A 922746-nucleotide genomic window follows, 5' to 3' on the forward strand; every position below is an offset into this window, starting at 1 on the left:
TCGAGCATTCCCGTTCCCCGACCGCCCACACGGTGCCATGGGTGTCGGCCATGACTTGCACTTCGACGTGGTGCCCGGTGGGCAGGTAGCGCTCGCAGAATACGGTTGGGTCGCCGAACGCGGATTGGGCTTCACGTCGCGCGGCTTCGACTTCGGCCGGCAGGGCCGATAATTCGTGAACCACTCGCATGCCGCGACCGCCACCGCCCGCCGACGCCTTCACCAGCACCGGCAGCTGCGCGGTGGTGACGGCGTCGGGGTCGAGTTCCTCGAGCACCGGCACTCCGGCGGCGGCCATCAGCTTCTTGGACTCGATTTTGGAGCCCATCGCGCGCACCGCGTCCACCGGTGGCCCGACCCAGGTTAGGCCGGCCTCCTGCACGGCGGCCGCGAATTCGGCGTTCTCCGAGAGGAATCCGTAGCCGGGATGCACCGCGTCGGCTCCGGCTGCCTGCGCGGCCGCGATGATCGCCTCGGCGTTCAGATAGTCGGTGGTCTGCGGCAGCCGGACCCGGGCGTCGGCCTCGGCGACATGCGGTGCCGCGGCATCCGGGTCTGTGTAGACGGCGACGGTGCCGAGACCCAGCCGGCGGCAGGTGGCGAACACCCGCCGGGCGATCTCGCCGCGGTTAGCAACCAATACTCGAGTGATTCCCATCAGCATCACATCCGGAAGACGCCGAAGTTCGACGTCCCCTTGATCGGGCCATTGGCGATGGCGGACAAACACATTCCCAGCACGGTGCGGGTGTCGCGCGGGTCGATCACCCCGTCGTCGTAAAGCATCCCGGACAGCACCAACGGTAGCGACTCGGCTTCGATCTGGCCCTCGACGGCGGCCCGCATCGCCGCGTCGGCGGCTTCGTCGACTTGCTGCCCGCGGGCTTCGGCTGCCGCCCGGGCCACGATGGACAGCACGCCCGACAGCTGGGCGCCGCCCATCACCGCGGACTTGGCGCTGGGCCAGGCGAATAGGAAGCGCGGGTCGTAGGCGCGCCCGCACATGCCGTAGTGCCCGGCGCCGTAGGACGCGCCGATCAGCAGCGAGATGTGCGGGACGGTCGAGTTGGACACGGCGTTGATCATCATCGAGCCATGCTTGATCATCCCGCCTTCCTCGTAGTCCTTGCCCACCATGTAGCCGGTGGTGTTGTGCAAGAACAACAGCGGCGTGTCGGCCCGGTTGGCCAGCTGGATGAACTGGGTGGCCTTCTGTGATTCCTCGCTGAACAGCACGCCGCGGGCGTTGGCCAGGATGCCCAGCGGATAGCCGTGCAACCGAGCCCAGCCGGTCACCAGAGACGACCCGTACAGCGGCTTGAATTCGTCGAACTCGGAGCCATCGACGATGCGGGCGATCACCTCGCGCGGGTCGAATGGGATGCGCAGATCCGGGGGCACGATGCCGATTAGCTCCTCGGCGTCGAACAGCGGCTCGGTCACCGGAGCGGGTGCGGGTCCCTGTTTGATCCAGTTCAGTCGCGCCACGATGCGGCGTCCGATGCGGATCGCGTCGAGCTCGTCGAGCGCAAAATAGTCGGCCAAACCCGATATGCGGGCGTGCATTTCGGCGCCGCCCAGCGACTCGTCGTCGGACTCTTCGCCGGTGGCCATCCTCACTAGCGGCGGGCCGGCCAAAAACACCTTGGAGCGTTCCTTGATCATCACCACGTGATCGGACATGCCGGGGACGTAGGCACCGCCCGCGGTGGAGTTGCCGAAAACCAGCGCAATGGTCGGGATCCCGGCCGCCGACAGCCGGGTCAGGTCGCGGAACATCTGTCCGCCGGGGATGAAAATCTCTTTCTGGGTGGGCAGATCGGCCCCGCCGGATTCCACCAGCGAAATGACGGGAAGCCGGTTTTCGAAGGCGATCTGGTTGGCCCGCAGTATCTTTCGCAGCGTCCACGGATTGCTGGTGCCGCCCTTGACCGTCGGGTCGTTGGCGACGATCATGCATTCCACGCCGCAGACCGCGCCGATGCCGGTGACCAGGCTGGCGCCGATCTGGAAGTTGCTGCCGTAGGCGGCCAGCGGGCTCAGCTCCAGGAACGGGGAGTCCGGGTCGACGAGCAGCTCGATGCGTTCCCGTGGTGTCAGCTTGCCGCGGGCGTGGTGCCGGTCGACGTATTTGGGGCCACCGCCGGCGAGCGCCTTGGCCAGTTCGGCGTTGATCTCGTCGAGCTTGCCGCTCATCGTCGCGGCCGCCTCGTCGTAGGCGGAAGCGTTCGGGTCCAGTGTGGATTGCAGCACGGTCACGATTGATACCCCAGGGTTTTGGCGGCCAAAGCGGTCAGTATTTCGGTGGTGCCGCCTCCGATACCGAGGATTCGCATGTCCCGGTATTGGCGTTCGACTTCGGATTCGGCCATGTAACCCATGCCGCCGAACAGCTGTACGGCCTGGTTGGCAACCCACTCCCCGGCCTGCACGGCGGTGTTCTTGGCGAAACACACCTGCGCGATCAGGTCGGTCTCGCCGGCGAGCTGGCGTTCCACCACATGGTGCGCATAGACCCGGGCGACGTCGATGCGGCGGGCCATCTCGGCCAGCGTGTTCTGCACCGACTGGCGTGAAATCAGCGGCCGACCGAACGTCTCGCGGTCCCGGCACCACTGCGCGGTGAGGTCCAGGCACCGCTGGGCGCTCGAATACGCCTGGGCGGCAAGGCCGATGCGCTCGGAAACAAATGCCCGGGCGATCTGGGTGAAGCCGCTGTTCTCGGCGCCCACGAGGTTAGTCGCCGGCACGGCCACGTCGGTGTAGCACAGCTCGGCGGTATCCGAGGAACGCCAGCCCATCTTGTCCAGCTTGCGGGTCACCTCAAAGCCGGGGGTGTCCTTTTCCACCACCAGCAGCGAAACCCCGGCGGCACCGGGTCCACCGGTTCGCACCGCGGTGACCACGTAGTCGGCCCGCACGCCGGAGGTGATGTAGGTCTTGGCGCCGTTGATCACGTAATGGTCGCCGTCCCGTACCGCGCTGGTCCGTAGATGCCCGACGTCGGAGCCGCCGCCGGGTTCGGTGATGGCCAGCGCGCCGATCTTCTCCCCGGCCAAGGTGGGCCGCACGTACGTGGCGATCAGCCGTTCGTCGCCGGATGCGACCATGTGCGGTACGGCGATACCGCAGGTGAACAGGGACGCATACACCCCGCCCGGGGCGCCGGCCTGGTGCATCTCCTCGCAGATGATGACGGGGTCGGCGCCGTCACCGCCGCCACCACCGACCGCCTCGGGAAAGCCGGCGCCCAGCAGCCCGGCGGCCCCGGCGAGCCGGTGCAGGCCGCGGGGCAACTCGCCGATCCTTTCCCACTCGTCGACGTGCGGCAGGATCTCGCGCTCGGCAAAGGCGCGCACCGTTTTTCGCAGCTGTTGGCGCTCCGGTGTGGTCCAGATGTTCACAACAGGGTCTCCGGGACGTCGACGTGGCGGCTGCGCAGCCACTCACCCAGTCCCTTGGCCTGCGGGTCGAAGCGGGCCTGGTAGGCGACGCCCTGGCCGAGGATTGCCTCGATGACGAAGTTCAGTGCCCGCAGATTCGGCAGCACGTGACGGGTGACGACCAGGCCTGCCGTTTCTGGCAGCAGCTCCTTGAGTAGCTCGACGGTCAGAGTGTGCGCCAGCCAGCGCCACTGCTCGTCGGTGCGTACCCACACGCCGACGTTGGCCGATCCGCCCTTGTCGCCGCTGCGGGCGCCAGCGATCAGGCCCAGCGGTACGCGCCGGGTCGGGCCAGCCGGCAGCGGGTCGGGCAGCGCCGGGGGATCTGCCGGCGCCAGCTCCAACGTCTCAGTGGCGCAGGGAATCTCGGTGCGGGTGCCGTCGGCGTGCACGGCGATGTGCGCCACCTTGCCGGCGTCGACGTAGCCGGGGGTGAACACGCCATACACCTGGCCGTCACCGGGCGGGGTGGTGGCGGTGAACCCCGGGTAGCTGGCCAGCGCCAATTCGACCGCGGCCGAGGAGAATTGCCGACCCACATTGGCGGGGTCGGGATCGCGGGCGACGCAGGTGAGCAGCGCGCTGGCGGTTTCTTCGGTGTCGGCGTCGGGGTGGTCGGTGCGGGCCAGCGTCCATTGCAGCTCAGCGGGTTTGACGGTCAGCGCGGCCTCGAGCTGGCGTCGCACCAAGTCGGCCTTGGCATCGATGTCCAGGCCGGTCAGCACGAATGTCATGGCGTTGCGGAAGCCGCCGATGCTGTTCAGCGACACCTTGTAGGTCGGCGGCGGCGGTTCGCCGATCACGCCGCTAATGCGCACTCGATCCGGCCCGTCGGGCGACAGTTCGACGCTGTCCATCCGGGCCGTCACATCCGGGTTGGCATACCGAGCGCCCGTGATCTCGTAGAGCAGCTGCGCGGTGATGGTGTCGACGCTGACCAGGCCGCCGGTGCCGTGGTGCTTGGTGATCACCGACGAGCCGTCGGCAGCGATCTCGGCCAGCGGGAAGCCGGCGTGAGTGAGGTCGCCTATCTCGGTGAAGAACGCGTAGTTGCCGCCGGTGGCCTGGACTCCGCATTCGATCACGTGCCCGGCCACCACGGCGCCGGCCAGTCGGTGGTAGTCGGTGCGGCCCCAGCCGAAGTGCGCGGCCGCCGCCCCGACGACCACCGAGGCGTCGGTGACCCGGCCGGTGACCACGACGTCGGCGCCGCGCTCGAAGCAGTCGACGATGCCCCATGCGCCCAGGTAGGCGTTGGCCGTCAGTGGCGTCCCCAGCCCCAGTTCGGCCGCCCGTGGTTGCAGGTCGTCGCCTTCCACGTGGGCGACCTGCGCCGGAATGCCCAGGCGCGCGGCCAGCGCCCGCACCGCGTTGGCCAGCCCGGCGGGGTTCAGGCCACCGGCGTTGGTGACGATGCGCACCCCGCGGTCATGGGCCAGGCCCAGGCAGTCCTCGAGCTGGGCCAGGAAGGTCTTCGCGTAGCCGCGATCGGGGTTTTTCATGCGGTCGCGACCGAGAATCAACATGGTCAGCTCGGCCAGGTAGTCGCCGGTGAGATAGTCCAGCTCGCCGCCGGTCAGCATCTCGCGCATGGCGGAGAGGCGGTCGCCGTAGAAGCCCGAGCAGTTTCCGATACGCACGGCACCACAGTCAGGGGCCATGCGATTCCTCCCTTGGGATCGGCGACGCTACCAACCAACCGGTAGGTTAGCACTGCCCTGTTTCGCGACGGAGATCGCTTCCTGAGTCGAAGCGGCCCGGTCTGCGCCGTCCATTGGAGTAGAGTCCGTTTCGCTACGGGACGCCGGGTGCTTTGCCGGCCCCGGGAGGTCAGCGCCATGTCCTTCGTGGTCACAGCACCGCCGGTGCTCGCGTCGGCGGCGTCGGATCTGGGCGGTATCGCGTCCATGATCAGCGAGGCCAACGCGATGGCAGCGGTCCGAACGACGGCGTTGGCGCCCGCCGCCGCCGACGAGGTTTCGGCGGCGATCGCGGCGCTGTTTTCCAGCTACGCGCGGGACTATCAAACGCTGAGCGTCCAGGTGACGGCCTTCCACGTGCAGTTCGTGCAGACATTGACCAATGCGGGGCAGCTGTATGCGGTCGTCGACGTCGGCAATGGCGTGCTGTTGAAGACCGAGCAGCAGGTGCTGGGTGTGATCAATGCGCCCACCCAGACGTTGTTGGGTCGTCCGCTGATCGGCGATGGCACCCACGGGGCGCCGGGGACCGGGCAGAACGGTGGGGCGGGCGGAATCTTGTGGGGCAACGGCGGTAACGGCGGGTCCGGGGCTCCCGGACAGCCGGGCGGCCGGGGCGGTGATGCCGGCCTGTTCGGCCACGGCGGTCATGGCGGTGTCGGGGGGCCGGGCATCGCCGGTGCCGCTGGCACCGCGGGCCTGCCCGGGGGCAACGGCGCCAACGGCGGAAGCGGCGGCATCGGCGGCGCCGGCGGCGCCGGCGGCAACGGCGGGCTGCTATTCGGCAACGGTGGTGCCGGCGGCCAGGGTGGCTCCGGCGGACTTGGGGGCTCCGGCGGGGCGGGCGGCGCGGGCAGGGCTGCTGGTCCCGCCGGCGGCACCGGCGGCATCGGGGGCATCGGCGGCATCGGCGGCGCGGGCGGGGTCGGCGGCCACGGCTCGGCGTTGTTCGGCCACGCGGGAATCAACGGCGATGGCGGTACCGGCGGCATGGGTGGCCAGGGCGGTGCTGGCGGCAACGGCTGGGCCGCTGAGGGCATCACGGTCGGCATTGGTGAGCAAGGCGGCCAGGGCGGCGACGGGGGAGCCGGCGGCGCCGGCGGGATCGGTGGTTCGGCGGGTGGGATCGGCGGCAGCCAGGGTGCGGGTGGGCACGGCGGCGACGGCGGCCAGGGCGGCGCCGGCGGTAGTGGCGGCGTTGGCGGCGGCGGCGCAGGCGCCGGGGGCGACGGCGGCGCGGGCGGCATCGGCGGCACTGGCGGTAACGGCAGCATCGGCGGGGCCGCCGGCAATGGCGGCAACGGCGGCCGCGGCGGCGCCGGTGGCATGGCCACCGCGGGAAGTGATGGCGGCAATGGCGGCGGCGGCGGCAACGGCGGCGTCGGCGGTACCGGCGGCATCGGCGGCGACGGCGGCGTGACCACCGTCAGCGGCAGCGGTGGCAGGGGCGGTGACGGCGGTGACGGCGGCCAGGGCACCGATGGCGGCGCGGGCATCAGCGGCCCCGGCGGCCTCGGTGGCCGCGGCGGCGACGGCGGCAACGGTGGTGCCGGTGGCAGCCCCGGCCTGGGCTCCAGCAAGGAAGCCGCCGCCGCTGCCGGCGTCGTCTTCGGCAGTGGCGGTCACGGGGGTGCTGGCGGCAATGGCGGTGATGGCGGCGCCGGCGACCACGGCCCGGCCGGCGACAACCCCGGCTTTGCCGGCGGTAACGGCGGTGCCGGCGGCCACGGCGGTCAAGGTGGTGCGGCTAGCCCACCCAACCTCAACGAGGACTGGCACGGGTTGTTCGGTTCCAACGGCGACGGTGGTGCTGGTGGCGATGGCGGCGCCGGCGGCGGCGGCGGCAACGGCGGCGCCGGTGTTGGCAGCGCCGGAGGGGCCGGCGGCACCGGCGGTGACGGCGGGGCGGCCGGGGCGGGCGGCGCGCCGGGCAACGGCTACTTCCAACAGCCCGCGCCCCAAGGGCTGCCCATCGGAACCGGCGGGACCGGCGGCGAAGGCGGTGCCGGCGGCGCCGGTGGAGACGGCGGGCAGGGCGACATCGGCTTCGATGGCGGCCGGGGTGGCGACGGCGGCCCGGGCGGTGGCGGCGGCGCCGGCGGTGACGGCAGCGGCACCTTCAATGCCCAAGCCAACAACGGCGGCGACGGTGGTGCCGGCGGTGTTGGGGGAGCCGGCGGCACCGGCGGCACGGGTGGGGTCGGGGCCGACGGGGGTCGCGGGGGGGACTCGGGCCGCGGCGGCGACGGCGGCAACGCCGGCCACGGCGGCGCCGCCGAATTCTCCGGTCGCGGCGTCTACGGCGGTGAAGGTGGCAGCGGCGGCGCCGGCGGCAACGCCGGTGGCGCCGGCACCGGTGGCACCGCGGGCTCCGGCGGTGCCGGAGGTTTCGGCGGCAACGGTGCCGATGGCGGCAATGGCGGCAACGGTGGCAATGGCGGCTTCGGCGGAATTAACGGCACGTTCGGCACCAACGGTGCCGGCGGCACCGGCGGGCTCGGCACCCTGCTCGGCGGCCACAACGGCAACATCGGCCTCAACGGGGCCACCGGCGGCATCGGCAGCACCACGTTGACCAACGCGACCGTACCGCTGCAGCTGGTGAATACCACCGAGCCGGTGGTATTCATCTCCTTAAACGGCGGCCAAATGGTGCCCGTGCTGCTCGACACCGGATCCACCGGTCTGGTCATGGACAGCCAATTCCTGACGCAGAACTTCGGCCCCGTCATCGGGACGGGCACCGCCGGTTACGCCGGCGGGCTGACCTACAACTACAACACCTACTCAACGACGGTGGATTTCGGCAATGGCCTTCTCACCCTGCCGACCAGCGTTAACGTCGTCACCTCGTCATCACCGGGAACCCTGGGCAACTTCTTGTCGAGATCCGGTGCGGTGGGCGTCTTGGGAATCGGGCCCAACAACGGGTTCCCGGGCACCAGCTCCATCGTCACCGCGATGCCCGGCCTGCTCAACAACGGTGTGCTCATCGACGAATCGGCGGGCATCCTGCAGTTCGGTCCCAACACATTAACCGGCGGTATCACGATTTCTGGAGCACCGATTTCCACCGTGGCTGTCCAGATCGACAACGGGCCGCTGCAACAAGCTCCGGTGATGTTCGACTCCGGCGGCATCAACGGAACCATCCCGTCAGCCCTCGCCAGCCTGCCGTCCGGGGGATTCGTGCCGGCGGGAACGACCATTTCGGTCTACACCAGCGACGGCCAGACGCTGTTGTACTCCTACACCACCACCGCGACAAACACCCCATTTGTCACCTCCGGCGGCGTGATGAACACCGGGCACGTCCCCTTCGCGCAGCAACCGATATACGTCTCCTACAGCCCCACCGCCATCGGGACGACCACCTTTAACTGACGGCCCCTCCCTGGCTCGTGATAGGGAAGGGGCGTCTGCAGCGGGCGTTCTCGATTGTCGCCGCGCTCATCTGCGCGCGGAAGCTCATACCAAAGAGGAAGGCCCACCATGGCTGTGCCCACGCGCAGAAAGTCGCGCGCGAACACCCGAAGCCGGCGCTCGCAGTGGAGGGCCCGGCCGGACGGGTGCGGGCCGAACACACCGGGCGGGCTGGTGTCAGCTGGTTACCGACACCGTGTCGCCGGCGAAGTTGGTGACATAGACCTCGCCGGTGACGGGGTTGACCGCCACCCCGAGCGGACTGGCGCCGACGGTGATGGGGGAGCCGGTGACGGTGTTGGTGGTCGGGTCGATCACCGACACCGTGCCGCTGTTGAAGTTGGTGACGTAGACGTTGCCGCCCGGGTTGACCGCCACCCCCAACGGAGTGATGCCGACGGTGATGGAGCCGGTGACGGTGTTGGTGGCCGGGTCGATCACCGACACCGTGTTGCTGCCCTGGTTGGTGACGTAGACGTTGCCGCCCGGGTTGACCGCCACCCCGTGCGGATCGTTGAAGCTGGCGTGGGTGACGGCGCCGGCGGCCCCACCGGCACCGCCGACCCCACCCGTACCGCCGATACCGCCGACCGGGCCGCCGCCGGCGCCGCCGGCGGTGCCGGCGCGGGCGAGGCTGACCGCGCCGCCAGCTCCGCCGGCTCCGCCGTTGCCGATCAACCCGGCCGCCCCGCCGGCCCCGCCGGCCTGCCCGGGTGCCCCCGACCCGCCGTTGCCGCCGTTGCCCCACAGCCACCCGCCGTTACCGCCGGCTTGCCCGGTCCCGTCGATCCCGTTCGCGCCGTCGCCGATCAATGGGCGCCCGGTCAGCGACTGAACGGGTGCGTTGATCGCATCGAGCACGTTCTGCAGCGGTGTTGCGCTGGCCGCTTCGGCGACCGCGTAGGTGCTGCTAGCTTGGCTTAAGGCCAGCACGAACCGTTGCTGATAGGCCGCGACCTGCGCGCTGATCGCTTGATAGTGCTGGCCGTGGCTGGCGAACAGCGCGGCGATCGCCGTTGACACCTCGTCGTGGGCGGCGGCCAACACCTGGGTGGTCGCCGCCGCCGCGGCGGTGTTGGCGGTGTTGATCGCCGAGCCGATCCGCGCCGCATCGGCCGCGGCTGTGGACACTAACTGTGGGGCCACGTTGACAAACGACATCGAAATCCTCCTGACCGCCACGATGTTGAGATGCGGGCGGCCCACCGCCTGTTACCCCTGCGGTGGGTAACCGTTTATCCGGACGATCCCTGCCGTTCCACGCCTGGGCGCAGGCACAAACCGCACCAACATTGGTGGAACGTGGTGCACACTGCACCTGGGGTTCTGCCCTCATCGTGTGGCAGCAGGCGAAACCCGCGCGGACGAGAACTCCTGCGTTAAGCAGCACAAATCGCTGCTCACGCTCACCGGTCAGCGCACTGAACCGGCCCCATGTCGACGACCGGTGAGGCGACCGCTCAACTCGTCGGCGTCAACTCGGCCATTGCCACCCTGGTCGCCGATTCCTGTCCCACAGCCCCACCACCATCGGGGCGACAACCGTGAACTGACGGTCACGCCCGGGCCCAACCCCGGCCCGGAATTGGGCCGGGCCGTCTTCAACCGGTATCCTCCACGTCATTGTCGACGCGATTGTCGCCGCGCCCACCTGCGTGCGGAAGCCCATACCAAAAGAGGAAGGCCCACCATGGCTGTGCCCAAGCGCAGAAAGTCGCGCTCGAATACCCGAAGCCGGCGCTCGCAGTGGAAGGCCGCCAAGACCGAGCTGGTCGGTGTGACCGTCGCCGGTCACGCCCACAAGGTGCCTCGGCGCCTGCTCAAGGCCGCCCGGCTCGGCCTCATCGATTTCGATAAGCGCTGACGCGCCGGCGGCCGACGATCATATGGCCGCCGAACACACCGAGCGCGCCGGCTCTCCGGTGATCACCGACACCGTGTCGTCGAGAGAGTTGGTGACGTAGACCACGCCGGTGACGGGGTTGACCGCGACCCCTGTCGGGTCGAGTCCGACGGGGATGGGGGAGCCGGTGACGGTGTTGGTGGCCGGGTCGATCACCGACACCGTGTTGCTGAACTGGTTGGTGAGGTAGATGTTGCCGCCTGGGTTGACCGCCACCCCATACGGACCGGTGCCGACGGGGATGGAGCCGGTGACGGTGTTGATGGCCGGGTTGATCACCGACACCGTGTCGCCGCCCCGGTTGGCGACGTAGACGTTGCCGCCCGGGTTGACCGCCACCCCGAGCGGACTGGCGCCGACGGCGAGGGGGGAGCCGGTGACGGTGTTGGTGGCCGGGTCGATCACCGACACCGTGTTGCTGCCCTGGTTGGTGACGTAGACGTTGCCGCCCGGGTTGACCGCCACCCCGTGCGGATCGTTGAAGCTGGCGTGGGTGACGGCGCCGGCGGCCCCACCGGCACCGCCGACCCCACCCGTACCGCCGATACCGCCGGCCGGGCCGCCGCCGGCGCCGCCGGCGGTGCCGGCGCGGGCGAGGCTGACCGCGCCGCCGGTGCCGCCGGTCCCGCCGTCCCCGCCGTGTCCACCCACACCGATTAACCCGCCGTGACCACCAACCCCGCCGGTGCCACCGTCACCGCCGGCCACACCGAAGGTTGTGCTGGCTCCGCCGGCCCCGCCGACACCACCGGCCCCGCCGTTGCCGAACAGCCATCCACCGGCGCCGCCGGCTCCGCCGTTCGCGCCGGCCTCAAAGGGTAGGCCCTGGCCGCCAGCTCCGCCGGCCCCACCGTTGCCGATCAACCCGGCCGCACCGCCGGCGCCGCCGGCCTGCCCGGGTGCCCCCGACCCGCCGTTGCCGCCGTTGCCCCACAGCCACCCGCCGTTACCGCCGGCTTGCCCGGTCCCGTCGATCCCGTTCGCGCCGTCGCCGATCAATGGGCGCCCGGTCAGCGACTGAACGGGTGCGTTGATCGCATCGAGCACGTTCTGCAGCGGTGTTGCGCTGGCCGCTTTTGGCGACCGCGTAGGTGCTGCTAGCTTGGCTTAAGGCCAGCACGAACCGTTGCTGGTAGGCCGCGACCTGCGCGCTGATCGCTTGATAGTGCTGGCCGTGGCTGGCGAACAGCGCCGCGATCGCCGTTGACACCTCGTCGTGGGCGGCGGCCAACACCTGGGTGGTCGCCGCCGCCGCGGTGTTGGCGGTGTTGATCGCCGAGCCGATCCGCGCCGCATCGGCCGCCGCTGTGGACACTAACTGTGGGGCCACGTTGACAAACGACATCGAAATCCTCCTGACCGCCACGATGTTGAGATGCGGGCGGCCCACCGCCTGTTACCCCTGCGGTGGGTAACCGTTTATTCGGACGATCCCTGCCGTTCCACGCCTGGGCGCAGGCGCAAACCGCACCAACATTTGGTGGAACGTGGTGCACACTGCACCTGGGGTTCTGCCCTCATCGTGTGGCAGCAGGCGAAACCCGCGCGGACGAGAACTCTTCCGCCAAGCAGCACAAATCGCCCTACTCTTGACCACCAAACAAAACCCGTCCATGGGGCCAATGTGGCTGATGTGGCTAAACCTCGTTGAACAAACCCGCATACCACGGCGCGCCTCTCAGGCCAGTCTCAGGCGCTGCGACGACACTGGTGTCCGTGCGAATTCTTGTCGTTGACGACGATCGTGCGGTGCGCGAGTCGCTGCGCCGGTCGCTTTCCTTCAATGGCTATTCGGTCGAACTGGCCCACGACGGGGTTGAGGCGCTCGACATGATTGCCAGCGATCGCCCCGACGCGTTGGTCCTGGATGTCATGATGCCGCGGCTGGACGGCCTCGAGGTGTGCCGTCAGCTCCGCAGCACCGGCGACGACCTGCCGATTCTGGTGCTGACCGCGCGCGACTCGGTGTCCGAGCGGGTGGCCGGGCTGGACGCCGGTGCCGACGACTACCTACCAAAGCCGTTCGCCCTCGAAGAGCTGCTGGCACGGATGCGGGCGCTGCTGCGCCGCACCAAGCCCGAGGATGCCGCCGAGTCGATGGCCATGAGGTTCTCCGACCTGACGCTGGACCCGGTAACCCGCGAAGTCAACCGTGGACAGCGCCGGATCAGCCTGACCCGCACCGAATTTGCATTGCTGGAGATGCTGATCGCCAATCCGCGGCGAGTGCTGACGCGCAGCCGTATCCTGGAAGAGGTATGGGGATTCGACTTTCCCACCTCGGGCAACGCGCTGGAAGTCTACGTCGGGTATCTACGCCGCAAGACCGAGGCCGACGGCGAGCCGCGGCTGATCCACACTGTGCGCGGAGTGGGTTACGTGCTACGTGAAACACCACCCTGATGTGGTGGTTCCGCCGCCGAGACCGGGCGCCGCTGCGCGCCACCAGCTCATTATCCCTGCGGTGGCGGGTCATGCTGCTGGCGATGTCCATGGTCGCGATGGTGGTTGTGCTGATGTCGTTCGCCGTCTATGCGGTGATCTCGGCCGCGCTCTACAGCGACATCGACAACCAACTGCAGAGCCGGGCGCAACTGCTCATCGCCAGTGGCTCGCTGGCAGCTGATCCGGGTAAGGCAATCGAGGGTACCGCCTATTCGGATGTCAACGCGATGCTGGTCAACCCCGGCCAGTCCATCTACACCGCTCAACAGCCGGGCCAGACGCTGCCGGTCGGTGCTGCCGAGAAGGCGGTGATCCGTGGCGAGTTGTTCATGTCGCGGCGCACCACCGCCGACCAACGGGTGCTTGCCATCCGTCTGACCAACGGTAGTTCGCTGCTGATCTCCAAAAGTCTCAAGCCCACCGAAGCAGTCATGAACAAGCTGCGTTGGGTGCTATTGATCGTGGGTGGGATCGGGGTGGCGGTCGCCGCGGTGGCCGGGGGGATGGTCACCCGGGCCGGGCTGAGGCCGGTGGGCCGCCTCACCGAAGCGGCCGAGCGGGTGGCGCGAACCGACGACCTGCGGCCCATCCCCGTCTTCGGCAGCGACGAATTGGCCAGGCTGACAGAGGCATTCAATTTAATGCTGCGGGCGCTGGCCGAGTCACGGGAACGGCAGGCAAGGCTGGTTACCGACGCCGGACATGAATTGCGTACCCCGCTAACGTCGCTGCGCACCAATGTCGAACTCTTGATGGCCTCGATGGCCCCGGGGGCTCCGCGGCTACCCAAGCAGGAGATGGTCGACCTGCGTGCCGATGTGCTGGCTCAAATCGAGGAATTGTCCACACTGGTAGGCGATTTGGTGGACCTGTCCCGAGGCGACGCCGGAGAAGTGGTGCACGAGCCGGTCGACATGGCTGACGTCGTCGACCGCAGCCTGGAGCGGGTCAGGCGGCGGCGCAACGATATCCATTTCGACGTCGAGGTGATTGGGTGGCAGGTTTATGGCGATACCGCTGGATTGTCGCGGATGGCGCTTAACCTGATGGACAACGCCGCGAAGTGGAGCCCGCCGGGCGGCCACGTGGGTGTCAGGCTGAGCCAGCTCGACGCGTCGCACGCTGAGCTGGTGGTTTCCGACCGCGGCCCGGGCATTCCCGTGCAGGAGCGCCGTCTGGTGTTTGAACGGTTTTACCGGTCGGCATCGGCACGGGCGTTGCCGGGTTCGGGCCTCGGGTTGGCGATCGTCAAACAGGTGGTGCTCAACCACGGCGGATTGCTGCGCATCGAAGACACCGACCCAGGCGGCCAGCCCCCTGGAACGTCGATTTACGTGCTGCTCCCCGGCCGTCGGATGCCGATTCCGCAGCTTCCCGGTGCGACGGCTGGCGCTCGGAGCACGGACATCGAGAACTCTCGGGGTTCGGCGAACGTTATCTCAGTGGAATCTCAGTCCACGCGCGCAACCTAGTTGTGCAGTTACTGTTGAAAGCCACACCCATGCCAGTCCACGCATGGCCAAGTTAGCCCGAGTAGTGGGCCTAGTACAGGAAGAGCAACCTAGCGACATGACGAATCACCCACGGTATTCGCCACCGCCGCAGCAGCCGGGAACCCCAGGTTATGCTCAGGGGCAGCAGCAAACGTACAGCCAGCAGTTCGACTGGCGTTACCCACCGTCCCCGCCCCCGCAGCCAACCCAGTACCGTCAACCCTACGAGGCGTTGGGTGGTACCCGGCCGGGTCTGATACCCGGCGTGATTCCGACCATGACGCCCCCTCCTGGGATGGTTCGCCAACGCCCTCGTGCAGGCATGTTGGCCATCGGCGCGGTGACGATAGCGGTGGTGTCCGCCGGCATCGGCGGCGCGGCCGCATCCCTGGTCGGGTTCAACCGGGCACCCGCCGGCCCCAGCGGCGGCCCAGTGGCTGCCAGCGCGGCGCCAAGCATCCCCGCAGCAAACATGCCGCCGGGGTCGGTCGAACAGGTGGCGGCCAAGGTGGTGCCCAGTGTCGTCATGTTGGAAACCGATTTGGGCCGCCAGTCGGAGGAGGGCTCCGGCATCATTCTGTCTGCCGAGGGGCTGATCTTGACCAACAACCACGTGATCGCGGCGGCCGCCAAACCTCCCCTGGGCAGTCCGCCGCCGAAAACGACGGTAACCTTCTCTGACGGGCGGACCGCACCCTTCACGGTGGTGGGGGCTGACCCCACCAGTGATATCGCCGTCGTCCGTGTTCAGGGCGTCTCCGGGCTCACCCCGATCTCCCTGGGTTCCTCCTCGGACCTGAGGGTCGGTCAGCCGGTGCTGGCGATCGGGTCGCCGCTCGGTTTGGAGGGCACCGTGACCACGGGGATCGTCAGCGCTCTCAACCGTCCAGTGTCGACGACCGGCGAGGCCGGCAACCAGAACACCGTGCTGGACGCCATTCAGACCGACGCCGCGATCAACCCCGGTAACTCCGGGGGCGCGCTGGTGAACATGAACGCTCAACTCGTCGGAGTCAACTCGGCCATTGCCACGTTGGGCGCGGACTCAGCCGATGCGCAGAGCGGTTCGATCGGTCTCGGTTTTGCGATTCCAGTCGACCAGGCCAAGCGCATCGCCGACGAGTTGATCAGCACCGGCAAGGCGTCACATGCCTCCCTGGGTGTGCAGGTGACCAATGACAAAGACACCCCGGGCGCCAAGATCGTCGAAGTAGTGGCCGGTGGTGCCGCCGCGAACGCTGGAGTGCCGAAGGGCGTCGTTGTCACCAAGGTCGACGACCGCCCGATCAACAGCGCGGACGCGTTGGTTGCCGCCGTGCGGTCCAAAGCGCCGGGCGCCACGGTGGCGCTAACCTTTCAGGATCCCTCGGGCGGTAGCCGCACAGTGCAAGTCACCCTCGGCAAGGCGGAGCAGTGATGAAGGTCGCCGCGCAGTGTTCAAAGCTCGGATATACGGTGGCACCCATGGAACAGCGTGCGGAGTTGGTGGTTGGCCGGGCACTTGTCGTCGTCGTTGACGATCGCACGGCGCACGGCGATGAAGACCACAGCGGGCCGCTTGTCACCGAGCTGCTCACCGAGGCCGGGTTTGTTGTCGACGGCGTGGTGGCGGTGTCGGCCGACGAGGTCGAGATCCGAAACGCGCTGAACACAGCGGTGATCGGCGGGGTGGACCTGGTGGTGTCGGTCGGCGGGACCGGGGTGACGCCTCGCGATGTCACCCCGGAAGCCACCCGCGACATTCTGGACCGCGAGATCCTCGGTATCGCCGAGGCCATCCGCGCGTCCGGGCTGTCCGCGGGAATCGTCGACGCCGGGTTGTCGCGCGGCCTGGCGGGTGTCTCCGGCAGCACGCTGGTGGTCAACCTCGCGGGTTCGCGTTATGCGGTGCGCGATGGAATGGCGACGCTGAATCCGCTAGCGGCACAGATCATCGGGCAGTTGTCGAGCTTGGAGATCTGAATCCGGATCGAGTGTCGGGCTATTGCGATTCTGTGCTCGCGCGAGGCCCGTCGGTTGGCGATGGTGTCCCACGGCCGCCGTGCCTCCCCGGCGAGTCCCCGCTCGTTTGCGCGAGCAGATCGCGGATTTCGGTGAGCAGGACGACTTGGGTGTCGCCCGGCTGCTCGACCTCCCCCTTCTTGCGTAGTGTGTTGTAGGGCAGCACGACTAGGAAGTACACCGCGAACGCGATCAGGAAAAAGTTGATCGCTGCCGACAACAAGACGTTCAAGTCAATGGTCTGACCACCGCCGATACCGATCCGCAAGATGCCGACGTCGGACTGTGCGTTGACGCCGATCCGGTTGATCAGCGGCGTAATGATGCTGTCGGTGAACTTGGTGACCAACGCCGTGAACGCTGTGCCGATTACCACCGCGACAGCCAGGTCGACGATATTACCCCGCGCGAGAAACTCCTTGAATCCTTTGAGCATGCGATGTCCTTTCTGCAGTCGGCGGCCGGCAGTCCGCGAGTGGAACACCTAGAAAAACTAGACCAGGTGGTGTCAATGGCCACGACGCTGGGATCGCCGTTGCCATGGGGAGCTGACGCTGCCGGGATCCGGTGCTGTTGTTTGTTGACGGGATGCCCTTGACTTCGCTGACCGTGGTGTGCGCGTAACCGGCCGGTCGGGAACGCGGCGACGGATGGCGCGGTGGCCAGGACAGTGATCGAGATGACATCACGCCAACAACGCCTTCAGCTGTGAGCGATCCGGGCTAGACTACCGCCGAAATATCCAACAAAGGACCTACATGAACCGGCAACCCATCGTTCAGCTGAGTAACTTGAGCTGGACATTCCGAGAAGGCGAAACCCGACGACAAGTCCTAGACCACATCACCTTCGATTTCGAGCCCGGTGAGTTTGTCGCGCTGCTGGGGCAAAGTGGAAGTGGTAAAAGCACTTTGCTGAACCTCATCAGTGGCATAGAAAAGCCCACCACAGGTGACGTCACAATTAATGGGTTCGCTATCACTCAGAAAAGCGAGCGAGACCGGACGTTGTTCCGGCGTGATCAGATTGGCATCGTCTTTCAATTTTTCAACCTGATTCCCACTCTTACCGTGTTGGAAAATATTACGCTGCCTCAGGAACTGGCCGGAGTCTCTCAGAGGAAAGCGGCCGTGGTCGCTCGTGACCTTCTCGAAAAAGTGGGCATGGCCGACCGTGAACGCACCTTTCCCGATAAACTCTCCGGCGGAGAACAACAACGGGTCGCTATTTCCAGAGCGTTGGCGCATAATCCCATGCTGGTGTTAGCCGATGAGCCGACCGGCAACCTGGACTCCGATACCGGGGATAAAGTCTTGGATGTTCTGCTTGATCTCACCCGCCAAGCAGGTAAAACCTTAATCATGGCTACGCATAGCCCGTCGATGACGCAGCATGCCGACCGGGTAGTCAACTTACAGGGCGGCAGGTTGATACCTGCCGTGAACCGAGAAAATCAAACCGACCAGCCGGCCAGCACGATCCTATTGCCCACGTCATATGAATGACCAAGCTCCCGTTGCTTATGCACCACTATGGCGCACGGCGTGGCGTCGGCTGCGTCAGCGGCCGTTTCAATATATTCTGCTGGTCCTGGGAATTGCGCTAGGCGTTGCCATGATCGTGGCTATCGATGTATCCAGTAATTCGGCGCAACGTGCCTTCGATCTCTCTGCCGCGGCCATCACCGGAAAATCTACTCACCGGCTGGTCAGTGGCCCCGCCGGGGTGGACCAACAGCTTTATGTCGATCTGCGCCGACACGGGTACGATTTTTCCGCTCCGGTAATCGAAGGCTATGTGTTGGCCCGCGGACTGGGAAACCGAGCTATGCAGTTCATGGGCACCGACCCATTTGCGGAGTCAGCTTTTCGCTCGCCTTTATGGTCCAACCAAAATATCGCCGAGTTGGGTGGCTTTTTGACTCAGCCCAACGGTGTCGTGTTAAGCCGACAAGTGGCACAGAAGTATGGCTTGGCTGTGGGCGATCGCATTGCTCTGCAAGTGAAAGGTGCGCCTACCACGGTAACCCTGGTGGGATTGCTGACACCTGCAGATGAAATTAGCAATCAAAAATTGTCCGACCTTATCATTGCTGATATTTCCACGGCCCAAGAGTTGTTCCATATGCCCGGAAGACTGAGCCACATCGATTTGATCATCAAAGATGAGGCCACTGCAACACGCATCCAACAAAGACTGCCGGCCGGTGTGCGTATGGAAACGTCGGATACCCAACGGGACACCGTCAAACAGATGACGGACGCTTTTACGGTCAATTTAACCGCTCTCAGTTTGATTGCCTTGCTGGTGGGTATCTTTTTAATCTACAATACCGTGACATTTAATGTCGTCCAACGGCGACCGTTTTTCGCCATATTGCGCTGTTTGGGTGTAACCCGAGAGCAGTTATTTTGGCTGATAATGACGGAATCCCTCGTTGCCGGGCTGATTGGTACGGGCTTGGGCCTCTTGATTGGAATTTGGCTCGGCGAAGGCTTGATCGGCCTGGTGACTCAAACCATCAATGATTTCTATTTTGTCATCAATGTTCGCAATGTGTCCGTCTCCGCCGAAAGCTTGTTGAAGGGGCTGATCATCGGCATCTTTGCCGCCATGTTAGCCACACTGCCACCGGCTATAGAAGCGATGCGCACCGTCCCTGCCAGCACATTGCGGCGCTCCTCCCTGGAAAGCAAGATAACCAAGCTCATGCCGTGGTTGTGGGTGGCGTGGTTTGGTTTGGGTAGCTTTGGTGTATTGATGCTGTGGTTGCCGGGCAACAACCTGGTTGTGGCCTTTGTCGGTCTCTTTAGTGTGCTGATTGCCCTGGCGCTTATTGCCCCGCCGCTGACCCGGTTTGTAATGTTGCGCTTAGCTCCTGGCTTAGGACGGCTGCTCGGTCCAATAGGTCGAATGGCGCCACGCAATATTGTGCGCTCGTTGAGTCGCACCTCTATCGCCATCGCCGCCCTGATGATGGCCGTGTCCTTGATGGTAGGCGTCTCCATATCGGTGGGGTCGTTTCGACAGACGCTGGCCAATTGGCTAGAGGTGACTTTGAAGTCGGATGTCTATGTGTCTCCGCCGAGCTTAACATCCGGTCGCCCCAGCGGTAATCTGCCTGTGGATGCCGTCCAGAATATAAGCAAATGGCCAGGAGTGCGTGACGCAGTTATGGCTCGGTATAGCTCCGTTTTTGCCCCGGACTGGGGGCGTGAGGTGGAACTAATGGCGGTGTCGGGTGATATTTCCGACGGCAAGCGACCGTATAGGTGGATCGACGGCAATAAAGACACGCTCTGGCCACGTTTCTTGGCGGGGAAAGGGGTGATGCTATCGGAGCCAATGGTATCGCGACAACACTTGCAGATGCCGCCAAGGCCGATCACGCTAATGACGGATTCGGGGCCACAAACGTTCCCCGTTCTGGCGGTTTTCTCTGACTACACCTCAGATCAAGGTGTGATTTTGATGGATCGCGCCAGTTATCGGGCCCATTGGCAGGATGATGACGTCACGACCATGTTTCTTTTTTTGGCATCGGGTGCGAATAGCGGTGCCTTGATAGATCAACTACAAGCCGCGTTCGCGGGTCGGGAAGACATTGTTATTCAATCGACTCATAGTGTCCGCGAAGCATCAATGGTCATATTTGATCGTAGTTTTACCATTACCATCGCGTTGCAACTGGTGGCCACGGTGGTGGCTTTTATTGGCGTACTGAGCGCGCTGATGAGTTTGGAATTGGACCGGGCTCATGAGTTGGGTGTTTTTCGCGCCATTGGCATGACTACCCGCCAATTATGGAAGCTGATGTTCATTGAGACCGGCCTAATGGGCGGGATGGCCGGCTTGATGGCCTTGCCAACTGGTTGTATTCTAGCGTGGATTCTTGTCCGCATTATCAATGTCCGCTCATTCGGCTGGACCTTGCAGATGCACTTTGAGTCGGCGCATTTTCTTCGAGCCCTGTTGGTAGCGGTGGTGGCCGCCCTGGCGGCGGGTATGTACCCCGCTTGGCGTTTGGGACGGATGACGATTCGCACGGCGATTCGTGAGGAATGACGGTACATGAGAAAAGCAGGATTGACCGGTGTTGTACTGGTTCTGACGCTGACGCTGGTGGCTTTCTGGTGGTGGCAACGTCCGCGAACGAATGCTGTGGCTGCTGACTCTTTAGTTGGCGCTTTGGTCGATGAGAATAACGCCGGATATTCCTTGGCCACAGTGCCGGGAGCCATTCGGTTTCCCCGGGATTTGGGTCCTCATTACGATTACCAGACGGAATGGTGGTATTACACCGGTAATCTGGAAACTGCTGACGGTCGGCTTTTCGGCTACCAGCTTACTTTTTTCCGCAGGGCTCTCGCACCACCCGGCGAGGGGGTCGCCATAGCGGATGCTTCTTCATGGCGCACGACCCAGGTCTATATGGCCCACTTCGCGATAAGTGATATTTCGAACAGGGGCTTTTATCCGGCTGAGAAATTCAGTCGGCAGGCGTTGGGTTTGGCTGGTGCTAGCTCGGAGCCGTATGCGGTGTGGCTAGACGATTGGTATGCGCGTGAATCCAACAACAATTCGGTGCAATTGTTTGCTCGAACTCAGAACACGGTGTTGGATTTGACATTGACGCAAACGCTGCCGCCTATCTTGCAAGGAAATGCTGGGTTAAGTGTGAAAGGCGCGCAACCGGGAAACGCGTCCAACTACTACTCGTTAGTTCGTCAAGAATCGCGGGGCACTGTGAGTGTTAATGGCGACACATTCATGGTTAGTGGTTTGAGCTGGAAAGATCATGAGTACATGACCAGTGCGCTGGCCCCTGAAGATGTGGGTTGGGATTGGTTCGGGCTCCAATTCTACAATGGCACCGCTTTGATGCTTTTTCAGATTCGACAGGCGGATGGGAGTGTGACCCGATTTTCCAGCGGTACCTTTGTTGCCGGGGATGGTGGCGTGATCCCTCTCGAGTCGTCCGATTTCCGCATCAAGACGACTGATCGTTGGACCAGTGACCAGAGTGGCGCCACCTACCCGATTGCATGGGAAATCGAAATTGAACGGATAGGTTTGACGCTGCGCGGGGCCGCATTAATGGCTAATCAAGAACTGCGGTTATCGAGGACTTACTGGGAAGGGGCGGTTGCCCTTGAGGGTCGTTATCAAGGAATGCCGATCAGTGGTCGGGGATACGTTGAAATGACCGGCTATGTACAACGGCTGTCTTGAAGTCGGGTAATTGCCGGTGATTCTTGGTTTAGAGGCTCTCGAATTGTCGTCGGGCAGTTGTGATATCGCTGCAAACCCTAGAGTACTTATTCGTCGTTGTGTCAACAGGTAGGTGCTGGGGTGTGTCGCTAGTCGCACGCAGATACCGCGTGGTCGATCAATGTCGCAAGGGCTCGGCGAGGTTGGCGGTCAGGCAAATAGGGGAGCTCCTCTCGCGCCTGTGCGGCATAGGCGGCTACCACATTCTTGGCCTTTCCTATGCCCGGTGAGCAACGCAGCAGTGTGAGGGCTTCGGCGACGTGGTCGTCGTGGATCGGTCCGGCCAGCAACTCACGCAGCCGGCTTGTGTCGGGTGTCTGCTCACGCAGCGCGTAGAGCATCGGCAGCGTGTGGACAGCTTGGCCAAGGTCGGCGCCCGATAGCGTAGCGGAGTCACCGGAGATGGCGATGATGTCGCGCGAGATCTCAAACGCAGCACCAATCATGCGCCCCAAGCGCGCTACGCGGCGGATCTGCTCTTCGGCGGCGCCGGAGAGTGCCGCTCCGAGCTGTCCGGATGCTGCGATGAGAGAGCCGGTCTTCTCGTGCACGACTCGGAGGTAATGCTCGATCGTGTCGATATGCGAGGCGGGGCCCCGGGTCGCGCGCATCTGCCCGGTGATCAGCTCGGCGAACGCCTCGGCGATGACCGCGAAGGCCTCGGGGTCCAGCCGCGAGGCTAGCTGTGAGGCCGTCGCGAATCGGTAGTCACCGGCGAGGATTGCGAAGTTGTTGGTCCAGCGTGTGTTGTCGCTAGGTGTCTTGCGGCTCATGTCGGACTCATCCACGACTCTGTCGTGACAAAGCGTCCCCAGGTGCATCAACTCGATGGCTGCCCCCGCGACCGTGACCTCCCATCCGTCGGGGTCGGAGCCCAGTTGCGCCGCAAGCACCGTGAAAAGCGGTCTAAACGGGGTGCCGCCGGCGTCGACAAGGTGCGCCACCGTGTCGCGCATAACCTCGTCGGCCTGGGAGAGTTCGCTATTGATCAGCTCTGTAATCCGGGCAATCCCGTCGTGGACGTTGGCGGTGAATTGCGGGTCACCCAGGCTGACTGCCGGGATCATGCTCGTGGCCGTAGGCATGCGCACAACATTGACACGTGTACAAGATAAGGTATGGCGTGTTCAGTGCAGGGTCAGCGTCACCGTCTGACCCAGCGCCGCACCGGCTACCGTATTGGCCAGCCGGGCTGGCAGCGCCACCAAAACGACCCGGTCACTATCAGCCGCCTGGGCCTTCTGCTGGGCCGAGACCAGGACCACGATGGCGTCGGTGGCCAAGAGCCGTAGAGCTGCCGGCGAATCGGTTACCGGCGCGGCCAGCACGTCGACCACATCCCCGACCCGAACAAGGTCGACCAAAGCGCTGTCAGCCAGATGCAGCGGCACGATGCGGGCGTCCGGGCCGGCAGTCGACTCGGCCAACCGGCTGCCCAGTAAACGCACGTCGGTGAGCACCTCGCCACGGCGTGTCGGGCTGGCCAGCGTCGAACCCACCACTGCGTCCAGGTCAGCTTGCGACCCGTCGGGAAGCGTGGTGGCCGAACGTTTTTCCAGCCTGACATCACCGGGAGTCAATGCGGTACCGGGGCGCAGATCGTGCGCGGCCACCACCACCTCGGCGCGATCATCCTCTGGATTGGACCGCAGCGCCGCAACGCCGGCCAGCATGACCAGCCCGGCCGCGGCGAAGCGCCGGGCCCGCACGGTCCGGGTCCAGTCCGGGCGCAAAAACGCCGATATTCGGCTGACCAGGCTCGGATTCAGGGAGGATTCCGCCACACCGCAAACGGTAGGCGCAGCGCCGTGCTAGGCAGCGCCGGTCAGAAATCCCCTTGTGGATAACCTCTCAACTCAGACGGCCGCGGCGGCGGTTGTGGAGCTGGTTGACTTCTCGGTTGACCCCGAAGCCTTGCTTTCACTCGAGCCAGAACTCCCCGAACTCCCCGAACTCTTCGTCGACTCGCTGGTCGAGGATCCGTTGGTCTGGCTCTTGGACTTCTTGCCCGACTCGCGGCTGTCGGTGCGGTAGAAGCCGGTGCCTTTGAACACCACGCCGACCGCATTGAACAGCTTGCGCAGCCGGCCAGAACACCGCTCGCACGTGGTCAGCGCATCGTCGGTGAAGGCCTGCACAACATCGAAGCGGTTGGCGCACTGGGTGCACTCGTAGCTGTAGGTTGGCACAAGAACCTCCGGAAATGTCACTCGGCGTTAGCACTCTACCGTCTCAAGTGCTAGAACCGCTAGGTGAGTTCCGTCATTCCCCGCACGGCAGCGCGATCAGCCCGCGCTCCGGTGTGAGCGCATGAGTCATGGGTACGTCGTGCGGCTCCGACGGCAACACGTCGACCAGTTCGACAGTGCGCACCACCGCGACTAGACGAGCGTGCGGGTCGCGGCACCGCAGCGAGCGATCGTAGAAGCCGCGACCTCGGCCCAGTCGCACGCCCTGGCGGTCGACAGCCAGCGCCGGCACCAGCACCAAGCTGGCCTGCGCCAGCGCGGCTTCCGGCAGCCAAGGTTCGGGTGGTTCGAGCAGTCCCCAGCGTGCGCGCGCGAGTCCGCCGGCACGGTACTCGCCCCACCGCAACGGCAACGGGAGGTCACCGCCGGCGGTGCGCGCCACCGGCAACAGCACTCGCCCCGCGCGGCGCAGCAACACATCCAACATCTCGATTGACCCCGGCTCGCCGCCTACCGGCACATACGCGCAGACGGTGCTGTCGCTGGTGACCATGCGCTCCAGGTGTCCACGCAACATCCGGGCCTCGGCGGCGCGCACGTCGTCGGCAACGCGGCGTCGGGCCGCCAGGAGCTGGTCGCGCAACGCCGACTTGCTCGCGATCGCCATGTCCTCAACGATGACACAGCCCCGGCCGTCCCGCGCGAGCGCCGGGACAGCGCCAACGAAGAGGCGGGCAATCAGCACGCTGCGGGTTATCGTGTGAACGATGTCACGCCCAGAAGTACTAACGCCGTTCACGGCAATCGTCCCGGCAGCCGGCCTGGGTACGCGCTTTCTGCCGGCCACCAAGACGGTGCCCAAGGAGCTGCTGCCCGTCGTCGACACTCCCGGTATCGAGCTGGTGGCCGCCGAGGCGGCCGCGGCCGGTGCCGAACGGCTGGTGATCGTCACCTCCGAGGGTAAGGACGGGGTGGTCGCGCATTTCGTGGAAGACCTGGTGCTGGAGGGCACGCTCGAGGCCCGAGGCAAGATCGCCATGCTGGCCAAGGTGCGTCGCGCCCCGGCACTGATCAAGGTCGAATCCGTGGTGCAGGCCGAGCCGCTGGGACTGGGACACGCCATCGGCTGTGTGGAGCCGACGCTGTCGCCCGACGAAGACGCTGTCGCGGTGCTGCTGCCTGACGACCTGGTGCTGCCGACCGGCGTCCTGGAGACGATGTCGAAGGTGCGAGCCAGCAGGGGCGGCACCGTGCTGTGTGCTATCGAGGTGGCGCGCGAGGAGATCAGTGCCTACGGGGTTTTCGATGTCGAGCCGGTCCCCGATGGTGACTACACCGACGATCCCAACGTGCTGAAGGTCAGGGGCATGGTCGAAAAGCCCAAGGCCGAAACGGCGCCGTCGAGGTATGCGGCGGCCGGCCGCTACGTTCTAGACCGTGCCATCTTCGATGCGTTACGCCGCATCGACCGGGGTGCAGGCGGTGAAGTGCAGCTCACCGATGCGATCGCGCTGCTGATTGCCGAGGGCCATCCCGTCCATGTCGTCGTCCACCAAGGGTCCCGACACGACCTGGGAAATCCGGGCGGGTACCTCAAGGCTGCGGTTGACTTTGCATTGGATCGTGACGACTACGGCCCGGACTTGCGGCGATGGTTGGTGGCGCGACTGGGTCTGACAGAGCAGTAGCCTGGCGACGATACGGCACGGACGGTTCCGGGGTGGGGGATGCCCGGCCCCATGGCTCGACGGAAAGGCGGGCGCTGTGCGTTCTGTGGAGGAGCAGCAGGCTCGGATATCGGCCGCTGCGGTAGCCCCGAGGCCGATACGCGTTGCGATCGCCGAGGCGCAGGGATTGATGTGCGCCGAAGAAGTGGTCACCGAACGTCCAATGCCCGGTTTTGATCAGGCCGCCATCGACGGCTACGCGGTGCGCAGTGTCGATGTGGCCGGTGTCGGTGATACCGGTGGTGTCCAAGTCTTTGCCGACCACGGCGATCTTGACGGTCGCGACGTGCTGACCCTACCGGTGATGGGAACCATCGAAGCCGGAGCGCGCACCCTGAGCAGGTTGCAGCCTCGCCAAGCGGTCCGGGTGCAGACCGGCGCGCCGCTTCCCACCCTGGCCGATGCGGTCCTGCCGTTGCGGTGGACCGATGGCGGAATGTCTCGGGTGCGGGTGCTGCGCGGGGCGCCGTCGGGCGCCTACGTGCGGCGTGCGGGCGACGACGTGCAGCCCGGTGATGTGGCGGTGCGCGCGGGGACGATCATCGGCGCAGCCCAGGTGGGGTTGCTGGCGGCGGTCGGCCGTGAACGGGTGCTGGTGCACCCTCGTCCGCGGCTGTCGGTGATGGCCGTCGGGGGCGAGTTGGTCGACATCTCGCGGACCCCGGGCAACGGGCAGGTTTATGACGTCAACTCCTATGCCTTGGCTGCGGCGGGCCGGGATGCCGGTGCGGAGGTGAACCGGGTTGGCATCGTCAGCAACGACCCTACGGAACTTGGCGAAATCGTCGAGGGCCAGCTCAATCGGGCTGAGGTCGTGGTGATCGCCGGCGGGGTGGGCGGTGCGGCGGCAGAAGCGGTCAGGTCGGTGCTTTCCGAGCTCGGTGAGATGGAGGTCGTGCGGGTCGCCATGCATCCGGGATCCGTGCAGGGCTTCGGACAGCTCGGCCGTGATGGTGTACCGACCTTTCTGCTGCCGGCCAACCCGGTCAGCGCCCTGGTGGTCTTCGAGGTGATGGTTCGGCCGCTGATCCGGCTGTCGCTGGGTAAACGGCATCCGATGCGACGGATCGTGTCGGCGCGCACGCTGTCGCCGATCACGTCGGTGGCCGGGCGCAAGGGCTACCTGCGTGGCCAGTTGATGCGTGATCAGGACAGCGGCGAGTACCTGGTGCAGGCGCTGGGCGGCGCTCCGGGGGGGTCATCGCACCTGCTCGCGACGCTTGCCGAAGCGAACTGTCTGGTTGTGGTTCCCACCGGGGCCGAGCAGATTCGCACGGGTGAGATCGTGGATGTCGCCTTCCTGGCTCAGCACGGCTGAGCCGAACCACGGCGACTCTGGTGAACTTATGGCGCTCGAATCCCCGGCATCCGGGATGGCCGATGGCCGTCGGGCCGCTGCGGGTCTCGGCAGGCGTGATTCGGCTGCGGCCGGTGCGGATGCGTGACGGCGTGCATTGGAGCCGGATCCGGTTGGCCGACCGTGCACATCTTGAGCCGTGGGAGCCCAGCGCGGACGGCGAGTGGACCGTCCGGCACACGGTTGCTGCCTGGCCGGCGGTGTGTTCGGGTCTGCGTTCGGAGGCTCGCAACGGCCGCATGCTGCCGTACGTGATCGAGCTGGATGGGCAGTTCTGCGGCCAGTTGACCATCGGCAATGTCACCCACGGGGCCTTGCGGTCGGCCTGGATCGGCTATTGGGTACCAAGCGCGGCCACTGGCGGAGGGGTGGCCACCGGAGCGTTGGCGTTGGGTCTCGACCACTGCTTCGGTCCGGTCATGCTGCATCGAGTCGAGGCCACCGTGCGCCCGGAGAATGCGGCCAGTCGCGCCGTGCTGGCAAAGGTTGGCTTCCGCGAGGAGGGGCTGTTGCGCCGTTACCTTGAGGTTGACCGGGCATGGCGAGACCATCTGTTGATGGCGATCACCGTCGAAGAGGTTTACGGGTCGGTGGCCTCGACGCTGGTCCGTGCCGGGCATGCCAGCTGGCCCTAACGCGGAATCGCAACCAAACTGTGACTGGCGCGACACGTGTGGCGTGTGGTGCTTGTGAGAGATGAATTACAGGTGTGTAATTGCCCTGGGCGCTTTGACCCGGCCGCGCTGGCCAACGATGGGGCCTCGCGGGGATCGGAACCGAAGAGAGCAGGTCATCATGCCAAGCATCCCGCAGTCGTTGTTGTGGATATCGCTCGTGGTGCTCTGGCTGTTCGTGCTGGTTCCCATGCTGATCAGCAAACGTGATGCCGTTCGGCGCACCAGTGATGTGGCTTTGGCGACTCGGGTACTCAACGGTGGCGCTGGTGCGCGCCTGCTCAAGCGAGGTGGTCCCGCCGCGGGACATCGCTGGGGGTACCTCCCGCCCGAAGGGCAGGGGGACGACCCGGACTGGAAGCCGGAGGAAGACTGGCGCGACGACCCGGTCGAGGACGGGTTCGCCGACGTCGAGCATGACATCGACGAGGACCAGGAGGCCGACGATGCGCGCCGTCGGGGTGCGGCTGTCATGAAGGTTGCCGCTCCGCAGACCGCAGGTGCCGACGAGCCGGACTACTTAGACGTCGATGTGGTCGAAGAAGACTCGGAGGCGCTTCCGGTGGGGGCTGGCGCTGCGGTCGGCGAGGCCGCCGACGAGGCCGATGCCGAAGCTGCTGACGGAGTTGCGGGCCACGCCGACCCGGAGGCCGACCCGGTCGAATACGAATACGAATACGTCGAGGACACCTGCGGTTTGGAGCTCGAGGAGGACGACCAGGAAGCGCCACCGACCGTCGCATCCGGCACGTCACGGCGGCGCCGATTCGACACCAAGACCGCCGCCGCGGTCAGCGCCCGCAAGTACACCTTCCGCAAACGTGCGTTGATCGTGATGGCGGTGATCCTGGTTGGCTCTGCCGCCGCGGCCTTCGAGCTGACCCCGGTCGCGTGGTGGATCTGTGGTAGCGCCACCGGTGTGACGGTGCTCTACCTGGCATATTTGCGTCGGCAAACCCGCATCGAGGAGAAGGTGCGTCGGCGGCGGATGCAGCGGATCGCGCGGGCGCGGCTCGGTGTACAGAACACCCGTGACCGCGAGTACGACGTGGTGCCGTCGCGGCTGCGCCGTCCGGGCGCGGTGGTCCTGGAGATCGACGACGAGGACCCGATCTTCACGCACCTGGAGAGCGCGGCCCCGATACGGAACTACGGCTGGCCCAGGGACCTGCCCCGGGCGGTGGGTCAGTAGGGCGCGCAGTTCGGCCATCGGCGCCGCTGCTGGTAGCCTGCTACCGATCAGGGGCTATGGCGCAGTTGGTAGCGCGACTCGTTCGCATCGAGTAGGTCAGGGGTTCGAATCCCCTTAGCTCCACCATCTAATGAGTAGCCATCGGCAGCCTCGTTGGCTGTGCCGCCGCGGACGTGGTTGAGACGGCGAGCACAGCCCTCGGGGCAATCCTGGCAGGTCGCAATGCGGTGGTGCCGCCACGGTGTCCACGTCGAGGCGCCGGCCTTGTGGTACCGGTAAAGTGCTGTGGCGACCGCGATCTGGCGCGAAGCCTGATGAAGATCGAATATTCGGCTGAATATTCGCTAAGACATGTGTGGCGGCGTCCGATCCTGTCACAACCTGCCCCTAGGGTCGGTGCATGAGCACGAAATACTACCTGCAGAAGGTCCCTGTCGAAGCCGTCCAGCCGGGCTTTTCGCTGGCCATTCCACACGATGGCGACTATCGCCTTTTCCAGGTCGACTGCACGCAAATGTGCCAGCGAAGTGGCCAGCCGGTGATGATCAGACTCATGTCGGAGTCCGTCGATGGTGGCCAGCCGTGGGTCTTGGAATATGAAGCGGGCACGGCGGTAATCCGGCTTCTCGGTGTTTGCCAGGCCGCTTCGTAGGGTGGCGTGTGCTCGCTAACCGGGCTTGGCGGCGGCTACAAACGGCAACGCGCGTTGTGTCTACTGCTCGACGTCCACTAGCCCGGCCGACCGAGACAGGTTGACGAAGGCATTCCGGTCAAACATCGTGAGTCCGATGTTGCCGGCGGCGGCGTTCGGCGCGTAGCGCATCGGCGGGCATTGGCCGGCATAGCTAGTGTGGATCGTGATCCGCCCGGCTGGCCGCAGCACTCGCACCTTCTCGCGGGCGATCCGGAACGGTTCCGGCATCAGCTACGGCGCGCCGAAACAACAAACAGCATCGAATGTTTCGTCGCCGAATGGCACCATGCGGGCGTGGCCGCGGATATGACACGTCCGTGGCCCACGGTTGTCCAGGGCGGTGCTGGTCAGCGTCGGCGCAGAGATGTCGAACCCGACCGCAAGACCCCCGTCCGGTGGATGTCCGGACAGCGGCTCAGTGAAATTACCTGGCCCACAACCGATATCGAGCACTCTGTGGGCGCGGCCGAGGTGCAGAGACACCGCGGCGCGGTGCCGCTCGGTTCGGGTGGTGATGCGGCTGGCAAGGTGGAAGGAGGCCGGACGCCACAACCGTTCGTACAACCGTAAGCTGGGCTTGGCGCCGGGCCGGATTGGACGGGATAGCCGAATTGACCGGCGCACGAGTCGAAGATCTTGCGGGGATGGACGTCTTTCAGGGATGTCCGGCCGAGGGTCTGGTGTCATTGGCGGCGAGCGTTCAGCCGTTGCGGGCCGCTGCCGGCCAGGTGCTGCTGCGGCAGGGCGAGCCGGCGGTTTCGTTTCTGCTTATCTCGTCGGGTAGCGCAGAAGTCAGCCATGTTGGCGACGATGGTGTTGCGATCATCGCTCGGGCGCTGCCGGGCATGATCGTCGGCGAAATCGCGCTGCTGCGCGATAGCCCGCGCAGCGCGACGGTCACCACCATCGAGCCGCTGACCGGCTGGACGGGTGGCCGCGGCGCTTTCGCCACAATGGTGCACATCCCCGGGGTCGGTGAGCGATTGCTGCGCACCGCCAGGCAGCGTCTCGCCGCCTTCGTCTCCCCGATTCCGGTACGGCTTGCCGACGGGACTCAAGTGATGCTACGCCCCGTGCTGCCCGGTGACCGCGAGCGGACCGTGCACGGACACATCCAGTTCTCCGGCGAGACGCTGTATCGACGGTTCATGTCGGCTCGTGTTCCCAGTCCGGCGTTGATGCACTACCTGTCGGAAGTCGACTACGTCGACCACTTCGTCTGGGTGGTGACCGACGGAAGCGACCCCGTAGCCGACGCGCGTTTTGTGCGGGATGAAACCGATCCGACGGTCGCCGAGATCGCGTTCACGGTTGCCGACGCGTATCAGGGCAGGGGGATTGGAAGCTTTCTCATCGGTGCGTTGTCCGTGGCCGCCCGGGTCGACGGCGTCGAAAGGTTTGCCGCGCGCATGCTTTCCGACAATGTGCCGATGCGAACGATCATGGACCGCTACGGGGCGGTGTGGCAGCGCGAGGACGTCGGAGTCATCACCACCATGATCGATGTGCCGGGTCCGGGTGAGCTGAGCTTGGGGCGCGAGATGGTCGACCAGATCAACCGGGTAGCCCGGCAAGTGATCGAGGCCGTCGGCTGATCACCGACCCCGGGTCGGTGCGTCCGCCGCTGGCACCGCAGTTCGCCGCTGATCTGCTCGTCAAAACGGTGTCGACGTTGCGCAGCTCAGGGGCTGCGTTGGGTAGATTGACCACGATGCGCAAGGCGGTACTGGCAGTCGGATCGGTGTGCTGGCTTGTCGGCTGCTCATCAGGGGCCAGCTCCACCACCGCCTCGACCGGCGACATCGCCAAGGTGGCCGAAGTGAAGTCGGGCTTTGGACCTGAATACACCGTCACCGATGTCACTCCCAGGGCCATCGATCCCGGGTTCTTTTCCGCCCGCAAACTGCCCGACGGGCTGAGTTTCGATCCGGCGAACTGTGCGCAAGTGGCGGCCGGGCCCCAGCTGCCGACCGGGTTGCAGGGCAACATGGCCGCCGTCTCCGCCGAGGGCAACGGCAACCGGTTCGTCGTGATCGCGGTGGAGACGTCCCAGCCGCTGCCGGCCCCCAGCCCCGGGAAAGACTGCAGCAAGGTGACTTTTTCCGGGACGCAGCTGCGGGGCGGCATCGAGGTGGTCGATGTGCCGCACATCGACGGGACACAGACGCTGGGCGTGCATCGCGTGTTGCAGGCGGTCGTCGGCGGGTCAGCGCGCACCGGCGAGCTCTATGACTATTCCGCTCGGTTCGGGGACTACCAGGTGATTGTCATCGCCAATCCACTGGTAATCCCTGGACGGCCGGTTGCGCGGGTCGATACGCAACGCGCCCGCGATCTGCTCGTACAGGCGGTGGCCGCGGTCCGGGGTTGACCGAGTTAGCGGACGTCGCGCGGCCGGAACTGGATGCTCACGCGCGGACCCGTCGGCGCCGATGTCTTGGGCACCGCATGCTCGAAGGTGCGTTGACACGATCCGCCCATCACCAATAGATCGCCATGCGCCAACGGCAGTCGCAACGATGGACCGCGGCCACGCGGCCGCAGCGCGAAGACGCGGGTGGCGCCGAGGCTGACGATCGCCACCATAGTGTCCTCAGTGCTGCCGCGACCAATGGTGTCGCCATGCCAGGCGACGCTGTCAGAGCCGTCGCGGTAGTAGCACAGCCCGGCGGTGGTGAAGGGCTCACCCAGTTCGCCGCCGTAGATGTCGTTGAGCCGCCGGCGCATCCGCGCCAGCTGCGGATGCGGCGGATCTTCGATGGTCAGGTCGTGAAAACTCACCAGCCGCGGCACATCGACCACCCGGTCGTACATCTGACGGCGCTCGGCTCGCCACGGCACCGTCGACAACAACGCGTCCAGCAGTTCTTCGCCGCCGGTCAGCCAGCCCGAACGGATGTCGATAAAGGCTCCGTCGCCGAGCTGTCTTCGCTCGTTGTGCTCGAAGAGCGCGCCTTGAACCGCGATCGCCACGCCGCCAAGCTTATCGCACATTCGTTCGATGGCGCCGCCCCGGCTACGGTTTGACCTGTGGGTGTCGAATTGGGGTCAAATTCCGAGGTCGGCGCGCTAAGAGTGGTCATCCTGCACCGCCCGGGGGCCGAACTGCGCCGGCTCACACCGCGCAACACCGACCAGCTGCTGTTCGACGGCCTGCCCTGGGTATCCCGCGCGCAGGACGAGCACGACGAATTCGCCGAGCTGCTGGCTTCCCGCGGTGCGGAAGTGCTGTTGCTGTCGGACCTGTTGACTGAGGCACTACATCACAGCGGGGCCGCCCGCATGCAGGGGATCGCCGCTGCCGTCGACGCACCGCGGCTGGGACTGCCGCTGGCGCAAGAGCTTTCGGCCTACCTGCGTAGTCTCGACCCAGGCAGGTTGGCGCATGTGCTGACGGCCGGCATGACCTTCAACGAGCTCCCGTCGGACACGCGGACCGACGTGTCGTTGGTGTTGCGTATGCACCATGGCGGAGACTTCGTCATTGAGCCGTTGCCGAACCTGGTGTTCACCCGCGACTCGTCGATATGGATCGGGCCGCGGGTGGTGATCCCGTCGCTGGCATTACGGGCACGGGTGCGCGAAGCGTCGCTGACCGACCTCATCTATGCTCATCACCCGCGGTTCACCGGTGTGCGGCGTGCCTATGAATCGCGCACCGCTCCGGTCGAGGGTGGCGACGTGTTGTTGCTCGCCCCGGGTGTGGTCGCTGTCGGAGTGGGCGAGCGGACTACACCAGCAGGCGCGGAAGCATTGGCGCGCAGCCTTTTTGACGATGATCTTGCGCATACCGTGCTCGCCGTGCCGATCGCTCAGCAGCGCGCGCAAATGCATCTGGACACGGTGTGCACGATGGTCGACACCGATACGATGGTGATGTACGCCAACGTTGTCGACACGCTCGAGGCGTTCACGATCCAGCGCACACCTGATGGCGTGACCATCGGCGATGCGGCCCCGTTTGCGGAGGCGGCTGCCAAGGCGATGGGAATCGACAAGCTGCGGGTAATTCATACCGGAATGGACCCCGTCGTCGCTGAACGCGAACAGTGGGACGACGGCAACAACACGTTGGCGTTGGCGCCCGGTGTCGTTGTCGCCTACGAGCGCAACGTACAGACCAACGCCCGCCTGCAGGACGCGGGCATCGAAGTGCTTACCATCGCCGGCTCCGAATTGGGTACCGGCCGTGGCGGGCCCCGCTGCATGTCCTGTCCGGCCGCCCGCGATCCGCTTTAGGAGTGGCGATTTCGGCGCCTGGCGGCGCCGCAGATCACCGCCAGCTGGGCAGCCAGATCTCCAGGTTCCAGGTCTGTTGTGAGATTGGCAGACCGGTGAGCACCGGATACAGCCACGCAAAGTTCGTCACGACGAGGGCCACGTAGCAGCAGACGACGATCAGCCCCAGTGTGCGTCGTTCGGAGCCCTGACCGGGGTGATAGAGGATATCGCCGAGAACCAGCGAAATGCCCATCACCAGAAATGGCGCCATGGTCGCTGCGTAGAAGAAGTACATCTGCCGGTCGATGTCGGCGAACCACGGCAGCCAACCGGCGCAATAGCCGACCAGGACCACCGCATAACGCCAGTCCCGGCGCACAAACATACGCCACCCCGCGTATGCCAGGACTGGCACCGCCAGCCACCACATCGCGGGCGTGCCGACCAGCATCTCGGCCTTGACGCACGACTGTGCGCCGCAGCCTGCAACGTCTTGCTGGTCGATGGCGTACAGCACCGGCCGCAACGACATGGGCCAGGTCCACGGTTTGGATTCCCAAGGGTGGTAGTTGCCTGCGGAATTCGTCAGGCCCGCGTGGAAGTGGAACGCTTTGGCGGTGTAGTGCCAGAGCGAGCGCACGGCGTCGGGCAGCGGAACAACCGAGTTGCGACCGACCGCTTGACCGACCGCATGCCGATCGATCGCGGTCTCGGACGCGAACCACGGAGCGTAGGTGGCCAGATAGACCGCGAACGGGATCAACCCCAGCGCATACCCGCTGGGAAGCACGTCACGCCGCACTGTCCCCAGCCACGGTCTTTGCACTTGGTACTGACGTCGCGCCGCCACGTCGAACGCCAGCGCCATCGCGCCGAAGAACAGCACGAAGTACACGCCGGACCACTTGGTGGCGCAAGCCAATCCCAGCAGCACCCCGGCGCCGAACCGCCACCAGCGCACACCCACCCGCGGTCCCCACACGGTGGCGGCGCTGCGGCCGGCCAGCAGAGCGATGTGCATCCGTTCGCGAACCTGATCGCGGTCGACGATGAGCGCGCCGAACGCCGCGACGACGAAGAACGTCAAGAAGCCGTCCAGCAGCGCGGTCCGCGCGGTGACGAAGCTGACCCCGTCGCAGATCAGCAGCACTCCGGCGATGGCGCCGACCAATGTCGACCGGCTGATCCGCCGCACGATCCGCACCACCAGCGCCACCAGGACCACACCCAGCAGGGCGCCGGTGAACCGCCAGCCGAATCCGTTGTAACCGAAGATGGCCTCCCCGATCGCGATCAGCTGCTTACCGACCGGCGGGTGAACCACCAGGCCGTACCCGGGGTTGTCTTCCACCCCATGGTTGTTCAGCACCTGCCAGGCCTGGGGTGCGTAATGCTTCTCGTCGAAGATGGGGGTGCCGGCATCGGTCAGCGAGCCCAGGTTCAGGAACCGGGTCACCGTGGCCAGCAGCGTGATCAGGCCGGTCACGATCCAGCCGCGTAACCGGTCCAGGGGCCCGAAATCCGCGACCGGCACCAGCGGGCCGGGGCTGACGACGGGTACCACAGGCTCCTCGGGGCGGTCCTTGGCCAGGACACAGGATTCTGGGGGCCGGGCGGTCATCGGTGTCGATCGTAGGCTGTCCGTCATGTCCTCTGGTCGCCTGTTGCTCGGCGCCACCCCGCTGGGCCAGCCGTCGGATGCGTCACCACGCCTGGCGGCCGCGTTGGCCACCGCCGATGTGGTGGCGGCCGAGGACACCCGGCGGGTGCGGAAATTGGCCAAGGCTCTTGACATCCGGATTGGTGGACGGGTGGTCAGCCTGTTCGACCGGGTGGAGGCGTTGCGCGTGACGGCCCTTCTCGACGCGATCAATAACGGTGCGACGGTGCTGGTGGTCAGTGACGCCGGGACCCCGGTGATCAGCGATCCCGGCTATCGGCTGGTCGCGGCGTGCATCGACGCGGGGGTTTCGGTGACGTGTTTACCCGGGCCGTCCGCGGTGACCACCGCGCTGGTGATGTCCGGTCTGCCGGCGGAGAAGTTCTGCTTCGAGGGTTTCGCCCCGCGCAAGGGTGCGGCGCGCCGGGCCTGGCTGGCCGAACTGGCCGAGGAGCGGCGCACCTGTGTTTTCTTCGAATCCCCGCGCCGGTTGGCTGCGTGCCTTAACGATGCCGTCGAGCAGCTCGGTGGTGCCCGTCCGGCGGCGATCTGCCGGGAGCTGACCAAGGTGCATGAGGAAGTGGTGCGCGGATCGCTTGACGAGTTGGCGATCTGGGCGGCCGGTGGTGTGCTCGGCGAGATCACCGTGGTGGTGGCGGGCGCCGCCCCCCACGCCGAACTGTCGTCGCTGATAGCCCAAGTGGAGGAGTTCGTCGCGGCGGGTATTCGTGTCAAGGACGCCTGCAGCGAGGTAGCGGCGGCACATCCGGGGGTGCGCACCCGCCAGCTTTACGACGCGGTGCTGCAATCACGGCGGGAAACCGGCGGGCCAGCGCAGCCGTAGTCGGTCAGGTTAGGGGATACACACCCCGATGGGACCGAATCCGGGTGTGCACAGACGCGACGGGAGCGCCGGCAGCGGAGGCGGTCCCGGCAGTGGGGGAGGTGCCGGCAATGCGGGCACGGCCGGTAACGGCGGCAGACCCGCTGGCAGTGCCGGTAGGCCGGCCGCCAGCGCCGGCAGCGCCGCAGCCAGCGCCGCAGGATCCACGCCTGGCAGCGCCGGGAGGCCCGGCGGTAGACCACCTGCCGCCAGCGCCGGCAGCGCCGCAGCCAGCGTCGCCGGATCCACCCCCGCCAGACCAGCCGGCAGACCAGCGGCCGCCAGCATCGGCAGACCACCTGCCACCAGCGCCGTCAGCTCCGCCGGCGACATCCCCGCCAGACCCGGCAAACTCGTCGGCAGACCGGCCGCGGCCGCCATCGCCATCAGGTCGGTCGGCGACACACCTGGCAGACTCGGAAAACCCACGCCGGGCAGGCCGGCGGCCGCCGCCATCGCGAGCAGACTCGCCGGCGTCACGCCCGGCAGGGCGGGCAGCCCCACAGCCGGCAGAGCGGCCGCCGCCGATTGCGCCCCGGGCAGCAGCAGGGAGGCCACCGTGCTGGCTGTTCCGCGGGCCGTCGGCAGGATGCCGGAAGACTCCAGCGCGTTAACCGCAAGCACGAGATAGGTGACGGCCACCGCGCTCGCGGTCACCACCCCCGCCGCCGTGCCTCCCACACCCAGGACACCGTTCACGACCGCGGCAGCGGTGTTCACCCCGGTGATTGGGTCGGGTACGCCGGGGATGCCGATGCCCGGGATGCCGATGCCCGGGATGCCGATGCCCGGGATGCCGATGCCCGGGATGCCGACGCCAGGTACGCTCGGCGCGGCCAGGTTCGGCAGGGCCGGTGGGGGAGGCAGGGCCGGGCCGGCCGCACCGGGAATGTTGGGTAGGCCGGGAACGGCTGGCGGGCCCACCCTGGGCACGGCGGCAGCCGCCGGTACACCCGGCCGCGGAACCAATCCCGGCGCGATCGTGTCGGCGACCGGCTCGAACGGCGCCGGCACCGCGTGCTCCGCTGCGGCCGGCCCCGATGGTGTCGCGGTGTCGGGCATCAGGACCGCAGCCAGCCGATCGCACTGCTGGCCGGCGCTGCAGGTGCCGCCCGCGACCCGCTCCGGGGTGGACAACGTCAACGGTGCCACCGCCAGCGTTCCCCCTATCGCGGCAGCAGCCGCGGTGCCAACGATCGCGAGTCTCATTACAAACCCCTCTCGAACTCGACACGAGATAGACACGCGTCGATGGCCCGAGCTTAGGCGCACCCGGCACACCATGTGGGCGTTATGCCAATTTCCGCCGCCCGCTGGGCTACCGCACTTTGCTGGCTAACCGAGCCGGGGTGGTGCGCGTGGCGGCCGGCAGCCCGACGATGGGAGCGGCTTTGTGCAGGCACTCCGCCCATTCGGCGTCCGGATCGGAGTCGGCGGTGATCCCGCCGCCAACGCCCAGCACGGCGTTGCCTGCGGTATCGAATTCGACGGTGCGGATTGCGACGTTGAGCTCGCATCCGGCGACCGGTGACGCCAAACCGACTGTGCCGCAATATATCCCGCGGCGATATCGCTCCCATTGTGAAATCAATTGGCGAGCCCGCAGTTTAGGTGTGCCGGTGACCGAGGCCGGCGGGAAGGCGGCGTCGAGCAGCGCTGACATCGGTTCCTCGAGCGGAACCCGCGCCGACACCGTGGACACCAGGTGCCACACTCCCGGCGCTGGTCGCACCACCAACAGCTCGGGCACCGTCACGGTACCGGTAACCGCTACCCGGCCGAGGTCGTTGCGGACCAGATCCACGATCATGATGTTCTCGGCCACCTCTTTGGCCGATGCCCGCAGCGCCGACGGCGGGGCGTCCAGCGGCAGCGTGCCCTTGATCGGGCTCGATGTCACCACGGACCCGCGGCGGCGCAGGAATAGCTCCGGGGATAGCGATGCGACGGCTCCCCACGGTCCGGCGACAAAGGCGGACCGGGACGGAGCGGTACGACCGAACCCGTCGATGAAGAAGTCCAGCGGGGATCCGGTGACCGTCCCGGCGAATTGGGTGCACACGCACGCTTGATAGACCTCGCCCGCGCCGATAGCTTCCAGACACGCCAGTACCCCGTCGCGGTGCGCTGCCCGGTCGGCCGGTTCCCAGTCGATCCGGCATGCCGGTGCCGGTCTGGCGACCGATGCCCGAGTGGTCGCCAACGCGCTGGCCAGCCAGTCCGCTATCGGCGCACCGGACAGGCTCTCATACCACCACTGGCCGTCGCGGTCGCGGCGCAGCACGCAATCGGTCCAGCCGCCGGCGGCCTCGGGGATCCGGTGGGGTCGCCCGTCGGCGCCGGCGTCCGGGTAGGACAGGTAGCCGACCCAGCCGCCGCCCACCGCCCCGGTGGCATCGGGCCCGCCGGTGCCCGGCGGGCCCGAGAACACGTCGTCGCCGCTGACCGGTTGTATAGACACACTCGGTGCGATCACCGCCAGCGCACCGAACCATTCGCCGGTCAGCGCCGCCGGTGGTGGCAAGTCGAGTCGACTGGTGGCGCGGCCGACCGCCCGCAGCACCGCAGGCGCTCCGCCAAGATCGCCGAGTCGGTCGATTCGCACCGTTCTAGCTTGACAGAACTGTGGATTTTCGCAGCGCAAGTGGCTGCGTGGCGATTTCGTCCGCGTGCTAAGCTCCCACGCTAAGTTCGATCCGTGACCGGCTCCGGTCTCCGTCCCGGGGGTGTTGCTGTGCGAGCAGCCAATGCCAATGCCGTTTCTCGCTGACCGCGAGACGTTGACGCTCGGTGTGATCTTGAAGTAGCGATGGTTTTAAGAAGTAGGAAAAGCACGCTCGGCGTTGTCGTGTGCTTAGCGCTGGTGCTCGGTGGGCCGCTCAACGGTTGCAGCAGCAGCGCGAGCCACCGCGGTCCACTGAACGCAATGGGAAGTCCGGCCATACCGTCGACGGCGCAGGAGATACCCAACCCGTTGCGCGGTCAGTACGAAGACCTCATGGAACCGCTGTTTCCGCAGGGGAACCCCGCGCAGCAACGCTATCCGCCTTGGCCCGCGTCCTACGACGCGAGTTTGCGAGTCTCCTGGCGGCAGCTGCAGCCTACGGATCCGCGCACTCTGCCCCCGGATGCTCCGGACGACCGCAAGTACGACTTCAGCGTGATCGACAACGCGTTGACCAGGCTCGCCGACCGCGGCATGCGGCTGACGCTGCGGGTGTACGCCTACAGCTCGTGCTGCAAGGCTTCCTATCCGGACGGCACTAACATCGCGATTCCCGACTGGGAGCGCGCTATCGCCAGCACCAACACCAGTTATCCAGGGCCGGCGACCGATCCCTCGACCGGGGTGGTGCAGGTGGTGCCGAATTTCAACGATTCGACCTATCTTAACGATTTTGCGCAGTTGCTCGCCGCGCTTGGTCGCCGCTACGACGGTGACGAGCGCCTCAGCGTGTTCGAGTTCTCCGGGTACGGGGACTTCAGCGAAAATCACGTCGCATACCTGCGCGACACGCTCGGTGCGCCGGGTCCGGGCCCGGATGAAAGCGTGGCGACCCTGGGCTATTACAGCCAGTTCCGTGATCAGAACATCACCACCGCGTCCATCAAACAGCTAATCGCGGCGAACGTCAGCGCCTTCCCGCATACCCAACTGGTGACCAGTCCCGCTAATCCGGAAATCGTGCGAGAACTGTTCGCCGACGAGGTCACCAACAAGCTTGCCGCGCCGGTGGGTGTCCGCTCGGATTGCCTGGGCGTCGACGCGCCGTTGCCGGCCTGGGCCGAGTCCAGCACTTCGCACTATGTGCAGACCAAAGACCCGGTGGTCGCCGCGCTGCGGCAGCGGCTGGCAACGGCGCCGGTGATCACCGAGTGGTGCGAGTTGCCGACCGGCAGTTCGCCGCGGGCTTACTACGAGAAGGGCCTGCGCGACGTCATCAGGTATCACGTGTCGATGACGTCGAGCGTTAACTTCCCCGACCAGACGGCGACCTCGCCGATGGACCCCGCGTTGTACCTGGTGTGGGCGCAAGCTAACGCCGCCGCAGGCTATCGGTACTCGGTCGAAGCGCAGCCGGGGTCGCAAGCGCTAGCGGGCAAGGTCGCGACGATCTCGGTCACCTGGACCAACTACGGCGCTGCTGCCGCCACCGAAAAGTGGGTGCCCGGCTACCGGCTGGTGGATTCCACCGGACAGGTGGTTCGGACGCTGCCGGCAGCGGTGGACCTGAAGACGCTGGTCTCCGACCAGCGCGGCGATCGCAGCAGCGACCAGCCGACACCGGCGTCGGTCGCCGAGACGGTTCGCGTTGATCTGTCCGGCTTGCCCGCGGGCCACTACACGCTGCGGGCCGCGATCGACTGGCAACAGCACAAACCGAACGGCTCCCATGTGGTGAACTATCCGCCCATGCTGTTGGCCCGCGACGGCCGCGACGATTCCGGGTTTTATCCCGTCGCCACGCTCGACATCCCACGCGACGCGCAGACCGCGGTCAACGCTTCGTAGGTGGCTTTCCCGTCGCTGCGGTCCGCTCACTTGCCTTCGGGTGGTTGCGGCGGCTGGTAGCGGGGAAATACCCCGGTGGGCGGCGGCAGCGCTGTGCCGGGGGTCAGCCGAACACCTACGGCGGCGAACGACCGCTGGTTTGGGGCCTGGCCGAGCAGGTCCAAAATTTTGCCGGCCGACTCCGGCATCACCGGCTGGATCAGCAGTGCCGCGATGCGGACTACCTCGCAGGTGACGTAGAGCGTGGTGCGGAACCGGGCCTGATCGGCTTCGGACTCGCTCTTGCGCAGTACCCACGGCTGCTGCACCGAAAAGTACTTGTTCGCGTCGCCGAGCATCAGCCAGATCGCCTCCAGCGCCAGGTGCATCGCCTGTGCGTCGAAGTGACCGCGCACTCGCTCCAACAAGCCATCGGCGGTCGCAAGCAGCGCGGCGTCGGCGTCGGCGAACTCACCCGGGTTGGGCACCCTGCCGTCAAGGTTTTTGGCCACCATCGACAACGAGCGTTGGGCCAAGTTGCCGAGCTCGTTGGCCAGATCGGTGTTGATCCGAGTGACGATGGCCTCGTCGCTGTAACTGCCGTCCTGGCCGAACGGGACCTCCCGCAACAGGAAGTAGCGGACCTGGTCCACCCCGAGCGCTTCCGCCAGGGCAACCGGGTCGACGATGTTGCCCACCGATTTACTCATCTTCTCGCCGCGGTTGTGCAAGAACCCGTGCGCGAAGATCCTTCGCGGCAACTCGATTCCGGCTGACATCAAAAACGCCGGCCAATAGACGGCATGAAACCTGATGATGTCCTTGCCGATCATGTGCAAATCGGCGGGCCAGTAGCGGCGGAACAACTCCGAGTCGGTATCCGGGAAGCCCGCCCCGGTCAGGTAATTGGTCAGCGCGTCGACCCAGACGTACATGACGTGGTCGGGGTGCTCGGGCACCTGCACACCCCAGTCAAACGAGGTGCGCGAGATCGACAGGTCGTCCAGGCCGCCGGAGACGAAGCTGATCACTTCGTTGCGCCGCGTCTCCGGCGCGATGAAGTCGGGGTTGGCGTGATAGTGGGCCAGCAGCTTGTCGGTATAGGCCGACAGCCGGAAGAAGTAGGTCTGCTCCTCGGTCCAGGTCACCGGCGTGCCGGTCTCTACCGTCAGGCGCGTGCCGTCGACAAGTTGGGTCTCCGATTCGACGAAGAACCGCTCGTCGCGCACCGAGTACCACCCGGAATAGTTGTCCAGATAGATGTCGCCGGCCGCCGACATCCGTCGCCAGAGTTCCTTGGACGCCTCGTGGTGGTCGGCATCGGTAGTGCGGATGAATCGGTCGAAGGAGATGTTCAGCGCCTCCTGCATGCGCTGAAACACGTCGGAATTGCGCCGGGCAAGCGCCGCGGTGGGCACGCCCGCTGCCGCGGCGGCTTGTGCGACCTTCAGGCCATGCTCGTCGGTCCCGGTCAGGAAGCGCACGTCATAGCCGTCCAGCCGTTTGAACCGGGCGATCGCGTCGGTGGCGATGTATTCGTAGGCGTGACCTACGTGGGGTGCAGCGTTTGGATATGCGATCGCGGTGGTGACGTAATAGGGCTTCATTTCGACACCACCCTATTGTGTGCGGATGAGCTCCGATCGCCCAGCCAGACGAGATCCACCGCCCGCTCCGGAACCCCTGGCGCCGTTGGTCGACGCCCACACCCATCTCGACGCGTGCGGTGCACGAGACGCCGATACGGTGCGGTCGCTCGTCGAGCGAGCCGCCGCGGCCGGCGTGACCGCGGTGGTCACCGTCGCCGACGACCTGGAGTCCGCGCGCTGGGTCACCCGCGCGGCCGAATGGGATCGGCGAGTCTATGCCGCGGTGGCGTTGCACCCGACCCGCGCCGATGCGCTCACCGACGCTGCCCGTGCCGAGCTCGAGCGATTGGTTGCCCACCCCAGGGTGGTGGCCGTCGGTGAGACCGGAATCGACATGTACTGGCCGGGTCGCCTGGACGGGTGTGCGGAGCCGCACGTCCAGCGGGAGGCCTTTGCCTGGCATATCGATCTGGCCAAGCGGACCGGTAAACCGCTGATGATCCACAATCGTCAGGCCGACCGCGACGTGCTGGACGTGCTGCGGGCCGAGGGCGCGCCGGACACCGTGATCTTGCACTGCTTCTCGTCGGACGCGGCGATGGCCCGCACGTGTGTGGACGCCGGGTGGCTGCTCAGCCTGTCCGGGACGGTGAGCTTCCGCAACGCCCGTGAACTACGGGAAGCCGTCCCGCTGATGCCGGTGGAGCAGCTTTTGGTGGAAACCGATGCACCGTATTTGACCCCGCATCCCCACCGGGGCTTGGCGAACGAACCGTACTGCCTGCCCTATACCGTGCGGGCGCTGGCTGAACTGGTCAATCGGCGCCCCGAAGAGGTGGCGCTCATCACCACAAGCAACGCTCGCCGAGCTTATGGGCTAGGGTGGATGCGCCAATGAGCGCGCCGAGCGGCCTATAACACCCGCGCGCCGGAGTTGCTCAACATTGGCCGGTTCGTTACCGTCTTGTGATCGAACGGGTGGGGCCTCTAGGTTTCGGAGGGCCCATTTTGCTTTTTGTTCGCTGTGTAGGTGGTTGAGTGTTGCCGAGGTCGGGGATATAGCGCGTTGACTCTACTTACCAAACTTCATCAGACCCAATCACCGATGTTGCGCCTGGTAGTCGGTGCGCTGCTGCTGGTGTTGGCGTTCGCCGGTGGCTATGCGGTCGCCGCATGCAAAACGGTGACGTTGACCGTCGACGGAACCGCGATGCGGGTGACCACGATGAAATCGCGGGTGATCGACATCGTCGAAGAGAACGGGTTCTCAGTCGACGACCGCGACGACCTGTATCCCGCGGCCGGCGTGCAGGTCCATGACGCCGACACCATCGTGCTGCGGCGTAGCCGTCCGCTGCAGATCTCGCTGGATGGTCACGACGCTAAGCAGGTGTGGACGACCGCGTCGACGGTGGACGAGGCGCTGGCCCAACTCGCGATGACCGACACGGCGCCGGCCGCGGCTTCTCGCGCCAGCCGCGTCCCGCTGTCCGGGATGGCGCTACCGGTCGTCAGCGCCAAGACGGTGCAGCTCAACGACGGCGGGTTGGTGCGCACGGTGCACTTGCCGGCCCCCAATGTCGCGGGGCTGCTGAGTGCGGCCGGCGTGCCGCTGTTGCAAAGCGACCACGTGGTGCCCGCCGCGACGGCCCCGATCGTCGAAGGCATGCAGATCCAGGTGACCCGCAATCGGATCAAGAAGGTCACCGAGCGGCTGCCGCTGCCGCCGAACGCGCGTCGTGTCGAGGACCCGGAGATGAACATGAGCCGGGAGGTCGTCGAAGACCCGGGGGTTCCGGGGACCCAGGATGTGACGTTCGCGGTAGCTGAGGTCAACGGCGTCGAGACCGGCCGTTTGCCCGTCGCCAACGTCGTGGTGACCCCGGCCCACGAAGCCGTGGTGCGGGTGGGCACCAAGCCCGGTACCGACGTGCCCCCGGTGATCGACGGAAGCATCTGGGACGCGATCGCCGGCTGTGAGGCCGGTGGCAACTGGGCGATCAACACCGGCAACGGGTATTACGGTGGTGTGCAGTTTGACCAGGGCACCTGGGAGGCCAACGGCGGGCTGCGGTATGCACCCCGCGCTGACCTCGCCACCCGCGAAGAGCAGATCGCCGTTGCCGAGGTGACCCGACAGCGCCAAGGTTGGGGCGCCTGGCCGGTATGTGCTGCACGAGCGGGTGCGCGCTGACCATCCGGCTGCTCGGGCGCACTGAGATCAGGCGGCTGGCCAAAGAGCTCGACTTTCGGCCGCGCAAATCTCTCGGACAGAACTTCGTGCACGACGCCAACACGGTGCGACGGGTGGTTGCCGCCTCCGGGGTCAGCCGTTCCGACCTGGTTTTGGAGGTCGGGCCGGGCCTGGGATCGCTGACCCTGGCACTGCTCGACCGCGGCGCGACCGTCACCGCGGTCGAGATCGATCCACTACTGGCTTCTCGGCTGCAACAGACCGTGGCGGAGCACTCGCACAGCGAGGTTCACCGACTAACGGTGGTCAATCGCGACGTCCTGGCCCTGCGCCGGGAGGATCTAGCCGCGGCGCCGACCGCGGTGGTTGCCAATCTGCCGTACAACGTAGCGGTACCGGCGTTGTTGCATCTGCTTGTCGAGTTCCCGTCGATCCGTGTCGTGACGGTGATGGTGCAGGCCGAGGTCGCCGAACGGCTCGCCGCCGAGCCGGGCAGCAAAGAGTACGGCGTGCCCAGCGTTAAGCTGCGCTTCTTCGGGCGGGTTCGCCGCTGCGGCATGGTGTCGCCGACCGTTTTCTGGCCCATTCCGCGTGTCTATTCCGGGCTGGTACGCATCGATCGATATGAGACCTCGCCCTGGCCCACCGACGACGCTTTTCGACGGCGGGTATTCGAACTCGTGGACATCGCATTCGCGCAGCGGCGCAAGACTTCTCGCAACGCGTTTGTGCAGTGGGCGGGCTCGGGAAGCGAGTCGGCGAATCGATTGTTGGCGGCCAGCATCGACCCCGCCCGTCGCGGTGAGACGCTGTCCATCGATGACTTCGTGCGGCTGCTGCGACGGTCCGGCGGCTCCGACGAGGCCACCAGCACCGGCCGGGACGCCAGGGCGCCGGACATTTCGGGGCACGCGTCGGCGAGCTGACGGGGCGCCGCCGCGTGTGGTCGGCGCGTCACAGCGATAGTCTGCTGCGGTGTCCGCATCTGACGGCAACACCGCTGAATTGTGGGTGCCCACCGGGTCGGTCACCGTTCGGGTGCCCGGAAAGGTCAACCTCTATCTGGCGGTCGGCGATCGCCGCGAGGACGGCTATCACGAGCTGACCACGGTATTTCATGCCGTCTCGCTGGTCGACGAGGTAACCGTTCGTAACGCTGATGTGCTCTCGCTCGAGTTGGTCGGCGAGGGGGCCGACCAGCTGCCGACCGACGAACGCAATCTCGCCTGGCAGGCGGCCGAGCTGATGGCCGAACACGTGGGCCGGGCGCCGGACGTCTCGATCATGATCGACAAATCCATTCCGGTCGCCGGCGGCATGGCCGGTGGCAGCGCGGACGCTGCGGCGGTCCTGGTTGCGATGAACTCGTTGTGGGAACTCAATGTGCCCCGCCGCGACCTGCGCATGCTCGCCGCGCGGCTAGGCAGCGATGTGCCGTTTGCCCTGCATGGTGGTACCGCGCTGGGGACGGGTCGCGGCGAGGAGTTGGCCACCGTGTTATCCCGCAACACCTTCCACTGGGTGCTGGCGTTCGCCGACAGCGGGTTGCTCACCTCCGCGGTGTACAACGAGCTCGACCGGCTCAGGGAGGTGGGGGATCCGCCCCGGCTTGGTGAGCCCGGGCCGGTTCTGGCTGCCTTAGCTGCGGGTGATCCGGATCAGCTGGCGCCGTTGCTGGGTAATGAAATGCAAGCGGCCGCGGTGAGCCTGGACCCGGCGCTGGCTCGTGCGTTACGCGCCGGTGTGGAGGCCGGCGCGCTCGCAGGCATCGTGTCCGGTTCGGGTCCCACGTGTGCCTTCCTGTGCACCTCGGCGAGCTCGGCGATCGATGTCGGCGCGCAGCTGTCGGGGGCGGGAGTTTGTCGCACCGTTCGAGTCGCCACCGGGCCGGTACCCGGCGCCCGCGTGGTGTCTGCGCCGACCGAAGTGTGACCGAATTCTTGGGAGCATGCCTCGGGCGGCCAGGGGTATCCGCGCGTGCCGAGGCCGGTGGGTCGATCGGCTGGCGCACCAGCATGCCAGCGGTAGGGCCGCAGGCATCCGCCCTCGCGGAGGTCGGTGGCGCGCATCAAAGCCAGGCGCAAAAGCCATACCATGATGCGACAGAGCCGCTCGGCGAGAACCTCCGCTACCGGCCAGCTCACGGCGATAGCTGCATCAACGGCCATCGAGACAACCCGTCGGCACGGGAATCCTCGCAGTTCACCGCGGGGAGTACGGCAAAGGCTGTGACCAAGCTGTGACATCGCCCTCAAACCTCGGCAGAGTTTGGCAGCTACTTAAGAGTTGCTTAAGATAATCCGCGGTGTTGGGTCGTGGGCTCATCACCGAACCGAGACCCAACCGCTCCCCAACTGTGTGCGCGCGCCTGTCGCGATGTGGCATCCGGTAGGCGGACCATGAAAACCCGGACCTTGGGGACAGCACCGGAACCGAGGAGGTTGCCTTGAGCAGGTTCACCGAGAAGATGTTCCACAATGCCCGCACCGCGACGACGGGCATGGTCACAGGTGAACCGCACATGCCCGTCCGCCACACCTGGGGCGAGGTCCATGAGCGTGCTCGTTGCATCGCGGGCGGCCTGGCCGCCGCGGGTGTCGGTCTTGGTGACGTTGTTGGGGTGCTGGCCGGCTTCCCGGTGGAGATCGCCCCCACGGCGCAGGCCCTGTGGATGCGCGGGGCCAGCCTGACCATGCTGCACCAGCCCACACCGCGCACCGACTTGGCCGTGTGGGCCGAGGACACCATGACCGTCATCGGCATGATCGAGGCCAAGGCCGTGATCGTCTCCGAGCCCTTCCTCGTGGCCATTCCCATCCTTGAGCAGAAAGGCATTCAGGTCCTTACCGTCGCTGACCTTTTGGCGTCGGATCCGATCGACCCCATCGAGGTCGGCGAGGACGACCTGGCGTTGATGCAGCTGACGTCCGGATCTACCGGCTCCCCTAAAGCCGTCCAGATCACCCACCGCAACATCTACTCCAACGCCGAGGCAATGTTCGTCGGCGCCCAGTATGACGTCGACAAGGACGTCATGGTCAGCTGGTTGCCCTGCTTCCATGACATGGGCATGGTGGGCTTCTTGACTATCCCGATGTTCTTCGGTGCGGAGCTGGTCAAGGTCACGCCAATGGACTTCCTGCGCGACACGCTGCTGTGGGCGAAGCTCATCGACAAGTACCAGGGCACCATGACCGCGGCGCCCAACTTCGCCTACGCGCTGCTCGCCAAGCGGTTGCGGCGCCAGGCCAAGCCCGGCGACTTCGATCTGTCGACCCTACGCTTCGCGCTGTCCGGCGCCGAGCCCGTCGAACCCGCCGACGTCGAGGACCTGCTCGACGCGGGCAAGCCGTTCGGCCTGAGGCCCTCAGCGATCCTGCCGGCCTACGGCATGGCCGAGACCACGCTGGCGGTGTCCTTCTCGGAGTGCAACGCCGGCCTCGTCGTGGACGAGGTTGACGCCGACCTGCTGGCGGCTCTGCGCCGGGCCGTTCCCGCCACCAAAGGCAATACCCGCAGGCTGGCCACGCTAGGTCCGCTGCTGCAGGACCTAGAGGCCCGCATCATCGACGAACAGGGCGATGTCATGCCCGCCCGCGGCGTGGGTGTCATCGAGCTGCGCGGCGAGTCGCTAACTCCCGGCTACCTGACTATGGGTGGCTTCATCCCGGCCCAAGACGAGCATGGCTGGTACGACACGGGCGACCTCGGCTACCTCACCGAGGAGGGCCACGTGGTGGTATGTGGCCGCGTCAAGGATGTCATCATCATGGCCGGGCGCAATATTTACCCGACCGACATCGAGCGGGCGGCCGGCCGCGTCGACGGCGTTCGTCCGGGTTGCGCGGTGGCCGTGCGTCTCGATGCCGGACATTCGCGAGAATCCTTTGCCGTCGCGGTCGAGTCGAACGCCTTCGAGGATCCCGCCGAGGTTCGTCGCATCGAGCATCAAGTGGCCCACGAGGTGGTTGCCGAGGTCGACGTGCGGCCTCGCAACGTCGTGGTTCTTGGACCCGGGACCATTCCGAAGACGCCGTCGGGCAAGCTGCGTCGGGCCAACTCCGTCACCCTGGTCACCTAAGGCCGGCGAGCAGACGCAAAATCCCCTCGACACGCCGGTTGCGAGGGGATTTTGCGTCTGCTCACGCGGGTCGTTACCAGGCGTGGACGCGGTTTTGTGCGGGCTCCATGCCCTGTTCGATAAGCAGCTCGGTGGCATCGGCGGCCTGCTCGCAGATCGTGGGGACCTCGGCGCGCTCGGCCGGGGTAAAGTTCTCCAACACAAACGCCGCCGGGTCCTTGCGGCCGGGCGGGCGGCCGATCCCGATACGCACCCGCTGAAAGTCTTTGGTACCCAGCGCGGCCACCACCGAGCGCAACCCGTTGTGGCCGCCTTCGCCGCCGCCGATCTTGAGCCGGATGCGGCCGAACTCGAGGTCAAGGTCGTCGTGGATGACGATGATGTTGGCCGGCGCCACCGAGTAGAACTTCGCCAGCGGCCCTATCTGGCGGCCGGACTCGTTCATGTAGCAGCGCGGCTTGGCCAAAACCAGGGAGCGCCCGGCTGATCTACCAGTGGCGACTTCGGCGCCGGAACGCTTGTGTGCCTTGAACTTCGCGCCTAGTCGCGCGGCGAGCAGATCGGCGACCACGAACCCGAGGTTGTGCCGGGTACGGGCGTAATTGGCTCCAGGGTTGCCGAGGCCGACCACGAGCAACGGCTCGGCCATGTCGCAAGCCGTCTACTCGGACTCGCCAGCGGCCTCGGCTTCGCCGGCTTCTACCGCGGCTTCCTCGGCTTCCTCGGCTCCTGCGACTTCGCCCTCCAGCTCCTCGGCGGTTGGCGCCTTCACCACGTTGACCACCAACAGATCAGGGTCAGAAATCAGGCTGACACCGGCCGGCAGCGCGATCTGCCCGGCGGTGAGCTGGGTGCCTGGTTCGGCACCTTCGATGGACACGGTCAACTGCTCGGGAATCGACAGCGCCTCGGCCTCGATCTCGATGCTGTTGGTCTCTTGGGTGACCAGGGTGTCGGGTCCGGCCTGGCCCTCGACGACCACGCTGACTTCGACGACGACCTTCTCGCCACGGCGCACGACCAGTAGGTCGGCATGCTGGATGGTGCGGCGGATCGGATGGATATGAAGTGCCTTGGTCAGTGCCAGCTGTTCCTTACCGGCGATGTCGAGGGTCAGCACCGCGTTGGTGCCGGAATGCCGCAGTACGGCCGCATAGTCGTGTCCGGGCAGCTCCAGGTGCTGTGGCTCGGCGCCGTGGCCATACAGCACAGCGGGTATCTTGCCGGCGCGCCGGGCCCGCCGGGACGCGCCCTTGCCGGTCTCGGTACGCACCGTGACGCGCAGCTGGTTGCTTGCGGATTTGGCCATATGTCGCTCCTGGGTGGCTCGGTTACCTCGTTTGGGGGCACGGCCAGGGTCGCGACAGCTTGTCGGCCTCCGTCGATAACGGTGTTCTGCCGGCCTGCTGTAGACCGCCGACCACCCTCGCCGTGACGCCCGGCTAGGCTAACCCATGGCTACTGCATTGGGGAAATTCGATCCTTGTGAGCTGCTCGGATAGCTGTGCCCCAACCGTGCGGACAATTACTTTGCCGCGACGACGAATCCGGCGATGATCGCCTCGATGTCGGAAGCGTGCTTGACGGCCTCGTTGGCCAGACTCGTGATGGTGAGCTGCACCAGGTAGCGCTGCTTGGCCGGCGGTGCGCCGGTTGGGAAGACGATCCGGTTCCAGGTGTGCAGTCGCCTGCCGTGCAGGTCATAACTGCCCTGAATCATCGAGGACGGAAACCCGTTGAAGTCTGCCGTCGAGGAGTCCAATTCGGTGAAGTTCGTCGACAGCCGGGCATCGGCAGTGCCATGCTTGAGCGCTTCGGCGATATCGAAGTCCCGGTGCAGCTTGAACACCATGAGCATGGCCGTTGGATAGCTTTCGCCCTTGGCGATCATCTCCGTGTTCGGGGTGATGTTCGGATTTTTCATCGGTGCCCAGCCCGGTGGTGTCGGAATCGACACGGTCAGGTCGGTCAGGCTGCTCGGTGCCACCGGCTCTCCGGTGACGCCGACGCTTTCCAGATACTTCCACAGCGGGACCGGCACTTCCGTCGTGGTCGAGACGGCGCTGGTGGTTGGGCTCGTGGACAAAATCGACTGGAAGTCAGGCGATTTCGGTCCGCAAGCGACCGCTGACATTGCCAGCGTGGCTACCGCGACCGCGACCGCCAAGGGTCTCACAGAATCTTGCGGACAGCGTCGACCGGCCAAGCCCGCCGGATGCCCTCAAGGATGACGGCTGCCATCTATGCGTCCCCGTCGAAAAGTCCTGTTACTGAGCCGTTTTCGAAGACCGCCCGGATTGTGCTGGCCAGCAGCGGCGCGATGGACAAAACGGTGAGCTGGGGGAAGCGCTTGTCTTCGCCGATCGGGAGCGTGTTCGTGACGATCACTTCGCGGGCGCCGCAGGAGGCCAGCCGCTGCGCAGCGGGGTCGGAGAGCACGCCGTGGGTTGCCGCGATGATCACGTCACCGGCGCCGTCGTTGTGCAGCAATGCCACCGCGCCGGCGATGGTGCCGCCGGTGTCGATCATGTCGTCAATCAGGACACAGGTGCGCCCGGCCACGTCGCCGACGACGCGGTTGGACACCACTTGGTTGGGTACCCGCGGATCACGGGTCTTGTGGATGAAGGCGAGGGGAACACCACCTAATGCGTCGGCCCACTTCTCGGCGATGCGTACCCGGCCGGAGTCAGGGGAGACGACCACCATGTTGCCGTCCGGGTAGTTGTCTCTGATGTAACCGGTCAGCAGGTTCTGACCCCGCATATGATCGACCGGCCCGTCGAAGAAACCCTGGATCTGGTCGGTGTGCAGGTCGACCGTCACGATCCGGTCGGCGCCCGCGGTCTTGAGCAGGTCGGCGATCAGTCGCGCGGAGATCGGTTCGCGGCCACGGTGTTTCTTGTCTTGCCGGGCATACGGATAGAACGGCATGACGGCGGTGATCCGTTTGGCGCTGCCCCGTTTGAGCGCGTCGATCATGATCAGCTGTTCCATCAGCCACCTGTTCACCGGTGCCGGGCAGGATTGCAGGACGAAGGCGTCGCAACCGCGTACCGATTCGTGGAAGCGCACGAAGATCTCGCCGTTGGCGAACTCCCGCGCGTCCTGAGAGGTGACGTGGACGTCGAGCTCTTTGGCTACCTGCTCGGCCAGCTCCGGATGGGCGCGGCCGGCAAAGAGCATCAGGTTTTTGCGATTATCGGTCCAGTCGTGGCTCAACGCGCTGCCCTCGCCGTTTGGGATCGAATTGGATTACCCATGGTACGTAGCGCACCGCCCGGATTTGTCGCCGGGTAGCCGGGATGCGACTTCACGGTGTCTGATCAGCGTCGGGTGGTTGTGTGGGCTGTTGGCAGGCCATTTCTGAGGCTCTTTTTGAGGCCTGAGCCGCTGGGCTGCCGGGGCGTTTGCGCTGCACCCAGTTCTCGATGTTGCGTTGCGGACCCGCCGACACTGCCAGCGCCCCCGGCGGGACATCCTCCCGCACCACTGTGCCGGCCCCGGTATACGCGCCGTCGCCGATGGTTACTGGGGCCACGAACATGGTGTCGGACCCGGTCCGTACGTGCGAACCGACGGTGGTGCGCCGTTTGGACGTACCGTCGTAGTTGACGAACACGCTGGAGGCGCCGATGTTGCTGTACTCGCCGATGTCGGCGTCGCCGACGTAGGTCAGGTGCGGCACCTTGGTGCCGGTGCCGATGGTGGAGTTCTTGACCTCGACGAACGCGCCCAGCTTGCCGTCGGCGCCCAACGCGGTTCCGGGCCGCAGGTAGGTGAAGGGCCCGACCGCGGCGCCATCCCCAATCGACGACGACGAACCGTGGGTGCGCACCACCGAGGCACCGTCGCCGACGGCGACGTCGGTCAGGGTGGTGTCGGGACCGACGACACAGCGACCGCCGATCTGGGTGCGGCCCAGCAACTGGGTACCCGGGTGAATGACGGTGTCGCGGCCGATGGTGACGTCGACGTCGATCCAGGTGGTAGCCGGGTCGACGACGGTGACGCCGGCCAGCTGGTGAGCGGCCACCACCCGCCGGTTGAGTTCGGAGGCCAGCTCGGCCAGCTGGACGCGATTGTTGACGCCGGCCACCAACGCGCTGTCGTCGACGTGGCTGGCATGTACGGTCTGGCCGTCGGAGCGCAAGATGGCGATGACGTCGGTGAGGTAGAGCTCCTGTTGGGCGTTGTTGGAGCTCAGCCGGCTCAGTGCGGACCGCAGCGCGGCGATGTCGAAGGCGTAGACGCCGGCGTTGACTTCGCGGATTTCCCGCTGCGATGGTGTCGCGTCGGTTTGCTCCACGATCGCCATGACTTCGTGATCCTGGGTGCGCAGGATGCGGCCGTAGCCGAAGGGATCATCCAGCGTCGTGGTCAGCACCGTCACCGCAGCCGACACCGCGCGGTGGGTGGCGATCAAGTCGGCCAGCGTGTCGGCGTCCAGCATCGGGGTATCTCCCGAGGTGACCACGACGTTGCCGGCGTAGTCATCGGGCAGCGCGGACAGCCCGCAGAGTACCGCATGCCCGGTCCCTAGCGGTCGATCCTGCAGGGCGACGTCGATCGTTCGGCCTAGGGTGTCGGCGAGTTCACCGACTAGCGGCGCGATGCGCTGGTGATCGTGTCCCAGCACCACGATTAGACGCTGCGGCGCCAGCTTGGCGATCGCATGCAGTACATGCGACAGCATGCTGCGACCGGCGAGTGTGTGCAGCACCTTGGGGGTGTCCGAACGCATCCGGGTCCCGGGCCCGGCCGCTAGGACCAGGACCGCGGTGTCACCAGGAAACGTCATCAACCCTCCTTGAAGCTCCGTCGCCAGGACTCGAACCTGAACTATCTGAACCAAAATCAGAGGTGCTGCCGATTACACCACGACGGATTGCACATCGATGTGACTTTAGACGGTGTCAACGCCGTCAGCACAGTCAACGCTGTCGCCGTCTACCCACCGGCCCCACGCAAACCGATACCCTTGTTGATGTGGCCGGACCGGATAAAGGGCCGGATAAGGCGCCGGAAAACCCGACGCGGGTGACGCGCGCCAGGATGACGGGGACCGAGCGCCGTCACCAGCTCATCGGCATCGCGCGATCGCTGTTTGCCGAACGCGGTTACGACGGGACGTCGATCGAAGAGATCGCGCAGCGCGCCAACGTGTCCAAGCCGGTCGTCTACGAGCATTTCGGTGGCAAGGAGGGCCTGTACGCGGTGGTGGTTGACCGGGAGATGTCGGCGCTGCTGGACGGAATCACCTCGTCGCTGACCAACAACCGATCCCGGGTGCGGGTGGAGCGGGTCGCGCTGGCGTTGCTGACCTACGTCGAGGAACGCACCGACGGTTTCCGCATCATGATTCGCGATTCGCCGGCCTCGATCAGCTCGGGCACCTATTCCAGCCTGCTCAACGACGCCGTCAGCCAGGTCAGCTCGATTCTGGCTGGAGACTTCGCCCGGCGCGGCCTGGACCCGGACCTGGCACCGCTGTATGCGCAAGCATTGGTGGGTTCGGTGTCGATGACGGCGCAATGGTGGCTCGATGCGCGCGAACCGAAGAAGGAAGTGGTGGCCGCGCACCTGGTCAACCTGGTCTGGAATGGCCTGACCCACCTGGAGGCCGATCCGCGGCTACAGGACGAGTAGCGGGCGGGGAAGCCGGGCCCAATGTTGACTAACCTCGGCGCCCTAGAATGGCCGCATCATGACCGCACCGGGGCCTGCCTGCTCAGATACCCCGATCGCGGGGCTCGTCGAATTGGCGCTGAGCGCGCCGACATTCCAACAGCTCATGCAGCGCGCCGGGGGTCGACCCGACGAATTGACGCTCATCGCGCCGGCCAGCGCGCGGCTGTTGGTCGCCAGTGCGCTGGCTCGGCAGGGGCCATTGCTGGTGGTCACCGCCACCGGGCGGGAAGCCGACGACCTGGCCGCCGAACTGCGTGGTGTGTTCGGGGATGCGGTGGCGTTGTTGCCGTCCTGGGAGACACTGCCGCACGAACGGCTCTCACCCGGTGTTGACACCGTCGGCACTCGCCTGATGGCGCTGCGCCGGCTGGCCCACCCCGACGATGCCCGGCTGGGCCCACCGCTGGGGGTAGTGGTGACCTCGGTGCGCTCGCTGCTGCAGCCCATGACGCCGCAGCTGGGCATGATGGAGCCCCTCACGCTGACCGTTGGCGACGAATCCCCCTTCGACGGCGTGGTGGCGCGGCTGGTCGAGCTGGCATATACCCGGGTGGATATGGTCGGCCGGCGCGGCGAGTTCGCTGTGCGCGGCGGGATTCTGGACATCTTTGCCCCGACGGCCGAACATCCGGTGCGGGTCGAGTTCTGGGGCGACGAGATCACCGAGATGCGGATGTTCTCGGTAGCCGACCAGCGCTCGATTCCGGAGATCGACATTCACACACTGGTTGCCTTCGCCTGCCGTGAACTGCTGCTGAGCGAGGACGTGCGGGCGCGGGCCGCCCAACTGGCCGCACGGCATCCCGCGGCCGAGAGCACCGTCACCGGCAGTGCTTCCGACATGCTGGCGAAGCTCGCCGAGGGCATCGCGGTCGACGGCATGGAGGCGCTGTTGCCGGTGCTCTGGTCCGACGGGCACGCGTTGCTGACCGATCAGCTGCCCGACGGCACGCCGGTGTTGGTGTGCGACCCGGAAAAGGTGCGCACCCGCGCCGCGGATCTGATCAGGACTGGCCGTGAATTCCTGGAAGCCTCGTGGTCGGTCGCGGCGCTGGGAACTGCAGAAAATCAAGCCCCCGTCGACGTCGAACAACTGGGTGGGTCGGGGTTCGTCGAACTGGACCAGGTGCGGGCCGCGGCGGCCCGAACGGGTCATCCGTGGTGGACGTTGAGCCAATTGTCCGACGAGTCGGCGATCGAGTTGGACGTTCGGGCCGCGCCGTCGGCGCGCGGGCACCAGCGTGACATCGACGAAATCTTCGCGATGCTACGTGCCCACATCGCGACCGGCGGGTACGCCGCGCTGGTCGCGCCGGGCACCGGAACCGCACACCGCGTGGTGGAACGGCTGTCCGAGTCCGACACCCCCGCGGGGATGCTCGATCCCGGCCAGGCGCCCAAGCCGGGAGTCGTCGGGGTGCTCCAGGGCCCGCTGCGTGACGGCGTCATCATTCCCGGCGCCAACCTGGTCGTCATCACCGAGACCGATTTGACCGGCAGCCGGGTCAGCGCCGCCGAGGGCAAGCGGCTGGCGGCCAAGCGGCGCAACATCGTCGACCCGCTGGCGCTGACGGCCGGTGACCTGGTGGTGCACGATCAGCACGGCATCGGCCGGTTCGTGGAGATGGTCGAGCGCACGGTCGGGGGCGCCCGCCGGGAGTATCTGGTGCTGGAGTATGCCTCGGCCAAGAGGGGTGGCGGGGCGAAAAATACTGACAAGCTCTATGTCCCGATGGATTCGCTGGACCAGCTGTCGCGGTATGTCGGCGGGCAGGCGCCGGCGCTGAGCCGGCTGGGCGGCAGCGACTGGGCCAACACCAAGACCAAGGCGCGCCGCGCGGTGCGCGAGATCGCGGGCGAGCTGGTCTCGCTGTACGCCAAACGGCAGGCCAGCCCCGGGCATGCGTTCTCGCCGGACACGCCGTGGCAGGCCGAGCTGGAGGACGCGTTCGGCTTCACCGAGACCGTGGACCAGCTCACCGCCATCGAAGAGGTCAAGGCGGACATGGAAAAGCCGATCCCGATGGACCGGGTGATCTGCGGCGATGTCGGCTACGGCAAGACCGAGATCGCGGTGCGGGCGGCGTTCAAGGCGGTCCAAGACGGTAAACAGGTCGCGGTGCTGGTGCCCACCACGCTGCTGGCCGACCAGCATCTGCAGACGTTCGGCGAGCGAATGTCCGGATTCCCGGTGACCATCAAGGGTCTGTCGCGGTTCACCGACGCCGCCGAGTCCCGCGCCGTGATCGACGGCCTGGCCGACGGGTCGGTGGACATCGTGATCGGCACCCATCGGCTGCTGCAGACCGGGGTGCGCTGGAAGGATCTGGGCCTGGTGGTGGTCGACGAGGAGCAGCGGTTCGGCGTCGAGCACAAGGAGCACATCAAGTCACTGCGCACCCATGTCGACGTGCTGACCATGAGCGCCACCCCGATCCCGCGCACGTTGGAGATGAGCCTGGCCGGGATTCGCGAGATGTCGACCATCCTGACGCCGCCCGAGGAGCGCTACCCGGTGCTGACCTACGTCGGACCGCACGACGACAAGCAGATCGCCGCGGCGCTGCGCCGGGAGCTGCTGCGCGACGGGCAGGCGTTCTACGTGCACAACCGGGTCAGCTCGATCGACGCGGCCGCCGCCCGGGTGCGTGAGCTGGTGCCCGAGGCGCGGGTGGTGGTCGCGCACGGGCAGATGCCCGAGGACCTGTTGGAGACCACCGTGCAACGGTTCTGGAACCGCGAGCATGACATCCTGGTTTGCACCACCATCGTGGAGACCGGCCTGGACATCTCCAACGCCAACACTTTGATCGTCGAGCGCGCCGATACCTTCGGGCTGTCCCAGCTGCACCAGCTGCGTGGCCGGGTGGGCCGCAGCCGGGAGCGCGGCTACGCCTATTTCCTCTATCCACCGCAGGTGCCGCTGACCGAGACCGCTTACGACCGGTTGGCGACGATCGCGCAGAACAATGAGCTGGGCGCGGGCATGGCCGTGGCGTTGAAGGACCTAGAGATCCGCGGTGCCGGCAACGTGCTCGGCATCGAGCAGTCCGGACACGTCGCCGGCGTCGGATTCGACCTGTACGTGCGGTTGGTCGGCGAGGCCCTGGAGACGTACCGGGACGCGTACCGGGCGGCCGCCGACGGCCAAACCGTGAGGACCGCCGAAGAACCCAAGGATGTGCGAATCGACCTGCCCGTTGACGCGCACCTGCCACCGGACTACATCGCCAGTGATCGGCTGCGGCTGGAGGGCTACCGGCGGCTGGCGGCCGCCTCCTCTGATCGCGAAGTGGCGGCCGTTGTGGACGAGCTAACCGATCGGTATGGGGCCCTGCCGGAGCCGGCCCGGCGGCTGGCGGCGGTGGCACGGCTGCGGCTGCTGTGCCGTGGCTCCGGCATCACCGACGTGACGGCGGCGTCGGCAGCGACCGTGCGGCTGTCCCCGTTGACGCTGCCGGACTCCGCCCAGGTGCGGCTGAAGCGAATGTATCCCGGAGCGCACTACCGTGCCACGACGGCCACCGTGCAGGTTCCCATTCCGCGAGCCGGTGGCCTCGGCGCGCCGCGAATCCGCGACGTCGAGCTGGTTCAGATGGTGGCCGATTTGATAAGCGCGCTCGCTGGGAAACCGCGCCAGCATATTGGTATAACGAACCCTAGCCCGCCAGGCGAAGACGGCCGTGGTCGCAACACGACGATTAAGGAGCGACAACCGTGATGATTGTCGTCCTGGTCGACCCCCGGCGTCCGACACTGGTGCCTGTTGAAGCGATCGAGTTCCTGCGCGGCGAGGTGCAATACACCGAGGAAATGCCGGTCGCGGTGCCCTGGTCGCTACCAGCGGCTCGTTCGGCGCACGCCGGAAACGACGCGCCGGTGTTGCTGTCGTCTGACCCCAACCATCCTGCTGTCATTACTCGACTGGCCGCCGGTGCCCGGCTGATCTCGGCACCGGATTCTCAGCGTGGCGAACGACTCGTCGACGCCGTCGCGATGATGGACAAGCTGCGCACCGCCGGACCGTGGGAAAGTGAGCAGACTCACGACTCGCTGCGCAGATACCTGCTGGAGGAGACCTACGAGCTGTTGGACGCGGTCCGCAGCGGCAGTGTTGACCAGCTGCGCGAAGAGCTTGGTGATCTCTTGCTGCAGGTCCTCTTTCACGCCCGGATCGCTGAGGATGCGTCGCAATCGCCGTTCACCATCGACGACGTCGCCGACACACTGATGCGAAAGCTCGGCAATCGGGCGCCAGGAGTACTTGCGGGCGAATCGATTTCGCTCGAAGATCAACTGGCGCAATGGGAGGCAGCCAAGGCCTCGGAAAAGGCGCGAAAGTCGGTAGCCGACGATGTCCATACGGGCCAGCCGGCATTAGCGCTGGCGCAGAAGGTTATTCAGCGTGCCCAAAAGGCTGGGCTGCCCGCTCACCTGATCCCCGATGAGATCACTTCTGTTTCGGTTTCAGCTGACGTAGATGCGGAAAACACGCTGCGCACTGCCGTTTTGGACTTTATTGACAGGCTGCGCTGTGCCGAGCGGGCAATTGCCGTCGCACGCCGGGGCAGCAACGTTGCCGAGCAGCTCGATGTGACGCCGCTGGGTGTGATCACCGAGCAGGAGTGGCTCGCGCATTGGCCAACTGCTGTCAACGATTCCCGCGGCGGGTCCAAGAAACGTAAAGGCATGCGATAAGCGCCCCGAGTGCGACGGGGTAGTCAACAAACCCATGGGACGATGATCGTGACGGAAGCCGGTATAGGTGCCCTACGAGGGAGAGTTGTGTCGCCGAGACGCTGGTTGCGGGCGGTCGCCGTGATAGGGGCGACCGCGATGCTGTTGGCGTCGAGCTGCACTTGGCAGCTGAGCCTTTTCATCCCCGACGGCGTGCCGCCTCCGCCCGGCGATCCGGTGCCGCCGGTGGATACGCACGCCGGCGGCCGGCCCGCGGATCAGTTGCGCGAATGGGCGGAGAAACGTGCTGCGGCATTGGGGATTCCGGTCATCGCGCTGGAGGCCTACGCCTACGCCGCTCGCGTCGCCGAGGTCGAGAATCCCAAGTGTCATCTTGCGTGGACCACGCTGGCGGGCATCGGGCGGGTGGAGAGTCACCACGGAACCTACCGGGGCGCCACGATTGCGCCCAATGGGGATGTAAGCCCCCCGATTCGGGGCGTCCGCCTCGACGGCACCGGCGGCACCCTGCGCATCGTGGACAGGGACGGGGGCGGCCTGGACGGTGACGCCGCGGTGGAGCGTGCGATGGGGCCAATGCAGTTCATTTCGGAAACCTGGCGGTTGTACGGGGTCGCTGCCAGAAACGACGGCATCGCCAACGTCGACAACATCGATGATGCTGCCCTCTCGGCAGCGGGCTATTTATGCTGGCGTGGAAAGGATCTCGCGACACCGCGAGGGTGGATAACCGCGCTGAGGGCCTACAACAACTCCGTTATCTATGCGCGGGCGGTCCGGGACTGGGCGACCGCGTATGCGGCGGGTCATCCGCTGTAGCAGGATGAACCGCTAACCCAGGCTTTACGCTAACAGCGGTCGGGGCCAGCCAACCCAAGACCGTCCGTGCAGCAGCTACGACGCAAGGAGAACCCAGTGCCGATTATCGAGCAGGTTGGGGCCCGAGAGATCCTCGATTCCCGCGGCAACCCGACGGTGGAGGTCGAGGTGGCGCTTATCGACGGGACATTCGCCCGGGCCGCGGTGCCGTCGGGCGCCTCGACCGGGGAGCACGAGGCCGTCGAGTTGCGCGACGGCGGCGATCGCTACGGCGGCAAAGGCGTGCAAAAAGCCGTGCAGGCTGTTCTTGATGAGATCGGCCCGGCCGTCATCGGACTCAACGCCGACGACCAGCGATTGGTCGACCAGGCGCTGGTGGACCTAGACGGCACCCCCGACAAGTCCCGGCTGGGCGGCAACGCGATCTTGGGTGTCTCGCTCGCTGTTGCCAAGGCGGCGGCGGATTCGGCGGAGCTGCCGTTGTTCCGTTATGTCGGGGGGCCAAACGCGCACATTCTGCCGGTACCGATGATGAACATCCTCAACGGCGGCGCACACGCCGATACCGCTGTCGACATTCAAGAGTTCATGGTGGCGCCAATTGGCGCGCCCAGCTTCGTCGAGGCGTTGCGCTGGGGCGCTGAGGTGTACCACGCGCTCAAGTCGGTCCTGAAAAAGGAGGGGCTGTCCACCGGCCTGGGCGACGAAGGCGGCTTCGCCCCGGATGTGGCCGGCACCACCGCGGCGTTGGACCTGATCAGCCGGGCCATCGAGTCGGCGGGCTTGCGACCCGGCGCCGACGTGGCGCTGGCCCTGGACGCGGCGGCCACCGAGTTCTTCACCGACGGCACCGGCTACGTCTTCGAGGGCACCACCCGTACCGCAGACCAGATGACCGAGTTCTACGCGGGCCTGCTCGGCGCCTACCCGCTGGTGTCGATCGAAGACCCACTGTCCGAAGACGATTGGGACGGCTGGGCCGCGCTGACGGCCTCGATCGGTGACCGGGTGCAAATCGTCGGCGACGACATCTTTGTCACCAATCCCGAGCGGCTCGAGGAGGGCATCGAACGGGGCGTGGCAAATGCGTTGCTGGTCAAGGTGAACCAGATCGGGACGTTGACCGAGACACTCGACGCGGTCACGCTGGCTCACCACGGCGGATACCGCACGATGATCAGTCACCGCAGTGGCGAGACGGAGGACACCATGATCGCCGACCTCGCGGTGGCCATCGGCAGCGGGCAGATCAAGACGGGCGCGCCTGCTCGCAGTGAGCGCGTCGCAAAATACAACCAGCTGCTGCGGATCGAAGAGGCGCTTGGCGACGCGGCCCGCTACGCGGGCGACCTGGCATTTCCTCGGTTCGCGTGCGAGACGAAATAGGTACATGCCCGAAGCGAAACGGCCCGAATCGAAGCGCCGGTCCCCGGCATCGCGCCCGGGGAAGGCCGGCGACTCGGTTCGGGGCGGTCGCGCCACCAAGCCTTCCGCAAAACCCTCCACGCCCGCACCGCACGCCAGCCGCAAGACCACTCGCACGCCGCATGAGCACATTGTCGAACCCATCAAACGGGCGATCACCGAATCGGTCGAGAAGCGCTCCGAACAGCGGCTGGGGTTCACCGCGCGGCGCGCGGCGATCCTCGCCGCGGTTGTATGCGTGCTGACGCTGACCATTGCGGGGCCGGTACGCACCTACTTCGCGCAGCGCGCCGAGATGGAACAACTGGCTGCGACCGAGGCCATGTTGCGCCGCCAGATCGCGGACCTGGAGGAACAGCAGGTTAAGCTCGCCGATCCGGCGTATATTGCGGCTCAGGCCCGCGAACGGCTCGGCTTTGTGATGCCTGGAGACATCCCGTTTCAGGTTCAGCTTCCGTCGACGCCGTCGGCGCCGCCGCAACCGGGGTCAGACGCGGCTACTGCGACCAACAACGAACCCTGGTACACCGCGCTGTGGCACACGATCGCCGACGACCCGCACCTGCCGCCTGCCGCGCCACCGGCACCGGAGCCCGGACGTCCGGGCCCGCTGCCGCCGGCCTCGCCAAACCCCGAGCAGCCCGGTGGTTGATCGTGCCGATCTGGAGGTGGTCACGCGGCAACTCGGCCGTGCACCCCGGGGTGTGCTCGCGATCGCCTATCGTTGCCCCAATGGTGAACCCGGCGTCGTGAAAACTGCGCCGAGACTGCCCGACGGCACGCCGTTTCCGACCCTGTACTACCTGACGCATCCGGTGCTCACGGCGGCGGCCAGCAGGTTGGAGACCACGGGACTCATGCGCGAGATGAACCGGCGGCTGGGCCAGGATGCGGAGTTGGCCGCCGCCTATCGACGGGCACACGAGTCGTATCTGTCCGAGCGTGACGCTCTCGAGCCGCTCGGGACAACGGTCTCCGCGGGGGGCATGCCCGACCGGGTCAAGTGCCTGCATGTGCTGATCGCGCATTCGCTGGCCAAGGGCCCGGGGTTGAACCCATTCGGTGACGAGGCGCTGGCGTTACTGGCCGCCGAGCCACGGACGGCCGCGACCCTGGTGGCTGGGCAGTGGCGCTAACCCGGGTCGCCGCGATCGACTGCGGTACCAACTCGATTCGCTTGCTGATCGCCGACGTGGGAGCCGGGTTGGCGCGCGGAGAGCTGCACGATGTGCATCGTGAGACCCGGATAGTGCGCCTGGGCCAGGGAGTCGACGCCACCGGTCGGTTCGCGCCGGAGGCGATTGCGCGGACCCGGACCGCCCTGACCGACTACGCCGAACTGCTGACGTTTCACCATGCCGAGCGGGTGCGGATGGTCGCCACGTCGGCCGCCCGCGATGTGGTCAATCGCGACGTTTTCTTTGCGATGACGGCCGACGTGTTGGGCGCCGCGCTGCCCGGCTCGGCTGCGGAGGTGATTACCGGCGCCGAGGAGGCCGAGCTCTCCTTCCGTGGAGCGGTGGGCGAATTAGGCAGCGCCGGTGCGCCTTTCGTCGTCGTGGACCTCGGTGGCGGCTCCACCGAGATCGTGCTGGGCGAGCACGAAGTGGTTGCCAGCTACTCGGCGGACATCGGATGCGTCCGGCTGACCGAACGCTGTTTGCACTCCGACCCGCCGACGTTGCAGGAGGTGTCCACGGCCCGCCGGCTGGTTCGCGAGCGGCTCGAGCCCGCACTGCGCACCGTGCCGCTGGAGCTGGCCCGGACCTGGGTCGGGCTGGCTGGAACGATGACCACACTGTCCGCGCTGGCGCAGTCCATGACGGCGTATGACGCTGCGGCCATTCATCTTTCGCGGGTGCCCGGTGCTGATCTGCTCGAGGTTTGCCAGCGGCTGATCGGCATGACTCGCAAGCAGCGGGCCGCGCTGGCGCCGATGCACCCGGGCCGGGCCGACGTGATCGGCGGTGGCGCGATCGTGGTCGAAGAGTTGGCGCGCGAGCTGCGCGAGCGGGCCGGCATCGACCAGCTGACCGTCAGCGAACACGACATCTTGGACGGCATCGCGTTGTCACTGGCCGGATAAGTCACATCTGCCACACGCGTATCTGCGCGGGGGGACACTCTTCTGCCCGCCTCGTAGCGACAACCTTGGCCGATGTCAGACCCGCATGGGAATGTTCGGCCATGACCAGACAACTGCATGGAATTGAGCTTCGATACGTGCTCACCCTGCACCTGGCCGTCCATGGACCGGCGGCCATTACCGAAATGATCTAAGGCCTGGGCTGGCACGGCTTTGGAGTCCGGGGCAGGGCATCCAAGGTGGTGTCGGAGGCACTGCGCTGGGAAATCGGACGGGGCCGGGTATACCGGCTCGGGCGCGGACGCTACGGGCCGGGGTACATCCCGCGCTCCACCGAATACCGGATTCACCAACGCGTGTTGGCGTTGCGGGCATCCGCCAACGTGTCGCTGCGAGGCGGGCAAAGTGTACATCCGCTCCCAGCGGAAACGCCTGTGGCAGATGTGATTTAGGCTTCGAAGCGGTAGCCCATCCCTGATTCGGTCAGCAGATGTTTGGGGTGCGACGGGTCATCCTCCAATTTGCGCCGCAGCTGCGCCAGATACACCCGCAGGTAATGGGTTTCAGTCGCATATGCCGGTCCCCACACTTCTTTGAGAAGCTCCCCGCGGCCGACCAACTTGCCGCGGTTGCGGGCCAGCATTTCCAGCATGCCCCACTCGGTCGGCGTGAGATGCACTTCGGCACCGTCTTTGATGACCTTCTTGCCGGCCAGATCGACGGTGAATGAATCGGTTTCGATCACCGGCTGCTCCAACTCGGCGGCCGCGGTGTTACGCCGTACCGCTGCGCGCAGCCGAGCCAGAAACTCGTCCATTCCAAACGGTTTCGTCACGTAATCGTCGGCGCCCGCATCGAGGGCCTGGACCTTGTCCGACGAATCGGTACGCGCCGACAACACGATCACCGGTGCCGTCAACCAGCCACGCAGCCCGCCGAGCACGTCGATCCCCGACATGTCCGGCAGGCCGAGGTCGAGGATCACCACATCGGGCGGATGCTCAGCGGCGGCGCGCAGCGCACCCGCACCCGTCGAGGCGGTGATGACCTGGTAGCCACGCACGGTCAGGTTGATACGCAGCGCGCGCAGGATCTGGGGTTCGTCGTCAATCACCAAGACGAGGGTCATGGGCGGTCCTCGGGAGCCGCCAGATCGATCACCACTGTGAGCCCGCCGCCCGGGGTATCGGTAGCCGAAATCGTGCCGCCCATAGCCTCGACGAAGCCGCGTGCCACCGACATCCCCAGACCGACACCGGTGGTGTTGTCGTGATCCCCCGGCCGCTGGAACGGGGCAAAGAGTTGCTCCTCGGTCCCGCGCGGGACCCCTGGGCCCTCGTCGATGACATTAATCAGGACCCGCTCACGCACCCGTCCCGCGTTGACCCGGACCACGCAGTCGGGCGCATATCGCAGCGCGTTGTCGATCAGGTTGGCTAGCACCCGCTCCAGCAACCCGGCGTCGGCCATCGCCACGGCGTCTCCCACGTCGACCTTGACCCGGTCGATGCCGGATCGGTAAAAACCGGTGGCGCCCTTGCCGATGCTGACCAAGGCCCGTTGCACCGCTTCTTCCAGGTATGCCCGGCGCAGCTGGGGGCGAATCACGCCGGCAGCCAACCGCGACGAATCGAGCAGGTTTGCGACCAGGGCGGTAAGTTGGTCGATGGACTCCTCGATCGTGGCCAACAGCTCGGCGGTATCCTCGGGGGGGAAAGCGACGTCTTCGGTGCGCAAGCTGGACACCGCGACCTTGGCCGCCGCCAGCGGGGTGCGCAGGTCGTGGCTGACCGCCGACAGCAGCGACCGGCGCAGCTCATCGGCCCTAGCGATGGCCTCGGCCTGGCCGGCCTCTTCCGCCAGTTCGCGCTGCTTCACCAGACCCGCGGCCTGTGTCGCGACCGCGGTCAGCACTCGGCGGTCGCGGGCGGCCAACTTGCGGCCTGCCATCAGCATCCAAAACTCGTCGTCGCCGACTTCGATTGCGGTGTCGGCGGAGTCGACGTCCCGACACGGGTTTGTCCCGACGCACGCGACGGTTTCGCCTGTCGATGCGCCCTGCCGGACACGCAGCATGGTCACGGCCCGTTGGGAATACGTTTCGCGGACCCGCTGCAGCAGCGTGGCAAGGTCTGCGCCGCGCAACACCGAACCGGCAAACAGGGCCAGCAACTCAGCCTCCTGGGATGCGCGCCGAGCCTCACGGGTTCGGCTAGCCGCGCCGTCCACCAACACCGCCACCGCAACGGCCATCGCCAACAACACGAATTCGGTTACTGCGGCGTCCGGTTCGGCGATGGTCCAGGTGTAGCGGGGCTCGGTCAGAAAGTAGTTCAGCAGCATGCCCGACAGCAAGGCCGACAATGCGGCGGGGGCGACGCCGCCCAGCAACGCCACGATCAGCACGCCGATGAAGAACAACGCGCTCTCGCCGCCGATGCCCATGAATCGGTCGAGCCAGGCCACCGTGATGGCGCAGATCACCGAGGGCACCACCAGCGCGGCCAGCCACGACGCAATATGCCGCTCGCGCGGGGAGACCCGCGACCACCCGGAGGCCCGGCTGGCCGCGGGATGGGTGACCATGTGAACGTCGATGCCGCCGGACTCCTGGACGGTGCGGGCGCCGATCCCCTCGTCAAACAGGCGTGCCCATCGCGATCGCCGCGATGTGCCGACGACGAGCTGCGTGGCGTTCATCTCGCGGGCGAAGTCCAGCAGCGCGGTGGGCACGTCGTCGCCGACCACGGTGTGCATGGTCGCACCGAGGCTTGTCGCCAGCTCGCGGACCCTGCCCAGCTGCGGCGCGGACACCCCCGCCAGGCCGTCGCCACGGATAACGTGAACCACCATCAGCTCGGCGCTGGACTTCGACGCGATCCGCGATGCCCGTCGCACCAACGTCTCCGACTCCGGGCCGCCGGTCACGGCGACGACGACGCGTTCCCGCGCCTCCCACGTGGCGGTGATCTTTTTGTCGGCGCGGTACTTCTCCAGGGCCGCATCAACTTGGTCGGCCAGCCACAGCAACGCGATCTCGCGCAGCGCGGTCAGATTGCCCGTGCGGAAGTAGTTCGACAGCGCGGCATCGACCCGTTCGGCTGCATAGACGTTGCCGTGAGCAAGCCTGCGCCGCAACGCTTCCGGTGTGATGTCGACCAGCTCGACCTGATCGGCCGCGCGGACGATCTCGTCGGGGATCTTCTCCTTCTGCTCGATGCCGGTGATTTGCTCCACGACATCGTTTAGGCCCTCCAAGTGCTGGATGTTGACCGTCGAGATCACCGTGATGCCGGCGTCGAGGATTTCCTGAACGTCCTGCCAGCGCTTGGGGTTCTTGCTGCCAGGTGTGTTGGTGTGGGCGAGTTCGTCCACCAGCACCACCTGAGGATGACGTCGCAGTACTGCCTCCACATCGAGTTCGGGAAACCTGGCACCCCGATATTCGACGTAGCGCGGCGGGATCATCTCGATGCCCTCGAGCAGTTTCGCGGTCTTGTTGCGTCCGTGTGTCTCGACGACCGCGGCGACCACGTCGGTGCCGCGCTCCAGCCTGCGGTGCGCCTCGCCGAGCATGGCGTAGGTTTTGCCCACGCCGGGGGCCGCGCCCAGATAGATCCGCAGCTGCCCGCGCTTGGTGGTCACATGCTCAATCATCCACCGGTAGGGCGTAAAGATCGCGCAAAGATCGGCGAAGAGCAACGTCACGGTCGTGTTCCTGGGGGGCCCGGCAACTACCATCCTGCTGGGCTATCTGATGCGCTGCGATGCCGGTGCACAAGAATCGAGAGGACTCACATGGCCGACTTGGTGTTGGTGCTGACCGTGATGGCCTTTGCCGGGCTTTGCCTGCTCTACGTCCGTGGCTGTGAACGGATCATTCGCCGCGACGAAATCGGGGAAACAACAGTCGAACTCACGCGAGCGCCGGCCGAATGGCGATGACTACGGTCGACAACATCGTCGGGTTGGTGATCGCGGTGGCGCTAATGGCGTTCCTATTCGCGGCGCTGCTGTTTCCGGAGAAGTTCTGATGTCCGGGACGAGTTGGTTGCAGTTCGCGGCGTTGATCGCGGTGCTGTTGCTCACCGCGCCAGCGCTGGGCGGCTACCTGGCCAAGATCTACGGCGACGAGGCCAAAAAGCCCGGCGATCGGGTGTTTGGGCCGATCGAGCGCGTGATCTACCAGGTATGCCGAGTCGATCCCGGCAGCGAGCAACGGTGGAGCACCTATGCCCTGTCCGTGCTTGCGTTCAGTGTTATGTCCTTCCTGCTGCTGTATGGGATCGCGCGGTTTCAGGGCGTGCTGCCGTTCAATCCGACGGACAAGCCGGCGGTGACCGACCATGTCGCCTTCAACGCCGCGGTCAGCTTCATGACCAATACCAACTGGCAGTCCTACAGCGGCGAAGCCACGATGAGCCACTTCACCCAGATGACCGGGCTGGCCGTGCAGAACTTCGTCTCCGCGTCCGCCGGCATGTGCGTGCTGGCGGCCCTGATCAGAGGTCTGGCCCGCAAACGGGCGAGCACGCTCGGCAACTTCTGGGTAGACCTCGCCCGCACCGTGCTGCGCATCATGCTTCCGCTGTCGTTCGTGGTGGCGATCATGTTGGTCAGCCAGGGCGTGATCCAGAACCTGCATGGTTTCATCGTCGCCAACACGCTGGAGGGCGCCCCCCAGCTCATTCCAGGCGGGCCGGTGGCCAGCCAGGTCGCGATCAAGCAGCTCGGCACCAACGGCGGCGGGTTCTTCAACGTGAACTCCGCGCATCCGTTCGAAAACTACACGCCGATAGGCAATTTCGTCGAAAACTGGGCGATCCTGATCATCCCGTTCGCGCTGTGCTTCGCCTTCGGCAAGATGGTGCACGACCGTCGTCAAGGCTGGGCGGTGCTGGCCATCATGGGCATCATTTGGATCGGAATGTCAGTCGCGGCAATGTCATTCGAGGCCAAGGGTAACCCGCGGCTGGATGCGCTGGGGGTGACACAGCAGACGACGGTCGACCAGTCCGGCGGCAACCTGGAGGGCAAGGAGGTGCGCTTTGGCGTCGGTGCGTCTGGGTTATGGGCGGCGTCGACGACCGGCACCTCCAACGGCTCGGTCAACTCGATGCACGACAGCTACACACCACTGGGCGGCATGGTCCCGCTGGCGCACATGATGCTCGGCGAAGTCAGCCCGGGCGGCACCGGCGTCGGATTGAACGGCCTACTGGTCATGGCGATCCTGGCGGTTTTCATCGCCGGCCTCATGGTAGGCCGGACACCGGAGTATCTCGGCAAGAAGATCCAGGCCACCGAGATGAAGCTGGTGACGCTCTACATCCTGGCGATGCCCATCGCCCTGCTTAGTTTCGCCGCCGCGTCGGTGCTGATCTCCTCCGCGCTGGCGTCGCGGAACAACCCTGGGCCGCATGGTCTTTCGGAGATTCTATACGCCTACACGTCGGGCGCGAACAACAACGGGTCGGCCTTCGCCGGTCTGACCGCGTCTACCTGGTGGTATGACACCACGATCGGAGTGGCGATGTTGATCGGTAGGTTCTTCCTGATCATTCCGGTGCTGGCGATCGCCGGCTCCCTGGCACGTAAAGGCACGACGCCGGTTACCGCCGCCACCTTCCCGACGCACAAGCCGCTCTTTGTTGGCCTGGTCATTGGGGTCGTGCTGATCGTCGGCGGCCTGACGTTCTTCCCCGCCCTGGCGCTGGGGCCGATCGTCGAGCAGTTATCGACCCAGTGATGATCGCACGCATGGAGACCTTCGCAACCGCCGCGACAGCGACGTCGGCACCCCGGCTCCGGCTGGTCAAGCGCTCGCTGTTCGATCCGATGATTGTGCGCTCGGCGCTGCGCCAGAGCCTGCGCAAGTTGGCTCCGCGGGTACAGGCCCGTAACCCGGTCATGTTGGTCGTGCTGGTCGGTGCCGTGATCACCACACTGGCGTTCCTGCGCGACCTCGCATCCTCGATAGCCCAAGAGAACGTCTTCAACGGTCTGGTCGCCGCGTTCCTCTGGTTCACCGTCCTGTTTGCCAACTTTGCCGAGGCCATGGCCGAAGGACGCGGCAAGGCTCAGGCGGCGGCGCTGCGCAAAGTCCGGTCCGAAACGATGGCCAACCGGCGCACGGCTGCGGGCAACATCGAATCGGTCCCTTCGTCGCGGCTGGACCTCGACGACGTGGTGGAGGTTTCGGCTGGCGAAACGATCCCGTCGGACGGCGAGATCATCGAAGGCATTGCCTCCGTCGACGAGTCTGCGATCACCGGCGAATCGGCACCGGTGATCCGCGAGTCGGGCGGCGACCGTTCCGCGGTGACGGGTGGCACCGTGGTGCTGTCGGATCGGATCGTCGTGCGGATCACCGCCAAGCAGGGACAAACATTCATCGACCGGATGATCGCGCTGGTGGAGGGCGCCGCACGGCAGCAGACACCGAACGAGATCGCGCTGAACATCCTGCTGGCTGGGCTGACGATCATCTTTTTGCTCGCGGTGGTGACGCTGCAGCCGTTCGCCATCTATTCCGGCGGGGGACAGCGGGTGGTCGTGCTGGTGGCGTTGCTGGTGTGTCTCATTCCGACCACGATCGGTGCGCTGCTGTCCGCGATCGGCATCGCGGGGATGGACCGGCTGGTGCAACACAACGTGCTCGCCACATCTGGGCGGGCGGTGGAGGCGGCCGGCGACGTGAACACTCTGCTGCTGGACAAGACCGGCACCATCACCCTCGGTAACCGGCAGGCCACCGAGTTCGTGCCGATCAACGGTGTGAGTGCCGAGGCGGTCGCCGACGCCGCCCAGCTGTCGAGCTTGGCCGACGAAACTCCGGAGGGCCGCTCGATCGTCGTGCTGGCGAAGGACGAGTTCGGGCTGCGCGCCCGCGACGAGGGCGTGATGTCACACGCCAGGTTCGTGCCGTTCACCGCCGAAACCCGGATGTCCGGGGTCGATCTCGCCGAGGTTAGCGGCATCCGTCGGATCCGCAAGGGTGCCGCGGCTGCGGTGATGAAGTGGGTTCGCGATCACGGTGGCCACCCCACCGAGGAGGTGGGTGCCATTGTCGACGGCATCAGCTCCGGCGGCGGGACACCCTTAGTCGTTGCGGAATGGACCGATAACAGCAGCGCGCGGGCCATCGGCGTCGTCCATCTGAAGGACATCGTCAAGGTGGGCATACGGGAACGCTTCGACGAAATGCGCCGAATGAGCATCCGCACCGTGATGATCACCGGTGACAACCCGGCGACCGCCAAGGCGATTGCACAGGAGGCCGGCGTCGACGATTTCTTGGCCGAGGCCACGCCCGAGGACAAGCTTGCGCTCATCAAGCGCGAACAGCAGGGCGGTCGGCTGGTCGCCATGACGGGTGACGGGACCAATGACGCACCCGCGCTCGCGCAAGCCGATGTCGGGGTGGCGATGAATACCGGCACCCAGGCGGCCCGGGAAGCCGGCAACATGGTCGATCTCGACTCCGACCCCACCAAGCTCATCGAGGTCGTGGAGATCGGCAAGCAGCTGCTGATCACGCGGGGCGCGCTGACGACGTTCTCGATCGCCAACGACGTCGCGAAGTACTTCGCCATCATCCCTGCCATGTTCGTCGGCCTGTATCCGGTGCTCGACAAGCTGAACGTCATGGCGCTGCACTCACCGAGGTCGGCGATTCTGTCGGCGGTCATCTTCAATGCGCTGGTGATCGTCGCTTTGATCCCATTGGCGTTGCGGGGCGTGCGGTTTAGGGCGGAATGCGCGTCGGCGATGCTGCGGCGCAACCTGCTGATCTATGGGCTGGGCGGTCTCGTCGTCCCGTTTATCGGCATCAAACTGGTCGATCTCGTCATCGTCGCCCTCGGGGTGTCCTGATGCGTCGTCAATTACTGCCCGCGCTCACCATGCTGCTGGTATTCACCGTCATCACCGGCACCGTCTACCCGCTTGCCGTGACCGGCGTCGGGCAACTGTTCTTCGGTGACCAGGCGAACGGCGCGCTGCTCGAGCGGGACGGGCAGGTCATCGGCTCCGCCCACATCGGCCAGCAGTTCACCGCCGCGAAGTACTTCCACCCGCGCCCCTCGTCGGCAGGCGACGGTTACGACGCTGCGGCGAGCTCGGGCTCCAACCTGGGACCGACGAACGAGAAGCTGCTGGCGGCCGTCGCTGAACGGGTCACCGCCTACCGCAAGGAAAACAATCTGCCGGCCGATACGCTGGTTCCGGTCGACGCGGTTACCGGCTCGGGTTCCGGGCTGGACCCGGCCATATCGGTGGCCAATGCCAAGCTGCAGGCACCGCGGGTGGCGCAGGCGCGCAATATCTCGATAAGACAGGTCGAGCGTCTGATCGAGGACCACACCGACGCGCGTGGTCTCGGCTTCCTGGGCGAGCGCGCGGTGAACGTGCTCAGGCTGAACCTCGCATTGGATCGCCTCTGACTCTCAGGCGGTAGTGGCGATCTGCTGCTCGATCATCGGGAGCCGCACCCGAAACACCGTCTGGCCGTTGCCCGACTCGGCCGTGACCGAGCCGCGATGCGCCTTGACGATCGAGCTGACGATGGCCAGGCCCAAGCCGTGGCCGGACCCATTGGACCGATACTTGCTGGCCCGCACGAACCGGTCGAAGAGGTGGGGCAGGATCTCCGGGTCGATGTCGGGGCCGTCGTCGGTCACCGACAATTCAACACACGGCGCGTTGGGACCAGTGCGGTGGCAGGTGATCCCGATGGTCACTGTGACGCCGGGCTGGGTATGCACCCAGGCATTGGTGAGTAGATTGCTGACGAGTTGATGCAAGCGGGCATGATCCCCGTTGACCCAGACCGGCTCGTCGGGCAGATTCTTCACCCAACGGTGGGTGGGCGCCGCCACCGCCGCGTCATTCACCGCGTTGATGACCAGGTCGGTCAGGTCGAGGTCCTCGGTTTCTAGATCTTCGCCCTCGCTGAGACGGGAGAGCAGCAGCAGCTCGTCGACCAGCAGCGTCATCCGCCGCGCCTCGGATTCGATGCGGGCCAGCGCGTATTCGGTGGTGGGCGGTAGGTCCGAGCTATCCTGACGTGTCAGTTCGGCATAGCCCTGGATCGCCGCCAGGGGAGTACGCAGCTCGTGGCTGGCGTCGGTGATGAACTGCCGCATCCGCAGATCGGAATCGACGCGATGCGCCAGCGCACCATCGACGTTGTCCAACAAGCGATTCAGCGTGTGCCCGACGATTCCGACCTCGTTATCCGGGTCGGTATCCCCCGGACGGACTCGCACGCTGATCTGGTGGTCGTCATCGGTAAGTGGCATGGTGGCGACCTCGGCGGCGGTCGCGGCGACCCGGCGCAGCGGGCGTAGCGCATATCCCACCACCCACACCGTCAGTGCTGCGGTAACCACCAGTGCGGCCCCAACAAGCGCGACGGTGGTGACTTTCTTGCGGGCGATGATCTGGTTGGCCAGGCTTAGCGATACGCCGACGAACAGTCGATCGGCGCCAGCGGCGCTGCTGTCAACCTGGTAGGCGCCCAGGCTGCCCAGGCTTTCGACACGCGGCGGGCCGCCGTCCCACACTTGCGCTTCGATCGCGCGGATGACGTCGGGCGGAGCGGGTCGTGCTCCGTCTTCGGAGAAAACGGCCGATCCGATCACCACGCCGTCGTGCAGCACGGCAATGAGGTTTCCGGGCGTCTGGCCGGTGAACTCCAGCACCGCTTGTGACATCGGGAGGTTGCCGGTGGGCGTGGATGTTCGCGCACTGTCGCGGTATCTGGTGTAAGAGTGGTTCAACGCGTGCAGGGATTCGACTAGCTCGGCGTCGTTCATCGCGGTGACATAGCCGCTTAGGCTCAGCACGGAGACGACACCGACGGCCACCAGCACAACGGTAACGACCGCCAACACGCCGAGCAGCAATTGCTGGCGTAACGAGCGGGGTCGCCAGCAGAGGGCTTTTCTGGACCGAGTGTTTCGGTCCGGGATCATGCCAGGCTCATTCCGGCGGACGCAGCATGTATCCAATGCCGCGGACCGTATGGATCATTGGCTCCCGGTCGGAGTCGATCTTCTTCCTCAGATAGGAGATATACAGGTCGACAATGCTGGTGCGGCCTGCGAAGTCGTAGTTCCAAACCCGATCCAGGATCTCGGTACGGCTCAGTGCTCGTCGGGGATTGCGCATCAGGAATCGAAGCAGTTCGAACTCGGTCGAGGAGAGCGAGATCGGCGTACCGTCGCGGGTTACCTCCCGGCTGGCCCCGTCGAGCGTAAGGTCTCCGACCCGGAGTGCCTCATCGGCGGGCCTTTCCAGATGGCTGGAGCGGCGCAGCAACCCGCGCAACCGGGCGACCAGCTCCTCGAGGCTGAACGGCTTTGTCATGTAGTCGTCGGCGCCCGAGGTCAGACCGGTGACCCGGTCCATCACGGAATCGCGCGCGGTGAGGAACAGCGTGGGTGTGTAGACGTCGGATTCTCGGACCCGTCGCAGGATTTCCAACCCGTCCACATCGGGAAGCATGATGTCGAGGACCAGCACATCGGGGCCGACCTTGTCGAACTTGGCTATGGCCTCTTGCCCGTCGTGGGCGACTTCGACATCCCAGCCTTCGTAGTGCAGCGCCATCTTGACCAGATTGGTCAGCGCTGGTTCGTCATCGACCAACAACACCCGGATCGGTGATCCATCCGCGCGATGAATCCGTGGCAGCTGCCCCAGGATGGCTTGCCGCGGACGTTGACTGCGCGTGTACCCCGACATCGTCGTCATGCTCCCGTATCCTCTCAAGTCCTGTGCAAGCGCACATGCAGTTGTCACGGGATTCATAAATTTTTCAAATGTCGCTTATGTAGTTACTTCGGCCTGAAAAGGTGACCGGGCGGGATGTCGGGCTACGGCGGTGAGAAAGCGGATCTCGGTTTCCGGGTATACGGAGCCCCCGGTGGACCGGTTATGCGGGGAGGGCGCTGATCGTGACCAGGTTGTGGGCGAACACGCCGTGTCCGACCCAGGTCCGGGTGCCTTCGAGACCGTCGATCCGGCCGCGGTCCCAGCCGTAGCCGCGTTTGAGGTGGCTGATCCGGCCTTCGCATCCGTTCCGCCATTTGATGGTGCGGCGGAACGCTTTTCGGTGTTCTTCGGCGCGTCGATCCTGCGAAGGTTTGCCTTTGCGCGGGATCAGCACATTCTTGACGCCCACCTCGGTGAGCTGCTGGTCGACGGCGGCTTCGCCATAGCCGCGGTCGGCGGTGACGGTGCGCGGCGTGCGTCCGGCGCGCCTTTTCACCCACGCCACCGCTGGCGCCAGCTACGGCGCATCGGGTGGGTTGCCCTGCTGCACAGTGTGATCCAGCACGATCCCGTCATCGTTGTCGACGACCTGGGCCTTGTGCTCAAACTCGACCGGCTTACCGAGCCGACCCTTGGTGATCGGGCGGGCATCACCGTCGTGCAGGCTGACCCGTCGACTCGCCCCGTCCGAAGTGATGCCCGCGACCCGCTGGCGGGTCTGCGCCACAATCTGACGCGTCGCGTTGAGCAGCTCGGTTAGGTCGTTGACCGCGCGCACCAGCCCACCACAGCGGCGACCCGCGACCGCATCACGCTCACCGCGGGCGGCCAGCGCGGCGGCCTTGGCCTTGGCCCGGAGCACCGCCTGCTTGGCGTTGTCCAGCAGGTGCTGGGCCTCCTGAGCAGCGGCTTGGGCCAGCTCGGCCAGCTCGCCGGTGCACCTCAGTACCGCGGCCCGCGCTTCGTCACGCCCCAGCTCCGCACGCGAGCGCAGTTTCGCTGCGACCGCGTGCGCGCGCCGACCGGCCGCGCGGGAGCGGTCGCCAACCCGGGTGCGCACCGCGCCGCCAGCGGCCTGAATCCGTTTGCCGGTTGCGGCGATCCGGCGCATTGCCTTGGCCAACAGACCCAAGTCGGTCGGATAAGACACGTTCGCCGGCGCCACCGTGGTATCGGCCCGGATCCGATTGGTGCCCAGCAGCTTGGCCTCGGCCGCCTTGGCCAACAATGCCTCGTTGAGCCCGTCGATCGCCGCCGATCCGCAACGCGTGGTGAGCTTCATCAATGTGGTCGGATGCGGCACCGACCCGTCCAGCGCAATGCGGCAAAACCGCCGTCAGGTGATCGAATCAGCCACCTCCCGGCACAGCGACTCATAGCCCAGCCGGTAGCGGAACTTCACAAACATCAACTGCAGAAAGACCTCCATCGGCGTCGACGGCCGGCCCCTGCGCGGGTCGAAGAACGGCACGAACGGGGCGAAGAACGCCGGATCGTCCAACAATGCGTCCACCCGGGCCAGTTCCTCGGGCAGTCGGCGCACCTCGTCGGGCAGCAGCGACTCCCACAACCAGCACTGATCGCCTAAAGTACGAAACACGATGGCCTCAATCCCTTCCGCAACAAGGGCATTGAGGCCATCTTCCCAGTTCAGCACCATCCGACCGGGGATCAACGCGCCGACTTTAGCAGGTCGAAGTAGTTAGTCGTTCAGATAACAACGTGGCCACACACCAACCGGTGTGCGGCCACGTTGTAATTGACGGCGCGGGCCTTAAGCCAGCTTTAGGCCCAGCTGGAGCCGACGGCGCTGTCGGTTTGTGCCATGTTGTTGCCGGCAGCCTGCACCTTCTGCCCGTGGGCGTTGGCCTGCTCGTAGATCACCTGGAAGTTACGGCCCAGCTGGGTAATGAACCCCTGGCAGGCCGCCGAACCGGCGCCGCCCCAAAAGTCACTCGCGGTCAACACATCAGAAATGATGGCCTGATGCTCGGCCTCCAGCGACCCGGCCCGAGCGCGGATCATGGCGCCGTGAGCGTCGACGTCCCCGAATTGATAGTTGATGGTCATGTGTCCTCCTGAGTCGTCGGGCCGGGTCAGCTGCTGAGGATCTGCTGGGAGGCCTGCTCTTGCTGTTCGTAGTTGTTGGCGTCGCGAACCAGCCCGTCACGCACCCCGTGCAGCATGTTCACGATGTTGCGAAACGCCTGATTCATCTGGGTCATGGTGTCTAGCGAGGTCGCCTCGGCCATGCCACTCCAGCCCGCGCCCGAGATGTTTTGCGCGGACGCCCACATCCGGCGAGCCTCGTCCTCCACCGTCTGGGCGTGCACCTCAAAACGGCCCGCCATGTCCCGCATCGCGTGCGGATCCGTCATAAAACGCGAGGCCATGCTGCTGTCTCCTTGTCTCGAAGTCGTCACGTTGTTGAAGTTCTAGCGGCTGTGATCGGCGCGGTGGTGGCCGCGTGGCGGACAGGTTATGACTCAACGGTTAATTGCTGGCCTCAAACGAGTGAGATGTCCCCCTTTGTCCGCATCACACGACGACCTGTTTGGGCATGACAGTGGGCTTGAATCCGTACCGCGGCCCGGCATAGGCACCGGTGCTCTTGGCGGCCGAGGCCATTCCCGGCATCATCCCGGTAACTGGGCCGGCTTCTTCGGCGGCGACGGTCCAGCCGCTGCCTTCGAGCGCTGTGGCGCCGGCGGTTGTCGCCGGTGCGGCCGTAGACCAGGCCGCCGGCACTGACAGCCGGCCGACCAGGGTGGCCTCGCCTAAACTTGCGCCGAGCCCCGCTGGCGTCACCGAGTCCGCCAACCCCGCGGCGGCCGCACTGGCGGCACCCTCGGCAGCCTCGATGGCGCCTTCGGCGATCGCTACCGGCGCCCCACTGTTCAGGGCATTTGCTAGGAATATCGCGGTGGGGATGGCGGCGTTGACATACCAAGCGGCGGTGTTGACTGCGCTGTTGATGATGTTTGCCACGAACGGGGTCGCGAGCAGGGCGTCGATGTCGGCAATGATTCCGCTCAGCCCCGTCGAGTCGAGAACCGATGTGACTGGGGAGGCGAGCCCACTCACCGCGTTGGGCAGGCTACTGATCAGGTCCGCTACGCTCACCTGGTTGACGGCGGCGGTGGCGGCAGCCGAGCCGACCGCGGCGGACTGGGCGGCCAGCCCGCCCGGGTTGGTGGTCTGCGACGGCGGGCTTAACGGTTGCAGCATCCCGGCGGCTCCCGAAGCGGCCGCGTAGCCGTACATAGCCAGAGCGTCCTGAGCCCACATCTCGGCATAGAGGGCTTCGGTCGCCATGATTGCCGGTGTGTTGATCCCCAGGACGTTCGTCGCGACCAGGGCCGCCAGCAGCGCCCGGTTGGCCGCGACCACCTCCGGCGGCACTGTCATCGCATAGGCCGCCTCGTAGGCGGCCGCCGACGCCATGGCCTGCGAGCCGGCATGCGCAGCGGCTTCGGCGGTGTAGGTCAACCAAGCCAGATAGGGCTGGGCTGCGGCGACCATCGCCATCGAGGCCGGACCCATCCACGACTCGGTGGTCAGCCGGGTGATCACCGACTCATACGACGCGGCCGTCGTACCCAACTCGGCGGCCAGGCCGTTCCATGCGGCCCCGGCGGCCATCATCGGTCCTGCACCCGCGCCGGCGTACATGCGTGCGGAGTTGATCTCAGGGGGTAAAGCTCCGAAATCCATGGGGTATTCCGTTTCCGTGGAGTTATTTGGCTGAATTTCGTTGTTGGTTGAGCGTGGCCGCCCGTACGTCTGCCGCCTAGACGGTTGCTGGCTTGGGCATGACGATGGGTTTGACGCCGTAGCGCGGTGCACCGAAGCCGGCGCTGTTGCGTGCGGCCGAGGCCACCCCTGGCATCCCGGGGATGAACGTCCCCGCGGCGGCCTGCGGCGCGGCGGCGGTCCAGCCCGCGCCCGGCAGTGTGCTGGTGGTGGATACCAGGGTCGCCTGTCCGGCCCAGGCGGGCGGCACCGACAACATGCCGATCGCGGATGCGCTGCCCAGGCCGGCCGCAATTCCGGCCTCGCCGAGGGCGGCTTCGGCCGCGCCCAATGCACCCAATTCGCCCAAGGCGGCTTCCCCACCGAGAGCCGAGGCGGCCTCGGCCGCCTCCTCTGCAGGCAGGAGGCCGCCGCCGGCAAGGCCGATCAGCGTAGACGTGGCGGAGGCCCAGTTCCCGGCCCCGATGTTGAGGATGTTGCCAATGCCACCCGAGAGTTCGGGCGGGAACAACCCCGTCGTCGCTTGGATGATGGCCGACGCTTCCCCTGTGATCCCCGAGAGTGGCGAGGCGGCAGCCGATGAGTTGAGCGACTCGGTGACGCCGTAGGTACCGGCGCTGATCCCCAGAGTGTTGACAAACATGTCATGCATAGCCTGAGCTTCGGCGCTGACCTGCTGGTAGAAGGTGCCGTACGCAGTGAAGAGCGCCGCCTGCAGCGCCGAAACCTCATCGAGGGCCGCCGGAGCGATGGCTGTGGTGGGCGCCGCGGCGGCAGCGTTTTGGGCTGCCATCGCAGCACCGATGGTCCCGAGTTGCGCGGCCGCAGCCGTCAACTCTTCAGGCACTGTCTTGAGGAATGACATCCATTGCTCCTTGTGTGTGAAACCTGCCGGCCGCTAGCACCCCGGGCCGACCCTGTGTGTTTGCGTACGGCTGCCTGTGGATTGGCGTAACGCTAACCGGCCAAGCCTCCACAGTCGCGATCGAAAGGCATGGGACGCCCGACGTTTACGGTTTTTTAACGTTTACGTCAGCATCCTTAACAAGGTCTTGGCGGCTGACATGGCGGTGTCATCTGGTGCCCGGGCTAGCACACTTCGGCACACTAATGAGACGCGCGGCGCGCGGATTCTAGGCGAATGACGGCTCTTTCGCACCTGGCGTGTCGCGGTAGGGTTGGTGCACTGGATCGGGTCCAAGCGCTACATTCGCCGTCAAGCCTCCACAGCCCGATTGGCAGAGGCAGCGGACAATCCGCGCTCACGGGTGCTGGCGTTTGCTAGTGCCGGTAATCTTCGAAAGAGTCGCTTCTAACTGCCAATATGCCGGGTCGAAGCCACTGTCCAGCACTGTCGGCATCCAGATGGGGGCGTTGGCGCGGCTAGTCGGGATACCTGCGGCACCGGTCCAGCTGGCTGTCCGTGACGGCGTGCGCGGTACGCTGGTCAAGGACGTGCGGTTGCCGCAAGCATTGATGCCCGAGGTTGTGCTCAACTGCGACCGGGACGATCCCGGGCAACGTGGGCACAACGTCGAGGCGATCCAGCAGGCGCTTGCTCGGTTCGCAGCACCTGCCGACCCAGCGCTCCTACCCACGTTCCGCGCTTTCGACCTACCTCGTGTTCGACGCATTGATCGCCACGGTGATCGTCACGACCGCAACTGGGCGGTCCTTGCGCCGCCGCTGGGGACAAAGTATGTGGAGGCGCTGTGCCCATCGTTCGACCACGCGGCCAGCCTCGGGTTCACGCTGACCGACCAGACCCCCGCTCAGCATTTGCACGACGGGTGAGCTTCCCCTCTTGTTGTGGAGACATCGCGATGAGGAGGTTGGGCGATGGAGGCACGGCGGAAGTTCGATGTCCAGTTCAAGGAAGGCGCCGTCCGGATCGTTCGGGAGACCGGCAAACCGATCGCGCAGGTTGCTCGTGAGCTCGGGATCAGTGACGGCACCCTGGGTAGCTGGGTCAGGCAGGATGAGCGCGCCCGAGACGGTGGTGACGGGCGGCTTTGCGAGAGCGAACGCGAGGAACTCAAGCGGTTGCGTGCGGAGAATGCGGAGCTGGCGATGGAGCGCGATGTTCTCAAACGCTCGGTCGCCCTCTGGGTCAAGGAAGCGATGCATCGGTAGGCCTGGCCGCTGTAATCGCCACTCAGAGGGTAGAACACGGTATCCCGCACGCGGTGTCGTGCCGCGCGCTGGGCGTGTCGCAGGCATGGTTTTACAAGTGGTGCCATAGCGATGGTTCACCACGGCGTGCACGGCGAAAAGCGTTGGCGGCCACCATCGGGTATCTGTTCGCTAAGCACAAGCGGACCTACGGATCACCGCGGATTACCGCTGACCTACGGGATATGGGGGCGGGTGTCGGTGAACACCGTCGCGGCGCTGATGCGTGAGCAGGGTCTGGTAGCGCGGCGAACGCCGCCGGCACGGCACCACGAAACCGGACAAATCCGCGCGTAAGGCCCCCGATCTGCTGGGCCGAGACTTTTCCCCGCGCGACCACCCCAACCTCGCCTGGGTGGGCGATCTGACCGAAATCCCCACCGACGAGGGCAAACGGCACCTCGCCTCAGTAATTGACCTGCATTCGCGGCGGGTGCCCGGGTTCGTCATGGGGGTGCACCATGACGCCACGCTGGCGCGGGCGGCGCTGTGCATGGCCATTGCGGTGCGCGGCGGGTTGGTGGCCGGGGTCATTTTCCACACCGACCAGGGCGGTGAATACACCGGCGAACTGTTCGCCATCGCTTGCCGATCCGCTCGCGTCACCCAATCGATGGGGCCTACCGGGTCGGCCCTCGACAACGCGGCCGCGGAATCGTTCAACTCGACCCTGGAATGGGAATTGTTGCGCAACAACCACTTCCACACACGCGAAGAGGCACGTCACGCGGTCGCCGTCTGGATCGACGAGTATAACGTTGAACGTCGGCATTCCACGCACGGCATGCTCAGCCCCGTCGACTACGAACGCGCCTGTGGTCAACAACGGAGTGAGCAACCAGCCGGTGAACAGCACGCCCAGAAAGGGGCGGCATGAACCCAGAAGGAGGCGGCTTCGCCGCCGCTGTCCTGCCCGCCGAGCGCCGTGGCAGGCTACGGGGCCGCCCCTCCGGCCTCAAGGGTCGCTACCGCGATCGCTACGCGACGGGCCTACGGCCCGCCCGTGACCCCGGAGTCTCTACGGCCCCTTCCCGCACAGCGGCACGGCCAGGAGCAGCAGCCCCTGCCCGCCAGACCCGCCACGGCGCCCGGCTCCTATCTAGATCAAATCCCCACAAACAAGTCTCTACAGTTACAGGGGATTGCCTCGGCGGGGGACCGTTCCGCGTTGGGCGAGCCGTGGAAAGGCGGACAGGTTCGAGCATCGTCCGGGTACCCGCTGGCAGACCCTGGTCGAGCTGGCTCACTCCGCAGCTACGCTCTGCGAGTCGACGACACGAGAGCATTGGCGCGAGCGCATCATGGCGGTGGACAAGGGTTCGGTGGCGAGTGTGATCGCCGCCGCACCCGATATGTCTGAGATCGCGAGCCGGTTCACCGTGGAGCTGATCATGGTCAACCGAGGGAGATTGCTTGATGTCCTCCGCTGAACCGCTCTCACCGCCGACGAGCCGTGCTGTGCGACGCTTCGCGGTTGCCTGGCGCAACCGGCATCTTCGTGTCATCACACCGGTCGGAGAGCTGGACTATCGGGCGGGCGGATACCGGTTCCAGTACCTGGAAGGCGTCGGCGGGTCGGTTGCCGTTGACACTATGTTTATCCTCCCGATTTGGGCTGGTTCCAATGGGTCCAACAGTGCTGGCGCCGTTCGTGTTTTGTCCACGACCACAGCCGTATTCGTGCCGAAATTGCTCTCGCCTGATCGATTCGGCCGCGTCCAACCGCCTGCAGGTGCCCCGGAACGGCGACGATCGCCAACAAAGGTGGTCAGGACTGCAGCGCCGCCAGCGCGTTCTCCACTTCGCGGCGGTGCCGTTCGTCGCAGGCGGCCCACCGCTGCTCGTCGGCGTCGAGGTCGGTGAGGAACGCAAATCGCGTCCGAACGCGAGCTTCCCAGGCAGCCATAGCGACAGGACGGGTCAGCACGCCGATCGAGTCGGGCTGGAAGTCGTGCTCGCTGCGGGCGGCGAGGACGTCTTCGACGCGTAGTGGCCGGGTGCCGCGCCGGTCATCGACGACATCACCCCACACCTTGAGCACCCACAGCCGCCGCACGAGCGGTTCGTCAATGGTCCGCGAGGCGAAGTGGTTGAGGTCGTACAGGTCCCGTGCCAGCGCAACGCGGCGGTACCGCGCGAGTTTCTCTGCGCAGGCTTCGGCTTCTGCCACGACCGGCAGTGTCGGCAGCCCAAAACCGTAAGCCTTATGGATCGGCAACTGGATGAATGCGAGCAGCTCAGACGGCAAGGCCAACGGCCGCCGTGCGAACTCGACGCTGGCTGCGATCCGGGGCTCGCCCAATTCCGTGTGCCGCACCCGCAGCTGCCAGTGCCGGCCGTCGCCTCGTGTGCTCTGCACGCCGAATTCGAAGCCGCCGACACGGGCACCGTCGATCAGCTCGCACACCTCCAGCACGACCTCATCGTCGGGCGCGCTGAAGTCCAGATCAGTGGAGAACCGCCCGGCGTTGCCCAGCCGGCACTTCCGTAAGCTGGTACCGCCTTTGAACACCAGGCGGTTATCGCCGAACTGGACGGTCTGCGACAGCAGGTACAGCAGGTGGTCCTGGGCGACGTCGAGCAGAGCGGCGTCGTATGCCTCGGCCCGGCCAAGAGCGTGACGCGCGACGAGCGCGCGGGTCAGTCCGGCCACACTCACGCCTTGCCGATCACGCGCAGCAGCGGTGCGACGAGCTCGTCGACGAGCTGGTACTCCGGCGCCCAGACGCTTTCGCCGCGGTCGCGGCTGTGCGCGGTGGTGAATCGGGCCACCGGCATCGCTTCTGTTTGACGCTTGGCCAGCAGCGCCTGGCCTCGTGCCGGTTCACCGGCTGCGTCCAGCAGGTAGCTTGCACGCTGCCAGGCCGATGTCGGCCGGCCCGACAGCAGACGCTCCAGGCGCTCGTCACTGCAGTCGGCGATGAGTTCGTCGAGGTGGGCGACTAGATCGGCCCACGGCCCGAATGAGGCTGGGCGCGTGGCGATTTGCACGAGTAGTGCTTCCGGGCCGAATGCCGGTAACCCGGTCGCCCAGGCGACGATGTCGAGCCGCCGCCGTACCAGCAACGCGGGACGCGGAGCAAGCAGTGCGGTGTCAGCCGCGTTCCAGGGGATGCGCACGACGGACACATACGGTGCTAGGCCGTCCGGGAGCCGTTTGACCGGCGGTAGCCAGATCGGGATGCGGCCGTCAGGTTGGCGGTCCAGGTAACCGAGGTGCCACGCTGCCGATGCTCCAGCCAGCATGAAGCCTGCGTTCTGGTCGCGGGCCAGCCACGACCGCAGCGTTAGATACGGGTCAGAGACTGCATCCTCGCCGGGGGGAATGAATGCCCACGTTCCTTTCACCGGCAGTTGGACCAGCCACCCGATGCGGCGCAGTTCGCGGATGGCGGAGTCGGGGTCGCGTTCACACCCGGCCTCTGCAAGTCGTAGCGTCAGATCCTGCTTCGTGACGACCGTAGGGCGATCGCGCGCGAGACCGGACACCACCCGTGATGCCCAGGTGGGGATGCGCCGATCGGCACCGGCTGGGCTCCCCACGGAACTTGAGTTCACGCCGGAAACTATACCGTATCCGTACGAAACACGGTCTTAACTTAAGTCGCTCTACTTGACTCGAAAACGGGTTTCAGACGGTAGTAGTACGAAACCCGTGTCAAACTCAAGTGGTGCACGGTTGGCGGCGGTGCGGTGCAACGGCGAGAGCACAAAGACGCGCGTGCTGAAGTGGGGCGAACAGAAGAGCCAAGCGGATGGGGTACCGCGGATCTCTGCGGTACTTTCGACGAGGTGGCGACCAGGCATCAACGAGCGGGGATTGACGACCGCTGGCACAAGCGGGTCAAGGGCCCGGACGGGAAGATGCGAACCGAGCGGTCTGCTGTCTACGGCAGGGTTTCGCGCTGGCGCGTCAGGTGGGTTGACGGCGGCGGAGAGGAGCACAGCAAGAGCTTCCAGCGCAAACCCGACGCGCAGACCTACCTCAACGGACTGACCGCCGATGTGCAGCGCGGCGACTATGTCGATCCACGCAGGAGCGCCGAGTCATTCGGATCAGTGGCCGAACAATGGTTCGCTACCAAGCAGCACCGCAAGCCCAAGACCGTCGCGGGCTATCGCTCCCTGCTGGACACCGTGGTCCTTCCCAAATGGGCGGACGTGCCACTGAAACGTATTGACTATGCGACCTATTCGACCTGGCTGGGGGGATTGTCGGTGGACGGCTCCCAGCGAGGCACGGGCCTGTCGGCAAGTCGGATCACTCAGGCGCACCAGCTGGTCGGAGCTGTCCTCAAGTACGCGCAACGCACCGGCAGAGTCGCCAAGAACGTCGCCCTTGAAATCAAGCGGGGCCAGGATCTGCCCGAACAGGCCAAGCGTGAGCGTCGCTACCTGACCCATGCCGAACTGCTGATGCTCGCCAGGGCCACGGGCCGGTTTGAAACCCTCACCTTGGTGCTCGGCTACTGCGGCTTACGGTTCGGTGAGGCGGTTGCCCTGAGGCGCAAGCACGTGGGAGATCGAGTGCTGACCGTCCGATCGTCCGCGACGGCGGTGACCGGCAAGGGCATCGTTGAATCGACCACCAAGACGAAGCGGGATCGTCACGTACCAGTGCCTGAACCTGTTTGGCGCAGGCTCCATGCCGAGTTGCCCACCGACCCGAACGCCTTGGTGTTCCCCGGCCGTAAGGGCGGATTCCTGCCTCTCGGTGAATACCGCTGGGCATTCGACAACGCCTGCGACCAGGTCGGGATCGAAGGGCTGGTACCGCACGGTCTGCGGCACACCACGGCCTCGCTGGCGATCAGCGCAGGCGCTAACGTCAAGGTCGTGCAACGGCTCCTTGGACACGCAGCAGCGGCGATGACGCTCGACCGGCACGGCCATCTGCTCAACGACGATTTAGCGGTGTGGCCGATGCGCTGTGCAAAGTCATCGAGAACACTGCGGTATCACTGCGGTATGCGGAGACGGAACAGAGTCGGGCTCCCGGCATGAGATAGCGCGTCTGAACTGCAACGCCCCCATAGCCCAATTGGCAGAGGCAGCGGACTTAAAATCCGTCCAGTGTCGGTTCGAGTCCGACTGGGGGCACCGAAACTGTACGAACATATGCGCTGGTGAGCGCATTTTTTGTGTTTGCTAGATGGCCTCGCCAGGTTGCCGTGCCCACAGTTTGCCCACAGTTTCATCTAATCTCTCGGCAACTGCAGTGAGGTCATCGTCGAAAAGATCGGCGTACACGTCTAGCGTCATGGCCGCCGACGCATGCCCCAGCATCCGCTGAATGACCTTCACGTTGGCGCCAGACGAGATGGCCAGGGAGGCTGCAGTGTGCCGCAACGCGTGGGCGGTGATCCGCGGGAATGTCTTGTCGGTCTTCCGGCAGCGCTCGACCGCGCCGGACAACCAGGAGTCATGCGACGACGGGGGACCGAGGTAGGCGCCCGACCGTGCCGGCCATAGCAGCTCGTCGCGCTCCTTGCCCTCGCAAGTTCTGGCGAGCTCGTCGACCACGAACCCGGCCAGCGCGATTGTTCGATGCTTCCCTGACTTCAAGGTGCCGACATGGACCTTGCTGCCCACGCTGACCGCGTTCTCGTGCAGCACAATCTTGCGCTTGAGGAAATCCACGTCCCTGACCCGCAGCGCTGCGGCCTCGCCCCATCGCAGGCCGGCGGTGCCGAGCAGAAGCACGAGCGACCGGTACCGGCCGGCCTCCACGGCCAGCGCGTGGAGCTGCCCGGCGGTCAGGTAAATATTCTTCCGCCTGGCGCGCACGGGCAGCTTCACGCCGCGCGCCGGGTTCGCCGCGAGCCGCCGATCCCTCACCGCGTCGTCCAAGATGCGCGCCAGCACCGAGTACACGGTGATGACCACCGTGGCTTTGCGCCGCGTCGACAGTTCGGTGATCCACGCCTGCACTTCCGAATATGCGATGTCGGCGATTTGGGTTGTCGCCCAACGCCGCTGTACGTGAACCCGCCAGGCTGACTCCACAGAGTGATACGCCGAGGGCTTCATCACGCCTTCCTGACGGGCCAGCCAGCCCGGACCCAACTCACCCACCGTGATCTTGCCCAGCGCCGGCGCGACATACTCGCCCCGCATCTTGGTGACCTCAACCGTGTTGGCGAACACTTCGGCGTCACGCTTGGTCTTGAAACCCCGCTTGTCCGTCTGCCGGCGGTCTGGCGTCCTGTATCTAACCCTGTAACGCGTTGCGCCAGAAGATATTTCGTAGCGTTCAATCGTCGCCATCAGCGCGCTCTCTAATTTTCTCTTCACTGCCATACGTGCGCACACTGCGCGTGAGGTACGGCTCCACACCGGATTCGACCAGGTCGTACCTGTCGTCTTCGGCGCCGCCGAGCAGCCAACCGGGAACCGCCCGGGTTAGAAACTCGAACACGGCTGCTCCGTCTGGATCTCCGATCAATGGCCGCTTGGCGACCAGCCAACGCCACAGCCTCCGAGCTTCCACGCCACTATCCGCGCCAGTAACCGCCACCGAGTCGTCACCCGTTTTGCTCTTGGCCATAAGCAATGTGCTCGGCGAAACATCAAGTGCTAGAGCCAAACCCACAAGATCGTCCACGTCCACACGCCGGTTACCCTCTTCAATTCGCCGAACCGCTAGTGGCGGGATATCTCGTTCGTATTTAGCAAGCCGATTCGACAACTCGGTGTAGTTAAGGCCGGCGGCATCCCGCAGTCGGAACACGTTATCCGCGACTACCCGCCCGGTTCGTCCAAGCTCAAGTTTCTTGCCTGCCATACCCGCAGTTCTACATGCAAAAGATGAAGGTAAGCAAGCAACTCTTGCATGTCGTGACCAAGCGTGATATCTCTTGAAGCCGTACCTCTAAAAAATAGAGGTGAACCAGAGAGAAATGGAGATCGTTTGCAATGACTGAGTTGTCCGCGCAGGTCGCCGCAATTGTGGATGACCTATCGAGCGCGGTGCCCACCCACCTACTGCCACCTGTCGCTACAGCGAAGGAAGTGGCGAGACTCCTGGGCACGACCGAGGCGAGCCTCGCCCAAGATCGCTACTTGAACAAAGGCTTGCCATGGACGCGCGTCGGACGAAGGATTCGCTACCTCCGTGCCGATGTTCTGAAGTTCCTGGCGGACAACCGAATCGGTGGTGACGCCGCGTGACCAACCCTGCCAACAGTGAAGCCCCAGAGGCGGCAACCTCCGGGGCTTCTGAACCAACCCTCACCACAAATCAGATTGGAAACCCCATCATGTCACAACACCCCGTCAACAGCGACCAGCAGGCCGCGGATCACCAGCTTGAGCGTTGCGAGAACTGCGGGCGCTACGGCTGGCACTCGACGGAGAAGTGCCCCGACTCCGAGCGCTCCTATTACGGCCATCACGCCTCCTGGTGCATCGACCGCGACGAGGGCCGGCACGACGTCCGCGAACCGTATTGTCAATACCAGGTCGGCGGTGTCGACGGCCGCACCGAGCCCGACTGGATGCGCGTCCAGTTGTGGGTGTCGACGATCACCCCGTTCTTGCACGGCAGCTACACCGCGGAACAGGCACGCGCCGAGGAACGGCATCGCACCGGCGTGCAGATCGCTCGCCTCGTCTACGACGGCAGCGACTGGATCGAGCAGAAAGTCAACCTTCGGTCTGGTGATGCGCGCTCCCTGGCCGCGTTGTTCGTCGCGGCCGCAGACATCAGCGACGGCATCAGCCGGGTGGTGCGCTCGTGATGGCGGCCAAGGTCCGCGAGACGCCGTGTGCCGCGCGCCGGTGCGCCTACGGCACCCAATGCACGTGCGAGCACTACCGGGATTGGCCGATTGACCCGCCGCGGATTCGGCCGTGGTTGGGTCGGCGGGCCGAGGCTTTCCGGTGGGGGCACCGGACCGGGCGCCGAGACGCGTGTCGCCGGTTGTGGCAGCACCTCGACGCTGCGATCGCCGACGAGGGGTCAGATGACGACTGATCAAGTCGAGCGCGGGAAGGAGGCCGCCGAGCAGTGGGCGGCCTCCGCCGACGCGCGGATGCTCGACGATCTCCTGGAAACCATCAAGCGATACGTGATCTTCCCCGATGAGCACGCCGCGGTGGCGACCGCCTTATGGATCGTCACAACCCACGCGCTTCCCGCGTTCGAATGCGCGCCGCGGCTGGTCATCACCAGCCCCGAGAAACGTTGTGGAAAGACGCGGCTGCTCGACGTCATCACCGGCACGTGCCACCGGCCGCTGGCGACCGCGAACGCGACGGTAGCGGCCATCTTCCGCTCGATCGGTGACGACCATCCGCCCACGCTCATCATTGACGAGGCAGACACGATTTTCGGCTCCAAAAAGGTCGCTGAGAACAATGAAGAGTTGCGCGCGCTGCTCAACGCCGGCCACCAGCGCGGCCGTCCCGCGCTGCGCTGTGTCGGACCCATGCAGATCCCCACTGAGTTCTCGACGTTCTGCATGGTGGCGCTCGCCGGCATCGGCGCCATGCCCGACACCATCACCGACCGCGGCGTGAACATCACCCAGCGTCGAAGGTCGACCGGCGAGAAGGTGCAGCAGTACCGGTCCCGCCGCGACGGCCCGAAGCTCCAAGAGATAAGGGAGCGGCTAGCAAAGTGGGCTGCTGGGCACCTCGAGGAGCTGAAGCAAGCCACCCCGGACATGCCAGTGCAGGATCGCGCGGCCGACACCTGGGAACCGCTCATCGCGGTCGCTGACGTTGCTGGCGGGCACTGGCCGGACACCGCCAGAGCCGCCTGCGTCGCGCTCGTCAACGCCGCCGACTCCGCAGACGAAGACAGCTCACTCGGCACCAAGTTGCTCGCCGATATCCGCAGCATCTTCACTGAGCGGACGGTGCCGTTCCTGGCATCAGCCGATCTGGTGTCGGCGCTGCGCAAACTCGACGAGTCGCCATGGAACGACTTCGAGCTAACAACCCGCAAACTCGCCTACCGGCTCAAAGGCTTCGGCATCAAGCCGGAACGCATCGGACATGCCGCCGTACGCGGATACAAGCTGGAGTCCTTGCACGACGCATTCTCGCGGTACATCCGTCAGGAACCGTCAGCATCCGTCGCACCGCAGGTCAAACCACAAAACGGTGCTGACACTTCGAACGGCGCTGACACTTCGATCCGTCAGCGCGAAAACATCCGTCAGCAGGAAACCGCAGCTCAAACACCATTGCTGACGGTGCTGACGGATGCTGACGGATGTCCGGCAGAAACCAGCCAAAAACCCTCACCCGCCACCATGCCCAAACGCCGACCTCCACTGTGCCCCGGCTGCCGCCGCGCACCCGCCAACAGCAAAACCGGCGTCTGCGACTTCTGCTCAGCAAAGCAAAGGAAGAACCCAACATGGACTACCACCACCGCATCAGCAACACACCACTGACCGCGTTGCCCGACGACCTCATCCGCGTCTCCGGCCCCATCCGCCTCATGATCGGACGCGCACCCGAACGCAAACTCAGCGTCGGCCTACTCATCGACGCACCCCCACCCCTCGGCGCCATCGAGGTCCACCTGACCGGACCACAAGTCCACGACCTGGCCCACCAGCTTCATTCGCTGGTGAACCTCGAACGCGCCGAACTGGAACTACTCATCGACCGCCTACACGACAGCAACCAGTAGATGACCCTCAAGCCATGCCTCGTCTGCGGCCAACCCGCAGCAAACAGCCGGTGTGATGAGCACCGGGTGAAGGACACCCGCGCAGCTCGTCGCCGCCCCGGCCAAGCCGCCCACGACCCACGCTGGCGCGCCATCTCCACCCACGCCCGCCGCGCGCAGCCGTGGTGCGACGACTGCGGATCGAGCAGCGACCTCACCTGCGACCACATTCTTCCCAAGACCATCGCACCCGAACTCGTCCACTGCCGCGAGAACATCGCCATCCGCTGCCGATCATGCAACAGCAGGCGAGGCACCACCGGCTACAACGAGGACGACCTACACCGCGTACTGGCCGCCCTCACCGCCACCTACCGCCGCCACCCCACCCGCACCGGCCGCGAACGCATCGCCGCCGCTGAGCGTGCCCTGTTGACCTGGGGAGACGCCCCCAGCAAAGGGGATTTCAGCCGCGGGGGTAAGGCGCAGGGGGCGTTACACACTGGGGGACTTTCAAGTTGAAAGCTGGCCCGAAGGCGTCAGTTGATCCGAGTCCGTTGCCGTGGCGGCCGCGGTCGGTGGGGTCTGCCCGGTTTGGGCGGTTTTGTGAGCGGTACATCGTCGTGCCCAAGGGCACCGGTGCTCGGTCTCCGTTGCGGTTGCGGAGCTGGCAGCGTGACCTGGTGGGGTCGGTGCTCGACAGTGACCCGCAGCCGCGTACGGCGGGGTGGATGCTGCCCAGGGGTCAGGGTAAGTCGTCGTTGGTGGCCGCGTGGGGCTTGTACGAGTTGTTCTGTGGTGGTGAGGGTGCCGTGGTGTGCGTGGTCGCCGTCGACGAGAGGCAAGCCGGCATCGTTTACGGCATCGCCCGGCGAATGGTCGAGCTGAACGGCCAGTTGGAGTCGCGCTGCCAGGTGTTCAAGGAACGGCTCGTGATTCCGGTTCGTGACGCGCAGTTTCACTGTCTGCCTGCGGAACCGAAGCGACTCGAAGGTCTCGATTACACGTTGGCGATTCTTGACGAGGCCGGCGTGGCCAACCGCGACAGCTATGAGGTGCTGACCTTGGCGCAGGGGAAGCGGGAGCGGTCGACGCTGGTGTGCATCGGCACACCGGGCCCGAACCTCGAGGATCAGGTCCTCCTCGACTTGCGTTCGTATGCGGCTGAGCATCCTGAGGATTCGTCGTTGGTGTGGCGGGAGTTTTCGGCGGCCGGCTTCGAGCACCACCCGGTCGACTGCGAGCACTGCTGGGACTTGGCCAATCCCGCCTTGGACGATTTTCTACATCGTGACGCGCTGCATGCGTTGTTGCCGCCGAAGACGCGGGAGGCGACGTTTCGGCGGGCCCGGTTGTGTCAGTTGGCCGCTGACACCCAGGGGGAATTTTTGCCCAGTGAGGTGTGGAATGACTTGTCGACGGGTGTGGGTGTGCCCGATCGGGCCGAGGTTGTGATCGCGCTTGACGGCTCGTTCTCTGACGACACCACCGCGTTGTTGGTCGGGACTGTCTCACCGGAACCGCATTTCGACACGATCGCCGTGTGGGAGCGCCCGCACCGCAAGGACACCGACTACCGGGTGCCGATCGCCGACGTGGAGGCCACTATCCGGGCATCGTGCCGGCGCTGGCAAGTCGTGGAGATCATCGCCGACCCTTTCAGGTGGACTCGCACCCTGCAAGCGCTGGAAGCCGAGAAGCTGCCGGTGGTGGAGTTTCCGCACTCGCCGGCCCGGTTGACCGCGGCCACCACCGACCTGTATTCCGCTGCGGTGAATGGCCGTATGTCGCATAGCGGTGACGCGAAGTTGGCCGCGCACGTCGGTGCGGCGTGCATTGTCGAGGACGCGCGCGGTATGCGGTTGTCCAAGGGGTCACGGTCACGCACCGCTCCCAAGATCGACCTGGCCGCCTGCCTGGTCATGGCCCACAGCCGCGCCACGTGGCGAGCAACCCATAAGAAGCGAAGTAAGACAAGGAGTTTCAAGTGAGCGAAGACAACGCATTATTGCTGAGCTTGATGCAGCGGCTTGACGAGCCCGCCGCCCGCTACAACGAGCTCGGCCTCTACTACCGGGGGGAGCAGCCGTTGGCGTTCCTGTCGCCAGAGGCCAAGACGGCGTTGGGGGATCGGTTCGGCCGCATGGCATCTAACATTCCGCGCCTGGCTGTGACTGCGCTGGCCGAGCGGTTACGGATCACCGGATTCTCAGGGGATGCCGCCGACCTTTGGGACGACTGGATCCGCAACGACCTCGACCAACTCTCCGGTGTCGCGCACCGCGAAGCCTTGTTGCTCGGTGACTCGTTCGTCATCGTGTGGGCTGACAAGCTCGGCCGGCCTAAAGTCACGGTTGAGTCAGCGAAACAGGTTGTCGCCCAACACGACCCAGGAACCCGGCAGATTACCGCGGCGGCGAAACGGTGGGAGACGAAGACCACAACGCAAGTAATGCTATACGAGCCGGACCTGATCAGCCACTACCGCGCCAACGCCACCGGAGCAACTACGGTGGGGTACAACCTTGTTGGGACGCTGGCGAATCCGCTTGGTGTTGTCCCGGTGGTCAACTTGCGCAATAGCGATCTGATTCTCAGTGAGCGGGGCTGCTCAGAGATCGACGACCTGAAGCCGCTCGTGGACGCGCTCAACAAGCTGCTCGCCGACATGATGACGACGAGCGAATTCACTGGCCGGCCGCGGCGTTGGGCAACAGGAATCGAACTCACCGAGGAACCGGTGCTCGACGACGACGGCAACCCCGTCCTCGACGACGAAGGCCAACCCGTCACGACCGAGGCCAACCCGATCCCCGAAGGCCACCGCAGCATGATCAGCGAGGAACAGGGCGCGAAGTTCGGCCAGCTCGACGCCGCCACACTCACCGGCTATGAGAACGCGGTCAACATCCTGCTGGGCCAGATCATGGCCGTGTCCACGCTGCCCGCGCATTATGTCGGTGTCTTCACGGATAATCCCGCCAGCGCCGATGCCCTACGCGCAGCGGAGGCCAGCCTGACCGCCCGCGCCGAAGCCCGCCAAGCCACCTTCGGCCGCGCCTGGGAGCAGGTGGCCAAGCTGATGTTGGCGGTTCGTGACGGCCGCGACCCCATGGAGCTCAAAGCGCGGGTGCAGTGGGCTGACGCCGCAACTCGGTCCGTTGCGCAACAAGCGGACGCCGTCGTCAAACTGCACCAGGCCGGCCTGCTACCCGCCTCCTATGCGCTCGCGAAGCTCGGCTACTCGGACGATGAAATTGCGAAGATTCGAACAGCTCGGCGCGCCGAGGCACTCGACGCCGCCGGCGCTAACTTCCTACTGGCCGGGCCTGAGCCGAGGCCGGCCGCATGACACTCGTCGGGGACTACCAGGCCAGGTCGGGTGCTCTGGCCGATAGAACCGCGGCCCGCGCGGCCGAGGTGTACGCCGCGCTGCGGGCCGGGCACATCACCACCGAGGAAGCCGAGGAGCTGATCGCGGTGCTGGTGAACGCGGCCAACGCGGCAGCGTTCACCCTGGCCGACACCTACGTTGCGCTACAGATCGAGAAAGCTACCACCTTGCCGGCACCGTCTACGGGCATCGCGCCGGCCGATGACTACGACCGGCTGCTACGAGCCGCCCACACGATCTTGGACGGGCTGATCGGCATGCTCAAACCACCTGCCGCCGGCGGTCAACCCCGCGGGCGTGAACTTGCGCCCGACAGTGATCCCGTAGAGGTCGCCGGCATGCGGTTGGAGCGGTTGGCCCGCTCTGAACCGTTGGAGACCGGCCAGAACGCCGCCATAGCAGCTATGACTGCACAGCCACTAGTGGAGGGTTGGACACGGCAGATGGACGACGACCCTTGCCAACTGTGCCGGTGGTGGTGGCGTAATGGCCGCATCTGGCCTAAAAACCACCCGTTTCAGCATCACAAGGGCTGCAACTGCACACCGAAAATCGTTCTCGCCAAAAGCATTCAATCAACCCAGTACACCCGGCAACTCGAAAGGAACCAAGCATCATGACCGACACCAACACCGAGACAACCACGGTCGACAATGGCGAGGACGACACCGAGGCCACCGCAAGTGACACCGAGCAGGTGACGGACGATCCTGGCGACGAGGAGCCCGACACGTTCCCACGCTCGTACGTTGAGGAGCTGCGCCAGGAGAACGGCCGCTACCGGCAGCGAGCCCAGCAAGCCGACCAGTACGCGCAACGGCTGCACACGGAGTTGGTGCGGGCTACTGGCCGCCTGGCCGACCCGACAGACTTGCCGTTCGATGCGGAGCACCTCGACGACGCCGACAAGATGGCGGCCGCGATCGACGACTTGCTGGCCCGCAAACCGCACCTCGTGAACCGGCGCCCGGTCGGTGATATCGGGCAAGGCGCAACATCATCCGGCGCCGGCACTGTGGACTTGGCGGCAATCTTGCGGCAGCGGGCACAGTAAGGACAAAGGCATAGGTTGAATCTATGGCTTCCGACCTACGGCTTCGATGGGGGAATACGCGCTGGCCGGGAAGTGTGCCGCCCACGCGCGCCGGGGTGGAAAGCAGGGCAACTTCTCCTGAAAACCGGAGAGGCGCCAGCCGGGTATTCTGGTGGGGCCGGTTCCTGGTGAGCTGGCCCCGTTTCGTCCTGGTGGCGTGGGTTCCGGAGATCGTTGTAAAACTACAACGATCCTAAATCCACTGACCTTTTCACGGGTTGCCCCGGAAAAGGCTGTCACTCAAGGACTCTCATGGTTGAAACCACTGCCGCTAACCCGCAGTTGCTTGCCGATCAGGTGTCGGCCCTGTTGGTGCAGCCCCTCGAAGCCGCCTCCGTTGTCCTGTCGTCCGGGCCGAGGATCTTTGATACCTCTGGGGTATTGCGGATCCCCAAGCTGACGAAATCGAGCACCGTCGGATTCATCGGTGAAAACGAGTTGATCCCCTCGGATCACGATACGACCTTTGATGAGGTTGTGTTGATGCCCACGGACCGCAAGAGCATCAAAGTCATCGAACGCTACAGCCGCGAACTCGCCCGCCAAAGCGTGATCGGGATCGACGCCACCCTAAAGAACCGGCTGGTGAAGGTGGTCTCGGACAAGCTCGACCTCGCGCTACTCACCGGCGCTGGCCAGGCCACCAATGAGGTACAGGTCGTCACGGTGACCGGTGACCCGTTCACGGTGTCGTTTCGAGGGGTGAGCACGGCGGACTTGGCCGATACCGCCGACGCGGCCACAGTCGAGGCCGCCATCCAGGGGTTGTCGACGATCGGGGCCGGTAACGCCACCGTCGCCGGTAGCGCGGGCGGCCCCTACACTGTGACGTTCGCCGGCGCCCTGGCCGCCACCGCCGTCGACCAGCTGGAAGCCACCAACGCCACCGTGGCCACCAGCACCGAAGGCGAAGCCGCCAACGGCATCACAGGCCTGATCAACCAGCCCGGCGTACAGACCGGTGACCTCGACGTCACCGACGCAGACTCCCTGCTGGACGCGATCGCGCTGGCATCGGCGGCCGAAGTCATGCCCAACCGCTGGTTCGTCAACGGCACCGACTTCATCGCGCTGCGCAAGCTGAAGACCAACGACACCGACAGCAAGCAATACCTGCTGGAGTCCGACGTCACCTCCGGTCCCACCTACCGGCTATTCGGTGTACCCGTCACGGTCACCAACAAGTTGAAGCAGGGCAAGGCGGTCCTGGCCGACACCAGCCAAATCGCCGTCGCACGCGACATGGCCCCGTCCGTGACCATCCTCTCGGAGCGTTACGCCGACTACGACCAGATCGGTATCCGCGTGGTCACACGCTACGACCTCGGTCTGCTGCACCCTGAAGCCGTGATCGTCCTGAGCGCCTAATGGCCGAAGTCACCGAAGAAGCTGTTGCCGGGCTGCTGAACGCGAAGATCAGCAGCCCCGGCGCAGCTATCCCCATCATCACCGCGATGGCCAAGGCCTACACCCGCGGCCGTGGATTCGACGACGGCCCCAATTCCGATGAACCCAACGCGGAGATCGCCGCCGTCATCACCACCGCGGCAGCCCGACTCGCCGGCAACCCACGCCAGTCCAGCCTCAACCAGGTCATGGCCGACTTCACCTCCGACCAACGCACGTTCTTCAACGGCTGGACCCTGGCCGAACAGTACGTACTCAACCGGTACCGGGTCCGCGCCCAATAAGCCAGGTGGCCCCGGCAGCGTCAAACCCGGTCAGTCGACATAGCGGGCAAGGGCACCCCATGACGCTGGTCCTCCTCCGGTGAGGATGCACCGGCGCCGCCGGGACCACCACCCCCGCCTTTGGTCACTCCGAGGCTTGATCGATTCGGCCTTCGAGCCGCTTGATCGCGTCGAATAGAACAGGGAACACGAACCTGGCATCTCCGCTTGTATTCTTGGCCGCATCCCAAGCCGCAGCCGAGATGGGCAAGTCATCTGGTCTTGGGCTGCCGAAGGGGTGCGGCGGCTCAGGGGCGCTGTAATGAGTGGTCTGCACCATGTTCATGCTCGGCACGGTACGCCCCGCTGCCCACACCGCGCCCACAATTTGCCCACAGTTACAGATAACTCCTGTGAACTACACTGATGTATTTTACCTGGTAAATGAGGTTTCAGCGGGCTTACCAGGGCCTCGAAATCAGTTCGAGTCCGACTGGGGGCACGGGGAAATCGTTGTTGGCAAGTCATGGCGTTGGGCGCTGCTGCTGCTCGCCGCTCAAGCCAGCAACCCAACCTGGCGATACGTTGGTTTGAGCGGGGCGACTCCCGTCGGGCCACCTACGCCCCGCCTGTTGCTATGGCCGGACAAGGAGCATCGCGATGAGCGTGGATTACCCCCAAATGGCTGCTACCCGGGGAAGAATAGAACCGGCCCCGCGGCGAGTTCGCGGCTATCTCGGACATGTGCTCGTCTTCGACACCAGTGCGGCGCGCTATGTCTGGGAGGTTCCCTACTACCCGCAGTACTACATCCCGCTGGCGGATGTCCGCTTGGAGTTCCTGCGCGACGAGAACCACCCGCAGCGGGTGCAGCTGGGTCCGTCGCGGCTGCACTCCTTGGTAAGCGCCGGTCAGACCCACCGATCGGCGGCACGGGTATTCGATGTCGACGGCGACAGCCCGGTGGCGGGCACCGTGCGTTTCAACTGGGATCCGCTGCGGTGGTTCGAGGAGGACGAGCCGATCTACGGCCATCCGCGCAATCCCTATCAGCGGGCCGATGCGCTGCGCTCGCACCGACACGTCCGTGTCGAGCTGGACGGCATTGTGCTCGCTGACACCCGATCGCCCGTTCTGCTATTCGAAACCGGGATACCCACAAGGTATTACATCGATCCGGCCGACATCGCTTTCGAGCATCTGGAGCCCACCTCGACGCAGACGTTGTGCCCGTACAAGGGGACGACGTCGGGCTATTGGTCTGTGCGCGTCGGCGACGCCGTGCACCGCGACCTGGCCTGGACGTATCACTATCCACTGCCCGCCGTTGCCCCGATCGCCGGCCTGGTGGCGTTTTACAACGAGAAGGTCGACCTCACCGTCGACGGCGTCGCCCTGCCGCGGCCGCACACTCAGTTCAGCTAGTGCTTGGTTTGTTCGCCGGTTGGCGGCCGCCAGCATGGTCAACCTCATCTAGGGCGTGGGTGTCGGGGCGCAGCAGGCTGCCGGCGATCTCGCGGACACCGTCTTGGCTGTGCCCAATCTAGATTCCGATCGGCCTGAGTCTACTTCTGCCGGCGCAGCGCATCGGCGCGGGCCACGATTGCATCGACGTGGACGGCCAGCCGGCGCTGGGTCATCGACGGCCAGCGAGCCGCCCTGAGAGCGAGCTCGGCGGCCACGGCCGCCAACACCTCACCGTCGACGGTCAGATCGCTGCGACACACGATCGTTTGAAACATCCGGTAGTCGATGTCGCCGGCGGTGAAGACTTGGCCCACCATGGCTAGGCACTCGCGCATACCGCAGCTGGCTGGCCGTTGGCCCCTGGCTGATCCGCAAGGCCGCACCGACCTCAGCGATCACCGCCGCCCGTGACCACTAACCAGTCTCATCGAAAATATATTCGATACAGCCACTTGCCGTCGACATTGACCATGAGGCGTTCCCGTCGCAGGGCCGACGAAATATGCTGAGACCTGCCTACTCGTGCACAATGTGATATTAGCCTCATTTTGATTTGAATTATGAGAATTTCTTATTTCCCAGTTATGGGGCGCGTGTGCTGGGTGTTAGCGAAGTACGCTAAAACTGCAGCTTTTGCTCATAGCACTGGTTTGCCGCATACCCCGTATCGGGATACGTCATGATCGGTATCCTGAGCGGAACATAAGTCGGTCACGTGACCTAGGTAACAGCGTCTAATTCGTGAAATTCTTGATCAGAATTTGGTCGCTAGACTTATTCCAGCCCAGTATGAATCAGCGCTTTCTGGTGCCGAAATGCGGCGAATCCCGGGCAGTCGGCGTCGCACAGCACGGTTGCTGTGCTGTCGCAAGCCTGGAGGCCCGCAGACACAGCAAGCGAGGAGCGGCGCGTATGAGCCGCGCCGGCGACGATGCGGAACGAAGTGATGAGGAGGAGCGGCGCATGAGCGTTATGAACGGCCGGGAGGTCGCTCGAGAGAGCAGAGATGCCCAGGTCTTCGAGTTCGGCACCGCACCGGGCTCCGCCGTGGTCAAGATTCCGGTGCAGGGCGGTCCGATCGGTGGCATCGCCATCAGCCGCGACGGCAGTCTGCTGTTAGTGACCAACAACGGCACCGACACCGTCTCGGTCGTCGGCACCGACACCTGCCGGGTCACCCAGACCGTCACCAGTGTCAACGAACCGTTCGCGATCGCCATGGGCAATGCGGAAGCCAACCGCGCGTACGTCAGCACGGTGTCGTCGGCGTACGACGCGATCGCGGTCATCGACGTGGCCACGAACACCGTTCTCGGCACCCATCCGCTGGCGCTCAGTGTGAGCGACCTGACACTCAGCCCGGACGACAAGTACCTGTACGTCAGCCGAAATGGCACTCGCGGTGCTGACGTTGCGGTGCTGGACACGACGACGGGCGCACTGATCGACGTCGTAGACGTTTCCCAGGCGCCGGGCACCACCACGCAATGCGTGCGGATGAGCCCGGACGGAAGTGTCCTGTACGTCGGCGCCAATGGGCCATCCGGCGGCCTGCTCGTCGTGATCACGACCCGCGCGCAGTCCGACGGGGGACGCATCGGGAGTCGCTCGCGTTCGCGGCAGAAGAGCTCCAAACCCCGGGGTAACCAGGCGGCGGCGGGCTTGCGCGTGGTGGCGACCATCGACATCGGGTCATCGGTCCGCGACGTCGCGCTCAGCCCCGACGGTGCCATCGCCTACGTCGCCAGCTGCGGCTCCGACTTCGGGGCAGTGGTCGACGTCATCGACACTCGCACCCACCAGATCACCAGCTCGCGCGCGATCAGCGAGATCGGCGGGTTGGTCACCCGGGTGAGCGTTAGCGGCGACGCGGATCGCGCCTACTTGGTCAGCGAGGATCGGGTGACCGTGCTGTGCACCCGTACGCACGATGTCATCGGCACGATCAGGACCGGCCAGCCGTCGTGCGTGGTCGAGAGCCCGGACGGAAAGTACCTGTACATCGCCGACTACTCCGGCACCATCACCAGGACAGCGGTTGCCTCGACCATCGTGTCCGGGACCGAGCAGCTGGCGCTACAGCGCCGCGGGTCTATGCAGTGGTTCTCGCCTGAGCTGCAGCAGTACGCGCCGGCGCTCGCCTAGCTCGAACGCGCTTCTCGGGGGAACCCGTTTCTCATGACTTCTCGCGGCGATAGCATTCGCCCGAGGAGGACATGAGGCGCGCCGAGACCCGTAAGGCGGTACATCGATGTACAGCACGATGCAGGAATTTCCGTTGACGATCACCGCGATCATGCGCCACGGCTGCGGTGTCCACGGGCGACGCACTGTCACGACCGCGACGGGTGATGGCTACCGGCACAGTAGCTATCGCGAGGTGGGGCAACGAGCCGCACAGCTGGCAAATGCGTTGCGCCGCCTCGGTGTTACCGGGGACCAGCGGGTTGCCACGTTCATGTGGAACAACACCGAACACTTGGTGACCTACTTCGCGGTCCCGTCGATGGGCGCGGTGCTGCATACCCTCAACATCCGGCTCTTCCCCGAGCAGATCGCCTACGTCACCAACGAGGCCGAAGACCGCGTCATTCTGGTCGACTTGTCATTGGCCAGACTGCTGGCGCCGGTGCTGCCCAAACTCGACACCGTGCATACCGTGATCGCGGTAGGGGAGGGCGACACGACGCCGCTGCGGGAAGCTGGCAAGACCGTGCTGCGCTTCGCCGAATTAATTGACGCCGAATCCCCCGACTTCGGGTGGCCGCAGATCGATGAGAACTCCGCGGCCGCAATGTGTTACACCAGCGGTACTACCGGCAATCCCAAAGGCGTTGTATACAGCCATCGTTCGAGCTTTCTGCACACGATGGCGGCCTGCACCACAAACGGTATCGGGGTCGGGTCCAGTGACAAGGTGCTGCCGATCGTGCCGATGTTTCATGCCAACGGGTGGGGGCTACCGTATGCGGCCTTGATGGCGGGTGCGGACTTGGTGCTACCCGATCGGCATCTCGACGCCCGCTCGCTGATCCACATGGTGGAGACGCTGAAGCCGACGTTGGCCGGCGCGGTGCCAACCATCTGGAACGACGTCATGCATTACCTAGAGAAGGACCCCGATCACGACATGTCATCGCTGCGTCTGGTCGCCTGCGGCGGCTCGGCGGTTCCGGAATCGCTGATGCGTGTCTTCGAAGACAAGCACGACGTCCAGATTCGGCAGCTGTGGGGCATGACGGAAACATCGCCGCTGGCCACCATGGCCTGGCCGCCACCTGGCACCCCGGACGACCAGCATTGGGCATTCCGCATCACTCAGGGCCAACCGGTGTGCGGGGTGGAGACCCGGATCGTCGACGACGATGGCCAGGTGCTGCCCAACGACGGCAACGCCGTTGGCGAGGTGGAGGTTCGCGGGCCCTGGATTGCCGGCTCGTATTACGGGGGACGTGACGAGTCCAAGTTCGATTCCGGCTGGTTGCGCACCGGTGACGTCGGCCGCATCGACGAGCAAGGCTTCATCACCCTGACCGACCGCGCCAAAGACGTCATCAAGTCCGGCGGTGAATGGATCTCCTCGGTTGAGTTGGAGAACTGCCTTATCGCGCACCCGGACGTGCTCGAGGCCGCGGTCGTCGGCGTTCCCGACGAGCGCTGGCAGGAACGGCCGCTGGCGGTTGTCGTAGTTCGGGAAGGGGCCACCGTTAGTGCTGGTGATCTGCGAGCATTCCTGGCGGACAAGGTCGTTCGCTGGTGGTTGCCGGAGCGGTGGGCGTTTGTCGACGAGATTCCCCGCACCAGCGTGGGCAAGTACGACAAGAAGGCCATCCGTTCTCGCTACGCCGAAGGTGCCTACCAGATCACCGAGGTGCACACTTGACCCGCGCGAGCAGACGCAAAATCGCCCATTTTCGTGTCGAAATGGAGGCTTTTGCGTCTGCTCGCGGGTAGAAAGGTGACCATGAGCCTGCGGGTCATTCAATGGGCGACGGGATCGGTCGGTGTGGCGGCGATCAAAGGCGTGCTGCAGCATCCCGAACTCGAACTCGTAGGCTGCTGGGTGCATTCGGCGGCCAAGAGCGGCAAAGACGTCGGCGAAATCATCGGTTCACCACCATTGGGCGTGATCGCGACTAACAGCATCGACGACGTTTTGGCGCTGGACGCCGACGCGGTGATCTACGCGCCATTGCTGCCCAGCGTCGACGAAGTCGCCGCGCTGTTGTGTTCGGGCAAGAACGTGGTCACTCCGCTTGGGTGGTTCTATCCGAGTGAAAAGGAGGCCGCCCCACTGGAAGTCGCCGCGCAGGCCGGCAATGCGACGCTGCACGGCGCCGGAATTGGGCCCGGGGCTGTCACCGAGCTGTTCCCGTTGCTCCTGTCGGTGATGTCCACCGGTGTGACTTTTGTTCGCTCCGAAGAGTTTTCGGATCTGCGCAGCTATGGAGCGCCGGACGTGCTGCGCTATGTGATGGGTTTCGGCGGCACACCGGACAGCGCGTTGACCGGACCGATGCAGAAAATTCTGGACGGGGGCTTCCTGCAGTCGGTACGGCTGTGTGTCGACCGGTTGGGCTTTGCCGCCGACCCCCAGATCCGCACTTCGCAGGAGGTGGCGGTTGCGACCGCCCCGATCGACTCGCCGATCGGAGTAATTGAGCCCGGACAGGTGGCCGGACGCCGCTTCCATTGGGAGGCGCTGGTCGAGGACACAGTGGTCGTCCAGATCGCCGTGAACTGGTTGATGGGATCGGAAAATCTGGATCCCCCTTGGTCATTCGGGCCGGCCGGAGAACGCTACGAGATCGAAGTGCGCGGCAGCCCGGACACCTGCGTCACCATCAAGGGTTGGCAACCGCAGACCGTGGCGGCCGGCTTGAAGAGCAACCCCGGGATCGTGGCAACCGCGGCGCACTGCGTCAACGCGATCCCGGCAACCTGCGCCGCCCCGGCGGGCATCCAGAGCTTTTTCGACCTGCCGCTCATCACCGGCCGGGCCGCTCCCGGGCTGGCACGCTAGAGTTGCTGGCGGCGTCCCCGGCCGGGATGTCGAGAATCGGACGGGAAATCCAATGGCAAAGTCTGTCGTCGTCGAGCAATCGCGAGCGATTCCGGTGCAATCCGAGGATGCGTTCGGTGGCACGCTGGCGGCAGCGCTGCCGGTGATTTGTTCGCACTGGTACGGCCTGATCCCACCAATCAAGGAGGTCCGGGATCAAACGGGTGCTTGGGATTCTGTCGGACAGACCCGTGTCATCACGATGGTCGGCGGCGGGCGCGTGCGCGAGGAGCTGACCAGTGTCGACCCGCCGCGGTCGTTCGGCTACACGCTCACCGACATCAAGGGCCTGTTGGCGCCGCTGGTCGCGTTGGTGGAGGGCAAGTGGAGCTTCGCTCCCGCGGATACCGGAACCACGGTGACCTGGCAATGGACCATCCATCCTAGATCGGCGCTGGCCGCGCCGGTGTTGCCGGTGTTCGCCAGGATGTGGCAGGGCTACGCGCGCGGGGTGCTCGAGAAGCTTTCCGCTTTGTTGGTGGGCTGAGCGGCGCTGCCGGCTTCGTCTACCGTCGGGATCATGTGCCGACTCTTTGGCTTGCACTCCGGAACCGATGCTGTCACCGCGACGTTTTGGTTGCTGAACGCCTCGGATAGCCTGGCCGAGCAAAGCCGACGAAACCCCGACGGCACCGGCCTTGGTGTCTTCGACGAACACCACCAGCCGCGGCTACACAAGCAACCAATAGCGGCCTGGCAAGACGCCGACTTCGCCACCGAAGCCCACGAGCTGACCGGCACGACGTTCGTCGCCCATGTTCGCTACGCGACAACCGGGTCGCTCGACATCCGCAATACCCACCCATTCCTGCAAGACGGGCGGATCTTCGCACACAATGGGTTGGTCGAAGGACTGGATGTCCTCGACGAACGGCTGCGCGAGGTCGGCGCCGATGACCTGGTGTTGGGCCAGACCGACTCCGAGCGCGTATTCGCTTTGATCACCGCTTCGATCCGCGCCCGGGACGGCAACGAATCAGCCGGTCTGATTGACGCGCTGAGGTGGCTCGCGGCGAATGTGCCGATCTATGCCGTCAACGTGTTGCTCAGCACCGCGACCGATGTATGGGCACTGCGGTATCCGGAGTCCCACGAGCTGTATATCTTGGACCGCCACGGCGACGTTGCGCCCGAGTTCCACTTGCGAAGCAAGCGAATCCGCGCACACTCGACGCACTTGCGCGAACGGTCGTCGGTGGTGTTCGCGACTGAACCGATGGATGACAACCCGCGTTGGCGCCTGCTGGACGCGGGGGAGCTGGTCCACGTGGACGCCGCCCTGCGGGTCAACAGGAGTCTGGTGCTACCTGATCCACCCAGACATCCGATTCGCCGGGAAGATCTCAGCGAGCCGGCACTGCATGCGCAACACACGTCGGCGTGAACTCGTGACAACTAGACGCGCGCTGGTATTGGCCGGCGGAGGACTGGCCGGAATCGCCTGGGAAACAGGTGTTTTGCGCGGCATCGCGGACGAATCGCCGGCGGCGGCCCGGCTGCTACTGGATTCGGATGTGTTGGTCGGGACATCGGCCGGTGCAACGGTCGCCGCGCAGATCAGCAGTGGCTGCCCGCTCGACACGCTGTACGAACGGCAGCTCGCCGAGACGTCGGCGGAGATCGATCCCGGTGTCGACATCGATGCCATCACCGATCTTTTCCTGACTGCCGTGACCGAGCCGCACATTTCGACGCGCCGGCGGCTACAACGGATCGGTGCCGTGGCGTTGGCGGTCGACACCGTTCCGGAGTCCGTCCGCCGTCAGGTGATCGCCCAGCGCTTGCCGTCGCACGACTGGCCGGACCGGGTGTTGCGGGTCACCGCGATCGACATCGCCGCCGGCGAATTGGTTGTTTTCCATCGCGAGTCGAATGTGGCGCTGGTCGACGCGGTGGCGGCCAGTTGCTCGGTGCCGGGGGCGTGGCCTCCGGTGACAATTGCCGGCCGCCGCTACATGGATGGCGGGGTGGCCAGCTCGGTCAACCTTGGTGTCGCCGACGATTGTGATGCCGCCGTGGTTTTGGTGCCCGCCGGCGCCGACGCGCCGTCGCCCTTTGGCGGCGGGGCGGCCGCGGAGATCGCGGCAGCCACCGGCATGGTGTTTGCCGTGTTCGCCGACGACGACTCGTTGGCGGCTTTCGGGCCCAACCCGCTGGATCCGCTCTGCCGTGTGAACTCGGCGATGGCCGGACGTCAGCAGGGCCGCCGCGAAGCGCAAGCCGTTGCCAGGCTGCTCGGCGTTTGATCAGCCCTCGATGGTCGCAGCGGCAGATTCGTCGTCGATCTCGAATGCTTCCAAGGCTTGGGTGGCCAGCGCGCGGCCGACGGCGATCACCTCCACCGCGCGGTGAAATTCCAGGCTTCGGCACGTTGAACGCGGTACCTCGATCAGCAGGTCGGCCGGATAGCCCGCCAGCGTATGGCGCGCCAGTGCGGATTGGGCGATATCGATCGTCCGATTCATCACCTCGAAACTGCCCATTTTGGGTAGCCCGGGTGTGTCAGCGGCTTCCTCGCGGTCAGCTGGTGGGCCGGCTGGACGCTGCTCGATCTCCGGAGCTTGCGACCAGGAATCCGATTCCGCGGCCGCCGCGCCGAAGCGACTCAGCACCGCCCGCGCCGTAGGCCGGTCGAGCAGCGACCGGGCGGCGCTGACGTCAAACAGCGCGGAAGTGCTGCGCACCATGCGGTTCAACCACTCGGCGGTGACGTTGGGCTCCGCATCGCGAGCGGGGCCGGCCTCACTGCCGTTGAGGCTGACCGCGATGGTCAGGTCGGCGTTGACCCCGGCGATCGGCGCCATCGGCAGTGGATCCAGGATTCCGCCATCGGCCAGCAGGCGTCCGTCGACTTCGTGTGGGGCGATCACCCCGGGTATGGCGATGGACGCCCGGATCGCCGCGTCGAGGGGGCCGCGCTGAAACCACACCGACTTGCCGGCCAGTAGGTCGGTGGCCACCGCGGTATAGGGGATCGGCAGCTGCTCGATGGCGACCGGGCCGACGATGTCGCGCACCGCGTCGAGAATCTTTTCTGCCCGCAGGATGCCGGCCGCGCTAATAGACGGATCCAGCAGCCGCAAGATGGTGCGCTGCGTCAGGGACTTGGCCCAGTGGGCGAACTCGTCGAGTCGGCCGGCCGCATGCACCCCACCGACCACCGCGCCCATCGACGAGCCGGCGATCCCAACGATGTCATAGCCGCGCTCCCGCAGCGCCTGGATCACTCCGATGTGGGCGTAACCCCGGGCGCCGCCGCTGCCGAGCGCCAGTGCGACGCGCGGCGAAGACGACCCTCGCACCCGGAGGGCAGCTGGTGCGGGCATGCTTTCATTCTGCTCGGCGAGGTGCCCTTATCGGGATCCGGCCACTAGTTTCTTGCACCCCTGATCTCAATTGCCGAGCGTTATCCGCATTCCGCGTTGGCGGCGGCGCGCGCCGCGACGATCACGGCCGCCTGCCGTGCCGGGGTCAGCGCCGCCCAGCGGATGTGCCAGCTGCCGGCAACTCCGGATGGCGATGCTTGGACCACCGCCAGATACGGCTCGATTAACGACTCGCCGGAGCCGGGCTGGGCATCCATCCACAGCCTTGCGGCGTGACAGGCCTGGTAATACTCCTCCTCGGTCGATTCCGCGGGAGCGTCAACCCTGGTGGTCACGCCGGCCGGGGAGACGCCGACGACGCCCGCCGGCAACGTACCGGCAACGCTTGACGAACGTCCGGCTTTGCTGCTGCCGCCGCGAGAGCAGCCGGCAACGGCCGACAACCACGCCAGCGCCAAAACCATTACGCACAGCAGGGGGGCATAACGGCTCGGGCGCACCGTCCCAATCTATGCAAGACTGACCGCGTGATGGAGCGCTACGGATTTTGTGGGTGTTGTCGGCCCTGACCTGCCGTCCGCCCTGTCCGTTCGACTCTTTGGAGTTCTCCCGTGGTTATGCCTCTTGTCACGCCAACCACCGCGGTTCCATCACCGGGACCCACACGGCTGCGTGTAGCCGATCTCCTGCGCGCCACCGACCAAGCCGCCGACGACGTGCTTGGCGGGCGCTGCGACCACCTGCTACCCGACGGTGGTGTCCCGCAGACGCAGCGCTGGTACACCCGCATCCACGGTGACGAGGAGCTGGATATCTGGCTGATTAGCTGGGTTCCCGGTCAACCGACCGAGCTGCACGACCATGGCGGGTCCCTGGGAGCGTTGACCGTGCTGAGCGGGTCGCTCAACGAATATCGTTGGGACGGCCGTCGGTTGCGACGGCGCCGCCTCGATGCCGGTGATCAGGCCGGGTTCCCGTTGGGTTGGGTGCACGACGTGGTGTGGGCGCCCCGGCCGATTGGGGGGCCTGATGCGGCCGGGATGGCTGTGGCGCCAACCCTGAGCGTGCACGCCTACTCGCCGCCGCTGACGGCGATGTCGTACTACGAGATCACCGAACGCAACACGCTGCGCCGCCAGCGCACCGAATTGACCGACCAGCCCGAAGGGTCGGGATGAGCCGAATCGACCGGGTGCTGGAGGCCGCTCGCCGCCGGTATCGGCGCCTTGCGGCCGACCAGGTGCCCGAGGCGGCGCGGCGCGGCGCGGTGCTCATCGACATCCGGCCCCAAGCCCAGCGGGCCCGGGAGGGCGAGGTGCCAGGGGCGCTAGTGATCGAGCGCAACGTCTTGGAATGGCGCTGCGATCCCACCAGCGACGCCCGGCTGCCCCAGGCCGTCGACGACGACGTCGAGTGGGTGATCCTGTGCTCGGAGGGCTACACCTCGAGCCTGGCGGCAGCGTCGCTGCTGGACTTGGGGTTGCACCGGGCCACCGATGTCGTCGGTGGCTATCGTGCGCTGGCGGCCGGCGGCGTGCTGGCCGAGCTTGGTGGTGCCGTGGGCGGGTAGTTTGGCTCGCCGCTGCTGGCTGGGTCGTTACTGCCCCGGCGTGCCGGCGTTGCCGAAGATGAGTCCTCGAGTTCCGCCGGCGCCGCCGGCGCCGTCGAGTCCGGCGATCAGGCCGGCGCCACCCTTGCCGCCGTTGCCGCCGTTGCCGCCGTCACCGACCAACTGGGCGTCGCCGCCCTTGCCGCCGTTGCCGCCGTTGCCGCCGTTGCCGTCGACACCGCCGGCGGCGGCGCCCAGACCGCCTTGGCCGCCGCCCCCTCCGTTGCCGCCGGTGCCGCCGCCGCCGAGCAGGCCGGCGCCGCCGCCGTTGCCGCCGTGACCGCCCGCGTGACCGCTGCCGCCGTTACCGCCGGCGGCTTGAAGCCCGGTCGGCGGGTTGGTGCCGCCGCTGCCGCCGCTGCCGGCGGTGCTGCCCGTTCCGCCGGCGCCGCCGGCGCCGCCGCCACCGAACAGCCTGGCGGCCGATCCGCCGGTGCCGCCGTTGCCGGCGTTGCCGGTGTCCCCGCCGTTGCCGCCGATACCGGGATTGATGGCCAGACCGTTGGGGGTGTCGCCGCCCTTTCCGCCGGCGCCGCCGGCTCCGGCGCTGCCGCCGCTACCGCCGGCGCCGCCGTTGCCCGACAGCCAGCCGGCCGACCCGCCGGTGCCGCCGGCCCCGGCGTTGCCGCCGACACCGCCACCGCCACCGTTACCACCTAGTGCGGCGTTGAGCCCGGTGCCGCCGTCGCCCCCGGAGTTGCCGGCGCCGCCGGCCCCGCCGTTGCCGCCGGCCCCGCCGTTGCCATACAGCAGCCCACCGCCACCACCGGCGCCGCCGCCGCCGCCGTCGCCGCCGACACCACCCGTACCACCCTTACCGGCGGTGGCCACGACATGTTCGCCGCCGGCGCCGGCGGCCGCGCCGTTGCCGCCGGCGCCGCCGTGCCCGGCGTTACCTCCGTGACCGAACAGCACGGCGCCTCGTCCGCCGTTGCCGCCGGCGCCGGCGGTGCCGCCGGTGCCGCCGTTGCCGCCGTCTCCACCGAATTGGCCGCCGTTGCCGGCACCGCCGGCGGTGCCGCCGCCGCCGCCGTTGCCGGCGTCACCGCCGTTGCCGAACAGCCAGCCGGCCGACCCGCCGTCGCCGCCGCGGCCACCGGCGCCGCCCGCACCACCGGCGCCGCCCGGTTGGCTGGGTGGGCCGGGGGCGCCGGGACTGGCTTGTCCGCCGGCCCCGCCGGCGCCGCCGTCACCGCCGGCGCCGCCGTGGCCGTGGATCCAGCCGCCGGCACCGCCCGCCCCGCCGGCGCCGGCGTCACCGCCCTTGGTGCCGCTGGCCCCGGCGCCGGCACCGTTGCCGCCTTGTCCGCCGTCACCGCCGACGCCGCCGGCACCGCCGTTGCCGAACAATCCGGCCGATCCCCCGGCCCCGCCGGCACCACCCGCGACGCCCGGCGCGCCGATGGCTCCGGCGGGGCCGGCGCCGCCGGCGCCGCCATTGCCGCCGCTGCCGTAGAGCCAGCCGCCGTTGCCGCCCGCGCCGCCGTTGGCGCCGGCTCCGCCGGCCCCTCCGTTGCCGCCGTTGCCGATCAACCCGGCCGACCCGCCGGTACCCCCGGTGAGCCCGGCGGTGGTTTGGGAAAACCCGTTGCCGCCGTTGCCGTACAACAACCCACCGGCGCCACCGTTGGGATTGGCCGCGGTCCCGTCGGCGCCGTTGCCGATCAGCGGACGCCCCAACAGCGCCTGGGTGGGCGCGTTGATCAAACCCAGCACCTGCTGCTCGACATTGGTCGCCTCGGCGCTGGCATACGCGCTCGCCGCCCCGGTCAATGCCTGCACGAACTGCTCGTGAAACAGCGCTGCACGCGCGCCCAGCTGTTGATACTGGCCGGCGTGGGCGGAAAACAGTGCCGCGACCGCCGCGGACACCTCATCGGCACCGGCCGCGGCCAGCACCGACGTCGGGGCCAGGGCGGCCGCGTTGGCCGCGCTGATTGCCGAACCGATACCGGCCACATCGGCCGCCGCGGCCATCAGCTGCGACGGAGACACCAACACAAACGACACGGTTTCCTCTCCCTGATTTGCTGATATGTAGTTGCGATGTTAACTAGCGCACACCGCAACTGGGGCGGTTTTCCGCCATTGTCTGGTCGCACGTATACATTTTTGTGAATTCTTTGAGCGGAATTGCTCGTGCGATCCGGCTACGTTTTCGAGGTGAGATCTGGGTGGGCGGCGATGCCCCGTGCTTCGATGATCAATTTGGGGATCTGAAATGTCAAATGTGTTGACATTCATTGGGTGATCTTTCGCGCCACCCGGCGACGTCAAATACTTGGACATAAGCCACTCGTCGTTGTGTGATACGTCGTCACACCGGATCTGGCCGTGCGGGTTTATTGCCCGGGCGTGCCGGGGTTGCCGGAGATCTGCCCGCGACTACCGCCGGCGCCTCCAGTGCCGTTGATTCCGGGCATCAGGCCGGTGCCGCCTTTGCCACCGTTGCCGCCGTTACCGCCGTTACCGATCAACTGGGCGTCGCCGCCCTTGCCGCCGTCGCCACCGTTGCCGCCGTTGCCTTTGGCGCCGCTGCCGGCGCCCAGACCGCCGTTGCCGCCGTCGCCGCCGGTGCCGCCGCTGCCTCCGCTGCCGAGCAGGCCGGCGGTGCCGCCGCTACCGCCGGCACCGCCCGCGTGGCCGTTGCCACCGTTGCCGCCGGTGCCGCCGCCGAAGCCGCCGCCACCGCCGGTGCCGCCGGTGCTGCCCATCCCACCGGCGCCGCCGGCGCCGCCGTCGCCGAACAGCTTGGCGGCCGATCCGCCGTGGCCGCCGTTGCCGGCGTTGCCGGTGTCTGCGCCCTGGCCGCCGTTACCGGGATCAATACCGCTGTTGCCGTTGCCGCCTTGGCCGCCGGCGCCGGCGGTGCCGCCGCCTCCGCCGGTGCCGCCGTTGCCCGACAGCCAGCCGGCTGACCCGCCGTTGCCGCCGTTGCCGGCGTTGCCGCCGACACCACCGGCGCCACCGTCACCACCTTGCGCGGTGCCAGACCCCGCGCCGCCGTCGCCGCCTCTGGCGCCGGCGCCGCCGCTGCCCCCGGTGCCGCCGGCCCCGCCGTTGCCATACAGCAGGCCGGCGTCGCCGCCGGTGCCGCCGGCACCGCCGCCGCCGCCACCACCACCCGTACCACCCTTACCACCGACGGCTGTGATGCTGCTTCCGCCGTTTCCGCTGACCGCGCCGTTGCCGCCAGCGCCGCCGTGGCCGGCGTTACCGCCGTGGCCGAACAGCACGGAGCCTCGTCCACCGTTGCCGCCGTTGCCGGCGTTGCCGCCGCTACCACCGTTGCCACCGTCACCACCTTGTGCGGTGCTAAGCCCGGGGGCACCGATCCCGCCTTTGCCGGCGGCGCCGCCGTTGCCGCCGTTGCCGCCGGCCCCGCCGTTGCCATACAGCAGCCCGCCGTCGCCGCCGGTGCCGCCGGCACCGGCGCCGCCGCCGCCACCACCCGTACCACCCTTACCGGAAATGCCTAGCTGAGTGTCTGCGCCGTTTCCGCCGGCGGCGCCGTTGCCGCCGGCGCCGCCGTGGCCGGCGTTACCGCCGTGACCGAACAGCGCGGCGCCGCGTCCGCCGTTGCCGCCGCCGCCAGCGGTGCCGCCGGTGCCGCCGTTGCCGCCGTTGCCGCCGAAGATGCCGCCCTCTCCGCCGGCACCGGCGTTGCCGCCGCCGCCGCCGGTGCCGGCGTCGCCGCCGTTGCCGGACAGCCAGCCGGCCGACCCGCCGTCGCCACCGCGGCCGCCGGCGCCGCCCGCTCCGCCGGCGGCGCCGGTGTCGCCGGGCTCGCCCTGGACGCCGTCCCCGCCCTGACCGCCGGTTCCGCCGTCGCCGCCGACGCCGCCGTGGCCGTGGATCCAGCCGCCGGCACCGCCCGCCCCGCCGGCGCCGGCGTCACCGCCCTTGGTGCCGTCGGCCCCGCCGATGCCGGCGCCGCCTTGTCCGCCGGCCCCGCCGGCACCGCCGGCACCGCCGTTGCCGAACAATCCGGCCGATCCCCCGGCCCCGCCGGCACCACCCGCGACGCCCGGCGCGCCGATGGCTCCGGCGGGGCCGGCGCCGCCGGCGCCGCCATTGCCGCCGCTGCCGTAGAGCCAGCCGCCGTTGCCGCCCGCGCCGCCGTTGGCGCCGGCTCCGCCGGCCCCTCCGTTGCCGCCGTTGCCGATCAACCCGGCCGACCCGCCGGTACCCCCGGTGAGCCCGGCGGTGGTTTGGGAAAACCCGTTGCCGCCGTTGCCATACAACAACCCACCGGCGCCACCGTTGGGATTGGCCGCGGTCCCATCGGCGCCGTTGCCGACCAGCGGACGCCCCAACAGCGCCTGGGTGGGCGCGTTGATCAAACCCAGCACCTGCTGTTCGACGTTGGTCGCCTCGGCGCTGGCATACGCGCCCGCACTTGACGTCAGGGCCAGCGTGAACTGGTCATGAAACGCTGCCATCTGCCGGGCGATCGCCTGATAGCCCTCGCCATGTCCGCTAAACAGTGCCGCAATGTGGGCCGACACTTCGTCGGCGGCGGCCGGCAACAACCTCGTCGTCGCGGCCGCGGCCGCCCTCGTTGAGGCATTGATCGACGATCCGATGCTGGCCAAATCCCCAGCCGCCGAGCTGAGCATGTCTGGCACCGCAATCATGTAGGACATTTCGCGCATCTCCCTCATCGCCGGGCGACGGATATCGGGACCGGAGTCAACGTGATGGCGCGAGTCTAAGCACGCCCGGAACGGAAATGCAGAGTGTTCGACAAATCTTTCCCCAAGACATTTTTATTGGTCGCACGATGGGCGTCGTCGTCGAGCGGTATGGCAGCACCGATTTGTCTTCCAGGGGAATGTTCGTACCGTTTCATGACGTCGACTGTGTCCAATAGCTTTACATTTGCCGTTTTGCTGATGATGTCTAACACCTAGACAAACACCGTCTTGTCGTCCATCGATATGGGCTCGGGCTAGCCGCCACGCCGACGGCGCACGCCAAACCGGCCGACCCGCTGCCCGCCCTACGAGCCGAAGGGCTTGGCGTTGGCGTGCAGCAATGGCTGCAGCCGCTCCGTCTTCTGCTGTGTCCAGCCGGGCGGCGAGAGCACCGCGGCCCAGCCGTCGGCCACGGTGGCGACGTAGCGGTGACCATGCCCGTCCGGCACATGCGTAGCCACCGCCATATCGGCCGAAACCTGGACGAACGTCACCACCGGGATCCAGCGTGTCTGGAGAAGGACGTCGTAGCCCCGTTGCTCCCGCAGCCAGTCCGGCTCCCGAAACAGCAGGCGGGGAGTCCACCAGGCGATCGGATCAGAGGCATGCTGCAGATACACCACCCGCGGTCTGCCCCACGGCGCATCAGGGCGTTGCAGGTCGCGTGCGCGGGCCACGAAACGCACGTTGCGGCCGTCGTCGTAGATGGGCAGCCACTGCGGTGATCCGGCATCGCGGTTCGCAGTCAAGGAGTTCCAAACGGTGTTGTTGAACGTCGGTCCGCTGAACAACGCGCCGTCGGTGCGGGCGAGGATGTTGTTGAGGTTCATGAACGGCGCTTCACCGCCGAACGATCCCAGGCTCTCGCCGAACACGACCAGCTTCGGGCGCTGCGACTCGGGCAGTTGACGGATCAGCTTGTCGACCGCCTCGAACAGCGCCTCGCCGGCGTGCCGGGCATTCTCCTTGTCCACCAGGAAAGACAGCCAGCTCGGCAAGAACGAATACTGCATGCTCACGATCGCGGTATCGCCGTTGTACATGTACTCCAGCGCGGAGGCTTCCGCCTCGTTGATCCAACCGGTTCCGGTGCTCGTGGCCACTGCCACAACGGCGCGGCGCAAGCCACCGGTGCGCGCTAGCTCGCGCGCCGCCAGCTCCGCGGTGGCCATGATGCCGTCCGCCGAGTTCAACCCCGCATAGGTTCGGATCGGCTCGACGGCCGGGGTGCCGTTGAACGCGGTGAGGTCGGCGATGGTGGGACCGCTGTGGACGAAAATTCGGCCCTGATGGCCCAGCGACTCCCACGACACCAGCGATCCCGGGCCACCCGATCGCAGCGGGGTTTTCGGCGGTGCCGAATCCGGATTCATCTCATTGTTGACCGCAGCGAACGTGCTGTTCATGGAATTCATCGCGAACTTGAGCACCACACCGTTGAGCAGTGTGATGGTCAGCACCACGAGCAGCACCACCACAATGGCCGCCGAAACTCGGAATGGCGCAATGCGATCGACCTGTCCCACCAGAAAACGGAACAGCCATCGGATGAACTGGCCGATTTCGACCAGCGTGAACAGCACGACCAGCGACAATGCGGCGGCCAGCGGGTAGTCGTACCACCGCAGGTGCTCGACACCCATCAGGTCGCGCACATCGTCTTGCCAGACATGAAACTGCACTGCCATACCCACCATGCCGACCGCGCCGACTGCGATCAGCGGCGGCCACGCCCAGCGTGGTGGCGGCGGGCTGGAATTGTGCGAGCGCATGTAGCGGACCAGCCAGACGGCGAAGACTCCCAAGCCGTATCCGAAGGCGCCGCAGATTCCGCTGACCAGTCCCTGAAACAGCGGACCACGCGGCAGCAGCGACGGCGTCATCGAGAACCACACGAAAACGAGGCCCATCGCGGTGCCGGTGAATGTGTAGTGGCGAATCCACCAAGTGCTGCGGATCGGTTGCGGTTCAGGGGTTTGTGGAGTTGCTGCGGTGTCGACCGCCTGCTCAGCGCCGGTAGCTGGTTCGTCGCTGGCGTTGGTGGTCGTCGCTGCAGCCGGTTCCGTCATCGATGGGTGAACTGGGGAGCGCGTTTCTCGATGAACGCTGCCATACCTTCGGATTGGTCTTCGGTCGCGAAAGCCGAATGGAAAAGCCGGCGTTCGTAGAGCAGCCCCTCGGACAAACTGGATTCGAAAGCCCGGTTGACGGCCTCCTTGGCCATCCGGGCCGCCGAGGCCGACATCTGCGAAATGGTCGTGGCAGTGGCCCTGGCTTCGGTCAGCAAGTCGTCGGCCGGCACCACCCGTGAAACCAGACCGCTGCGCTCGGCCTCGGCGGCGTCCATGGTGCGCCCGGTCAGGATGAGGTCCATCGCCTTAGCCTTGCCGATAGCCCGGGTCAGCCGCTGGGAGCCGCCCATGCCTGGCAGCACGCCCAGCTTTATCTCGGGCTGTCCGAACTTCGCGGTGTCGGCGGCGATCAGCACGTCGCACATCATCGCCAGCTCGCAGCCACCGCCGAGCGCGTATCCCGCCACCGCGGCGATCGTCGGGGTGCGCACGGCGGCCAGCTTGCCCCAGGTGGCGAAGAAGTCGGCGGTGAACGCGTCGGCGAACGTCAGGTCGGCCATTTCTTTGATGTCGGCTCCAGCGGCAAACGCTTTGGCCGAACCGGTGATGATGATCGCCCCAATGTCCGGGTCATCGTCCAGTTCGGTTGCAGCGCTGGTGACCTCGTTCATCACCTGGCTGTTGAGCGCGTTCAGTGCCTGGGGACGGTTCAGCGTGATAATGCCAACTCGCTGATCGCGCTCGACCAGGATGGTTTCGTACGTCATGCGCTACCTCTCTAGAAACTCAAGTCATCGTCGACCGGTTCGAAATAGGCTTCGACGTCGGCCGCCGTGATCGCGTCCAGGGTTGCCGGCGACCAGTTCGGGTTGCGATCCTTGTCGATCAACTGCGCGCGGATGCCCTCCACCAGGTCATGCGAGCGCAGCGACGCCGATGACACCCGATAGTCCTGGATCAACACGTCTTCTAGCGTGTCGAGTTTGGCGGCGCGACGCACTGCCTGCAACGTCACCGACAGCGCGATGGGGGAGCGGCTGGCAATCAGGTCGGAAGCATTTACGGCCGGTTCGCCGCCCTGTTTCCGCAGCGCCGCAACGATGTCGGCGACGCTGTCGCCGGCATAGCATTCGTCGATCCAATCACGTTGGGCGGCAAGCGTGCTCGGTGGAGGTTCGACGGCGTGGGCGGCCAATGCGCTCTCCACGCCGCCGGTGACGATCTTCTGCGTGAACGCATCGAGGTCGCCGTGTGGCACGAAGTGGTCGGCGAATCCCAGCGCGATGGCGTCGGCGCCGGAAAACGGCGCTCCAGTCAGGGCGGCGTGCAGACCCAGCGCGCCGGGTGCACGCGACAGCAAATACACCCCGCCGACGTCGGGGATGAACCCGATGCCCACTTCGGGCATCGCGACCTTGGAGGTATCGGTAACCACCCGGGTGTTCGCGTGTGCGCTGACGCCGACGCCGCCGCCCATTACGATGCCGTCCATCAACGCCACGTAGGGCTTGGCGAACCGGCCGATCAGGGCGTTGAGCAGATACTCGTGGCGCCAGAACCGCCGCGCCTCGACCCCGTCCTTGCGGGCACTGTGGTAGACGGCCACCACGTCCCCGCCGGCGCAAAGTCCGCGTTCGCCGGCTCCGGAGAGCACCACCGCGTGCACCGCGTCCTCATGCTCCCAGCTCATGAGCACTGTGGCCAGCAGGTCGACCATGGTTTGGTTCAGTGAGTTGATCGCCTTGGGGCGGTTGAGCGTCACGAATCCGACACCGCCCTCGACGTTTGTCAGGACCTCATGCGATTCGCCGGTCACGGGCCTCGCCTCCCCTGAAGAGTTTGACCAGCAATCTAGATCGTGGCTCGCCCAGCGGTGCCCGCGGGGGCTAAGGTTTATCGTGTACCCGGATGACAACGCTGGCCGGGAACCCGGGCCTACTACTGATCGTTGAGCGGATGTTCGCACAGCTCGTAGCCATAGCCATCAAGAGAGGATCCGACGGTGCGGGAGACAAGCAACCCGGTATTTCGTTCGTTGCCTAAGCAGCGGGGCGGATACGCGCAATTCGGAACTGGCACCGCCCAGCAGGGATTCCCAGCCGATCCCTACCTGGCGCCCTATCGGGAAGCAAAGGCCACCCGCCCGCTGACCATCGACGATGTCGTGACCAAGACGGGCCTGACGCTGGCTATGTTGGCGGGCACCGCCGTCGTCTCCTACTTCCTGGTTGCGTCGAACGTCGCACTGGCCATGCCGCTGACCTTGGTGGGGGCTTTGGGTGGTTTGGCGCTGGTGCTGGTGGCCACCTTCGGCCGCAAGCAGGACAACCCGGCGATCGTGCTCAGCTACGCGGCGCTCGAGGGCCTGTTCCTGGGTGCCATCTCGTTCGTCTTGGCTAACTTCACGGTGGCGTCCGCGAATGCTGGGGTGCTGATCGGGGAGGCCATCTTAGGGACGATGGGTGTGTTCTTCGGCATGCTCGTCGTCTACAAGACAGGGGCCATCCGGGTCACCCCCAAGTTCACCCGAATGGTGGTCGCTGCGCTGTTCGGCGTGCTGGTCTTGATGCTCGGCAACCTCGTGCTGGCGATGTTCAATGTCGGCGGCGGTGAAGGCTTGGGCTTACGCAGCCCCGGACCGCTGGGGATCATCTTCTCGCTGGTGTGCATCGGCATCGCGGCGTTCAGCTTCCTGATCGACTTCGATGCGGCTGATCAGATGATTCGCGCGGGAGCACCGGAGAAGGCGGCATGGGGCGTCGCGTTAGGCCTGACCGTAACGCTGGTCTGGTTGTACATCGAGATCCTGCGCCTGCTCAGTTATCTACAGAATGAGTAGCGCTCGTTGGCCGTTGATTCTGCGTCCACCAGGCTGACCACTTGCACTTTTGCGTGGTAGACGCAGGATCAACGGCTGTGTCGGTGGGTGCTGACACCATGCCCGCATGCGGGAGATGGGGGCACAGCCGTTCATCGGCAGCGAGGCGTTGGCGGCGGGACTCATCAGCTGGCATGAGCTGGGCAAGTACTACACCGCGATCATGCCCAACGTCTATCTGGACAAGCGGCTGAAGCCCTCCCTGCGGCAACGCGTTATCGCGGCCTGGCTGTGGTCGGGCCGCAAAGGGGTGATCGCCGGCGCTTCGGCATCAGCGCTGCACGGCGCGAAATGGGTCGATGACCACGCATTGGTGGAGTTGATCTGGCGCAACGCCAGGGCGCCGAACGGGGTGCGGACTAAGGATGAGCTACTGCTCGACGGCGAAGTCCAGCGCTTGTGCGGGCTTACTGTGACTACCGTTGAACGTACGGCCTTCGACTTGGGCAGGCGTCCACCCTTAGGTCAGGCGATAACCAGACTGGATGCGCTTGCCAATGCCACCGATTTCAAGATCAACGATGTTAGGGAGCTCGCGAGGAAGCACCCCCATACTCGCGGGCTGCGTCAACTAGACAAGGCGCTGGATCTCGTCGACCCAGGTGCGCAGTCGCCGAAGGAGACGTGGCTGCGGCTCTTGCTGATAAACGCCGGCTTTCCACGGCCGTCCACTCAGATCCCCTTGCTCGGCGTCTACGGGTATCCAAAGTATTTCCTCGACATGGGATGGGAGGACATCATGCTCGCGGTCGAGTACGACGGCGAGCAACACCGTCTCAGCCGAGACCAGTTCGTCAAAGACGTCGAACGCCTGGAATACATCCGGCGCGCCGGCTGGACTCACATCAGGGTGCTGGCAGACCACAAGGGACCCGACGTCGTCCGCCGGGTTCGGCAGGCTTGGGACACGTTGACATCACGACGTTGACTCTGCGCCCACCACGTGTCCTACTCGCACTTTTGCGTGGTGGACGCAGAGTCAACGCACTCGAGCGCCTCGCTCACGCGAGGCGCTCGATCACCATCGCCATGCCCTGGCCGCCACCGACACACATGGTTTCCAGACCGAACGTCTTGTCGTAGGTCTGCAGGTTGTTCAACAGCGTGGTGGTGATGCGCGCGCCCGTCATACCGAACGGGTGACCTAGGGCGATCGCGCCACCTGAGACGTTGAGCTTGTCCTCGTCGATGCCCAGCTCGCGCGCCGAGCCCAGGACCTGCACCGCGAAGGCCTCGTTGATCTCGACCAGGTCGATGTCGGTGATCGCCATCCCGGCTCTTTCCAGCGCCTTCTTGGACGCCTCGATCGGCCCTAAGCCCATGATCTCCGGGGACAGCCCGCTGACCCCGGTGGACACAATGCGCGCCAGCGGTGTCAAGCCTAATTCCTTGGCCTTGGTGTCGCTGGTGATCACCACCGCGGCGGCCCCGTCGTTGAGCGGACAGGCATTCCCCGCGGTCACGGTGCCATTCGGCCGGAAAGCCGGCTTGAGCTCGCTGACCTTTTCGTAGGTGGTACCCGGTCGCGGGCCGTCGTCGGTGCTGACCGTGGTGCCGTCCGGAAGGGTGACCGGCGTGATTTCTCGTTCGAAGAACCCGTTCTTGATCGCCTCTTCGGCCCGGTTCTGGCTGCGCACGCCCCAGCGGTCCTGTTCTTCGCGGCTGATGCCGGTCATGATGGCGACGTTTTCCGCGGTCTGGCCCATCGCGATATAGATGTCCGGCAGCTTCTGATCGGCGCGGGGATCGTGCCATTCGTCGGCGCCGGCGGCTGCCGCGGCCGAACGTTCCTGAGCCCCGTCGAACAGCGGGTTCTTGGTGTCCGGCCAGGAGTCGGAGTTTCCCTTGGCGAACCGGGAGACGGTTTCCACGCCCGCGGAGATGAACGCGTCGCCCTCACCGGCCTTGATCGCGTGGAACGCCATCCGGGTGGTCTGCAGCGACGACGAACAGTACCGGTTGACCGTGGTGCCCGGCAGGAAGTCATAGCCGAGCGCGACGGCGACGACACGGGCGATGTTGAAACCGGACTCACCGCCTGGCAGGCCACAGCCCATCATGAGGTCGTCGATCTGATGGGGGTTCAGTGCCGGAACCTTGTCGAGCGCGGCGCGCACCATCTGGACGGCCAGGTCGTCGGGCCGCATGCCGACCAGCGATCCTTTCATGGCCCGGCCAATCGGCGAGCGGGCAGTCGAGACGATGACAGCTTCTGGCATGACGGCTCCCGGCATGGACAAGACGTGATGAAGTTTAGGTCAAATGTAGTCGCTACCCACCGGTCGGCACGGCCCGGGCCGGCCGGGGCCGCCGCAGCCGCGACATCATGCTGTGTCGCGTGTGGCCCGGCTCGAGGGTGGCGGTTCCAGGCCGGGACGGCGTTTCATGAATTGGGATATCGAGCTTTTCGGTCAGCGCATCGCGCAGCGCAAGGAACAACAGATCGGCCGCCAGGGCGTACGCGGGCGCCGACGGGTGGTAGCGGTCGGCGGAGAACATCAGCTCGGGCATTGCCCGGAATTTGGGAGCCAGTAGATGTCCTAGCGGCACCGGCACCCCACCGGCCGCCTTGACGGCTGCCGTTTGGGCGCGGGCCAGCCGCACACCACGGGTGTGCGCTAGCGCGCGCAGCGGCTGCGGGATGGCGGTAATGACGCCGAGGTCGGGGCAAGTGCCGACCACCACTACCGCTCCGCGGGTGCGCAACCTGCGTACGCAGTCGGCCAGCCGTTGCGCAGAGGGGCCAATGCCGTTGAGTGCCGTTATGTCGTTGGCGCCAATCATGATTACCGCCGCATCCGGCGGCGGACCGACCACGAACATCGCATCGACTTGACCGCAGACGCCTTTCGAGGTGGCGCCGACGATGGCTTTGGTGCTCAGCCGGATCCGCTTGCCGGTCTGCTCGGCGAGTCCGCGGGCGATCAACACGCCCGGTACTTCCTCAGCGCTAGCGCAGCCGTATCCCGTCGCCGTCGAGTCACCAAAGATCATCAGGTGCACGTCGAAGGGCACTTCGCGTCGCCACCGTTGCACGGGCCCACCGCCGCGGGTGTATACGCCGTCGGCGCGGGGCGGTGCGTCGAAGGATTTGGGAATTACCGTGCGCGCGTGGGTCGCCTGACCGACCAGCAGGTTGCGTGCGCCCAGATAGGCCGTGCCCGTCGAGGCGAGTGCACCCGCGGTGGCCAAAGCGATCGTGGAACGCCGTGGCACGCGCATGCTCACGGGATCAGTTTAGGACGGTTGTGCCGATTTCGTGGGTAGCTGACGAACAAACCCGTCACGGTGTGGACCAAATGTGGTATCGAATCAGACTCTTTGGCTGTGGCACCTAAAAAAGACTGTCAAGCTAAGTTCGCGGGGTTGGCTGAGCCAGAGGCTCAGCCGCTTCGTCACATGCTGTATCGGACTACAACGGCGTAGGAAGTGTTGGGCATGACTGCACCCAGTAAGGTATCCGGCTCACCCAGAGTTGTCATTTCGCCGCGCGACGTGTTGAAGGCACGTAGACTCGAGGCACGCAAGTTTGCGATCAGCGACGGCGCCCCGGTGGAGGTCGTCGAGTCTGGTCCAAGTCTTGTTGCGCGATTAGCTGCGCTGGCGTCACGAGTGGCGGTCCGGCCGGTGCTAGCGGTCGGTAGCTATCTTCCGCATGCGCCCTGGCCGTGGGGTGTCATCGACCAGGCTGCCCGGGTTCTGCTCCCAGCGTCAACGACCGTAAGGGCCGCGGTGAGCCTGCCTAATGCGTCCGCCCAACTGGTTCGGGCGTCGGGTGTGTTGCCGGCGGACGGCACTCGACGCGCCGTCCTGTACCTGCACGGCGGCGCGTTTCTGACGTGTGGAGCAAATTCGCATGGACGACTCGTCGAGTTGCTCTCTAAGTTCGCTGACTCGCCTGTTCTGGTGGTCGACTATCGGTTGATTCCCAAGCACTCGATCGGGATGGCGCTCGACGACTGTCACGACGGCTACCGGTGGCTGAGGCTGTTGGGCTATGAGCCGGAGCAGATCGTGCTAGCGGGCGATTCCGCGGGCGGGTATCTTGCGCTCGCTCTCGCGCAGCGGCTACAGGAAGTGGGGGAGGAGCCGGCGGCTCTAGTCGCGATCTCGCCACTGCTGCAGCTAGCAAAGGAACACAAGCAGGCGCATCCCAACATCAAAACCGATGCGATGTTCCCGGCAAGGGCGTTCGATGCGCTTGACGCATTGGTTGCTAGCGCAGCAGCGAGGAACCAGGTAGACGGCGAACCCGAAGAGCTCTATGAGCCCTTGGAGCACATCACACCGGGGCTGCCGCGGACACTGATTCACGTGTCGGGCTCCGAGGTATTGCTGCACGACGCTCAGTTGGCGGCGGCCAAACTGGCGGCGGCCGGGGTGCCGGCCGAGGTCCGGGTATGGCCGGGCCAGGTCCACGACTTTCAGGTTGCGGCGTCGATGCTGCCCGAGGCGATCCGCTCGTTGCGTCAGATCGGGGAGTACATCCGCGAGGCCACCGGGTAGCGGGATGCCGACGGAGCGCGTGTGCCTGGCCGGCAGGCGCCTGAGACGATGAACGCATGCGGATCGCGCAACATATCAGTGAACTCATTGGTGGTACCCCACTGGTTCGGCTGAACTCCGTGGTACCCGACGGCGCCGGAACCGTGGCCGCAAAGGTCGAGTATCTCAACCCGGGCGGCAGCTCCAAGGATCGGATCGCGGTGAAGATGATCGAAGCCGCCGAGGCCAGCGGTCAGCTGAAGCCGGGTGGCACCATCGTCGAACCCACGTCCGGCAATACCGGCGTTGGTCTGGCGTTGGTCGCTCAGCGCCGCGGCTACAAGTGCGTGTTCGTCTGCCCGGACAAGGTCAGTGAGGATAAACGCAATGTGTTGATCGCCTACGGCGCCGAGGTCGTGGTGTGCCCGACGGCGGTCCCGCCGCACGATCCGGCCAGCTACTACAGTGTGTCGGACCGGTTGGTCCGTGATATCGACGGTGCCTGGAAGCCCGACCAGTACGCCAACCCGGAGGGACCGGCAAGCCATTATGTGACCACCGGCCCGGAAATCTGGGCCGATACCGAGGGCAAGGTCACCCATTTCGTGGCTGGCATCGGCACCGGCGGTACCATCACCGGCGCTGGCCGGTACCTCAAAGAGGTGTCCGGGGGCCGAGTACGCATCGTCGGCGCCGACCCGGAGGGATCGGTCTATTCGGGCGGTGCCGGCCGACCGTATTTGGTCGAGGGGGTCGGCGAGGATTTCTGGCCGGCGGCCTATGACCCGAGCGTGCCCGACGAGATCATCGCGGTGTCCGACTCCGACTCGTTCGACATGACCAGGCGGCTGGCCCGCGAAGAGGCGATGTTGGTCGGCGGGTCGTGCGGGATGGCGGTGGTTGCCGCGCTCAAGGTCGCCGAGGAAGCCGGGCCCGACGCGTTGATCGTCGTCCTGTTGCCCGACGGCGGCCGGGGCTACATGTCGAAAATCTTCAACGACGCGTGGATGTCGTCCTATGGGTTCCTGCGCAGCCGCCTTGACGGGTCGACCGAGCAATCCACCGTCGGTGATGTGTTGCGCCGCAAGTCCGGCGCGCTGCCCGCCCTGGTGCACACCCATCCGTCGGAGACCGTGCGCGACGCCATCGGGATTCTTCGCGAGTACGGGGTGTCGCAGATGCCGGTGGTCGGCGCCGAGCCGCCGGTGATGGCCGGCGAGGTCGCCGGTAGCGTCTCGGAACGCGAGCTGCTCTCGGCCGTGTTCGAGGGCCGCGCCAAGTTGGCCGACGCCGTGTCGGCACACATGAGCCCGCCGCTGCGGATGATAGGCGCCGGTGAATTGGTCAGTGCGGCCGGCAAGGCGTTGCGTGATTGGGATGCGTTGATGGTGGTGGAGGAAGGCAAGCCGGTTGGGGTCATTACCCGGTACGACTTGTTGGGCTTCTTGTCGGAGGGGGCGGGACGGCGGTAGTCGCGCAGGCAGGCGCGCCGCAATTTAGTTCGGCTACAAACAATTACGGCAGGCGGCCAGTGCCGCACAGGTCGTGGGCACTGACCCATTGGGCCCCGTGGCTCATCTCACCGCCGGGCGTTCCGGTGAATCCGGTCCTCAGGTACTGTAGTCCCGCCTAGTTCACCCTAGTTCAGCTGAACCTCAGTGGAAGGTGTGCCCATGACCGAACAGCCGCCCCCCGGCGGGTCGTACCCACCGCCCCCGCCACCGCCTGGGCCGTCCGGTGGGCATGAGCCACCTCCCGCTGCACCACCCGGCGGCAGTGGTTACGCTCCGCCCCCTCCGCCCTCGAGCGGCAGTGGCTACCCGCCTCCGCCGCCACCGCCTGGCGGGGGGGCCTACCCGCCGCCTCCGCCGTCGGCCGGCGGTTACGCGCCGCCGCCGCCCGGACCGGCGATTCGTACGATGCCGACCGAGTCCTACACGCCGTGGATTACCCGGGTGCTGGCGGCATTCATCGACTGGGCCCCATACGTAGTGCTGGTTGGCATCGGTTGGGTGATCATGCTGGTCACTCAGACGTCGTCGTGCGTCACCAGCATTAGTGAGTACGACGTCGGCCAGTTCTGCGTTTCCCAGCCGTCGATGATCGGCCAGTTGGTGCAGTGGTTGTTGTCGGTGGGCGGATTGGCTTACCTGGTCTGGAACTACGGCTATCGCCAGGGCACCACCGGGTCGAGCATCGGCAAGTCGGTGCTGAAGTTCAAGGTGGTCAGCGAGACCACCGGGCAACCAATCGGCTTCGGGATGTCGGTGGTACGCCAGCTTGCCCACTTTATCGACGCGATCATCTGCTTCGTCGGGTTCCTGTTTCCGCTGTGGGACGCTAAACGGCAAACGTTGGCGGACAAGATCATGACGACGGTGTGCGTGCCGATCTGATCCGGGACTGCACTGCCCACCCGACCGTCCGATGAGCGAAGACCGCACGGGACACCAGGGAATCAGCGGACCGGCCACCCGCGCCATCCACGCTGGCTACCGCCCGGATCCGGCGACCGGGGCGGTGAACGTGCCGATCTACGCCAGCAGCACCTTCGCCCAAGACGGCGTCGGCGGTCTGCGTGGCGGTTTCGAATACGCACGCACCGGCAACCCCACCCGGGCCGCATTGGAGGCCTCGCTGGCGGCAGTCGAGGAGGGTGCTTTCGCGCGGGCATTCAGTTCCGGGATGGCCGCGACCGACTGCGCCCTGCGGGCGATGTTACGGCCCGGAGACCACGTCGTCATTCCCGATGACGCCTACGGCGGCACATTCCGGTTGATAGACAAGGTGTTCACCCGGTGGGATGTCCAGTACACGCCGGTGCGGCTTGCCGATCTGGATGCGGTGGGTGCCGCGATTACTCCGCGCACCCGGCTGATTTGGGTGGAGACGCCCACCAATCCGCTACTGTCGATCGCCGATATCACGGCCATTGCCGAGCTGGGCACAGACAGATCGGCAAAAGTATTGGTGGACAATACCTTTGCCTCACCCGCGTTGCAGCAGCCGTTGCGGCTGGGCGCCGATGTGGTGTTGCACTCGACTACCAAGTACATCGGCGGCCATTCCGACGTGGTGGGAGGTGCGCTGGTCACCAACGACGAAGAGCTGGACGAGGAGTTCGCTTTCTTGCAGAACGGCGCCGGCGCGGTGCCCGGACCATTCGACGCCTACCTGACCATGCGCGGCCTGAAGACCTTGGTGCTGCGGATGCAGCGGCACAGTGAAAATGCCTGTGCGGTAGCGGAATTCCTCGCTGATCATCCGTCGGTGAGTTCTGTGTTGTATCCGGGTTTGCCCAGTCATCCCGGGCATGAGATTGCCGCGCGACAGATGCGCGGCTTCGGCGGCATGGTTTCGGTGCGGATGCGGGCCGGTCGGCGTGCGGCGCAGGACCTGTGTGCCAAGACCCGCGTCTTCATCCTGGCCGAGTCGCTGGGTGGGGTGGAGTCGCTGATCGAACATCCCAGCGCCATGACCCATGCGTCGACGGCCGGTTCGCAATTGGAGGTGCCCGACGATCTGGTGCGGCTTTCGGTCGGTATCGAAGACATTGCCGACCTGCTCGGCGATCTCGAACAGGCCCTGGGTTAACTACCGCGAGCAGACGCGAAAGCACCCCAAAACCGGCTCTACTGACTGATCTGTGGGTGGTTGTGTCGGCCTGGCAGGGTGGGGCGGTGGCCGGCGAGGGCGAGCATGGCTAGGGCGATGAGGGCTTGTGGTGAGCGGAATCCGAACGCGATCCGGGTCAGTAGGCGGATCTTGGTGTTGGTGGATTCGATCAGGCCTTGGGATAGGCCGTGGTCGAGGGCGGCGTCGATGGCCACCCGGTGGCGTTTGATGCGGGCGGCAAGCTCGACGAATACCGGGATGCGACAACGCTGGGCCCAGGAGATCCACCGGTCCAGGGCCTGTTTACCTTCCTCGCCCTTGACCGAAAACACATGCCGCAGGCCCTCTTTGAGCAGGTAGGCGCGATACAGACGGGGATCGGTCTTGGCGATCCAGGCCAGTTTGGCGCTTTGGCGTTCGGTGAGGTCCTCGGGGTTCTTCCACAGCGCGTAGCGGGCGCCCTTGAGCCGCCGTGCCCGCTCGCGGCCCGGACGTGGTGCGGCGTTCTTACCGGGCCGGCCCCGGCCCCACTTGGGTTCGGTGCGCGCGATCGCCCGTGCGTCGTTCCAGGCTCGGCGCCGCTCGACGTCGAGCGCCTCGGTGGCCCAGGCCACCACATGAAACGGATCGGCGCATTGAATCGCATCCGGGCAGCGCTCGGTGACCACGTCAGCGATCCAGTCCGCGGCATCGGCCGAAACGTGAGTAATCTGGGCGGCCCGCTCAGCGCCCAGGGCATCGAAGAACAAGCCCAGGGTGGCCTTGTCGTGGCCCGGGGCGGCCCACACCAACCGGCCGCTGTCGTGATCGACGACCACCGTCAGGTACCGGTGGTGGCGCTTGTAGGAGATCTCATCGATACCGATGCGGCGCAAGTTCGCGAACCGGTCAATGCGCTTTTCGGTGTCGGCCCAGACCCGGGCCACGATCGCCCCGACGGTGCGCCAGGCGATCCGCATCAACTCGCACACCGCGGTCTTCGAACACGCCACCGCCAGCCAGGCCACCGTGTCATCGAAAGCATACGTGTGCCCGGCATGATGACGCGCCCACGGCACCGCCACCACCGTCGGCCCATGGGTGGGGCAGTTCACCCGCGGCGCCTCGGCCTCCAAGAACACCTCGACGGTGCCCCAATCCAGACTGCGCCATTGGCGCAGGCCCGCACCGCGGTCATACCAGGACGCCTTGCGACCGCAGCGACCACAGCGGCGCAACACTGCACTTCGTGGCCGCACCCGGGCGATCACCCGCGCACCGTCTCCGGCGTCATCCTCCTCGAATTCGATGTCCTCAATCACGGTGCGCTTGTCGACACCCAGCAGCGCACGAAATAGCCTCACATTGCGCACGTCGTTGTCGGCTCCTTGTGTTTCTGATCCTTGACAAGCCAGAAACCTTAAGCCACAACGACGTGCGCCTACTCAGGACACAAACTCACCCACGGAAGTGTCAGAAGAGCCCCAAAACCGCCGGTTTTGGGGGCTTCTGCGTCTGCTCGCGGGTACTTAGGAGTGGTACGGCTCGGCGCTGACTAGGGTCACCGACACGGTGCTGCCGTTGGGCACCGTGTAGCTGCGGGTCTCGCCGACCTTGGCGTCGATCAGGGCCCCACCGAGCGGTGAATTCGGCGAGTAGACCTCGAGCTTGCCGTCGCTGACGCCCTCCTGGCGGGTGGCGATGAGGAACGTTTCGCTGTCCGACTTGTCGCCGTTGTAGTACACCTTGACCACAGAACCGGGTAATGCGACGCCGGATTGCTTGGGTGCCTCGCCAACCTTTGCGTTGCTGAGCAAGTCCTGCAGCTGGCGAATGCGGGCCTCCTGCTGGCCCTGCTCCTCGCGGGCGGCGTGGTATCCGCCGTTCTCGCGCAGGTCGCCTTCTTCGCGGCGGTCGTTGATTTCGGCGGCGATGACCGGGCGATTCGCAATCAGCTGGTCGAGCTCGGCTTTGAGTCGGTCATGTGACTCTTGGGTCAACCAGGTGACTTGAGTATCCGTCATCTCGTCGCGCTCCTCGTGTTGTCGTTCCCGCGTAGTCGGGCAAGTTTCGGATCCCTGCCAGCAGCACTGTCGGGAATATTTGGGGTCTCACCCCGGGTTGCCGCCGCTCCGTTCTGCGTACGGCCGTTAATGCAGCAATACACGGCCCCGGCAGGACCGTGCATCGATCCATGCTACCACCACGGTCAGGGGAGGCGCAGGTAGCTGGGCACTTCGGTGCCACAACCGTATACGTCCGCCATCACCGGCGGCTGGGAGGATTTCACGGTCGTCGTCACCTGCACGGTGGTTGCCTCGGACGGTGGGACTAGCAGCTCACGTCTGCCGGTCTCGCTGCCGTTTGTTGCCCGAACTCGCACGATGCAGGCCACCGGTCGGGACGGGTCCGAACGTGTCACGCTGATGGTGACCGATGCCGTCTCGTCGTCGACCAGTCGATAGCCCACCAGCGAACCGGTGACGGCGCTGGTGCTGATCCGTTGGTAGCCGATGACGGCAATGACGATGCCGGCCGCGGCGACCAGCACCCCCAGGGCGATCGCGACACGGCGCCGCGCTCGGCGGGACAGTCGCGGGCGTCCGTAGCGGGCGTCTGGTCGCGGAATGGGGGTGTGGGTCATGCCTGGGTTCACGCCGGCGGGATGCAACGCTTCGACAAACCGGAATTATAGGGTCACTTATAGGCTTAAGGGGGCAGCCAGGCGGACGGACAAGGGGGCACGTGAGCGAACTGCGGTTGATGGCGGTGCACGCCCACCCCGATGACGAGTCCAGCAAGGGCGCGGCCACCCTGGCGCGCTACGCCGACGAGGGTCATCGCGTGCTGGTGGTGACGTTGACCGGTGGTGAGCGCGGCGAGATCCTCAACCCGGCGATGGACCTGCCGGACGTGCATGGGCGCATCGCCGAGATCCGGCGTGACGAGATGACCAAGGCGGCCGAGATCCTCGGTGTCGAGCACACCTGGCTGGGCTTCGTCGACTCCGGGCTACCTAAGGGTGATTTACCGCCACCGCTGCCTGATGACTGCTTCGCGCGGGTACCGCTGGAGGTGTCCACCGAGGCGCTGGTGCGGGTGGTTCGCGAGTTTCGGCCGCACGTGATGACCACCTACGACGAGAACGGCGGCTACCCACATCCCGACCACATTCGCTGCCATCAGGTTTCGGTGGCTGCCTACGAGGCGGCCGGCGACTTTTGCCGGTTTCCCGACGCGGGTGAGCCGTGGACGGTGTCCAAGCTGTACTACGTCCACGGCTTCCTGCGGGAGCGGATGCAGATGTTGCAGGATGAGTTCGCCCGGCACGGCCAACGCGGCCCATTCGAACAATGGCTGGCGTACTGGGACCCCGACCATGACTTTCTCACCAGCCGAGTGACCACCCGGGTCGAGTGCTCGAAATACTTCAGCCAACGCGACGATGCGTTGCGCGCGCATGCCACCCAGATCGACCCGAACGCCGAATTCTTCGCCGCCCCTCTTGCCTGGCAGGAGCGGCTGTGGCCGACCGAGGAATTCGAGTTGGCTCGCTCGCGTATCCCCGCGCGCCCACCGGAGACCGAATTGTTCGCCGGGATCGAGCCGTGAACCAGATTCTGCTCAGCGTGATTGCTGAGGGCGGGCCCGGTAACACCGGACCCGATTTCGGGAAGGCTAGCCCGGTGGGGTTGCTGGTGATCGTGCTATTGGTGATCGCCACGTTGTTTCTGGTGCGTTCGATGAACCAGCAACTGAAGAAAGTTCCCAAGTCGTTCGACCCGGATCACCCCGAGTTCGACCAGGCAGCCGACGAGGGCACCGACCGCGACGGACCGGCCCGACCACCGGGACCCCCGCATGAGTCCGCCTAATCCGTCCGGGACGAATACCCTCGCGCTGGCCACCAGCCCGTACCTGCGCCAGCACGCTGATAACCCGGTGCACTGGCAGCAGTGGACGCCGCAGGCACTGGCGGAGGCGGCCGCGCGCGCGGTGCCGATCCTGCTGTCCGTCGGCTACGCCGCCTGCCACTGGTGTCACGTCATGGCCCACGAGTCATTCGACGACGACGAGGTGGCCGCGGCCATGAACGCGGGCTTCGTCTGTATCAAGGTCGACCGGGAGGAGCGGCCCGACATCGACGCGGTCTACATGAACGCCACCGTCGCGCTCACCGGGCAGGGCGGCTGGCCGATGACGTGCTTTCTCACCCCCAACGGCCGGCCGTTCTTCTGCGGCACCTACTACCCGAAAGCGGCTTTCCTGCAACTTCTTTCGGCCATATCCGAAACCTGGCGGGAACGCCGCGCTGAGGTGGAGCAGGCATCTGACCATATCGCCGCCGAGTTGCGCTCGATGGCTTCGGGGCTGCCCTGGGGTGGCCCGGAGGTGGCGCCGGAGCTGTGTGACGACGCGGTGGCGGCCGTGCTGCGTGAGCAGGACAGGGCGCATGGCGGATTTGGCGGTGCGCCGAAATTCCCGCCGTCGGCACTGCTGGAAGCGCTAATGCGGCACTACGAGCGCACCCGATCACCGGCGGCGCTGGAGGCGGTCGCACGCACTGGAAACGCCATGGCCCGTGGCGGCATCTATGACCAACTCGGCGGCGGTTTCGCCCGATACAGCGTCGACGGTGCCTGGGTGGTACCGCATTTCGAGAAGATGCTGTACGACAACGCGCTGCTGCTGCGTGCCTACGCGCACTGGGCCCGCCGTACCGGGGATCCGTTGGCCCGCCGGGTCGCCGCCCAGACCGCGCGATTTCTGCTCGACGAGTTGGGCAGCAAAGCACCGGCCGACATGTTCACCTCGTCGCTGGATGCCGACGCCGACGGACGCGAGGGTTCGACCTACGTTTGGACGCCGGCGCAACTGACCGAGGTGCTCGGCGGTGATGACGGCCGTTGGGCGGCAGAGGTTTTCGGGGTGACCGAGGCCGGCAACTTCGAGCACGGGACGTCGGTGCTGCAGTTGCCCGCCGACCCCGACGACGCGGCGCGTCTGGACCGGGTCCGCTCCGCGTTGCTGGTGGCCCGCCTGGCCCGGGCCCAGCCCGCCCGCGACGACAAGGTCGTCACGTCCTGGAACGGGTTGGCGATCACCGCGCTGGCCGAAGCCAGCGTGGCCCTGGACGACCCCGCGTTGGCGCACGCCGCGCGGCGCTGCGCGACCAGGCTGCTGGACCTGCACGTCGTCGACGGCCGCCTGCGCCGGGCCAGCCTGGGCGGGGTGGTCGGCGACAGCGCCGCCATCCTGGAGGACCACGCGATGCTGGCCACCGGGCTGCTGGCGCTCTACCAGCTGACCTCCGAGGGCGCGTGGCTGACGGCGGCTACCGGATTGCTGGACACCGCGGTGGCGCATTTCGGCGACCCGCAGCGCCCCGGTCGCTGGTTCGACACCGCCGACGACGCCGAGCGGCTGATGCTGCGGCCCTCCGATCCGCTGGACGGGGCGACACCGTCGGGCGCTTCGTCGATCGCCGAGGCGCTGCTGACGGCGGGCCATGTGGTCGACGGTGCTCGCGCCGAGCGGTATTGGCAGCTGGCGGCCGACACGCTACGGGCGCATGCGGTGCTGCTGGCTCGGGCGCCGCGGTCGGCCGGGCATTGGCTGGCGGTCGCCGAGGCGGTGGTGCGCGGACCGCTGCAGATCGCCGTCGCGTGCGACCTGCCGCGGTCGTCCCTGCTGGCCGACGCGCGCCGGCTGGCCCCGGGCGGGGCGATCGTCGTGGGCGGCGCGGCGGGTTCGTCGGCGCTGCTGGTCGGCCGGGATCGGGTGGCCGGCGCCGACGCCGCCTACGTATGCCGGGGCCGGGTCTGCGATCTGCCGGTGACCAGCGCGGCCGAACTCGCCACCGCTTTGGGCGTACCCGGCTAGCGGACTCGGGTGGCACCCGTCCACCGTGAAATCCACGACGCGTTGTCGGCGTGTCGCGTCGCAATTTTCACGCTCGCGACCGCCCTGGGCGTGCCGGGTCAGAACACCACGAACCACATCGCGATGTAGTGGCAGATCGCCGCCACCGCGGTGCAGGCGTGGAAGAACTCGTGGTAGCCGAACGTCGTCGGCCACGGGTCGGGCCAGCGTACCGCGTAGAGAATGCCGCCGATGCTGTACAACGCGCCGCCAACAAACAGCAACACCAACGCGGTCACCCCGGCGTTGTGCAGGATCGTCGCGGTGTACCAGACCGCCACCCAACCCAGCAACAGGTACAGCGGAACCCCGACCGAGCGCGGCGCCGCCGGCCAACACATCTTCAGCAAGATTCCGGCGATCGCACCGCCCCAAACAATCGACAACACCACGCGCCCGTCGTGGGCCGGCAAGGCCAGCAGCGCGAACGGCGTGTAGCTGCCGGCGATGAACACGAAGATCATCGAGTGGTCGGCCCGCTTCATCCAGTTGCGGGCCGTCGCGGATTTCCAATTGACCCGGTGATAAGTGGCGCTGACGGTGAACATGGTGATCGTGGCCGCGGTGTAGGCCAGCGTCGTCAGGCCCGCCTTGGCGGAACCCACCGCCCACGACACCGCGACCAGCGACGCACCGGCCAACACCGCGGTGCCGGCGGAATACACGTGGATCCAGCCGCGGAAGCGCGGTTTGGTCAGGACACGGGCGACACCTTCGACGAGGTGGTGGGCAGCGTGGGCCGGCGTCCTTGCTTCCGCGGTGGTGGCGGTGTCGGCCTGGCCGCTCATTTCGCCTGTTGCCTCGTCTTGTGCTTGCCGGTGGGTGTCGTCGAACACAGTAGTCGGGCTAGGTAGCGGACATCTGACTCGACGTCTGGGTCACAGTAGTCTGGGTATCTGTGGAGATCATCCCGCCGCGGCTCAAAGAGCCGTTGTACCGGCTCTACGAGCTGCGCCTGCGGCAGGGCTTGGCCGCCTCGAAATCCGACCTGCCCCGGCACATAGCCGTGCTGTGCGACGGCAACCGGCGATGGGCGCGCAGCGCGGGCTACGACGATGTCAGCTACGGCTACCGGATGGGTGCGGCCAAGATCGCCGAAATGCTGCGGTGGTGCCAAGAAGCCGGCATCGAACTGGCCACCGTCTATCTGCTGTCCACCGAAAACCTGCAGCGCGATCCCGACGAGCTTGCAGCACTCATCGAGATCATCACCGATGTCGTGGAAGAGATCTGCGCACCGACCAACCACTGGAGTGTGCGGACGGTCGGGGATCTGGGGTTGATCGGCGAGGAACCGGCCCGGCGGCTGCGCGGTGCGGTGGAATCCACCCCGGAGGTGGCCTCGTTTCATGTCAACGTTGCTGTTGGCTACGGCGGGCGCCGCGAGATCGTCGACGCTGTGCGCGCGTTGTTGAGCAAGGAACTCGCCAACGGGGCCACCGCGGAGGAACTCGTCGACGCGGTGACCGTCGAGGGTATCTCGGAAAACCTGTACACCTCAGGCCAACCCGACCCCGATTTGGTGATACGCACCTCCGGCGAGCAACGCTTGTCCGGGTTCTTGCTGTGGCAAAGCGCCTACTCGGAGATGTGGTTCACCGAGGCGCACTGGCCGGCGTTTCGCCACGTCGATTTTCTACGCGCGCTGCGTGACTACAGTGCGAGGCATCGCCGCTACGGCAGGTGAATCCGGCGCAGGACGCCTATGTTGCGCTGTTCGGCTGCCTGCGCAGAGTGCACATTGGCCGGCTCGTCATGCTGTGCAATCTGCCCAGGTGAAACCCGGTGTTTGGGATCCTGGATAGCGATACCATCGACTGATCCATGCGGGACATCCGATGCTGGACTGATCGGAGTAAGGCGATGTCGTTTGTAGTCGTGGCGCCGGAGGTGTTGGCGGCGGCCGCTTCGGATCTAGCGGGCATCGGGTCGACACTGGCGCAGGCCAACGCCGCGGCGTTGGCGCCGACCACCGCGGTGTTGGCCGCGGGTGCTGATGAGGTTTCCGCGGCAATCGCGTCGCTGTTTGGGGCGCATGGTCAGGCGTATCAGGCGGTGAGCGCCCAAATGTCGGCGTTTCACGCCCAGTTCATGCAGGCGTTGACGGGTGCCGGCGGGGCTTATGCGGCTGCGGAGGCGGTCAACGTTTCGGCGGCGCAGAGCGTGGAACAAGACCTGTTGGCCGCGATCAACATGCGCTTCGAGCGGATTTTTGGGCGCCCGCTGATCGGTGATGGCGCCAACGGCGGGCCGGGACAAGACGGCGGGCCCGGCGGGTTGCTGTACGGCAACGGTGGCAACGGCGGCACCAGCACGACCGTGGGAATGGCCGGCGGCAACGGCGGTGCCGCCGGGCTGATCGGCAACGGTGGATTCGGGGGCGGCGGCGGGCCCGGCGCGGCCGGCGGCAACGGCGGCGCCGGCGGATGGCTGTACGGCAACGGCGGCGCCGGCGGCACCGGCGGTGTCGGCGTAGCGCCCGGCGTGCCCGGCGGCGCCGGCGGTGCCGGCGGCGCCGGCGGTGTCGGCGGACCCGCCGGGTTGTGGGGCCACGGGGGTGCCGGCGGGGCGGGTGGTGCCGGCGTGGCTGGCGCCGGCGGCTTCGAGGGGACGATCGGTGCCGGCGGTGCCGGCGGTGTCGGCGGTGCCGGCGGTGTCGGCGGTGCCGGCGGTGCCGGCGGGTGGCTGTACGGCGACGCCGGTGCCGGTGGGGATGGTGGTGTCGGCGGTGCCGGCGGCACCGGCGGGTTAGGCAACCGTGGCGGCGCCGGTGGCGCCGGGGGCGCCGGTGGTGTCGGCGGCGCCGGGGGTGCCGCCGGGCTGTGGGGCGGCGGTGGTGCCGGCGGGGTGGGTGGGACCGGCGGCGGCGCCGGCCTCGGTGCTCAGAGCGTCACCTTCAGTAGTAGCTTAAGTGGCCTTTCCGGTGGCGACGGCGGCGCCGGCGGGGCAGGTGGCGCCGGTGGCGCCGGTGGCACCGGTGGGTGGCTGTATGGCGGCGGTGGTGCCGCCGGACCCGGCGGGGACGGTGGTACCGGCGGTCAGGGCGGCGCCGGCGGCGCCGGTGTATTTAGCCTATTCGGATCCGGTGGCGGCCCCGGCGGCAACGGCGGCGTCGGCGGCGTCGGCGGTGTCGGCGGTGCTGGCGGGCGTGCCGGCTTGTTCGGCGTCGGGGGCCTCGGCGGCGCGGGTGGCGACGCCGGTGACTCCGGCGAAGGCGGCTTCGGCGGGCCGGGGCTCGCCGGCGGGCTGTTCGGCAACCCCGGCAACGGCGGCGTCGGCGGGATCGGCGGCGACGCCGCAGCCGGCGGCGCCGGTGGGGCCGGAGGCAACGGTGGGTGGTTGTTCGGCAATGGTGGTGCCGGCGGCTCCGGTGGCGACGGCGGCGCCGCCGGCCGTGGCGGTGCCGGCAACTTGGGCTCGGCCGGGGGTATCAACGCCCCCGCCGGTAACCCCGGCAGCGGCTCGGTCGGCATCGGCGGTGCCGGTGGTGCCGGCGGCACCGCCGGGCTGTTCGGAGACGGTGGGGCTGGTGGGGCCGGTGGTGCCGGCGCCGCCGGCGGCTTCGGCGGCATCAGCGCCGCCACCCCCTCGGCGGGCAGTGAGGGCGCCATGGGTGGGGCCGGTGGTGTTGGCGGCAACGCCAGGCTGTTGGGCACTGGTGGCGCCGGTGGAGTCGGCGGCGGCGGCGGGGTCGGCGGCCTCGGCGGCTTGGGCACCGCCATAAACAATGTCGACGCCGGTTCCGGTGCCGGCGGCGGTGGCGGTGGTGCCGGGGGCACCGGCGGCACCGCAGGGTTGCTGTACGGCGTCGGCGGCGCCGGCGGCGGCGGCGGGGCCGGCGGCGACGGAGGCCGCGGCGGAGTCGCAACCCCCGGCGGTCAGGGCGGTGACGCTGGGGACGGTGGCGCCGGCGGGGCCGGCGGCAATGGCGGCGGCGGCGCCAGCGGCGCCGGCGGGTGGCTGTTGGGGACCGGTGGTGCCGGTGGTGCCGGTGGTAACGGCGGCAATGGCGGAAAAGCCGGTTTTAGCCCTGGGCCGACCAACTTCGGTCTCAACGGCGCCGGTGGTGGTGGTGGTGTCGGCGGCAACGGCGCCACCGGACCCTGGCTGTTCGGCGACGGCGGCGCCGGTGGCGGCGGCGGGGCCGGCGGCATCGGCGGCGACGGCGGCCCCACCCCAGGCAGCACCGGTGCCGGTGCGGCCGGTGGTCACGGCGGCGACGCCCAGCTGATCGGCAACGGCGGCCACGGCGGGGCCGGCGGCACCGGGGTGCCGAACGGGTCAGGTGGTGCCGGCGGCCTCAGCGGGCTGCTGTTCGGCGAGCCGGGGGCGAACGGGTAGGTTCGGCGCCGCTGCCGTGATCGCGGCGAGGCGTCGGTGTCCGCGTCCGTGCGGGCGAATCCAGTCCGGTCTGAGTGCGTCTACTACAGCTTGCGCAGCCGTAGCCGCTTGATGGCATCGGACTGGTTACCGTCTGCCTGCTGTCCACAGAAAACCTGTGTGCGATCCCGACGAGCTTGCCGTGCGTGGGCTACGGCGACCGTCGCGAATTCGTCGACGCGGTGGCCGTAGAAGCCATCTGCGAAAACCTGAATACCTCGGGGCAACCCGATCCCGACCTGGTGATCCGCACCTCGGGGGAACAACGCTTGTCCGGCCACCGAGGGCCCACTGGCGGAGTTTCGCGACGTCGACTTCTGCGCGCGCTGCGTGACTACAGTACGCCACACGCGTCGATCCCCTACGTTCCGCCGCCCTATCGAAGCGACGGGATCCACGCTTCCCGGCTGGCGGTTGAATCGGTTTTCGATGCATTGGCTGGGCGCGTCGAACTCTAAAGACTTTATGGAAATTAGTTGTACAGTGATAAAACCGTTATAGGGTCCGTTGTCAAACAATGATAATCACGTGATAGGAACGTGATTCATCGGTCTGAAGTGCTTATGATGATTTATATATAAAACCGTTATATGTGGGTAAAGGATTGCGGATGTCATACATGATTGCCACACCAGCGGCGTTGACGGCGGCGGCAACGGATATCGACGGGATTGGCTCGGCGGTTAGCGTTGCGAACGCCGCGGCGGTCGCCGCGACAACCGGAGTGCTGGCCGCCGGTGGCGATGAAGTGTTGGCGGCCATCGCTAGGCTGTTCAACGCAAACGCCGAGGAATATCACGCCCTCAGCGCGCAGGTGGCGGCGTTTCAAACCCTGTTTGTGCGCACCTTGACTGGGGGGTGCGGAGTCTTTCGCCGGCGCCGAGGCCGCCAATGCGTCACAGCTGCAGAGCATCGCGCGGCAGGTGCGGGGCGCCGTCAACGCCGTCGCCGGTCAGGTGACGGGCAATGGCGGCTCCGGCAACAGCGGCACTTCGGCTGCGGCGGCCAACCCGAATTCCGACAACACAGCGAGCATCGCCGATAGGGGCACAAGCGCCATCATGACCACGGCAAGCGCGACCGCGTCTTCCACGGGCGTCGATGGCGGAATAGCGGCGACGTATGCGGTCGCCTCGCAATGGGATGGTGGCTACGTGGCCAATTACACGATCACCCAATTCGGGCGCGACTTCGATGACCGATTGGCGGTTGCAATTCACTTTGCCTGAAAATGCCTCTATTTCGAACGCGTGCTGCGCTCAACTTGCCCAGTCGGGCACGCAGTACACTCTTGACGCCCGAGAGCTATAACGGCACCCCCCGTGGACTCGATCACCGTCGGCTACCAAGCAGCGCAAACCGGCGGCTACTCGCCACCGACAAATCTGCTGATCAACGGTCAAGCCGTCACCATCGACCAGACCCCCATCACCTCGTCGCCAACGACTCCGCCACCCACCACACCACCCGAGATCCCGACCGGTGGAACGGTGATCTCCACCTAGTTCGGGACGACTACGGTCACCGGAGGCTACGTGGTGCAGAACAACGCGTGGAACAACCCCCGCCGGGCAGACCGTCAACGTCAGCCAAACCGGGTTCACCATCACCGAGATGAACGGTGCTGCCCCAACCAACGGCGCCCCGCTGAGTTACCCCTCGATCTGCGAGGGCGTGCACTGGGGCCACCTCGTCGGTGGGCACCAACCTGCCTATTGAGGTGGGCCAGATTTTGTCGGCGCCGACCAGCATCGACTACAACTACCCGACGACCGGGGTATGGGACGCCTCCTACGACATCTGCCTGGATTCCACACCCAAGACGACCGGGGTCAACCAGCAGGAGATCATGATCTGGTTCAACCACCAGGGCTCCATTCAGCCGGTCGGCTCCCCGGTGGGCAACACCACCATCGAGGGCAAGAACTTCGTGGTGTGGGATGGCAGCAACGGCATGAACAACGCGATGGCCTATGTCGCGACCGAGCCGATCGAGGTCTGGAGCTTCGACGTGATGAGTTTCGTCGACCACACCGCCACCATGGAGCCGATCACCGACTCGTGGTACCTCACGAGCATCCGGGCCGGCTTGGAGCCCTGGAGCGACGGTGTGGGTCTGGGGGTCGATTCGTTCTCGGCGAAAGTCAACTAAAGACCACGTTGACACCCAACCGGCGGCCCGGCATGGGCCGTCGCGGCGTAGAAGCTTTGACCGCGGCGCGAAACGTTCGCTGCTGCGGCCCATGCAGATCGCACACGCTTGCTTGAACATCGGGTGGAGCCGGTGGTAACGCCAGGCTTTGGGTGTCGGCGCGGCTCGGCGGTCAGCTGCGCGGACGCGGTCGGCCATCGTGACGACGAGATGCTGGCGGCATGTACGGCAACCGCTGGCTCGTCTTAGAGCCATTTGCTGAGGCGCATGCTTTGCGTCATGCAAAGTGCATATGCCGCCAGCGGGATGGTGTGCATTCTGTCCATGGGAAACCGGGTTGATGGTGGGCGCGTCAGCGATACGATCTGTGCACCCTGACGACGTGGCCGATGCATGATTGATCGGAGGTAAACGATGTCGTTTGTGATTGCTGCGCCGGAGGCGTTGGTGGCGGTCGCTTCGGATCTGGCGGGCATTGGGTCGGCGCTGGCGGAGGCCAACGCCGCGGTGTTGGCCCCGACGACGGGGTTGCTGGCCGCGGGTGCAGATGAGGTGTCGTCGGCAATCGCGGCGTTGTTCGGCGCGCACGGGCAGGCGTATCAGACGGTTAGCGCCCAGGCGTCGGCGTTTCATGCCCAGTTTGTGCAGGCGTTGACTGGCGGCGGCGGGGCGTATGCGGCTGCCGAGGCCGCCAACGTCTCGGCGGCGCAGAGCGTCGACCAGCGGCTGCTCGATCTGATCAATGGGCCCACCCAGGCGTTGTTGGGGCGTCCACTGATCGGTGATGGCGCCAACGGCGGGCCGGGGCAAGACGGCGGGCCCGGGGGGTTGCTGTACGGCAACGGCGGCAACGGCGGCACTAGTACCACCGCCGGGGTGGCCGGCGGCAACGGCGGCGCCGCCGGGCTGATCGGCAACGGCGGGGCCGGGGGCGGCGGCGGGGCCGGCGCGGCCGGCGGCAATGGCGGTGCGGGCGGGTGGCTGTATGGCAATGGCGGCGCCGGCGGGGCCGGTGGGACATCGGTGATACCCGGTGTCGCCGGCGGCAATGGCGGGGCTGGCGGGTCCGCGGGACTGTGGGGTACCGGCGGGGCCGGTGGCGACGGCGGCAACGGCCGGTCGGGGCCAGTCAACGTCGCCGGCAGCGCGGGCGGCAACGGTGGCGCTGGTGGCGCCGCCGGGTTATTCGGTGACGCCGGGGCCGGTGGCAACGGCGGCAAGGGCGGTGCTGGCGGCGCCGCCTTTAGCATTAACTTCACCGCAGGCGATGGCGGTGCGGGAGGTGCCGGTGGGTCCGGCGGCCACGCATTGCTGTGGGGCGCCGGCGGAGCCGGGGGTAACGGCGGATCCGGCGGCACGGGGGGTGCCGGCGGCAGCACCGCTGGCGCTGGCGGCAACGGCGGGGCCGGGGGTGGCGGCGGAACCGGTGGGTTGCTCTTCGGCAACGGCGGTGCCGGCGGGCACGGCGCCGCCGCCGGAAACGGCTTAGCCGCGGGTAATGGCGTCAGCAGCAGCGGCGGCGGCGGTGCCGGTGGGACCGGCGGGGCCGGTGGGGACGGTGGCGCCGGCGGGGCCGGAGGCAACGCCAGGCTGTGGGGCGTCGGTGGCGCCGGCGGGGCCGGCGGGGACGGTGGCGCCGGCGGGGCCGGCGGCAAAGGCGGCTCTGGCCTCAGCGGTAACGCCAACGGCGGGGCCGGCGGCGACAGCGGCCGTGGCGGCACGGGCGGCGCCGGCGGCGAGGGCGGCGCCGCCGGGCTGCTGGTGGGCACCGGCGGGCACGGCGGTGACGGCGGGGCCGGCGGCGCCGCCGTCAAGGGCGGTGACGGCGGGGCCGCCGCCGGCACGGGCATCGCCGGCGCTGGCGGCCGTGGCGGCGCGGGCGGCAGCGGTGGCAGCGGTGGTGACGGCGGGGGCGGGGCCGCCGGCCCCGCCGGGTGGCTGTTCGGCGATGGCGGGGCTGGCGGGAACGGCGGGGCCGCGGCCGCCGGCGGCGCCGGCGGCCAAGCCGGCGGTGGCGGCGGGAACGGCGGTAACGGCGGCAACGGCGGCAACGGCGGCAGCGGCGGCAATGGCGCCACCGGCGGGTGGCTGTACGGCAACGGCGGGGCCGGCGGCCAGGGCGCCACCGCCGGAGACGGCGGAGCCGGCGCTAACGGCGTCAGCAGCACCAATGGCGGCGGCACCGGCGGCAACGGGGGGATCGGCGGGACCGGTGGGTCCGGCGGGGCCGGTGGCAACGCCGGGCTGTTGGGCGTGGGCGGCGCCGGCGGGCACGGCGCCTCCGGCGGCGCCGGCGATAGGGGCGGCGCTGGCGGTACCGGGTTCATAAGCAGTGACGGCGGTGCTGGCGGTGATGGCGGTGATGGCGGCAACGGCGGGTCCGGCGGGGCCGGCGGCACCGGTGGGCTGTTGTTCGGTGCCGGCGGCAATGGTGGCCCCGGCGGGTCTGGCGGTGCCGCCGATATTGGCGGCAACGGCGGCGCCGGTAACGGCGGGGGCACCGACGGGAACGGCGGTAATGGCGGGTCCGGCGGCGGCGCCGGCAGCGGCGGTGACGGCGGCGGGGCTGGCGGCAACGGTGCGTGGCTGTTCGGCAATGGCGGCGCCGGCGGGGGCGGCGGAAAGGGCGGCAACGGTGCCGGCGGCGGGCTTGGCGGCGGTTCATTCGGCCTCCCGGGCCTGAACGGCAGCGGCGGCGACGGTGGCGACGGCGGTAACGGTGCCCCCGGCGGGGTGCTGTATGGCAATGGCGGCGCCGGCGGCCAGGGGTCAAGCGGTGGCATCGGCGGCCCCGGCGCCACCGGCGGTGCCGGCGGCAAAGGCGGTGACGGTGGCGATGCGCAGCTGATCGGCGACGGCGGCAATGGGGGCAACGGAGGCGCGGGCGGCACCGGGGGCACCCCGGGGCCCGGCGGACCCGGCGGGTCCGGCGGGCTTGGAGGCCTGCTGTTCGGCCAAACCGGCACGGCTGGCGTGTCGCCGTAGCCGGTAGGCTGGCCGCCTCCGCGGCATTGGCGTCGTCGCAAACTTCGCGCACGCCCTGGTGTCGATCGTTGCCGCTGAATTGGCGCCGATGACCGCAACCGGTATCGCCGCTACGCCGGCCCGAGGCGGGTACACCACGGTTTTCGAGGGATGGCAATATCCGGGAGTGCGCCGGCTGGCGGCCTAACTCGCCTGCACCCGGCGATTGGACCGCCAATTACAGCTTGCGCAGCCGCAGCCGGTTAATGGAATGGTCGGCGTCCTTGCGCAGCACCAGGGTGGCCCGGGGACGGGTCGGCAGAATGTTCTCCACGAGGTTGGGCCGGTTGATGGTCCGCCAGATCTCGCGCGCGGCGACGACGGCCTGCGAGTCAGAAAAAGCCGCGTAGTGGTGGAAGTGTGATTCCGGGTCGGCGAACGCCGTGGTGCGCATGGCCAAAAACCGTGATACGTACCACTGCTCGATGTCCTCGATCCGGGCGTCTACATACAACGAAAAATCGAACAGATCCGACACCATGAGCGTGGGGCCGGTCTGCAAGACGTTGAGCCCCTCCAGGATCAGGATGTCGGGATGGCGGACCACTTGTTCTGCCCCCGGGATGATGTCGTAGTGCAAATGCGAATACACCGGCGCACATGCGTAGTCGGAGCCGGACTTCACCGAGGTGACAAACCGCATCAGTGCCCGGCGGTTATAGCTTTCCGGAAAACCTTTGCGATGCATGAGGTTTCGCCGCTGCAGCTCGGCGTTGGGGTAGAGAAAGCCGTCGGTGGTCACCAGATCTACCCGGGGGTGGTGATCCCAGCGAGCCAGCAGCGCCTGCAGCACGCGGGCGGTGGTGGACTTGCCGACCGCCACACTGCCGGCCACACCGATGATGAACGGCACCGGCCGGTCCGGGTTTTGTTGGGGCTCGCCGAGAAATTCCGCGGTGGCCGCGAACAGCCGTTGGCGGGCGGCGACTTGCAGGTGAATCAGCCGGGCCAGCGGTAGGTAGACCTCTTCGACCTCCAACAGGTCGATCTGCTCACCGAGACCGCGCAGGCCAACCAGTTCTTCTTCGGTGAGGGCTAGCGGAGTCGACATACGGAGCGCGCGCCACTGCCTTCGGTCGAACTCGACATATGGGCTCGGCTCGCTAAGCCGCGACATGGTGTCAGTCTTGCAGGGACGGGTGCGGGGCCTGATGGCTGGGCTGGCGAAGTGCGGTGCTGGCAGACTCCGTGTCGGTGCCGAGGGCCGGGGGTACCCCCTGGGCTTAGCTGGGCACTGGGGCCAGGGCGCGGTGTTTCGATGGAATTCAGCTGTGGCCCTGTGAATTTCGCACGCTGACGCCGGTTGATGCTGTGAGTCGGGCACAAACCGCCCACCGCTACTCGTGACCTACGTGGCAGCTGGGGCACTAGTGGCTGCCGTTTGCGGTGCAGACGTGCAACGGTGGATGGCGTGTGCTGCATTAAGGGTAATCAGCCCGGGAGCGGCTCGCTGGATACACTGGCGCCCGTGACTGCTGCACCTGACGCTCGCACTACCGCTGTAATGTCTGCCCCGCTCGCTGAGGTTGACCCCGATATCGCCGAGTTGCTGGCCAAGGAGCTTGGTCGGCAACGAGACACCCTGGAGATGATCGCCTCGGAGAACTTCGCACCGCGCGCTGTGCTGCAGGCCCAGGGCAGTGTGCTGACCAACAAGTACGCCGAGGGACTGCCCGGGCGGCGCTACTACGGCGGTTGTGAGCACGTCGACGTGGTGGAAAACCTCGCCCGCGACCGAGCCAAGGCGTTGTTCGGTGCCGAATTCGCCAATGTGCAACCGCATTCGGGCGCTCAGGCCAACGCCGCGGTGCTGCATGCGCTGATGTCACCCGGCGAGCGGCTGTTGGGTCTGGACCTGGCCAACGGTGGTCACCTGACCCATGGCATGCGGCTGAACTTCTCCGGCAAGCTCTACGAGAATGGCTTCTACGGCGTCGACCCGGCGACACATCTGATCGACATGGATGCGGTGCGGGCCACCGCACTCGAATTCCGCCCGAAGGTGATCATCGCCGGCTGGTCGGCCTACCCGCGGGTGCTCGACTTCGCGGCGTTCCGGTCGATCGCCGACGAGGTCGGGGCCAAGTTGCTCGTGGACATGGCGCATTTCGCGGGTCTGGTCGCCGCGGGGTTGCACCCGTCGCCGGTGCCGCACGCGGATGTGGTGTCCACCACCGTGCACAAGACGCTCGGCGGCGGCCGCTCCGGCCTGATCGTCGGTAAGCAGCAGTACGCCAAGGCGATCAACTCGGCGGTGTTTCCCGGGCAGCAGGGCGGTCCGCTCATGCACGTCATTGCCGGCAAGGCGGTCGCGTTGAAGATCGCCGCCACACCCGAATTTGCCGACCGGCAGCGGCGCACGCTGTCCGGGGCCCGGATCATTGCCGATCGACTGATGGCTCCCGATGTCGCCAAGGCCGGTGTGTCGGTGGTCAGCGGCGGCACCGACGTCCACCTGGTGCTGGTCGATCTGCGTGATTCCCCACTGGATGGCCAGGCCGCCGAGGACCTGCTGCACGAGGTCGGCATCACGGTCAACCGCAACGCCGTCCCCAATGATCCCCGACCGCCGATGGTGACCTCGGGCCTGCGGATAGGCACGCCCGCGCTGGCGACCCGCGGCTTCGGTGACACCGAGTTCACCGAGGTCGCCGACATTATTGCGACCGCGCTGGCGACCGGCAGTTCCGTTGATGTGTCGGTGCTTAAGGATCGGGCGACCCGGCTGGCCAGGGCGTTTCCGCTCTACGACGGGCTCGAGGAGTGGAGTCTGGTCGGCCGCTGACGCGGGCCTGTCGTTGGCGCGCATCAGCGCGAGAGCGCCGATCACCGCGCGACACGGCGGCGCCCGATTTCACGAAATCTGTGTATGCGAGTTACAGTTACCGCATGGCACAGAAACCTGTCGCTGATGCGCTGACCCTTGAGCTCGAGCCGGTGGTCGAAGCGAACATGACCCGCCACCTCGACACCGAGGACATCTGGTTCGCCCACGACTACGTCCCGTTCGACCAGGGGGAGAACTTTGCATTCCTCGGCGGACGCGATTGGGATCCATCCCAGTCGACGCTGCCCAGAACGATCACCGACGGATGCGAGATCCTGCTGATCCTCAAGGACAACCTGGCCGGTCATCACCGTGAGCTCGTCGAGCACTTCATACTCGAGGATTGGTGGGGCCGCTGGCTCGGCCGGTGGACCGCAGAGGAGCACCTGCACGCCATCGCACTGCGCGAATACCTGGTGGTGACCCGGGAAGTCGACCCGGTCGCCAACGAGGACGTTCGAGTCCAACACGTGATGAAGGGCTACCGAGCCGAGAAGTACACGCAGGTCGAGACCCTGGTGTACATGGCGTTCTACGAGCGCTGCGGCGCGGTGTTCTGTCGTAATCTGGCCGCGCAGATCGAAGAGCCCATCCTGGCCGGACTCATCGACCGCATCGCCCGAGACGAAGTGCGACACGAGGAGTTCTTCGCCAACCTCGTTACGCACTGCCTGGACTACACGCGTGACGAGACGATCGCGGCGATCGCCGCCCGTGCCGCCGACCTCGACGTCCTCGGGGCCGACATCGAGGCCTACCGAGACAAGCTGCAGAACGTGGCCGACGCTGGCATTTTCGGCAAGCCGCAGCTACGGCAGCTGATCTCGGACCGCATCACGGCATGGGGCCTGGCTGGGGAGCCCTCCCTCAAGCAATTCGTCACGGGCTAGACACCCGTCGGCGCGCCTGCCCTGCGGGGGTACGGCCGGCGGAGTAGCGTCGCACTCGATGGCTAGCGACATGCTCTGCTGCCAGGGCGGCACCTTCCGTCACGACGGCTGTCATGACTGCTGTCATGACAAGGGCAGGACCGGCCCCGGTCCTGGTGTCGCTGCCCCCGCCGACATGCTCGGGTGGGTCCGCTCGAGCGCCGTTAGCTCGAGGAGCGCTCCGTGACCGATACCCGCACGTACGTGCTCGACACCTCTGTGCTGCTGTCCGATCCGTGGGCGTGCAGCCGGTTCGCCGAACACGATGTGGTGGTTCCGTTGGTGGTGATCAGCGAGCTAGAAGCCAAGCGCCACCACCACGAGCTGGGATGGTTCGCCCGCCAGGCGTTGCGTCTGTTCGACGATCTGCGCCTAGAACACGGGCGGTTGGATCAGCCGATTCCGGTTGGCACCCAAGGCGGTACGCTGCACGTCGAACTCAATCACACCGACCCGGCGGTGCTGCCCGCAGGCTTTCGCACCGACAGCAACGACTCGAGGATCTTGAGTTGCGCCGCCAACCTCGCCGCCGAGGGCAAGCGGGTCACGTTGGTCAGCAAGGACATTCCGCTGCGCGTTAAGGCCGCCGCGGTGGGGCTGGCCGCCGACGAGTACCACGCGCAGGACGTCGTTGTGTCCGGATGGTCGGGGATGCACGAGCTCGAGACCGCTTCCGCGGATATCGATGCGTTGTTCGCCGATGGCGAGATCGACCTGGTCGAAGCCCGGGACCTACCGTGTCACACCGGGATTCGGTTGCTGGGCGGCGGTTCCCACGCGCTGGGCCGGGTCAATGCGCATAAACGTGTTCAGCTGGTGCGAGGTGACCGTGAGGCGTTCGGTCTGCGTGGCCGCTCCGCCGAGCAGCGGGTGGCGCTGGATTTGCTGCTCGATGAGTCGGTGGGCATCGTGTCGCTGGGCGGCAAAGCCGGCACGGGCAAGTCCGCTTTGGCGTTGTGTGCGGGTCTGGAAGCCGTACTGGAGCGACGCACCCACCGCAAGGTGGTGGTCTTCCGCCCGCTGTACGCGGTCGGCGGCCAGGAGCTGGGCTACCTGCCCGGTAGCGAGAGCGAGAAGATGGGCCCGTGGGCGCAGGCGGTCTTCGACACCCTCGAGGGGCTGGCCAGCCCGGCGGTGCTCGAGGAAGTGCTGTCCCGTGGCATGCTCGAGGTGCTGCCGCTGACCCACATCCGGGGCCGCTCGTTGCATGACTCGTTCGTCATCGTCGACGAGGCACAGTCGCTGGAGCGCAATGTGTTGCTGACCGTGCTGTCCCGGTTGGGGACCGGTTCCCGGGTGGTGTTGACCCACGACATCGCCCAGCGCGACAACCTGCGGGTCGGCCGCCACGACGGGGTCGCCGCGGTGATCGAGAAGCTCAAAGGTCATCCGTTGTTCGCCCACATCACCTTGCTGCGCAGTGAGCGCTCGCCGATCGCCGCGCTGGTCACCGAGATGCTCGAGGAGATCACCGGGCCGCGCTGAGTGCGCCTCCCGCGAGCAGACACAGAATCGCACTGCGCCGGCCCGGCGCGTGCGATTCTGTGTCTGCTCGCCGGTAGACTTCCTGGGTGCCGAAGCGACGCGACAACCAGACCTGGCGCTACTGGCGCACGGTTACCGGTGTCGTGGTCGCCGGTGCGGTGCTGGTGGTGGGCGGGCTTAGCGGCCGGGTCACACGGGCGGAGAACCTGAGCTGTTCGGTCATCAAGTGTGTCGCGTTGACCTTCGACGACGGTCCGGGGCCCTATACCGACCGGCTGTTGCACATCCTGACCGACAACGACGCCAAAGCCACCTTCTTCCTGATCGGCAACAAAGTGGCCGCCAACCCCGCCGGCGCCCGGCGCATCGCGGACGCGGGCATGGAGATCGGTAGCCATACCTGGGAACACCCCAATATGACCACGATTCCGCCCGAGGATATCCCCGGCCAATTCTCCAGGGCCAACGATGTGATCGCCGCGGCGACCGGCCGCACGCCGACGTTGTATCGCCCGGCCGGCGGACTGTCCAACGATGCGGTACGCCAGGCCGCGGCCAAGGTTGGGCAAGCCGAAATCCTTTGGGACGTTATACCTTTCGACTGGATCAACGACTCCAACACGGCAGCAACCCGGCACATGCTGATGACGCAGATCAAGCCGGGTTCGGTGGTGTTGTTCCACGACACCTACTCCAGCACCGTCGACGTGGTGTACCAGTTCATCCCGGTGCTCAAAGCCAACGGCTATCGCCTGGTGACCGTCAGCGAGCTGCTCGGGCCGAGGGCGCCAGGAAGCAGTTACGGCAGCCGGGAAAACGGTCCACCCGTCAACGAACTGCGTGACATTCCGGCCAGCGAGATCCCGCCGTTGCCCAACACCTCATCGCCCAAGCCGATGCCCAACTTCCCGATCACCGATATTGCGGGTCAGAATTCGGGCGGGCCAAATAACGGTGCGTAACCTCAGGACTTGTTGACCTTCAGCGCCTCAATGACCCTCTCGACGGTGGCGCGCGAGGTTGCATCACCGATGGGGGTGGCGCCCAGGAAGACGGTGACCGGCTTGGTGTCGACCGCGATGATCGTGACCGAATCACCTTTGACGTTGCGTGAACTGTCGGCGATTGTGATATCGGCGTCTACCCGGGCGGCCCTGACCCCGTCGACGGTGATCGACGACGTCTTGGTCGGGCCCAGGGTGGGCGACGAGCCTGCGTAGCCGGGGCCGTCGGCCACGCATTGCATCAACTTCGATGCTTGCGCGGCGACGTCCATGGTGGTGACGAAGTTGGTTATCGCAACCTCGGCTTGCATCATCCACTGGTCGGCACCGGCCACCTCGTGGCCGACGCCCACCGCGTCGATGAGGTTCGGGTTCTGGTCGTCGGAGAACGCCGACCACCCGGGTGCCGCGCTGGTCGGGAACGACAGCTTACCCGCACTGATCGAATCGCCGATGGGCTGCACACCGCCGGACACATTTGGGGTACAACCGGTTGCGGTTTGCTGGGAAAACGGTTGCGACGTGGGAGCACTCGTCGCCGGAGAGGTTGCCGTGGTCGACTTGTTGTCGCCGCGGAGGCCGATCACCAGGATCACCACCAGTAGGATGACACCCAGCACCGCGAGGCCGGCGAGGATCAGCCACGGTGTCTTCGATCCTGGCCCGGGCGGAGGTGGTCCTGGCGGATAGGGCCCCGCCGGCCAGCCGGGCGGATACTGCTGGGGTGGGTAGGCCGGCGGATAGGAGCCGCCCTGCGGTTGGCCTCCCCAATACGGGTCCTGCCCATACGTATTCGGGCCGTAGGGGTAGTTGCCGTAGGGGCCAGCGGGAGGAACCGTCATAGCCGATCGCTGTCGAGCTGCTCGGCCTTGGCCATTGCCAGCACGTCCAGACGGCGGTCCAGATCCTCGATCGACAGCCTGTCGCCGATCAGGCCACGGTCGATCACGGTTTGGCGAATCGTTTTGCGTTCCTTGAGTGCTTGCTTGGCGACGGCGGCCGCCTCCTCGTAGCCGATGGCCGAATTCAACGGTGTCACGATCGACGGTGAGGACTCGGCCAGCCGCCGCAGGTGCTCGACGTTGGCGGTCAGCCCTGCTATGCAGCGCTGGGCGAACAGCCGTGACACATTGGTCAGCAGCTTGAAGGACTCGAGGATGTTGCGGGCCATCATCGGGATGTAGACGTTGAGTTCGAATGCGCCGTTGGCCCCACCCCAAGCGATGGCGGCGTCGTTTCCGATCACCTGCGCGGCGACCTGCGTAACCGCCTCCGGCAGAACCGGATTCACCTTTCCCGGCATGATCGAGCTGCCCGGCTGCAGATCTGGCAGTTGGATCTCGGCCAGGCCGGTCAATGGGCCCGATCCCATCCAGCGGATGTCGTTGGCGATCTTGGTCAGCGATACCGCGATCGTGCGCAGCGCCCCGGACGCCTCCACCAGCCCGTCGCGGGCAGCCTGAGCTTCGAAAGAATTAGCCGCCGTACGCAATTCCGACAGACCGGTCTGCGCGACCAGCACCGCGACCACTCTGACGCCGAAGTCGTCGGGAGCGTTGAGGCCGGTACCCACCGCGGTGCCGCCGATCGCCAGCTCGCCCAGCCTGGGCAGACACGCGCGCACCCGCTCGATGCCGGCCTCGATCTGGCGGGCATATCCGCTGAACTCCTGGCCGAGTGTCACCGGAACGGCGTCCATCAGATGCGTTCGGCCCGACTTCACCACCGTGTGCCAATCAAGAGCCTTGGCGGCCAATGCGTCGTGCAGCTGCTGCAGCGCTGGGATGAGATGAGCGACCGCGGCCTCGGTGGCCGCGATGTGGGTGGCCGTCGGGAAGGTGTCGTTGGACGACTGCGACATGTTCACGTCGTCGTTGGGATGCAACGTGACCCCGCCCTTGGCCGCGATGGACGCAATCACCTCGTTGGTGTTCATGTTGGAGCTGGTGCCCGAGCCGGTCTGGAAGACGTCGATGGGAAACTGGTCGTCGTGTTGACCGTCGGCGATCTCGGCGGCCGCGGCGATGATGGCGTCGGCTTTCTCCGGCGCCAGCAACCCGAGGTCGGAGTTCACCTGCGCGCAGGCGCCTTTCAGCAGGCCTAGCGCGCGGATCTGGGTGCGCTCCAACCCGCGGCCGGATATCGGGAAGTTCTCCACCGCGCGCTGGGTTTGCGCGCGCCACAACGCTTTTGCCGGCACCCGGACTTCGCCCATGGTGTCGTGCTCGATGCGGTAATCGGCGCTGTCGGCGTCAACGGCCATTGATCGGGTTCCTTGTGTGTCGTGGGTGTGTTAGGGCAATGGGTACACGGCGCTGCTGTCGCCGGTGAAGTCGATCGCGGAGTATTCGTTGAGCTTTGAAAGCCGGTGGTAGGCCTCGATCATCCGGACGGTGCCGGACTTCGAGCGCATCACGATCGAATGGGTGGTGCAGCCGCCGGGGTAGTAACGCACTCCCTTGAGCAGGTCGCCGTCGGTGACCCCAGTGGCGCAGAAGAAGACGTTTTCCCCGGACACCAGATCTTCGGTGGTCAAGACCTGGTTCAGGTCGTAACCGGCTTCTAGGGCCTTGCGGCGTTCCGCGTCGTCGCGCGGGGCGAGCTGCGCCTGGATCGCCCCGCCCATGCAGCGGATCGCCGCGGCGGCGATGATTCCCTCCGGGGTGCCGCCGATCCCAGCTAGCAGGTCGGTGCCGGAGTGCGGTCGGCACGCCGAGATCGCGCCGGCGACGTCGCCATCGGTGATCAGCCGGATCCGGGCCCCGGTGGCGCGGACGTCGTGGATGAGTTGCGCGTGCCGCGGCCTGTCCAGGATGCACACCGTCATGTCTCGCACCGACAGGTCCTTGACCTTGGCGACCGCTCGGATGTTTTCCGAGATCGGCGCGGTGATATCCAGCACGTGTGCGGCATCGGGGCCGACGGCGATTTTGTTCATGTAGAACACCGCCGACGGGTCGAACATGGTGCCGCGATCGGCTACCGCCAGCACCGAGATGGCGTTGGTCATGCCCTTGCTCATCAGCGTGGTGCCGTCAATGGGGTCGACGGCAAAGTCGCATTCCGGTCCGTCGCCGTTGCCCACTTCTTCGCCGTTGTAGAGCATTGGTGCGTGGTCCTTTTCGCCTTCGCCGATGACCACCACCCCGCGCATGGAAACCGAGTTGACCAGTTCGCGCATCGCGTCGACCGCCGCGCCGTCGCCGCCCTCCTTGTCGCCGCGGCCTACCCAGCGGCCCGCGGCCATGGCTCCGGCCTCGGTCACCCGGACCAGCTCCATGGCCAGGTTGCGGTCCGGGGCTTCCCGGCGCGATGGCCTGGTGTGCGACGGGTCGTGGCTGGCCACCGCGGCCGTCGACGAACCGGATCCCTCAGCTGTCATGGTTGGTGATTGTCCCAGAAGCCGAACCGTGCGCTGGAGCTGGGATACTGGCCATGTGACCGCCGAGCCGCAGCCGACCCCTAGGCCGGCTAAACCGCGGTTGCTGCAGGACGGCCGCGACATGTTCTGGTCGCTCGCGCCGCTGGTCGTGGGGTGCATCCTGTTGGCGGGCCTGGTTGGGATGTGCTCGTTTCAACTGGGCGGGACCAAGCGGGGACCGATCCCGTCCTACGATGCGGCCCAGGCGCTGCGGGCAGACGCCAAGACGCTGGGATTCCCGATACGGTTGCCGCAATTGCCAGGCGGCTGGACGCCCAACTCCGGGGGTCGCGGCGGCATCGAGAACGGGCGAGCGGACCCGGCAACCGGTCAGCTGCGCAACGCGTCCACCTCGGTCGTGGGATTCATCAGCCCGACCGGGCGATATCTGAGCTTGACCCAGAGCAACGCCGACGAGGACAAGCTGGTCGGCTCCATCCACCCGTCGATGTACCCGACGGGGACGGTCGACGTGGGCGGCACCCGTTGGGTCGTTTACGAGGGTTCGGACGAAAACGGTGCCGTCGAGCCGGTATGGACGACACGGCTCACCGGACCGGGCGGGGCCACCCAGCTGGCAATCACCGGTGCCGGCAGCATCGATCAGTTCCGCACGCTGGCGTCGGCGACGCAATCGCAGCCCCCGTTGCCCGCACGATAGCGGGTCTCACTCAGCGGTTGACGGAGGCGGGGCGTTTCTTGACGTGGCCGGGCCTCGACGCGGCAGCCACCTGCGGCGGACGGGTGGTGCTTCGAACTGTTCCAGTTCGACGCCTTTGTACACCGCGAGGTAGACGTCGATGGTGGTGACGATGAGGATCATCAGCACCGGGCCGATGATGATACCCCAGGGGCCGAACATGGTGATACCGGCGAACACCGACAGCAACATCAGCGCCGAGTTCAGCCGCGCGTCGCGCGGCACCAGGATCGGCCGCAGGACGTTGTCGATGTTGGTAACCACCAGCAGATGCCACAGCAGCACGAAGATTCCCCCGGCGATATTGCCGTAGAAGATCATCCCGATGCCGAACGGAATCGTCACGATGCCGCCGCCCAGCGGGATGATCGACAACGCGGTGAGCACGATGGCGAAGATGAAGAAGCCGTGGTGAAATCCGGCGATGTAGATCGATGCGGCGCCGGCGACTCCCTGGCACGCCGCGATGACGAACTGGCCGTTCACCGTGCCGCGGACCATCGAGCCCATCTTCTGCAGGTACAGATCCGTGACGTCTTCGCCGAGCGGGTTGAGCTGGCCGATCAGTGTCCTTAGCTTCTCGCGGTTCACCAGGAGCGCGACGAACACGTACACAAAGATGATGGCCGACGTGATGACACCGGCGAGGCTTCCGGCGGCGTCGCGCAGGAAGTGCAGCAGCCATTCGCCGACGTTCTGTGCTACCGAAATCATCGCTTTGCGCAGTGCGTCCGCGGTAACCGTGATGTGCAGGAACGGCACCCGGTCAAACAAGCCGTTGACGAATTGCAGGATCTTGTCGCCGAGGGTGCTCAGATCGGTCGTCCGCACCCAGTCGGCGACGGAGTCGACCATGCGAGCGATCTGCACGATCGCCAGCCCCACCAAGGCTCCCACCGGCACGACGACGGCGGCCAGCGCCGACAACAACGTGCAGGCGGCCGACAGGCCGGTATTGAAGCGCTTGGTGAACCACTTGAAAAGTGGCGTGAACAAATAGGCGCCGACGGCTGCCACCACGATCAGAACGAAATAGTTACGCAGGAAGTACGCACCGAACAGCAAAGCGATCAACGTGAGGATCGCCAGGGCGCGCTTCTGAGTGAGCGTGAATTCGGTGTTCAAAGCGGGCCGCCCTTCGCTTCTTGGTGCTGACTCTGCGTCCAGCAGGCGGGTTACTCGCACTATTGCGTGGTGGATGCAGAGTCAACGGATGTCGGTGCAGTGCTGTAGACCTATGCCACCACCCAATCGAGGTCGAACGCGTTGCCGATGGCCTCGGCTAGAGCCGGCTCCTGCGACGCGAGCAGGTAGCCGATTTGACGACCAAGGTCACACACCGGGATCGTTTGGATGTTGTCGCAGCTGACGACTGACGGTTGATTCAGCCCGTTCACCGCGTCTACCGGAGAGCTGGACCCCATCGGTTGGACAGGCCGCGGCGGTTCGTAGGTGGAGGGCTGCTGCTGGTTATGCCGCTTGCGGTAGCGACAGGGTCTGATGGTAGACCTCGTCAGGGGTACGGTGGTTCACACCCTGGTGACGTCGTCGGCTGTTGTAGAACTCGAAGTAGTCGCCGAGCCCTTTCTTGGCCTGGGTGCCGTTCTCATATGCCTTGAGGTAGACCTCCTCGTATTTGACGCTGCGCCAAAGCCGTTCGATGAATACGTTGTCCATCCACCGGCCCCGACCATCCATGCTGATGGTGATGCCGTGGCGGTTCAGCACCCCGGTGAATGCCTCGCTGGTGAACTGGGCGCCTTGGTCGGTGTTGAACATTTCCGGAGCGCCGTAGGCTTCGATCGCCGCGGTGAGGGCATCAATGCAGAAACTGGTGTCCATCGTGTTGGACAGCCGCCAGCACAGCACCTTGCGCGAGTACCAGTCCATGACTGCAACGAGGTACATGAAGCCGTGGGCCATCGGCAGATACGTCACGTCCGCGCACCACACCTGATTGGGCCGGTCGATTTTCAGCCCGCGCAGCAGGTACGGGTAGATCCGGTGCCCGAGCGCCGGGATCGTGGTCCGTCGCTTCGGATACAAAGCCGCCAGCCCCATGATGCGCATCAGGCGCACCACCTTCTTGCGATTGACCACCAAGCCGTCCTCGGCAAGGGCGTCGACGATGCGTCGACTGCCTAAAAACGGGTGGGTCAGGTGGATTTCATCGATCCTGCGCATCAGATCGATGTCGCCGGCCGGCGTCGGCTTGGGCTGGTAGTACACCGTTGAACGCGCCACATCCAGCAGCTCACACTGGCTGGTGACGGGCAACCTGTCGTCGCGGTCGATCATGGCACGCCTCACTTGGGGTCCAAGCGCGCGAGCCCGCGATCTAAAAAATCGCGCTCCATCGTCAGCTCACCGATCTTGGCGTGCAGCTCCTTGATCTTGGCCTCGCTATCGGCGACTGGCCCCGAGCCGGACCCGAACATGCCAGCAGCGCCTTCCAGCAGCTGCCGCTTCCACGCCGTGATCTGGTTCGGGTGCACATCGAAGCGCTGCGCCAATTGCGCCAACGTCTGCTCTTCGGTCAATGCCGCCAACGCCACCTTGGCCTTGAACTGCGGCGAATGATTCCTACGCTTGCGCCTTGCCATGAGATCCGCTCCTTCGACTGTTCAGCCATCATCGAAGCAGCCCCCACTTAACCCACTGTCCAAGAACACGGGTCCATCTGTCGGGACTTCGGTGGCTAGCCCACGCACGGTTGTCGTGATCGGGGCGACGGTGACGTTCGTGAGGTGCGGACGTACGACCTCGCGGGTAAGGATCAGGACGGGTCTAGCCTTGTCAAGCTGTGCGATGTGGATAGGTCGCATCAGTCGATGTCGAGGGCGGTACGAGCGCAGTGGCCGGCCAGCGTATCCAGATCACCCGTGGCTGACGTGTTGGTGGCGAGGATCTCCGCGTCGCGTTCGGCGAGACGACGGCGGCGTTCCCGTTCCAGCGCCCGCAGCACGACAGCCGCACGGCTACGGGCATGCTGTCCCCGGACTTCGTCGTCGATGAACGCGACAATCTCATCGGGCAAGCGAACCGCAATCTGTGTACTCACTTCACAGATGGTACCAGTTTGGTATGCACCCGCCCCAAAACCGTTCGCGCCGCCGGCGAGGACGACCCCCCAGGGTAGGTACATTCCAGAAGTATGGTCGTCGACAGCTGCGTGGCCGAATCCCGCTATGGTCCGGTCCGGGGCGCCGATGATGGCCGCGTCAAAGTGTGGAAAGGCATCCGGTATGCCGCGCCACCACTAGGTGACCTGAGGTTCCGGACGCCCGAACCTCCCGAACGGTGGACCGAGGTCGCCGACGCCACAACCTTCGGTCCGGCCTGCCCGCAGCCGGCCATCCCCAACATGGCGCTCGATTTAGGGGCGTCGCAGAGCGAGGACTGTTGGAGCCTGAACATTTGGGCGCCGGCGGACACCGAGCCCGGTGACGGAAAACCCGTGATGGTGTGGCTGCACGGGGGCGCCTACATCCTGGGATCGGGCAGCCAGCCGCTCTATAACGGCCGCAGGTTGGCCGCCAGCGGCGACGTGGTCGTGGTGACGGTCAACTACCGGCTCGGAGCGCTTGGCTTCCTGGACTTGTCGTCGTTCAACACGTCACGGCGACGGTTCGACTCGAATATCGGCCTGCGTGACGTGCTGGCCGTGCTGCGCTGGGTAGCAGACAACATCGCGGTGTTTGGCGGCGATCCCGAGAAGGTCACGCTGTTCGGTGAATCCGCGCGGGAATCGTCACGACCCTGCTCGCCACCCCGGCGGCCGCGGGTCTGTTCGCGGCGGCGATCGCCCAGAGCTCACCGGCGACATCGGTCTACGACCAGGTGAGGGCTCGGCGCGTTGCGGTTTGCGTCCTCGACAAGCTGGGAATCGACCCGTCCGATGTGCACAGGTTCATGAAGTGCCGACCGCGGCAATCCTTTCCGCGTCCAGCGAAGTGTTCAACGAAGTGCCGGTTCGTAACCCCGGCACGCTGGCGTTCGTCCCGATCGTCGACGGCGATCTGCTGCCCGACTACCCGGTCAAGCTGGCGCAGGAGGGCCGCTCACACCCGGTTCCCTTGATCATCGGCACCAACAAGCACGAGTCGGCGCTCTTTCGGTTGATGCGCTCGCCGCTGATGCCGATCACCCCGCGCGATCACGTCGATGTTCACCCAGATTGCCGCCGAACAGCCCGATCTGCAAGTGCCAACCGAGGAGCAGATCGGCTCCGCGTACTCGCGATGGCGGCGCAAAGCACGCTCATTGAGTATGGCTACCGACGTCGGCTTCCGGATGCCGTCGGTGTGGCTCGCTGAAGGGCACAGCGGGGCGGCGCCGGTGTATCTGTATCGGTTTGACTACTCGACTCCGCTGCTGAAGCTGCTGCTGGTCCGGGCCGCCCATGCCACCGAATTGCCTTACGTCTGGGGCAATCTCGGAGGATCCCAGGACCCTGCATTGAAGTTGGGCGGCGCCAAAGCCGCCATAGCGGTGTCCCGGAGGGTACGGACGCGGTGGATCAATTTCGCGACGCGGGGCAAACCCACGGGTCCCGATGGCGAGCCAGACTGGCCATGTTACGAGGAGGCCCATCGTGCCTGCCTGATTATCGGCAGGCGAGACGCCGTCGTGCACGACGTCGACGCACACATCCGAGCTACCTGGGGCAGCAAGTGGTGAGTTTCAGATAATTCTGGCTACGGCTTGACTGTGGCGGCCGTTTTTTCCGCCCGGGCCTCGTTCTTCATCTGCTCAAACAGACTCACGTAGTACGGCAGGCATTCGGTCAGCGCCTGCTGGGTGGTGAACAGCGGCTCATAGCCCAGGTCGCGGCGTGCCTTAGCGATCGAAAAGTAGTTGTCCAGGTACAGCCGTTCGACGGCCAGCGGCTCGAGCAGCGGCGCGGGGAATCCGAATCGGAAGTGCAGCCGCTGCCACCCCGTCATTACCCAGCGGACCGCGGGGCCGGAAATCCGCATCTTCGGCCAGCGCTGCCCGCACGCCTCGAGCACCGGCCGAGCGAACTCGAACATATTGATCGGCTCTGCGTCGTTGATGAAGTAAGCCTGCCCGGGCGCTGTGCCGTCCGGCACCAGATGGGCAGCGGCCAAGATGAAACCGTGAATCAGGTTGTGCACGTAAGAGTTATCCAGCCGGGCCGACTTGCGCCCGACCAGCACCTTGACGTGGCCCTTGAGCACACTTTCGAACAGCTTGCGGAACATCGTCTGATCGCCGTTTCCCCAGATGCCGCTGGGCCGGATCGCGCACGTCAGCATGCCGTCGACACCGTTCTGGGCCAACACGAATCGCTCGGCAACCACCTTGGTCTCGGTGTAGAGGTCGTTGAACCGGTCGGTATAGGGCAGCGTCTCGTCACCGCCGGCGATGTTCTGGCCGCCCATCACCACACTGTTGGATGACGTGTAGACGAACCGCTGCACCCCGGCCCGCTGGCCGGCGTGCAGCAGGTTCTCGGTGCCGCCGACGTTGACCGCAAAGCTACGTTGGCGGTACTCGTCGGTGACCGACGCGCCGCCCATCAGCTCGATGATCGCTGCGGTGTGGAAGATCGTGTCGATGCCGTCCACGGCCGCGGCGCAGACGTCCGCGTCGGTGATGTCCCCTTGCAGCACCTCCAGTTGCGGATGCGCAGGCAACAGCGACGGCGCGCGGTCGAAGGAACGCACCCAGTGCCCGCGGTCCAGCAAGGTGGTCACCAGGTTGGCGCCCACGAAGCCCGCGCCGCCGGTGACCAGAACGCGGCCGAGCTCGGTTGTCAGCGATGCATCACCCATGCGGCGAAGCATAACCTTGCCTTAGCCGTTTTGGGCCTCGTCGCCGGCCAGCACATCGGACACCCGCTGGCGTGCACCAGCTAAGTGCTCCTCGCACCTTTTGGCGAGTTGCTCCCCTCTTTCCCACAGTCGCAGCGACGCATCGAGGTCCAATCCGCCCTGCTCCAGAAGCCGCACGACTTCCATCAGCTCGTCCCGGCAGGCTTCATAGCCAAGCTGACTGACAGGCACAGTTGCGTGGGTTCTGCCCGTGTCATCGCCGTTGGGGTCACAGACCATTGGTTTGTCCTTCACTGACCGCCGCTAGGGCTCCGTCGGCAACCCGCACGCGCAGCTTGGTGCCTTCCGGTGCGTCGTGGACCGACCGCAGCACCTGTGGTTCGGATCCGCCCTCGGGTCCCGTCTGAGCAACGGTCTGCACTATGGCATAGCCGCGGGCGAGCGTGGCGGCCGGGCCCAGCGTGGCCAGGCGTGCGGCCAGATGACCGATGCGTTCGGTCTCGGCGGCGACCATCAGGGTGAGGTTGCGACGAAGCGTCGAGCGGGCTCGGTGGACCTCCTCGGCGCGCACGCTGACCATCGTCATCGGATCGGCCAGCACCGGGCGGCTACGCAACTGCGCGACTGCCCGTTGCTCGCGGGAAACCCAGTTGCGCAACGCCTGGGCGCTGCGCCGGCGCAGATCGTCGATCAGCCGCTGCTCGGCTGCGGTGTCGGGAACCACTTTCTTGGCGGCGTCGGTGGGGGTGGCGGCGCGCAGGTCGACGACCAGATCGCACAGCGGATTGTCGGGTTCGTGACCGACGGCGCTGACCACGGGCGTACGGCAGGCCGCGATCGCGCGGCACAACGTCTCGTCAGAAAACGGCAGCAGGTCCTCGACGGAGCCGCCGCCCCGGGCCAGCACGATCACGTCGACGTCCGGGTCTCGATCGAGCTCGCGCAGCGCCTCGACGATCTGGCCGACGGCGTTGGGGCCCTGCACGGCGACGTTGCGGACGGCGAAACGTGCCGCTGGCCAGCGCGCCGAGGCCACCGTCGTAACGTCACGTTCGGCGGCACTCGCACGGCCGGTGATCAGACCGATCATGTTGGGCAGGTACGGGATCGGCCGCTTGAGGCGGGGGTCGAAGAGCCCCTCGGCGTCCAGCAGCCGGCGCAGCCGGTCGATGCGTGCCAGCAGCTCGCCGATGCCGACAGCGCGAATCTCGCTGAGCCGCAAGGAGAATGTGCCACGTCCGGTGTAGAACGAGGGCTTGCCGCAGACCACTACCTGAACGCCTTCGGCCAGCTTCACCGGCGCGGACAGCACCAGGTCGCGGGAACACGTCACGGTCAGCGACATGTCGGCCGCAGGATCGCGCAATACCATGAACACCGTCTTGGCGTCTGGGCGCATTGTGATCTGGGCCAATTGCCCCTCCACCCAGACCGCGCCCAGCTTGTCGATCCAGCCCGCGACCCGGATTGCCACCGCGCGAACCGGGAACGGATTCTCCGCCGAATTCTGGGTCACTTCGCAGTCGCGCGGGTGATCCTGTTGGCGAGCAGCGTCTGGAACGGGGCACGGGCCTTGGTGGCCTGCTCGTAGGCCAGCAGGGCCTCGAGCTCGGGGACATCGAGCGTGTGCAGCCTGGCCCGCAGCTGGGCCAGCGTCAGCGCCGGATAGTCGAGTTCGGCTGCCACCGCAGGCGTCGGAACTGTCGGCTTGGCCGCCGACTTGGGGTGCTTGGCGGTTTTGGGATTGGTCGAGCGATCCGCACTCATGGATGCTGTCGTCGTTTCCGGCGTATCGGATACCGAGTACAACGCGAACCGCCCGTCGGACCGGCGATCGTCGTTCTTGGCTTCGCTGGCACCCGACAAGCCGAGCAATGGAATCGAAGTCCCTTCGAGCGCGTCGGGCAAGTCCTCGTCGAATGTTGCCCACTCCGGCTTCTCGTCCTTGGGCGGAAACAGCGTCTCCAGGGTGTTGTCGCCCTTGATCACCAGTTCGGCCAGGCCCTGTTGGAATCGCATCACCACGTGCGCCGCCTGGCTGGCCAGGGTCATTGGGTACATCAGGATGGTTCGTGGCAGCTTCATCGTCTCCTCAACGGCGACTGTCGCCGCGCCGACCAATAGCCGAACCCCATACGGTGCAGTAGCCATGGATCCAAGACTGCCTCAAGCAGCGGCTAACTCCAAGCCGGTGGCCGTGAGCTGGCGGGTTCGTGTCGGCCCAAAGTACCCTGAATGCCATGGTTCCGACGGTCGACATGGGGATTCCCGGGGCTTCGGTATCGTCGCGATCGGTGGCCGACCGTCCCAACCGTAAGCGGGTGCTGCTGGCCGAGCCGCGTGGCTACTGCGCTGGCGTGGATCGGGCCGTCGAAACGGTCGAACGCGCGCTTCAAAAACACGGCCCGCCTGTCTACGTGCGTCACGAGATCGTGCATAACCGCCACGTGGTTGACACCCTGGCTAAGGCCGGTGCGGTTTTCGTCGAAGAGACCGAGCAGGTTCCCGAGGGAGCGATTGTGGTGTTCTCCGCGCACGGGGTCGCGCCTACGGTGCACGTCAGCGCCAGCGAGCGCAACCTGCAGGTCATTGACGCCACCTGCCCGCTGGTCACCAAGGTGCACAACGAGGCCAGGCGGTTCGCCCGGGACGACTACGACATCTTGCTGATCGGTCATGAGGGCCACGAGGAAGTCGTCGGTACTGCTGGGGAAGCTCCCGATCATGTGCAGCTGGTCGACGGGGTGGACGCCGTCGACCAGGTGACCGTCCGTGACGAGGACAAAGTGGTTTGGCTGTCGCAGACCACCCTGTCCGTCGATGAGACCATGGAGATTGTCGGGCGGTTGCGTCGGCGTTTCCCCAAGCTGCAGGATCCGCCCAGCGACGACATCTGCTATGCGACCCAGAATCGGCAGGTCGCGGTCAAGGCGATGGCGCCCGAGTGCGAGCTGGTCATCGTGGTCGGCTCGCGCAATTCGTCGAATTCGGTTCGGCTGGTCGAGGTGGCGCTGGGTGCCGGGGCGCGGGCCGCCCACCTGGTGGACTGGGCCGACGATATCGACTCGGCCTGGCTGGACGGCGTTACCACGGTCGGCGTTACGTCGGGGGCATCGGTCCCCGAGGTGCTGGTGCGCGGTGTGCTGGAGCGGCTGGCCGAATGCGGCTACGACATCGTGCAACCGGTGACAACGGCCAACGAGACGTTGGTGTTCGCATTGCCCCGGGAGCTCCGCTCACCTCGCTGAGCACATCCGCTCACGGTTAGACGTCGTATTCCCAGGATTCAGCCGGTGGTCTGCGCGGTGCCCGCGAACGATCCCGCCGATCGAACCGCTGCTCCTCGCGGTAGTTGTCCCGCCGCGCGTCGCGAGTAGCTGACCCACGGTAGCGGACCTGCGAGATCGGATGGTGTGTCGGGTTGGTTGGCTCGCTGGGACGGGCGCGTCGGCGTTGGGGCTCGTAGGTGGGCTGGTAGCGCGCATAGGGCTGGTATCGAGCACCCCGACGTTCGTACCGGTTGACGGGCTCGGCAGGCTCGGAGGGTTCGGACGGCTGGTAGCTGCGGTAAGAATCGAAGCGGCTGCTGCGCGGTGCCGGCCGTTCGTGGGCATTGCGGCGCGGGTGCGGATCATTCTGCGGCCTAGGGCGGCGGCGCGATCGACGCTCGGCTATGGGTTCGCGGTTGTCCTCCGACGGGGGTCGGGCGTGTCGGGAACGAGTACGGGCAGGCCGCTGGGCCGACCGCCGGCCGCCGTCGTCGTCCGAATCGCCGGTCATCAGCGAGCTGAGCTTCCTGGCGATGCTGTCGAACAGAGCCGTCCCGAGATACCACCTGACCAGTCCGATCAGCAGCACGCCGGCAGCCGTGCCCAGCATCAGCGGGAAACGTTCGATGAGCGGGTAGCCGCAGTTGATCAAGAGGTCTTTGAACTTGCCGATCGTGCCCCCGTGGAACAGCCAGTAGGCCCCGGGCACGGCGCAGAAAAGTATCAGTGGCGGCTGGACGAGCGCGGTGAACAGGTCCGACTGCCGGACGGCCAGGACCGCCCCCACGCAGCCGGCGATATAGCAGCCGGTAAAGACGAGGGTTAGCGCCTTGTGGCCCGATCCGGCGTCGATTGCATACCCGATCGCCGTCGCGGTGACGGCGATCAGGATGGCAGCCCACCACGGCACACCTGGGATGTGGGGGTGAATCGAGCGGTGACTTGCCTGTACCGCCGACCTCGCCCGCTGCGCTGACACACGTCGACCGTACCGGCAATGGCGCCGAAGGCGGCACCGCCTCGCCTTAAACTTGGCTCTCTGTGAGCTTGAGCCTGGGGATCGTGGGCCTGCCCAACGTCGGCAAGTCGACACTTTTCAACGCGCTGACCCGAAACAACGTGGTCGCGGCCAACTACCCGTTCGCGACGATCGAACCGAACGAAGGTGTCGTCTCCCTGCCCGATCCCCGCCTGGACAAGCTTGCTGAGCTTTTCGGATCGCAGCGAGTCGTACCCGCGCCGGTCACCTTCGTGGATATCGCCGGCCTGGTCAAGGGGGCGTCCGAGGGAGCCGGGCTGGGTAACAAGTTCCTGGCTCATATCCGCGAATGCGACGCCATTTGTCAGGTGGTGCGGGTGTTCGTCGACGACGACGTGACTCATGTCACCGGACGGGTCGATCCCCAGTCCGACATTGAGGTCGTCGAGACCGAGCTGATCCTGGCAGATCTGCAAACCCTGGAGCGGGCCACGGGCCGGCTGGAAAAGGAAGCGCGCACCAACAAGGCGCGCAAGCCGGTCTACGACGCGGCACTGCGTGCCCAGCAGGTGCTCGACGCCGGCAAGACGCTGTTCGCCGCGGGGGTGGATGCCGCCGCGTTGCGCGAGCTGAACCTGCTGACCACCAAGCCCTTCCTGTATGTGTTCAACGCCGACGAGGCGGTGCTCACCGACCCGGCGCGAGTCGGTGAGCTGCGCGCGTTGGTGGCGCCCGCCGATGCGGTGTTCCTGGACGCCGCCATCGAGTCGGAGTTGACCGAACTGGACGACGAGTCGGCCGCGGAGCTGCTGGAGTCCATCGGGCAGAGCGAGCGCGGGCTGGACGCGCTGGCCCGGGCGGGTTTTCACACCCTGAAGTTGCAGACCTTTTTGACCGCGGGCCCCAAGGAAGCGCGGGCGTGGACCATCCATCAAGGCGACACCGCGCCGAAGGCGGCCGGGGTGATCCACAGCGACTTCGAGAAGGGTTTCATCAAGGCCGAGATCGTGTCCTACGACGACCTGGTGGCCGCGGGTTCGATGGCGGCGGCCAAGGCGGCCGGCAAGGTCCGGATCGAAGGCAAGGACTACGTGATGGCCGACGGTGACGTAGTGGAGTTCCGATTCAACGTGTAGGCGGGAAAGCCGGGACGCAGCCAGAGCCCAGATCCCATGGCATCATTGCTTGCATCGAGTGATGCATGTATTGATGGGAGTTGGTGAATGAGGACGACGGTGACCGTTGACGACGCCTTGTTAGCCAAAGCGGCCGAATTGACTGGGGTGAAAGAGAAGTCGACGCTCCTGCGCGAGGGGTTGCAGACACTGGTCCGGGTGGAGAGCGCCCGGCGGTTGGCGGCTCTCGGCGGCACCGACCCGCAAGCTACCGCGGCGCCGAGACGCCGGACGTCGCCCCGGTGATCCTGGTCGACACTTCGGTATGGATTGAGCACCTGCGCGCCGCCGACGCGCGACTCGTCGAGCTGCTGGGCGATGACGAGGCCGGTTGCCATCCGCTCGTCATCGAGGAGCTGGCGCTTGGCTCGATCAAGCAGCGAGACGTTGTTCTCGATCTGTTGGCCAACCTCTACCAGTTTCCGGTGGTGACCCACGACGAAGTGTTGCGGCTTGTCGGTCGGCGGCGGTTGTGGGGTCGGGGACTCGGTGCCGTCGATGCCAACCTTCTTGGTTCGGTGGCTCTGGTTGGCGGCGCGCGACTATGGACGCGGGACAAGCGGTTGAAGGCGGCGTGCGCGGAAAGCGGTGTTGCGCTGGCTGAGGAAGTGTCCTGAGTTGTATACCGTCAGCGTTGCTGGGAGTAATCGACCCGGTGCCGCGTGGCGCATGTTCGGCCATGTTCATTGCCCGATTTGGCGCGATAGCGTGATTTATGTTGATTTGTTACATTCGCACTGAACCCTTCCGTATCTATTTTTATATTGTTGCGTGACATATCCGCTGTACGCGTGGGACGGGCCATTATTTGGATAATGCGTGATAAGCACCACAAGAATTGATTTCCTATGGATATTGTCGGTAGCGTTCGCGTCCATGATTGCTCTTGCAACGCTGTTGACGCTTATCAATCAACAAACTCCGGACTATGCCAGGGGCGCTCTCAGCCGCGCTGGCCGCGGCGGCGCCGGTCTGGCCGGCCCCTATAAGCGGCTGCCGCGGGTTCAGCACGTCCCTCTTAGCAAAAAGAAATCACCCAGTAATCGTCGGGAAATAGAGTGTACCCAAACCAATCCTTCCGTGGCGGAAATATTCTTGGCGCTTCTCCAACGCCTTCGCCAAATCGTTGTCCACGGAACGATTTCACTTATGCAAGCACGGCGCTGCCATACGGATGTGTAGTCGAATGGCCGACGAACCGCGCTTAGAAGCCGGCGCGCACCCCTTCGAAGAGGGCCGGGACAAGGCCCCCGAACTTCGTGCCACTCAGATGGACCATGTCCGGTTCACCGAAGGTCGGCGTGAACGTAACCGTGACCGGCTCGAGCGGAGCCAGCAGTTCCGCCAACCGGGTCGCTGACAGCGACCAACTCGTGTCCGTACTCCGGTGACACGTCAATCGACTGCGATATCGACGTCTGGCCGAACAAGAAACCGTTGACGGCGTTGCCCGGAGCCTGCAGAACCGCACCGGTGGCCCCCAACAGGTTCCCGCTATGCAGCGCACCGACAAATGCCGTGTTGCTGTCCTGCAACCCCCTGACCGTGCCCAGGGCACCCATACGTCATCGTCGAGCACACAGCGTAGCCGCCGGGCGCTCCGGCTCTGGGTGAAATGACGCTGGGGCCTCAAGGCCAGCACCGGTTACCCACTTCTCGGCCCCGGGAGCGCACCATGCGCACGGCGATGTCGCCCCGTCAGGCATGTGCCCAAACCGTGGACAACGCACGTTGTCACCGTTTATCGTGAGCGCAAAGTGGGAGTATGGAGTGTACGTGCCCGGCCCGGGTACCCTGAGCGGCAATGATCTTCATCGTCGTCAAGTTCGAGACCAAACCCGAGTGGACCGAGCGCTGGCCGGATTTGGTCGCATCGTTCACCGCGGCCACGCGTGCCGAAGAGGGCAACCTATGGTTCGAGTGGTCCCGCAGCCTCGACGACCCGGCCGAGTACGTCCTGGTCGAAGCCTTCCGTGACGGCGAGGCCGGCGGCGTACACGTCAACAGCGATCACTTCAGGCAGGCCATGCGGGAACTGCCGAAGGCACTGGCGTCCACCCCCAAGATCATCAGCCAAACCATCGATGCGACGGGTTGGTCGGCGATGGGGGAGATGACGGTCGGGTAACCGGCGAGGCCCGATCAGCCGCCCACGTCGACCGCGATTTCGTGACCCAGCCGATAACCCGGCGCCAGGGGCAGCGAGTCACCGCTCCAGAACTTGCCGGGGTCGAACCAGTGCGCGTCCTTGTCGGTGACCAGCAATCCCATTTCCTCATAGGTGATGGCCACCGTCTCCGCGCAATATGCCGTCGCCAGGCCCATCGTGCGCTGCTGTTGCTTACGTCGCTGGGTTTGTTCGCGCACCTTGCGGTCCAGCACCGGTATGCCGCGCAGCCAATCGTTGAGGGTCGGAAGCCGGCCGCGCAGCCACCGGCCGGTCAACCGGGCGGTGGTTGGGAAAGGCGTGCCGTTCATCCGCGCGATGACCCGCAGCAGTTTGTCCTCCTGGTCGCGGTTGGCGTGCGGTGTCAGTTGACGCAGCCAGCATCGTTGCCGATAACGGCCGGTCCACTGCCGCACGACTTGGCGGGCGTCGTTGAGCTGCACGCCGCGGTGGTTGGTGCCGGTCCACACGTCGAGCAGCTTGTCGCCCAGTTCGGCATGCCAGATCAGCGGCGGCAGGTCGTCGATGGCCACCGTCATGCCGACGTGGTTCACCGGGGCGTTCGTCAAGGTCTGGATCGCCCGGTCGGGTCGGGAACGGCCGCGAAACAGCCAGAGGTCGCCGGTGCGGGTTTCGTTCAGCGCTCGGTCCAGCGTTAGCGTGCTCGGGTCCACCCCATGAACCATAGGCGGATATAGCCTGTCGGGGTGCGCAACGTGTGGAAGTGGGTCGGGCTGGCCGGTGTCGCCGGCGTCGTCGCGGGTGGAGCCCTGGTGGCGCGCGATCAACGGAAACGACGTGCCTACACGCCCGACGAGGTGCGGGCCCGATTGCACCAGAGGCTGGCCGAATCCGACGTCGACGGTTATCAGTCCAGGTCCGGCCCGGGTGCCGCGTCGACCGAGGACTGGCGATAGCTGCCGAAACGGGTATCGGCACAGTCGCTGACGGCGTCGTGCACCGGTTCGCTTACCAGCGATCTGGCCGCCGACCGCTTGCCGCGCAACCCGAGCGGCCATTGCGACGTTGCGGCCGAACAGATCGTCACCGCGCCGCACCGAGCGCCCCGTGTGGATGCCGATCCGCACCCGAATTCCCTGGTTCCGCTTACGCTTTGCGCTCTTGCGCAGCGCGTCCTGGACGTCGATGCCGCACCGCACCGCCTGTTCGGCGCGGGAGAACGCGATCATGAACCCGTCACCCTGACTCGTGACCATGTGCCCGGACCAGCGCCGCACCAGCTCATGAACCAGCTTGTCATGCGCGCCAATCAACTTGACCCATGTGCGATCCCCGATTCGTTCGTCGAGCGCGGTGGACTCCTCGATGTCGGAGAACAGGATCACCACCCGGCCGTCCGGGGTTACCCGAGCCAGGTCGGGACGCTCTACCTCGGCCCAGTCGGCGGGGTCCTCGATGGAGCTGCGCACGGCCGCTCCGAACCCTTCTTTGCGCACCAGGTTCGCGGTCTGCCAGACCGTCTTTACCGCCTCACGACCACCCGACAGCATTGCGGGCGTCGAGCCGCTCCCGCGGTTGCTCGGTTTCCTGGCGTATCCGCCTCAGCCGGATGCGCATCGGGACGAGTCTGCCGGCCTCGATCGTGGCGATCCCGGCCAGGATGTAGACCGTGATCTGCAGCGCCGGGTTGTCGGGCCAATGGGCTAGGGTTGAGTTCGGCCGCCGCGGGAAAGCAAGTCTGGAGGTGCGGGTTTGGTTGACGGCGGAGGTGGCGCGTCAGATCTGTTGGTGATCTTCGGAATTACCGGTGACCTGGCCCGCAAGATGACCTTCCGCGCGTTGTATCGGCTCGAGCGCCACCAGTTGCTGGACTGCCCCATCCTGGGTGTGGCCAGTGACGACATGTCCGTCGGGCAGTTGGTCAAGTGGGCTCGCGAGTCCATCGGTCGTACCGAAAAGATCGACGATGCGGTGTTCGACCGGTTGGCGGGCCGGTTGTCCTACCTGCACGGTGACGTCACCGACAGCCAGCTCTACGATTCGCTGGCCGAACTGATTGGCTCGGCCTGTCGGCCGCTGTATTACCTGGAAATGCCGCCGGCGCTGTTCGCGCCGATTGTCGAAAATCTCGCGAACGTGCGGCTGTTGGAGCGCGCACGCGTTGCCGTGGAAAAGCCGTTCGGCCACGACCTGGCCTCCGCGCTCGAACTCAACGCCCGGCTGCGAGCGGTGTTGGGCGAAGACCAAATCCTGCGTGTGGACCACTTTCTGGGCAAGCAGCCCGTCGTCGAGCTGGAGTACCTGAGGTTCGCCAATCAGGCGTTAGCCGAGCTCTGGGATCGCAACAGCATCTCCGAGATCCACATCACCATGGCCGAGGACTTCGGGGTGGAGGACCGCGGCAAGTTTTACGACGCCGTCGGTGCCCTGCGTGACGTCGTGCAAAACCATCTGCTGCAGGTGCTGGCGCTGGTGACGATGGAACCGCCGGTCGGTTCCAGCGCCGATGACCTCAACGACAAGAAGGCCGAGGTCTTCCGGGCGATGGCGCCGCTGGATCCCGATCGGTGCGTGCGTGGGCAGTACCTCGGCTACACCGAAGTTGCGGGCGTAGCAAGCGATTCGGCGACCGAAACGTATGTCGCGCTGCGAACCGAGATCGACAACTGGCGCTGGGCCGGGGTGCCGATCTTCGTGCGGGCCGGAAAAGAGCTGCCCGCGAAGGTCACCGAAGTACGGCTATTTCTACGCCGAGTTCCGGCATTGGCCTTTCTGCCCAACCGCCGACCGGCCGAGCCCAACCAGATTGTGCTGCGTATCGACCCCGATCCGGGTATGCGACTGCAGATTTCGGCCCACACCGACGACTCGTGGCGAGATATCCACCTGGACTCCTCGTTCGCGGTGGACCTCGGTGAACCGATACGACCCTATGAGCGGCTGCTGTATGCCGGATTGGTCGGCGATCACCAGTTGTTCGCCCGCGAGGACAGCATCGAGCAGACGTGGCGGATCGTGCAGCCGCTGCTCGACAACCCGGGTGAAATCCATCGGTACGATCGCGGTTCCTGGGGTCCGGAAGCCGCGCAGTCGTTGCTGCGCGGTCACCGCGGTTGGCAGTCGCCGTGGCTGCCCCGCGGCACGGACGCATGAGTTCAAGGAGACGAAAAGGCGATGCAACTAGGAATGATCGGTCTGGGCCGGATGGGTGCGAATATCGTCCGACGCTTGGTCAAAGGTGGACACGACTGCGTGGTCTACGACCACGACCCCGACGCGGTCAAGGCGATGGCCGGGGAGGACCGGACCACCGGGGTGGCCTCGTTGCGTGAGTTGTCTCAGCGGCTCTCCGCCCCGCGAGTTGTCTGGGTGATGGTGCCCGCGGGGAACATCACCACCGCGGTGATCGAAGAGCTGGCCAACACGCTCGAGGCCGGCGACATTGTGATCGACGGTGGCAACACCTATTATCGCGACGATCTGCGGCACGAAAAGCTGTTGTTCAAGAAGGGAATTCACCTACTCGACTGTGGCACCAGCGGCGGTGTGTGGGGTCGGGAACGTGGCTACTGCCTGATGATCGGCGGGGATGGCGACGCGTTCGCGCGCGCGGAGCCGATCTTCGCCACCGTCGCGCCGGGGGTGGCGGCCGCCCCGCGCACCCCGGGCCGAGACGGTGAGGTCGCGCCATCGGAACAAGGCTATTTGCATTGTGGGCCTTGCGGTTCGGGTCACTTCGTGAAGATGGTCCACAACGGCATCGAATACGGGATGATGGCCTCCTTGGCGGAGGGATTGAACATCCTGCGCAATGCCGACGTCGGCACCCGCGTGCAACACGGTGACGCCGAAACCGCGCCGCTGCCGAATCCCGAGTGCTACCAGTACGACTTCGACATCCCGGAGGTCGCCGAGGTATGGCGGCGGGGCAGCGTGATCGGCTCCTGGCTGCTGGATTTGACCGCGATCGCGCTGCGCGAATCACCTGACCTAGCGGAATTCTCCGGACGGGTCTCCGACTCTGGCGAGGGCCGGTGGACCGCCATCGCGGCGATCGACGAGGGCGTGCCCGCGCCGGTGCTGACCACCGCGCTGCAGTCCCGCTTCGCCTCGCGTGACCTCGACGACTTCGCCAACAAGGCGCTGTCGGCGATGCGCAAGCAGTTCGGCGGACACGCCGAGAAACCGGCTAACTAAGTCGCCTGACGAAGTCCACCACGACGTCGGTGAACGCGTCGTTGTCGTCGCCGGCGGCGGTGCGCCCCGCGTTGGACAATTCGACGAACTCCGCGTTGGGCACCTTGGCCAGGAAGTCCCGGGCACCGTCGGAACTGACCACGTCGGACAGCTTTCCGCGAATCAACAGGACCGGGATCGTCAGGCCCATGGCAGCCCGTTCGAAGTTCTCGGTGTGCAGCTGCGGGTCGTGCCCCGGCGCGGTCATCATGGCCGGATCCCAGTGCCAGTGCCAGCGTCCGTCTCGCAGGCGCAGATTCCTCTTCAGGCCCTCGGGACTGCGCGGCTTGTCGCGGTGCGGCAGATACTCGGCGACTGCGTCGGCGGCCTCCTCGAGCGAACCGAAGCCGTCGATGTTGCCCAGCATGAAGTCCCGGATACGGGCGTTGCCCTCCTTCTCGTAACGCGGCACCACGTCGACCAATACCAGTCCGTTCACCGTCTGCGGACCGGCGCGCTCGGCGACCAGGATGCCAGTCAGTCCGCCCATGCTGGCCTCGACCACCACCACACGGCGGCCGATCGCCTCGACGACGTGTAGCACATCGGTGGTCGGGGTCTCCACGGCATAGTCGGCGCCGGGAGCGCGGTCGCTGTCACCGGGTCCGCGGGTGTCCAGCGCAACGACGTGGTGCCCCTCGTCGGCCAGGATCTGGCCGGTGTTTTTCCAGGAAAACCGGTTTTGGCCGCCACCGTGCAACATCAGGATCGTCGGCCGATCGGCCGCTGCGGCGCCCCGATTCCACTCGTCGGCGACCAGGGTAATCCCACGAGCACCGGAAAACGCGACCGCTTGGGGACTGCTGCTCACGGCGCTCACGGGTCCTGACGTTACCTTGCTGGGCACGCGCCAAATCGTCATCGCCGACCTGGAGGATGCGGTGATCAAGGTGCCCTAGCTACTGGCCTCTTGGGTTCCGCCGGTTACGTTGGACCATGCGGGCTGGACGCGGCGAACGGGAGTCAACATGGCGGACGACAATGGCTGAACCACACTGGATTGACGTGAAGGGTCCCAACGGCGACCTGAAAGCCTTGACCTGGGGGCCGGCCGGCGCGCCAGTTGCGTTGTGCTTGCACGGCTTTCCGGATACCGCCTACGGGTGGCGCAAGGTCGCACCCCGGCTGGCCGAGTCCGGCTGGCACGTCGTGGCGCCGTTCATGCGTGGTTATGCGCCGTCTTCGATTCCGGCCGACGGCAGCTATCACGTCGGTGCGTTGATGCACGACGCCCTGCGGGTGCGCTCGGCTGCCGGTGGCACCGAGCGCGATGTGATCATCGGCCACGACTGGGGCGCGATCGCCGCTACCGGCCTGGCCGCCATGCCCGACAGCCCGTTCGCCAAGGCGGTGATCATGTCGGTGCCGCCGTCGGCGGCATTTCGCCCGCTGGGCCGGGTGCCCGAGCGTGGCCGGTTGCTGCGTGAGTTGCCGCATCAGCTGCTGCGCAGCTGGTACATCCTGTACTTCCAGTTGCCCTGGCTGCCGGAGCGATCCGCCTCCTGGGTGGTGCCGCTGCTGTGGCGGCGTTGGTCGCCGGGCTATCACGCCGAGGAAGACCTGCGGCATGTCGACGCCGCGATCGGGACGCCGGAGGGCCGGCGGGCGGCCTTGGGACCGTATCGCGCCACCATGCGCAACACCCGGGCCCCGGCGGACTATGCCGACTTGAATCGGCTGTGGACCGAGGCGCCGAAGCTGCCGGTTCTGTACCTGCATGGCCACGACGATGGCTGTGCCACATCGGCATTCACTCATTGGACGGCAAGGGTGTTGCCCGCCGGCAGTGAGGTGGCCGTAGTGGAACACGCCGGGCACTTCTTGCAGCTCGAGCAGCCGGACAAGATTGCAGAGTTGATCGTGGCGTTCATTGGCTCACCCGGCTGAAGTCGTGGCCGGGCACCGGATGGCGGCCGTCGACGCGCAGTTCTACTGGATGTCGGCCAAAGTCCCCAACGACCAGTTCCTGCTGTATGCGTTCGATGGTGAACCCACCGATCTGGAACGTGCCGTCGCGCAGGTCTACCGTCGAGCCCGTGGGTGTCCGGGCTTAGGGATGCGAGTTCAGGACCGTGGTGCTCTGGCCTACCCGCAGTGGGTGCCCACACCCGTGCAACGTGACCAACTGGTCTGCCACGACCTGGCCGATCGCAGCTGGCAAGGTTGTCTGGCGGCCGTTGTCGGCCTCGCCGGCAAGCAGCTGGATATGCGCCGGATGCCCTGGCGGCTGCACGTGTTCACCCCGGTGCACGACGTTCCGGGCGTCAGCGGCCTCGGCACCGTCGCCGTCATGCAGTTCGCGCATGCGCTGGGCGACGGCGCGCGGGCTTCGGCGATGGCCGCGTGGCTGTTCGGCCGGCCGGCCGCGGTTCCCGAAATAGCCAGGTCGCGTGCGGGTTTCCTGCCGTGGCGGGCCGCCCATGCGGCCCGCGCTCATCTCCGACTGGTTCGTGATACCAATGCCGGGCTGGTAGCGCCAGGTGTCGGATCCCGGCCGCCGCTGTCCACGAATGCCCGCCCCGAAGGTGTCCGCGCGGTGCGCACCCTGCTGCGGCGGCGCTCGCAACTAGCCGGTCCCACGGTGACCGTCACGGTGCTCGCCGCGGTGTCCACCGGGCTGTTGGGTCTGCTTGGCGGGGATGTGGACACGCTAGGCGCCGAAGTACCCATGGCCAAACCGGGTGTGCCACGGTCATATAACCACTTCGGCAACGTTGTCGTTGGGCTGTACCCGCGGCTGGAGCCCGATGAGCGGGTGCGGCGGATCGCAACCGATTTGGCCAACGCCCGCCGTCGCTTTGAACATCCGGCGATGCTCTCCGCTGACCGGGCCTTTGCGGCGGTACCGGCGGCGCTGCTGCGTTGGGGCGTATCGCAGTTCGACGCTGAGGTGCGGCCGGTGCGGGTGGCCGGCAATACCGTGGTGTCCAGTGTTTATCGCGGGGCTGCCGATCTGAGCTTCGGGGACGCTCCGGTGGTGCTGACGGCCGGGTATCCGGCGCTGTCGCCGGCGATGGGTCTAACCCATGGCGTGCACGGCATCGGTGATACCGTCGCGATCAGTGTGCACGCGGCCGAGTCTGCGGTGTCTGACATCGACGCCTACATGCGGCTGCTGGACGCGGCTCTGCAGTGAAAACTACTGGGCATCACCGGATTTAGCCGCTTCGTCTCGTGTCAGCCCGACGGCCTGGATCAGCTCCTCGTGTAGTTCGAACCACACGGTGTGGTAGGAGTCGATGAGTGGGCGCGTCAGCCAGGCGATGTCGCCCGCTTTGACCTTGTCCAGCGCCGCACGCAATTTCACCGGGTACCTGCTCAACCGCGGCAGCTGCATGGCCACCGTACCGATGATCGGGCCCACCCGCCGGTGTACGCCATCGAGGCGGGACAGCACCGCGGCGTCGTATTCGGCGTCGTCGTGTGTGTTAGGCTTTTCGCCCTTGAGCTGCCAGTCGGTGACCAGCCTCTTGAAATCGGCGTTGACGGAACGGAAATCGCGGTAAGCGGCAGCCAGCACGGTCGAATCGGCCCGGTTGCGCTCCTCGGCAAGCAAGTCGTCGAGCCTCATCCGGCCGCTGGGACTGATCCGCAACGGCGTGGCGTCGACCAGGAGGCCGGCCGCGGTCAGCCTGTCGACGGTCGCGGCGACGTCGGCAAGGTCTTCACCCAAGGTCTGCGCCAGGTCGGTGGTGATCACCCGGCCCTTGAGCCGCACGGCCTGCAGTACCGTCAACTCGCTCATGAACTGATCCGTTGCGCGATGTCGGCCAGCTCGCGCAACTCCGGCGTGTCACTTTCCGACCAGGCAGACAATGCCAGAACGCCTTGGCGCACTTCGCCTTCATAGCCGTCGACGGTGATCTCCTTGCCGGCCAGTGCCGCCGCGACCCCGGGACCGCAACCCACCACGGCCACTCGACCAAGCTCGCGGCTAACCACCGCCGCATGACTGGCGGCACCCCCCACCTCGGTGACAATGCCTTGCGCGGCAAGCATGCCCATGACGTCCTCCGGTCTGGTGTGATCTCGCACCAAGATGACCGGCTCGCCCCGGTCCGCAGCGTCCAGCGCCTCGTCCACCTCGGTGTAGGCGGTCCCGGATACCACGCCCGGGCAAGCGGGCAGGCCCTTGGCCAAAAGCGGTGCGGCCAACCGTGTTTCCGGCTGCAGCGACGGCCGTAGCAAAGTCTCGATGTGCGTCGGAGTCACCCGGCGCAGTGTCTCGGTGTCGTCGATGAGTCCCTCGTGATGCAGTTGCAGCGCCAGTCGCACGGCGGCCTGCGCCGAGCGTTCCGCCCCGCGGGTCTGCAGCAGCCACAGCTGGCTGTCCTCCACGGTGAATTCGATCTCCTGGACGTCGCCTGCCATGCGCTCCAAACTGCGGGCGGCCGCCATCAGTTGGTCGTAGACGGCCGGCTGCTGGTCGCGCAGGGCGGTGATCGGTGCGACGGCGACCAATCCGGACACCACGTCGTCGCCTTGGCCGCCGGGTAGCCATTCGCCGAACGGTTCGTTGGCTCCGGTGATCGGGTTGCGTGAGGACAGCACCCCGGCGCCCGAGTTCGCGGTGAGGTTGCCGAATACCATCGCCTGCACCACCACCGCCGTACCGCCTTGGTCGTCGAGGCCGTGATGGTCGCGATAGGCAACGGCGCGAGGTGAGTTCCAGGAGGCGAATACCGCCTTGATGCTCGCGCGCAACTGGGCATACGGGTCGTCGGTAATGGGACCGGCGCTGCCGACGATGCGCCGATACATGCTGGTGAATCGCCGTCTGGTGTCGTGGGCGAAGTCGGCGGCACCCGGCCTGGCAAGTACTCGTTCGACCGCGTCGGTCATGCCCACGTCCAGAATCGTGTCCATCATGCCGGGCATCGACTGGGTGGCGCCCGAGCGCACGCTGACCAGCAGCGGATTCGGGCCACGGCCGAACGTGCACGAGGTTTCTGTTTCCAGCCAGCTCATCCGATCCAGCACGTCATCCCAGATCGCGGCGATCGTGGATTCGGGTGAGGCGAGATAGCGCACGCCCACCTCGGTGGTAATGCAGAATGCAGGCGGCACCGGCAGATGGTGCCGGCGCATCATGTCGATGCCGTGGCCTTTGTTGCCCAGGATCTCGCGTGGGTAGTTCGCGCCGCCGTCCAGCGCCACAACGGCGTTTTCGAGAGTTCCGTCGGGGCAACCATTGGCTCGGGTGATACGAGTCATGGGCACCCCTTGATGCTACTTATGGGCAACGCCAGACCGCCCACTGTGGGCCCACAGGGGGCGCCTTGGTCAGCGGTCGGACTACTCAGCTTGTGTCTGGTGTTGGGCCTTACCCATGCTGCGAGACAACGCCGGCTGCCGGTGATGGTGGCTGGCGGCGTGGACAGCGCACCGGCCCAACGGCTTGGTTCGACCGGCTCCCCCGCCTAACGCTACGGGTCGCCTTCGTCGTCTGCCAGGAGCTTTTCCGGGTGATGGAACGTATTGACTCGAGGTTGGCCGTGGTCGAGATGCGGCGGCGGTAGCCACTCGGTGTCGCCGTGGGCGTTCTTGCGGGTCGTCCAGCCACGTTCGGCTAACGGATGATGGCCACCGCAGCCGAGTGTCAGGTCATTGACGTCGGTGTTGCGGCACTGGGCGTACGGCGTGACATGATGGACTTCACAGTAATAGCCGGGCACGTCGCAACCAGGTGCGCTGCAGCCACTGTCCTTGGCGTACAACACAATTCGCTGCGCCGGGGAGGCCAGGCGCTTGGTGTGGTAGAGCGCCAGGGCCTTGCCTCGATCGAATATCGCGAGGTAGTGGTTTGCGTGGCGGGCCAGCCGGATCACATCCGATATGGGCAAGATCGTACCCCCGCCGGTGAGGCCCGCGCCGGCCGCGGCCTCCAAGTCCTTCAGCGTGGTGGTCACGATGATGCTGGCCGGTAATCCGTTGTGCTGGCCCAGATTGCCACTTGTCAACAAACTACGTAATCCGGCGTTGAGCGCGTCGTGGTTCCGCTGTGGGCAGCTGCGGGTGTCTCGCCGCGCCTGCTCCTTCGAGGGCGCGCCGTCCACACACGGTGCCTTCTGCTCGGGGTTGCACATACCCGGGGCGGCCAGCTTGGCCCACACCGCCTCGATAGTGGCGCGCAGCTCGGGGGTCACATATCCGCTGAGCCGCGACATCCCATCGACATCTTGCTTTCCTAACGTCAAGCCGCGGCGGCGGGCGCGGTCCTCGTCGGTGTAGTCGCCATCGGGGTTGAGGCAGTCCATGATCCGCGCGGCCAATTTGGCCAGCTGGTCGGGACGGTACTGGGTGGCCTGCTTAGCCAAGTCCCGTTCGGCCTTCTCCAGGGTCTTGAGGTCTACCCAGGATGGTAGGCGGTGCACGAAAGCACGGATTACTTCAACATGGCCGTCACCAATTAACTCGTGGCGCTGTGCCTTTGCGGTGGCGGTGAGTAGCGGTGGCAGCGGCTCGCCGGTCAGCGCACGGCGCTGGCCAAGGTCGGCGGCCTCGGCCACTCGCCGCTTGGCCTCGCTGCGGGTGATGCGCAACCGGTCGGCCAGCGTCAATCCCAGCTTGCCGCCCAGCTCCTCCTCGGTGGATTGTTCGCCGATCTGATTGATCAACGTGTGTTCGACGCTGGGCAGCTGGCGTCGCGCGGTCTCGCAGTGCTCCAGCAGCGCCAGGCGCTCCGGGGTGGTCAATGCGTCAAAGGTCAGCCCCAGCACGCGGGACAGCGCGGTAGCCAATGACGCGAAGGCCTCCGTGATCTCCTCCCGAGTGGAACACATGACTGAATGCTATGTGCAGGCACCGACAACAATGCTTGCCCAGAGCCTGCTGAAACCACAGTAATATAAGGGGTTTCGTTGTCTGCTGTGGCGTCGGGCGGTCAAACCGATTGCTCGGTCGACGAATAAGGCAAGCTGCTGCCCGCGTTCTCGTCGACCGCGACGCGACCACCGAGATAGGGGAACGCACGTTGGGCGCACGACGTTCGGTTGCAGATCTTGCAGCCCGCCCCGATCGGGACCGCCGTGCTCGGGTCGTCCAGGACGACACCGGTGGAGTAGACGAGTTTATGGGCGTGCGCGAGGTCGCAGCCCAGCCCGACCGCGAAGTTCTTGTGCGGGCCCAGATAACCGAGCCCGTCGGCAGCGGTGGTCTTGGCCACCCAGAAGTACGACCTGCCGTCGGGCATTTGCGCCACCTGGCGGACGATCCTCTCTGGCTGGGCGAACGCGTCGTGGACCACCCACAGCGGGCAGCTGCCGCCGACCCGGCTGAAGTGAAACGCCGTCGCGGACTGTCGCTTTGAGATGTTTCCGGCCTTGTCGGTGCGGACGAAGATGAACGGTATCCCTCGCTGCCGCGGGCGCTGCAGTGTGGAGAGCCGGTGGCAGACGGTTTCGAAGCCCACTCCGAACCGGCGGCCCAGCAGGTCGATGTCATAGCGTAACTGCTCTGCGGCACGGTGGAATTCGCGGTAGGGGAGCAGGAAGGCGCCGGCGAAGTAGTTGGCCAGTCCGATGCGCGCGACGCCGCGGGCTTCGGTGCTGAGCTGGTCATCGGTGGCCACGATCGACGAGATCAGGTCTGACTGGCCCACCAGCGCCAGTTGGGTGGCGATCTGGAAGGCGCGCTGTCCGGGCATCAGCCAGTGGGCGACCCGAAGGACCTTGGTGTCGGGGTGGTAGCGGCGCTTGGCGGTGTCGGGCAGATCGTCATCGATCACCACCGAGATGCCGAACCGGTCCCGCATCAGCTCGGCCAGCTGGATGTCCAATCCGCCGGTCCGCATCCCGCTTTCGGTAAACATCCGCTCCGCCGCCATGTCCAGGTCGTGGATGTAGTTGTTGCGGTCGTAGAAGAAGTCGCGGACCTCCTCGAACGGCATCGGCCGCGCGGGCGGTAGCTCGGTTTCGGCGGTCGCACGAGATCGGTAGCCCTCTAGTTCCTCGGTGGCGGCGCGCAACCGGCGGTGCACGGCAACCAGGCTGTGGCCGACCTCGGGCATCCGGGCGACGAATTCTTCGATCTGGGCGCCGCTGACCGCGTGCTCGACGCCGATGTCGGTGAAGACGTCGGACAGGTCGGCCACCAACCGTGCGTCGGAATCCGAGGAGAAATACTGCGCCGACAGGTCAAACCGCTCGGTAAGCAGAAGCAGCACGGGCACGGTGATGGGCCGCTGGTCATTCTCCAACTGGTTGACATAGCTTGTGGATAAGTCCAGGGCCTTGGCCAGCGCCACCTGGGTGAGCCCGCGCTCTTGACGTAACCGCCGCAGGCGGGCACCGGAAAACGTCCTCGAATACGTCCTAGCCACCGGTAAGACATTACTCCGCGTCATGTTCGCAAAATTTGCAAAATGTGCCGGGTCAGGACACAAAAGTACGCTTTTTCAGGGTCTTTTGTTGATATCCTGTGCTGCGTATGGTGCGGATTATGTTGATGCATGCGGTCCGGGCGCGGCGCAGCGCCGACGATTTCCCGCGCACCGAGCACATGGCCTACAAGATCGCCCAGGTGGCTGCCGATCCGGTTGACGTCGACCCGGAGGTAGCGGACATGGTGTGCAACCGCATCATCGACAACGCTGCGGTGAGCGCCGCATCAATGGTGCGCAGACCGGTCACCGTGGCCCGCCACCAGGCACTGGCGCATCCGGTGCGACACGGGGCGAAGGTATTTGGCGTCGAGGGCAGCTACTCGGCGGACTGGGCGGCCTGGGCCAACGGCGTCGCCGCGCGTGAACTTGACTTTCACGACACGTTTCTGGCCGCCGACTATTCGCACCCGGCGGACAACATACCCCCACTGGTGGCGGTCGCCCAGCAGCTCGGCGTGTGCGGCGCGGAGCTGATCCGCGGTCTGGTAACCGCCTATGAGATCCACATCGACCTAACCCGCGGAATCTGCTTGCACGAGCACAAGATCGACCATGTCGCCCACCTGGGCCCGGCGGTGGCCGCCGGCATCGGGACCATGCTGCGGCTCGACCAAGAGACCATCTACCACGCGATCGGCCAGGCCCTGCATCTGACCACCAGCACCCGTCAATCCCGCAAGGGCGCCATCTCCAGCTGGAAGGCGTTCGCGCCGGCGCATGCCGGCAAGGTCGGCATCGAGGCGGTCGATCGGGCGATGCGCGGCGAGGGCTCACCGGCTCCGATCTGGGAGGGCGAGGACGGGGTGATCGCCTGGCTGCTGGCCGGACCCGAGCACACCTACCGGGTGCCGTTGCCCGCACCTGGTGAACCCAAGCGCGCCATTCTGGACAGCTACACCAAGCAACACTCCGCGGAGTACCAGAGCCAGGCGCCGATCGACCTGGCCTGCCGGCTACGTGAGCGTATCGGCGATCTCGACCAGATCGCGTCGATCGTGCTGCACACCAGCCACCACACCCATGTAGTGATCGGAACGGGATCCGGCGATCCGCAGAAGTTCGACCCGGACGCGTCACGCGAAACCCTCGACCACTCGCTGCCCTACATCTTCGCCGTGGCACTGCAGGACGGCTGCTGGCACCACGAGCGCTCCTACGCGCCCGAGCGGGCGCGCCGTTCCGACACGGTGGCACTGTGGCACAAGATTTCCACCGTCGAGGATCCCGAGTGGACCCGCCGCTATCACTGCGCCGATCCGGCCAAAAAGGCGTTCGGGGCGCGCGCGGAGGTGACGCTGCACAGCGGTGAAGTGATCGTGGACGAACTGGCGGTGGCCGACGCCCATCCGCTGGGCACCCGGCCGTTCGAGCGCAAGCAGTACGTAGAGAAGTTCACCGAGCTCGCCGATGGTGTAGTGGAACCCGTTGAACAGCAAAGGTTCCTGGCCGTAGTAGAGAGTCTCGCCGATCTCGAGAGCGGTGCCGTGGGTGGGCTGAACGTGTTGGTCGATCCGCGGGTGCTGGACAAAGCGCCGGTGATTCCACCGGGAATCTTTCGATGACCGGGCCGCTCGCGGCGGCCAGGTCCGTCGCTGCCACGAAATCGATGACCGCGCCCACCGTTGATGAGCGGCCCGACATCAAAAAGGGCCTCGCCGGCGTGGTGGTGGACACCACCGCCATCTCCAAGGTGGTGCCGCAGACCAATTCGTTGACCTACCGGGGATATCCGGTCCAGGATCTGGCAGCCCGCTGCAGTTTCGAGCAGGTCGCCTTCCTGCTGTGGCGTGGTGAGTTGCCCACCGATGCCGAGCTGGCGTTGTTCAGCCAGCGCGAACGAGCCAGCCGTCGGGTGGACCGCTCGATGCTGTCATTGCTGGCCAAGCTGCCGGACAACTGCCACCCGATGGACGTGGTGCGCACCGCGATCAGCTATCTCGGTGCCGAGGACCCGGACGAGGACGACGCCGCGGCCAACCGGGCCAAGGCGATGCGCATGATGGCGGTGTTGCCGACGATCGTGGCGATCGACATGCGGCGCCGACGCGGGTTGCCCCCGATCGCACCGCACAGCGGGCTCGGTTATGCGCAGAACTTCCTGCACATGTGCTTCGGGGAGGTACCCGAAACCGCCGTCGTGTCGGCGTTCGAGCAGTCGATGATCCTCTACGCCGAGCACGGATTCAACGCGTCGACGTTCGCCGCCCGGGTGGTGACCTCGACCCAATCCGACATCTACAGCGCGGTGACCGGCGCGATCGGCGCCCTCAAGGGGCGGCTACACGGCGGCGCCAACGAAGCCGTCATGCACGACATGATCGAGATCGGCGATCCGGCCAACGCGCGGGAGTGGTTGCGCGCCAAGCTCGCCCGCAAGGAAAAGATCATGGGCTTCGGGCATCGGGTGTACCGGCACGGCGACTCCCGGGTGCCGACCATGAAACGGGCGCTGGAGCGCGTGGGGACCGTTCGCGACGGCCAGCGATGGCTGGACATCTACCAGGTGTTAGCGGCCGAGATGGCGTCGGCCACCGGGATCTTGCCCAACCTCGATTTTCCGACCGGGCCCGCGTACTACCTGATGGGATTCGACATCGCCAGCTTCACCCCGATCTTCGTGATGAGTAGGATCACCGGCTGGACCGCACACATCATGGAACAGGCCACGGCCAACGCGCTGATCCGGCCGCTGAGCGCATATTGCGGGCACGAGCAGCGGGTGTTACCGGGCACCTTCTAGTCTTATGGGCCATGGGATTTCTCCAGCCCCGACTTCCCGACATCGACCTGGCCGAATGGAGCCAGGGCTCCCGCAGCCAGAAGATCCGGCCGATGGCCCAGCATTGGGCCGAGGTGGGTTTTGGCACTCCGGTGCTGCTGCACCTGTTTTACGTCGCCAAGATCCTGTTGTACGTCCTTGTCGGCTGGCTGATCGTGTTGACCACCAAGGGGATTGATGGATTCACCGATGCGGCAGCGTGGTACGCCGAGCCGATCGTGTTCGAGAAGGTCGTGCTCTACACCATGCTGTTCGAGGTGATAGGGCTGGGCTGCGGCTTTGGGCCGCTGAACAACCGATTCTTCCCGCCGATGGGCTCGATCCTGTACTGGATGAGGTTCGGCACCATCCGGCTGCCGCCGTGGCCGGATCGAGTGCCGTGGACCCGCGGCACCAAGCGCAAGCCGGTGGACGTTGCCCTCTACGCACTGCTGGTGATGATGTTGCTGTCGGCGCTGTTCACCGATGGCGCCGGCCCCATACCGGAGCTGGGCACCACGGTCGGGCTGCTGCCCGCCTGGCAGATCGTGCTGATCCTGCTGCTTCTCGGTGTGCTGGGCCTGCGCGACAAGGTGATCTTCCTGGCCGCCCGCGGCGAGGTCTACGCGACGCTGACGGTGACGTTTTTGTTCGGCCGCTTGAACGGTATAGACATGATCGTGGCCGCCAAACTGGTGTTCCTGGTGATCTGGATCGGTGCGGCGACATCGAAACTCAACCGGCACTTCCCTTTTGTGATCTCCACGATGATGTCCAACAACCCGCTGTTTCGGCCGCGGTTCATCAAGCGGATGTTTTTCAAGAAGTTCCCCGGCGACCTGCGGCCCGGGCTGTTGTCGCGGATTGTCGCCCACGTCAGCACTGTTATCGAGATGTGTGTGCCCGTGGTGTTGTTCGTTGCGCACGGCGGTTGGCCGACGGTGGTGGCCGCGACGATCATGGTCTGCTTTCACCTGGGGATTCTGACGGCCATCCCGATGGGGGTGCCGCTGGAGTGGAACGTGTTCATGATCTTCGGCGTCCTGTCGCTGTTCGTCGGCCACGCCTGCCTCGGGTTAGCGGACGTGAAAAACCCGGTGCCGCTGGCGATCCTGATCGCCGTTGTCGCGGGAATCGTCATTGCGGGCAACGTGTTTCCCCGCAAGATCTCGTTTCTAGCCGCCATGCGCTATTACGCCGGCAACTGGGATACCACGCTGTGGTGCATCAAGCCCTCCGCGGAGGACAAGATCAACCGGGGCATCGTCGCGATCGCCAGCATGCCGGCCGCTCAGCTGGAGCGCTTCTACGGCAAGGACCGAGCCCAGATCCCGATGTATCTGGGATACGCGTTTCGTGCGATGAACTCCCATGGCAGGGCGCTATTTACGCTGGCGCATCGGGCGATGGCCGGCCATGACGAAGACGACTACGTCATCACCGACGGCGAACGGGTCTGCAGCACTGCCGTCGGCTGGAACTTCGGCGACGGCCACCTGCACAACGAGCAACTGATCGCGGCGATGCAACAGCGGTGCGGCTTCCAACCCGGTGAGGTGCGGGTGGTGCTGCTCGACGCGCAGCCCATCCATCGGCAAACCCAGGAGTACCGGTTGGTAGACGCGGCGACCGGGGAGTTCGAGCGCGGCTATGTCCGGGTGGCCGACATGGTGACCCGGCAGCCCTGGGACGACGACGTGCCGGTCCACGTGCTGCCGGGCTAGCTGCTCGTCAGCTAGCCCGCGCGCACCTCCCGGGCGGCGGCGACCATGTTGTGCAGCGACGCGGTCACCTCGTCGACATTGCGGGTCTTCAGTCCGCAGTCGGGGTTGACCCACAACCGCTCGGCCGGCACCGCTCGCAACGCGGCCCGCAACGAGTCGGCCATCTCCTCAGCGGTGGGCACCCGCGGCGAGTGAATGTCATAGACGCCCGGGCCCACACCGTTGGCGAAGCCGATCGCGTTCAGGTCGTCGAGCACCTCCATGTGTGACCGGGCCGCCTCGATGGACGTGACGTCCGCGTCCAGATCGGCGATCGCGCCGATCACCTCGCCGAACTCCGAGTAGCACAGATGCGTGTGGATCTGAGTGGCGTCCGAGACGCCGGAGGTGGCCAACCGGAAAGCCCCTACCGCCCAACGCAAGTACTCGGCCTGGTCGGCGCGACGCAGCGGCAGCAGTTCACGCAGCGCAGGCTCGTCGACCTGGATGACCGCGATGCCGGCGGACTGCAAATCCACGGTCTCGTCGCGAATCGCCAGCGCCACCTGGTTGGCGGTATCGGCCAACGGCTGGTCGTCACGCACGAACGACCACGCCAGAATCGTCACCGGCCCGGTCAACATGCCCTTCACCGGTTTGTCGGTCAGCGACTGCGCGTAGGTGATCCACTCGACCGTCATCGCCCGCGGCCGGGACACGTCGCCGTACAGGATCGGCGGACGCACACAGCGGCTGCCGTAGGACTGCACCCAGCCGTTCTGGGTAGCGAAGAAACCCGCCAATTGCTCGGCGAAGTACTGCACCATGTCGTTGCGCTCCGGTTCGCCGTGCACCAGCACGTCGAGCCCGAGCCGCTCCTGTAGCGCGATCACCTCGGTGATCTCTTGCCGCATCCGGCGCACGTACTCGGCCTCGTCGATCTCACCGGCCCGCAGCGCCGCACGCGCAACGCGGATCGCCGAGGTCTGCGGGTAGGAGCCGATCGTCGTGGTCGGCAGCGGCGGCAGGTGCAGTCGCGCGTCTTGGCTGGCGCGGCGCTGGGCGGCATTGCCGCGGTGGGCTCCGGACGCGACGATCGCCTCGATGCGCGCCCGGATTTGCCCATTGTGTAACCGCGGGTCGCGCTTGCGGGACGCGATGGCGGCGCGGGACGACGCGATCTCGTCGGCGACCGCGTCGTGTCCGTCGCGCAGGGCACGCGCGAGAACGACGACTTCGCGCACCTTTTCGGCACCGAACGCCAGCCAGCTCCGCAACGCGTCATCCAGGTCGGTTTCCGGTTCCAGCGAGTACGGCACGTGCAGTGTCGAGCACGACGTCGAGACGGCCACGGTAGCCGCCGAACCCAGCAGGGTCGCCAACGTGCCCAACGCCGCCTCCAGGTCGGTGCGCCAGACGTTGCGCCCGTCGACGACCCCGGCCACCAGCGTCTTGCCGGCCAGCTCGGGTACCCCGGCCACCGAGGTGTCGGCACCGGCCACCAGGTCGACGCCGATGGCTTCGACCGGGGTGCGAGCCAGCGCCGGTAGGGCCGCGCCCGGGTCCCCGAAGTAGGTGGCGACATAGATCGCAGGCCGGTTGCTCACCGAGCACAGCGCGGTGTACACCGCTTCAGCCAGGGCGGGCGCGTCGGGGGAGAGGTCGGTCACCAGCGCCGGCTCGTCGAACTGCACCCACTGGGCGCCGCCGTCGGCAAGCAGCGACAGCAGCTCCGAATAGACCGGAACCAACTCTTCGAGGCGTTCGATCGGCGCCCCCGCGCCGTCGACGGCCTTGCTCAGCAGCAGGAAGGTGATCGGCCCGATGATCACCGGACGTGCGGGAATGCCTTGCCCTAACGCCTCTTTGAGTTCGGCGAGCACCTTGCCGGGGTGCAGCGTGAACGTGGTCGACGGCCCGATCTCGGGTACCAGGTAGTGGTAGTTGGTGTCGAACCACTTCGTCATCTCCAGCGGCGCGATCTGGTCGGTGCCCCGCGCCGCGGCGAAATAGCGGTCCAGCCCGTCGGAAACCGGGCTCACTCGGGGCGGCAGCGCGCCGAGCAGCACCGCGGTATCGAGCATTTGGTCGTAGTAGGAGAAGGTGTTCACCGGCACCGAGTCCAGACCGGCCGCGGCCAGGGCCGACCAGGTGTCGCGGCGTAACGTGGCGGCGACGGCCTCCAGCTCGGATCGGCTGGTGCGTCCGGCCCAGTAGCCTTCGGTGGCGCGCTTGAGTTCGCGACGCGGGCCGATGCGCGGGGAGCCGGTGATGGTTGCGGTAAAGGGTTGACGACGTACAGGCTGGGTCACGTGCTGTCCTTCGATCGACGGGTGGTTCACCGCCCGCGGACGCGCAGCCGATCCGATTGAGGTGCACACCGATGCACCCGGCAACAGGCACGGCCAAACGCCCATTCCACGAGGCGATGAGCCGCCGGGCGCGGCGCGTCCGGCACGGCTGGCAGGTCTTCGGACTCGCAGGCTCGCACCCGGTGGGTGCTCCTACTGGCCGTCGCTTCCCAGTCGTTGAGACCAGTGCTTGTCTACTTCCAAGACGGCGGTCGTTCCTGCATACCGCTGCGGGACAGTCCCGGATTCTCACCGGGTTCCCTCTCGCGAAGCATCGTTGCCCCGCTCGATGCCGACGCCCTTTCGGACGCCAGCAGACCAGCTGCGTGGTCAAGGCTACTCCGGTGACATCGGCCGGCATGGCCCGGCCGGCGGCAAAATCGCTCGGCGCCGGATGTCCTCATCGGGCCCGCCGCGATCGTCATGTGGGTGAGATTCGGGATAGGCCCGGACCATGATGGGTCAACAGGCCGCAATACGCCGCACTCACCTGCACCAGAGACGTCGACTGGTCGGCCCCCGAGCAGGCCGCTGACATGGCCGCCTACCAGAAGTTCGGGCAGGAGCACGCCGCCGCGATCCGTGGCGGCGCCGTGCTGCACCCGACGGCCACCGCCACGACGGTCCGGGTAACCGGCGCCCGCGGCGGCGACGTCGTCACCGGCGACGGTCCGTACGAGGCGGCCGACCTGGACGAGCAAGGGCCATTCCCGATGGAGACGGTCTACCTGTGGGAGGACGGCCCGAACGGTACGACGAGGATGACGCTGTAAAACCGTGGTGAGCCTTCCCGCTTCGCGGGAATCGCCGCACCCGCCATGACGGTGGCGGTCAGGCGGGCCAACGCGAAGGATCTCGCGCGGCGCAGGCTGCTGGAATCCGGGGGCTAACCGTCGAAGAACCCGGACTGGTCATTACCGGTGTTGAACCCGCCTGAGCTGTTGTCGCCGGAGTTGGCCACCCCGGAGGTGGTGGTGAAGGCGGCGTTGGTGGCCGAGTTTCCGATGCCGGTGTTGTTGAAGCCGGTGTTGAACAGGCCCGTGTTAAAGCCGGTTCCCGAGTTGCTGATGCCCACGTGCTGGCCGCCGCCGGAATTGAGCAGACCCGAGTGACCGATGAAGAAGGCGCCGGTGTTGGTGTTCTGGAAGCCGGAGTTCGCGTCGCCGGAGTTATTGAAGCCCGAGTTGCCGGTGCCGATGTTGCCGAAGCCGGAGTTCATCACCGGTTGGTCCACCGGGCTGCCGAACCCGGTGTTCAGGTCTCCGGAGTGGAAGCCGCCAGTGTTGATATCGCCCGAGTTGGCCCAGCCGGTATTGAAGTCGCCCGAGTTCAAGTCTCCGGTATTCAAGGTGCCCGAGTTGAAGCTGCCCGTGTTGTAGGCACCCGAGTTGCCGACACCCATGTTCTCAAATCCCGAGTTGCCGAACCCGAAGTTGTTGTTGCCTGCGTTCCCGAAACCGAAGTTGCCGCTGCCCGCGTTCCCGAAGCCGGTGTTGGTGAAGCCCGCGTTCCCGAAACCGGTGTTGGTGTCACCGGAGTTGAAGAAGCCGAAGTTGCTGTCGCCGGAGTTGAAGAAGCCGATGTTGTTGTTGCCGGAGTTGAACAAGCCGATGTTGTTGTTCCCGGAGTTGCCGAAGCCGAGGTTGCCGATGCCGGAGTTCAGTGCGCCGATGCCGATCATGTTGTCGCCGGTGAGCCCGATACCGATGTTGTTGTTGCCGAGATTCGCAATGCCCAGGTTGTTGTTGCCGAGATTCGCAATGCCCAGGTTGTTGTTGCCGAGATTCGCAAAGCCCACGTTGGGAGAGCCGTGATTTGCGCTGCCCACGTTGAAGGAACCGGCGTTGGCGGTGCCGAAGTTGAAGCTGCCGACGTTCCCGCTGCCCCGGTTGCCATCGCCGATATTCCCCAGGCCGAAGTTACCGTTGCCGTCGTTGCCGCTACCCAGGTTGAGGTTGCCGAGGTTCCCGCTACCGAAGTTGGTGTTGGCGGTGTTGCCGCTGCCAAAGTTGAAGAAACCGGTATTGCCGCTGCCCAGGTTGGCCTGGCCCGTGTTTCCGCTGCCTAGGTTTGCGTTGCCGGTATTGCCGTTGCCTAGGTTGTAGTCGCCGATGTTGCCGATGCTGAAGATGTTGCCGATGCCGGTGTTGCCGATACCCAATGCCGGGATGGCCAGGGCAGCGGGGCCGGAGGCCAGTGCGGGCGCCGTCGGGTTGGGCAGGGCGCGCACCGCCTGTGCCCACGGGGCCAGCTGGGCGGCCACCGCCGAGGCCCCGCTGTGGTAGCTCACCATGGCCGCGACATCGGCGGCCCACAATTGTTCGTAGGCGGCCTCGGTCGCCGCGATCGCCGGGGCGTTTTGGCCGAACAGGTTTGATAGCACCAGCGACACCAGCTGGTGGCGGTTGGCGGCGACCAGCAGTGGATCCACGGTGGCCGCCCGCGCGGCTTCATACACCGCCGCGGCCGCCTTGGCCTGTGCGGCCGCGCTTAGCGCGCGTGTTGCTGCCGTGCTTAGCCAGCTGGCATAGGGGGCTGCCGCGGCGGCCATCGCCGTCGCCGCCGGACCTTGCCAGGCGGTGTCGGCCAGCGCTGCGGTGGCCGACGAAAACGAGTTCGCCGCTTGGCCTAACTCGGCGGCCAGCCCGTCCCAGGCCGCCGCGGCGGCCAGCGTCGGGCCTGAGCCCGCACCGGCAAACATCAACGCGGAATTGACCTCGGGAGGCAACACCAGAAAACTCATCACGCCATCCCTTCCGCAGCTGGACGTGCCCGACGAGCCATCAACGCTATGTCCGCGTCACCACAACCCCCGGCCGCGACGACTCATAAACCCCTGGTAACCAAACACTAAGACGATCACGCAACGGTATTGGCGTTTTCGCCAAATCTTTTCCGTCAGAACGCAGAACATTGCGCGTGAGCGCGCTCGAGGCCCACGACGGCGCGCAGGACCGTTGCACGTCTAGTTAAAGAAACCCGACTGGTTATCGCTCGAGTTGGAAAACCCCGAGCTGTTGTCGCCCGAGTTGTTCGTGCCGGAGCTGGCGTTGCCCGAGTTGAAGATCCCGGTATTGAAGGTGCCAGCATTGAATATGCCCGTGTTGTTGCTGCCCGAGTTATTGAAACCCACGTTGGTGGCGTCGCCCGAGTTACGCAGACCTGAATGACCGATAGTCGCGAGGCCCGAGTTGGTGTTCTGGAGGCCGGAATTGCCGTCACCCGAGTGAAAGAAACCTGAGTTACCGCTGCCCGAGTGGCCGAAGCCCGAGTTTGCAACCGCTTGAGTGGTCACGCTGCCGACAGCGGTGTTCAGGTTGCCGGAGTTGTAGGCGCCGGTGTTGGTGTCGCCCGAGTTTCCCCATCCGGTGTTGGTGTCGCCCGCGTTAGAAAAGCCGGTGTTGAGGTTGCCCGAATTGGAGCTGCCGGTGTTTGCGGCGCCGGAGTTGCCAACGCCTAGGTTGAAGCTGCCGGCGTTCCCATTGCCCATGTTCGCGCCGCCGGCATTCCCGATGCCGAAGTTGATGCTGCCGCCGTTCCCGTAGCCCGTGTTGGTGGAGCCGCCATTGAAGAAGCCGGTGTTGGTGGAGCCTGCATTGGCGAAGCCGTAGTTGCTGTCGCCGGAGTTGAAGAAGCCGATGTTGTTGTTGCCGGAGTTGAACAAGCCGATGTTGTTGTTCCCGGAGTTGCCGAAGCCGAGGTTGCCGATGCCGGAGTTCAGTGCGCCGATGCCGATCATGTTGTCGCCGGTGAGCCCGATACCGATGTTGTTGTTGCCGAGATTCGCAATGCCCAGGTTGTTGTTGCCGAGATTCGCAATGCCCAGGTTGTTGTTGCCGAGATTCGCAAAGCCCACGTTGAAGGAACCGGCGTTGGCGGTGCCGAAGTTGAAGCTGCCGACGTTCCCGCTGCCCCGGTTGCCATCGCCGATATTCCCCAGGCCGAAGTTACCGTTGCCGTCGTTGCCGCTACCCAGGTTGAGGTTGCCGAGGTTCCCGCTACCGAAGTTGGTGTTACCGAGGTTTCCATCGCCCAGGTTGAAGAAACCGTTGTTTCCGCTGCCTATATTTGCGTTGCCGGTATTCCCGCCGCCGTTGTTGGCGTTGCCGATGTTTCCGCTGCCCAGGTTGTCGGAGCCGGTATTGCCGTTGCCTAGGTTGTAGTCGCCGATGTTGCCGATGCTGAAGATGTTGCCGATGCCGGTGTTGCCGATACCCAATGCCGGGATGGCCAGGGCAGCGGGGCCGGAGGCCAGTGCGGGCGCCGTCGGGTTGGGCAGGGCGCGCACCGCCTGTGCCCACGGGGCCAGCTGGGCGGCCACCGCCGAGGCCCCGCTGTGGTAGCTCACCATGGCCGCGACATCGGCGGCCCACAATTGTTCGTAGGCGGCCTCGGTCGCCGCGATCGCCGGGGCGTTTTGGCCGAACAGGTTTGATAACACCAGCGACACCAGCTGGTGGCGGTTGGCGGCGACCAGCAGTGGATCCACGGTGGCCGCCCGCGCGGCTTCATACACCGCCGCGGCCGCCTTGGCCTGTGCGGCCGCGCTTAGCGCGCGTGTTGCTGCCGTGCTTAGCCAGCTGGCATAGGGGGCTGCCGCGGCGGCCATCGCCGTCGCCGCCGGACCTTGCCAGGCGGTGTCGGCCAGCGCTGCGGTGGCCGATGAAAACGAGTTCGCCGCTTGGCCTAACTCGGCGGCCAGCCCGTCCCAGGCCGCCGCGGCGGCCAGCGTCGGGCCTGAGCCCGCACCGGCAAACATCAACGCGGAATTGACCTCGGGAGGCAACACCAGAAAACTCATCACGCCATCCCTTCCGCAGCTGGACGTGCCCGGGCCATCCCCTCCCGTGACCACAAACCTCCGCTGGCTGAATACGCACAGCCCGATCCTCCCGGCGCGAAGCAGCGCCGCGGTCCCGCCTGCTTGACCCCAGATTCCATGGCGCGCCTCCCACCACCAACACTGGGCCGATCGCTCGACACCTCATGCAGCTTGGCAATCAAAACACTATGAGATTCGCAGGGCGGCCTCAGCGTTTTCGCCAAAGCGCTTACCCCCTGTTCAACCCCAACAGCGCGATCGCGCTTGGCCACCCATTCGGCGGCTCGGCGGCACGGTTGATGACTACAGTGCTACACCACATGCCGGACAAGGGAATTCGCTACGGCTTACAGACGATGTGCGAGGGCCGCGGCCAAGCCAAATGCCGCCATTGTGGAGTTGCTGTGACAGTGACCGATAGCCAGCCGGCGGCGTTGTCGAGTACCGCGACAATGTCATGGTCATTACGATCAATCGGCCGGAAGCCCGCAATGCGGTCAATGGTGCCGTCAGCATCGTGGTTGGAGACGCGCTGGAAGAAGCGCACGACAACCCCGATGTGCGGGCCGTGGTGATCACCGGCGCCGGCGACAAGTCGCTTTGCGCCGACCTCAAGGCGATCGCACGCCGGGAGAACCCGTACCACCCGCATCACGGCGAGTGGGGCATCGCCGGTTACAGGCACCATTTCATCGACAAGCCGACCAGCGCCGCGGTCAGTGGCACGGCCTTGGGCGACGGTGCCGAGCCAGCGCTGGCCAGCGACCTGGTGGTGGCCGACGAGCACACCTAATTCGGGTTTGCCGGAGGTCAAACGCGGGCTGATCGCCGCCGCCGGGGGTGTACCGGTGAGCCGCTGACCGCATCCGACGACTGGGAGTGGGGCCTGATCAACCGGGTCGTCAAGGAGGGTTCGGTCGTCGAGGCCGCCCTCACCTTGGCCGTGCGGGTGACCGTCAACGCGTCGCTGTCGGTGCAGGCCAGCAAGCGGATCGCCTGTGGTGTCGATGACGGGGTCGTCGTCGACGAAGGGACTCCGCACCCAGCGCGAGATGGGTTCCCTGATGAGATCGCAGGACCTCGGGCGTTCGCCGAGAAACAGGAACCGGTGTGGCGGGCCCGCTGCATCGTCTCGGCGCCTTGGATGGGCTTGGCGGGCGTACCGTCAGCCAGCACTGTCGCATTGCCAACGTTTGTGGGACTTATCCCGATGCCGGGGCGCAGTGTCGCGCTGAGGTGGGCACAACGAGCATCCTTCCCGGGAGAACCAATGTGGCGGATGTGACAACGCGCCGACAACACCAGATCCTGGGCTGTCTCAGTACGCCAGGATGTTCACCCCGTACCGGAATGCCGTGGGCAGAAGTGCGCACAGCGGCACGATGGCACGGCGTGCCGCGCGTGGCGTACTGGCCAGCACCAACCCGCGGGTGACTAGCCGGTAATCACGAGTGATCCGGTGCCACGCGGCCTCATACGACGCCGGTGTGTCGTCGACGATGGCGCTCACCGCCGCGGCGGCCTGCTTGACGGCAAGGCTGATGCCTTCGCCGGTTAGGGCATCTTCGTACCCGGCCGCGTCACCGACCAAAAGCACCCGCCCCGCGACGCGCCGGGAGACCACCTGGCGCAAGGGACCGCAGCCACGTGCGTGTCCGCGGCTCGCGTCTTGCAGATGGTGTGCAAGGCTGGGAAACCAGGCAAGTTCGGGTCGTTGGCGGGACAAGATCGCGACGCCGACCAGATCCGGTTCCACCGGAGTCACATAAGCCTCACCCCAACGGGACCAATGCACTTCGACGAAGTCCGACCACACCGGCAGCCGGTAATGCCAGCGCACCCCGTATCGCCGTGGTGTCCCGGCGGTGGCTTTGATCCCGACGGCGCGCCGGACGGCCGAATGCAGTCCATCGGCTGCCACCAACCATTTCGCGCGAACGCCGGCGGCGGTCACACCATGTGCGTCTTGCTGAATAGTGGCTACCCGCGACCGGATCCATTCAGTGTCTTGCTCTTTGGCTCGTGCCGCCAGTGCCGCATGCAGCGTGGTGCGTCGCACGCCCCGCCCCGGCCCGGTGCGAAACCGCGCCTGCACCCGACGATGTTCACCAACGTAGGCAATCCCATGAAAGGGCAGACCGACCGGGTCCACGCCTAGCGAGGTCAATTCGGCCAGGCCACCGGGCATCAGCCCCTCGCCGCACGCCTTGTCGATGGGATTCTCGCGAGGCTCGGCCACGATCACCGAAAGTCCACGCGCGCGTGCGTGCAATGCCGTGGCGAGTCCGCCGGGGCCGCCGCCGACGACCAACAGGTCGGTGTCGTAGCTGGTCATATGTAGCCCAGAACGGAGTTCTCCACCCGCAGACGAACGGTCAGCAAGATCGCATTGGCCAGGGTGAAAACCAGTGCGGTCAACCACGCCGTGTGCACCAGTGGCAACGCGAACCCTTCGGCCACCACCGCAACATAATTCGGATGCCGCATCCACCGGTAGGGGCCCCGCCGCACCAACGTGGCGTGCGGCAACACGATTACCCGGGTGTTCCACCGCTTGCCCAGCGATTTGACGCACCACCAGCGCAGGCCCTGGCTTGCCACCACTACGGCCAGCATCGGCCAGCCGAGCCACGGTATGAAAGGCCGGTGCAAGGCCCACGGTTCGACGACGCAGCCCAGCAGTAGGGCGGTGTGCAGGATAACCATCACCACATAGTGTGGGCGGCCAAACTCTTTGCCGCCCTGCGCGAAAGACCACCGCGCGTTACGCTGGGCCACCACCAGCTCCGCCAGCCGTTCGAAGACGACCGCCAGGATCAGCAGGTAGTACACGGCCCTACCACCTAAGAAGCACCGACTCGGAGGAAAGGCCCGGGCCTATGCACACTATCCTGGCGGGACCGGCGATGCAGCCCAGCCCGAACGGTGGAATAGCTCCCCCTGCGATCGACTCCATATTGTCAGCCACGTTACTGGCGCCGGATGGGTTCAGATTCTGGCGAGTGGGACCGCCATTGCCGGGCCGTTCCACGGCCCGTATCGTCGCCGCGCTGTGCTGGATTGCGCGGCTTCTCCTCGGGCCGTTCCACGGCCCGTATCGTCGCCGCGCTGTGCTGGATTGCGCGGCTTCTCCTCGGGCCGTTCCACGGCCCGTATCGTCGCCGCGCTGTGCTGGATTGCGCGGCTTCTCCTCGGGCCGTTCCACGGCCCGTATCGTCGCCGCGCTGTGCTGGATTGCGCGGCTTCTCCTCGGGCCGTTCCACGGCCCGTATCGTCGCCGCGCTGTGCTGGATTGCGCGGCTTCTCCTCGGGCCGTTCCACGGCCCGTATCGTCGCCGCGCTGTGCTGGATTGCGCGGCTTCTCCTCGGGCCGTTCCACGGCCCGTATCGTCGCCGCGCTAGGTTGGACGCTGTGCGGATCGTGGTGAGCAGTGCCACCAGAAATGCGGGTTCGTACACCTGTGTCAGCACCGGCAGCGCTGGATGCCGCGAGATTACACCGCCCCTCGCTGGGCCCACGCCTGGGCCGGTGAACCCCGGCCCGCCCGCTGGCACCCTGCGAACCAGCCTGCACATCCTGACCACTCCAACCGCGAAAGTCCGGCCTGCATGAGCCAATCCACCACTCCATACCGCAGCAGCGTGCTTGCCGAGTTTCGTCGTGCGATCACCAATGTCGCTGTGCCCCATCATGAACCGCCGGGAATCGTGCGCCGCCGCCGTGTGGTCGTCGGCGTCACGTTGGTTATCGGCGCTGTGATGCTGGGCTTTTCGCTGAGGCGGACGCCCGGCGAGTCGAGCTTTTACTGGCTGACGCTCGCGCTGGCATCCGTGTGGATCGCCGGCGCACTGATGTCTGGACCGCTGCATCTGGGTGGCATCTGTTGGCGCGGTCGCAATCAGCGTCCGGTCATCACCGGGACCACTGTCGGGCTGCTGCTAGCAGGCATCTTCGGGGTGGGTGCAATGATCGTCAGGGAAATTCCTGGCGCAGCTGAACCGATAGCCCGCGTCCTGCAATTCGCCCATCAGGGAACTCTGCTGCCGATCCTGCTGATCACCTTGATTAACGGCATCGCCGAGGAGATGTTCTTTCGCGGTGCGCTCTACACCGCGCTGGGACGACGCTATCCGGTGACCATCTCAACCGTCCTGTACGTCGGCGCCACCATGGCCAGCGCGAATCTGATGCTCGGCTTCGCAGCGATCTTCGTCGGTACGGTGTGTGCGTTGGAGCGCCGGGCCAGCGGTGGAGTGCTGGCACCGATCTTGACCCACTTCGTGTGGGGCCTGATCATGGTGTTCGCGCTGCCCCCGCTGTTCGCGGTCTGACGCGCGTTCAGGAACCGGTGAAGTTGGGGGTGCGGCGTTGCAGGAACGCCGCTGCGCCCTCGGCGAAGTCGTGTGTTCGCAGCAGGACTTCCTGTCCATCCAATTCGCGCGCGAACGTGGGTTCCAATTCGGTGAGGGCGGCTGCATTGATGGCGTTTTTGGCCTGGGCGAACGCCAGCGCCGGGCCGGCCAGCAACCGTGAAATCACCTTGTCCACCTCGGCCTCGAAGTCGCTGTCCGGATATACCGCGCTGATCAGGCCCCAGGCCAGTGCCTCGCGGGCCGGCAGTTGCTCGGCCAGCAGCGCCAGCCGCATCGCCCGGATCCGGCCGGTGGCCGCGGCGACTAACGCCGATGCGCCGCCGTCGGGCATCAACGCTACCTTGGTGTTGGCGAGCATGAAAAATGCACTATCAGAAGCCAATATGAAGTCACACGCCAGCGCTAGCGAGACAGCGACGCCGACCGCTGGTCCTTGAACGACAGCTACAACCGGGTGCGGTAGCGCGGCCACGGCGCGTACTGCGCGGTTGGCCTCTTCGACGATGGCGGTCGGCGGCCCTCCGCCCCACACATCGTCCACGGACATAGACACTCCGGAGCTGAAACCGCGGCCCACCCCGCCTAGGCGCACCACCTTGACCACGGGATCGGCCGCCGCGCGCTCCAGCGTGTCGGCGATCCCCGTCAGGATTGGCACGGTCAGCGAGTTGAGACTGCTAGGGCGGTTGATGCGCACCGACAACACTCTGTCGGTCAGGGTGACGTTGAGGCCTGTGACCGGCGTTAATGCGGCAATCCCGGAATCTGGCATGTGCAGCATCCTAAATGAGGGCCAGCTACACAGAGTGGTTAATGATGCTCCGCAAACATGCCCAACCAGCAGTTGGAGTAATCGGTGAGTACACGGGCATCGACGCGGCCCAGTCGCGGGACCGCTAGCGGGCCGAGAGCGCTCAACGGCCGGTGAACATGGGGGTCCGGCGCTGCTGGAATGCCGTTGCGCCCTCGGCGAAGTCGTCAGTACGCAGGAGGAGGGCCTGGCCATCCAATTCGCGCAGGAGAGTGGGTGCCAACTCGGTGAGCGTGGCCGCATTGATCGCGTTCTTCGTCTTGGCGATAGCCAGCGCTGGGCCGGCCAACAGCCGTGAGATCAACTTGTCCACCTCGGCATCGAAGTCGGCGGCCGGATAGACGGCGCTGACCAGGCCCCAGGACAAGGCCTCGGCGGCCGGCACCCGGTCCGGCAGCAGCGCCATATGCATGGCGCGGATGCGGCCGATCGCGGCCTGAACCAACGCCGACGCGCCGCCGTCGGGCATCAACCCCACGTTGGTGTGAGCGAGCATGAAAAACGCATTGTCGGAGGCCAATACGAGGTCACAAGCGAGCGCCAGGGAGACGCCACAGCCGACGGTTGGTCCCTGCACGACGGCAACGACCGGTTGTGGTAGTGCCACAATGGCACGCACCGTGCGGTTGGCCTCCGCGACGGTGTCGGTAGGTGGGCCACTGGCCCACACATCGTCAACGCTGATTGCCCCTCCGGAGCTGAAGCCGCGACCGGCGCCCCCGAGGCGCACCACCTTCACCCGTGGGTCGGTGGCCGCGCCCTCGATCGCGTCGGCCATCCCTGCCAGCACCGGCTTGGTCAGCGAGTTGAGACTCTCCGGGCGATCGATGGTCACCGACAGCACCCCGTCGGCCAGGGTGACGGCGAGACCCGGGACAATTGTCCGAGTGTCGATCCGGTAGTTCGACATGTGGTTAACACTAATCGACGACGCCGTCACCGAGCTGCGGCGACATGATCTTCGTCGATACGCCGTCGAGGGCGTCAATGGGAGACGAAAGGCCGGTACATTCATGGCGGGTCCGCTGAGCGGGTTGCGAGTTGTCGAGCTGGCGGGCATCGGGCCGGGCCCGCACGCAGCGATGATCCTGGGGGACCTCGGTGCCGACGTGGTGCGCATCGATCGCCCGTCAAGTGTCGACGGTATTTCGAGAGACGCCATGTTGCGTAACCGGCGTATCGTGACCGCCGACCTGAAGTCCGATCAGGGACTCGAGCTTGCGCTCAAACTCATCGCCAAGGCCGACGTGTTGATCGAGGGTTACCGTCCCGGCGTCACCGAACGGCTGGGATTGGGTCCGGAAGAATGTGCGAAGGTCAACGACCGGCTGATCTACGCGCGGATGACCGGCTGGGGCCAAACCGGCCCGCGTAGTCAGCAGGCCGGTCACGACATCAACTACATCTCGCTGAACGGCATTTTGCACGCCATTGGCCGGGGCGACGAGCGACCGGTGCCGCCGCTGAACCTGGTTGGTGACTTCGGCGGCGGCTCGATGTTCCTGCTGGTCGGCATCCTGGCCGCGCTATGGGAGCGGCAGAGCTCCGGCAAGGGCCAGGTCGTCGATGCGGCGATGGTCGACGGGTCCAGCGTGCTGATTCAGATGATGTGGGCGATGCGAGCGACGGGCATGTGGACCGACACAAGAGGGGCCAACATGCTCGACGGCGGGGCACCCTACTACGACACCTACGAATGCGCCGACGGCCGCTACGTCGCTGTCGGCGCCATTGAGCCGCAGTTCTATGCGGCCATGCTGGCCGGATTGGGTCTAGACGCCGCCGAGCTGCCCCCGCAAAACGACCGCGCCCGTTGGCCCGAACTGCGGGCGCTGCTGACCGAAGCGTTCGCGCGCCACGACCGTGACCATTGGGGCGCGGTGTTCGCCAATTCCGATGCCTGTGTGACGCCGGTGCTGGCGTTCGGTGAGGTGCACAACGAGCCGCACATCATCGAGCGAAACACCTTTTATGAAGCCAACGGCGGATGGCAACCCATGCCGGCTCCGCGGTTCTCCCGCACCGCTTCGAGCCAGCCACGCCCGCCGGCCGCCACGATCGACATCGAGGCAGTGCTCACCGACTGGGACGGATAGGAAGGATTCGTATGAAGACCAAAGACGCCGTAGCCGTTGTCACCGGTGGCGCCTCAGGCCTGGGTCTGGCCACCACCAAGCGGCTATTGGACGCTGGGGCACAGGTGGTCGTCGTGGACCTCCGCGGCGACGACGTGGTTGGCGGGCTCGGCGATCGCGCGCGTTTTGCGCAAGCCGACGTCACCGACGAAGCCGCCGTCAGCAACGCGCTAGAGCTGGCGGATTCGCTCGGCCCGGTGCGGGTCGTCGTCAACTGCGCCGGCACCGGCAACGCGATTCGCGTACTGAGTCGCGACGGCGTGTTCCCGCTGGCCGCGTTCCGCAAGATCGTGGACATCAACCTAGTCGGCACCTTCAACGTGCTGCGACTGGGCGCCGAGCGGATCGCCAAGACCGAACCGATTGGGGAAGAGCGCGGCGTCATCATTAACACCGCCTCGGTGGCGGCATTCGACGGTCAGATCGGCCAGGCCGCCTACTCGGCGTCCAAGGGCGGCGTAGTTGGCATGACCCTGCCGATCGCCCGCGATCTGGCCAGCAAGCTGATCCGGGTGGTCACCATTGCGCCGGGTCTGTTCGACACCCCGCTGCTGGCTTCATTGCCGGCGGAGGCCAAGGCCTCACTGGGCCAACAGGTGCCGCATCCCTCGCGGCTGGGCAACCCCGACGAGTACGGGGCGCTAGTTCTGCACATCATCGAAAACCCGATGCTTAACGGCGAGGTCATCCGTCTGGACGGCGCCATCCGCATGGCGCCGCGCTAAGCCGCACCAAAAGAAAGACCCCCGCGTTGCGGGGGACCGGAATCGGGAACAAGAACTTACCGACGAAACCATCGGCTGACGGCTGGTTCGGCCATGAGGAGCCGTGCAAGCATGCCCATGGTGTCGCTCAGCTCGCGGTGGGCAGCGGGTGCAAGTCTTCGAGCTGCTCGGAGGTGTCGCCCTCTACCAGCATGTCGCCGTGGTAGAGAGCCTCGAAGTCAGCCTTGATGACGTCGGCACTCGAGTCGTCGATCCACATGACAGCGAGCCTAAAAGCCGCCATTAAGGAATTAGTGAGTCACGATTCGGAAAACAGTGGCAATTCCTACCGGTCGGTAGGGTGCTGCGCCGGCATGGTGGCCGGCATCGCGGGCATGCGGCAGGTGAACCACTCGAGCGCCCGCATCCGTATCTATGGCAGGCGTTGTTTGACAGTTGTAACTTATCGCAGATAAGTCATCGCGGATTTGGTGCGGGTCCGCGCGACCAGCACCGGCTGCGGAGGAAACGCAACATGCTGCAGAGGATCGCTCGGCTCGCCATCGCTGCGCCGCGCCGAATCATCGGGTTTGCGGTCTTCGTCTTCATCGCCGCAGCGGTCTTCGGTGTTCCGGTGGCTGACAGCCTGTCGCCCGGGGGTTTCCAAGATCCGCGATCGGAGTCGGCACGGGCAATCGAGGTGTTGACCGACAAGTTCGGCCAGAGCGGTCAGAAAATGCTGATCGTGGTTACGGCAGCTGCGGGCGCCGACAGCCCACCTGCCCGCGAGGTCGGGACTGACATCGTCGAGGTGCTGCGGCGGTCGCCGTTGGTTTACAACGTGACCTCGCCGTGGACTGTGCCACCGACTGCCGCCGCCGACCTGCTCAGCACCGACGGAAAATCGGGGTTGATCGTCGTCAACGTCAAAGGCGGCGAAAACGACGCGCAGAACCACGCCCAAACCCTGTCAGACGAAGTCGCCCATGACCGCGACGGCGTCACCGTCCGTGCCGGCGGCTCGGCGATGGAGTACGCCCAGATCAATCGGCAGAACAAAGACGACCTGCTGGTGATGGAGTTGATCGCGATTCCGCTGAGCTTCCTGGTGCTGATCTGGGTGTTCGGTGGGCTGTTGGCCGCCGGGCTGCCGATGGCCCAGGCCGTACTGGCCGTTGTGGGATCGATGGCCGTATTGCGACTCGTTACGTTTGCCACCGAGGTGTCGACCTTCGCGCTCAACCTGAGTACAGCGTTGGGCCTCGCGTTGGCTATCGACTACACGCTGCTCATCGTCAGTCGCTATCGCGACGAGCTCGCCGAGGGCAGTGATCGAGACGAAGCACTGATCCGGACCATGGCGACTTCGGGGCGCACGGTGTTGTTTTCGGCGGTCACCGTGGCGCTGTCGATGTCGGCGACTGCGCTGTTCCCGATGTACTTTCTGAAGTCGTTCGCCTACGCCGGCGTGGCTACCGTGGCATTCGTCGCGACCGCGTCGATCGTGATCACCCCGGCCGCGATTGTGTTGCTAGGTCCTCGGCTAGATGCGTTGGACGTGCGCCGACTGGTGCGTCGGCTGCTGGGCCGGCCCGATCCGGTGCACAAACCGGTCAAGCAACTGTTCTGGTACCGGTCGAGCAAGTTCGTGATACGCCGTTGGCTGCCGGTCGGTACGGCTGTTGTCGCGCTGCTGGTGCTGCTCGGGCTGCCGTTCTTGTCGGTGAAGTGGGGTTTCCCGGACGACCGGGTGTTGCCGCGGTCGGCGTCGGCCCGTCAAGTCGGCGATATCTTGCGCGATGACTTTGGCCACGATCCTGCGACGCAGATACCCATCGTCGTCCCGGACGCTCGTGGTCTCGGCCCGGTCGAACTTGACAGCTACGCAGCCGAGTTGTCCCGGGTGCCCGACGTATCCGCGGTAGCCGCCCCGACGGGCACGTTCGTAGACGGCAGCTGGGTGGGAACGCCGCGCGGGGCCACCGGGTTGGCTGAGGGCAGCGCGTTCCTGACGGTGAGCAGCACGGCGCCGCTGTTTTCGCGAGCCTCCGATATCCAGCTCAAGCGGTTGCACCAGGTGGCAGGGCCGGCCGGTCGATCCGTCGTGATGGCCGGTGTCGCGCAGGTCAACCGCGACAGTGTCGACGCGGTGACCGATCGGCTTCCGATGGTGCTAGGGCTAATTGCCGCGATCACCTACGTACTGTTGTTCCTGCTCACCGGCAGCGTGGTGCTGCCGGCGAAAGCGTTGGTTTGTAATGTGTTATCGCTGACCGCGGCGTTTGGCGCGTTGGTGTGGATCTTCCAGGAAGGCCATTTCGGTGCCCTGGGAACGACTCCGAGCGGGACGTTGGTGGCGAATATGCCGGTCCTACTGTTTTGCATCGCATTCGGTTTGTCCATGGACTACGAGGTGTTTCTGGTCTCCAGGATTCGGGAGTACTGGTTGGAATCCGGAGCCGCGCGACCCGCGCGAAGAAGCGTCGCAGAGGTGCACGCCGCCAACGACGAGAGCGTCGCGCTCGGCGTGGCCCGCACCGGTCGGGTGATCACCGCGGCAGCGTTGGTGATGTCCATGTCGTTCGCCGCGTTGATCGCTGCGCACGTGTCGTTCATGCGGATGTTCGGCCTCGGCCTGACTTTAGCCGTGGCTGCAGACGCCACACTGGTGCGGATGGTCGTGGTCCCAGCATTCATGCATGTGACGGGCCGCTGGAATTGGTGGGCACCGAGACCCCTGGCGTGGCTGCATGAGCGGTTCGGTGTCAGCGAGGCCGCAGAGCCGGTTTCGAGGAGACGTTCCCACGCCGGTGGGTTGGGCAAGATTGCCGGACGAAGCGACGGTCAGACGATCCCTGCCTCGCTGACGCGCAATGGTTGACGTCTCGATGAATGGTCTTCGCCGGCAACGTGCCCGGCGGGGCCCCAACGCCACATTACGGCAGCTGGCGGACTGGGTGCAGGCACGTCGCCCATCGGAGAAACGACGAGGACCATCGGAGGAATCCTGGCCATGACGTCAGGCGCGGCCGCTTCGGCGTCCAGGGTCGACCACCCGCTTTTCGCCCGGATCTGGCCCGTGGTCGCCGCACACGAAGCCGAAGCAATACGAGCCCTCCGCCGGGAGAATCTGGCCGGTTTGTCGGGGCGGGTGTTGGAAGTCGGGGCCGGCGTCGGGACGAACTTTGCCTACTACCCGGTGGCCGTCGAACAGGTCATCGCCATGGAGCCCGAGCCGCGGCTTGCTGCCAAGGCCCGCATCGCGGCCGCTGACGCACCCGTTCCGATAGTCGTGACGGACAAGACGGTCGAGGAGTTCCGCGACACCGAGACGTTTGACGCGGTGGTTTGCTCGCTGGTGCTGTGCTCGGTGAGCGACCCGGGCGCGGTGCTGGCGCACCTGCGTTCGCTACTACGGCGAGGCGGGGAGCTGCGCTATCTCGAGCATGTGGCCAGCGCCGGCGCTCGGGGCCGGGTGCAGCGGTTCGTCGACGCGACATTTTGGCCCAGGCTGGCGGGCAACTGTCACACGCATCGCCATACCGAACGCGCGATCCTCGACGCCGGATTCGTGGTGGACAGCTCCCGGCGGGAGTGGGCATTTCCCGCCTGGGTGCCGCTACCGGTGTCAGAGTTGGCTCTGGGCCGCGCGCACCGGACCTAGCTATAGCTAGTACTGCAGCCGTAGATAGGGATTGCTGATGCTGGCGTGTCTGCGCTGGTCAGGGCCGTAACCGCGGCATTGTTTTCAGTTTGTGACAACTTCTCAATATGCCGCGGTCGCCGCGGCTCATAGCGTAGACCCTGATCGGTGGCAGGCGGAGTTCTCGGCGGTGCTGGATCGGATCGCGCCGCGTTTCGCCCGGCACCAGCCGTTGCGCCATGCCGGTGAACTCATGGCCGGGATGGTTTCGGGCTTGGACCGCAAGAATTGCTGGACCATCGCCGAGCACCGCGGTGATACCACCCCGATGGGTTGCAGCATCTGTTGGCACGGGCCAGCTGGGACGCCGACGATGTCCGTGACGATCTGCGTGACTATCGCCATTGATCGATGGCGAAGGACCAGGCCACCAGTATATCGATGATTTGAATAGTCCAGCGCCGACATTGATGATATCTGTTGACGAATACGCTTGATTTACGATGTTCGGCCGCGGGCAGCGCGCTCCACCAGACCGAGCACAGCGAGGACGCGACGGCCGTCAGCGGCGTGCTGTGCCTCAACAGCGCCGACCAATAGCGAAGAAATCAAGTCCGTGCTCACCCGTGACCAGGGTGTCATGTTCGTCGACGGGTAGAAGCTTGTCGCCGCGGCGATCGGCTGCTCTGGTGCCGGCTGTGCCGACGGGTCGGTTCGCATCTGCTTCAGTGATTCTGTGATGCGACCGGCAACGTCTTCGTTGTTGGGTGTCAATGTGGTTCGTCGTCGTCGGGTTCGCACAGGATTTTCTCGGGGTGGTGGTATCGATTGATGCGTGGTTGGCCATGGTCCAAGTGGGCCGGCGGTAGCCATTCAGTGTCGCCTTTGGCGTTGGTGCGGGTTTTCCAGCCTTTTTCGACAAGGCGATTGTCGGGGCCGCAGGCCAGTGTGAGGTCGTTGATGTCGGTACGGTGGGTGGTTGTCCACGGCGTGACGTGGTGGACCTCACTGTGGTAGGCCGGGGCGTGGCAACCCGGCCTGGAGCAGCCACGATCCTTGGCGTACAACATGATTCGCTGCGCCGGGGAAGCTAACCGCTTGGTGTGATACAACGCCAACGGCTTAGCGCCGTCAAACAATGCCAGATAGTGGTGCGCGTTGCTCGCCATCCGGATAAGGTCCGACATCGGCACCCGCGAACCACCACCGGTTACCCCCTTGCCGGTGGCGGCTTCCAGCTCTTTAAGCGTGGTGCTCACCACGATCGTTACCGGCAGCCCCTTGTGTTGGCCCAGCTCACCGGAGGCCAACAGGCCCCGCAGCGCGGCCAAAAACGCATCATGATTGCGTTGCGCCTGGCTGCGGGTGTCGCGGCGCACCGCGTCCGCATCCGGTGTGTCATCCACGACCGGGGTCTGGTCATCGGGGTTGCACGCCCCCGGTGCGGCCAGTTTGGCCAACACCGCCTCGATGGTAGCCCGCAACTCCGGGGTCAGCAGACCGCTGATACGTGACATCCCGTCAAATTCCTGCTTACCCATCGTGATGCCGCGCTTGCGGGCACGCTCCTGGTCGGAAAAGTTGCCGTCGGGGTGCAGCCAGTCCATCAGCTGCGTGGCCAGGCCATGCAGGTGATCGGGACGCCGACTGGTGGCCAGTTCGGCCAGCTGGGCCTCGGCGGCCTCGCGGATACCCAGATCCACCGCGGCGGACAACTCCTTGAAGAAGGCCTGGATCTCCTTAATGTGTTCTCGGCCGATCTTGCCCTCACGTTGAGCGGCCGCGGTCGCGGTCAACTGCGCTGGCAGCGGTTCACCGGTCAGGGCGTGGCGCTCACCGAGGTCTTCGGCTTCGGCGATGCGGCGGCTGGCCTCACCGGGAGTGATGTGTAGCCGGTTGGCCAACGCCGTGCGCAGCGTCCCGCCGAGCTCTTCCTCGCAGGCTTGCCCAGCGAGTTGGTTGATCAAGGCGTGCTCGGCGGCGCCCTGGCGGCGCCGTTCGACCTCGAGTCGCTGCAAACAGGCCAGCAATTCCGGGGTGGTCAACGCATCGCACTTGAGATCGAGCACCCGCGACAACGAGGCGTGGTAGGCATCCAACGCCGCGGAGATCTCCTCGCGCGTGTCCGACCTCATGCCTCGGATTCTACGAAGCACCACTGACAAGAACCGGGCCGTCATAGGCTCGGAATGATCAGTGAGGCAGAACGTTTCGCTCACAGCGAAAACAGCCGCGCCATAGCGACTGCCGCCACCAAATGCCGCGTGCACGCAGACACGCCAGCGTCAGCAATCCCTATCCACGGCTGCAGTACTAGGGCGTGTCTCCCAAATTTTTAGGTACTGGCCAGCGAGGATTGGCCGGTGACGCGAGTGGGTGTGATTTCGGACGAGTTCTGGGCCGTGGTCGAGCCGTTGATGCCGTCGCATGAGGGCAAGCCCGGCAGACGGTTTAGCGATCACCGGCTTATCCTGGAAGGGATCGCGTGGCGGTTCCGTACGGGAAGTCCGTGGCGGGACCTGCCCGCTGAGTTCGGGCCGTGGCAAACGGTGTGGAAGCGCCATCACCGTTGGTCGCTGGATGGTACCTGCGACGAGGTGTTCGCCCACGTTGCCGCGGTGTTCGGGGTGGACGCTGAGGTGGCCGAGGATATCGAGAAGCTGCTGTCGGTGGATTCCACGAACGTGCGGGCACACCAGCATTCGGCGGGCGCCTGCTCGGACACGCTCGCCACAGGGGCACTGTCGAATTACAAGAAATCCGCCGATGAACCCGACGATCATGCGATCGGCCGCTCGCGCGGCGGGCTGACCACCAAGATCCATGCCCTGACCGATCAGCGCGAAGCCCCGGTGCGGATCCGGTTGACCGCAGGCCAGGCCGGCGACAACCCGCAACTGCTGCCCCTGCTCGACGACTATCGCCATGCCAGCACCGAATACGCCCTGGGCAGCACGGATTTCCGCTTACTCGCCGACAAGGCCTACTCACACCCAAGTACCCGTGCCGCATTACGGTCTAAGAAGATCAAGCACACCATCCCCGAACGCCAAGATCAGATCGACCGGCGCAAGGCCAAGGGGTCTGCCGGCGGGCGGCCACCAGCATTCGACGCCGCGCTCTACGGGCTACGCAACACCGTCGAACGCGGCTTCCATCGACTCAAGCAGTCGCGCGGCATCGCAACCCGCTACGACAAATACGCCCTGACCTACCTCGGCGGCGTCCTGCTGGCCTGCGCCGTCATCCACGCCCGAGTGGGAACTCCGAAATTGGGAGACACGCCCTAGCCGAGACCGGCGAGCGTGCATCCAGGGCGAGATTCCGCCCGGCAAACCGTCGCCCTGAGTTCACGTTCGGCGCCCATAGGCGACTATTTCAGCAGGGCGGGCAGGCGCTTCAACAGCCCCGGCAACGCTTGGCTGGCCGACTCGCGGATGCTGATCGTCGCGCTGCCGGACAACGGCGTGGGCTCGGGATTGACTTCGATCACGGCAGTGCCGCGCGCCAGCGCCAGGTCGGGTAAACCGGCCGCCGGGTAGACGATCGCCGAGGTCCCCACCACGACCATCACGTCGGCGCTCCCTGTCGCCTCGACCGCGCTCCGCCACGGCTCCTCTGGCAGCGGCTCACCGAACCATACGATGTCGGGCCGGATCAGACCGCCGCAGTCGCAGACCGGCGGCTCCACTTCGATCGCAGGCTCGGGCATCTCCGGAAGGGCGTCGGTGTAGGGCACACCACAACGTGCACAACGAAATTCGAAAAGGCTGCCGTGCAGGTGATGCACCGCACCGCTGCCGGCGCGCTCGTGCAGATCGTCGACATTCTGGGTGATGACGCTGACCTCAGCATGGTCCTGCCAGGCGGCGATCGCGCGATGCCCGTCGTTGGGTTCGACGTTGGCCACCAGATAATGGCGCCATAGGTACCATCCCCAGACCCGCTCGGGGTTGCGCAGCCAGCCTTGCGTGCTGGACAGCTCGTAAGGGTCGAATCGGGCCCACAATCCGTTCTTGTCATCGCGGAACGTCGGTACACCGCTTTCCGCGGAGATCCCCGCGCCGCTGAGCACCGCCACTCGCATCCCACAAACATAGCTGTGCTTGGTAGATACTGGGTACGTGGAGCTGCGGGATTGGTTACGGGTCGACGTGAAGGCGGGAAAGCCGTTGTTCGACCAGCTCAGAACCCAGGTGATCGACGGAGTCCGCGCCGGCGCATTGCCGCCCGGCACCCGGCTCCCGACGGTGCGTGACTTGGCCGGGCAGCTGGGCGTGGCGGCCAATACCGTGGCCCGCGCCTACCGCGAGTTGGAATCGGCGGCGATCGTCGAAACGCGGGGACGCTTCGGCACTTTCATTTCCCGCTTCGATCCGACCGACGCCGCGATGGCTGCCGCGGCCAAGGAATATGTCGGCGTGGCGCGAGCGCTGGGGCTGACGAAGTCCGATGCGATGCGCTATCTCACGAACGTGCCGGACGACTGAATTCCAGCAAAGTCAGGCACGGCCGCAGCGGATCGAACACGGGCAGGCGGTAAACGGTCGACAGCGCCATATTGACCCACAGGCCACGGCCCGGCGGCACCCGCAGATCGCGGACCGCGACGACACCAGGCACCTTATTTACCAGGTCCGCGGCCTGCGCGACGGACATGCTGAACGGCATGCGCGGCACCTTGTAGCGCAGCGAGGTTCGTAACCCGAGCCGGCTCCACCCAGCGAACCAGCGCGGCGGCAGGTCGAAGAGCATTTGGCCGCCAGGAAACGTTTGAGCGCATTGGGCGATTAACCCCAGTGCCTGTTCGGGTTGTAGGTACATCAGTAATCCTTCGGCGGTGATGAACACCCCGCCGGCGGGATCGACGGAATCCATCCAGCTGTAGTCCAGCGCAGACTGGGCACACACCGACACGCGCGGCGAGCTCGGCAGCAGCCGTGTCCGTAAATCGACGATCGGTGGCAGGTCAACTGTCAGCCAACGGAACTGGCCGCCCGGGATGGCCACGTCCAAACGCCAAAAGCTGGTTTGCAAGCCCTCCGCCAACGCCACCACGGTGGCCGCTGGGTGCTGATCGAGATAATGCTGTGCCGCCATGTCGAAGGCCCGTGCTCGTAGGGCGAAGCCCTGGCCGGTAGGGCCGAACTTCGCGAAGTCGAAGTCGATCGACTCGACCAGGGCTACCGCCATCGGATCGTCGATAATGGCATCGCGGCGGCGGGCCTCTGCGGCCCGGGCGTTCAGCGTCAGCAAGGCGGTCTCGGAGACTCCGGTGAGTGCGACCCGCTGTTTGGCGGGCTTATGGGCACTCACCGCAACACCTTAGCCAGCGTGCGCAGGTTGCGGGTCGTGGTCGACGACTTGTAGCGCTTCTTGCCCATCGTCTGGCCGATGGTGCTGTCCAGGGTGCTGCCCTTGGGTACCTGCCAGTAGAGGACGCCAAGAGGGTCGGGTCCACGACTGATGTTCTCGTCAGGGCCGGCTGTGTCGGCGAGTGCGGATAGCTCGTCGAGTATCGCGGCGTCGGCAACGAAGGTGACGTACGACTGGTATCCCTCGAGCTCGCATTCAAATGGGTATGCCGCGACGATGGTGCGCACCGTATCGACGTCGTAGATCAACGCCCACGCGTCGTAGCCGAATCGTTCGCGTAGCGTGGCTTCGGTCTTCTCGCGCACTTCCGCGGCACCGCACGTCGACTCCAGCAACACGTTGCCGCTGGCCAGGATGGTGCGCACATTGCAGAATCCCGCATCGGTCAACGCCGTCGCCACCTCGGCCATCTTGAGGTTGACGCCGCCGACGTTGACACCGCGCAGAAACGCCGCGAACTTGGCCATACCCGATTGCACCAGGCCGCCGGAGAATGACGCAACGGCGACGTAGGCTCTTGGCATGGCCCGCCAAGTCTTCGACGACAAGCTGTTGGCCGTAATCAGTGGAAACTCCATTGGGGTGCTGGCCACCATTAAGCACGACGGGCGCCCCCAGTTGTCCAACGTGCAATATCACTTCGACCCGCGCAAACTGCTGATACAGGTATCGATCGCCGAGCCGCGAGCCAAGACTCGCAACCTGCGTCGCGACCCACGGGCTTCGATCCTGGTCGACGCCGACGACGGATGGTCATACGCCGTTGCTGAGGGCACTGCGCAACTGACACCTCCTGCGGCGGCGCCCGATGACGACACCGTGGAGGCGCTGATTGCCTTGTATCGCAACATCGCTGGCGAGCATCCGGACTGGGACGACTACCGGCAGGCGATGGTCACCGATCGGCGTGTGTTGCTGACGCTGCCGATCTCGCACGTATACGGCCTGCCGCCCGGTATGCGCTAACCCCCGGGGCTGCGGACCTACGGACTGGGTCGGATTGCCTCGCTGCTCGCCGTGCCGCATCCTGCGGCCCGCATCGTCGCGAGGCTGGGTCGGATTGCCTCGCTCCTCGCCGTGCCGCATCCTGCGGCCCGCATCGTCGCGAGGCTGGGTCGGATTGCCTCGCTCCTCGCCGTGCCGCATCCTGCGGCCCGCATCGTCGCGAGGCTAGGCTGCGGGTATGGGTGAATCGAAGTCCCCGCAAGAGTCCAGCTCAGAGGGTGAGACCAAGCGCAAGTTCCGGGAAGCCCTCGACCGCAAGATGGCACAGTCGTCGAGCGGATCCGATCATAAGGATGGCGGCGGCAAGCAGTCGCGGGCGCACGGTCCGGTGGCGAGCCGTCGGGAATTCCGCCGCAAGAGCGGCTAGCCACGGGGCGCGTCTGCTCAGCGGCGACCCGAAGGTTGCCGAATCGATGCTCATCAAGAGGTCCGTCCCGACAGCTCTACACTGAGGACGTGCCAAATCTGCAGCTTGTCCAAGAGCCGGCAGCCGACGCGCTGCTGAACGCCAACCCATTCGCGTTGCTGGTGGGCATGTTGCTCGACCAGCAGGTGCCGATGGAGACCGCCTTCGCCGGGCCGAAGAAGATCGCCGATCGGATGGGTAGCTTTGACGCCGGCGACATCGCCGACTACGACCCGGATAAGTTCGCCGCACTGTGCTCGGAAAGGCCTGCTGTACACCGATTTCCGGGCTCGATGGCCAAACGCATCCAGGCGCTCGCGCAGATCATCGTGGACCGCTACGACGGGGATGCGGCCGCATTGTGGACCGCCGGCGAACCTGACGGGAACGAGTTGCTGCGGCGGCTTAAGGGGTTACCCGGCTTCGGTGAGCAGAAGGCGCGGATCTTTCTCGCGTTGCTTGGCAAGCAGTACGGAGTGACGCCGAAGGGTTGGCAGGTGGCAGCCGGGGAGTTCGGTCAGCCCGGCACCTATCTATCCGTCGCCGATATCGTCGACGCCGGGTCGCTTGGGCAGGTGCGATCGCACAAGAGGCAAAGGAAAGCGGCGGCCAAGGCAGAGGGAAAGGCGCCAACGTGAAGACACACCTGACGTGTCCGTGCGGCGAAGCCATCACCGGCAAGGACGAGGACGAGCTGGTCGAGCTGACTCAGGCCCACCTTGCCAGCGTTCATCCCGGCCTGGACTACGACCGCGACGCCATATTGTTCATGGCGTACTGATGGACCATTCCCGCTGGTGCTAGGGCACCACCGTTGAGCCGATCGTCGGCATGAACTGGCACTGCCGGTCCTTGGTGGTCACCTGCCCGAAGATCGTTGACATGATGCTGCCTGAACCGGTGTCGGCGATTACGGTCAACGTGGTCGGTCCGTCCGGATTGATGTCCGAACGCGGCCGCAGGGTGGCGCTGCCGGACTTTCCCGTGGTCAGGTTCACCCACGTGACGTTCAGCGGCAACCTCTGCACGTCGGCGGGCCCCGGCGTGCCGACGGCCGTGAACACGTAGGCGGTCTGGCCGGGTCCGGGACCGGGCAGCGGGATCTTGGCGGGCCCCGCCACCGACAGCGCGGTCGCGATGGAATTGCTGCCGTCCGCCACACAATTGGGGCCGATCGAGGGGTACATGAAGTCCTGTGTGGGCGGAGCGTCGGCGCCGAAGCCCGAGGCAGGCGCCGGAGCGGCCGCTGGCGCCGGTGCCGCCGAGGCCGGCGCCGGAGCGGCGGCGCGCGGCGCAGGTGGCGCCGGTGGCGGCCCCGGTACCGCAACCGGTTGGGCTGCGTCAGGTGCTGGTGCCGGCGCGGAAGCCGGCGGCGCGGCGACCGGCGGCGTAACCGTAGGTGCCACAGCGGGTGCGGGGCCCGCGGCGTGGGATGGATCGATGCCGGTCGGAAGATGTGCCTGCACACCTGGCTCGGCGCCCAGTGGGGGCACATGCGGCACCGGGATGGCCTCGGGCAGGGCGACACCATGAGGCGCCGGCACACCCAGGGCAGCAGAGTCGGGATTGGTCGGCTCAGCCACAAACTGGTTCACCGAGGAAGCGACGTTCTTGGATTCGGTGGGCACTGCCGGATTGCCGGCGAACGCAGACGCTGCGGCCATGAGCAGTTGCGTCGCCTGTGCCGGGTTCATCGCCGCTTGCTGGATTATCGGACTCAGCTGGGCCAACGCCGGCAAGCCCGGTAGCTGTTGAGTGGGGTTGGGCTGCGGCGTCGCCGGGTCGGCTGCCGCGTTCGGACACAGCCCGAACGCGGCAGCCGAGGTGATGACGACGGCGGCCAAACCTTTGCACACACTCCAAGTGCTTGCCACGGTGGTGTTCTCCCGGTGTTCGGTGTTGGTCAGCCTTCTCACAGATGCGTCAGGGCAGCGCGGCGAGCAACGACGGCGGCCCGGGCGGTAACGCGGGCGCGCCGGGAGCCGGCGGCGTCGGCGCGATGGGCGCTGCCGGAATGACCCCCGATGCGAGCGCCGGTAGGTCGGCTGGCAGCGAAAGCTGTTGCGGCACTTGGAGCGGAAGGTAGGGCAGCTGCGGTAGGTCGACCTTCGCCGACGGCACGCCGGGAACGGAGGCCGGCACCGCGGCCGCCGCCGGGGCCGGTGCGGTTATCCCCGGGATCGGGGCGTTCACTCCGGGAATGGTCGGAGCTGCCGCCGGGGCGGTGACGGGGAGCGCCGGTGCCGCCGGGGTTATCCCCGGGATCGGGGCGTTCACTCCGGGAATGGACGGAGTTACCGCGGGGGCCGCGGCTGCCGCCGGTGCGGCCGGCGTCAGTCCCGGAAAGGTGGCGGTTATCCCGGGGGCGGCGGGTGCGGGTTCCGCAACTTTGGGGGCGCTCAGCGGCGGAGTGGCGCCCAGAGCCGTCGCGAGGTTTTGCAGGATTTGCGGTGCGTTGGCGGCCGAGCTGATCAGCTGCTGCGGAATGTTGGGAGCAGGCGCCGGCGCCGGTGCCGGATCTGCGTGGGCGATACCGCCCGTAAGTAGTGCGGCGGACGAACCGACCAAGACGGCGGCGGCGCGGACAAACGTCCAGATGGTTGGCATGTCTCTCCCTGGTTAGCGGTGACGGGTCTCGCCGAACGTATCGCGGTGCAGATGTGACTCAAGTGACACGTGTGGCATTTATGTGATTGTTACGGATACGAGTGGTTGTGGTGACCGGGCACCCGAGTGATGTGCCGCACCCTGATCGACGGCCCGGTGCGCTCGGCGATCGCTAAAGTCAGGCAGATAGACACCACCTCATCCACCCCGGCGGCCGCCAGGCGCGTGACCTCACCACCGGCCCGGGAGACACGCGCCGCCGTGCTGCTACTGGTCCTCAGCGTCGGTGCGCGACTCGCCTGGACCTATCTGGCGCCCAACGGCGCAAACTTCGTCGACCTGCACGTTTACGTGAGCGGTGCGGCGTCCCTCGACCATCCCGGCACCCTGTATGGCTACGTCTACGCTGATCAGACCCCGGACTTCCCGCTGCCGTTCACCTATCCGCCGTTTGCGGCTGTGGTCTTCTACCCGTTGCATTTGGTGCCGTTCGGTCTGATCGCGCTGCTGTGGCAAGTAGTGACGATGGCCGCGCTCTACGGCGCGGTTCGGATCAGCCAGCGCCTGATGGGGGGCACCGCTGAGACCGGTCATTTCGCCGCGATGTTATGGACGGCGATCGCCATCTGGATCGAGCCGTTGCGCAGCACCTTTGACTATGGGCAGATCAACGTGCTGCTGATGCTGGCGGCGCTTTGGGCGGTCTACACCCCGCGGTGGTGGCTATCGGGACTGCTGGTCGGGGTGGCCTCGGGTGTCAAGTTGACGCCGGCGATTACCGCTGTCTACCTCGTCGGCGTTCGGCGGTTGCATGCGGCCGCATTTTCGGTGGTCGTGTTCCTTGCCACCGTCGGCGTGTCGCTACTGGTCGTCGGCGATGAAGCCCGCTACTACTTCACCGACCTGTTGGGCGACGCAGGCCGGGTTGGGCCCATCGCCACCTCCTTCAATCAATCCTGGCGCGGCGCGATTTCCCGGATTCTCGGTCACGACGCCGGTTTTGGTCCGCTGGTTCTGGCTGCGATCGCCAGTACGGCGGTATTGGCCATCCTGGCCTGGCGTGCGCTCGACAGGTCCGATCGGCTGGGCAAACTATTGGTGGTCGAGTTGTTCGGCCTGCTGCTCTCGCCGATCTCCTGGACTCACCACTGGGTGTGGCTAGTGCCGCTGATGATCTGGCTGATTGACGGGCCAGCGCGTGAGCGCCCGGGCGCCCGGATTTTGGGCTGGGGCTGGTTGGTGTTGACCATCGTCGGCGTGCCGTGGTTGCTGAGCTTTGCTCAACCGAGCATCTGGCAAATCGGCCGGCCGTGGTATTTGGCCTGGGCCGGTCTGGTCTACGTGGTGGCGACGCTGGCGACCTTGGGCTGGATCGCCGCCTCCGAGCGTTACTTGCGCATTCGGCCGCGGCGCATGGCCAATTAGGCCCCAAACATTGCGTCGATATCGTGCGCCATCGCGATGTCGTTTTCCGTGATACCACCTACCGCATGCGTAACCAGCGCGAAAGTTACTGTTCGCCAACGGATATCGATGTCCGGATGATGATTTACCTCCTCGGCTCGCTCGGCCACCCGGCGTACGGCGTCGATACCGGCCATAAACGTCGGAAACTTGATTGACCTACGCAGGACACCACCGGCGCGCTGCCAGCCGTTGAGGTCGTGCAGTGCGGCGTCGACCTGCTCATCCGTTAACACAGCCATACCTCGACGGTATACCGTCACAGGTCATGCCGAATCAGATCGTGGTTGCCGGAGCCATCGTCCGCGGTTGCACGGTCTTGGTGGCGCAACGCGTTCGGCCACCGGAGTTGGCGGGTCGCTGGGAACTTCCCGGCGGTAAGGTCGCCGCCGGCGAAACCGAGCGCGCCGCGCTGGCCCGAGAGCTCGCCGAAGAACTGGGACTCGAGGTCGCCGACCTCGCGGTGGGCGACCGTGTGGGCGACGATATTGCGTTGAACGGCACGACGACGCTGCGGGCCTATCGCGTGCATCTGCTTGGCGGCGAACCGCGTGCGCGTGACCACCGGGCGCTGTGCTGGGTGACGGCGGCCGAACTGCACGATGTCGACTGGGTACCAGCCGACCGCGGCTGGATTGCGGACCTGGCGCGAACCCTCAACGGGTCCGCCGCAGATGTCCACCGTCGCTGTTAGGAAACCGACGGTGTGGTTGACGGTGGCCGCCGTCAACTTGGTTAGAACAACGTGACAAAACGTTAACTTGGGTTTGCATGCCCGTAGCGATCACGATGGTTTTCTGGACGCGTGGCGACAACTTCCGGGCAGGACGCTGACGCCCATCCATCGAGATACCCGATGTTGACGAGAGGGGTCCCCGACCCGGCGGACCGGGGCTTGACGGGCGCAATGCGGCGCGGCCGGCCAGCCCGTAACGTCCAGCGAGTGCGGTCGCGCGCCGACGGCCCGGCCCCACACCGCTCATGACGAGGAGGGTCATCCCGTGACCGTTACACCTCACGTCGGTGGACCGCTCGAAGAGCTGCTGGAGCGCAGCGGGCGCTTCTTCACCCCAGGTGAGTTCTCGGCCGACCTGCGCACCGTAACCCGGCGCGGCGGCCGCGAAGGTGACGTGTTCTACCGCGATCGGTGGAGTCACGACAAAGTGGTCCGATCCACGCACGGAGTCAACTGCACCGGATCCTGCTCATGGAAGATCTACGTCAAAGACGGGATCATCACCTGGGAAACCCAGCAGACCGACTACCCGTCGGTGGGCCCGGACCGGCCCGAATACGAGCCACGAGGTTGTCCCCGTGGCGCGTCGTTCTCCTGGTACAGCTATTCGCCGACGCGGGTGCGCTATCCGTATGCCCGGGGCGTGCTGGTTGAGATGTACCGGGAAGCCAAGACCCGCCTGGGCGACCCGGTGCTGGCGTGGGCCGACATTCAGGCGGATCCCGAGCGCAGACGCCGCTATCAACAGGCCCGCGGCAAGGGTGGGCTGGTCCGGGTGAGCTGGGCCGAGGCCAGCGAGATGGTGGCCGCCGCCCACGTGCACACCATCAAGACATACGGCCCGGACCGGGTCGCCGGCTTCTCGCCGATTCCGGCGATGTCAATGGTCAGCCATGCCGCGGGGTCCCGGTTCGTGGAGCTGATCGGCGGCGTGATGACGTCGTTCTACGACTGGTACGCCGACTTGCCGGTGGCCTCGCCGCAGGTGTTCGGCGACCAGACCGACGTGCCCGAATCCGGCGACTGGTGGGATGCGTCGTATTTGGTCATGTGGGGCTCCAACGTCCCGATCACCCGGACGCCCGACGCACATTGGATGGCGGAGGCCCGTTACCGCGGCGCTAAAGTCGTTGTCGTCAGCCCGGACTACGCCGACAACACCAAGTTCGCCGACGAGTGGGTGCGGTGCGCCGCCGGTACCGATACCGCGCTGGCGATGGCGATGGGCCACGTGATCCTGTCGGAATGTTACGTCCGTAACCAGGTTCCGTTCTTTGTCGACTATGTGCGCCGCTACACCGACCTGCCGTTTTTGATCAAGCTGGAAAAGCGGGGCGACCTGCTGGTTCCCGGAAAGTTCTTGACCGCGGCCGACATTGGTGAAGAAAGTGAGAACGCGGCGTTCAAACCCGCCCTGCTGGATGAGCTTACGAATACCGTTGTCGTGCCGCAGGGCTCACTGGGATTCCGTTTCGGTGAGGACGGTGTTGGGAAGTGGAACCTGGACCTGGGTTCGGTGGTGCCGGCGCTAAGTGTGGAGATGGACAAGGCTGTCAACGGCGATCGCAGTGCTGAACTGGTTACGCTGCCCAGCTTTGACACCATCGACGGGCATGGTGAGACGGTGTCGCGTGGGGTGCCGGTGCGCCGGGCGGGCAAGCATCTGGTGTGCACGGTGTTCGATCTGATGTTGGCCCACTACGGGGTGGCGCGTGCGGGGCTGCCCGGCGAATGGCCGACCGGCTACCACGACCGAACCCAGCAGAACACCCCGGCCTGGCAGGAGTCGATCACCGGTGTGCCGGCCGCGCAGGCAATCCGGTTTGCCAAGGAATTCGCCCGCAACGCGACCGAATCCGGAGGACGGTCGATGATCATCATGGGCGGCGGAATCTGTCACTGGTTCCACAGCGATGTCATGTACCGCTCGGTGTTGGCGCTGCTCATGTTGACCGGATCGATGGGACGCAACGGCGGCGGGTGGGCGCACTACGTCGGCCAGGAGAAGGTGCGTCCGTTGACCGGGTGGCAGACGATGGCGATGGCCACCGACTGGTCGCGGCCGCCGCGTCAGGTGCCCGGCGCGTCGTACTGGTATGCGCACACCGACCAATGGCGCTACGACGGCTACGGCGCGGACAAGCTTGCCAGCCCGGTGGGCCGCGGCAGGTTCACCGGCAAGCACACCATGGACCTGCTGACCTCGGCCACGGCGATGGGCTGGAGCCCGTTCTATCCACAATTCGATCGGTCCAGTCTCGACGTCGCCGACGAGGCCCGCGCCGCGGGCCGCGACGTGGGTGATTACGTCGCCGAACAACTTGCCCAGCACAAGCTGAAGCTCTCGATTACCGATCCGGATAACCCGGTCAACTGGCCGCGGGTGCTCACCGTCTGGCGGGCGAACCTGATCGGCTCGTCGGGCAAGGGCGGCGAGTATTTCTTGCGGCATCTGCTGGGCACCGACTCCAACGTACAGTCCGACCGTCCCACCGACGGTGTACATCCCCGGGATGTGGTGTGGGACAGCGACATTCCAGAGGGCAAGCTCGACTTGATGATGTCTATCGACTTTCGGATGACGTCGACGACGCTGGTATCCGATGTCGTGTTGCCCGCCGCGACCTGGTACGAGAAGTCCGACCTGTCCAGCACCGATATGCACCCGTACGTGCATTCGTTCAGTCCGGCAATCGATCCACCGTGGGAAACCCGTTCGGACTTTGACGCATTCGCAACCATCGCGCGCGCTTTCAGCGCACTGGCGAAACGTCATTTGGGCACTCGCACCGATGTGGTGCTGACCGCGCTGCAGCATGACACCCCGGATGCCCTGGCATATCCCGACGGCACCGAACGTGATTGGCTGGCGACCGGGGAAGTCCCGGTGCCGGGCAGGACGATGAGCAAGCTCACTGTGGTGCAGCGAGACTACACCGCGATCTACGACAAGTGGCTGACTCTGGGACCGCTGATCGACCAGTTCGGGATGACCACCAAGGGATACACGGTGCATCCCCTCCGGGAGGTCAGCGAGCTGGCGGCCAAGTTCGGGGTGATGAATTCCGGTGTGGCGGTGGGTCGTCCGGCGATCACCACGGCCCAGCGGATGGCCGACGTGATACTGGCATTGTCCGGGACATGCAACGGGCGACTCGCCGTCGAGGGCTTCCTCGAGCTGGAGAAGCGAACCGGGCAACGGCTGGCTCATCTGGCCGAGGGCAGCGAGGAACGCCGCATCACCTACGCCGATACCCAGGCGCGTCCCGTGCCGGTGATCACCAGCCCGGAATGGTCGGGCAGCGAGAGCGGTGGCCGCCGCTACGCGCCGTTCACGATCAACATCGAGCATCTTAAGCCGTTTCACACGCTCACCGGGCGTATGCACTTCTACCTGGCGCATGACTGGGTCGAAGAACTCGGCGAGCAGTTGCCCGTCTATCGGCCGCCGCTGGACATGGCGCGGCTGTTCAACCAGCCCGAGCTCGGACCGACCGACGATGGACTCGGGCTCACCGTGCGCTATCTGACGCCGCACTCCAAGTGGTCGTTTCACTCGACCTACCAGGACAACCTATACATGTTGTCGTTGTCCCGTGGCGGTCCGACGATGTGGATGAGCCCGGGTGACGCGGCGAAAATCAATGTGCGCGACAATGATTGGGTAGAGGCGGTCAATGCCAACGGCATCTACGTGTGCCGGGCAATCGTCAGCCACCGGATGCCCGAGGGTGTGGTGTTCGTCTACCACGTGCAGGAGCGCACCGTGGACACGCCGCGCACCGAGACCAACGGCAAACGCGGCGGCAACCATAACGCGCTGACCCGCGTACGAATCAAACCCAGCCACCTGGCCGGTGGCTACGGCCAGCACGCGTTCGCGTTCAACTACCTGGGTCCGACCGGTAACCAGCGTGACGAGGTGACCGTGGTGCGCCGCCGCAGCCAGGAAGTGCGGTACTGACCAATGAAGGGCCCGAGCGACGCTTGCGGAGCGAGACGATGAAGGTCATGGCGCAGATGGCGATGGTGATGAACCTCGACAAATGCATTGGTTGCCATACCTGCTCGGTGACCTGCAAGCAGGCCTGGACCAATCGCTCGGGAACCGAGTACGTGTGGTTCAACAATGTCGAAACCCGTCCGGGTGTGGGCTACCCGCGCACCTACGAGGATCAGGAGCGGTGGCGCGGGGGGTGGGTGCGCGACAAGAAGGGCCGGCTGCGGCTGCGCGACGGCGGCCGGATCCATAAGCTGTTGCGCATCTTTGCCAACCCCAAGCTGCCCACTATCGGCGACTACTACGAGCCGTGGACCTATGACTACGAAAACCTGACATCGGCGCCGGCGGGTGACACCTTTCCGACCGCGGCGCCGCGAAGCCTGATCAGCGGCAAGCCGATGAAGGTGTCGTGGGGATCCAACTGGGACGACAACCTGGCCGGGTCGCCAGAGATCGTGCCGAACGACCCGGTGCTAAAGAAGGTCAACCAAGTCAACCAAGAGGTCAAGCTGAAGCTTGAAGAGACCTTCATGTTTTACCTGCCGCGGATCTGCGAGCACTGCCTGAACCCGTCGTGTGTGGCGTCGTGTCCGTCGGGGGCGATGTACAAGCGCACCGAGGACGGCATCGTGCTCGTCGACCAGGACCGCTGCCGCGGCTGGCGGATGTGTGTGTCTGGGTGCCCATACAAGAAGGTGTATTTCAACCACAAGACCGGCAAGGCCGAAAAGTGCACCCTGTGCTATCCGCGCATCGAGGTGGGGTTGCCGACGGTGTGCTCGGAAACGTGTGTGGGGCGGCTGCGCTATCTGGGTCTGGTGCTCTATGACGTCGATCAGGTGCTGCAGGCCGCGTCGGTGGAAAGCGACACCGACCTCTACGAGGCGCAGCGCCGGATCCTGCTGGACCCGCACGATCCGCGGGTGATCGCCGGGGCGCGCGCGGAAGGCATCGCCGACGAGTGGATCGAGGCCGCCCAGCGGTCCCCGGTGTACGCGTTGATCAACACCTACCGGGTGGCGCTGCCGCTACATCCGGAGTACCGGACCATGCCGATGGTCTGGTACATCCCGCCGCTGTCGCCGGTGGTCGACGCGGTCAGCCGCGACGGGCACGACGGGGAGGACCTGGGCAATTTGTTCGGCGCGCTGGACGCACTGCGGATTCCGATTGCCTATCTGGCCGAGCTGTTCACCGCGGGCGACACCGAGGTGGTCGCGGGCGTGTTGCGGCGGCTGGCGGCGATGCGCTGCTACATGCGCGACATCAACCTGGGCCGGGAGACCCAGCCCCACATCCCGGAATCGGTCGGGATGACCGAGGAGCAGATCTACCAGATGTACCGACTGTTGGCTGTGGCGAAATATGAAGAGCGCTATGTCATTCCGACGTCGTACGCGGGGGAGCTGCCGGCCGCGGCGATGACCGACGATATGGGGTGCTCGTTGTCGGTCGACGGCGGACCGGGAATGTACGAGTCCGGTCCGTTCGGGCAGGGCAGCCCTACTCCGGTGCCAATCGCCGTGGAGAGCTTCCACGCTCTGCAGCATGCCGGTAGCGCGGCCACCGGCGGCGCTGGCCGATCCCGGGTCAACCTGCTCAACTGGGACCCCAACGGCGCAGCGGCGGGGCTCTTCCCGGAGCCTCAGCCCAGCAAGGATATGGTCCAGCGATGAAGTTGCTGTCTCGTGTCCGAGAGCGGTCGAGCGCCACCACAATGAGGGACCGACTGGTGTGGCAGTCGGCCTCGCTACTGCTGGCCTATCCGGATGACGGGCTGGCCGAGCGGCTGCACATGGTCGATGCGCTGCGCGCCCACCAAACGGGCCCGGCGGCGGCGCTGCTAGGGCGAACGGTAGCGGAGTTGCGTGCCCTGGCGCCGATGGCCGCGGCGGCGCAGTACGTCGAGACCTTCGATATGCGACGCCGATCCACGATGTATCTGACGTACTGGACCGCCGGGGACACCCGCAACCGCGGCCGGGAGATGCTGGCGTTCGCCACCGCCTATCGAGACGCCGGCGTCAAGCCGCCGCGTACCGAGGCGCCCGACTACCTGCCCGTCGTGCTCGAGTTCGCCGCCACCGTCGACCCCGAGGCCGGACGTCGGCTGCTGACCGAGCACCGTGTGCCGATCGACGTGTTGCGCGGCGCGCTGGCCGACGCCAAGTCACCCTATGAGTACACCGTGGCGGCGATCTGCGAGACACTGCCCGCTGCCACCAACCAGGAAGTGCGTCGGGCACAACGCCTAGCTCAGTCGGGGCCGCCCGCGGAAGCCGTTGGTTTGCAACCGTTTACCTTGACCGTCCCGCCCAAGCGCGCCGAGGGGGCCTGACCTTGGCCGTCTTGGACTTGGTTGAGATCTTCTGGGATGCCGCGCCTTACGTCGTTGTGGCGATCGCGGTGGTCGGCACCTGGTGGCGGTATCGCTACGACAAGTTCGGCTGGACCACACGCTCGTCGCAGCTCTACGAGTCGCGGTTGCTGTCGATCGGCAGCCCGATGTTCCATTTCGGCAGCTTGCTGGTGATCATGGGCCACGTGATGGGCCTGTTCATTCCGGATTCCTGGACCAGAGCGTTCGGCATGAGCGATCACCTGTACCATCTGCAGGCGCTGCTGCTTGGCGCGCCCGCCGGTTTCGCCACTCTGCTCGGTATCGGGTTGCTGATCTATCGGCGGCGCATCCAGACACCGGTGTGGCTGGCTACCACTCGGAATGACAAGCTGATGTACCTGGTGCTGGTGTGCGCGATCGTGGCTGGCCTGGCATGCACGCTGATGGGCGCCACCCATGAGGGCGATATGCACGATTACCGGCGCTCGGTGTCGGTCTGGTTCCGCTCGATCTGGATGCTAGCGCCGCGTGGCGATCTGATGGCCCAGGCGACGCTGTACTACCAGGTGCATGTGCTGATCGCGCTCGCGCTGTTTGCGCTCTGGCCGTTTACCCGATTGGTGCACGCGTTCAGCGCGCCGATCGCCTACCTGTTCCGGCCCTACATCGTGTACCGCAGCCGCGAGGTGGCGGCCAAGCACGAATTGATCGGTTCCGCGCCGCGTCGTCGTGGGTGGTAGTTCTCTGCCACAATCACCGTCGTGCCATTCCGCAACGTTGCCATCGTCGCGCACGTCGACCACGGCAAGACCACCCTGGTTGACGCCATGTTGCGGCAGTCCGGGGCGCTGCGTGAACGCGGTGAGCTGCAGGAACGGGTGATGGACACGGGCGATCTGGAGCGGGAGAAGGGCATCACCATCCTGGCCAAGAACACCGCCGTGCACCGCCATCACCCGGATGGAACCGTCACCGTAATCAATGTCATAGACACCCCGGGGCACGCCGACTTCGGTGGCGAGGTGGAGCGCGGGCTGTCCATGGTGGACGGGGTGCTGCTGCTGGTCGACGCCTCCGAGGGTCCATTGCCGCAGACGCGGTTCGTGCTGCGCAAGGCGCTGGCCGCCCATTTGCCGGTGATTCTGGTGGTCAACAAGACAGACCGGCCCGACGCCCGCATCGCCGAGGTCGTGGACGCCAGCCACGACCTGTTGCTAGATGTCGCGTCCGACCTTGACGACGAAGCGGCCGCAGCGGCCGAACACGCGCTGGGCCTGCCGACGCTGTACGCATCCGGGCGCGCCGGGGTGGCGAGCACCACGGCGCCGCCCGACGGCCAGGTTCCCGACGGCACCAACCTGGATCCGTTGTTCGAGGTGCTCGAAAAGCATGTGCCGCCGCCGAAAGGAGAGCCGGACGCACCGCTGCAGGCGCTGGTCACCAACCTGGACGCGTCGACCTTTCTGGGTCGGTTGGCGCTGATCCGCATCTACAACGGCCGCATCCGCAAAGGCCAGCAGGTTGCGTGGATCCGTCAGGTGGATGGTCAGCAGACCGTCACCACTGCCAAGATCACCGAATTGTTGGCCACCGAAGGCGTGGAACGCAAACCGACCGACGCTGCCGTCGCCGGCGATATCGTCGCCGTCGCCGGCCTGCCCGAGATCATGATCGGCGACACGCTGGCCGCTTCCGCGAATCCCGTTGCGCTGCCCAGGATTACCGTGGATGAGCCGGCGATCTCGGTCACCATCGGCACCAACACCTCGCCGCTGGCGGGCAAGGTGGGTGGTCACAAGCTCACCGCGCGCATGGTCCGAAGCAGGCTGGATGCCGAGCTGGTGGGCAACGTGTCGATTCGTGTCGTCGACATCGGCGCCCCGGACGCCTGGGAGGTACAGGGTCGCGGCGAGCTGGCGCTGGCGGTGCTGGTCGAGCAGATGCGCCGAGAGGGTTTCGAATTGACCGTGGGTAAGCCACAGGTGGTGACCAAGACCATCGATGGCACGCTGCACGAGCCATTCGAGTCGATGACCGTCGACTGCCCCGAGGAGTACATCGGCGCGGTCACGCAATTGATGGCCGCGCGCAAGGGCCGCATGGTGGAGATGGCCAACCACACCACCGGCTGGGTCCGCATGGACTTCGTGGTTCCCAGTCGCGGCCTGATTGGGTGGCGCACCGACTTCCTCACCGAGACCCGTGGCTCCGGTGTCGGGCATGCGGTGTTCGACGGATACCGGCCATGGGCGGGGGAGATCCGGGCCCGCCACACCGGTTCTCTGGTATCGGACCGGGCCGGCGCCATCACACCGTTCGCGTTGCTGCAACTCGCCGATCGGGGGCAGTTCTTCGTCGAGCCCGGCCAACAGACCTACGAGGGCATGGTCGTCGGGATCAACCCCCGTCCGGAGGACCTCGACATCAATGTCACCCGGGAGAAGAAGCTGACCAACATGCGCTCATCGACCGCGGATGTCATCGAGACGCTGGCCAAGCCGCTGCAGCTGGATCTCGAGCGCGCCATGGAGTTATGTGCGCCCGACGAATGCGTCGAGGTGACCCCGGAGATCGTGCGGATCCGCAAAGTCGAGCTGGCCGCCGCCGCCCGGGCTCGCAGCCGGGCGCGCACCAAGGCGCGTGGCTAGCAACTTGGCGCGCTGGCCGCGCGAGCGTAACGCCACTGCGAAATCCAGCCCGGCTTTTCGCAGCCGGGTTACGCTCGCGGGGGTACTGGATAGCCTGATGGGCGTGCCCAGCCCAGTCCGCCGCGTCTGTGTGACGGTCGGCGCGTTGGTCGCGCTGGCGTGTATGGTGTTGGCCGGGTGCACGGTCAGCCCGCCGCCGGCACCCCAGAGCACTGATACGCCGCGCAGCACACCGCCCCCGCCGCGCCGCCCTACCCAGATCATCATGGGCATCGACTGGATCGGCCCCGGGTTCAACCCGCATTTGCTGTCCGACCTGTCGCCGGTGAACGCCGCAATCAGTGCGTTGGTGTTGCCCAGCGCGTTCCGGCCGATTCCGGATCCCAACACGCCGACCGGTTCGCGCTGGGAGATGGACCCGACCCTGTTGGTTTCCGCCGACGTGACCAACAACCACCCGTTCACGGTGACCTACAAGATCCGGCCCGAGGCGCAGTGGACGGACAACGCCCCGATCGCCGCCGACGACTTCTGGTATCTGTGGCAGCAGATGGTCACACAGCCGGGCGTCGTCGACCCCGCCGGATACCACCTGATCACCAGTGTCCAGTCGCTCGAGGGCGGTAAGCAGGCCGTCGTTACGTTCGCACAGCCCTACCCCGCTTGGCGTGAGTTGTTCACCGACATCCTGCCGGCGCACATCGTCAAGGACATACCAGGGGGCTTCGCGTCCGGTTTGGCTCGAGCGCTGCCGGTGACAGGTGGACAGTTTCGGGTGGAAAACATCGACCCACAGCGCGATGAGATCCTGATCGCCCGCAATGACCGTTACTGGGGCCCACCTTCCAAACCCGGCATCATTCTCTTCCGCCGGGCCGGGGCGCCGGCCGCGCTGGCCGATTCGGTACGTAACGGAGACACCCAGGTCGCCCAGGTGCATGGTGGCTCGGCGGCCTTCGCCCAGTTGTCGGCCATCCCCGACGTGCGGACCGCCCGGATCGTGACACCGCGGGTCATGCAGTTCACGCTGCGGGCAAACGTTCCCAAGCTGGCCGACACCCAGGTTCGCAAGGCGATTTTGGGGTTGCTGGACGTGGACCTACTTGCCGCCGTGGGCGCCGGCACCGACAACACCGTCACCTTGGACCAGGCGCAGATTCGTTCGCCGAGTGACCCGGGTTATGTTCCGACCGCGCCTCCCGCAATGAGCAGCGCCGCCGCGCTGGGTCTGCTGGAGGCATCGGGATTCCAGGTCGACACCAACACGTCGGTGTCGCCGGCGCCGTCGGTCCCCGATTCGACGACCACGTCGGTGAGCACCGGGCCGCCGGAAGTCATCCGCGGCCGGATCAGCAAGGACGGCGAACAGTTAACGCTGGTCATCGGGGTGGCCGCGAACGATCCGACCTCGGTGGCGGTCGCCAACACTGCTGCCGACCAGCTGCGCGACGTCGGCATCGCCGCGACTGTGCTGGCGTTAGACCCGGTCACGCTCTATCACGACGCGCTGAACGACAATCGGGTAGACGCCATTGTGGGCTGGCGCCAAGCCGGCGGAAACCTGGCGACGCTGCTGGCCTCTCGTTACGGCTGTCCCGCATTGCAGGCGACGACGGTCCCGGCTGCGAATGCGCCGACGACGGCCCCGTCCGCTCCCATTGGCCCTACGCCGTCCGCCGCGCCCGACACCGCGACACCGCCACCAACGGCGCCGCGCCGCCCATCCGACCCGGGCGCGCTGGTAAAAGCGCCGTCGAATCTCACCGGCATCTGCGACCGCAGCATCCAGTCGAACATCGATGCCGCACTCAATGGCACCAAGAACATCAACGACGTGATCACCGCGGTCGAACCGCGACTGTGGAATATGTCGACCGTGTTGCCGATCCTGCAGGACACCACGATCGTCGCGGCCGGCCCGAGCGTGCAGAACGTCAGCCTGTCTGGTGCGGTGCCAGTGGGCATCGTCGGCGACGCCGGCCAATGGGTGAAGACCGGGCAATAGCCCTGGTCACGCCGGCGGAATCGTCGGCTAGCTCTCGCGGCGTTCGCCGGTGGTGAGGATCATGGCGTCGATAATGCGTGTGAGCTGCTCACGGTCCGGCGGGGATCCGGTAAACAAGACATGCTGATGGATCAAGGCCGGTCCGATTCGTGCGGTCATCGGAGTCAGAGTTGCCGGGTCGATTTCGCCGGAACGCACGCCCGCCTGCAGGATGGACTCGACAATTCGCAGCCGCGGGGCCCACACCGAGTTGATGAAGATGGCGCGCAGCTCGGGCTCGTGTAGGAGCTGGCTGACGATTTCCATGCTGGGGAGGGCCGTCTTGCCGGCCAGGATTTCGCAGTTGGCGGTGAACACCGCCAGCAGATTCTCCCTTGCCGACCGGTCAGCGCGCGGCTCGGGTACCGGCGGCAAAGCGTATTGCACCGCGGCCAGCACCAGCTCACGTTTGCCGGCCCACCGCCGATACAACGCGGCTTTGCCGGTTTGGGCGCGTGCCGCGATGCCTTCCATGGTCAGCCCGCCGTATCCGGCGGATTCGAGTTCGGCCAGCGTCGCATCGTAGAGCGCACGCTCAAGCACCTCGCCGCGCCGCCGGTACGGGTTGGCCTTTGCGGGTGCGCTCACCGTCATGCTGCGATACTAGCCAACTGCGGCTTTTCCGCCGGCGCGGTTCGATCGATGCATCAGGTGAGGCCCTTTTGCTAGCCGGCGGCGGGTGACCGCAGTATCACTCCGGAACGGGTTCTTGCCGCGACGGCGCCCACAGCGCCCCCGGCCAGGCTTGCCAATCCCAGCTGGGCCCACGAGGTTCCCGACGGACCGCCCGGCGCGGAGGTCGGGACGGCTTTGGCCAACGGCGTAATCGATTTGTCCGCAACCCAGCTGGGGGGCACCGACAACCCCCCGATCGTATCCGCATTTCCCAATGTTGCCGACACCGCGGGCCTGACCGCGTTGGGTAGCAACTCCAGCGGGCCCTTGAGCGTGGGTGTCAGGCTCCGCATGGCGAGGTTGCCCATCATCTGGCCCATGTTGCTGCCCTCGACAAAGGCCAACACGTATTCCACGGGTATCGACGAGATTCGCGCGGCTGTGAGCGGGTAGGTGCCCTTCGTCAACAGCGTCCACAGCTTCGAAGGCAGATTCTTGGTCGCCGGCGCGGCGAATGACCCCACCGTCTCGGACACCGAACCGATCAGTTCATAAAGTCTGGCCAGCGCGCCCGGGTTGGCGATCGGCGCCGGGGGCGAGAACGGTGTCAGCCGTGCGGCGGCCGCCGCCATTGTGGCGTAGAGGTTCATCGCCTCGCCATCTTGGGACCAGTACTGGGCATACAGTGCATCGAGGGCAAAGATCGCGGGGGTGTGAATCCCGAAAATGTTGGTCGTGGCGAGGGCGAGGCGCGTCAGTCGGTTGGTCTCGATCACCGGCAGCGGCACGTGTGCTGCGTGCGCCGCTTCATAGGCGCCTGCCACGACGCTGATGTGGTCGGCGACGAGTTCAGCCAGGGAAGCGGTCGTGACAATCCAGGCCCGAAATGGGGCGACCGCAGCTGCCATGATCGTCGACGATGGCCCCCGCCACGATGTGATCAGCCCGTTGATCTCACTCTCGAACCGACTGGCCGCGTAGCTCAGCTCGTTGGACAGATTCTTCCAGGCGTTCGCGGCTACTAGAAACGGACGAGCGCTACCTTGGATGTTGAGGGAGTTGAACTCCGGCGGAAAAATTGTGAAATCCATTGTCGCTCAACCGCTGTCTAGGTGGAGGTGCCCGCGCGGTTGGCTAATTCGGTGAGCCAATACGAAGTCTTGCTGGTCTGAAGTGTTTGGACAAATGACTCGTGGATCACATGGGCCTGGCGCGCGATCGCCTTGTACAGCTCGCCGTGCATGGAAAACAGCATCGACGTCACGATGGACACAAGATCGTGGGCGGGGGATTCCACATTGGTGATCAGCGGCGTGACCCCGTCATCATGGGCGCTCATCGTCACCCCGATCTCGTGGAGGTTGGCGGCCGTTTCCCCAATCGAATCGGGCCGTGTGGTGACAAAAGACACGCGTGCATCTCCTTCCACTGACGTGGTCTGATGGTGGGGGTCAGCGACGACTTGGGGTTCCGCACGGCATTGTAGACGGAATCGTTCACTAAGGTATTTTCACCATAACGGCTTCGGTCACAAAACGGTAGCGATTCTGTTGAGGAATTTTTTCGACGCTCGCCCGGTAGGGTGCCTCCATGTCTGAGACGCCGCGGCTGCTGTTTGTTCATGCACACCCCGACGATGAGAGCCTGAGCAACGGCGCAACCATCGCGCACTACACCTCCCGTGGCGCACAGGTCCATGTCGTCACGTGCACCCTGGGTGAGGAGGGCGAGGTCATTGGCGATCGCTGGGCTCAACTCACCGCCGATCATGCGGACCAACTCGGTGGCTACCGCATCGGCGAGCTCACCGCGGCGTTGCGAGCGCTCGGGGTCAGCGCACCGATCTACCTTGGCGGCGCGGGTCGCTGGCGCGACTCCGGCATGGCCGGCACAGACCAGCGGAGTCAGCGGAGATTCGTCGATGCTGACCCCCGGCAGACCGTCGGGGCATTGGTCGCGATCATTCGCGAGCTGCGGCCGCATGTCGTGGTGACCTATGACCCCAATGGCGGTTACGGTCATCCTGACCACGTGCACACCCACACCGTCACTACCGCCGCGGTGGCCGCAGCGGGTGTTGGGTCCGGTACCGCAGATCACCCCGGCGACCCGTGGACGGTGCCGAAGTTCTACTGGACGGTCTTGGGTCTGAGCGCGCTCATTTCGGGCGCGCGAGCCCTGGTCCCCGACGATCTGCGACCCGAATGGGTGTTGCCGCGGGCCGACGAGATTGCATTCGGGTACTCCGACGACGGTATCGACGCCGTCGTCGAGGCCGATGAGCAGGCGCGAGCCGCCAAGGTTGCGGCACTGGCTGCCCATGCCACCCAAGTTGTCGTCGGCCCGACCGGCCGGGCCGCCGCCTTGTCGAACAACCTGGCACTGCCCATCCTGGCCGATGAGCATTACGTGCTCGCCGGCGGCTCCGCGGGCGCCCGCGATGAACGTGGCTGGGAAACTGATCTGCTCGCCGGTCTGGGCTTCACCGCGTCCGGCACGTAGGCTGCCAACCAGGCAGCCACGGAAGGAACCCCATGGACCCCGACCTGGACCCTAACCTGCAGCATTGGCAGGACCGACTCGACAGCCTGCAGTGGGTCATCGGGTCGATACTCTCTCAGATCGACAGCGTGCCAACCTGACCACCGGCGCGACAGATCGAGCAATCCGTTTGGTTGTCCTGGCCCTGTTGACTGTCGACGGGGTCGTGTCTGCGCTTGCCGGGGCTCTGCTGATGCCCTGGTATATCGGCTCGGCTCCGTTTCCGATCAGTGCCTTGATCAGTGGATTGGTCAATGCTGCGCTGGTGTGGGCCGCAGCGCGATGGACCACATCGTCGCGGGTGGCCGCGCTGCCCCTGTGGGCGTGGCTACTGACGGTAGCGGCGATGAGCTTCGGCGGCCCTGGCGACGATGTCATTCTGGGTGGCCAGGGCCTGCTGGTCTACGGCGCGCTGGTGTTCGTCGTGGCAGGGGCCGTGCCACCGGCGTGGGTGCTGTGGCGGCGCAGGGTCCAAGCTGACGGATCTGGCTAGTCCGAAGTTAGGGCAAAGACGGGAATCCCGGCGGGCTGATTGGCGGCAACGGCGGCAGGAAGCCGCGTATCCAGTTGATCTCGGTGTTGATGAATTGGTTGATCGATGCCGCGGTGGCCGTTTCGATATTGGTTAGTGCCTGGCTGAAAGTGACTGTCCCGTCCACGAAGTCGATCGCATTGAACAGGACTGCCTGCACGATGGGCTCGCCGAGGTAATAGAAGAAGTTGATCTGCGGTGCCAGTATGCCGATGTAGGGCAGCCATCCCACCGCCCATGCGGTGAGGTTGAAGCCGTACTGCACCCACGGTTCGACGGCGTTGTAGAGATTCTTGATTGCGTTGCCGATCGACTCGGCGGCCAGAGCCGGCAGCGCCGCGGCGGCGGCCGCTCCGGCGCGCGGCAGCAGGGCGCCGACGGCGGACAGACCGCTGGCCCCACCGGTGGGTTGGAGCTGCAGCGCACCGCTGGCAGCGGCATTTGCAGCGGCGCTACCGCCAAGTGCACTGGAGCCGCCAGTGCCGAGGAACATGCTTTGGACCCGGCTCAGCGCGTTCGAGCCCCCACCCGTCGAGGCGTCGGCGCTAATCAGTGGATGCCCCAGCAACGCTCTTGCGGGCGCATTCACGGCGTTCACCATGGTCTGCGCGGCGCTGGCCTCGGCGGTTGCATATGCGTCTGCACTTGCTCTCAGCGCCTGCACGAACTGGTCGTGGAAGGCTGTCATCATCTGCCGGCTGAGCTGCTGATACCCCTGAGCATGCGCGGAAAGCAGCGCGGCGACCTGAGTCGAGACCTCGTCCGCGGCTGCGGCCAGGACTCCGGTGGTGGGAACCGCCGCAACCACATTGGCGGCGTTAAGAGTCGAACCGATACCGGCCATGTCCGCAGCGGCCGCCGCCAGTGCCTCTGGCGCCGCGAACACAAACGACATCTCGTACCTTCTTCTGGTTCACCACGCGGCGGCTGTCGCCGGGGGCTTGTTCAGACGCTGGCCTCTCACGGATGGTATCGCGATCGGCTGTGACCTGCGCCTTACTCCACCAAACCGTTGGTGCCGGATGGTCGACGGCGTGCCGAGCTCGGCCTGGCGCTACTGTTGCGCTTATGGCACCAAGGTTGGCCAGCATCTCACCTGGTGGGGCGTGCGGATGATATCAGATTGCAGGGAAGGTATACCAACGTGCCGCAGCCTGTAGGTCGGAAGTCCACCGCTCTGCCGAGTCCCGTTGTACCGCCCCAGGCAAATGCCTCAGCGTTGCGGCGGGTACTGCGACGGGCCCGAGATGGTGTCACGCTGAACGTGGATGAGGCGGCCATAGCGATGACCGCACGCGGTGACGAGCTGGCCGACCTGTGCGCGAGCGCCGCGCGGGTGCGCGATGCGGGTCTCGTGTCGGCCGGCCGGCACGGGCCCAGCGGCAGGTTGGCGATCAGCTATTCGCGCAAGGTGTTTATCCCGGTCACCCGGTTATGCCGGGACAATTGCCACTATTGCACGTTCGTCACCGTGCCGGGCAAGCTACGCGCCCAAGGTTCCAGCACGTATATGGAACCCGACGAGATCCTCGACGTTGCCCGCCGAGGTGCCGAATTCGGTTGCAAGGAAGCGCTATTCACTCTCGGTGACCGTCCGGAGGCGCGTTGGCGCCAGGCACGCGAATGGCTCGGCGAACGGGGCTATGACTCCACGTTGTCCTACGTGCGCGCGATGGCAATCCGTGTGCTGGAGCAAACCGGGCTGTTGCCGCACCTGAACCCGGGTGTGATGAGCTGGTCGGAGATGTCGCGGCTCAAACCGGTGGCGCCGTCGATGGGCATGATGCTGGAGACGACCTCGCGACGGCTGTTCGAAACCAAGGGGCTCGCCCACTACGGCAGCCCTGACAAAGACCCGGCGGTGCGGCTGCGTGTCCTGACCGACGCCGGCCGGTTGTCCATTCCGTTCACCACCGGTCTGTTGGTCGGCATCGGCGAGACGCTATCCGAGCGCGCCGATACGTTACATGCGATTCGCAAGTCGCACAAGGAGTTCGGGCATATCCAAGAAGTGATCGTGCAGAACTTCCGCGCCAAGGAACACACCGCGATGGCCGCCTTCCCCGATGCCGGAATCGAGGATTACCTGGCGACGGTTGCGGTGGCGCGGCTGGTGCTGGGCCCGGGCATGCGCATCCAGGCGCCGCCGAACCTGGTGTCTGGCGACGAATGCCGGGCGCTGGTTGGCGCCGGGGTCGACGACTGGGGCGGTGTCTCACCGTTGACGCCCGACCATGTCAACCCCGAACGGCCCTGGCCCGCTTTGGACGAGCTGGCGGCGGTCACCGCCGAAGCCGGCTACGACATGGTGCAGCGGCTGACCGCGCAACCCAAATACGTACAGGCGGGCGCGGCGTGGATCGACCCGCGGGTGCGGGGACATGTGGTGGCGCTGGCGGATCCGGCGACCGGCCTGGCCCGCGACGTCAACCCGGTGGGCATGCCGTGGCAGGAGCCCGACGACGTGGCGTCCTGGGGCCGGGTCGATCTGGGCGCAGCGATCGACACTCAGGGCCGCAATACCGCAGTGCGCAGCGACCTGGCCAGCGCCTTCGGTGACTGGGAATCGATCCGCGAGCAGGTGCACGAGCTGGCGGTCCGCGCTCCGGAACGCATTGACACCGATGTGCTTGCCGCCCTGCGATCGGCGGAGCGTGCGCCCGCCGGCTGCACCGACGGCGAGTATCTGGCGCTTGCCACCGCCGACGGTCCTGCGCTGGAAGCCGTTGCCGCACTGGCTGATTCGTTGCGCCGCGATGTCGTCGGCGACGAGGTGACCTTTGTGGTCAACCGTAACATCAACTTCACCAATATCTGCTACACCGGTTGCCGGTTCTGCGCGTTCGCCCAGCGAAAGGGTGACGCCGACGCCTACTCGCTGTCGGTCGGAGAGGTCGCCGACCGGGCATGGGAGGCCCACGTCGCCGGGGCCACCGAAGTATGCATGCAGGGCGGTATCGATCCCGAGCTACCGGTCACCGGCTACGCCGATCTGGTTCGTGCCGTCAAGGCGCGGGTGCCCTCCATGCATGTGCACGCGTTTTCCCCGATGGAGATCGCCAACGGCGTCACCAAGAGCGGGCTGAGCATTCGCGAGTGGCTGATCGGCCTGCGCGAGGCCGGGCTGGATACCATCCCGGGTACCGCCGCGGAAATCCTGGACGACGAGGTTCGCTGGGTGCTGACCAAGGGCAAGCTGCCGACGTCATTGTGGATCGAAATCGTGACGACCGCCCACGAGGTGGGTCTGCGGTCATCATCGACGATGATGTACGGGCATGTGGACAGTCCACGGCACTGGGTCGCCCATCTTAACGTGCTGCGCGATATTCAGGACCGTACCGGCGGCTTCACCGAGTTCGTCCCGTTGCCGTTCGTGCACCAGAATTCACCGTTGTACCTGGCCGGTGCGGCGCGCCCCGGGCCCAGCCATCGCGACAACCGCGCGGTACATGCTTTGGCGCGGATCATGTTGCACGGCCGCATCTCGCACATTCAGACCAGCTGGGTGAAACTTGGAGTGCGGCGCACCCAGGTGATGCTCGAAGGTGGCGCCAACGACCTGGGCGGCACGCTGATGGAGGAGACCATCTCGCGGATGGCCGGTTCCGAACACGGATCGGCCAAGACCGTCGCTGAGCTGGTCGCGATCGCCGAAGGCATCGGCCGCCCGGCGCGCCAGCGCACTACCACATACGCCCTGCTTGCGGCCTAGCCCCGGCGACGATGCCGGGTCGCGGGATGCGGCCCGTTGAGGAGCGGGGCAATCTGGCCTAGCCCCGGCGACGATGCCGGGTCGCGGGATGCGGCCCGCATGGGCTTAATAGTTGTTGCAGGAGCCGGCAACCGACTCGACAAGGCCGATGTACTGTGCCGCCCCCGGCACAGCTTGCAATTGCGCGGCCATGGCAGCGCGCTGAGGTGGCGGTGCGGCGAGGAAATTGCGCAAATAGGACTGCGCCACCGGTGAGGCGTTGAACTGTGCGGCAGCCCCCGGATCCGTCGCGTTGAGCGCAGCTACTACCTGCCCGTAATTGCAGGTGGTGTTAATGACCGCGTCCACGGGATCTGCGGAGGCGACCCCGGCCCCGACGGTCAACGACATTGCCACGGCGCCTACACCGGCGCTCAATGCGGTCAACGACAGCCTCATTTATGGACACCTTCCCCAAACTATTGCACCGTCGTTAAGACGGCGACGACATCTGCCCAGCGGTTGCCGTCTGCGGTCGAGGGTACCAGGCGCCGTGGGCTTGCTTCTCTCAAACTGGTTATCGGGCGACACTGCGCGGCCATAACAATCTGCAGGTCAGCAGCGATGAAACAACGTTGTTTACAGCCCGAGAAATGAGTTTATAGCCTGGCCGCAAGTTCGGTGCCTTGCTTGATGGCGCGCTTGGCGTCCAACTCGGCGGCAACCGCCGCGCCACCGATGATGTGCGGGTTAATGCCGTGCCGGCGCAGTTCACTCTCCAGATCTCGCACCGGTTCCTGGCCGGCGCAGACCACTACGTTGTCCACCGCCAGCAGCTGGGGCCGCCTGCGCTTCGGGCCGAAGCTGATGTGTAGGCCGTCGTCGTTGATCTGTTCGTAGTTCACCCCAGACAGCTGATGAACGCCCTTGGCCTTCAACGACGCCCGGTGGACCCATCCGGTGGTCTTGCCGAGCCGCTTGCCCTGCGGGCCTTTGGTGCGCTGCAGTAGGTACACCTCACGGGCGGGCGGCGCCGGCAGCGGAGTCGTCAACGCTCCGCGGGCTTCTCGCGGATCAGCGACCCCCCATTCGGCCTTCCACTCTTTGAGGTTGAGGGTGGGTGAGGAGTCGGTGACCAGCAGTTCGGTGACGTCGAAGCCAATGCCGCCGGCGCCGACGACAGCCACGGTTCGCCCGACCGGTCTGACACCGGTGATCGCTTCGGCGTAGGTTAACACCATGGGGTGGTCGATGCCGGGGATGGCCGGAATGCGCGGTGCCACGCCGGTGGCCAAGACGACCTCGTCGTAGCCGGTCAACTCCTGGGCGGCCACCCGAGTGCCCAGTCGCACCTCGACACCGTGTTTGGCCAGAATCGTCGAGAAATACCGGATGGTTTCGCTGAATTCCTCTTTGCCGGGAATGCGGCGGGCCATGTCAAACTGTCCACCGATAAAGTCGTTGGCCTCGAACAGCGTGACCCGGTGACCCCGTTGCGCGGCGTTGGCCGCCGTGGCCAGCCCGGCTGGTCCAGCCCCGACGACGGCCACCGAGCGGGCGCGCCGGGTCGGGGACAGCACCAACTGCGTCTCGCGCCCGGCGCGTGGATTGAGCAGACACGACACCGTTTTCCTGGCAAATGCGTGGTCCAGGCAGGCTTGATTGCAGGAGATGCAGGTGTTGATTTCGTCGACCCGATTGGACTGCGCCTTGAGCACCCAGTCCGGGTCGCTCAGCATCGGCCGGGCCATTGATATCAGCCGCACCTGGGTTTCGGCCAGAATCCGTTCCGCGGCCTGCGGCATGTTGATCCGGTTGGACGCCACCACCGGGATAGTGACGTGTTCGGCGACGGCGCTGCTGATGTCGACAAACGCGCCGCCCGGCACTGAGGTGACGATAGTGGGCACCCGGGCCTCGTGCCAGCCGAAGCCGGAGTTGATGATGGTTGCGCCTGCCCCTTCCACTTCGGTTGCCAGCGCGACGATTTCATCCCAACTCTGGCCTTCTGCAACGTAGTCGGCCATTGACAGCCGGTAACAGATGATGAAGTCGGATCCGACGGCGGCGCGGCTGCGTCGGATGATCTCGACCGGGAACCGGCGACGGTTGGCCGGTGTGCCGCCCCACGAGTCGGTGCGCTTGTTGGTGCGCGGCGCCAGGAACTGATTGAGCAGATACCCTTCGCTGCCCATGATTTCGACGCCGTCGTAGCCGGCATCGCGGGCCAACTGCGCGCAGCGGGCGAAATCCGCGATGGTCGCTTCGACCCCGCGAGCCGATAGTGCTCGCGGACGAAACGGGGTGATCGGCGCCTTGATCGGCGAGGCGCTGACCGCAAGTGGGTGGTAGGCGTAGCGTCCGGCGTGCAGGATTTGCAGCAGGATCTTTGCACCCGAATCGTGGACCGCCCTGGTGATTCGGCGGTGCCGTCGGGCTTGCGCCGAAGTGACGAGTTCGGAGGCGAACGGCAGCAGCCATCCGGTGCGGTTGGGCGCGTAGCCACCGGTGATGATCAGCCCGACGCCGCCGCGTGCACGTTCGGCGAAGTAGTCGGCGAGCCGATCGATATGGCGGGCCCGGTCTTCCAGTCCGGTGTGCATCGAACCCATAACCACCCGGTTGCGCAGCGTGGTAAACCCAAGGTCCAACGGGGACAGCAGATTTGGGTATGGATTTGTCATCGCTTCTCCTGGAGCGCTTCAGCTACTTCGTCGAGCCAATCGATGGCACTTTCTTCGGCTCGGATTCCGCCGCGCAGCACGAGGTATTGATGCAGTGCGGCGCCATCGAGCGCCGACGGATCTGCGAAGGTGCGCTTCTCGATACCGCGATAGGTGTCCAGTGACTTGACACGCTCGGCGCGCAGCGCGGTGACTTGGGTATACAGCGCGGCAACGTCTCCGTAGCCGGCGCCACGCAGCTTGACGGCGATATCGCGCGTGCTGCTGTCGGTCAGCGCACTGCCGCGGCCGGGCCTGGTCGGGCTGAGCGGCTCGGCGATCCAGCGAGCCAGCTCGGCCCGGCCGCTGTCGGAGATCGCGTATACCTTCTTGTCGGGCCGGCCATGCTGGAGCACGGTCGTCGCGCGCACCCAGTTGTTGTTCTCCATCACCCGTAACGTCCGATAGATCTGCTGATGGGTTGCGGTCCAGAAATAGCCGATGGAGCGATCGAATCGGCGGGCCAACTCGTAGCCCGAGCTGGCCTGTTCACACAGCGACACCAAGATCGCGTGGGGTAGCGCCATCCGGGCAGCATAGACGGCAAGCCGGATTGCTATGCAACTAGGTGCATATTGACCGTGTACGCCGACGCATGTGCCAAGTGGTCGACGTGTATGTGCAACGTCTAGTATCAGTAACCGAACGCATTGCCTCAGCAGGGCCCGGAGGAAGCCTTGGCGAGGTGGACAGCAGCCCACACATAGCGGTATCTGGAAGACATGTTGAGGAGACGTCCGTGACGTACACGATCGCCGAACCCTGTGTCGACATCAAGGACAAGGCATGCATTGAGGAGTGCCCGGTCGATTGCATCTACGAGGGCGCCCGGATGCTGTATATCCACCCCGACGAATGCGTCGACTGTGGGGCTTGCGAGCCGGTCTGCCCCGTTGAAGCTATCTTCTACGAAGACGATGTGCCCGAACAGTGGAGCCATTACACCCAGATCAACGCCGATTTCTTCGCCGAGCTGGGATCGCCGGGCGGTGCGGCCAAGGTTGGCATGACCGAGAACGACCCGCAAGCGGTCAAGGATCTGGCGCCGCAGAGCGAGGACGCCTGAGCCGGCTGGGGGCAGCACCCGCTCGCGGCGGAGTGTCGGCGTCTCTGCCCGTCTTCCCCTGGGACACCTTGGCCGACGCGAAAGCGCTGGCCGGGGCCCATCCGGATGGCATCGTCGACCTCTCCGTCGGCACTCCGGTCGACCCGGTCGCACCGCTGATCCAGGAGGCGCTGGCGGCGGCCAGTGCCGCCCCTGGCTATCCGGCGACCGCCGGCACCGCACGGTTACGTGAGTCTGTGGTGGCAGCGCTGGCTCGCCGCTACGGCATCACCAGGCTGACCGAGGCGGCCGTGTTGCCGGTTATCGGCACCAAGGAACTCATCGCCTGGTTGCCGACGTTGTTGGGCCTGGGCGGTGCGGATCTGGTCGTCGTGCCCGAATTGGCATATCCGACTTATGACGTCGGCGCCCGCCTGGCCGGAACGCGGGTGCTGCGTGCGGATGCGCTGACCCAGCTGGGTCCGCAATCCCCGGCACTGCTCTACCTGAACTCGCCGAGCAACCCGACCGGACGGGTGCTGGGTGTCGACCATTTGCGCAAGGTGGTCGAGTGGGCCCGGGGCAGAGGCGTTCTCGTGGTTTCCGACGAGTGCTACCTGGGATTGGGCTGGGACGCCGAACCGGTTTCGGTGCTACATCCCTCGGTGTGCGACGGCGACCACACCGGGTTGCTGGCTGTGCACTCACTATCGAAGAGCTCATCGCTCGCCGGCTACCGAGCGGGTTTCGTCGTCGGTGACCTCGAGATCGTTGCCGAGCTACTAGCGGTGCGCAAACACGCCGGGATGATGGTGCCGGCGCCGGTACAGGCGGCTATGGTGGCCGCGCTGGACGACGACGCGCACGAAAGGCAACAGCGGGAGCGCTACGCACAACGGCGTGCCGCGCTGTTGCCGGCGCTGGGCTCCGCGGGTTTTGCGGTCGACTATTCGGACGCCGGATTGTATCTATGGGCCACTCGCGGCGAGCCGTGCCGCGACAGTGTCGCGTGGCTGGCGCAGCGGGGCATCCTGGTGGCACCGGGTGATTTCTACGGCCCGGGTGGGGCTCAGCACGTGCGGGTGGCGCTGACGGCCACCGACGAGCGGGTTGCGGCGGCGGTCGGACGGCTCACCTGTTAGCGCGAACAGACGCAACTTGCGGCCGGGTCACCGCCAGGTCGTGCGCAGCTGGGTTGTCACCGAGAGCGGGTTATCGCCGCGGAACAGATCGAGGATGGCTTGCCCTTGTGGGGAGTCTGCTGGCAGTTGTCGGGGTGGGCCGATGTGCTTTCGCCATGCCTGTGCCAGATGTTGCCGCCGATCCTTGTTTCGTGCGAACCAGCGGGGCACGGCGTGCCAGGCAACCGCGCCGGGCAGCGATAGCCCGACGACGGCACGAACCGCGAACAGCCTCCGGGCAACGGGCCGGGCGGGCGGCGTGAGGATCTTGCGTCCGATGAGGTAGCGCGGTTCGGCAAGCGGCGCCAGTAGCTCGTCGAGGGCCGCGGTGAACCGCAGGGACTGCTCGGTGGGCACGCCGTCGAGTTGACACCGGATCCAGCCTTCGGGGTCGGAGGCCAACCGTAGTGCCGCGGATCCTCGCTGTGCGCCGCCCGCGGCGTACAGCGCATCCGCGACGACGGCGGCCAGTTGCTCGAGCGCGTTGGGCGCGTGGTCCAGGCGGCGGCTTTCGGCCGCCACAGCGGTTGCCACCAGGCCAACACCCGCCGCGACGATGGCGCCGGCCGTGCCGGCACCCGCCAGCATGCCGAGATTGGCGGAGGCAACTGCGGTGGCGGTGCTGGCGCCGACCACGGAAACGGCGGCCACGGCACCCCTTGCCAGGCGGACCGGACTGAACTGTCCCGGCACCGGTGGGGTCAATGCCGAGGCGGGGATGCGGGGTGCGGCGACCCCGAGCGGCTGGCGGGATCGCACGCGGATGGTTGCGACGTCGACTCCTTCGTAGGGCTCGCCGATTCGCCACCAGGATCTCGCCTGGGCGCGTTCGGCGACGCGCTGCAGCGCTCGCGCCGTGATGGCGTGGGTATCGGTGACCGGAGGACCGTACGGCGACAGCGACGGATCGCAGTGCGTCACACCCGATTCGATGAGCCCCTGCGGGGTTGCCGCGTAGTACCCGTCATGTTTGCGCACCAGGCGCAGGTAGTCGGCATCACCGCGCGGGTGTTCTGTGGCGATACAGCAGACCGACCAGTTGTCCGCCACCTTGTGACCGTCCGAGGGGTCGTTGCGGATGGCGCGGCCGCGCATCTGAGTGATCGCTGCCTGGGTGGTTGCGCTCGTCAGGTCGATATTGACGTTGACCGCCGCGCAGTCCCACCCTTCACCTAGTAGCGAACGGGTGCCGACCAGGACGCGGGCGCGGCCGGCCAGGAAGTATTCGGTAGCCAGCGCGACCCACGTACGTGGCGTGAGGCCGCCGGTGCCGCGCATGACCCGCAGACTAGGGTGGGCGTCAAGCGGCTCGGCGGTGACGAGCGCGCCGCGCTCGGCGCAGAAGGCGATCAGGTCATCTTCGATCGCGGCCGGGCAGGCGAAGGTTTGACCTGTTACCAGAAGGGCGTGCAGTGGGGTGCGGCGGCGGTGATCCGACGCGGCGAGCATGGCGGCAACCAGCTGGGCCGAACCCGACTGCTCGCTGACGGGCGCGCCCTTCAGCGATGTGGGAAGGGCGCCGGTCATCGATTCGAAATCGCAGAGCACCAGCGCCCGCAACCGCGCCCCCAAGACGGCGTCCTCGGTGTCGAGGATGTGCGCGGTCGCGGCGATCTTGGATTCGGACAGCGCGCACAGTCTGTCTACTGGCGAGGTCGCGACGCGTACGCCGCGACTGGTCAGCCGGTAGCCCAGGCCGGGTAGCACCCGCTTGATCGCGGTCAGCGCGTGCGCGTCGCGCGGATCCGCGCTTTGTTGCAGGTGCCCGACGCTGAAGTCGGTCAATACGTTAACCCAGTCCTGGGCATCGGGCGCAATTCGGTGCTGCTCGCGCAGGCGCACGCCGTCGGGTAGTGGAATCAGGCCGTCGTAGGCGAAGCGCAGGCCGCTGCACGCGAGGTCGGGTTCGGCACGCTCGAACGTCGACCAGGCGATCTGATTGCCCTCGCGCGTCGCTCGATCCACGATCCGGGTGTGCAGCCACGCGGCCAACGACATGCTGCCCACCTTTTGGTCGATGAGGGCCAGCATGAGGTCGGCGAAGCGCGCCCGGTGGGTGCCGATCCAGGCCTGCTCTTCGGGCGTCGGTTGGGTCAGATAGACCAACTCTTGGTAGGGAGCCAGGTCGCCTTCCCTAACCAGAGCGGGTGTCGGGATCACGAAGTCGGCGGTGCCGAACAGCTCATCATGCAGGGTGTGCTGCCACGCGGTGAGCTCTGTGGCCGGGGTCGCCGTTAGACCGATCAGCGCGGTCTGCGCTCCGAGGACCGACGCCAACGCACTGACCAGGGCGCCCCACGTAGCTAGCAGATGGTGGCACTCATCGAGCACCAGCGTCCACGGGCCTAGCGTCGCCGCCCGCTCGATCACCGCCCTCCCGTTGGGGTGCAGGAGATCCAGCAACGCTTGCTGGTGGCGGTTGCGCAGGACTTCCCGCCGGACTGTCGAATCGGTTTCGGCGTCGATGACGGCAAGCGACTGATACGTCAGGACGTTCATCGCCGAGGCAAGGTCACGCTCGGTTCCACACTTCGATGCCGACCGGTCCGACGACGGAAAACTGTTATCCCACGCGGCGGCCCACTGCGCCTGCACCGCCGTGTTGGGAACCAACACCAAACTCCGGCGCCCCAGCCGGCGCGCTGCTTCCAGGCCGATCATCGTCTTGCCCGCACCCGGCGGCAGCACCAGATAGGCACGGTTGTCGCCGGCAGCGACGTCGGCGTCGAACGCGTCCAACGCTTGCTGTTGGTATACCCGCCAGTTGCCGGCAAAGGCCCGCGATTCCAGGTCGCGGTGAGGATCCACAAGGATTCACCCTAGCCAAGCACCCACGTTGGGCGCGAGCAGACGCAAAAGGCCCCGAATCCAACGGATTTCGGGGCTTTTGCGTCTGCTCGCGCCCGTGCGGCTCGTGCGGATCACACGCGCGGTGCATGCTGCTGTGGCTGTCGAGCAGTGTTGCTACCTTAACTTTCCCAGGCCTACGACGTCTGGTAGCGGCATGGCAACGGCCTGTGAGTTGGCTGGATAATGTGTTCTTCGTCGTGCTGTGGCCTGCAGATTAACAAGTCCCACAACAGTTTTCCCGTTGTATCGGACCTTGCAGCATGCGATGCTTTCGTCTTGAGCCACTACCATGAAGTTAGTACGCTAAACAATCCTGAGCCCGAATGTGTTGGTAAATGGGGTTTGGGAGCATTCACCCACGGCTGGTACAGGGGGACTGCGTAGTGCGCACCGCAACCGCCACATCGGTCGCCGTAATCGGCATGGCTTGCCGGCTCCCGGGCGGCATCGATTCCCCACAACGCCTCTGGGAAGCGCTGTTACGCGGCGACGATTTGGTGGGTGAGATTCCCGCTGACCGGTGGGACGCGAACGTGTACTACGACCCCGAACCTGGTGTCCCTGGTCGATCGGTATCGCGTTGGGGCGCCTTTCTGGACGACGTCGGCGGGTTTGACTGCGATTTCTTCGGCCTGACCGAGCGGGAGGCGACCGCGATCGACCCACAGCACCGCTTGCTGCTGGAAGTGTCGTGGGAGGCTATCGAGCACGCGGGTGTGGACCCGGCGACGCTCGCTGAATCACAAACAGGTGTCTTCGTAGGACTGACACACGGCGACTACGAGCTGCTGTCCGCGGATTGCGGCGCCGCGGAAGGACCGTACGGATTCACCGGCACCAGTAACAGTTTCGCGTCCGGGCGAGTGGCCTACACACTCGGACTGCATGGCCCAGCGGTCACGGTGGACACCGCGTGCTCGTCCGGGTTGATGGCTGTGCATCAAGCCTGCCGCAGCCTGGATGACGGTGAAAGCGATCTCGCTCTTGCCGGTGGTGTGGTTGTCACGCTAGAACCGCGGAAGTCCGTCTCGGGTTCCCTGCAAGGCATGTTGTCGCCTACCGGGCGTTGCCATGCCTTCGACGAAGCAGCTGATGGCTTCGTGTCCGGTGAGGGGTGCGTGGTCCTGCTGCTGAAGCGGCTACCGGATGCGGTGCGCGACGGTGATCGTGTGCTGGCGATCGTTCGTGGCACCGCAGCCAACCAGGATGGCCGCACCGTGAATATCGCGGCGCCGTCGGCGCAGGCTCAGATCGCGGTGTATCAGCAAGCGTTGGCTGCAGCGGGCGTCGAAGCGTCGACGGTTGGGATGGTCGAAGCCCACGGCACCGGCACCCCCGTTGGAGATCCGGTCGAATACGCGAGCCTGGCCGCGGTGTACGGAACCGAGGGTCCGTGCGCGCTGACGTCGGTGAAAACAAACTTCGGTCACCTGCAGTCGGCATCGGGGCCCCTGGGGTTGATGAAGACAATCCTGGCGTTGCGGCATGGGGTTGTGCCGCAGAACCTGCACTTCTGCCGGCTGCCTGATCAGCTGGCTGAGATTGACACTGAACTCTTTGTGCCGCAAGCGAATACATCCTGGCCGGACAACACCGGACAGCCACGTCGCGCTGCGGTTTCCTCGTATGGAATGTCGGGTACCAACGTGCATGCCATCTTGGAGCAAGCGCCGGTATCAGAACCAGCGGCTTCGGGACCTGAGCTCACTCCCGAAGCCGGTGGGCTGGCGTTGTTTCCGGTGTCGGCTACCTCGGCTGAGCAACTACACGTCACGGCCGCCCGGCTGGCGGATTGGGTCGACCAGAACGGCAACGCGGGCAGTCGAGTCAGCATGCGGGACCTGGGCTACACGCTGTCCTGCCGCCGTGCACACCGACCCGTCCGGACGGTTGTGACGGCGAGCAGTTTTGACGAGCTGAGCGCGGCGCTGCGGGACGTCGCTGGCGATCAGATTCCCTATCAGCCCGCAGTGGGGCACGACGACCGCGGGCCGGTGTGGGTGTTCTCCGGGCAAGGCTCTCAGTGGCCCGGGATGGGCACTGAACTGCTGGTAGCCGAACCGGTGTTCGCCGCCACCGTCGCGGCGATGGAGCCGGTGATCGCTAGGGAGTCAGGGTTTTCGGTGACCGAAGCGATGTCGGCGCCACAGACGGTCAGCGGTATTGACCGGGTGCAGCCCACCATCTTCGCGGTGCAGGTCGCCCTGGCCGCGGCCCTGAAGTCGTATGGGGTACGTCCTGGTGCCATCATCGGGCACTCGCTCGGCGAGGCTGCGGCGGCCGTGGTCGCCGGAGCACTGTCGCTGCACGACGGATTGCGAGTCATCTGCCGGCGCTCGCGGCTGATGTCGCGCATCGCCGGTAGTGGCGCGATGGCATCGGTGGAACTGCCCGGCCAACAAGTGTTGTCAGAACTTGCGATTCGTGGGATCTCCGACGTCGTGCTGTCGGTGGTTGCCTCTCCGACCTCAACCGTCGTCGGCGGCGCCACGCAGTCGATACGTGACCTGGTGGCGGCCTGGGAGCAGCAGGATGTGCTGGCACGCGAGGTAGCTGTGGACGTCGCTTCACATACACCGCAGGTCGATCCCATCCTGGACGAGTTGCTCGAGGTCCTGGCCGAGCTCGATCCGACGGCGCCGGAAATTCCGTATTACTCCGCAACGCTGTGGGATCCGCGCGAGCGACCGTCGTTCACCGGCGAGTACTGGGTGGAAAACCTGCGGTACACGGTGCGATTCGCGGCGGCGGTACAGGCCGCGCTCAAGGACGGGTACCGAGTGTTCGGCGAGCTGGCTCCGCATCCGCTGCTCACCTACGCGGTCGAGCAGAACGCCGCCAGTCTCGACATGCCGATCGCAACGCTTGCCGCGATGCGGCGCGGGGAACAGCTGCCGTTCGGGTTGCGCGGCTTCGTCGCCGACGTGCACAACGCCGGCGCCAAGGTGGACTTCTCTGTCCAGTACCCCGAAGGGCGCTTGGTGGATGCGCCATTGCCGAGCTGGACGCACCGCACCCTGATGCTCAGCCGTGAGGATTCACACCGCTCGCACACCGGCGCGGTCCAGGCGGTTCATCCGCTGCTTGGGGCCCATGTGCACCTGTTGGAGGAACCGGAGCGTCACGTCTGGCAGGCCGGGGTTGGCACCGGGGCGCATCCGTGGCTCGGTGACCATCGGATACACAACGTGGCTGCGTTTCCCGGTGCGGCCTACTGTGAGATGGCATTGGCCGCGGCGCGCACCACTCTTGGCGAGCTGTCGGAGGTGCGCGACATCAAGTTCGAGCAGACGCTGTTGCTGGACGAGCAGACGGTGGTCTCATCGGCCGCGACGATCGCCGCGCCTGGGATCTTACAGTTCGCAGTCGAGAGTCATCAGGAAGGCGAGCCCGCACGGCGGGCCAGCGCGATGCTGCACGCATTGAAGGAGATGCCGCAGCCGCCCGGGTACGACACGAACGCTCTGACCGCCGCCCATGAGTCCAGCATGAGCGGTGAGGAACTGCGAAAAATGTTTAACAGCTTAGGTATTCAGTATGGTCCGGCTTTTTCAGGCCTAGTTGCGGTGCACACGGCGCGCGGGGACGTCACCACAGTGCTCGCCGAGGTCGCGCTGCCTGGAGCCATCCGATCTCAGCAGTCGGCATATGCCAGCCACCCGGCCCTGCTTGATGCGTGTTTCCAGTCGGTGCTTGTTCATCCCGAGGTCCAGAAGGCGACTGTCGGTGGTCTGATGCTGCCCGTGGGCGTGCGCAGGCTGCGCAACTATCACTCGACGCGCGGCGCGCACTACTGCCTCGCCCGGGTCACGTCATCGTCGCGAGCCGGCGAATGCGAAGCCGATCTCGACGTGTTCGACCAGGCCGGAACGGTACTTTTGACCGTCGAGGGATTACGGCTGGCCGCAGGGATTTCCGAACATGAACGCGCGAACCGGGTGTTCGACGAGCGATTGTTGACCATCGAGTGGGAGCGGGGTGAGCTGCCTGAGGTGCCGCAGATCGATGCGGGATCCTGGCTGCTGCTCAGTGCGTCCGAAGCTGATCCGCTGACCGCGCAACTCGCCGACGCGTTGAATGCCGTTGGTGCCCAGAGCACTAGCGTGGCTTCGGCGTCGGATGTCGCACAATTGCGTTCGCTGCTCGGAGGCAGGCTCACCGGTGTTGTCGTGGTGACTGGCCCGCCAACGGGTGGTTTGACACAGTGCGGCCGCGACTATGTGTCACAGCTGGTGGGTATTGCCCGCGAGCTCGCGGAGCTGCCCGGTGAGCCGCCGCGGCTGTTCGTGGTGACCAGGAGCGCGGCGAGCGTGCTGCCGAGCGATCTGGCCAACTTGGAACAGGCGGGATTGCGTGGACTGATGCGGGTGATCGATTCCGAGCATCCGCACCTGGGTGCCACCGCAATCGACGTCGACAACGGCGAGACCGTCGCTGCCCTGGTGGCCAGCCAACTACAGAGCGGGTCGCAGGAGGACGAAACCGCTTGGCGCAATGGCATTTGGTACACCGCCCGGCTGCGTCCCGGTCCGTTACGCCCGGCCGAACGGCGAACCGCCGTCGTCGAATACAGACGCGACGGTATGCGCCTGCAGATCCGCACTCCCGGCGACCTCGAGTCGTTGGAGTTCGTCACATTCGACCGGGTCGCGCCGGGCCCGGGCGAGATCGAGGTCGCGGTGACCGCATCGAGTGTCAACTTCGCCGACGTTCTGGTCGCTTTCGGGCGGTATCCCACCTTCGAGGGCTACCGACAGCAGTTGGGCATCGACTTCGCCGGTGTGGTGACCGCGGTCGGGCCGGATGTCACCGAGCATCGGATCGGTGATCACGTCGGCGGCATGTCCGCCAATGGCTGCTGGAGCACATTCGTCAGATGCGATGCCCGGCTGGCGGTGACGCTCCCGCCCGAGCTGCCGGTGGCCGCCGCCGCCGCCGCGGTACCGACCGCCTCCGCGACGGCTTGGTACGCCCTGCACGATCTGGCTCGCATCTGCTCGGACGACAAGGTGCTGATTCACTCGGGGACCGGTGGTGTCGGGCAGGCGGCGATCGCGATCGCACGGGCCGCCGGATGCGAGATCTTCGCCACCGCGGGCAGTGCCCAGCGGCGACAACTGCTGCACGACATGGGTGTCGAGCATGTCTACGACTCACGGAGCACCGAGTTCGCCGAGCAGATCCGAGGCGACACCGATGGGTATGGTGTCGACGTCGTACTCAACTCGCTGCCCGGCGCCGCACAACGTGCTGGGATCGAATTGCTGGCCTTTGGCGGGCGATTCGTGGAGATCGGCAAACGTGACATCTACGGCGACACTCGGCTCGGGTTGTTCCCGTTCCGCCGCAACCTGTCGCTGTATGCCGTCGACTTGGCGCTGCTGACACACAGCCACCCGCACACCGTCCGGCGCCTGCTGAAAACCGTCTACCAACACACGGTCGAGGGCACGCTGCCGGTGCCGCAGACCACGCACTATCCCATTCACGACGCTGCCGTTGCCATTCGTTTGGTCGGCGGAGCCGGGCACACCGGAAAAGTGGTGCTCGATGTGCCGCGTACCGGTGAAGGCGTGGCCGTGGTGCCCCCCGAACAGGTCCGCATGTCCCGGCCCGACGGCGCCTATCTCGTCACCGGTGGTTTGGGCGGCCTCGGCCTGTTCCTTGCCGGCGAGCTGGCGGCGGCGGGCTGCGGACGCATCGTGCTCAACTCCCGTTCGACGCCCAGCCCGCACGCCACCAGGGTCATCGAGCGGCTCCGCGCCGCCGGTGCTGATATCCAGGTGGAATGCGGTGACATCGCTGATGCCGCAACGGCCCACCGAGTGGTGGCGGTGGCCACCGCCTCGGGCTTGCCGGTGCGCGGCGTGCTGCACGCGGCGGCGGTGGTCGAGGACGCTACGTTGGCCAATGTCACCGACGAACTTATCGACCGCTGTTGGGCGCCGAAGGTACACGGCGCGTGGAACATTCATCGGGCCACCGCCGCGCAGCCACTGGAGTGGTTCTGCTTGTTCTCCTCGGCCGCGGCCTTGGTGGGCTCGCCGGGTCAAGGCGCATATGCGGCGGCCAACAGCTGGTTGGACGCTTTTGCCCACTGGCGGCGGGCGCAGGGCCTTCCGGCTACCTCAATCGCCTGGGGAGCATGGGCCGAGATTGGCCGCGCTACCGCGCTGGCCGAAGGCACCGGCGCAGCGATCGCGCCCGCCGAGGGTGCTCGAGCCTTCCAGACGCTGCTTCGCTACGGCCGGGCGTACTCCGGCTATGCCCCGATCATGGGTACCCCATGGTTGACGGCCTTTGCGCAACGTAGCCGATTTGCCGAAGCGTTCCACGCCACGGGCCAAAATCAACCGGCCACCGGGAAATTCCTCGCCGAACTGGGCAGCTTGCCCCGCGAAGAGTGGCCCCGCACAGTCAGGCGGTTGGTATCGGACCAGATCAGCCTGCTGCTGCGGCGAACCATTGATCCGGACCGGCCGCTGTCCGACTATGGTTTGGATTCCTTGGGCAACTTGGAGTTGCGGACCCGCATCGAAACCGAAACGGGTATACGCGTCAGTCCCACAAAGATCACCACGGTTCGCGGCTTGGCCGAGCACGTGTGCGACGAGCTGGCAGCCGCCCAATCTGCGCCGGTCTGATGACGGCCCGGGTGAAGTCGTTGCGGAAGTTTGAGATCGAGCCGAGGAGGGCATGTTGCGGGTTGGACCGTTGACAATAGGCACGCTGGACGACTGGGCGCCGAGCACGGGTTCGACTGTGTCATGGCGACCTTCGGCTGTCGCGCACACGAAAGCGTCGCAGGCGCCGATCAGCGATGTTCCGGTCAGTTATATGCAGGCGCAACATATTCGGGGCTATTGCGAGCAAAAGGCAAAGGGACTCGACTACTCGCGGTTGATGGTCGTCAGCTGCCAGCAGCCCGGCCAGTGCGATATCCGGGCGGCCAACTACGTGATCAACGCCCATCTCCGACGGCACGATACCTATCGCAGCTGGTTCCAATACAACGGCAACGGACAAATAATCCGGCGTACGATCCAGGATCCCGCCGACATCGAGTTCGTACCAGTTCATCATGGTGAGCTCACGCTGCCGCAAATTCGCGAGATCGTGCAGAACACGCCGGATCCCCTGCAATGGGGTTGTTTTCGGTTTGGGATCGTGCAAGGCTGCGACCATTTCACATTCTTTGCAAGTGTGGATCATGTGCATGTGGACGCGATGATCGTCGGTGTCACGCTCATGGAGTTCCACCTAATGTACGCAGCGCTGGTGGGCGGCCATGCCCCTCTCGAGCTACCGCCGGCAGGCAGCTACGACGACTTCTGCCGCCGACAACACACGTTCAGCTCCACCCTCACGGTGGAGTCGCCCCAGGTTCGCGCCTGGACGAAGTTCGCCGAAGGTACTAACGGTAGCTTTCCTGATTTTCCACTCCCACTTGGTGACCCATCGAAACCCAGTGACGCGGATATTGTCACCGTGATGATGCTCGATGAAGAGCAGACGGCTCAATTCGAGTCCGTCTGCACGGCTGCCGGCGCTCGGTTCATCGGTGGCGTACTAGCCTGCTGCGGCCTGGCTGAACACGAGTTGACCGGTACGACAACCTATTACGGACTAACGCCGCGCGACACGCGCCGCACTCCAGCGGATGCCATGACCCAAGGTTGGTTCACCGGCCTAATTCCGATCACCGTCCCCATCGCCGGCTCGGCGTTCGGCGATGCCGCCCGAGCCGCGCAGACCTCGTTCGACTCGGGCGTGAAGCTCGCCGAAGTACCCTACGACCGCGTCGTCGAATTGTCGTCCACGCTAACCATGCCACGACCGAACTTTCCCGTCGTCAACTTCCTCGACGCAGGCGCGGCTCCGCTTTCGGTACTGCTCACCGCGGAGTTAACCGGTACGAACATAGGAGTGTACAGCGACGGTCGCTACTCTTATCAACTGTCCATCTACGTCATCCGCGTCGAGCAGGGGACGGCAGTGGCGGTCATGTTCCCCGACAACCCGATCGCCCGGGAATCGGTTGCCCGCTACCTGGCAACGCTGAAGTCTGTGTTCCAACGAGTCGCCGAGAGCGGGCAGCAGCAGAATGTTGCCTGATTCATTCCCGGTGGTGAACCCATCTTCGCGCGGCTAGGTGAACTCGTCGCCCGGCGGCCTTGGGTTGTGGTCGGCTGTTGGGTCGCGCTCGCCCTGGTACTGCCGATGGCGGTGCCTTCACTGGCGGAGATGGCTCAGCGACATCCCGTCGCGGTCCTGCCTGCCGACGCGCCCTCCAGCGTCGCTGTTCGCCAGATGGCCGAGGCGTTCCACGAATCCGGCTCCGAGAATATCTTGGTAGTGCTGCTCACCGACGAGAAAGGCTTGGGAGCGGCGGACGAAAACGTCTACCACACATTGGTGGATCGTCTGCGAAACGACGCTAAAGACGTCGTGATGCTGCAGGACTTCCTGACTACTCCGCCATTGCGTGAGGTGCTCGGTAGTAAAGATGGCAAGGCATGGATTCTGCCGATCGGTCTCGCGGGCGACCTGGGTACACCCAAGTCCTACCACGCTTACACCGACGTCGAACGCATCGTGAAACGAACTGTGGCCGGAACCACGTTGACGGCAAACGTGACAGGACCCGCAGCCACGGTGGCAGACCTGACCGACGCTGGGGCTCGGGATCGGGCTTCAATCGAGCTGGCGATCGCCGTGATGTTGCTAGTCATCTTGATGGTCATCTATCGCAACCCGGTTACCATGCTGTTGCCCCTGGTGACGATTGGCGCATCCTTGATGACCGCGCAGGCGTTGGTTGCCGGCGTGTCGCTCGTCGGCGGTCTAGCCGTATCCAATCAAGCGATCGTGTTGCTCAGCGCAATGATCGCTGGTGCGGGAACGGATTACGCCGTTTTCCTAATCAGCCGCTATCACGAGTATGTGCGGCTCGGTGAGCATCCCGAGCGTGCCGTCCAGCGGGCGATGATGTCCGTCGGGAAGGTGATCGCCGCGTCCGCGGCAACGGTCGGAATCACCTTCCTCGGCATGAGATTCGCCAAACTCGGTGTGTTCTCAACGGTTGGCCCGGCTCTGGCGATCGGGATCGCGGTGTCGTTCTTGGCCGCGGTCACCCTGCTGCCCGCCATCCTGGTGCTGGCCTCACCGCGCGGGTGGGTCGCACCGCGCGGTGAACGCATGGCGACATTCTGGCGGCGGGCCGGAACGCGAATAGTGCGGCGGCCCAAAGCTTATCTAGGCGCCAGCTTGATTGGTCTGGTTGCATTGGCCAGCTGCGCGAGCCTGGCTCACTTCAACTACGACGACCGCAAACAATTGCCGCCTTCGGATCCGAGTTCGGTTGGGTACGCGGCAATGGAGCACCATTTCTCGGTGAATCAGACTATTCCTGAGTACTTGATCATCCACTCTGCACACGACCTGCGAACCCCGCGCGGCCTTGCCGACCTGGAGCAGCTGGCGCAACGTGTGAGCCAGATCCCAGGCATTGCCATGGTTCGCGGTGTGACCCGGCCAAACGGGGAAACCCTTGAACAGGCCCGGGCGACATACCAAGCCGGCCAAGTTGGCAACCGGCTGGGCGGCGCGTCGCGAATGATCGATGAGCGCACCGGCGACCTGAATCGGCTGGCATCGGGTGCCAACCTGTTGGCCGACAATCTCGGTGACGTTCGCGGTCAAGTCAGCCGGGCCGTTGCGGGTGTCCGCAGCCTTGTCGACGCCCTCGCTTACATCCAGAACCAGTTCGGTGGCAACAAAACATTCAACGAAATCGACAACGCTGCAAGGCTTGTCAGCAATATCCACGCGCTCGGTGACGCTCTGCAGGTAAACTTTGACGGTATCGCCAACAGTTTCGATTGGCTTGACTCTGTTGTCGCCGCTTTGGATACCAGCCCGGTCTGTGACAGCAATCCTATGTGTGGCAACGCGCGCGTTCAGTTTCACAAGCTGCAAACCGCACGTGACAATGGCACTCTCGACAAGGTTGTCGGCCTGGCGCGTCAGCTGCAGTCCACGCGGTCACCGCAGACCGTGTCGGCGGTGGTGAACGATCTGGGGCGATCGCTGAATTCGGTAGTCCGCTCGCTGAAATCACTGGGGTTGGACAATCCGGACGCCGCCCGGGCGCGCCTGATCAGCATGCAAAATGGAGCTAACGACCTCGCCAGCGCCGGTCGTCAGGTCGCAGACGGCGTCCAGATGCTGGTCGACCAGACCAAGAACATGGGCATCGGGCTGAACCAGGCGTCAGCCTTTCTGATGGCGATGGGCAACGATGCGTCGCAACCGTCGATGGCGGGTTTCAATGTCCCGCCGCAAGTGCTGAAGTCCGAGGAGTTCAAAAAAGTCGCCCAGGCGTTCATCTCGCCAGACGGGCATACCGTGCGGTACTTCATTCAGACCGACCTCAACCCGTTCAGCACTGCGGCCATGGATCAGGTCAACACGATCATTGACACAGCCAAAGGTGCACAGCCGAATACCTCCCTGGCTGACGCGTCGATATCAATGTCGGGTTACCCGGTCATGCTGAGGGACATCCGCGATTACTACGAGCGCGATATGCGGCTCATCGTCGCTGTGACCGTCGTCGTGGTGATCCTGATCCTCATGGCACTGCTGCGTGCGATAGTGGCGCCGCTGTACCTGGTCGGTTCGGTGGTCATCTCGTACATGTCGGCGATCGGGCTTGGTGTGGTGGTGTTCCAGGTGTTCCTGGGCCAGGAATTGCACTGGAGTGTGCCCGGCCTAGCGTTTGTGGTGCTGGTCGCCGTGGGTGCGGACTACAACATGCTGCTGGCGTCGCGGTTGCGGGACGAGTCGGCATTGGGAGTGCGTTCCAGCGTGATTCGCACGGTGCGTTGCACGGGCGGAGTGATCACGGCAGCGGGTCTGATATTTGCCGCTTCGATGTCCGGCCTGCTGTTCTCCAGCATCGGAACCGTCGTCCAAGGCGGCTTCATCATTGGGGTCGGGATCCTGATAGACACGTTCGTGGTGCGGACCATCACCGTGCCTGCCATGGCCACGCTGCTCGGACGCGCAAGTTGGTGGCCCGGACACCCTTGGCAGCGGTGCGCACCCGAAGAAGGCCAGATGTCAGCCCGGATGTCAGCGCGCACGAAGACGGTATTTCAAGCCGTGGCAGACGGATCAAAGCGGTAGTGTTTAGCCGCCGAAGGCGGGGGAGCCCAGTAAGCCGCGGGCACCTTCCACGATCGAGCCCGGAGCGGTCAGCGGATCCAGGCCTCGCACCGGATCCACGGAGACCGGCCGGGTGAACCAATTGTCGTTGCGTGCATAGGCCGCGTCGATCTGTGGTTGCAGCACACTGTCGATTTGATCGACTTCGGCGTCGGACATGCCGAGGTAACGCAGCGGCAAGGTCAACGGGAGGTGGTTCACGGGGACCAGATACGTCGTCGTGGTAGCGCCTCGTGAGTTGACGGTGGTCCTGATGTTCTGCGGGGGTACGTCACCGGGTCCGGTGAACCCGATTGGGGTGTGCGCGATGGCAGCGCCGATGGCCGCATTGGCGACCGCTAACAGATTGTCCGGCCGGTCCGGGAAGTCGCTGAAGCCGTCGTATGCGGTGACGACATGGTTGGTGTCGTACTGGCTATCCACCTGCTGGGGCATCGTATATTCGATGAAGGGAATCGGAATGTGGCTACCGGGGGGAAAAATTCGGGCCAGGAAGCTCGCTCCGAACGCATGACGTCCGGTGGGGTCGCCGAACGTCGTGAACTGCAGCTTGTCCGGTGCAGGTGCCGTCGGGTCGTTGGCGAGCCGCGCCTGCTCCTGGTCGAGCACGAGGGAACCCTGGGATAGGCCGACGGCCGCGGCTGGATCGGTTCCGTGATGAATTGCGTTATCAAGGCTGTTTGTCCCATCTTTGACCGCCACGCCCACCGTCATGTTGTCTTGGTGGCTCCCTGGCGGCAAAAGCATGGTGGGCCACCAGCTGAAGGCCGCTCCGGCGGGATAGTCGATGAGATCGTGCTTTGCGTTTGGGAAATATTGAGAGCCAGCCTGGTTCGTGTACTCGTACCAGGGAATGCCCGGCATTCGCGCGCCCCCGAGGGCGTAGACGACTTTGGCGGTTGAAGCGTCGCCCACCGGAGAGGGGGACGGAGGTGGCCCAGGAGCCCACGGGTACGCGGGTTCGCTTGCCGCAATAGCGGTTCCGAATCCACCGGCCCAACCCACGAGCCAGACCGCGAATGCTCCCGCAATCACTCGCTTCATCTGCCTCTGCATCGAGAATCGCGTGCGTGAAAGCATAGGAAAGCAGCTATCGTTCGGCGGTTTTCGGGCGGTTATGTCGCCATATCTTAGTCAGCCACGTCCCGGCCGACATTAAAGTTGGCAGCCAACAAGCTGTGAATCGCCCTGGGTCAGCCCCGACTAGCTCAGCCGTCCAACCGGGTGAATTGCTGCAGCCGGTATTGCTCTACACAGGCGGCCCTTCTGATCTTGCCGCTGGTTGTGGTGGGGATCGACCCGGGCGGGACCAAGACGAGGTCCGCCACGTTGAGACCGTGCGAGCGTGATATCGCGGCTGTGACGTTGTTCTTGATGACATCGAGTTCGTCCATCGCTTCGCCGGCGGAATCGCCGAGGAGCTTGAGCTCGATGACAGTGACTAACTTCTCTGTGTGATCGACCGGAACTGAAATCGCAGCGACCCGACCACCAGTGATCTCCTGGACGGTCGACTCGATGTCCTCGGGGTAGTGATTGCGCCCGTATACGATCAGCATGTCCTTCATACGGCCCACGATGAACATCTCGTCCTCGGAGAGGAATCCGAGGTCTCCCGTTCGCAACCAGGATCCATCAGGAGTACCTGCCGAGGGGTGAACCAGCATTGCGCCAAAGGTGTGCCGCGTCTCGTCCGGTTTGTTCCAGTAGCCTTCGGCGACGTTGTCGCCCTTCACCCAGATCTCGCCGATCATTCCCGCGGGGCACTCAATGCAGGTGTCGGGATCCACAATTCGCACTGTTGGTGATGTCGGCATGCCATAGCTCAGCAGCGGTGTGCCGGTCTTGGGTTCACATCGATTCGCACTGCCCGTGGACAGCTTGTCAGGTTCGAAGTAGACGACTTCTGGCTTGTCACCCGAATTGCGGCTGGCCACATAAAGAGTCGCTTCCGCCAGGCCGTACGAAGGCCGTATCATGTCTTCTCGGAAATTGTACGGTGCAAACCGGTTGCAGAATCTACTGAGCGTGTTGGGGTGGACTCGTTCAGCACCACTGGTGATGCCCAGGACGTTGCCGAGGTCGAGGCCTTCTATGTCGGCATCCGTTGTCTTGCGGACGGCCAATTCGAAGGCGAAATTCGGTGCGGCCGACCACGAAGGACTTCCGTTGGCCAGCGAATGTAGCCAACGCGCTGGCCGTTGCAGGAACGCCAGCGGGCTAGTGAGTTCACTGCGGTAGCCGCCCAGGATCGGTGCGATGATGCCAAGGACCAAGCCCATGTCGTGGTAGAACGGCAGCCACGACACGATGGTAGTGTCAAGTGGCGCCACACCGTTGCGGTCGGCGAAGTAGTTCGACATCAGCTGTTGGAAATTCGCCTGAAGGTTCCGATGCGAGATCATGACCCCAGCCGGAGCGCGGGTAGAGCCAGAAGTGTACTGCAAGTACGCGGCGCTTGGCAGATCCTTCACCCGAAAGCTCGGTGAATTCCCGGTCAAGTCCAATGAATCGATTTCGATGATCGGCCCTACATTGTTCGTGTTCGGCCGGTGGATGTGCTCGGCAACCGCTTCTGCGACCGCAGATGTTGTCAGGATGACCGAAGGTGACGCGTCGGCAAGCACCGCGCTGACACGTTCGTCGTGAGAGCCGATCTGCGGGACTGACAACGGAACCGCTATCGCTCCGGCCTGCATCGAACCTAGGAAAGCCGCGATGTAGGCCAGGCCCTGTGGAGCCAGAATCACTGCTCGGTCTCCGGTCGTGCAATGCCGCCTGACTTCGTGAGCAACGATGCGGGTCCGTCGAAACACCTCTGACCACGTGAGCGTCTCGGTGACGCCGGCCCAATCCTGTTCGTAGTCGATGTACGTGAACGCGGCGTCGTCGGGCTGCAGGCCGGCACGCTCGCGCAGCAAGGACAAGACAGAAGAGTCGGACATTGGTGCTACATTACCGTTTCGCGCGATCTCCGATAACCCAAGCGGGCAGGGGGATGGTTGGCGATAGCGATGCTGATCATAACGTTCTGCAATGCTGTGCATGTGCTGAAACAGGTTGACGCAGAGTCGAAGTCGGTGTACGCAGGGGCGCCGTGAGGGGCGTCACGGTCGAGTTGCTAAGCCGAGCGTTCCATGGCCCGCAGCCCCAGCGAAAAGAGCAGCCGCACATCCGGATCGCCCAGCGAGGTCGACAACAGCTGCTCGATCCGCCTTATCCGGTAGCGAACGGTGTTGGGATGCACTTGCAGTGACCGTGCGGCGGCGCCGATGTCGCCGAAGGCATCCAGGTAGGCACGCAGGGTCTGAGCCAGCACCGGATCCTGGGCGCCCAGGTCACGTATCCGAGGATCGACGAGCCGCTCGTCGGTGCCGACCAGGGTGACGATTTCGTCGAGCAGAACGGTGGTGCGTGCCTCGGCCAGCGATGTCACCTGCCCCAAGATCGGGTGGCGCTCGGCACTCTCGAGTACCCGATCCACCTCGACGCGTGCCGGGTTGACTTCGGCAAGTCCCGCGACCGGCCCCGCGATGGCTGCCCGTAGTGCTACTCCCAGCTCGGCGCGCAGTGCGCTGATTGTGCCGCGGACCCACGAGGTGACAGCTCGGCCGGTCGTGGTTTGGGGCAGCAGCACATAGATCCGTGAGCCGTTGGCGGCAACCTGAGCGTCGTGGCGAAAAGCGCTGGCGCTCAATGCCATGACGTCAACAAGCCGAACATGGCGGACTGCGGTATCGCGGTTTTCCGCGGTGTCGAAACCGATCAGCGTTGCGTTGCCGTCGGCGGCGACGCCGAGTTCACGGGCGATGGTCGATACGTCGACGGGTGCTGTGGTTGCGTTCAGCTCGGCCAGGCCCAGTAGTTGCTGTACCCGCAGCGCGTGCGTATTGGGCTGGGTCGCCAGTCGCGACATGATCCGGGCGGCCAGCACCGCCGCACCCCGCAACATCTCCTCGGCATCGTCGGCCAACGGCTGCGAGCCTTGCTGGACCCAGATCGTGCCGGCGAACACCGGTGGCCGCAGCGCACCGACCCCCGGCTGATGAATCCCGATGGCTAGCCGAGGACGCAACCCCAGCTCGGGGCGCTCGGCCACCCGCACCACCTCACGGCCGGCCCGCAGGGCATCGAAGATGCCCCATTGACCTATCCACTTCAGATGCTCGGGCGGGCCGGCGCGGCCCAGGATGGACAGCCGACGCAGCTCGTCGGCCTCGTCGTTGGAGGCCGAGTAGGCGAGCACGTGCGACTGGGCGTCCTCGATGCTGATCATGCCGTGGATGCGGTCGGCCAGGGACTGTGCCAACCCGAACAGGTCGGTTCCGGAATCGTCGGTGGGGTCGGCCCGGTCACCATGATGCTCCAAGACATGATTCACCAAGTGGTACAGCCGTTCCCAGCGGGCCCGCGGCTCCACGGCTACCACCGCCGAGCCGGCGCGGACGGCCCCGGCCACCACCGAGTCCGACGGGTGCTTGACGAAGATCGCCACCGGCGCCCGTTGGCGTGCCTGATCGTCGACCCAGCGTGCCGCCTCGTCGTCGGTGACCCCGATCAGGAAGAACACATCGGCCGAGCCCGCCGCGGCCGCCAGGCCCAGCCGCACGTCGTCGGAATCGATCAGCGCCGTCGACGCCACCGGCAGGTCCAGGCCGCGCGGGGCGTCCACCAGGCTGACCACGGTCGCATCCAGCGCCAGGAGCAACTGGCCGAGCCCCACGCCGGCGATCCGCATGTTGTCCGATCCTACTAGCAAGTCCGCCAGATCTTGTCTGATCGGCCAAACATTTGCGATGCCTGGGCGGGGATGCTGGCAGGCATGGACGCGATCACCCAGGTGCCGGTTCCGGCCAACGAGCCGGTGCACGACTATGCGCCGAAATCCCCGGAACGGACCCGGCTGCGCACCGAACTGGCCTCCCTGGCCGATCACCCCATCGACCTGCCGCACGTCATCGGCGGCCGACACCGGATGGGCGACGGCGAGCGAATCGACGTCGTGCAGCCGCACCGGCACGCCGCCAGGCTGGGCACCCTGACCAACGCCACCCACGCCGACGCCGCGGCCGCCGTCGAAGCCGCCACGTCCGCCAAAAGTGACTGGGCGGCACTGCCGTTCGATGAGCGTGCCACGGTGTTTCTGCGTGCCGCCGATCTGTTGGCCGGGCCGTGGCGGGAAAAGATCGCCGCCGCAACCATGCTCGGCCAATCCAAGTCGGTGTACCAGGCCGAGATCGACGCGGTCTGCGAGCTGATCGACTTCTGGCGGTTCAATGTCGCTTTCGCCCGACAGATTTTGGAGCAGCAGCCGATCAGTGGCCCGGGGGAATGGAACCGGATCGACTACCGCCCGCTGGACGGTTTCGTCTACGCGATCACGCCGTTCAACTTCACCTCGATCGCCGGCAATCTGCCGACCGCCCCGGCTCTGATGGGCAACACCGTGATCTGGAAGCCGTCGATCACCCAGACGCTGGCGGCCTATCTGACCATGCAACTGCTCGAGGCCGCCGGGTTGCCGCCCGGGGTGATCAACCTGGTCACTGGCGACGGATTCGCGGTTTCCGATGTGGCACTGGCCGATCCACGGCTGGCCGGCATCCACTTCACCGGGTCGACGGCTACCTTCGGCCACCTATGGCAGTGGGTGGGTACCAATATCGGCCGCTACCATAGCTATCCGCGACTGGTCGGCGAGACCGGGGGCAAGGACTTCGTGGTGGCGCACGCCTCGGCGCGCCCGGATGTGCTGCGCACGGCCCTGATTCGCGGAGCATTCGATTACCAGGGCCAGAAGTGCTCGGCGGTGTCGCGAGCGTTTATCGCGCATTCGGTGTGGCAGCGGATGGGCGATGAGTTGCTGGCCAAAGCCGCCGAGCTGCGCTACGGTGACATCACCGACCTGTCCAACTACGGCGGTGCGCTGATCGACCAGCGCGCCTTCGTCAAGAACGTCGACGCCATCGAACGGGCCAAAGGCGCGGCCGCGGTCACCGTCGCCGTCGGCGGCGAATACGACGACAGCGAGGGCTATTTCGTGCGCCCCACGGTGTTGCTCTCCGACGACCCGACCGACGAGTCGTTTGTCATCGAGTACTTCGGTCCGCTGCTGTCGGTGCATGTCTACCCCGACGAGCGCTACGAGCAGATCCTCGACGTCATCGACACCGGATCCCGCTACGCGCTGACCGGCGCGGTCATCGCCGACGACCGGCAGGCCGTGCTGACCGCGCTGGATCGGCTGCGGTTCGCGGCGGGGAACTTCTATGTCAACGACAAGCCGACGGGGGCGGTGGTGGGGCGTCAGCCGTTCGGCGGTGCACGCGGATCGGGCACCAACGACAAGGCCGGTTCGCCGTTGAACCTGCTGCGGTGGACGTCGGCGCGCAGTATCAAGGAGACGTTCGTCGCGGCCACCGACCACATCTACCCGCACATGGCGGTCGACTGATGGCCGGCTGGTTCGCGCACACCCTGCGCCCGGCAATGCTTGCCGCCGGCCGCTCGGATCGGCTGGGCCGCATCGTCGAGCACTCGCCGCTCACCCGCGGGGTGGTGCGCCGGTTCGTGCCCGGCGACACGCTCGACGACGTGGTGGATATCGTTACCGCGCTGCGGGATTCGGGCCGCTACCTCAGCATCGACTACCTGGGCGAGAACGTCACCGATGCCGACGACGCTGCCGCCGCCGTGCGGGCGTACCTGGGGCTCTTGGACGTGCTGGGCCGCCGTGGCGATATCGCATGCGACGGGGTGCGACCGCTCGAGGTGTCGCTCAAGCTGTCGGCGCTCGGGCAGGCCCTCGATCGCGACGGCCAGAAGATCGCGCTGGACAACGCCCGCGCCATCTGTGAGCGGGCCGAGCGGGTGGGCGCCTGGGTCACGGTGGACGCCGAAGACCACACCACCACCGATTCCACATTGTCGATATCGGGCGATTTGCGCGTCGACTTTCCTTGGCTGGGCACGGTTGTGCAGGCCTATCTGCGGCGCACGCTGGCCGATTGCGCGGAGTTGGCGGCCGTGGGCGCCCGAGTCCGGTTGTGCAAGGGCGCCTATGACGAACCCGCATCGGTGGCCTACCGAGACGCCGCGCAGGTCACCGACTCCTATCTGCGGTGCCTTCGGGTATTGACGGCGGGGCGAGGCTATCCGATGGTGGCCACCCACGACCCGGTGATCATCGCGGCGGTACCGGGGATCACGCGCGAATCAGGGCGTAGTCAAGATGATTTCGAATACCAGATGCTCTACGGCGTCCGCGACGACGAACAACGACGACTGACCGGCGCCGGTAACCACGTGCGGGTGTATGTGCCCTTCGGCACCCGGTGGTACGGGTATTTCCTGCGGCGGCTGGCCGAACGCCCGGCCAACCTGGCGTTCTTCCTGCGGGCGCTGACCGACCGCCGACGCGCGCGGGGGTGCGCCGAGCGCTGAAATCGCCGGTTGCTGTCACATTCGGCGGGGCTGTCTCGTCCTTGATGTTATGAATTCCAGCATGGGTCGGCGGGAGGACACATGTCGCAACACGACCCGGTAAGTGCGGCCTGGCGGGCGCATCGGGCCTACCTGGTGGACCTCGCGTTTCGTATGGTAGGTGACATCGGCGTGGCCGAAGACATGGTGCAAGAGGCATTTTCCCGCTTGCTGCGGGCTCCGGTCGGCGACATCGACGACGAGCGTGGCTGGCTGATCGTGGTCACCAGCCGGCTGTGCCTGGATCACATCAAGTCGGCGTCGACACGCCGGGAGCGCCCGCAGGACATCGCCGCATGGCACGACGGTGACGCCAGCGTGTCATCGGTTGACCCGGCTGACCGGGTGACTCTCGACGACGAGGTCCGGCTGGCTTTGCTGATCATGCTCGAGCGCCTCGGCCCCGCGGAGCGGGTGGTGTTCGTGCTGCACGAGATCTTTGGGCTGCCCTACCAGCAAATCGCCACGACGATTGGCAGCCAGGCCTCCACATGCCGGCAGCTGGCTCATCGGGCCCGTCGCAAGATCAACGAATCGCGCATTGCGGCCAGCGTGGAGCCAGCCCAGCATCGCGTCGTCACCAGAGCCTTTATCGAAGCCTGCTCCAATGGAGACCTGGACACCCTGCTCGAGGTGCTGGATCCGGGTGTCGCCGGCGAGATCGACGCCCGCAAAGGCGTTGTCGTCGTGGGCGCGGATAGGGTTGGCCCGACCATCCTGCGCCACTGGTGTCACCCCGCCACCGTCCTGGTAGCCCAGCCGGTGTGCGGTCAACCGGCGGTGCTGGCCTTTGTCAACCGAGCGCTTGCCGGCGTGTTGGCCCTGTCGATCGAGGCCGGCAAGATCACGAAAATCCATGTCTTAGTGCAGCCTTCAACATTGGACCCGTTACGGGCCGAACTCGGCGGCGGTTAGTTAGGTATCGGAGGTATGACCATGAAATCACTTGCCGCGCTTGACCGGCCGAGCTGGTTGTCATCGTCGGCGTGGCCCTGGCAGCCCTACCTGCTGAGCCACCATCAGGGCGGCATCGCGGTTACCGATATCGGCGACGGGCCGGCGGTGCTGTTCGTTCACGTCGGCAGCTGGAGCTTTGTCTGGCGTGACGTGTTGTTGCGTCTAGCCAACGATTTTCGGTGTGTTGCCATCGACGCACCGGGTTGTGGGCTCAGCGACCGGCTCTCAACCCCGCCAACACTTGCCCAGGCGGCCGATGCAATCACCTCGGTCATCGATGCGCTGCAGTTACGTGACCTCACCCTGGTAGCCCACGACCTGGGCGGCCCGGCCGGCTTCCTGGCCGCCGCCCGTCGCGGCGACCGCGTCGCGGCACTGGCCGCGGTCAACTGCTTCGCATGGCGGCCCACAGGTCCGCTGTTCCGGGGCATGCTCGCGGCGATGGGCAGCGCCCCCGTGCGTGAACTGGACGCGGCCATCAATGCGCTTGCCCGCGCGACGTCGACGCGGTTCGGGGCCGGTCGGCACTGGAGCCGCGCAGACCGCGCGGCTTTTCGGGCGGGAATCGATGCGCCGGCCCGCAGGGCGTGGCATGCCTACTTCCGCGATGCGCGCCGTGCCGATGCCCTCTATACCGACGTCGACGCCGCGTTGAGGGGGGGTCTGGCCGATCGGCCACTGCTGACCATCTTCGGTCAGTTCAACGATCCGCTGCGGTTTCAGCCGCGCTGGAAAGAGTTGTTTCCGACGGCACGCCAACTGCAGGTCCGCCGGGGCAACCACTTTCCCATGTGTGACGACCCAGACCTGGTGGCCGGGGCACTCACGTCTTTCGTGCAACGGTCAACGTGAGCCGCCGACTGCCGTCACACCTGGTACACCTTGCGGTTTGCCGCCGCGCCGCCACATGCCAAGCTACTCGCCATGGCCGTCGCTATTGCCCGTCCGAAATTGGAAGGAAACATCGCCGTCGGCGAGGACCGCAGGATCGGCTTCGCCGAGTTCGGCGCCCCGCAGGGTCGTGCGGTCTTCTGGCTGCATGGCACCCCAGGGGCCCGGCGGCAGATCCCGACCGAAGCCCGGGTCTACGCCGAGCACCACAATATTCGTCTGATTGGCGTCGATCGGCCCGGCATCGGCGCCTCGACGCCGCATCAGTACGAAACCATCTTGGCGTTCGCCGATGATCTGCGGACCATCGCCGACACGCTCGGCATCGACAAGATGGCCGTGGTGGGCCTGTCGGGCGGGGGCCCATACACCCTGGCGTGCGCCGCCGGGCTGCCCGACCGGGTGGTCGCCGCCGGTGTCCTCGGCGGCGTCGCGCCGACGCGCGGCCCGGACGCGATTAGCGGCGGTTTGATGCGCCTTGGTTCGGCGGTGGCGCCGCTGCTGCAGGTGGGCGGCACCCCGCTGCGGCTGGGTGCGAGCTTGCTGATCCGGGCGGCCCGGCCCGTCGCGTCCCCTGCCCTCGACCTGTATGGCCTGCTCTCACCGCGGGCCGACCGGCATTTGCTGGCTCGGCCCGAGTTCAAGGCGATGTTCCTCGACGATCTGCTCAACGGAAGTCGCAAGCAGCTCGCTGCGCCGTTCGCCGATGTCATCGCCTTTGCTCGCGACTGGGGATTCCGGCTGGACGAGGTGAAAGTCCCCGTCCGCTGGTGGCACGGAGACCACGACCACATCGTCCCGCTCTCCCACGGGGAACACGTCGTATCCCGGCTTCCCGACGCGAAGTTGTTGCACTTGCCCGGGGAAAGTCATCTCGCCGGGCTTGGCCGTGGTGAAGAGATTTTGAGCACCCTGATGCAGATTTGGGACCGCGACCTGCGGAAATGATCGGGCGTGTGACCGAGCTCGCATGGGCGGGCCGCACTGCTTTGCATCGCCATTTGCGCCTATTGACGGCTTTAATATGACATGCTGATGCCTGTGTTAGAGCCCGCTGACCGCCCCTGTGATGCCCCCGGATGGTTTCTCTACCTCACCGACATACCGCGCGCGGGTGTCGAGTACGGGCAATTGCTCGCCGTGCTGCCGCTGCAGCGGATGCTGCCGGCCGGCGACGGACATCCGGTGCTGGTGCTACCTGGCCTGCTGGCCGGCGACGGTTCCACCTGGATCCTGCGACGGATCTTGCGTCGCCTCGGGTACGCGGCCTACGGCTGGGGGCTCGGCCGCAACATCGGGCCGACGGCCAAAGCGGTATCCGGGATGCGGGACCTGCTCGACAAGCTCCACTCCCGGTACCACACCCCGCTGAGCCTGATTGGGTGGAGCCTGGGTGGTATCTTCGCGCGCGGCCTCGCCCGCGACCATCCGTCGGCGGTGCGCCAGGTGATCACACTGGGCAGCCCGTTTGGCATGCGGGACACCTGTGAGACTCGCTCCGCGTGGAGCTTCAACCGGTATGCGCATCTGCACACCGAGCGGCACGAGTTGCCGCTGGAAATGGAAAGTGAACCTTTGCCGGTGCCGACCACCGCGATCTACTCGCGCTGCGACGGCATGGTCGCCTGGCAGACGTGCATGAATTCGCCATCGGAGCGCGCGGAAAACATCGCGGTGCGCAGCAGTCACATCGGCTACGGCCACAATCCGCCGGTGGTGTGGGCCATCGCCGACCGGCTGGCACAGCCCCAGGGTGCATGGGCGCCGTTTCGGCCGCCGAAGGTGTTGAGCCCGCTGTTTCCGCGACCGGATACACCGGCAGAGGCGGTCAGCACCCCCCAGACGCGACCGGCCTGACGGGGCAGGCGATCACGGCGCCGGGGTAGCCTCGCTCACGTGCTGCTGGCCTCCCTGAATCCTGCTGTCGTCTCCGCCGCCGATATCGCGGACGCGGTCCGCATCGACGGCGACGTGCTGAGCCGTAGCGACCTGGTCGGCGCGGCAACGTCGGTGGCCGAGCGGGTCGCCGGTGCGCACCGGGTCGCCGTGCTGGCCACGCCGACCGCGTCGACGGTGCTGGCGATCACCGGCTGCCTGATCGCCGGCGTGCCGGTTGTGCCGGTACCCGCCGATGTGGGCGTCACCGAACGCCGGCACATGCTCACCGACTCCGGCGTCCAGGCATGGCTGGGCCCGTTGCCCGACGACCCAGCGGGGCTGCCACACATCCCGGTGCGCACGCACGCGCGGTCCTGGCACCGTTATCCGGAGCCCTCACCCGGGGCCATCGCCATGGTGGTCTACACGTCCGGCACCACCGGGCCGCCCAAAGGCGTGCAGCTGAGCCGGCGGGCGATCGCCGCCGACCTCGATGCATTGGCAGAGGCCTGGCAGTGGACGGCCGAGGACGTGCTGGTCCACGGTCTGCCGCTGTATCACGTTCACGGCCTGGTGCTGGGCTTGCTCGGGTCGCTGCGGTTCGGAAATCGCTTCGTGCACACCGGTAAACCAACGCCGGCCGGCTACGCCCAGGCCTGTTATGAAGCGCACGGCACGTTGTTTTTTGGGGTGCCGACGGTGTGGTCACGAGTGGCGGCCGACCAAGCTGCCGCCGGGGCGCTCAAACCGGCGCGGCTGCTGGTGTCCGGGAGTGCGGCACTACCCGTGCCGGTGTTCGACAAGCTGGTGCAGCTCACCGGGCACCGGCCCGTCGAACGCTACGGTGCTTCGGAGTCGCTGATCACCCTATCGACGCGGGCTGACGGTGAGCGTCGCCCGGGCTGGGTCGGCCTGCCGCTGGCCGGTGTGCAGACCCGACTGGTGGACGACGATGGCGGTGAGGTCCCGCACGACGGGGAAACCGTTGGAAAGCTTCAGGTTCGCGGTCCGACCCTGTTCGACGGCTACCTGAATCAACCCGATGCCACCGCCGCGGCGTTCGACGCCGACAGCTGGTACCGCACCGGCGACGTCGCGGTGGTCGACGGCAGTGGGATGCACCGCATCGTGGGACGCGAGTCGGTCGACTTGATCAAGTCGGGTGGATACCGGGTCGGCGCCGGTGAAATTGAAACGGTGCTGCTCGGGCATCCGGACGTGGCGGAGGCGGCAGTCGTCGGGGTGCCCGACGATGATCTAGGCCAGAGGATCGTTGCCTACGTAGTCGGCTCAGCGAATGTCGATGCGGACGGGCTTATCAACTTTGTTGCCCAACAACTTTCGGTGCACAAGCGCCCGCGCGAGGTGCGTATCGTAGATGCGCTGCCGCGCAACGCGTTGGGGAAAGTGCTCAAGAAGCAGTTGCTGTCGGAAGGCTGAGCTACGGCGAATTATCGTGTACCGCTGGACAGTTACGCTGGCACACTGTTACTCCGACGGCCCGGTGAGCTTAGCGCATGGGCCTTGTTGCCGCGCCACTGTAGGGCTTCCAGGGCGACGGCCACATGGACGGAGGTGTGGTCGAGCGGTCGCGGTAGCAGCCGCTGAGCGGACTCGAGTCTGCGCAGAAATGTATTGCGGTGAGTGTGGAGACGTTTTGCGGCCCGGGAGGCGTTGCACTGCTCGTTGATGAAGGTCAGCAGGGCCGTTTGTAGATCTGGGCTGGCAGACTCGAGGTCTCCAAGCGTACTCGTGATGAATTCGCTTGCAGCATCTGGATTTTGGCTGATCAATGCGACCATCTTAACGTCGGCAAAGAAGGCGACCCGCTGGGTCGACCGTAGCCGTGACAAGGTGCGCTGGGTGATGAGCGCTTCGAGGTGGCTGCGCCGGAACCCCTCCACCCCGTTGGCGGTGGTCCCGATGGCGATGCGCGCCCCGGGTGCGTTGTCCACCGCCGCCTGCACTGTGTCGATGTCGAGTCCGTCGGCGTCGGTCACCCACGCCCAGCGGCTCGCCGCCCCGGCGACCACCGTCAGCGGTCGTGTCGATCCCACGGCGTGGCAGAACAGATCAGCCGCCCGGTCGAGGTAGCTGTGGTCACCGTCGAGCTCGTCGCTCCAGATGATGGCAGCGGTATGGGCACGATTCAGCGGGTAGCCCAATTTCGCTTCGGCCCGTTCGGGGCTGATAGGGGCGCCATCCAGAATCAGCCCGACGACCTCGAGGCGTTCGGCATGGGTGCTGCGGGTCAGTTCGTCGTGTTCCGACTGCACTTGCGCGGCGATACCGGTCAGCGTGGCCTCGATGAAGTCGTTGACGGAGCGGGCCGACACGTCTAGCAGCTCGCGCAGCTCTTGGGGGTCGGAAGTGAGTTCGAACGCAATCCCCATCCAGAACCGCCACCCGATGTGCTCACCGGTTCGATAGATGTTGAACGCTACTGTGTCCAGCCCCCGGCGCACCAGGTCTCGGGCCATCCGCAGTGGCTCGGTGCCGAGATTGGCGGGCACCCGAGCACCAGGGTCACGCAGGTTGGCCGCAGCCCAGTACACCAGGTTGGCGCGATTGGCCGTCTGGACAACCTTCGCAAGCACCGGATCGTTGGCGATCGCCGGATTGGCCGCAATCGTGGCACGGTCCAGTTCCTCGATCCACTCCGGGCTGGGATTGAGGGCGATGCGTGCTCCCTCGCGGATCAGCTCACGAATTCGCGGCGAAGGTTGTTGCCATGCCACGCGCCGATCTTAGGGCCAGCGGGTGCAGTTTGCACACTATGTTGGCACTATTGTGCCGGATTCACACTGCACGGCCGGTGTGTGCGCGAAATCACGGTGTGGGTCTGCTGGATGAGTCGACCGTGTTGAACAACTTGCGACACACCGCAATTTGCGAAATCCGCCACCGACCGGGCATAGTAACCCAGCTAGTCGTCGTTGTCGCGTCGAACCACATGGTGAACTGTGCGGCGGGTGCATTTTGCACATCAAGTGGGCGCTGATTGGGAAGATTTACCCTTCGGCGGCGGCGGTAGGTGCAGATTGCACTTTGGCTCATGCTGATTGAAATTTTTTGACCTGTTGCGGTCCTTGCGGGCTCGCCATCATTGGCGGCAGTTCGTCACCGACGAATCGGGGCCAAGGACGTAGGCGACCAGTTCGCTTGACTGCTAACCGCTCCTGATCGTACCCGTGCGAGTGCTCGGGCCGTTTGAGGATGGAGTGCACGTGTCTTTCGTGATGGCATACCCAGAGATGTTGGCGGCGGCGGCTGACACCCTGCAGAGCATCGGTGCTACCACTGTGGCTAGCAATGCCGCTGCGGCGGCCCCGACGACTGGGGTGGTGCCCCCCGCTGCCGATGAGGTGTCGGCGCTGACTGCGGCGCACTTCGCCGCACATGCGGCGATGTATCAGTCCGTGAGCGCTCGGGCTGCTGCGATTCATGACCAGTTCGTGGCCACGCTTGCCAGCAGCGCCAGCTCGTATGCGGCCACTGAAGTCGCCAATGCGGCGGCGGCCAGCTAAGCCAGGAACAGTCGGCACGAGAAACCACGAGAAATAGGGACACGTAATGGTGGATTTCGGGGCGTTACCACCGGAGATCAACTCCGCGAGGATGTACGCCGGCCCGGGTTCGGCCTCGCTGGTGGCCGCGGCTCAGATGTGGGACAGCGTGGCGAGTGACCTGTTTTCGGCCGCGTCGGCGTTTCAGTCGGTGGTCTGGGGTCTGACGACGGGATCGTGGATAGGTTCGTCGGCGGGTCTGATGGCGGCGGCGGCCTCGCCGTATGTGGCGTGGATGAGCGTCACCGCGGGGCAGGCCCAGCTGACCGCCGCCCAGGTCCGGGTTGCTGCGGCGGCCTACGAGACGGCGCATGGGCTGACGGTGCCCCCGCCGGTGATCGCCGAGAACCGTACCGAACTGATGATTCTGATCGCGACCAACCTCTTGGGGCAAAACACCCCGGCGATCGCGGTCAACGAGGCCGAATACGGCGAGATGTGGGCCCAAGACGCCGCCGCGATGTTTGGCTACGCCGCGGCGACGGCGACGGCGACGGCGACGTTGCTGCCGTTCGAGGAGGCGCCGGAGATGACCAGCGCGGGTGGGCTCCTCGAGCAGGCCGCCGCGGTCGAGGAGGCCTCCGACACCGCCGCGGCGAACCAGTTGATGAACAATGTGCCCCAGGCGCTGCAACAGCTGGCCCAGCCCACGCAGGGCACCACGCCTTCTTCCAAGCTGGGTGGCCTGTGGAAGACGGTCTCGCCGCATCTGTCGCCGATCAGCAACATGGTGTCGATGGCCAACAACCACATGTCGATGACCAACTCGGGTGTGTCGATGACCAACACCTTGAGCTCGATGTTGAAGGGCTTTGCTCCGGCGGCGGCCGCCCAGGCCGTGCAAACCGCGGCGCAAAACGGGGTCCGGGCGATGAGCTCGCTGGGCAGCTCGCTGGGTTCTTCGGGTCTGGGCGGTGGGGTGGCCGCCAACTTGGGTCGGGCGGCCTCGGTCGGTTCGTTGTCGGTGCCGCAGGCCTGGGCCGCGGCCAACCAGGCAGTCACCCCGGCGGCGCGGGCGCTGCCGCTGACCAGCCTGACCAGCGCCGCGGAAAGAGGGCCCGGGCAGATGCTGGGCGGGCTGCCGGTGGGGCAGATGGGCGCCAGGGCCGGTGGTGGGCTCAGTGGTGTGCTGCGTGTCCCGCCGCGACCCTATGTGATGCCGCATTCTCCGGCGGCCGGCTAAGAGAGGGGGCGCAGACTGTCGTTATTTAACCAGTGATCGGCGGTCTGGGTGTTCCCGCGGCCGGCTATGACAACAGTCAATGTGCATGACAAGTTACAGGTATTAGGTCCAGGTTCAACAAGGAGACAGGCAACATGGCAACACGTTTTATGACGGATCCGCACGCGATGCGGGACATGGCGGGCCGTTTTGAGGTGCACGCCCAGACGGTGGAGGACGAGGCTCGCCGGATGTGGGCGTCCGCGCAAAACATTTCCGGTGCGGGCTGGAGCGGTCAGGCCGAGGCGACCTCGCTAGACACCATGACCCAGATGAATCAGGCGTTTCGCAACATCGTGAACATGCTGCACGGGGTGCGTGACGGGCTGGTTCGCGACGCCAACAACTACGAGCAGCAAGAGCAGGCCTCCCAGCAGATCCTCAGCAGCTAACGTCAGCCGCTGCAGCACAATACTTTTACAAGCGAAGGAGAACAGGTTCGATGACGATTAACTATCAGTTCGGTGATGTCGACGCTCATGGCGCCATGATTCGCGCTCGGGCCGGGTCGCTGGAGGCCGAGCATCAGGCCATCGTTTCTGATGTGTTGGCCGCGGGTGACTTTTGGGGCGGTGCCGGTTCGGTGGCTTGCCAGGAGTTCATTACCCAGTTGGGCCGTAACTTCCAGGTGATCTACGAGCAGGCCAACGCCCACGGGCAGAAGGTGCAGGCTGCCGGCAACAACATGGCGCAAACCGACAGCGCCGTCGGCTCCAGCTGGGCCTGACACCAGGCCAAGGCCAGGGACGTGGTGTACGAGTGAAGGTTCCTCGCGTGATCCTTCGGGTGGCAGTCTAGGTGGTCAGTGCTGGGGTGTTGGTGGTTTGCTGCTTGGCGGGTTCTTCGGTGCTGGTCAGTGCTGCTCGGGCTCGGGTGAGGACCTCGAGGCCCAGGTAGCGCCGTCCTTCGATCCATTCGTCGTGTTGTTCGGCGAGGACGGCTCCGACGAGGCGGATGATCGAGGCGCGGTCGGGGAAGATGCCCACGACGTCGGTTCGGCGTCGTACCTCTCGGTTGAGGCGTTCCTGGGGGTTGTTGGACCAGATTTGGCGCCAGATCTGCTTGGGGAAGGCGGTGAACGCCAGCAGGTCGGTGCGGGCGGTGTCGAGGTGCTCGGCCACCGCGGGGAGTTTGTCGGTCAGAGCGTCGAGTACCCGATCATATTGGGCAACAACTGATTCGGCGTCGGGCTGGTCGTAGATGGAGTGCAGCAGGGTGCGCACCCACGGCCAGGAGGGCTTCGGGGTGGCTGCCATCAGATTGGCTGCGTAGTGGGTTCTGCAGCGCTGCCAGGCCGCTGCGGGCAGGGTGGCGCCGATCGCGGCCACCAGGCCGGCGTGGGCGTCGCTGGTGACCAGCGCGACCCCGGACAGGCCGCGGGCGACCAGGTCGCGGAAGAACGCCAGCCAGCCGGCCCCGTCCTCGGCGGAGGTGACCTGGATGCCCAGGATCTCTCGGTAGCCCTCGGCGTTGACGCCGGTGGCGATCAAGGTGTGCACTCCGACGACGCGGCCTGCCTCGCGCACCTTGAGCACCAGGGCGTCGGCGGCGAGGAAGGTATACGGGCCGGCATCGAGCGGGCGGGTCCGAAACGCCTCTACGGCTTCGTCGAGCTCTTTGGCCATGATCGACACTTGCGACTTGGAAAGCTTTGTCACACCAAGTGTTTCGACCAGGCGCTCCATCCGGCGAGTGGATACTCCCAGCAGGTAGCAGGTCGCCACCACGCTGGTCAGTGCGCGTTCAGCTCGCTTGCGGCGCTGCAGCAGCCAGTCCGGGAAATAGCTGCCCTGGCGCAGCTTGGGGATCGCGACGTCGATGGTTGCGGCACGGGTGTCGAAATCACGGTGGCGGTAGCCGTTGCGCTGATTGGACCGCTCATCGCTGCGTTCGCGGTAGCCCGCCCCGCACAGGGCGTCGGCTTCAGCCCCCATCAAGGCGGCGATGAACGTCGAGAGCAGCCCGCGCAGCAGATCCGGGCTCGCCTGTGCGAGTTGGTCAGCCAGAAGCTGCTCGGTGTCGATAAGATGAGAAGAGGTCATTGCGTCATTTCCTTCGATTGACTTTTGCTGGTCGTTTCGAAGGATCACGCGATGACCGCCCACTACTGGGCTACGACACGCCCACCGGCCTTACCTGCCCGTACACCACACCCCTGGACGTAACTTGACACCAATCCACAGCACCGAGCAGTGCCAGAAGGTGCCCTAAGGTGTGGTGAAACTCGCTGGACGGTCCCCAGGATGTTGGCAGCACATTCACCGGACATGACCGGAGCAAGACCGGACATCTTCCCATACCGTCGTCGCCGTGTACATCCGTAGCCCGTCGTGGCAGGTGCTGGGTTGACCAAAATCAGCCCAACACCTGCCACGCCGATGAAGCGGGTTGCGCTGGCGTGTCTTGTCGGCTCGGCGATCGAATTCTACGACTTCCTTATCTACGGCACTGCTGCGGCGCTGGTGTTTCCCACCGTGTTCTTCCCACACCTGGATCCCACGGTGGCCGCCGTCGCCTCGATGGGAACATTTGCCGTGGCGTTCCTATCCCGGCCGTTCGGCGCGGCCGTCTTTGGATCCTTTGGAGACCGCCTCGGCCGCAAGAAGACCCTGGTCGCCACACTGTTGATCATGGGCCTGGCAACCGTGACCGTCGGGCTGGTTCCAACTACAGCGGCCATCGGCGCCGCGGCCCCACTGATCCTGACCACCATGCGGCTGCTGCAAGGGTTCGCGGTCGGCGGCGAGTGGGCCGGTTCGGCGCTGCTGAGCGCCGAGCACGCGCCCGCCACCAAACGTGGCTGGTACGGGATGTTCACCGTTGTGGGTGGCGGCATCGCGCTGGTACTAACCAGCCTGACATTTCTGGGCGTGAACTACACCATTGGCGAAAGCAGCCCCGCGTTCATGCAGTGGGGGTGGCGCATACCGTTTCTGCTCAGTGCGGCGCTGATCGCCGTCGCCCTGTACGTGCGGTTCAACATCGACGACACCCCGGTGTTCGCCCGGGAAAAGGCAGACGAAAAAACCCGTTCGGGCTCAACCGAAACGCCGATTGCCCAAGTACTGCGGCGGCAGCGGCGAGAGATAGTCCTGGCCGCCGGCAGCGCCGTTTGCTGCTTCGGCTTCGTCTACCTGGCCAGCACTTACTTGGCCAGCTACGCTCAAACCCGACTGGGGTATTCGCGCGGCAGCATCCTGTTCGACAGTGTGCTGGGTGGACTGCTGTGCATCGTGTTCACCGCGCTTTCTTCCGCTCTTTGCGACCAACTCGGGCGCCGCCGCGTCCTATTGGCCGGGTGGGCGGTGGCTCTACCCTGGTCGCTGTTGGTCATGCCGCTGATCGACTCCGGCAGCCCCAGTTTGTTCGCGGTGGCTGTCGTCGGCATGTATGCCATCGGCGGATTCGGTTTCGGACCCACGGCATCGTTCATCCCAGAACTGTTTGCTACTAGCTACCGATACACGGGCAGCGCGCTCGCGGCGAATCTCGCTGGGGTTGCCGGCGGCGCGCTACCGCCGGTGATTGCCGGCGCGCTGGTGGCAACCTATGGCAGCTGGGCGATCGGTGTCATGCTGGCCATCCTCGCGTTGATCAGCCTGGCATGCACCTATCGGTTGCCCGAAACCGCCGGATCGGCCCTCGTCAGCCGCTAGTTGGCGTGTAGGTCCTCGTTGAGGGCAATGCCCTGACCGTCGCGGGCCAGCACTTCGACCGCCCCGCTGACGGAATTGCGGCGAAACAGCAGATTGCTGCTCCCGGAGAGCTCACGCGCCTTGACCGAATTGCCGTCGGGCATGGTGACCCTCGTGCCGGCGGTCACGTACAGCCCGGCCTCCACCACGCAGTCGTCGCCCAGTGAGATGCCCAGACCGGAGTTGGCACCAAGAAGACAGCGCTTGCCGATGGAAATGACTTGTGTTCCACCGCCAGACAGCGTGCCCATGATCGACGCTCCGCCGCCGACATCGGAGCCGTCGCCCACCACCACACCCGCCGAGATGCGGCCCTCCACCATCGAGGCGCCCAGGGTGCCGGCGTTGTAGTTGACGAAGCCCTCATGCATCACGGTGGTGCCCGGCGCCAGGTGAGCGCCCAACCGCACCCGGTCGGCATCGGCGATACGTACGCCGGTGGGCACGACGTAGTCGACCATCCGGGGAAACTTGTCGACGCCATACACGGTCACCGGTCCGCGGCGGCGCAGCCGCGCCCGCACCGCCTCGAAACCGTCGATGGCGCAGGGTCCGTGATTGGTCCACACCACATTGGTCAGCACCCCAAACAAGCCGCCGGCGTTCAGCCCATGGGGCGCCACCAGGCGGTGCGACAAGAGGTGAAGCCGCAGGTAAGCATCGTATGGGTCGGCGGCGACATCGTCGAGCGAGCCGATGACCGTACGGACCGCGATGGTCTCGGTGCGGCGGTCGTCATCGCGGCCGATCAGCGCGGCCAGCTCGGCGGGAACGTCGGACACCGCCAGTCGTGACGTCGCGCCGGTGCCCGATTCGGTCAGTTCCGGCGCGGGAAACCAGGTGTCGAGGACCGATCCGTCAGCGGCGAGGGTAGCCAGGCCGACGCCTGCTGCTCCAGTCACGGTCGACACGCTACTTGTGCCGCCGAACAGACACAAAAGCACCCTATTTCGACCAGAATCGGGGACATTTGTGTCTGCTCGGCCAACTAAGCTAGCGCCGTGCTGGATTTGCGCGGGGACCCGATCGAATTGACCGCGGCGCTGATTGACATCCCCAGCGAGTCGAGGAATGAGGCACGCATCGCCGACGAGGTGGAAGCGGCGTTGCGCGCTCAGGCATCGGGGTTCGAGATCATCCGCAACGGCAACGCGGTGCTGGCGCGTACAAAGCTGAACCGGTCCTCGCGGGTGCTGTTGGCCGGACACCTGGACACCGTGCCAGTGGCCGGCAACCTGCCTAGCCGCCGCGAGAACGACCAGCTGCACGGCTGCGGCGCAGCCGACATGAAATCCGGCGACGCGGTCTTCCTTCATCTGGCCGCTACACTGGCCGAACCGACGCACGATCTAACACTGGTGTTCTACGACTGCGAGGAAATCGATTCGGCGGCAAACGGTTTAGGCCGCATCCAGCGCGAGCTGCCGGACTGGCTATCCGCGGATGTAGCCATCTTGGGTGAGCCCACCGCCGGCTGCATCGAGGCTGGTTGCCAGGGCACGTTGCGTGTCGTCCTCAGCGTGACCGGAACTCGCGCGCATTCAGCGCGTTCGTGGTTGGGTGACAACGCAATCCACAAGTTGGGTGCTGTGCTGGACCGGTTGGCCGTCTACCGGGCACGCAGCGTCGACATCGACGGTTGCACCTATCGGGAGGGCCTCTCGGCGGTGCGCGTAGCAGGCGGCGTCGCCGGCAACGTGATCCCCGACGCGGCCTCGGTCACGATCAACTACCGCTTTGCCCCCGACCGGTCGGTGGCCGCGGCATTGCAACATGTCCATGACGTGTTCGACGGGCTCGACGTGCAGATCGAGCAGACGGACGCCGCGGCCGGTGCGCTGCCTGGCCTGTCCGAGCCCGCGGCCAAGGCGCTGGTCGAGGCCGCCGGCGGGCAGGTCCGGGCCAAGTATGGCTGGACTGATGTGTCGCGCTTTGCCGCTTTGGGCATACCGGCGGTCAATTACGGCCCGGGTGATCCCAACCTGGCGCACTGCCGCGACGAACGGGTGCCCGTCGGCAACATCACCGCGGCCGTGGACTTGCTGCGCCGATACCTGGGTGGCTAGCGCTGCTGTGGCCCCAAGCGTGCTGCCGCCTTGGTCGCGTCGGCTGCCGCGGCTGCCATCCCGATCCCGGCCAGCTCCTCAGCCACCGCGGTCAGCTCGGCAGCATCTCCGTCGGCCAGGCCACGGGCGTGCTTGACGAGGATATTTCCTACGGTGCAGTCGATTTCGGCGGCGAGGCGAGTCACCGGGTCCACCGCACGGATGTCGCCCAACCGAACCGCGTTATGCCAGGCGCATAGGGCCACCGCCGCCTGCCCGGCCCGCTCAGCCGTCCGGGCGGCCTCCTGGGCCGCCGCGATGGCCCCTGTCATGTCCTGGGCCGCCGCCCTGGTCCAGGCCCTGGCCAGCCCGAGCTCGGGTGCGAACAACGCGGACTTCGTTCCGTGCCGAGCTTCAGCGCGCTGCAGTGTTTTTGCAGACTCGGCGATATGGCCTTGCTGCGCGATGGCCGTTGCCAACAACATCAGCGACAGCGGACCCCACGAGTAGCCGGTTCGTTCCAGTGTGGCGGCGGCCGGCTCCAGCATCGATGCCGCGGCGCCGAATTCGCCTTTGGTGATCAGTACGTACGCCAACAACACTTCACCGATGGACCGGCCAGGTTGCTGCAGCTCGGCGAAGTCGGTGAACCGCTTGGCCAGCTCCTGAGCCGGCGCGACGTCGCCTGCCAGCAGCAGCGACGTGATCTGAGCCAGGCCCACGGTGAACCGCAGCAGCCCCGGATGTTCGGCGGCCGACGCCCGTTCGGCCAGCCGGTCAACGTCGCCGAACCGGCCCATTCGTGCCGATGATAACGCGGCAGCGCTGGCGGCCCAGGCCACGGCCATGTCGTCGGCAGCCGGTCCGGACAGCACCTCGGTGGCCAGCGTGATGGCCCGCGGCAAGTTTCCGGAGTTCATCGCAAACGTGGCCGCCAGCGCATCCAGGGTGCTGCGGGCCGTGGGCTCGGTCACTCGGCTGCGGGTCGTCTGCAGAAACGCCGTGGCGCGCTCGGGCTCGTTGAGCATCCAGAACCGATTCGCCGCCCGGGGTATCGCCCAGGCCATCAGCTCGGTCTCGGTCAATTCGGCGGGATTCACCGCCGCCAGCACCGCGTCAGCTTCGCGACCGCGACCCTGCCAACCGAGTGCGTAAGCCAAGGGCAGGCGTGCCGCCAGGGCGTCCGACCTATCCAGCGCTGCCCGCGCCAACCGTTCGGCAAGCCGGACGTCGCCGAGCCGCAGGGCCTGCCCGGCTGCGGTCGCCGCATCCGTGACCGCGGCCGGGGTAGCACTGGCGGGGACGTCGATGGCCAGTGAGGACAGCCGTAACTGATCGCTGACATGGTCGGATGGGTGCTTGGCCAGCTGCGCGACCAGCGACACGCGCAATGCATGCGCGTGCTCGGCCGTCAATACGGCGCGTGCGCGGTCGGCGTACAGCGGATGGCCGACAAAAATCTCGCTGGTATCGCTGTCGGGACCCACCCGCACCGCGCCGGCGGCTTCGGCTTGGCCGAGCGTGTCCAACTGCTCGCCACCGACCAGGGCCACCAGGTCGGTGCGCGCCAACGGTTCGGCGATGGCGAGGTAGTCGACAACGGCGCGGGCCGGTTCCGGCAGGGCGCACAGGTACTCGTCGATCACGCCGGACAGCGGCCGACGATCCTCGTCTCGACAGCGCCACCGGCCGTCCACGTGTTCGAGACCACCGCCGTCGATGAGGTGGCGCAGATACAACGGGTTGCCAAGGCTGCGCCGAAAGAGCTCGTCGGCGTCGGCGACGTCCAGTGTCGCGTCCAGCGCCGACTCCACGAACGCCGCGGTTTGGGCCCTGTCGAGCGGCTCGATGGCGACCCGGGTGAGCAGGTCATCGGACCAGAGCGCAGCTATAGCGTCCGGTGGCTCGGCCTCCGAGGCGACGGTGAGCACCAGCCGCGCCGCCCCGGCCCGCGCCAGCTGGTACACCAAGGTGGCCGACAGCGGATCCAGGTTGTGCGCGTCGTCGACCACCAGCAGCAGATCGCCAGCATCACCGGTCAGGGAACTACGCGCCGCCCGCAGCAGCGCCGCGGGCCGCCCAATGTCGGCTCCGGAGGCGGGCAGGCTGATCAAATGGCGGAAAGCGCCGAACGGGATGGCCCGCCCTGGAGCGGTTCCCACCACCCAGCGAGCCCGGCCGCTCCTGCCGTCCTCGGACATGACCTGCTCGGCAGCCAGTTGCGCCAGCAGCGTCTTGCCGACGCCGTGTGGCCCGACCAGCACCACCCCGCACCGATCCGGACTGTCGACGGCCGCCTCCACGTGTTTCCAGACGCGCATCGCCGGATTTTATGGCGGTTGCGCCCAACGACATTCGAGCGGGGGATAGGCCAAAAATGTACGCGGTTCACATCGGTGGTCTACGTTCTGGTGTATGTCGGCGAAAATCGACATTACCGGTGATTGGACTGTGGCCGTGTATTGCGCGGCCTCGCCAACGCACGCGGAGTTGCTAGAGCTGGCCGCCGAAGTCGGCGCGGCAATCGCCGGACGTGGCTGGACGCTGGTGTGGGGAGGTGGCCATGTTTCGGCGATGGGGGCTGTCGCCTCGGCGGCGCGAGCCTGCGGCGGCTGGACCGTCGGCGTGATTCCCAAGATGCTGGTGTACCGCGAACTGGCTGATCACGACGCCGACGAGCTAATCGTCACCGACACCATGTGGGAGCGCAAGCAGATTATGGAAGATCGCTCAGATGCGTTCATCGTGTTGCCGGGCGGTGTCGGCACCCTAGACGAGCTGTTTGACGCATGGACCGACGGGTATCTCGGTACCCATGACAAACCCATTGTGATGGTAGATCCCTGGGGGCATTTCGATGGACTGCGGGCATGGCTGAACGGATTGCTCGACACCGGTTACGTCTCACCCACGGCGATGGAACGGCTGGTGGTAGTCGATAACGTCAAGGACGCTCTGCGGGCCTGCGCACCTTCCTGAGGTTGGTCGACAACCAATTCGACATTTCGCAAACGAATCGAGGGCTTACGTGTCCGATTACTACGGCGGCGCACACACAACGGTCAGGCTGATCGACCTGGCAACTCGGATGCCGCGAGTGTTGGCGGACACGCCGGTGATTGTGCGTGGGGCAATGACCGGGCTGCTGGCCCGGCCGAATTCCAAGGCGTCGATCGGCACGGTGTTCCAGGACCGGGCCGCTCGCTACGGTGACCGAGTCTTCCTGAAATTCGGCGATCAGCAGCTGACCTACCGCGACGCTAACGCCACCGCCAACCGGTACGCCGCGGTGTTGGCCGCCCGCGGCGTCGGCCCCGGCGACGTCGTTGGCATCATGTTGCGTAACTCACCCAGCACAGTCTTGGCGATGCTGGCCACGGTCAAGTGCGGCGCTATCGCCGGCATGCTCAACTACCACCAGCGCGGCGAGGTGTTGGCGCACAGCCTGGGTCTGCTGGACGCGAAGGTACTGATCGCAGAGTCCGACTTGGTCAGCGCCGTCGCCGAATGCGGCGCCTCGCGCGGCCGGGTAGCGGGCGACGTGCTGACCGTCGAGGACGTGGAGCGATTCGCCACAACGGCGCCCGCCACCAACCCGGCGTCGGCGTCGGCGGTGCAAGCCAAAGACACCGCGTTCTACATCTTCACCTCGGGCACCACCGGATTTCCCAAGGCCAGTGTCATGACGCATCATCGGTGGCTGCGGGCGCTGGCCGTCTTCGGAGGGATGGGGCTGCGGCTGAAGGGTTCCGACACGCTCTACAGCTGCCTGCCGCTGTACCACAACAACGCGTTAACGGTCGCGGTGTCGTCGGTGATCAATTCTGGGGCGACCCTGGCGCTGGGTAAGTCGTTTTCGGCGTCGCGGTTCTGGGATGAGGTGATTGCCAACCGGGCGACGGCGTTCGTCTACATCGGCGAAATCTGCCGTTATCTGCTCAACCAGCCGGCCAAGCCGACCGACCGTGCCCACCAGGTGCGGGTGATCTGCGGTAACGGGCTGCGGCCGGAGATCTGGGATGAGTTCACCACCCGCTTCGGGGTCGCGCGGGTGTGCGAGTTCTACGCCGCCAGCGAAGGCAACTCGGCCTTTATCAACATCTTCAACGTGCCCAGGACCGCCGGGGTATCGCCGATGCCGCTTGCCTTTGTGGAATACGACCTGGACACCGGCGATCCGCTGCGGGATGCGAGCGGGCGAGTGCGCCGGGTACCCGACGGTGAACCCGGCCTGTTGCTTAGCCGGGTCAACCGGCTGCAGCCGTTCGACGGCTACACCGACCCGGTTGCCAGCGAAAAGAAGTTGGTGCGCAACGCTTTTCGAGATGGCGACTGTTGGTTCAACACCGGTGACGTGATGAGCCCGCAGGGCATGGGCCATGCCGCCTTCGTCGATCGGCTGGGCGACACCTTCCGCTGGAAGGGCGAGAATGTCGCCACCACTCAGGTCGAAGCGGCACTGGCCTCCGACCAGACCGTCGAGGAGTGCACGGTCTACGGCGTCCAGATTCCGCGCACCGGCGGGCGCGCCGGAATGGCCGCGATCACACTGCGCGCTGGCGCCGAATTCGACGGCCAGGCGCTGGCCCGAACGGTTTACGGTCACTTGCCCGGCTATGCACTTCCGCTCTTTGTTCGGGTAGTGGGGTCGCTGGCGCACACCACGACGTTCAAGAGTCGCAAGGTGGAGTTGCGCAACCAGGCCTATGGCGCCGACATCGAGGATCCGCTGTACGTACTGGCCGGCCCGGACGAAGGATATGTGCCGTACTACGCCGAATACCCTGAGGAGGTTTCGCTCGGAAGGCGACCGCAGGGCTAGCGGATTCCGGGCGCAGTCTCGATACCCGTACCGGACGCTCGACGGTGACCAGGCACTATGGATGCGTGCGTTCAACACCGCCGGCCTCAGCCGGTCGTTCAACACCGCCGGCGTTAGCCGGCCATTCAACACCGCCGGCGTTAGCCGGCCATTCAACGCTGTGCGGCCGTCCAGTCGCAGGTGATCGTGCGCTGATCATGGCGATCGTCAACCGCACCCCGGATTCGTTTTACGACAAGGGTGCGACTTTCAGCGACGCGGCTGCCAGAGACGCGGTCCACCGGGCCGTCGCCGACGGTGCCGACGTCATCGACGTCGGCGGTGTCAAAGCCGGCCCGGGTGAACGCGTCGACGTCGACACCGAGATCACGCGGCTGGTGCCGTTCATCGAATGGCTCCGCGGTGCTTACCCGGACCAGCTGATCAGTGTCGACACCTGGCGCGCGCAGGTGGCGAAGGCGGCCTGCGCGGCGGGTGCGGACCTGATCAACGACACCTGGGGTGGCGTCGACCCGGCCATGCCCGAGGTGGCCGCCGAGTTCGGCGCGGGCCTGGTGTGTGCGCACACCGGCGGCGCGCTGCCACGCACGCGACCCTTCCGGGTGAGCTACGGTACGACTACCCGCGGTGTGGTGGATGCTGTGATTAGCCAGGTCACAGCCGCCGCCGAGCGGGCCGTCGCGGCCGGGGTGGCCCGCGAGAAGGTGTTGATCGACCCGGCACACGACTTCGGCAAGAACACCTTCCATGGGCTGCTGCTATTGCGACACGTGGCCGATCTTGTTATGACCGGGTGGCCCGTGCTGATGGCTTTGAGCAACAAGGACGTTGTCGGGGAGACTCTGGGCGTGGATTTGACCGAACGGCTTGAGGGAACGCTGGCAGCCACCGCGTTGGCTGCGGCCGCCGGGGCGCGCATGTTTCGGGTGCATGAGGTCGCCGCCACCCGGCGGGTGCTGGAAATGGTGGCATCGATTCAGGGGGTCCGGCCGCCGACGCGCACGGTGAGAGGACTCGCATGACAGCATCGGAGCTGGTCGCCGGCGATCTCGCCGGTGGCAGGGCCCCTGGCGCGCTGCCCTTGGACACTACTTGGCACCGTCCCGGCTGGACGATCGGGGAGTTGGAAGCGGCAAAGGCCGGACGGACGATTTCGGTGGTGCTGCCGGCCCTCAACGAGGAAGCGACCATCGAATCGGTGATCGACAGCATCTCTCCGCTGGTCGATGGCCTGGTCGATGAATTGATCGTGCTGGACTCCGGTTCCACCGACGACACCGAGATCCGGGCCATCGCCTCCGGCGCCCGGGTTGTCAGCCGTGAACAGGCGTTGCCCGAGGTGCCGGTACGGCCCGGCAAAGGTGAGGCATTGTGGCGTTCACTGGCGGCCACCAGCGGCGACATCGTGGTGTTCATCGACTCAGACCTGATCAACCCGCACCCCTTGTTTGTGCCATGGCTGGTCGGTCCGCTGCTCACCGGCGAAGGCATTCAGCTGGTCAAGAGCTTTTACCGACGGCCGCTGCAGGTCAGCGACGTGACGAGTGGGGTGTGCGCCACCGGCGGCGGGAGGGTCACCGAGCTGGTGGCGCGGCCACTGTTAGCCGCGCTGCGGCCCGAGCTGGGTTGTGTACTGCAGCCGCTGAGCGGTGAGTATGCGGCCAGCCGGGAGCTGCTGACATCGCTGCCATTTGCCCCCGGCTACGGCGTGGAGATCGGCCTCTTGATAGACACGTTCGACCGGTTGGGCCTGGACGCAATCGCCCAGGTCAACTTGGGCGTTCGGGCGCACCGTAACCGGCCCCTAGACGAGCTCGGTGCGATGAGCCGCCAGGTCATCGCGACCCTGCTGTCGCGCTGTGGAATTCCCGATTCCGGTGTCGGGCTGACCCAGTTCTTGCCCGGCGGCCCGGACGATAGTGACTACACGCGGCACACCTGGCCGGTATCACTAGTCGACCGGCCGCCGATGAAGGTGATGCGGCCGCGCTGACCGACACCGCGTCGGCGCCTTAGGGCAAGATCGGTGACGTGGCGTTGGTGTTGGTGTACCTGGTGGTGCTGGTCCTGGTGGCGATCGTGCTGTTCGCTGCGGCGAGCTTGCTATTCGGCCGTGGCGAGCAGTTGCCGCCCCTGCCGCGGGCGACGACGGCGACGACGCTGCCGGCGTTCGGGGTCACCCGCGCCGACGTCGACGCGGTCAAGTTCACGCAGGTGCTGCGCGGGTACAAGACCAGCGAGGTGGACTGGGTGCTGGAACGGCTCGGCCGTGAGCTCGAGGCGCTACGCTCTCAGCTCGGGGCGATCCACGCCTCGTCGGAAGACGCCGAGGCCGAGTCTGACGCGTCAAACCCTTCGCGCGGCGAGACCGTCGTGCACTACCGTTCTGACCCCGCGTGAGCGGCGACGGGCTGGTTCGCTGCCCCTGGGCGGAGGTTCGTCCAGGGCCCGATGCCCAGCTGTACCGCGACTATCACGACAACGAATGGGGGCGTCCGCTGTACGGCCGGGTGGCTTTGTTCGAGCGAATGAGCCTGGAGGCCTTCCAGAGTGGCCTGTCATGGTTGATAATCCTGCGCAAGCGGGAGAATTTCCGGCGCGCATTCTCTGGGTTCGACATCGACAAGATCGCTCGCTACACCGATACCGATGTGCGACGGCTACTCGCCGATGACGGAATCGTGCGCAACCGCGCCAAGATTGAGGCGACGATCGCCAACGCGCGCGCAGCTGCCGATCTGGGGTCGTCCGAAGACCTATCCGAGCTGCTGTGGTCGTTCGCGCCACCGCCTCGGCCCCGGCCCGTCGACGGTTCCGAAATTCCCTCGGTCAGCACGGAATCGAAGGCTATGTCGCGTGAGTTGAAGCGGCGCGGGTTCCGTTTCGTCGGGCCCACCACCGCCTATGCGTTGATGCAGGCGACCGGGATGGTCGACGACCATATCCAAGCATGCTGGGTGCCCACTGAGCGACCTTTTGACCAGCCGGGCTGCCCGATGGCGGCCCGGTGAAGTCATTGCGCCGGGGCTTGTGCACCTGATGAACCCGAATAGGGAACAATAGGGGGGTGATTTGGCAGTTCAATGTCGGGTATGGCTGGAAATCCAATGGCGGGGCATGCTCGGCGCCGACCAGGCTCGCGCAGGCGGGCCAGCCCGAATCTGGAGGGAGCACTCAATGGCGGCGATGAAGCCCCGGACCGGCGACGGTCCTTTGGAAGCAACTAAGGAGGGGCGCGGCATTGTGATGCGAGTACCACTTGAGGGTGGCGGTCGCCTGGTCGTCGAGCTGACACCCGACGAAGCCGCCGCACTGGGTGACGAACTCAAAGGCGTTACTAGCTAAGACCAGCCCAACGGCGAATGGTCGGCGTTACGCGCACACCTTCCGGTAGATGTCCAGTGTCTGCTCGGCGATGTATGCCCAGGAGAACTCTTGGATACAGCGCTGGCGTCCGGCATGCCCGTAGCGCTCCGCCGTTGCCGGGTCGGCGACCAAGGCATTGACCGCCTCAGCCAATCTGGCCTGGTAACCGGTCGCGTCGTCGGCGTCGTAGTGCACCAGTGAGCCGGTGATCCCGTCGGCGACCACCTCGGGGATCCCGCCGACGTCGGAGGCCACCACGGCGGTTGCGCACGCCATCGCTTCCAGGTTTACGATACCCAGCGGCTCGTACACCGACGGGCACACGAAAACTGTTGCTGCCGAAAGTATTTCTCGTAGTTGTCCGATGGTAAGCCGGTCTTGGATCCAAAACACGCCAGTGCGATTGCGGGCCAGTTCGGCCACCGCGACGCGCACTTCGTCGGCTACTTCCGGCGTGTCCGCAGCACCCGCGCAGAGCACTAGCTGTACGTCCGATCTGAATCGGTGCGCAGCTGTTACCAGGTGGACGACTCCCTTTTGCCGGGTGATTCGCCCGACGAACACCACCATGGGCCGGTTCGGATCGACCCCGAGCTCGGCCAGCACCGACCCGGTACGCGCGGGCCCGGCCGGATACCACATCTCGGTGTCGATCCCGTTCCGGATGACGTGCACCAGGTTCGGATCCAGGCTGGGATAGACCCGCAACATGTCGTTGCGCATTGCAGAACTGACCGCAATGACCGCGTTGGCGGCCAGCACCGCGGTCTGCTCGACCCATGTCGATACCTGGTAGCCGCCGCCGAGTTGCTCCTTCTTCCATGGCCGCAACGGTTCGAGCGAATGTGCGGTCAAAACATGCGGGATGTCGTAGAGTATCGCGGCCAGATGCCCCGCCAGAGCGGTGTACCAGGTGTGTGAATGCACGACGGTGGCCGCGCTGGCGGCATTGGCCATCACCAGGTCCGCGGACAAGGTGGACAGCGCCGCGTTGGCGCTGCCTAGCCTCGGGTCGGGCCGATAGGCAAATGCGCCCGGGCGGGGTGCGCCCATGCAGTGCACGTCGACCGCGCACAGCCGGCGTAGGTAGGCAACCAGTTCGGTGACATGTACCCCGGCTCCACCGTAAACCTCCGGTGGGTATTCCCGAGTCAACATCGCCACCCGCACACCCCGCACCGTAGTGCGGTGACGGGGCGGCCCGCGTGGCGGGCCGAGGAGGAGGCGGAGGCGGCACGCGTGGCGGGCCGAGGAGGAGGCGGAGGCGGCACAGCACCCGTCGAACGGGGCCAAACACCTTGACGGACAGCCCGTCAGAGCAGTAGCCAGGGGCGGATTCCCCTTGGCAGTGGTTTGCGGGGGCCGATAGGTTTGAGCCATGAGAGAAGTGCCGCACGTGCTGGGCATAGTCTTAGCCGGCGGTGAGGGCAAGCGGCTTTATCCGCTGACCGCGGACCGGGCCAAGCCCGCGGTTCCTTTCGGCGGCGCCTATCGATTGATCGATTTCGTACTCTCAAACCTCGTCAACGCCCGGTATCTGAGGATCTGTGTTCTCACCCAATACAAGTCGCATTCACTGGACCGCCATATCTCGCAGAACTGGCGGTTGTCTGGTCTGGCGGGTGAGTACATCACCCCGGTGCCGGCACAGCAGCGCCTCGGCCCGCGCTGGTATACCGGCTCCGCCGATGCGATCTATCAATCGCTGAACTTGATCTACGACGAAGATCCAGACTACATAGTGGTTTTCGGCGCCGACCACGTCTACCGTATGGATCCCGAACAGATGGTCCGGTTCCACATCGACAGCGGTGCCGGCGCGACGGTGGCCGGCATACGGGTTCCACGTGAAAATGCGACCGCGTTCGGTTGTATCGACGCCGATGACTCCGGCCGTATTCGCAGCTTCGTTGAGAAGCCGCTGGAGCCGCCCGGAACCCCCGACGACCCCGACACCACGTTCGTCTCAATGGGCAACTACATTTTCACGACCAAGGTGCTTATCGACGCGATTCGCGCCGACGCCGACGACGACCACTCGGACCACGACATGGGTGGTGACATCGTTCCGCGGTTGGTGGCCGACGGTATGGCGGCGGTCTATGACTTCTCCGATAACGAAGTGCCTGGTGCCACCGATCGCGACCGAGCATATTGGCGCGACGTCGGGACGCTTGACGCGTTTTACGACGCACATATGGACCTGGTGTCGGTGCACCCGGTGTTCAACCTGTACAACAAGCGGTGGCCGATCCGCGGGGAGTCGGAGAACCTGGCGCCGGCGAAGTTCGTCAATGGCGGCTCCGCACAGGAGTCGGTGGTTGGTGCCGGCAGCATTATCTCGGCGGCCTCGGTGCGTAATTCGGTGCTGTCGTCGAACGTCGTGGTCGACGACGGCGCGATCGTTGAGGGCAGTGTGATCATGCCCGGCACCCGCGTTGGGCGCGGGGCGGTGGTGCGCCACGCGATCCTGGACAAGAACGTCGTCGTCGGGCCCGGTGAGATGGTCGGCGTGGATCTGGAGAAGGACCGGGAACGCTTCGCGATCAGCGCCGGCGGCGTGGTCGCCGTGGGCAAGGGTGTTTGGATCTAGGTCCGGTTAGCGGCGCGAGCAGACACAGAATCGCCCATTTCGGCACGAAATTGGGCGATTCTGCGTCTGCTCGGCGCGGTGGGGCGCGCCGGCTAGGGCCCTGGCGGCCCGGGTTGGCCGAACAGCTGCCCGCCAGCGCCGCCGCGAGCGCCGGCCGCGGCGGCCCCGCGCCACCTCCCACGCCGCCGTTGCCGATCAACCCGGCGGGCCCGCCGTCTTGGCCCGGTCCGCCATTGGCGCCGTCACCGATCGAACAGTGCCTGGGTGGGAGCGTTGATCACATTCAGCACGTCTTGCTGCACGCTCTGCGCCACAGCAGCGTTGACGGCTTCGGCAGCCGCATAGGCCCCGCCAGCGCCGGTCAGGGCTTGTACGAACTGCTGATGAAACGCCGTCGCCTGCAAGCTAAGCGCCTGATAGGCCTGAGCGTGTCTGGCGAACAGTGACGCCACGACCGCCGATACTTCATCGGCACAGGCGGCCAGCATCGCGGTGGTTGGGGCTGCCGCGGCGGCATTGGCCGCGCTCAATGCCGAGCCGATGCCCGCCAAATCCGTTGCCGCCGATGCCAGCACGTCCGGGGCGCCACCAGATACGACATGGCCACACCTTATCGTGGGCTCGTTACGGCATGCGGTGTTTTCGACGGACTCGTCACCGACGCCGCGCGTGTGACGCGCGCCGTCAGCCAGCGCTCGGCAACCCGGGCTACCCAGGGACCTCCGCTATCAGCAGGTGCGCGTCGTAGCGTGGGCCCCAGTGCAGCGTGACACGACCACGCGGCGGGCGTGGGTAGGCGGCCGGGAATTGGCCGGTGAGCGGGTTGCGGGGGGACAACCAGCGTCCGCCAACCACCAGTCGTAACTGTTCGCCGGCGCGGAACAATGTCGCCGACGGGCCAAGCGCGACATCGACGGCGACGACCTCGCCGGCGGTGACCGGCCGGGGCCGAACACACGCCGGGACCGGCTCCCATGGCTGCGAGAGCTCGGGGTCGAGCTCGCGCAGCGAGACCCGCTGCCAGCCGGTGGTCACCCGGTCACGGCCCCAGCCGTAGGACCCCTCAAACGCAACGAACTGGCCATCGCGCCACTTCTCCACTCCGACGAACAGGTTCGCGTCGTCGCAGCCATCCAATTGAACCCACAGGCGGGCGGCCATCGGGCCGGTCAACTCGATGTCTTCGGGGATCGTCCAATTGAATGCTGCTGCCCGAGAGCGAGTTTGGAACCTGATGCTGCCCGCCGTCGGCGGCGGCTCGGTTGCCAGCAGCCCCGGCCCGGCGAGATACATTGGCCGCCAACGCGTGCCGGCAAGCGGCCACTGGGTCTCTTCACGCACCGCGGTGATGGTGTCGCGATCCTCACGCACCTCGAGGCGAACGCTGCGCGAACCGGAGGAGCCGGCCAGCGCGTCTCGCAAGAACTTCAGCTGCTCGGACAGCGCGGTCGCTGAGTAGAAGGTCTCCCATTTGCCCCCGCGATGGGTATACAGCCGGGCGTGACCGCAGCCGCTGCGGGTAAAAGCGCGGATCGACCCGCGGCTGTGCAAGTTGTTGTCCGAGAAGCTACCGCAGACCAGCATCGGAACCTTGATCGCCGACAGGTCGGGTACTCGCGAGCGCCAGAAATCGTCGCGCAGCGGGTGAGCCTCTTGCATCTGCTCCATGTCGTAGGTCTGACGTGTGCGACGTCGCACCCCGCGCGACCACAGCCGGGTGAACCCTGACTCCCGGATGCCGCCGGGAAAGGCCAAGTCGCGGTAGGCGTCGGTGAAACCCTCCCACGGGCAGATCGCCCGCAGCGCCGGCGGTTGCAGCGCGGCCACGGCGTACTGGCTAATGGCCAGATAAGACACCCCCAGCATGACGACGCGCCCATCACTCCATGACTGGTCGGCGAGCCATCCCACCAGGTCGTAGGTGTCCTCGGCTTCCTGGTGTGACAGCAGGTCTCCGGTGCCGTCGGAGCGGCCGCAGCCGCGCGAATCCGCATTGACCACGACGAAGCCCTGCGCGGTCCACCACGCCGGGTCCGGCGCCTCCCAGCCGGTCAGCGCCGAGAAGGTCAGCGGCTTCGGCTGGCGCAGCATCCGGTATTGTGGTGAGAACGTCCACCGGTTGCCCCGCCGCCGCGGCAGGGCGTCCTTGCCGTAGGGATGGATGCTCGCGATCACCGGCCTAGCCCCACCTTCGGCGCTACGAAAGACGTTGATCCGCAGCAGCGTTCCGTCGCGGGTAGGCACCTCGACGTCGCGTTCTATGACGACGTCGGCCGGCGGATCGGTGACGGTGATCGGCGGCTTGGCGACGCCGCGAACCCGCTCCAGCGCATACCGGAGAGCACCGGGACGTCGCCACGGCCGGTCCAAGGCAGGTGACGGGTTTCTGGCCACGCCCGTTACCCTAAAGCTATTCGACCGCTACCACACGTAGGGCAACAGCCGGTAGCGCACCAGTTGCCGGTATTCGCGGTACCCGCTGAGTTCTTGCGTCAGTAGTTTTTCCTCGTCGAGGATGCGGAACACCAACACCAGTGTGCCGGGGACGAGGATGAACATCGCCCAGTAAGAGCCCAGTGCCAGCGGTATGCCTGTCATCATGACCACGTTCCCGGCGTACATCGGGTGTCGGACAATTTTGTAGAGACCGTCGGAGGCCAATATCTGGCCCGCCTCCACCCTGACCGTCGAGGCGGCATACCTGTTCTGGATGACCACCAGCATGGCGATGCCAAGGCCCGTCATCACTAGGACGTCGCCGATCACGCACACCGCGGCTGGCACTGACGACCAACCATAACGATGGTCGAACGCGCTCAGCACCATCATCGCGAAGAACCCCAGAAACGCGCCGATGACGATGAACTTCTGAATTGTTCGGCCCTCCGCGAGCGGACCGCTGCGCATGCGACGTTGCAGGGCCGCGGGATCGTTGCGAGCCAGATAGATTGTGGGGCCAATCGTGGTGCTCACAAATGCGGCGAGGAACACCCACGCCTGCCAATAGTCGAACGTGCCGGCTGGCACGAATAGGAGCGCGCCGAAAACGACGAGTCCTAACACGCCCCATATGAATATCTTCAGCCCAATGTGCATGGCTCCTCCTAGCAGCGGACGTCACGCCGTCGGAAAGCCATGGCGCCCAGGGTGATCAGGGCCGCATCTATGGCCAGCAGCCACAGCAACGGCACCGCGGTGAAATCGCCGCCGCCGACCCGCGGGATGTGGGCGAACGGCTCCAGGTTGAGCAGCATCTGCGGGAACCCCGCCAACGAGCCGAGCAGGTACAGCGCGATGAACCCGACCAGCACGCCCCACGCCACCGGCGTGAACCGCGGCGCCAACCCGAACAATCCCACGGTCACCGCCGATAACAACCACACGGCCGGCAGTTGCACGGCCGCGGTGCCGACCACGGTGGGCAGCTTGCCGCCGACGTCACCGACGGTCATGCCGTAGGCGAGTCCGGCCGCCACGCCGGAGATCAGGGTCGCCACCGCCGATCCGGCCAGTGCCATCGCCAGATGGCTTGCCAGCCAACGGGTCCGGGAAACCGCCCCGGCGAGCAGGGTCTCGGCCCGCAGCCCGGTTTCCTCTTGGTGCAGTCGTAGGGTCAGCGAGACGGCGAATGCGGCGGCGACCATGCCGATCATGGTGAAGGCCAGCGCAAGGAAGGCCTGTTCCAGTGCGCCGGTGCCGCCCATCCGGGTGACGATGTCACGCACCGCGGTGTTATCGCCCAGCTGATCCCCGATGCCGTGCACCACACTGCCCATCACCAGCCCGTACAGGCACAGGCCGACGGTCCACAACAGCAGGGAGCCGCGATTGAGCCGCCATGCCAGCCCGAAGGGCTCGCTCAGCATGGGCCCGGCGGTGCCGGCGCCGGGGCGTTCGGCGATCAGTCCGGCACCGACATCACGGCCGGCGCGTAATCGATAGGCCAGCACGGTAAGCACGGCCGCGGTCGCCAGCGACAGCAGCAGCACCCACCAACGCTCTCCCGCGTAGGGTCTGACCTGCAGCGACCACCCCAGCGGCGAGCACCAGGACAGCGTGCCCGAGCCGGCATCACCGATGGCACGCAGCGCGAACGCGGTGCCCAGGACGGCGAACGCGACCGCGCGGGTGAATCGGGCGCTCGGCGACAGCTGCGCGGCCACCGCGGCCACCGCCGTGAAGACCATCCCGGAGGCCGCCAGCGCCACGCCAAACGCTACCGACCCGGCCGGAGCCACATCGGTGGCAAGCAGACCCAATGCACCGATCGCGCCGGTCGCGATCGACGCACCGAACGACAGCAGCAGCGCGCCGGTGAGGTTGGCGTAGCGCCCGACCACGGTCGAATCGATCAATTCGGCACGGCCGCTTTCCTCGTCCGCGCGGGTGTGCCGAATCACCGTGAGGATGACCGCCACCGCGATGAGGGTGTGAAACATCCCGGCTTTCCAGATTCCGACCGCACCCAGGCTGTCGTTGTAGACCGGCCCGTAGAGCGCGCGCTGTGCCGGGCTGGCCATAATGGCGGCCGCCGCGGCGGCGCGGGCGGACCGGTCGGGGTAAACCGTTTCGACGCTGGCGATGTACACGGTGGCCAGCGGCACCGACAGCAGCAGCACCCACAGCGGCAACGACACCCGGTCGCGGCGCAGGTACAGGCGCAGCAACCCCAGTGTGCCGGTGAAGCCCGAACCGCGGTGTGGTGCACGGTGTCCTGCGGGTCTCGCGCGATCGATGACCGTACTGCTCACGGCGTTGCCACCTGTTGCTCGGCTGCGACCTCGGGGCCCAGGCTGTAGTGGCGCAGGAACAGCTCCTCCAGGGTGGGCGGCTGACTGACCAGGCTGCGCACACCGGCGTGGCCGAGCACTTGGATGAGTTCTCTCAGGCTTTCGCTGTCGACCTGGGCGCGCACTGTGGTGCCCTCGATGCTGATGTCCTCGACTCCCTTGATTCGGCTGAGGTCTCCTGGATCACCGATCATTTCGGCCTTGATCGAGGTGCGGCTGAGGTGCCGCAAGGCGTCTAGTGAACCGCTTTCGACGGTCTTGCCGGCTCGGATGATGGTCACCTTTTCGCACAGCGCTTCGGTCTCGGCCAGAATATGGCTGGACAACAGCACCGTCACACCGCGTTGGCGTGCTTCGCCGATGCACTGCTGAAACACGTTTTCCATCAACGGGTCCAGGCCGCTGCTCGGCTCATCCAAGAGCAGCAGCGTGGCGCGCGACGACAATGCCGAGATCAGGGAGACCTTTTGGCGGTTGCCCTTGGAGTAGGTGCGCGCCTTCTTGGTTGGGTCCAGGCCGAAGCGCTCGATCAGTTCCGCGCGACGAGCGTTGTCGATGCCGCCTCGCATGCGGGCCAGCAGGTCGATGGTCTCACCACCGGTCAGCGACGGCCACAATGTGACATCGCCTGGAACATAGGCGATGTGGCGGTGCAGGTCGACGGCGTCGGTCCAGGGGTCACCGCCCAGCAACCGCACGCTTCCGCCGTCGGCCTTCACCAGGCCTAGCAGGATGCGCAGGGTCGTGGACTTGCCCGCGCCGTTGGGGCCGAGGAAGCCGTGCACTTCGCCCTCGCGCACCGTGAGGTCGAGCCCGTCGAGCGCCCGCACCGACCCGAAGTGCTTGGTCAGTCCGCGAATCTCGATGGGCACCTGGTGGTTGTCAGCCGACATGTGCTTCTCCTTGTTGAGCTTCGGCCAGGAAGGCCTCGTACATGGCGCGGTCGGCCAGCAGGCCTTCGGTGTAGACCTCCAGGGAAGGCAGCACCATGTCGTGCGCGTAGTCGCGTAACGCTGCACGGAGATCGGTTGGGTTTTCGTGCATTTGCAGATAAAGCAGGAAGCCTCCGCCTCCCGTGATCGCCAGAAACCGAGCACGGGCGCGCGGGTCGCGGCTGGGCTTGACCGTACCGGCGCGTACTCCTTCGTCCAGGTACTCCTCGGCGTTGTCGATCATCTTCTGCCACAGCATCTTCGCCAGCTCGCCGCCGGATTGCATGCTGCGCACCAGGTATGCCATCAGCGGTGCGTAGGATTCGATCTCGGCCATCTGCGCGAGCCAGGTGGTCGGGTCGTTGGACTTCAGTGCCGCAGCCTTGCTGCTGCGGATCTCTTCGGCGACGAAGTCGTCGCAGGCCTTGCGCAGACCTTCCTTGGAACCGAAATGGTGGATGACCAATGCCGCGCTCACCCCCGCCGCTTCGGCGATGGCTCGCAGCCCGACACCGAATCCGTGCCGACCGAACTGTTCGATGGCCGCCTCTCTGATCCTGGCGTGCGCGGTCAGATCGGCTGAACGCATGTTCAGGATATTAAACGTACGTTCATCCCCGGTCAAGGGAGGGCGCCGTTGGGAATCCGTGAAGGCCGCGAACTTTGCCGAGCAGACGCAAAATCGCCCTGGAACGCACGGTTCAGGGCGATTTTGCGTCTGCTCGCCGAATTAGTCCCGCACGGCTGCCAGCACGCCGTCGCCCAGCGGCACCAGTGCCGGAGTGAGCCGTTCATCCTCGGCGATAAGCCGGGCCGCCTCGCGAACCGCGATCACCTCGGCGTCGCGCGCCCCGGGATCACCGGCCCGACCGCCCAGCGCCGCCCGGTGCACGACGATGACCCCGCCGGATCGCAGCAGCCGCACCCCCTCGGCGACGTAATCTGGCTGGTCGATCGGGTCGGCGTCGATGAATACCAGGTCGTAGGATGCGTCGGCGAGCCGGGTCAGCACCTCTTGGGCGCGGCCGCTGATCAGCCTGGTACGCGACGGCCCGATGCCCGCCTCGGCAAAGGCCTGCCTGGCAAGGCGTAGATGCTCGGGCTCGATATCGATGGTGGTCAAGACGCCGTCGTCGCGCATGCCCGACAACAGCCACAGGCCGCTGACGCCGGCCCCGGTACCCACTTCGGCCACCGCCTTGCCTCCGCTGAGCTTGGCCAGCAAGCACAGCAACGCACCCACCGCCGGTGTTACCGCCCCGGCCCCGATGTCGGTTGCGCGCTCGCGGGCGCCGGCCAGGATCACGTCTTCAGATATTGACCCCTCGGCGTGCGCCCAGAGTGATTCGCCTCGGCTGGGGGCCGGCTGGCCAGGCATGTCGTCGTGTCCGGGGGTGCCGTCCATGCCCGCAGCGTATGTCCAATTGGCGACGCCGTCGGGCAGGCGCGCCTGGTTCGAACGCCGGCCGAGCACCGAGCTGGACGCTTGCGGCTGTACCCGACACGCCCGGCGTGCCGGACGCGACGAAGGTCACTTTGACTCGATATTCCCTGGACAGCGCAGGTAACGGTATGGTTTCTAAGCCAAAGCTCAGATTGCTCATATATGGCCCATACGCCGGTACGCGACGGTAATTCCCATGGAACTCCTCGGCGGACCCCGGGTTGGGAATACGGAATCGCAACTTTGCGTTGCCGACGGTGACGACTTGCCAACTTATTGCAGTGCAAATTCGGAGGATCTCAATATCACGACCATCACGACCTTGAGTCCGACCAGCATGTCTCATCCCCAACAGGTCCGCGATGACCAGTGGGTGGAGCCGTCTGACCAATTGCAGGGCACCGCCGTATTCGACGCCACCGGGGACAAGGCCACCATGCCGTCCTGGGATGAGCTGGTCCGTCAGCACGCCGATCGGGTGTACCGGCTGGCTTATCGGCTCTCCGGCAACCAGCACGATGCCGAAGACCTGACCCAGGAGACCTTTATCAGGGTGTTCCGGTCGGTCCAGAATTACCAGCCGGGCACCTTCGAAGGCTGGCTACACCGCATCACCACCAACTTGTTCCTGGACATGGTCCGCCGCCGGGCTCGCATCCGGATGGAGGCGTTACCCGAGGACTACGACCGGGTGCCCGCCGATGAGCCCAACCCCGAGCAGATCTACCACGACGCACGGCTGGGACCTGACCTGCAGGCTGCCTTGGCCTCGCTGCCGCCGGAGTTTCGTGCCGCGGTGGTGCTGTGTGACATCGAGGGTCTGTCGTACGAGGAGATCGGCGCCACACTGGGCGTGAAGCTCGGGACGGTACGTAGCCGGATACACCGCGGACGCCAGGCACTGCGGGACTACCTGGCAGCGCACCCCGAACATGGCGAGTGCGCAGTTCACGTCAACCCAGTTCGCTGAACTACTCAACGGCCGCCGAGCGCGTCGGTTCGGCTACCGCATGGTTGCCAATCGGTCCCGAATCCTGGGGTTTTACCGGCTGGCGATGGTTTTCCGGCACCGCGCCGCGCTACATTCGAGATACCGGTGGCTCGCTAGGTGGCGGAAGGAGGTGGTGATGGCCGACCCCGGAAGCGTGGGACATGTGTTCCGGCGCGCGTTTTCCTGGCTCCCGGCGCAGTTCGCCTCCCAGAGTGACGCGCCGGTCGGCGCGCCGCGGCAGTTCCGTTCCACCGAGCACCTGTCAATCGAGGCCATCGCGGCTTTCGTCGACGGCGAGCTGCGGATGAACGCGCACTTGCGGGCCGCGCATCACCTTTCGCTGTGTGCCCAATGCGCGGCCGAAGTGGACGACCAAAGTCGTGCCCGCGCCGCTCTGCGCGATTCCCACCCGATCCGCATCCCCAGCACGTTGCTCGGATTACTGTCCGAGATCCCGCGTTGTCCACCTGAAGGTCCATCTAAAGGTTCGTCTGGAGGTTCATCCCAGGGCCCGCCCGACGGGGCTGCGGCAGGCTTCGGCGACCGCTTCGCTGACGGCGATGGCGGGAATCGGGGCCGGTAATCGCGGGTGCGTCGCTAGCCGGTGAGCCACTTGTGGCAGCGCATGGCGGGGGGTTGCTGCGAGTTCATGGCGAGTGGTCGCGATCCGTGGATACTAGGGTGGACACGGACAACGCGATGCCTGCACGTTTTAGCGCCCAGATTCAGAATGAGGATGAGGTGACCTCCGACCAAGGCAACAACGGCGGCCCGAACGGCGGAGGCCGCCTGGCGCCGCGCCCGGTTTTTCGGCCACCGGTCGACCCGGCGTCGCGTCAAGCGTTCGGGCGTCCGTCCGGGGTCCAAGGGTCCTTTGTGGCCGAGCGTGTGCGCCCGCAGAAGTACCAGGACCAGTCTGACTTCACACCGAACGATCAGCTTGCTGACCCGGTGCTTCAGGAGGCGTTCGGTCGTCCGTTCGCGGGCGCCGAATCGCTGCAGCGCCATCCCATCGATGCCGGAGCGCTGGCAGCTGAGAAAGACGGTGCCGGCCCCGACGAGCCCGACGATCCGTGGCGCGACCCCGCGGCCGCGGCCGCGCTGGGGACGCCAGCGCTAGCCGCGCCGGCACCGCACGGTGCGCTGGCCGGCAGCGGCAAGCTGGGTGTGCGCGACGTGCTGTTTGGCGGCAAGGTGTCCTACTTGGCGCTGGGCATCTTGGTCGCTATCGCACTGGTGATCGGCGGCATCGGCGGTGTCATCGGCCGCAAGACCGCGGAAGTAGTCGATGCGTTCACCACGTCGAAGGTGACCCTGTCGACCACTGGCAATGCCCAGGAACCGGCCGGCCGGTTCACCAAGGTGGCGGCCGCCGTGGCCGATTCGGTGGTGACCATTGAGTCGGTCAGCGACCAGGAGGGCATGCAAGGTTCCGGCGTCATCGTCGATGGCCGCGGCTACATCGTCACCAACAATCACGTGATCTCTGAGGCGGCCAACAATCCCAGCCAGTTCAAGACGACCGTGGTGTTCAACGACGGCAAGGAGGTGCCCGCCAATCTGGTGGGTCGTGACCCCAAGACCGACTTGGCCGTCCTCAAGGTCGACAACGTCGACAATCTGACCGTGGCCCGGCTCGGTGATTCCAGCAAGGTACGGGTCGGTGACGAAGTCCTCGCGGTCGGCGCGCCCCTGGGGCTGCGCAGTACGGTGACCCAGGGCATTGTCAGCGCGCTACACCGCCCCGTTCCGTTGTCGGGCGAGGGCTCTGACACCGACACCGTCATTGACGCAATTCAGACCGACGCCTCGATCAACCACGGTAACTCCGGCGGTCCGCTAATCGACATGGATGCCCAGGTGATTGGCATCAACACCGCCGGTAAGTCACTGTCGGATAGCGCCAGCGGGCTGGGCTTTGCGATCCCGGTCAACGAGATGAAATTGGTGGCAAATTCTCTGATCAAAGACGGAAAGATCGTGCATCCGACGTTGGGCATCAGCACCCGGTCAGTAAGCAACGCGATCGCGTCGGGCGCGCAGGTGGCCAATGTAAAGGCGGGAAGTCCCGCGCAGAAGGGCGGGATCTTGGAGAACGATGTGATCGTCAAGGTCGGTAACCGCGCGGTCGCCGACTCCGACGAGTTCGTCGTCGCCGTGCGCCAGTTGGCTATCGGCCAGGACGCTCCGATAGAGGTGGTCCGCGAGGGTCGGCATGTGACGCTGACGGTGAAACCGGACCCCGATAGCACCTAGAGTGTTCGCCAACATCGGTTGGGGGGAAATGCTCGTCCTCGTCATGGTCGGGCTGGTGGTGCTTGGCCCGGAGCGGCTCCCGGGTGCCATCCGCTGGGCGGCAAGCGCTCTGCGGCAGGCGCGCGACTATCTCAGCGGTGTGACCAGCCAGCTACGTGAGGACATTGGACCCGAATTCGATGATCTGCGGGGACATCTCGGTGAGCTGCAGAAGCTACGGGGAATGACTCCGCGGGCTGCGTTGACCAAGCACCTACTGGATGGCGATGATTCCCTGTTCACCGGAGACTTCGACCGACCGACGCCGAAGAAACCGGATGCGGCGGGCTCGGCGGGGCCGGACGCTACTGAGCAGATCGGTGCGGGGCCCATCCCGTTTGACAGCGATGCCACCTAGATCGGTGACGGCCGGCGGTCGGGCCCGGCGAGCTAACACCCGAGCAACGGCGGCAGGCCGGCCACCGAGTCGATCACGTGGTGCGGCCGGGTCGCGCTGGCGCCGGCCAGCCAGCGATCCAGCGTTTGCTGGCGGAACTTGCCGGTGCGCACCAGCACACCCGTCATGCCCACCGCCTGGGCGGCCAGCACGTCGTTGTGCAGATCGTCGCCGATCATGACCATCTGCTGTGGATCGACACCGACGCGGTCGGCGGCCGCCAGGAATCCCTCGGCCGCAGGCTTGCCGATGGCGGTGGCGGTCTTGCCGCAGGCCTGTTCCATTCCGGTCAGGTACATCCCGGTGTCGATGCGCAGCCCGTCGGTGGTGTTCCAGGTCATATTGCGGTGCATCGCCACCACCGGAACGCCGTCGAGCATCCACCCATAGACCCGGCTGAGCGTGCGGTGATCGAACTGGGGGCCGGCACTGCCGAGCACGACGACGTCGGGGGCTTCGGGGCAATCCTCGGGACCGATCTCGGTCGACAAGACGACGTCGATGCCGGGCAAGTCCTCGGTGATGTCGCCGTTGTTCACCAGGAAGCACCGCGCGCCGGGATAGGCGCCGTGCAGGTACTCGGCCGTCAGCACCCCGGCCGTGATCACGTCGTCGGCGGCGACGGGGATCCCCGCGGCACCCAGCGCCTCGGCGATCTGCCGGCGGGTGCGCGTCGTGGTGTTGGTCAGATACGCGCAGGCGATTCCCCGATGGGTCAGTTGCCGCACGGTCTCGGCGGCCCCGGGAATCGCGCGCCACGACAGCACCAGCACGCCGTCGATGTCGAACAGCACCGCCGCGGCCATCAGATGCGCCACGTCCACACGATATCCGTCAGTTAGACCGTCGACATCGACACCAGCGCGGAAAAACCCCAGTGAGCATCGCGCTGACGTCGATCTCGACGGTGAGGTTCATCCTGGCTCAGGATCCCTCAAGATCCGTGGCGCAACCACACACTGTCGGCCACCCAGGGCGACGCGGCGCCGGCCACCGACCACGCCAGCTCCGCGGGCACATCGAGCACCTGATAACCCTTGCGGCCCGCCGCGGTGGCCGCCACGAGCGTCGCCACCCCCGCCCTCCGCTGGAACAGTGTCTGGCGCACCGTCCAGCCGATGATGCCGGTGCAGGCGATGCAATCGCGGCGACGCTGTAGGCTGCCGGCGCGCGCAACCAACCAGCCGTCGGCGACGCGGTGCCCGAGTGATCGGACCCGATCGACGGCCAGCCCAGCGCAACCCGCGGTCAACACCGCCCACAGTGTCCACGCCCACCCCGGCACGCCGAGAATCGGCGCCGCTGCGATCAGCGCAACTCCGGCCAGCGTCGGGACCAACAGCGCCCGGGTCCACCTGCGCCGGGCGGCGGCCGGGCCGTGCCGGCGCAGCGGCCCCGCTGCCGCGTCGGCGTTGTCGATCAGGTCGGTCAGCACGGCCGTCGCGGTCTCGAACGGACATGGTGGCAGCAGCATCGACGACTGGCCCTCGCCATGCACGCCGGTCATCACTGCGTCCAGCCGAGCACCGCGCAATAACCGCACCAGCAGTGGTTCACGCAAGGTGGCGCCACGCAGCCGGCGCATGTCGTAGGTGTGCTCGCGCACCCGCAGCAGCCCGTGCCGCAGGTGTAGCACCCCTTCTTGACCGCTGCCGCCGCGGCGCAGCAGCAGATTGCCGTAGGTCAACCAGGAGAACAGCACCGCCAACAGTGCCGATACACCCACCACCAGCAGCACAGTGACCGCCACCACCAGTACCACCCCGGCGCGTTGCGCGGCGTCTACCGCGGACCTGGCGAAACCGGATTCCGGGAGTCGCACGGCCAGTCCCGTTTGGTAGCCAAGCCCGATCACCGCCCCGATCATCACCAGGCCCGAAAAGCTCAGCGGCGCATACCGCAACCACGACGACTGCCACCGGGCCAGCACCCGACCGGTCGGCTCGACGGGTGCCAGCGACTCGGCCAGCAGCAGCGCGCGCAGCCTGGGCACCCGTGCCGAGTCGACCGCGTCCAGTTCGAAGGTGGCCTCACCGCGGGCCTCCTGGCCGGTGCCCACCCGCAGCACCGTCAACCCCAACAGCCGGTGCAACAGCCGCGCCTCGGTCTGCACCGAGCGAATCCGGTTGCGCGGCACGGAGACCGCGCGCCGGCTGAGTATGCCGGTACGCAGCGACACGTTTTCGTCGTCGATGCGGTAGGTGGTGAAAAACCAACGCAGCACGCCGAATACGACCGTCACGCCGAGCGCCGCCAGCGGCCAGACCGGGTTGCCGGTTGCCGACCCCAGCACCACGGACCCGATGAGTACCGGGAGCTGGCGCAGCATCTCGTGCACCGGATGCACCAGCAGCATCCGCGGGCTGAGGCGGTGCCAATCGTTTGGCCGGTCGGTCATGTCGCGTCCTCGCCGCGCAGCGCGGCGATGTCGGTCAGCTGCGCCACCACCCGATCGGCGACGTCGGTGTCCAACGCCTCGATGTGCACCGCGCCCGCCGAGGACGCCGTGGTTACGGTGACGTTGGCCAGCCCGAACAGCCGGTCCATCGGGCCGCGGTAGGTGTCGACGGTCTGCACCCGGGAAATCGGTGCGATGCGGCGCTCCTGCACGAGCCAACCGGTGCGGGTGAATACGGCCTGCGGGCTGATCTCCCAACGGTGTACCCGGTAACGCCAGAGCGGGACCACCCCGATGTGCACCACCATCGCCACCGCGGTGAGAGCGGCCGCGGCCAGGTGCGGCCAGGGCGGCTGGGGATGCACCGCCCACCACACCAGCTGCGCGATCACCGGGAGTATCCAGCCCAGCGACGCGGACAGCGCCCACATCACCGGCGCCTGGCTGCTCGGTCGATGGGCCGGCTCGGCGAGCGCGAGGTGATTTCTCTGCGGTCCGGTTGCGCTTGGCACGTTTCGAGCATGGTCCAACGGAAACCGAACACAGTGATCGGGGGTCGTGGTTATCGTTTGAGCTAGCGCTCAACAAGATGCGTGCCAACTCACCCTGCCCCGGGGAGGCGCGATGAGTCGACAGTGGCACTGGCTGGCAGCGACGCTGCTCCTGATCACCACCGCCGCGTGCAGTCGTCCGGGCACCGAGGAACCGGATTGCCCGACGAAAATAACCTTGCCGCCCGGTGCTACGCCCACCACGACCCTCGACCCGAGATGCATAGTGCGCGCGACCACCACCGGCACAGCCGACGGCGATGCGGCGTCGCGCTGGACCGGAACCGTGCGGATCGCCGGGCTCTATGCCTCGATCTGCAACGCGGTATGGGACGGGAACGTCAGCCTTGCGGGAAAGGACGAGCTGACCGGCAAGGCTACGCTTATCCTCGTCGAAACCAGTTGCCCGGGCAAGGTTGTCGCCGGCGAACTCGTGCTGAAGGGGAACGTCGGTTCGGACAGCCTCGCGATCACCTGGGCGCACCCCGAACTCCCGCAGCGGGCGTTCGACCTCGGCGCCGGACAGGGCACGATCCGCCGATCGGGCGACCGTGCCGAGGGAACGTTCAACTCGGATATGGGTGGGGGCACCGAGTTCTTCTTGACGTGGTCGCTGACGATGCGTAACTGACGATCACAACGTGCCCACCAAAAACAGAGTAGACAACAGTCGACAATTCCCTTGTACTCCGGCGCTATGAAGTCGATCTCCGTCGGTGAGCTGCGCCAGAATCCCGCTCCCATGATCGCCGACCTCGAACGGGGTGAGCCATACGCGCTGACCCGCCACAACCACCGGATCGGAACGATCATTCCTGCCGTCTCGTCGGCAACACTCATTCCCCGGAAAGCCTAGTACGCCGAGCAGACGCAACGGCACCCAATTTCGACCAGAATCGGGTTCTTTTGCGTCTGCTCACGCGGTCAACGCTAGCGTCGTGTCGGGTCCAACCCCAGCGACATGCCCGCCAATCCGCGTCGTCGAGTCGACAAGCCGTCGGCGATGCTATGCAGTTCCTTGCCGATCGCCGAGTCCGGCGAGCTCAACACGAGCGGTACGCCCGAATCGCCGGCGGCCACCAGTGCGGGGTCCAGCGGGATCTGACCCAGCAGCGGCACGTCGGCGCCGACCGCACGCGACAACCGCTCGGCGACCAGCCGGCCACCGCCCTCGCCGAACACCTGCATCGTGGTGCCGTCCGGCAGCGTGAGCCCCGACATGTTCTCCACGACGCCGACGATGCGTTGGCGGGTTTGCAGCGCGATGCTGCCGGCCCGTTCGGCCACCTCCGCGGCGGCCAGCTGCGGGGTGGTGACCACCAGGAGTTCGGCGTTGGGGATCAGTTGAGCCACCGAGATGGCGACGTCGCCGGTTCCGGGCGGCAAGTCCAGCAGCAGCACGTCCAGATCCCCCCAGTACACGTCGGCCAGAAACTGCTGCAACGCCCGGTGCAGCATCGGCCCGCGCCACACCACCGGGGTGTTGCCCTGGGTGAACTGGGCTATCGAGATGACCTTCACCTGGTGGGCGATCGGCGGCAGGATCATCGACTCAACCTGGGTAGGCCGGTCGGTGGTGCCCATCATCCGGGGGATAGAGTGGCCGTGGATATCAGCGTCCAGCACCCCGATCGACAGGCCGCGGACGGCCATCGCGGCGGCCAGGTTGACCGTGACGGTGGACTTTCCGACTCCGCCCTTACCGGAAGCCACGGCATACACCCGGGTCAAGGAATCGGGTTGCGCGAACGGGATGACGGGTTCGCGGGTATCGCCACGCAACTGCTTACGCAGCTCGGTGCGCTGCTCGTCGCTCATCACGTCCAAGCTGACCCGCACCGCCGAAGTGCCTGGCACGTCGGCGACCGCCCGGGTGACACGCTCGGTGATTTCGGACTTCTTCGGGCAGCCGGCGATGGTCAGGTAGATCTCGACGTGCACGCTCCCATCCGGGCCGGTGTCGATGCTTTTGACCATCCCCAGTTCGGTGATGGGGCGCCGCAATTCGGGGTCGATTACCTTGCCCAGCGCGGTGCGTATCGCCGCGTTCAGGTCGCCATCACGAGTTCCGGACATCACCGCCGAGTGTAGGCGGCTTGGCATACGGCCGAGTGGTCAGCCGGCAGGAGCCGGCGCCGGCGGCGCCAGGCCTGCGTCGCCAGGCGGGCCGGCCAATGGATCCGGAGGTGGGGGAGCGGCAGGTAGGAATGGAGGTGGGGGAGCGGTAGGCGGGAACGGCGGCGCGCCCACTGGCGGGCCATGTGAGCCAATACAGATCAGCGTGCAGCCGGGCATCGGCGCCGATGGGTCAGGTGCCATCCACGGGAACATCGGCGGTGGATTGAGCGCCGCCTGGCGCGGGGTCAAGTCGATCAGCGGCAGGTGCGCCATGGGGCCATCGGCGGTCAGGCCGTTGACATTGATCGGCAAGCCGGGCCCGAGACCCTCCGGATTCTCGAGGTGCGCGTCGCCGAGTGGTGGTGGCGGACCGGTGATCGGGGGCAAGTCAACCGGGAACACACCGGTGGCGTAGCCGGCGGCCCAGCCCAGTACGTTCTGGGCGTAAGGCATCGAGTTGTTGTAGCGCAGGAGCGCGGCCATGACCTGCGCCGGGTCGCGCAGGTTGAGCCCACCGCTACACAGGTAGCGGGCTGCGGCCAACGTGGAGTCGAACAGGTTCTGCGGGTCAGCCACACCGTCGTCATCGCCGTCGGTGGCGTACCGAGCCCAAGTGCCGGGCAAGAACTGCATTGGCCCCATCGCGCGGGCGTACGTGACGCGATTGCCGACGCTGCTTTGGATGATGATCTCGTTGCCTGGCAGGGTGCCGTCCAGCGTTGGGCCGTAGATCGGCTGGATCGCGGTGCCGCGCGCGTCGGTGGCGCCGCCGTTTGCGTGCATCGACTCGATGCGCCCAATCCCGGCCAGCAAGTTCCAACTGACGCCACAGCCAGGGGCGGCAGCGGCCATCTTCAGCTCGGCGTTGCGGTAGGCGGACAGTGCCATGGCCGGAATGCCAAGCGCACCAGGCGAATTCACGATCATCGGTGGTGGTGGAGCCGATATGGTAGCTACCGCCACGCGGAAGCTGGTCGGCGGGCGCTTCATGGCGATGACGACCGGACCGGACAGGTCTATGCCGGACGCGGCGACCGCGGCCACCGGGGTGATAACGGCGTGCACCGGCGCGGTTCTCCCGGGGAATACCGGAGCCGCGCCGCCGACCGCACTGGCGAATACCAACGGGGCAATCGCTGCCACGCCGAATGCCGGCGCCCGCGTTAGGCGACAAGCTCCCCGCCGCACTGCAGCGACGGCCGGGCGTGCACCCCAGCGTCCCCCAATGTGCACTCGACCGTCCTCAGTGTGTGAGCCGTCGGAAACCTATGTCTTCTTAGCTTCTTTCTTCGTTTCGTGAACTAGATCACCATACATAACTCTTGTCACGGGAGTGGCGCAATGGCGGACTCGGTAATCACCCCGATTTCTTGGCGTGCTGCTCCGCCTCGTCGGCCACCCGCGGCTGCGCCACATCCGGATCCGTCGGCTGCAGCTCCGCCAACAGAGCGCGCAGGCTGTCCAGTTCGTGGCGCAGGTAGTCGCGCGTGGGGACCTCGCCGATGGCCAGCCGCAGCGCTGCCAGCTCGCGGGCGTTGTACTCGGTGTCGGCCTTGGTCTGTGCGGCCCGCCGACGATCCTCTTCGAACACCGCGCGGTCACGCTTTTCCTGACGGTTCTGGGCGAGCAGAATCAGCGGTGCGGCGTACGAGGCCTGCGTGGAGAAGGCCAGATTGAGCAGGATGAAGGGGTACGGATCCCAGCGCAAGCCGACCGCAAACAGGTTCAGCACGATCCATGTCAGTACGAGCAGCGTCTGCACCAGCAGGTAACGGCCGGTTCCGAAAAACCGTGCGATGGATTCGGTTGTCCTGCCGACGGCCTCGGGATCCAGCCGCGGGGCGAGCGTGCGCGATGTGCGTGGGGTGTACAGACGGCGCGGCGCGAAGGGTTTGCTCACCGTGGTCCTCCGGGTCTGTCCGGTGCTCCGGAGGGGTCGAGCTCCGGCATATCTACACGCCAGTCATGCGGCAATAGATGGTCGAGCAGGTCGTCCACGGTCACCGCTCCCAGCAGGTGGTTCTCGTCGTCAACCACCGGTCCGCACACCAGGTTGTAGGCGGCGAAGTAGCGAGTCACCGCGGCCAGCGGGGTCTCCGGAGTGAGCGTGAGCAGGTCAGTGTCCACAACTCCGCCGACCAGCTCGGCCGGCGGGTCACGAAGCAGCCGCTGCAAATGCACACAACCCAGGTAGTGCCCAGTGGGCGTGGCCGTGGGCGGGCGCGCGACGAACACCATTGACGCCAGGGCGGGGGTGAGATCGGGATCGCGGACCCGCGCCAACGCCTCCGCAATCGAGGTGTCCGGGGTCAACACCACCGGATCGGAAGTCATCAATCCGCCCGCCGTGTCGGGGGAGTGCGTCAGCAGCCTTCGCACCTGCCCGGAGTCGCCGGGATCCATTCGTGTCAGCAGCAACTCGGCTTCGGTCGGATTCAGGACCGCGAGCAGATCGGCGGCGTCGTCGGGATCCATCTCCTCCAGCACGTCGGCCGCGCGTTCGGTGCCCAGTTGCGACAACACCTCGGCCTGATCCAGTTCGGGCAGCTCCTGCAGGACGTCGGCCAAGCGCTTGTCGTGGAGCGCCTTGAACACCTCGTGGCGGCGCTTCGGCGGCAGCCCGCGGATGGCGTCGGCCACGTCGACCGCTTTCCATCCCTCGAACTGGTCGAGCAGCTGTGCCACGTCTTGACCCGGCATCGCCAAGGCCGACGGCGTCAACCCCGCCACGTTGTGCCAGTCCACGACGTGCACTGGGCCGCGCCGTCGGAGCCGACGTTGGGTGCGGACGGCGACCCTAGTCACCATCCAGTCGCGACTTCGGGTTTGCTCGACACCCAGGTCGGTGACCACGACGTCGACGCCGGCCAGCTCGGGTAGTGCGGGATCGTTGACCTTCACCAGGGTGTCGAGCACTTGACCCAGCGCCAGAGCCTCGCCTGGCCGCTGCTCGAAGCGGTGCAGTGACACGTTGCCGGTGCTCAGTGTCACCGCGTGCGGCTCGATCGCGGCGACCCGCAGAATCGGTATGAATATCTTGCGGCGGGTCGCCAAATCGACCACCAGCCCGAGCACTCGCGGTTGTTGGCGGACAATGCTGATGCTGATCACGACATCGCGAACGCGCCCGAAGGATTCGCCGAGCGGTCCCAGCACCGACATCCGCGAGAGCCGCGCCAGGTACACCCTGTTGACCGATCCCATGATTGAGAGCCTAGGCAGCTGCCTTCCGGATCAACCGAGGGTGGGCCAATGTCGCCTAATGCTAAGGGATAGCGAAGATCCCCGCGATCATGTAGACCAGCAGGGTCGCGATGCCAATCACAATGCCGGCCACCGCCAGGCCGTAGCCTTCTTCGCGTGTCTGCTTGATCTGGTTGATGGCGATCGCGCCGAACACGATGCCCACGATCGAGCCGATGCAGCAAAGCACACCGACGAGCGCCGAGATCAGTGAGACGAGCGCCATGGTGTTCATGCCGGGCTGCGATGGGCCGTAGCCGTCTAGGTAGCCCGGCTCCGGGTAGTAGCCGCCCGGAGATCCACCGTATGGCGGAGGCATGGGCGGGTATGGTATGTCGCCGTAGCCTGCTGAAGATGTGCCGGGGGGTGGATATCCGGGCGGCGCATAGCCCCCGGGTGGCATCGGCGGTGGATAGCCGGTCGGATACCCGGGCTGGTAAGCAGGCGGGTAACCGGACGGCGGATACGCCGGGGGCGGGTGGTTGGCCATCGGCGAAGATGCCGGCGGCGCCCAAGGAGCGTCAGCAATGGGCTGTTCGGGGGGCCGCTCACCGACCGGAGGCGGTCCACCCGCGGCGTCGTGCGCACTCTCGCCAGAGGAGCCGCTGGGAGCCGTCATGGTGATCAACCTATCCCGGCAACGATGCTCGCCGTTCGGTGGGCCTCGGTCGCTCGCGGGTTGAGTGGATAGTGTGCCGGGAGTAGCTGGACCTGACTGGACATGAAACGATGGCGCTGAAAAAGGGGGGCGGAGGAGAATGAGAACCGATGACTAGCCCATTCCAGCCCAGACAGGTTCCCGGTTCAACACCCGCCGCCGCAGGTGCGGGTCGACGTGGTGTGCCCGCATTGCCCACCCCGCCGAAAGGTTGGCCAGTCGGGTCGTATCCCACCTATGCCGAGGCGCAACGTGCGGTCGACTATCTATCCGAACAGCAGTTCCCGGTCCAGCAGGTGACCATCGTTGGCGTGGACCTCATGCAGGTTGAACGGGTCACAGGCCGGCTGACCTGGCCCAAAGTGCTTGGTGGCGGCGTGCTGAGTGGCGCCTGGCTGGGCCTGTTCATCGGGTTGGTGCTCGGGTTCTTCAGTCCCAATCCATGGTCCGCGCTGGTTACCGGCCTGGTGGCCGGGGTGTTCTTCGGGCTGATCACCTCTGCAGTGCCGTACGCAATGGCTCGCGGCACAAGGGATTTCAGCTCGACCATGCAACTGGTTGCCGGTCGCTACGACGTACTTTGTGATCCGCAAAATGCGGAAAAGGCACGGGATCTGCTGGCGCGTCTGGCGATCTGAAGCCCGGACGAGAGGCAAATGTGGTCATGAGTCGCGGGCGGATACCGAGGCTGGGCGCTGCCGTACTGGTGGCGTTGACGACCGCGGCGGCGGCGTGCGGGGCCGATAGCCAGGGGCTGGTGGTCAGCTTCTACACACCGGCCACCGACGGCGCGACGTTCACCGCAATTGCCCAACGCTGCAACCAACAGTTCGGCGGCCGGTTCACCATTGCGCAGGTCAGCTTGCCCAGGTCCCCCAATGAGCAACGGTTACAGCTGGCCCGACGGTTGACCGGTAACGACCGCACCCTGGACGTCATGGCGCTGGATGTGGTGTGGACGGCGGAGTTCGCCGAAGCGGGGTGGGCGCTGCCGCTGTCGGACGACCCAGCGGGGCTGGCCGAGAACGACGCCGTCGCCGATACCCTGCCAGGCCCGCTTGCGACGGCCGGCTGGAACCACAAGCTGTACGCGGCACCCGTCACCACTAATACTCAATTGCTTTGGTACCGACCAGATTTGGTAAATAGCCCGCCAACGGATTGGAACGCCATGATCGCTGAGGCGGCCCGGCTGCACGCGGCGGGCGAGCCTAGCTGGATCGCGGTACAGGCCAATCAGGGCGAGGGCTTAGTGGTGTGGTTCAACACGCTGCTGGTGAGCGCTGGTGGATCGGTGCTCTCCGAGGACGGCCGGCACGTCACCTTGACCGATACTCCCGCACACCGAGCGGCTACGGTCAGCGCGCTACAGATCCTCAAATCGGTGGCTACCACGCCCGGCGCCGACCCCTCGATCACCCGCACCGAAGAGGGCAGCGCGCGGTTGGCCTTCGAACAGGGCAAGGCCGCGCTCGAGGTCAATTGGCCGTTCGTGTTTGCGTCCATGCTCGAGAACGCGGTGAAGGGTGGTGTGCCCTTCTTACCGCTTAACCGGATTCCGCAGTTGGCCGGCAGCATCAACGACATCGGGACGTTCACGCCCAGCGACGAGCAGTTCCGCATCGCGTATGACGCCAGCCAGCAGGTGTTCGGTTTCGCGCCCTATCCGGCTGTAGCGCCCGGCCAGCCAGCCAAGGTGACGATCGGCGGGTTGAACCTGGCGGTGGCCAAGACGACCCGCCATCGAGCGGAGGCATTCGAAGCGGTGCGTTGTCTGCGTGACCAGCACAATCAGAGGTACGTCTCGCTCGAGGGGGGTCTGCCCGCGGTGCGGGCGTCGCTGTACTCCGATCCGCAATTCCAGGCGAAGTATCCGATGCACGCCATTATTCGGCAGCAACTCACCGATGCCGCGGTGCGGCCGGCGACGCCGGTGTACCAGGCGTTGTCCATCCGGCTCGCGGCGGTGCTGAGCCCGATCACCGAGATCGACCCGGAGTCCACGGCCGACGAACTTGCCGCGCAGGCGCAGAAAGCCATCGACGGCATGGGCCTGCTCCCGTGACCTCCGTTGAACAGCGGACCGCCACCGCGGTCTTTTCCCGTACCGGGAGCCGCATGGCCGAACGGCGACTGGCGTTCATGCTGGTCGCACCCGCCGCGATGTTGATGGTGGCGGTGACGGCCTATCCCATCGGTTACGCGCTGTGGCTTAGCCTGCAGCGCAACAACCTGGCCACCCCGAACGACACCGCGTTCATCGGGCTGGGCAACTATCACACGATCCTGATCGACCGGTATTGGTGGACGGCGCTGGCGGTGACGCTGGCGATCACGGCGGTTTCGGTGACGATCGAATTCGTCTTGGGGTTAGCGCTCGCCCTGGTAATGCACCGCACGCTGATCGGCAAGGGGTTGGTGCGCACCGCGGTGCTCATTCCGTACGGCATCGTCACGGTGGTCGCCTCGTATAGCTGGTACTACGCCTGGACGCCGGGCACCGGGTATCTGGCCAACCTGCTGCCGTATGACAGTGCGCCACTGACGCAACAGATCCCGTCGTTGGGCATCGTGGTGATCGCCGAGGTCTGGAAGACGACGCCGTTTATGTCGCTGCTGCTTTTGGCCGGGTTGGCGCTGGTCCCCGAGGATCTGCTAAGAGCAGCGCAGGTTGACGGCGCCAGCGCCTGGCGGCGGTTGACGAAGGTCATCTTGCCGATGATCAAGCCGGCGATCGTGGTTGCTCTGCTCTTCAGGACCCTGGACGCTTTCCGGATTTTCGACAACATCTATGTGCTGACCGGCGGCAGCAACAACACCGGATCGGTGTCGATCTTGGGCTACGACAACCTGTTCAAGGGGTTCAACGTGGGCCTTGGTTCGGCGATCAGCGTGCTGATCTTTGGCTGCGTGGCCGTCATTGCGTTCATTTTCATCAAGTTGTTCGGCGCCGCGGCGCCCGGGGGTGAGCCAAGTGGGCGTTGAACGGGTGGGCGCGCGGCGCGCCACGTATTGGGCCGTCCTGGACACTTTGGTCGTGGGGTACGCGTTGCTCCCGGTGCTGTGGATTTTCAGCCTGTCACTCAAGCCGACGTCAACGGTCAAGGACGGCAAGCTGATTCCGTCGACGGTGACTTTCGACAACTATCGTGGCATCTTCCGGGGCGACTTGTTCAGCTCAGCGCTGATCAACTCCATCGGAATCGGCCTGATCACCACCGTGATCGCGGTGGTGCTCGGCGCGATGGCGGCCTACGCGGTTGCCCGGCTGGAATTTCCGGGCAAGCGGCTGCTAATCGGGGCTGCCTTGCTGATCACGATGTTCCCGTCGATCTCTTTGGTCACACCATTGTTCAACATCGAACGTGCCATCGGCCTGTTCGACACCTGGCCGGGGTTGATCTTGCCGTACATCACCTTCGCGTTGCCGCTCGCGATCTACACCCTGTCGGCGTTCTTCCGGGAGATCCCTTGGGATCTGGAAAAGGCGGCCAAGATGGACGGTGCAACGCCCGGTCAGGCTTTCCGGAAGGTGATCGTACCGCTGGCGGCGCCGGGCTTGGTGACCGCTGCAATCCTGGTGTTCATTTTCGCCTGGAACGATCTGCTGCTCGCGTTGTCGCTGACCGCTACCAAGGCGGCGATTACCGCGCCGGTGGCCATCGCCAACTTCACCGGCAGTTCGCAATTCGAGGAGCCGACCGGCTCGATCGCGGCCGGCGCGATCGTGATTACGATCCCGATCATCGTCTTTGTTTTAATCTTCCAACGACGGATTGTCGCCGGGTTGACCTCTGGCGCTGTGAAGGGATAGCGCGATGGCCGAGATTGTGTTGGAACACGTCAACAAGAGTTACCCCGACGGTCACACAGCGGTGCGCGACCTCAACCTCACCATCGCCGACGGCGAATTTCTGATCCTGGTAGGGCCTTCCGGTTGTGGCAAGACCACGACGCTGAATATGATTGCCGGGCTTGAAGATATCTCGTCGGGAGAACTGCGCATCGCCGGTGAGCGGGTAAACGAGAAGGCGCCAAAGGACCGTGACATCGCGATGGTGTTCCAGTCGTACGCGCTTTACCCGCATATGACGGTGCGCCAGAACATCGCGTTCCCGCTGACCCTGGCGAAGATGAGAAAGGCCGACATCGCGCAGAAGGTCTCCGAGACTGCAAAAATCCTTGACCTGACCAACCTTCTGGATCGCAAGCCCTCACAATTGTCGGGTGGTCAGCGACAGCGGGTCGCGATGGGCAGGGCAATCGTGCGCCATCCCAAAGCATTCCTGATGGACGAGCCGCTGTCGAACTTGGACGCGAAGTTGCGGGTCCAGATGCGCGGCGAGATTGCCCAGCTGCAGCGGAGGCTGGGTACCACCACCGTCTACGTCACCCACGACCAGACCGAGGCAATGACGCTGGGCGATCGCGTGGTAGTGATGTACGGGGGCATCGCACAGCAGATCGGCACCCCTGAGGAGCTTTACGAACGGCCCGCCAATCTGTTTGTCGCGGGCTTTATCGGCTCGCCGGCCATGAATTTCTTCCCTGCCAGGCTGACCGCGATCGGACTGACCCTGCCGTTCGGTGAGGTGACGCTGGCCCCCGAAGTCCAGGGGGTGATCGCAGCGCACCCGAAACCGGAAAACGTCATCGTAGGCGTGCGGCCGGAGCATATCCAGGACGCAGCATTGATCGACGCGTATCAACGCATCAGGGCGCTGACCTTCCAGGTGAAGGTCAACTTGGTCGAGTCTTTAGGCGCCGACAAATATCTGTATTTCACTACCGAGAGCCCGGCTGTGCACTCGGTTCAGTTGGACGAGTTGGCGGAGGTAGAGGGGGAGTCGGCGTTACACGAAAATCAGTTCGTGGCAAGGGTTCCCGCCGAGTCCAAGGTAGCCATCGGGCAGTCGGTCGAGTTGGCTTTCGATACCGCCAGACTTGCCGTCTTCGACGCCGACTCCGGTGCGAACCTGACCATTCCGCACCGCGCCTAATGGCGGCGAGCGGACACATAAGCCCCCGCCACGCCGAAGGATTTGGAGCTTTTTGCGTCTGTTCGCCGACGCGAAGCTAGAGCCAGTTTCTGTTGCGGAAGACGTGGTAGAGGAACAGACAGATAAGGACCATCCCGCCGATCACTGTCGGGTAACCCCACCTGGAGTCCAGCTCGGGCATGAAGTGAAAGTTCATGCCATAGATGCCCGCGATCATGGTGGGGACCGCGATGATACCTGCCCACGCGGATATCTTGCGCATGTCCATGTTTTGCTGCATGCCGACCCGGGCGAGCGCGGCCTGCACCAGCGAGTTGAGCATGTCGTCGTAGCTGGCGATCTGGTCGGCGGCCTCGGTCTGGTGGTCGGCGACGTCGCGCAGGTAGCGCCGCACTTCTTTCGAAATGAGGTCTTTGCTCTCGGTCTGCATGCGCTGGAATGCGGTCGATAGCGGATTCACGCACCGGCGCAACTCGACCACTTCCCGCTTGAGCAGATAGATCGGTTCGATGTCGAGCTTGCGGCCCGGCGCGAACGCTACTTCCTCGATGCTGTCGATATCGGTCTCCATGAGATTGGTCACCTCGAGGTAGTGGTCGACCACGTAGTCGGCGATCGCGTGCATCACCGCATACGGTCCCAACCGCAAATGTTCGGGGTCGGCATCCATCCGCTTACGCACCTCGGATAACCCGCCGTGTTCGCCGTGGCGGACGGTGACCACGAAATCCTTGCCGACGAAGATCATGATCTCGCCGGTTTCGACGATCTCGCGGGCCAGTACCACCGATTCGTGCGGGACGTAGTTGACGGTCTTGAGGACGAGGAACAGCGTCTCGTCGTAGCGCTCCAACTTGGGTCGCTGGTGCGCGTGCACGGCGTCCTCAACGGCTAACGGGTGCAACCCGAAAACGTCTGCTACGTCCTGCATCTGGTTTTCATCGGGCTCGTGCAGCCCGATCCAGACGAACGCCTCCTGCCCGGTCAGTTCGATCTCGCGCACCTCGCGCAGCGCGGCGGCGTAGGTGTACTTGCCGGGCAGTCGCTGGCCGCAGACGTAGACACCGCAGTCGACCAAGGCTTGGGCCGGTGGCTGGGCAACGGGGTGTGCGTTCGGCGGCTGGGGTCGCGCGACCGGTCGCAGCACTTCGGGCAATGCGTCAAACCCTGGGAACACGTCAACCTCCGATCGCGGTGGATCTGATCGGGCGGTGCTCCAGGTTACGCGTCCCGGTATGGAACTTGGTAAACGTCAGTCGTAGCTGTGGGGGTTGGACCCCAGATGTCCGTCCGGTGCCGGTGCGCTAGTTTCAACCCGAAGCCAAGTCCGTAAGGAGCAGAACCGACGTGAGCGCTAGTCCTCTCAAGGTCGCCGTTACCGGCGCCGCCGGCCAAATCGGCTACAGCCTGTTGTTCCGCCTGGCCAGCGGCTCTTTGCTGGGCCCTGACCGTCCGATCGAGCTGCGGCTGCTCGAGATCGAGCCGGCACTGCAGGCGCTCGAGGGTGTGGTGATGGAACTCGACGACTGCGCTTTCCCGCTGTTGTCCGGGGTGGAGATCGGTTCCGATCCCCAGAAGATCTTCGATGGTGTGAGCCTGGCCCTGCTGGTCGGAGCCCGCCCCCGGGGCGCGGGCATGGAGCGAAGTGACCTGCTGGAGGCCAACGGCGCGATCTTCACCGCTCAGGGCAAAGCCCTCAACGCTGTCGCCGCGGATGACGTTCGCGTCGGGGTGACCGGCAACCCCGCCAACACCAACGCGCTGATCGCGATGACCAATGCGCCCGACATTCCCCGCGAGCGGTTCTCGGCGCTCACCCGGCTGGACCACAATCGGGCGATCTCGCAGCTGGCCGCCAAGACCGGCGCGGCGGTCACCGACATCAAGAAGATGACGATCTGGGGCAATCACTCGGCCACCCAGTACCCCGACCTGTTCCACGCGGAGGTCGCCGGAAAGAACGCGGCCGAAGTGGTCAACGACCAGGCCTGGATCGAGGATGAATTCATCCCGACGGTCGCCAAGCGCGGTGCGGCGATCATCGATGCGCGCGGCGCGTCGTCGGCCGCCTCGGCCGCGTCGGCAACCATCGACGCTGCCCGGGACTGGTTGCTGGGGACGCCGGCGGACGATTGGGTCTCGATGGCCGTCGTCTCCGACGGGTCCTACGGGGTGCCGGAGGGCTTGATCTCCTCGTTTCCGGTCACCACCAAGGGCGGCAACTGGACGATCGTGAGCGGCTTGGAGATCGACGAGTTCTCCCGCGGCCGGATCGACAAGTCGACCGCCGAGTTGGCTGACGAGCGCAGCGCGGTCACCGAGCTCGGCCTGATCTGAGCGCAGGTCAGCCGTGCACTGAGCGGAGCCCGAGTCATCTTGACGTGTGTTTGTCCAGGCATCATGATGACCTGTATGCGCACCACCTTGACGCTCGATGACGACGTCGTCCGGCTGGTCGAAGACGCAGTGCATCGCGAACGCCGCCCGATGAAGCAGGTCATCAACGATGCGCTGCGCAGAGCGCTGGCGCCGCCGGTGAAACGGCAGGAGCAGTATCGGTTGGAGCCGCATGAGTCGGCTGTGCGTTCCGGGTTGGATCTGGCCGGCTTCAACAAGTTGGCCGACGAACTGGAGGATGAGGCGCTGCTGGATGCCACGCGTCGGGCCCGGTGATCATCCCTGACATCAATCTGCTGCTCTACGCGGTCATCACCGGATTCCCGCAGCACCGGCGCGCGCATGCGTGGTGGCAAGACACCGTCAACGGCCACACCCGTATCGGGCTGACGTATCCGGCGTTGTTCGGGTTCCTACGGATCGCCACCAGTGCCCGCGTGCTCGCCGCGCCACTGCCAACCGCGGATGCGATCGCCTATGTGCGCGAGTGGCTTTCGCAGCCGAACGTGGACCTACTCACGGCGGGTCCGCGCCACCTGGACATCGCGTTGGGCCTGCTCGACAAGCTCGGCACAGCCAGCCACCTAACCACCGATGTGCAACTGGCCGCCTACGGCATCGAATACGACGCCGAGATCCATTCCAGTGACACCGACTTTGCCCGATTCGCCGATCTGAAGTGGACCGACCCGTTGCGCGAATAATGACTGCCGCTCTGCCCTCGGGTCAGCCGTTCAGGCCGTGCTGACCGTTGGCGCCGGTAGCGCCTTGAGTACCGGGATCGCCGGGGGCGCCGGGGTTGAACCCGGTCCCGCCGCCGCCGCCCGCGCCGCCGTTGCCGCCCGCGCCGCCGAGGCCCCCGGCCGCGCCGGAGCCGGGGCTGCCCGACTGTCCGAACAGTCCGCCCGCACCGCCGGTCCCGCCGTTTCCGCCGACGCCACCGGCCCCGCCGGCCCCGCCGTCGCCGCCGTTGCCGCCGTCACCGCCGTCGCCGTCCTGGTTGGCCATGCCGTCGGCGCCGATCCCGCCGTTGCCGCCGTTGCCGCCGCTGCCGCCTTGAGCGCCGATGCCCCCGTCGCCCCCGACGCCGCCGTCGCCGCCGGCGCCGCCCGTGCCGAGCAGTAGCCCGCCGCGACCCCCGCTGCCCCCAAAGCCGCCGGCGCCACCAACGTCAGCCGAGGCACCGACGCCGCCGTCGCCGCCGGCACCACCATTGCCCCCGGTGGAGTTGCCCCCAGGAGGATTATCTTGATTGGCATTTCCTCCGGCGCCGCCGGCACCACCGGGAGCGCCGATACCGCCGTTCCCGCCGGCGCCACCGTTGCCCCCTATGCTGTTGCCAGCATTTGCAACATTGGCGCTGCCACCCGCTCCGCCCAGCCCCCCGCCGCCGCCGGCTCCGCCGTTTCCGCCGGCGCCGCCATTGCCGCCGACAGCGTCACCAAAGCCGCTTTGAGCGGCGCCACCGTTACCGCCGGCACCTCCGGAGGCGAAGTTGGCGCCGTCGCCGCCGTCGCCGCCGGCACCCCCGGACACGTCGGTCTGCCCAAGGTTGGTTCCATCCCCGCCTATGCCGCCTGCACCACCGCCCACGCCGGGGTTGACTGCGTTGCTGCCTGAGCCGGCGTCGGTCCCGTTGCCATCGGGTCCGGTAGTGCCGTCGGCGCCATCGGTCGCGTGCGTGACCTGATGGGACACCGGGTTTTGCCCGTTGGCGCCGGCCGCTCCTGCCGCTCCGGCTCCACCCGCCCCCCCGTTGCCCCATAGCCCGGCGTTGCCGCCGTGGCCTCCGTTGCCGCCATTGCCCCCGACCAGGGTGGCCGCCCCACCGTTGCCGCCGAGCCCACCGTTGCCGTATAGCCACCCGCCGTTGCCGCCGGCACCGCCGTTCGCGCCGGGCCCGCCGGCTCCCCCGGCGCCACCGTTGCCGATCAACCCGGCCGCGCCGCCGCGACCGCCGGGCTGGCCTGGGGTGCTACTCGAGCCGCCGTTGCCGCCGTTGCCGTACAACAAGCCACCGTCGCCCCCGTTTTGTCCCGGCCCGCCGTTGGCGCCATCGCCGATCAGCGGGCGCCCCAGCAACAGCTGGGTGGGCCCATTGACCACATCCAGCACCGCTTGCATCGGGGAGGCATTGGCGGCCTCGGCCGCCGCATACGAGCCGGCCGCCGAACTCAGTGCCCGCACAAACTGCTGATGAAATGCCGCCGCCTGTGCGCTCAGCGCTTGATAGGCCTGGGCGTTCCCGGAAAACAGCGACGCGATGGCCGCTGATACCTCGTCGGCACCCGCGGCCAGCAGCCCCGTGGTCGGGGCCTCGGCCGCCCTGTTAGCTGCGGCCAGCGCCGAGCCGATGCCCTCCAAATCAGCGGCCGCGGCCACCAACACGTCCTGCGCTGCAATCAGATACTCCATCGTGGGGCCTCTCGCGTCGACATTGATCGGGTCAGCACGAAGCGTATCCCGTTGCTTGACGGTGCATTGGGTGCTTGCCTGGATCCCCGCGCCAACGGTGCGGATCGGGCCCAGTACCCTCAAGCCCGTGCCAATTGGATCTGCCGCGGTGACTGTCGGCTCAGACACTTCGGTGTGAGAATCATCAGGCTCCTCGCGTTGCTGCTCACCGCCGCGCTTGCCGCTTCCGGCCTGGCTGGCTGCTCGGCCGACGCCGGCGAGCGCCGCCCGGAGTTGGTGGTCGGATCCACGCCGGACTCCGAGGCGATGCTGCTGGCCGCCATCTACGTCGCGGCGCTGCGGTCGTACGGTTTTGCGGCGCACGCCGAAACCGCCGCCGACCCGGTGGCGAAACTGGACTCGGGCGCGTTCACCGTCGTACCCGCTTTCACCGGTCAGATGTTGCAGACCTTGCAACCCGATGCGTCGGTGCGCTCGGATGCCCAGGTATACCGCGCAATCGTCTCGGCCCTTCCCGAGGGCATAGCCGCAGGCGACTACACCACCGCCGCAGAAGACAAACCCGCGTTGGTGGTGACTCAATCCACCGCCAAGGCCTGGGGCGGCGGCGATCTCAGCGAGCTGCCCAGCCACTGCCGCGGGTTGTTGGTCGGGCGCGTTGCCGGCGCCCACACACCCGCGGCCGTGGGACCGTGCCGGCTGCCCGCCCCGCGTGAGTTTCGGAATGACGCAACAATGTTCGCCGCGCTGCGGGCCGGACAGCTGGTCGCGGCCTGGACCACCACCGCCGACCCCGACATCCCCGCGGACCTGATCATGCTGACCGACGGCAAGCCCGCGCTGATCCGGGCCGAGAACATCGTTCCGCTGTATCGTCGCAACGCGCTGACCGAGCGGCAACTGCTGGCCGTCAACGAGGTCGCCGGCGTGCTGGACACCACGGCCCTGATCGAGATGCGCCGCCAGGTGGCCGCGGGGGCCGACCCGGCGGCGGTGGCCGCCGGCTGGCTCGCCGAACACCCGCTGGGACGTTGAGCCGCCACGAGCGTCCGGGTCGACGCGATGACACACCGCGTCGGCCGAACAAGCTTCGGGCGCGCTTTCCTTACCAGCCGTCAGCGCGGGCGGGGTATCAACCGGCCGGTGATGATCGGAAAGATCCGCTGATATCCGGAACCGGTCAGCCGGACCACCAGGTCCAGTACCTTGGCGTCGACACCCACCAACACCCGGGCCTTGTTCTTGGCCACCCCCGTCAGGATGATCTGCGCGGCCCGCTGTGGGCTGAGATGGGCCACCCGCTTATCGAACGTCTCGGCCAGCTCGGCCTGGTCAAGTCCCTCGGCGGCGGTGGCGTTACGGGCGATCGCGGTCTTGACACCGCCGGGGTGCACCGTCGTCACCTTCACCGGGTGACCCGCCAACGCCATTTCCTGGCGCAGCGCCTCGGTAAAGCCGCGGACGGCGAACTTGGCCGAGTTGTAGGCCGCCTGACCCGGCGCCGAAAACAACCCGAACACGCTGGAGATGTTGATGACGTGGCCGTCCCCGGAGGCGATCAAATGCGGCAGGAACGCCTTGGTGCCGTTGACCACACCCCAAAAATCGACGTCCATCACCCGTTCGATGTCCTTGAACTGGCTGACCTCGATATCGCCGGTAAAGGCGATGCCGGCGTTGTTGTAGATCTGGTTCACAGTGCCGAAGTGCTCGTTGACCGCATCGGCGTAGGCTAGGAAGGCTTCGCGTTCGGTTACGTCGAGTCGGTCCGTCTTGACCGGCGTGCTGATCGCCTTTAGCCGGTGCTCGGTGTCTGCCAGGCCGTCGGTGTCGACGTCGCTGATGGCCACCTTGGCGCCCGAGCGGGCCAGCTCGATTGCCAGCGCCTGCCCGATGCCCGATCCCGCGCCGGTGACAACGGCGACCTTTCCGGCGAACCCCTCCATGACGTACCCTCCCTTGTCTCGGCTGCCATCAGGTTAGCCGGTACCCGGGGTACGGCTTAACGTGGCCGGCACGGGTTCATTCGGTAGCTGGCACTGCGACGAGCGATGTGGATGATCTCGACTCGGTGGTGGCCGTCGTCGATGGCGTAGACGACGCGGTAATCACCGCGGCGGGCTGAGTGGAGGCCTTCAAGGTCATTGCGCAGCGGCTTGCCCAACCTATGCGGGTTGTTAAGCAGCGGTCCGAAAACAAACTCGACACATGCGGCGGCGATCTTTTCGGGTAAGCGTTGCAGGTCGCGTGCCGCTGTCGCGGTGATCGCCACGTGGTAGGGATGGTCGTCGCTCACCGCGCGGTGTAACGGTTGCGGATCTCGTCGTTGCTCACGAAGCGCCCTGCGGCAACATCGGCGAGGCCTTCACGAATGGCCTCGCTGGCGCCAGGGGTGCGTAGCACCTCCAGCGTTTCCTCGATGGACGCGAGGTCATCGGCCGAGATCAATACCGCCGCCGGATGACCGTGCCGGGTTATCGTGATGCGCTCGTGTGTCAGCTCAACTTCGGCGACGTACTCAGAGAGGCGATTGCGGACTTCGCCCAGTGGGACAACAGCCATAACCGCGATTGTAGCTAAAAGTATGGCTAAACCCTGTACGCCGAGCATCGGCTTACCGAGCCGAACGCCTCGTCGCTGTTTGATGTCTCCTCGAGCGTTCGGCTGAGCGAACTCAGCCGAACGCCTCGTCGCTGTTTGATGTCTCCTCGAGCGTTCGGCTGAGCGAACTCAGCCGAACGCCTCGTCGAGGATCTCCTGCTGTTCGACGGCGTGCACCTTCGACGAGCCTGACGACGGGGCTGACATCGCCCGGCGCGAGATTCGCTTGATCCCGGCCAACTTGTCAGGCAGCAGCTCGGGTAGTTCGAGCCCGAATCGCGGCCACGCACCCTGGTTGGCCGGTTCCTCTTGGACCCAGAAGAACTCCTTGACGTTCTCGTAGCGGTCCAGCGTTTCACGCAGTCGACGCCTGGGCAGCGGGGCGAGCTGTTCAAGCCGCACGATCGCGAGGTCATTGCGGTTGTCCTTGGCCTTGCGGGCGGCCAGCTCGTAATACAGCTTGCCACTGGTCAGCAGGATCCGGCTGACCTTGTTGCGGTCTCCGATGCCGTCCTCATAGGTGGGTTCCTCCAGCACTGAGCGGAACTTGATCTCGGTGAAGTCCTTGATTTCGCTGACGGCGGCCTTGTGACGCAACATCGACTTGGGCGTGAACACGATCAGCGGGCGTTGGATGCCGTCCAGGGCATGCCGGCGTAGCAGGTGGAAGTAGTTCGACGGAGTCGACGGCATCGCGATGGTCATCGAACCTTCCGCCCACAACTGCAAGAAGCGTTCGATCCGGGCAGAAGTGTGGTCGGGTCCCTGCCCCTCGTGCCCGTGCGGTAACAGCAGCACGACGTTGGACAATTGGCCCCACTTGGCCTCACCGGAGCTGATGAACTCGTCGATGATCGACTGCGCGCCGTTGACGAAGTCGCCGAACTGCGCCTCCCAGAGCACCACGGCGTCCGGATTGCCCACAGTGTAGCCGTACTCGAAGCCGACGGCGGCGTACTCCGACAGTGGCGAGTCGTAGACCAGGAACTTTCCGCCGGTCGGGCTGCCGTCGGAGTTGGTCGCCAGCAGCTGCAGTGGTGTGAACTCCTCGCCAGTGTGGCGGTCGATGAGAACCGAATGCCGCTGGGAGAAGGTGCCGCGGCGGCTGTCCTGCCCCGACAAGCGCACCAGCTTGCCTTCGGCCACCAGCGAGCCCAGCGCCAGCAGCTCGCCAAAGGCCCAGTCGATCTTGCCTTCATAGGCCATCTCCCGGCGCTTCTCCAGCACCGGTTGGACTCGCGGGTGCGCGGTGAAGCCGTTCGGCAAGGCGAGGAACGCATCGCCGATCCGGGCCAGCAGCGACTTGTCCACCGCAGTGGCCAGCCCCGCGGGAATCATCTGGTCGGACTCGACCGACTCGCTCGGCTGCACACCGTGCTTCTCCAGCTCGCGCACTTCGTTGAACACCCGTTCCAGCTGGCCCTGGTAGTCGCGCAGCGCGTCCTCGGCCTCCTTCATCGAGATGTCGCCACGTCCGATCAGGGCTTCGGTGTAGCTTTTGCGGGCCCCGCGCTTGGTGTCGACGACGTCGTACATGTAGGGGTTGGTCATCGACGGGTCGTCACCCTCGTTGTGCCCGCGGCGGCGGTAGCACAGCATGTCGATGACGACGTCCTTCTTGAACCGTTGTCGGAAGTCCACCGCCAACCGCGCCACCCAGACACACGCCTCCGGGTCGTCGCCGTTGACGTGAAAGATCGGTGCCCCGATCATCTTTGCGACGTCGGTGCAGTACTCGCTGGACCTGGAATACTCGGGCGCGGTGGTGAAGCCGATCTGGTTGTTGACGATGATGTGGATGGTGCCGCCGACGCGGTAGCCCGGCAGATTCGCCAGGTTCAGCGTCTCGGCGACCACACCCTGACCGGCGAACGCGGCATCGCCATGCAACATCAGCGGCACCACCGAGAACGCCCGTTGGCCGTCGCTGTCGATGCTTCCGTGGTCGAGCAGATCCTGCTTGGCCCGCACCAATCCCTCCAGCACCGGGTCGACGGCCTCCAGATGCGACGGGTTGGCGGTCAGCGACACCTGAATGTCGTTGTCGCCGAACATCTGCAGGTACAGCCCGGTGGCGCCCAGGTGGTACTTGACGTCACCGGAGCCGTGCGCCTGCGACGGATTCAGGTTGCCCTCGAACTCGGTGAAGATCTGCGAGTACGGCTTGCCGACGATGTTGGCCAGCACGTTGAGCCGGCCCCGGTGCGGCATCCCGATGACCACCTCGTCGAGGCCGTGCTCAGCGCACTGGTCGATCGCCGCGTCCATCATCGGGATCACGCTTTCGGCGCCTTCCAGCGAGAACCGCTTCTGGCCGACGTACTTGGTCTGTAGGAACGTTTCAAAGGCCTCGGCGGCGTTGAGCTTGCTGAGGATGTATTTCTGTTGGGCCACAGTGGGTTTGACGTGCTTGGTCTCGACCCGTTGTTCGAGCCACTCCTTTTGTTCGGGGTCGAGGATATGGGCGTACTCCACGCCGATGTGGCGGCAGTAGGCATCGCGCAGCAAGCCCAGCACGTCGCGCAGTTTCTTGTACTGCGCACCGGCAAAGCCGTCGACCTTGAACACCCGATCGAGATCCCACAGCGTCAGGCCGTGGGTCAGCACTTCGAGGTCGGGGTGACTGCGGAACCGAGCTTTGTCCAACCGCAGCGGGTCGGTATCGGCCATCAGATGGCCGCGGTTGCGGTAGGCCGCGATCAAGTTCATGACGCGAGCGTTCTTGTCGACGATCGAGTCGGGGTTGTCGGTGCTCCAGCGCACCGGCAGATATGGGATGCTCAGTTCGCGGAAGACCTCGTCCCAGAAGCCATCCGAGAGCAGCAACTCGTGGATGGTGCGCAGGAAGTCGCCCGATTCCGCGCCCTGGATGATGCGGTGGTCGTAGGTGGAGGTCAAAGTGATCAATTTGCCGATGCCCAGCTCGGCGATGCGTTCCTCGCTGGCGCCTTGAAACTCGGCGGGGTATTCCATGGCGCCCACGCCGATGATGGCGCCCTGGCCGGGCATCAGCCGCGGCACCGAATGCACGGTGCCGATGGTTCCGGGATTGGTCAGCGAAATCGTCACGCCGGCAAAGTCTTCAGTGGTCAGCTTGCCGTCGCGGGCCCGGCGTACGATGTCTTCGTAGGCCGTGACGAACTGCGCGAATCGCATGGTCTCGCACCGCTTGATGCCGGCCACCACCAGGGAACGCTTCCCGTCCTTGCCTTGCAGGTCGATCGCCAGGCCGAGATTGGTGTGCGCCGGCGTGACCGCGGTGGGCTTGCCGTCGACTTCGGTGTAGTGCCGGTTCATGTTCGGGAATTTCTTCACCGCCTGCACCAGGGCGTAGCCCAGCAAATGCGTGAACGAGATCTTGCCGCCGCGGGTCCGCTTCAACTGGTTGTTGATGACGATCCGGTTGTCGATCAGTAGCTTGGCCGGGACCGCCCGGACGCTGGTCGCCGTCGGCACCTCCAACGACGCGGACATGTTCTTGACGACGGCCGCGGCGGCGCCGCGCAGCACCGCTACCTCGTCACCTTCGGCTGGCGGGGGAACGGCAGTTTTGGCGGCCAGTGCGGCGACCACGCCGTTGCCCGCGGCCGCGGTGTCGGCCGGCTTGGGGGGTGCCTGCGGGGCGGCCGCAGCGGCCCGCTCGGCAACGAGTGGCGAGGTAACCCGGGTTGGTTCGGCAGCTGGTTGGGAGGTGGGTTCGGGGCTGTAGTCAACCAGGAACTCGTGCCAGCTGGGATCGACCGAGGAGGGGTCGTCGCGGAACTTGCGGTACATCTCTTCGACCAGCCATTCGTTTTGCCCGAATGGTGAACTTATGTTGGCCACGGCCGCTGTTCGCCTCGATTCTTCTGCTAGTTGAAGTCCTGCAAGCGCATTGCGCGGCGCCTGCTGGCAGTCGGTGAACGGTCTGCCCCATAAAGGCTAACGCTTTGCCAGCGATTCGCCAGAGAGACCGGGCAACGCGCGCTAGCTGGCATCCCGAACGGTCGGTAGCACGTGCAGGGTGACCGGCCAGCGCGCCGGCGGGGTGCCGAATGCCGATCGCGCATTACGGACGAGCTTCTTGCCGACCAGCCGATTGCCGATGGCGCCGATGATCGCGCCGATACCCATCGGCACCAGCTTGCCAAACATGAGCGCGCCGCGTTTCAGCGCGAATCGTTTGACGACGTATTTGAGCATTCGCGAATTCAACGCCGATATCGCCGGCAGCGGCAGCGAGGCCATGGTCTCCGACACCCAGTCGCCGCTGGTTCGGCCCGGACCGAGCAGATCGGCCACCGCAGTAGTGTTGTCGCCGACCAGCACCGCCAAGACCAGGGCACGGCGCCGTTCTCGGTGGTCGAGGGGAATGGCGTGTACCGAGGCCAGCGCCAGCACGAACAGCGCGGTGGCCTCGAGGAACACGACAACCTCTCCGGCCGCGGCGAACCATGCGGCCAGGGTGCCGATCCCCGGTAAGGTCGCGGCCGCACCTACCGCCGCTCCACTGGCCGTCACCACCGACAAGAAGCGTTTCTCGAGCTTGGCGACGATCTTGGCGGGGCTGGCCCCCGGGTGGGCGCGACGCAGGCGGGCCACATACGCCTGTGCTGCCGGGCCCTGTATCCGCGAACTCCGTTCGATGACCTGCGCCAATGCCCGCGTGGACACTTTGGGCCGCCCGCCGGTCCCGGCCAGCTGCGGGTCCGGCTCAGCTGCATTTGCGGATCGATTGTCGAACCTTTTCCAAGACCTGATTCGTCGAGCGCTCATCTTCTCTCCTGCGAATGGCGTCCCCTCAGGCTAATGCCGGTTCAACGATCCGAGCATGTGTTTCGGTAGCGGCGCGGTTCACCGCTCGAAGCGGAATAATGCGGCGTGGACATTGGTGACGATACGGGTTGCCCTGGTGCATGCCGTGACGCCCGTGACCCAATGCCACCGCTAGCAAGCCAAACGAGGTGCGTGTATGACTACGGCGATACGCCGGGCGGCCGGGAGCAGCTACTTCCGAAACCCCTGGCCTGCGCTGTGGGCGATGATGGTTGGCTTCTTCATGATCATGCTCGACTCCACCGTCGTAGCCATCGCGAATCCGACCATCATGGCCCAGCTACGCATCGGTTACGCCACCGTGGTTTGGGTGACCAGCGCCTATCTGCTGGCCTACGCGGTGCCAATGCTGGTGGCCGGCCGGCTTGGCGACCGGTTCGGCCCGAAGAATCTCTACCTGATTGGCCTGGGGGTATTCACCGTTGCGTCGCTGGGGTGCGGTCTGTCGAGCGGTGCCGGCATGCTGATTGCCGCTCGAGTGGTGCAAGGTGTCGGCGCCGGATTGCTTACCCCGCAGACGCTGTCGACGATAACGTGGATCTTCCCGGCTCATCGCCGCGGTGTCGCGCTGGGCGCATGGGGCACCGTCGCCAGTGTCGCCAGCCTGGTGGGACCGTTGGCCGGCGGCGCGCTGGTCGACAGCATGGGGTGGGAGTGGATTTTCTTCGTCAACGTTCCCGTCGGCGTCATCGGCCTGATCCTGGCGGCCTATCTGATTCCGGCACTACCCCACCACCCGCATCGGTTCGATTGGTTCGGCGTCGGATTGTCTGGTGCGGGAATGTTTCTGATTGTCTTCGGACTACAGCAGGGCCAGTCCGCCAATTGGCAGCCTTGGATTTGGGCGGTGATCGTCGGCGGTATCGGGTTTGTGTCGCTGTTCGTTTACTGGCAGGCGCGGAACGCCCGCGAGCCGCTGATCCCACTGGAGGTCTTCAACGACCGGAACTTCAGCTTGTCCAACCTCGGGATAGCGATCATCGCCTTCGCGGGGACGGGGATGATGCTGCCGGTGACGTTTTATGCGCAGGCGGTGTGTGGGTTGTCGCCGACCCACACGGCCGTGCTGTTCGCGCCGACGGCGATCGTCGGTGGCGTGCTGGCCCCGTTCGTCGGCATGATCATTGACAGGTCCCATCCGTTGTGCGTACTGGGTTTCGGCTTCTCGGTGCTGGCGATCGCAATGACATGGCTCTTATGCGAGATGGCTCCGGGCACGCCCATCTGGCGGCTGGTGTTGCCGTTCATCGCGTTAGGCGTTGCTGGGGCGTTCGTGTGGTCGCCGCTGACCGTCACCGCGACCCGCAATCTACGGCCGCACCTGGCCGGTGCGAGCTCAGGTGTGTTCAACGCCGTCCGGCAGCTGGGGGCTGTGCTGGGGAGCGCGAGCATGGCCGCGTTCATGACGTCGCGCATCGCCGCCGAGATGCCCGGTGGTGTGGACGCCCTTACCGGTCCCGCCGGGCAGGACGCTACCGTGTTGCAGCTGCCCGAGTTCGTGCGCGAACCCTTCGCGGCCGCGATGTCGCAATCGATGCTGTTGCCCGCCTTCGTCGCCCTATTCGGGATCGTTGCCGCGTTGTTCCTGGTTGACTTCACCGGTGCTGCGGTTGCCAAAGAGCCGTTGCCCGAATCCGATGGCGACGCTGACGACGACGACTATGTCGAGTACATCCTTCGTCGGGAACCGGAAGAGGATTGCGACACCCAGCCGCTGCGGGCGTCGCGCCCGGCAGCGGCCGCAGCGTCACGCAGCGGTGCTGGGGGTCCGCTGGCGGTCAGCTGGTCGACGTCAGCCCGAGGAATGCCCCCAGGTCCACCAGGCCGTCGGGCGTGGCAGGCAGATACTGAGTCAACAGCTCCGAGCGCACTATAACCGCGGCATACTGTGCCCGACTGACCGCGACGTTGAGCCGATTCCGGTTGAGCAGGAACGAGATTCCGCGTGGAACATCGTCGGCGGACGAGGCCGTCATCGAGATGAAGACCACCGGTGCCTGCCCGCCCTGGAATTTGTCGACGGTGCCTACCCGTACTCCGTCAGCCCCGCCAAGTCCGGCAGACGCCAACCGCCGACGGACCAGCGCCACCTGGGCGTTGTACGGCGCGAGCACAAGCACATCGGAAGCGGCCAGTGGCCGGGTGCCGTGCTCGTCGGTCCACGGCGAGCCGAGCAGCTGCCGCAGCTCGGCGAGGATCGCCTCGGCCTCTTCGGGGCTTTCGATCGAATTGCCCTTGTGGTGCACGCCACGCGTATGCACCCCCGGGGGATACCCGTCGAGGCGGCGCACGGCGGTGCGCTCGGTGTGGGAGCACAGCCTGCCCTCGTAGGACAACGCCGACACGGCCGCGCACACCGCCGGGTGCATCCGGTACGAGCGGTCTAAGAAGTAGCCGCGTTCGTCGGGCAGCGTGTGTTGCCCATCTACCAGCCACGACAATGCGGAGGTGTCGACGGGTTCGGGATGTGTGCCCTGACTTACCTGAGGCAGTTGCTGTGGATCGCCAAGCAGCAACAGGTTTGTGGCCGCGGGCGCCACGGCGATGGTATTGGCCAGGCAGAACTGGCCAGCCTCGTCGATCACCAGCAGATCCAGGCTGGCTTTCGGCACCCGATTGCCGTTGGCGAAGTCCCACGCCGTGCCGCCGATCACGCATCCGGCGGTGTCGCGGATGAATTCGGTGTACTGGCTCCCGTCGATCGACTGCCAGCGCCCAGCGGTGTGGTCGTGCGGCTTTTTGGCGACCTGCCCCGGGTCCAGGCCAGCGCTGATCACACCTTCCAACAGGTTCTCCACCGTGGCGTGCGACTGGGCGACAACGCCAATACGCCAGGCATGCTCGGTGACCAACTCCGCGATCACCCGGGCCGCGGTGTACGTCTTGCCGGTCCCCGGAGGGCCGTGCACCGCCAGGTATGACGAGTCCAAGTCCAGCGCCGCCGCGGCGATATCGGTGACTGGGTCACTGCTGCGGGGCAATGCGGCGCCGCTGCGCGTGCGAGGAGGGCGACGCAGCAGCACGTCCATTAGCGCGGTGCTGGGCAGTTGCGGCAATCCGGAAGCCACGGCAGCGGCCGTCGATTCGATCGATTCCCGCAGGGCCGTCGTCGGCACCGGCGGCCCGGGAGCGAGCGCGAACGGGAGCTGCTGAAATGTGTTGCCGTCACTGCCGGTTCGTTCGACGATGACCACCTCGGTGGGCACAGTGGGGTCGTCGGTCTCAACCACTGCGGCGGGGCCCGCGGCTCGGCGATCAGGATTGTCGGTCATGCCCGGCGGCGCCGGGGGTTCGTAGAGGGCAAACACATTCCCGTTGAGGTCCCCACGTGCCAGTTCACCGGTAAGCCGGACCCGCCGCTGCGGCTTGCGCGCGCGAGGCGGCATATGCCAGTCGACGGTGACCGAAGCCTCGCTGGCAAGGAAGACGTCCGTGCTGTCCGACCATTCGTCGACGGGGTAGTTGAGCCGGTCGAAGTGCGCCCACCAGAACGGCTTGTCCTCGCGGCGATGATAGCCGCGGGCAGCGGCCAGCAAGGCGACCGCTGTCTGTTCCGGCGTGCGCTCGCCGGCGGCGGCATCGCCGGTGAACTTGGACAGTACCGACGCCAGCGAGTCACCGTCGTCGATAGGGTCGGCGTCCGGAACTGGTTGAGCGCCAATGGGTGTGACGCCGGCTTCCCAGGCGCGCATGAGCAGCCAGTCACGCAGCGCGCGGGTGGACCGGCAGTCGTAGTGGTTGTAGCCTTCGATCTCTTTGAGCACGGTTGCCGCCTCATCGATGCGGCCGGCCGCGCGCAGTTCGCAGTACCGGGCATAGGAGTTGATCGAGTCGGCGGCGGTGGTGACGTCGCCGGAGCGTGGCTGCGTCCCGAGGTACAGCGGCTCCAGCGCCTTCAAGCTGAACGAGTCGGTGCCCACTCGAATGCTCTTGCGTACCAACGGGTATAAGTCCACCAGGACTCCGTTGCGCAGCAAGTCGTCGACGTCGTCCTCGCCGATGCCGTAGCGTCCGACCAGCCGCAGCAGCGCGGTCTTCTCGTAGGGCGCGTAGTGGTAGATGTGCATGTTGGGGTGGCGCCGGCGCCGTCTGGCGACTATCGCCAGGAAATCGGTCAGCGCCTGGCGTTCGGCTGTCCAGTCATGCGCCCACAATGGTCGGAATACTCCCGCCCGTCCGGCTTCCAGCACCCCGAACAGGTATTCTAGGCCCCACTGTTTGCCGTCGGCGGTCCACAGCGGGTCACCCTCGAAGTCGAAGAACAGGTCGCCGGGGTTTGGCTCCGGCAGCAGTGTCAGCGGCCGCGGGTCGACGATCTCGAACTGTGGTGCTCCCGTATCGCGTTGGCGGATTTGCAGTTTGGCCTGTGCGGTCAGCTTGCCCAGCGCGTTCGTGGTCAGGCCGGGAACCGGCGCGGTGTGATCTGCCAGTTCGGCGATCGTGGTGATGCCGGCCTCAAGGAGCTTGTCGCGCTGGCGGACTCGCATCCCTCCGACCAGTAGCAGATCGTCGCTGGCGCGCAGCCGCTCGGTGCACTGCGGACAGCGGAAGCATGCCTGCACGCGTTCGTCGTCCCAGCGCACCGCGGTGCCCGCGGTGTAGTGGCCGTCCAGCAATCGCTGTAAAAGCGCACGCTGGGACCGGTAGACCGGGATGAGCTCGCCGACGCGGTAGCGCACGATCGTGCCGTCGCCGAGTTCGAGCTCGGCGTCGGCAGCCACCGGAACGCCCGAGTGAACCAGCGCATCGGCATAGGCCGCCAGCTGTAGCAGCGCGGTCACGGTTGGCGAGCGGGCGAGCTTGGTGTCGGCGACCCGGTACCGGTGACCGTCGCGGATCAGGAAGTCGGCGAACCCGACGAAGCGGCCGTCGAACATGGCGGCCTGATACACCACCGGGGCGTGGTTGGCGATGGCACGTCGCGTCGCGTCGGCGGCTGCCGCCAGCCCGGCGGGCGTGTAGGCCGGCCGGCCAATGATAGCCACCGCGTCGCCGAACTCGTGGCGCAGTTGGTCGAGTCGGCGTCCTTCATGCGCGCTACCGAGAACGGCGGCTCGCGCCATCAGTTCGTCGTCAACTGCGACGGCCGGTCCCCGGCCTAGTTTCGCGTCGAATTCACGGAGCAGTGCGTACTGGCACCGGGCGGCGGCTGCGAGATCCGAAGCACTGTAGACGATGCTGTTACCGGTGACGAACACAGCAGCAACTCCTCGGTGAGACAACGGACAGGCAAACTGGGCTGCACCCGTCGGCTTAACCGCCGGTGGTGTTGCCGATCAGCTCGACGCCGCCGCCGTTCCAGCGGAACTTGACAACGTTGTTCAACCCGATGCCGCTGGCATACGTCAATGCCACCGTGTCTCCCGTGCACTGCGAGGTGTCGATGCCGGTGAACCCATAGGTGTCGGGCACCCCCTGCGGTATGTACTTGCCGAGGTGGAACATCACCGCGCGGGTGGTCGGATTGCCGGCGTTCGTGTTGGCCTTGATGACCACCGCCGACAGCTGGGCACACTCGTTGTAGTTGCCGGCCAGCGGTTCTGGGTTCCAGGGCTGCTCACTGCGCGGATCGCGAGGAAGTTCGGAGACGACTTTGGCGATTGTGGGCGAGGCGAGGTTCACCGCACACGGGTCGACCGGCACGGCGCTGTGGTTGCTGGGTGGGGCAGCCGTCGCGGACGGCGGGCTCGGTTCGCTGCTCGGCGGGGCCGGGTGAGCAGTTGACAGGGATGGGGTGGCCTCCGGCGTCTTAGCGACCGTGGAGTCCCCCGAACCGCAACCGGTCAACGTCGCGGCGACCAATGCAGCGACCACGCCAACACGCGGCGTGGTGGGGCAGGGTGGTGACCACACACCGGGCACCGTACCGCCATCGGGCCCGCGGGTGCGGTAGGCGTGGCCGGGTCACCACTAAACTTGACGGCCTGATGGCCTTCCCGGAATATTCGCCTGCGGCGTCCGCTGCGACGTTTGCTGACCTGCAGATTCATCCCCGCGTCTTGCGGGCGATCGGCGACGTCGGTTACGAGTCACCGACGGCTATCCAGGCGGCTACGATCCCGGCGTTGATGGCAGGCTCCGACGTGGTGGGGCTGGCGCAGACCGGCACCGGCAAGACGGCGGCATTTGCGATTCCGATGCTGTCCAAGATCGACATCACCAGCAAGGTGCCCCAGGCGCTGGTGCTGGTGCCCACCCGGGAGCTGGCTCTGCAGGTGGCCGAGGCGTTCGGCCGCTACGGTGCCTATCTGTCGCAACTCAACGTGCTGCCGATCTACGGCGGATCGCCGTATGCCGTGCAACTGGCCGGATTGAGCCGCGGCGCGCAGGTGGTGGTTGGCACCCCCGGTCGTGTGATAGACCATCTCGAACGGGCGACCTTGGACCTGTCGCGGGTGGACTTTCTAGTGCTCGATGAGGCCGATGAGATGCTGACCATGGGTTTCGCCGACGACGTTGAGCGCATTCTGTCCGAGACCCCCGAATACAAGCAGGTCGCCCTGTTTTCCGCGACCATGCCGCCGGCGATCCGCAAACTCAGCGCCAAGTACCTGCACGATCCGTTCGAAGTCACTTGTAAGGCGAAAACCGCTGTGGCCGAGAATATTTCGCAGAGCTACATTCAAGTAGCGCGGAAGATGGACGCGCTCACCAGAGTGCTCGAAGTCGAGCCGTTCGAGGCGATGATCGTCTTTGTCCGCACCAGGCAGGCGACCGAGGAGATTGCCGAAAAGCTGCGTGCCCGAGGGTTTTCCGCGGCTGCCATCAACGGTGACGTCCCGCAGGCGCAGCGGGAGCGGACCATCACGGCGCTGCGGGACGGCGACATCGATATCCTGGTCGCCACAGATGTGGCGGCGCGCGGACTCGACGTGGAGCGGATATCACACGTGCTTAACTACGACATCCCGCACGACACCGAGTCCTATGTACACCGGATCGGGCGCACCGGCCGGGCCGGGCGTTCGGGAGCCGCGCTGATATTCGTCTCGCCACGGGAGCTTCACCTGCTCAAGGCGATCGAAAAGGCTACGCGGCAAACGCTTACCGAGGCGCAATTGCCCACCGTCGAGGATGTCAACACCCAGCGGGTGGCCAAGTTCGCCGATTCCATCACCAATGCGCTGGGCGGTCCGGGAATCGAGCTGTTCCGCCGACTGGTCGAGGAGTATGAACGCGAGCACGATGTCCCGATGGCTGACATCGCCGCGGCACTGGCCGTGCAGTGCCGCGGCGGTGAGGCATTCCTGATGGCACCCGACCCGCCGCTTTCGCGGCGCAACCGCGACCAGCGTCGGGACCGTCCGCAAAGGCCCAAGCGTAGAGCGGACTTGACCACCTACCGCGTCGCCGTCGGCAAGCGGCACAAGATCGGTCCAGGCGCCATCGTCGGCGCCATCGCCAATGAGGGTGGGCTGCACCGCAGCGACTTCGGTCAGATCCGTATCGGGCCAGACTTCTCGCTAGTAGAATTGCCGGCGAAGCTGCCCCGCGCGACGTTCAAAAAGCTTGCACAGACCCGTATCTCGGGTGTGCTGATCGACCTTCGGCCATACCGGCCGCCCGACGCGGCGCGCCGGCATAATGGCGGCAAACCACGGCGGAACCACGTCGGATGACCCTGCCCAAGGAAAGAGCCGCCCAGGGCGGACTCGAGCGGATCTCCCACGTGGACCGGGTGGCGTCGTTGACCGGGATCCGCGCGGTTGCCGCATTGCTGGTCGTCGGCACCCATGCGGCCTACACCACCGGCAAGTACACCCACGGCTATTGGGGCCTGATGTCGTCCCGCATGGAGATCGGCGTTCCGATCTTTTTCGTGCTGTCGGGGTTCCTGCTATTCCGGCCATGGGTTAAGTCCGCCGCTACCGGCGGCCCCCCGCCGTCGTTGAGCCGCTATGCGTGGCACCGGGTCCGGCGGATCATGCCCGCCTACACCGTCACCGTTCTGTTGGCCTACCTCGTCTATCACTTCCGCACGGCGGGGCCCAACCCCGGGCACACCTGGGTCGGGCTGTTCCGCAACCTCACCTTGACGCAGATCTATACCGACGGCTATCTGGGTGCGTTCCTGCATCAGGGTCTGACCCAAATGTGGAGCCTCGCGGTGGAGGTCGCCTTCTACCTGGCGCTGCCGGCGTTGGCATACCTACTGTTGGTGCTCGTCTGCCGGCGGCGATGGCAGCCCAGGTTGCTGTTGGCCACCATGGCGGGGCTGACGATGATCAGCCCGGCATGGTTGATCCTGGTGCACAACACGCACTGGATGCCCGACGGCGCTCGGCTGTGGCTACCCACCTATCTGGCTTGGTTCGTCGGCGGCATGATGCTGGCCGTGCTGGCGGCGATGGGCGTGCGCTGTTATGCATTCGCGGCCATACCGTTGGCGGTCATCTGCTACTTCATCGTCTCCACTCCGATCGCGGGCGCGCCCACGACGTCGCCCACAGCGCTGGCCGAGGCGCTGGTCAAGACCGCCTTCTATGCCGTGATCGCCGTGCTGGCGGTGGCACCGCTGGCCTTGGGTGACCAGGGGTGGTATGCCCAGTTGCTGGCCAGCCGGCCGATGGTGTTTCTTGGTGAGATCTCCTACGAGATCTTCCTGATCCATCTGGTGACCATGGAGATCGCCATGGTGGACGTGCTCGGGTATCGGGTTTACACCAGTTCGATGGTGAACCTTTGTCTCGTGACGCTGGTGCTGACGATCCCATTGGCGTGGTTGTTGCACCGTTTCACTCGGGTCCAGGGTGACCGGCCTTCCTAGCGGCGGCAGAAGCAGGTGTCACGATCGGGACGACGAACTCCGCGATCATCGCTCGTTCGTCGGCTTCGTCACGGCCGGGGAACATCAGCAGCGATGTGAGCATCCGGACCACCCAGCGGGCGCGGCGTTCGACGGTGGTCGGATCGTCGGGACCTAGTGAGTTGAGGAATGCCGCGGCCAGGGCCGCGATCACCTCGGACCGTCCGGCCATCTCGCCGCCGATCGGTGGGCGGGTGGTGGTAAACCACGCGGCCAACGCGGGGTTGTCGCGGACCATCCGCAACGTCGTGGTGATGCTCACCAGCAGCCGTTCGGCAGGTTCGACGACATCGGCGATCTTCACCATGATCTCGCGGCCGAGCCGGCGGGTCTCGCGGTGCACGTACGCGGTTCGCAGCGCCTCGCGGCTGTCGAAGTACCGATACAGTGTTGCGCGCGAACAGCCTGCGGCCTTGGCGATCTCGTTCATGCCGATCGACGCCGGGTCACGCTGCGTAAAGAGTCGCTCGGCGGCGTCGAGTATCCGATCTGCGGCTAACTCGGTCCGACGCGCGGACAGCCAGTCGGTACCCGCCATCAGGATGTCACTCGGAACGGCACCGACAGCGGACGCCGGACATAACTGCCGCCGGACCACACGATGCGTGACTCGGCCACCTCGAAGTCCGGGCACCGGGCCAGCAGTTCGGTCAGCGCCACCCGGCATTGCATCCGGGCCGCGGCCGCACCCAGGCAGTGGTGGGCGCCGTGGCTGAAGGTCAAGATGTTGCGCGGGCACCGAGTGACATCGAGTTCGGCTGCGTCCGGGCCGTATTGGCGTTCGTCACGGTTGGCCGAGCCGTACAGCAGCAGCACCCGGCGACCGGCTGGGATGGTGGTGTCACCGATCGTGACGTCGCGCGTGGTTGTGCGCGCCAGCCCCTGCACCGGCGAGGTGAGCCGCAGCAGCTCCTCGACCGCGTCGGGGATGCCCTCTGGGTCATCCAGCAGCAGCCGGCGCTGGTCGGGCCGCCGGTGCAGCAACGGCATCGAACCGCCTAGCATGCCGGTGACGGTGTCGTTGCCGCCGGTGACCATGGTGAACGTGAACGCCAGTATGGACAGTGTGCCGGCGGTGTCGCCGTCGGCGCCGACCCCGGCGGCTACCAGGTGGGAGATGGCGTCGTCGGCGGGCTCGGTGCGGCGTCGCTCGATCAGCCCGGTGAAGTAGGCCATCATCGAGCCGACCGCGTCCAGTGCGCCGGTGGTGGCGCCGTCAACCGCGTTCGCCGCCACGATGGCCTGGGTCCACCCGTCGAATTGCGTCCAATCCTCTTCGGGAACACCGAGATAGTGCGCCACCACCATCGACGGGAGCGGTTTGAATAGTTCGGTGACAATGTCGCCGCCACCGTTGGCGCGCAGCTTTTCGAGCCGCTCAACGACGAACTTGCGCACCGTGGGCTCGACGGTTTCGACCTGTCGTGGCGTGAAGCCGCGCGACACCAGCTTGCGAAACTCGGTGTGGACCGGCGGATCCTGCATCACCATGGGCGGGGTGTCGTGCAGTCCAATCATTTCCAGCTCGCCGTAGTTAACGGTCAAGCCTTGCGCCGACGAGAACGTCTGATGGTCCCGCGCTGCCGACCAGACGTCGGCGTGCCGGGACAGCACGTAGTAGTCGTACTCGGGACGCTGCGGCGGGACGACGTGGTGCACCGGGTCGTGGTCGCGCAACGCGCGGTACATCGGCCACGGATTCGGCCAGGTTTCGGCGGTGGCGAGCTGGAATTCGTGAGACATTACTGATGTCATGTCTTATGTCTAAGACATTCCATCGGTAATATCAATCGGCGATTGTGAATCTGGTGACGCGACACGCCGAGGACGCGTCGTGCGGTTCACACTCGGCGGGACGTCGCGACGGATCAGATCGCCGAGCCGGGATTGAGGATGCCCTGGGGGTCCAGCGCTTGCTTGATGCGCTGGTTGAGGGCCAGGACGTCGGGCCCGAGATAGCCGGCCAACCACGGCCGTTTCAACCGGCCCACGCCGTGTTCGCCGGTGATCGTGCCGCCCAGGCCGACGGCCAGGTCCATGATTTCGCCGTACGCGAGGTGGGCGCGCTCTAGCATCGCGGCATCTGCGGGGTCGTACACCAGCAACGGGTGGGTATTGCCGTCCCCGGCGTGGGCGATCACCGAGATCATCAGATTCCGCTCCTCGGCGATGCGCGCAATCCCGGTGACCAGTTCGCCCAGTGCGGGCAGCGGTACCCCGACGTCCTCGAGCAGCAACGCCCCCTTGCTCTCGACCGCCGGAATGGCGAACCGCCGGGCCGCAATGAACGCCTCGCCCTCATCCGGGTCGTCGGTCGAAAACACGTCTATCGCACCGTTTTCGGCGAACACGGCGGCCATCACGGCGGCGTCTTCGGTGGCCGCGCGGCCACGTTCATCAGAACCAGCCACCAGCATGGCCGCCGCATCGCGGTCCAGGTCCATCCGCAAGGTGTCCTCGACGGCGTTGATCGCCACCGAATCCATGAACTCCAGCATCGCGGGGCGAAGTCGGCCGGTAACCCCGAGCACCGCATCGACCGCCGCCTGCACCGAGCCGAAGCTGGCCACCACGATGCTCGATGCATTCTGTGCGGGCAGCAGTCGCAACGTCACCTCCGTGATGACGCCCAGCGTGCCTTCGCTGCCGACGAACAGTTTGGTCAGGGAAAGCCCGGCGACGTCCTTGAGCCGTGGGCCGCCCAGCCGGACCGCGGTGCCGTTGGCCAGCACAACCTGCATGCCCAGTACGTAGTCGCCTGTGACGCCGTACTTCACGCAGCACAGCCCGCCGGCGTTGGTGGCGATGTTGCCGCCGATGCTGCAGATCTCGAACGACGACGGATCCGGGGGATACCACAGGCCGTGTTCGGCGGCGGCCTCCTTCACCTCGGCGTTGTACAGGCCGGGCTGGCACACTGCGGTGCGGGTGACCGGGTCGACGGTGATGTCGCGCATCTTTTCGGTGGACAGCACGATCCCGCCATCCAGGGCGGTCGCCCCGCCCGAAAGGCCGCTACCGGCTCCTCGGGTCACCACGGGCACCTGGTTCGCACTGGCCCAACGCAGCACCGTCTGCACCTCTTCGGTGCGCCGTGGCCGGATGATTGCCAGCGGTTTGCCGGCCGACGGGTCAAAGGCCCGGTCTTGCCGGTAGCCGTCGGTGACGGCGGGGTCGGTGACCACCATCCCCTCGGGCAGCTCGGCCATCAGGCCAGCCAGCACATCGGTATTCACTGAGCCGATCCTACGGGCCGATCGATGTCCGCTTGGGGCGCCAGATCCAGTTCGCGCAGCGCGGGCAGCCGGATCGCGACCAGCCCGGTGCACACGATGGGCAGTGCCAACGCGAGAAACGTGGCATGCAGTCCAGCGGCGTCGGTCAGTGGACCGGCCAGCAACAGACCCAACGGGCCGGCGGCGTAGGCCAGCGACGTCATCACCCCGACTACCCGGCCGCGCAGATGCTGTGCTGCCCGCGTCTGTATCACGTAGTTATAGATCGGCTGGATGGGTCCGTACACCAGGCCGACCACCGCGCACAACACCATGATGACCGGCAGTGGCGGCAGGAACGCGATGACCATCGATGCCAAACCCAGGGTAAGAACCGCGGTCAACATGGTCACGCGACGGGGAACGCGTATAACCAACACGGCATACCCCAGCGCTCCCACCAGGCCGCCGCCGGCGATCGCCATCAACGCCCAACCCAGCTGCACCGGTTGCTGGTGGTCGGTGAAGTATTTCGGGAACAGCACGCTCTCCATCGGCAGATACAGCGCGGTGACGGTCAGGTCAATCATCCCGAGGGTGCGCAATACCCGCAGGTTCCAGACGAAGCGCAGCCCCTCGGCGATCCCGGATACCAACCCTTGGGGCCGCGAGGTGTGGTGCGGCTTGCCGGCACCCTCGAGTTGCAGGGCGGCAATCGCGAGGATGGACAACCCGAATGCCGTCGCGGTAATCCACATTGTGGTGATGCCGCCAACCGTCGCGATCATCAAGCCACCGATGGCCGGGCCGACAATAAAGGCCAGGTTGAGGATCGCCTCGTAGGCGCCGTTGATGCGGTCCAACGACCAGCCTGCCCGAGCGGCGGCCTCGGGCAGCATCGAGTCACGAGCCGTCATGCCTGCCGGGCCGAAGGCGGCCGCCAGGGCGGCCAATACGGCCAGCACCAGCACGTTGACCGCGTCGCCGCCGTACCCCCACGCCACCAGGGGGACGCCGGCCACCGCCGCACCCGACAGCGCATCGGCCACCATCGACACCCGGCGACGCCCGAAGTAGTCGACCGCGGTGCCGGCGACCAGCGTGGCGAACAACAGCGGCAGCATGGTCGCACTGGCCACGATCGAGGCCTGCCCAGCGCTGCCCTCGCGCTGCAACACCAGCCACGGAAACGCGACTATCGAGACGCCATCACCCGCGGCCGCCATCAGCGTTGCGAACAGGATCAGGAATGCCGGGCCGCGGTTGCTGTTTCTCATGAATATCGCGGCTGAATCTAGCGCCAAACCGGTATGGGGGCCACCGAATTTCTGCGCTGCCGCAGCCCGGATGCAGGATGTTCGTGTGCTCATGCATCCGAAGACCGGCCGGGCGTTCAGGTCCCCGGTAGAGCCCGGTTCCGGCTGGCCAGGTGATCCGGCGACACCGCAGACCCCGGTGGCTGCCGATGCCGCGCAGGTGTCAGCGCTGGCCGGGGGCGCTGGCTCGATCTGCGAACTCAACGCGCTGATCAGCGTGTGCCGGGCGTGTCCCCGGCTGGTCAGTTGGCGTGAGGAGGTCGCCGTCGTCAAGCGCCGTGCCTTCGCCGACCAGCCCTACTGGGGGCGCCCGGTGCCGGGGTGGGGGTCGAAGCGGCCGCGGTTGCTGATCCTCGGGCTGGCGCCCGCCGCGCACGGGGCCAACCGGACCGGACGAATGTTCACCGGCGATCGGTCGGGAGATCAGCTTTATGCAGCACTGCATAGGGCCGGCCTGGTGAACTCACCGGTCAGCGTCGACGCCGCGGACGGGCTGCGGGCCAACCGGATTCGGATCACCGCACCGGTGCGGTGTGCGCCCCCGGGCAACTCGCCGACACCGGCCGAGCGGCTGACATGCTCACCCTGGCTAAATGCGGAATGGCGGCTGGTGTCCGATCACATCCGTGCGATCGTCGCCCTCGGCGGGTTCGCCTGGCAGGTCGCGTTGCGCCTGGCGGGCGCGTCGGGGACACCCAAGCCGCGGTTCGGCCACGGCGTCGTTACCGAGCTGGGAGCCGGTGTGCGGCTACTGGGCTGCTACCACCCGAGCCAGCAGAATATGTTCACCGGTAGGTTGACTCCTACGATGCTCGACGACATTTTCCGTGAGGCCAAGAAGCTGGCCGGGATTGAGTGACGTGAAGACGGTTGTGGTTTCCGGCGCCAGTGTGGCCGGTACGGCGGCGGCGTACTGGCTTGGGCGGCACGGCTATTCGGTAACGATGGTGGAGCGCCATCCCGGGCTGCGACCAGGGGGGCAGGCTATTGATGTCCGAGGTCCGGCGCTGGATGTGTTGGAACGTATGGGGTTACTGGCAGCCGCCCAGGAACACAAGACGAGGATTCGGGGCGCCTCCTTCGTCGATCGTGACGGCAATGAGCTGTTCCGGGACACCGAATCGACGCCCACCGGCGGTCCAGTCAACAGTCCCGATATCGAGCTGCTACGTGACGATCTTGTCGAATTGCTCTACGGGGCAACTCAACCCAGCGTTGAATACCTGTTCGACGACAGCATTTCCACATTGCAGGACGACGGCGACTCGGTGCGGGTGACCTTTGAGCGCGCGGCGGCCCGCGAGTTCGACCTCGTTATCGGTGCCGACGGACTGCATTCCAACGTGCGCAGGTTGGTTTTCGGTCCGGAGGAGCAGTTTGTCAAGCGATTAGGAACTCACGCGGCGATTTTTACCGTGCCCAACTTCCTGGAGTTGGACTACTGGCAGACCTGGCATTACGGTGACTCCACCATGGCTGGCGTTTACAGTGCGCGCAACAACACCGAAGCCCGCGCTGCACTAGCCTTCATGGACACCGAACTGCGGATCGACTACCGCGACACCGAAGCTCAGTTCGCCGAACTGCAACGTCGGATGGCCGAGGACGGCTGGGTGCGCGCGCAACTGCTGCACTACATGCGCAGCGCACCGGATTTCTATTTCGACGAAATGTCGCAGATCCTGATGGATCGCTGGTCGCGGGGCAGGGTAGCGCTCGTTGGCGACGCTGGTTATTGCTGCTCGCCCTTGTCGGGGCAGGGGACCAGCGTCGCCCTGCTGGGTGCCTACATCCTGGCCGGCGAACTCAAGGCGGCCGGTGACGACTACCAACTCGGATTCGCCAATTACCACGCCGAATTTCACGGCTTTGTCGAGCGCAACCAATGGTTGGTCAGCGACAACATCCCCGGTGGTGCGCCGATACCGCAGGAGGAGTTCGAACGAATCGTGCATTCCATCACGATCAAGGACTACTGAGCGCCTTCACCCGGGCGCAGCCAGGATGGCGCTCGTCGGCCGCTTCACCGAACCTGAAGATCTGCAGACGAAGTACGAGTAGGGGCCGGCAAATTTACCGGCTCGACGCGCAGAAGCGCCGAGATTTAGCGGCGGGTCAATACGACGACCGGGATTGGCCGTGACGTCCGGCTCTGGTAGTTGGTGTATCGGTTGGCGTTGTTCTCGTTGACGATCTGCCAGAGCCGCGCGTAGTCCGGGTCGTGGGGCTGCACCGGTTTCGCTGTCACACCGAATCGCTTGGGCCCGACGTTGATTTCGACGTCCGGGTTGGCCTTGAGGTTGTGGTACCAACCCGGCGAGCGGGGATCGCCACCTTTGGACGCCACGATCAGGTACGCGTCGCCGTCGCGAGCATAGGTGAGTGACGTGGTTCGCGGCTGGCCCGTCTTGGCGCCGGTGGTATGCAGCAGCAAACTCGGTGGCGCGCCGGGGATTCGGTGTCCGATCCGACCGTTAGTGCCCCGGTAGATCGCGTCGTGCAGCCTGAGCAGCTGCACGCCTACGTGGCGCTCAAGCCATCGGGAAATGTCCATGGGGTCAGTCTTGCGCAGCGGCATCCTGTTGCGCCAGCGCCTCCCGCAGGATCCGTCCGGTGGCTTCCCGGTCCGGGTCGCGGCGCAGCATCATTGCCTTGGCGACCGACAGCTTGTCGCCGTTGCGCCGCGGTAATACGTGCAAGTGAACGTGGAACACCGTCTGAAAAGCGGCACGGCCGTCGTTGATGGCGATATGTGTCGCGTCAGCCAACTTCGTGGCGCGGGCCGCCCGCGCGATGCGTTGGCCGATGGCGACCATGTCAGCCAACGCCTCCGGCGGGGTGTCGGTGAGGTCAACGGTGTGTCGCTTGGGCAGCACCAGCGTGTGGCCGCGGGTGAACGGGCGGATGTCGAGGATCGCGAGATAGCCGCCGTCCTCGTAGATCCGGATGGCCGGAGCCTCCCCGGCGATGATCGCACAGAACACGCAGGGCATGTCGCTACGGTACTGGACCTCTCGGAGACCGCCCAAGTGAACGGGATACGCTGCCGCCGTGGACCCTACTGACCTGGCCTTCGCCGGTGCCGCGGCACAGGCGCGGATGCTGGCTGACGGTGCACTCACCGCGCCGATGCTGCTCGAGGTCTACCTGCAACGAATTGAGCGTCTGGACAGCCACCTGCGCGCCTACCGGGTGGTGCAGTTCGACCGGGCGCGTGCGGAGGCCGAGGCCGCCCAGCAACGCCTCGACGCCGGTGAGCGGCTGCCGCTCCTGGGCGTGCCGATCGCCATCAAAGATGATGTCGACATCGCCGGGGAGGTGACGACATACGGCAGCGCCGGGCACGGTCCGGCCGCGACGTCCGACGCAGAGGTGGTTCGCCGGCTGCGCGCGGCAGGCGCTGTCATCATCGGCAAAACCAACGTGCCTGAGTTGATGATCATGCCCTTCACCGAGTCGCTGGCCTTCGGGGCCACCCGGAATCCGTGGTGCCTCAATCGAACCCCTGGCGGCAGCAGCGGCGGCAGCGCTGCGGCGGTAGCGGCCGGGCTGGCGCCAGTGGCACTGGGATCCGATGGTGGCGGATCGATTCGTATCCCGTGTACCTGGTGCGGTCTGTTTGGGCTGAAACCACAGCGCGATCGGATTTCCTTGGAGCCGCACGACGGGGCCTGGCAGGGGCTGAGCGTCAATGGCCCGATCGCGCGGTCGGTAATGGACGCGGCGTTGCTACTGGACGCGACCACAACGGTGCCTGGTCCCGAAGGCGAGTTTGTGGCCGCGGCCGCACGCCAACCCGGCCGGCTGCGAATTGCCTTGAGCACCAGGGTGCCAACCCCGCTGCCCGTTAGGTGCGGCAAGCAAGAACTGGCAGCCGTCCACCAGGCAGGTGCGTTGCTACGTGATCTGGGCCACGACGTCGTCGTCCGCGATCCCGACTATCCGGCTTCGACCTATGCCAACTACCTGCCCCGCTTTTTCCGCGGTATCAGCGACGACGCGGACGCGCAGGCGCACCCGGACCGCCTCGAAGCACGTACCCGAGCCATAGCGCGTCTAGGGTCGTTCTTCTCCGACCGGCGGATGGCGGCCCTGCGGGCCGCCGAGGTGGTGCTGAGCAGCCGGATCCAGTCGATCTTCGACGATGTCGACGTAGTTGTGACGCCAGGCGCCGCGACCGGCCCGTCCCGCATCGGCGCCTACCAACGCCGGGGTGCAGTTTCGACGTTGCTGCTGGTGGTGCAGCGGGTTCCGTACTTTCAAGTCTGGAATCTGACCGGCCAGCCCGCGGCCGTGGTGCCGTGGGACTTCGACGGCGACGGCCTGCCCATGTCGGTTCAACTCGTCGGCCGGCCGTATGACGAGGCGACGCTGCTGGCACTGGCCGCACAGATCGAATCTGCCAGACCCTGGGCCCATCGGCGGCCGTCGGTGTCATGACATTGCAGTCGCCCGCTCGTTTTTCACGTTTTTGCCCGGCCGCAGGACATGTGCGGCGGCGTTAACGTTGACTGGTGACAGACCACGTGCGCGAGGCGGACGACGCGAACATCGACGATCTGTTGGGCGACCTGGGCGGTACCGCGCGCGCCGAGCGTGCGAAGCTTGTCGAGTGGTTGCTCGAGCAGGGCGTCACCCCCGACGAGATTCGGGCGACCAACCCGCCGTTGCTGCTGGCCACCCGCCACCTCGTCGGCGACGACGGCACCTACGTATCCGCAAGGGAGATTAGCGAGAACTATGGCGTTGACCTCGAGCTGCTGCAGCGGGTGCAGCGCGCTGTCGGTCTGGCCAGAGTGGATGATCCTGACGCGGTGGTGCACATGCGTGCCGACGGTGAGGCGGCCGCACGCGCACAGCGGTTCGTTGAGCTGGGGCTGAATCCCGACCAAGTCGTGCTGGTCGTGCGTGTGCTCGCCGAGGGCTTGTCACACGCCGCCGAGGCCATGCGCTACACCGCGCTGGAGGCCATTATGCGGCCGGGGGCTACCGAGTTGGACATCGCGAAGGGGTCGCAGGCGCTGGTGAGCCAGATCGTGCCGCTGCTGGGGCCGATGATCCAGGACATGCTGTTCATGCAGCTGCGGCACATGATGGAGACGGAGGCCGTCAACGCCGGAGAGCGTGCGGCCGGCAAGCCGCTACCGGGAGCGCGACAGGTCACCGTTGCCTTCGCCGACCTGGTCGGTTTCACCCAGCTAGGCGAAGTGGTGTCGGCCGAAGAGCTAGGGCACCTCGCCGGGCGGCTGGCCGGCCTCGCGCGTGACCTGACCGCTCCGCCGGTGTGGTTCATTAAGACGATCGGCGACGCGGTCATGTTGGTCTGTCCTGATCCGGCGCCATTGCTGGACACCGTGCTGAAGCTGGTCGAGGTCGTCGACACCGACAACAACTTTCCCCGGCTGCGAGCCGGCGTCGCCTCCGGGATGGCGGTTAGCCGGGCCGGCGACTGGTTCGGCAGCCCGGTCAACGTGGCAAGCCGGGTGACCGGGGTGGCGCGCCCGGGTGCCGTGCTGGTCGCGGATTCGGTGCGGGAGGCCCTTGGTGATGCCCCCGAAGCCGACGGATTTCAGTGGTCCTTCGCCGGCCCCCGTCGCCTCAGGGGAATCCGGGGTGACGTCAGGCTTTTTCGAGTCCGGCGAGGGGCCACTCGCACCGGCTCCGGCGGCGTGGCCCAAGACGACGATTTGGCCGGCTCGTCACCGTAGGCAGGCACACCGGTACACATGGGCAGACCCGGCGTGACTCTCGGGGGGCGTCTGACACCGTCTTCTGCGGGTCTTGCGCGGCCGGCCTTCACCCCGTCTTCCGGCACTTTCGATTGGTCACTAACCGGGCCTGCTTCGATACCAAAAATACAACGTCGAATGGCTGATCACAATGGTTCTCGCCAGGCCGGACGCTGTTTTCGCGCCGGCCAGGAACCGGTGTCACGTTTCGCTGCCGGTGAACGCGATGTCATTACAGATGAAAGTATGTAATCATGTAATTATGAAGCACCATCACATGCACGGGCGGCGCTACGGTCGCCCCGGCGGCTGGCAGCAAGCTCAGCAACCAGATGCCAGTGGGGCGGCGGAATGGTTCGCTGGCCGCCTGCCCGAGGACTGGTTCGACGGCGACCCCACCGTCATCGTCGACCGTGAAGAAATTACGGTGATTGGCAAGCTGCCTGGACTCGAGAGCCCCGAGGAAGAAAGTGCGGCCCGAGCCTCGGGCCGCGTGTCGCGATTCCGCGACGAAACCCGACCGGAGCGAATGACTATCGCCGATGAAGCCCAGAATCGCTACGGACGCAAGGTGTCCTGGGGCGTCGAGGTCGGTGGTGAGCGAATCTTGTTCACGCACATCGCAGTACCGGTGATGACGCGGTTAAAGCAGCCGGAACGGCAGGTGCTGGACACCTTGGTCGACGCTGGCGTGGCTCGTTCCCGCTCGGATGCCCTCGCGTGGTCGGTCAAGCTGGTCGGCGAGCACACCGAGGAGTGGCTGGCCAAGCTGCGCACCGCCATGTCGGCGGTGGACGATCTGCGCGCGCAAGGCCCGGATCTTCCGGCCTAAACGGCCACCGCCGAATGCGTCATTCCTTGTTGACTTTGTCAACGATCTTGGCGGCGATCTGGCCTGCTTGATTGGTGATCTGGTACCCGCATGCGTTGACGTCGACGACCACATTGTTGGCCACGCTCATCGCGCGTTGGCATTCCCAGCCCTCAGCGCCTTCTTGGGTGTCTATCACCGTGATCGTCGGCGGGCTGCCTTTGACGTCGGCAAACGTCCACCGGTAGGTCTTGGCCTTATTAGTGACGGTGACCGTCTTGCCTGCGCAGTTCTTCCATTTGTCGGCCGAAGTCTGCACGAACGCGCGGGCTTTGTCGGCGGTCGGAAAGGCGACGACGGCTTGGTTCACCCAATGTTCGTAGTTGTCGCCCGGCTCGGATGAAATCAAGCCGTTGATGGCGGTGTAGCCGGTGCCGGCATACACCGGATCCTGGCTGGTATACAGCGCGCCCTGGCAGTCCGGCAGGGACACCGTCACCGGCGAAGAGTCCATCGATGTGATCGGTTTGCCCGGCTGCATGGACGACGAGCCCATCACGGCGTTGACTTCTGAGGAGTTCAGCAGTAGGGCGCTAAGGCGCTCCTCCGCAACCGGCTGAGGCGGCTGTACCGGCTTGGGCCGGATGGCGATCCAGATGCCGATGGCGCCCAACACGAGGACGAGCACGACGGCGGCGGCGACGGCCACAAAGGGCCACGGGTTGGTTTTGCGGGGGGTCTGGGCCCAGGGGCTGGGGCCGCCGGACGGCGGTGCGCCCCAGCCGCCGCCCTGGTAGTACTGCGGGGTGGGAGTGGGTCCGCTGGCCGGCATCGGGCCGCTATTGGGCGCCCAGGACGGCTGGCCGGTGGGGCCAGGCCGCTGCCCGGCAGGCCCCGGCTGGGCCGGGGGCGTGTAGGACGGCTTTGGTGCCGGCTGGGCACCCGGCGGGGTGACGGGGGGTGCGGGTGGCTGCCGAGGAGCCATGGCGGTGGCCGGCATGGTCGGTGGCGGGACGGGCTTAGGCGGCGCGGGCAGGGTGGATTCTTGGCTGCGGCGCAGGATGTCGGCGGCGTGGTCTTGGTCGGGGTCGCTGAGCGCTTCGTGGGCGGCCAGGGCCAGGTCGCCGGCGCTGGCGTAGCGGTCTTCGGGCTTTTTGGCCATGCCGCGGGCGACCACCGCGTCAAAGGCTTTGGGGATGCCCGGGCGGATGGCGCTGGGCTGGGGGATGGGTCCCATCAGGTGGGAGCTGACCAGTGTGCCGGCGCTGTCGGCGCGATACGGCGGGGCCCCGGTCAAGCATTCGTGCAGCACGCAGGCCAGCGCGTAGATGTCGGCGCGGTAGGTTACCTCGTCGTTGGAGAACCGTTCGGGGGCCATGTATTTCCAGGTGCCCACCGCGGTGCCTAACTGGGTCAGTTTCTCGTCGGTGGTCGCACTGGCGATCCCGAAGTCGACCAGATAGGCAAAGTCGTCGCGGGTGATCAGAATGTTTTGCGGTTTGACGTCGCGGTGCATTACCCCGTCGGCGTGTGCGGCATCGAGCGCCGAGGCGATCTGGGTGATGATGGCCACCGCGCGCGGTGGGGTCAGCGGGCCGAAGCGTTTGAGCACGCTGTCAAGGTCGGTGCCCTCCACCAGGCGCATCTCCAAAAACATTTGGCCGTCGACTTCGCCGTAGTCGTGGATGGGCACCACGTGAGGTTCCTGCAACCGGCCGGCGATGCGGGCTTCGCGTTTCATCCGCTCGCGAAACACCGGGTCCTTGCTGAATTCCGCAGTCATCAGCTTGACGGCGACGGTCCACTCCTTGACGGTGTGCTCGGCCTCGTAGACCTCGCCCATCCCGCCCCGGCCCAACAGCCGTTTGAGGTGGTAGGGCCCAAACATCGAGCCCACCCGCGAGTCCTGTGCGTCGCTCATCGCTGATCCTCCCAACCAACCCGCTGCCGCCGACACTATCAACAACGTCACCGGGTTCCGTGTGGCTTGTGGCAATCGCGCCCGCCGAAAGCTGACTGCTGGACACCGCGCCGAGGTTTGCTAGCCAGCGCGCAGCCAAGGATTCGTCAAAGATGCGGAAAGTGCGGGGGCGGACGCGTTCTTAGGCGCTGAACCGAGGCTTGCGCGTTGAACAAATGACCGGCTGGTCTACGCCTGGTCGGTTCACTTACGAGCTTTGCGTTGCGGCTCGATGCGTTTGAGCTGCAGCGCGATCAAGATCACCAGCACGAGCGCCTGTACGGCGCAGGCCCCCGCGGCCATCAACCAGCTACCGACGTTGTAGTCCCACAGTGGATCTTGGTCTCCACCGGCGGTCCGGCGCAGGTCGTTGAGGTCGACGGTGGCTGCGGCCATGGCGTAGGCCCACCGCGACGGGGACAGCCACGACAGCTGCTCTAGCGGGGGTCGACCACTCACACCGAACATGCCCCCGCACAGCACCAATTGGGCCATGACCACCAATACCAGCAGCGGCATGCCGCGGTCGGCGTTGCCGATCATCGCCGAGATCAGCAGGCCGATCATCATCGAGACCACGGTTACGGCGACGACGGCCACGGCCACTTCGACACTGGGCCAAGGCAATATCACCGATTGATCGGGTGGGGGCAGCAACGCGACACCGAGGAATCCCAGGATCAGCGCTTGCAGGCTGGTCAGTGCTGTAAGGACCACCAATTTGGATGCCAGGTAGGCGCCGCGTGACAAGCCGATGCCGTGTTCGCGCCGATATATTGCTCGTTCTTTGACGATTTCACGGATCGAGGCAGCACAGCCCATGAGTGCACCGCCGATGATCAGCAACACCAGTAGTTGCGACGGCTGGGTCGACTTCAGCTCGATGGCCTTAGCCAGCGACAACCCGGCCTGGCCCGGGACGGCATGGGCAAACAGACTCAACAGCAGCGGCAGGACTAGCAAGAACACCGCATACTGGCGGTCGGCGGCGATGACGGCCAGATACCGTCGGCACAGGATGGCGAATTGAGCGAACGCACTTTGCTGAGCGACGGGCCTGGCGTGCCGCGCGGCGGCCGGCCGCGCGGGGCGCATGGCGGGGTGGCCGATGAGGGCCTCCCGTAGGGGTGAGGCGTTGAACCGGCCGGTCCAGTCGGTGGAGGTGTCGTGTTCGAGGAGGGTGAACAGGTCGGCGAAGTCGGTGCAGTTGAAGTAGCCCAGGGCCTGTTGCGGCGGACCAAAGTACGCGAGGCGACCTCCGGGGGCCAGGATGAGCAGCCGGTCGCACATGTTGAGGTGGGCGATGTTGTGGGTGACCACCACCACCGAGCGGCCGTCGTCCGCCAGTTTGCGTAGGGTCTGCATGACGGACTTTTCATAGCCCGGGTCCAGGCCGGATGTCGGTTCGTCGAGGAACAACAGCGACGGTTTGGTCAGCAGTTCCAACGCGACGCTAGTCCGTTTCCGCTGACCACCCGACAGGCTGTCGATTCGTTGATCGGCTTGGGTGGAAAGGCCGAGTTCGACCAGCACCTCCTCGATGCGCTGGTTGCGTTCGTCGACGGAGACATCCTGCGGGAATCGAAGCCGCGCCGCGTAGTTCAGCGCTCGCCGCACCGTCAGCGGGGTGTGCAGGATGTCGTCCTGTGGCACGAACCCGATCCGGTGCCGCAGCTCGGCGTAGTTGTCATACAGGTCGCGCTCGTCGTAGCGCACGGTTCCGTTGCCGGCCGGCCGGAACCCGGTCAGCGCGCCCAGCAGTGTCGATTTCCCGGCACCGCTTGGCCCCACTACCGCCAACAAGCTGCGTTGCGGCAGAACGAAACTGACATCGGCCAGCAACACACGACCCTTGTTGGTGACCACCCGCAGATTTGACGCCTGGTAGGAGATATCGCCGGTGTCGACGTATTCCACGAGCCGATCGCCGGATAGGTGCAGCAGCTGATGGCCGATGCCGACGATGTCAGTCGGTCCGATGACCGCACGGCTGATGCGGTGGCCGTTGACGTAGGTTCCGTTGGCACTGGCATTGTCGCTGAGCTCCCATCGGTTACCGGTTCGCCGCAGGATGGCGTGCCGGCGGGAGACCAGCAAGTCGTTGAGGACCACGGTGTTCTCGGGTGCGCGGCCGATCGTGACGACCAACTGGTCAATGGCATGGAATGCAGTCGGTGGCCGGGCGACCGTCGTCTCACCCTGCCGTTGAGCCGGTTTGGGCGTTGCCGGCCGTGGCGGGGCTGGTGAGTGCGGCGCAGGGGTGGGCGTGGGTGACTGGGCAACCGGGTACAGTTGCACCCGCTGCCCGGAAGACGCCGAACCAAGAAAAATCGTGATGGGCTGACGTACCGTCAGGCGTTCCACCCGCTGCCCGTCCACGAATGTGCCATTGGTGCTCAGGTTGACCAGAACCCATCCCTCAGGTGTAGCTTCCAGCACTGCGTGTTGGCGCGACACCCGCGGATTGTCCAGTCGGATATCGGCTTCACTGGCGCGGCCAATGCTCCACTCGCGGCCGGCGACGGCATGCCAGGTGCGCCCCGCGGCCCGCAGTTCCAGCCGCGGTGCATTGGGGGTGATCATGTCGGCCGTGTCTGTCATGCCTAGCCTCTTACCCGTACTTGGCCCACCAGTTGTGCAGATCCTCAATGGTGGCGGGATCCCCGAAGACGTCGCTGAGCGTTAGCTTGGCCTCGTTGCTCCAGATCACGTTCGGGCGATTCTTATAGGTGCCGCACGCGATCATGCCTGCGGTCACGTCTGGGGTCTGGTTGTAATGCCAGCCATCCGGTGATGGTCCTTCACCGGGACAGTTCATCAGCTCCACGGCGGCGATATCGTCGTTGAAGGCCTGTTTCAGCTTGTCGGGATTGGCGAACAATCCATAGATGGCGCGACTTGGCCCACCCTGGTTGGTGTTTTGCCCGCAGTCGACCATCGCCACGGCGTTCACCCATATGCTGTTCGGCTTCGGCGTGGTCGGTTTACAGGTGCCGGTCGGATAGCCCGACGGCAACATGCTGAGCAGCCTGGTCTGCGGGTCGCTGGCCGGTGCTGTGGTCGGCGTTGTGGTCGCGGGTAGCGGGGTCGTTGCCGTGGTGGTGGGGGTGCCTGGGGAGGTCGCGATGTTCCGTTTTGGGTTGTCGTCCGGTCGGTTGGCGATCCAGATGCCGATGGCGCCCAACACGAGGACGAGCACGACGGCGGCGGCGACGGCCACAAAGGGCCACGGGTTGGTTTTGCGTGGGGTCTGGGCCCAGGGGGTGGGGCCGCCGGACGGCGGTGCGCCCCAGCCGCCGCCCTGGTAGTACTGCGGGGTGGGAGTGGGTCCGCTGGCCGGCATCGGGCCGCTATTGGGCGCCCAGGACGGCTGGCCGGTCGGCGCGGCCTGGATGGGCGGCGGTGTGACGGTGGGCATGGTCGGCGGCTGCGCGGTTACCGCCGCGGTGCCGGGCAGGGTGGATTCTTGGCTGCGGCGCAGGATGTCGGCGGCGTGGTCTTGGTCGGGGTCGCTGAGCGCTTCGTGGGCGGCCAGGGCCAGGTCGCCGGCGCTGGCGTAGCGGTCTTCGGGCTTTTTGGCCATGCCGCGGGCGACCACCGCGTCAAAGGCTTTGGGGATGCCCGGGCGGATGGCGCTGGGCTGGGGGATGGGTCCCATCAGGTGGGAGCTGACCAGTGTGCCGGCGCTGTCGGCGCGATACGGCGGGGCCCCGGTCAAGCATTCGTGCAGCACGCAGGCCAGCGCGTAGATGTCGGCGCGGTAGGTTACCTCGTCGTTGGAGAACCGTTCGGGGGCCATGTATTTCCAGGTGCCCACCGCGGTGCCTAACTGGGTCAGTTTCTCGTCGGTGGTCGCACTGGCGATCCCGAAGTCGACCAGATAGGCAAAGTCGTCGCGGGTGATCAGAATGTTTTGCGGTTTGACGTCGCGGTGCATTACCCCGTCGGCGTGTGCGGCATCGAGCGCCGAGGCGATCTGGGTGATGATGGCCACCGCGCGCGGTGGGGTCAGCGGGCCGAAGCGTTTGAGCACGCTGTCAAGGTCGGTGCCCTCCACCAGGCGCATCTCCAAAAACATTTGGCCGTCGACTTCGCCGTAGTCGTGGATGGGCACCACGTGAGGTTCCTGCAACCGGCCGGCGATGCGGGCTTCGCGTTTCATCCGCTCGCGAAACACCGGGTCCTTGCTGAATTCCGCGGTCATCAGCTTGACGGCGACGGTCCACTCCTTGACGGTGTGCTCGGCCTCGTAGACCTCGCCCATCCCGCCCCGGCCCAACAGCCGTTTGAGGTGGTAGGGCCCAAACATCGAGCCCACCCGCGAGTCCTGTGCGTCGCTCATCGCTGATCCTCCCAACCAACCCGCTGCCGCCGACACTATCAACAACGGTCAGGTATCACGTCGGCTGCGATCGCCGGGCCCAGCAACCTTGCCAGGCAACAATGACGCTAGGCCTTCGCCGGCTCGACCGCACGAAAATCCGCCACATCTTAGCGGGATGTCGGCGACTGCGGTGGCTGTGCCATTCGCTGGTACGCGCCGCTGTTCGGCTACCGAAAAGTGTTGTGGTAATTGGTTACCGCAGCCCAGCGCCGGCGGCCAGCGCGCGACGTTGCCACGAAAAGCTTTGTGTAGCAGTCATATCCGTGGACATCGGTGTTAAGGGCTTGTGTCCACGGATCTACGTGCCGCCATGCGTCCCCGCGCTGATCTGGAACGTGAATTCATGGTCACAGATGCGAATGTGGTCGCCGTCGTTCAGCGTGACCGCGGAGCGGATTCGCTCGTGCTGCACATGCACGCCGTTGGACGATCGGAGGTCGTTGATGACGTAGTTGGTGCCCGTGTCGACGATGACGGCGTGGTGGCGGCTGACGTTGGCGCTGTCTAGGACGATGTCGTTGTCATGCAGACGCCCGATCCGGGTCGCCGCGGCTTGCAGTGGGTAGCCGCGACCCGAGGCGATGTCGTGCAGGTAGGCCACCGCCTGCTGGCCCGACGCCATGGTGCGCTGATCGAGCACCGTGACGGTGCCGGCAGCGGTGGTTTTGGCGGACTTCTTGGCATCCAGCGGTTGCTGACGCAGAATCCGCTCGTTGAGAGCGCGCAACGTCGGACCGGGGTCGATGCCGAGGTCGTCGGCCAGTGTTGTCTTCACCCGGCGATAGGCGCCCAGCGCATCGGATTGCCGGTCGGAGAGGTAGTAGGCGGTGATCAGCTGTGTCCACAGCGGCTCCCGGTAGGGGTGTTCGAATGTCAGAGCCTCGAGCTCGGCGATCACTGCGCTGGCCCGCCCACACGCGATTTCGGCCTCCGCCTTGGCGGTATGGGCAAGAACCTTGTCTTCTACCAGCGCCGTGGCAAAGGGTTCGACGAACTGGAAGTCGCGCAGGTCATCGAGCACCGGCCCACGCCATTCTCTCAATGCGGCCGACAGGTGGCGGCTGGCTTGTTCGAACCGGCCGGCGGCGGCCGCGTGCACGCCCGCGGTTTTTTCGGCAACAAACCGCCCCAGATCGCAAGTGTTGTCGGGGATGCTGAGCCGATAACCCGGCGGCGCTGCGGCCAACACCACCCGTGGGTCGATCCCGGCGCCACCGAGGAGCTTACGCAGATTAGACACGTAGGAGTGGATACTCGCGCGTGCGCCCGAGGGTGGCCACTCCTCCCAGAGGGCGGTGATTAGGGCGTCGACTCCTACGGGCCTGTTGCGGTTGATGACCAACATGGCTAGCACAGCCCGTTGCTTGGGGGTGCCCGATGGCACCGGGGTGCCGTCGATAGTCATCTGCAACGGTCCAAGCAGGCCGAAGTCGAGCCGCTTCTCCACTGTCGCGCTACCAGCCATTGCGGGTCCTCCGTGGCTTGCGGTGCCAAGGTGCCAATAGGGTGTCGCTACCGGTCATTGTGATACCACGTTTCGCCGATGCGGTAAGAACCCAGGATCTCGGCACTCCGTGCGATGTACCGGGTCGGTGGCCCTTGACAGCGGCATCGGCTGTTTCCATGCGGGTGAAATGCTGGCCCTGTAAAGATGATCGTGAATGTCCCACGCGAATCCTGTTGGTGCTCATCCAAACATGCGATCGGCGGGCAGCCGACCCGGTGTTCTTGCAACGAGTGGCTGCCCGCTGTGGTGATCGACATTCGAGCGCGGTTCAGGTGGTGACGGCCATGAAGTCGTGGCTGGTGGCCCACGCCTCGACGAAGGTTTCCATCGGGATCTGCTCGTCGCGGCCCGTGGGGGTGCCGCTGTCGTTGAGGTGAACAATGCCGTTTTCGGTATCGACACCGGTCACCACCACGGCGTGGTCAGACCGCGGGTTGCCGGCACTGTCGGTTTCCTCGACGGGCTGGCCCCAGATCATCTCGGCGTTGATGCTGACGATCACGGCGTGCCCGCTGCCCAGATACTGCTCGAGGGCGGCCATGCCGGTGGCGACTCCGGTGGCTGTGGCGTGGTCCTCGTCGGTGATAACGGCGTCGACGCCGTAATGCGCCAGCAGCGTCGGTATGTCGGCCACGTTGGTACCCATTCCCGAGTTCGGGTGCTCGGCGTCGGCCGGCTTTGTGTAGATGGACCCGGGGTGCACGACGCTGGGTGTCGACTGGGCCACTTTGATGATGGCGCGCTCGGAAGGCTCCCTGCCGGTCACTTGACCGATCACGTCCGCGGCCGACATCAGGACGCAGTCGTCGTATGTCTGCTGGCGCCAGTACTTGGCGGCGGCTGCCGGGTCGCCATACATGGTGCCCGCCGCTGCGTCGGCGGGGCTGGCCAATCCCAGTGCAACGGCACCGGCGGCCAGCGCGAAGGTGGCGGTCTTGAAGGCGGTGGCGATTTTGCTGGTCGTCATCGTCGGTCCTTTTCTCGTTCCGCTATGCGGAGTGGATGTTGAGAAAAGGTTCCGATGGTGACCTTTTTGTTATCTCTAGGAATTCTTGGAGTGATCTGCAGTGGTCAGCCGAGGTTCACCGGTCGCGGGCAGGCCGGTCTGCGCGGGCGCAGTCGACAGCGTTGCTACCGGGATGCACGGCGGTACCGACGATCGGTCGGCTGCCTAAGCGGGCGTGCGGGATTAGTTGCAGGCCCAGGTGTCGATGTAGCCGCCGCCGAGCTTGGTCAGGGCGTCCTTCATGGCGGCGGCCAAGGTGGGTCCAACTCCTCCCTGGTATGCCCTATCGTTGGCGGCGACGGCGCCGCAGGCGGTGAAACTGGTGAGCACCTTGCAGTCGGAGTAGCCACACGACTTGACGGCGGTGGCTTCGGCAGCCGCCCGGGTTGGGTAGTCCCACGATCGGCCCCACGAGCCGTTGCCGGAGTAGGCAATTGCGCCATAGACATCGGCGGCATTTGCTGGTGCGGGAGCCAGGGTGACGGTCGTCGCGGCGGCAGTGGCGACGCCGGCGACGGCCACCGCGAACCGTCGCCGAAGAGTAATCATCGTCGTCATTGGTGAGTCCTTTCCGAATGCCGGCGGTGCGGCGGTTTCAACAAGCAATGAGGACGATGGCTAGACCGGTTTGGTGGCGGTGACCTGCTTACCCCAGTCGGACATCGTCAACGTCACCGACGTGTCTTTGGTGGGAGCGATCTGGATCTGGACCAAGTGCGAGGATCCATCCGAAGCGATCCAGACGGTGGTGGGCACCCTTTTGACGTCTTCGGAGGTCAGACGTGAGCCGGCCAGCGTCGCGATGTCGTCAGCAGACGAGTTCCCGGTGATCTTGGTGGTCGCGACACCGTCCGCCTGCTGGCTGCCGGCAACCGACGCGTCCTTGAGGTTAGCCAACAGGTTGGCCAGGCCCTTGTTGGGGTCGAGGAGCACCGACACGTTGTAGATCGAGGCGCCGTTGCCGAAATCGGTGTAGGTGCCGGGCTGGCCTAGGTCGGAGTACAGGTGACCGTCGACATAGACGAACTTCGCGTCTTCGCTCTTGTTGCCGACGAGCAATGTCGCGCTACCGGTGGCAACCGTCTGCGGTGTGTTGGAGATATCGCCTTCGAGCTTGGTCACCCGCAGGTTTGGCACGTCGCCTGTCACCGCAAGTCTGACGTGCATTCCGGTGACCTTGCGCATCGCATCGGTGGCCTGCTTGAGTAGCATGGCCGCATCGCCGTTGGATGCCGTGGCCGCGGTGTCAGACGCTTTGCCGGCGTCCCCTTCGGTTGAGCAGCCGCCGATCGCCAGGACGACGGCGAGTATGGCGGTGGCGGCGGCAACAACGGAACAAGGTGGATGCTTCATCGAAATCTCCTCATGTTGGCCCACAGCTTCGTACTGCATAGCAATCCCGTTGCGGCAGAGTCAACAGCCGACACCGAGTCCGAGTGAGCGCCGCACGGCACCGCGAGTCGAATCGGCCGAATTGAATGGCGTTTCAAACGCTTTCGTTGTCCGGCGGCAAAGCGAATGCGGGGATCCCGGTTGACGGGATCCCCGCATCGGGTGGGCGGCGGCTAGGTGAGCTGGCTGGCGTATTGCGGGCAGTAGGCCTTGGTTGCGTCGACGACGAAGTAGGCTGCCTGCTTAGTGGTCAGGTTGGTTTGGCTGAGGACCTCCTCGGCGATCTCGGTGCCGGTTTCGCCGCTGGCCAGCTTCTTGCAGACCAGCTGGGCTTGCTGGGTGGCCACCTGCGGTGAGGAGAAGGTGACGCCAATGGACTCCATCTGAGCAATGAAGGCTTCGTCTTTGGTGTTGGCGCCGGCGGTGCCGGCGGTGGCGACGGCAAGTCCGATGGCGGCGGCGCCGACTGCAGTGGTGAACGCTGCGATAATGCGAGGCGATAACGGCGATAACATGGTCAAGATCCTTCGCGGTCGGGATTTCCCTGGATGACCTCAGCTTGCGGGGGGCGCCTTGGCGGATTCTCAACAACTTCTTGGTAACCTCGTGGGCCCGCGTCGGGCTAGGCCCGCGTCATCTGGTAATAGACCCCGCGCCGGGCCAACAGCTCGGCGTGGTTGCCGCGTTCGACGATCTGGCCGGTCTGGACCACCAGGATGTGGTCGGCATCGCGAATCGTCGAAAGTCGGTGGGCGATAATGAAACTCGTACGATCCCGGCGAAGCTCGCGCATCGCTCGCTGGATGAGCAGCTCGGTGCGGGTATCGACCGAGCTGGTCGCCTCGTCCAGGATCAACAGCTGCGGGCGGGCAAGAAAGGCGCGGGCGATGGTAATGAGTTGCTTCTCGCCGACGCTGATGCTGCCGCCGTCGCCGCTGACCCGTGTCTGGTAGCCAGCAGGCAGTGTGTTCACAAACCGGTCGACATGGGCCGCCCTGGCGGCTTCTACTATCTCGTCTGTGGTGGCCTCCGGCCGTCCGTAGGCGATGTTCTCCGCGATGGTCCCGTCGTAGAGCCAGGTGTCTTGCAACACCATGCCGATTCGCGATCGCAGCGACTGCCGGCTTACCGAGGCGATATCCACCCCGTCGATCAGGATTCGTCCGGAACCGATCTCGTAGAACCGCATTAGCAGGTTCACCAGCGTGGTCTTGCCGGCTCCCGTCGGTCCGACGATCGCCACCGTGCTACCCGGTTCGGCCACCAGCGACAGGTCGCGGATCACCGGCGTGCCCGGGAGGTAAGCAAAGTTCACGTGCTCAAACTCGACCCGTCCGGTTAGGTTCGGCAGCTCCGGCTCAGGCTCCGGCGACTCCTCGGGCTCGTCGAGCACGTCGAACACCCGCTCCGCGCTGGCCACCCCGGACTGCAGGGCGTTGTACATCCCGGCCAGCTGGCTCAGCGGCATGTTGAACTGGCGGATGTACTGGATGAACGCCTGGATGCTGCCGAGCGTGATCTGCCCGGTGGCTACCTGCAGGCCACCGGCCACCGCGACCGCGACGTAGCCGAGGTTGCCGATGAACGCCGTCGCCGGCTGCACGAGACCAGAGAGGAACTGGGCGCCGAAACCGGCCTGGTAGACGTCGTCATTCAACTCGTGGAACCGTTCTCGTGCGGCCGCTTGGTGGCCGAACGTCTTGACTACCGTGAACCCGCTGTAGGTCTCTTCGAGATGGGCGTTGAGGCGCCCGGTGCTGGTCCAGTGAGCTACGAATAGGGGCTGTGACCGCCGGGTGATCGCGCGTGTCACCAGCAGCGACAGCGGCACCGTCAGCAGTGTGATCAGCGCCAGCAGGCCCGAGATCGACACCATCATGGCCAGCACCGCCACCATGGTCAGAATCGACGTCACCAGCTGGCTGATCGTCATTGACAGCGACGACTGGAGGTTGTCGATGTCATTGGTGACCCGGCTCAGCAGCTCACCGCGCTGTTGTCCGTCGAAGTAGGACAGCGGCAGCCGGTGCACCTTGTCTTCGACATCGGTCCGCAACCTGACCATCGTTTTCTGCACGGTGAGGTTGAGCAGCCGGGCTTGTGCCCAAATCATCAGCGCTGCAGCCAGATACAGCGCCAACGCCAGCGCCAGTGTTCGCTCCACCGCGGCGAAGTCCACACCTTGGCCCGGCACCACGTTCATCCCGGACAGCAGGTCGGCGAAGGTGTTGTCACCACGGGCCCGAGCCGAAGCGACGGCCTGTGCCTTGGTGATTCCCCCCGGTAGCCCTCGCCCGATCACGCCGTTGAACAGCAAATCGGTGGCATGGCCGAGGATCCGTGGAACGATGACGCCGATCGTCGTGCCGGCGATTCCCAGTGTGATCACCGCGATGCTGAGCCGGCGTTGTGGCGCCAGCCGTTTCACCAGTCGGGCTGCCGATCCCCAGAAGTCGCGGGACCGCATGTTCGGGGGCGGGCTTGTGGCACGGGGGCGTGCGCCCGGTGGCGCGGTCACCCTACACCCCCGACCGTGGCGCTCAGCGATTGTGAGGCGGCGAATTCGGCATAGGTGGGGCAATCGGCCAGCAGCGTTTCGTGGGTGCCCGTGCCGACGATCTTACCGTTATCGACAACGATGACCTGGTCGGCCTGAGCGGCATTCGAAATCCGTTGTGTAACAACAATGATGGTTGCATCACCAGATACCTGTCGCAGCGATGCGTGGACTTTGGCGTCGGTGTGCACGTCAAGTGCGGAGAACGCGTCGTCGAACACATAGATGGCCGGACGTCGGATGACCGCTCGGGCTATCGCCAGCCGTTGGCGCTGCCCGCCGGAGAAGTTGACACCACCTTGGGCGACACGCGTCTGCAGCCCGTCTGTTTGTACAAAGCCGTCGGCCGCGGCGACCCGCAGCGCCTCCCACATCTCCTGCTCGGTGACTACCTGGTCTGGGCCCGCGCCGTAGCGCAGGTTGTCCGCGACGGTTCCGGAGAAGAGGTAGCTGCGCTGGGGCACCAGCCCGATCGCTGACCAGAGCCGCTCGGTGTGGTACTCGCGGACGTCGATACCGTCAACCAAGACCGCGCCAGCGGTGACGTCGTAGAGCCGGCAGATCAACGACACCAGTGTCGACTTGCCCGAACCGGTACTGCCGACGATCGCGGTGGTGGTACCGGGCCGCGCAGTCAACGAAATGTCCTGCAGCACCGGGCAGTCGGCGCCAGGATAGGTAAAGGTTGCGCCAGCCAAGCGCACTACGCCCGTGACCCCGTCCGTCGGGAACTTGGGATTGTCGGGGTTACCGAGTGCGGCGGGCGTGGAAAGCACCTCGGTGATGCGTTCGGCGCAGACCGACGCTCGTGGCAGCACGGCCAGCGTCATGGTCGCCATCAACACCGCCATCAGGATCTGGGCGAAGTAGGACAGGAAGGCGATCAGGGAGCCGACCTTCATCTGGCCGCTGTCGATGCGTAGCCCACCGAACCAGATCAGTGCGACGCTGGATGCGTTGATGGTCAGCGTGGTCACCGGCAGCATCAGTGCTTGCCAGTTGCCGGCGCTCAGTGCGGCATTCGACAGCGCCGTATTGGCCTGCGCGAACTTGTCGCGTTCATAGCCTTCGCGGGTGAAGGCGCGGACCACTCGCACCCCGGACAGCTGATCGCGCATCACCCGGTTGATGCCGTCGATCAGGCTCTGCATGCGGCGGAAGAGCGGCAGCATGTGGGAGATGATCCAGTAGTTTGCTACGGCCAGAATCGGAACGCTGACCAGCAGCAGCCATGTCAGCGCGGCCTCCTGGTGGATGGCCATGATGATTCCGCCGACGCACATGATCGGTGCGGTGACCAGCACGGTGGCGGTCATCTGGACCAGGAACAGGATCTGCCGGACGTCGTTGGTGCTGCGGGTCAACAACGTCGGAGCGCCGAATCGGGCGGTCTCGCGTTCCGAGAAGGTGATGATGTGTTCGAACATTGCCGAGCGCAGGTCACGGCCGAAACCCGCCCCGGTCCGGGAGCCCAGATAGACCGCCCCGATCGCGCACAGCACCTGCAATCCGGTCACCCCAAGCATCACCGCACCCAGCCGTACGATGGTGGCGGTGTCGCCCTTGGCGACGCCGTCGTCGACGATTGCGGCGTTGACCGTCGGGAGGTATAGCGAAGCCAGGGTGCTGACCAGCTGCAGCACCATCAGCATCGCGACCAGCCGGCGGTACGGTCGGATGTGCTGGCGCAGCAGGGCCAGGAGCATTGGGTAACTGTCGCACACTGCGCATGCTGCCTACCCGCGCCAGGCATGAGTCTTAGGCCGAAATGCCTGGTTAACTGGCGTGTCGTGGTTGACCCGCGGGCCTGCGGCTACAGTGCATGCTGTGATCGGCAGTGGGAGAGGTAGCGGTGCGGCGTAAGGTGCGGAGGTTGACTCTGGCGGTGTCGGCGTTGGTGGCTTTGTTCCCGGCGGTCGCGGGGTGCTCCGATTCCGGCGACAACAAACCGGGAGCGACGATCCCGTCGACACCGGCAAACGCTGAGGGCCGGCACGGACCCTTCTTCCCGCAATGTGGCGGCGTCAGCGATCAGACGGTGACCGAGCTGACAAGGGTGACCGGGCTGGTCAACACCGCCAAGAATTCGGTGGGCTGCCAATGGCTGGCGGGCGGCGGTATCTTGGGCCCGCACTTCTCCTTCTCCTGGTACCGCGGCAGCCCGATCGGGCGGGAACGCAAGACCGAGGAGTTGTCGCGCGCGAGTGTCGAGGACATCAACATCGACGGCCACAGCGGTTTCATCGCCATCGGTAACGAGCCCAGTTTGGGTGACTCACTGTGTGAAGTCGGAATCCAGTTCTCCGACGACTTCATCGAATGGTCGGTGAGTTTCAGCCAGAAGCCGTTCCCGCCGCCGTGCGACATCGCCAAAGAACTGACCCGCCAATCGATTGCGAATTCGAAATGAGACGTGTCCTGGTCGGTGCGGCCGCCTTGATCACCGCACTGCTTGTCTTGACCGGCTGCACGAAGTCGATTTCGGGTACCGCCGTCAAGGCGGGTGGGGCCGGTGTCCCGCGCAACAATAACTCCCAGGAGCGCTACCCCAACCTGCTCAAGGAATGTGAGGTCCTGACCACCGACATCCTGGCCAAGACCGTCGGTGCCGATCCGCTCGACATCCAGAGCACGTTCGTCGGCGCGATCTGCCGGTGGCAGGCGGCCAACCCGGCCGGTCTGATCGATATCACCCGGTTCTGGTTCGAGCAGGGCAGTCTGAGCAATGAGCGCAAGGTCGCCGAGGGCCTGAAGTACCAGGTCGAGACCCGCGCGATCCAGGGCGTGGACTCGATTGTGATGCGGACGGGCGATCCCAACGGCGCCTGCGGCGTCGCCAGCGACGCGGCGGGAGTGGTCGGCTGGTGGGTCAATCCCCAGGCTCCTGGTATCGACGCCTGCGGGCAGGCGATCAAGCTGATGGAGCTGACGCTGGCAACCAACGCCTAGCGCTGGGCGAGGCGGGAGCTTGGGCGTGAGCGCGCGCAGTTGTACGGCACTAACGGCGTGTCGGGGTACAGACACGCGCGCTCGCGGGTTCGGCTGCCTTCAAAAGGAAGTACGCGGCTGACGGTTTGCGGAGCAAGAGCACCTCTACCGTGGCACGTGAAAGCCGACCAGCGCGGCACACCCCGGTTCGACGTCTGCCCAGTGTCCGGCGACGCGTAGCACGGCGATCCCCGACGTCGGGAACTTCTCCGAGATGCGTTCCGCGACAGCGGCGTCGGTGCCGCTGATGCTGGCCAGGACGATGGCAAGGGCCGACGTCGTTGGCTCGTGCCCGACCACAAGCAGTGTGGTGACGTTGTCGCCAACCCGGTTGATCTCCTCGATCACGGTTCCGGGTGCCGCGCCGTAGAGCCGCTCGGCGTAGCGAGCGGGTGCGTCGATGCCGGTGTGCGCCAAAGTCTGCCGGGCGCGCGTCGCCGTGGAGCACAGCACGGCATCGACGGCCGGCAGGTTGGCGCGCAGCCAGCCACCGGCCAGCCCGGCCTCCCGGATACCCCGCGGCGCTAGCGGCCGGTCATGGTCGGCGATCCCGTCCGGGTACGCAGACTTCGCGTGTCGCATCAGCACCAGGTTGCGGTATTGCTCATTCACCGGGCTGACGTTAGTTCAGTGACGTGCCCGGGATCGCTACGGTTCGTCGTCGTCCTGGTCCCCGCCGCGCTCCGCTGGCATGGGACAGACTTCGTTGCGATCGCCTGGCTCGAGCCGAGGCGTCAGCCATAGGGCGCTGATAGGTAGGGCGAGCATTCTGTGCCCAAAGGATAGGGCTGGCATCGCCCGGGCAAACACGGGCGGCATGCTGCCCCGCCGGTGAGTCCGCGCCCGGGACCTGCCGGGCGAGGTCCCGCGCCTTGTCGGTGTGCAGACCTACACTCGCTTTGCGTTGACAGCCACGCACTCAGGAGGGATGGGATGCGATTCCTGCACACTGCCGACTGGCAGCTCGGCATGACGCGTCACTTTCTCGCCGGTGACGCCCAGCCGCGATATTCTGCTGCCCGCCGTGACGCAGTCGCTGGACTAAAAGCGCTGGCCGCCGACGTGGGCGCCGAATTCGTCGTAGTCGCCGGTGACGTCTTCGAACACAATCAGCTCGCGCCACAGATAGTCGGTCAATCCTTGGAAGCCATGCGCGTGATCGGCCTTCCGGTCTATCTGCTGCCGGGTAACCATGACCCGCTGGACGCTTCGTCGGTGTACACCAGCACGCTGTTTCGAGCCGAACGGCCGGACAACGTTGTGGTGCTCGACCGAGCTGGCGTCCACGAGGTCCGGCCGGGAGTCCAGATCGTCGCGGCGCCGTGGCGGTCCAAGGCGCCCACCACCGACCCGGTTGCCGAGGTGCTGGCCGGCCTGCCCACAGACGCCGCTATTCGGCTGCTCGTCGCCCATGGGGGTGTCGACGCGCTGGACCCCGACCACGACAAACCGTCGCTGATCAGGCTCGCCGCACTCGACGACGCGCTGACTCGACAGGCGATTCATTATGTGGCCCTAGGTGACAAACATTCGCTTACCCAGGTCGGCAGCAGCGGGCGGGTCTGGTACTCCGGTGCACCGGAAGTCACCAACTTCGACGACGTCGAACCGGACCCCGGTCACGTCCTAGTGGTCGACATCGACGAAAGCGACCCGCGACATCCCGTCACCGTCGACGCCCGTCGCATCGGCCGCTGGCGGTTCGTTACGTTGCACCACCAGGTCGACACCAGCCGGGACATCGCCGACCTGGACCTGAACCTGGATCTGATGACGGATAAGGACCGCACCGTGGTGCGGCTGGCCCTGACCGGTTCGCTGACGGTCACTGACCGCGCCGCATTGGATACCTGTCTGGACAAGTACGCGCGGTTGTTCGCCTGGCTGGGTCTGTGGGAACGTCACACCGACCTAGCGGTGATACCCGTCGACGCCGAGTTCACCGACCTCGGCATCGGGGGGTTCGCCGCCGCGGCCGTCGACGAGCTAGTCGCGACCGCGCGCGGGGGTGACGACGAGTCCGCCGTCGATGCCCAGGCGGCGCTGGCACTGTTGCTGCGGCTCGCTGACCGGGGAGCGGCGTGAAGCTGCACCGGCTGGCCCTGACCAATTACCGCGGCATCGCACACCGTGACATCGAATTCCCCGATCATGGAGTGGTGGTGGTGTGCGGCGCCAACGAGATCGGCAAGTCCTCCATGGTCGAGGCGCTGGACCTGCTGCTCGAGTACAAGGACCGCTCGACGAAGAAGGAAGTCAAGCAGGTCAAGCCTACCAACGCTGATGTCGGCTCCGAGGTCATTGCCGAAATCAGCAGCGGCCCTTATCGTTTCGTCTACCGCAAGCGTTTCCACAAGCGGTGCGAGACGGAGTTGACCGTGCTGGCACCGCGCCGCGAGCAGCTGACCGGCGACGAAGCGCACGAGCGGGTCCGGACGATGTTGGCCGAAACGGTCGACACCGAACTGTGGCATGCCCAGCGGGTGCTGCAGGCCGCCTCGACGGCCGCGGTGGATCTGTCTGGCTGCGACGCGCTCTCGCGTGCGCTCGATCTCGCCGCCGGTGATGACGCCGCGCTGTCGGGCACCGAGTCGCTGCTCATCGAGCGGATCGAGGCCGAGTATGCGCGCTACTTCACCCCGACCGGGCGCCCCACCGGAGAGTGGTCCGCGGCGGTCTCTAGGCTGGCGGCCGCCGAGGCCGCGGTGGCCGACTGCGCGGCGGCGGTAGCCGAGGTCGACGACGGGGTTCGTCGCCACACCGAGCTCACCGAGCAGGTGGCTGAGCTGTCGCAGCAACTACTTGCTCACCAGCTGCGGCTCGAAGCTGCGCGAGTCGCCGCCGAGAAGATCGCCGCAATCACCGACGACGCCCGCGAAGCCAAGCTGATCGCTACTGCCGCGGCCGCGACCAGCGGCGCTTCCACCGCCGCACACGCCGGACGGCTGGGCCTGCTCACCGAAATCGACACGCGCACTGCGGCCGTCGTTGCTGCGGAGGCAAAAGCGCGGCAGGCCGCAGACGAGCAGGCGACGGCGCGCGCGGAGGCCGAGGCCTGCGATGCCGCGCTCACGGAGGCAACCCAGGTATTGACGGCCGTCCGCCTTCGCGCCGAGTCGGCCCGGCGCACCCTCGACCAGCTCGCCGACCGCGAGGAGGCCGACCGGTTGGCCGCCCGGCTGGCCAGGATCGACGACATCGAGGGTGATCGCGACCGGGTCTGCGCGGAGCTGTCCGCGGTCACGCTGACCGAGGAGCTACTGAGTCGGATCGAACGTGCTGCGGCAGCCGTCGATCGCGGCGGTGCACAGCTGGCGTCGATCTCCGCGGCGGTGGAGTTCACCGCCGCCGTCGACATCGAGCTCGGCGTCGGCGATCAACGGGTGTCGCTGTCCGCGGGCCAAAGCTGGTCGGTCACTGCCACCGGCCCCACCGAGGTCAAGGTTCCCGGCGTCCTGACCGCACGGATCGTCCCGGGTGCGACCGCACTCGACTTTCAAGCCAAATATGCTGCAGCACAACAGGAATTGGCTGATGCGCTGGCGGCTGGAGAGGTCGCTGACCTAGCCGCCGCACGCTCCGCCGATCTGTGCCGACGCGAACTGCTGAGCCGCCGCGATCAGCTGACCGCCACTCTGGCCGGCCTGTGTGGCAATGAACAGGTCGACCAACTGCGTTCCCGCCTGGAACAGTTGTGTGCCGGTCAACCGGCCGAGCTCGATCTGGTTTCGACGGATACCGCTACGGCCCGCGCTGAATTGGATGCGGTCGAGGCGGCTCGAATCGCCGCGGAGAAGGACTGCGAGACCCGCCGTCAGATCGCTGCTGGCGCCGCTCGCCGGCTCGCGGAGACATCCACGCGGGCAACGGTTCTACAGAACGCAGCGGCCGCCGAAAGCGCCGAGCTCGGTGCGGCCATGACTCGGTTGGCCTGTGAGCGGGCGTCCGTGGGCGACGATGAGCTCGCCGCCAAGGCCGAGGCCGACCTGCGGGTACTGCAGACGGCCGAGCAGCGAGTGATCGACCTGGCCGACGAGCTCGCAGCTACGGCGCCGGACGCGGTAGCCGCCGAGCTGGCCGAGGCCGCCGACGCCGTCGAGTTGCTGCGCGAACGTCACGACGAGGCCATTCGCGCGTTGCACGAGGTCGGCGTCGAACTCTCGGTGTTCGGCACCCAGGGCCGCAAGGGCAAGCTTGATGCCGCCGAAACCGAGCGTGAGCACGCCGCCAGCCACCACGCGCGGGTCGGGCGCCGGGCCCGGGCCGCCAGGCTGCTCCGCTCGGTGATGGCACGCCACCGCGACACCACCCGGCTGCGCTACGTCGAGCCATACCGGGCGGAGCTACATCGGCTCGGCCGCCCAGTGTTCGGGCCCTCTTTCGAGGTCGAGGTCGATACCGATTTGCGCATCCGCAGCCGCACCCTGGACGACAGAACCGTGCCCTACGAGTGCTTGTCGGGCGGGGCCAAAGAACAGCTTGGCATCCTGGCGCGATTGGCCGGCGCGGCGCTGGTCGCCAAGGAGGACGCCGTTCCGGTGCTGATCGACGACGCGCTGGGGTTCACCGATCCGGAGCGACTAGCCAAGATGGGGGAGGTCTTTGACACCATCGGCGTCGACGGACAGGTGATCGTGCTGACGTGCAGTCCCACCCGATACGGCGGTGTCAAAGGTGCGCACCGCATCGATCTGGACGCCATACAGTGAGCCCGAAACGGGGGCATGCGATGGACACTCAGAGCGACTACGTCGTGGTCGGTACCGGCTCAGCCGGGGCGGTTGTGGCCAGCCGGCTTAGCACCGATCCGGCCACGACGGTGGTGGCCCTGGAGGCGGGGCCGCGTGACAAGAACAGATTCATCGGCGTCCCAGCGGCGTTTTCCAAGCTGTTCCGCAGCGAGATCGACTGGGATTACCTAACCGAACCGCAGCCGGAGCTCGACGGCCGCGAAATCTATTGGCCTCGTGGCAAGGTGCTCGGTGGCTCGTCGTCCATGAACGCAATGATGTGGGTGCGTGGATTCGCATCAGACTACGATGAGTGGGCCGCGCGAGCCGGTCCGCGGTGGTCGTACGCCGACGTGCTCGGCTACTTTCGCCGCATCGAGAACGTCACCGCTGCCTGGCACTTTGTCAGCGGTGACGACAGCGGAGTAACCGGTCCGTTGCATATTTCCCGGCAACGCAGCCCAAGATCGGTGACCGCAGCGTGGCTGGCAGCCGCACGTGAGTGCGGATTTGCCGCTGCGCGGCCGAATTCCCCTCGACCGGAAGGCTTTTGCGAGACCGTCGTCACCCAGCGCCGCGGTGCTCGATTCAGTACTGCCGACGCCTATCTGAAGCCCGCGATGCGCCGTAAAAACCTCCGTGTGCTTACCGGCGCCACTGCTACCCGGGTGGTCATCGACGGCGACCGGGCCGTCGGCGTGGAATACCAAAGCGACGGTCAAACCCGCATCGTCTACGCCCGCCGCGAGGTGGTGCTCTGCGCTGGTGCCGTCAACAGCCCTCAGCTGCTGATGCTCTCCGGCATCGGCGACCGCGACCACCTCGCCGAACACGACATCGACACCGTTTACCACGCGCCCGAGGTCGGGTGCAACCTGCTCGATCATCTCGTCACGGTGCTGGGTTTCGACGTCGAAAGGGACAGCTTGTTTGCCGCCGAGAAGCCCGGCCAGTTGATCAGCTACTTACTGCGACGCCGCGGCATGCTCACCTCCAACGTCGGCGAGGCGTACGGATTTGTCCGCAGCCGACCCGAACTGAAGCTGCCCGATTTGGAGTTGATTTTTGCCCCGGCGCCGTTTTACGACGAAGCGCTGGTTCCACCGGCTGGTCACGGTGTGGTATTCGGCCCGATTCTGGTCGCGCCGCAAAGCCGTGGCCAGATCACGCTGCGGTCCGCCGATCCGCATGCCAAGCCTGTCATCGAACCGCGTTACCTGTCCGATCTCGGTGGCGTAGACCGGGCCGCCATGATGGCGGGCCTGCGGATATGCGCGCGGATCGCGCAGGCCCGCCCGCTCAGAGATCTCCTTGGGTCCATCGCGCGACCGCGCAACAGCACCGAGCTGGACGAGGCCACTCTCGAGTTGGCGCTGGCCACTTGTTCGCACACCCTGTACCACCCGATGGGCACCTGCCGCATGGGCAGCGACGAGGCCAGCGTGGTGGATCCGCAGCTGCGGGTCCGCGGTGTCGACGGACTCCGCGTCGCCGACGCGTCGGTGATGCCCAGCACGGTTCGTGGGCATACGCATGCGCCGTCGGTGCTGATCGGGGAGAAGGCCGCCGACTTAATCCGCAGCTGAGCTGGTCGCCGCCGGCTCAGCGTCGCATGAACCCGATGGCGGTGTAGTCCAGGTCTGCCAGACCCGTCGCGCCGAAGTTGGCCAGCGTGCTGCGGACCGCAACGGTGCCGGGCGACTGGGTAAGCGGCAGGCTGAATCCTTCGGCCCAGATCAGCTCGTCGACCTGGTTGGCCAAGGCCCTCGCCTTGCCGGGATCGAGTTCTGCCAGCGTTCGCTCGATCGCGGCGTCGATTTGCGGGCTACCGATCTTGCCGAAGTTGCTTTCCCCGTCCGAAGCGTAGATCTGGGTGAGCGATGACAGCGGAAACGCGTCGCCCACCCAGCCGAACTGTGCGATGTCGAAAGCCCCCACGTTGACGTAGTCGCTGAAGAAACCGCTGCCGGACTTGGCCTGAAGTTCGAGTTTGACGCCGATCTGCGCCAGGGTGTGTTGGGCGATCTGGGCGAACTGCCGGGTGCTTTGTGCGTCGTAGAACAGATCGCGGATGACGAGCTGGCGACCGTCCTTCTCCCGGAACGCGCCGCTTCGCCTCCAGCCCAGGGCGTCCAGCTCCCGTTTCGCTTGTTCCGGGTTGTAGGCGACAACGCCGCTGTTGTCCTGGTAGCCGTCTTGGCCGGCGACGAAGACGTGGTTGTTCAGTGGCACCGGGTCGCTGGTGAGGCCGTATTGGGCGACCCTGGCGATGGTGTATCGGTCGATGCCCTTGGCGATCGCCAGGCGCAGCGCCTTGTCGGCGAGGATCGACCCAGGCGCACCGTTGAGGGTGAAGTGATACCAGCTGGGCCCGGGGGCGCGCCGGATCGAGATGCCCTTGGTGCGCGCCGCGATGGTCAGCTGGTCCAGTGTGCCGACGCCGGTGGCGTCGATTGTGTTGTTCTGCAGCGCCGGCAGCCGGGCGGCATCATCGAGCACCAGGTATGTGATGCTGTCCAGGCGTGGCCGTGCCCCCCACCATCTCGGGTTACGGGTCAACACGATTCGCTGCGCGGTGCGGTCCAGGGCAGACACGACGAACGGACCCGCCGACGGACCGGGCCCATCGAGTTGACCCTTATTGAATGCCTCGGGTGTGGCGGTCATACTGGCCGGCAGCAGCATGCCGTTGCCCGCGAACATACCGCGCCACTCCGCGTACGGCTTGGCGAACGTCACCACGGCCTGCCGGTCGTCGACCCCTCTGGTTACCGACGCCACACGCTCGGCGCCGCTGCTAGAAGCGATCTCGAATGCCTTGTCGGCGCCGCTGATCGCATGAATCTGGCTGGCGATGTCCCGCCAGGTGATCGGGGTCCCGTCGGACCACACCGCCTCGGGATTGATGGTGTAGGTGACCACCTGCGGGGCGGTCCTGGTCAGCTCGATGCTGGTGAAGTAGTTGGTGTCGACCGTCGTCGAGCCGTCCGGTCCGATGATGAACGCGCGCGGCAAGGTGGCTTTCATCATCGCCGCGACCTCGGCGTTGTTGCCGTCGATGTGCAAGATGTTGAAGTTGGGCGGAAAGTCGGTGAGCGACAGGCGAAGATTGCCGCCATCTTGCAACGTGGCGGGATCCTGCTGATTGATGTCGCTGGTGGTGCCAACCGCGGCCCTGCGGTCCGCAGTGGGCGCGAGTTCGAGTTGGGTACCGGAGGCCGAGCATCCGGTGAGCACCATAGCCACGACGAGCGGTGTTAATAACGCGAAAGCCCAATATCGAGTCTGCGTCCAGGGTCTGGATTTCCCCTGAAACGACGCCCTGAGCGCAGACGCGATGCCCGGGGCGCAGCCTCGTCGCTGGCCACGGTCAGCCACGACGGGCCGGATCCGGTTGCGGTACCGCGCCCAGCAGTCGCCTGGTGTACTCGTGTTTCGGATTGCCGAAGACCTCCTCACTGTCGCCCTGCTCAACAACGGTACCGGCAAGCATGACCGCCACCTGGTGGGCGAGGTGTTTGACCACCGAAAGATCGTGGGAAACAAATAAATATGACAACCCGAACTGCTCTTGGAGGTCGAGCAGCAGGTTGATGATCCCGGCCTGAATGGAGACATCGAGTGCCGACACCGGTTCGTCGAGTGCCAGGATCTTGGGTTGGAGCGCCAGTGCCCGCGCGATGCCGATGCGCTGCTTCTGACCGCCGGAGAACTCGGCGGGATAACGACTGGCGTCGCCGTGGCGCAGTCCGACGATATCGAGCAGCTCGGCGACCCGCGCGTGAGTCTCGTTCTTGCCGAACCCATTGGCCTGCAATGGTTCGGCAATCAGATCGAAGACCGGCAGCCGCGGGTCTAAGGACGCCACCGGGTCTTGGAAGACCACCTGGATGTCGCGGCGCAGCGATCGGCGTTCCGCTGTCCCCAGCGTGGCGACGTCAGTGCCGAGGACTTCGATCGATCCCGATTGCGGCGCAGCCAGCTCCAGGATCTCGTGCAGGGTGGTCGACTTGCCCGAACCGGATTCGCCGACGATACCCAACGTGCGGCCCTGCCGGAGTTCGAGACTGATGCCGTCGACCGCGCGGACCTCGCCGATCGCCCGGCGCAGCACCACGCCCTTGGCCAGCCGGTAGGTTTTGACTAGATGACGTACCCGCACGACCACCGAGGTGTCGCCGAGTGCAGCCGGGCGGGCCTCGGTTTTGACCCGGTAGATGTCGGCGGCGCTGCGCCCGGTGACCAGCTCGGTGCGGATGCAGGCCGCCCGGTGATCGGTAGCGACGTCAAGCAATTCGGGTTCCGCGGTAAGGCATTCGTCGATGACTAGCGGGCAGCGCGGCGCGAACGGGCAACCCGGTGCCAAGCCCGCCAGCGACGGGGGCGCACCCGGTATCGGCACCAGCCGGGTGCCCTGCGCGGCATCCAGCCGGGGGACCGAGCCTAAAAGCCCCACGGTGTAGGGCATCCGGCGATCGCGGTACAGATCATTCACCTCGGCCGACTCGACGACCCGTCCGGCGTACATCACCAGCGCCCGGTCGGCGAACTCGGCCACGACGCCGAGGTCGTGGGTGATGATCAGCACCCCGGCGCCGGTGACGTCGCGCGCCGTCTTGAGGACGTCGAGGATCTGCGCCTGCACCGTGACGTCGAGCGCCGTGGTCGGTTCGTCACAGATCAACAGGTCGGGATCGTTGGCGATCGCGATGGCGATCACCACGCGTTGGCGTTCGCCACCTGAAAGCTCATGCGGAAACGCACGGGAACGCCGCTGCGGCTGCGAAATACCGACCAGGTCAAGCAGTTCCACCGCACGCCGACGAGCGGCCTTCTTGCCAACACGGGGCTGGTGCACCTCGATGGCCTCGGCGATTTGGTCGCCGACGGTGTAGACCGGGGTGAGCGCAGACATCGGATCCTGGAACACCGTGCCGATCGCCTTGCCTCGAAACCGGGACATCGCGTTGTCGGCAAGCCCCAACAGTTCGGTACCCTGTAGCCGAACCGAACCACGCACCTGCGCGTACTCGGGCAGCAGGCCCACCACCGCCATCGCCGCTGCGGACTTACCTGAACCCGATTCGCCCACCATCGCGACCACCTCGCCGGGCTCGACGCGGTAGCTGATCCCGCGCACCGCGGTCACCGGATCGCCATCGGTCCTGAAGGTGACGGCCAAATCGGTCACCTCGAGCAGGGGGCTCATCGCACACCACGGCGCAGGGATCTGCTGGCTGGGTCCAGCGCGTCGCGCAGGCCATCGCCGGTCAGGTTGGCGCACACCAGAATCAACACCAGGATACTGGCGGGAAACAAGAACACCCACGGGAACGCGGTCGCGGATGCGGTGCCGTCGGCGATCAGGGTGCCCAGCGACACATCCGGCGGTTGAATACCGAAACCAAGGAAGCTCAACCCGGTTTCGGCCAGGATGGCGGCGGCAACATTGAGGGCGGCGTCGATGATCAAGATGGATGCGACGTTGGGCACCACATGGCCGACGATGATCCGGCGGCTGGAGACACCCATATATCGTGCGGCCCTGATGAATTCGCGTTCTCGCAAGCTCATCGTCATCCCGCGCACCATGCGAGAGCTGATCATCCAGCCGAAGCCGGCCAACAACAAGACAAGAAACATGATGTTTGCCGAGTTCTTGGTTCGCGGGGTAACGATGGCGATCAGGATGAAGCTGGGCACTACTAGCAGCAGATCGACCACCCACATCAGTGTCCGGTCCCGCCAGCCGCCGAAATATCCCGAGATCGCTCCAACCGTGGCAGCGATACCAGTCGAGATCACCGCAACGCAAACACCAATCAGCATCGACTTCTGCATGCCACGCAGCGTCTGCGCCAGCAGATCTTGGCCCAGCGCGTTAGTGCCCAGCCAGTGCTTGGTGCCCGGCGGTTGCAGCAATGCGTTGAAATCAAGGTCGTCGTAGGAGTAGGGCAATAGTGGGGGCAGCGCATAAGCGCTGACGAACAGCAGGAGCAGCGCCGCCAGCGACGCCACCGCGGCCCGATTGCGTAGGAACCTGCGCACCACTAGGGTGCGCCGCGAGGCGAATTCCGTCATGACACCCGTACCCTCGGGTCCAAAGCCGCGTAGATCACGTCCGAGAGCAAACCGGCCAGCAACACGACCGCGCCGGAGAACACGGTAATTGCCGCGACGATGTTGGTGTCCTGAGTCGAGATACCGCGGACCATCCATTCACCCATGCCGTGCCAGCCGAAGATCTTCTCGACGAAAACCGCTCCGGTGACCAACCCGGCCACCCCGTAGGCGAACAGCGTGGCCATCGGTATTAGCGCCGTTCGCAGGCCATGCTTGAGTAGGGCCCGTCGTCGGGTCAGCCCCTTGGCGCGGGCGGTGCGAATGAAATCCTGGCCGAGGACATCCAGCATCGCGTTGCGCTGGTAGCGGCTGAACCCGGCGGCGGCCGCCAGCGCCAACGTCAGCGATGGCAGGATCAAATGCTGCAACCGGTCGCCTAGCCGATCCCACACCCCGCCGGCAACGCCGGGTGACGTCTCCCCGGTGTAGTCGAAAAGCTGGATGCCCACTGCCCAGTTGACCCGCAGGGCGCCCAGGATCAACAGGTTGGCCACCACAAACGTCGGTGTGCTCAACACCAGCAGCGCCAGCGTGGTCATGACGCGGTCGCTGAGCCGGTACTGCCGGATGGCACCCCACGCCCCGATCACCACACCGGCCACCGTGCCGAATACCGATCCAACGACCAGCAGCCGCAGGCTGACTCCGATCCGGCGCCCCAGTTCGGTACCGACAGGCTGGCCGGTGATGGTGGTTCCGAAGTCACCACGGACGGCATGCGATACCCAGTTGGCGTAGCGGGCCAGTATGGGTCTGTCCAAGCCGAGATCGTGTGCCTTGGCATCGATAACCGCTTGCGGTGGGCGCGGACTGCGTTGCATCAGGCTTTCCAGCGGCGAGAACGCCAGCGAGGTCAGGCAGTACGTCAAAAACGACGCCAGCGCCAGCAGCACCAGGTAGTTGAGCAACCGGCGGGCCAGATAGCGCGTCATGCCCAACCACCGCGTCGCATTGGGACAGGGTAGCGAGCCCGGCGATGGCGTGCCGCCAGCGCGCCGGTTGATGGGGTCACCCGTGATCCGGATGGTTCCGCTCGGGCCGATTCTGATGCGTGAAAACTGGGTAACCGGTTGTTAAAATTCACCGCGGCGTCGATCTGAGTAGCAAAGTCCACACCGCGATACCCGAGGAGGCCCGCGTGACGGTTACCGACGACTACCTGGCCAACAACGTGGACTACGCGAGCGGTTTCAAGGGCCCGCTACCGATGCCGCCGAGCAAACACATCGCAATCGTGGCGTGCATGGACGCCCGGCTGGACGTCTACCGCATGCTGGGCATCAAGGAGGGCGAGGCACACGTCATCCGCAACGCCGGATGCGTGGTCACCGACGATGTGATCCGTTCACTGGCCATCAGCCAGCGGCTGCTGGGAACCCGCGAAATCATCCTGCTGCACCACACCGACTGTGGGATGCTGACTTTCACCGACGACGACTTCAAGCGCGCCATCCAGGACGAGACCGGCATCAGACCCACGTGGTCGCCCGAGTCGTACCCCGACGCCGTCGAGGACGTCCGTCAGTCGCTGCGCCGCATCGAGGTCAACCCGTTCGTCACCAAGCACACGTCGCTGCGCGGCTTCGTCTTCGATGTCGCCACCGGCAAACTCAACGAGGTCACGCCCTAGCAGCCCGAGCCGTCAGCCTAGGGCGCACTGGCGCACCGGCAGCCCGCCGAGATGGGGCTGCGTTGACAGCGATAGGGAAGCCTGGTTGCATAGATGGCAATAACCATAAATATGGTCAATCCTACCGGATTTATCAGGTATGAGGACGTGGAACAGGAAGCCATGACCAGCGATGTGACGGTGGGCCCCGCACCCGGCCAGTACCAACTGAGCCATCTGCGCTTGCTGGAGGCCGAAGCCATCCACGTCATCCGGGAGGTGGCCGCCGAGTTCGAGCGGCCAGTGCTGTTGTTCTCGGGGGGCAAGGACTCCATCGTCATGCTGCACCTGGCGCTGAAGGCGTTTCGGCCCGGGCGACTGCCGTTCCCGGTCATGCACGTCGACACCGGTCACAACTTCGACGAAGTTATCGCTACCCGAGACGAGTTGGTCGCCGCGGCCGGGGTGCGGCTGGTGGTGGCGTCGGTGCAGGACGATATCGATGCCGGTCGGGTCGTCGAGACCATCCCGTCGCGAAATCCGATACAGACCGTGACGCTGCTGCGGGCCATCCGGGAGAACCAATTCGACGCGGCATTCGGGGGAGCCCGGCGCGACGAGGAGAAGGCCCGCGCCAAGGAGCGGGTGTTCAGCTTCCGCGACGAGTTCGGCCAGTGGGACCCGAAGGCTCAGCGGCCGGAACTGTGGAACCTCTACAACGGACGGCACCACAAGGGCGAGCACATCCGGGTCTTCCCGCTGTCCAACTGGACCGAATTCGACATCTGGTCCTACATCGGCGCCGAGCAGGTCAGGCTGCCGTCCATCTATTTCGCCCACCGGCGCAAGGTGTTTCAGCGCGACGGCATGTTGCTGGCCGTGCACCGGCACATGCAACCGCGAGCCGACGAGCCGGTGTTCGAGGCCACGGTGCGATTCCGCACCGTCGGGGATGTTACCTGCACCGGGTGCGTCGAGTCGTCGGCATCGACGGTCGCGGAAGTCATCGCCGAAACTGCGGTGGCCCGCTTGACGGAGCGCGGGGCGACCAGGGCTGACGACCGGATCTCGGAGGCTGGAATGGAAGACCGCAAGCGGCAGGGATACTTCTGATGACGACGCTATTGCGGCTGGCGACAGCGGGTTCCGTCGACGATGGCAAGTCCACGCTGATTGGGCGGCTACTCTACGACTCCAAGGCCGTGATGGAAGACCAGTGGGCGTCGGTGGAGCAAACGTCCAAGGACCGGGGCCACGACTACACCGACCTGGCTCTGGTCACCGACGGCCTGCGGGCCGAGCGGGAACAGGGCATCACCATCGACGTTGCCTACCGCTACTTCGCCACTCCCAAGCGGAAATTCATCATTGCCGACACCCCGGGACACATCCAATACACCCGCAACATGGTGACCGGTGCGTCCACCGCCCAACTGGTGATCGTACTGGTGGATGCCCGGCACGGCTTGCTGGAGCAATCCCGCCGGCACGCCTTCCTGGCGTCGCTGCTGGGCATCCGCCACCTGGTGCTCGCGGTCAACAAGATGGACTTGCTTGGCTGGGACCAAGAGAAATTCGACGCGATTCGAGACGAATTCCACGCCTTCGCGGCCCGCCTCGACGTGCAGGACGTCACCTCCATCCCAATCTCCGCGCTGCACGGCGACAACGTGGTGACCAAATCCGACCAGACGCCTTGGTACGAGGGACCGTCGCTGCTGTCGCATCTCGAAGACGTCTACATCGCCGGTGACCGCAACATGGTCGACGTGCGATTCCCGGTCCAGTACGTCATCCGGCCGCACACCCTCGAGCATCAAGACCACCGCAGCTACGCGGGCACCGTGGCCAGTGGGGTAATGCGTTCAGGCGACGAAGTTGTCGTGCTGCCGATCGGTAAGACCACCCGGATCACCGCGATCGACGGCCCGAACGGCCCGGTGGCAGAAGCGTTTCCGCCGATGGCGGTTTCGGTGCGGCTCGCCGACGACATCGATATCTCGCGTGGTGACATGATCGCTCGCACCCACAACCAGCCCAGGATCACACAAGAATTCGATGCGACCGTGTGCTGGATGGCCGACAACGCGGTGCTAGAGCCCGGCCGCGACTACGTTGTCAAGCACACCACCCGAACCGTCCGCGCGAGGATAGCCGGGCTGGATTACCGGCTCGATGTCAACACCCTGCATCGCGACAAGACCGCAACGGCGTTGAAACTCAACGAACTGGGCCGTGTTTCGCTGCGCACCCAGGTGCCGTTGCTGCTTGACGAGTACACCCGCAACGCTAGCACCGGCTCGTTCATCCTCATTGACCCCGACACCAACGGAACGGTGGCGGCGGGCATGGTGTTACGCGACGTCTCGGCCCGCACGCCTAGCCCGAACACGGTGCGGCACAGATCGCTCGTCACTGCGCAAGATCGGCCGCCCAGGGGCAAGACGGTGTGGTTTACCGGACTGTCCGGCTCCGGCAAGTCGTCGGTGGCCATGCTGGTTGAGCGGAAGCTACTCGAAAAGGGCATCTCCGCTTACGTTCTGGACGGCGACAACCTACGGCATGGCCTCAACGCCGACCTGGGCTTTTCCATGGCCGACCGCGCGGAGAACCTGCGCCGGCTGTCGCATGTGGCCACACTGCTCGCCGATTGTGGCCACCTGGTGCTGGTGCCGGCGATCAGCCCCCTTGCTGAGCACCGTGCCCTGGCTCGTAAAGTGCACGCTGATGCGGGAATCGACTTTTTCGAGGTGTTCTGTGACACCCCGCTGCAGGACTGTGAGAGGCGTGATCCCAAGGGGTTGTACGCCAAAGCGCGTGCGGGTGAGATCACGCACTTCACCGGGATCGACAGCCCATATCAGCGGCCCAAGAACCCAGACCTACGGCTTACGCCGGATCGCAGCATAGACGAGCAGGCGCAGGAGGTTATCGACCTGTTGGAGTCATCGTCTTAGGCCGGCCTGGTTGCTCTGCTGTCCCTGGCAAGCGGGTGGCACAATCCTGAAGCATGCGGATGTCAGCTAAGGCGGAGTACGCGGTGCGGGCGATGGTCCAGCTCGCCACGGCCGCCAGTGGCACCGTGGTCAAGACCGACGATCTGGCTGCGGCCCAAGGCATACCACCGCAGTTTCTCGTCGATATCCTGACCAACCTGCGCACCGACCGCCTGGTGCGAAGCCACCGCGGTCGCGAGGGTGGTTATGAATTGGCGCGTCCGGGCACCGAGATCAGCATCGCCGACGTATTGCGCTGCATCGACGGACCGCTGGCTAGCGTCCGCGATATCGGACTTGGCGACCTGCCCTACTCGGGCCCCACTACCGCGCTGACCGACGTTTGGCGCGCGCTGCGCGCCAGTATGCGGTCGGTGCTGGAGGAGACCACGCTGGCTGACGTTGCCGGTGGCGCGCTGCCCGAGCACGTCGCCCAGCTCGCCGACGACTATCGCGCGCAGGAGAGCACGCGGCACGGCGCCTCGCGCCATGGTGACTAGCCGCCAGAGCCATCGGCAGGGCCTGCCTGAGCCAGGTGCAACCGAAGGAGTCAACGAATGGTCAGCACACATACGGTTGTCGCGGGGGAGACGCTGTCGGCGTTGGCGTTGCGCTTCTATGGCGACGCGGAACTGTATCGGCTGATCGCCGCCGCCAGCGGGATCGCCGATCCCGACGTCGTCAATGTGGGGCAGCGGCTGATTATGCCTGACTTCACGCGATACACCGTTGTTGCCGGGGACACGCTGTCGGCGTTGGCGTTGCGCTTCTATGGCGACGCGGAATTGAATTGGCTGATCGCCGCCGCCAGCGGGATCGCCGATCCCGACGTCGTCAATGTGGGGCAGCGGCTGATTATGCCTGACTTCACGCGATACACCGTTGTTGCCGGGGACACGCTGTCGGCATTGGCTGCGCGCTTCTATGGCGACGCCTCCCTATATCCGCTTATCGCCGCCGTCAATGGCATCGCCGATCCTGGCGCCATCGACGTCGGGCAGGTACTGGTCATATTCATCGGGCGTAGCGACGGGTTCGGCCTAAGGATCGTGGACCGCAACGAGAACGATCCCCGCCTGTGGTACTACCGGTTCCAGACCTCCGCGATCGGCTGGAACCCCGGAGTCAACGTCCTGCTTCCCGATGACTACCGCACCAGCGGACGCACCTATCCCGTCCTCTACCTGTTCCACGGCGGCGGCACCGACCAGGATTTCCGCACGTTCGACTTTCTGGGCATCCGCGACCTGACCGCCGGAAAGCCGATCATCATCGTGATGCCCGACGGCGGGCACGCGGGCTGGTATTCCAACCCGGTCAGCTCGTTCGTCGGCCCACGGAACTGGGAGACATTCCACATCGCCCAGCTGCTCCCCTGGATCGAGGCGAACTTCCGAACCTACGCCGAATACGACGGCCGCGCGGTCGCCGGGTTTTCGATGGGTGGCTTCGGCGCGCTGAAGTACGCAGCAAAGTACTACGGCCACTTCGCGTCGGCGAGCAGCCACTCCGGACCGGCAAGTCTGCGCCGCGACTTCGGCCTGGTAGTGCATTGGGCAAACCTGTCCTCGGCGGTGCTGGATCTAGGCGGCGGCACGGTTTACGGCGCGCCGCTCTGGGACCAAGCTAGGGTCAGCGCCGACAACCCGGTCGAGCGTATCGACAGCTACCGCAACAAGCGGATCTTCCTGGTCGCCGGCACCAGTCCGGACCCGGCCAACTGGTTCGACAGCGTGAACGAGACCCAGGTGCTAGCCGGGCAGAGGGAGTTCCGCGAACGCCTCAGCAACGCCGGCATCCCGCATGAATCGCACGAGGTGCCTGGCGGTCACGTCTTCCGGCCCGACATGTTCCGTCTCGACCTCGACGGCATCGTCGCCCGGCTGCGCCCCGCGAGCATCGGCGCGGCCGCAGAACGCGCCGATTAGCCGCACCACGTATACCCCGCGGGCAGGTGGCCGCTGGCCGATAGCCTCATGTGTGTGAGCGTGGGCGAGTCAGTTGCGCAGTCGCTGCAACAGTGGGATCGCAAGCTGTGGGACGTGGCGATGCTCCACGCGTGCAACGCCGTCGACGAGACCGGCAGGAAGCGCTATCCCACGCTGGGCGTCGGCACTCGATTCCGGACGGCGCTACGGGATTCACTCGACATTTACGGAGTGATGGCCACGCCTGGCGTCGACCTGGAAAAGACTCGCTTCCCTGTCGGTGTGAGATCGGATTTGCTGCCGGATAAGCGCCCCGACATCGCCGACGTCCTGTATGGAATTCACCGGTGGTTGCACGGTCATGCTGACGAATCCTCGGTTGAATTCGAAGTAAGCCCGTACGTGAACGCCAGTGCCGCACTCCGCATTGCCAATGACGGCAAAATTCAGCTGCCAAAGTCCGCAATACTGGGTTTGCTGGCCGTTGCCGTGTTTGCGCCGGAGAACAAGGGCGAGGTCATTCCCCCGGACTATCAGCTCAGCTGGTATGACCACGTGTTCTTCATCAGTGTTTGGTGGGGGTGGCAAGACCATTTCCGCGAAATCGTCAACGTCGACCGGGCATCGCTGGTCGCCCTCGACTTCGGCGACCTGTGGAATGGCTGGACGCCAGTTGGGTAATCCTGGTCGCTTGTCGCCCCGCCGGGCTGGGTTAGATTGCCCGGCTCCTCAACCCGCCGTTTCGGCGTGCATCGTCGCCGGGCTAGCCGTCTCGGTCAGCGGACCGGATCGTCGACGCCGCCGCCTGCGCGGCGGCTACCTGGCCGAACGTGGACGGCGGCGGCGCTAGAGTCCCGGGGCGCTCGACGACCTCGGTCGCCCGCGCCGCGGCACCGAGAACCATGGCCCGGTCGGATTCGTCCGCGAACTCGCGCTGTGCTGCCCGCACGACCAGGGCAATTTGGGTTTGCACCGCTACACGGCGCGACGGGTCGACGCAGTTCTGGGCGACCGCGCTGAGCAGCTGCAGCAGCGCAGTGAGCACCAGCGGCTCACGCGAGCCGTAGCGGCGGATCTGGGCACATCCGACGTGCAGGTAGGTGGCGAAGCTGGGGTACGGCAGCCAGAAGAGGAGCTCCCCGGCGCGGTCGCGGCGCACGTCGTCCGGCAGCGCCCGCGATGCCAGCACCGACTCCACGGCCGAAAGATGGTGCACGACTTGGATCGCCGTGTACGGGTCGTTGAGTGCGGGCGATAGTGCCCGCAGCGCGATATCCACCATCTGCCGCAATCCGAAGCGGATGTCCTGCTGCAGGGTGCGCTCGAATCCGATGTGCACATGACGTAAGCAGCGTTGCGGGAAGTCAGACCCTGGCGCGCCCGGCGCGGTGCCCCTGCGCCAGCACCAGCCGAGCAGGCCCCCGGCGGTGACGTAATCGCCGACGAAGGTAACCAGCAGCGCCGTATACCGGCTGGCTGCCGCCAATTCGGCGATGTCGTCGACGTCGACGGTTTGTAGGTAACCCGAGTGCGGGGCCAACAGCGGCACCGCATCAGCCGGGGGGCTGGGCGGTGTCTCTACTTGTCGATCCGCCGTATCCGATTCCGGATACAACTGGTCAACCAGCCCCAGCGTGCGCAGCCGCACCTTGTCCATGATCGTGTCTATCTGGATCGAGTGCATGAGGTGGTGCAGGAAGTAGATCAGCGCGGCGATGCTGACGAATGCCAGCGCGAGTGACCCGGTGACCGCGACTTTGGGAATGAACGCCCCGCCGTCGCGGTGCTCCCCGACGGTGTGTAGCCCACCGGTGCTGTAGGCGAAGGTGCAGGCAAAGATCGCCAGCACCACCTGGTTGGGCACATCGCGCAGGAAGGTTCGTAGCAACCGCACCGAGAACTGGCTGGAGGCGATCTGTAGGGACAGGACCGTCAGCGAGAAGACGATGCCGATGGTGGTGATCATCGTGGCCGACACCACGATCAGCACGCCTCGGGCGTCGCCTGGGGTGCCCTGAAACATCAGCTTGTCGATCAGCGTGCCGGATTTCACGGGAATCATCGACAGGACCGCTCCCGACCCCAGACCGATCGCAACGCCGAATGTCGGCAGCACCCAGACTGCGCCCTGTAAGTAATCCAGTATGGCTTTGCGACGGTTGAGCATGCTGGTTGCGGTCACCGAATAAGCATGCACCCATCCGCGAGCACTAGGCGGAACTACGTAACACTTCGATGTGGCAGTAGAAGCATTTTTCCGCTCTCGCTTCGCCGAGCGTGCACTCATGGCGAGTTTCCGGCCGTTAACCTCAAGTGATCGCTGCAACACCTGACCAGAGGTGTTGGCGCTGCATGGGTTATCAGAAGGGGTTTCGGGGTCGGGGGGATCGGGTGGCCGATGGGGTGCGGGGGAAGTTCTGGAAGGCGCTCGAATCGGGGTTATCGCCGACGGTGTGCTCGGCTTTCCTACCAAGGCGGACTGCAGGCGGATCCGTGGCGTGCCGGTGTTCGACGGCGATACGCGGATGGTCGCCCGGCTGATGGGATCGCTTGCCGTGTTGCGGTCGGTGAGCATTCCAAAGGGCTACCGGGACTTCGGCTTTGGCAGTCTACGTGCGGTGGCGCCGAAAAACTGCCCGGACGTGAGTGGCTGAGGCGGCCCAATTTCGGACTAGGATTTCTGGCCGCTGGAAGTCACTGATGACACCGTACGTCACCCTTGATCGACAAGTGCGGATGTGGGGACCCGTCCGGGGTCCCCACATCGTGGTGGTCGCTGTTTAGCTCGAGGTCACGTACTGCGGGCAGTAGGCCGACGCGGCGTCAACGGCGAACGTCTTGGCGCCCTTGGCGCTCAGACCGGTCGCCTTGGCCACCGCCTTGATGACCGCTTTGGCCGAGTGACCCTCGTCGAGGGCGTCGCAGACGGCGTGCGCGTCCTTGATGGCGCGCGCTGCGCTCGGCGGAGTGATCCCGTCCGCCTGCAGCTGCGCGAGGAACGCTTCGTCGGTCGAGCTTGCGCTGGCGGTCCCGGCGAAGCCGAGTGCGGCCAGGCCCAAAGTGGCGGCAGTCAAGGTGGTGCCAACCATGGAGGCGGCGAAACGGCGAGTGAACATTGATGATCTCCTTGTGCTGATGTCATCGGAGGTTGCGCTGGTTTGCGTGCCCTCAGAATCAGCACCGGGCCTTGACAGATTCTCAATAAATCCTTGGCAATATCGATACCGGTTCGACGGTGTCCCGACAGTGCAAGGAGAACGGTCCGCCATGGCTGTGCCGGAGCGCGTCAGGCGAATGAGACAACACGGAACGTGCGCTCGGCGCACCGGGTCGCCAGCAACGCGGCACGCGGGGCGCCCTGGTTCTTACCCCTACGAATTTGAGAGCGAGACCACGAAGCCAACTACGCGGCCGCCCTCGCGGGTGGCGCCGATCACATTGTTGTAGCCATGCGTGAGGCTAGATCAACCCTTGTGCCCCCGGCAGGATTCGAACCTGCGGCCTTCTGCTCCGGAGGCAGACGCTCTATCCCCTGAGCTACGGGGGCGCACGACGACACGTTGCGCCATGGGGCCCCGCCAGAGTAGCGCATCGCGGCTACCCACTGACCACCGCAACGGATTCGAAGCCCAACCACCTCAGCCCATAGGATGGACGTTCGTGACCCCCGCTGACCTGGCTGAGCTGCTCAAAGCGACCGCTGCCGCGGTGCTGGCCGAGCGCGGCCTCGATGCCTCCGCGTTGCCGCAGATGGTCACGGTGGAACGCCCGCGCATTCCCGAGCACGGCGACTATGCCAGTAACCTGGCGATGCAGCTCGCCAAGAAAGTCGGCACCAACCCGCGTGAGCTGGCCGGATGGCTTGCCGAGGCACTGACAAAGGTCGACGGTATCGCCTCGGCGGAGGTGGCCGGGCCGGGCTTTATCAACATGCGGCTGGAAACCGTCGCCCAGGCTAAAGTCGTTACCAACGTTATCGACGCCGGCCACAGCTACGGTCACTCGCTGCTGCTGGCCGGGCGCAAGGTCAACCTGGAATTCGTCTCCGCCAACCCCACCGGACCGATCCACATCGGCGGTACCCGCTGGGCCGCGGTCGGCGACGCGCTGGGCCGTTTGCTCACCACCCAGGGCGCCGACGTGGTCCGCGAATACTATTTCAACGACCACGGCGCCCAGATCGACCGATTCGCCAACTCCCTGATCGCCGCGGCCAAGGGCGAACCCACGCCCCAAGACGGCTACGCGGGCAGCTACATCACCAACATCGCCGAGCAGGTGCTGCAGAAGGCGCCTGACGCGCTGAGCCTGCCAGACGCAGAGTTGCGCGAGACCTTCCGCGCAATCGGCGTCGACTTGATGTTCGACCACATCAAACAGTCTCTGCACGAGTTCGGTACCGACTTCGACGTCTACACCCACGAAGACTCGATGCACACCGGCGGCCGGGTCGAGAACGCCATCGCCCGACTCCGCGAAACCGGCAACATCTACGAGAAGGACGGCGCAATCTGGTTGCGTACCAGCGCATTTGGTGACGACAAGGACCGCGTCGTGATCAAGAGCGACGGCAAACCGGCATATATCGCCGGTGATCTCGCCTACTACTTGGACAAACGCCAACGCGGTTTTGACTTGTGCATCTACATGCTCGGCGCCGACCATCACGGCTACATCGCCCGGCTAAAGGCCGCGGCCGCCGCCTTCGGTGACGACCCGGCCACCGTCGAGGTGCTCATTGGGCAGATGGTGAACCTGGTCCGCGACGGCCAACCGGTCCGGATGAGCAAACGTGCAGGCACCGTGCTCACCCTCGACGACCTGGTCGAGGCGATCGGCGTGGACGCCGCACGTTACAGCCTGATCCGCTCCTCGGTGGACACCGCGATCGACATCGACCTGGCGCTATGGTCCTCGGCGTCGAACGAAAACCCGGTCTATTATGTGCAATACGCGCATGCCCGGCTCTCAGCGCTGGCTCGCAACGCCGCCGAACTCGCCCTGATCCCGGATACAAACCACCTCGAACTGCTTAACCACGACAAGGAGGGCACGCTGCTGCGCACCCTCGGCGAATTCCCGAGGGTGCTCGAGACCGCGGCCTCCCTGCGGGAACCGCACCGGGTCTGCCGCTACCTGGAAGACCTGGCCGGCGACTATCACCGGTTCTACGACTCGTGCCGAGTGTTGCCGCAAGGCGACGAGCAGCCCACCGACCTGCACACCGCGCGCCTAGCGTTGTGCCAGGCCACCCGTCAGGTCATCGCCAACGGGCTGGCGATCATCGGCGTCACCGCACCGGAGCGAATGTGAACGAGCTGCTGCACTTAGCGCCGAATGTGTGGCCGCGCAATACTACTCGCGATGAAGTCGGTGTGGTCTGCATCGCAGGAATTCCACTGACGCAGCTCGCCCAGGAGTACGGGACCCCGCTGTTCGTCATCGACGAGGACGACTTTCGCTCGCGCTGCCGAGAAACCGCCGCGGCCTTTGGAAGTGGGGCGAACGTGCACTATGCCGCCAAGGCGTTCCTGTGCAGCGAAGTAGCCCGGTGGATCAGCGAAGAAGGGCTCTGTCTGGACGTGTGCACCGGTGGGGAGTTGGCGGTCGCGCTGCACGCTAGCTTTCCGCCCGAGCGAATTACCTTGCACGGCAACAACAAATCGGTCTCAGAGTTGACCGCTGCGGTCAAAGCCGGAGTCGGCCATATTGTCGTCGATTCGATGACCGAGATCGAGCGCCTCGACGCCATCGCGGGCGAGGCCGGAATCGTCCAGGATGTCCTGGTGCGTCTCACCGTCGGTGTCGAGGCGCACACCCACGAGTTCATCTCCACCGCGCACGAGGACCAGAAATTCGGGTTATCGGTGGCCAGCGGCGCGGCCATGGCAGCGGTGCGGCGCGTTTTCGCCACTGATCACCTGCGCCTGGTTGGGCTACACAGCCACATCGGTTCGCAGATCTTCGACGTGGACGGCTTCGAACTCGCCGCGCACCGTGTCATCGGCCTGCTACGCGACGTCGTCGGCGAGTTCGGTCCCGAAAAGACGGCACAGATCGCGACCGTCGATCTCGGTGGCGGCTTGGGCATCTCGTATTTGCCGTCCGACGACCCACCGCCGATAGCCGAGCTCGCGGCCAAGCTGGGTACCATCGTGAGCGACGAGTCAACGGCCGTGGGGCTGCCGACGCCCAAGCTCGTTGTGGAGCCCGGACGCGCCATCGCCGGACCGGGCACCATCACGTTGTATGAGGTCGGCACCGTTAAGGACGTCGATGTCAGCGCCACAGCGCATCGACGTTACGTCAGTGTCGACGGCGGCATGAGCGACAACATCCGCACCGCGCTCTACGGCGCGCAGTATGACGTCCGGCTGGTGTCTCGAGTCAGCGACGCCCCGCCGGTACCGGCCCGTCTGGTCGGAAAGCACTGCGAAAGTGGCGATATCATCGTGCGGGACACCTGGGTGCCCGACGATATTCGGCCCGGCGATCTGGTTGCGGTTGCCGCCACCGGCGCTTACTGCTATTCGCTGTCGAGTCGTTACAACATGGTCGGCCGTCCCGCTGTGGTAGCGGTGCACGCGGGCAACGCTCGCCTGGTCCTGCGTCGGGAGACGGTCGACGATTTGCTGAGTTTGGAAGTGAGGTGACCCGTGCCCGGTGACGAAAAGCCGGTCGGCGTAGCGGTACTCGGTTTGGGCAACGTCGGCAGCGAGGTTGTCCGCATCATCGAGAACAGCGCCGAGGATCTCGCGGCTCGTGTCGGTGCCCCATTGGTCCTGCGGGGCATCGGCGTGCGCCGCGTGACGACCGATCGCGGCGTGCCGATCGAATTGTTGACCGACGACATTGAAGAGCTCGTGGCCCGCGAGGATGTCGATATCGTGGTGGAAGTGATGGGGCCGGTGGAACCGTCGCGCAAGGCGATCCTGGGCGCCCTTGAGCGCGGCAAGTCCGTCGTTACGGCGAACAAGGCTTTACTCGCCACCTCCACCGGCGAATTGGCACAGGCCGCCGAAAGCGCCCATGTTGATCTGTATTTCGAGGCGGCCGTGGCGGGCGCCATTCCGGTCATCCGTCCGCTCACCCAGTCGCTGGCCGGCGACACGGTGCTGCGAGTGGCCGGGATCGTCAACGGCACCACCAACTACATCCTCTCGGCGATGGACAGCACCGGCGCTGACTATGCCAGCGCCCTGGCCGACGCAAGTGCGCTGGGCTATGCGGAGGCTGATCCCACCGCAGACGTCGAAGGCTACGACGCCGCGGCCAAGGCAGCGATCCTGGCATCCATTGCCTTCCACACCCGGGTGACCGCAGACGACGTGTATCGCGAAGGCATCACCAAGGTCACTCCGGCCGACTTCGGATCCGCGCACGCGCTGGGTTGCACCATCAAACTGCTGTCGATCTGTGAGCGCATAACCACCGACGAAGGTTCGCAGCGGGTATCGGCCCGCGTCTATCCGGCCCTGGTACCTCTGTCGCATCCGCTTGCCGCGGTCAACGGCGCGTTCAATGCCGTGGTGGTCGAGGCCGAGGCCGCGGGCCGGCTGATGTTCTACGGCCAGGGCGCGGGCGGCGCGCCGACCGCCTCTGCGGTGACCGGTGACCTAGTGATGGCCGCCCGCAACCGGGTACTCGGCAGCCGCGGCCCCCGTGAGTCTAAATACGCTCAACTTCCGGTGGCACCAATGGGTTTCATTGAAACGCGCTATTACGTCAGCATGAACGTCGCCGACAAGCCGGGCGTCTTGTCCGCGGTGGCGGCGGAATTCGCCAAACGCGAGGTGAGCATCGCCGAGGTGCGCCAGGAGGGCGTTGTGGACGAAGGTGGTCGACGGGTGGGAGCCCGAATCGTGGTGGTCACGCACCTCGCCACTGACGCCGCACTCTCGGAAACCGTTGATGCACTGGACGACTTGGATGTCGTGCAGGGTGTGTCCAGCGTGATACGACTGGAAGGAACCGGCTTATGACCGTCCCGCCGACGGCCACTCACCAGCCGTGGCCGGGAGTGATTGCCGCGTACCGTGACCGGCTGCCGGTGGGTGACGACTGGACTCCGGTGACCCTGCTCGAGGGTGGTACTCCCCTCATCGCGGCAACTAATCTCTCCAAGCAGACGGGCTGCACGATCCACCTCAAAGTGGAGGGCCTCAACCCCACCGGCTCCTTCAAGGATCGTGGCATGACGATGGCGGTCACCGATGCCCTTGCCCATGGTCAGCGGGCGGTCTTGTGCGCATCGACCGGAAATACCTCGGCGTCGGCGGCGGCCTATGCCGCCCGGGCCGGCATCACCTGCGCGGTGCTGATACCGCAGGGCAAGATCGCGATGGGCAAGCTCGCACAGGCGGTCATGCACGGCGCCAAGATCATCCAGATCGACGGTAACTTCGACGACTGCCTGGAACTGGCGCGCAAGATGGCCGCGGACTTCCCGACGATTTCGTTGGTCAACTCGGTAAACCCGGTGCGCATCGAGGGCCAGAAAACGGCAGCGTTCGAGATCGTCGACGTGCTAGGTACCGCGCCGGACGTGCATGCTCTGCCGGTTGGCAACGCCGGCAACATCACCGCGTACTGGAAGGGCTACACCGAGTATCACCAGCTGGGCCTGATCGACAAGTTGCCCCGCATGCTGGGCACTCAGGCCGCGGGCGCGGCGCCCCTGGTGCTCGGCGAACCGGTGAGCCACCCGGAGACCATCGCAACCGCGATCCGCATCGGCTCGCCGGCGTCGTGGACTTCGGCCGTCGAGGCACAGCAGCAGTCCAAGGGCCGCTTCTTGGCCGCCTCCGACGAGGAGATACTGGCCGCATATCACCTGGTGGCTCGTGTCGAAGGCGTATTCGTGGAGCCCGCGTCCGCAGCCAGCATTGCGGGTCTCCTCAAAGCGATCGACGACGGCTGGGTGGCGCGTGGTTCGACGGTGGTGTGCACGGTAACCGGCAACGGTCTTAAGGATCCCGACACCGCGCTCAAAGACATGCCGAGCGTGTCTCCGGTTCCCGTGGACCCGGTAGCCGTCGTCGAGAAGCTAGGGCTGGCCTAGTGGCGATCGCAAGCGCGGCGGAGCCGGGTGCGGCGGGTCGGCACGGTTTGGATTGGGTGGCGATCGCAAGCGCGGCGGAGCCGGGTGCGGCGGGTCGGCACGGTTTGGATTGGGTGGCGATCGCAAGCGCGGCGGAGCCGGGTGCGGCGGGTCGGCACGCATGGTGACTCAAGCATTGTTGCCTTCTGGGCTGGTGGCCAGTGCGGTGGTGGCGGCGTCCAGTGCAAACCTGGGCCCGGGCTTCGACAGTGTCGGTTTGGCGCTGAGTCTCTACGACGAGATCATCGTCGAGACAACAGATTCCGGCTTGACGGTGACTGTAGACGGCGAGGGCGGCGACCAGGTGCCGCTGGGCCCCGAGCACCTCGTGGTCCGCGCCGTGCAGCACGGGTTACAGGCAGCGGGGGTCAGCGCCGCCGGCCTGGCGGTGCGCTGCCGCAACGCCATCCCGCACTCCCGCGGCCTCGGCTCCTCCGCGGCAGCAGTTGTGGGCGGTCTTGCGGCCGTTAACGGTCTTGTCGTACAAACGGATTCGTCACCATCGAGCGATGCTGAGCTGATTCAGTTGGCTTCGGAGTTCGAGGGTCATCCCGACAACGCGGCGGCCGCGGTTTTGGGTGGTGCCGTGGTTTCGTGGACTGACCACAGTGGTGACCGGCCCAACTATTCGGCCGTATCACTGCGGCTTCATCCCGATATCCGCCTGTTCACTGCGATTCCCGAGCAGCGTTCGTCGACCGCGGAAACGCGGGTGCTATTGCCCGCGCAGGTTAGTCACGACGACGCACGGTTCAATGTCAGTCGCGCGGCGCTGCTGGTGGTTGCGCTCACCGAACGGCCCGATCTGCTGATGGCGGCCACCGAAGATCTGCTTCATCAGCCGCAACGTGCCGCGGCAATGACAGCCTCCGCGGAATATCTTCGGCTGTTGCGGCGTCATAACGTGGCAGCAGCACTGTCCGGGGCAGGTCCTTCGTTGATCGCCCTGAGTACAGATTCAGAGTTGCCGACCGACGCCGTGGAGTTCGGAGCCGCAAAGGGATTTGCCGTTACCGAGCTGACTGTTGGCGAGGCGGTTCGCTGGAGCCCGACAGTAAGAGTTCCCGGTTAATCCGCAAGGTTGCGGGGGTTTGCTTGCTTCCGGCCAGGAAGCGGGCTATCCTCGGAGCCGTCCAGCAATCGCAGCATCTGCATACGTACTGCCTTGCCGCTAGGACAGCCACCAATTCTTCTTGTGGACGAGGTTCGCCGTATTCGCCGCTGATGGCGATCACCGTTGCAAAGTCGATGATTGGCGCACTCGGCGATTTGGCTGACTGCAACAAAACCCCGTATGACGTGATCAGCGGGGGAAGGAAAGGAAATCCGTGACCGATACGGACCTCATTACGGCTGGCGAAAGTACCGACGGCAAGCCGTCGGATGCCGCTGCCACAGATCCCCCAGACCTCAACGCCGACGAGCCGGCCGGCTCGCTGGCCACCATGGTGCTGCCCGAACTGCGTGCGCTGGCTAATCGAGCCGGCGTGAAGGGAACATCGGGTATGCGGAAGAACGAACTGATCGCTGCGATTGAGGAGATCAGGCGACAGGCCAACGGCGCCCCAGCCGTTGACCGGTCGGCTCAAGAGCACGACAAGGGCGACCGGCCGCCCAGTTCCGAGGCACCGGCCACCCAGGGGGAACAGACCCCGACCGAACAGATCGATTCCCAAAGCCAACAGGTCCGCCCGGAGCGGCGCAGCGCCACCCGTGAAGCGGGACCCTCCGGCTCCGGTGAGCGTGCGGGCACAGCCGCAGACGACACCGACAACCGCCAAGGCGGTCAACAGGACGCCAAGACCGAGGAGCGTGGCACCGACGCGGGTGGCGACCAAGGGGGTGACCAGCAGGCTTCGGGCGGTCAGCAGGCGCGCGGCGACGAGGACGGAGAAGCGCGTCAGGGCCGGCGCGGACGCCGGTTCCGCGATCGGCGGCGCCGCGGTGAACGATCCGGCGACGGCGCCGAGGCTGAACTGCGTGAGGACGACGTCGTCCAGCCGGTAGCCGGCATACTCGACGTCCTGGACAACTACGCGTTTGTGCGCACCTCCGGCTACCTACCCGGTCCGCACGACGTGTATGTGTCGATGAACATGGTGCGCAAGAACGGCATGCGCCGTGGTGATGCGGTGACCGGTGCGGTGCGGGTGCCCAAGGAAGGGGAGCAACCCAACCAGCGGCAGAAGTTCAACCCGCTGGTCCGCCTGGACAGCATCAACGGCGGATCGGTCGAAGACGCCAAGAAGCGGCCCGAGTTCGGCAAACTGACGCCGTTGTACCCCAACCAGCGGCTTCGTCTGGAAACCAGTACCGAGCGGCTGACCACCCGGGTCATCGACCTCATCATGCCGATCGGCAAGGGTCAACGCGCGTTGATTGTGTCGCCGCCCAAAGCGGGCAAGACAACGATCCTGCAGGACATCGCCAACGCGATCACCAGGAACAACCCGGAATGCCACCTCATGGTCGTGCTCGTCGACGAGCGGCCTGAGGAGGTCACCGATATGCAGCGCTCGGTCAAAGGCGAGGTCATCGCTTCAACTTTCGACCGGCCGCCGTCGGACCACACGTCGGTCGCCGAGCTGGCGATCGAACGCGCCAAGCGGCTGGTGGAGCAAGGCAAGGACGTCGTGGTGCTGCTCGATTCAATCACCCGGCTAGGCCGCGCTTACAACAACGCGTCGCCGGCGTCGGGCCGGATCCTGTCCGGTGGTGTCGATTCCACGGCGTTGTACCCGCCCAAGCGCTTCCTGGGGGCCGCGCGCAACATCGAAGAGGGCGGGTCGCTGACCATCATCGCCACTGCGATGGTCGAGACCGGGTCCACTGGTGACACGGTCATTTTCGAGGAGTTCAAGGGCACCGGCAACGCCGAGCTCAAGCTGGACCGCAAGATCGCCGAGCGGCGGGTTTTCCCTGCGGTCGACGTGAACCCTTCTGGAACCCGCAAGGACGAGCTACTGCTGTCGCCCGACGAGTTCGCTATTGTGCACAAGCTGCGCCGCGTGCTATCGGGCCTGGATTCCCACCAGGCCATCGACCTGCTGATGTCGCAGCTGCGTAAGACGAAGAACAACTACGAATTCCTTGTTCAGGTGTCCAAGACCACGCCAGGGTCCATGGACAGCGACTGATCCGGCGAGACGGCTCGCCGGGAATGTCCGCACGCATCTCGGTGTTTGGGGTGATAGCGGTTGACCTGGCATAATCGATGCTCAACGAGTTGGAACCGGACCAGGTTCTCGGCACGCCACGACGGGCGGCCACCGATCACAGAGGGCAGCATGAAATCTGACATTCATCCGGCATATGAGGAGACCACCGTGGTCTGCGGATGCGGCAATACCTTCCAGACGCGTAGCACCAAGCCGGGAGGTCGTATTGTGGTTGAGGTTTGTTCGCAGTGTCATCCGTTCTACACCGGCAAGCAGAAGATCCTCGACAGCGGCGGCCGGGTGGCTCGCTTCGAGAAGCGGTACGGCAAGCGCAAGGTCGGAGCTGACAAGGCGGTTTCAACCGGCAAATAGCTGGCTTACCGACGCCCGAACTGTGCACCAGCGGTACAGGACGGGCGTCGGTTCGCGTTAGGGTCCGCGCTCGCGGGAAGAAGGTTGACATGACGCAGCCAGTGCAGACGATTGACGTGTTGCTCGCCGAACACGCCGAGCTCGAGCTTGCGCTGGCAGATCCCGCGCTGCACAGCAATCCGGCCGAGGCGCGCAGAGTCGGGCGCCGGTTTGCCCGATTGGCCCCGATCGTCGCAACCCACCGCAAGCTGACGTCCGCGCGCGACGACCTCGAGACCGCGCGCGAGCTGGTGGCTTCCGACGAGTCGTTCGCCGCCGAGGTTGCCGCATTGGAGGCTCGGGTGGGCGAACTGGATGCCCAACTCACTGACATGTTGGCACCGCGTGACCCGCACGATGCCGATGACATTGTGCTGGAAGTCAAATCCGGCGAGGGGGGCGAAGAATCCGCGTTGTTCGCCGCCGATTTGGCCAGGATGTATATCCGCTACGCCGAGCGGCACGGCTGGGCGGTGACGGTGTTGGACGAGACCACCTCGGATCTGGGTGGGTACAAGGACGCGACGTTGGCGATTGCCAGCAAAGCCGACACCCCCGACGGGGTGTGGTCGCGCATGAAGTTCGAGGGCGGGGTGCACCGCGTACAACGGGTCCCAGTGACGGAATCCCAAGGCCGCGTGCATACTTCGGCGGCGGGTGTGCTGGTCTATCCGGAGCCCGAGGAAGTCGGCCAAGTGCAGATCGACGAGTCGGATCTGCGTATCGACGTTTTCCGGTCGTCCGGCAAGGGCGGGCAGGGAGTGAATACCACCGACTCCGCGGTGCGTATCACCCATCTGCCCACTGGAATCGTCGTCACCTGTCAGAACGAACGGTCGCAGCTGCAGAACAAGACGCGTGCGTTGCAGGTGCTGGCCGCTCGGTTGCAGGCAATGGCCGAGGAGCAGGCGCTGGCCGACGCGTCGGCCGACCGGGCTAGCCAAATCCGCACTGTGGACCGTAGTGAACGCATTCGCACCTACAACTTCCCGGAGAACCGGATCACCGACCACCGGATCGGTTACAAGTCACACAATCTCGATCAGGTGCTGGATGGCGATCTTGACGCGTTGTTCGACGCTCTGTCCGCCGCGGACAAGCAATCCCGGTTGCGACAATCATGACCTCCGCGCCGGCGACGATGCGGTGGGGGAACCTCCCGCTTGCGGGGGAGAGCGGCACAATGACCCTGCGTCAGGCGATCGACTTGGCTGCTGCGCTATTGGCCGAAGCGGGGGTCGACTCGGCGCGTTGCGACGCTGAGCAGTTGGCCGCTCACCTAGCGGGCACAGACCGCGGTAGGCTACCCCTGTTCGAGCCGCCCGGCGACGAGTTCTTCGGGCGCTATCGCGACATCGTCACCGCTCGTGCGCGGCGGGTGCCGTTGCAGCATCTCATCGGGACTGTGTCGTTTGGGCCCGTGGTGCTGCATGTCGGCCCGGGTGTGTTTGTACCGCGTCCGGAGACCGAAGCCATTTTGGCCTGGGCCACCGCGCAGTCGCTGCCGGCGCGGCCGCTGATTGTCGACGCATGCACGGGATCTGGCGCGTTGGCGGTCGCATTGGCCCAGCACCGGGCCAACCTTGGACTAAAGGCCCGCATCATCGGCATTGACGACTCCGACTGCGCCCTTGACTATGCCCGCCGCAATGCGGCGGGTACCCCGGTAGAGTTGGTGCGTGCCGACGTCACCACGCCCTGCCTGCTCCCCGAACTCGACGGACAAGTCGACCTGATGGTTTCCAACCCGCCCTACATCCCTGATGCTGCTGTTTTGGAACCTGAAGTAGCGCAACATGACCCGCATCACGCGTTGTTCGGCGGTCCCGACGGGATGACGGTGATATCCGCGGTCGTCGGGCTTGCTGGGCGCTGGCTGCGTCCCGGTGGCCTGTTCGCCGTCGAACACGACGACACCACGTCGTCGTCAACTGTCGATTTGGTCAGCAGCACAAAACTTTTCGTGGACGTACAAGCCCGGAAAGATCTGGCCGGACGGCCGAGGTTTGTGACGGCGATGAGGTGGGGGCACCTCCCGCTTGCAGGGGAGAACGGCGCCATTGACCCGCGCCAGCGACGATGCAGAGCGAAGCGATGAGGAGAAGCGGCGCCATTGACTGAGACGTTCGACTGCGCCGACCCCGAGCAGCGTTCGCGTGGAATCGTCTCTGCGGTAGGGGCAATCAAGGCGGGCCAACTGGTGGTGATGCCTACGGACACGGTGTATGGGATCGGCGCCGACGCCTTCGACAGCTCCGCGGTGGCCGCGTTGCTGTCGGCAAAGGGGCGGGGTCGCGATATGCCGGTAGGTGTGCTGGTCGGCTCTTGGCACACGATCGAGGGGCTGGTCTACTCTATGCCCGACGGTGCCCGCGAACTGATTCGCGCATTCTGGCCCGGCGCGCTCAGCCTGGTGGTCGTGCAAGCGCCGTCGCTGCAATGGGATCTTGGCGATGCCCATGGCACCGTGATGCTGCGAATGCCGCTGCACCCGGTCGCCATCGAGTTGTTGCGTGAGGTGGGTCCGATGGCGGTATCCAGCGCCAACATCTCGGGCCACCCACCCCCGGTCGACGCCGAACAGGCACGCTCTCAACTCGGCGACCACGTCGCGGTCTATCTCGACGCGGGTCCATCCGAACAGCAGGCCGGCTCCACGATCGTCGATCTGACCGGAGCCACCCCACGCGTCCTGCGGCAGGGGCCGGTCAGCACCGAGCGGATCGCCGAGGTACTTGGTGTGGACGCGGCCAGCTTGTTCGGCTAGCCGCCGAACGTGCACGCACTGCGAAGATTCGGCCAATTGTTCGCAGCTGTTGCACGTTCGGCGAGTGTTCAGCTCTCAGGTTGGTGCAGTACGGTCTCGAGGTGTCCAGCGATGTGGCCGGCGTTGCCGGTGGCTTGCTCGCCCTGTCCTATCGCGGCGCCGGTGTCCCGCTGCGTGAGCTTGCGCTGGTCGGGCTGACCGCGGCGATCATCACCTATTTTGCGACCGGTCCGGTGCGGATGCTGGCCAGTCGCCTGGGAGCCGTCGCCTACCCGCGGGAGCGAGATGTGCACGTCACGCCTACCCCTCGGATGGGTGGGTTGGCGATGTTCCTGGGCATTGTCGGCGCCGTCTTTCTTGCCTCCCAGCTTCCGGCACTCACCCGGGGGTTCGTCTATTCCACCGGCATGCCCGCGGTGCTGGTGGCCGGTGCGGTGATCATGGGCATCGGCCTGATCGATGATCGTTGGGGTCTGGATGCACTGACGAAGTTCGCCGGCCAGATCACGGCGGCGAGCGTTCTGGTCACCATGGGTGTCGCCTGGAGTGTCCTGTACATCCCGGTGGGTGGTGTGGGCACCATCGTCTTGGACCAGGCTTCCTCGATCCTGCTTACCCTGGCGCTGACCGTTTCGATCGTCAACGCGATGAACTTTGTCGACGGTCTCGACGGGCTGGCCGCCGGCCTGGGCCTGATAACGGCGCTGGCAATCTGCATGTTCTCGGTGGGTTTGCTTCGTGACCACGGTGGTGACGTTTTGTACTACCCGCCGGCGGTGATTTCGGTGGTCCTGGCCGGGGCCTGCCTGGGCTTTCTGCCACACAACTTCCACCGGGCCAAGATCTTCATGGGCGATTCCGGGTCGATGCTGATCGGCCTGATGCTGGCCGCCGCTTCCACCACCGCGGCCGGGCCGATCTCGCAGAACGCCTACGGCGCTCGTGATGTATTTGCTTTGCTGTCGCCGTTCCTGCTGGTGGTGGCGGTCATGTTTGTGCCAATGCTCGACCTGCTGCTAGCGATCGTCCGTCGCACCCGCGCCGGCCGCAGCGCGTTTAGCCCGGACAAAATGCACCTGCATCACCGGCTGCTGCAGATCGGTCATTCCCATCGGCGCGTGGTCCTGATCATCTACCTGTGGGTGGGCATCGTTGCCTTCGGCGCCGCGAGCTCGATCTTCTTTAACCCGCGCGACACCGCGGCGGTGATGCTGGGCGCGATCGTGGTCGCCGGCGTCGCGACACTGATCCCCCTGTTGCGCCGCGGCGACGACTACTACGACCCGGACCTGGACTAGCCCGGAGCCGAGAACTACGACAAGGAGTAGTAGTGGTGTCTACCTTGTGGTACGGTGCGGCTAGAACCCCGAAGGAGACCTCGCGGGTTGCCGGCCCCCGGCCCATCGGATGCGTATCCGGTCGCGCCGATTCACGACCGACATAGGGAGCTACCCCTTGGGTGATTCCGGTGCGACGACTGCGATACGCTCGGCGGGCCACCGATCAGTCGATCGGGTGGTTTCCGCTCCATCAGCCCGGAATTGAGGTGCCGCAGTGACGACACCAGCGCAGGACGCGCCGTTGGTGTTTCCCTCTGTTGCTTTCCGTCCGGTTCGCCTTTTTTTCATCAACGTTGGACTGGCCGCAGTGGCGATGTTGGTCGCCGGCGTGTTCGGTCACCTGACGGTCGGGATGTTCTTGGGTCTCGGGTTGCTGCTGGGTTTGCTCAATGCCCTGCTGGTGCGGCGTTCGGCCGAGTCGATCACCGCCAAAGAGCACCCGTTAAAACGGTCGATGGCCCTCAACTCGGCATCGCGACTGGCGATTATCACCATCCTCGGGCTGATCATCGCCTACATTTTCCGGCCCGCTGGATTGGGCGTCGTGTTCGGGCTGGCATTCTTCCAGGTGCTGCTGGTGGCAACGACGGCCCTGCCGGTCCTGAAGAAGCTGCGCACTGCGACCGAGGAACCGGTCGCAACTTATTCTTCCAATGGCCAGTCCCGGGGATCGGAAGGAAGGAGCGCCAGCGATGACTGAGACCATCCTGGCCGCCCAAATCGAGGTCGGCGAGCACCACACGGCCACCTGGCTCGGTATGACGGTCAACACCGACACCGTGTTGTCGACGGCGATCGCCGGGTTGATCGTGATCGCGTTGGCGTTCTACCTGCGCGCCAAAGTGACTTCGACGGATGTGCCAGGCGGGGTGCAGTTGTTTTTTGAGGCGATCACCATTCAGATGCGCAATCAGGTCGAAAGCGCCATCGGGATGCGGATCGCACCCTTCGTGCTGCCGCTGGCGGTGACCATCTTCGTGTTCATCCTGATCTCCAACTGGCTGGCAGTCCTCCCGGTGCAGTACACCGATAAACACGGGCACACCACCGAGTTGCTCAAATCGGCAGCAGCGGACATCAATTACGTGCTGGCGCTGGCGCTTTTCGTGTTCGTCTGCTACCACACGGCCGGTATTTGGCGGCGCGGTATTGTCGGACACCCGATCAAGTTGCTGAAAGGGCACGTGACGCTCCTCGCGCCGATCAACCTTGTCGAAGAAGTCGCCAAGCCAATCTCGTTGTCGCTCCGACTTTTCGGCAACATTTTCGCCGGCGGCATTCTGGTCGCACTGATCGCGCTCTTTCCCCCCTACATCATGTGGGCGCCCAATGCGATCTGGAAAGCATTTGACCTGTTCGTCGGCGCAATCCAGGCCTTCATTTTTGCGCTGCTGACAATTTTGTACTTCAGCCAAGCGATGGAGCTCGAAGAGGAACACCACTAGTACCGGATGCTGGTAACGGCTACCAGAGCCATCAAGGAGGATAAGGAAATGGACCCCACTATCGCTGCCGGCGCCCTCATCGGCGGTGGACTGATCATGGCCGGTGGCGCCATCGGCGCCGGTATCGGTGACGGTGTCGCCGGTAACGCGCTTATCTCCGGTGTCGCCCGGCAACCCGAGGCGCAAGGGCGGCTGTTCACACCGTTCTTCATCACCGTCGGTTTGGTTGAGGCGGCATACTTCATCAACCTGGCGTTTATGGCGCTGTTCGTCTTCGCTACACCCGTCAAGTAATTCGACGGCAAATGGTTGCAATAGGTAGCAATGGGTGAAGTGAGCGCGATTGTCCTGGCCGCCAGTCAGGCGGCAGAGGAAGGCGGCGAGTCCAGCAACTTCCTCATTCCCAACGGCACGTTTTTCGTTGTGCTGGCCATCTTCCTGGTGGTGCTCGCTGTCATTGGCACTTTCGTGGTGCCGCCGATCTTGAAGGTCTTGCGGGAACGTGACGCTATGGTCGCCAAAACGCTGGCCGACAACAAGAAGTCGGACGAGCAGTTCGCCGCCGCACAGGCCGATTACGACGAAGCCATGACGGAAGCCCGAGTCCAGGCGTCGTCCTTGCGCGACAATGCCCGGGCAGATGGCCGTAAAGTCATCGAGGACGCACGCGTCCGGGCCGAACAACAGGTGGCATCGACGTTGCAGACCGCCCATGAGCAATTGAAGCGGGAGAGGGACGCCGTGGAACTCGATCTGCGTGCCCACGTGGGCACCATGTCGGCGACTCTGGCCAGTCGAATTCTCGGTGTTGACCTCACCGCTTCAGCCGCGACGAGGTAACCACGAATGTCGACGTTTATCGGACAGCTGTTCGGGTTCGCGGTCATCGTTTATCTGGTGTGGCGATTTATCGTGCCGCTCGTAGGGCGTTTGATGTCCGCACGGCAGGACACGGTGCGCCAACAGCTGGCGGATGCGGCGGCGGCCGCCGACCGGCTGGCGGAGGCGAGTCAAGCTCACACGAAGGCGCTGGAAGACGCCAAGTCGGAAGCGCACCGTGTTGTGGAAGAGGCCAGGACAGATGCCGAACGCATCGCAGAACAACTAGAGGCCCAGGCCGACGTCGAGGCGGAGCGCATCAAAATGCAGGGTGCCCGTCAGGTCGACCTCATCCGGGCACAGCTGACCCGTCAGCTTCGCCTCGAGCTCGGTCACGAATCGGTGCGCCAGGCAAGGGAATTGGTACGCAATCACGTGGCCGATCAGGCACAACAATCGGCCACCGTCGACCGCTTCCTGGATCAGCTCGATGCGATGGCGCCGGCTACGGCCGATGTCGATTACCCACTGCTGGCCAAGATGCGCTCAGCCAGCCGGAGGGCATTAACCAGCCTGGTGGATTGGTTCGGCACCATGGCCCAGGACCTCGACCATCAAGGTCTGACCACCCTCGCCGGCGAGCTGGTGTCGGTAGCAAGACTGCTGGACCGCGAGGCCGTCGTCACCCGCTATCTCACCGTGCCAGCCGAAGATGCGACGCCCAGGATCCGGCTGATCGAACGGCTGGTGTCCGGCAAGGTCGGCGCGCCAACGCTCGAGGTGTTGCGCACAGCCGTATCGAAGCGCTGGTCGGCCAATTCCGATTTGATCGATGCGATCGAACACGTGTCGCGGCAGGCGCTGTTAGAACTCGCCGAACGTGCGGGTCAGGTCGACGAGGTGGAAGACCAGTTATTCCGGTTTTCCCGCATTCTCGACGTGCAGCCCCGGCTTGCCATCCTGTTGGGTGACTGTGCCGTTCCGGCCGAAGGCCGAGTCCGGTTGCTGCGCAAGGTGCTTGAGCGTGCCGACAGTACCGTCAACCCGGTCGTGGTCGCGCTGTTGTCTCACACCGTCGAGCTGCTGCGGGGTCAGGCAGTTGAGGAAGCGGTGCTGTTCCTGGCCGAAGTTGCGGTGGCTCGCCGCGGCGAAATCGTCGCGCAGGTCGGCGCGGCGGCCGAGCTCAGCGATGCTCAGCGCACTCGCCTCACCGAAGTGCTGAGCCGTATCTACGGTCACCCCGTGACCGTGCAGCTGCATATCGACGCCGCGCTGCTGGGCGGATTGTCCATCGCGGTCGGTGACGAAGTGATCGACGGTACGCTCTCGTCTCGTCTAGCTGCGGCCGAGGCACGACTGCCCGACTGAACCCGAACTAGTCAGCACAAACCGAAGTAGGAAGACGAAAAGCTATGGCTGAGTTGACAATCCCCGCTGATGACATCCAGAGCGCAATCGAAGAGTACGTAAGCTCTTTCACCGCCGACACCAGTAGAGAGGAAGTCGGTACCGTCGTCGATGCCGGGGACGGCATCGCACACGTCGAGGGTTTGCCATCGGTGATGACCCAAGAGCTGCTCGAATTCCCGGGCGGAATCCTCGGCGTCGCCCTCAACCTCGACGAGCACAGCGTCGGCGCGGTGATCCTCGGTGACTTCGAGAACATCGAAGAAGGTCAGCAGGTCAAGCGCACCGGCGAAGTCTTATCGGTTCCGGTTGGCGACGGGTTTTTGGGGCGGGTGGTTAACCCGCTCGGCCAGCCGATCGACGGGCGCGGAGACGTCGACTCCGATACTCGGCGCGCGCTGGAGCTCCAGGCGCCCTCGGTGGTGCACCGGCAAGGCGTGAAGGAGCCGTTGCAGACCGGGATCAAGGCGATTGACGCGATGACCCCGATCGGCCGCGGCCAGCGCCAGCTGATCATCGGCGACCGCAAGACCGGTAAAACCGCCGTCTGCGTCGACACCATCCTCAACCAGCGGCAGAACTGGGAGTCCGGTGATCCCAACAAGCAGGTGCGCTGTGTATACGTGGCCATCGGGCAGAAGGGAACTACCATCGCCGCGGTACGCCGCACACTGGAAGAGGGCGGTGCGATGGACTACACCACCATCGTCGCGGCCGCGGCGTCGGAGTCCGCCGGTTTCAAATGGCTTGCGCCGTACACCGGTTCGGCGATTGCCCAGCACTGGATGTACGAGGGCAAGCATGTGCTGATCATCTTCGACGACCTGACTAAGCAGGCCGAGGCATACCGGGCGATCTCGCTGCTGCTGCGCCGTCCGCCCGGCCGTGAGGCCTACCCCGGCGATGTGTTCTATCTGCATTCGCGGCTTTTGGAGCGCTGCGCCAAACTGTCCGACGATCTCGGTGGCGGCTCGCTAACGGGTCTGCCGATCATCGAGACCAAGGCCAACGACATCTCGGCCTACATCCCGACCAACGTCATCTCGATCACCGACGGGCAATGTTTCCTGGAAACCGACCTGTTCAACCAGGGCGTCCGGCCGGCCATCAACGTCGGTGTGTCGGTGTCCCGAGTCGGCGGCGCGGCGCAGATCAAGGCTATGAAAGAGGTCGCCGGAAGCCTCCGCTTGGACCTTTCGCAATACCGCGAGCTAGAAGCTTTCGCCGCTTTCGCTTCTGATTTGGACGCCGCATCGAAGGCGCAGTTGGAGCGCGGCGCCCGGCTGGTCGAGCTGCTCAAGCAGCCGCAATCCCAGCCCATGCCCGTTGAGGAGCAAGTGGTTTCGATCTTCCTGGGCACCGGCGGTCACCTGGACTCGGTGCCCGTCGAGGACGTCCGGCGGTTCGAAACCGAATTACTGGACCACATGCGGGCCTCCGAAGAAGAGATTTTGACTGAGATCCGGGACAGCCAAAAGCTCACCGAGGAGGCCGCCGACAAGCTCACCGAGGTCATCAAGAACTTCAAGAAGGGCTTCGCGGCCACCGGTGGCGGCTCTGTGGTGCCCGACGAACATGTCGAGGCCCTCGACGAGGATAAGCTCGCCAAGGAAGCCGTGAAGGTCAAAAAGCCGGCGCCGAAGAAGAAGAAATAGCTAACCATGGCTGCCACACTTCGCGAACTACGCGGGCGGATCCGCTCGGCAGGGTCGATCAAAAAGATCACCAAGGCCCAGGAGCTGATTGCGACATCGCGCATCGCCAGGGCGCAGGCTCGGCTCGAGTCCGCTCGGCCCTACGCTTTTGAGATCACCCGGATGCTTACCACCCTGGCCGCTGAAGCCGCACTGGACCATCCGTTGCTCGTCGAGCGCCCGGAGCCGAAACGAGCCGGCGTGCTGGTGGTGTCGTCCGATCGTGGTTTGTGCGGCGCATACAACGCCAATATTTTCCGTCGCTCCGAGGAGCTGTTCTCCCTGCTGAGGGAGGCCGGAAAGCAGCCGGTGCTGTATGTGGTGGGCCGTAAGGCGCAGAACTACTACAGTTTTCGGAACTGGAACATCACCGAGTCGTGGATGGGTTTCTCCGAGCAACCCACGTACGAGAACGCCGCCGAGATCGCTTCGACCTTAGTGGATGCGTTCCTGCTCGGCACCGACAACGGCGAGGATCAACGGTCCGACAGCGGCGAGGGCGTCGACGAACTGCACATCGTTTACACCGAGTTCAAGTCGATGCTGTCGCAATCGGCGGAGGCTCACCGGATCGCCCCCATGGTGGTGGAGTACGTCGAGGAAGACATCGGACCGCGCACGCTGTACTCGTTCGAGCCCGACGCGACGATGCTGTTCGAGTCATTGTTGCCGCGCTACCTGACTACCCGGGTGTACGCGGCGCTGCTGGAGTCCGCGGCGTCGGAGCTTGCCTCGCGGCAACGTGCGATGAAGTCGGCCACCGACAACGCCGATGACCTCATCAAGGCCCTGACGCTGATGGCAAACCGCGAGCGGCAGGCCCAGATCACCCAGGAGATTAGTGAAATCGTCGGTGGCGCAAATGCGCTCGCCGAAGCCCGCTAGGCCCAAGCTAGGTTAGCCCCACGAGGAAGCGAAGAAGATATGACTACCACTGCCGAAAAGACCGACCGGCCGGGAAAGCCGGGAAGCTCCGACACCAGCGGCCGCGTGGTACGGGTCACTGGGCCCGTCGTCGACGTCGAGTTTCCTCGCGGTTCCATCCCCGAGCTGTTCAATGCACTGCACGCTGAGATCACCTTCGAGTCGCTGGCGAAAACCCTCACCTTGGAGGTGGCGCAGCACCTCGGCGACAACCTGGTGCGCACCATCTCGCTGCAGCCGACCGACGGCTTGGTGCGCGGCGTCGAGGTGATCGACACCGGGAGGTCGATCTCGGTGCCGGTCGGTGAGGGTGTGAAGGGCCACGTCTTCAATGCGCTGGGAGATTGCCTGGACGAGCCGGGATATGGCGAAAAATTCGAACACTGGTCGATTCACCGCAAGCCGCCGGCGTTCGAGGAGCTGGAGCCTCGGACCGAGATGCTCGAGACCGGTCTGAAGGTGGTCGACCTGCTGACTCCGTATGTTCGTGGCGGCAAGATCGCACTGTTCGGCGGTGCCGGGGTGGGCAAGACGGTGCTGATTCAGGAGATGATCAACCGCATCGCCCGTAACTTCGGTGGTACGTCGGTGTTCGCCGGAGTGGGCGAGCGCACCCGCGAGGGCAACGATCTGTGGGTCGAGCTTGCCGAAGCCAACGTGCTCAAGGACACCGCGCTGGTATTCGGACAGATGGACGAGCCGCCGGGCACCCGTATGCGTGTTGCGCTGTCTGCGCTGACGATGGCGGAGTGGTTCCGTGACGAGCAGGGTCAAGACGTATTGCTGTTCATCGACAACATCTTCCGGTTCACCCAGGCTGGGTCGGAAGTGTCGACGCTTCTCGGCCGGATGCCGTCGGCCGTGGGATACCAGCCCACGCTGGCCGACGAGATGGGCGAGCTGCAGGAGCGCATCACCTCGACGCGGGGACGCTCGATCACGTCGATGCAAGCCGTCTACGTGCCCGCCGACGACTACACCGACCCAGCGCCGGCGACCACGTTCGCCCACCTGGACGCCACGACCGAGCTATCCCGTGCGGTGTTCTCCAAGGGCATCTTCCCCGCCGTGGACCCGCTGGCGTCCAGCTCGACCATCCTGGACCCCAGCGTTGTCGGGGATGAGCACTACCGCGTGGCCCAGGAAGTCATCCGGATCCTGCAGCGTTACAAGGACCTTCAGGACATTATCGCGATCCTCGGTATCGACGAGTTGTCGGAGGAGGACAAGCAGCTGGTGAACCGCGCCCGGCGTATCGAGCGGTTCCTATCGCAGAACATGATGGCAGCCGAACAGTTCACCGGCCAGCCGGGTTCGACCGTCCCGGTGAAGGAGACCATTGAAGCGTTCGACCGCTTGTGCAAGGGCGATTTCGATCACGTACCCGAACAGGCCTTCTTCTTGATCGGTGGCCTTGATGACCTGGCCAAGAAAGCCGAGAGTCTCGGCGCCAAGCTGTGACGGGAGTTGTGGCATGGCCGAATTGAACGTTGAGATCGTCGCCGTCGACCGGAACATCTGGTCGGGTACGGCGAAGTTTCTGTTCACCCGCACCACCGTCGGTGAGATCGGCATCCTGCCCCGCCACATTCCGTTGGTGGCCCAATTGGTCGATGACGCCATGGTGCGGGTCGAGCGGGAGGGAGAAAAGGACCTGCGGATCGCGGTCGACGGCGGGTTCCTGTCGGTGACCGAGGAGGGCGTCAGCATTCTCGCCGAATCTGCCGAGTTCGAGTCGGAGATCGACGAGGCCGCCGCCAAGCAGGATTCCGAATCCGACGATCCCCGCATCGCTGCCAGGGGCCGCGCCAGATTGCGCGCCGTCGGCGCGATCGACTAACCCGCCGATGAGCGCGCCCATGATCGGCATGGTCGTGCTCGTCGTTGTCCTGGGGTTGGCCGTTCTCGCACTGAGTTATCGTCTGTGGAAGCTGCGCCAGGGGGGAACGGCTGGGATCATGCGGGACATCCCTGCGGTTGGAGGTCACGGCTGGCGCCACGGCGTAATCCGCTATCGCGGCGGCGAAGCCGCGTTCTACCGGCTTTCTAGTCTGCGCTTGTGGCCGGATCGCCGGCTCAGTAGACGGGGTGTGGAGATCATTTCCCGGCGCGCGCCCCGTGGCGACGAATTCGACATCATGACCGACGAGATTGTCGTTGTGGAACTGTGCGACAGCACCCAGGACCGAAGGGTAGGTTACGAGATCGCGCTCGACAGGGGCGCGTTGACCGCATTTCTGTCGTGGTTGGAGTCCCGGCCGTCGCCGCGCGCGCGCCGCCGTAGTATGTGACGCACTGGTCAGCAGACGCAAAAGCCCCCAAAAACCGTGGGTATTGGGGGCTTTCGCGTCTGCTCGCACGCGGAAGGTGCCGCTAGCTCGCCGTCCTATCACCACCGGGCCGCCACAGCACGTCACCGTCGGGATTGGCTACCCGCGACAGGATGAACAGCAGATCCGACAGCCGGTTCAGGTATTTCGCCGGCAGTACGCTGACGCCTTCCGGGTGAGCGTCGACCGCGGCCCACGCGGATCGCTCGGCCCGGCGAACGACGGTGCGAGCGACGTGCAACAGCGCCGACAGCGGTGAACCACCAGGTAGTACAAAGGATTTTAGTGCAGGCAGGCCCGCGTTGTATGCGTCGCACCACCCTTCGAGCCGATCGATATAGGACTGTGCGATTCGCAGCGGAGGGTGCTTCGGGTTTTCCACTATCGGAGTCGACAGATCCGCACCGGCATCGAACAAGTCGTTCTGGATCTGCCGCAGCACATCCGTGATTTGAGTGTCCGGGTGGCCCAGCGCCAGGGCGGCCCCGATCGCGGCGTTGGCCTCGTCGCAATCCGCGTATGCCACCAGTCGGGCGTCGGTTTTGGCGACACGGGACATATCGCTCAATCCCGTCGTTCCGTCATCGCCGGTTCGGGTATAGATGCGGGTCAGGTGGACTGCCATGAGCAAACGGTACTCGCTGACTGGCTTGGCTCACTGACAAGGCAAAACCCCTTTACTACACTGACCGGGTGGCCGAGCGTTTCGTCGTGACTGGGGGCAACCGGTTATCAGGCGAAGTGGCCGTCGGCGGCGCCAAGAACAGCGTGCTCAAGCTCATGGCTGCGACGTTGTTGGCCGAGGGCACCAGCACGATCACCAACTGTCCCGACATCCTCGATGTGCCGCTGATGGCGGAGGTACTGCGTGGTCTGGGCGCCACCGTCGAACTCGACGGTGACGTGGCCCGGATCACCGCACCTGACGAGCCGAAGTACGATGCCGACTTCGCTGCGGTGCGGCAATTCCGCGCCTCGGTCTGTGTGCTGGGACCGCTGGTCGGGCGGTGCAAACGGGCCAGGGTCGCGCTGCCGGGCGGTGACGCGATCGGGTCGCGTCCGTTGGATATGCACCAGGCGGGCCTACGGCAATTGGGTGCCCACTGCAACATCGAGCACGGCTGCGTGGTAGCCCGAGCGGAAACGTTGCGCGGTGCGGAGATTCAGTTGGAGTTCCCCTCGGTGGGAGCCACCGAGAACATCTTGATGGCCGCCGTGGTGGCCGAGGGAGTCACCACTATTCACAATGCGGCTCGAGAACCCGACGTCGTCGACTTGTGCACGATGTTGAACCAGATGGGCGCACAGGTCGAAGGTGCGGGTTCGCCGACAATGACCATCACCGGTGTCCCGCGGCTGCATCCAACCGAGCACCGGGTGATCGGAGACCGTATCGTTGCCGCCACATGGGGCATCGCTGCCGCAATGACCCGTGGTGATATATCAGTGGCGGGCGTAGACCCGGCGCATCTGCAGCTGGTGCTGCACAAATTGCACGACGCGGGCGCAACCGTCACCCAGACTGACGCCAGCTTCCGGGTGACCCAGTACGAGCGTCCGAAGGCTGTCAACGTTGCGACCTTGCCGTTCCCCGGGTTTCCCACGGATCTGCAGCCGATGGCTATCGCTTTGGCGTCGATCGCCGACGGCACATCGATGATCACGGAGAACGTGTTCGAGGCGCGGTTCCGCTTCGTTGAAGAGATGATCCGGCTCGGTGCAGACGCTCGGACCGACGGGCACCACGCCGTGGTGCGGGGCCTCCCGCAGCTGTCGAGCGCTCCGGTGTGGTGTTCGGACATCCGTGCCGGGGCCGGCTTGGTGCTGGCGGGGCTCGTTGCCGACGGCGACACCGAGGTCCACGATGTATTCCACATCGATCGCGGATATCCGTTGTTCGTGGAGAACCTGGTGAGTCTCGGTGCCGAGATCGAACGGGTATGCTGTTAGGCGACGGTCACCTATGGATATCTATGGATGACCGAACCTGGTCTTGACTCCATTGCCGGATTTGTATTAGACTGGCAGGGTTGCCCCGAAGCGGGCGGAAACAAGCAAGCGTGTTGTTTGAGAACTCAATAGTGTGTTTGGTGGTTTCACATTTTTGTTGTTATTTTTGGCCATGCTCTTGATGCCCCGTTGTCGGGGGCGTGGCCGTTTGTTTTGTCAGGATATTTCTAAATACCTTTGGCTCCCTTTTCCAAAGGGAGTGTTTGGGTTTTTGGTTGGAGAGTTTGATCCTGGCTCAGGACGAACGCTGGCGGCGTGCTTAACACATGCAAGTCGAACGGAAAGGTCTCTTCGGAGATACTCGAGTGGCGAACGGGTGAGTAACACGTGGGTGATCTGCCCTGCACTTCGGGATAAGCCTGGGAAACTGGGTCTAATACCGGATAGGACCACGGGATGCATGTCTTGTGGTGGAAAGCGCTTTAGCGGTGTGGGATGAGCCCGCGGCCTATCAGCTTGTTGGTGGGGTGACGGCCTACCAAGGCGACGACGGGTAGCCGGCCTGAGAGGGTGTCCGGCCACACTGGGACTGAGATACGGCCCAGACTCCTACGGGAGGCAGCAGTGGGGAATATTGCACAATGGGCGCAAGCCTGATGCAGCGACGCCGCGTGGGGGATGACGGCCTTCGGGTTGTAAACCTCTTTCACCATCGACGAAGGTCCGGGTTCTCTCGGATTGACGGTAGGTGGAGAAGAAGCACCGGCCAACTACGTGCCAGCAGCCGCGGTAATACGTAGGGTGCGAGCGTTGTCCGGAATTACTGGGCGTAAAGAGCTCGTAGGTGGTTTGTCGCGTTGTTCGTGAAATCTCACGGCTTAACTGTGAGCGTGCGGGCGATACGGGCAGACTAGAGTACTGCAGGGGAGACTGGAATTCCTGGTGTAGCGGTGGAATGCGCAGATATCAGGAGGAACACCGGTGGCGAAGGCGGGTCTCTGGGCAGTAACTGACGCTGAGGAGCGAAAGCGTGGGGAGCGAACAGGATTAGATACCCTGGTAGTCCACGCCGTAAACGGTGGGTACTAGGTGTGGGTTTCCTTCCTTGGGATCCGTGCCGTAGCTAACGCATTAAGTACCCCGCCTGGGGAGTACGGCCGCAAGGCTAAAACTCAAAGGAATTGACGGGGGCCCGCACAAGCGGCGGAGCATGTGGATTAATTCGATGCAACGCGAAGAACCTTACCTGGGTTTGACATGCACAGGACGCGTCTAGAGATAGGCGTTCCCTTGTGGCCTGTGTGCAGGTGGTGCATGGCTGTCGTCAGCTCGTGTCGTGAGATGTTGGGTTAAGTCCCGCAACGAGCGCAACCCTTGTCTCATGTTGCCAGCACGTAATGGTGGGGACTCGTGAGAGACTGCCGGGGTCAACTCGGAGGAAGGTGGGGATGACGTCAAGTCATCATGCCCCTTATGTCCAGGGCTTCACACATGCTACAATGGCCGGTACAAAGGGCTGCGATGCCGCGAGGTTAAGCGAATCCTTAAAAGCCGGTCTCAGTTCGGATCGGGGTCTGCAACTCGACCCCGTGAAGTCGGAGTCGCTAGTAATCGCAGATCAGCAACGCTGCGGTGAATACGTTCCCGGGCCTTGTACACACCGCCCGTCACGTCATGAAAGTCGGTAACACCCGAAGCCAGTGGCCTAACCCTCGGGAGGGAGCTGTCGAAGGTGGGATCGGCGATTGGGACGAAGTCGTAACAAGGTAGCCGTACCGGAAGGTGCGGCTGGATCACCTCCTTTCTAAGGAGCACCACGAAAACGCCCCAACTGGTGGGGCGTAGGCCGTGAGGGGTTCTTGTCTGTAGTGGGCGAGAGCCGGGTGCATGACAACAAAGTTGGCCACCAACACACTGTTGGGTCCTGAGGCAACACTCGGACTTGTTCCAGGTGTTGTCCCACCGCCTTGGTGGTGGGGTGTGGTGTTTGAGAACTGGATAGTGGTTGCGAGCATCAATGGATACGCTGCCGGCTAGCGGTGGCGTGTTCTTTGTGCAATATTCTTTGGTTTTTGTTGTGTATGTAAGTGTCTAAGGGCGCATGGTGGATGCCTTGGCATCGAGAGCCGATGAAGGACGTGGGAGGCTGCGATATGCCTCGGGGAGCTGTCAACCGAGCGTGGATCCGAGGATTTCCGAATGGGGAAACCCAGCACGAGTGATGTCGTGCTACCCGCATCTGAATATATAGGGTGCGGGAGGGAACGCGGGGAAGTGAAACATCTCAGTACCCGTAGGAGGAGAAAACAATTGTGATTCCGCAAGTAGTGGCGAGCGAACGCGGAACAGGCTAAACCGCACGCATGGGTAACCGGGTAGGGGTTGTGTGTGCGGGGTTGTGGGAGGATATGTCTCAGCGCTACCCGGCTGAGAGGCAGTCAGAAAGTGTCGTGGTTAGCGGAAGTGGCCTGGGATGGTCTGCCGTAGACGGTGAGAGCCCGGTACGCGAAAACCCGGCACCTGCCTAGTATCAATTCCCGAGTAGCAGCGGGCCCGTGGAATCCGCTGTGAATCCGCCGGGACCACCCGGTAAGCCTAAATACTCCTCGATGACCGATAGCGGATTAGTACCGTGAGGGAATGGTGAAAAGTACCCCGGGAGGGGAGTGAAAGAGTACCTGAAACCGTGTGCCTACAATCCGTCAGAGCCTCCTTTTCCTCTCCGGAGGAGGGTGGTGATGGCGTGCCTTTTGAAGAATGAGCCTGCGAGTCAGGGACATGTCGCAAGGTTAACCCGTGTGGGGTAGCCGCAGCGAAAGCGAGTCTGAATAGGGCGATCCACACGCGCATACGCGCGTGTGGATAGTGGCGTGTTCTGGACCCGAAGCGGAGTGATCTACCCATGGCCAGGGTGAAGCGCGGGTAAGACCGCGTGGAGGCCCGAACCCACTTAGGTTGAAGACTGAGGGGATGAGCTGTGGGTAGGGGTGAAAGGCCAATCAAACTCCGTGATAGCTGGTTCTCCCCGAAATGCATTTAGGTGCAGCGTTGCGTGGTTCACCGCGGAGGTAGAGCTACTGGATGGCCGATGGGCCCTACTAGGTTACTGACGTCAGCCAAACTCCGAATGCCGTGGTGTAAAGCGTGGCAGTGAGACGGCGGGGGATAAGCTCCGTACGTCGAAAGGGAAACAGCCCAGATCGCCGGCTAAGGCCCCCAAGCGTGTGCTAAGTGGGAAAGGATGTGCAGTCGCAAAGACAACCAGGAGGTTGGCTTAGAAGCAGCCACCCTTGAAAGAGTGCGTAATAGCTCACTGGTCAAGTGATTGTGCGCCGATAATGTAGCGGGGCTCAAGCACACCGCCGAAGCCGCGGCACATCCACCTTGTGGTGGGTGTGGGTAGGGGAGCGTCCCTCATTCAGCGAAGCCACCGGGTGACCGGTGGTGGAGGGTGGGGGAGTGAGAATGCAGGCATGAGTAGCGACAAGGCAAGTGAGAACCTTGCCCGCCGAAAGACCAAGGGTTCCTGGGCCAGGCCAGTCCGCCCAGGGTGAGTCGGGACCTAAGGCGAGGCCGACAGGCGTAGTCGATGGACAACGGGTTGATATTCCCGTACCCGTGTGTGGGCGCCCGTGACGAATCAGCGGTACTAACCACCCAAAACCGGATCGATCACTCCCCTTCGGGGGCGTGGAGTTCTGGGGCTGCGTGGGAACTTCGCTGGTAGTAGTCAAGCGAAGGGGTGACGCAGGAAGGTAGCCGTACCAGTCAGTGGTAACACTGGGGCAAGCCGGTAGGGAGAGCGATAGGCAAATCCGTCGCTCACTAATCCTGAGAGGTGACGCATAGCCGGTTGAGGCGAATTCGGTGATCCTCTGCTGCCAAGAAAAGCCTCTAGCGAGCACACACACGGCCCGTACCCCAAACCGACACAGGTGGTCAGGTAGAGCATACCAAGGCGTACGAGATAACTATGGTTAAGGAACTCGGCAAAATGCCCCCGTAACTTCGGGAGAAGGGGGACCGGAATATCGTGAACACCCTTGCGGTGGGAGCGGGATCCGGTCGCAGAAACCAGTGAGGAGCGACTGTTTACTAAAAACACAGGTCCGTGCGAAGTCGCAAGACGATGTATACGGACTGACGCCTGCCCGGTGCTGGAAGGTTAAGAGGACCCGTTAACCCGCAAGGGTGAAGCGGAGAATTTAAGCCCCAGTAAACGGCGGTGGTAACTATAACCATCCTAAGGTAGCGAAATTCCTTGTCGGGTAAGTTCCGACCTGCACGAATGGCGTAACGACTTCTCAACTGTCTCAACCATAGACTCGGCGAAATTGCACTACGAGTAAAGATGCTCGTTACGCGCGGCAGGACGAAAAGACCCCGGGACCTTCACTACAACTTGGTATTGATGTTCGGTACGGTTTGTGTAGGATAGGTGGGAGACTGTGAAACCTCGACGCCAGTTGGGGCGGAGTCGTTGTTGAAATACCACTCTGATCGTATTGGGCATCTAACCTCGAACCCTGAATCGGGTTTAGGGACAGTGCCTGGCGGGTAGTTTAACTGGGGCGGTTGCCTCCTAAAATGTAACGGAGGCGCCCAAAGGTTCCCTCAACCTGGACGGCAATCAGGTGGCGAGTGTAAATGCACAAGGGAGCTTGACTGCGAGACTTACAAGTCAAGCAGGGACGAAAGTCGGGATTAGTGATCCGGCACCCCCGAGTGGAAGGGGTGTCGCTCAACGGATAAAAGGTACCCCGGGGATAACAGGCTGATCTTCCCCAAGAGTCCATATCGACGGGATGGTTTGGCACCTCGATGTCGGCTCGTCGCATCCTGGGGCTGGAGCAGGTCCCAAGGGTTGGGCTGTTCGCCCATTAAAGCGGCACGCGAGCTGGGTTTAGAACGTCGTGAGACAGTTCGGTCTCTATCCGCCGCGCGCGTCAGAAACTTGAGGAAACCTGTCCCTAGTACGAGAGGACCGGGACGGACGAACCTCTGGTGCACCAGTTGTCCCGCCAGGGGCACCGCTGGATAGCCACGTTCGGTCAGGATAACCGCTGAAAGCATCTAAGCGGGAAACCTTCTCCAAGATCAGGTTTCTCACCCACTTGGTGGGATAAGGCCCCCCGCAGAACACGGGTTCAATAGGTCAGACCTGGAAGCTCAGTAATGGGTGTAGGGAACTGGTGCTAACCGGCCGAAAACTTACAACACCCTCCCTTTTGGAAAAGGGAGGCAAAAACAAACTCGCAACCACATCCGTTCACGGCGCTAGCCGTGCGTCCACACCCCCCCACCAGAACAAATTTGCATAGAGTTACGGCGGCCACAGCGGCAGGGAAACGCCCGGTCCCATTCCGAACCCGGAAGCTAAGCCTGCCAGCGCCGATGATACTGCCCCTCCGGGTGGAAAAGTAGGACACCGCCGAACATACACAAAAACACCCCCGGTAACGGGGGTGTTTTTGTGTATGTTTATATCGACTCAGCCGCTCGCGAGCGGGCGAATTATGGCTTCGATTTTCGCAATGACGATACCCTCGCGGGCGGGGGCGCTCAGTCGAAGAGCGTCAAGTCTGCGGGCGCCCGGCTTTTCTCCAACTCGAGCAGAGCTCGTTTCCGGTTGATTCCACCGCCGTACCCGGTGAGCTTTCCGCTGGCGCCGATCACGCGGTGGCACGGGACGATGATGGCGATGGGATTGTGGCCGTTGGCCAATCCCACGGCGCGTGCGGCGCCGGGGGCGCCGATCTGGTCGGCGATTTCCCCGTAGGACCGGGTTTCCCCGTACGGGATTGTCAGCAATGCTTTCCATACTCGTTGCTGAAAGTCGGTTCCCCGGAGGTCAAGTTCCACATCGAATTCGGTGAGCTCGCCGGCGAAATAAGCGTTGAGTTGGTCGACAGCGCCAGAAAATGCGCCGGGGTCGGGTGTCCAGTGTGTGCGGCTTGGCTCATACGTCTGCTCGAGCATCCGCAGGTTCGTCAACACCGAGCCATGCCCGGCCAGGGTTAATGGCCCGATGGGGCTATCGATGGTGCGGTAGTGAATCATGCGATCTTCTCCTGCGGTGGCCATTGGTTTACCGGATGTTCCAGGGTGGTCCACAGGTGCTGGGTGGCATAGGAGCGCCAGGGGCGCCAGCGAGCGCTGTGCACCGTCAGGGCTCGTCGTTGTGCAGGCAGGCCCAGCTTTTTGGCGGCCAGCCGCAGGCCGAGATCACTGGCCGGAAAGGCGTCCGGGTCACCGAGGCCGCGCATGGCGATGACCTCCGCGGTCCAGGGGCCCACTCCGGGCAGCGCTAGCAACTGCCCGCGGGCGCGTTGCCAGTCACATCCGGCGTCCAGGACCAGACTTTTGTCGGCAAGGCTGGCGACGAGCGCGTTTATGGTCCTTTGACGCGCCTTGGGGACGGCCAGATGGCCGGGATCGATCTCAGCGAGCTGCTCGATCGACGGGAAGGTGTGGGTCAAAGCGCCGTGGCGATCGTGGACCGGCCGTCCGTAGGCGGCGACCAGTCGGCCCGCGTGAGTGCTTGCGGCCTTGGTCGATACCTGTTGGGCGAGGACCGCCCGCACGGCGAATTCTGCCTCGTCGACTGTGCGGGGAATGCGTTGCCCGGGTGCCTTGCCCACCACTGCGCGCAGATCCGGATCGGCGCCCAGCGCCTCGACGATCGCTTCGGGATCGGCGTCGAGGTCCAGCAGCCGTCGGCAACGTGCAGTGGCCGTCATCAGGTCGCGGAAATCATCGAGCACAAGCAGGCAGCGCACATGATCGGGTGCCGGCGTCAGGCTGACGATGCCGTTGCCCCATGGGAGCCGTAGCGTGCGTCGGTACGCACCATCGCGGACCTCTTCGCAACCCGGCACCGCGGTGGCGGCCAGATGGCCGAAAACACCCTCGAAGGCGAATGGTGCACGGACGGGTAGCCGCAGCGACACCGTGCCCGCTGATGCGGTGGCAGACTCGAATCGGGCGGCCGCGCGCGCACGCAATGCCGTCGGTGTGCCGTCGCACGCCAGGCGAACGGTGTCGTTGAACTGACGGATGCTGGAAAACCCGGCGGCGAATGCGACATCGCCGAACGGCAGGTTCGTGGTCTCGATCAGCACCCGGGCGGTCTGCATGCGTTGGGCGCGGGCCAACGCGAGCGGACCGGCGCCGACCACGGCCTGCAACAGCCGCTCCAGCTGGCGAATGGTGTAACCGAGCTGGGCCGCGAGGCCGCTGACACCGTCGCGGTCCACCGTTCCGTCGGCAATCAGCCGCATCGCCCGCGCCACGACGTCACTACGCACATTCCATTCCGGAGACCCCGGCGAGGCGTCGGGGCGGCACCGTTTGCAGGCCCGGAATCCCTCCCCCTGAGCGGCCGCCGCAGTCGGCAGGAACCGGACATTGCGCGCGAACGGTGGCCGGACGGGGCAACTCGGCCGGCAGTAGACACCGGTGGTCACAACCGCGACGACGAACCAGCCGTCGAACCGGGCGTCTTTGGACTGGACCGCCCGGTAGCAGCGTTCGAAGTCGTCGTGCACCCTTCAACAATTACACCCGCCCACCGACATGACTGGCGGAAAAACGACATTGTGATGGGGTCGTCGTGGGTTCGGGCGGGTTACCTACGCGGCTTGGTCAGCCCGACCGGCTTGGCCAGCCGGACCGGTTGGTCGTGCCCACGAAGTTTCACATGCCTACCCAAAGACCAACGGGCGCGCTCCTCTTCGCTTGCGGCGTCCACGGCCTGTGCCGAAGCCAGCAACTTGCCGGGACGCGATTTGGCCAGTTCGCACAATCGGGCCGCCTCGTTGACCGGCTCCCCGATCACGGTGTACTCGAACCGTTCTCGGGCGCCCACGTTGCCGGCAATGACCTGCCCCGCCGCCACGCCGATCCCGGCCTGGCACTCGGGCATTTCGTTGACCAGCCGATCGGCTATCGCCCGCGCGGCGGCCAGTGCCTTGTCTTCGGGACAGGGAAGCCGGTTCGGGGCGCCGAAGATGGTTAGCGACGCGTCACCCTCGAACTTGTTGACCAATCCGTGGTGGCGGTCGACCTCGTCGACGACAATCGCGAAGAACTTGTTGAGCAGCTTGACGACGTCGGCCGGTGGCCGGCTGGTTACCAATTGCGTCGAGCCGACGATGTCGATGAACACGACGGCGACGTGGCGTTCTTCGCCGCCCAGTTTCGAACGTTCACGCTCGGCGGCGGCGGCGACTTCGCGTCCGACGTGGCGGCCGAACAGATCGCGCACTCGTTCGCGCTCCCGCAGTCCGGCGACCATCGCGTTGAAACCACGCTGCAGCTCGCCGAGTTCGGTGCCGTCGAAGACCACCAGGTTGGTCCGTAGCTCGCCCCGCTCGACGCGCCGCAGCGCCGCACGCACCACCCGCACCGGGGTCGCCGTCAGCCAGGCCAGGATCCACATCAGGATGAACCCGAACACCAATGTGACCATCGAGATGATCAGCACACCCGTCGCGAACTGCATCCGAGTGAGATTGAGCAGCACCATTTCGAACATCGCCATCAGGGCGATGCCGACGACGGGTACTCCCGAACCGAGCAGCCACACCACCATGGTCCGGCCCAGGATTCCCGGCGCCAACCGGCGTGGCGGCGGCCCGGCCTCGAGCGCCTGGGCGGCGAACGGGCGCAATGCGAACTCGGTATGCAGATAGGTTGCGGTTGCGACCAATACGCCGCAAAAGCTGACCGCGAACAGGAATCGCGGGATGAACGCGTTGTTGATCAGGCCGTAGAGTGTCGTCAAGAGCGCCGTGCCAACACCCCAAAACATGAGGTGGCCCACGGCGACTCGCCAGGGGGCCAGGAAGGTGCGGCGCTCGTCCTCACGAGTCGGTTTCCGTCCTTCGATCGCCCAGCGCAGGGCTTGCACGGTCTGCCTGGTCAGTGCGTAGCTACCCACAGCGAGGGCTAGCAGGACATAGCCCGGCACCACCCCGAACGTGAGCCACCGTGGCGTGTCGCGAACGATGCTCGGTTCGGGGATGGCGATCGTCACCAATAGCAGGGCAACCCCGATGCCGAGCAGGTTCGCGGTCACGACCAGCGCGGTCAGCATGACCTGGATCCGTACCCGTCGGCGCCGTTGGCTTTCCGAAACCCGCCCAAGCAGCCAGGAGCCGTACGCGGGAGTTTCTGGCAGCCGGCCGCTCTGCCGGGTCACCGTCTCTAGCACCCGACCCAAGCGTTGCGCCGTGCTCTTCTTGGCCGACATTGTGGCGTCAGACTAGTTTGTCGAAGAGTCGGGTGCGACCGGTTGGCGCGCTCGTGTTGTTTGCCCGGCTTAGGTGGGCACGGCCAGCCGAGTCGGCTGCTCATGTCCGCGCAGCGTCACCGTCTCGCCCAAAGACCAATGGGCACGCTCGGTTTCGCTCGCGCCGTGCAGTGTGTCCGAGGATGCTAGCAATCGCGCGGGGTGTGATTTGGCCAGTTCGCACAATCGGGCCGCCTGGTTGACCGGCTTGCCGACCACTGTGTATTCGAATCTTTGCTTGGCGCCGACATTGCCGGCGACGATCTGGCCTGCCGCCACCCCGATGCCGGCTTGGACCTCGGGCATCTCGTTGGCCAGCCGATCGGCTATGGCCCGGGCGGCGGCCAGCGCGGCGTCTTCGGGACGGTCGAGGCGGTTCGGGGCTCCGAAGATGGCCAGGGCGGCGTCGCCTGCGAACTTGTTGATCAGTCCGTGGTGACGGTCGACCTCGTTGACGACGATCGCGAAAAACCGGTTGAGGAGCTTGACCACGTGGGCGGCAGGTTGGTTGTCCACCAGCTGGGTGGAGCCGACGATGTCGACGAAGACGACGGCGGCGTGGCGGTCTTCGCCGCCTAGCTGAGGTCGTTCACGCTCGGCGGCGGCGGCGACTTCGCGTCCGACGTGGCGGCCGAAAAGGTCGCGCACGCGTTCGCGCTCGCGCAGGCCGTTGACCATCGCGTTGAAACCACGCTGCAGCTCACCGAGTTCGGTGCCGTCGAACACCACCAGATCCCCTCGCAGATCCCCCTGCTCGACACGCTTGAGCGCAGCGCGCACCACTCGCACCGGCGCCGCCGTCAGCCACGACATGATCCACATCAAAAGGAACCCGCCGATCAGCGTTGCCGACGACACGATCAGCACACCGTATGCGAACTGGATGTCGGTGAAGTTCTGCAGCACCATCTCAAGGATCCCTAGCAAGGCGATACCGAAGAGCGGCACGCCCGAGCTGAGCAGCCACACCACCATGGTCCGGCCGATGATTCCCAGTGCGAACCGTCCCGGCGGTAGCCCGGCCTCGAGTGCCTGGGCGGCCACCGGGCGCAGAGCGAACTCGGTGAGCATGTAGCAGGCGGTGGCGACCAGAACGCCGCAAAACAGTGTCGAGAACATGACCTGCGGGATGAATAGGCGGTTAGCCAACCCGTAGAGGGTGGTAAACAACGCCGCTCCGACTGCCCACAGGATGAGGGTCCCGACCGCCACCCGCAGCGGGGCCAGCAGGGTGTTGCGTTGGTCGGCCCGACTTGGCGTGTGTTCCTCGCTCGCCCACCGTAGCGCGGCCAAGGTCTGCACCTTGACGTAGTAGCTGCCCAACGCCATCCCGATGACCGTATAAGCGGGTCCGGCCACGAACGTGATCCACAAGGGTGCGTCGCTGACGATGCTAGGTGTCGGAAAAGCGACATTTTCTAACAGCACAGCCAGGCCGATCCCTACCAGGTTTGCTGTGATGAGGGCGATGGTCAGGATGATCTGAATCCGCACCCGGCGGCGGAGCGGGCGTTCTGACACCCACCCAAGCAGCCAGGAGCCGTACGCGGGCGGATCTCGCAGCCGGTCGTGCTGACGGGTCATCGTCTCCAGAACCCGGCGCAGGCGTTGCTCCCGCGTCTTGGACATGGTGGGTCAGCCTAATCTGTCGGTCCTGATTTCCTCGGCATGCTCTGCGGTGAGGTGGATGCTTCCCGGTGGCCGCCGATGCGGCGAGGCTAGTTGGGTGGGCTGGTGGTAACCGCGCAGCGTCACGGTTTCGCCCAAAGACCAATGGGCACGTTCGGTTTCGCTGGCAGCGTGCAGTGTGTCCGAGGATGCTAGCAATCGCGCGGGGTGTGATTTGGCCAGTTCGCACAATCGGGCCGCCTGGTTGACCGGCTTGCCGACCACTGTGTATTCGAATCTTTGCTTGGCGCCGACGTTGCCGGCGACGATCTGGCCTGCCGCCACCCCGATGCCGGCTTGGACCTCGGGCATCTCGTTGGCCAGCCGATCGGCTATGGCCCGGGCGGCGGCCAGCGCGGCGTCTTCGGGACGGTCGAGGCGGTTCGGGGCTCCGAAGATGGCCAGGGCGGCGTCGCCTGCGAACTTGTTGATCAGTCCGTGGTGACGGTCGACCTCGTTGACGACGATCGCGAAAAACCGGTTGAGGAGCTTGACCACGTGGGCGGCAGGTTGGTTGTCCACCAGCTGGGTGGAGCCGACGATGTCGACGAAGACGACGGCGGCGTGGCGGTCTTCGCCGCCTAGCTGTGGTCGTTCACGCTCGGCGGCGGCGGCGACTTCGCGTCCGACGTGGCGGCCGAAAAGGTCGCGCACGCGTTCGCGCTCGCGCAGGCCGTTGACCATCGCGTTGAAACCACGCTGCAGCTCACCGAGTTCGGTGCCGTCGAACACCACCAGATCCCCGCGCAGATCCCCCTGCTCGACACGCTTGAGCGCAGCGCGCACCACTCGCACCGGCGCCGCCGTCAGCCAAGCAAGAATCCACATCACGAGAAACCCGAAGATCAACGTGGTTATCGACAGGATCAACACCGCCGACGCGAGCTGCGTTTCGGTCAGATTGTGCACCAATAGGACGTAGAGCGCTGTCGTGGCGATGCCGGTCACGGGCACGCCTGAACCTAGCGACCACACCGTCATCGTTCGGCCCATGATGCCCGGTGCAAACCGTCGTGGCGGTCGTCCCGCTTCGAGTGCTTTAGCGGCTACGGGTCGCAGCGCGAACTCGGTGAACAAGTAGCAATTGGTGGCTACCAAAACGCCGCAGATAGTCACCGAGAACAAAATTATGGTGACGAATACGCGGTTGGCCAGCCCGTAGAGCGTGGCCAACAACGCCCCGCCGATATCCCACAGAATGAGGTGGACGGCTGCCACTCGAAACGGGAGCAGCAAGGTGTTGCGCCCGTCGGCCTGGCTCGGCGCGCGTTCCTCGATCGCCCACCGTATGGACGCTCTGACGATTCGCGTGGTTATCCAGTAGGTGCCGATGGCCAGTGCGAGCGTCGCATAGGCCGGTGCGACCCCGAAGGTGACCCACCATGGGGCGTCGGTGTAGATGCTAGGCACCGGAAAAGCGAAGGTCACCACTAGCAGCGCGACCACGATCCCGGTCAGGTTCGCCGTCATGATATAGACGGTCACGATGCGCTTGATGCGTACCCAGCGACGCGACGGGCTTTCTGACACCCGTCCAAGCAACCAGGAGCCATACGCCGGGGTCTCGGGCAGCTGGCCGCACTGACGGGTCATCGTCTCGAGTGCCTGGCCCAGGCGTTGCGCCATGGTCTTTTTCGCCGGCATGGTGGCGTCAGCCTAATCTGTCGGATGCGCCCCACGGTAAATCGTGTGGGTCTGGTGATCGCCCAGTGCACCGCCGACTATGTCGGCCGACTGAGCAGGCATCTGCAGCTGTTGAACTGGCGACGCCAGCCGGATGGGCTGGTCGTGCCCGCGAAGTGTCACGGTCTCGCCTAAAGACCAACGGGCACATTCGTTTTCACTGGCACCGCGCAACGTTTGCGACGACGCCAACAATCGGCTCGGGTATGATTTTGCCAGTTCGCACAGTCGTGCAGCCTCGTTGACCGGTTCGCCGATCACGGTGTATTCGAACCGTTCGTGGGCGCCGACATTGCCGGCGACAACCTGACCTGCCGCTACCCCGATGCCGGCTTGGCACTCCGGCATTTCGCTGGCTAGCCGGTCGGCGATGGCTCGTGCGGTGGCCAGCGCGGCATCTTCGGGATGGCTCAGGCGGTTGGGGGCCCCGAAGACTGCCAGCGAGGCGTCTCCCTGAAACTTGTTGACAAGTCCACGGTGATGGTTCACTTCATCGACGATTACCGTGAAGAACCGGTTGAGTAGCATCACGACCTCTGCCGCAGGCCGGCTGGTGACCAATTGAGTTGAACCGACGATGTCGACGAAGACGACGGCGACATGGCGCTCTTCGCCGCCCAGTTTTGGTCGCTCGCGTTCGGCTGCTGCGGCGACCTCGCGACCGACGTGGCGGCCGAAGAGATCGCGTACGCGTTCGCGCTCGCGCAGGCCCTCGACCATTCTGTTGAAACCACGCTGTAGCTCACCGAGTTCGGTCCCGTCGAATACGACCAGATCGCCGCTTAGGTCGCCCTGCTCTACGCGGTTGAGCGCCTCGCGGACCACGCGCACAGGCGTGGCCGTCAGCCAAGCGAGAATCCACATCAGGATGAATCCGAAGATCAACAGTGGTGCCCACAGGATCAGCACTGTGATCATGAATTGATCATTGGAGAGTTCCCAAAACGTATCGTCGAAGATGGCGGTGAGGGCGACACCGACATTGGGTACGCCTGAACAGAGCAGCCACACCAGCATGGTTCGGCCCACGATGCCTCGCACCAGCGATCGTGGTGTTGCTCCCACTTCGAGCGCCTGGGCGGCCATCGGGCGAAGCGCAAACTCGGTTAACAGATAGCAGCTGGTGGCTGCGACAACGCCGATGACGCCCATCGAAAACAGGAACCGCGGGATAAACAACCGGTTGGCCAGGCCGTAGATTATCGTCCACAACGCTGCGGCGGCGCCCCACAGGAAAAGAACTGCCAACGCCACTCGCAGTGGGACTAGGAAAGCGCTGCGCGCCTCATCATGGCTGGGGGTGCGTTCCTCGATTGCCCACCGCAACGCTCGAGCCGTTTGCCTGGTGAGCCAGTAGGTGCCCAGTATGAAGGCGAGCACGCAGTATCCCGGAACGATCCCGAACGACACCCAATGCGGGGCGTCCAAAATCACGCTTGGTTTCGGAAAGGCGACCGTCAGTAGCATGGCACCGACAATGAGCCCGATCACGTTCGTGACCAAAATGGCGACGGTCAGCATGCCCTGGATACGTACCCGCCGCATCCGTGGGCTCTCCGACACGCGCCCAAGCAGCCATGAGCCGTATGCGGGCGTCTCTGGCCGTCGTCCAGTGCGCGGGCTGAGAGTCTCGACGGCCCCTGGCAAGTGTCGAGTGGTGGCCTTCTCGGATTGCATGGTGACGTCAGCGTAGTGTGTCGGTCACGCTCTAAGGAACAACGTCGTTGCGCGCTCTAAGGTGAGTCGGGTGCGTCTAGTCATCGCCCAGTGCACTGTCGACTACATCGGCCGGCTCACCGCGCATCTGCCGTCCGCGCGCCGGCTGTTGCTGTTCAAGGCCGACGGATCGGTCAGCGTACATGCTGACGACCGCGCCTACAAGCCGTTGAACTGGATGAGTCCGCCGTGCTGGTTGACCGAAGAGTCCGGCGGCCAGGCGCCAGTGTGGGTGGTCGAGAACAAGGCCGGCGAGCAGCTGCGCATCACTATCGAAGGAATCGAGCACGACAGTAGCCACGAGCTGGGCGTGGACCCCGGGCTGGTCAAGGACGGCGTCGAGGCCCACTTGCAGGCGTTGCTCGCCGAGCACATCCAATTGCTGGGCGAAGGGTACACGCTGGTCCGCCGCGAGTACATGACCGCGATCGGACCCGTCGACCTGCTGTGCCGCGACGAACGAGGTGGCTCGGTCGCGGTGGAAATCAAGCGGCGTGGCGAGATCGACGGCGTGGAGCAGCTGACCCGCTACCTCGAGTTGCTCAACCGCGACAGTGTGCTCGCGCCGGTCAAGGGGGTGTTTGCCGCTCAACAGATCAAGCCGCAGGCTCGGATTCTGGCCACCGACCGCGGGATCCGTTGTTTGACATTGGATTACGACACAATGCGCGGGATGGATAGCGGCGAGTACCGGCTGTTCTGAGTTGCGCGATTAAACTGATGCGATGGCTCGGCGCCGCAAACCGCTGCACCGGCAGCGGCCGGAACCGCCGTCGTGGGCCCTGCGCCGAGTGGAAGCGGGGCCCGATGGCCACGAGTATGAAGTACGACCGGTCGCTGCGGCCCGCGCCGTCAAGACCTATCGCTGTCCGGGGTGTGATCACGAAATCCGTTCCGGTACTGCACATGTGGTAGTGTGGCCGACTGACTTGCCGCAAGCCGGCGTCGATGACCGGCGTCACTGGCACACCCCGTGCTGGGCGAACCGAGCAACCCGCGGTCCGACTCGAAAATGGACCTAGGCTTTTGGCGGCTGGTGCGCCCTGCTGGTGCGCCTTAGGGGGCCGGCTCCACCAATTCGATCAGAACCCCGCCGGCGTCTTTCGGGTGGATGAAGTTGATCCGTGAGTTCGCGGTGCCACGCCTGGCCGTCTCGTAGACCAGCCGGACGCCCTGGGAGCGCAGCCGCCGACACATGGCGTCAAGATCGCTGACCCGGCACGCCAGCTGTTGGATGCCTGGCCCGCGCTTGTCCAGGAACTTCGCTATCACCGAGGATTCGTCGAGCGGGGCCATCAACTGGATTTGCGCCGCGGAGCCCGGCACCGCCAGCAGTGCCTCGCGGATGCCCTGATCGTCGTTGATTTCCTCGTGGACCAGGATCATGCCAAGGTGGTCGTGATACCACTCGATGGCAACGTCCAGGTCGGCGACCGCAATACCGACGTGATCGAGTCCAGTTACCAACGAGGTAGCCAGCATGTGACGGGCGTGGACTTGATCGGTCGTCATCACACAACGGTAACCTGAAGGGAAAGAATCTGCTTCTCCGGGTCGGTCAGATCGGCTTTCGGGTGCGCTGAGGAGGTAGTCATAACGACATCGGTGATTGTTGCTGGCGCGCGTACACCCATCGGCAAGTTGATGGGCTCCCTGAAGGATTTCAGCGCCAGCGAGCTGGGTGCCATCGCCATTAAGGGCGCCCTGGAGAAGGCCAACGTGCCGGCGTCCTTGGTCGAGTACGTGATCATGGGCCAGGTGTTGACCGCGGGTGCCGGGCAAATGCCCGCACGGCAGGCGGCAGTGGCGGCCGGCATCGGTTGGGATGTCCCTGCGCTGACGATCAACAAGATGTGCCTGTCCGGCATCGACGCAATCGCGCTGGCTGATCAACTCATTCGGGCCAGAGAGTTCGACGTGGTGGTGGCCGGCGGTCAGGAGTCGATGACGAAGGCGCCCCACCTGTTGATGAATAGCCGGTCGGGTTACAAGTACGGCGACGTTACGGTTTTGGACCACATGGCCTACGACGGTCTGCACGACGTGTTCACCGATCAGCCGATGGGCGCGCTCACCGAGCAACGCAACGACGTCGACATGTTCACCCGCTCCGAACAGGACGAGTACGCGGCTGCGTCCCACCAAAAGGCGGCCGCGGCATGGAAGGACGGCGTATTCGCCGACGAGGTGATCCCGGTGAACATCCCGCAGCGCACGGGCGATCCACTGCAGTTCACCGAGGACGAGGGGATCCGCGCCAACACCACCGCCGCCGCGCTGGCCGGTCTGAAGCCGGCGTTCCGTGGCGACGGCACCATCACCGCCGGGTCGGCGTCACAGATCTCCGACGGTGCGGCCGCGGTGGTGGTCATGAACCAGGAAAAGGCCCAGGAACTGGGGCTGACCTGGCTAGCCGAGATCGGCGCCCACGGTGTGGTGGCCGGGCCGGATTCCACACTGCAATCGCAGCCGGCCAACGCGATCAACAAGGCGCTGGATCGCGAGGGCATCTCAGTGGACCAGCTCGACGTGGTGGAGATCAACGAGGCGTTCGCTGCGGTGGCATTGGCCTCGATACGCGAACTCGGGCTGAACCCCCAGATCGTCAACGTCAACGGTGGTGCGATTGCCGTCGGGCATCCCCTCGGCATGTCAGGGACGCGAATCACGCTACATGCGGCGCTGCAGTTGGCACGCCGGGGATCGGGCGTCGGGGTTGCCGCATTGTGCGGGGCTGGCGGGCAGGGCGACGCACTGATATTGCGGGCCGGATAGCGGTTGAGGGGTCGGTGGCGGCCAGTGTGATCTTGGTCATACCAACCGATCGCGGTATGTCGGCTCCTGCCGCAGGGTCGGCGCCACCGGGTGGATCGATGACCGCAGCGGCATGACAGACTTGACGGCGTGACGCGTCCGCGACCCCCGCTCGGGCCGGCCATGGCCGGTGCTGTTGACCTCTCCGGCATCAAACAACGTGCCCAGCAAAACGCTGCGGCGAGCACGGATGCCGACCGGGCACTGTCGACGCCGTCCGGTGTGACCGAGATCACCGAGGCGAACTTCGAGGACGAGGTGATCGTCCGGTCCGACGAAGTGCCGGTGGTGGTGTTGCTGTGGTCACCCCGCAGCGAGGTATGCGTCGACTTGCTTGACACGCTGTCCGGCTTGGCCGCTGCCGCTAAGGGCAAGTGGTCGCTGGCGTCGGTTAACGTTGACGTCGCACCCAGGGTGGCACAGATATTCGGCGTCCAAGCGGTTCCGACCGTGGTGGCCTTGGCTGCGGGACAGCCGATCTCGAGCTTCCAGGGCCTCCAGCCCGCGGACCAACTGAGTCGCTGGGTGGATTCCCTGTTGTCTGCGACAGCCGGAAAGCTCAAGGGCGCAGCGAGTTCCGAGGAGTCCACCGAAGTCGATCCAGCGGTGGCACAGGCGCGCCAGCAGCTCGAGGATGGCGACTTTGTTGCCGCGCGCAAGTCATATCAGGCGATTTTGGATGCCAACCCAGGAAGCGTCGAAGCCAAGGCGGCCATCCGCCAGATCGAATTCCTCATCCGCGCAACCGCACAACGGCCCGACGCCGTCTCGGTCGCCGACAGCTTGTCGGATGACATCGACGCCGCGTTTGCGGCAGCCGACGTGCAAGTCCTCAACCAGGATGTGAGTGCGGCCTTCGAGCGCCTGATCGCGTTGGTGCGTCGGACATCTGGAGAAGAGCGCACCCGGGTGCGCACCCGGCTGATCGAGCTGTTCGAGCTGTTCGACCCCGCCGATCCCGAGGTCGTGGCCGGTCGGCGCAACCTCGCCAACGCGCTGTACTGAGGCCGGCTGGCGAGCAGACGCAGAATCGCCTAAACCCGTGCGGGTTTAGGCGATTCTGCGTCTGCTCGCGCTGGGCGGCTACGACAACCCGGGTGATCCGTTCAGGCCGAGCAGCCCGGCGGTGCCGCCGGCGCCACCGGCGCCACCCTTACCCGGCGCACTGCCGACTCCGCCGTTTCCGCCGTTGCCTCCATTGCCGATCAGGGTGGCGTTGCCGCCGGAGCCGCCGACACCGCCGTTTGCCACCACGCTTGCGCCGCCGGCGCCGCCGTCGCCGCCGTTGCCGACCATCCCGGCCTTGCCACCCTTGCCGCCGTTCCCCCCGTCGCCGGCGATGCCGAGTCCGCCGGCGCCGCCGGCGCCGCCATCGCCGTTGAGCAGGCCGGCGTTGCCGCCGGCCCCACCGTCGCCGGCGGTCTCGCCGAACCCGCCGGCTCCGCCGGTCCCGCCCGCACCCGAGAGCCCGGCGGCGTTGCCGCCGGCCCCGCCGGCCCCCCCGACCGACCCGAATTCGATGCCAGTCCCGCCGGCGCCACCAGCGCCGCCGTCACCGATCAACCCGCCGGTGCCGCCGGTGCCGCCGCTACCGGCCGCGCCCCGGACGCTGTCGCCGCCGGTACCGCCGGCGCCGCCGTCGCCGATCAGCTTGGCGGCCCCGCCGCTGCCACCGGACCCGCCGATGCCGCCGGCCATTTGGTCCGCACTGGAGGCGCCGAACCCTCCGGTGCCCCCGGCGCCGCCGGGACCGAACAGTGCGCCGGCACCGCCGATGCCGCCGACGCCTCCTTTGCCGCCGGTGCCGCCGGGGTCGGGCGCGCCGAGACCGGTTCCGCCGGTGCCGCCAATGCCGCCAGCGCCGAAGAGGATGCCGGCGTTGCCGCCCGCCCCGCCGGCCCCGCCCTCACCGCCCACGAGTTGGTTACCGGTGCCAGTTCCGCCGGTGCCGCCGGTCCCGCCGTTGCCGGTGAAGATGCCGCCGTCGCCTCCGGTGCCGCCGTTCCCTCCGGCCGAGCCGGAGACTCCGAACCCGCCGGCGCCGCCGGCACCGCCATTGGAGAACAGCCCGCCGCCCCCGCCGGTGCCGCCGGTGCCACCGGTGCCCCCGTTGACGCTCAACCCGCCGGTGCCGCCGGCACCGCCGGCGGCCAACACCTCGAACAGCCCGCTGCGACCGCCGGCCCCGCCGGCGCCACCGTTGAAGCCTGGCCCGCCGGCCCCGCCGATGCCACCGGCTCCGAACAGCCCGGCCGCCCCGCCGTCGCCGCCGAGCCCGCCTGTGCCGGTGTTCCCGACTCCGCCGGGTCCACCGGCGCCGCCGGAGCCGAACAGCAGCCCGCCGGCCCCGCCGGCCCCGCCAGCCGCGCCGTTGCCCGGGCCGTCACCCCCGGCCCCACCCGCCCCGCCGTTGCCGAATAGCCCCGCGGCTCCACCTGGGCCGCCGGCCTGGCCGGGCGCCCCGGACCCGCCGGCCCCGCCGTTGCCGTACAGCAGCCCGCCGGCCCCGCCGGCTTGCCCGGTCCCCGGTGCGCCGTTGGCGCCGTTGCCGATCAGCGGACGCCCCAGCAACAGCTGGGTGGGCGTGTTCACAATGTTGAGCAGGCCCTCCAACGGCGCCGCGGCGGCGGCCTCAGCGCTCGCGTACGCGCCAGCGCCCGCAGTCAAGGTTTGAACGAACTGGGCATGAAACGCCGACATCTGAGCGCTCACCGCCTGATAGGCCTGGCCATGCGCGGCGAACAGCGACGCGATGGCCGCCGACACCTCATCAGCACCGGCTGCCAGAAGTTCCGTCGTCGGGCCCAATGCCGCGGCGTTGGCGGCCCCCAGCGTCGACCCGATGTTCGCCAAATCCGAAGCGGCCCTCACCAGCGTCTCGGGAGCGGCGATTACAAACGACATGCTTTCCTCCGATCAGCTGTGCGTCGAGTATCCAGCTCGAGTTAGCACAGGGTAGCGCTATCGCTTAGCCTTTCTGATCAATCTCGGAGTGCAGTGTGCAGAGTGCATCGAATCGGCTCATCAGGCATGTGCAATCTGCTCATGGCAGGCGCTAGGCGGGCGTCAGCCACAGCGCCGAAGTGGGCGGCAGCACCAGCACCGCGGACGCCGGGCGGCCATGCCAGGGGTCGTCGGTGGCGTCCACGCCGCCGAGGTTGCCGATCCCCGAGCCGTGGTAGATCGTCGCGTCGGTATTGAGCACCTCGCGCCAGCGGCCCGCGCGCGGCAGCCCGAGTCGATAGTCACGGTGTTCGGCACCTGCGAAATTGAACACGCAGGCCAGCACCGAGCCGTCGCTGCCGTAGCGCATAAAGCTCAACACATTGTTGGCGGAGTCGTTGGCGTCGATCCAAGAATAGCCTTCGGGGGTGGTGTCTAAGCTCCACAGCGCCGGGTGGCATCGGTAGATGTCGTTGATGTCGCGCACCAGCCGCTGAATCCCGTTGGAGAAGCCGTTTTCGTCGAGTTGGAACCAGTCCAGGCCGCGCTGCTCGGACCATTCGGCGCGTTGGCCGAATTCCTGACCCATGAACAGCAATTGCTTGCCGGGGTGTGCCCATTGGTAGGCAAGCAGGCTACGCAGGCCGGCGGCCTTGACGTGATTGTTGCCCGGCATCCGCCCCCACAGCGTGCCTTTGCCGTGCACCACCTCGTCATGACTGAGCGGCAACACGTAATTTTCGCTGAACGCATACAGCATCGAGAACGTCATCTCGTGGTGGTGGTAGCTGCGGTACACGGGATCTCGGCTGACGTAGTCGAGCGTGTCGTGCATCCAGCCCATGTTCCACTTCATCGAAAAGCCCAGGCCGCCAATGTTGGTCGGGCGGGTCACCCCAGGCCACGACGTGGACTCCTCGGCGATGGTGACGATTCCCGGCGCGACCTTGTGCGCCGTGGCGTTCATCTCCTGCAGGAACTGCACTGCTTCCAGGTTCTCCCGGCCGCCGTGGACGTTGGGGGTCCAGCCGCCCTCGGGTCGCGAGTAGTCTAGATAGAGCATTGAGGCCACCGCGTCCACCCGCAGGCCGTCGATGTGGAACTCCTGTAGCCAGTACAACGCATTGGCTACCAGAAAGTTGCGCACTTCCGGGCGGCCGAAGTCGAACACGTATGTGCCCCAATCCAGTTGCTCGCCGCGTTTGGGATCGGAATGTTCGTAGAGCGGAGTGCCGTCGAACCGTCCCAGGGCCCACGCGTCCTTCGGGAAGTGCGCTGGGACCCAATCCACGATGACGCCGATGCCGGCCTGGTGCAGGGCGTCGACCAGCGCCCGGAAGTCGTCGGGTGTGCCGAATCGTGATGTCGGCGCATAGTAGGACGTGACCTGATACCCCCATGATCCGGCGAATGGATGCTCGGCGACGGGCAACAGCTCCACATGGGTAAACCCTTGATCCACAATGTAATCCGTCAACTCACGAGCAAGCTGGCGGTAGCTGAGTCCAGGCCGCCACGAACCGAGATGGACTTCGTAGGTGCTCATCGCCTCGTTCACCGGGTTGCGCAGCGCACGCCCAGCCATCCAGTCGTCGTCACCCCAGGTGTAGTCACTCGACGTCACCCGCGATGCGGTCTGCGGCGGCACCTCGGTGCCGAACGCGAACGGGTCGGCCCGATCGGTAACCACGCCGTCGGCGCCGTGCACGCGGAACTTGTACAGACCGTCGCAAGGGAAGTCGGGCCAGAACAATTCCCATACCCCTGATGGGCCGAGCACCCGCATGGGGGCTTCGTGGCCATTCCAACCGTTGAACTCGCCGATCAAGCTGACGCCCTTGGCGTTGGGCGCCCACACGGCGAACGACACGCCACTCACCACACCGTCGGCCGTGGTAAACGAGCGGGGGTGGGCACCCAGGACTTCCCAAAGCCGTTCGTGGCGGCCCTCGGCGAACAGGTGCAGGTCGACCTCGCCCAGGGTGGGCAGGAATCGGTACGCATCGGCCACGGTGTGTGGCTCGCAACCTTCATAGGTCACCTGCAGGCGGTAGTCGATGAGGTCGACGAACGGCAATGTGACGGCAAACAGGCCAGAATCGAGGTGCTGCAACGAGAACCGGTCCTTACCAACGAGCGCGACGACCTCGACGGCATGCGGACGGAACGCTCGGATGACGGTATGGTCGCCGTATTCGTGGGCGCCCAGGATGCCGTGCGGGTTGTGATGTGTACCCGCCACCAAGCGCGCCATTTCGGCCGGCTCGGGTGCAAGGTGCTCCCCGGTGAGTTTCTCGGATCGACTCATGAGCCCGTCACCTCCTGCGCAGCAGCGTGTTTCGGCTCTCGTAGGGCACGGCTGGCATGTTGATGATGTGGGCGACTGCCCGTGCTGGGTCGATGCGGATGTAATTGGCTTGCCCCCATTGGTATTCTTCGCCGGTTATCTCGTCGCGCACCCAAAACCGGTCGTAGTCCTCCATGCCCAACGCCGCCATGTCCAACCACAGCGTAGCTTCTTCAGGACCAAATGCGTTGAGTGTCACCACCACCAACACGCAGTCGCCGGTGGCCGGGTCGAACTTGCTGTAGGCCAGCAACGCGTCGTTGTCAACGTGGTGAAAATGAATGGTACGCAACTGTTGAAACGCCGGGTGCAGCCGGCGAATTATATTGAGCCGTGTGATGAACGGCTGCAAAGATCTACCCTGGTCCAGCGCGCTGGCAAAGTCGCGGGGACGCAATTCGTACTTCTCCGAGTCCAGGTACTCCTCGCTGCCCTCGCGCACCGCACGGTGCTCGAAAAGCTCATAACCGCAGTACATCCCCCAGGCTGGGCTCATGGTGGCGGCCAGCACCGCGCGGATGGCGAACATGCCTGGACCGTTGTGCTGCAGCACCGCGTGCAGGATGTCCGGGGTGTTGACGAACAGGTTGGGCCGACGGTAGTCGGCGAGTTCGGCTATCTGGTTGCCGAATTCGGTGAGCTCCCACTTGGTCGTGCGCCAGGTGAAATAGCTGTAGGACTGCGTGAAGCCGAGCTTGGCCAGCCCGTACTGGCGGGCGGGCGGGGTGAAAGCCTCGGACAGGAACAGCACGTCGGGGTCGACGGTCTTCACCTGCGCGATCAGCCAGGCCCAGAAGTTGGGTGGTTTGGTGTGGGGATTGTCGACGCGAAAGAACTTGACGCCGTGGTTAACCCAATGTTGCACCACGCGCAGCACTTCGTCGTACAGGCCCTCGGGATCGTTGTCGAAGTTGAGCGGATAGATGTCCTGGTACTTCTTCGGTGGATTCTCCGCGTAGGCGATGGTGCCGTCCGGCAGCTCGGTGAACCACTGCCGGTGTTCGCGGGCCCACGGATGATCCGGTGCGCATTGCAGCGCCAGGTCCAGCGCGACCTCCATGCCCAGATCGCGTGCCGCGGAGACGAAGTCGTCGAAGTCGTCGATGGTGCCCAGGCTGGGATGAACGGTATCGTGACCGCCCTCATCGCTACCGATCGCCCACGGCGATCCCACGTCTGTCGGTGCGGCGGTGGGCGAGTTGTTGCGACCCTTGCGATGCACCTTGCCAATTGGATGGATCGGCGGCAGGTACACCACGTCGAACCCCATGCCGGCGATGCGCGGAAGTTCTGCCGCAGCGGTGGCGAAGGTGCCGTGTACCGGGTTGCCGTCGTCGTCCCACCCGCCGGTTGAGCGCGGAAACATCTCATACCAAGCGCCGAACCGGGCCAACGGCCGATCCACCCAGACGCCGAATTGCTCGCCCCGGGTGACCAGGTCCCGCAGCGGATAGTCGGCCAGCAGCTCTTCGATTTCCGGTGTCAGGGCCAACGCGGTGCGGGTCACCGGGTCACCGGGGGTCCGCAGCGCTGCCGCGGCCGCCAGGAGGGGATCGCGTAACCCGCGCGGCACACCGGTCGCCGCGCGCTCCAACAGCACCGCGCCTACCAACAGGTCGTTGGACAGCTCGGTCTCTCCCTGGCCGGCATCTAGCTTGGCTATCAGCCCATGGCGCCAGGTGTGGATCGGGTCACCCCAACCGTCCACCCGGAAGGTCCACAACCCTACCCGGTCCGGGGTGAACTGACCGTGGAAAACGAAGGGCTCCTGGCCGCTCGTCATCGGGATCAGCAGCGGCTTGACGCGTTGTTGGGGCTCGCTCGGCGTCGGAACCACCCTGGCCCGGGGTCTGTCGGTGAGGTGTGGGTAACGCATCCCGAGGTAGCGCACGACCAGCGTCGCCGCAACGGCCTCGTGGCCTTCGCGCCAGACCGCCGCGCGGACCGGGACCACCTCGCCGACCACCGCCTTGGCGGGATATACGCCGCACGAAACGACGGGCGCGACGTCATCGATTTCGACACGACCGGGCACCCACCACTCCGTTTCCGTTCCGATTGCCCGGCCGCTCACCGGGACATCTTGTATGTGTCGTTCCTTGTGTGTCCTTCTTGCGCCCGATACCCACCCTAGTATCCGATCACACCCGCGAAGGCACAGCGGTCGGCGGGCGCACCGCACGCGGTGGCATCCTCAGTAAGGTAAGGACGCGTGAAAGCCCTTCGCCGGTTTACCGTCCGAGCCCACCTACCCGAACGTCTTGCCGCCCTGGACCAGCTGTCTACCAATCTGCGGTGGTCCTGGGACAAACCGACACAGGATCTGTTCGCGGCGATCGACCCTGCACTGTGGGAGCAATGCGGTCATGATCCGGTGGCGCTGCTGGGCGCGGTGAACCCAGCGCGTCTCGACGAACTTGCGCTGGACGCAGAATTTTTGGGCGCCCTCGATGAGCTGGCGGCCGACTTGAACGACTACCTGAGCCGTCCGCTGTGGTATCAGGAGCAGCAGGACGCCGGGGTAGCCGCACACGCCCTGCCGACCGGGATCGCGTACTTCTCGCTGGAGTTCGGGGTAGCCGAGGTGTTGCCTAATTACTCGGGCGGTCTTGGGATTCTCGCCGGCGACCATCTGAAATCCGCGTCCGATCTGGGCGTGCCGCTGATCGCGGTGGGGTTGTACTACCGCTCCGGCTACTTCCGGCAATCGCTTACCGCGGACGGCTGGCAGCACGAGACCTACCCATCGCTGGACCCGCAAGGGCTGCCGTTGCGTCTGCTCACCGACGCCAACGGGGATCCAGTGCTGGTCGAGGTCGCCCTGGGAGACAACGCCGTGTTGCGCGCCCGGATCTGGGTAGCGCAGGTGGGTAGGGTTCCGTTGCTCTTGTTGGATTCTGATATCCCGGAGAACGAACACGACCTGCGCAACGTCACCGACCGCCTCTACGGTGGCGACCAGGAACATCGCATCAAACAAGAGATCCTGGCCGGCATCGGCGGGGTGCGGGCGATTCGTGCGTACACCGCCGTCGAAAAGCTCACCCCGCCTGAGGTCTTCCACATGAACGAGGGCCACGCCGGATTCCTCGGCATCGAACGCATCCGTGAACTGGTCACCGATGCGGGTTTGGATTTCGACACCGCATTGACGGTGGTGCGGTCCAGCACGGTGTTCACCACTCATACTCCCGTCCCCGCCGGGATCGACCGGTTCCCGCTCGAGATGGTGCAGCGCTACGTCAATGACCAGCGCGGCGATGGCCGGTCTCGGCTGTTGCCTGGGTTGCCGGCCGACCGCATCGTCGCGTTGGGCGCCGAGGACGATCCGGCCAAATTCAACATGGCACACATGGGCCTGCGGCTGGCGCAGCGGGCCAACGGCGTCTCGTTGCTGCATGGCCGGGTCAGTCGTGCCATGTTCAACGAGCTGTGGGCGGGATTCGACCCCGATGAGGTGCCGATCGGCTCCGTCACCAACGGTGTGCACGCGCCCACCTGGGCGGCGCCGCAGTGGTTGCAGCTGGGCCGCGAGCTGGCCGGGTCGGACTCTTTGCGCGAGCCCGTCGTTTGGCAGCGACTGCATCAGGTCGATCCTGCTCATCTGTGGTGGATCCGCTCACAACTGCGGTCGATGCTGGTGGAGGACGTCCGGGCGCGGTTGCGGCAATCATGGCTGGAACGTGGTGCAACGGATGCCGAACTGGGTTGGATCGCGACGGCATTCGATCCGAATGTGCTCACCGTCGGCTTCGCCCGGCGGGTCCCGACCTACAAGCGGCTGACGTTGATGTTGCGCGATCCCGATCGGCTCGAGCAACTGCTGCTCGACGAACAGCGGCCGATCCAGCTGATAGTGGCTGGGAAGTCGCACCCGGCCGACGACGGGGGCAAAGCGCTGATCCAGCAGGTGGTGCGGTTCGCCGACCGGCCGCAGGTCCGCCACCGCATCGCCTTCCTGCCGAACTACGACATGTCGATGGCCCGGCTGTTGTACTGGGGCTGCGACGTCTGGTTGAACAACCCGCTGCGGCCGCTGGAGGCGTGTGGTACCTCGGGCATGAAAAGCGCGCTTAACGGCGGGCTGAATTTGTCGATCCGTGACGGCTGGTGGGACGAGTGGTACGACGGCGAAAACGGTTGGGAGATACCGTCTGCCGACGGTGTGGCGGACGAGAACCGTCGCGACGACCTGGAGGCCGGCGCGCTCTACGACCTGCTGGCACAAGCCGTGGCACCGAAGTTCTACGAGCGCGATGAACGCGGGGTGCCGCAGCGGTGGGTAGAGATGGTCCGGCATACCCTACAAACGCTCGGGCCCAAGGTGCTGGCTTCTCGAATGGTGCGCGACTACGTCGAGCATTACTACGCGCCGGCGGCGCAGTCTTTTCGCCGGACCGCGGGCGCCCAGTTCGACGCGGCCCGCGAGCTGGCCGACTACCGCCGGCGCGCGGAAGAAGCGTGGCCCAAGATCGAGATTGCCGACGTCGACAGCACCGGTCTGCCGGATACTCCACTGCTCGGGTCCCAGCTGACCCTGACGGCAACCGTGCGGCTGGCCGGGCTGAGGCCAAACGACGTGACGGTGCAGGGGGTGCTGGGCAGGGTCGACTCCGGCGATGTGCTAATGGATCCGGTCACCGTCGAGATGGCGCATACCGGCACCGGCGACGGCGGCTACGAGATCTTCTCGACGACGACGCCGCTGCCGCTGGCGGGGCCAGTCGGATACACCGTGCGGGTGCTGCCTCGCCACCCGATGCTGGCCGCCAGCAACGAGCTCGGCCTGGTCACCCTGGCCTGACCCGCCGAGAAGACGCAAAAGCTCCTAAATCTGGCCGATTTAGTGGGCTTTTGCGTCTGCTCGCGCAAGGCGCCGCAGGGCCGCGCGCACTTGCGTGGCGTTGGTGGTCTGCCAAAAGGGCGGCAGCGAGGCTCGCAGGAATTCGCCATAGCGGGCGGTAGCCATCCGTGAATCGAGCACCGCAACCACGCCCCGATCGGTGACGCGCCGTAACAGCCGGCCGGATCCCTGTGCCAGCAGCAGCGCCGCGTGGCTGGCGGCGACCGTCATGAAGCCGTTGCCGCCACGGGCGGCCACCGCACGCTGGCGGGCACTCAGCAGGGGATCGTCCGGCCGGGGGAACGGGATGCGGTCGATCAACACCAACGACAGCGACGGTCCCGGCACGTCGACCCCCTGCCACAGCGACAGCGTGCCGAACAGGGAGGTCGCCGCATCGGCGGTGAACTTCTCCACCAGCGTGGACGTACTGTCGTCGCCCTGACACAACACCGGCGTGGACAGCCGTTCGCGCATGGCCTCGGTGGCTGCCCGGGCGGCCCGCATGGACGAGAACAGCCCCAGGGTGCGCCCACCTGCAGCGGTGATGAGTTCGGCGATCTCGGTCAGTTGTTCGGCCGAGCCGCTGCCGTCTCGGCCCGGCGGCGGGAGATGGGCGGCCACGTAGAGGATTCCCGACTTTGCGTGCTGGAAAGGCGAGCCCACGTCCAGGCCACGCCAGGGCGTGTCTGCAGTCAGGCCCCATGCCGTGGCCATCGCGTCAAACGACCCGCCGATTGTCAGCGTTGCCGAGGTCAATACGGTCGTTGCACGGGCGAACACCTGGGTGGCCAACAGCTCGGCCACCGATAGCGGAGCCACCCGCAGCACCGCGCGAGCCGATTCGTGGTTGTCCTCGTGCTCCAGCCAAACCACGTCGCTGCGGTCAGGGATAGCGGGGGCGAACGACGCCAGGATTCGTGACGCGGTATCGGATATTTCGGTCAGTACCGCGCCCGCTTCGGCGCGCACGGACGCCGTCGTGGTGTCGCTGCCGGTATCGATCGCTGAGCGCGCCGCACTGGCCGCATCGCGCAGCGCGCTCAGATAGGTCGCCATCTCGTCATCGAGGCAATCAATGCGGCCCGGTCTGGCGTCGTGAATCGCCGAACTGAAGGTAGCCGACGCCGCCTGAAGCCGCTGGGTCACTTTCGGGTCGACCAGCCGGGTGATCCGTCGTGCGGCCATACCGAGCGTGGCAGACGTCAGCTCAGCGGCGGCTACCGAGGTCACCCGGTCGGCCAATTCGTGAGCCTCGTCGACAACCAGCAGCCGATGTTCTGGCAGTACCGCCGATTCGGCGACGGCATCGATGGCCAGCAGCGCGTGGTTGGTGACGACGACATCGGCCAGGCCGGCCGCTCCACGAGCCCGTTCGGAGAAGCACTCCGAGCCAAACGGGCAGCGGGCCACGCCGAGGCATTCCCGCGCCGAAACGCTGACCTGCGACCAGGATCGGTCTCCCACACCGGGCTTAAGGTCGTCGCGATCACCAGACACGGTCGTCGAAGCCCAGGCGGTTAGCCGTTGCACATCGCGTCCCAGCGCGGTGACCGCCACCGGGTCGAAGAGCTCCTCCTGCGGCCGCTCGTCGTCATGGTCACTGGCTGTGACTGAGTTGTGGATCTTGTTCAGGCACAGGTAGTTCCGTCGACCTTTGAGCAGGGCGAACTTCGGTCGGCGGGGGAGCGCATTGGTGAGCGAATCTACCAGCTGGGGCAGGTCACGATCGACGAGTTGACGTTGCAAAGCGATCGTCGCCGTCGACACCACGACCGGCGCGTCGTCGCAAAGAGCGCGGATGATCGCGGGAACCAGATACGCCAGCGACTTGCCGGTTCCGGTGCCGGCCTGGACCACCAAGTGCTCACCGGTTTCAAACGCATGCGCTACCGCGGCGGCCATCTCTTGCTGGCCGCGACGCCGGGTGCCGCCAAGTGCCGCCACGGCGATGGCAAGCAGCTCAGGCACAGACATCGATACCGACTCGGACACGGGACGTGGTCACATCCTTGCGCTCAGGCCGGGATCGTGCGTGTCGGAATCGCCGGCTCGCCGGGTGCCAATTTCAGCCCGTCGGCTGGCAGGCTGCGCAACCCGGATGCCACCAGCTGCCGTGCCGCGGCCAGGCTGGTATCGGCTACCGGTTGCCCGGCGCGGACCAGTGGCAGCGTCAAAACCCGGTGCGGCTCGACAATGACCGGCGGACGGCCCGCCGGATGCACGAGCTCCTCGGTGATGGTGCCCGTCGCACGGGAGCGCCGCAGTGCCTCTTTGCGGCCGCCGGGGGATTCTTTGTAGCTGCTGCGCTTTTGCACCGGTACACCGTCTACCTCGACCAGTTTGTAGACCATGTTGGCGGTCGGCGCGCCCGACCCGGTGACCAGCGACGTGCCCACGCCGTAGCTGTCGACGGGTTCACCGCGCAACGCGGCGATGCTGAACTCGTCAAGGTCGCCGGACACCACGATGCGCGTCCGGGTGGCTCCTAGCCGGTCGAGCTGCTCCCGCGCTTGGCGGGCCAGTACCCCAAGCTCACCGGAATCGATGCGGATCGCGCCGAGCTCAGCGCCGGCGGCGGCAACGGCATTGGCCACACCGGTCGTGACGTCATAGGTATCCACCAGCAGCGTGGTACCGGGTCCCAGCGCTTCGACCTGGGCGCGGAATGCGGCTCGCTCGGCTAGTTCGGTGGGGCCGCCATGCTGGGCGTGCAACATGGTGAATGCGTGTGCCGCGGTGCCGTGCGCGGGCACTCCGTAGCGTCGCTGCGCCGCCAAGTTGGATGACGCGGCGAAACCGGCGATATACGCCGCCCGGGCCGCTGCCACCGCGGCGCGTTCGTGGGTGCGCCGCGAGCCCATCTCGATCAGTGGGCGCCCCCCGGCGGCGCTGACCATGCGCGCCGCTGCCGAGGCGATCGCTGTGTCGTGGTTGAAGATTGACAGCACCAGCGTTTCGAGCAGGACGCATTCGGCGAAGCTGCCGCGTACCGAGAGCACCGGTGACCCGGGAAAATACAGCTCCCCCTCGGCATAGCCGTCGATATCGCCGCGGAACCGGAATTCGCGAAGATACCGCACCGTGGCCGGGTCGAGGAATTGGGCCAGCAACTCGCACGCGTCAGCGTCGAACCTGAACTGCGGCAACGCTTCCAGCAACCGGCCGGTTCCGGCGACAACTCCGTAGCGACGGCCGGTGGGGAGTCGGCGAGCGAACACCTCGAATGTGGTGGGGCGATTGGCGCTGCCGTCGCGCAGGGCAGCCGCCAGCATGGTCAACTCGTACTTGTCGGTCAACAGCCCGGCTGGGTCTTGATTGTCGGGCTCTCCCTCTCGCCGCCTGGCGGCTGGGCGTGGCCCCACAGCGGTCCGACGCGGTCCGCAGCGTCGCCCGGTTGGGACCCAGTCGTTCACACCGCCACGGTATCGGCTCGCGGCCACGGTGCGCTGGGTATCCTGGGGCCATGGCTGTTGTGTCAGCGCCCGCCAAGCCAGGTACCACCTGGCAGCGCGAGTCTGCTCCGGTCGACGTGACGGACAGGGCATGGGTCACCATCGTGTGGGACGACCCGGTCAACTTGATGAGCTACGTGACCTACGTGTTTCAGAAGTTGTTCGGCTACAGCGAGCCGCATGCCACCAAGCTGATGTTGCAGGTGCACAACGAAGGTAAGGCGGTGGTGTCCGCGGGCAGCCGAGAGTCCATGGAAGTCGACGTGTCCAAGCTGCATGCCGCCGGTTTGTGGGCGACGATGCAGCAGGACCGGTGAGATTTGAGGATATTCGGGATCCATCGTGCGCAGGTGGAAGCGCGTCGAGACCCGCGATGGTCCCCGCTTTCGATCGTCGTTGGCTCCGCATGAGGCCGCTCTGCTCAAGAACCTGGCAGGCGCGATGATCGGGCTGCTCGACGATCGCGACTCTTCTTCGCCGTCAGACGAACTCGAGGAGATCACCGGCATCAAGACCGGGCATGCGCAGCGTCCGGGTGACCCGACCTTGCGTCGGCTGTTGCCGGATTTCTACCGTCCCGATGACCTGGATGACGATGATCCGACGGCCGTCGACGGCTCCGAGAGCTTCAACGCTGCCCTGCGCAGCCTGCACGAACCTGAGATTATCGACGCCAAACGTGTTGCCGCGCAGCAGTTATTAGACACGGTTCCGGACAATGGCGGCCGGTTGGAGCTGACGGAATCCGACGCCAATGCTTGGATCGCCGCCGTCAACGACCTTCGGCTGGCGCTCGGAGTGATGCTTGAGATCGGCCCGCGTGGGCCGGAGCGCCTGCCGGGGAACCACCCGTTGGCCGCGCACTTCAATGTCTACCAGTGGCTGACAGTCCTGCAGGAATACCTCGTGCTGGTGCTGATGGGGTCTCGATGATCTGCGCGGCGGCCCGATGAACTCCATCACCGACGTCGGGGGCATCCGGGTTGGCCACTACCAGAGACTGGACCCCGACGCGTCCCTCGGCGCCGGGTGGGCTTGTGGCGTCACGGTGGTGTTGCCGCCGCCCGGGACGGTCGGTGCGGTCGATTGCCGCGGTGGCGCCCCTGGAACCCGTGAGACTGATCTGCTGGACCCGGCCAACAGCGTGCGCTTCGTCGACGCCCTGTTGCTCGCCGGCGGCAGCGCCTACGGTCTGGCCGCCGCCGATGGCGTCATGCGCTGGCTAGAGGAACACCGGCGCGGCGTCGCGATGGGCAGCGGCGTGGTGCCCATCGTGCCGGGCGCGGTGATTTTCGACCTTCCGGTCGGCGGCTGGAATTGTCGGCCGACGGCCGATTTCGGCTATTCGGCCTGTGCGGCAGCCGGAGTCGACGTCGCGGTCGGGACGGTGGGCGTGGGGGTTGGGGCGCGCGCCGGAGCGCTCAAGGGCGGTGTCGGGACTGCATCGGCTACCCTGCAGTCCGGTGTGACCGTCGGTGTCCTTGCTGTGGTAAATGCCGCTGGCAACGTCGTCGATCCAGCCACCGGCTTGCCGTGGATGGCCGACCTAGTCGGCGAGTTCGCGTTGAGGGCCCCGCCGGCCGAGCAGATTGCTGCGCTGGCGCAGTTATCGTCCCCGCTGGGAGCCTTCAACACCCCGTTCAATACGACGATCGGTGTGATTGCGTGTGACGCCGCGCTGAGCCCTGCGGCTTGCCGGCGCATCGCGATTGCCGCCCACGACGGGTTGGCCCGCACCATCCGGCCGGCACACACCCCCTTGGATGGCGACACGGTTTTCGCGCTGGCCACCGGCGCGGTAGCGGTGCCGCCGGAGGCCGGCGTGCCGGCCGCATTGTCTCCGGAGACTCAGCTGGTCACCGCGGTCGGTGCGGCGGCGGCTGATTGCCTGGCTCGTGCGGTGCTGGCCGGCGTGCTCAATGCTCAGCCGGTAGCCGGAATACCGACCTACCGTGACATGTTTCCCGGAGCATTCGGGTCCTGAAACTTCGGTGTTGCTTAGGAAAGGAACCGTCTACGTGCTGGTGATTCGCGCAGACCTGGTGAATGCGATGGTGGCCCATGCGCGTCGCGACCACCCCGACGAAGCCTGCGGAGTGCTGGCCGGACCCGAGGGCTCTGACCGTCCCGAGCGGCATATCCCGATGACCAATGCCGAGCGCTCGCCGACCTTCTACCGGTTGGATTCCGGTGAGCAACTGAAGGTGTGGCGGGCTATGGAAGATGCCGACGAGGTCCCGGTCGTCATCTATCACTCGCACACTGCGACCGAAGCGTACCCGAGCCGTACGGACGTGAAGCTTGCCACCGAACCCGACGCGCACTACGTGCTGGTGTCCACCCGCGACCCGCACCGGCACGAGCTACGCAGCTACCGCATCGTCGATGGCGCTGTCACCGAGGAACCTGTCAATGTCGTCGAGCAGTACTGAACCGTTCCGAGAAAGGCCAGCATGAACGTCACCGTATCCATTCCGACCATCCTGCGGCCCCACACCGGCGGCCAGAAGAGTGTCTCGGCCAGCGGCGATACCTTGGGTGCCGTCATCAGCGACCTGGAGGCCAACTATTCGGGCATTTCCGAGCGCCTGATGGACCCGTCTTCCCCAGGTAAGTTGCACCGCTTCGTGAACATCTACGTCAACGACGAGGACGTGCGGTTCTCCGGCGGCTTGGCCACCGCGATCGCTGACGGTGACTCGGTCACCATCCTCCCCGCCGTGGCCGGTGGGTGAGCGGAGCACATGACACGATACGACTCGCTGTTGCAGGCCTTGGGCAACACGCCGCTGGTTGGCCTGCAGCGATTGTCGCCACGCTGGGATGACGGGCGAGACGGACCGCACGTGCGGCTGTGGGCCAAGCTCGAGGACCGCAATCCGACCGGGTCGATCAAGGACCGCCCGGCTGTGCGGATGATCGAGCAGGCCGAGGCCGACGGGTTGTTGCGGCCGGGCGCCACCATCCTGGAGCCCACCAGCGGAAACACCGGCATTTCGCTGGCGATGGCGGCCCGGTTGAAGGGGTACCGATTGATCTGCGTGATGCCGGAGAACACATCGGTTGAACGGCGGCAGCTGCTCGAGCTCTACGGCGCGCAGATTATCTTCTCGGCGGCCGAAGGCGGGTCCAACACTGCGGTGGCCACCGCCAAAGAGCTGGCCGCGACCAACCCGTCATGGGTGATGCTGTACCAGTACGGCAATCCCGCCAACACCGACTCGCACTACTGCGGCACCGGCCCCGAGCTGCTGGCCGACCTGCCCGAAATCACGCACTTCGTCGCCGGCCTAGGCACCACGGGCACGCTGATGGGCACTGGCCGTTTCCTGCGCGAGCACGTTGCCAACGTCAAGATCGTGGCGGCCGAACCCCGCTACGGTGAGGGGGTATACGCCCTGCGCAACATGGACGAAGGCTTTGTGCCCGAGCTGTATGACCCGGAAATACTGACCGCGCGATATTCTGTCGGCGCGGTGGACGCAGTGCGCCGCACCCGCGAGTTGGTGCACACCGAAGGCATCTTTGCGGGCATCTCAACCGGCGCGGTGCTACACGCCGCACTCGGAGTCGGGGCCGGCGCCCTGGCGGCCGGCGAGCGGGCCGACATTGCGTTGGTGGTCGCCGACGCCGGGTGGAAGTATCTGTCCACCGGCGCCTACGCCGGTAGCCTGGATGACGCCGAGACCGCTCTGGAAGGGCAACTATGGGCATGACCCCGCGCCGGAAGCGACGGGGAGGAGCGGTGCAGATAACACGGCCCACAGGCCGTCCGCGAACACCGACAACGCAGACGACGAAGCGCCCGCGCTGGGTGGTCGGCGGGACGACGATCCTCACCTTCGTCGCGCTGCTCTATCTCGTCGAACTGATCGACCAGCTGTCCGGGAGTCGGCTGGACGTCAACGGCATCAGGCCGCTGAAAACAGACGGCCTGTGGGGCGTCATCTTTGCGCCACTTTTGCACGCGAACTGGCACCACCTAATGGCCAATACCATCCCGCTGCTGGTGCTGGGGTTTCTTATGACGCTGGCCGGGCTGTCCCGGTTTGTCTGGGCCACCGCGATCATTTGGATTCTGGGCGGCTTGGGCACTTGGCTGATCGGCAATGTGGGCAGCAGCTGTGGCCCGACCGACCATATCGGCGCCTCTGGCCTGATCTTTGGCTGGCTGGCCTTCCTATTGGTGTTCGGGCTTTTTGTGCGCAAGGGATGGGATATCGTCATTGGGCTGGTGGTCTTGTTTGTCTATGGCGGCATCCTGCTCGGCGCGATGCCGGTGCTGGGCCAGTGTGGTGGCGTGTCATGGCAGGGTCATTTAAGTGGTGCGGTTGCTGGCGTCGTGGCGGCGTATCTGTTGTCCGCTCCGGAGCGTAAGGCCCGTGCACTGAAAAGGGCCGGCGCGCGTTCCGGGCATCCGAAGTTATGAATTCGCCGTTGGCGCCCGTCGGAGTCTTTGATTCCGGCGTCGGGGGACTGACGGTCGCGCGGGCCATCATCGACCAACTGCCCGACGAGGACATCGTCTACGTCGGCGACACCGGCAACGGCCCGTACGGTCCGCTGACCATCCCGGAGATCCGGGCGCACGCGCTGGCCATCGGCGACGATCTGGTCGGCCGAGGCGTCAAGGCGTTGGTGATCGCCTGCAACTCGGCGTCGTCGGCGTGCCTGCGGGATGCTCGCGAGCGCTACCAGGTGCCCGTCGTCGAAGTGATACTGCCGGCGGTGCGGCGTGCGGTGGCCGCCACCCGCAACGGCCGCATCGGGGTAATCGGCACGCGGGCGACCATCACTTCACACGCCTATCAGGACGCGTTCGCTGCGGCCCGCGACACCGAAATCACCGCGGTGGCTTGCCCTCGCTTCGTGGACTTCGTCGAGCGCGGCGTCACCAGCGGTCGTCAGGTGCTCGGTCTGGCGCAGGGCTACCTGGAACCGCTGCAGCGCGCCGAGGTCGACACGCTAGTGCTGGGCTGTACGCACTATCCACTGCTGTCCGGACTGATTCAACTGGCGATGGGCGAGAACGTCACGCTGGTCTCCAGCGCCGAGGAGACCGCTAAGGAAGTGGTCCGGGTGCTCACCGAGATCGACTTATTGCGTCCGCATGACGCGCCGCCGGCAACTCGGATATTTGAAGCTACGGGCGACCCCGAAGCGTTTACCAAATTGGCCTCACGATTCCTGGGTCCGGTGCTCGGTGGTGTGCAACCCGTTCACCCATCGCGCATTCATTAGGCCATGGAAGAGATTCTCGTCACCGAATGCGTCGATGTATTCCGCATCGTTGTATCGGGCATGGCACAGTAGTGTCCGTGCGAATAACCGTGCTCGGATGCTCCGGTAGCGTCGTGGGGCCGGATTCGCCTGCGTCGGGGTATTTGCTCCGAGCGCCGCACACACCGCCGTTGGTTATCGACTTCGGCGGGGGTGTGCTCGGCGCGCTGCAACGGCACGCGGATCCCGCGTCGGTGCATGTGCTGCTGTCGCATCTGCATGCGGACCATTGTCTGGACTTGCCGGGACTTTTTGTGTGGCGGCGTTACCACCCGTCGCGTCCCTCTGGCAAGGCATTGTTGTACGGCCCCAGCGACACCTGGTCGCGATTGGGGGCGGCGTCGTCCCCGTACGGTGGGGAGATTGACGACTGTTCGGATATCTTCGATGTTCACCACTGGGCCGACAGTGAGCCAGTGACGTTGGGCGCCCTTACGATAGTGCCGCGGCTGGTTGCCCACCCGACCGAGTCGTTTGGCCTGCGGATCACCGATCCGAGCGGTGCGTCACTGGCTTATAGCGGCGACACCGGCATTTGTGACCAGTTCGTCGAGCTGGCTCGCGGCGTCGACGTTTTCCTCTGCGAGGCCTCCTGGACACACTCGCCCAAACATCCACCCGATCTACACCTGTCGGGCACCGAAGCCGGTATGGTTGCCGCGCAAGCCGGCGTTCGTGAGCTGCTGCTGACGCATATCCCGCCGTGGACTTCGCGTGAGGACGTCATCAGCGAGGCCAAGGCCGAGTTCGACGGCCCGGTGCACGCGGTGGTATGCGACGAGACGTTCGAAGTCCGGCGAGCCGGCTAGGTCTAGGGTTGGCGTCGTGTCCGAGCGAGAAGACGGCCGGCTCGACCACGAGCTTCGCCCGGTGATCATCACCCGCGGTTTCACCGAAAACCCGGCGGGATCGGTGCTCATCGAATTCGGTCACACCAAGGTCCTGTGCACCGCCAGCGTCACCGAAGGGGTGCCCCGGTGGCGTAAAGCAACCGGTCTGGGGTGGCTCACCGCGGAGTACGCCATGCTGCCGTCGGCCACCCACAGCCGCTCTGATCGCGAGTCGGTGAGAGGCAGGCTTAGCGGGCGTACTCAGGAAATCAGTCGGCTCATCGGCCGGTCGCTGCGCGCATGCATCGACCTGGCGGCGCTGGGGGAGAACACGATCGCTATCGATTGTGATGTGTTGCAGGCCGATGGTGGCACTCGAACCGCGGCCATCACCGGCGCCTACGTGGCATTGGCCGACGCAGTGACCTACTTGTCGGCGGCGGGTAAGTTGTCCGACCCCAGGCCATTGTCGTGTGCCATCGCCGCGGTCAGCGTCGGTGTTGTCGACGGCAGGATCCGGGTGGATCTGCCCTACGAGGAAGATTCGCGCGCCGAGGTCGACATGAACGTCGTCGCTACCGACACCGGAACCCTGGTAGAGATTCAGGGCACCGGCGAAGGCGCGACGTTCGCACGTTCGACACTGGATAAGCTGCTGGACATGGCACTGGGCGCCTGCGACACGTTGTTTGCCGCACAACGCGACGCGTTGGCGCTGCCGTATCCGGGTGTGCTGCCGCAGGGACCGCCACCGCCGAAGGCGTTTGGCACCTGACCGCGCCGCGACGATGCAGAGCGGAGCGATGAGGAGGAGTGGCGCTTGTGACCAAGCTTCTGGTCGCCAGCCGCAACCGCAAAAAGCTGGCCGAACTGCGCCGGGTGTTGGACGGCGCCGGACTATCGGGTTTGACGCTGTTGTCGCTGGGCGATGTGTCGCCGCTGCCTGAAACACCAGAAACCGGTGTGACATTCGAGGACAACGCGCTGGCCAAGGCGCGCGACGCGTTCTCCGCGACCGGACTTGCCAGCGTTGCCGACGACTCCGGTTTGGAGGTGGCCGCACTGGGCGGCATGCCCGGCGTGCTGTCGGCCCGGTGGTCCGGCAGGTATGGCGACGATGCCGCGAACACCGCGCTGTTGCTGGCGCAGTTGTGCGATGTGCCCGATGAGCGGCGCGGAGCAGCGTTCGTGTCGGCCTGCGCGTTGGTCTCGGGGTCCGGCGAAGTTGTCGTGCGCGGTGAATGGCCCGGCACGATCGCCCGTGAGCCGCGCGGTGACGGCGGGTTCGGCTACGACCCGGTCTTCGTCCCGTACGGTGACGACCGCACAGCGGCCCAGCTGAGCCCGGCGGAAAAGGACGCGGTATCCCATCGCGGTCGCGCGTTGGCTTTGCTGCTGCCGGCGCTGCGCTCCCTGGCGACAGGCTAAAGCCCGAAGCGGGCCTTGATCTCTTTGGTCTGGAAGTGCTCGACGACGATGCCGAGCAGCGGAATTGTGCCGGCGAGCAGAACACCGGCTGTTTTGCCGAGCGGCCAGCGGACCTTGACCGCCAGGTTCAACGTCAGAAGCAGATACGTGAAGTACACCCAGCCGTGCACCATACCGATCCACGTCGGCGGATTGTCAACCTTGACGACGTAGCGGACCACGATCTCGTAGCACAGTGCGATGAGCCAGAGGCCCGTCGTCCACGCCATGATCCGGTAGCCGAGCAAAGCGGTGCGAATCCTCTCGACGGCGATGGCAGGCTCGGCGTGCTGCGCCGCGGGCGTTTCGGGTGCGGTCATGCGGTGGTCCTGTTCTGCTTCCTGGCATCGTCCTTGGCTAGCTCGGCTAGGTAGGCGTTGTATTCCCGTAGTACGGGATCGTCGGGTGGCTGCTGCGCCGGCTTCGGCCGCTCGGGCAGCAATCCGGCAGGTATCTCGGCGGCGGCGCTGCCGGTGGGCGGTTGCGGGGGCGTCTCTTCATACCGAACGAAGTTGCGGTACGCGTAGACGCAGAACCAAGCAAACAATGGCCACTGCAACGCGTAACCCAGATTTTGAAAGGTGCCCGAGGTCGATTGAAACCTGGTCCACTGCCACCAACCCAGGGCCAGGCAACCACAGGTCGCGATGATCACCAACGCGATCAGCGCGGGTCTGCGACGGCGGGTAGTGGACACCCCACGACGTTACCGCGCACTGCTCTATTGGGCGCCCGGGCACGATGTGGCGATATCCACTAAGTACAAGGCTAGCCTTGCCTAATACCCCAGGTGTAGCCTCCTTCGCCATGACCTCATCGCCGTCCACCGTCAGCACTACGCTGCTGAGCATCCTGCGCGACGACCTCAACATTGACCTGACTCGAGTCACGCCTGATGCCAGGTTGGTCGACGATGTGGGACTGGATTCGGTGGCCTTCGCGGTCGGTATGGTGGCCATCGAGGAGCGGCTCGGAGTCGCACTGTCCGAAGAGGAGCTCTTGACGTGCGACACGGTCGGAGAACTGGAGGCAGCGATCGCGGCCAAATACCGCGATGAGTGAGCTCGCGGCCGTGCTCACGCGGTCCATGCAGGCCTCTGCCGGCGACTTGATGGTCCTCGACCGCGAGACCTCGCTGTGGTGTCGGCACCCGTGGCCCGAGGTACACGGGCTGGCCGAGAGCGTAGCGGCCTGGCTGCTAGACCATGACCGACCCGCCGCGGTGGGTCTGGTCGGCGAACCGACGGTCGAGTTGGTCGCCGCGATCCAGGGTGCCTGGCTTGCCGGCGCTGCCGTGTCGATCCTGCCCGGGCCGGTACGTGGCGCCAATGACCAGCGATGGGCGGACGCGACGTTGACCCGTTTCCTCGGGATTGGGGTGCGCACCGTATTGAGCCAGGGTTCCTACCTTGCCCGCCTGCGATCGGTCGATACGGCCGGCGTAACGATCGGAGATCTCAGCACGGCGGCGCACACCAATCGTTCGGCCACACCGGTGGCGAGTGAAGGGCCCGCGGTCCTTCAAGGTACCGCGGGATCGACGGGCGCGCCCCGTACCGCCATCCTTTCGCCGGGCGCGGTGCTCAGCAACTTGCGTGGGCTCAATCAGCGCGTGGGCACCGATGCTGCGACCGACGTCGGTTGCTCATGGTTACCGCTGTACCACGACATGGGGCTCGCTTTCGTGCTCTCTGCTGCGCTGGCCGGTGCGCCGCTCTGGTTGGCCCCGACGACGGCGTTCACGGCGTCGCCGTTCCGTTGGTTGAGTTGGCTCTCGGACAGTGGTGCCACCATGACCGCGGCACCGAACTTCGCCTACAACCTCATCGGCAAATACGCCAGGCGGGTATCCGAGGTCGACCTGGGTGCCCTGCGAGTGACGCTCAACGGTGGAGAGCCGGTTGACTGCGATGGGCTGACGCGGTTCGCGGAGGCGATGGCACCGTTCGGATTCGATGCCGGCGCCGTGTTGCCCTCCTACGGGCTCGCCGAGTCGACGTGCGCGGTGACCGTGCCGGTCCCCGGAATTGGGTTGCTTGCCGACCGTGTCATCGACGGCAGCGGTGCGCATAAGCACGCGGTCCTGGGTAACCCCATCCCCGGTATGGAGGTACGGATCTCGTGCGGTGATCAGGCGGCAGGCAATGCGAGCCGTGAAATTGGCGAAATCGAGATTCGCGGTGCGTCGATGATGGCGGGTTACCTGGGTCAGCAGCCGATCGACCCTGACGATTGGTTTGCCACCGGCGACCTCGGCTATCTTGGCGCCGGCGGCCTGGTGGTGTGTGGTCGCGCGAAGGAAGTCATCTCCATCGCGGGACGCAACATCTTTCCGACGGAGGTCGAGCTGGTGGCAGCGCAAGTTCGCGGAGTGCGCGAAGGCGCCGTGGTCGCCTTGGGCACCGGTGATCGCTCGACCCGCCCCGGTCTGGTGGTCGCGGCCGAGTTCCGCGGCCCAGACGAGGCGAACGCCCGCGCCGAACTGATCCAACGCGTTGCGTCCGAGTGCGGTATCGTCCCGTCCGACGTCGTCTTCGTGTCGCCTGGATCACTGCCCCGGACGTCGTCTGGAAAACTGCGCCGCTTGGCAGTCCGGCGCTCCCTGGAGATGGCGGACTGATGACGGCCGGCTCCGACCTCGACGACTTCCGCGGTTTGCTCGCCAAAGCGTTCGACGAGCGGGTGGTGGCATGGACCGCAGAAGCGGAAGCGCAGGAACGTTTTCCGCGCCAGTTGATCGAACACCTGGGTGTCTGCGGCGTATTCGATGCGAAGTGGGCGACCGACGCCCGTCCCGACGTCGGTAAACTCGTCGAACTCGCTTTCGCGTTGGGCCAGCTGGCCTCTGCCGGCATCGGTGTGGGTGTCAGCTTGCATGACTCGGCGATCGCGATTTTGCGCCGGTTTGGTAAGTCGGACTACTTGCGGGATATCTGCGATCAGGCGATCCGTGGCGCCGCGGTGCTGTGCATCGGAGCCTCGGAGGAGTCCGGCGGATCCGACCTGCAGATCGTCGAAACCGAGATACGGTCCCGTGACGGTGGTTTCGAGGTCCGCGGCGTCAAGAAATTCGTGTCGCTGTCTCCGATCGCCGACCACATCATGGTGGTGGCCCGCAGCGTCGACCACGATCCGACCAGTAGGCACGGCAATGTCGCGGTCGTGGCCGTGCCGGCCGCACAAGTCAGCGTGCAGACCCCCTACCGCAAGGTCGGTGCGGGACCGCTGGATACCGCCGCGGTCTGCATCGACACCTGGGTACCGGCCGATGCACTGGTTGCGCGGGCCGGCACGGGGCTGGCAGCCATCAGTTGGGGACTGGCTCATGAGCGGATGTCGATCGCCGGGCAGATCGCAGCGTCGTGTCAACGGGCGATCGGAATCACCCTGGCCCGCATGATGAGTCGACGTCAGTTCGGTCAGACGCTGTTCGAACACCAGGCGCTGCGGCTGCGTATGGCGGACCTGCAGGCGCGTGTCGATCTGCTGCGGTACGCGCTGCACGGCATCGCTGAACAGGGGAGACTGGAACTGCGCACGGCGGCAGCGGTCAAAGTCACCGCCGCCCGGCTCGGTGAGGAAGTCATCTCCGAATGCATGCACATCTTCGGTGGGGCGGGTTATCTTGTCGACGAAACGACGCTTGGCAAATGGTGGCGGGACATGAAGCTCGCCCGGGTCGGCGGCGGCACCGACGAGGTGCTGTGGGAATTGGTGGCTGCCGGCATGACGCCCGATCACGACGGTTACGCAGCCGTGGTCGGAGCTTCCAAAGCGTAGAGCGCCATGCGCCGGTTTGTCGTGTCATGCTCACCGAGGAACTTGCATCCGGCCCACTCACACAACCGACGGGTCGCGGTGTTGCGGTGATCGGGGTCGAACATGATCCGCCGGCAACGCGGCTCGTTGGCAAAGACGCTGGCCACGATCCGCGGTAGCAGCAGCGGGCCGAAGCCCCGATTGACCTTCGACAAGTCCGCGATGGCCGCGTGCAGCCCCAAATCGTAGGGGTCTGCGTCGTAGTAGTGAGAAATCAAATCCTTTGCCGCCCAGTATAATTCGAGATAACCACCATCTGTTCCGTGCCAGCTGCCGATCAATGGCAACGAATAGGTTCCCTCAAGTTGCGCGTTCAGGTGTTGACGCCAACGTGACGCGGGCCAGTCGTACTCCCAGGCCGCCGCCAGATGAGGACGGTTCATCCACTCCGCCAACATCTCCGCGTCGGTCAGCTGTGCGACCCGCAACCCGTATGGCGGCTCCAACGATGGAACGGGCGGGCGGGCGAGGCGTCGTACCTGGTCAGGTAGGTCGAATCGCTCGCGGGCTAGCCGAACCAGCGCGTCGTCGGCCTGGCCAGCGGATGTGGGTTTGGTCATTGCGGGCCGAGCTTACCGGAGGGCTCGCTGCTTAGGTTAGGCATGCCATACATGCGTGAGCCGGGATCACGTCGCCCGCTGCCCGGCTGTCCGGGGGTCGAGGCGGTACGATCGCTACGCCCGCGGGCGTGATGAAATTGGCAAACATGCCGGTTTTAGGTGCCGGTGCTCGAAAGAGTTTGAGGGTTCGAGTCCCTCCGCCCGCACTCCATGGTCCCCGAGTTTGACCTTCGGTAAGGCAACCCTTAGTTTGGACGAGATCGTCCGACTGGGGCCGACTGGGTTGTATGCGCGGGCTGAGTATCAGCGCGGTCGCGGCGCAGCTCGGGGTATCGGCGGAGCGCGACGCCGTTGCACGCCGGTTGGCCGGTAACCCAGCGTTCGTGGTCGCCCGATCTGAGAAGTCGTGGCGGATTAGGCCGCCGCGAGAGAGGACCGCTGATGGCACGCGGGTTGCAAGGTGTGATGTTGCGCAGCTTCGGCGCACGCGACCACACCGCAACGGTGATCGAAACCATTTCGATTGCACCGCATTTCGTGCGGGTCCGGATGGTTTCGCCGACGCTCTTCCAGGATGCGGAGGCTGAGCCCGCCGCATGGCTGCGGTTCTGGTTCCCCGACCCGAACGGGTCCAACACCGAGTTCCAGCGCGCCTATACGATCTCCGAAGCTGACCCCGCCGCGGGCCGCTTCGCGGTCGACGTTGTATTGCATGACCCGGCGGGTCCGGCCTCGTCGTGGGCGCGCACCGTCAAACCTGGCGCAACCATAGCGGTCATGTCGCTGATGGGCTCATCGCGGTTCGACGTGCCCGAGGAGCAGCCCGCCGGGTATCTGCTAATCGGCGACTCGGCGTCGATTCCGGGGATGAACGGGATCATCGAAACGGTCCCGAACGACGTCCCGATCGAGATGTACCTTGAACAACACGACGACAACGACACGTTGATCCCGCTCGCAAAGCATCCCCGGCTGCGGGTGCGCTGGGTTATGCGCCGCGACGAGAAATCGCTGGCCGAGGCGATCGAGAACCGCGACTGGTCGGACTGGTATGCGTGGGCGACGCCAGAGGCTGCCGCGCTGAAATGCGTCCGGGTGCGGCTGCGCGACGAGTTCGGGTTCCCTAAGTCCGAGATCCACGCTCAGGCTTACTGGAACGCCGGGCGTGCCATGGGCACCCACCGAGCAACCGAACCGGCGGCCACCGAACCTGAGGTGGGCGCAGCCCCGCAGCCAGAATCGGCGGTGCCTGCCCCGGCGCGTGGCAGCTGGCGCGCTCAGGCTGCCAGCCGGCTGCTGGCGCCGCTAAAGCTGCCGCTGGTGCTCTCGGGTGTGCTTGCGGCTCTGGTCACGCTGGCGCAGTTGGCGCCGTTCGTGCTGTTGGTCGAGCTGTCAAGGCTGCTGGTCTCCGGCGCCGGCGCGCACCGGTTGTTCACGGTCGGGTTCGCCGCGGTGGGGTTGCTGGGGACCGGGGCCTTGCTGGCAGCCGCCCTCACGCTGTGGCTGCACGTGATCGATGCCCGCTTCGCCAGGGCGTTGCGCTTGCGGCTGCTGAGCAAGCTGTCCCGGTTGCCGCTGGGCTGGTTCACCAGCCGCGGGTCCGGATCGATCAAAAAATTGGTCACCGACGACACGCTGGCGTTGCACTACTTGGTCACCCATGCCGTTCCGGACGCGGTCGCCGCGGTTGTCGCCCCGGTGGGGGTGCTGGTCTATCTGTTCGTCGTGGACTGGCGAGTGGCGCTGGTCTTGTTCGGGCCGGTTCTGGTCTACCTGACCATCACGTCATCGCTCACGATCCAATCCGGGCCCCGCATTGTTCAAGCGCAGCGGTGGGCAGAGAAGATGAACGGCGAAGCGGGTAGTTACCTCGAGGGTCAGCCGGTGATTCGCGTCTTCGGCGCCGCGTCATCGAGCTTCCGCCGCCGGTTGGACGAGTACATCGGATTCCTGGTCGCCTGGCAGCGGCCGCTGGCCGGCAAGAAAACCCTGATGGATCTGGCCACTCGCCCAGCAACGTTCCTGTGGCTCATCGCCGCTACCGGCACCTTGTTGGTAGCCACGCATCGAATGGATCCGGTGAATTTGTTGCCGTTCATGTTCTTGGGTACCACGTTCGGTGCCCGCCTGCTCGGGATCGCCTACGGGCTCGGCGGCCTACGCACGGGACTTCTGGCGGCCCGGCACCTGCAAGTCACACTCGACGAAACCGAACTCGCCGTGCGGGAACATCCGCGCGAACCGCTCGACGGCGAGGCGCCAGCAACTGTGGTGTTCGACCACGTCACCTTCGGGTACCGCCCTGGAGTGCCGGTGATCCAGGATGTATCGCTTACGCTGCGGCCGGGCACGGTCACCGCGCTCGTCGGCCCGTCCGGCTCCGGCAAGTCGACACTGGCCACCCTGCTGGCTCGATTCCACGATGTCGAGCGAGGTGCGATACGCGTTGGTGGACAGGATATTCGATCACTGGCCGCGGACGAGCTGTACACGCGAGTCGGCTTTGTGCTACAGGAAGCCCAGCTTGTGCATGGCACCGCCGCCGAAAACATCGCGCTGGCGGTACCGGATGCCCCCGCCGAACAGGTCCAGGTCGCGGCCCGCGAAGCGCAAATCCACGACCGGGTGCTTCGGCTGCCGGACGGCTACGATACCGTGCTCGGAGCCAACAGTGGTCTTTCGGGCGGGGAGCGACAGCGGCTCACCATTGCCCGTGCCATCCTCGGCAACACTCCGGTCCTCATCCTCGACGAGGCCACCGCGTTTGCCGATCCGGAATCGGAATACCTTGTGCAACAGGCGCTTAACCGGCTGACCCGGGACCGCACCGTGCTGGTAATCGCCCATCGACTGCATACCATCACCCGGGCCGACCAGATCGTCGTGCTCGATCATGGTCGGATCGTCGAACGCGGCACCCACGAGGAGTTGCTTGCCGCGGGCGGACGCTACTGCCGGCTGTGGGACACCGGCCAGGGCAGCCGGGTGGCGGTCGCCGCAGCGCAGGACGGCACCCGATGATCCGCACCTGGATAGCCCTTGTTCCGAACGACCACCGCGCCAGGCTAATCGGCTTTGCGCTGCTCGCGTTTTGTTCCGTTGTCGCGCGAGCGGTGGGCACCGTGTTGCTGGTGCCGCTGATGGCGGCGTTGTTCGGGGAGGCGCCGCAGCGCGCGTGGCTGTGGCTGGGCTGGCTGTCCGCCGCGACCGTGGCCGGGTGGGTGCTAGACGCCGTGACCGCACGCATCGGTATCGAGCTGGGTTTCGCCGTCCTTAACCACACCCAACATGATGTGGCGGACCGGCTTCCGGTTGTCCGGTTGGATTGGTTTACCGCCGAAAACACCGCGACGGCACGGCAGGCGATCGCGGCCACCGGGCCGGAACTTGTTGGCCTGGTGGTTAATCTGGTGACACCGTTGACCAGCGCGATCCTGCTGCCGGCAGTGATCGCGCTGGCCCTGTTGCCGATCTCCTGGCAGCTCGGCGTGGCTGCACTGGCCGGCGTGCCGTTGCTGCTGGGGGCGCTGTGGGCCTCCGCAGCCTTTGCGCGGCGTGCCGATACCGCAGCAGACAAAGCCAATACCGCGCTCACCGAACGGATTATCGAGTTCGCTCGGACTCAACAGGCATTGCGGGCCGCCCGGCGCGTCGAGCCGGCTCGAAGTCTGGTCGGCAACGCTCTGGCCAGCCAGCACACCGCGACGATGCGGTTGCTGGGCATGCAGATACCGGGCCAGCTGTTGTTCAGCATCGCCAGCCAACTGGCTTTGATCGTGCTCGCCGGCACCACCGCGGCGCTGACCATCACGGGAACGCTCACGGTTCCCGAGGCCATCGCCCTGATCGTGGTGATGGTCCGTTACCTCGAGCCGTTCACCGCTGTCAGCGAGTTGGCGCCGGCCCTCGAGAGCACCCGCGCGACCCTGGGGCGCATCGGATCGGTGCTTACCGCACCGGTCATGGTGGCCGGGTCCGGCACGTGGCGTGACGGCGCCGTGGTCCCGCGTATCGAGTTCGACGACGTCGCCTTCGGCTACGACGGCGGCAGCGGGCCGGTCCTCGACGGGGTCAGCTTCTGCTTGCAGCCGGGAACCACGACGGCGATCGTCGGACCGTCTGGCTGCGGAAAGAGCACGATCCTGGCGCTGATCGCGGGCCTGCACCAGCCCACTCGCGGTCGTGTCCTCATCGACGGCACCGATGTCGCGACGCTGGATGCCCGGGCGCAGCAGGCGGTCTGCAGTGTCGTGTTCCAACATCCTTACCTGTTCCACGGGACGATCCGCGACAACGTGTTCGCTGCAGACCCGGGCGCTAGTGACGATCAGTTTGCGCAAGCCGTCCGGCTGGCGCGGGTGGACGAGCTCATCGCCAGGCTGCCAGACGGCGCAAACACAATCGTTGGCGAAGCCGGCTCGGCGCTGTCCGGCGGCGAGCGGCAACGCGTAAGCATCGCACGGGCTCTGCTGAAAGCCGCTCCGGTGCTACTGGTCGACGAGGCGACCAGCGCACTGGACGCCGAGAATGAGGCCGCGGTGGTCGACGCGCTTGCGGCCGATCCGCGATCACGCACCCGGGTGATCGTCGCCCATCGGTTGGCAAGCATCCGTCATGCCGACCGCGTCCTATTTGTTGACGATGGCCGAGTGGTCGAGGACGGTTCGATCTCCGAGTTGCTCACCGCGGGTGGGCGTTTCAGTCAGTTCTGGCGCCAACAGCACGAGGCCGCCGAGTGGCAGATCCTCGCCGAGTAACGCGAGAAACCACCGCGCCACGCAGATAGCCACTTCCTCCGTGAATCTGCATCGCGAGGTCGGCCACCTTGCCTGCTAGTTCGGTGTAGAAGAGCTTCGCCGCCGACGGTGCAAAATATGATATTCGCATGGCGTCATTGCTGAACGCTCGGACTGCCGTAATTACCGGCGGTGCACAAGGGCTGGGGTTAGCTATCGGCCAGCGATTCGTTGCCGAGGGTGCACGGGTTGTGCTTGGTGATGTGAATCTCGAAGCGACCGAGGTCGCAGCCAAGCGGCTGGGCGGCGATGACGTTGCTCTGGCGGTGCGGTGCGATGTGACTCAAGCCGACGACGTCGACATCCTCATCCGGACCGCTGTCGAGCGTTTCGGCGGTCTGGATGTCATGGTCAACAACGCCGGGATCACCCGCGACGCAACGATGCGCACGATGACCGAAGAGCAGTTCGATCAGGTCATCGCGGTGCATCTGAAGGGAACATGGAACGGTACCCGGCTGGCGGCGGCAATCATGCGGGAACGCAAGCGGGGCGCCATTGTGAACATGTCTTCGGTGTCAGGCAAGGTCGGTATGGTCGGCCAAACCAACTACTCAGCGGCCAAGGCCGGCATCGTAGGAATGACCAAGGCGGCCGCCAAAGAACTTGCACACCTCGGCATTCGGGTAAACGCAATAGCTCCGGGGTTGATCCGTTCAGCGATGACAGAAGCTATGCCGCAACGCATTTGGGACCAGAAGCTTGCCGAAGTTCCGATGGGTCGCGCCGGCGAGCCCAGCGAAGTCGCTAGCGTGGCCGTGTTCTTGGCTTCGGATCTATCCTCGTACATGACCGGCACCGTGTTGGACGTGACTGGCGGCCGGTTCATATGACACCGAGATCATTGCCACGGTACGGCAATTCGTCAAGAAGGAAATCTTTCCCAATGCACCGGCCCTCGAACGTGGCAACAGCTACCCGCAAGAAATCGTCGATCGGCTGGGTGTTATTGGCTTGCTCGGTCGCCGGCTGCAAGGGTATCGACACCACCGAGTTCATTCTCGGGCGTGCCGGCGCATTCGAGCTGGCGGTGCGCGCTGCCCAGCACCGTCATAGGTACTTGACGATGGTCAACGTCGGACGAGCGCCACCACGTCGCTGCCGAACGGTATGCATGGCGGCTACCGATACTCCGCGGAATATCAGATTGAACGGCTGATGCCTGATGCGCCCGTTGCTGCTCAGCGGAGCGGGAACCAGCGCGATCCAGAAGCCTCTGAGGACTCGAAGGCTGGCCTCCGGAGTCCATCGATGATGTGCAGTTGCATCGCGATTGCCGCCAGGGGCGTTGTCGCTTGAGCACATCTGGGCATAGGCTGCCGTCTTGGAGGGCAGGCAACCTGCATGATAGGGAGGAGAATATGGCCCGCACGCTTGCGTTGCGCGCATCGGCGGGACTCGTCGCGGGTATGGCAATGGCCGCGATCACGCTCGCACCTGGGGCCCGCGCCGAAACCGGTGAGCAATTCCCCGGGGATGGGGTGTTTCTCGTGGGAACTGACATTGCGCCAGGCACCTACCGCACGGAGGGGCCGTCGAATCCCCTTATTTTGGTGTTCGGCAGGGTGTCCGAGCTCTCAACCTGCTCATGGTCGACACACAGCGCACCCGAGGTGAGCAATGAGAACATTGTCGACACCAACACCTCTATGGGCCCGATGTCAGTGGTGATCCCGCCGACCGTGGCAGCCTTCCAGACGCATAACTGCAAGCTTTGGATGCGGATCTCATAGGGGCCGGCGTACCCGGTACCGGCCGCGGGCCTACCACGTGCCGGAACTGGAAGCGCAGTAAGCCCTCAACGCGCCACCGCTTTGGCCCGCGCGCCCGGCGTAGGCGCATCGGCGGTGGCCGTGGGGCGGCGCACTGCGACCTCACCAGCGGCTTTCGAGCTTTGTTCGATCAACCGGCCAGCATGGTCGAGGATGCATTCGAGACCATATTCGAAATTGGTTTCATCGGGGGCCCCGATCCGATGCCCCCTCCCAGTTGCGTGAGCAAGCAGCGGAGTCGTCGCGGGATCGATGGCCACGGGGTGTTCAATGGCGGATGGTCCGCTGCCCGCCGACTGGCTCTTGCGGGAGAGCCGATCTAGCACCACCGATCCGCGCACGTGGACCGAAACCGCCGAGTAGATGTCGAAAGCGTCTTCGAGCGACAGGCCCGCCGTCACCAGATTGGCGATGGCCTTCTCCATCTCTTGGGCGCCCAACCGCGCCGTTTTCGGGGACAGCGCCGCTCGAATCAGTATCAGATCGCACAGTACGGGGTTGTCCGCGAACGTCTTCCGCATCGAGCGGGCATGATTGCGCAACGTTTCGCGCCAGTCGCCGGCTTCGATGTACGGGGTAGCGAACACGTACTTGCTCAACGCGCGGTCGGTCATCGCGTTGAGCAGATCGTCCTTCTTGCGGAAGTACCAGTAGATGCTGGTGACCCCGACGCCAAGGTGTTTGCCGAGCAATGGCATGCTCAAGTTGTCTATCGATACCTGCTGGGCGAGTTCGAATGCGCCGCTGATGATGTCCTCGGGGTTGATGGATCCGCGCTGCCGTCGTTGACGCTTGCCTGGGGTTGTCTGCATTGCCGTTACGGCACCTCCATCAAGATAACGCCGGGTCAGTTGCAGGTATGCAGGTCGGCGGTAGTCGTCGTGCGGACAGCATGTGCCGCATGGCCTCCCCGGGGACAGGCCGGGAGAACAAGAAGCCTTGCGCACGGTAACAGCGCTGATCCAATAGAATTCTGGCGGCAGCCTCGGTCTCGACGCCTTCGGCTACTACATCGAGTTGGAAGCCTTCGGCGAGTGTCATGATGCCGCGCACAATGACCAGATCGCTAGTGTTGGTTCCGAGTTGCCGCACGAATGTTTTGTCGATCTTGAGCGTGTCGATCGGTAGCGTCTGCAACAGTGATATGGCGCTATAGCCGGTGCCGAAATCGTCGATAGCGATGTGAACGCCGACTTCTTTGAGTCGAGCCAGGGTGGCTCTGGCGGTATGTAGGTCTTGCACCACAACGTTTTCGGTGATTTCCAAACACACGGACGAGGCGTCCAGACCGTGCTGGCCGATCGTGTCTGCGACGAAGTCAACAAACCCGCCCGTCACCAGCTGTCCAGCTGAGACGTTGATACGCAGCAGCGCGTCGTGGCCCAAACCGGCTGACTGCCACTCGGAGAATTCATTGCAGGCCCTCCGCAGCACCCATCTATCCAATTCGCCTGCAAGGTTGATGGATTCGGCCACAGGGATGAAGCAGCCCGGTGCCAGCAGCCCACGGGTGGGGTGCTGCCACCGGACCAATGCCTCGGTCCCGACAATGTCGCCGGTCCGTAGGTCGACCTCGGGTAGGTAGACCAGGCGAAGGGCGTCGGATTCGATACCACGTCGAAGGTGTAGTTCAATATCGTTGCGCAGTTCGCCGCTGACCGACATGTCCGCGGTGAAAATCGCGACGCTATCTCCGCCGGCGTGTTTGGCTGCCAGAGCGGCTTGGTCGGCTCGGCGCAGGAGGTCCGACGGTGTGTGCTGTCCGGGAGTCCCTGAGGCGACACCGATACTGACGGTGCGGGTGAGCACCTCACCGCCGATAGCGACGTGGTCCTTGAGCTGGTCGCGAAGACGTTCGGCGAGCGGTTGAGCGGCATCGGCACTCATTGGAGATGCGGGTATGAGGACGAATTCGTCGCCGCCGAGTCGGGCGATCAGGCTCTCGCCAACGAGTGCGTCACCGATCCGTTGGGCGAACACATGGATGAACTGGTCACCGGCGGCGTGGCCCAGGTAGTCGTTGATGGCCTTGAGGCGGTCCAAGTCGAGAAATAGCGCCGCGACCGGGCCAGGTTGTCCGGGGGCCAGTCTTTGGTCCAGGTGCTGCAGCAACGCGCGACGGTTATGCAGTCCGGTCAGATCGTCATGGTCGGCCAGATAGCGAAGCCGCGCCTCGGCGGCGACGCGAGCCTGCACCTGGGCGAAGAGTGTAGCGATGGTCATGAGGGCGTTAAGCTCGGCCTCGTGCCATTTCCGATCACCGAACTTGATAAACCCCAGCAGTCCAGTGGTGATCTCGCCAGATACCAGCGGCACGGCGGCAGCCGACGTTACCGGAACCCCGCGGGCTTCTTCGATGAGGCGTTGATAGTCCTCGGTGGCCGGCTCGGGCCGGAACACGAGAGGCTCTTTGGCGTGTTCGCATAGCGCAAACACCGGGTCGGCATCAGCGAAGTAGATCAGCCTGAGCGGATCGGGGTCCGGTATGTTGAGGCGAGGTGGCCATTCGGCCACCAGCCTCGTCGCGCGCCTGTCGCGATCGTTATGACGCAAAAAGCTGACATCTACGCCCAGCTGTTCCACTAGATAGGCCAAAACGCGCTGACTGACTTCGGCTGACGTGGCAGCGTCGACTGTCATGAGCTGGTTGGCTACGGTGGTGACGAGCTCCTCAAGCTGCGGCGTCGCGGTGTCGTTGCACATCTCGGATGCTATCTGTGCGGCTCTGGTATGGCGTGCCGTACGCGTCGGCGGCTACACACCGACGGCGGTGGCGCGTGGAACAACCTGAAGATCAACACCTCGTGCCCTTCTTTGCCCGGCTTGACCAGTTCCCGAAAGTCGAGTTGCAGGCGGTGCAGCTGTGCGGCGAAATGGGGTGACGCTTGGTCGAGGTCGTGGCGGCCACGTGCATACAGGAAGATCGGTGACATCGGTTGTACGGCCAGTCCATGTTGTTGGGCCACAATCCACACCGCCTGCATGGCTGATCCGCCACGCGCAAAATCGGTGAGCGTGGCGCCATCAACGTAGACGATTGCGAGCGCTGAACTCGCCGACACGCGCTCATTGGTGTTGTCTTCGAGGGCTGTTCCACAATCCCATTGCGCTAGCCGTGCCACGACGTCGGAGCGTCGCAGGATATCGAGAACCCGCAATTCGCCGGAATCCAGTTCGAGGCTTCGGACATCGATGCCCGCATCGAGCGAAGGGTCGCCCGGCCACCGGAGCTCGGACATCATTTCCTCATGTAGCCTCGGGGTGAGATAGCGGATTCGGTCTGCAGCCGCTAAAATTGTTGCAGCCCGGTCGATCTCGTTTCGTGACAGCAACAGCTGTAACCGCGCACCCTCAGCCGCGGCGGTGTTCGTTAACAACTCAACGGTCGCGGGGTGGACGTGACCGGGCATACCGTGGTGGCGATTGGTCGTTCTGAGCAGCATCGGCCGGTAAAGGGCCGCAAGGCTTGGATCATCACCACGGCCAAAATGCATTGTCGCTTGCAGCGGCGAGTCGGGCTGGGATTCGTCGAACTCTACTGATCCCAGGACCCGGTGTGCAGCGGCAGCGACACGCGCGTTAAACATGGCCGCGCCGACGGCCACTGCGCTACCACGAAACGCGATATCCATTGCGCTGGTGTGCTCAGGTGCTAGTCGGATGGTCAGCGAATGCTGTTTGGCCACAACATGCCATGGCTGAACGTTGCCCCCTGAAGGCGCGCGAATCGCCGCCTGAGCCACGATTTCGCTGGTTGGCTGCGGCTCGGCTGGCGCTGTTGGCGGCACGGACTCGAGCAACCATCCGTTCCCGCGAGACGGCATGGGCGGTTGATCGAGGCGATCTAGCGCTGCGGACACATCCACCCGTACCCGGCCAGACTCAAGTGGTTCTCCCAGACCGATTCTGCGTACCGCTTCAGCTACCGTCGCTGCGCCCACCCAGATATCGCCTGCCAACTGCGGCCATCCCCACAACGTCTGGTCAACTTCGATCATCGACGCCGCACAACGCGCCGAGAGCTCTTGGCAATCAAGGATGTTGAGAACGTGGGGGACTTTGTCTTTTGTGGTCAGTCCACACAGCTTGTCGGCGTCGATGTCGCCCAATAGCCCATGAAAGATCGGTCGCCCAGGTTCGACGTCGTAGCGTTCGACATCGACCAGGCCGCGGTCACTGGTCGCCATCAGTACGGGGACACCACGGGCGCACGCGGCTTGTCGCAGTATCACTTTGATATCCAGCGAGTCGCATTCTTCGATAACGACGTCAAGGCCGTCGAGGAACTCGTCGACGGATTCCGGCGAGAGCCCGGATGTAACGAGGTCCACGGCCAGGTAGGGGTCCAGCTCCGCGATCCTGCGCGCCGCAATCATCGCCTTGTTGAGGCCAATGTCGAAGACGCCGACCGGCACGCGATTCAGGTTCGACAGCTCAATTTTGTCGAAATCGGCCAACCGCAGTGTGCCACAGGCACCTTCGGCGGCAAGGGTGTATGCGATCGCATGGCCGGTGCTGAGTCCGACGACGCCGACCCGTAGCGCGTGCAGTGCGCGTTGTTCCTCAGCGGTGATGAGGTGCCTGTTGCGGTCCAAGCGCACGGCACGGAACCCCCGGGGACCCAGAATGGCAACAACCATGCGCCGCCAGGGATAATAGGCCCATCGCTTCGCTTCTTCTAGCAGATCTGGATCAGGCTGTGGCAGCAGGCGCCGCACGCCCGCTAGCTGTTCTGCGAATCGGTCGACGAACTCGATGCTCGGATCTGAGCGTAGTCGATCGAGCACCAGGCCATCGTCGTGGTCATCGTCACGAAGGACGAGAATGCCGGTGCTGCCGCCCTCGTGTGGGATGGTCACTGTTCGGCTCCAGCGGTCGCTGCGGTGGTTGCGCTCAACGCCTCTACATCGCGCAGAAGCTTGCGCGACTCGACAAGCATTCTTGACAGTTGTTTTGGCTCGGCATGGTTAGCCAAGGTTCTGCGGTCCCACCAGATCATCTTGGTCCGGTAGCGCTCGTCCGGGTATGCTGCCGCCGGGATTCTCGCTGCTATTACTCCCCCCGAAGAACGCCACCGGTCCAGCGCGTGGGCCGCCGCGGTCCCCATCACAAACTGAACCCCCAACAGGGACATGCTTAGCGGTAGGGCGCGCGCCAAGGCGGCAGCAATCGCATCACTGCGCTGCGCGTCACTATTAACCCACCCGGACTTCACTTCCACGACTCCGAATGGCGCCCGGTCATTGATCATCTTGCGCACCGCGGATAATCCGGGATTGCCAGCCCATTCGACTACCGCATGCGAGTCATCGGCTGACCGCAGCGGTCCGATTACCCGAGCGCCCCCCACTACATCTCCTCCAATATCAATGGCGGCAAAGAACAACTGTGTATCGGAACCGTCACTGATGGCGTCGAGATCTAAGGTACACTCGACTCCGTGCTTACTATAGGCGCGAAGCGCACCCTGAAGGTATGTATTCCACAACGTGGGATCGAGCGCGGGTTGCGATACCACAAGCCGGCATTGCGCATCAGAAACCCACACACTGAGATTTTCCGAAAAATGCAACTTCTGCGGTGCGATAGGACGAAGTTGAGCGGTGGTCATGATTCTCCAATCTGTTAGGTATCCGGCAATTAACACGAGATTTGCTGCCCCTGTATCGAGCAGCGCAGACGTTGGGGCTGCGCCCGGAGAATTGCTGCCGTTGCGCAGAACGGCGCCGCACGGCAGGGTTCAACGCCCGGCCGCGCTGGTATTTATCGAGTCGCTGCGAGAGCCGTGAACAAATTGTCACGAAATCGTGCGCACGCGCGTTCACAAATACCACGCGCACGCGCTCGAAAACTACATGACCAGATAGCCAGATTTTTCCGGACCGGCAAAGCGTTGTTCAGTGTTGGTCACGGCTCTTGATCGTATTTACCCCGGGTGGCGTAGACCCTATCGATGGTGGACCCCGTTCATCGGGGTAATCGAATGGATCATGCAAAATATTACTTTGACGAGTATTCATTCCGATTCAACCGGTCCCACCCACCTCTCATGCGTGCGGGGCATACTGTTCTACGGCTTGGTGAAACACGCCGTTGCCATCGATCTACACCCACGCGACCTACTCTCTGAAAAAGTCGACCGGCAGTGCCTTGGCAAAGTGCCAGCCTTGTGCGGCTTTACAGCCGAAGGCGCGCAACCGGGCGGCTTGGCTGGGGGTTTCGACTAGCTTTGCAGTGACGGTGATACCGAGCTTGTCGCCAAGGTCGATCATTGCCCGGGTGATCTGTTCGTTGGCCAGCCGAGCTTGAATGTCGCCATCGAGGCACTCGATGAACTTTCCCCCGAGTTTGACCACGTCGACGGGGAGGCGGGGAAGGTAGGCGAGGCTGGAGAATCCAATGCCGAAGTCGTCGATGGCGATGCCGACGCCGAGAGCGGACAGTTCTTGTAGCCTGGTCACCGCCTTCTCGTCTCTGCTAAGGCGCGCGTCCTCGGCCAGTTCGAGCTGCAGGGCATGGGCGGGCAGGCCGGTTTCGCCGAGCACACCTTCGACCAGCACCAGGAAGCCGGGATCGCAGATGGTGCTGGCGGAGACGTTGACGCTGACAAACGGTTGCGGGTCGGTGCTGTGGTCACGCCAACTGCGGACGTGGCGGCAGGCCTGCTCGAGCACGAAGGCCGTGAGCGGCACCATCAGTCCGTTGTTCTCGGCACGGTCGATGAACCGGCCCGGGAGTAGCGTGCCCAACGTCGGGTGTTCCCAGCGCAGCAGGGCCTCGGCGCCGATGATGCGGTTGTCGGCAAGCCGGATGATTGGCTGGTAGACGAGGAAGAATTCACCGCGATCCAGTGCCACGCGCATCGAAGTGGACAGACAATGGCGAGTGTTGACCTGGTCGCGGTCGGAGTCCGCCCATTGGTCAGGATTGGCTACCATCGCTCGCGCTTGCATCGCGCCCCTAAACATCTCTTCGTAGTCGATCAACTTGGTCGGCCTGAGCGCGCAAGCGAACGCTGTAGCGCGCTGACAACAACGATCCATCCAAGGGCTGCAGCAGGATTCACAGCCCGGTGGGCACCTCGCCGACCGCGGTGGCAACGCGAAGCACACCACCGAAGTCGTCTTGACCCGAACCGTCGCAGTAGATTTTGGAGTCCTGGGAGGCAAAGATCGTCAGCGATAATGCGTAAAAGTCCGTCACGTACTACGTAGAAGGTCCGTGAGTGCAGCCGTTCCGGGCATGCACGAACCGGCGCTTACACGTCGAAGGCGGCTGCGCGGCAATCAGTCTCGGTGGGTAACCCATTGTCGGCGGGCGATCGGTTACCTCTCGAATCGACGGCCGCCCGCATCTGAGTTAGCCAGGCCAGCGGTTTCCTACGGGCGCTGGGTGCAAAGATACGACTTCCGGGTGCAATAGTTACGCGCTATCGCTGATGTTCTTGTCCGCACCGGCCTTCAGAGTTGAGCCAACGCGTAGTCGCCACTCGGCACTACGGTGGGCGCGTCATCGACGCTTCGCTGACGGCCCGAGGTGGCAGATGTTGCGCTCGCTGCAGATCGCCGATCAAATCGCTCGTACGGGTCACATGCCAGTGAGGCGTCTTGATCTGATCTGGATCAGCGCACGAAACGCCGCGAGAAGGGAGCTTGATCTGGGCGTGGCTGCGCTGGTGGAGGCTGTGACGTTGCTCACTGCTGACGTCGAGGGCTCGACACGGCTGTCGCAGACGCGACTCAACGAGCTAGCGGCCGATTACCCAACCTTGGATCAGAACATATCGGAAGCTGTCGCGGCCCATGGCGGGGTGACGCGACCGGTAGACCAGGAGGTGGGTAGCGGTCTCGTCGTCGCGTTCCTGCGTGCTGGCGACGCGATCGCGTGCGCTTTGGAACTGCAGCTCTCAACGTTGGCGCCTATGCGGCCGCGTGTCGGTGTGCACACCGGCGATGTCCGGCTGCGCGGCGACGGCACCATCACCGGCTCCGCGATCAACGAGAGTGCGTGTCTGCGCGACCTCGCACACGAAGGCCAGACTTTGCTTTCAGCCGCCACTGGCGATCTGGTCATCGACCAGCTTCCGGCAAATACCTGGCTGACCGACGTCGGCAAGTACCCCCTGCGGGGTTTGCATCGCCAAGAACGGGTTATCCAGTTGTGTCATCGAGACCTACGCAATGAGTTTCCGCCGCTGCGGATGTCGGTCGGTAACAGATCCAGCCTTCCGGCCCAGTTCACCACTTTTGTAGGCCGTGACGCACAGATCAACGAGGTGCAAGAGGTCCTGACGAACTACCGGCTGGTGACGCTGCGCGGCGAGGGCGGTGTAGGTAAGACGCGTCTGGCGATCCAGATCGCGGCCGCGTCGGAATTTCGCGATGGTTTGTGTTTCGTCGACTTGGCACCGATTGCCGATCCCGGCATGGTGTCCACCACCGCGGCCCATGCTCTAGGTCTGATCGATCGGCCGGGCAGCTCAACATTCGACACTCTTAGTCATGCCATCGGCAACTGCCACATGCTAATGGTGTTGGACAACTGTGAGCACGTGTTGGATGCGTGCGCCGAGCTGGTCGTTGAGCTGCTGGGTGCCTGCCCGGAGTTAAGCATTTTGGCGACCAGCCGCGAGTCGATCGGCGTGACCGGCGAGGTCACATGGGTGGTGCCGTCGTTGTCTCCGGCGAACGAAGCAATCCAGTTGTTCACTGAACGTGCGCGCCTAGTCCAACCCAATTTTGAGATCGTTGCTGACAACTTCGACGCCGTGAGCGAGATCTGCCGGCGGCTAGACGGTATGCCCCTGGCAATCGAGTTGGCCGCGGCACGATTGCGGTCGTTGTCGCCAAACGAGATCGCCAACAGTTTGGATGACCGATTCCGCCTGCTGACCGGTGGTGCTCGCAGTACGGTGCAGCGCCAGCAGACATTACGGGCATCTATGGATTGGTCGTACGCACTGCTGACTGACACCGAACGGATCCTGTTCCGCCGCCTTGCGGTGTTTGTGGGCGGTTTCGACCTCACCGCGGCGAGCGAAGTCGCCGCCGCCGGCGGCGACGACTTCGTCGAGCGGTATTCAGTGCTTGATCAACTGACGCTGCTTGTCGACAAGTCGCTGGTGGTAGCCGAAGAAAGCCGAGGCAGTACGCGCTATCGGCTGTTGGAAACCGTACGCCAGTATGCGCTAGAAAAACTGAACGAATCCGAAGAAATCGACGGGGTGCGCGCTAGGCACCGGACCCACTACGCAACCATGGCGGCAGGGCTGAACGTTCCCGCCTCCACCGACTATGAACAACGCCTCCTGCAGGCTGAAGCCGAAATCGATAATTTGCGTGCCGCATTCACCTGGAGCCGTGGAAACGGCGATATTGCAGCCGCATTGCAGCTCGCATCCGCATTGCAACCGCTGTGGTCGCAGGGGCGCATGCGCGAAGGGCTGGCCTGGCTCGAATCCATCCTCGAGCGGGAAGGCGACAATCATCTTGTGCCGGCGGGGGTTTGGGCGCGGGCGCTTGCGGAGAAGGTAATACTCAAGGCTTGGCTGGCCACGAGCCCGATGGGCGCCCCCGACATCGTCGCGCAGGCTCACCATGCCTTGGCGCTGGCACGCGACGCAGGCGACTGCGCAGTGTTGGCTCGAGCGCTCGTCGCATGTGGCTGCGGCAGTGGTTGCGACACGGAAGCCGCTCAACCCTACTTCGCCGAGGCGATCGAGCTGGCGCGCGCCATTAACGATGAGTGGACATTGAGCCAAATCGATTATTGGCAGGTGGTCGGGATCTTCATATCGGGTCAGCCAATTCCTTTGCGAGCTGCGGCCGAACAAGCTCGAGAGCTCGCCGACAGCATCGGAAACCGGTTCGTCTCACGTCAATGCCGCCTGTTTGCCTGCCTGGCGCAGATATGGGAAGGCGACGCGAACGGAGCATTGGCACTATCTCGCGACGTTACCGCCGAGGCCGAGGTGGCAAACGATGTCGTTACTAAGGTACTCGGTTTGTATGTCGAAGCCATGGCACTGTCTTACATCGGCGACAGCGCCGCCCGGACCATCGCTGGTGCGGCTCTCGAAGCTGCCACCGAGTTAGGCGGGATTTACCAAGATCTGGGTTACGGAGCGATAACTCGCGCGGCGTTGGCCGCGGGCGACGTAGCGGCCATTGAGGCTAGCGAAGCGAGCTGGGATCTTCGCAATCAACACAACGTGGTAACGGCACACCACGAGCTGATGGCGCAGGCAGCCCTGGTTCGCGGCGATGTGACCACGGCAAGACGTTTCGCCGACGAAGCTGTGCTTGCGAGCACCGGATGGCATCTGATGATGGCGCTGATAGCACGGGCGCGAGTGGCGATTGCGCAGGACGAGCTGGGAAAGGCACGCGATGACGCCCACGCCGCGGTGGCGTGCGGCGTCGGTGTGCAGACGTACCTCGCGATGCCGGATGCCCTAGAACTTCTCGCAGGTCTGGCCGGTGAGGCCGGTAACCACGGTCAAGCAGTGCGCCTTTTCGGCGCGGCCGCGGCCCAGCGGCAGCGTACGGGGGAGGTTCGCCACAAGATTTGGGACGCCGGCTATGAGGCCGCCACGGCGGCGCTTCGTGATGCGATGGGCGACGAAGATTTCACTGCCGCCTGGGCTGAGGGTGCCGCGGCCCCCTTGGACGAGGCGATCGCCTACGCACAACGCGGTCGCGGCGAACGCAAACGCCCAAGCAACGGCTGGGACGCGCTGACCCCGGCCGAGCACAAAATCGTAAAGCTCGTCACCGAAGGACTGGTCACCAAGGACATCGCCGCGAGGCTTTTCGTCTCACCGCGTACCGTGCAAACACACCTCACCCACATCTACACCAAGCTCGACGTCACCTCCCGTGTCCAACTTGTACAGGAGGCCGCGCAACACTCGACCTAGGATTGCGCGGCCAGCGCAGGCCCGGAGTTCGAATCGGATGCAATACGCAACCAATCTGGGCTCTTCTGCGCGTTGTCGCTGATGTTCATGGCTCTTCGCGCCCCCATGCTTGAGCGCATGAACGGTTTGCATACAGATGACGCGCCGGTCAATTGGCTCGAGCGGCGAGGTGGCCGGCTTACGTCGAGGCGGAGGGTGACGTTGCTCCATGCTGGAGTGGAACACCCGATGCGGCTGTGGGGCGTCCAATCCGAGGCGATAACTGCCGCGATGGTGCTTAGCCGGAAGGTATCGGCCATCATTGCCGGACACTGCGGTGTGCGCCTAGTTGATCAGGGCGTGGGCGATGGCTTCGTCGCCGCGTTCGCCCATGCCAGCGATGCCGTCGCATGTGCTCTGGAGTTGCACCAGGCTCCGTTGTCCCCGATCGTCCTGCGCATCGGGATTCACACCGGTGAGGCGCAGTTGGTCGACGAGCGCATCTACGCCGGCGCCACAATGAACCTGGCTGCAGAGCTACGGGATTTAGCCCATGGTGGGCAGACCGTGATGTCGGGTGCTACCGAGGATGCGGTACTCGGCCGGCTTCCCATGCGCGCTTGGCTAATTGGCTTGAGGCCCATGGAAGGGTCCCCGGAAGGGCATAACTTCCCCCAGTCACAACGCATAGCACAATTGTGCCATCCGAACCTTCGCAACACCTTTCCGCCGCTGCGCATGCGCATCGCCGATGCGAGCGGAATTCCTTATGTGGGGCGGATTCTGGTTAACGTTCAGGTAGTTCCCCACTGGGAAGGAGGGTGTGCCGCAGCGGGGATGGTCCTTGCTGGGTGAAGCGCCATTGAGGGCCAGACGATAGGTTGGCCAGCGACGTCCTCAACTCAGACTCTCGGCGCGACCTGACCGGCGGTTACGATCATCTGCTCGGACATTCGCAAGAGAGCGTGCTCGCCCACTCCCTGCGGCAAGGTGTAGGCCAGCTCGCGCAACTTAACCGCGCACTCGTAGAGCGTCTGGCGGAAATGCGTTTCGGTCATCGGGGTGCCTTCGCTCGTCGGCGAGATCGGCAGCGGTGTCTTGTGCTCATACAGATCAATCTCATTCATCAGAGCCATCATGCGCCGGCTAGCAGCTGCAAATCATCAGCACATCCACGTATGTCGTCGGCTGCCCAGCGCGCAATGTGTGGCACGGCGAGTTGATGTTCAACCTCGGCGCGTCCTGCATACTGGATTTCTTACTGTAAAGTCACCCAAATGGGTGGTGCCCGCCGGCTCAAGCTCGACGGGAGCATCCCCAACCAGCTCGCCCGGGCGGCCGACGCGGCCGTCGCACTTGAGCGCAATGGTTTCGATGGGGGCTGGACAGCTGAAGCCAGCCATGATCCCTTTCTCCCGCTGCTACTGGCTGCCGAGCACACGTCGCGACTTGAGCTTGGCACCAACATCGCGGTAGCGTTCGCGCGCAATCCGATGATTGTCGCCAACGTGGGCTGGGACCTACAGACGTACTCGAAGGGAAGATTGATCCTCGGTCTGGGAACCCAGATCCGGCCGCACATCGAGAAACGATTCAGCATGCCCTGGGGTCATCCGGCACGTCGGATGCGTGAATTCGTCGCCGCGCTGCGTGCGATCTGGTTGGCTTGGCAGGACGGGACCAAGCTTTGCTTCGAGGGTGAGTTCTACACCCACAAGATCATGACCCCGATGTTCACACCCGAGCCGCAGCCCTATCCCGTTCCGAGAGTCTTCATCGCCGCTGTCGGTGAAGCGATGACCGAAATGTGCGGCGAAGTCGCCGACGGCCACCTCGGTCACCCTATGGTCTCGAAACGGTACCTCACCGAGGTGTCGGTGCCGGCGCTGCTACGTGGCCTGGCGCGATCGGGTCGCGATCGCAGTGCCTTCGAGGTGTCGTGCGAGGTGATGGTGGCCACTGGCGCGGACGACGCCGAACTGGCGGCCGCCTGCACTGCCACGCGCAAGCAAATCGCCTTCTACGGATCCACGCCGGCTTACCGCAAAGTCCTCGAGCAGCATGGCTGGGGCGATCTGCACCCGGAGCTGCACCGCCTCTCCAAGCTGGGTGAGTGGGAGGCCATGGGTGGGCTAATCGACGACGAGATGCTCGGTGCTTTCGCGGTGGTCGGTCCGGTGGACACGATCGCCGGTGCCCTTCGCAATCGTTGTGAGGGCGTCGTCGACCGCGTCTTGCCGATTTTCATGGCCGCATCTCAGGAGTGTATTAACGCCGCACTGCAGGACTTTCGCCGTTGAGCGCGCCATCGGTGGATGAGGCCACCAAGATCGCTGCCCGCATAGAGGGCCCGCATTGCGTGCGGATCGGCGTTACCCGGCGGCGGGCACACGGGGCATTACGTACGCCCGCGGCGGCATCCGCAACGCATTGCTAACCCCGCCGAACCCGCCGCCGCTATTGGTCAGTTGCCCCAGCGGTAGCCCGCCCAGCATGTGTCCGGGGGCGGTTTGGGCGGCGCTGGTCAGGCTGGTCAGCGGCAGCGCCCGCGCCGCCGGGGTGACCGCCTGGTTGGCCGCGGCCCAGGCCTGCGGCACCGACAACGAACCGACCGAGGCCGCCCGACCCAAGTTGGCGGCCACCCCAGCGCCCAGACCCGAAGAACCCAGCGACGAACCCAGCTGGCTGCCCAGCGAGCTCATCGCCTGGACCCCGTTTTGCGCCGCGGTTTCCACGGCCTGAGCCGCCGCCGGAGCAAAGCCCTTCAACATCGAGTGCAAGGTGCTGGCCATCGACACACCCGAGTTGGTCATCGACACGTGGTTGTTGAGCATCGACACGATGTTGCTGAGCGGCGACAGATGCGGCGAGATGGCTTTCCAGAGTTCACTCAGTTGGTCGAACGGCCAGATGCTTTTCGTGGGCTGGGCCAGTTGTTGCAGCGCTTGGGGCACATTGTTCATCAACTGGTTCGCCGCGGCGGTGTCGATGGCCTCCTCGACCGCGACGGCCTGCTCAAGGAGCCCGCCGGGGTTGGTGATCAGTGGGGCGTCCTCGAACGGCAGCAACGCCTCGGTCGCCGTCGCCGCCGTGGCGGCGTAGCCAAACATCGCGGCGGCGTCTTGGGCCCACATCTCGCCGTATTCGGCCTCGTTGACCGCGATCGCCGGGGTGTTTTGCCCCAAGAGGTTGGTCGCTATCAGAATCATCAGTTCGGCACGGTTCTCGGCGATCACCGGCGGGGGCACCGTCAGCCCATGCGCCGTCTCGTAGGCCGCGGCAGCAACCCGGACCTGGGCGGCGGTCAGCTGGGCCTGCCCCGCGGTGACGCTCATCCACGCCACATACGGCGAGGCCGCCGCCGCCATCAGACCCGCCGACGAACCTATCCACGATCCCGTCGTCAGACCCCAGACCACCGACTGAAACGCCGACGCGGCCGAAAACAGGTCACTCGCCACGCTGTCCCACATCTGAGCCGCGGCCACCAGCGAGGCCGAACCCGGGCCGGCATACATCCTCGCGGAGTTGATCTCCGGTGGTAACGCCCCGAAGTCCACCACTTCGATAATCCTTCCGCTCGGCCATAACTAGCACCAATGATGGACAGCAAACAACGTCGGCAACAGGTCAAATTCTCTCAAGTAGTCACAACCCCAGATGCAAAGTGCACCAGCCGCCCTGCCGCGAAGCTAAATCCAGCTGAACAATCTGAACATCAGGTAAATACAGTGGCAACTAATCTTAAATAACCCGGCCGATTAGACAGCGGCCGAGATCTGTTTGAGGTCGGGCCGTGATTGTCCGGAGAACGGCCGGTATCTCGCACGAGCAGCCACCCGCGCCCCCGTCAGACTTGGCGACCGCCTACGGCAACCTAAACCGGGGTGAACTTGGTGATCAGCCAATTGCCGTCGACCTTGGCTAGGGTCACCATCACGCTGCTGGCCGCCATCGACGGATTGGGGCTGTCCTTACTGGTAGTGCTCTGGTCGACAAAAACCAGAACGACGGCCGAATCCGGATGTAGCTCCGACACGGCCGCGCGCACCACCTTGGCGGTGGTTTTCAGTGACTTCTGTTTGGCCGCCGGAGCCACGATCTGCTGCGTGAACTGGTCGTAGTAGGACAGGAAATCGCCGGCGAGGTGCGACCTGGCGGTAGCGAAGTCTTGGTCGAGCGTGTCGGGTGAATACGACAACAGCGCGATTGTCCCGTCAGACGCCGCGGCGACGGCAGCACGGGCGGCGCCGGAGTCCGTCTGCTGATCGGGTCGGTATTGCTCAAGGTATAGCCATCCCGTCGCGCCCCCAGAGATCAACATGAGCAGGATGAGAATCACCGGAACGGGTTTCAAGGTAACCTGCATTCGCCACAGGTCACGGTGCCGCTGACCCTTCTGCGCGGTAGATTCCGTTGCAGAGTCGGTGTCAAATGCCTCGGTCGCCGAATCACCGGCTTCGCCTGCGGCTGAGTCGATCTCAGCGACTTCGGTGGCGTCAGTGGTTTCGGTGTTGACGTCGCGTACGTCATCGGTCACGGTACGAACTCAACTTTCGACATCTTGTACTGTCCCCCCTCTTCGGTCACGGTCACTTTGAGCCGCCACGCACGTGGTTCGTCTTTCGCCCCAGCGGAATTGGTGACCCGTGAAGTCGCCGCGACGAGCACCACGGCGGAATGCTCGTTCATGGATTCGACGGCTGTCGCGTTCACCGTGCCTTCGGTGACCACTTTGGACTGTTCGACAACCTTGGTGAAATCGGCTGCCCGCTGCTGGAAGTCATCCCTGAATTCGCCGGTGGAGCTGTCGATCACACGCGCGACGTCTTCTTTGGCCTTGTTGAAGTCCAGCGAGGTCATGTTGATGACACCTTGCTTGGCTCCGGCGGCGAACGCCGCGGCGCGCTGCTGGCGTTCGGTGGCCTCATGGTGTTGCCACACAATGTATCCGCTGAGCCCGGTGAAGCCGCAGATGATGACGACTGCGGCCGCCATGGCAATCGTGGACAGTCTTGGTAACCGCACCCGCAACCGCCGTCGCCAGGATGCCGACCGTGCGGCCTCCTGGTCTGCGGCCTCATAGTCGTCATAGTCGTCATAGTCTTCGGCGTCTTCCCAGTCTGCATACTCCTCGGGGACGTTCTCGTCCTCGGCTGGGGCCATCGCCAGCGCCTCACGCTTCAACCGGGCGGCACGGGCACGGGCCCGCGCCGCGGCGGCCAGCGCTTCGGCTTCGGCGGCTTCGGCTTCGGCGGCCAACGCCATCGCGTCGGCTTGCGATGTCCCCGCGTCCGACGGTGGTTCGGTTGTCTCAGCCATCGTGGATACAGCCCGTCAGTATCATTCTCGACTGAACTCCGGTATCACTCACAGTATTGCCCATTGCTAACATTCGAGGCCCCAGCGAACTCCTACGAGGACCGATCAGGCAGACGATCACCCACCTGAGTTTTCCCCGGCAGCATGACTGCTGTTGACTCTCTCGAAAACATACTCTTTACTTCGACCCCCCAAGCGTTTCTCCAAAAGATTCCCGGTTGTGCCATGTCGTGTCGTGAACGCGTGCAGGCGATGGTCGACGGAACGCCCGTGCAGGCTCGTTGAGCCGTCTACTCCTGGGCGAAGATGTCCTCGGTGTCGGCGCCGACAACGGGCAGCTGGACCAGCGACAAGACATGGTGCGCCGGGCTGCCGGGTGGGGCCACCAGCACGCACTCGGTCCCCTGTTTGCGTGCCCGGTCACAAGCGGCAGCGAGGGCGCTGACGCCGGCCGAACCAAGGTGGGTGACGGCACTGAGGTCGATCGTCACGGGTGCTATGCCAGAACGGCTTTCGACGGCGATCTGGCGGTCCAATGTGGCTGCGGTGGTCGAATCGACGTCGCCCCGGACAACGATGCGGCCGGATTCAACTAGGGAGACGAATTCGCTGTCGATGGTTTGTTGGAAAGTTGCCCGGCGAACCATCGTGTCGGTGACAAACCGCGCCGGCCGCGACAGGCGATGCGTAAGTGTGGCAGTCGTTCCGCCGGCGCCATGCATGATGCGCGCCTCCGACACTAGGGCCTCGGCCATCGCCAGGCCGCGCCCACGGCCACGGGCGCCGTCGCGGTGGTCCTTCCATTGGCCCCGGTCGATTACCGATGCCCGCACGTTGCCGTCGCCGGCCAGCGCGGCCTCGACAACGATGCCCTTGGAGACGTCCGTGGCGTATCCGTGTTCGACCGCGTTCTCGACGAATTCGGAGATCGCGTGCACGATATCGGCGATGTCGGAGTGGTCGGCGCCGATCTCTGCCAGCCACTCACGAAGCTGGGCTCGAACGGTTCGTGCCGCGTTGATCGTCGCATCCAGCGTTATGTGCAGCGGCGGCGTTGGCGCCCGGCGTTGCATCGCAAGCAGGGTCACATCGTCGTTGTAGCCGGTGGACCGCAGCAGCAATTCAAGTGTGTCCGAACAGAGTCGGTCGATGGGCCGTGCCGGGGCGTCGAGCACAAAGCCGCCACTGCCGCTGGCGATGCTGGCCGCTAGGTCGGCAAATTCGGCGGTGCTGGCCTCTAGCGGCCGGCCGGGCCGCTCGATCAGGCCGTCAGTGTAAAAGAGGATCGCGTCGCCGATGTTGAGCACTTCACTGCGCACTGGAAATCCGGTTCCGCTGCCGAGCGGACCCGCGCCGGTTGGTTCGACATACCGCGCACTCGCGTCCGCGGTCACCAGCAGCGGTGGCGGGTGTCCGGCTGTGCAGTACTGGAATTCGCCCGAGGTGAAGTCGAGCGAGCCGACACACATGGTGGCCGATTTCGATCCAGGTACCTGTTTATGGAAGCGGTCCACTGCCTCAAGCGCCTCGACGACCGTGTACCCCGCCGAGATCTGCATGCGTAACGCCGTACGTAATTGCGACATGACCGCTGCGGCCTCCACGCCGTGGCCCACGACGTCGCCAACGACGAGCACCAACCGATCCCCGAGGGCCAGCGCGTCGAACCAGTCGCCGCCGGCCGCGGTATCCTCGGCGGCGACCAGGTACTCGGCGGCTATGTCGGCGCCGGGAACCACGGGCACCGACGCGGCCAGCAACGCCTGCTGCATAACGGTGGCTGAATCGCGCACATTGCGATAGCGCTCGGACAGTTCCTCCACGCGCGCCTCGGCCGCCTGCCGGGCTCGCACTCGGCTGGTGACGTCGTCCACAATGAGCTGCACGCCCTCGATCGATCCGTCCGCCCGGCGGCGCGGTGTGACGACAAAGTCGAAGTATCGTTCCTCAACTCCAGAACCGTCGTAATCAGTTTGTAGTCGCCACTCCGATCCTGATTGCGGCTCACCGGTTTGATAGACCCGGTCCAACATTTCGTAGATCTGCTGACCCTCCAGTTCGGGATAGACCTCCCGAGCAGGCTGTCCCACGGTGTCAAGCAATGGACTGAAGCCGCGATAGGCCGCGTTCACTGCGACAAAGCGATGGTCAGGCCCCTCGAGGCCAACCAGAATCGCAGGGATGTGCTCGAAAATGCGTCGTACATCCTCGGCCGCACCGACCGTTTTGTCCCAGTCCATTTCGGCCGCCATTTGGCCGTCCCTCCTACGGACCGATGTAGCAAACGGGTCAACGTGCGCAGACCAATTCGCCAGGCAACGCAACCAGGTTATCAACGTGCCCTACCAGCTTGCCGGAAAAGCAAAAGTGCGTTTGGGGCAGGCCGCCACTTATGTCGCTGACAGCGCGGACTCCGTGGTCGGGTGTACGGGCAGCACGTCGCCGTATCCGCAGGCGTGGATGATGCGCGCGACAGCACGGTCGCGGCTTACCAGGCGCACGTCCACGCCCCGGCGTCGACACCGTTCGGCCTCGTGAGCAAGGACGGCGACTGCGCAGCAGCCCATGAAATCGAGGCCGTTGAGGTTGACCACGAGTGGTTCCGGCGCGGTGGTGGCCGCGGCCGCCTTCGTGACCAGATCTTGCCAAGTGTGCTCATTGGCGGCGTCGATCTCGCCACGCGCATGGATAATCACAGCCGAGTCGTGGTGCTGGATGGTCGCCTTGAGCGCGTTGCTCACCGGAGTAGTGAATGACCCTGCCTGAGTCGGGTTCATGGTGCACTCCTCATCGGCGGCACCCGAGCCCCCAATTGGATTGCCGGTCCTGCGCGCCGCGGAAAACCGTCGTCTTTGTATAGCAAGGCCGGCCCGCTCCGTCTATAGCGCCGAAGCCGGCGGCCAATGAGCTTCTCGGCGTCCTCGGAGCCGACCCCACTCTCCGCGCGGGTGGCCCCGCAGATGCGATCCAGCAACCCCGCCGACTCGCTCCGGACAGGTGGTGGTAGCCCTCGTAGGCTCAGCAATCGTGGACTTGCATTCACGACCACCGTGGTCGAACAACGCGGTGCGTCGTCTTGGCGTGGCACTGCGCGACGGAGTTGACCCGCCGGTCGACTGCCCGTCGTACGCCGAGGTGATGCTGTGGCATGCGGACTTGGCCGCCGAAGTCCAGGACCGGATCGAGGGCCGGAGTTGGTCTGCGTCGGAGTTATTGGTTACCTCACGTGCGAAGAGCCAAGACACCCTGCTAGCAAAGCTGCGGCGTCGGCCTTACCTGCAACTGAACACCATCCAAGACATCGCAGGTGTCCGCATCGATGCCGACCTCCTGCTGGGCGAGCAGACGAGACTTGCTCGCGAGATCGCCGACCACTTCGGTGCTGACCAGCCCGCTATTCATGATCTGCGTGACCACCCGCACGCCGGCTACCGGGCCGTTCATGTCTGGCTTCGGTTACCTGCCGGTCGTGTCGAGATACAGATTCGCACCATTTTGCAGAGCCTGTGGGCCAACTTCTACGAGCTTCTCGCTGACGCGTACGGTCGGGGCATCCGCTATGACGAGCGGCCGGAGCAGCTAGCGGCCGGCGTTGTCCCGGCACAGCTTCAAGAGCTGGTAGGGGTTATGCAAGACGCTTCAGCGGATCTGGCGATGCATGAAGCCGAGTGGCAACACTGTGCAGAGATCGAATACCCCGGCCAGCGGGCGATGGCGCTTGGCGAGGCGAGCAAGAACAAGGCGACGGTGCTCGCAACGACCAAGTTTAGGCTGGAAAGGGCCATCAATGAGGCCGAGTCGGCAGGGGGAGGTGGGTGAGGTGGCTGGCTATGTCGTCGAATACAACCGGCGCACCCACGTGCGTCGCATCACCGAGTTCGCTACCCCGCAAGAAGCGATGGAGCACCGGTTGAAGCTGGAAGCCGAGCGCACCGACAGCAATATCGAGATCGTTGCGCTCGTCAGTAAGTCGTTGGAAACCCTGAAGCAAACGCATTCGCGGTACTTCACTGGTGAAGAGCTGAACGTCGGAAACGGCGCGCGGTAGGCCCTTGGGTTTCCGCGAGTGTGCCGGGTCCGGTCGACATGGGGAGGTTCGGTCAACATGTCTACCCGGCACTAGAGCCCGAGCGCCCGATAGGTGCGGCGGACGAATTTTGGTTGCGCGGTCCGCAGTTTCGCCAGGGATGGGTTACCCGCGACGGCCGCGGCAGCGTCCACGGACAGATCGGGACAATGCTGGATCAGATACAGCAGTATCAGGTCGGCGCTCGGGTCGGCCTGCCACCATGTCCCGTACGCGCCGGGCCAGCTGAAGGTCCCGAGCCCGCCCGGCCCGAACAGCGGCCTGGACTTCGCCGGATCGGTCACCACCGACAGGTTCAGCCCGAAGCCGCGGCCCACCCAGAACGGCGCCCCCAGAAAGCTGTGCCGTTTCTGCTCGTCGGTCAGCCGGTCGGTGCGCATCAGGCGCACCGATTCAGGTGACAACACCCGGACCCCGTCGACCGTCCCGTCGCCCAACAGCATCCGCACGAACCGCAGGTAGTCATCGGCGGTCGACCACAACCCGCCGCCGGCGTTACAGAACGACGGCGGCGTGACGTGTGGCGGCCCCATCACGTCGTGCCGCAACCGGTCTTGTTCGTCGAGCCGGTACATGGTCGCGGCCCGTCGCTGCGCGTCGGCCGACACGTAGAAGCCGGTGTCGGTCATTCCTGCCGGACCCAGCACTCGCTCGTCGATGACCTGGTACAGCGGTGCGTCCTCGATGCGGGAGACAATGACACCCAAGACGTCGATGGCGTGGCTGTAGGTCACCCGGTCGCCAGGTTGGTGCACGAGCGGAAGGGTTGCCAGCGCTGCCAGCCAAACGTCGGGACCCTGGCCGAACGGCAGTCGCTGATAGGCCCGCGAAATTGGCCCCGACACCGAGAAACCGTAAGCCAGGCCGCTGGTGTGAGTGAGCAGGTCCTCGATCAAAATGGCTCGTCGCGCGGGATGTGTGCGATCCAGCGGGCCGGCGGCATCGTCCAGCACGGCCACCTTGCAGAGCTCCGGTGCCCAACGCGTGATCGGGTCACGCAGTGCCAGTTTGCCCTCGTCGACCAGGCTCATCGCCGCCGCCACCGTGACCGGCTTGGTCATCGACGCGATGCGAAACAGCGTGTCGCGTTGCATGGGCACGCCCGCGTCGATATCGCGATAGCCGATCTCGTTGACTTGCAACAATTTTTCGCGCTGCCAGACCATGGTTACCGCGCCGGAAAGCAGGCCCGCGTCGCATACCTCGCGGATGGACGCCTGATTGCCGTCGAGATTCACCCGGTTCAGGATACTGTCCGAGCCAGCGCGGCTCGGCGGATTACTGATTGTGCGAACGTTTTCCCGCGCACCGGTCGCGTGTTACTGTCGCGCTCTCCGGCGAATGTGATCTGGGGAACATGCTGTGAGCGCGGCGGCATGCTAGTGACGATGGTGTCGCTGCTGGTGAACCAGGGTGTGGGTAGGCAGTCACCGAGACCCGCAACCATGGACGGGGCTGGATTCGAGGCTCCGTGCATGCCGTACGACTAGGGGTAGCGCCCAGCTGCTCAATACCATCGGTTGGATAACAAAGGCTGAACATGAATGGCTTGATCTCACAAGCGCGCGGCTCCCACCGACCCCGGCGCCCCTCGAGCCTGGGGGCTGTCGCGATCCTGATCGCGGCGACACTTTTCGCGACTGTCGTTGCGGGGTGCGGGAAAAAACCGACCACGGCGAGCTCCCCGAGTCCCGGGTCGCCGTCGCCGGAAGCCCAGCAGATCCTGCAAGACAGTTCCAAGGCGACGAAGGGCCTGCATTCCGTCCACGTGGTGGTGACGGTAAACAATCTCTCGACCCTCCCTTTTGAGAGCGTCGATGCCGACGTGACCAACCAACCGCAGGGCAATGGCCAGGCGGTGGGCAACGCCAAGGTCAGAATGAAGCCCAACACCCCGGTGGTGGCCACCGAGTTCCTGGTCACGAACAAGACCATGTACACGAAGCGGGGCGGCGACTATGTCTCGGTGGGTCCGGCGGAGAAGATCTATGACCCGGGCATCATCCTGGACAAGGACCGGGGGCTGGGCGCGGTCGTCGGGCAAGTGCAAAACCCGACAATCCAGGGACGTGACGCCATCGACGGCCTGGCCACCGTCAAGGTGTCCGGGACCATCGACGCCGCGGTGATCGATCCGATCGTGCCTCAGCTAGGTAAGAGTGGGGGCAGGCTCCCGATAACCTTGTGGATCGTCGACACCAACGCCTCAACGCCGGCACCCGCCGCGAACCTGGTGCGGATGGTCATTGACAAGGACCAAGGCAACGTCGACATCACGCTGTCCAATTGGGGTGCGCCGGTCACCATCCCGAACCCGGCGGGATAACAGGCGCGAACCGGCCCGGTCCAGCCCCATCGCTGGTCGATGGCCTGGCCGGTCCGGTACTCGTCCGCGGGCGGAGGCCGCCTTCGAAGAAATCCTTTGAGAATTCGCCAAGGCCGTCGACCCAGCATGGGGTCAGCTCGCCAGCCGCGCCGGCTGGCAACCGTTCCCGCTCGAGAAAGACCTGGAGGAATACCAGTGACAAACGACCTCCCAGACGTCCGAGAGCGTGACGGCGGTCCACGTCCCGCTCCTCCTGCTGGCGGGCCACGCTTGTCAGACGTGTGGGTTTACAACGGGCGGGCGTACGACCTGAGTGAGTGGATTTCCAAGCATCCCGGCGGCGCCTTCTTCATTGGGCGGACCAAGAACCGCGACATCACCGCAATCGTCAAGTCCTACCATCGTGATCCGGCGATTGTCGAGCGAATCCTGCAGCGGAGGTACGCGTTGGGCCGCGACGCAACCCCTAGGGACATCCACCCCAAGCACAATGCACCGGCATTTCTGTTCAAAGACGACTTCAACAGCTGGCGGGACACCCCGAAGTATCGATTCGACGACCCCAACGATCTGCTGCACCGGGTCAAAGCGCGGCTAGCCGAGCCAGCGCTGGCCGCCCGGATCAAGCGCATGGACACACTCTTCAACGCCATCGTTGCAGTACTGGCCGTGGGTTATTTCGCGGTTCAGGGTGTGCGGTTGGTGGAACCGAGCTGGATGCCGCTGTGGGCCTTCGTGATTGCGATGGTTCTGCTGCGCAGTTCGTTGGCCGGGTTCGGTCATTACGCACTGCACCGCGCGCAACGAGGCCTCAACCGGGTTTTCAACAATGCCTTCGATCTCAACTATGTGGCCTTGTCCTTAGTCACCGCCGACGGACACACCCTGCTGCACCACCCGTATACCCAGAGCGAGGTGGACATCAAGAAGAACGTGTTCACGATGATGATGCGGCTACCGCGGTTGTATCGCGTTCCCGTACATACGATTCACAAATTTGGCCACATGCTCAGCGGCATGGCGATCCGGATCGTCGACGTCTTCAGGATCACGCGCAAGGTAGGTGTCGAGGAATCCTACGGAAGCTGGCGTGCCGCGCTTCCACACTTCCTTGGATCGGCCGGGGTGCGCTTGCTTCTGGTGAGTGAATTGGTGGTCTTCGCGATCGCCGGCGACTTCTGGCCCTGGGCACTGCAATTCGTAGCGACGCTGTGGGTTAGTACCTTCTTGGTGGTGGCGAGCCATGAGTTCGAGGACGACACCCAGGGCGGTGCCGTCAACGGCGAGGACTGGGGCATAGATCAACTCGAGCACGCTAATGACCTAACGGTGATCGGGAACCGCTACGTCGACTGCTTCCTGTCAGCCGGCCTGAGCTCCCACCGAGTCCATCACGTGCTGCCGTTTCAGCGCAGCGGCTTCGCGAACATCGTCACCGAGGACGTTTTGCGTGAGGAAGCAGCGAAGTTCGGTGTCGAGTGGCTTCCCGCAAAGGGTTTCATCACCGATCGGCTGCCGAGGCTGTGTCGGAAGTATCTGTTGACGCCGTCGCGCCAAGCCAAGGAGCGTCATTGGGGTTTCGTCCGCGAGCACTGCTCGCCGGCGGCATTGAAAGCCAGTGCCAGCTACGTGGTTGCGGGTTTCGTCGGAATCGGGTCGGTATGAACGTCTCAGCTGAGGGCGGTGCGCCGCGCCGGGCCGGCCAGAGGCATGAGGTTGGCCTTGCCCAGTTGCCGCCGGCTCCGCCCACCACGGTGGCGGTGATTGAAGGGCTTGCGACGGGCACGCCGCGTCGGGTAGTCAACCAGTCCGACGCCGCCGATCGGGTCGCCGAGCTTTTCCTCGATCCCGGTCAGCGGGAACGGATTCCGCGGGTGTATCAAAAATCGCGGATCACCACGCGCCGGATGGCGGTCGACCCGCTCGACGCCAAATTTGATGTCTTCAGGCGGGAACCTGCGACGATCCGTGATCGGATGCATCTGTTCTACGAACACGCGGTTCCGCTGGCGGTGGACGTGACCAAGCGTGCCCTGGCCGGCCTGCCATACCGTGCCGCCGAGATCGGGCTGCTGGTGTTGGCCACCAGCACCGGATTCATCGCGCCGGGCGTGGACGTTGCGATCGTCAAAGAGCTCGGGCTCTCCCCGTCGATATCACGTGTCGTGGTCAATTTCATGGGATGTGCCGCCGCGATGAATGCCCTGGGCACCGCCACCAACTATGTTCGTGCCCACCCGGCCATGAAGGCGCTGGTGGTGTGTATCGAATTGTGCTCGGTGAACGCTGTTTTTGCCGACGACATCAACGACGTCGTCATTCACAGCTTGTTTGGCGACGGGTGCGCGGCGTTGGTGATCGGCGCCAGCCAGGTTCAGGAGAAGCTCGAGCCAGGCAAGGTGGTAGTCCGCAGTAGTTTCAGTCAGCTGCTCGACAACACCGAAGACGGTATCGTGCTTGGCGTCAATCACAACGGCATCACCTGCGAGCTGTCGGAGAATCTCCCCGGCTACATCTTCAGCGGGGTCGCACCGGTGGTGACAGAGATGTTATGGGACAATGGATTACAGATATCCGATATCGATCTCTGGGCGATCCATCCGGGTGGCCCCAAGATCATCGAGCAGTCGGTGCGCTCGCTGGGGATCTCCGCGGAGCTGGCGGCGCAGAGCTGGGACGTGCTCGCCCGCTTCGGCAACATGCTCAGCGTATCGCTTATCTTTGTGCTAGAGACGATGGTGCAGCAGGCGGAGTCGGCCAAAGCCATCTCGACGGGGGTGGCGTTCGCGTTCGGGCCGGGCGTCACTGTCGAAGGCATGCTGTTCGACATCATCCGACGGTGACCGCCATGAATTCAGAACACCCGATGACCGACCGGGTTGTGTATCGATCGTTGATGGCCGACAACCTGCGATGGGATGCCCTGCAATTGCGCGACGGCGACATCATTATCTCGGCGCCGTCCAAGAGCGGCCTGACCTGGACACAGCGCCTGGTGTCCCTGCTGGTGTTCGACGGGCCCGACTTGCCCGGACCCTTGTCGACGGTGTCCCCGTGGCTCGACCAGACCATTCGGCCCATCGAGGAAGTGGTCGCTACTCTCGATGCCCAGCAGCACCGCCGGTTCATCAAGACCCACACGCCGTTGGACGGCCTGGTGCTCGACGACCGCGTCAGCTACATCTGCGTAGGACGCGACCCGCGCGATGCCGCGGTGTCAATGCTGTACCAATCGGCCAACATGAACGAAGACCGGATGCGGATTCTGCACGAGGCCGTAGTGCCGTTTCACGAGCGCATCGCCCCCCTGTTTGCGGAACTCGGTCATGCGCGCAGCCCGACCGAGGAGTTCCGGGATTGGATGGAGGGGCCGAATCAGCCTCCCCCTGGCATAGGTTTCACACATCTGAAGGGGATCGGCACTCTGGCCAACATCCTGCACCAGCTAGGCACGGTATGGGTCCGCCGTCACCTGCCCAACGTGGCCTTGTTTCATTACGCCGATTACCAGGCGGACCTGGCGGGCGAGCTGCTCCGGCTGGCAAGGGTCCTCGGTATCGCCGCGACCCGCGATCGAGCCCGGGACCTGGCGCAGTACGCCACGCTGGATGCGATGCGCTCCCGCGCGTCAGAAATCGCTCCTAACACCACCGACGGCATCTGGCACAGTGACGAGCGTTTCTTCCGCCGGGGCGGGAGTGGCGACTGGCAGCAGTTCTTCACCGAAGCCGAGCACCTGCGCTACTACCACCGCATCAACCAGCTGGCGCCACCTGATCTGCTGGCCTGGGCACACGAGGGCCGCCGGGGATACGACCCGGCCAACTGAGGTTCAGTGCCGCATTCTCTCCTGTCAGTTGCTGCACTTTAGACGCTCAATGCGCTGCGACAACATTAAATGTCAGCAGTCACACCCAGTGTGGGGGAAATTTGCATATGCGATTTAGTTGTGTGTAGCTTGCTTTGCTATCTGTACGACTGCACCGAGGGGTGAGCGCGTGTCGCACGAAAGTCTGTTCGAAGAAAGCGAAGCGCCCTACGCGGCGCTGTGCGTAGTTGCCAACTTCACGACAGACGGCGAGTGAGCAGGCGCTCATCACCAGGGCTACGAGCCCAGCACAGGGGACGCGGTGAAGCGCATGTCCCACGAATCCGTGTTCCAACAGAGTGAAGCGCTCTACACGGCATATTTTTCGCCCAACGGCGAATGAGCGAGCGCCGATCGGTGCATTAGGCCGGGCGGGCGACCGCCCCCGTCGCCCCTTTAAGTGCGCATGTGCGTAGTCCAGTCGAGGGTCGGGAGCTGGCCCAGTGCCCCAAGATGCGATGCGGCTGGCCACATTCTCATCCGTAACGCTAGTTACCACAAGTCACACCATACCCATTTTGGCAGAAACTATTGCACATACAGATAATTGTCGGTAGCTTCTCTTGCGGTGCAGAGAACGGAGGAGGGAATCGCGTGCCCCACGAAATCTTGTTTGACGCGGACGAAAAGGCATTCTCGGCGTTTTGCATTATCTCGTTTACGACCGACAGCGAGTGAAGCTGCGGTCATCGGGGGCGCCACTCCCAGAGAGGAGAGGAGGTGAATCGCATGTCACAGGAAACCTTGTTCCAAGAAAGCCAAGCGCTCTACGCCGCGTATTTCTTTGCGGCCGACGGTGAATGACCGGTCACCGATTGGCGCGATTCCCCGCATTCAGGGCTGGCGTAGCGCAGGACGATGACGTGGGGTCGACCCTGAGTCAGGGCTCGACGACAGGTGTGTTGTCGGGCCCGAATTGGTCGTACTGGCCAAGCCGTGTATTAGGGTCTGCGGACCCGACGACGATCGCTCACCGGCACGGCACCCACCGCATCACTAGCCCGGACGAGACCTGGCTGGCCCTGCAGCCCTTTCTCGCGCCAGCAGGCATTACCAGGGTCGCCGACGTGACATGGCTGGATTGTCTTGGCATTCCAACGGTTCAGGCGGTGCGCCCGGCATCGCTGACGTTGTCGGTCAGCCAGGGCAAAGCCGCCAGCTATCGGGCTGCCCAGGTCTCGGCGGTGATGGAGTCCTTGGAGGGATGGCACGCCGAGAACGTCACTGCCGACTTGTGGTCTGCGACCGCCCGGGATCTCGAGGCAGACCTGACTTACGACCCCGCCCAACTTCGCCACCGGCCGGGCAGCCTCTACCACGCCGGCGTCAAGCTCGATTGGATGGTCGCGACGACGTTGCTGACCGGTCGCCGGACCTGGGTACCGTGGACGGCGGTGCTGGTGAACGTGGCAACCCGCGATTGCTGGGAACCGCCGATGTTCGAGATGGACACCACCGGACTGGCCTCCGGCAACTGCTACGACGAGGCCACCTTGCACGCCTTGTACGAGGTGATGGAGCGGCATAGCGTGGCTGCCGCGGTCGCCGGAGAGACCATGTTCGAGGTGCGAACTGACGATGTCGCCGGCTCTGACAGCGCCCACCTGGTTGAGATGATCCGTGACGCCGGGGACGATGTGGACCTTGCCCGCATCGATGTCTGGGACGGTTACTACTGTTTTGCCGCCGAGCTCACCTCCGCGACGCTGGAGGTGACCTTCGGCGGGTTCGGGTTGCACCACGACCCTAACGTGGCGTTATCGCGGGCGATCACCGAAGCCGCCCAGTCGCGCATCACGGCAATCAGCGGAGCTCGTGAGGACCTCGCATCGGCGATCTACCACCGGTTCGGCCGGGTGCATACCTACGCGAAGGCGCGAAAGACGTCGTTGCGGCTGAGCCGCGCGCGGCCGACACCGTGGCGGGTGCCCGATGTCGACTCGCTGCCCGAGTTGGTGGCGTCGGCGGCGACGGCGGTGGCCAACCGATCCGGCACCGAGCCGCTGGCGGTCGTGTGCGACTTCGCCGATGCCTGTGTCCCCGTGGTGAAGGTGCTCGCCCCGGGCCTCATGCTGTCGAGCGCATCGCCGATGCGCACACCCCTCCAGGAGGCCGAATGACGGCCTGCGGCAGGATTGTCGTCACCGCCGGGCCCACGATTAGCGCCGCGGACATCCGCTCGGTGGTGCCGGATGCCGAGGTGGCGCCGCCGATTGCGTTTGGCCAGGCGTTCTCCTATGACTTGCGGTCGGGTGACACGCTGCTGATTGTCGATGGATTGTTCTTTCAGCAGCCGTCGGTTCGACATAAGGAGCTTTTGACGTTGATGGCCGACGGTGTCCGAGTGGTCGGATCGTCGAGCATGGGCGCCCTGCGGGCCGCTGAGCTGCATCCATTCGGCATGGAGGGCTATGGCTGGGTCTTCGAAAGCTACCGAGATGGGGTACTCGAGGCCGACGATGAGGTCGGCATGGTGCACGGCGACGCCGACGACGGCTACCCGGTCTTCGTTGACGCGCTGGTGAACATGCGCCACACCCTGGCGCGGGCCGTCGCAACTGGAGTGGTGTGCTCCGAGCTGGCCGAGCGGATCATCGAGACCGCGCGGGCCACACCGTTCACCATGCGCACCTGGGCGCGGCTGCTGAGTGAGGTCGGCGCCCCGGACCAGCGCGGCCTCGCCGCACAGTTGCGGTCACTGCGGGTCGATGTCAAACACGCCGATGCGCTGCTGGCGTTGCGGCAGCTCGGCCAGCGCCCCCGGGTGGAGCCGCTTCGTCCGGGTCCGCCGCCCACCGTGTGGTCGCGGCGGTGGCGGCAGCGATGGGCACCGCCCACCTCCGTCGCCGCATCGGCCGACCACGGCGAGTCTTTTGTCGACGTCACCGACTTGGAGGTCTTGTCGTTTTTGAGCGTGAGCTCGGTTGACTACTGGGCCTACCGGCCAGCACTGCAACAGGTCGCTGCCTGGTACTGGACGTTGAAACACCCCGAACAATCCGGAAGCGTCGGTGAGCGTGCCGCACGAGCCGTCGCCGAGGTGGCATCGGAGGGCTACGGGCGCGCCCTGGAATTCATTGCCTATCGCTACGCACTTGCCACCGGCATCATCGACGAGACCGGCTTTCCCGAGGCGGTCGCAGCGCATTGGCTCACCACCGAAGAGCGCCACGGCCTGGGCAATGACCCCATCTCGATCTCGGCGCGAGTGATCACCCGCACGTTGTTCGTCGTCCGGTTATTGCCGGCGATCGACCATTTCCTTGACCTGCTGCGGAAGGACTCCCGACTGCCCCGATGGCGTGCCATGGCGGCCCACGCACTCTGCAAGCGCGACGATCTGGCCCGGCAAAAGCCGCACCTGAACCTGGGCCGGCCCGATCCGACGCAATTGAAGCGCCTCTTTGGGGCCCGATGGGGGACCCAGGTGAACCGCATCGAGTTGGCCCGGCGTGGACTGATGACCGAGGACGCCTTCTATGCTGCCGCCACCCCGTTCGCCGTCGCGGCCGTCGACGACCAACTGCCGCGCATCGAGGTCGGCACCTTAGGACCCGCGCCGCTGAGCGCGGACGTTCCAGAACGCCATTTCGACTTCGGTTCCGTCTAACTCGCGGCGCACGGTGGCGGGCTCCAGCGACTCGATATCCCAGCCAGCGCCACCGAGGACGTCGCGCAGCGTTTGCTCGGATACCGTCGACCGCGGCCATTCCTCATCGGGCGGCATGGCGTCGGAGAAGCAGCTGAGTAGCAGGGTGGCGCCCGGTCGGGTGGCCCGGTGCACCGAGGCGGCGTAGCTGCGCTTGCCGTCGTCGTCTAGGCAGTGGAACATCCCGCAGTCGATCACGGTATCGAACGCGCCGGTGTAGCCGGTCAGCTTGGTGGCGTCACCCACTGCGAACTTGACATCGACTCCGGCGTCGCTGGCTCGCCGTTTGGCGGTGGTCAGCGCGGTGGGAGAGATGTCCAACCCGGTCACCTGGTAGCCGTTCCTGGCGAGGTAGATCGCGTTGTCACCGAGCCCGCACCCGATGTCGAGCACGTCGCCGTGCACCCAGCCGCCGGTGTGCCAGCCGATGACATTGTCCTTGGGCGCTTTGGTGTCCCACGGCGGTGTCGTGATCGGCGGGAGGCCCTCGCCGGGGCTTTCGCCACGGTAGAGCGCGTCGAAATCTATACCTGGCATGCTGGCCAGCTTAGGCGGCGTGTAGGTGGGTGAGGGCGACACCGATTCTGGCTTCCACCTGGCTAACGTCTATCTCCAACGGCCCGGGCAGTGGTGGCGCGGTGCAGTGATAGTACATCCCGGTGGGCGTGGTGAATTCAGCTGTGTGACGGCCGGTTTCGTCCGTGTCGGTGCTGACGCGCCAGCCGGGAGCTTCCTTGACGTAGTTACAGCGTTCACACGATCCGAGGCCGTTGGTCGCGGTGGTCGGGCCGCCTCGATGATGCGGCTGGGCGTGGTCACGGTGGCGGATCGGGGCATCGCAGTAGGGCATGCGACAGCGCTGATCGCGCAACCCGATGAACGCGGCCAGCCCCTTCGGGAACCGGCGTGCCCGCGATTCCATCGCCACCAAGGCCCCCGAGCGCGGATGACGGTAGAGCCGGCGCAGCGTGGCCCGTGACCGCGTATCGGCAACCGCGTCGCGCACCAGGTTGCGGGCCACGGCCGCCGGGATGGGGCCATACCCGTCGACCACCGCCGGGGCGCGGTCGCCAGCTAACAGTGTCTCGTCGGAGAGCACCAGGTTGACCGCTACCGGTTGGGCCGCCTCGGCGGGTTGTCCGGTGACCCGCTCGACCAACGTGTCGGCCATTACCTGGCCCCGTGTCCGATCGTCGAATGTCGTGTCGGCGGCCCGCTTGAGCGCCGCATAGACCGACACGCCTCGGGCCACCGGAAGCAACGCCGTCACCCAGGTCATGGTGTCGGGGGCCGGGCGGATCGTCACCGTGCGTTCGGTCTCGGCCCTGGCGGCCCGCTCCACCACCGCCTGGGCATCGAGCCGGTAGGCAATCGCCCGGGCCGCGGCGGCGATCCGCGCATCACCCATCCCGTCCAATGCGGACATGTCGGCGCACAGCTCGGCGTCGAGTGCGCGGCGATCCTCGACGTCCAGGCAGGCCGACTCCCGCACGATCAGCGTGGCCCGCCACTCCGATAGCCGCCCGACCTCGAGCGCGGCGAGTGTGTGCGGCATCTCATACACCAACGCCTTCGCGAACCCCAGGTGGCGCCCGCCGCGCGCCGGCGAATCCCGTCGCGCCAGCGCTACTTCACTGGCCACCCCACGCCCGCGCCGCCGTGCCGGCACCCCCGCATCCGCCTCATTGCAGCGACGCAACTTGTCCAGCGCCGCCGCAGCACGTGCCTGACCGGCGGCCGCGGCCGATTTGACCCGCTCCAGCTCGGCGATCCGCGCGGTCAGGCTCGCCTCATCGTCGCGCGAATCCACGCCCGCGAGGCTCACTAAATCGAACGTGTGTTCGAGTATAGCAGGCCTGGGCCAACACGGCCACCGCACCGCGGGCCCGCAGCGTGCGAGTGCTACGCTGCCGAGCGGTCGACATCCTTTAACGATCCGTCCAGAGAGGCGGAGAAGGAGGTCAAGGTTTCCCATGGGTGCTGCGGGTGATGCCGCAATCGGCCGGGAGTCCCGCGAGTTGATGTCCGCGGCCGACGTCGGCCGCACGATTTCGCGCATCGCGCATCAGATTATCGAGAAGACCGCGTTAGATGACCCAGTCGGACCCGACGCGCCGCGGGTGGTGCTGCTGGGAATCCCGACCCGTGGCGTGACGCTGGCGAATCGCCTGGCCGCCAATATCACCGAATACAGCGGCATCCACGTCGGCCATGGCGCGCTGGACATCACCCTGTACCGCGACGATCTGATGATCAAGCCGCCGCGGCCCTTGGCGTCGACGTCGATCCCGGCCGGTGGGATCGATGACGCGCTGGTGATCCTGGTCGATGACGTGCTCTACTCCGGGCGCTCGGTGCGTTCCGCCCTGGACGCGCTGCGCGACGTGGGCCGGCCGCGGGCGGTGCAATTGGCGGTGCTGGTCGACAGGGGTCACCGGGAACTGCCGCTGCGCGCCGACTATGTGGGCAAGAACGTTCCGACCTCGCGCAGCGAGAGCGTGCACGTGCGGCTGCGCGAGCACGACGGCCGTGACGGCGTGGTGATCTCGCGATGACCCCAAGGCACCTGCTGACCGCCGCCGACCTCAGCCGCGACGACGCCACCGCCATCCTCGACGACGCCGACCGGTTTGCGCAGGCGCTGGTCGGTCGCGACATCAAGAAGCTGCCGACGCTGCGGGGCCGGACCGTCGTCACGATGTTCTATGAGAACTCCACCCGCACCCGGGTGTCGTTCGAGGTAGCGGGTAAGTGGATGAGCGCCGACGTGATCAACGTCAGCGCTGCCGGATCTTCGGTAGGCAAGGGTGAGTCGCTGCGGGATACCGCGCTGACCCTGCGCGCGGCCGGGGCTGACGCGCTGATCATCCGCCATCCCGCGTCCGGCGCCGCCCATCTGCTGGCGCAGTGGACCGGCGCCAACAACGATGGGCCGGCGGTGATCAACGCCGGTGACGGCACTCATGAACACCCCACGCAGGCGCTGCTTGATGCGCTGACCATCCGTCAGCGCCTCGGCGGCATCGAAGGCCGGCGCATCGTGATCGTCGGCGACATCCTGCACAGCCGGGTCGCCCGCTCCAACGTCATGCTGCTGGACACCCTGGGCGCCGAGGTGGTGCTGGTGGCGCCACCCACATTGCTACCGGTCGGGGTGACCGGCTGGCCGGCCACCGTCTCCCACGACTTCGATGCCGAGCTGCCCGCCGCCGACGCGGTATTGATGCTGCGGGTACAGGCCGAGCGGATGAACGGCGGTTTTTTCCCGTCCGTACGGGAGTACTCGGTCCGCTACGGGCTAACCGAGCGGCGCCAGGCGATGCTTCCCGGCCACGCCGTGGTGTTGCACCCGGGACCGATGGTGCGTGGCATGGAGATCACATCTTCGGTCGCGGACTCGTCGCAATCGGCTGTGCTGCAACAGGTTTCCAACGGAGTCCAGGTGCGGATGGCGGTGCTGTTCCATGTGCTGGTGGGAGCGCAGGATGCCGGTAAAGAGGGTGCGGCGTGAGCGTGCTGATTCGTGGTGTGCGGCCCTACGGCGAGGGGGAGCGGGTCGACGTACTCGTCGATGACGGCCAGATCGCCCAGATAGGACCGGATCTGGCGATCCCCGATACGGCCGATGTCATTGACGCCACCGGACACGTGCTGCTGCCCGGGTTCGTCGATCTGCACACCCATCTGCGCGAGCCGGGCCGCGAGTATGCCGAGGACATCGAAACCGGTTCGGCCGCGGCCGCTTTGGGCGGCTACACCGCGGTGTTCGCGATGGCCAACACCAACCCCGTGGCCGACAGCCCGGTGGTCACCGACCACGTCTGGCACCGCGGCCAGCAGGTCGGCCTGGTCGACGTGCACCCCGTCGGCGCGGTCACCGTCGGGCTGGCCGGAGCCGAGCTGACCGAGATGGGCATGATGAACGCCGGCGCCGCCCAGGTGCGGATGTTCTCCGACGACGGCCTCTGCGTGCATGACCCGCTGATCATGCGCCGCGCCCTGGAATATGCCACCGGTTTGGGCGTGCTGATCGCCCAGCACGCCGAGGAGCCCCGGCTGACGGTCGGCGCCGTCGCGCACGAGGGACCCATGGCGGCGCGGCTGGGCCTGGCGGGATGGCCGCGGGCCGCCGAGGAATCGATCGTCGCCCGCGACGCCTTGCTGGCCCGTGACGCCGGCGCCCGGGTGCACATCTGTCACGCGTCGGCCGCGGGCACCGTCGAAATCCTGAAATGGGCTAAGGACCAGGGTATTTCGATCACCGCCGAGGTCACCCCCCACCACCTGTTGCTCGACGATGCCAGATTGGCCAGCTATGACGGCGTGAACCGGGTCAACCCGCCGCTGCGCGAAGCTTCCGACGCGGTCGCCCTGCGACAGGCGCTGGCCGACGGGATCATCGACTGTGTGGCCACAGATCACGCCCCGCATGCCGAGCACGAGAAATGCGTCGAATTCGCCGCGGCCCGGCCCGGCATGCTCGGGTTGCAGACGGCATTGTCGGTGGTGGTGCAGACAATGGTGGCGCCCGGCTTGTTGAGCTGGCGCGATGTCGCGCGGGTGATGAGTGAGAACCCGGCGTGCATCGCACGCTTGCCCGATCAGGGCCGGCCACTGGAGGTGGGGGAGCCGGCCAACCTGACGGTGGTGGACCCCGACGCCACCTGGACGGTCACCGGCGCCGACCTGGCCAGCCGGTCGGCCAACACGCCGTTTGAGTCGATGAGCCTGCCCGCCACCGTGACCGCGACCCTGCTGCGCGGGAAGGTGACCGCGCGCGACGGGAAGATCCGGGCATGAACTCCGGCACGCTGGCGGGGTCGCTGATCTTCGCGGCGGTGCTCGTCATGCTGATCGCGGTGCTCGCTCGGCTGATGATGCGCGGCTGGCGGCGCCGTTCGGAGCGGCAGGCGGAGCTGCTCGGCGACTTGCCCGACGTGCCCGAGCACGTGAGCTCGGCCACGGTCACCACCCGCGGCCTGTACGTGGGCGCCACGCTGTCGCCGGCCTGGAACGAGCGGGTCACCGTCGGTGATCTCGGGTATCGCAGCAAGGCGGTGCTCACCCGGTATCCGTCGGGCATCATGGTGGAACGCGCACGGGCTCAGCCGATTTGGATTCCTACGGAGTCGATCGCCGCCATTCGCATGGAACGCGGCGTCGCCGGCAAGGTGGTGGCCGGCATCGGGATACTCGCGATCCGTTGGCGACTGCCGTCCGGCACCGAGATCGATGTCGGGTTTCGGGCAGACAACCGCGACGAATACCAGGAGTGGCTGGAGGAACCCGTTTGAGCAAAGCCGTATTGGTCCTCGAAGACGGCCGGGTGTTCACCGGCAGGCCGTTCGGCGCGACCGGACAAGCGCTCGGGGAGGCCGTGTTTTCCACCGGCATGTCCGGTTATCAGGAGACGCTGACCGATCCCAGCTATCACCGTCAGATCGTGGTGGCCACCGCGCCGCAGATCGGCAACACCGGCTGGAACGGCGAGGACTCCGAAAGCCGAGGGGAGCGGATCTGGGTCGCCGGTTACGCGGTGCGCGACCCGTCGCCGCGCGCGTCCAACTGGCGCGCCACCGGCACGTTGGAAGACGAACTCATCCGCCAGCGCATCGTCGGGATCGCCGGCATCGACACCCGGGCCGTGGTGCGCCATCTGCGCAGCCGCGGGTCGATGAAGGCGGGGGTGTTCTCCGACGGGGCGCTGGCCGAGCCTGCCGACTTGATCGCGCGGGTGCGAGCACAACAGTCGATGCTGGGCGCCGATCTGGCCGGCGAGGTCAGCACCGCGGAGCCGTATGTCGTCGAACCCGACGGGCCACCGGGTGTTTCGAGGTTCACCGTGGCCGCCCTAGATCTTGGTATCAAGACCAACACGCCGCGTAACTTCGCCCGGCGCGGGATTCGCTGCCATGTGCTGCCGGCATCGACCACCTTCGAGCAGATCGCCGAACTCAACCCGCATGGCGTGTTCTTGTCCAACGGCCCCGGCGACCCGGCCACCGCCGATCACGTCGTCGCGCTTACCCGCGAGGTGCTGGGCGCCGGAATCCCGTTGTTCGGCATCTGTTTCGGCAACCAGATCCTGGGCCGCGCGCTGGGCCTGTCGACCTACAAGATGGTGTTTGGGCACCGCGGCATCAACATCCCGGTCGTCGACCACGCCACCGGTCGGGTGGCGGTGACCGCGCAAAACCATGGCTTCGCCCTTCAGGGGGAGGCGGGCCAATCCTTCGCCACCCCGTTCGGTCCCGCGGTGGTCAGCCACACCTGCGCCAACGACGGTGTGGTCGAAGGCGTCAAGCTCGTTGACGGGCGGGCATTCTCGGTGCAGTACCACCCGGAAGCCGCCGCCGGCCCGCACGATGCCGAGTACCTGTTCGACCAGTTCGTGGAGCTGATGGCAGGGGAGGGACGCTAGTGCCGCGGCGCACCGATCTGCACCACGTGCTGGTCATCGGCTCCGGGCCGATCGTCATCGGCCAGGCGTGCGAGTTCGACTACTCCGGGACTCAGGCGTGCCGGGTGCTGCGCGCCGAGGGCTTGCAGGTCAGCCTGGTGAACTCTAATCCGGCCACCATCATGACCGACCCGGAGTTCGCCGACCACACCTACGTAGAGCCCATCACCCCGGCGTTCGTGGAGCGGGTTATCGCCCAACAGGCCGAGCGGGGCAACAAGATCGACGCCCTGCTGGCGACCCTGGGTGGGCAGACCGCGCTGAACACCGCGGTCGCGCTGTACGAGAGCGGGGTGCTGGAAAAGTACGGCGTGGAACTCATCGGTGCCGATTTCGACGCCATCCAGCGCGGCGAGGACCGGCAGCGGTTCAAGGACATCGTTGCCAAGGCCGGTGGCGAATCCGCCCGGAGCCGAGTGTGTTTCACCATGGCCGAAGTGCGTGAGACGGTCGCCGAGCTCGGCCTGCCGGTGGTGGTGCGGCCGAGCTTCACCATGGGCGGGCTGGGTTCGGGGATGGCGTACTCCACCGACGAGGTCGACCGGATGGCCGGCGCCGGGCTGGCGGCCTCGCCCAGCGCCAACGTGCTTATCGAGGAATCGATTTACGGCTGGAAGGAATTCGAACTCGAGCTGATGCGCGACGGCCACGACAACGTGGTGGTGGTGTGCTCGATCGAAAACGTCGACCCGATGGGTGTGCACACCGGCGACTCGGTCACCGTCGCGCCGGCCATGACGTTGACCGACCGGGAATACCAGCGGATGCGCGACCTGGGCATCGCGATCCTGCGCGAGGTGGGTGTGGACACCGGCGGCTGCAACATCCAGTTCGCGGTCAACCCGCGCGACGGTCGGCTGATCGTCATCGAGATGAACCCGCGGGTGTCGCGTTCCAGTGCGTTGGCGTCCAAGGCGACCGGCTTTCCGATCGCCAAGATCGCCGCCAAGCTGGCCATCGGTTACACCCTCGACGAGATCGTCAACGACATCACAGGGGAAACGCCGGCCTGTTTCGAACCCACCCTGGACTACGTGGTGGTCAAGGCGCCGCGGTTCGCGTTCGAGAAGTTCCCCGGTGCCGATCCCACCCTGACCACCACCATGAAATCTGTCGGTGAGGCAATGTCGTTGGGCCGCAACTTCGTCGAGGCGCTCGGCAAGGTGATGCGCTCGCTGGAGACGACCCGCGCCGGGTTCTGGACGGCACCGGATCCCGACGGCGGCATCGAGGAAGCCCTGACCCGGCTGCGGACCCCGGCCGAAGGCCGGCTCTACGACATCGAGCTGGCGTTGCGGCTGGGTGCGACGGTGGAACGGGTGGCCGAGGCCAGCGGTGTCGACCCGTGGTTCATCGCGCAGATCAACGAGCTGGTCAATCTGCGCAACGAACTCGTCGCGGCACCCGTGCTGAACGCCGAGCTGCTGCGGCGCGCCAAGCACAGCGGACTATCGGATCACCAGATCGCGTCGCTGAGACCGGAATTGGCCGGCGAGGCCGGCGTGCGGTCACTGCGCGTGCGCCTGGGCATCCACCCGGTATACAAGACGGTGGACACCTGCGCGGCGGAGTTCGAAGCCCAAACCCCCTACCACTACAGCAGCTATGAGCTCGACCCCGCCGCCGAAACAGAGGTGGCCCCGCAGACCGAAAGGCCCAAGGTGCTGATCCTCGGTTCGGGGCCCAATCGGATCGGCCAGGGTATCGAGTTCGACTACAGCTGCGTACACGCGGCAACCACGTTGAGCCAGGCTGGCTTTGAGACCGTGATGGTCAACTGCAACCCGGAGACGGTGTCCACCGACTACGACACCGCGGACAGGTTGTACTTCGAGCCGTTGACGTTCGAGGACGTCTTGGAGGTCTACCACGCCGAAATGGAATCCGGTAGCGGTGGCCCGGGAGTGGCCGGCGTCATCGTGCAGCTCGGCGGCCAGACCCCGCTCGGGCTGGCGCACCGGCTCGCCGACGCCGGGGTCCCGATCGTGGGCACCGCACCGGAGGCCATCGACCTGGCCGAGGATCGCGGCGCGTTCGGCGACCTGCTGAGCGCCGCCGGACTGCCGGCGCCAAAGTACGGCACCGCAACCACTTTCGCCCAGGCCCGCCGGATCGCCGAGGAGATCGGCTATCCGGTGCTGGTGCGGCCGTCGTATGTGCTCGGTGGTCGCGGCATGGAGATCGTGTATGACGAAGAAACTTTGCAGGGCTACATCACCCGCGCCACTCAGCTATCCCCCGAACACCCGGTGCTCGTCGACCGCTTCCTCGAGGACGCGGTCGAGATCGACGTCGACGCGCTGTGTGATGGCGCCGAGGTCTATATCGGCGGGATCATGGAGCACATCGAGGAGGCCGGCATCCACTCCGGTGACTCGGCCTGTGCGCTGCCACCGGTCACGTTGGGCCGCAGCGACATCGAGAAGGTGCGTAAGGCCACTGAAGCCATTGCGCACGGCATCGGCGTGGTGGGGCTGCTCAACGTGCAGTACGCGCTCAAGGATGACGTGCTCTACGTCCTGGAAGCCAACCCGAGAGCGAGCCGTACCGTTCCGTTTGTATCCAAGGCCACAGCGGTGCCACTCGCCAAGGCATGCGCCCGGATCATGTTGGGTGCCACCATTGCCCAGATGCGCGCCGAAGGCTTGCTGGCGGTCACCGGGGATGGCGCCCACGCGGCGCGAAACGCCCCCATCGCGGTCAAGGAGGCCGTGTTGCCGTTTCACCGGTTCCGGCGCGCCGACGGGGCCGCCATCGACTCGCTACTCGGCCCGGAGATGAAATCGACCGGCGAGGTGATGGGCATCGACCGCGACTTCGGCAGCGCGTTCGCCAAGAGCCAGACCGCCGCCTACGGGTCGCTGCCGGCCCAGGGCACAGTGTTCGTGTCGGTGGCCAACCGGGACAAGCGGTCGCTGGTGTTTCCGGTCAAACGATTGGCCGACCTGGGTTTTCGCGTCCTTGCCACCGAAGGCACCGCAGAGATGTTGCGCCGCAACGGTATTCCCTGCGACGACGTCCGCAAACATTTCGAGCCGGCGCAGCCCGGCCGCCCCACAATGTCGGCGGTGGACGCGATCCGAGCCGGCGAGGTCAACATGGTGATCAACACTCCCTATGGCAACTCCGGTCCGCGCATCGACGGCTATGAGATCCGTTCGGCGGCGGTGGCCGGCAACATCCCGTGCATCACCACGGTGCAGGGCGCATCCGCGGCCGTGCAGGGGATAGAGGCCGGGATCCGCGGCGACATCGGGGTGCGCTCCCTGCAGGAGCTGCACCGGGTGATCGGGGGCGTCGAGCGGTGACCGGGTTCGGTCTCCGGTTGGCCGAGGCAAAGGCACGCCGCGGCCCGTTGTGTCTGGGCATCGATCCGCATCCCGAGCTGCTGCGGGGCTGGGATCTGCCGACCACGGCCGACGGGCTGGCCGCGTTCTGCGACATCTGCGTACGGGCCTTCGCTGATTTCGCGGTGGTCAAACCGCAGGTGGCGTTTTTTGAGTCATACGGGGCTGCCGGATTCGCGGTGCTGGAGCGCACCATCGCGGAACTGCGGGCCGCAGACGTGCTGGTGTTGGCCGACGCCAAGCGCGGCGACATTGGGGCGACCATGTCGGCGTATGCGACGGCCTGGGTGGGCGACTCGCCGCTGGCCGCCGACGCCGTGACGGCCTCGCCCTATTTGGGCTTCGGTTCGCTGCGGCCGCTGCTCGAGGTCGCGGCCGCCCACGGCCGAGGGGTGTTCGTGCTGGCGGCCACCTCCAATCCCGAGGGTGCGGCGGTGCAGAATGCCGCCGCCGACGGCCGTACGGTGGCCCAGTTGGTCGTGGACCAGGTGGGGGCGGCCAACGAGGCGGCAGGACCCGGGCCCGGATCCATCGGCGTGGTCGTCGGCGCAACGGCGCCACAGGCCCCCGATCTCAGCGCCTTCACCGGGCCGGTGCTGGTGCCCGGCGTGGGGGTGCAGGGCGGGCGCCCGGAGGCGCTGGGCGGTCTGGGCGGGGCCGCATCGAGCCAGCTGTTGCCCGCGGTGGCGCGCGAGGTCTTGCGGGCCGGCCCCGGCGTGCCGGAACTGCGGGCGGCGGGCGAACGGATGCGCGATGCCGTCGCCTATCTCGCTGCCGTGTAGCGGGTGCCCTGCCACCGCGCCGCTAAATCCCACCAGCATGGGGTGGTGAGCCCAGCGCTCGTGTGACCAAACTCACCGCCCTGGGCCGTCGTCACGCTGTGTTAACCTCTCGTTCAAATGATATTCATATTCAATAGTGGCGCTAAGTGTCCGGTTGAATCCCCGTTGAACCCCCAACAGATGGAGTCTGTGTCGTGACGTTGCGAGTCGTTCCCGAAAGCCTGGCAGGCGCCAGCGCTGCCATCGAAGCAGTGACCGCTCGCCTGGCCGCCGCGCACGCCGCGGCGGCCCCGTTTATCGCGGCGGTCATCCCGCCTGGGTCCGACTCGGTTTCGGTGTGCAACGCCGTTGAGTTCAGCGTTCACGGTAGTCAGCATGTGGCAATGGCCGCTCAGGGGGTTGAGGAGCTCGGCCGCTCGGGGGTCGGGGTGGCCGAATCGGGTGCCAGTTATGCCGCTGGGGATGCGCTGGCGGCGGCGTCGTATCTCAGCGGTGGGCTATGACCGAGCCGTGGATAGCCTTCCCTCCCGAGGTGCACTCGGCGATGCTGAACTACGGTGCGGGCGTTGGGCCGATGTTGATCTCCGCCACGCAGAATGGGGAGCTCAGCGCCCAATACGCAGAAGCGGCATCAGAGGTCGAGGAATTGTTGGGGGTGGTGGCCTCCGAGGGATGGCAGGGGCAAGCCGCCGAGGCGTTTGTCGCCGCGTACATGCCGTTTCTGGCGTGGCTGATCCAAGCCAGCGCCGACTGCGTGGAAATGGCCGCCCAGCAACACGTCGTCATCGAGGCCTACACTGCCGCGGTAGAGCTGATGCCTACTCAGGTCGAACTGGCCGCCAACCAAATCAAGCTCGCGGTGTTGGTAGCGACCAATTTCTTTGGCATCAACACCATTCCCATTGCGATCAATGAGGCCGAGTACGTGGAGATGTGGGTTCGGGCCGCCACCACGATGGCGACCTATTCAACAGTCTCCAGATCGGCGCTCTCCGCGATGCCGCACACCAGCCCCCCGCCGCTGATCCTGAAATCCGATGAACTGCTCCCCGACACCGGGGAGGACTCCGATGAAGACGGCCACAACCATGGCGGTCACAGTCATGGCGGTCACGCCAGGATGATCGATAACTTCTTTGCCGAAATCCTGCGTGGCGTCAGCGCGGGCCGAATTGTTTGGGACCCCGTCAACGGCACCCTCAACGGACTCGACTACGACGATTACGTCTACCCCGGTCACGCGATCTGGTGGCTGGCTCGAGGCCTCGAGTTTTTTCAGGATGGTGAACAATTTGGCGAACTGTTGTTCACCAATCCGACTGGGGCTTTTCAGTTCCTCCTCTACGTCGTTGTGGTGGATTTGCCGACGCACATAGCCCAGATCGCTACCTGGCTGGGCCAGTACCCGCAGTTGCTGTCGGCTGCCCTCACTGGCGTCATCGCCCACCTGGGAGCAATAACTGGTTTGGCGGGCCTATCCGGCCTGAGCGCCATTCCGTCTGCTGCGATACCCGCCGTTGTACCGGAGCTGACACCCGTCGCGGCCGCGCCGCCTATGTTGGCGGTCGCCGGGGTGGGCCCTGCAGTCGCCGCGCCGGGCATGCTCCCCGCCTCAGCACCCGCACCGGCGGCAGCGGCCGGCGCCACCGCAGCCGGCCCGACGCCGCCGGCGACTGGTTTCGGAGGCTTCCCGCCCTACCTGGTCGGCGGTGGCGGCCCAGGAATAGGGTTCGGCTCGGGACAGTCGGCCCACGCCAAGGCCGCGGCGTCCGATTCCGCTGCAGCCGAGTCGGCGGCCCAGGCCTCGGCGCGTGCGCAGGCGCGTGCTGCACGGCGGGGCCGCTCGGCGGCGAAGGCACGTGGCCATCGTGACGAATTCGTCACGATGGACATGGGTTTCGACGCGGCAGCTCCGGCCCCAGAGCACCAGCCGGGTGCCCGGGCGTCCGACTGTGGTGCGGGACCTATCGGATTTGCTGGCACGGTGCGCAAAGAGGCGGTCGTGAAAGCGGCGGGGTTGACCACGCTGGCCAGTGACGACTTCGGCGGCGGCCCAACGATGCCGATGATGCCCGGCACCTGGACCCATGATCAGGGCGTGTTCGACGAGCATCGCTGATAGCTGACTGGGCAGTGGCTGGCAAACAGCTGAGAGAGCACTCGAGAGCTATCGTCAGGGCAATGTCCGATGATGCTGAGCACCCGCATTCGGGGCACTAGCAGCCACGATGATCCTTGTTGGGTTGCACCGCGGAGATGTCGGCGAAAATTGGCAGGGTTGCGTTGACGCAACCATGGCGCGACACGCGCGATAGGTCGCCCAACCGCGAGTGATCCCCGGCACTGCGAGTTGCGACGCCACCTGCCGCCACCAGTCGTCGGCCGTCGTCGACCGGTTGAGCAGGTCCGGAAAGTCGAAATCCATTGTTAGGCAACACTATTCATGTTCCATGCCAGCCATGCCGGCACGGACACGGGGCTCCGTCGAGAGGCCTTCGAGGTCGCCTGGCGGACCGCTGGCCGGTGGCACGTGCTACTCCCACGCTGCACGTTTGTCCCCAAAACCAGGGGGTCGGGTTAGATTTCGTCAGGAAGCCTGAGTACGGTCGTCTGCGCTGGCCGGCGTACCCGGCCGGGACAAACAACGATCGATTGATATCGATGAGAGACGGAGGAATCGTGGCCCTTCCCCAGTTGACCGACGAGCAGCGCGCGGCCGCGTTGGAGAAGGCTGCTGCCGCACGTCGAGCGCGAGCAGAGCTCAAGGATCGGCTCAAGCGTGGCGGCACCAACCTCACCCAGGTCCTCAAGGACGCGGAGAGCGACGAAGTCTTGGGCAAAATGAAGGTGTCTGCGCTGCTTGAGGCCTTGCCAAAGGTGGGCAAGGTCAAGGCGCAGGAGATCATGACCGAGCTGGAAATTGCGCCCACCCGCCGCCTTCGTGGCCTCGGTGACCGTCAGCGCAAGGCCCTGCTGGAAAAGTTCGGCTCCGCCTAACCCCGCCGGCCGACGATGCGGGCCGGAAGGCCTGTGGTGGGCGTACCCCCGCATACGGGGGAGAGGCGGCCTGACAGGGCCAGCTCACAATTCAGGCCGAACGCCCCGTGGGGGGAACCCGCCCAGGAGCGCCAGTGAGCGTCGGCGAGGGACCGGACACCAAGCCCACCGCGCGTGGCCAACCGGCGGCAGTGGGACGTGTGGTGGTGCTGTCCGGTCCTTCCGCGGTTGGCAAATCCACGGTGGTTCGGTGTCTGCGCGAGCGGATCCCGAATCTGCATTTCAGTGTCTCGGCCACGACGCGGGCGCCACGCCCGGGCGAGGTCGACGGTGTCGACTACCACTTCATCGACCCCACCCGCTTTCAGCAGCTCATCGACCAGGGTGAGTTGCTGGAATGGGCAGAAATCCACGGCGGCCTGCACCGGTCGGGCACTTTGGCCCAGCCGGTGCGGGCGGCCGCGGCGACTGGTGTGCCGGTGCTTATCGAGGTTGACCTGGCCGGGGCCAGGGCGATCAAGAAGACGATGCCCGAGGCTGTCACCGTGTTTCTGGCGCCACCTAGCTGGCAGGATCTTCAGGCCAGACTGATTGGCCGCGGCACCGAAACAGCTGACGTTATCCAACGCCGCCTGGACACCGCGCGGATCGAATTGGCAGCGCAGGGCGACTTTGACAAGGTCGTGGTGAACAGGCGATTAGAGTCTGCGTGTGCGGAATTGGTATCCTTGCTGGTGGGAACGGCACCGGGCTCCCCGTGACCCACGTCGTGACTAGTCAGTATTTAGCTTTCCAAGCCGCTCTACGCCGCCAGGAGAAATTTCACGTGAGTATCTCGCAGTCCGACGCGTCGTTGGCCGCCGTCCCCGCCGTGGATCAGTTCGATCCGTCGTCAGGTGCATCAGGTGGCTACGACACCCCGCTGGGCATCACCAATCCGCCCATCGACGAGTTGCTGGACCGCGTCTCGAGCAAATACGCCCTCGTGATCTATGCGGCAAAACGTGCCCGGCAGATCAACGACTACTACAACCAGCTTGGCGAGGGCATCCTCGAATATGTCGGTCCGCTGGTTGAGCCGGGGTTGCAAGAGAAGCCGTTGTCCATCGCGTTGCGCGAGATCCACGCCGATCTGCTCGAGCACACCGAGGGCGAGTAACAGGGCAGGCCTGAGGTGGTGGACCATAAACGGATCCCCAAGCAGGTAATAGTCGGTGTCTCCGGGGGCATCGCCGCCTACAAGGCGTGCACGGTTGTTCGTCAACTCACCGAGGCCGGTCATCGCGTCCGGGTCATTCCCACCGAATCCGCCCTGCGCTTCGTCGGTGCCGCGACCTTCGAGGCGCTCTCCGGTGAGCCGGTGTGCACCGACGTTTTCGCCGACGTTCCGGCGGTCCCGCATGTTCACCTCGGCCAGCAGGCCGATCTGGTCGTAGTGGCGCCGGCCACCGCCGACCTGCTGGCCCGCGCGGCGGCCGGTCGAGCCGACGATCTGCTGACCGCGACGCTGCTGACGGCGCGGTGTCCGGTGCTGTTCGCGCCGGCGATGCACACCGAGATGTGGTTGCATCCGGCCACCGTCGACAACGTGGCCACGCTGCGCCGCCGCGGCGCGGTGGTGCTCGAGCCCGCGACAGGACGGCTTACCGGCGCCGACAGCGGGGCCGGCCGACTGCCCGAGGCGGAGGAGATCACCACCCTCGCCCAGCTGCTGCTGGAGCGGCACGACGCCCTGCCCTACGATCTCGCGGGGCGAAAGCTGCTGGTTACCGCCGGTGGCACACGCGAGCCGATCGATCCGGTGCGCTTTATCGGCAACCGCAGCTCCGGCAAGCAGGGCTATGCGGTGGCGCGGGTGGCCGCCCAGCGCGGCGCCGACGTTACTTTGATCGCTGGGCATACCGCAGGGCTCGTCGATCCCGCCGGCGTCGAGGTGGTGCACGTCAGCTCGGCCCAGCAACTCGCCGACGCGGTGTCCAAGCACGCTCCGACCGCCGACGTATTGGTGATGGCGGCGGCCGTCGCCGACTTCCGGCCCGCGCAGGTTGCCACCGCCAAAATCAAGAAAGGCGTCGAAGGCCCACCGACCATCGAGCTGCTGCGCAACGACGACGTGCTGGCCGGGGTGGTGCGGGCCCGAGCCCATGGACAACTGCCCAACATGCGGGCCATTGTGGGCTTCGCAGCCGAGACCGGCGACGCCAATGGCGACGTGCTCTTTCATGCCCGAGCTAAACTGCGACGCAAAGGCTGCGATCTGTTAGTCGTCAATGCCGTCGGCGAAGGCAGGGCCTTTGAGGTAGACAGCAACGACGGCTGGCTACTGGCGTCCGATGGTACCGAGTCGGCATTGCAGCACGGCTCCAAGACACTGATGGCGAGCCGTATCGTTGATGCAATCGTCACGTTCCTGGCAGGCTGTAGCAGCTAACGGGTCCGGCGGCCGGTTCTGTACGGGTCCTGGACAGGTGCTGGACGATCCCTTGCTCGATTGGACGAGCTGAGATTGATGCCTGAGGATATAATTCGGCTAACTATTTATCGGAAGGATGACGATAGTGAGCGAAAAGGGTCGGCTGTTTACCAGTGAGTCGGTGACAGAGGGACATCCCGACAAGATCTGTGACGCCATCAGCGACTCGGTTCTGGACGCGCTTCTAGCGGCGGACCCGCGCTCACGTGTCGCGGTCGAGACGCTGGTGACCACCGGGCAGGTGCACGTGGTGGGTGAGGTGACCACCTCGGCTAAGGAGGCGTTTGCCGACATCACCAACACGGTCCGCGCACGGATCCTCGAGATCGGCTACGACTCGTCGGACAAGGGTTTCGACGGGGCGACCTGCGGGGTGAACATCGGCATCGGCGCACAGTCACCCGACATCGCCCAGGGGGTCGACACCGCCCACGAGGCCCGGGTCGAGGGCGCGGCCGATCCGCTGGACTCCCAGGGCGCCGGTGACCAGGGCCTGATGTTTGGCTACGCGATCAATGACACCCCGGAACTGATGCCACTGCCCATCGCGCTGGCCCACCGACTGTCGCGGCGGCTGACCGAGGTCCGCAAGAACGGGGTGCTGCCCTACCTGCGTCCGGATGGCAAGACGCAGGTCACTATCGCCTACGAGGACAACGTTCCGGTGCGGCTGGATACCGTGGTCATCTCCACCCAGCACGCGGCCGATATCGACCTGGAGAAGACGCTTGATCCCGACATCCGGGAAAAGGTGCTCAACACCGTGCTCGACGACCTGGCCCACGAAACCCTGGACGCGTCGACGGTGCGGGTGCTGGTGAACCCGACCGGCAAGTTCGTGCTCGGCGGGCCGATGGGCGATGCCGGGCTCACCGGCCGCAAGATCATCGTCGACACCTACGGCGGCTGGGCCCGCCACGGCGGCGGCGCCTTCTCCGGCAAGGATCCGTCCAAGGTGGACCGGTCGGCGGCGTACGCGATGCGCTGGGTGGCCAAGAATGTCGTCGCCGCCGGGTTGGCTGAACGGGTCGAGGTGCAGGTGGCCTACGCCATCGGTAAAGCGGCACCCGTCGGCCTGTTCGTCGAGACGTTCGGTACCGAGACGGAAGACCCGGTCAAGATCGAGAAGGCCATCGGCGAGGTGTTCGACCTGCGCCCCGGTGCCATCATCCGCGACCTGAACCTGTTGCGCCCGATCTATGCGCCGACCGCCGCCTACGGGCACTTCGGCCGCACCGACGTCGAATTACCGTGGGAGCAGCTCGACAAGGTCGACGACCTCAAGCGCGCCATCTAGCGTCGAGGGCGCGAGCAGACGCAGAATCGCACGCGGAAAGGCTTCCGCGTGCGATTCTGCGTCTGCTCGGCGCTAGCTGCTGATGCGGTAGTCGCCGAGATCGAACCGCCGGCTGCGCCAGTAGGCTTCGACCGTGGTGGTCGGGCGCAACGGGACGTCACCGTTCTTGTCGAAGTAATAGCTGTTGGCCAGCCGACAACTGTCCTGCCAGAAGACCTGGCGGTGCCGGCGGCGCATCACCTCCGCGAAATAGCGAGCGTTGGCTTCTTCGGTCACCTCGATGCGGGTGGCGCCGGTGCGGCGGGCTCGCTTCAGGCACCGGATGATGTGGTGTGCCTGCGTCTCGATGAGCGCGAAGTACGACGACCCGACGTAGCCGTACGGTCCGAACACGGTGAAGAAGTTCGGGTAGCCGGGAACGCTGACGCCCTCATAGGCCTGCAGCCGATGCTCGTCCCAGAACCGGCTCAAGGACGCACCGCCAGTTCCGGTGACGGCATAGGTCGGGATGCTGTCGGTGTCTAGCACCTTGAAGCCGGTCGCCAGCACCAGCACATCGATCTCGTGGCTGGCGCCGTCGGTGGTGGCCACCGCAGTGGGTGTGATCTTGTCGATCGGCTCGGTGACCAGCCGCACGTTGTCCCGGTTGAACGTCGACAGATAGGTGTTGTGGAAGCCGGGCCGCTTGCACCCCACTGCGTATCGCGGGGTGAGTTGCTCGCGCACCACCGGATCGTGGACCTGTTGGCGCAGGTAGCGCCGTCCCGCTGACTCCATGTGCTTGGCCAACGGAAACACCGCGAAGTAGTGCGCCGCGATGGGGAACGTTGCTTCCACGAAGGCCTGGCTGAGCAGCCGGTGGACGGCTTTGCCGCCGGGAATCCGCATCGCCCAACGAACGGCTGTGGGCAGTGGAACGTCGAATTTGGGGAAACACCAAATAGGGGTGCGCTGAAAAACGGTGAGGTGGGAGACAATTGGCGCCATCTCGGGAATGACCTGCACCGCCGAGGCGCCGGTGCCGATGATCCCGACGCGCTTGCCGGTCAGGTCCTGGGTGTGATCCCAGCGTGCGGTGTGCATGGTGACGCCTTCAAACGAGTCCACCCCGTCGATGTCGGGTAGTTTGGGCACCGTCAGAATGCCGCATGCGCTGATCAGGAACCTGGCTGTGATTTCGCCGCCCGGGTCCGTTTGCACCCGCCACAGGCTGTGCTCGTCATCGAACTCGGCGGCAAGCACCTTGGTGTTCAACTGGATCCGCGACCGGATGCCGTATTTGTCGACGCAGTGTTCGGCGTAGGCTTTCAGCTCGTGTCCGGGTGCATAGGTGCGCGACCAGTGCCGGCTCTGCTCGAAAGAGAACTGATAGGAGAAGGACGGAATATCCACGGCGATACCGGGATAGGTGTTCCAGTGCCAGGTCCCGCCGACACCGTCGCCGGCTTCGACCACGAGGTAGTCGCTGAATCCCGCCCGGTCGAGCTTGATTGCGGCGCCGATCCCGGAGAATCCGGCGCCGACGATCAGTGCGTGGTAGTCGGGCATCATCGCCTCCTCCCGATGACGTGTACTCCGTGCTTGGGTCGCAGAGTCAGCGTCGCCTCGAGTTCGACGTGATAGCCAGGGGCGAGGTCAAAGGTGAAGTGTTGACTCATGATTGCCGCCATCAAAACCATCTCCATCAGGGCGAAGCTCTGTCCGATGCAGATGCGTCGGCCGCCACCGAACGGCAGGTATGCGCAGCGAGGACGGTCCGTGGGGCACCGCAAAAACCGGCCAGGATCGAATCTATCCGGGTCGGGCCACCAGCGCGGGTCGTGGTGAATGTGGTGAATCGGGATGACGACGGTGGTGCCGCGGCGAATTCGGTGTCCGTCGATGATGTCATCATCGACGGCCTCGCGCGCGATTATCCACACCGACGAGAAGTAGCGTTGCGATTCCTGCAGGCACGCGGTGGTCCAGGCCAGCTTGCCCAGGTCGTCGGCGGTCGGGCGGCGCGTGCCCAGCACGTCGTCCAGCTCGGTGAGCATGTGGTCGCGGGCCTGCGGGTTCAGCGCCATCAGATACCAGAACCAGGACATGGCGTTGGCGGTGGTTTCGTGGCCGGCGAGCATGAACGTCAGAGCTTCATCGCGTACTCGCTGGCGGGGCCAGATTCCGCCGTCGGCGCTCAGCAACACGTTGAGCAGGTCCGCGGAGTTAGTCGGCTCGGCCAGTCGCCGATCGATCAGCGAGTTGACGGCGCGGTCCAGGGTCAGCGTGATCTCTTGCGTTTCCCGCAACGGCGGCGGCAGATGAACACCCGAGTAGATACACCAGATCAGCGTGTCGTAAACCGTCCGCGGCATCAGCCCCCACAGCCCCAGCCGCTCCAGCTTTTCCGCCCGCCGCAGGCCGCGAGTCGCAAGATCGTGCATGGACTGCACCAACGGCCCGAAGTCCTGGCTGAACAGGGCGTTGGCGACTACCCGCAATGTCGTCTCGACCATGCTTTGGTGCATGTCGAACTGCGCGCCGGGCACCAGCGCGGCGGTGACGTCGGCGATTGGGTCGATCATCAGACCGACGAGTCCGCGCAGGTGGCGCCGGGCGAAGGTCGGGTTTAACGCGCCGCGATGTCTTGCCCATGAGTCGCCCTCGTCGGTGAGCAAGTTGAGACCGGCGGTGGCCCGGATCGGTCCGTATTCGTCGGATTTGACATATTTCAGGCGGGCCTCGTACAGCACATGGTCGACGTAGTCGGGGTGACTGATCGAGACAAAACGTCTGCCAGCACAACGAAATCGGGTGATGTCGCTGCCGCGTAGCCGGCCCAGGAAGCCGTCGCCGGCGTCGAATCCGATGGTGATGGCTTCCCGGGTCATCGTCCAGGTGCTCATCCGCTTGGCCGGTCCCTTCAGGGGCCGCTGGGTGGTGGCGGTGGCCATGACTTCACTGTATGGATGACGCTGACTGGCCCGAAATGAGACTATGGGACAAATTGTTGTGAGTTTAGGACAGCCTCGTGGGACATCTACCGCCTCCGGCCGAGGTGAGGCATCCGGTGTATGCGACCCGGGTGCTGTGTGAGGTGGCCAACGAGCGCGGGGTGCCGACCGCTGATGTGCTGGCGGGCACGGCGATCGAGCCGGCCGACCTCGACGATCCGGACGCGGTGGTCGGTGCGCTTGACGAGATCACCGCGGTGCGCCGGTTGCTGGCCCGATTGCCCGACGACGCCGGTATCGGGATCGACGTAGGCAGCCGGTTCGCGCTCACCCACTTCGGGTTGTTCGGGTTTGCCGTGATGTCATGTGGCACCCTTCGCGAACTGCTTACCATCGCGATGCGCTATTTCGCGTTGACCACCATGCACGTCGATATCACGTTGTTTGAAACCGCCGACGATTGCCTGGTCGAACTGGATGCCAGCCACTTGCCGGCCGATGTCCGTGGATTCTTCATCGAGCGCGATATTGCCGGAATCATCGCGACGACAACGAGTTTCGCGCTTCCGTTAGCCGCGAAGTATGCGGATCAAGTATCGGCCGAACTGGCGGTTGACGCGGAATTGTTGCGCCCGTTGCTCGAGCTTGTGCCGGTGCACGACGTCGCATTCGGGCGCGCGCACAACCGGGTGCACTTCCCGCGTGCCATGTTCGACGAGCCGTTGCCGCAGGCCGACCGCCATACGTTGGAAATCTGTATTGCACAATGCGACGTGCTGATGCAACGCAACGAGCGACGCCGTGGCATCACGGCCTTGGTGCGCAGCAAGCTGTTTCGCGATTCCGGGCTTTTCCCAACGTTTACCGACGTTGCTGGCGAACTTGACATGCATCCGCGGACGCTGCGGCGTCGACTTGCCGAGGAAGGCACTTCGTTTCGGGCCTTGCTGGGCGAGGCGCGCTCCACCGTGGCCGTCGACCTGCTACGCAACGTCGGGCTGACGGTGCAGCAGGTGTCCACCCGGCTGGGCTACACCGAAGTCTCGACGTTCTCGCATGCGTTCAAACGCTGGTATGGCGTTGCGCCCAGCGAATATTCGCGCCGCGGGTAGACCAGCCCTTTTCAGGGTTTCGCGGCCCGCGTCGATTTGGTCGGGTTAGGCGGGGCCGGGCTGGCCGGGCGGACCGGGTTGGCCGGGCTGGCCGAACAGGGTTCCCCCGGTCCCGCCGACGCCGCCGCCCCCGCCGTTGCCGGGGGTGCCATCGTTGCCGGCCCCACCGTTTCCGCCGGCGCCGCCGCCCCCGCCGTTGCCGATCAGGACGGCGGCCCCACCGTTTCCGCCGGTCCCGCCGTTGCCGCCGGTACCGTCCTCGCCGGCGGTGCCGCCCTTTCCGCCGGTCCCGCCGGTCCCGGCGTCGCCGATCAGTCCTGCGGCACCGCCTCGCCCGCCGGTCCCGCCGTCGCCACCCTTGCCGAACACGCCGAAGCCGTCGCCGCCCTTGCCGCCGGCGCCGCCGGTGCCGCCGGTGCCGTAGAGTTGTCCGCCGTTGCCACCGGCCCCGCCGGCACCACCAATTCCGCCATTGCCGTCGGGCCCCAGGGCGCTGTGCCCGCCGGCCCCGCCGGTGCCGCCGTGGCCAATCAGACTGGCGGACCCGCCGGCTCCGCCAGCACCGCCAAGACCGGTCGGACTGGTGACGGTCCCGCCTGCCCCCCCGGTGCCGCCGTTGCCAATGAGTTGCCCACCAGCGCCGCCGGCTCCACCGGCGCCGCCGCCCTGGCCACGGATATCACCGCCGTTGCCGCCGGCACCGCCGTCGCCGATCAGCCAGGCATTGCCACCGGCCCCGCCGGCGCCGCTAATTGCGCCTTGCCCGCCGGTGCCGCCGGCCCCGCCGCTGCCCGACAGGCCGCGGCCGTCGCCGCCGGTGCCGCCGGCCCCGCCGTTGCCTCCTGAGCTGACGCCGGTTCCGCCCTGCCCGCCGTGTCCGCCGGCGCCGCCGTCGCCGTGCAGCCAGCCACCACCGCCACCGGCGCCGCCGATACCCCCCGTGCCGCCGTCGCCGGACTTGCCGCCACCGACCCCCCCTTGCCCGCCGGTGCCGCCGGACCCTCCGCTGCCCCACAATCCGGCGGCGCCGCCGGCACCGCCGGCGCCGCCGGCACCGCCGGCACCGCCGACACCACCGGGGTCGCCGGCCACCCCGACCCCGCCATTGCCGCCGGCCCCGCCGTTGCCCCACAGCCATCCGCCGGCCCCGCCGGCACCACCGGACGCGCCGGTGCCACCCAGGCCGCCGGCCCCGCCGTGGCCGATCAGCCCGGCCGCCCCGCCCGCACCGCCGGCCTGACCGGTGGCGCCGGACCCGCCGTTGCCGCCGTTGCCGTACAGGATCCCGCCGGCCCCGCCGGCCTGCCCGGTCCCCGGCGCCCCGTCGGCGCCGTGGCCGATCAGCGGGCGCCCCAGCAGCGCCATGGTCGGCGCGTTGATCGCACCCAGCAGCTGCTGCTCGACGTTGGCGGCCTCGGCGCTGGCATACGCGCCTGCCGTGCTCGTGAGGGTCTGCACGATCTGCTGGTGAAACGCCGCCGCCTGAGTGCTCAGCGCCTGATAGGTCTGCGCGTGGCCGCTAAACAGCGCCGCCACCGCGGCGGACACCTCATCGGCACCGGCGGCCAGCACACGCGTCGTGGCGGCCGCGGCCGCAGCATTGGCCGTGCTGATCGCCGAGCCGATGCTTGCCAGATCCGTCGCCGCCGCGCCCAGCATTTCCGGCTGTGCAAACAAAAACGACATGACCGTCCCCCTGAATCCTGTGGGTATGAGCAGACTTGTCGTGATCGTGCAGCATAAGCGCAGGTGATATAGGCCATCATTGGTAATGTTATAGAAACGTTATAGGTGATCTTGACTTTGTCAAATTGTTCGACAAGGAGTGCGGTCTTATTGCAACTTTGTTTATTAATGTCGCGCGGCCCGCGGCCTGGGACCTCCGTCGGACAGCGGCGACACGATGCAACTATCGGGGCCGCAGCGAGGTGTCGTCGGTGTCATGCCCGCGGTCGGTGCCCCGGCACCGCAAATGGTGGTTTCAGCTGCTCGAACATGGGGAAATGCCGCACGTTGAGGGTTGCCAATTGCAGGCCCTGGACGTCGGCGGTAGCAGCTATCAGATAGTCGCCAAGTCCAATCCGGTTGTGGCTGCGACGATATCGGCGCATCATGTCGCCGGCGCGGCGTGCGATTACCTCGGTTGCTGGCTGTACCCGAAACGATGCAAGCAGGCGCCACACCTCGCGCCGTTCGGCGGTCCGCATTCCGCCGATGAGTTCGGCGGTGGACACCACGCTGATCGCCAGCGGTCCGTCCTTGCGGGCGCTGACAAGCCAATCGCGAGCAGCAACGACACCCCGCAAATGCGCGATCAGCACATCGGAGTCGACAAGGATCATGAGGTGGCGCGCCACACCTGGGCAAGGTGCTGTTCACGACCACCGGAGCGACGCACCGGCGGATCCAGGTGGCGAAGCGTGCCGAACGAATCGTTTATAGCCTGCAGGTCCGATGCAAGGTCGTCCCCAGCGGTGGTGAGGGCTCGGTTCAGCAGGAGGCGGATCAGCTCGGCGCGCGAAACACCTTCTTGCGCGGCCAACTTGTCGAGGCTTGCCGTCTGCTCCTCGTCGAGGTAGATGTTGGTCCGCTTCATACACCATATCATACATCACAATGTGCGGCCCGGGCGGCACCGCGGCGGGCGGCGATTCAGCCGACCGGGCATGCCGCCGACGTTATGCGTGCAACGCCCTCTTCAGCGCCGCCAAGCCGCGGCCGGTGGCTTCGGCCGCGGCGGGCACCACCAGGGCGAAGTTGACGTAGCCGTGCACCATGGTGGGCTCGTTGCTTAGCTCTACGGAAACCCCTGCGGCCGTGAGCAATTCGGCGTAGCAAGCACCGTCGTCGCGCAGCGGATCATGCTCGGCGGTGCCGATGAAGGCGGGAGGCAGGCCGGACAGGTCAGCGTTTCCCGGGGCCAGTGTCGTGGGCAGCATCGTGTGATCACTGATGTCCAGCCCCGGCACATACCAGGCCAGGAACGCGTCGATGACGTCACGGTCCAGGATTGGCGCATCGGCATTTTCGGTGAAAGACGGCAGCGACAGGTCGGCCATGGTCGTCGGGTACCACAGCAGCTGGAACACCAGCGGCGGTCCGCCGACATCCCGGGCCAACTGCGCCATGACCGCCGAGATGTTGCCGCCCGCAGAGTCACCGGCCACGGCGATCCGGCTCGGGTCACCGCCCAGTTCGGCGGCGTTTTCGCCGACCCAGCGCAATGCCGCCCAGCTGTCGTCGATCCCGGCCGGGTAGGGATGTTCCGGGGCAAGCCGGTAGTCGACGGACACCACGATGGCCTGCGCGCCGACGGCGTGGGCGCGGGCGACGGGGTCGTGGGTGTCCAGACCGCCGAGCGACCAGCCGCCACCGTGGTAGTAGACAACCACGGGCAGGTTGTCGCGAACGACCGGCGGCCAGTAGACGCGGACCGGAATGTCGGTGAGCCCGTCGTAGCCAACGGTCCGTTCCTCGATCCGTAGCTCCGGCAGCAACTCCGGGGGTGTCTTCAGCTGGCGGAGCCGCGCGCGGGCGACTTCGACACCGTCGGCCGCGGTGAAGGTCACCGGAAAGGTATCGAGCAGCATCTTCAGCACGGGATCGATATCAGGCCGGGCGACGGTCGGCTCTGTCATGGGCCTACCGTACGACCGCCAGGCCTATCCGTGTAGCACAACCCGTAGCGCCACCAGCCCACGGTTGGTGGCCTCGGTGGCGGCGGGCACCACACCGGCATAGCCAACGTAGCCGTGCACCAGCGTCTGGGCGTTGTGCACCTCGACGGGAACACCGGCGGCGGCCAGCAGCTCGCCGTACCGAATCCCGTCGTCGCGCAAAGGGTCGTAGCCGGCGACAGCGATGTAGGCCGGCGGCAGGTCGGCCAGGTTCTCCGCTCGGCCGGGCGCCATTGCCGCTGGCGGGTTGTGCAAGTCGATTTCGCCTGCGTACCAACGGGAGAACGCGGCAATTGCCTTGACGTCGAGGATCGGTGCGTCGGCATTCTCGGCCAACGACGGCAGCGATTGGTCCCACAGAGTGGAGGGATACCACAACAGCTGAAACACAATGGGCGGGCCGCCCATATCGCGGGCTCGCTGCGCGATCACCGCGGCGATGGTGCCGCCGGCGGAATCTCCGGCGACGGCGATGCGGCCGAGGTCAGCACCGACCTGGCGGCCATGCTCGGCGACCCACCGCGTTGCGGCCCAAGCATCTTCGATGGCAGCGGGGTAGGGGTGCTCAGGCGCCAGCCGGTAGTCGACGGACACGACAATCGCGTCAGCGCCGACGGCGTGCTGGCGGCAGGTGCCATCGTGCGTGTCGAGGTCGCCCATGACGAATCCGCCGCCATGGAAATACAGCACAACGGGCGCCTCGACTTGATCGGGACACGTTGGCGGCCAATAGATCCGGGTCCCGATCGGCCCCGCCGGTCCATCGATCGCAAGGTCAACGACCCGCAGCTCGGGGTGCACCGGCTGGCGCGGTAGATCGCGCAACCGCTGGCGCACGGCCTCGATCCCATCGTCGATCGATAGCCGAAACGGAACCGCATCCAGTACCTTCAGCAGGATGGGGTCGATCGCGGGTTTCTCGTCGGCGGTGTTGTCCAAACTGGGCATACCGGTACCGTACGCACCTCGCTTGCTGGCCGGCGGCTGGGTGGTCGCCGGCTGGGCGGGCCTCGCCTACGGCGTGTACTTGACCGTGGTCGCATTGCGCTTGCCACCGGGCAGCGAGTTGACCGGGCACGCGATGTTGCAGCCCGCGTTCAAGGCATCGATGGCGGTGCTGCTGGCCGCGGCCGCGGTTGCCCATCCCATCGGCCGCGAGCGGCGGTGGTTGGTACCGGCGCTGCTGTTGTCGGCCACCGGCGACTGGTTGTTGGCGATCCCCTGGTGGACGTGGGCGTTCGTGTTCGGCTTGGGGGCATTCCTGTTGGCGCACTTGTGCTTCATTGGTGCCCTGCTGCCACTGGCGCGGCAGGCGGCTCCATCGCGTGGCCGGGTCGCTGCCGTGGTGGCGATGTGCGTTGCGTCCGCGGGGCTGCTGGTGTGGTTCTGGCCGCACCTGGGGAAGGACAACCTGACCATCCCGGTCACGGTATACATCGTCGCGCTGTCGGCGATGGTGTGCACCGCGTTGCTGGCACGGCTGCCGACGATTTGGACCGCGGTCGGGGCGGTGTGTTTCGCCGCGTCGGACTCGATGATCGGCATTGGCCGGTTCATCCTCGGCAACGAGGCGTTGGCGGTGCCGATCTGGTGGTCCTACGCCGCAGCCGAGATCTTGATTACGGCCGGGTTCTTCTTCGGCCGCGAGGTTCCTGATAACGCCGCAGCACCTACGGATAGCTAGCGGACCGGTTGTCTAGCAGCGGATCTCGCGGTCAAGCCCGCACGCCCGTCGAAGTAGAGCCGATCGCGCGGGTGCTGCCGATGTTGTCGGTGCCGCACCTGGACCGCGACTTCGACTACTTGGTGCCCGCCGAACACTCCGACGATGCCCAGCCGGGGGTGCGGGTACGGGTGCGGTTTCACGGTCGGCTGGTCGACGGGTTTGTCCTAGAGCGCCGCAGCGACAGCGATCACCACGGCAAGCTGGGCTGGCTGGATCGTGTGGTGTCGCCCGAACCGGTGCTCACCACGGAGATCCGCCGGTTGGTCGATGCGGTGGCGGCGCGCTACGCCGGGACCCGCCAGGACGTATTGCGGCTCGCAGTGCCCGCCCGGCACGCACGGGTGGAGCGGGAAATCACCACGGCCCCGGGTCGGCCGGTGGTAGCGCCGGTCGACCCGTCGGGTTGGGCGGCCTACGGTCGCGGTCGGCAATTCCTGGCCGCGCTGGCCGACTCGCGCGCTGCGCGGGCCGTTTGGCAGGCGCTACCGGGCGAGCTGTGGGCGGACCGATTCGCCGAGGCTGCCGCGCAGACCGTACGTGCCGGGCGCACGGTACTGGCGATCGTGCCCGATCAGCGGGATCTGGACACCCTGTGGCAGGCCGCGACGGCCCTCGTCGATGAGCACAGTGTGGTAGCACTGTCGGCCGGCCTGGGCCCGGAGGCACGCTATCGGCGCTGGCTGGCCGCGTTGCGGGGCAGCGCGCGGCTGGTGATTGGCACCCGCAGCGCGGTGTTCGCGCCGTTGAGCGAGCTGGGCCTGGTCATGGTCTGGGCCGACGCCGACGACTCCCTGGCTGAGCCGCGGGCACCCTATCCGCACGCCCGTGAGGTGGCGATGCTGCGGGCGCATCAGGCGCGGTGCGCAGCGCTGATCGGCGGCTACGCCCGCACGGCCGAGGCCCACGCGCTGGTGCGTAGCGGCTGGGCGCACGACGTGGTTGCACCCCGGCCGGAGGTGCGTGCACGCTCTCCTCGCGTGGTTGCCCTCGACGACAGCGGATACGACGACGCGCGAGACCCGGCCGCCCGCACCGCACGGCTACCGTCCATCGCGCTGCGCGCCGCGCGCTCAGCGCTGCAGTCCGGGGCGCCGGTGCTGGTGCAGGTGCCGCGGCGCGGGTACATCCCCTCGCTGGCCTGCGGGCGCTGCCGGGCGATCGCTCGTTGCCGGTCGTGCACGGGTCCGCTATCGCTGCAAGGCGCCGGCTCGCCCGGTGCGGTATGTCGCTGGTGTGGACGGGTGGACCCGACACTGCGATGCGTGCGCTGTGGGTCGGACGTGGTGCGTGCCGTGGTGGTGGGGGCCCGGCGCACTGCCGAAGAGCTCGGCCGGGCATTCCCGGGTACGGCGGTGATTACGTCGGCCGGCGACACCCTGGTGCCCCAGCTCGACGCCGGCCCAGCCCTGGTGGTCGCCACTCCAGGAGCCGAACCCCGGGCGCCCGGCGGGTATGGGGCGGCGCTGCTGCTGGATAGCTGGGCGCTGCTGGGCCGTCAAGACTTGCGCGCGGCCGAGGACGCGCTGTGGCGCTGGATGACGGCGGCCGCCCTGGTTCGGCCGCGCGGGGCGGGCGGTGTGGTGACCGTGGTCGCCGAATCGTCCATTCCGACAGTGCAATCGCTGATCCGGTGGGATCCGGTCGGTCACGCGGAGGCCGAACTGGCAGCCCGAACCGAAGTCGGCCTGCCGCCAAGTGTGCACATCGCTGCTCTTGACGGCCCTGCCGGCACCGTGACGGCATTGCTGGAGGCGGCTCGGCTGCCCGACCCGGATCGCCTCCAAGCCGATCTGCTGGGCCCGGTGGACCTGCCACCCGGCGTCCGTCGCCCGGCGGGCATCCCCGCCGATGCGCCGGTCATCAGGATGTTGCTGCGGGTGTGCCGCGAGCAGGGCCTGGAGTTGGCGGCGAGTCTGCGGCGCGGCATCGGTGTGCTCAGTGCGCGGCAAACCCGGCAAACCCGTAGCCTGGTTCGGGTACAGATTGACCCGCTGCATATCGGGTAAACGGAGTAACCGCTAGCTCAACACTTCCGGGCGGTGAAGATAAGGTATTCCCACTGCATCACGCCGTCGCAGAGGTATTCGCGACAAAGTTCGGTGATTTCGGCGTCGAGTGTGGCGACGCACTCGGGGCTGTCGGCGATGGAGCGGTAGGCGTTGATCGCCGGGCCGTAGAAATTCTTGAAATAGTCGCGACATTCGTCCGGGCAACCGAACCGGTCCACTGTCAGCGATCCTCGCCGGGTACGGATGTCGGACACATGGTCGCGAAACAGGCCACTCACGTAATCCTCGCTTCCCCACCACACCTCGTGCGGCGCTCCCGCCGGCAGCGTCGGCCGGTACGGTCTGATGGTGGACAGCAATTTGCCGTAGAAACCCTCGGGGGTCCAGTTCAGGGTGCTGATCTTGCCGCCGCGCCGGCAGACCCGGGCCAGTTCGTCGGCGGTGCGCTGATGACGCGGGGCGAACATCACCCCGATGGTCGAGAGCACCGCATCGAATTCGCCGGCGCTAAACGGGAGGGCTTCTGCGTTGGCTTCCCGCCAGCCGAGCTCCAGTCCGGCTGCCGCAGCACGCGCCTGGGCGCGGCGCAGCAGCTCGGGCGTCAGGTCGCTGGCAGTGACGTGGGCACCTGCCATGGCTGCCGGGATCGATACGTTGCCCGAGCCCGCGGCCACGTCAAGCACGCGATCGCCGCGGCGAATACCGCTGGTGGAGACTAGGATTGGGCCAAGCGGGGCCAACAGCTCCTCGGCGATGGCGGCGTAGTCGCCCAATGCCCACATTTGCCGATGCGTGGTCGCCGGCGCCTGGCGCTCGCTGGTGGGTGTGTAGACAGTCATCGGAACTCCTGCGAGACGTCGGGTGAGGCTGGTACCGAATTGTGTCAGCAGACAACAGTATACGTTCTAAATAATCAATGTCGACGATGGTCAGATGCTAGACTTTCCTGACTTACCCGCACGGTGTACGACGAAGTTGACGCCGGGGACGGCCCCGGGAAAGGGGTAATGATGCCAACGGAATATCCGGCGACAGCCGAGGAATCCGTGGACGTGATCACCGATGCATTGCTGACGGCGTCCCGGTTGCTGGTAGCCATCTCGGCCCATTCAATCGCTCAGGTCGATGAAAACATCACCATCCCGCAGTTCCGGACCCTGGTGATTTTGTCTAATCACGGTCCGATTAACCTGGCTACGCTGGCGACGTTGCTGGGTGTGCAACCGTCGGCCACCGGCCGCATGGTCGACCGGTTGGTCGGCGCCGAACTGATCGACCGGTTACCGCACCCCACCTCTCGACGGGAGCTGCTGGCGGCGCTGACCAAGCGTGGACGAGATGTCGTCCGTCAGGTCACCGAGCACCGGCGCACCGAGATCGCCCGCATCGTGGAACAGATGGCACCGGCGGAACGCCATGGGCTGGTGCGTGCCCTGACGGCGTTCACCGAGGCGGGCGGTGAGCCCGACGCACGCTACGAAATCGAGTAGCTAGCGGCCGAGCCCGTGTCGGGCCGTCCGTTACGTGCTGGGACGACCCGACACAGGCCGGATTGCCCGCCTCAGCGCTTTTCGGCGGTGAGCAGCAGGTACTCCCATTCCATGACACCGTCCGACAGGTATTGCGCTGCGAGTTCGACAAGCTGGCGGTCGAGCTCGGCGGCCAGCACCGCGTTGTCACCGATGTGCGCGTAGGCCTCGATCGTCGGGCCATAGTTGTTCTTGAAGTAGTCGTGGACGGCCTGGGCGGTGTCGAACCGCTTCACTTCCAACAAGCCACGGGCCGTCTTGAGGCCAGTGACTCCATCGCCCAGCAGACCAGTGACATAGGCCTCACGTCCCCACAACGCCGACGGCGGCAGATCCGCCGACACGCTGGGCCGGTATGGCCTAATGGTTGCCAGCATCCGGCCGAAGAATCCCTCGCACGTCCAGCTGATCACACCGATCGTCCCGCCAGGCCGGCAGACGCGGACCAGCTCGTCGGCCGCGGCCTGATGATCCGGTGCGAACATCACGCCGATCGCTGAGATCACGGTGTCGAACTCGTCGTCGGCAAACGGCAGGGCTTGCGCGTTGGCTTCCTGGTATTGCAGGGTCAGCCCCTGTTGGGCGGCCCTGGCCTGGGACCGCTGCAGCAGCTCGGGCGTCAGGTCGGTGGAAATGACCGTGGCACCCGTCTTGGCTGCGGGCAGCGAAATATTGCCAGAGCCAGCGGCGACGTCGAGCACCCGAACACCCGGCCCGATGCCTGCGGCGGCAACCAGGATCGGGCCGAGTGGCGCCATCACCTCTTCTGCCATCAGGGCGTAGTCACCCAGGGCCCACATCGCCCGGTGTGTGGCCGCAAGCGTTTGGTCCTCGCGAGCAGGTGTGTCGATAGTCATCAGGTCTCCTGAGAAGTAAGTGATGTGGCTGCGAACTTCGACATCGTTGTCGCGGGCACGGCGGGAGCCTGGGCAGTAGCGTGCCTTGCGTACCCACCGGATACAGTATGCATCAGAAATAGTGTATTCCTCTAACTATCGCGCGTGTCGGAATTGTGGCCCACGCCACGTCGGCGGCGCTTCTTAGACTGGGCGCGTGCGCCTTGTCTTTGCCGGCACCCCCGAACCCGCGCTGGCCTCGCTGCGCAGGCTCATCGAATCGCCCAGTCACGACGTGATCGCCGTGTTGACCCGTCCGGATGCCGCCTCCGGCCGGCGGGGCAAGCCGCAGCCGTCACCGGTGGCCCGTGAGGCGGCAGAGCGCGGCATTCCGGTGCTGCGGCCATCGCGACCGAACTCGGCAGAGTTCGTCGCCGAACTGTCGGATCTGGCGCCAGAGTGCTGCGCCGTGGTTGCCTACGGAGCCCTGCTCGGCGGTCCCTTGCTGGCCGTGCCGCCGCATGGCTGGGTCAACCTGCACTTCTCGCTGCTGCCGGCCTGGCGTGGCGCGGCGCCGGTGCAGGCCGCCATCGCCGCGGGAGACACGATCACCGGAGCCACGACGTTCCAGATTGAGCCAAGCCTGGACTCGGGACCGATATACGGTGTCGTCACCGAGGTGATCCAGCCGACCGACACCGCGGGCGATCTACTTAAGCGACTGGCGGTATCGGGGGCAGCGCTGCTATCGACCACGCTGGATGGCATCGCCGATCAGCGGCTGACGCCGCGGCCGCAACCGGCAGACGGGGTCAGCGTGGCGCCGAAAATCACCGTAGCGAATGCCCGGGTGCGATGGGACTTGCCGGCGGCGGTCGTGGAGCGGCGGATCCGCGCCGTCACTCCCAACCCCGGCGCCTGGACGCTCATCGGTGACTTACGGGTCAAACTTGGACCGGTGCACCTCGACGCCGCTCACCGGCCATCGAAGCCCTTGCCGCCCGGTGGAATCCACGTGGAACGCACGAGCGTGTGGATCGGCACCGGCTCGGAACCGGTGCGGCTGGGCCAGATTCAGCCGCCCGGCAAGAAACTCATGAACGCGGCCGACTGGGCGCGGGGCGCACGGCTGGACCTGGCCGCACGGGCAACATGACCCCTAGATCGCGTGGGCCGCGCCGCCGGCCGCTGGACCCGGCGCGTCGTGCGGCCTTCGAGACGCTGCGGGCGGTTAGTGCGCGCGACGCCTACGCGAACCTGGTGTTGCCCGCGCTGCTGGCCCAACGCGGTATCGGCGGTCGCGACGCCGCGTTCGCCACCGAGCTGACATACGGCACCTGCCGAGCCCGCGGCCTGCTCGACGCGGTCATCGGTGCGGCCGCCGAGCGTTCGCCGCAGGCGATCGATCCGGTGCTGCTAGACCTGTTGCGGCTCGGCACCTACCAATTGCTGCGCACGCGGGTCGACGCACACGCCGCAGTGTCGACCACCGTCGAGCAGGCCGGAATCGAATTCGATTCGGCGCGAGCAGGTTTCGTCAACGGTGTACTACGAACGATCGCCGGCCGAGACGAGCGGTCCTGGGTTGGCGAACTCGCTCCTGATGCGCAGAACGATCCGATCGGGCATGCCGCGTTCGTGCATGCGCATCCCCGATGGATCGCCCAGGCCTTTGCTGACGCGTTGGGCGCGGCGGTCGGGGAGCTCGAGGCAGTTTTGGCCAGCGACGACGAACGGCCAGCGGTGCACCTGGCGGCACGCCCCGGGGTGCTGACCGCCGGCGAACTGGCCCGCGCGGTGCGCGGAACCGTCGGTCGGTATTCGCCGTTTGCGGTGTATCTGCCGCGCGGTGACCCGGGGCGACTGGCGCCGGTGCGCGACGGCCAAGCGCTGGTCCAGGACGAGGGCAGCCAGTTAGTCGCCCGAGCATTGACCCTGGCGCCAGTCGACGGCGATACCGGACGGTGGCTGGACCTGTGTGCCGGACCGGGCGGCAAGACCGCGCTGTTGGCCGGGCTGGGTTTGCAGTGCGCAGCCCGGGTGACCGCGGTGGAACCCTCGCCACACCGCGCGGACCTGGTAGCACAGAACACCCGCGGGCTGCCGGTTGAGCTCTTGCGTGTCGACGGGCGGCACACCGACCTCGACCCGGGTTTCGACCGGGTGCTGGTGGATGCGCCCTGCACCGGGCTGGGCGCGTTACGCCGTCGGCCGGAGGCCCGTTGGCGTCGTCAGCCGGCGGACGTAGCGGCACTGGCCAAGCTACAACGCGAGTTGTTGAGCGCCGCCATCGCGCTGACTCGGCCCGGCGGCGTCGTGCTCTATGCCACATGCTCGCCGCACCTGGCCGAGACTGTGGGTGCTGTCGCCGACGCGCTACGCCGACATCCGGTTCACGCGCTCGATACCCGCCCACTGTTCGAGCCGGTGCTCGCGGGGCTAGGGGAGGGGCCCCACGTTCAGCTGTGGCCGCACCGGCACGGTACCGACGCCATGTTCGCCGCGGCGTTGCGCCGCCTGACGTGAGGTTCGCCGCAGCGGCTCAGTAATGTGTCGCTCATGGCCGGTAGCACGGGGGGACCGCTGATAGCGCCGTCGATCCTAGCCGCTGATTTCGCCAGACTCGCGGACGAAGCGGCCGCGGTCAACGGCGCCGACTGGTTGCATGTAGACGTGATGGACGGTCACTTCGTGCCAAACCTGACCATCGGCCTGCCGGTGGTGGAGAGCCTGCTGGCGGTCACCGACATCCCGATGGATTGCCATCTAATGATCGACAACCCGGACCGGTGGGCTCCGCCGTATGCCGAGGCGGGCGCCTACAACGTCACCTTCCACGCGGAGGCCACCGACAACCCGGTCGGCGTGGCCCGCGATATCCGGGCCGCGGGGGCCAAAGCCGGGATCAGCGTGAAGCCGGGGACCCCGCTGGAGCCATACCTGGACATCCTGCCCCATTTCGACACCCTGCTCGTCATGTCGGTAGAGCCTGGCTTCGGTGGCCAGCGGTTCATTCCCGAGGTGCTGAGCAAGGTGCGTGCGGTGCGCAAGATGGTCGACGCGGGCGAGCTGACGATCCTGGTCGAGATCGACGGCGGCATCAACGACGACACGATTGAGCAGGCTGCCGAGGCCGGCGTCGACTGCTTTGTCGCCGGATCGGCGGTGTACGGCGCCGATGACCCGGCCGCGGCGGTTGCGGCACTACGGCGACAGGCCGGTGCCGCCTCACTCCACCTGAGCCTATGAACGTGGAGCAGGTCAAGAGCATCGACGAGGCTATGGGTCTCGCCATCGAGCACTCCTACCAGGTCAAAGGCACGACTTATCCAAACCCCCCAGTGGGGGCCGTCATTGTGGATCCCAACGGTCGGATCGTCGGCGCCGGCGGCACCGAGCCGGCCGGTGGCGATCATGCCGAGGTGGTGGCGCTGCGCCGGGCCGGCGGATTGGCTACCGGCGCCATCGTGGTGGTCACCATGGAACCCTGTAACCACTACGGCAAGACTCCGCCATGCGTGAACGCTCTGATCGAAGCCAGGGTGGGGACGGTGGTCTACGCCGTCGCCGACCCGAACGGGATCGCTGGGGGTGGCGCGGGCCGGCTGTCAGCAGCGGGCCTACAGGTGCGGTCCGGGGTGTTGGCTGAACAGGTGGCGGCCGGACCGCTGCGGGAGTGGCTCCACAAGCAACGCACCGGTCTGCCGCATGTCACCTGGAAGTACGCCACCAGCATCGACGGCCGCAGCGCCGCCGCCGACGGCTCCAGCCAGTGGATCTCCAGCGAGGCCGCACGCCTGGATCTGCATCGCCGCCGCGCCATCGCCGACGCGATCTTGGTCGGCACCGGCACCGTCCTCGCCGACGACCCGGCCCTGACCGCGCGGCTGGCCGACGGCTCGCTGGCGCCGCAGCAGCCGCTGCGCGTGGTGGTGGGCAAGCGCGACATACCGCCGGAAGCACGGGTCCTCAACGACGAGGCACGCACCATGATGATCCGCACCCACGAACCTATGGAGGTGCTCAGGGCGTTGTCGGATCGCACCGACGTGCTGCTGGAAGGAGGTCCCACCCTCGCCGGCGCCTTCCTACGAGCGGGTGCGATCAACCGGATCCTGGCCTACGTCGCACCGATCCTGTTGGGCGGTCCGGTTACCGCGGTCGATGACGTCGGGGTGTCCAACATCACCAACGCGTTGCGTTGGCAGTTCGACAGCGTCGAAAAGGTCGGACCGGATCTGTTGCTGAGCCTGGTGGCTCGTTAGAGCGGCTCCACTTGGGGCGCCAGGGTCGGTTGCTCCTGGACTTCCGGTTCATCGGCATGTTCCTTGCGGCCGCTGATCAACAGACCTAGCACCGCGCCGAACACGCACACGATCGCGGTGATGGTGAATATCTCGCCGTACATCAGCGCGAACGCCTGCTGGTACCGGGCTCCAATTGCGGCCGCGCGCTCGAGCAGGCTGGCGTTGGGCGGGATGGCCGCCGACAACCCCGCCAGGATCTGGTTGAACCGGTACAACCCCCAGGCGCTCAGCGCGGCCACGCCGATCAACATGCCGGTCATCCGGGCGACCACCACCGCCGCCGAAGCGATGCCGTGCTGGGCCGACGGGACAACCCGTAGGGTGGCCGACGATAGCGGCCCGATCACCAGCCCCAACCCTAAACCAGCCACCACCAGGTCGGTGTGCATCGCCGGCACGGTGAACAATCCGAGGATGTTGTGCCGATCGGCCAACAGGTCCACCGGCCAGTGGGAAATAAGCCAGTAACCGTACGCCGCAATAAGCAGTCCGGCAAAGGCCACCGCACGGTCACCGGCCCTGGTGGCGATCCACCCGCCCGTCACTGCCCCGATCGGTAGGGCGATAAGGAACCACAGCAGCATTCCGGCCGCCTGAGCCTGGTCCATCTGCAGCACGCCCTGGCCGAACAGCTCGACATCAACCAGCGTCACCATCAGCGCCGCGCCGGCGGCGACGGAGGCACCCAGCGCGGACAGGAACGGCCGGAAGTGCACACCGGCCGGGTCGATCAGCCGGGTGCGAGCGAAACGTTCCCAACCGAAGAACGCCACCGCGGCAACGAGAGCGCCGACCAGCAACGGAGCCCCGTAGTCCGGCAGTACGTGTTTGCCGTCGGGATTGGGGTTGTACAGCCCGATGACGGCGAGGCCCAACGCGAGTGCCAGCAGCAGACCACCGACCAGGTCGACGCGCTCGGGCTCCGTGCTGCGGTCGTGTGAGGGCAGGCTGAAGTGGATCATTACCATGGCGATCGCGGTCAACGGGACGTTGATCCAGAACACGTCACGCCAGTCGTGCAATAGCCAAACGATGAAGATTCCGTACAACGGGCCCAGAACGCTGCCGAGCTCCTGCGCGGCGCCGATACCGCCGAGCACGCCGGCGCGGTTGCGCTGCGACCACAAATCGGCGCCCAGCGCCAGCGTGATCGGCAATAGCGCGCCGCTGGCAACACCCTGGATCGTGCGGCCCGCGATCAGCATGTGGAAATCGCCAAAATGCCCGGCCAGCGCGGTCACTACCGAGCCGATGATGAACCCGGCCAGGCTGACCTGCAGCATCAGCTTGCGCCCGAATCGGTCGGAAGCCCGGCCCAGCAACGGCATGGCGGCGATGTAGCCCAGGAGGTACATCGTGACGATCCAGGTGATCCGGTGGAGTTGGTTGATCGGTATACCAACGCTGTTCATGATGTCGCGCATGATGGTGACCACGACATAGGTGTCCAGGGCGCCCAGCAGTACTGCCAGGCTGCCCGCGCTAATCGCGACTCGACGTCCTGCTCGCATGCTGATCAGCTCACCGGGGGCTTCGTGACCTGGACCTGCTCGCCCCATTTCGACAAGGTCATCTGGACGGAATTGCCCGAGCCGCGGTCCAACTGGGCCTGTGCCAGTTGATGATCGCCGGTCTCCTGAATCCAGACGGTCGCCGGCACCGGCTGCGTCGCGTTGAACGGCGGCGCTATCTGGTTCACCGCCTGTGCCGATACCTTCCCGCTGATGCGGATGGTGTTCTGGCCGTTGATGGTATCCCGCCCTTCGGCTTTTGCGTCGGCGAAATTCGCCAGCACGTTGGCCAGGCCGGTATCCGGATTCAGCACCTGGGCGGGGTCGTAGATGTCGGCGGCGGGACCGAAATCGCTCCACTGGTTGGGCGTCAGGGTGGCGTACAGGATCCCGTCGAACACCACGAAGTCGGCATCGATATCAGACCCACCCAGCGTGAGCTTGACGTTTCCCGTCGCGGCGGTGGGGTTGGTGGTGAGATCGCCGCTCAGCGTCTTCAGAGACAGTCCCGGGATCTTGCCGTTGACCGTCAGCACCATGTGCGCGCTCTTGAGAGCCTTGGTCTGCGCGGTGGCCTCCTCGACCAGCGGCTTCGCGTCCGGAAGTGGTCCGCCGCTTGGCTTCGAGCCCGACGAGCAGCCGGCAACGACAGTGGCGGCGATGCTAACGGCGGCGAGGACGGCGATGCGACGGCAGTGGCGTCTGGGGGTCCGCATACCCTGCATCGTAGAGGGTGTCTGTGAGTTGGCCGGTCGGCGAGTGGGGTGCGGGTCCGCGGGATTGCTGCCTAACCTGGTGCGATGTTCACCGGAATTGTTGAGGAACGCGGAGAAGTGACCGGGCGTGAGGCCCTGGTCGATGCGGCGCGGCTGACCATCCGCGGTCCGATGGTTACCGCCGACGCCGGCCACGGCGACTCGATCGCTGTCAACGGCGTGTGTCTGACGGTCGTCGATGTATTGCCCGACGGCCAATTCACCGCCGACGTGATGGCCGAGACACTGAACCGGTCCAACCTGGGTGAGCTACGGCCCGGCAGCCGGGTGAACCTGGAACGCGCCGCGGCGCTGGGCAGCCGGCTCGGCGGGCACATCGTGCAGGGACATGTGGACGCCACCGGTGAAATCGTGGCTCGTTGTCCCTCCGAGCACTGGGAAGTGGTGCGCATCGAGATGCCGGCTTCGGTGGCTCGCTATGTCGTCGAAAAGGGCTCGATCACCGTCGACGGGATTTCTCTGACGGTCTCCGGGCTCGGCGCCGAACAGCGGGACTGGTTTGAGGTCTCGCTGATCCCGACGACCCGGGAGCTGACCACGCTGGGGTCCGCTGCGGTGGGAACCCGGGTGAACCTCGAAGTCGACGTAGTCGCAAAGTATGTTGAGCGGTTAATGCGGAGCGCCGGCTGACATCGCTCGCCGAGGGAGGGAGCCCCATGTCTTGCATTCCGGACGAGATCGATACGCCCGACGTGCTGATCGACCGCGACATCCTTGACCGCAACATCGGGCGAATGAGTTCCGCCGTCGCCGCGAAAGGGATCGCCCTGCGTCCCCACGTGAAGACGCACAAGCTGCCTGAGATCGCCCATATGCAACTCCGCGCGGGCGCGCGGCCTGACGGTGGCCACCATCGGGGAAGTCGAGGTATTCGTCGACCACGGCGCCGACGACGTATTCATCACCTACCCGTTGTGGATCGGCACACGCCAAGCCGACCGGCTCCGTCAGCTGGCTGACCGCGCTCGCATCGCTGTCGGTGCGGGCACCGCCGAGGGCGCTTCGAACACCGGCGCACGGCTCGCAGACGCCGCTGGCGCGATCGATGTTCTCATCGAAATCGACAGTGGCCATCACCGCAGCGGCGTCCGTGCCGAACAAGTGTTGGAGGTCGCCCACGCCGTCGGTGAGGCTGGGCTTCACCTGGTGGGGGTGTTCACCTTCCCCGGTCACAGTTATGCGCCAGGTAAACCCGGCGAAGCCGGCGAGCAAGAGCGGCGCGCTCTCAACGACGCGGCGAACGCGCTGGTCGCGGCGGGCTTCCCGATCAGCTGCCGCAGCGGTGGGTCCACTCCCACCGCATTGCTCACCGCCGCGGACGGGGCCTCCGAGACGTCCCGGCGTCTATGTGCTCGGTGACGCCCAGCAACTGGAACTCGGGCGCTGCGCGCCGGCGGACATCGCGCTGACCGTTGCCGCCACCGTAGTGAGCCGCCAGGACTGCAGGTCCGGCTTGCGCCGAATTGTCCTTGACTGCGGTAGCAAGATTCTCGGCAGCGATCGTCCGGCCTGGGCGACTGGGTTCGGCCGTCTGATCGACCACGCCGATGCGCGCATCGCGGCGCTGTCGGAGCATCACGCCACCGTTGTCTGGCCCGACGACGCCCCGCTCCCGCCGGTGGGAACACGTCTGCGGGTGATTCCCAACCACGTGTGCCTGACCACCAACCTCGTAGATGATGTCGCCGTGGTGCGCGACGCAACCCTGATTGATCGCTGGAAAGTCGCCGCCCGCGGTAAGAACCATTGATCCTGTCGCACTTGGTCACGGCAATACCGCCTGGCTCAATGGTTCATACTGAATGGAACACGTGGGCTTCGCGTGCGGCCAGGCCTGACAGCTAGGTAGCAAAGATGACGAGGTTGGACTCCGTCGAGCGGGCGGTTGCCGACATTGCGGCGGGTAAGGCCGTCATCGTCATCGACGACGAAGACCGGGAGAACGAGGGTGACCTGATCTTCGCCGCCGAGAAGGCAACGCCGGAGATGGTGGCCTTCATGGTCCGCTACACCTCCGGATACCTGTGCGTTCCGCTGGACGGTGCCATCTGCGACCGGCTGGGCCTGTTGCCCATGTACGCGGTGAACCAGGACAAGCACGGGACGGCATACACCGTCACAGTCGATGCACGGAATGGCATTGGAACTGGCATTTCGGCGTCCGATCGGGCTACCACCATGCGGTTGCTGGCCGATCCGACCAGTGTGGCCGACGATTTCACCCGCCCCGGTCACGTGGTCCCGTTGCGGGCCAAGGATGGTGGGGTTCTGCGCCGGCCCGGCCACACCGAGGCCGCCGTGGACCTGGCCCGGATGGCCGGGCTGCAACCCGCCGGGGCGATTTGCGAGATCGTCAGCCAAAAGGATGAGGGCTCGATGGCGCAGACCGATGAATTGCGGGTCTTCGCCGATGAGCACGGTCTGGCGCTGATCACCATTGCTGACTTGATCGAATGGCGGCGCAAGCACGAGAAACACATTGAGCGGGTCGCCGAGGCGCGGATCCCGACTCGTCATGGGGAGTTTCGCGCCATCGGCTACACCAGCATCTACGAGGACGTGGAACATGTCGCGCTGGTCCGCGGCGAGATCGCCGGGCCCAACGCCGACGGTGACGACGTGCTGGTCCGGGTGCATTCGGAGTGCTTGACCGGCGATGTGTTTGGGTCACGCCGCTGCGATTGCGGGCCTCAGCTGGACGCCGCGCTGGCGATGGTCGCCCGTGAGGGGCGCGGCGTGGTGCTGTACATGCGTGGCCACGAGGGCCGCGGCATCGGCCTGATGCACAAACTGCAGGCCTACCAACTGCAGGACGCCGGTGCCGACACTGTGGACGCCAATCTCAAGCTTGGACTACCTGCCGACGCAAGGGATTACGGGATCGGCGCACAGATCCTGGTCGATCTTGGGGTACGTTCGATGAGGCTGCTGACCAACAACCCGGCCAAGCGGGTGGGACTGGATGGATACGGATTGCACATCATCGAGCGGGTGCCGCTGCCGGTGCGGGCCAACGCGGAGAACATCCGTTACCTGATGACCAAGCGTGACAAATTGGGGCACGACTTGGCTGGGTTGGACGATTTTCACGAATCCGCGCATCTGCCCGGAGAATTCGGCGGTGCCTTGTGACAGGTGGCGCCGGGGTGCCGGATCTGCCGTCGCTGGATGCGTCTGGTGTGCGGCTGGCGATTGTCGCCAGCAGCTGGCACGGAAAGATCTGCGACGCGCTGTTGGATGGCGCCCGCAACGTGGCCGCCGGGTGTGGCCTCGATGACCCGACGGTGGTTCGGGTGCTCGGCGCGATCGAGATTCCGGTGGTGGCGCAGGAATTGGCCCGCAATCATGATGCCGTCGTCGCACTTGGCGTCGTGATCCGCGGTCAGACACCACATTTCGATTACGTGTGCGATGCGGTAACCCAGGGACTGACCCGGGTGTCGCTGGATTCCTCGACGCCGATCGGCAACGGCGTGCTGACCACCAACACCGAGGAGCAGGCGCTGGATCGGGCCGGGCTACCGACGTCGGCCGAGGACAAGGGCGCCCAGGCGACCGTGGCAGCCCTGGCCACCGCGTTGACCCTGCGCGAGCTGCGCGCTCAGCCGTGACCGCCGCACCGAACGACTGGGATGTCGTGTTGCGTCCTCATTGGACGCCGTTATTTGCCTACGTCGCAGCGTTTCTGATCGCGGTAGCGCACGTCGCGGGCGGCTTGCTGCTCAAGGTCGGGTCCAGTGGCGTGGTCTTCCAGACAGCTGATCAGGTGGCAATGGGTGCCCTGGGGCTGGTCCTCGCCGGGGCGGTGCTACTGTTCGCGCGGCCGCGGCTGCGGGTGGGTTCTGCCGGGCTTTCGGTGCGGAATCTGTTGGGTGACAGGATCGTTGAATGGTCTGAAGTGATCGGTGTGTCGTTTCCCGGCGGTAGCCGGTGGGCTCGGATCGACCTGGCCGACGACGAGTACATCCCGGTGATGGCGATCCAAGCAGTGGATAAGGACCGCGCCGTGGCCGCCATGGACACGGTGCGCTCGTTGCTGGCTCGATACCGGCCTGACCCGTACGCCCGCTGAAGCGACTTCCCGTACGATCGCGAAATGGCATGTCTTGGGCGCCCTGGCTATAGGGGTTGGGCGGCGGCGAGCTTGGTCCTTGTGGTGGTGTTGGCCCTGGCTGCTTGCACCGAGTCGGTAGCGGGCCGCGCGATGCGTGCTACCGACCGGTCGTCCGGGGTGCCCACATCCGCCAAGCCGGCGAGGGCGCGCGACCTGCTGCTGCAGGACGGGGATCGCGCTCCCTTCGGCCAGGTAACCCAGTCTCGCGTCGGCGACAGCTACTTCACCAGCGCCGTTCCACCCGAGTGCTCGGCGGCGCTGCTGTTCAAAGGTTCCCCGCTGCGGCCTGACGGCTCGTCGGACCACGCCGAGGCGGCTTATAACGTCACCGGTCTGCTGCCGTACGCAGAGTCGGTCGATGTCTACACGAACGTCCTGAACGTCCACGATGTGGTCTGGAACGGGTTCCGCGACGTGTCCCACTGCCGTGGCGATGCCGTCGGCGTGAGCCCGGCCGGCAGATCGACGCCCATGCGACTCAGGTACTTCGCCACGCTGTCAGACGGTGTCCTGGTATGGACCATGAGCAATCCGCGCTGGACGTGTGACTACGGATTGGCTGTGGTCCCGCACGCGGTGCTGGTGTTATCGGCGTGTGGCTTCAAGCCCGGATTCCCCATGGCGGAATGGGCGTCGAAACGGCGGGCCCAACTGGACAGCCAGGTTTAACGCCAGCCCCATGCTCTTCGCGGGCGGGTTTGAACCGGCCAAACGGGGTCAAAGTCACGGCGACCTGGGCATACTCAAATGTGTCCCACGGCCCACCATCGGATCCCGACGACGGCCCACTGTGAACTGCGCCGCTCGTGGTGCATTACCCAGACCACGATGAGAGAATGGCGGGGAAATGGGTGAATTACGGTTGGTGGGCGGTGTGCTCCGGGTCCTTGTCGTGGTCGGTGCGGTGTTCGCTGTGGCGGTGCTAAACGCTGGTGTGGCTGGTGCCGACGGCCCGGTCCAGCTGAAGAGCCGATTGGGCGATGTTTGTCTGGACGCCCCGAGCGGTAGCTGGTTCAGCCCGCTGGTGATCAACCCCTGCAATGGCACCGACTTTCAGCGCTGGAATCTCACCGATGACCGCCAGGTCGAGAGCGTGGCCTTCCCCGGGGAATGCGTGAATATCGGAAATGCTTTGTGGGCACGCCTGCAGCCCTGCGTGAACTGGATCAGCCAGCACTGGACTGTCCAGCCCGACGGCCTGGTCAAGAGTGATCTTGATGCCTGCCTCACGGTTCTCGGCGGCCCGGATCCTGGGACCTGGGTGTCCACCCGCTGGTGCGACCCCAATGCACCCGACCAACAGTGGGATAGCGTGCCGTAACCGGCCTGCCCGGCGAACCCCCGCCTTTCTGGGCGCCGTCGAAGCGACCACTAGCCTAGATACGTGCCAGATCCCGCAACGTATCGCCCCGCGCCCGGGTCCATCCCGGTCGAGCCGGGCGTGTACCGATTCCGGGACCAGCATGGGCGAGTCATCTACGTCGGCAAGGCCAAGAGCCTGCGTAGCCGGCTGACGTCCTATTTTGCCGACGTGGCCAGCCTAGCGCCGCGGACCCGGCAGCTGGTGACCACCGCGGCCAAGGTCGAATGGACGGTCGTGGGCACCGAGGTTGAGGCACTGCAGCTGGAATACACCTGGATCAAGGAGTTCGATCCGCGATTCAACGTCCGCTACCGCGACGACAAGTCCTACCCTGTGCTGGCGGTCACCCTGGGCGAGGAATTTCCCCGGTTGATGGTCTATCGCGGTCCGCGGCGCAAGGGTGTGCGCTATTTCGGGCCGTACTCGCACGCGTGGGCAATCCGGGAAACGCTGGATCTGCTCACCCGGGTGTTTCCGGCGCGAACTTGCTCGGCGGGGGTGTTTAAGCGGCACAGGCAGATCGATCGTCCATGCCTGCTCGGCTACATCGACAAATGTTCCGCGCCGTGTATTGGCAGGGTCGATGCGGCCCAGCACCGCCAGATCGTGGCAGACTTCTGCGACTTTCTGTCCGGCAAGACCGACCGGTTCGCCCGCGCCTTGGAACAGCAAATGAACGCCGCGGCCGAGCAACTGGACTTCGAACGAGCGGCGCGGCTTCGCGACGACCTGTCCGCACTGAAGCGTGCCATGGAAAAGCAGGCCGTGGTGCTCGGGGACGGCACCGACGCCGACGTGGTGGCATTCGCCGACGACGAACTCGAGGCGGCGGTGCAAGTGTTCCACGTGCGCGGCGGACGGGTCCGCGGCCAGCGTGGCTGGATTGTCGAAAAGCCAGGAGAGCCAGGAGATTCCGGAATCCAGTTGGTCGAGCAATTCCTGACACAGTTCTACGGCGACCAGGCGGCGTTGGACGACGCCGCCGACGAATCCGCCAACCCGGTTCCCCGCGAGGTGCTGGTGCCCTGTTTGCCGTCCAACGCCGAGGAGCTGGCCAGCTGGCTGTCCGGCCTGCGCGGCTCAAGGGTCGTGCTGCGGGTGCCGCGCCGCGGGGACAAGCGGGCACTGGCCGAAACGGTGCACCGAAACGCAGAAGATGCACTGCAACAACACAAGCTGAAGCGGGCCAGCGATTTCAACGCTAGATCCGCTGCGCTGCAGAGCATTCAGGACTCGTTGGGCCTGGCAGATGCACCCTTGCGGATCGAGTGTGTCGACGTCAGCCATGTGCAGGGCACCGACGTGGTCGGGTCACTGGTGGTGTTCGAAGACGGCCTGCCGCGCAAGTCGGACTACCGCCACTTCGGGATCCGGGAAGCCGCAGGCCAGGGGCGCTCCGACGACGTGGCCTGTATTGCCGAGGTGACCCGGCGCCGCTTCCTGCGGCACCTGCGCGATCAGAGCGATCCGGATCTTCTTTCCCCGGAAAGGAAGTCGCGTAGATTCGCCTATCCGCCCAATCTGTACGTCGTCGACGGCGGCGCGCCGCAAGTCAACGCGGCCAGTGCGGTAATCGACGAACTCGGTGTTACCGACGTCGCGGTGATCGGCCTGGCCAAGCGGCTGGAAGAGGTATGGGTGCCGTCGGAGCCGGACCCGATTATCATGCCGCGCAACAGTGAGGGACTCTATCTGCTGCAGCGAGTGCGAGACGAGGCACACCGGTTCGCTATCACCTACCATCGCAGCAAGCGGTCGACGCGGATGACTGCCTCAGCGCTGGACTCGGTGCCGGGATTGGGGGAGCATCGCCGCAAAGCGCTGGTCACCCATTTCGGATCGATCGCTCGCCTCAAGGAGGCCACCGTCGACGAAATCACCGCTGTTCCCGGTATCGGCGTGGCCACGGCCACGGCCGTCCACGACGCACTGCGACCTGACTCATCGGGGGCCGCGCGATGATGAACCATGCTAGGGGCGTCGAGAATCGTTCGGAAGGCGGCGGTATCGACGTCGTCTTGGTAACCGGGCTGTCCGGGGCCGGGCGCGGCACGGCGGCTAAAGTGCTGGAAGACCTGGGCTGGTATGTGGCCGACAATCTGCCGCCCCAGCTGATTACCCGCATGGTGGACTTCGGGCTGGCCGCCGGATCACGGATCACCCAGCTGGCGGTGGTAATGGATGTGCGATCGCGCGGATTCACCGGCGACCTCGATTCGGTCCGCAACGAGCTGGCCACGCGTGCCATCACCCCGCGTGTGGTGTTCATGGAGGCGTCCGATGACACGTTGGTGCGCCGCTACGAACAGAATCGCCGCAGTCATCCGCTGCAGGGTGAGCAGACTCTGGCCGAGGGCATTGCCGCAGAGCGCAGGATGCTAGCACCGGTTCGCGCCACCGCCGACCTGATCATCGACACGTCGACACTGTCGGTGGGGGGCTTAAGGGATAGCATCGAGCGTGCCTTCGGCGGTGATGGCGGCGCGACCACCAGCGTCACCGTTGAATCCTTCGGGTTCAAGTACGGCCTGCCGATGGACGCCGACATGGTCATGGACGTGCGGTTCCTGCCGAACCCGCACTGGGTGGACGAGTTGCGGCCACTGACCGGCCAACATCCGGCCGTGCGCGACTATGTGCTGCACCGGCCGGGCGCGGCTGAGTTCCTCGAGTCCTACCATCGGTTGCTATCCCTGGTTGTCGACGGCTACCGCCGAGAGGGGAAGCGCTATATGACAATCGCCATCGGCTGTACCGGCGGTAAGCATCGCAGCGTCGCGATCGCTGAAGCACTGATGGGACTTCTGCGCTCCGATCAACAACTGTCGGTGCGGGCGCTGCACCGGGATCTGGGTCGCGAATGACCGATGGCATCGTCGCGCTGGGCGGCGGACACGGCTTGTATGCGACGCTGTCTGCGGCCCGCCGGTTGACACCCTACGTTACCGCCGTGGTGACCGTCGCCGATGACGGTGGCTCGTCGGGCCGGCTGCGCAGCGAGCTCGATGTGGTGCCGCCGGGCGATCTGCGAATGGCCTTGGCGGCGTTGGCATCCGATAGCCCGCACGGACGCCTGTGGGCAACTATTCTGCAGCACAGATTCGGCGGCAGTGGTGCGCTGGCCGGACATCCGATCGGCAATCTGATGCTAGCGGGCCTGTCCGAGGTGCTGGCCGATCCGGTCGCGGCTCTTGACGAACTCGGGCGCATCCTCGGGGTGAAAGGCAGGGTGCTGCCGATGTGCCCGGTCGCGCTTCAGATCGAAGCCGATGTCTCCGGTCTGGAGGCCGACCCGCGCATGTTCCGCCTGATCCGTGGCCAGGTGGCGATCGCGACCACGCCCGGAAAGGTGCGCCGGGTGCGGCTGCTGCCGACTGACCCGCCGGCGACCCGGCAGGCTGTCGACGCCATCATGGCTGCCGATCTGGTGGTCCTGGGGCCCGGGTCGTGGTTCACCAGCGTGATACCCCATGTGCTGGTGCCGGGTCTGGCCGCAGCGCTGCGAGCAACGTCGGCCCGCCGTGCCCTGGTGCTCAACCTGGTGGCTGAACCGGGAGAGACGGCCGGTTTCTCGGTGGAGCGTCATCTGCACGTGCTAGCCCAACACGCGCCCGGGTTCACCGTTCACGACATCATCATCGACGCCGAACGAGTGCCGAGCGAACGGGAGCGGGAGCAACTGCGCCGCACGGCGACTATGCTGCAGGCCGAGGTCCACTTCGCCGATGTCGCCAGACCTGGTACACCTTTACATGACCCGGGCAAGCTGGCGGCGGTCCTCGACGGGGTGTGTGCGCGCGACGTCGGCGCGTCGGAGCCTCCGGTGGCGGCCACACAGGAGATACCGATCGACGGTGGACGACCGAGGGGTGACGACGCGTGGCGATGACGACCGATGTCAAAGACGAGCTGAGCCGACTGGTGGTGAAGTCCGTCAGCGCGCGGCGCGCGGAGGTCACCTCTCTGCTGCGATTCGCCGGCGGGTTGCACATCGTGGGCGGCCGCGTGGTGGTCGAAGCCGAGCTGGACCTGGGCAGTATCGCACGGCGGCTGCGTAAGGAGATCTTCGAGCTCTACGGCTACACGGCGGTGGTGCATGTGTTGTCGGCCAGCGGGATTCGCAAGAGCACCCGCTACGTGCTGCGGGTCGCCAACGACGGCGAGGCGTTGGCACGCCAAACCGGACTGCTTGACATGCGCGGTCGTCCCGTGCGGGGTCTGCCGGCCCAGGTCGTCGGCGGCAGCATCGATGACGCTGAAGCTGCGTGGCGAGGAGCATTTTTGGCGCACGGGTCGCTGACTGAGCCGGGACGCTCCTCGGCGTTGGAGGTCAGTTGCCCGGGCCCGGAGGCCGCGCTGGCGCTGGTGGGTGCGGCACGCCGGCTTGGGGTCGGCGCCAAGGCTCGTGAGGTGCGCGGTGCCGATCGCGTGGTGGTGCGCGACGGTGAGGCGATCGGCGCACTGCTGACCCGGATGGGGGCCCAAGACACCCGGCTGGTCTGGGAGGAGCGGCGGCTGCGTCGTGAGGTGCGTGCGACGGCCAACCGGCTCGCCAATTTCGACGACGCCAATCTGCGCCGCTCGGCGCGGGCCGCGGTTGCCGCGGCCGCCCGGGTGGAGCGTGCCTTGGAGATCCTCGGCGATACGGTGCCCGAGCACTTGGCCTCGGCCGGCAAATTGCGTGTCGAGCACCGGCAGGCGTCGCTGGAGGAGCTGGGCCGGCTTGCCGATCCTCCGATGACGAAAGACGCTGTAGCCGGACGTATTCGGCGATTGTTGTCGATGGCGGATCGTAAGGCGAAGGTGGACGGCATCCCCGATACGGAGTCCGTAGTGACGCCCGATCTGCTGGAAGACGCCTAGCGGGCTGACTTACTTCGGTGCCACGCACACCAATTGGCTGCTTGCCGGGGGTATTGCTGGCCCTTCGATTTCCTCGGGCGGCTGCAGAGAGACTGACGCGGAATCGCAGCGCCCTCCGGCACCGAGGCTCTTGATCTCGGTGACGACGAATCGGCTGAACTCCCGGTTTGCAGAACGTGTTCCAGGCACAAGCGCGGTGGCTACCCGCGGTGAAGGCAGCGATTCGTCGCACGCCGACGGCGCGTACAGCAGCACGGATGGCGGCTTGCCGGGGGTCGTCACCGCCGGATAGCAGTATCCGACCCGCACCAGGTACTTCAGGCAGTAATACGCCCGATGGTTCTGGGTGATCAATTCGTAGTCGATCCGCATGCAACTCGGAGCGTTGGCATGGAATCCGTCATTGCGGATCCGGGCCTCCCGGCTATCGCAAGCAACGACCTGCGGACGAGACGGCGCCAGCTTGGAGTCGTAGGTGAACCGGTTCAGGCACATCCCCAAGTCCATGGAGAACACCAACTTCAGCGTCGCACGATCGTAGCCCCGCGGCTCGTTGTAACCCGAAGCGGAAGCGGTCTGGCACGCACTCAGCAGCAGCGTGAGAATCCCCAGCAACACTGGGAAAACGAGCTTTTCGGCTGGCGGTCGCCGGTACGACGGGAAGCTATACCGCCTCGCCGATGTTTGGGCCGAAGCTTGCACACATTGACGATAACTTGGTCGCGAGACCGCAGAAGCTGGCCTCGACGGCGCGCCGGGGACTACGGTCATACCATGAAGCGGCTTTCGAGCGTTGATGCTGCGTTTTGGTCCGCGGAAACCGCAGGCTGGCATATGCATGTGGGCGCACTGGCGATCTGCGATCCCAGCGACGCGCCCGAATACAGCTTTCAGCGGCTCCGCGAGTTGATCATCGAACGGCTGCCGGAGATCCCGCAGTTGCGGTGGCGGGTCACCGGCGCCCCGCTCGGACTGGACCGGCCGTGGTTCGTCGAGGACGAGGAACTCGACATCGACTTTCACATCCGCCGCATCGGTGTTCCGGCTCCCGGTGGGCGGCGCGAACTCGAGGAGCTCGTCGGACGGCTGATGTCCTACAAACTGGACCGTTCCCGGCCGCTGTGGGAACTGTGGGTCATCGAGGGCGTCGAGGGCGGCCGCATCGCCACGCTGACCAAGATGCATCACGCCATCGTCGACGGTGTCTCCGGTGCCGGGCTGGGCGAAATCCTGTTGGACATCACACCAGAACCACGACCACCGCAACAGGAAACGGTCGGCTTCGTGGGATTCCAGATTCCGGGCCTGGAACGCCGGGCGATAGGTGCGCTGATCAACGTGGGCATCATGACGCCCTTCCGCATCGTCAGGCTGCTGGAGCAAACCGTGCGTCAACAGATCGCGGCATTGGGTGTGGCCGGCAAACCGGCGCGATACTTCGAAGCGCCCAAGACGCGGTTCAATGCGCCGGTGTCGCCGCACCGGCGGGTTACCGGCACACGCGTCGAGCTGGCTAGGGCCAAGGCCGTCAAGGACGCGTTCGGCGTCAAGCTCAACGACGTCGTCTTGGCGCTGGTGGCCGGGGCGGCCCGGCAATACCTACAGAAGCGTGACGAGCTGCCCGCCAAGCCGTTGATCGCGCAGATTCCGGTCTCCACCCGCAGCGAGGAAACGAAGGCCGACGTCGGGAACCAGGTCAGCTCGATGACCGCGTCGCTGGCAACCCATATCGAGGATCCGGCCAAGCGCCTGGCGGCCATCCACGAGAGCACCCTCAGCGCCAAGGAAATGGCTAAGGCGCTCTCCGCGCACCAGATCATGGGGCTGACCGAGACCACGCCACCGGGTCTGCTGCAGCTGGCCGCCCGGGCCTATACGGCCAGCGGGCTGTCACACAACCTGGCCCCAATCAACCTCGTCGTCTCCAATGTCCCCGGTCCACCCTTCCCGCTATATATGGCCGGCGCGCGGCTGGATTCGCTGGTGCCCCTGGGGCCGCCGGTGATGGACGTGGCGCTGAACATCACCTGCTTCTCCTACCAGGATTATCTGGATTTCGGCCTGGTGACCACACCCGAGGTGGCCAACGACATCGACGAGATGGCCGATGCCATCGAACCGGCACTGGCCGAGCTGGAGCGTGCCGCGGAATAGCAATAGCTGGCCTATAGCTGACTACGTGGCCGGCGGGTTGGTCGCGTACACCCAAGACAGGAAGCGGGCCACGGCCTCGGCGGTGTGATGCGCCCGCGGGGAGCCGAAGACGTCGAAGGCGTGTTGGGCGTGGGGCAGGTCCGCGTAGGCGACGGGCGACTTCGACACCGCCCGCAGTTCCTCGACGAACGCATGGGCTTCGGCCACGGGGATCAGGGAGTCGTGGCGGCCGTGCAGAACGAAGAACGGTGGGGCGTCGGCCCGCACATGGTGGATCGGTGAGGCATCGACGAAGATGTCGCGGTGCGTGCTGAATTTCCGTTTCACCACGAACGTTTCGAGCAACCCGACGAATTCCCGACGCCCCGGCGCATCGGTCGTAAACCAGTCGTAACGCCCGTATACCGGAACCGCTGCCGCCACCGAGGTGTCGACCTGTTCGAACCCGGGCTGAAATCGCGGATCGTTGGGGGTCAACGCCGCCAGGGCGCACAGATGGCCGCCGGCCGAACCGCCGCTGATGGCAACGAAATTCGGATCCCCGCCGTAGGCGGCGATGTTTTCCTTGACCCACGCCAGCGCGCGCTTCACGTCGACAATGTGGTCGGGCCAGGTGTGGCGCGGCGACACCCGGTAGTTCAGCGACACGCATACCCAGCCGCGCGCAGCCAGATGGCTCATCAACGGATACGCCTGCGGGCGGCGCCACCCCAGTACCCAGGCGCCGCCGGGCACCTGTACCAGCACCGGTGCCTTGGCGTCGCGTGGCAGGTCGCGGCGGCGCCAGATGTCGGCCAGGTTGGCCCGCCCGTATGGGCCGTAGCACACGACGTTCGTCGTCTCGACGTAGCGCCGGCGTGCCATGGCGGTACGCAGCGGGAGATTGCGACCTCTGCTACGCATCGGTTCCGTGGGCAGGGTAGCGAGTTCCTTAGCGTAGTCGGGCCCGAGCTGTTCGGTCAGGCCCGCTTCGAGCACCGGTCCAGGGGTGGTGGCGCCGCGGTAGCGGATCACCGCAAGGATCACCCAGGCCGCTGCCGTTAAGGCCAGTGCCGCCTTTCCTTTCAGCCCACCGAAGTCGCCTCGGCGGCCGCGGCGCAGTGCGTCCAGCACGGAGGCGCCTAGGTACACTCCTGGCACTTCCGACGTCGGCCAGCCCAACCAAAACGCCAGAACCGTGCTGTAGCCGCTACCGGACAGTGGGCGTAATCCGTTGGCGGCATTGAGCAATTCCACCGCTGCACGTGTTAACGGTCTCGGGCGTGCCATCCGCCGAAGTCGCATTAGCTGCCGACCCGTGATTGCAGCTCGGTGCGCAGGATCTTGCCGGTAGTGCCGCGTGGCAGCTCGTCAAGGACGGCGATGTCGCGCGGTACCTTGTAGTTGGCCAGGTTGTCTCGGACATGCTGCTTGAGGGTTTCCGGGGTGGCCGAAACACCGGGCTTGAGCACCACGAAGGCCGCCAGCCGCTGGCCGTACTGCTGGTCGTCCACGCCGATCACCGCGGCCTCGGCCACGTCGGGGTGGGTGGCCAGCGTCTTCTCCACCTCGATCGGGTAGATGTTCTCACCGCCGGAGACGATCATCTCGTCGTCGCGCCCGACGACGAACAGCCGGCCGTTCTCGTCGAGGTAGCCGACGTCGCCCGATGACATGAACCCGGCATGGAAATCCTTTGCGGCGCCAGATGTATAGCCATCGAATTGGCTGTCGTTGCGGACGTAGATGGTGCCGACCTCGCCGGTGGGCACCTCGGTGAACTGCTGGTCCAGGATCCGGATTTCGGTTCCTTCGGCGGGCCGACCCGCGGTGTCGGGTGCGGTCCGCAGGTCCGCCGGTGTGGCGGTGGCGATCATCCCGGCCTCGGTCGCGTTGTAGTTGTTGTAGATCACGTCGCCGAATTGGTCCATGAATGCGATCACGACATCGGGCCGCATCCGAGAACCCGACGCGGCGGCGAACCGCAACGACCGGCCGTCGTAGCGGTTTCGAATCTCGGCCGGCAGGTCCATGATGCGATCGAACATCACCGGCACCACCACCAGACCCGTCGCGTGGTGGCGGTCGATCAGGTCCAGCGTCGCCTCCGGGTCGAACCTGCGTCGCGTGACGATCGTGCAGGCCAGCGAGGAGGCCAGCACCAGCTGCGAGAAGCCCCAGGCATGAAACATCGGCGCCACGATCACGGTGACCTCCTCGGCCCGCCACGGCGTGCGGTCCAAGATCGCCTTCAGTGTCCCGATGCCACCGCCAGAATGCCTGGCGCCCTTGGGTGTTCCGGTGGTTCCGGAGGTCAGCAGGATCACTTTTCCGTGGCTGCCGGTGTGCTCGGGCCGCCGTCCGGCGTGCGCGGCTACAAGTTTCTCAACGGTCAGGTCGTGGTCTTCGTCGGTCCACGCCACGATACGGGTGGCCTGCGGTTTTTCCGCCAGCGCGCGATCCACCGTCGCGCTGAACTCTTCGTCATAGACGACAGTGTCGACGCCTTCGCGGGTAACCACCTCGGCCAGTGCCGGACCGGCGAAGGAGGTGTTGAGCAACAGGATGTGCGCGCCAATCCGGTTGACCGCCAACAGCGCATCGACGAAGCCGCGATGATTGCGGCACATGATGCCGACGACCCTGGGGGGTCCGGCTGGCAGGGCCTGAAGCGCCGCGGCCAGCGCGTTGCCGCGTTCGTCGAGCTGGCGCCAGGTCAGCGTGCCCAGTTCGTCGATGAGGCCGGGGTGGTCCGGGCAGCGTCGGGCCGCACCGGCGAACCCCGCCGTAAACCCCATGCCTTCGCGGCGCATGGCGGCGACGATCCGCAGGTAGCGGTCTGGTCGCAGCGGAGCGATCAACCCTGCCCGGCGCATGGTGGCGATCAAGCCGAATGCTTGTCTGATACGCATGGCTTAGCCCAGAATCGGGAAGCGGCGCTTGGCGGCGAGGTCGTTGAGGGCTTGCTGCATCACCGACCGTACGTGCTCGTCGACCGCGTCGACATCAGGGTCCTCGCCGAACTGCTTGGTGAGGTTGATCGGGTCTAACACCTGCATGACGATCTTGGCGGGCAGCGGCAGATTGGGCGGGATCGCGGCGGAGAACCCGAACGGAAAGCCGAACGAGATCGGCAGGATGTCGCTGCGGAGCAGTCGCTTGAGCCCTAGCCGCCGGGCGAGCCAGGTGCCGCGGGACAGGTAGAGCTGGCTTTCCTGGCCACCGATGGACACCGCCGGCACGATGGGCACGCCAGCTTCGACGGCAGTGCTGACGTATCCCTTGCGGCCGTTGAAGTCGATCACGTTCTCCGCGAAAGTCGGCCGGTACGCGTCATAGTCGCCGCCGGGAAAAACGACCACCACACCCCCGGACCGCAACGCCTTGGCCGCGTTTTCTCGGGTGGCGCGAATGTAGCCGGTGCGTCGGAACAAGTCCCCGGTCAGGCCCATGAACAAGATGTCGTGGCTGAGCGTGTAGACCGGTCGGTCGTAGCCGAACTTGTCGTAGAAGTCGACGCTGAAGACCGGCACGTCCATCGGGAACATGCCACCGGAGTGGTTGGCCACGACCAGTGCGCCACCCGGCGGGAAGGAGTCCAGGCCATGCACCTGCGACCGGTGGTAGGTCTTCAAGACTGGACGCAGCACACTTATCAGGCGCTGGGTTAGGCCAGGGTCGAATTTGCCGATGTCGCCGATACCTGCATCGTCCCCGTTACCAGGGCTATCGGTTTCGCTCAACTGTTCTCCCTCGAGGCCTCCGAGGCCTCATTGCCGCGTCGGGTCTTTAGATGGTAGCGATGCACGGTGGATAGGCACACGCGGCAGGTCTGCTAGCAAGGACGAGAGGTGGTCCAGAGTGGCTGAAGCTGGTGGCGGGCCCATTTCGGTGATCGCCCGGCATATGCAGTTGATTCGCGATGACTTCATCTCCGAGTTGTTTGACAAGATGAAGGCCGAGATTCGGGGGCTGGATTACGACGCGCGGATGGCGGACCTGTGGCGGGCGAGCATCACCGAGAATTTCGTGACGGCCGTTCACTATTTGGATCGCGATACGCCGCAGTCCTTGGTGGAGGCTCCAGCGGCCGCGCTGGCATACGCCCGCGCCGCGGCGCAGCGTGATATTCCGTTGTCCGGGTTGGTTCGGGCGCACCGGCTCGGGCATGCGCGTTTCTTGGAGGTGGCGATGCAGTACGTGTCGCTGCTGGAGCCCGCTGACCGGGTGTCGACGATCATCGAGCTGGTGAATCGCTCCGCTCGCCTCGTTGACCTGGTGGCCGACCAGTTGATTGTCGCCTATGAGCACGAACACGATCGCTGGCTGAGTCGCCGCAGCGGTCTGCAACAGCAATGGGTCAGCGAGCTGCTCGCCGGTACCCCGGTCGACGTTCCGCGGGCCGAGCGCGCGTTGGGCTATCGGTTGGACGGTGTGCATATCGCCGCGGTGGTATGGGTCGATTCGGCGGTGCCCATCGGTGATGTGGTGGCGCAATTCGACCAGGTGCGCTGCTTGCTGGCCGGGGAGCTGGGCCCCGAACTGGGCCCCGTGGCGAACTCGCTGATGGTGCCGACCGATGAGCGCGAGGCACGGCTGTGGTTTTCGCCCGCGCCCACGCGGGCCTTCGCCCCGTCGCGGATTCGCGCGGCGTTCGAGTCGGCGGGAATCCGGGCGCGTTTGGCGTGCGGTCGGGTAGGGGACGGGCTGCGTGGGTTCCGGGCGTCGTTGAAACAGGCCGAACGAGTGAAGGCGTTGGCCCTGGCCGGTGGCGCCCGGCCCGGCGGCCGGGTCATGTTTTATGACGATGTCGCGCCAGTCGCGTTGCTGGCCGACGATCTAGAGGAACTGCGGCGGTTCGTCACCGATGTGCTGGGTGACCTGAGTGTTGACGACGAGCGCAATAGCTGGCTACGCGAGACGTTACGGGAGTTCTTGCTGCGTAACCGCAGCTACGTCGCCACGGCCGACGCGATGATCCTGCACCGCAACACCATTCAATACCGGGTGATCCAGGCGATGGAACTATGCGGACAGAATCTCGACGATCCCGATGCCGCGTTTCGGGTGCAGATGGCGCTGGAGGTCTGCCGCTGGATGGCACCGGCGGTGCTCCGCGCCAAACAATAGTGTCTCGGTAACCGCCGGTCCGTTCATGCCGTGCGCACAATCGTGGTCGTGAGCTTCGGTGTCGGCGCATATGGTCTCCGACGGATTCGGCGCCTAACGTTTGCCCACGTCAAACAACCCGACCAGAAAGCCAGCCGGGTCCGCCAGAGGGGGGCGGACCCGGCGTATACCCAATTCGCGTCGCTCGGTTCTAGTTGGGCGCTATCATCCGTTGCCACGGGGTTGGTCGAAAGGTCGGTATGTCGTTCGTTTTCGCGGTGCCAGAGATGGTGGCGGCAACCGCTTCCGATTTGGCCAGCCTCGGAGCGGCGCTGAGCGAGGCCACCGCGGCGGCGGCTATCCCCACCACACAAGTACTGGCCGCGGCCGCCGATGAGGTGTCGGCGGCCATCGCGGAGTTGTTCGGTGCGCACGGCCAAGAATTTCAAGCGCTCAGCGCCCAGGCATCGGCGTTTCATGACCGGTTCGTGCGGGCCCTAAGCGCCGCAGCGGGCTGGTATGTCGACGCCGAGGCCGCCAACGCCGCGCTGGTGGACACCGCGGCCACCGGCGCGTCGGAGTTGGGGTCAGGTGGGCGCACGGCGCTGATTCTGGGCTCCACCGGAACCCCGCGACCGCCCTTCGACTACATGCAGCAGGTCTACGACCGCTACATCGCACCCCACTACTTGGGCTATGCGTTTTCCGGCCTGTACACGCCCGCGCAGTTTCAGCCGTGGACCGGCATCCCCAGCCTGACCTACGACCAATCGGTCGCCGAAGGCGCCGGCTATCTTCACACCGCGATCATGCAGCAAGTCGCGGCCGGCAATGACGTTGTGGTGTTGGGTTTCTCGCAGGGCGCGTCGGTCGCCACCCTGGAAATGCGCCATCTGGCAAGCCTGCCGGCCGGCGTCGCGCCGAGTCCGGATCAGCTCTCGTTCGTATTGCTGGGCAACCCCAACAACCCAAACGGGGGCATCCTCGCCCGGTTTCCGGGTCTGTACCTGCAGTCGCTCGGCCTGACGTTCAACGGTGCGACCCCGGACACCGACTACGCGACCACCATTTACACGACCCAATACGACGGCTTTGCCGACTTCCCGAAGTACCCGCTCAACATCCTGGCGGACGTCAACGCGCTGCTGGGTATTTACTATTCGCACAGCTTGTATTACGGGCTCACGCCCGAGCAGGTCGCTTCGGGTATCGTCCTGCCGGTGTCTTCGCCGGACACCAACACCACCTATATTCTGCTTCCCAACGAGGATCTGCCGCTGCTGCAGCCGCTGCGCGGTATTGTGCCCGAGCCGCTGCTGGATCTCATCGAGCCAGACCTGCGCGCGATCATCGAATTGGGTTATGACCGAACCGGATACGCCGATGTTCCGACCCCGGCCGCACTGTTCCCGGTGCGCATCGACCCGATCGCAGTCCCGCCCCAGATAGGCGCTGCGATCGGTGGTCCGCTCACCGCCCTGGATGGCTTGCTCGACACCGTGATCAACGATCAACTCAATCCCGTCGTAACGTCGGGCATCTATCAGGCCGGTGCTGAGCTGTCGGTGGCCGCGGTCGGCTACGGTGCTCCCGCAGGCGTCACCAATGCCATTTTTATTGGGCAGCAAGTGTTGCCGATTTTGGTGGAAGGCCCCGGTGCCTTGGTGACGGCCGACACCCATTACCTGGTCGATGCGATTCAGGATTTGGCCGCCGGTGACCTCAGCGGGTTCAACCAAAACCTGCAACTCATCCCGGCTACCAACATAGCCCTGCTGGTCTTCGCGGCCGGAATTCCCGCTGTGGCGGCCGTCGCCATCCTTACCGGTCAGGATTTTCCGGTATAGGCCCCCGGCCCCCGCTGTACCGAGCTCGGCCAGTGAAGAACAACCCCAGGCGTTGCCAGTCCGAATAGATTGTATTCGTCAGCCGGCGCAGGACAGGAAGCGAGGCCGCCATGGGATTTCTGAAGCCCGATCTTCCCGACGTCGATCACGACACCTGGTTGACCCAGCCACGCCGGACACGATTGCAGGTCGTGACACGGCACTGGGTAGAACACGGTTTCGGAACGCCGTATGCGGTGTACCTGCTCTATCTGACCAAGATTGCGGTGTACGTCGCCGCCGGCGCCGCGATCATCTCGCTGACCCCCGGACTGGGCGGGCTGAGCCGCATAGGCGACTGGTGGACACAGCCGATCGTGTACCAGAAGGTCATCGTCTTCACGTTGCTGTTCGAGGTTTTGGGTTTTGGCTGCGGATCCGGCCCGCTGACCGGGCGGTTTTGGCCACCCATCGGGGGCTTCCTTTATTGGTTGCGGCCCAACACAATTCGGCTGCCTGCTTGGCCCGATAAGGTCCCGTTCACCCAAGGCGACACCCGCACCGTCGTCGACGTCGCCTTGTATGCCATCGTGTTGATCGGCGGGGTGTGGGCGCTGTTGTCACCCGGCTCGCCAGGTCCGGGGGGAACGCCGGTCACCGCCGCCGGCGACGTCGGCCTGATCAACCCGGTGCTGGTAGTGCCGACGATCGTCGCCCTGGGCGTCTTGGGGCTGCGTGACAAGACGATCTTTCTTGCCGCCCGCGGCGAACCCTACTGGCTGAAGCTATTCGTGTTCTTTTTTCCCTTCACCGACCAGATCGCGGCGTTCAAGATCATCATGCTGTGCTTGTGGTGGGGGGCGGCGACTTCCAAACTCAACCACCATTTCCCCTACGTCGTCGCGGTGATGACCAGCAACAACGCCCTGTTGCGCAGCAGAGTGTTCAACCCGATCAAGCACCTGCTTTACCGCGACCACGCCAACGATCTGCGGCCCTCCTGGCTACCGAAACTCATGGCCCACGGGGGTGGCACCACGGCGGAATTCCTGGTGCCCGGGATTCTGGTGCTCGTCGCCGACGGTCACCCATGGCGGTGGTTCCTCATCGGGTTCATGGTGCTCTTTCACCTCAACATCCTGTCCAACCTCCCGATGGGGGTCCCGTTGGAGTGGAACGTGTTCTTCATCTTCTCGCTGTGCTATCTATTCGGCCACTACGGCGCGATCACTGCCACCGACCTTCGGTCGCCGTTGCTGCTGGCGATCGTGATCGCGGTGGTTGCCGTGGTGATCATGGGAAACCTGTTGCCCGAAAAGATTTCGTTTCTGCCCGCCATGCGCTACTACGCCGGCAACTGGGCCACCAGCATCTGGTGCTTCCGAGGTGATGCGGAAGCCACCATGGAAACCAGCGTCGTGAAAAGCTCTGCGCTGGTGGTCAATCAGCTGGCCAAGCTCTACGACGGGGCCACGGCCGAAATCATGACCGACAAGGTCGCCGCATTCCGGGCCATGCACACCCACGGCAGGGCGCTCAACGGCCTGCTGCCCCGCGCTCTCGATGACGAAGCTCACTACCGCATCCGCGAGGGCGAAATCGTGGCCGGGCCACTGGTCGGGTGGAATTTCGGCGAGGGCCATCTGCACAACGAGCAGCTGGTGGCCGCCGTGCAGCGGCGGTGCAACTTCGCCGACGGCGATCTGCGGGTGATCATTCTCGAAGGTCAGCCCATCCACGTTCAGAAGCAGTGGTATCGCATTGTCGACGCCAAGACCGGTTTGTTCGAGGCCGGTTACGTCACGGTCGAGGACATGTTGAGCCGCCAGCCATGGCCCGAGCCCGGTGACGAGTTCCCGGTTCACGTCACGACGCAACGCGGCACGCCGTCAAAGCCATGACGACCGCGGTCGTCGTCGGAGCCGGGCCCAACGGCCTGGCCGCGGCGATCCACCTGGCCCGTCACGGTGTCGACGTGCAGGTGCTGGAGGCGCGCGACACCATCGGCGGGGGAGCACGCTCCGGTGAGCTGAGGGTGCCCGGGGTCATCCACGACCACTGTTCGGCGTTTCATCCGCTGGGCGTCGGGTCGCCATTCTGGGCGGCGATCGACCTGCAACGCTACGGGCTGACGTGGAAGTGGCCGGACGTCGACTGCGCACACCCACTCGATGACGGCACCGCGGGCGTGCTATATCGGTCGATCGAAGCCACCGCCGCCGGCCTGGGTCCCGACGGCAAGCGGTGGCAGCGCGCCGTGGGTGACCTCGCCGCCGGATTCGATGAGCTGGCCGAGGATCTGCTGCGCCCGGTGCTCAACATGCCGCGTCACCCGATCCGCCTGGCCCGCTTTGGTCCGCGCGCGGCGCTGCCGGCCACCGCCATGGCGCGTCGGTTTCACACCGAGCGGGCGCGCGCGTTGTTCGGCGGCGCCGCGGCGCACGTCTACACCAGGTTGGATCGGCCGCTGACCGCGTCGCTGGGGTTGATGATCCTGGCCAGCGGCCATCGCCACGGTTGGCCGGTCGCCCGGGGCGGATCCGGGTCGATCACGAAGGCGCTGGCCGCGGCCCTGGACGCGTACGGCGGCACCGTCGCCACCGGGGTGACCGTCACCAGCCGCCGCGACATCCCCGACGCCGACATCGTGATGCTCGACCTCAGCCCGGCCGCGGTGCTCGGGATCTACGGCGATGTGATGCCCACCCGCATCAACCGGTCCTATCGGCGCTACCGCGCCGGATCGTCGGCCTTCAAGGTCGACTTCGCCATCGAGGGCGACGTTGGGTGGACCAACCCCGATTGCCGGCGCGCGGGCACCGTCCACCTGGGCGGGACCTTCGCGGAAATCGCAGACACCGAACGTCAACGCGCCCAAGGCACGATGGTGCAGCGACCATTCGTGCTCGTCGGGCAGCAGTACCTCGCCGACCCGTCCCGCTCGGTCGGCAACATCAACCCCATCTGGGCCTACGCGCACGTGCCGTTCGGCTACACCGGCGACGCCACCGCCGCCGTCATCGACCAGATCGAGCGGTTCGCCCCCGGATTCCGCGACCGCATCGTGGCAACCGTCAGCACCTCCACCACCGAACTGCAAACGTACAACCGCAACTTCATCGGCGGAGACATTATCGGCGGCGCCAACGACCGGCTGCAGGTCATCTTCCGCCCGCGCGTGGCCGTCGATCCGTATGCGATCGGTGTGCCGGGTGTCTATCTGTGTTCACAGTCCGCGCCACCCGGTGCCGGGATCCACGGATTGTGTGGCTACCACGCCGCCGAATCGGCGCTGAGGTGGCTGCGCAAGCGACGTTGACGCAGGTCATCGCCGAGATCGACGTTAGCGCGACGTCCACTCGTGCTGTAGCCAAAACGTGACGGAGGTTTGATCGAATTGCTAAGGCGCGCCTGCACTTCCACTCTTCAATGCACCTCTACCATCACTGGTGCAACTGTGTCGTTGACAGGGAATTGGAGCCATGCGGGCGGTTTTTGGGTGTGCTATTGCCGTCGTCGGGATCGCTGGGAGCGTGGTTGCGGGGCCGGCCGACATACACCTGGTGGCGGCGAAGCAGTCTTACGGGTTCGCCGTCGCGTCGGTGCTACCAACGCGCGGCCAGGTGGTGGGCGTGGCGCACCCCGTGGTGGTGACGTTCAGTGCGCCGATAACTAACCCAGCCAATCGGCACGCGGCCGAGCGCGCCGTTGAAGTCAAATCGACGCCCGCGATGACCGGCAAGTTCGAATGGCTCGACAACGACGTTGTGCAGTGGGTTCCCGACCGCTTCTGGCCGGCGCACAGCACGGTGGAGCTTTCGGTGGGCAGCCTGTCGAGCGATTTCAAGACGGGTCCCGCCGTCGTCGGGGTTGCCAGCATCTCCCAGCACACGTTCACCGTGAGTATCGACGGAGTCGAGGAGGGACCGCCGCCTCCGCTGCCGGCGCCGCACCACCGAGTGCACTTCGGCGAAGATGGGGTGATGCCGGCATCGATGGGTAGACCGGAATACCCGACGCCGGTCGGCTCCTACACTGTCTTGTCCAAGGAACGCTCGGTGATTATGGATTCGAGCAGCGTCGGCATCCCCGTCGACGATCCCGATGGTTACCGGCTTTCGGTGGATTATGCCGTCCGCATCACCAGCCGCGGCCTCTACGTGCATTCAGCCCCGTGGGCCCTTCCAGCACTGGGACTTGAAAATGTCAGCCACGGCTGCATAAGCCTGAGCCGCGAGGACGCAGAGTGGTATTACAACGCGGTCGACATTGGCGACCCGGTCATTGTGCAGGAATAGCAGCTGATGCGGGCGTCGCCCGCAGAGCGCGTCGACGGCGCGTACGCGGGTGCGGGGCCTCACACCCAGTCCGTCCTGGAAGAGGACCAGCGTCAGCGCGCACCTGCGGGCGCAGAGGCCGAAGGACCGGGCAGAACCGGCTGACCAGGCACCGGTCCGCCAGCTGGCGCCGGATCGGTCAGCGCATCCTTGACCCCGGACATGCCAATGATGGGAGCACTGACCACACCATCCCCGGGAGCACCAGCCAGGACCGGCCCAAGCGCAATCAGCGGAGTTCCGACCGGTATCACCGGAGCCGGAACGGCGGGTACCGGTACCGGTCCGCCCGGTATCGGTACCGGTCCGCCGGGGATTGGTACCGGTGCGCCCGGTATCGGTACCGGTGCGCCAGGGATCGGTACCGGTGCGCCAGGGATTGGTACCGGTGCGCCGATGGGCACCGGTGCAGCTGCCGGCACTGGCCCAGGCGCGACGAACGGAACACCAGCCATGTCAGTAAGTGCGGCACTGCACGCTCCCGCGGCTGCCGGTCCACCGGCAGCCACCGGGTCGCCGGCGGCTACCGGCGCGTCGCCCGCCATGCCCTGGATGCACGCGTAGCCACCCGTCATCAGCGGGTCAGCCGCCGCGTCCGGGCTTAACGCTATAGCAGCTGCAAACAACCCAGCGCCGGCAATTACTTTGATGTTGAACCGATTGACGATCGCCATCAGCGTCAACTCTCCTCTATTCGCGCGCAGATATTTCCGCAATCAATTTGGTTCAGCAGAACCGCATAGCCGTATCGAGTTCCTTTTCGACCACCGGCTCAATTGTCAGCATCCTATGGGGAACATGAGCCCCGCCGCACCGGGCCGTTTCCAAATGGTGACGTCACAACGGTGTCACAAGCCAGCGCAATGTCCGCGGTAGGGACGCGGCGGCTGGGATCGGTGGGGTGAGCGCCCGGCTTCTCAAAGCGAGGGGAGCCCCGGGACTCTTACCGGCCGAAGGCGGCGGGTGTCACTGATCTAGGCTGACGGCCAGTGGTTGTTTAGCCAACAAGGATGACAACAAATAAGCCGAGGAGAGACAAGTGACGGTCCGAGTAGGCATCAACGGGTTTGGTCGAATCGGACGCAACTTCTACCGGGCCTTACTGGCCCAACAGGAGCAGGGCACCGCCGACGTGGAGGTGGTCGCCGCCAACGACATCACCGACAACAGCACGCTGGCGCATCTGCTCAAATTCGACTCGATTCTGGGCCGGCTGCCTTGCGATGTCGGCCTCGAAGGCGACGACACCATCGTCGTCGGCCGCGCGAAAATCAAGGCGCTCGCGGTCCGGGAGGGGCCGGCGGCATTGCCATGGGGAGACCTCGGCGTCGACGTCGTCGTCGAATCCACCGGCCTGTTCACCAATGCGGCCAAAGCCAAAGGCCACCTGGACGCCGGCGCCAAGAAGGTGATCATCTCTGCGCCCGCCACCGACGAGGACATCACCATCGTCCTGGGAGTTAACGACGACAAGTATGACGGCAGCCAGAACATCATCTCCAATGCGTCGTGCACCACGAACTGCCTTGCGCCGCTGGCCAAAGTGCTCGACGATGAGTTCGGCATCGTCAAGGGCCTGATGACCACCATCCACGCCTACACTCAGGATCAGAACCTGCAGGACGGGCCGCACAAGGACCTGCGTCGCGCCCGCGCCGCCGCGCTGAACATCGTGCCGACCTCCACCGGCGCGGCCAAGGCCATCGGCCTGGTGATGCCGCAGCTAAAGGGCAAGCTCGACGGTTATGCGCTGCGGGTGCCGATCCCCACCGGCTCGGTCACCGACCTTACGGTCGACTTATCCACACGGGCCAGTGTCGATGAGATCAACGCGGCGTTCAAAGCCGCGGCCGAAGGCAGGCTCAAGGGCATTCTGAAGTACTACGACGCGCCGATCGTCTCGAGCGACATCGTCACCGACCCGCACAGTTCGATTTTCGACTCTGGGTTGACCAAAGTCATCGACGACCAGGCCAAGGTGGTGTCGTGGTACGACAACGAGTGGGGCTACTCCAACCGCCTGGTTGATCTGGTCACGCTGGTCGGCAAGTCGCTCTAGCCATGAGCGTTGCAAACCTCAAGGATCTACTCGCCGAAGGTGTTTCGGGGCGTGGAGTGCTGGTGCGCTCCGATCTCAACGTTCCGCTCGACGAGGACGGCACCATTACCGATGCGGGCCGCATCATCGCGTCGGCGCCGACGTTGAAGGCGTTGCTCGACGCCGACGCCAAGGTGGTGGTTGCCGCGCACTTGGGACGTCCCAAGGACGGGCCGGACCCGACACTGTCGCTGGCGCCGGTCGCCGTGGCGCTGGGTGAGCAACTCGGCCGGCACGTCCAGCTGGCTGGAGACGTTGTCGGCGCCGATGCGCTGGCCCGCGCCGAGGGGCTCACCGGCGGCGACATCCTGCTGCTGGAGAACATCCGCTTCGACAAACGCGAAACCAGCAAGAACGATGACGACCGGCGGGCACTGGCCAAGCAGCTGGTCGAACTGGTCGGAACGGGAGGCGTTTTCGTCTCCGACGGCTTTGGGGTGGTGCACCGCAAGCAAGCCTCGGTCTATGACATCGCAACCCTGTTGCCGCACTACGCCGGCACGCTGGTCGCCGACGAAATGCGGGTACTGGAGCAGTTGACCAGCTCGACCCAGCGGCCCTATGCGGTAGTGCTCGGCGGATCAAAGGTATCCGACAAGCTGGGTGTCATCGAGTCGCTGGCGACCAAGGCGGACAGCATTGTGATTGGCGGCGGAATGTGCTTCACATTCCTTGCTGCACAGGGATTTTCGGTTGGTACATCGCTGCTGGAAGACGACATGATCGAAGTCTGTCGCGGGCTGCTGGAAACCTATCACGACGTGTTGCGGCTGCCCGTGGATCTAGTGGTCACGGAGAAGTTCGCCGCCGACTCGCCGCCCCAGACGGTCGACGTCGGCGCTGTCCCCAATGGCTTGATGGGCCTGGATATCGGGCCGGGATCGATCAAACGGTTCAGCACGCTGCTGTCCAACGCCGGGACCATCTTCTGGAACGGGCCGATGGGAGTGTTCGAGTTCCCGGCTTATGCGGCCGGCACCAGAGGCATCGCCGAGGCAATCGTCGCCGCGACCGGCAAAGGGGCGTTCAGCGTGGTCGGCGGCGGTGACTCCGCGGCCGCAGTGCGCGCGATGAACATCCCCGAGGGCGCCTTCTCACACATATCCACCGGCGGCGGAGCCTCGCTGGAATACCTTGAGGGCAAGACGCTTCCCGGCATCGAGGTACTGAGCCGTGAGCAGCCAACCGGAGGAGTTTTGTGAGCCGCAAGCCGCTGATAGCCGGCAACTGGAAGATGAACCTCAACCACTACGAGGCGATCGCGCTGGTGCAAAAGATCGCGTTCTCGTTGCCGGACAAGTATTACGACCGGGTTGACGTCGCGGTGATCCCGCCGTTTACCGACCTGCGCAGCGTGCAAACCCTGGTCGACGGCGACAAGCTGCGGTTGACCTATGGTGCACAAGACTTGTCACCACATGACTCCGGCGCCTATACGGGTGACGTCAGCGGCGCCTTTCTGGCCAAGCTGGGGTGCAGTTACGTTGTCGTCGGGCACTCCGAGCGGCGCACCTATCACAACGAGGATGACGCGCTGGTGGCCGCCAAAGCCGCCACCGCACTCAAGCATGGCCTGACCCCAATCGTGTGTATTGGCGAGCACCTCGACGTCCGCGAGGCGGGAAATCATGTGGCCCACAACATCGAACAGTTGCGTGGATCGCTGGCCGGGCTATTGGCCGAGCAGATCGGCAGCGTCGTCATCGCCTACGAACCGGTCTGGGCGATCGGCACCGGGCGGGTGGCCCGCGCCGCCGACGCGCAGGAGGTGTGTGCGGCGATCCGAAAAGAGTTGGCCTCGTTGGCCTCGCCGAGGATTGCCGATACGGTGCGGGTGCTCTACGGCGGCTCGGTGAACGCCAAAAACGTCGGCGACATCGTGGCCCAGGACGACGTCGACGGTGGCCTGGTCGGCGGGGCGTCGCTGGACGGGGAGCAGTTCGCGACGCTGGCCGCGATCGCGGCCGGTGGTCCGTTGCCGTAGCGGATCGCGGGCGTGCTACACCCGTAGACCTTCGAGTAGGGCCATAAATGCGCGTTCGACCTCGACTCTGGTCCGGTCTTTGTCCGTCGCGTCCGCGATCTGCAGCGCGGATTCGGTTAGCGCGGCCAGCAGCAGATGCGAAAGTGGCGGCAACGGTACGCGCCGAATCACCCCGGTCGCCATCCCGCGTTCGAGAGCCGACGACCAGCAGATCCCAACGGTCGGTGACCTTCGCCATGGCGGCTCCGACGTCGGCGACCAGGTCGGCTTCGACAACCTCGAGTACCGTCTGGAACAGATCTTTCTTGCTGTCGAAGTGGTAGTACAGGGCGCCACGGGTGACTCGGGCACGGGTGACGATGTCTTCGATCGAGACGTCACCATAGCCGCGCCGCGCGAATAGGTAACGGCCAGCGTCGACGAGGGCTCGACGCGTCGCGTCCGTGTGGTCCGAGCGCCTGCTGGCCGTCATTTCGACGTCAAGCCCGGCCTCGCATGGTTGTCAACCAGCCACGCCAGGCCGACGGATGCTTGAGTACCTTGATCAACAGTGGGAGCGAGTCGAAATAGCTCACCCGTTCTACGGCCTTGTCGCCACGCAGCAGGAACCGATCGACGACTGGCCACTCGACGACCTCGCGGCCGAGCCGTGCTATCAGCCGGAACTCGATGAACACCACGTCGCCTGCTTGGCTCCACCGGTCAACTTCCCCGTGCAGGTCAGGCAGCAAACCCAGAATCCGGGTGAACTCCCGCTGGGCCGCCGCCAGGCCGTGCCTCGGCGGTGACAGTGGCTGTATCAGGACTACGTCGGGATGAAGGTGATCGGTCAGTCTATCCGGCGACGGCGCCTTCCAGAAGTTGGCGAACCCTTCGACGAATGCGTTGGATGCGCTCATCTGCATGGCCCTTTCGGTGTTTGTTCGATCGACACTCTTACTGCGTAAGCCTGGGGCGAATTCAGCGGACATCGTTGCTTATCGGTAGGAAGCTACAGCCGTCACAGTGGTCTCAGCAGCGGGGGAATACACATTTTGCCCTTCTCTGCGCCACAACTCGGTTGAAGTCATGCCCGGATCGGCATGTTTGGCCACGAACGGAATCGCGACAGCGCCACGGCGTCGAGCCTCGCCATGTGCGTATTCCCTCGCAAGGGAAGCGCCGGTGGCAGGCGTGACAGCCGCGGTCAGTGCACGCCTCAAAGCCGATGAGGCGCGACGGCCTGGGTTCTACGCGGCAGGCTTCGGTCCGCTGCCGCAGGTTCGGGGGAGTACGCTACCCGTCATGGAATTGGCCCTGCAGATCACGCTGATCGTCACGAGCGTGCTGGTGGTGTTGTTAGTACTGCTGCACCGGGCCAAGGGTGGCGGGCTATCGACACTGTTCGGCGGTGGTGTGCAGTCAAGCTTGTCCGGCTCGACGGTGGTGGAGAAGAACCTGGACCGGTTGACGCTGTTCGTTACCGGCATCTGGCTGGTGTCCATCATCGGCGTGGCGTTGCTCATCAAATACCGCTAGCGCTGGTCGGCTACCGCCGACCGGACCGGGGGAAGCGGTAGCTCATTGCCGATTACGACTTGGTGCAGCGCAGGATTCTGCTGACCATGACCGGGCTGGCCAGCGCGCTCAGAAACAGTGGTTAGTCGGCCTGACCGGTCACCCGTGCTTTCCTTGCGCGCCATTGGCGCCGCCGATCCCGTCGGGCACACCGACGCCGCCAGGTCCGCCGGTGCCGCCGTCGCCGCCAAAGCCGGGATTGCCGCCACCTTGGCTGGGCCCGCCGTCACCGCCGTTGCCGCCGGCGCCGCCGTTACCGCCGGCGCCGGTGCCGCCTCCGCCTGCCCCACCCGCGGCGCCGTTGCCGCCGTTGCCGCCGTTGCCGGCTTGGCCTTTGCCGTCGAGGCTTTCGATATAGCCGCCGGTGCCGCCGGTGCCGCCTGCGCCGCCAGCGCCGCCGGCGCCGGCGCTGCTGCCATTGCCGATGGTCAATGCGCTGGCGCCGCCGGTGCCACCGACGCCGCCGTTGCCGCCGGTACCGCCTTTGCCGCCGATCATTGAGCTGCCGCCGCCGGTGCCGCCGGCGCCGCCGTCGCCGCCGGCGCCGCCGGCGCCGGCGCTGCTGCCGCCGATGCCAGCTGTGCCGCCAGTACCACCGGCGCCGCCGGTGCCGCCGTCGCCGCCGATGCCGCCAGCCCCTAGCGCCGTGCCGCCGTCGCCACCTTGGCCAGCGGTGCCGCCGTTGCCGCCGGCGCCGCCATTGCCGAACAGCCGGCCACCAGCCCCACCCGCAGCGCCGTTGCCGCCGTCGCCGCCACGGGCGCCGTTGGCACCGCTGTTAGGACTGTCGCCGGCACCGCCGGCGCCGCCGTCCCCGCCGGTCCCACCGGCGCCGCCGGTGCCGAACATCCCAGCAGCACCACCGGCACCACCGCCACCGCCGTTACCGCCAGGGCTGGCGGGGACGGGGGGGAGGCCGCCGCCGCCGTCGGCGCCGCTGGCGCCAGTACCGCCGTTGCCGCCGGCGCCGCCGTTGCCGCTTAGCCAGCCACCGGCTCCACCGGCGCCGCCGGCTCCACCGGCCGCGCCGGTTCCGGCCGCCGGGCTGTAACCGGCACCGCCGGCCCCGCCGTTACCGAACATTCCGGCATCCCCGCCGTTGCCGCCGTTGGGGTGGGCGGCGTCGCCGGCTCCGCCGTTCCCGCCGTTGCCCCACAGCAACCCGCCGGCCCCACCGTTTTGACCGGGCAGCCCGTCGGCGCCGTTGCCGATCAGCGGACGCCCCAGCAGTGTCTGGGTGGGCGCGTTGATGGCCGCGAGCACCTGTTGTTCGAGGGCCTGCAAGGGGGAGGCGTTGGCGGCCTCGGCGGCGGCATACGAGCCCACGCTCGCGGTTAAGGCCTGCACGAACTGTTGATGAAATCCGGCCATTTGGGCACTGAGCGCCTGATAGTCGCGGGCGTAGCCAGAAAACAACGACGCGATGGCCGCCGACACCTCATCGGCCCCGGCGGCCAGGACACCAGCCGTCGAGGGTGCCGCGGCTCCGTTGGCCGCGCTAAGCGCCGCACCGATGCTCGCCACATCCGCTGCCGCCGCTGACAACATTCCCGGGACTACCATCACGTTCGACATCGCTGCAGTCTAAAACCTGGTGCCATCGTTGCGACGCAAAACAATCGACATGCTTACCATTTCTGAGCTCAACTAGCTGCTAGGTTGCCGCACTAGACTGCGGCAAATGCAGGTCTATACGTCGGCAACGCACTGGGGCGTGTTCACCGCTCGGGTGCACGGCGGCGACATTGCGGCCGTGGCCGCGCTCGCCAGTGACACCAACCCGGCTCCGCAGCTGCAAAACCTGCCCGGCGCGGTACGTCACCGCAGCCGCATCGCCAACCCCGCCGTACGGCGCGGATGGCTGCAGCATGGCCCGGGGCCCAGCTCGGCTCGCGGCGCCGAAGAGTTCGTGGAGGTCAGCTGGGACGAGTTGATCGAGCTGCTGGCTTCCGAGCTGCGCCGTACCGTCGACCGCTACGGCAACGAGGCGATCTATGGCAGCTCCTACGGCTGGGCCAGCGCCGGACGGTTCCACCACGCGCAAAGCCAGGTGCACCGGTTCCTCAACATGCTCGGCGGGTACACCGCATCCCGGCACAGCTACAGCGCCGGCGCGTCCGAAGTGATCTTCCCGCATATCGTCGGCGCGGCCCTGTTCGAAGCCCTGGCCGAGACCACGACCTGGGATGTCATCGTCGACCACACCGCGCTGTTGGTGGCGTTCGGCGGATTGCCGGTGAAGAACACCGCGGTGATGCCCGGCGGTACCACCGCTCATCCGGACCGCGACTACGTCGGCCGGTACCGGGCTCGCGGCGGTCGGCTGGTGTCGGTCAGCCCGCTACGTGACGACATCACCGCGATCGCCGGTCCGCTCGACGATCGATGTCGCTGGCTTGCGCCGGTGCCTGGCACCGATGTGGCGATCATGCTCGGGCTGGCATACGTGCTGGCCACCGAGTCGCTGGCCGATCGCGCGTTCCTTGGCAGCTATTGCACCGGCTACGAACGCTTCGAGCGCTACCTGCTGGGCCTGGATGATGGGATTCCCAAGACACCCGAATGGGCCGCCGCGCTGTCCGGGCTCGCCGCCGGCGATCTGCGAGATCTGGCCCGCCGGATGGCCGAGCACCGGACTCTGATCACCACCAGTCTGTCGTTACAGCGGATAGAGCACGGCGAGCAGACCGTGTGGATGGCCGCGACCCTAGCGGCGATGCTGGGCCAGATCGGGCTTCCCGGAGGGGGTTTCGGTCACGGCTACAGCAGCAACGGCGTCGGCAACCCGCCGTTGGCGTGCGGCCTGCCGGCATTGCCGCAAGGCAACAATCCGGTGTCGACGTTCATTCCGGTGGCGGCGATCAGTGAGCTGCTGCAGCGGCCCGGCCAGCGGCTGGCCTACAACGGCCGATTGCTGGAGCTGCCCGACATCAAGTGCGTCTACTGGGCCGGTGGAAATCCGTTCCACCACCACCAGAACCTGCCGCGGCTGCGTCGTGCACTGTCTCGGGTAGACACGATCGTGGTACACGAACAGTATTGGACCGCGATGGCCAAACACGCCGACATTGTGGTGCCAACCACCACCAGTTTCGAGCGCGACGACTTCGCCGCCAGCAAGACCAATCCCACCTTGATCGCAATGCCTGCGATGGTGCCGCCGTATGCCAACGCCCGCGACGACTACCACACGTTCTCCGCGTTGGCCCACCGGCTGGGGTTCGGCAAGCAATTCACCGAGGGCCGCAGCGCGCGCGAGTGGCTCGAGCACATGTACGACAAGTGGTCGGCCGAGCTGGATTTCCCGGTGCCGTCATTCGCCGAATTCTGGCGGACCGGCCGGCTGGAACTACCGACCAGAACCGGTTTGACGTGGCTTGCCGATTTCCGGGCCGACCCGGCGGCCCATCCGTTGGGGACACCCAGCGGGCGGATCGAGATCTTCTCGGACACGCTCGACGCGTTTGCCTTGCCGGACTGTGCCGGGCACCCCACCTGGTATGAACCGTCCGAATGGCTAGGCGGGCCGCGGTCCGCGCTATATCCGCTGCATCTGATCGCCAACCAGCCGCGGACCCGACTGCACAGCCAGCTCGATCACGGCGGCGCCAGCATGGCATCGAAAATCCGTGGACGAGAACCGATCCGGATTCACCCGGATGACGCCGCGGCCCGTGAGCTTACTGACGGCGACATCGTGCGCGTGTTCAACGACCGCGGCGCCTGCCTGGCGGGTGTGGTGATCGACGACGGGCTACGGCCCCAGGTGGTGCAACTGTCCACCGGTGCGTGGTTCGATCCCGCCGATCCGCGCGACCCGGACTCCATGTGCGTGCACGGCAATCCCAATGCGCTGAGCAACGATTCCGGCTCGTCGTCACTGGCCCACGGCAGCACTGGACAGCATGTCTTGGTCCAGATCGAGAGGTTCACCGGCGAACTGCCGCCGGTGCGCGCCCACGAGCCACCGCGGCTGGCTTAGCGCCGGACGTCGACTTGTTGGGCGCGAAACGCCGCAATGGACCGAACGACTCGACGTTCGTGTGCCCTGCCGGTGTCGGCTGCGAGTCGCAGCACGGGTGAGCACCACGTGCGCCACTAGCCCTGAGCGAAGTGTCGCTGCAGCCGACGGTGCCGGTGACCGAAGAGCGCGCGCAACCCTGCCGCGATGAGCGGCGCGGCAAACCTGAGTCCGGCACGCGTCTGGAACGTGATGCGGTCGCGGACAATCGTTTTCGTGTCACCCTCGGGCGTCACGGTGCGTTCGTGCTGCCATTGCCGCATGCTCAGCATCGTCGAATCCTCGCGAAACCGCCGTCCCGGCTCGAGCTCGGCGATGCTGAGCCGGTCATAGTCGAATGGCAACACACCGAACAGTCGCAGCCAGGCACGTCCGATCGGCGCGCCGATCGGCACCGTGTCGACGGTTATCCCTTTCGCGCCGCGAGGCACCGACATCGTCATCCACGGGCGCAACTCATCGTTGATGCCCTCCGGGGTGACGACCCGTTGCCACACCTGCTCGGCAGGCGCGGCGACGACGCTTTGCCGTTCAATGAGCACCGGTTCAGCGTATCCGACCACGCGGCGCGATGGGGCTACGTCTCCCTCGCCTCGGTGGCTGCCTAAAGTCCGTTCCGTCCCGGGTTGAGTTCTGCGATGCAGAGGTGGCAGATCGTCAATGCGGGCGAGAATTTGTTCCGGCCTCTGTTGATGCGGGTGACATCGGAAGGTGTGGGTAAAGGGATCAGCCCGAGATCATGCAATCACTGTCCTGACAACCAGATTCAGCACGGCCTGGTAATCGACAGGATTCTGGGACTATCAGACTCCAGCATCACGGTTCTCACCCGGGCCCAGGTCGAGGCGATGGTCGCGGCGCTGCCGCGAAGCTACTGATTCCGCGCAGCTGCTCTGTCAGGGCCGCTGACCTTTCTCTCGGTCATCGTGGTCGCAGGCGCCGCACTCGGTGTCTTCGGGTGGGGAAGCGCGACCTCGAAGGCCACTGAAACGCCTTACGGAGACGCGACGAACCAAATGCAGACGAATACGGCGAGGCCGGTGGCTACCGGGAGCCTGCCACAGAGGATCGCCCAACCTGCCCAGATCGTTGCCTGGCCGAGGAACATCGGGTTCCGCGAGAACGCGTAGGGACCTCCAGCTCCTCGATGACCCGCCTCAGTTCGTCGGCTCGTGCACGGTCCGGTTTCGGAGCCGGTCCAACACGCCGCGAACCGCGTGCTCGGTGAGCGACAGCGGTGACATCACCGTTTCGCCGAGGCTCACGATGTAGTCGATCCGATCGACGATGGCTTCCACCGGCTCGACCAACACGATGAGCCGTTTCGCGAGCTCGTCCAGGCTGTGCAGGGTACCTTCGAGATGGTCCAGACCGTCCTCCAAGCGCTCCACGGTGCTGTTCAGCTGTGACAGCGAGCTGTTCAGCTCGGCCATGGTCTTACCCAGACCGTCAAGGACGTCTTCGACCTGCTCCACCGTCTTGTCGGCGTTCAATGCGGCCTGGGTGAGGGTTTTCATTCGCCGTCGCACGGGCGCTGGGCGGCCGCTTCTGTCTGCCATGACGGTCATTATGACCCTGACGCGGTTAACCCGGAAGCTTGGCGGCGGCGTCGCGGTCCAGCAGCCAGAGCGTGTTCTGACGCCCGACGGCCCCGGCCGCCGGTACCGAAACCGGATCGGCGCCGCCGATGGCCGCGGCCACGGCGTCGGCCTTACCCGGCCCGGAAACCAGCAGCCACACCTCGCGGGAACGCTGAATCGCCGGCAGGGTCAAGGTGATTCGGCGTGGCGGCGGTTTCGGCGAGTCGTCGACCGCCACCACCATGCGGGTGCTCTCGAGGACGGCGGGGCTGTGCGGGAACAGCGAGTTGATGTGGCCCTCGGGCCCCATGCCCAGCAGGTGGACGTCGAAATTCGGCGCCGGGTCACCTGGTGCGGCACTGGCGGCCAGCACCTGTTCGTAGGCCAGGGCCGCGGCGTCCAGATCGCCGCCGAAGTCACCATCACTGGCGGCCATCGGGTGCACCTGGTTCGATGGAATGTCGACGTGATTGAGCAACGCCCGCCGGGCCTGCTTGAGATTGCGCTCGTCATCGTCTTCGGGAACGTAGCGTTCGTCGCCCCAGAACAGGTGCACCTTGGACCATTCAATCTGCTGTGCTTGGGCGCTGAGGTAGCGCAGAAGCGCAATCCCGTTGCCGCCCCCGGTCAGCACGATCAGCGCCTGCCCTCTGGCCGCCACCGCGGCCCCGATGGCGCCAACCAAGCGCTTACCCGCGGCCGCGACCAGAATGTCGCTATCGGGGAAGATCTCGATGCTACTGCTCACCGGTACTGCACCTTCTTGATTCCCTCGAGCGCGGCGCAGTAGATTTCGTCGGGGTCCAGCCGGCGCAGGTCTTCGGCTAGGCACTCACCGGTTACCCTGCGCGCCAAAGGAACCAGAGCGTCGGGCTTGCCTGTCCGGGTCAGGGTGGCCGTGATTCCCTCCTGGGGACGGCTTAGCACGATGGTCTCGCTGTTGCGCACCAGCTCGACTTTGAGTTCGCCGACCGCCCGTCGCACCGGACCTTCGATCCGGCTGGCTAGCCAGCCGGCTAGGACGTCGAGCGCCGGTTCGGTCTTCAAGCCGGACACCAGCGCCGACTCGATCGGCTCGTGTGGCGGCTGGTCGACGGCCGACGTGAGCAGCGCACGCCAATAGGTGATGCGGCTCCAGGCCAGATCGGTGTCGCCGGCGCCGTAGCCGGCTAGCCGGCTCTTGATGGCCGACAGCGGGTCGATTGCGTTGGTGGCGTCGGTGATGCGCCGAATTGCTAACTTGCCCAACGCATCCTGTGCTGGCACCGCCGGTGCGATGTCGGGCCACCACGCCACCACCGGGATGTCGGGCAGCAGGAAGGGGATAACGACGCTGTCGGCGTGGCCGGCCAGTGGCCCGGACAGCCGCAGCACCACAAACTCGCCGGCGCCGGCGTCAGCGCCGACCCGCAGTTGTGCGTCCAGCCGCGGTCTGTCGGCGTACGGATCGCCCCGCATCGTTACGATGATGCGGCTGGGATGCTCATGGCTGGCGTCGTTGGCCGCCTCGATGGACTCTTCCAGCATGGCTTCGCTGTCCGGCGCAATGATGAGCGTGAGTACCCGGCCCATCGCGACGGCGCCGATCTTTTCGCGCAGCTCGTCGAGCTTCTTGTTGACCGCGGTGGTGGTGGTGTCGGGCAAGTCGACAATCATCTGCGCCGCTCCTCCTCATCGCTTCGCTCTGCATCGTCGCCGGCGCGGATCACTATGGCCGCCGCCATTCCCGGCCGGTGCGGCGCAGCATCTCCAAGGATGATTCCGGACCCCAGGTACCTGCCTCGTAGGCGTCGGGCGTCCCGTGTGCCGCCCAATGTTCCAACGCTGGATCGAGGATCTCCCACGCCAGTTCGACCTCCGCGTTGACCGGAAACAGCGAGGGCTCGCCGAGCAGGACGTCGAGGATGAGCCGCTCGTAGGCCTCCGGTGAATCTTCGGCGAATGCCGAGCCGTAGGAGAAGTCCATGTTGACGTCGCGGACTTCCATGGCGGTGCCCGGCACCTTGGAGCCGAACCGCAATGTGACACCTTCGTCGGGCTGCACGCGGATGACCATCGCGTTGGTGCCCAGCTCGTCGGTCATGGTGGCGTCGAACGGCAGATGCGGCGCCCGCTTGAAGACCAGAGCGATCTCGGTCACCCGGCGGCCCAATCGTTTTCCCGTTCGCAGATAGAACGGCACGCCGGCCCACCGGCGCGTATCGACTTCCAGGGTGATAGCGGCGAAGGTTTCGGTGGTGGAGTCCTCGGCGAACCCCTCCTCGTCGAGCAGCCCAACCACCTTCTCCCCGCCTTGCCAGCCGGCGGCGTACTGGCCGCGGCTGGTGGTCTGGTCGAGTGGCTCGGCAAGGCGGGTGGCCGAGAGCACCTTGATCTTCTCGGCCTGCAACGCTGCCGGGTGGAAGCTGACCGGCTCCTCCATCGCGGTCAGCGCCAGCAGCTGCATGAGATGGTTCTGGATGACATCGCGGGCCGCGCCGATGCCGTCGTAATAGCCCGCGCGCCCGCCCAGGCCGATGTCTTCGGCCATGGTGATCTGTACGTGGTCGACGTAGTGCGCATTCCAGATCGGGTCGAACAGCTGGTTGGCGAACCGCAGCGCCAGGATGTTCTGCACCGTCTCTTTGCCCAGGTAGTGGTCGATGCGGAAGACCGCTTCCTCCGGGAAGACCGCGTTGACCGCCTTGTTCAGCTCGCGTGCGCTGGCCAGGTCGTGGCCGAACGGCTTCTCTATCACGACTCGGCTCCACCGGTCGCCTTGCGGGCGGGCCAGGCCGGACTTGTGCAGCTGCTCACACACCACCGGGAAGGATTTGGGCGGGATCGCCAGGTAGAAGGCGTGGTTGCCGCCGGTGCCGCGCTCGGCGTCGAGCTTCTCCAGCGTCTCGGCGAGTTGGGCGAACGCGTCGTCGTCGTCGAAAGTGCCTGGCACAAAACGGAATCCCTCGGCCAGCCGGTCCCAGTTCTGTTGCCGAAACGGTGTTCGGCAGTGCTCTTGGACGGCGTTGTACACCACTTGACCGAAATCCTGGGTGCTCCAGTCTCGGCGGGCAAACCCCACCAGCGAGAATGTGGGCGGCAGCAGGCCGCGGTTGGCCAAATCGTAGACGGCCGGCATCACCTTCTTGCGGGCCAGGTCGCCGGTGACGCCGAAAATCACCATGCCGCACGGGCCGGCGATTCTGGGTAATCGCTTGTCCCGCTTGTCTCGTAGCGGGTTGCGCCACGACGCCGCGGCGTGGGCCGGTTTCATTGGGCAGCGGTGTCGAGATGCGCCCGGGTTTCCTGGAGTAGCTCGTTCCAGGAGGCCTCGAACTTCCGCACGCCTTCCTCCTCGAGGACGGCAAACACGTCGGTGAGGTCGATGCCGATCGCCCCCAGCTGGTCGAACACCGCCTGGGCATCGGATGCGGCTGCGGTGACCGTGTCGCCTTGGATCACGCCATGATCAGCGACGGCGTCAATTGTCTTTTCCGGCATAGTGTTCACGGTGTGTGGGGCGACCAACTCGGTGACGTAGAGGGTGTCCGAGTAATCGGGGTTCTTCACGCCGGTGGAAGCCCACAACGGGCGCTGGACCCGGGCGCCGTCGACCTTGAGGGACCGATAACGATCGCTGTCTTCGAAGACCTCCCGGTAGGCGGCATAGGCCAGGCGGGCATTGGCGACACCGGCCTGGCCGCGCAGTTCGAGCGCTTGCCGCGAGCCGATTCTGTCCAGCCGCTTGTCGATTTCGGTGTCCACCCGGGAGACGAAAAACGATGCCACCGAATGGATCTTGGACAGGCTGTGTCCGGCTTGCCGGGCCTTTTCCATCCCGGTCAGGTAGGCGTCCATCACCTCGCGGTACCGCTGCACGGAGAAGATCAGCGTAACGTTGACCGAAATCCCTTCCGCCAGAACGGCACTGATGGCGGGCAGACCGGCCTTAGTGGCCGGGATCTTGATGAAAAGGTTCGGCCGGTCGACGATCTTCCACAGCTCGATTGCCTGTTGGATCGTTTTTTCGGTTTCGTGTGCCAGCCGCGGGTCGACCTCGATCGACACCCGGCCGTCGACCCCGTCGGAGTCCTCCCACTGGGGGACCAGCACGTCGCACGCGCTGCGCACGTCGTCAGTGGTGACGGTGCGGATGGTGGCATCCACGTCGGCGCCGCGCGCGGCCAGCTCGGCGATCTGGGCGTCGTAGGTGTGGCCCTCCGACAGCGCCTTCTGAAAGATCGACGGGTTGGTGGTCACCCCGACGACGCTCTTGGTGTCGATCAGCTCCTGCAGATTGCCCGAGCGCAGCCGGTCCCGCGACAGGTCATCCAGCCACACCGATACCCCCGCGGCGCTCAATGCGGCCAGGTTGGGGTTCTGAGCGGTCATCGGTAATCACCCTTCCTCAGTTATCCAGCGCTCGTTCGGCGGCGGCGGCCACGGCCTCGGCAGTGAAGCCGTACTCGCGGAACAAGGTCTTGTGGTCCGCGGATTCGCCGTAGTGCTCGATCGAGACGATCTCGCCCGTGTCGCCAACCAGCTGGTGCCAGCATTGCGCGACGCCGGCTTCGACGGCCACCCGCGCCGACACCGTCGGGGGCAGCACCGCGTCGCGGTACTCGTAGGGTTGGGCCTCGAACCACTCCAGGCACGGCATCGACACCACCCGAGCGAGGATGTCGTTGTCGGCCAACAACGTCTGCGCCGCGACCGCCAGCTGCACCTCCGAGCCGGTGGCGATGAGAATGACGTCGGGTTCCTCGCCCGGTTGCAGGCCAGGGGCGTCACTCAGCACGTACCCGCCGCGGGCAACCCCCTCGGCGTCGGTGCCGTCCAGCACCGGCACACCTTGGCGGGTCAGGATCAACCCGACGGGCCCGTTGCCGTTGCCGCGGGCCAGGATTGTGCGCCAGGCGTAGGCCGTCTCGTTGGCGTCCGCCGGGCGCACCACCGACAGCCGGGGGATCGCGCGCAGCGCCGAGAGGTGCTCGATCGGCTGGTGGGTGGGCCCGTCTTCGCCGAGCCCGATCGAGTCGTGCGTCCACACGTAGATGGTGTCGATGTCCATCAGCGACGCCAGCCGCACCGCGGGGCGCATGTAGTCGGAGAACTGCAGGAAGGTGCCGCCGTAGGCTCGGGTGGGGCCGTGCAGCACGATGCCGGACAGGATGGCGCCCATCGCGTGCTCGCGAACACCGAAGTGCAGGGTGCGACCATACCAGTGCGCGGTGTATTCCTTGGTGGAAATCGAGGGCGGGCCAAAGGAATCGGCGCCCTTTATCGTTGTGTTGTTGCTGCCCGCCAGGTCGGCCGAACCGCCCCACAACTCGGGCAGTTTCGGCCCGAGCGCGGACAGCACCGCACCCGAGGCCGCGCGGGTGGCCAGCGCCTTGGACCCCGGTTCCCAGTGGGGCAAGTCGGCGTCCCAGCCGTCGGGCAACTTCTGCGCGAGCAGCCGGTCCAGCAGCGCCTTGCGCTCGGGTTCACGCCGCGCCCAGGCATCGAATTCGAGCTGCCATTGGTCGTGGGCCTGTTTGCCGCGGGCCACCAGCCCTCGGGTGTGGGTGAGGACGTCCTCGCGGACCTGGAACGTCTTGTCCGGATCGAAGCCGAGGATCTTCTTGACTGCGGCCACCTCGTCGTCGCCCAGGGCCGCGCCGTGCGCCTTGCCGGTGTCCATCAGGTTCGGCGCCGGATAGCCGATGACGGTGCGCAGCGCGATGAACGAGGGCCGGTCGGTGACCGCCTGCGCGTTGGCGATGGCCTCCTCGATGCCGACGACGTTCTCACCGCCCTCAACCTCCTGCACGTGCCAGCCATAGGCGCGGTAGCGGGCCGCGGTGTCCTCACACAGCGCGATGTTGGTGTCGTCCTCGATCGAGATCTGGTTGCGGTCATAGAACACGATGAGGTTGCCCAGTTGCTGGACCGCGGCCAGCGACGACGCCTCCGAGGTCACCCCTTCTTCAATGTCACCGTCGGAGGCGACGACGTAGATGTAGTGGTCGAAGGGGCTGGCGCCCGGTTCGGCGTCCGGGTCGAACAGGCCGCGCTCGTAGCGCGAGGCCATCGCCATCCCGACCGCCGACGCCAGGCCCTGCCCCAGCGGGCCGGTGGTGATCTCAACGCCGGGGGTGTGGCGGAACTCCGGGTGTCCGGGGGTCTTGGATCCCCAGGTGCGCAACGACTCAATGTCGGACAGTTCCAGGCCGAAGCCGCCGAGGTAGAGCTGGATGTAGAGGGTCAGGCTGCTGTGCCCGGCCGAGAGCACGAACCGGTCGCGGCCCAGCCAGTGTGTGTCGCTGGGATCGTGGCGCATTGTCCGCTGAAACAGCGTGTAAGCCAACGGAGCTAGGCTCATCGCCGTTCCAGGATGACCGTTGCCGACCTTTTGGACGGCATCGGCGGCCAGGACCCGGATGGTGTCGACGGCAGCCGAATCGATCTCGGTCCAGTCGTCGGGATGGCGCGGTTGGGTAAGCGCGGAGATCTCTTCGAGTGTGGTCACAAATTCAGTCCTCGAGTCAGCAAGATGATCAGTCCTCACCCTAGTGCGGGAATCCCGGCGCTTGCAGTGCCGCATATCCGGGTACCCATCCGGGCCCTGTGAAACGTAACCCGCGCGCTACCCACGCTTCGCATTCGGTGCCGATATGCCGAAAAATCACCGTCATCGACCCTGCGGCTCTGCTGCTGGGGCTACGTCGAATACCGTACGTCGCAGAAGTGTGGTGCGGGTCGGGCGGCCGGCTTAATCGCGGTGATAATCGGTTGGTCGGCGATCACCGGCATCATCGGTTGGCCGGCGCTGGTGATGCCGTTCGCCGGGCCTCGCGTCGGCGAGCCGGGCAAGCCGGTGCGCCTGCCGATCCCATGGCGGGACGTTGGTGGGTACCGCCCGACCGGAAGAAGCATCGCGGCATGTCGGCGTGGGGAGCCTCGGAGTCTACGGGAGTTCGCCGCCGCCGAGCCCGCCGAAGCCACCGCCGCCACCGGCGCCGCCGCCGGTACCTGTGGCGATGGATCCCGGGCTACCGAGGCTGCCGGGGCCACCATCAAAGGGGTCGCTGAAGCCGCCCGTTCCGCCCTGGCCCCCGTGGCCACCGGTCGCACCGATGCCGTTTCCAACGGGCGGTGGGAGGGCGGTGCCGCCGGTGCCGCCGGAGCCACCCATCCCGCCCCGGCCACCTGGGCCGCTTACACCAATGCCTCCAGTGCCGCCCTTACCTCCGTCGCCACCCATCCCAGGGCCAGCGCCCAGAGCGCCGTTGCCGCCGGTGCCGCCGGTGCCCCCAGCGCCGCCTGTGCCGCCGGTGCTACCTTCGCCGCCCCCGCCGCCGTTCCCGCCAGTGGCGCCGACCCTGCCGACGAGTTCGCTGCCGCCCGTGCCGCCGTTGCCGCCGGTGCCGCCGGCGGGCCGGGCGCCGTCGGTGCCACCCGGGCCGCCGGAACCGCCAAGTCCTGCATCGCCTCCGCGGCCCCCGTCGCCGCCATTACCAGCCGGCATGAATTCGTTGGTGGCGGCGCCGTTGCCACCGTTGCCGCCCTTGCCGGGTGTACCGCCGTTTCCGCCGGCACCGCCGGCGCCAGTGAGGCCCTGGCCGCCGTTGCCGCCGTCGCCGCCGTTGCCGCCCTCTCCGCCGCTGCCGCCTCTGCCCTCGTTGACGGCGAGGATGCCGTTGGCACCAGTGCCGCCGTCGCCGCCAGTGCCGCCGATGCCACCGTTGCCGCCGTTGGCGCCGGTGCCGCCGTTGCCGCCGTTGCCGCCGTTACCGCCGGGGCCGCCGGGGCCGCCGAAGCCGCCGTTGCCACCGCTGGGAGCGCCGTGGCCGCCGTGACCGCCGTTGCCGCCGTCGTGCAGGATGCTGCCGGCCGGCCCCGCCTTGCCTGCGGTGGAGCCGGTGCCGCCGGGGCCGCCGGCACCGGCGGTGCCGGCGTTGCCGCCGTCGCCGCCTCGCCCGCCGCCGCCGCCGGCGAAGGCCCCTGCTCCCTGGCCGTTGCCGCCGTTGGCCCCGTCACCGGGAGCACCGCCGGCGCCGCCGGCCCCACCGGCACCGCCCGCGCCGTCGCTGACTACGCCTTGACCGCCGTTGCCGCCGGCCCCGCCGGCCCCGCCGGCGCCGCCGTGCCCGCCGGCACCGCCGGGCTGTCCGGGCGCACCCACGGCCACGCCGTTGGCACCGGCGGCGCCGTTGCCGCCGAATCCACCGAGGCCGCCGTTGCCGCCGGCGCCACCGTTACCGCCGTGCAGGCCGGCCCCGCCGGCCCCGCCGGCGCCACCCTTGCCGCCGGGGTTACCGTTTGGCCCGTTTTCACCAGGGTCGGTGGCGTTGGCACTCATGCCACCAAACGCGCCGTCGCCGCCGCGGCCGCCGTTGCCGCCCGTGCCGGCGCTGCCGCCGTTGCCGCCGTTGCCGCCAGTGCCGCCCGTGCCGCCGACCACCGGGGAGTTGCCGCCGTTGCCGCCGTCGCCGCCGTCGCCGCCGCTGGTTGGAGTGGCCCCGTCGGCGCCCTTGGCGCCTGGGGTAGAGCCAGCGCCACCGCTACCGCCCTGCCCGCCGGCGCCGGGATTGCCGCCGTTACCGCCGTTAGCGCCGTTACCATCGCCGAAGGCGAAGTTGCCGTTGGCGCCGTTGCCGCCGTCACCGGCGAGCCCGCCGGCCCCGCCGGCCCCGCCGGCCCCGCCGACACCCTGGATGCCGTTTTGGCCACCGATGCCCGCAGCACCGCCGGCCCCGCCTTGGCCGCCTTGGCCGCCTTGCGCGCCGGGCCCGCCGTGGCCACCGTCGCCGCCCTTGGCGCCCGGCGTGAAGGTGGCGTTGGCGCCGTGGGCGCCGTTGCCGCCGGCCCCACCGTCGGCGCCGTTGCCGCCGGCACCACCGGCCCCGCCGTCGCCCCCGAAGTCTCCGCCCCGGCCGCCGGCCCCGCCGGCCCCGCCAGCCCCGCCGGTCTGGCCGCTCGTGCCGGATTCGCCCGCGGTGGTGGGCGAGGAACCGGCGACACCAGCCATGCCGTCCCCGCCTTTGCCGCCGGCCCCGCCATTACCAACAAGCCCGCCGTTGCCGCCCTTGCCGCCGGCCCCGCCGGCCCCGCCGGCGACGGTGGCGTTCGCGCCGTCACCGCCGGTGCCGCCGTTGCCGCCGCTGGTCGGGGTGGCGCCGCGGGCACCGTCTGCACCCGCGGTGGATCCGGCGCCGCCGATCCCACCAGCACCACCGATGCCGCGGCTACCGCCGTTGCCGCCGTTGCCACCAACTCCATCGCCGCCGTTATCGAACGTGCCCTTGGCACCGTTGCCGCCATCACCGCCCATGCCGCCGGCGCCGCCGTTGCCGCCGGCCCCGCCGGCACCCATGCTGCCGTCCTGGTGGGTGGCTGCAAGCGCCTTACCGCCTTGCACACCGGCTCCACCGCCACCGCCGGCTCCACCGTTGCCGCCCTTGCCGCCGTCGGTGCCATCCGCGCCTGCCCCCAGGCCGTTAAGGCCGTTGGCGCCGGTGGCGCCGTTGCCGCCGTTGCCGCCCTTACCGCCGGCGCCGCCAGCACCGCCGTCGCCTGCTTGGGCTCCGCCGTCGCCGCCCTTACCGCCAGCGCCGCCAGCTCCGCCGCCACCGCCGTTAGGGTCGCCGCCAGAAGGCGGGGCACCGGGGGCGCCGTTGCCGCCGGCACCTCCGACGCCGCCGTTGCCGACCAGCCCGCCGGCCCCGCCGGCCCCGCCGTTACCGCCGGCTTTGCCGCCCGATGAGAAGTGGGCGCCGTTGCCGCCGGCCCCGCCGTTGCCGCCGCTGGTGGGGCTGGCCCCGGCCGCGCCGTGGGCACCGATCGTGGAGCCGGCTCCGCCGGTGCCTCCGGCCCCGCCGGCGCCGGGGTCACCGCCATGGCCGCCGGCCCCGCCGGCACCTGCGTTGAAGGCCTGGTTGCCGGGGCCGCCGGCCCCGCCGTCACCGCCAACACCGCCGGCCCCGCCGGTCCCGCCGGCCCCGCCGGCGCCTTGGCCGCCCAGCAGGCTGATCAGGCCGCCGGCCCCGCCGGGGCCGCCAGCCCCGCCAGCCCCGCCCATCCCGCCGTTACCACCATCACCGCCGTTATCCCCAGCGACAATCAAGGCACGAGAAAATCCGGCCCCGCCGGCCCCGCCGGTCCCGCCAACCCCACCGGCCCCGCCGGCCCCACCGGCGCCGGCCAGCCAGCCGCCCCGCCCTCCGGTGCCGCCATCGCCGGCGTCGCCGCCGACCCCACCGGACGTACCGTGCGGGGACAAGTCCTCACCGGCTGCGCCGGCCACACCCTCCGCGCCGTGTCCGCCGGCACCACCGTGCCCGCCCACGCCCAACAGCCCGGCCGCACCCCCGACACCGCCGTGTCCACCCACACCACCGATCGGGCCGGGCCCGCCGGCACCTCCGTGCCCGCCGGCCCCGTAGAGGGTCCCGCCCAGGCCACCGGCACCACCGGTACCGCCGACCCCGCCGGGCCCGCCGGGCCCGCCGGGCCCGCCGGTTCCGCCGGTCCCGAACAACCCGGCGTTGCCGCCGGCCCCGCCGGTTGCCCCGCCCAGCAGGCCCTGCCCGCCGGCCCCGCCGACCCCACCATTGCCCAGCAGCCAGCCGCCGCTACCCCCGGCCCCACCGGCGGCGCCGGCCCCACCGGCCCCACCGGCCCCGCCGATGCCGAACAACCCGGCGGCCCCGCCGGCCCCGCCGACCTGGCCGGGCGCGCCCGAGCCGCCGGCCCCACCGTTGCCCCACAAGATCCCGCCGGCCCCGCCGGCCTGCCCGGTGCCGGGTGCTCCAGCGGCCCCATCACCGATCAACGGGCGACCCAGCAACGCCTGGGTGGGCGCATTGAGGGCATTGAGCACGTTGTGCTCCAGCGTCGCCAACGGTGCGGCGTTGGTCGCCTCCGCGCTGACATACGACCCGACCGCGGCGCTTAACGTCTGCACAAATCGGTCATGAAACGCCGCCACCTGCGTGCTGATCGCCTGATACTCCCGAGCATAGCTACCAAACAGCAACGCGATCGCCGCCGACACCTCATCGGCGCCCGCGGCCAGCACGCTGGTGGTCGACCCCGCCGCCGCCGCATTGGCCGCGCCGAACCCCGACCCGATGCGCGCCACATCCGAGGCCGCGGCCGCCACCGACTCCGGAGTCACGATCACCAACGACATCACAGACCTCCCGCCACGCCCCTGCCCCTTCGGCAGGTCACACTCCTGCCAGATAAGGGTCGCGCCGCGACCCTGTCCGATTCCAGGTCAAAATCCCCATAACCAGCACGAATCTGCCGTGCACAGTGCACATTCGCCCTACTATCGGCTCGTGGCATTGCGGCTAGCAACGGTTGGTCTTCGGGCCCAATCCTTAGGGCGTCACACTGATCAATCCCAGATAGCGATTTTCATCGGGCTGGTGTGAAAATTGTCCTGACCGCGGTTCGGGCTGGCGAGCGGTGCCGATATGCCGGCGAAGTCGTGTGAATCGACCCTGCGGCTCTGCTGCCACAGTTACCCGGTCTACCATCGTGCGTAGTAGAAGCTGCGCGCGGCTGCGATTCCCGAGGAGTTAGTGCGTGAACGTTCGCGGGCGCGTCGCGCCGCGCCGAGTGACTGGTAGGGCAATGAGCACCCTGCTGGCCTACCTGGCGTTAACCAAGCCGCGAGTCATCGAGCTGCTGTTGGTCACCGCGATACCGGCGATGCTGCTGGCCGACCGCGGCGCCATTCATCCGCTGCTCATGCTCAACACGCTCGTCGGCGGGATGATGGCCGCCGCCGGCGCCAACACGCTCAACTGCGTCGCCGACGCCGATATCGACAAGGTGATGAAGCGAACCGCGCGCCGGCCCTTGGCGCGGGAAGCGGTGCCGACCCGAAACGCGTTGGCACTCGGGTTGACGTTGACGGTGATCTCGTTCTTCTGGCTATGGTGCGCCACGAACCTGCTGGCGGGGGTGCTGGCCCTGGTCACCGTCGCGTTCTATGTGTTCGTCTACACGCTTTGGCTCAAGCGACGCACGTCGCAGAACGTGGTGTGGGGTGGGGCGGCCGGCTGCATGCCGGTGATGATCGGCTGGTCGGCCATCACCGGCACCATCGCCTGGCCAGCGCTGGCGATGTTCGCGATCATCTTCTTCTGGACGCCGCCGCACACCTGGGCATTGGCGATGCGCTACAAGCAGGACTACCAAGTGGCCGGGGTGCCGATGCTGCCGGCGGTGGCGACCGAGCGTCAGGTCACCAAGCAGATCTTGATCTACACCTGGCTGACCGTGGCCGCGACGCTGGTGCTGGCGTTGGCGACCAGTTGGCTTTACGGCGCGGTGGCCCTGGTGGCCGGTGGGTGGTTCCTGACGATGGCCCACCAGTTGTATGCCGGGGTGCGCGCCGGCGAGCCGGTCAGGCCGCTGCGGCTGTTTCTGCAGTCGAACAACTATCTGGCGGTGGTGTTCTGCGCACTGGCCGTCGACTCGGTGATCGCGCTGCCCACGCTGCACTGATTGGGGGCCCAGTTCCGCTGCGGTGCCGGCCCTGCTCGGCCAACGTAGTCAGATGGTTGGATCGCCACCGGCGCCACCGGCGCCGCCCGCGCCACCAGCACCGCCGCTGCCATCTGGGTCCGTCGAGTCGCCGAGGACGCCGGCGCCGCCATTGTCGCCAAATGCCGTGACACCTAGCAGGGTGCCGGCGCCGCCCTTGCCGCCGGCCCCGCCGGCGCCGCCCAATCCACCGAAGCCCCTCCCTTCGGTGGGGTCGCTGCCGCCGTCGCCGCCGTCACCGCCCTTGCCGCCGGCCCCGCCGTCGCCGCCGGCTCCGGCGGTGCCGTCGCCGCCCTGGCCGCCGGCCCCGCCGTTTCCGCCGCCGCCGCCTTGGCCGATGATGTTTTCCCCGCCCTTGCCGCCAGCCCCAGCGTTCCCGCCGGCTCCGCCACTGGCGCCGGTGCCGCCCTTTCCGCCGTTGCCTCCGTTTCCGCCGGCCGCGGCACCTTCGCTTAGTTGGCCGGCGTTCCCACCTGCACCGCCGCTGCCGCCGAGCCCGCCCCGGCCGCCGGCTACGGTGCCGCCGTTGCCGCCGTTGCCGCCGGTGCCGCCCACAGCGTCCGTGTTCTCCACGCTGGCATTTCCGCCGCCGCCGACGCCGTCGTTGCCGCCGTTGCCGCCGGTGGTGGCACCATGCCCGCCGTCCCCGCCGGATCCGCCGTTGCCGCCGGACGAGCCGTCACCGCTACCGTCGGGGCTAGAACCGGCATTGCCACCGAACCCGCCGTTGCCACCAGCGCCGGTGGCGCCGTTGCCGCCGGCACCGCCCGATCCACCGGTTCCGCCAGCGCCGCTGCTGGCGTTGAAGATGCCGGTGCCGCCGTTACGGCCGGCACCGCCGGATCCGCCGTTGCCGCCGTTGACACTGCCGTCACCGCCGTCACCGCCATCGCCACCGCTGCCGCCGAAGCCACCGTGCGATATCAGAGCATCGGCCGCGCCGCCGTTGCCGCCGATCCCGCCGATGCCACCGTCGCCACCGTCACCGGCGAGGCCCTGGCCACCAGCGCCGCCGTTGCCGCCGTTGCCGCCGTTGCCGGCGTCTTGTGAAATTTCGGTGGCACCGGATCCGGCGCCACCGATCCCGCCGAAGCCGCCGTTGCCGCCGTTGGCGCCGGCTCCGCCGTTACCACCGTCACCGCCCCGGCCGCCGGGGCCGCCGCCGCTATCGGCGCCGTTGCCGCCGTTGCCACCCTTGCCGCCGTCGTGCAGGATGCCGCCGGCCTGGCCCGCCTTGCCTGCGGTGGAGCCGGTGCCGCCGGCCCCGCCGGCACCGGAAATGCCGGCGTCACCGCCGTCGCCGCCTCGCCCGCCACCACCGCCGGCGAAGGCCCCGGCTCCCTGGCCGTTGCCGCCCTTGCCGCCGTCACCGCCGGCACCCCCGGCCGCACCCGCCCCTCCGTCACCGCCTTCGCCGGCGCTGACTGCGCCCTGACCCGGGGCGCCGCCGGCACCGCCGGCGCCGCCGGCACCGCCGTGCCCGCCGGCACCGCCGGCGCCGCCGGCACCGCCGTGCCCGCCGGCGCCGCCGGCCTGTCCGGGCGCTCCCAGGGCGACGCCGTTGGCGCCGGCTGCGCCTTTGCCGCCGTTGCCGCCCACCGCGCCGTTGCCGCCGTTCCCGCCGTTGCCGCCGGCACCGCCGTTGCCGCCGCTGGTGGGGGTGGCGCCGATGGCGCCCTGAGCGCCGGTGATGGAGCCGGCTCCGCCGGCGCCGCCGGCCCCGCCGGTGCCGGGGTTGCCGCCGTTGCCGCCGTGACCGCCGGCACCACCGTTGACGGCCTGGTTGCCGTTGGCGCCGGCTCCGCCGTCACCGCCAATGCCGCCGGTGCCTCCGGCCCCGCCGGCCCCGCCGGCGCCTTGGCCGCCCAGCAGGCTGATCAGGCCGCCGGCCCCGCCGACCCCGCCGACCCCACCGGCACCACCCGCACCGCCGCTACCACCGGCACCGCCGGCCTGTCCGGTGGCAATCACCAGAGAATGGCCGCCCCCGCCGGCCCCACCGGCCCCGCCGATACCGCCGTCCCCGCCGGCCCCGCCGGCACCGGCCAGCCAGCCACCCCGGCCCCCGGCCCCGCCATCGCCGGCGGCGCCGCCGGCCCCGCCGTTGCTACCGTCTGGGAAGATACCGCCCTTACCGGCGGCGCCGGCGATACCCTCGGCGCCGGCCCCGCCGGCACCACCGTGCCCGCCCACGCCCAACAGCCCGGCCGCACCCCCGACACCGCCGTGGCCACCCACACCACCGATCGGGCCGGGCCCGCCGACACCCCCGTGCCCGCCGGCCCCGTAGAGGGTCCCGCCCAGGCCACCGGCACCGCCGACACCGCCGGGCCCGCCGGCCCCGCCGGGCCCGCCGGTTCCGCCGACCCCGAACAGTCCGGCGTTGCCGCCGGCCCCGCCGGTTGCCCCGCCCAGCAGGCCCTGCCCGCCGGCCCCGCCGACCCCACCATTGCCCAGCAGCCAGCCGCCGCTACCCCCGACCCCACCGGCGGCGCCGGCCCCACCGGCCCCGCCGGCCCCGCCGGTGCCGAACAACCCGGCGGCCCCGCCGGCCCCGCCGACCTGGCCGGGCGCGCCCGAGCCGCCGGCCCCGCCGTTGCCCCACAAGATCCCGCCGGCCCCGCCGGCCTGCCCGGTGCCGGGTGCTCCAGCCGCCCCATCACCGATCAACGGGCGACCCAGCAACGCCTGGGTGGGCGCATTGAGGGCATTGAGCACGTTGTGCTCCAGCGTCGCCAACGGTGCGGCGTTGGTCGCCTCCGCGCTGACATACGACCCGACCGCGGCGCTTAACGTCTGCACAAATCGGTCATGAAACGCCGCCACCTGCGTGCTGATCGCCTGATACTCCCGAGCATGGCTGCCAAACAGCGTCGCGATCGCCGCCGACACCTCATCGGCGCCCGCGGCCAGCACGCTGGTGGTCGACCCCGCCGCCGTGCTGTTGGCCGCACCGAACCCCGACCCGATGCGCGCCACATCCGAGGCCGCCGCGGCCACCAGCTCCGGGGTTACGATCACCAACGACATCACAGTCCACCCGCCACGCCCTGCCCCTTCGGCAGGTCACACTCCTGCCAGATAAGGGTCGCGCCCCCACCTTGTCCGATTCCAGGTCAAAATCCCCATAACCAGCACGAATCTGCCGTGCACAGTGCACATTTGCCCTACTATCGGCTCGTGGCATTGCGGGAAACCTCACCGCGAATACATGAGCTGATCCGCGAGGCAGCGCGAATCGCCCTCAACCCGACCCAGGAATGGCTCGACGAATTCGACCGTGCCATTCTGGCCGCCAACCCATCCATCGCTGCCGACCCCGCCCTGGCCACCGTTGTCAAGCGTTCCAATCGGGCGCATCTCATCCATTTCGCGGCCGCCAACCTGCGCAATCCCGGCGCCCCGGTGCCCGCGAACCTTGGTCCCGAGCCGCTGCGCATGGCCCGTGATCTCGTGCGCGTCGGTTTAGATGCCTTGGCCCTCGACATCTACCGCATCGGACAAAACGTGGCCTGGCGACGCTGGACGGACATCGCGTTCGGACTGACCTCCAACCCCGACGAGTTGCACGAATTACTGGATGTGCCATTTCGGACAGCCAACGAGTTCGTCGACACCACCCTTGCGGGCATCACCACCGAGATGCAATTGGAACGCGACAAGCTCACCCGCGACGTTCCTGCCGAACGCCGCAAAATCGTCCAGCTGCTCATCGACGGTGCCCCCATCAGCCGTGAGCACGCCGAAGCGCGATTGGGCTACCCTCTCGACCGATCCCACACCGCCGCCGTCATCTGGGGTGACCAGGCCCAGGGCGACCACAGCCACCTGGACCGAGTCGCCGACGCGTTCGGCCATGCCGGCGGATGCCCGCACCCGCTGGTCGTGGTAGCCGGCGCCGCGACTCGCTGGGTGTGGGTAAAAGACGCCCCCGGGTTTGACATCGACCTGATTCACGAGGTGCTCCATGACATACCCGACGCGCGTATCGCCATCGGGGCCACCGCGCCGGGAATCGAGGGGTTCCGGCGCAGCCACCGAGACGCACTCACCACCGCTCGGATGATTATCCGGCTGGAATCACCGCACCGAGTCGCCTTTTTCACCGACGTCGAGATGGTCGCGTTGCTCACCGAAAACGCCGAGGGTGCCGACGACTTCATCCAACGCACCCTCGGAAACCTCGAGTCGGCCAGCCCGGCTCTGAAAACGACGCTGTTGACCTTCATCAACCAGCAGTGCAACGCTTCTCGGGCTGCGAGACTTCTCTTCACCCACCGCAACACCTTGATGAACCGACTCGAGACCGCGCAACGACTTCTGCCCCGCCCTCTCGCCGACACCACCATTCACGTCGCCGTCGCACTCGAAGCCCAGCAGTGGCGGGAGAAGCAAACCAGCGATCCTCCGGCAAAGAAAGAGTCGAATGGCACCAAGATGCGCTAGCAAGACAGCGCAGCACAGACCGCTACGCTACGGCAGCAGCACGACCGAGCCGACCGTCTTGCGAGCCTCCAGGTCCTGATGGGCGCGCAAGGCGTCGGCCAGCGGGTAACGTCCGCCGACCGCCACGGTGATCGCTTCGCTGCCGATCGCGTCGAACAGCTCAGCGGCCCGCCAGCTGAACTCCTCGCCGGTGCGGGTGAAGTGGAACAGCGAGGGACGGGTGAGGTACACCGATCCGGCGGCATTGAGGCGCTGCGGATCGACCGGTGGAACCGGACCGCTGGCGGCGCCGAACAGTGCTAATGTCCCGCGGACAGCCAGGCTGGCTAGGCTGGCGTCGAAGGTGGTGGCGCCGACACCGTCGTAAACGGCTTGCACACCGGTGCCGCCGGTCAGTTCGCGAACCCGCCCGGCGAACTGCCAGGCATCCTCCGGGTAGTCGAGAACCACGTCCGCGCCGGCATCCTTGGACAGCTTGGCCTTCTCCGCCGTCGAAACGGTGGTGATCACCCGCACCCCCAGGTGAGTGGCCCATTGTGTCAGGATCAAGCCGACGCCGCCGGCGCCAGCATGCACCAAGACGGTGTCACCACGCTTCACCGGGTACACCGACTTCAGTAGGTAATGCGCCGTCAGGCCCTTCAGCAGCGCCGAAGCCGCTACCTCAGACGTGACGTCGTCGGGGACCTTGGCGGTCAGAGATGCTGGCGCTGTGCAGAATTCGGCGTAGGCGCCGTTGGCTGAGGCGCTGACCACGCGGTCGCCGACGCTGATGGCGGTGTCGGCTGCGGTAACTCCTGGGCCGACGGCCTCCACCGTGCCGCATACCTCGGAGCCGATGACGAACGGGAGTTCGCGCGGATATTGCCCGGAGCGGAAGTAGGTGTCGATGAAGTTGACACCGATGGCCTCGGCCTTGATCAGGAGCTCGCCGTGGCCGGGTTGAGGTTGCGGCTGGTCGACGTGGCGTAAGACGCCTGGCCCGCCGGTTTCGGTGACTTCGATTGCGTGCATGTGGCTATCATGCCCGGGCATGAAGCTTGCCCGGCCGGACGTCTTCCATCCGCGCGTCGTTTTGGCGGGTTGGCCACAGCAGCCCGCCGGTGACGGCGACGATGCTGGGCTGGTTGCGGCCCTGCGCCACCGCGGCTTGCATGCTGGTTGGCTGTCTTGGGACGATCCCGAAATCGTCCACGCGGATCTGGTGATTTTGCGGGCTACCCGCGATTACCCCGCGCGGCTCGACGAGTTTTTGGCCTGGACTACCCGCGTGGCCAATCTGCTGAACTCGCGGCCGGTGGTGGCCTGGAATGTCGAGCGCCGTTACCTACGTGACCTGATGGATCGGGGGGTGCCGACCGTGCCCGGCGAGGTGTATGTGCCGGGAGAGCCGGTCCGGTTGCCACGCAAAGGCCAGGTCTTCGTCGGTCCGACCATCGGTACCGGGACACGGCGCTGTAGTGCCCGGTTCGCTGCCGAGTTCGTCGCGCAACTGCACGCGGCCGGCCAGGCGGTGCTCGTTCAGCCCGGAGGTTCCGGTGACGAGACCGTGTTGGTCTTCCTTGGCGGTGAGCCGTCGCATGCGTTTACCAAGCAGGCCGACACTTGGCGCCAGACCGAGCCCGACTTCGAAATCTGGGACGTGGGTGCGGCCGCCTTGGCCGGCGCGGCCGCGCAGGTGGGTGTTGACCCAGGTGAGCTGCTCTACGCGCGGGCCCACATCACAGGTGGAAGCCGAGATCCCCGGTTGCTGGAATTGCAATTGGTGGACCCGTCGCTGGGCTGGCAGTGGCTGGACCCAGACATCCGCAATCTTGCCCAGCGTGACTTCGCGCTATGCGTCCAGTCAGCGTTGGAGCGGCTGGGGCTGGGCCCGTTCTCCCATCGACGCCCATAGCGCGGCGGTGGCCGCCGTAACCGCCGCGGCACCGGCCACGTGAATGGCGACCAGGGCGGCGGGTACCCCGGTGAAGTATTGCGTGGTACCGACGGCGGCTTGCGTGGCAACCAGGGCGAGCAGCACGGCGAGTCGCACCAGAATCGCCCGGGTGGCACCCACGGCCAGCAGCCCGAAACCCAACCCGATCAGCAGCGCAAGGTAGGCAACCAACAGTGACGAATGCATATGCACCAAGGTGGTGATTTCGACTTTCAGCCGCGGCACGGTCCGGCTGGGGCTGCGATCTCCCGCGTGCGGGCCTGCCGCCGTGACTAGCGTGCCCGTCACCAGCACCGCGGCCAGGTTCAGCGCGCTGAGCGCCGTGAGCGCACGCAACGGGCTGACCACCAGTTCGTGGACGACTCCGTCATCGGGCTGGCCGATCTTGACGTAGAGCAGCACCGCCAGCCACACCATCGTCATCGACGCCAGCAGGTGGATGGCCACCGTCCACCACAGCAGCCCGGTGCGTACGGTGATGCCACCGATCATCGCCTGCACCACCGTCGACACCGGCATCAGCCACGCGTAGGCCAGGACTTCCGTGCGCCGGCGCGCCCGGGTGACGACCAGCACGGCCAGTGCCGCGGCTATCACCACCGCAAACGTGACCATCCGGTTGCCGAACTCGACCGCCTGATGGACCCGCGGCACCTCGGCGACCAGCACCGGGGTGAAGCTACCCGGAAAACACTGCGGCCAGGTCGGACACCCCAGGCCTGAGGCGGTAACCCGGACGATTGCCCCGGTGACGGCGATGCCGCCCTGGGTGAGGATGACGATTGCGGCGATGACCCGCTGGACACGCAGGCTGGGAGACACCGCCCGATCGTAAGGCACCAAAAACTACACGCTGTAGTACGGGCGGACCGGTGTCGAAACTGCAACCACGCACCGATGCGTCGGCGTGTCTTGTGCGTGGTTGCAGTGTCGCGAAGCCGGGCGGCCGGTTCAGGTGAACCGGAACCAGCGCAGTGCGGCCAGTGCGGCCAGCGCGCCCCACACCGCTAGGACGACGATCCCGAACCAGTCCACCGACACGGTCATGGCCTGCGACAGCGCCTCGGTGAGCGCGCCCGACGGGGTAATCCGAGCCACCCATTTGAACGCCGTCGGGATCACGTTCGACTCCAAGGTCAGCGCACCGAAACCGGCGAATACGAACCACATCAGGTTGGCGACGGCGAGAACGATCTCGGCTCGCAAGGTGCCGCCGAGTAGCAGGCCGAGCGCCGCAAAGCCCGCGGTACCCAGCGCGATGATCCCGGCGCCCAATGTCAGGGCCGCCAGCGCCGGCCGCCAGCCGAGCGCAAAGCCGATGGCGCCCAAGATGATGGCCTGCAAGAACACCACGGCAACCACTGCCAGCGACTTGCCGGCGATGATCCCCCAAACCGGCAGCGGGGTAGCACCGAGTCGTTTGAGGGCGCCGTAGCGGCGATCGAACGCGACCGCGATGGCTTGCCCGGTGAATGCGGTGGAGATCACCGCGAGCGCCATGATGACCGGAACAAAGGTGGCGGCGCGGTTGTGGCCGAACGAGCCCATCGGCAGCAAAGTCAGCCCGACCAGCAGGGTGATCGGGATGAACATGGTCAACAGCAGTTGCTCGCCGTTGCGTAACAGCAGCTTCAATTCCAGGCTGAACTGTGCGGCAAGCATCAGGGGGACGGCGTTGGGGCGGGGGTCCGGGCTGAAGGTGCCCGCGGGAAAAGCGGGGCGATTGGTTTGGGTCACTGCCGCAACTTCCTGCCGGTGAGATCCAGGAACACGTCTTCGAGGCTGCGTTGCTCGACCCGCATGTCGGTGGCTAGCACGTCGATTTGTGCGCACCACGCGGTGACCGTCGCCAGCACCTGCGGGTCAACCGGACCTTCGACCAGGTACTCGCCCGGGGTCAGCTCGGTGGCCTGGTAGCCCTCGGGCAGTGCCGAGGCCAGCAGCGACAGGTCGAGCCGCGGCGGCGCGGTGAACCGCAACTGGTCTTTGGCGCCGCTGCGCATCAGTTCTGCCGGTGTGCCTGCGGCCACCGTCACCCCGTGGTCGATGATCACCAACCGATCGGCGAGTTCCTCGGCCTCCTTGAGATGATGCGTGGTCAGCACCACGGTCACGCCATCGCGGCGCAGCGCGTCGATCAACTCCCACACCAGTACCCGGGCATGGGCATCCATGCCCGCGGTGGGCTCGTCGAGGAACACCAGTTGGGGACGCCCGACCAGCGCGCAGGCCAGCGCGAGTCGTTGCTGCTGCCCGCCGGAGAGCCGTCGATAGGTGGTGCGGGCGGCCTCGGTGAGACCCAAGGTGTCCAGTAGCCAGTGCGGGTCCAGCGGGTTGGCGGCGTAGGACGCGACCAGATCCAGCATTTCGCCGGCGCGTGCCGCCGGGTAGCCGCCGCCACCCTGCAACATCACGCCGATGCGTGCGCGCAGGCGTGCGTTGTCGGTGATCGGGTCCAGTCCAAGTACCTCAATGCTGCCGGCGTCCGGGCGGACGAAGCCCTCGCACATCTCGACGGTCGTGGTCTTGCCCGCGCCGTTGGGGCCCAGCAGCGCCATCACTTCGGCGTCATGCACGTCGAGATCGAGGTTGGAAACGGCGGTTATTGACCCGTATCGCTTACATACCCCGCGAAGCCGCAGTACCACCTCGGGGGTGTCTGGGGCGCGGTTCACGAGCGCCGCTCCTCCTCATCGCTTCGCTCTGCATCGTCGTCGGCGCGGTTCACGAGCGCCGCTCCTCCTCATCGCTTCGCTCTGCATCGTCGTCGGCGCGGTTCACGAGCGCCGCTCCTCCTCATCGCTTCGCTCTGCATCGTCGTCGGCGCGGTTCACGTGGAATCAGCGTAGGCGTCGGGCGCTGCCGTCGGCCGGCGGGTCGCAGGGGTCTTGCTGGCCGACTCCGCGGCGGTGACCACTTGCTCGGCTGCAAGTGGCCGCCATGGTAACCGGGTGTAGGTCAGGGCAATCAGGAGGATCACGATGATGGCGCTGGCCGCGGTCGCATCCACGATCTGAAACAGCGCGAAGCGGTCACCATTGGCGGTCGGACCGAAAATTCCGACGATGAGGGTGGCCAGGATTGCCGCTACCCGAAATCCCGGGCGGGTTGCCCAGGCGGCCAGCGGAATTATCGCCCACAGCAGGTACCAGGGCTGCACGACGGGAAACAGCAGCACGGTGACAGCTAGCGCAACGCCCAGGCCGCCGATCGGGTGCAGCCGGCCGCGGAGCACGGCCAATAACAGCCAGCACACCATCACCGTGATGATCAGCACGCCGATGGCGCGGGTGAGTGACAACACGGCGGTGGTGTGATCACCCAGGCCCAGCAGGATGCCGACGTGCCCGGTGCCCAGGGCCAGCAGTGTCGGCGGCGACATCCAGCTGCGCACCACATTGGCGGTGCCCAGCGTGTTGATCCAGCCGAATCCGAGACCGCTGGCCCAACCCAGGATGGCCATTATCGCCAGCGTTAGACTCGCCATCACAGCGGCGGCGAGCAGCAGTGCTCGCAAGTTGCCACCCCAGCGGTATGCCAGCACTGTCGTGACGAAGCCCATCGCCAGCAGCGAGGGTAGCTTCACTTGCGACGACAGCGTGATCAGGATGGAACCCGCCAGCAGCATGGCCAGGGGCCCCCATTCCGGACGGGGTTTGACTGCCCGGCTCGCGCCCGCACGCGGGGATGCCCCCAGCTCGGGCCGCCGGCTGGCCCGTATTGTGGCGGGGCCCAACCGCCAGGTTTCGGGCGACGGGCGTGGGGTATTCGCCATATCAAGGCCGCGCAGCGCGAATTCGACGCCGGTCAGCATCAGCCCGAGCATCAGCGCTTCGTTGTGGATGCCGGCGACCAAATGCATGATCAGCAGCGGATTGGCCGCGCCTAGCCACAGCGCGCTGACCTCGGCGACGCCACAGCGCTGAGCTAGCCGAGGGGTCGCCCACACGATCAGGGTCACACCGATCAACACCACAAGCCGGTGGCAGAGCACGGCAGCGACGATGTTTTCCCCAGTCAGCGACGAGATTCCGCGGCCGATCCACAAGAACAGCGGACCATATGGCGCCGGTGTCTCCCGCCACAGGCTGGGCACCGACAGGGTGAACACGTGGCCGAGGCCCAAGCCGGACGCCGGACCCACCCGGTAAGGGTCGAGTCCGTCCCTGCCGATCTCACTTTGGGCTAGATATGAGTAGACATCCTTGCTGTACATCGGTGGTGCGATCAATAGCGGCAGCATCCAGAGCAGCAGGGTGCGGTCCAGTTCGCCGCGCGACATCCGCCGCCTGCCCAGCGTGAACCGGCCGAGCATCAGCCAGGCCAGCGCCATCATGACCGCCCCGGTCGTGGTCATGGTCAACGACACCGTTTGGATTCGTGACGGCAGATTGAGCAGCCGGACCCCGAAGGTGGGGTCCTGGACGACGGGTCGGGCCCCGGCGCCCAGGGCGCCGATGGCCATCAGGACGGTGCCGGTGGCCCCAAACAGGCGGGTGCGCGCCAGCGCGGTGAGCTCGGTAGTGGTCAGCGGTGCACCCACCGCCTGCTCGTCGCCATGCAGGCTGGCGATCGACCAGCTCAGCGTATGGTGGCGGGCTGCCATTGGTGCAGCCTAACGGCATGCCCGGGAATTGCTTAGGCGATCTCAATGTGACCAGCACAACCCTGCCGCATAGGGCATCCCTGGTAGACCGATCAACGGAATTTTGTCACACTGATGTTGTGAAAATCCCGGCGGTCTCTACCACTGTCCCCGCGGCAGTCTCGGACGGTCACACTCGTCGGGCCATTGTGCGCTTGCTGCTGGAATCCGGATCGATCACCGCCGGCGAGATCGGTGACCGGCTGGGCCTGTCGGCCGCCGGTGTGCGGCGTCATCTGGACGCGCTGATCGAGGCGGGTGACGCGGAAGCGTCGGCGGCCGCGCCGTGGCAGCAGGTGGGACGTGGGCGGCCCGCCAAGCGCTACCGGCTGACCGCGGCCGGCCGGGCCAAGCTCGACCACTCCTATGACGACCTGGCGTCGGCGGCCATGCGGCAGCTGCGGGAGATCGGCGGCGAGGAGGCGGTGCGGACGTTTGCCCGGCGCCGTATCGACGCCATCCTGGCCGACGTCGCGCCGGCCGACGGTCCCGACGACGCCGCGCTCGAGGCGGCCGCCGAGCGGATCGCAACGGCGCTCAGCAAAGCCGGCTACGTCGCCACCACCACGCGGGTGGGCGGGCCGATTCACGGTGTGCAAATCTGCCAGCACCATTGCCCGGTATCCCATGTTGCCGAGGAATTCCCCGAATTGTGCGAAACCGAGCAGCAGGCCATGGCCGAGGTGCTCGGCACCCACGTCCAGCGGTTGGCGACCATCGTCAACGGAGACTGCGCCTGCACCACCCACGTACCCCTGTCGCCGGCGCCCAGCCCGCGCCCACCCGCCACCAGCACCGAAGGAGCGTCCCGATGACACTCACCCCAGAGGCCAGCAAGAGCGTTGCCCAGCCCCCGACCCAGGCTCCCCTGACCCAGGCTCCCCTGACCCAGGAAGAGGCGATCGCGTCGCTGGGCCGGTACGGCTACGGCTGGGCGGACTCCGACGTCGCGGGTGCCAACGCGCAGCGCGGGCTTTCCGAGGCGGTGGTCCGCGACATCTCCGCGAAGAAGAACGAGCCCGATTGGATGCTGCAGTCGCGGCTGAAGGCGCTGCGCATTTTCGACCGCAAGCCCATTCCGAAGTGGGGCTCCAACCTCGATGGCATCGATTTCGACAACATCAAGTACTTCGTGCGCTCCACCGAGAAGCAGGCCGCGAGCTGGGATGATTTGCCAGAGGACATCCGCAACACCTACGACCGGTTGGGAATCCCGGAGGCCGAGAAGCAGAGATTAGTAGCTGGAGTAGCCGCACAATACGAAAGTGAAGTTGTATATCACCAGATCAGAGAGGATCTGGAGGCTCAAGGAGTCATATTTTTAGACACTGATACTGGTTTGCGAGAACACCCGGATATTTTCAAGGAATATTTCGGTACAGTAATCCCTGCCGGCGATAATAAGTTTTCTGCATTGAATACTGCAGTTTGGAGTGGTGGGTCCTTTATTTACGTCCCGCCCGGTGTTCACGTCGACATTCCGCTGCAGGCCTACTTCCGAATCAACACCGAGAACATGGGCCAGTTCGAGCGGACGCTGATCATCGCCGATGAGGGCTCTTACGTGCACTACGTAGAGGGCTGCCTGCCCGCCGGCGAGCTCATCACGACCGCCGACGGCGATTTGCGGCCCATCGAGTCGATTCGCGTCGGTGACTTCGTCACCGGCCACGACGGGCGGCCACACCGCGTCACCGCTGTACAGGTGCGTGACCTCGATGGCGAGCTGTTCACCTTCACACCGATGTCGCCTGCCAACGCATTCTCTGTCACCGCCGAGCACCCCCTTCTCGCTATTCCCCGCGACGAGGTGCGTGTTATGCGGAAGGAACGCAATGGGTGGAAGGCTGAAGTCAACAGCACCAAGCTGCGTAGCGCCGAGCCGCGATGGATCGCGGCGAAGGATGTGGCCGAGGGTGACTTCCTGATCTACCCCAAGCCGAAGCCGATCCCCCACAGGACGGTTTTGCCGCTCGAGTTTGCGCGCCTGGCGGGCTACTACCTGGCGGAGGGTCACGCGTGTCTCACCAATGGCTGTGAGTCGCTGATCTTCTCGTTCCACAGCGATGAGTTCGAGTACGTCGAGGATGTGCGCCAAGCGTGCAAGTCGCTGTACGAGAAGTCGGGATCGGTATTGATCGAGGAGCACAAGCATTCGGCGCGCGTCACCGTGTACACGAAGGCGGGCTATGCGGCGATGCGCGACAACGTCGGCATTGGATCGTCGAATAAGAAGCTGTCGGATCTGTTGATGCGTCAAGACGAGACGTTCTTGCGTGAGCTGGTCGACGCCTATGTGAATGGAGACGGCAACGTCACGCGCCGTAACGGGGCGGTGTGGAAGCGGGTACATACGACATCGCGCCTCTGGGCGTTCCAGTTGCAGTCCATCCTGGCGCGTCTGGGTCACTACGCCACTGTTGAACTGCGCCGACCGGGCGGCCCTGGTGTGATCATGGGCCGCAACGTCGTTCGCAAGGACATCTACCAGGTGCAGTGGACCGAGGGCGGCCGCGGACCGAAGCAGGCCCGCGACTGCGGCGACTACTTTGCGGTGCCAATCAAGAAGCGAGCGGTCCGCGAAGCACATGAGCCCGTCTACAACCTCGATGTCGAGAATCCGGACAGCTACCTCGCCTACGGGTTCGCCGCGCACAACTGCACCGCACCGATCTACAAATCGGATTCATTGCACTCAGCGGTGGTCGAGATCATCGTGAAACCCCATGCGCGCGTGCGTTACACCACTATCCAGAACTGGTCGAACAACGTCTACAACCTGGTCACCAAGCGGGCCCGCGCCGAAGCCGGGGCCACCATGGAGTGGATCGACGGCAACATCGGGTCCAAGGTGACCATGAAGTACCCGGCGGTCTGGATGACCGGCGAGCACGCCAAGGGCGAAGTGCTCTCGGTGGCGTTCGCCGGCGAAGACCAGCACCAGGACACCGGCGCCAAGATGCTGCACCTGGCGCCGAACACGTCGAGCAACATCGTGTCCAAGTCGGTGGCCCGCGGCGGCGGCCGCACCTCCTACCGTGGCCTGGTGCAGGTCAACAAGGGGGCACATGGGTCGCGGTCCAGCGTGAAATGCGATGCGCTGCTGGTGGATACGGTCAGCCGCAGCGACACCTACCCCTACGTCGACATCCGCGAGGACGACGTCACCATGGGCCACGAGGCCACCGTGTCCAAGGTCAGCGAGAACCAGCTGTTCTACCTGATGAGCCGCGGGCTGACCGAGGACGAGGCGATGGCGATGGTGGTGCGCGGCTTCGTCGAGCCGATCGCCAAGGAGCTGCCCATGGAGTACGCGCTGGAGCTCAACCGGCTGATCGAGCTGCAGATGGAGGGCGCGGTCGGATGACGGCTCCGGGACTGACAGCAGCCGTCGAGGGGATCGCACACAACAAGGGCGAGCTGTTCGCCTCCTTTGACGTGGACGCCTTCGAGGTTCCGCACGGCCGCGACGAGATCTGGCGGTTCACCCCGTTGCGGCGGCTGCGTGGCCTGCACGACGGCTCCGCGCGGGCCACCGGTAGCGCCACGATCACGGTCAGCGAGCGGCCGGGCGTACACACCCAGACCGTGCGCCGCGGCGATCCACGATTGGGCGAGGGTGGCGTACCCACCGACCGCGTTGCCGCCCAAGCGTTTTCGTCGTTCAACTCCGCGACGCTGGTCACCGTCGAGCGCGACACCCAGGTCGTCGAGCCGGTAGGCATCACCGTGACCGGGCCGGGGGAGGGCGCGGTGGCCTATGGGCACCTGCAGGTGCGTATCGAGGAGCTTGGCGAGGCGGTCGTGGTCATCGACCACCGGGGCGGCGGAACCTACGCCGACAACGTCGAGTTCGTTGTCGACGACGCCGCTCGGCTGACCGCCGTGTGGATCGCCGACTGGGCCGACGACACCGTTCACCTCAGCGCGCACCATGCTCGGATCGGCAAGGACGCGGTGCTGCGCCACGTCACCGTCATGTTGGGCGGCGACGTGGTGCGGATGTCGGCGGGCGTGCGGTTCTGCGGTGCGGGTGGGGACGCGGAACTGCTGGGGCTGTATTTCGCCGACGACGGCCAGCACCTGGAGTCGCGGCTGCTGGTGGACCACGCCCACCCCGACTGCAAGTCGAATGTGCTGTATAAGGGTGCACTGCAAGGTGATCCGGCGTCGTCGTTGCCCGACGCACATACGGTCTGGGTGGGTGACGTGCTGATCCGTGCGCAGGCCACCGGCACCGACACCTTCGAGGTGAACCGCAACCTGGTGCTCACCGACGGCGCGCGTGCCGACTCGGTGCCCAACCTGGAGATCGAGACCGGCGAGATCGTCGGCGCCGGACACGCCAGCGCCACCGGCCGCTTCGACGATGAGCAATTGTTCTACCTGCGTTCGCGCGGCGTCCCGGAAGAGCAGGCCCGCCGGCTGGTGGTTCGCGGCTTCTTCGGTGAGATCATCGCCAAGATCGCGGTGCCCGAGGTACGCGAGCGCCTGACCGCAGCCATCGAACACGAGCTGGAAATCACGGAATCAACGGAAAAGACAACAGTCTCATGACCATTTTGGAAATTAAGGACCTGCACGTCAGCGTGGAGAACCCGGCGGAGGCGGACCACGAGATCCCGATCCTGCGCGGCGTCGACCTCACCGTGAAATCCGGTGAGACACATGCCTTGATGGGACCCAACGGCTCGGGCAAGTCGACGCTGTCCTACGCCATCGCGGGCCATCCCAAATACCACGTGACGTCGGGCACCATTACCCTCGACGGCGCGGACGTGCTGGCGATGAGCATCGACGAACGTGCGCGGGCCGGCCTGTTTCTGGCCATGCAATATCCCGTCGAGGTGCCCGGTGTCTCGATGTCGAACTTCCTGCGCTCGGCGGCAACCGCCATTCGCGGCGAGCCGCCGAAACTGCGGCACTGGGTCAAAGAGGTCAAGGCCGCGATGGCCGCGCTCGACATCGACCCGGCCTTCGCCGAGCGCAGCGTCAACGAGGGTTTCTCCGGTGGCGAGAAGAAGCGCCACGAGATCCTGCAGCTAGAACTGCTCAAGCCCAAGATCGCCATCCTGGACGAGACCGACTCCGGCTTGGACGTCGACGCGCTGCGCGTGGTCAGCGAGGGGGTGAACCGCTACGCCGAATCCCAGCACGGCGGCATCCTGCTGATCACGCACTACACCCGCATCCTGCGCTACATTCACCCGGAATACGTGCACGTGTTCGTCGGCGGCCGCATCGTCGAGTCCGGTGGTTCGGAGCTCGCCGACGAACTCGACCAGAACGGCTACGTGCGTTTCTCCCCCGCAAGCGGGCGGTACCCCCACCAACCCGCGCCAACCGGAGCCTGACATGACGGCCTCGGTGAACTCGCTCGATCTGGCGGCGATTCGCGCCGATTTCCCCATCCTCAAGCGCATCATGCGGGGTGGAAACCCGTTGGCGTATTTGGACTCCGGCGCCACCTCACAACGCCCGCTGCAGGTCCTCGACGCCGAGCGCGAGTTCCTGACCGCGTCCAACGGCGCGGTCCATCGTGGCGCGCACCAGCTGATGGAGGAGGCGACCGACGCCTACGAGCAGGGCCGCGCGGACATCGCGTTATTCGTCGGCGCCGACACGGACGAGCTGGTGTTCACCAAAAATGCCACCGAGGCGCTCAACCTGGTGTCATATGTGCTGGGGGACAGCCGTTTCGAGCGTGCCGTCGGCCCCGGCGACGTGATCGTCACCACCGAGCTGGAGCATCACGCCAACCTGATCCCGTGGCAGGAGCTGGCCCGGCGCACCGGGGCCACATTGCGCTGGTACGGGGTGACTGACGACGGGCGCATCGACCTGGACTCGCTGTATCTGGACGACCGTGTCAAAGTCGTTGCGTTCACCCATCATTCCAATGTGACCGGGGTGCTGACACCGGTGAGCGAGCTGGTCTCCCGCGCCCACCAGTCGGGTGCGCTGACCGTGCTGGACGCCTGCCAGTCGGTGCCGCACCAGCCGGTTGACCTGCACGAACTCGGCGTCGACTTCGCCGCGTTTTCCGGACATAAAATGCTGGGCCCCAACGGAATCGGTGTGCTGTACGGCCGCCGTGAGCTGCTAGCGCAGATGCCCCCATTTCTCACCGGCGGTTCGATGATCGAAACGGTGACCATGGAAGGCGCCACCTACGCGCCGGCGCCGCAACGGTTCGAGGCCGGTACACCGATGACCTCCCAGGTGGTCGGGTTGGCCGCCGCGGCCCGCTATCTCGGCGCGATCGGCATGGCCGCGGTGGAGGCCCACGAGCGGGAGCTGGTAGCCGCGGCCATCGAAGGCCTGTCCGGCATCGACGGTGTGCGGATCCTTGGCCCGACGTCGATGCGGGACCGAGGGTCGCCGGTGGCGTTCGTCGTCGAGGGCGTGCACGCGCACGACGTGGGTCAGGTACTCGACGACGGCGGCGTGGCGGTGCGGGTCGGGCACCACTGCGCGCTGCCGCTGCACCGCAGGTTCGGTCTGGCCGCCACCGCGCGGGCGTCGTTCGCGGTGTACAACACCGCAGACGAGGTGGACCGCTTGGTGGCCGGCGTGCGGCGATCCCGGCATTTCTTTGGAAGAGCGTGACGTTGCGTCTGGAGCAGATCTATCAGGACGTGATCCTCGATCACTACAAGCATCCGCAGCATCGGGGGCTGCGGGAGCCGTTCGGCGCCCAGGTGTATCACGTGAACCCGATCTGCGGCGACGAGGTCACGCTGCGGGTCGCGTTGTCCGAGGACGGCACCAGGGTCACCGACGTTTCCTATGACGGACAAGGCTGTTCGATCAGCCAGGCCGCGACCTCGGTGCTCACCGAACAGGTAATCGGACAACGCGTGCCGCGGGCGCTGAACATCGTCGACGCCTTCACCGAAATGGTGTCCTCCCGCGGGACCGTGCCAGGCGACGAGGACGTCTTAGGCGATGGGGTCGCGTTCGCCGGGGTGGCCAAATACCCGGCCCGGGTGAAATGCGCGCTGCTCGGATGGATGGCGTTCAAAGATGCGCTGGCCCAAGCCAGCGAAGCCTTCGAGGAGGTTACAGATGAGCGAAACCAGCGCACCGGCTGAGGAATTGCTCGCCGACGTCGAGGAGGCGATGCGCGACGTCGTCGACCCGGAGCTGGGGATCAACGTCGTTGACCTGGGCCTGGTCTACGGCTTGGACGTGCAAGACGGTGACGAAGGGACCGTCGCGCTGATCGACATGACCCTCACGTCGGCGGCGTGCCCGCTGACCGATGTCATCGAGGATCAGTCGCGCAGCGCGCTGGTCGGCAGTGGCCTGGTCGACGACATCCGCATCAACTGGGTGTGGAACCCGCCGTGGGGCCCGGACAAGATCACCGAAGACGGCCGCGAACAATTGCGGGCGCTCGGCTTCACCGTCTGAACCGGCGCGTCGCCGAACGTGAACTGAGGGCGGAGAATCCGGCAAAATACCGCCGTGAGTTCACGTTCGGCGGGCGGTGCGAGCGAAACCCGCCTCAGAAGGCGTCTTCGGGCACGCGCATGATGTCGTCGTCGATGTTTTCGATGACACTGCGCACCCCGGTCAGTTTCGGCAGCATGTTCTTCGCAAAGAACGCCGCGACCGCGATCTTGCCCCGATAGAACGCTTCATCGTTCTGCGATGGCCCGTCGGCCAGTGCGGCGTGTGCGACCCCGGCCAGCACGAGCAGCCGCCAGCCGATGAGCAAGTCGCCCACGGCGAGCAAATAGCGCACGGATCCGAGCCCCACCTTGTAGATGTCGCTGGAGTGCTGCGCGGCGGACATCAGGTACCCGGTCAGCGCGCCCGTCATTGCCGTGATGTCGTCGAGCGCGGTGCGCAGCAGCTCGGCTTGCGGTTTTAGCGACGGGTCAATGTTCTCGACGGTGTGGGTGACCTGAGCCAGCACAAATTGCAAAGCCTTGCCGTGATCGCGCACGATCTTGCGGAAGAAGAAGTCCAGTGCCTGGATCGCCGTGGTGCCCTCGTAGAGGGAATCGATCTTGGCGTCACGGATGTACTGCTCGAGGGGATAGTCGACCAGAAAGCCCGAGCCGCCCAGCGTCTGCAGCGACTCGGTGAGGATTTCGTAGGCGCGTTCTGAACCCACGCCCTTGACGATGGGCAGCAGCAGATCGTCCACGCGGTGCGCCATGTCGTGATCGGCACCCGAAACCCGTTGGGCCACAGCGTCGTCCTGGTGAGCAGCGGCATACAGGTACAGCGCCCGCAGGCCTTCGGCATAGGCCTTTTGGGTCATCAGGCTGCGCCGCACGTCGGGGTGGTGCATGATTGTGACCCGCGGCGCCGTCTTATCCGTCATCTGGGTCAGATCCGCGCCCTGCACCCGCTCCTTGGCGAAGGCAAGTGCGTTGAGATAGCCCGTCGACAATGTGCCGGCGGACTTAACTCCGATGGTCATGCGAGCATGCTCAATCACCGTGAACATCTGCGCAATCCCGTTGTGCACGCCGCCGACCAGATAGCCAACGGCGGGCACGTCGGCACCGCCGAACGTCAATTCGCATGTCGGAGAGGACTTTAAGCCCATCTTGTGTTCCAGGCCGGTCACGTAGACGCCGTTGCGGGCGCCGAGCTCGAACGTATCGGGGTCGAAGAGGTAGTTGGGAACGTAGAACAGGCTCAACCCCTTGGTGCCTGGGCCGGCGCCCTCAGGTCGGGCCAACACCAAATGGAAGATGTTCTCCGCGGTATTGCCGACATCCCCACCGGAGATGAACCGCTTGACGCCCTCGATGTGCCAGGTGCCGTCGGGTTGTTCGAACGCTTTGGTTCGACCCGCGCCAACATCGGAGCCGGCGTCGGGTTCGGTGAGCACCATGGTGGCCTGCCAGCCGCGCTGCACGCCCTCGGCCGCCCACCGGCGTTGCTCTTCATTGCCCTCGATGTAAAGGGACTGGGCCAGCACCGGGCCCAGGTTGAAAAAGCACGCCGACGGGTTGGCGCAGTAGATCATTTCGTTGACGGCCCATGCCAGCGGCGGCGGCGCTGGCATGCCACCGATTTCCTCGGCCAGGCCCAGCCGCCACCAGCCGGCCTCCTTGATTGCCTGCACTGTCTTGGCCAACTCGTCGGGCACGCTGATGGAGTGGGTGTTCGGGTCGAAGACCGGTGGGTTGCGGTCGGCGTAGCCGAAGGATTCGGCGATCGGACCCTCGGCCAGCCGCGCCGCTTCGGCCAAGATGGTGCGGACCGTGTCGACGTCCAGATCGCTGTAGCGTCCGGTGCCCAGGACCGCGCCGATATCAAGGACTTCGAGCAGGTTGAACTCGAGATCGCGGACATTGGCGATGTAGTGTCCCAATGCGGTTCCCTTCAGGTGGCTGATCGGCCCTGATCGGGCCCAGTCTCTCCGAGCGGGAAGAACGTACGCAACCGTAACCTGCGGTGGGAGGGCGGAACTGCGGCGACTATGTTCCGTTCGCGCCGGGCAGGCCGAGCAGCAGCCCGCCCCTGCCGCCGAGCCCGGGGGCGCCGGCCCCGCCGCCGTCGCCGCCGTTACCGCCGTTACCGATCAGCTGGGCGTTGCCACCGTTGCCGCCGTTGCCGCCCAACGCGCCGCCATCGCCGCCTTCCCCGCCGTTGCCGAACAACCCGGCCTGGCCGCCGGCCCCGCCGTGGGCGCTCGATGCCCCCCCGGCTCCGCTGCCGCCGGCGCCGCCGTTGCCATAGAAGAACCCGGCATCGCCGCCACGCCCAGCGCTACCCGCGGATAGGGCTGCCCCGCCGGCACCACCGTCGCCGAACAGGAAGGCCCTGCCGCCGGCGCCACCTCCGCCGAGGAAGCTGCTGGCGCCAGCACCGCCGTTGCCAAAAAACAGCCCGCCGTTGCCTCCAGAGCCACCGGCTCCCATGCCGTTGGGGCTGATGCCACCCGCGCCGCCGGCCCCGAAGAGCACGGCGGAGCCGCCGATGCCGCCGGCACCGCCGCCACCGCCGCTATTGCCGCCGGCCCCGCCGTTGCCGAACAGCCACCCGCCGGTGCCGCCGGCGCCGCCGTTGGCGCCCAGGGCGCCCACGCCGCCGTTGCCGCCGTGGCCCAGCAGTCCGGCGGCGCCGCCGTTGCCGCCGGGGCCGGCAGCGGGCGAGAAGCCGTTGCCGCCATTGCCGATCAGGAGTCCGCCGGCCTGGCCGTTGGGGTTCGCCGCGGTCCCATCGGCGCCGTTGCCGATCAGCGGACGGTTCAACAGCGCCAGGGTGGGCGCGTTGATGACGTCGAATAGCGGCTGCAAGGGGCCAAAGTTGGTGGCCTCCGCGGCGGCGTACGCCTGCGCGCCGCCGGACAGGGCTTGCACGAACTGGCTGTGAAACGCCGCGGCTTGGGCGCTGAGCACCTGATAGGTCTGGCCGTGCGCGCCGAACAACGCCGCGACCGCCGCCGACACCTCATCGGCGCCTGCGGCCGCGACAGCGGTCGTCTGGGCCGCCGCGGCCGAGTTGGCCGCGCTAATCATCGAACCGAGGCGCGCGAGATTCCCCGCCGCTCCCGACACGAACTCCGTATTCGCGACCACGAACGACATCTGGCACCTCCGCAATGAAGAGCTAGCGACCGACGTATCTTATCGCGATCCAGCGGCCGCTTCACCCGTTTCAGGGTAACGCACCCCGCCAGAATGGTTAATCCGTTAGTGGCCCCGCTTGCCTTGTGCCAGTGACCAATTCAATCGCATACCGCAATGCAATCGAGATTTTTGGTCGTTCCTGCGTCCCTACACTCGGTTCATCCTGACGAATTCGCACCCCTGTCGTGAGGCCGCCGGAATGACCTTGACCGCTTGTGAAGTAACTGCCGCGGAGGCTCCTTTCGACCGCGTTTCAAAGACCATTCCCCACCCATTGAGCTGGGGAGCCGCGCTGTGGTCGGTAGTCTCCGTGCGCTGGGCCACCGTGGCGCTGCTGCTGTTTCTCGCCGGACTAGTGGCGCAACTGAACGGTGCTCCCGAGGCCATGTGGTGGACGCTTTACCTGGCCTGTTATCTGGCCGGCGGCTGGGGCTCGGCATGGGCGGGCGCACAAGCGTTGCGGAACAAGGCACTTGATGTGGATCTGCTGATGATTGCCGCGGCGATCGGAGCGGTCGCGATTGGGCAGATCTTCGACGGCGCGCTGCTGATCGTGATCTTCGCCACGTCCGGTGCGCTGGATGACATTGCCACCAGACACACCGCGGAATCGGTCAAAGGCCTGCTGGACCTCGCGCCGGATCAGGCGGTGGTGGTCCAGGGCGACGGCAGCGAACGGGTGGTGGCGGCCAGCGAGCTGGTGGTGGGGGACCGGGTGGTGGTGCGGCCGGGGGACCGGATACCCGCAGACGGTGCGGTGCTGTCGGGGGCTAGCGACGTCGACCAACGCTCGATCACCGGTGAATCGATGCCGGTGGCCAAGGCCCGCGGTGACGAGGTGTTCGCCGGCACCGTGAACGGATCGGGTGTATTGCATCTGGTGGTCACCCGTGACCCGAGCCAGACCGTGGTAGCCCGCATCGTCGAACTGGTCGCCGACGCTTCGGCGACGAAGGCCAAAACCCAACTGTTCATTGAGAAAATCGAGCAACGCTACTCCCTGGGCATGGTCGCGGCCACCCTTGCCCTCATCGTTATTCCGCTGATGTTCGGCGCCGACCTGCGGCCGGTGCTGCTGCGCGCCATGACCTTCATGATCGTGGCATCGCCATGCGCGGTGGTGCTGGCCACCATGCCGCCGCTGCTTTCGGCGATCGCCAACGCAGGCCGTCATGGGGTGCTGGTCAAATCCGCGGTGGTCGTCGAACGCCTGGCCGATACCAGCATCGTCGCTTTGGACAAGACCGGTACGCTGACCCGTGGCATCCCGCGACTGGCTTCCGTCGCACCGCTGGACCCCAACGTGGTCGATGCCCGGCGATTGTTGCAATTGGCAGCTGCCGCAGAACAATCCAGCGAGCACCCGCTTGGCCGGGCGATCGTCGCGGAAGCTCGTCGGCGTGGTATCGCCATACCGCCCGCCAAGGACTTCCGCGCGGTCCCGGGCTGCGGGGTCCACGCCCTGGTGGGCAACGATTTCGTCGAGATCGCCAGCCCGCAAAGCTACCGCGGTGCACCGCTAGCAGAGCTGGCGCCGCTCCTTTCTGCCGGCGCCACTGCCGCCATCGTCTTGTTGGATGGAGTTGCCATCGGTGTGCTCGGGCTCACCGATCAGCTTCGTCCGGATGCCGTGGAGTCCGTCGCGGCGATGGCTGCATTGACCGCCGCACCACCGGTGCTGCTCACGGGTGACAACGGGCGAGCGGCTTGGCGGGTCGCTCGGAACGCCGGGATCACCGATGTGCGAGCCGCATTGCTGCCCGAGCAGAAGGTTGAAGTCGTGCGCGACCTGCAGGCCGGTGGTCACCAGGTGCTGCTCGTCGGCGACGGCGTCAACGACGCTCCCGCCATGGCCGCCGCCCGCGCCGCTGTCGCCATGGGCGCCGGCGCCGATCTGACCCTACAGACCGCAGACGGGGTGACCATACGGGACGAACTGCACACCATCCCGACGATCATCGGGTTGGCACGGCAGGCGCGCCGGGTGGTCACCGTCAACCTGGCCATCGCGGCCACCTTCATCGCCGTCCTGGTGCTGTGGGACCTTTTTGGGCAGCTGCCGCTGCCACTGGGTGTGGTGGGTCACGAAGGGTCCACTGTGCTGGTGGCCCTCAACGGCATGCGGCTATTGACCAACCGGTCGTGGCGGGCCGCGGCTTCGGCTGCGCGTTAGGCTCGATGTCGCAGAACTGACCAGGGCTGCGTTAGGGGTGCCCGTGACCACTCGAGACCTCACGGCGGCGTATTTCCAACAGACCATCTCCGCCAACAGCAACGTGCTTGTGTACTTTTGGGCACCGCTGTGCGCCCCGTGCGACCTGTTCACACCGACCTACGAGGCGTCGTCGCGGAAACACTTTGACGTCGTGCATGGCAAAGTCAACATCGAAACCGAGAAAGATCTGGCCTCGATCGCCGGGGTCAAGTTGTTGCCCACGCTGATGGCCTTCAAGAAAGGCAAGCTGGTCTTCAAACAAGCCGGCATCGCCAATCCCGCGATCATGGACAATCTGGTGCAACAACTCCGGGCATACACCTTCAAGTCCCCGGCCGGCGAAGGTATCGGCCCTGGAACAAAGACTTCATCCTGAGGCGTTGAGGCAGGCGTGACTACCCGAGACCTCACTGCCGCACAGTTCAACGAAACCATCCAAAGCAGCGACATGGTGCTCGTCGATTATTGGGCCTCCTGGTGCGGCCCGTGCCGCGCGTTCGCGCCGACCTTTGCCGAGTCGTCGGAAAAACACCCCGACGTGGTGCACGCCAAGGTCGACACCGAAGCCGAACGAGAGCTTGCAGCGGCCGCTCAGATCCGATCCATCCCCACGATCATGGCCTTCAAGAACGGCAAGTTGTTGTTCAACCAGGCCGGCGCGCTGCCGCCGGCAGCATTGGAGAGCCTGGTGCAGCAGCTCAAGGCCTACGAGGTGGAGGCCGGCGAAGCCACCACCCAGAACGGGCGAGCCCAACAAGCCTGACCGGGCGCCAGGCGCCCGGCTGTGCCCCACCGCTGCGCGGCGCAAGTCGTCGCCGGGTACCGTTCAACGGTGAGTTTGGTCCTCGTCGAACACCCGCGGCCCGAGATCGCGCAGATTACCCTCAACCGGCCGGAGCGGATGAACTCCATGGCATTCGATGTCATGGTGCCGCTCAAAGAGGCCTTAGCGCAGGTCAGCTACGACAACTCGGTGCGGGTGGTGGTGCTGACCGGCGCGGGTCGAGGGTTTTCTTCGGGTGCGGATCACAAGTCGGCGGGGGTGGTGCCGCACGTCGAGAACTTGACTCGGCCCACCTACGCGCTGCGTTCGATGGAGCTCCTCGATGACGTCATCTTAATGCTGCGACGGCTGCACCAGCCGGTGATCGCCGCGGTCAACGGCCCCGCCATCGGTGGTGGGCTGTGCCTGGCACTGGCTGCAGACATTCGGGTGGCCTCGAGTAGCGCCTACTTCCGGGCCGCCGGTATCAACAACGGGCTGACCGCCAGCGAATTGGGGCTGAGCTACCTGTTGCCCAGGGCCATTGGATCCTCACGTGCGTTCGAGATCATGTTGACCGGTCGCGACGTCAGCGCCGAGGAAGCCGAGAGGATCGGGCTGGTATCCCGTCAGGTACCCGATGAACAGCTGCTAGATGCCTGCTACGCGATCGCCGCACGGATGGCGGGATTCTCGCGGCCGGGAATTGAGTTGACCAAACGTACGCTGTGGAGTGGACTGGACGCCGCCAGTCTGGAGGCGCACATGCAGGCCGAGGGCTTGGGGCAGCTCTTCGTCCGGCTGCTCACCGCCAACTTCGAAGAAGCGGTTGCCGCACGGGCCGAGCAGCGGGCGCCGGTGTTCACCGATGACACGTAACAGCGCCCAAGACAACCGACGACCAGGGAGCGAATGTGATCACAGCTACGGACCTCGAGGTCCGCGCTGGCGCGCGCATCCTGCTCGCACCCGACGGCCCCGACCTGCGTGTGCAGCCCGGCGATCGTATCGGGCTGGTCGGACGTAACGGTGCCGGCAAGACCACCACGCTGCGCATTCTGGCGGGGGAGGTCGAACCCTATGCCGGGTCGGTTACCCGTGCCGGCGAAATCGGCTACCTGCCACAGGATCCCAAAGTTGGCGATCTCGACGTGCTGGCCCGTGACCGGGTGCTGTCCGCCCGCGGACTGGACGTCCTGCTCACTGATCTGGAGAAGCAGCAGGCGTTGATGGCCGAGGTCGCCGACGAGGACGAGCGTGACCGCGCCATCCGCCGTTACGGTCAGCTCGAGGAGCGATTCGTCGCGTTGGGCGGCTATGGCACCGAAAGCGAAGCCGGCCGCATCTGCGCCAGCCTAGGCTTGCCCGAGCGGGTGCTGACCCAGCAGCTGCGTACCCTTTCCGGAGGTCAGCGCCGCCGGGTGGAACTAGCCCGCATTTTGTTCGCCGCGTCCGAGAGTGGCGCTGGAAATTCCACCACCTTGTTGCTCGACGAGCCGACTAACCACCTCGACGCTGATTCGCTGGGCTGGCTGCGGGACTTCCTGCGCTTGCATACGGGCGGGCTGGTGGTCATCAGCCACAACGTGGACCTGGTGGCCGATGTCGTCAATAAAGTGTGGTTCCTGGATGCCGTGCGCGGCCAGGTCGATGTTTACAACATGGGCTGGCAGCGCTACGTCGACGCTCGGGCCACCGACGAGCAACGTCGCATCCGGGAACGCGCTAACGCCGAACGCAAGGCGGCCGCGCTGCGTGCACAGGCCGCCAAGTTGGGCGCCAAGGCCACCAAAGCCGTTGCGGCCCAGAACATGTTGCGCCGCGCCGATCGGATGATGGCCGCACTCGACGAGGAGCGAGTCGCCGACAAGGTGGCCCGGATCAAGTTCCCCACCCCGGCGGCGTGTGGACGCACACCGCTGGTGGCCAACGGTCTGGGCAAGACGTATGGCTCGCTGGAAGTCTTCACCGGTGTCGACTTGGCCATCGACCGCGGCTCGCGGGTGGTCATACTCGGACTCAACGGTGCCGGCAAGACCACGCTGCTGCGATTGCTGGCCGGTGTCGAGCAGCCCGACACCGGAGTGCTGGAACCCGGATACGGTTTACGGATCGGCTATTTCGCGCAGGAGCACGACACGCTCGACAACGATGCCACCGTTTGGGAGAACGTCCGGCACGCGGCACCGGATGCCGGCGAACAGGACCTGCGCGGCCTGCTGGGTGCGTTCATGTTCACCGGTCCGCAGCTCGAGCAGCCGGCCGGCACGCTCTCCGGCGGTGAGAAGACCCGGCTCGCGCTGGCCGGCTTGGTGGCCTCCACCGCGAATGTGCTGCTGCTCGATGAACCGACCAACAATCTCGATCCGGCCTCGCGCGAGCAGGTGCTCGACGCGCTGCGCAGCTACCGAGGTGCGGTGGTGCTGGTGACGCATGATCCCGGGGCGGCCGCGGCGCTCGGTCCCCAACGGGTGGTGCTGTTGCCCGACGGCACCGAGGACTACTGGTCCGACGAGTATCGAGATCTCATCGAGCTGGCCTGACCTAGATGCGGCTGCCGCGTAACGATTTCGGCCAAAGCACCACCGGGGCGGCGGCGGGTTCTTAGGCTAGGTGCCTGGGATCGACGGAGGGTACCGATGCGGAAGTCAAAGAAGACGCGCGATCAGCTGCTGCGCGAGTTGCGCAACGCCTACGAGGGCGGGGCCAGTATCCGCAACCTGGCGGCCACCACCGGCCGGTCGTACGGATCTATTCACAGCATGCTGCGCGAGTCAGGCACCACGATGCGCGGCCGCGGCGGCCCCAATCGCCGTTCCCGGCCGCGTTGATCCGCCGATTGTGAATCTGACGACGCGACAGCGGCGTGTCGCGTCGTCAGATTCACAGTCAGCGCATGTCAAGACCGACGCACCGAGTTCTCCACCAGGTCGAGGACGGCGGCTAGCCGCTGCGGGTCTTCGCCGGAGGCCAGCCGGGCCAGCAATCCGTCGAGCACCAGGTCCAGGTAGCACCGCAAAACGTCGCTAGGCACATCGTCACGCACCCGGTTAGCCTGCTTTTGCCGGCGCAGCCGATCGGTGGTCGCCGCCGCCAATTCCGCGGAGCGCTCCGCCCAGCCGCGGCTGAAGTCAGGGTCGTTGCGCAGCTTGCGTGCGATCTCCAACCTGGTGGCCAGCCAGTCGAACTGGTCGGGCGCGGCAAGCATGTCGCGCATCACACCGATGAGGCCTTCGCGGGATGCTACAGCCGCCATTCGCTCGGCATCCTCGCGCGCCAGCGCGAAAAACAGCGCGTCCTTGTCGCGGAAGTGGTGAAAGATCGCACCGCGCGACATCCCGATTGCCTGTTCCAGGCGCCGGACCGTGGCCTTGTCATAGCCGTATTCGGCAAAGCAACGGCGCGCACCGTCGAGGATCTGACGGCGGCGAGCCGCCAGATGGTCCTCGCTGACCTTGGGCACGGGCGCTCGGTCAGCCTGACTTCAGTATGTTGCGCAGCACGTACTGCAGGATGCCGCCGTTGCGGTAGTAGTCCGCCTCACCGGGGGTGTCGATGCGCACCACGGCGTCGAACTCGATCGTGGCGCCGTCGCCCTTGGTGGCCTGGACGCACACCGTCTTGGGTGTCTTGCCGTCGTTAAGCACGTCGATACCGGTGATGTCGAAGACCTCGGTACCGTCGAGTCCCAACGACGACGCTGACTTTCCTTCGGGGAACTGCAGCGGGATCACGCCCATGCCGATCAGGTTGGACCGGTGGATCCGCTCGAATGACTCGGCGATCACCGCCCTCACGCCCAGTAGCAATGTGCCTTTGGCCGCCCAGTCCCGTGACGAACCCGACCCGTACTCTTTGCCGCCGAACACAACCAGCGGAATGTGTTGCGCCGCATAGTTCTGCGCGGCGTCGTAGATGAACGCCTGCGGACCGCCCGGCTGGGTGAAGTCGCGGGTATAACCGCCGGACACGTCGTCTAGCAGTTGGTTACGCAGCCGGATGTTGGCGAAGGTGCCACGAATCATCACCTCGTGGTTGCCGCGGCGAGAACCGAAGGAGTTGTAGTCCTTGCGGTCGACACCGTGTTCGTCGAGGTAGCGCGCCGCGGGAGTTCCGGGCTTGATGGCGCCGGCGGGGGAGATGTGGTCGGTGGTCACCGAATCACCGAGCAGCGCCAGCACCCGGGCACCGCGGATGTTGCCGACCGGTTCGGGTTTGGCTGTCATCCCCTCGAAATACGGCGGCTTGCGCACGTAGGTCGAATTCGGGTCCCAATCAAAGGTGTTGCCGCTCGGGGTTGGCAGGTTGCGCCAGCGGTCGTCGCCCTTGAACACGTCGGCGTAGTTGCGGGTGAACATCTCCTGGTTGATCGCCGCGGCGATGGTGTCGGAGACATCCTGCTGCGATGGCCAGATATCGCGGAGAAAAACGTTCTTACCGTCTTTGTCTTGACCGAGCGGCTGGGTTTGGAAGTCGAAGTCCATGGTTCCGGCCAGCGCGTAGGCGATGACCAGCGGCGGCGATGCCAGGTAGTTCATCTTCACGTCTGGGTTGATACGGCCCTCGAAGTTCCGGTTGCCGGACAGTACCGCGGTCACCGAAAGGTCGTTGTCGTTAACCGCTTTTGAGATTTCCTCGGGCAGCGGCCCGGAGTTGCCGATGCAGGTGGTGCAGCCGTAGCCGACCAGATAGAAGCCGAGCTTCTCCAGATACGGCCACAGGCCGGATCTGTCGTAGTAGTCGTTGACCACTTGCGAGCCCGGGGCAATCGTGGTCTTCACCCACGGCTTGGCGGCCAGTCCCTTTTCGACGGCGTTGCGGGCCAGCAGCGCCGCGCCCAGCATTACTTCGGGGTTGGAGGTGTTGGTGCAGGACGTGATCGCGGCAATCACCACCGCGCCGTGGTCGAGCACGAATTCGCCGAGTTCGTCCGACTTCACCCGCACTGGGTTGCTCACCCGGCCATCGGCATGCGCGGCAGCCGAGTGCACGGTTTCGTCAGTGGCGACGTCGTCGTTGGCGAACGTCAGCTGCCCCGGGTCGCTGGCCGGGAATGTCTCCTCGACTACCTCGTCCAGCTTCGAGTGCGGGTCGTGGGGGGAATCCGGGGAACCATTGCCGACATAGTGGTAAATCTGCTCGCGGAATGTTGATTTGGCTTGCGCCAACGCGATTCGGTCCTGTGGACGCTTTGGTCCGGCGATCGACGGCACCACGTCGGATAGGTTGAGTTCGAGGTATTCCGAGAACTCCGGCTCGTGCTTGGGATCGTGCCACATGCCCTGCGCCTTGGCGTAGGCCTCGACCAGTGCGACCTGCTCCGGCGTGCGACCGGTAAACCGCAGATACTTGATGGTTTCTTCGTCGATCGGGAAAATCGCTGCGGTGGAACCGAATTCGGGACTCATGTTGCCCAGGGTGGCGCGGTTGGCCAGCGGCACCTCGGCCACGCCCTCGCCGTAGAACTCGACGAATTTGCCGACGACGCCGTGCTGGCGCAGCATCTCGGTGACGGTCAACACCACGTCGGTGGCGGTGACTCCCGGCTGGATCTCGCCGGTCAACCTGAAACCCACGACCCGCGGGATCAGCATCGATACCGGCTGACCCAGCATCGCGGCCTCCGCCTCGATGCCGCCGACACCCCACCCGAGCACACCCAGGCCGTTGACCATGGTGGTGTGTGAGTCGGTGCCCACGCAGGTGTCGGGGTAGGCCACTCCGTCGCGAGTCATCACCACGCTGGCCAGGTACTCGATATTGACCTGGTGCACGATGCCGGTGCCCGGCGGCACCACTTTGAAGTCGTCGAAAGCGCCTTGGCCCCAGCGCAGGAATTGGTAACGCTCACCGTTGCGCTGGTATTCGATTTCGACGTTGCGCTCGAATGCGTCGGCGCGGCCGAACAAATCGGCGATCACCGAGTGGTCGATCACCAAGTCTGCGGGCGCCAGCGGGTTGACCTTGTCCGGGTTGCCGCCCAGATCGGCGATCGCCTCGCGCATGGTGGCCAAGTCGACGATGCACGGTACGCCGGTGAAGTCCTGCATCACCACCCGGGCGGGCGTGTACTGGATCTCGATGCTGGGCTCGGCCTTAGGGTCCCAGTTGGCGATGGCCTCGATGTGGTCCTTGGTGATGTTGCTGCCGTCCTCGTTGCGCAACAGGTTCTCGGCGAGCACTTTGAGGCTGTAGGGGAGTTTCGCGGTATTGGGGACGGCGTCGAGACGATAGATCTGGTAACTCTTTTCGCCGACCTTCAGGGTGTCGTGGGCTCCGAATGAGTTCACAGATTTGCTAGTCACATCAACTCCCAGGGATTTGGTTCGCCCGCCGACGGGCCGTGTCGACGGCGTGGTGTCAGCCTAGCAGTACGCTTGTCCTGCTTTGTTGCCGTGTGGGTGCGCGCCGAAGTGCGAGCAGCGCGTAACGTGCCAGTAGCACGTCGGCAGGAAGGATGCGATGACCGGGCCATATTTTCCTCAGACGATCCCGTTCCTGCCCAGCTACATTCCGCAAGACGTCGACATGACCGCGGTCAAAGCGGAGGTCGCCGCACTCGGTGTCAGCGCTCCACCGGCGGCCACGCCGGGCCTGCTCGAGGTGGTCCAGCACGCTCGCGACGAGGGCATCGATCTCAAGATCGTGCTGCTCGACCACAACCCGCCCAATGACACACCGCTGCGTGACATCGCGACCGTTGTCGGGGCCGACTACTCGGATGCCACCGTCTTGGTGCTCAGCCCGAACTATGTCGGCAGTTACAGCACGCAATACCCCCGGGTCACGCTCGAGGCCGGGGAAGACCATTCCAAGACCGGCAATCCGGTGCAGTCCGCGCAGAACTTTGTCCATGAGCTGAGCACACCCGAGTTTCCCTGGAGCGCGCTGACCATTGTTTTGCTGATCGGTGTGCTGGCAGCGGCTGTGGGTGCTCGGTTGATGCAACTGCGCGGGAGGAGGTCAGCAACGTCGACTGACGCCGCCCCAGGGGCGGGGGACGATCTCAATCAAGGCGTCTAGCCAGCCACATCTATCTCTTCTCGTGTTGCCGCGCTAACCGGGCGGTTGTTTGCGGCAAACGCGCGAGGTCACCGTTGGGTCACATTAGTCGCACGTACCGGGGGCAGTTTGTGACTTACGTTTCCATAGCGTCAGATGTGACGTACGGTGCAAATGATGCTTGTGGTGTCGTTGGCGTTGACCTGCGCTGTCCCTCCGAGTTGAGCCCTAGGAGATCTGAGTCGAATGAGACGGAATCGCCGTGGCTCGCCAGCGCGACCGGCCGCACGGTTTGTCCGTCCGGCAATTCCGTCGGCTTTGAGTGTGGCCCTGCTGGTATGCACACCGGGGCTGGCTACCGCCGATCCACAGACGGACACCATCGCCGCGCTGATTGCCGACGTCGCCAAGGCCAACCAGCGCCTGCAAGACCTGAGCGACGAGGTTCAGGCCGAACAGGAAAGCGTTAACAAGGCGATGGTCGACGTGGAAACCGCTCGGGACAACGCTGCCGCGGCCGAAGACGACCTGGAGGTCAGCCAGCGCGCGGTTAAGGACGCCAACGCGGCGATCGCCGCGGCTCAGCACCGGTTCGACACCTTCGCGGCGGCCACCTACATGAACGGTCCCTCGGTCAGCTACCTCAGCGCGAGCAGCCCCGACGAGATCATTGCCACTGTGACCGCCGCCAAGACCCTTAGCGCCAGTTCCCAAGCGGTGATGGCCAACCTGCAGCGGGCCCAGACCGAGCGGGTGAACACGGAGTCGGCGGCGCGGCTAGCCAAGCAGAAGGCTGATAAGGCCGCCGCCGACGCAAAGGCCAGCCAGGATGCCGCGGTGGCGGCGCTCACCGAGACCCGGCGGAAGTTCGATGAACAGCGCGAGGAGGTCCAACGCCTGGCCGCCGAGCGCGATGCGGCTCAAGCCCGACTGCAGGCGGCCAGGTTGGTTGCCTGGTCCTCGGAGGGTGGTCAGGGTGCGCCGCCGTTCCGGATGTGGGATCCCGGATCGGGGCCTGCCGGTGGGCGTGCATGGGATGGCTTGTGGGACCCCACGCTGCCCATGATCCCCAGCGCCAACATCCCCGGCGACCCGATCGCGGTAGTGAACCAGGTGTTGGGGATCTCGGCAACGTCAGCGCAGGTCACCGCCAATATGGGGCGCAAGTTCCTGGAGCAGCTGGGCATCTTGCAGCCCACCGATACCGGCATCACCAACGCTCCGGCGGGCTCGGCCCAGGGCCGGATTCCGCGAGTTTATGGGCGCCAGGCTTCTGAATACGTGATCCGCCGCGGCATGTCACAGATCGGGGTGCCCTATTCCTGGGGCGGCGGCAATGCCGCGGGCCCGAGCAAGGGCATCGACTCCGGGGCCGGCACCGTCGGCTTCGACTGCTCAGGCCTGGTGTTGTACTCGTTTGCTGGGGTGGGCATCAAGCTGCCGCACTACTCGGGTTCGCAGTACAACCTGGGCCGCAAGATCCCGTCCTCGCAGATGCGCCGCGGCGACGTCATCTTCTACGGCCCGAACGGTAGCCAGCACGTGACGATCTACCTCGGCAACGGCCAGATGCTCGAGGCGCCCGACGTCGGTTTGAAGGTGCGGGTTGCGCCCGTGCGCACGGCTGGCATGACCCCGTATGTGGTCCGATACATCGAGTACTAGACGAGGATTCATGCGCCACACGCGTTTTCACCCGATCAAACTGGCCTGGATCACCGCGGTGGTTGCCGGCCTGATGGTCGGTGTGGCAACGCCCGCCGATGCCGAACCCGGACAATGGGATCCCACGCTGCCGGCATTGGTCAGTGCGGGGGCGCCCGGAGATCCGCTGGCGGTAGCCAACGCGTCGTTGCAGGCCACCGCCCAGGCCACCCAGACCACGCTGGATTTGGGCAGGCAGTTCCTCGGTGGGTTGGGAATCAACCTCGGCGGCCCTGCTGCCAGCGCTCCCAGCGCCGCCACAACCGGCGCGAGCCGGATTCCGCGGGCCAACGCCCGTCAGGCCGTCGAATATGTGATTCGCCGGGCCGGGTCGCAGATGGGGGTGCCCTATTCGTGGGGTGGTGGCTCGCTTCAGGGCCCCAGCAAGGGCGTGGACTCGGGGGCCAACACTGTCGGCTTCGACTGCTCAGGTCTGGTGCGGTATGCCTTCGCCGGGGTCGGCGTGCTGATCCCGCGGTTCTCCGGTGATCAGTACAACGCCGGTCGCCACGTTCCGCCCGCTGAGGCCAAGCGCGGCGATCTGATCTTTTACGGCCCAGGCGGCGGCCAGCACGTCACCCTGTATCTGGGCAACGGCCAAATGCTGGAGGCATCCGGAAGCGCCGGCAAAGTCACGGTGAGCCCGGTGCGAAAGGCCGGAATGACGCCGTTCGTGACTAGGATCATCGAATACTGAGCCAGGTGTGATTTGCCGGGCACCACCGCGGCGTCGACGGAATCCGGGAGGCCTGGAATAGTTGAACGCGGGCGCGTCGCTGCCCCGCGACGTTGGTCATGTCGGCAGTCGTGTCCGATTGAGCTGTGGAGGATTTTGATGACATCAGCAGGTGGGTTCCCCGCGGGCGCCGGCGGTTACCAGACCCCGGGTGGGCATTCAGCTTCGCCAGCCCACGAGGCGCCCCCCGGTGGTGCCGAGGGGCTGGCCGCCGAGGTGCACACGCTGGAGCGGGCGATCTTCGAGGTCAAGCGGATTATCGTCGGCCAGGACCAGCTGGTGGAGCGGATGCTCGTCGGCCTGCTGTCCAAGGGGCATGTGCTGCTTGAGGGCGTTCCCGGCGTGGCCAAGACGTTGGCGGTGGAGACCTTCGCTCGGGTGGTCGGCGGGACATTTTCGCGCATCCAGTTCACCCCGGATCTGGTGCCCACCGACATCATCGGGACGCGCATCTACCGGCAAGGCAGGGAGGAATTCGACACCGAACTCGGACCGGTGGTGGCCAACTTCCTGCTCGCCGACGAGATCAACCGGGCTCCGGCGAAGGTGCAGTCGGCGTTGCTGGAAGTCATGCAGGAGCGCCATGTGTCCATCGGCGGTAGGACCTTCCCGATGCCCAGCCCGTTCCTGGTGATGGCGACGCAGAACCCGATCGAGCACGAGGGCGTCTACCCGCTACCGGAGGCGCAACGGGACCGCTTCCTGTTCAAGATCAACGTGGGCTACCCGTCGCCCGAAGAAGAGCGCGAAATCATCTACCGGATGGGTGTTACCCCGCCGCAGGCCAAGCAGATCCTGAGCACGGGCGACCTGCTGCGGCTGCAGGAGATAGCGGCCAACAACTTCGTCCACCACGCGCTGGTCGACTATGTCGTTCGAGTCGTCTTCGCCACCCGCAAACCCGAGCAGTTGGGGATGAACGACGTGAAGAGCTGGGTCGCGTTCGGCGCATCCCCGCGTGCTTCGCTGGGCATCATCGCCGCCGCACGGTCCCTGGCGCTGGTCCGGGGCCGTGACTATGTCATCCCGCAAGACGTCATCGAGGTCATTCCTGATGTGCTGCGACACCGGCTCGTGCTCACCTATGACGCGCTCGCCGACGAAATCTCACCGGAGATCGTCATCAACCGTGTGCTGCAGACTGTGGCGCTGCCACAGGTGAATGCCGTTCCACAGCAAGGCCATTCGGTGCCGCCGGTGATGCAGGCCGCGGCCGCGGCGAGCGGCCGGTGACCGAATCCAAAGCGCCGGCGGTGGTGCATCCGCCGTCGATGCTGCGCGGGGACATCGACGACCCGAAGCTGGCGGCGGCGCTGCGCACCCTCGAGTTGACCGTCAAGCAGAAGCTCGACGGTGTCTTGCACGGCGATCACCTCGGCCTGATACCTGGGCCGGGTTCGGAGCCAGGGGAGTCGCGCCTCTACCAGCCCGGTGACGATGTCCGCCGGATGGACTGGGCGGTCACCGCTCGCACCACTCACCCGCATGTCCGGCAGATGATCGCCGACCGGGAACTGGAAACCTGGCTGGTGGTCGACATGTCGGCCAGCCTGGATTTTGGCACCGCCTGCTGCGAGAAACGTGACCTCGCGGTGGCGGCGGCGGCTGCCATCACCTTCCTCAACAGCGGCGGCGGCAACCGGCTCGGTGCGCTGATCGCCAACGGCGCCGCGATGACTCGGGTGCCGGCTCGCACCGGGCGCCAACATCAGCACACGATGTTGCGCACCATTGCGACCATGCCGCAGGCCCCTGCGGGGGTCCGCGGCGACCTGGCGGTTGCCATCGATGCGCTGCGCCGGCCCGAACGTCGTCGCGGGATGGCGGTGATCATCAGCGATTTTCTGGGCCCGATCAACTGGATGCGTCCGCTGCGGGCGATCGCAGCCCGCCATGAGGTGCTGGCCATCGAAGTGCTCGATCCGCGCGATGTCGAATTGCCGGACGTGGGTGATGTGGTGCTGCAGGACGCCGAATCCGGGGTTGTGCGCGAGTTCACCATCGACCCTGCGCTGCGCGACGACTTCGCTAGGGCAGCTGCGGCGCACCGGGCCGACGTGGCGCGCACCATCCGCGGTTGCGGGGCACCCTTGCTATCGCTTCGCACCGACCGCGACTGGCTTGCCGATATCGTACGATTCGTCGCCTCTCGCCGGCGTGGGGCATTGGCGGGACACCAGTGATGGGTCAGTTATGACATTGCCGTTGCTGGGGCCGATGACGCTATCCGGCTTCGCGCATTCATGGTTCTTCCTATTCCTGTTTGTCGTGGCCGGACTGGTCGCGCTGTACATCCTGATGCAGCTGGCGCGCCAGCGGCGAATGCTGCGGTTCGCCAACATGGAGTTGCTGGAGAGCGTCGCACCCAAGCGGCCATCCCGCTGGCGGCATGTCCCGGCGATCCTGCTGGTGTTATCGCTGCTGCTGTTCACCATCGCGATGGCCGGTCCGACGCATGACGTCCGGATTCCCCGCAACCGCGCGGTGGTGATGTTGGTGATCGACGTGTCGCAGTCGATGCGCGCCACCGACGTCGAGCCCAGCCGGATGGTGGCCGCGCAGGAGGCTGCCAAGCAGTTCGCCGACGAGTTGACCCCGGGCATCAATCTGGGATTGATTGCCTACGCGGGCACGGCGACGGTCCTGGTGTCGCCGACGACCAACCGGGAGGCGACCAAGAATGCGCTGGACAAGTTACAGTTCGCCGACCGTACCGCCACCGGGGAGGCGATCTTCACCGCGCTGCAGGCCATCGCCACGGTTGGCGCGGTGATCGGTGGCGGCGACACGCCGCCGCCGGCGCGCATCGTGCTGTTCTCCGACGGCAAGGAGACGATGCCGACCAACCCGGACAACCCCAAGGGCGCCTACACCGCCGCCCGCACCGCCAAGGACCAGGGCGTGCCGATTTCGACGATCTCGTTCGGCACCCCATACGGCTTCGTCGAGATCAACGACCAGCGCCAACCGGTGCCCGTCGACGACGAAACGATGAAGAAGGTCGCCCAGCTCTCCGGTGGAAATTCCTACAATGCGGCGACTTTGGCCGAGCTGAGGGCCGTTTACTCGTCGCTGCAGCAGCAGATCGGCTACGAGACCATCAAGGGTGACGCCAGCGTCGGCTGGTTGCGGTTGGGTGCGCTGGCGCTGGCGTTGGCGGCGCTAGCGGCGCTGCTCATCAACCGGCGGTTGCCGACTTAGCTTCTCCCGCGGCCCCGGCAGCCCGCGAGCGTAACCTGGCTGCGATTTCCGGCGCGGATTTTCGCAGTGCGGTTACGCTCGGAAAGCGCGGGCCTCGCCCACGCGGCGGATGATGTCAGCGGGGTGGTCCTCGGCGACGACCCGGACCACGATCCACCCGTAGCGGTGCTGGACTTTCTCGTGCCGGAGGATGTCTTTCCGGTAGTGGTAGCGACTGGTCAGATGGTGGTCGCCGTCATACTCGGCCGCGACCTTGATGTCTTGCCAGCCCATATCCAAATGGGCTTCCGCCCAGCCCCATTCGTTGCGCACCGCGATCTGCGTCTGGGGGCGCGGAAAGCCGGCGCGGATCAACAACAAGCGCAGCCAGGTTTCCTTGGGGGACTGGGCACCGCCGTCGACGAGGTCCAGAGCGGCTCTTGCGGCCTTCATGCCACGGCGGCCCCGATAGCGCTCGATCAGCGGCTCGACGTCGGCCACCTTCAAATCGGTGGCCTGTATCAGGGCGTCGACGGCCGCGACGGCGGGGTCCAATGGAAATCGACTGGTCAGGTCGAGCGCCGTTCGCTCCGGTGTGGTCACGCGCATGCCCTCGATGACGCAGATCTCGTCGGGCTCGATGCGCTCTTCCCAGACTTGCAGCCCCGGGGCACGGCGGCGGTTGGTGTCGATGATCGCGGCGGGAAGATCCGCGTCGATCCACTTGGCGCCATGGAAGGCAGAAGCCGAGTAGCCGGCCAGCACGCCGCGGCGGCGCGAGCGCAGCCACAGCGCTTTTGCACGCAATTGCGCGGTCAGTTCCACACCCTGCGGCACGTACACGTCTTTATGTAGCGCGACATACCTGCTGCGCAATTCGTAGGGCGTCAATAGACCCGCAGCCAGGGCCTCGCTGCCCAGAAAGGGATCCGTCATGGTCGAAGTGTGCTGAGTCACACCGACAAACGTCACGAGCGTAACCCCAGTGCGAAAGTTCCCGCCGGAAATCGCAGCCACGTTACGCTCGTGGACATACCGATTTCGGCCCGGCCGCGGCGAGACGATAGGTTGTCGGGGTGACTGCCACAGCCACTGAAGGGGCCAAACCCCCATTCGTATCCCGTTCAGTCCTGGTTACCGGAGGAAACCGGGGGATCGGGCTGGCGATCGCACAGCGGCTGGCTGCCGACGGCCACAAGGTGGCCGTCACCCACCGTGGATCCGGAGCGCCAAAGGGGCTGTTTGGCGTCGAATGTGACGTCACCGACAGCGACGCCGTCGATCGCGCCTTCACGGCGGTAGAAGAGCACCAGGGTCCGGTCGAGGTGCTGGTGTCCAACGCCGGCCTATCCGCGGACGCATTCCTCATGCGGATGACCGAGGAAAAGTTCGAGAAGGTCATCAACGCCAACCTCACCGGGGCGTTCCGGGTGGCTCAACGGGCATCGCGCAGCATGCAGCGCAACAAATTCGGTCGAATGATATTCATAGGTTCGGTCTCCGGCAGCTGGGGCATCGGCAACCAGGCCAACTACGCAGCCTCCAAGGCCGGAGTGATTGGCATGGCCCGCTCGATCGCCCGCGAGCTGTCGAAGGCAAACGTGACCGCGAATGTGGTGGCCCCGGGCTACATCGACACCGATATGACCCGCGCGCTGGATGAGCGGATTCAGCAGGGGGCGCTGCAATTTATCCCAGCGAAGCGGGTCGGCACCCCCGCCGAGGTCGCCGGGGTGGTCAGCTTCCTGGCTTCCGAGGATGCGAGCTATATCTCCGGTGCGGTCATCCCGGTCGACGGCGGCATGGGTATGGGCCACTGACACAACACAAGGACGCACATGACAGGACTGCTGGACGGCAAACGGATTCTGGTTAGCGGAATCATCACCGACTCGTCGATCGCGTTTCACATCGCACGGGTAGCCCAGGAGCAGGGCGCCCAGCTGGTGCTCACCGGGTTCGACCGGCTGCGGCTGATTCAGCGCATCACCGACCGGCTGCCGGCAAAGGCCCCGCTGCTCGAACTCGACGTGCAAAACGAGGAGCACCTGGCCAGCTTGGCCGGCCGGGTGACCGAGGCGATCGGGGCGGGCAACAAGCTCGACGGGGTGGTGCATTCGATTGGGTTCATGCCGCAGACCGGGATGGGCATCAACCCGTTCTTCGACGCGCCCTACGCGGATGTGTCCAAGGGCATCCACATCTCGGCGTATTCGTATGCTTCGATGGCCAAGGCGCTGCTGCCGATCATGAACCCCGGAGGTTCCATCGTCGGCATGGACTTCGACCCGAGCCGGGCGATGCCGGCCTACAACTGGATGACGGTCGCCAAGAGCGCGTTGGAGTCGGTCAACAGGTTCGTGGCGCGCGAGGCCGGCAAGTACGGTGTGCGTTCGAATCTCGTTGCCGCAGGCCCTATCCGGACGCTGGCGATGAGTGCGATCGTCGGCGGCGCGCTCGGCGAGGAGGCCGGCGCCCAGATCCAGCTGCTCGAGGAGGGCTGGGATCAGCGCGCTCCGATCGGCTGGAACATGAAGGATGCGACGCCGGTCGCCAAGACGGTGTGCGCGCTGCTGTCTGACTGGCTGCCGGCGACCACGGGTGACATCATCTACGCCGACGGCGGCGCGCACACCCAATTGCTCTAGAACGCATGCAATTTGATGCCGTCCTGCTGCTGTCGTTCGGCGGACCGGAAGGGCCCGAGCAGGTGCGGCCGTTCCTGGAGAACGTTACCCGGGGCCGCGGTGTGCCTGCCGAACGGTTGGACGCGGTGGCCGAGCACTACCTGCATTTCGGTGGGGTATCACCGATCAATGGCATTAATCGCACACTGATCGCGGAGCTGGAGGCGCAGCAAGAACTGCCGGTGTACTTCGGTAACCGCAACTGGGAGCCGTATGTAGAAGATGCCGTTACGGCCATGCGCGACAACGGTGTCCGGCGTGCAGCGGTCTTTGCGACATCTGCGTGGAGCGGTTACTCGAGCTGCACACAGTACGTGGAGGACATCGCGCGGGCCCGCCGCGCGGCCGGGCGCGACGCGCCTGAACTGGTAAAACTTCGGCCCTACTTCGACCATCCGCTGTTCGTCGAGATGTTCGCCGACGCCATCACCGCGGCCGCCGCAACCGTGCGCGGTGATGCCCGGCTGGTGTTCACCGCGCATTCGATCCCGACGGCCGCCGACCGCCGCTGTGGCCCCAACCTCTACAGCCGCCAAGTCGCCTACGCCACAAGGCTGGTCGCGGCCGCTGCCGGATACTGCGACTTTGACCTGGCCTGGCAGTCGAGATCGGGCCCGCCGCAGGTTCCCTGGCTGGAGCCAGACGTTACCGACCAGCTCACCGGTCTGGCTGGGGCCGGCATCAACGCGGTGATCGTGTGTCCCATTGGATTCGTCGCCGACCATATCGAGGTGGTGTGGGATCTCGACCACGAGTTGCGATTACAAGCCGAGGCAGCGGGCATCGCGTACGCCCGGGCCAGCACCCCCAATGCCGACCCGCGGTTCGCTCGACTAGCCAGAGGTTTGATCGACGAACTCCGTTACGGCCGTATACCTGCGCGGGTGAGTGGCCCCGATCCGGTGCCGGGCTGTCTGTCCAGCATCAACGGCCAGCCATGCCGTCCGCCGCACTGCGTGGCTAGCGTCAGTCCGGCCAGGCCGAGTGCAGGATCGCCGTGACCGCGGACATCCGGGCCGAGCGCACCACGGCGGTCAACGGTCTCAACGCATCGGTGGCACGCTGAGCGTCCGACAACGACTGCGTTCCGATCCGCAATCGACTCAGCCCGGCACTGACCGCGATGATCGCATCGACGTGCGCGGCATTCTCGAGCACCCGCAATGCGCGCGATGGCGCGTGGTCGGGAACCCGGTGTTGCCGTGACGATTCGAGCAACTGCTCGACGAGGCCACGGGGATTGGCGACGTCGCTAGATCCCAGTCCGATGGTGCTCAACGCTTCGGCGGCCGAGCGCACCGCTGACCGCAACGCGTATTCGGCATCGCCGAGCTCGTAGTGTTCCAACACTGGGGCCCCGGGAAGTGAATACACCATCCAAGAAAGTGCACACAATTCGGGCGTGAGTGGCTCGCTCTGCGCGGCTTCGTCGACATCGCCATAGGAGAACTCCGGGACCAGGCCAACGGCGCTGCCGGGATCATCCGGGTTGGCGACGATCACCGCCTCGCCGGCGGCAAGGGCGTCGTGCTCGAACTGTGTTCCCGCAGCCAGCCCGCGCACATCGCCCGGCACCGGCAACACCACATTGATCGTCCCCCGCAGTCGGCGCCGGCCCACCGCGGCGCGCAGTGTCTGCAGGAGCGAGACCGTTCCAGCATCGTGGACGTCGGGCCACGGCAGCCCGGTGTGGCCCGCAGCCACGGCATCATAAGCTGCGACGGATTGCGTTGGCGCCCAAAGTGATAATGCATCCAACACGTCGTCGGGAGCAGCCTTGCCGGCGAGCCAAGCGTTAGCCCAGATCGACAGCGAAACACTGGGACACCACATGATCTTGCAGTGTAGTTGTTCGACCCGGCTGACGCGGATCACGCGTATCCTAAGCGCATGCCCGTCGCTTTGATCTGGCTTATCGCGGCGTTGGTGCTCGTCGGCGCAGAGGCACTGACCGGCGACATGTTCTTGCTGATGCTCGGCGGCGGTGCGCTGGCCGCCTCGGTAAGCAGCTGGCTGCTGGCTTGGCCGATGTGGGCCGACGGGGCGGTGTTTCTTCTCGTCTCGGTGCTGCTGCTGGTGTTGGTTCGGCCGGCGGTGCGGCGCCGGCTGACGCAGACCAAAGGTGTGCAGCTGGGCATCGAGGCGCTGGAGGGTAAGAAGGCGGTGGTGCTTGGTCGGGTGGCCCGCGACGGGGGTCAGGTGAAGCTGGACGGCCAGGTGTGGACGGCGCGCCCGCTCAACGACGGTGATGTGTTCGAACCTGGTGACTCGGTGACCGTGGTGCAAATCGACGGCGCCACGGCGGTGGTCTTCAAGGACGTGTAGGGACTCGAGAAAGGAATTCCGGTGCAAGGAGCCGTTGCTGGTCTGGTGTTTCTGGCCGTCCTGGTGATTTTCGCCATCATCGTGGTGGCCAAGTCGGTGGCGCTGATCCCGCAGGCGGAGGCCGCGGTGATCGAGCGGCTGGGTCGCTATAGTCGTACGGTCAGTGGGCAGTTGACGCTGTTGGTGCCGTTCATCGACCGCGTCCGGGCTCGGGTGGACCTGCGCGAGCGGGTGGTGTCGTTTCCGCCGCAACCGGTGATCACCGAGGACAACTTGACGCTGAACATCGACACCGTCGTCTACTTCCAGGTGACCGTTCCGCAGGCGGCGGTGTACGAGATCAGCAATTACATCGTCGGGGTCGAACAGCTCACCACCACCACCCTGCGCAACGTTGTCGGCGGGATGACGCTGGAGCAGACGTTGACCTCGCGTGACCAGATCAACGCCCAGCTGCGCGGCGTTCTCGATGAGGCGACCGGCCGCTGGGGTCTGCGGGTGGCGCGGGTGGAGCTGCGCAGCATCGATCCGCCGCCGTCGATTCAGGCGTCGATGGAAAAGCAGATGAAGGCCGACCGGGAGAAGCGAGCGATGATTCTGACCGCCGAAGGTACCCGGGAGGCGGCGATCAAACAGGCCGAGGGGCAAAAGCAGGCGCAGATCCTGGCCGCCGAGGGCGCCAAGCAGGCCGCGATCTTGGCTGCTGAGGCCGATCGGCAGTCTCGGATGCTGCGCGCTCAGGGTGAGCGCGCCGCGGCCTACCTGCAGGCGCAAGGGCAGGCCAAGGCCATCGAGAAGACGTTCGCCGCGATCAAGGCTGGCCGGCCCACCCCGGAGATGCTTGCCTACCAATACCTGCAGACGCTGCCGGAGATGGCGCGTGGGGACGCCAACAAGGTATGGGTGGTGCCCAGCGACTTCAACGCCGCACTGCAGGGGTTCACCAGGCTGCTGGGCAAGCCGGGTGAGGACGGGGTGTTCCGGTTCGAGCCGTCCCCGGTCGAAGACCAGCCCAAGCACGCGGCCGACGGTGACGACGCGGAGGTCGCCGGCTGGTTCTCCACCGATACCGACCCGTCGATCGCTCGGGCGGTGGCCACAGCCGAGGCGATAGCCCGCAAGCCGGTCGAGGGTCCGCTGGGGACGCCCCCCAGGTTGACTCAATAGAGTGGTCCGATGAGTGGTTTGACCTCACCGAAAACCTATGCGGTACTGGCAGCTCTGCAGGCGGGCGACGCGGTGGCGTGCGCCATCCCGCTGCCACCTATCGCCAGGTTACTCGACGACTTGGACGTTCCGGTCAGCGTTCGCCCGGTGCTGCCGGTGGTCAAGGCCGCCTCTGCGGTCGGTCTGTTGTCGGTCACCCGATTCCCGGCCTTGGCGCGGCTGACGACAGCGATGTTGACGTTGTACTTCATCCTCGCCGTGGGGGCACATGTCCGGGTGCGAGATCGCGTTGTTAATGCGATTCCGGCGGCGTCATTCCTGACGTTGTTCGCGCTGATGACGGCAAAGGGGCCGGAGCGCACTTAAGCATGGAGGCGCAACTCGACCTATGGCAGTGGTGTGTCGGTCGGTGAGGTCGAGGTGCTCAAGGTCGAAAACAGCCGGGTGCGCGCCGAGCAGCTGGCCAAACTGTACGAATTGCGCTCAAGTCGGGATCGGGTCAGGGTCGACGCCGCATTAGCCGAGCTGAGCCGCGCCGCGGCCGCCCGCGGTTGTGCCGGTACTAGCGGGCTCGGCAACAACCTGATGGCGCCGGGGCCGCCGCCCCATTCCCTCCTGGGACGGGATCGCTGACGCCACAATCGACCTGCTACGAATGCTGGCCGAGCGGCTGGGGTACATACTGGATTGGCGAGCGATCCGTGGAGCCGAACCCGTTGCCACCGCCATTCTGCGTCGGTTAGTCTCTTTTTCGACCTTGGGGCGCGGAGGGTCGTTATGGTGTGTCACAGTGCTTTGCTGTCAAAGGCATTGGCGGTGCCGACCAAGCGACACTGGGCAGTGCAGAAATCCTCGTGAAATACGCTCAACTCGCTGACAAACGCGCTCGGGTATATGTCCTGGTGTCGACCTGGTTGGTCGTGTGGGGTATCTGGCATGTGTATTTTGTCGAAGCTGTCTTTCCGAATGCCATCCTGTGGTTGCATTATTACTCGGCCAGCTATGAATTCGGGTTTGTACGTCGCGGGCTGGGCGGTGAACTGATTCGCATGTTGACCGGCGATCATTTCTTTGCCGGCGCCTATACCGTTCTGTGGACGTCTATCACGGTGTGGCTGATCGCCCTTGCCGTCGTGGTGTGGCTTATCCTTTCCACGGGCAACCGGTCCGAGCGCAGGATAATGCTTGCCCTCCTCGTTCCGGTGCTACCCTTTGCCTTTTCTTATGCCATCTATAATCCACATCCGGAACTCTTCGGGATGACCGCGTTGGTAGCCTTCAGCATTTTTCTGACCAGGGTCCACACCTCTCGAACCCGGGTGATCCTCAGTACGCTGTACGGACTTACGATGGCCGTGCTGGCGCTCATACACGAAGCGATTCCACTGGAATTCGCACTCGGCGCGGTGCTGGCGATAATCGTGTTGTCGAAGAATGCGACAGGTGCGACAAGGCGAATCTGTACTGCGTTGGCCATCGGTCCGGGGACCGTCTTAGTATTGTTGCTCGCTGTGGTCGGGCGTCGCGATATCGCGGACCAGTTGTGTGCCCATATCCCGCATGGGATGGTCGAAAATCCGTGGGCGGTTGCAACGACACCGCAGCGAGTTCTCGATTACATATTCGGTCGTGTCGAGAGCCATGCAGATTACCACGATTGGGTGTGCGAGCATGTGACCCCGTGGTTTAACCTCGACTGGATTACCTCTGCAAAGCTGGTGGCCGTGGTTGGCTTCCGCGCACTATTCGGTGCATTACTCCTCGGGTTGCTGTTCTTCGTTGCCACGACATCGATGATCCGCTATGTCTCCGCCGTGCCGGTCAGAACCTTCTTTGCCGAACTGCGCGGCAATCTGGCGTTGCCGGTGCTGGCATCGGCATTGCTGGTTCCGCTGTTCATCACCGCTGTCGACTGGACTCGCTGGTGGGTGATGATCACACTCGACGTGGCCATTGTCTACATCTTGTACGCGATCGACAGACCGGAGATCGAGCAACCGCCGTCGAGGAGAAACGTGCAGGTCTTCGTCTGCGTTGTGTTGGTGCTGGCGGTGATACCGACCGGGTCCGCCAACAACATCGGCAGATGAGGCACCCCGCGGGACCACCCGAAGGCGGGCATGGTGACGTAGGCCAACCGCCGCTGACATGCTTGGGACGGTGATGCTGTTGCAGGCCTATTAGGGGTTGTCGGATCGGGAGCCTTGTGACCGGTTGGCCCTTGATCTGCGTTGGGAGGCCGCGGCGGGGTTGACGGTGCACGCGCCGTCGTTGCATCCCACGGTGTTGGTCGGGATGCGTAACCGGCTGCGGGCTTCGGATCCGACGTGTTGGTGGATGCACCATTTTCAAATGCCGTCGCGGGTCGAAACTTGGGTGCCGTCGAAGAATAACCCCACCAAAGGCCCTACATCAGCGCCGTCCTACGTTCGTGTGTCGGACAATCCTTAGTGCCGATGCCGGATATTCGGGCACTAACGGAAAAGACGTCCTCCGCGTAGAGGCTCCGTTGTTCGAGGCCCAGTTACAGGGGCAAGGTCAGTGGCCGTGACCTCTGCTTCCCGACACGAGAATGCTGGCCGACCGAACGTAGCGCGGTGCGTTGACGGCATCGAGCTGCCACGCCAAATTTGCACGCGCTGATGCGCTGACCCCGACCGAAGGTTTATCAAATGAGAGCCGGCTCGCGCACAGGGTCGTCGTAACCCGGCATGCGTCGGTGCTGCCGTCGATAATTGCGGATCTCATAGACGAGCCCAGTCAGACCTAGCGCGCCCGTGCATACCGACACCAGGATCAGCAGCGGGCTACCGCTACCGGCGAACGCGTCGCCCAGGATGACCACCGCCGCGGTGCCGGGGAGCAAGCCTGCCAAGGTCGCCCAGGCGAAGGACAGGATCCGCACGCCCGAGGCGCCGGCGGCATAGTTGATCGCCGCGAACGGGACGACGGGAATGAGCCGCAGCGACAAGATGGCCAGCCAGCCTCGCTCACGCAGACGCTCGTCCAGCCGGTTGATCGCTCGGCGGCGCACCAGACTGTTCAGCTGCCAGCCGGTGGCACGCACCAGCAGCATCGCGATTACCGCGCTAGCGGTGCTGCCGACCACCGCGATGAATACGCCCACCACAGAGCCGAACAACAGCCCGGCGGCCAACGTGAACGCGGTGCGGGGGAATGGCGGCACCGTGACGACGGTATGCACCAGCAAAAATGCCAGCGGGAACCACGCGCCCAGTGACTTGGCCCAGTCGCGCAATTCCACCGCAGTGGGCACCGGAACCAGCAGCGCGACCACTACCAGTACTGTGATTCCCACCACTGTTCCCACGATGCGCGGCAGCGACGCCTGACGCGCGACCGCGCCGAGCGAGGTGGCGATACCGTGCACGGTTTCGGTGGTGTTGCAGATGGCGGGAGCCGTCACGTCTTCGGAGCGTACGGGGTCAACATGAATAACTCGTTTCCCCAGGCTGGCGTTTCGTCACACTCCGGCCGCGATTGCCGCACCTGGGCGTCTATATGGGCGTCCCGATCAACTAGCCTTATTAGTTAAGTGACAATCCCGAAGCAAGCCCAAGCAACATCGCTAATTGCTGGGAAAACAGGAGCAGTCGGTGTCCATTGACGTACCCGAGCGTGCCGACCTAGAACAGGTTCGCGGGCGCTGGCGCAACGCGGTTGCCGGTGTGCTGTCCAAGAGCAACCGTACCGACTCAGCACAACTCGGCGATCACCCCGAGCGGCTGCTGGATACCCAGACCGCTGACGGGTTCGCCATCCGGGCCCTCTACACCGCGTTCGACGAGCTCCCGGAGCCGCCGTTGCCGGGCCAGTGGCCCTTTGTGCGCGGCGGAGACCCGCTGCGCGACGTGCATTCCGGCTGGAAGGTCGCCGAGGCGTTTCCCGCCAACGGTGCGACGGCCGACACCAACGCGGCGGTGCTGGCCGCGCTCGGCGAGGGGGTCAGCGCGCTGCTGATCCGGGTGGGGGAGTCGGGTGTGGCGCCTGACCGGCTCACGGCGCTGCTGTCCGGGGTGTATCTGAACCTGGCGCCGGTCATCCTCGACGCCGGCGCCGACTACCGCCCGGCCTGCGACGTCATGCTGGCGCTGGTCGCCCAGCTCGATCCCGGCCAGCGCGACACCCTGTCGATCGACCTGGGCGCCGACCCGCTGACGGCGTCGCTGCGCGATCGTCCCGCCCCGCCGATCGAGGAGGTCGTCGCGGTCGCATCCCGGGCGGCCGGCGAACGTGGGCTTCGTGCGATCACCGTCGATGGACCGGCCTTCCACAACCTGGGCGCGACCGCGGCCACCGAACTCGCGGCCACCGTCGCGGCCGCGGTGGCCTACCTGCGGGTGCTCACCGAATCCGGGCTCGTGGTGAGTGACGCGCTGCGGCAGATCAGCTTCCGGCTCGCCGCCGACGACGACCAGTTCATGACGCTGGCCAAGATGCGGGCTCTACGTCAACTGTGGGCGCGGGTCGCCGAGGTCGTGGGCGACCCGGGTGGCGGCGCGGCCGTCGTGCACGCGGAGACGTCGCTACCGATGATGACCCAGCGTGATCCGTGGGTGAACATGCTGCGCTGCACGCTGGCGGCCTTCGGCGCCGGTGTCGGTGGCGCGGACACCGTGCTGGTGCACCCGTTCGACGTGGCGATTCCCGGCGGCTTTCCCGGCACGGCGGCCGGCTTTGCGCGCCGGATCGCTCGCAACACCCAACTGCTGCTTTTAGAAGAGTCGCATGTCGGCAGGGTGCTCGATCCCGCCGGCGGGTCGTGGTTCGTCGAAGAGCTCACCGACCGGCTGGCTCGGCGCGCCTGGCAGCGTTTCCAGGCCATCGAGGCCCGTGGCGGCTTCGTCGAGGCCCACGACTTCCTGGCCGGCCAGATCGCCGAGTGCGCCGCCCGCCGCGCCGACGACATCGCCCATCGGCGCCTGGCGATCACCGGCGTCAACGAATACCCGAACCTGGGCGAACCCGCGCTGCCGCCCGGTGATCCGACATCGCCGGTGCGCCGCTACGCTGCCGGATTCGAAGCATTGCGCGATCGATCCGATCACCACCTAGCCCGCACTGGCGCACGGCCGCGGGTGCTGTTGCTGCCGTTGGGTCCGCTGGCCGAGCACAACATCCGGACGACCTTCGCCACCAACCTGCTGGCGTCCGGCGGCATCGAGGCGATCGACCCGGGAACGGTTGATGCGGGCACCGTCGGGAATGCCGTTGCCGATGCCGGTTCGCCCAGCGTTGCCGTGATCTGCGGCACCGATGCGCGCTACCGGGACGAGGTTGCCGACATTGTGCAAGCGGCCCGAGCCGCCGGTGTTTCGAGGGTGTACCTCGCGGGTCCCGAGAAGGCGTTGGGAGATGCCGCACACCGGCCCGACGAGTTTTTGACCGCGAAAATCAATGTGGTGCAAGCCTTGTCGAATCTGCTGACGCGGTTGGGGGCCTAGATGACAACCAAGACACCCGTGATCGGCAGCTTCGCCGGCGTTCCGCTGCATAGCGAGCGTGCCGCGCAATCGCCCACAGAGGCCGCGGTGCACACGCATGTCGCCGCCGCCGCGGCGGCGCACGGGTACACGCCCGAACAGTTGGTGTGGCACACGCCGGAAGGCATTGACGTCACACCGGTATACATCGCCGCCGACCGGGCCGCCGCCGAAGCCGAGGGCTACCCGCTGCACAGCTTCCCGGGCGAGCCCCCCTTTGTGCGCGGCCCCTATCCGACGATGTATGTGAACCAGCCGTGGACCATCCGCCAGTACGCCGGGTTTTCCACCGCCGCGGATTCCAATGCGTTTTACCGACGCAACCTGGCCGCCGGCCAGAAGGGGCTGTCGGTGGCCTTCGATCTGGCCACCCACCGCGGCTACGACTCCGACCATCCCCGCGTGCAGGGCGATGTCGGAATGGCCGGTGTGGCAATCGATTCCATTCTCGACATGCGACAGCTGTTCGACGGCATCGACCTGTCGACCGTGAGCGTGTCGATGACGATGAACGGTGCGGTGCTGCCGATCCTGGCGCTGTATGTGGTTGCCGCCGAGGAGCAGGGCGTGGCGCCGGAGCAGCTGGCCGGCACCATCCAGAACGACATCCTCAAAGAGTTCATGGTCCGCAACACCTACATCTATCCGCCGAAGCCGTCGATGCGGATCATCTCCGACATCTTCGCCTACACCAGCGCCAAGATGCCCAAGTTCAACTCCATCTCCATTTCCGGCTATCACATCCAAGAAGCCGGTGCCACGGCGGATTTGGAGCTGGCCTACACCCTGGCCGACGGCGTCGACTACATCAGGGCGGGCCTGAACGCCGGCCTGGACATCGACAGCTTCGCGCCCCGGCTATCGTTCTTCTGGGGCATCGGGATGAATTTCTTTATGGAGGTCGCCAAACTGCGGGCCGGCCGGTTGCTGTGGAGTGAGCTGGTCGCACAGTTCGCGCCCAAGAGCGCCAAATCCCTTTCGCTGCGTACACATTCGCAAACATCGGGGTGGTCGCTGACCGCCCAGGATGTGTTCAACAACGTGGCGCGCACATGCATCGAGGCGATGGCCGCCACCCAGGGGCACACCCAGTCGCTGCACACCAACGCCCTGGACGAGGCGCTGGCGCTGCCCACCGACTTTTCGGCCCGCATCGCGCGCAACACCCAGCTGGTGTTGCAGCAGGAGTCGGGCACCACGCGGCCGATCGACCCGTGGGGGGGCTCCTACTATGTGGAGTGGCTGACCCATCGGCTCGCGCGGCGAGCCCGGGCGCACATCGCCGAGGTCGCTGAACATGGCGGCATGGCGCAGGCCATCAGCGACGGCATCCCCAAGCTGCGCATCGAGGAGGCGGCCGCGCGCACCCAGGCCCGCATCGACTCCGGTCAGCAACCGGTGGTCGGGGTGAACAAATACCAGGTGCCCGAGGACCACGAGATCGAGGTGCTCAAGGTCGAAAACAGCCGGGTGCGCGCCGAGCAGCTGGCCAAACTGCAGCGGCTGCGGGCAGGCCGGGACGAGCCGGCGGTACGGGCCGCGCTGGCCGAGCTGACCCGCGCCGCCGCCGAGCAAGGACGCGCCGGAGCAGACGGGCTGGGCAATAATCTGCTGGCCCTGGCCATCGACGCCGCCCGGGCCCAGGCCACCGTGGGCGAGATCTCCGAAGCGCTGGAGAAGGTGTACGGACGGCACCGGGCCGAGATCCGTACCATTTCCGGGGTCTACCGCGACGAAGTTGGAAAGGCCCCCAACATCGCAGCCGCAACCGAGCTAGTGGAGAAGTTCGCCGAGGCCGACGGCCGCCGGCCCAGGATTCTGATCGCCAAGATGGGCCAGGACGGCCACGACCGCGGGCAGAAGGTGATCGCGACCGCGTTCGCCGACATCGGGTTCGACGTCGACGTGGGGTCGCTGTTTTCCACCCCCGAGGAGGTGGCGCGTCAGGCCGCCGACAACGACGTGCACGTGATCGGGGTGTCCTCGCTGGCCGCCGGCCATCTGACGCTGGTGCCGGCGCTGCGCGACGCGTTGGCGCAGGTGGGCAGGCCCGACATCATGATCGTGGTCGGTGGTGTCATCCCGCCGGGCGACTTCGACGAGCTGTACGCCGCCGGGGCCACCGCCATTTTCCCGCCGGGGACGGTGATTGCCGACGCGGCGATTGACCTGCTGCACAGGCTGGCCGAGCGGCTGGGGTACACGCTGGATTAGCGAGAGGCCCGCGGTGCCGTTTCTGGTTGCATTATCCGGTATCATCTCGGGCGTGCGTGATCATTCGATGACCGTGCGGCTCGACCAGCAAACTCGCCAGCGCCTGCAAGACATTGTGAAAGGCGGATACCGGAGCGCTAATGCGGCGATCGTCGACGCCATCAACAAGCGCTGGGAGGCGCTACACGATGAGCAACTCGACGCCGCCTACGCGGCCGCGATCCATGACAATCCGGCGTACCCGTACGAGTCTGAGGCCGAACGGAGCGCCGCGCGGGCCCGGCGCAACGCCAGGCAGCAGCGCTCGGCACAGTGAACGCGCCGTTGCGTGGTCAGGTCTATCGATGCGACCTCGGATACGGGGCCAAACCGTGGCTCATCGTCTCCAACAACGCCCGCAACCGTCACACCGCCGACGTGGTGGCTGTGCGCCTGACAACAACGCGGAGAACCATACCGACCTGGGTCGCCATGGGCCCCAGCGATCCATTGACCGGATACGTCAACGCGGACAACATCGAGACCCTCGGCAAAGACGAGCTCGGTGACTACCTCGGTGAGGTCACGCCGGCGACGATGAACAAAATCAACACGGCGCTCGCGACCGCGCTGGGGCTACCGTGGCCATGATGGCCGCATCCCACGACGACGACACCGTCGACGGGTTGGCGACGGCCGTGCGCGGCGGTGACCGTGCGGCGCTGCCACGGGCCATCACACTGGTCGAGTCGACCCGCCCCGACCATCGTGAGCAGGCGCAACAGCTGCTGCTGCGATTGCTGCCGGACTCCGGGAACGCCCATCGCGTCGGCATCACCGGGGTCCCGGGGGTGGGCAAGTCGACTGCCATCGAGGCGCTGGGCATGCATCTGATCGAGCGCGGGCATCGGGTGGCGGTGCTGGCGGTCGACCCGTCGTCGACCCGCACGGGTGGATCGATTCTTGGTGATAAAACCCGGATGGCGCGGCTGGCGGTGCACCCGAACGCCTACATCCGGCCGTCCCCGACGTCGGGAACGCTGGGTGGGGTGACGAGGGCCACCCGGGAAACGGTGGTGCTGTTGGAGGCGGCCGGTTTTGATGTGATCCTGATCGAAACCGTCGGGGTGGGCCAGTCCGAGGTCGCGGTGGCCAACATGGTCGACACGTTCGTGTTGCTGACCTTGGCCCGCACCGGTGATCAGTTGCAGGGCATCAAGAAGGGCGTGCTGGAGCTCGCCGACATCGTGGTGGTGAACAAGGCCGACGGGGAGCACCACAAAGAGGCCCGGCTGGCCGCCCGGGAGCTGTCGGCGGCGATCAGATTGATCTATCCTCGCGAAGCACTGTGGCGCCCACCGGTGCTCACCATGAGCGCGGTGGAGGGCAGGGGACTGGCCGAGCTGTGGGACACCGTCGAGCGTCATCGCCAGGTGCTCACCGGGGCCGGCGAATTCGACGCCCGTCGGCGCGATCAGCAGGTCGACTGGACCTGGCAGCTGGTTCGCGACGCCGTCCTGGATCGGGTGTGGTCCAATCCGACGGTGCGCAAGGTCCGCTCCGAGCTCGAGCGTCGGGTCCGCGCCGGCGAACTGACCCCGGCCCTGGCGGCTCAGCAAATACTGGAGATAGCTAACCTAACGGATAGGTAAATAAATCCGTGTTTGCCGATGGTCGCTGCGAAATCCACGTAAGTTCGACCGTGTGATGGTTGACACCGGAGTCGATCACCGCGCGGTTTCGTCCCACGACGGACCGGACGCGGGCCGGCGGGTGTTTGGTGCGGCGGACCCACGCTTTGCGTGCGTCGTTCGAGCCTTTGCCAGCATGTTTCCGGGGCGCCGGTTCGGTGGCGGAGCGCTGGCGGTGTATCTCGACGGGCAGCCGGTCGTCGACGTGTGGAAGGGGTGGGCTGATCGGGCCGGATGGGTGCCGTGGTCGGCGGATTCCGCGCCGATGGTGTTCTCGGCGACCAAGGGCATGACGGCCACGGTCATCCACCGGCTGGCCGACCGGGGGCTGATCGACTACGAAGCTCCCGTTGCCGAGTATTGGCCGGCGTTCGGCGCCAACGGCAAGGCAACCCTGACGGTTCGTGACGTGATGCGACACCAGGCCGGCCTGTCCGGATTGCGTGGCGCGACGCAGCAAGACTTGCTGGATCACGTCGTGATGGAAGAGCGGCTGGCGGCGGCGGTGCCCGGGCGGCTGCTGGGCAAATCCGCCTACCACGCGCTGACGTTCGGTTGGTTGATGTCGGGCCTGGCCAGGGCCGTCACCGGAAAGGACATGCGCCTGCTGTTCCGCGAGGAACTTGCCGAGCCGTTGGACACCGACGGCTTGCACCTGGGTCGGCCGCCGGCCGACGCGCCGACGCGGGTCGCCGAGATCATCATGCCGCAAGATATTGCCGCCAATGCGGTGCTGACCTGTGCGATGCGCCGGCTCGCCCATCGGTTCTCCGGCGGATTTCGCTCCATGTATTTTCCCGGCGCCATCACGGCCGTGCAGGGCGAGGCGCCGTTGCTGGACGCCGAGATACCCGCGGCCAACGGGGTGGCGACGGCGCGAGCGCTGGCGCGGATGTACGGCGCAATCGCCAACGGCGGCGAGATCGACGGCATACGGTTCTTGTCGCGGGAGCTGGTCACGGGCCTGACCCGCAACCGACGGCAAGTTCTGCCGGATCGAAATCTATTGGTGCCCTTAAATTTTCATCTTGGCTATCACGGTATGCCGATCGGCAACGTGATGCCGGGGTTTGGTCATGTGGGCTTGGGCGGCTCGATCGGCTGGACAGACCCGGAGACCGGGGTGGCGTTCGCGCTGGTGCACAACCGGCTGCTGTCACCGTTGGTGATGACCGATCACGCAGGCTTTGTCGGCATCTACCACCTGATCCGGCAGGCCGCCGCCCAGGCGCGCAAGCGTGGTTACCAGCCGGTGACGCCATTCGGGGCGCCGTACTCGGAGCCGGGAGCCGCGGCGGGCTAATCTGCCCGCCTAATCGGCCTGCCGGCAGCGGCGCTCGGCGCCACGGTGTCGCGATGCTTCCCGGATGCCGACCTAGCTCGCGGTTTTGGTCGCGATGACGATGTCCTGGAAGCTTGGGTGTGGTTCCCGGCCACTCCATGAGCCGTAGTGCAATGGCTCGTGCACGGCGAGGCCGAACTTGCCATAGACATCCCTGACGAAGGTCTCCGGCAAGCCGATTGCTTCTTCGGGCCGCTTCTTGTGGATTGTCCGATAACCCGGTCCCTCATGCTGGAAGTTGTGCGCACTCTTTCCTTCCGCGATGTGGGCTAGCGACTCGTCATTGAGCAAGAAGTACGTGCACAGGCATCGTCCGCCGGGCTTCAGCACGCGGGAGATCTCGTCCAGATAGTGCTCCACGTCCGGCGGAAACATGTGGGTGAACACCGAGGTAAGAAACACCACATCGAACGACGCATCCGGATATGGAAAGCGAAAGTCTAGTGACTGGTATTTCCCTTTCGGGTTGTACAGCGAGTTGTAGATGTCGGAGACCTCGAACTGGAAGTTGGGGTGCGCCGAGGTGATGTGCTCCTGGCACCACGCGATGGCTTTCTGCGAGATATCGAAGCCGGCGTAGCGTCCCTCGCTGTTCAGATAGCCGGTGAGCGGCAACGCCATCCGCCCCGAGCCGCAGCCGACGTCGAGCACCGCTTCGTCCGGCTGCAGCCCACACAGGTCGACCAGATACCCGACGAATTCAGCACCGACTTCCTTGTAGGCGCCGCCGACGAATTGTCGCAGGGATTTTGGAGGCAGCGCCTCGGCGGAGCCACCGTCGGCTGAACCGCGTTTCGAGCGCGTCAGGATGTTCTGGAAAAGTCGCTTAATGATGCACCTCAGTTATCGGCCGCGCTTGAAGGTTCAGGAATCCTCCAGGCGGAAGCCGACTTTCATAGTCACCTGGAAGTGCGCGACCGCTCCGTCGACCAGGTGGCCTCGAATTGACTGTACTTCGAACCAGTCCAGCGCGCGCATGGTCTGCGCAGCTCGGGCCAGACCGCCCTGGATTGCCGCGTCGACGCCGTCGGGCGAGGTCCCGACGATCTCGATCACTCGGTAGGTGTGATTGCTCATCGTGTCCCCTCACATTCTTTTACCCGCTCTTACCGGCCAGCGGCACACCAGAATAGTCCGGTGCCATCGGGGGAGCCCTCTACGGCCGGTCACTTTGAGCACTTGCCGCGCGGCAGCTTCGGCCGGATTCTCTCCGTCCTCAATGCCGCTGCCGACCATCATCCACGTGAGTTGCTCGTCGTCGGGATTGCGACCTTCGACCAGAAGCGCCCGGCGGTGGGGGTCGATGAGCACGACCCGGGTGGTGCGGCGACGCCGGCGGTGGTCATCAACTACGAGAGCCGGTCGTCGGCTGGCGGCACCATCGGCCATTCAACAACGTCACAGGTAGCGTGCTGTTTGTATCAGCAGCCGAAACGCCCAGCGCTCCGGCCGACCAAGGCGGCAGCGACGACCGCAGCGACAACCTGGATCGAACGAGTCCAAAACCGCCGCGGACGCCACTCGGCCCTCGTATGATCCCGAGGAGATACCCTACGGGGTGGATTGGGGATGGATCGGCGATGCGCCTCTCGATCGTAACGACTATGTACATGTCAGAGCCTTACGTGCTGGAGTTCTACAGGAGAGCGCGCGCGGCGGCGGACAAAATCACGCCTGACGTCGAGATCATCTTCGTGGATGACGGCTCGCCGGACGCAGCGCTCCAGCAGGCCGTCTCGCTGCTCGACAGCGACCCCTGTGTTCGGGTAATTCAGCTTTCGCGAAATTTCGGCCACCACAAAGCGATGATGACCGGCCTGGCGCACGCCACGGGGGATCTCGTCTTTCTGATCGACTCAGACTTGGAAGAGGACCCGGCTCTCCTAGAGCCGTTCTATGAAAAGCTGATCTCGACGGGCGCCGACGTAGTATTTGGTTGCCACGCGCGGCGGCCCGGCGGTTGGTTGAGGAATTTCGGACCGAAAATCCATTATCGGGCGTCCGCCCTGCTGTGTGACCCCCCGCTTCATGAAAATACTCTCACCGTGCGGCTGATGACAGCCGACTATGTACGCAGCTTGGTCCAGCACCAGGAGCGTGAACTTTCGATTGCCGGTCTGTGGCAGATTACTGGTTTTTACCAGGTGCCCATGTCCGTAAACAAGGCATGGAAAGGAACGACCACATACACGTTTAGGCGTAAAGTAGCGACACTGGTCGACAATGTCACTTCATTTAGCAACAAACCTCTAGTCTTCATTTTCTATCTTGGTGCGGCCATTTTTATTATTTCAAGCTCGGCCGCGGGCTATCTGATCATCGATCGAATTTTCTTTCGCGCTCTGCAAGCGGGGTGGGCATCCGTGATCGTATCCATCTGGATGCTGGGGGGTGTGACGATTTTCTGCATAGGGCTGGTCGGAATTTATGTATCCAAAGTCTTCATCGAAACTAAGCAGCGGCCATACACAATTATCCGAAGAATCTACGGTTCGGATTTAACAACCCGGGAGCCATCCTCTCTGAAGACCGCCTTCCCGGCCGCGCACCTGTCGAACGGGAAACGCGTCACATCAGAGCCAGAGGGATTGGCAACTGGCAACAGGTGAATAAGCGTAGCATGATTCCTGTAAAGGTTGAAAACAATACTTCGCTCGATCAGGTGCAAGACGCTCTTAATTGCGTCGGGTACGCGGTTGTAGAAGATGTGCTTGATGAGGCGTCACTGGCAGCGACCCGTGATCGCATGTATCGTGTACAGGAGCGGATTCTTACCGAGATTGGCAAAGAGCGGCTGGCAAGGGCCGGTGAGCTCGGTGTTCTTCGACTCATGATGAAGTATGACCCTCATTTCTTTACCTTTCTTGAAATCCCCGAAGTCCTAAGCATCGTTGATCGTGTGCTATCTGAAACGGCCATCTTACATCTGCAGAATGGCTTTATCCTTCCGTCCTTCCCGCCCTTCTCCACGCCGGACGTTTTTCAGAATGCGTTCCACCAAGACTTTCCCAGGGTTCTGTCCGGTTACATTGCCTCCGTCAATATTATGTTCGCCATCGATCCCTTTACACGAGACACCGGCGCAACGCTCGTAGTGCCGGGGAGCCACCAGCGCATAGAGAAACCGGACCATACCTACCTCGCGCGCAATGCCGTTCCCGTTCAATGCGCGGCGGGCTCGTTGTTCGTTTTTGACTCTACGCTTTGGCATGCGGCTGGCCGAAACACCTCCGGCAAAGACCGCTTGGCCATAAATCATCAGTTTACGCGCTCGTTTTTCAAGCAGCAGATCGACTACGTCCGCGCGCTGGGCGACGCCGTGGTTCTGGAGCAGCCTGCGCGTACTCAGCAACTGCTCGGATGGTACAGTCGAGTGGTTACCAATCTGGACGAGTATTACCAGCCGCCGGACAAGCGATTGTATCGGAAGGGGCAAGGCTAGTTTTGCGAGAATTCCGTTGCGCCTATTTGAAAGCCCGACATGAAACGATCGCTTTTAAGCGCATATGTCTGTTCTGCAAAAATGTCTAATTTTTCCGATAAAGGTTGGTGGGAAAGCTCGATGCGTGCCGTGTTTTGTAGGTGGCCGGATGATCCACTTAGACAGGCCGTGGAAGCAGAATTTGCGCGTCCCGATGGCGTTGCGGTGGCGTAATGGCCTGGCGAAAGCTCGGGAGAATTTTTGCTCCGTCGGGCGAACTCGACTGGTCGCGAAGTCATGCCGCGCTACCGGTTCCTGAATGGATCGAGGGTGATATTTTCCGCATCTATTTCAGCGGCCGCGATGGTCAGAATCGTTCCAGTATCGGTAGCGTGATCGTCGATCTCGCCGTGGGCGGCAAGATTCTGGACATTCCGGCGGAGCCGATTTTGCGCCCCGGCGCTCGAGGAATGTTTGACGACTGTGGGGTGTCAATCGGATCGATTGTGCGTGCCGGCGATACGCGACTTTTGTACTACACGGGCTGGAATCTCGCTGTCACCGTGCCCTGGAAAAACACCATAGGCGTGGCGATTAGCGAAGCAGGTGCACCATTCGAGCGATGGTCTACTTTTCCCGTCGTTGCGCTGGACGAGCGTGATCCATTCTCGCTTTCTTATCCCTGGGTCATCCAAGATGGAGGGACATACCGTATGTGGTATGGCTCAAATCTAGGCTGGGGAGAGGGCACCGACGAGATACCTCACGTGATCAGGTATGCGCAATCAAGGGACGGTGTCCACTGGGAAAAGCAGGATCGCGTGCATATCGACACAAGCGGATCCGACAATAGCGCGGCCTGTAGGCCGTGCGTCGTCCGCGATGCGGGAGTATACAGAATGTGGTTTTGCGCTCGCGGTGCGAAATATCGGATTTACTGCGCTACATCGGAGGATGGTTTGACTTGGCGGCAACTCGGCAAAGATGAGGGCATCGACGTTTCGCCAGATAGCTGGGACTCGGATATGATCGAGTATCCTTGCGTGTTCGATCACAGGGGACAGCGCTTTATGCTTTATTCAGGCGATGGCTACGGTCGCACCGGGTTCGGTTTGGCGGTGCTGGAGAACTGATCAGGGCTGACAATAGATGTTTAGCGGCTGATGATGCGCTTCCCGCTCGAATAGGCTGAGACCATTATTGCCGCGGTAGCGATGATTTCCCGGATTATCGTCGTCGCCGCGATCACTCACTGCTCGTCGAGGCCCTTTAAGGGCTTCATTGTATCCTTCGCACTGCTTATCTTCATGCGCGCAACGTCAGGATGCGCGTGAGCGCCTCGACAACGCGGCTCTGATCTACCTCCTGAAGTCCAACCCACATCGGCAGACGGATTAGGCGGGAAGCCACGTCGTTGGTGACGGTCAGGTTGCCATTGGTGCGGCCGTAGCGACGCCCGGCCGGCGAATCGTGAAGCGGCACGTAATGAAAGACCGCGCCTATACCTTCGCTCGTCAGACGCGCCAGCACCTCCTCCCGATCGGCGCTGGGCGCTAGTAACACGTAGTACATGTGGGCGTTGTGAGAGCAGCCCTGTGGGATGATCGGACGGCGCAGGAGCCCCCGCTGTTCCAATGATTCGAAGCTTTCATGATACCGGTTCCATAGGTCCAATCGGATACGCGTGATCCGCTCGGCTTCCTCGAACTGAGCCCATAGAAAGGCAGCGACTAATTCGCTGGGCAAATAGGAAGACCCTTTGTCCTGCCACGTATATTTGTCGACCTCGTTGCGAAGGAAGCGGCTGCGATTGGTGCCCTTTTCCCTGAGAATCTCTGCCCGGAGCAGGAAGTCTTCTGAGTTGACAAGCAGGGCGCCGCCTTCGCCGGAAATCACATTCTTGGTCTCGTGAAATGAGAGCGCTCCCAGGTCGCCGATGCTGCCGAGCGCCCGCCCACGATACGACGCCATCGCGCCTTGGGCCGCGTCTTCGACCACCGCCAGGTTGTGGTGCGTGGCGATCTTCATGATCGCGTCCATCTCGCAGGCCACGCCGGCATAGTGAACGGGGACGATGGCCTTGGTTCGCGGGGTGATGGCGTCTACGATGCGAGTTTCATCAATGTTGAGCGTGTCGGGCCGAATATCGACAAAGACTGGCACACCACCGCGCAACACGAAGGCGTTGGCGGTAGAGACAAAGGTGTATGACGGCAGTATGACTTCGTCCCCCTCCTCTATGTCCAGAAGCAGCGCCATCATTTCCAGCGCGGCGGTGCATGAGGGGGTGAGTAGTGCCTTGCGACAACCGGTCTGCTGTTCGAGCCATGCATGGCTACGCCGGGTGAAGGGACCATCGCCGGCCAGGTGGCCGCAAGAATGCGCTTCGGCGATGTACGCGAGCTCCCGGCCGGTCATGTACGGCCGATTGAATGGAACTTTGTGATCTGACACTCGACGCCAACTTCTCAAATCATCGAACAGGGCGCTGAAGTGTTCGGTGATCGGGGTCGAACATCCACCAGAATTCTCCTTGTGGCCGGCGGATCCCTAGCCTTTTCAGGTATCCCAACATGCCTTCACTATTTCTTCATATCTTCCGCAACTCCGTGCTGGGCACCGGACGGCGCTCCGTCTTGGTTCCTATATAGACACCATCCGCGTCAGCGTCGCCAAGGAGTAGGGCGCCCGCTCCGACCACACACCGTGAACCGATGGTGATATGGTCGCGTAGCGTTGCATTGACGCCAATGAAAGATTGCTCCTCTATTACCACGCCACCGGATACGACGATATGAGACGCTAGAAAACAGTGATCGTGAATCGTCGAGTGATGGCCGATATGATTGCCGCTCCACAATGTGACGTTGTTGCCAATCGATACGAATGGCTGGATAGTGTTGTCTTCAAGCAGGAAGACATTTTCACCGATCCGCCCATCGTTCAAGACGGTAGCGTGGGAGCTCACATAGCTGGCGAGTTCATAGCCGAGAGCCTTAGCGGCAAGATATTTTTCCTTCCGCACACCGTTCAGTTTGGCGTAGGCCAGCGCCACGAACATCGCGTGGGACTCCGGCGGAAAGCGTTGTGCGACCTCGTCGAAGGCCACTAAAGGCAGGCCGCAAAACTCGGACACGCTTGCATAGTCTCGGTCGACTGTGAACGCGACGACCTCATATTCCGAATCCCTTGTGAAGTAGTAATGTGCGAGCTGAGCGATGTCGCCGCTCCCAAAAATTACCAATGGTTTGGTCATGACGCCTTCCTAACCAGAATTGTGAATTCATACAAGCCGTAGTCGTGCAGAAGCGCAACACTCTTGGAGTACCTGCGCTTGCAGAGATCAAATAGGGCGCATGGGTCAGCATAGTACAGGTCGTCGCGCATCTTTGATGCATCGGAATAAGATGTCAGGCAATTAAAAGAGAAGCCACGGCGACTCGCGGCATTCAGCATGTCGAGCGTCGCTTCGATGTGAGCGCACCATTCCGTGTCCAACGATTTCAGACGAACATTGAATATTCCACTCGCGACGCTATAGTCCGCCTCCCGATCTATGCGCGCCGCGCAGATGAAGTCTGCGTTCGCCCGACCTTCGAAACGTAGTGCGGCCGCGCGCACCATTTCGGGGGAGACGTCGATGCCGGTGTAATCAGTTTTGAAGCCACGCGCATCTAGGTAGTCCAGTAGAGCCCCATAGCCACAGCCTAGATCGTTGATCGAAAATGGGTCCGCCGCATTGACAATGCGCACCAGCTGGTCAAAGCGCAACGCCTGCCCGGCTTCGCCGTTCCAATCGACGCCGCGCGCGGTGGTGCCGTGTGCTTCGAGTTTCGATGCGTAGTAACGGGCCACGTCAGCGAGCATGGTCGTTGCGTCTTCCGCCATGAAGCTGCCTCACGATTTGTGTGTGTGGGCGTCGGTGCGTGGGTCCGAGACTATACCTTCAACAGTTGCATGCCGAGGCTGCGGCGGGCAATGACCCAAAAACCCGCCGGCACGGTTCGCGGAGCAAGGAAGCGTGGAGACGATAGATAATTTCACTGGCGACAGTACCTCAAATAGTCCGGAGCCTCGGCTCCTACGTTAAAGAGCAGATCCAGAATCGACACGGCGGGCTCGAACCCTCCCCACAATTGCTTATAATCGCGGTAGCCGTCATAATCGAACCAAGTTACCCGGATGCTAAGTTCGTCGAACACGCGTTCATCGACATACGAACGGGCTGAGGGGCCAGAGACATATTCGGTCGCTGCGGCCTGTTGGCAGAGGTTGGCCAGTCTCTCGGTCTTGCCGTCGGCTAATTCGTAATCCCACGAATTTGCCAGTCGCGTGCTGATACCGAGATAACTGCAAATCGCATTCAATAGACGCCTGTTGAGTAAGGAAAGATTCGTGTGCTGTTCTTCGAGGTAAATCGGCGCGAGCCAGTCAGCGATCTCCGCAAAATGAGCGGCCGCACTGTAGTTGAATTCTAGTGCCCGCCAGTGCGCTTTCGCCCAATCGGTGCCGTCGATCAGCGTCTCACGTATCTTTTGATGGAAACGTCCCTTCACCTGGACGGGAACAGTTATCCACTGTAACCCCTGGCTCGTTTTGATCCGATTTCTGTTTCGCCAATCACGCTTGGTATATTGCATGTCATCATAGATGATGAATTCATCGACGAATGCAATCAGGTCAAAATATCCTCGCCAAGGTATGTAATTTGATTGAACAATCGCGACTTTCTTCAACGCGGTGTCTCCAATTTAGAATAACAAATACGTCGCGCCCGCGACAGCTCCGCCGGAGCGAGTTCAAGCGATTCTGCGACATATTCAATATGGTGCTCGGGAAGGCCAGGATGGGCCGCGACCCGGGGCGTCCGGTGCGCGATGAACGTCGCATCGTCTCCTGTGAGATAATTGCATCCGATCATATAGGGCTGGCTGCGGCTAGGTTGCTGGCAAAAAGATATCGCGGCCGATCCGTTTCTGGTCTTGTCTTGATGATCAAATCCGCTTCCGTTCACGAGATCGATTCCTGGTCTTCCCCCAGCGTCGCGATATCGATAGGTGTCGCGCTTTGTTCGTACCCGCACTACGCGGCGGCGAGAACCTCGCCACCGAATCGGGATTGGGGGGAGGATACCACTCGGTCGAGGCCCGTCACCGGCCTTCTAGCGGGTTGACCATCAGTGTTTGCAGGGCCCTATCCCGGTATGGCGCACCACGGGATCGGCAGCGTTCCGGTTGCTGGCGTGGTACCTCGTTGTGGCGCCGTGGTCCATGTCGATTGAGTGCGTGGATCAGTGTAAACCGTTGCGCGCCATGTTCTGTAGGCACTGGTTCGGGTTGTGGTTAGGCTGCACGGTTGGCAGGTTACCAACCACTGAGCCCCTGGGCGGATGTGAGCTCGGACTCCGCCTATGGGGTGTAATTTTGGCAGATTGGGCCGGGTCCCCGTGGTGAGGACTCCTCAACCGGATTGGGTAAGCATGAGGTGGTGCTGGCAGCGGTGTCCTGGTCGCTCTCCCGAGTAGGCCCGTTGTGACTGTCATGTGGGCGAGCGGGTTTGCGCGCGTAGGAGACGATGATTACTACGCACGTGACCAACCACAAGAACGGTGCCCATGTCACCGTGGTGAAAACGAGTGGCGTGGTACCGACTACCCCTTTGGCTCCCAGCTGTCCATAGAGCGGCACGTAGAACGGCTGGCCCGGGACCGCGACGTTGACGATGCTCAGCGCCACGGCCAAACTCACGCAGACGCCGACCGCGCGGCGGCGGTCTCCATGGGCTGCGAGTTGGTCGAATATCCCAGCACCAGGAGGCCCGTTGGGGTCTCGGGCTACCAGTGCAGCGATTGGCAAGACGAAAACGAGATAGTAGAAGGCGACGTCCGCGGGGGAGAAGGTGGCGGTGGCGAGCAACACAATCCCCACCATGACAGGCGGGATACGGCGTCCGAGCGCCAGCACGGAGACCACGACTATGACTAGGACAGCAAACCCGATCTGCGTTCGCGGACCAGTGAGGAAACCCTCTGGGATCTTGCCCGATTGATAGTTCTTGATGCTATCGGGGATCAGCAGGAGTGCCTTGCCAAAGGACACGTTCCGCGGGTCTCGAAGCCCTCCGAACGAACTATTGAACTTGATGATGCCGTGGATCGACTGTGCGATCGTCCCCGGGAAGCCTCGTGGCCACAACAGAAAGGCTGCGATATTGGACACCACCACACCGGTGATCCCGATACCAGCCCACCGCCATTGTCGAGCCGCCAACAACACCACGCCGAGAACGACGAACTGCGGCTTTACCAGGACGGCCAAGATCACCGTGATGGTGGCGAGGCCCCACCGCTGTCGGGACAACGCCACGAAGTAAGCCAGCGCGATCGGTACCACGAACCCTGTCGAGTTGCCTCGATCGATGACCCCCCACGCCGGGATGGCCGCGGCGCCCAGTGTCACGAAGATGACCACTCGCTCCAGACCACGTGCCCCCCGGGCCGCCCAGATGGCGGGAGATATGACCGCCATCGTTAGGGCGACCAGGTAACAGATCAGCCCCAAGCGCGGCGCACCCAGCCAATGGCTGGGTAGTCCGAAAATCGCATACGGTATGCGGGCGGGGGCCCATGCAGCAACCGCGGTCGGCTGGTAATCGGCGGGTAGCGAGATCAGGTAGTCCGCGGGATTGGGTTGAATCCCGGCGGCGGCGACCATGGCGTAGTCGCTGAAGCAGTGCCGACCGATATTCATGCCCCAATCAAGCCAACAGTCCCCAGGGACTACCAAAAGAGTGGAAAAGACGTCGACCGCGTACCACTGACTGAGGGCGTACGCCGTCGCCGCCGAAATCACCGACGCCAGCAGGATGGTGCCGAGCATGAGGGTGCGCTCGGATTGGGAGCCGATCGCCCAGAGCCGCTCCCGGCTCGCGGTCACGGCACCGCGCAACACCTCCGGGGGTCGCTTCATCTGGATTCTCCTCGGTTCTGCGCGAAACGGTAGCAGAGCGCCATGGTTGCCAACGCGGTCGCCGGGCAGTCTAGACCGGATCTTCCTCGTGGCAACCGACAACAGGACGTCGTTGCCGAAAGGGCGCTGGGCACCGACATCTAGGATGAACCCACAGCCACGCCCCGACGTTATGCCATGGCGAAGAGCGACCGACAGGAGCGGGAACCCAGTGAAGCGAGCGCTCATCACCGGAATCACAGGACCGGACGGCTCGTATCTCGCTAAGCTCCCGCTGAAGGGATATGTGGCCGCTGGTAGCCCGGCCGAGGTCTATTTCTGCTGGGCGACACGGAATTATCGCGAATTGTATGGGTTGCTCGCGGTCAACAGCATCTGGTTCAATCACGAATCACCGCGTCACGGCGAGACATTCATGACTCGTAATCCTGCACCATATCGCGGTCGGCAACGAGGCGCTGATCGATGCGCAGACGCTGATGCGCCGGCCCACCCGGATAGGTATCAGTATTGGGGCGTTCCGGCCAGCGTACGAGGCGTGATCGACCGCGCAATGGGTGTTTGCGTTGAGTAATAATCTGAACCGTGTGAACGCATGCATGGATGGATTCCTTGCCCGTATCCGCTCACATGTTGATGCGCACGCGCCAGAATTGCGTTCACTGTTCGATACGATGGCGGCCGAGGCCCGATTTGCACGCGACTGGCTGTCCGAGGACCTCGCGCGGTTGCCTGTCGGTGCAGCATTGCTGGAAGTGGGCGGGGGGGTACTTCTGCTCAGCTGTCAACTGGCGGCGGAGGGATTTGACATCACCGCCATCGAGCCGACGGGTGAAGGTTTTGGCAAGTTCAGACAGCTTGGCGACATCGTGCTGGAATTGGCTGCAGCACGACCCACCATCGCGCCATGCAAGGCGGAAGACTTTATTTCCGAGAAGCGGTTCGACTTCGCCTTCTCGCTGAATGTGATGGAGCACATCGACCTTCCGGATGAGGCAGTCAGGCGGGTATCGGAAGTGCTGAAACCGGGGGCCAGTTACCACTTCCTGTGCCCGAATTACGTATTCCCGTACGAACCGCATTTCAATATCCCAACATTCTTCACCAAAGAGCTGACATGCCGGGTGATGCGACATCGCATCGAGGGCAATACGGGCATGGATGACCCGAAGGGAGTCTGGCGTTCGCTCAACTGGATTACGGTTCCCAAGGTGAAACGCTTTGCGGCGAAGGATGCGACGCTGACCTTGCGCTTCCACCGTGCAATGTTGGTATGGATGCTGGAACGCGCGCTGACGGATAAGGAATTCGCTGGTCGCCGGGCACAATGGATGGTCGCTGCTATTCGCGCGGCGGTGAAATTGCGTGTGCATCATCTGGCAGGCTATGTTCCCGCTACGCTGCAGCCCATCATGGATGTGCGGCTAACGAAGAGGTAATGACATGGCGCAAGCGACATCGGGCATTCGCGCGGCACTTTCGCAACCTGCTGTGTATGAGGCGTATCAGCGGATTGCGGGCGCTAAAAGGGGGCTTGCGTGGATCACAACCGACCCCATCCAGTCGTTGCCAGGCATGCGTACTCTCGACCTCGGTTGCTGGCCAGCGGTGATACACAGCTCCCCGCCAGTGGACGTGACATGTACGAGAGACGGCATGAGCGCGGAATGTGCGACCGTGCCGTCGAGATGACCGACGTCGGCGCTACGGCAGCCCCCACCGGACCTATCGCGCGGGGCAGCGTCGCTCGGGTCGGCGCGGCGACCGCGTTGGCCGTTGCCTGCGTCTACACGGTCATCTATCTGGCGGCCCGCGACCTACCCCCGGCTTGTTTTTCGATATTCGCGGTGTTTTGGGGGGCGCTCGGCATTGCCACCGGCGCCACCCACGGCCTCCTGCAAGAAACGACCCGCGAGGTCCGCTGGGTGCGCTCCACCCAAATAGTTGCGGGCCATCGTACCCATCCGCTGCGGGTGGCCGGGATGATTGGCACCGTCGCGGCCGTCGTAATCGCGGGTAGCTCACCGCTGTGGAGCCGACAGCTATTCGTCGAGGGGCGCTGGCTGTCCGTGGGGCTACTCAGCGTTGGGGTGGCCGGGTTCTGCGCGCAGGCGACCCTGCTGGGCGCGCTGGCCGGCGTCGACCGGTGGACACAGTACGGGTCACTGATGGTGACCGACGCGGTCATCCGGTTGGCGGTCGCCGCGGCAGCGGTTGTGATCGGATGGGGTCTGGCCGGGTACTTGTGGGCCGCCACCGCGGGAGCGGTGGCGTGGCTGCTCATGCTGATGGCCTCGCCCACCGCGCGCAGCGCGGCCAGCCTGCTGACGCCCGGGGGAATCGCCACGTTCGTGCGCGGTGCCGCTCATTCGATAACCGCCGCGGGTGCCAGCGCGATTCTGGTAATGGGTTTCCCAGTGTTGCTCAAAGTGACCTCCGACCAGTTAGGGGCAAAGGGCGGAGCGGTCATCCTGGCTGTGACCTTGACGCGTGCGCCGCTTCTGGTCCCACTGAGCGCGATGCAAGGCAACCTGATCGCGCATTTCGTCGACCGGCGCACCCAACGGCTTCGGGCGCTGATCGCACCGGCGCTGGTCGTCGGCGGCATCGGTGCGGTCGGGATGTTGGCCGCAGGGCTTACCGGTCCCTGGTTGCTGCGTGTTGGATTCGGCCCCGACTACCAAACTGGCGGGGCGTTGCTGGCCTGGTTGACGGCAGCGGCGGTAGCTATCGCCATGCTGACGCTGACCGGCGCCGCCGCGGTCGCGGCCGCACTGCACCGGGCGTATTTGCTGGGCTGGGTCAGCGCGACGGTGGCGTCGACGCTGTTGCTGCTGCTGCCGATGCCGCTGGAGACGCGCACCGTGATCGCGCTGTTGTTCGGTCCAACGGTGGGAATCGCCATCCATGTGGCCGCGTTGGCGCGGCGACCCGACTGATTTGTGCCCCAGGTCGACAAATCACGCCGTCTCGTCAGTGAGCACTCCGTCCTCGGGTCCGATCCTTCCAGGAGACGTTGCAACCTGATTTGGCTCAAATTGGTGCGCACCGAGGGTCGGGCACATCGTAGGGTCGCAACAGTCACATGTGTCACTGCACCGGGCGACACCCGATGTCCCGGCTCTCAGCGACAGCTGTCTGACCTGTGGTTTTGTTCCCAAGTTGGTCGTGGCTGTGCGGGATTGGAGGTGGCGTGGGGGTCGCGTCGTATGGATTCTCCTCCTCGGTTCCGCGCGAAACGGCCGCAGGCGCAATGGTCACCAACTTGGCCGCGGTGGAGTCTAGCCTCACATTTTCCTGGTCGCCCCCGACAACCAGGAGGTCGCTGCAGAACGGGCGTTCCCTACCCACATCTACTATGAAGCGACAGCGGCGCCCCGCTGTGATGGCTGAGCATGACCGACAGAGGCGGGAAGACAGTGAAGCGAGCGCTCATCACCGGAATCACCGGACAGGACGGCTCGTATCTCGCCGAACTGCTGCTGGCCAAGGGGTATGAGGTTCACGGGCTCATCCGGCGCGCTTCGACGTTCAACACCTCGCGGATCGATCACCTCTACGTCGACCCGCACCAACCGGGCGCGCGGCTGTTTCTGCACTATGGTGACCTGATCGACGGAACCCGGTTGGTGACCCTGCTGAGCACCATCGAACCCGACGAGGTGTACAACCTGGCGGCGCAGTCACACGTGCGGGTGAGCTTCGACGAACCCGTGCACACCGGTGACACCACCGGCATGGGATCCATGCGACTGCTGGAAGCCGTTCGGCTCTCTCGGGTGCACTGCCGCTTCTATCAGGCGTCCTCGTCGGAGATGTTCGGCGCCTCGCCGCCACCGCAGAACGAGCTGACACCGTTCTACCCGCGGTCACCGTATGGCGCCGCCAAGGTCTATTCGTACTGGGCGACCCGCAATTATCGCGAAGCGTACGGATTGTTCGCCGTTAACGGCATCTTGTTCAATCACGAATCACCGCGGCGCGGTGAGACGTTCGTGACCCGAAAGATCACCAGGGCCGTGGCACGCATCAAGGCCGGTATCCAGTCCGAGGTCTATATGGGCAATCTGGATGCGGTCCGCGACTGGGGGTACGCGCCCGAATACGTCGACGGCATGTGGCGGATGCTGCAGACCGACGAGCCCGACGACTTCGTTTTGGCGACCGGGCGCGGTTTCACCGTGCGTGAGTTCGCGCGGGCCGCGTTCGAGCATGCCGGTTTGGACTGGCAGCAGTACGTGAAATTCGACCAACGCTATCTGCGGCCCACCGAGGTGGATTCGCTGATCGGCGACGCGACCAAGGCTGCCGAATTGCTGGGCTGGAGGGCTTCGGTGCACACTGACGAGTTGGCTCGGATCATGGTCGACGCGGACATGGCGGCGCTGGAGTGCGAAGGCAAGCCGTGGATCGACAAGCCGATGATCGCCGGCCGGACATGAACGCGCACACCTCGGTCGGCCCGCTTGACCGCGCGGCCCGGGTCTACATCGCCGGGCATCGCGGCCTGGTCGGGTCCGCGCTGCTACGCACGTTTGCGGGCGCGGGGTTCACCAACCTGCTGGTGCGGTCACGCGCCGAGCTTGATCTGACGGATCGGGCCGCGACGTTCGACTTCGTTCTCGAGTCGAGGCCGCAGGTCGTCATCGACGCGGCGGCCCGGGTCGGCGGCATCCTGGCCAACGACACCTACCCGGCCGATTTCCTGTCGGAAAACCTCCAGATCCAGGTCAACCTGCTGGATGCCGCCGTGGCGGCGCGGGTGCCGCGGCTGCTGTTCCTGGGCTCGTCGTGCATCTACCCGAAACTCGCCCCGCAGCCGATCCCGGAGAGCGCGCTGCTCACCGGTCCGTTGGAGCCGACCAACGACGCGTACGCGATCGCCAAAATCGCCGGCATCCTTGCGGTCCAGGCGGTGCGCCGCCAACATGGCCTGCCGTGGATCTCGGCGATGCCCACCAACCTGTACGGGCCAGGCGACAACTTTTCGCCGTCCGGCTCGCATCTGCTGCCGGCACTCATCCGCCGCTATGACGAGGCCAAAGCCAGTGGCGCGCCCAACGTGACCAACTGGGGCACCGGCACGCCCCGACGGGAGTTGCTGCACGTCGACGACCTGGCGAGCGCATGCCTGTATCTGCTGGAACATTTCGACGGGCCGACCCATGTCAACGTGGGAACCGGCATCGACCACACCATCGGCGAGATCGCCGAGATGGTCGCCTCGGCGGTAGGCTATAGCGGCGAAACCCGCTGGGATCCAAGCAAACCGGACGGAACACCACGCAAACTGCTGGATGTTTCGGTGCTACGGGAGGCGGGATGGCGGCCTTCGATCGCGCTACCCGACGGAATTGAGGCGACAGTGGCGTGGTATCGCGAGCACGCGGGAACGGTTCGGCAATGAGCGGGCTGGCCCGTCGCGCTCGGAACATCCTGCGTCGCAACGGCCTCGACGTGTCGCGCTACTTTCCCGAACTGGATTGGGAACGCAACTTCATGCGCCAACTGCAATCGCATCGGGTCAGTGTCGTGCTCGATGTCGGCGCCAATTCGGGGCAGTACGCCAGGGGTCTGCGCGGCGCGGGCTTCGCGGGCCGCATCGTCTCGTTCGAGCCGCTGCCCGGGCCCTTTGCCGGCTTGCAGCGAAGCGCCTCCACGGACCCGTTGTGGGAATGCCGGCGCTGTGCGCTGGGCGATGTCGATGGAACCATCTCGATCAACGTCGCCGGCAACGAGGGCGCCAGCAGTTCCGTCTTGCCGATGTTGAAACGACATCAGGACGCCTTTCCACCAGCCAACTACGTGGGCGCCCAACGGGTGCCGATACATCGACTCGATTCCGTGGCCGCAGACGTTCTGCGGCCCAACGATATTGCGTTCTTGAAGATCGACGTTCAAGGCTTCGAGAAGCAGGTGATCGCGGGTGGCGATTCAACGGTGCACGACCGATGCGTCGGCATGCAGCTCGAGCTGTCTTTCCAGCCGTTGTACGAGGGTGGCATGCTCATCCGCGAGGCGCTCGATCTCGTGGATTCGTTGGGCTTTACGCTCTCGGGATTGCAACCCGGTTTCACCGACCCCCGCAACGGTCGAATGCTGCAGGCCGATGGCATCTTCTTCCGGGGCAGCGATTGACGCGCCGGCGCGTCAATCTATTTCGACATTCGCGTGAAGACGTTTTCCCAGAATCGACTGTTGTAGGCGTAGAATTCCCGGCCGCGTAGGTAGGCATGTGATATTCGCCTTCCCCCGAACGGGTAGCGGCGATGAAGGTCGCCCATGCGGCGCAGATCACCGAAGACCGCGCTTGGTTCCCGGTGCGAGCCGACGCCCGTGGTGTCGAACTCGCACAGCACACACCGAATCGTGACCGGCTCGCATACCAGCGCGGCCCGCAATATGAATTCCTGGTCGGCGGCGATCCCGAAATCAAGGTCGTAGCCACCGATCTTGGCCACCAGCGACGATCCGAAGAACGATGCTTGATGCGGAACAACCTGCTTGCCGGCCAGGAATTTGCGCAGGCTGAAAGGTATCGGGCCGCGCACCCGATCGAGCCCGACGAGACGATCCATCCCGAAGCCCCACAATTCGGACACCGGTCCCTTGCCGGATAGCGCCTCCACGGCCTGGGCTACCACGTCGGGCCCGGAAAAACGATCGGCGGAGTGCAAGAACCACAACAGATCACCCGATGCGTGCGCGATGCCCTGGTTCATCGCGTCGTACCGCCCGCCGTCGGGCTCGGACTGCCAATACGCGAAGCCTGGCTCACACCCGGACAGGTATGCCACCACGTCGTCGCCGCTGCCACCGTCGATTACGATGTGCTCGATGCGTCCCCGGTAGCGTTGCGCCCGCACACTTTTCACCGTGCGCTGCAACCCGTCGAGGTCGTTGAACGAGATCGTTATCACCGAGACGGTCGGAGCAGACGTCACCGAGTTCCCCTAGGTTGCTGGCGGCGATTGTGGATCACCGGGTCTTGATACCGATGAAGGTGCCTCGAAGATTCGCCGCATAGGAACCTCCGAGCAACGACTCGGCGATGCTTGGTTCCAAGTTGTCGTACTCCTCCATCACCAGGTCGAAGCCGACGTCTTTCATGGCCTGAAGTAGGTGCTCGCGTTGAATCCAGAATGACCGGCGATTGTCCCAGGACGCCCATTTTGCGGTGTCGCGCTGGCCAAACGACCGGTCGTCGGAAAACTCGGTAAACCACCTACCGGGAAGTCCCTCATGTTCGGTGGGCGCCGAGAGCATGAACTTCACCGGCGCCGGCCGCCGCAGCAACCGATCGGTCAATTGTCGTGCCGTCGTGGGCAACCGGAGCCATTTATCGCTCCGGTTGATGATCGAGAAGTGCGTCTGGAGAATCAGCAGCTTGTTCGTTACCGACGAGAGGGTTTCCAGGTATTGCTTCGGATTCTCCAGGTGGTAGAAGAGGCCGCAGCAGAAGACGGTATCGAAGAGCCCGTGGTTGGCGATGTTGAGGGCGTTGTCGTGGACGAACCGGAGATTCGGCAGGTTGGTCTTCGATTTGATGTAGTTGCAGGCCGCCATGTTCAGCTCGCGAACCTCGATCCCGAGGACCTGAAATCCCATGCGCGCGAAACCGACCGCGTACCCGCCTTCCAAGCAGCCGACATCGGCCAGGCGTAGGTGGCTCTTGTCCCCGGGAAAGACGGTTTCCAGAATCCCGCGCGCCGAGATGAACCAGGACGATTCGTCTAACGTGCGCGAGGACTCCGGTATCGTCAAGGTTCCGTCGTCGAGGCGAACGTTGTGGGCGGTGAATTGTACCGCGCCGGCCGAATGTTCCTGTGCCATCACTTGGTTAGCCCCTTCGGCTGGTCCTGGGTTTGTCGACATGGTCAGGCTCGACAGCCGCGTCGGAGCCGGGAGGGCCACACATCCACGAGCCCCCTGCGGCTCGGCGTCGCGGCGGCGAGCTTGCGCCACTGGGTCTTGAGCCGCCGCGCGGGTGTCGCCCCGCGGTGCTGCAGCGCCAGCATGGCGATCCGGGGATGGCGCGCGATGGTTTCCTGCAGCGCGGCGCGCCCCTCCGGGCCTGGAACGTTGGCGATCTGGCGAAGGATCCAGTCGGCCATGACGGCGATGAGCTCCTCGCGCGCGGGGTCTCCCGGGAACAGGTCGAGCATCGCGTCAAACGTCGCCGCATGGCCCGGACCCTGCGTCAACCAGAACTTTGGCGGGTCCACCACCTGGTTGTGCCACATGCCTTGGGCGTGGCGGCGATACACGGCCATGGTGTCGGGCAACATGGCGATGTCGCCATGCACCGCGTGCCGGACGTGCAGATACCAGTCCAGGGGCATGACGTCGGCAGGAATGTCGTCGTAGCGCTCGAGGCGACGGTACACGGCCGAGTTGGTCTGGATGAAGTTCATCAAGATCAACGCATCCAGGCTCAAGTTGCCCCGCACCCGAACCGGGGGGAACTTCGAGTCCTTGGCATGGCCGTCCTCCCATATCACTCGGACGGGATGGAAGCACACCGTCGTCTTGGGGTGCCGGTCGAGGAATGCGACCTGTTTGCTTAGCTTCAGCGGATCGATCCAGTAGTCGTCCGCCTCGCACAACGCGACGTACTCGCCGCGAGCGGCCGACAGGGCGCCGGTCAGGTTCCCATTGAGGCCGAGGTTTTCGGTCCTGAAGATCGGCCGGAACACGTGCGGGTACCGCTCGGCGTACTCACGGATGATCGCCGGGGTGGCATCGGTCGACGCGTCGTCGGCGACGATGATCTCCACCGGGAAGTCGGTTTGCTGGTCGAGAAAGCTGTCGAAGGCCTGACGGGCGTAGCCCGCCTGGTTGTGAGTGGTCGAGACGATGCTCACCTTGGGGCAAAGCTGGGGACTCACCGTCGGCCCTTTTCCTGCGCGGCCGCAAGGGTATTGCGATGGCGAACGTGAATCGCCTGTGCCCGCCGGCCGTCGGCCGTCGTGGCCTGGTGGTCGGCGGACGTACGGCACACGCTGGCGAAGTATAGCGAGGGTGCACTGACGTTGGGCTCGAACCGCGTGGCGCGCGGTGTGGGCGCACCGTCTCGAGTCGGTGCTGGTTGGCTCGCGGCCTACAACGGCGCTCTCCGCGGCGCGGGCGTACCGGATATCTTAGCTGGTCAATAGCCATTTTTCAGCAATTTCTCAGTAACGCTACGGGGCGCGCCGTGCCGTAGTAGCGTCCCCACTGATGTGGACGATGGTGCTCCTTTTGGGGTTGGGGATGGCGATTGACCCGGCGCGTCTGGGACTCGCGGTCGTCATGCTGTCGCGGCGTCGGCCCATGCTGAATCTGTTCGCCTTCTGGGTGGGCGGCATGGTGGCGGGTGTCGGCATCGCGCTAGCCGTGCTGGTGTTCATGCGCGATGTCGCCTTGGCGGCCATACAAGGCGTGGTGTCCGCGGCCAACGAGTTCAGGGAAGCGGTCGGGATCCTGGCGGGTGGGCGTCTGCACATCGTCATCGGTGTCATCATGCTGCTGTTGGCCGCGCGCATGGTGGCTCGCGCGCGGGCGCAGGTAGGGGTACCGGTAGGGCCAGTGGGGGTAGCCGACGGTGGAATGTCGGCCCTGGCGCTAGCGCAGCGCCCCCCGGGTCTTGTTGCGCGGCTGGAAGTGCGTACTCAACAGATGCTGCAGGGCGACGTTGTGTGGCCGGCGTTCGTGGTGGGCGTCGCCTCGTCCGCACCGCCCTTCGAGAGTGTGGTGGCGTTGACGGTCATCATGGCATCGGGAGCCGAGATCGGCACTCAGTTCGGCGCATTTGTCGTGTTCACCCTCCTGGTGCTTGCGGTCATCGAGATTCCGTTGGTCGCCTACCTGGCGATACCGCAGCAAACCCAGCAGGTTATGCTGCGGTTTCAGGATTGGGTACGGTCCAATCGTCGGCAGATCTCCCTCACCATCCTGATAGGGGTCGGGTTCCTCTTTTTGTACCAGGGCGTGACTAGTCTCTGAGTCGCCATGTGGTGCCTGGTGATGCATCAAGCGTGGTATCGGTGAACCCGGCGAAACCGCTTATCTCGGTGTGCATCCCGATGTACAACAACGGCGCCACCATCGAGCGCTGTCTGCGTAGCATCCTCGAACAGGAGGGCGTCGAGTTCGAGATCGTGGTCGTTGACGACGACTCGTCCGACGACTGCGCCGCGATCGCCGCAACGATGCTGCGACCCGGAGACCGCTTGCTGCGAAATGAGCCTCGCCTCGGCCTCAACCGAAACCACAACAAATGTCTGGAAGTCGCGCGCGGCGGACTTATTCAGTTCGTACATGGTGATGATCGGCTGCTCCCCGGAGCCCTGCAGACACTCAGCCGACGTTTTGAGGATCCCAGTGTCGGAATGGCTTTCGCCCCCCGACGGGTGGAGAGCGACGACATCAAGTGGCAACAACGGTACGGCAGGGTCCATACCCGTTTCCGCAAGCTGCGCGACCGCAACCACGGGCCGTCGCTGGTCTTGCAGATGGTATTGCACGGCGCGAAGGAAAATTGGATCGGCGAACCGACCGCCGTGATGTTTCGGCGGCAATTGGCGCTGGACGCCGGTGGTTTTCGCACCGATATCTACCAGCTCGTCGATGTGGACTTCTGGCTTCGGTTGATGCTGAGGTCGGCGGTCTGCTTCGTTCCGCACGAGCTCTCGGTGCGCCGTCACACGGCGGCGACGGAGACCACACGGGTGATGGCGACTCGGCGCAACGTGCTGGACCGACAGCGCATTCTCACCTGGTTGATCGTGGACCCGTTGTCGCCCAACAGCGTTCGCAGCGCCGCGGCGCTGTGGTGGATACCCGCATGGCTGGCCATGATCGTGGAGGTGGCCGTGCTCGGACCGCAGCGGCGGACGCACTTGAAGGCTTTGGCGCCGGCCCCATTCCGCGAGTTCGCCCACGCCCGGCGTCAACTGCCGATGGCTGACTAGCAGTCGCACTCTGCCTGGCCGTCGTCGGAGCCACAGACAATTCCAACCCATTTGGTCTGGCGGCCAAGATGACATTTTTACAAGGTAAGGCTAGCCTTAAGCGTCCGCGTATCCAGGACCTCGGGTCTGTTGCGTTGTGGTTGCCTCGCATGCGACGGAGTGCTCTGCGCCAACGGCCCAGGTCGTCCGAGAAGGCCAGCCTTGACCTGTACAGCTGTGGCGACCCGAACGTTGCACAGCTTGGCGACGAATGCCGAGTTGGTCGAGTCGGCCGATCTGACCGTCACCGAGGATATTTGCTCGCGAATCGTGTCGCTGCCAGTTCACGACCACATGGCCATTGCCGACGTTGCGCGGGTCGTTGCGCCGTTCGGGGAAGGGTTAGCGCGCGGTGGTTGACCCGACAGCGACGGATTCGCCCAAGGTGAGTATCGTCTCGATCTCCTACAACCAAGAGGAGTACATTCGCGAGGCCCTGGACGGCTTCGCCGCCCAGAGGACCGAGTTCCCCGTCGAGGTGATCATCGCTGACGATGCCTCCACGGACGCCACCCCGAGGATCATAGGAGAGTACGCCGACCGCTATCCGCAGCTGTTTCGGCCGATCCTGCGGCAGACCAACATCGGTGTCCACGCCAATTTCAAGGATGTGCTGTCCGCCGCTCGTGGCGAGTACCTCGCACTGTGCGAAGGCGACGATTACTGGACCGATCCGCTGAAGCTGTCCAAGCAGGTAGAGTACCTGGACCGGCATCCGGAGACGACGGTGTGTTTTCATCCTGTGCGAGTGATCTATGAGGATGGCGCAAAAGACTCCGAGTTCCCGCCGCTCAGCTGGCGCCGCGACCTGAGCGTCGATGCCCTGCTCGCGCGGAACTTCATCCAAACCAACTCGGTCGTGTACCGCCGTCAGCCGAGCTACGACGACATCCCGGCCAACGTCATGCCGATAGATTGGTACTTGCATGTGCGGCATGCGGTGGGCGGCGAGATCGCCATGTTGCCCGAGACGATGGCGGTCTACCGTCGCCACGCTCACGGTATTTGGCATTCCGCGTACACTGACCGCCGAAAGTTTTGGGAGACACGAGGCCATGGGATGGCCGCGACGCTCGAGGCGATGCTCGACCTAGTTCACGGCCACCGCGAGCGCGAGGCGATCGTCGGTGAGGTGTCCGCCTGGGTGCTTCGCGAGATCGGAAAGACACCCGGCCGACAGGGTCGCGCCCTGCTTCTGAAGTCCATCGCGGACCATCCGCGGATGACGATGCTGTCGCTACAACACCGGTGGGCGCAAACGCCCTGGCGGCGGTTCAAGCGCCGGCTGTCCACCGAGTTATCGAGCTTGGCGGCGCTTGCGTACGCCTACTCCGCCCGTTTCAAACGCCACATGGGTTCGGCAACGCGTCGAGTCACCCGACGGCGCGCACTCGAAGGTCGGGACGGCGGTTATCGCGAAACCACTTCTCCGCCGACCGGTAGGGGACGTAACGTCCGCGGATCACATGCCTAGATCTTGATAGATCGCCCGTCTGGCCTCTATGGATGGAGCATGCGGGATCGGACCGGTTGCCGCCGACTCGACGACCGAAAGAGCCATCAAATAGCCTTGCGGCCCATCTTTGAGATCTGTCAACCCGCCGGTCCTGATGTCCTCCAGGCTCTGGTCGGGATGAGCTAGTGCGGTTCCCGAACTCGGCATCTTCGTCAGTCCTGGAGAGAAACAACACCAGCGAAGGTAGTGTGATGTCCGTGGTCGAATCCTCTCTTCCTGGTGTGCTGCGTGAACGCGCCAGTTTTCAGCCCAACGACAAAGCGCTCACCTTTATCGATTACGAGCGGTCCTGGGATGGTGTTGAAGAAACTCTGACGTGGTCGCAGTTATATCGGCGAACGCTTAACCTCGCCGCACAGCTAAGAGAACATGGGTCGACCGGCGATCGGGCATTAATTCTGGCGCCACAAAGCCTCGACTATGTCGTTAGCTTTATTGCCTCGCTGCAGGCCGGAATTGTCGCGGTTCCGCTTTCGATTCCCCAGGGTGGTGCCCACGACGAGCGCACCGTTTCCGTGTTCGCCGATACCGCACCGGCGATCGTTCTCACGGCGTCCTCGGTCGTCGACAATGTCGTCGAATACGTCCAGCCGCAGCCCGGCCAAAACGCACCGGCGGTGATCGAAGTCGATCGGCTGGATCTTGATGCTCGGCCGAGCTCCGGTTCTCGTTCTGCCGCTCACGGCCATCCGGATATCTTGTACTTGCAGTACACCTCGGGTTCCACGCGCACGCCGGCCGGTGTCATGGTCTCGAATAAGAATCTTTTCGCCAATTTCGAACAAATTATGACCAGTTACTACGGCGTCTATGGCAAGGTCGCCCCGCCAGGCTCCACCGTGGTGTCGTGGTTGCCGTTCTATCACGACATGGGTTTCGTCTTGGGACTGATATTGCCGATTCTGGCTGGCATCCCCGCCGTGCTGACCAGCCCGATCGGTTTCCTGCAGCGCCCGGCTCGCTGGATACAGATGTTGGCAAGCAACACTCTTGCGTTTACCGCCGCGCCGAACTTCGCATTCGATCTGGCGTCTCGTAAGACCAAAGACGAGGACATGGAGGGCCTCGATCTCGGTGGCGTGCACGGCATCCTCAACGGCAGCGAACGGGTGCAGCCGGTGACGCTGAAGCGCTTCATCGACCGGTTCGCCCCGTTCAATCTTGACCCCAAGGCGATACGTCCGTCGTACGGAATGGCAGAGGCCACGGTATATGTGGCCACCCGCAAGGCGGGTCAACCGCCAAAGATAGTGCAATTCGATCCCCAGAAGCTGCCGGACGGCCAAGCTGAGCGGACCGAAAGCGACGGCGGCACACCGCTGGTCAGCTACGGCATCGTCGACACCCAGCTGGTGCGCATCGTCGACCCGGACACCGGCATCGAGCGCCCCGCGGGAACGATCGGTGAGATTTGGGTGCACGGCGACAACGTCGCCATCGGCTATTGGCAGAAACCCGAGGCGACCGAACGCACCTTTAGCGCAACGATCGTCAATCCCTCCGAAGGCACACCCGCAGGACCATGGCTGCGGACGGGAGATTCGGGTTTCCTCTCCGAGGGTGAGCTGTTCATCATGGGGCGCATCAAGGACCTCTTGATCGTGTACGGGCGCAACCACTCTCCCGACGATATCGAGGCGACGATTCAGACGATCAGTCCGGGCCGCTGTGCGGCGATCGCTGTTTCCGAGCATGGTGCTGAGAAGCTGGTTGCCATTATTGAACTCAAGAAGAAGGACGAGTCCGACGACGAGGCGGCGGAACGACTGGGTTTCGTGAAACGCGAAGTGACCTCGGCAATCTCGAAGTCGCACGGGTTGAGCGTGGCGGATCTTGTGCTCGTCTCCCCGGGCTCAATCCCAATCACCACCAGCGGCAAGATCCGGCGAGCACAGTGTGTGGAGCTGTACCGTCAGGACGAGTTCACTCGCCTGGACGCATAGCACCCACAGGCGAGGCTCCCGCAATGGGGCGCAATGGGGATCGTCACACCAGTAGCACCAGCCCCTGGAGGGGCAACAGGGGAAAACTGAGTTGAGCGCCAACCGTGCGCACTGAGGCTCAGGTGCTCAGCTTCGCGTCGGGCTTTGACCCCGCGTGACCGACTGCGGGTTCGCCGATAGACGTGTCATCCCAACGGTCGTAGCTCGGTAGGCCGGCAAGACCGAACAGCGGCAGCGAGTGGCCGAGTAGATGGTCGACGGGTTCTTTACCGATGTGGGCGCCGTCGCCGTTGGGTTTCGACACGCCATCCACGACATCGTAGGCCGGCATGGCGGCATAGCCGAACAGCGGAAGCGAATGTCTGCGCAGGTGGTCGATCAGGTACTCCCCGTTGCCTTCGGCTAGGTCAGCGGGCTTGCCGTTGGGAACCGACTTGGTTGCCGCCTTGCTTGCGTGCCCGTTGGTGTTGCGGACGACCTTGGTGTGGGGCGGCTTGGGCGCCGGGATCGGGGCCTTGCGTCGGTGGCCTTTCACCCGCCGCAGCCACCGATCGGCTTTGGTCGGCGGCGTGGATGGGTCGCGTCCCAGCTCGGACGGCCACCAGTTTGCCCGGCCAATCATCGTGGTCAAGGCCGGCACCGTGACGGTGCGGACCAGGAAGGTGTCCAGCACGATCCCGATGCCGATGGTGAAACCGGCCTGAGCCATCGTGTTGATGCTCGCGCCCACCAGACCGAACATCGACGCGGCGAAGATGAGACCCGCCGAGGTGATAACACCACCGGTGGAGCCCACGGTTCGGATGACGCCGATGCGTATACCGTGTGGTGATTCGTCGCGGATGCGTGAAATGAGCAGCATGTTGTAGTCAGCGCCGATGGCAACCAATAATATGAAGGACAGTCCCGGCAGGCTCCAATGCATTTCCTGGCCCAGTATCAATTGGAAAACGAGAGTTCCTATGCCTAGGGCCGACAAGTAAGAAATCAGCACCGAGCCTATCAGATATATCGGAGCCACAAGTGCGCGCAGCAGAATGACGAGAATCAAGAATACGATAACGATCGTCGCAATGACGATGAATTTCATATCGCTGTTGTAGTAGTCGCGGATATCCCGCAGCGCAGTCGGAACCCCCGCCAGACCTATCGTGGCATCCTCGAGTTCGGTATTCGGTCGCGCGGAATCCGCAACACGGAGGATATCGTTGACCTGATCCATCGCCTCGGTGGTGGCCGGATTCAGCGCGCTCTGCACGAAGTACCGCGCCGCATGACCATCGGCCGACAGGAAAATCTGGGCGCCCTTCTTGAACTCGTCCCTCGAAAAAATCTGCGGTGGAATGTTGAAGCCCGCCATTGACGGCTTGTCCGCATCCCGCTTGATCCCCAACAGGAAGTCGGCGGCCTCGTTGAGCCCTGAGCCCATCTTTTTGACCTGATCGACCAATTCCTGCACGCCTGCCGCCAGCGCTGCGCTGCCGTCGGCGAGAGCGTTGGCTCCTTGCTGCATTTGAGCCAATTTGGTGGGTAGGCCGTCGACCGCTTTGAGGGTGCTGACGACTTGCTTCAGTTGCCCGTCCAGTGTGCTCACCGTCCGGGCGAGTGTCTGGTATTCCTGCGTCTGTTGCAGGGTGACGGCTAGCGCTCTGATGGACCTGAGCAGGCCGTCGTCCTGCGCCTGGACAATCGCCGCCAACTGTGCGCGCGACGTCCGACAGGCGGGATCGCTGTTACACACCGGGCTGGAGTTGAGGGCGTTGACCATAGGGCTGGCCCAAGTGGCGATTTGTTCGGCATCGGTGACGGTCCCGCTCAGATTGTCCCCCAGAGCCCGCATGCGCCCGACATATTGGGACGCATTTTCCAGTTGTCGGATGGTCTTGTCGCCGCCCATCAGGTCCATCATGGCCTGCAGGGTGTTGACTATCCCGCTCGAGCTGGCCACGGCCCCATTGATTTCGTTGCGTATTTGGGCGAGGGCGTCGGCCAACTGGTGCGCACCGCCGGTCAGCTGGTCCAGCTCGCCTCCGTGCTCTTCGAGCAGGGTGGTCGCTTCGTCGAGCTTGCCGCCCACTTCACCAGCCTGAAACGAGACCTTGGTCTCCTTCAGAGGTTCCCCGTTCGGTCGGGTCAAGCCCCGCACCATCACGATGTTGGGCAATTCTGCTATCTCGCGGGACATCATCTCGATGTCGGCAAGCGCGCCGGGTGTCCGCAGGTCTCGGGGGGATTTGATGAACAGCACCATCGGAGTCATCGCGTTCATCGGGAAATGGCGGTTCATCGCCTCGTATCCTTTGACGCTTTCGACGTGCTGCGGCACCGTCTTGAGATCGTCGTAGTTGAATCGGATCAGCAGCGTGCAGCCGGCCAGGGCGACCAGCACAATGAGACTGCCGACCAGGTGGATGGTGGGCCGACGCACGATGCGAACACCCGAACGCCGCCACATTCGACTGGTCAGGTCGCGTCGCGGCTTGATCCAGCCCCGCCGTCCGGTGAGTGTCAGGATGGCGGGCAGCAGGGTGACCGCACCCAGCAGCGACACCGTGATGGCAACCGCAATTGCCGGGCCCACCGCCGAAAACACTTCCAGTTTGGTGAACACCATCGCCAGAAATGTGACGGCGACGGTGGCCGCCGATGCGGTGATCACCTTGCCGATGGACATCAACGCCTTCTTGACCGCCATGTCCGATTTTTCGCCGTGGCGCACATAGTCGTGATAGCGACTTATCAGAAAGACGGCGTAATCGGTTCCCGCCCCGATCATGACCGCGCTCATAAAGACGATCGCCTGCATGTTCACGGCCAGGCCGAACTCGGCGAGCCCGGACAACGTGCCCTGCGCAGTGACCACCGACGCTCCGATGGTGGCCAGCGGCACCAGCATGGTCACCAGGTTCCGATAGACGAGGATCAGGATGATCAGCACGCTGACCGCGGTGCCGATCTCGATGATCCGCACATCTTTCTCGCCGAGCTCCGTCAGGTCGGCGACCGTGGCGATCGGACCGCTGAGGTGGACGGTCAGGCTGGTTCCCGCGACTGTTTGCTTGACGATCGCGGCGACGCGTTTGAACGCCGCTTGTGTCTCAGGCGACGCGGCATCGCCCGCGAACGTGATGGGCAGGTTCCAAGCCTTGTTGTCCTTGCTGGCCAACAGCTCCTTCATTTCGGGGACGGCGAGAAAATCCTGAACCGATATTTTGTCCTGCGTGTCCGCCCGCAGGTTTTCGATCAGTTTTCGGTAGACGGCCTCGTCGGCGGGTCCCAGCCCGTTCTCGTTGGTCAAGAGGACCAAAAGGAGGGCGGAGGTCTCAATTTTTTCCTGGAAAGCCGCGCTCATCTCCTTTTGCAGGACCATCGATGGGGCCCCGGGCGGCAGGGGAGCTTGCTCGCGCTTTGCGGCTTGCGCCTGCAGCGTTGGGAGCAACAGCGTCAGCGCGGCCGCCACCGCGATCCAGCACCCAATGACGATCAGCGGCCATCGCACCACGAAGTTGCCGATACGGTCGAACAGTCCCCCGGCTTTGGCCTCGTCATGCCTTGCCACCCGATAACCGTACAAGCCTGGCAATCGGTGGCGTGGGGAAATGACGATAACCGCATTAACCGTGACGTTGCCGTTACTTTGGCGGCGTTTGACCACTGCGGGCGTCAAATACGCAGATCAGGGGCATTTCGTGGGATCGGCTGGCGTGCCCGCAGCCGACGCTGGCGGGCGGGATGCGGCGTCCGAACAGATAGCTCGTTGGACTCAAACTTGCACGGTCGTGCTGGTTTGCGGTCACGGTCCGGCAAAGTGGGCATTTCGGTCCTGGTGCACCTCGCGGTCGTGCGACACTCTCCCCGTGGCTCTTAGGTATCGCCTGCAGTCCAATCCGTTGGTCGGCAAGCTCACGACCAAGTACTTCTTGCCGCTTGGCACTCGCCAGGTCGGCGATCACGTGGTGTTTTTCAACTTCGGCTACGAGGAGGATCCGCCGATGGCGTTGCCGCTGTCGGAGTCCGACGAGCCCAATCGGTATTGCATCCAGCTCTACCACCAGACGGCCAGTCAGGTGGACCTCACCGGCAAGGAGGTGCTAGAGGTCAGTTGTGGCGCCGGTGGCGGGGCCTCCTACATCGCCCGCAACCTAGGTCCGGCCTCCTACACGGGGCTGGACTTGAATCCGGCCAGCATCGACCTCTGCCGGGCAAAGCACCGGCTGCCCGGCCTGCAGTTCGTGCAGGGCGACGCGCAGAACCTGCCTTTCCCCGACGAATCCTTCGATGCGGTGGTCAATGTCGAAGCCTCGCACCAGTACCCCGACTTTCGCGGCTTCTTGGCCGAAGTGGCGCGCGTGCTTCGCCCGGGCGGACACTTCCTCTACACCGATTCCCGTCGAAATCCCGTCGTCGCCGAATGGGAGGCGGCGTTGGCCGATGCTCCGCTGCGCACGATTTCGCAGCGGGACATCGGCGCGCAGGCCAAGCGTGGGTTGGATGCGAACACGGCGCGTTCGCAAGAGGCCATCGGCCGCCGCGCACCCGTATTGCTGGCCGGCTTGACCCGCTGTGCGGTGCGTGTGCTGGACTGGGATCTACGTCGCGGCGGCGGGTTCAGCTATCGGATCTACTTGTTCGCCAAGGATTGATTCGGCGAGACCACACCCATGAAAAACTCATGAAATTTGTCGTGGCCAGCTATGGGACTCGCGGCGACATCGAGCCCTGCGCAGCGGTCGGCCTGGAGCTGCAGCGGCGCGGCCATGATGTGTGCCTTGCCGTGCCGCCCAACCTGATTGGTTTCGTGGAAACGGCCGGGCTGTCTGCTGTCGCATACGGAAGCAGGGACTCTCAGGAGCAGCTCGACGAGCAGTTCCTGCACAACGCGTGGAAACTTCAGAACCCCATCAAGCTGCTGCGTGAAGCGATGGCGCCCGTCACCGAGGGCTGGGCGGAGCTGAGCGCGATGTTGACGCCGGTGGCCGCCGGGGCCGACCTGCTGTTGACCGGTCAGATCTACCAGGAGGTGGTCGCCAACGTCGCCGAGCACCACGGCATTCCGTTGGCCGCGCTGCATTTTTATCCGGTGCGAGCCAATGGCGAGATCGCCTTTCCCGCGCGGCTGCCGGCGCCACTGGTCCGCTCCACCATCACGGCCATCGACTGGCTGTATTGGCGCATGACGAAAGGTGTTGAGGACGCGCAGCGGCGTGAACTGGGCCTGCCGAAGGCGTCAACTCCCGCGCCGCGGCGAATGGCCGTACGCGGGTCGCTGGAGATCCAAGCCTACGACGCGCTTTGCTTCCCGGGGCTGGCAGCGGAATGGGGCGGCCGACGCCCGTTTGTCGGCGCGTTGACGATGGAATCGGCGACCGACGCGGACGACGAGGTCGCTTCATGGATCGCTGCCGATACACCGCCGATTTATTTCGGCTTTGGCAGCATGCCGATCGGATCCCTGGCCGACCGGGTCGCCATGATCAGTGCGGCCTGCGCGGAGTTGGGCGAGCGCGCGTTGATTTGCTCGGGACCCAGCGATGCGACCGGAATGCCGCAGTTCGATCACGTGAAGGTGGTGCGTGTGGTCAGCCACGCGGCGGTCTTTCCCACCTGCCGTGCGGTCGTCCACCATGGCGGCGCGGGCACCACCGCCGCCGGTCTTCGAGCCGGTATCCCCACCTTGATTCTGTGGGTCACCTCCGACCAGCCGATCTGGGCTGCTCAGATCAAACAGCTGAAAGTAGGCCGGGGGAGACGCTTTTCAAGCGCCACCAAAGAATCGCTGATTGCCGACCTTCGAACGATACTTGCGCCGGACTATGTCACCCGAGCGCGGGAGATCGCGTCTCGGATGACCAAACCCGCCGCCAGCGTCACGGCCACCGCCGATCTGCTCGAAGATGCAGCCCGCCGTGCGCGCTAAGCGAGGGTGGCGCTTCGGCGAATGGCCTTCGGCGCGAGGATGATCGTTGTACGCTCCGCTTGTGTCCCTGATGATTACGGTGCCGGTGTTTGGGCAGCACGAATACACCCACGCACTCGTGGCCGACCTGGAACGTGAGGGCGCCGACTATCTCATCGTCGACAACCGCGGTGATTATCCTAGGATCGGCACCGAGCGAGTGAGCACACCGGGAGAGAACCTAGGCTGGGCCGGGGGGAGCGAGCTCGGTTTCCGACTTGCGTTCGCGGAGGGTTACTCCCACGCAATGACGCTCAACAACGACACCCGGGTCTCGAAGGGATTTGTTGCCGCGTTGCTCGACTCGCGGCTACCGGCCGACGCCGGAATGGTCGGGCCGATGTTTGACGTGGGTTTTCCCTTCGCGGTAGCTGACGAGAAACCAGACGCCGAAAGCTATGTTCCGCGAGCGCGATACCGGAAGGTGCCCGCAGTCGAGGGAACGGCGCTGGTGATGTCGCGGGATTGCTGGGATGCGGTCGGCGGCATGGACCTGTCCACGTTCGGGCGCTACGGATGGGGGCTCGACCTGGATCTCGCGTTACGGGCTCGAAAGTCCGGGTATGGCCTGTACACAACCGAGATGGCCTACATCAACCATTTCGGGCGCAAGACCGCCAATACGCACTTCGGTGGGCACCGGTATCACTGGGGTGCAAGTGCGGCCATGATCCGGGGATTGCGTCGAACGCATGGCTGGCCCGCCGCTATGGGTATCTTGCGGGAGATGGGGATGGCCCATCATCGTAAGTGGCACAAGTCATTTCCGCTCACCTGCCCGGCGAGCTGCTAGGCGTGCTCCCAGGCGTTTGGCGTGCCGTCGCCTCCAGCAGGTCCGCGGCCGCGGTGACGGCGGCTGTCGGCCGGGTCATCCGTGTCGAGATCTCACGTGCCCGCGCGGCGCATTCCGGCGCCAGGATCGATCGTAGCTCCTTGAGCAATGACCCGCGGGTGACGTTCGTAAAGCGTTTGGCAGAGCCGACTTTGAGTCGTTGGATGGCACCGGCCCAGATCGGTTGATCGGCCACGTCCCAGAGAATCAGCGTGGGCATTCCCGCTCGCAGGCCGGCGGCGGTGGTACCGGCGCCACCGTGGTGGACGACCGCGCGGCACTTGGGAAGGATGGTCGAATAGTTGACCAGGCCGACACGTTTCACGTGGTCGGCATGACGAATGCGGGTGGAGTTGGCTGCCGGAGAATAGATCAGGGCTCGCTCGCCGAGCTGTGCGCAGACATCGGAGATCATGGCGAGCGTTTGGACGGGCGTTTGGACGGGCGTGCTGCCGAAGCCGAAGTAGATGGGTGGTGTTCCGGCGGCGATCCACGACTCGAGTTCTTCGTTGGGTTCGCTGTGTAACTCCATGGTCAGCGGGCCGACAAACGGGCGGCGGTCGCTCCATTCGGCCGCCAGTCCGGGGAAAAAAACCGGGTCGTAGGCTTGGATTTCGGGCGCTCCGCGTTCCGCCAGCCGACGCACCGCCGGCGCCGGTGCTGGCGGTAGGCCCAGTTCACGTCGTTGCGCGCGATCGGCATCCTTGCTGACGTACGCATACAGCCGCCATGAGACCTTCATCGTCGCGCGCACCAGAGTCGCCGGCGTCGGTATCGACGGGATCGCGATTTGGCCGTTGACCTGCATCGGAAAGTGATGCAGTGCCGCAGCCGGAATGTCGTAGTACTCGGCGACGTTGGCTGCCACACCATGATATGTCTGGCCCGTCATCACCAGGTCGGCGCCGTCGGCCAACGTGGTCAACGTCGTGCCCATCTCCGCCCAGCCTTCGACGAATAGTTCCTTGATGGCGCGGGCGAGGTTGAGCGGATTCTGGGCTCTGGTGAGGTTGCGGACGAATGCCGCGACCGTGTTGATCTGTTCGTCCGAGTCCGGGCCGTAGGCGACGCCGGTCAGACCTGCCGACTCGACGAACTCGATCAGGTTGGGCGGCACTGCCATATGAACTGCGTGGCCTCGCCGCCGCAGCTCCACGCCAACCGCGGCGCAAGGTTCGACATCACCGCGGGTTCCGTGGACCGCCAAGACAAACTTCATCAGCGCCTTCCCGCGTTCGACGTCAGGCGGGTGCCGGCGCGTCCCTGTCGGCCGCCAACTTGTCGCACATCAGATCCGCCAGGCCACGAACGGTGGTGTTGATTTCGGTGGCGGAAATGCGGATCCCGGTTTCGGCTTCCACCCGCGCACGCAGTTCCTGGCTGCTCAGTGAGTCCAGGCCGTACTCGCTGAGCAGCCGGTCGGTGTCGATGGTGCGGCGTAGGATTAGGCCGACCTGCTTGGAGAGTAGCCGCCGCAGCCGGTCTGGCCATTCCTCGCGGGGCAGGTCCACCAGCTCGGCAAGGAATTTGCTTGTGCCTGAACGGTTTTGCCCCAGGGATTGGAACTTCTCCGCGAATGGGCTGTGCTGGGCGAAGGCTGTCAGCCAGGGTGATCCGATCACCGGGGCGTAGCCGCTGTAGGCGCGGTTGTGGCGCAGCAGGGTCTCGAAGGCGTAGGCGCCTTCCTCGGGGGCGATGGCGTCGCCGGTTTGTTCGGCAAAGGCGATCGCGCGGCCGATCTGGCCCCAGGCGCCCCAGGCGATGGAGGTGGCTGGTAGGTCTTGGGCTCGCCGCCAGTGGGTGAAGGTGTCCAGCCAGCTGTTGGCCGCGGCGTAGGCGCCCTGACCCGGCGAGCCCACCAGGGCGGCCGCTGAGGAGAATGAGCAGAACCAGTCCAGCGGCTGGTCCGCGGTGGCCCGGTGCAGTTGCCAGGCGCCATATGCCTTGGGCGCCCAGTCGCGTTCGATGAGTTCGTCGGTGATGTTGGCCAAGGTGGCGTCCTCGACCACCGCGGCCGCGTGCAGCACGCCGCGCAGCGGCAAACCCGTCGCGGTGGCCGCCGTGACCAACCGGTCGGCGGTGTCCGGCTGGGCGATATCGCCGCACTCCACCACTACGTCAGACCCGATCGCGCGGACGAGTTCGATGGTCTCCAACGCCTTTTGGCTGGGCTGTGAGCGCGAGCTGAGCACGATGCGGCCGGCCCCGGCGTTGGCCATCTTCTCGGCCAGGAATAAGCCCAGCCCACCCAGGCCACCGGTGATGATGTAGGACCCGTCTGAACGGAAAACCCGAGCCTGTTCGGGGGGAAGCACCACGTTGCTGCGCCCGGCGTGGGGGACGTCGAGGATGAGCTTGCCGGTGTGCTCGGCCGCGCCCATCACCCGGATCGCGGTGGCCGCCTCGGCCAGCGGGTAATGGGTGCTCTGCGGCATCGGCAGCACACCCTCGACGGTCAACCGATACACCGTGCTCAACAGTTCGCGGACCGCAGCCGGATGGCTCACCGACATCAACCCCAGGTCTAGACCGTAGAACGCCAGATTGCGCCGGAATGGCAAGAGTTCCAGTCGGGTATTGGAGTAGATGTCGCGTTTGCCGATTTCGATGAAGCGGCCGCCCAGGGCCAGTAGTTTGAGGCCGGCCAACTGTGCGGCACCGGTCACGGAGTTGAGCACGATGTCCACGCCGTAGCCGGCGGTGTCGCGGCGGATCTGCTCGGCGAACTCGACGCTGCGCGAGTCATAGACGTGTTCGATGCCCATGTCGCGCAGCAGGTCTCGACGCTTTTCGTTGCCTGCGGTGGCGTAGATCTGGGCTCCGGCCGCACGCGCGATCGCGATCGCGGCCTGGCCCACTCCGCCGGTGGCGGAGTGGATGAGCACCTTGTCGCCGGCCTTGATCCGCGCCAGGTCCTGCAGCCCGTACCACGCGGTGGCGCTGGCGGTGGTCACTGCCGCGGCTTGGGCGTCGGTCAGCCCCTCGGGCAGTCTGGTGGCCAGGCGGGCGTCGCAGGTGACGAACGTGGCCCAGCAGCCGTTGGGTGACATGCCGCCGACCCGGTCACCGACCTTGAGTTCGCTGACCCCGGGCCCGACCGCGCTCACCACCCCGGCGAAATCGGTGCCCAGCTGCGGCTGTCGCCCGTCGAGGGTTTGGTAGCGGCCGAAGGTGACCAGCACGTCGGCGAAGTTGATGCTGGACGCGGTGACGGCGACCTCGATCTCTCCCGGGCCCGGCGGGACCCGGTCGAACGCGGCGAACTCCAAGGTTTGCAGGTCACCGGGAGTACGGATCTGTAGGCGCATGCCGGCCTCGGCGTGGTCGACGACGGTGGTTTGCCGCTCCTCGGGGCGCAGCGGGGCTGGGCACAACCGGGCGGTGTACCACTGGTCGTTGCGCCAGGCGGTCTCATCCTCGCCGCTGGCCGCCAGCAGCTGACGCGCCACCGACTCCGCGCCGGTCTGCTCATCCACATCGACATAGCTGGCCTTCAAATGCGGGTGTTCGGCACCAATCACCCGCAGCAGCCCACGCATCCCACCCTGCTCAAGATTGGGTCGGTCACCAGACAACACCGCCTGAGCATTGTGGGTCAGCACATACAACCGCGGCTCTTGGGCCGTGATCTCTGGAATCTCGCGGGCGATACGCACCACATGTTTGACAAGCTCGCCGCCGCGCACGGGGGATTCCGCGGCGGGGTCGCCGGTCTGCGGCGCGGTCAACACGAATACGCCGGTGAACCCGCCGGTGCCGAGCTGGTCGCGCAGCCGCGCGGCCTGGGCTGCGTGGTCGGCGCGCTGTGGCCAGGACATGGTTGTGCACTGTGCCTCGCGCAGCTTCAGCGCGTCGGTCAACTCGGTGGCTAGCAGATCGGCGGCAGCGGAGGTGCTGATCAGCAGCCAGGCGCCGGGTTCGGCGTGGCTGTTTTCGGGCAGCTCACGTTCGTGCCATTCGATGCCAAGCAGCCGCTCACCCAAAACCCGGGCACGTTCGCTGGCCTGCGACGCGCCGGTACCCAACTGCAGCCCACGCACCGCCAACACCACCGCGCCGTGCTCGTCCAACACGTCCAGGTCGGCTTCCACGCCCACACCGCACGCGGTCACCGTCGCATAGCAGTACCGGGCATGACGGGCCGACCCATAGGACCGCAACCGCCGCACACCCAACGGCAGCAACAAACCACCGTCGGCCATACCCTGGACGGCGGGATGAGCCGCCACCGACTGGAAGCACGCATCCAGCAGCACGGGATGCACGCCGTAAGCTTTGACCTGCGAGCGAAGCGGGCCCGGTAGGTTGACCTCGGCCAGCACCGTGTCGCCGGCCCCTTCGGCGATGTACGCGTCAACCAGACCCGCAAAAGCCGGCCCTAAGCGATGACCACGCTTGTCCAGCCATTGCCGAACCTCGGCGCCGTCCACCTTGTGGGGATGGCTGGCCAGCAGTTCGGCGATGTTTTTCTGGGGTGGCTGGTCCGGGGCGTCGTCGGCTTCCCGGACAACGTGCAGAACCGCGGCGAGTTGCCGTGTGTACCTACCATCATGGCTGGTCTCTACTGTGAGTGGGACAACGCCGGGGGCTTCTACCGTGGCGGTGACGCCGATGGGGGTTTCGTCGTCGAGCAGCAACATCTGCTCGAATCGGATGTCGCGGACTTCGGAGGCTTCGCCGAGGACGGCGCGGGCTGCGGCCAACGCCATCTCGCAGTAGGCGGCTCCGGGAAGGGCGGCCGCGCCGTGGATTTGGTGATCGGCCAGCCAGGGTTGTGTCACGGTGCCGACCTCGCCCTGCCAGACGTGGCGTTCCGGCTCCTCGGGCAGGCGCACGTGGGAGCCCAGCAATGGGTGTACGGCGACGGTATTGGCGTGGGCGATGCGACGGGTCGTGTCGTCGAGCAGCAGACGACGGTGGTTCCATGTGGGCAGTGGTGCGTTGATCAGTCGGCCGGTGGGGTAGAGCACGGCGAAGTCGACGGCGGCGCCGGCGGCGTAGAGGTCGCCGGCCAGTGCGCGCAGCCCGTGGGGCAGTGGTTGTTCGCGGCGCATGCCGGCCAGCGCAGCCGCCGACATGTCGAGGCTGCGGGCGGTCTGGTCGACCGCGTGGGTCAGCAGGGGGTGGGGGGTCAGCTCGGTGAAGACCCGGTAGCCGTCTTCGAGGGCGGCTTGCACCGCCGCGGCGAAGCGTACGGTGTGGCGCAGGTTGTCCACCCAGTAGTAGGCGTCGCAGTAGGGCTCCTCGCGCGGGTCGAACGAGGTCGCCGAGTAGTAGGGGATTTCCGGTTGCAGCGGGCTGATTTCGGCGAGCGCTTCGGCCAGTTCGTCGAGGATCGGGTCGACCTGCGGGGAGTGCGATGCTACGTCGACGGCCACCTCACGGGCCAGCACGTCGCGTTGCTCCCAGGCGGCCACCAGGTCGCGTACCGTCTGGGTGGCCCCGCCGATCACGGTGGACTGCGGGGAGGCCACCACCGCGACCACGGCGTCGTTGACGCCGCGCGCCATCATATCCGTAAGCACTTGTTGGGCAGGCAGTTCCACCGATGCCATGGCGCCGGCGCCGGCGATACGGGTCATCAGCGCCGACCGCCGGCAGATGACGCGCACTCCGTCTTCGAGGCAGAGCGCGCCGGCGACCACCGCGGCCGCGGACTCGCCCAGCGAGTGGCCGATGACCGCGCCGGGCGCTACGCCGTAGGACTTCATTGTGGCCGCCAGCGCGACCTGCATGGCGAACAGGGTCGGTTGCACCCGGTCGATGCCGGTCACGACCTCGGGGGCGGTCATGGCTTCGGTCACCGAGAAGCCGGATTCCGCGGCGATCAGTGGTTCGATCGCGGCGATGGTGGCGGCGAATACCGGTTCGGTGGCCAGCAGGTCGGCGCCCATGCCCGCCCATTGCGAGCCTTGCCCGGAGAACACCCAGACCGGTCCGCGGTCGTCTTGGCCGACCGCGGGTGGGTAGGGGGTTTCGCCGGTGGCGACTTCCCGCAGCGCCTCGGTCAGCTCCGCGGTGGTGGCGGCCAGTACGGCGGTGCGCACCGGCCGGTGTCCGCGCCGGCGGGCCAGGGTGTAGGCCAGATCCGCCGGCGCCAGCTCGGGTCCTTGGGCGTCGACCCAATCGGCCAGCCGCGCGGCGGTCTGCCGCAGCGCGTCCTGCGAGCTGGCCGACAGCGCGAACAGCAGCGCGCCGTCGATACCGGGTGTGGCCGGGGTGTCGCCTGGTGCACCGGATTCGGGGGCTGGCACCGGTGCCTGCTCGACAATGGCGTGCACATTGGTGCCCGTCATGCCATACGACGACACCGCCGCGCGCCGGGGCGTTTCTTGATCGGCGCCGGGCCACGGCGTAATCTCTTGCGGCACAAACAGGTTGGTTTCGATTGCGGCAAGCTTGTCAGGCAGGGCCGTGAAGTGCAGATTCTGTGGGACCACGCCGTGTTGGAGGGCCAGGACCGCCTTCATCAGTCCCAGCGCTCCAGCGGCCGACTGGGTGTGGCCGAAATTGGTCTTCACCGATGCCAGCGCGCAGGGGCCGTCGTTGCCGTATACCTCGGCCAGGCTGGCGTATTCGATGGGGTCACCCACCGGGGTGCCCGGGCCGTGCGCCTCGACCATGCCCACCGTAGCCGGGTCCACACCGGCCACATCCAACGCCTCCCGATACGCCGCGACCTGCGCGGACCGTGATGGTGTCACAATATTGACGGTGTGGCCGTCTTGGTTGGCGGCCGTGCCACGAATTACGGCCAGGATCCGGTCCCCATCGGCCAGCGCATCCGGCAACCGCTTGAGCGCCAACATGACACAACCCTCACCGGAGACGAAACCGTCCGCGGAAACGTCGAACGCATGACAGCGCCCGGTCGCAGACAACATGCCCAACGCCGAGCCCGAGGCGGCCTTTCGGGGTTCGAGCATCACCGAAGCACCGCCGGCTAGCGCAATGTCGCTTTCGCCGTCGTGCAGGCTACGACAAGCCAGGTGAATAGCGGTGAGGCCAGACGAGCATGCGGTATCTACCGTGATCGCGGGACCCTGCAAGCCCATGGCGTAGGCGATGCGCCCGGACCCCATCGCAAAGCTATTGCCGATGTATCCATATGGCCCAGCCAGAGTCTGGGCGTCGGCGTGGACAAACTGGTAGTCGTCATGCATCAACCCCACGAAAACCCCTGTCCGCGAGGCCATCTGGTTCGGTGTTAGGCCGCCGTGCTCCATGGCCTCCCAGGCGGTTTCCAGCAGCAAACGGTGCTGCGGATCCATCGCAGTCGCTTCACGTTCGCTGATCCCGAAGAACTCGGGATCAAAGTCGCCGACGTTATCGAGGAACGAGCCCCATCGACATACCGACCGTCCGGGCACGCCGGGTTCGGGGTCGTAGTACTCGTCCGCGTCCCAGCGGTCGGCGGGGACCTCAGTGACCAGATCGTCGCCCCGCAGCAACGCCTCCCACAACCGATCGGGTGAGTCGATGCCCCCCGGCAGCCGGCACCCCATACCAATGACAGCTACCGGCGTAACACCTGTGCTATGCATGGTCGCCACCTCTCCTAGCCACGGGAGCCCAGCCACTGGCACCCTGTGCGCGGAGGCCAACACCGCCCACCAGGGTCATTGCCAGCCTATTGCTCCTAATTGCTCGCTTCGCCAGGGATTGGAGCGCGTCAGTTTTAGCTAGATACGCGAACTGCTGGAGCTGCGTACTGGCCCGCCGCCACGCGGCTAAATATTGAGCTAATGACCTCTCCGTAGCGGGTTGCGGATTCCCGGGCAATGGGATTGTTCGGGAACTGAATCATCAGGGAGACCTCGTCGAAGAGACGGATTACCGACATATACAGGTATGCCGGGCTCCGGGCATCGTTGTAGGCGATTGCATTTGCGCCTTTCAATGCGGTAGCGACAACCGCCGAAAGTGGGGGAAGGCCGGCATCCATGTAGTTCATCATGGTGAACTGCGGTCCATGCCTCTGCAGCCAGGGCGCCAATTCCAATACGCGGTCGTACGGCACATTTGCGAGGTCTATGTTCTCGTCGAATGATGCCTGAGTGGCACGAGCGGTCTCCTCGAAAGAGTTCGGGTCAATAGGTACGGTAAACGGTACGATGCCGGTGAACCAACCCATTGTCATGTACTCATCGGGTGTTCTGCGCTTATCGACCGGAGTAAGGCCGTAATAGATTTCTTGACCGGTCAATTCATAATGCGCCAGGGCTGCGCAGCCGAACAAGCCACCACTGAATCGGGCACCGGCGGCGATGCACTTGGATTCGAAACGGGCTGTTTGGTCTGGGTTCATCAGCGGCACGATGATCATGTCGCCACCACACGGAATCGACTGATCGCCCAGGGGCAACGGGAAGTCCGGCATGCCTCCGCCGTTGTTTTCGGCGAACTCGATCCATTTGCGGACCTCGGGGGAATCCAAGGTCATGGAGTCCGCGTGCGCCTTCTCCTGCAGGCAGAATTCATCATGACTCGCCGTGGCCGGGAGCGTAACGGGTGGTTTGCCCGCTACCAACGACTGGTAGTTCGTCAGAACCTCTACGTATAGCCCGGTGATCAACGCCGGGTCGCAGTGGAGGTGATCGACAATCGCAAAGAGAGTGCAGTGGTTCTCATACTGAATCAAGCCGAACTTGAAGCAATCCCACTGGAGTGGATCCGGTGTGGACAGCACAAAGTCTCGCCATTCAGGCTGGGTCAACTGGCCAAGGTGGACCGGAGCTAGCTGGATGTCGCGAGGGTTTTGGATCTTATGCCGAAGAATAGTCTTGGCGTCCTTGTATTCGAACCAGCTCCGGTAGGTCTCGTGCCGACGAAGATGCCAGTTGATGACCTGGGTCATGGTGCGGATATCACACTTGCCGGGCATCTCCCAGGAGCCCATGACCAGCCGTGAATAATCGAGCCCGCGGTCGCCGAATTCCACATATCCGCGCAAATGGCCGGCTTGCATGAAGCTGGGTGGCGCCGGGACTACTGGCGCCTGCTTGGCTTTCGCAAGCGTGGCAGGTGTTGGCCGCCATGTCACGACCGAACCCGACCCCAGTTCCCAGTCATGGACGAATCCCACGCCCAGACTGACGTCTGCTGAGCCCCCGCCAATGATCACGGTCCCTCCTCCATTCCGGCCGCTGCAGAGCAGTCGGCGCTTAGGTCCATTCCTACCTCATGAAGGTGCTGCAATGTCGGCTTTTGATGACAATTTGTCGAACAGGAGATCCGCCAAACCCCGGATGGTGGTGATATCGGCCGTGGTAATGCGTATCTTCGTCTCGGCTTCGATGTGAGTGCGCAGTTCGAGGTTGCCCAGTGAGTCAAGGCCGAACTCGGAGAGCGGACGATCGGCATCGACAGTGCGTCGCAGGATTAGGCCGACCTGCTCGGAAATCAGACGACGAAGCCGGGTGGGCCACTCTTCCTGTGTCAGCTCGTCGAGCTCGGCAAGGAATTTGCTTGTGCCTGAACGGTTTTGCCCCAGGGATTGGAACTTCTCCGCGAATGGGCTGTGCTGGGCGAAGGCTGTCAGCCAGGGTGATCCGATCACCGGGGCGTAGCCGCTGTAGGCGCGGTTGTGGCGCAGCAGGGTCTCGAAGGCGTAGGCGCCTTCCTCGGGGGCGATGGCGTCGCCGGTTTGTTCGGCAAAGGCGATCGCGCGGCCGATCTGGCCCCAGGCGCCCCAGGCGATGGAGGTGGCTGGTAGGTCTTGGGCTCGCCGCCAGTGGGTGAAGGTGTCCAGCCAGCTGTTGGCCGCGGCGTAGGCGCCCTGACCCGGCGAGCCCACCAGGGCGGCCGCTGAGGAGAATGAGCAGAACCAGTCCAGCGGCTGGTCCGCGGTGGCCCGGTGCAGTTGCCAGGCGCCATATGCCTTGGGCGCCCAGTCGCGTTCGATGAGTTCGTCGGTGATGTTGGCCAAGGTGGCGTCCTCGACCACCGCGGCCGCGTGCAGCACGCCGCGCAGCGGCAAACCCGTCGCGGTGGCCGCCGTGACCAACCGGTCGGCGGTGTCCGGCTGGGCGATATCGCCGCACTCCACCACTACGTCAGACCCGATCGCGCGGACGAGTTCGATGGTCTCCAACGCCTTTTGGCTGGGCTGTGAGCGCGAGCTGAGCACGATGCGGCCGGCCCCGGCGTTGGCCATCTTCTCGGCCAGGAATAAGCCCAGCCCACCCAGGCCACCGGTGATGATGTAGGACCCGTCTGAACGGAAAACCCGAGCCTGTTCGGGGGGAAGCACCACGTTGCTGCGCCCGGCGTGGGGGACGTCGAGGATGAGCTTGCCGGTGTGCTCGGCCGCGCCCATCACCCGGATCGCGGTGGCCGCCTCGGCCAGCGGGTAATGGGTGCTCTGCGGCATCGGCAGCACACCCTCGACGGTCAACCGATACACCGTGGCCAACAGTTCGCGGACCGCAGCCGGATGGCTCACCGACATCAACCCCAAATCCACACCATAAAACGAGAGGTTCTGCCGGAACGGGAAGAGCCCGAGCTTGGTGTCGCCGTAGATGTCGCGTTTGCCGATTTCGATGAAGCGGCCGCCCAGGGCCAGTAGTTTGAGGCCGGCCAACTGTGCGGCACCGGTCACGGAGTTGAGCACGATGTCCACGCCGTAGCCGGCGGTGTCGCGGCGGATCTGCTCGGCGAACTCGACGCTGCGCGAGTCATAGACGTGTTCGATGCCCATGTCGCGCAGCAGGTCTCGACGCTTTTCGTTGCCTGCGGTGGCGTAGATCTGGGCTCCGGCCGCACGCGCGATCGCGATCGCGGCCTGGCCCACTCCGCCGGTGGCGGAGTGGATGAGCACCTTGTCGCCGGCCTTGATCCGCGCCAGGTCCTGCAGCCCGTACCACGCGGTGGCGCTGGCGGTGGTCACTGCCGCGGCTTGGGCGTCGGTCAGCCCCTCGGGCAGTCTGGTGGCCAGGCGGGCGTCGCAGGTGACGAACGTGGCCCAGCAGCCGTTGGGTGACATGCCGCCGACCCGGTCACCGACCTTGAGTTCGCTGACCCCGGGCCCGACCGCGCTCACCACCCCGGCGAAATCGGTGCCCAGCTGCGGCTGTCGCCCGTCGAGGGTTTGGTAGCGGCCGAAGGTGACCAGCACGTCGGCGAAGTTGATGCTGGACGCGGTGACGGCGACCTCGATCTCTCCCGGGCCCGGCGGGACCCGGTCGAACGCGGCGAACTCCAAGGTTTGCAGGTCACCGGGAGTACGGATCTGTAGGCGCATGCCGGCCTCGGCGTGGTCGACGACGGTGGTTTGCCGCTCCTCGGGGCGCAGCGGGGCTGGGCACAACCGGGCGGTGTACCACTGGTCGTTGCGCCAGGCGGTCTCATCCTCGCCGCTGGCCGCCAGCAGCTGACGCGCCACCGACTCCGCGCCGGTCTGCTCATCCATTTGGTGGGGAAGGTCGATGTAGCTGACCTTCAAATGCGGGTGTTCGGCACCAATCACCCGCAGCAGCCCACGCAGCCCGCCCTGCTCGAGGTTAGGCCGGTCGTCGGGCAGCACCTTCTGGGCGTTTCGGGTCAGCACATACAGCCGCGGTGCTTGGCCCACGATCTCGGGGAGCTCGCGGGCGATACGCACCATCTGTTTAACGTGCTCGCTACCGTGGACGGGGGACTCGTTGTCGGGGTTGCCGTTTTGGGGTGCGGTGAGTACCACCACGCCGGTGAACCCGCCGGTGCCGAGCTGGTCGCGCAGCCGCGCGGCCTGGGCTGCGTGGTCGGCGCGCTGTGGCCAGGACATGGTTGTGCACTGTGCCTCGCGCAGCTTCAGCGCGTCGGTCAACTCGGTGGCTAGCAGATCGGCGGCAGCGGAGGTGCTGATCAGCAGCCAGGCGCCGGGTTCGGCGTGGCTGTTTTCGGGCAGCTCACGTTCGTGCCATTCGATGCCAAGCAGCCGCTCACCCAAAACCCGGGCACGTTCGCTGGCCTGCGACGCGCCGGTACCCATCTGCAGGCCGCGCACCGCCAGCAGGACGGTGCCGTGCTCGTCCAACACGTCCAGGTCGGCTTCCACGCCCACACCGCACGCGGTCACCGTCGCATAGCAGTACCGGGCGTGGCGCGCCGGACCGTAGGACCGCAACCGCCGCACACCCAACGGCAGCAACAAACCACCATTACCCACGCCCTGGACGGCGGGATGAGCCGCCACCGACTGGAAGCACGCATCCAACAGCGCCGGGTGGACGCCGTAGGCGCCCTGTTGCGCGCGGATCGAACCCGGCATGCCGACCTCGGCCAGCACCGTCTCGCCGGTCCCCTCGGCGGTATGCGCACAGGCTAGACCCGTGAAAGCCGGACCGAACTGAATGCCGCGGGTGTCGAACCCTTGTCGAAGCTCATCACCGTCCACCTGGTGGGGATGGCTAGCCAGCAGGGCAGCCATGTCCCGCGCGGGTGGCCGATCGTCACCGTCGGCGGTGTGCAGCACGGCGGAGGCCTTCCGCGCGCGGTCCCCGTCCCCGGCCGTCTCTACTGTGAGTGGGACAACGCCGGGGGCTTCTACCGTGGCGGTGACGCCGATGGGGGTTTCGTCGTCGAGCAGCAACATCTGCTCGAATCGGATGTCGCGGACTTCGGAGGCTTCGCCGAGGACGGCGCGGGCTGCGGCCAACGCCATCTCGCAGTAGGCGGCTCCGGGAAGGGCGGCCGCGCCGTGGATTTGGTGATCGGCCAGCCAGGGTTGTGTCACGGTGCCGACCTCGCCCTGCCAGACGTGGCGTTCCGGCTCCTCGGGCAGGCGCACGTGGGAGCCCAGCAATGGGTGTACGGCGACGGTATTGGCGTGGGCGATGCGACGGGTCGTGTCGTCGAGCAGCAGACGACGGTGGTTCCATGTGGGCAGTGGTGCGTTGATCAGTCGGCCGGTGGGGTAGAGCACGGCGAAGTCGACGGCGGCGCCGGCGGCGTAGAGGTCGCCGGCCAGTGCGCGCAGCCCGTGGGGCAGTGGTTGTTCGCGGCGCATGCCGGCCAGCGCAGCCGCCGACATGTCGAGGCTGCGGGCGGTCTGGTCGACCGCGTGGGTCAGCAGGGGGTGGGGGGTCAGCTCGGTGAAGACCCGGTAGCCGTCTTCGAGGGCGGCTTGCACCGCCGCGGCGAAGCGTACGGTGTGGCGCAGGTTGTCCACCCAGTAGTAGGCGTCGCAGTAGGGCTCCTCGCGCGGGTCGAACGAGGTCGCCGAGTAGTAGGGGATTTCCGGTTGCAGCGGGCTGATTTCGGCGAGCGCTTCGGCCAGTTCGTCGAGGATCGGGTCGACCTGCGGGGAGTGCGATGCTACGTCGACGGCCACCTCACGGGCCAGCACGTCGCGTTGCTCCCAGGCGGCCACCAGGTCGCGTACCGTCTGGGTGGCCCCGCCGATCACGGTGGACTGCGGGGAGGCCACCACCGCGACCACGGCGTCGTTGACGCCGCGCGCCATCAACTCCGAAAGCACTTGTTGGGCAGGCAGTTCCACCGATGCCATGGCGCCGGCGCCGGCGATACGGGTCATCAGCGCCGACCGCCGGCAGATGACGCGCACTCCGTCTTCGAGGCAGAGCGCGCCGGCGACCACCGCGGCCGCGGACTCGCCCAGCGAGTGGCCGATGACCGCGCCGGGCGCTACGCCGTAGGACTTCATTGTGGCCGCCAGCGCGACCTGCATGGCGAACAGGGTCGGTTGCACCCGGTCGATGCCGGTCACGACCTCGGGGGCGGTCATGGCTTCGGTCACCGAGAAGCCGGATTCCGCGGCGATCAGTGGTTCGATCGCGGCGATGGTGGCGGCGAATACCGGTTCGGTGGCCAGCAGGTCGGCGCCCATGCCCGCCCATTGCGAGCCTTGCCCGGAGAACACCCAGACCGGTCCGCGGTCGTCTTGGCCGACCGCGGGTGGGTAGGGGGTTTCGCCGGTGGCGACTTCCCGCAGCGCCTCGGTCAGCTCCGCGGTGGTGGCGGCCAGTACGGCGGTGCGCACCGGCCGGTGTCCGCGCCGGCGGGCCAGGGTGTAGGCCAGATCCGCCGGCGCCAGCTCGGGTCCTTGGGCGTCGACCCAATCGGCCAGCCGCGCGGCGGTCTGCCGCAGCGCGTCCTGCGAGCTGGCCGACAGCGCGAACAGCAGCGCGCCGTCGATACCGGGTGTGGCCGGGGTGTCGCCTGGTGCACCGGATTCGGGGGCTGGCACCGGTGCCTGCTCGACAATGGCGTGCACATTGGTGCCCGTCATGCCATACGACGACACCGCCGCGCGCCGGGGCGTTTCTTGATCGGCGCCGGGCCACGGCGTAATCTCTTGCGGCACAAACAGGTTGGTTTCGATTGCGGCAAGCTTGTCAGGCAGGGCCGTGAAGTGCAGATTCTGTGGGACCACGCCGTGTTGGAGGGCCAGGACCGCCTTCATCAGTCCCAGCGCTCCAGCGGCCGACTGGGTGTGGCCGAAATTGGTCTTCACCGATGCCAGCGCGCAGGGGCCGTCGTTGCCGTATACCTCGGCCAGGCTGGCGTATTCGATGGGGTCACCCACCGGGGTGCCCGGGCCGTGCGCCTCGACCATGCCCACCGTAGCCGGGTCCACACCGGCCACATCCAACGCCTCCCGATACGCCGCGACCTGCGCGGACCGTGATGGTGTCGCGATATTGACGGTGTGGCCGTCTTGGTTGGCGGCCGTGCCACGAATTACGGCCAGGATCCGGTCCCCATCGGCCAGCGCATCCGGCAACCGCTTGAGCGCCAACATGACACAACCCTCACCGGAGACGAAACCGTCCGCGGAAACGTCGAACGCATGACAGCGCCCGGTCGCAGACAACATGCCCAACGCCGAGCCCGAGGCGAACCGCCGCGGTTCGAGCATCACGTAGACACCGCCGGCTAGCGCAATGTCGCTTTCGCCGTCGTGCAGGCTACGACAAGCCAGGTGAATAGCGGTGAGGCCAGACGAGCATGCGGTATCTACCGTGATCGCGGGACCCTGCAAGCCCATGGCGTACGCCACCCGCCCGGATGCGAAGCAGGCATTGGTGCCCGTGTTGCCGTACGGCCCTTCGAAAGTCTGGTTGTCGGCGTGTACCAATATGTAGTCGGTATGAACCAACCCCACGAAAACCCCTGTCCGCGAGGCCATCTGGTTCGGTGTTAGGCCGCCGTGCTCCATGGCTTCCCAGGAGGTTTCCAGCAACAAGCGGTGCTGCGGATCGATCGCTATCGCTTCTTTCTCCCCGATCCCGAAGAACTCGGGATCAAAGTCGCCGACGTTATCGAGGAACGCGCCCCATTTGCAGTCGGTGCGTCCGGGCACGCCGGGTTCGGGGTCGTAGTACTCGTCGATGTCCCAGCGGTCGGCGGGGATCTCGGTGACCAGATCGTCGCCCCGCAGCAACGCCTCCCACAACCGATCGGGTGAGTCGATGCCCCCCGGCAGCCGGCACCCCATACCAATGACAGCTACCGGCGTAACACGTGTCCTATCCACGGTCTTTGTTCTCTCCTTACCCACGGTTCAAGCTTTTGCCAGCGGCGTATCGTCGAACTTCGGTCCGGGTTGATAGAACCGCAGCACCAAACGCACCCACCGACCCCCACGCTTCACGCCAACCCTTTAGTTCATTGGCGTGAACAGCAGCGTAGCCGGTTGCCCCGATATATGTGGAAAAATCGTTCGGACGTACAAAAAAAGTTCCTGACGCTGGCGTCAACTCGAAACTGCCTCGGAAGTCATGATTGATTCATCAGTCAATATTAAAGTCGCAGCTCACAACTATAATCCGCCGGTGCAGCGGACAATTGCGGAAGCGCCGGACGCCTCGCGGTCCGATGTCGCCTTTCCCTGCCTCGTCGTCAATATCTGATGGTGGACGACCGCCCGTGCCGGACCGGCTTAGGTAGCCAGCCGGGCTTCGCGCCACGCAATTTGCCTAGTCGTGGAAGACGGATTGCCGAAGTGTCGAAGGCAACCCGAACTCCGATGTTCAGGTTATGCCAATTGGTGCCCGGAAATCCCCGAAATCGAAAATGTTACGTGCAGGTTTCACTGAGCGGATCAAGGCCGTCGTCGCTGAAGCTGGGCGGCTGGGGCGACATCGTGCGATCCGCCCTCGGCGATGCGCACGTACGCCGATTGTATCGTCTCTGGATGCCGCGCGATCGAGCCCTGCGCGATCGGACTACTGGGGGACAACGCGGTGACGGTGCTCTCCTCGTGAAACTTGTTGACCCACATGCACGCTTGCGCGCCGATCCAGCCATCGCCGAATACTCTGGCATTCATCCGGTCCAGTTGTATTGCGATGACCGCAGACAGCAGAAGCGCGCCGGCCGGCATCGAGGCACGACGGGAACGGAAGCCGCCACCTAGAGGATCCAACGAGCATCTATGCTTTTCCCTTCCCACGGCCGCGCGTGAGGCATCCTCGCTGTGCAGCACCGCCAGGTCAGGGATCAACGCGCCGACTATTTCTCCGTCGATGTGGCTGGACTGCACCTGCTCCGTCTCTCTTTGCTGCCACCAGCGCCAGGTTGGTTGTGGAAGCTGAGTCACCGTCGGGCGAAACCGTCAGCGTTGACGAAGCGTTAGAGGTAGTGTGCTGCCGTGGTCGCGTCTTCGATTCCCACCGCGCTGCGCGAGCGCGCCAGTGTGCACCCCAATGGTGCGGCCATCACCTACATCGATTACGAGCAGGACTGGGCCGGTGTTGCCGAAACCCTGACCTGGTCTCAGTTGTATCGGCGAATGCTCAATGTCGCCGAGCCGCTCCGGCATGTGGGGGCGACCGGTGATCGGGCAGTGATACTGGCACCGCAGGGAATCGAATACGTCGTTGGATTTCTCGGCGCGTTGCAGGCCGGACGTATCGCGGTTCCGCTGCCGGTTCCACATGCCGGCGCCCACGATGAGCGTACGATTTCGGTGCTAAGCGACACTTCGCCCGCTGTCATTCTGACGACGTCGGGGGCCGTTGACGATGTCAGAGAATGCGCTCAGCCACAGCCAGGCCAGTCCACACCATCAATCGTTGAGCTTGATTTGCTGGACTTAGATTCTCGGCAGCGCTCCCGCAGCCCTGGCGCGCGCCCAACCGGCAGGGATACGCCGGAAACCGCGTATTTGCAATATACTTCGGGATCCACCCGTACGCCGGCCGGTGTCATGGTCTCGAACAAAAATGTCTTCGCCAATTTCGAGCAGATCGTGGCCGACTTCTTTGCGCCCGAGGGGGGCGTCGTCCCGCCGGACCTCACTGTGGTGTCTTGGCTGCCGCTGTACCACGACATGGGTCTTCTATTAGGCGCGATCATGCCGATCCTGGCGGGTGTACCCACCGTGTTGACGAGTCCGGTGGGGTTCCTTCAGCGGCCGGCTCGATGGATACAACTGCTGGCACGTAACGGTCGCACGATTTCGGCAGGACCGAATTTCGCTTTCGAGTTGGCGGTGCGTAAGACGTCAGACGACGACATGGACGGACTTGACCTCGCCGGCGTGCACACCATCCTCAACGGCAGCGAGCGAGTACACCCGGCGACCCTCAAACGATTTGCTGAACGGTTCGGCCGCTTTAATTTTGCCGCCGCGGCGCTGCGGCCCGCGTATGGCATGGCGGAAGCAACGGTGTACATAGCGACCCGTAATGTGAACGAACCACCAGAAATCGTCGACTTCGAATCCGAGAAACTGCCTGCGGGCCAAGCGATCCGGTGCCCGAGCGGAAGCGGCACACCGCTGGTCAGCTACGGCGTCCCACGGTCACAGCTAGTGCGCATCGTTGATCCAGACACGTGTATCGAGTGTCCGCAGGGATCGGTCGGTGAGATCTGGGTGCAAGGTGGCAACGTCGCGTCCGGCTATTGGCACAAACCCGAGGAGAGCAAGCGCACGTTTGGCGCCAGGATTGTCACCCCTTCGGCGGGCACACCCGAAGCGCCTTGGCTGCGAACCGGGGATTCGGGTTTCGTCTCCGGCGGCGAGCTGTTCATCATCGGCCGCATCAAGGACCTCTTGATTGTGTATGGGCGCAACCACGCTCCCGACGACATCGAGGCGACCATCCAGGAGATAACCTCCGGCCGCTGTGCGGCGATCGCGGTCCCCGACCACGGCACCGAAAAGCTGGTCGCGATTATCGAACTCAAGAAACGGGGAGACTCCGACGAGGATGTGGCGGACCGGCTGCGCATCGTCAAGCGTGACGTCGCCGCGGCGATATTTGATTCGCACGGTCTGAGCGTGGCCGATCTCGTTCTGGTGTCGCCCGGGTCGATTCCCATCACCACCAGCGGCAAGATCAGGCGGGCACAGTGCGTCCAGCTTTACCGACGGCGTGAGTTCACCCGGTTAGACGCTTGACTGCATCGTTGGAGCTTGTTTTCCATTGTGCTACAACCGGTTTGCTGTCTCTGTGGCCCAGTGTTAGTGGGCCGCTCGGCATTGACTGAGCACGACACGATTCCTAGTGTGCTGGTATGTCGGACGGCGCGGTGGTACGGGCATTGGTATTGGAGGCGCCGCGCAGGCTGGTCGTGCGCCAGTACCGGCTGCCGCGCATCGGCGATGATGACGCACTAGTGCGGGTAGAGGCCTGCGGGCTGTGCGGCACCGATCACGAGCAATACACGGGCGAGCTGGCCGGTGGGTTTGCCTTCGTACCTGGCCACGAGACGGTCGGGACGATTGCGGCCATCGGTCCGCGGGCGGAGCAGCGGTGGGGCGTGTCGGCCGGCGACCGAGTAGCCGTCGAGGTATTCCAGTCGTGTCGGCAGTGCGCTAACTGTCGTGGCGGCGAGTACCGGCGTTGTGTACGGCATGGCCTCGCTGACATGTACGGGTTCATCCCGGTTGACCGAGAGCCTGGCCTGTGGGGCGGTTACGCCGAATATCAGTACCTGGCGCCGGATTCGATGGTGTTGCGGGTGGCCGGTGACCTCAGCCCGGAAGTGGCCACCTTGTTCAACCCGCTGGGGGCGGGAATACGTTGGGGAGTAACGATTCCCGAAACCAAACCGGGCGACGTCGTGGCGGTGCTGGGTCCAGGAATCCGGGGGCTGTGCGCCGCCGCGGCGGCAAAAGGGGCCGGTGCCGGGTTCGTGATGGTGACCGGGTTGGGACCCCGTGACGCCGACCGGTTGGCGCTGGCGGCACAGTTCGGAGCCGACCTCGCCGTCGATGTTGCGATCGATGACCCGGTCGCCGCCCTGACCGAACAGACCGGTGGGCTGGCAGACGTCGTTGTCGACGTGACCGCCAAGGCGCCAGCGGCATTCGCACAGGCGATAGCGCTAGCCCGGCCCGCCGGGACCGTTGTTGTCGCCGGCACCCGGGGCGTGGGCAGCGGGGCACCGGGATTTTCGCCCGACGTCGTTGTGTTCAAGGAGCTGCGTGTGCTTGGCGCCCTCGGCGTAGACGCCACCGCCTACCGGGCCGCGCTTGATCTGTTGGTGTCCGGTCGATACCCCTTCGCAAGCCTGCCTCGCCGCTGCGTGCGGCTCGAAGGCGCCGAGGATCTGCTGGCTACCATGGCCGGTGAACGCGACGGTGTCCCGCCTATCCACGGAGTGCTCACACCATGACAACATCCCGCGTGCCCCTGTTGCCGGTCGACGAGGCCAAAGCTGCTGCCGACGAAGCGGGCGTGCCCGACTACATGGCTGAGCTCAGCATCTTCCAAGTGTTGCTGAATCATCCGCGACTAGCGCGGACCTTCAACGACCTGCTCGCCACCATGCTGTGGCACGGGACCCTGGACTCACGGTTGCGTGAGTTGGTGATCATGCGGATTGGTTGGCTCACCGACTGTGACTACGAATGGACCCAACACTGGCGGGTTGCTTCAGGGCTTGGCGTGTCGGCCGACGATCTGCTCGGTGTACGGGATTGGCAAGGGTACAACGGGTTCGGGCCCGCTGAGCAGGCCGTCCTGGCGGCCACCGATGACGTGGTGCGCGAGGGCGCGGTGAGTGCGCAGAGCTGGTCGGCTTGCGAGCGGGAATTACATTGCGACAAAGTGGTTCTCATCGAACTCGTTACGGTGATAAGCGCATGGCGAATGGTCGCTTCGATCCTGCACAGCCTCGAGGTCCCACTGGAAGACGGCGTTTCCAGCTGGCCGCCCGACGGCCTTTCGCCAAGGTGACTGCGCCGAGCGTGTAACCATGGCGAGATTCCGCCGGCGATTTTTCCGCCCTGAGTGCACGTTCGGCGCAGAAGCACTAGACGATCCGGTAGGTCTGCACAGCGTGAGCGACGATGTTCCCGTCGGGATCGGTTGCGGTGATCTCGGTGAAGGTGAGTTCCTTGCGGCGTCGGGCAGTGCGCGCATGACAGAGCAAGTCACACCGCTTGGCGGCGCCGGTGTACTGGATGCTCATCGCGACCGTGGCGGCGCGGGTGCCCCTGTCGAAGTCGTGGTTCGACCAAGCGGCGGCGGCACCGGCGGTGTCCATCACCGACGCGATCACCCCACCGTGAAAGTAGGTGCCGTCATTGGTGAGGTCGGTGCGAAACGGGAGTCGGATCACGACGTCGTCGGGTTCGTAGCGTTCGAACACGATGCCGAGCCCGCCGATGAACGGCGTCCTCGGCATCAGCTCACGCACCGCCTGGCGACGTTTGTGCTGCTCTTGGGCGGTCAACGGGTCGGACATGGCAGGTAATCTACCCTATTAGATTGACATATCAATCAATAACTCTTAGCGTCGTCGCAATGCGGACCAGAGTCGCCGAGCTGCTCGGTGCTGAGTTTCCAATATGCGCGTTCAGCCACTGCCGGGATGTGGTGGCGGCGGTGTCCAATGCGGGCGGGTTCGGGATCCTCGGTGCCGTCGCACATAGCCCCAAACGGCTGGAGAGCGAGCTGACCTGGATCGAGGAGCACACGGGTGGCAAGCCGTACGGAGTCGACGTGCTGCTGCCGCCCAAATACATCGGCGCCGAGCAAGGCGGTATCGATGCCCAGCAGGCCCGGGAGCTCATACCCGAAGGGCATCGCACCTTCGTCGACGACTTGCTGGTTCGCTATGGCATCCCCGCGGTCACCGACCGGCAGCGTTCGTCCTCGGCCGGTGGGCTGCACATCTCGCCCAAGGGTTATCAGCCGTTGCTGGATGTGGCCTTCGCCCATGACATCCGGTTGATCGCCAGCGCGCTCGGGCCGCCGCCACCGGATCTCGTGGAGCGCGCCCACAACCATGACGTGCTGGTTGCCGCCCTAGCCGGCACGGCGCAGCACGCGCGGCGACACGCGGCTGCGGGTGTTGACCTGATCGTCGCGCAGGGCACCGAGGCCGGAGGCCACACCGGCGAGGTGGCGACCATGGTTCTGGTTCCCGAAGTCGTCGATGCGGTGTCGCCAACGCCGGTGCTGGCCGCGGGCGGGATCGCCCGTGGCCGCCAGATCGCTGCGGCGTTGGCCCTGGGGGCGGAAGGCGTCTGGTGCGGGTCGGTCTGGTTGACCACCGAAGAAGCCGAAACGCCCCCGGTGGTCAAGGACAAGTTTCTGGCCGCAACATCCTCGGACACGGTGCGGTCCCGGTCGCTAACCGGCAAGCCGGCGCGCATGCTGCGCACGGCCTGGACCGACGAATGGGATCGGCCTGACAGCCCCGACCCGCTTGGCATGCCGCTGCAGAGCGCGCTGGTCAGCGACCCGCAGTTGCGCATCAACCAGGCCGCCGGCCAGCCCGGGGCCAAGGCTCGTGAGCTGGCGACCTACTTCGTCGGACAGGTCGTCGGCTCACTCGACCGGGTGCGGTCGGTCCGCTCGGTGGTGCTTGACATGGTCGAGGAGTTCATCGACACCGTCGGGCAACTGCAGGGGTTGGTGCAAAGGTGAGCCGCGCTAGCGCGCGGCGGCGCCGAGCGGTCAGCGATGAGGACAAGTCGCAACGGCGCGACGAGATCTTGGCCGCGGCCAAAATAGTGTTTGCTCACAAGGGTTTTCATGCCACCACCGTCGCAGACATCGCCAAGCAGGCCGGCCTGGCGTACGGGCTGATCTACTGGTACTTCGACTCCAAGGACGACTTGTTCCACGCCTTGATGGCCGGTGAAGAGGAGGCGCTGCGCGCGCATGTCGCGGCCGAACTGGCCCGCGTTGGCGGGTCTACCGAGGCGCCGCTTCGGGCCCTGTTACAGGCCGCGGTACAGGCCACGTTCGAGTTCTTCGAAACCGACAAGGCTACCGTCAAACTACTGTTCCGTGACGCTTACGCGCTTGGGGGCCGATTCGAAGAGCATCTCGGCGGAATCTACGAGCGGTTCATCGACGACATCGAAGCCGTCGTTGTTGCCGCTCAACGGCGCGGTGAGGTTGTCGAGGCCCCGTCCCGGATGGCCGCGTACACGTTGGCGGCGCTGGTGGGGCAGTTGGCACACCGACGGCTGAATACCGACGATAACGTCACCGCCGCCCAGGTAGCCGACTTCGTGGTGTCGCTGGTGCTAGACGGGCTGCGTCCGCGTGCACTGGCGGTCGGGGCCCGCGGTGGTCGGGCCGCCCGAACCTGAGCAAAGGCTGCCAAATACATGGTGAACGCGTAAGGATTCGCGACACCCGCCCGGATCACGTTGACCGAGACGGGTAGGTCGTGCATGATCGGTCCGGTAAGCACCTCGTTAGGTGAGGCGGCTACACGAACATAGGCCACTGACCCCGAACGTCGAGAGACGCCCCGGGTCAGGACAGCTCTTCCCGGCTTAAGGGTTGAGCCCAGGTGGCTTCCGGCTTACCGGACACGTCGTGTGGTGCCGAAGCTCTGACGAGAGGGGTGCGGATTTCCGGCAGTTGCCGGCATCTCTGTACTCCTGTGACGCGCTTTATCGTGCGGACAACCGTACGTGTCGTGGCCGTGAGGAGGTGAGGGACGCATGAGTTCCGGTGACAGTCCGGACCGATATCCGGGCTCTGTTTCGTCCCGATCCGGTTTCCGGCGCGACGTTTTGCGCTGAGTCGTCAAACCAAGATCAGCCTTCTTGGATCGGAACCGCTACGGGACGGGACCAACTCGGTTCAGTCCATATGTGCTCGTTTTGATTTCCGTCCTCGCTTGCAACTCCGTCTAGGAGGCGATCATGACCGCTGCTCTGCACAATGACGTAGTAACCGTAGCTTCGGCCCCCAAGCTGCGGGTGGTGCGCGATGTGCCCCCGGCCCCCGCGTCCAAGAAGGTTGCTCGCCGGCTCGACGCGCAGCCTTTCGGCACCGGAGGGGACCCGCTGGTCGACGGGGCAGCTCGTTTGCTGAGCATTCCGCTGCGCCACCTCTACGCCGCGTTGTGGCGCGTCGGGCTGCTCGAGGTCCAGGCCTAGTCCGATGGGCAGGCAGCCGACCTTGCGCCGCGATGTGGATTTGCGGCGCTGGGCGACAATCCCCGTAGAATCAGGGGAACGGCATCGATCCGGCGATCACCGGGGAGCCTTCGGAAGAACGGCCGGTTAGGCCCAGTAGAACCGAACGGGTTGGCCCGTCACAGCCTCAAGTCGAGCGGCCGCGCATCGGCGTGGCAAGCGGGGTGGTACCGCGGCGTTCGCGCACCGGCGTGGCGTCGTCCCCGAGCCTGGATTGCAGGCACGCAGTGCCGAACGGTGCTGGGGCCTGGGGAGACGACGCGCAAAGTGACCGATAACGCATATCCAAAGCTGGCCGGCGGGGCACCCGACCTCCCGGCACTCGAACTCGAGGTCCTCGACTACTGGTCCCGTGACGACACCTTCCGGGCCAGCATTGCTCGCCGCGATGGCGCCCCCGAGTATGTGTTCTATGACGGGCCGCCGTTTGCCAACGGTCTGCCGCATTATGGGCACCTGCTCACCGGCTACGTCAAAGACATCGTGCCGCGATATCGCACTATGCGCGGTTACAAGGTGGAGCGTCGCTTCGGCTGGGACACTCACGGGCTGCCCGCCGAACTCGAAGTCGAGCGCCAGCTTGGCATCACTGACAAATCCCAGATCGAGGCCATGGGTATCGCCGCCTTCAACGATGCCTGCCGCGCATCCGTGTTGCGCTACACCGACGAGTGGCAGGCGTATGTAACTCGGCAAGCTCGCTGGGTCGACTTCGACAACGATTACAAGACGCTCGATCTGGCTTACATGGAGTCGGTGATTTGGGCCTTCAAACAGTTGTGGGACAAGGGCCTGGCCTACGAGGGCTACCGGGTGCTGCCGTACTGCTGGCGCGACGAAACTCCGCTGTCGAATCACGAACTGCGGATGGACGACGACGTCTACCAAAGCCGCCAAGATCCCGCGGTAACGGTGGGCTTCAAGGTGGTGGGTGGCCAACCAGACAACGGGCTAGACGGTGCCTACTTGCTGGTGTGGACGACGACTCCGTGGACCCTGCCGTCGAACCTCGCAGTTGCGGTAAGCCCGGACATCACCTACGTACAGGTCCAGGCGGGCGATCGCCGTTTCGTACTGGCCGAGGCACGGCTGGCCGCTTACGCCCGCGAACTCGGTGAAGAGCCCGTGGTGCTCGGCACCTATCGCGGCGCCGAACTGCTGGGCACCCGCTACCTGCCGCCGTTTGCCTATTTCATGGACTGGCCCAACGCTTTTCAGGTGCTAGCAGGCGACTTTGTAACGACCGACGATGGCACCGGCATCGTGCATATGGCACCGGCCTATGGTGAGGACGACATGGTGGTCGCGGAGGCGGTCGGTATCGCGCCGGTGACTCCGGTCGACTCCAAGGGACGCTTCGACGTCACCGTTGCCGATTACCAAGGGCAGCATGTCTTTGACGCCAACGCGCAGATCGTCCGGGACCTGAAGACCCAAAGCGGCCCGGCTGCGGTGAATGGCCCAGTGTTGATTCGTCACGAAACCTACGAGCACCCTTACCCACACTGCTGGCGATGCCGTAACCCGCTGATCTACCGGTCGGTGTCGTCGTGGTTCGTCAGGGTGACGGACTTCCGAGACCGCATGGTGGAGCTAAACCAGCAGATCACGTGGTATCCCGAACACGTCAAGGACGGCCAGTTCGGCAAGTGGCTGCAGGGCGCCCGCGATTGGTCGATCTCCCGGAATCGCTACTGGGGTACCCCGATTCCGGTATGGAAATCCGACGACCCGGCCTACCCGCGCATCGATGTCTACGGCAGCCTCGACGAGCTGGAGCGCGACTTCGGCGTACGCCCGGCCAATTTGCACCGGCCCTACATCGACGAGCTCACCCGTCCCAACCCAGACGATCCGACTGGCCGTAGCACGATGCGACGCATTCCCGATGTGCTCGACGTGTGGTTCGACTCGGGATCCATGCCGTATGCCCAGGTGCACTACCCGTTCGAGAACCTGGATTGGTTCCAGGGACACTACCCCGGCGACTTCATCGTCGAGTACATCGGGCAGACCCGTGGCTGGTTTTACACACTGCATGTGTTGGCGACCGCGCTCTTTGACCGGCCGGCATTCAAAACCTGTGTGGCGCATGGGATTGTCCTTGGTTTCGATGGCCAGAAGATGAGCAAGTCGCTGCGCAACTATCCAGACGTAACAGAGGTGTTCGATCGCGACGGCTCCGACGCCATGCGGTGGTTCCTAATGGCATCGCCGATTCTGCGCGGCGGCAACCTGATCGTCACTGAGCAAGGAATTCGCGACGGTGTGCGGCAAGTCCTGCTGCCCCTGTGGAACACCTACAGCTTCCTGGCGCTGTATGCACCGAAAGTCGGTACCTGGCGCGTCGATTCGGTGCATGTGCTGGATCGCTATATCCTGGCCAAGCTGGCGGTGCTGCGCGACGACCTCAGCGAGTCGATGGAAGTTTACGATATTCCCGGTGCCTGTGAACATTTGCGTCAGTTCACTGAGGCGTTGACTAATTGGTATGTGCGACGGTCGCGTTCGCGGTTCTGGGCAGAAGACGCCGATGCCATCGACACGCTACACACCGTGTTGGAGGTGACCACGAGGCTGGCCGCCCCGCTGCTTCCGCTGATCACCGAGATAATCTGGCGTGGTCTGACACGCGAGCGATCGGTGCACCTGACGGACTGGCCAGCGCCCGACCTGCTGCCGTCGGATGCCGACCTGGTCGCCGCGATGGACCAGGTCCGCGACGTGTGCTCGGCGGCATCCTCGCTGCGCAAGGCCAAGAAGCTAAGGGTGCGCCTGCCGCTACCGAAACTCATTGTGGCAGTTGAGAATCCGCAACTTCTGAGGCCGTTCGTCGACCTCATTGGCGACGAGCTTAACGTGAAGCAGGTCGAACTGACCGATGCCATCGACACCTATGGCCGATTCGAGCTCACGGTCAACGCCCGGGTAGCCGGACCACGGCTGGGCAAAGATGTGCAGGCCGCCATCAAGGCGGTCAAGGCCGGCGACGGCGTCATAAACCCGGACGGCACCTTGTTGGCGGGCCCCGCGGTGCTGACGCCCGACGAGTACAGCTCCCGGCTGGTGGCCGCCGACCCGGAGTCCACCGCAGCGTTGCCCGACGGCGCCGGGCTGGTCGTTCTGGATGGCACCGTCACTGCCGAACTCGAAGCCGAGGGCTGGGCCAAAGATCGCATCCGCGAACTGCAAGAGCTGCGTAAGTCGACCGGGCTGGACGTTTCCGACCGCATCCGGGTGGTGATGTCGGTGCCTGCGGAACGCGAAGACTGGGCGCGCACCCACCGCGACCTCATTGCCGGAGAAATCTTGGCTACCAACTTCGAATTCGCCGACCTCGCCGATGGTGTGGCCATCGGCGACGGCGTGCGGGTAAGCATCGAAAAGACCTGAGGTCGACTGGGCGACGAGCGTAACGTCACGGCTGAAAATCCGTGCCCGACTTCGCCGTGGCGTTACGCTCGCGGCGCGGGGACCCGATCTCTAGGGCGTTGTCGCCCAGATCCACGTCGGCCAAGGCCGATGGCAGCGGTTGAGGTTGATCGCCATAGCGAAAACTAGCTCCGGTAGCCCCAAATAGCATCACGGGTGTGGAGTCCCGCTGGGTGCTGCACCTGGACATGGATGCGTTTTTCGCCTCGGTCGAACAGCTCACCCGGCCGACCCTGCGGGGGCGGCCGGTGCTGGTTGGCGGGCTGGGTGGGCGAGGTGTGGTGGCCGGCGCGAGCTATGAAGCGCGGGCCTACGGTGCCCGATCGGCCATGCCGATGCATCAGGCCCGCAGGCTGATCGGGGTGACGGCCGTGGTGTTGCCGCCACGCGGGGTGGTGTACGGGATCGCCAGCCGCCGGGTATTCGACACCGTGCGCGGCCTGGTGCCCGTCGTCGAACAGCTTTCTTTCGATGAAGCGTTCGCCGAACCGCCCCAACTCGCCGGGGCAGTGGCCGAGGACGTCGAGACGTTCTGCGAGCGGTTGCGGCGACGGGTGCGCGACGAGACCGGCCTGATTGCCTCGGTCGGAGCGGGCTCGGGCAAGCAGATCGCCAAGATTGCTTCTGGTCTGGCCAAACCCGACGGCATTCGGGTAGTCCGGCACGCTGAAGAGCAAGCGCTTCTCAGCGGATTGCCGGTACGACGGCTGTGGGGCATCGGCCCGGTCGCCGAGGAAAAGCTGCATCGGCTCGGCATCGAGACAATCGGGCAGCTGGCCGCGCTGAGCGATGCCGAGGCGGCCAACATCCTAGGCGCGACGATTGGGCCCGCGCTGCACCGGCTGGCCCGTGGCATCGACGACCGCCCAGTGGTGGAGCGCGCCGAAGCCAAGCAAATCAGCGCCGAGTCCACGTTCGCCGTCGATCTGACCACCATGGAGCAATTGCACGAGGCGATCGACTCCATCGCTGAGCACGCGCACCAACGCCTGCTGCGCGACGGCCGCGGCGCCCGCACCATCACGGTGAAGCTAAAGAAATCCGACATGAGCACGCTAACCCGCTCGGCGACGATGCCCTACCCGACGACCGACGCCGGCGCGCTGTTTACGGTGGCCCGCCGGCTGCTGCCGGATCCACTGCAAATCGGGCCAATTCGTCTTCTGGGTGTTGGGTTTTCGGGTTTGAGCGACATTCGCCAGGAGTCGTTGTTTGCCGACTCGGACTTGACGCAGGAAACGGCGGCAGCGCATTACGTCGAAACACCGGGAGCGGTCGTGCCGGCCGCGCACGACGCCACGATGTGGCGGGTCGGCGATGACGTCGCCCACCCTGAGCTTGGGCACGGCTGGGTGCAGGGAGCGGGCCACGGCGTGGTCACCGTGCGGTTCGAAACGCGTGGTTCAGGCCCGGGCTCGGCGCGGACGTTCCCCGTCGACACCGGCGACATCAGCAACGCCAGCCCGCTTGACAGCTTGGACTGGCCGGACTACATCGGCCAGCTATCGGTCGAGGGGTCCGCCGGCGCCTCAGCCCCAACGGTCGATGACGTCGGCGACCGGTGAGTTGGCCGCCAGCGCGGCCATTAGCAGCACCCGGGCCTGGGACGGCGGCAGTCGCGGTACCATCACCGCGCCAGCCTCCACCAGGTCGTGCCCGGGACCATAGCCTGCGCCGACCCGCGCGCCGGCGACCCGGGTAGACACCGCGATCACCACCGGATCGCTCCCGTCTCGACAGTGGCGACGGACTCCCTCGATCACGGCGGCCCCGGCATTGCCCGAGCCCAGCGCCTCCAGCACCACGGCGCGCGCGCCGGCTGCCACACAGGCGTCCATCGCCACCGCGTCACTTCCCGGATAGACGGCGACGATGTCGACTCGTGGCGCCACGGCAGCGCCCAGATCGCCGAGATAGGGCCGCGTCTTGGTGCGCGTCAGCCGCACCCCGCCCGACGTGAAGCCAAGCGACTCGCCGGCGAATCCGCACAGGTCCGGGTTGGCCACCTTGTGCAGGCCCAAAGGCTGTAACACCCGGCCGCCGAAACTCACCAGCACCCCGAGGTCGCGGGCGGCTGGGTCGGCGGCGACCGCAAGCGCGTCGCGCAGATTGGCCGGGCCATCGGCGCCGGGGGCATCGGCGCTGAGCATGGCCCCGGTCAACACGACCGGGCGGCTACCCGCATAGGTGAGGTCCAGCCACAGAGCGGTCTCTTCGAGCGTATCGGTGCCGTGAGTGATGACCACCCCATCTGCGCCGCCGCGGAATGCCTCCTGCACTGCAGCGCCTATCCGGTCCCAATCGGCCGGCGTCAACTTTGAGCTGTCCAGCGCCATGAGGTCGACTACTTCGATGTCGGAGTCCATGTCGAGACCGGCGATCAGCGTCGCCCCGCAATGGGTTGGCCGTAGCACCCCATCGGGGCCGGCGGTGGTCGAGATTGTCCCTCCAGTAGTGATGACGGTGAGGCGGGCCATGATGGGATCATTGCGCACGTGGTTTGCTCCCATCCGGCCGCGGGGTCTGGGCGGGCCATATCGGCCCTAGGGGATGATGATGGTGTGCCTGACGAACCAACAGGATCGGCTGATCCGCTGACCTCGACCGAGGAAGCCGGGGGGGCGGGGGAACCTAACGCTCCCGCGCCGCCGCGACGGCTGCGCATGCTGCTGTCGGTCGCTGTGGTGGTGCTCACACTCGACATTGTCACTAAGGTGGTAGCTGTCCAACTGTTGCCGCCCGGCCAGCCGGTGTCGATTATCGGCGACACGGTGACCTGGACTCTGGTGCGTAATTCTGGGGCGGCCTTCTCGATGGCGACCGGATACACCTGGGTTTTGACGCTGATTGCGACGGGTGTCGTGGTCGGAATTTTCTGGATGGGGCGGCGGCTGGTATCGCCGTGGTGGGCGCTGGGTCTTGGGATGATCCTGGGCGGTGCCATGGGCAACCTGGTTGATCGCTTCTTTCGGGCACCGGGGCCGCTGCGCGGGCACGTCGTCGATTTCTTGTCGGTCGGCTGGTGGCCGGTGTTCAATGTCGCCGATCCGTCGGTAGTCGGTGGCGCCATCCTGCTGGTCATCCTGTCGATCTTTGGCTTTGACTTCGACACCGTAGGTCGGCGACACGCCGACGGGGACACCGTAGGTCGGCGCAAAGCCGATGGCTGACCGCTCAATGCCCGTTCCGGATGGATTGGCGGGAATGCGTGTTGACACCGGACTGGCCCGCTTGCTGGGACTGTCTCGGACCGCTGCGGCTGCCCTCGCCGAAGAGGGCGCGGTCGAGCTGAATGGCGTGCCGGCCGGAAAGTCCGATCGGCTCGTCTCCGGCGCCTTGCTGCAGGTGCGGTTGCCCGAGGCGCCCGCGCCGCTGCAGAACACCCCCATCGATATCGAGGGCATGACGATTCTGTATTCCGACGACGACATCGTTGCGGTCGACAAACCGGCTGCAGTTGCCGCGCATGCGTCGGTCGGCTGGACCGGACCGACCGTGCTCGGCGGACTCGCCGCCGCCGGGTACCGGATCACCACATCCGGGGTGCACGAGCGGCAGGGCATCGTGCATCGCCTCGACGTCGGGACCTCCGGGGTGATGGTAGTGGCGATCTCCGAGCGGGCGTACACCGTGCTGAAGCGGGCGTTCAAATACCGCACGGTGGACAAGCGGTACCACGCGCTGGTTCAAGGACATCCAGATCCGTCCAGCGGAACGATCGACGCGCCGATCGGTCGTCATCGCGGCCATGAATGGAAGTTCGCGATCACCAAGAATGGCCGGCACAGCCTTACGCACTACGACACGCTGGAAGCGTTCGTGGCAGCCAGCCTGCTCGACGTGCATCTGGAAACTGGCCGCACCCACCAGATCCGGGTGCACTTCGCCGCGTTGCATCACCCATGTTGCGGCGACCTCGTTTACGGAGCTGATCCCAAGCTAGCGAAGAGGCTCGGGTTGGACCGTCAATGGCTGCACGCGCGTTCACTGGCGTTCGCTCATCCGGCCGACGGCCGGCGGGTGGAGATCGTCAGCCCGTATCCGGCCGATCTGCAGCACGCGCTAAAGATATTGCGTGGCGAGGGTTGACCGGCATCACGAGGTGCGGCAGACGAACGTGGCGCCATGGAAATCGAGGCGCACCTCGCCCTGGTGTTCCCAGTATTCAATGCCTTGGCGACCATACCGGGCGCCACTGCCGGACAGTTCGACGAACACGATCACTTGGTCGCCTTTCCAGTTGAGCACGGCCGTCTTCGGGTCGAATTGGTTGTAGAACTGTGCGGTCAATGGGCCGTCCTGCGTGGGACACCGGTAGGTGAGGACGGGTGGAGTCGCGGTGGCGGGATCGGCGATTGCCAATTGGACCAGCCGGGTCTGGTAGGCCTCCTGCACACAGGTACGCGGGTCGGTGTCTTGCGCACAAGCATCACGCAGCATCGTCCAGCTGCTTTGTGCGGCTTCCAGCGCCGCCGAGCGTCGATGGGCCAGCGCCTGTTGATAGGCGGTCGAAAGCCGGTGGTCCAGACTGGTCAACTGCCGGTCGTGGCAAACCAGTTGCTGCACTATGGTTGCCGGTTTGGTGCAGTCGAGCGACTGCCCGGCGGTCGGCGAGGTTGTGTTAGCCGGAGGGTTTGCGGCGCAGGCGCTCAGAACCAGGGCGGTCACCAGGACGCCGATCCATCTCATGGAAACGGACTACCCGGCTACCGACGCAGTGTCCAGCGCGACACGCCACAGGGCTCAGACTGGTGCCGTGGTGCTCTCGCCCGATGTGACGTCGACCGCCAGCGGCGCGATGACGCCGAGGATTTCCGTGATCGTTTCGGAGGGCACGCCGGCTGCGGTCAGCGCGTCGGCCAAGTGTCCGGCGACCAGGCTGAAGTGGTGCATGGTAATTCCGCGCCCCTGATGGACTTGCTTCATCGGCGCACCGGTATAGGGCTCGGGCCCGCCAAGCGCGGCCGCGAAAAACTCCACCTGCTTGCCCTTGAGGCGGCTCATGTTCGTACCGCTGAAGAAGGCCGATAGTTGGTCATCGGCAAGCACACGAACATAGAAGTCCTCGACGACGACTTCGATGGCCTCATGCCCGCCGATCTTGTCGTAGATGCTGATCGGCTCACGTTTGCGCAAGCGTGACAGTAGTCCCATCGTGCCAGGGGACCATGCCGGCGTTGCCTGCCGGTTAGGTCGCGATCACGCTCGGATTATCAGCTGTAACAAGCTGATTGCCGCCAACGTCGCACAGATCCCGTCGCAAACAGATCCTTGGTCGCCGCACCGGCCGGTAGTGGACTCCATTCATCAGCTCATGTGCTAGTAGGTTGGCTTCATGACCCGTGTCCATCACCCCACGCCGCCATCAGGAGCTACCCACGATGAATCTTGGTGACTTAACGAACTTCGTCGAGAAGCCGCTCGCGGCGGTGTCCAACATCGTCAACACCCCGAACTCGGCCGGGCGATATCGGCCCTTCTACTTGCGCAACTTGCTCGATGCGGTGCAGGGCCGCAACCTCAATGATGCTGTCAAGGGCAAGGTTGTCCTCATCACTGGTGGGTCATCAGGCATCGGTGCGGCGGCCGCGAAGAAAATTGCCGAGGCCGGCGGCACGGTGGTGTTGGTCGCACGCACCCTGGAAAACCTCGAGAACGTCGCCAACGACATACGGGCGATCCGAGGCAACGGTGGGACCGCCCACGTCTACCCGTGCGATCTATCCGACATGGATGCGATTGCCGTGATGGCCGACCAGGTGCTCGGCGACCTCGGCGGCGTCGACATCTTGATCAACAACGCGGGCCGGTCAATTCGGCGCTCGTTGGAGTTGTCCTATGACCGGATCCACGATTACCAGCGAACGATGCAGCTCAACTACCTCGGCGCGGTCCAGCTGATCCTGAAGTTCATCCCCGGAATGCGAGAACGCCACTTCGGGCATATCGTCAACGTTTCCTCAGTCGGCGTGCAGACCCGCGCGCCGCGCTTCGGCGCTTACATCGCCAGCAAGGCCGCGCTGGACAGCCTGTGTGATGCGTTGCAAGCCGAGACCGTGCACGACAACGTCCGATTCACCACCGTGCACATGGCATTGGTAAGGACTCCAATGATCAGCCCGACCACGATCTACGACAAGTTTCCCACGCTGACGCCGGATCAGGCGGCCGGTGTGATCACCGATGCCATCGTGCACCGGCCCCGGCGAGCCAGCTCACCGTTCGGACAGTTCGCCGCCGTTGCCGACGCCGTCAACCCCGCGGTGATGGACCGGGTACGTAACCGTGCCTTCAACATGTTCGGCGACTCGTCCGCAGCCAAGGGAAGTGAATCCCAAACCGACACATCAGAACTCGACAAGCGAAGCGAGACGTTTGTGCGGGCCACCCGAGGGATCCATTGGTGACACCATGAGCCTTCCGAAACCGAACAATCAGACCACCGTTGTGATCACCGGCGCCTCCTCCGGCATCGGTGTCGAATTGGCTCGTGGCTTGGCCGGCCGCGGCTTCCCACTGATGCTAGTGGCGCGGCGCCGCGAGCGCCTCGACGAACTGGCCGATCAGCTGCGCCAGGAACACTGCGTCGGGGTGGAGGTCTTGCCGCTCGACCTTGCCGATACGCAAGCGAGGGCACAGCTGGCTGATCGCTTGCGTAGTGATGCGATTGCCGGGCTGTGCAACAGCGCAGGTTTCGGCACCAGTGGGCGTTTTTGGGAGTTGCCGTTCGCACGCGAAAGCGAGGAAGTCGTTCTCAATGCTCTGGCGTTAATGGAACTCACCCATGCCGCACTGCCAGGCATGGTCAAGCGCGGCGCCGGTGCGGTGCTCAACATCGCCTCGATCGCGGGTTTCCAGCCGATTCCCTATATGGCCGTGTATTCGGCTACCAAAGCCTTTGTGCTGACGTTCTCCGAAGCCGTGCAGGAGGAGCTGCACGGAACGGGCGTGTCGGTGACTGCCCTGTGCCCAGGCCCGGTCCCCACCGAGTGGGCCGAGATCGCCAGCGCCGAGCGGTTCAGCATTCCCCTCGCCCAAGTTTCGCCGCACGACGTCGCCGAAGCCGCCATCGCCGGGATGCTCTCCGGTAAGCGCACCGTCGTGCCCGGCATAGTGCCAAAATTCGTCAGCACTAGCGGCAGATTCGCTCCGCGCAGTCTGCTGCTGCCCGCGATCCGGATCGGCAACCGGCTGCGCGGCGGGCCCAGCCGCTGATGTGAGGGGCGTTCCGGCCTGGTGCCGAACGGAGTGCTGGGCCTGGGCAATCCCAGCCGGCTAGCCGCGTTGTATGGGTTGCAGCTGGCGCACGAGTCGCAGTGCTGCCAGATGCACAATTTGCCCTCTGCAGCGCGACAAGTCACTGTTGCGTGTCGCGAGGAGGTGGGCATAACGACCATCCTTGCCGGCAGAGACGAATGCGGCGTGTGTGACAAGACAGCTGGGTTGGATGGCGCCGCTCCTTAGCGGGCCATAGCGCACGGCCCGCTTCGTCGCCGGCGCTGGGTTGGATGGCGCCGCTCCTTAGCGGGCCATAGCGCACGGCCCGCTTCGTCGCCGGCGCTGGGTTGGATGGCGCCGCTCCTTAGCGGGCCATAGCGCACGGCCCGCTTCGTCGCCGGCGCTAGTCTCATGCGATGGCCTCTGTTGAACTGTCCGCTGACGTCCCCATCAGCCCGCAGGACACGTGGGACCGCGTTTCGGAGCTGTCAGAGTTGGGGGAGTGGCTCGTCATCCATGAGGGGTGGCGCAGCGAGTTGCCTGATCAACTGGGCGAAGGTGTGGAGATCGTGGGTGTCGCGCGGGCCATGGGCATGCGTAACCGGGTTACGTGGCGGGTGACCAAGTGGGACCCGCCACATGAGGTCGCGATGACAGGATCCGGGAAGGGTGGAACAAAGTACGGAGTCACCCTCACCGTGCGACCCACAAAAGGCGGGTCGGCGCTGGGGCTGCGTCTCGAGCTGGGCGGGCGTGCGCTGTTCGGCCCGCTGGGTTCGGCGGCGGCTCGCGCCGTCAAGGGCGACGTCGCGAAGTCGCTTAAGCAGTTCGCCGAGCTATACGGCTAGCCGCTAGAAGACACACTTTGCGACACGCCCGAACGGTGTCGGTCCTCGGTCATAGACTGGCGTCCCTATGAGCGGTTCATCTGCGGGGTCCTCCTTCGTGCACCTGCACAACCACACCGAGTATTCGATGCTGGACGGTGCCGCGAAGATCACGCCCATGCTCGCCGAGGTGGAGCGGCTGGGGATGCCCGCGGTGGGGATGACCGACCACGGAAACATGTTCGGTGCCAGCGAGTTCTACAACTCCGCGACCAAGGCCGGGATCAAGCCGATCATCGGCGTCGAGGCATACATCGCGCCCGGCTCGCGGTTCGACACCCGGCGCATCCTGTGGGGTGACCCCAGCCAAAAGGCCGACGACGTCTCCGGCAGCGGCTCCTACACGCACCTGACGATGATGGCCGAGAACGCCACCGGCCTGCGCAACCTGTTCAAGCTGTCCTCGCATGCTTCCTTCGAGGGCCAGCTGAGCAAGTGGTCGCGCATGGACGCCGAGCTCATCGCCGAACACGCCGAGGGCATCATCATCACCACCGGATGCCCGTCGGGGGAGGTGCAGACCCGCCTGCGGCTCGGCCAGGATCGGGAGGCGCTCGAAGCCGCGGCGAAGTGGCGGGAGATCGTCGGACCGGACAACTACTTCCTTGAGCTGATGGACCACGGGCTGACCATCGAACGCCGGGTCCGTGACGGTCTGCTCGAGATCGGACGCGCGCTCAACATTCCGCCTCTTGCCACCAATGACTGCCACTACGTGACCCGCGACGCCGCCCACAACCATGAGGCTTTGTTGTGTGTGCAGACCGGCAAGACCCTCTCGGATCCGAATCGCTTCAAGTTCGACGGTGACGGCTACTACCTGAAGTCGGCCGCCGAGATGCGCCAGATCTGGGACGACGAAGTGCCGGGCGCGTGTGACTCCACCTTGTTGATCGCCGAACGGGTGCAGTCCTACGCCGACGTGTGGACACCGCGCGACCGGATGCCCGTGTTTCCGGTGCCCGATGGGCATGACCAGGCGTCCTGGCTGCGTCACGAGGTGGACGCCGGGCTTCGCCGGCGATTTCCGGCCGGTCCGCCGGACGGGTACCGCGAGCGCGCCGCCTACGAGATCGACGTCATCTGCTCCAAAGGTTTCCCATCGTACTTTCTGATCGTCGCCGACCTGATCAGCTACGCGCGGTCGGCGGGCATAAGGGTGGGTCCCGGCCGCGGCTCGGCCGCCGGCTCGCTGGTCGCCTACGCGCTGGGCATCACCGACATCGACCCGATTCCACACGGTCTGCTGTTCGAGCGGTTCCTCAACCCCGAGCGCACCTCGATGCCCGACATCGATATCGACTTCGACGACCGGCGCCGCGGTGAGATGGTGCGCTACGCAGCCGACAAGTGGGGCCACGACCGGGTCGCGCAGGTCATCACCTTCGGCACCATCAAAACCAAAGCGGCGCTGAAGGATTCGGCGCGAATCCACTACGGGCAGCCCGGGTTCGCCATCGCCGACCGGATCACCAAGGCGTTGCCGCCGGCGATCATGGCCAAAGACATCCCGCTGTCTGGGATCACCGATCCCAGCCACGAACGGTACAAGGAGGCCGCCGAGGTCCGCGGCCTGATCGAAACCGACCCGGACGTACGCACCATCTACCAGACCGCACGCGGGTTGGAAGGCCTGATCCGCAACGCGGGTGTGCACGCCTGCGCGGTGATCATGAGCAGCGAGCCGCTGACTGAGGCCATCCCGTTGTGGAAGCGGCCGCAGGACGGGGCCATCATCACCGGCTGGGATTACCCGGCGTGCGAGGCCATCGGTCTGCTGAAAATGGACTTCCTGGGCCTGCGGAACCTGACGATCATCGGCGACGCGATCGACAACGTCAGGGCCAACAGGGGTATCGACCTCGACCTGGAATCCGTGCCGCTGGACGACAAGGCCACCTATGAGCTGCTGGGCCGCGGCGACACCCTGGGCGTGTTCCAGCTCGACGGCGGGCCCATGCGCGACCTGCTGCGCCGCATGCAGCCGACCGGGTTCGAAGACGTCGTCGCCGTTATCGCGCTGTACCGGCCCGGCCCGATGGGCATGAACGCACACAACGACTATGCCGACCGCAAGAACAACCGGCAGGCCATCAAACCTATTCACCCGGAACTCGAAGAACCGCTGCGCGAGATCCTCGCCGAGACCTACGGCCTCATCGTCTATCAAGAGCAGATCATGCGCATCGCGCAGAAGGTGGCGAGCTACTCGTTGGCCCGCGCCGACATTCTACGCAAGGCCATGGGCAAGAAGAAACGCGAGGTGCTGGAGAAGGAGTTCGAGGGCTTCTCCGATGGCATGCAGGCCAACGGGTTCTCTCCGGCGGCCATCAAGGCGCTGTGGGACACCATCCTGCCGTTCGCTGACTACGCGTTCAACAAGTCACATGCCGCCGGCTACGGCATGGTGTCCTACTGGACGGCCTACCTCAAGGCCAACTATCCCGCCGAGTACATGGCCGGTCTGTTGACGTCGGTCGGCGACGATAAAGACAAGGCCGCGGTTTATCTGGCCGACTGCCGCAAGCTCGGCATCACCGTGCTCCCGCCCGACGTCAACGAATCTGGCTTGAACTTCGCATCGGTCGGCCAAGACATCCGCTACGGGCTGGGCGCGGTGCGCAACGTTGGCGCTAATGTCGTGGGCTCGTTGCTCCAAACCCGCAACGACAAGGGCAAGTTCACCGACTTTTCGGACTACCTGAACAAGATCGACATCTCGGCGTGCAACAAGAAGGTGACCGAATCGCTGATCAAGGCGGGTGCGTTCGACTCGCTGGGGCATGCCCGCAAGGGTCTTTTCCTGGTGCACAGCGATGCGGTGGACTCGGTGCTGGGCACCAAGAAGGCCGAGGCACTGGGGCAGTTCGATCTCTTCGGCAGCAATGATGATGGGACCGGCACCGCAGATCCCGTGTTCACCATCAAGGTGCCCGATGATGAGTGGGAGGACAAACACAAACTCGCCCTAGAGCGCGAGATGCTGGGACTGTACGTCTCGGGGCATCCCCTCAACGGTGTGGCACACTTGCTGGCTGCCCAGGTCGACACCGCGATCCCAGCGATCCTCGACGGCGATGTCCCCAACGATGCCCAAGTGCGGGTGGGCGGCATCCTGGCGTCGGTGAACCGGAGGGTCAACAAAAACGGAATGCCATGGGCTTCAGCGCAATTGGAGGATCTCACGGGCGGCATCGAGGTGATGTTCTTCCCGCACACCTACTCCAGCTATGGTGCCGACATCGTCGACGATGCCGTCGTGCTGGTCAACGCCAAGGTGGCGGTCCGTGACGACCGCATCGCATTGATCGCCAATGACCTCACAGTGCCCGACTTTTCCAACGCCCAGGTGGACCGGCCGCTGGCGGTCAGCTTGCCCACCCGGCAGTGCACCTTTGACAAGGTGAGTGCGCTCAAACAGGTGTTGGCGCGCCACCCCGGCACCTCGCAGGTGCATCTGCGGCTCATCAGCGGAGACCGGATCACCACGCTGGCGCTTGATCAGTCGTTGCGGGTGACGCCGTCGCCGGCGTTGATGGGTGACCTCAAGGAGCTGCTCGGCCCTGGATGTCTAGGGAGTTAGCGAGGCGACCGCCCCCAGCGGTTTCCGCACGATCGCCCGTGAGCGCCGCTAATGGATCCAGCCCGACGCCCGACTGTCCCCGTTGAGATACCCCGAGACCTCGTCGTCGAAGTTGGCGAAGCCCGACATGAGGCTGCCGAAGTTGAAGAAGCCAGAGATCGAGGTTCCCGCATTGACGAAACCCGAAATGTTGGCCGTACCGGTGATCGTGGGTACCGAGTTTCTGAAGCCCGACAGATGGTCACCCACGTTGATGATGCCGGCGTTGTAGTTGCCCACGTTGGCCAGGCCCGAGTTACCGGTGACAAATTCGGCGTGTTCGTCACGGGCGTTGTTATCGAAGCCCGAGTTGAAGGTGCCGGCGTTAGCGTAGCCCGAGTTGTTGGTGCCCGTGTGCAGCCAGCCGGAGTTCTGTACCGGCTGGTTGACCGAGTTGAACAATCCGGTGTTGAGATCGCCCGAGTTGAAGAAGCCGGTGTTGATGTTGCCGGAGTTGAAGTAGCCGGTGTTCACGTTGCCCGAGTTGAAATCGCCCGTGTTCATGCTGCCGGCATTGAAGCTACCCGTGTTGGTATGGCCGGAGTTAAACAGACCCATGCTGCCGGTGACCAGGTTTCCGCCCGAGTTTCCGATTCCGGTGTTCGTGGTGCCCGAGTTGAACCAGCCGGTATTGGTGGTGCCGGAGTTGAACCAGCCGGTGCTGGTGGTGGCCGAGTTGAACCAGCCGGTGCTGAGCTGGCCGGAGTTGCCGATACCGGTACTGAGCTCGCCGGAGTTGCCGAAGCCCGAGCTGCGCTCGGCCGAACTGCCGAACTCCACGCTCAGCGCCCCGACTCCATTGCCCGAGTTTCCCATGCCGATGTTGTTATTGCCCGAGTTGAAAAAGCCGATATTACCGTTGCCCGAGTTCCCGAAGCCGAGGTTCCCGCTACCTGAATTGAGGGCGCCGAAACCTATCTGGTTATCACCGGTGAGCCCGAAGCCGATGTTGTTGTTGCCGCTGTTCCCAAACCCGATGTTATGAGAGCCCTTGTTGCCGAAACCGATATTTCCACTGCCAAGGTTGCCGCTGCCAAAGTTGGTGTCGCCGGTGTTTCCGTTACCAAAGTTGACGTTACCGGTGTTTCCGAACCCGAAATTCGAGTTCCCGGTGTTGCCGCCACCCACGTTGAGATTTCCGGTGTTACCGCCGCCAAAGTTGGTGTCGCCGGTATTTCCACTACCCAGGTTATAGCTGCCGAGGTTGCCGCCGCCCAGGTTATAGCTGCCGATGTTTCCGCTACCCCAGTTGAGCGTGCCCGTGTTTCCACTGCCCGGGTTGAGATCCCCGGTGTTGCCGCCACCCAGGTTGTAGCTGCCGATATTGCCGCTGCCCAGGTTGAGATCACCGATATTGGCGCTGCCCAAGTTGACGCTGCCCGTGTTGGCGCTACCCAGGTTGAAGCTGCCCAGGTTGCCGAGGCCCAGATTGCCGCTGGCCAGATTGAAGCCACCGATGGTGACGTTGCCCAGATCGAGGAACGGAAACCCCGCGATGATCACCGCACCGCCGGGCGTGGCTGCCGCGCTCGGCGACGGTGTGAACGGCGTCAGCGACAAGGCGACCGCCGACGCCTCGCCGTGATAACCGAGCATCGCGGCGACATCGGCGGCCCACATCTGCTCATAGACGGCCTCGACGGCCGCGATGGCCGGGGCGTTTTGCCCCAACAGATTCGAGGCCACCAAGGAGCGCAACCGACCTCGATTGGCGCTCACCGCGCCCGGATGCACCGTCGCCGCCAGCGCCTCCTCGAACGCCGATACCGCCGCCTGGGCTTGACCCGCCGCCTGCTCAGCCTGCGCTGCGGCCGTGGTCAGCCAGCGAGCATAGGACGCGGCCACGCCTGTCATGGCCGCCGACGCTGGACCTTGCCAGGACCCGGTGGCCAACTGCGAGGTCACCGCCGAAAATGCGGCCGCCGCCGAACCCAAGTCGCCGGCCAGCCCGGTCCAGGCCGACGCGGCCGCCAACATCGGTCCCGGCCCGGCACCAGCGAACATCAGCGCCGAATTGATCTCCGGCGGCAACACCGAAAAATTCATCACAACCATCCCGTCAGCCGGCCACACCCACCGGGTTTCACGGCGCTGTCTGGCCCCAACCGCAGCGAAGCCTACGAAAAAGCCGTGCGCTTCGGACGGGCGCAGGTTAAATCCAGGTAACGCGTGACGAATCTCGCGAGGAGCCTCCTTGCGGCCATGGGCCGCCACGGGTCTCGTTTTGGTCGCGGCCCCGTGCTTCCGCGTCCTTCGATTGTCGACGTACGCTCACCGATGTGACCTGGGCCATACTGATCCGCTGCCAAGGAGGACGGAAATGACCACAACAGAGCGCCCGACAACCATGTGCGAGGCGTTCCAGCGCACCGCCGTCATGGACCCGGACGCCGTTGCGCTACGGACCCCCGGCGGTAACCAGACAATGACATGGCGAGACTACGCGGCGCAGGTGCGGCGGGTCGCTGCCGGCCTGGCAGGTTTGGGAGTTCGGCGCGGCGACACGGTCTCGCTGATGATGGCGAACCGGATCGAGTTCTACCCGCTCGACGTCGGTGCTCAGCACGTCGGCGCCACCTCGTTTTCGGTGTACAACACCCTGCCCGCCGAGCAGCTGACCTACGTGTTCGATAACGCGGGGACCAAGGTGGTCATCTGCGAGCAACAGTACGTCGATCGCGTTCGCGCCAGCGGTGTGCCCATCGAACACATCGTCTGCGTCGATTGCGCGCCCCCCGGCACGCTCTCGCTGACGGATTTGTACGCGGCCGCCTCCGGCGACTTCTTCGACTTCGAGTCGACGTGGCGTGCCGTACAACCCGAGGACATTGTCACCCTCATCTACACGTCCGGCACAACGGGAAACCCTAAGGGTGTGGAGATGACCCACGCCAACCTGCTGTTCGAGGGGTATGCCATCGACGAGGTGCTCGGAATCCGGTTTGGCGATCGGGTGACGTCCTTCCTGCCATCGGCGCACATCGCCGATCGGATGACCGGGCTGTACCTGCAGGAGATGTTCGGCACCCAGGTCACCGCGGTGGCCGACGCGCGCACGATCGCAGCCGCGCTCCCCGACGTGCGGCCAACCGTGTGGGGGGCCGTTCCCCGGGTTTGGGAAAAGCTTAAGGCCGGAATCGAATTCACCGTCGCTCGTGAGACCGACGAGATGAAGCGGCAGGCGTTGGCGTGGGCGATGTCGGTGGCTGGCAAACGCGCCAACGCCCTGCTCGCAGGTGAACCTATGTCGGATCAGCTGGTCGCCGAATGGGCCAAAGCCGACGAGTTGGTGTTGTCCAAGTTGCGCGAGCGGCTGGGCTTCGGCGAGCTGCGGTGGGCCCTGTCCGGAGCGGCGCCGATCCCCAAGGAGACGCTCGCGTTCTTCGCAGGTATCGGCATCCCAATCGCCGAGATTTGGGGAATGTCGGAGCTGAGCTGCGTTGCCACCGCCAGCCATCCCCGCGACGGGCGGCTGGGCACCGTCGGAAAACTACTTCCCGGGCTGCAGGGCAAGCTCGCCGAAGACGGTGAGTACCTGGTCCGCGGTCCGCTGGTGATGAAGGGTTATCGCAAAGAACCGGCCAAGACCGCGGAGGCGATCGACTCCGACGGCTGGCTACACACCGGAGATGTCTTCGATATCGACTCCGACGGCTATCTGCGGGTGGTGGACCGCAAGAAGGAGCTGATCATCAATGCGGCCGGAAAAAACATGTCGCCGGCCAACATCGAGAACACCATCCTGGCCGCGTGCCCCATGGTCGGGGTGATGATGGCAATCGGTGACGGGCGACCGTATAACACCGCGCTGTTGGTCTTCGACGCCGACTCTCTCGGTCCGTATGCGGCCCAGCGTGGCCTCGATGCCTCGCCCGCGGCTCTGGCGGCTGACCCGGAGGTGATCGCGCGCATCGCCGCCGGCGTGGCCGAGGGCAACGCCAAATTATCGCGGGTCGAACAGATCAAGCGGTTCCGCATATTGCCCACCCTGTGGGAGCCCGGCGGTGACGAGATAACCCTGACGATGAAACTCAAGCGCCGTCGAATCGCCGCGAAATATTCCGCGGAGATCGAGGAGCTCTACGCCAGCGAGCTGAGACCGCAGGTTTACGAGCCCGCTGCCGTGCCATCGACACAACCGGCATGACGGGGGGATAGCCAGTGACTGCACGGGAGGTGGGCCGCATCGGACTGCGAAAGTTGCTGCAGCGCACCGGTATTGTGGCTGAATCAATGACGCCGCTAGCGACCGATCCCGTTGAGGTTACCCAACTGCTGGAAGCCCGATGGTATGACGAGCGGCTGCGTGCGCTGGCCGACGAGCTCGGACGCGATCCGGACAGCGTGCGCGCCGAGGCGGCAGGCTACCTGCGGGAGATGGCCGCCTCGCTGGATGAGCGGGCCGTGCAGGCATGGCGCGGCTTCAGTCGCTGGCTCATGCGCGCCTACGACGTACTGGTCGACGAGGACCAGATCACGCAGCTGCGCAAGCTTGATCGCAAAGCCACCCTGGCGTTCGCGTTCTCGCATCGTTCGTACTTGGATGGGATGCTGCTGCCCGAGGCGATCCTGGCCAACCGGCTCTCGCCGGCGCTGACCTTCGGCGGGGCGAACCTGAACTTCTTTCCGATGGGCGCTTGGGCCAAACGTACCGGGGCTATCTTCATTCGGCGTCAGACGAAAGATATTCCCGTCTACCGCTTCGTATTACGTGCTTACGCCGCGCAGCTGGTGCAAAACCATGTCAACCTCACCTGGTCGATCGAAGGGGGTCGGACCAGAACGGGCAAGCTACGGCCACCGGTGTTCGGGATCCTGCGTTACATCACCGATGCGGTCGACGAAATCGACGGTCCCGAAGTGTATTTGGTGCCGACCTCGATCGTGTACGACCAGCTGCACGAGGTGGAAGCCATGACCACCGAGGCCTATGGCGCGGTGAAACGACCCGAAGACCTGCGCTTTCTGGTCCGGTTGGCGCGACAGCAGGGCGAGCGACTGGGCCGCGCCTATCTCGACTTCGGCGAACCGCTGCCGCTTCGCAAGCGCCTGCAGGAGATGCGCGCCGACAAGTCGGGCACCGGCAGCGAGATCGAACGGATCGCGTTGGATGTCGAGCACCGGATCAACCGCGCCACACCGGTTACCCCCACCGCGGTGGTGAGTCTGGCCCTGCTGGGCGCGGACCGCTCGTTGTCCATCAGCGAGGTGTTGGCGACGGTTCGCCCGTTGGCCAGCTACATAGCTGCCCGCAACTGGGCGGTGGCCGGCGCCGCCGATCTGACGAATCGCTCGACGATCCGGTGGACCTTGCATCAGATGGTTGCTTCCGGCGTGGTGAGTGTCTACGACGCGGGCACCGAGGCGGTGTGGGGCATCGGCGAGGACCAGCACCTGGTGGCGGCGTTTTACCGCAACACCGCGATCCATATCCTGGTCGATCGGGCCGTCGCCGAGTTGGCGTTGCTGGCGGCCGCAGAGACCACAACAAACGGCTCGGTTTCCCCGGCGACCGTGCGTGATGAGGCGTTGAGCCTTCGCGACTTGCTGAAGTTCGAGTTCTTGTTTTCTGGCCGTGCCCAGTTTGAGAAAGACCTCGCAAACGAGGTACTGCTGATCGGGTCGGTGGTCGACACCTCCAAGCCCGCGGCCGCAGCCGATGTGTGGCGGCTGCTGGAATCGGCCGATGTGCTGCTGGCCCACCTGGTGCTGCGGCCGTTTCTCGATGCTTACCACATTGTCGCCGATCGGCTGGCCGCCCATGAAGACGACTCTTTCGACGAGGAAGGGTTTCTGGCCGAGTGTCTACAGGTCGGCAAGCAGTGGGAGCTGCAGCGCAATATCGCCAGCGCCGAGTCCAGGTCGATGGAGCTGTTCAAGACCGCACTGCGCCTGGCTCGCCATCGCGAGCTGGTCGACGGTGCCGATGCGACGGACATCGCCAAACGCCGACAGCAGTTCGCCGACGAGATAGCCACGGCAACCAGGCGGGTAAACACAATCGCAGAACTGGCCCGCAGGCAATGAGCGACAAATGCGGCCGCCAGGGCCGCTGCGCCGTCCAGCGAACGGGTCAAACGGTGGACGCGCCATCCCCCCGGGCATAGTCTGAATGTGATCTAGGTCACGTGCCAGCACCGGAGGAGGCGGGACTATGGTCGCGACCACTACGCACTTCCCGAAGCAAAAAGCGCCCTGCGGGCACATGGTTGACGGCGATCACCACATCGAGCGCGACGACGAAGGCCTTGCCTACGACGACCTCAAGTTTTCCTGCGGCTGCCGCGAAATCCGGCATTTCTACCACGACGGATCCATGCGGGTACGCACGATTCGACACGACGGCAAGGTGTTGAAGGACGAGCACAGCGGCGATCACGAAGCGTGAACCAGCGCGATGACCGCCCAACACAACATCGTGGTTATCGGCGGCGGTGGTGCGGGTCTGCGCGCCGCGATTGCGATAGCCGAAACCAATCCGCACCTGGATGTGGCGATCGTTTCCAAGGTGTACCCGATGCGCAGCCACACCGTCTCGGCTGAGGGCGGCGCCGCGGCGGTGACCGGTGACGACGACAGCCTCGATGAACACGCGCACGACACGGTATCCGGTGGCGACTGGCTGTGTGACCAAGATGCGGTCGAGGCTTTCGTGGCCGAGGCGCCCAAAGAGTTGGTGCAGCTCGAGCATTGGGGCTGTCCGTGGAGCCGTAAACCAGACGGGCGCGTTGCCGTTCGCCCGTTCGGCGGGATGAAGAAGCTGCGCACCTGGTTTGCCGCCGACAAGACGGGATTTCACCTCCTGCACACGTTGTTTCAACGGCTGCTCACCTATTCCGACGTCATGCGCTATGACGAGTGGTTCGCTACGACGCTGCTGGTCGACGACGGCAGGGTATGTGGTCTGGTCGCTATCGAGTTGGCGACGGGGCGCATCGAGACGATCCTTGCCGACGCGGTGATTCTGTGCACCGGCGGATGCGGGCGGGTATTTCCATTCACCACCAACGCGAACATCAAGACCGGCGACGGCATGGCGCTCGCATTCCGCGCGGGCGCGCCCCTAAAAGACATGGAATTCGTCCAATACCACCCCACCGGACTGCCGTTCACCGGGATCTTGATCACCGAGGCCGCACGAGCTGAAGGCGGCTGGTTGCTCAACAAGGACGGCTACCGCTACCTCCAGGATTACGACCTCGGCAAGCCCACGCCCGAGCCCAGGCTGCGCAGTATGGAGCTCGGGCCCAGGGACCGACTGTCGCAGGCCTTCGTACACGAGCACAACAAAGGAAGGACGGTCGACACCCCGTACGGCCCCGTCGTCTATCTAGACCTGCGGCACCTGGGGGCGGACCTGATCGATGCAAAGTTGCCGTTCGTACGTGAGCTGTGCCGCGACTACCAGCACATCGACCCCGTGGTCGAATTGGTCCCGGTGCGACCGGTAGTGCACTACATGATGGGTGGCGTTCACACCGATATCAACGGCGCCACAACGCTTCCCGGGCTATATGCCGCAGGTGAAACAGCCTGCGTGAGCATTAATGGCGCCAACCGCCTGGGGTCGAACTCGCTGCCCGAGCTGCTGGTGTTCGGGGCTCGAGCGGGCCGTGCCGCCGCGGATTACGCAGCGCGCCACCAAAAGTCGGACCGTGGCCCGTCGTCGGCAGTGCGGGCTCAGGCCCGCACCGAGGCTCTACGGCTAGAGCGTGAGCTCAGCCGCCATGGCCAGGGAGGCGAACGAATCGCGGATATTCGGGCGGACATGCAGGCCACCTTGGAAAGCGCCGCGGGTATTTATCGTGACGGACCCACCCTCACCAAAGCGGTCGAGGAGATTCGGGTGCTGCAGGAACGATTCGCCACGGCGGGCATCGACGATCACAGCCGCACATTCAACACCGAGCTGACTGCGCTGCTCGAGTTGTCGGGGATGCTCGACGTTGCACTGGCGATCGTCGAATCTGGTTTGCGCCGAGAAGAATCCCGTGGCGCACACCAGCGAACCGACTTTCCGAACCGGGACGACGAGCATTTCTTGGCGCACACCTTGGTTCATAGAGAAAGCGACGGAACGCTGCGGGTCGGCTACCTTCCGGTCACTATCACTCGCTGGCCACCGGGCGAACGCGTGTATGGGAGGTAAGGATGATGGATCGAATTGTCATGGAGGTCTCCCGGTATCGGCCCGAGATCGAATCGGCCCCGACATTTCAGGCCTACGAGGTTCCCCTCACCCGCGAATGGGCGGTGTTGGACGGCCTGACCTACATCAAGGATCACCTCGACGGAACACTCTCCTTCCGCTGGTCGTGCCGGATGGGTATCTGCGGCAGTAGTGGTATGACGATCAACGGCGACCCAAAGCTGGCGTGCGCGACATTCCTTGCCGATTACCTACCCGGGCCGGTGCGGGTGGAGCCGATGCGAAACTTCCCGGTGATCCGCGATCTCGTTGTCGACATCAGTGACTTCATGGCCAAGCTGCCCAGTGTGAAGCCGTGGCTCGTCCGGCATGATGAACCGCCCGTCGAAGACGGCGAATACCGGCAGACCCCGGCCGAACTCGATGCATTCAAGCAGTTCAGCATGTGTATCAACTGCATGTTGTGCTACTCGGCGTGCCCGGTGTACGCGCTGGACCCCGATTTCCTCGGTCCGGCGGCGATCGCGCTGGGGCAGCGGTACAACCTGGACTCGCGCGACCAAGGTGCGGCGTATCGCAGGGATGTCCTGGCCGCGGCCGACGGCGCTTGGGCGTGCACCCTGGTGGGCGAATGTTCGACGGCTTGTCCGAAAGGCGTCGATCCTGCCGGCGCGATCCAGCGCTACAAGCTGACCGCGGCCACGCACGCACTGAAGAAGTTGCTGTTCCCTTGGGGGAACGGATGACCGCCTATCGCCAGCCGGTCGAAAGGTACTGGTGGGCGAGACGGCGGTCTTACCTGCTATTCATGCTTCGCGAAATCAGTTGCATCTTCGTGGCGTGGTTTGTTCTCTATCTGGTGCTGGTATTGCGCGCCGTTGGCGCGGGCGGGAATTCCTACCAGCGGTTTTTGGACTTCAGCGCCAATCCGGTTGTCGTAGTGCTGAACGTCGTCGCGTTGAGTTCCCTGCTGCTGCATGCTGTTACCTGGTTCGGATCGGCACCGCGCGCGATGGTGATTCAGGTTCGCGGCCGCCGGGTACCCGCTCGCGCGGTCCGTGCTGGGCACTACGCGGCATGGCTGGTGGTTTCGGTGATTGTTGCCTGGATGGTGCTGTCATGACTCCCTCGACATCGGATGCCAGGCCGCGCCGACGCTCGGCGGAGCCCTTCCTGTGGCTGCTGTTCAGCGCCGGGGGCATGGTCACCGCCCTGGTTGCGCCCGTCCTGCTGTTGCTGTTCGGACTCGCGTTTCCGCTTGGGTGGCTCGACGCGCCCGACCACGGGCACCTACTGGCGATGGTGCGCAACCCGATCACCAAGCTTGTTGTGCTGGTCCTGGTGGTACTGGCCCTGTTCCATGCGGCGCACCGGTTCCGGTTCGTGCTCGACCATGGGCTGCAACTGGGCCGGTTCGACCGAGTGATCGCCCTGTGGTGTTACGGCATGGCCGTGTTGGGCTCGGCGACGGCGGGTTGGATGTTGCTCACCATGTAAAGTCGCTGGCCGGGCGCTTTGGCCGCCGGCACGGTACGGTACTGACCTGTACCACCACAACGGTTCTATGGTAGGCGCTGTGACCCAGATAGCGGATCGGCCTACAGACCCCTCGCCCTGGTCGCCGCGAGAGACCGAGTTACTGGCGGTGACACTACGGCTGCTGCAGGAGCACGGTTATGACCGGCTAACAGTGGATGCCGTTGCGGCGAGCGCCCGCGCCAGCAAGGCAACGGTCTACCGGCGCTGGCCGTCGAAAGCCGAATTGGTGCTGGCCGCGTTCATCGAGGGCATCCGCCAGGTCGCGGTCCCGCCCAATACCGGCAACCTGCGCGACGACTTGCTGCGACTGGGGGAGCTGATCTGTCGGGAGGTGGGCCAACACGCCAGCACCATCCGCGCGGTGCTCGTCGAAGTGTCGCGCAATCCTGCCCTCAACGACGTTTTGCAGCATCAGTTCGTCGACCACCGTAAGGCCCTGATCCAGTACATCTTGCAGCAGGCCGTCGACCGCGGTGAGATCTCCAGCGCGGCCATCAGCGATGAACTCTGGGACCTGCTACCCGGCTACCTCATCTTCCGGTCCATCATCCCCAACCGGCCGCCCACCCAGGACACGGTGCAAGCCCTCGTCGACGACGTGATACTCCCCAGCCTCACCCGATCCACCGGTTGAGTCAGCGGTGCGAATGGCTGGGCACCGTTGTGGTGTCCGGTCCCGTACCGTACTGTTGAATCCGCGGATCCCCGCCTGAAGTACGGGGCGTGGTCGCGCCCCGGGCAATAGCGTCGCCGGTTATCGAAAGGCTAACGGGTGCAGGGGATTTCAGTGACTGGCCTGGTCAAACGCGGCTGGATGGTGCTGGTTGCCGTGGCGGTGGTGGCGGTCGCGGGATTCAGCGTCTATCGGTTGCACGGCATCTTCGGCTCGCACGACACCACCTCGACCGCCGGTGGTGTCGCGAATGACATCAAGCCGTTCAACCCCAAACAGGTAACCCTCGAGGTCTTTGGCGCTCCCGGAACCGTGGCAACGATCAATTATCTGGACGTGGATGCCACACCTCGGCAAGTCCTGGACACGACCCTGCCGTGGTCATACACGATCACGACGACCCTGCCCGCGGTCTTCGCCAATGTTGTCGCGCAAGGCGACAGCAATTCCATCGGCTGCCGCATCACCGTCAACGGTGTAGTCAAGGACGAAAGGATCGTCAACGAAGTGCGCGCCTATACCTTCTGCCTCGACAAGTCCTCATGAGCAACCACCACCGCCCGCGGCCTTGGTTGCCGCACACCATCCGACGGCTTTCGTTGCCGATCTTGCTGTTTTGGGTGGGTGTGGCCGCCATTACCAATGCCGCCGTGCCGCAATTGGAGGTGGTCGGGGAGGCGCATAACGTCGCACAGAGCTCCCCGGATGCCCCGTCGCTGCAGGCGATGAAACGGATCGGCAAGGTGTTCCACGAGTTCGATTCCGACAGTGCGGCCATGATCGTCTTGGAAGGCGATAAGCCGCTCGGCAACGACGCCCACCGGTTCTACGACACCCTGCTCAGCAACCTTTCAAACGACACCAAACACGTCGAGCACGTTCAGGACTTCTGGGGCGATCCGCTGACCGCGGCCGGCTCGCAAAGCACCGACGGCAAAGCCGCCTACGTTCAGGTCTATCTCGCCGGCAACCAAGGCGAGGCGTTGTCAATCGAGTCCGTCGACGCGGTGCGCGACATCGTCGCCCATACGCCACCACCGGCCGGGGTCAAGGCCTACGTCACCGGCGCGGCCCCGCTCATGGCCGATCAGTTTCAGGTGGGCAGCAAAGGAACCGCGAAAGTTACCGGGATAACTCTGGTTGTGATCGCGGTGATGTTGCTCTTCGTATACCGTTCCGTCGTCACCATGGTCCTGGTGCTTATCACGGTTCTTATTGAGTTGGCCGCGGCCCGCGGGATCGTCGCTTTTCTCGGAAACGCCGGGGTAATCGGGCTGTCGACATACTCGACGAATCTGCTCACACTATTGGTAATCGCGGCGGGCACAGACTACGCGATTTTTGTCCTCGGCCGCTATCACGAGGCGCGCTACGCCGCACAGGATCGGGAAACGGCCTTCTACACGATGTATCGCGGGACCGCCCACGTCGTCTTGGGCTCGGGTCTGACCGTTGCCGGCGCGGTGTATTGCCTGAGCTTTACCCGGCTACCCTATTTTCAAAGCCTGGGCATTCCCGCCTCAATAGGGGTGATGATTGCGTTGGCAGCCGCGCTCAGCCTGGCCCCATCCGTGCTCATCTTGGGCAGTCGTTTCGGTTGTTTCGAACCCAAGCGCAGGATGAGGACCAGGGGATGGCGGCGCATCGGCACGGCCATCGTGCGTTGGCCGGGACCCATCCTGGCAGTGGCGTGCGCAATTGCGGTGGTGGGTCTGCTCGCGCTGCCGGGATACAAAACGAGCTACGACGCTCGCCATTACATGCCCGCCACCGCCCCGGCCAATATTGGCTACATGGCCGCGGAGCGACATTTTCCCCAAGCGCGGCTGAATCCCGAACTACTGATGATCGAGACGGATCACGATATGCGCAATCCGGCCGACATGCTCATCTTGGATAGGATCGCCAAGGCTGTCTTCCATCTGCCCGGGATAGGGCTGGTGCAGGCCATGACCCGGCCGCTAGGAACCCCGATTGACCACAGCTCGATACCGTTTCAGATCAGCATGCAAAGCGTCGGCCAGATTCAGAATCTCAAGTATCAGAGGGACCGAGCAGCCGACTTGCTGAAGCAGGCCGAAGAGCTGGGGAAGACGATCGAAATCTTGCAGCGCCAATATGCCCTACAGCAGGAACTCGCGGCCGCTACTCACGAGCAAGCCGAAAGCTTTCACCAAACGATCGCCACGGTAAACGAACTGCGAGATAGGATCGCCAATTTCGACGATTTCTTCAGGCCGATTCGTAGTTACTTTTACTGGGAAAAGCACTGCTACGATATCCCGAGCTGCTGGGCGCTGAGATCCGTCTTTGACACGATCGACGGTATCGACCAACTCGGCGAGCAGCTGGCCAGCGTGACCGTAACCTTGGACAAGTTGGCTGCGATCCAGCCTCAATTGGTGGCGCTGCTACCAGACCAGATCGCCAGCCAGCAGATCAATCGGGAACTGGCGCTGGCTAACTACGCCACCATGTCCGGGATCTATGCCCAGACGGCGGCCTTGATCGAAAACGCTGCCGCCATGGGACAAGCCTTTGACGCCGCCAAGAACGACGACTCCTTCTATCTGCCGCCGGAGGCTTTTGACAACCCAGATTTCCAGCGCGGCCTGAAATTGTTCCTGTCGGCAGACGGTAAGGCGGCTCGGATGATCATCTCCCATGAAGGCGATCCCGCCACCCCCGAAGGCATTTCGCATATCGACGCGATCAAGCAGGCGGCCCACGAGGCCGTGAAGGGCACTCCCATGGCGGGTGCTGGGATCTATCTGGCCGGCACGGCCGCCACCTTCAAGGACATTCAAGACGGCGCCACCTACGACCTCCTGATCGCCGGAATAGCCGCGCTGAGCTTGATTTTGCTCATCATGATGATCATTACCCGAAGCCTGGTTGCGGCGCTGGTGATCGTGGGCACGGTGGCGCTGTCGTTGGGCGCTTCTTTTGGCCTGTCCGTGCTGGTGTGGCAGCATCTTCTCGGTATCCAGTTGTACTGGATCGTGCTCGCGCTGGCCGTCATCCTGCTCCTGGCCGTGGGATCGGACTATAACTTGCTGCTGATTTCCCGATTCAAGGAGGAGATCGGTGCAGGTTTGAACACCGGCATCATCCGTGCGATGGCCGGCACCGGCGGGGTGGTGACCGCTGCCGGCCTGGTGTTCGCCGCCACTACGTCTTCGTTCGTGTTCAGTGATTTGCGGGTCCTCGGTCAGATCGGGACCACCATTGGTCTTGGGCTGCTGTTCGACACGCTGGTGGTGCGCGCGTTCATGACCCCGTCCATCGCGGTGCTGCTCGGGCGCTGGTTCTGGTGGCCGCAACGAGTGCGCCCGCGCCCTGCCAGCAGGATGCTTCGGCCGTACGGCCCGCGGCCCGTGGTTCGTGAATTGCTGCTGCGCGAGGGCAACGATGACCCGAGAACTCAGGTGGCTACCCACCGTTAAGGTGGTGGGATGCCGCTTTCAGGGGAATATGCGCCGAGCCCGCTCGACTGGTCGCGCGAGCAAGCCGACACGTATATGAAGTCCGGCGGAACCGAGGGCACACAGCTGCAGGGAAAGCCGGTCATCCTGCTCACCACCGTCGGGGCGAAGACCGGCAAACTCCGTAAGACCCCGCTGATGCGCGTCGAGCACGACGGCGAGTACGCGATCGTCGCCTCGCTGGGTGGGGCGCCGAAAAATCCGGTCTGGTACCACAACGTCGTGAAGAACCCACGGGTCGAGCTGCAGGACGGCACCGTGACCGGCGACTACGACGCCCGCGAGGTGTTCGGTGACGAGAAGGCCATCTGGTGGCAGCGCGCCGTGGCGGTCTGGCCGGACTATGCCAGCTACCAGACCAAGACGGACCGCCAGATTCCGGTGTTCGTGCTGACCCCGGTGCGCGCGGGCGGCTAGCCATTGGGATAGGGCGGCGTGGCACCATTGACCGGTGTCCGCCGAACTGAGCCAGAGCCCGAGCAGCTCGCCGCTGTTTTCACTATCTGGGGCAGACATCGACCGTGCCGCCAAGCGGATCGCACCGGTAGTCACGCCCACCCCGTTGCAACCTAGCGATCGGTTGTCGGCGATCACTGGCGCCACGGTCTACCTCAAGCGCGAAGACTTGCAGACGGTGCGCTCTTATAAGCTACGCGGAGCGTACAACCTGTTGGTGCAGTTGTCCGATGAGGAACTGGCCGCGGGCGTGGTGTGTTCTTCTGCGGGCAACCACGCGCAGGGCTTCGCGTATGCGTGTCGCTGTCTGGGTGTGCACGGCCGGGTCTACGTACCTGCCAAAACCCCCAAGCAGAAGCGTGACCGGATCCGCTACCACGGCGGGGAGTTCATCGACCTGATCGTGGGTGGGTCGACCTATGATCTGGCTGCGGCGGCGGCCCTTGAGGACGTGGAACGCACCGGGGCCACGCTGGTACCGCCGTTTGACGACCTGCGCACCATCGCCGGCCAGGGCACGATAGCCGTCGAAGTGCTTGGCCAGCTCGAGGACGAGCCGGACCTGGTGGTGGTCCCGGTGGGTGGCGGCGGCTGCATCGCGGGGATCACCACCTACCTGGCCGAGCGGACGACCAACACCGCGGTGCTGGGCGTCGAGCCGGCTGGTGCGGCCGCCATGATGGCCGCGCTCGCGGCGGGCGAGCCGGTGACGCTGGACCATGTCGACCAGTTCGTCGACGGCGCCGCGGTGAACCGGGCGGGCACGCTGACCTATGCCGCGCTAGCCGCCGCCGGCGACATGGTTTCGCTCACCACCGTCGACGAGGGTGCGGTGTGCACGGCGATGCTCGATCTGTATCAGAACGAGGGCATCATCGCCGAACCGGCCGGTGCCCTGTCGGTCGCCGGTCTGTTGGAAGCCGACATCGAGCCCGGGTCCACCGTGGTGTGCCTGATTTCGGGCGGCAACAACGACGTGTCCCGTTACGGGGAGGTGTTGGAGCGCTCGCTGGTCCACCTGGGCCTCAAGCACTATTTCCTGGTCGACTTCCCGCAGGAGCCCGGTGCGCTGCGCCGGTTTCTCGACGACGTGCTCGGACCCAACGACGACATCACCTTGTTCGAGTACGTCAAGCGCAACAACCGGGAGACCGGTGAGGCGCTGGTGGGTATCGAGCTGGGATCGGCCGCGGATCTAGACGGTCTGCTGGCCCGGATGCGGGCGACCGACATTCACGTCGAGGCGTTGGAACCGGGGTCGCCGGCTTACCGCTATCTGCTGTAGCGAGGCGTCGGCGCGACCGTGCCGACAAACCTCGCATGTGTATCGTTGGTGTATGTCGCGCACCAACATCGACATCGATGACGAACTTGCCGCCGAGGTCATGCGCAGGTTCGGGCTGACCACCAAGAGGGCGGCGGTCGACCTTGCCCTACGACGGTTGGTCGGGTCGCCGTTGAGCCGTGAGTTTCTGCTCGGGCTGGAAGGCGTCGGCTGGGAAGGCGACCTGGATGACTTGCGAAGCGATCGCCCAGACTGATCTCGATGATCCTCATCGACACATCGGCCTGGGTGGAGTACTTCCGTGCCACCGGATCAATCGCCGCTGTCGAAGTACGCCGGCTGCTGTCCGAAGAAGCAGCGCGAATCGCTATGTGTGAGCCCATTGCGATGGAAATCTTGAGTGGCGCGCTCGACGACAACACCCACACGACGCTAGAGCGGCTCGTGAATGGCTTGCCGTCGTTGAACGTTGATGACGCGATTGACTTTCGTGCTGCCGCGGGTATCTATCGCGCCGCCCGGCGCGCCGGCGAAACGGTTCGAAGCATCAACGACTGCCTCATAGCGGCGCTCGCGATCCGCCACGGTGCGCGTATCGTCCACCGTGACGCCGACTTTGATGTGATTGCCCGGATTACCAGCCTGCAGGCCGCATCGTTTCGGTGAGCATGCCGCCCCAGCATCAGGCCGGCTCCGCAGCCCGCAGTATCGCAAGCGAATACGCTGCTAGCTCGGTGGAATTATGGCTCTTCTGACACTTCCGTGGGTGAGTTTGTGTCCTGAGTAGGCGCACGTCGTTGTGGCTTAAGGTTTCTGGCTTGTCAAGGATCAGAAACACAAGGAGCCGACAACGACGTGCGCAATGTGAGGCTATTTCGTGCGCTGCTGGGTGTCGACAAGCGCACCGTGATTGAGGACATCGAATTCGAGGAGGATGACGCCGGAGACGGTGCGCGGGTGATCGCCCGGGTGCGGCCACGAAGTGCAGTGTTGCGCCGCTGTGGTCGCTGCGGTCGCAAGGCGTCCTGGTATGACCGCGGTGCGGGCCTGCGCCAATGGCGCAGTCTGGATTGGGGCACCGTCGAGGTGTTCTTGGAGGCCGAGGCGCCGCGGGTGAACTGCCCCACCCATGGGCCGACGGTGGTGGCGGTGCCGTGGGCGCGTCATCATGCCGGGCACACGTATGCTTTCGATGACACGGTGGCCTGGCTGGCGGTGGCGTGTTCGAAGACCGCGGTGTGCGAGTTGATGCGGATCGCCTGGCGCACCGTCGGGGCGATCGTGGCCCGGGTCTGGGCCGACACCGAAAAGCGCATTGACCGGTTCGCGAACTTGCGCCGCATCGGTATCGATGAGATCTCCTACAAGCGCCACCACCGGTACCTGACGGTGGTCGTCGATCACGACAGCGGCCGGTTGGTGTGGGCCGCCCCGGGCCACGACAAGGCCACCCTGGGCTTGTTCTTCGATGCCCTGGGCGCTGAGCGGGCCGCCCAGATTACTCACGTTTCGGCCGATGCCGCGGACTGGATCGCTGACGTGGTCACCGAGCGCTGCCCGGATGCGATTCAATGCGCCGATCCGTTTCATGTGGTGGCCTGGGCCACCGAGGCGCTCGACGTCGAGCGGCGCCGAGCCTGGAACGACGCACGGGCGATCGCGCGCACCGAACCCAAGTGGGGCCGGGGCCGGCCCGGTAAGAACGCCGCACCACGTCCGGGCCGCGAGCGGGCACGGCGGCTCAAGGGCGCCCGCTACGCGCTGTGGAAGAACCCCGAGGACCTCACCGAACGCCAAAGCGCCAAACTGGCCTGGATCGCCAAGACCGATCCCCGTCTGTATCGCGCCTACCTGCTCAAAGAGGGCCTGCGGCATGTGTTTTCGGTCAAGGGCGAGGAAGGTAAACAGGCCCTGGACCGGTGGATCTCCTGGGCCCAGCGTTGTCGCATCCCGGTATTCGTCGAGCTTGCCGCCCGCATCAAACGCCACCGGGTGGCCATCGACGCCGCCCTCGACCACGGCCTATCCCAAGGCCTGATCGAATCCACCAACACCAAGATCCGCCTACTGACCCGGATCGCGTTCGGATTCCGCTCACCACAAGCCCTCATCGCCCTAGCCATGCTCGCCCTCGCCGGCCACCGCCCCACCCTGCCAGGCCGACACAACCACCCACAGATCAGTCAGTAGAGCCGGAATTATCGCCGATAATCGGCGACTCCCAGGCCAGCACCAGCTCACCGCTGACCGGCACGCAGGTTGGCTCGGCACCAAGGTTGCAGGCGATCATCAGCTGGCCGCGGCGCATCACAACCCAGCGTTGCTGCTCGTCGTAGTCGACCATAAGGTGGTCCAGCCAGGGGTCCGCAAGGTCGGCCTCGTTGTGCCGCAAAGCGATCAGATCGCGATAAAACCGGTGCAACCTGGCGTGTTCGCCGGAGCCGGCTTCGGCCCAGTTCAGCTTGCAGCGCTGGAATGTCTGCGGGTCCTGCGGGTCCGGAATGTCGTCCGCGGCCCAGCCATGTTCGGCGAACTCCTCCTTGCGTCCTGCCACGGTGCTATGGGCCAGTTCCGGTTCGGGATGTGAGCAAAAGAACTGAAACGGGCTGGAGGCCCCCCACTCTTCGCCCATGAAAAGCATTGCGGTATAGGGAGATCCAAGGGCCAACGCCGCCTTGATCGCGAGCTGGCCACCGGTCAGGTATTGCGATGGGCGGTCGCCGAGAGCGCGGTTGCCGACTTGGTCGTGGGTGCAGGTGTAGGCGAGCAGCCTGGTGGCCGGGATCGCAGAAGTGTCCAATGCACGCCCGTGCCGACGACGCCGGAACGACGAATACGTGCCGGCGTGGAAGTAGCCGTTGCGCAGCGTGTACGCGAGAGTGGCCAGCGAGCCGAAATCCGCATAGTAGCCTTGCCGCTCACCGGATACCGCGGTATGGATGGCGTGATGGATGTCGTCATTCCATTGGGCGGTGATCCCGTAGCCGCCGTGGCTGGGCCGGGTGATCAGCCGCGGGTCGTTTCGGTCGGTTTCGGCGATCAGCGACAACGGACGGCCCAACTGGCCTGACAGCCAGCGGGTCGCGTTGGCAAGCTCATCGAGGATATGCACGGCGGTGGTGTCCACCAGTGCATGCACGGCGTCCAACCGCAAGCCGTCGGCGTGGAAGTCGCGCATCCATCGCAGCGCGCAGTCGATGATATAGTGGCGAACCTCGTCGGAGTCGGCGCCGGCGATATTGATGCCGTCCCCCCACGGGTTGCTGGCCGACGACAGGTACGGGCCGAATCGCGGCAGGTAGTTGCCCGATGGGCCGAGATGGTTGAACACCGCGTCGATCAACACGCCCAAACGGCGGGCATGGCATGCGTCGATGAACCGGACCAGGCCGTCGGGGCCGCCGTAGGGTTCGTGCACGCTGTACCACAGCACACCGTCATATCCCCAACCGCGGGTTCCGGCAAAGGAATTGACCGGCATCAGCTCGACGAAGTCGATTCCGAGATCGACCAGGTAATCCAGCTTTTCGATGGCGGCGTCGAACGTGCCAGCCGTGGTGAACGTGCCGATGTGCAGCTCGTAGATCACCGCGCCCTCGACCGACCGCCCCGGCCAGCCGGCGTTGGTCCCGGCGGCACCAGACTGGCCGGGCGGCTCCCACCGCTGGGAGCGTGCGTGCACCCCGTCGGGTTGGCGGGCCGATCGCGGGTCGGGTAGCACGGTGGGGTCGTCGTCGAGTAGGTATCCGTAGCGGGCGTCCGCCGGCGCCGCCAGCGTCGTGTGCCACCAGCCGTCGGCTGAGCGGGTCATCGCATGTACCGCACCGTTCACGTCGAGCCGGACCAGCGCGGGTTTGGGTGCCCATACTCGGAATTCAGGCATTGTCGCGCACCAGCAGCACCACAGGCAGATCCGCGAACAGCTCGACGGCCGGCGTGTGCCCACTGGCCGTGAATCCGGTGAGGGCATCTGTCCACGACCCGTCGGGTAGAGGCAGTACGGTGTGGTCCCAGCCGGTTTGCTGCAGGCGCACCGTCCAGCGGGTCACCGCGACCCGGATGTCGTCACCGCGGCGGAACGCAACGACGTGGTCGGCGGCCGGCCCGGCGGCGAACACCGGATGGTATGCGCCGCCCAGGAAGCACTCCGGATGGGTGCGCCGCAGTCGAAGCGCCGCGGCCAACACACGAATCTTGGGGTGCTGCAAGGCTTTCAGAGCGACACGCCGGGTGCCGTAGTCGACGGGACGGCGGTTGTCCGGGTCGACCAGGCTGTCGTCCCACAGTTCGCTGCCCTGGTAGACGTCGGGTACGCCAGGCACAGTCAACGCGAGCAGCTTAGCGGCCAGCGCGTCGCTTTCGGCATGCGAGTTGAGGTGGGCCACAAGTCCGGTCAGCTCGGACGCCAGCGGTCCGTCGAGCACCAGATCAAGCCAGCCGTGCACGTCGTCCTCGAACGGCCGGTTCGGGTTGTGCCACGAGGTGTGCCATGCCGCCTCCCGGATCGCCTTCTCGGCGTAAGTGTGCAGCCGGCCGCGCAGCGCGGCGCTGACCTCTCCACTCACTGGCCACACTCCGAAGACGTTCTGCCACAGAAACTGTCCAGTCACGGCATCAGGGGCGGGCGCAATGGCTTGGGCGTGGCCGATGAACTTGGCCCACAGCCACGGCACTTGGGACAGCACGCCGATGCGGGCACGCACGTCCTCGCCGCGTTTGGTGTCGTGGGTGGACAGTGTCGTCATGGACCGTGGCCACAACCGAGCACGGGTGGCGGCCCGGTGATGAAACTCCGCGGCGCCCACACCAAACCGGCGCGGTTCTCCGCCCACTTCATTGAGTGACACCAGCCGGGCATCACGGTAGAACATACAGTCTTCGACGGCCTTGGCGCTCACCGCGCCGCACAGTTGTTGCAGGCGTACGGCTGGTTCGCCACCGCGGGCCACAGCTGCGGCAATCAGCTGCAGTCCAGGTGCCAATTGTGGTGTTGTCGAATGGGTTTCAGCCAACGCGCAGGGTAGGACGGCGGCTTGGCCGGGGTAATCACAGCGATAGCGTCCGATGTGGCGCAGCAGTGCAGCCACCGCCGCGGGCAACAGCGGATGATCGGCGCCGGCCGCCGCCGCGATGCATCGCCGCAATCGGCGAAGCTCACTGGCCAACGTATGGACGGCCGCGTGCACCTTGAGGTCGGCCAACATCGCCGGCATCTCCTGATAGTCCACACCGGCCGATTCGACCAGCGCTGTCAGTGGTGACTCTCCTTGGGGGTCAACGAGGACGCCACCTATTTCGCGCAGCACGTCATAGCCGGTGGAGCCGTCCACTGGCAGCGTGGGCTCTAACGCCTCGTCGACCGCCAGGATTTTTTCGACCACGATCCAGGCGTTCGGGCCGAGCAGTTCGCGCAGCTGGGCCAAGTATCCGCTGGGATCGGATAGTCCGTCGAGGTGGTCGACGCGCACGCCGTCGACGAGTCCTTCGGTGAACCAGCGAGCGACCTCTGCGTGGCTGGCGTCGAACACAGCGCGGTCTTCCTGGCGCAGGCCGGCCAACGAGGTGATCGAGAAGAAACGGCGGTAGCCGCACAGCCCGTGCCGCCATCCGACCAGCCGATAGTGCTGGCGGTCGTGCACAGCGGGGCCGGTGCCGTCCCCGCTGCCGGGGGCGACGGGCAGCGCCAGGTCGCCCAGCCGCAGCAGGTCGCCGTCGACTCTGAGGTTGGCAACGTCGCTGTCGGAGCCCAATAGCGGCAGGATGATCTGGCCATCACCTAGCTCCCAGTCGATGTCGAAGAACTCGGCATACGCCGAGGACCGGCCGAACTTCAAGACATCCCACCACCACGCGTTCTGCTCGGGCTTGCCGACGCCGACATGGCTGGGCACGATGTCGACGATCAGGCCCATGCCCCGCGACCGCGCCGCCGCGGATAACCGCGCTAGGCCGTCAGAGCCACCAAGCTCGGGTGACACCGTCGTCGGATCGGTGACGTCATAGCCGTGGGTCGACCCGCCGACCGCCGTCAAAATGGGGGACAGGTACAGATGCGATACCCCGAGGTCGTCGAGGTAGTCCAGCAGGTTCTCGGCATCGGCGAAGGTGAACCCGAATCCGTTCGACCGACCGCGCATCTGCACCCGGTAAGTGGAAATAACCGGAAATGCCATATTTCACAACGTCTTACGCAGGACCAGCAGCGAGCGCGCAGGTACCGAAAACGTGTCAGTGGCGGTTACCGTCAGGTCGATGTCACCGACGGGATCGTTGGTATCCAGCTCTCCGGTCCACTGCTGCGCATAGCCGTCATGCGGCATCACGAACTCCACGTCGTGGTCATGGGCGTTGAAGCACAACAGGAATGAATCGTCGACTACTCGCTCACCACGGGCGTCCGGTGCGGTAATGGCTTCACCGTTGAGAAACACCGCAACACACCTGTCGAAGCCTCTGCCCCAATCCTCGTGCGTCATCTCCCGACCGCTCGGTGTCAACCAGGCGATATCGCGGACTTCGTCGCCACTGCGGATCGGTTCACCCTCAAAGAACCGGCGTCGGCGAAACACCTTGTGGTTCTTGCGCAAGGTCGTCGCCTTGCGTGCGAAAGCTAGCAGATCGGCATTCTTGTCCACCAATGACCAATCCATCCAAGATAATTCGGAGTCCTGGCAGTAGACGTTGTTGTTGCCGTATTGGGTGCGCCCAATCTCGTCGCCGTGGGCGATCATCGGCGTGCCCTGGCTGACCATAAGCGTGGCCCACATGTTGCGCATCTGGCGGGCACGCAGCGCCAAGATGTCGGGGTCATCGGTGGGGCCCTCGACACCGCAGTTCCACGATCGGTTGTAGCTTTCCCCGTCGCGGTTGTTCTCGCCATTGGCCTCGTTGTGCTTGTCGTTGTACGAGACCAGGTCGTTGAGTGTGAACCCGTCGTGGGCGGTGACGAAATTGATACTGGCACTGGGCCGGCGGCCGGTTGCTTCGTAGAGGTCCGACGACCCGGTCAGCCGGGAGGCGAATTCGCCTAGGGTGGCCGGCTCGCCTCGCCAGTAGTCGCGCACGGTGTCGCGGTACTTGCCGTTCCATTCCGTCCACAGTCCTGGGAAGTTGCCAACCTGGTAGCCACCTTCGCCGACATCCCATGGCTCGGCGATCAGCTTGACCTGACTGACCACCGGATCTTGTTGCACCAGATCGAAGAATGCCGACAGCCGGTCGACGTCGTGCAGCTCGCGGGCCAGCGTGGACGCCAGGTCGAACCGGAACCCGTCGACGTGCATTTCGATCACCCAGTAGCGCAGCGAATCCATGATCAGCTGCAGGGTGTGTGGGTGGCGGGCATTGAGGCTGTTGCCGGTACCGGTGAAGTCCTTGTAGAACCTCAAGTCGTGGTCCATCAGTCGGTAGTAGGCGGTGTTGTCGATTCCGCGAAAGTTGATCGTCGGACCCAAGTGGTTGCCTTCAGCGGTGTGGTTGTAGACGACGTCGAGGATGACCTCGATGCCGGCTTCGTGCAGGCTGCGCACCATGGTTTTGAACTCGGCTACCGCGCTGCCGGCTTGCCGGGTCGACGCGTATTGATGGTGCGGGGCGAAGAATCCGAAGGTGTTGTAACCCCAGTAGTTTCGCAAGCCGAGGTCCAGCAGCCGGGAGTCGTGTAGGAACTGGTGCACCGGCATCAACTCAACGGCGGTGACGTTGAGCTCGTTGAGGTGGTCGATGATCACCGGGTGGGCCAGGCCGGCGTAGGTGCCCCGGAGTTCGGGCGGGATACTGGGATGGGTCTGTGTCATGCCTTTGACATGCGCTTCGTAGATTACGGTCTCGTGGTACGGGGTGCGCGGCGACCGGTCGTATGCCCAGTCGAAGAACGGATTGATCACGACGCTGGTCATAGTGTGGCCCAGCGAGTCGACCATCGGGGGAGTGCTGTCCGGGTCGACGGCGTTGACGTCATAGGAATACAGCGCCTGCCCGAAGGTGAAATCGCCGTGGAACGACTTCCCATACGGGTCGAGCAGCAGCTTGCTGGGGTCACACCGATGGCCGGCCGCCGGGTCGAACGGCCCGTGCACACGAAACCCGTAGCGCTGGCCGGGAGTGATGTTCGGCAGATAGGCATGCCAGATGTACCCGTCCACCTCGTCAAGCGGGATCCGCGACTCGACGCCGTCCTCGTCGATCAGACATAGCTCGACCTTCTCGGCGATCTCGGAGAACAACGAAAAGTTGGTCCCGGCGCCGTCGTAGGTGGCTCCAAGCGGATAGGCGTTGCCCGGCCACACCGTGGGTAGAGCGGGCCCGGTCCCGTCGGACTCCCCGGCGTTGTTCGACGACATCACACGACCTTATCCAGGTTCTCCGGCGGGTGTAGGCGTCACCACCAGTCGGTGTTCGCCGCGATTTGCCGACCGAGCTCGCTGGTCATCGTCCGCATGTAGGTGGGGGTCAGGTGATGACTGTCGCGGTACACCAGAACATTTCCCTCGACCGCGCGGCAGGTGTCGGTCCGGCATATCGCGTCGGACATATCGAGTGGCTTAAGCAGCGGGAACCGCGCAACGAAGTCGAGGGTTGGATTCCGATCGACCAGCACCTTGGACCGCGCGATCCCACACGACTGCGGATTGCCGCCTTTGGCCAGGCAGTCCGCAGGGATGAACGGTTGGCCGTCCTTGACCAGCCAAGGGGTATCCCGCATCGCGAGAACGGGAATGTTGTTGTCGGCGAACGTTTGCCAGATCCCGACATAGGTTGCTGGCATCACATCGCCGGGTTTGATGTTCCACGGTCGAGTCGAGGTTGTGAAAACGTAGTCGGGGTGGTCAGCGACCAACTTGGCCATCGCCGCTTGCACCCACTGGTGACACTGCGGATAGGGAGCGTTATTGCCCATGATCAGCGGGACTTCCTCGGTGGACAACGGGCAACCCATTTTGAGGTACGTCACCACCTTGAAGTGGTGCATGCGACCCAGCAGATCCAGTGCGGTCAGCCAGTGTTCGGCGTGTGAACCCCCGGCCAGTGCGATGGTCCGGGGTGCGTCCACATCGCCGTAGGTGCAGTTGATGATCGCCGGGTTGACGAAGTCGCTGATGCAGCCGTCCTTGGTCGAGGTCGGCAGGTCGTGACGGACTTCCAGGACGGTTGGGCGCATCCGCAGCTTGGGCACCCGGACGTGGTCGATCAGGGCCCGCGCCCCGGGATAGTCGCGGGAGCTCAACCCGCTCAACTCTTTGCCGGCGGCGCGCTGGACGATGACGTGCTCACGCCACGTGAACGAGGTCGCGGTAAGAGCGACGCCAAGCAGTGCCACCACAGATCCCAGCACGATCGTTGGCCGACGCAGCCGCAGCCGCCAGGGAATCGGCGGGACCGCCGCCGGCGATCTCACGCCGGCGGGTGCCCGATAGCGTAATGGGTCTTCGACAAGCCGGGTGGTCAGGTATGCCAGCAACCCGGATACCAGCAGCACTGCCGCGCCTTCGACAAAGTTGGCGTGCCGGTGCCCGGTGTAGGAGAGCCAGAAGATGAGCAGCGGCCAATGCCACAGATACCAGGAATAGGCCATCGCGCCCAGCGCCACCAACGGAGCGGTGGCTAGCAGGCGATTGGGCAGTGGCAGCCGGTCGCGGGTACCGGGATGGCCCTGCCGGTTGGCTCCGGCAAGGATCATCAGCATCGTGGCTCCGACGGGTACCAGCGCCCACGGCCCTGGAAATTCCTTGACACCGTCGATCAGGGCGCCGCACGACAGTATCGCCGCCAGCGCGGCGGTGGCCACCGCGGTGCGCAGCCACATCGGCCAGCGCACATGGGGCACCACAGCGCCGACCAGTGCTCCCGCCAACAACTCCCAGGCCCGCGCGAAGGTGTTGTAGTAAGCGGTCGCCTGGTAGGCGTGATGCGCAACGATGGCATAGATGAATGAGGCCAACGTCAACGTGCTCAATAACACCACAAACATCGTCCGCAGGTACGGGGCCCGCGGGCCCCGAAACAGTCTGCGCAGCAAGTAGGCGCACCCGGCAACAAGCAGCAGGAAAGCGAGATAGAACTGACCCTGCACCGACATAGACCAGATGTGCTGCAAGGGGCTCACCGCTTCACCGGCTCGCAGATAGTTGGAGACCGTGCTAGCCAGCTCCCAATTCTGGTAATACCCCAAGCTGGCCAGGCTCTGGTTGGCAAACGCTTCCCACCGCGTCTGCGGTTGTATTGCGATGGTGAGCAGCGCGCAGCCGGCGAGGACCACAACCAGTGCCGGGAGCAGCCGGCGGATGAGTCGGATCACTTCGGCTATAGGCGAGAGTGACAGATCCGGGTTGAGGGCGGCGCGAAGTATTTTCCCGCCAAAGAAGAAGCCGGACAGCGCCAGGAACACGTCTACTCCGCCGGAAACCCGGCCGAACCAAACGTGGAACACTGCCACCAGGGCGATCGCGACACCGCGCAATCCGTCCAGGTCGTGCCGGTAAAAGCCGGTCGTACGGGTCCCCATGGTAACCGGGGGCAAGGCCGGCTCCGGGGTCAAGGCCGGTGGGCGAGGCGGCGACAGGGTCAACATGGTTGACAGTTAATTTACCCAAACCAGCCTCCTGCTTCGCGCGCTGAGCAGCGGGAAGCAGGAGGCGGGTTTGGGAGGCGAGAAAGCAAGCGGGACCGTTAGCGTGAGCGCGCGGTGCCGAAGGGAGGCGGCTGGACGGGCGCTTGCTGGACGGGCGCTTGCTGGACCGGCGCCTGTTGGACCGGCGTCTGTTGGACGGGCGCTTGCTGGACGGGCGCTTGCTGGACCGGCGCCTGTTGGACGGGCGCCTGTTGGACGGGCGTCGGCTGGGTCCCGAGAACCCGGACCAGGTAAGGCGTCATGCCGTTGGTGCGCACCGGCGAAACCTGGACGACGTCGCCCACCTCCAGCATCTGGCCCTTCCCGAGGTATAACGCGACGCTTTGCGTGCCTTCGGGGCCGTAGAAGATCAGGTCGCCCTTGCGCGCTTGCTGCGGCAGGACCTTTTGCCCAACCTTGTACATCTGGCCGGAAGAACGCGGCAGCTTTAGCCCGGCACCGGCATAGGCGTACTGGATCAAACCGGAGGCGTCGAACCCGACGGTGTTGATGCCGGTACCGGTGCCGCGCGTGGGGCCGCTGATGCCGCCGCCGGCCCAGGAGAACGGCACGCCGCGCTGCGACAGCCCGCGCGCGATCACGACGTCGGTGATCTGTTGATAATCCACCGGCCGCGTGGCCGGGTCTGCGGCCGCAAGACCGGGCGCGGCCACCATCGGGGCGAGCATCATTGCCAGACCGATCGCGAAGGAGCCGCTTTTCATGCTGCGTTTCATGGGGTTGTAACCTCCTTGGCACTCTCGGGTGGTGTGTGCCTCAGCACGTGACTTCACCGTCTGCCATTAGCCGGAAGTCACTTTATTCACACCAATCACTACAGACACTTTGACAACAGATGCCGGCCGCGTCCATAGCTGGCCAGATCCACCAGAAGTCTTTTTGCCGTAACGTGACCGGACGGTGACTGCCGCGCTCAATCTTTGATCGGCAGTTGTGATTTCAGTCACGCGCGATTAATGCCAATAGCGTTCGCTGAATCCCGCTATCGCGTAGCCCGCGATGGAGGTGACGGTGATGACGGCGATCGAGATGATCGGCCAGAAGGACATGTACCAGCCCTTCAACATGGAAACGAAGGGGCCGATGACGGCTGTGGCGATGGCCGCACCGATCCCTCCCCACATCACCGGGTAGATGTAATAGTTGACGCCGAACGGTACCAGCGGGCAAGCATCCGGCGGGCACACGTTGTCGGTGAAGGCGAAGAGCCGTGATGGCCAGCTAGTCATCGTGACCATGACCAGAAATACTGCCAATATCGCTACGGTACATACCACGTCCCAGGGCGCTATCCGCAGCGTGAGTACCCGTGGGGGTGTCCGCTCGTCGGGCTCGTCTAGAGCCGACCGGGATTCGGTGCCAGCATCGGGCTGAGTGTCTTCAGGCTGATTCGGCGGTGCCATGCATGCATGCTCCCCGATGGCAGAGGTTTTGGCGACCGTTACTGGGATGGGCCGTGGCGTGGCTGCATTACCCTCGATCTCCATGGCTGCGGCGACTGGCGGGTTGACGCCCGAGCAGATCATCGCGGTCGATGGCGCCCATCTGTGGCACCCTTACAGCTCCATCGGCAGGGAAGCCGTGTCGCCGGTGGTGGCCGTCGCCGCCCACGGAGCGTGGTTGACGCTGATTCGCGACGGCCAGCCGATCGAGGTGCTCGACGCGATGAGCTCCTGGTGGACCGCGATCCACGGGCACGGCCACCCCGCTCTGGACCAGGCGTTAACCACCCAGTTGCGGGTGATGAACCACGTCATGTTCGGGGGGCTGACTCACGAGCCGGCGGCCCGGCTGGCGAAGCTGCTGGTCGACATCACCCCGGCGGGTCTCGACACGGTGTTCTTCAGCGACTCCGGCTCGGTGTCGGTGGAAGTCGCGGCCAAGATGGCGCTGCAGTACTGGCGCGGCCGCGGCCTGCCCGGCAAGCGACGGCTCATGACCTGGCGCGGCGGCTATCACGGCGACACCTTCCTGGCTATGAGCATCTGCGACCCGCACGGCGGCATGCACTCGCTGTGGACCGACGTCCTGGCCGCCCAAGTGTTCGCGCCACAAGTGCCACGGGACTACGATCCCGCCTACAGCGCGGCGTTCGAGGCGCAGCTGGCGCAGCACGCCGGCGAGCTGGCCGCGGTGGTCGTGGAGCCGGTCGTGCAGGGTGCGGGCGGTATGCGTTTTCACGACCCGCGCTATCTGCACGACCTGCGGGACATCTGCCGCCGTTACGAGGTGCTGCTGATCTTCGATGAGATCGCCACCGGCTTCGGCCGCACCGGCGCGTTGTTCGCCGCCGACCACGCCGGGGTGAGCCCGGACATCATGTGTGTCGGCAAGGCGCTCACCGGCGGCTACCTCAGCTTGGCCGCCACCTTGTGCACCGCCGACGTCGCGCACACCATCAGCGCCGGTGCGGCCGGGGCGCTGATGCACGGCCCCACCTTCATGGCCAATCCGCTGGCCTGTGCGGTCTCGGTGGCCAGTGTGGAGCTGCTGCTCGGCCAGGACTGGCGCACGCGCATCACCGAACTGGCCGCCGGGCTGACCGCCGGCCTGGATACCGCCCGGGCGCTGCCCGCCGTCACCGATGTGCGGGTGTGCGGCGCGATCGGCGTCATCGAATGCGACCGACCGGTCGACCTGGCCGTCGCGACTCCCGCGGCGCTGGATCGAGGCGTGTGGCTGCGCCCGTTTCGCAACCTGGTCTACGCCATGCCGCCCTATATCTGCACACCGGCCGAGATCACCCAGATCACCTCGGCGATGGTCGAGGTCGCACGGCTCGTAGGCTCACTGCCATGAAAGCCGCCACGCAGGCACGGATCGACGATTCACCGTTGGCCTGGTTGGACGCGGTGCAGCGGCAGCGCCACGAGGCCGGACTGCGACGCTGCCTGCGGCCGCGTCCCGCGGTCGCCACCGAGCTGGACTTGGCCTCCAACGACTATCTCGGTCTGTCCCGACATCCCGCCGTCATCGACGGCGGCGTCCAGGCGCTGCGGATCTGGGGCGCCGGCGCCACCGGGTCGCGCCTGGTTACCGGCGACACCAAGCTGCACCAGCAATTCGAGGCCGAGCTCGCCGAGTTCGTCGGCGCTGCCGCGGGATTGCTGTTCTCCTCTGGCTACACGGCCAACCTGGGCGCCGTGGTCGGCCTGTCCGGCCCGGGTTCCCTGCTGGTGTCCGACGCCCGTTCGCATGCGTCGTTGGTGGATGCCTGTAGGCTGTCGCGGGCGCGGGTTGTGGTGACGCCGCACCGCGACGTCGACGCCGTGGACGCCGCGCTGCGATCGCGCGACGAGCAGCGCGCCGTCGTCGTCACCGACTCGGTGTTCAGCGCCGACGGCTCGCTGGCGCCGGTTCGGGAGTTGCTTGAGGTCTGCCGGCGTCATGGTGCGCTGCTTCTGGTGGACGAGGCGCACGGCCTGGGTGTGCGTGGCGGCGGACGCGGGCTGCTCTACGAGTTAGGTCTAGCGGGTGCGCCCGACGTGGTGATGACCACCACGCTGTCCAAGGCGCTGGGCAGCCAGGGTGGTGTGGTGCTCGGGCCGACGCCGGTGCGGGCCCATCTGATCGATGCCGCCCGGCCGTTCATCTTCGACACCGGTCTGGCGCCGGCGGCGGTGGGTGCCGCACGGGCCGCGCTGCGCGTCTTGCAGGCCGAGCCGTGGCGGCCCGACGTGGTGCTGAAGCATGCCCGCGAACTGGCCCGGATCTGTGGGGTCGGCGCGCCCGACTCGGCGATGGTGTCGGTGATCCTGGGCGAGCCGGAGTCGGCAGTGGCTGCCGCGGCGGCCTGCCTGGACGCCGGGGTCAAGGTGGGCTGCTTCCGGCCGCCGACTGTGCCCGCGGGGACATCGCGGCTGCGGCTGACCGCGCGCGCATCGCTGAACGCCGGCGAGCTCGAGCTGGCCCGGCGGGTGCTGACGGATGTTCTCGCCGTGGCGCGCCGTTGACGATCCTGGTCGTCACCGGGACCGGCACGGGGGTCGGCAAGACGGTCGTCTGCGCGTCGCTGGCGTCGGCCGCACGTCAGGCCGGCATCGACGTGGCGGTGTGCAAGCCCGTTCAGACCGGCACCGCCCGCGGTGACGACGACCTCGCCGAGGTCGGCCGGTTGGCCGGGGTGACCCAGCTGGCCGGCTTGGCGCGATATCCGCAGCCGATGGCCCCGGCCGCCGCCGCCGAACACGCCGGGATGGCGTTGCCCGCCCGCGATCAGATCGTGCGGCTGATCGCAGACCTGGACCGTCCCGGGCGGTTGACCCTCGTCGAGGGGGCGGGCGGGCTGCTGGTCGAACTCGCCGAGCCGGGCGTCACGCTGCGCGATGTCGCCGTCGACGTGGCCGCCGCGGCTTTGGTGGTGGTCACCGCGGACCTGGGGACCCTCAACCACACCAAGTTGACGTTGGAAGCGCTTGCTGCACAACAGGTTTCATGTGCAGGGCTGGTGATCGGCAGCTGGCCGGACCCGCCCGGGTTGGTGGCAGCCTCGAATCGGTCCGCGCTGGCGCGCATTGCTACGGTGCGGGCCGCTCTGCCCGCCGGGGCCGCGTCGCTGGATGCCGGGGACTTCGCGGCGATGAGCGCGGCGGCGTTCGACCGCAACTGGGTTGCCGGGCTGGTCGGCTGATGGTGCATTCGATCGAGCTGGTCTTCGACAGCGATACCGAGGCGGCGATCCGGCGCATCTGGGCGGGGTTGGCCGCCGCCGGCATACCCAGCCAGGCGCCGGCCAGCCGTCCGCACGTGTCGCTGGCGGTGGCCGAACGGATCGCCCCGGAGGTCGATGAGCCGCTGGGTGCGGTTGCCCGTCGGCTGCCGCTGGACTGCGTGATCGGCGCGCCGGTGCTGTTCGGGCGGGCCAATGTCGTGTTCACCCGGCTGGTGGTGCCGACCAGCGAGCTCTTGGCCCTGCATGCCGAGGTGCACCGGCTCTGCGGCCCGCACCTGGCGCCCGCGCCGATGGCCAACAGCCTGCCCGGTCAGTGGACCGCCCATGTCACCCTGGCCCGGCGGGTCGGTGGTCACCAATTGGGGCGGGCGCTGCGCATTGCGGGACGGCCGTCGCAGATTGACGGTCGGTTCGCCGGCTTGCGCCGCTGGGACGGCAACACGCGTGCCGAGTACCTGCTGGGGTGAGGCGGGGACAAAAAGCTTGATGGCGAAGGGGTTTGATCGCAACTTCGTCTTAATGGCCAGCTCGCGGGTTCGGGCGGGTGCTGGCCAGGTGGCGAGGACGCACGTCGATGTGGGGATGTCCAAAGATCTTCGCGGGCGGCGATTCTCACGGATCGTCGTCGTTGTCCTCGTCGTTGTGGCGTAGCAGCTTCTCGTGGTGGTGGAAGGTGTTGGTGCGGGGTTGGCCGTGGTCGAGGTGGGGTGGTGGTAGCCATTCGGTGTGGCCGTGGGTGTTGTTGTGGGTGGTCCAGCCTTTTTCGGCGAGTCGGTTGTCGGGGCCGCAGGCCAGGGTGAGGTCGGTGATGTCGGTGCGCCCGGTGCTGGTCCAGCCGGTGACGTGGTGGGCTTGGCTGTGGTAGGCCGGTGCGTCACAGCCGGGTTTGGTGCAGCCCCGGTCGTTGGCGAACAGCATGATCCGCTGGGCTGGGGAGGCCAAGCGTTTGGTGTGATACAGCGCCAGGGGTTTGCCGTGGTCGAAGATGGCTAAGTAGTGGTGGGCGTGGCTGGCCATGCGGATCACATCGGCCATGGGTAGCAGCGTGCCGCCGCCGGTGAAGCCCTTGCCGGCGCCGGCTTGCAGGTCGGTCAGGGTGGTGGTGACCACGATCGAGACGGGAAGCCCGTTGTGTTGGCCCAGTTTCCCGGAGGCGATCAGCGCGCGCAGCCCGGCCAGCAGCCCGTCGTGGTTGCGTTGGGCTTGGCTGCGGGTGTCGCGGTCGATGGCGGCCGCATCGGGGGTGGTGTCGATGACCGGGGTGTGGTCGTCGGGGTTGGTCGCGCCGGGGGCGGCCAGTTTGGCTAGCACGGCTTCAAAGGTGGCCCGCGCTTGGGGGGTCAGGTAGCCACTTAGCCGTGACATGCCGTCGTATTGCTGGTTGCTCAGGGTGATGCCGCGTTTGCGGGCGCGTTCGGTGTCGGTGAGGTCGCCGTCGGGGTGTAGCCGGTCCATGACCCGCTGGGCGTAGCGGGCCAGCTCGTCGGGACGATATTGAGCGGCTTTGCCGGCCAGGTCGGCTTCGGCGGCCTGGCGGGTGGACACATCCACCGCGGCGGGCAGGTGGGCGACAAAGGGCGCGAATCACTTTGATGTGCGCCTCGCCGATCAGGCCCTGGCGTTGGGCGGTGGCGGTGGCGGTCAACTGTGGGGCTAGCGGTTCACCGGTGAGTGCTCGACGAGGCCCGAGATCGGCGGCGTCGGCGATGCGCCGGGCGGCGTCGGGCTTGGTGATGCGTAACCGGTTGGCCAGCGCGCAGCACAGCGTGCCGCCCAGTTCTTCCTCGCTGGCTTGGGCGTCGAGTTGGTTGATCAACGCGTGACCCATCGCCGGTAGCCGGCGCACCAAGCATTCCAGACGTTCCAGAGACCGCAGCCGTTCTGGGGTGGTCAACACCTCAAAAGACACCTCGTCCAAGCGGTCCAGCTCGGCATCCAGCGCATCAAAGACCTCGACAAGCTCCTCCCGGCTATTCGCTAACATGTTCGAATCATAACGTCGGGCACTGACAAGAAGTCGCGCCGACAGCTGCTAGAACTGGTGTTAGCTAAGTGAATTCAGTGACTCGAGAGCCCTCGCGAGCTTGGCCGCCCACCAGGTCGGCGGGGATGCCTACCAGGATTCGATCCCGCCAACCGGCAATCTGACCAACCGGGCATAACCCCCGCCGGTGAACCGCAGTTTAGTGAGCGGCTTGAGGTTGCGGGATCGACGATTCGGCGTCTGGGCCGCTGTGTGGGATGCCTGGCGGGTCGAGTGCGAGTGCTGATAGCTGGGCCGCCGCCAACGATCCGTGACCTCCGCCCACGTCGCGTTTGTCCCCGTGCGCACCGCTACCGTAGCCTGAACACCGTTTCATTCAGGCCGCCGAGCAGGCGGCGGATGGGTTCCGCGCGTGCGGAGATGACGAAGGATGCAGGGGAGTACCTGGTGACGCAAGCGGCAACGCGACCGACGAACGACGCCGGCCAGGATGGCGGGAACAACTCGGACATTCTGGTGGTTGCCCGCCAACAGGTGCTGCAGCGCGGTGAGGGCCTGAACCAGGACCAGGTGCTGGCGGTGCTGCAGCTACCCGACGACCGGCTCGAGGAGCTGTTGGCGCTGGCCCATGAGGTGCGGATGCGCTGGTGCGGACCCGAGGTCGAGGTCGAAGGCATCATCAGCCTGAAAACCGGTGGCTGCCCGGAGGATTGCCATTTCTGCTCGCAATCGGGGCTGTTCGCCTCCCCGGTGCGCAGCGCCTGGCTGGACATACCCAGCCTGGTCGAGGCGGCCAAACAGACCGCCAAGTCCGGCGCCACCGAGTTCTGCATCGTGGCCGCGGTGCGCGGACCCGACGAGCGATTGATGGCCCAGGTCGCGGCCGGCATCGAGGCGATTCGCAACGAAGTCGAGATCAACATCGCCTGCTCCCTAGGGATGCTGACCGCCGAGCAAGTGGACCAACTGGCGGCGAGGGGGGTGCATCGCTACAACCACAACCTCGAAACGGCGCGCTCGTTCTTCGCCAACGTCGTCACCACCCACACCTGGGAAGAGCGCTGGCAGACGCTGTCGATGGTGCGTGACGCGGGCATGGAGGTTTGCTGCGGTGGCATCCTCGGCATGGGGGAGACGCTGCAGCAGCGCGCGGAATTCGCCGCCGAGCTTGCCGAGCTGGGCCCCGACGAGGTCCCGCTGAACTTCCTCAACCCGCGGCCCGGTACCCCGTTCGCCGACCTGGAGGTAATGCCGGCCGGTGACGCGCTCAAGGCGGTGGCCGCCTTCCGGTTGGCGTTACCGCGCACCATGCTGCGGTTCGCCGGTGGCCGCGAGATCACCCTGGGTGACCTCGGCGCCAAGCGAGGCATCCTGGGCGGCATCAACGCCGTGATCGTCGGCAACTACCTGACCACCCTCGGCCGGCCCGCGGAAGCCGACCTGGAACTGCTCGACGAGCTACAGATGCCGCTGAAGGCACTCAACGCCAGCCTGTAAATGGTGGAAATCGTGGCTGGAAAACAACGCGCTCCGGTCGCTGCCGGCGTGTACAACGTGTACACCGGGGAACTGGCGGATACGGCCACGTCGACAGCGGCTCGGATGGGTCTGGAGCCCCCCCGGTTCTGTGCGCAGTGCGGTCGCCGGATGGTCGTCCAGGTCCGGCCCGACGGCTGGTGGGCGCGCTGTTCTCGCCACGGGCAGGTGGACTCGGCCGACTTGGCGACACAGCGGTGACCGAGCCACCCGGTTTTGGCGGACCGTCCGAGCCTTCCGGTGCACCGCGGACGTCGCGGACACGCGCGGTCCTGTTTGTGATGCTGGGTTTGTCGGCGACCGGTGTGTTGGTCGGTGGCCTGTGGGCGTGGATCGCCCCGCCAATCCATGCCGTCGTGGCCATCACACGCGCGGGTGAGCGGGTGCACGAGTATCTGGGCAGCGAATCCCAGAACTTCTTCATCGCGCCATTTATGCTGCTGGGGCTCTTGAGTGTGCTGGCTGTCGTGGCATCGGCATTGATGTGGCAGTGGCGAGAGCACCGCGGACCGCAGATGGTTGCTGGGCTGTCGATTGGGCTGACGACCGCTGCGGCGATCGCGGCGGGAGTTGGCGCGCTGGTGGTTCGGTTGCGCTACGGTGCGTTGGACTTTGACACCGTGCCACTTTCCCGCGGCGACCACGCCCTGACGTACGTCACCCAGGCCCCGCCGGTGTTTTTCGCCCGCCGGCCGCTGCAGATCGCCCTCACTCTCATGTGGCCGGCTGGCATCGCGTCGCTGGTATATGCCCTGCTTGCGGCCGGGACGGCGCGGGACGACCTGGGCGGCTATCCGGCTGTCGATCCGTCGTCGAACGCTCGTACTGAAGCCCTGGAAACCCCTCAGGCCCCGGTGTCCTAGAGAGTCGCAGCCGCCCGCCGGCATCCGGAGCGGACCGTGTCTCCGGTCGGGTGTCAGCGCTTGGATTCAAGCGGCAGATCGTCGAACTGGTTTAAGTCTGGCGTGACGAGGTTGTGTGCCAGGTCCGAGTTCGCGCCGGTATGCGCAGAGCGCATTGGCCGGGTCAGAGCGGACGGCGGCTCAACTTCCTGCCGGTGATCACCTTGGCCGCGGTCACGGCCAGTCTCGCCATGCCGGCGTAGGTCATCGGGTTGAAGATGGTCGGCCACGTGGTCCGGACGCGGTGGTCGGTCAGTGGCTTGCCGGCGAACCGGTCGGTGAGCCAGCGAAGCGTCATTGGGGCCGACAGCGGGTGCAGGGACACATGTTCGCTGAACAGGTCGCGGTGGTAGGTGACGTTGGCGCCGCCGGCTGTATAGGTGTCAGCGAGCGCGTCGATGTCAGAGACGTCGATGAGGTAGTCATGCACGGCCTGCACGATCAATACCGGCGGGGTGGGCACCGCGCTACCCAGCTTGGTGTCGCCGAAGACATGGGAAACCTCCGGCGTCGACAGAATGTCCTCAAGGGGTTCGTCGAGGAAGTCACCCATGTCCCTGCCGGCCATCCGGATCACTGCGTCTACCGTTGTCATCTCCGTCAGTTGCTCCAGCAGCTGACGTCCTTCGTCGTTGGCGTGCTCCTTGATCACCCGGGCCAGGCCGGGGTAGCTGTGTTGCAGCGCGGCCACCACCAACGCGGGCAGACCGGCAAGAAGAGTGCCATTGAGCCGGCGGAAGGTGTGACCAAGGTCACCGACGGGTGATCCCAGCACGGCGCCGACGATGTCTAGGTCCGGTGCGTACTCGCCGCATGCTTCGGCGGCCCACGCGCTGGCCAGCCCGCCGCCGGAGTAGCCCCACAGCCCGATCGGCGTTGCCGGGGACAACCCGACACGCTCGGAATTCAAGCCAGCCCGGATTCCGTCAAGGACTCGGTAACCGGGTTCATACGGCGACCCCCACAGCCCTTTCGGCCCTTCATGGTCGGGTACTGATACCGCCCATCCTTCGGCAAGTGCGGCGCTGATCATCAACAGCTCCATTTGGGTCAGTGACCCCAGGGCCTTGGCCCGTCGTCGCAGGGCATATGACGGAAAACAGCGCGACGACATGGCATCGATCGCACACTGGTACGACAGCAAGGGGCAGGTCTGACCCGGGGCAAGCTCCGCTGGGACGATCACCGTGGTCACCGTCGCCTCGGGGTTGCCGTACATGTTCGTGGTCCGGTACAGCAGCTGGGTAGCGGTGACGGGCTGCGGAATCAAGCCCATAAACGCCAGTTCGACATCGCGCGAGCGCAACACCGTTCCGGGCGCCGCATGCTGGTAGCCGGCAGGTGGGAAGTAGAACGGATCGTCGGATGGCAGCAGCGGGCGCACTTTGCGCTGCAATTCCTCGTGCGGTGGCCGGCCGATCCATTCGGCGCCGGTCGCGCCTGCCAAATTGCCGGGCTCTACCATTAGGCTCCCTTCATGGCCATCCGGCATCCTCGCGCGTGATCGGTCCCTGACGGGGTAGCAGCGCGGTTTGCCTGTCGCAGTTCAGCGCCGGCACTCAAAGGTCAGCGTCGGCACTCAAATGGCGCCAGCGGCTCTTATCCGGCTCTTAAAGTCTCATACAAGTTACAGGATCCAAGGGCCGACTCCGAGGCCAGCGCGGCGTGGCGCCTATCACAGCTTGGGTACGCCGAGTTCCCCCATGTCTGGTGCGACCAGATTCAAAGCTGGCCGGGAGGCCGCAGTGCGGCGAACTCGTCAGTGACTCTTAGCTGCGAGTCGGTAAACCGGTACAACGCCGCCGGGCGGCCACCACTGCGGCCGGACTGCGCGATGGTTCCGGTTTGGGTGATGACTCCGCGACGGGCCAGTACCCGCTGCAGGTTGGTTGCGTCGACCTGGTAGCCCAGTGCGGCGCCGTAGATGTCGCGCAGCGTTGAGAGCGCGAATTCTTTTGGGGCCAAAGCAAATCCGATGTTTGTATAGGACATCTTGGCAATCAGCCGGGTGCGGGCATGGGTCACCATCGGACCGTGATCGAACGCCATTGGCGGCAAGGAACTCACCGGGTGCCAGTGGGTGTCTGCTGGCAGCTCGGGGGTGGCGGGGGAGGGCACCACCCCCAGGTAGGTCGACGCGATCATCCGGATGCCTGGCAGCCGGTGTGGGTCGGAAAACACCGCGAGCTGTTCTAGATGGGCCAACTCTCGCAGGTCGACTTTCTCGGCCAGTTGGCGCCGAACCGAGCTGGTCATGTCTTCGTCGTTGCGTAGCCGTCCGCCCGGCAGCGACCACGCGCCGCGCTGCGGCTCCTTCGCACGTTGCCACAGCAGCACATTGAGCTGGGGTTTTGCCGCACCGCGGCTCATGCCAACTCCGCGCACTTGAAAGACGACGGCCAGCACTTCGTGGGCGGTGCTACCATGGGCCATGTTTTCGATTATAAGTCGAAAACCTGTTGGAGCGCGGAAGGGGCGGCAATGACTGTGCTGAATCGCACGGACACGCTCGTGGATGAACTGACTGCCGACATCACCAACACACCGCTCGGCTACGGCGGGGTTGACGGTGACGAACGGTGGGCCGCCGAGATTCGCCGTCTGGCGCATTTGCGCGGGGCCACCGTCCTGGCGCACAACTACCAGCTGCCCGCGATCCAGGACGTTGCCGACCACGTCGGGGATTCGCTGGCGCTATCGCGGGTGGCCGCCGAGGCACCGGAGGACACCATCGTGTTCTGCGGAGTGCACTTCATGGCCGAGACCGCCAAAATTCTCAGCCCGCACAAAACCGTGCTGATCCCGGATCAGCGGGCCGGCTGTTCGCTGGCCGATTCGATCACCCCCGACGAGCTGCGCGCCTGGAAGGACGAGCATCCCGGCGCCGTCGTCGTTTCCTACGTCAACACCACGGCGGCCGTCAAGGCGCTCACCGACATCTGCTGCACCTCGTCAAACGCCGTCGACGTGGTCGCATCCATCGATCCCGACCGCGAGGTGTTGTTCTGTCCGGACCAATTCCTCGGTGCACACGTGCGCCGGGTGACCGGCCGCAAGAACCTGCATGTGTGGGCCGGCGAATGCCACGTACACGCCGGGATCAACGGCGACGAGCTCGCTGACCAGGCCCGCGCACATCCCGATGCCGAACTGTTCGTGCATCCGGAGTGTGGTTGCGCAACCTCGGCGCTATACCTCGCCGGCGAAGGAGCATTCCCAGCCGAGCGGGTAAAGATCTTGTCCACCGGCGGCATGCTCGAAGCGGCGCACACGACGCGCGCCCGCCAGGTGCTGGTCGCCACCGAGGTCGGCATGTTGCACCAGCTTCGCCGGGCGGCACCGGAAGTCGACTTTCGCGCGGTCAACGACCGCGCCTCATGCAAGTACATGAAGATGATCACCCCCGCGGCCCTGTTGCGCTGCCTGGTAGAGGGTGCCGACGAAGTCCATGTCGATCCGGGAATCGCCGCCAGTGGGCGTCGCAGCGTGCAGCGGATGATCGAAATCGGCCATCCCGGCGGTGGCGAATGATGGCCGGTCCCGCTTGGCGGGATGCGGCCGATGTTGTCGTGATCGGCACGGGCGTTGCCGGGCTGGCGGCGGCATTGGCCGCCGATCGCGCCGGGCGCAGCGTCGTGGTGCTCAGCAAGGCTGCCCAGACGCACGTGACCGCGACACACTACGCGCAAGGCGGTATCGCGGTGGTGCTGCCGGACAACGACGACTCGGTCGACGCTCACGTCGCGGACACCTTGGCCGCAGGCGCGGGTCTATGCGATCCCGATGCGGTGTACTCGATCGTCGCCGACGGCTTCCGAGCGGTTACCGATTTGGTCGGAGCTGGGGCACGGTTGGATGAATCGGTCCCGGGCCGTTGGGCGTTGACGCGCGAAGGCGGGCACTCGCGGCGACGCATCGTGCACGCGGGTGGCGACGCGACCGGCGCCGAGGTTCAGCGGGCGCTCCAGGATGCCGCCGGGATGCTCGATATCCGCACCGGCCACGTGGCGCTGCGAGTGCTGCACGACGGCACCGCGGTGACCGGGCTATTAGTGGTCAGACCGGACGGATGCGGCATTATCAGCGCTCCGTCGGTGATCCTGGCCACCGGCGGGCTCGGGCACCTGTACAGCGCGACCACCAATCCGGCGGGCTCCACCGGCGACGGCATCGCCCTGGGATTGTGGGCGGGCGTCGCGGTCAGCGATCTCGAGTTCATCCAGTTCCACCCCACGATGCTTTTCGCTGGACGCGCCGGGGGTCGGCGGCCGCTGATCACCGAGGCCATCCGCGGCGAGGGTGCGATCTTGGTGGACAGGCAAGGCAATTCGATAACGGCAGGCGTCCATCCGATGGGTGATTTGGCGCCGCGCGACGTCGTCGCCGCCGCCATCGACGCGCGGCTGAAGGCCACCGGCGATCCGTGCGTCTACCTCGACGCCCGCGGCATCGAGGGCTTCGCGTCCCGGTTCCCGACAGTCACGGCATCCTGCCGGGCTGCCGGCATCGACCCCGTCCGGCAACCGATCCCGGTTGTTCCCGGTGCGCACTACAGCTGCGGCGGCATAGTGACCGATGTGTACGGCCAGACCGAGCTGCTCGGGTTGTACGCCGCTGGCGAGGTGGCCCGCACCGGGTTGCACGGCGCCAACCGCCTGGCCTCCAACAGCTTGCTAGAGGGTTTGGTGGTGGGCGGCCGCGCCGGAAAGGCCGCCGCCGCCCACGCCGCGGCGGCCGGGCGTTCGCGTGCGACCCCGTCAGCGACCTGGCCCGAACCGATCAGCTACACCGCACTGGACCGCGGCGACCTGCAACGGGCGATGAGCCGGGACGCGTCGATGTACCGCGCCGCCGCCGGGCTGCACCGGCTGTGCGACAGCCTATCCGGAGCACAGGTTCGCGACGTGGCTTGTCGCCGCGATTTCGAGGACGTGGCGCTCACGCTGGTCGCGCAGAGCGTGACCGCCGCCGCCTTGGCCCGCACCGAAAGCCGTGGCTGCCATCATCGCGCGGAGTACCCGTGCACCGTGCCGGAGCAGGCACGCAGCATCGTGGTCCGGGGAGCCGACGACGCAAATGCGGTGTGTGTCCAGGCGCTAGTGGCGGTGTGCTGATGGGGTTATCCGACTGGGAGCTGGCTGCGGCTCGAGCAGCAATCGCGCGTGGGCTCGACGAGGACCTGCGGTACGGCCCGGATGTCACCACATTGGCGACGGTGCCTGCCAGTGCGACGACCACCGCATCGCTGGTGACCCGGGAGGCCGGTGTGGTTGCCGGATTGGATGTCGCGCTGCTGACGCTGGACGAAGTCTTGGGCACCAACGGTTATCGGGTGCTCGACCGCGTCGAGGACGGCGCCCGGGTGCCGCCGGGAGAGGCACTTATGACGCTGGAAGCCCAAACGCGCGGATTGTTGACCGCCGAGCGCACCATGTTGAACCTGGTCGGTCACCTGTCGGGAATCGCCACCGCGACGGCCGCGTGGGTCGATGCTGTGCGCGGGACCAAAGCGAAAATCCGCGATACCCGTAAGACGCTGCCCGGCCTGCGAGCGCTGCAAAAATACGCGGTGCGTACCGGTGGCGGCGTCAACCATCGGCTGGGGTTGGGTGATGCCGCGCTAATCAAGGACAACCACGTTGCCGCCGCCGGATCCGTGGTAGACGCGCTACGTGCGGTGCGAAATGCTGCACCCGATCTGCCGTGCGAGGTGGAAGTGGACTCGCTTGAGCAGCTCGATGCCGTGCTGCCGGAAAAACCCGAGCTGATCCTGCTGGACAATTTTGCGGTGTGGCAGACGCAGACCGCGGTGCAGCGTCGGGACTCGCGCGCGCCCACCGTCATGCTGGAGTCATCCGGTGGGCTCAGCCTGCAGACGGCGGCGACCTACGCCGAAACCGGGGTGGACTACCTGGCGGTCGGGGCGCTCACACACTCAGTGCGCGTGCTCGACATCGGCTTGGATATGTAGCCGGGCGGCCCCGGCGCCCATTAGGCGGCGCCGGATAGGGTAGGCGCCGTGGCGCGAACGTTCGAAGATCTCGTGGCCGAAGCCGCATCAGCATCCGTCGGCGGCTGGGATTTTTCCTGGTTGGACGGCCGCGCGACCGAAGAACGCCCGTCATGGGGCTATCAACGACAACTCAGTCAGCGGCTGGCGAACGCGACGGCTGCCTTAGATCTTGAGACAGGCGGCGGAGAGGTGCTAGCCGGCGCGGGCAACTTCCCGCCCACCATGGTCGCTACCGAAGCGTGGCCACCCAACGCGGCTATGGCCACTAGGCGGCTGCATCCGCTGGGCGCGGTCGTCGTCATCACCGGCGATAAACCGCCACTGCCATTTGCCGATGCGGCGTTTGACCTGGTGACCAGCCGCCACCCCAGCACCCGATGGTGGACCGAGATTGCCCGGGTTCTCCGGGCTGGCGGCAGTTACTTCGCCCAACACGTCGGACCGGCCACGCTGTGGGACCTGCGCGAGCATTTCCTCGGGCCGCGAGAACACAATGGGGCCGATCAGTACGCGCAGGTTGTGCGCACCTGCATCACCGACACCGGCCTCGAGATCGTCGACCTGCAGATGGAGCGGTTGCGGGTGGAATTCTTCGACGTCGGTGCCGTCATCTACTTTCTGCGCAAGGTGATCTGGTTTCTGCCGGACTTCACCGTCGAGGGCTACCACGATCGGCTGCGTGCACTGCATGAGCGCATCCAGGCCGAAGGGCCCTTCGTCACCTACTCCACCCGCGCGCTCATCGAGGCCCGCAAACCGTCCTGACGTCGGCCGGCGCCGTAGGCTCAGGCGATATCGCCGACGAAGACCCCGATCCGGCGCAGCTGCAAGCGCGCCATCCGCGGCAGCCCCTGACCGTCGGAGCCGGCGGGCACAATCCGGGGGTTGATGACGTGAACAACGCCGCGGGCGAAGTGCACGTCGGCTTCGCCCGCGGCCAACACGTTCTTGACCCAATCCGTCTTACCGTGCGCGAGCGCGATCGCCAGCACACCGTCCTTGCGGTAGGCGGTCACAATCGTTTGGTATGGCTTTCCAGACTTGCGACCGCGGTGCTCGATCGTGGCTGTTCCGGGTAGGTAGCGCGCTATCGGTTTGAGCGCCCGGTTGATGTACTTGACCTGCAGACGCTCGAGCCAGAGCGGGAACACCATCGGAACGCCCGGGGCGTTATTCGGGTGATCCTTTGCGGACATGGCGGCTCCTCTTTGCCGGTCCTTTCTACTGCACTGTACCGGTCAGATATCGACTTGAGCTGCTCTGGGAGAATGGTCTACGTGACCGCGCCGCCGCCCGTGCTTACCCGTATCGACTTGCGGGGAGCCGAGTTGACAGCTGCCGAGCTGCGGGCCGCTCTGCCACGCGGCGGCGCCGATGTGGAAGCCGTGCTGCCGACGGTACGGCCCATTGTGGCGGCCGTCGCCGAGCGCGGGGCCGAGGCCGCGCTGGACTTCGGCGCATCGTTCGACGGTGTGCGGCCCCATGCCATCCGGGTGCCAGACGCAGCGCTGGACGCGGCGCTGGCCGGACTGGACTGCGACGTCTGCGAAGCGTTGCAGGTGATGGTCGAGCGGACCCGCGCCGTGCACTCCGGGCAGCGTCGCACCGACGTCACAACCACACTGGGCCCGGGCGCGACGGTCACCGAGCGGTGGGTTCCGGTCGAGCGGGTAGGCCTGTACGTGCCGGGGGGCAATGCGGTGTACCCATCCAGCGTGGTGATGAACGTGGTGCCCGCCCAAGCCGCGGGCGTCGACTCGTTGGTGGTAGCCAGCCCGCCGCAGGCGCAGTGGGACGGGTTGCCCCACCCGACCATTCTGGCCGCGGCCCGGCTGCTGGGCGTCGATGAGGTCTGGGCGGTCGGCGGCGCTCAGGCGGTGGCGTTGCTGGCTTACGGCGGCACCGACACCGACGGCGCAGCACTGACACCGGTCGACATGATCACCGGGCCGGGCAACATCTATGTCACGGCCGCCAAGCGGCTGTGCCGTTCGCGGGTGGGCATCGACGCCGAAGCGGGGCCAACCGAGATCGCTATCCTCGCCGATCACACCGCCGACCCGGTGCATGTGGCCGCCGACCTGATTAGCCAGGCCGAACACGACGAGTTGGCTGCCAGCGTGCTGGTCACTCCGAGTGAGGACCTTGCCGATGCCACCGACGCCGAACTGGCTGGCCAGCTGCAGACTACGGTGCACCGCGAACGGGTGACGGCCGCGCTGACCGGACGCCAATCGGCGATCGTCCTGGTCGACGACGTGGACGCCGCCGTCTTGGTGGTGAACGCTTACGCCGCTGAGCATTTGGAGATTCAGACCGCCGATGCCCCGCAGGTTGCCAGCCGGATCCGCTCGGCGGGAGCCATTTTCGTCGGCCCGTGGTCCCCGGTGAGCCTCGGCGACTACTGCGCGGGATCCAACCATGTACTGCCGACCGCGGGCTGCGCCCGGCATTCCAGCGGCCTGTCGGTGCAGACGTTCCTGCGCGGCATCCACGTCGTGGAATACACGGAGGCGGCCCTCAAAGACGTTTCCGGGCACGTGATCACGCTCGCCACGGCCGAGGACTTGCCGGCGCACGGTGAGGCGGTACGGCGGAGGTTCGAGCGATGACCAGGTCCGGACGCCGGGTTACATTGGACGACTTGCCGCTGCGCGCCGACTTGCGTGGTAAAGCACCATACGGTGCACCGCAATTAGCTGTTCCGGTACGGCTGAACACCAACGAGAACCCGCACCCGCCTACCCGGGCGCTGGTTGACGACGTGGTGCGATCGGTGCGGGAAGCGGCCATCGACTTGCACCGCTACCCCGACCGCGACGCCGTGGCTCTGCGTGCTGACTTGGCCGGATATCTCACCGCGCAGACCGGAATCCAGCTTGGTGTCGAAAACATATGGGCTGCCAACGGTTCCAATGAGATTCTGCAGCAACTGTTACAGGCGTTTGGCGGTCCGGGGCGTAGCGCGATCGGTTTCGTACCGTCCTATTCGATGCACCCGATCATCTCCGACGGCACCCACACGGAATGGATCGAGGCGTCCCGCGCCAATGACTTCGGTCTCGACGTGGACGTCGCCGTCGCGGCTGTGGTCGATCGCAAACCCGATGTGGTGTTCATTGCTAGCCCTAACAACCCGTCCGGACAAAGTGTTTCGTTACCTGACCTGTGTAAGCTGCTGGACGTTGCGCCCGGAATTGCGATCGTCGACGAGGCCTACGGCGAGTTCTCCTCGCAGCCCAGCGCGGTGTCGCTGGTCGAGGAGTATCCGAGCAAGCTCGTCGTCACGCGCACCATGAGCAAGGCATTCGCTTTCGCCGGCGGCAGGCTCGGATACCTGATCGCTACGCCCGCGGTGATCGACGCAATGCTGCTGGTGCGGTTGCCGTATCACCTGTCGTCGGTCACTCAAGCCGCGGCCCGGGCCGCGCTGCGGCACTCCGACGACACCTTGAGCAGTGTCGCCGCACTGATCGCCGAACGCGAACGCGTAACAACCTCATTGAACGACATGGGTTTTCGAGTCATCCCAAGCGATGCCAACTTCGTGTTGTTCGGCGAGTTTGCCGATGCGCCGGCCGCCTGGCGGCGCTATCTGGAGGCCGGCATTTTGATCCGCGACGTTGGGATTCCCGGCTATCTGCGGGCCACCACCGGGCTGGCTGAGGAGAACGATGCGTTCCTGCGGGCAAGCGCCCGGATCGCCACCGACCTGGTCCCCGTCACCCGCAGTCCTGTAGGAGCGCCATGACAACCACCCAGACAGCCAAAGCTAGCCGGCGGGCGCGTATTGAACGGCGTACCCGCGAATCCGATATCGTCATCGAGCTCGATCTTGACGGTACCGGGCAGGTGGCCGTCGACACCGGTGTTCCGTTCTACGACCACATGTTGACCGCGCTGGGCAGTCACGCCAGCTTCGACCTCACCGTGCGCGCCACAGGTGATGTCGAAATCGAAGCCCATCACACCATCGAGGACACGGCAATCGCGCTGGGCACCGCGCTCGGGCAGGCCCTAGGTGACAAGAGGGGCATCCGCCGGTTTGGCGATGCCTTCATCCCGATGGACGAAACACTGGCCCACGCCGCCGTCGACTTATCCGGCCGCCCCTATTGCGTGCATACCGGAGAGCCGGATCACCTGCAGCACAGCACTATTGCCGGCAGTTCAGTGCCCTACCACACCGTCATCAACCGGCACGTGTTCGAATCGTTGGCGGCCAACGCCCGCATCGCGCTGCACGTCCGCGTGTTGTACGGGCGCGACCCGCACCATATCACCGAAGCTCAATACAAGGCCGTCGCGCGCGCGTTGCGTCAAGCGGTCGAGCCAGATCCTCGGGTGTCAGGTGTGCCGTCCACCAAAGGTGCTCTGTGACAGGAAAGTCGGTAGTAGTCCTGGACTACGGCTCAGGAAATCTGCGGTCGGCCCAACGTGCGCTGCAGCGGGTGGGCGCCGAGGTCGAGGTAACCGCCGACACCGGCGCCGCAATGACCGCTGACGGACTGGTGGTTCCCGGCGTCGGTGCCTTCGCGGCATGCATGACAGGCCTGCGCAAGATCAACGGCGAGCGGATCATCGCCGAGCGAGTGGCCGCCGGCCGCCCGGTGCTGGGGGTCTGCGTAGGCATGCAGATTCTGTTCGCCCGCGGGGTTGAGTTCGGCGTCCAGACGCCGGGCTGCGGGCACTGGCCCGGGGACGTCATCCGACTTGAGGCCCCGGTGATCCCGCACATGGGCTGGAATGTCGTGGACTCCGCTCCGGGCAGCGCGCTGTTCAAGGGGTTGAACGTCGACGCCCGGTTCTATTTTGTGCATTCCTATGCCGCGCAGCGATGGGAAGGCTCACCCGACGCGCTGCTGACCTGGGCCACATATCGGGCGCCGTTCCTCGCTGCGGTGGAGGACGGCGCATTGGCCGCCACCCAGTTTCACCCGGAGAAAAGTGGCGATGCCGGCGCAACCGTACTGAGCAACTGGGTTGACGGACTGTAAAGGATGCCGGTGATGCCGCTGATGCTATTGCCCGCCGTCGACGTGGTCGAGGGTCGTGCCGTGCGCCTGGTTCAAGGGAAAGCCGGCAGTCAAACCGAGTACGGCTCAGCGGTGGATGCCGCTCTGGGCTGGCAGCGCGATGGCGCCGAGTGGATCCATTTGGTCGACCTGGATGCCGCCTTCGGCCGCGGTTCCAACCGCGAACTGCTCGCGGAGGTTGTGCGGCAGCTCGACGTGCAGGTCGAGCTGTCCGGCGGAATTCGCGACGACGATTCGTTGGCCGCGGCGCTGGCCACCGGATGCGCCCGGGTCAATGTGGGCACGGCCGCGCTGGAAGACCCGCAGTGGTGCGCCCGGGTGATCGCCGAGCATGGCGACAAGGTGGCCGTCGGCTTGGATGTCCAGATCGTCGATGGCGAGCATCGGTTGCGCGGACGCGGCTGGGAAACCGACGGCGGCGACCTGTGGGATGTGCTGGAACGCCTTGACAGTGAAGGATGTTCGCGGTTCGTCGTGACAGATATCACCAAGGACGGCACGCTCGGTGGCCCCAATCTAGATCTGCTGGCCGGTGTTGCCGACCGCACCGACGCCCCGGTGATCGCGTCCGGAGGTGTGTCCAGCCTCGATGACCTGCGCGCCATTGCCACCCTCACGCACCGCGGGGTCGAGGGGGCCATCGTAGGCAAGGCCCTCTACGCCCGTCGGTTCACCTTGCCGCAGGCGCTGGCCGCGGTTCGGGGCTAGACCGGCGATGGACTTGGATGCATTGGTTGGCCCGCTAGTTGAAACGGCTTCGGCGATCCTGGATGCCGCAACGGCTCCGTTTCTCGCCGGTCACCGTGCCGATTCAGCGGTCCGCAAAAAGGGCAACGACTTCGCCACCGAAGTCGATCTGGCGATTGAGCGGCAAGTCGTCGCCGCGCTGCTTGCGGCCACCGGTATCGAGGTGCACGGCGAGGAGTTCGGCGGCCCGGCCATCGACTCGCCGTGGGTGTGGGTACTGGACCCCATCGACGGCACGATCAACTACGCCGCTGGATCGCCGTTGGCCGCGATCTTGTTGGGCCTGCTGCATGACGGAGTTCCGGTGGCCGGCCTGACCTGGTTGCCATTCACCGACCAGCGTTACACGGCCGTCGCGGGTGGTCCACTGATCAAGAACGGTGTACCGCAGCCGCCGCTGGCTGACGCCGAACTGGCCAACGTGCTCGTCGGCGTCGGCACATTCAGCGCCGACTCACGGGGCCAGTTCCCGGGGCGATATCGACTGGCGGTGCTGGAAAAGCTCAGCCGAGTGTCATCGCGGCTGCGCATGCACGGATCCACCGGCATCGATCTCGTCTTCGTCGCTGACGGGATACTCGGTGGTGCAATAAGTTTCGGAGGTCACGTTTGGGACCACGCCGCTGGGGTGGCGTTGGTACGAGCCGCCGGTGGCGTGGTCACCGACCTGGCTGGGCAACCGTGGACCCCTGCATCGCGTTCTGCCTTGGCCGGGCCACCGCGCGTGCATGCCCAGATCCTCGAGATTCTTGGCAGCATAGGGGAACCAGAGGACTACTGAGATGTATGCCGACCGTGACCTTCCGGGGGCTGGGGGCCTCGCGGTACGCGTGATCCCGTGTCTGGATGTCGACGATGGGCGGGTGGTCAAGGGAGTCAACTTCGAGAACCTCCGCGACGCCGGTGATCCCGTGGAACTCGCCGCCGTCTATGACGCGGAGGGCGCGGACGAGTTGACCTTTCTCGACGTGACCGCGTCGTCGTCCGGAAGAGCCACCATGCTGGAGGTGGTGCGCCGCACCGCCGAGCAGGTGTTCATCCCGCTGACGGTGGGCGGTGGGGTACGCACCGTCGCCGACGTCGATTCGCTGCTACGGGCTGGGGCTGACAAAGTCGCCGTCAACACGGCCGCCATCGCTTGCCCGGACTTGCTGGCGGACATGGCGAGGCAGTTCGGCTCGCAGTGCATCGTGTTGTCCGTCGACGCGCGCACAGTTCCGGTGGGATCAGCCCCGACACCGTCGGGTTGGGAGGTCACCACTCACGGCGGTCGTCGTGGCACCGGTATGGACGCCGTGCAGTGGGCGGCCCGTGGCGCCGACCTCGGTGTGGGGGAGATCCTGCTCAACTCGATGGACGCCGACGGCACCAAAGCCGGATTCGACCTGGCTTTGCTGCGTGCGGTCCGTGCCGCGGTCACGGTGCCGGTAATCGCCAGCGGGGGCGCCGGTGCCGTGGAGCACTTCGCGCCAGCGGTTGCCGCGGGGGCCGATGCAGTGTTGGCGGCCAGCGTCTTTCACTTCCGGGAGCTGACGATCGGTCAGGTGAAGGCGGCCCTGGCCGCGGAAGGAATCACCGTGCGATGACACTCGACCCAAAGATCGCGGCGCGGTTGAAGCGTAATGCCGACGGACTGGTTACCGCCGTCGTCCAGGAGCGGGGCAGCGGTGACGTGCTGATGGTTGCCTGGATGAACGACGAGGCCTTGGCCCGTACCCTGCAAACCCGTGAGGCCACTTACTATTCGCGATCCCGTGCCGAACAATGGGTCAAGGGCGCGACGTCCGGCCACACCCAGCACGTTCACTCGGTGCGCCTGGATTGTGACGGCGACGCCGTATTGTTGACGGTTGACCAGGTCGGCGGTGCCTGCCATACCGGCGATCACAGTTGCTTCGATGCCGCGGTGTTGTTAGAACCCGACGACTAACCCGCCGCGGAAAGACTGGGGCTAGCGGCTCGCGGCGCAACAGATTGCAGTGGTCGCCCGCGAGGCAAGAGTGCCCATCGACACGCCGCCGAGCGAGCGCGGACATACCACCTTGGGATCCATGCAGATGTCAAGGGGGGTTGCCCGTCCGGGCGATGGCGTCGATGAGAATGGCGGTCGATGCTGAAACGAGTGCCCTGGACCGTTGTGCTGCCTTCGCTGGCCTTTGTCGCGCTGGTATTGACCTGGGGAAAGCAGATCGGCCCGGTGGTGGGCTTGCTAGCGGCGGTGCTGTTAGCCGGTGCTGTCCTGGCCGCGGTCAACCATGCCGAGGTGGTGGCGGCCCGGGTGGGTGAGCCATTCGGTTCGCTGGTGCTCGCGGTCGCGGTGACGACCATCGAGGTGGCGCTGATCGTTGCGCTCATGGTGTCCGGCGGGGACGATGCGGCGACGCTCGCCCGCGACACCGTGTTCGCCGCGGTGATGATCACCACCAACGGGATCGCCGGGTTGTCCCTGCTGCTGGGTTCGCTGCGCTATGGCGTGACGTTGTTCAACCCCCACGGCAGCGGCGCCGCGCTGGCCACGGTCACCACACTGGCGACGCTGAGCCTGGTGCTGCCCACGTTCACCACCAGTCAGTCGGGCCCCGAGCTATCGCCCGGCCAGCTCATCTTCGCCGGCGCCGCGTCACTGGGACTCTACGTGTTGTTCCTGTTCACCCAGACTGTCCGGCATCGAGACTTCTTCCTACCGGTGGCGCAAAAGGGCGCGGTCGAGGATGACAGCCACGCCGATCCGCCGAGCACCCGCGCGGCGCTGCTGAGCCTTGGATTGCTGCTCGTCGCTTTGGCTGCGGTGGTGGGTCTGGCCAAGGTGGAATCGCCGGTCATCGAGGAGGTCGTCTCGGCGGCCGGGTTTCCGCAATCCTTCGTCGGCGTGGTCATCGCCACACTGGTGCTGTTGCCGGAGACACTTGCGGCGGCCCGCGCGGCCCGGCAAGGCCGCCTGCAGACCAGCCTCAATCTGGCGTACGGTTCCGCGATGGCGAGTATTGGACTCACCATCCCGACCATCGCCCTTGCTTCCCTGTGGCTCAGTGGCCCGCTGCAACTTGGCCTCGGTGCCATTCAGTTGGTGCTGCTGGTGCTCACGGTTGTGGTCAGCGTGCTGACCGTGGTTCCCGGTCGGGCCACCCGTCTGCAGGGCGAGGTGCATCTGGTGTTGCTGGCTGCTTACCTGTTTCTTGCCGTCGTCCCGTGATGAATCCGTGCGCAAGCGATGGTTTTCGCCGCCGCTATCCAGATCTGATTGCCCGCAGCGTCGCTAACGCTTTGTCGGCGTGGGCGTCCATGCTGAATTCGCTGGAGATCACGTCGAGCACCTTACGGTCGGTGTCGATGACAAAGGTCGTGCGTTTGACCGGCATCAACTTGCCCAACAGACCGCGCTTGACCCCGAATTGGGCGGCGACCGTGCCTTGGGCGTCCGAAAGCAGCGGGTAGTCGAAACGCCGCACCTCGGCGAATTTGGCCTGCTTTCGAACGGGATCGGTGCTGATGCCGACCCGGCTGGCCCTGACCTCGGCGAATTCTTTGGCCAAGTCGCGGAAGTGGCAGGCTTCTTTGGTGCAGCCAGGCGTCATCGCCGCCGGATAGAAGAACAGGACCACGGGTCCGTCGGATAGCAGGACGCTAAGCCTGCGAGGAGTCCCGGTCTGATCGGGCAGTTCGAAGTCGGCTACCGTGTCACCGGTTTTCATAGTCGTCAGGCTACAACCGATTGCCCGACTCCTTGCACGCCGCTGGCGCGGCCTGCATCGTCGTCGGGCTGGGCCCGATTGCCCGACTCCTTGCGCGCCGCTTCGCGGCTGGGGGTGCCCCCATGCGCGCCGTTTGCGCGGCGTGCATCGTCGTCGGGCTGGGCCCGATTGCCCGACTCCTTGCACGCCGCTTCGCGGCTGGGGGTGCCCCCATGCGCGCCGTTTGCGCGGCGTGCATCGTCGTCGGGCTACGCCCGGGCCGATCGGCGTATCTGGGAAGATGGTTCGGTGCACGCCGACCTCGCAGCCACCACCTCGCGTGAGGATTTCCGCCTCCTGGCGGCCGAGCACCGGGTGGTTCCGGTGACTCGCAAGGTCTTGGCCGACAGCGAGACGCCGCTGTCGGCCTACCGCAAGCTCGCCGCCAATCGCCCGGGTACGTTCCTGCTGGAGTCGGCCGAGAACGGCCGGTCGTGGTCGCGATGGTCGTTTATCGGTGCGGGGGCGCCAACGGCGTTGACCGTGCGTGAGGGGCAAGCGGTATGGCTGGGTGCCGTGCCCAAGGACGCTCCCACTGGCGGAGACCCGCTGCGGGCGCTGCAGGTGACCTTGGAGCTGCTGGCTACGGCGGATCGTCAGTCCGAGCCGGGTCTTCCGCCGCTGTCGGGTGGCATGGTCGGCTTCTTCGCCTATGACATGGTGCGACGGCTGGAACGATTGCCGGAACGGGCCGTCGATGACCTCTGCCTGCCGGACATGCTGCTGTTGCTGGCCACCGATGTGGCGGCGGTCGATCACCACGAGGGCACCATCACGTTGATCGCCAACGCCGTGAACTGGAACGGCACCGACGAGCGGGTCGACTGGGCCTACGACGACGCGGTCGCTCGGCTGGACGTGATGACCGCAGCGCTCGGCCAACCACTACCGTCAACCGTGGCCACCTTCAGCCGACCCGAGCCGCGCCACCGTGCGCAACGCACCGTCGAAGAATATGGTGCGATCGTCGAATACTTGGTGGATCAGATTGCAGCCGGTGAAGCGTTCCAGGTGGTGCCCTCGCAGCGCTTCGAGATGGACACCGATGTCGATCCCATCGACGTGTACCGAATTCTGCGGGTAACCAACCCAAGTCCCTACATGTATCTACTGCAGGTGCCGAATAGTGATGGTGCAGTGGACTTTTCGATTGTTGGATCCAGTCCGGAGGCGCTGGTAACGGTCCACGAAGGCTGGGCGACGACGCATCCGATCGCCGGAACCCGGTGGCGCGGAAGGACAGACGACGAGGACGTGCTTCTGGAAAAGGAGCTGCTGGCGGACGACAAAGAACGTGCCGAGCATCTGATGCTGGTCGACCTCGGCCGAAACGACCTGGGTCGGGTCTGCACGCCGGGCACTGTTCGGGTCGAGGATTACAGCCACATCGAGCGGTACAGCCACGTGATGCACCTGGTGTCCACGGTGACCGGGAAGCTCGGCGAAGGGCGCACCGCGCTGGACGCGGTGACCGCCTGCTTTCCGGCCGGCACGCTGTCGGGCGCGCCGAAGGTGCGGGCGATGGAGCTGATCGAAGAGGTGGAGAAGACACGCCGCGGCCTTTACGGCGGTGTCGTCGGTTACCTTGACTTCGCCGGCAACGCTGACTTCGCCATCGCCATCCGCACCGCGCTGATGCGTAACGGCACGGCTTATGTCCAGGCAGGCGGTGGTGTGGTGGCCGACTCCAACGGATCCTACGAATACAACGAGGCGAGGAACAAGGCTCGGGCTGTGCTCAACGCGATCGCTGCCGCCGAGACGCTGGCCGCTCCGGGCGCGAACCGCAGTGGCTGCTAATGCCGGCAGTGTTCGGCCCAACCGCCGGGCCAGGCCGATGATCGGCATCGCCCAGTTGCTGTTGGTGGTTGCTGCCGGGGCGCTGTGGATGGCTGCACGGCTGCCCTGGGTGGTCATCGGGTCATTCGACGAGCTGGGGCCGCCGAAGGAGGTGACGCTGACCGGTGCGTCGTGGTCGACCGCTTTGCTGCCGTTGGCGCTGCTGATGCTGGCCGCGGCGGTGGCGGCGCTCGCGGTGCGCGGCTGGCCGCTGCGGGCGCTGGCAGTGTTGCTGGCCGCGGCCAGCTTCGCGGTCGGCTACCTCGGCATCAGTCTGTGGGTGGTCCCGGATGTCGCGGCCCGCGGAGCCGATCTTGCCCATGTCCCGGTGGTGACGCTGGTGGGAAGCGCCCGGCACTATTGGGGCGCGGTGGCGGCGGTGTTGGCGGCAGTGTGTGCTTTGCTCGGTGCCGTCTTCTTGATGAGGTCGGCGGCGATTCGCGGGTCGGCTGGCGAGGACATGGCGAGATATGCGGCGCCCCGCGCCCGCCGGTCGATTGCCCGGCGCCAGCACTCGAATGCGGCCGGCCGGGCGGCTCCGCAAGACGACGGGCCGGATATGGGGCCGCGGATGTCGGAGCGAATGATTTGGGAAGCTCTTGACGAGGGCCGTGACCCGACCGATCGGGAGCAGGAGTCTGACACCGAGGGGCGGTGACGGACCGCGCGCTGACGGTCGCTACCCTTCATGGACGTCGTCGAAATTGACGAGCGCGTGTGGGTGACAGTGGGAAGGGAACGGCAGGCATGAGTCCGGCAACCGTGCTCGACTCCATCCTCGAGGGAGTCCGGGCCGACGTTGCCGCGCGTGAAGCCTTGGTGAGCCTGTCGGAGATCAAGGCTGCCGCCGCTGCGGCGCCGCCGCCGCTCGACGTGATGGCCGCCCTACGCGAGCCCGGTATCGGCGTCATCGCTGAGGTCAAGCGCGCTAGTCCTTCGGCGGGCGCATTGGCGACCATCGCCGACCCGGCAAAGCTGGCCCAGGCCTACCAGGATGGCGGTGCCCGGATCGTCAGCGTGGTGACTGAGCAGCGGCGTTTTCAGGGATCGCTCGACGACCTCGACGCGGTGCGGGCCTCGGTTTCGATTCCGGTGCTGCGCAAGGACTTTGTGGTGCAGCCGTACCAGATTCATGAGGCGCGTGCGCACGGCGCCGACATGTTGTTGCTCATCGTCGCCGCATTGGAGCAGTCGGTGTTGGTGTCGATGTTGGACCGCACCGAATCGTTGGGTATGACAGCACTCGTCGAGGTCCATACCGAGCAGGAAGCCGATCGGGCACTGAAGGCCGGGGCCAAGGTGATTGGCGTTAACGCCCGCGACCTCATGACGCTGGACGTGGACCGGGATTGCTTCGCGCGAATAGCTCCTGGTTTGCCGAGCAGTGTGATCAGGATTGCTGAATCCGGCGTGCGTGGCACCGCTGACCTGCTGGCGCACGCCGGCGCGGGCGCTGACGCGGTGTTGGTAGGCGAAGGTCTGGTCACCAGCGGCGACCCACGTGCGGCGGTTGCCGATCTGGTTACCGCGGGCACCCATCCGTCCTGTCCGAAACCGGCTCGCTAGCCGTCGATGAGCCGCTTGCACCTTGAGCCTCGGTGATGACAGATCTATCCACCCCGGATCTTCCGCGCATGAGTGCCGCCATCGCCGAACCGACCAGCCACGATCCTGATTCCGGCGGCCATTTCGGCGGCCCCAGTGGTTGGGGTGGCCGCTACGTTCCCGAGGCGCTGATGGCGGTGATCGAAGAGGTCACCGCCGCCTACCAAAAGGAGCGCGTCAGCCAGGACTTTCTGGACGACCTGGACAGGCTGCAGGCGAACTATGCGGGCCGGCCTTCGCCGCTTTACGAGGCGACCCGGTTGAGCCAGCACGCTGGGTCGGCGCGAATCTTTCTGAAGCGAGAAGACCTGAACCACACTGGTTCTCACAAGATCAACAACGTGCTCGGGCAGGCACTGCTGGCGCGCAGGATGGGCAAGACCCGGGTGATCGCCGAGACCGGTGCCGGCCAGCACGGGGTCGCCACGGCCACCGCATGCGCGTTGCTCGGCCTGGACTGTGTCATCTACATGGGGGGCATCGACACCGCCCGTCAGGCGCTAAACGTGGCCCGGATGCGATTGCTGGGTGCCGAAGTCGTCGCGGTTCAGACGGGCTCGAAAACGCTCAAAGACGCCATCAATGAGGCGTTCCGGGATTGGGTTGCCAACGCCGACAACACCTACTACTGCTTTGGTACGGCGGCCGGACCGCATCCGTTTCCAACCATGGTGCGCGATTTCCAGCGAATCATCGGCATGGAGGCACGCGTGCAGATCCAGGGTCAGGCCGGTCGGCTGCCTGACGCCGTCGTTGCGTGCGTTGGTGGCGGGTCCAATGCCATTGGTATTTTTCATGCGTTTCTTGATGACCCAGGCGTACGGCTGGTCGGATTCGAGGCAGCCGGCGACGGCGTTGAGACCGGCCGGCATGCTGCGACATTCACCGCTGGTTCGCCCGGGGCATTTCACGGATCGTTCTCGTACTTGCTGCAAGACGAGGACGGTCAGACCATTGAATCCCATTCAATCTCCGCGGGTCTGGATTATCCGGGGGTGGGCCCAGAACACGCGTGGCTCAAGGAGGCCGGGCGTGTCGATTATCGGCCGATCACCGACTCCGAGGCGATGGACGCGTTTGGCCTACTGTGTCGCATGGAAGGCATCATCCCTGCCATTGAATCCGCGCACGCGGTAGCCGGCGCCCTCAAGCTAGGTGTTGAGTTGGGAAGGGGCGCGGTGATTGTGGTGAACCTGTCGGGACGTGGCGACAAAGATGTCGAGACGGCCGCGAAATGGTTTGGCTTGCTGGGCAACGACTGATGGTGGCGGTGGAACAGAGCGAAGCAAGTAGGCTCGGGCCGGTTTTCGATTCCTGCCGTGCAAACAACCGCGCGGCATTGATTGGTTACTTGCCGACCGGGTACCCGGACGTGCCAGCGTCGGTGGCCGCGATGACAGCGCTAGTTGAATCCGGTTGCGACATTATCGAAGTCGGGGTTCCGTATTCGGACCCGGGCATGGACGGCCCCACCATCGCCAGGGCAACCGAGGCGGCGCTCCGTGGCGGGGTGCGAGTCCGGGATACGTTAGCCGCGGTCGAGGCCATCAGTATCGCCGGCGGGCGTGCGGTAGTGATGACCTACTGGAATCCGGTGCTGCGCTATGGGGTTGATGCATTCGCGCGGGATCTGGCGGCGGCCGGAGGCCTCGGTCTGATCACCCCCGACCTCATTCCCGACGAGGCGCAACAGTGGCTGGCGGCATCCGAAGAGCATCGGTTGGATCGCATTTTCTTGGTCGCGCCGTCCTCGACGCCGGAGCGGTTGGCGGCCACCGTCGAGGCTTCACGCGGGTTCGTCTACGCGGCGTCGACGATGGGGGTGACCGGGGCGCGGGATGCGGTGTCGCAGGCGGCACCCGAACTGGTGGGCCGGGTGAAGGCGGTGTCTGACATACCGGTGGGCGTCGGTCTGGGTGTGCGGTCGCGCGCTCAAGCCGCGCAGATCGCCCAATACGCCGACGGTGTCATCGTTGGTTCCGCGTTGGTGACGGCGCTAACCGAGGGGTTGCCTAGATTGCGGGCACTGACCGGAGAGCTCGCTGCCGGGGTACGACTAGGGATGTCCGCATGATGCGGATGTTGCCCAGCTATATCCCCAGCCCACCGCGCGGGGTTTGGTACCTGGGCCCGCTACCCGTCCGCGCCTACGCAGTTTGCGTTATCACCGGCATCATTGTCGCACTGCTGATCGGGGATCGCCGGTTGACAGCCCGCGGCGGCGAGCGCGGCATGACCTACGACATCGCCTTGTGGGCCGTGCCTTTCGGCCTGATTGGCGGCAGGCTCTATCACCTGGCTACCGACTGGCGGACATATTTCGGTGACGGTGGTGCCGGGCTGGCCGCGGCACTGCGAATCTGGGATGGGGGCCTGGGCATCTGGGGTGCGGTAACCCTTGGTGTCATGGGCGCGTGGATTGGCTGCCGGCGTCGTGGAATCCCGCTGCCCGTCTTGCTTGATGCGGTGGCGCCTGGTGTCGTGTTGGCGCAGGCTATCGGTCGGCTCGGAAACTACTTCAATCAAGAGCTCTACGGCCGGGAAACCACTATGCCGTGGGGTTTGGAGATCTTCTACCGCCGGGACCCCTCCGGATTCGACGTCCCGAATTCGCTGGACGGCGTCTCGACGGGTCAGGTGGCGTTCGTCGTGCAGCCAACGTTCCTCTACGAATTGATCTGGAATGTTTTGGTATTCGTCGCATTGATCTACATTGACCGCCGGTTCATCATCGGCCACGGGCGACTGTTCGGGTTCTATGTCGCTTTCTACTGCGCCGGGCGATTCTGTGTTGAGCTGCTGCGTGACGATCCCGCCACGCTTATTGCCGGCATCCGGATCAATTCGTTCACGTCCACCTTCGTGTTCATCGGGGCCGTGGTGTACATCATCTTGGCGCCGAAGGGGCGCGAGGCTCCTGGGGCCCTGCGTGGCAGCGAGTATGTTGTCGACGAGGCGCTGGAACGTGAACCGGCTGAACTCGCCGCCGCTGCTGTGGCCTCCGCTGCGAGCGCTGTGGGGCCGGTTGGCCCGGGGGAACCGAACCAACCCGACGATGTGGCGGAAGCGGTGAACGCCGAAGTCGCCGAGGTCACCGATGAAGTGGCCGCGGAATCCGTTGTCCCAGTAGCAGACCGGGATGGTGAGTCAACCCCCGCTGTCGAGGAGACCTCCGAAGCCGATACCGAGCGGGAACAACCGGGCGACCTTGCGGGCCAGGCGCCAGCCGCGCAACAGGTCGACGCCGAAGCTGCATCGGCCGCGCCCGAGGAGCCGGCAGCGTTGGCTTCGGAGGCACACGACGAAACCGAGCCCGAGGTGCCCGAGAAGGCGGCGCCCATCCCCGATCCGGCCAAGCCGGATGAATTGGCGGTCGCCAGACCTGGGGACGACCCTGCTGAGCCGGACGGCATTCGACGGCAAGACGATTTCAGCTCGAGACGCCGCCGTTGGTGGCGGCTTCGACGGCGTCGACAATGACGACCCACGACGGCACTGCCTGGTCGCCGGTGCTGGACTCAATAGACCGCCGATCGGGCGGCCGTTGCCGCAGCCGAAACGATGCGCCGACGAAGTTCCCGGTCACAAAATGGCCACCGGCTGGAACGGTAATCAGCCGAACCCCGACGCGCTTACGAGCCAGACCACTAAGCCCAGTAGGCTAGCAAGCCCGGCAGGTTCCATATTTTTTCGCAACCCGGACGCGCACGCGACGCCGGGGCGCTGCCTTCGATGCCCGACCGCCACATGAATATCTGTCCGTACCGCTCTTTCGTCACGTCCGCAACACTGGCCTTCGCCGTCGGCGATGGTCGCTGTGCCCAGCTAAGCGCGACAACTCCGCACAGCCACGACCAACTTGGGAACAAAACCGCGGGTCAGGCAGCTGTCGCTGAGAGCCGGGCAGATCGGGTGTCGCCCGGTGCAGTGGCACATGTGAGAGTTGTGACCGTGCGATGTGCCCGACCCTGAACACTCCTGCTCTGCCGCGCCGATGTTGGGAACGCATGGGCCTACGGCCGGCACGGGTCGTGCGCCCGGCTCGATCTGGCATGCTGAAAGGCGTGACCGATCCCCTGCAGCACGGTGCCTTCGAGCCGGGCTGGCAATCCGCACCACCCGGATATCCACCGCCTTATCCGCAATATCCGGGGCCTGGCTCTTACTTTGACCCGTTCGCGCCATATGGTCGCCATCCGGTCACCGGCCAACCATTTTCCGACAAATCGAAGACTGTTGCCGGCCTGTTGCAGTTGCTTGGACTGTTCGGCATCGCCGGGATCGGGCGAATCTACCTGGGCCATACCGGCCTGGGCATCGCGCAGCTGCTGGTGGGCTGGGTGACGTGCGGTTTGGGCGCCGTCATCTGGGGCGTCATTGACGCCCTGCTGATATTGACCGACAAAGTCGGCGACCCTTGGGGTCGTCCCTTGCGCGATGGAAGCTAGCGGGCGTCAACGTCGCTACGCCGCGGCCGGTTCGGTCGTGCTATTGGCCGGCGCGCTTGGCTACATCGGACTTGTCGACCCGCACAACTCGAATTCGCTATATCCACCGTGCCTATTCAAGTTGCTTACGGGCTGGAACTGCCCCGCGTGCGGGGGTCTGCGGATGATCCACGATCTGCTACACGGTGAGCTGGCGGCCAGCATCAACGACAATGTCTTTCTGCTTGTCGGCGTCCCAGTGCTGGCCAGTTGGGTCCTGCTGCGCCGCCGCCACGGCGACTTGGCGCTCCCGATACCGGTGATGATTGCTGTGGCGGTCGCGGTGATCGCGTGGACGGTGCTGCGCAACCTGCCAGGCTTCCCGTTAGTGCCGACGATCAGCGGATAGCCGCGCCTACCCGCGGTCTGGTTGGCTGGGCTGCCCGCGGTGGTGTTGACCGGTGTGCCGACCCGGCGGTGCCGGCCCTACCGCCGTCGCGACTATGCTGAGTCGTCGTGACGAGACGCGGGAAAATCGTCTGCACTCTCGGGCCGGCCACCCAGCGGGACGACCTGGTCAGAGCGCTGGTCGAGGCCGGAATGGACGTCGCCCGAATGAACTTCAGCCACGGCGACTACGACGATCACAAGGTCGCCTATGAGCGGGTCCGGGTAGCCTCCGACGCCACCGGGCGCGCGGTCGGCGTGCTCGCCGACCTGCAGGGCCCGAAGATCAGGTTGGGACGCTTCGCCTCCGGGGCCACCCACTGGGCCGAAGGCGAAACCGTCCGGATCACCGTGGGCGCCTGCGAGGGCAGCCACGATCGGGTGTCCACCACCTACAAGCGGCTAGCCCAGGACGCGGTGGCCGGTGACCGGGTGCTGGTCGACGACGGCAAAGTCGCATTGGTGGTCGACGCCGTCGAGGGCGACGACGTGGTCTGCACCGTCGTCGAAGGCGGCCCGGTCAGCGACAACAAGGGCATCTCGTTGCCCGGAATGAACGTGACCGCGCCGGCCCTGTCGGAGAAGGACATCGAGGATCTCACGTTCGCGCTGAACCTCGGCGTCGACATGGTGGCGCTTTCCTTCGTCCGCTCCCCGGCCGATGTCGAACTGGTCCACGAGGTGATGGATCGGATCGGGCGACGGGTGCCGGTGATCGCCAAGCTGGAGAAGCCGGAAGCCATCGACAATCTCGAAGCGATCGTGCTGGCGTTCGACGCCGTCATGGTCGCTCGGGGCGACCTAGGTGTTGAGCTGCCGCTCGAAGAGGTCCCGCTGGTACAGAAGCGAGCCATCCAGATGGCCCGGGAGAACGCCAAGCCGGTCATTGTGGCGACCCAGATGCTCGACTCGATGATCGAGAACTCGCGGCCGACCCGAGCTGAGGCCTCCGACGTCGCCAACGCGGTGCTCGATGGCGCCGACGCGCTGATGCTGTCCGGGGAAACCTCGGTAGGGAAGTACCCCCTTGCTGCGGTCCGGACAATGTCGCGCATCATCTGCGCGGTCGAGGAGAACTCCACGGCCGCACCGCCGTTGACACACATTCCCCGGACCAAGCGTGGGGTCATCTCGTATGCGGCCCGTGACATCGGCGAACGACTCGACGCCAAGGCCTTGGTGGCCTTCACTCAGTCCGGTGATACCGTGCGGCGACTGGCCCGCCTGCATACCCCGCTGCCGCTGCTGGCCTTCACCGCGTGGCCCGAGGTGCGCAGCCAACTGGCGATGACCTGGGGCACCGAGACGTTCATCGTGCCGAAGATGCAGTCCACCGATGGCATGATCCGCCAGGTCGACAAATCGCTGCTCGAACTCGCCCGCTACAAGCGTGGTGACTTGGTGGTCATCGTCGCGGGTGCGCCGCCAGGCACAGTGGGTTCGACCAACCTGATCCACGTGCACCGGATCGGGGAAGATGACGTCTAGCCGGGTCGTGCCGGACGGTAAACCCATGTCCGACTTCGATGAACTACTGGCGGTATTGGACCTCAACGCCGTCGCAAGCGACCTGTTCACCGGATCCCACCCCAGCAAAAACCCGCTCCGGACATTTGGTGGCCAGCTCATGGCGCAGTCATTCGTCGCGAGCAGCCGAACGCTAACCCGCCACCACCTACCGCCCAGCGCATTCTCGGTGCACTTCATCAACGGCGGTGACACGGCCAAGGACATCGAGTTCCAGGTGATACGACTGCGCGATGAGCGGCGCTTCGCCAACCGGCGCGTCGATGCGGTACAGGACGGCACGTTGCTGTCCTCGGCGATGGTGTCTTACATGGCCGGTGGTCGCGGGCTCGAGCATGCGCTGGATCCGCCGCAGGTGGCCGAGCCTCATACCCGGCCGCCGATCGGTGAGCTGTTGCGCGGTTACGAGGAGACCGTCCCGCATTTTGTCAACGCGCTGCAACCGATCGAATGGCGCTACGCCAACGACCCGGCCTGGATAATGCGGGACAAGGGCGATCGGCTTGCCTACAACCGGGTCTGGGTCAAGGCACTAGGGGAGATGCCCGACGACCCGGTGCTGCACACGGCGACACTGTTGTACTCCTCGGACACCACCGTGCTGGACTCGGTCATTACCACCCATGGTCTGTCCTGGGGCTTCGATCGCATCTTTGCGGCCTCTGCCAACCACTCGGTGTGGTTTCACCGGCAGGTCAACTTCGATGATTGGGTGCTCTACTCGACGTCGTCACCGGTGGCCGCCGATTCACGTGGGTTGGGTTCGGGGCACTTTTTTGATCGCTCGGGGAAGCTCATCGCAACTGTGGTGCAGGAAGGTGTGTTGAAGTATTTTCCCGCCACCCCTGACAGTGCGGCAGGACGCTCGTAGGATTCCGGGTCAGCACGGCTGTGATCAGGCGTAACGTTCCTGGTAGCCAGATGACCGATGGTGGCAGCGGCCGGCGAGCCGCTGAATTGCCAGCGAGCGAACCCGGAGGTGACTGTGAAGCTGCCGTCGGCCGATGTGGTACCGAGGCTCCGTGGTCGCCAGCGTGTAGTCGTGCACGTCGATTCCCGCACGGCCCGCTGTGTCGGCGCGCTGGCGCTGGTGTGCGCGGCCTGCTGGCTGATCGCGCTGCTCGCCGGCGACTACCGGCACGCCCAGTGGGCGGTCGCCGGCCGGTTGGGCTGGTCGCTGACGGTCCTGGCTGCGGTGGCATTCATTGCTCGCGGCATCTTCCTGGGCCGCCCGGTCACGGCCATGCATGCGACCGCGGCCGGCCTATTTTTGCTCGCCGGACTGGCTGCCCACGTGTTGGTCGCAGATCTGCTCGGTGAGATTCTGATAGCCGGTTCGGGATGGGCACTGATGTGGCCGACGTCGGCGCATCCGCGACCCGAAGATCTGCCCCGCGTGTGGGCGTTGATCAATGCCACCCGCGCGGACTCGCTTGCTCCGTTTGCCATGCAGGCGGGCAAGAGCCATCACTTCAGCGCGGCCGGCACCGCGGCTCTGGCGTATCGGACCCGCATCGGCTATGCGGTGGTCAGCGGCGACCCGATCGGCGACGAGGCGCAATTCCCCCAGCTGGTCGCCGACTTCGCGGCCATGTGTCACATGCACGGCTGGCGAATCGTGGTCGTGGGCTGCAGCGAACGACGGCTCGGCCTGTGGAGCGACCCCATGGTGGTCGGACAATCGTTGCGGCCCATACCGATTGGCCGGGATGTCGTCATCGACGTGTCTAACTTTGAGATGACCGGGCGTAGGTTTCGCAACCTGCGTCAGGCGGTGAAACGCACCCACAATTTCGGCGTCACGACCGAGATCGTCGCTGAACAGCAACTCGACGACCAGCGGCAGGCGGAGCTGGCCGAGGTGCTGGCGGCGTCACCTAGCGGCGCCCGCACCGATCGCGGCTTTTGCATGAACCTGGACGGCGTGCTGGAGGGTCGATACCCCGGAATACAACTGATCATCGCGCGAGACGCATCGGGTCGGGTGCAGGGTTTCCACCGGTACGCGACCGCCGGCGGCGGCAGCGACATGTCTCTGGATGTACCGTGGCGGCGCCGCGGGGCCCCGAACGGGATCGATGAGCGGCTCAGCGCTGACATGATTGCGGCCGCCAAAGATGCTGGGGTACAACGGTTGTCACTGGCATTCGCCGCGTTCCCCGACCTTTTCGGCGCCAACCAGCTCGGCCGCCTGCAGCGTGTCTGCCGTGCGTTGATCCATATCCTTGATCCGTTGATCGCTCTCGAGTCGTTATACCGATACCTGCGCAAGTTCCACGCGCTGGATGAGCGGCGTTACGTGCTGATATCGATGACTCAGGTCTTTGCGCTGGCGTTGGTGTTGTTGTCGCTGGAGTTCGTCCCGCGGCGGCGACATCTCTGATCCGTCGCTATGGACAGCTCGGCGCATTGAATGTCGTTGGGCAGGTGGTGGGTGGCTACCACCACGGTCCGCATAGCGCTCATGATCCCGGAGTTCGGGGCCAGCAGATCGCGCAGAAGGTCGGCGTTGGCGGCGTCGAGGTGTTCGACAGGTTCGTCGAGCAACACGATCCGAGCCGGGGAAAGCACCGCCCGGGCGAGCAGCAACCTTCTGCGCTGACCCGCCGAGACCGCTTGCGCGCCACCGATCAACACCGTCGACAACCCCTCGGGCAGGCCGGCGAGCCAGCCGCACAGGCCGACCCGATCCAGGGCCTCGATCAGTTCGTCATCGGGGCAGTCTCCTCGGGCGGTCAGCAAGTTGTCCCGAACGGTGGTAGCAAAGATATGCGCATCTTCAGCGAAAAAGCTGACAGCGCTGCGTAATTCATCATCATCGAAGTCGCTCAGGTTAGTTCCGTCCAGCAACACCCGGCCGTGCACCGGCGGCAGCAAGCCGGCCAGCGTCATCAACAGCGTCGTCTTGCCGGCGCCGCTGGCGCCGGTGACGGCCAGCCGGGCACCCGGCGGTAGGTCAATCGTCACCCGGATCGACTGCGCCTCTTGGTGACCGCAACACACGTCGGCCGCTAGCACCCCGGTACCTACCGGCAGTCGCGCCGACACCGTGGATTCGGTCTCGCGGACCCGGTTTGACCCAGTCAGGTCGAGCAGACGAGCCGCCGCGATGCGCGACCGTGTCAACTGGACGGCGGCGGCGGGTAGTGCAACGGTCGCCTCGAATGCGGACAGCGGCAACAACATCAGGATGGCCAGTGTTGTGGGCGCGACCGTGGGGGCCATGCCGATCCCGGCCACCACGGCGCCCAGCAGGCTGGCCCCGATCGCCGCGGTCGGCATGGCCTCGGCGATCGCCCCCGTTCGTGCGGCGGCGTCGAGCGCATCGGCCCAGGCATGTTGGCGCCGTTGTGAGTCGGCGATGACGTTGCGTAGGGCACCGGCGACACGAAGCTCGGGGGCATGCTCAAGGGCGATCATCGCCGACGTGTCGCGCATGCCCCGATGTTGGCGGGCGATCGCTTCCTGCGCTGCGGCGGTTCTGCCGGCAAGCCAGGGCGCAACAACGCCGGCAACCAAAAGGCAGACCGCCAGTACCACGGCGGCTGGCACCGAAACGGCCGCGACGACCGCGCTCGCGGCTACTGCCAGCACCGCTGCGACGGCTATCGGCACCAGAGCACGCACCAGCATGTTGGCCAGTTCGTCGACGTCCGCGCCGACGCGTGCTGCCAGGTCCCCGCTGTGCAGCCCGACGGCGGCCGCCGCCGGTCCGTGGGCCAGCCGGTGATAGATAAGGGTGCGGGCCCGGCCGGCGGCCCGCAACGCGGTGTCGTGGGTGGCCAGTCGCTCGCAGTAGTGCAGCACGCCGCGCGAAATCGCGAACGCCCGCACCGCCACGACCGCCACCGACAGGTCCAGGACGGGCGGCATCTGCCAGGCCCGAGTGATCAGCCAGGCCGACACCCCGGCCAGGGCCAGCGCGCTGCCCAGCGACAGCACGCCCAGCGCGACGGCCGCCAAGATCCGGGGCAACCGGGGACGCAACAGCCCAGACGCGGCCAGCAGGTCCCGCTGGCGGCGACTCACAGCACTCGGTCGGTTCATCGTCGGAAACCATCCGAGTTCACTTCGACGACCCGGTCACCGGCCGCGGCGACCTGCTGGCGATGGGCGACGACCAGCACCGTCGCACCCGCGCGGGCACGCTCGACGATGGCGCCCAACACGTGTTGTTCGGTGCGGGCGTCCAGGTGCGCGGTGGGCTCGTCGAGCAGCAGCACCGCAGCCGGTGATCCGAGCGCGCGGGCCAGGCCCAGCCGTTGCCGCTGCCCTAGGGATAACCCGACACCACCGCGCCCCAGCACGGTATCCAGCCCGCGGGGCAACTCGTCTAGTACAGCGTCGAATCCGGCTGCTGCGCAGGCACGCTCGAGATCATCCACAGGGCCTAGCAGAACCAGGTTGTGGCGGACGGTTCCTGGGACCAGCACCGGCCGCTGCGGCAGCCACGACAGTTGCCGCCACCAGGCAGCCGGTGCCAGGTTGGTGACGTCGATTCCGGCGACCGTGATTCGTCCTGACGACGGTGCGGTGAGCCCGGCGATCGCTTGCAGCGTAGTGCTCTTGCCGGCGCCGTTTCGGCCGGTCAGCACCGTCACCCGACCGGGTTCGATGTCTGCGGTGAGATCATACGGTGCGCGGCCGTCGCGGCCTCTGACACTGAGTCTCTCCAGGCGAATCACCCCGCCGCGCGCGGTGACCGTTCGTCGGCCGGGTGTTGGTGAGGGTGACTCGCCGAGGAGGGCGAATGCCTTGTCGGCCGCGGTTCTGCCGTCAGCTGCGGCATGAAACTGGACCCCAACGCGACGCAGCGGCCAGTACACCTCCGGCGCCAATAGCAGCACCGTCAAACCGGCCGTCAGGCTCATCTCCCCGAAGACCAGCCGTAGCCCGATGCCCACCGCGACCAGGGCCACGCCCAGCGTGGCCAGCAATTCGAGCACCAGGGCCGACAAGAACGCGATCCGCAGCGTCGCCATCGCCGACCGCCGGTGGTCAGCAGACAGTTCCGCGATGCGTTGTTCCGGGCCGGAAGCACGGCCCAGCGCCCGCAGGGTGGGGATGCCGGCAATCAGGTCTAACAACCGGGCCTGGACGGCGGTCATGGCCGCCAGCGCGGCCGCCGAGGGGTTAGTGGTAGCCAGCCCGATCAGCACCATGAAGATCGGTATCAGGGGCAGTGTGATCACCACAATGGCCATTGACTTCAGGTCATAGAGCCCGATCACGGCGACGGTGGCCGGGGTCAGGATCGCGGCCAGCAGCAACGTGGGCAAATAGCCGGTGAAGTAGGGCCGCAAGCCGTCCAGGCCCCGGGTAATCAGCACCGCGGCGGCGTCTCGCTGCGCAGCCAGTTGGCTGGGTCGGCGGGCGGTTACCGCGGTCAGCACCTGACCGGACAGGTCGGCGATCACTGCGCTGGCGCCGCGCTGGGCCAGGCGCGCTTGTAGCCACTGAATCGACGCACGCAACCCCCACAGCACCAACAGGATTGACAGTGGCCCTAGCCAACGACGCAGGCCAGCCATCCCAGGGTTGGCGGGGTCGATGACGCCGGCGACGATGCTTGCCAACACGATCGCCGAGCCGATGGCGCAGCCGGAGATCCCGACCCCGCAGGCCACCGTGCTGAGTAGATAGCGGCGCAGTGCCGCCGATGCCTGCCACAGCCGCGGATCCAGGGGCGCCCGGGTTCCCCGGGCCTTGGTGCTCAGGGCGCGCGCCTCGCCAGACCGGTGGGTGGAGGTATCCGTTCAGCTGAGATCCGTTGCCGGAAAACCCAATACGTCCATGTCTGGTACGCCACCGTCAGTGGAGCGAAGAACGCGGTCACCCACGTCATGATCTTGAGGGTGTACGGGGTCGACGACGCGTTATGGATCGTTAGGCTCCACTGCGGGTTCAGGGTTGAGGGCACCAGGTTCGGGTACAGCGCGCCGAACAGCAGCACCACCACAGCCGCCACGACTATCAACGTGCACGTGAACGCCCAGCCGTCGGACACCCGCCGCCACACTAAGACCGTCGCCGCCGCCTGCGCGCACCCCGCAACTGCCAGCACCAGCCACGTCCAGTCTTTGCCGTATGCCAGTTGCGTCCAAAGTCCAAAGCCCGCAACCAGTCCCGTCACCGGAAGCGAAAGCCATACGGCGAATCGGTAGGCATCGTCGCGGATCGGCCCGGAGGTTTTCAAGGCGATGAACACCGCGCCGTAGAGCGAGAACAGTCCGGCGGTCGCCAGACCGCCCAGCAGGGTGTAGGCGTTGAGCACGTCGGGAATCGACAGGGCAACATGACCGTTCGCGTCTACCGGGAGTCCGCGGACCAGAATAGCGAACGCCACACCCCACAACAGGGCAGGCAGCCAGGATCCCGCCGCGATCCCGAAGTCTGCCCCGGTCCGCCATTTCGGGTCGTCGATCTTGCCGCGCCATTCGATGGCGACGGCGCGCAGGATCATACCGAACAGGATCGCCAGCAGCGGCAGATACAGCGCGGAGAACACGGTCGCGTACCAGCCGGGAAACGCGGCGAATATGGCCGCGCCGGCGGTGATCAGCCAGACTTCGTTGCCGTCCCAGACCGGTCCGATGGTGTTGAGTGCCGTGCGCCGGTGGGTCTCCGGATCGCCCATACCGACATGAGCGAACGGCGCCATCAGCATGCCCACGCCGAAGTCGAACCCTTCTAGGATGAAGAAACCGAGGAACAGCGCTGCGATGACACCGAACCACAATTCTTGGAGTACCACCGGCTGCTCCTTTCCGGGGTCAGTTGGCCTCAGTAAGCAAACGACAGTGGTGCTACCTCGTCGTCGCGGGGTGCCCTGTGCGCAGCCGGTTCCGCGTCGTGTTCTAGGGGGCCTTCGACGATGTAACGCTTGAGCAGCCAGCACCAGATGACCGCAAGTACCGCGTAGACCAAGGTGAACATCAGCAAGGACGTGGCGACCACGGTGGCGGAGTGATCCGAGACGCCTGCTTTGACGGTGAGTCGAACCAGCTGATCACCGGTCGGGTTAGGGACGACGACCCAGGGCTGGCGCCCCATCTCGGTGAACACCCATCCGGCGCTGTTGGCCAGGAACGGGGCGGGCATGGTTAGCAGCGCCAGCCAGGAGAACCAGCGTTGATTGGGGATCTGGCCGCCACGGGTGAGCCAGAGCGCAATCAGTGCGAACAGCACCGGGATCGCCATCAACCCGATCATCATGCGAAATGACCAATAGGTGACGAAGAGGTTGGGCCGGTAGTCGTTTGGTCCGAAGCGCTGCTGGTATTCCTGCTGCAGATCGCGGATACCCTGCAACGTCACACCGCTGGTCCGGCCCTCGGCGAGGAACGGCAACACATAGGGCACTTCGATGACACGGGTGAGGCTGTCGCAGTTGTTTTGCCGGCCGACCGTCAGGACAGAGAAGTTTGGATCTGTCTGGGTATCGCACAACGATTCGGCCGACGCCATCTTCATCGGCTGCTGCTGGAACATCAGCTTGCCTTGGTGGTCGCCGGTGAACAACAACCCGGCCGTGGCGGCCAACGCAACCCAACACCCCAGGATGGTCGCGGGACGATACATGGCTTGGGTATCTGAGTCGGCGTGCGTGGTGCTCGAACGGACCAGCCACCAGGCGCTCACCGCGGCGACGAAGGTCCCGGCGGTCAGCAGCGCACCGCTGACAGTGTGGGTAAACGCCGCCTGTGCGGTGTTGTTGGTCAGCAGCGCGACGATGCTGTTCAACTCGGCACGCCCGGTGGTCGGGTTGTAGTGCGCGCCGACCGGATGCTGCATGAAGGAGTTTGCCGCGATGATGAAGAACGCGGACACGTTGACCGCGATTGCGACGATCCAGATGCAGGCCAGATGCACCAGCCGGGGCAGCCTGTTCCAGCCGAAGATCCACAACCCGATGAAGGTGGATTCGAAGAAGAAGGCCGCCAGGCCCTCCATGGCCAGCGGGGCGCCGAAGACATCGCCGACGAATCGGGAGTACTCGCTCCAGTTCATGCCGAACTGAAATTCCTGCACGATCCCGGTCGCCACGCCGATGGCAAAGTTAATCAGGAACAATTTGCCGAAGAATTTGGTGAGGCGATACCAGGCGGGGTTATCGGTGACGACCCACAGCGTTTGCATGACCGCGATCAGCGGGGCCAGGCCGATGGTCAGCGGTACGAAAATGAAGTGATAGACGGTGGTGATACCGAACTGCCACCGCGAAATGTCGACGACATTCATCTGTCATCTCCGGAGATACTACGGGGCCGACTGATTTGGCTACGACGAAGTGTAGTAGGCGCGAGTGGGCCCGCGCTACTGGCAATCGTGGGTGCACCGCGATTCTGCGGTCAGCCGAGCGTCTGTGAAGCCTTGCGGATGGCGAACGACGACGCGATCTCGCATGCGCCGATCACCACCAGCCAGATGCCGACGACCAACGCCAGTATCCAGATGGACTCGAACGGCGATGCCATCACCACAATGCCGGCGATGAGGCTGATCACGCCGACGAAGATTGACCATCCCCGTCCCGGCAGCATCGGATCACTAATCGCCGAAACCGTGGTGGCGACGCCGCGGAAGATGAACCCGATGCCGATCCAGATGGCCAGCAACAGAACCGCGTCACCGAAATGGCGAAAGGCCAGCACAGCCAGGATGAGTGAGGCGGCACCGCTGATGAACAACAGGATCCGGCCGCCCGCCGAAACATGCAGGCTGAACGCGAACGCAACCTGAGCGACACCGGTGATCAGGAGGTAGACACCGAACGCCATGGCAGCAACGAGAATGGATATTCCTGGCCAGGCCAGCACCAGGACGCCGAGGATCAGCGACAGAATTCCCGATGCCAGAGTGGACTTCCAGAGATGCGGCAACAACCTTGGGAGAGGGCTCACGACAGGGCTTGGTTCCATGGGCGCAGTGTGACACATGTAGCGGCCCCGGGATAGCGCTTGGCGGTCAGACCCCGGCCGTGCGGGGTTCGGCCCCGCGCACCTCGCCGGGATCTGCGGCTACCTTGCGGCCGATGAGGTACCACGTGCGCATTACGCCTTTCCCCTTGACGTTTATGTGGCCGCGCTCGCGCAACACGAAGTCGTCCTTGAGACGCTCGTAAACCTCGTCTGGCACCTGAATTTGCCCCACCGAATCGGTGGATTCCATCCGCGACGCGACATTGACCGCGTCGCCCCACACGTCGTAGAAGAACCGTCGAGAACCCACCACACCCGCCACCACCGGGCCGGTGGCCAGGCCCACCCGCAGCGGCACCGGGTTGCCGCGTGGATCCTTCAATTGCGCTGCGACATTGGTCATGTCGAGCGCAAAGTCCGCCAGTGCTTGCGTATGGTCAGGCCGGGGCCGCGGAACGCCGCTGACAACCATGTAGGAGTCCCCGCTGACCTTGATTTTCTCCAGCCCGTGCTGGTCGACCAGCTCGTCGAAAGCGCTGTAGAGGCGGTCCAGGAACCGGACCAGGTCCGCCGGCGCGGTGCTGCTGGCGCGTTCGGTGAACCCGACGATGTCGGCGAACAGCACCGAGGCCTCGTCGTATTTATCGGCGATGATGTTTCGCTCGGGTTCTTTAAGCCGCTCGGCGATGCTGGCCGGCAACATGTTGGCCAGCAGTGCTTCGGAGCGGTCGTGCTCCGCCTCCATGACCGCCTCCGCGCGCGCAGTATCACGCAGCGCGAACCACACCGTTGCGACCGCTACCCCGCAGGCGGAGACGGTCGTGAGGACGAAACTTACCGACATGGCCCAGGGCGGCTGAAGCCCAGTATCGGGCGGGACCAGGAACTCCAGGGCAATCACCAGACCGGCGGCGACCGCCGCTAGGCCCACCGCTAACGCGGTGTGTTCGATGCCGACCAGCAACACCACCAACGCGGCGGCTACCAAGAAGAAGAACTGGGCACCCGCGTCGGTGCCCACATCCCAGCCGATGGCGAAGATCGCCACATAGGCCGTGCCGATGAACGTAAGCGGTGCCACCAATCCCCCGAAGCGATGTAGCAGGGGGACGATCGCGAAAGTAACCGCGGTGAAGACGTTGATCAGGGCGATGTACCAGCCCCCGGCCCCGGTCGCTAGTTGCATCAGCGCGAAGCTCCCGGTTACCACGACAGCGAGCCAGGCGGTGATGGTAAGCACGCGCTGCCGCCGCGCGACGCTTTCGGCGTAGTGCTGCGTGGGAGCGCGGGCCTGAGTGCGCACGGCCGTGACACAGTCTGGGCGTCGTGTCGAGCCATCCGCTGCTATCGGTGGGGCGCCGCATTTTCTTGCCGCCACGAACTAAAGCCTAATCGGTGAGTTAGCGTTTACCGACTCTGTCGGCGCTTTCCGGGTGCGTTCGCTTGGTGCCCTCGGTGGGATTCGAACCCACACTGGACGGGTTTTGAGTCCGTTTCCTCTGCCAGTTGGGATACGAGGGCTTGATCCGGTCTCCTACTCTAGAGGAGCCACGTCCCGACTCACCGCCCCCCGAGGTTCCCGATCGCGCCCGCTCACGACACAATGTCCGTCATGACCGGCCCCACCACCGACGCCGATGCCGCTGTCCCACGTCGGGTCTTGATCGCGGAAGATGAAGCGCTCATCCGCATGGACCTGGCCGAGATGTTGCGAGAGGAGGGATATGAAATTGTCGGCGAGGCCGGCGACGGCCAGGAAGCCGTCGAGCTGGCCGAGCTGCACAAGCCCGACCTGGTGATCATGGACGTGAAGATGCCGCGCCGGGACGGGATCGACGCTGCATCCGAAATCGCCAGCAAACGTATTGCCCCGATCGTGGTGCTGACCGCGTTCAGCCAGCGTGATCTGGTCGAACGTGCGCGTGATGCCGGGGCGATGGCATACCTGGTAAAGCCTTTCAGCATCAGCGACCTGATTCCAGCGATTGAATTGGCGGTCAGCCGGTTCAGGGAGATCACCGCGTTGGAAGGCGAGGTGGCGACGCTATCTGAACGGTTGGAAACCCGCAAGCTGGTGGAACGAGCAAAAGGCCTGCTGCAAACCAAACATGGGATGACCGAGCCGGACGCTTTCAAGTGGATTCAACGTGCCGCCATGGATCGGCGTACCACCATGAAGCGGGTGGCCGAAGTCGTGCTGGAAACCCTCGGAACACCCAAAGACACCTGAGGGCGAGCAGACGCAAAATCGCCCATTTCGGGCCCGAAATGGGCGATTTTGCGTCTGCTCGCGGAACCTAGCGCGCGACGATCACCGACGAGCCGTGCCCGAACAGGCCCTGGTTGGCGGTGACGCCGACTTTGGCGTCCTCCACCTGCCGGCCGGTGGCCTGACCGCGCAGCTGCCAGGTCAGCTCGCAGACCTGCGCGATCGCCTGGGCGGGAATCGCCTCACCGAAACACGCCAGCCCGCCCGACGGGTTGACCGGGACCCTGCCGCCGAGGGTGGTCGCGCCGCTGCGCAGCAGCGCCTCGGCCTCACCCTTGGGGCAGAGCCCCAGGTGTTCGTACCAGTCGAGTTCCAACGCGGTGGACAGGTCGTAGACCTCGGCCAAGCTTAAGTCTTCTGGACCAATACCGGCCTCCGCGTAGGCAGCGTCGAGGATCTGATCCTTGAATACCCGCTCCGGAGCCGGCACCGTGGCGGTGGAATCCGTTGCGATATCCGGCAATTCGGGCAAATGTTGCGGGTATTTCGGGGTAACGGTGCTGATCGCGCGCACCGACGGCACGCCCGCCACCGAGCCAAGGTGCTTCTCGGTGAAAGACTTGCTGGCCACGATGAGTGCGGCCGCACCGTCGGAGGTGGCGCAGATGTCAAGCAGCCGAAGCGGATCCGAGACCACCGGGCTAGCCAGCACGTCGTCGATCGAGTTCTCTTTGCGGTAGCGGGCGTTCGGGTTGTCTAGGCCGTGCCGGGAGTTCTTGACCTTCACTTGAGCGAAGTCCTCGACTGTGGCGCCGTACAGGTCCATGCGCCGGCGCGCCAGCAGCGCGAAGTACACCGTGTTCGTCGCCCCGATCAGATGGAAGCGCTGCCAGTCGGGGTCGCCCTTGCGCTCGCCGCCCACGGGCGCGAAAAAGCCCTTCGGTGTGGTGTCGGCGCCGATCACCAGCGCCACGTCACAGAAACCGGCCAAGATCTGCGCGCGAGCACTCTGCAGCGCTTGGGAACCGCTGGCACACGCGGCGTAGCTGGAGCTGACCGGCACACCGGTCCAGCCGAGCTTCTGGGCGAACGTGGCACCGGCGACGAAGCCCGGATACCCGTTGCGGATGGTGTCCGCTCCGGCGACCAGCTGCACGTGCCGCCAGTCCACGCCGGCGTCGCGCAACGCGGCGCGGGCGGCGACCACGCCATACTCGGTGAAGTCATTACCCCATTTCCCCCACGGGTGCATACCGGCGCCAAGGATGTAGAGCGGTTCGGGCGTACTCATGCTCAGGCGATCCTCCACGCGTAGACGATGCGCTGCACACCCTCGTCGTCGGTGAACAGCTGCATGGTCGTCAGCTCCATCTCCATGCCGACCTTCAGATCGGCGGCCAGCGTGCCATCGACCACCTTGCCCAGCACGATCAGTCCCTCGTCGGCCAGTTCCACCGCGGCCACGGCGAACGGCTCAAAGGGGTCGGGTGCAGGATAAGGCGGTGGCGGGGCGTAGCGGTTTTCGGTGTAGCTCCAAAGCTTTCCGCGGGTCGACAGTCCGACCGACTCTAGTGTGTCGCTGCCGCAGGCCGGATTCGGACAATTGTCCGCCCGGGGTGGGAACACGTACGTGCCGCACTGGGGACACTTGCCGCCGAGCAGATGCGGGTTGCCGGCCTTATCGGTGGTGAACCATCCATCGATTGCCGGTTCTTCACGGGTGACCTCTGGCACCGGTCCAGCCTACCGAGCCCGGGCGCAAAACTGAAACGTGTTGCAGTTCTGCTGGCCCCTGCGCCCGCATTCCACGTCAGCGCGGGTGCATAAAGTGTGAGCCGTGGTGACTACTGCCAGTGCCCCCAGCGAGGATCGAGCCAAGCCGACGCTGATGTTGCTGGATGGTAATTCGCTGGCGTTTCGGGCGTTCTACGCACTGCCCGCGGAGAACTTCAAGACCCGCGGCGGGCTGACCACCAACGCCGTCTACGGGTTCACCGCCATGCTGATCAACCTGCTGCGCGACGAGTCGCCGACGCACATCGCGGCGGCGTTCGATGTGTCCCGGCAGACCTTCCGCTTGCAGCGCTACCCGGAGTACAAGGCCAACCGATCGTCGACCCCCGACGAGTTCGCTGGCCAGATCGACATCACCAAAGAAGTGCTGGGCGCACTCGGCATCACCGTGCTCTCCGAGCCGGGGTTCGAGGCCGACGACCTCATCGCCACGCTGGCCACCGAGGCCGAGAACGAGGGCTACCGGGTGCTGGTGGTCACCGGGGATCGTGACGCTCTGCAACTGGTCAGTGACGATGTGACGGTGCTCTACCCACGCAAGGGCGTCAGCGAACTTACGCGCTTCACACCGGAGGCCGTCGTCGAAAAGTACGGGCTCACCCCTAGGCAGTACCCCGACTTCGCCGCGCTGCGCGGCGACCCCAGCGATAACCTGCCCGGCATTCCCGGGGTGGGGGAGAAGACGGCCGCCAAGTGGATCGCCGAGTACGGCTCGCTGCGGTCACTGGTGGACAACGTTGACGCCGTGCGCGGCAAGGTGGGCGATGCGCTGCGGGCGAACCTGGCCAGCGTGGTGCGCAACCGGGAGCTCACCGACCTGGTTCGCGATGTGCCGCTGGCGCAGACCCCGGACACGCTGCGGCTGCAGCCCTGGGATCGCGACCACATTCACCGGCTCTTCGACGACCTGGAGTTTCGGGTGTTGCGCGACCGGTTGTTCGACACGTTGGCCGCGGCCGGGGGACCCGAGGTTGACGAGGGGTTCGACGTGCGCGGCGGCGCGTTGGCGCCCGGCACGGTCGGGCAGTGGTTGGCCGAGCACGCCGGCGACGGGCGCCGATCGGGCCTGACGGTGGTGGGTACCCATCTGCCGCACGGTGGGGACGCTACCGCTATGGCCGTCGCCGCCGCCGACGGCGAAGGCGCTTACCTCGATACCGCGACGCTGACGCCCGATGACGACGCCGCGTTGGCGGCCTGGCTAGCGGATCCAGCTAAACCCAAAGCCCTGCACGAGGCAAAGGCGGCCGTTCATGACCTGGCGGGTCGTGGTTGGACCTTGGAGGGCGTCACCTCCGACACCGCACTGGCGGCCTACCTGGTGCGGCCGGGGCAGCGCAGCTTCACCCTCGACGACCTCTCGCTGCGCTATCTGCGTCGCGAGCTGCGTGCGGAAACACCGCAGCAGCAACAACTTTCACTGCTCGATGACGACGATACGGACGCCGAGACCATTCAAACGACGATCCTGCGGGCGCGGGCAGTCATCGACCTGGCCGACGCGCTGGACGCCGAGTTAGCGCGTATCGACTCCACCGCGCTGCTGGGGGAGATGGAGCTGCCGGTCCAGCGGGTGCTGGCGAAGATGGAAAGTGCCGGTATCGCCGTCGACCTGCCCATGTTGACCGAGCTGCAAAGCCAGTTCGGCGACCAGATCCGCGACGCCGCCGAGGCCGCCTACGGCGTGATCGGCAAGCAAATCAACCTGGGCTCACCCAAGCAGCTGCAGGTCGTGCTGTTCGACGAACTAGGCATGCCGAAGACCAAACGCACCAAGACCGGCTACACCACGGATGCCGACGCGCTGCAGTCGTTGTTCGACAAGACCGGGCATCCGTTTCTGCAGCATCTGCTCGCTCACCGCGACGTCACCCGGCTCAAGGTCACCGTCGACGGGTTGCTCCAAGCGGTGGCCGCCGACGGTCGCATCCACACCACGTTCAACCAGACGATCGCCGCGACCGGCCGGCTGTCGTCGACCGAACCCAACCTGCAGAACATCCCGATCCGTACCGACGCCGGACGGCGCATCCGGGACGCCTTCGTGGTCGGGGGCGGATACGCCGAGTTGATGACGGCCGACTACAGCCAGATCGAGATGCGGATCATGGCGCACCTGTCCAGGGACGAGGGCCTCATCGAGGCGTTCAACACCGGGGAGGACCTGCATTCGTTTGTCGCGTCCCGGGCGTTCGGCGTGCCGATCGAGGAGGTTACCGGCGAGCTGCGGCGCCGGGTCAAGGCGATGTCCTACGGGCTGGCCTACGGGTTGAGCGCCTACGGCCTGTCGCAGCAGTTGAAAATCTCCACCGAGGAAGCCAACGAGCAGATGGACGCGTATTTCGCCCGATTCGGCGGGGTGCGCGACTACCTGCGCGCCGTAGTCGAGCGGGCCCGCAAGGACGGCTACACCTCGACGGTGCTGGGCCGTCGCCGCTACCTGCCCGAGCTGGACAGCAGCAACCGTCAAGTGCGGGAGGCCGCCGAGCGGGCGGCGCTGAACGCGCCGATCCAGGGCAGCGCGGCCGACATCATCAAGGTGGCCATGATCCAGGTCGACAAGGCGCTCAACGAGGCACAGCTGGCGTCGCGCATGCTGCTGCAGGTCCACGACGAGCTGCTGTTCGAAATCGCCCCCGGTGAACGCGAGCGGGTCGAGGCCCTGGTGCGCGACAAGATGGGCGGCGCTTACCCGCTCGACGTCCCGCTGGAGGTGTCGGTGGGCTACGGCCGCAGCTGGGACGCCGCTGCGCACTGAGCGCCGAGCGTGCATCTGGGGCGGGAATTCGGCGATTTTTCCGCCCTGAGTTCACACTCGGCGCAATCGGGACCGAGTTTGTCCAGCGTGTACCCCGTCGAGTAGCCTCGTCAGGTACCAATCTGTCCCTACGACCAACCCTGTCCGGAGCAACCCAACAATATGCCGAGTCCCGCCGTCACCTCGCCCCAAGTAGCCGTCAACGACATAGGCTCTAGCGAGGACTTTCTCGCCGCAATAGACAAAACGATCAAGTACTTCAACGATGGCGACATCGTCGAAGGCACCATCGTCAAAGTGGACCGGGACGAGGTGCTCCTCGACATCGGCTACAAGACCGAAGGCGTGATCCCCGCCCGCGAACTGTCCATCAAGCACGACGTCGACCCCAACGAGGTCGTTTCCGTCGGTGACGAGGTCGAAGCCCTGGTGCTCACCAAGGAGGACAAAGAGGGCCGGCTCATCCTCTCCAAGAAACGCGCGCAGTACGAGCGTGCCTGGGGCACCATCGAGGCGCTCAAGGAGAAGGACGAGGCCGTCAAGGGCACGGTCATCGAGGTCGTCAAGGGTGGCCTGATCCTCGACATCGGGCTGCGCGGTTTCCTGCCCGCCTCGCTGGTGGAGATGCGCCGGGTGCGCGACCTGCAGCCCTACATCGGCAAGGAGATCGAGGCCAAGATCATCGAGCTGGACAAGAACCGCAACAACGTGGTGCTGTCCCGTCGCGCCTGGCTGGAGCAGACCCAGTCCGAGGTGCGCAGCGAGTTCCTGAATAACTTGCAAAAAGGCGCCATCCGAAAGGGTGTCGTGTCCTCGATCGTCAACTTCGGCGCGTTCGTCGATCTCGGCGGTGTGGACGGTCTGGTGCATGTCTCCGAGCTATCGTGGAAGCACATCGACCACCCGTCCGAGGTGGTCCAGGTTGGTGACGAGGTCACCGTCGAGGTGCTCGACGTCGACATGGACCGTGAGCGGGTTTCGTTGTCACTCAAGGCGACTCAGGAAGACCCGTGGCGGCACTTCGCCCGCACTCACGCGATCGGGCAGATCGTGCCGGGCAAGGTCACCAAGTTGGTTCCGTTCGGTGCATTCGTCCGCGTCGAGGAGGGTATCGAGGGCCTGGTGCACATCTCCGAGCTGGCCGAGCGTCACGTCGAGGTGCCCGATCAGGTGGTTGCCGTCGGCGACGACGCGATGGTCAAGGTCATCGACATCGACCTGGAGCGCCGTCGGATCTCGTTGTCGCTCAAGCAAGCCAATGAGGACTACACCGAGGAGTTCGACCCGGCGAAGTACGGCATGGCCGACAGTTACGACGAGCAGGGCAACTACATCTTCCCCGAGGGCTTCGATGCCGAAACCAACGAATGGCTTGAGGGATTCGAAAAGCAGCGCGCCGAATGGGAAGCTCGGTACGCCGAGGCCGAGCGCCGGCACAAGATGCACACCGCGCAGATGGAGAAGTTCGCCGCCGCCGAGGCGGCTGGACGCGGCGCGGACGATCAGTCGTCGGCCAGTAGCGCACCGTCGGAGAAGACCGCGGGTGGATCACTGGCCAGCGACGCCCAGCTGGCGGCCCTGCGGGAAAAACTCGCCGGCAGCGCTTGATCTTTCCGCTCGTCGCACTCACGTAATGCTGCGCATCGGGCTGACCGGTGGCATCGGAGCCGGGAAGTCGTTGCTGTCCACGACGTTCTCGCAATGCGGCGGAATCGTTGTCGACGGCGATGTGTTGGCGCGTGAAGTGGTCCAGCCGGGTACCGAGGGGCTGGCCTCGCTGGTCGACGCGTTCGGTCGCGACATCCTGCTTGCAGACGGAGCGCTGGACCGGCAGGCGTTGGCGGCCAAGGCGTTTCGAGATGACGAGTCGCGCGGTGTGCTCAACGGAATCGTGCACCCGCTGGTCGCCCGGCGCCGATCCGAGATCATCGCGGCGGTTTCGGGGGACGCGGTTGTGGTCGAAGATATTCCACTGCTGGTGGAATCCGGGATGGCGCCATTGTTTCCGCTGGTGGTGGTGGTGCACGCCGACGTCGAGCTACGGGTGCGACGGCTGGTCGAGCAACGCGGCATGGCCGAAGCCGACGCCCGGGCTAGGATCGCTGCGCAGGCCAGCGACCAGCAGCGTCGTGCCGTCGCCGACGTCTGGCTGGACAACTCGGGCAGCCCAGAGGATTTGGTGCGGCGGGCCCGCGACGTCTGGAACACGCGCGTCCAGCCCTTCGCGCACAACCTGGCCCAACGTCAGATTGCGCGCGCGCCGGCTAGGTTGGTGCCGGCGGATCCAAGCTGGCCGGATCAGGCGCGGCGCATCGTCAACCGGCTAAAGATCGCGTGCGGGCATAAAGCCTTGCGAGTTGACCACATTGGGTCAACCGCCGTGTCGGGCTTCCCCGATTTTCTAGCCAAGGATGTCATCGACATCCAGGTCACCGTCGAATCACTTGACGTGGCCGACGAGCTGGCCGAGCCCTTGCTGGCCGCCGGCTACCCACGCCTCGAGCACATCACCCAGGACACCGAAAAGACCGACGCTCGCAGCACCGTGAGCCGCTACGACCACAGCGACGATCCCGAGTTGTGGCGCAAACGCATTCATGCCTCGGCGGATCCTGGTCGGCCCACCAACGTGCACATTCGGGTGGACGGCTGGCCCAACCAACAGTTCGCCCTGCTGTTCGTCGACTGGCTGGCGGCCAATCCCGGCGCGAGAGAAGACTATTTGACGGTCAAGTGTGACGCCGACAGGCGCGCCGACGGTGAGCTCGCGCGCTACGTCACCGCCAAGGAGCCGTGGTTCCTGGATGCCTACCAGCGGGCATGGGAGTGGGCGGATGCGGTGCACTGGCGTCCCTGAACGAGGGCCTGCCGCACTGGGCGATGACGCCATCGATCGAGCAGGCCGCCCAGCTGTCATCCCCGGCCAGCCTCATCTGAGGCTTCCAGCTCGGGGGCGCCGGCGCCCGGGGCGGTGGGCGCTTCTGCTACCCGAGCCGGCACGCGCGCTTCATGAGCCGCTGCGCCAGGTCAGCTCCATCCCCTTGGTGGCCAGCCAGCGGGTGAGGTCATAGCCGTTGCGGGCCAGGCCCTCGACGGCGTCGACTGCGTGCCGCACCGCCTGCTCGGCGACCGTCGGGGTCAACAGGCCGTGGCGGACGGCGTCGAGTAGTTCGTCGACGTCGGCGAGCTCGGCCCCGCCGCCGGTGCGGACTTCGATGTCGAGGTAGTGGTCTTCGGAACGCCATACGGAAGGGCCCGGTGTGTATTCGCCGACGTCCAGATAGTAGTCGTGATCGCGTTTGTGGCTGGGATTGAAGTGAAAGACAGTGGCGCGTAGGCCCAACGACGGCAACAGCCACGACTCGAGGTAGTGGAATTGGGCACGGCCCGGGGTGGGCCGGGCCAGGTAGAGCCCCCACGGATGCACCGTGTACTCATCGACCGCCCGCACTATGCCCTTCGGATCGGTATTGGTGTGGGCGATCAGGTCGAACGTCTCGTGCTTGGGTGGGTGAATGGCTCACCCTATCTGGTCGCACGAGGCGTGCCGGTACATCGACACGCCGGTACTGGTGGCATTCTGCGCACGCTCGCCGCACGGTGTGTCCGCGGGTGGCTCTAGGCTGGTTGGCGTGGCTTTCGCTACCGAGCACCCGGTGGTCGCGCATTCGGAGTATCGCGCGGTCGAGGAGATTGTGCGCGCCGGCGGTCACTTCGAGGTGGTCAGTCCGCATGCTCCGGCCGGCGACCAGCCGGCCGCAATCGACGAGCTGGAGCGGCGGATCAACGCGGGGGAGCGTGACGTGGTGTTGCTCGGCGCCACCGGCACCGGGAAGTCGGCGACCACCGCGTGGCTGATCGAACGCCTGCAGCGGCCCACCCTGGTGATGGCGCCCAACAAGACGTTGGCCGCCCAGCTGGCGAACGAACTGCGAGAGATGTTGCCGCACAACGCCGTCGAGTACTTCGTCTCGTACTACGACTACTACCAGCCGGAGGCGTATATCGCGCAGACCGACACTTATATCGAAAAGGATAGCTCCATCAACGACGACGTGGAGCGGCTGCGGCACTCCGCGACCTCGGCGCTGCTGTCGCGTCGTGACGTGGTGGTGGTGGCTTCGGTGTCCTGCATCTACGGCCTGGGCACACCGCAGTCCTACCTGGACCGCTCCGTCGAGCTGAAGGTGGGCGAGGAAGTGCCGCGCGATGGGCTGCTGCGGCTGCTGGTCGACGTGCAATACACCCGAAACGACATGTCCTTTACTCGCGGCTCGTTTCGGGTGCGCGGCGACACCGTCGAGATCATCCCCTCCTACGAAGAGCTGGCGGTTCGCATCGAGTTCTTCGGCGACGAGATCGAGGCGCTGTACTATCTGCACCCGCTGACCGGCGAGGTTATCCGCCAGGTCGACTCGCTGCGGATCTTTCCCGCTACCCATTACGTCGCCGGTCCGGAGCGGATGGCGCATGCCGTCTCGGCCATCGAGGAAGAACTCGCCGAGCGACTCGCCGAGCTTGAGAGCCAGGGCAAGCTGCTGGAGGCGCAGCGGCTGCGGATGCGCACCAACTACGACATCGAAATGATGCGGCAGGTCGGGTTCTGCTCGGGCATCGAGAACTACTCCCGCCACATCGACGGTAGGGGGCCCGGCACGCCGCCCGCGACCCTGCTCGACTATTTCCCCGAGGATTTCCTGCTCGTTATCGACGAGTCACATGTCACCGTGCCGCAGATCGGCGGCATGTACGAGGGCGACATCTCCCGCAAGCGCAACCTGGTGGAGTACGGTTTCCGGCTGCCGTCGGCGTGCGACAACCGTCCGCTGACCTGGGAGGAGTTCGCTGACCGGATCGGGCAGACGGTGTATCTGTCTGCCACCCCGGGGCCCTACGAGCTCAGCCAGACCGGCGGCGAGTTCGTCGAGCAGGTGATCCGGCCGACCGGTCTGGTGGACCCGAAAGTGGTAGTCAAGCCGACCAAAGGGCAGATCGACGACCTGATCGGCGAGATCCGCACACGGGCAGACGCCGACCAGCGGGTGCTGGTGACGACGCTGACCAAGAAGATGGCCGAAGACCTCACCGACTACCTGCTGGAGATGGGCATTCGGGTGCGCTACCTGCATTCGGAGGTCGACACGTTGCGCCGGGTCGAGTTGTTGCGCCAGCTGCGTCTGGGTGACTACGACGTGCTGGTCGGCATCAACCTGCTCCGCGAGGGCCTAGACCTGCCCGAGGTGTCGCTGGTGGCGATCCTCGACGCCGACAAAGAAGGATTCCTGCGGTCAAGCCGCAGCCTGATCCAGACCATCGGACGCGCCGCTCGCAACGTGTCCGGCGAGGTGCACATGTACGCCGACAAAATCACCGACTCGATGAGGGAAGCCATCGACGAGACCGAACGCCGGCGGGCCAAGCAGATCGCCTACAACGAGGCCAACGGAATCGACCCACAGCCGCTGCGCAAAAAGATCGCCGACATCCTCGATCAGGTCTATCGGGAGGCCGACGACACCGCCGTCGTCGAGGTCGGCGGATCCGGGCGCAACGCATCCCGCGGCCGGCGGGCTCAGGGTGAGCCCGGCCGGGCGGTCAGCGCCGGCGTGTTCGAGGGCCGCGACACCTCCGCCATGCCGCGCGCTGAGCTGGCCGACCTAATCAAAGACCTCACCGCACAGATGATGGCGGCCGCGCGCGACCTGCAGTTCGAGCTGGCGGCCCGGTTCCGCGACGAGATCGCCGACCTCAAGCGGGAGCTGCGGGGGATGGACGCGGCCGGCCTGAAGTGACCGAAACAGCGAGCGAGACCGGCAGCTGGCGTGAGCTACTGAGCAGGTATCTGGGCACCTCCATAGTGCTGGCCGGTGGCGTCGCGCTGTACGCCACCAACGAGTTTCTGACAATCAGCCTGCTGCCGAGCACCATCGCCGACATCGGGGGTAGCCGGCTGTACGCCTGGGTGACAACCCTGTATCTGGTCGGGTCGGTGGTGGCGGCGACCACCGTCAATACGATGTTGCTGCGCGTCGGGGCGCGCTCGTCGTATCTGATGGGGTTGGCCGTCTTCGGTCTGGCCAGCCTGGTATGTGCGGCGGCGCCGAGCATGCAGATTCTGGTGGCCGGGCGTACCTTGCAAGGAATAGCCGGTGGGCTGCTGGCCGGCCTAGGCTACGCGCTGATCAACTCGACCTTGCCCAAGTCGCTGTGGACCCGTGGCTCAGCACTGGTGTCGGCGATGTGGGGGGTCGCGACGCTGATCGGACCGGCGACCGGAGGCCTTTTCGCGCAGCTCGGGCTGTGGCGATGGGCGTTCGGCGTGATGACGTTGCTGACCGCGTTGATGGCCATGTTGGTGCCGGTCGCGCTCGGTGCCGGGCGGGTCGGCCCGGGCGGCGAGACGCCGGTGGGCAGCACACACAAGGTGCCGGTGTGGTCGCTATTGCTGATGGGGGCCGCCGCACTGGCGATCAGCGTCGCCGCGCTTCCGAACTACCTCGTCCAGACGGCCGGGCTGCTAGCCGCCGCCGCGCTGCTGGTTGCGGTGTTTGTGGTAGTCGACTGGCGGATACACGCAGCGGTGTTGCCGCCCAGCGTATTTGGCTCCGGACCGTTGAAATGGATTTACCTGACCATGTCGGTGCAGATGATTGCGGCAATGGTCGATACCTACGTGCCGCTGTTCGGTCAGCGACTGGGACACCTGACCCCGGTGGCAGCCGGGTTCTTGGGTGCCGCGCTGGCGGTGGGCTGGACGGTCGGTGAGGTCGCCAGCGCCTCGTTGAACAGTGCACGAGTTATCGGGCATGTCGTGGCAGCCGCACCGCTGGTGATGGCGTCGGGGTTGGCGCTAGGCGCCGTCACCCAGCGCGCCGATGCGCCGGTGGGGATCATCGCGCTGTGGGCGCTGGCGCTGCTGATCATCGGGACCGGCATCGGGATCGCCTGGCCGCATCTAACGGTGCGCGCTATGGATTCTGTCGCCGACCCGGCCGAGAGCAGCGCGGCGGCCGCGGCGATCAATGTCGTACAGCTGATCTCCGGTGCTTTCGGCGCCGGGCTGGCCGGTGTGGTGGTCAACACTGCCAAGGGCGGCGAAGTGGCGGCGGCTCGTGGGCTATACATGGCATTTACGGTGCTGGCCGCCGCTGGTGTCATCGCCTCCTACCAGGCCACGCACCGCGACCGGCGCTTACCGCGTTGACTTGACCACCTGCGAGTAGTGGAACTGCCAGCGCTCGACGATGCGGAAGCCGAGGTAGCTCGGGAACCGGTATACGGGCGTGCGCCCGAAGCCTGTTCCCGGTGACAACATTTCGCCGACCTGATGATCGGGCAACGACTTGTCACGATTGGCTATCGTCCACAGCGTGGGGCACTTGTCGATCTTGGCCGTCGTAAGCCACACAGCGACATGGCCATCCCACAAAGTGCCGACCTTGGGGCCGTAGGTGCCGCGCTCGACGTCAATCAGCGACCGGAACGCCGCCGGCCGGGTGGCCAGCAGGGCGCGGATGGGCCCGGGTCGCCAACCCGCGGTGTTGTCCACCAGCAGGCAATCCCCGGGCTTGGCATGGGCGCTGATGACATCTGCCACCTGGCTGTAATCCCAGCCCTCTTTCGCGTACGGCCCCCGCTGTGTGAAGAAGTAGTTCGGAAACGCTGCGGCGGCAAGGAGAAACACGACCCCGGCGATGAGCCACGGCTTGCGGGCGATGGTGACGACGCAAACCGCCAGGATGACGGCCGCGGCGGGGGCGGTGAGGATCAGGTAGCGCGGGTAGTAGATCGGTTCGACGGTCGCCGAGTAGATGAGGACGACGGCGGTGGGCACGACGATCCAGGCTGCGCTGACGAGCACGAGCCGGTGGGTATCGCCACCGGGTCCACGAGCTCCGGCCAGGTGCGCCGCGATGCCGGCAGCGACGATGAGGCCCCCGAGGATGGCGAACGGAACACTGTGATCGAAATACTGGCGGTGTATGACGTCGAGAATGATGTTTCTGTTCAACCCTGCGATCCACCCGACCTGCCAAACCTGGCCGTGGGCGAACAGTATGAACGGTGTCATGGCCCCGAGCGCGGCTGCCGTGACGACCGTCCACCAGATCACGGGAGATTTGCGTGATTTCCCGGACGCCAGCAGCGGCACCATCGTCGCATAGGCCGGTACCAACAGGGCCAGGTTGATACTGACCAAGATCGACAGCATCAAAACCAGCGCGTAGAGCAGCCACCGCCGCTGGGTGTTGCACCGCACCGCGGCCACGAGTAATACGGTCAGCCAGACGGCGGCTGCTACCGACAGCGCGGAGGAGCGTGCTTCGATTCCGGCCCACGTCACCCTGGGCAGAATCGCGAACACGGCTCCCGCACACACCGCCGTGGTGCGTCCCGAAAACTGTTTGGCAAAAACCACCACGCCGGCGGCGGCCGCTCCAATGGCCAGGCAGCTGGGAAGCCGCGACCATAATTCGGTGGGCGGAAATATGGCGAACCAGCCATGCATCAACAGGTAGTACAGGCCGTGCACGGCGTCGATATGGCCCAGCAGACTCCATAGCTCTGGCAATGTCCGGCTGGCTGAAGCCGAGATCGTTGCCCCCTCGTCGAACCACAACGATGGCCTGCTTGCCCAGGCTCCGCTGATGACCGCGGCCAGCACTGCAATCGCCAGCGGGTCGAGCAGCCGGCCGCGCATCCGCGCCACCAACTCGTCGACGTGTGCTGCCGCGGGCTGCTCCAGAGTGGAGGCGGACATGATGCGGGTCACCTTAGGGTCCGCGCGATGATCCTGGTCACCGGCGGTTCGGCGACTGGGCAGCCCGGCGTGCGGCGGTGCGCCGGGACGACTCGCATGCATTTCCCAAAAAGCCTTGCACAGCAACATTTTCCGCGATCAGCGTGCGTATTGAATCGTCGTGTCATCGCCACCATTGTCGGCTGGTTCACCGCGATCGGGCAAATGAGGGTTGCGCCACGCCGTTGCGGTGTGATTAATCTGACCTATCTATATCCGGCAACGCGATACTGTCTGGGGTTGGCGTAGCAACCGACACCTGGGAGGGTAAATGAGCGCCTATAAGACCGTGGTGGTAGGAACCGACGGTTCGGACTCGTCGATGCGAGCGGTAGATCGCGCTGCCCAGATCGCCGGCGCAGACGCCAAGTTGATCATCGCCTCGGCATACCTACCTCAGCACGAGGACGCTCGCGCCGCCGACATTCTGAAGGACGAAAGCTACAAGGTGACGGGCACCGCCCCGATCTACGAGATCTTGCACGACGCCAAGGAACGAGCGCACAACGCCGGTGCGAAAAACGTCGAGGAACGGCCGATCGTCGGCGCCCCGGTCGACGCGTTGGTGAACCTGGCCGATGAGGAGAAGGCGGACCTGCTGGTCGTCGGCAATGTCGGTCTGAGCACGATCGCGGGTCGGCTGCTCGGATCGGTACCGGCCAATGTGTCACGCCGGGCCAAGGTCGACGTGCTGATCGTGCACACCACCTAGCGGCCGTTACCAGCCGCGCGCACGCCATTCGCTGAGGCTGGGGCGTTCGGCACCCAGCTCCGTGTCGTCACCGTGGCCGGGGTAGATGACGGTGGAGTCGGCGTACACGTCGAAAACCCGGGTGGTGACGTCGTCGAGCAGTTGGGTGAAGTCGGCAGGTTGCCAGGTTTTGCCGACACCGCCGGGGAACAAGCAGTCGCCGGTGAAGAGCTGTGTGACGCCTCCGGTCACCGGCCCGCCGAGGGCCAGCGCGATCGATCCGGGTGTGTGTCCGCGCAAGTGGATGACGTCGAATGTCAGCTCGCCGATGCGCACGCTGTCGCCGTGGGTGAGCAACCGGTCCGGTTTGACCGGCAGCGGGTCGGCGTCGATCGGATGGGCCGCGGTCGGCGCCCCGGTGGCCGCGGCCACCGCTTGCAGCGCCTGCCAGTGGTCGAAGTGCTGGTGACTGGTAACGATCAGGGCCAGCTTCGGCGCGTACCGCCGGACCAGGTCGATGAGGACCTCCGCGTCATTGGCGGCGTCGATCAGCAGGGTTTCTCCGGTCGCTGAACACGTCACCAGGTAGGCGTTGTTGTCCATCGGGCCCACCGATGCCTTGAGGATCGTGGCGCCGGGCAGGAAGCGACGCGCCGCCTTGCCGCGTTCGACGTGTCCGGTGTAGTTGTCGTCGACTGTTGTCATATGCGCCACTCCTCCTATGCCGGCTGCGCCGGCATCATCGTCATTGGCGCGGGTCATATGCGCCACTGCTCCTATGCCGGCTGCGCCGGCATCATCGTCGTTGGCGCGGGTCATATGCGCCACTGCTCCTATGCCGGCTGCGCCGGCATCATCGTCGTTGGCGCGGGTCATATGCGCCACTGCTCCTATGCCGGCTGCGCCGGCATCATCGTCGTTGGCGCGGGTCATATGCGCCGACGTTACGACGTTACCGGTCCCCTGATGGTTGTCGGTACGGGCACATAGCATGGGATACGGCCTTTGGCCGGCGAGATGAGTTTCAGTGAAAGGGACAGCGTGGCTGACCGCCTGATCGTCAAGGGTGCGCGCGAACACAATCTGCGCAGCGTCGACCTCGACCTGCCCCGCGACGCGCTGATCGTCTTCACCGGGTTATCCGGATCGGGCAAGTCCTCGCTCGCGTTCGACACCATCTTCGCCGAGGGGCAGCGGCGTTACGTGGAGTCGCTGTCGGCCTACGCCCGCCAATTTCTCGGGCAGATGGACAAGCCGGACGTCGACTTCATCGAGGGGCTGTCTCCGGCGGTGTCCATCGACCAGAAGTCGACCAACCGCAACCCACGATCGACGGTCGGGACCATCACCGAGGTGTACGACTACCTGCGGCTGTTGTATGCGCGCGCGGGCACGCCGCACTGCCCGACCTGCGGGGAGCGAGTCGCGCGCCAAACCCCGCAACAAATCGTCGATCAGGTGCTGGCCATGCCGGAGGGCACTCGGTTTCTGGTGCTGGCCCCGGTGGTGCGTACCCGCAAGGGCGAGTTCGCCGATCTGTTCGATAAGCTCAACGCCCAGGGCTACAGCCGGGTGCGGGTCGACGGTGTGGTGCATCCGCTGACCGATCCGCCGAAGCTGAAAAAGCAGGAAAAGCACGACATCGAGGTGGTGGTGGACCGTCTCACCGTCAAGGCCGCCGCCAAGCGGCGGCTCACCGATTCGGTGGAAACCGCGCTGAATTTGGCCGACGGGATCGTGGTGCTCGAATTCGTCGATCATGAACTGGGTGCACCGCATCGCGAGCAGCGGTTCTCCGAGAAGCTGGCCTGCCCCAACGGGCACGCGCTGGCCGTCGACGACCTGGAGCCGCGGTCGTTCTCGTTCAACTCGCCCTACGGCGCCTGCCCCGAATGCAGTGGTCTGGGCATCCGCAAGGAGGTCGACCCGGAGCTGGTGGTGCCCGATCCGGATCGCACCCTGGCGCAGGGTGCGGTGGCGCCGTGGTCGAACGGCCACACCGCGGAGTACTTCACCCGGATGATGGCCGGCCTTGGCGAGGCGCTCGGGTTCGACGTCGACACGCCCTGGCGCAAGCTGCCGGCCAAGGCCCGCAAGGCGATTCTGGAAGGCGCCGACGAGCAGGTGCACGTGCGCTACCGCAACCGCTACGGACGCACCCGGTCGTATTACGCCGATTTCGAGGGTGTGTTGGCGTTCCTGCAACGCAAGATGTCCCAAACCGAGTCCGAGCAGATGAAGGAGCGCTACGAGGGTTTCATGCGGGACGTGCCCTGCCCGGTGTGTGCGGGCACCCGGCTCAAGCCCGAGATTCTGGCGGTGACGCTGGCTGGGGAGTCCAAGGGGGAGCACGGCGCCAAGTCCATCGCCGAGGTGTGTGAGCTGTCGATCGCCGACTGCGCGGACTTCCTGAACGCGCTCACGCTGGGTCCGCGCGAGCAAGCGATCGCCGGGCAGGTGCTCAAGGAGATCCGGTCGCGGCTCGGGTTTCTGCTCGACGTCGGGCTGGAGTACCTGTCGCTGTCCCGGGCGGCGGCCACGCTGTCCGGCGGTGAGGCACAACGTATCCGGCTGGCCACCCAGATCGGCTCCGGCCTGGTGGGTGTGCTCTACGTGCTCGACGAGCCGTCCATCGGGCTGCACCAGCGCGACAACCGTCGTCTCATCGAAACCCTCACCCGGTTACGGGATTTGGGGAACACTTTGATCGTCGTCGAGCACGACGAGGACACCATCGAGCATGCGGACTGGATCGTCGACATCGGCCCGGGGGCCGGTGAGCACGGTGGCCACATCGTGCACAGCGGGCCCTACGATGAACTGCTACGCAACAAGGATTCGATCACCGGCGCCTACCTGTCCGGCCGGGAAAGCATTGAGATACCGGCGATTCGGCGTTCCGTCGACCCCCGTCGTCAACTCACCGTCGTCGGCGCCCGCGAGCACAACTTGCGCGGGATCGATGTGTCTTTCCCGCTGGGTGTGCTGACCTCGGTGACCGGTGTCTCGGGTTCGGGCAAGTCGACGTTGGTCAACGACATCCTGGCCGCGGTGCTGGCCAACCGCCTCAACGGCGCCCGGCAGGTCCCCGGCCGGCACACCCGGGTCACCGGGCTGGACTATCTGGACAAGCTGGTGCGGGTGGACCAATCGCCGATCGGGCGCACACCGCGATCCAACCCGGCCACCTACACCGGTGTGTTCGACAAGATCCGCACCCTGTTCGCCGCCACCACCGAGGCCAAGGTCCGCGGCTATCAACCCGGACGATTCTCGTTCAACGTCAAGGGCGGTCGCTGCGAGGCCTGCACCGGCGACGGCACCATCAAGATCGAGATGAACTTCCTGCCCGACGTGTACGTGCCGTGCGAGGTCTGCCAGGGGGCCCGGTACAACCGCGAAACCCTCGAGGTGCACTACAAGGGCAAGACCGTCTCGGAAGTGCTGGACATGTCCATCGAGGAAGCGGCGGAGTTCTTCGAGCCGATCGCCGGCGTCCATCGCTATCTACGCACCCTGGTCGACGTGGGCCTGGGCTACGTGCGGCTCGGCCAGCCCGCGCCCACGCTGTCCGGCGGTGAGGCCCAGCGGGTCAAGCTGGCCTCGGAGCTGCAGAAGCGCTCCACCGGGCGCACCGTCTACATCCTCGACGAGCCGACGACGGGACTGCACTTCGACGACATACGCAAGCTGCTCAACGTGATCAACGGCCTGGTCGACAAGGGCAATACGGTGATCGTCATCGAACATAACCTGGACGTGATCAAGACATCGGATTGGATCATCGACCTGGGCCCGGAGGGCGGTGCCGGCGGCGGAACCGTTGTCGCCCAAGGCACTCCGGAGGACGTTGCCGCGGTGCCGGCGAGCTACACCGGGAAGTTTCTCGCTGAGGTCGTCGGCGGCGGTGCCTCGGCCGCCACATCGCGGTCGAACAGACGGCGCAAAGTCAGCGCCTGAGCTGGACTATCGCCGCGCGTCAAGTCTGTGCTCACGGCGGCGAACTGGGTGCGGTCTCACTCATCGGTGTGCATCGACTCACGGATCTGAGCTAGCCGTTCGGCTGCCGCGCGCTGCCGCTGCGCGTACTGATCTTCGAGCCGGCGGCCTTGCGGGCTCTCGGCGTCGAGTTCGGTTGCCCCCAGGGCCGTTCCGTATCGGGTTTCGATCTTCTCGCGGACGGATTCGAAGGTCGGTACCCCAGCGCTGTCGTACCGCGGATCGGACTCGGAATTCGGCGTCGTGGCTTCCGGTGGTGTCGGTTCGTCGGGCATGCTCTGGCAATGCTCCTATCTGCCGGTACCGGCGATCTGCTGTGTCGTACCCGGCAACGGGATCTTAGGCACTCCCGGAGTGGCCAGTTGGCCGGCCAGCCATGGCAGCGCCGCAGCGAAAACCCGGTCGGCGAAAGGCCAGTCGTGCTTGCCCGGTTGTGGAACCACGGCGCAGTAGATGCCGTTGGCGCGGCCGAGGGCGCACAGTGCATTGGCGGCAGCGGCCTGGTTGCCTGGGTTGGCGGCGGCATCGCGACCGGCCAGCCGCATCGTGGTGGTATCGGCGACAGCGTTGTCGGGCGAGGGTGGACCCGGCGAAGAGATCGCGAACCAACCCGACAGTCCGGTGTAGCTGCCATGCCGGGTGATCACCGTCGTCGGGTCAAACGCCGACCAGGCGTCTTCGTTGCCGCCGAACAACCTGACGATGGTTTGCGTCTTGTTGCCAGCGTTCGGGTAGAAATCACCGGCGATGTCGACAAACGCGCTAAACAGTGTCGGGTGCATGACGGTCAGATCCACCGCGCAGGTCCCACCCATCGACCAACCCACGATGCCCCAGCTGGTCTGTTCGGGACTGACGCCGAATTTCGAGACCATGTAGGGCACAACATCTTTAGTCAAGTGGTCGGCCGCGTTGCCACGCCGTCCATTGACGCATTCGGTGTCGTTGTTGAACGCGCCGCCGGAATCCACGAATACCACGACGGGAGCATTGCCGCTGTGGGCGGCCGCAAAGTCGTCGAGCGTCTTCACCGCGTTACCGGCTCGCGCCCAATCGGCGGGTGTGTTGAATTGACCGCCGATCATCATCACCGTCGGCAGCTGCGGCGGCGGAGGGTTCTCGGAACGATGCTCTCGGTCGAACCAGGCCGGCGGCAGGTACACCAGTTCGCCGCGATGCTTGAAGTGTGATGCGTCGGAAGGGATCACCACTGGCAACAAGGTGCCGTGCGACGGCCGCACCCCACTGTGCGCCAGTGCGGCAACAGCGGCCTGATCGGCCTGGTCGGGCAACGGGCCGGAGGTGAGCTGGTTCCACGCGGTCTGCACGGTCGGGAAGTAGCCAACCCACAGGTTGAGCGTCAAGGTCGCGCTGAGCAGACAGAGGGGCACGGCCAGCAGCGACGCGCCGCGGCGCCACCACCGCGCGCTGCGCCAGCCCAGGATCAACACCGTCGCCGCCGCGCCGGTCAACGCGACCCAGATCCACAGCGTGCTCGGCGGCCGTTCGTTGGCCAGGCCGTTGCCGGTGACATACCAGCGCGTCCCCCATGCCAGGGTGGCCCCGATAGCGGCGGCCGTCGGCAGCCACCGCCGTTGCCAGTGACGTGATCGCCACCCTGCCGCCAGCACCAGCACGACCGCGGTCACGACCTGGACAGCGAGCGGCACCCAACCGTGCATCAGCGATGTGTGGCCTACTGCTAACGGCTGCGTCGCGGCTGGCGGCGTCGACGCGGTCACCAGTTCATTCTGAGCCATTTCGGGCGGTGAATTGTTGGGGGTTTCCTGTGATCCGACGGACGCCCACCGGCTCCGGCTAATGCGGTTTTGCCAACGGAAAGGGCAGTGTTTCGCGAATGCTGCGCCCAGTGATCAGCATGACCACCCGGTCAATGCCCATGCCCAAGCCGCCGGTGGGCGGCATGGCGTACTCCATCGCTTGCAGGAAGTCTTCGTCGAGTTCCATCGCCTCGGGGTCTCCGCCGGCGGCCAGCAGGGACTGCTCCTGCAGGCGGCGCCGTTGCTCCACCGGGTCGGTCAGCTCGCTGTAGGCGGTGCCCAGCTCGATACCCCACGCCACCAGGTCCCAACGCTCGGCGACACCGCGCTTGCTGCGATGCGGTCGGGTCAACGGTGACACCGATGTCGGAAAGTCGATGTAGAACGTCGGTTGCTCGGTGCGGCACTCCACCAGGTGCTCGTATAGCTCGAGCACGACCGCGCCGGCATCCCATTGGGTCCGATAGGGGACACCGGCGGCGTCGCACAGCTTGCGGAGAGTGGTCAAGCCGGTATCGGCGTCGATGCGTTCACCGAGTGCTTCCGAGATCGCATCATGCACCGTCCGCACCGGCCATATCCCGGAGATGTCGACCGGTTCGAGGTGGTGGCGGGTGCCGTCGGAACCCTTGTCCGTCCGGGGCCGCATGGCGATGGGCGCCCCGTTGGCGGCCTGGGCGGCGTTCTGGATGAGTTCGCGGCAGCCGTCAATCCACTCAAGGTAGTCGGCGTGTGCTTGATAGGCCTCCAGTAGGGTGAACTCCGGGTTGTGGCTGAAGTCGACGCCCTCGTTGCGAAAGGCACGGCCGAGCTCGAATACCCGTTCCACGCCGCCGACGCACAGGCGCTTGAGGTAGAGCTCTGGTGCGATGCGCAGGAACAGATCCATGGAATACGTGTTGATGTGCGTGACGAACGGTCGGGCGGTGGCGCCGCCGTGCAGCTGCTGCAGGATCGGCGTTTCGACCTCGACGAATCCCTTTGCGAACAGCGTCTCGCGCACAGCGCGCAGCACGCTGCTGCGAGCGGTGATCAGCGCACGGGACTCAGCGTTGACCGCCAGGTCGAGGTAACGGGTCCGGACTCGGGCTTCGGGATCCAGTAGCCCCTTCCACTTATTCGGCAACGGCCGCAAACACTTACCGATCAGGCGCCAGCCGCTGACGATCAACGATGGAGTTCCGGTCTTGCTGGCGCCCATGTGTCCGGTCATCTCCACCAGATCACCCAGATCGGTCGCCGCGTTGAAGTCGGCCGCGCAGCCCTGGTCCAGGCGTGAATTATCCAGCAGCACTTGCATTTCGCCCGACCAGTCGCGCAGCTGGGCGAACAACACACCACCGTAGTTACGTATTCGCATGATGCGTCCGGACACCGACACGCTAGCCTGGTGGTCTGCGGCCAGCGCCTGTGCCACCGTGTGACTGGGCGGCCGGCCCACGGGAAAGGCGTCAATGCCGCTGCTCCGCAGCTTCTCTAGCTTGTCGAACCGAACTCGCACCTGCTCGGGTAGCCGCCGCTCGACCCCGTCGCCATTGGTGAGGCCTACTTGCCGCAGCCCGCTCACGTCCGGTGCCGAGCCGTCGTGATGCAATAGGCCGGTGGCCGCCAACCGCTCGGGCACTGCCGGATGATGCCCCGTGTGTACTCGGTTGCGCCGGCTGAACGGCAGCACGAGGAACCCCTCTGCGATCACCGAGGCGACGCCCACTCGGGGAATCACTCGGGCGTCTTCGTAGCAGGCGTAGCGCGGTACCCATTCGGGTTGGTACTTCATGTTGGAGCGGTAGAGCGTCTCGAGCTGCCACCACCGTGAGAAGAAGACCAGCAGCCCCCGCCACAACCGGGCAACCGGGCCGGCGCCGAGTTGGGCGCCCTGCTCGAAGGCCGCGCGAAACACCGCGAAGTTCAACGAAATACGAGTGATACCAAGGCTTTCAGCGTGCAAGGCGAGTTCGCTGACCATAAGTTCGATAGTGCCGTTCGGGGATTGTGGAGAACGACGCATCAAATCCAGGGAGACACCGGTGGTTCCCCACGGCACCAGCGACAGCATTGCCAGCACCTGGTTGTGCGGATCAATCGCCTCCACCAGCAGGCAGTCGGAGTCCGCGGGGTCGCCGAGGCGGCCCAGCGCCATCGAGAAGCCGCGCTCGGTCTCGGTGTCGCGCCAGGAATCCGCCCGTGTGATGGTCTGCGCCATCTCGTCTTCGGCAATGTCGCGATGCCGCCGGATGCGCACCGTCAACCCCGCCCGCCGGGCCCGCGTCACGGCCTGGCGCACCCCGCGCATCTCCGGGCCGGACAACTTGAAATCGGCTGGCCGCAGGATGGCCTCATCGCCCAGCTCGAGCGCGGTTAGGCCCGCTTCGCGATATGTCTGAGCCCCTTGTGAACTGGCGCCCATCACGCCGGGTGCCCAGCCGTAGGTCTGGCACAGCCGCAGCCACGCGTCGACGGCCTGCGGCCATGCTCTGTGGTCGCCTACCGGGTCGCCGCTGGCTAGGCAGACACCGACCTCGACACGGTAGGTGATACAGGCGCGGCCGCTGGATGCGAATACCACCGACTTGTCGCGACGGGTGGCGAAGTAGCCCAGTGAGTCGTCCTTCCCATACAAATCCAATAACCCGCGGATAGCGGATTCGTCCTCTCCGGTCAGCGCATTGTCAGCGCGCTGAGATAGGAACAAGACGATCGCAGCCCCGATCAACGCGAACGCGCCGAACAACCCGAAGATCGCGTTGAGGAAGACGTGCGGTCTGCCGGTGAACAGATCGGGATCGGCGAGGGCGAATCCGACCACCCGGTTGGCCGCGTAACCCAACCGCTCGTCCGGCGCTAGTGATCCCGGAAACAGTTCGACCAGACCCCAAGACGCCACGATTCCGACCACCGCGCCGGCAAGCCACACCGCAGCCGCCCGAAACAGCGCGCCCCTGCGGACCTTGGCCCAGAACTCCCGATAGCCCAGCACCAGAACGACGATTGCCACAACATGCACGGCGAATCCGAGATTCTCCCCGAAGCTCTCGGCGGCGGTGTTGCCGCCCGCTGCGATCTCGGCGGCGTTGACCACGGCGGCCAGGACCATATTTGCCAGCAAGACCAACCAGGCAATGCGTTTGCGTGCCGTTAACGCGGCGGCCAGCAATGCCAGCACGAAGGACCACGCGAAGTTGGTGTCGGGGAAGTTGAACAGATAATCGTTGATGAATTCGCGCGGAACCTTGATGATCCACCGAATCAACGGCGACACACTGGCCAGTAGTGACAGGGTCGCGATCACGCCGACGGTCCAGCCGGCTGCCGCGGGAACCCAGTGATACCGGGAGTTTCCCCTGGTGGCCGAGCGAGGTTTGGTGAGTGTCACAGACCGCGAGGATATTCCCAAAAGCCGGGAAATGCCCGGCGTTGCAGCCCTTTGTAGCCCCGCATCGGTGTGCTGAGGGCACCGGCTGATGTCGGCCGTTGTCTTAGATGACGTGTCATGGCTGTTAGACTGGACGCCGCGACCATCCCGGCGAAGGCCAGGGACAGTTAAGTGGAGTCCCACTCCCACCGCTAGCCACGAGATCGTTTCACACCTTCTCAAGGTTCAGCGGTCCGGTCACAGGCATCTCGGATGCCTGTTCTGCGTGCAGCGTGGGCGGCTTTGGCCGCGATCGGTCGGCATTGGGCCCTGCTTGTGCAGGGCTTTTTTGCTGATGGTTTGGGTGTGTTCCCCACCTGATTCCGGCCGGGTCCAACAAGCTGGTCGCGCCTGGAACAGCAGCCAACGAGGGAGGCCCCATCAGCACTGAAACCCGCGTCAACGAGCGCATCCGCGTACCTGAAGTCCGATTGATCGGCCCAGGGGGGGAGCAGGTAGGCATTGTGCGTATCGAAGACGCACTTCGCGTCGCCGCGGACGCAGATCTCGACCTTGTCGAAGTTGCTCCCAATGCCAGACCGCCGGTCTGCAAGATCATGGACTACGGCAAGTACAAGTACGAGGCCGCGCAGAAGGCGCGCGAATCCCGCAGAAACCAACAGCAGACCGTCGTCAAAGAACAAAAGCTGCGACCAAAGATTGACGATCACGATTACGAGACCAAAAAGGGTCACGTCGTCCGCTTCTTGGAGGCGGGATCGAAGGTCAAGGTCACCATTATGTTCCGTGGACGTGAGCAGTCGCGGCCGGAGTTGGGCTATCGATTGCTGCAGCGGCTGGGTGCGGACGTCGCCGATTACGGATTCATCGAGACGTCCGCCAAGCAGGACGGACGCAACATGACGATGGTGCTGGCACCGCACCGCGGTGCGAAGACCCGCGCTAGGGCCCGCCACCCGGGTGAACCGGCCGGCGGGCCGCCGCCCAAGCCCACGGCCGGTGACAGCAAAGCCGCACCGAACTAGCTCGCCAGCAAGACACGCAGAACCTAGAAATTCTAGAAATTGAGGAAACATGCCCAAGGCCAAGACCCACAGCGGGGCCTCGAAGCGGTTCCGGCGCACCGGTACCGGCAAGATCGTCCGGCAGAAGGCCAACCGTCGGCACCTGCTCGAGCACAAGCCGAGCACCCGCACCAGGCGCCTGGACGGCCGCACCGTGGTGGCAGCCAACGACACCAAACGGGTCACGTCGTTGCTGAACGGCTGACCGTACCGCCGGCCGGCTCCGGCACCTGACCAATCACGTCCGAACGAGAGTAGGAAGATCCATGGCACGCGTAAAGCGGGCGGTCAACGCCCACAAGAAGCGGCGCAGCATCCTGAAGGCATCGCGAGGCTATCGCGGCCAGCGATCGCGGCTTTACCGCAAAGCCAAAGAGCAGCAGCTGCATTCACTGAACTACGCCTACCGTGACCGCCGGGCGCGTAAGGGCGAGTTCCGCAAGTTGTGGATCGCACGGATCAACGCGGCTGCGCGCCTCAACGACATCACCTACAACCGGCTTATCCAGGGGCTGAAGGCCGCCGGCGTCGAGGTGGACCGGAAAAACCTCGCCGACATTGCGATCAGCGACCCGGCGGCGTTCACCGCGCTGGTCGACGTCGCCCGGGCGGCACTGCCCGAAGACGTCAACGCCCCCTCCGGGGAGGCCGCCTGATCCGGATTCCGGCCTGAGGCAGGGCTACGCCGGTGCTCACCGAACGCTCGGCCAGGGTGGCCACGGCGGTCAAACTGCATCGTCACGTAGGCCGGCGCCGGGCGGGACGTTTTCTCGCCGAAGGCCCCAACCTGGTAGCGGCGGCGTTGGCGCGCGGGCTGGTACGGGAGGTATTCGTCACCGAAGTTGCGGCGCGGCGGCACGAGCTCTTGTTGGCCGCGCACGAGGCTTCGGTTCATCTGGTGACTGAGCGGGCCGCGAAGGCGCTCTCTGATACGGTCACGCCGGCCGGGTTGGTGGCGGTGTGCGATCTGCCGGCGACCCGACTTGAGGATGTATTGGCCGGCTCACCTCAGCTGATCGCGGTGACCGTCGAGATCCGCGAGCCGGGCAACGCGGGCACGGTAATCCGCATCGCCGACGCCATGGGTGCCGCGGCGGTGATCCTCGCCGGGCGCAGCGTCGACCCATACAACGGCAAGTGTCTGCGCGCGTCCACCGGTAGCATCTTCGCGATCCCGGTCGTCGTCGCGCCCGATGTCGGTGCCGCCATCGCCGACCTGCGAGCGGCCGGACTGCAGGTGCTGGCCACCGCAGTGGACGGCGAGATGGCTCTCGACGATGCCGATCGGCTGCTTGCCGAGCCGACGGCATGGCTGTTCGGGCCCGAAGCACACGGGTTGTCGGCCGAGATCGCGGCCTTGGCGGACCACCGCGTACACATCCCGATGTCGGGAGGGGCGGAGAGCCTCAACGTCGCGGCCGCGGCCGCGATCTGTCTGTATGAGAGCGCTCGGGCGTTGGGCCGCCGCTGATTGTCCGGCCCTACGCAGCGCGGCTGGGGCCCCGCGCCGGCCGCACGCCGGCCAGCGAAAGTGTGGAATGGACCAGCGCCCCGGCGCGTTCCATCAGGGCCTTGGCGGGATCGAGAGCCGACCGGGTAAAGCGATGGGAACGGGGTGGGAAGTAGTGCATCGGCAGCCCCTGCCGATCCCGTGGTGGCGCCATGAAGCCGGGCGCTTGCACCAGGGGCGCGTCATGGCGAGTACGGCCTGCCGCTCGCCGGTAGGCGGCCAGCGCGCGCGGGTGCAACCGGATTTCGTCGGGCACCGCCAAAAACGCCAGTTCTACCACCTTGCCGAACACTCGCAGCAACACCTCGTCACCCGGTGTCCAGTGCATTCCCGCCTTCTCCCGCACGGCCGGGTCGAACAGGCCGGCCGCGATCCAGCGCTGACCGGCTATTAGCGGCTTGAACAGCTGATCCCAGATCGGCGTTGGCATGAGTACAAACCTCGGTTTGGGAATCCGCATCTGGAGGATGTCCACGGTCGCCTGATTGATCTCGAGCTTGTCGCGGCACACCCGGTCCCAATAGTCCTGAAAGTCTTCCCACGACTTGGGCACCGGTCGCATGCTCATCCCATACATCCGGTACCAGCGCACGTGCTCCTCGAAGAGCTGGTGTTTTTCGGCCTCGGTCAAGCCTCCGCAGAAGTATTCGGCGACCTTGATGACAAGCATGAAAAACGTCGCATGCGCCCAGTAGAACGTATCTGGATTCAGCGCGTGATAGCGACGCCCCTCAGCGTCGACTCCCTTGATGGTTCGGTGGTAGCCCTTGATCTGCTGGCCGGTCTGGGCCGCTCGGTCACCGTCATAGACCACACCCATGATCGGGTACACCGAGCGGGCTACCCGCTGCAAGGGTTCGCGGAGCAGGATTGAATGCTCCTCGACACCGGCACCTAGCTCGGGATACATATTTTGGATCGCGCCGATCCACACACCCATCATCCCGGTGCGCAGGTCTCCGAAATATTTCCAGGTCAGCGAATCGGGCCCGAGCGGGTCGGCGGATGTCCTCGATGCGACAGTCATGACTGCCTCCGTGCCAGGTTAGTCTGCGCCCACGATAGGCATTGACAACGCGCGTTGTCCACGATTTGGTCCGCCGATATCGCGCCGTGTCACCCAGTGCCTCCTCCGGGTGGCAACGAGCGTGGACGAGGACTGCAGCTGCATAGCTTGGCCCGCGGTGCGTGCGGGGGCAGGGAGTCCAATGAAAAATGTTGCTTAGAACGCCAGAAAGTTTTTAACTAGATCAGGATTGCTTAGCTGTAGACTTTATTTCTCAATGACCACGTAAGGATTGCTGCGGCCAGTACAACGTGTACAAGGAGTCGGGCTATGTCGTTTCTCACCGTGGCGCCGGACATGGTAACGGCGGCCGCCGGGAATTTGGAAAGCGTTGGCTCGGCACTGAATGAGGCCGCTGCGGCGGCGGCGCCAGCCACGGTTGGGCTGGCGGCCCCGGCCGCGGATCGGGTGTCGGCGGTCGTCGCGGCGATGTTGGGGGCATATGCCCGGGATTTTCAAGGCATCAGTGCTCAGATCGCGGGTTTTCATAACCAGTTCGTGGGCGCGTTGCGGGGCGGTGCGGCCGCCTACGCCAGCGCCGAAGCCGCCAACGTCCAGCAGACCGTGGTGAACGCCGTGAATGCGCCCGCCCAGGCGCTGTTGGGGCACCCGTTGATCGGGCCCGAGACGGTCGGCTCCAGCGCCGCCGCGGTCTCCTTCGGCTTCGGCCCGTTGCTCCTCGCTGGTAGCGATCCGCTGCTGGCCGTGCCATTCAGCTATCCGGCCAGTCTGCCCACCCCATTCGGTCCAGTAACGATGACGCTCAACGGGTCGTTTGATCCGCTTACCCAACAGGTTGTTTTCGACTCGGGATCACTCACCGCGCCCGCTCCGTTCGTGTACGGTCTTGGTGCGGTAGGTCCAGCTCTCACCACCATGACCGCGCTGCAAAACAGCGGCACAGCATTTTCCGGCGCGGTGCAAAGCGGGAACCTGCTAGGGGCCGCGGGCGCGCTTCTGCAAGCTCCCGGCAACGCGGTGACCGGCTTCCTGTTTGGCCAAACAGCGATATCGCAGTCGATACCGGGGCCATCGAATCTGGGCTACGAGTCGGTGGGTATCAGCGTTCCGGTCGGGGGGCTCTTGGCTCCGCTGCAGCCCGTGACGGTCACGTTGACGCCCACATCTGGTATGCCGACTGCCATTCAATTGAGTGGTACGCAGTTTGGCGGCCTTCTTCCCGCCCTACTCAACGGTTTCTAACCGTCTGCGGACAGCCGCCGCAAACCGCGTGATCAGCGTGTTTGATGCGACTTGTGCCACAAACACCGAGGTCGTCATTGCCGGGCTCAGCCCGCACCACCTACCCTTGCCACGTGGAGGTCGGGCCGCAGGATTCGGAGTCCGGCGCGCCCGACGAGACGGCAACCGCCATGGCGTCGCCAGTACATCGACAACGGTCCGCACTACGCTGGCTGCGCACCGTGAACCGCAGCCCTGGCCTGGTGTCATTCATCCACCGGGCGCGCCGCCTGTTGCCTGGCGATCCGGAATTCGGCGACCCGTTGTCCACCGCGGGTGAGGGTGGTCCACGTGCCGCGGCTCGAGCTGCCGATCGGCTGCTGCGGGATCGCGATGCGGCCTCGCGCGAGGTCGGCCTGAGTGTGCTGCAGGTGTGGCAGGCGTTGACCGAGGCCGTTTCCCGCCGGCCGGCAAACCCGGAGGTGACGTTGGTGTTCACCGACCTGGTCGGCTTTTCCACGTGGTCGTTGCACGCTGGTGACGATGCCACCCTCACGCTGCTGCGGCAGGTGGCCCGGGCTGTCGAATCCCCCCTCCTGGACGCCGGCGGGCACATCGTCAAACGGCTGGGCGACGGGATCATGGCGGTGTTCCGCAATCCGACCGTCGCGCTGCGAGCCGTGCTCGTCGCCCAAGATGCTGTGAAGTCGCTTGAAGTGCAAGGCTATACACCGCGAATGCGGATCGGTATCCACACCGGCCGGCCGCAGCGGCTGGCCGCCGACTGGCTCGGCGTCGACGTCAACATCGCCGCCCGGGTTATGGAACGTGCCACCAAAGGGGGCATCATGATCTCGCAACCGACCCTGGACCTGATCCCGCAAAGTGAGTTGGACGCGCTGGGCGTCGTGGCCCGGCGGGTGCGTAAACCCGTGTTTGCCAGCAAGCCCACCGGCATTCCGCCCGACTTGGCGATCTATCGCATCAAGACTGTTAGCGAGTCGACAGCTGCCGATAACTTCGATGAGATGAGTCCCGATGCACAGTAGAACGCGATGATCTACCGCGTCGCCTGCCTGCTGGCCCGGATCCGGTTCACCGTGGGCTACGTGGCGGCTCTTGCATCGGTCAGCACCACCATCCTGATGCATGGTCCGCAGGTGCACGCCCAGGTGATTCGGCATGCCAGTACGAACCTGCACAACCTGGCCCATGGACACCTGGGAACGCTGTGGAACAGCGCCTTCGTCATCGACGAGGGCCCGCTTTATTTCTGGTTACCCTGCTTGGCGTGTCTGCTCGCGGTCGCGGAGCTGCAGCTGCGCAGCTTGCGGCTGACCGTGGCGTTCGTCGTCGGTCATATTGGGGCGACACTGTTGGTGGCGGCCGTGCTTGCCGGGGCGATCGAGATCGGCTGGTTGCCATGGTCCATTAGCCGGGTCAGCGATGTCGGGATGAGCTACGGTGCCCTCGCGGCGCTCGGGGCGCTGACCGCGGCAATCCCTGGGCGGTGGCGGCCGGCATGGATTGGTTGGTGGGTATCGCTGGGCTTGGCGACTGCGACCATCGGCGGTGGTTTCACCGATGCCGGCCACACGGTTGCGTTGCTGTTGGGCATGTTAGTGACTGCCTGCTTCACCCGGCCCGCGCGCTGGACACTCGGGCGGTGTGCCTTGCTGGCGGTGGCGTCGGGGTTCTGCTTGGTGCTGCTAGCCCATAGCTGGTGGAGCTTGGTGAGTGGGTCGGCCTTGGGTCTACTCGGGGCCCTGGGTGCCGCCGGGTTTGCGCGTTGGACCAGAGCGCGCGCCACATCGCTGCCACCCGGCGCGCTGGCGATTCCGCAGCCGGCGCTAAGTCGCTGAGTCCCGCACAACGCGTGCCGAGCCGGGCCGACCGAATCACCTATGATTTGCACTTGCGTCACGCCGTTAGCGGGCAAGTCGGGTACGTCCATCAGTCCAGTTTCCGCTCCGCGACGATGCGGGCGGTCCGAATAGCCTCGTCAGCAAGGAGAGTGGCGCCGCGTGGGTGATCCCCCCCTCGAGTCGATTGTGTCGATGTTGTCGCCGGAGGCATTGACCACGGCGGTCGACGCCGCCCAGCAGGCCATCGCCCTAGCGGACACCCTGGACGTCCTGGCGCGCGTCAAGACGGAGCATCTCGGCGACCGCTCGCCGTTGGCGCTGGCGCGGCAGGCGCTGGCCGTGCTGCCCAAAGAACAGCGAGCCGAGGCCGGTAAGCGCGTCAACGCCGCCCGCAATGCCGCTCAGCGCAGCTACGACGAACGGCTGGCGACGCTGCGTGCCGAGCGCGACGCGGCCGTGCTGGTGGCCGAAGGTATCGATGTCACATTGCCCTCGACTCGGGTGCCGGCCGGCGCCCGGCACCCGATCATCATGTTGGCCGAACACGTCGCCGACACGTTCATCGCGATGGGATGGGAACTGGCCGAGGGGCCCGAGGTGGAGACCGAGCAGTTCAACTTCGACGCCCTCAACTTCCCTGCCGACCACCCTGCGCGCGGCGAACAAGATACCTTCTACATCGCGCCGGAGGATTCGCGGCAGCTGCTGCGCACCCATACCTCACCGGTGCAGATTCGCACCCTGCTAGCGCGTGAGCTGCCGGTCTACATCATCTCGATCGGTCGTACCTTTCGCACCGACGAACTCGACGCCACCCACACGCCCATCTTCCATCAGGTGGAAGGCCTAGCGGTGGACCGCGGTCTGTCGATGGCTCACCTACGCGGAACGCTGGACGCTTTTGCGCGCGCCGAGTTCGGGCCGTCTGCGCGGACCCGGATCCGGCCACACTTCTTCCCCTTCACCGAACCGTCCGCCGAGGTCGATGTGTGGTTTGCCAACAAGATTGGCGGCGCCGACTGGGTGGAGTGGGGCGGGTGCGGAATGGTGCATCCGAACGTGTTGCGGGCCACCGGCATTGATCCCGATCTCTACTCCGGTTTCGCGTTCGGGATGGGGTTGGAACGCACCCTGCAGTTTCGCAACGGCATTCCTGACATGCGCGACATGGTCGAAGGCGACGTCCGATTCTCGTTGCCGTTCGGGGTGGGTGCCTGATGCGGCTACCCTACAGCTGGCTGCGCGAGGTGGTTGCGGTCGGCGCTTCGGGCTGGGACGTTACCCCAGGCGAACTCGAGCAGACGCTGTTGCGCATCGGCCACGAGGTCGAAGAGGTCATCCCCCTTGGTCCGGTGGACGGCCCGGTGACCGTGGGGCGGGTGGCCGATATCGAGGAGCTCACCGGCTACAAGAAGCCGATCCGGGCCTGCGCGGTAGATATCGGCGATCGGCAGTATCGCGAGATTATTTGTGGTGCAACCAATTTCGCGGTTGGTGATCTGGTGGTGGTAGCGCTGCCCGGTGCCACGCTGCCCGGTGGATTCACCATTAGCGCCCGCAAGGCCTACGGTCGCAACTCCGACGGAATGATCTGCTCGGCAGCCGAACTCAATTTGGGCGCAGACCATTCCGGGATCCTGGTGTTGCCCCCCGGAGCCGCCGAGCCCGGAGCTGACGGCGCGGGCGTGCTGGGGCTCGACGACGTGGTCTTCCATCTGGCCATCACCCCAGACCGCGGTTACTGCATGTCGGTGCGCGGCTTGGCCCGCGAGCTCGCGTGCGCCTACGACCTGGACTTCGTCGACCCCGCCAGCAACTCGCGGGTGCCGCCGCTACCCATCGAGGGGCCAGCCTGGCCGCTGACGGTTCAGCCCGAGACGGGGGTGCGCCGGTTCGCGCTACGCCCGGTCATCGGGATCGACCCCGCCGCGGTATCGCCCTGGTGGTTGCAGCGCCGACTGCTGCTCTGCGGTATCCGCGCGACCTGTCCGGCGGTCGACGTGACCAATTACGTGATGCTCGAACTTGGCCACCCCATGCACGCCCACGACCGCAACCGGATCAGCGGAACCCTCGGAGTGCGGTTCGCCCGGTCCGGCGAGACCGCCGTGACCCTCGACGGTACCGAGCGCAAGCTCGATACCGCCGATGTCCTGATCGTCGACGATGCTGCGACAGCGGCGATCGGCGGCGTGATGGGGGCGGCCAGCACCGAAGTGCGGGCCGACTCCACCGATGTCCTGTTGGAGGCCGCGGTATGGGACCCGGCTGCGGTATCGCGTACCCAGCGGCGGCTGCACCTGCCTAGCGAGGCCGCCCGTCGTTACGAGCGGACGGTGGACCCGGCCATCTCCGTGGCCGCTTTGGACCGGTGCGCAAGGCTGCTCGCCGACATCGCCGGGGGGGAGGTTTCTCCCACCCTTACCGACTGGCGGGGTGACCCGCCGTGTGATGACTGGTCACCGCCGCCGATCCGGATGGGAGTCGATGTGCCGGACCGCATCGCCGGGGTGGCCTATCCGCAGGGCACTACTGCCAGGCGCTTGGCCCAGATCGGCGCGGTGGTGACCCACGACGGCGACACCTTGACCGTGACCCCGCCGAGTTGGCGACCTGATCTGCGGCAACCCGCAGACCTTGTCGAGGAGGTGCTGCGGCTTGAGGGGCTGGAAGTTATCCCGTCGGTGCTGCCACCGGCGCCCGCGGGTCGTGGACTCACCGCTGGGCAGCAGCGCCGTCGCACGATCGGCAGGTCGCTGGCGCTGTCGGGCTATGTCGAGATTTTGCCGACTCCATTTCTGCCGGCCGGTGTGTTCGATTTGTGGGGGCTGGAAGCCGATGACTCACGGCGCATGACCACGCGGGTGCTCAACCCGCTGGAGGCCGATCGTCCGCAACTGGCGACCACGCTGCTGCCGGCCCTGCTGGAAGCCTTGGTGCGCAACGTGTCCCGAGGGCTGGTCGACGTCGCGCTGTTCGCCATCGCCCAGGTGGTCCAGCCGACCGAGCAGACGCGCGGTGTCGGGTTGATCCCGGTTGACAGGCGGCCGACCGATGATGAGATCGCCATGCTGGATGCCTCGCTGCCCCGGCAACCCCAGCACGTCGCGGCGGTGCTGGCCGGACTGCGCGAGCCTCGAGGCCCCTGGGGCCCGGGCCGCCCGGTAGAGGCGGCTGATGCGTTCGAGGCGGTGCGAATCATCGCGCGCGCCAGCCGCGTGGACGTGACCCTGCGGCCGGCCCAATATCTGCCGTGGCATCCGGGTCGGTGCGCGCAGGTGTTCGTCGGGGAAAGCTCGGTTGGTCACGCCGGGCAGCTGCATCCCGCCGTGATCGAGCGCTCGGGTCTGCCGAAAGGCACCTGCGCGGTGGAACTGAACCTAGATGCGATTCCGTGCAGCGCGCCGCTGCCGGCACCCAGGGTGTCGCCGTATCCGGCCGTGTTCCAAGACGTCAGCCTGGTGGTGGCCGCGGACATCCCCGCTCAGGCGGTGGCCGACGCCGTGCGCGCGGGGGCAGGCGACCTGCTGGAGGATATTGCGTTGTTTGACGTGTTCACCGGCCCGCAGATTGGTGAGCACCGCAAGTCGCTGACCTTCGCGCTGCGGTTTCGTGCGCCGGATCGCACCTTAACCGAAGACGACGCCAGCGCCGCCCGCGATGCCGCTGTGCAAAGCGCAGCCGAACGGGTGGGTGCCGTGCTGCGTGGCTGAACCGACTCAGCACGCGTTCAACGAAAATTTGACGACGGCATTTCAGCGCGCCGCGTTTATACCTCGCCGCCCTGTCCGGGTAGCGGCGCCGCCCTAAGGGGCAATTGCCTGCGCTAGCTGTGTGGGAGCGTAGTTCACCAACGCGGGAACGATGCCGCCGGCGGGCGTACCTTCGAGCGTAACGGTAACCGGCCCGATGACCGGTATTACCGCCGTGGCCTGAAACGGCTGCAGAGGCGCAAGAATGCCGCCGACGGGAACCTCGACCGTCACCGGAATCCCCCCTGTCGCCGATGTTGGCAGGGCCAGCGGCAGCCTGGCCTCGCCATTGAGGAAGCCGTTGGCGACGTTGGCGGGAGCACCGACCAGGGCCGCCGCTGCCGCCTGCAGGTTTCCGGCCTGCACGGCGCTGACGAACGCTGTCGTGCTCTCGGCGAATGCGATTGCCGTCGTGATCGGCGAACCCACCGCATTAAGGGTCATCGCCAGCGGCAATCCAAACGTCATCACCCCGGTCAAGTTCGTGGTATCGATCGAAAAGGCGATGGTTGTGTCCGTGACCGTCATCACCACATTGGTGAAGTTTTGTGACATGGCGCCGGGGATGCTCAGGATGGGGAACAGGTCTCCCACCGGCCCGAGCAGCAGGATGTTCGACAAGTCACTCGCGTCAACACCGCTGACGAAGACCTTCACCACCGCCCCTAACACGTCGGTCACCGCGCCGCTGACGTCGCCTGCCGCGAGGGCTTGCAAGGCCGATTGCAGGCTCGGCGGTATGCCAGCCAGCCCAATAGCGAAGTCCCTGGTGGCATCTGTCAGCGCGGTTAGGGTCAGCTGGCCGTAGCCGAACTGGTTGGCGAGGTACTGCTGCAGGAACGGCGCCGGGTCGGCAAGCCAGGTATTGCCGATGCTCGCCAGGTTGGCGACCGTGTTGGCGATGAGGTCTTCGTATGGCCCGAGGATGGGAACACTGCTGCTCAGGCTAGGGAAGGCCAGCGCTGCCGCGCCCGGTGGACCGGAGCTGCCACTTTGGCCGAACAACACCCCGCCGGTGCCACCGGTGCCGCCATTACCCGGGGCACCGGCCGGGCTGCCGGCGCCGCCGGCGCCACCGGCGCCACCGTCACCACCGTTGCCGATCAAGGTGGCGTTGCCGCCGTGACCGCCGTCGCTACCGGTGCCGCCGGCCTTGGTACCGGAACCGGCGCCGCCCGCGCCGCCGGTTCCGCCGGTCCCGCCGTCGCCGAACACTTGGCCGGCGTTGCCGCCGTTTCCGCTGGCACCGCCCTTACCGCCGATACCGTTGCCGCCACTGTGATCCCCACCGGTACCACCGGCGCCACCGTGCCCGCCATTACCGAACGCGATGGCGCTGCCTCCGGTGCCGCCGATACCGCCGGTGCCACCCTCAAGGGCGCCATCGGCGGTGGTGCCACCGTTGCCGCCGTTCCCACCGGCCCCACCGTTGCCCCATATCAGCCCGCCGGCACCGCCGTGACCGCCGGCACCGCCGGTACCGCCGGGACTTGCGAAGAGGGAGCCAGAGTTAGCCCCACCAGTGCCGCCGTTCCCACCGGCCCCACCGCTGCCGAGAAGCAACGCGGTGCCGCCGCTGCCGCCGGACCCGCCGACACCGGAGCTAAATAGCGCTGCAGCCCCACCGGCGCCACCGGCCCCACCGTTGCCGCCATTGCCGATGAAGCTACTGCCCGCGGCACCACCGGCGCCGCCGGCACCGGCGTTGGCGAGTATGTTGATAGCAGCCCCGCCGATGCCACCGGCCCCCCCGTTCCCGCCGTTGCCATAGAGCAGCCCGCCGACGCCGCCGGCCCCGCCGGCCCCGCCGGCTCCGCTGGTAGCGCTGGCCAGATCGCTGCTCGTCCCCCCCTTGCCGCCGACGCCACCGGTCCCACCGTTACCGAACATGCTGGCGTTGCCGCCAGCACCCCCGGCACCGCCGACGCCGGAGTCGAACAATGGCACCGTCGTATCCCCACCATTGCCGCCGGCCCCACCGGCACCGCCGTTGCCGTACAGCAGGCCGGCGTTGCCGCCGGCCCCGCCAGCACCGGCGTTCATGCCGACGCCCAACAATGACGTGGCGGCGCCGCCGTCGCCGCCGGCACCGCCGGAGCCCCACAGGCCGACGCTGCCGCCGGCCCCGCCGGCCACGCCGCTACCGGTGAGACCGCTGGTGCCGCCAGCGCCGCCGGCACCGCCATTGCCGACCAGGGTATTCCCGCCCGCACCCCCGGCGGCGACGGTGCTCGATCCGCCGTCCCCGCCGTTGCCGAACAGTGCATTTCCACCTGCACCGCCAGCCTTCGAGGTGCTGGAACCACCGTCCCCGCCATTGCCGAACAACCCGCCGTCCGCGCCGGCTAGCCCCGATCCGGCCCCAGCATTGCCGCCGTTACCAAATATCGTCCCGGCGTGGCCGGCGGCTCCGCCGGAAGCCCCACTTCCGCCGTTCCCGCCGTTGCCGAACAGCAGGGCGTTGCCGCCGGCCCCACCGGCCGCAGCGGCACTGCCCCCGTTGCCGCCGGCACCGCCGTTGCCATACAACAGTCCGCCGGTGCCGCCGGCCCCGCCAGCGCCGCCTGCACCTCCAGCACCGCCGGCGCCGCCGGCGCCGCCGTTGCCGATCAATCCGGCGGCCCCGCCGTTACCGCCGGCCCCGCCGTCGGGTCCGCCGGCCCCGCCGTTGCCGCCGTTGCCGTACAAAATTCCACCGGGCCCGCCGTTGCCGCCGGCATTTGACCCGGTCCCCGCCACTCCATCGGCGCCGTTGCCGATCAGTGGGCGCCCCAGCAGCGTCTGCGTGGGCGCATTCACCGCGTCGAGCAGGGCCTGCATCGACGACACGCTGGCGGCCTCGGCGCCGGTATAGGCCGCCGCGCCGCCGTTCAACAAGCTCACGAACTCGGCGTGAAACGTCGCCGCCCGGGCGTTGAGCGCTTGAAATTGCTGACCGTAGGCGCCGAATAGTCGCGAGACAGCCGCCGACACCTCATCGGTGCCGGCCGATGCCAGCGCGGTCGTGGGGGTCGATGCGGCGGCAGCGGCTTCGCTCAGTGCCGAGCGAATACCAGCTAAATTGGCGGCCGCTGCTGTGACCAAGTCCGGCTCCACGAGTAAGAACGACATGGCGGTCCCCCTTCGACTCGGCGCAGCTAGTGGACATGTGTCACGGGAAATTCAGCCTAGTTGGGTCTTATGTCATGTGAGGGAAAACGCACGTTTTCGCGGACGCAACTTCGAGTCCCATCGGCGCCGCCCGGCGGTGTGTCAAGTCCCGGCGCAGTCACCGCGGAATGAGTTTGCAAACTGTTGCATAACGATGCAAAATCGGCAGGTGGCCAATGCGACGAAGGTGGCGGTTGCCGGTGCCAGCGGATATGCCGGTGGTGAGATTCTCCGCCTGCTGCTCGGGCATCCGGCGTACGCCGACGGCCGGCTGAGGATCGGTGCGCTGACCGCGGCGACCAGCGCCGGCAGCACGCTCGGCGAACACCATCCGCACCTGACGCCGCTGGCCCATCGAGTAGTCGAACCCACCGAAGCTGCCGTGCTCGGTGGCCATGATGCCGTCTTCTTGGCCTTGCCGCACGGGCATTCGGCGGTGTTGGCGCAGCAACTGAGCCCCGAGACGCTGATCATCGACTGCGGGGCGGACTTTCGGCTCACCGACGCCGCCGTCTGGGAGCGGTTCTACGGGTCGTCGCACGCCGGTAGCTGGCCGTATGGGTTGCCCGAGCTGCCGGGCGCGCGGGACCAATTGCGCGGCACCCGCCGCATCGCGGTGCCCGGCTGCTATCCGACCGCGGCACTGCTGGCGCTTTTTCCCGCGCTGGCCGCAGACCTTATCGAGCCCGCGGTGACCGTGGTCGCCGTCAGCGGTACCTCGGGGGCGGGTCGTGCGGCCACCACCGACTTGCTGGGCGCGGAGGTCATCGGGTCGGCGCGCGCCTACAACATCGCCGGCGTCCACCGGCACACCCCCGAGATCGCTCAAGGGCTACGCGCGGTCACCGACCGCGACGTCTCGGTCTCGTTTACCCCGGTGCTGATCCCGGCCTCCCGTGGCATCCTGGCCACCTGCACGGCACGCACCCGATCACCCCTGTCGCAGCTGCGGGCAGCCTACGAAAAGGCCTACCATGCAGAGCCTTTCATTTATCTGATGCCGGAGGGGCAGCTGCCGCGCACCGGCGCGGTGATCGGCAGCAACGCAGCGCACATCGCCGTCGCGGTGGACGAGGACGCGCAGACGTTCGTGGCGATCGCCGCGATCGACAACCTGGTCAAGGGCACCGCCGGCGCCGCGGTGCAATCGATGAACCTGGCGCTGGGCTGGCCGGAGACCGACGGCCTTTCGGTTGTGGGGGTGGCGCCGTGACCGACCTGGCCGGCACCACCCGGCTGCTGCGCGCTCAGGGCGTCACCGCCCCGGCCGGCTTTCGGGCCGCCGGCGTCGCCGCCGGGATCAAGGCCTCCGGTGCGCTGGATCTGGCGCTGGTGTTCAACGAGGGACCCGACTACGCCGCCGCCGGGGTGTTCACCCGCAACCAGGTCAAGGCGGCGCCGGTGCTGTGGACCCAGCAAGTGCTGACCACCGGGCGGCTGCGCGCGGTGATCCTCAACTCCGGCGGCGCCAATGCCTGCACCGGGCCGGCCGGCTTCGCCGACACCCACGCCACCGCGGAGGCGGTGGCCGCGGCGTTGTCGGACTGGGGAACCGAGACCGGGGCCATCGAGGTCGCCGTCTGCTCCACCGGGCTGATCGGCGACCGGCTGCCGATGGACAAGCTGCTCGCCGGCGTCGCCCACGTGGTGCACGAGATGCATGGCGGGCTGGTCGGCGGCGATGAAGCCGCCCACGCCATCATGACCACCGACAACGTGCCCAAACAGGTTGCGCTGCACCATCACGACAACTGGACGGTCGGCGGCATGGCCAAAGGCGCGGGCATGCTGGCGCCGTCGTTGGCCACCATGCTGTGCGTGCTCACCACCGACGCGGCCGCCGAGCCGGCCGCACTCGAGCGGGCGCTGCGCCGCGCCGCCGCGGCCACGTTCGACCGGCTCGACATCGACGGCAGCTGCTCCACCAACGACACCGTGCTGCTGCTGGCGTCCGGGGCCAGTGAAATCCCCCCTGCCCAGGCCGATCTCGACGAGGCCGTGCTGCGGGTCTGCGACGATTTGTGCGCCCAGCTGCAGGCCGACGCCGAGGGTGTCACCAAACGCGTCACCGTGACCGTGACCGGGGCCGCCACCGAAGACGACGCGCTGGTCGCCGCCCGCCAGATCGCCCGCGACAGCCTGGTCAAAACCGCGCTGTTCGGGTCCGACCCGAACTGGGGCCGGGTGCTCGCCGCCGTCGGGATGGCACCCATCCGTCTCGACCCGGATCGGATCAGCGTGTCGTTCAACGGTGCCGCGGTGTGTGTGCACGGTGTCGGGGCTCCCGGTGCGCGCGAGGTGGACCTGTCGGACGCGGACATCGATATCACCGTCGACCTCGGCGTCGGCGACGGGCAGGCGAGGATCCGAACCACTGATCTGTCGCATGCCTACGTCGAAGAGAACTCGGCTTACAGCTCATGAGCCGCATCGAAGCACTGCCCACCCACATCAAAGCGCAGGTGCTGGCCGAGGCCCTGCCCTGGCTCAAGCAGTTGCACGGCAAGGTCGTCGTCGTCAAATACGGCGGCAACGCGATGACCGACGACACGCTGCGGCGCGCGTTCGCCGCCGACATGGCGTTTCTGCGCAACTGCGGCATCCATCCCGTCGTGGTGCACGGCGGGGGGCCGCAGATCACCGCCATGCTGCGGCGGCTCGGCATCGAGGGCGACTTCAAGGGCGGATTCCGGGTCACCACACCCGAAGTGCTCGACGTGGCCCGGATGGTGCTGTTCGGTCAGGTGGGCCGGGAACTGGTCAACCTGATCAACGCGCACGGACCGTATGCCGTCGGGATCACCGGCGAGGACGCGCAGCTGTTCACCGCCGTGCGGCGCAGCGTCACCGTCGACGGCGTGGCCACCGACATCGGCCTGGTCGGCGACGTCGACCAGGTCAACACCGCGGCAATGCTGGATCTCGTTGCAGCGGGCCGGATCCCGGTGGTGTCCACGCTGGCCCCGGATGCCGACGGCGTGGTGCACAACATCAACGCCGACACCGCCGCCGCGGCGGTCGCCGAAGCCCTGGGCGCCGAAAAGCTGTTGATGCTCACCGATATCGACGGCCTGTACACCCGCTGGCCGGATCGCGACTCGTTGGTCAGCGAGATCGACACCGGCACACTGGCGCAACTGCTGCCGACGCTGGAATCGGGCATGGTCCCCAAGGTCGAGGCGTGCCTGCGGGCGGTCATCGGCGGGGTGCCCAGCGCGCACATCATCGACGGGCGGGTCACACATTGCGTGTTGGTGGAGTTGTTCACCGACGCCGGCACAGGCACCAAGGTGGTACGCGCATGACGAACACCGACGCCATGCGGCAGCGGTGGCAAGCCGTGATGATGAACAACTACGGCACCCCCCCGATAGCGCTGGCCAGCGGTGACGGCGCCGTGGTCACCGACGTGGACGGCAGAACCTACGTCGACCTGCTCGGCGGCATCGCGGTCAACGTGCTGGGCCATCGCCACCCCGCGGTCATCGAGGCCGTCACCCGGCAGATGTCGACGCTGGGCCACACCTCCAATCTGTATGCCACCGAACCGGGCATCGCGCTGGCCGAGGAGCTGGTCGCGCTGCTGGGGGCCGACCAGCGGACGCGAGTGTTCTTCTGCAACTCCGGCGCCGAGGCCAACGAGGCGGCGTTCAAGCTGTCTCGGCTCACCGGACGCACGAAACTGGTTGCCGCCCACGAAGCCTTCCACGGCCGCACCATGGGCTCGCTGGCGCTCACCGGACAACCGGCCAAGCAAACGCCGTTCGCGCCGCTGCCCGGCGACGTCGCGCACGTCGGCTACGGCGACGTCGACGCGCTGGCCGCCGCCGTCGATGACCACACCGCCGCGGTGTTCCTGGAACCGATCATGGGGGAGAGCGGGGTCGTCGTCCCGCCCGCGGGCTACCTTGCCGCCGCCCGCGATATCACGGCGCGGCGCGGCGCGCTGCTGGTGCTCGACGAGGTGCAGACCGGGATGGGCCGCACCGGAGCGTTCTTCGCCCACCAGCACGACGGCATCACCCCGGACGTGGTGACCCTGGCCAAGGGCCTGGGCGGCGGGCTGCCGATCGGGGCGTGCCTGGCCGTCGGGCCGGCCGCCGAACTCTTGACCCCCGGACTGCACGGCAGCACCTTCGGCGGCAACCCGGTGTGTGCCGCGGCGGCGCTGGCGGTGCTGCGGGTGCTGGCGAGCGACGGCCTGGTCCGCCGCGCCGAAGTCTTGGGCAAATCGTTGCGGCACGGCATCGAAGCGCTCGGCCACCCGCTCATCGACCACGTGCGCGGACGCGGACTGCTGTTGGGCATCGCGCTGACCGCCCCGCACGCCACGGACGCCGAGACGGCCGCGCGCGAGGCCGGCTACCTGGTCAACGCGGCCGCACCCACCGTCATCCGGCTGGCGCCGCCGCTGACCATCGCCGAAGCACAGCTCGACGGCTTTGTCGCCGCCTTGCCGGCAATCCTGGACCGCGCCGTGGGGGCCCCGTGACCAGGCATTTCCTGCGCGACGACGACCTGTCCCCAGCCGAACAGGCCGAGGTTCTGCAGCTGGCCGCCGAGCTGAAGAAAGACCCGGTTAGCCGTCGACCCCTGGACGGGCCGCGCGGGGTGGCGGTCATCTTCGACAAGAACTCCACCCGCACCCGGTTCTCCTTCGAGCTGGGCATCGCGCAGCTGGGCGGGCATGCCGTCGTCGTCGACAGCGGCAGCACCCAGATGGGCCGCGACGAAACCCTGCAAGACACCGCAAAGGTGTTGTCCCGCTACGTCGATGCCATCGTCTGGCGAACCTTCGGCCAACAGCGGCTGGACGCCATGGCGTCGGTCGCGACGGTGCCCGTGATCAACGCGCTCTCCGACGAGTTCCATCCGTGTCAGGTGTTGGCCGACCTGCAGACCATCGCCGAACGCAAGGGGGCGCTGCGCGGGCTCAGGTTGTCCTACTTCGGCGACGGCGCCAACAACATGGCGCACTCGCTGCTGCTCGGCGGGGTCACAGCGGGTATCCACGTCACCGTCGCGGCTCCCGAGGGCTTCCTGCCCGACCCGTCGGTGCGGGCCGCGGCCGAGCGCCGCGCCCGGGACACCGGCGCCACGGTGACCGTGACCGCCGACGCCCACGCGGCCGCCGCCGGCGCCGACGTTCTGGTCACCGACACCTGGACGTCGATGGGCCAGGAAAACGACGGGCTGGACCGAGTGAAGCCGTTTCGGCCATTTCAGCTCAACTCGCAACTTTTGGCGCTGGCCGACTCCGACGCCATGGTGTTGCACTGCCTACCGGCCCACCGCGGGGACGAGATCACCGACGAGGTGATGGACGGACCGGCCAGCGCGGTGTGGGACGAGGCCGAAAACCGGCTGCACGCGCAGAAGGCGCTGCTGGTGTGGCTGCTGGAGCGCTCATGAGCCGCGCCAAGGCTGCGGCCGTTGCGGGGCCCGAGGTCGCCGCAAACCGCGCCGGCCGGCAGGCACGCATCGTGGCGATCCTGTCGTCGGCGCAGGTGCGCAGTCAAAGCGAACTGGCGGCGCTGCTGGCCGCCGAGGGCATCGAGGTCACCCAAGCCACGCTGTCGCGCGATCTGGAAGAGCTCGGCGCGGTGAAACTGCGCGGCGCGGACGGCGGCACCGGCATCTACGTCGTGCCCGAGGACGGCAGCCCGGTGCGCGGGGTGTCGGGCGGCACCGACCGGATGTCGCGGCTGCTCGCTGAGTTGCTGGTGTCGACCGACGCCAGCGGCAACCTCGCGGTGTTGCGCACCCCGCCGGGCGCGGCGCACTACCTGGCCAGCGCCATCGACCGCGCGGCCCTGCCCCAGGTCGTCGGCACCATCGCCGGTGATGACACCATCCTGGTGGTCGCCCGCGAGCCGATGACCGGCGCGCAACTGGCCGGCATGTTCGAGAACATTCGGTAAGGAGAGTCATGTCAGAGCGCGTCATCCTGGCCTATTCCGGCGGTCTGGACACGTCGGTGGCGATCAGCTGGATAGGCAAGGAGACCGGGCGTGAGGTGGTGGCGGTGGCGATCGACCTCGGCCAGGGCGGCGAGGACATGGACGTCATACGCCAGCGGGCGCTGGACTGCGGTGCGGTGGAGGCCGTCGTTGTCGACGCCCGCGACGAGTTCGCCGAGGGCTACTGCCTGCCCACCGTGCTGAACAACGGGCTCTATATGGACCGCTACCCGCTGGTGTCGGCGATCAGCCGGCCGCTGATCGTCAAACACCTGGTCGCCGCGGCGCGCGAGCACGGCGGCGGCATCGTGGCGCACGGCTGCACCGGCAAGGGCAACGACCAGGTCCGCTTCGAAGTCGGGTTCGCCTCGCTGGCACCGGATCTGCAGGTGCTGGCGCCGGTGCGCGACTACGCGTGGACGCGGGAGAAGGCGATCGCGTTCGCCGAGGAGAACGCCATCCCGATCAACGTCACCAAACGCTCGCCGTTCTCCATCGACCAGAACGTCTGGGGCCGCGCGGTGGAGACCGGCTTCTTAGAGCACCTGTGGAATGCCCCAACCAAGGACGTCTACGCCTACACCGAAGACCCCACCGTCAACTGGGGGGTCCCCGACGAGGTGATCGTCGGCTTCGAACGCGGCGTGCCGGTGTCCATCGACGGCAAGCCGGTGTCGATGCTGGCGGCGATCGAGGAGCTCAACCGCCGCGCCGGCGCGCAAGGTGTCGGGCGCCTCGACGTCGTCGAGGACCGGCTGGTGGGCATCAAGAGCCGCGAGATCTACGAGGCGCCCGGCGCGATGGTGCTGATCACCGCGCACACCGAACTCGAACACGTCACCCTGGAGCGTGAGCTGGGCCGGTTCAAACGCCAGACCGACCAGCGCTGGGCCGAACTGGTCTACGACGGGCTGTGGTACTCGCCGCTGAAGGCCGCGCTGGAGGCTTTCGTCGCCAAGACCCAGGAGCACGTGTCCGGCGAGGTGCGGCTGGTGCTACACGGCGGCCACATCGCGGTCAACGGCCGGCGCAGCGCGGAATCGTTGTACGACTTCAACCTGGCCACCTACGACGAGGGCGACAGCTTCGACCAGTCCGCCGCCCGCGGCTTCGTCTACGTGCACGGGCTGTCCTCCAAGCTCGCCGCCCGCCGGGATCTGCGGTGACGGTTCTCCCGCGAGCAGACGCAGAATCGCACCGCCACGCCCGTCGGCGTGCGATTCTGCGTCTGCTCGCCACAGAAAAGTGAGCACCAACGAGGGGTCGCTGTGGGGCGGGCGGTTCGCCGGCGGCCCGTCCGACGCGCTGGCCGCGCTGAGCAAGTCCACCCACTTCGACTGGGTGCTGGCCCCCTACGACCTCACCGCGTCGCGGGCGCACACCATGGTGCTGTTTCGGGCCGGGCTGCTCACCGAGGAGCAACGCGACGGGCTGCTCGCCGGCCTGGACAGCCTCGCCCGAGACGTCGCCGACGGCAGCTTCGGCCCGCTGGTCACCGACGAGGACGTGCATGCCGCGCTGGAGCGGGGCCTGATCGACCGGGTCGGACCGGACCTGGGCGGCCGGCTGCGGGCCGGGCGCTCGCGCAACGACCAGGTGGCCGCGCTGTTTCGGATGTGGCTGCGCGACGCGGTGCGCCGGGTCGCCACCGGTGTGCTCGACGTGGTCGGTGCGCTGGCAGAGCAGGCCGCCGCACACCCGAGCGCCATCATGCCCGGCAAAACCCACCTGCAGTCCGCCCAGCCGATCCTGCTGGCACACCATCTGCTCGCGCACGCCCACCCCCTGCTGCGCGACCTGGACCGCATCGTCGACTTCGACAAACGCGCGGCGGTGTCCCCGTACGGCTCGGGCGCCTTGGCCGGCTCGTCGCTGGGCCTGGATCCCGACGCGATCGCCGCGGACCTCGGTTTCTCGGCTGCCGCGGACAACTCCGTCGACGCGACCGCCGCCCGCGACTTCGCCGCCGAGGCGGCGTTCGTGTTCGCCATGATCGCCGTCGACCTGTCCCGGCTGGCTGAGGACATCATCGTCTGGAGCTCGACGGAATTCGGCTACGTCACGTTGCATGACTCGTGGTCCACCGGTAGCTCGATCATGCCGCAGAAGAAGAATCCGGACATCGCCGAGCTGGCCCGCGGCAAGTCCGGGCGGCTGATCGGAAACCTGGCCGGGCTGCTGGCCACCCTGAAAGCCCAGCCCCTGGCCTACAACCGCGACCTGCAGGAAGACAAGGAGCCGGTGTTCGATTCGGTGGCCCAGCTGGAGCTGCTGCTACCGGCGATGGCCGGGCTGGTGGCCAGCCTGACCTTCAATGTCCAGCGGATGGCGGAGCTGGCCCCGGCCGGCTATACGTTGGCCACCGATCTCGCCGAATGGCTTGTGCGGCAAGGTGTTCCGTTTAGGTCCGCGCATGAGGCCGCGGGTGCGGCGGTGCGTGCGGCCGAACAGCGCGGCGTGGGGCTGCAGGAACTCACCGACGACGAGCTGGCCGCCATCAGCCCCGAGCTGACCCCGCAAGTCCGCGAGGTGCTGACCATCGAAGGCTCGGTGTCGGCCCGCGATTGCCGGGGTGGCACCGCGCCGGGCCGGGTTGCCGAGCAACTGAACGCCATTGGTGAAGCCGCCGAGCGGCTGCGCCGCCAGCTGGTGCGCTGAGGGGGCCTCGAAACTTTGCCGGCCAGTTCCAGGCGGGCTAAACTTCGGGCTCTAGGCGACCCGGTTGAACCATTCGGCCTCGATGTGCGTGTCAAAGGGGTGGGACCAGTGAGCGTCATCGCAGGTGTGTTCGGCGCGTTGCCGCCGTATCGCTATTCACAACGCGAGCTCACCGACTCGTTTGTCAGCATCCCGGATTTCGAGGGCTACGAAGACATCGTTCGCCAGCTGCACGCCAGCGCCAAAGTCAACAGCCGCCACCTGGTCTTGCCGCTGGAGAAATACCCGAAGCTGACCGACTTCGGCGAGGCGAACAAGATTTTCATCGAAAAAGCCGTGGACTTGGGCGTGCAAGCCCTGGCGGGGGCACTCGACGAGTCCGGTCTGCGACCCGAGGATCTCGACGTGTTGATCACCGCCACGGTCACCGGACTGGCGGTGCCGTCGCTGGATGCCCGGATCGCCGGGCGGCTGGGGCTGCGCGCCGATGTCCGGAGGGTGCCGCTGTTCGGGCTGGGCTGCGTGGCCGGGGCGGCCGGGGTCGCCCGGCTGCACGACTACCTGCGCGGGGCCCCGGACGGCGTTGCCGCGTTGGTCTCGGTCGAGCTGTGTTCACTCACGTATCCGGGATACAAGCCGACGCTGCCGGGCCTTGTCGGCAGTGCGTTGTTTGCTGACGGCGCCGCGGCGGTGGTGGCCGCAGGTGTGAAGCGCGCCCAGGACATCGGCGCCGACGGGCCGGACATCCTGGATTCGCGCAGCCATCTGTACCCCGACTCGCTGCGCACCATGGGATACGACGTCGGCTCGGCCGGGTTCGAGCTCGTCCTATCACGGGACTTGGCGGCCGTGGTCGAGCAGTATCTGGGCAATGACGTCACCACCTTCCTGGCTTCGCACGGCCTGAGCACCACCGACGTCGGCGCCTGGGTCACCCATCCCGGGGGACCCAAGATCATCAACGCCATCACCGAGACCCTCGACCTGTCGCCGCAGGCTCTCGAGCTGACGTGGCGCTCGTTGGGCGAAATCGGGAATCTGTCGTCAGCGTCGGTGCTGCATGTGCTGCGTGACACCATCGCCAAACCGCCCCCCAGCGGAAGTCCCGGGTTGATGATCGCCATGGGCCCAGGCTTCTGTTCCGAACTCGTGTTGCTGCGCTGGCACTGATGCTGGATTCCGCGAGCGTAACGCCACTGCGCTATTCGGATCGCAATCTCGCAGTGACGTTACGCTCGGCGGACCTCGTGCCATGAACAGCACTCCCGAAGACCTCGTCAAGGCCCTGCGCAGATCGCTCAAGCAAAACGAGCGACTGAAGCGAGAGAACCGGGATCTTCTTGCCCGGACCACCGAGCCGGTGGCGGTGGTGGGGATGGGATGCCGCTATCCGGGTGGGGTGGATTCGCCGGAGACGCTGTGGGAGCTGGTGGCACACGGCCGTGACGCGGTTTCGGAGTTCCCGGCGGATCGCGGCTGGGATGTGGCGGGGTTGTTTGACCCCGATCCCGACGCAGTAGGCAAGTCGTATACCCGGTGCGGCGGGTTCTTGACGGATGTCGCCGGTTTTGACGCCGAGTTTTTCGGGATCGCACCCAGCGAGGCGCTTGCGATGGATCCCCAGCAGCGGTTGCTGTTGGAAGTGTCGTGGGAAGCGTTGGAGCGGGCGGGCATCGACCCAATCACGTTGCGGGGTTCGCAGACGGGCGTGTTCGCCGGGGTGTTCCACGGCTCGTATGGGGGCCAAGGCCGGGTGCCGGGTGACCTGGAGCGCTACGGGCTGCGTGGCTCGACGCTGAGCGTGGCCTCCGGGCGGGTGGCGTATGTGTTGGGCCTGCAGGGCCCGGCGGTGTCGGTGGATACCGCGTGTTCGTCGTCGTTGGTGGCACTGCATTTGGCGGTGCAGTCACTGCGCCTCGGCGAATGCGACCTGGCGCTGGTCGGTGGGGTCACCGTGATGGCCACCCCGGCGATGTTCATCGAGTTCAGCAGGCAGCGGGCGCTGTCCGCCGATGGTCGTTGTAAGGCCTATGCGGGTGCCGCCGATGGGACCGCGTTTGCCGAGGGCGCCGGGGTGCTCGTGCTGGCGCGGTTGGCTGACGCGCGCCGGTTGGGGCATCCGGTGCTGGCGCTGGTGCGCGGATCGGCGGTCAATCAGGACGGCGCCTCCAACGGGCTGGCCACGCCGAATGGGCCGGCGCAGCAACGGGTGATCACTGCGGCGCTGGCCAGTGCGCGGTTAGGTGTCGCCGACGTGGATGTGGTCGAGGGGCACGGGACGGGCACCACGTTGGGGGATCCCATTGAGGCGCAGGCGATTTTGGCGACGTATGGACAGCGGCCGGCCGATCGGCCGTTGTGGCTGGGGTCGATCAAATCGAACATCGGTCATACGTCGGCGGCTGCGGGGGTCGCCGGGGTGATCAAGATGGTGCAGGCGATGCGCCACGGCGTGCTGCCCAAGACGTTGCACGTGGATGTGCCGACGCCGCATGTGGATTGGTCGGCGGGGGCGGTGTCGTTGTTGACCGAGCCGCGGCCGTGGCACGTGCCGGGCCGGCCGCGGCGGGCCGGTGTGTCGTCGTTCGGGATCAGCGGCACCAACGCACATGTGATTCTGGAACAGGCACCGGCAGTGGAACCGGTTGGCGCGGCCCATGGCAACGACCCGGTGGCGGTGCCGTGGGTGCTGTCGGCGAGGTCGGCGCAAGCGTTGACCAACCAGGCGCGACGGCTGTTGGCCTGGGTGGGCGCCGATGAGAACGTGCGCCCGCTCGATGTGGGTTGGTCGCTGGTCAACACCCGGTCGCTGTTTGATCATCGGGCCGTGGTCGTGGGCGCCGACCGCACTCAGCTGATGGAAGGGCTGACGGGTCTGGCGGCCGGCGTGCCCGGCGCCGACGTGGTGGCGGGCCGCGCCCAGACGGTGGGCAAGACGGCATTCGTGTTCCCGGGCCAGGGCGCGCAGTGGCTGGGCATGGGAGCCCAGTTATGTGCTACCGCACCGGTGTTCGCCGAACATATCCATCGCTGCGAACGGGCGCTGCGTGAGCACGTGGAGTGGTCGCTGCTCGACGTGCTGCGCGGGGCACCCGGCGCACCGGGGCTGGATCGGGTGGATGTGGTGCAGCCGGCGTTGTGGGCGGTGATGGTGTCGCTGGCCGAATTGTGGCGGTCGGTGGGTGTGGTTCCCGACGCGGTCATCGGGCATTCGCAGGGGGAGATCGCGGCGGCATATGTGGCGGGCGCCCTGTCGCTTCGGGACGCGGCTGCGGTGGTGGCGCTGCGCAGCCGGTTGCTGGTGCGGTTGGGCGGTGCCGGCGGCATGGTCTCGTTGGCCTGTGGCCAGCCGCAGGCCGAGAAGTTGGCGTCCCAATGGGGAGACCGACTGAATATCGCTGCAGTCAATGGTGTCTCGTCGGTCGTGCTGGCCGGCGAGACGGATGCCGTGACGGAGCTGATGCAGCGATGTGAGGCCGAAGGCATTCGTGCCCGCAGGATCGACGTCGACTACGCGTCACACTCGGCGCAGGTGGACGCGATCCGGGAGGAGCTCATCGCGGCGCTGCGAGGTATCGAACCCCGTACTTCCACGGTGGCGTTCTTCTCCACTGTCACCGGCGAACTCATGGATACCGCCGGTGTGAACGCCGAGTACTGGTACCGAAGCATCCGCCAGCCGGTGCAGTTCGAACGCGCCGTCCGCAACGCCTTCGACGGCGGATACCGGGTGTTCGTCGAATCCAGCCCCCATCCGGTCCTGATCGCCGGCATCGAAGAGACGTTGGTCGACTGTGATCGCGGCGCTACGGGTGAACCGATTGTCATTCCGACGCTGGGTCGCGATGACGGCGGGGTGGGCCGGTTTTGGCTGTCGGCGGGGCAGGCCCACGTTGCGGGCGTGGGTGTTGACTGGCGTGCCGCGTTTGCCGACCTGGGAGGCCGCCGGGTGGAGTTGCCGACGTACGGGTTTGCGCGCCAGCGGTTCTGGCTAGACGGCCTAGGTGCTGTTGGCGGCGATCTGGGTGGTGTCGGCTTGGTGGGCGCCGAGCATGGATTGTTGGCTGCAGTGGTGCAACGGCCCGACTCGGGTGGGGTGGTGTTGACGGGCCGGATATCGGTGGTCGCTGCGCCGTGGCTGGCCGATCATGCGGTGGGCCCGGTGGTGCTGTTCCCGGGCACGGGGTTTGTTGAGTTGGCCTTGCGGGCCGGTGACGAGGTGGGTTGTTCGGTGCTGCAGGAGTTGACGTTGCAGGCACCGTTGGTGCTGCCGGCAGGTGGGGTGCGGGTCCAGGTGGTGGTGGGCGGCGTCGAGCAGTCGGGTACTCGGAATGTGTGGGTGTATTCGGCTGCCGGCCAGGCGGATTCGAGTCCGGGATGGACGTTGCACGCGCAGGGCGTGTTGGGGGTTGGCTCGGTGCAGCCGGCCGCGGAGCTGTCGGTGTGGCCGCCGGTTGGGGCGCGGGCGATGGACGTCGCCGACGGGTATCAGGTGTTGGCGGCGCGGGGGTATGGGTATGGGCCGGCGTTTCGGGGTTTGCAGGCCTTGTGGCGGCGGGGGGCCGAGGTGTTCGCCGACGTCACTCTCCCTGAGGGTGTGCCGATACGGGGGTTTGGGATTCATCCGGCGGTGTTGGATGCGGCGTTGCATGCGTGGGGAATTGTCGAGGGTGAGCAGCAGACGATGTTGCCGTTCTCGTGGGAGGGGGTGTGTTTGCACGCAAGCGGGGCTGCGCGGGTCCGTGTGCGACTGGCGCCGGTGGGCCGGGGGGCGGTGTCGGTGGAGTTGGCCGATCCGCAGGGGTTGCCGGTGTTGTCGGTGCGGCAGTTGATGGTTCGTCCGGTCTCAGCGGCCGCGTTGTCGAGGTCGACCGCCGGCGACCGGGGATTGCTGGAGATGATCTGGACACCGGTGCCGTTGGAGGGCGGCGACATTGGCGACGACGCCGTGGTGTGGGAGCTGCCGCCTCACGCCGGCGCGCAGGCCGGCGGGGATGTGCTGGCAGCGGTGTACCGGGGTGTGCACGAGGTGTTGGAGGTGTTGCAGTCGTGGTTGGCTAGCGATGTGACCGGTCTGGGTGTGGTGGTGACGCGTGGGGCGGTGGGTCCGGTTGATGACGATGTCACCGATTTGGCGGGTGCTGCGGTGTGGGGGTTGGTGCGCTCTGCCCAGGCTGAACATCCGGGCCGGGTGGTGTTGGTGGATACCGATGGGTCGGTCGCTGTCGAGGATGCGGTTGGTTTCGGCGCACGCTCGGGTGAGCCGCAGCTGGTGGTTCGTCGAGGCCGGGTATATGCGGCACGGTTGGCCCCGGTAGCGGCCGGGTTGACTTTGCCTTCGGCGTCGGCTGGGGGCTGGCGGTTGGTTGCCGGTGGTGGGGGGACTTTGGCGGATGTGGTGGTGGCGCCCGTTGCTCCGGTGGAGCTGGCGACGGGGCAGGTGCGGGTGGCCGTGGGTGCGGTGGGGGTCAATTTCCGGGATGTGTTGGTGGCGTTGGGGATGTATCCCGGCGGCGGGGAACTGGGTGTCGACGGGGCAGGGGTGGTCGTTGAAGTCGGCCCGGGGGTAACCGGTTTGGCCGTTGGTGACCGGGTGATGGGGTTATTGGGGCTGGTGGGTTCGGAGGCGGTGGTGGATGCGCGGTTGGTAACCATGGTGCCGGCGGGCTGGTCGTTGGTGGAGGCAGCGGCCGTGCCGGTGGCGTTTCTGACGGCGTTTTACGGGCTGTCGGTGTTGGCGGAGGTCGCGGCGGGGCAGAAGGTGTTGGTGCATGCCGGCACCGGCGGGGTTGGTATGGCAGCGGTGTCGTTGGCGCGGTATTGGGGTGCAGAGGTTTTCGTCACGGCGAGTCGCGCCAAGTGGGATACATTGCGGGCGATGGGTTTTGACGATATCCATATCTCCGACTCGCGATCGTTGGAGTTCGAGGAGGCGTTTCTGCGGGCCACCGAGGGCAGCGGTGTGGACGTAGTGCTGAACTCGCTCGCCGGTGAGTTCACCGATGCCTCGCTGCGGCTACTGCCCCGCGGTGGCCGCTTTATCGAGCTGGGTAAAACCGATATTCGCGACGGGCAGACGGTGGCCGAGCGGCATCGGGGGGTGCGGTATCGGGCGTTCGATTTGGTCGAAGCCGGCCCAGACCGCATTGCGGCGATGCTTTCCGAGGTAGTGGGGTTGCTAGCGGCCGGAGTGTTGGCGCGGTTGCCGGTCAAGACTTTTGATGCGCGATGCGCCCCGGCGGCCTACCGGTTTGTCAGTCAGGCCCGTCATATCGGCAAGGTCGTGTTGACCATCCCCGATGGTCCGGGTGGGCAGTCCGGGTTGGCGGGGGGCACCGTGGTGGTCACTGGGGGGACCGGCATGGCCGGTTCGGCGGTGGCTACCCATTTGGTCCGGCGACATGGGGTGGCCAATCTGGTTCTGGTCAGCCGAAGCGGTGAGCAGGCCGACAGGGCGGCAGAAGTCGCGGCCCTGTTGCGCGAGGGCGGGGCCCAGGTGGCGGTGGTCTCCTGTGATGTGGCTGATCGTGATGCGCTGGCGGCATTGTTGGCGGGTCTGGATCCGCGCTATCCGCTTAAAGGGGTGTTTCATGCCGCTGGGGTGTTGGACGATGCCGTGATCACGGGCTTGACACCGGATCGGGTGGATACGGTGTTGCGGGCCAAGGTCGATGGGGCCTGGAATCTGCACGAGCTAACCGAGGACATGGATTTGTCGGCGTTTGTGGTGTTTTCGTCGATGGCCGGGATTGTGGGCACACCGGCTCAGGGGAATTATGCTGCGGCGAATGCGTTTTTGGACGGGTTGGTGGCCTATCGGCGCTCGCGTGGGCTGGCCGGATTGTCGGTGGCGTGGGGACTGTGGGAGCAGGCCTCGGCGATGACCCGGCACCTCGGCGAGCGGGATCGCGCCAGGATGACGCAGGCCGGGCTCGCTCCGCTAACCACCGAGCAGGCGCTAGGGTTCCTGGACACTGCGCTGCAGGCCGATCGCGCGGTGGTAGTGGCGGCCCGGCTGGATCGTGCCGCGCTGGCCGGCGCTGGTGCTGCGCTACCGGCATTATTCAGCCAGTTGGCTGCCGGTCCGACCCGGCGGAGGATCGACGCCGCCGATACGGCGGTGTCGATGTCGGGCTTAGTCAGCCGGCTGCATGCGCTCACGCCCGAGCGGCGGCAGCGCGAACTCACCGATTTGGTGATCAGCAATGCCGCGGCGGTGTTGGGTCGTTCCAGCAGTGTCGATATCAACGCTCACAAAGCATTCCAAGATCTCGGGTTCGATTCCTTGACCGCCGTGGAGCTGCGCAACCGACTCAAGACCGCCACCGGGCTCACGTTGTCGCCCACGCTGATCTTCGACTACCCCACGCCGGCCACGCTGGCCGAACACCTCGACAGCCGGCTAGTCACCGCCAGCGGTAGCGATCAACAAAGCCTGTCAGACCGTGTTGACGACATCACCCGCGAGCTAGTTGTGCTGCTTGACCAACCCGACTTGAGCGCCAACGTCAAAGCGCACCTGCGCACCCGCCTGCAAACCATGTTGACCAGCCTGACCACTGAAGACGACGACATCGCCGCCGCGACCGAAAGCCAGCTTTTCGCCATCCTCGACGAGGAACTCGGCTCCTAACCCCCCGCAAGGAACACCAATGTCGGGAACCACCACGCATGTTGACTACCTGAAGCGTCTCACGGCAGATCTGCGGCGCACCCGCAGACGCCTGTCCGACTTGGAAGCCAAGTTGTCCGAGCCGGTTGCGGTGGTCGGAATGGGATGCCGTTATCCAGGTGGGGTGGATTCGCCGGAGACGTTGTGGGAGCTGGTGGCCCAGGGCCGTGATGCGGTATCGGATTTTCCGGCGGATCGCGGGTGGGATGTGGACGGGTTGTTTGATCCTGACCCGGATGCATGCGGGAAGATGTATACCCGCCGCGGGACGTTTCTGGAGCATGCGGGTGACTTCGACGCCGGATTCTTTGGAATCGGTCCTAGCGAGGCGCTGGCGATGGACCCGCAACAGCGCCTGCTATTGGAAGTGTCGTGGGAAGCGTTGGAGCGTACGGGAATTGACCCGACCAAGTTGCGGGGTTCGGCAACGGGTGTGTTCGCCGGTGTTATCCATGCCGGCTATGGGGGCCAGCTATCCGGCGAGCTGGAAGGCTATGGGTTAACGGGTTCGACGCTGAGTGTGGCCTCCGGGCGGGTGGCGTATGTGCTGGGGTTGGAGGGTCCGGCGGTGTCGGTGGACACGGCGTGCTCGTCGTCGTTGGTGGCGCTGCATTTGGCGGTGCAGTCGCTGCGGTCGGGGGAATGCGATTTGGCGCTGGCCGGTGGGGTGACGGTGATGGCCACCCCCGCCGCATTCGTCGAGTTCAGCCGGCAGCGGGCGCTGGCGCGCGACGGTCGGTGCAAGGTATACGCCGGTGCCGCCGACGGGACCGCGTGGTCAGAAGGCGCCGGGGTGCTGGTGGTGGAGCGGCTGGTGGATGCACGGCGGTTGGGGCATCCGGTGCTGGCCCTGGTGCGCGGATCGGCGGTCAATCAGGACGGCGCCTCCAACGGTTTGACGGCACCCAATGGGCCATCCCAGCAGCGGGTGATTCGGGCGGCGTTGGCCAGTGCGCGACTGCGCGCGGTTGAGGTGGATGTGGTCGAGGGGCACGGGACCGGGACCATGCTGGGGGATCCGATTGAGGCGCAGGCGCTTTTGGCGACCTACGGTCAGGACCGCGTTGAGCCCCTGTGGTTGGGGTCGATCAAATCGAACATCGGTCATACATCGGCGGCGGCGGGGGTGGCCGGGGTGATCAAGATGGTGCAGGCGATGCGGCATGGGGTGATGCCCAAGACATTGCATGTGGATGTTCCTACGCCGCATGTGGATTGGTCGGTGGGGGCGGTGTCGTTGTTGACTCAACCGCGGGCGTGGTCGGTTCACGGCCGGCCGCGGCGGGCCGGGGTGTCGTCGTTCGGGATCAGCGGCACCAATGCGCATGTGATTCTTGAGCAGGCACCGGTAGTTGAAAGTGTTGTGCCAGAAGTTGCATCCCCAACAGCGGCGTCCGCCGTGCCGTGGGTGCTGTCGGCCCGGTCGGAGCAGGCGTTGGCCGGTCAGGCGCAGCGGCTGCTGGCTTTCGTCGCGGCCAACCCGGATTTGGATCCGATCGATGTGGGGTGGTCGTTGGTCAAGACGCGGGCGATGTTCGAGCATCGGGCGGTGGTCGTGGGTGCTGATCGCGGAGCCCTGCTGGCGGGGTTGGCGGCGTTGGCCGCTGGTGAGTCGGGTGCGGGCGTGGCAGTGGGTCGAGCGCGGTCGGTGGGGAAGACGGTGTTCGTGTTTCCCGGGCAAGGGGCCCAATGGGTAGGCATGGGAGCGCAGTTATATGCCGAATTACCCCTGTTCGCCCTGGCTTTTGACGCGGTGGCCGAAGAGCTGGATCGGCACCTGCGGCTGCCGCTGCGAAAAGTGCTCTGGGAAGGTGACGAGGCGCTGTTGACTAGCACCGAGTTCGCCCAGCCGGCGTTATTCGCAATCGAAGTGGCGTTGGCAACGTTGTTGCAGCACTGGGGTATCAGCCCGGATTTCCTGATCGGACATTCGGTGGGCGAGATCGCGGCAGCACATTTGGCCGGGGTGTTGTCGTTGACCGATGCGGCGGGTTTGGTGGCTGCCCGCGGCAGGTTGATGGCGGAGTTGCCCGCCGGTGGGGTGATGGTGGTGGTGGCCGCCAGCGAAGAAGAAGTGCTGCCAGTGCTGGTCGACGGGGCGAATCTCGCGGCGGTCAACGCGCCGCACTCGGTGGTGGTTTCAGGGTGCGAGGCAGCGGTCAGCGATATTGCCGATCACTTTGCCCGCAGGGGCCGCCGGGTGCATCGGCTAGCGGTATCACATGCGTTTCATTCGTTGCTGATGGAACCGATGCTTGCCGAGTTCACGCGGATCGCTGCCGGTATTTCGGTGTCGAAACCGCGGATTCCGTTGGTGTCCAATGTGACCGGGCAGATGGCCGGCGCAGGCTACGGCGATGGACAGTACTGGGTGGAGCATGCGCGGCGCCCCGTGCGATTTGCCGAGGGCGTCCAGTTGCTGAATGCGGTTGGGGCCACAAGGTTTGTTGAGGTGGGTCCCGGCGGTGGCCTGACAGCATTGGTTGAGCAGTCGCTGCCTTTAGGCGAGGCGCTATCGGTGGCGATGATGCGTAGAGAGCACCCCGAAGTGTCGTCGGTGCTCGGCGCCGTGGCGACATTGTTCACTGCGGGTGCCCAAATGGATTGGCCGGCGGTGTTTGGCAGTCCGGGTCGACGGATCGAATTGCCGACCTATGCGTTTCAGCGGCAGCGGTATTGGTTGCCGCCTACGTCGGCGGGTTCGGCAGACATCAGCGGTGTTGGTCTGCTGGCAGCCCGGCATGGTTTGTTGGGTGCGGTTGTGGAGCAACCGGATTCGGACGTGGTGGTACTGACCGGCCGGCTATCGGTGGGGGAGCAGCGGTGGTTGGCCGATCACGTGATCGCTGGAGTGGTGTTGCTCGCCGGTGCGGCTTTCGTGGAACTGGCGCTGCGAGCCGCCGACCAGGTGGATTGTGGGGTGGTCGAGGAGCTGACGGTGGTGACTCCGTTGGTTTTGCCGACGGTGGGCGGGGTGCAGCTACAGGTGGTGGTGGGTGTCGGTGAGATGGGTCAGCGGCCAGTGTCGATATATTCACGCAACGCTGAGTCGGATTCCGGGTGGGTGTTGCATGCCCGGGGCGTATTGGGGGCAAAGGCGGTTGCCCCGGCAGCGGATTTGTCGGTGTGGCCGCCGCTGGGTGCTGCCCCGGTTGATGTCGATGGCGCCTATCAGCGATTTGCCGAACTGGGCTATGAATATGGCCGGGCGTTTCAGGGTCTGACGGCCATGTGGCGGCGGGAATCGGAGCTCTTCGCCGATGTTGCCGTCCCCGACGATGTCGATGTGACGTTGAGTGGGTTCGGAATTCACCCACTGGTGCTGGATGCGGCCTTGCATGCAATGGGCATGGTGGGCGAGCAGGCAGCTACCATGCTGCCCTTCTCCTGGCAAGGGGTCTCCCTGCATGCCGCGGGTGCGTCCCGGGTTCGGGCGCGGATCGCGCCGGCCGGTGATGGCACGGTGTCGGTGGAGTTGGCCGATCAGGCGGGGTTACCGGTGTTGTCGGTACAGGCATTGGTCATGCGTTCGGTGTCGTCTCAGCTGTTGTCGGCGGCCGTCGCCGCTGCCGATGCCGCAGGTCGCGGGTTGTTGGAAGTGGCGTGGTTGCCAGTGGAATTGGCGCACAACGACATCAGCGCCGACCTCGTGGTCTGGGAGTTGGAGTCTTTCCAGGACGGTGTGGGGCCGGTGTATTCGGCTACGCATCGGGTGTTGGTGGCATTGCAGTCCTGGCTGGCCCAGGAGCGGGCCGGCCGACTGGTGGTGCTGACCCAAGGGTCGGTCGGCCAGGATGCCACGAACTTGGCCGGCGCCGCGGTGTGGGGGTTGGTGCGGTCGGCTCAAGCCGAACATCCGGGTCGGGTGATGTTGGTCGATTCGGACGGCTCGATGGATGTTGGCGATGTCATTGGCTGTGGTGAAGAGCAATTGATGATCCGGAACGGCACAGCCTATGCCGCCCGGCTGGCACAGCTGCGACCACAGCCGATCCTGCAGTTGCCCGATACCAACTCGGGCTGGCGGTTGGTCGCCGGCGGCGCGGGCACCCTTGAGGATTTGACGTTGGCATCATGCCCTGCAAAGGAATTGGCACCTGGACAGGTTCGAATAGAGGTGCGGGCTTTGGGTGTCAATTTCCGGGATGTGTTGGTGGCGTTGGGAATGTATCCCGGTGCCGCGGAGTTGGGGGCCGAAGGGGCAGGGGTGGTCACCGAAGTCGGTCCAGGCGTGACCGGTTTAGCAGTTGGTGATCCGGTGATGGGTCTGTTGGGGGTGGCGGGGTCGGAAGCGGTGGTCGATGCGCGGCTGGTGGTCAAGCTGCCGAACCGGTGGCCGCTGACCGATGCTGCGGGTGTGCCGGTGGTGTTTCTGACGGCCTACTACGCGTTACGCGTGCTGGCGCAGGTGCAGCCGGGCGAGTCGGTGCTGGTACACGCCGCTGCGGGCGGGGTGGGTATGGCGGCAGTGCAACTGGCTCGGCTGTGGGGATTGGAGGTTTTCGCTACTGCCAGTCGCGGCAAGTGGGACACGTTGCACACAATGGGATGTGACAACACGCATGTTGCCGATTCACGCACACTGGCATTCGAGGAGACGTTTTGGCTGACCACCGAGGGTCGCGGCGTGGATGTGGTGCTCAACTCGCTGGCCGGTGAGTTCACCGACGCATCGTTGCGGTTACTGCCGCGAGGCGGTCGCTTCATCGAGATGGGCAAAACCGATGTTCGGGACGCCCAGGTCGTTGCCCAGGACCATCCTGGGGTGGCCTACCGGGCTTTCGACTTGATGGAGGCCGGACCGCAGCGGATTGCGCAGATGCTGGCCGAGTTAGTCGAGTTGTTCAAAACTGAAGCGCTGCATCGGCTTCCAGTCAAGTCATGGGATGTGCGGCACGCTCGGGAGGCGTATCGGTTCTTGAGCCAGGCGCGCCATGTCGGCAAAGTGGTGCTGACCATGCCGGACGCGTGGGCCGCGGGCACGGTGCTGATCACCGGTGGCACTGGGATGGCAGGTTCTGCGGTGGCGCGTCATCTGGTGAGTCGATACGGGGTGCGGCAGGTGGTGTTGGCCAGTCGTGCTGGTGAGCACACGGAGAGCGTCGCAGCATTGGTGGACGAGCTCGGCTCGGCCGGCGCCCGAGTGCAGGTGGTGTCTTGCGATGTGGCCGATCGTGATGCGGTGGCGGGTTTGGTGGCAAGCCAACCAGATCTGACTGCAGTGTTTCATGCGGCTGGGGTTCTTGACGATGCGGTAATCACCGGATTGACGCCGGATCGGGTGGATAAGGTATTGCGGGCCAAGGTCGATGGGGCCTGGAATTTGCATGAGCTCACCCGGCACCTGGATGTGTCAGCGTTTGTGTTGTTTTCGTCGATGGCCGGGATTGTGGGTGCGCCGGGCCAGGCCAATTATGCTGCAGCGAACGCGTTTTTGGACGGGTTGGCGGCCTATCGGCGATCACGTGGACTGGCCGCGTTGTCGGTGGCGTGGGGATTGTGGGAGCAGGCTTCGGCGATGACCGAGCATTTAGGCGAGCGGGATCGGGTCCGGATGAGTCGGGTTGGACTGGCGCCGTTGCCTACCAACCAGGCGATGGGATTCCTGGATGCCGCGTTGCTGGCGGATCGGCCCGTGGTGGTGGCTGCTCGGCTGGATCGTGCCGCGCTGGCCGGTGCCGAGCTGCCGGCACTATTTAGCCAGTTGGTTGCCGGTCCGATCCGACGGATCATCGACGGCGCCGATGAGGTGTCGGGGTCGGGATTGGCGTCGCGGCTGCACGGGCTGACTCCCGAGCAGCGGCACCGCGAACTCACCGAGTTAGTATGTAGCAACGCCGCGATCGTGTTGGGGCATTCCGGCACTGAGATCGACGCGCACAAGGCATTCCAGGATCTCGGGTTTGATTCGCTGACAGCGGTGGAGCTGCGCAACCGGCTCAAGACTGCGACCGGGTTGACCTTGCCACCGACCTTGATCTTTGACTACCCCACGGCTGCCGAGTTGGCCGAACACCTCGACATCCAGCTGGCGAACGCCCCTGCCGTCACGGTCGACCAACCCAACCCGTCGACTCGTTTCAACGAGGTCACCGGCGAACTACAAGCATTGCTCGACCAACCCAACTGGAACCCCGACGACAAAACGCGCCTGATCAAGCGATTGCAAGCGATTTTGACCGATTGCACCGCTCCACCGGCCAGCTCCGGCCCGTCTACCACCCATGACGACGAGGACATCACCACCGCCACCGAAAGCCAGCTTTTTGCCATCCTCGACGACGAACTTGGACCTTAGCGCACGTGCAACCGACAGGCATCGCAATCATCGGGCTGGCATGCAGGTTTCCCACCGTCGTCAGCCCCGGCGACCTCTGGGACCTGTTGCGCGACGGGCGAGAGGCTACTGGATCCATTGACAACGTCGCCGATTTCGACGCCGACTTTTTCAACCTATCCCCCCGCGAGGCGAGCGCGATGGACCCCAGGCAACGACTGGCGCTCGAACTCACCTGGGAACTGCTCGAAGACGCTTTCGTGGTGCCGGAAACGCTGCGCGGACAACCGATCGCGGTCTACCTCGGAGCGATGAACGACGACTACGCAGTACTGACGCTCGCGGCGGACCGTGTTGACCATCACGCGTTCGCTGGCACTAGTCGGGCAATCATCGCAAACCGCGTGTCGTTTGCTTTCGGGCTGCGTGGACCAAGCGTGACGATCGACTCCGGTCAGTCGTCATCCCTGGTAGCGGTGCATCTGGCATGCGAAAGCGTGCGAACAGGCGAAGCGCCGCTGGCGATTGCCGGTGGTGTTCACCTCAACTTGGCACGCGAAACAGCCATGCTGGAACAAGAATTCGGCGCGGTATCGCCGTCCGGCCATACCTACGCATTCGATGAACGTGCCGACGGCTACGTACCAGGCGACGGCGGTGGCCTCGTTCTGCTGAAGTCGGTGCAAGCTGCCCTGGACGACGGAGATCGAATCCACGCGATCATCCGCGGCAGCGCGGTCGGCAACGCCGGGCACAGCGCTACCGGGCTGACCGTGCCGTCGGTCGCCGGCCAGGTGGACGTCATCAGGCGGGCGATGTCCGGCGCGGGGGTGGATTGCCATCAGGTTCACTACGTCGAGGCACACGGGACCGGCACCAAGATCGGCGACCCGATCGAGGCGCGGGCGCTGGGTGAGATCTTCGCGGCGCGGCAACGTCGCCCGGTGAGTGTGGGGTCGGTCAAGACCAATATTGGTCATACCGGGGGAGCCGCTGGAATCGCCGGATTACTCAAGGCGGTGTTAGCGATTGAAAATGCCGTGATTCCACCCAGCCTCAACTACGTCGGTGCCCCAATTGATTTGGATAGCCTTGGGCTTCGGGTCGACACCGCGTTGACGCCGTGGCCGGTGGCGGATGAGCCGCGACGGGCTGGGGTGTCGTCGTTTGGCATGGGTGGGACGAACGCGCATGTGATCCTGGAACAGGGTCCGACGCAGTCGCCAGAGATAGTGGAATCTGTTGCCGCAGCGGGTAGTAACGCTCCGGTGGCGGTGCCGTGGGTGTTGGCTGCGCGGTCGCCGCAGGCGCTAACCAACCAGGCGGGGCGGTTGTTGGCGCACCTGACTGCCGACGACGGCCTGACCGCGCTCGATGTGGGGTGGTCGTTGGTGAGTACCCGGTCGGTGTTCGACCATCGCGCGGTGGTGGTGGGCGCTGATCGGGGGCGTCTGATGGCGGGGTTGGCGGGGTTGGCCGCCGGTGAGCCGGGCGCGGGTGTGGTGGTGGGTCGTGCGCGGTCGGTGGGCAAGACGGTGTTTGTGTTTCCCGGACAGGGGTCGCAGTGGCTGGGGATGGGCCGGCAGTTGTACGGCCGGTACTCGGTGTTTGCCCGGGCTTTTGACGAGGTCGTTGCGGTGTTGGATGGGCAGCTGCGGCTGTCTGTGCGGCAGGTGATGTGGGGCGCCGATGCCGGGCTATTGGAAAGCACAGAGTTTGCTCAGCCGGCGTTGTTTGTCGTCCAGGTGGCATTGGCCGCGTTGTTGCAAGACTGGGGTGTGCTGCCCGATCTTGTGATGGGTCATTCGGTGGGTGAGATTGCTGCGGCGTATGTGGCCGGGGCGTTGTCGCTGGTGGATGCCGCGCGGGTGGTGGCGGCGCGCGGCCGGTTGATGCAGGCGTTGCCCGCTGGTGGGGTCATGGTGGCCGTAGCGGCCAGCGAAGACGAAGTGGCACCGTTGCTCACCGAGGGCGTGTGCATCGCTGCGGTGAACGCGCCGGAATCGGTGGTGATTTCGGGTGAGCAGGCTGCCGTGGGTGTGGTAGTGGATCGATTGGTGGGGTTGGGTCGGCGGGTGCGGCGGTTGGCAGTGTCGCATGCGTTTCATTCGGTGTTGATGGACCCCATGGTCGAGGAGTTCTCGAAGGTGCTGGCTGATGTCTGCGTGCGGGCGCCGCGGATTGGGTTGGTCTCGAATGTGACAGGTCAGCTGGCCGGTGCTGGGTATGGGTCGCCCGCGTATTGGGTTGAACATGTGCGCAAGCCGGTGCGGTTCTTCGACGGTGTGGGATTGGCTGAATCCCTCGGGGCCAGGGTGTTTGTGGAAGTGGGTCCCGGTGCCGGGTTGGAGGCGTCGGTGGCGCTGCTAGCCAGGGATCGGCCTGAGGTGGAGTCGGTGCTGGCCGGGGTGGGGCGACTGTTCACCGAAGGGGTGGCGGTTGATTGGTCTTCGGTCTTTGCGGGTTTGGGCGGCCGGCGGGTGGAGTTGCCGACGTATGGATTTGCCCGGCAGCGGTTTTGGTTGGGTGACAATGGCGAGTTGTCGGTGGACCAGACGGGCAAAGACGCCGGCGCAATTGCGCGATTGCAAAGCCTAGCCCCACCGGAACTGCAGCGCCAGCTGGTAGAGTTGGTGTGCTTCCATGCAGCAATCGTTTTGGGTCGCAAGAGCAGCCATGACATCGACCCCGAATGTGCTTTCCAAGACTTGGGATTTGATTCAATGAGCGGGGTCGAACTACGCAATCGTCTCCAGATGGCTATCGGTTTGCCCGGCTTGTCGCTGCCGCGCACTTTGATCTTCGACTATCCCACTGCGAGTGCCCTCGCCGAATGCCTTGGCCAGCTCTTAGGCGGCCAACACGAATCATCCGACGACGAGAGTATTTGGCAGCTGCTGAAAAACATTCCTATCCACCAGCTTCGACGCACCGGCTTGCTGGACAAATTGCTGCTGCTGGCCGGCCAGCCCGAGGAGTCCTTGGCTGGTCGGACCGTCAGCGACGAGGTTATCGACTCGTTAAGCCCCGAAGCTCTTATCGGGCTGGCGCTCGATGAGGACGAGAACGATATTCGATGACGAAATCCGTCCTGGCAGGCTCAAATTATGCTATCGGCATAGGTGCAAATACGACAGGCGTTGAATAGCGATGTTTTTGCGAGATCGCGTAATGTGGCTTAAACTTTGGGCTTCGAGGGTGGCAAGTAACTTAAGTGGGCAGGGGCATGAGCGTCATCGCGGGTGTGTTCGGTGCGTTGCCGCCGCATCGCTATAGCCAAAGTGAGATCACTGATTCGTTTGTCGAGTTTCCCGGCCTTAAGGAACACGAGGAGATCATTCGGCGTTTGCATGCCGCCGCCAAGGTCAACGGTCGACACCTGGTGCTGCCGCTGCAGCAATACCCGTCGCTGACCGACTTCGGCGACGCCAACGAGATCTTTATCGAGAAGGCTGTCGACCTTGGCGTCGAGGCCTTGCTGGGCGCGCTCGATGATGCCAACCTGCGCCCCAGCGACATCGACATGATCGCCACCGCAACCGTCACCGGCGTCGCGGTGCCGTCTTTGGATGCCCGGATCGCCGGGCGGCTTGGTCTGCGCCCCGACGTGCGGCGGATGCCGTTGTTCGGTCTGGGCTGCGTGGCAGGGGCGGCGGGCGTGGCCCGCCTGCGCGACTACCTGCGTGGCGCGCCCGACGACGTCGCGGTTCTGGTCTCGGTTGAGCTTTGCTCGCTGACGTATCCCGCGGTCAAACCAACCGTGTCGAGTCTGGTCGGGACCGCACTGTTCGGCGACGGAGCAGCCGCGGTGGTCGCCGTCGGCGACCGGCGCGCCGAGCAGGTTCGCGCTGGCGGACCGGACATCTTGGACTCGCGCAGCAGCCTGTACCCCGACTCGCTGCACATCATGGGTTGGGATGTCGGTTCCCATGGCCTGCGGCTGCGGCTTTCCCCGGACCTGACGAACCTGATCGAACGGTACCTAGCCAATGACGTCACCACGTTTCTTGATGCCCATCGGCTGACCAAAGACGACATCGGCGCCTGGGTGAGCCATCCCGGTGGTCCCAAGGTCATCGACGCCGTCGCCACGAGCCTCGCGCTGCCTCCCGAGGCGCTCGAGCTGACCTGGCGCTCGCTGGGCGAGATCGGCAACCTTTCGTCGGCCTCGATACTGCATATTTTGCGCGACACCATCGAAAAGCGGCCACCCAGCGGAAGCGCCGGGCTGATGCTGGCGATGGGTCCTGGTTTCTGCACGGAACTCGTCTTACTGCGCTGGCGCTGACTTCCTGATTTCAACGGTCAATCCCGGCCAGGGGCGCAGCGCGGCAAAGTTGGCCGCCCGAATGCGGTGAGTCCGCTGAGCGGGCAACTGCAGCATGGCCCTGGCGACCAGCCGAGCGAGAATCACGGTCATCTCGGTGGTGGCCATGACGGCTCCGATGCATCGGTGCAGCCCGCCGCTGAACGGGATGAATTCATGTGGCGCGGGTTTGCGGTAGTCCGCTGCGTTGGGATCCCAGCGCAGCGGACGGAATTCGGTTGGCTCGGGCCAGATTTCTGGGAGCCGGTGGGTGACGTAGGCGCTGAAGATCAACAGGCGTCCCGCCCGGATGCGATGCCCGTCGAACCAGAGGTCACGCAGCACCCTGCGGGCCGAGATCACGCCGGGCGAGTACAGGCGCAGCGTCTCGTGAACAACTCCGTTGAGGTAGGTGAGCGCGCTCAGGTCATCGGCGGCGGGGACTCTGCCACCCAGCACGCGCGCGACCTCGCTGGCCGCACTCTCCCAGGTGCCGGGCACGGTCAGCAGTGCGTAGATCGCCCAGGCCAGCGCGCCGCTGGTGGTCTCGTACCCCGCGGTGATCAGCGAAACGATCGAATCGCGAATCTCGTTGTCGCTTAACGTAGTACCCTCTTCAGAGCAGCCACTAATCAACGTCGTCAACATGTGGTCGTCGGGTCTGGGTGCCGTGCGCGCGTCGGCGATCTGAGCGTCGATGAGGTCGTCGATGCGTTTGCGGGCTGCCATGGCCCGTCGCCACCCGGGCGAGTTGACCCGCTGCTGCAGCCGCATCACCTGAGGCGGCCGTCGGGTTAGGTCCAGCAGGGGCTGCAGTTGCTCACCGAGAAAATCGGAATGTACGGCGAGGCGCTGGCCGAACAGACTCTCGGCGGTGCTGCGCCGGACCGCCGAGCGCAACTCTTGGTAGATGTCCAGCCGCTGTCCGGGCTGCCAACCGTCGATCACCGTGTCGATATTGGACACCATCGTTGCCACATAGCGCTGGACGTGATGGTGCCGCAGCCCCGGTGCCACCACACTGCGGCGGCGCCGGTGGTCCGCGCCGTCGCTGACGATCAGCGCGGTCGGCCCGTCGACGGGAACCAGGCTCTCAAACGTTTGGCTCCAGCTGAACGCGTCGGCATTGGCGAACACGAATCTGTTGGCCTCTGCTCCCAGGAGATAGGTGTAGCCATGCCCACCGACTCCGGCGTTGATCAGCGGACCGCGCCATCGATACAGCGCCAGCAGCGCTTCGCCAAGCGGGTAGCGCACCGTCCGATACGTCCTCATTCGAGCATCTCCGAAAGCTCCAGCCAGCGATTCTCCATCGCCGCGACGTGGTCTTGCAGGACACGTAGTTGCTGGGTCAGCCGGGTGATGCCGACGTGGTCGGACTGGTCATGCTCGGCCAGTTCGGTATGTTTGGCGGCCACCCGGTCGGCCAGGCGGGCGAGTTGACGGTCGACTGCGGCCAACTCTTTTTCGGTGGCACGTCGCTGTGCGCCCGACATCGCCGGCGGCGCTGGCCGCTCGGCCGGTGCTGGGGCGCTAACGCGGGCAGCCAGCTGCAGGTATTCGTCGATGCCGCCGGGCAGGTGCCGCAACCGGTCATCGAGAATCGCGTACTGCTGGTCAGTGACCCGCTCGAGCAGATACCGGTCGTGTGAGACGACGATCAACGTACCCGCCCACGAGTCAAGCAGGTCTTCGGTCGCCGTCAGCATCTCGGTGTCCACGTCGTTGGTGGGCTCGTCGAGGAGCAGCACGTTCGGCTCGGACAACAGCGTCAGCATGAGCTGCAACCGCCGACGCTGACCACCGGAGAGGTCGTCGACTCGGGCGGACAGCTGGTCCCGGCGGAACCCGAGACGCTCTAGCAGCTGGGTCGGGGTAACCTCGCGGCCTTCGACCTGATAGCCGCCACGCAGCCTGCCCAGCACATCGGCGATCCGGTCGTCGGCAAACGGTGCCAGATCGTCCCCGTGCTGATCGAGCACTGCCAGCCGGACGGTCTTGCCGCGCTTGACACGTCCGACACCGGGCTGGACGGTGCCGGCGATCAAGCCCAGCAGGGTCGACTTGCCGGCGCCGTTAGCCCCGACGATGCCGATACGTTCACCCGGGCCGATCCGCCATTCGATGTCGCGCAACACCGGGCGGCCCCCAGAAGGCTGGTACGAGACCGACACGCCGAGCAGGTCGACGACGTCCTTTCCGAGCCGAGCGGCCGCCAGCTTGGCCAGCTCCACGGTGTTGCGCGGTGGCGGCACGTCTGCGATCAGTTGGTTGGCGGCCTCGATCCGGAACTTGGGCTTGCAGGTCCGCGCCGGTGCGCCGCGGCGCAACCAAGCCAGCTCCTTGCGCAGCAGGTTCTGCCGCTTGGCTTCGGCCGCGGCGGTCAGCCGGTCCCGCTCGACGCGCTGCAGCACGTACGCCGCGTAGCCGCCTTCGAAAGGTTCGACGATTCCGTCGTGCACTTCCCATGTTGTGGTGGCGACCTCGTCGAGGAACCAGCGGTCGTGGGTGACCACGAGTAGGCCGCCGGTATTGCGGGCCCAGCGCCGCCGTAGGTGGTCGGCGAGCCAGGTGATGCCTTGGATGTCGAGGTGGTTGGTGGGCTCGTCGAGAGCGATCACGTCCCATTCGCCGACCAGCAGGCTGGCCAGTTGCACCCGTCGGCGCTGGCCACCGCTGAGGGTGCTGACCGGGGTGTCCCAGGCGATGTCGGATACCAGGCCGGCGACCACGTCCCGGATACGCGGGTTGCCCGCCCATTGGTGTTCGGGTTGGTCACCGATGAGCGTCCAGCCGACGGTGCGGTTGGGGTCGAGGGTGTCTGTTTGGCTGAGCGCGTTCACCCGCAATCGGCTACGCCGGGTGACCCGACCGGAGTCCGGCCGCAGTTGACCGGTGAGCAGGCCCAGCAGACTGGATTTGCCGTCGCCGTTTCGCCCGACGATGCCGATGCGCGCCCCGTCGTTGACCCCGAGCGTGACTGCCTCGAACACCACCTGAGTCGGATAGGCCAGGTGCACGGCCTCGGCTCCGAGTAGGTGCGCCATGGGGCCGACCCTAGCGTGGCGACGATGCGGGCTGGGATGGGCCGCTGAGGAGCCGCGCGGTCGAGCTCTAGCGTGGCGACGATGCGGGCTGGGATGGGCCGCTGAGGAGCCGCGCGGTCGAGCTCTAGCGTGGCGACGATGCGGGCTGGGATGGGCCGCTGAGGAGCCGCGCGGTCGAGCTCTAGCGTGGCGGCCCAGCCGCAGTGCAGTTGATTGGCGGCGGGGCTTGCCGGGTGGGGTGGAGGTCGTTGTAGGCGTCGATTGGGCTGGGTGTGATTGAGGTGTTTGAACATTTCGTGGGTTTGCACCCGGTTGAACGGGGTCAATGTCACGGCGACCGGGATACTCGAATGGACGTGCCGGGGCCAGCCGGCAAGCTGCTCGTGGCGGCTCGGCAGGGGCGTCGTCGGTAGCCTTCTCCAGCCAGCCCAACTGCGGACTGACTGAATCAGTCTTGGGCCACCAAGTCACTGGAATATGCTTGGGCACAATACATCTTGATGCCATGCAGTGGCCATGGTCGTCGGCGTACCGATTGGAGCCGGCCGTTGCTACCACATTAATCGGCATCAGTGCCTGGTGGGCGAATGGCAGCGTGAAGCAATACGCCGGTGATCTGACGGCAGAGTCCCGCGGAGTGGTGGGCTTCGACGTTGAGTTCGTCGGTGCCTACTGGCCGCCGCTGATTGCGGCGACCACAGCATTATCGCTATCGGGGTAGAGCAGCGCCATAGAGGCCTCGGAGAGGTAGCGGCGCTCGCTGGCCTGCCATTCGTCGTGCATGTCGGCCAGGACGGCGCCCACAAGGCGGATCACGGCTGCAGGATTCGGGAAGATCCCCACGACGCGGGAGCGTCGCTTGATCTCCTTATTGATGCGCTCCAATGGATTGGTCGACCAGATCTTTTGCCAGTGCGCCTTGGGAAATGCGGTGAACGCCAATACTTCTGCCCTGGCGTCGTCCATCAGCGGGCCGATCTTGGGAAACGACGCGGCGAGGCGATCACGGACCTCCTCCCAGGTCGCGTGCACCGCCTCGGCGTCGGGTGCCGAGAAAATCATTCGAAACATGCTGGCGACCATGTCGGCCTTGTCCTTGGGCACGTGGGCGAGCAGATTGCGCGCGAAGTGCACCCGACAGCGCTGATGCCCAGCGCCCTGGAAACAGCGCTTCAACGCCTTCACCAGCCCGGCGTGCTGGTCACTGATCACCAGCCGGACACCACCGAGGCCGCGCCCCTTGAGCGAGGTCAGGAACCCGCGCCAGAAGGTCTCATCCTCGCTGTCGCCGACGTCGAGGCCGAGGATCTCGCGTGACCCGTCGGCGGCGATGCCGCTGGCAACGATGACGGCCATCGACACCACCTGGCCAGTACCGTTGCGCACGTTGAGATAGGTGGCGTCGAGGTAGACGTAGGGGAACTCGATGTGCCCGAGCGTGCGGGTGCGGAACGCGCCGACGATCTCGTCGAGTCCGGCACAGATCCGCGACACCTCGGATTTGGAGATGCCGGTCTCCACACCCATCGCCTCGACCAGGTCGTCGACCGCACGGGTAGAGATACCGTGCACGTAGGCCTCCATCACCACCGCGTACAAGGCCTGATCGATCCGCCGGCGCGGCTCGAGGATCGCCGGGAAGAAAGAGCCCTTGCGCAGCTTAGGGATTCGCAGTTCCACGTCACCGGCCTGCGTGGACAGCACCCGCGATCGGGCACCGTTGCGATCGGTCACCCGAGTGTCGCTGCGTTCATAACGGGCAGCGCCGATCCGTTCAGTGGCTTCGAGCTCGATGAGTTCCTGCAACACCAGACGGACGGCATCACGGATCAAGTCGACGCCATCACCAGTGCGGAACGCGTCGAGCAACTCGGACAGGGCAGACTGTGGCAAGGCCATCGGCGGGATCTCCTTCGGTGCGTGCTTGGCGGTACACACCGACGATCTCGCCGACGGCCCCTACCTCATCGGAGCCACTCCGCAACAACCCCTAAACCCACCACGCTGCGGGACGCTTACGATCTGACTGATCGTGTCGCCACGATGACAGTTTGCCGGCGCACGCCGGCTCCGCGAGTGCATTATCGACAGTGACACGTTTGGCAGGACCCAAGGAGGCCGAGTCCATGATTCGTGCTGTGTGGAATGGAACAGTGCTCGCTGAGGCGCCGCGAACCGTACGGGTGGAAGGCAACCACTACTTTCCGCCCGAGTCGCTGCACCGCGAGCATCTAATCGAAAGCCCGACCACGTCGATATGCCCATGGAAGGGTCTGGCCCATTACTACAACGTCGTCGTGGACGGCCCCTATGGTCCGGTTAACCCGGACGCTGCCTGGTACTACCGCCGGCCCAGTCCACTGGCTCGCCGGATCAAAAACCATGTTGCGTTCTGGCACGGTGTGACGGTCGAAGGTGAATCCGAGAGTCGGCATGGCTTGGCGCGCCGGGTTGTGGCGTGGCTCGGCAAATAGCGGCGTGATGCCAACGGTCGGACCCGCGGACCACGCGGCGGGCCTAGATCGGCGCGCGACGCCTGACCAGCTGCCGATATGGCGTATCGGCATCATCAGTGGGCTGGTCGGCATGCTGTGCTGTGTCGGGCCGACCATCCTGGCGTTGGTTGGGATTATTAGTGCGGCAACGGCTTTCGCGTGGGCGAACGACCTCTATGACAACTACGCGTGGTGGTTCCGCGTGAGCGGGCTCGCGGTGCTTGCCATTCTGGTGTGGTGGGCGCTACGACATCGAAACCGATGTAGCGTCAACGCAATCCGCCGGTTACGGTGGCGGCTGATGGCAGTGCTGGCAATAGCGGTTGGTACTTACGGTGTCTTGTCCGCTGTGACGACGTGGTTCGGTACGTTCGTATAGTTGCAGTATTAGACGAACGGGGTCGCCGGCGACGGGTGCAGCATGATTTCGGAGTCGTTGGCGCATACTGTCCGGCCAGCGTGCCGCAGTAGCAAGCTACAAGCCGCCGCGGCAGCAAGTACGGCGGCGACGGTCAGCAACGCGAGATGGTAAGTGCCGGTGGCGTCTTTGAGGTGGCCGGTGGCGTAGGGACCGGCGAAGCTCGCCAGACTGGCCACGGCATTGACCGCCGCGATGGCCACGGCGACCCGGGGACCGGCCAGCGCGGCGGTGCAGCGGCTCCAGAAAGCGGGCATCGCGGCAAGGATTCCGGCGACGGCGATGGTCAGCCAACTCAGCGTCACTATCGGTGACATCGGACTCAATGCCGCACCGAGCGCGGCGCTGCCCGCGGCCGTTGTTGGCAGTGTGATATGGCCCGCTTGGGCGCCCGAGCGGTCGATGCTGCGGTGGCTCCAGGCCAACATGGCCAGCGCGGCGACACCGTACGGCAGGGCCGCCAACGTGGCAGCGGTCAGCGTGGCGGTGCCGTGTGCCAGCGACGCAACTAGTTGGGGCAGAAAGAACTGCAAGGCATACAGCGCGAAATACAGGCCCCCGTAGACGACAGTGAAAAGGACAAGATCCCAACCGGCTCCACTCGACCGACCGGTCGGGGCAGGGGTGTCCTCGGCCAGCCGGGCCGACAGCTCTGCACGTTCCTCGGGGGTGAGCCAGCTTGCCCGTTGCGGGTTATCCGGCAACAGGCGCCGAAGAAGCGGCGCCAGCAGCAGTGCAGGCAATGCCTCGATCACAAACATTGCCCGCCAGCCGGGTAGCCCGGCCATGTGAACGTGGCCGACGATCAGCCCAGACAGCGGCAGGCCGACCGTGTTGGCGACCGGAATGGCCAGCAGAAAGGTGGCTACGGCGCGGGCTCGCTGCGCGCACGGAAACCACACCGTCAGATACGCGATGACGCCGGGGAAGAAGCCGGCCTCGGCGACGCCGAGGGCGAAGCGCGCCAGATACAAGGTGTGCGCGCTGGTGACCAAGGCCGTGGCCGCCGAGCACACACCCCAAGCCAGGACGACCGCCGTGAGCGTTCGACCGGCACCGAAGCGCGCCAACGCCGCGTTGGCGGGAACCTGGAACAGGACGTAGCCGAGGAAGAAGACGCCGGCGGCGGTGCCGTATGCGGTGGCGCTCAGGCGCAGGTCGGCGTTCATCGCCAGGGCTGCGACCGAGATGTTGGCACGATCAACGAAGTTGATCACATACAACACGAACAGCAGGGGCAACAGCCGGCGCGCGGCCTTGCCCAGGGCATTGTGCGTGGGGCTTGCCGCGATTGTCGCCACCTGCGGCTCCTTCCGTGGGCCTGTCGAACAATTGCATCATGAAATGACCCCAACCCGGTCTTTGTAGTCCGGCGTGTCACTAACACGATCGGTTATGTCATTGCAGTAAAACGGATTTGGCGTTGCGCCGGATGTGTTTCGCCGTCAATCTCGGCGTAGGGGCCGGCGAAGAACAGGCTCCGGCCCGCCCGCTGTGGTGGGGCGAGCAGGATGTCGCGGCCGATCGACCACGCGATGTGGTTGGCCTGCAGGTTCGCGAACAGGCCGTGGGTGCCGTACTTCGTCGCACAGGAGGCGTCCGCCGGTAGCCAACCCAGCCCAGCGACGAAGAATTCCGCCCAGCAGTGGTAGCCGCACACCTCGCAATCCTGCGCACCGGGCTGCGGTAGCTCCAAGGCCTGACCGAGCACAAATCGCGCGGGGATGTCGACCGATCGGCACAGCGAGACGAACAATGCGTGGATGTCGTTGCAGTTGCCCACCGAGCAGGTCAGGGCATGCTCGGTGCTGCCCAGGAAAGACTGCTTCGTCGCGTCGTAGTCCATGGCGCCGGTGACGTAGTCGTAGATGCGACGGGCCTGTTCGAGCGGGTTGGTCTCGGGGCCGACGACGTCTTGGGCCAACGTACGGGTGCGCTCATCGACATCGACATGTGCTTCGGGGATCAAGGCGCGGCTGAACAATTGCGCCGTGGCCAACGGGCGGGCCCGTGCCGGATCCGGAGCATGCCCGATCGCCCGGCGTTCCACAACATAGCGGATAGACCAACTCGCCGCCGTCGCCAAGCGCAGCCGGCTGTACAACATCAGGTTCCCGAACTCCGGCTCACGCGTGAGGTCATAGGGATCCTCGCTGGTCACCTCGACGTCCAGAACGCGTTGAAACGCGCCGTCACCGATGACCGGGCACCACATCTCGACGGTGTGGGCACCTTGGGTGGAATCGATCGTGATGTGATCGGTGATTTCGAACAGCCCGATCGTCGCATCCGCGTGTGCGGATACCGCGGGGTCGGTGATCGTCATCGGTTAGCTCCTTCCGCTGAGACTGGTTTATGTTCGAACAACCGGCAGATCGGCTGCCAGCCATTCGGAGAACCCGCCGTCGAGTCGGCGGGCAGAAAATCCGTTGGGGCGCAACAGTTCTAGCGCGTCATAGGCATACACGCAGTAAGGTCCTCGGCAGCAGGCGACGATGTCGATGCCGGACGGGAGTTCATCAAGCCGCTCGGCCAGTTCGTCGAGGGGAATGCTCACTGCCCCGGGCAGATGCCCGGCGGCGTATTCCATGGCCGGCCGCACGTCGAGGACCAGCACCGACCCGGCGGCCACCCGAGCTTGCAACTCGTCTCGGCTGATCGGTTCCAGGCTGTCTCTGTCGGTGTAGTACTGCCGCACCAGGGAGCCGACCGAGGCCAGATTGCGTTCGGCCACAGCGCGCACCGCGCGCACTACGTCCCACACCTGCGGATCCGACAGTGCGTAAATCACCCGTTTGCCGTCCCGGCGGCTGGTCACCAGGCCGGCGCGCCGAAGTTGCAACAAGTGCTGGGAGGCATTGGCAAACGTCAACCCCGACGCACGAGCCAGCGCGTCCACACTGCGTTCACCCTGCACCAGCAGATCCAACAGCTCCAATCGATGGCCGCTGGACAGCGCTTGCCCGACCAGGGCGAACTGCTCGAAGATCAGCTTCTTTGCACCGGACATGCCGCCGCTCCATTCCTCGATTCAGATGTTCGTATATTCAATTGATTGTTTGATCATGTCAATCCGACACGCTGCTGCGGTTTCGCCGCCGGGGCGTCGCACCGCTACTCGGTGCCGGCTACGGCCTCACCCGCGGCCGCGGGTTCGCGACCGGGCCCTGCGCCGCGCCCTCGGGGTGGGCGGAATGTCCTCCGCGGTCAGCACCGGTGCATTCCTGACCACCGTGTGCCTCGCGCACCTGGTGCTCGGCGCGCTTATGGGTGTACTAGTGCACGAATTCGGCGCCGACATGCTGTCGTTGTGGCCCGTGGGACCGGCGCTGTGTCATTGAGCCCGGGCGCGTAATCCGTGTTGGTCGGTGATCTCGATGACCGCATACCCGACGGTGATCAATCGGTCGCGCTCGAACTCCTTGAGAATCTTGTTGATCGATGGGCGCTGCGCTCCAAGCATTGCGGCGAGGGTGCGTTGGGCAAGTTCGATACGGGCATCGATTGCCTCGTCGAGCAGGAGCTGCGCAACCTGCGCGGGCAGCGGGCGGCCAAGCATGCCCATTAACCGAATCTGCGCAGTCGACACCCGTTGCGCCACACTCGACAGCCACCGCCGTGCGATGGCCGGGTGGGTAGCTAGCAGCCGCTCGAACGCCTGCCGGTCCAGGAACAGGCAGGTCGCTTGGGTCAAGGCGCGCCCCGTGTAGACCATCGGCATCTCCAGTAGCAGCGGGATGTCGCCATCGACATCGCCGGGATGAAGGATGTTCACCACGGCGCGGCGCCGCCTGGAGCCGACCGCGAGCTCAATTAATCCGTGTCGCACAATCCACACCCCGTCCGCGGTTTGATCGGCGTGGAATACCACTGCCCCGGGGGCAAACTCCTTGGCTTGTAACGTTTCGGCCAATGCCGACACATCGTCACGGTGCAGTGGCGCCGAGCCTCCGCGACCGACGCACCGCGCAATCCAGGCTGCCTGTCGGACCTGGGCCTCGGAAGGCGGTTGGCCCCCAGTCACCGCATGAACGAGATGCCGCAGCGGGCGCACCGACCGATCTGCCATGGCCCCTCCTTGAGAGCAGGCGATGCCGTCATCGTGCTGCCAATTGTCAGCGCGCGTGGATTGCGTGCGGGTTGGCTTGCCCTGAATGGGAAATTAGTCGATCGAAGAGAAGCCCCAGGCACTCTGTCAGCACGCTGACAAACCGATTCTTGGCGGAGTTTTGCCATCGGTATGGTATTGGGGTGCCTACTCGATTGGCCCGCGGTGCGACCGTGCCGACTCGCCGTCTGCAGGACATCAACGATCAACCGGTGGACGTCCCGGCTGCGACCGGAAGGACACACCTGCAGTTTCGGCGGTTCGCGGCCTGTCCGATCTGCCACCTGCACCTGCGCAGCTTCGCCAACCGGCACCAAGAGGTTGCGGACAGTGGAATCACCGAGGTGGTGTTTTTTCATTCGGCGGCCGACGCGCTGCGCGGATACCAGTCCTTGCTACCGTTCGCCGTGATCGCCGACCCCGACCGAGTGCAGTACCGCGAGTTCGGCGTAGAGAAAAGCCTGGGCGCCATCACTCATCCGCGGGCATTGTGGGCTGCCGTTCGGGGGTCGGCGGCGATGTTGCATCGCAACGATCCGGAACGGGCGGGCGTCGGATTCGGTGACGGCACAACGCATCTGGGATTGCCCGCCGACTTTCTCCTGGATGCCGATGGAACTGTCGCCGCTGTGCACTATGGGCGTCATGCCGACGACCAATGGTCGGTGGATCAGCTCATCGACATCAACCGCTCGCTTGGAGGTAAGGGCACTCAGTGACTCATTCCCGTCTGATCGGCGCACTTACCGTAGTCGCAATTATCGTCACTGCATGTGGTTCGCAGCCGAAATCCCAGCCCGCAGTGGCACCTACCGGGGACGCGGCCGCTGCCACCCAGGTGCCGGCGGGCCAAACCGTTCCCGCCCAGCTGCAGTTCAGCGCCAAAACCCTTGATGGGCACGACTTTCACGGGGAAAGCCTGCTGGGTAAGCCCGCGGTGCTGTGGTTCTGGGCGCCCTGGTGTCCGACGTGCCAAGGCGAAGCGCCGGTAGTCGGCCAGGTCGCCGCGTCACACCCGGAAGTGACGTTCGTCGGGGTGGCCGGCCTGGATCAAGTACCCGCAATGCAGGAGTTCGTCAACAAATACCCGGTGAAAACGTTTACCCAGCTGGCTGATACCGACGGGTCGGTCTGGGCGAATTTCGGTGTCACCCAGCAGCCTGCGTACGCGTTCGTTGACCCGCACGGCAACGTCGACGTCGTCAGGGGTCGGATGTCGCAGGACGAACTGACGCGGCGCGTCACGGCGTTAACCAGCCGTTGATCGACGCCACGCCGGTCGGCTTGGCGTTGGCCCACGCAGAAATGCCTGGCCTTCGCGACGAGTTGGGGCTTGCGCCGCGTGTGATACTGCCCTCATGACGATGGCTCGGGTGCGTCGCGGCACGGAACTGTTGTTGTCACCTCAGTCGCCGCCGGCCACCGGCGGGCTGATCGTGTTGACCGGTCTGCGGCTGTTGGCTGGGTTGATCTGGCTCTACAACGTGGTCTGGAAGGTGCCGCCGGACTTCGGTGAGCGCGGCCGGCGGGACCTGTATCACTTCACGCATCTGGCGGTTGAACATCCGGTGTTCACACCGTTCAGCTGGGTGATCGAGCATGCCGTGCTGCCGTACTTCACGGCATTCGGTTGGGGGGTGTTGTTCGCGGAGTCCGCGCTGGCGGTGCTGCTGCTGACCGGGACGGCCGTGCGGCTGGCCGCGTTGATCGGGATCGGGCAGTCGGTCGCGATCGGGCTGTCGGTGGCCGAGTCACCCGGGGAGTGGCCGTGGGCGTACGCGATGCTGCTGGGCATCCACGTCGTCTTGCTGTTCACCTGCTCGACCCGGTACGCCGCCGTCGACGCGGTGCGCGCCGCCGCCACGGGGTCGGCCGCTCGGACGGCGGCGCAGCGGCTGCTGGCCGGTTGGGGAATCGTGCTTGGGCTGATCGGACTTGTCGCGGTATGGCGTGGCCTGGGCGATGATCGACCCGCCTATGTCGGGATACGGGCGTTGGAGTTCTCCCTCGGGGAATACAACCTGCGCGGCGCACTGGTGCTGATCGCGATCGCGCTGGCAATGTTGGCGGCCGCCAAACGCGGCTGGCGCACCGTCGCGTTGGTCGCGGCGGTGGTCGCGGTGGCCGCCGCGGCCGCCATCTACCTGCAAGTCGGCCGGACCGCGGTGTGGCTCGGCGGGACGAACACCACCGCAGCGGTTTTCGTGTGCGCGGCGGTGGTGAGTCTGGCAACCGGATTCCGGATCGGACGGGTGGAAGGGGCGTGATGGCCACACCGGGCGTTGTGCAGGAAGTCGTTTCCGTCGCTGCAGAACACGCCGAGCGGGTCGACACCGACTGTGCTTTCCCGGCCGAGGCGGTCGACGCCCTCCGCAAGACCGGCCTGCTGGGTCTGGTGCTGCCCCGCGAGATCGGCGGAATGGGTTCCGGACCAGTGGAATTCACCGAGGTGGTCGCCCAGCTGTCGGCTGCATGTGGATCAACGGCGATGATCTATTTGATGCACATGGCGGCCGCTGTTACGGTAGCCGCGTCGCCTCCGCCGGGTCTGCCGGATCTGTTGGCGGACATGGCTTCCGGAAAACAACTTGGCACCTTGGCATTCAGTGAACCGGGTTCTCGTTCGCACTTCTGGGCGCCCGTGTCCACGGCGAGCGCCGACGGTGACGGCATCGCGGTGCGGGCCGACAAGAGCTGGGTGACCTCGGCGGGGTTCGCCGACGTCTATGTGGTGTCCGTCGGTTCGGCCGACGGTGCCGCGGGCGAGGTCGACCTCTACGCGGTTCCGGCGGACACACCGGGCCTGCGGGTAGCGGGCACCTTCACCGGGATGGGTCTGCGGGGGAATGCCTCCGCGCCAATGGCCGTCGACATTCGCATCCCGGATTCGTATCGTCTCGGGGAGGCCGGCGGCGGATTCGGCATCATGATGCAAACGGTACTGCCCTGGTTCAATCTCGGAAATGCGGCTGTCTCACTGGGTTTGGCGACCGCAGCCACCGGTGCCGCGGTCAAGCACGTCGGGACCGCCCGGTTGGAACACCTCGGTGGCAGCCTGGCCGAGCTGCCCACGATCCGCGCCCAGATCGCTCGGATGGGCACCACGCTGGCCGCGCAAAAGGCGTACCTTGAGGTCGCCGCCAACAGTGTCAGCTCGCCCGACGACACCACCTTGACCCACGTGCTGGGTGTGAAGGCCTCGGTCAACGACGCCGCGCTGACCATCACCGAATCGGCCATGCGGGTGTGCGGCGGGGCCGCGTTCTCCAAGCATCTGCCCATCGAACGCGCCTTCCGCGACGCCCGGGCGGGGTCGGTGATGGCGCCAACCGCCGACGCGCTCTACGACTTCTACGGCAGGGCCGTCACCGGGCTGCCGCTGTTCTAGGAGGCGATATGTCAACCGAACCGCTCGTCGTGGGAGCAGTCGCATACACACCCAACGTGGTCCCGATTTGGGAAGGCATCCGCGGCTACTTCCAAGACTCCGAAAGCCCGGACACCCAAATGGATTTCGTGCTCTACTCCAACTACGCGCGGCTGGTCGATTCGCTGATCGCCGGCCACATCGACATCGCCTGGAACACCAACCTGGCCTACGTGCGGACCGTGCTGCAAACCGGCGGGCGGTGCACGCCATTGGCCCAGCGCGATACCGACGTCGACTACACCACCGTGTTCGTTGCACATGCCGGCAGCGATCTGCACGGCGCTAAAGACATTGCCGGAAAGCGCCTTGCGCTCGGGTCCGCCGACTCTGCGCACGCGGCCATCTTGCCGCTCTATTATCTGCGCCGGGCGGGCATCGCCGAGTCTGACCTGCAGGTGATCCGCTTCGACACCGACATCGGCAAGCACGGCGACACCGGTCGCAGCGAACTCGACGCGGTGGATGCGGTGCTCGCCGGTGAGGCCGACGTGGCGGCGATCGGCAGCTCCACGTGGGCCGCGATGGGCGCCGCGGAGCTGATGGGGGAGTCGTTGACCGAGGTGTGGCGCACCGACGGCTACTGCCACTGCATGTTCACCGCGCTGGATACGCTGCCCGCCGAAAGATACCAGCCGTGGCTCGACCGGTTGCTGGCGATGAGCTGGGATGACTCCGAGCATCGAAAGATCCTCGAACTCGAGGGTTTACGACGTTGGGTGCCTCCGCACCTGGACGGCTACAAGCCGCTGTTCGAGGCCGTGCAGGAGCAGGGCATCGACCCGCGATGGTGATCATAGAGCTGATGCGCCGGGTGGTAGGTCTCGCACAGGGAGCTACCGCCGAGGTCGCCGTCTATGGCGACCGAGATCGTGATCTCGCCGAGCGATGGTGCGCGAACACCGGAAACACCCTGGTGCGCGCCGACGTGGACCAGACCGGCGTCGGCACCCTGGTGGTGCGCCGCGGCCATCCGCCTGACCCGGCAAGCGTGTTGGGCCCCGACCGGCTACCCGGGGTCCGGTTGTGGCTGTACACCAACTTCCACTGCAACCTGTGCTGCGACTACTGCTGCGTCTCGTCGTCACCAAGCACCCCGCATCGCGAACTGGGGGCGGAGCGGATCGGCCGAATCGTCGGTGAAGCGGCGCGCTGGGGAGTGCGCGAACTGTTCCTCACCGGCGGTGAGCCGTTCCTGCTGCCCGACATCGACACGATCATCGCGACCTGTGTGAAGCAGTTGCCCACCACCGTCCTCACCAACGGCATGGTGTTCAAAGGGCGGGGTCGGCGCGCGCTGGAATCCCTACCTAGAGGGCTCGCCTTGCAGATCAGCCTGGACTCGGCCACCCCGGAGCTGCACGATGCGCACCGCGGCGCGGGGACGTGGGTCAAGGCAGTAGCTGGTATCCGGTTGGCGCTCTCACTGGGCTTCCGGGTGCGGGTGGCCGCGACGGTTGCCAGCCCCGCACCTGGCGAGCTGACGGCGTTTCACGACTTCCTCGACGGGCTTGGCATCGCACCCGGGGATCAGCTGGTCCGGCCGATCGCGCTGGAGGGCGCCGCGTCGCAAGGGGTGGCGCTCACCCGCGAATCGCTGGTTCCCGAGGTGACCGTCACCGCCGACGGCGTGTACTGGCACCCAGTGGCCGCCACCGACGAGCGCGCCCTGGTCACCCGTACCGTCGAACCCTTGACCCCGGCGCTGGACATGGTAAGCCGGCTATTCGCCGAACAGTGGACACGAGCCGCCGAAGAGGCCGCGTTGTTCCCGTGTGCGTAGTGCCCAGTCTGCCGGCCGCGAACCCAGGATTAATTGCTGATGACAAGTATTGCCCTACTGCACTATAGTTCTGCTTGCACTTGAAAACAACGAGCCGTGATGCGGGTCGTAAGGGATTCCGGTAAGGAACACCGTCAAGTTCTTGCACGCGTCGGCGGCAGTGTTGCCTCAACGCCCAAACTGCACCAAACTGTTTCGCCCACGGCGGGGCGTGTCTGAGAGGTATCGCGTGACCACCGCCCATAACGGATCCGCTCCGCGTTTTCAACGTACCCGCTCTGGCTACGACCCGGTCGCAGTCAATCATTACATCGCCGAACTCGTGCTGCGTCAGCAGGCGCAGCACTGTGAGATTGAAACGCTCAAGGCAGAAATAGCCAGTCTGAAGGACGAAAACGCTGCCCTGAAGGACACCTCGCCGTCAGCACAGGCGGTGACCGATCGGATGGCGAAAATGCTTCGACTCGCTGTCGACGAGGTCTTCCAGATGCAGTCGGAGGCACGGGCCGAGGCCGCAACATTAGTTTCTGCGGCTAGGGATGAGGCGGAAGCGGTCCGAACGCAGAAGCGAGAAATGCTGGCGGATATGAACGCCCGGCAAAGAGCGCTGGAGTCCGAGCATGCCGACGTGATGCGCCGCGCTCGTGAAGAGGCTGAACAGCTTGTGGCGCAGGCAACCGCCGAGGTGGAGCGGATGCGTGTCATCGATGCCAGACGCCGTGAGAAAGCCGAGCAGGAACTTGATGCCGAAATCATCAGGCTTCGCACCGATGCCCAATTTCAGATCGACGATCAGCTGCAGGCCACACAGCAGGAGTGTGAGAAGCGGCTTGGCGAAGCCAAAATCGAGGCCGATCGACGGCTGCATGTTGCCGACGAGCAGATTGAGCACGGCCTCAGCGAGGCTCGGCGAACGTTGGAAGAGATCAGCCAGCGGCGAGTCGGCATCCTCGAACAACTAGCGCGTATTCACGCACAGCTCGAGAATATTCCAGCGCTCCTGGAATCGGCTCGACATAGCGAGACGGAGCCACTGCAGTCCATAAACGGCGCCGTCGCTGAGCTACGGGCCATTTAGCGATCGCGTGCCTGAGCGCGACTCATCTGTGACAGTTCCGTCACGGCTGGGTCAGGTGCCGGTGTCCTGGCGACGCCGACTGCGCACAGACCGAAACAGCACGGTGTGGATGTGCCATGATGTGCACGCTGTCAAGGCCAGTCGGGTGACGATGCGGGCCGGTGTGGTCCGAGGAGGAGCCCGACAATTTAAGCTAGTCGGGTGACGATGCGGGCCGGTGTGGTCCGAGGAGGAGCCCGACAATTTAAGCTAGTCAGGGAGCCCTCAGGAGCGGTGGTGGATCTCAATTTTTCGATGGTCACGCGACCAATCGAGCGCCTGGTGGCCACGGCGCAGAACGGTCTGGAAGTCCTGCGACTCGGGGGCCTGGAAACCGGCAGTGTTCCGTCGCCGTCCCAAATCGTTGAGAGCGTACCGATGTACAAGCTGCGGCGGTATTTTCCGCCGGACAACCGCCCGGGACAGCCACCGGTGGGTCCGCCGGTGCTGATGGTGCACCCGATGATGATGTCGGCGGACATGTGGGACGTCACCCGTGAAGACGGCGCGGTGGGGATCCTGCACGCCAGCGGGCTAGATCCCTGGGTCATCGACTTCGGCTCACCCGACGAGGTCGAGGGCGGAATGCGCCGTAACCTGGCCGACCACATCGTCGCCCTCAGCGAGGCGGTCGATACCGTCAAGGACGCCACTGGCCACGATGTGCACTTCGTCGGGTATTCGCAGGGTGGCATGTTCTGCTATCAGGCCGCGGCATACCGGCGTTCGAAGGACATCGCCAGCGTGGTCGCGTTCGGCTCGCCGGTGGACACCCTGGCCGCGTTGCCCATGGGCATCCCGGCGAACATGGGCGCTGCGGTCGCCGATTTCATGGCCGATCACGTCTTCAATCGCTTGGATATCCCAAGCTGGATGGCGCGCATGGGTTTTCAGATGATGGACCCACTCAAAACCGCGAAGGCCCGGGTGGACTTCGTGCGTCAGTTGCACGACCGCGAGGCACTGCTGCCGCGGGAACAACAGCGCCGGTTCCTGGAATCCGAAGGATGGATCGCCTGGTCGGGCCCGGCGATCTCGGAACTGCTCAAGCAGTTCATCGCGCACAACCGAATGATGACGGGTGGTTTCGCCATCAGCGGCCAGATGGTGACGCTTACCGATATCACTTGCCCGATACTGGCGTTCGTCGGTGAGGTCGACGACATCGGCCAGCCGGCGTCGGTACGCGGCATCCGGCGGGCCGCGCCCAACTCCGAGGTCTACGAATGTCTCATCCGGGCAGGGCATTTCGGTCTCGTCGTGGGATCCCGAGCGGCACAACAGAGCTGGCCGACCGTGGCCGACTGGGTGCGCTGGATCTCCGGCGACGGCACCAAACCGGAAAACATCCACCTGATGGCCGATCAGCCGGCCGAACACACCGATAGCGGTGTGGCTTTCAGCTCCCGGGTCGCGCACGGCATCGGGGAGGTCTCGGAGGCTGCGTTGGCGCTGGCTCGCGGCGCGGCCGACGCAGTCGTTGCGGCCAACAGATCGGTGCGCACGCTGGCGGTGGAGACGGTGCGGACGCTGCCGCGACTAGCCCGGTTGGGTCAGCTCAACGACCACACCCGGATCTCGCTGGGCCGCATCATCGACGAACAGGCACACGATGCCCCGAAGGGTGAATTCCTGTTGTTCGACGGGCGCGTGCACACCTATGAGGCGGTAAACCGGCGGATCAACAATGTCGTTCGTGGCCTCATCGCGGTCGGGGTGCGGCAGGGTGACCGTGTCGGCGTGCTGATGGAGACTCGGCCCAGCGCGCTGGTCGCCATCGCCGCGCTGTCTCGGCTGGGAGCGGTTGCCGTGGTGATGCGGCCAGACACCGACCTGTCCGCGTCGGTCCGGCTCGGGAGAGTGACCGAGATCCTGACCGACCCTACCAATCTGGATGCTGCGCGCCAGTTGCCCGGACAGGTGCTGGTGTTGGGTGGTGGTGAATCGCGTGATCTGGATCTGCCGGCCGACGCACTTGAACAGGGCCAAGTCATCGACATGGAAAAAATCGACCCGGACGCCGTCGAGTTGCCGGCGTGGTATCGACCGAATCCCGGATTGGCGCGGGATCTGGCGTTCATCGCGTTCAGTTCGGCCGACGGCGACCTGGTGGCCAAGCAGATCACCAACTACCGCTGGGCGGTGTCGGCCTTCGGGACCGCCTCGACGGCGGCCCTCGGCCGCAGAGACACGGTGTACTGTTTGACGCCGCTGCACCATGAGTCCGCACTGTTGGTCAGCCTGGGCGGCGCGGTCGTGGGCGGAACCCGTATCGCATTGTCCCGCGGCTTGCGCCCGGACCGGTTCGTGGCCGAGGTACGCCAGTACGGCGTCACCGTCGTCTCCTACACATGGGCCATGCTGCGTGACGTGGTCGACGATCCGGCGTTCGTGTTGCACGGCAACCATCCGGTGCGGTTGTTCATCGGCTCGGGCATGCCGACCGGATTGTGGGAGCGGGTCGTCGAAGCGTTCGCACCGGCGCACGTCGTCGAGTTTTTCGCCACCACCGACGGACAGGCGGTGCTGGCCAACGTGGCTGGCGCCAAGATCGGCAGCAAGGGCCGTCCGTTGCCTGGCGCCGGACGTGTCGAACTTGGGGCCTACGACGCCGAACATGACCTGATCCTGGAGAACGACCGCGGCTTCGTGCAGGTCGCCGGTGTCAACCAGGTCGGGGTGCTGCTCGCACAATCCAGAGGGCCGATCGATCCGACCGCGTCGGTCAAACGCGGTGTCTTCGCTCCCGCTGACACCTGGATATCTACCGACTACCTATTCTGGCGTGACGACGATGGGGACTACTGGCTGGCGGGTGGACGCGGCTCGGTGGTGCGCACTGCGCGCGGGATGGTTTACACCGAGCCGGTCACCAACGCGTTGGGCCTCATCACCGGTGTCGACCTCGCGGTGACCTACGGTGTATTGGTGCGCGGTCGCCACGTCGCGGTGTCGGCGGTGACGTTGCTGCCTGGAGCGACCATCACAGCCGCCGACTTGACCGAAGCCGTGGCGAGCATGCCGGTGGGGCTGGGACCTGACATCGTGCACGTGGTGCCGCAGCTAACGCTCAGCGGTACTTACCGGCCAACGGTCAGCGCGTTGCGGGCCAACGGGATTCCCAAGGCGGGCCGTCAGGCATGGTATTTCAACTCCGGCGGCAACGAGTACCGGCGGTTGACGCCGGCGGTCCGCACCGAGTTGACCGGCCAGCATCGGCGCGGCAATGCTTGACGAGGCGCTGCTCGCCATCCTGGTGTGCCCGGCGGATCGAGGTCCGCTCGTCTTGGTCGAGGACGGCGACATCCAGGTGCTCTATAACCCGCGGCTGCGGCGCGCCTACCGCATCGAGGACGGTATCCCGGTTCTGCTGGTCGACGAGGCCCGCGAGGTCGACGAGGACGAGCACGCCCGCCTCATGGCGCGAGGTCGTCCGGCAGCTCCCCAGTGAGGTAGCGCTGCAGGTTGGGCGCGATGGTTTGCACGATCTGTTCGGCCGGCAACGAAGCAAACGGTTCGATTCTGACGATGTAGCGCGCCATGACCACACCCATCAGTTGCGACGCGACGAACTGGGTACGGATCTTGCCCGTTCCCGGCGGGTTGTCGACGCGGGACCCAAGCTCCACGGTGACCACTTCCTCAAGGAAGGAGCGCGCCAGGCCCACGTCGGAGCCTGAGATCAAGGATCTCAGCGTCGCGATCAACCCGGCACCCAGTTCGGAATCCCAAATCGGCAGCAACAAGGACGGCAGCTTGTAACCGAGTTCCTCGACAGGCGCCTCGCGAATCGGACCGATGATGACCATCGGGTCGATCGGAATGTGGATCGCGGCGGCGAAAAGCTGCTGTTTGGTGCCGAAGTAGTGATGCACTAGTGCGGCATCAACACCGGCCTTGGCGGCCACGGCTCGGATCGATGTTCTGTCAATGCCGTTGTGCGCAAAGAGTTCTCGGGCACTGGACAGGATTCGCTCCCTAGTGTCAGAGCTGCCGGCGGGTCGCCCGGGCCGTCTGCGGCTGTTGTCCGGCGCCGCCACGCTATGACGTCCGTCGCCGCAGTGTCACCGCCGCCAGACACAGCGACGCGACCGCGAAACTCAGCACGACGACGACGTCGCGCACCGCGATACCGGTCAGCTCCGGATGCGCACCCACCTGTTGTAGCGCCTCGAGCGCGTAGCTGGCCGGCATCACGTTACTGATCCACTCCAGCCACGTCGGCATCAGTGCCCGCGGGACGATGATGCCGGCGAGCAGCAGCTGCGGCACCATCACCAGCGGGATGAACTGTACGGCCTGAAATTCGGTGCGGGCGAAGGCACTACACAATAGACCGAGCCCGACACCCAAGACGGCGTTGACGATCGCGATCGCGAACACCCACACCGGGCTGCCCGCCGTGTCAAAGCCAAGGAACCAGAACGCCACAATGCAGGCCAGCGTGGCCTGCGCCGCCGCGGCGATCGAGAACGCGGTCCCGTAGCCGGCGAGCAGATCAAGCCGGCGTAGCGGGGTGGTCAGGATGCGCTCCAGCGTTCCCGAAGCCCTTTCGCGTTGCATGGTGATCGCCGTGATCACAAACATCACAAAGAGTGGGAACAGGCCCAGTAGCACCAGGCAAGCGGTGTTGAACCCGGATGGGGTACCGGGGCGATGCGGGACGTTCTCGAACATGAAATACATCAGCGTGATGATCAGGATGGGTACCAGCAAGATCATCGCGACACTGCGGTGATCAGCGGCAAGCTGCCGGAGAATCCGCGCCGTAGTGGCCGTGTAGTTCTGCAGCGTTAGCCGGCCGCGGGCACGGTGGTGGTGCGTCGGACGATGGACAGAAACGCTTCCTCCAGTGATGTGCATCCGGTTTCCTTTCGTAGACGGTGCGGCGTTGTGTGGGCCAGCAGCTGCCCCTGGCGCAGAAGCAACAGATCGCCGCAGCGGTCGGCCTCGTCCATTACGTGGCTGGACACCAACAGCGTGGTGCCACGCCGCGCCAGCGCCGTGAACCGATCCCATAATTCGACGCGCAATACCGGATCCAGGCCGATGGTCGGCTCGTCGAGCACTAGCAGATCAGGCCGGCCGACCAGCGCACACGCCAGCGAGACCCGGGCCCGCTGGCCGCCGGACAGGTTGGCACAACGGGCGGTGCGGTGATCGCGCAGGTCCACCGCTTCGATCACCTCATCGGCGGCTTGCCTGTCGACGCCGCAGAGTTCGGCGAAGTAGCGGATGTTGTCGATCACCCGCAGGTCGTTGTAAATGGTCGGGTCCTGAGGCATGTATCCAACCCGATGGCGTAGTTCGGCTGACCCAGCCGGTTGGCCCAGCACGCTCACCGAACCCGAGGCAATGATTTGGGAGCCAACGATGCAGCGAATCAGTGTTGTCTTGCCCGACCCGGACGGACCGAGCAGGCCGGTGATCGTGCCGCAGGCGACCCGGACCGAAACATCCTGCAGGGCAAGGCGTTTACCACGGATGACGCGCAGCTGGTCGATGATGACCGCGGGGTCGGCACCGTCGCGAAGTAATTCATCACTTGATGAAATCATCATGTGATGAATATCCGCCAGTCGTGCGGGTTTGTCAAGGGCCGGTGCACAATCGTCTCTGATGAACGCTGAGGAACTGGCGATCGACCCGGTCGCGGCCGCGCATCGGCTGCTCGGCGCAACTATTGCCGGACGGGGTGTGCGTGCGATGGTGGTCGAGGTCGAGGCGTATGGCGGGGTGCCCGACGGTCCCTGGCCGGACGCCGCGGCGCACTCTTACCGCGGCCGCAATGGCCGCAACGACGTCATGTTCGGGCCCCCGGGGCGGCTTTACACCTACCGCAGCCATGGGATCCATGTCTGTGCCAACGTCGCGTGCGGGCCCGATGGCACGGCTGCCGCTGTGCTACTTAGGGCCGCCGCCATCGAGGACGGCGCCGAGCTCGCCACGTCTCGGCGCGGGCAGACGGTGCGCGCTGTCGCACTGGCGCGCGGCCCGGGAAACCTCTGCGCTGCCCTCGGAATCACCATGGCCGACAACGGGATTGACTTGTTTGATCCGTCCAGTCCGGTGCGGCTGAGGCTCAACGACACGCACCGTGCCAGGTCGGGGCCGCGCGTTGGGGTCAGTCAAGCCGCTGACCGGCCATGGCGATTGTGGCTCACGGGTCGACCGGAGGTGTCGGCCTACCGGCGAAGCTCGCGGGCACCGGCCCGGGGAGCCAGCGACTAGAGTCTTGCGGGATGTCTGGCATGATCCTCGATGAGCTCAGCTGGCGCGGGTTGATCGCGCAGTCGACCGACCTCGACACGTTGGCCGCCGAAGCACAGCGCGGGCCGATGACGGTGTACGCCGGCTTCGATCCCACCGCGCCTAGCCTGCATGCCGGACATTTGGTGCCGCTGCTGACGTTGCGGCGCTTTCAGCGCGCCGGTCATCGCCCCATCGTGCTGGCCGGCGGGGCCACCGGCATGATCGGTGATCCACGTGACGTCGGCGAGCGCAGTCTCAACGAGGCCGACACCGTCGCCGAATGGACCGAACGGATCCGTGGGCAGCTGGAGCGCTTCGTCGACTTCGACGACTCACCAATGGGCGCGATCGTCGAGAACAACCTGGAATGGACCGGCTCACTATCGGCTATCGAGTTTCTACGTGATATCGGCAAGCACTTCTCGGTCAACGTGATGCTGGCCCGCGACACCATCCGGCGGCGTCTGGCGGGGGAGGGGATCTCTTACACCGAATTCAGCTACCTGTTGCTGCAGGCCAACGACTACGTCGAATTGCACCGGCGCCACGGCTGCACGCTGCAGATCGGTGGTGCAGATCAGTGGGGCAACATCATTGCCGGCGTCCGGTTGGTGCGCCAGAAGCTCGGTGCCACCGTGCATGCGCTTACCGTCCCCTTGGTGACCGCTGCCGACGGCACCAAGTTCGGCAAATCAACCGGCGGCGGGAGCCTGTGGTTGGATCCCCAAATGACCAGCCCCTATGCCTGGTACCAGTACTTCGTGAACACCGCGGACGCGGATGTGATCCGCTACCTACGGTGGTTCACCTTCTTGTCGGCCGACGAGTTGGCCGAGCTGGAACAGGCGACAGCGCAACGCCCGCAACAACGGGCCGCCCAGCGCCGGCTCGCCAGCGAGCTCACCGTCTTGGTGCATGGCGAGGCGGCGACCGCAGCCGTCGAGCATGCCAGCCGGGCACTCTTCGGTCGGGGCGAGTTGGCCCGTCTGGACGAGGCGACACTGGCTGCTGCGTTGCGGGAAACCACGGTCGCCGAACTCAAACCGGGCAGTCCCGACGGAATCGTCGACTTATTGGTGGCCAGCGGCCTGTCGGCCAGCAAGGGCGCGGCGCGGCGCACGATCCACGAGGGTGGGGTGTCGGTCAACAACATTCGGGTTGATAACGAGGAATGGGTGCCGCAAAGTTCGGACTTCTTGCACGGCCGCTGGTTAGTGCTACGTCGTGGAAAGCGGAGTATCGCCGGGGTGGAACGGATTGGCTGAGCCGAGCCACCACGTCCTCGACGTCCTCGGGTCCCAAGGTGATATGCGACGTGAGCGGCCCATGGAATATCGCTGGGCGGTAGGGGAGGGCCAGCGGGGGATCTTATCTCGAGGGATGGGGTGGGGATGCATCGATAAGCCCCCCGCTGAAGCCTGGGGTTCGACGGGGATCTCAGACTTGGGGGGATTGGGAGGTGATGAGACCCCCGTCGAAGTCTAGTGCGTTGACCTCACTCGGCGGTGTCGCCGGCGTGGAACAACGGGATCGAGTACGTGGTCTCGCTCTCACTAAACAGCTGTGCGTGTGACAACGGGTCATCATCCTTTCATGTGACAGGCGAGCGGCGTTGCGTTGTAGTCGATTTCCACTTCCTGACTTATCTTTGGCGGGTTTGGACTCCGCTGGTATCCCACGACTAGTCGGTGGCCGGGGGAAATGCCGAATCCCGCATCCGGTGGATCGTGAAGTCCACCAATCGGGGGACGATCGGCCCCGCGGTGCCCCCCTACCCGGTTAACGCGCACACATTCCACACGAAACGCGTTAGTGTGCAAACCTTTATCCCACTGTGCTGTGAACGTGACTCTTGTTGGCCACTGTTGTCGAGGTGCCTTAAATGACGCAAGTGCGACAACAACGAGAAGCGGGAGATGACGGCACACACACACGACGGGACACGGACCTGGCGAACGGGCCGGCAGGCGACGACGTTGCTCGCGTTGCTGGCCGGGGTGTTTGGTGGTGCCGCGAGCTGCGCGGCGCCGATCCAGGCCGACATGATGGGTAACGCATTCCTGACGGCGTTGACCAACGCCGGCATTGCCTATGACCAACCGGCGACCACGGTGGCGCTAGGCAGATCGGTTTGTCCGATGGTGGTTGCGCCGGGCGGGACGTTCGAATCGATCACGTCCAGAATGGCTGAGATCAATGGCATGTCGCGTGATATGGCGAGTACGTTCACCATTGTCGCGATTGGGACGTATTGCCCGGCGGTGATTGCGCCGCTGATGCCTAACCGGTTACAGGCCTGATAGTTACGGGGCGCAGCAACCCCCGTAACCTCTACCGAGTGGTCGACGACAGGCAAGGGCGCAGGGGCGGGCGACGACCGCGCTCGGCTGCCGCCGACAACCGACCTGCGTTCCGGGATGGGCCCGCGATTCCGCCGGGTATCCACGCCAGGCAACTGGCGCCCGAGATCCGGCGCGAACTGAGCACCTTGGACCGTGCCACGGCCGACGCGGTGGCATGTCACCTGGTAGCTGCCGGCGAGTTGATCGACGACGACCCAGAAGCCGCTCTGCGCCACGCGCGGGCGGCGCGGGTTCGGGCCAGCAGGATCGCCGCTGTGCGCGAAGCTGTCGGAATCGCCGCCTACCGCTGCGGCGATTGGGCGCAGGCGTTGGCCGAATTGCGGGCAGCCCGAAGAATGGGGAGCAAGTCCCCCCTGCTTGCGTTGATCGCGGATTGCGAACGCGGTCTGGGCCGGCCGCAGCGGGCCATCGAATTGGCGCGCGGGTCCGAGGCGGTCGAGCTCAGCGGTGACGCCGCCGACGAGTTGCGCATCGTCGCCGCCGGCGCGCGCGCCGATCTCGGGCAACTGGAGCAGGCGTTGACGGTGTTGTCCACGCCGCAGCTCGACCCGGGCCGTACGGGTTCGACCGCGGCGCGCCTGTTCTACGCCTACGCTGAAATACTGCTGGCGTTGGGCCGTGGCGACGAGGCCCTGCAATGGTTCCTACGGTCCGCGGCGGCGGACATCGACGGCGTCACCGACGCCGAAGATCGGGTAGACGAGCTAGGCGCACGAGAACAGAAATGAAAAGCATTGCGCAGGAACATGACTGTCTGCTGATTGACCTGGACGGGACGGTGTTTTGTGGCCGTCAGCCCACCGGCGGCGCGGTGCAGTCGTTGAGTCAGGTGCGCAGCCGCAAGCTGTTTGTCACCAACAACGCGTCGCGTAGCGCCGACGAGGTGGCGGCGCACTTGTGCGAGCTCGGCTTCACCGCAACCGGTGAGGACGTCGTCACCAGCGCTCAGAGCGCTGCCCACCTGCTGGCCGGCCAGCTGGCGCCGGGTGCGCGGGTGCTCATCGTCGGCACCGAGGCGTTGGCTAACGAAGTCGCCGCGGTCGGATTGCGTCCGGTACGACGCTTTGAGGATCGACCCGACGCCGTCGTACAGGGCCTTTCAATGACCACCGGATGGTCCGACCTTGCCGAAGCCGCGCTGGCCATCCGGGCGGGCGCCCTGTGGGTGGCGGCCAACGTCGACCCCACCTTGCCCACCGAACGGGGCCTGCTGCCCGGCAACGGGTCCATGGTGGCTGCGCTGCGCACGGCCACCGGCATGGACCCCCGAGTGGCGGGCAAGCCCGCGCCCGCCTTGATGACCGAGGCGGTGGCCCGGGGCGACTTCCGGGCGGCACTGGTGGTCGGTGACCGGCTGGACACCGACATCGAGGGTGCCAACGCCGCGGGGTTGCCCAGCCTGATGGTGCTCACCGGGGTCAACAGCGCCTGGGATGCGGTGTACGCCGAGCCCGTGCGCCGGCCCACCTACATTGGCCACGACCTGCGCTCGTTACACCAGGACAGCAAGCTGCTGGCGGTGGCACCGCAGCCGGGCTGGCAGATCGACGTCGGTGGTGGTGCGGTAACGGTCTGCGCGAACGGCGACGTCGACGATCTGGAATTTATCGACGACGGGCTATCCATCGTTCGCGCTGTGGCCAGCGCGGTATGGGAGGCGCGGGCCGCCGATCTTCACCAGCGGCCACTGCGCATCGAGGCCGGCGACGAGCGGGCCCGTGCGGCCTTGCAACGCTGGTCGTTGATGCGCAGCGATCATCCGGTGACTAGCGTAGGAACGCAATGACCATCGATCCTGACCAGATCCGTGCCGAAATCGACGCCCTACTTGCTTCGCTGCCCGACCCCGCCGACGCCGAGAACGGACCGTCTCTGGCCGAACTCGAAGGCATCGCACGTCGTCTTTCCGAGGCGCACGAGGTGTTGTTGGCCGCCCTGGAGTCGGCGGAGAAGGGTTGAGTGCGGCGTGGCACGACGTGCCCGCGTTGACGCCGAGCTGGTCCGGCGGGGCCTGGCGCGATCACGTCAACAGGCCGCGGAGTTGATCGGCGCCGGCAAGGTGCGCATCGACGGGCTGCCGGCGGTCAAGCCGGCCACCGCCGTGTCCGACACCACCGCGCTGACCGTGGTGACCGACAGTGAACGCGCCTGGGTATCGCGCGGAGCGCACAAACTAGTCGGTGCGCTGGAGGCGTTCGCGATCGCGGTGGCGGGCCGGCGCTGTCTGGACGCGGGCGCATCGACCGGTGGGTTCACCGAAGTACTGCTGGACCGTGGTGCCGCCCACGTGGTGGCCGCCGATGTCGGATACGGCCAGCTGGCGTGGTCGCTGCGCAACGATCCTCGGGTGGTGGTCCTCGAGCGGACCAACGCACGTGGCCTCACACCGGAGGCGATCGGCGGTCGCGTCGACCTGGTAGTGGCCGACCTGTCGTTCATCTCGTTGGCTACCGTGTTGCCCGCGCTGGTTGGATGCGCTTCGCGCGACGCCGATATCGTTCCACTGGTGAAGCCGCAGTTTGAGGTGGGGAAAGGTCAGGTCGGCCCCGGTGGGGTGGTCCATGACCCGCAGTTGCGTGCGCGGTCGGTGCTCGCGGTCGCGCGGCGGGCACAGGAGCTGGGCTGGCACAGCGTCGGCGTCAAGGCCAGCCCGCTGCCGGGCCCATCGGGCAATGTCGAGTACTTCCTGTGGTTGCGCACGCAGACCGACCGGGCATTGTCGGCCAAGGGATTGGAGGATGCGGTGCACCGTGCGATTAGCGAGGGCCCGTAGTGACCGCTCATCGCAGTGTTCTGCTGGTCGTCCACACCGGGCGCGACGAAGCCACCGAGACCGCACGGCGCGTAGAAAAAGTATTGGGCGACAATAAAATTGCGCTTCGCGTGCTCTCTGCCGAAGCAGTCGACCGAGGGTCGTTGCATCTGGCTCCTGACGACATGCGGGCCATGGGCGTCGAGATCGAGGTGGTTGACGCGGACCAGCACGCAGCCGACGGCTGCGAACTGGTGCTGGTTTTGGGCGGCGATGGCACCTTTTTGCGGGCAGCCGAGCTGGCCCGCAACGCCAGCATTCCGGTGTTGGGCGTCAATCTGGGCCGCATCGGCTTTTTGGCCGAGGCCGAGGCGGAGGCAATCGACGCGGTGCTCGAGCATGTTGTCGCACAGGATTACCGGGTGGAAGACCGCTTGACTCTGGATGTCGTGGTGCGCCAGGGCGGGCGCATCGTCAACCGGGGTTGGGCGCTCAACGAAGTCAGTCTGGAAAAGGGCCCGAGGCTCGGCGTGCTTGGGGTGGTCGTGGAAATTGACGGTCGGCCGGTGTCGGCGTTTGGCTGCGACGGGGTGTTGGTGTCCACGCCGACCGGATCAACCGCCTATGCATTCTCGGCGGGAGGCCCGGTGCTGTGGCCCGACCTCGAAGCGATCCTGGTGGTCCCCAACAACGCTCACGCGCTGTTTGGCCGGCCGATGGTCACCAGCCCCGAAGCCACCATCGCCATCGAAATAGAGGCCGACGGGCATGACGCCTTGGTGTTCTGCGACGGTCGCCGCGAAATGCTGATACCGGCCGGCAGCAGACTCGAGGTCACCCGCTGTGTCACGTCCGTCAAATGGGCACGGCTGGACAGTGCGCCATTCACCGACCGGCTGGTGCGCAAGTTCCGGTTGCCGGTGACCGGTTGGCGCGGAAAGTAGCGGCGCGCCGAAGGTGTTGACTGAATTACGGATCGAGTCGCTGGGCGCCATCAGCGTTGCCACCGCTGAGTTCGATCGCGGCTTTACCGTGCTGACCGGGGAGACCGGCACCGGCAAGACCATGGTGGTGACCGGGCTGCACCTACTTGGTGGTGCCCGGGCCGATGCAACTCGCGTTCGGTCCGGTGCTGACCGTGCCGTTGTCGAAGGGCGTTTTACTACAACCGATCTCGACGACGCGACCGTCGCGGGGCTGCAGGCGGTTCTCGACTCGTCGGGGGCCGAGCGCGACGAGGACGGCAGCGTGATCGCGTTGCGCTCGATCAGTCGCGATGGACCGTCGCGCGCCTACCTCGGCGGCCGCGGTGTACCCGCCAAATCGTTGAGCGGTTTCACGAACGAGCTGCTTACTCTGCACGGGCAGAACGACCAGCTGCGGTTGATGCGCCCTGACGAACAACGTGGTGCACTGGACCGCTTTGCGGCCGCTGGCGAAGCCGTCCAGCGTTACCGCAAGCTGCGGGATGCCTGGCTAACGGCCCGACGCGACCTCGTCGACCGTCGCAACCGGGCCCGGGAACTAGCGCAAGAGGCCGATCGGCTGAAATTCGCGCTCAACGAGATCGACACCGTCGACCCGCAGCCGGGGGAGGACGTGGCGTTGGTCGCCGACATCGCCCGGCTTTCCGAACTGGACACCCTGCGGGAGGCCGCGACTACTGCACGCGCGACGTTGTGCGGGACACCAGACGCGGACGCATTCGACCGCGGCGCCGTCGACAGCCTCGGGCGGGCACGTGCGGCACTGCAATCCAGCGATGATGCCGCGTTGCGGGGGTTGGCCGAACAGGTCGGTGAGGCGTTGACGGTGGTCGTCGATGCGGTCGCCGAGCTCGGCGCCTACCTGGACGAGCTGCCCGCCGACGCCAGCGCGCTGGACGCCAAGCTGGCGCGCCAAGCCCAGCTGCGAACGTTAACCCGCAAGTACGCCGCCGACATCGATGGCGTGCTCCGGTGGGCGGATGAGGCGAGGGCAAGGCTGGCTCAACTCGACGTCTCCGAAGAAGGGCTGGCAGCGCTGGAACGCCGTACCGGTGAGCTCGCCCACGAATTAGGCCAAGCCGCAGTTGATCTCAGCACGATCCGGCGGAAGGCGGCCAAGCGGCTGGCCAAGGAGGTCAGCGCGGAGCTGTCCGCCCTGGCGATGGCCGATGCCGAATTCACCATCGGTGTGACCACAGAGCTGGCCGACCACGGCGATCCCGTCGCCTTGGCCCTGGCGTCGGGCGAATTGGCCCGGGCCGGTGCCGATGGCGTCGATGCGGTCGAGTTCGGTTTCGTCGCACACCGGGGGATGACAGTGCTGCCGCTGGCCAAGAGCGCATCCGGCGGCGAACTGTCCCGGGTGATGTTGTCCCTGGAGGTGGTGCTGGCTACTTCGCGAAAACAAGCGGCTGGCACCACGATGGTGTTCGACGAGATCGACGCCGGCGTCGGCGGCTGGGCTGCGGTACAGATCGGGCGGCGGCTGGCGCGGTTGGCTCGCACCCACCAGGTCATCGTGGTCACCCATCTGCCGCAGGTCGCCGCCTATGCCGATGTGCACTTGATGGTGCAGCGCACCGGGCGCGACGGTGCCAGCGGTGTGCGGCGCCTGACCAGCGAGGATCGGGTGGCCGAGCTGGCACGGATGCTGGCCGGGCTTGGTGATTCCGACAGTGGTCGCGCGCACGCGCGGGAGTTACTCGAGACCGCGCAGAACGACGAGCTCACCTAGCAAGGCTGTGACTGAAGTGATGTCATATAACTTGTGAGGCTAATGTTACGGCGCGCCTCCACGCACCTGCCCAGCTTCACCGCCAGAATCCCCCCATGAGGATGTCAGCGCTTCTGTCCCGTAACACCTCCCGGCCGGGCCTGATCGGCATCGCCCGGGTCGACCGGAATATCGACCGATTGCTGCGTAGGGTCTGTCCCGGCGACATTGTGGTTCTCGACGTCCTGGATCTGGACCGCATCACCGCCGATGCACTGGTGGAAGCGGAGATCGCCGCCGTGGTAAACGCATCGTCGTCTGTCTCGGGCCGCTATCCGAACCTCGGTCCAGAGGTGTTGGTCACCAACGGTGTCACGCTGATCGACGAGACCGGACCGGAGATTTTCAAAAAGGTCAAAGACGGTGCCAAGGTTCGCTTGTATGAAGGCGGGGTGTACGCCGGCGACCGCCGGCTGATCCGCGGTACCGAGCGTACGGATCATGACATCGCCGACCTGATGCGGGAGGCCAAGAGCGGGTTGGTCGCCCACTTGGAGGCGTTCGCCGGCAACACAATTGAGTTCATCCGCAGTGAAAGCCCGCTATTGATCGACGGCATCGGGATTCCCGATGTCGACGTCGATCTGCGGCGTCGGCACGTGGTGATCGTCGCCGACGAACCCAGCGGACCCGATGACCTGAAGTCCCTCAAGCCGTTCATCAAGGAGTACCAACCGGTGCTGGTTGGTGTGGGCGCCGGCGCGGACGTGTTGCGCAAGGCGGGGTATCGCCCGCAGCTCATCGTCGGCGACCCTGACCAAATCAGCACCGAGGTGCTCAAGTGCGGTGCCCAGGTGGTGTTGCCCGCCGACGCCGATGGACACGCGCCGGGCCTGGAGCGAATCCAGGATCTCGGTGTCGGCGCCATGACATTCCCGGCCGCGGGCTCGGCGACGGATCTGGCCTTGTTGCTGGCCGACCATCATGGCGCGGCGCTACTCGTCACCGCCGGCCACGCTGCCAACATCGAGACGTTCTTCGACCGCACGCGTGTGCAAAGCAACCCTTCGACCTTCCTCACCAGACTCCGGGTAGGGGAGAAGTTGGTGGACGCCAAGGCGGTGGCCACGCTCTACCGCAACCACATCTCGGGCGGCGCCATCGCATTGCTGGCACTGACCATGCTGATCGCCATCATCGTGGCACTGTGGGTATCCCGCACCGACGGCGTGGTCCTGCATTGGATCATCGACTACTGGAACCGATTCTCACTTTGGGTGCAGCACTTGGTCTCCTAGGTTTTCTTGGACGGTGGGTTCATGATCTCGTTGCGTCAACATGCGGTCTCACTGGCTGCGGTCTTCCTGGCGCTGGCCATGGGCGTAGTGTTGGGTTCCGGCTTTTTCTCCGATACTTTGCTGTCCAGCTTGCGTAGCGAGAAGCGGGACCTCTACACGCAGATCGACCGACTCACCGATCAGCGGGATGCACTTCGCGAAAAGCTCAGCGCGGCAGACAATTTCGATATCCAAGTAGGCAGCCGAATAGTGCACGACGCGCTAGTCGGCAAGTCGGTGGTCATCTTCCGCACCCCGGATGCCCACGACGACGATATCGCTGCGGTGTCGAAGATCGTGGGACAGGCCGGCGGTGCGGTCACCGCAACGGTCTCATTGACCCAGGAGTTCGTCGAAGCCAACTCCGCCGAGAAACTGCGCTCAGTGGTGAACTCGTCCATTCTGCCGGCCGGTAGCCAGTTGAGCACCAAACTCGTTGACCAAGGTTCCCAAGCCGGCGACCTGCTCGGCATCGCCTTGCTGAGCAACGCCGACCCGGCGGCGCCGACTGTCGAGCAGGCGCAGCGGGACACTGTGCTGGCGGCACTGCGCGAAACCGGCTTCATCACCTATCAGCCCCGCGACCGCATTGGGACGGCAAACGCCGCGGTGGTGGTCACCGGCGGAGCGCTCTCTACAGACGCCGGCAACCAGGGGGTCAGCGTGGCTCGGTTCGCCGCGGCGCTGGCGCCGCGCGGGTCTGGCACGCTGCTTGCCGGCCGGGACGGTTCGGCGAACCGACCCGCCGCCGTCGCCGTGACCCGCGCCGATGCCGACATGGCGGCCGAAATCAGCACCGTTGACGACATCGACGCCGAGCCCGGACGAATCACCGTGATCCTTGCCCTGCATGACCTGATCAACGGAGGCCACGTGGGGCACTACGGCACCGGTCACGGGGCGATGTCAGTCACGGTTTCCCAGTAGGCCCGCGTTAGGGCGTGTTCCCCGCGGTGAGGCGCCGTGGATGTTAGGGTGGGTTTCCGTGGGTCGGCAGGCCCAGCAAGGCCAGAGAAATCTTGGCAGCGTCAAGAACAGCCCTGCCCGTCTTCACGGAGGTCGCTCAGTGCGAAAGCACCCGCAAACCGCTACCAAGCACCTCTTCGTCAGCGGCGGCGTTGCTTCCTCGCTCGGCAAGGGACTGACCGCCAGCAGCCTAGGGCAATTGTTGACGGCTCGTGGGTTACACGTCACGATGCAAAAGCTCGACCCGTACCTCAACGTCGACCCGGGTACCATGAACCCGTTCCAGCACGGCGAGGTCTTCGTGACCGAGGACGGTGCCGAAACCGATCTCGACGTCGGCCACTACGAACGGTTCCTCGATCGCAATTTGCCCGGCTCAGCGAATGTGACTACCGGGCAGGTGTATTCAACGGTGATCGCGAAGGAGCGCCGCGGCGAATACCTGGGCGACACCGTGCAGGTGATCCCCCATATCACCGACGAGATAAAACGGCGCATCCTGGCGATGGCCCAACCGGACGCCGACGGTAACCGCCCGGACGTGGTCATCACCGAAATCGGGGGCACTGTCGGCGATATCGAGTCACAGCCCTTCCTGGAGGCAGCGCGGCAAGTCCGGCACTATCTCGGCCGGGAGGACGTGTTTTTTCTGCACGTGTCGCTGGTGCCCTACCTGGCGCCGTCGGGTGAGCTCAAAACCAAGCCAACACAGCACTCGGTGGCCGCACTGCGCAGCATTGGGATTACCCCGGACGCGTTGATCCTGCGCTGCGACCGCGACGTTCCCGAAGCGCTGAAAAACAAGATTGCGTTGATGTGTGACGTCGATATCGACGGCGTTATCTCCACCCCGGACGCGCCCTCCATCTACGACATACCCAAGGTATTGCACCGCGAGGAGCTCGATGCGTTCGTGGTGCGCCGACTCAATCTGCCGTTCCGCGACGTCGATTGGACCGAATGGGACGACCTGCTGCGCCGGGTTCACGAACCACATGAGACAGTGCGAATTGCTTTGGTGGGCAAGTACGTCGAATTATCCGACGCTTACCTCTCGGTTGCCGAGGCATTGCGTGCCGGCGGATTCAAGCACCGGGCCAAGGTCGAGATCTGTTGGGTGGCATCCGACGGTTGTGAAACGACCAGTGGTGCCGCGGCGGCGCTCGGCGATGTGCATGGGGTGCTCATTCCGGGCGGATTCGGCATCAGGGGCATCGAGGGCAAGATCGGCGCCATTGCATACGCGCGGGCGCGCGGGTTGCCGGTGTTGGGGCTGTGCCTCGGTTTGCAGTGCATTGTGATCGAGGCCGCGCGATCGGTCGGTCTCACCAACGCCAATTCGGCCGAATTTGATCCCGACACACCAGATCCCGTTATCGCCACGATGCCCGATCAAGAAGAAATCGTGGCCGGCGAGGCGGATCTGGGCGGTACCATGCGTCTCGGGTCCTACCCCGCCGTGTTGGAGCCGGATTCGGTTGTTGCCCAGGCATACCAAACTACCCAGGTGTCCGAGCGGCATCGCCACCGGTACGAGGTCAACAACGCGTACCGAGACAAGATCGCCGAAAGCGGCCTGAGGTTTTCCGGGACGTCACCTGACGGACACTTGGTAGAGTTCGTCGAGTATCCGCCGGATCGGCATCCGTTCGTTGTCGGCACCCAGGCCCACCCCGAGTTGAAGAGCCGACCCACCCGGCCGCACCCACTGTTTGTCGCATTCGTCGGGGCAGCCATCGATTACAAGGCGGGTGAGTTGCTGCCTGTCGAGATCCCCGAGATCCCCGAGCACACACCCAACGGTAGCTCCCATCGGGACGGCGTGGGCCAGCCGCTACCGGAACCTGCGTCTCGTGGCTGAGCATGATTTCGAGACGATATCGTCGGAAACCTTGCATACGGGAGCCATTTTCGCATTACGTCGGGACCAGGTGCGGATGCCTGGTGGGGGTATTGTGACGCGTGAGGTCGTCGAGCACTTCGGTGCCGTAGCCATTGTGGCGATGGACGACAACGGCAACATCCCGATGGTTTATCAGTACCGCCACACCTATGGTCGGCGGCTTTGGGAACTGCCCGCGGGGTTGCTCGACGTCGCTGGGGAGCCACCTCATCTCACGGCCGCCCGGGAGCTGCGGGAGGAGGTCGGGCTGCAAGCCAGCACCTGGCAGGTGCTGGTCGATCTGGACACCGCGCCGGGCTTCAGCGACGAATCGGTGCGGGTCTATCTGGCCACCGGACTGCGCGAGGTGGGCCGGCCCGAAGCCCATCACGAAGAAGCCGACATGACGATGGGGTGGTATCCCATTGCCGAAGCGGCTCGCCGGGTGCTGCGTGGCGAAATCGTCAATTCCATTGCCATTGCCGGTGTTTTGGCCGTGCACGCGGTGACGACCGGGTTCGCCCAGCCACGCCCACTCGATACCGAATGGATCGACAGGCCAACGGCGTTCGCCGCGCGGAGAGCCGAGCGATGAAGACGCTGGCACTGCAATTGCAGGGCTACCTCGACCATCTGACGATCGAACGAGGTGTCGCGGCAAACACATTGAGCTCCTACCGACGTGATCTGCGCCGCTACTCCAAGCACCTGGAAGAACGAGGGATTACCGATCTGGCCAAGGTCGGCGAGCACGACGTCAGCGAGTTCCTGGTGGCATTGCGGCGCGGGGATCCTGATTCCGGCACGGCGGCGTTGTCCGCGGTGTCGGCGGCACGGGCGCTGATCGCGGTGCGCGGGCTGCATCGCTTCGCTGCCGCAGAAGGGCTGGCCGAACTGGACGTGGCGCGCGCCGTCCGGCCACCGACGCCGAGCCGGCGATTGCCTAAGAGCCTGACAATCGACGAGGTGCTATCGCTGCTCGAAGGTGCGGGCGGCGATAAACCGTCCGACGGCCCGCTGACGCTGCGAAACCGTGCGGTGCTGGAACTGCTGTACTCGACCGGGGCGCGGATCTCCGAAGCCGTCGGCCTTGACCTCGACGACATCGACACCCACGCCAGATCGGTGTTGTTGCGCGGCAAGGGTGGTAAGCAGCGGCTGGTTCCGGTGGGACGCCCGGCAGTGCACGCGCTGGACGCCTATCTGGTGCGGGGACGGCCCGACTTAGCGCGGCGGGGCCGCGGAACGGCGGCGATCTTTCTCAACGCGCGCGGCGGCCGGTTGTCACGGCAAAGCGCGTGGCAGGTTCTGCAGGACGCGGCCGAGCGTGCCGGCATCACCGCCGGTGTTTCGCCGCATATGTTGAGGCATTCGTTCGCCACGCATCTGCTGGAGGGTGGCGCCGATGTCCGGGTGGTGCAGGAATTGCTGGGGCACGCCTCGGTGACCACGACGCAGATCTATACCCTGGTCACCGTCCATGCACTGCGCGAGGTGTGGGCGGGAGCTCACCCGCGGGCACGCTAAGCGATGACCGTCACTAGCGGTAGCGGTTGCTGGTCACTTGGCTCGCCCGCGACACAGAGGTTGCGCCTCTCGCTCATGGATCGTCTTCGTCGCTGTCGTGCAGGAGTTTTTCGGGGTGAAAGTAACTGTTGGTGCGGGGTTGTCCATGGTCGAGGTGGGCTGGGGGAAGCCATTCGGTGGTGCCGTCTTTGCGTTTGCGGGTGATCCAGCCCCCGGTGGTGGCCAGTTGGTGGTGGGGGCCGCAGCCCTGGGTGAGTTCGTTGATGTCGGTTTCTTGGCATTGGGCGAGTAAGCGTCCCGCAGCGTGGTGGGTTTAGGGGTTGTTGCGGAGTGGCTCCGATGAGGTAGGGGCCGTCGGCGAGATCGTCGGTGTGTACCGCCAAGCACGCACCGAAGGAGATCCCGCCGATGGCCTTGCCACAGTCTGCCCTGTCCGAGTTGCTCGACGCGTTCCGCACTGGTGATGGCGTCGACTTGATCCGTGATGCCGTCCGTCTGGTGTTGCAGGAACTCATCGAGCTCGAAGCCACTGAACGGATCGGCGCTGCCCGTTATGAACGCAGCGACACTCGGGTGACCGATCGCAACGGTGCCCGATCGCGGGTGCTGTCCACGCAGGCCGGTGACGTGGAACTGCGAATCCCTAAGCTGCGCAAGGGCTCTTTCTTCCCGGCGATCCTCGAGCCGCGCCGGCGGATCGATCAGGCCTTGTACGCGGTGGTGATGGAGGCCTACGTGCACGGTATCTCTACCCGTGCGGTCGACGACCTGGTCGAGGCGATGGGTGTGGAGACCGGCATCTCCAAATCCGAGGTGTCGCGGATCTGTGCCGGACTCGACGAGATCGTCGGCGCGTTCCGCACCCGCACGCTCGGGCACATCGAGTTCCCCTACGTCTACCTCGACGCCACCTATCTCAACGTGCGCAACGGTACTGGCCAGGTGGTGTCGATGGCCGTCATCGTTGCCAGCGGCATCGCCGCCGACGGGTCACGCGAGATCCTCGGCCTCGACGTCGGCGACAGCGAGGATGAGACCTTCTGGCGCGGGTTCCTGACCTCGCTCAAGGGGCGCGGCCTCGGTGGTGTCCGGCTGGTGATCAGTGACCAGCACGCCGGGCTGGTGAAGGCGTTGAAGCGCTGTTTCCAGGGCGCTGGGCATCAGCGCTGTCGGGTGCACTTCGCGCGCAATCTGCTCGCCCACGTGCCCAAGGACAAGGCCGACATGGTCGCCAGCATGTTTCGAATGATTTTCTCGGCACCCGACGCCGAGGCGGTGCACGCGACCTGGGAGGAGGTCCGTGATCGCCTCGCCGCGTCGTTTCCCAAGATCGGCCCGCTGATGGACGACGCCAGGGCAGAAGTATTGGCGTTCACCGCATTTCCCAAGGCGCACTGGCAAAAGATCTGGTCGACCAATCCATTGGAGCGCATCAATAAGGAGATCAAGCGACGCTCCCGCGTCGTGGGGATCTTCCCGAATCCTGCAGCCGTGATCCGCCTTGTGGGCGCCGTCCTGGCCGACATGCACGACGAATGGCAGGCCAGCGAGCGCCGCTACCTCTCCGAGGCCTCTATGGCGTTGCTCTACCCCGATAGCGATAATGCTGTGGTCGCCGCAATCAGCGGCGGCCAGTAGGCACCGACGAACTCAACGTCGAAGCCCACCACTCCGCGGGACTCTGCCTTGGGCGAAGTCCGTCACATGATGCACCTCGGTGAGATAGCCCGGTACGTCGCAGTTGGGGAACGAGCAGCCGCGGTCCTTGGCGTAGAGGACGATTCGCTGTCCGGGTGAGGCTAGCCGCTTGGTGTGATAGAGGGCCAGCTCGCGGCCGTGGTCGAAGATACGTAGGTAGTGGTTGGCGTGGCTGGCCAGCCGGATCACGTCGCTCATGGGCAGCAGGGTGCCGCCGCCGGTCAGCGCGTGGCCGGCGCGTGATTGCAGTTCGGTCAGGCTGGTGGACACGATGATGGCCGCGGGTAGCCCGTTGTGTTGGCCCAGCTCCCCCGAGCACAGCAGGGCCCGCAGCGCGGCCAGCAGGCCGTCGTGGTGGCGTTGGCCGGCGCTGCGGGTGTCGGCCTCGATCGCGGCCTGTGACGGGGTGCCGGCCAGGCAGGGGGTGTCATCGGCGGGGTTGGCCATGCCGGGGGCGGCCAGCTTGGCCAACACGGCGTCGACGGTGGCGCGGGCTTCGGGGGTCAGGTAGCCGCTGATCGCCGACATGCCGTCGGGGCCTTGGTTGCCCAGGATGATGCTGCGGCGGCGGGCGCGGTCGGTGTCGTTGTAGTTGCCGTCGGGGTTCAAACAGTCGGCGAGTTTGGTGGCTAGTTTGTGTAGTTGGTCGGGGCGAAACCGGCCGCCTAGGGTGGCCAGCTCGGCTTCGGCTTTCTCCCGGGTGGGTAGGTCCACATGGTGGGGTAGCTGGTGCAGGAAGCAGCGGATGACCTGCACGTGGGCGGGGCCGAGGTGGCCGGCGCGTTGGGCGGCGGCGGTGGCGGTCAGCAACGGGGGCAGGGGTTGGCCGGTTAGCGTGCGGCGTGGGCCCAGGTCGGCGGCTTCATGGATGCGTCGGGATGCTTCGCCGCGGCTGATGTGTAGCCGTTCGGCCAGGGCGAAGGGTAGTTTGCCGCCCAGTTCGGTTTGGTCGGTTTGGTCGGCGAGTTTGTTGATGAAGGGGTGTTCGGCGGCGGGTAGGCGCCGACGGATCTTTTCGCAGCGCTGCAGCATTGCCAGGCATTCCGGGATGGTCAGGTCGTCAGGGGAGACCTTCAGGACCCGGTTAAGGGCGGTGTCGAGGTTGTCGAACGCGGCGACGGCCTCCTCCCGGCTACTCGAATACATGTTCGAATACTATCACGGTTAGCCGGCCGATGCCATGCTGATTGTGGGTTAATCCAATGTGGTGCAGTTGAATTCAGGAGCATCGCCAGCCGCGAGGCCACGCCTATTCGGCGAGCATAATGGTCGGCTCGGAGACATCCAGCAACATGAGGCGATGAAGACATCACGTGCGATGGGTGGTCACGGTGGTCAGCTCTGACGCGCTGTTTCGCGTAGTCGACGGCGTGCAGGTAGCCCCGGCCTTGACACGTTCCGGCCCGCTCAAGCGAGTAGTCCGCGGATGTCGTCGACGGTGGGTACGGAGCCGAAGGCGTTGCCGTCGTCGACGACGCTGGCGAATAGGTTTGAGGTCCAGCCCGAAGCCGCGGGCTTGAGGCTGATGAGGAAAACCGGCGCGTTGCGCTCGTTGAACTGCTGGATCACATTGGGGCGTCATCGAGGTCGATCGACGGATACATCAGGGAATGCATGGCCGCACCGTATCGACTCGGTCTGACAGCCATCCGCAGCCACACCGCAACCGCACGCGATGACCAATCGACGACTAACCGTCGACTAACCCAGGTATTCGGACTCCAATACCAAGTCGGGCACCAGGGTCTGGTATTCGAGGTGCGTCTTGTGCTCAATGGTGTTCCATGACATGCCTTGTTGCCGGCGCATATATGCACGGTACTTCGGCGCGCCGGGCACCCTGACATTGTCGGCAACCACGATCGAGCCCGGGTGCAACCAGCCCCGGTCTAGGATGCTCTGCAGATCGGGCAGGTAAGCCTTCTTGTCATGGTCGAGGAACACAAAATCGAGTGTGCCAGTTGCGAATCCGTGCTCGGTTAGCGCGTCCAGGGTGCGCCCACCGTCGTCGATGGTGCCGACCACGCACACCACCCTGTCATCGACGCCGGCATGCGCCCATATTCGCCGGGCGTTGCTGGCGTTGGCTTCGGCGAGTTCGACGGAGTACACCCTGGCCTCCGGAGCGGCCCGGGCGATCCGCAGCGCGCCGTAGCCGAGGTAGGTGCCCAACTCCAGCGCCAATGCCGGGTCGGCGCGCCGAACCGCCGCGTCGAGCAGCGTCCCTTTCTCGTCACCGACGTTGATGAGCATCGACTTCTCATAGGCGAACTTGTCGATGGTGGCCAGCACGTCGTCGATGTTGCCGGCCCCGGCGTGGGCGAGGACATAGTCGACGGCCGCCGCTTCGCGTCCATCACCGATCTGGCCCGTCGTGGTGATATTGCGGATCCCGGCCGCCATCCGCCAGACCGACCACCGCAACGGGGCAATGCGCGCTTTGCGAATCATCGCTCGCTAGCTTACGCACAGATTTCGCGGACCTGCGGGCACCTGGTTCACCTGCTGACACTGGCTCGACGACGACCGCACTTCGGAGTTTGGGCCGCGCGTGGATTTTCATTGCAAGCCTGGCCATACCGCGGCCGAGCTGCTGACGAACCCCGACGACCTGGCAGTGAAAACCAAAGCTGCGGCGGCTCTGCCGGCGCTGGGTGACGAGCCAACCCATGGCGAGCAGCACGAACCATAGCGGGAACCACGCCAACGCGGTTGCGGTTTCGGTTTCGGTGGTAAGTGTCCAGATCACGAACGCGAAAAACACCAGCACGGCCCAGCACATCACCACGCCACCGGGCATCTTGTACACCGAGTCGGTGTGACGCTGTGGGTGTCGGCGACGGTAGACGAGGTAGCTGATGATGATCATTGCCCACACAAACATGAACAGCAGGGATGAGACCGTCGTGACGAGTGTGAACGCCCCAATCACCGACCGACCGGCATAGAGCAGCGGGATGGAGGTCAGCAGTAGCGGAGCCGTCAGCAGCAGGGCGGGTGCGGGCACGCCGCCGCGATTGAGTTGGTGGAAAGCGGCCGGAGCGTGGCCTTCGTCGGCGAGGCCGAAAAGCATTCGCCCGGTGGAGAAGAAGCCGGAGTTCGCTGACGAGGCCGCTGCGGTGACCACGACGAAGTTGACGACCGACGCCGCAGCGGCAAGTCCGGCTAGGGAGAACATCGTCACAAACGGGGACTCGCCACTGGCGAACTGCCGCCACGGCACGACGGCCAGGATCGCCAGCAGGGCACCGATGTAGAACACCGCGACCCGCAACGGCACGGCATTGATCGCGCGGGGAAGGGTGCGGCGCGGGTCCGCTGTCTCAGCCGCGGCGGTGCCAACGAGCTCCACACCGATGTATGCGAAAAACGCGATCTGAAAGCCACTGACCACGCCCAGGAAACCCGTTGGGAAGAACCCGTTGTCGTTCCACAGGTTCTCGATGGTCGCGTGCACACCATGAGGGGAGACGAAGTTGGTTGCCACCAGGATCGCGCCGACGGCGATGAGGCACACGATGGCAGCGACCTTGATCAATGCGAACCAAAACTCCAGCTCCCCGAAGTGGCGGACGCTGAACAAATTGACAGCGAGAATCAGGGCGACCGTGACCAGGGCCGGGACCCAGATTGGCAAGCCGGGCCACCAAAACCTGGCATAGCCGGTGATCGCGACGAGGTCTGCGATCCCGGTGACCACCCATGCGAACCAGTACGACCACCCCACGAAAAAGCCCGCCGCCGGGCCCAGGAGGTCGGCGGCGAAGTCAACGAACGACTTGTAGTTCAGGTTCGACAGCAGCAGCTCGCCCATTGCGCGCAACACAAAAAACACAAAAAACCCAATGATCCCGTAGACCACCATGACCGCCGGACCGGCGAGCGAGATCGTTCGCCCAGATCCCATGAATAGGCCGGTGCCGATCGCGCCTCCAATCGCGATCAACTGAATATGGCGGTTGGCAAGGTCCCGACGCAGGTGCGGCTGGGTGTCTGTCGGGTCGGCAGCCGCGATATCGTCCGGCATATATGGCGTCCTCAAGTTCTGGGGTAGGGAAGGCCTCGCGTTATCCGGCAAACGGCGGCCGGGACATCACCGTAACCCGGAACCCGTAGCGGGGACCCGCACCCCCCGTACCGGTGCCCGGACCGGCTAGCGGCATGCCGCCCAACAGGTTTCCCGCCGCACCGGCCTCCGGTTGCTCGACGATATCGCTGACCAGGGGTGCGGAGGCCGAACCCACGGTCGGGGCTAGGCTCGGACTGGCCCCTGCCCAGTTGGGCGGTACCGATAACTTGCCGATGGTGGCCGCGTTGCCTAGACCCGCGGATACGGGTCCGGTACCGCCAACCGCGGCGCCGACGGCCGCCGGCGCCGCGGCGGCAGCTTCGGCGGCCTCGGGACCGATCCATCCCAGCGCCCGCCACGATGTAATAAGGCTGTTGCCAATACCAATGGCGAAATATGGCAAACCCACGGTGTTGTAAAACAGCTGTGATATCGGCAGATACCAGTTGATGAACCATTCCAGCCACCCCGGGGTCGCTGCGGCGGTCAACGCGGACGACAGGGGCGAGGTGAGGCCCAGCAGCGTGTTGGGCAAGTGGGCGATCAGTTCCGCTATTGCGCTCTGCGCCGCGCCGGCTGAGGTGCCGGCGGCTTTGGCGACTGCGGACAACTGCGTCGCCGCGGCGGATGGGCTGGTGGTGTTCGGTGGCGGGGCAAACGGCGTCACTTTGGTCGCGGTTGCCGAGGAGCCCGCGTAACCGTACATGGCCATGGCGTCTTGGGCCCACATTTCAGCGTATTGAGCTTCGGTGGCCGCGATTGATGCGGTGTTTTGACCGAACACGTTATGCGTTACCAGCGACGTGAGCCGCGCGCGATTGGCCGCGATCAGCGGCGGGGGCACAATGGCGGCAAACGCGGTTTCGTAAGCGGCCGCCGCCGCACGCGCCTGACTGGCTGCCTGCTCAGCTTGGATGGCGGTGGCTCGCATCCACGCCACATACGGGGCGACCGCTTCGACCATCAACGTCGACGCCGGACCCAGCCATTCTTCGGTTTGCAGCGTCGTGATCACCCGCTCGTAGCCGACGGCGGCCACACTGAGCTCGGCGGCCAGCCCGTTCCACGCGGACGCTGCGGCAACCATCGGTGCCGAGCCCGGGCCGCAATACATGCGCCCGGAGTTCACCTCCGGTGGCAACGCCCCAAAATCCATCGCTATGAACTCCTTACCTCGTCACGGGTTTTCGGTGGGCTATCCGACGTTCGGCCGGTCAGCCATCACGGTGAGTCGTCTTCCATATCGGCGTCCCATATGGGCGGCCCGACTCCTGCCCGGAGTCGGTGCCCCCCGGAGTAGGACCGATGTTTCAGCCGCCTCGGCGGCGCTGCGAATACCGGGAATCGATCGCGCGACGGTTTGCGCCTGGGTCGTGGCGGGCGGTGCGGACCAGCCCGGCGGCACCGACATCGGTCCGATCTTGGCGGCCAGAGTCGCGCTCGCCGCCACCGGTCCAGCTCCCAGCTGCGACCACGCCGACCATCCAGCGGCTCCACCCGCGCCGGCCGCTGCCTCGGCCGCACCGGCTTCTGCCAATGCGGTGCTCCACAACATCCCGCCGACGAACTGCAGAGCATTCAGCGTTAACCCACCGCTGTCGTAAATGAACCCTTCGGCAGTGGCAAGGGCGCCCAGGAACATCATCCAGTATTTCTGTATGTCGCTCCATGGAATCGCCGCGGCCCAGCTGTGCTGCCCCCGCAGCGCGGCCACCGCTGTTGCGTGGCCGACGAGGCCGGCCGCGTTGGTGGTTTGCGGCGGTGGTGCGAACGGAGTCAAAACCGTGGCGGGTGCCGCGGCGCTGGCATAGCCGTACATCGCGGCGGCGTCTTGAGCCCACATCTCGGCGTATTGGGACTCGGTGGTGGCGATCGCCGGCGTGTTTTGCCCGAACCAGTTGGTATCGATGAGCGTCATCAATAAGGTCCGGTTGGCCGCGATCGCCGGCGGGGGCACCGTCATCGCAAAAGCCGCCTCAAAGGCTGCTGCGGCCGCCCTAGCCTGCATCGCGGCCTGTTCGGTTAGCGTCGCGGTGGTACTCAGCCAGCCGACAAAGGGCAGGACGGCGGCCACCATCGAATCCGATGCCGGCCCCGACCACCACCGCATGTTTGTCAGCTCCGAGATCGCCGCACCGTAGCCAGTCGCTGCCGACGACAACTCTGCGGCCAGCCCGTCCCAGGCCGCCGCGGCAGCCATCAGTGGCCCGGATCCCGGACCGCTATACATACGACCCGAATTGATCTCGGGAGGTAACGCCCCAAAGTTGGACAGGGAATGCCCGGCGATGCCGTCAGCAACGGCGGTGACCCCAACAAGGCAGCAGGCGACGCTGCCCGGGGGGACATGCCCCTGGTTGACCGGGACATCGAGGGTCATCGAAAACCGCCTCGTTATGGGTGGGCTGGCTCGACACCGTCGTCGATACGATAGCTATGACTAGGGCAACAGTGACCTAGCACGTTAATCTCCATAAGAGATCTTCTGCAAAAAAGGTTTCGGCCGTGTGACGCGCGTGTTAATACCCCATAGGGGTATAATCGTTACTGTTGGTAACGTCCGGCGTCCTGGTTCGGGCGACGCACCGTCCCGATGCATGTCAGCAACCGGGTCGATCGTGGTGAATGCACAGGCGGGCAAGGCGAATGCCGATGCGACCCCGACGAAGTAAGAGGGTACGTATTCGATACACCATGGGGACATTTGCCCTCCATGGCCTCACCCATCGCCTACCGTCGGCCTCGTTGCAGACGACGGCTGCCCGCCACCCGGATGTGACGCAATTCTCAATGCCTGGGCACTACCGATAACGCCGACCTGCCGCAGCTCGCGCATGTGGACGCTGAAAGCCCGGAAGGAGCGCACCGGCATATCCGGCAAGCCCACCGCACGGACCGATCGCCATGGCTCTACTCGGTCCGGAGATTCTGAGCTACAAGCTAGTGCGCGGCGTTTTTCTCGATTGCCGGATCGCTGTGGCGCTCAGGGCGTTACGTGAAAGGTTCGGCAGCGGTGCTGCCCAGCCTGGCCGGTGGCGAACACGGTCAACATGGTGAGGCCCTGCGGCACCCGAAATGCGGTGAGCAGAACGACGTTTGGTGCCATCGCGGATAGCAGCCAGCCAAGCTTGAACGCTGCGAGCGAGCCCATGTAGAGCGTTTGGTACCAAACCGATCGGTGGGCCAACTTGCCATGGGCTCACAGCGGCTATCGCGAGCGTGTAGCCGATCATCGTCCAGGCAACGGTGGCCTGAGCGGCAGGGGTTGCCTTATTCATCCTCTTGCGGCATGGTTGCCGCAGGGAGTGCCGGTAAGTCTGGTCGGCAACCTGGCCCGCTGCGGGTTGGGTTCGGATTCGCTCGGCTAGTAAGGTGCTCGCCTGGTGTTACAACGAATCGCTAGAGAGCTCTTATCGGGAGTGGCCGTCGCGATCGTTGCGCTGCCGCTGGCGATCGCGTTCGGCATTACCGCCACCGGAACGTCCCAAGGTGCGCTCATCGGGCTCTACGGCGCCATCTTCGCCGGATTCTTCGCGGCCGTGTTCGGTGGGACACCCGGACAGGTGACGGGCCCCACCGGCCCCATCACCGTCGTCGCTACCGCCACCATCGCCGAACACGGACTCGAGGGTGCCTTCTTCGCGTTCATCCTCGCCGGCGTCTTTCAGATCCTGTTCGGGGCGTGCCGGCTCGGTTCACTCATCCGCTACGTGCCCCACCCCGTGATCTCTGGATTCATGGGGGGAATCGCGATCCTCATCATCATGACCCAGCTGGATCAGGTGCGCAGCAGCTCCCTGCTCGTGTTGGTAACGGTCGTCCTGCTGCTGGCTAGCGGCCGGTTTATCAAAGCGATTCCACCGAGCCTGCTCGTCCTGGTTCTGGTCAGCTCGGTGCTGCCGCTCGCGGCGCCATGGCTGCGCGACCTGCGCGCTGGGCCGGTCTCGATCAACAGGACGGTCGACTACATCGGCGAGATCCCACAGGCCATGCCGTCTTTCGACTTCCCGCAAGTCGCCAATTCGACAATGCTGCAGGTGCTGCTGTCGGCGGTGGCCATCGCGCTGTTGGGATCCCTCGATTCACTGCTGACGTCGCTGGTCATGGACAACATCAGGGGCACCCGGCACCGGAGCAACAAAGAACTGATCGGCCAGGGGATTGGAAATATCGCCGCCGGGCTCTTCGGCGGGCTGGCCGGTGCCGGCGCGACCGTCCGATCGGTGGTGAACGTCAGAAATGGTGGTCAGACCGCCCTGTCGGCGGCCACTCACAGTGTCGTTTTGTTCGTTTTCGTTGCCGGGCTTGGTGCCGTGGTGCAGTACATCCCGCTCGCCGTGCTGTCGGGGATACTGATATTGGTTGCCGTCGGCATGTTCGACTGGCACGCCATGCGCAAAGCGCATGTGTCACCCAGGGGCGACGTCATCGTCATGTTCACGACGATGATCATCACCGTTGTCGTCGACCTCACCATCGCGGTGATGGTCGGAATCGCCCTCTCGCTGCTGGTCCATAGGCTCCGATCCCGGCAACGCAAAGCCAAGGTCACCCAGGACGACACCGGCACCTATCGCATCGACGGTCCGTTGTCGTTCCTGTCCGTCGACGGTGTATTTGGCTCCCTGCGCGACGGTCGTGAGGACGTGTCGCTGGACCTCCAGCACGTCACCTACCTCGACACCTCTGGTGCCCGGGCCCTGCTGTATTTCATCGACCACTCCGAGAAGGACGGCGTCGCGGTAAGCATCAAGCGGATCCCCCCACACCTCGAAAGCCAACTCACCGCACTCGCCGACAACGAGCAACGCGACAAGCTGAGAACCGTCCTCGAATCCGCCTGACGCATTGGCTGGTTGATTTGCCTGCGGGTCTCCCGGGCCAGGCGTCGGTAGCCGTTAGACTTTCCTGCGATGTCCCCCCTGACGCCCGTCACCACGAGCCACGACCGGGTATGACCGACCACCCCGACACCGGCAACGGGATCGGCCTCACCGGACGGCCACCACGGGCAATCCCTGACCCCACGCCGCGCAGCTCGCACGGCCCGGCCAAGGTCATCGCGATGTGCAACCAGAAGGGTGGCGTCGGGAAGACTACGTCGACGATTAACCTGGGTGCCGCGCTCGGTGAGTATGGCCGGCGGGTGCTGCTGGTGGATATGGATCCGCAAGGAGCGCTGTCCGCGGGCCTGGGCGTGCCGCACTACGAGCTGGACAAGACCATCCACAACGTGCTGGTGGAGCCCCGGGTGTCGATCGACGACGTGCTGATCCACTCCCGGGTGAAAAACATGGATCTGGTCCCCAGCAATATCGATCTGTCCGCGGCGGAGATCCAACTGGTCAACGAGGTGGGTCGCGAGCAGACTTTGGCCCGGGCGCTGTACCCGGTGCTGGACCGCTACGACTATGTGCTGATCGACTGCCAGCCGTCGCTGGGCCTGCTCACCGTCAACGGGCTGGCCTGCACGGACGGCGTGATAATTCCGACCGAGTGCGAGTTCTTCTCGCTGCGCGGCCTGGCATTGCTCACCGACACCGTCGATAAGGTGCGCGACCGGCTTAATCCGAAGCTGGATATCAGCGGAATCCTCATCACCCGCTACGATCCGCGGACCGTCAACTCGCGAGAGGTCATGGCCCGTGTCGTGGAACGGTTCGGTGACTTAGTGTTTGACACCGTGATCACCCGCACGGTTCGTTTCCCGGAGACCAGCGTCGCAGGCGAACCCATTACCACCTGGGCGCCGAAGTCGGCGGGTGCCCTGGCCTACCGTGCGCTGGCTCGCGAGTTGATCGACCGATTTGGCATGTGAACGGCCTTCAGAACAGCCTGGCGAACGGTGGGGCGGCACCCGAGAACAGCTACTCGGCTGGTTTTCGGGTCCGGCTGACCAACTTCGAGGGGCCGTTCGACCTGCTGCTGCAGCTGATCTTTGCGCACCAACTCGACGTCACCGAAGTGGCGTTGCACCAGGTCACCGACGACTTCATCGCCTACACCAAAGCGATCGGCGCTCGGCTGGAACTAGAGGAGACCACAGCGTTCCTGGTGATCGCCGCAACCTTGCTCGATCTCAAAGCAGCCCGGCTCCTGCCAGCCGGACAGGTCGACGACGAGGAAGACCTCGCGCTTCTGGAGGTACGCGACCTGCTGTTTGCCCGGCTGCTGCAATACCGGGCGTTTAAGCACGTCGCAGAGATGTTCGCCGAACTGGAGGCCACCGCGCTGCGCAGCTATCCACGGGCGGTGTCGTTGGAGGACGGGTTCGTCGGTCTGCTTCCCGAGGTAATGCTCGGCGTTGACGCTCACCGGTTCGCCGAAATCGCTGCGATCGCATTGACCCCGCGGCCAGCCCCGACGGTGGCCACCGAGCACTTGCACGAGTTGATGGTCTCGGTTCCCGAGCAGGCCGAACACTTGCTGGCGATGCTGAAAGCGCGGGGCAGCGGCCAGTGGGCGTCATTTTCCGAACTGGTCGCCGACTGCACGGCGCCCATCGAGATCGTCGGGCGCTTCCTGGCGCTGCTCGAACTGTATCGGACCCGGGCGGTAGCATTCGAGCAGTCAGAGCCGCTTGGCGCGCTCCAGGTTTCGTGGACCGGTGACGATGCAGAGCGCAGCGATGAGAAGGAGCGGCGCTTGTGACCGAACATATGCCCGAACACGATCCGAGCTATGGCATCCCGGATATCGCTGAGCCCGCGGAGCTGGATGCCGACGAGCTTAAGCGTGTGCTAGAGGCGCTGCTGTTGGTGATCGACACCCCAGTGACAGCCGAGGCGTTGGCCGCGGCCACCGAACAGCCGGTCTACCGGGTCGCGGCAAAGCTACAGTTGATGGCCGACGAGCTCACCGGGCGTGACAGCGGCATCGACCTGCGCCACACGAGCGAGGGTTGGCGGATGTACACCCGCGCCCGATTCGCGCCCTATGTCGAGAAGCTGTTGCTGGACGGCGCGCGAACCAAGCTCACCCGGGCCGCGCTGGAGACCCTGGCCGTGGTGGCCTACCGCCAGCCGGTCACACGAGCGCGGGTTAGTGCGGTGCGCGGGGTCAACGTGGACGCCGTGATGCGTACGCTGTTGGCCCGCGGCCTGATCACCGAAGTTGGTACCGACGCCGATACCGGCGCGGTGACGTTCGCCACCACCGAGCTCTTCCTGGAGCGCTTGGGATTGACGTCGCTGTCGGAGCTGCCCGATATCGCACCGCTGCTTCCCGACGTCGACACAATTGACGACCTGAGCGAATCCCTGGACAGTGAGCCACGTTTCATCAAACTCACCGGTGAGCTGGCGTCCGAGCAGACGCTGTCGTTCGACGTGGACCGTGATTGATGGCCGAGCCGGAAGAGTCCCGGGAGCCCCGGGGCATCCGCCTGCAGAAAGTGTTGTCCCAGGCCGGGATTGCGTCGAGGCGGGCTGCCGAGAAAATGATCGTCAACGGCCGCGTCGAAGTGGACGGGCACGTGGTGACCGAGTTGGGTACTCGGGTCGACCCTCAGGTCGCGGTGGTCCGTGTCGACGGGGCCAGGGTGGTGCTCGACGACTCGCTGGTGTACTTGGCGCTGAACAAGCCGCGCGGCATGCACTCGACCATGTCCGACGATCGCGGCCGCCCGTGCATCGGCGACTTGATCGAACGAAAGGTCCGGGGCACCAAGAAGCTTTTTCATGTCGGACGCCTAGACGCGGACACCGAGGGACTGATGCTGCTGACCAATGACGGCGAGTTGGCGCACCGGTTGATGCATCCCTCCCATGAGGTGCCCAAGACGTATCTGGCGACGGTGACGGGGTCGGTGCCGCGTGGGCTGGGCCGAACGCTGCGAGCGGGAATCGAATTGGACGACGGACCGGCGTTCGTCGACGATTTCGCGGTAGTGGATGCGATCCCCGGCAAGACGTTGGTGCGGGTAACGCTGCATGAGGGACGCAATCGCATTGTGCGCCGACTGCTAGCGGCCGCCGGTTTCCCGGTGGAGGCATTGGTGCGTACCGATATCGGCGCGGTGTCACTGGGAAAGCAACGCCCGGGCAGCGTTCGGGCCTTGCGGTCGAACGAGATCGGGCAACTGTACCAAGCGGTGGGCCTGTGAGTCGCCTAAGCGCAGCGGTAGTCGCGATCGACGGGCCGGCCGGCACCGGAAAATCCTCGGTGTCAAGGCGATTAGCGCGCGAGCTGGGCGCACGCTTTCTGGACACCGGGGCAATGTATCGGATCGTGACGTTGGCGGTGCTGCGTGCCGGTGCTGATCCGTCCGATATCGCTGCCGTCGAGACGATTGCGTCGACGGTGCAGATGTCGTTAGGCTACGATCCCGACGGAGACAGCTGTTACCTTGCCGGAGAAGACGTTTCGGTTGAGATACGCGGTGACGCGGTCACCCGTGCGGTCTCCGCGGTGTCGTCGGTGCCGGCCGTACGCACCCGGCTGGTCGAGCTGCAGCGAACAATGGCTGAGGGCCCGGGCAGCATCGTCGTGGAGGGCCGCGACATCGGAACCGTGGTGTTTCCGGATGCGCCGGTGAAAATCTTCTTGACCGCCTCGGCCGAAACGCGGGCCCGGCGGCGCAACGCCCAAAACGTCGCGGCGGGTTTGGCCGACGACTATGACGGGGTATTGGCCGATGTGCGCCGGCGCGACCACCTCGATTCCACCCGGGCGGTGTCACCGCTGCAAGCCGCCGGTGATGCCGTCATCGTGGACACCAGCGATATGACCGAGGCCGAGGTGGTCGCCCATCTGTTGGAGCTGGTCACGCGGCGAAGTGAGGCAGTGCGGTGACCCAGGACGGCACGTGGGTGGACGAAAGCGATTGGCAACTAGACGATTCGGAGATCGCGGAGTCCGGAGCAGCGCCTGTGGTGGCGGTAGTCGGCCGGCCCAATGTCGGCAAGTCCACCCTGGTCAACCGGATCCTGGGCCGCCGCGAGGCGGTGGTGCAGGATATTCCCGGCGTGACGCGTGACCGGGTCTGCTACGACGCGCTGTGGACCGGACGCCGGTTCGTCGTACAGGACACCGGCGGATGGGAGCCCAATGCCAAGGGCCTGCAGCGGTTGGTGGCCGAGCAGGCCTCGGTGGCCATGCGCACCGCGGATGCGGTGATCCTGGTGGTCGACGCCGGTGTCGGTGCCACCGCCGCCGACGAGGCCGCGGCCCGCATCCTGTTGCGATCCGGCAAGCCAGTGTTCTTGGCCGCCAACAAGGTCGACAGCGAAAAAGGCGAATCCGACGCCGCGGCGTTGTGGTCGCTGGGCCTGGGTGAGCCGCATGCGATCAGCGCGATGCACGGTCGGGGGGTGGCCGACCTGCTCGACGGGGTGCTCGCCGCGCTGCCCGAGGTGGGGGAGTCCGCGTCGGCGAGCGGCGGTCCTCGCCGGGTGGCGCTGGTCGGTAAGCCGAACGTCGGCAAGAGCTCCCTGCTGAACAAACTCGCGGGTGATCAGCGATCGGTGGTCCATGAGGCGGCGGGCACCACCGTCGACCCGGTGGATTCGCTGATCGAGTTGGGCGGTGACGTCTGGCGGTTCGTCGACACCGCGGGATTGCGGCGCAAGGTCGGCCAGGCCAGTGGGCATGAGTTCTACGCCTCGGTGCGCACGCACGCCGCCATCGACTCCGCCGAAGTGGCCATCGTCCTGATCGACGCGTCGCAGCCGCTCACCGAACAGGACTTGCGAGTGATATCGATGGTCATCGAGGCCGGACGGGCGCTAGTCCTGGCCTACAACAAGTGGGACCTGGTCGACGAGGACCGGCGCGAGCTGCTTCAGCGCGAGATCGACCGAGAGCTGGTGCAGGTGCGCTGGGCGCAACGGGTCAACATCTCCGCCAAGACGGGCCGGGCGGTGCACAAGCTGGTGCCGGCCATGGAGGATGCGCTGGCGTCATGGGACACCAGGATCGCGACCGGCCCGCTGAACACCTGGCTCACAGAGGTGACGGCGGCCACACCGCCGCCGGTGCGCGGCGGCAAGCAGCCACGCATCTTGTTCGCGACCCAGGCCACCGCGCGGCCACCGACGTTCGTGTTGTTCACCACGGGTTTTTTGGAGGCCGGCTATCGGCGGTTCTTGGAGCGGCGGCTGCGTGAGACGTTCGGGTTTGACGGCAGCCCGATCCGGGTCAACGTGCGGGTGCGAGAGAAGCGGGCCGGCAAGCGCCGCTGAGCGCACCTCGAACGTGTGACCCGGGTAACCGGGGAGGGACAGCGGGGCCGGTTCTGCCGTCCCACAATGCGGCTATGTTCAGCTGCATTACGGGATTTAGGTGTTGACACCGGAGCGCTCGGCGCTTACGCTTTCTCGTATAACGGGTGATAAGTACCGTATTGCGGGAGTAGGTGGGAGGAAATGGCGCTGGCTCAGCAGGTGCCGAACCTGGGTCTGGCGCGCTTCAGCGTGCAGGACAAGTCGATCCTGATCACCGGCGCGACCGGTTCGTTGGGCCGAGTTGCCGCCCGGGCGCTGGCCGACGCGGGAGCGCGGCTGACACTGGCCGGCGGCAACTCGGCCGGTCTGGCCGAGCTGGTCAACGGCGCCGGCATCGACGACGCCGCCGTCGTGACCTGCCGGCCGGACAGCCTGGCCGATGCCCAGCAGATGGTCGAGGCGGCCCTGGGCCGACATGGCCGTTTGGACGGAGTGTTGGTGGCCTCGGGCAGCAACCATGTGGCGCCCATTACCGAGATGGCCGTCGAGGACTTCGACGCTGTGATGGACGCGAACGTGCGGGGTGCCTGGCTGGTGTGTCGGGCGGCCGGACGGGTGCTGCTCGAGCAGGGTCAGGGCGGCAGCGTGGTGCTGGTGTCGTCCGTTCGCGGCGGGTTGGGCAATGCCGCCGGTTACAGCGCGTACTGCCCGTCGAAGGCGGGCACCGATCTGTTGGCCAAGACCTTGGCGGCCGAATGGGGCGGTCACGGTATTCGGGTGAACGCGCTGGCGCCGACGGTGTTTCGGTCCGCGGTGACCGAGTGGATGTTCACCGACGATCAGAAGGGCCGGGCCACCCGGGAGGCGATGCTCGCCCGGATCCCGTTGCGCCGCTTCGCCGAACCGGAAGACTTCGTCGGCGCCCTGATCTATCTGCTCAGCGACGCCTCGAGCTTCTACACCGGCCAGGTGATGTATCTGGACGGCGGGTACACCGCATGCTGACCTCCCACGGGTTCTCCCGTGCCGCCGTCGTGGGTGCCGGGCTGATGGGCCGGCGCATCGCCGGTGTGCTGGCCTCGGCGGGCCTGGATGTCGCCATCACCGACACCAACGCTGAGATTCTCCGCGCCGCGGCGGTGGAGGCCGCCCGGGTAGCCGGTGCTGGCCGTGGCTCGGTGGCCGCGGCAGCCGACCTAGCCGCGGTGATACCAGACGCCGACCTGGTGATTGAGGCCGTCGTCGAAAACCTGGCCGTCAAGCAGGAAATCTTCGAACGGCTGGCGACACTCGCGCCCGACGCGGTGCTGGCCACCAACACCTCGGTGCTGCCGATCGGCGCTGTCACCGAACGGGTCGAGGACGGCAGCCGGGTGATCGGGACACACTTTTGGAACCCGCCGGATCTTATCCCGGTGGTCGAGGTGGTGCCCAGCGCGCGCACCGCCCCAGATACGGCGGATCGCGTCGTGGCGCTGCTGACCCAAGTCGGCAAGCTGCCGGTGCGGGTCGGGCGCGACGTGCCGGGTTTCATCGGCAACCGGCTGCAGCACGCGCTGTGGCGCGAGGCGATCGCGCTGGTCGCCGAGGGTGTCTGCGACCCGAAGACGGTAGATCTCGTGGTACGCAACACCATTGGGCTGCGACTGGCCACCTTGGGGCCGCTGGAAAACGCCGACTACATCGGGTTGGACCTCACCCTGGCCATCCACGACGCGGTGATCCCGAGCCTCAACCACGACCCGCACCCCAGCCCGCTGCTGCGGGAACTGGTCGCCGCCGGGCAACTCGGGGCGCGCACCGGTCACGGCTTTCTGGACTGGCCCGCAGGAGCCCGCGAGGCCACCACCGCCCGACTTGCCCAGCACATCGCCGCGCAACTCCAAGCCAACGAAAAAGGAAGGGGGACATAGCCATGACGTTCGCCTGGCCCCTTGGTGCCGCCGAATCGACGTTGGAGTTCTACGACCTGTCCCACCCCTGGGGACACGGCGCGCCGGCCTGGCCGTACTTCGAGGACGTGCAGATCGAACGACTCCACGGCATGGCCAAGAGTCGTGTGCTGACCCAAAAGATCACCACCGTCATGCATTCCGGCACCCACATCGACGCGCCGGCGCACGTGGTGGAAGGAACACCGTTTCTGGACGAGATCCCGCTGAGCGCCTTCTTCGGCACCGGCGTCGTCGTCTCGATCCCGAAGGGCAAATGGGGGATGGTCACCGCCGAGGATCTGCAAAACGCTACCCCCGACATCCGGCCCGGTGACATCGTCGTCGTCAACACCGGCTGGCACCACAAATACGCCGACAGCGCCGAGTACTACGCCTATTCCCCGGGCTTCGACAAGAAAGCGGGCGAGTGGTTTGCGGCCAAAGGCGTCAAGGCGGTCGGCACCGACACCCAGGCCCTGGACCATCCGCTGGCCACGGCCATCGCCCCGCACGGTCCCGCGGAGGCACAGGGCGGCCTATTGCCGTGGGCGGTATGCGAATACGAGGCGCAGACCGGCCGCAAGGTGCTCGACGACTTCCCGGACTGGGAACCGTGCCATCGGGCGATCCTGTCGCAGGGCATCTACGGCTTTGAAAACGTCGGCGGTGACCTGGACAAGGTCACCGGCAAGCGCGTCACTTTCTCGGCGTTCCCGTGGCGCTGGGTGGGTGGCGACGGCTGCATCGTGCGGCTGGTGGCGATCGTCGACCCCACCGGGAGCTATCGCATCGAGACCGGAAAGGCGGCCTGATGAAACTGACACGAGCGTCGCAGGCCCCCAGGTATGTGGCGCCGGCGCATCACGAGGTGTCCACCATGCGGTTGCAGGGCCGCGAGGCGGGGCGCACCGAGCGATTCTGGGTGGGGCTGTCGGTCTATCGGCCCGGCGGGACGGCCGAGCCGGCGCCGACCCGGGAGGAGACCGTCTACGTCGTGCTCGACGGCGAGCTGGTGGTCACCGTCGACGGCGCCGAAACCGTGTTGGGCTGGCTCGACAGCGTGCACCTCGCCAAAGGCGAACTGCGATCGATACACAACCGCACGGATCGTCAGGCGCTGCTGCTGGTGACCGTCGCGCACCCGGTTGCCGAGGTGGCGTGATGAGCTGCACCGGCGACGATGCAGAGCGAAGCGATGCTGAGGAGCGGTGCGAATGAGCATCGTCATCACCGTCGCACCCACCGGCCCCATCGCCACCAAGGCCGACAACCCGGCGTTGCCGACGAGCCCCGAGGAAATCGCGACAGCCGTCGAGCAGGCCTACCATGCCGGTGCCGCGGTGGCCCACATCCACCTGCGCGACGAAAACGAAAGGCCCACAGCGGATCCGAACATCGCGCGCCGGGCCATGGACCTCATCGGCGAGCGGTGTCCGATCCTGATCCAGCTGTCCACCGGGGTCGGCTTGACGGTGCCCTTCGAGCAGCGCGAGCAACTGGTCGAGTTGCGCCCGCGGATGGCCACGCTGAATCCGTGCTCGATGAGCTTCGGCGCGGGCGAATTCCGCAACCCGCCGCAAGCGGTTCGTCGGTTGGCGGCACGGATGCGGGAACTGGACATCAAACCGGAACTGGAAATCTATGACACCGGGCATTTGGAGGCGTGCCTGCGACTGTGGGCGGAAGACCTGCTGGCCGAACCCTTGCAGTTCAGCATCGTGCTCGGGGTTCGGGGCGGAATGGCCGCCACCGCCGATAATCTGCTCACGATGGTGCGCCGGCTGCCCCACGGGGCGATCTGGCAAGTCATCGCGATCGGTAAGGCCAACATGGAACTGACCGCCATGGGCCTGGCGCTGGGCGGCAACGCCCGAGTCGGCTTGGAGGACACCTTGTACCTGCGCAAGGGCGAGCTGGCGCCGAGCAATCTGGCGCTGGTATCGCGCACGATACGTCTCGCCGAAGCCTTGGACCTGCCGATCGCCTCGGTCGAAGAAGCCGAGGCGGCGCTGCAGCTGCCCGGCACGTCCTGAGAGGAGCTCGCTTGTGTCCGCCGAAGAGCAGGACACCCGCAGTGGTGGCATCCAGGTGATCGCGCGGGCGGCCGAACTGCTGCGGGTGCTGCAGGCGCACCCCGGCGGTCTCAGCCAGGCCGAGATCGGCGAGCGGGTGGGCATGGCCCGCTCGACCGTGAGCCGGATCCTCAACGCGCTGGAGGACGAGGGGCTGGTGGCCTCGCGCGGGGCCCGGGGACCCTATCGGCTGGGCCCGGAGATCACGCGGATGGCCACCACAGTACGGCTGGGTGTCGTCACGGAGATGCACCCGTTCTTGACGGAGTTGTCGCGCGAGCTGGACGAGACGGTGGACTTGTCGATCTTGGACGGGGATCGGGCGGACTTCGTGGACCAGGTCGTGCCGCCGCGGCGGCTGCGGGCCGTGAGCGCGGTGGGGGAGTCGTTTCCGCTGTACTGCTGCGCCAACGGCAAGGCGCTGCTGGCCGCGTTGCCGCCCGAGCGGCAAGCCCGCGCGCTGCCGAGTCGACTGGCGCCGCTGACGGCGAACACCATCACCGACCGCGCGGCGTTGCGGGACGAGCTCAATCGCATCCGGGTGGACGGTGTCGCCTACGACCGTGAGGAGCAGACCGAAGGCATCTGCGCGGTGGGCGCGGTGCTACGGGGGGTGTCGGTTGAGTTGGTGGCGGTGAGTGTGCCGGTGCCCGCGCAGCGGTTCTACGGCCGTGAAGCCGAGTTGGCCGGTGCTCTGCTGGCCTGGGTTTCGAAGGTAGACGCGTGGTTCAACGGCACTGAGGATCGCAAATGACAGAAGCGTTGTGCGACAAGCTCGTTGGGGCCTGGGACCTGGTGTCCTACGTGGAGCGGGCCGCAGCTTTGGCGTTGGGATACCTGGCCTACGGCGGACGGTAGTTCGTCGACAAGGCGTAGGGCGTGGCCGGGTTTGCAGGCCGGCTGCGGTAGGCTTTCGACCTGCCGCCGGTGGTGTCGCCGGTGGCACCGGGCTGTGGCGCAGTTTGGTAGCGCACTTGACTGGGGGTCAAGTGGTCGCAGGTTCAAATCCTGTCAGCCCGACTTACGTTTCCGCAGGTAGACCGCCCTGCTGGCGGTCCTCGGCTGCCGCTGAGGCAGTACCGCCAAGGGGTATGTACAGCAACCGGTACAGCAACCCGGTCAAATCCCCAGAGCACCGCTGAGACCTTCCACTGCGGCTCGCGCCGCTTCGTCGCTGGTATGACCGCGCCACCGTGCTGGACACCGCCTACCGAGACCACCTCGAGCGGATTCGTTCGCAAACCACCCGAGCCACCCGCGCTACCGGCCTTCAGCGCGATCAACCCACCACCAAAGGAGGACCAGCCGCCTCAATAAATCCCCGAAAATCGTGTCTCAGAAACGTTGACAGGTTCCGCGGTAGATCAGGCGACAAGCTCGATCTCCGCAGTATGGCCATGGGATTGGGCAAGTCGCCCGTCGCAAGTGATAAGCGGTACGCCGAGGCCCTCGGCGAGGGCGACGTAGGCTCCATCGGCCACGGTATGAGTGGACCGAAGTTGGTAGGCACGCTGGGTGAATGGCTTTAACGGCCAACGCCGAACGGGCAGGCTAAGGAAGTTGACAACCACGACGAGTCCTTCATGATCGCTGATCAGCTGACGCACGACCGCTTGATGTATCGCCCCGATCACCTCGACATCGAAATGTGCAGGGGCGTGCACGGTTTCGCCCCGCAAGCGCCGGGCGACCGCCGCACCCGCCGGCGTCGCGAGCATGAGCTCGACGGCCGCCGAGGCGTCCAACACGATCACTCAGATCGAGCCTCGTCAACAAGCTCGGCTGCGCTCGCGCCGAGATCCCGGCGCGGCAGTGCCGCTAGACGGTCGAGAACGTCGTCGAGGGCCGGTTCTTCCGCGATCTCGGCAAGCCCAACCCACGCCGTGCACGCGGCCATGGGCGGGTGCAGACTTTTGCCATGCAACCATGTGAGCTCGCCGCCGTCGCGCTGACCGCAACGCCCCCGCCCGCGCCTCCGTCCCTGCGCCGGGCACCGGCGTCGACGTCATCGCGGCTGGCGTGATCGTGCCCGCCCGCGAGCCTGAGCCCCAGCCGCGCCGCGTGCTGAACGGCCTTTCGGACGTACGCGCGTTCTTTCACAACAACACCGTGCCGCTGTACTTCATCTCGCCGACGCCGTTCAACCTGCTGGGCATCTATCGCTGGATCCGAAACTTCTTCTACCTGACCTACTACGACTCTTTCGAGGGCGAACATTCGCGCGTGTTCGTGCCCCGGCGGCGCGACCGCAGGGATTTCGACGGCATGGGGGATGTGTGGAACCACCTGCTGCGTGATCCCGAGACACTCGAGTTCATCAAGAACAGGGGTCCCGGTGGCAAGGCCTGTTTTGTGATGCTGGACGAAGAGACCCAGGCGCTTGCGCGCCAGGCGGGGCTCGAGGTCATGCACCCCCCGGCGGAGCTGCGTCATCGCCTGGAATCCAAGATCGTCATGACGCGCCTGGCCGACGAGGCGGGCGTACCCAGCGTGCCGCACGTGATCGGGCGGGTGAGCTCCTACGACGAATTGTCGGCGCTCGCGCACGGCGCAGGGCTGGGAGACGACCTCGTCGTCGAGGCCGCCTATGGCAACGCCGGCAGCGCAACGTTCTTTGTGCGCGGCCAGCGCGACTGGGACACCTGCGCCGGTGGCATAGTGGGGCAGCCGGAAATCAAGGTCATGAAGCGCATCCGCAATGTCGAGGTGTGCATCGAGGCCACCGTGACCCGCCACGGCACCGTGATCGGCCCGGCGATGACGAGCCTGGTCGGTTACCCGGAGCTGACTCCGTACCGGGGCGCCTGGTGCGGCAACGATGTTTGGCGTGGGGCGCTACCACCCGCACAGACCCGCGCCGCGCGAGAGATGGTGGCAAAGCTGGGCGACGTCCTAAGCCGCGAGGGCTACCGCGGCTACTTCGAGGTGGACCTGTTGCACGACCTGGACGCCGACGAGCTCTACCTCGGCGAGGTGAACCCGCGCCTCTCCGGTGCAAGCCCGATGACGAACCTGACCACCGAGGCCTACGCCGACATGCCACTGTTCCTCTTCCACCTGCTCGAGTACATGGACGTGGACTACGAGCTGGACATCGAGGCGATCAACTCGCGCTGGGAGCGGGGCTACGGCGAGGACGAGGTCTGGGGTCAGCTGATCATGTCGGAGACCTCGCCGGACCTCGAGCTCTTCACCGCAACCCCACGCACCGGGATGTGGCGCCTGAACCACGACGGGCGCGTCTCCTTTGCCCGCCAGGGCAACGACTGGGCCACGATGCTCGACGAGTCCGAGGCCTTCTACATGCGGGTCGCCGCACCTGGCGACCTACGCTGCGAGGGCGCCCAACTCGGTGTGCTGGTCACCCGCGGGCACCTGCAGACCGACGACTACCAGCTCACCGAGCGCGGCCGGCGCTGGATCGACGGCCTCAAGGCGCAGTTCGCCTCGACGCCGCTGACGCCCGCCGCCCCGATCGTCTCGCGGCTCGTCGCACGGGCGTGAGCGGCGGCGTCCCGGCCGGTCTCGCACTGGACAACTGGCTGTCGTCGCCGTATTCGCATTGGGCATTCCAGCACGTCGAAGACTTCATGCCGACCGCGGTCATCGCGCGCGGGACCGAGCCGGTCGTGACGTTGCCCGCGGACAGTGCGCCGATCGCCGACATCGGCTTGACCAGCACGGACGGGATCGCCACCACCGTGGGCGCGGTGATGGCCGCCACCGCTACCGACGGGTGGGCGGTCGCGCATCGCGGTGCGCTGGTGGCCGAGCAGTACCTCGACGGCCTGGGACCCCGGACCCGCCACCTGCTGTTCTCGGTGAGCAAGTCGCTGGTGGCGGCCGTGGTCGGCGCGCTGCACGGGGCCGGGGCGATCGAGCTTGACGCGCCGGTCACGGCGTACGTGCCCGCCTTGGCGGACTGCGGCTACGCCGGCGCGACGGTGCGTCACCTGCTGGACATGCGATCGGGTGTCGCCTTCTCGGAGAACTACGACGACCCGGCCGCCGAGATTCACGTGCGCGAGCAGGTGATCGGGTGGGCGCCCAAACGCGGTCCGGACCTGCCCGCCACGCTGCGCGACTACCTGCTGACCTTGCGGCGGAAGTCGGCGCACGGCGGCCCGTTCGAATATCGCTCGTGTGAAACCGACGTCCTCGGCTGGATCTGCGAGGCCGCGGCCGGACAGCCGATGCCCGAACTGATGTCGGAACTACTGTGGAGCCGCATCGGGGCCCAGTGCGATGCCACCATCGCCCTAGACGTAGCCGGCGCGGCGGGCACCGGAATATTCGACGGCGGCATCAGCGCCTGTCTGACCGACATGATCCGGTTCGGGTCGCTGTACCTACGCGACGGTGTCTCGTTGGCCGGCCAGCAAGTGGTGCCCGCGGCCTGGATCGCCGACACCTTCGACGGCGGCCCCGACTCGCGTCAGGCGTTCGCCGCCAGCCCCGACGACAACCCGATGCCCGGCGGGATGTACCGCAACCAAGTGTGGTTTCCCTACCCGGGCAGCAATGTCGCGTTGTGCGTGGGCATGTGCGGCCAGCTGATCTACGTCAACCGCGCCGCGGAGGTGGTCGCCGCCAAGCTGTCCACCCAGCCGCACCCCCATGAGCCGCACATGTTAGACACCCTGCGCGCATTCGATGCGGTGGCACACGAATTGTCAGGAATCAGATCGAGTTCGACCAACGACCCGTAGCGGCCTTCCCCGCCAGCCCAGGAGGCCAGTCCGGGGTAACGGCTTGTGCCCACGTAACCGAGTTCCAGGGCGATGGGCTTATTAGCGGAAATATGACTCGTCCCAGGTATCCATACGACGCTTGCGTACCTCGGCGAGCTTGTGGTCAAGCGCCACCTGCTCATTTTCGATGGCACGACCGGCGTTTCTCACGGCGTTGTAGACGGCATCGTCCAGCTTGCATAGATCCTTTGCGGACACGTCGGTCGATACGAAAACCGAGAACCGAATACGGTCGTCGAGCAGCGAAATGTCGATCTTTGGTGATGGTTTGAGTTGGCGCTGGAAGTGTTTGGCTAGTGCTTGGATCCAATACTTTGGCCAATGCGGCACCGGTCTCAGATCGTAGACGATGATGGCTTGCTCGCCGTTGTAGACGCCGATGGGCGCTTCCGCTCGGCTGAAGCATGGTCGCCGCAGGTTCCGCAGGTCCTGGAGTTCGTTCTCTTCATTACCCACCATGAGCCTCCGGTATCTGGTCTACGGACACCACGGCTTGCCGCATGGCCGGGGCGAAGGGACTCCAAGCCATCCAGGATGGGAACGCGCGCCGCATCGCCGGCAGGCCGTCCAGTTCGATGCGCTCGGCGGAGATCTCGGCGGCCAGGGTACTGCGGCCGCTGTAGACCCGATACAGATCTCGAGGATGGCCGCGCACCGTGAGGTCGACAGGTAGGCATGGATCGTGCAGGCACACCGAGATGTCCCCAGGTTCCAACACGAGCCAAGCCCACAGTGGCCGCTCGCCGTGGTAGCGGAACTCCACCACCACCCGCCGGCCGGGAAGGGCCTCGGTGTTGACGCGCCGGGAGATCCACAACGTGAGTAGTTCGGGGTCGCATTCGGCGGGACTGGGGTCGGCCATCAACCAACGGGAGACCCAGTCCCCCAGGGTCTGCAGCACGGGGCGTAGCTCCTCGCCGGCCACCGTGAACCGATAGCCCCCGCCCGCGTGTTCGGGGACCGCTTCGATGATGCGGTCGTGCTGAAGTCGGCGTAGCCGCTGGGCCAGCACCGAGCGGGAGATGCCGGGCAGGCCCCGCTCGATTTCGGTGAACCGCAGCGGGCCGAAGAGCAGCTCCCGCACGATTAGCAGCGTCCAGCGGTCCCCCAGCAGCTCCGCTGCCCGCGCTACCGGGCAGTACTGGCCGTACGGCTGCACGACACCAGGCTAGTCGCCATCCCTGGCTGCGTGGTTCGGAATTCGAACTTCCCGCACCCCCTGTGGGAGGCGTAACGCTTGGTGCTGGAGGTGAGAGGCCATGACCGCGACGCTGACCAAGACGCTGGGTTCCCTCGACGATTTCAAGGGAACGCTTTGTGTCCCCGGTGATCCGGACTACCCCAGGGTGCGGGCCATCTGGAACGGGCAGGTGGCCCGCGAACCGGCCTTGATCGCCACGTGCCACGACGCGTGCGATGTCCGAACGGTGCTGCGGCGCGCGGTGGACGCCGGGATGGTGACCGCGGTACGTGGCGGCGGGCACAACGTGGCGGGCACCGCGCTGTGCGACGGCGGCGTGGTGATCGACCTCTCGGCGATGCGGGCCGTCTCGCTGGATCCGGCGACCGGGCGGGTACGGGTGCAGGGTGGTGCCACGCTCGCCGATTTGGACCACGCCACGGTCCCGTTCGCCCGGGTGGCCCCCGCCGGGATCGTCACCACCACCGGTGTCGGCGGGCTGACGTTGGGCGGCGGGGTGGGTTGGACGACTCGACGTTTCGGACTGAGCTGCGACAACCTGGTCGCGGTGCGGCTAGTCACCGCCGCCGGCGACTACCTAAGCGTCGACGACGAGCGCGACCCGGAGCTGATGTGGGGCCTGCGGGGCGGGGGCGGCAATTTCGGCATTGTCACCGAATTCGAATTCGCCACCCATCCGTTCGGTCCGGTCGCCGTGGCCGGCTTCGTCGTCTACCGGCTGGATGACGGGCCCGCGGTGCTTCGCGGCTACCGGCAGTTCGCCGCTGCGGCACCCGAGGAGGTGACCACGATCGTGGTCTTGCGCCACGCCCCGCCGGCACCGTGGATTCCCGTTGACCAGCGCGGCAAGCCGGTGGTCATGATCGGCGCCGTCCACACCGGGAGCATCCAGACCGGGATCGAAGCGCTGCGACCGGTCAAGTCCCTCGCCAGACCCGTCGCCGACACCGTGTGGCCGACCCCGTTCCTGGCCCACCAGGCGGTGCTGGACGCCTCCAACCCGGCCGGTCACCGCTACTACTGGAAATCCGACCACTTGGCCGAGCTGAACGACGAGGCCATCGACTTGCTAGTTGAGCAGACGGCGCAGCTGTCCTCGCCGGACAGCCTCATCGGAATCTTCCAGCTCGGCGGCGCCGCCGCTCGCGGCGGTGAGCGTTCCTGCTTCCCGAGCCGGCACGCGCGATTCATGGTCAACTACGCCACCCATTGGACCGAGGCCCGCGAGGACGACCTTCACCGCCAATGGACCCGCGACGCGATCGAGGCGCTCGCCCCGTACGGGCTGGGCACCGCGTATGTGAACTTCACCGCCGACGACGCACCGATGCACGTCGAAACACTTTACAGCACAACGGAGTTCAGTCGTTTGGTGACCCTCAAGAACCGACTCGACCCGGACAACGTGTTCCGCAATAACCACAACATCCGCCCCTCGGCATGAGGGGGCCCAAGTTGACCGTGGGAAGGACGATCATGGACCTCTATTCAAACCTCGTCGAAGCCGAACAACGCCTGGTCGCGCTGGTTTCGTCGATAGAAGCCGACAGCTACTCCTCGCCGACGCCGTGCGACCGCTGGGACGTGCGGGCGCTGCTCAGCCACGCGCTGGCCTCGATCGACGCCTTCGCGGCGGCCGTCGACGGAGCACCCGGACCGGACATGGCGCAGGTGTTCAGCGGTGCCGACATCGTCGGGGACGACCCCCTCGGTGCGACGCAGCGGATCACCCGGCGGTCGCAGGCGGCCTGGTCGACCGTGCGCGATCTGAACGCGGAGCTGTCGACCTTCATCGGCGTGATGCCGGCGGGGCAGGCTCTTGCGATCATCACCTTCTCCACCGTCGTCCACGGTTGGGACCTAGCGGTGGCCACGGGCCAGGCCGGCGAACTCCCGGAGCACCTGGCCGAAGCGGCCCAACAGGTGGCGGCCGAACTGGTTCCCGTCCTGCGTCCGCGGGGCCTGTTCGCACACGACGTCGACCTAGCGGGGGAAGCCACGCCCACTCAGCGGCTCGTCGCCCTTACCGGACGGAAACCGCGGTGAGCTGCGTTTGGTTGTCGCGTCCGATCATTCTGGCGGCGTAGGGCTCATGGATCCGACGTAGTAGGTTTCCCGCCCGGTTGGGTATCCGCCGCCGTCGGTGGCGATATGGACGTGGTCGTAGTGGTTGAGGGTTTCTGAGCCGTAGTCCGCCGTCCAGCTCGGCGCGCCGATGCCTGGGTAGTAGCCCTGCCGCCAGATCACATGGAGCACTCCCCATCGTTTCGCATTCGCCAAGGCAAGTCCGGCGACTTGGTTGCCGAGCTGGATACCCTCGTCGCTGTGATGGTTCGGGATCATCACGTCGATCGCTAACCCGTTGGGATGCCACTTCAAGGGATCCTGCCTATAGCCAAAGATGTTGGTGATCTGAGGAAATAGCACAGAGACGGCACGGGCTACCCAGATCGTCTTGACCTGCAACCCCTCTTCCGACGCAACGCCAGCAGGTAGCGCGAACTGGAATTGCTGGGCAGCGACAGGCGCGCTTGCCGCCAACAAGTCCGCTTCCGTGGGACTGGCGATGCGCGGTGCGCTGGCCGGCGCAGAGTCGGGGCCTGTCGGGATTGCCGCCGGGGTCTCGCGGCAGCACGTATGCTCTGCGCCTTGGGCATAGAGGATGGCGGCAGAGACGACGAGCGAGGCCGCGATTGCCAACCAGCGGCCCCGGCCGTTGGCCAACACGCCTTTGCTCACGAACAGCACTTTAGTGTGTCGTGTGCGACGCGTGTGGCAACCTTTGCTATCGATTGGTTGCAGACCCGCGTTGTGCGCACCGGGCAAGCCGTTCACGCTCATCGCCAACCCGCGGCCGTCGGCGGTGAAATGGAAGAGTGGTCGGTCAGGCAGCCGCTGATGAAGATGGTGTCGTCGTCTGCAGCGCGCACATCGAGACCGCTGCGCCGGAACAGTTCTGCCAGCGACACGCCTTCGGGTTGCCAGCCCTTGGCGGCGAGGTAGTCGAGGACGTGGTTGCGTGGGCCGGTGTAGACCAACGAAGCCAAGTCGACGTCCACGCCATGGCAGCGGAACGGGTTGGATATGGTCCGCGCTCGTTCGGCGCTGAAATCCGCTATACCGGTAACAAATTCGGTGGCTACCATGCTCCCGGGCGCGCTGAGTGCGGTGATGTTGTCGAACAGCCTGTCTTGAGTTTGCGGCTTAAGATATATCAGTAACCCCTCGGCCAGCCACGCCGTCGGTGCTGCCGAGTCAAACCCGGCGGCTTGTAATGCCGTCGGCCAGTCTGCGCGCAAGTCGATGGGCACGGCGCGCCGGATGGCGGAGGGTTCGGCGCCCAGGTCGGCTAAGGTTGTCGTCTTGAACTCCATCACTTTTGGTTGGTCGATCTCGTATACCACCGTCCTGGTCGGCCACGGCAGCCGGTAGGCCCGGGAGTCCAACCCGGACGCGAGGATAGCGACTTGCCGAATCCCCCCAGCGGTGGCGTTAAGGAGATAGTCGTCAAAGTATTTGGTGCGGACCGCGTTTCCGTACACCATTGCCTGCGCCACAGCGGGTGAAACGTCCGCGATCGTCGACATGTCGAGTTCACCGTCCATCATCTTGGTGAACAAATCCAGCCCCACCGCACGGACCAGGGGTTCGGCGAACGGATCGCTGATCAAACCGCGCGGATCCTTGGTGGCCAGCGCACGCCCGACCGCGACAATGGTCGCGGTGACGCCGACGCTAGACGTCAGATCCCAGTTGTCGTCGTCGGTGCGGGCCACCAGCCCACCCTAGTCTGATTGCCCGGTTCCTCCTCGCGCCGCAAACGGCGCGCATCGTCACCGGGCGTCGTCTGATTGCCCGCAGAGGTCACCTGCTCAAACCAAGCCGGCTGGTGCTGTGCTATTGGCGTCGGAACAGACGGCCGTGCTGGCTACAGAACCAGGCGATGTTGCCGTCCGGCCCGCGCACGAAGTTGGAGCGACTGCCGGTGGGCTTGTTGTCGGGTCCAAGGTCGAGCCCATAGTCGGGCCGATAGAAGGCGAGGCCCAGATTGGCGCTGTTTTGGCCATCCGGGTTGGCATCGTCGGTGCTCATGCTTCCAGCAAGCTGGCCGTCCCTGGCCCGGAAATCGATGACCGTTGTCTCGAGGTCGCCATTTTGGGCGACTTGCTTGGCGATGTACCGGCCCTCGTAGGGCGCCAGGTCGACGGCACCAAGGCGTTGCGGCGTGGCCGGAAGATTGCTGAGCCCGGCGAATCTCTGCAATGCCCAGTCGGATGCGAAAAGGTCGTTGATCATATGAAATCCGCCATCAGAGTTAGTGAGCACGGTCATGGCGAAGTTTCGATCGGGCACCATGACGAAACCAGAGCGCTGCCCCTTCCAGGTGCCGCCGTGCTCAACGATGGTCACATTCTCCGCGGAGGGCCGCAGCATCCAGGTCACGCCCATCCCGGTCAGTTCCACCCAAAGTGTTCCGCCCGCCCCAGGGTTAGAGCGCATTGCCTTCAGCGATTGTCGGCTCAGAATCTGCTCACCGTTAGGCGCCCTGCCGTCGCCGAGGTGGAACTGTGCGTAACGCAGCTGATCTCGCGCTGTGGACATCAACCCACCGGTGGGGTTGCAGCTGCGCGGGAATGTCCAAAAGTCAGTAACGGCAATCGGTTTGCCGTCGACCACGCTATGCGATGCGGCCACATTCAGACCGATTATTTGGTCGGAAAAGTAGCGAGTGTGAGCAAGCTGCAGCGGGTCAAGCAACAGCCTCTGAACCGTAGATTCGTAGGTTGTTCCGGCGACAAGCTCGATGATGCGGCCCGCAACCACAAGACCTGAATTGTTGTACGCGAACGCGGTTCCCGGAGGGGTGAGCTGCGGTAGGCGTGTCATCGCCTTGACATAGAGCGCCACCGCGTCATCGCCGCGCCCAAAGTCCTGCCCATTGCGACCATCCCAGCCTGCGGTATGGTTGAGCAGTTGGCGAACGGTAACCGTGGCGCTGGCTGATTCGTCGGCTACCGCGAAGTCGGGGATGTAGCGGCGCACAGGTGAATCCAGGTCCACCTTGCCTCGCTCGACCAGCCGCATCATCACCGTACCTGTGAAAGTCTTTGTGGTGGAACCGATTCTGAAGACAGTGTCGCCGTCAACAGGCATCGGATGGTCGACATTGGTGACCCCGTAGCCTTTGACGTATTCTTGCCCGCCGGCCCAGACAGCAACCGCGACGCCCGGAATCGCATAGGCCTTCATGCCCGCGTTGATTTTTGCATCGAGTTCGTCGAACGCTGCACCAGGGTCTGCGCAGTTGACAGTTTCAACCACTGCAGTGGCGATTTCGTGCGGCAGTCGATCTAGCGCACGCACGTATTCGGTGACGACCGCGCGCCCATGGCGCGTCCCGCACCGCGTGCCGGTCGGCGTCGCGGAACTCAAGATGATCGGCGGACACAAGGACCGCGGCGACCCGGCCGGTGGCGGCCGATCTGAACAGCTTCGTGGGGGGATCCGCTTCGTCAACCAACGCGGAAAGCATGGCTTTGGCCTTCCGCGGTCGCGTCCACATGAGTGTCAATATAGCTGGACTAACATGAACATCGCGAGGCCGGTTCTTCGTGGTAACGTGCCGGGATCCCAAGGGACTCCCGGAAGCGAATTTGGTTGCACCGCTTGGGGCGTCGCGAGAGATTCGGCAATCCCCTGGCTGGAGGATCCCGTTCAGCCAGGGCGTAGGCGCTGCGGCGTGCACGGCTTGGCCCCACAACCCGTATTGATGCCACCTGAACAAGAAGAACCCGGCATTCGTCGAGAATGCCTTTGGTCACCAATCGCAGGCCGATACTCTGTGCCCTAGACACCCGCATTTCTTCGAAAGAGGTGACGATATGCCTGCACCCTCGGCCGAGGTTTTCGATCGCTTGCGTAACCTGGCCGCGATCAAGGACGTCGCCGCACGTCCGACCAGGACGATCGACGAGGTCTTCACCGGCAAGCCGTTGACTACGATTCCGGTCGGCACGGCCGCGGACGTCGAAGCGGCATTCGCCGAAGCTCGCGCGGCGCAGGCCGACTGGGCGAAGCGTCCCGTCACCGAGCGAGCTGCAGTCATCCGCCGCTATCGCGACCTGGTCATCGAGAACCGCGAGTTCCTCATGGACCTCCTGCAAGCCGAGGCGGGCAAGGCCCGATGGGCGGCGCAAGAGGAAATTGTCGATCTGATCGCGAACGCGAACTATTACGCACGAGTCTGTGTGGACCTGCTGAAGCCCCGTAAGGCACAGCCGCTGCTGCCCGGGATAGGCAAGACCACGGTGTGCTATCAACCGAAGGGCGTGGTGGGGGTGATCTCGCCGTGGAACTACCCCATGACGCTTACGGTGTCGGACTCGGTGCCCGCGCTGGTGGCCGGTAACGCGGTGGTGCTCAAGCCGGACAGCCAGACGCCGTATTGTGCGCTCGCGTGTGCCGAGCTGCTGTATCGGGCGGGTCTGCCGCGAGCGCTGTATGCGATCGTGCCCGGTCCGGGCTCGGTGGTGGGCACCGCCATCACCGACAACTGCGACTACCTGATGTTCACCGGTTCATCGGCGACCGGCAGCCGCCTCGCCGAGCACGCCGGCCGCCGGCTTATCGGTTTCTCGGCCGAACTTGGCGGCAAGAACCCCATGATCGTGGCGCGGGGTGCCAACCTCGACAAGGTCGCCAAGGCGGCCACCCGTGCCTGCTTCTCGAACGCCGGCCAGCTGTGCATCTCCATTGAGCGGATCTACGTCGAAAAGGACATCGCCGAGGAGTTCACCCGGAAGTTCGGCGATGCGGTGCGGAACATGAAGCTCGGCACCGCATACGACTTCTCGGTCGACATGGGTAGTTTGATCTCCGAAGCACAGCTGAAAACCGTGTCCGGTCACGTGGATGACGCGACGGCCAAGGGCGCCAAGGTGATTGCGGGCGGCAAGGCTCGACCCGACATCGGGCCGCTGTTCTACGAGCCGACCGTGCTGACCAACGTCGCACCCGAAATGGAATGCGCGGCCAACGAGACGTTCGGGCCGGTGGTCTCGATCTACCCGGTCGCCGACGTGGACGAAGCCGTCGAAAAGGCCAACGACACCGACTACGGGCTCAACGCCAGCGTCTGGGCCGGCTCCACCGCGGAGGGCCAGAGGATCGCCGCCCGGCTGCGGTCGGGGACGGTGAACGTCGACGAGGGGTACGCGTTCGCCTGGGGCAGCCTCAGCGCGCCGATGGGCGGGATGGGCCTCTCGGGGGTCGGCCGCCGGCACGGTCCGGAGGGCTTGCTCAAGTACACCGAATCACAGACGATCGCGACCGCCCGCGTGTTCAATCTCGATCCGCCCTTCGGCATCCCGGCCACAGTCTGGCAGAAGTCGCTGTTACCCATCGTGCGCACCGTGATGAAGCTTCCCGGCCGCAGGTGACGGCGCGGCCTAGCGCCACTTGATGCCGCACCCGATCGACGGTCGTTGGTCGGGGTTGACTGGCCGCCCGGCGAGCAGGGCGTCGACCGCGGCCCGGACGTCGGCGGCCGTCACCGGTCGGCCATTGCCCGGGCGGGAGTCGTCGAGCTGACCACGGTAGACAAGTCGGCGCTGGCCGTCGAAGACGAACGTGTCGGGTGTGCAGGCCGCGGAGAAGGCGCGGGCGACGTCTTGGGTTTCGTCGTAGAGATACGGGAACGTCCAGCCGTGGCGGCGGGCCTCGGCGACCATCTGATCGGGCCCGTCCTGCGGGTAGGTGACGACGTCGTTACTGGAGATACCGACCATCGGGACGCCTTGATCGGCGAGGTCCCGGCCGAGCGTGGCCAATCCGGCGGCGACGTGTTGCACGTACGGGCAGTGGTTACAGATGAAGGTGACGACGAGGGCGGGACCCGTGAGCTCGTCGAGGCTGACCGTGGCGCCGGTCGCCGGCTGGGGCAGTGTGAACGACGGCGCGGGGGTGCCGAGGGCGAGCATGCTGGATTCAACGGCCATGCCGTCCAGAGTACGGTCGCGGTCCAGCTTGGCGGAGCCCTGGTTGCCGCTACCGGACGGTTGTCACCGCTGCGTGCAGAACAGGCTGTCGATGTCGTGTTGCCAACTGGCGTTGCGAACGCGGATCAGAATCGCCCGAGTGAGCGCCAGCAGGGCGCCCGCAACCGCGGCGACGCTCAACCAGAGTCCCAAGGCGGCCAGGGCCGCATCCGTAATGGCACGGGCCGGCGGAGCTGGTTCATCGACCAGCTGACCGGCACTGTCGACCCAAATGCCGACGCGGTCACCGGATTTGGTTCCCGGCTTCGCGTTGACCTCACCGCTGCGTTCTATTCCGTTCACGACCCATCGGGCAGGCACGGTGATCTTCGTGCGCGGCGGCGCTGACGTGGCGGTCGCGTTGCTGTCGATCACCCCCTCGTGATCGATCACGGTCGCGGTTGCGGGATGGCGGGTCTGGGCCTGGTGGGCATAGACGTGGCTGCGGGAATCATGGACTGCGGTGCCGGCCGCGGCGGCGAACGGGATAGTCAGCAGCGAGACCGTGACGGCCAGCAGCATGACGACCGCCTCGAGTCGATCCGTCCCACGCACCAGCGGATTGCGGCTGAACACCCGCAGTATCGGCCGGCACGGCAAGCGCAGCCTAAACGTGATCATGGTGGCTCCTTCACGATCGCGGGTTGTGGCGATCATCGCTGTGAATTGCTCGTGGCTCCTAGGGTCGTTCGGCCTTGGGGCTGGGGACGTCGGTCACGAATGGCTGGGCGCCGTGCATATCGGGTGAACCGGGCGTCGAACAAGCGAAGTTTTATTGTCGGATAAGGGACTTTCGCCCTTCCCGCCTGCTGTGTTTGGTGGCAGTATTGGTGATACCGGGGAAACCCGGTGATCTGCCCGAAGTGCTGGGCGATTGAGCGGGTATGTACACCCGGTTTGACCTACCGTCCCAAGACGGGGCTACCGCCTTCGGGCAGATCCTCATCCGGTTACTGCGGCGCACCGCGTCAGCTCGTTGATCGACAGGAAGAACAGCGCGCCGCGATGGTCATCGCTGCAGCCGTGGTCAGCGGGCAGCGTAGCCAGCACGGTCGTCATGACGTGGATCGCGCCGTCGACGGCGCAAACTCGTTGTGCCGGCTTGCCGAAACTGAGCAGCGCGACCTGAGGTGGGTAGATCACCCCGAAGACCGCGTCAACCCCCTGGTCACCGACGTTGGTCATGGTGATCGTGAGGTCCGATAGCTCCGAGCCCGGGGACTTCGGTCCCCAGAGCCCCCGACTTGGATCAGTGGTCGGATATCGCTCGATGACAGCGATGAGCTCTACACAACTGGCCGAGGCCAGAACACGAGGTTCGCCCGCGTGCTCGGACCATATCTGGTCGTTGTCACCGCCACGGCGCTAGCGCACGCGTCGTCGCGGACGTCCCGCTTGTTACGGGCGGTTGGTGGCCAGGCGGTCATGGTGCTGATGGCATTGTCGGGCGGTATCTCAGCTACATCGGCTGGTTTCGACGAAACGCTCGAACTTGGTGGTCGAACGACCGCGGCGGGCGGCAGATGATGGCATGGGTGTCATCAGCGGCCCCGATGGCGTGCGATGACCGGCCGCTGGGGCCGATGGTGGCGGCTAGGTGGTGCAGCATGGCAACGAAGGTGATCGTCCACACCGCCAACGCGACCCAACCTTCGAATTCGCTGATGCTTTCGACGATGGGCAGATGGGCGGCCAGGCCGAGACGGTATACGCCCACGCCGTACATGCCGAGCGGGAACACGACGCTCCACAACGTTGCCTCGTAGCGCAGCGGGACACGGTGGACGACATGTTTCCATATGCTGGCGGCGACCAGCGGTGGGATCAGCCACGTTAGGAAGGCCCAGAACACCACCGACGCTCCCGCAACGAGTCCGCTGGTGACGATAGCCATTGGTGCATCAGCCATTTCGACGATGTGGGCGCCGGCCAGCACGGTGATAGCCGTGGCGCCCATCTGCCCATCGCCACCCAATAGGGCGGGGTGAGATCCGCGGGCCGCAGCGGGTAGAGCAGCAGGCGGGCGACGACCAGGATGCCGACAGCGACGTACAGAAACGCGCCTACTGACCAGCATAATACGGCTACCAGCGCCAGTTCCCGGCGGCCGGACTCGAGTTCGGTTTGCAGCACGGCGGACAGCACCGCAACGGATTGGCTGGCGACCACCCAGATGAACCAGGTGCCATTGGCGTACGGCAATGTGGGTCGGCGACGGTGGCCGAGGGCTGTGGTCCACGGCACGATGTAGCCGAGTACGAGCCAGCCGAGTAACCCGACGATGAGCAGTCCCAATGCGAGGGTGCGATGGGCGTCGATGACTAATCGCGTGCCGAGCACGTCGGACGCAGCGACAAAGGTGAACATCCCAAATCCCCGGCGCGGATCAGCTAGGTCGTCGGCGAATTCTTTGCGGAAGATGACGATTCGTGTCGTGCTCACCGCGATCAAGACAGCATAAGCGGTGCAGGTCACCCACAGCAGGACGACGGAAAGGGCATACGTCCACCCGCACAGGCGGGTGACGACAGGGCCGAAAGTCGTGTCTCGCATCGAAATCGACGCCAGCGCGGACTTGTTCGACGAGTAGACGTGTCGCTAACGTCGATCTCGATGGGCAGTCCTGTCCGCTCGCCGAAGACGCACCCCCGTCACCACCCGCGCCGCCGCGGCCGCGTTAGCACCAGCTCCTCGCGGCTGCGGTAGACGATGTACGGGCGGAACAGATAGCCGATCGGGGCGCTGAACGCGTGTACCAGCCGGGTGAACGGCCACAACGCGAACAACGCCAACCCGATCAGCACATGGATCTGGTAATACAGCGGAGCCTCGGCCATCAGGTCCCCGCGCGGTTGCAGCACCCACACCGAGCGGAACCACACCGACACCGTCTCGCGGTAGTTGTACGCCTCGCCGACAACGCCGGAGCCCAACGCCGTCGCACCCAGTCCCGCGACGATCGCCGCCACCAGCACGAGGTACATCACCTTGTCGTTGACGGTGGTAGCCATGAACACCGGCCCGCGGGTGCGCCGCCGGTAGATCAGCAGGGTAACGCCGGCCAAGGTGGTGATGCCGGCGATCGACCCCAGTACGACGGCCTGCACGTGATATGCGCCCTCGCTCAAACCGGCGGCCAGGGTCCACGACTGCGGGATCACGAGCCCGATACCGTGGCCGACGATGACCACCAGGATGCCGAAATGAAACATCGGGCTGGCGATCCGCAGCAGCCGCGACTCGTACAGCTGGGACGAGCGGGTGGTCCAGCCGAATTTGTCATAGCGGTGGCGCCACCAGGAGCCGACCGCGACGATCGTCATCGTCACATACGGCACGACGGTCCAGAAGAGTTCGTCCATCATGTCACCCGCCGAGGCGGAACGGCCAACGTAAAGGGTTGAAGCCCCACGGATTCGGTCGGCGGGCCGGCGTGCGTCAGCCGATGCGCCTCCCCATCGGTGACGGCCGGGAGCGTCCGGCACACCGCGGCCACCGTGTGTGCGTATGGTGATGCGGCCTCGGTCAGGGCATTCCGCAGCGCGGCGATGGGCACGCGGTACCCGCTCAGCAACCGTCGTCCCGCCTCGGGGTCGACGGTCGCGGCGAATTCGAGCACCACCGGCAGGAAGTCCGGGGTCTCGCCGCGCGGTGGTGCGACGTCGGTGCTGCGGTAGGTCTGGGCGAAGGCCAGCATCTCCCGGCCGCGGTTGCGGGTGTCGCCGGCGGTCCAGTAGGTCAGGTACAGGGTGGCGCGGCCTCGCAGGTCGAAGGTGTCGACGTAGCGGGTCGCCGCGGTCAGCGGATCGGCACGGCGCAGCTCAGAGACCGTGCGCCCCAACAGATCCGCGGCCGGACCGTCGATGTGGGCCAGCAATTCCTCTGCGGTGCCGAGTTGCCGTGAGTTCGGGTAGGTCAGCAGCACCGAGGCGCATTGCCACACCAGCCGATTGCGCAGCCTCACCGTGCACTCCGATCCGGGAAGATGCCTGCGGGCACGCCTCGGCCGTCCCAGTTGAGCAGGTTCACCCGGGAGAGACGTGTTGCGTTGGCGGCCATGCCTTCCTGGGTCTGCCGGTGGTGCAGCGCGTGGAACGTCTCCACCGCCACCGGCACGGGTCCGCCGCTGGCCTCGCCGAACGGCCCCGACTCAAACATGCCCGGCCCGCCCTCGAATGACAACGCGCAGCCGGGCTCCTCGATCATCCGCGGCTCTGTCGGATACGTCGTCGGAATGACATAGCGCTCTTCGTATTTCGCCACAGCCAGCAGCCGGTACATCTGGTAGATCTGTTCTTCGGTCATCCCGACCGATTCCGGGATGTGGGGCTGGGTGTCGCGGCCCAGGGTGATGTCGCGCATGTAGCAGCGCATCGCCGCCAGCCGCCGCAACACGCCCGCGACCACCTCGGTGTCGCCCGCGGTGAACAGCTCGGCCAGATAGGCGATCGGAATCCGCAGCGCCTCGATCGCGCCGAACAAATTGCCCAGGTCCTCCCCGTCGTGCCCGTAGCGGCTGACCGCGTCGACCACCGGCGACAGCGGCGGGATGTACCAGACCATCGGCATGGTCCGGTACTCCGGATGTAGCGGCAGCGCCACCCGGTAGGTGTTGATCAACGCGTACACCGGGGACCGCTGGGCGGCCTCGATCCACTCGTCGGCGATGCCTTCCGCGCGCGCCCCGGCGATCACCCGCGGATCGTGCGGGTCCAGCAGGATCCGGCGCTGCGCCTCGTAGAGGTCGGTGTCGCTTTCCACCGACGCGGCCTGCAGCACCTGATCGACGTCATAGAGCACCAGACCCAGATAGCGCAGCCGCCCCACACACGTTTCCGAGCACACCGTCGGCAACCCCACCTCGATGCGCGGATAGCACAGGGTGCACTTTTCGGCCTTGCCGGTCTTGTGGTTGAAATACACCTTCTTGTATGGGCACCCGGACACACACATCCGCCAGCCGCGGCAGCGGTCCTGGTCGACGAGCACGATGCCGTCCTCGGTGCGCTTGTACATCGCCCCCGACGGACACGACGCCACACACGACGGGTTCAGGCAGTGCTCGCAGATCCGCGGCAGGTAAAACATGAAGGCCTGCTCGAGTTCGAGCTGCACCCGCGTGCCAACCTTTTTCAGCACCGGGTCCTCGGGAACGATCTGCGGTGAGCCGCCGAGGTCGTCGTCCCAATTGGCCGACCACTTGACTTTCATCGGCTGGCCGCTGATCAGGCTGCGCGGCGGTGCCACCGGCATGTGCTTCCCCAGTGGAGCGGTGGTGAGGTTTTCGTAGTCGTAGGTCCACGGCTCGTAGTAGTCGGCGATGCTGGGCAGCTTGGGGTTGGCGAAGATCCGCACGAGCTTGGCGAGCCGGCCACCGTCGCGCAACCGCAACCGGCCGCGGCGATCCCGCATCCAGCCGCCCCGCCATTGCTCCTGGTCTTCGTAGGTGCGTGGATAGCCTTGACCCGGGCGGGTTTCGACGTTGTTGAACCAGACGTACTCGGTTCCCGAGCGATTGGTCCAGGCCTGCTTGCAGGTCACCGAGCAGGTATGGCAACCGATGCATTTGTCGAGGTTCATCACCATCGCCAGCTGCGCCATGACCTTCACCGGTAGGTCACCTCCTGACAGCGGCGGCGCACCACCGTGACTTCGTCACGCTGATTGCCGGTGGGGCCGAGGTAGTTGAACGCGAACGCGGTCTGCGCGTAGCCACCGGCAAGGTGGCTGGGTTTGACCAGCAACCGGGTCAGCGAGTTATGAATGCCGCCGCGCTGGCCGGTGGTCTCGGAGAGCGGCGTGTCGATGGTGCGTTCCTGGGCGTGATAGACGAACACCACGCCCTGGGGCATGCGGTGCGAGACGATGGCGCGGCACACCACCACCCCGTTGCGGTTGAGCGCCTCGACCCAATCGTTGTCGCGGACCGCGATTTTCGCCGCGTCGGCCGGGCTCATCCACATGGTCGGTCCGCCCCGTGACAGCGACAGCATCAGCAGGTTGTCTTGGTATTCGGAGTGGATCGACCACTTCGAGTGCGGGGTCAGATAGCGCACCGTCACCCCGATCCCGTCGTCAACCGGCTGCTCGCCGAACAGCCGCGCCATGTCCAGCGGGGGCCGGTAGATGGGTAGCTGCTCGCCGAGTTCTTCCAGCCAATCGTGGTCGAGGTAGAAATGCATGCGGCCGGTCAGCGTGTGAAACGGCTTGAGCTGCTCGATGTTGAGCGTGAACGGCGCGTAGCGGCGGCCACCGGTCTCGCTACCCGACCACTCGGGGCTGGTGATCACTGGGACCGGCCGGGCCGAAGCGTCGGCGTAGGTGATGCGCCGTTGCGCGCTGCCCTCGGCCAGGTGCGCCAGCGGGCGTCCCGTTCGGCGTTCGAGTTCGCGGAAACCCTGCACGGCCAGGCGCCCGTTGCTGGTGCCCGACAGCGCAAGGATCACGTCGGCCATCCGCTGCGCCGACGTGATCGCCGGGCGGCCCTGGGCGGCACCGGAATCCAGCACACCGAACCTGGCGGCGAGATCGGCGACCTCGGGAGCGGGCAGTGTGGTGACACCCTTGGTAGTGACGCCGAGCCGCTCGACGAGGGGACCGAGCGCGGCCCATTTGTCGGCTATCGCGGCGTAGTCACGTGCCACCACCGCAAGCGTGCCCATTGTCTTACCGGGCACCGGGGTTTCGCCGGCGCACCGCCAATCGTGTTCGACGCCGCCGGGATACGCCATCGCCCCGGGGGTGTCGTGTTGCAGCGGGGTCAGCATCACGTCGGTGCGGGTGCCCAGATGCGTCTTGGCCAGCGCGGAGAAGGCCCGTGCGATCGCGCCGAACGCTTCGTAGTCCGAGCGGGTCTCCCACGGCGGGTCGATCGCCGGGGTGAACGCGTGCACGAAGGGATGCATGTCGGTGCTGGACAGGTCGGCCTTCTCATACCAGGTGGCGGCCGGCAGCACGACGTCGGAGAGCAAGGTGGTCGACGTCATCCGGAAGTCGATCGACATCAGCAGGTCGAGCTTGCCTTCGGGGATGTCGCTCGGCCAGGCAACATCGTTGGGCCGCAACGGCTCCGGTGCGGGTGTTGCCCGCAGATTGGACGTGGTGCCGAGCAGATGCCGCAGGAAGTACTCGTTGCCCTTGCTCGACGATCCCATCAGGTTGGCCCGCCACACGTTGAGTACCCGGGGCCAGTTAGCCGGATTGTCGGGGTCGGTGACCGCCAGCTTGAGCTGACCGGACGCCAGCTGCTCGGCGACATAGGCCGATATCTCCATGCCGGCGGCGCGGGCTTCGTCGGTCACGTCGAGGCTGGATCGGTCGAACTGTGGGTAGAACGGGGTCCAGCCCATCGCCGCCGCGGCGGCCAGCACGTCCATGGTGTGCTTGCCGGTGAACCGGCCCCGGCTCAGCGGGCTGGCGAGCGCATCGGCGCGGTAGCCGTCGTAGCGCCACTGGTCGGTGTGGGCATACCAGTACGACGTGCCGGCCATCTGTCGGGGCGGGCGCGACCAGTCGGTGGCCATCGCCATCGTCGCCCAACCGGTGACCGGGCGGCACTTCTCCTGACCGACGTAGTGGGCCCAGCCGCCCCCGTTGCGGCCCATCGATCCGGTGAGCAGCAGCAGCGCCAGCACCGCCCGGTAGGTGGCATCACCGTGAAACCAATGGCAGATGCCGGCGCCCATGATGATCATCGATTTGCCGCCGGATTCCTGCGCGTTGCGGGCGAATTCGCGGGCAATTCGCGCGGCTTGTCCGGCGCAGACGCCGGTAATGGCTTGCTGCCAGGCGGGGGTGTACGGGTGTTCGGGATCGTCGTAGCCGCTCGGCCAGTCGCCGGGAAGTCCCGGCCGGGCCACCCCATAGTGGGCCAGCATCAGGTCGAACACCGTGCACACCCGGTGCTCGCCGACCCGGCGCACCGGAACCCCGCGTGCCAGTGTGTCGCCGTGCCCGTCGGCGGTGTCGAAGCGGGGCAGCGTGATCAGCGCGGTCTCACCGGGTTCGCCGCTCGGCGGTGCGACGGTCAGGGCGGGCACCAGCTCACCGAGGTCCAGGTTCCATTTGCCGAGTCCGTCGTCGCCGTGGCGGAATCCGAGCGCGCCGTTTGGCACGGCGACGGTGTCGCTGGCCCCGTCGAGCAGCACCGGCTTGAACGCTGCGTTTTCTACAGTCTCGCCCTCGTGCCCGAGATCGGCGGCGGTGAGCATCTTGGCCGGTACCAGGGCGTTGCCGCGGCGCTCGAGCTTCACCAAGAACGGCAGGTCGGTGTATTGGCGCACGTAGTCGACGAAGAACGGAACACGGGTACGCACAAAGCATTCCGACAGGATCACATGTCCCATCGCCATCGCCAGCGCGCCGTCGGTGCCGGCGGCACACGGCATCCACTCGTCGGCGAACTTGGTGTTGTCGGCGTAGTCCGGGCTCACCGAGACGACCTTGGTGCCACGGTAGCGCACCTCGGCCATCCAGTGCGCGTCGGGGGTGCGGGTGACCGGGACGTTGGAGCCCCACATCACCAAATACGTGGCGTCCCACCAATCTCCGGACTCCGGCACGTCGGTCTGGTCGCCGAACACCTGCGGGGAGGCCACCGGCAGGTCGGCGTACCAGTCGTAGAACGACGTCATCACCCCGCCGATTAGCTCCACGAACCGCGACCCCGCGGCGTGGCTCACCATGGACATCGCCGGGATGGGGGAGAAGCCGGCGACCCGGTCCGGGCCGTATGTGGAGATGGTGTGCACGTGGGCGGCGGCGATCATCTCGGTGGCCTCGGCCCAGCTGACCCGGACCAGCCCGCCCTTGCCGCGGGCGCGCTGGTAGCGGCGGCGCCGCCGCGGGTCGGCCTGGATGTCGGCCCAGGCCGCCACCGGATCACCCAAACGTGCCTTCGCCTCCCGATACATCTCGACAAGCACGCCGCGGGCGTACGGATGGCGCACCCGCGTCGGCGAATACGTGTACCAGGAAAACGCCGCGCCGCGCGGGCAGCCGCGGGGCTCATACTCGGGCCGGTCCGGGCCCACCGACGGATAGTCGGTCTCCTGCGTCTCCCAGGTGATGATGCCGTCTTTGACGTAGATCTTCCAAGAACACGACCCGGTGCAATTCACCCCGTGTGTGGAGCGGACCACCTTGTCGTGGCTCCACCGGTCTCGATAGAACACGTCGCCGTCGCGGCCGCCGCGGCGGGTCACGGTACGCAGATCCGCCGAGATCTCACCCGGGATGAAGAACCGGCCGCTGCGTGCAAGCAGCTCCTCGATGCGGCTGCCGGTCCGTGGTGTCACCGTCACCTGGACGCCTCCTCACTCACCGGCTCCCGCGCGTGCAGCGCGGTGTAGGTACACGCGACCAGCGCGGTCGCGACCAGCAGCAGCAACCCGACCGTGTAGTCGTTGTCGACCGGGTCGTAGGTCGCGCCCATCACCAGCGGCGGGAAGTAACCGCCCAATCCGCCTGCCGCGGCGACGATTCCGGTGACCGAGCCGACCGATGCGGCCGGGGCGCGGCGGGCCACCCACGCGAACACGCCGCCGGTGCCCACGCCGAGGCAGACCGCCAGGGTGATGAAGGTGGCCGCCGACCACACCTCCGGCGGCGGCTGCAACGCCGCGGCGAACGCCAGCAGCGCGGTCCCGGCGAGCGAGGCCAGCACCACGTGCCTCGGTGCGATCCGGTCGGAGAGCCACCCGCCCACCGGCCGGGCCAGCACCGCCGCCAGGGCGAACCCGGCGGTGCGAGCGCCCGCGTCGACCGTGGAGAACCCGTAGATCGTGGTGATGTAGGTGGGCAGGTAGTTGCTGAACGCCACGAACCCGCCGAACACGATCGCGTACAGAAACGACATCTCCCAGGTCACCGGCAACCGTGCCGCGGCCTTGAGCCTGGGCAGCACCGGGTCGGCGTTGGGCCGAAAGTAGGGTGCATCACGAAGCACGACCATGGCCACCACGGCGGTCGACGCGAGCGCGGCCGCGACGATGGCGTGGGTGGTGAATAGCCCGAACCACCGTACAAACCGCGGGGTGAAGAACGCCGAGAGCGCGGTGCCGACCATGCCCATACCGAACACGCCGGTGGCGAAACCGCGCCGCGCCGGCTGGTACCAGTTGTTGGCGAACGGGATGCCGACGGCGAAGACCGTGCCGGCAACGCCCAGGAAGAGCCCGAAAAACACCAGCAACGCGTAGGAGCCCATGGTTCCCGCGACCCCGACCGCGAGCACCGGGAGGATCGACGCCAGCGTCACCGCGATGAGCATGGCGCGCCCGCCGAAGCGGTCGGTGAGCGGCCCGGTGACGATGCGGCCAAGGGCGCCCACCAGGATCGGGGTGGCGACGAGCAGCGACGCCTCGGCGCTGGACAGTGACATGTCACGCGCGTAGCTGGTCGACAGCGGGCCGATCAGGTTCCACGCCCAGAAGTTGACCACCGAGATCCAGGTGGCCAGCACGAGATTGGCCGCTTGCCCTCTCATCGACACGATCCGGGGTCTCGGACTCCGGCGAACTCCGCGCGCCGCCCGGACAGCCATGCGCTAACCCTGGCTTCGATGGCGCCGGCTCAGTTAGGGCCGGAAGTCCCCAATGTGGCAGACCTTTCGCCCCTGGCGGACGAATGACCCCAGTGGCCGGGACTTCAGGCCCTATCGGAGGGCTCCGGCGCGGTGGTCGGATTTGTCTGTGGAGGTTACACCCCAATCGCAAGGATGCATTATGACCAGCGAGCTGAGCCTGGTCGCCACTGGAAAGGGGAGCAACATCATGTGCGGCGACCAGTCGGATCACGTGCTGCAGCACTGGACCGTCGACATATCGATCGACGAACACGAAGGATTGACTCGGGCGAAGGCACGGCTGCGTTGGCGGGAAAAGGAATTGGTGGGTGTTGGCCTGGCAAGGCTCAATCCGGCCGACCGCAACGTCCCCGAGATCGGCGATGAACTCTCGGTCGCCCGAGCCTTGTCCGACTTGGGGAAGCGAATGTTGAAGGTGTCGACCCACGACATCGAAGCTGTTACCCATCAGCCGGCGCGATTGTTGTATTGAGGGTGCCGGCGCGTTAGCGCCGACGGAACGCCTGCACTGCGGTAGGCAATGTCATAAAGATATGGTCTTCGCCAATCTTATCGAGAAGACTGGCGGCCCTGAGTGATTCACGCAAGTCTTGTTTGACCCGGGCCATGGCGAACACTATTCCCCGGCGCAGCAGCTCGGTGCGGAGTTGGTCGAGCGCATCCAGCGCAGTCAGGTCGACCTCCACATTGGATTCGGCGTTGAGTACGAACCACTCGACTTGCCCCGGATCCTGATCGACCACGGCCAGTGCTCGCCTGCGGAAGTCTTCGGCATTGGCGAAGCACAACGGCGCGTCATAGCGATACACCACCAGCCCGGGCACGCGCTTGGCCTGCGGATAGTCATCGATGTCGTGCATGCCGGCAATGCCCGGGACGAACCCGAGAACGCTGTCATGCGGATGTGCGACCCGACGAAGCAGTTCGAGGATGGACAGGGCAACCGCGGCGAGGACTCCATAGAACACTCCTAGGCCTAACACGGCTGCTGTGGTGGCTAGTGCCAGCATGAGTTCGCTGCGCCGAAACCGCGCCAGTCGCCGGAATTCTGACAAGTCGATCAAGCGTAGCGCGGCATATACCACCAAAGCGCCCAGAGCGGCGATCGGAAACATGGCCAGCAGCCCACTCGCGAAAACCATCACGATGACAACAAGCCCCAACGTGATCAGCGAGTACAGCTGGGTGCGGCCACCGACGACGTCGGCGAGGGCGGTACGGCTGCTGCTGGAACTCACCGGAAAACCGTGTGTCAGCCCGGCGGCGATGTTGCAGGCCCCGACCGCGCGCAGCTCGGCGTTGGCATTGACTTCCTGATCTCGACGAGCGGCGAAGGCGCGTGCGGTCAACACACCGTCGGTGAAGGTAACAATCGCGATCCCGGCAGCCGGAATGATCAGTGCCCGCAAGTCTTCCACCGAAACGGGCGGCACACCCGGCGTCGGCAGACCGGAAGGTATCCGACCCACAATCGCAATACCTTTGGCATCCAACGACATAACGGCCACTAGCATCGTGGCCGCAAGAACCGCGATGATCGGTCCGGGGGCGCGCGGCGCCCACCGCGTGAGCATAGTTAGCAGCGCTAGGACAGACATGGCTAACGCAAAAGTCGGCCAGTGAACTCGCGTGACGCTAGTCGCGAAAGAGTGTACTTCGCTGAAGAATTCGTTGCCTTCGACCGAGGTGCCGGTGATAGTGCCGAGTTGGCTGGAGATCATGACAAGCGCGATGCCGGCCATGTATCCGACGAGCACCGGCCGCGATAGCAGGCTGGCGAGGAAACCTAGTCGCGCCGTGCCAGCGAGTAGGCAGATAAGGCCGACTAGCAATCCGAGGGTTGCCGCCAGAACGGCATAGCGTCGCAGATCCCCGGCGGCCATCGGAGCGAGCACGGCCGCCGTCATCAAGGCGGTGGCGGATTCCGGGCCGATTGAAAGCTGCCGGGACGATCCGAGCAGTGCGTAAATGGCAAGCGGCGCGATCGACGCCCACAGCCCGGCTGCCGGCGGTAGGCCCGCCACGGTCGCATACGCCATCGCCTGCGGGATCAGATAGGCGGCCACGGTCAGGCCGGCGAGGACATCGCCGCGCAGCCAACGCCGTTGGTATTCGCGGAACTGCACCACCCCTGGTGCCCAGCCGGCCGATGTCATCGTGGGAATCATTGTCCGACGGCTGGCCGCTTAGCTAGAGTCGGTCTAGAACCCGCCTAATCTTTATAGAATCCTGACCATGGAATTGGCGGCTCGAACGGGCGAGACTTTGACACAAGCGGTCGTAGTTGCAGTGCGGGAGCAACTGGCCCGCCGGACCGGGCGCACCAGATCCATTTCGCTACGCGAGGAGTTGGCCGCCATCGGCCGGCGCTGCGCGGCCTTACCGGTGCTCGACACCCGAGCCGCGGACAAGATTCTCGGCTACGACGAGCGCGGGTTGCCCGCCTGATGGTGATCGATACCTCTGCGCTGGTCGCGATGCTCAACGATGAACCCGAGGCGCAACGGTTCGAGATAGCCGTGGCAGCAGACCACGTTTGGCTGATGTCGACGGCGTCATATCCGGAGATGGCGACCGTGATCGAAACACGCTTCGGGGAACCGGGGGGACGTGAACCCAAGGTCAGCGGCCAGCCTCTCCTCTATAAGGGTGACGATTTCGCATGTATCGATATTCGCGCGGTTCTCGCCGGCTGAACCGGCGATGAGCACCCTGCTGGATGAGGTGTTGGACGCCCACGGCGGGCTGCAGCGATGGCGCGCCGCGGAAACGGTTCATGGGCGGGTACGCACGGGAGGGCTGTTGCTTCGAACCCGGGTGCCGGGCAACCGCTTCGCGGACTACCGCATCACGGTGCATGTCCAACAGGCCCGGACGGTCTTGGATCCGTTCCCGCGTGACGGGTACCGCGGAGTCTTCGAGAGCGGGCAGGTGCGGATCGAAAGCCACGATGGCGCGGTCATCAGCTCGCGCGCGCACCCGCGAGCGGCGTTCTTCGGAGGCTCGGGCCTGCGCCGGAACATCCGGTGGGACCCGCTGGACTCGGTCTATTTCGCCGGTTACGCGATGTGGAACTACCTCACCACGCCGTACCTGTTGACGCGCGAAGGCGTGGCGGTCGAGGAGGGAGCGCCCTGGCAGCAGGAGGGCGAGACCTGGAGGCGCCTGATTGTGAGCTTCCCGCCGGATATCCACACCCACTCGCCTCGCCAGACCTTTTACGTCGATGCCAGCGGTCTCTTGCGCCGCCACGACTACGTCCCGGAGGTCGTTGGCCACTGGGCACGGGCAGCTCATTATTGCGCCGACCCCGTGGATGTCGACGGGTTTGTATTCCCGACTTGCCGGTGGGTCCAACCGATCGGCCCGGGGAATCGCTCACTGCCCTTCCCAACTCTGGTATCGATCCTGCTGACCGACATGCGGGTCGAGACCGATTAGGTTTCGCCGGAAGTCGCCGCACCTCGCGGTTGCTGAAACCATTAGCCTTATGCCTGTCACACCACCGCGGTTGGCGGGGTGAGGAGTCGGGCGATGGATGGCACCGCGGAATCGCGGGAGGGTACGCAGTTCGGGCCGTATCGGTTGCGGCGGTTGGTGGGTCGCGGCGGCATGGGCGACGTCTATGAGGCCGAAGACACGGTGCGCGAGCGGATCGTGGCACTAAAGCTGATGTCGGAGACGCTCTCCAGCGATCCGGTCTTCCGCACGCGTATGCAGCGCGAGGCCCGCACCGCGGGGCGCCTGCAGGAACCGCACGTCGTGCCGATTCACGACTTCGGTGAGATCGACGGGCAGCTCTACGTGGACATGCGCCTGATCAACGGCGTGGATCTGGCCGCGATGCTGAGACGCCAGGGGCCGCTGGCCCCACCGCGAGCGGTCGCGATCGTGCGCCAGATCGGCTCGGCGCTCGACGCCGCGCACGCTGCCGGGGTAACGCATCGCGACGTCAAACCGGAGAACATTCTGGTTAGCGCGGATGACTTCGCCTATCTTGTCGATTTCGGGATCGCCAGCGCCACCACCGACGAAAAGCTGACCCAGCTCGGCAACACGGTAGGCACCCTCTACTACATGGCGCCAGAGCGGTTCAGCGAGTCGCACGCAACCTACCGCGCCGACATTTATGCGTTGACCTGCGTGTTGTATGAGTGCTTGACCGGATCACCGCCGTATCAGGGAGACCAGCTCAGCGTGATGGGCGCGCACATCAACCAGGCGATCCCGCGGCCCAGCACGGTACGGCCGGGTATTCCGGTCGCCTTCGATGCGGTGATCGCCCGTGGCATGGCCAAAAATCCGGAGGACCGCTATGTCACCTGCGGTGATCTGTCAGCGGCGGCGCACGCAGCCCTGGCCACCGCGGATCAGGATCGTGCCACCGACATCTTGCGGCGCAGCCAGGTGGCCAAGCTGCCGGTGCCATCGACTCACCCGGTGTCACCGGGTACCCGGTGGCCGCAGCCGACGCCATGGGCTGGCGGGGCGCCGCCATGGGGGCCACCGTCGTCTCCGCTGCCCCGGTCAGCCCGCCAGCCCTGGTTGTGGGTTGGTGTTGCCGTCGCCGTCGTGGTGGCGCTGGCGGGCGGCCTGGGTATCGCGCTTGCCCATCCGTGGCGGTCATCTGGACCCCGCACGTCGGCACCGCCGCTACCGCCGCCCGCAGATGCGGTCGAGCTCCGCGTTCTCAACGACGGTGTCTTTGTGGGTAGCTCGGTGGCGCCGACGACGATCGACATTTTCAACGAACCCATCTGTCCACCCTGCGGCAGTTTCATCAGGTCGTATGCGAGCGATATCGATACCGCGGTGGCCGACAAGCAGCTGGCGGTGCGCTACCACCTGCTCAACTTCCTCGACGACCAGTCGCACAGCAAGAACTATTCGACGCGAGCGGTGGCCGCCTCGTACTGTGTAGCGGGGCAAAACGACCCGAAACTCTACGCCAGCTTCTACTCCGCCCTATTCGGCAGCGACTTTCAGCCGCAAGAGAACGCCGCATCGGATCGCACCGATGCCGAACTGGCACATCTTGCTCAAACAGTCGGCGCCGAGCCCACGGCGATCAGCTGTATCAAGTCAGGAGCTGATCTGGGCACCGCCCAAACGAAGGCCACAAACGCCAGCGAGACGCTGGCCGGCTTCAATGCCAGCGGTACGCCGTTCGTGTGGGACGGCAGCATGGTCGTGAACTATCAGGATCCGAGCTGGCTCGCGAGGCTGATCGGGTAGCGCGGGTGGTGTGGCCTCGTCCCGGACAATTCCGCTTGCTCTCGCAGCATGTCCGCAGCGGTGCGCGGTTGTGACGGTGAATTCACGATGCTCGCCGTTGATGTCGGCAGGTACCACCGCGGTGTGGCTTGCGTCGTGGACGGTGCGGTCAGATTCGGCGATGGTCCCGAGGGCGGCAGCTACTATGCCAACGACAGGCGCCCACAAATATCCTGCGGTTGAGTTGCAGACCGGGTGGGTCGTTCACCGATCCACTGTAGGGCCGGTGACTCAGAACGTGGCCGTTAATTCGAAACCCGGCCCAGGTTGCCAACCCGAAGATTTCGGGCGCCGACCACATTCCGCAGTCCCGAACAATTCACGCACCACAAACACCCCACACAGTCGGTGCAGCGCACGCAGCCGATACAGGCCACGCACCGGGTGCAGGTGATGCATGCTAGGCATGCCACACACTCCCGGACAGCCACGCACAATACGGTCAGCAGACTGCCGATTATCCCGACGCTGCCCGCCGTGGCTGCCGCCCCGGCTATCGCGACGCTGCCCGCGGTCGCGACCGAGCCGGCGACTGCGACGCTGCCCGCGGTCGCCACCGAGCCGGCGACTGCGACGGCGCCCGTGGTCGCGGCCGATCCCGCGACGGCGATGCTGTCGATGCTGGCGATCGAGCGGTTAATTGCCATGTGCGGCTTTCGGTAGCCGGCAGTCGTCGGCCACGGGCCACTGTGCCGGACATGGTCCAAGTTTGGTCAGGTAGCCCAGTTGTGAGCGGCACCAAGGGGATACCGGGGCGATAACGCCGGCGGTAACATCGCGCACGAATTGTTCCCAGGACAACCAGCGGATCGCGTCGACCTCGTCCGAGTTCGGCCGGGGCTGTTGGTCAACCTGGACTCGGTAGACGGGGCAGATCTCGTTTTCCACGGTGCCATCGGCCATAGCGGCCCGGTAGCGGAACCCCGGCAGGATCAGATCGACCCGATCTGGGGTCAGTCCGAGTTCGGCAGCGAGCCGCCGCCGTATGGCGCCGGGTAGCGATTCGCCAGGCAGGGGGTGCCCGCAGCAACTGTTGGTCCATACCGCCGGCCACGTCCTCTTGGTGGCGGCCCGCCGCGTGATCAACAGCTGATCGTGCAGATCGAACACATAGCTGGAGAACGCGAGGTGCAAAGGGGTGTCGCCGGTGTGCACGGTGGCCTTGTCGGCCACACCTGTCGCGTCGCCGCGGTCGTTGAGCAAAACCACCCGCTCGATCGGTGGAGCTGGCCGGTAGCTGCGGGTCATGCCAGACCTCCTTACGCTTGCTTGCGAGGGTCGGTTCGCGGCCCCAACGCTGGCAAACTACCGGAGAGTCACTTGTCGCGTGCGGAGTTCCACGATTCTCGTCGAGTGTCGCAAGCCCTGCCCTCCTGGCCGGCTACGATGCCGCCATGCCGCTCGCGGAAGGTTCGACGTTCGCCGGCTTCACCATCGTCCGGCAGTTGGGATCCGGCGGGATGGGCGAGGTGTACCTGGCCCGGCATCCCAGACTGCCCCGCCAGGACGCGCTCAAGGTACTGCGGGCCGATGTGTCAGCCGACGGCGAATACCGGGCACGGTTCAACCGCGAAGCCGATGCCGCGGCGTCGCTGTGGCATCCACACATCGTCGCCGTCCACGACCGCGGCGAGTTCGACGGCCAGCTCTGGATCGACATGGACTTCGTCGACGGCACCGACACCGTATCCCTTCTCAGGGATCGTTATCCGAACGGGATGCCCGGCCCCGAGGTCACCGAGATCATCACTGCGGTGGCCGAAGCGCTCGACTATGCCCACGAACGTCGGCTGTTGCACCGCGACGTCAAACCCGCCAACATCCTGATCGCCAATCCTGATTCACCTGATCGTCGAATCATGTTGGCCGACTTCGGGATCGCCGGCTGGGTCGATGATCCAAGCGGATTGACCGCCACAAACATGACTGTGGGCACCGTGTCATACGCGGCTCCGGAACAGCTTATGGGCAACGAGCTCGATGGACGGGCCGACCAATACGCACTAGCCGCGACGGCGTTTCACTTGCTGACCGGCTCCCCGCCCTTTCAGCACGCCAACCCCGCCGTGGTGATCAGCCAGCATCTCAGCGCGTCACCCCCGGCGATCGGCGATCGGGTTCCCGAGCTGACACCGCTGGACCCGGTCTTCGCCAAAGCGCTGGCCAAGCAACCCAAGGACCGTTACCAGCGGTGTGTCGACTTCGCGCGCGCACTCGGCCATCGTCTGGGCGGCGCGGGTGATCCTGACGACACGCGGGTGTCGCAACCGGTCGCCGTGGCCGCGCCCGCGAAACGCTCGCTGCTGCGGACCGCCGTCATCGTCCCCGCGGTGCTGGCGATGCTGCTGGTGATGGCCGTCGCGGTCGCCGTGCGGGAGTTCCAGCGTGCTGACGACGAGCGTGCAGCGCAGCCTGCGCGGACGCGGACCACCACATCGGCCGGCACGACCACTTCGGTAGCCCCCGCGAGCACAACGCGCCCGGCCCCCACGACCCCGACCACGACTGGCGCCGCCGACACCGCGACTGCATCGCCGACCGCTGCGGTTGTCGCCATCGGCGCCCTCTGCTTCCCGCTCGGCAGCACCGGCACCACCAAGACCGGGGCGACGGCCTACTGCTCGACGCTGCAAGGCACCAACACCACCATCTGGTCGCTGACCGAGGACACCGTGGCCAGTCCGACTGTGACCGCCACTGCTGACCCGACGGAGGCGCCGCTGCCCATCGAGCAGGAATCGCCGATTCGAGTGTGCATGCAGCAGACCGGCCAGACCCGACGGGAATGTCGCGAGGAGATTCGCAGAAGCAACGGCTGGCCGTGATGGTCGGCTTGCCTGACCGGGTGCACCCGCCCCGGCGTCGGCTGCGGTCCCGATACAGTTGGTGCCGATGAGCCAACCAGCCGCCCCGCCCGTGTTGACCGTGCGGTATGAGGGATCGGAGCGCACGTTCGCCGCAGGACACGATGTCGTCGTCGGGCGTGACCTGCGCGCGGATGTCCGCGTCGCACACCCCCTGATCTCCCGGGCACACCTGCTGCTGCGATTCGACCAGGGTCGCTGGGTCGCCATTGACAATGGCAGCCTCAATGGGCTCTACCTCAATAACCGTCGGGTGCCAGTCGTGGACATCTACGATGCCCAGCGAGTCCATATCGGAAACCCCGACGGTCCGGCGCTGGACTTCGAAGTGGGCCGCCACCGGGGTTCGGCCGGGCGACCACCCCAGACGACGTCGATACGCCTGCCCAACCTGTCCGCGGGAGCGTGGCCCACCGACGGCCCGCCGCAGACCGGCACGCTCGGCTCCGGCCAGCTACAACAGCTTCCACCGGCCACCACCCGGATACCCGCCGCTCCGCCATCGGGACCACAGCCGCGATACCCCACCGGTGGGCAACAGTTGTGGCCACCCAGCGGACCGCAACGGGCGCCGCAGATTTACCGGCCACCCACGGCCGCACCGCCGCCGGCGGGTGCCCGCGGCGGAACTGAGGCGGGAAACCTCGCGACATCGATGATGAAGATCCTGCGGCCAGGCAGGTTGACGGGGGAGTTGCCGCCCGGTGCCGTCAGGATCGGCCGGGCGAACGACAACGACATCGTCATTCCCGAGGTGTTGGCCTCACGTCACCACGCCACCCTGGTCCCGACGCCTGGCGGCACGGAGATTCGGGACAACCGCAGCATCAATGGCACCTTCGTCAACGGCGCCCGGGTCGACGCGGCGCTGCTGCACGACGGCGACGTTGTGACCATCGGCAACATCGACCTCGTCTTCGCCGACGGCACCCTGGCGCGCCGTGAAGAGAACCTGCTGGAGACCCGCGTCGGCGGCCTCGACGTGCGCGGGGTGACCTGGACCATCGATGGCGACAAGACACTGCTGGACGGCATCTCGTTGACGGCGCGCCCCGGTATGCTCACCGCCGTCATCGGTCCGTCGGGCGCTGGCAAGTCGACACTTGCCCGGTTGGTGGCTGGGTATACGCACCCGACGGATGGCACGGTGACGTTCGAGGGCCACAACGTTCACGCCGAATATGCCTCGCTGCGCAGCAGGATCGGCATGGTGCCACAGGACGACGTGGTGCACGGTCAGCTGACCGTGAAACACGCGCTGATGTATGCCGCCGAACTACGGCTGCCGCCGGACACCACCAAAGATGACCGCACCCAGGTAGTTGCCCGGGTGCTCGAAGAACTCGAGATGTCCAAGCACATCGACACCAGGGTCGACAAGCTGTCGGGTGGTCAACGCAAGCGGGCGTCGGTGGCGCTTGAGCTGTTGACCGGGCCGTCACTGCTGATCCTCGACGAGCCGACATCCGGCCTAGATCCTGCGCTGGACCGGCAGGTCATGACCATGCTGCGGCAGTTGGCCGACGCCGGTCGGGTGGTGCTCGTGGTTACCCACTCACTGACCTACCTGGACGTCTGTGACCAGGTTCTGCTGTTGGCCCCCGGCGGCAAGACCGCGTTCTGTGGGCCACCGACTCAGATTGGTCCGGTCATGGGGACCACGAACTGGGCCGACATCTTCAGCACCGTCGCCGACGACCCAGACGCGGCCAAAGCCCGCTACCTGGCGCGGACGGGTCCGACCCCACCACCGCCACCGGTCGAGCAACCCGCCGAACTGGGCGATCCGGCCCATACCAGCTTGTTTCGGCAGTTCTCCACGATCGCGCGGCGACAGTTGCGATTGATCGTTTCCGACCGAGGTTACTTCGTCTTTCTGGCGCTGTTGCCGTTCATCATGGGTGCGCTGTCCATGTCGGTACCGGGCGACGTGGGCTTCGGGTTTCCCAACCCGATGGGTGACGCGCCCAACGAGCCCGGCCAGATCCTAGTGTTGCTGAATGTCGGTGCGGTCTTCATGGGGACCGCGCTGACCATTCGTGACCTCATCGGTGAGCGAGCCATCTTCCGGCGCGAACAGGCAGTCGGCCTGTCCACTACCGCCTACCTGATCGCGAAGGTCTGTGTCTACACCGTGCTCGCGGTGGTTCAGTCGGCGATTGTGACGGTGATCGTCCTGGTCGGCAAGGGCGGTCCGACTCAGGGTGCCGTAGCGTTGAGCAAGCCAGATCTGGAGCTGTTCGTCGATGTCGCGGTGACCTGTGTCGCCTCGGCGATGCTCGGATTGGCGCTGTCGGCGATCGCCAAGTCCAACGAACAGATCATGCCCCTGCTGGTCGTGGCGGTCATGTCGCAGCTGGTGTTCTCCGGAGGCATGATTCCGGTCACCGGACGTGTTCCCCTTGACCAGATGTCCTGGGTCACACCGGCGAGATGGGGTTTCGCGGCGTCGGCCGCTACGGTCGACCTGATCAAATTGGTGCCCGGTCCGCTGACCCCGAAGGATTCGCATTGGCATCACACCGCCAGCGCGTGGTGGTTCGACATGGCCATGCTGGTAGCGCTCAGCGTTATCTACGTCGGCTTTGTGCGCTGGAAGATTCGCCTCAAGGCGTGCTAGGCGGCAGTTCACTGCCCAACCCAGGTGGAATTAACGGGAAAGGCTGTCTCACTCACCGGCTCAACAGGTGGCCTTGGGCGCGCGACGCGACCGCACCCGCCGACCGTGACGTGCGCCTGATTCTGAGCTAACGCACGCAGGGGGAACTCGAGCCCGGTGACCAGCTCGAGCGCGGCGCCGGGCGGGTGAGATCGACGTGTGGGTCGCCAACGCCGTGCTGCCAGCCTCCGGCAAGCTCGACAGCATCACCGCGGAGCCGGTTGGCCGCGCGCTGCGGGGACGGCGCGCTTGACGGCGAACGCGCCCGAGATCGCCCTCCTCGGCGTCGCCGACCAGGTGGCGGCCGGTCAGATTGACAAGCGGTGAAGCCGGTTGCCGGGTGGTGTCTGCTCCGGCCGACCCTGGGGCCGTCCGTGGTGGCATGCTGGCCTGGTGGGGCTACTGATTCGGCTAGCCGAGTTGCTCGTTGTGATGCTGCCGCTCATCGGAGTGCTATATGTCGGCATCAAAGCGCTGTCGTCCTTCACGCGGCGGCTAGGGGAGGCGTCTGGCGATCTTGCGTCGGATAGCCCCGCGATGCCACGCCCAACCACTGTCGAAAACGACGCAGCGCGGTGGCGGGCGATCACTCGCGCGGTCGAGGCGCACGAGCGAACGGATGCACGCTGGTTGGAATACGAGCTCGACGCCGCCAAGCTGCTCGACTTCCCGGTCATGACCGACATGCGGGACCCGCTCACGACGGCATTTCACAAGGCCAAGCTACAAGCCGACTTTCACAAGCCGTTGCGGGCGGAAGATCTTCTCGACGACCCGGACGCCGCGGGCCACTATCTCGATGCGGTTCGGGACTATGTGACCGCGTTCGACACCGCGGAGGCCGAGGCGATGCGCAGACGCAGAACCGGCTTTTCCCGCGAGGAACAGCAGCGGCTGGCAAGAGCGCAAAGCCTGCTGCGGGTGGCATCCGACGCCGGCGCGACGGCCCAGGAACGCGAGCGCGCATATCGTTTGGCGCGCACCGAACTCGACGGACTCATCGTGTTGCCGGACCGTACGCGGGCCGGCATCGAGCGGGGGATCGCCGGCGAGCTCGATGACTAAGGCTGACCTTTCGGCACCGCGTCGCCTTTGCTGTGCCACGACCACGCATAGAGCGCCCACATGACGATGGGTAGCAGGATGTCGGTCCACAGCGGGACACCGATGTTGTATGGGTTGGTGTTGTTCTCCACCACCCAGTAGTAGATGTGGCCGGCCGCGTCTCCGACGTACTGGATGGTGAGCACCACGATTGTCGCCAGCCAGAAGTGCCCGCGGAAGCGGTACGCCATCAGGCCGACCACCCCGATTGCCAGGTCGCCCATTGCGTTCTCCCATTGGAACCCGCCGTCGCCGCGCGTATAGCCGATCAACTCGGCGGTCCGCTCGCCGTCGAAGACGTGGTATCCCGCGCCGATGATCGATACCACGCCCACGATCAGCACCATCCACCACAGCATATGGATGTCCGCGGCTGGGCGGTGCCGGTGACGCCGGCTCTGCACGAACGCACCGATGAGCGCGACGATTACCCCGACAATGGTGAACATTCCAACACCCTTCCCTAGCTTTAGGGTCCCGTCATGCTGTCGAATCTCATTGACCGCACGCAACACTAGCGGACGGGCTGGCGCTCACCGCTGTTGCGGGCGTCCCGAGACGCCGGCCGAGTAATGGGGGAGCGGACCTTTCCGGACTTCATATCGCTTTTGCCGGTCCGGACGCGTGGTGGTAAGCGCTGCCTCGTGGTTCGCGCACCCACAGGGTGTCCGCTTTGCCGACCGCGGTTCCCTCGTCGATCAACTGGCGCTTGAGCACCTTGTGTGTGGCGGTGCTGGGAAGGTCGGCCGCGATGCGGATGTATCGTGGCCGGGCTTTAGTGGATAGGTCAGGCTGGGCGTCCAGAAATGCTTCGAACGCGTCAGGGTCGAAGGTGTCACCTGCTCGCAAGACCAACGCCGCCATCACCTGATCGCCGACGTATTCGTCCGGGACGGCATACACCGCGACACGGTTAATAGCCTTGTATCGTAATAGAATTCGCTCGATTGGTGCCGCTGTCAGGTTTTCGCCGTCTACCCGCATCCAGTCGGCGGTGCGGCCGGCGAGGTAGATCCAGCCTTCAGAGTCCCGGTATGCGAGGTCTCCAGACCAGTACATGCCGTGGCGCATGCGCTCGGCGTTGGCTTCGGGGTCATTGTAGTAGCCGGTGAAGAAGCCCGACCCCGTCGTGTTGACCAACTCACCTATGGCTTCATCGGCGTTGGTGAGTGCTCCGTGAGCGTCGAACCGCGCGACGGCGCACTCGGTGACGGTTTCGCCGTTGTACACCGCGACCCCGTGGGCTCCCCGGCCGATCGAGCCCGGTGGCGTGCCGGGTTCGCGGATCACGATGACCGCGTTCTCGGTCGAGCCAAAGCCGTCCTCGACCTGGACTCCGAAGCGGCGTGAGAATTCCTCGATGTCTTTGTCATTGGCCTCGTTGCCGAAAGCCACCCGCAGCGGATTGTCGGCATCGTCGTCGCGTTCGGGGGTGGCAAGGATATAGGCGAGCGGCTTGCCGACGTAGTTCATATAAGTGGCGTGGTATCGGCGGACGTCGTCGAGGAAGCCGGTCGCCGAAAACGTCGCCGGCGCGATCGCGGCACCGGAGACCACCGCTGGCGCCCATCCCGCGACCACCGCGTTGGAGTGAAACAGCGGCATGGATACATAGCAGGTGTCCTGTTCGGTGAGGCCGAAGCGCTCGGTGAGGCTACGCCCGGCGAACGTGGCCATCAGGTGTGACACCGGTACTGCTTTGGGATTTCCGCTGGTGCCGGACGTGAAGATCATCATGAACGGATCCATCGTGTCGACTTCTCGATAGGGGACAAAGGCGCCGTCACCAGCCACCAATTCAGCCCACCGCGGTGTCGAGGTATCAAGGATCCGCGCGCCCGCGAGGTCTAAACCGTCCAACAGCGCTCGGTGGTCGGCATCGGTCACCACGATCTGGCAATCGGCTTGCCTGACGTCAGCGGCCAGTGCATCGCCACGTCGCGTTGTGTTCAGGCCACACAGCACATAGCCGCCCAACCCGGCCGCAGCCAGCTGGGCCAGCATCTCGGGCGTATTCCCCAGCAGAGAGCCGATATGCGTCGGACGTTGCGGATCGGCGATTGTGATGAGGGTCGCCGCGCGGGCCGCCGACTCCGCCAGGTACTGACTCCAAGTCCATTGCAGACCACCGTATTTCACGGCAATCGTTGGATCGGATACGCGCTGGCGCAAGAGCGATTGAATCGTGTCGGTCATGAATTCGCTCCCATGTCGAGTCGCGGGCTTTGGCCGCGACGCTGTCATCCAGCATGATCGCCACGATGACATCAATGGCCAGGAGGTCGCGACATGACAACAAGATCACCACGCCGGCAGTGGATTGCCTCACGATCGAACGTCTAGATTCTCCCCCGTCCGGCGCCCCTCAGGTCACCCCTTATGCTAGGGCGCTAATGGGCGAGACAACCACGTGCGCGATCATCGGCGGCGGCCCGGCCGGGATGGTTCTGGGCCTGCTGTTGGCGCGGGCAGGTGTGCAGGTCACCCTGTTGGAGAAGCACGGAGACTTCCTGCGAGACTTTCGTGGCGACACGGTGCATCCGACGACGATGCGGCTACTCGACGAGCTTGGGCTGTGGGAACGCTTTGCGGCTTTGCCCTACAGCGAGGTCCGCACGGCCACATTGCATTCGAATGGTCGCGCGGTGACCTACATCGACTTCGAGCGACTGCATCAGCCCTACCCCTATGTCGCAATGGTGCCGCAATGGGACCTGCTGAACCTGCTGGCGGAGGCCGCCCAAGCGGAACCGAGCTTTACGCTGCGGATGAAAACCGAGGTGACCGGGTTGCTGCGGGAGGGCGGCAAAGTTACCGGGGTGCGCTATCAAGGAGCCGAGGGCCCGGGTGAATTGCGGGCGGAATTGACCGTGGCGTGCGACGGCCGATGGTCGATCGCCCGGCACGAGGCTGGACTGAAGGCGCGTGAATTCCCGGTGAACTTTGACGTGTGGTGGTTCAAGCTGCCACGTGAAGGTGACGCCGAGTTCTCGTTCCTGCCGCGATTCTCCCCGGGCAAGGGGCTCGGCGTGATCCCACGCGAAGGTTATTTCCAGATCGCCTACCTCGGGCCCAAGGGAACCGACGCTCAGTTGCGCGAGCGAGGTATCGAGGAATTCCGTCGGGACGTCAGCGAACTGCTGCCCGAAGCGACGGCATCGGTGGCGGCGCTAGCGTCCATGGACGAGGTCAAGCACCTCAACGTCAAGGTGAATCGGTTGCGTCGTTGGCACATTGATGGGCTGCTGTGCATCGGCGACGCGGCGCACGCGATGTCACCGGTGGCGGGAGTCGGCATCAACCTAGCGGTCCAAGATGCGGTCGCGGCAGCGACCATCTTGGCCGAACCGCTGCGTGAGCATCGAGTCAGCAGCCGCCACCTGGCGGCGGTACGGCGTCGTCGCGCATTTCCCACCGCGGTGACCCAAGCGGTGCAGCGGGTGTTGCACCGAAGGCTGCTCGGCCCGCTGCTGCAGGGCCGGGACCCCACGCCGCCGGCGGCCCTGCTTGGCCTGGTCGAACGGCTGCCATGGCTCTCGGCGGTGCCCGCCTACTTTGTGGGCGTTGGAGTCCGGCCTGAGCATGCTCCGGCCTTCGCACGTCGCGGGCCCGGCAACCGCAAAGGCCCTTGAGCCGACATGCGCGCCGCCGCGAATCGGCGTCTTGGGTATAGCCCGGATAGCGCCGTTGGCGCTCATCAAGCCGGTCAGCGGGAGCGTCGTGGTGGCAGCACGTGATGTGTCGCGGGTGGCGCGACCATGGACGCTGGCTGCTATGCCGTCCACATGGCCCACACGTTCGGTGGGGCCACGCCGGAAGTGGTTTCGGCGCAAGCCAAATTACGCGATCCAGCGGTCGATCGGGCCATGACGGCCGAACTGAAATTTCCAGGCGGGCACACCGGCGGGATCCGCTGTTCAATGCGGTCGTCGGATCTGTTGAATGTGAGCGCTCGAGTGGTCGGCGACCGTGGCGAGTTGCGCGTGCTCAATCCGGTTGTGCCCCAACTCTTCCACCGATTGCCGCCCCTCGCATGCGTATCAGCTCGACGCTTTCGCTGCCGCAGTGCTGCGCGGGCAAGCGGTCAAGACGACGCCCAAGGACGCGGTCGAGAACATGAGCGCGATCCACGCGATCTATCGGGCCGCCGGGCTCCCATCGCGCAACCCGAGCTGAATATGGTCGCCGCGAGCGGGTCCGCCGCCTGACAGGCCAATGGCGTCGGTCGCTTACCCGCCAGGGTTAGGACGTGGTGCCTTGGAAGAAACCCGCCAGGTTGGTGCCGATATTGGCAAAGCCGGAAACGACGCTGGCTACCGAGAACGGCAGGATGCCCCTGTTGGCGAAGCCTGAGACGCCGCTGCCAAGGTTGGAAAAGCCCGAGGATAGCCCGCCGAAGTTCTGATAGCCCGAGCCGCCCAACAGCCCGGCCGGGTTGGTGTTGAACCAACCCGAGAGGCCCGAGCCGTTGTTGCCGAAGCCCGAGTTGCCGCCCGCACCGGAATTGAAGAAGCCCGACGAAGGCGCGGTGCTCGAGTTGAAGTAGCCCGGCCCCCCGGGGATCGCGAAGGCCCCGATCGTGGTGCTGGGCAGGTGGATGCCGGGAACGGTGAGCGGGGGCGTGGTGAAGCCCCCCACGCCGATCGGCGGGATGGTGAGCGGTGGGGTGGTGATGGGTGGGGTGGTGATTTGGGGGAGGGTGAAGCCGGTGAGGTTGATGGGGTCGATGGTCAGCGGTGGGGTGGTGATGGGTGGGGTGGTGATTTGGGGGAGGGTGAAGCCGGTGAGGTTGATGGGGTCGATGGTCAGCGGTGGGGTGGTGATGGGTGGGGTGGTGATTTGGGGGAGGGTGAAGCCGGTGAGGTTGATGGGGTCGATGGTCAGCGGTGGGGTGGTGATGGGTGGGGTGGTGATTTGGGGGAGGGTGAAGCCGGTGAGGTTGATGGGGTCGATGGTCAGCGGTGGGGTGGTGATGGGTGGGGTGGTGATTTGGGGGAGGGTGAAGCCGGTGAGGTTGATGGGGTCGATGGTCAGCGGTGGGGTGGTGATGGGTGGGGTGGTGATTTGGGGGAGGGTGAAGCCGGCGAGGTTGATGGGGTCGATGGTCAGCGGTGGGGTGGTGATGGGTGGGGTGGTGATTTGGGGGAGGGTGAAGCCGGCGAGGTTGATGGGGTCGATGGTCAGCGGTGGGGTGGTGATGGGTGGGGTGGTGATTTGCGGCAGGGTGAACCCGCCGACGCCGATCGGAGGGATCGCGAACTCCGGGGTGATGATTTCCTGGGTGGTGATCTGCGGCAGAGTGAAGCCGCCCACGCCGATCGGAGGGATCGCGAACTCCGGGGTGGTGATAGCTGGGGTGGTGATCTGCGGCAGGGTGAAGCCATCGACGTTGATAGCGGGGACATCGATCCCGGGTATGTTGAAGGCGGGCAGAAAGAATGAACCGATGACAATAGGGCCAGTCAATGTGTATGGGTGAACCACCAATTGTGGTAAGTCAAACTCACCGAAGATGAGGGCGCCATTGGTGAAAGTACTAAGCCCGCCGCCGGGCGGCTGAAGCGCAGGCACATTGGTCTGGAATTGTAGGGTAAAGGGTATTCCAAAAGCCGGTACTGTTATCCTAGGTGTGCTTAGGAAAACATCCCAGCCTATGGAGGGCAGGCCAAATTGGCCCACGCCAATCTGGCCGACCGTTATCGGTTGAGTATGTATCGCAGGTAGACTAAAGCCACCGATTGTGATACCCGCGGGTATCGTCAGCTGCGGAATAGTTACTTCCGGAATCTGCAATGGCGGCAAATTAAAAGCACCCACCGTAATGGGCGGGACCGTCACCGGCGGAATGGCTACGGAAGGAATACTCAGCGGAGGCAACTGAAAGCCGCTTACGGTGATGTTGGCGGGTGTGGTGGCGGCCGGGATGTTCAACGACGGCAACGTCAACCCGGGCAGGCTGAAGGCGCCGACGGTGATGTTGGCTGGTGTGGTGGCGGCCGGGATGTTCAACGACGGCAACGTCAACCCGGGCAGGCTGAAGGCGCCGACGGTGATGTTGGCTGGTGTGGTGGCGGCCGGGATGTTCAACGACGGCAACGTCAACCCGGGCAGGCTGAAGGCGCCGACGGTGATGTTGGCTGGTGTGGTGGCGGCCGGGATGTTCAACGACGGCAACGTCAACCCGGGCAGGCTGAAGGCACCCACGGTGATGTTGGCTGGTGTGGTGGCGGCCGGGATGGTCAGCGACGGCAACGTCAACCCGGGCAGGCTGAAAGCACCCACGGTGATGTTGGCTGGTGTGGTGGCGGCCGGGATGTTCAACGACGGCAACGTCAACCCGGGCAGGCTGAAGGCGCCGACGGTGATGTTGGCTGGTGTGGTGGCGGCCGGGATGTTCAACGACGGCAACGTCAACCCGGGCAGGCTGAAGGCGCCGACGGTGATGTTGGCTGGTGTGGTGGCGGCCGGGATGTTCAACGACGGCAACGTCAACCCGGGCAGGCTGAAGGCACCCACGGTGATGTTGGCTGGTGTGGTGGCGGCCGGGATGGTCAGCGACGG

At 65.6% G+C, this 922746-nt stretch carries 784 protein-coding genes, 7 tRNA genes, 3 rRNA genes, 33 pseudogenes and 2 riboswitches (2 of these 829 running past the window's edge); of the genes and pseudogenes, 506 read left to right on the forward strand and 321 right to left on the reverse strand.

The genetic code is table 11. The features are described 5' to 3' along the window. The 4 genes in view from MCAN_RS05115 to MCAN_RS05130 are tightly spaced (at most 5 nt apart) and all read right to left on the reverse strand, a layout consistent with a single transcriptional unit that may run on beyond the window. Window positions 1–658: the 5' end (the start) of an acetyl/propionyl/methylcrotonyl-CoA carboxylase subunit alpha gene (locus MCAN_RS05115; RefSeq protein ID WP_014000536.1), read on the reverse strand. Its footprint begins 1346 nt before the window's first position; 658 of the gene's 2004 nt are visible here — the first part of the coding sequence; its start codon is at window positions 656–658; the stop codon falls past the left edge of the window. A gap of 5 nt (window positions 659–663) precedes the next feature. Further along, a complete protein-coding gene (locus MCAN_RS05120; protein ID WP_014000537.1) occupies window positions 664–2253 on the reverse strand; it encodes an acyl-CoA carboxylase subunit beta in 1590 nt (529 codons plus the stop codon). Window positions 2254–2255: 2 nt separating this feature from the next. Continuing rightward, window positions 2256–3404, reverse strand: coding sequence for an acyl-CoA dehydrogenase family protein (locus tag MCAN_RS05125; RefSeq protein ID WP_003898670.1), 1149 nt, complete (start codon window positions 3402–3404; stop codon window positions 2256–2258). Continuing rightward, entirely contained in the window at window positions 3401–5083 is a 1683-nt protein-coding gene (locus MCAN_RS05130; RefSeq protein WP_014000538.1) for an acyclic terpene utilization AtuA family protein, read from the reverse strand. Before MCAN_RS05130 ends, MCAN_RS05125 begins: the two co-directional genes overlap by 4 nt. Before the next feature lie 198 nt (window positions 5084–5281). Here MCAN_RS05130 and MCAN_RS05135 point away from each other — a divergent pair, with 198 nt between their 5' ends. Next, the gene (locus MCAN_RS05135; protein ID WP_014000539.1) at window positions 5282–8527 is read left to right on the forward strand and encodes a PecA family PE domain-processing aspartic protease; all 3246 of its coding nucleotides are present in this window, start codon (window positions 5282–5284) and stop codon (window positions 8525–8527) included. A 216-nt stretch (window positions 8528–8743) separates the two neighbouring features. Here the strand turns inward: MCAN_RS05135 and MCAN_RS24070 are convergent, their stop codons facing one another. Both MCAN_RS24070 and MCAN_RS05145 read right to left on the reverse strand, forming a co-directional pair. Beyond that, on the reverse strand, window positions 8744–9727 hold the full coding sequence (locus MCAN_RS24070) for a PE domain-containing protein (protein ID WP_014000540.1): 984 nt from the start codon (window positions 9725–9727) through the stop codon (window positions 8744–8746). Window positions 9728–10040: 313 nt separating this feature from the next. Next, window positions 10041–10235 carry a hypothetical protein gene (locus MCAN_RS05145; protein WP_003907536.1) on the reverse strand — a complete coding sequence of 65 codons (195 nt, stop codon included), beginning with the start codon at window positions 10233–10235 and terminating at the stop codon, window positions 10041–10043. A 21-nt stretch (window positions 10236–10256) separates the two neighbouring features. Between MCAN_RS05145 and rpmF the strand changes: the two genes are divergently transcribed. After that, window positions 10257–10430: a 50S ribosomal protein L32 gene (gene rpmF, locus MCAN_RS05150; RefSeq protein ID WP_003405053.1), complete on the forward strand. Its 174-nt coding sequence runs from the start codon at window positions 10257–10259 to the stop codon at window positions 10428–10430. Between the two features lie 18 nt (window positions 10431–10448). On the opposite strand, the pseudogene MCAN_RS24075 reads toward rpmF, so the two are convergent. Further along, window positions 10449–11814, reverse strand: a pseudogene (locus tag MCAN_RS24075) (PE domain-containing protein). Window positions 11815–12185: 371 nt separating this feature from the next. Between MCAN_RS24075 and mprA the strand changes: the two are divergent. From mprA to MCAN_RS05175, 4 genes are read left to right on the forward strand one after another with little or no spacing between them, the layout of a single operon-like run. Continuing rightward, entirely contained in the window at window positions 12186–12872 is a 687-nt protein-coding gene (gene mprA / locus MCAN_RS05160; RefSeq protein ID WP_014588181.1) for a two-component system response regulator MprA, read from the forward strand. Further along, window positions 12872–14386: a two-component system sensor histidine kinase MprB gene (mprB, locus tag MCAN_RS05165; protein WP_003405123.1), complete on the forward strand. Its 1515-nt coding sequence runs from the start codon at window positions 12872–12874 to the stop codon at window positions 14384–14386. Before mprA ends, mprB begins: the two co-directional genes overlap by 1 nt. Window positions 14387–14429: 43 nt before the next feature. Then, window positions 14430–15824 (forward strand): serine protease PepD, encoded by a 1395-nt coding sequence (pepD, locus tag MCAN_RS05170; protein ID WP_003901059.1) that lies wholly within the window; start codon window positions 14430–14432, stop codon window positions 15822–15824. After that, on the forward strand, window positions 15824–16369 hold the full coding sequence (locus MCAN_RS05175; RefSeq protein ID WP_003405127.1) for a MogA/MoaB family molybdenum cofactor biosynthesis protein: 546 nt from the start codon (window positions 15824–15826) through the stop codon (window positions 16367–16369). The genes pepD and MCAN_RS05175 overlap by 1 nt, the downstream gene beginning before the upstream one ends. Before the next feature lie 19 nt (window positions 16370–16388). Here MCAN_RS05175 and mscL read toward each other — a convergent pair whose 3' ends face one another. After that, window positions 16389–16844 (reverse strand): large-conductance mechanosensitive channel protein MscL, encoded by a 456-nt coding sequence (gene mscL / locus MCAN_RS05180; protein WP_014000541.1) that lies wholly within the window; start codon window positions 16842–16844, stop codon window positions 16389–16391. Window positions 16845–17166: 322 nt separating this feature from the next. Between mscL and MCAN_RS05185 the strand changes: the two genes are divergently transcribed. From MCAN_RS05185 to MCAN_RS05195, 3 genes are read left to right on the forward strand one after another with little or no spacing between them, the layout of a single operon-like run. Then, complete coding sequence (locus MCAN_RS05185; RefSeq protein WP_014000542.1) at window positions 17167–17913, forward strand: ABC transporter ATP-binding protein; 747 nt, start codon at window positions 17167–17169, stop codon at window positions 17911–17913. Beyond that, window positions 17906–20473, forward strand: a complete 2568-nt coding sequence (locus MCAN_RS05190; RefSeq protein ID WP_014000543.1) for an ABC transporter permease — start codon at window positions 17906–17908, stop codon at window positions 20471–20473. The genes MCAN_RS05185 and MCAN_RS05190 overlap by 8 nt, the downstream gene beginning before the upstream one ends. 6 nt (window positions 20474–20479) lie before the next feature. Beyond that, a complete protein-coding gene (locus MCAN_RS05195; RefSeq protein WP_014000544.1) occupies window positions 20480–21640 on the forward strand; it encodes a lipocalin-like domain-containing protein in 1161 nt (386 codons plus the stop codon). A gap of 128 nt (window positions 21641–21768) precedes the next feature. Here the strand turns inward: MCAN_RS05195 and grcC are convergent, their stop codons facing one another. The 4 genes from grcC to MCAN_RS05215 form a co-directional block, all read right to left on the reverse strand. Further along, window positions 21769–22746 (reverse strand): polyprenyl-diphosphate synthase GrcC, encoded by a 978-nt coding sequence (gene grcC / locus MCAN_RS05200; RefSeq protein WP_014000545.1) that lies wholly within the window; start codon window positions 22744–22746, stop codon window positions 21769–21771. Window positions 22747–22806: 60 nt separating this feature from the next. Beyond that, the gene (locus tag MCAN_RS05205; RefSeq protein WP_003405138.1) at window positions 22807–23463 is read right to left on the reverse strand and encodes an SAF domain-containing protein; all 657 of its coding nucleotides are present in this window, start codon (window positions 23461–23463) and stop codon (window positions 22807–22809) included. A 72-nt stretch (window positions 23464–23535) separates the two neighbouring features. After that, window positions 23536–23868: an FmdB family zinc ribbon protein gene (locus MCAN_RS05210; protein WP_003405142.1), complete on the reverse strand. Its 333-nt coding sequence runs from the start codon at window positions 23866–23868 to the stop codon at window positions 23536–23538. A gap of 73 nt (window positions 23869–23941) precedes the next feature. Next, window positions 23942–24535, reverse strand: a complete 594-nt coding sequence (locus MCAN_RS05215; RefSeq protein WP_003405144.1) for a 5-formyltetrahydrofolate cyclo-ligase — start codon at window positions 24533–24535, stop codon at window positions 23942–23944. A 100-nt stretch (window positions 24536–24635) separates the two neighbouring features. On the opposite strand from MCAN_RS05215, the gene MCAN_RS05220 reads away from it, so the two are divergent. The 6 genes from MCAN_RS05220 (at window position 24636) to MCAN_RS05245 (ending at window position 29470) form a co-directional block, all read left to right on the forward strand. Beyond that, window positions 24636–25556 (forward strand): UTP--glucose-1-phosphate uridylyltransferase, encoded by a 921-nt coding sequence (locus MCAN_RS05220; RefSeq protein ID WP_003405145.1) that lies wholly within the window; start codon window positions 24636–24638, stop codon window positions 25554–25556. A gap of 76 nt (window positions 25557–25632) precedes the next feature. Next, on the forward strand, window positions 25633–26913 hold the full coding sequence (glp, locus tag MCAN_RS05225; protein WP_014000546.1) for a molybdotransferase-like divisome protein Glp: 1281 nt from the start codon (window positions 25633–25635) through the stop codon (window positions 26911–26913). A 20-nt stretch (window positions 26914–26933) separates the two neighbouring features. Then, window positions 26934–27587: a GNAT family N-acetyltransferase gene (locus MCAN_RS05230; RefSeq protein WP_003898681.1), complete on the forward strand. Its 654-nt coding sequence runs from the start codon at window positions 26934–26936 to the stop codon at window positions 27585–27587. 160 nt (window positions 27588–27747) lie between these two features. After that, entirely contained in the window at window positions 27748–28818 is a 1071-nt protein-coding gene (gene sepX, locus MCAN_RS05235; protein WP_014000547.1) for a divisome protein SepX/GlpR, read from the forward strand. Between the two features lie 50 nt (window positions 28819–28868). After that, window positions 28869–28944: transfer RNA gene (locus MCAN_RS05240), tRNA-Ala, on the forward strand. Between the two features lie 274 nt (window positions 28945–29218). Further along, a complete protein-coding gene (locus tag MCAN_RS05245) occupies window positions 29219–29470 on the forward strand; it encodes a hypothetical protein (protein WP_003405150.1) in 252 nt (83 codons plus the stop codon). A gap of 60 nt (window positions 29471–29530) precedes the next feature. Here MCAN_RS05245 and MCAN_RS05250 read toward each other — a convergent pair whose 3' ends face one another. Both MCAN_RS05250 and MCAN_RS05255 read right to left on the reverse strand, forming a co-directional pair. After that, the gene (locus tag MCAN_RS05250; RefSeq protein ID WP_003405160.1) at window positions 29531–29740 is read right to left on the reverse strand and encodes a hypothetical protein; all 210 of its coding nucleotides are present in this window, start codon (window positions 29738–29740) and stop codon (window positions 29531–29533) included. Between the two features lie 3 nt (window positions 29741–29743). Further along, the gene (locus MCAN_RS05255; protein WP_015287975.1) at window positions 29744–30199 is read right to left on the reverse strand and encodes a class I SAM-dependent methyltransferase; all 456 of its coding nucleotides are present in this window, start codon (window positions 30197–30199) and stop codon (window positions 29744–29746) included. Here MCAN_RS05255 and MCAN_RS05260 point away from each other — a divergent pair. The 3 genes and pseudogenes from MCAN_RS05260 (at window position 30106) to MCAN_RS05265 (ending at window position 31883) form a co-directional block, all read left to right on the forward strand. After that, the gene (locus MCAN_RS05260; protein ID WP_014000549.1) at window positions 30106–31107 is read left to right on the forward strand and encodes a GNAT family N-acetyltransferase; all 1002 of its coding nucleotides are present in this window, start codon (window positions 30106–30108) and stop codon (window positions 31105–31107) included. The genes MCAN_RS05255 and MCAN_RS05260 overlap by 94 nt on opposite strands. Continuing rightward, window positions 31104–31193: pseudogene (locus MCAN_RS22915) on the forward strand (DUF5642 family protein); the annotation flags it as partial. The gene MCAN_RS05260 and the pseudogene MCAN_RS22915, both read left to right, overlap by 4 nt. A 30-nt stretch (window positions 31194–31223) precedes the next feature. Then, window positions 31224–31883, forward strand: coding sequence for a DUF5642 family protein (locus MCAN_RS05265; RefSeq protein ID WP_003911352.1), 660 nt, complete (start codon window positions 31224–31226; stop codon window positions 31881–31883). Between the two features lie 5 nt (window positions 31884–31888). On the opposite strand, the gene MCAN_RS05270 is transcribed toward MCAN_RS05265, so the two are convergent. Continuing rightward, window positions 31889–32485: an alpha-ketoglutarate-dependent dioxygenase AlkB gene (locus MCAN_RS05270; protein ID WP_003913180.1), complete on the reverse strand. Its 597-nt coding sequence runs from the start codon at window positions 32483–32485 to the stop codon at window positions 31889–31891. 57 nt (window positions 32486–32542) lie between these two features. Between MCAN_RS05270 and arcA the strand changes: the two genes are divergently transcribed. Beyond that, window positions 32543–33751, forward strand: a complete 1209-nt coding sequence (gene arcA, locus MCAN_RS05275; protein ID WP_003405169.1) for an arginine deiminase — start codon at window positions 32543–32545, stop codon at window positions 33749–33751. A 34-nt stretch (window positions 33752–33785) separates the two neighbouring features. On the opposite strand, the gene MCAN_RS05280 is transcribed toward arcA, so the two are convergent. Further along, window positions 33786–35297, reverse strand: a complete 1512-nt coding sequence (locus MCAN_RS05280; RefSeq protein WP_003901066.1) for a dolichyl-phosphate-mannose--protein mannosyltransferase — start codon at window positions 35295–35297, stop codon at window positions 33786–33788. A gap of 82 nt (window positions 35298–35379) precedes the next feature. On the opposite strand from MCAN_RS05280, the gene rsmI reads away from it, so the two are divergent. Next, window positions 35380–36237, forward strand: coding sequence for a 16S rRNA (cytidine(1402)-2'-O)-methyltransferase (gene rsmI / locus MCAN_RS05285; RefSeq protein WP_003405173.1), 858 nt, complete (start codon window positions 35380–35382; stop codon window positions 36235–36237). Window positions 36238–36246: 9 nt separating this feature from the next. Here the strand turns inward: rsmI and MCAN_RS05290 are convergent, their stop codons facing one another. Both MCAN_RS05290 and MCAN_RS05295 read right to left on the reverse strand, forming a co-directional pair. Then, window positions 36247–37521 carry a hypothetical protein gene (locus MCAN_RS05290; protein WP_013988791.1) on the reverse strand — a complete coding sequence of 425 codons (1275 nt, stop codon included), beginning with the start codon at window positions 37519–37521 and terminating at the stop codon, window positions 36247–36249. A gap of 73 nt (window positions 37522–37594) precedes the next feature. Next, complete coding sequence (locus MCAN_RS05295; protein WP_003405178.1) at window positions 37595–38881, reverse strand: aminodeoxychorismate synthase component I; 1287 nt, start codon at window positions 38879–38881, stop codon at window positions 37595–37597. Window positions 38882–39085: 204 nt separating this feature from the next. Between MCAN_RS05295 and MCAN_RS05300 the strand changes: the two genes are divergently transcribed. Continuing rightward, entirely contained in the window at window positions 39086–40789 is a 1704-nt protein-coding gene (locus MCAN_RS05300; protein ID WP_014000551.1) for a hypothetical protein, read from the forward strand. A gap of 26 nt (window positions 40790–40815) precedes the next feature. On the opposite strand, the gene metG is transcribed toward MCAN_RS05300, so the two are convergent. After that, window positions 40816–42375, reverse strand: a complete 1560-nt coding sequence (gene metG, locus MCAN_RS05305; RefSeq protein WP_003405183.1) for a methionine--tRNA ligase — start codon at window positions 42373–42375, stop codon at window positions 40816–40818. Between the two features lie 25 nt (window positions 42376–42400). Here metG and MCAN_RS05310 point away from each other — a divergent pair, with 25 nt between their 5' ends. From MCAN_RS05310 to MCAN_RS05335, 6 genes and pseudogenes are all read left to right on the forward strand, one after another. Beyond that, window positions 42401–43255: a TatD family hydrolase gene (locus MCAN_RS05310; protein WP_009940241.1), complete on the forward strand. Its 855-nt coding sequence runs from the start codon at window positions 42401–42403 to the stop codon at window positions 43253–43255. A gap of 168 nt (window positions 43256–43423) precedes the next feature. After that, complete coding sequence (gene rpfB, locus MCAN_RS05315; RefSeq protein WP_041180039.1) at window positions 43424–44551, forward strand: resuscitation-promoting factor protein RpfB; 1128 nt, start codon at window positions 43424–43426, stop codon at window positions 44549–44551. Beyond that, complete coding sequence (gene rsmA, locus MCAN_RS05320; RefSeq protein ID WP_003405191.1) at window positions 44524–45477, forward strand: 16S rRNA (adenine(1518)-N(6)/adenine(1519)-N(6))-dimethyltransferase RsmA; 954 nt, start codon at window positions 44524–44526, stop codon at window positions 45475–45477. Before rpfB ends, rsmA begins: the two co-directional genes overlap by 28 nt. Before the next feature lie 49 nt (window positions 45478–45526). Beyond that, window positions 45527–46483, forward strand: a complete 957-nt coding sequence (locus tag MCAN_RS05325) for a 4-(cytidine 5'-diphospho)-2-C-methyl-D-erythritol kinase (RefSeq protein WP_003898690.1) — start codon at window positions 45527–45529, stop codon at window positions 46481–46483. Window positions 46484–46499: 16 nt separating this feature from the next. Then, window positions 46500–46794 (forward strand): annotated as a pseudogene (locus MCAN_RS23435) (hypothetical protein). 203 nt (window positions 46795–46997) lie between these two features. Next, a complete protein-coding gene (locus MCAN_RS05335) occupies window positions 46998–48632 on the forward strand; it encodes a fatty acyl-AMP ligase (RefSeq protein ID WP_014000553.1) in 1635 nt (544 codons plus the stop codon). Window positions 48633–48705: 73 nt separating this feature from the next. On the opposite strand, the gene pth is transcribed toward MCAN_RS05335, so the two are convergent. The 6 genes from pth to MCAN_RS05365 all read right to left on the reverse strand — a co-directional run bounded on the left by pth (window position 48706) and on the right by MCAN_RS05365 (window position 53520). Further along, window positions 48706–49281 (reverse strand): aminoacyl-tRNA hydrolase, encoded by a 576-nt coding sequence (gene pth / locus MCAN_RS05340; RefSeq protein WP_003405251.1) that lies wholly within the window; start codon window positions 49279–49281, stop codon window positions 48706–48708. A 12-nt stretch (window positions 49282–49293) separates the two neighbouring features. Next, complete coding sequence (locus MCAN_RS05345; RefSeq protein ID WP_003405254.1) at window positions 49294–49941, reverse strand: 50S ribosomal protein L25/general stress protein Ctc; 648 nt, start codon at window positions 49939–49941, stop codon at window positions 49294–49296. Between the two features lie 216 nt (window positions 49942–50157). After that, a complete protein-coding gene (locus MCAN_RS05350; protein ID WP_042507738.1) occupies window positions 50158–50766 on the reverse strand; it encodes an LpqN/LpqT family lipoprotein in 609 nt (202 codons plus the stop codon). Between the two features lie 107 nt (window positions 50767–50873). Beyond that, window positions 50874–51854, reverse strand: coding sequence for a ribose-phosphate diphosphokinase (locus MCAN_RS05355; protein WP_003405263.1), 981 nt, complete (start codon window positions 51852–51854; stop codon window positions 50874–50876). 91 nt (window positions 51855–51945) lie between these two features. Beyond that, window positions 51946–53433 (reverse strand): bifunctional UDP-N-acetylglucosamine diphosphorylase/glucosamine-1-phosphate N-acetyltransferase GlmU, encoded by a 1488-nt coding sequence (gene glmU, locus MCAN_RS05360; RefSeq protein ID WP_014000554.1) that lies wholly within the window; start codon window positions 53431–53433, stop codon window positions 51946–51948. Between the two features lie 15 nt (window positions 53434–53448). Further along, window positions 53449–53520 (reverse strand) — tRNA-Gln (locus MCAN_RS05365). Between the two features lie 167 nt (window positions 53521–53687). Here MCAN_RS05365 and MCAN_RS05370 point away from each other — a divergent pair. The 8 genes from MCAN_RS05370 (at window position 53688) to ppx2 (ending at window position 63351) form a co-directional block, all read left to right on the forward strand. Next, window positions 53688–54281 carry a TetR/AcrR family transcriptional regulator gene (locus MCAN_RS05370; protein ID WP_003405271.1) on the forward strand — a complete coding sequence of 198 codons (594 nt, stop codon included), beginning with the start codon at window positions 53688–53690 and terminating at the stop codon, window positions 54279–54281. A gap of 58 nt (window positions 54282–54339) precedes the next feature. Continuing rightward, window positions 54340–58044, forward strand: coding sequence for a transcription-repair coupling factor (mfd, locus tag MCAN_RS05375; RefSeq protein WP_014000555.1), 3705 nt, complete (start codon window positions 54340–54342; stop codon window positions 58042–58044). After that, complete coding sequence (locus tag MCAN_RS05380) at window positions 58044–59021, forward strand: nucleoside triphosphate pyrophosphohydrolase (RefSeq protein WP_003405276.1); 978 nt, start codon at window positions 58044–58046, stop codon at window positions 59019–59021. Before mfd ends, MCAN_RS05380 begins: the two co-directional genes overlap by 1 nt. An 87-nt stretch (window positions 59022–59108) precedes the next feature. Then, entirely contained in the window at window positions 59109–59840 is a 732-nt protein-coding gene (locus MCAN_RS05385) for a lytic transglycosylase domain-containing protein (RefSeq protein ID WP_003405288.1), read from the forward strand. Window positions 59841–59936: 96 nt separating this feature from the next. Beyond that, complete coding sequence (gene eno / locus MCAN_RS05390) at window positions 59937–61226, forward strand: phosphopyruvate hydratase (RefSeq protein ID WP_003405290.1); 1290 nt, start codon at window positions 59937–59939, stop codon at window positions 61224–61226. Window positions 61227–61230: 4 nt separating this feature from the next. Further along, window positions 61231–61917 carry an FtsB family cell division protein gene (locus tag MCAN_RS05395; RefSeq protein WP_014000556.1) on the forward strand — a complete coding sequence of 229 codons (687 nt, stop codon included), beginning with the start codon at window positions 61231–61233 and terminating at the stop codon, window positions 61915–61917. After that, complete coding sequence (locus MCAN_RS05400) at window positions 61910–62401, forward strand: DUF501 domain-containing protein (RefSeq protein WP_003405296.1); 492 nt, start codon at window positions 61910–61912, stop codon at window positions 62399–62401. Before MCAN_RS05395 ends, MCAN_RS05400 begins: the two co-directional genes overlap by 8 nt. Further along, window positions 62392–63351 carry an exopolyphosphatase Ppx2 gene (ppx2, locus tag MCAN_RS05405; protein WP_003405299.1) on the forward strand — a complete coding sequence of 320 codons (960 nt, stop codon included), beginning with the start codon at window positions 62392–62394 and terminating at the stop codon, window positions 63349–63351. The genes MCAN_RS05400 and ppx2 overlap by 10 nt, the downstream gene beginning before the upstream one ends. 448 nt (window positions 63352–63799) lie before the next feature. Here the strand turns inward: ppx2 and kdpE are convergent, their stop codons facing one another. Next, the gene (gene kdpE / locus MCAN_RS05410; protein WP_003405305.1) at window positions 63800–64480 is read right to left on the reverse strand and encodes a two-component system response regulator KdpE; all 681 of its coding nucleotides are present in this window, start codon (window positions 64478–64480) and stop codon (window positions 63800–63802) included. After that, entirely contained in the window at window positions 64477–67059 is a 2583-nt protein-coding gene (gene kdpD / locus MCAN_RS05415) for a sensor histidine kinase KdpD (protein WP_014000557.1), read from the reverse strand. The genes kdpE and kdpD overlap by 4 nt, the downstream gene beginning before the upstream one ends. Before the next feature lie 90 nt (window positions 67060–67149). On the opposite strand from kdpD, the gene MCAN_RS05420 reads away from it, so the two are divergent. From MCAN_RS05420 to MCAN_RS05440, 5 genes are read left to right on the forward strand one after another with little or no spacing between them, the layout of a single operon-like run. Next, the gene (locus MCAN_RS05420; protein WP_003405313.1) at window positions 67150–67296 is read left to right on the forward strand and encodes a hypothetical protein; all 147 of its coding nucleotides are present in this window, start codon (window positions 67150–67152) and stop codon (window positions 67294–67296) included. After that, entirely contained in the window at window positions 67293–67385 is a 93-nt protein-coding gene (gene kdpF / locus MCAN_RS05425) for a K(+)-transporting ATPase subunit F (RefSeq protein ID WP_003405316.1), read from the forward strand. Before MCAN_RS05420 ends, kdpF begins: the two co-directional genes overlap by 4 nt. Next, window positions 67385–69100 (forward strand): potassium-transporting ATPase subunit KdpA, encoded by a 1716-nt coding sequence (gene kdpA / locus MCAN_RS05430; RefSeq protein ID WP_014000558.1) that lies wholly within the window; start codon window positions 67385–67387, stop codon window positions 69098–69100. Before kdpF ends, kdpA begins: the two co-directional genes overlap by 1 nt. Beyond that, a complete protein-coding gene (kdpB, locus tag MCAN_RS05435; protein WP_014000559.1) occupies window positions 69097–71226 on the forward strand; it encodes a potassium-transporting ATPase subunit KdpB in 2130 nt (709 codons plus the stop codon). Before kdpA ends, kdpB begins: the two co-directional genes overlap by 4 nt. After that, window positions 71226–71795 (forward strand): K(+)-transporting ATPase subunit C, encoded by a 570-nt coding sequence (locus MCAN_RS05440; protein WP_014000560.1) that lies wholly within the window; start codon window positions 71226–71228, stop codon window positions 71793–71795. The genes kdpB and MCAN_RS05440 overlap by 1 nt, the downstream gene beginning before the upstream one ends. Before the next feature lie 3 nt (window positions 71796–71798). On the opposite strand, the gene MCAN_RS05445 is transcribed toward MCAN_RS05440, so the two are convergent. The 7 genes and pseudogenes from MCAN_RS05445 to MCAN_RS05485 all read right to left on the reverse strand — a co-directional run bounded on the left by MCAN_RS05445 (window position 71799) and on the right by MCAN_RS05485 (window position 78748). Next, a complete protein-coding gene (locus MCAN_RS05445) occupies window positions 71799–73328 on the reverse strand; it encodes a sensor histidine kinase (RefSeq protein ID WP_014000561.1) in 1530 nt (509 codons plus the stop codon). A gap of 7 nt (window positions 73329–73335) precedes the next feature. Next, the gene (gene trcR, locus MCAN_RS05450) at window positions 73336–74109 is read right to left on the reverse strand and encodes a two-component system response regulator TrcR (RefSeq protein WP_003405328.1); all 774 of its coding nucleotides are present in this window, start codon (window positions 74107–74109) and stop codon (window positions 73336–73338) included. A 181-nt stretch (window positions 74110–74290) separates the two neighbouring features. Next, window positions 74291–75730 (reverse strand): annotated as a pseudogene (locus tag MCAN_RS21145) (ISNCY family transposase). A gap of 185 nt (window positions 75731–75915) precedes the next feature. After that, window positions 75916–76200 carry a type VII secretion system protein EsxV gene (esxV, locus tag MCAN_RS05470; protein ID WP_014000564.1) on the reverse strand — a complete coding sequence of 95 codons (285 nt, stop codon included), beginning with the start codon at window positions 76198–76200 and terminating at the stop codon, window positions 75916–75918. A gap of 26 nt (window positions 76201–76226) precedes the next feature. Then, a complete protein-coding gene (gene esxJ, locus MCAN_RS05475) occupies window positions 76227–76523 on the reverse strand; it encodes a type VII secretion system ESX-5 protein EsxJ (protein WP_003405345.1) in 297 nt (98 codons plus the stop codon). A 145-nt stretch (window positions 76524–76668) separates the two neighbouring features. Beyond that, window positions 76669–77844, reverse strand: a complete 1176-nt coding sequence (locus MCAN_RS05480) for a PPE family protein (RefSeq protein ID WP_014000565.1) — start codon at window positions 77842–77844, stop codon at window positions 76669–76671. Window positions 77845–77920: 76 nt separating this feature from the next. After that, the gene (locus MCAN_RS05485; protein ID WP_003405370.1) at window positions 77921–78748 is read right to left on the reverse strand and encodes a PPE family protein, SVP subgroup; all 828 of its coding nucleotides are present in this window, start codon (window positions 78746–78748) and stop codon (window positions 77921–77923) included. Window positions 78749–79257: 509 nt separating this feature from the next. Between MCAN_RS05485 and MCAN_RS23445 the strand changes: the two genes are divergently transcribed. The 5 genes from MCAN_RS23445 to MCAN_RS23845 all read left to right on the forward strand — a co-directional run bounded on the left by MCAN_RS23445 (window position 79258) and on the right by MCAN_RS23845 (window position 81485). After that, window positions 79258–79677 carry a HipA domain-containing protein gene (locus MCAN_RS23445; RefSeq protein WP_230864415.1) on the forward strand — a complete coding sequence of 140 codons (420 nt, stop codon included), beginning with the start codon at window positions 79258–79260 and terminating at the stop codon, window positions 79675–79677. A 45-nt stretch (window positions 79678–79722) separates the two neighbouring features. Then, window positions 79723–80016, forward strand: a complete 294-nt coding sequence (locus MCAN_RS23450) for a transposase (protein WP_041180042.1) — start codon at window positions 79723–79725, stop codon at window positions 80014–80016. A 74-nt stretch (window positions 80017–80090) separates the two neighbouring features. Further along, window positions 80091–80285: an IS3 family transposase gene (locus MCAN_RS23935; RefSeq protein WP_328514391.1), complete on the forward strand. Its 195-nt coding sequence runs from the start codon at window positions 80091–80093 to the stop codon at window positions 80283–80285. 80 nt (window positions 80286–80365) lie between these two features. Further along, on the forward strand, window positions 80366–80932 hold the full coding sequence (locus MCAN_RS23940; RefSeq protein WP_328514392.1) for an IS3 family transposase: 567 nt from the start codon (window positions 80366–80368) through the stop codon (window positions 80930–80932). Between the two features lie 424 nt (window positions 80933–81356). Continuing rightward, window positions 81357–81485 carry a hypothetical protein gene (locus tag MCAN_RS23845; RefSeq protein ID WP_269764218.1) on the forward strand — a complete coding sequence of 43 codons (129 nt, stop codon included), beginning with the start codon at window positions 81357–81359 and terminating at the stop codon, window positions 81483–81485. 338 nt (window positions 81486–81823) lie between these two features. Here MCAN_RS23845 and MCAN_RS05510 read toward each other — a convergent pair whose 3' ends face one another. Together MCAN_RS05510 and MCAN_RS05515 are read right to left on the reverse strand one after the other, a co-directional pair. Beyond that, window positions 81824–82708 (reverse strand): nucleotidyl transferase AbiEii/AbiGii toxin family protein, encoded by an 885-nt coding sequence (locus MCAN_RS05510; protein ID WP_014000567.1) that lies wholly within the window; start codon window positions 82706–82708, stop codon window positions 81824–81826. A 2-nt stretch (window positions 82709–82710) separates the two neighbouring features. Further along, window positions 82711–83598, reverse strand: a complete 888-nt coding sequence (locus MCAN_RS05515; protein ID WP_014000568.1) for a type IV toxin-antitoxin system AbiEi family antitoxin — start codon at window positions 83596–83598, stop codon at window positions 82711–82713. Window positions 83599–83847: 249 nt separating this feature from the next. Between MCAN_RS05515 and MCAN_RS23105 the strand changes: the two genes are divergently transcribed. Further along, window positions 83848–85059, forward strand: coding sequence for a tyrosine-type recombinase/integrase (locus tag MCAN_RS23105; RefSeq protein WP_014000569.1), 1212 nt, complete (start codon window positions 83848–83850; stop codon window positions 85057–85059). Window positions 85060–85081: 22 nt separating this feature from the next. Further along, a tRNA-Leu gene (locus tag MCAN_RS05530) sits at window positions 85082–85155 on the forward strand. Between the two features lie 48 nt (window positions 85156–85203). On the opposite strand, the gene MCAN_RS05535 is transcribed toward MCAN_RS05530, so the two are convergent. Next, on the reverse strand, window positions 85204–86322 hold the full coding sequence (locus MCAN_RS05535) for a tyrosine-type recombinase/integrase (protein ID WP_014000570.1): 1119 nt from the start codon (window positions 86320–86322) through the stop codon (window positions 85204–85206). Beyond that, entirely contained in the window at window positions 86309–86839 is a 531-nt protein-coding gene (locus MCAN_RS20785) for a helix-turn-helix domain-containing protein (RefSeq protein WP_014000571.1), read from the reverse strand. Before MCAN_RS20785 ends, MCAN_RS05535 begins: the two co-directional genes overlap by 14 nt. A gap of 475 nt (window positions 86840–87314) precedes the next feature. Here MCAN_RS20785 and MCAN_RS05550 point away from each other — a divergent pair, with 475 nt between their 5' ends. The 10 genes from MCAN_RS05550 (at window position 87315) to MCAN_RS05600 (ending at window position 95858) form a co-directional block, all read left to right on the forward strand. Further along, window positions 87315–87794 (forward strand): hypothetical protein, encoded by a 480-nt coding sequence (locus MCAN_RS05550; RefSeq protein ID WP_232505284.1) that lies wholly within the window; start codon window positions 87315–87317, stop codon window positions 87792–87794. Between the two features lie 225 nt (window positions 87795–88019). Beyond that, entirely contained in the window at window positions 88020–89459 is a 1440-nt protein-coding gene (locus tag MCAN_RS05560) for a DUF3631 domain-containing protein (protein WP_041180045.1), read from the forward strand. After that, window positions 89423–89701 (forward strand): hypothetical protein, encoded by a 279-nt coding sequence (locus MCAN_RS05565; protein WP_041180046.1) that lies wholly within the window; start codon window positions 89423–89425, stop codon window positions 89699–89701. Before MCAN_RS05560 ends, MCAN_RS05565 begins: the two co-directional genes overlap by 37 nt. Before the next feature lie 66 nt (window positions 89702–89767). Further along, window positions 89768–90202, forward strand: a complete 435-nt coding sequence (locus MCAN_RS05570) for an HNH endonuclease (protein WP_145974166.1) — start codon at window positions 89768–89770, stop codon at window positions 90200–90202. Beyond that, on the forward strand, window positions 90199–91671 hold the full coding sequence (locus MCAN_RS05575; RefSeq protein WP_014000575.1) for a terminase large subunit domain-containing protein: 1473 nt from the start codon (window positions 90199–90201) through the stop codon (window positions 91669–91671). Before MCAN_RS05570 ends, MCAN_RS05575 begins: the two co-directional genes overlap by 4 nt. A gap of 29 nt (window positions 91672–91700) precedes the next feature. Further along, window positions 91701–93032 (forward strand): phage portal protein, encoded by a 1332-nt coding sequence (locus MCAN_RS05580; protein ID WP_014000576.1) that lies wholly within the window; start codon window positions 91701–91703, stop codon window positions 93030–93032. After that, the gene (locus tag MCAN_RS05585; RefSeq protein ID WP_014000577.1) at window positions 93029–93694 is read left to right on the forward strand and encodes a hypothetical protein; all 666 of its coding nucleotides are present in this window, start codon (window positions 93029–93031) and stop codon (window positions 93692–93694) included. The genes MCAN_RS05580 and MCAN_RS05585 overlap by 4 nt, the downstream gene beginning before the upstream one ends. Further along, window positions 93691–94128, forward strand: coding sequence for a hypothetical protein (locus MCAN_RS05590; RefSeq protein WP_014000578.1), 438 nt, complete (start codon window positions 93691–93693; stop codon window positions 94126–94128). The genes MCAN_RS05585 and MCAN_RS05590 overlap by 4 nt, the downstream gene beginning before the upstream one ends. 291 nt (window positions 94129–94419) lie before the next feature. Further along, window positions 94420–95535 (forward strand): phage major capsid protein, encoded by a 1116-nt coding sequence (locus tag MCAN_RS05595; RefSeq protein WP_014000579.1) that lies wholly within the window; start codon window positions 94420–94422, stop codon window positions 95533–95535. Further along, window positions 95535–95858, forward strand: a complete 324-nt coding sequence (locus MCAN_RS05600) for a hypothetical protein (protein WP_014000580.1) — start codon at window positions 95535–95537, stop codon at window positions 95856–95858. The genes MCAN_RS05595 and MCAN_RS05600 overlap by 1 nt, the downstream gene beginning before the upstream one ends. A gap of 124 nt (window positions 95859–95982) precedes the next feature. On the opposite strand, the gene MCAN_RS22335 is transcribed toward MCAN_RS05600, so the two are convergent. Next, window positions 95983–96183, reverse strand: a complete 201-nt coding sequence (locus tag MCAN_RS22335) for a hypothetical protein (RefSeq protein ID WP_145974167.1) — start codon at window positions 96181–96183, stop codon at window positions 95983–95985. A gap of 314 nt (window positions 96184–96497) precedes the next feature. On the opposite strand from MCAN_RS22335, the gene MCAN_RS05610 reads away from it, so the two are divergent. Further along, on the forward strand, window positions 96498–97262 hold the full coding sequence (locus tag MCAN_RS05610; protein WP_014000581.1) for a DUF427 domain-containing protein: 765 nt from the start codon (window positions 96498–96500) through the stop codon (window positions 97260–97262). A gap of 140 nt (window positions 97263–97402) precedes the next feature. Here the strand turns inward: MCAN_RS05610 and MCAN_RS23455 are convergent, their stop codons facing one another. Continuing rightward, on the reverse strand, window positions 97403–97639 hold the full coding sequence (locus tag MCAN_RS23455) for a DUF222 domain-containing protein (RefSeq protein WP_041180049.1): 237 nt from the start codon (window positions 97637–97639) through the stop codon (window positions 97403–97405). Between the two features lie 628 nt (window positions 97640–98267). Between MCAN_RS23455 and MCAN_RS05620 the strand changes: the two genes are divergently transcribed. From MCAN_RS05620 to MCAN_RS05645, 6 genes are all read left to right on the forward strand, one after another. After that, window positions 98268–99449: a YncE family protein gene (locus MCAN_RS05620; protein ID WP_014000582.1), complete on the forward strand. Its 1182-nt coding sequence runs from the start codon at window positions 98268–98270 to the stop codon at window positions 99447–99449. Window positions 99450–99555: 106 nt separating this feature from the next. Then, the gene (locus MCAN_RS05625) at window positions 99556–101187 is read left to right on the forward strand and encodes a long-chain fatty acid--CoA ligase (protein ID WP_014000583.1); all 1632 of its coding nucleotides are present in this window, start codon (window positions 99556–99558) and stop codon (window positions 101185–101187) included. Window positions 101188–101262: 75 nt separating this feature from the next. Beyond that, entirely contained in the window at window positions 101263–102327 is a 1065-nt protein-coding gene (locus tag MCAN_RS05630; protein ID WP_014000584.1) for an NAD(P)H-dependent amine dehydrogenase family protein, read from the forward strand. Between the two features lie 52 nt (window positions 102328–102379). Beyond that, on the forward strand, window positions 102380–102853 hold the full coding sequence (locus MCAN_RS05635; protein WP_014000585.1) for an SRPBCC family protein: 474 nt from the start codon (window positions 102380–102382) through the stop codon (window positions 102851–102853). A 33-nt stretch (window positions 102854–102886) separates the two neighbouring features. Then, complete coding sequence (locus tag MCAN_RS05640; RefSeq protein ID WP_014000586.1) at window positions 102887–103750, forward strand: class II glutamine amidotransferase; 864 nt, start codon at window positions 102887–102889, stop codon at window positions 103748–103750. A gap of 4 nt (window positions 103751–103754) precedes the next feature. Further along, entirely contained in the window at window positions 103755–104612 is an 858-nt protein-coding gene (locus MCAN_RS05645; RefSeq protein WP_014000587.1) for a patatin-like phospholipase family protein, read from the forward strand. On the opposite strand, the gene MCAN_RS05650 is transcribed toward MCAN_RS05645, so the two are convergent. After that, window positions 104613–105692 carry a patatin family protein gene (locus MCAN_RS05650; RefSeq protein ID WP_014000588.1) on the reverse strand — a complete coding sequence of 360 codons (1080 nt, stop codon included), beginning with the start codon at window positions 105690–105692 and terminating at the stop codon, window positions 104613–104615. It abuts the gene before it with no gap. 80 nt (window positions 105693–105772) lie between these two features. Further along, complete coding sequence (locus tag MCAN_RS05655) at window positions 105773–106192, reverse strand: lipoprotein LpqV (RefSeq protein ID WP_014000589.1); 420 nt, start codon at window positions 106190–106192, stop codon at window positions 105773–105775. 111 nt (window positions 106193–106303) lie between these two features. On the opposite strand from MCAN_RS05655, the gene MCAN_RS05660 reads away from it, so the two are divergent. Together MCAN_RS05660 and MCAN_RS05665 are read left to right on the forward strand one after the other, a co-directional pair. Next, window positions 106304–106870 carry a cysteine dioxygenase gene (locus tag MCAN_RS05660; RefSeq protein WP_003405649.1) on the forward strand — a complete coding sequence of 189 codons (567 nt, stop codon included), beginning with the start codon at window positions 106304–106306 and terminating at the stop codon, window positions 106868–106870. Further along, window positions 106867–107262, forward strand: coding sequence for a rhodanese-like domain-containing protein (locus MCAN_RS05665; RefSeq protein ID WP_014000590.1), 396 nt, complete (start codon window positions 106867–106869; stop codon window positions 107260–107262). Before MCAN_RS05660 ends, MCAN_RS05665 begins: the two co-directional genes overlap by 4 nt. 27 nt (window positions 107263–107289) lie before the next feature. Here MCAN_RS05665 and MCAN_RS05670 read toward each other — a convergent pair whose 3' ends face one another. The 5 genes from MCAN_RS05670 to MCAN_RS05690 all read right to left on the reverse strand — a co-directional run bounded on the left by MCAN_RS05670 (window position 107290) and on the right by MCAN_RS05690 (window position 115886). Next, entirely contained in the window at window positions 107290–109311 is a 2022-nt protein-coding gene (locus tag MCAN_RS05670) for a PE family protein (protein WP_014000591.1), read from the reverse strand. 332 nt (window positions 109312–109643) lie between these two features. Further along, complete coding sequence (locus tag MCAN_RS05675) at window positions 109644–111947, reverse strand: PE family protein (RefSeq protein ID WP_014000592.1); 2304 nt, start codon at window positions 111945–111947, stop codon at window positions 109644–109646. Between the two features lie 356 nt (window positions 111948–112303). Next, on the reverse strand, window positions 112304–114067 hold the full coding sequence (locus MCAN_RS05680; protein WP_014000593.1) for an alpha/beta hydrolase: 1764 nt from the start codon (window positions 114065–114067) through the stop codon (window positions 112304–112306). Continuing rightward, window positions 114064–114837: an enoyl-CoA hydratase gene (locus MCAN_RS05685; protein ID WP_003405712.1), complete on the reverse strand. Its 774-nt coding sequence runs from the start codon at window positions 114835–114837 to the stop codon at window positions 114064–114066. Before MCAN_RS05685 ends, MCAN_RS05680 begins: the two co-directional genes overlap by 4 nt. 11 nt (window positions 114838–114848) lie before the next feature. Beyond that, window positions 114849–115886: an enoyl-CoA hydratase/isomerase family protein gene (locus tag MCAN_RS05690; RefSeq protein WP_014000594.1), complete on the reverse strand. Its 1038-nt coding sequence runs from the start codon at window positions 115884–115886 to the stop codon at window positions 114849–114851. A 186-nt stretch (window positions 115887–116072) separates the two neighbouring features. On the opposite strand from MCAN_RS05690, the gene MCAN_RS05695 reads away from it, so the two are divergent. Then, entirely contained in the window at window positions 116073–116909 is an 837-nt protein-coding gene (locus MCAN_RS05695; protein ID WP_003405719.1) for a Bax inhibitor-1/YccA family protein, read from the forward strand. A gap of 115 nt (window positions 116910–117024) precedes the next feature. Further along, window positions 117025–117876, forward strand: a complete 852-nt coding sequence (locus MCAN_RS05700) for a hypothetical protein (protein ID WP_014000595.1) — start codon at window positions 117025–117027, stop codon at window positions 117874–117876. A gap of 73 nt (window positions 117877–117949) precedes the next feature. On the opposite strand, the gene MCAN_RS05705 is transcribed toward MCAN_RS05700, so the two are convergent. Beyond that, window positions 117950–119167 (reverse strand): acetyl-CoA C-acetyltransferase, encoded by a 1218-nt coding sequence (locus MCAN_RS05705; protein ID WP_014000596.1) that lies wholly within the window; start codon window positions 119165–119167, stop codon window positions 117950–117952. A 52-nt stretch (window positions 119168–119219) separates the two neighbouring features. Then, window positions 119220–120164: an SGNH/GDSL hydrolase family protein gene (locus MCAN_RS05710; RefSeq protein WP_003405726.1), complete on the reverse strand. Its 945-nt coding sequence runs from the start codon at window positions 120162–120164 to the stop codon at window positions 119220–119222. Window positions 120165–120386: 222 nt separating this feature from the next. On the opposite strand from MCAN_RS05710, the gene lipU reads away from it, so the two are divergent. The 4 genes from lipU (at window position 120387) to MCAN_RS05730 (ending at window position 125027) form a co-directional block, all read left to right on the forward strand. Further along, window positions 120387–121454, forward strand: a complete 1068-nt coding sequence (gene lipU / locus MCAN_RS05715; RefSeq protein ID WP_003405728.1) for a lipase LipU — start codon at window positions 120387–120389, stop codon at window positions 121452–121454. Between the two features lie 56 nt (window positions 121455–121510). Further along, window positions 121511–122905, forward strand: coding sequence for a cystathionine beta-synthase (locus MCAN_RS05720; RefSeq protein WP_003405730.1), 1395 nt, complete (start codon window positions 121511–121513; stop codon window positions 122903–122905). A gap of 201 nt (window positions 122906–123106) precedes the next feature. Beyond that, window positions 123107–123829 (forward strand): RDD family protein, encoded by a 723-nt coding sequence (locus MCAN_RS05725; protein WP_003405732.1) that lies wholly within the window; start codon window positions 123107–123109, stop codon window positions 123827–123829. 31 nt (window positions 123830–123860) lie between these two features. Further along, complete coding sequence (locus tag MCAN_RS05730; protein WP_003405736.1) at window positions 123861–125027, forward strand: cystathionine gamma-synthase; 1167 nt, start codon at window positions 123861–123863, stop codon at window positions 125025–125027. Between the two features lie 38 nt (window positions 125028–125065). Here MCAN_RS05730 and MCAN_RS05735 read toward each other — a convergent pair whose 3' ends face one another. The 3 genes from MCAN_RS05735 to MCAN_RS05745 all read right to left on the reverse strand — a co-directional run bounded on the left by MCAN_RS05735 (window position 125066) and on the right by MCAN_RS05745 (window position 127671). Then, entirely contained in the window at window positions 125066–126400 is a 1335-nt protein-coding gene (locus tag MCAN_RS05735) for an ISL3-like element IS1557 family transposase (protein ID WP_014000151.1), read from the reverse strand. Between the two features lie 156 nt (window positions 126401–126556). Then, the gene (greA, locus tag MCAN_RS05740) at window positions 126557–127051 is read right to left on the reverse strand and encodes a transcription elongation factor GreA (protein WP_003405742.1); all 495 of its coding nucleotides are present in this window, start codon (window positions 127049–127051) and stop codon (window positions 126557–126559) included. 185 nt (window positions 127052–127236) lie between these two features. Next, the gene (locus MCAN_RS05745) at window positions 127237–127671 is read right to left on the reverse strand and encodes a DUF4307 domain-containing protein (RefSeq protein ID WP_003405744.1); all 435 of its coding nucleotides are present in this window, start codon (window positions 127669–127671) and stop codon (window positions 127237–127239) included. A gap of 101 nt (window positions 127672–127772) precedes the next feature. On the opposite strand from MCAN_RS05745, the gene mca reads away from it, so the two are divergent. The 3 genes from mca to MCAN_RS05760 are packed head-to-tail and all read left to right on the forward strand — an operon-like array spanning window position 127773 to window position 130910. Further along, complete coding sequence (gene mca / locus MCAN_RS05750) at window positions 127773–128639, forward strand: mycothiol conjugate amidase Mca (RefSeq protein ID WP_003405746.1); 867 nt, start codon at window positions 127773–127775, stop codon at window positions 128637–128639. Beyond that, window positions 128636–128902: a hypothetical protein gene (locus tag MCAN_RS05755; RefSeq protein ID WP_014000597.1), complete on the forward strand. Its 267-nt coding sequence runs from the start codon at window positions 128636–128638 to the stop codon at window positions 128900–128902. Before mca ends, MCAN_RS05755 begins: the two co-directional genes overlap by 4 nt. Next, on the forward strand, window positions 128889–130910 hold the full coding sequence (locus tag MCAN_RS05760; protein ID WP_014000598.1) for a thioredoxin domain-containing protein: 2022 nt from the start codon (window positions 128889–128891) through the stop codon (window positions 130908–130910). Before MCAN_RS05755 ends, MCAN_RS05760 begins: the two co-directional genes overlap by 14 nt. Window positions 130911–131008: 98 nt before the next feature. On the opposite strand, the gene trhA is transcribed toward MCAN_RS05760, so the two are convergent. After that, window positions 131009–131737 carry a PAQR family membrane homeostasis protein TrhA gene (gene trhA / locus MCAN_RS05765; RefSeq protein ID WP_003901993.1) on the reverse strand — a complete coding sequence of 243 codons (729 nt, stop codon included), beginning with the start codon at window positions 131735–131737 and terminating at the stop codon, window positions 131009–131011. 110 nt (window positions 131738–131847) lie between these two features. Here trhA and MCAN_RS05770 point away from each other — a divergent pair, with 110 nt between their 5' ends. From MCAN_RS05770 to MCAN_RS05810, 10 genes and pseudogenes are all read left to right on the forward strand, one after another. Beyond that, entirely contained in the window at window positions 131848–132636 is a 789-nt protein-coding gene (locus tag MCAN_RS05770) for a (2Z,6E)-farnesyl diphosphate synthase (RefSeq protein WP_014000599.1), read from the forward strand. Between the two features lie 176 nt (window positions 132637–132812). Beyond that, window positions 132813–135290: a PE family protein gene (locus MCAN_RS05775; protein WP_014000600.1), complete on the forward strand. Its 2478-nt coding sequence runs from the start codon at window positions 132813–132815 to the stop codon at window positions 135288–135290. A 206-nt stretch (window positions 135291–135496) separates the two neighbouring features. Continuing rightward, a pseudogene (locus MCAN_RS24080) lies at window positions 135497–135787 on the forward strand (undecaprenyl diphosphate synthase family protein); the annotation flags it as partial. A 152-nt stretch (window positions 135788–135939) separates the two neighbouring features. Further along, window positions 135940–136374 (forward strand): PE family protein, encoded by a 435-nt coding sequence (locus tag MCAN_RS24085; protein WP_003900271.1) that lies wholly within the window; start codon window positions 135940–135942, stop codon window positions 136372–136374. A 16-nt stretch (window positions 136375–136390) separates the two neighbouring features. Further along, the gene (locus MCAN_RS23465) at window positions 136391–136558 is read left to right on the forward strand and encodes a PE family protein (protein ID WP_003917409.1); all 168 of its coding nucleotides are present in this window, start codon (window positions 136391–136393) and stop codon (window positions 136556–136558) included. After that, complete coding sequence (locus MCAN_RS24090) at window positions 136524–136640, forward strand: hypothetical protein (RefSeq protein ID WP_349839371.1); 117 nt, start codon at window positions 136524–136526, stop codon at window positions 136638–136640. The genes MCAN_RS23465 and MCAN_RS24090 overlap by 35 nt, the downstream gene beginning before the upstream one ends. An 11-nt stretch (window positions 136641–136651) precedes the next feature. Then, window positions 136652–136834: a hypothetical protein gene (locus MCAN_RS05795; protein ID WP_003898724.1), complete on the forward strand. Its 183-nt coding sequence runs from the start codon at window positions 136652–136654 to the stop codon at window positions 136832–136834. Between the two features lie 109 nt (window positions 136835–136943). Then, complete coding sequence (locus MCAN_RS23470) at window positions 136944–137048, forward strand: endo-1,4-beta-glucanase (RefSeq protein ID WP_003405770.1); 105 nt, start codon at window positions 136944–136946, stop codon at window positions 137046–137048. Continuing rightward, the gene (locus tag MCAN_RS05805) at window positions 137026–137481 is read left to right on the forward strand and encodes a GH12 family glycosyl hydrolase domain-containing protein (protein ID WP_014000601.1); all 456 of its coding nucleotides are present in this window, start codon (window positions 137026–137028) and stop codon (window positions 137479–137481) included. Before MCAN_RS23470 ends, MCAN_RS05805 begins: the two co-directional genes overlap by 23 nt. A 414-nt stretch (window positions 137482–137895) precedes the next feature. Beyond that, window positions 137896–140466, forward strand: coding sequence for a PE family protein (locus MCAN_RS05810; RefSeq protein WP_014000602.1), 2571 nt, complete (start codon window positions 137896–137898; stop codon window positions 140464–140466). 217 nt (window positions 140467–140683) lie between these two features. Here MCAN_RS05810 and coaA read toward each other — a convergent pair whose 3' ends face one another. Continuing rightward, window positions 140684–141622: a type I pantothenate kinase gene (gene coaA, locus MCAN_RS05815; protein ID WP_003405790.1), complete on the reverse strand. Its 939-nt coding sequence runs from the start codon at window positions 141620–141622 to the stop codon at window positions 140684–140686. Between the two features lie 387 nt (window positions 141623–142009). Between coaA and glyA the strand changes: the two genes are divergently transcribed. From glyA to MCAN_RS05835, 4 genes are all read left to right on the forward strand, one after another. Further along, window positions 142010–143290: a serine hydroxymethyltransferase gene (gene glyA, locus MCAN_RS05820; RefSeq protein WP_014000603.1), complete on the forward strand. Its 1281-nt coding sequence runs from the start codon at window positions 142010–142012 to the stop codon at window positions 143288–143290. A 104-nt stretch (window positions 143291–143394) separates the two neighbouring features. After that, on the forward strand, window positions 143395–144222 hold the full coding sequence (locus MCAN_RS05825) for an acyl-ACP desaturase (RefSeq protein ID WP_014000604.1): 828 nt from the start codon (window positions 143395–143397) through the stop codon (window positions 144220–144222). 222 nt (window positions 144223–144444) lie between these two features. Then, entirely contained in the window at window positions 144445–145746 is a 1302-nt protein-coding gene (locus MCAN_RS05830) for a PhoH family protein (RefSeq protein WP_003405802.1), read from the forward strand. 86 nt (window positions 145747–145832) lie between these two features. Then, entirely contained in the window at window positions 145833–146708 is an 876-nt protein-coding gene (locus tag MCAN_RS05835; RefSeq protein WP_014000605.1) for a polysaccharide deacetylase family protein, read from the forward strand. Window positions 146709–146710: 2 nt separating this feature from the next. Here the strand turns inward: MCAN_RS05835 and MCAN_RS05840 are convergent, their stop codons facing one another. From MCAN_RS05840 to glpX, 3 genes are read right to left on the reverse strand one after another with little or no spacing between them, the layout of a single operon-like run. Further along, on the reverse strand, window positions 146711–147592 hold the full coding sequence (locus MCAN_RS05840) for a hypothetical protein (protein WP_003405804.1): 882 nt from the start codon (window positions 147590–147592) through the stop codon (window positions 146711–146713). Continuing rightward, window positions 147589–149013: a class II fumarate hydratase gene (locus MCAN_RS05845; RefSeq protein ID WP_014000606.1), complete on the reverse strand. Its 1425-nt coding sequence runs from the start codon at window positions 149011–149013 to the stop codon at window positions 147589–147591. Before MCAN_RS05845 ends, MCAN_RS05840 begins: the two co-directional genes overlap by 4 nt. A gap of 30 nt (window positions 149014–149043) precedes the next feature. Beyond that, the gene (glpX, locus tag MCAN_RS05850; RefSeq protein ID WP_003898726.1) at window positions 149044–150132 is read right to left on the reverse strand and encodes a class II fructose-bisphosphatase; all 1089 of its coding nucleotides are present in this window, start codon (window positions 150130–150132) and stop codon (window positions 149044–149046) included. A 55-nt stretch (window positions 150133–150187) separates the two neighbouring features. On the opposite strand from glpX, the gene MCAN_RS05855 reads away from it, so the two are divergent. Further along, window positions 150188–150832, forward strand: coding sequence for a DUF4245 domain-containing protein (locus MCAN_RS05855; RefSeq protein ID WP_041179599.1), 645 nt, complete (start codon window positions 150188–150190; stop codon window positions 150830–150832). A 6-nt stretch (window positions 150833–150838) separates the two neighbouring features. Here the strand turns inward: MCAN_RS05855 and MCAN_RS05860 are convergent, their stop codons facing one another. From MCAN_RS05860 to mazE3, 5 genes and pseudogenes are all read right to left on the reverse strand, one after another. Next, the gene (locus tag MCAN_RS05860; protein ID WP_003898727.1) at window positions 150839–151996 is read right to left on the reverse strand and encodes an AI-2E family transporter; all 1158 of its coding nucleotides are present in this window, start codon (window positions 151994–151996) and stop codon (window positions 150839–150841) included. A gap of 110 nt (window positions 151997–152106) precedes the next feature. Then, window positions 152107–152283: pseudogene (gene mazF3, locus MCAN_RS05865) on the reverse strand (type II toxin-antitoxin system toxin endoribonuclease MazF3); the annotation flags it as partial. Between the two features lie 58 nt (window positions 152284–152341). Beyond that, a protein-coding gene (locus MCAN_RS05870; protein ID WP_456319993.1) for an IS3 family transposase occupies window positions 152342–153474 on the reverse strand; the annotation gives its coding sequence in 2 pieces (ribosomal slippage) (window positions 152342–153219 and window positions 153219–153474; 1134 coding nt in all). A 75-nt stretch (window positions 153475–153549) separates the two neighbouring features. Further along, window positions 153550–153696: pseudogene (mazF3, locus tag MCAN_RS05880) on the reverse strand (type II toxin-antitoxin system toxin endoribonuclease MazF3); the annotation flags it as partial. After that, window positions 153696–154016 carry a type II toxin-antitoxin system antitoxin MazE3 gene (gene mazE3 / locus MCAN_RS05885; protein WP_003405836.1) on the reverse strand — a complete coding sequence of 107 codons (321 nt, stop codon included), beginning with the start codon at window positions 154014–154016 and terminating at the stop codon, window positions 153696–153698. The gene mazE3 and the pseudogene mazF3 (MCAN_RS05880), both read right to left, overlap by 1 nt. A gap of 9 nt (window positions 154017–154025) precedes the next feature. Between mazE3 and MCAN_RS21180 the strand changes: the two are divergent. Then, a pseudogene (locus MCAN_RS21180) lies at window positions 154026–155562 on the forward strand (carboxylesterase/lipase family protein). A gap of 6 nt (window positions 155563–155568) precedes the next feature. Here the strand turns inward: MCAN_RS21180 and MCAN_RS05900 are convergent. The 4 genes from MCAN_RS05900 to MCAN_RS05915 are packed head-to-tail and all read right to left on the reverse strand — an operon-like array spanning window position 155569 to window position 158820. Next, entirely contained in the window at window positions 155569–156681 is a 1113-nt protein-coding gene (locus MCAN_RS05900; RefSeq protein ID WP_003405840.1) for a 3 beta-hydroxysteroid dehydrogenase/delta 5-->4-isomerase, read from the reverse strand. Between the two features lie 9 nt (window positions 156682–156690). Continuing rightward, entirely contained in the window at window positions 156691–156948 is a 258-nt protein-coding gene (locus MCAN_RS05905; protein ID WP_003405844.1) for an exodeoxyribonuclease VII small subunit, read from the reverse strand. Beyond that, entirely contained in the window at window positions 156938–158185 is a 1248-nt protein-coding gene (gene xseA, locus MCAN_RS05910) for an exodeoxyribonuclease VII large subunit (protein WP_003405846.1), read from the reverse strand. Before xseA ends, MCAN_RS05905 begins: the two co-directional genes overlap by 11 nt. Then, window positions 158182–158820 (reverse strand): lipid droplet-associated protein, encoded by a 639-nt coding sequence (locus tag MCAN_RS05915; protein ID WP_014000611.1) that lies wholly within the window; start codon window positions 158818–158820, stop codon window positions 158182–158184. Before MCAN_RS05915 ends, xseA begins: the two co-directional genes overlap by 4 nt. 89 nt (window positions 158821–158909) lie before the next feature. On the opposite strand from MCAN_RS05915, the gene MCAN_RS05920 reads away from it, so the two are divergent. Next, window positions 158910–159917, forward strand: a complete 1008-nt coding sequence (locus MCAN_RS05920; RefSeq protein WP_003405853.1) for a 4-hydroxy-3-methylbut-2-enyl diphosphate reductase — start codon at window positions 158910–158912, stop codon at window positions 159915–159917. Between the two features lie 16 nt (window positions 159918–159933). Here the strand turns inward: MCAN_RS05920 and MCAN_RS05925 are convergent, their stop codons facing one another. Beyond that, entirely contained in the window at window positions 159934–160917 is a 984-nt protein-coding gene (locus tag MCAN_RS05925; RefSeq protein WP_014000612.1) for a DUF6542 domain-containing protein, read from the reverse strand. A gap of 62 nt (window positions 160918–160979) precedes the next feature. Between MCAN_RS05925 and ychF the strand changes: the two genes are divergently transcribed. From ychF to MCAN_RS05945, 5 genes and pseudogenes are all read left to right on the forward strand, one after another. Then, window positions 160980–162053, forward strand: a complete 1074-nt coding sequence (ychF, locus tag MCAN_RS05930; RefSeq protein ID WP_003898732.1) for a redox-regulated ATPase YchF — start codon at window positions 160980–160982, stop codon at window positions 162051–162053. A gap of 87 nt (window positions 162054–162140) precedes the next feature. Then, window positions 162141–162338 carry a type II toxin-antitoxin system VapB family antitoxin gene (locus MCAN_RS05935; protein ID WP_003405863.1) on the forward strand — a complete coding sequence of 66 codons (198 nt, stop codon included), beginning with the start codon at window positions 162141–162143 and terminating at the stop codon, window positions 162336–162338. Then, window positions 162335–162709 carry a type II toxin-antitoxin system VapC family toxin gene (locus tag MCAN_RS05940; RefSeq protein WP_003405865.1) on the forward strand — a complete coding sequence of 125 codons (375 nt, stop codon included), beginning with the start codon at window positions 162335–162337 and terminating at the stop codon, window positions 162707–162709. The genes MCAN_RS05935 and MCAN_RS05940 overlap by 4 nt, the downstream gene beginning before the upstream one ends. 296 nt (window positions 162710–163005) lie before the next feature. Continuing rightward, window positions 163006–163149, forward strand: a pseudogene (locus MCAN_RS24095) (hypothetical protein); the annotation flags it as partial. Between the two features lie 117 nt (window positions 163150–163266). Further along, window positions 163267–163452, forward strand: a complete 186-nt coding sequence (locus MCAN_RS05945) for a hypothetical protein (RefSeq protein ID WP_003901093.1) — start codon at window positions 163267–163269, stop codon at window positions 163450–163452. Here the strand turns inward: MCAN_RS05945 and MCAN_RS05950 are convergent. Further along, window positions 163379–163654: a hypothetical protein gene (locus tag MCAN_RS05950; RefSeq protein WP_014000614.1), complete on the reverse strand. Its 276-nt coding sequence runs from the start codon at window positions 163652–163654 to the stop codon at window positions 163379–163381. The two genes, MCAN_RS05945 and MCAN_RS05950, sit on opposite strands and share 74 nt — an antisense overlap. A 242-nt stretch (window positions 163655–163896) precedes the next feature. Here MCAN_RS05950 and MCAN_RS05955 point away from each other — a divergent pair, with 242 nt between their 5' ends. Further along, window positions 163897–164220, forward strand: coding sequence for a putative quinol monooxygenase (locus MCAN_RS05955; RefSeq protein WP_014000615.1), 324 nt, complete (start codon window positions 163897–163899; stop codon window positions 164218–164220). A gap of 14 nt (window positions 164221–164234) precedes the next feature. On the opposite strand, the gene MCAN_RS05960 is transcribed toward MCAN_RS05955, so the two are convergent. After that, complete coding sequence (locus MCAN_RS05960) at window positions 164235–164945, reverse strand: guanylate cyclase (protein WP_174887874.1); 711 nt, start codon at window positions 164943–164945, stop codon at window positions 164235–164237. 21 nt (window positions 164946–164966) lie between these two features. On the opposite strand from MCAN_RS05960, the gene MCAN_RS23050 reads away from it, so the two are divergent. Next, on the forward strand, window positions 164967–165176 hold the full coding sequence (locus MCAN_RS23050) for a hypothetical protein (protein WP_174887875.1): 210 nt from the start codon (window positions 164967–164969) through the stop codon (window positions 165174–165176). Here the strand turns inward: MCAN_RS23050 and MCAN_RS05970 are convergent. Beyond that, window positions 165128–165900: pseudogene (locus MCAN_RS05970) on the reverse strand (adenylate/guanylate cyclase domain-containing protein). The gene MCAN_RS23050 and the pseudogene MCAN_RS05970 sit on opposite strands and share 49 nt — an antisense overlap. Window positions 165901–165972: 72 nt before the next feature. Here MCAN_RS05970 and MCAN_RS05975 point away from each other — a divergent pair. Then, complete coding sequence (locus MCAN_RS05975) at window positions 165973–167373, forward strand: glucose-6-phosphate dehydrogenase (protein ID WP_003898735.1); 1401 nt, start codon at window positions 165973–165975, stop codon at window positions 167371–167373. A 21-nt stretch (window positions 167374–167394) separates the two neighbouring features. After that, window positions 167395–168417: a phosphogluconate dehydrogenase (NAD(+)-dependent, decarboxylating) gene (gene gnd, locus MCAN_RS05980; RefSeq protein WP_014000617.1), complete on the forward strand. Its 1023-nt coding sequence runs from the start codon at window positions 167395–167397 to the stop codon at window positions 168415–168417. Here gnd and MCAN_RS05985 read toward each other — a convergent pair. After that, window positions 168410–169276, reverse strand: a complete 867-nt coding sequence (locus MCAN_RS05985) for an alpha/beta fold hydrolase (protein WP_015288000.1) — start codon at window positions 169274–169276, stop codon at window positions 168410–168412. The genes gnd and MCAN_RS05985 overlap by 8 nt on opposite strands. 161 nt (window positions 169277–169437) lie before the next feature. Here MCAN_RS05985 and MCAN_RS05990 point away from each other — a divergent pair, with 161 nt between their 5' ends. Together MCAN_RS05990 and MCAN_RS05995 are read left to right on the forward strand one after the other, a co-directional pair. After that, the gene (locus tag MCAN_RS05990) at window positions 169438–170343 is read left to right on the forward strand and encodes an alpha/beta fold hydrolase (RefSeq protein ID WP_003911402.1); all 906 of its coding nucleotides are present in this window, start codon (window positions 169438–169440) and stop codon (window positions 170341–170343) included. A 4-nt stretch (window positions 170344–170347) separates the two neighbouring features. Then, complete coding sequence (locus tag MCAN_RS05995) at window positions 170348–171592, forward strand: WS/DGAT domain-containing protein (RefSeq protein WP_003901095.1); 1245 nt, start codon at window positions 170348–170350, stop codon at window positions 171590–171592. 3 nt (window positions 171593–171595) lie between these two features. Here the strand turns inward: MCAN_RS05995 and MCAN_RS06000 are convergent, their stop codons facing one another. The 4 genes from MCAN_RS06000 to MCAN_RS06015 all read right to left on the reverse strand — a co-directional run bounded on the left by MCAN_RS06000 (window position 171596) and on the right by MCAN_RS06015 (window position 176800). Beyond that, window positions 171596–172201 carry a hypothetical protein gene (locus MCAN_RS06000; protein ID WP_003405892.1) on the reverse strand — a complete coding sequence of 202 codons (606 nt, stop codon included), beginning with the start codon at window positions 172199–172201 and terminating at the stop codon, window positions 171596–171598. Continuing rightward, window positions 172198–173670 (reverse strand): pyruvate, phosphate dikinase, encoded by a 1473-nt coding sequence (locus MCAN_RS06005; protein WP_014000619.1) that lies wholly within the window; start codon window positions 173668–173670, stop codon window positions 172198–172200. Before MCAN_RS06005 ends, MCAN_RS06000 begins: the two co-directional genes overlap by 4 nt. Window positions 173671–173882: 212 nt before the next feature. Further along, complete coding sequence (locus tag MCAN_RS06010; RefSeq protein WP_014000620.1) at window positions 173883–175238, reverse strand: HNH endonuclease signature motif containing protein; 1356 nt, start codon at window positions 175236–175238, stop codon at window positions 173883–173885. 101 nt (window positions 175239–175339) lie between these two features. Beyond that, on the reverse strand, window positions 175340–176800 hold the full coding sequence (locus tag MCAN_RS06015) for a short-chain fatty acyl-CoA regulator family protein (RefSeq protein ID WP_014000621.1): 1461 nt from the start codon (window positions 176798–176800) through the stop codon (window positions 175340–175342). 95 nt (window positions 176801–176895) lie between these two features. Between MCAN_RS06015 and prpD the strand changes: the two genes are divergently transcribed. Genes prpD through MCAN_RS06030 form a run of 3 tightly spaced genes read left to right on the forward strand, consistent with a single transcriptional unit; the run spans window position 176896 to window position 181321 of the window. After that, window positions 176896–178401, forward strand: a complete 1506-nt coding sequence (gene prpD / locus MCAN_RS06020; RefSeq protein WP_015288002.1) for a 2-methylcitrate dehydratase PrpD — start codon at window positions 176896–176898, stop codon at window positions 178399–178401. Then, window positions 178398–179579: a bifunctional 2-methylcitrate synthase/citrate synthase gene (locus MCAN_RS06025; protein WP_003405909.1), complete on the forward strand. Its 1182-nt coding sequence runs from the start codon at window positions 178398–178400 to the stop codon at window positions 179577–179579. Before prpD ends, MCAN_RS06025 begins: the two co-directional genes overlap by 4 nt. An 11-nt stretch (window positions 179580–179590) precedes the next feature. Beyond that, entirely contained in the window at window positions 179591–181321 is a 1731-nt protein-coding gene (locus MCAN_RS06030; RefSeq protein ID WP_014000622.1) for a DUF3556 domain-containing protein, read from the forward strand. Between the two features lie 11 nt (window positions 181322–181332). Here the strand turns inward: MCAN_RS06030 and metE are convergent, their stop codons facing one another. Beyond that, window positions 181333–183612, reverse strand: a complete 2280-nt coding sequence (gene metE, locus MCAN_RS06035) for a 5-methyltetrahydropteroyltriglutamate--homocysteine S-methyltransferase (RefSeq protein WP_014000623.1) — start codon at window positions 183610–183612, stop codon at window positions 181333–181335. 133 nt (window positions 183613–183745) lie between these two features. Beyond that, a riboswitch (cobalamin riboswitch) is annotated at window positions 183746–183981 on the reverse strand. 206 nt (window positions 183982–184187) lie between these two features. Between metE and MCAN_RS06040 the strand changes: the two genes are divergently transcribed. After that, on the forward strand, window positions 184188–184424 hold the full coding sequence (locus MCAN_RS06040) for a hypothetical protein (protein ID WP_003405917.1): 237 nt from the start codon (window positions 184188–184190) through the stop codon (window positions 184422–184424). A gap of 113 nt (window positions 184425–184537) precedes the next feature. On the opposite strand, the gene MCAN_RS24100 is transcribed toward MCAN_RS06040, so the two are convergent. Together MCAN_RS24100 and MCAN_RS06050 are read right to left on the reverse strand one after the other, a co-directional pair. Beyond that, complete coding sequence (locus MCAN_RS24100) at window positions 184538–186394, reverse strand: PPE family protein (protein ID WP_014000624.1); 1857 nt, start codon at window positions 186392–186394, stop codon at window positions 184538–184540. 222 nt (window positions 186395–186616) lie between these two features. Continuing rightward, the gene (locus tag MCAN_RS06050; RefSeq protein WP_014000625.1) at window positions 186617–188452 is read right to left on the reverse strand and encodes a PPE family protein; all 1836 of its coding nucleotides are present in this window, start codon (window positions 188450–188452) and stop codon (window positions 186617–186619) included. 263 nt (window positions 188453–188715) lie between these two features. On the opposite strand from MCAN_RS06050, the pseudogene MCAN_RS06055 reads away from it, so the two are divergent. Both MCAN_RS06055 and MCAN_RS22345 read left to right on the forward strand, forming a co-directional pair. After that, window positions 188716–188881, forward strand: a pseudogene (locus tag MCAN_RS06055) (acetyl-CoA acetyltransferase); the annotation flags it as partial. 49 nt (window positions 188882–188930) lie between these two features. Further along, window positions 188931–189596, forward strand: a pseudogene (locus MCAN_RS22345) (enoyl-CoA hydratase-related protein); the annotation flags it as partial. 195 nt (window positions 189597–189791) lie between these two features. Here MCAN_RS22345 and MCAN_RS06070 read toward each other — a convergent pair. Then, window positions 189792–190808 carry an NAD(P)/FAD-dependent oxidoreductase gene (locus MCAN_RS06070; protein WP_003405932.1) on the reverse strand — a complete coding sequence of 339 codons (1017 nt, stop codon included), beginning with the start codon at window positions 190806–190808 and terminating at the stop codon, window positions 189792–189794. Then, entirely contained in the window at window positions 190805–191305 is a 501-nt protein-coding gene (locus MCAN_RS06075; protein ID WP_014000629.1) for an isoprenylcysteine carboxyl methyltransferase family protein, read from the reverse strand. The genes MCAN_RS06070 and MCAN_RS06075 overlap by 4 nt, the downstream gene beginning before the upstream one ends. 777 nt (window positions 191306–192082) lie before the next feature. Between MCAN_RS06075 and MCAN_RS06080 the strand changes: the two genes are divergently transcribed. After that, window positions 192083–192805 carry a CPBP family intramembrane glutamic endopeptidase gene (locus MCAN_RS06080; RefSeq protein WP_041180052.1) on the forward strand — a complete coding sequence of 241 codons (723 nt, stop codon included), beginning with the start codon at window positions 192083–192085 and terminating at the stop codon, window positions 192803–192805. Between the two features lie 7 nt (window positions 192806–192812). Here MCAN_RS06080 and MCAN_RS06085 read toward each other — a convergent pair whose 3' ends face one another. Next, window positions 192813–193619, reverse strand: a complete 807-nt coding sequence (locus MCAN_RS06085) for an enoyl-CoA hydratase (RefSeq protein ID WP_003405951.1) — start codon at window positions 193617–193619, stop codon at window positions 192813–192815. Between the two features lie 142 nt (window positions 193620–193761). Further along, a complete protein-coding gene (locus MCAN_RS06090; protein WP_003405957.1) occupies window positions 193762–194568 on the reverse strand; it encodes an enoyl-CoA hydratase in 807 nt (268 codons plus the stop codon). A 103-nt stretch (window positions 194569–194671) separates the two neighbouring features. On the opposite strand from MCAN_RS06090, the gene mcr reads away from it, so the two are divergent. Next, the gene (gene mcr, locus MCAN_RS06095; protein WP_014000632.1) at window positions 194672–195754 is read left to right on the forward strand and encodes an alpha-methylacyl-CoA racemase; all 1083 of its coding nucleotides are present in this window, start codon (window positions 194672–194674) and stop codon (window positions 195752–195754) included. A gap of 11 nt (window positions 195755–195765) precedes the next feature. Beyond that, the gene (locus MCAN_RS06100) at window positions 195766–196518 is read left to right on the forward strand and encodes a 3-hydroxyacyl-CoA dehydrogenase (RefSeq protein ID WP_003405961.1); all 753 of its coding nucleotides are present in this window, start codon (window positions 195766–195768) and stop codon (window positions 196516–196518) included. A gap of 127 nt (window positions 196519–196645) precedes the next feature. On the opposite strand, the gene MCAN_RS23850 is transcribed toward MCAN_RS06100, so the two are convergent. Further along, window positions 196646–196777, reverse strand: coding sequence for a hypothetical protein (locus MCAN_RS23850; RefSeq protein WP_003405966.1), 132 nt, complete (start codon window positions 196775–196777; stop codon window positions 196646–196648). Between the two features lie 255 nt (window positions 196778–197032). Between MCAN_RS23850 and MCAN_RS06105 the strand changes: the two genes are divergently transcribed. The 3 genes and pseudogenes from MCAN_RS06105 to MCAN_RS23490 form a co-directional block, all read left to right on the forward strand. Continuing rightward, complete coding sequence (locus MCAN_RS06105; RefSeq protein ID WP_014000633.1) at window positions 197033–199378, forward strand: MMPL family transporter; 2346 nt, start codon at window positions 197033–197035, stop codon at window positions 199376–199378. A gap of 132 nt (window positions 199379–199510) precedes the next feature. Continuing rightward, on the forward strand, window positions 199511–200161 hold the full coding sequence (locus tag MCAN_RS06110) for a methyltransferase domain-containing protein (protein WP_003405982.1): 651 nt from the start codon (window positions 199511–199513) through the stop codon (window positions 200159–200161). 374 nt (window positions 200162–200535) lie between these two features. Further along, window positions 200536–200637, forward strand: a pseudogene (locus MCAN_RS23490) (hypothetical protein); the annotation flags it as partial. A gap of 1 nt (window position 200638) precedes the next feature. Here MCAN_RS23490 and MCAN_RS23495 read toward each other — a convergent pair. Together MCAN_RS23495 and MCAN_RS06125 are read right to left on the reverse strand one after the other, a co-directional pair. Further along, on the reverse strand, window positions 200639–200914 hold the full coding sequence (locus tag MCAN_RS23495; protein ID WP_003405990.1) for a hypothetical protein: 276 nt from the start codon (window positions 200912–200914) through the stop codon (window positions 200639–200641). Beyond that, complete coding sequence (locus tag MCAN_RS06125) at window positions 200911–202275, reverse strand: HNH endonuclease signature motif containing protein (protein ID WP_041180053.1); 1365 nt, start codon at window positions 202273–202275, stop codon at window positions 200911–200913. Before MCAN_RS06125 ends, MCAN_RS23495 begins: the two co-directional genes overlap by 4 nt. Window positions 202276–202503: 228 nt before the next feature. Here MCAN_RS06125 and MCAN_RS21210 point away from each other — a divergent pair, with 228 nt between their 5' ends. Next, window positions 202504–203430 (forward strand): IS5 family transposase, encoded by a 927-nt coding sequence (locus tag MCAN_RS21210; RefSeq protein WP_014000635.1) that lies wholly within the window; start codon window positions 202504–202506, stop codon window positions 203428–203430. 83 nt (window positions 203431–203513) lie between these two features. On the opposite strand, the gene cobB is transcribed toward MCAN_RS21210, so the two are convergent. Next, complete coding sequence (cobB, locus tag MCAN_RS06140; protein ID WP_014000636.1) at window positions 203514–204227, reverse strand: NAD-dependent protein deacylase; 714 nt, start codon at window positions 204225–204227, stop codon at window positions 203514–203516. A 37-nt stretch (window positions 204228–204264) separates the two neighbouring features. On the opposite strand from cobB, the gene MCAN_RS06145 reads away from it, so the two are divergent. Then, window positions 204265–204630 carry a GntR family transcriptional regulator gene (locus tag MCAN_RS06145; RefSeq protein ID WP_014000637.1) on the forward strand — a complete coding sequence of 122 codons (366 nt, stop codon included), beginning with the start codon at window positions 204265–204267 and terminating at the stop codon, window positions 204628–204630. Here the strand turns inward: MCAN_RS06145 and MCAN_RS06150 are convergent. Both MCAN_RS06150 and MCAN_RS06155 read right to left on the reverse strand, forming a co-directional pair. Continuing rightward, the gene (locus MCAN_RS06150; protein WP_014000638.1) at window positions 204608–205456 is read right to left on the reverse strand and encodes a class I SAM-dependent methyltransferase; all 849 of its coding nucleotides are present in this window, start codon (window positions 205454–205456) and stop codon (window positions 204608–204610) included. The genes MCAN_RS06145 and MCAN_RS06150 overlap by 23 nt on opposite strands. Next, entirely contained in the window at window positions 205453–205983 is a 531-nt protein-coding gene (locus tag MCAN_RS06155) for a DUF1697 domain-containing protein (protein ID WP_023637376.1), read from the reverse strand. The genes MCAN_RS06150 and MCAN_RS06155 overlap by 4 nt, the downstream gene beginning before the upstream one ends. 55 nt (window positions 205984–206038) lie before the next feature. On the opposite strand from MCAN_RS06155, the gene MCAN_RS06160 reads away from it, so the two are divergent. The 4 genes from MCAN_RS06160 to MCAN_RS21215 all read left to right on the forward strand — a co-directional run bounded on the left by MCAN_RS06160 (window position 206039) and on the right by MCAN_RS21215 (window position 207708). Continuing rightward, entirely contained in the window at window positions 206039–206482 is a 444-nt protein-coding gene (locus MCAN_RS06160; protein ID WP_003406060.1) for a PPOX class F420-dependent oxidoreductase, read from the forward strand. A gap of 217 nt (window positions 206483–206699) precedes the next feature. Further along, on the forward strand, window positions 206700–206888 hold the full coding sequence (locus tag MCAN_RS06165; RefSeq protein WP_003406063.1) for a DUF5302 domain-containing protein: 189 nt from the start codon (window positions 206700–206702) through the stop codon (window positions 206886–206888). An 89-nt stretch (window positions 206889–206977) separates the two neighbouring features. Continuing rightward, window positions 206978–207565: an HhH-GPD-type base excision DNA repair protein gene (locus tag MCAN_RS06170; RefSeq protein WP_014000639.1), complete on the forward strand. Its 588-nt coding sequence runs from the start codon at window positions 206978–206980 to the stop codon at window positions 207563–207565. Continuing rightward, on the forward strand, window positions 207562–207708 hold the full coding sequence (locus MCAN_RS21215; RefSeq protein WP_015288010.1) for a hypothetical protein: 147 nt from the start codon (window positions 207562–207564) through the stop codon (window positions 207706–207708). Before MCAN_RS06170 ends, MCAN_RS21215 begins: the two co-directional genes overlap by 4 nt. A 19-nt stretch (window positions 207709–207727) precedes the next feature. On the opposite strand, the gene MCAN_RS06175 is transcribed toward MCAN_RS21215, so the two are convergent. Further along, window positions 207728–208843: an Rv1157c family protein gene (locus tag MCAN_RS06175; protein WP_014000640.1), complete on the reverse strand. Its 1116-nt coding sequence runs from the start codon at window positions 208841–208843 to the stop codon at window positions 207728–207730. Window positions 208844–208850: 7 nt separating this feature from the next. Further along, window positions 208851–209534, reverse strand: coding sequence for a hypothetical protein (locus tag MCAN_RS06180; protein WP_014000641.1), 684 nt, complete (start codon window positions 209532–209534; stop codon window positions 208851–208853). 129 nt (window positions 209535–209663) lie between these two features. On the opposite strand from MCAN_RS06180, the gene MCAN_RS06185 reads away from it, so the two are divergent. After that, a complete protein-coding gene (locus MCAN_RS06185; protein ID WP_014000642.1) occupies window positions 209664–210959 on the forward strand; it encodes a mannosyltransferase in 1296 nt (431 codons plus the stop codon). On the opposite strand, the gene MCAN_RS06190 is transcribed toward MCAN_RS06185, so the two are convergent. Then, complete coding sequence (locus MCAN_RS06190; protein WP_003406082.1) at window positions 210956–211240, reverse strand: 4a-hydroxytetrahydrobiopterin dehydratase; 285 nt, start codon at window positions 211238–211240, stop codon at window positions 210956–210958. The two genes, MCAN_RS06185 and MCAN_RS06190, sit on opposite strands and share 4 nt — an antisense overlap. Before the next feature lie 26 nt (window positions 211241–211266). On the opposite strand from MCAN_RS06190, the gene mutT reads away from it, so the two are divergent. The 7 genes from mutT (at window position 211267) to lpqW (ending at window position 222731) form a co-directional block, all read left to right on the forward strand. After that, complete coding sequence (mutT, locus tag MCAN_RS06195) at window positions 211267–211692, forward strand: 8-oxo-dGTP diphosphatase MutT (protein ID WP_014000643.1); 426 nt, start codon at window positions 211267–211269, stop codon at window positions 211690–211692. 307 nt (window positions 211693–211999) lie between these two features. Next, entirely contained in the window at window positions 212000–215698 is a 3699-nt protein-coding gene (locus MCAN_RS06200; RefSeq protein ID WP_014000644.1) for a nitrate reductase subunit alpha, read from the forward strand. Between the two features lie 38 nt (window positions 215699–215736). Beyond that, window positions 215737–217413: a nitrate reductase subunit beta gene (gene narH, locus MCAN_RS06205; RefSeq protein ID WP_014000645.1), complete on the forward strand. Its 1677-nt coding sequence runs from the start codon at window positions 215737–215739 to the stop codon at window positions 217411–217413. Further along, the gene (gene narJ / locus MCAN_RS06210) at window positions 217410–218075 is read left to right on the forward strand and encodes a nitrate reductase molybdenum cofactor assembly chaperone (protein ID WP_003911426.1); all 666 of its coding nucleotides are present in this window, start codon (window positions 217410–217412) and stop codon (window positions 218073–218075) included. The genes narH (MCAN_RS06205) and narJ (MCAN_RS06210) overlap by 4 nt, the downstream gene beginning before the upstream one ends. A gap of 2 nt (window positions 218076–218077) precedes the next feature. After that, window positions 218078–218818 carry a respiratory nitrate reductase subunit gamma gene (gene narI, locus MCAN_RS06215; RefSeq protein ID WP_003406095.1) on the forward strand — a complete coding sequence of 247 codons (741 nt, stop codon included), beginning with the start codon at window positions 218078–218080 and terminating at the stop codon, window positions 218816–218818. A 21-nt stretch (window positions 218819–218839) separates the two neighbouring features. Then, window positions 218840–220726 carry a translational GTPase TypA gene (typA, locus tag MCAN_RS06220; RefSeq protein ID WP_003406099.1) on the forward strand — a complete coding sequence of 629 codons (1887 nt, stop codon included), beginning with the start codon at window positions 218840–218842 and terminating at the stop codon, window positions 220724–220726. 97 nt (window positions 220727–220823) lie between these two features. After that, window positions 220824–222731 carry a lipoarabinomannan biosynthesis protein LpqW gene (gene lpqW, locus MCAN_RS06225; RefSeq protein WP_003406102.1) on the forward strand — a complete coding sequence of 636 codons (1908 nt, stop codon included), beginning with the start codon at window positions 220824–220826 and terminating at the stop codon, window positions 222729–222731. A gap of 27 nt (window positions 222732–222758) precedes the next feature. Here lpqW and MCAN_RS06230 read toward each other — a convergent pair whose 3' ends face one another. From MCAN_RS06230 to lipX, 3 genes are all read right to left on the reverse strand, one after another. Beyond that, window positions 222759–223364 carry a TetR/AcrR family transcriptional regulator gene (locus tag MCAN_RS06230; protein ID WP_003406104.1) on the reverse strand — a complete coding sequence of 202 codons (606 nt, stop codon included), beginning with the start codon at window positions 223362–223364 and terminating at the stop codon, window positions 222759–222761. 71 nt (window positions 223365–223435) lie between these two features. After that, window positions 223436–224476 carry a PPE family protein gene (locus tag MCAN_RS06235; protein WP_003898751.1) on the reverse strand — a complete coding sequence of 347 codons (1041 nt, stop codon included), beginning with the start codon at window positions 224474–224476 and terminating at the stop codon, window positions 223436–223438. A 17-nt stretch (window positions 224477–224493) separates the two neighbouring features. Then, window positions 224494–224796: a lipase/esterase LipX gene (gene lipX / locus MCAN_RS06240; RefSeq protein WP_003898752.1), complete on the reverse strand. Its 303-nt coding sequence runs from the start codon at window positions 224794–224796 to the stop codon at window positions 224494–224496. A 179-nt stretch (window positions 224797–224975) separates the two neighbouring features. Between lipX and mshB the strand changes: the two genes are divergently transcribed. Together mshB and MCAN_RS06250 are read left to right on the forward strand one after the other, a co-directional pair. Beyond that, window positions 224976–225887, forward strand: coding sequence for an N-acetyl-1-D-myo-inositol-2-amino-2-deoxy-alpha-D-glucopyranoside deacetylase (gene mshB, locus MCAN_RS06245; protein WP_003406154.1), 912 nt, complete (start codon window positions 224976–224978; stop codon window positions 225885–225887). 91 nt (window positions 225888–225978) lie between these two features. Beyond that, window positions 225979–226419, forward strand: coding sequence for a hypothetical protein (locus MCAN_RS06250; RefSeq protein ID WP_003406163.1), 441 nt, complete (start codon window positions 225979–225981; stop codon window positions 226417–226419). Window positions 226420–226426: 7 nt separating this feature from the next. Here the strand turns inward: MCAN_RS06250 and MCAN_RS06255 are convergent, their stop codons facing one another. Then, the gene (locus MCAN_RS06255) at window positions 226427–227353 is read right to left on the reverse strand and encodes a PE family protein (protein ID WP_003898753.1); all 927 of its coding nucleotides are present in this window, start codon (window positions 227351–227353) and stop codon (window positions 226427–226429) included. A gap of 249 nt (window positions 227354–227602) precedes the next feature. On the opposite strand from MCAN_RS06255, the gene MCAN_RS06260 reads away from it, so the two are divergent. Continuing rightward, on the forward strand, window positions 227603–230173 hold the full coding sequence (locus MCAN_RS06260; RefSeq protein ID WP_003406167.1) for a bifunctional FO biosynthesis protein CofGH: 2571 nt from the start codon (window positions 227603–227605) through the stop codon (window positions 230171–230173). Between the two features lie 105 nt (window positions 230174–230278). On the opposite strand, the gene MCAN_RS06265 is transcribed toward MCAN_RS06260, so the two are convergent. From MCAN_RS06265 to MCAN_RS06275, 3 genes are all read right to left on the reverse strand, one after another. After that, the gene (locus MCAN_RS06265) at window positions 230279–230611 is read right to left on the reverse strand and encodes a hemophore-related protein (RefSeq protein ID WP_003406169.1); all 333 of its coding nucleotides are present in this window, start codon (window positions 230609–230611) and stop codon (window positions 230279–230281) included. 200 nt (window positions 230612–230811) lie between these two features. Next, a complete protein-coding gene (locus MCAN_RS06270) occupies window positions 230812–232836 on the reverse strand; it encodes an NADPH-dependent 2,4-dienoyl-CoA reductase (RefSeq protein WP_003898755.1) in 2025 nt (674 codons plus the stop codon). After that, window positions 232833–233402 carry a PadR family transcriptional regulator gene (locus MCAN_RS06275; RefSeq protein ID WP_003406182.1) on the reverse strand — a complete coding sequence of 190 codons (570 nt, stop codon included), beginning with the start codon at window positions 233400–233402 and terminating at the stop codon, window positions 232833–232835. The genes MCAN_RS06270 and MCAN_RS06275 overlap by 4 nt, the downstream gene beginning before the upstream one ends. Window positions 233403–233614: 212 nt before the next feature. Between MCAN_RS06275 and fdxA the strand changes: the two genes are divergently transcribed. Then, window positions 233615–233941: a ferredoxin gene (gene fdxA / locus MCAN_RS06280; protein ID WP_003406185.1), complete on the forward strand. Its 327-nt coding sequence runs from the start codon at window positions 233615–233617 to the stop codon at window positions 233939–233941. A gap of 32 nt (window positions 233942–233973) precedes the next feature. After that, window positions 233974–235062 (forward strand): succinyldiaminopimelate transaminase, encoded by a 1089-nt coding sequence (gene dapC, locus MCAN_RS06285; RefSeq protein WP_003903345.1) that lies wholly within the window; start codon window positions 233974–233976, stop codon window positions 235060–235062. A 27-nt stretch (window positions 235063–235089) separates the two neighbouring features. Here the strand turns inward: dapC and MCAN_RS06290 are convergent, their stop codons facing one another. Continuing rightward, the gene (locus MCAN_RS06290) at window positions 235090–237909 is read right to left on the reverse strand and encodes a DEAD/DEAH box helicase family protein (protein WP_014000646.1); all 2820 of its coding nucleotides are present in this window, start codon (window positions 237907–237909) and stop codon (window positions 235090–235092) included. Between the two features lie 425 nt (window positions 237910–238334). Here MCAN_RS06290 and pks2 (MCAN_RS06295) point away from each other — a divergent pair, with 425 nt between their 5' ends. The 3 genes from pks2 (MCAN_RS06295) to mmpL10 are packed head-to-tail and all read left to right on the forward strand — an operon-like array spanning window position 238335 to window position 249141. After that, entirely contained in the window at window positions 238335–244595 is a 6261-nt protein-coding gene (gene pks2, locus MCAN_RS06295; RefSeq protein ID WP_015288016.1) for a sulfolipid-1 biosynthesis phthioceranic/hydroxyphthioceranic acid synthase, read from the forward strand. A gap of 52 nt (window positions 244596–244647) precedes the next feature. Beyond that, complete coding sequence (papA3, locus tag MCAN_RS06300; protein WP_003898759.1) at window positions 244648–246066, forward strand: acyltransferase PapA3; 1419 nt, start codon at window positions 244648–244650, stop codon at window positions 246064–246066. 21 nt (window positions 246067–246087) lie between these two features. Beyond that, window positions 246088–249141: an RND transporter MmpL10 gene (mmpL10, locus tag MCAN_RS06305; RefSeq protein WP_269061779.1), complete on the forward strand. Its 3054-nt coding sequence runs from the start codon at window positions 246088–246090 to the stop codon at window positions 249139–249141. A gap of 3 nt (window positions 249142–249144) precedes the next feature. Here mmpL10 and chp2 read toward each other — a convergent pair whose 3' ends face one another. The 3 genes from chp2 to MCAN_RS06320 form a co-directional block, all read right to left on the reverse strand. After that, on the reverse strand, window positions 249145–250224 hold the full coding sequence (chp2, locus tag MCAN_RS06310; protein ID WP_003406195.1) for a diacyltrehalose acyltransferase Chp2: 1080 nt from the start codon (window positions 250222–250224) through the stop codon (window positions 249145–249147). A 164-nt stretch (window positions 250225–250388) separates the two neighbouring features. Continuing rightward, window positions 250389–252125, reverse strand: a complete 1737-nt coding sequence (fadD21, locus tag MCAN_RS06315; protein ID WP_014000650.1) for a fatty-acid--AMP ligase FAAL21/FadD21 — start codon at window positions 252123–252125, stop codon at window positions 250389–250391. Window positions 252126–252301: 176 nt separating this feature from the next. Then, on the reverse strand, window positions 252302–253918 hold the full coding sequence (locus MCAN_RS06320) for a PucR family transcriptional regulator (protein ID WP_014000651.1): 1617 nt from the start codon (window positions 253916–253918) through the stop codon (window positions 252302–252304). A gap of 84 nt (window positions 253919–254002) precedes the next feature. Here MCAN_RS06320 and pruA point away from each other — a divergent pair, with 84 nt between their 5' ends. The 7 genes from pruA (at window position 254003) to MCAN_RS06355 (ending at window position 261828) form a co-directional block, all read left to right on the forward strand. Then, entirely contained in the window at window positions 254003–255634 is a 1632-nt protein-coding gene (gene pruA / locus MCAN_RS06325; RefSeq protein ID WP_014000652.1) for an L-glutamate gamma-semialdehyde dehydrogenase, read from the forward strand. Continuing rightward, window positions 255634–256623 carry a proline dehydrogenase family protein gene (locus tag MCAN_RS06330; protein ID WP_014000653.1) on the forward strand — a complete coding sequence of 330 codons (990 nt, stop codon included), beginning with the start codon at window positions 255634–255636 and terminating at the stop codon, window positions 256621–256623. Before pruA ends, MCAN_RS06330 begins: the two co-directional genes overlap by 1 nt. Window positions 256624–256704: 81 nt before the next feature. Then, on the forward strand, window positions 256705–257577 hold the full coding sequence (sigI, locus tag MCAN_RS06335) for an RNA polymerase sigma factor SigI (protein ID WP_014000654.1): 873 nt from the start codon (window positions 256705–256707) through the stop codon (window positions 257575–257577). A 15-nt stretch (window positions 257578–257592) separates the two neighbouring features. Further along, window positions 257593–258471, forward strand: a complete 879-nt coding sequence (locus MCAN_RS06340; protein WP_014000655.1) for an alpha/beta fold hydrolase — start codon at window positions 257593–257595, stop codon at window positions 258469–258471. A 72-nt stretch (window positions 258472–258543) separates the two neighbouring features. After that, on the forward strand, window positions 258544–259458 hold the full coding sequence (locus MCAN_RS06345; RefSeq protein WP_014000656.1) for an alpha/beta fold hydrolase: 915 nt from the start codon (window positions 258544–258546) through the stop codon (window positions 259456–259458). 81 nt (window positions 259459–259539) lie between these two features. Then, on the forward strand, window positions 259540–260367 hold the full coding sequence (locus MCAN_RS06350; RefSeq protein WP_014000657.1) for an esterase/lipase family protein: 828 nt from the start codon (window positions 259540–259542) through the stop codon (window positions 260365–260367). A gap of 39 nt (window positions 260368–260406) precedes the next feature. Next, window positions 260407–261828 carry an acyl-CoA synthetase gene (locus MCAN_RS06355; protein ID WP_003406218.1) on the forward strand — a complete coding sequence of 474 codons (1422 nt, stop codon included), beginning with the start codon at window positions 260407–260409 and terminating at the stop codon, window positions 261826–261828. A 32-nt stretch (window positions 261829–261860) separates the two neighbouring features. Here MCAN_RS06355 and MCAN_RS06360 read toward each other — a convergent pair whose 3' ends face one another. Continuing rightward, complete coding sequence (locus MCAN_RS06360) at window positions 261861–263126, reverse strand: Rv1453 family transcriptional regulator (RefSeq protein ID WP_014000658.1); 1266 nt, start codon at window positions 263124–263126, stop codon at window positions 261861–261863. Window positions 263127–263615: 489 nt separating this feature from the next. On the opposite strand from MCAN_RS06360, the gene MCAN_RS06365 reads away from it, so the two are divergent. The 4 genes from MCAN_RS06365 (at window position 263616) to MCAN_RS06380 (ending at window position 265903) form a co-directional block, all read left to right on the forward strand. Next, a complete protein-coding gene (locus MCAN_RS06365) occupies window positions 263616–263915 on the forward strand; it encodes a PE family protein (RefSeq protein ID WP_003406222.1) in 300 nt (99 codons plus the stop codon). Between the two features lie 46 nt (window positions 263916–263961). Beyond that, on the forward strand, window positions 263962–265137 hold the full coding sequence (locus MCAN_RS06370) for a PPE family protein (protein ID WP_014000659.1): 1176 nt from the start codon (window positions 263962–263964) through the stop codon (window positions 265135–265137). Between the two features lie 134 nt (window positions 265138–265271). After that, the gene (esxJ, locus tag MCAN_RS06375) at window positions 265272–265568 is read left to right on the forward strand and encodes a type VII secretion system ESX-5 protein EsxJ (protein ID WP_014000660.1); all 297 of its coding nucleotides are present in this window, start codon (window positions 265272–265274) and stop codon (window positions 265566–265568) included. Between the two features lie 50 nt (window positions 265569–265618). Further along, a complete protein-coding gene (locus MCAN_RS06380; RefSeq protein WP_014000661.1) occupies window positions 265619–265903 on the forward strand; it encodes a WXG100 family type VII secretion target in 285 nt (94 codons plus the stop codon). Window positions 265904–265970: 67 nt separating this feature from the next. Here MCAN_RS06380 and MCAN_RS06385 read toward each other — a convergent pair whose 3' ends face one another. Continuing rightward, complete coding sequence (locus MCAN_RS06385; RefSeq protein ID WP_003904572.1) at window positions 265971–267218, reverse strand: IS256-like element IS1081 family transposase; 1248 nt, start codon at window positions 267216–267218, stop codon at window positions 265971–265973. A 336-nt stretch (window positions 267219–267554) separates the two neighbouring features. Between MCAN_RS06385 and MCAN_RS06395 the strand changes: the two genes are divergently transcribed. Continuing rightward, window positions 267555–268832: a metabolite/H+ symporter gene (locus MCAN_RS06395; RefSeq protein ID WP_014000662.1), complete on the forward strand. Its 1278-nt coding sequence runs from the start codon at window positions 267555–267557 to the stop codon at window positions 268830–268832. Here the strand turns inward: MCAN_RS06395 and dapD are convergent. After that, window positions 268829–269782 (reverse strand): 2,3,4,5-tetrahydropyridine-2,6-dicarboxylate N-succinyltransferase, encoded by a 954-nt coding sequence (dapD, locus tag MCAN_RS06400; RefSeq protein WP_014000663.1) that lies wholly within the window; start codon window positions 269780–269782, stop codon window positions 268829–268831. The genes MCAN_RS06395 and dapD overlap by 4 nt on opposite strands. Before the next feature lie 90 nt (window positions 269783–269872). Between dapD and dapE the strand changes: the two genes are divergently transcribed. Then, complete coding sequence (gene dapE, locus MCAN_RS06405) at window positions 269873–270937, forward strand: succinyl-diaminopimelate desuccinylase (RefSeq protein ID WP_014000664.1); 1065 nt, start codon at window positions 269873–269875, stop codon at window positions 270935–270937. On the opposite strand, the gene MCAN_RS06415 is transcribed toward dapE, so the two are convergent. Then, window positions 270934–273237 (reverse strand): ATP-binding protein, encoded by a 2304-nt coding sequence (locus MCAN_RS06415; protein ID WP_014000665.1) that lies wholly within the window; start codon window positions 273235–273237, stop codon window positions 270934–270936. The two genes, dapE and MCAN_RS06415, sit on opposite strands and share 4 nt — an antisense overlap. Before the next feature lie 94 nt (window positions 273238–273331). Here MCAN_RS06415 and MCAN_RS06420 point away from each other — a divergent pair, with 94 nt between their 5' ends. The 7 genes from MCAN_RS06420 (at window position 273332) to MCAN_RS06450 (ending at window position 279083) form a co-directional block, all read left to right on the forward strand. Next, the gene (locus MCAN_RS06420; RefSeq protein WP_003898770.1) at window positions 273332–273895 is read left to right on the forward strand and encodes an LOG family protein; all 564 of its coding nucleotides are present in this window, start codon (window positions 273332–273334) and stop codon (window positions 273893–273895) included. 49 nt (window positions 273896–273944) lie between these two features. Next, entirely contained in the window at window positions 273945–275738 is a 1794-nt protein-coding gene (gene fadD6 / locus MCAN_RS06425; protein WP_003406240.1) for a long-chain-acyl-CoA synthetase FadD6, read from the forward strand. Window positions 275739–275803: 65 nt separating this feature from the next. Continuing rightward, window positions 275804–276760 (forward strand): dihydropteroate synthase, encoded by a 957-nt coding sequence (gene folP, locus MCAN_RS06430; protein WP_003406241.1) that lies wholly within the window; start codon window positions 275804–275806, stop codon window positions 276758–276760. Further along, a complete protein-coding gene (locus MCAN_RS06435) occupies window positions 276757–277731 on the forward strand; it encodes a glucosyl-3-phosphoglycerate synthase (protein ID WP_003406242.1) in 975 nt (324 codons plus the stop codon). Before folP ends, MCAN_RS06435 begins: the two co-directional genes overlap by 4 nt. A gap of 38 nt (window positions 277732–277769) precedes the next feature. After that, window positions 277770–278138, forward strand: a complete 369-nt coding sequence (locus tag MCAN_RS06440; protein WP_003406243.1) for a DivIVA domain-containing protein — start codon at window positions 277770–277772, stop codon at window positions 278136–278138. Then, entirely contained in the window at window positions 278135–278749 is a 615-nt protein-coding gene (locus MCAN_RS06445) for a DNA-3-methyladenine glycosylase I (protein ID WP_003406244.1), read from the forward strand. Before MCAN_RS06440 ends, MCAN_RS06445 begins: the two co-directional genes overlap by 4 nt. A gap of 166 nt (window positions 278750–278915) precedes the next feature. Next, a complete protein-coding gene (locus tag MCAN_RS06450; protein WP_003406247.1) occupies window positions 278916–279083 on the forward strand; it encodes a DUF3117 domain-containing protein in 168 nt (55 codons plus the stop codon). A gap of 27 nt (window positions 279084–279110) precedes the next feature. On the opposite strand, the gene glgA is transcribed toward MCAN_RS06450, so the two are convergent. Beyond that, window positions 279111–280274, reverse strand: coding sequence for a glycogen synthase (gene glgA / locus MCAN_RS06455; RefSeq protein WP_014000666.1), 1164 nt, complete (start codon window positions 280272–280274; stop codon window positions 279111–279113). A gap of 208 nt (window positions 280275–280482) precedes the next feature. Here glgA and glgC point away from each other — a divergent pair, with 208 nt between their 5' ends. Beyond that, the gene (gene glgC / locus MCAN_RS06460; protein WP_003406249.1) at window positions 280483–281697 is read left to right on the forward strand and encodes a glucose-1-phosphate adenylyltransferase; all 1215 of its coding nucleotides are present in this window, start codon (window positions 280483–280485) and stop codon (window positions 281695–281697) included. A 98-nt stretch (window positions 281698–281795) separates the two neighbouring features. Here glgC and MCAN_RS23275 read toward each other — a convergent pair. The 7 genes and pseudogenes from MCAN_RS23275 to MCAN_RS06495 form a co-directional block, all read right to left on the reverse strand. Beyond that, window positions 281796–282311: pseudogene (locus tag MCAN_RS23275) on the reverse strand (PE family protein); the annotation flags it as partial. A 94-nt stretch (window positions 282312–282405) separates the two neighbouring features. Beyond that, window positions 282406–284091: a CocE/NonD family hydrolase gene (locus tag MCAN_RS06470; RefSeq protein ID WP_014000667.1), complete on the reverse strand. Its 1686-nt coding sequence runs from the start codon at window positions 284089–284091 to the stop codon at window positions 282406–282408. 27 nt (window positions 284092–284118) lie between these two features. After that, window positions 284119–284793: a methyltransferase family protein gene (locus MCAN_RS06475; protein WP_014000668.1), complete on the reverse strand. Its 675-nt coding sequence runs from the start codon at window positions 284791–284793 to the stop codon at window positions 284119–284121. Between the two features lie 8 nt (window positions 284794–284801). Beyond that, window positions 284802–286448: a multidrug efflux ABC transporter permease gene (locus MCAN_RS06480; protein ID WP_014000669.1), complete on the reverse strand. Its 1647-nt coding sequence runs from the start codon at window positions 286446–286448 to the stop codon at window positions 284802–284804. Beyond that, window positions 286445–287380 (reverse strand): multidrug efflux ABC transporter ATP-binding protein, encoded by a 936-nt coding sequence (locus MCAN_RS06485; protein WP_014000670.1) that lies wholly within the window; start codon window positions 287378–287380, stop codon window positions 286445–286447. The genes MCAN_RS06480 and MCAN_RS06485 overlap by 4 nt, the downstream gene beginning before the upstream one ends. Further along, window positions 287370–288008: a transcriptional regulator RaaS gene (raaS, locus tag MCAN_RS06490; RefSeq protein WP_003406254.1), complete on the reverse strand. Its 639-nt coding sequence runs from the start codon at window positions 288006–288008 to the stop codon at window positions 287370–287372. The genes MCAN_RS06485 and raaS overlap by 11 nt, the downstream gene beginning before the upstream one ends. Before the next feature lie 141 nt (window positions 288009–288149). Beyond that, window positions 288150–288797, reverse strand: coding sequence for an SAM-dependent O-methyltransferase (locus MCAN_RS06495; protein WP_003406255.1), 648 nt, complete (start codon window positions 288795–288797; stop codon window positions 288150–288152). 262 nt (window positions 288798–289059) lie between these two features. Here MCAN_RS06495 and sigE point away from each other — a divergent pair, with 262 nt between their 5' ends. The 4 genes from sigE (at window position 289060) to tatB (ending at window position 292507) form a co-directional block, all read left to right on the forward strand. Further along, a complete protein-coding gene (gene sigE / locus MCAN_RS06500; RefSeq protein ID WP_003406257.1) occupies window positions 289060–289833 on the forward strand; it encodes an RNA polymerase sigma factor SigE in 774 nt (257 codons plus the stop codon). Window positions 289834–289990: 157 nt separating this feature from the next. Beyond that, window positions 289991–290437 (forward strand): anti-sigma E factor RseA, encoded by a 447-nt coding sequence (rseA, locus tag MCAN_RS06505; RefSeq protein WP_014000671.1) that lies wholly within the window; start codon window positions 289991–289993, stop codon window positions 290435–290437. 158 nt (window positions 290438–290595) lie between these two features. Next, window positions 290596–292110 (forward strand): serine protease HtrA, encoded by a 1515-nt coding sequence (gene htrA / locus MCAN_RS06510; protein WP_003911452.1) that lies wholly within the window; start codon window positions 290596–290598, stop codon window positions 292108–292110. A gap of 1 nt (window position 292111) precedes the next feature. Beyond that, complete coding sequence (gene tatB, locus MCAN_RS06515) at window positions 292112–292507, forward strand: Sec-independent protein translocase protein TatB (RefSeq protein WP_003406260.1); 396 nt, start codon at window positions 292112–292114, stop codon at window positions 292505–292507. A gap of 32 nt (window positions 292508–292539) precedes the next feature. Here tatB and MCAN_RS06520 read toward each other — a convergent pair whose 3' ends face one another. The 3 genes from MCAN_RS06520 to MCAN_RS06530 form a co-directional block, all read right to left on the reverse strand. After that, window positions 292540–293370: an HAD-IIA family hydrolase gene (locus tag MCAN_RS06520; RefSeq protein WP_003406261.1), complete on the reverse strand. Its 831-nt coding sequence runs from the start codon at window positions 293368–293370 to the stop codon at window positions 292540–292542. A 110-nt stretch (window positions 293371–293480) separates the two neighbouring features. Further along, complete coding sequence (locus MCAN_RS06525) at window positions 293481–294944, reverse strand: PH domain-containing protein (protein ID WP_014000672.1); 1464 nt, start codon at window positions 294942–294944, stop codon at window positions 293481–293483. Continuing rightward, window positions 294941–295474: a PH domain-containing protein gene (locus MCAN_RS06530; RefSeq protein WP_014000673.1), complete on the reverse strand. Its 534-nt coding sequence runs from the start codon at window positions 295472–295474 to the stop codon at window positions 294941–294943. Before MCAN_RS06530 ends, MCAN_RS06525 begins: the two co-directional genes overlap by 4 nt. Before the next feature lie 94 nt (window positions 295475–295568). Here MCAN_RS06530 and MCAN_RS06535 point away from each other — a divergent pair, with 94 nt between their 5' ends. Further along, entirely contained in the window at window positions 295569–296126 is a 558-nt protein-coding gene (locus MCAN_RS06535) for a hypothetical protein (RefSeq protein WP_014000674.1), read from the forward strand. A gap of 51 nt (window positions 296127–296177) precedes the next feature. Next, window positions 296178–296351, forward strand: coding sequence for a type II toxin-antitoxin system Phd/YefM family antitoxin (locus MCAN_RS21230; RefSeq protein ID WP_003908664.1), 174 nt, complete (start codon window positions 296178–296180; stop codon window positions 296349–296351). 74 nt (window positions 296352–296425) lie between these two features. Here the strand turns inward: MCAN_RS21230 and MCAN_RS06540 are convergent, their stop codons facing one another. From MCAN_RS06540 to MCAN_RS06560, 5 genes are all read right to left on the reverse strand, one after another. Further along, window positions 296426–297598, reverse strand: a complete 1173-nt coding sequence (locus MCAN_RS06540) for an Mrp/NBP35 family ATP-binding protein (RefSeq protein WP_003406273.1) — start codon at window positions 297596–297598, stop codon at window positions 296426–296428. 12 nt (window positions 297599–297610) lie between these two features. Then, entirely contained in the window at window positions 297611–298846 is a 1236-nt protein-coding gene (locus MCAN_RS06545; protein WP_003406276.1) for a lytic transglycosylase domain-containing protein, read from the reverse strand. Window positions 298847–298970: 124 nt separating this feature from the next. Beyond that, window positions 298971–299513 (reverse strand): DUF1003 domain-containing protein, encoded by a 543-nt coding sequence (locus MCAN_RS06550; protein WP_003406283.1) that lies wholly within the window; start codon window positions 299511–299513, stop codon window positions 298971–298973. Further along, the gene (locus MCAN_RS06555) at window positions 299510–300817 is read right to left on the reverse strand and encodes a magnesium transporter (RefSeq protein WP_003406286.1); all 1308 of its coding nucleotides are present in this window, start codon (window positions 300815–300817) and stop codon (window positions 299510–299512) included. The genes MCAN_RS06550 and MCAN_RS06555 overlap by 4 nt, the downstream gene beginning before the upstream one ends. 61 nt (window positions 300818–300878) lie before the next feature. Then, on the reverse strand, window positions 300879–301475 hold the full coding sequence (locus tag MCAN_RS06560; RefSeq protein WP_003406288.1) for a DUF4190 domain-containing protein: 597 nt from the start codon (window positions 301473–301475) through the stop codon (window positions 300879–300881). A gap of 149 nt (window positions 301476–301624) precedes the next feature. Here MCAN_RS06560 and MCAN_RS06565 point away from each other — a divergent pair, with 149 nt between their 5' ends. Genes MCAN_RS06565 through sugC form a run of 5 tightly spaced genes read left to right on the forward strand, consistent with a single transcriptional unit; the run spans window position 301625 to window position 306514 of the window. Further along, complete coding sequence (locus tag MCAN_RS06565; protein ID WP_003406290.1) at window positions 301625–302152, forward strand: general stress protein; 528 nt, start codon at window positions 301625–301627, stop codon at window positions 302150–302152. A 20-nt stretch (window positions 302153–302172) separates the two neighbouring features. After that, the gene (lpqY, locus tag MCAN_RS06570) at window positions 302173–303579 is read left to right on the forward strand and encodes a trehalose ABC transporter substrate-binding protein LpqY (protein ID WP_003898783.1); all 1407 of its coding nucleotides are present in this window, start codon (window positions 302173–302175) and stop codon (window positions 303577–303579) included. Next, window positions 303576–304499, forward strand: a complete 924-nt coding sequence (sugA, locus tag MCAN_RS06575) for a trehalose ABC transporter permease SugA (protein WP_003406295.1) — start codon at window positions 303576–303578, stop codon at window positions 304497–304499. Before lpqY ends, sugA begins: the two co-directional genes overlap by 4 nt. Before the next feature lie 4 nt (window positions 304500–304503). After that, on the forward strand, window positions 304504–305328 hold the full coding sequence (gene sugB / locus MCAN_RS06580) for a trehalose ABC transporter permease SugB (RefSeq protein WP_003900298.1): 825 nt from the start codon (window positions 304504–304506) through the stop codon (window positions 305326–305328). Between the two features lie 4 nt (window positions 305329–305332). Then, window positions 305333–306514, forward strand: coding sequence for a trehalose ABC transporter ATP-binding protein SugC (gene sugC / locus MCAN_RS06585; protein ID WP_014000675.1), 1182 nt, complete (start codon window positions 305333–305335; stop codon window positions 306512–306514). A 76-nt stretch (window positions 306515–306590) separates the two neighbouring features. Here sugC and corA read toward each other — a convergent pair whose 3' ends face one another. Beyond that, on the reverse strand, window positions 306591–307691 hold the full coding sequence (corA, locus tag MCAN_RS06590; protein ID WP_003406300.1) for a magnesium/cobalt transporter CorA: 1101 nt from the start codon (window positions 307689–307691) through the stop codon (window positions 306591–306593). A 170-nt stretch (window positions 307692–307861) separates the two neighbouring features. Between corA and MCAN_RS06595 the strand changes: the two genes are divergently transcribed. From MCAN_RS06595 to MCAN_RS06605, 3 genes are all read left to right on the forward strand, one after another. Beyond that, the gene (locus MCAN_RS06595; RefSeq protein ID WP_003406301.1) at window positions 307862–308851 is read left to right on the forward strand and encodes a malate dehydrogenase; all 990 of its coding nucleotides are present in this window, start codon (window positions 307862–307864) and stop codon (window positions 308849–308851) included. Window positions 308852–308926: 75 nt separating this feature from the next. Then, window positions 308927–309187 carry a type II toxin-antitoxin system antitoxin VapB33 gene (vapB33, locus tag MCAN_RS06600; RefSeq protein ID WP_003406302.1) on the forward strand — a complete coding sequence of 87 codons (261 nt, stop codon included), beginning with the start codon at window positions 308927–308929 and terminating at the stop codon, window positions 309185–309187. Then, window positions 309184–309615, forward strand: coding sequence for a type II toxin-antitoxin system VapC family toxin (locus MCAN_RS06605; RefSeq protein ID WP_003406304.1), 432 nt, complete (start codon window positions 309184–309186; stop codon window positions 309613–309615). Before vapB33 ends, MCAN_RS06605 begins: the two co-directional genes overlap by 4 nt. Window positions 309616–309637: 22 nt before the next feature. On the opposite strand, the gene MCAN_RS06610 is transcribed toward MCAN_RS06605, so the two are convergent. Beyond that, entirely contained in the window at window positions 309638–311326 is a 1689-nt protein-coding gene (locus MCAN_RS06610) for a PE family protein (RefSeq protein WP_014000676.1), read from the reverse strand. 174 nt (window positions 311327–311500) lie between these two features. Here MCAN_RS06610 and MCAN_RS06615 point away from each other — a divergent pair, with 174 nt between their 5' ends. Beyond that, complete coding sequence (locus tag MCAN_RS06615; RefSeq protein ID WP_014000677.1) at window positions 311501–312361, forward strand: glycine betaine ABC transporter substrate-binding protein; 861 nt, start codon at window positions 311501–311503, stop codon at window positions 312359–312361. A gap of 80 nt (window positions 312362–312441) precedes the next feature. Here MCAN_RS06615 and MCAN_RS06620 read toward each other — a convergent pair whose 3' ends face one another. From MCAN_RS06620 to MCAN_RS06640, 5 genes are all read right to left on the reverse strand, one after another. Continuing rightward, window positions 312442–313272 (reverse strand): SDR family NAD(P)-dependent oxidoreductase, encoded by an 831-nt coding sequence (locus MCAN_RS06620; protein ID WP_003898788.1) that lies wholly within the window; start codon window positions 313270–313272, stop codon window positions 312442–312444. 56 nt (window positions 313273–313328) lie between these two features. After that, a complete protein-coding gene (gene relE, locus MCAN_RS06625; protein WP_003898789.1) occupies window positions 313329–313622 on the reverse strand; it encodes a type II toxin-antitoxin system mRNA interferase RelE in 294 nt (97 codons plus the stop codon). Further along, the gene (locus tag MCAN_RS06630; RefSeq protein WP_003406322.1) at window positions 313619–313888 is read right to left on the reverse strand and encodes a type II toxin-antitoxin system Phd/YefM family antitoxin; all 270 of its coding nucleotides are present in this window, start codon (window positions 313886–313888) and stop codon (window positions 313619–313621) included. Before MCAN_RS06630 ends, relE begins: the two co-directional genes overlap by 4 nt. 168 nt (window positions 313889–314056) lie before the next feature. Continuing rightward, window positions 314057–317752: a multifunctional oxoglutarate decarboxylase/oxoglutarate dehydrogenase thiamine pyrophosphate-binding subunit/dihydrolipoyllysine-residue succinyltransferase subunit gene (locus MCAN_RS06635; protein ID WP_003406323.1), complete on the reverse strand. Its 3696-nt coding sequence runs from the start codon at window positions 317750–317752 to the stop codon at window positions 314057–314059. A 141-nt stretch (window positions 317753–317893) separates the two neighbouring features. Continuing rightward, window positions 317894–318682 carry a hypothetical protein gene (locus MCAN_RS06640; protein ID WP_014000678.1) on the reverse strand — a complete coding sequence of 263 codons (789 nt, stop codon included), beginning with the start codon at window positions 318680–318682 and terminating at the stop codon, window positions 317894–317896. Window positions 318683–318878: 196 nt separating this feature from the next. Between MCAN_RS06640 and MCAN_RS06645 the strand changes: the two genes are divergently transcribed. After that, window positions 318879–320618 carry an MFS transporter gene (locus tag MCAN_RS06645; protein WP_014000679.1) on the forward strand — a complete coding sequence of 580 codons (1740 nt, stop codon included), beginning with the start codon at window positions 318879–318881 and terminating at the stop codon, window positions 320616–320618. On the opposite strand, the gene MCAN_RS06650 is transcribed toward MCAN_RS06645, so the two are convergent. Continuing rightward, window positions 320521–323940: a TM0106 family RecB-like putative nuclease gene (locus MCAN_RS06650; RefSeq protein WP_014000680.1), complete on the reverse strand. Its 3420-nt coding sequence runs from the start codon at window positions 323938–323940 to the stop codon at window positions 320521–320523. The genes MCAN_RS06645 and MCAN_RS06650 overlap by 98 nt on opposite strands. Window positions 323941–323995: 55 nt before the next feature. Beyond that, on the reverse strand, window positions 323996–324604 hold the full coding sequence (locus MCAN_RS06655) for an LppP/LprE family lipoprotein (RefSeq protein WP_014000681.1): 609 nt from the start codon (window positions 324602–324604) through the stop codon (window positions 323996–323998). Between the two features lie 65 nt (window positions 324605–324669). Here MCAN_RS06655 and MCAN_RS06660 point away from each other — a divergent pair, with 65 nt between their 5' ends. Next, complete coding sequence (locus MCAN_RS06660; protein ID WP_014000682.1) at window positions 324670–326361, forward strand: DEAD/DEAH box helicase; 1692 nt, start codon at window positions 324670–324672, stop codon at window positions 326359–326361. Further along, window positions 326358–327509 carry an acyltransferase family protein gene (locus MCAN_RS06665; RefSeq protein ID WP_014000683.1) on the forward strand — a complete coding sequence of 384 codons (1152 nt, stop codon included), beginning with the start codon at window positions 326358–326360 and terminating at the stop codon, window positions 327507–327509. The genes MCAN_RS06660 and MCAN_RS06665 overlap by 4 nt, the downstream gene beginning before the upstream one ends. On the opposite strand, the gene MCAN_RS06670 is transcribed toward MCAN_RS06665, so the two are convergent. From MCAN_RS06670 to MCAN_RS06685, 4 genes are all read right to left on the reverse strand, one after another. Further along, window positions 327478–328086 (reverse strand): TetR/AcrR family transcriptional regulator, encoded by a 609-nt coding sequence (locus MCAN_RS06670; protein ID WP_003406350.1) that lies wholly within the window; start codon window positions 328084–328086, stop codon window positions 327478–327480. The genes MCAN_RS06665 and MCAN_RS06670 overlap by 32 nt on opposite strands. Further along, window positions 328086–329303: a cytochrome P450 Cyp130 gene (cyp130, locus tag MCAN_RS06675; RefSeq protein WP_003406352.1), complete on the reverse strand. Its 1218-nt coding sequence runs from the start codon at window positions 329301–329303 to the stop codon at window positions 328086–328088. Before cyp130 ends, MCAN_RS06670 begins: the two co-directional genes overlap by 1 nt. Before the next feature lie 113 nt (window positions 329304–329416). Further along, a complete protein-coding gene (locus MCAN_RS06680) occupies window positions 329417–330784 on the reverse strand; it encodes an FAD-binding oxidoreductase (protein ID WP_003406358.1) in 1368 nt (455 codons plus the stop codon). Next, window positions 330781–332040 (reverse strand): MFS transporter, encoded by a 1260-nt coding sequence (locus MCAN_RS06685; RefSeq protein ID WP_014000684.1) that lies wholly within the window; start codon window positions 332038–332040, stop codon window positions 330781–330783. The genes MCAN_RS06680 and MCAN_RS06685 overlap by 4 nt, the downstream gene beginning before the upstream one ends. A 70-nt stretch (window positions 332041–332110) precedes the next feature. Here MCAN_RS06685 and MCAN_RS06690 point away from each other — a divergent pair, with 70 nt between their 5' ends. Both MCAN_RS06690 and MCAN_RS06695 read left to right on the forward strand, forming a co-directional pair. Next, window positions 332111–332938, forward strand: coding sequence for a uracil-DNA glycosylase (locus MCAN_RS06690; RefSeq protein WP_003911466.1), 828 nt, complete (start codon window positions 332111–332113; stop codon window positions 332936–332938). Between the two features lies 1 nt (window position 332939). Continuing rightward, window positions 332940–334058 (forward strand): FAD-binding protein, encoded by a 1119-nt coding sequence (locus MCAN_RS06695; protein ID WP_003406361.1) that lies wholly within the window; start codon window positions 332940–332942, stop codon window positions 334056–334058. 125 nt (window positions 334059–334183) lie between these two features. Here the strand turns inward: MCAN_RS06695 and MCAN_RS06700 are convergent, their stop codons facing one another. Then, a complete protein-coding gene (locus tag MCAN_RS06700; protein WP_014000685.1) occupies window positions 334184–334633 on the reverse strand; it encodes a F420H(2)-dependent quinone reductase in 450 nt (149 codons plus the stop codon). Between the two features lie 4 nt (window positions 334634–334637). Then, entirely contained in the window at window positions 334638–335072 is a 435-nt protein-coding gene (locus MCAN_RS06705; protein ID WP_014000686.1) for an HIT family protein, read from the reverse strand. Between the two features lie 58 nt (window positions 335073–335130). On the opposite strand from MCAN_RS06705, the gene MCAN_RS06710 reads away from it, so the two are divergent. The 3 genes from MCAN_RS06710 (at window position 335131) to abmR (ending at window position 338640) form a co-directional block, all read left to right on the forward strand. Next, window positions 335131–336519 (forward strand): amidase, encoded by a 1389-nt coding sequence (locus tag MCAN_RS06710; RefSeq protein ID WP_003406369.1) that lies wholly within the window; start codon window positions 335131–335133, stop codon window positions 336517–336519. Window positions 336520–336593: 74 nt separating this feature from the next. Then, window positions 336594–337787, forward strand: coding sequence for an adenylate cyclase (locus tag MCAN_RS06715; RefSeq protein WP_014000687.1), 1194 nt, complete (start codon window positions 336594–336596; stop codon window positions 337785–337787). A gap of 172 nt (window positions 337788–337959) precedes the next feature. After that, window positions 337960–338640: a transcriptional regulator AbmR gene (gene abmR, locus MCAN_RS06720; RefSeq protein ID WP_014000688.1), complete on the forward strand. Its 681-nt coding sequence runs from the start codon at window positions 337960–337962 to the stop codon at window positions 338638–338640. A gap of 19 nt (window positions 338641–338659) precedes the next feature. Here the strand turns inward: abmR and pknH are convergent, their stop codons facing one another. The 10 genes from pknH to MCAN_RS06770 all read right to left on the reverse strand — a co-directional run bounded on the left by pknH (window position 338660) and on the right by MCAN_RS06770 (window position 353131). Further along, the gene (gene pknH / locus MCAN_RS06725) at window positions 338660–340540 is read right to left on the reverse strand and encodes a serine/threonine protein kinase PknH (RefSeq protein WP_014000689.1); all 1881 of its coding nucleotides are present in this window, start codon (window positions 340538–340540) and stop codon (window positions 338660–338662) included. A gap of 243 nt (window positions 340541–340783) precedes the next feature. Then, a complete protein-coding gene (locus MCAN_RS06730) occupies window positions 340784–343180 on the reverse strand; it encodes an FHA domain-containing protein (protein WP_014000690.1) in 2397 nt (798 codons plus the stop codon). Between the two features lie 10 nt (window positions 343181–343190). Then, entirely contained in the window at window positions 343191–344921 is a 1731-nt protein-coding gene (locus MCAN_RS06735; protein ID WP_014000691.1) for a serine/threonine-protein kinase, read from the reverse strand. Window positions 344922–345261: 340 nt separating this feature from the next. Beyond that, window positions 345262–346428 carry an ATPase/transcriptional regulator EmbR gene (gene embR / locus MCAN_RS06740; protein ID WP_003406553.1) on the reverse strand — a complete coding sequence of 389 codons (1167 nt, stop codon included), beginning with the start codon at window positions 346426–346428 and terminating at the stop codon, window positions 345262–345264. A 310-nt stretch (window positions 346429–346738) separates the two neighbouring features. Then, window positions 346739–347437, reverse strand: coding sequence for a C39 family peptidase (locus tag MCAN_RS06745; protein ID WP_014000692.1), 699 nt, complete (start codon window positions 347435–347437; stop codon window positions 346739–346741). A gap of 222 nt (window positions 347438–347659) precedes the next feature. After that, a complete protein-coding gene (locus MCAN_RS06750) occupies window positions 347660–348034 on the reverse strand; it encodes a DUF4189 domain-containing protein (protein ID WP_003406558.1) in 375 nt (124 codons plus the stop codon). 60 nt (window positions 348035–348094) lie between these two features. Continuing rightward, on the reverse strand, window positions 348095–348829 hold the full coding sequence (gene lprA / locus MCAN_RS06755; RefSeq protein WP_014000693.1) for a TLR2 agonist LprA: 735 nt from the start codon (window positions 348827–348829) through the stop codon (window positions 348095–348097). A 212-nt stretch (window positions 348830–349041) separates the two neighbouring features. Then, a complete protein-coding gene (locus MCAN_RS06760; protein ID WP_003406566.1) occupies window positions 349042–349383 on the reverse strand; it encodes a DUF732 domain-containing protein in 342 nt (113 codons plus the stop codon). Between the two features lie 107 nt (window positions 349384–349490). Continuing rightward, the gene (locus MCAN_RS06765) at window positions 349491–351386 is read right to left on the reverse strand and encodes a fatty acid ABC transporter ATP-binding protein/permease (RefSeq protein WP_014000694.1); all 1896 of its coding nucleotides are present in this window, start codon (window positions 351384–351386) and stop codon (window positions 349491–349493) included. After that, entirely contained in the window at window positions 351383–353131 is a 1749-nt protein-coding gene (locus MCAN_RS06770) for an ABC transporter ATP-binding protein (protein WP_014000695.1), read from the reverse strand. The genes MCAN_RS06765 and MCAN_RS06770 overlap by 4 nt, the downstream gene beginning before the upstream one ends. A 146-nt stretch (window positions 353132–353277) precedes the next feature. Between MCAN_RS06770 and MCAN_RS06775 the strand changes: the two genes are divergently transcribed. After that, window positions 353278–353835, forward strand: a complete 558-nt coding sequence (locus MCAN_RS06775; RefSeq protein WP_003406577.1) for a DUF3558 domain-containing protein — start codon at window positions 353278–353280, stop codon at window positions 353833–353835. Continuing rightward, window positions 353832–354374 carry a DUF3558 domain-containing protein gene (locus tag MCAN_RS06780; RefSeq protein ID WP_003900308.1) on the forward strand — a complete coding sequence of 181 codons (543 nt, stop codon included), beginning with the start codon at window positions 353832–353834 and terminating at the stop codon, window positions 354372–354374. The genes MCAN_RS06775 and MCAN_RS06780 overlap by 4 nt, the downstream gene beginning before the upstream one ends. A gap of 144 nt (window positions 354375–354518) precedes the next feature. On the opposite strand, the gene MCAN_RS06785 is transcribed toward MCAN_RS06780, so the two are convergent. Continuing rightward, the gene (locus MCAN_RS06785) at window positions 354519–355025 is read right to left on the reverse strand and encodes a SixA phosphatase family protein (protein WP_003898805.1); all 507 of its coding nucleotides are present in this window, start codon (window positions 355023–355025) and stop codon (window positions 354519–354521) included. A gap of 321 nt (window positions 355026–355346) precedes the next feature. Between MCAN_RS06785 and MCAN_RS06790 the strand changes: the two genes are divergently transcribed. The 3 genes from MCAN_RS06790 to MCAN_RS06800 are packed head-to-tail and all read left to right on the forward strand — an operon-like array spanning window position 355347 to window position 360729. Continuing rightward, entirely contained in the window at window positions 355347–356498 is a 1152-nt protein-coding gene (locus MCAN_RS06790; protein ID WP_003911418.1) for a metallophosphoesterase family protein, read from the forward strand. Beyond that, on the forward strand, window positions 356495–359122 hold the full coding sequence (locus MCAN_RS06795; protein WP_014000696.1) for an AAA family ATPase: 2628 nt from the start codon (window positions 356495–356497) through the stop codon (window positions 359120–359122). Before MCAN_RS06790 ends, MCAN_RS06795 begins: the two co-directional genes overlap by 4 nt. A gap of 20 nt (window positions 359123–359142) precedes the next feature. Next, a complete protein-coding gene (locus tag MCAN_RS06800) occupies window positions 359143–360729 on the forward strand; it encodes a GMC family oxidoreductase (protein ID WP_014000697.1) in 1587 nt (528 codons plus the stop codon). A gap of 16 nt (window positions 360730–360745) precedes the next feature. Here MCAN_RS06800 and oppA read toward each other — a convergent pair whose 3' ends face one another. From oppA to MCAN_RS06820, 4 genes are read right to left on the reverse strand one after another with little or no spacing between them, the layout of a single operon-like run. Then, on the reverse strand, window positions 360746–362521 hold the full coding sequence (gene oppA / locus MCAN_RS06805; protein WP_003900310.1) for an oligopeptide ABC transporter substrate-binding protein OppA: 1776 nt from the start codon (window positions 362519–362521) through the stop codon (window positions 360746–360748). Continuing rightward, window positions 362514–364352: a dipeptide ABC transporter ATP-binding protein gene (locus MCAN_RS06810; RefSeq protein WP_014000698.1), complete on the reverse strand. Its 1839-nt coding sequence runs from the start codon at window positions 364350–364352 to the stop codon at window positions 362514–362516. Before MCAN_RS06810 ends, oppA begins: the two co-directional genes overlap by 8 nt. Further along, window positions 364349–365224, reverse strand: a complete 876-nt coding sequence (locus tag MCAN_RS06815; RefSeq protein WP_003406607.1) for an ABC transporter permease — start codon at window positions 365222–365224, stop codon at window positions 364349–364351. Before MCAN_RS06815 ends, MCAN_RS06810 begins: the two co-directional genes overlap by 4 nt. Continuing rightward, the gene (locus MCAN_RS06820) at window positions 365221–366198 is read right to left on the reverse strand and encodes an ABC transporter permease (RefSeq protein WP_003406613.1); all 978 of its coding nucleotides are present in this window, start codon (window positions 366196–366198) and stop codon (window positions 365221–365223) included. The genes MCAN_RS06815 and MCAN_RS06820 overlap by 4 nt, the downstream gene beginning before the upstream one ends. A 206-nt stretch (window positions 366199–366404) precedes the next feature. On the opposite strand from MCAN_RS06820, the gene canA reads away from it, so the two are divergent. From canA to MCAN_RS06850, 6 genes are all read left to right on the forward strand, one after another. After that, entirely contained in the window at window positions 366405–366896 is a 492-nt protein-coding gene (gene canA, locus MCAN_RS06825; RefSeq protein ID WP_003406616.1) for a beta-carbonic anhydrase CanA, read from the forward strand. Window positions 366897–366989: 93 nt separating this feature from the next. Further along, complete coding sequence (cysD, locus tag MCAN_RS06830; protein WP_003406618.1) at window positions 366990–367988, forward strand: sulfate adenylyltransferase subunit CysD; 999 nt, start codon at window positions 366990–366992, stop codon at window positions 367986–367988. Continuing rightward, window positions 367988–369832, forward strand: coding sequence for an adenylyl-sulfate kinase (cysC, locus tag MCAN_RS06835; protein WP_003406621.1), 1845 nt, complete (start codon window positions 367988–367990; stop codon window positions 369830–369832). Before cysD ends, cysC begins: the two co-directional genes overlap by 1 nt. Before the next feature lie 53 nt (window positions 369833–369885). Continuing rightward, on the forward strand, window positions 369886–370371 hold the full coding sequence (locus MCAN_RS06840; protein ID WP_003406624.1) for an Rrf2 family transcriptional regulator: 486 nt from the start codon (window positions 369886–369888) through the stop codon (window positions 370369–370371). 57 nt (window positions 370372–370428) lie between these two features. Next, on the forward strand, window positions 370429–371799 hold the full coding sequence (locus MCAN_RS06845; protein WP_014000699.1) for an esterase: 1371 nt from the start codon (window positions 370429–370431) through the stop codon (window positions 371797–371799). Window positions 371800–371847: 48 nt separating this feature from the next. Continuing rightward, complete coding sequence (locus MCAN_RS06850; RefSeq protein ID WP_003406626.1) at window positions 371848–372480, forward strand: hypothetical protein; 633 nt, start codon at window positions 371848–371850, stop codon at window positions 372478–372480. 82 nt (window positions 372481–372562) lie between these two features. On the opposite strand, the gene MCAN_RS06855 is transcribed toward MCAN_RS06850, so the two are convergent. After that, window positions 372563–374128 carry a DUF2254 domain-containing protein gene (locus MCAN_RS06855; protein WP_014000700.1) on the reverse strand — a complete coding sequence of 522 codons (1566 nt, stop codon included), beginning with the start codon at window positions 374126–374128 and terminating at the stop codon, window positions 372563–372565. Window positions 374129–374138: 10 nt separating this feature from the next. Between MCAN_RS06855 and MCAN_RS06860 the strand changes: the two genes are divergently transcribed. Further along, window positions 374139–374453, forward strand: coding sequence for a hypothetical protein (locus tag MCAN_RS06860; protein ID WP_014000701.1), 315 nt, complete (start codon window positions 374139–374141; stop codon window positions 374451–374453). 126 nt (window positions 374454–374579) lie between these two features. Here the strand turns inward: MCAN_RS06860 and MCAN_RS06865 are convergent, their stop codons facing one another. Together MCAN_RS06865 and MCAN_RS06870 are read right to left on the reverse strand one after the other, a co-directional pair. Continuing rightward, window positions 374580–374915, reverse strand: a complete 336-nt coding sequence (locus tag MCAN_RS06865) for a DUF732 domain-containing protein (RefSeq protein WP_003406629.1) — start codon at window positions 374913–374915, stop codon at window positions 374580–374582. A 358-nt stretch (window positions 374916–375273) separates the two neighbouring features. Then, window positions 375274–375346, reverse strand: a tRNA-Arg gene (locus MCAN_RS06870). 113 nt (window positions 375347–375459) lie between these two features. Here MCAN_RS06870 and argS point away from each other — a divergent pair. The 21 genes from argS (at window position 375460) to MCAN_RS06985 (ending at window position 397155) form a co-directional block, all read left to right on the forward strand. Beyond that, window positions 375460–377112 carry an arginine--tRNA ligase gene (argS, locus tag MCAN_RS06875; protein WP_014000702.1) on the forward strand — a complete coding sequence of 551 codons (1653 nt, stop codon included), beginning with the start codon at window positions 375460–375462 and terminating at the stop codon, window positions 377110–377112. After that, window positions 377109–378452: a diaminopimelate decarboxylase gene (gene lysA, locus MCAN_RS06880; RefSeq protein ID WP_003406632.1), complete on the forward strand. Its 1344-nt coding sequence runs from the start codon at window positions 377109–377111 to the stop codon at window positions 378450–378452. The genes argS and lysA overlap by 4 nt, the downstream gene beginning before the upstream one ends. Window positions 378453–378455: 3 nt before the next feature. After that, on the forward strand, window positions 378456–379781 hold the full coding sequence (locus MCAN_RS06885) for a homoserine dehydrogenase (protein WP_003406648.1): 1326 nt from the start codon (window positions 378456–378458) through the stop codon (window positions 379779–379781). Continuing rightward, window positions 379778–380860 (forward strand): threonine synthase, encoded by a 1083-nt coding sequence (thrC, locus tag MCAN_RS06890; RefSeq protein WP_003406652.1) that lies wholly within the window; start codon window positions 379778–379780, stop codon window positions 380858–380860. Before MCAN_RS06885 ends, thrC begins: the two co-directional genes overlap by 4 nt. A gap of 160 nt (window positions 380861–381020) precedes the next feature. After that, window positions 381021–381971 (forward strand): homoserine kinase, encoded by a 951-nt coding sequence (thrB, locus tag MCAN_RS06900; RefSeq protein ID WP_003406654.1) that lies wholly within the window; start codon window positions 381021–381023, stop codon window positions 381969–381971. 256 nt (window positions 381972–382227) lie between these two features. Continuing rightward, window positions 382228–384036, forward strand: a complete 1809-nt coding sequence (rho, locus tag MCAN_RS06910; RefSeq protein ID WP_003898814.1) for a transcription termination factor Rho — start codon at window positions 382228–382230, stop codon at window positions 384034–384036. Between the two features lie 150 nt (window positions 384037–384186). Next, window positions 384187–384429, forward strand: coding sequence for a 50S ribosomal protein L31 (gene rpmE, locus MCAN_RS06915; protein ID WP_003406668.1), 243 nt, complete (start codon window positions 384187–384189; stop codon window positions 384427–384429). Window positions 384430–384518: 89 nt separating this feature from the next. Further along, window positions 384519–385592 (forward strand): peptide chain release factor 1, encoded by a 1074-nt coding sequence (gene prfA / locus MCAN_RS06920; protein ID WP_003406670.1) that lies wholly within the window; start codon window positions 384519–384521, stop codon window positions 385590–385592. Window positions 385593–385651: 59 nt separating this feature from the next. Further along, entirely contained in the window at window positions 385652–386566 is a 915-nt protein-coding gene (gene prmC / locus MCAN_RS06925; RefSeq protein WP_003917449.1) for a peptide chain release factor N(5)-glutamine methyltransferase, read from the forward strand. A 15-nt stretch (window positions 386567–386581) separates the two neighbouring features. Continuing rightward, a complete protein-coding gene (locus MCAN_RS06930) occupies window positions 386582–387235 on the forward strand; it encodes an L-threonylcarbamoyladenylate synthase (RefSeq protein WP_003406678.1) in 654 nt (217 codons plus the stop codon). Window positions 387236–387318: 83 nt separating this feature from the next. Next, on the forward strand, window positions 387319–388533 hold the full coding sequence (gene rfe / locus MCAN_RS06935) for a UDP-N-acetylglucosamine--decaprenyl-phosphate N-acetylglucosaminephosphotransferase (protein ID WP_003898816.1): 1215 nt from the start codon (window positions 387319–387321) through the stop codon (window positions 388531–388533). 256 nt (window positions 388534–388789) lie between these two features. After that, a complete protein-coding gene (locus MCAN_RS06940; RefSeq protein WP_014000703.1) occupies window positions 388790–389275 on the forward strand; it encodes an ATP synthase subunit I in 486 nt (161 codons plus the stop codon). After that, window positions 389268–390020: a F0F1 ATP synthase subunit A gene (gene atpB, locus MCAN_RS06945; protein ID WP_003406681.1), complete on the forward strand. Its 753-nt coding sequence runs from the start codon at window positions 389268–389270 to the stop codon at window positions 390018–390020. The genes MCAN_RS06940 and atpB overlap by 8 nt, the downstream gene beginning before the upstream one ends. Window positions 390021–390068: 48 nt before the next feature. Further along, window positions 390069–390314, forward strand: coding sequence for a F0F1 ATP synthase subunit C (locus tag MCAN_RS06950; protein WP_003406686.1), 246 nt, complete (start codon window positions 390069–390071; stop codon window positions 390312–390314). A gap of 30 nt (window positions 390315–390344) precedes the next feature. Beyond that, window positions 390345–390860 carry a F0F1 ATP synthase subunit B gene (locus tag MCAN_RS06955; protein ID WP_003898818.1) on the forward strand — a complete coding sequence of 172 codons (516 nt, stop codon included), beginning with the start codon at window positions 390345–390347 and terminating at the stop codon, window positions 390858–390860. Between the two features lie 6 nt (window positions 390861–390866). Continuing rightward, window positions 390867–392207, forward strand: coding sequence for a F0F1 ATP synthase subunit B/delta (locus tag MCAN_RS06960; RefSeq protein ID WP_003406697.1), 1341 nt, complete (start codon window positions 390867–390869; stop codon window positions 392205–392207). A gap of 44 nt (window positions 392208–392251) precedes the next feature. Next, window positions 392252–393901: a F0F1 ATP synthase subunit alpha gene (gene atpA, locus MCAN_RS06965; protein WP_014000704.1), complete on the forward strand. Its 1650-nt coding sequence runs from the start codon at window positions 392252–392254 to the stop codon at window positions 393899–393901. A gap of 6 nt (window positions 393902–393907) precedes the next feature. Then, window positions 393908–394825, forward strand: coding sequence for a F0F1 ATP synthase subunit gamma (locus MCAN_RS06970; protein ID WP_003898819.1), 918 nt, complete (start codon window positions 393908–393910; stop codon window positions 394823–394825). Window positions 394826–394864: 39 nt separating this feature from the next. Next, window positions 394865–396325, forward strand: coding sequence for a F0F1 ATP synthase subunit beta (gene atpD / locus MCAN_RS06975; protein WP_003406701.1), 1461 nt, complete (start codon window positions 394865–394867; stop codon window positions 396323–396325). Between the two features lie 13 nt (window positions 396326–396338). Beyond that, window positions 396339–396704, forward strand: a complete 366-nt coding sequence (locus tag MCAN_RS06980) for a F0F1 ATP synthase subunit epsilon (RefSeq protein ID WP_003406708.1) — start codon at window positions 396339–396341, stop codon at window positions 396702–396704. 7 nt (window positions 396705–396711) lie between these two features. Further along, a complete protein-coding gene (locus MCAN_RS06985) occupies window positions 396712–397155 on the forward strand; it encodes a DUF2550 domain-containing protein (RefSeq protein WP_003406722.1) in 444 nt (147 codons plus the stop codon). 82 nt (window positions 397156–397237) lie between these two features. On the opposite strand, the gene MCAN_RS06990 is transcribed toward MCAN_RS06985, so the two are convergent. Continuing rightward, window positions 397238–397819 carry a cob(I)yrinic acid a,c-diamide adenosyltransferase gene (locus MCAN_RS06990; RefSeq protein WP_003406839.1) on the reverse strand — a complete coding sequence of 194 codons (582 nt, stop codon included), beginning with the start codon at window positions 397817–397819 and terminating at the stop codon, window positions 397238–397240. Window positions 397820–397887: 68 nt separating this feature from the next. On the opposite strand from MCAN_RS06990, the gene murA reads away from it, so the two are divergent. From murA to rrf, 4 genes are all read left to right on the forward strand, one after another. Then, window positions 397888–399144 (forward strand): UDP-N-acetylglucosamine 1-carboxyvinyltransferase, encoded by a 1257-nt coding sequence (murA, locus tag MCAN_RS06995; protein WP_003406845.1) that lies wholly within the window; start codon window positions 397888–397890, stop codon window positions 399142–399144. Window positions 399145–399416: 272 nt separating this feature from the next. Next, window positions 399417–400948: ribosomal RNA gene (locus MCAN_RS07000) — 16S ribosomal RNA — on the forward strand. Between the two features lie 277 nt (window positions 400949–401225). Next, window positions 401226–404363, forward strand: a 23S ribosomal RNA gene (locus MCAN_RS07005). Window positions 404364–404468: 105 nt separating this feature from the next. Continuing rightward, window positions 404469–404581: ribosomal RNA gene (gene rrf, locus MCAN_RS07010) — 5S ribosomal RNA — on the forward strand. Together the 16S, 23S and 5S rRNA genes form the textbook arrangement of a ribosomal RNA operon. Before the next feature lie 125 nt (window positions 404582–404706). Here rrf and ogt read toward each other — a convergent pair. From ogt to MCAN_RS07040, 6 genes are all read right to left on the reverse strand, one after another. Continuing rightward, window positions 404707–405204 carry a methylated-DNA--protein-cysteine methyltransferase gene (ogt, locus tag MCAN_RS07015; protein ID WP_003406857.1) on the reverse strand — a complete coding sequence of 166 codons (498 nt, stop codon included), beginning with the start codon at window positions 405202–405204 and terminating at the stop codon, window positions 404707–404709. Further along, window positions 405201–406691, reverse strand: coding sequence for a bifunctional regulatory protein/DNA repair enzyme AlkA (gene alkA / locus MCAN_RS07020; RefSeq protein ID WP_014000705.1), 1491 nt, complete (start codon window positions 406689–406691; stop codon window positions 405201–405203). The genes ogt and alkA overlap by 4 nt, the downstream gene beginning before the upstream one ends. Before the next feature lie 80 nt (window positions 406692–406771). After that, entirely contained in the window at window positions 406772–408397 is a 1626-nt protein-coding gene (locus MCAN_RS07025) for an adenylate/guanylate cyclase domain-containing protein (protein ID WP_014000706.1), read from the reverse strand. Between the two features lie 69 nt (window positions 408398–408466). Beyond that, entirely contained in the window at window positions 408467–410065 is a 1599-nt protein-coding gene (locus MCAN_RS07030; RefSeq protein ID WP_014000707.1) for an adenylate/guanylate cyclase domain-containing protein, read from the reverse strand. Window positions 410066–410071: 6 nt separating this feature from the next. After that, window positions 410072–411748: an adenylate/guanylate cyclase domain-containing protein gene (locus MCAN_RS07035; RefSeq protein ID WP_003910324.1), complete on the reverse strand. Its 1677-nt coding sequence runs from the start codon at window positions 411746–411748 to the stop codon at window positions 410072–410074. 12 nt (window positions 411749–411760) lie between these two features. Beyond that, window positions 411761–413464 (reverse strand): adenylate/guanylate cyclase domain-containing protein, encoded by a 1704-nt coding sequence (locus MCAN_RS07040; RefSeq protein WP_014000708.1) that lies wholly within the window; start codon window positions 413462–413464, stop codon window positions 411761–411763. A 70-nt stretch (window positions 413465–413534) separates the two neighbouring features. Between MCAN_RS07040 and nucS the strand changes: the two genes are divergently transcribed. Together nucS and MCAN_RS07050 are read left to right on the forward strand one after the other, a co-directional pair. Then, the gene (gene nucS / locus MCAN_RS07045; RefSeq protein WP_003406872.1) at window positions 413535–414206 is read left to right on the forward strand and encodes an endonuclease NucS; all 672 of its coding nucleotides are present in this window, start codon (window positions 413535–413537) and stop codon (window positions 414204–414206) included. Between the two features lie 22 nt (window positions 414207–414228). Next, window positions 414229–414525 carry a hypothetical protein gene (locus tag MCAN_RS07050; protein ID WP_003898823.1) on the forward strand — a complete coding sequence of 99 codons (297 nt, stop codon included), beginning with the start codon at window positions 414229–414231 and terminating at the stop codon, window positions 414523–414525. A 34-nt stretch (window positions 414526–414559) separates the two neighbouring features. Here the strand turns inward: MCAN_RS07050 and mce are convergent, their stop codons facing one another. Then, window positions 414560–415018: a methylmalonyl-CoA epimerase gene (gene mce / locus MCAN_RS07055; protein WP_003406879.1), complete on the reverse strand. Its 459-nt coding sequence runs from the start codon at window positions 415016–415018 to the stop codon at window positions 414560–414562. A gap of 78 nt (window positions 415019–415096) precedes the next feature. On the opposite strand from mce, the gene MCAN_RS07060 reads away from it, so the two are divergent. Both MCAN_RS07060 and MCAN_RS07065 read left to right on the forward strand, forming a co-directional pair. After that, window positions 415097–416278: an acetyl-CoA C-acetyltransferase gene (locus MCAN_RS07060; protein ID WP_023637385.1), complete on the forward strand. Its 1182-nt coding sequence runs from the start codon at window positions 415097–415099 to the stop codon at window positions 416276–416278. 129 nt (window positions 416279–416407) lie between these two features. Further along, a complete protein-coding gene (locus tag MCAN_RS07065; protein WP_003406887.1) occupies window positions 416408–417322 on the forward strand; it encodes a thioredoxin family protein in 915 nt (304 codons plus the stop codon). A gap of 78 nt (window positions 417323–417400) precedes the next feature. Here MCAN_RS07065 and MCAN_RS07070 read toward each other — a convergent pair whose 3' ends face one another. From MCAN_RS07070 to glgE, 3 genes are all read right to left on the reverse strand, one after another. Continuing rightward, window positions 417401–419221: a PE family protein gene (locus MCAN_RS07070; protein WP_014000709.1), complete on the reverse strand. Its 1821-nt coding sequence runs from the start codon at window positions 419219–419221 to the stop codon at window positions 417401–417403. A gap of 151 nt (window positions 419222–419372) precedes the next feature. Further along, window positions 419373–421568 carry a 1,4-alpha-glucan branching protein GlgB gene (gene glgB, locus MCAN_RS07075; protein WP_014000710.1) on the reverse strand — a complete coding sequence of 732 codons (2196 nt, stop codon included), beginning with the start codon at window positions 421566–421568 and terminating at the stop codon, window positions 419373–419375. 7 nt (window positions 421569–421575) lie between these two features. Then, window positions 421576–423642, reverse strand: coding sequence for an alpha-1,4-glucan:maltose-1-phosphate maltosyltransferase (gene glgE / locus MCAN_RS07080; RefSeq protein WP_041180239.1), 2067 nt, complete (start codon window positions 423640–423642; stop codon window positions 421576–421578). Window positions 423643–423819: 177 nt separating this feature from the next. On the opposite strand from glgE, the gene MCAN_RS07085 reads away from it, so the two are divergent. Continuing rightward, complete coding sequence (locus MCAN_RS07085; protein ID WP_014000712.1) at window positions 423820–426411, forward strand: glycosyltransferase family 1 protein; 2592 nt, start codon at window positions 423820–423822, stop codon at window positions 426409–426411. Window positions 426412–426450: 39 nt separating this feature from the next. On the opposite strand, the gene dinG is transcribed toward MCAN_RS07085, so the two are convergent. Both dinG and MCAN_RS07095 read right to left on the reverse strand, forming a co-directional pair. Beyond that, on the reverse strand, window positions 426451–428445 hold the full coding sequence (dinG, locus tag MCAN_RS07090; RefSeq protein ID WP_003898827.1) for an ATP-dependent helicase DinG: 1995 nt from the start codon (window positions 428443–428445) through the stop codon (window positions 426451–426453). A 23-nt stretch (window positions 428446–428468) separates the two neighbouring features. Continuing rightward, window positions 428469–429815, reverse strand: a complete 1347-nt coding sequence (locus MCAN_RS07095) for a nicotinate phosphoribosyltransferase (RefSeq protein ID WP_014000713.1) — start codon at window positions 429813–429815, stop codon at window positions 428469–428471. A 101-nt stretch (window positions 429816–429916) separates the two neighbouring features. Between MCAN_RS07095 and clpS the strand changes: the two genes are divergently transcribed. The 11 genes from clpS to rdgB all read left to right on the forward strand — a co-directional run bounded on the left by clpS (window position 429917) and on the right by rdgB (window position 437443). Further along, window positions 429917–430222 carry an ATP-dependent Clp protease adapter ClpS gene (gene clpS / locus MCAN_RS07100; RefSeq protein ID WP_003406906.1) on the forward strand — a complete coding sequence of 102 codons (306 nt, stop codon included), beginning with the start codon at window positions 429917–429919 and terminating at the stop codon, window positions 430220–430222. 25 nt (window positions 430223–430247) lie between these two features. Then, window positions 430248–430838, forward strand: a complete 591-nt coding sequence (gene aosR / locus MCAN_RS07105; protein WP_003406907.1) for an oxidative stress transcriptional regulator AosR — start codon at window positions 430248–430250, stop codon at window positions 430836–430838. Window positions 430839–430854: 16 nt separating this feature from the next. Then, entirely contained in the window at window positions 430855–431889 is a 1035-nt protein-coding gene (locus MCAN_RS07110; RefSeq protein ID WP_014000714.1) for a P1 family peptidase, read from the forward strand. Window positions 431890–431896: 7 nt separating this feature from the next. Beyond that, the gene (mec, locus tag MCAN_RS07115) at window positions 431897–432337 is read left to right on the forward strand and encodes a CysO-cysteine peptidase (protein WP_003898830.1); all 441 of its coding nucleotides are present in this window, start codon (window positions 431897–431899) and stop codon (window positions 432335–432337) included. A 21-nt stretch (window positions 432338–432358) separates the two neighbouring features. Beyond that, complete coding sequence (gene cysO / locus MCAN_RS07120; protein ID WP_003406910.1) at window positions 432359–432640, forward strand: sulfur carrier protein CysO; 282 nt, start codon at window positions 432359–432361, stop codon at window positions 432638–432640. Window positions 432641–432649: 9 nt separating this feature from the next. Further along, window positions 432650–433621: an O-phosphoserine sulfhydrylase gene (gene cysM / locus MCAN_RS07125; protein ID WP_003406912.1), complete on the forward strand. Its 972-nt coding sequence runs from the start codon at window positions 432650–432652 to the stop codon at window positions 433619–433621. Further along, window positions 433612–434334 (forward strand): rhomboid family intramembrane serine protease, encoded by a 723-nt coding sequence (locus tag MCAN_RS07130; RefSeq protein ID WP_003898831.1) that lies wholly within the window; start codon window positions 433612–433614, stop codon window positions 434332–434334. The genes cysM and MCAN_RS07130 overlap by 10 nt, the downstream gene beginning before the upstream one ends. After that, entirely contained in the window at window positions 434331–435146 is an 816-nt protein-coding gene (murI, locus tag MCAN_RS07135; protein WP_014000715.1) for a glutamate racemase, read from the forward strand. Before MCAN_RS07130 ends, murI begins: the two co-directional genes overlap by 4 nt. Before the next feature lie 71 nt (window positions 435147–435217). Beyond that, window positions 435218–435994, forward strand: a complete 777-nt coding sequence (locus tag MCAN_RS07140) for a cyclic nucleotide-degrading phosphodiesterase (protein WP_041180056.1) — start codon at window positions 435218–435220, stop codon at window positions 435992–435994. Window positions 435995–436010: 16 nt separating this feature from the next. Next, window positions 436011–436790, forward strand: coding sequence for a ribonuclease PH (rph, locus tag MCAN_RS07145; RefSeq protein ID WP_014000717.1), 780 nt, complete (start codon window positions 436011–436013; stop codon window positions 436788–436790). Between the two features lie 38 nt (window positions 436791–436828). Further along, window positions 436829–437443, forward strand: a complete 615-nt coding sequence (gene rdgB, locus MCAN_RS07150; protein WP_003406931.1) for an RdgB/HAM1 family non-canonical purine NTP pyrophosphatase — start codon at window positions 436829–436831, stop codon at window positions 437441–437443. On the opposite strand, the gene MCAN_RS07155 is transcribed toward rdgB, so the two are convergent. Further along, complete coding sequence (locus MCAN_RS07155) at window positions 437440–437802, reverse strand: DUF3817 domain-containing protein (RefSeq protein WP_014000718.1); 363 nt, start codon at window positions 437800–437802, stop codon at window positions 437440–437442. The genes rdgB and MCAN_RS07155 overlap by 4 nt on opposite strands. Then, window positions 437799–438179: a hypothetical protein gene (locus tag MCAN_RS07160; protein ID WP_014000719.1), complete on the reverse strand. Its 381-nt coding sequence runs from the start codon at window positions 438177–438179 to the stop codon at window positions 437799–437801. Before MCAN_RS07160 ends, MCAN_RS07155 begins: the two co-directional genes overlap by 4 nt. Window positions 438180–438289: 110 nt before the next feature. Between MCAN_RS07160 and MCAN_RS07165 the strand changes: the two genes are divergently transcribed. The 3 genes from MCAN_RS07165 to mbtN are packed head-to-tail and all read left to right on the forward strand — an operon-like array spanning window position 438290 to window position 441262. Beyond that, on the forward strand, window positions 438290–438544 hold the full coding sequence (locus MCAN_RS07165; RefSeq protein WP_003911484.1) for an acyl carrier protein: 255 nt from the start codon (window positions 438290–438292) through the stop codon (window positions 438542–438544). After that, window positions 438537–440102, forward strand: coding sequence for a long-chain-fatty acid--ACP ligase MbtM (gene mbtM, locus MCAN_RS07170; RefSeq protein ID WP_003406950.1), 1566 nt, complete (start codon window positions 438537–438539; stop codon window positions 440100–440102). Before MCAN_RS07165 ends, mbtM begins: the two co-directional genes overlap by 8 nt. Continuing rightward, the gene (gene mbtN, locus MCAN_RS07175) at window positions 440102–441262 is read left to right on the forward strand and encodes an acyl-ACP dehydrogenase MbtN (protein WP_003406953.1); all 1161 of its coding nucleotides are present in this window, start codon (window positions 440102–440104) and stop codon (window positions 441260–441262) included. The genes mbtM and mbtN overlap by 1 nt, the downstream gene beginning before the upstream one ends. Here the strand turns inward: mbtN and mbtK are convergent. Beyond that, window positions 441229–441861, reverse strand: coding sequence for a lysine N-acyltransferase MbtK (gene mbtK, locus MCAN_RS07180; protein ID WP_003406956.1), 633 nt, complete (start codon window positions 441859–441861; stop codon window positions 441229–441231). The two genes, mbtN and mbtK, sit on opposite strands and share 34 nt — an antisense overlap. A gap of 122 nt (window positions 441862–441983) precedes the next feature. On the opposite strand from mbtK, the gene MCAN_RS07185 reads away from it, so the two are divergent. The 3 genes from MCAN_RS07185 (at window position 441984) to irtB (ending at window position 446618) form a co-directional block, all read left to right on the forward strand. Next, a tRNA-Leu gene (locus MCAN_RS07185) sits at window positions 441984–442067 on the forward strand. Between the two features lie 235 nt (window positions 442068–442302). Continuing rightward, entirely contained in the window at window positions 442303–444882 is a 2580-nt protein-coding gene (gene irtA, locus MCAN_RS07190) for an iron ABC transporter ATP-binding protein/permease IrtA (protein ID WP_014000720.1), read from the forward strand. Next, window positions 444879–446618, forward strand: coding sequence for an iron ABC transporter ATP-binding protein/permease IrtB (irtB, locus tag MCAN_RS07195; RefSeq protein ID WP_003900322.1), 1740 nt, complete (start codon window positions 444879–444881; stop codon window positions 446616–446618). Before irtA ends, irtB begins: the two co-directional genes overlap by 4 nt. Here the strand turns inward: irtB and MCAN_RS21250 are convergent. Beyond that, window positions 446611–446781, reverse strand: a pseudogene (locus tag MCAN_RS21250) (acyl-CoA dehydrogenase family protein); the annotation flags it as partial. The gene irtB and the pseudogene MCAN_RS21250 overlap by 8 nt on opposite strands. Here MCAN_RS21250 and fabG point away from each other — a divergent pair. The 4 genes and pseudogenes from fabG to MCAN_RS07210 all read left to right on the forward strand — a co-directional run bounded on the left by fabG (window position 446747) and on the right by MCAN_RS07210 (window position 448390). Continuing rightward, window positions 446747–447490 carry a 3-oxoacyl-ACP reductase FabG gene (gene fabG / locus MCAN_RS07200; RefSeq protein ID WP_003406963.1) on the forward strand — a complete coding sequence of 248 codons (744 nt, stop codon included), beginning with the start codon at window positions 446747–446749 and terminating at the stop codon, window positions 447488–447490. The pseudogene MCAN_RS21250 and the gene fabG sit on opposite strands and share 35 nt — an antisense overlap. Window positions 447491–447500: 10 nt before the next feature. Next, a pseudogene (locus MCAN_RS23945) lies at window positions 447501–447563 on the forward strand (hypothetical protein); the annotation flags it as partial. Next, a complete protein-coding gene (locus MCAN_RS07205; RefSeq protein ID WP_003918231.1) occupies window positions 447544–447816 on the forward strand; it encodes a hypothetical protein in 273 nt (90 codons plus the stop codon). The pseudogene MCAN_RS23945 and the gene MCAN_RS07205, both read left to right, overlap by 20 nt. 202 nt (window positions 447817–448018) lie before the next feature. Further along, window positions 448019–448390, forward strand: a complete 372-nt coding sequence (locus tag MCAN_RS07210) for a hypothetical protein (protein ID WP_003406967.1) — start codon at window positions 448019–448021, stop codon at window positions 448388–448390. 65 nt (window positions 448391–448455) lie between these two features. Here MCAN_RS07210 and MCAN_RS07215 read toward each other — a convergent pair whose 3' ends face one another. The 6 genes from MCAN_RS07215 to MCAN_RS22930 all read right to left on the reverse strand — a co-directional run bounded on the left by MCAN_RS07215 (window position 448456) and on the right by MCAN_RS22930 (window position 455632). Further along, the gene (locus tag MCAN_RS07215) at window positions 448456–449241 is read right to left on the reverse strand and encodes a TetR/AcrR family transcriptional regulator (protein ID WP_003898836.1); all 786 of its coding nucleotides are present in this window, start codon (window positions 449239–449241) and stop codon (window positions 448456–448458) included. 19 nt (window positions 449242–449260) lie between these two features. Further along, complete coding sequence (locus tag MCAN_RS07220; protein ID WP_003898837.1) at window positions 449261–451132, reverse strand: putative bifunctional diguanylate cyclase/phosphodiesterase; 1872 nt, start codon at window positions 451130–451132, stop codon at window positions 449261–449263. A gap of 8 nt (window positions 451133–451140) precedes the next feature. After that, window positions 451141–453288: an Rv1355c family protein gene (locus tag MCAN_RS07225; RefSeq protein ID WP_014000721.1), complete on the reverse strand. Its 2148-nt coding sequence runs from the start codon at window positions 453286–453288 to the stop codon at window positions 451141–451143. Further along, window positions 453285–454040 (reverse strand): hypothetical protein, encoded by a 756-nt coding sequence (locus MCAN_RS07230; protein WP_003911502.1) that lies wholly within the window; start codon window positions 454038–454040, stop codon window positions 453285–453287. Before MCAN_RS07230 ends, MCAN_RS07225 begins: the two co-directional genes overlap by 4 nt. A 508-nt stretch (window positions 454041–454548) precedes the next feature. Next, complete coding sequence (locus MCAN_RS07235) at window positions 454549–455472, reverse strand: cyclic diguanylate phosphodiesterase (protein WP_014000722.1); 924 nt, start codon at window positions 455470–455472, stop codon at window positions 454549–454551. A gap of 19 nt (window positions 455473–455491) precedes the next feature. After that, window positions 455492–455632, reverse strand: a complete 141-nt coding sequence (locus tag MCAN_RS22930; protein ID WP_167324186.1) for a hypothetical protein — start codon at window positions 455630–455632, stop codon at window positions 455492–455494. Window positions 455633–455867: 235 nt separating this feature from the next. On the opposite strand from MCAN_RS22930, the gene MCAN_RS07240 reads away from it, so the two are divergent. Next, on the forward strand, window positions 455868–459347 hold the full coding sequence (locus MCAN_RS07240; protein WP_014000723.1) for a helix-turn-helix transcriptional regulator: 3480 nt from the start codon (window positions 455868–455870) through the stop codon (window positions 459345–459347). 195 nt (window positions 459348–459542) lie between these two features. Then, complete coding sequence (locus tag MCAN_RS07245) at window positions 459543–460181, forward strand: nucleotidyl cyclase domain-containing protein (protein ID WP_194164305.1); 639 nt, start codon at window positions 459543–459545, stop codon at window positions 460179–460181. Between the two features lie 47 nt (window positions 460182–460228). On the opposite strand, the gene MCAN_RS07250 is transcribed toward MCAN_RS07245, so the two are convergent. Continuing rightward, window positions 460229–460465 carry a hypothetical protein gene (locus tag MCAN_RS07250; protein ID WP_003407054.1) on the reverse strand — a complete coding sequence of 79 codons (237 nt, stop codon included), beginning with the start codon at window positions 460463–460465 and terminating at the stop codon, window positions 460229–460231. Between the two features lie 138 nt (window positions 460466–460603). On the opposite strand from MCAN_RS07250, the gene MCAN_RS07255 reads away from it, so the two are divergent. Then, the gene (locus tag MCAN_RS07255; RefSeq protein WP_003898842.1) at window positions 460604–461626 is read left to right on the forward strand and encodes an LLM class F420-dependent oxidoreductase; all 1023 of its coding nucleotides are present in this window, start codon (window positions 460604–460606) and stop codon (window positions 461624–461626) included. 72 nt (window positions 461627–461698) lie between these two features. Here the strand turns inward: MCAN_RS07255 and MCAN_RS07260 are convergent, their stop codons facing one another. The 5 genes from MCAN_RS07260 to rsfA form a co-directional block, all read right to left on the reverse strand. Next, on the reverse strand, window positions 461699–462889 hold the full coding sequence (locus MCAN_RS07260) for a PPE family protein (protein WP_014000724.1): 1191 nt from the start codon (window positions 462887–462889) through the stop codon (window positions 461699–461701). Window positions 462890–463203: 314 nt separating this feature from the next. Next, a complete protein-coding gene (locus MCAN_RS07265) occupies window positions 463204–463866 on the reverse strand; it encodes a membrane protein (RefSeq protein ID WP_003407152.1) in 663 nt (220 codons plus the stop codon). Further along, window positions 463863–464648, reverse strand: a complete 786-nt coding sequence (locus MCAN_RS07270; RefSeq protein ID WP_003407157.1) for a membrane protein — start codon at window positions 464646–464648, stop codon at window positions 463863–463865. The genes MCAN_RS07265 and MCAN_RS07270 overlap by 4 nt, the downstream gene beginning before the upstream one ends. A 290-nt stretch (window positions 464649–464938) precedes the next feature. Further along, window positions 464939–466900: a sigma-F factor regulator gene (locus tag MCAN_RS07275; protein ID WP_014000725.1), complete on the reverse strand. Its 1962-nt coding sequence runs from the start codon at window positions 466898–466900 to the stop codon at window positions 464939–464941. Window positions 466901–467038: 138 nt separating this feature from the next. After that, complete coding sequence (rsfA, locus tag MCAN_RS07280) at window positions 467039–467425, reverse strand: anti-sigma-F factor antagonist RsfA (protein WP_003898845.1); 387 nt, start codon at window positions 467423–467425, stop codon at window positions 467039–467041. Between the two features lie 220 nt (window positions 467426–467645). Here rsfA and MCAN_RS07285 point away from each other — a divergent pair, with 220 nt between their 5' ends. Continuing rightward, on the forward strand, window positions 467646–468467 hold the full coding sequence (locus tag MCAN_RS07285; RefSeq protein ID WP_003407164.1) for a GTP pyrophosphokinase: 822 nt from the start codon (window positions 467646–467648) through the stop codon (window positions 468465–468467). Further along, window positions 468460–468696: a hypothetical protein gene (locus MCAN_RS07290; protein WP_041180057.1), complete on the forward strand. Its 237-nt coding sequence runs from the start codon at window positions 468460–468462 to the stop codon at window positions 468694–468696. The genes MCAN_RS07285 and MCAN_RS07290 overlap by 8 nt, the downstream gene beginning before the upstream one ends. Window positions 468697–468767: 71 nt before the next feature. Here the strand turns inward: MCAN_RS07290 and MCAN_RS07295 are convergent, their stop codons facing one another. Further along, entirely contained in the window at window positions 468768–469973 is a 1206-nt protein-coding gene (locus tag MCAN_RS07295) for a serine hydrolase domain-containing protein (RefSeq protein WP_003918234.1), read from the reverse strand. Between the two features lie 302 nt (window positions 469974–470275). Here MCAN_RS07295 and lprF point away from each other — a divergent pair, with 302 nt between their 5' ends. The 4 genes from lprF (at window position 470276) to MCAN_RS07315 (ending at window position 474890) form a co-directional block, all read left to right on the forward strand. Next, entirely contained in the window at window positions 470276–471061 is a 786-nt protein-coding gene (lprF, locus tag MCAN_RS07300) for a lipoprotein LprF (protein WP_014000726.1), read from the forward strand. 195 nt (window positions 471062–471256) lie between these two features. Then, window positions 471257–472726 carry a fatty acid desaturase gene (locus MCAN_RS07305; protein ID WP_014000727.1) on the forward strand — a complete coding sequence of 490 codons (1470 nt, stop codon included), beginning with the start codon at window positions 471257–471259 and terminating at the stop codon, window positions 472724–472726. Next, window positions 472723–473904: a type III polyketide synthase gene (locus tag MCAN_RS07310; protein WP_014000728.1), complete on the forward strand. Its 1182-nt coding sequence runs from the start codon at window positions 472723–472725 to the stop codon at window positions 473902–473904. The genes MCAN_RS07305 and MCAN_RS07310 overlap by 4 nt, the downstream gene beginning before the upstream one ends. Window positions 473905–473909: 5 nt before the next feature. After that, window positions 473910–474890, forward strand: a complete 981-nt coding sequence (locus tag MCAN_RS07315) for a glycolipid sulfotransferase (RefSeq protein WP_014000729.1) — start codon at window positions 473910–473912, stop codon at window positions 474888–474890. A gap of 79 nt (window positions 474891–474969) precedes the next feature. On the opposite strand, the gene MCAN_RS07320 is transcribed toward MCAN_RS07315, so the two are convergent. After that, entirely contained in the window at window positions 474970–475428 is a 459-nt protein-coding gene (locus tag MCAN_RS07320; RefSeq protein ID WP_014000730.1) for a hypothetical protein, read from the reverse strand. 301 nt (window positions 475429–475729) lie between these two features. Here MCAN_RS07320 and MCAN_RS07325 point away from each other — a divergent pair, with 301 nt between their 5' ends. Both MCAN_RS07325 and MCAN_RS07330 read left to right on the forward strand, forming a co-directional pair. After that, window positions 475730–477049, forward strand: coding sequence for a YcaO-like family protein (locus MCAN_RS07325; protein WP_014000731.1), 1320 nt, complete (start codon window positions 475730–475732; stop codon window positions 477047–477049). Then, window positions 477046–478539, forward strand: coding sequence for a TfuA-like protein (locus MCAN_RS07330; protein WP_014000732.1), 1494 nt, complete (start codon window positions 477046–477048; stop codon window positions 478537–478539). The genes MCAN_RS07325 and MCAN_RS07330 overlap by 4 nt, the downstream gene beginning before the upstream one ends. On the opposite strand, the gene MCAN_RS07335 is transcribed toward MCAN_RS07330, so the two are convergent. Next, complete coding sequence (locus MCAN_RS07335; RefSeq protein ID WP_014000733.1) at window positions 478477–479115, reverse strand: class I SAM-dependent methyltransferase; 639 nt, start codon at window positions 479113–479115, stop codon at window positions 478477–478479. The two genes, MCAN_RS07330 and MCAN_RS07335, sit on opposite strands and share 63 nt — an antisense overlap. Window positions 479116–479125: 10 nt before the next feature. Continuing rightward, window positions 479126–480403, reverse strand: coding sequence for an HNH endonuclease (locus MCAN_RS07340; protein WP_015456246.1), 1278 nt, complete (start codon window positions 480401–480403; stop codon window positions 479126–479128). Between the two features lie 148 nt (window positions 480404–480551). Here MCAN_RS07340 and pyrR point away from each other — a divergent pair, with 148 nt between their 5' ends. The 14 genes from pyrR (at window position 480552) to metK (ending at window position 495934) form a co-directional block, all read left to right on the forward strand. After that, window positions 480552–481133, forward strand: a complete 582-nt coding sequence (gene pyrR / locus MCAN_RS07345) for a bifunctional pyr operon transcriptional regulator/uracil phosphoribosyltransferase PyrR (protein ID WP_014000735.1) — start codon at window positions 480552–480554, stop codon at window positions 481131–481133. Beyond that, a complete protein-coding gene (locus MCAN_RS07350; RefSeq protein ID WP_014000736.1) occupies window positions 481130–482089 on the forward strand; it encodes an aspartate carbamoyltransferase catalytic subunit in 960 nt (319 codons plus the stop codon). The genes pyrR and MCAN_RS07350 overlap by 4 nt, the downstream gene beginning before the upstream one ends. Then, window positions 482086–483378 carry a dihydroorotase gene (locus tag MCAN_RS07355; RefSeq protein ID WP_014000737.1) on the forward strand — a complete coding sequence of 431 codons (1293 nt, stop codon included), beginning with the start codon at window positions 482086–482088 and terminating at the stop codon, window positions 483376–483378. The genes MCAN_RS07350 and MCAN_RS07355 overlap by 4 nt, the downstream gene beginning before the upstream one ends. After that, window positions 483375–483872: a PH-like domain-containing protein gene (locus MCAN_RS07360; RefSeq protein WP_003898853.1), complete on the forward strand. Its 498-nt coding sequence runs from the start codon at window positions 483375–483377 to the stop codon at window positions 483870–483872. Before MCAN_RS07355 ends, MCAN_RS07360 begins: the two co-directional genes overlap by 4 nt. Further along, the gene (gene carA / locus MCAN_RS07365; RefSeq protein WP_003407208.1) at window positions 483869–484999 is read left to right on the forward strand and encodes a glutamine-hydrolyzing carbamoyl-phosphate synthase small subunit; all 1131 of its coding nucleotides are present in this window, start codon (window positions 483869–483871) and stop codon (window positions 484997–484999) included. The genes MCAN_RS07360 and carA overlap by 4 nt, the downstream gene beginning before the upstream one ends. Further along, window positions 484999–488346: a carbamoyl-phosphate synthase large subunit gene (carB, locus tag MCAN_RS07370; RefSeq protein WP_014000738.1), complete on the forward strand. Its 3348-nt coding sequence runs from the start codon at window positions 484999–485001 to the stop codon at window positions 488344–488346. Before carA ends, carB begins: the two co-directional genes overlap by 1 nt. Continuing rightward, on the forward strand, window positions 488343–489167 hold the full coding sequence (pyrF, locus tag MCAN_RS07375; protein ID WP_014000739.1) for an orotidine-5'-phosphate decarboxylase: 825 nt from the start codon (window positions 488343–488345) through the stop codon (window positions 489165–489167). Before carB ends, pyrF begins: the two co-directional genes overlap by 4 nt. A gap of 194 nt (window positions 489168–489361) precedes the next feature. Further along, a complete protein-coding gene (locus MCAN_RS07380; protein ID WP_014000740.1) occupies window positions 489362–489670 on the forward strand; it encodes a PE family protein in 309 nt (102 codons plus the stop codon). Further along, the gene (locus MCAN_RS07385) at window positions 489667–491286 is read left to right on the forward strand and encodes a PPE family protein (protein WP_014000741.1); all 1620 of its coding nucleotides are present in this window, start codon (window positions 489667–489669) and stop codon (window positions 491284–491286) included. The genes MCAN_RS07380 and MCAN_RS07385 overlap by 4 nt, the downstream gene beginning before the upstream one ends. Window positions 491287–491846: 560 nt before the next feature. After that, window positions 491847–492164 (forward strand): integration host factor, actinobacterial type, encoded by a 318-nt coding sequence (gene mihF, locus MCAN_RS22135; RefSeq protein ID WP_003407240.1) that lies wholly within the window; start codon window positions 491847–491849, stop codon window positions 492162–492164. 134 nt (window positions 492165–492298) lie between these two features. Further along, window positions 492299–492925, forward strand: coding sequence for a guanylate kinase (gene gmk / locus MCAN_RS07400; protein WP_003900331.1), 627 nt, complete (start codon window positions 492299–492301; stop codon window positions 492923–492925). A 65-nt stretch (window positions 492926–492990) separates the two neighbouring features. Beyond that, the gene (rpoZ, locus tag MCAN_RS07405; RefSeq protein WP_003407248.1) at window positions 492991–493323 is read left to right on the forward strand and encodes a DNA-directed RNA polymerase subunit omega; all 333 of its coding nucleotides are present in this window, start codon (window positions 492991–492993) and stop codon (window positions 493321–493323) included. Window positions 493324–493338: 15 nt separating this feature from the next. Then, window positions 493339–494595 (forward strand): bifunctional phosphopantothenoylcysteine decarboxylase/phosphopantothenate--cysteine ligase CoaBC, encoded by a 1257-nt coding sequence (gene coaBC, locus MCAN_RS07410; RefSeq protein ID WP_014000743.1) that lies wholly within the window; start codon window positions 493339–493341, stop codon window positions 494593–494595. A 127-nt stretch (window positions 494596–494722) separates the two neighbouring features. Continuing rightward, window positions 494723–495934 carry a methionine adenosyltransferase gene (gene metK / locus MCAN_RS07415; protein ID WP_014000744.1) on the forward strand — a complete coding sequence of 404 codons (1212 nt, stop codon included), beginning with the start codon at window positions 494723–494725 and terminating at the stop codon, window positions 495932–495934. 72 nt (window positions 495935–496006) lie between these two features. Here the strand turns inward: metK and MCAN_RS07420 are convergent, their stop codons facing one another. Then, on the reverse strand, window positions 496007–497485 hold the full coding sequence (locus tag MCAN_RS07420; RefSeq protein WP_014000745.1) for a flavin-containing monooxygenase: 1479 nt from the start codon (window positions 497483–497485) through the stop codon (window positions 496007–496009). Next, the gene (locus MCAN_RS07425; RefSeq protein WP_014000746.1) at window positions 497482–498867 is read right to left on the reverse strand and encodes a cytochrome P450; all 1386 of its coding nucleotides are present in this window, start codon (window positions 498865–498867) and stop codon (window positions 497482–497484) included. Before MCAN_RS07425 ends, MCAN_RS07420 begins: the two co-directional genes overlap by 4 nt. Before the next feature lie 77 nt (window positions 498868–498944). Between MCAN_RS07425 and MCAN_RS07430 the strand changes: the two genes are divergently transcribed. Next, the gene (locus MCAN_RS07430; RefSeq protein ID WP_014000747.1) at window positions 498945–499979 is read left to right on the forward strand and encodes an AraC family transcriptional regulator; all 1035 of its coding nucleotides are present in this window, start codon (window positions 498945–498947) and stop codon (window positions 499977–499979) included. A gap of 45 nt (window positions 499980–500024) precedes the next feature. Here MCAN_RS07430 and MCAN_RS07435 read toward each other — a convergent pair whose 3' ends face one another. The 5 genes from MCAN_RS07435 to MCAN_RS07455 all read right to left on the reverse strand — a co-directional run bounded on the left by MCAN_RS07435 (window position 500025) and on the right by MCAN_RS07455 (window position 504604). Next, entirely contained in the window at window positions 500025–501665 is a 1641-nt protein-coding gene (locus tag MCAN_RS07435; RefSeq protein ID WP_014000748.1) for a PE family protein, read from the reverse strand. A gap of 254 nt (window positions 501666–501919) precedes the next feature. Beyond that, the gene (locus MCAN_RS07440) at window positions 501920–502321 is read right to left on the reverse strand and encodes a type II toxin-antitoxin system VapC family toxin (RefSeq protein WP_014000749.1); all 402 of its coding nucleotides are present in this window, start codon (window positions 502319–502321) and stop codon (window positions 501920–501922) included. Then, the gene (locus MCAN_RS07445) at window positions 502318–502575 is read right to left on the reverse strand and encodes a ribbon-helix-helix domain-containing protein (protein WP_003407272.1); all 258 of its coding nucleotides are present in this window, start codon (window positions 502573–502575) and stop codon (window positions 502318–502320) included. Before MCAN_RS07445 ends, MCAN_RS07440 begins: the two co-directional genes overlap by 4 nt. A gap of 82 nt (window positions 502576–502657) precedes the next feature. After that, on the reverse strand, window positions 502658–503617 hold the full coding sequence (locus MCAN_RS07450; protein WP_003407276.1) for an alpha/beta hydrolase: 960 nt from the start codon (window positions 503615–503617) through the stop codon (window positions 502658–502660). A 24-nt stretch (window positions 503618–503641) separates the two neighbouring features. Continuing rightward, window positions 503642–504604, reverse strand: a complete 963-nt coding sequence (locus tag MCAN_RS07455; RefSeq protein WP_014000750.1) for an alpha/beta hydrolase — start codon at window positions 504602–504604, stop codon at window positions 503642–503644. On the opposite strand from MCAN_RS07455, the gene MCAN_RS07460 reads away from it, so the two are divergent. Next, the gene (locus MCAN_RS07460) at window positions 504555–505340 is read left to right on the forward strand and encodes a lysoplasmalogenase (protein WP_220130159.1); all 786 of its coding nucleotides are present in this window, start codon (window positions 504555–504557) and stop codon (window positions 505338–505340) included. The two genes, MCAN_RS07455 and MCAN_RS07460, sit on opposite strands and share 50 nt — an antisense overlap. Before the next feature lie 80 nt (window positions 505341–505420). Beyond that, on the forward strand, window positions 505421–507388 hold the full coding sequence (locus MCAN_RS07465) for a primosomal protein N' (protein ID WP_003407285.1): 1968 nt from the start codon (window positions 505421–505423) through the stop codon (window positions 507386–507388). A gap of 17 nt (window positions 507389–507405) precedes the next feature. Here MCAN_RS07465 and MCAN_RS07470 read toward each other — a convergent pair whose 3' ends face one another. Further along, window positions 507406–508230: a class I SAM-dependent methyltransferase gene (locus tag MCAN_RS07470; protein ID WP_003407292.1), complete on the reverse strand. Its 825-nt coding sequence runs from the start codon at window positions 508228–508230 to the stop codon at window positions 507406–507408. A gap of 168 nt (window positions 508231–508398) precedes the next feature. Here MCAN_RS07470 and MCAN_RS07475 point away from each other — a divergent pair, with 168 nt between their 5' ends. Continuing rightward, a complete protein-coding gene (locus MCAN_RS07475) occupies window positions 508399–508881 on the forward strand; it encodes a MarR family transcriptional regulator (RefSeq protein WP_003407295.1) in 483 nt (160 codons plus the stop codon). 71 nt (window positions 508882–508952) lie between these two features. Here MCAN_RS07475 and MCAN_RS07480 read toward each other — a convergent pair whose 3' ends face one another. After that, entirely contained in the window at window positions 508953–509777 is an 825-nt protein-coding gene (locus MCAN_RS07480) for a virulence-associated methyltransferase (RefSeq protein WP_003407297.1), read from the reverse strand. 196 nt (window positions 509778–509973) lie between these two features. On the opposite strand from MCAN_RS07480, the gene fmt reads away from it, so the two are divergent. From fmt to ribD, 4 genes are read left to right on the forward strand one after another with little or no spacing between them, the layout of a single operon-like run. After that, window positions 509974–510912, forward strand: a complete 939-nt coding sequence (gene fmt / locus MCAN_RS07485; RefSeq protein ID WP_003900336.1) for a methionyl-tRNA formyltransferase — start codon at window positions 509974–509976, stop codon at window positions 510910–510912. Next, the gene (locus MCAN_RS07490; protein ID WP_003407303.1) at window positions 510909–512282 is read left to right on the forward strand and encodes a 16S rRNA m5C967 methyltransferase; all 1374 of its coding nucleotides are present in this window, start codon (window positions 510909–510911) and stop codon (window positions 512280–512282) included. Before fmt ends, MCAN_RS07490 begins: the two co-directional genes overlap by 4 nt. Before the next feature lie 24 nt (window positions 512283–512306). Beyond that, window positions 512307–513005, forward strand: a complete 699-nt coding sequence (rpe, locus tag MCAN_RS07495) for a ribulose-phosphate 3-epimerase (RefSeq protein ID WP_003901153.1) — start codon at window positions 512307–512309, stop codon at window positions 513003–513005. Continuing rightward, window positions 513002–514021, forward strand: a complete 1020-nt coding sequence (gene ribD, locus MCAN_RS07500; protein WP_003407308.1) for a bifunctional diaminohydroxyphosphoribosylaminopyrimidine deaminase/5-amino-6-(5-phosphoribosylamino)uracil reductase RibD — start codon at window positions 513002–513004, stop codon at window positions 514019–514021. The genes rpe and ribD overlap by 4 nt, the downstream gene beginning before the upstream one ends. Here ribD and MCAN_RS07505 read toward each other — a convergent pair. Both MCAN_RS07505 and lprG read right to left on the reverse strand, forming a co-directional pair. Continuing rightward, entirely contained in the window at window positions 514018–515574 is a 1557-nt protein-coding gene (locus MCAN_RS07505; RefSeq protein WP_003407310.1) for an aminoglycoside/tetracycline transporter, read from the reverse strand. The genes ribD and MCAN_RS07505 overlap by 4 nt on opposite strands. A gap of 5 nt (window positions 515575–515579) precedes the next feature. After that, window positions 515580–516290 (reverse strand): lipoarabinomannan carrier protein LprG, encoded by a 711-nt coding sequence (gene lprG, locus MCAN_RS07510; RefSeq protein WP_014000751.1) that lies wholly within the window; start codon window positions 516288–516290, stop codon window positions 515580–515582. An 84-nt stretch (window positions 516291–516374) separates the two neighbouring features. On the opposite strand from lprG, the gene MCAN_RS07515 reads away from it, so the two are divergent. The 11 genes and pseudogenes from MCAN_RS07515 to whiA all read left to right on the forward strand — a co-directional run bounded on the left by MCAN_RS07515 (window position 516375) and on the right by whiA (window position 526690). Then, window positions 516375–516980 (forward strand): riboflavin synthase, encoded by a 606-nt coding sequence (locus MCAN_RS07515; protein ID WP_003407318.1) that lies wholly within the window; start codon window positions 516375–516377, stop codon window positions 516978–516980. A gap of 26 nt (window positions 516981–517006) precedes the next feature. Then, window positions 517007–518100, forward strand: a pseudogene (locus MCAN_RS23055) (alanine racemase). A 104-nt stretch (window positions 518101–518204) separates the two neighbouring features. Beyond that, window positions 518205–519482, forward strand: a complete 1278-nt coding sequence (locus MCAN_RS07530) for a bifunctional 3,4-dihydroxy-2-butanone-4-phosphate synthase/GTP cyclohydrolase II (protein ID WP_014000753.1) — start codon at window positions 518205–518207, stop codon at window positions 519480–519482. Further along, window positions 519479–519961 carry a 6,7-dimethyl-8-ribityllumazine synthase gene (ribH, locus tag MCAN_RS07535; RefSeq protein ID WP_041180059.1) on the forward strand — a complete coding sequence of 161 codons (483 nt, stop codon included), beginning with the start codon at window positions 519479–519481 and terminating at the stop codon, window positions 519959–519961. Before MCAN_RS07530 ends, ribH begins: the two co-directional genes overlap by 4 nt. Beyond that, window positions 519958–520422 carry a PH domain-containing protein gene (locus tag MCAN_RS07540; RefSeq protein ID WP_014000755.1) on the forward strand — a complete coding sequence of 155 codons (465 nt, stop codon included), beginning with the start codon at window positions 519958–519960 and terminating at the stop codon, window positions 520420–520422. The genes ribH and MCAN_RS07540 overlap by 4 nt, the downstream gene beginning before the upstream one ends. Before the next feature lie 24 nt (window positions 520423–520446). Further along, a complete protein-coding gene (locus tag MCAN_RS07545) occupies window positions 520447–521133 on the forward strand; it encodes a sensor domain-containing protein (RefSeq protein WP_014000756.1) in 687 nt (228 codons plus the stop codon). Between the two features lie 178 nt (window positions 521134–521311). Beyond that, complete coding sequence (locus tag MCAN_RS07550) at window positions 521312–521785, forward strand: lectin (RefSeq protein WP_014000757.1); 474 nt, start codon at window positions 521312–521314, stop codon at window positions 521783–521785. Between the two features lie 63 nt (window positions 521786–521848). Next, the gene (gene uvrC, locus MCAN_RS07555) at window positions 521849–523789 is read left to right on the forward strand and encodes an excinuclease ABC subunit UvrC (protein WP_003407347.1); all 1941 of its coding nucleotides are present in this window, start codon (window positions 521849–521851) and stop codon (window positions 523787–523789) included. Continuing rightward, window positions 523786–524691: an RNase adapter RapZ gene (rapZ, locus tag MCAN_RS07560; RefSeq protein WP_003898873.1), complete on the forward strand. Its 906-nt coding sequence runs from the start codon at window positions 523786–523788 to the stop codon at window positions 524689–524691. The genes uvrC and rapZ overlap by 4 nt, the downstream gene beginning before the upstream one ends. Then, window positions 524688–525716 (forward strand): carbon utilization/virulence protein CuvA, encoded by a 1029-nt coding sequence (cuvA, locus tag MCAN_RS07565; RefSeq protein WP_003407352.1) that lies wholly within the window; start codon window positions 524688–524690, stop codon window positions 525714–525716. The genes rapZ and cuvA overlap by 4 nt, the downstream gene beginning before the upstream one ends. Beyond that, entirely contained in the window at window positions 525713–526690 is a 978-nt protein-coding gene (gene whiA, locus MCAN_RS07570; protein ID WP_003901156.1) for a DNA-binding protein WhiA, read from the forward strand. The genes cuvA and whiA overlap by 4 nt, the downstream gene beginning before the upstream one ends. Window positions 526691–526699: 9 nt before the next feature. Here whiA and MCAN_RS07575 read toward each other — a convergent pair whose 3' ends face one another. After that, the gene (locus tag MCAN_RS07575; RefSeq protein ID WP_003407359.1) at window positions 526700–527461 is read right to left on the reverse strand and encodes a membrane protein; all 762 of its coding nucleotides are present in this window, start codon (window positions 527459–527461) and stop codon (window positions 526700–526702) included. 3 nt (window positions 527462–527464) lie between these two features. Here MCAN_RS07575 and MCAN_RS07580 point away from each other — a divergent pair, with 3 nt between their 5' ends. Beyond that, a complete protein-coding gene (locus MCAN_RS07580; RefSeq protein WP_003407366.1) occupies window positions 527465–528844 on the forward strand; it encodes a WS/DGAT/MGAT family O-acyltransferase in 1380 nt (459 codons plus the stop codon). Between the two features lie 21 nt (window positions 528845–528865). Here the strand turns inward: MCAN_RS07580 and MCAN_RS07585 are convergent, their stop codons facing one another. Genes MCAN_RS07585 through MCAN_RS07595 form a run of 3 tightly spaced genes read right to left on the reverse strand, consistent with a single transcriptional unit; the run spans window position 528866 to window position 532566 of the window. Further along, complete coding sequence (locus MCAN_RS07585) at window positions 528866–530128, reverse strand: alpha/beta hydrolase (RefSeq protein WP_014000758.1); 1263 nt, start codon at window positions 530126–530128, stop codon at window positions 528866–528868. Beyond that, window positions 530128–531735, reverse strand: a complete 1608-nt coding sequence (fadD12, locus tag MCAN_RS07590) for an acyl-CoA ligase FadD12 (RefSeq protein WP_014000759.1) — start codon at window positions 531733–531735, stop codon at window positions 530128–530130. Before fadD12 ends, MCAN_RS07585 begins: the two co-directional genes overlap by 1 nt. Window positions 531736–531738: 3 nt before the next feature. Then, window positions 531739–532566: a lysophospholipid acyltransferase family protein gene (locus MCAN_RS07595; RefSeq protein ID WP_003407374.1), complete on the reverse strand. Its 828-nt coding sequence runs from the start codon at window positions 532564–532566 to the stop codon at window positions 531739–531741. 118 nt (window positions 532567–532684) lie between these two features. Here MCAN_RS07595 and MCAN_RS07600 point away from each other — a divergent pair, with 118 nt between their 5' ends. The 6 genes from MCAN_RS07600 to MCAN_RS07625 all read left to right on the forward strand — a co-directional run bounded on the left by MCAN_RS07600 (window position 532685) and on the right by MCAN_RS07625 (window position 540200). Beyond that, window positions 532685–533953 (forward strand): PucR family transcriptional regulator, encoded by a 1269-nt coding sequence (locus MCAN_RS07600; RefSeq protein WP_014000760.1) that lies wholly within the window; start codon window positions 532685–532687, stop codon window positions 533951–533953. A gap of 239 nt (window positions 533954–534192) precedes the next feature. Beyond that, the gene (locus MCAN_RS07605) at window positions 534193–535779 is read left to right on the forward strand and encodes an esterase PE16 (protein WP_014000761.1); all 1587 of its coding nucleotides are present in this window, start codon (window positions 534193–534195) and stop codon (window positions 535777–535779) included. Window positions 535780–535889: 110 nt separating this feature from the next. Further along, window positions 535890–537659, forward strand: a complete 1770-nt coding sequence (locus MCAN_RS07610) for a DUF3556 domain-containing protein (protein WP_014000762.1) — start codon at window positions 535890–535892, stop codon at window positions 537657–537659. After that, window positions 537656–539077 carry a phytoene desaturase family protein gene (locus tag MCAN_RS07615; protein ID WP_014000763.1) on the forward strand — a complete coding sequence of 474 codons (1422 nt, stop codon included), beginning with the start codon at window positions 537656–537658 and terminating at the stop codon, window positions 539075–539077. Before MCAN_RS07610 ends, MCAN_RS07615 begins: the two co-directional genes overlap by 4 nt. Before the next feature lie 163 nt (window positions 539078–539240). Continuing rightward, entirely contained in the window at window positions 539241–540056 is an 816-nt protein-coding gene (ldtMt3, locus tag MCAN_RS07620) for a L,D-transpeptidase LdtMt3 (protein ID WP_003407384.1), read from the forward strand. Between the two features lie 6 nt (window positions 540057–540062). After that, window positions 540063–540200 (forward strand): hypothetical protein, encoded by a 138-nt coding sequence (locus MCAN_RS07625; RefSeq protein ID WP_003908693.1) that lies wholly within the window; start codon window positions 540063–540065, stop codon window positions 540198–540200. Here the strand turns inward: MCAN_RS07625 and MCAN_RS07630 are convergent. Beyond that, complete coding sequence (locus MCAN_RS07630; RefSeq protein WP_014000764.1) at window positions 540149–540778, reverse strand: hypothetical protein; 630 nt, start codon at window positions 540776–540778, stop codon at window positions 540149–540151. The two genes, MCAN_RS07625 and MCAN_RS07630, sit on opposite strands and share 52 nt — an antisense overlap. Window positions 540779–541134: 356 nt before the next feature. Between MCAN_RS07630 and gap the strand changes: the two genes are divergently transcribed. Genes gap through tpiA form a run of 3 tightly spaced genes read left to right on the forward strand, consistent with a single transcriptional unit; the run spans window position 541135 to window position 544177 of the window. Beyond that, the gene (gene gap, locus MCAN_RS07635) at window positions 541135–542154 is read left to right on the forward strand and encodes a type I glyceraldehyde-3-phosphate dehydrogenase (protein WP_003407390.1); all 1020 of its coding nucleotides are present in this window, start codon (window positions 541135–541137) and stop codon (window positions 542152–542154) included. 2 nt (window positions 542155–542156) lie between these two features. Beyond that, window positions 542157–543395 carry a phosphoglycerate kinase gene (locus MCAN_RS07640; protein WP_014000765.1) on the forward strand — a complete coding sequence of 413 codons (1239 nt, stop codon included), beginning with the start codon at window positions 542157–542159 and terminating at the stop codon, window positions 543393–543395. After that, entirely contained in the window at window positions 543392–544177 is a 786-nt protein-coding gene (gene tpiA, locus MCAN_RS07645; protein WP_014000766.1) for a triose-phosphate isomerase, read from the forward strand. Before MCAN_RS07640 ends, tpiA begins: the two co-directional genes overlap by 4 nt. Before the next feature lie 15 nt (window positions 544178–544192). On the opposite strand, the gene MCAN_RS23505 is transcribed toward tpiA, so the two are convergent. The 3 genes and pseudogenes from MCAN_RS23505 to MCAN_RS07655 all read right to left on the reverse strand — a co-directional run bounded on the left by MCAN_RS23505 (window position 544193) and on the right by MCAN_RS07655 (window position 545082). Next, window positions 544193–544390, reverse strand: coding sequence for a transcriptional regulator (locus tag MCAN_RS23505; RefSeq protein ID WP_225038033.1), 198 nt, complete (start codon window positions 544388–544390; stop codon window positions 544193–544195). Window positions 544391–544526: 136 nt separating this feature from the next. Then, window positions 544527–544649: pseudogene (locus tag MCAN_RS24105) on the reverse strand (TetR/AcrR family transcriptional regulator); the annotation flags it as partial. A 7-nt stretch (window positions 544650–544656) separates the two neighbouring features. Further along, on the reverse strand, window positions 544657–545082 hold the full coding sequence (locus tag MCAN_RS07655) for a nuclear transport factor 2 family protein (RefSeq protein ID WP_014000767.1): 426 nt from the start codon (window positions 545080–545082) through the stop codon (window positions 544657–544659). Window positions 545083–545461: 379 nt separating this feature from the next. Between MCAN_RS07655 and secG the strand changes: the two genes are divergently transcribed. Further along, window positions 545462–545695 (forward strand): preprotein translocase subunit SecG, encoded by a 234-nt coding sequence (gene secG, locus MCAN_RS07660; RefSeq protein ID WP_003407407.1) that lies wholly within the window; start codon window positions 545462–545464, stop codon window positions 545693–545695. Window positions 545696–545833: 138 nt separating this feature from the next. Here secG and MCAN_RS07665 read toward each other — a convergent pair whose 3' ends face one another. Next, on the reverse strand, window positions 545834–547309 hold the full coding sequence (locus MCAN_RS07665; RefSeq protein ID WP_014000768.1) for a PE family protein: 1476 nt from the start codon (window positions 547307–547309) through the stop codon (window positions 545834–545836). A 106-nt stretch (window positions 547310–547415) separates the two neighbouring features. Between MCAN_RS07665 and MCAN_RS07670 the strand changes: the two genes are divergently transcribed. Continuing rightward, window positions 547416–549716, forward strand: a complete 2301-nt coding sequence (locus tag MCAN_RS07670; RefSeq protein WP_014000769.1) for a molybdopterin guanine dinucleotide-containing S/N-oxide reductase — start codon at window positions 547416–547418, stop codon at window positions 549714–549716. Between the two features lie 116 nt (window positions 549717–549832). Here the strand turns inward: MCAN_RS07670 and MCAN_RS07675 are convergent, their stop codons facing one another. Then, window positions 549833–550297, reverse strand: coding sequence for a hypothetical protein (locus MCAN_RS07675; protein WP_041179874.1), 465 nt, complete (start codon window positions 550295–550297; stop codon window positions 549833–549835). A gap of 96 nt (window positions 550298–550393) precedes the next feature. On the opposite strand from MCAN_RS07675, the gene MCAN_RS23955 reads away from it, so the two are divergent. Then, the gene (locus MCAN_RS23955; RefSeq protein WP_003407426.1) at window positions 550394–550633 is read left to right on the forward strand and encodes a hypothetical protein; all 240 of its coding nucleotides are present in this window, start codon (window positions 550394–550396) and stop codon (window positions 550631–550633) included. A 116-nt stretch (window positions 550634–550749) separates the two neighbouring features. On the opposite strand, the pseudogene MCAN_RS24110 reads toward MCAN_RS23955, so the two are convergent. The 8 genes and pseudogenes from MCAN_RS24110 to MCAN_RS07725 all read right to left on the reverse strand — a co-directional run. Further along, a pseudogene (locus MCAN_RS24110) lies at window positions 550750–550896 on the reverse strand (methyltransferase); the annotation flags it as partial. A 16-nt stretch (window positions 550897–550912) separates the two neighbouring features. Continuing rightward, window positions 550913–551323, reverse strand: a complete 411-nt coding sequence (locus tag MCAN_RS07690) for a hypothetical protein (RefSeq protein ID WP_014000771.1) — start codon at window positions 551321–551323, stop codon at window positions 550913–550915. A gap of 16 nt (window positions 551324–551339) precedes the next feature. Next, on the reverse strand, window positions 551340–552083 hold the full coding sequence (pgl, locus tag MCAN_RS07695) for a 6-phosphogluconolactonase (protein ID WP_014000772.1): 744 nt from the start codon (window positions 552081–552083) through the stop codon (window positions 551340–551342). Continuing rightward, window positions 552080–552991: a glucose-6-phosphate dehydrogenase assembly protein OpcA gene (opcA, locus tag MCAN_RS07700; protein ID WP_003407437.1), complete on the reverse strand. Its 912-nt coding sequence runs from the start codon at window positions 552989–552991 to the stop codon at window positions 552080–552082. The genes pgl and opcA overlap by 4 nt, the downstream gene beginning before the upstream one ends. Before the next feature lie 52 nt (window positions 552992–553043). Next, window positions 553044–554588, reverse strand: a complete 1545-nt coding sequence (gene zwf, locus MCAN_RS07705; protein ID WP_014000773.1) for a glucose-6-phosphate dehydrogenase — start codon at window positions 554586–554588, stop codon at window positions 553044–553046. Further along, window positions 554585–555706 (reverse strand): transaldolase, encoded by a 1122-nt coding sequence (gene tal, locus MCAN_RS07710; protein ID WP_014000774.1) that lies wholly within the window; start codon window positions 555704–555706, stop codon window positions 554585–554587. The genes zwf and tal overlap by 4 nt, the downstream gene beginning before the upstream one ends. A gap of 16 nt (window positions 555707–555722) precedes the next feature. Beyond that, on the reverse strand, window positions 555723–557825 hold the full coding sequence (gene tkt, locus MCAN_RS07715; RefSeq protein ID WP_014000775.1) for a transketolase: 2103 nt from the start codon (window positions 557823–557825) through the stop codon (window positions 555723–555725). A gap of 438 nt (window positions 557826–558263) precedes the next feature. Further along, a complete protein-coding gene (locus MCAN_RS07725) occupies window positions 558264–562490 on the reverse strand; it encodes a PE family protein (RefSeq protein WP_014000776.1) in 4227 nt (1408 codons plus the stop codon). Window positions 562491–562891: 401 nt separating this feature from the next. Here MCAN_RS07725 and MCAN_RS07730 point away from each other — a divergent pair, with 401 nt between their 5' ends. Continuing rightward, window positions 562892–563818 carry a heme o synthase gene (locus tag MCAN_RS07730; RefSeq protein ID WP_003898882.1) on the forward strand — a complete coding sequence of 309 codons (927 nt, stop codon included), beginning with the start codon at window positions 562892–562894 and terminating at the stop codon, window positions 563816–563818. 48 nt (window positions 563819–563866) lie between these two features. Here MCAN_RS07730 and MCAN_RS07735 read toward each other — a convergent pair whose 3' ends face one another. Next, on the reverse strand, window positions 563867–566887 hold the full coding sequence (locus MCAN_RS07735) for a PE family protein (RefSeq protein ID WP_014000777.1): 3021 nt from the start codon (window positions 566885–566887) through the stop codon (window positions 563867–563869). A gap of 150 nt (window positions 566888–567037) precedes the next feature. Here MCAN_RS07735 and MCAN_RS07740 point away from each other — a divergent pair, with 150 nt between their 5' ends. Beyond that, entirely contained in the window at window positions 567038–568303 is a 1266-nt protein-coding gene (locus MCAN_RS07740) for an Rv1453 family transcriptional regulator (protein ID WP_014000778.1), read from the forward strand. A gap of 27 nt (window positions 568304–568330) precedes the next feature. Here the strand turns inward: MCAN_RS07740 and MCAN_RS07745 are convergent, their stop codons facing one another. After that, complete coding sequence (locus MCAN_RS07745) at window positions 568331–569317, reverse strand: quinone oxidoreductase family protein (protein WP_003407462.1); 987 nt, start codon at window positions 569315–569317, stop codon at window positions 568331–568333. A 19-nt stretch (window positions 569318–569336) separates the two neighbouring features. Here MCAN_RS07745 and MCAN_RS07750 point away from each other — a divergent pair, with 19 nt between their 5' ends. Beyond that, a complete protein-coding gene (locus MCAN_RS07750; RefSeq protein WP_014000779.1) occupies window positions 569337–570200 on the forward strand; it encodes an ATP-grasp domain-containing protein in 864 nt (287 codons plus the stop codon). Here MCAN_RS07750 and MCAN_RS07755 read toward each other — a convergent pair. From MCAN_RS07755 to mptB, 4 genes are all read right to left on the reverse strand, one after another. Further along, window positions 570150–571082 (reverse strand): COX15/CtaA family protein, encoded by a 933-nt coding sequence (locus tag MCAN_RS07755; RefSeq protein WP_014000780.1) that lies wholly within the window; start codon window positions 571080–571082, stop codon window positions 570150–570152. The genes MCAN_RS07750 and MCAN_RS07755 overlap by 51 nt on opposite strands. A gap of 111 nt (window positions 571083–571193) precedes the next feature. After that, window positions 571194–571979 carry an ABC transporter permease gene (locus MCAN_RS07760; protein WP_014000781.1) on the reverse strand — a complete coding sequence of 262 codons (786 nt, stop codon included), beginning with the start codon at window positions 571977–571979 and terminating at the stop codon, window positions 571194–571196. Next, window positions 571976–572917 carry an ABC transporter ATP-binding protein gene (locus tag MCAN_RS07765; protein ID WP_003407477.1) on the reverse strand — a complete coding sequence of 314 codons (942 nt, stop codon included), beginning with the start codon at window positions 572915–572917 and terminating at the stop codon, window positions 571976–571978. Before MCAN_RS07765 ends, MCAN_RS07760 begins: the two co-directional genes overlap by 4 nt. Window positions 572918–573072: 155 nt before the next feature. Continuing rightward, window positions 573073–574848: a polyprenol phosphomannose-dependent alpha 1,6 mannosyltransferase MptB gene (mptB, locus tag MCAN_RS07770; protein ID WP_003407479.1), complete on the reverse strand. Its 1776-nt coding sequence runs from the start codon at window positions 574846–574848 to the stop codon at window positions 573073–573075. 47 nt (window positions 574849–574895) lie between these two features. On the opposite strand from mptB, the gene sufR reads away from it, so the two are divergent. Genes sufR through MCAN_RS07805 form a run of 7 tightly spaced genes read left to right on the forward strand, consistent with a single transcriptional unit; the run spans window position 574896 to window position 582303 of the window. Next, the gene (gene sufR, locus MCAN_RS07775) at window positions 574896–575702 is read left to right on the forward strand and encodes a suf operon transcriptional regulator SufR (protein WP_003902080.1); all 807 of its coding nucleotides are present in this window, start codon (window positions 574896–574898) and stop codon (window positions 575700–575702) included. Beyond that, window positions 575699–578254 (forward strand): intein-containing Fe-S cluster assembly protein SufB, encoded by a 2556-nt coding sequence (gene sufB, locus MCAN_RS07780; RefSeq protein ID WP_015288072.1) that lies wholly within the window; start codon window positions 575699–575701, stop codon window positions 578252–578254. The genes sufR and sufB overlap by 4 nt, the downstream gene beginning before the upstream one ends. After that, window positions 578251–579444 carry a Fe-S cluster assembly protein SufD gene (sufD, locus tag MCAN_RS07785; protein WP_014000783.1) on the forward strand — a complete coding sequence of 398 codons (1194 nt, stop codon included), beginning with the start codon at window positions 578251–578253 and terminating at the stop codon, window positions 579442–579444. Before sufB ends, sufD begins: the two co-directional genes overlap by 4 nt. Continuing rightward, the gene (gene sufC, locus MCAN_RS07790; protein WP_003407489.1) at window positions 579441–580241 is read left to right on the forward strand and encodes a Fe-S cluster assembly ATPase SufC; all 801 of its coding nucleotides are present in this window, start codon (window positions 579441–579443) and stop codon (window positions 580239–580241) included. The genes sufD and sufC overlap by 4 nt, the downstream gene beginning before the upstream one ends. Window position 580242: 1 nt before the next feature. After that, a complete protein-coding gene (locus MCAN_RS07795; RefSeq protein WP_003407490.1) occupies window positions 580243–581496 on the forward strand; it encodes a cysteine desulfurase in 1254 nt (417 codons plus the stop codon). Next, on the forward strand, window positions 581493–581981 hold the full coding sequence (gene sufU / locus MCAN_RS07800) for a Fe-S cluster assembly sulfur transfer protein SufU (protein WP_003407491.1): 489 nt from the start codon (window positions 581493–581495) through the stop codon (window positions 581979–581981). Before MCAN_RS07795 ends, sufU begins: the two co-directional genes overlap by 4 nt. Beyond that, the gene (locus MCAN_RS07805; protein WP_003407492.1) at window positions 581956–582303 is read left to right on the forward strand and encodes a metal-sulfur cluster assembly factor; all 348 of its coding nucleotides are present in this window, start codon (window positions 581956–581958) and stop codon (window positions 582301–582303) included. The genes sufU and MCAN_RS07805 overlap by 26 nt, the downstream gene beginning before the upstream one ends. 94 nt (window positions 582304–582397) lie before the next feature. Here MCAN_RS07805 and MCAN_RS07810 read toward each other — a convergent pair whose 3' ends face one another. Continuing rightward, window positions 582398–584227, reverse strand: a complete 1830-nt coding sequence (locus MCAN_RS07810; protein ID WP_014000784.1) for an acyl-CoA dehydrogenase — start codon at window positions 584225–584227, stop codon at window positions 582398–582400. Between the two features lie 106 nt (window positions 584228–584333). Further along, complete coding sequence (locus tag MCAN_RS07815) at window positions 584334–585446, reverse strand: PE-PGRS family ubiquitin-binding protein (RefSeq protein ID WP_014000785.1); 1113 nt, start codon at window positions 585444–585446, stop codon at window positions 584334–584336. Between the two features lie 241 nt (window positions 585447–585687). Between MCAN_RS07815 and ctpD the strand changes: the two genes are divergently transcribed. From ctpD to MCAN_RS07845, 6 genes are all read left to right on the forward strand, one after another. Next, window positions 585688–587661 carry a cobalt-translocating P-type ATPase CtpD gene (ctpD, locus tag MCAN_RS07820; RefSeq protein WP_014000786.1) on the forward strand — a complete coding sequence of 658 codons (1974 nt, stop codon included), beginning with the start codon at window positions 585688–585690 and terminating at the stop codon, window positions 587659–587661. A gap of 43 nt (window positions 587662–587704) precedes the next feature. Then, window positions 587705–588079, forward strand: coding sequence for a thioredoxin family protein (locus tag MCAN_RS07825; RefSeq protein ID WP_003900345.1), 375 nt, complete (start codon window positions 587705–587707; stop codon window positions 588077–588079). Between the two features lie 15 nt (window positions 588080–588094). Beyond that, window positions 588095–588466, forward strand: a complete 372-nt coding sequence (trxA, locus tag MCAN_RS07830; protein WP_003407501.1) for a thioredoxin — start codon at window positions 588095–588097, stop codon at window positions 588464–588466. 21 nt (window positions 588467–588487) lie between these two features. Beyond that, window positions 588488–589345 carry an enoyl-CoA hydratase gene (locus MCAN_RS07835; RefSeq protein ID WP_003407504.1) on the forward strand — a complete coding sequence of 286 codons (858 nt, stop codon included), beginning with the start codon at window positions 588488–588490 and terminating at the stop codon, window positions 589343–589345. Window positions 589346–589380: 35 nt separating this feature from the next. Further along, window positions 589381–591009, forward strand: a complete 1629-nt coding sequence (locus MCAN_RS07840) for a macrolide ABC transporter ATP-binding protein (RefSeq protein ID WP_014000787.1) — start codon at window positions 589381–589383, stop codon at window positions 591007–591009. Between the two features lie 96 nt (window positions 591010–591105). Beyond that, the gene (locus MCAN_RS07845; protein ID WP_003407511.1) at window positions 591106–591297 is read left to right on the forward strand and encodes a helix-turn-helix domain-containing protein; all 192 of its coding nucleotides are present in this window, start codon (window positions 591106–591108) and stop codon (window positions 591295–591297) included. A 68-nt stretch (window positions 591298–591365) separates the two neighbouring features. Here the strand turns inward: MCAN_RS07845 and MCAN_RS07850 are convergent, their stop codons facing one another. Both MCAN_RS07850 and acn read right to left on the reverse strand, forming a co-directional pair. Continuing rightward, on the reverse strand, window positions 591366–591929 hold the full coding sequence (locus MCAN_RS07850) for a TetR/AcrR family transcriptional regulator (protein WP_014000788.1): 564 nt from the start codon (window positions 591927–591929) through the stop codon (window positions 591366–591368). Window positions 591930–591939: 10 nt separating this feature from the next. Continuing rightward, window positions 591940–594771, reverse strand: coding sequence for an iron-regulated aconitate hydratase Acn (gene acn / locus MCAN_RS07855; RefSeq protein WP_014000789.1), 2832 nt, complete (start codon window positions 594769–594771; stop codon window positions 591940–591942). A gap of 157 nt (window positions 594772–594928) precedes the next feature. On the opposite strand from acn, the gene MCAN_RS07860 reads away from it, so the two are divergent. From MCAN_RS07860 to MCAN_RS07885, 6 genes are all read left to right on the forward strand, one after another. Further along, window positions 594929–595489, forward strand: a complete 561-nt coding sequence (locus MCAN_RS07860; RefSeq protein ID WP_003407520.1) for an Rv1476 family membrane protein — start codon at window positions 594929–594931, stop codon at window positions 595487–595489. Between the two features lie 225 nt (window positions 595490–595714). Beyond that, window positions 595715–597133: an NlpC/P60 family peptidoglycan endopeptidase RipA gene (gene ripA, locus MCAN_RS07865; protein WP_014000790.1), complete on the forward strand. Its 1419-nt coding sequence runs from the start codon at window positions 595715–595717 to the stop codon at window positions 597131–597133. Between the two features lie 10 nt (window positions 597134–597143). Continuing rightward, window positions 597144–597869 carry an NlpC/P60 family peptidoglycan endopeptidase RipB gene (ripB, locus tag MCAN_RS07870; protein ID WP_003407525.1) on the forward strand — a complete coding sequence of 242 codons (726 nt, stop codon included), beginning with the start codon at window positions 597144–597146 and terminating at the stop codon, window positions 597867–597869. A gap of 138 nt (window positions 597870–598007) precedes the next feature. Next, window positions 598008–599141 (forward strand): chaperone MoxR1, encoded by a 1134-nt coding sequence (moxR1, locus tag MCAN_RS07875; RefSeq protein WP_003407527.1) that lies wholly within the window; start codon window positions 598008–598010, stop codon window positions 599139–599141. Beyond that, window positions 599138–600091 carry a DUF58 domain-containing protein gene (locus MCAN_RS07880; protein WP_014000791.1) on the forward strand — a complete coding sequence of 318 codons (954 nt, stop codon included), beginning with the start codon at window positions 599138–599140 and terminating at the stop codon, window positions 600089–600091. Before moxR1 ends, MCAN_RS07880 begins: the two co-directional genes overlap by 4 nt. Window positions 600092–600101: 10 nt before the next feature. Then, window positions 600102–601109 carry a VWA domain-containing protein gene (locus tag MCAN_RS07885; protein WP_003407530.1) on the forward strand — a complete coding sequence of 336 codons (1008 nt, stop codon included), beginning with the start codon at window positions 600102–600104 and terminating at the stop codon, window positions 601107–601109. Window positions 601110–601181: 72 nt separating this feature from the next. Here MCAN_RS07885 and MCAN_RS07890 read toward each other — a convergent pair whose 3' ends face one another. Beyond that, on the reverse strand, window positions 601182–602024 hold the full coding sequence (locus tag MCAN_RS07890) for a hypothetical protein (RefSeq protein ID WP_014000792.1): 843 nt from the start codon (window positions 602022–602024) through the stop codon (window positions 601182–601184). A gap of 140 nt (window positions 602025–602164) precedes the next feature. Between MCAN_RS07890 and fabG1 the strand changes: the two genes are divergently transcribed. From fabG1 to MCAN_RS07905, 3 genes are read left to right on the forward strand one after another with little or no spacing between them, the layout of a single operon-like run. Continuing rightward, window positions 602165–602908 carry a 3-oxoacyl-ACP reductase FabG1 gene (gene fabG1, locus MCAN_RS07895; protein WP_003898892.1) on the forward strand — a complete coding sequence of 248 codons (744 nt, stop codon included), beginning with the start codon at window positions 602165–602167 and terminating at the stop codon, window positions 602906–602908. A gap of 18 nt (window positions 602909–602926) precedes the next feature. Next, entirely contained in the window at window positions 602927–603736 is an 810-nt protein-coding gene (gene inhA, locus MCAN_RS07900; RefSeq protein WP_003407553.1) for an NADH-dependent enoyl-ACP reductase InhA, read from the forward strand. Between the two features lie 5 nt (window positions 603737–603741). Continuing rightward, on the forward strand, window positions 603742–604776 hold the full coding sequence (locus MCAN_RS07905) for a ferrochelatase (RefSeq protein WP_003407559.1): 1035 nt from the start codon (window positions 603742–603744) through the stop codon (window positions 604774–604776). Here the strand turns inward: MCAN_RS07905 and MCAN_RS07910 are convergent. Further along, the gene (locus MCAN_RS07910) at window positions 604742–605608 is read right to left on the reverse strand and encodes a hypothetical protein (RefSeq protein WP_014000793.1); all 867 of its coding nucleotides are present in this window, start codon (window positions 605606–605608) and stop codon (window positions 604742–604744) included. The genes MCAN_RS07905 and MCAN_RS07910 overlap by 35 nt on opposite strands. Before the next feature lie 57 nt (window positions 605609–605665). Here MCAN_RS07910 and MCAN_RS07915 point away from each other — a divergent pair, with 57 nt between their 5' ends. The 6 genes and pseudogenes from MCAN_RS07915 to MCAN_RS24270 form a co-directional block, all read left to right on the forward strand. Further along, window positions 605666–606100, forward strand: a complete 435-nt coding sequence (locus MCAN_RS07915) for an NfeD family protein (RefSeq protein ID WP_003407562.1) — start codon at window positions 605666–605668, stop codon at window positions 606098–606100. A gap of 21 nt (window positions 606101–606121) precedes the next feature. Further along, complete coding sequence (locus MCAN_RS07920) at window positions 606122–607267, forward strand: SPFH domain-containing protein (RefSeq protein WP_014000794.1); 1146 nt, start codon at window positions 606122–606124, stop codon at window positions 607265–607267. A 9-nt stretch (window positions 607268–607276) separates the two neighbouring features. Continuing rightward, window positions 607277–607633, forward strand: coding sequence for a DoxX family protein (locus MCAN_RS07925; RefSeq protein ID WP_003900347.1), 357 nt, complete (start codon window positions 607277–607279; stop codon window positions 607631–607633). 45 nt (window positions 607634–607678) lie between these two features. Next, window positions 607679–607858, forward strand: a pseudogene (locus MCAN_RS07930) (hypothetical protein); the annotation flags it as partial. 191 nt (window positions 607859–608049) lie between these two features. Then, a complete protein-coding gene (locus MCAN_RS07935) occupies window positions 608050–609357 on the forward strand; it encodes a hypothetical protein (RefSeq protein WP_014000796.1) in 1308 nt (435 codons plus the stop codon). 40 nt (window positions 609358–609397) lie between these two features. Then, window positions 609398–609589: pseudogene (locus MCAN_RS24270) on the forward strand (transposase); the annotation flags it as partial. 346 nt (window positions 609590–609935) lie between these two features. Here the strand turns inward: MCAN_RS24270 and MCAN_RS07940 are convergent. Beyond that, window positions 609936–610694, reverse strand: coding sequence for a TVP38/TMEM64 family protein (locus MCAN_RS07940; protein ID WP_003407583.1), 759 nt, complete (start codon window positions 610692–610694; stop codon window positions 609936–609938). 190 nt (window positions 610695–610884) lie between these two features. Here MCAN_RS07940 and mutA point away from each other — a divergent pair, with 190 nt between their 5' ends. From mutA to lipL, 6 genes are read left to right on the forward strand one after another with little or no spacing between them, the layout of a single operon-like run. Then, a complete protein-coding gene (mutA, locus tag MCAN_RS07945; RefSeq protein WP_003407585.1) occupies window positions 610885–612732 on the forward strand; it encodes a methylmalonyl-CoA mutase small subunit in 1848 nt (615 codons plus the stop codon). Beyond that, window positions 612733–614985 carry a methylmalonyl-CoA mutase gene (gene scpA / locus MCAN_RS07950; RefSeq protein ID WP_003407587.1) on the forward strand — a complete coding sequence of 751 codons (2253 nt, stop codon included), beginning with the start codon at window positions 612733–612735 and terminating at the stop codon, window positions 614983–614985. Window positions 614986–614998: 13 nt separating this feature from the next. After that, window positions 614999–615301 (forward strand): type II toxin-antitoxin system antitoxin MazE4, encoded by a 303-nt coding sequence (mazE4, locus tag MCAN_RS07955; RefSeq protein ID WP_003900349.1) that lies wholly within the window; start codon window positions 614999–615001, stop codon window positions 615299–615301. Beyond that, complete coding sequence (gene mazF4 / locus MCAN_RS07960) at window positions 615298–615615, forward strand: type II toxin-antitoxin system toxin endoribonuclease MazF4 (RefSeq protein WP_003407593.1); 318 nt, start codon at window positions 615298–615300, stop codon at window positions 615613–615615. Before mazE4 ends, mazF4 begins: the two co-directional genes overlap by 4 nt. After that, window positions 615612–616616, forward strand: a complete 1005-nt coding sequence (gene meaB, locus MCAN_RS07965; protein WP_003407596.1) for a methylmalonyl Co-A mutase-associated GTPase MeaB — start codon at window positions 615612–615614, stop codon at window positions 616614–616616. Before mazF4 ends, meaB begins: the two co-directional genes overlap by 4 nt. Before the next feature lie 52 nt (window positions 616617–616668). Then, window positions 616669–617958: an esterase/beta-lactamase LipL gene (lipL, locus tag MCAN_RS07970; protein ID WP_014000797.1), complete on the forward strand. Its 1290-nt coding sequence runs from the start codon at window positions 616669–616671 to the stop codon at window positions 617956–617958. 72 nt (window positions 617959–618030) lie between these two features. Here the strand turns inward: lipL and MCAN_RS07975 are convergent, their stop codons facing one another. Genes MCAN_RS07975 through MCAN_RS24115 form a run of 3 tightly spaced genes read right to left on the reverse strand, consistent with a single transcriptional unit; the run spans window position 618031 to window position 619386 of the window. Continuing rightward, entirely contained in the window at window positions 618031–618807 is a 777-nt protein-coding gene (locus tag MCAN_RS07975; protein ID WP_309509547.1) for a class I SAM-dependent methyltransferase, read from the reverse strand. 54 nt (window positions 618808–618861) lie between these two features. Beyond that, window positions 618862–619074, reverse strand: a complete 213-nt coding sequence (locus MCAN_RS07980; RefSeq protein WP_003898900.1) for a dodecin — start codon at window positions 619072–619074, stop codon at window positions 618862–618864. 9 nt (window positions 619075–619083) lie between these two features. Continuing rightward, window positions 619084–619386 (reverse strand): NUDIX domain-containing protein, encoded by a 303-nt coding sequence (locus tag MCAN_RS24115; protein ID WP_003407610.1) that lies wholly within the window; start codon window positions 619384–619386, stop codon window positions 619084–619086. A gap of 191 nt (window positions 619387–619577) precedes the next feature. Here MCAN_RS24115 and losA point away from each other — a divergent pair, with 191 nt between their 5' ends. The 3 genes from losA (at window position 619578) to MCAN_RS08000 (ending at window position 622551) form a co-directional block, all read left to right on the forward strand. After that, on the forward strand, window positions 619578–620606 hold the full coding sequence (gene losA / locus MCAN_RS07990) for a glycosyltransferase LosA (RefSeq protein WP_003407612.1): 1029 nt from the start codon (window positions 619578–619580) through the stop codon (window positions 620604–620606). Between the two features lie 11 nt (window positions 620607–620617). Beyond that, window positions 620618–621439: a phytanoyl-CoA dioxygenase family protein gene (locus tag MCAN_RS07995; protein ID WP_003898901.1), complete on the forward strand. Its 822-nt coding sequence runs from the start codon at window positions 620618–620620 to the stop codon at window positions 621437–621439. Between the two features lie 212 nt (window positions 621440–621651). Next, window positions 621652–622551 (forward strand): glycoside hydrolase family protein, encoded by a 900-nt coding sequence (locus MCAN_RS08000; RefSeq protein ID WP_003407616.1) that lies wholly within the window; start codon window positions 621652–621654, stop codon window positions 622549–622551. A 172-nt stretch (window positions 622552–622723) separates the two neighbouring features. Here MCAN_RS08000 and rffA read toward each other — a convergent pair whose 3' ends face one another. From rffA to MCAN_RS08020, 4 genes are all read right to left on the reverse strand, one after another. After that, window positions 622724–623872, reverse strand: a complete 1149-nt coding sequence (gene rffA / locus MCAN_RS08005) for a dTDP-4-amino-4,6-dideoxygalactose transaminase (RefSeq protein WP_003903480.1) — start codon at window positions 623870–623872, stop codon at window positions 622724–622726. Window positions 623873–624008: 136 nt separating this feature from the next. Then, window positions 624009–624674: an acetyltransferase gene (locus MCAN_RS08010; protein ID WP_003407619.1), complete on the reverse strand. Its 666-nt coding sequence runs from the start codon at window positions 624672–624674 to the stop codon at window positions 624009–624011. Beyond that, window positions 624671–625306, reverse strand: coding sequence for a class I SAM-dependent methyltransferase (locus MCAN_RS08015; RefSeq protein ID WP_017351437.1), 636 nt, complete (start codon window positions 625304–625306; stop codon window positions 624671–624673). Before MCAN_RS08015 ends, MCAN_RS08010 begins: the two co-directional genes overlap by 4 nt. A gap of 152 nt (window positions 625307–625458) precedes the next feature. Then, complete coding sequence (locus MCAN_RS08020) at window positions 625459–626154, reverse strand: WbqC family protein (RefSeq protein ID WP_003407623.1); 696 nt, start codon at window positions 626152–626154, stop codon at window positions 625459–625461. On the opposite strand from MCAN_RS08020, the gene MCAN_RS08025 reads away from it, so the two are divergent. Continuing rightward, window positions 626088–626591, forward strand: coding sequence for a hypothetical protein (locus MCAN_RS08025; RefSeq protein ID WP_014000799.1), 504 nt, complete (start codon window positions 626088–626090; stop codon window positions 626589–626591). The two genes, MCAN_RS08020 and MCAN_RS08025, sit on opposite strands and share 67 nt — an antisense overlap. Window positions 626592–626826: 235 nt before the next feature. On the opposite strand, the gene MCAN_RS08030 is transcribed toward MCAN_RS08025, so the two are convergent. Then, the gene (locus MCAN_RS08030; RefSeq protein WP_014000800.1) at window positions 626827–628626 is read right to left on the reverse strand and encodes a glycosyltransferase 87 family protein; all 1800 of its coding nucleotides are present in this window, start codon (window positions 628624–628626) and stop codon (window positions 626827–626829) included. Between the two features lie 64 nt (window positions 628627–628690). On the opposite strand from MCAN_RS08030, the pseudogene MCAN_RS23515 reads away from it, so the two are divergent. The 6 genes and pseudogenes from MCAN_RS23515 to MCAN_RS08060 all read left to right on the forward strand — a co-directional run. After that, window positions 628691–628810: pseudogene (locus MCAN_RS23515) on the forward strand (GDP-mannose 4,6-dehydratase); the annotation flags it as partial. A 133-nt stretch (window positions 628811–628943) separates the two neighbouring features. Next, entirely contained in the window at window positions 628944–629825 is an 882-nt protein-coding gene (locus MCAN_RS08040; RefSeq protein WP_014000801.1) for a class I SAM-dependent methyltransferase, read from the forward strand. Window positions 629826–630026: 201 nt separating this feature from the next. Then, the gene (locus MCAN_RS08045; RefSeq protein WP_003901183.1) at window positions 630027–631325 is read left to right on the forward strand and encodes a hypothetical protein; all 1299 of its coding nucleotides are present in this window, start codon (window positions 630027–630029) and stop codon (window positions 631323–631325) included. Window positions 631326–631805: 480 nt separating this feature from the next. Next, window positions 631806–632828: a GDP-mannose 4,6-dehydratase gene (gene gmd / locus MCAN_RS08050; protein WP_014000802.1), complete on the forward strand. Its 1023-nt coding sequence runs from the start codon at window positions 631806–631808 to the stop codon at window positions 632826–632828. Then, window positions 632825–633793: a GDP-L-fucose synthase family protein gene (locus MCAN_RS08055; RefSeq protein ID WP_014000803.1), complete on the forward strand. Its 969-nt coding sequence runs from the start codon at window positions 632825–632827 to the stop codon at window positions 633791–633793. The genes gmd and MCAN_RS08055 overlap by 4 nt, the downstream gene beginning before the upstream one ends. Further along, entirely contained in the window at window positions 633790–634524 is a 735-nt protein-coding gene (locus MCAN_RS08060) for an FkbM family methyltransferase (protein ID WP_014000804.1), read from the forward strand. Before MCAN_RS08055 ends, MCAN_RS08060 begins: the two co-directional genes overlap by 4 nt. A gap of 17 nt (window positions 634525–634541) precedes the next feature. Here the strand turns inward: MCAN_RS08060 and MCAN_RS08065 are convergent, their stop codons facing one another. The 3 genes from MCAN_RS08065 to MCAN_RS08075 are packed head-to-tail and all read right to left on the reverse strand — an operon-like array spanning window position 634542 to window position 637274. Beyond that, a complete protein-coding gene (locus tag MCAN_RS08065; RefSeq protein ID WP_003407650.1) occupies window positions 634542–635330 on the reverse strand; it encodes a glycosyltransferase family 2 protein in 789 nt (262 codons plus the stop codon). A gap of 34 nt (window positions 635331–635364) precedes the next feature. Continuing rightward, window positions 635365–636261 carry a class I SAM-dependent methyltransferase gene (locus MCAN_RS08070; protein ID WP_014000805.1) on the reverse strand — a complete coding sequence of 299 codons (897 nt, stop codon included), beginning with the start codon at window positions 636259–636261 and terminating at the stop codon, window positions 635365–635367. 2 nt (window positions 636262–636263) lie between these two features. Beyond that, a complete protein-coding gene (locus MCAN_RS08075) occupies window positions 636264–637274 on the reverse strand; it encodes a glycosyltransferase (RefSeq protein ID WP_003900357.1) in 1011 nt (336 codons plus the stop codon). Window positions 637275–637605: 331 nt separating this feature from the next. Between MCAN_RS08075 and MCAN_RS08080 the strand changes: the two genes are divergently transcribed. From MCAN_RS08080 to fadD25, 5 genes and pseudogenes are all read left to right on the forward strand, one after another. Further along, window positions 637606–638370: a GAP family protein gene (locus tag MCAN_RS08080; protein WP_003407654.1), complete on the forward strand. Its 765-nt coding sequence runs from the start codon at window positions 637606–637608 to the stop codon at window positions 638368–638370. Window positions 638371–638378: 8 nt separating this feature from the next. Continuing rightward, window positions 638379–639338 (forward strand): glycosyltransferase family 2 protein, encoded by a 960-nt coding sequence (locus MCAN_RS08085; RefSeq protein ID WP_003407655.1) that lies wholly within the window; start codon window positions 638379–638381, stop codon window positions 639336–639338. Window positions 639339–639584: 246 nt separating this feature from the next. Then, window positions 639585–639737 (forward strand): annotated as a pseudogene (locus tag MCAN_RS23060) (DegT/DnrJ/EryC1/StrS family aminotransferase); the annotation flags it as partial. A 25-nt stretch (window positions 639738–639762) separates the two neighbouring features. Continuing rightward, complete coding sequence (locus MCAN_RS08095) at window positions 639763–640851, forward strand: glycosyltransferase (RefSeq protein ID WP_015288086.1); 1089 nt, start codon at window positions 639763–639765, stop codon at window positions 640849–640851. A gap of 233 nt (window positions 640852–641084) precedes the next feature. Next, window positions 641085–642836, forward strand: a complete 1752-nt coding sequence (fadD25, locus tag MCAN_RS08100) for a fatty-acid--AMP ligase FAAL25/FadD25 (protein ID WP_003901187.1) — start codon at window positions 641085–641087, stop codon at window positions 642834–642836. Window positions 642837–642954: 118 nt separating this feature from the next. On the opposite strand, the gene mmpL12 is transcribed toward fadD25, so the two are convergent. Beyond that, window positions 642955–646395 carry an RND transporter MmpL12 gene (mmpL12, locus tag MCAN_RS08105; RefSeq protein ID WP_003901188.1) on the reverse strand — a complete coding sequence of 1147 codons (3441 nt, stop codon included), beginning with the start codon at window positions 646393–646395 and terminating at the stop codon, window positions 642955–642957. A gap of 40 nt (window positions 646396–646435) precedes the next feature. On the opposite strand from mmpL12, the gene MCAN_RS08110 reads away from it, so the two are divergent. Genes MCAN_RS08110 through MCAN_RS08120 form a run of 3 tightly spaced genes read left to right on the forward strand, consistent with a single transcriptional unit; the run spans window position 646436 to window position 649585 of the window. Further along, window positions 646436–647479: a phthiotriol/phenolphthiotriol dimycocerosates methyltransferase gene (locus MCAN_RS08110; RefSeq protein ID WP_003407670.1), complete on the forward strand. Its 1044-nt coding sequence runs from the start codon at window positions 646436–646438 to the stop codon at window positions 647477–647479. Between the two features lie 29 nt (window positions 647480–647508). Further along, complete coding sequence (locus MCAN_RS08115; RefSeq protein ID WP_014000807.1) at window positions 647509–648753, forward strand: glycosyltransferase; 1245 nt, start codon at window positions 647509–647511, stop codon at window positions 648751–648753. A gap of 46 nt (window positions 648754–648799) precedes the next feature. After that, window positions 648800–649585: a glycosyltransferase family 2 protein gene (locus MCAN_RS08120; protein ID WP_003407672.1), complete on the forward strand. Its 786-nt coding sequence runs from the start codon at window positions 648800–648802 to the stop codon at window positions 649583–649585. On the opposite strand, the gene MCAN_RS08125 is transcribed toward MCAN_RS08120, so the two are convergent. The 5 genes from MCAN_RS08125 to MCAN_RS08145 form a co-directional block, all read right to left on the reverse strand. After that, entirely contained in the window at window positions 649563–650843 is a 1281-nt protein-coding gene (locus tag MCAN_RS08125) for a glycosyltransferase (RefSeq protein ID WP_014000808.1), read from the reverse strand. The genes MCAN_RS08120 and MCAN_RS08125 overlap by 23 nt on opposite strands. A gap of 22 nt (window positions 650844–650865) precedes the next feature. After that, window positions 650866–657168: a sulfolipid-1 biosynthesis phthioceranic/hydroxyphthioceranic acid synthase gene (gene pks2 / locus MCAN_RS08130; protein ID WP_041180245.1), complete on the reverse strand. Its 6303-nt coding sequence runs from the start codon at window positions 657166–657168 to the stop codon at window positions 650866–650868. A gap of 134 nt (window positions 657169–657302) precedes the next feature. Continuing rightward, window positions 657303–658748, reverse strand: coding sequence for a condensation domain-containing protein (locus MCAN_RS08135; RefSeq protein ID WP_014000810.1), 1446 nt, complete (start codon window positions 658746–658748; stop codon window positions 657303–657305). Window positions 658749–658805: 57 nt separating this feature from the next. After that, window positions 658806–665129 carry a sulfolipid-1 biosynthesis phthioceranic/hydroxyphthioceranic acid synthase gene (pks2, locus tag MCAN_RS08140; RefSeq protein WP_014000811.1) on the reverse strand — a complete coding sequence of 2108 codons (6324 nt, stop codon included), beginning with the start codon at window positions 665127–665129 and terminating at the stop codon, window positions 658806–658808. Between the two features lie 543 nt (window positions 665130–665672). Further along, window positions 665673–666170 (reverse strand): hypothetical protein, encoded by a 498-nt coding sequence (locus MCAN_RS08145; RefSeq protein ID WP_014000812.1) that lies wholly within the window; start codon window positions 666168–666170, stop codon window positions 665673–665675. A 51-nt stretch (window positions 666171–666221) separates the two neighbouring features. On the opposite strand from MCAN_RS08145, the gene fadD24 reads away from it, so the two are divergent. The 3 genes from fadD24 to MCAN_RS08160 all read left to right on the forward strand — a co-directional run bounded on the left by fadD24 (window position 666222) and on the right by MCAN_RS08160 (window position 669759). Then, window positions 666222–667976: a fatty-acid--AMP ligase FAAL24/FadD24 gene (gene fadD24 / locus MCAN_RS08150; RefSeq protein WP_014000813.1), complete on the forward strand. Its 1755-nt coding sequence runs from the start codon at window positions 666222–666224 to the stop codon at window positions 667974–667976. Between the two features lie 116 nt (window positions 667977–668092). After that, a complete protein-coding gene (locus MCAN_RS08155; RefSeq protein ID WP_003407690.1) occupies window positions 668093–669196 on the forward strand; it encodes a zinc-dependent alcohol dehydrogenase in 1104 nt (367 codons plus the stop codon). Then, entirely contained in the window at window positions 669193–669759 is a 567-nt protein-coding gene (locus tag MCAN_RS08160) for a carboxymuconolactone decarboxylase family protein (protein WP_003407692.1), read from the forward strand. Before MCAN_RS08155 ends, MCAN_RS08160 begins: the two co-directional genes overlap by 4 nt. A 76-nt stretch (window positions 669760–669835) precedes the next feature. Here MCAN_RS08160 and MCAN_RS08165 read toward each other — a convergent pair whose 3' ends face one another. Continuing rightward, entirely contained in the window at window positions 669836–670270 is a 435-nt protein-coding gene (locus MCAN_RS08165) for a PaaI family thioesterase (RefSeq protein WP_003407695.1), read from the reverse strand. A gap of 59 nt (window positions 670271–670329) precedes the next feature. Here MCAN_RS08165 and MCAN_RS08170 point away from each other — a divergent pair, with 59 nt between their 5' ends. The 5 genes from MCAN_RS08170 (at window position 670330) to MCAN_RS08190 (ending at window position 677968) form a co-directional block, all read left to right on the forward strand. After that, a complete protein-coding gene (locus MCAN_RS08170; protein WP_014000814.1) occupies window positions 670330–671457 on the forward strand; it encodes an NAD(P)H-dependent flavin oxidoreductase in 1128 nt (375 codons plus the stop codon). Then, window positions 671454–672131: a TetR/AcrR family transcriptional regulator gene (locus MCAN_RS08175; protein ID WP_003407700.1), complete on the forward strand. Its 678-nt coding sequence runs from the start codon at window positions 671454–671456 to the stop codon at window positions 672129–672131. The genes MCAN_RS08170 and MCAN_RS08175 overlap by 4 nt, the downstream gene beginning before the upstream one ends. A gap of 97 nt (window positions 672132–672228) precedes the next feature. Next, window positions 672229–672398: riboswitch (M-box (ykoK) riboswitch) on the forward strand. Window positions 672399–672695: 297 nt separating this feature from the next. Then, the gene (locus MCAN_RS08180; RefSeq protein WP_003407710.1) at window positions 672696–672932 is read left to right on the forward strand and encodes an Rv1535 family protein; all 237 of its coding nucleotides are present in this window, start codon (window positions 672696–672698) and stop codon (window positions 672930–672932) included. Window positions 672933–673238: 306 nt separating this feature from the next. After that, on the forward strand, window positions 673239–676364 hold the full coding sequence (gene ileS / locus MCAN_RS08185; protein ID WP_014000815.1) for an isoleucine--tRNA ligase: 3126 nt from the start codon (window positions 673239–673241) through the stop codon (window positions 676362–676364). A 197-nt stretch (window positions 676365–676561) separates the two neighbouring features. Continuing rightward, the gene (locus tag MCAN_RS08190) at window positions 676562–677968 is read left to right on the forward strand and encodes a DNA polymerase IV (protein WP_003407718.1); all 1407 of its coding nucleotides are present in this window, start codon (window positions 676562–676564) and stop codon (window positions 677966–677968) included. On the opposite strand, the gene MCAN_RS08195 is transcribed toward MCAN_RS08190, so the two are convergent. Continuing rightward, window positions 677933–678913: an asparaginase gene (locus tag MCAN_RS08195; protein ID WP_003407720.1), complete on the reverse strand. Its 981-nt coding sequence runs from the start codon at window positions 678911–678913 to the stop codon at window positions 677933–677935. The genes MCAN_RS08190 and MCAN_RS08195 overlap by 36 nt on opposite strands. Window positions 678914–678964: 51 nt before the next feature. On the opposite strand from MCAN_RS08195, the gene lspA reads away from it, so the two are divergent. Together lspA and MCAN_RS08205 are read left to right on the forward strand one after the other, a co-directional pair. Then, a complete protein-coding gene (gene lspA / locus MCAN_RS08200) occupies window positions 678965–679573 on the forward strand; it encodes a signal peptidase II (RefSeq protein WP_003407722.1) in 609 nt (202 codons plus the stop codon). Continuing rightward, complete coding sequence (locus MCAN_RS08205; protein ID WP_003407723.1) at window positions 679566–680492, forward strand: RluA family pseudouridine synthase; 927 nt, start codon at window positions 679566–679568, stop codon at window positions 680490–680492. Before lspA ends, MCAN_RS08205 begins: the two co-directional genes overlap by 8 nt. 6 nt (window positions 680493–680498) lie before the next feature. On the opposite strand, the gene MCAN_RS08210 is transcribed toward MCAN_RS08205, so the two are convergent. Further along, window positions 680499–681092, reverse strand: a complete 594-nt coding sequence (locus MCAN_RS08210; RefSeq protein ID WP_003407725.1) for a lysozyme inhibitor LprI family protein — start codon at window positions 681090–681092, stop codon at window positions 680499–680501. A 54-nt stretch (window positions 681093–681146) separates the two neighbouring features. Continuing rightward, a complete protein-coding gene (gene glbN / locus MCAN_RS08215; protein WP_003407730.1) occupies window positions 681147–681557 on the reverse strand; it encodes a group 1 truncated hemoglobin GlbN in 411 nt (136 codons plus the stop codon). A gap of 227 nt (window positions 681558–681784) precedes the next feature. On the opposite strand from glbN, the gene MCAN_RS08220 reads away from it, so the two are divergent. The 5 genes from MCAN_RS08220 to dnaE all read left to right on the forward strand — a co-directional run bounded on the left by MCAN_RS08220 (window position 681785) and on the right by dnaE (window position 688091). Beyond that, entirely contained in the window at window positions 681785–682810 is a 1026-nt protein-coding gene (locus tag MCAN_RS08220) for an SDR family NAD(P)-dependent oxidoreductase (RefSeq protein ID WP_003407734.1), read from the forward strand. A gap of 4 nt (window positions 682811–682814) precedes the next feature. Further along, window positions 682815–683618, forward strand: a complete 804-nt coding sequence (locus MCAN_RS08225; RefSeq protein ID WP_003407737.1) for an SDR family NAD(P)-dependent oxidoreductase — start codon at window positions 682815–682817, stop codon at window positions 683616–683618. Window positions 683619–683639: 21 nt separating this feature from the next. After that, on the forward strand, window positions 683640–683867 hold the full coding sequence (locus MCAN_RS08230; RefSeq protein WP_003901194.1) for a hypothetical protein: 228 nt from the start codon (window positions 683640–683642) through the stop codon (window positions 683865–683867). 170 nt (window positions 683868–684037) lie between these two features. Then, window positions 684038–684469: a type II toxin-antitoxin system Rv0910 family toxin gene (locus MCAN_RS08235; RefSeq protein ID WP_014000816.1), complete on the forward strand. Its 432-nt coding sequence runs from the start codon at window positions 684038–684040 to the stop codon at window positions 684467–684469. A 67-nt stretch (window positions 684470–684536) separates the two neighbouring features. Continuing rightward, window positions 684537–688091: a DNA polymerase III subunit alpha gene (dnaE, locus tag MCAN_RS08240; RefSeq protein ID WP_014000817.1), complete on the forward strand. Its 3555-nt coding sequence runs from the start codon at window positions 684537–684539 to the stop codon at window positions 688089–688091. A 48-nt stretch (window positions 688092–688139) separates the two neighbouring features. Here the strand turns inward: dnaE and MCAN_RS08245 are convergent, their stop codons facing one another. Beyond that, window positions 688140–690176 carry a PPE family protein gene (locus MCAN_RS08245; RefSeq protein WP_014000818.1) on the reverse strand — a complete coding sequence of 679 codons (2037 nt, stop codon included), beginning with the start codon at window positions 690174–690176 and terminating at the stop codon, window positions 688140–688142. A gap of 274 nt (window positions 690177–690450) precedes the next feature. On the opposite strand from MCAN_RS08245, the gene fadD11 reads away from it, so the two are divergent. The 15 genes from fadD11 to MCAN_RS08320 all read left to right on the forward strand — a co-directional run bounded on the left by fadD11 (window position 690451) and on the right by MCAN_RS08320 (window position 705907). Next, a complete protein-coding gene (gene fadD11 / locus MCAN_RS08250) occupies window positions 690451–692277 on the forward strand; it encodes a fatty acid--CoA ligase FadD11 (RefSeq protein WP_041180066.1) in 1827 nt (608 codons plus the stop codon). Window positions 692278–692291: 14 nt separating this feature from the next. Next, the gene (locus MCAN_RS08255) at window positions 692292–694157 is read left to right on the forward strand and encodes a lysophospholipid acyltransferase (RefSeq protein ID WP_014000820.1); all 1866 of its coding nucleotides are present in this window, start codon (window positions 692292–692294) and stop codon (window positions 694155–694157) included. A gap of 127 nt (window positions 694158–694284) precedes the next feature. Beyond that, window positions 694285–694518, forward strand: coding sequence for a hypothetical protein (locus tag MCAN_RS08260; RefSeq protein ID WP_003407763.1), 234 nt, complete (start codon window positions 694285–694287; stop codon window positions 694516–694518). A 9-nt stretch (window positions 694519–694527) separates the two neighbouring features. Next, window positions 694528–696279: a fumarate reductase (quinol) flavoprotein subunit gene (gene frdA, locus MCAN_RS08265; RefSeq protein ID WP_003898925.1), complete on the forward strand. Its 1752-nt coding sequence runs from the start codon at window positions 694528–694530 to the stop codon at window positions 696277–696279. 2 nt (window positions 696280–696281) lie between these two features. Beyond that, a complete protein-coding gene (gene sdhB, locus MCAN_RS08270) occupies window positions 696282–697025 on the forward strand; it encodes a succinate dehydrogenase iron-sulfur subunit (RefSeq protein WP_014000821.1) in 744 nt (247 codons plus the stop codon). Next, a complete protein-coding gene (locus MCAN_RS08275) occupies window positions 697022–697402 on the forward strand; it encodes a fumarate reductase subunit C (RefSeq protein ID WP_014000822.1) in 381 nt (126 codons plus the stop codon). Before sdhB ends, MCAN_RS08275 begins: the two co-directional genes overlap by 4 nt. Then, window positions 697399–697776 (forward strand): fumarate reductase subunit FrdD, encoded by a 378-nt coding sequence (frdD, locus tag MCAN_RS08280; protein WP_014000823.1) that lies wholly within the window; start codon window positions 697399–697401, stop codon window positions 697774–697776. The genes MCAN_RS08275 and frdD overlap by 4 nt, the downstream gene beginning before the upstream one ends. A 67-nt stretch (window positions 697777–697843) precedes the next feature. Continuing rightward, complete coding sequence (locus tag MCAN_RS08285) at window positions 697844–698452, forward strand: TetR/AcrR family transcriptional regulator (RefSeq protein ID WP_003407773.1); 609 nt, start codon at window positions 697844–697846, stop codon at window positions 698450–698452. A gap of 138 nt (window positions 698453–698590) precedes the next feature. Continuing rightward, window positions 698591–699037, forward strand: coding sequence for an MmpS family transport accessory protein (locus MCAN_RS08290; RefSeq protein WP_003903500.1), 447 nt, complete (start codon window positions 698591–698593; stop codon window positions 699035–699037). Continuing rightward, window positions 699034–701937 (forward strand): MMPL/RND family transporter, encoded by a 2904-nt coding sequence (locus tag MCAN_RS08295; protein ID WP_014000824.1) that lies wholly within the window; start codon window positions 699034–699036, stop codon window positions 701935–701937. Before MCAN_RS08290 ends, MCAN_RS08295 begins: the two co-directional genes overlap by 4 nt. A gap of 9 nt (window positions 701938–701946) precedes the next feature. Next, window positions 701947–702393: a F420H(2)-dependent quinone reductase gene (locus MCAN_RS08300; RefSeq protein WP_014000825.1), complete on the forward strand. Its 447-nt coding sequence runs from the start codon at window positions 701947–701949 to the stop codon at window positions 702391–702393. 34 nt (window positions 702394–702427) lie between these two features. Then, window positions 702428–703717 carry a threonine ammonia-lyase gene (ilvA, locus tag MCAN_RS08305; RefSeq protein WP_003407781.1) on the forward strand — a complete coding sequence of 430 codons (1290 nt, stop codon included), beginning with the start codon at window positions 702428–702430 and terminating at the stop codon, window positions 703715–703717. 52 nt (window positions 703718–703769) lie between these two features. Then, the gene (locus tag MCAN_RS08310; RefSeq protein WP_009935474.1) at window positions 703770–703973 is read left to right on the forward strand and encodes a type II toxin-antitoxin system VapB family antitoxin; all 204 of its coding nucleotides are present in this window, start codon (window positions 703770–703772) and stop codon (window positions 703971–703973) included. A 5-nt stretch (window positions 703974–703978) separates the two neighbouring features. Continuing rightward, window positions 703979–704383 (forward strand): type II toxin-antitoxin system toxin ribonuclease VapC11, encoded by a 405-nt coding sequence (gene vapc11 / locus MCAN_RS08315; protein WP_014000826.1) that lies wholly within the window; start codon window positions 703979–703981, stop codon window positions 704381–704383. Window positions 704384–704572: 189 nt separating this feature from the next. After that, window positions 704573–705907, forward strand: coding sequence for an ISL3-like element IS1557 family transposase (locus MCAN_RS08320; RefSeq protein ID WP_014000151.1), 1335 nt, complete (start codon window positions 704573–704575; stop codon window positions 705905–705907). On the opposite strand, the gene treZ is transcribed toward MCAN_RS08320, so the two are convergent. From treZ to MCAN_RS23115, 6 genes are all read right to left on the reverse strand, one after another. Beyond that, the gene (gene treZ, locus MCAN_RS08325) at window positions 705897–707600 is read right to left on the reverse strand and encodes a malto-oligosyltrehalose trehalohydrolase (RefSeq protein WP_014000827.1); all 1704 of its coding nucleotides are present in this window, start codon (window positions 707598–707600) and stop codon (window positions 705897–705899) included. The two genes, MCAN_RS08320 and treZ, sit on opposite strands and share 11 nt — an antisense overlap. After that, window positions 707593–709890 carry a malto-oligosyltrehalose synthase gene (treY, locus tag MCAN_RS08330; RefSeq protein ID WP_014000828.1) on the reverse strand — a complete coding sequence of 766 codons (2298 nt, stop codon included), beginning with the start codon at window positions 709888–709890 and terminating at the stop codon, window positions 707593–707595. Before treY ends, treZ begins: the two co-directional genes overlap by 8 nt. A 3-nt stretch (window positions 709891–709893) precedes the next feature. Beyond that, complete coding sequence (gene glgX, locus MCAN_RS08335; RefSeq protein ID WP_014000829.1) at window positions 709894–712059, reverse strand: glycogen debranching protein GlgX; 2166 nt, start codon at window positions 712057–712059, stop codon at window positions 709894–709896. Window positions 712060–712097: 38 nt separating this feature from the next. Then, window positions 712098–714287, reverse strand: a complete 2190-nt coding sequence (locus tag MCAN_RS08340; RefSeq protein WP_003407794.1) for an acyltransferase family protein — start codon at window positions 714285–714287, stop codon at window positions 712098–712100. 98 nt (window positions 714288–714385) lie between these two features. Further along, window positions 714386–715063, reverse strand: coding sequence for an NlpC/P60 family peptidoglycan-binding protein RipD (gene ripD / locus MCAN_RS08345; protein WP_015288100.1), 678 nt, complete (start codon window positions 715061–715063; stop codon window positions 714386–714388). 237 nt (window positions 715064–715300) lie between these two features. Then, the gene (locus tag MCAN_RS23115; RefSeq protein ID WP_003911567.1) at window positions 715301–715750 is read right to left on the reverse strand and encodes a hypothetical protein; all 450 of its coding nucleotides are present in this window, start codon (window positions 715748–715750) and stop codon (window positions 715301–715303) included. 82 nt (window positions 715751–715832) lie between these two features. Here MCAN_RS23115 and MCAN_RS08355 point away from each other — a divergent pair, with 82 nt between their 5' ends. Genes MCAN_RS08355 through MCAN_RS08370 form a run of 4 tightly spaced genes read left to right on the forward strand, consistent with a single transcriptional unit; the run spans window position 715833 to window position 719486 of the window. Next, window positions 715833–717146: an adenosylmethionine--8-amino-7-oxononanoate transaminase gene (locus tag MCAN_RS08355; RefSeq protein WP_003407803.1), complete on the forward strand. Its 1314-nt coding sequence runs from the start codon at window positions 715833–715835 to the stop codon at window positions 717144–717146. Next, window positions 717143–718300: an 8-amino-7-oxononanoate synthase gene (locus tag MCAN_RS08360; RefSeq protein WP_014000831.1), complete on the forward strand. Its 1158-nt coding sequence runs from the start codon at window positions 717143–717145 to the stop codon at window positions 718298–718300. The genes MCAN_RS08355 and MCAN_RS08360 overlap by 4 nt, the downstream gene beginning before the upstream one ends. Continuing rightward, window positions 718297–718977 carry a dethiobiotin synthase gene (gene bioD / locus MCAN_RS08365; RefSeq protein ID WP_014000832.1) on the forward strand — a complete coding sequence of 227 codons (681 nt, stop codon included), beginning with the start codon at window positions 718297–718299 and terminating at the stop codon, window positions 718975–718977. The genes MCAN_RS08360 and bioD overlap by 4 nt, the downstream gene beginning before the upstream one ends. Continuing rightward, window positions 718977–719486 carry a 2'-5' RNA ligase family protein gene (locus tag MCAN_RS08370; RefSeq protein WP_014000833.1) on the forward strand — a complete coding sequence of 170 codons (510 nt, stop codon included), beginning with the start codon at window positions 718977–718979 and terminating at the stop codon, window positions 719484–719486. Before bioD ends, MCAN_RS08370 begins: the two co-directional genes overlap by 1 nt. A gap of 145 nt (window positions 719487–719631) precedes the next feature. Here MCAN_RS08370 and MCAN_RS08375 read toward each other — a convergent pair. Then, window positions 719632–721003 (reverse strand): annotated as a pseudogene (locus MCAN_RS08375) (HNH endonuclease signature motif containing protein). Between the two features lie 447 nt (window positions 721004–721450). Between MCAN_RS08375 and bioB the strand changes: the two are divergent. From bioB to MCAN_RS08390, 3 genes are read left to right on the forward strand one after another with little or no spacing between them, the layout of a single operon-like run. After that, window positions 721451–722500, forward strand: a complete 1050-nt coding sequence (gene bioB / locus MCAN_RS08380) for a biotin synthase BioB (RefSeq protein WP_014000836.1) — start codon at window positions 721451–721453, stop codon at window positions 722498–722500. Next, window positions 722501–722740, forward strand: a complete 240-nt coding sequence (gene bsaP / locus MCAN_RS08385; protein WP_014000837.1) for a biotin synthase auxiliary protein BsaP — start codon at window positions 722501–722503, stop codon at window positions 722738–722740. It abuts the gene before it with no gap. Next, the gene (locus MCAN_RS08390; protein ID WP_003407924.1) at window positions 722737–723402 is read left to right on the forward strand and encodes a DUF2567 domain-containing protein; all 666 of its coding nucleotides are present in this window, start codon (window positions 722737–722739) and stop codon (window positions 723400–723402) included. The genes bsaP and MCAN_RS08390 overlap by 4 nt, the downstream gene beginning before the upstream one ends. Window positions 723403–723565: 163 nt before the next feature. Here the strand turns inward: MCAN_RS08390 and MCAN_RS08395 are convergent, their stop codons facing one another. Continuing rightward, a complete protein-coding gene (locus MCAN_RS08395; RefSeq protein ID WP_014000838.1) occupies window positions 723566–724906 on the reverse strand; it encodes a lipase family protein in 1341 nt (446 codons plus the stop codon). Between the two features lie 257 nt (window positions 724907–725163). Then, window positions 725164–725874, reverse strand: a complete 711-nt coding sequence (locus MCAN_RS08400; RefSeq protein ID WP_014000839.1) for an NUDIX hydrolase — start codon at window positions 725872–725874, stop codon at window positions 725164–725166. Between the two features lie 48 nt (window positions 725875–725922). On the opposite strand from MCAN_RS08400, the gene nadA reads away from it, so the two are divergent. From nadA to MCAN_RS08420, 4 genes are read left to right on the forward strand one after another with little or no spacing between them, the layout of a single operon-like run. After that, window positions 725923–726972 carry a quinolinate synthase NadA gene (nadA, locus tag MCAN_RS08405; protein WP_003407931.1) on the forward strand — a complete coding sequence of 350 codons (1050 nt, stop codon included), beginning with the start codon at window positions 725923–725925 and terminating at the stop codon, window positions 726970–726972. Beyond that, entirely contained in the window at window positions 726972–728555 is a 1584-nt protein-coding gene (locus MCAN_RS08410; RefSeq protein WP_014000840.1) for an L-aspartate oxidase, read from the forward strand. Before nadA ends, MCAN_RS08410 begins: the two co-directional genes overlap by 1 nt. Continuing rightward, window positions 728555–729412 carry a carboxylating nicotinate-nucleotide diphosphorylase gene (gene nadC / locus MCAN_RS08415; protein ID WP_003407935.1) on the forward strand — a complete coding sequence of 286 codons (858 nt, stop codon included), beginning with the start codon at window positions 728555–728557 and terminating at the stop codon, window positions 729410–729412. Before MCAN_RS08410 ends, nadC begins: the two co-directional genes overlap by 1 nt. Window positions 729413–729460: 48 nt before the next feature. Then, a complete protein-coding gene (locus MCAN_RS08420; protein WP_014000841.1) occupies window positions 729461–730219 on the forward strand; it encodes a methyltransferase domain-containing protein in 759 nt (252 codons plus the stop codon). Between the two features lie 20 nt (window positions 730220–730239). On the opposite strand, the gene MCAN_RS08425 is transcribed toward MCAN_RS08420, so the two are convergent. Continuing rightward, a complete protein-coding gene (locus MCAN_RS08425) occupies window positions 730240–730650 on the reverse strand; it encodes a nitroreductase family deazaflavin-dependent oxidoreductase (protein WP_003407939.1) in 411 nt (136 codons plus the stop codon). Window positions 730651–730749: 99 nt separating this feature from the next. On the opposite strand from MCAN_RS08425, the gene hisD reads away from it, so the two are divergent. The 9 genes from hisD to MCAN_RS08470 all read left to right on the forward strand — a co-directional run bounded on the left by hisD (window position 730750) and on the right by MCAN_RS08470 (window position 738430). Continuing rightward, window positions 730750–732066: a histidinol dehydrogenase gene (hisD, locus tag MCAN_RS08430; RefSeq protein ID WP_014000842.1), complete on the forward strand. Its 1317-nt coding sequence runs from the start codon at window positions 730750–730752 to the stop codon at window positions 732064–732066. Continuing rightward, complete coding sequence (locus MCAN_RS08435) at window positions 732063–733205, forward strand: histidinol-phosphate transaminase (protein ID WP_014000843.1); 1143 nt, start codon at window positions 732063–732065, stop codon at window positions 733203–733205. Before hisD ends, MCAN_RS08435 begins: the two co-directional genes overlap by 4 nt. Continuing rightward, window positions 733202–733834 carry an imidazoleglycerol-phosphate dehydratase HisB gene (hisB, locus tag MCAN_RS08440; RefSeq protein ID WP_014000844.1) on the forward strand — a complete coding sequence of 211 codons (633 nt, stop codon included), beginning with the start codon at window positions 733202–733204 and terminating at the stop codon, window positions 733832–733834. Before MCAN_RS08435 ends, hisB begins: the two co-directional genes overlap by 4 nt. Next, window positions 733831–734451 carry an imidazole glycerol phosphate synthase subunit HisH gene (hisH, locus tag MCAN_RS08445; RefSeq protein WP_014000845.1) on the forward strand — a complete coding sequence of 207 codons (621 nt, stop codon included), beginning with the start codon at window positions 733831–733833 and terminating at the stop codon, window positions 734449–734451. Before hisB ends, hisH begins: the two co-directional genes overlap by 4 nt. 9 nt (window positions 734452–734460) lie before the next feature. Next, the gene (gene priA, locus MCAN_RS08450) at window positions 734461–735198 is read left to right on the forward strand and encodes a bifunctional 1-(5-phosphoribosyl)-5-((5-phosphoribosylamino)methylideneamino)imidazole-4-carboxamide isomerase/phosphoribosylanthranilate isomerase PriA (protein ID WP_014000846.1); all 738 of its coding nucleotides are present in this window, start codon (window positions 734461–734463) and stop codon (window positions 735196–735198) included. 7 nt (window positions 735199–735205) lie between these two features. Further along, on the forward strand, window positions 735206–736018 hold the full coding sequence (locus MCAN_RS08455; protein ID WP_014000847.1) for an inositol monophosphatase family protein: 813 nt from the start codon (window positions 735206–735208) through the stop codon (window positions 736016–736018). Window position 736019: 1 nt separating this feature from the next. Then, window positions 736020–736823, forward strand: a complete 804-nt coding sequence (gene hisF / locus MCAN_RS08460; RefSeq protein WP_003898942.1) for an imidazole glycerol phosphate synthase subunit HisF — start codon at window positions 736020–736022, stop codon at window positions 736821–736823. After that, window positions 736820–737167: a phosphoribosyl-AMP cyclohydrolase gene (hisI, locus tag MCAN_RS08465; protein WP_003407963.1), complete on the forward strand. Its 348-nt coding sequence runs from the start codon at window positions 736820–736822 to the stop codon at window positions 737165–737167. The genes hisF and hisI overlap by 4 nt, the downstream gene beginning before the upstream one ends. Window positions 737168–737347: 180 nt before the next feature. Then, window positions 737348–738430, forward strand: a complete 1083-nt coding sequence (locus MCAN_RS08470) for a calcium:proton antiporter (RefSeq protein WP_014000848.1) — start codon at window positions 737348–737350, stop codon at window positions 738428–738430. Between the two features lie 34 nt (window positions 738431–738464). Here the strand turns inward: MCAN_RS08470 and bcpB are convergent, their stop codons facing one another. After that, window positions 738465–738929, reverse strand: coding sequence for a peroxiredoxin BcpB (gene bcpB, locus MCAN_RS08475; RefSeq protein WP_003407974.1), 465 nt, complete (start codon window positions 738927–738929; stop codon window positions 738465–738467). A gap of 288 nt (window positions 738930–739217) precedes the next feature. Between bcpB and MCAN_RS08480 the strand changes: the two genes are divergently transcribed. The 11 genes from MCAN_RS08480 to MCAN_RS08530 all read left to right on the forward strand — a co-directional run bounded on the left by MCAN_RS08480 (window position 739218) and on the right by MCAN_RS08530 (window position 751196). Further along, a complete protein-coding gene (locus tag MCAN_RS08480; RefSeq protein WP_003407977.1) occupies window positions 739218–740768 on the forward strand; it encodes an anthranilate synthase component I in 1551 nt (516 codons plus the stop codon). Next, the gene (locus MCAN_RS08485; RefSeq protein ID WP_014000849.1) at window positions 740758–741465 is read left to right on the forward strand and encodes a TIGR02234 family membrane protein; all 708 of its coding nucleotides are present in this window, start codon (window positions 740758–740760) and stop codon (window positions 741463–741465) included. Before MCAN_RS08480 ends, MCAN_RS08485 begins: the two co-directional genes overlap by 11 nt. An 89-nt stretch (window positions 741466–741554) precedes the next feature. After that, window positions 741555–742373: an indole-3-glycerol phosphate synthase TrpC gene (gene trpC / locus MCAN_RS08490; RefSeq protein WP_014000850.1), complete on the forward strand. Its 819-nt coding sequence runs from the start codon at window positions 741555–741557 to the stop codon at window positions 742371–742373. A 35-nt stretch (window positions 742374–742408) separates the two neighbouring features. After that, on the forward strand, window positions 742409–743674 hold the full coding sequence (gene trpB, locus MCAN_RS08495; RefSeq protein ID WP_016721143.1) for a tryptophan synthase subunit beta: 1266 nt from the start codon (window positions 742409–742411) through the stop codon (window positions 743672–743674). Continuing rightward, the gene (trpA, locus tag MCAN_RS08500) at window positions 743674–744486 is read left to right on the forward strand and encodes a tryptophan synthase subunit alpha (protein WP_003407999.1); all 813 of its coding nucleotides are present in this window, start codon (window positions 743674–743676) and stop codon (window positions 744484–744486) included. Before trpB ends, trpA begins: the two co-directional genes overlap by 1 nt. Beyond that, window positions 744486–745892 (forward strand): prolipoprotein diacylglyceryl transferase, encoded by a 1407-nt coding sequence (locus MCAN_RS08505; protein ID WP_014000851.1) that lies wholly within the window; start codon window positions 744486–744488, stop codon window positions 745890–745892. The genes trpA and MCAN_RS08505 overlap by 1 nt, the downstream gene beginning before the upstream one ends. A 527-nt stretch (window positions 745893–746419) precedes the next feature. Next, window positions 746420–746860 (forward strand): NINE protein, encoded by a 441-nt coding sequence (locus tag MCAN_RS08510; RefSeq protein ID WP_003408004.1) that lies wholly within the window; start codon window positions 746420–746422, stop codon window positions 746858–746860. After that, window positions 746850–747248, forward strand: coding sequence for a DUF2752 domain-containing protein (locus MCAN_RS08515; protein WP_003408005.1), 399 nt, complete (start codon window positions 746850–746852; stop codon window positions 747246–747248). The genes MCAN_RS08510 and MCAN_RS08515 overlap by 11 nt, the downstream gene beginning before the upstream one ends. 107 nt (window positions 747249–747355) lie before the next feature. Then, window positions 747356–748774 carry a pyruvate kinase gene (pyk, locus tag MCAN_RS08520; protein WP_003898945.1) on the forward strand — a complete coding sequence of 473 codons (1419 nt, stop codon included), beginning with the start codon at window positions 747356–747358 and terminating at the stop codon, window positions 748772–748774. 7 nt (window positions 748775–748781) lie between these two features. After that, the gene (tesB, locus tag MCAN_RS08525) at window positions 748782–749684 is read left to right on the forward strand and encodes an acyl-CoA thioesterase II (protein WP_003408017.1); all 903 of its coding nucleotides are present in this window, start codon (window positions 748782–748784) and stop codon (window positions 749682–749684) included. A 57-nt stretch (window positions 749685–749741) separates the two neighbouring features. Next, window positions 749742–751196: a bifunctional lysylphosphatidylglycerol flippase/synthetase MprF gene (locus MCAN_RS08530; RefSeq protein WP_003900378.1), complete on the forward strand. Its 1455-nt coding sequence runs from the start codon at window positions 749742–749744 to the stop codon at window positions 751194–751196. On the opposite strand, the gene cydC is transcribed toward MCAN_RS08530, so the two are convergent. The 7 genes from cydC to MCAN_RS08565 all read right to left on the reverse strand — a co-directional run bounded on the left by cydC (window position 751130) and on the right by MCAN_RS08565 (window position 759255). Then, window positions 751130–752860, reverse strand: coding sequence for a thiol reductant ABC exporter subunit CydC (cydC, locus tag MCAN_RS08535; RefSeq protein WP_014000852.1), 1731 nt, complete (start codon window positions 752858–752860; stop codon window positions 751130–751132). The genes MCAN_RS08530 and cydC overlap by 67 nt on opposite strands. Further along, window positions 752857–754464 carry a thiol reductant ABC exporter subunit CydD gene (gene cydD, locus MCAN_RS08540; protein ID WP_080602879.1) on the reverse strand — a complete coding sequence of 536 codons (1608 nt, stop codon included), beginning with the start codon at window positions 754462–754464 and terminating at the stop codon, window positions 752857–752859. The genes cydC and cydD overlap by 4 nt, the downstream gene beginning before the upstream one ends. Before the next feature lie 62 nt (window positions 754465–754526). Next, entirely contained in the window at window positions 754527–755567 is a 1041-nt protein-coding gene (gene cydB / locus MCAN_RS08545; protein WP_014000854.1) for a cytochrome d ubiquinol oxidase subunit II, read from the reverse strand. A gap of 29 nt (window positions 755568–755596) precedes the next feature. Then, window positions 755597–757054 carry a cytochrome ubiquinol oxidase subunit I gene (locus MCAN_RS08550; RefSeq protein WP_014000855.1) on the reverse strand — a complete coding sequence of 486 codons (1458 nt, stop codon included), beginning with the start codon at window positions 757052–757054 and terminating at the stop codon, window positions 755597–755599. Window positions 757055–757164: 110 nt separating this feature from the next. Next, window positions 757165–757752 carry an HdeD family acid-resistance protein gene (locus tag MCAN_RS08555; protein ID WP_003408030.1) on the reverse strand — a complete coding sequence of 196 codons (588 nt, stop codon included), beginning with the start codon at window positions 757750–757752 and terminating at the stop codon, window positions 757165–757167. A 28-nt stretch (window positions 757753–757780) separates the two neighbouring features. After that, window positions 757781–759112: an adenylate cyclase gene (gene cya, locus MCAN_RS08560; protein ID WP_003408035.1), complete on the reverse strand. Its 1332-nt coding sequence runs from the start codon at window positions 759110–759112 to the stop codon at window positions 757781–757783. 66 nt (window positions 759113–759178) lie between these two features. Beyond that, window positions 759179–759255, reverse strand: a tRNA-Leu gene (locus MCAN_RS08565). 91 nt (window positions 759256–759346) lie between these two features. Here MCAN_RS08565 and MCAN_RS08570 point away from each other — a divergent pair. Next, on the forward strand, window positions 759347–759964 hold the full coding sequence (locus MCAN_RS08570; protein ID WP_003408045.1) for an ANTAR domain-containing response regulator: 618 nt from the start codon (window positions 759347–759349) through the stop codon (window positions 759962–759964). Between the two features lie 67 nt (window positions 759965–760031). Here MCAN_RS08570 and MCAN_RS08575 read toward each other — a convergent pair whose 3' ends face one another. After that, the gene (locus tag MCAN_RS08575) at window positions 760032–761240 is read right to left on the reverse strand and encodes a lipid-transfer protein (protein ID WP_014000856.1); all 1209 of its coding nucleotides are present in this window, start codon (window positions 761238–761240) and stop codon (window positions 760032–760034) included. Next, window positions 761237–761677, reverse strand: a complete 441-nt coding sequence (locus tag MCAN_RS08580) for a Zn-ribbon domain-containing OB-fold protein (RefSeq protein WP_015303116.1) — start codon at window positions 761675–761677, stop codon at window positions 761237–761239. Before MCAN_RS08580 ends, MCAN_RS08575 begins: the two co-directional genes overlap by 4 nt. 103 nt (window positions 761678–761780) lie before the next feature. Between MCAN_RS08580 and polA the strand changes: the two genes are divergently transcribed. The 4 genes and pseudogenes from polA to MCAN_RS24120 all read left to right on the forward strand — a co-directional run. Then, window positions 761781–764495, forward strand: coding sequence for a DNA polymerase I (gene polA / locus MCAN_RS08585; protein ID WP_014000857.1), 2715 nt, complete (start codon window positions 761781–761783; stop codon window positions 764493–764495). Window positions 764496–764657: 162 nt separating this feature from the next. Then, entirely contained in the window at window positions 764658–766103 is a 1446-nt protein-coding gene (gene rpsA / locus MCAN_RS08590; RefSeq protein WP_014000858.1) for a 30S ribosomal protein S1, read from the forward strand. A gap of 25 nt (window positions 766104–766128) precedes the next feature. Then, the gene (coaE, locus tag MCAN_RS08595) at window positions 766129–767352 is read left to right on the forward strand and encodes a dephospho-CoA kinase (protein ID WP_014000859.1); all 1224 of its coding nucleotides are present in this window, start codon (window positions 766129–766131) and stop codon (window positions 767350–767352) included. 38 nt (window positions 767353–767390) lie between these two features. After that, window positions 767391–767507, forward strand: a pseudogene (locus tag MCAN_RS24120) (hypothetical protein); the annotation flags it as partial. On the opposite strand, the gene MCAN_RS08600 reads toward MCAN_RS24120, so the two are convergent. Then, a complete protein-coding gene (locus tag MCAN_RS08600) occupies window positions 767503–767946 on the reverse strand; it encodes a DUF402 domain-containing protein (protein ID WP_003898953.1) in 444 nt (147 codons plus the stop codon). The pseudogene MCAN_RS24120 and the gene MCAN_RS08600 overlap by 5 nt on opposite strands. A gap of 181 nt (window positions 767947–768127) precedes the next feature. Between MCAN_RS08600 and uvrB the strand changes: the two genes are divergently transcribed. Together uvrB and MCAN_RS08610 are read left to right on the forward strand one after the other, a co-directional pair. Continuing rightward, window positions 768128–770287 (forward strand): excinuclease ABC subunit UvrB, encoded by a 2160-nt coding sequence (gene uvrB, locus MCAN_RS08605; protein WP_003911575.1) that lies wholly within the window; start codon window positions 768128–768130, stop codon window positions 770285–770287. Continuing rightward, window positions 770284–771699 (forward strand): MFS transporter, encoded by a 1416-nt coding sequence (locus tag MCAN_RS08610; protein WP_003408079.1) that lies wholly within the window; start codon window positions 770284–770286, stop codon window positions 771697–771699. The genes uvrB and MCAN_RS08610 overlap by 4 nt, the downstream gene beginning before the upstream one ends. On the opposite strand, the gene MCAN_RS08615 is transcribed toward MCAN_RS08610, so the two are convergent. Then, complete coding sequence (locus tag MCAN_RS08615) at window positions 771688–773358, reverse strand: mannosyltransferase (protein WP_014000860.1); 1671 nt, start codon at window positions 773356–773358, stop codon at window positions 771688–771690. The genes MCAN_RS08610 and MCAN_RS08615 overlap by 12 nt on opposite strands. Window positions 773359–773566: 208 nt before the next feature. Between MCAN_RS08615 and MCAN_RS08620 the strand changes: the two genes are divergently transcribed. Next, window positions 773567–774007, forward strand: a complete 441-nt coding sequence (locus tag MCAN_RS08620) for a universal stress protein (RefSeq protein WP_003408085.1) — start codon at window positions 773567–773569, stop codon at window positions 774005–774007. Between the two features lie 6 nt (window positions 774008–774013). Here MCAN_RS08620 and MCAN_RS08625 read toward each other — a convergent pair whose 3' ends face one another. Beyond that, window positions 774014–774691, reverse strand: a complete 678-nt coding sequence (locus MCAN_RS08625; protein ID WP_003408088.1) for an MBL fold metallo-hydrolase — start codon at window positions 774689–774691, stop codon at window positions 774014–774016. A 336-nt stretch (window positions 774692–775027) separates the two neighbouring features. Between MCAN_RS08625 and uvrA the strand changes: the two genes are divergently transcribed. After that, window positions 775028–777946 carry an excinuclease ABC subunit UvrA gene (uvrA, locus tag MCAN_RS08630; protein ID WP_014000862.1) on the forward strand — a complete coding sequence of 973 codons (2919 nt, stop codon included), beginning with the start codon at window positions 775028–775030 and terminating at the stop codon, window positions 777944–777946. Between the two features lie 56 nt (window positions 777947–778002). On the opposite strand, the gene MCAN_RS08635 is transcribed toward uvrA, so the two are convergent. Genes MCAN_RS08635 through lysX form a run of 3 tightly spaced genes read right to left on the reverse strand, consistent with a single transcriptional unit; the run spans window position 778003 to window position 783139 of the window. After that, on the reverse strand, window positions 778003–778260 hold the full coding sequence (locus tag MCAN_RS08635; RefSeq protein ID WP_003408096.1) for a PspA/IM30 family protein: 258 nt from the start codon (window positions 778258–778260) through the stop codon (window positions 778003–778005). 15 nt (window positions 778261–778275) lie between these two features. Beyond that, the gene (locus MCAN_RS08640; RefSeq protein ID WP_003408099.1) at window positions 778276–779745 is read right to left on the reverse strand and encodes an alpha/beta hydrolase; all 1470 of its coding nucleotides are present in this window, start codon (window positions 779743–779745) and stop codon (window positions 778276–778278) included. 58 nt (window positions 779746–779803) lie between these two features. Further along, entirely contained in the window at window positions 779804–783139 is a 3336-nt protein-coding gene (gene lysX / locus MCAN_RS08645; protein ID WP_003918287.1) for a bifunctional lysylphosphatidylglycerol synthetase/lysine--tRNA ligase LysX, read from the reverse strand. Between the two features lie 419 nt (window positions 783140–783558). On the opposite strand from lysX, the gene infC reads away from it, so the two are divergent. The 4 genes from infC to MCAN_RS08665 all read left to right on the forward strand — a co-directional run bounded on the left by infC (window position 783559) and on the right by MCAN_RS08665 (window position 785674). After that, window positions 783559–784164, forward strand: coding sequence for a translation initiation factor IF-3 (gene infC / locus MCAN_RS08650; protein WP_003901217.1), 606 nt, complete (start codon window positions 783559–783561; stop codon window positions 784162–784164). Window positions 784165–784213: 49 nt separating this feature from the next. After that, a complete protein-coding gene (gene rpmI, locus MCAN_RS08655; RefSeq protein WP_003408106.1) occupies window positions 784214–784408 on the forward strand; it encodes a 50S ribosomal protein L35 in 195 nt (64 codons plus the stop codon). A 61-nt stretch (window positions 784409–784469) separates the two neighbouring features. Next, window positions 784470–784859 carry a 50S ribosomal protein L20 gene (gene rplT / locus MCAN_RS08660; RefSeq protein WP_003408108.1) on the forward strand — a complete coding sequence of 130 codons (390 nt, stop codon included), beginning with the start codon at window positions 784470–784472 and terminating at the stop codon, window positions 784857–784859. 32 nt (window positions 784860–784891) lie between these two features. Then, window positions 784892–785674 (forward strand): TrmH family RNA methyltransferase, encoded by a 783-nt coding sequence (locus MCAN_RS08665; RefSeq protein WP_003408112.1) that lies wholly within the window; start codon window positions 784892–784894, stop codon window positions 785672–785674. Window positions 785675–785684: 10 nt separating this feature from the next. On the opposite strand, the gene MCAN_RS08670 is transcribed toward MCAN_RS08665, so the two are convergent. Next, a complete protein-coding gene (locus MCAN_RS08670) occupies window positions 785685–786740 on the reverse strand; it encodes an oxygenase MpaB family protein (RefSeq protein WP_003408141.1) in 1056 nt (351 codons plus the stop codon). Window positions 786741–787049: 309 nt separating this feature from the next. Between MCAN_RS08670 and MCAN_RS08675 the strand changes: the two genes are divergently transcribed. The 5 genes from MCAN_RS08675 to pheT all read left to right on the forward strand — a co-directional run bounded on the left by MCAN_RS08675 (window position 787050) and on the right by pheT (window position 793539). Then, on the forward strand, window positions 787050–787982 hold the full coding sequence (locus tag MCAN_RS08675; RefSeq protein WP_003900384.1) for a PE family protein: 933 nt from the start codon (window positions 787050–787052) through the stop codon (window positions 787980–787982). 113 nt (window positions 787983–788095) lie between these two features. Continuing rightward, window positions 788096–789010, forward strand: a complete 915-nt coding sequence (locus MCAN_RS08680) for an adenylate cyclase (protein WP_198408424.1) — start codon at window positions 788096–788098, stop codon at window positions 789008–789010. A 6-nt stretch (window positions 789011–789016) separates the two neighbouring features. Further along, the gene (locus MCAN_RS08685; RefSeq protein ID WP_003408145.1) at window positions 789017–789823 is read left to right on the forward strand and encodes a rhomboid-like protein; all 807 of its coding nucleotides are present in this window, start codon (window positions 789017–789019) and stop codon (window positions 789821–789823) included. Window positions 789824–790018: 195 nt separating this feature from the next. Then, a complete protein-coding gene (pheS, locus tag MCAN_RS08690; protein ID WP_003901219.1) occupies window positions 790019–791044 on the forward strand; it encodes a phenylalanine--tRNA ligase subunit alpha in 1026 nt (341 codons plus the stop codon). Then, complete coding sequence (pheT, locus tag MCAN_RS08695; protein ID WP_014000864.1) at window positions 791044–793539, forward strand: phenylalanine--tRNA ligase subunit beta; 2496 nt, start codon at window positions 791044–791046, stop codon at window positions 793537–793539. Before pheS ends, pheT begins: the two co-directional genes overlap by 1 nt. Before the next feature lie 93 nt (window positions 793540–793632). On the opposite strand, the gene MCAN_RS08700 is transcribed toward pheT, so the two are convergent. Then, window positions 793633–796689, reverse strand: a complete 3057-nt coding sequence (locus tag MCAN_RS08700; RefSeq protein WP_014000865.1) for a PE domain-containing protein — start codon at window positions 796687–796689, stop codon at window positions 793633–793635. Window positions 796690–796882: 193 nt separating this feature from the next. Here MCAN_RS08700 and argC point away from each other — a divergent pair, with 193 nt between their 5' ends. From argC to MCAN_RS08770, 13 genes are all read left to right on the forward strand, one after another. Next, window positions 796883–797941 carry an N-acetyl-gamma-glutamyl-phosphate reductase gene (argC, locus tag MCAN_RS08705; protein ID WP_003898960.1) on the forward strand — a complete coding sequence of 353 codons (1059 nt, stop codon included), beginning with the start codon at window positions 796883–796885 and terminating at the stop codon, window positions 797939–797941. Next, complete coding sequence (gene argJ, locus MCAN_RS08710; protein WP_014000866.1) at window positions 797938–799152, forward strand: bifunctional glutamate N-acetyltransferase/amino-acid acetyltransferase ArgJ; 1215 nt, start codon at window positions 797938–797940, stop codon at window positions 799150–799152. Before argC ends, argJ begins: the two co-directional genes overlap by 4 nt. Next, complete coding sequence (gene argB / locus MCAN_RS08715; RefSeq protein ID WP_014000867.1) at window positions 799149–800033, forward strand: acetylglutamate kinase; 885 nt, start codon at window positions 799149–799151, stop codon at window positions 800031–800033. Before argJ ends, argB begins: the two co-directional genes overlap by 4 nt. Then, complete coding sequence (locus tag MCAN_RS08720) at window positions 800030–801220, forward strand: acetylornithine transaminase (protein ID WP_014000868.1); 1191 nt, start codon at window positions 800030–800032, stop codon at window positions 801218–801220. Before argB ends, MCAN_RS08720 begins: the two co-directional genes overlap by 4 nt. Beyond that, on the forward strand, window positions 801217–802140 hold the full coding sequence (gene argF / locus MCAN_RS08725; protein ID WP_014000869.1) for an ornithine carbamoyltransferase: 924 nt from the start codon (window positions 801217–801219) through the stop codon (window positions 802138–802140). The genes MCAN_RS08720 and argF overlap by 4 nt, the downstream gene beginning before the upstream one ends. Then, on the forward strand, window positions 802137–802649 hold the full coding sequence (locus MCAN_RS08730; protein ID WP_014000870.1) for an arginine repressor: 513 nt from the start codon (window positions 802137–802139) through the stop codon (window positions 802647–802649). The genes argF and MCAN_RS08730 overlap by 4 nt, the downstream gene beginning before the upstream one ends. A gap of 8 nt (window positions 802650–802657) precedes the next feature. Beyond that, on the forward strand, window positions 802658–803854 hold the full coding sequence (locus MCAN_RS08735; RefSeq protein ID WP_014000871.1) for an argininosuccinate synthase: 1197 nt from the start codon (window positions 802658–802660) through the stop codon (window positions 803852–803854). Between the two features lie 79 nt (window positions 803855–803933). Next, window positions 803934–805346 carry an argininosuccinate lyase gene (gene argH / locus MCAN_RS08740; RefSeq protein WP_014000872.1) on the forward strand — a complete coding sequence of 471 codons (1413 nt, stop codon included), beginning with the start codon at window positions 803934–803936 and terminating at the stop codon, window positions 805344–805346. 108 nt (window positions 805347–805454) lie between these two features. Continuing rightward, window positions 805455–806516 (forward strand): type III polyketide synthase, encoded by a 1062-nt coding sequence (locus MCAN_RS08745; RefSeq protein ID WP_003408181.1) that lies wholly within the window; start codon window positions 805455–805457, stop codon window positions 806514–806516. A gap of 82 nt (window positions 806517–806598) precedes the next feature. Further along, window positions 806599–812979 carry a type I polyketide synthase gene (locus MCAN_RS08750; protein WP_014000873.1) on the forward strand — a complete coding sequence of 2127 codons (6381 nt, stop codon included), beginning with the start codon at window positions 806599–806601 and terminating at the stop codon, window positions 812977–812979. Window positions 812980–812998: 19 nt separating this feature from the next. After that, window positions 812999–819316: a type I polyketide synthase gene (locus MCAN_RS08755; protein WP_014000874.1), complete on the forward strand. Its 6318-nt coding sequence runs from the start codon at window positions 812999–813001 to the stop codon at window positions 819314–819316. A gap of 5 nt (window positions 819317–819321) precedes the next feature. After that, entirely contained in the window at window positions 819322–822375 is a 3054-nt protein-coding gene (locus MCAN_RS08765) for a type I polyketide synthase (RefSeq protein WP_014000875.1), read from the forward strand. A gap of 146 nt (window positions 822376–822521) precedes the next feature. Then, window positions 822522–823583, forward strand: a complete 1062-nt coding sequence (locus tag MCAN_RS08770) for a type III polyketide synthase (RefSeq protein WP_003408248.1) — start codon at window positions 822522–822524, stop codon at window positions 823581–823583. Here the strand turns inward: MCAN_RS08770 and MCAN_RS08775 are convergent. Together MCAN_RS08775 and MCAN_RS08780 are read right to left on the reverse strand one after the other, a co-directional pair. Then, window positions 823566–824858: a cytochrome P450 gene (locus MCAN_RS08775; RefSeq protein WP_003901231.1), complete on the reverse strand. Its 1293-nt coding sequence runs from the start codon at window positions 824856–824858 to the stop codon at window positions 823566–823568. The genes MCAN_RS08770 and MCAN_RS08775 overlap by 18 nt on opposite strands. Before the next feature lie 14 nt (window positions 824859–824872). After that, entirely contained in the window at window positions 824873–826648 is a 1776-nt protein-coding gene (locus MCAN_RS08780) for an ABC-F family ATP-binding cassette domain-containing protein (protein ID WP_041180071.1), read from the reverse strand. Between the two features lie 325 nt (window positions 826649–826973). On the opposite strand from MCAN_RS08780, the pseudogene MCAN_RS08785 reads away from it, so the two are divergent. After that, window positions 826974–827270: pseudogene (locus MCAN_RS08785) on the forward strand (hypothetical protein); the annotation flags it as partial. Window positions 827271–827317: 47 nt separating this feature from the next. On the opposite strand, the gene MCAN_RS08790 reads toward MCAN_RS08785, so the two are convergent. Further along, window positions 827318–828547, reverse strand: coding sequence for an IS256-like element IS1553 family transposase (locus MCAN_RS08790; RefSeq protein WP_014000877.1), 1230 nt, complete (start codon window positions 828545–828547; stop codon window positions 827318–827320). Between the two features lie 114 nt (window positions 828548–828661). Between MCAN_RS08790 and MCAN_RS23525 the strand changes: the two are divergent. The 3 genes and pseudogenes from MCAN_RS23525 to MCAN_RS08800 all read left to right on the forward strand — a co-directional run. Next, a pseudogene (locus tag MCAN_RS23525) lies at window positions 828662–828742 on the forward strand (hypothetical protein); the annotation flags it as partial. Between the two features lie 32 nt (window positions 828743–828774). Further along, window positions 828775–829122: a DUF427 domain-containing protein gene (locus MCAN_RS08795; protein ID WP_003408261.1), complete on the forward strand. Its 348-nt coding sequence runs from the start codon at window positions 828775–828777 to the stop codon at window positions 829120–829122. 7 nt (window positions 829123–829129) lie between these two features. Further along, window positions 829130–829522: a hypothetical protein gene (locus MCAN_RS08800; RefSeq protein WP_003408263.1), complete on the forward strand. Its 393-nt coding sequence runs from the start codon at window positions 829130–829132 to the stop codon at window positions 829520–829522. A gap of 8 nt (window positions 829523–829530) precedes the next feature. Here MCAN_RS08800 and MCAN_RS08805 read toward each other — a convergent pair whose 3' ends face one another. From MCAN_RS08805 to MCAN_RS08815, 3 genes are all read right to left on the reverse strand, one after another. Continuing rightward, window positions 829531–830862: an MFS transporter gene (locus tag MCAN_RS08805; protein ID WP_014000878.1), complete on the reverse strand. Its 1332-nt coding sequence runs from the start codon at window positions 830860–830862 to the stop codon at window positions 829531–829533. 92 nt (window positions 830863–830954) lie between these two features. Then, window positions 830955–831887, reverse strand: coding sequence for a transglutaminase-like domain-containing protein (locus MCAN_RS08810; protein WP_003408265.1), 933 nt, complete (start codon window positions 831885–831887; stop codon window positions 830955–830957). 27 nt (window positions 831888–831914) lie between these two features. Further along, window positions 831915–832571 carry an ArsR/SmtB family transcription factor gene (locus MCAN_RS08815; protein WP_003408266.1) on the reverse strand — a complete coding sequence of 219 codons (657 nt, stop codon included), beginning with the start codon at window positions 832569–832571 and terminating at the stop codon, window positions 831915–831917. A gap of 184 nt (window positions 832572–832755) precedes the next feature. Between MCAN_RS08815 and MCAN_RS22935 the strand changes: the two genes are divergently transcribed. Further along, window positions 832756–832902, forward strand: coding sequence for a hypothetical protein (locus MCAN_RS22935; protein WP_003408267.1), 147 nt, complete (start codon window positions 832756–832758; stop codon window positions 832900–832902). On the opposite strand, the gene cmr is transcribed toward MCAN_RS22935, so the two are convergent. Then, window positions 832896–833630, reverse strand: a complete 735-nt coding sequence (cmr, locus tag MCAN_RS08820; RefSeq protein WP_003408268.1) for an HTH-type transcriptional regulator Cmr — start codon at window positions 833628–833630, stop codon at window positions 832896–832898. The genes MCAN_RS22935 and cmr overlap by 7 nt on opposite strands. Before the next feature lie 71 nt (window positions 833631–833701). Here cmr and MCAN_RS08825 point away from each other — a divergent pair, with 71 nt between their 5' ends. The 9 genes from MCAN_RS08825 to MCAN_RS08865 all read left to right on the forward strand — a co-directional run bounded on the left by MCAN_RS08825 (window position 833702) and on the right by MCAN_RS08865 (window position 843447). Then, window positions 833702–834388, forward strand: a complete 687-nt coding sequence (locus MCAN_RS08825) for a peroxiredoxin-like family protein (RefSeq protein WP_014000879.1) — start codon at window positions 833702–833704, stop codon at window positions 834386–834388. Further along, a complete protein-coding gene (locus MCAN_RS08830) occupies window positions 834385–834933 on the forward strand; it encodes a protein disulfide oxidoreductase (protein WP_003408271.1) in 549 nt (182 codons plus the stop codon). The genes MCAN_RS08825 and MCAN_RS08830 overlap by 4 nt, the downstream gene beginning before the upstream one ends. 100 nt (window positions 834934–835033) lie before the next feature. After that, window positions 835034–835936, forward strand: a complete 903-nt coding sequence (locus MCAN_RS08835) for an Rv1678 family membrane protein (protein WP_014000880.1) — start codon at window positions 835034–835036, stop codon at window positions 835934–835936. After that, complete coding sequence (gene fadE16, locus MCAN_RS08840) at window positions 835936–837057, forward strand: Rv1679 family acyl-CoA dehydrogenase (protein ID WP_014000881.1); 1122 nt, start codon at window positions 835936–835938, stop codon at window positions 837055–837057. The genes MCAN_RS08835 and fadE16 overlap by 1 nt, the downstream gene beginning before the upstream one ends. A gap of 8 nt (window positions 837058–837065) precedes the next feature. Beyond that, window positions 837066–837890 (forward strand): Rv1680 family SBP-like protein, encoded by an 825-nt coding sequence (locus MCAN_RS08845; protein WP_003898971.1) that lies wholly within the window; start codon window positions 837066–837068, stop codon window positions 837888–837890. Next, on the forward strand, window positions 837887–838879 hold the full coding sequence (locus MCAN_RS08850) for an Rv1681 family radical SAM protein (RefSeq protein ID WP_003408279.1): 993 nt from the start codon (window positions 837887–837889) through the stop codon (window positions 838877–838879). Before MCAN_RS08845 ends, MCAN_RS08850 begins: the two co-directional genes overlap by 4 nt. 229 nt (window positions 838880–839108) lie before the next feature. Then, complete coding sequence (locus MCAN_RS08855; RefSeq protein WP_003898973.1) at window positions 839109–839957, forward strand: coiled-coil domain-containing protein; 849 nt, start codon at window positions 839109–839111, stop codon at window positions 839955–839957. 273 nt (window positions 839958–840230) lie between these two features. After that, entirely contained in the window at window positions 840231–843230 is a 3000-nt protein-coding gene (locus MCAN_RS08860; protein ID WP_003408360.1) for an acyl-CoA synthetase, read from the forward strand. Then, on the forward strand, window positions 843223–843447 hold the full coding sequence (locus MCAN_RS08865) for a Trm112 family protein (RefSeq protein WP_003408362.1): 225 nt from the start codon (window positions 843223–843225) through the stop codon (window positions 843445–843447). Before MCAN_RS08860 ends, MCAN_RS08865 begins: the two co-directional genes overlap by 8 nt. On the opposite strand, the gene MCAN_RS08870 is transcribed toward MCAN_RS08865, so the two are convergent. Genes MCAN_RS08870 through MCAN_RS08880 form a run of 3 tightly spaced genes read right to left on the reverse strand, consistent with a single transcriptional unit; the run spans window position 843413 to window position 845557 of the window. Next, on the reverse strand, window positions 843413–844036 hold the full coding sequence (locus MCAN_RS08870; RefSeq protein WP_003408366.1) for a TetR/AcrR family transcriptional regulator: 624 nt from the start codon (window positions 844034–844036) through the stop codon (window positions 843413–843415). The two genes, MCAN_RS08865 and MCAN_RS08870, sit on opposite strands and share 35 nt — an antisense overlap. Window position 844037: 1 nt before the next feature. Continuing rightward, window positions 844038–844787, reverse strand: a complete 750-nt coding sequence (locus tag MCAN_RS08875) for an ABC transporter permease (protein ID WP_003912666.1) — start codon at window positions 844785–844787, stop codon at window positions 844038–844040. 2 nt (window positions 844788–844789) lie between these two features. Continuing rightward, on the reverse strand, window positions 844790–845557 hold the full coding sequence (locus MCAN_RS08880; protein WP_003898975.1) for an ABC transporter ATP-binding protein: 768 nt from the start codon (window positions 845555–845557) through the stop codon (window positions 844790–844792). A 58-nt stretch (window positions 845558–845615) separates the two neighbouring features. On the opposite strand from MCAN_RS08880, the gene MCAN_RS08885 reads away from it, so the two are divergent. The 14 genes from MCAN_RS08885 to xerD all read left to right on the forward strand — a co-directional run bounded on the left by MCAN_RS08885 (window position 845616) and on the right by xerD (window position 859775). Continuing rightward, window positions 845616–846227: a DNA-3-methyladenine glycosylase gene (locus MCAN_RS08885; RefSeq protein WP_003408373.1), complete on the forward strand. Its 612-nt coding sequence runs from the start codon at window positions 845616–845618 to the stop codon at window positions 846225–846227. An 11-nt stretch (window positions 846228–846238) separates the two neighbouring features. Next, window positions 846239–847513, forward strand: a complete 1275-nt coding sequence (tyrS, locus tag MCAN_RS08890) for a tyrosine--tRNA ligase (RefSeq protein ID WP_003408375.1) — start codon at window positions 846239–846241, stop codon at window positions 847511–847513. Window positions 847514–848164: 651 nt separating this feature from the next. Next, window positions 848165–848548: a lipoprotein LprJ gene (lprJ, locus tag MCAN_RS08895; RefSeq protein WP_003408378.1), complete on the forward strand. Its 384-nt coding sequence runs from the start codon at window positions 848165–848167 to the stop codon at window positions 848546–848548. A 38-nt stretch (window positions 848549–848586) separates the two neighbouring features. Continuing rightward, the gene (locus MCAN_RS08900) at window positions 848587–849339 is read left to right on the forward strand and encodes a tetratricopeptide repeat protein (RefSeq protein ID WP_003408379.1); all 753 of its coding nucleotides are present in this window, start codon (window positions 848587–848589) and stop codon (window positions 849337–849339) included. Continuing rightward, window positions 849336–850397, forward strand: coding sequence for an HAD-IIA family hydrolase (locus MCAN_RS08905; protein WP_003408380.1), 1062 nt, complete (start codon window positions 849336–849338; stop codon window positions 850395–850397). Before MCAN_RS08900 ends, MCAN_RS08905 begins: the two co-directional genes overlap by 4 nt. Then, complete coding sequence (locus MCAN_RS08910) at window positions 850394–850570, forward strand: hypothetical protein (protein WP_003408381.1); 177 nt, start codon at window positions 850394–850396, stop codon at window positions 850568–850570. The genes MCAN_RS08905 and MCAN_RS08910 overlap by 4 nt, the downstream gene beginning before the upstream one ends. Before the next feature lie 7 nt (window positions 850571–850577). After that, the gene (tlyA, locus tag MCAN_RS08915; RefSeq protein ID WP_003408382.1) at window positions 850578–851384 is read left to right on the forward strand and encodes a 16S/23S rRNA (cytidine-2'-O)-methyltransferase TlyA; all 807 of its coding nucleotides are present in this window, start codon (window positions 850578–850580) and stop codon (window positions 851382–851384) included. Continuing rightward, window positions 851384–852307 carry an NAD kinase gene (locus MCAN_RS08920; RefSeq protein WP_003408383.1) on the forward strand — a complete coding sequence of 308 codons (924 nt, stop codon included), beginning with the start codon at window positions 851384–851386 and terminating at the stop codon, window positions 852305–852307. Before tlyA ends, MCAN_RS08920 begins: the two co-directional genes overlap by 1 nt. A gap of 13 nt (window positions 852308–852320) precedes the next feature. Further along, window positions 852321–854084, forward strand: a complete 1764-nt coding sequence (gene recN, locus MCAN_RS08925) for a DNA repair protein RecN (RefSeq protein WP_003408385.1) — start codon at window positions 852321–852323, stop codon at window positions 854082–854084. Window positions 854085–854179: 95 nt separating this feature from the next. Next, window positions 854180–855361, forward strand: a complete 1182-nt coding sequence (gene steA, locus MCAN_RS08930; protein WP_014000882.1) for a putative cytokinetic ring protein SteA — start codon at window positions 854180–854182, stop codon at window positions 855359–855361. Window positions 855362–855382: 21 nt separating this feature from the next. Continuing rightward, window positions 855383–856327 carry a copper transporter MctB gene (mctB, locus tag MCAN_RS08935; protein ID WP_014000883.1) on the forward strand — a complete coding sequence of 315 codons (945 nt, stop codon included), beginning with the start codon at window positions 855383–855385 and terminating at the stop codon, window positions 856325–856327. Between the two features lie 139 nt (window positions 856328–856466). Beyond that, complete coding sequence (locus MCAN_RS08940; protein ID WP_003408396.1) at window positions 856467–858227, forward strand: CTP synthase; 1761 nt, start codon at window positions 856467–856469, stop codon at window positions 858225–858227. Further along, window positions 858220–858843, forward strand: a complete 624-nt coding sequence (locus tag MCAN_RS08945; RefSeq protein ID WP_003408399.1) for an ADP-ribose diphosphatase — start codon at window positions 858220–858222, stop codon at window positions 858841–858843. The genes MCAN_RS08940 and MCAN_RS08945 overlap by 8 nt, the downstream gene beginning before the upstream one ends. Next, window positions 858840–859775, forward strand: a complete 936-nt coding sequence (gene xerD, locus MCAN_RS08950) for a site-specific tyrosine recombinase XerD (RefSeq protein WP_003408401.1) — start codon at window positions 858840–858842, stop codon at window positions 859773–859775. Before MCAN_RS08945 ends, xerD begins: the two co-directional genes overlap by 4 nt. A gap of 73 nt (window positions 859776–859848) precedes the next feature. On the opposite strand, the pseudogene MCAN_RS21340 reads toward xerD, so the two are convergent. Beyond that, window positions 859849–860064 (reverse strand): annotated as a pseudogene (locus MCAN_RS21340) (HNH endonuclease signature motif containing protein); the annotation flags it as partial. A 119-nt stretch (window positions 860065–860183) separates the two neighbouring features. Between MCAN_RS21340 and MCAN_RS08960 the strand changes: the two are divergent. Continuing rightward, a complete protein-coding gene (locus tag MCAN_RS08960) occupies window positions 860184–861413 on the forward strand; it encodes an IS256-like element IS1553 family transposase (protein ID WP_014000877.1) in 1230 nt (409 codons plus the stop codon). A gap of 48 nt (window positions 861414–861461) precedes the next feature. On the opposite strand, the pseudogene MCAN_RS08965 reads toward MCAN_RS08960, so the two are convergent. The 7 genes and pseudogenes from MCAN_RS08965 to MCAN_RS08990 all read right to left on the reverse strand — a co-directional run. Beyond that, window positions 861462–862619: pseudogene (locus tag MCAN_RS08965) on the reverse strand (HNH endonuclease signature motif containing protein); the annotation flags it as partial. Window positions 862620–862880: 261 nt separating this feature from the next. Continuing rightward, window positions 862881–863042 carry a hypothetical protein gene (locus MCAN_RS22940; RefSeq protein WP_009939761.1) on the reverse strand — a complete coding sequence of 54 codons (162 nt, stop codon included), beginning with the start codon at window positions 863040–863042 and terminating at the stop codon, window positions 862881–862883. A 132-nt stretch (window positions 863043–863174) separates the two neighbouring features. Then, window positions 863175–863924: an O-methyltransferase gene (locus tag MCAN_RS08970; protein ID WP_041180074.1), complete on the reverse strand. Its 750-nt coding sequence runs from the start codon at window positions 863922–863924 to the stop codon at window positions 863175–863177. Next, a complete protein-coding gene (locus MCAN_RS08975) occupies window positions 863830–865500 on the reverse strand; it encodes an amino acid permease (RefSeq protein WP_014000886.1) in 1671 nt (556 codons plus the stop codon). The genes MCAN_RS08970 and MCAN_RS08975 overlap by 95 nt, the downstream gene beginning before the upstream one ends. A 40-nt stretch (window positions 865501–865540) precedes the next feature. Beyond that, window positions 865541–866698, reverse strand: coding sequence for a PPE family protein (locus tag MCAN_RS08980; RefSeq protein ID WP_014000887.1), 1158 nt, complete (start codon window positions 866696–866698; stop codon window positions 865541–865543). Window positions 866699–866737: 39 nt separating this feature from the next. Further along, complete coding sequence (locus MCAN_RS08985; protein WP_407635597.1) at window positions 866738–867772, reverse strand: PPE family protein; 1035 nt, start codon at window positions 867770–867772, stop codon at window positions 866738–866740. A gap of 753 nt (window positions 867773–868525) precedes the next feature. Beyond that, complete coding sequence (locus MCAN_RS08990) at window positions 868526–868693, reverse strand: hypothetical protein (RefSeq protein ID WP_003408420.1); 168 nt, start codon at window positions 868691–868693, stop codon at window positions 868526–868528. 232 nt (window positions 868694–868925) lie between these two features. On the opposite strand from MCAN_RS08990, the gene MCAN_RS08995 reads away from it, so the two are divergent. The 14 genes from MCAN_RS08995 to MCAN_RS09060 all read left to right on the forward strand — a co-directional run bounded on the left by MCAN_RS08995 (window position 868926) and on the right by MCAN_RS09060 (window position 880731). Further along, the gene (locus MCAN_RS08995; RefSeq protein ID WP_014000889.1) at window positions 868926–870386 is read left to right on the forward strand and encodes a SulP family inorganic anion transporter; all 1461 of its coding nucleotides are present in this window, start codon (window positions 868926–868928) and stop codon (window positions 870384–870386) included. A 110-nt stretch (window positions 870387–870496) separates the two neighbouring features. Next, on the forward strand, window positions 870497–871360 hold the full coding sequence (locus MCAN_RS09000; protein ID WP_031652244.1) for a ParA family protein: 864 nt from the start codon (window positions 870497–870499) through the stop codon (window positions 871358–871360). Further along, complete coding sequence (locus MCAN_RS09005) at window positions 871357–872193, forward strand: segregation/condensation protein A (protein WP_014000890.1); 837 nt, start codon at window positions 871357–871359, stop codon at window positions 872191–872193. Before MCAN_RS09000 ends, MCAN_RS09005 begins: the two co-directional genes overlap by 4 nt. Beyond that, the gene (scpB, locus tag MCAN_RS09010; RefSeq protein WP_014000891.1) at window positions 872190–872885 is read left to right on the forward strand and encodes an SMC-Scp complex subunit ScpB; all 696 of its coding nucleotides are present in this window, start codon (window positions 872190–872192) and stop codon (window positions 872883–872885) included. Before MCAN_RS09005 ends, scpB begins: the two co-directional genes overlap by 4 nt. After that, window positions 872882–873646 (forward strand): pseudouridine synthase, encoded by a 765-nt coding sequence (locus MCAN_RS09015; RefSeq protein ID WP_014000892.1) that lies wholly within the window; start codon window positions 872882–872884, stop codon window positions 873644–873646. Before scpB ends, MCAN_RS09015 begins: the two co-directional genes overlap by 4 nt. Further along, a complete protein-coding gene (gene cmk, locus MCAN_RS09020) occupies window positions 873643–874335 on the forward strand; it encodes a (d)CMP kinase (RefSeq protein ID WP_003408441.1) in 693 nt (230 codons plus the stop codon). The genes MCAN_RS09015 and cmk overlap by 4 nt, the downstream gene beginning before the upstream one ends. Beyond that, complete coding sequence (gene der, locus MCAN_RS09025) at window positions 874332–875723, forward strand: ribosome biogenesis GTPase Der (RefSeq protein ID WP_003898984.1); 1392 nt, start codon at window positions 874332–874334, stop codon at window positions 875721–875723. Before cmk ends, der begins: the two co-directional genes overlap by 4 nt. A gap of 183 nt (window positions 875724–875906) precedes the next feature. Next, window positions 875907–876710 (forward strand): SDR family NAD(P)-dependent oxidoreductase, encoded by an 804-nt coding sequence (locus tag MCAN_RS09030; protein WP_041180076.1) that lies wholly within the window; start codon window positions 875907–875909, stop codon window positions 876708–876710. After that, complete coding sequence (locus tag MCAN_RS09035; RefSeq protein WP_014000894.1) at window positions 876704–877618, forward strand: 3-hydroxyacyl-CoA dehydrogenase family protein; 915 nt, start codon at window positions 876704–876706, stop codon at window positions 877616–877618. The genes MCAN_RS09030 and MCAN_RS09035 overlap by 7 nt, the downstream gene beginning before the upstream one ends. Before the next feature lie 2 nt (window positions 877619–877620). Further along, complete coding sequence (locus MCAN_RS09040; protein WP_014000895.1) at window positions 877621–878451, forward strand: cyclase family protein; 831 nt, start codon at window positions 877621–877623, stop codon at window positions 878449–878451. After that, complete coding sequence (locus MCAN_RS09045) at window positions 878451–878801, forward strand: beta-D-galactosidase (protein ID WP_003898986.1); 351 nt, start codon at window positions 878451–878453, stop codon at window positions 878799–878801. Before MCAN_RS09040 ends, MCAN_RS09045 begins: the two co-directional genes overlap by 1 nt. Window positions 878802–878853: 52 nt before the next feature. Then, a complete protein-coding gene (locus MCAN_RS09050; RefSeq protein WP_014000896.1) occupies window positions 878854–879672 on the forward strand; it encodes a BKACE family enzyme in 819 nt (272 codons plus the stop codon). Window positions 879673–879685: 13 nt separating this feature from the next. Beyond that, window positions 879686–880465, forward strand: coding sequence for an IclR family transcriptional regulator (locus MCAN_RS09055; RefSeq protein ID WP_014000897.1), 780 nt, complete (start codon window positions 879686–879688; stop codon window positions 880463–880465). Between the two features lie 192 nt (window positions 880466–880657). Then, window positions 880658–880731 (forward strand) — tRNA-Pro (locus MCAN_RS09060). 344 nt (window positions 880732–881075) lie between these two features. Here MCAN_RS09060 and MCAN_RS09065 read toward each other — a convergent pair. Further along, window positions 881076–881465 carry a type II toxin-antitoxin system VapC family toxin gene (locus tag MCAN_RS09065; protein WP_014000898.1) on the reverse strand — a complete coding sequence of 130 codons (390 nt, stop codon included), beginning with the start codon at window positions 881463–881465 and terminating at the stop codon, window positions 881076–881078. Then, window positions 881462–881581, reverse strand: a pseudogene (locus tag MCAN_RS22380) (FitA-like ribbon-helix-helix domain-containing protein); the annotation flags it as partial. The pseudogene MCAN_RS22380 and the gene MCAN_RS09065, both read right to left, overlap by 4 nt. 149 nt (window positions 881582–881730) lie before the next feature. On the opposite strand from MCAN_RS22380, the gene MCAN_RS09075 reads away from it, so the two are divergent. Both MCAN_RS09075 and MCAN_RS09080 read left to right on the forward strand, forming a co-directional pair. Further along, window positions 881731–883215: a biotin carboxylase gene (locus MCAN_RS09075; RefSeq protein WP_014000899.1), complete on the forward strand. Its 1485-nt coding sequence runs from the start codon at window positions 881731–881733 to the stop codon at window positions 883213–883215. Further along, the gene (locus MCAN_RS09080; protein ID WP_015288142.1) at window positions 883212–884420 is read left to right on the forward strand and encodes a serine hydrolase domain-containing protein; all 1209 of its coding nucleotides are present in this window, start codon (window positions 883212–883214) and stop codon (window positions 884418–884420) included. The genes MCAN_RS09075 and MCAN_RS09080 overlap by 4 nt, the downstream gene beginning before the upstream one ends. 81 nt (window positions 884421–884501) lie before the next feature. Here the strand turns inward: MCAN_RS09080 and MCAN_RS09085 are convergent, their stop codons facing one another. Both MCAN_RS09085 and MCAN_RS09090 read right to left on the reverse strand, forming a co-directional pair. Beyond that, window positions 884502–884921, reverse strand: a complete 420-nt coding sequence (locus MCAN_RS09085) for a hypothetical protein (protein ID WP_014000900.1) — start codon at window positions 884919–884921, stop codon at window positions 884502–884504. Beyond that, window positions 884911–885621 (reverse strand): winged helix-turn-helix transcriptional regulator, encoded by a 711-nt coding sequence (locus MCAN_RS09090; protein ID WP_014000901.1) that lies wholly within the window; start codon window positions 885619–885621, stop codon window positions 884911–884913. Before MCAN_RS09090 ends, MCAN_RS09085 begins: the two co-directional genes overlap by 11 nt. Before the next feature lie 100 nt (window positions 885622–885721). Between MCAN_RS09090 and MCAN_RS09095 the strand changes: the two genes are divergently transcribed. Both MCAN_RS09095 and MCAN_RS09100 read left to right on the forward strand, forming a co-directional pair. Further along, window positions 885722–887107: an FAD-binding oxidoreductase gene (locus MCAN_RS09095; protein WP_014000902.1), complete on the forward strand. Its 1386-nt coding sequence runs from the start codon at window positions 885722–885724 to the stop codon at window positions 887105–887107. A 32-nt stretch (window positions 887108–887139) separates the two neighbouring features. Next, the gene (locus tag MCAN_RS09100; RefSeq protein ID WP_003408493.1) at window positions 887140–887709 is read left to right on the forward strand and encodes a TIGR03086 family metal-binding protein; all 570 of its coding nucleotides are present in this window, start codon (window positions 887140–887142) and stop codon (window positions 887707–887709) included. A 24-nt stretch (window positions 887710–887733) separates the two neighbouring features. On the opposite strand, the gene MCAN_RS09105 is transcribed toward MCAN_RS09100, so the two are convergent. From MCAN_RS09105 to MCAN_RS09115, 3 genes are all read right to left on the reverse strand, one after another. Next, window positions 887734–888504, reverse strand: a complete 771-nt coding sequence (locus MCAN_RS09105) for a hypothetical protein (RefSeq protein WP_014000903.1) — start codon at window positions 888502–888504, stop codon at window positions 887734–887736. After that, window positions 888501–889439: a class I SAM-dependent methyltransferase gene (locus MCAN_RS09110; RefSeq protein ID WP_014000904.1), complete on the reverse strand. Its 939-nt coding sequence runs from the start codon at window positions 889437–889439 to the stop codon at window positions 888501–888503. The genes MCAN_RS09105 and MCAN_RS09110 overlap by 4 nt, the downstream gene beginning before the upstream one ends. Before the next feature lie 121 nt (window positions 889440–889560). Next, window positions 889561–891114: a serine hydrolase domain-containing protein gene (locus MCAN_RS09115; protein WP_003408499.1), complete on the reverse strand. Its 1554-nt coding sequence runs from the start codon at window positions 891112–891114 to the stop codon at window positions 889561–889563. A gap of 431 nt (window positions 891115–891545) precedes the next feature. Between MCAN_RS09115 and MCAN_RS09120 the strand changes: the two genes are divergently transcribed. After that, window positions 891546–893102, forward strand: a complete 1557-nt coding sequence (locus MCAN_RS09120; RefSeq protein ID WP_014000905.1) for a succinic semialdehyde dehydrogenase — start codon at window positions 891546–891548, stop codon at window positions 893100–893102. Window positions 893103–893111: 9 nt separating this feature from the next. Here MCAN_RS09120 and MCAN_RS09125 read toward each other — a convergent pair whose 3' ends face one another. The 10 genes and pseudogenes from MCAN_RS09125 to narK form a co-directional block, all read right to left on the reverse strand. Beyond that, window positions 893112–893660, reverse strand: coding sequence for a thioredoxin family protein (locus tag MCAN_RS09125; protein ID WP_003408503.1), 549 nt, complete (start codon window positions 893658–893660; stop codon window positions 893112–893114). A gap of 63 nt (window positions 893661–893723) precedes the next feature. After that, on the reverse strand, window positions 893724–894356 hold the full coding sequence (locus MCAN_RS09130) for an Rv1733c family protein (RefSeq protein ID WP_014000906.1): 633 nt from the start codon (window positions 894354–894356) through the stop codon (window positions 893724–893726). Window positions 894357–894641: 285 nt separating this feature from the next. Next, a complete protein-coding gene (locus tag MCAN_RS09135) occupies window positions 894642–894884 on the reverse strand; it encodes a 2-oxo acid dehydrogenase subunit E2 (RefSeq protein WP_014000907.1) in 243 nt (80 codons plus the stop codon). Window positions 894885–895158: 274 nt separating this feature from the next. Beyond that, window positions 895159–895608, reverse strand: a complete 450-nt coding sequence (locus tag MCAN_RS22390; RefSeq protein ID WP_230864982.1) for an SLAC1 family transporter — start codon at window positions 895606–895608, stop codon at window positions 895159–895161. Then, window positions 895533–896252 (reverse strand): tellurite resistance/C4-dicarboxylate transporter family protein, encoded by a 720-nt coding sequence (locus tag MCAN_RS23530; protein WP_230864983.1) that lies wholly within the window; start codon window positions 896250–896252, stop codon window positions 895533–895535. Before MCAN_RS23530 ends, MCAN_RS22390 begins: the two co-directional genes overlap by 76 nt. A 98-nt stretch (window positions 896253–896350) precedes the next feature. Continuing rightward, window positions 896351–897070, reverse strand: a pseudogene (gene narI, locus MCAN_RS09145) (respiratory nitrate reductase subunit gamma); the annotation flags it as partial. Between the two features lie 104 nt (window positions 897071–897174). Beyond that, a pseudogene (gene narJ, locus MCAN_RS09150) lies at window positions 897175–897645 on the reverse strand (nitrate reductase molybdenum cofactor assembly chaperone); the annotation flags it as partial. A 14-nt stretch (window positions 897646–897659) separates the two neighbouring features. Next, complete coding sequence (narH, locus tag MCAN_RS09155; RefSeq protein ID WP_014000911.1) at window positions 897660–899309, reverse strand: nitrate reductase subunit beta; 1650 nt, start codon at window positions 899307–899309, stop codon at window positions 897660–897662. Then, a complete protein-coding gene (locus MCAN_RS09160; RefSeq protein WP_014000912.1) occupies window positions 899306–903001 on the reverse strand; it encodes a nitrate reductase subunit alpha in 3696 nt (1231 codons plus the stop codon). Before MCAN_RS09160 ends, narH (MCAN_RS09155) begins: the two co-directional genes overlap by 4 nt. Beyond that, a complete protein-coding gene (gene narK / locus MCAN_RS09165; protein ID WP_014000913.1) occupies window positions 902998–904185 on the reverse strand; it encodes a nitrate transporter NarK in 1188 nt (395 codons plus the stop codon). Before narK ends, MCAN_RS09160 begins: the two co-directional genes overlap by 4 nt. A gap of 286 nt (window positions 904186–904471) precedes the next feature. Between narK and MCAN_RS09170 the strand changes: the two genes are divergently transcribed. Further along, complete coding sequence (locus MCAN_RS09170; protein WP_003408522.1) at window positions 904472–904756, forward strand: DUF1876 domain-containing protein; 285 nt, start codon at window positions 904472–904474, stop codon at window positions 904754–904756. 13 nt (window positions 904757–904769) lie between these two features. Here the strand turns inward: MCAN_RS09170 and MCAN_RS09175 are convergent, their stop codons facing one another. Then, on the reverse strand, window positions 904770–906452 hold the full coding sequence (locus tag MCAN_RS09175; RefSeq protein ID WP_014000914.1) for a SulP family inorganic anion transporter: 1683 nt from the start codon (window positions 906450–906452) through the stop codon (window positions 904770–904772). A 67-nt stretch (window positions 906453–906519) separates the two neighbouring features. Here MCAN_RS09175 and MCAN_RS09180 point away from each other — a divergent pair, with 67 nt between their 5' ends. The 4 genes from MCAN_RS09180 to pknE all read left to right on the forward strand — a co-directional run bounded on the left by MCAN_RS09180 (window position 906520) and on the right by pknE (window position 909519). Next, window positions 906520–906732 carry a type II toxin-antitoxin system VapB family antitoxin gene (locus MCAN_RS09180; RefSeq protein ID WP_014000915.1) on the forward strand — a complete coding sequence of 71 codons (213 nt, stop codon included), beginning with the start codon at window positions 906520–906522 and terminating at the stop codon, window positions 906730–906732. Further along, on the forward strand, window positions 906732–906980 hold the full coding sequence (locus MCAN_RS09185; RefSeq protein ID WP_003898996.1) for a type II toxin-antitoxin system VapC family toxin: 249 nt from the start codon (window positions 906732–906734) through the stop codon (window positions 906978–906980). The genes MCAN_RS09180 and MCAN_RS09185 overlap by 1 nt, the downstream gene beginning before the upstream one ends. A 7-nt stretch (window positions 906981–906987) precedes the next feature. Further along, window positions 906988–907725 carry a hypothetical protein gene (locus MCAN_RS09190; protein ID WP_014000916.1) on the forward strand — a complete coding sequence of 246 codons (738 nt, stop codon included), beginning with the start codon at window positions 906988–906990 and terminating at the stop codon, window positions 907723–907725. A 93-nt stretch (window positions 907726–907818) separates the two neighbouring features. Continuing rightward, a complete protein-coding gene (pknE, locus tag MCAN_RS09195; protein WP_014000917.1) occupies window positions 907819–909519 on the forward strand; it encodes a serine/threonine protein kinase PknE in 1701 nt (566 codons plus the stop codon). 284 nt (window positions 909520–909803) lie between these two features. Here pknE and MCAN_RS09200 read toward each other — a convergent pair whose 3' ends face one another. Together MCAN_RS09200 and idi are read right to left on the reverse strand one after the other, a co-directional pair. After that, a complete protein-coding gene (locus MCAN_RS09200) occupies window positions 909804–910205 on the reverse strand; it encodes a hypothetical protein (RefSeq protein ID WP_014000918.1) in 402 nt (133 codons plus the stop codon). Beyond that, on the reverse strand, window positions 910195–910806 hold the full coding sequence (idi, locus tag MCAN_RS09205; RefSeq protein WP_003898999.1) for an isopentenyl-diphosphate Delta-isomerase: 612 nt from the start codon (window positions 910804–910806) through the stop codon (window positions 910195–910197). Before idi ends, MCAN_RS09200 begins: the two co-directional genes overlap by 11 nt. A 146-nt stretch (window positions 910807–910952) precedes the next feature. Here idi and pknF point away from each other — a divergent pair, with 146 nt between their 5' ends. The 3 genes from pknF to MCAN_RS09220 all read left to right on the forward strand — a co-directional run bounded on the left by pknF (window position 910953) and on the right by MCAN_RS09220 (window position 916146). Continuing rightward, window positions 910953–912383, forward strand: coding sequence for a serine/threonine protein kinase PknF (gene pknF, locus MCAN_RS09210; protein WP_003899000.1), 1431 nt, complete (start codon window positions 910953–910955; stop codon window positions 912381–912383). A gap of 61 nt (window positions 912384–912444) precedes the next feature. Continuing rightward, window positions 912445–915042 carry an ATP transporter ATP-binding protein/permease gene (locus tag MCAN_RS09215; RefSeq protein WP_003408545.1) on the forward strand — a complete coding sequence of 866 codons (2598 nt, stop codon included), beginning with the start codon at window positions 912445–912447 and terminating at the stop codon, window positions 915040–915042. 432 nt (window positions 915043–915474) lie between these two features. Beyond that, window positions 915475–916146 carry a hypothetical protein gene (locus MCAN_RS09220; protein WP_003899001.1) on the forward strand — a complete coding sequence of 224 codons (672 nt, stop codon included), beginning with the start codon at window positions 915475–915477 and terminating at the stop codon, window positions 916144–916146. On the opposite strand, the gene MCAN_RS09225 is transcribed toward MCAN_RS09220, so the two are convergent. Both MCAN_RS09225 and fadD1 read right to left on the reverse strand, forming a co-directional pair. Beyond that, complete coding sequence (locus tag MCAN_RS09225) at window positions 916143–916700, reverse strand: DUF6790 family protein (RefSeq protein ID WP_014000920.1); 558 nt, start codon at window positions 916698–916700, stop codon at window positions 916143–916145. The genes MCAN_RS09220 and MCAN_RS09225 overlap by 4 nt on opposite strands. Before the next feature lie 82 nt (window positions 916701–916782). Further along, window positions 916783–918381: a fatty-acid--CoA ligase FadD1 gene (gene fadD1 / locus MCAN_RS09230; protein WP_014000921.1), complete on the reverse strand. Its 1599-nt coding sequence runs from the start codon at window positions 918379–918381 to the stop codon at window positions 916783–916785. A 197-nt stretch (window positions 918382–918578) separates the two neighbouring features. Here fadD1 and MCAN_RS09235 point away from each other — a divergent pair, with 197 nt between their 5' ends. Beyond that, complete coding sequence (locus MCAN_RS09235) at window positions 918579–919817, forward strand: FAD-dependent oxidoreductase (RefSeq protein ID WP_003911631.1); 1239 nt, start codon at window positions 918579–918581, stop codon at window positions 919815–919817. Between the two features lie 108 nt (window positions 919818–919925). Next, a pseudogene (locus tag MCAN_RS23535) lies at window positions 919926–920361 on the forward strand (Gfo/Idh/MocA family protein); the annotation flags it as partial. Between the two features lie 66 nt (window positions 920362–920427). Here the strand turns inward: MCAN_RS23535 and MCAN_RS09245 are convergent. After that, window positions 920428–922746, reverse strand: the 3' portion of a protein-coding gene (locus MCAN_RS09245) for a PPE family protein (protein WP_014000923.1). It continues 1608 nt past the right edge of the window; the window shows 2319 of its 3927 coding nt (coding positions 1609–3927); its start codon lies off the right edge, out of view; its stop codon occupies window positions 920428–920430.

The organism is Mycobacterium canetti CIPT 140010059 (assembly GCF_000253375.1).
Classification (GTDB): Bacteria; Actinomycetota; Actinomycetes; order Mycobacteriales; family Mycobacteriaceae; genus Mycobacterium; species Mycobacterium tuberculosis.

What these genes read in the sequence shown, in the direction of transcription:
- MCAN_RS05135 (WP_014000539.1), top strand. Translation starts at nt 5,282, where the DNA reads ATGTCCTTCGTGGTCACAGCACCGCCGGTGCTCGCGTCGGCGGCGTCG.
- MCAN_RS24070 (WP_014000540.1), bottom strand. Translation starts at nt 9,727, where the DNA reads ATGTCGTTTGTCAACGTGGCCCCACAGTTAGTGTCCACAGCCGCGGCC.
- MCAN_RS05145 (WP_003907536.1), bottom strand. Translation starts at nt 10,235, where the DNA reads ATGGGCTTCCGCACGCAGGTGGGCGCGGCGACAATCGCGTCGACAATG.
- rpmF (WP_003405053.1), top strand. Translation starts at nt 10,257, where the DNA reads ATGGCTGTGCCCAAGCGCAGAAAGTCGCGCTCGAATACCCGAAGCCGG.
- mprB (WP_003405123.1), top strand. Translation starts at nt 12,872, where the DNA reads ATGTGGTGGTTCCGCCGCCGAGACCGGGCGCCGCTGCGCGCCACCAGC.
- pepD (WP_003901059.1), top strand. Translation starts at nt 14,430, where the DNA reads ATGGCCAAGTTAGCCCGAGTAGTGGGCCTAGTACAGGAAGAGCAACCT.
- MCAN_RS05175 (WP_003405127.1), top strand. Translation starts at nt 15,824, where the DNA reads ATGAAGGTCGCCGCGCAGTGTTCAAAGCTCGGATATACGGTGGCACCC.
- mscL (WP_014000541.1), bottom strand. Translation starts at nt 16,844, where the DNA reads ATGCTCAAAGGATTCAAGGAGTTTCTCGCGCGGGGTAATATCGTCGAC.
- MCAN_RS05185 (WP_014000542.1), top strand. Translation starts at nt 17,167, where the DNA reads ATGAACCGGCAACCCATCGTTCAGCTGAGTAACTTGAGCTGGACATTC.
- MCAN_RS05190 (WP_014000543.1), top strand. Translation starts at nt 17,906, where the DNA reads ATGAATGACCAAGCTCCCGTTGCTTATGCACCACTATGGCGCACGGCG.
- MCAN_RS05195 (WP_014000544.1), top strand. Translation starts at nt 20,480, where the DNA reads ATGAGAAAAGCAGGATTGACCGGTGTTGTACTGGTTCTGACGCTGACG.
- grcC (WP_014000545.1), bottom strand. Translation starts at nt 22,746, where the DNA reads ATGATCCCGGCAGTCAGCCTGGGTGACCCGCAATTCACCGCCAACGTC.
- MCAN_RS05215 (WP_003405144.1), bottom strand. Translation starts at nt 24,535, where the DNA reads ATGGCGATCGCGAGCAAGTCGGCGTTGCGCGACCAGCTCCTGGCGGCC.
- MCAN_RS05220 (WP_003405145.1), top strand. Translation starts at nt 24,636, where the DNA reads ATGTCACGCCCAGAAGTACTAACGCCGTTCACGGCAATCGTCCCGGCA.
- sepX (WP_014000547.1), top strand. Translation starts at nt 27,748, where the DNA reads ATGCCAAGCATCCCGCAGTCGTTGTTGTGGATATCGCTCGTGGTGCTC.
- MCAN_RS05245 (WP_003405150.1), top strand. Translation starts at nt 29,219, where the DNA reads ATGAGCACGAAATACTACCTGCAGAAGGTCCCTGTCGAAGCCGTCCAG.
- MCAN_RS05250 (WP_003405160.1), bottom strand. Translation starts at nt 29,740, where the DNA reads ATGCCGGAACCGTTCCGGATCGCCCGCGAGAAGGTGCGAGTGCTGCGG.
- MCAN_RS05255 (WP_015287975.1), bottom strand. Translation starts at nt 30,199, where the DNA reads ATGACACCAGACCCTCGGCCGGACATCCCTGAAAGACGTCCATCCCCG.
- MCAN_RS05265 (WP_003911352.1), top strand. Translation starts at nt 31,224, where the DNA reads ATGCGCAAGGCGGTACTGGCAGTCGGATCGGTGTGCTGGCTTGTCGGC.
- rsmI (WP_003405173.1), top strand. Translation starts at nt 35,380, where the DNA reads ATGTCCTCTGGTCGCCTGTTGCTCGGCGCCACCCCGCTGGGCCAGCCG.
- MCAN_RS05300 (WP_014000551.1), top strand. Translation starts at nt 39,086, where the DNA reads ATGGTTTTAAGAAGTAGGAAAAGCACGCTCGGCGTTGTCGTGTGCTTA.
- metG (WP_003405183.1), bottom strand. Translation starts at nt 42,375, where the DNA reads ATGAAGCCCTATTACGTCACCACCGCGATCGCATATCCAAACGCTGCA.
- MCAN_RS05310 (WP_009940241.1), top strand. Translation starts at nt 42,401, where the DNA reads ATGAGCTCCGATCGCCCAGCCAGACGAGATCCACCGCCCGCTCCGGAA.
- rsmA (WP_003405191.1), top strand. Translation starts at nt 44,524, where the DNA reads ATGTGCTGCACGAGCGGGTGCGCGCTGACCATCCGGCTGCTCGGGCGC.
- pth (WP_003405251.1), bottom strand. Translation starts at nt 49,281, where the DNA reads ATGGCCGAGCCGTTGCTCGTGGTCGGCCTCGGCAACCCTGGAGCCAAT.
- MCAN_RS05345 (WP_003405254.1), bottom strand. Translation starts at nt 49,941, where the DNA reads ATGGCCAAATCCGCAAGCAACCAGCTGCGCGTCACGGTGCGTACCGAG.
- MCAN_RS05350 (WP_042507738.1), bottom strand. Translation starts at nt 50,766, where the DNA reads ATGTCAGCGGTCGCTTGCGGACCGAAATCGCCTGACTTCCAGTCGATT.
- glmU (WP_014000554.1), bottom strand. Translation starts at nt 53,433, where the DNA reads ATGACGTTTCCTGGTGACACCGCGGTCCTGGTCCTAGCGGCCGGGCCC.
- MCAN_RS05370 (WP_003405271.1), top strand. Translation starts at nt 53,688, where the DNA reads ATGACGGGGACCGAGCGCCGTCACCAGCTCATCGGCATCGCGCGATCG.
- mfd (WP_014000555.1), top strand. Translation starts at nt 54,340, where the DNA reads ATGACCGCACCGGGGCCTGCCTGCTCAGATACCCCGATCGCGGGGCTC.
- MCAN_RS05380 (WP_003405276.1), top strand. Translation starts at nt 58,044, where the DNA reads ATGATTGTCGTCCTGGTCGACCCCCGGCGTCCGACACTGGTGCCTGTT.
- MCAN_RS05395 (WP_014000556.1), top strand. Translation starts at nt 61,231, where the DNA reads ATGCCCGAAGCGAAACGGCCCGAATCGAAGCGCCGGTCCCCGGCATCG.
- kdpE (WP_003405305.1), bottom strand. Translation starts at nt 64,480, where the DNA reads ATGACCCTCGTCTTGGTGATTGACGACGAACCCCAGATCCTGCGCGCG.
- MCAN_RS05420 (WP_003405313.1), top strand. Translation starts at nt 67,150, where the DNA reads ATGGCCGACTTGGTGTTGGTGCTGACCGTGATGGCCTTTGCCGGGCTT.
- kdpF (WP_003405316.1), top strand. Translation starts at nt 67,293, where the DNA reads ATGACTACGGTCGACAACATCGTCGGGTTGGTGATCGCGGTGGCGCTA.
- kdpA (WP_014000558.1), top strand. Translation starts at nt 67,385, where the DNA reads ATGTCCGGGACGAGTTGGTTGCAGTTCGCGGCGTTGATCGCGGTGCTG.
- MCAN_RS05440 (WP_014000560.1), top strand. Translation starts at nt 71,226, where the DNA reads ATGCGTCGTCAATTACTGCCCGCGCTCACCATGCTGCTGGTATTCACC.
- MCAN_RS05445 (WP_014000561.1), bottom strand. Translation starts at nt 73,328, where the DNA reads ATGATCCCGGACCGAAACACTCGGTCCAGAAAAGCCCTCTGCTGGCGA.
- trcR (WP_003405328.1), bottom strand. Translation starts at nt 74,109, where the DNA reads ATGACGACGATGTCGGGGTACACGCGCAGTCAACGTCCGCGGCAAGCC.
- esxV (WP_014000564.1), bottom strand. Translation starts at nt 76,200, where the DNA reads ATGACCATCAACTATCAATTCGGGGACGTCGACGCTCACGGCGCCATG.
- esxJ (WP_003405345.1), bottom strand. Translation starts at nt 76,523, where the DNA reads ATGGCCTCGCGTTTTATGACGGATCCGCACGCGATGCGGGACATGGCG.
- MCAN_RS05480 (WP_014000565.1), bottom strand. Translation starts at nt 77,844, where the DNA reads ATGGATTTCGGAGCTTTACCCCCTGAGATCAACTCCGCACGCATGTAC.
- MCAN_RS05485 (WP_003405370.1), bottom strand. Translation starts at nt 78,748, where the DNA reads ATGTCATTCCTCAAGACAGTGCCTGAAGAGTTGACGGCTGCGGCCGCG.
- MCAN_RS23450 (WP_041180042.1), top strand. Translation starts at nt 79,723, where the DNA reads ATGGAGGCACGGCGGAAGTTCGATGTCCAGTTCAAGGAAGGCGCCGTC.
- MCAN_RS23845 (WP_269764218.1), top strand. Translation starts at nt 81,357, where the DNA reads ATGGCGGTGGACAAGGGTTCGGTGGCGAGTGTGATCGCCGCCGCACCC.
- MCAN_RS05535 (WP_014000570.1), bottom strand. Translation starts at nt 86,322, where the DNA reads ATGGCGACGATTGAACGCTACGAAATATCTTCTGGCGCAACGCGTTAC.
- MCAN_RS20785 (WP_014000571.1), bottom strand. Translation starts at nt 86,839, where the DNA reads ATGGCAGGCAAGAAACTTGAGCTTGGACGAACCGGGCGGGTAGTCGCG.
- MCAN_RS05550 (WP_232505284.1), top strand. Translation starts at nt 87,315, where the DNA reads ATGTCACAACACCCCGTCAACAGCGACCAGCAGGCCGCGGATCACCAG.
- MCAN_RS05560 (WP_041180045.1), top strand. Translation starts at nt 88,020, where the DNA reads ATGACGACTGATCAAGTCGAGCGCGGGAAGGAGGCCGCCGAGCAGTGG.
- MCAN_RS05565 (WP_041180046.1), top strand. Translation starts at nt 89,423, where the DNA reads ATGGACTACCACCACCGCATCAGCAACACACCACTGACCGCGTTGCCC.
- MCAN_RS05580 (WP_014000576.1), top strand. Translation starts at nt 91,701, where the DNA reads ATGCAGCGGCTTGACGAGCCCGCCGCCCGCTACAACGAGCTCGGCCTC.
- MCAN_RS05585 (WP_014000577.1), top strand. Translation starts at nt 93,029, where the DNA reads ATGACACTCGTCGGGGACTACCAGGCCAGGTCGGGTGCTCTGGCCGAT.
- MCAN_RS05590 (WP_014000578.1), top strand. Translation starts at nt 93,691, where the DNA reads ATGACCGACACCAACACCGAGACAACCACGGTCGACAATGGCGAGGAC.
- MCAN_RS05595 (WP_014000579.1), top strand. Translation starts at nt 94,420, where the DNA reads ATGGTTGAAACCACTGCCGCTAACCCGCAGTTGCTTGCCGATCAGGTG.
- MCAN_RS05600 (WP_014000580.1), top strand. Translation starts at nt 95,535, where the DNA reads ATGGCCGAAGTCACCGAAGAAGCTGTTGCCGGGCTGCTGAACGCGAAG.
- MCAN_RS22335 (WP_145974167.1), bottom strand. Translation starts at nt 96,183, where the DNA reads ATGAACATGGTGCAGACCACTCATTACAGCGCCCCTGAGCCGCCGCAC.
- MCAN_RS05610 (WP_014000581.1), top strand. Translation starts at nt 96,498, where the DNA reads ATGAGCGTGGATTACCCCCAAATGGCTGCTACCCGGGGAAGAATAGAA.
- MCAN_RS23455 (WP_041180049.1), bottom strand. Translation starts at nt 97,639, where the DNA reads ATGCGCGAGTGCCTAGCCATGGTGGGCCAAGTCTTCACCGCCGGCGAC.
- MCAN_RS05620 (WP_014000582.1), top strand. Translation starts at nt 98,268, where the DNA reads ATGAGCGTTATGAACGGCCGGGAGGTCGCTCGAGAGAGCAGAGATGCC.
- MCAN_RS05625 (WP_014000583.1), top strand. Translation starts at nt 99,556, where the DNA reads ATGTACAGCACGATGCAGGAATTTCCGTTGACGATCACCGCGATCATG.
- MCAN_RS05635 (WP_014000585.1), top strand. Translation starts at nt 102,380, where the DNA reads ATGGCAAAGTCTGTCGTCGTCGAGCAATCGCGAGCGATTCCGGTGCAA.
- MCAN_RS05640 (WP_014000586.1), top strand. Translation starts at nt 102,887, where the DNA reads ATGTGCCGACTCTTTGGCTTGCACTCCGGAACCGATGCTGTCACCGCG.
- MCAN_RS05650 (WP_014000588.1), bottom strand. Translation starts at nt 105,692, where the DNA reads ATGCCCGCACCAGCTGCCCTCCGGGTGCGAGGGTCGTCTTCGCCGCGC.
- MCAN_RS05665 (WP_014000590.1), top strand. Translation starts at nt 106,867, where the DNA reads ATGAGCCGAATCGACCGGGTGCTGGAGGCCGCTCGCCGCCGGTATCGG.
- MCAN_RS05675 (WP_014000592.1), bottom strand. Translation starts at nt 111,947, where the DNA reads ATGTCCTACATGATTGCGGTGCCAGACATGCTCAGCTCGGCGGCTGGG.
- MCAN_RS05680 (WP_014000593.1), bottom strand. Translation starts at nt 114,067, where the DNA reads ATGACGGAACCGGCTGCAGCGACGACCACCAACGCCAGCGACGAACCA.
- MCAN_RS05685 (WP_003405712.1), bottom strand. Translation starts at nt 114,837, where the DNA reads ATGACGTACGAAACCATCCTGGTCGAGCGCGATCAGCGAGTTGGCATT.
- MCAN_RS05700 (WP_014000595.1), top strand. Translation starts at nt 117,025, where the DNA reads ATGGGGGCACAGCCGTTCATCGGCAGCGAGGCGTTGGCGGCGGGACTC.
- MCAN_RS05705 (WP_014000596.1), bottom strand. Translation starts at nt 119,167, where the DNA reads ATGCCAGAAGCTGTCATCGTCTCGACTGCCCGCTCGCCGATTGGCCGG.
- lipU (WP_003405728.1), top strand. Translation starts at nt 120,387, where the DNA reads ATGACTGCACCCAGTAAGGTATCCGGCTCACCCAGAGTTGTCATTTCG.
- MCAN_RS05720 (WP_003405730.1), top strand. Translation starts at nt 121,511, where the DNA reads ATGCGGATCGCGCAACATATCAGTGAACTCATTGGTGGTACCCCACTG.
- MCAN_RS05725 (WP_003405732.1), top strand. Translation starts at nt 123,107, where the DNA reads ATGACCGAACAGCCGCCCCCCGGCGGGTCGTACCCACCGCCCCCGCCA.
- MCAN_RS05730 (WP_003405736.1), top strand. Translation starts at nt 123,861, where the DNA reads ATGAGCGAAGACCGCACGGGACACCAGGGAATCAGCGGACCGGCCACC.
- greA (WP_003405742.1), bottom strand. Translation starts at nt 127,051, where the DNA reads ATGACGGATACTCAAGTCACCTGGTTGACCCAAGAGTCACATGACCGA.
- MCAN_RS05745 (WP_003405744.1), bottom strand. Translation starts at nt 127,671, where the DNA reads ATGACCCACACCCCCATTCCGCGACCAGACGCCCGCTACGGACGCCCG.
- MCAN_RS05760 (WP_014000598.1), top strand. Translation starts at nt 128,889, where the DNA reads ATGAGTCCGCCTAATCCGTCCGGGACGAATACCCTCGCGCTGGCCACC.
- trhA (WP_003901993.1), bottom strand. Translation starts at nt 131,737, where the DNA reads ATGAGCGGCCAGGCCGACACCGCCACCACCGCGGAAGCAAGGACGCCG.
- MCAN_RS05775 (WP_014000600.1), top strand. Translation starts at nt 132,813, where the DNA reads ATGTCGTTTGTAGTCGTGGCGCCGGAGGTGTTGGCGGCGGCCGCTTCG.
- MCAN_RS24085 (WP_003900271.1), top strand. Translation starts at nt 135,940, where the DNA reads ATGTCATACATGATTGCCACACCAGCGGCGTTGACGGCGGCGGCAACG.
- MCAN_RS23465 (WP_003917409.1), top strand. Translation starts at nt 136,391, where the DNA reads ATGACCACGGCAAGCGCGACCGCGTCTTCCACGGGCGTCGATGGCGGA.
- MCAN_RS24090 (WP_349839371.1), top strand. Translation starts at nt 136,524, where the DNA reads ATGACCGATTGGCGGTTGCAATTCACTTTGCCTGAAAATGCCTCTATT.
- MCAN_RS23470 (WP_003405770.1), top strand. Translation starts at nt 136,944, where the DNA reads ATGAACGGTGCTGCCCCAACCAACGGCGCCCCGCTGAGTTACCCCTCG.
- MCAN_RS05810 (WP_014000602.1), top strand. Translation starts at nt 137,896, where the DNA reads ATGTCGTTTGTGATTGCTGCGCCGGAGGCGTTGGTGGCGGTCGCTTCG.
- coaA (WP_003405790.1), bottom strand. Translation starts at nt 141,622, where the DNA reads ATGTCGCGGCTTAGCGAGCCGAGCCCATATGTCGAGTTCGACCGAAGG.
- glyA (WP_014000603.1), top strand. Translation starts at nt 142,010, where the DNA reads ATGTCTGCCCCGCTCGCTGAGGTTGACCCCGATATCGCCGAGTTGCTG.
- MCAN_RS05825 (WP_014000604.1), top strand. Translation starts at nt 143,395, where the DNA reads ATGGCACAGAAACCTGTCGCTGATGCGCTGACCCTTGAGCTCGAGCCG.
- MCAN_RS05840 (WP_003405804.1), bottom strand. Translation starts at nt 147,592, where the DNA reads ATGACGGTTCCTCCCGCTGGCCCCTACGGCAACTACCCCTACGGCCCG.
- MCAN_RS05845 (WP_014000606.1), bottom strand. Translation starts at nt 149,013, where the DNA reads ATGGCCGTTGACGCCGACAGCGCCGATTACCGCATCGAGCACGACACC.
- glpX (WP_003898726.1), bottom strand. Translation starts at nt 150,132, where the DNA reads ATGACAGCTGAGGGATCCGGTTCGTCGACGGCCGCGGTGGCCAGCCAC.
- mazE3 (WP_003405836.1), bottom strand. Translation starts at nt 154,016, where the DNA reads ATGTACCTACCCTGGGGGGTCGTCCTCGCCGGCGGCGCGAACGGTTTT.
- MCAN_RS05900 (WP_003405840.1), bottom strand. Translation starts at nt 156,681, where the DNA reads ATGCTTCGCCGCATGGGTGATGCATCGCTGACAACCGAGCTCGGCCGC.
- MCAN_RS05905 (WP_003405844.1), bottom strand. Translation starts at nt 156,948, where the DNA reads ATGGTCTGTGACCCCAACGGCGATGACACGGGCAGAACCCACGCAACT.
- MCAN_RS05915 (WP_014000611.1), bottom strand. Translation starts at nt 158,820, where the DNA reads ATGGCTACTGCACCGTATGGGGTTCGGCTATTGGTCGGCGCGGCGACA.
- MCAN_RS05920 (WP_003405853.1), top strand. Translation starts at nt 158,910, where the DNA reads ATGGTTCCGACGGTCGACATGGGGATTCCCGGGGCTTCGGTATCGTCG.
- MCAN_RS05935 (WP_003405863.1), top strand. Translation starts at nt 162,141, where the DNA reads ATGAGGACGACGGTGACCGTTGACGACGCCTTGTTAGCCAAAGCGGCC.
- MCAN_RS05945 (WP_003901093.1), top strand. Translation starts at nt 163,267, where the DNA reads ATGTGTAGTCGAATGGCCGACGAACCGCGCTTAGAAGCCGGCGCGCAC.
- MCAN_RS05950 (WP_014000614.1), bottom strand. Translation starts at nt 163,654, where the DNA reads ATGGGTGCCCTGGGCACGGTCAGGGGGTTGCAGGACAGCAACACGGCA.
- MCAN_RS05955 (WP_014000615.1), top strand. Translation starts at nt 163,897, where the DNA reads ATGATCTTCATCGTCGTCAAGTTCGAGACCAAACCCGAGTGGACCGAG.
- MCAN_RS05960 (WP_174887874.1), bottom strand. Translation starts at nt 164,945, where the DNA reads ATGGTTCATGGGGTGGACCCGAGCACGCTAACGCTGGACCGAGCGCTG.
- gnd (WP_014000617.1), top strand. Translation starts at nt 167,395, where the DNA reads ATGCAACTAGGAATGATCGGTCTGGGCCGGATGGGTGCGAATATCGTC.
- MCAN_RS05990 (WP_003911402.1), top strand. Translation starts at nt 169,438, where the DNA reads ATGGCTGAACCACACTGGATTGACGTGAAGGGTCCCAACGGCGACCTG.
- MCAN_RS06000 (WP_003405892.1), bottom strand. Translation starts at nt 172,201, where the DNA reads ATGAGCGAGTTGACGGTACTGCAGGCCGTGCGGCTCAAGGGCCGGGTG.
- MCAN_RS06005 (WP_014000619.1), bottom strand. Translation starts at nt 173,670, where the DNA reads ATGACTCGTATCACCCGAGCCAATGGTTGCCCCGACGGAACTCTCGAA.
- MCAN_RS06010 (WP_014000620.1), bottom strand. Translation starts at nt 175,238, where the DNA reads ATGTGTTCCACTCGGGAGGAGATCACGGAGGCCTTCGCGTCATTGGCT.
- MCAN_RS06015 (WP_014000621.1), bottom strand. Translation starts at nt 176,800, where the DNA reads ATGACGCGGAGTAATGTCTTACCGGTGGCTAGGACGTATTCGAGGACG.
- prpD (WP_015288002.1), top strand. Translation starts at nt 176,896, where the DNA reads ATGTTGATGCATGCGGTCCGGGCGCGGCGCAGCGCCGACGATTTCCCG.
- MCAN_RS06025 (WP_003405909.1), top strand. Translation starts at nt 178,398, where the DNA reads ATGACCGGGCCGCTCGCGGCGGCCAGGTCCGTCGCTGCCACGAAATCG.
- MCAN_RS06030 (WP_014000622.1), top strand. Translation starts at nt 179,591, where the DNA reads ATGGGATTTCTCCAGCCCCGACTTCCCGACATCGACCTGGCCGAATGG.
- MCAN_RS06040 (WP_003405917.1), top strand. Translation starts at nt 184,188, where the DNA reads ATGGCCGCCTACCAGAAGTTCGGGCAGGAGCACGCCGCCGCGATCCGT.
- MCAN_RS24100 (WP_014000624.1), bottom strand. Translation starts at nt 186,394, where the DNA reads ATGAGTTTTCTGGTGTTGCCTCCCGAGGTCAATTCCGCGTTGATGTTT.
- MCAN_RS06050 (WP_014000625.1), bottom strand. Translation starts at nt 188,452, where the DNA reads ATGAGTTTTCTGGTGTTGCCTCCCGAGGTCAATTCCGCGTTGATGTTT.
- MCAN_RS06070 (WP_003405932.1), bottom strand. Translation starts at nt 190,808, where the DNA reads ATGACCAGCTACGACACCGACCTGTTGGTCGTCGGCGGCGGCCCCGGC.
- MCAN_RS06080 (WP_041180052.1), top strand. Translation starts at nt 192,083, where the DNA reads ATGAGCCAATCCACCACTCCATACCGCAGCAGCGTGCTTGCCGAGTTT.
- MCAN_RS06085 (WP_003405951.1), bottom strand. Translation starts at nt 193,619, where the DNA reads ATGCCAGATTCCGGGATTGCCGCATTAACGCCGGTCACAGGCCTCAAC.
- MCAN_RS06090 (WP_003405957.1), bottom strand. Translation starts at nt 194,568, where the DNA reads ATGTCGAACTACCGGATCGACACTCGGACAATTGTCCCGGGTCTCGCC.
- mcr (WP_014000632.1), top strand. Translation starts at nt 194,672, where the DNA reads ATGGCGGGTCCGCTGAGCGGGTTGCGAGTTGTCGAGCTGGCGGGCATC.
- MCAN_RS06100 (WP_003405961.1), top strand. Translation starts at nt 195,766, where the DNA reads ATGAAGACCAAAGACGCCGTAGCCGTTGTCACCGGTGGCGCCTCAGGC.
- MCAN_RS23850 (WP_003405966.1), bottom strand. Translation starts at nt 196,777, where the DNA reads ATGTGGATCGACGACTCGAGTGCCGACGTCATCAAGGCTGACTTCGAG.
- MCAN_RS06105 (WP_014000633.1), top strand. Translation starts at nt 197,033, where the DNA reads ATGCTGCAGAGGATCGCTCGGCTCGCCATCGCTGCGCCGCGCCGAATC.
- MCAN_RS06110 (WP_003405982.1), top strand. Translation starts at nt 199,511, where the DNA reads ATGACGTCAGGCGCGGCCGCTTCGGCGTCCAGGGTCGACCACCCGCTT.
- MCAN_RS06125 (WP_041180053.1), bottom strand. Translation starts at nt 202,275, where the DNA reads ATGAGGTCGGACACGCGCGAGGAGATCTCCGCGGCGTTGGATGCCTAC.
- cobB (WP_014000636.1), bottom strand. Translation starts at nt 204,227, where the DNA reads ATGCGAGTGGCGGTGCTCAGCGGCGCGGGGATCTCCGCGGAAAGCGGT.
- MCAN_RS06155 (WP_023637376.1), bottom strand. Translation starts at nt 205,983, where the DNA reads ATGGCCAAGTTCGCGGCGTTTCTGCGCGGTGTCAACGTCGGCGGCGTC.
- MCAN_RS06160 (WP_003406060.1), top strand. Translation starts at nt 206,039, where the DNA reads ATGGCCCGCCAAGTCTTCGACGACAAGCTGTTGGCCGTAATCAGTGGA.
- MCAN_RS06165 (WP_003406063.1), top strand. Translation starts at nt 206,700, where the DNA reads ATGGGTGAATCGAAGTCCCCGCAAGAGTCCAGCTCAGAGGGTGAGACC.
- MCAN_RS06180 (WP_014000641.1), bottom strand. Translation starts at nt 209,534, where the DNA reads ATGCCAACCATCTGGACGTTTGTCCGCGCCGCCGCCGTCTTGGTCGGT.
- MCAN_RS06185 (WP_014000642.1), top strand. Translation starts at nt 209,664, where the DNA reads ATGTGCCGCACCCTGATCGACGGCCCGGTGCGCTCGGCGATCGCTAAA.
- MCAN_RS06190 (WP_003406082.1), bottom strand. Translation starts at nt 211,240, where the DNA reads ATGGCTGTGTTAACGGATGAGCAGGTCGACGCCGCACTGCACGACCTC.
- mutT (WP_014000643.1), top strand. Translation starts at nt 211,267, where the DNA reads ATGCCGAATCAGATCGTGGTTGCCGGAGCCATCGTCCGCGGTTGCACG.
- narH (WP_014000645.1), top strand. Translation starts at nt 215,737, where the DNA reads ATGAAGGTCATGGCGCAGATGGCGATGGTGATGAACCTCGACAAATGC.
- narJ (WP_003911426.1), top strand. Translation starts at nt 217,410, where the DNA reads ATGAAGTTGCTGTCTCGTGTCCGAGAGCGGTCGAGCGCCACCACAATG.
- lpqW (WP_003406102.1), top strand. Translation starts at nt 220,824, where the DNA reads ATGGGCGTGCCCAGCCCAGTCCGCCGCGTCTGTGTGACGGTCGGCGCG.
- MCAN_RS06230 (WP_003406104.1), bottom strand. Translation starts at nt 223,364, where the DNA reads ATGACGGTGAGCGCACCCGCAAAGGCCAACCCGTACCGGCGGCGCGGC.
- MCAN_RS06235 (WP_003898751.1), bottom strand. Translation starts at nt 224,476, where the DNA reads ATGGATTTCACAATTTTTCCGCCGGAGTTCAACTCCCTCAACATCCAA.
- mshB (WP_003406154.1), top strand. Translation starts at nt 224,976, where the DNA reads ATGTCTGAGACGCCGCGGCTGCTGTTTGTTCATGCACACCCCGACGAT.
- MCAN_RS06255 (WP_003898753.1), bottom strand. Translation starts at nt 227,353, where the DNA reads ATGTCGTTTGTGTTCGCGGCGCCAGAGGCACTGGCGGCGGCCGCTGCG.
- MCAN_RS06265 (WP_003406169.1), bottom strand. Translation starts at nt 230,611, where the DNA reads ATGAGGCTGTCGTTGACCGCATTGAGCGCCGGTGTAGGCGCCGTGGCA.
- MCAN_RS06270 (WP_003898755.1), bottom strand. Translation starts at nt 232,836, where the DNA reads ATGACAAATCCATACCCAAATCTGCTGTCCCCGTTGGACCTTGGGTTT.
- MCAN_RS06275 (WP_003406182.1), bottom strand. Translation starts at nt 233,402, where the DNA reads ATGGCGCTACCCCACGCGATCTTGGTGTCGCTGTGTGAACAGGCCAGC.
- papA3 (WP_003898759.1), top strand. Translation starts at nt 244,648, where the DNA reads ATGTTGCGGGTTGGACCGTTGACAATAGGCACGCTGGACGACTGGGCG.
- chp2 (WP_003406195.1), bottom strand. Translation starts at nt 250,224, where the DNA reads ATGAAGCGAGTGATTGCGGGAGCATTCGCGGTCTGGCTCGTGGGTTGG.
- fadD21 (WP_014000650.1), bottom strand. Translation starts at nt 252,125, where the DNA reads ATGTCCGACTCTTCTGTCTTGTCCTTGCTGCGCGAGCGTGCCGGCCTG.
- MCAN_RS06320 (WP_014000651.1), bottom strand. Translation starts at nt 253,918, where the DNA reads ATGCGGATCGCCGGCGTGGGGCTCGGCCAGTTGCTCCTGGCGCTGGAT.
- pruA (WP_014000652.1), top strand. Translation starts at nt 254,003, where the DNA reads ATGGACGCGATCACCCAGGTGCCGGTTCCGGCCAACGAGCCGGTGCAC.
- MCAN_RS06330 (WP_014000653.1), top strand. Translation starts at nt 255,634, where the DNA reads ATGGCCGGCTGGTTCGCGCACACCCTGCGCCCGGCAATGCTTGCCGCC.
- sigI (WP_014000654.1), top strand. Translation starts at nt 256,705, where the DNA reads ATGTCGCAACACGACCCGGTAAGTGCGGCCTGGCGGGCGCATCGGGCC.
- MCAN_RS06340 (WP_014000655.1), top strand. Translation starts at nt 257,593, where the DNA reads ATGACCATGAAATCACTTGCCGCGCTTGACCGGCCGAGCTGGTTGTCA.
- MCAN_RS06345 (WP_014000656.1), top strand. Translation starts at nt 258,544, where the DNA reads ATGGCCGTCGCTATTGCCCGTCCGAAATTGGAAGGAAACATCGCCGTC.
- MCAN_RS06350 (WP_014000657.1), top strand. Translation starts at nt 259,540, where the DNA reads ATGCTGATGCCTGTGTTAGAGCCCGCTGACCGCCCCTGTGATGCCCCC.
- MCAN_RS06370 (WP_014000659.1), top strand. Translation starts at nt 263,962, where the DNA reads ATGGTGGATTTCGGGGCGTTACCACCGGAGATCAACTCCGCGAGGATG.
- esxJ (WP_014000660.1), top strand. Translation starts at nt 265,272, where the DNA reads ATGGCAACACGTTTTATGACGGATCCGCACGCGATGCGGGACATGGCG.
- MCAN_RS06380 (WP_014000661.1), top strand. Translation starts at nt 265,619, where the DNA reads ATGACGATTAACTATCAGTTCGGTGATGTCGACGCTCATGGCGCCATG.
- MCAN_RS06385 (WP_003904572.1), bottom strand. Translation starts at nt 267,218, where the DNA reads ATGACCTCTTCTCATCTTATCGACACCGAGCAGCTTCTGGCTGACCAA.
- MCAN_RS06395 (WP_014000662.1), top strand. Translation starts at nt 267,555, where the DNA reads ATGAAGCGGGTTGCGCTGGCGTGTCTTGTCGGCTCGGCGATCGAATTC.
- MCAN_RS06415 (WP_014000665.1), bottom strand. Translation starts at nt 273,237, where the DNA reads ATGCGCGTCTGGAAACACGTGGAGGCGGCCGTCGACAGTCCGGATCGG.
- MCAN_RS06420 (WP_003898770.1), top strand. Translation starts at nt 273,332, where the DNA reads ATGTCGGCGAAAATCGACATTACCGGTGATTGGACTGTGGCCGTGTAT.
- MCAN_RS06435 (WP_003406242.1), top strand. Translation starts at nt 276,757, where the DNA reads ATGACAGCATCGGAGCTGGTCGCCGGCGATCTCGCCGGTGGCAGGGCC.
- MCAN_RS06450 (WP_003406247.1), top strand. Translation starts at nt 278,916, where the DNA reads ATGGCGGCGATGAAGCCCCGGACCGGCGACGGTCCTTTGGAAGCAACT.
- glgC (WP_003406249.1), top strand. Translation starts at nt 280,483, where the DNA reads ATGAGAGAAGTGCCGCACGTGCTGGGCATAGTCTTAGCCGGCGGTGAG.
- MCAN_RS06475 (WP_014000668.1), bottom strand. Translation starts at nt 284,793, where the DNA reads ATGCACATTGGGCTGAAGATATTCATATGGGGCGTGTTAGGACTCGTC.
- MCAN_RS06485 (WP_014000670.1), bottom strand. Translation starts at nt 287,380, where the DNA reads ATGTCGGCTGACAACCACCAGGTGCCCATCGAGATTCGCGGACTGACC.
- raaS (WP_003406254.1), bottom strand. Translation starts at nt 288,008, where the DNA reads ATGCGTTCAGCCGATCTGACCGCGCACGCCAGGATCAGAGAGGCGGCC.
- MCAN_RS06495 (WP_003406255.1), bottom strand. Translation starts at nt 288,797, where the DNA reads ATGCCTGGCCAGCCGGCCCCCAGCCGAGGCGAATCACTCTGGGCGCAC.
- sigE (WP_003406257.1), top strand. Translation starts at nt 289,060, where the DNA reads ATGGAACTCCTCGGCGGACCCCGGGTTGGGAATACGGAATCGCAACTT.
- rseA (WP_014000671.1), top strand. Translation starts at nt 289,991, where the DNA reads ATGGCCGACCCCGGAAGCGTGGGACATGTGTTCCGGCGCGCGTTTTCC.
- MCAN_RS06525 (WP_014000672.1), bottom strand. Translation starts at nt 294,944, where the DNA reads ATGACCGACCGGCCAAACGATTGGCACCGCCTCAGCCCGCGGATGCTG.
- MCAN_RS06535 (WP_014000674.1), top strand. Translation starts at nt 295,569, where the DNA reads ATGAGTCGACAGTGGCACTGGCTGGCAGCGACGCTGCTCCTGATCACC.
- MCAN_RS06540 (WP_003406273.1), bottom strand. Translation starts at nt 297,598, where the DNA reads ATGCCAAGCCGCCTACACTCGGCGGTGATGTCCGGAACTCGTGATGGC.
- MCAN_RS06555 (WP_003406286.1), bottom strand. Translation starts at nt 300,817, where the DNA reads ATGGGATCGGTCAACAGGGTGTACCTGGCGCGGCTCTCGCGGATGTCG.
- MCAN_RS06560 (WP_003406288.1), bottom strand. Translation starts at nt 301,475, where the DNA reads ATGACGGCTCCCAGCGGCTCCTCTGGCGAGAGTGCGCACGACGCCGCG.
- MCAN_RS06565 (WP_003406290.1), top strand. Translation starts at nt 301,625, where the DNA reads ATGACTAGCCCATTCCAGCCCAGACAGGTTCCCGGTTCAACACCCGCC.
- sugC (WP_014000675.1), top strand. Translation starts at nt 305,333, where the DNA reads ATGGCCGAGATTGTGTTGGAACACGTCAACAAGAGTTACCCCGACGGT.
- vapB33 (WP_003406302.1), top strand. Translation starts at nt 308,927, where the DNA reads ATGCGCACCACCTTGACGCTCGATGACGACGTCGTCCGGCTGGTCGAA.
- MCAN_RS06610 (WP_014000676.1), bottom strand. Translation starts at nt 311,326, where the DNA reads ATGGAGTATCTGATTGCAGCGCAGGACGTGTTGGTGGCCGCGGCCGCT.
- MCAN_RS06620 (WP_003898788.1), bottom strand. Translation starts at nt 313,272, where the DNA reads ATGGAGGGGTTCGCCGGAAAGGTCGCCGTTGTCACCGGCGCGGGATCG.
- MCAN_RS06630 (WP_003406322.1), bottom strand. Translation starts at nt 313,888, where the DNA reads ATGGCTGTTGTCCCACTGGGCGAAGTCCGCAATCGCCTCTCTGAGTAC.
- MCAN_RS06640 (WP_014000678.1), bottom strand. Translation starts at nt 318,682, where the DNA reads ATGAGCGCTCGACGAATCAGGTCTTGGAAAAGGTTCGACAATCGATCC.
- MCAN_RS06645 (WP_014000679.1), top strand. Translation starts at nt 318,879, where the DNA reads ATGACTACGGCGATACGCCGGGCGGCCGGGAGCAGCTACTTCCGAAAC.
- MCAN_RS06660 (WP_014000682.1), top strand. Translation starts at nt 324,670, where the DNA reads ATGGCCTTCCCGGAATATTCGCCTGCGGCGTCCGCTGCGACGTTTGCT.
- MCAN_RS06665 (WP_014000683.1), top strand. Translation starts at nt 326,358, where the DNA reads ATGACCCTGCCCAAGGAAAGAGCCGCCCAGGGCGGACTCGAGCGGATC.
- MCAN_RS06670 (WP_003406350.1), bottom strand. Translation starts at nt 328,086, where the DNA reads ATGGCGGGTACCGACTGGCTGTCCGCGCGTCGGACCGAGTTAGCCGCA.
- cyp130 (WP_003406352.1), bottom strand. Translation starts at nt 329,303, where the DNA reads ATGACATCAGTAATGTCTCACGAATTCCAGCTCGCCACCGCCGAAACC.
- MCAN_RS06685 (WP_014000684.1), bottom strand. Translation starts at nt 332,040, where the DNA reads ATGAGAAACAGCAACCGCGGCCCGGCATTCCTGATCCTGTTCGCAACG.
- MCAN_RS06690 (WP_003911466.1), top strand. Translation starts at nt 332,111, where the DNA reads ATGCAGGATGTTCGTGTGCTCATGCATCCGAAGACCGGCCGGGCGTTC.
- MCAN_RS06700 (WP_014000685.1), bottom strand. Translation starts at nt 334,633, where the DNA reads ATGGACATTTCCCGATGGCTTGAGCGCCACGTAGGCGTGCAGCTGCTC.
- MCAN_RS06705 (WP_014000686.1), bottom strand. Translation starts at nt 335,072, where the DNA reads ATGCCCTGCGTGTTCTGTGCGATCATCGCCGGGGAGGCTCCGGCCATC.
- abmR (WP_014000688.1), top strand. Translation starts at nt 337,960, where the DNA reads ATGGTTCTCGCCAGGCCGGACGCTGTTTTCGCGCCGGCCAGGAACCGG.
- pknH (WP_014000689.1), bottom strand. Translation starts at nt 340,540, where the DNA reads ATGAGCGACGCACAGGACTCGCGGGTGGGCTCGATGTTTGGGCCCTAC.
- MCAN_RS06730 (WP_014000690.1), bottom strand. Translation starts at nt 343,180, where the DNA reads ATGACAGACACGGCCGACATGATCACCCCCAATGCACCGCGGCTGGAA.
- MCAN_RS06735 (WP_014000691.1), bottom strand. Translation starts at nt 344,921, where the DNA reads ATGAGCGACGCACAGGACTCGCGGGTGGGCTCGATGTTTGGGCCCTAC.
- embR (WP_003406553.1), bottom strand. Translation starts at nt 346,428, where the DNA reads ATGGCTGGTAGCGCGACAGTGGAGAAGCGGCTCGACTTCGGCCTGCTT.
- MCAN_RS06745 (WP_014000692.1), bottom strand. Translation starts at nt 347,437, where the DNA reads ATGACGACCAGCAAAATCGCCACCGCCTTCAAGACCGCCACCTTCGCG.
- MCAN_RS06750 (WP_003406558.1), bottom strand. Translation starts at nt 348,034, where the DNA reads ATGACGACGATGATTACTCTTCGGCGACGGTTCGCGGTGGCCGTCGCC.
- lprA (WP_014000693.1), bottom strand. Translation starts at nt 348,829, where the DNA reads ATGAAGCATCCACCTTGTTCCGTTGTTGCCGCCGCCACCGCCATACTC.
- MCAN_RS06760 (WP_003406566.1), bottom strand. Translation starts at nt 349,383, where the DNA reads ATGTTATCGCCGTTATCGCCTCGCATTATCGCAGCGTTCACCACTGCA.
- MCAN_RS06770 (WP_014000695.1), bottom strand. Translation starts at nt 353,131, where the DNA reads ATGCTCCTGGCCCTGCTGCGCCAGCACATCCGACCGTACCGCCGGCTG.
- MCAN_RS06780 (WP_003900308.1), top strand. Translation starts at nt 353,832, where the DNA reads ATGAGACGTGTCCTGGTCGGTGCGGCCGCCTTGATCACCGCACTGCTT.
- MCAN_RS06790 (WP_003911418.1), top strand. Translation starts at nt 355,347, where the DNA reads ATGCGATTCCTGCACACTGCCGACTGGCAGCTCGGCATGACGCGTCAC.
- MCAN_RS06800 (WP_014000697.1), top strand. Translation starts at nt 359,143, where the DNA reads ATGGACACTCAGAGCGACTACGTCGTGGTCGGTACCGGCTCAGCCGGG.
- MCAN_RS06810 (WP_014000698.1), bottom strand. Translation starts at nt 364,352, where the DNA reads ATGAGCCCCCTGCTCGAGGTGACCGATTTGGCCGTCACCTTCAGGACC.
- MCAN_RS06815 (WP_003406607.1), bottom strand. Translation starts at nt 365,224, where the DNA reads ATGACGGAATTCGCCTCGCGGCGCACCCTAGTGGTGCGCAGGTTCCTA.
- MCAN_RS06820 (WP_003406613.1), bottom strand. Translation starts at nt 366,198, where the DNA reads ATGACGCGCTATCTGGCCCGCCGGTTGCTCAACTACCTGGTGCTGCTG.
- cysD (WP_003406618.1), top strand. Translation starts at nt 366,990, where the DNA reads ATGGCAATAACCATAAATATGGTCAATCCTACCGGATTTATCAGGTAT.
- cysC (WP_003406621.1), top strand. Translation starts at nt 367,988, where the DNA reads ATGACGACGCTATTGCGGCTGGCGACAGCGGGTTCCGTCGACGATGGC.
- MCAN_RS06840 (WP_003406624.1), top strand. Translation starts at nt 369,886, where the DNA reads ATGCGGATGTCAGCTAAGGCGGAGTACGCGGTGCGGGCGATGGTCCAG.
- MCAN_RS06845 (WP_014000699.1), top strand. Translation starts at nt 370,429, where the DNA reads ATGGTCAGCACACATACGGTTGTCGCGGGGGAGACGCTGTCGGCGTTG.
- MCAN_RS06850 (WP_003406626.1), top strand. Translation starts at nt 371,848, where the DNA reads ATGTGTGTGAGCGTGGGCGAGTCAGTTGCGCAGTCGCTGCAACAGTGG.
- MCAN_RS06865 (WP_003406629.1), bottom strand. Translation starts at nt 374,915, where the DNA reads ATGTTCACTCGCCGTTTCGCCGCCTCCATGGTTGGCACCACCTTGACT.
- thrC (WP_003406652.1), top strand. Translation starts at nt 379,778, where the DNA reads ATGACCGTCCCGCCGACGGCCACTCACCAGCCGTGGCCGGGAGTGATT.
- thrB (WP_003406654.1), top strand. Translation starts at nt 381,021, where the DNA reads ATGGTGACTCAAGCATTGTTGCCTTCTGGGCTGGTGGCCAGTGCGGTG.
- rpmE (WP_003406668.1), top strand. Translation starts at nt 384,187, where the DNA reads ATGAAATCTGACATTCATCCGGCATATGAGGAGACCACCGTGGTCTGC.
- prfA (WP_003406670.1), top strand. Translation starts at nt 384,519, where the DNA reads ATGACGCAGCCAGTGCAGACGATTGACGTGTTGCTCGCCGAACACGCC.
- prmC (WP_003917449.1), top strand. Translation starts at nt 385,652, where the DNA reads ATGACCCTGCGTCAGGCGATCGACTTGGCTGCTGCGCTATTGGCCGAA.
- atpB (WP_003406681.1), top strand. Translation starts at nt 389,268, where the DNA reads ATGACTGAGACCATCCTGGCCGCCCAAATCGAGGTCGGCGAGCACCAC.
- MCAN_RS06950 (WP_003406686.1), top strand. Translation starts at nt 390,069, where the DNA reads ATGGACCCCACTATCGCTGCCGGCGCCCTCATCGGCGGTGGACTGATC.
- MCAN_RS06955 (WP_003898818.1), top strand. Translation starts at nt 390,345, where the DNA reads ATGGGTGAAGTGAGCGCGATTGTCCTGGCCGCCAGTCAGGCGGCAGAG.
- MCAN_RS06960 (WP_003406697.1), top strand. Translation starts at nt 390,867, where the DNA reads ATGTCGACGTTTATCGGACAGCTGTTCGGGTTCGCGGTCATCGTTTAT.
- atpA (WP_014000704.1), top strand. Translation starts at nt 392,252, where the DNA reads ATGGCTGAGTTGACAATCCCCGCTGATGACATCCAGAGCGCAATCGAA.
- MCAN_RS06970 (WP_003898819.1), top strand. Translation starts at nt 393,908, where the DNA reads ATGGCTGCCACACTTCGCGAACTACGCGGGCGGATCCGCTCGGCAGGG.
- atpD (WP_003406701.1), top strand. Translation starts at nt 394,865, where the DNA reads ATGACTACCACTGCCGAAAAGACCGACCGGCCGGGAAAGCCGGGAAGC.
- MCAN_RS06980 (WP_003406708.1), top strand. Translation starts at nt 396,339, where the DNA reads ATGGCCGAATTGAACGTTGAGATCGTCGCCGTCGACCGGAACATCTGG.
- MCAN_RS06985 (WP_003406722.1), top strand. Translation starts at nt 396,712, where the DNA reads ATGAGCGCGCCCATGATCGGCATGGTCGTGCTCGTCGTTGTCCTGGGG.
- MCAN_RS06990 (WP_003406839.1), bottom strand. Translation starts at nt 397,819, where the DNA reads ATGGCAGTCCACCTGACCCGCATCTATACCCGAACCGGCGATGACGGA.
- ogt (WP_003406857.1), bottom strand. Translation starts at nt 405,204, where the DNA reads ATGATTCACTACCGCACCATCGATAGCCCCATCGGGCCATTAACCCTG.
- MCAN_RS07025 (WP_014000706.1), bottom strand. Translation starts at nt 408,397, where the DNA reads ATGTCGGCCAAGAAGAGCACGGCGCAACGCTTGGGTCGGGTGCTAGAG.
- MCAN_RS07030 (WP_014000707.1), bottom strand. Translation starts at nt 410,065, where the DNA reads ATGTCCAAGACGCGGGAGCAACGCCTGCGCCGGGTTCTGGAGACGATG.
- MCAN_RS07035 (WP_003910324.1), bottom strand. Translation starts at nt 411,748, where the DNA reads ATGCCGGCGAAAAAGACCATGGCGCAACGCCTGGGCCAGGCACTCGAG.
- MCAN_RS07040 (WP_014000708.1), bottom strand. Translation starts at nt 413,464, where the DNA reads ATGCAATCCGAGAAGGCCACCACTCGACACTTGCCAGGGGCCGTCGAG.
- MCAN_RS07050 (WP_003898823.1), top strand. Translation starts at nt 414,229, where the DNA reads ATGGCTCGGCGCCGCAAACCGCTGCACCGGCAGCGGCCGGAACCGCCG.
- MCAN_RS07070 (WP_014000709.1), bottom strand. Translation starts at nt 419,221, where the DNA reads ATGTCGTTTGTAATCGCCGCTCCCGAGACGCTGGTGAGGGCCGCTTCG.
- glgB (WP_014000710.1), bottom strand. Translation starts at nt 421,568, where the DNA reads ATGAGTCGATCCGAGAAACTCACCGGGGAGCACCTTGCACCCGAGCCG.
- clpS (WP_003406906.1), top strand. Translation starts at nt 429,917, where the DNA reads ATGGCTGTTGTGTCAGCGCCCGCCAAGCCAGGTACCACCTGGCAGCGC.
- MCAN_RS07110 (WP_014000714.1), top strand. Translation starts at nt 430,855, where the DNA reads ATGAACTCCATCACCGACGTCGGGGGCATCCGGGTTGGCCACTACCAG.
- cysO (WP_003406910.1), top strand. Translation starts at nt 432,359, where the DNA reads ATGAACGTCACCGTATCCATTCCGACCATCCTGCGGCCCCACACCGGC.
- cysM (WP_003406912.1), top strand. Translation starts at nt 432,650, where the DNA reads ATGACACGATACGACTCGCTGTTGCAGGCCTTGGGCAACACGCCGCTG.
- MCAN_RS07130 (WP_003898831.1), top strand. Translation starts at nt 433,612, where the DNA reads ATGGGCATGACCCCGCGCCGGAAGCGACGGGGAGGAGCGGTGCAGATA.
- murI (WP_014000715.1), top strand. Translation starts at nt 434,331, where the DNA reads ATGAATTCGCCGTTGGCGCCCGTCGGAGTCTTTGATTCCGGCGTCGGG.
- MCAN_RS07155 (WP_014000718.1), bottom strand. Translation starts at nt 437,802, where the DNA reads ATGACCGCACCCGAAACGCCCGCGGCGCAGCACGCCGAGCCTGCCATC.
- MCAN_RS07165 (WP_003911484.1), top strand. Translation starts at nt 438,290, where the DNA reads ATGACCTCATCGCCGTCCACCGTCAGCACTACGCTGCTGAGCATCCTG.
- mbtM (WP_003406950.1), top strand. Translation starts at nt 438,537, where the DNA reads ATGAGTGAGCTCGCGGCCGTGCTCACGCGGTCCATGCAGGCCTCTGCC.
- mbtN (WP_003406953.1), top strand. Translation starts at nt 440,102, where the DNA reads ATGACGGCCGGCTCCGACCTCGACGACTTCCGCGGTTTGCTCGCCAAA.
- mbtK (WP_003406956.1), bottom strand. Translation starts at nt 441,861, where the DNA reads ATGACCAAACCCACATCCGCTGGCCAGGCCGACGACGCGCTGGTTCGG.
- irtA (WP_014000720.1), top strand. Translation starts at nt 442,303, where the DNA reads ATGGCACGCGGGTTGCAAGGTGTGATGTTGCGCAGCTTCGGCGCACGC.
- irtB (WP_003900322.1), top strand. Translation starts at nt 444,879, where the DNA reads ATGATCCGCACCTGGATAGCCCTTGTTCCGAACGACCACCGCGCCAGG.
- fabG (WP_003406963.1), top strand. Translation starts at nt 446,747, where the DNA reads ATGGCGTCATTGCTGAACGCTCGGACTGCCGTAATTACCGGCGGTGCA.
- MCAN_RS07205 (WP_003918231.1), top strand. Translation starts at nt 447,544, where the DNA reads ATGCACCGGCCCTCGAACGTGGCAACAGCTACCCGCAAGAAATCGTCG.
- MCAN_RS07210 (WP_003406967.1), top strand. Translation starts at nt 448,019, where the DNA reads ATGGCCCGCACGCTTGCGTTGCGCGCATCGGCGGGACTCGTCGCGGGT.
- MCAN_RS07215 (WP_003898836.1), bottom strand. Translation starts at nt 449,241, where the DNA reads ATGCAGACAACCCCAGGCAAGCGTCAACGACGGCAGCGCGGATCCATC.
- MCAN_RS07220 (WP_003898837.1), bottom strand. Translation starts at nt 451,132, where the DNA reads ATGTGCAACGACACCGCGACGCCGCAGCTTGAGGAGCTCGTCACCACC.
- MCAN_RS07230 (WP_003911502.1), bottom strand. Translation starts at nt 454,040, where the DNA reads ATGACCACCGCTCAACTTCGTCCTATCGCACCGCAGAAGTTGCATTTT.
- MCAN_RS07235 (WP_014000722.1), bottom strand. Translation starts at nt 455,472, where the DNA reads ATGGATCGTTGTTGTCAGCGCGCTACAGCGTTCGCTTGCGCGCTCAGG.
- MCAN_RS07240 (WP_014000723.1), top strand. Translation starts at nt 455,868, where the DNA reads ATGTTCTTGTCCGCACCGGCCTTCAGAGTTGAGCCAACGCGTAGTCGC.
- MCAN_RS07250 (WP_003407054.1), bottom strand. Translation starts at nt 460,465, where the DNA reads ATGATGGCTCTGATGAATGAGATTGATCTGTATGAGCACAAGACACCG.
- MCAN_RS07255 (WP_003898842.1), top strand. Translation starts at nt 460,604, where the DNA reads ATGGGTGGTGCCCGCCGGCTCAAGCTCGACGGGAGCATCCCCAACCAG.
- MCAN_RS07270 (WP_003407157.1), bottom strand. Translation starts at nt 464,648, where the DNA reads ATGGCTGAGACAACCGAACCACCGTCGGACGCGGGGACATCGCAAGCC.
- MCAN_RS07275 (WP_014000725.1), bottom strand. Translation starts at nt 466,900, where the DNA reads ATGGCGGCCGAAATGGACTGGGACAAAACGGTCGGTGCGGCCGAGGAT.
- rsfA (WP_003898845.1), bottom strand. Translation starts at nt 467,425, where the DNA reads ATGAACCCGACTCAGGCAGGGTCATTCACTACTCCGGTGAGCAACGCG.
- lprF (WP_014000726.1), top strand. Translation starts at nt 470,276, where the DNA reads ATGAATGGCTTGATCTCACAAGCGCGCGGCTCCCACCGACCCCGGCGC.
- MCAN_RS07310 (WP_014000728.1), top strand. Translation starts at nt 472,723, where the DNA reads ATGAACGTCTCAGCTGAGGGCGGTGCGCCGCGCCGGGCCGGCCAGAGG.
- MCAN_RS07315 (WP_014000729.1), top strand. Translation starts at nt 473,910, where the DNA reads ATGAATTCAGAACACCCGATGACCGACCGGGTTGTGTATCGATCGTTG.
- MCAN_RS07325 (WP_014000731.1), top strand. Translation starts at nt 475,730, where the DNA reads ATGACCGGTCACCGATTGGCGCGATTCCCCGCATTCAGGGCTGGCGTA.
- MCAN_RS07330 (WP_014000732.1), top strand. Translation starts at nt 477,046, where the DNA reads ATGACGGCCTGCGGCAGGATTGTCGTCACCGCCGGGCCCACGATTAGC.
- MCAN_RS07335 (WP_014000733.1), bottom strand. Translation starts at nt 479,115, where the DNA reads ATGCCAGGTATAGATTTCGACGCGCTCTACCGTGGCGAAAGCCCCGGC.
- pyrR (WP_014000735.1), top strand. Translation starts at nt 480,552, where the DNA reads ATGGGTGCTGCGGGTGATGCCGCAATCGGCCGGGAGTCCCGCGAGTTG.
- MCAN_RS07350 (WP_014000736.1), top strand. Translation starts at nt 481,130, where the DNA reads ATGACCCCAAGGCACCTGCTGACCGCCGCCGACCTCAGCCGCGACGAC.
- MCAN_RS07360 (WP_003898853.1), top strand. Translation starts at nt 483,375, where the DNA reads ATGAACTCCGGCACGCTGGCGGGGTCGCTGATCTTCGCGGCGGTGCTC.
- MCAN_RS07385 (WP_014000741.1), top strand. Translation starts at nt 489,667, where the DNA reads ATGACCGAGCCGTGGATAGCCTTCCCTCCCGAGGTGCACTCGGCGATG.
- MCAN_RS07420 (WP_014000745.1), bottom strand. Translation starts at nt 497,485, where the DNA reads ATGATGCCCGACTACCACGCACTGATCGTCGGCGCCGGATTCTCCGGG.
- MCAN_RS07425 (WP_014000746.1), bottom strand. Translation starts at nt 498,867, where the DNA reads ATGGCCACCGCCACCACCCAGCGGCCCCTGAAGGGACCGGCCAAGCGG.
- MCAN_RS07435 (WP_014000748.1), bottom strand. Translation starts at nt 501,665, where the DNA reads ATGTCGTTTTTGTTTGCACAGCCGGAAATGCTGGGCGCGGCGGCGACG.
- MCAN_RS07440 (WP_014000749.1), bottom strand. Translation starts at nt 502,321, where the DNA reads ATGATCCTTGTCGACTCCGATGTGCTGATCGCGCATTTGCGGGGTGTC.
- MCAN_RS07445 (WP_003407272.1), bottom strand. Translation starts at nt 502,575, where the DNA reads ATGAAGCGGACCAACATCTACCTCGACGAGGAGCAGACGGCAAGCCTC.
- MCAN_RS07450 (WP_003407276.1), bottom strand. Translation starts at nt 503,617, where the DNA reads ATGACAGAGCCGACCGTCGCCCGGCCTGATATCGATCCCGTGCTGAAG.
- MCAN_RS07460 (WP_220130159.1), top strand. Translation starts at nt 504,555, where the DNA reads ATGGGGTCGATCGCGGGTTTCTCGTCGGCGGTGTTGTCCAAACTGGGC.
- MCAN_RS07455 (WP_014000750.1), bottom strand. Translation starts at nt 504,604, where the DNA reads ATGCCCAGTTTGGACAACACCGCCGACGAGAAACCCGCGATCGACCCC.
- MCAN_RS07465 (WP_003407285.1), top strand. Translation starts at nt 505,421, where the DNA reads ATGTTGTCGGTGCCGCACCTGGACCGCGACTTCGACTACTTGGTGCCC.
- MCAN_RS07470 (WP_003407292.1), bottom strand. Translation starts at nt 508,230, where the DNA reads ATGACTGTCTACACACCCACCAGCGAGCGCCAGGCGCCGGCGACCACG.
- MCAN_RS07475 (WP_003407295.1), top strand. Translation starts at nt 508,399, where the DNA reads ATGATGCCAACGGAATATCCGGCGACAGCCGAGGAATCCGTGGACGTG.
- MCAN_RS07480 (WP_003407297.1), bottom strand. Translation starts at nt 509,777, where the DNA reads ATGACTATCGACACACCTGCTCGCGAGGACCAAACGCTTGCGGCCACA.
- MCAN_RS07490 (WP_003407303.1), top strand. Translation starts at nt 510,909, where the DNA reads ATGACCCCTAGATCGCGTGGGCCGCGCCGCCGGCCGCTGGACCCGGCG.
- ribD (WP_003407308.1), top strand. Translation starts at nt 513,002, where the DNA reads ATGAACGTGGAGCAGGTCAAGAGCATCGACGAGGCTATGGGTCTCGCC.
- MCAN_RS07505 (WP_003407310.1), bottom strand. Translation starts at nt 515,574, where the DNA reads ATGCGAGCAGGACGTCGAGTCGCGATTAGCGCGGGCAGCCTGGCAGTA.
- lprG (WP_014000751.1), bottom strand. Translation starts at nt 516,290, where the DNA reads ATGCGGACCCCCAGACGCCACTGCCGTCGCATCGCCGTCCTCGCCGCC.
- MCAN_RS07515 (WP_003407318.1), top strand. Translation starts at nt 516,375, where the DNA reads ATGTTCACCGGAATTGTTGAGGAACGCGGAGAAGTGACCGGGCGTGAG.
- MCAN_RS07530 (WP_014000753.1), top strand. Translation starts at nt 518,205, where the DNA reads ATGACGAGGTTGGACTCCGTCGAGCGGGCGGTTGCCGACATTGCGGCG.
- MCAN_RS07545 (WP_014000756.1), top strand. Translation starts at nt 520,447, where the DNA reads ATGGCATGTCTTGGGCGCCCTGGCTATAGGGGTTGGGCGGCGGCGAGC.
- MCAN_RS07550 (WP_014000757.1), top strand. Translation starts at nt 521,312, where the DNA reads ATGGGTGAATTACGGTTGGTGGGCGGTGTGCTCCGGGTCCTTGTCGTG.
- rapZ (WP_003898873.1), top strand. Translation starts at nt 523,786, where the DNA reads ATGATGAACCATGCTAGGGGCGTCGAGAATCGTTCGGAAGGCGGCGGT.
- cuvA (WP_003407352.1), top strand. Translation starts at nt 524,688, where the DNA reads ATGACCGATGGCATCGTCGCGCTGGGCGGCGGACACGGCTTGTATGCG.
- whiA (WP_003901156.1), top strand. Translation starts at nt 525,713, where the DNA reads ATGACGACCGATGTCAAAGACGAGCTGAGCCGACTGGTGGTGAAGTCC.
- MCAN_RS07575 (WP_003407359.1), bottom strand. Translation starts at nt 527,461, where the DNA reads ATGACCGTAGTCCCCGGCGCGCCGTCGAGGCCAGCTTCTGCGGTCTCG.
- MCAN_RS07580 (WP_003407366.1), top strand. Translation starts at nt 527,465, where the DNA reads ATGAAGCGGCTTTCGAGCGTTGATGCTGCGTTTTGGTCCGCGGAAACC.
- MCAN_RS07585 (WP_014000758.1), bottom strand. Translation starts at nt 530,128, where the DNA reads ATGCGACTTCGGCGGATGGCACGCCCGAGACCGTTAACACGTGCAGCG.
- fadD12 (WP_014000759.1), bottom strand. Translation starts at nt 531,735, where the DNA reads ATGCGTATCAGACAAGCATTCGGCTTGATCGCCACCATGCGCCGGGCA.
- MCAN_RS07605 (WP_014000761.1), top strand. Translation starts at nt 534,193, where the DNA reads ATGTCGTTCGTTTTCGCGGTGCCAGAGATGGTGGCGGCAACCGCTTCC.
- MCAN_RS07610 (WP_014000762.1), top strand. Translation starts at nt 535,890, where the DNA reads ATGGGATTTCTGAAGCCCGATCTTCCCGACGTCGATCACGACACCTGG.
- MCAN_RS07615 (WP_014000763.1), top strand. Translation starts at nt 537,656, where the DNA reads ATGACGACCGCGGTCGTCGTCGGAGCCGGGCCCAACGGCCTGGCCGCG.
- ldtMt3 (WP_003407384.1), top strand. Translation starts at nt 539,241, where the DNA reads ATGCGGGCGGTTTTTGGGTGTGCTATTGCCGTCGTCGGGATCGCTGGG.
- MCAN_RS07625 (WP_003908693.1), top strand. Translation starts at nt 540,063, where the DNA reads ATGCGGGCGTCGCCCGCAGAGCGCGTCGACGGCGCGTACGCGGGTGCG.
- MCAN_RS07640 (WP_014000765.1), top strand. Translation starts at nt 542,157, where the DNA reads ATGAGCGTTGCAAACCTCAAGGATCTACTCGCCGAAGGTGTTTCGGGG.
- MCAN_RS07655 (WP_014000767.1), bottom strand. Translation starts at nt 545,082, where the DNA reads ATGCAGATGAGCGCATCCAACGCATTCGTCGAAGGGTTCGCCAACTTC.
- secG (WP_003407407.1), top strand. Translation starts at nt 545,462, where the DNA reads ATGGAATTGGCCCTGCAGATCACGCTGATCGTCACGAGCGTGCTGGTG.
- MCAN_RS07665 (WP_014000768.1), bottom strand. Translation starts at nt 547,309, where the DNA reads ATGTCGAACGTGATGGTAGTCCCGGGAATGTTGTCAGCGGCGGCAGCG.
- MCAN_RS07670 (WP_014000769.1), top strand. Translation starts at nt 547,416, where the DNA reads ATGCAGGTCTATACGTCGGCAACGCACTGGGGCGTGTTCACCGCTCGG.
- MCAN_RS23955 (WP_003407426.1), top strand. Translation starts at nt 550,394, where the DNA reads ATGCAGAGGTGGCAGATCGTCAATGCGGGCGAGAATTTGTTCCGGCCT.
- MCAN_RS07690 (WP_014000771.1), bottom strand. Translation starts at nt 551,323, where the DNA reads ATGACCGTCATGGCAGACAGAAGCGGCCGCCCAGCGCCCGTGCGACGG.
- opcA (WP_003407437.1), bottom strand. Translation starts at nt 552,991, where the DNA reads ATGATTGTCGACTTGCCCGACACCACCACCACCGCGGTCAACAAGAAG.
- zwf (WP_014000773.1), bottom strand. Translation starts at nt 554,588, where the DNA reads ATGAAACCGGCCCACGCCGCGGCGTCGTGGCGCAACCCGCTACGAGAC.
- tal (WP_014000774.1), bottom strand. Translation starts at nt 555,706, where the DNA reads ATGACCGCTCAGAACCCCAACCTGGCCGCATTGAGCGCCGCGGGGGTA.
- MCAN_RS07725 (WP_014000776.1), bottom strand. Translation starts at nt 562,490, where the DNA reads ATGTCGTTGGTGATCGTGACTCCGGAGTCGGTGGCGGCCGCGGCCTCG.
- MCAN_RS07735 (WP_014000777.1), bottom strand. Translation starts at nt 566,887, where the DNA reads ATGTCGTTGGTGATCGTAACCCCGGAGCTGGTGGCCGCGGCGGCCTCG.
- MCAN_RS07745 (WP_003407462.1), bottom strand. Translation starts at nt 569,317, where the DNA reads ATGCACGCAATCGAAGTCACCGAAACCGGCGGGCCAGGCGTCTTACGC.
- MCAN_RS07750 (WP_014000779.1), top strand. Translation starts at nt 569,337, where the DNA reads ATGAAGCTTGCCCGGCCGGACGTCTTCCATCCGCGCGTCGTTTTGGCG.
- mptB (WP_003407479.1), bottom strand. Translation starts at nt 574,848, where the DNA reads ATGGCAGCCCGCCACCATACGCTGAGCTGGTCGATCGCCAGCCTGCAT.
- sufB (WP_015288072.1), top strand. Translation starts at nt 575,699, where the DNA reads ATGACACTCACCCCAGAGGCCAGCAAGAGCGTTGCCCAGCCCCCGACC.
- sufD (WP_014000783.1), top strand. Translation starts at nt 578,251, where the DNA reads ATGACGGCTCCGGGACTGACAGCAGCCGTCGAGGGGATCGCACACAAC.
- sufC (WP_003407489.1), top strand. Translation starts at nt 579,441, where the DNA reads ATGACCATTTTGGAAATTAAGGACCTGCACGTCAGCGTGGAGAACCCG.
- MCAN_RS07795 (WP_003407490.1), top strand. Translation starts at nt 580,243, where the DNA reads ATGACGGCCTCGGTGAACTCGCTCGATCTGGCGGCGATTCGCGCCGAT.
- MCAN_RS07805 (WP_003407492.1), top strand. Translation starts at nt 581,956, where the DNA reads ATGAGCGAAACCAGCGCACCGGCTGAGGAATTGCTCGCCGACGTCGAG.
- MCAN_RS07815 (WP_014000785.1), bottom strand. Translation starts at nt 585,446, where the DNA reads ATGTCGTTCGTGGTCGCGAATACGGAGTTCGTGTCGGGAGCGGCGGGG.
- ctpD (WP_014000786.1), top strand. Translation starts at nt 585,688, where the DNA reads ATGACCTTGACCGCTTGTGAAGTAACTGCCGCGGAGGCTCCTTTCGAC.
- MCAN_RS07845 (WP_003407511.1), top strand. Translation starts at nt 591,106, where the DNA reads ATGCGGAAGTCAAAGAAGACGCGCGATCAGCTGCTGCGCGAGTTGCGC.
- MCAN_RS07860 (WP_003407520.1), top strand. Translation starts at nt 594,929, where the DNA reads ATGACCGGGCCATATTTTCCTCAGACGATCCCGTTCCTGCCCAGCTAC.
- ripA (WP_014000790.1), top strand. Translation starts at nt 595,715, where the DNA reads ATGAGACGGAATCGCCGTGGCTCGCCAGCGCGACCGGCCGCACGGTTT.
- ripB (WP_003407525.1), top strand. Translation starts at nt 597,144, where the DNA reads ATGCGCCACACGCGTTTTCACCCGATCAAACTGGCCTGGATCACCGCG.
- moxR1 (WP_003407527.1), top strand. Translation starts at nt 598,008, where the DNA reads ATGACATCAGCAGGTGGGTTCCCCGCGGGCGCCGGCGGTTACCAGACC.
- MCAN_RS07885 (WP_003407530.1), top strand. Translation starts at nt 600,102, where the DNA reads ATGACATTGCCGTTGCTGGGGCCGATGACGCTATCCGGCTTCGCGCAT.
- MCAN_RS07890 (WP_014000792.1), bottom strand. Translation starts at nt 602,024, where the DNA reads ATGACGGATCCCTTTCTGGGCAGCGAGGCCCTGGCTGCGGGTCTATTG.
- inhA (WP_003407553.1), top strand. Translation starts at nt 602,927, where the DNA reads ATGACAGGACTGCTGGACGGCAAACGGATTCTGGTTAGCGGAATCATC.
- MCAN_RS07905 (WP_003407559.1), top strand. Translation starts at nt 603,742, where the DNA reads ATGCAATTTGATGCCGTCCTGCTGCTGTCGTTCGGCGGACCGGAAGGG.
- MCAN_RS07910 (WP_014000793.1), bottom strand. Translation starts at nt 605,608, where the DNA reads ATGTGGTGTCCCAGTGTTTCGCTGTCGATCTGGGCTAACGCTTGGCTC.
- MCAN_RS07915 (WP_003407562.1), top strand. Translation starts at nt 605,666, where the DNA reads ATGCCCGTCGCTTTGATCTGGCTTATCGCGGCGTTGGTGCTCGTCGGC.
- MCAN_RS07925 (WP_003900347.1), top strand. Translation starts at nt 607,277, where the DNA reads ATGAGTGGTTTGACCTCACCGAAAACCTATGCGGTACTGGCAGCTCTG.
- scpA (WP_003407587.1), top strand. Translation starts at nt 612,733, where the DNA reads ATGACAACCAAGACACCCGTGATCGGCAGCTTCGCCGGCGTTCCGCTG.
- meaB (WP_003407596.1), top strand. Translation starts at nt 615,612, where the DNA reads ATGATGGCCGCATCCCACGACGACGACACCGTCGACGGGTTGGCGACG.
- MCAN_RS07980 (WP_003898900.1), bottom strand. Translation starts at nt 619,074, where the DNA reads ATGAGCAATCACACCTACCGAGTGATCGAGATCGTCGGGACCTCGCCC.
- MCAN_RS24115 (WP_003407610.1), bottom strand. Translation starts at nt 619,386, where the DNA reads ATGGCCGATGGTGCCGCCAGCCGACGACCGGCTCTCGTAGTTGATGAC.
- losA (WP_003407612.1), top strand. Translation starts at nt 619,578, where the DNA reads ATGCGCCTCTCGATCGTAACGACTATGTACATGTCAGAGCCTTACGTG.
- MCAN_RS07995 (WP_003898901.1), top strand. Translation starts at nt 620,618, where the DNA reads ATGATTCCTGTAAAGGTTGAAAACAATACTTCGCTCGATCAGGTGCAA.
- MCAN_RS08000 (WP_003407616.1), top strand. Translation starts at nt 621,652, where the DNA reads ATGGCCTGGCGAAAGCTCGGGAGAATTTTTGCTCCGTCGGGCGAACTC.
- MCAN_RS08010 (WP_003407619.1), bottom strand. Translation starts at nt 624,674, where the DNA reads ATGACCAAACCATTGGTAATTTTTGGGAGCGGCGACATCGCTCAGCTC.
- MCAN_RS08015 (WP_017351437.1), bottom strand. Translation starts at nt 625,306, where the DNA reads ATGGCGGAAGACGCAACGACCATGCTCGCTGACGTGGCCCGTTACTAC.
- MCAN_RS08025 (WP_014000799.1), top strand. Translation starts at nt 626,088, where the DNA reads ATGCAATCAGGTCAAAATATCCTCGCCAAGGTATGTAATTTGATTGAA.
- MCAN_RS08045 (WP_003901183.1), top strand. Translation starts at nt 630,027, where the DNA reads ATGTACGAGAGACGGCATGAGCGCGGAATGTGCGACCGTGCCGTCGAG.
- MCAN_RS08055 (WP_014000803.1), top strand. Translation starts at nt 632,825, where the DNA reads ATGAACGCGCACACCTCGGTCGGCCCGCTTGACCGCGCGGCCCGGGTC.
- MCAN_RS08060 (WP_014000804.1), top strand. Translation starts at nt 633,790, where the DNA reads ATGAGCGGGCTGGCCCGTCGCGCTCGGAACATCCTGCGTCGCAACGGC.
- MCAN_RS08070 (WP_014000805.1), bottom strand. Translation starts at nt 636,261, where the DNA reads ATGTCGACAAACCCAGGACCAGCCGAAGGGGCTAACCAAGTGATGGCA.
- MCAN_RS08080 (WP_003407654.1), top strand. Translation starts at nt 637,606, where the DNA reads ATGTGGACGATGGTGCTCCTTTTGGGGTTGGGGATGGCGATTGACCCG.
- fadD25 (WP_003901187.1), top strand. Translation starts at nt 641,085, where the DNA reads ATGTCCGTGGTCGAATCCTCTCTTCCTGGTGTGCTGCGTGAACGCGCC.
- MCAN_RS08110 (WP_003407670.1), top strand. Translation starts at nt 646,436, where the DNA reads ATGACGATAACCGCATTAACCGTGACGTTGCCGTTACTTTGGCGGCGT.
- MCAN_RS08115 (WP_014000807.1), top strand. Translation starts at nt 647,509, where the DNA reads ATGAAATTTGTCGTGGCCAGCTATGGGACTCGCGGCGACATCGAGCCC.
- MCAN_RS08125 (WP_014000808.1), bottom strand. Translation starts at nt 650,843, where the DNA reads ATGAAGTTTGTCTTGGCGGTCCACGGAACCCGCGGTGATGTCGAACCT.
- pks2 (WP_041180245.1), bottom strand. Translation starts at nt 657,168, where the DNA reads ATGCATAGCACAGGTGTTACGCCGGTAGCTGTCATTGGTATGGGGTGC.
- MCAN_RS08155 (WP_003407690.1), top strand. Translation starts at nt 668,093, where the DNA reads ATGTCGGACGGCGCGGTGGTACGGGCATTGGTATTGGAGGCGCCGCGC.
- MCAN_RS08160 (WP_003407692.1), top strand. Translation starts at nt 669,193, where the DNA reads ATGACAACATCCCGCGTGCCCCTGTTGCCGGTCGACGAGGCCAAAGCT.
- MCAN_RS08165 (WP_003407695.1), bottom strand. Translation starts at nt 670,270, where the DNA reads ATGTCCGACCCGTTGACCGCCCAAGAGCAGCACAAACGTCGCCAGGCG.
- MCAN_RS08170 (WP_014000814.1), top strand. Translation starts at nt 670,330, where the DNA reads ATGCGGACCAGAGTCGCCGAGCTGCTCGGTGCTGAGTTTCCAATATGC.
- MCAN_RS08180 (WP_003407710.1), top strand. Translation starts at nt 672,696, where the DNA reads ATGACCGCTGCTCTGCACAATGACGTAGTAACCGTAGCTTCGGCCCCC.
- MCAN_RS08195 (WP_003407720.1), bottom strand. Translation starts at nt 678,913, where the DNA reads ATGGGAGCAAACCACGTGCGCAATGATCCCATCATGGCCCGCCTCACC.
- MCAN_RS08205 (WP_003407723.1), top strand. Translation starts at nt 679,566, where the DNA reads ATGGCTGACCGCTCAATGCCCGTTCCGGATGGATTGGCGGGAATGCGT.
- MCAN_RS08210 (WP_003407725.1), bottom strand. Translation starts at nt 681,092, where the DNA reads ATGAGATGGATCGGCGTCCTGGTGACCGCCCTGGTTCTGAGCGCCTGC.
- glbN (WP_003407730.1), bottom strand. Translation starts at nt 681,557, where the DNA reads ATGGGACTACTGTCACGCTTGCGCAAACGTGAGCCGATCAGCATCTAC.
- MCAN_RS08220 (WP_003407734.1), top strand. Translation starts at nt 681,785, where the DNA reads ATGAATCTTGGTGACTTAACGAACTTCGTCGAGAAGCCGCTCGCGGCG.
- MCAN_RS08225 (WP_003407737.1), top strand. Translation starts at nt 682,815, where the DNA reads ATGAGCCTTCCGAAACCGAACAATCAGACCACCGTTGTGATCACCGGC.
- MCAN_RS08235 (WP_014000816.1), top strand. Translation starts at nt 684,038, where the DNA reads ATGGCCTCTGTTGAACTGTCCGCTGACGTCCCCATCAGCCCGCAGGAC.
- dnaE (WP_014000817.1), top strand. Translation starts at nt 684,537, where the DNA reads ATGAGCGGTTCATCTGCGGGGTCCTCCTTCGTGCACCTGCACAACCAC.
- MCAN_RS08245 (WP_014000818.1), bottom strand. Translation starts at nt 690,176, where the DNA reads ATGAATTTTTCGGTGTTGCCGCCGGAGATCAATTCGGCGCTGATGTTC.
- fadD11 (WP_041180066.1), top strand. Translation starts at nt 690,451, where the DNA reads ATGACCACAACAGAGCGCCCGACAACCATGTGCGAGGCGTTCCAGCGC.
- MCAN_RS08260 (WP_003407763.1), top strand. Translation starts at nt 694,285, where the DNA reads ATGGTCGCGACCACTACGCACTTCCCGAAGCAAAAAGCGCCCTGCGGG.
- frdA (WP_003898925.1), top strand. Translation starts at nt 694,528, where the DNA reads ATGACCGCCCAACACAACATCGTGGTTATCGGCGGCGGTGGTGCGGGT.
- sdhB (WP_014000821.1), top strand. Translation starts at nt 696,282, where the DNA reads ATGATGGATCGAATTGTCATGGAGGTCTCCCGGTATCGGCCCGAGATC.
- MCAN_RS08275 (WP_014000822.1), top strand. Translation starts at nt 697,022, where the DNA reads ATGACCGCCTATCGCCAGCCGGTCGAAAGGTACTGGTGGGCGAGACGG.
- frdD (WP_014000823.1), top strand. Translation starts at nt 697,399, where the DNA reads ATGACTCCCTCGACATCGGATGCCAGGCCGCGCCGACGCTCGGCGGAG.
- MCAN_RS08285 (WP_003407773.1), top strand. Translation starts at nt 697,844, where the DNA reads ATGGTAGGCGCTGTGACCCAGATAGCGGATCGGCCTACAGACCCCTCG.
- MCAN_RS08295 (WP_014000824.1), top strand. Translation starts at nt 699,034, where the DNA reads ATGAGCAACCACCACCGCCCGCGGCCTTGGTTGCCGCACACCATCCGA.
- MCAN_RS08300 (WP_014000825.1), top strand. Translation starts at nt 701,947, where the DNA reads ATGCCGCTTTCAGGGGAATATGCGCCGAGCCCGCTCGACTGGTCGCGC.
- MCAN_RS08310 (WP_009935474.1), top strand. Translation starts at nt 703,770, where the DNA reads ATGTCGCGCACCAACATCGACATCGATGACGAACTTGCCGCCGAGGTC.
- vapc11 (WP_014000826.1), top strand. Translation starts at nt 703,979, where the DNA reads ATGATCCTCATCGACACATCGGCCTGGGTGGAGTACTTCCGTGCCACC.
- treZ (WP_014000827.1), bottom strand. Translation starts at nt 707,600, where the DNA reads ATGCCTGAATTCCGAGTATGGGCACCCAAACCCGCGCTGGTCCGGCTC.
- treY (WP_014000828.1), bottom strand. Translation starts at nt 709,890, where the DNA reads ATGGCATTTCCGGTTATTTCCACTTACCGGGTGCAGATGCGCGGTCGG.
- glgX (WP_014000829.1), bottom strand. Translation starts at nt 712,059, where the DNA reads ATGTCGTCGAACAACGCCGGGGAGTCCGACGGGACCGGGCCCGCTCTA.
- MCAN_RS08340 (WP_003407794.1), bottom strand. Translation starts at nt 714,287, where the DNA reads ATGTTGACCCTGTCGCCGCCTCGCCCACCGGCCTTGACCCCGGAGCCG.
- ripD (WP_015288100.1), bottom strand. Translation starts at nt 715,063, where the DNA reads ATGAAACGCAGCATGAAAAGCGGCTCCTTCGCGATCGGTCTGGCAATG.
- MCAN_RS23115 (WP_003911567.1), bottom strand. Translation starts at nt 715,750, where the DNA reads ATGGCACCGCCGAATCAGCCTGAAGACACTCAGCCCGATGCTGGCACC.
- MCAN_RS08355 (WP_003407803.1), top strand. Translation starts at nt 715,833, where the DNA reads ATGGCTGCGGCGACTGGCGGGTTGACGCCCGAGCAGATCATCGCGGTC.
- MCAN_RS08360 (WP_014000831.1), top strand. Translation starts at nt 717,143, where the DNA reads ATGAAAGCCGCCACGCAGGCACGGATCGACGATTCACCGTTGGCCTGG.
- MCAN_RS08370 (WP_014000833.1), top strand. Translation starts at nt 718,977, where the DNA reads ATGGTGCATTCGATCGAGCTGGTCTTCGACAGCGATACCGAGGCGGCG.
- bsaP (WP_014000837.1), top strand. Translation starts at nt 722,501, where the DNA reads ATGGTGGAAATCGTGGCTGGAAAACAACGCGCTCCGGTCGCTGCCGGC.
- MCAN_RS08395 (WP_014000838.1), bottom strand. Translation starts at nt 724,906, where the DNA reads ATGGTAGAGCCCGGCAATTTGGCAGGCGCGACCGGCGCCGAATGGATC.
- MCAN_RS08400 (WP_014000839.1), bottom strand. Translation starts at nt 725,874, where the DNA reads ATGGCCCATGGTAGCACCGCCCACGAAGTGCTGGCCGTCGTCTTTCAA.
- nadA (WP_003407931.1), top strand. Translation starts at nt 725,923, where the DNA reads ATGACTGTGCTGAATCGCACGGACACGCTCGTGGATGAACTGACTGCC.
- MCAN_RS08410 (WP_014000840.1), top strand. Translation starts at nt 726,972, where the DNA reads ATGGCCGGTCCCGCTTGGCGGGATGCGGCCGATGTTGTCGTGATCGGC.
- nadC (WP_003407935.1), top strand. Translation starts at nt 728,555, where the DNA reads ATGGGGTTATCCGACTGGGAGCTGGCTGCGGCTCGAGCAGCAATCGCG.
- MCAN_RS08425 (WP_003407939.1), bottom strand. Translation starts at nt 730,650, where the DNA reads ATGTCCGCAAAGGATCACCCGAATAACGCCCCGGGCGTTCCGATGGTG.
- MCAN_RS08435 (WP_014000843.1), top strand. Translation starts at nt 732,063, where the DNA reads ATGACCAGGTCCGGACGCCGGGTTACATTGGACGACTTGCCGCTGCGC.
- hisB (WP_014000844.1), top strand. Translation starts at nt 733,202, where the DNA reads ATGACAACCACCCAGACAGCCAAAGCTAGCCGGCGGGCGCGTATTGAA.
- MCAN_RS08455 (WP_014000847.1), top strand. Translation starts at nt 735,206, where the DNA reads ATGGACTTGGATGCATTGGTTGGCCCGCTAGTTGAAACGGCTTCGGCG.
- hisF (WP_003898942.1), top strand. Translation starts at nt 736,020, where the DNA reads ATGTATGCCGACCGTGACCTTCCGGGGGCTGGGGGCCTCGCGGTACGC.
- hisI (WP_003407963.1), top strand. Translation starts at nt 736,820, where the DNA reads ATGACACTCGACCCAAAGATCGCGGCGCGGTTGAAGCGTAATGCCGAC.
- MCAN_RS08470 (WP_014000848.1), top strand. Translation starts at nt 737,348, where the DNA reads ATGCTGAAACGAGTGCCCTGGACCGTTGTGCTGCCTTCGCTGGCCTTT.
- bcpB (WP_003407974.1), bottom strand. Translation starts at nt 738,929, where the DNA reads ATGAAAACCGGTGACACGGTAGCCGACTTCGAACTGCCCGATCAGACC.
- trpC (WP_014000850.1), top strand. Translation starts at nt 741,555, where the DNA reads ATGAGTCCGGCAACCGTGCTCGACTCCATCCTCGAGGGAGTCCGGGCC.
- trpB (WP_016721143.1), top strand. Translation starts at nt 742,409, where the DNA reads ATGACAGATCTATCCACCCCGGATCTTCCGCGCATGAGTGCCGCCATC.
- trpA (WP_003407999.1), top strand. Translation starts at nt 743,674, where the DNA reads ATGGTGGCGGTGGAACAGAGCGAAGCAAGTAGGCTCGGGCCGGTTTTC.
- MCAN_RS08505 (WP_014000851.1), top strand. Translation starts at nt 744,486, where the DNA reads ATGCGGATGTTGCCCAGCTATATCCCCAGCCCACCGCGCGGGGTTTGG.
- MCAN_RS08510 (WP_003408004.1), top strand. Translation starts at nt 746,420, where the DNA reads ATGGGCCTACGGCCGGCACGGGTCGTGCGCCCGGCTCGATCTGGCATG.
- MCAN_RS08515 (WP_003408005.1), top strand. Translation starts at nt 746,850, where the DNA reads ATGGAAGCTAGCGGGCGTCAACGTCGCTACGCCGCGGCCGGTTCGGTC.
- MCAN_RS08530 (WP_003900378.1), top strand. Translation starts at nt 749,742, where the DNA reads ATGGTGGCAGCGGCCGGCGAGCCGCTGAATTGCCAGCGAGCGAACCCG.
- cydC (WP_014000852.1), bottom strand. Translation starts at nt 752,860, where the DNA reads ATGAACCGACCGAGTGCTGTGAGTCGCCGCCAGCGGGACCTGCTGGCC.
- MCAN_RS08550 (WP_014000855.1), bottom strand. Translation starts at nt 757,054, where the DNA reads ATGAATGTCGTCGACATTTCGCGGTGGCAGTTCGGTATCACCACCGTC.
- MCAN_RS08555 (WP_003408030.1), bottom strand. Translation starts at nt 757,752, where the DNA reads ATGTGTCACACTGCGCCCATGGAACCAAGCCCTGTCGTGAGCCCTCTC.
- MCAN_RS08570 (WP_003408045.1), top strand. Translation starts at nt 759,347, where the DNA reads ATGACCGGCCCCACCACCGACGCCGATGCCGCTGTCCCACGTCGGGTC.
- rpsA (WP_014000858.1), top strand. Translation starts at nt 764,658, where the DNA reads ATGCCGAGTCCCGCCGTCACCTCGCCCCAAGTAGCCGTCAACGACATA.
- coaE (WP_014000859.1), top strand. Translation starts at nt 766,129, where the DNA reads ATGCTGCGCATCGGGCTGACCGGTGGCATCGGAGCCGGGAAGTCGTTG.
- MCAN_RS08615 (WP_014000860.1), bottom strand. Translation starts at nt 773,358, where the DNA reads ATGCATGCGAGTCGTCCCGGCGCACCGCCGCACGCCGGGCTGCCCAGT.
- MCAN_RS08620 (WP_003408085.1), top strand. Translation starts at nt 773,567, where the DNA reads ATGAGCGCCTATAAGACCGTGGTGGTAGGAACCGACGGTTCGGACTCG.
- MCAN_RS08625 (WP_003408088.1), bottom strand. Translation starts at nt 774,691, where the DNA reads ATGACAACAGTCGACGACAACTACACCGGACACGTCGAACGCGGCAAG.
- MCAN_RS08635 (WP_003408096.1), bottom strand. Translation starts at nt 778,260, where the DNA reads ATGCCCGACGAACCGACACCACCGGAAGCCACGACGCCGAATTCCGAG.
- MCAN_RS08640 (WP_003408099.1), bottom strand. Translation starts at nt 779,745, where the DNA reads ATGGCTCAGAATGAACTGGTGACCGCGTCGACGCCGCCAGCCGCGACG.
- rpmI (WP_003408106.1), top strand. Translation starts at nt 784,214, where the DNA reads ATGCCCAAGGCCAAGACCCACAGCGGGGCCTCGAAGCGGTTCCGGCGC.
- rplT (WP_003408108.1), top strand. Translation starts at nt 784,470, where the DNA reads ATGGCACGCGTAAAGCGGGCGGTCAACGCCCACAAGAAGCGGCGCAGC.
- MCAN_RS08670 (WP_003408141.1), bottom strand. Translation starts at nt 786,740, where the DNA reads ATGACTGTCGCATCGAGGACATCCGCCGACCCGCTCGGGCCCGATTCG.
- MCAN_RS08675 (WP_003900384.1), top strand. Translation starts at nt 787,050, where the DNA reads ATGTCGTTTCTCACCGTGGCGCCGGACATGGTAACGGCGGCCGCCGGG.
- MCAN_RS08685 (WP_003408145.1), top strand. Translation starts at nt 789,017, where the DNA reads ATGATCTACCGCGTCGCCTGCCTGCTGGCCCGGATCCGGTTCACCGTG.
- pheS (WP_003901219.1), top strand. Translation starts at nt 790,019, where the DNA reads ATGTTGTCGCCGGAGGCATTGACCACGGCGGTCGACGCCGCCCAGCAG.
- pheT (WP_014000864.1), top strand. Translation starts at nt 791,044, where the DNA reads ATGCGGCTACCCTACAGCTGGCTGCGCGAGGTGGTTGCGGTCGGCGCT.
- MCAN_RS08700 (WP_014000865.1), bottom strand. Translation starts at nt 796,689, where the DNA reads ATGTCGTTCTTACTCGTGGAGCCGGACTTGGTCACAGCAGCGGCCGCC.
- argC (WP_003898960.1), top strand. Translation starts at nt 796,883, where the DNA reads ATGCAAAATCGGCAGGTGGCCAATGCGACGAAGGTGGCGGTTGCCGGT.
- argB (WP_014000867.1), top strand. Translation starts at nt 799,149, where the DNA reads ATGAGCCGCATCGAAGCACTGCCCACCCACATCAAAGCGCAGGTGCTG.
- MCAN_RS08720 (WP_014000868.1), top strand. Translation starts at nt 800,030, where the DNA reads ATGACGAACACCGACGCCATGCGGCAGCGGTGGCAAGCCGTGATGATG.
- MCAN_RS08730 (WP_014000870.1), top strand. Translation starts at nt 802,137, where the DNA reads ATGAGCCGCGCCAAGGCTGCGGCCGTTGCGGGGCCCGAGGTCGCCGCA.
- MCAN_RS08735 (WP_014000871.1), top strand. Translation starts at nt 802,658, where the DNA reads ATGTCAGAGCGCGTCATCCTGGCCTATTCCGGCGGTCTGGACACGTCG.
- MCAN_RS08750 (WP_014000873.1), top strand. Translation starts at nt 806,599, where the DNA reads ATGAACAGCACTCCCGAAGACCTCGTCAAGGCCCTGCGCAGATCGCTC.
- MCAN_RS08755 (WP_014000874.1), top strand. Translation starts at nt 812,999, where the DNA reads ATGTCGGGAACCACCACGCATGTTGACTACCTGAAGCGTCTCACGGCA.
- MCAN_RS08770 (WP_003408248.1), top strand. Translation starts at nt 822,522, where the DNA reads ATGAGCGTCATCGCGGGTGTGTTCGGTGCGTTGCCGCCGCATCGCTAT.
- MCAN_RS08780 (WP_041180071.1), bottom strand. Translation starts at nt 826,648, where the DNA reads ATGGCGCACCTACTCGGAGCCGAGGCCGTGCACCTGGCCTATCCGACT.
- MCAN_RS08790 (WP_014000877.1), bottom strand. Translation starts at nt 828,547, where the DNA reads ATGGCCTTGCCACAGTCTGCCCTGTCCGAGTTGCTCGACGCGTTCCGC.
- MCAN_RS08795 (WP_003408261.1), top strand. Translation starts at nt 828,775, where the DNA reads ATGATTCGTGCTGTGTGGAATGGAACAGTGCTCGCTGAGGCGCCGCGA.
- MCAN_RS08800 (WP_003408263.1), top strand. Translation starts at nt 829,130, where the DNA reads ATGCCAACGGTCGGACCCGCGGACCACGCGGCGGGCCTAGATCGGCGC.
- MCAN_RS08810 (WP_003408265.1), bottom strand. Translation starts at nt 831,887, where the DNA reads ATGACGATCACCGACCCCGCGGTATCCGCACACGCGGATGCGACGATC.
- MCAN_RS08815 (WP_003408266.1), bottom strand. Translation starts at nt 832,571, where the DNA reads ATGTCCGGTGCAAAGAAGCTGATCTTCGAGCAGTTCGCCCTGGTCGGG.
- MCAN_RS22935 (WP_003408267.1), top strand. Translation starts at nt 832,756, where the DNA reads ATGTCCTCCGCGGTCAGCACCGGTGCATTCCTGACCACCGTGTGCCTC.
- cmr (WP_003408268.1), bottom strand. Translation starts at nt 833,630, where the DNA reads ATGGCAGATCGGTCGGTGCGCCCGCTGCGGCATCTCGTTCATGCGGTG.
- MCAN_RS08835 (WP_014000880.1), top strand. Translation starts at nt 835,034, where the DNA reads ATGGCTCGGGTGCGTCGCGGCACGGAACTGTTGTTGTCACCTCAGTCG.
- fadE16 (WP_014000881.1), top strand. Translation starts at nt 835,936, where the DNA reads ATGGCCACACCGGGCGTTGTGCAGGAAGTCGTTTCCGTCGCTGCAGAA.
- MCAN_RS08845 (WP_003898971.1), top strand. Translation starts at nt 837,066, where the DNA reads ATGTCAACCGAACCGCTCGTCGTGGGAGCAGTCGCATACACACCCAAC.
- MCAN_RS08865 (WP_003408362.1), top strand. Translation starts at nt 843,223, where the DNA reads ATGCTTGACGAGGCGCTGCTCGCCATCCTGGTGTGCCCGGCGGATCGA.
- MCAN_RS08880 (WP_003898975.1), bottom strand. Translation starts at nt 845,557, where the DNA reads ATGATGATTTCATCAAGTGATGAATTACTTCGCGACGGTGCCGACCCC.
- MCAN_RS08885 (WP_003408373.1), top strand. Translation starts at nt 845,616, where the DNA reads ATGAACGCTGAGGAACTGGCGATCGACCCGGTCGCGGCCGCGCATCGG.
- tyrS (WP_003408375.1), top strand. Translation starts at nt 846,239, where the DNA reads ATGTCTGGCATGATCCTCGATGAGCTCAGCTGGCGCGGGTTGATCGCG.
- lprJ (WP_003408378.1), top strand. Translation starts at nt 848,165, where the DNA reads ATGACGGCACACACACACGACGGGACACGGACCTGGCGAACGGGCCGG.
- MCAN_RS08905 (WP_003408380.1), top strand. Translation starts at nt 849,336, where the DNA reads ATGAAAAGCATTGCGCAGGAACATGACTGTCTGCTGATTGACCTGGAC.
- MCAN_RS08910 (WP_003408381.1), top strand. Translation starts at nt 850,394, where the DNA reads ATGACCATCGATCCTGACCAGATCCGTGCCGAAATCGACGCCCTACTT.
- steA (WP_014000882.1), top strand. Translation starts at nt 854,180, where the DNA reads ATGAGGATGTCAGCGCTTCTGTCCCGTAACACCTCCCGGCCGGGCCTG.
- mctB (WP_014000883.1), top strand. Translation starts at nt 855,383, where the DNA reads ATGATCTCGTTGCGTCAACATGCGGTCTCACTGGCTGCGGTCTTCCTG.
- xerD (WP_003408401.1), top strand. Translation starts at nt 858,840, where the DNA reads ATGAAGACGCTGGCACTGCAATTGCAGGGCTACCTCGACCATCTGACG.
- MCAN_RS08960 (WP_014000877.1), top strand. Translation starts at nt 860,184, where the DNA reads ATGGCCTTGCCACAGTCTGCCCTGTCCGAGTTGCTCGACGCGTTCCGC.
- MCAN_RS08970 (WP_041180074.1), bottom strand. Translation starts at nt 863,924, where the DNA reads ATGATTCGCAAAGCGCGCATTGCCCCGTTGCGGTGGTCGGTCTGGCGG.
- MCAN_RS08975 (WP_014000886.1), bottom strand. Translation starts at nt 865,500, where the DNA reads ATGCCGGACGATATCGCGGCTGCCGACCCGACAGACACCCAGCCGCAC.
- MCAN_RS08980 (WP_014000887.1), bottom strand. Translation starts at nt 866,698, where the DNA reads ATGGATTTTGGGGCGTTGCCACCGGAGGTGAACTCCGGGCGCATGTAT.
- MCAN_RS08985 (WP_407635597.1), bottom strand. Translation starts at nt 867,772, where the DNA reads ATGTATAGCGGTCCGGGATCCGGGCCACTGATGGCTGCCGCGGCGGCC.
- MCAN_RS08990 (WP_003408420.1), bottom strand. Translation starts at nt 868,693, where the DNA reads ATGGGCTCGCTCGCAGCGTTCAAGCTTGGCTGGCTGCTATCCGCGATG.
- MCAN_RS09000 (WP_031652244.1), top strand. Translation starts at nt 870,497, where the DNA reads ATGACCGACCACCCCGACACCGGCAACGGGATCGGCCTCACCGGACGG.
- MCAN_RS09030 (WP_041180076.1), top strand. Translation starts at nt 875,907, where the DNA reads ATGGCGCTGGCTCAGCAGGTGCCGAACCTGGGTCTGGCGCGCTTCAGC.
- MCAN_RS09035 (WP_014000894.1), top strand. Translation starts at nt 876,704, where the DNA reads ATGCTGACCTCCCACGGGTTCTCCCGTGCCGCCGTCGTGGGTGCCGGG.
- MCAN_RS09040 (WP_014000895.1), top strand. Translation starts at nt 877,621, where the DNA reads ATGACGTTCGCCTGGCCCCTTGGTGCCGCCGAATCGACGTTGGAGTTC.
- MCAN_RS09045 (WP_003898986.1), top strand. Translation starts at nt 878,451, where the DNA reads ATGAAACTGACACGAGCGTCGCAGGCCCCCAGGTATGTGGCGCCGGCG.
- MCAN_RS09050 (WP_014000896.1), top strand. Translation starts at nt 878,854, where the DNA reads ATGAGCATCGTCATCACCGTCGCACCCACCGGCCCCATCGCCACCAAG.
- MCAN_RS09085 (WP_014000900.1), bottom strand. Translation starts at nt 884,921, where the DNA reads ATGGTGGGTAATGAAGAGAACGAACTCCAGGACCTGCGGAACCTGCGG.
- MCAN_RS09095 (WP_014000902.1), top strand. Translation starts at nt 885,722, where the DNA reads ATGACCGCGACGCTGACCAAGACGCTGGGTTCCCTCGACGATTTCAAG.
- MCAN_RS09100 (WP_003408493.1), top strand. Translation starts at nt 887,140, where the DNA reads ATGGACCTCTATTCAAACCTCGTCGAAGCCGAACAACGCCTGGTCGCG.
- MCAN_RS09105 (WP_014000903.1), bottom strand. Translation starts at nt 888,504, where the DNA reads ATGAGCGTGAACGGCTTGCCCGGTGCGCACAACGCGGGTCTGCAACCA.
- MCAN_RS09120 (WP_014000905.1), top strand. Translation starts at nt 891,546, where the DNA reads ATGCCTGCACCCTCGGCCGAGGTTTTCGATCGCTTGCGTAACCTGGCC.
- MCAN_RS09125 (WP_003408503.1), bottom strand. Translation starts at nt 893,660, where the DNA reads ATGGCCGTTGAATCCAGCATGCTCGCCCTCGGCACCCCCGCGCCGTCG.
- MCAN_RS09130 (WP_014000906.1), bottom strand. Translation starts at nt 894,356, where the DNA reads ATGATCGCCACAACCCGCGATCGTGAAGGAGCCACCATGATCACGTTT.
- MCAN_RS09135 (WP_014000907.1), bottom strand. Translation starts at nt 894,884, where the DNA reads ATGACCAACGTCGGTGACCAGGGGGTTGACGCGGTCTTCGGGGTGATC.
- MCAN_RS22390 (WP_230864982.1), bottom strand. Translation starts at nt 895,608, where the DNA reads ATGGCTGATGCACCAATGGCTATCGTCACCAGCGGACTCGTTGCGGGA.
- MCAN_RS23530 (WP_230864983.1), bottom strand. Translation starts at nt 896,252, where the DNA reads ATGCGAGACACGACTTTCGGCCCTGTCGTCACCCGCCTGTGCGGGTGG.
- narK (WP_014000913.1), bottom strand. Translation starts at nt 904,185, where the DNA reads ATGAGAGGGCAAGCGGCCAATCTCGTGCTGGCCACCTGGATCTCGGTG.
- MCAN_RS09170 (WP_003408522.1), top strand. Translation starts at nt 904,472, where the DNA reads ATGTGCGGCGACCAGTCGGATCACGTGCTGCAGCACTGGACCGTCGAC.
- MCAN_RS09175 (WP_014000914.1), bottom strand. Translation starts at nt 906,452, where the DNA reads ATGATTCCCACGATGACATCGGCCGGCTGGGCACCAGGGGTGGTGCAG.
- MCAN_RS09180 (WP_014000915.1), top strand. Translation starts at nt 906,520, where the DNA reads ATGGAATTGGCGGCTCGAACGGGCGAGACTTTGACACAAGCGGTCGTA.
- MCAN_RS09185 (WP_003898996.1), top strand. Translation starts at nt 906,732, where the DNA reads ATGGTGATCGATACCTCTGCGCTGGTCGCGATGCTCAACGATGAACCC.
- MCAN_RS09190 (WP_014000916.1), top strand. Translation starts at nt 906,988, where the DNA reads ATGAGCACCCTGCTGGATGAGGTGTTGGACGCCCACGGCGGGCTGCAG.
- pknE (WP_014000917.1), top strand. Translation starts at nt 907,819, where the DNA reads ATGGATGGCACCGCGGAATCGCGGGAGGGTACGCAGTTCGGGCCGTAT.
- MCAN_RS09200 (WP_014000918.1), bottom strand. Translation starts at nt 910,205, where the DNA reads ATGGCAATTAACCGCTCGATCGCCAGCATCGACAGCATCGCCGTCGCG.
- idi (WP_003898999.1), bottom strand. Translation starts at nt 910,806, where the DNA reads ATGACCCGCAGCTACCGGCCAGCTCCACCGATCGAGCGGGTGGTTTTG.
- pknF (WP_003899000.1), top strand. Translation starts at nt 910,953, where the DNA reads ATGCCGCTCGCGGAAGGTTCGACGTTCGCCGGCTTCACCATCGTCCGG.
- fadD1 (WP_014000921.1), bottom strand. Translation starts at nt 918,381, where the DNA reads ATGACCGACACGATTCAATCGCTCTTGCGCCAGCGCGTATCCGATCCA.
- MCAN_RS09235 (WP_003911631.1), top strand. Translation starts at nt 918,579, where the DNA reads ATGGGCGAGACAACCACGTGCGCGATCATCGGCGGCGGCCCGGCCGGG.